General features: G+C 72.9%; 623 protein-coding genes, 7 tRNA genes, 1 other RNA gene, 3 pseudogenes and 3 riboswitches (1 of these 637 running past the window's edge). Of the genes and pseudogenes, 274 read left to right on the top strand and 360 right to left on the bottom strand.

Annotation, left to right across the window (positions count from 1 at the left end; all coding sequences use genetic code 11):
- Window positions 1-425: 425 nt before the first annotated feature.
- The gene (locus LUZ64_RS04835; RefSeq protein WP_095580245.1) at window positions 426-1,094 is read right to left on the bottom strand and encodes a DNA-3-methyladenine glycosylase; all 669 of its coding nucleotides are present in this window, start codon (window positions 1,092-1,094) and stop codon (window positions 426-428) included.
- Window positions 1,095-1,158: 64 nt separating this feature from the next.
- On the opposite strand from LUZ64_RS04835, the gene LUZ64_RS04830 reads away from it, so the two are divergent.
- Window positions 1,159-1,941: a sporulation protein gene (locus tag LUZ64_RS04830; protein WP_095580247.1), complete on the top strand. Its 783-nt coding sequence runs from the start codon at window positions 1,159-1,161 to the stop codon at window positions 1,939-1,941.
- 46 nt (window positions 1,942-1,987) lie between these two features.
- Here LUZ64_RS04830 and LUZ64_RS04825 read toward each other — a convergent pair whose 3' ends face one another.
- Window positions 1,988-2,419: a barstar family protein gene (locus LUZ64_RS04825; RefSeq protein ID WP_095580249.1), complete on the bottom strand. Its 432-nt coding sequence runs from the start codon at window positions 2,417-2,419 to the stop codon at window positions 1,988-1,990.
- Window positions 2,416-2,874 carry a guanyl-specific ribonuclease gene (locus tag LUZ64_RS04820; RefSeq protein ID WP_372471980.1) on the bottom strand — a complete coding sequence of 153 codons (459 nt, stop codon included), beginning with the start codon at window positions 2,872-2,874 and terminating at the stop codon, window positions 2,416-2,418. The genes LUZ64_RS04825 and LUZ64_RS04820 overlap by 4 nt, the downstream gene beginning before the upstream one ends.
- Before the next feature lie 84 nt (window positions 2,875-2,958).
- Between LUZ64_RS04820 and LUZ64_RS04815 the strand changes: the two genes are divergently transcribed.
- Both LUZ64_RS04815 and LUZ64_RS04810 read left to right on the top strand, forming a co-directional pair.
- A complete protein-coding gene (locus LUZ64_RS04815; RefSeq protein ID WP_095580252.1) occupies window positions 2,959-3,498 on the top strand; it encodes a YbhB/YbcL family Raf kinase inhibitor-like protein in 540 nt (179 codons plus the stop codon).
- A 406-nt stretch (window positions 3,499-3,904) separates the two neighbouring features.
- The gene (locus tag LUZ64_RS04810) at window positions 3,905-4,417 is read left to right on the top strand and encodes an HNH endonuclease (RefSeq protein WP_095580256.1); all 513 of its coding nucleotides are present in this window, start codon (window positions 3,905-3,907) and stop codon (window positions 4,415-4,417) included.
- Window positions 4,418-4,673: 256 nt separating this feature from the next.
- On the opposite strand, the gene LUZ64_RS04805 is transcribed toward LUZ64_RS04810, so the two are convergent.
- The 4 genes from LUZ64_RS04805 to LUZ64_RS04790 all read right to left on the bottom strand — a co-directional run bounded on the left by LUZ64_RS04805 (window position 4,674) and on the right by LUZ64_RS04790 (window position 7,872).
- Entirely contained in the window at window positions 4,674-5,444 is a 771-nt protein-coding gene (locus tag LUZ64_RS04805; RefSeq protein WP_232389985.1) for a sulfite exporter TauE/SafE family protein, read from the bottom strand.
- Window positions 5,445-5,530: 86 nt separating this feature from the next.
- Window positions 5,531-6,484 carry an SPFH domain-containing protein gene (locus LUZ64_RS04800; RefSeq protein WP_095578664.1) on the bottom strand — a complete coding sequence of 318 codons (954 nt, stop codon included), beginning with the start codon at window positions 6,482-6,484 and terminating at the stop codon, window positions 5,531-5,533.
- A gap of 106 nt (window positions 6,485-6,590) precedes the next feature.
- On the bottom strand, window positions 6,591-7,013 hold the full coding sequence (locus LUZ64_RS04795; RefSeq protein WP_095578663.1) for an NfeD family protein: 423 nt from the start codon (window positions 7,011-7,013) through the stop codon (window positions 6,591-6,593).
- 67 nt (window positions 7,014-7,080) lie between these two features.
- Complete coding sequence (locus LUZ64_RS04790) at window positions 7,081-7,872, bottom strand: ABC transporter ATP-binding protein (protein WP_087930729.1); 792 nt, start codon at window positions 7,870-7,872, stop codon at window positions 7,081-7,083.
- A 110-nt stretch (window positions 7,873-7,982) separates the two neighbouring features.
- Between LUZ64_RS04790 and LUZ64_RS04785 the strand changes: the two genes are divergently transcribed.
- Window positions 7,983-8,789, top strand: coding sequence for an Rv1486c family protein (locus tag LUZ64_RS04785; protein WP_095578662.1), 807 nt, complete (start codon window positions 7,983-7,985; stop codon window positions 8,787-8,789).
- Window positions 8,790-8,873: 84 nt separating this feature from the next.
- Here LUZ64_RS04785 and LUZ64_RS04780 read toward each other — a convergent pair whose 3' ends face one another.
- The 4 genes from LUZ64_RS04780 to LUZ64_RS04765 form a co-directional block, all read right to left on the bottom strand.
- Window positions 8,874-9,140 (bottom strand): chaplin, encoded by a 267-nt coding sequence (locus LUZ64_RS04780; protein WP_095578661.1) that lies wholly within the window; start codon window positions 9,138-9,140, stop codon window positions 8,874-8,876.
- A gap of 210 nt (window positions 9,141-9,350) precedes the next feature.
- Entirely contained in the window at window positions 9,351-9,590 is a 240-nt protein-coding gene (locus LUZ64_RS04775) for a chaplin (protein WP_087928690.1), read from the bottom strand.
- Window positions 9,591-9,741: 151 nt separating this feature from the next.
- On the bottom strand, window positions 9,742-10,386 hold the full coding sequence (locus tag LUZ64_RS04770; RefSeq protein ID WP_095578660.1) for a response regulator: 645 nt from the start codon (window positions 10,384-10,386) through the stop codon (window positions 9,742-9,744).
- Window positions 10,379-11,629 (bottom strand): GAF domain-containing sensor histidine kinase, encoded by a 1,251-nt coding sequence (locus tag LUZ64_RS04765; RefSeq protein WP_095578659.1) that lies wholly within the window; start codon window positions 11,627-11,629, stop codon window positions 10,379-10,381. Before LUZ64_RS04765 ends, LUZ64_RS04770 begins: the two co-directional genes overlap by 8 nt.
- 203 nt (window positions 11,630-11,832) lie before the next feature.
- Between LUZ64_RS04765 and LUZ64_RS04760 the strand changes: the two genes are divergently transcribed.
- Both LUZ64_RS04760 and LUZ64_RS04755 read left to right on the top strand, forming a co-directional pair.
- Window positions 11,833-12,534 (top strand): nitroreductase family protein, encoded by a 702-nt coding sequence (locus LUZ64_RS04760; protein WP_095578658.1) that lies wholly within the window; start codon window positions 11,833-11,835, stop codon window positions 12,532-12,534.
- 339 nt (window positions 12,535-12,873) lie between these two features.
- On the top strand, window positions 12,874-13,569 hold the full coding sequence (locus tag LUZ64_RS04755) for a transglycosylase SLT domain-containing protein (RefSeq protein ID WP_095578657.1): 696 nt from the start codon (window positions 12,874-12,876) through the stop codon (window positions 13,567-13,569).
- 83 nt (window positions 13,570-13,652) lie between these two features.
- Here LUZ64_RS04755 and LUZ64_RS04750 read toward each other — a convergent pair whose 3' ends face one another.
- Window positions 13,653-16,268, bottom strand: coding sequence for an ABC transporter ATP-binding protein/permease (locus tag LUZ64_RS04750; protein WP_232389986.1), 2,616 nt, complete (start codon window positions 16,266-16,268; stop codon window positions 13,653-13,655).
- A gap of 229 nt (window positions 16,269-16,497) precedes the next feature.
- Here LUZ64_RS04750 and LUZ64_RS04745 point away from each other — a divergent pair, with 229 nt between their 5' ends.
- Together LUZ64_RS04745 and serB are read left to right on the top strand one after the other, a co-directional pair.
- Entirely contained in the window at window positions 16,498-18,216 is a 1,719-nt protein-coding gene (locus LUZ64_RS04745; protein WP_211304905.1) for a streptophobe family protein, read from the top strand.
- Window positions 18,217-18,299: 83 nt separating this feature from the next.
- On the top strand, window positions 18,300-19,532 hold the full coding sequence (serB, locus tag LUZ64_RS04740; protein ID WP_095578655.1) for a phosphoserine phosphatase SerB: 1,233 nt from the start codon (window positions 18,300-18,302) through the stop codon (window positions 19,530-19,532).
- Window positions 19,533-19,719: 187 nt separating this feature from the next.
- On the opposite strand, the gene LUZ64_RS04735 is transcribed toward serB, so the two are convergent.
- The 7 genes from LUZ64_RS04735 to fabG all read right to left on the bottom strand — a co-directional run bounded on the left by LUZ64_RS04735 (window position 19,720) and on the right by fabG (window position 24,376).
- Complete coding sequence (locus LUZ64_RS04735; protein ID WP_095578654.1) at window positions 19,720-20,238, bottom strand: SixA phosphatase family protein; 519 nt, start codon at window positions 20,236-20,238, stop codon at window positions 19,720-19,722.
- A 125-nt stretch (window positions 20,239-20,363) separates the two neighbouring features.
- Window positions 20,364-20,591, bottom strand: a complete 228-nt coding sequence (locus tag LUZ64_RS04730) for a hypothetical protein (protein WP_095578653.1) — start codon at window positions 20,589-20,591, stop codon at window positions 20,364-20,366.
- Between the two features lie 149 nt (window positions 20,592-20,740).
- Window positions 20,741-20,857: an SGM_5486 family transporter-associated protein gene (locus LUZ64_RS37055; RefSeq protein WP_095578652.1), complete on the bottom strand. Its 117-nt coding sequence runs from the start codon at window positions 20,855-20,857 to the stop codon at window positions 20,741-20,743.
- A gap of 137 nt (window positions 20,858-20,994) precedes the next feature.
- A complete protein-coding gene (locus tag LUZ64_RS04725; RefSeq protein ID WP_095578651.1) occupies window positions 20,995-22,287 on the bottom strand; it encodes a CynX/NimT family MFS transporter in 1,293 nt (430 codons plus the stop codon).
- Between the two features lie 144 nt (window positions 22,288-22,431).
- The gene (locus LUZ64_RS04720) at window positions 22,432-22,746 is read right to left on the bottom strand and encodes a hypothetical protein (protein ID WP_095578650.1); all 315 of its coding nucleotides are present in this window, start codon (window positions 22,744-22,746) and stop codon (window positions 22,432-22,434) included.
- Window positions 22,747-22,880: 134 nt separating this feature from the next.
- The gene (gene fabI, locus LUZ64_RS04715) at window positions 22,881-23,651 is read right to left on the bottom strand and encodes an enoyl-ACP reductase FabI (protein ID WP_058045009.1); all 771 of its coding nucleotides are present in this window, start codon (window positions 23,649-23,651) and stop codon (window positions 22,881-22,883) included.
- Window positions 23,652-23,656: 5 nt separating this feature from the next.
- Window positions 23,657-24,376, bottom strand: coding sequence for a 3-oxoacyl-[acyl-carrier-protein] reductase (gene fabG, locus LUZ64_RS04710; RefSeq protein ID WP_095578649.1), 720 nt, complete (start codon window positions 24,374-24,376; stop codon window positions 23,657-23,659).
- Window positions 24,377-24,548: 172 nt separating this feature from the next.
- On the opposite strand from fabG, the gene LUZ64_RS04705 reads away from it, so the two are divergent.
- The 3 genes from LUZ64_RS04705 to tyrS all read left to right on the top strand — a co-directional run bounded on the left by LUZ64_RS04705 (window position 24,549) and on the right by tyrS (window position 29,060).
- The gene (locus LUZ64_RS04705; RefSeq protein ID WP_095578648.1) at window positions 24,549-26,117 is read left to right on the top strand and encodes a TldD/PmbA family protein; all 1,569 of its coding nucleotides are present in this window, start codon (window positions 24,549-24,551) and stop codon (window positions 26,115-26,117) included.
- Window positions 26,114-27,505 carry a metallopeptidase TldD-related protein gene (locus LUZ64_RS04700; protein ID WP_095578647.1) on the top strand — a complete coding sequence of 464 codons (1,392 nt, stop codon included), beginning with the start codon at window positions 26,114-26,116 and terminating at the stop codon, window positions 27,503-27,505. The genes LUZ64_RS04705 and LUZ64_RS04700 overlap by 4 nt, the downstream gene beginning before the upstream one ends.
- Window positions 27,506-27,635: 130 nt before the next feature.
- Window positions 27,636-29,060: a tyrosine--tRNA ligase gene (tyrS, locus tag LUZ64_RS04695; protein ID WP_095578646.1), complete on the top strand. Its 1,425-nt coding sequence runs from the start codon at window positions 27,636-27,638 to the stop codon at window positions 29,058-29,060.
- A gap of 149 nt (window positions 29,061-29,209) precedes the next feature.
- Here the strand turns inward: tyrS and LUZ64_RS04690 are convergent, their stop codons facing one another.
- Window positions 29,210-29,488 (bottom strand): GlsB/YeaQ/YmgE family stress response membrane protein, encoded by a 279-nt coding sequence (locus tag LUZ64_RS04690; RefSeq protein WP_095578645.1) that lies wholly within the window; start codon window positions 29,486-29,488, stop codon window positions 29,210-29,212.
- A gap of 234 nt (window positions 29,489-29,722) precedes the next feature.
- Here LUZ64_RS04690 and LUZ64_RS04685 point away from each other — a divergent pair, with 234 nt between their 5' ends.
- Both LUZ64_RS04685 and LUZ64_RS04680 read left to right on the top strand, forming a co-directional pair.
- Window positions 29,723-30,109, top strand: coding sequence for a DUF3099 domain-containing protein (locus LUZ64_RS04685; protein WP_095578644.1), 387 nt, complete (start codon window positions 29,723-29,725; stop codon window positions 30,107-30,109).
- A 291-nt stretch (window positions 30,110-30,400) separates the two neighbouring features.
- Window positions 30,401-30,625, top strand: coding sequence for a hypothetical protein (locus LUZ64_RS04680; protein WP_095578643.1), 225 nt, complete (start codon window positions 30,401-30,403; stop codon window positions 30,623-30,625).
- Window positions 30,626-30,685: 60 nt separating this feature from the next.
- On the opposite strand, the gene moaA is transcribed toward LUZ64_RS04680, so the two are convergent.
- The 3 genes from moaA to LUZ64_RS04665 all read right to left on the bottom strand — a co-directional run bounded on the left by moaA (window position 30,686) and on the right by LUZ64_RS04665 (window position 33,823).
- Window positions 30,686-31,675: a GTP 3',8-cyclase MoaA gene (gene moaA, locus LUZ64_RS04675; protein WP_232389987.1), complete on the bottom strand. Its 990-nt coding sequence runs from the start codon at window positions 31,673-31,675 to the stop codon at window positions 30,686-30,688.
- Window positions 31,676-31,799: 124 nt separating this feature from the next.
- Window positions 31,800-33,446, bottom strand: a complete 1,647-nt coding sequence (locus LUZ64_RS04670) for a monocarboxylic acid transporter (protein ID WP_095578641.1) — start codon at window positions 33,444-33,446, stop codon at window positions 31,800-31,802.
- A complete protein-coding gene (locus tag LUZ64_RS04665) occupies window positions 33,443-33,823 on the bottom strand; it encodes a DUF485 domain-containing protein (protein WP_232389988.1) in 381 nt (126 codons plus the stop codon). The genes LUZ64_RS04670 and LUZ64_RS04665 overlap by 4 nt, the downstream gene beginning before the upstream one ends.
- 229 nt (window positions 33,824-34,052) lie before the next feature.
- Here LUZ64_RS04665 and LUZ64_RS04660 point away from each other — a divergent pair, with 229 nt between their 5' ends.
- Both LUZ64_RS04660 and LUZ64_RS04655 read left to right on the top strand, forming a co-directional pair.
- Complete coding sequence (locus tag LUZ64_RS04660) at window positions 34,053-34,196, top strand: hypothetical protein (protein ID WP_232389989.1); 144 nt, start codon at window positions 34,053-34,055, stop codon at window positions 34,194-34,196.
- A gap of 225 nt (window positions 34,197-34,421) precedes the next feature.
- Window positions 34,422-35,966, top strand: a complete 1,545-nt coding sequence (locus LUZ64_RS04655; protein WP_095579370.1) for a S8 family peptidase — start codon at window positions 34,422-34,424, stop codon at window positions 35,964-35,966.
- A 126-nt stretch (window positions 35,967-36,092) separates the two neighbouring features.
- Here the strand turns inward: LUZ64_RS04655 and LUZ64_RS04650 are convergent, their stop codons facing one another.
- Both LUZ64_RS04650 and LUZ64_RS04645 read right to left on the bottom strand, forming a co-directional pair.
- Complete coding sequence (locus LUZ64_RS04650) at window positions 36,093-36,782, bottom strand: lysoplasmalogenase (protein WP_232389990.1); 690 nt, start codon at window positions 36,780-36,782, stop codon at window positions 36,093-36,095.
- On the bottom strand, window positions 36,779-37,702 hold the full coding sequence (locus LUZ64_RS04645) for a sterol desaturase family protein (protein ID WP_095579371.1): 924 nt from the start codon (window positions 37,700-37,702) through the stop codon (window positions 36,779-36,781). Before LUZ64_RS04645 ends, LUZ64_RS04650 begins: the two co-directional genes overlap by 4 nt.
- A 246-nt stretch (window positions 37,703-37,948) precedes the next feature.
- Between LUZ64_RS04645 and LUZ64_RS04640 the strand changes: the two genes are divergently transcribed.
- From LUZ64_RS04640 to LUZ64_RS04620, 5 genes are all read left to right on the top strand, one after another.
- Window positions 37,949-40,666, top strand: a complete 2,718-nt coding sequence (locus tag LUZ64_RS04640; protein ID WP_095579372.1) for an MXAN_6230/SCO0854 family RING domain-containing protein — start codon at window positions 37,949-37,951, stop codon at window positions 40,664-40,666.
- Window positions 40,667-40,791: 125 nt separating this feature from the next.
- Window positions 40,792-41,805, top strand: a complete 1,014-nt coding sequence (locus tag LUZ64_RS04635) for a DEDDh family exonuclease (protein ID WP_095579383.1) — start codon at window positions 40,792-40,794, stop codon at window positions 41,803-41,805.
- Between the two features lie 85 nt (window positions 41,806-41,890).
- Window positions 41,891-42,742: an SURF1 family cytochrome oxidase biogenesis protein gene (locus tag LUZ64_RS04630; protein WP_095579373.1), complete on the top strand. Its 852-nt coding sequence runs from the start codon at window positions 41,891-41,893 to the stop codon at window positions 42,740-42,742.
- A 29-nt stretch (window positions 42,743-42,771) separates the two neighbouring features.
- The gene (locus LUZ64_RS04625) at window positions 42,772-44,556 is read left to right on the top strand and encodes a glycoside hydrolase family 15 protein (RefSeq protein ID WP_095579374.1); all 1,785 of its coding nucleotides are present in this window, start codon (window positions 42,772-42,774) and stop codon (window positions 44,554-44,556) included.
- Between the two features lie 4 nt (window positions 44,557-44,560).
- The gene (locus LUZ64_RS04620; RefSeq protein WP_095579375.1) at window positions 44,561-45,316 is read left to right on the top strand and encodes an SDR family oxidoreductase; all 756 of its coding nucleotides are present in this window, start codon (window positions 44,561-44,563) and stop codon (window positions 45,314-45,316) included.
- Window positions 45,317-45,558: 242 nt separating this feature from the next.
- Here LUZ64_RS04620 and amaP read toward each other — a convergent pair whose 3' ends face one another.
- From amaP to LUZ64_RS04595, 5 genes are read right to left on the bottom strand one after another with little or no spacing between them, the layout of a single operon-like run.
- Window positions 45,559-46,155, bottom strand: coding sequence for an alkaline shock response membrane anchor protein AmaP (amaP, locus tag LUZ64_RS04615; protein WP_095579376.1), 597 nt, complete (start codon window positions 46,153-46,155; stop codon window positions 45,559-45,561).
- 7 nt (window positions 46,156-46,162) lie between these two features.
- On the bottom strand, window positions 46,163-46,759 hold the full coding sequence (locus LUZ64_RS04610; RefSeq protein WP_095579377.1) for a DUF6286 domain-containing protein: 597 nt from the start codon (window positions 46,757-46,759) through the stop codon (window positions 46,163-46,165).
- Window positions 46,756-47,091, bottom strand: a complete 336-nt coding sequence (locus LUZ64_RS04605) for an Asp23/Gls24 family envelope stress response protein (protein WP_095579378.1) — start codon at window positions 47,089-47,091, stop codon at window positions 46,756-46,758. Before LUZ64_RS04605 ends, LUZ64_RS04610 begins: the two co-directional genes overlap by 4 nt.
- A 50-nt stretch (window positions 47,092-47,141) precedes the next feature.
- Window positions 47,142-47,333 carry a hypothetical protein gene (locus LUZ64_RS04600; RefSeq protein ID WP_095579379.1) on the bottom strand — a complete coding sequence of 64 codons (192 nt, stop codon included), beginning with the start codon at window positions 47,331-47,333 and terminating at the stop codon, window positions 47,142-47,144.
- Window positions 47,334-47,344: 11 nt separating this feature from the next.
- Window positions 47,345-47,767, bottom strand: coding sequence for an Asp23/Gls24 family envelope stress response protein (locus LUZ64_RS04595; protein WP_095579380.1), 423 nt, complete (start codon window positions 47,765-47,767; stop codon window positions 47,345-47,347).
- Between the two features lie 197 nt (window positions 47,768-47,964).
- On the opposite strand from LUZ64_RS04595, the gene LUZ64_RS04590 reads away from it, so the two are divergent.
- Together LUZ64_RS04590 and LUZ64_RS04585 are read left to right on the top strand one after the other, a co-directional pair.
- On the top strand, window positions 47,965-48,771 hold the full coding sequence (locus LUZ64_RS04590; RefSeq protein WP_232389991.1) for a hypothetical protein: 807 nt from the start codon (window positions 47,965-47,967) through the stop codon (window positions 48,769-48,771).
- Window positions 48,772-48,847: 76 nt separating this feature from the next.
- Window positions 48,848-49,633: a hypothetical protein gene (locus tag LUZ64_RS04585; RefSeq protein ID WP_095585034.1), complete on the top strand. Its 786-nt coding sequence runs from the start codon at window positions 48,848-48,850 to the stop codon at window positions 49,631-49,633.
- A gap of 61 nt (window positions 49,634-49,694) precedes the next feature.
- Here the strand turns inward: LUZ64_RS04585 and LUZ64_RS04580 are convergent, their stop codons facing one another.
- The 3 genes from LUZ64_RS04580 to LUZ64_RS04570 form a co-directional block, all read right to left on the bottom strand.
- Window positions 49,695-50,486 (bottom strand): enoyl-CoA hydratase/isomerase family protein, encoded by a 792-nt coding sequence (locus LUZ64_RS04580; RefSeq protein ID WP_095585035.1) that lies wholly within the window; start codon window positions 50,484-50,486, stop codon window positions 49,695-49,697.
- A gap of 128 nt (window positions 50,487-50,614) precedes the next feature.
- Window positions 50,615-50,836: a helix-turn-helix domain-containing protein gene (locus LUZ64_RS04575; RefSeq protein ID WP_030366669.1), complete on the bottom strand. Its 222-nt coding sequence runs from the start codon at window positions 50,834-50,836 to the stop codon at window positions 50,615-50,617.
- A gap of 423 nt (window positions 50,837-51,259) precedes the next feature.
- A complete protein-coding gene (locus tag LUZ64_RS04570; RefSeq protein ID WP_095585036.1) occupies window positions 51,260-52,858 on the bottom strand; it encodes an ABC-F family ATP-binding cassette domain-containing protein in 1,599 nt (532 codons plus the stop codon).
- A gap of 233 nt (window positions 52,859-53,091) precedes the next feature.
- On the opposite strand from LUZ64_RS04570, the gene ypfJ reads away from it, so the two are divergent.
- Window positions 53,092-53,979: a KPN_02809 family neutral zinc metallopeptidase gene (ypfJ, locus tag LUZ64_RS04565; RefSeq protein WP_095585037.1), complete on the top strand. Its 888-nt coding sequence runs from the start codon at window positions 53,092-53,094 to the stop codon at window positions 53,977-53,979.
- 64 nt (window positions 53,980-54,043) lie between these two features.
- Entirely contained in the window at window positions 54,044-54,451 is a 408-nt protein-coding gene (locus LUZ64_RS04560) for a VOC family protein (RefSeq protein WP_095585038.1), read from the top strand.
- 112 nt (window positions 54,452-54,563) lie between these two features.
- Here the strand turns inward: LUZ64_RS04560 and LUZ64_RS04555 are convergent, their stop codons facing one another.
- The 3 genes from LUZ64_RS04555 to LUZ64_RS04545 form a co-directional block, all read right to left on the bottom strand.
- The gene (locus LUZ64_RS04555; protein ID WP_232390912.1) at window positions 54,564-55,988 is read right to left on the bottom strand and encodes a hypothetical protein; all 1,425 of its coding nucleotides are present in this window, start codon (window positions 55,986-55,988) and stop codon (window positions 54,564-54,566) included.
- 99 nt (window positions 55,989-56,087) lie between these two features.
- Window positions 56,088-57,215, bottom strand: coding sequence for an alpha/beta hydrolase (locus LUZ64_RS04550; protein WP_095585010.1), 1,128 nt, complete (start codon window positions 57,213-57,215; stop codon window positions 56,088-56,090).
- Window positions 57,216-57,468: 253 nt separating this feature from the next.
- Window positions 57,469-58,125, bottom strand: coding sequence for a class II aldolase/adducin family protein (locus LUZ64_RS04545; RefSeq protein ID WP_095585009.1), 657 nt, complete (start codon window positions 58,123-58,125; stop codon window positions 57,469-57,471).
- Between the two features lie 113 nt (window positions 58,126-58,238).
- On the opposite strand from LUZ64_RS04545, the gene LUZ64_RS04540 reads away from it, so the two are divergent.
- The 7 genes from LUZ64_RS04540 (at window position 58,239) to LUZ64_RS04510 (ending at window position 67,062) form a co-directional block, all read left to right on the top strand.
- Complete coding sequence (locus tag LUZ64_RS04540; protein ID WP_095585008.1) at window positions 58,239-59,486, top strand: inorganic phosphate transporter; 1,248 nt, start codon at window positions 58,239-58,241, stop codon at window positions 59,484-59,486.
- Window positions 59,487-59,498: 12 nt separating this feature from the next.
- Window positions 59,499-59,744, top strand: coding sequence for a hypothetical protein (locus LUZ64_RS04535; protein WP_095585007.1), 246 nt, complete (start codon window positions 59,499-59,501; stop codon window positions 59,742-59,744).
- Window positions 59,745-59,921: 177 nt separating this feature from the next.
- A riboswitch (cobalamin riboswitch) is annotated at window positions 59,922-60,045 on the top strand.
- Window positions 60,046-60,190: 145 nt separating this feature from the next.
- Window positions 60,191-61,186, top strand: coding sequence for a cobalamin biosynthesis protein (locus LUZ64_RS04530; protein ID WP_095585012.1), 996 nt, complete (start codon window positions 60,191-60,193; stop codon window positions 61,184-61,186).
- Window positions 61,183-62,904 carry a cobyric acid synthase gene (locus tag LUZ64_RS04525; protein WP_232389993.1) on the top strand — a complete coding sequence of 574 codons (1,722 nt, stop codon included), beginning with the start codon at window positions 61,183-61,185 and terminating at the stop codon, window positions 62,902-62,904. Before LUZ64_RS04530 ends, LUZ64_RS04525 begins: the two co-directional genes overlap by 4 nt.
- The gene (locus LUZ64_RS04520; RefSeq protein WP_095585006.1) at window positions 62,904-65,018 is read left to right on the top strand and encodes a putative cobaltochelatase; all 2,115 of its coding nucleotides are present in this window, start codon (window positions 62,904-62,906) and stop codon (window positions 65,016-65,018) included. Before LUZ64_RS04525 ends, LUZ64_RS04520 begins: the two co-directional genes overlap by 1 nt.
- A complete protein-coding gene (gene cobO, locus LUZ64_RS04515) occupies window positions 65,018-65,626 on the top strand; it encodes a cob(I)yrinic acid a,c-diamide adenosyltransferase (protein WP_095585005.1) in 609 nt (202 codons plus the stop codon). Before LUZ64_RS04520 ends, cobO begins: the two co-directional genes overlap by 1 nt.
- Window positions 65,623-67,062, top strand: a complete 1,440-nt coding sequence (locus tag LUZ64_RS04510) for a cobyrinic acid a,c-diamide synthase CobB (protein WP_232389994.1) — start codon at window positions 65,623-65,625, stop codon at window positions 67,060-67,062. Before cobO ends, LUZ64_RS04510 begins: the two co-directional genes overlap by 4 nt.
- A gap of 16 nt (window positions 67,063-67,078) precedes the next feature.
- Here the strand turns inward: LUZ64_RS04510 and LUZ64_RS04505 are convergent, their stop codons facing one another.
- The gene (locus tag LUZ64_RS04505; RefSeq protein ID WP_095585004.1) at window positions 67,079-67,804 is read right to left on the bottom strand and encodes a ZIP family metal transporter; all 726 of its coding nucleotides are present in this window, start codon (window positions 67,802-67,804) and stop codon (window positions 67,079-67,081) included.
- 117 nt (window positions 67,805-67,921) lie between these two features.
- Between LUZ64_RS04505 and LUZ64_RS04500 the strand changes: the two genes are divergently transcribed.
- Both LUZ64_RS04500 and cobC read left to right on the top strand, forming a co-directional pair.
- Window positions 67,922-68,275 (top strand): cobalamin biosynthesis protein, encoded by a 354-nt coding sequence (locus tag LUZ64_RS04500; protein WP_232389995.1) that lies wholly within the window; start codon window positions 67,922-67,924, stop codon window positions 68,273-68,275.
- Between the two features lie 226 nt (window positions 68,276-68,501).
- Window positions 68,502-69,554, top strand: a complete 1,053-nt coding sequence (gene cobC / locus LUZ64_RS04495) for an Rv2231c family histidinol phosphate aminotransferase CobC (protein ID WP_232389996.1) — start codon at window positions 68,502-68,504, stop codon at window positions 69,552-69,554.
- A 172-nt stretch (window positions 69,555-69,726) separates the two neighbouring features.
- Here cobC and LUZ64_RS04490 read toward each other — a convergent pair whose 3' ends face one another.
- Window positions 69,727-70,713 carry an SCO1860 family LAETG-anchored protein gene (locus LUZ64_RS04490; RefSeq protein ID WP_248288092.1) on the bottom strand — a complete coding sequence of 329 codons (987 nt, stop codon included), beginning with the start codon at window positions 70,711-70,713 and terminating at the stop codon, window positions 69,727-69,729.
- Between the two features lie 274 nt (window positions 70,714-70,987).
- Here LUZ64_RS04490 and LUZ64_RS04485 point away from each other — a divergent pair, with 274 nt between their 5' ends.
- Together LUZ64_RS04485 and LUZ64_RS04480 are read left to right on the top strand one after the other, a co-directional pair.
- On the top strand, window positions 70,988-72,034 hold the full coding sequence (locus tag LUZ64_RS04485; protein ID WP_095580006.1) for a bile acid:sodium symporter family protein: 1,047 nt from the start codon (window positions 70,988-70,990) through the stop codon (window positions 72,032-72,034).
- A gap of 647 nt (window positions 72,035-72,681) precedes the next feature.
- Window positions 72,682-73,731 carry an aminotransferase class V-fold PLP-dependent enzyme gene (locus LUZ64_RS04480; protein WP_095579037.1) on the top strand — a complete coding sequence of 350 codons (1,050 nt, stop codon included), beginning with the start codon at window positions 72,682-72,684 and terminating at the stop codon, window positions 73,729-73,731.
- Between the two features lie 41 nt (window positions 73,732-73,772).
- Here the strand turns inward: LUZ64_RS04480 and thpD are convergent, their stop codons facing one another.
- From thpD to ectA, 4 genes are all read right to left on the bottom strand, one after another.
- Complete coding sequence (gene thpD, locus LUZ64_RS04475; RefSeq protein WP_095579036.1) at window positions 73,773-74,663, bottom strand: ectoine hydroxylase; 891 nt, start codon at window positions 74,661-74,663, stop codon at window positions 73,773-73,775.
- A 3-nt stretch (window positions 74,664-74,666) separates the two neighbouring features.
- The gene (locus tag LUZ64_RS04470) at window positions 74,667-75,065 is read right to left on the bottom strand and encodes an ectoine synthase (protein ID WP_087928638.1); all 399 of its coding nucleotides are present in this window, start codon (window positions 75,063-75,065) and stop codon (window positions 74,667-74,669) included.
- A gap of 66 nt (window positions 75,066-75,131) precedes the next feature.
- Window positions 75,132-76,400, bottom strand: coding sequence for a diaminobutyrate--2-oxoglutarate transaminase (gene ectB / locus LUZ64_RS04465; protein WP_095579035.1), 1,269 nt, complete (start codon window positions 76,398-76,400; stop codon window positions 75,132-75,134).
- Window positions 76,401-76,488: 88 nt separating this feature from the next.
- Window positions 76,489-77,055: a diaminobutyrate acetyltransferase gene (ectA, locus tag LUZ64_RS04460; protein ID WP_095584585.1), complete on the bottom strand. Its 567-nt coding sequence runs from the start codon at window positions 77,053-77,055 to the stop codon at window positions 76,489-76,491.
- Between the two features lie 427 nt (window positions 77,056-77,482).
- Here ectA and LUZ64_RS04455 point away from each other — a divergent pair, with 427 nt between their 5' ends.
- The 3 genes from LUZ64_RS04455 (at window position 77,483) to LUZ64_RS04445 (ending at window position 81,066) form a co-directional block, all read left to right on the top strand.
- Window positions 77,483-78,583, top strand: coding sequence for an amidohydrolase family protein (locus LUZ64_RS04455; protein ID WP_095584584.1), 1,101 nt, complete (start codon window positions 77,483-77,485; stop codon window positions 78,581-78,583).
- A gap of 224 nt (window positions 78,584-78,807) precedes the next feature.
- A complete protein-coding gene (locus LUZ64_RS04450) occupies window positions 78,808-79,677 on the top strand; it encodes an NAD-dependent epimerase/dehydratase family protein (RefSeq protein WP_095579693.1) in 870 nt (289 codons plus the stop codon).
- Between the two features lie 180 nt (window positions 79,678-79,857).
- A complete protein-coding gene (locus LUZ64_RS04445) occupies window positions 79,858-81,066 on the top strand; it encodes a TerD family protein (RefSeq protein ID WP_232389998.1) in 1,209 nt (402 codons plus the stop codon).
- On the opposite strand, the gene LUZ64_RS04440 is transcribed toward LUZ64_RS04445, so the two are convergent.
- The 3 genes from LUZ64_RS04440 to LUZ64_RS04430 all read right to left on the bottom strand — a co-directional run bounded on the left by LUZ64_RS04440 (window position 81,019) and on the right by LUZ64_RS04430 (window position 85,400).
- A complete protein-coding gene (locus LUZ64_RS04440; protein WP_095582189.1) occupies window positions 81,019-82,104 on the bottom strand; it encodes an MsnO8 family LLM class oxidoreductase in 1,086 nt (361 codons plus the stop codon). The genes LUZ64_RS04445 and LUZ64_RS04440 overlap by 48 nt on opposite strands.
- Window positions 82,105-82,162: 58 nt before the next feature.
- Complete coding sequence (locus tag LUZ64_RS04435; RefSeq protein WP_095582190.1) at window positions 82,163-83,623, bottom strand: alkaline phosphatase PhoX; 1,461 nt, start codon at window positions 83,621-83,623, stop codon at window positions 82,163-82,165.
- 271 nt (window positions 83,624-83,894) lie between these two features.
- Window positions 83,895-85,400: a hypothetical protein gene (locus LUZ64_RS04430; protein ID WP_232389999.1), complete on the bottom strand. Its 1,506-nt coding sequence runs from the start codon at window positions 85,398-85,400 to the stop codon at window positions 83,895-83,897.
- Between the two features lie 241 nt (window positions 85,401-85,641).
- On the opposite strand from LUZ64_RS04430, the gene LUZ64_RS04425 reads away from it, so the two are divergent.
- Both LUZ64_RS04425 and dapA read left to right on the top strand, forming a co-directional pair.
- Window positions 85,642-87,501, top strand: coding sequence for a DUF8508 domain-containing protein (locus tag LUZ64_RS04425; RefSeq protein WP_095583596.1), 1,860 nt, complete (start codon window positions 85,642-85,644; stop codon window positions 87,499-87,501).
- A gap of 155 nt (window positions 87,502-87,656) precedes the next feature.
- Window positions 87,657-88,535, top strand: coding sequence for a 4-hydroxy-tetrahydrodipicolinate synthase (gene dapA, locus LUZ64_RS04420; RefSeq protein WP_232390023.1), 879 nt, complete (start codon window positions 87,657-87,659; stop codon window positions 88,533-88,535).
- A gap of 88 nt (window positions 88,536-88,623) precedes the next feature.
- Here dapA and dapD read toward each other — a convergent pair whose 3' ends face one another.
- The 10 genes from dapD to LUZ64_RS04370 form a co-directional block, all read right to left on the bottom strand.
- Window positions 88,624-89,613, bottom strand: a complete 990-nt coding sequence (gene dapD, locus LUZ64_RS04415) for a 2,3,4,5-tetrahydropyridine-2,6-dicarboxylate N-succinyltransferase (protein ID WP_095583598.1) — start codon at window positions 89,611-89,613, stop codon at window positions 88,624-88,626.
- 128 nt (window positions 89,614-89,741) lie between these two features.
- Window positions 89,742-90,107, bottom strand: a complete 366-nt coding sequence (locus LUZ64_RS04410) for a VOC family protein (RefSeq protein WP_095583599.1) — start codon at window positions 90,105-90,107, stop codon at window positions 89,742-89,744.
- Between the two features lie 195 nt (window positions 90,108-90,302).
- Complete coding sequence (locus LUZ64_RS04405) at window positions 90,303-90,665, bottom strand: metal-sulfur cluster assembly factor (protein ID WP_087928622.1); 363 nt, start codon at window positions 90,663-90,665, stop codon at window positions 90,303-90,305.
- Window positions 90,662-91,117 (bottom strand): Fe-S cluster assembly sulfur transfer protein SufU, encoded by a 456-nt coding sequence (gene sufU / locus LUZ64_RS04400; protein WP_095583600.1) that lies wholly within the window; start codon window positions 91,115-91,117, stop codon window positions 90,662-90,664. Before sufU ends, LUZ64_RS04405 begins: the two co-directional genes overlap by 4 nt.
- Window positions 91,118-91,149: 32 nt before the next feature.
- Entirely contained in the window at window positions 91,150-92,406 is a 1,257-nt protein-coding gene (locus LUZ64_RS04395) for a cysteine desulfurase (RefSeq protein WP_095583601.1), read from the bottom strand.
- A 96-nt stretch (window positions 92,407-92,502) separates the two neighbouring features.
- Entirely contained in the window at window positions 92,503-93,261 is a 759-nt protein-coding gene (gene sufC, locus LUZ64_RS04390; protein WP_095583602.1) for a Fe-S cluster assembly ATPase SufC, read from the bottom strand.
- 7 nt (window positions 93,262-93,268) lie between these two features.
- The gene (locus LUZ64_RS04385; RefSeq protein ID WP_095583603.1) at window positions 93,269-93,592 is read right to left on the bottom strand and encodes a bifunctional 3-phenylpropionate/cinnamic acid dioxygenase ferredoxin subunit; all 324 of its coding nucleotides are present in this window, start codon (window positions 93,590-93,592) and stop codon (window positions 93,269-93,271) included.
- The gene (gene sufD, locus LUZ64_RS04380) at window positions 93,589-94,767 is read right to left on the bottom strand and encodes a Fe-S cluster assembly protein SufD (RefSeq protein WP_095583604.1); all 1,179 of its coding nucleotides are present in this window, start codon (window positions 94,765-94,767) and stop codon (window positions 93,589-93,591) included. Before sufD ends, LUZ64_RS04385 begins: the two co-directional genes overlap by 4 nt.
- A 59-nt stretch (window positions 94,768-94,826) precedes the next feature.
- A complete protein-coding gene (sufB, locus tag LUZ64_RS04375) occupies window positions 94,827-96,248 on the bottom strand; it encodes a Fe-S cluster assembly protein SufB (protein ID WP_087928616.1) in 1,422 nt (473 codons plus the stop codon).
- Complete coding sequence (locus LUZ64_RS04370) at window positions 96,245-97,066, bottom strand: helix-turn-helix transcriptional regulator (protein WP_095583605.1); 822 nt, start codon at window positions 97,064-97,066, stop codon at window positions 96,245-96,247. Before LUZ64_RS04370 ends, sufB begins: the two co-directional genes overlap by 4 nt.
- 264 nt (window positions 97,067-97,330) lie before the next feature.
- On the opposite strand from LUZ64_RS04370, the gene LUZ64_RS04365 reads away from it, so the two are divergent.
- The 3 genes from LUZ64_RS04365 (at window position 97,331) to LUZ64_RS04355 (ending at window position 100,321) form a co-directional block, all read left to right on the top strand.
- Window positions 97,331-98,293: an ABC transporter ATP-binding protein gene (locus LUZ64_RS04365; RefSeq protein WP_095583606.1), complete on the top strand. Its 963-nt coding sequence runs from the start codon at window positions 97,331-97,333 to the stop codon at window positions 98,291-98,293.
- An 88-nt stretch (window positions 98,294-98,381) separates the two neighbouring features.
- A complete protein-coding gene (locus LUZ64_RS04360) occupies window positions 98,382-99,161 on the top strand; it encodes an ABC transporter permease (protein WP_095583607.1) in 780 nt (259 codons plus the stop codon).
- Between the two features lie 164 nt (window positions 99,162-99,325).
- Complete coding sequence (locus tag LUZ64_RS04355; RefSeq protein WP_095583608.1) at window positions 99,326-100,321, top strand: COX15/CtaA family protein; 996 nt, start codon at window positions 99,326-99,328, stop codon at window positions 100,319-100,321.
- Here LUZ64_RS04355 and LUZ64_RS04350 read toward each other — a convergent pair.
- From LUZ64_RS04350 to LUZ64_RS04340, 3 genes are all read right to left on the bottom strand, one after another.
- The gene (locus LUZ64_RS04350) at window positions 100,300-101,340 is read right to left on the bottom strand and encodes an amidohydrolase (protein WP_095583609.1); all 1,041 of its coding nucleotides are present in this window, start codon (window positions 101,338-101,340) and stop codon (window positions 100,300-100,302) included. The genes LUZ64_RS04355 and LUZ64_RS04350 overlap by 22 nt on opposite strands.
- Window positions 101,341-101,416: 76 nt before the next feature.
- Window positions 101,417-101,776, bottom strand: a complete 360-nt coding sequence (locus LUZ64_RS04345) for a hypothetical protein (RefSeq protein ID WP_095583610.1) — start codon at window positions 101,774-101,776, stop codon at window positions 101,417-101,419.
- A 25-nt stretch (window positions 101,777-101,801) separates the two neighbouring features.
- A complete protein-coding gene (locus LUZ64_RS04340; protein WP_372471981.1) occupies window positions 101,802-102,776 on the bottom strand; it encodes a heme o synthase in 975 nt (324 codons plus the stop codon).
- 504 nt (window positions 102,777-103,280) lie between these two features.
- Here LUZ64_RS04340 and tkt point away from each other — a divergent pair.
- Genes tkt through pgl form a run of 5 tightly spaced genes read left to right on the top strand, consistent with a single transcriptional unit; the run spans window position 103,281 to window position 109,901 of the window.
- A complete protein-coding gene (gene tkt, locus LUZ64_RS04335; RefSeq protein WP_095583612.1) occupies window positions 103,281-105,368 on the top strand; it encodes a transketolase in 2,088 nt (695 codons plus the stop codon).
- 34 nt (window positions 105,369-105,402) lie between these two features.
- Window positions 105,403-106,518 (top strand): transaldolase, encoded by a 1,116-nt coding sequence (gene tal, locus LUZ64_RS04330; protein WP_095583613.1) that lies wholly within the window; start codon window positions 105,403-105,405, stop codon window positions 106,516-106,518.
- A 1-nt stretch (window position 106,519) separates the two neighbouring features.
- A complete protein-coding gene (gene zwf, locus LUZ64_RS04325) occupies window positions 106,520-108,046 on the top strand; it encodes a glucose-6-phosphate dehydrogenase (RefSeq protein ID WP_095583614.1) in 1,527 nt (508 codons plus the stop codon).
- Complete coding sequence (gene opcA / locus LUZ64_RS04320) at window positions 108,043-109,125, top strand: glucose-6-phosphate dehydrogenase assembly protein OpcA (protein WP_095583615.1); 1,083 nt, start codon at window positions 108,043-108,045, stop codon at window positions 109,123-109,125. The genes zwf and opcA overlap by 4 nt, the downstream gene beginning before the upstream one ends.
- On the top strand, window positions 109,122-109,901 hold the full coding sequence (gene pgl, locus LUZ64_RS04315) for a 6-phosphogluconolactonase (RefSeq protein ID WP_095583616.1): 780 nt from the start codon (window positions 109,122-109,124) through the stop codon (window positions 109,899-109,901). The genes opcA and pgl overlap by 4 nt, the downstream gene beginning before the upstream one ends.
- 279 nt (window positions 109,902-110,180) lie before the next feature.
- Here pgl and pgi read toward each other — a convergent pair whose 3' ends face one another.
- From pgi to LUZ64_RS04250, 13 genes are all read right to left on the bottom strand, one after another.
- Window positions 110,181-111,833 carry a glucose-6-phosphate isomerase gene (gene pgi / locus LUZ64_RS04310; protein ID WP_095583626.1) on the bottom strand — a complete coding sequence of 551 codons (1,653 nt, stop codon included), beginning with the start codon at window positions 111,831-111,833 and terminating at the stop codon, window positions 110,181-110,183.
- Window positions 111,834-111,986: 153 nt separating this feature from the next.
- Complete coding sequence (locus LUZ64_RS04305) at window positions 111,987-112,322, bottom strand: RNA polymerase-binding protein RbpA (protein WP_079110552.1); 336 nt, start codon at window positions 112,320-112,322, stop codon at window positions 111,987-111,989.
- Window positions 112,323-112,506: 184 nt separating this feature from the next.
- Window positions 112,507-112,737, bottom strand: coding sequence for a preprotein translocase subunit SecG (gene secG, locus LUZ64_RS04300; RefSeq protein WP_184730779.1), 231 nt, complete (start codon window positions 112,735-112,737; stop codon window positions 112,507-112,509).
- Between the two features lie 114 nt (window positions 112,738-112,851).
- The gene (tpiA, locus tag LUZ64_RS04295) at window positions 112,852-113,628 is read right to left on the bottom strand and encodes a triose-phosphate isomerase (protein WP_095583618.1); all 777 of its coding nucleotides are present in this window, start codon (window positions 113,626-113,628) and stop codon (window positions 112,852-112,854) included.
- Between the two features lie 6 nt (window positions 113,629-113,634).
- Window positions 113,635-114,846 carry a phosphoglycerate kinase gene (locus LUZ64_RS04290; RefSeq protein ID WP_095583619.1) on the bottom strand — a complete coding sequence of 404 codons (1,212 nt, stop codon included), beginning with the start codon at window positions 114,844-114,846 and terminating at the stop codon, window positions 113,635-113,637.
- A 176-nt stretch (window positions 114,847-115,022) separates the two neighbouring features.
- A complete protein-coding gene (gene gap, locus LUZ64_RS04285; RefSeq protein WP_095583620.1) occupies window positions 115,023-116,027 on the bottom strand; it encodes a type I glyceraldehyde-3-phosphate dehydrogenase in 1,005 nt (334 codons plus the stop codon).
- Between the two features lie 186 nt (window positions 116,028-116,213).
- Window positions 116,214-119,201, bottom strand: a complete 2,988-nt coding sequence (locus LUZ64_RS04280) for a M14 family metallopeptidase (RefSeq protein WP_095583621.1) — start codon at window positions 119,199-119,201, stop codon at window positions 116,214-116,216.
- 286 nt (window positions 119,202-119,487) lie between these two features.
- Complete coding sequence (gene whiA, locus LUZ64_RS04275) at window positions 119,488-120,495, bottom strand: DNA-binding protein WhiA (protein WP_095583622.1); 1,008 nt, start codon at window positions 120,493-120,495, stop codon at window positions 119,488-119,490.
- On the bottom strand, window positions 120,486-121,535 hold the full coding sequence (locus LUZ64_RS04270) for a gluconeogenesis factor YvcK family protein (protein WP_095583623.1): 1,050 nt from the start codon (window positions 121,533-121,535) through the stop codon (window positions 120,486-120,488). The genes whiA and LUZ64_RS04270 overlap by 10 nt, the downstream gene beginning before the upstream one ends.
- Entirely contained in the window at window positions 121,532-122,464 is a 933-nt protein-coding gene (gene rapZ, locus LUZ64_RS04265; protein ID WP_211305126.1) for an RNase adapter RapZ, read from the bottom strand. Before rapZ ends, LUZ64_RS04270 begins: the two co-directional genes overlap by 4 nt.
- Window positions 122,465-122,605: 141 nt before the next feature.
- Entirely contained in the window at window positions 122,606-124,633 is a 2,028-nt protein-coding gene (uvrC, locus tag LUZ64_RS04260; RefSeq protein WP_095583625.1) for an excinuclease ABC subunit UvrC, read from the bottom strand.
- A gap of 219 nt (window positions 124,634-124,852) precedes the next feature.
- Entirely contained in the window at window positions 124,853-125,782 is a 930-nt protein-coding gene (locus LUZ64_RS04255; protein ID WP_232390000.1) for a hypothetical protein, read from the bottom strand.
- Window positions 125,783-125,786: 4 nt separating this feature from the next.
- Complete coding sequence (locus tag LUZ64_RS04250; protein ID WP_095578803.1) at window positions 125,787-126,437, bottom strand: papain-like cysteine protease family protein; 651 nt, start codon at window positions 126,435-126,437, stop codon at window positions 125,787-125,789.
- A gap of 229 nt (window positions 126,438-126,666) precedes the next feature.
- On the opposite strand from LUZ64_RS04250, the gene LUZ64_RS04245 reads away from it, so the two are divergent.
- The gene (locus LUZ64_RS04245) at window positions 126,667-127,614 is read left to right on the top strand and encodes a hypothetical protein (protein ID WP_095578804.1); all 948 of its coding nucleotides are present in this window, start codon (window positions 126,667-126,669) and stop codon (window positions 127,612-127,614) included.
- A 346-nt stretch (window positions 127,615-127,960) separates the two neighbouring features.
- On the opposite strand, the gene LUZ64_RS04240 is transcribed toward LUZ64_RS04245, so the two are convergent.
- Window positions 127,961-128,395: a Rieske (2Fe-2S) protein gene (locus LUZ64_RS04240; RefSeq protein ID WP_095578805.1), complete on the bottom strand. Its 435-nt coding sequence runs from the start codon at window positions 128,393-128,395 to the stop codon at window positions 127,961-127,963.
- A gap of 104 nt (window positions 128,396-128,499) precedes the next feature.
- On the opposite strand from LUZ64_RS04240, the gene LUZ64_RS04235 reads away from it, so the two are divergent.
- Window positions 128,500-129,477, top strand: coding sequence for a carbohydrate kinase family protein (locus LUZ64_RS04235; protein WP_095578806.1), 978 nt, complete (start codon window positions 128,500-128,502; stop codon window positions 129,475-129,477).
- A gap of 24 nt (window positions 129,478-129,501) precedes the next feature.
- Here the strand turns inward: LUZ64_RS04235 and uvrA are convergent, their stop codons facing one another.
- A complete protein-coding gene (uvrA, locus tag LUZ64_RS04230; RefSeq protein WP_095578809.1) occupies window positions 129,502-132,681 on the bottom strand; it encodes an excinuclease ABC subunit UvrA in 3,180 nt (1,059 codons plus the stop codon).
- 178 nt (window positions 132,682-132,859) lie between these two features.
- Between uvrA and LUZ64_RS04225 the strand changes: the two genes are divergently transcribed.
- From LUZ64_RS04225 to LUZ64_RS04215, 3 genes are all read left to right on the top strand, one after another.
- Window positions 132,860-133,546: a maleylpyruvate isomerase family mycothiol-dependent enzyme gene (locus LUZ64_RS04225; RefSeq protein WP_095578807.1), complete on the top strand. Its 687-nt coding sequence runs from the start codon at window positions 132,860-132,862 to the stop codon at window positions 133,544-133,546.
- Window positions 133,547-133,555: 9 nt separating this feature from the next.
- Window positions 133,556-134,212: an MBL fold metallo-hydrolase gene (locus LUZ64_RS04220; protein WP_095578808.1), complete on the top strand. Its 657-nt coding sequence runs from the start codon at window positions 133,556-133,558 to the stop codon at window positions 134,210-134,212.
- A 435-nt stretch (window positions 134,213-134,647) separates the two neighbouring features.
- Window positions 134,648-135,934 (top strand): MFS transporter, encoded by a 1,287-nt coding sequence (locus LUZ64_RS04215; RefSeq protein WP_095582325.1) that lies wholly within the window; start codon window positions 134,648-134,650, stop codon window positions 135,932-135,934.
- Between the two features lie 31 nt (window positions 135,935-135,965).
- Here LUZ64_RS04215 and LUZ64_RS04210 read toward each other — a convergent pair whose 3' ends face one another.
- The 4 genes from LUZ64_RS04210 to uvrB all read right to left on the bottom strand — a co-directional run bounded on the left by LUZ64_RS04210 (window position 135,966) and on the right by uvrB (window position 142,389).
- Entirely contained in the window at window positions 135,966-136,985 is a 1,020-nt protein-coding gene (locus LUZ64_RS04210) for a TerC family protein (protein ID WP_095582326.1), read from the bottom strand.
- A gap of 188 nt (window positions 136,986-137,173) precedes the next feature.
- Window positions 137,174-139,261 carry a TerD family protein gene (locus LUZ64_RS04205; protein WP_232390001.1) on the bottom strand — a complete coding sequence of 696 codons (2,088 nt, stop codon included), beginning with the start codon at window positions 139,259-139,261 and terminating at the stop codon, window positions 137,174-137,176.
- 226 nt (window positions 139,262-139,487) lie between these two features.
- Entirely contained in the window at window positions 139,488-140,066 is a 579-nt protein-coding gene (locus LUZ64_RS04200) for a TerD family protein (RefSeq protein ID WP_095584977.1), read from the bottom strand.
- A gap of 187 nt (window positions 140,067-140,253) precedes the next feature.
- Entirely contained in the window at window positions 140,254-142,389 is a 2,136-nt protein-coding gene (gene uvrB / locus LUZ64_RS04195) for an excinuclease ABC subunit UvrB (protein WP_095584978.1), read from the bottom strand.
- A gap of 226 nt (window positions 142,390-142,615) precedes the next feature.
- Between uvrB and LUZ64_RS04190 the strand changes: the two genes are divergently transcribed.
- The 4 genes from LUZ64_RS04190 (at window position 142,616) to LUZ64_RS04175 (ending at window position 146,652) form a co-directional block, all read left to right on the top strand.
- The gene (locus tag LUZ64_RS04190) at window positions 142,616-143,551 is read left to right on the top strand and encodes a glycerophosphodiester phosphodiesterase (RefSeq protein WP_095584979.1); all 936 of its coding nucleotides are present in this window, start codon (window positions 142,616-142,618) and stop codon (window positions 143,549-143,551) included.
- A gap of 39 nt (window positions 143,552-143,590) precedes the next feature.
- Window positions 143,591-144,163: a methylated-DNA--[protein]-cysteine S-methyltransferase gene (locus LUZ64_RS04185; protein ID WP_095584980.1), complete on the top strand. Its 573-nt coding sequence runs from the start codon at window positions 143,591-143,593 to the stop codon at window positions 144,161-144,163.
- A gap of 136 nt (window positions 144,164-144,299) precedes the next feature.
- Window positions 144,300-146,288, top strand: a complete 1,989-nt coding sequence (locus tag LUZ64_RS04180; protein WP_211305188.1) for a TerD family protein — start codon at window positions 144,300-144,302, stop codon at window positions 146,286-146,288.
- A gap of 79 nt (window positions 146,289-146,367) precedes the next feature.
- Complete coding sequence (locus tag LUZ64_RS04175) at window positions 146,368-146,652, top strand: DUF6343 family protein (RefSeq protein ID WP_095584988.1); 285 nt, start codon at window positions 146,368-146,370, stop codon at window positions 146,650-146,652.
- On the opposite strand, the gene LUZ64_RS04170 is transcribed toward LUZ64_RS04175, so the two are convergent.
- Window positions 146,649-148,796, bottom strand: coding sequence for a tetratricopeptide repeat protein (locus LUZ64_RS04170; RefSeq protein WP_095584981.1), 2,148 nt, complete (start codon window positions 148,794-148,796; stop codon window positions 146,649-146,651). The two genes, LUZ64_RS04175 and LUZ64_RS04170, sit on opposite strands and share 4 nt — an antisense overlap.
- A gap of 152 nt (window positions 148,797-148,948) precedes the next feature.
- Between LUZ64_RS04170 and LUZ64_RS04165 the strand changes: the two genes are divergently transcribed.
- Window positions 148,949-149,536: a hypothetical protein gene (locus LUZ64_RS04165; protein ID WP_095584982.1), complete on the top strand. Its 588-nt coding sequence runs from the start codon at window positions 148,949-148,951 to the stop codon at window positions 149,534-149,536.
- A 16-nt stretch (window positions 149,537-149,552) separates the two neighbouring features.
- Here LUZ64_RS04165 and LUZ64_RS04160 read toward each other — a convergent pair whose 3' ends face one another.
- The 7 genes from LUZ64_RS04160 to rpsA all read right to left on the bottom strand — a co-directional run bounded on the left by LUZ64_RS04160 (window position 149,553) and on the right by rpsA (window position 155,652).
- Window positions 149,553-149,957, bottom strand: coding sequence for a hypothetical protein (locus tag LUZ64_RS04160; RefSeq protein WP_095584983.1), 405 nt, complete (start codon window positions 149,955-149,957; stop codon window positions 149,553-149,555).
- A 34-nt stretch (window positions 149,958-149,991) separates the two neighbouring features.
- On the bottom strand, window positions 149,992-150,726 hold the full coding sequence (locus tag LUZ64_RS04155) for a hypothetical protein (RefSeq protein ID WP_095584984.1): 735 nt from the start codon (window positions 150,724-150,726) through the stop codon (window positions 149,992-149,994).
- A complete protein-coding gene (locus LUZ64_RS04150) occupies window positions 150,723-151,133 on the bottom strand; it encodes a hypothetical protein (protein ID WP_095584985.1) in 411 nt (136 codons plus the stop codon). The genes LUZ64_RS04155 and LUZ64_RS04150 overlap by 4 nt, the downstream gene beginning before the upstream one ends.
- 99 nt (window positions 151,134-151,232) lie before the next feature.
- A complete protein-coding gene (locus tag LUZ64_RS04145) occupies window positions 151,233-151,823 on the bottom strand; it encodes a hypothetical protein (RefSeq protein WP_095584986.1) in 591 nt (196 codons plus the stop codon).
- A gap of 433 nt (window positions 151,824-152,256) precedes the next feature.
- Window positions 152,257-152,856 carry a dephospho-CoA kinase gene (gene coaE / locus LUZ64_RS04140; RefSeq protein WP_232390026.1) on the bottom strand — a complete coding sequence of 200 codons (600 nt, stop codon included), beginning with the start codon at window positions 152,854-152,856 and terminating at the stop codon, window positions 152,257-152,259.
- 150 nt (window positions 152,857-153,006) lie between these two features.
- Window positions 153,007-153,948, bottom strand: a complete 942-nt coding sequence (locus LUZ64_RS04135) for a PAC2 family protein (protein WP_095580535.1) — start codon at window positions 153,946-153,948, stop codon at window positions 153,007-153,009.
- A 198-nt stretch (window positions 153,949-154,146) separates the two neighbouring features.
- Window positions 154,147-155,652, bottom strand: coding sequence for a 30S ribosomal protein S1 (rpsA, locus tag LUZ64_RS04130; RefSeq protein WP_087928573.1), 1,506 nt, complete (start codon window positions 155,650-155,652; stop codon window positions 154,147-154,149).
- 431 nt (window positions 155,653-156,083) lie between these two features.
- Between rpsA and LUZ64_RS04125 the strand changes: the two genes are divergently transcribed.
- On the top strand, window positions 156,084-156,887 hold the full coding sequence (locus LUZ64_RS04125) for a class I SAM-dependent methyltransferase (RefSeq protein ID WP_095580533.1): 804 nt from the start codon (window positions 156,084-156,086) through the stop codon (window positions 156,885-156,887).
- 15 nt (window positions 156,888-156,902) lie between these two features.
- Window positions 156,903-159,899, top strand: coding sequence for an ATP-dependent helicase C-terminal domain-containing protein (locus LUZ64_RS04120; RefSeq protein WP_095580531.1), 2,997 nt, complete (start codon window positions 156,903-156,905; stop codon window positions 159,897-159,899).
- Between the two features lie 141 nt (window positions 159,900-160,040).
- On the opposite strand, the gene LUZ64_RS04115 is transcribed toward LUZ64_RS04120, so the two are convergent.
- The 4 genes from LUZ64_RS04115 to polA all read right to left on the bottom strand — a co-directional run bounded on the left by LUZ64_RS04115 (window position 160,041) and on the right by polA (window position 164,639).
- Window positions 160,041-160,232 (bottom strand): hypothetical protein, encoded by a 192-nt coding sequence (locus tag LUZ64_RS04115; RefSeq protein ID WP_095580529.1) that lies wholly within the window; start codon window positions 160,230-160,232, stop codon window positions 160,041-160,043.
- A gap of 16 nt (window positions 160,233-160,248) precedes the next feature.
- Window positions 160,249-161,289, bottom strand: a complete 1,041-nt coding sequence (gene pgfA, locus LUZ64_RS04110; RefSeq protein WP_095580527.1) for a cell envelope lipid trafficking protein PgfA — start codon at window positions 161,287-161,289, stop codon at window positions 160,249-160,251.
- A gap of 18 nt (window positions 161,290-161,307) precedes the next feature.
- Window positions 161,308-161,442 (bottom strand): SPW_0924 family protein, encoded by a 135-nt coding sequence (locus LUZ64_RS04105; RefSeq protein ID WP_107426592.1) that lies wholly within the window; start codon window positions 161,440-161,442, stop codon window positions 161,308-161,310.
- 479 nt (window positions 161,443-161,921) lie between these two features.
- Window positions 161,922-164,639: a DNA polymerase I gene (polA, locus tag LUZ64_RS04100; RefSeq protein ID WP_211304976.1), complete on the bottom strand. Its 2,718-nt coding sequence runs from the start codon at window positions 164,637-164,639 to the stop codon at window positions 161,922-161,924.
- Between the two features lie 153 nt (window positions 164,640-164,792).
- Here polA and LUZ64_RS04095 point away from each other — a divergent pair, with 153 nt between their 5' ends.
- The 7 genes from LUZ64_RS04095 (at window position 164,793) to LUZ64_RS04065 (ending at window position 173,932) form a co-directional block, all read left to right on the top strand.
- Window positions 164,793-167,081: an FdhF/YdeP family oxidoreductase gene (locus tag LUZ64_RS04095; protein WP_232390002.1), complete on the top strand. Its 2,289-nt coding sequence runs from the start codon at window positions 164,793-164,795 to the stop codon at window positions 167,079-167,081.
- 103 nt (window positions 167,082-167,184) lie between these two features.
- Window positions 167,185-167,658 (top strand): PaaI family thioesterase, encoded by a 474-nt coding sequence (locus LUZ64_RS04090; RefSeq protein WP_095581560.1) that lies wholly within the window; start codon window positions 167,185-167,187, stop codon window positions 167,656-167,658.
- A 461-nt stretch (window positions 167,659-168,119) separates the two neighbouring features.
- Window positions 168,120-169,337 carry a branched-chain amino acid ABC transporter substrate-binding protein gene (locus LUZ64_RS04085; RefSeq protein WP_095581561.1) on the top strand — a complete coding sequence of 406 codons (1,218 nt, stop codon included), beginning with the start codon at window positions 168,120-168,122 and terminating at the stop codon, window positions 169,335-169,337.
- A gap of 164 nt (window positions 169,338-169,501) precedes the next feature.
- Complete coding sequence (locus LUZ64_RS04080) at window positions 169,502-170,431, top strand: branched-chain amino acid ABC transporter permease (RefSeq protein ID WP_232390003.1); 930 nt, start codon at window positions 169,502-169,504, stop codon at window positions 170,429-170,431.
- Between the two features lie 5 nt (window positions 170,432-170,436).
- Window positions 170,437-172,239, top strand: coding sequence for a branched-chain amino acid ABC transporter permease (locus LUZ64_RS04075; RefSeq protein ID WP_095584493.1), 1,803 nt, complete (start codon window positions 170,437-170,439; stop codon window positions 172,237-172,239).
- Between the two features lie 5 nt (window positions 172,240-172,244).
- Window positions 172,245-173,216 (top strand): ABC transporter ATP-binding protein, encoded by a 972-nt coding sequence (locus LUZ64_RS04070; protein ID WP_095584492.1) that lies wholly within the window; start codon window positions 172,245-172,247, stop codon window positions 173,214-173,216.
- Window positions 173,213-173,932: an ABC transporter ATP-binding protein gene (locus LUZ64_RS04065; RefSeq protein WP_095584490.1), complete on the top strand. Its 720-nt coding sequence runs from the start codon at window positions 173,213-173,215 to the stop codon at window positions 173,930-173,932. The genes LUZ64_RS04070 and LUZ64_RS04065 overlap by 4 nt, the downstream gene beginning before the upstream one ends.
- Before the next feature lie 114 nt (window positions 173,933-174,046).
- On the opposite strand, the gene LUZ64_RS04060 is transcribed toward LUZ64_RS04065, so the two are convergent.
- Window positions 174,047-174,691 carry an ANTAR domain-containing response regulator gene (locus LUZ64_RS04060; protein ID WP_095584489.1) on the bottom strand — a complete coding sequence of 215 codons (645 nt, stop codon included), beginning with the start codon at window positions 174,689-174,691 and terminating at the stop codon, window positions 174,047-174,049.
- A 90-nt stretch (window positions 174,692-174,781) separates the two neighbouring features.
- Between LUZ64_RS04060 and LUZ64_RS04055 the strand changes: the two genes are divergently transcribed.
- Window positions 174,782-174,864 (top strand) — tRNA-Leu (locus LUZ64_RS04055).
- A gap of 88 nt (window positions 174,865-174,952) precedes the next feature.
- Window positions 174,953-175,741: a hypothetical protein gene (locus tag LUZ64_RS04050; protein WP_095584488.1), complete on the top strand. Its 789-nt coding sequence runs from the start codon at window positions 174,953-174,955 to the stop codon at window positions 175,739-175,741.
- 245 nt (window positions 175,742-175,986) lie between these two features.
- Here LUZ64_RS04050 and pyk read toward each other — a convergent pair whose 3' ends face one another.
- Entirely contained in the window at window positions 175,987-177,411 is a 1,425-nt protein-coding gene (gene pyk, locus LUZ64_RS04045) for a pyruvate kinase (protein WP_095584487.1), read from the bottom strand.
- 122 nt (window positions 177,412-177,533) lie between these two features.
- Window positions 177,534-178,247, bottom strand: coding sequence for an SIMPL domain-containing protein (locus LUZ64_RS04040; protein ID WP_095584486.1), 714 nt, complete (start codon window positions 178,245-178,247; stop codon window positions 177,534-177,536).
- Between the two features lie 127 nt (window positions 178,248-178,374).
- Here LUZ64_RS04040 and LUZ64_RS04035 point away from each other — a divergent pair, with 127 nt between their 5' ends.
- Window positions 178,375-180,180 (top strand): bifunctional metallophosphatase/5'-nucleotidase, encoded by a 1,806-nt coding sequence (locus tag LUZ64_RS04035; protein ID WP_095584485.1) that lies wholly within the window; start codon window positions 178,375-178,377, stop codon window positions 180,178-180,180.
- On the opposite strand, the gene LUZ64_RS04030 is transcribed toward LUZ64_RS04035, so the two are convergent.
- Entirely contained in the window at window positions 180,136-181,665 is a 1,530-nt protein-coding gene (locus tag LUZ64_RS04030; protein WP_232390004.1) for a lysine N(6)-hydroxylase/L-ornithine N(5)-oxygenase family protein, read from the bottom strand. The genes LUZ64_RS04035 and LUZ64_RS04030 overlap by 45 nt on opposite strands.
- 638 nt (window positions 181,666-182,303) lie before the next feature.
- On the opposite strand from LUZ64_RS04030, the gene atpF reads away from it, so the two are divergent.
- Window positions 182,304-182,858, top strand: coding sequence for a F0F1 ATP synthase subunit B (atpF, locus tag LUZ64_RS04025; protein ID WP_095582858.1), 555 nt, complete (start codon window positions 182,304-182,306; stop codon window positions 182,856-182,858).
- Window positions 182,859-183,035: 177 nt separating this feature from the next.
- Here the strand turns inward: atpF and pepN are convergent, their stop codons facing one another.
- From pepN to LUZ64_RS03985, 8 genes are all read right to left on the bottom strand, one after another.
- Window positions 183,036-185,990, bottom strand: coding sequence for an aminopeptidase N (pepN, locus tag LUZ64_RS04020; protein WP_232390005.1), 2,955 nt, complete (start codon window positions 185,988-185,990; stop codon window positions 183,036-183,038).
- Window positions 185,991-186,194: 204 nt separating this feature from the next.
- Window positions 186,195-186,500 (bottom strand): chorismate mutase, encoded by a 306-nt coding sequence (locus LUZ64_RS04015; RefSeq protein WP_087928554.1) that lies wholly within the window; start codon window positions 186,498-186,500, stop codon window positions 186,195-186,197.
- An 11-nt stretch (window positions 186,501-186,511) separates the two neighbouring features.
- The gene (locus tag LUZ64_RS04010; RefSeq protein WP_232390006.1) at window positions 186,512-187,411 is read right to left on the bottom strand and encodes a helix-turn-helix domain-containing protein; all 900 of its coding nucleotides are present in this window, start codon (window positions 187,409-187,411) and stop codon (window positions 186,512-186,514) included.
- 498 nt (window positions 187,412-187,909) lie between these two features.
- Entirely contained in the window at window positions 187,910-191,170 is a 3,261-nt protein-coding gene (locus tag LUZ64_RS04005) for an endo-alpha-N-acetylgalactosaminidase family protein (protein WP_372471982.1), read from the bottom strand.
- 183 nt (window positions 191,171-191,353) lie between these two features.
- Entirely contained in the window at window positions 191,354-192,514 is a 1,161-nt protein-coding gene (locus LUZ64_RS04000; RefSeq protein WP_095581996.1) for a sensor histidine kinase, read from the bottom strand.
- Complete coding sequence (locus LUZ64_RS03995) at window positions 192,511-193,185, bottom strand: response regulator (RefSeq protein WP_095581995.1); 675 nt, start codon at window positions 193,183-193,185, stop codon at window positions 192,511-192,513. The genes LUZ64_RS04000 and LUZ64_RS03995 overlap by 4 nt, the downstream gene beginning before the upstream one ends.
- A gap of 194 nt (window positions 193,186-193,379) precedes the next feature.
- Window positions 193,380-194,084: a hypothetical protein gene (locus LUZ64_RS03990; protein WP_095581994.1), complete on the bottom strand. Its 705-nt coding sequence runs from the start codon at window positions 194,082-194,084 to the stop codon at window positions 193,380-193,382.
- A gap of 274 nt (window positions 194,085-194,358) precedes the next feature.
- Complete coding sequence (locus LUZ64_RS03985; protein ID WP_095581993.1) at window positions 194,359-195,162, bottom strand: S1 family peptidase; 804 nt, start codon at window positions 195,160-195,162, stop codon at window positions 194,359-194,361.
- A 278-nt stretch (window positions 195,163-195,440) separates the two neighbouring features.
- Here LUZ64_RS03985 and LUZ64_RS03980 point away from each other — a divergent pair, with 278 nt between their 5' ends.
- Complete coding sequence (locus LUZ64_RS03980) at window positions 195,441-196,322, top strand: hypothetical protein (RefSeq protein ID WP_095581992.1); 882 nt, start codon at window positions 195,441-195,443, stop codon at window positions 196,320-196,322.
- 166 nt (window positions 196,323-196,488) lie between these two features.
- On the opposite strand, the gene LUZ64_RS03975 is transcribed toward LUZ64_RS03980, so the two are convergent.
- Window positions 196,489-197,538, bottom strand: a complete 1,050-nt coding sequence (locus LUZ64_RS03975) for a glycoside hydrolase family 113 (RefSeq protein ID WP_232390028.1) — start codon at window positions 197,536-197,538, stop codon at window positions 196,489-196,491.
- 5 nt (window positions 197,539-197,543) lie between these two features.
- Entirely contained in the window at window positions 197,544-199,340 is a 1,797-nt protein-coding gene (locus LUZ64_RS03970) for a DUF2334 domain-containing protein (RefSeq protein ID WP_232390007.1), read from the bottom strand.
- A 367-nt stretch (window positions 199,341-199,707) separates the two neighbouring features.
- Here LUZ64_RS03970 and LUZ64_RS03965 point away from each other — a divergent pair, with 367 nt between their 5' ends.
- The 4 genes from LUZ64_RS03965 to LUZ64_RS03950 are packed head-to-tail and all read left to right on the top strand — an operon-like array spanning window position 199,708 to window position 203,084.
- On the top strand, window positions 199,708-199,920 hold the full coding sequence (locus LUZ64_RS03965) for a hypothetical protein (RefSeq protein ID WP_143593205.1): 213 nt from the start codon (window positions 199,708-199,710) through the stop codon (window positions 199,918-199,920).
- Entirely contained in the window at window positions 199,917-201,179 is a 1,263-nt protein-coding gene (locus LUZ64_RS03960; protein ID WP_095581988.1) for a glycosyltransferase, read from the top strand. The genes LUZ64_RS03965 and LUZ64_RS03960 overlap by 4 nt, the downstream gene beginning before the upstream one ends.
- A gap of 46 nt (window positions 201,180-201,225) precedes the next feature.
- The gene (wecB, locus tag LUZ64_RS03955) at window positions 201,226-202,419 is read left to right on the top strand and encodes a non-hydrolyzing UDP-N-acetylglucosamine 2-epimerase (RefSeq protein ID WP_095581987.1); all 1,194 of its coding nucleotides are present in this window, start codon (window positions 201,226-201,228) and stop codon (window positions 202,417-202,419) included.
- Window positions 202,416-203,084, top strand: a complete 669-nt coding sequence (locus LUZ64_RS03950; protein ID WP_095581986.1) for a 3-keto-alpha-glucoside-1,2-lyase-like domain-containing protein — start codon at window positions 202,416-202,418, stop codon at window positions 203,082-203,084. The genes wecB and LUZ64_RS03950 overlap by 4 nt, the downstream gene beginning before the upstream one ends.
- Window positions 203,085-203,163: 79 nt before the next feature.
- On the opposite strand, the gene LUZ64_RS03945 is transcribed toward LUZ64_RS03950, so the two are convergent.
- From LUZ64_RS03945 to hisI, 14 genes are all read right to left on the bottom strand, one after another.
- Window positions 203,164-204,624: a glutamate synthase subunit beta gene (locus LUZ64_RS03945; protein ID WP_095581985.1), complete on the bottom strand. Its 1,461-nt coding sequence runs from the start codon at window positions 204,622-204,624 to the stop codon at window positions 203,164-203,166.
- Entirely contained in the window at window positions 204,617-209,221 is a 4,605-nt protein-coding gene (gltB, locus tag LUZ64_RS03940) for a glutamate synthase large subunit (RefSeq protein ID WP_232390008.1), read from the bottom strand. Before gltB ends, LUZ64_RS03945 begins: the two co-directional genes overlap by 8 nt.
- A 292-nt stretch (window positions 209,222-209,513) precedes the next feature.
- Entirely contained in the window at window positions 209,514-210,245 is a 732-nt protein-coding gene (locus LUZ64_RS03935) for a VIT1/CCC1 transporter family protein (protein WP_095581983.1), read from the bottom strand.
- A gap of 265 nt (window positions 210,246-210,510) precedes the next feature.
- On the bottom strand, window positions 210,511-211,374 hold the full coding sequence (gene lgt / locus LUZ64_RS03930; protein WP_095581982.1) for a prolipoprotein diacylglyceryl transferase: 864 nt from the start codon (window positions 211,372-211,374) through the stop codon (window positions 210,511-210,513).
- Between the two features lie 109 nt (window positions 211,375-211,483).
- A complete protein-coding gene (locus tag LUZ64_RS03925; RefSeq protein ID WP_095581981.1) occupies window positions 211,484-212,263 on the bottom strand; it encodes a DsbA family protein in 780 nt (259 codons plus the stop codon).
- Window positions 212,264-212,327: 64 nt separating this feature from the next.
- Window positions 212,328-213,143, bottom strand: a complete 816-nt coding sequence (gene trpA, locus LUZ64_RS03920) for a tryptophan synthase subunit alpha (RefSeq protein ID WP_095581980.1) — start codon at window positions 213,141-213,143, stop codon at window positions 212,328-212,330.
- Window positions 213,140-214,384 carry a tryptophan synthase subunit beta gene (gene trpB / locus LUZ64_RS03915; RefSeq protein ID WP_095581979.1) on the bottom strand — a complete coding sequence of 415 codons (1,245 nt, stop codon included), beginning with the start codon at window positions 214,382-214,384 and terminating at the stop codon, window positions 213,140-213,142. The genes trpA and trpB overlap by 4 nt, the downstream gene beginning before the upstream one ends.
- 56 nt (window positions 214,385-214,440) lie before the next feature.
- Window positions 214,441-214,662 (bottom strand): tryptophan biosynthesis modulator TrpM, encoded by a 222-nt coding sequence (gene trpM / locus LUZ64_RS03910; protein ID WP_095581978.1) that lies wholly within the window; start codon window positions 214,660-214,662, stop codon window positions 214,441-214,443.
- A gap of 8 nt (window positions 214,663-214,670) precedes the next feature.
- Window positions 214,671-215,480 carry an indole-3-glycerol phosphate synthase TrpC gene (gene trpC, locus LUZ64_RS03905; protein WP_095581977.1) on the bottom strand — a complete coding sequence of 270 codons (810 nt, stop codon included), beginning with the start codon at window positions 215,478-215,480 and terminating at the stop codon, window positions 214,671-214,673.
- Between the two features lie 215 nt (window positions 215,481-215,695).
- Window positions 215,696-216,190, bottom strand: coding sequence for a DUF2752 domain-containing protein (locus LUZ64_RS03900; protein WP_211305052.1), 495 nt, complete (start codon window positions 216,188-216,190; stop codon window positions 215,696-215,698).
- A gap of 107 nt (window positions 216,191-216,297) precedes the next feature.
- Window positions 216,298-216,531, bottom strand: coding sequence for an HGxxPAAW family protein (locus LUZ64_RS03895; RefSeq protein ID WP_095581976.1), 234 nt, complete (start codon window positions 216,529-216,531; stop codon window positions 216,298-216,300).
- 112 nt (window positions 216,532-216,643) lie between these two features.
- Complete coding sequence (locus tag LUZ64_RS03890; RefSeq protein ID WP_095581975.1) at window positions 216,644-217,297, bottom strand: TIGR02234 family membrane protein; 654 nt, start codon at window positions 217,295-217,297, stop codon at window positions 216,644-216,646.
- A gap of 90 nt (window positions 217,298-217,387) precedes the next feature.
- A complete protein-coding gene (locus LUZ64_RS03885) occupies window positions 217,388-218,905 on the bottom strand; it encodes an anthranilate synthase component I (protein ID WP_095581974.1) in 1,518 nt (505 codons plus the stop codon).
- Window positions 218,906-218,925: 20 nt separating this feature from the next.
- On the bottom strand, window positions 218,926-219,300 hold the full coding sequence (gene hisI, locus LUZ64_RS03880; RefSeq protein ID WP_232390009.1) for a phosphoribosyl-AMP cyclohydrolase: 375 nt from the start codon (window positions 219,298-219,300) through the stop codon (window positions 218,926-218,928).
- 192 nt (window positions 219,301-219,492) lie between these two features.
- On the opposite strand from hisI, the gene LUZ64_RS03875 reads away from it, so the two are divergent.
- The 3 genes from LUZ64_RS03875 to LUZ64_RS03865 all read left to right on the top strand — a co-directional run bounded on the left by LUZ64_RS03875 (window position 219,493) and on the right by LUZ64_RS03865 (window position 221,784).
- A complete protein-coding gene (locus LUZ64_RS03875; protein WP_143593062.1) occupies window positions 219,493-220,296 on the top strand; it encodes a hypothetical protein in 804 nt (267 codons plus the stop codon).
- Window positions 220,297-220,537: 241 nt separating this feature from the next.
- Entirely contained in the window at window positions 220,538-221,170 is a 633-nt protein-coding gene (locus tag LUZ64_RS03870; RefSeq protein ID WP_095580141.1) for a TIGR03085 family metal-binding protein, read from the top strand.
- 53 nt (window positions 221,171-221,223) lie between these two features.
- Window positions 221,224-221,784: a DoxX family protein gene (locus LUZ64_RS03865; RefSeq protein ID WP_095580143.1), complete on the top strand. Its 561-nt coding sequence runs from the start codon at window positions 221,224-221,226 to the stop codon at window positions 221,782-221,784.
- Between the two features lie 174 nt (window positions 221,785-221,958).
- Here LUZ64_RS03865 and hisF read toward each other — a convergent pair whose 3' ends face one another.
- The 8 genes from hisF to hisD are packed head-to-tail and all read right to left on the bottom strand — an operon-like array spanning window position 221,959 to window position 227,702.
- Complete coding sequence (hisF, locus tag LUZ64_RS03860; RefSeq protein ID WP_095580145.1) at window positions 221,959-222,714, bottom strand: imidazole glycerol phosphate synthase subunit HisF; 756 nt, start codon at window positions 222,712-222,714, stop codon at window positions 221,959-221,961.
- Window positions 222,711-223,118, bottom strand: coding sequence for a RidA family protein (locus LUZ64_RS03855; protein ID WP_095580147.1), 408 nt, complete (start codon window positions 223,116-223,118; stop codon window positions 222,711-222,713). Before LUZ64_RS03855 ends, hisF begins: the two co-directional genes overlap by 4 nt.
- Complete coding sequence (priA, locus tag LUZ64_RS03850; protein ID WP_095580155.1) at window positions 223,115-223,840, bottom strand: bifunctional 1-(5-phosphoribosyl)-5-((5-phosphoribosylamino)methylideneamino)imidazole-4-carboxamide isomerase/phosphoribosylanthranilate isomerase PriA; 726 nt, start codon at window positions 223,838-223,840, stop codon at window positions 223,115-223,117. The genes LUZ64_RS03855 and priA overlap by 4 nt, the downstream gene beginning before the upstream one ends.
- Window positions 223,841-223,848: 8 nt before the next feature.
- Window positions 223,849-224,490, bottom strand: a complete 642-nt coding sequence (gene hisH / locus LUZ64_RS03845) for an imidazole glycerol phosphate synthase subunit HisH (RefSeq protein WP_095580157.1) — start codon at window positions 224,488-224,490, stop codon at window positions 223,849-223,851.
- Entirely contained in the window at window positions 224,487-224,654 is a 168-nt protein-coding gene (locus tag LUZ64_RS03840; protein WP_170116699.1) for a CG2302 family histidine operon protein, read from the bottom strand. The genes hisH and LUZ64_RS03840 overlap by 4 nt, the downstream gene beginning before the upstream one ends.
- Window positions 224,651-225,244 carry an imidazoleglycerol-phosphate dehydratase HisB gene (hisB, locus tag LUZ64_RS03835; RefSeq protein ID WP_095580149.1) on the bottom strand — a complete coding sequence of 198 codons (594 nt, stop codon included), beginning with the start codon at window positions 225,242-225,244 and terminating at the stop codon, window positions 224,651-224,653. The genes LUZ64_RS03840 and hisB overlap by 4 nt, the downstream gene beginning before the upstream one ends.
- On the bottom strand, window positions 225,241-226,356 hold the full coding sequence (locus tag LUZ64_RS03830) for a histidinol-phosphate transaminase (protein ID WP_095580151.1): 1,116 nt from the start codon (window positions 226,354-226,356) through the stop codon (window positions 225,241-225,243). The genes hisB and LUZ64_RS03830 overlap by 4 nt, the downstream gene beginning before the upstream one ends.
- The gene (gene hisD, locus LUZ64_RS03825; RefSeq protein WP_372471983.1) at window positions 226,353-227,702 is read right to left on the bottom strand and encodes a histidinol dehydrogenase; all 1,350 of its coding nucleotides are present in this window, start codon (window positions 227,700-227,702) and stop codon (window positions 226,353-226,355) included. Before hisD ends, LUZ64_RS03830 begins: the two co-directional genes overlap by 4 nt.
- Before the next feature lie 164 nt (window positions 227,703-227,866).
- On the opposite strand from hisD, the gene LUZ64_RS03820 reads away from it, so the two are divergent.
- The 3 genes from LUZ64_RS03820 to ybaK all read left to right on the top strand — a co-directional run bounded on the left by LUZ64_RS03820 (window position 227,867) and on the right by ybaK (window position 231,033).
- Window positions 227,867-229,468: an oxidoreductase gene (locus LUZ64_RS03820; RefSeq protein ID WP_095580153.1), complete on the top strand. Its 1,602-nt coding sequence runs from the start codon at window positions 227,867-227,869 to the stop codon at window positions 229,466-229,468.
- Window positions 229,469-229,778: 310 nt separating this feature from the next.
- A complete protein-coding gene (locus LUZ64_RS03815) occupies window positions 229,779-230,516 on the top strand; it encodes an LON peptidase substrate-binding domain-containing protein (protein ID WP_095582926.1) in 738 nt (245 codons plus the stop codon).
- A gap of 19 nt (window positions 230,517-230,535) precedes the next feature.
- Window positions 230,536-231,033, top strand: a complete 498-nt coding sequence (gene ybaK, locus LUZ64_RS03810; protein ID WP_095582924.1) for a Cys-tRNA(Pro) deacylase — start codon at window positions 230,536-230,538, stop codon at window positions 231,031-231,033.
- A gap of 175 nt (window positions 231,034-231,208) precedes the next feature.
- Here ybaK and LUZ64_RS03805 read toward each other — a convergent pair whose 3' ends face one another.
- From LUZ64_RS03805 to LUZ64_RS03790, 4 genes are all read right to left on the bottom strand, one after another.
- Window positions 231,209-231,832: a hypothetical protein gene (locus tag LUZ64_RS03805; protein WP_095582923.1), complete on the bottom strand. Its 624-nt coding sequence runs from the start codon at window positions 231,830-231,832 to the stop codon at window positions 231,209-231,211.
- Window positions 231,833-231,891: 59 nt separating this feature from the next.
- A complete protein-coding gene (locus LUZ64_RS03800) occupies window positions 231,892-232,746 on the bottom strand; it encodes an ABC transporter permease (RefSeq protein WP_095582921.1) in 855 nt (284 codons plus the stop codon).
- Between the two features lie 49 nt (window positions 232,747-232,795).
- Window positions 232,796-233,827, bottom strand: coding sequence for an ABC transporter ATP-binding protein (locus LUZ64_RS03795; protein ID WP_372471984.1), 1,032 nt, complete (start codon window positions 233,825-233,827; stop codon window positions 232,796-232,798).
- Window positions 233,828-234,010: 183 nt separating this feature from the next.
- Window positions 234,011-235,327 (bottom strand): NYN domain-containing protein, encoded by a 1,317-nt coding sequence (locus tag LUZ64_RS03790; RefSeq protein ID WP_232390010.1) that lies wholly within the window; start codon window positions 235,325-235,327, stop codon window positions 234,011-234,013.
- Between the two features lie 254 nt (window positions 235,328-235,581).
- On the opposite strand from LUZ64_RS03790, the gene LUZ64_RS03785 reads away from it, so the two are divergent.
- Window positions 235,582-235,752: a hypothetical protein gene (locus tag LUZ64_RS03785; RefSeq protein WP_170116703.1), complete on the top strand. Its 171-nt coding sequence runs from the start codon at window positions 235,582-235,584 to the stop codon at window positions 235,750-235,752.
- 159 nt (window positions 235,753-235,911) lie between these two features.
- Here LUZ64_RS03785 and dnaE read toward each other — a convergent pair whose 3' ends face one another.
- Window positions 235,912-239,463 (bottom strand): DNA polymerase III subunit alpha, encoded by a 3,552-nt coding sequence (dnaE, locus tag LUZ64_RS03780; RefSeq protein WP_095580235.1) that lies wholly within the window; start codon window positions 239,461-239,463, stop codon window positions 235,912-235,914.
- 200 nt (window positions 239,464-239,663) lie between these two features.
- Here dnaE and LUZ64_RS03775 point away from each other — a divergent pair, with 200 nt between their 5' ends.
- The 6 genes from LUZ64_RS03775 (at window position 239,664) to LUZ64_RS03750 (ending at window position 246,065) form a co-directional block, all read left to right on the top strand.
- Window positions 239,664-241,022 carry a DUF2252 domain-containing protein gene (locus tag LUZ64_RS03775; RefSeq protein ID WP_095580233.1) on the top strand — a complete coding sequence of 453 codons (1,359 nt, stop codon included), beginning with the start codon at window positions 239,664-239,666 and terminating at the stop codon, window positions 241,020-241,022.
- A 62-nt stretch (window positions 241,023-241,084) separates the two neighbouring features.
- The gene (locus LUZ64_RS03770) at window positions 241,085-241,756 is read left to right on the top strand and encodes a hypothetical protein (protein ID WP_232390011.1); all 672 of its coding nucleotides are present in this window, start codon (window positions 241,085-241,087) and stop codon (window positions 241,754-241,756) included.
- 81 nt (window positions 241,757-241,837) lie between these two features.
- On the top strand, window positions 241,838-242,659 hold the full coding sequence (locus tag LUZ64_RS03765; protein WP_095582992.1) for a thioredoxin domain-containing protein: 822 nt from the start codon (window positions 241,838-241,840) through the stop codon (window positions 242,657-242,659).
- Between the two features lie 143 nt (window positions 242,660-242,802).
- A complete protein-coding gene (locus tag LUZ64_RS03760; protein ID WP_095583007.1) occupies window positions 242,803-243,483 on the top strand; it encodes a hypothetical protein in 681 nt (226 codons plus the stop codon).
- 42 nt (window positions 243,484-243,525) lie between these two features.
- Complete coding sequence (locus LUZ64_RS03755; protein WP_095582993.1) at window positions 243,526-244,347, top strand: thioredoxin domain-containing protein; 822 nt, start codon at window positions 243,526-243,528, stop codon at window positions 244,345-244,347.
- A gap of 74 nt (window positions 244,348-244,421) precedes the next feature.
- Entirely contained in the window at window positions 244,422-246,065 is a 1,644-nt protein-coding gene (locus LUZ64_RS03750; protein ID WP_095582994.1) for an alkaline phosphatase D family protein, read from the top strand.
- 57 nt (window positions 246,066-246,122) lie between these two features.
- Here LUZ64_RS03750 and LUZ64_RS03745 read toward each other — a convergent pair whose 3' ends face one another.
- A complete protein-coding gene (locus tag LUZ64_RS03745; protein WP_087928509.1) occupies window positions 246,123-246,710 on the bottom strand; it encodes a dienelactone hydrolase family protein in 588 nt (195 codons plus the stop codon).
- A gap of 109 nt (window positions 246,711-246,819) precedes the next feature.
- On the opposite strand from LUZ64_RS03745, the gene LUZ64_RS03740 reads away from it, so the two are divergent.
- Entirely contained in the window at window positions 246,820-247,923 is a 1,104-nt protein-coding gene (locus LUZ64_RS03740; protein ID WP_095583008.1) for a mechanosensitive ion channel family protein, read from the top strand.
- Between the two features lie 26 nt (window positions 247,924-247,949).
- Here LUZ64_RS03740 and LUZ64_RS03735 read toward each other — a convergent pair whose 3' ends face one another.
- The 5 genes from LUZ64_RS03735 to LUZ64_RS03715 form a co-directional block, all read right to left on the bottom strand.
- Complete coding sequence (locus LUZ64_RS03735; RefSeq protein WP_095582995.1) at window positions 247,950-249,542, bottom strand: Na+/H+ antiporter; 1,593 nt, start codon at window positions 249,540-249,542, stop codon at window positions 247,950-247,952.
- A gap of 347 nt (window positions 249,543-249,889) precedes the next feature.
- Window positions 249,890-250,378 carry a GNAT family N-acetyltransferase gene (locus LUZ64_RS03730; RefSeq protein ID WP_095582996.1) on the bottom strand — a complete coding sequence of 163 codons (489 nt, stop codon included), beginning with the start codon at window positions 250,376-250,378 and terminating at the stop codon, window positions 249,890-249,892.
- The gene (locus LUZ64_RS03725; RefSeq protein WP_095582997.1) at window positions 250,375-251,316 is read right to left on the bottom strand and encodes an RluA family pseudouridine synthase; all 942 of its coding nucleotides are present in this window, start codon (window positions 251,314-251,316) and stop codon (window positions 250,375-250,377) included. The genes LUZ64_RS03730 and LUZ64_RS03725 overlap by 4 nt, the downstream gene beginning before the upstream one ends.
- Before the next feature lie 51 nt (window positions 251,317-251,367).
- Window positions 251,368-251,931: a signal peptidase II gene (gene lspA / locus LUZ64_RS03720; protein ID WP_095582998.1), complete on the bottom strand. Its 564-nt coding sequence runs from the start codon at window positions 251,929-251,931 to the stop codon at window positions 251,368-251,370.
- Window positions 251,932-251,995: 64 nt separating this feature from the next.
- Window positions 251,996-253,015 (bottom strand): TraR/DksA family transcriptional regulator, encoded by a 1,020-nt coding sequence (locus LUZ64_RS03715; RefSeq protein WP_095582999.1) that lies wholly within the window; start codon window positions 253,013-253,015, stop codon window positions 251,996-251,998.
- Between the two features lie 471 nt (window positions 253,016-253,486).
- On the opposite strand from LUZ64_RS03715, the gene ileS reads away from it, so the two are divergent.
- Window positions 253,487-256,630, top strand: a complete 3,144-nt coding sequence (gene ileS, locus LUZ64_RS03710) for an isoleucine--tRNA ligase (RefSeq protein WP_095583000.1) — start codon at window positions 253,487-253,489, stop codon at window positions 256,628-256,630.
- 312 nt (window positions 256,631-256,942) lie between these two features.
- On the opposite strand, the gene LUZ64_RS03705 is transcribed toward ileS, so the two are convergent.
- The 16 genes from LUZ64_RS03705 to rsmH all read right to left on the bottom strand — a co-directional run bounded on the left by LUZ64_RS03705 (window position 256,943) and on the right by rsmH (window position 275,027).
- On the bottom strand, window positions 256,943-258,166 hold the full coding sequence (locus LUZ64_RS03705; protein ID WP_095583001.1) for a DivIVA domain-containing protein: 1,224 nt from the start codon (window positions 258,164-258,166) through the stop codon (window positions 256,943-256,945).
- A gap of 61 nt (window positions 258,167-258,227) precedes the next feature.
- The gene (locus LUZ64_RS03700; RefSeq protein ID WP_087928500.1) at window positions 258,228-258,512 is read right to left on the bottom strand and encodes a YggT family protein; all 285 of its coding nucleotides are present in this window, start codon (window positions 258,510-258,512) and stop codon (window positions 258,228-258,230) included.
- Between the two features lie 76 nt (window positions 258,513-258,588).
- On the bottom strand, window positions 258,589-259,191 hold the full coding sequence (locus tag LUZ64_RS03695; RefSeq protein WP_087928499.1) for a cell division protein SepF: 603 nt from the start codon (window positions 259,189-259,191) through the stop codon (window positions 258,589-258,591).
- A 122-nt stretch (window positions 259,192-259,313) separates the two neighbouring features.
- A complete protein-coding gene (locus LUZ64_RS03690; RefSeq protein WP_095583002.1) occupies window positions 259,314-260,033 on the bottom strand; it encodes a YggS family pyridoxal phosphate-dependent enzyme in 720 nt (239 codons plus the stop codon).
- A gap of 3 nt (window positions 260,034-260,036) precedes the next feature.
- Window positions 260,037-260,783, bottom strand: coding sequence for a peptidoglycan editing factor PgeF (gene pgeF, locus LUZ64_RS03685; RefSeq protein ID WP_095583003.1), 747 nt, complete (start codon window positions 260,781-260,783; stop codon window positions 260,037-260,039).
- A 27-nt stretch (window positions 260,784-260,810) separates the two neighbouring features.
- Window positions 260,811-262,049, bottom strand: coding sequence for a cell division protein FtsZ (gene ftsZ, locus LUZ64_RS03680; RefSeq protein ID WP_087928496.1), 1,239 nt, complete (start codon window positions 262,047-262,049; stop codon window positions 260,811-260,813).
- 241 nt (window positions 262,050-262,290) lie between these two features.
- Window positions 262,291-263,145 carry a cell division protein FtsQ/DivIB gene (locus LUZ64_RS03675; RefSeq protein WP_095583005.1) on the bottom strand — a complete coding sequence of 285 codons (855 nt, stop codon included), beginning with the start codon at window positions 263,143-263,145 and terminating at the stop codon, window positions 262,291-262,293.
- Window positions 263,146-263,175: 30 nt separating this feature from the next.
- Window positions 263,176-264,270, bottom strand: a complete 1,095-nt coding sequence (gene murG, locus LUZ64_RS03670) for an undecaprenyldiphospho-muramoylpentapeptide beta-N-acetylglucosaminyltransferase (RefSeq protein ID WP_095583006.1) — start codon at window positions 264,268-264,270, stop codon at window positions 263,176-263,178.
- A gap of 6 nt (window positions 264,271-264,276) precedes the next feature.
- The gene (gene ftsW / locus LUZ64_RS03665; protein ID WP_232390012.1) at window positions 264,277-265,665 is read right to left on the bottom strand and encodes a putative lipid II flippase FtsW; all 1,389 of its coding nucleotides are present in this window, start codon (window positions 265,663-265,665) and stop codon (window positions 264,277-264,279) included.
- A gap of 55 nt (window positions 265,666-265,720) precedes the next feature.
- Complete coding sequence (gene murD / locus LUZ64_RS03660; RefSeq protein WP_095584936.1) at window positions 265,721-267,217, bottom strand: UDP-N-acetylmuramoyl-L-alanine--D-glutamate ligase; 1,497 nt, start codon at window positions 267,215-267,217, stop codon at window positions 265,721-265,723.
- Window positions 267,199-268,263, bottom strand: a complete 1,065-nt coding sequence (gene mraY, locus LUZ64_RS03655) for a phospho-N-acetylmuramoyl-pentapeptide-transferase (protein ID WP_095584937.1) — start codon at window positions 268,261-268,263, stop codon at window positions 267,199-267,201. The genes murD and mraY overlap by 19 nt, the downstream gene beginning before the upstream one ends.
- Window positions 268,263-269,684, bottom strand: a complete 1,422-nt coding sequence (locus tag LUZ64_RS03650; RefSeq protein WP_095584938.1) for a UDP-N-acetylmuramoyl-tripeptide--D-alanyl-D-alanine ligase — start codon at window positions 269,682-269,684, stop codon at window positions 268,263-268,265. Before LUZ64_RS03650 ends, mraY begins: the two co-directional genes overlap by 1 nt.
- Window positions 269,685-269,749: 65 nt before the next feature.
- The gene (locus LUZ64_RS03645; RefSeq protein ID WP_095584939.1) at window positions 269,750-271,438 is read right to left on the bottom strand and encodes a UDP-N-acetylmuramoyl-L-alanyl-D-glutamate--2,6-diaminopimelate ligase; all 1,689 of its coding nucleotides are present in this window, start codon (window positions 271,436-271,438) and stop codon (window positions 269,750-269,752) included.
- Between the two features lie 13 nt (window positions 271,439-271,451).
- On the bottom strand, window positions 271,452-273,404 hold the full coding sequence (locus LUZ64_RS03640; protein ID WP_232390013.1) for a peptidoglycan D,D-transpeptidase FtsI family protein: 1,953 nt from the start codon (window positions 273,402-273,404) through the stop codon (window positions 271,452-271,454).
- A gap of 4 nt (window positions 273,405-273,408) precedes the next feature.
- Window positions 273,409-274,071, bottom strand: coding sequence for a cell division protein FtsL (gene ftsL / locus LUZ64_RS03635; RefSeq protein WP_232390014.1), 663 nt, complete (start codon window positions 274,069-274,071; stop codon window positions 273,409-273,411).
- Entirely contained in the window at window positions 274,068-275,027 is a 960-nt protein-coding gene (gene rsmH, locus LUZ64_RS03630; protein ID WP_095581450.1) for a 16S rRNA (cytosine(1402)-N(4))-methyltransferase RsmH, read from the bottom strand. Before rsmH ends, ftsL begins: the two co-directional genes overlap by 4 nt.
- A 499-nt stretch (window positions 275,028-275,526) precedes the next feature.
- On the opposite strand from rsmH, the gene LUZ64_RS03625 reads away from it, so the two are divergent.
- The 4 genes from LUZ64_RS03625 (at window position 275,527) to LUZ64_RS03610 (ending at window position 281,115) form a co-directional block, all read left to right on the top strand.
- Window positions 275,527-276,087, top strand: a complete 561-nt coding sequence (locus LUZ64_RS03625) for a beta-class carbonic anhydrase (RefSeq protein WP_095581451.1) — start codon at window positions 275,527-275,529, stop codon at window positions 276,085-276,087.
- A gap of 155 nt (window positions 276,088-276,242) precedes the next feature.
- Window positions 276,243-277,265, top strand: a complete 1,023-nt coding sequence (locus tag LUZ64_RS03620; RefSeq protein WP_095581452.1) for an AAA family ATPase — start codon at window positions 276,243-276,245, stop codon at window positions 277,263-277,265.
- Entirely contained in the window at window positions 277,265-278,644 is a 1,380-nt protein-coding gene (locus tag LUZ64_RS03615) for a DUF58 domain-containing protein (RefSeq protein WP_095581453.1), read from the top strand. Before LUZ64_RS03620 ends, LUZ64_RS03615 begins: the two co-directional genes overlap by 1 nt.
- Entirely contained in the window at window positions 278,641-281,115 is a 2,475-nt protein-coding gene (locus tag LUZ64_RS03610) for a transglutaminase TgpA family protein (protein WP_232390015.1), read from the top strand. The genes LUZ64_RS03615 and LUZ64_RS03610 overlap by 4 nt, the downstream gene beginning before the upstream one ends.
- 120 nt (window positions 281,116-281,235) lie before the next feature.
- Here the strand turns inward: LUZ64_RS03610 and LUZ64_RS03605 are convergent, their stop codons facing one another.
- The 3 genes from LUZ64_RS03605 to LUZ64_RS03595 all read right to left on the bottom strand — a co-directional run bounded on the left by LUZ64_RS03605 (window position 281,236) and on the right by LUZ64_RS03595 (window position 283,593).
- Entirely contained in the window at window positions 281,236-281,640 is a 405-nt protein-coding gene (locus LUZ64_RS03605) for an SCO2097 family morphological protein (RefSeq protein WP_095579173.1), read from the bottom strand.
- A gap of 239 nt (window positions 281,641-281,879) precedes the next feature.
- Window positions 281,880-282,644, bottom strand: a complete 765-nt coding sequence (locus tag LUZ64_RS03600; protein WP_095579174.1) for a methyltransferase — start codon at window positions 282,642-282,644, stop codon at window positions 281,880-281,882.
- Between the two features lie 430 nt (window positions 282,645-283,074).
- Window positions 283,075-283,593: an SAV_6107 family HEPN domain-containing protein gene (locus LUZ64_RS03595; RefSeq protein ID WP_170116661.1), complete on the bottom strand. Its 519-nt coding sequence runs from the start codon at window positions 283,591-283,593 to the stop codon at window positions 283,075-283,077.
- A 97-nt stretch (window positions 283,594-283,690) separates the two neighbouring features.
- Between LUZ64_RS03595 and LUZ64_RS03590 the strand changes: the two genes are divergently transcribed.
- Window positions 283,691-284,305 (top strand): TetR/AcrR family transcriptional regulator, encoded by a 615-nt coding sequence (locus LUZ64_RS03590; protein WP_095579176.1) that lies wholly within the window; start codon window positions 283,691-283,693, stop codon window positions 284,303-284,305.
- A 343-nt stretch (window positions 284,306-284,648) separates the two neighbouring features.
- Entirely contained in the window at window positions 284,649-286,172 is a 1,524-nt protein-coding gene (locus LUZ64_RS03585; protein ID WP_095584093.1) for a phytoene desaturase family protein, read from the top strand.
- 28 nt (window positions 286,173-286,200) lie between these two features.
- Here LUZ64_RS03585 and LUZ64_RS03580 read toward each other — a convergent pair whose 3' ends face one another.
- From LUZ64_RS03580 to LUZ64_RS03560, 5 genes are all read right to left on the bottom strand, one after another.
- The gene (locus tag LUZ64_RS03580; RefSeq protein ID WP_095584094.1) at window positions 286,201-287,205 is read right to left on the bottom strand and encodes a hypothetical protein; all 1,005 of its coding nucleotides are present in this window, start codon (window positions 287,203-287,205) and stop codon (window positions 286,201-286,203) included.
- Between the two features lie 41 nt (window positions 287,206-287,246).
- Window positions 287,247-288,164, bottom strand: coding sequence for a methylenetetrahydrofolate reductase [NAD(P)H] (gene metF, locus LUZ64_RS03575; protein WP_095584095.1), 918 nt, complete (start codon window positions 288,162-288,164; stop codon window positions 287,247-287,249).
- A 134-nt stretch (window positions 288,165-288,298) separates the two neighbouring features.
- A complete protein-coding gene (gene thiE, locus LUZ64_RS03570; protein WP_095584096.1) occupies window positions 288,299-288,958 on the bottom strand; it encodes a thiamine phosphate synthase in 660 nt (219 codons plus the stop codon).
- Window positions 288,959-289,082: 124 nt separating this feature from the next.
- Window positions 289,083-289,448 carry an Rv2175c family DNA-binding protein gene (locus tag LUZ64_RS03565; protein ID WP_095584097.1) on the bottom strand — a complete coding sequence of 122 codons (366 nt, stop codon included), beginning with the start codon at window positions 289,446-289,448 and terminating at the stop codon, window positions 289,083-289,085.
- Window positions 289,449-289,603: 155 nt separating this feature from the next.
- Window positions 289,604-290,773: an NAD(P)/FAD-dependent oxidoreductase gene (locus LUZ64_RS03560; protein WP_248288051.1), complete on the bottom strand. Its 1,170-nt coding sequence runs from the start codon at window positions 290,771-290,773 to the stop codon at window positions 289,604-289,606.
- Window positions 290,774-291,018: 245 nt separating this feature from the next.
- Window positions 291,019-291,131, top strand: a riboswitch (TPP riboswitch).
- Between LUZ64_RS03560 and thiO the strand changes: the two genes are divergently transcribed.
- The 5 genes from thiO (at window position 291,129) to LUZ64_RS03535 (ending at window position 296,338) form a co-directional block, all read left to right on the top strand.
- Entirely contained in the window at window positions 291,129-292,307 is a 1,179-nt protein-coding gene (gene thiO / locus LUZ64_RS03555; protein WP_095584099.1) for a glycine oxidase ThiO, read from the top strand. (Overlaps the previous riboswitch by 3 nt.)
- A complete protein-coding gene (gene thiS / locus LUZ64_RS03550; protein WP_211305143.1) occupies window positions 292,304-292,543 on the top strand; it encodes a sulfur carrier protein ThiS in 240 nt (79 codons plus the stop codon). Before thiO ends, thiS begins: the two co-directional genes overlap by 4 nt.
- A gap of 9 nt (window positions 292,544-292,552) precedes the next feature.
- The gene (locus LUZ64_RS03545; RefSeq protein WP_095584100.1) at window positions 292,553-293,353 is read left to right on the top strand and encodes a thiazole synthase; all 801 of its coding nucleotides are present in this window, start codon (window positions 292,553-292,555) and stop codon (window positions 293,351-293,353) included.
- Window positions 293,354-293,462: 109 nt separating this feature from the next.
- Window positions 293,463-295,421, top strand: coding sequence for a Stk1 family PASTA domain-containing Ser/Thr kinase (pknB, locus tag LUZ64_RS03540; RefSeq protein ID WP_095584101.1), 1,959 nt, complete (start codon window positions 293,463-293,465; stop codon window positions 295,419-295,421).
- A 2-nt stretch (window positions 295,422-295,423) separates the two neighbouring features.
- Entirely contained in the window at window positions 295,424-296,338 is a 915-nt protein-coding gene (locus tag LUZ64_RS03535; RefSeq protein ID WP_095584102.1) for a deoxyribonuclease IV, read from the top strand.
- Between the two features lie 37 nt (window positions 296,339-296,375).
- Here the strand turns inward: LUZ64_RS03535 and LUZ64_RS03530 are convergent, their stop codons facing one another.
- Complete coding sequence (locus tag LUZ64_RS03530; RefSeq protein ID WP_095584103.1) at window positions 296,376-297,008, bottom strand: sulfite oxidase-like oxidoreductase; 633 nt, start codon at window positions 297,006-297,008, stop codon at window positions 296,376-296,378.
- A 153-nt stretch (window positions 297,009-297,161) separates the two neighbouring features.
- Between LUZ64_RS03530 and bfr the strand changes: the two genes are divergently transcribed.
- Window positions 297,162-297,650 carry a bacterioferritin gene (gene bfr, locus LUZ64_RS03525; protein WP_087928467.1) on the top strand — a complete coding sequence of 163 codons (489 nt, stop codon included), beginning with the start codon at window positions 297,162-297,164 and terminating at the stop codon, window positions 297,648-297,650.
- Window positions 297,651-297,705: 55 nt separating this feature from the next.
- Here bfr and LUZ64_RS03520 read toward each other — a convergent pair whose 3' ends face one another.
- The gene (locus LUZ64_RS03520; RefSeq protein ID WP_095584104.1) at window positions 297,706-297,945 is read right to left on the bottom strand and encodes a (2Fe-2S)-binding protein; all 240 of its coding nucleotides are present in this window, start codon (window positions 297,943-297,945) and stop codon (window positions 297,706-297,708) included.
- A 127-nt stretch (window positions 297,946-298,072) separates the two neighbouring features.
- The gene (locus LUZ64_RS03515; protein ID WP_095584105.1) at window positions 298,073-299,428 is read right to left on the bottom strand and encodes a class II 3-deoxy-7-phosphoheptulonate synthase; all 1,356 of its coding nucleotides are present in this window, start codon (window positions 299,426-299,428) and stop codon (window positions 298,073-298,075) included.
- Here LUZ64_RS03515 and LUZ64_RS37710 point away from each other — a divergent pair.
- Both LUZ64_RS37710 and LUZ64_RS03510 read left to right on the top strand, forming a co-directional pair.
- Window positions 299,409-299,714: a trp operon leader peptide gene (locus LUZ64_RS37710; protein ID WP_107426694.1), complete on the top strand. Its 306-nt coding sequence runs from the start codon at window positions 299,409-299,411 to the stop codon at window positions 299,712-299,714. The two genes, LUZ64_RS03515 and LUZ64_RS37710, sit on opposite strands and share 20 nt — an antisense overlap.
- A gap of 94 nt (window positions 299,715-299,808) precedes the next feature.
- A complete protein-coding gene (locus tag LUZ64_RS03510; protein WP_095584106.1) occupies window positions 299,809-301,755 on the top strand; it encodes an anthranilate synthase family protein in 1,947 nt (648 codons plus the stop codon).
- Between the two features lie 373 nt (window positions 301,756-302,128).
- Here LUZ64_RS03510 and LUZ64_RS03505 read toward each other — a convergent pair whose 3' ends face one another.
- Genes LUZ64_RS03505 through LUZ64_RS03490 form a run of 4 tightly spaced genes read right to left on the bottom strand, consistent with a single transcriptional unit; the run spans window position 302,129 to window position 305,888 of the window.
- Window positions 302,129-303,160 (bottom strand): 6-phosphofructokinase, encoded by a 1,032-nt coding sequence (locus LUZ64_RS03505; RefSeq protein WP_095584107.1) that lies wholly within the window; start codon window positions 303,158-303,160, stop codon window positions 302,129-302,131.
- A 48-nt stretch (window positions 303,161-303,208) separates the two neighbouring features.
- Entirely contained in the window at window positions 303,209-303,880 is a 672-nt protein-coding gene (locus LUZ64_RS03500; RefSeq protein ID WP_095584108.1) for a response regulator, read from the bottom strand.
- Window positions 303,877-305,100 (bottom strand): MacS family sensor histidine kinase, encoded by a 1,224-nt coding sequence (macS, locus tag LUZ64_RS03495; protein ID WP_372471985.1) that lies wholly within the window; start codon window positions 305,098-305,100, stop codon window positions 303,877-303,879. The genes LUZ64_RS03500 and macS overlap by 4 nt, the downstream gene beginning before the upstream one ends.
- Window positions 305,101-305,126: 26 nt before the next feature.
- Window positions 305,127-305,888 carry a lysophospholipid acyltransferase family protein gene (locus tag LUZ64_RS03490; protein WP_095584110.1) on the bottom strand — a complete coding sequence of 254 codons (762 nt, stop codon included), beginning with the start codon at window positions 305,886-305,888 and terminating at the stop codon, window positions 305,127-305,129.
- A gap of 112 nt (window positions 305,889-306,000) precedes the next feature.
- Between LUZ64_RS03490 and LUZ64_RS03485 the strand changes: the two genes are divergently transcribed.
- Both LUZ64_RS03485 and LUZ64_RS03480 read left to right on the top strand, forming a co-directional pair.
- Window positions 306,001-306,771: an alpha/beta hydrolase gene (locus LUZ64_RS03485; RefSeq protein ID WP_095584111.1), complete on the top strand. Its 771-nt coding sequence runs from the start codon at window positions 306,001-306,003 to the stop codon at window positions 306,769-306,771.
- Window positions 306,764-307,363, top strand: a complete 600-nt coding sequence (locus LUZ64_RS03480; RefSeq protein WP_095584120.1) for a hypothetical protein — start codon at window positions 306,764-306,766, stop codon at window positions 307,361-307,363. Before LUZ64_RS03485 ends, LUZ64_RS03480 begins: the two co-directional genes overlap by 8 nt.
- 143 nt (window positions 307,364-307,506) lie before the next feature.
- Here LUZ64_RS03480 and LUZ64_RS03475 read toward each other — a convergent pair whose 3' ends face one another.
- The 6 genes from LUZ64_RS03475 to LUZ64_RS03450 form a co-directional block, all read right to left on the bottom strand.
- Complete coding sequence (locus tag LUZ64_RS03475) at window positions 307,507-308,268, bottom strand: endonuclease/exonuclease/phosphatase family protein (RefSeq protein WP_095584112.1); 762 nt, start codon at window positions 308,266-308,268, stop codon at window positions 307,507-307,509.
- Between the two features lie 92 nt (window positions 308,269-308,360).
- Window positions 308,361-309,302, bottom strand: a complete 942-nt coding sequence (locus tag LUZ64_RS03470) for an ROK family glucokinase (RefSeq protein ID WP_087928457.1) — start codon at window positions 309,300-309,302, stop codon at window positions 308,361-308,363.
- A 110-nt stretch (window positions 309,303-309,412) separates the two neighbouring features.
- Entirely contained in the window at window positions 309,413-309,925 is a 513-nt protein-coding gene (locus tag LUZ64_RS03465; RefSeq protein WP_095584113.1) for a DUF5304 family protein, read from the bottom strand.
- A gap of 100 nt (window positions 309,926-310,025) precedes the next feature.
- A complete protein-coding gene (locus LUZ64_RS03460) occupies window positions 310,026-311,321 on the bottom strand; it encodes an ArsA family ATPase (protein ID WP_095584114.1) in 1,296 nt (431 codons plus the stop codon).
- Between the two features lie 126 nt (window positions 311,322-311,447).
- Entirely contained in the window at window positions 311,448-311,903 is a 456-nt protein-coding gene (locus tag LUZ64_RS03455) for an SRPBCC family protein (RefSeq protein ID WP_095584115.1), read from the bottom strand.
- Window positions 311,904-312,007: 104 nt separating this feature from the next.
- Window positions 312,008-312,781 (bottom strand): metallophosphoesterase family protein, encoded by a 774-nt coding sequence (locus LUZ64_RS03450; protein WP_095584116.1) that lies wholly within the window; start codon window positions 312,779-312,781, stop codon window positions 312,008-312,010.
- A 269-nt stretch (window positions 312,782-313,050) separates the two neighbouring features.
- Between LUZ64_RS03450 and LUZ64_RS03445 the strand changes: the two genes are divergently transcribed.
- Window positions 313,051-314,847 (top strand): AMP-dependent synthetase/ligase, encoded by a 1,797-nt coding sequence (locus LUZ64_RS03445; protein WP_095584117.1) that lies wholly within the window; start codon window positions 313,051-313,053, stop codon window positions 314,845-314,847.
- 139 nt (window positions 314,848-314,986) lie between these two features.
- Here the strand turns inward: LUZ64_RS03445 and LUZ64_RS03440 are convergent, their stop codons facing one another.
- Window positions 314,987-316,129 carry a glycosyltransferase family 4 protein gene (locus LUZ64_RS03440; RefSeq protein WP_095584118.1) on the bottom strand — a complete coding sequence of 381 codons (1,143 nt, stop codon included), beginning with the start codon at window positions 316,127-316,129 and terminating at the stop codon, window positions 314,987-314,989.
- A 182-nt stretch (window positions 316,130-316,311) separates the two neighbouring features.
- Between LUZ64_RS03440 and LUZ64_RS03435 the strand changes: the two genes are divergently transcribed.
- Window positions 316,312-317,577, top strand: a complete 1,266-nt coding sequence (locus LUZ64_RS03435; RefSeq protein ID WP_372471986.1) for a glycosyltransferase 87 family protein — start codon at window positions 316,312-316,314, stop codon at window positions 317,575-317,577.
- 135 nt (window positions 317,578-317,712) lie between these two features.
- Here LUZ64_RS03435 and LUZ64_RS03430 read toward each other — a convergent pair whose 3' ends face one another.
- The 5 genes from LUZ64_RS03430 to LUZ64_RS03410 all read right to left on the bottom strand — a co-directional run bounded on the left by LUZ64_RS03430 (window position 317,713) and on the right by LUZ64_RS03410 (window position 323,558).
- On the bottom strand, window positions 317,713-319,071 hold the full coding sequence (locus LUZ64_RS03430; protein ID WP_232390016.1) for a hypothetical protein: 1,359 nt from the start codon (window positions 319,069-319,071) through the stop codon (window positions 317,713-317,715).
- A gap of 164 nt (window positions 319,072-319,235) precedes the next feature.
- Window positions 319,236-320,291 (bottom strand): C40 family peptidase, encoded by a 1,056-nt coding sequence (locus LUZ64_RS03425; protein ID WP_095581811.1) that lies wholly within the window; start codon window positions 320,289-320,291, stop codon window positions 319,236-319,238.
- 249 nt (window positions 320,292-320,540) lie between these two features.
- On the bottom strand, window positions 320,541-321,638 hold the full coding sequence (locus LUZ64_RS03420) for a C40 family peptidase (RefSeq protein ID WP_095581809.1): 1,098 nt from the start codon (window positions 321,636-321,638) through the stop codon (window positions 320,541-320,543).
- Between the two features lie 281 nt (window positions 321,639-321,919).
- Window positions 321,920-323,299: an NYN domain-containing protein gene (locus tag LUZ64_RS03415; RefSeq protein ID WP_095581808.1), complete on the bottom strand. Its 1,380-nt coding sequence runs from the start codon at window positions 323,297-323,299 to the stop codon at window positions 321,920-321,922.
- A gap of 19 nt (window positions 323,300-323,318) precedes the next feature.
- Window positions 323,319-323,558, bottom strand: a complete 240-nt coding sequence (locus LUZ64_RS03410; protein WP_095581807.1) for a hypothetical protein — start codon at window positions 323,556-323,558, stop codon at window positions 323,319-323,321.
- Between the two features lie 245 nt (window positions 323,559-323,803).
- Here LUZ64_RS03410 and LUZ64_RS03405 point away from each other — a divergent pair, with 245 nt between their 5' ends.
- Window positions 323,804-324,574: a rhomboid family intramembrane serine protease gene (locus LUZ64_RS03405; protein ID WP_095581806.1), complete on the top strand. Its 771-nt coding sequence runs from the start codon at window positions 323,804-323,806 to the stop codon at window positions 324,572-324,574.
- Window positions 324,571-324,852 (top strand): Lrp/AsnC family transcriptional regulator, encoded by a 282-nt coding sequence (locus LUZ64_RS03400; protein ID WP_087928446.1) that lies wholly within the window; start codon window positions 324,571-324,573, stop codon window positions 324,850-324,852. Before LUZ64_RS03405 ends, LUZ64_RS03400 begins: the two co-directional genes overlap by 4 nt.
- 139 nt (window positions 324,853-324,991) lie before the next feature.
- Here the strand turns inward: LUZ64_RS03400 and LUZ64_RS03395 are convergent, their stop codons facing one another.
- The 6 genes from LUZ64_RS03395 to ctaE form a co-directional block, all read right to left on the bottom strand.
- Window positions 324,992-326,347 (bottom strand): aminotransferase class V-fold PLP-dependent enzyme, encoded by a 1,356-nt coding sequence (locus LUZ64_RS03395; RefSeq protein ID WP_095579064.1) that lies wholly within the window; start codon window positions 326,345-326,347, stop codon window positions 324,992-324,994.
- Window positions 326,348-326,527: 180 nt separating this feature from the next.
- Window positions 326,528-326,644, bottom strand: a riboswitch (SAM riboswitch).
- Between the two features lie 79 nt (window positions 326,645-326,723).
- Entirely contained in the window at window positions 326,724-327,788 is a 1,065-nt protein-coding gene (gene trpD / locus LUZ64_RS03390; RefSeq protein WP_095579063.1) for an anthranilate phosphoribosyltransferase, read from the bottom strand.
- 165 nt (window positions 327,789-327,953) lie between these two features.
- Window positions 327,954-329,603: a cytochrome bc1 complex cytochrome b subunit gene (gene qcrB / locus LUZ64_RS03385; RefSeq protein ID WP_095579062.1), complete on the bottom strand. Its 1,650-nt coding sequence runs from the start codon at window positions 329,601-329,603 to the stop codon at window positions 327,954-327,956.
- Window positions 329,600-330,658, bottom strand: coding sequence for a cytochrome bc1 complex Rieske iron-sulfur subunit (gene qcrA, locus LUZ64_RS03380; protein WP_095579061.1), 1,059 nt, complete (start codon window positions 330,656-330,658; stop codon window positions 329,600-329,602). The genes qcrB and qcrA overlap by 4 nt, the downstream gene beginning before the upstream one ends.
- Window positions 330,655-331,464: a cytochrome bc1 complex diheme cytochrome c subunit gene (gene qcrC / locus LUZ64_RS03375; protein ID WP_095579060.1), complete on the bottom strand. Its 810-nt coding sequence runs from the start codon at window positions 331,462-331,464 to the stop codon at window positions 330,655-330,657. Before qcrC ends, qcrA begins: the two co-directional genes overlap by 4 nt.
- Window positions 331,465-331,538: 74 nt before the next feature.
- Window positions 331,539-332,159 (bottom strand): aa3-type cytochrome oxidase subunit III, encoded by a 621-nt coding sequence (ctaE, locus tag LUZ64_RS03370; protein ID WP_087928440.1) that lies wholly within the window; start codon window positions 332,157-332,159, stop codon window positions 331,539-331,541.
- 352 nt (window positions 332,160-332,511) lie between these two features.
- Here ctaE and LUZ64_RS03365 point away from each other — a divergent pair, with 352 nt between their 5' ends.
- Window positions 332,512-332,913 (top strand): DNA-binding transcriptional response regulator, encoded by a 402-nt coding sequence (locus LUZ64_RS03365; protein ID WP_095579059.1) that lies wholly within the window; start codon window positions 332,512-332,514, stop codon window positions 332,911-332,913.
- A 79-nt stretch (window positions 332,914-332,992) separates the two neighbouring features.
- Here LUZ64_RS03365 and LUZ64_RS03360 read toward each other — a convergent pair whose 3' ends face one another.
- From LUZ64_RS03360 to ctaC, 4 genes are all read right to left on the bottom strand, one after another.
- Window positions 332,993-334,240, bottom strand: coding sequence for a L,D-transpeptidase (locus LUZ64_RS03360; protein ID WP_095579067.1), 1,248 nt, complete (start codon window positions 334,238-334,240; stop codon window positions 332,993-332,995).
- 127 nt (window positions 334,241-334,367) lie between these two features.
- The gene (locus LUZ64_RS03355) at window positions 334,368-334,766 is read right to left on the bottom strand and encodes a cytochrome c oxidase subunit 4 (protein WP_095579058.1); all 399 of its coding nucleotides are present in this window, start codon (window positions 334,764-334,766) and stop codon (window positions 334,368-334,370) included.
- Window positions 334,763-336,487: an aa3-type cytochrome oxidase subunit I gene (ctaD, locus tag LUZ64_RS03350; protein ID WP_095579057.1), complete on the bottom strand. Its 1,725-nt coding sequence runs from the start codon at window positions 336,485-336,487 to the stop codon at window positions 334,763-334,765. Before ctaD ends, LUZ64_RS03355 begins: the two co-directional genes overlap by 4 nt.
- Complete coding sequence (ctaC, locus tag LUZ64_RS03345; RefSeq protein WP_095579056.1) at window positions 336,484-337,455, bottom strand: aa3-type cytochrome oxidase subunit II; 972 nt, start codon at window positions 337,453-337,455, stop codon at window positions 336,484-336,486. The genes ctaD and ctaC overlap by 4 nt, the downstream gene beginning before the upstream one ends.
- A 370-nt stretch (window positions 337,456-337,825) precedes the next feature.
- On the opposite strand from ctaC, the gene LUZ64_RS03340 reads away from it, so the two are divergent.
- Window positions 337,826-339,229: a cysteine desulfurase/sulfurtransferase TusA family protein gene (locus LUZ64_RS03340; protein ID WP_095579055.1), complete on the top strand. Its 1,404-nt coding sequence runs from the start codon at window positions 337,826-337,828 to the stop codon at window positions 339,227-339,229.
- Window positions 339,230-339,504: 275 nt separating this feature from the next.
- Here LUZ64_RS03340 and LUZ64_RS03335 read toward each other — a convergent pair whose 3' ends face one another.
- On the bottom strand, window positions 339,505-340,479 hold the full coding sequence (locus LUZ64_RS03335) for a carbohydrate kinase family protein (RefSeq protein ID WP_095579054.1): 975 nt from the start codon (window positions 340,477-340,479) through the stop codon (window positions 339,505-339,507).
- 167 nt (window positions 340,480-340,646) lie between these two features.
- On the opposite strand from LUZ64_RS03335, the gene LUZ64_RS03330 reads away from it, so the two are divergent.
- On the top strand, window positions 340,647-340,862 hold the full coding sequence (locus LUZ64_RS03330) for a hypothetical protein (protein WP_095579053.1): 216 nt from the start codon (window positions 340,647-340,649) through the stop codon (window positions 340,860-340,862).
- 100 nt (window positions 340,863-340,962) lie between these two features.
- Complete coding sequence (locus LUZ64_RS03325) at window positions 340,963-342,552, top strand: hypothetical protein (protein ID WP_095579052.1); 1,590 nt, start codon at window positions 340,963-340,965, stop codon at window positions 342,550-342,552.
- An 85-nt stretch (window positions 342,553-342,637) separates the two neighbouring features.
- On the opposite strand, the gene LUZ64_RS03320 is transcribed toward LUZ64_RS03325, so the two are convergent.
- Window positions 342,638-342,994 (bottom strand): HesB/IscA family protein, encoded by a 357-nt coding sequence (locus LUZ64_RS03320; protein ID WP_087928430.1) that lies wholly within the window; start codon window positions 342,992-342,994, stop codon window positions 342,638-342,640.
- Between the two features lie 245 nt (window positions 342,995-343,239).
- Between LUZ64_RS03320 and nadA the strand changes: the two genes are divergently transcribed.
- Entirely contained in the window at window positions 343,240-344,427 is a 1,188-nt protein-coding gene (gene nadA / locus LUZ64_RS03315) for a quinolinate synthase NadA (protein ID WP_095579051.1), read from the top strand.
- A gap of 128 nt (window positions 344,428-344,555) precedes the next feature.
- On the opposite strand, the gene LUZ64_RS03310 is transcribed toward nadA, so the two are convergent.
- The 4 genes from LUZ64_RS03310 to LUZ64_RS03295 all read right to left on the bottom strand — a co-directional run bounded on the left by LUZ64_RS03310 (window position 344,556) and on the right by LUZ64_RS03295 (window position 348,217).
- A complete protein-coding gene (locus LUZ64_RS03310; protein ID WP_095579050.1) occupies window positions 344,556-345,269 on the bottom strand; it encodes a response regulator in 714 nt (237 codons plus the stop codon).
- A complete protein-coding gene (locus LUZ64_RS03305; RefSeq protein ID WP_095579049.1) occupies window positions 345,266-346,549 on the bottom strand; it encodes a sensor histidine kinase in 1,284 nt (427 codons plus the stop codon). Before LUZ64_RS03305 ends, LUZ64_RS03310 begins: the two co-directional genes overlap by 4 nt.
- 368 nt (window positions 346,550-346,917) lie before the next feature.
- Window positions 346,918-347,196 (bottom strand): PspA-associated protein PspAA, encoded by a 279-nt coding sequence (gene pspAA, locus LUZ64_RS03300; protein WP_095579048.1) that lies wholly within the window; start codon window positions 347,194-347,196, stop codon window positions 346,918-346,920.
- A 217-nt stretch (window positions 347,197-347,413) separates the two neighbouring features.
- Entirely contained in the window at window positions 347,414-348,217 is an 804-nt protein-coding gene (locus LUZ64_RS03295; protein WP_095579047.1) for a PspA/IM30 family protein, read from the bottom strand.
- A 274-nt stretch (window positions 348,218-348,491) separates the two neighbouring features.
- On the opposite strand from LUZ64_RS03295, the gene LUZ64_RS03290 reads away from it, so the two are divergent.
- The 3 genes from LUZ64_RS03290 (at window position 348,492) to LUZ64_RS03280 (ending at window position 351,101) form a co-directional block, all read left to right on the top strand.
- Window positions 348,492-349,091, top strand: coding sequence for a DUF3043 domain-containing protein (locus LUZ64_RS03290; RefSeq protein WP_095579046.1), 600 nt, complete (start codon window positions 348,492-348,494; stop codon window positions 349,089-349,091).
- Window positions 349,092-349,147: 56 nt separating this feature from the next.
- Entirely contained in the window at window positions 349,148-349,891 is a 744-nt protein-coding gene (locus LUZ64_RS03285; protein ID WP_095579066.1) for a class I SAM-dependent methyltransferase, read from the top strand.
- 100 nt (window positions 349,892-349,991) lie between these two features.
- Window positions 349,992-351,101, top strand: a complete 1,110-nt coding sequence (locus tag LUZ64_RS03280; protein ID WP_095579045.1) for a S1C family serine protease — start codon at window positions 349,992-349,994, stop codon at window positions 351,099-351,101.
- Between the two features lie 568 nt (window positions 351,102-351,669).
- Here the strand turns inward: LUZ64_RS03280 and LUZ64_RS03275 are convergent.
- Window positions 351,670-351,879, bottom strand: coding sequence for a glycosyltransferase family 25 protein (locus tag LUZ64_RS03275; protein ID WP_095579044.1), 210 nt, complete (start codon window positions 351,877-351,879; stop codon window positions 351,670-351,672).
- Window positions 351,880-351,993: 114 nt separating this feature from the next.
- Between LUZ64_RS03275 and LUZ64_RS03270 the strand changes: the two genes are divergently transcribed.
- The 4 genes from LUZ64_RS03270 (at window position 351,994) to LUZ64_RS03255 (ending at window position 357,249) form a co-directional block, all read left to right on the top strand.
- Window positions 351,994-353,205, top strand: coding sequence for a bifunctional adenosylcobinamide kinase/adenosylcobinamide-phosphate guanylyltransferase (locus LUZ64_RS03270; protein WP_170116655.1), 1,212 nt, complete (start codon window positions 351,994-351,996; stop codon window positions 353,203-353,205).
- A gap of 456 nt (window positions 353,206-353,661) precedes the next feature.
- Entirely contained in the window at window positions 353,662-354,708 is a 1,047-nt protein-coding gene (locus LUZ64_RS03265) for a nicotinate-nucleotide--dimethylbenzimidazole phosphoribosyltransferase (RefSeq protein ID WP_095579043.1), read from the top strand.
- A 58-nt stretch (window positions 354,709-354,766) separates the two neighbouring features.
- Window positions 354,767-356,533, top strand: coding sequence for a phosphatidylglycerol lysyltransferase domain-containing protein (locus LUZ64_RS03260; RefSeq protein ID WP_095579042.1), 1,767 nt, complete (start codon window positions 354,767-354,769; stop codon window positions 356,531-356,533).
- Entirely contained in the window at window positions 356,530-357,249 is a 720-nt protein-coding gene (locus LUZ64_RS03255; protein ID WP_211304928.1) for a hypothetical protein, read from the top strand. The genes LUZ64_RS03260 and LUZ64_RS03255 overlap by 4 nt, the downstream gene beginning before the upstream one ends.
- Here the strand turns inward: LUZ64_RS03255 and LUZ64_RS03250 are convergent.
- Window positions 357,216-357,953: a hypothetical protein gene (locus LUZ64_RS03250; protein WP_095579041.1), complete on the bottom strand. Its 738-nt coding sequence runs from the start codon at window positions 357,951-357,953 to the stop codon at window positions 357,216-357,218. The two genes, LUZ64_RS03255 and LUZ64_RS03250, sit on opposite strands and share 34 nt — an antisense overlap.
- Window positions 357,954-358,034: 81 nt before the next feature.
- On the opposite strand from LUZ64_RS03250, the gene LUZ64_RS03245 reads away from it, so the two are divergent.
- From LUZ64_RS03245 to LUZ64_RS03220, 6 genes are all read left to right on the top strand, one after another.
- Window positions 358,035-358,832, top strand: coding sequence for an adenosylcobinamide-GDP ribazoletransferase (locus LUZ64_RS03245; protein ID WP_095579040.1), 798 nt, complete (start codon window positions 358,035-358,037; stop codon window positions 358,830-358,832).
- A gap of 161 nt (window positions 358,833-358,993) precedes the next feature.
- A complete protein-coding gene (locus LUZ64_RS03240; RefSeq protein WP_095579039.1) occupies window positions 358,994-360,526 on the top strand; it encodes a leucyl aminopeptidase in 1,533 nt (510 codons plus the stop codon).
- Window positions 360,527-360,838: 312 nt separating this feature from the next.
- Window positions 360,839-362,227, top strand: a complete 1,389-nt coding sequence (lpdA, locus tag LUZ64_RS03235) for a dihydrolipoyl dehydrogenase (RefSeq protein WP_170116654.1) — start codon at window positions 360,839-360,841, stop codon at window positions 362,225-362,227.
- A 48-nt stretch (window positions 362,228-362,275) separates the two neighbouring features.
- Window positions 362,276-364,066 carry a 2-oxoglutarate dehydrogenase, E2 component, dihydrolipoamide succinyltransferase gene (gene sucB / locus LUZ64_RS03230; RefSeq protein ID WP_232390017.1) on the top strand — a complete coding sequence of 597 codons (1,791 nt, stop codon included), beginning with the start codon at window positions 362,276-362,278 and terminating at the stop codon, window positions 364,064-364,066.
- Between the two features lie 170 nt (window positions 364,067-364,236).
- The gene (locus LUZ64_RS03225; RefSeq protein WP_095580239.1) at window positions 364,237-364,860 is read left to right on the top strand and encodes a GntR family transcriptional regulator; all 624 of its coding nucleotides are present in this window, start codon (window positions 364,237-364,239) and stop codon (window positions 364,858-364,860) included.
- A gap of 345 nt (window positions 364,861-365,205) precedes the next feature.
- Window positions 365,206-366,171: a helix-turn-helix transcriptional regulator gene (locus tag LUZ64_RS03220; protein WP_095580237.1), complete on the top strand. Its 966-nt coding sequence runs from the start codon at window positions 365,206-365,208 to the stop codon at window positions 366,169-366,171.
- Window positions 366,172-366,348: 177 nt separating this feature from the next.
- Here LUZ64_RS03220 and LUZ64_RS03215 read toward each other — a convergent pair whose 3' ends face one another.
- Window positions 366,349-367,281 (bottom strand): SDR family oxidoreductase, encoded by a 933-nt coding sequence (locus LUZ64_RS03215; protein WP_211304920.1) that lies wholly within the window; start codon window positions 367,279-367,281, stop codon window positions 366,349-366,351.
- A 185-nt stretch (window positions 367,282-367,466) separates the two neighbouring features.
- On the opposite strand from LUZ64_RS03215, the gene LUZ64_RS03210 reads away from it, so the two are divergent.
- The 3 genes from LUZ64_RS03210 (at window position 367,467) to LUZ64_RS03200 (ending at window position 370,645) form a co-directional block, all read left to right on the top strand.
- On the top strand, window positions 367,467-367,985 hold the full coding sequence (locus LUZ64_RS03210) for a DUF4240 domain-containing protein (RefSeq protein WP_170116649.1): 519 nt from the start codon (window positions 367,467-367,469) through the stop codon (window positions 367,983-367,985).
- 255 nt (window positions 367,986-368,240) lie between these two features.
- Entirely contained in the window at window positions 368,241-369,140 is a 900-nt protein-coding gene (locus LUZ64_RS03205) for a TIGR01777 family oxidoreductase (RefSeq protein WP_095582763.1), read from the top strand.
- Window positions 369,141-369,313: 173 nt separating this feature from the next.
- The gene (locus LUZ64_RS03200; RefSeq protein WP_095582764.1) at window positions 369,314-370,645 is read left to right on the top strand and encodes an NAD(P)/FAD-dependent oxidoreductase; all 1,332 of its coding nucleotides are present in this window, start codon (window positions 369,314-369,316) and stop codon (window positions 370,643-370,645) included.
- Between the two features lie 87 nt (window positions 370,646-370,732).
- On the opposite strand, the gene LUZ64_RS03195 is transcribed toward LUZ64_RS03200, so the two are convergent.
- Complete coding sequence (locus tag LUZ64_RS03195; RefSeq protein WP_095582772.1) at window positions 370,733-372,184, bottom strand: NsdA family TPR-like regulatory protein; 1,452 nt, start codon at window positions 372,182-372,184, stop codon at window positions 370,733-370,735.
- 265 nt (window positions 372,185-372,449) lie between these two features.
- On the opposite strand from LUZ64_RS03195, the gene lipB reads away from it, so the two are divergent.
- The 4 genes from lipB (at window position 372,450) to LUZ64_RS03175 (ending at window position 375,552) form a co-directional block, all read left to right on the top strand.
- On the top strand, window positions 372,450-373,232 hold the full coding sequence (gene lipB, locus LUZ64_RS03190; RefSeq protein WP_095582765.1) for a lipoyl(octanoyl) transferase LipB: 783 nt from the start codon (window positions 372,450-372,452) through the stop codon (window positions 373,230-373,232).
- Between the two features lie 172 nt (window positions 373,233-373,404).
- Window positions 373,405-374,382: a lipoyl synthase gene (gene lipA / locus LUZ64_RS03185; RefSeq protein ID WP_095582766.1), complete on the top strand. Its 978-nt coding sequence runs from the start codon at window positions 373,405-373,407 to the stop codon at window positions 374,380-374,382.
- Window positions 374,383-374,612: 230 nt separating this feature from the next.
- Window positions 374,613-374,861: an SCO2195 family GlnR-regulated protein gene (locus LUZ64_RS03180; RefSeq protein WP_232390018.1), complete on the top strand. Its 249-nt coding sequence runs from the start codon at window positions 374,613-374,615 to the stop codon at window positions 374,859-374,861.
- 10 nt (window positions 374,862-374,871) lie between these two features.
- The gene (locus LUZ64_RS03175) at window positions 374,872-375,552 is read left to right on the top strand and encodes a DUF4191 domain-containing protein (RefSeq protein WP_087928406.1); all 681 of its coding nucleotides are present in this window, start codon (window positions 374,872-374,874) and stop codon (window positions 375,550-375,552) included.
- 107 nt (window positions 375,553-375,659) lie between these two features.
- On the opposite strand, the gene LUZ64_RS03170 is transcribed toward LUZ64_RS03175, so the two are convergent.
- Window positions 375,660-376,130, bottom strand: coding sequence for an RDD family protein (locus LUZ64_RS03170; protein ID WP_095582774.1), 471 nt, complete (start codon window positions 376,128-376,130; stop codon window positions 375,660-375,662).
- Window positions 376,131-376,375: 245 nt separating this feature from the next.
- Between LUZ64_RS03170 and glnA the strand changes: the two genes are divergently transcribed.
- Window positions 376,376-377,785, top strand: a complete 1,410-nt coding sequence (gene glnA, locus LUZ64_RS03165) for a type I glutamate--ammonia ligase (protein WP_095582767.1) — start codon at window positions 376,376-376,378, stop codon at window positions 377,783-377,785.
- A gap of 94 nt (window positions 377,786-377,879) precedes the next feature.
- Here the strand turns inward: glnA and LUZ64_RS03160 are convergent, their stop codons facing one another.
- From LUZ64_RS03160 to LUZ64_RS03150, 3 genes are all read right to left on the bottom strand, one after another.
- Window positions 377,880-378,572 carry an ABC transporter ATP-binding protein gene (locus LUZ64_RS03160; RefSeq protein WP_095582768.1) on the bottom strand — a complete coding sequence of 231 codons (693 nt, stop codon included), beginning with the start codon at window positions 378,570-378,572 and terminating at the stop codon, window positions 377,880-377,882.
- Window positions 378,569-379,093, bottom strand: a complete 525-nt coding sequence (locus tag LUZ64_RS03155) for a PadR family transcriptional regulator (protein WP_095582769.1) — start codon at window positions 379,091-379,093, stop codon at window positions 378,569-378,571. The genes LUZ64_RS03160 and LUZ64_RS03155 overlap by 4 nt, the downstream gene beginning before the upstream one ends.
- 85 nt (window positions 379,094-379,178) lie before the next feature.
- Window positions 379,179-379,805 carry an HAD-IA family hydrolase gene (locus tag LUZ64_RS03150; protein WP_095582770.1) on the bottom strand — a complete coding sequence of 209 codons (627 nt, stop codon included), beginning with the start codon at window positions 379,803-379,805 and terminating at the stop codon, window positions 379,179-379,181.
- 316 nt (window positions 379,806-380,121) lie between these two features.
- On the opposite strand from LUZ64_RS03150, the gene sph reads away from it, so the two are divergent.
- The 9 genes from sph (at window position 380,122) to LUZ64_RS03100 (ending at window position 392,701) form a co-directional block, all read left to right on the top strand.
- Window positions 380,122-381,123, top strand: coding sequence for a sphingomyelin phosphodiesterase (sph, locus tag LUZ64_RS03145; RefSeq protein ID WP_095582771.1), 1,002 nt, complete (start codon window positions 380,122-380,124; stop codon window positions 381,121-381,123).
- Window positions 381,124-381,504: 381 nt separating this feature from the next.
- The gene (locus tag LUZ64_RS03135) at window positions 381,505-382,074 is read left to right on the top strand and encodes a winged helix-turn-helix domain-containing protein (RefSeq protein ID WP_232390019.1); all 570 of its coding nucleotides are present in this window, start codon (window positions 381,505-381,507) and stop codon (window positions 382,072-382,074) included.
- 191 nt (window positions 382,075-382,265) lie between these two features.
- Window positions 382,266-383,567: a sensor histidine kinase gene (locus LUZ64_RS03130; RefSeq protein ID WP_095579537.1), complete on the top strand. Its 1,302-nt coding sequence runs from the start codon at window positions 382,266-382,268 to the stop codon at window positions 383,565-383,567.
- Window positions 383,568-383,729: 162 nt separating this feature from the next.
- Window positions 383,730-384,383, top strand: coding sequence for a LuxR C-terminal-related transcriptional regulator (locus LUZ64_RS03125; protein WP_095579536.1), 654 nt, complete (start codon window positions 383,730-383,732; stop codon window positions 384,381-384,383).
- Between the two features lie 460 nt (window positions 384,384-384,843).
- Window positions 384,844-388,092: an alpha-N-acetylglucosaminidase gene (locus tag LUZ64_RS03120; RefSeq protein ID WP_232390020.1), complete on the top strand. Its 3,249-nt coding sequence runs from the start codon at window positions 384,844-384,846 to the stop codon at window positions 388,090-388,092.
- A gap of 269 nt (window positions 388,093-388,361) precedes the next feature.
- A complete protein-coding gene (locus tag LUZ64_RS03115) occupies window positions 388,362-389,048 on the top strand; it encodes a rhomboid-like protein (protein ID WP_211304908.1) in 687 nt (228 codons plus the stop codon).
- A gap of 30 nt (window positions 389,049-389,078) precedes the next feature.
- Window positions 389,079-389,876, top strand: coding sequence for a tyrosine-protein phosphatase (locus LUZ64_RS03110; protein ID WP_095578695.1), 798 nt, complete (start codon window positions 389,079-389,081; stop codon window positions 389,874-389,876).
- 77 nt (window positions 389,877-389,953) lie between these two features.
- Entirely contained in the window at window positions 389,954-391,894 is a 1,941-nt protein-coding gene (locus LUZ64_RS03105) for a hypothetical protein (RefSeq protein WP_372471987.1), read from the top strand.
- A gap of 108 nt (window positions 391,895-392,002) precedes the next feature.
- On the top strand, window positions 392,003-392,701 hold the full coding sequence (locus LUZ64_RS03100; protein WP_095578697.1) for a TetR/AcrR family transcriptional regulator: 699 nt from the start codon (window positions 392,003-392,005) through the stop codon (window positions 392,699-392,701).
- Between the two features lie 74 nt (window positions 392,702-392,775).
- On the opposite strand, the gene pulA is transcribed toward LUZ64_RS03100, so the two are convergent.
- Together pulA and LUZ64_RS03090 are read right to left on the bottom strand one after the other, a co-directional pair.
- Complete coding sequence (gene pulA, locus LUZ64_RS03095; RefSeq protein WP_232390911.1) at window positions 392,776-395,415, bottom strand: pullulanase-type alpha-1,6-glucosidase; 2,640 nt, start codon at window positions 395,413-395,415, stop codon at window positions 392,776-392,778.
- 234 nt (window positions 395,416-395,649) lie between these two features.
- Window positions 395,650-397,026, bottom strand: a pseudogene (locus LUZ64_RS03090) (alpha-amylase); the annotation flags it as partial.
- A gap of 307 nt (window positions 397,027-397,333) precedes the next feature.
- Between LUZ64_RS03090 and LUZ64_RS03085 the strand changes: the two are divergent.
- From LUZ64_RS03085 to LUZ64_RS03060, 6 genes are all read left to right on the top strand, one after another.
- Window positions 397,334-398,632, top strand: a complete 1,299-nt coding sequence (locus LUZ64_RS03085; protein WP_095578928.1) for an extracellular solute-binding protein — start codon at window positions 397,334-397,336, stop codon at window positions 398,630-398,632.
- 105 nt (window positions 398,633-398,737) lie between these two features.
- Window positions 398,738-399,715, top strand: coding sequence for a carbohydrate ABC transporter permease (locus LUZ64_RS03080; protein WP_095578929.1), 978 nt, complete (start codon window positions 398,738-398,740; stop codon window positions 399,713-399,715).
- Complete coding sequence (locus tag LUZ64_RS03075; protein ID WP_095578930.1) at window positions 399,712-400,584, top strand: sugar ABC transporter permease; 873 nt, start codon at window positions 399,712-399,714, stop codon at window positions 400,582-400,584. Before LUZ64_RS03080 ends, LUZ64_RS03075 begins: the two co-directional genes overlap by 4 nt.
- 109 nt (window positions 400,585-400,693) lie before the next feature.
- Complete coding sequence (locus tag LUZ64_RS03070) at window positions 400,694-402,331, top strand: glycoside hydrolase family 13 protein (RefSeq protein ID WP_095583519.1); 1,638 nt, start codon at window positions 400,694-400,696, stop codon at window positions 402,329-402,331.
- Between the two features lie 25 nt (window positions 402,332-402,356).
- Window positions 402,357-403,391 (top strand): LacI family DNA-binding transcriptional regulator, encoded by a 1,035-nt coding sequence (locus LUZ64_RS03065; RefSeq protein ID WP_211305120.1) that lies wholly within the window; start codon window positions 402,357-402,359, stop codon window positions 403,389-403,391.
- A 36-nt stretch (window positions 403,392-403,427) separates the two neighbouring features.
- Window positions 403,428-404,336 carry a phosphatase PAP2 family protein gene (locus LUZ64_RS03060; protein WP_095583517.1) on the top strand — a complete coding sequence of 303 codons (909 nt, stop codon included), beginning with the start codon at window positions 403,428-403,430 and terminating at the stop codon, window positions 404,334-404,336.
- Window positions 404,337-404,370: 34 nt separating this feature from the next.
- Here the strand turns inward: LUZ64_RS03060 and LUZ64_RS03055 are convergent, their stop codons facing one another.
- The 4 genes from LUZ64_RS03055 to gadC all read right to left on the bottom strand — a co-directional run bounded on the left by LUZ64_RS03055 (window position 404,371) and on the right by gadC (window position 411,682).
- Window positions 404,371-407,481 carry a bifunctional [glutamine synthetase] adenylyltransferase/[glutamine synthetase]-adenylyl-L-tyrosine phosphorylase gene (locus tag LUZ64_RS03055; RefSeq protein ID WP_095583516.1) on the bottom strand — a complete coding sequence of 1,037 codons (3,111 nt, stop codon included), beginning with the start codon at window positions 407,479-407,481 and terminating at the stop codon, window positions 404,371-404,373.
- Window positions 407,482-407,645: 164 nt separating this feature from the next.
- The gene (gene glnA2 / locus LUZ64_RS03050) at window positions 407,646-409,007 is read right to left on the bottom strand and encodes a gamma-glutamylpolyamine synthetase GlnA2 (RefSeq protein WP_087928381.1); all 1,362 of its coding nucleotides are present in this window, start codon (window positions 409,005-409,007) and stop codon (window positions 407,646-407,648) included.
- 124 nt (window positions 409,008-409,131) lie between these two features.
- Window positions 409,132-410,004 (bottom strand): alpha/beta fold hydrolase, encoded by an 873-nt coding sequence (locus tag LUZ64_RS03045; protein ID WP_095583520.1) that lies wholly within the window; start codon window positions 410,002-410,004, stop codon window positions 409,132-409,134.
- A gap of 196 nt (window positions 410,005-410,200) precedes the next feature.
- Entirely contained in the window at window positions 410,201-411,682 is a 1,482-nt protein-coding gene (gene gadC, locus LUZ64_RS03040; RefSeq protein ID WP_095583515.1) for a glutamate/gamma-aminobutyrate antiporter GadC, read from the bottom strand.
- Window positions 411,683-411,828: 146 nt separating this feature from the next.
- Here gadC and LUZ64_RS03035 point away from each other — a divergent pair, with 146 nt between their 5' ends.
- From LUZ64_RS03035 to LUZ64_RS03020, 4 genes are all read left to right on the top strand, one after another.
- Window positions 411,829-412,635 carry a hypothetical protein gene (locus LUZ64_RS03035; RefSeq protein WP_232390104.1) on the top strand — a complete coding sequence of 269 codons (807 nt, stop codon included), beginning with the start codon at window positions 411,829-411,831 and terminating at the stop codon, window positions 412,633-412,635.
- Window positions 412,636-412,747: 112 nt separating this feature from the next.
- On the top strand, window positions 412,748-414,361 hold the full coding sequence (locus tag LUZ64_RS03030) for a multicopper oxidase family protein (RefSeq protein WP_095581733.1): 1,614 nt from the start codon (window positions 412,748-412,750) through the stop codon (window positions 414,359-414,361).
- A gap of 188 nt (window positions 414,362-414,549) precedes the next feature.
- Window positions 414,550-416,301 carry an NAD+ synthase gene (locus tag LUZ64_RS03025; protein ID WP_095578489.1) on the top strand — a complete coding sequence of 584 codons (1,752 nt, stop codon included), beginning with the start codon at window positions 414,550-414,552 and terminating at the stop codon, window positions 416,299-416,301.
- Between the two features lie 95 nt (window positions 416,302-416,396).
- Entirely contained in the window at window positions 416,397-417,098 is a 702-nt protein-coding gene (locus LUZ64_RS03020; protein ID WP_095578488.1) for a DsbA family oxidoreductase, read from the top strand.
- 9 nt (window positions 417,099-417,107) lie between these two features.
- Here LUZ64_RS03020 and LUZ64_RS03015 read toward each other — a convergent pair whose 3' ends face one another.
- From LUZ64_RS03015 to LUZ64_RS02995, 5 genes are all read right to left on the bottom strand, one after another.
- Entirely contained in the window at window positions 417,108-417,326 is a 219-nt protein-coding gene (locus LUZ64_RS03015) for a DUF2277 domain-containing protein (RefSeq protein ID WP_095578487.1), read from the bottom strand.
- Between the two features lie 47 nt (window positions 417,327-417,373).
- Window positions 417,374-418,582, bottom strand: a complete 1,209-nt coding sequence (locus LUZ64_RS03010; RefSeq protein WP_095578486.1) for an MFS transporter — start codon at window positions 418,580-418,582, stop codon at window positions 417,374-417,376.
- 249 nt (window positions 418,583-418,831) lie between these two features.
- Window positions 418,832-419,773, bottom strand: a complete 942-nt coding sequence (locus LUZ64_RS03005) for an endonuclease/exonuclease/phosphatase family protein (RefSeq protein ID WP_372472001.1) — start codon at window positions 419,771-419,773, stop codon at window positions 418,832-418,834.
- A gap of 365 nt (window positions 419,774-420,138) precedes the next feature.
- Window positions 420,139-420,852, bottom strand: coding sequence for a TetR/AcrR family transcriptional regulator (locus LUZ64_RS03000; protein WP_095578484.1), 714 nt, complete (start codon window positions 420,850-420,852; stop codon window positions 420,139-420,141).
- Entirely contained in the window at window positions 420,849-422,516 is a 1,668-nt protein-coding gene (locus tag LUZ64_RS02995; protein WP_095578490.1) for an MFS transporter, read from the bottom strand. The genes LUZ64_RS03000 and LUZ64_RS02995 overlap by 4 nt, the downstream gene beginning before the upstream one ends.
- 162 nt (window positions 422,517-422,678) lie before the next feature.
- Between LUZ64_RS02995 and panB the strand changes: the two genes are divergently transcribed.
- The 3 genes from panB (at window position 422,679) to LUZ64_RS02980 (ending at window position 425,622) form a co-directional block, all read left to right on the top strand.
- The gene (gene panB / locus LUZ64_RS02990) at window positions 422,679-423,557 is read left to right on the top strand and encodes a 3-methyl-2-oxobutanoate hydroxymethyltransferase (protein ID WP_095578483.1); all 879 of its coding nucleotides are present in this window, start codon (window positions 422,679-422,681) and stop codon (window positions 423,555-423,557) included.
- 209 nt (window positions 423,558-423,766) lie between these two features.
- Window positions 423,767-424,801 (top strand): ATP-binding cassette domain-containing protein, encoded by a 1,035-nt coding sequence (locus LUZ64_RS02985; RefSeq protein ID WP_095578482.1) that lies wholly within the window; start codon window positions 423,767-423,769, stop codon window positions 424,799-424,801.
- A complete protein-coding gene (locus tag LUZ64_RS02980) occupies window positions 424,798-425,622 on the top strand; it encodes an ABC transporter permease (protein WP_095578481.1) in 825 nt (274 codons plus the stop codon). Before LUZ64_RS02985 ends, LUZ64_RS02980 begins: the two co-directional genes overlap by 4 nt.
- 18 nt (window positions 425,623-425,640) lie before the next feature.
- On the opposite strand, the gene LUZ64_RS02975 is transcribed toward LUZ64_RS02980, so the two are convergent.
- Window positions 425,641-429,138, bottom strand: a complete 3,498-nt coding sequence (locus tag LUZ64_RS02975; protein WP_095578480.1) for an AfsR/SARP family transcriptional regulator — start codon at window positions 429,136-429,138, stop codon at window positions 425,641-425,643.
- 117 nt (window positions 429,139-429,255) lie between these two features.
- On the opposite strand from LUZ64_RS02975, the gene LUZ64_RS02970 reads away from it, so the two are divergent.
- A complete protein-coding gene (locus LUZ64_RS02970; RefSeq protein ID WP_095578479.1) occupies window positions 429,256-430,062 on the top strand; it encodes a site-2 protease family protein in 807 nt (268 codons plus the stop codon).
- Window positions 430,063-430,175: 113 nt separating this feature from the next.
- Here LUZ64_RS02970 and LUZ64_RS02965 read toward each other — a convergent pair whose 3' ends face one another.
- Both LUZ64_RS02965 and npdG read right to left on the bottom strand, forming a co-directional pair.
- Window positions 430,176-430,355 (bottom strand): hypothetical protein, encoded by a 180-nt coding sequence (locus tag LUZ64_RS02965; RefSeq protein WP_087928364.1) that lies wholly within the window; start codon window positions 430,353-430,355, stop codon window positions 430,176-430,178.
- A 136-nt stretch (window positions 430,356-430,491) separates the two neighbouring features.
- Window positions 430,492-431,196 carry an NADPH-dependent F420 reductase gene (gene npdG / locus LUZ64_RS02960; protein WP_095581017.1) on the bottom strand — a complete coding sequence of 235 codons (705 nt, stop codon included), beginning with the start codon at window positions 431,194-431,196 and terminating at the stop codon, window positions 430,492-430,494.
- 135 nt (window positions 431,197-431,331) lie between these two features.
- Between npdG and LUZ64_RS02955 the strand changes: the two genes are divergently transcribed.
- Together LUZ64_RS02955 and LUZ64_RS02950 are read left to right on the top strand one after the other, a co-directional pair.
- Complete coding sequence (locus LUZ64_RS02955) at window positions 431,332-431,985, top strand: hypothetical protein (protein WP_095581018.1); 654 nt, start codon at window positions 431,332-431,334, stop codon at window positions 431,983-431,985.
- 94 nt (window positions 431,986-432,079) lie between these two features.
- On the top strand, window positions 432,080-433,456 hold the full coding sequence (locus tag LUZ64_RS02950) for an MFS transporter (protein WP_372471995.1): 1,377 nt from the start codon (window positions 432,080-432,082) through the stop codon (window positions 433,454-433,456).
- 87 nt (window positions 433,457-433,543) lie between these two features.
- Here the strand turns inward: LUZ64_RS02950 and LUZ64_RS02945 are convergent, their stop codons facing one another.
- Window positions 433,544-433,798, bottom strand: coding sequence for a hypothetical protein (locus LUZ64_RS02945; RefSeq protein ID WP_095584316.1), 255 nt, complete (start codon window positions 433,796-433,798; stop codon window positions 433,544-433,546).
- 99 nt (window positions 433,799-433,897) lie between these two features.
- Between LUZ64_RS02945 and map the strand changes: the two genes are divergently transcribed.
- A complete protein-coding gene (gene map, locus LUZ64_RS02940) occupies window positions 433,898-434,755 on the top strand; it encodes a type I methionyl aminopeptidase (RefSeq protein ID WP_095584317.1) in 858 nt (285 codons plus the stop codon).
- Between the two features lie 186 nt (window positions 434,756-434,941).
- Window positions 434,942-435,610, top strand: coding sequence for a biliverdin-producing heme oxygenase (locus tag LUZ64_RS02935; protein WP_095584318.1), 669 nt, complete (start codon window positions 434,942-434,944; stop codon window positions 435,608-435,610).
- A 129-nt stretch (window positions 435,611-435,739) separates the two neighbouring features.
- Here LUZ64_RS02935 and LUZ64_RS02930 read toward each other — a convergent pair whose 3' ends face one another.
- The gene (locus LUZ64_RS02930) at window positions 435,740-437,326 is read right to left on the bottom strand and encodes an HtaA domain-containing protein (RefSeq protein WP_095584319.1); all 1,587 of its coding nucleotides are present in this window, start codon (window positions 437,324-437,326) and stop codon (window positions 435,740-435,742) included.
- A 204-nt stretch (window positions 437,327-437,530) separates the two neighbouring features.
- Window positions 437,531-438,952 (bottom strand): HtaA domain-containing protein, encoded by a 1,422-nt coding sequence (locus tag LUZ64_RS02925; RefSeq protein ID WP_095584597.1) that lies wholly within the window; start codon window positions 438,950-438,952, stop codon window positions 437,531-437,533.
- 130 nt (window positions 438,953-439,082) lie between these two features.
- On the opposite strand from LUZ64_RS02925, the gene LUZ64_RS02920 reads away from it, so the two are divergent.
- The 7 genes from LUZ64_RS02920 (at window position 439,083) to LUZ64_RS02890 (ending at window position 446,623) form a co-directional block, all read left to right on the top strand.
- A complete protein-coding gene (locus LUZ64_RS02920) occupies window positions 439,083-440,135 on the top strand; it encodes a heme/hemin ABC transporter substrate-binding protein (RefSeq protein WP_372471996.1) in 1,053 nt (350 codons plus the stop codon).
- Window positions 440,132-441,247: a FecCD family ABC transporter permease gene (locus tag LUZ64_RS02915; protein WP_095584596.1), complete on the top strand. Its 1,116-nt coding sequence runs from the start codon at window positions 440,132-440,134 to the stop codon at window positions 441,245-441,247. The genes LUZ64_RS02920 and LUZ64_RS02915 overlap by 4 nt, the downstream gene beginning before the upstream one ends.
- Window positions 441,247-442,071, top strand: a complete 825-nt coding sequence (locus tag LUZ64_RS02910; RefSeq protein ID WP_095584595.1) for a heme ABC transporter ATP-binding protein — start codon at window positions 441,247-441,249, stop codon at window positions 442,069-442,071. The genes LUZ64_RS02915 and LUZ64_RS02910 overlap by 1 nt, the downstream gene beginning before the upstream one ends.
- Window positions 442,072-442,218: 147 nt before the next feature.
- On the top strand, window positions 442,219-443,349 hold the full coding sequence (gene efeO, locus LUZ64_RS02905; RefSeq protein WP_095584594.1) for an iron uptake system protein EfeO: 1,131 nt from the start codon (window positions 442,219-442,221) through the stop codon (window positions 443,347-443,349).
- Window positions 443,350-443,357: 8 nt separating this feature from the next.
- A complete protein-coding gene (gene efeB / locus LUZ64_RS02900; RefSeq protein WP_095584593.1) occupies window positions 443,358-444,689 on the top strand; it encodes an iron uptake transporter deferrochelatase/peroxidase subunit in 1,332 nt (443 codons plus the stop codon).
- 31 nt (window positions 444,690-444,720) lie between these two features.
- Window positions 444,721-445,683 carry an iron uptake transporter permease EfeU gene (gene efeU, locus LUZ64_RS02895; protein ID WP_095584592.1) on the top strand — a complete coding sequence of 321 codons (963 nt, stop codon included), beginning with the start codon at window positions 444,721-444,723 and terminating at the stop codon, window positions 445,681-445,683.
- The gene (locus tag LUZ64_RS02890; RefSeq protein ID WP_248288029.1) at window positions 445,583-446,623 is read left to right on the top strand and encodes an SCO2278 family lipoprotein; all 1,041 of its coding nucleotides are present in this window, start codon (window positions 445,583-445,585) and stop codon (window positions 446,621-446,623) included. The genes efeU and LUZ64_RS02890 overlap by 101 nt, the downstream gene beginning before the upstream one ends.
- Window positions 446,624-446,633: 10 nt before the next feature.
- On the opposite strand, the gene LUZ64_RS02885 is transcribed toward LUZ64_RS02890, so the two are convergent.
- Window positions 446,634-447,368, bottom strand: coding sequence for a bifunctional DNA primase/polymerase (locus tag LUZ64_RS02885; RefSeq protein ID WP_095584590.1), 735 nt, complete (start codon window positions 447,366-447,368; stop codon window positions 446,634-446,636).
- A gap of 156 nt (window positions 447,369-447,524) precedes the next feature.
- A complete protein-coding gene (locus tag LUZ64_RS02880; RefSeq protein WP_095584589.1) occupies window positions 447,525-448,133 on the bottom strand; it encodes a TetR/AcrR family transcriptional regulator in 609 nt (202 codons plus the stop codon).
- 116 nt (window positions 448,134-448,249) lie between these two features.
- Here LUZ64_RS02880 and LUZ64_RS02875 point away from each other — a divergent pair, with 116 nt between their 5' ends.
- Together LUZ64_RS02875 and ddaH are read left to right on the top strand one after the other, a co-directional pair.
- Window positions 448,250-448,432 (top strand): DUF6243 family protein, encoded by a 183-nt coding sequence (locus tag LUZ64_RS02875; protein WP_095584588.1) that lies wholly within the window; start codon window positions 448,250-448,252, stop codon window positions 448,430-448,432.
- 120 nt (window positions 448,433-448,552) lie between these two features.
- Window positions 448,553-449,401 carry a dimethylargininase gene (ddaH, locus tag LUZ64_RS02870; RefSeq protein ID WP_338120265.1) on the top strand — a complete coding sequence of 283 codons (849 nt, stop codon included), beginning with the start codon at window positions 448,553-448,555 and terminating at the stop codon, window positions 449,399-449,401.
- A gap of 152 nt (window positions 449,402-449,553) precedes the next feature.
- Here ddaH and LUZ64_RS02865 read toward each other — a convergent pair whose 3' ends face one another.
- From LUZ64_RS02865 to LUZ64_RS02855, 3 genes are all read right to left on the bottom strand, one after another.
- Window positions 449,554-450,561, bottom strand: a complete 1,008-nt coding sequence (locus LUZ64_RS02865; protein ID WP_095584586.1) for a small ribosomal subunit Rsm22 family protein — start codon at window positions 450,559-450,561, stop codon at window positions 449,554-449,556.
- A 303-nt stretch (window positions 450,562-450,864) separates the two neighbouring features.
- Window positions 450,865-452,259, bottom strand: a complete 1,395-nt coding sequence (locus tag LUZ64_RS02860; protein ID WP_232390105.1) for a multidrug effflux MFS transporter — start codon at window positions 452,257-452,259, stop codon at window positions 450,865-450,867.
- Window positions 452,260-452,350: 91 nt separating this feature from the next.
- Window positions 452,351-453,838, bottom strand: coding sequence for an alkaline phosphatase D family protein (locus LUZ64_RS02855; protein WP_095584885.1), 1,488 nt, complete (start codon window positions 453,836-453,838; stop codon window positions 452,351-452,353).
- Window positions 453,839-454,048: 210 nt separating this feature from the next.
- Here LUZ64_RS02855 and LUZ64_RS02850 point away from each other — a divergent pair, with 210 nt between their 5' ends.
- Window positions 454,049-454,411 carry a hypothetical protein gene (locus tag LUZ64_RS02850; RefSeq protein WP_095584884.1) on the top strand — a complete coding sequence of 121 codons (363 nt, stop codon included), beginning with the start codon at window positions 454,049-454,051 and terminating at the stop codon, window positions 454,409-454,411.
- Complete coding sequence (locus tag LUZ64_RS02845) at window positions 454,404-454,664, top strand: hypothetical protein (RefSeq protein ID WP_095584883.1); 261 nt, start codon at window positions 454,404-454,406, stop codon at window positions 454,662-454,664. The genes LUZ64_RS02850 and LUZ64_RS02845 overlap by 8 nt, the downstream gene beginning before the upstream one ends.
- A gap of 40 nt (window positions 454,665-454,704) precedes the next feature.
- On the opposite strand, the gene rnpB is transcribed toward LUZ64_RS02845, so the two are convergent.
- Window positions 454,705-455,104: RNase P RNA component class A (gene rnpB, locus LUZ64_RS02840), an RNA gene on the bottom strand.
- Between the two features lie 307 nt (window positions 455,105-455,411).
- On the opposite strand from rnpB, the gene LUZ64_RS02835 reads away from it, so the two are divergent.
- Window positions 455,412-455,669 carry a hypothetical protein gene (locus LUZ64_RS02835; RefSeq protein ID WP_232390106.1) on the top strand — a complete coding sequence of 86 codons (258 nt, stop codon included), beginning with the start codon at window positions 455,412-455,414 and terminating at the stop codon, window positions 455,667-455,669.
- 8 nt (window positions 455,670-455,677) lie between these two features.
- Here LUZ64_RS02835 and LUZ64_RS02830 read toward each other — a convergent pair whose 3' ends face one another.
- The gene (locus tag LUZ64_RS02830; RefSeq protein ID WP_095584882.1) at window positions 455,678-457,150 is read right to left on the bottom strand and encodes an RNB domain-containing ribonuclease; all 1,473 of its coding nucleotides are present in this window, start codon (window positions 457,148-457,150) and stop codon (window positions 455,678-455,680) included.
- Between the two features lie 169 nt (window positions 457,151-457,319).
- Between LUZ64_RS02830 and yaaA the strand changes: the two genes are divergently transcribed.
- The 3 genes from yaaA (at window position 457,320) to LUZ64_RS02815 (ending at window position 459,749) form a co-directional block, all read left to right on the top strand.
- A complete protein-coding gene (yaaA, locus tag LUZ64_RS02825) occupies window positions 457,320-458,114 on the top strand; it encodes a peroxide stress protein YaaA (protein ID WP_232390107.1) in 795 nt (264 codons plus the stop codon).
- 327 nt (window positions 458,115-458,441) lie between these two features.
- Window positions 458,442-459,074: a bifunctional 4-hydroxy-2-oxoglutarate aldolase/2-dehydro-3-deoxy-phosphogluconate aldolase gene (gene eda / locus LUZ64_RS02820; RefSeq protein ID WP_095581315.1), complete on the top strand. Its 633-nt coding sequence runs from the start codon at window positions 458,442-458,444 to the stop codon at window positions 459,072-459,074.
- A 234-nt stretch (window positions 459,075-459,308) separates the two neighbouring features.
- The gene (locus LUZ64_RS02815) at window positions 459,309-459,749 is read left to right on the top strand and encodes a hypothetical protein (RefSeq protein WP_232390108.1); all 441 of its coding nucleotides are present in this window, start codon (window positions 459,309-459,311) and stop codon (window positions 459,747-459,749) included.
- 301 nt (window positions 459,750-460,050) lie between these two features.
- Here LUZ64_RS02815 and LUZ64_RS02810 read toward each other — a convergent pair whose 3' ends face one another.
- The 4 genes from LUZ64_RS02810 to LUZ64_RS02795 form a co-directional block, all read right to left on the bottom strand.
- Window positions 460,051-461,280, bottom strand: a complete 1,230-nt coding sequence (locus LUZ64_RS02810) for a bifunctional RNase H/acid phosphatase (protein ID WP_095581316.1) — start codon at window positions 461,278-461,280, stop codon at window positions 460,051-460,053.
- 5 nt (window positions 461,281-461,285) lie between these two features.
- Window positions 461,286-462,029 (bottom strand): zinc ribbon domain-containing protein, encoded by a 744-nt coding sequence (locus LUZ64_RS02805; protein ID WP_211305014.1) that lies wholly within the window; start codon window positions 462,027-462,029, stop codon window positions 461,286-461,288.
- Window positions 462,026-462,880, bottom strand: a complete 855-nt coding sequence (locus tag LUZ64_RS02800; RefSeq protein WP_095581317.1) for a Nif3-like dinuclear metal center hexameric protein — start codon at window positions 462,878-462,880, stop codon at window positions 462,026-462,028. The genes LUZ64_RS02805 and LUZ64_RS02800 overlap by 4 nt, the downstream gene beginning before the upstream one ends.
- A gap of 148 nt (window positions 462,881-463,028) precedes the next feature.
- On the bottom strand, window positions 463,029-464,069 hold the full coding sequence (locus LUZ64_RS02795) for an ABC transporter substrate-binding protein (protein WP_095581318.1): 1,041 nt from the start codon (window positions 464,067-464,069) through the stop codon (window positions 463,029-463,031).
- A gap of 292 nt (window positions 464,070-464,361) precedes the next feature.
- On the opposite strand from LUZ64_RS02795, the gene LUZ64_RS37455 reads away from it, so the two are divergent.
- Together LUZ64_RS37455 and LUZ64_RS02785 are read left to right on the top strand one after the other, a co-directional pair.
- Entirely contained in the window at window positions 464,362-466,287 is a 1,926-nt protein-coding gene (locus tag LUZ64_RS37455) for a hypothetical protein (protein WP_308251424.1), read from the top strand.
- Between the two features lie 211 nt (window positions 466,288-466,498).
- Window positions 466,499-466,663, top strand: a complete 165-nt coding sequence (locus LUZ64_RS02785; RefSeq protein ID WP_170116865.1) for a hypothetical protein — start codon at window positions 466,499-466,501, stop codon at window positions 466,661-466,663.
- 362 nt (window positions 466,664-467,025) lie between these two features.
- Here the strand turns inward: LUZ64_RS02785 and LUZ64_RS02780 are convergent, their stop codons facing one another.
- The 3 genes from LUZ64_RS02780 to LUZ64_RS02770 form a co-directional block, all read right to left on the bottom strand.
- A complete protein-coding gene (locus LUZ64_RS02780; RefSeq protein WP_095583452.1) occupies window positions 467,026-468,009 on the bottom strand; it encodes a 3-oxoacyl-ACP reductase in 984 nt (327 codons plus the stop codon).
- On the bottom strand, window positions 468,009-469,085 hold the full coding sequence (locus tag LUZ64_RS02775) for a Zn-dependent alcohol dehydrogenase (protein ID WP_095583451.1): 1,077 nt from the start codon (window positions 469,083-469,085) through the stop codon (window positions 468,009-468,011). The genes LUZ64_RS02780 and LUZ64_RS02775 overlap by 1 nt, the downstream gene beginning before the upstream one ends.
- Window positions 469,086-469,172: 87 nt before the next feature.
- Entirely contained in the window at window positions 469,173-470,036 is an 864-nt protein-coding gene (locus LUZ64_RS02770; protein WP_095583450.1) for a MaoC/PaaZ C-terminal domain-containing protein, read from the bottom strand.
- A 284-nt stretch (window positions 470,037-470,320) separates the two neighbouring features.
- On the opposite strand from LUZ64_RS02770, the gene LUZ64_RS02765 reads away from it, so the two are divergent.
- The 6 genes from LUZ64_RS02765 (at window position 470,321) to LUZ64_RS02740 (ending at window position 476,376) form a co-directional block, all read left to right on the top strand.
- Complete coding sequence (locus LUZ64_RS02765; RefSeq protein WP_095583449.1) at window positions 470,321-471,475, top strand: histidine kinase; 1,155 nt, start codon at window positions 470,321-470,323, stop codon at window positions 471,473-471,475.
- Window positions 471,472-472,077: a response regulator transcription factor gene (locus LUZ64_RS02760; RefSeq protein ID WP_095583448.1), complete on the top strand. Its 606-nt coding sequence runs from the start codon at window positions 471,472-471,474 to the stop codon at window positions 472,075-472,077. The genes LUZ64_RS02765 and LUZ64_RS02760 overlap by 4 nt, the downstream gene beginning before the upstream one ends.
- Window positions 472,078-472,307: 230 nt before the next feature.
- Entirely contained in the window at window positions 472,308-472,946 is a 639-nt protein-coding gene (locus LUZ64_RS02755; RefSeq protein WP_095583447.1) for a class I SAM-dependent methyltransferase, read from the top strand.
- 22 nt (window positions 472,947-472,968) lie between these two features.
- A complete protein-coding gene (locus LUZ64_RS02750) occupies window positions 472,969-473,985 on the top strand; it encodes an N-acetylmuramoyl-L-alanine amidase (protein ID WP_095583446.1) in 1,017 nt (338 codons plus the stop codon).
- Window positions 473,986-474,195: 210 nt separating this feature from the next.
- Window positions 474,196-475,074, top strand: coding sequence for a DUF5336 domain-containing protein (locus LUZ64_RS02745; protein WP_095583442.1), 879 nt, complete (start codon window positions 474,196-474,198; stop codon window positions 475,072-475,074).
- 288 nt (window positions 475,075-475,362) lie between these two features.
- Window positions 475,363-476,376, top strand: a complete 1,014-nt coding sequence (locus LUZ64_RS02740; protein WP_095583443.1) for an LLM class F420-dependent oxidoreductase — start codon at window positions 475,363-475,365, stop codon at window positions 476,374-476,376.
- Between the two features lie 49 nt (window positions 476,377-476,425).
- Here LUZ64_RS02740 and LUZ64_RS02735 read toward each other — a convergent pair whose 3' ends face one another.
- The 5 genes from LUZ64_RS02735 to LUZ64_RS02715 all read right to left on the bottom strand — a co-directional run bounded on the left by LUZ64_RS02735 (window position 476,426) and on the right by LUZ64_RS02715 (window position 482,310).
- Window positions 476,426-477,910 (bottom strand): M1 family metallopeptidase, encoded by a 1,485-nt coding sequence (locus tag LUZ64_RS02735; protein ID WP_095583441.1) that lies wholly within the window; start codon window positions 477,908-477,910, stop codon window positions 476,426-476,428.
- Window positions 477,911-477,944: 34 nt separating this feature from the next.
- Entirely contained in the window at window positions 477,945-478,748 is an 804-nt protein-coding gene (locus LUZ64_RS02730; RefSeq protein WP_095583440.1) for a maleylpyruvate isomerase family mycothiol-dependent enzyme, read from the bottom strand.
- 287 nt (window positions 478,749-479,035) lie between these two features.
- On the bottom strand, window positions 479,036-480,115 hold the full coding sequence (locus tag LUZ64_RS02725) for a prenyltransferase/squalene oxidase repeat-containing protein (RefSeq protein ID WP_095583439.1): 1,080 nt from the start codon (window positions 480,113-480,115) through the stop codon (window positions 479,036-479,038).
- Window positions 480,112-480,846, bottom strand: a complete 735-nt coding sequence (locus LUZ64_RS02720) for a class I SAM-dependent methyltransferase (RefSeq protein ID WP_087928324.1) — start codon at window positions 480,844-480,846, stop codon at window positions 480,112-480,114. The genes LUZ64_RS02725 and LUZ64_RS02720 overlap by 4 nt, the downstream gene beginning before the upstream one ends.
- A 105-nt stretch (window positions 480,847-480,951) precedes the next feature.
- Window positions 480,952-482,310, bottom strand: coding sequence for a glycosyltransferase family 4 protein (locus LUZ64_RS02715; protein WP_095583438.1), 1,359 nt, complete (start codon window positions 482,308-482,310; stop codon window positions 480,952-480,954).
- 219 nt (window positions 482,311-482,529) lie between these two features.
- On the opposite strand from LUZ64_RS02715, the gene LUZ64_RS02710 reads away from it, so the two are divergent.
- The gene (locus tag LUZ64_RS02710) at window positions 482,530-483,186 is read left to right on the top strand and encodes a TetR family transcriptional regulator (RefSeq protein WP_095583437.1); all 657 of its coding nucleotides are present in this window, start codon (window positions 482,530-482,532) and stop codon (window positions 483,184-483,186) included.
- Between the two features lie 117 nt (window positions 483,187-483,303).
- Window positions 483,304-483,876 (top strand): annotated as a pseudogene (locus tag LUZ64_RS02705) (response regulator); the annotation flags it as partial.
- Here LUZ64_RS02705 and LUZ64_RS02700 read toward each other — a convergent pair.
- The 6 genes from LUZ64_RS02700 to LUZ64_RS02675 all read right to left on the bottom strand — a co-directional run bounded on the left by LUZ64_RS02700 (window position 483,802) and on the right by LUZ64_RS02675 (window position 493,384).
- Window positions 483,802-485,895, bottom strand: a complete 2,094-nt coding sequence (locus LUZ64_RS02700; protein WP_232390109.1) for an ATP-binding cassette domain-containing protein — start codon at window positions 485,893-485,895, stop codon at window positions 483,802-483,804. The pseudogene LUZ64_RS02705 and the gene LUZ64_RS02700 sit on opposite strands and share 75 nt — an antisense overlap.
- A 400-nt stretch (window positions 485,896-486,295) precedes the next feature.
- On the bottom strand, window positions 486,296-488,053 hold the full coding sequence (locus LUZ64_RS02695; RefSeq protein WP_095583788.1) for an ABC transporter ATP-binding protein: 1,758 nt from the start codon (window positions 488,051-488,053) through the stop codon (window positions 486,296-486,298).
- Between the two features lie 216 nt (window positions 488,054-488,269).
- Window positions 488,270-488,392 carry a SapB/AmfS family lanthipeptide gene (locus LUZ64_RS02690; protein WP_087928319.1) on the bottom strand — a complete coding sequence of 41 codons (123 nt, stop codon included), beginning with the start codon at window positions 488,390-488,392 and terminating at the stop codon, window positions 488,270-488,272.
- A gap of 32 nt (window positions 488,393-488,424) precedes the next feature.
- On the bottom strand, window positions 488,425-491,331 hold the full coding sequence (gene lanKC, locus LUZ64_RS02685) for a class III lanthionine synthetase LanKC (RefSeq protein WP_232390110.1): 2,907 nt from the start codon (window positions 491,329-491,331) through the stop codon (window positions 488,425-488,427).
- A gap of 317 nt (window positions 491,332-491,648) precedes the next feature.
- A complete protein-coding gene (locus tag LUZ64_RS02680; RefSeq protein ID WP_095579886.1) occupies window positions 491,649-491,882 on the bottom strand; it encodes a ferredoxin in 234 nt (77 codons plus the stop codon).
- Complete coding sequence (locus tag LUZ64_RS02675; protein ID WP_095579878.1) at window positions 491,882-493,384, bottom strand: aldehyde dehydrogenase; 1,503 nt, start codon at window positions 493,382-493,384, stop codon at window positions 491,882-491,884. Before LUZ64_RS02675 ends, LUZ64_RS02680 begins: the two co-directional genes overlap by 1 nt.
- A 367-nt stretch (window positions 493,385-493,751) precedes the next feature.
- Here LUZ64_RS02675 and LUZ64_RS02670 point away from each other — a divergent pair, with 367 nt between their 5' ends.
- The 6 genes and pseudogenes from LUZ64_RS02670 (at window position 493,752) to LUZ64_RS02645 (ending at window position 501,551) form a co-directional block, all read left to right on the top strand.
- On the top strand, window positions 493,752-494,855 hold the full coding sequence (locus LUZ64_RS02670; protein WP_107426581.1) for a Strvi_7410 family MBL fold metallo-hydrolase: 1,104 nt from the start codon (window positions 493,752-493,754) through the stop codon (window positions 494,853-494,855).
- 337 nt (window positions 494,856-495,192) lie between these two features.
- Entirely contained in the window at window positions 495,193-496,461 is a 1,269-nt protein-coding gene (locus LUZ64_RS02665) for an SCO2321 family membrane protein (protein WP_095579882.1), read from the top strand.
- On the top strand, window positions 496,458-497,153 hold the full coding sequence (locus LUZ64_RS02660) for an SCO2322 family protein (RefSeq protein ID WP_095579884.1): 696 nt from the start codon (window positions 496,458-496,460) through the stop codon (window positions 497,151-497,153). The genes LUZ64_RS02665 and LUZ64_RS02660 overlap by 4 nt, the downstream gene beginning before the upstream one ends.
- Window positions 497,150-498,328 (top strand): annotated as a pseudogene (locus tag LUZ64_RS02655) (energy-coupling factor transporter transmembrane component T); the annotation flags it as partial. The gene LUZ64_RS02660 and the pseudogene LUZ64_RS02655, both read left to right, overlap by 4 nt.
- Before the next feature lie 647 nt (window positions 498,329-498,975).
- Window positions 498,976-500,694: an ABC transporter ATP-binding protein gene (locus tag LUZ64_RS02650; RefSeq protein WP_095579078.1), complete on the top strand. Its 1,719-nt coding sequence runs from the start codon at window positions 498,976-498,978 to the stop codon at window positions 500,692-500,694.
- Window positions 500,691-501,551, top strand: coding sequence for an ECF transporter S component (locus LUZ64_RS02645; RefSeq protein ID WP_095579079.1), 861 nt, complete (start codon window positions 500,691-500,693; stop codon window positions 501,549-501,551). Before LUZ64_RS02650 ends, LUZ64_RS02645 begins: the two co-directional genes overlap by 4 nt.
- 13 nt (window positions 501,552-501,564) lie before the next feature.
- Here the strand turns inward: LUZ64_RS02645 and LUZ64_RS02640 are convergent, their stop codons facing one another.
- On the bottom strand, window positions 501,565-502,068 hold the full coding sequence (locus LUZ64_RS02640) for a GNAT family N-acetyltransferase (RefSeq protein WP_095579080.1): 504 nt from the start codon (window positions 502,066-502,068) through the stop codon (window positions 501,565-501,567).
- Window positions 502,069-502,112: 44 nt separating this feature from the next.
- Here LUZ64_RS02640 and LUZ64_RS02635 point away from each other — a divergent pair, with 44 nt between their 5' ends.
- Window positions 502,113-502,304 (top strand): hypothetical protein, encoded by a 192-nt coding sequence (locus tag LUZ64_RS02635; RefSeq protein ID WP_170116657.1) that lies wholly within the window; start codon window positions 502,113-502,115, stop codon window positions 502,302-502,304.
- Here LUZ64_RS02635 and LUZ64_RS02630 read toward each other — a convergent pair.
- Window positions 502,292-503,461, bottom strand: a complete 1,170-nt coding sequence (locus LUZ64_RS02630; RefSeq protein WP_095579081.1) for a steroid 3-ketoacyl-CoA thiolase — start codon at window positions 503,459-503,461, stop codon at window positions 502,292-502,294. The genes LUZ64_RS02635 and LUZ64_RS02630 overlap by 13 nt on opposite strands.
- Window positions 503,462-503,823: 362 nt before the next feature.
- Here LUZ64_RS02630 and LUZ64_RS02625 point away from each other — a divergent pair, with 362 nt between their 5' ends.
- The 4 genes from LUZ64_RS02625 to LUZ64_RS02610 all read left to right on the top strand — a co-directional run bounded on the left by LUZ64_RS02625 (window position 503,824) and on the right by LUZ64_RS02610 (window position 507,388).
- A complete protein-coding gene (locus tag LUZ64_RS02625) occupies window positions 503,824-505,056 on the top strand; it encodes a cytochrome P450 (RefSeq protein WP_095579082.1) in 1,233 nt (410 codons plus the stop codon).
- A 153-nt stretch (window positions 505,057-505,209) separates the two neighbouring features.
- On the top strand, window positions 505,210-505,830 hold the full coding sequence (locus tag LUZ64_RS02620) for a DUF6230 family protein (RefSeq protein ID WP_095579083.1): 621 nt from the start codon (window positions 505,210-505,212) through the stop codon (window positions 505,828-505,830).
- A gap of 1 nt (window position 505,831) precedes the next feature.
- Window positions 505,832-506,446 carry a DUF6114 domain-containing protein gene (locus LUZ64_RS02615; protein WP_232390111.1) on the top strand — a complete coding sequence of 205 codons (615 nt, stop codon included), beginning with the start codon at window positions 505,832-505,834 and terminating at the stop codon, window positions 506,444-506,446.
- A gap of 246 nt (window positions 506,447-506,692) precedes the next feature.
- A complete protein-coding gene (locus tag LUZ64_RS02610; protein WP_095583385.1) occupies window positions 506,693-507,388 on the top strand; it encodes a hypothetical protein in 696 nt (231 codons plus the stop codon).
- Window positions 507,389-507,479: 91 nt separating this feature from the next.
- Here LUZ64_RS02610 and LUZ64_RS02605 read toward each other — a convergent pair whose 3' ends face one another.
- Together LUZ64_RS02605 and LUZ64_RS02600 are read right to left on the bottom strand one after the other, a co-directional pair.
- The gene (locus LUZ64_RS02605) at window positions 507,480-509,531 is read right to left on the bottom strand and encodes a bifunctional glycosyltransferase 87/phosphatase PAP2 family protein (RefSeq protein ID WP_095583386.1); all 2,052 of its coding nucleotides are present in this window, start codon (window positions 509,529-509,531) and stop codon (window positions 507,480-507,482) included.
- A gap of 202 nt (window positions 509,532-509,733) precedes the next feature.
- Entirely contained in the window at window positions 509,734-511,821 is a 2,088-nt protein-coding gene (locus LUZ64_RS02600; protein WP_095583387.1) for an MDR family MFS transporter, read from the bottom strand.
- 522 nt (window positions 511,822-512,343) lie between these two features.
- Here LUZ64_RS02600 and LUZ64_RS02595 point away from each other — a divergent pair.
- Window positions 512,344-513,012, top strand: coding sequence for an HAD-IA family hydrolase (locus tag LUZ64_RS02595; protein WP_095579532.1), 669 nt, complete (start codon window positions 512,344-512,346; stop codon window positions 513,010-513,012).
- Window positions 513,013-513,114: 102 nt separating this feature from the next.
- Here LUZ64_RS02595 and LUZ64_RS02590 read toward each other — a convergent pair whose 3' ends face one another.
- Window positions 513,115-513,480: a cupin domain-containing protein gene (locus LUZ64_RS02590; protein WP_095579531.1), complete on the bottom strand. Its 366-nt coding sequence runs from the start codon at window positions 513,478-513,480 to the stop codon at window positions 513,115-513,117.
- Between the two features lie 470 nt (window positions 513,481-513,950).
- Between LUZ64_RS02590 and LUZ64_RS02580 the strand changes: the two genes are divergently transcribed.
- Window positions 513,951-514,124, top strand: coding sequence for a hypothetical protein (locus LUZ64_RS02580; protein ID WP_170116682.1), 174 nt, complete (start codon window positions 513,951-513,953; stop codon window positions 514,122-514,124).
- 35 nt (window positions 514,125-514,159) lie between these two features.
- On the opposite strand, the gene LUZ64_RS02575 is transcribed toward LUZ64_RS02580, so the two are convergent.
- On the bottom strand, window positions 514,160-515,155 hold the full coding sequence (locus LUZ64_RS02575; protein WP_095579530.1) for a LysR family transcriptional regulator: 996 nt from the start codon (window positions 515,153-515,155) through the stop codon (window positions 514,160-514,162).
- Between the two features lie 193 nt (window positions 515,156-515,348).
- Between LUZ64_RS02575 and snpA the strand changes: the two genes are divergently transcribed.
- Together snpA and LUZ64_RS02565 are read left to right on the top strand one after the other, a co-directional pair.
- Window positions 515,349-516,011 (top strand): snapalysin, encoded by a 663-nt coding sequence (snpA, locus tag LUZ64_RS02570; RefSeq protein WP_095579529.1) that lies wholly within the window; start codon window positions 515,349-515,351, stop codon window positions 516,009-516,011.
- Between the two features lie 112 nt (window positions 516,012-516,123).
- The gene (locus tag LUZ64_RS02565; protein ID WP_087928295.1) at window positions 516,124-516,348 is read left to right on the top strand and encodes a hypothetical protein; all 225 of its coding nucleotides are present in this window, start codon (window positions 516,124-516,126) and stop codon (window positions 516,346-516,348) included.
- A gap of 203 nt (window positions 516,349-516,551) precedes the next feature.
- Here the strand turns inward: LUZ64_RS02565 and LUZ64_RS02560 are convergent, their stop codons facing one another.
- From LUZ64_RS02560 to LUZ64_RS02545, 4 genes are all read right to left on the bottom strand, one after another.
- Complete coding sequence (locus LUZ64_RS02560) at window positions 516,552-517,190, bottom strand: DedA family protein (protein ID WP_095579528.1); 639 nt, start codon at window positions 517,188-517,190, stop codon at window positions 516,552-516,554.
- Between the two features lie 289 nt (window positions 517,191-517,479).
- Window positions 517,480-517,959, bottom strand: a complete 480-nt coding sequence (locus LUZ64_RS02555; protein WP_095579527.1) for a DoxX family protein — start codon at window positions 517,957-517,959, stop codon at window positions 517,480-517,482.
- Between the two features lie 90 nt (window positions 517,960-518,049).
- On the bottom strand, window positions 518,050-520,032 hold the full coding sequence (locus LUZ64_RS02550) for an alkaline phosphatase D family protein (RefSeq protein ID WP_095579526.1): 1,983 nt from the start codon (window positions 520,030-520,032) through the stop codon (window positions 518,050-518,052).
- 84 nt (window positions 520,033-520,116) lie between these two features.
- Entirely contained in the window at window positions 520,117-520,785 is a 669-nt protein-coding gene (locus LUZ64_RS02545) for an HNH endonuclease family protein (RefSeq protein WP_095579525.1), read from the bottom strand.
- Between the two features lie 226 nt (window positions 520,786-521,011).
- Between LUZ64_RS02545 and LUZ64_RS02540 the strand changes: the two genes are divergently transcribed.
- The 3 genes from LUZ64_RS02540 to lepB all read left to right on the top strand — a co-directional run bounded on the left by LUZ64_RS02540 (window position 521,012) and on the right by lepB (window position 523,763).
- Window positions 521,012-521,848, top strand: a complete 837-nt coding sequence (locus LUZ64_RS02540) for an ABC transporter permease (protein WP_232390112.1) — start codon at window positions 521,012-521,014, stop codon at window positions 521,846-521,848.
- Between the two features lie 198 nt (window positions 521,849-522,046).
- A complete protein-coding gene (locus tag LUZ64_RS02535) occupies window positions 522,047-522,628 on the top strand; it encodes a TMEM165/GDT1 family protein (protein WP_095579524.1) in 582 nt (193 codons plus the stop codon).
- A gap of 253 nt (window positions 522,629-522,881) precedes the next feature.
- Complete coding sequence (lepB, locus tag LUZ64_RS02530; protein ID WP_095579523.1) at window positions 522,882-523,763, top strand: signal peptidase I; 882 nt, start codon at window positions 522,882-522,884, stop codon at window positions 523,761-523,763.
- A gap of 170 nt (window positions 523,764-523,933) precedes the next feature.
- Here lepB and LUZ64_RS02525 read toward each other — a convergent pair.
- Window positions 523,934-524,005: transfer RNA gene (locus LUZ64_RS02525), tRNA-Val, on the bottom strand.
- Between the two features lie 172 nt (window positions 524,006-524,177).
- On the opposite strand from LUZ64_RS02525, the gene LUZ64_RS02520 reads away from it, so the two are divergent.
- The 3 genes from LUZ64_RS02520 (at window position 524,178) to LUZ64_RS02510 (ending at window position 526,820) form a co-directional block, all read left to right on the top strand.
- Window positions 524,178-524,957, top strand: a complete 780-nt coding sequence (locus LUZ64_RS02520; protein WP_232390113.1) for a DUF4097 family beta strand repeat-containing protein — start codon at window positions 524,178-524,180, stop codon at window positions 524,955-524,957.
- A 197-nt stretch (window positions 524,958-525,154) separates the two neighbouring features.
- The gene (locus LUZ64_RS02515; protein ID WP_095579533.1) at window positions 525,155-526,462 is read left to right on the top strand and encodes a hypothetical protein; all 1,308 of its coding nucleotides are present in this window, start codon (window positions 525,155-525,157) and stop codon (window positions 526,460-526,462) included.
- A 130-nt stretch (window positions 526,463-526,592) separates the two neighbouring features.
- The gene (locus LUZ64_RS02510) at window positions 526,593-526,820 is read left to right on the top strand and encodes an FmdB family zinc ribbon protein (RefSeq protein ID WP_087928288.1); all 228 of its coding nucleotides are present in this window, start codon (window positions 526,593-526,595) and stop codon (window positions 526,818-526,820) included.
- 143 nt (window positions 526,821-526,963) lie between these two features.
- Here the strand turns inward: LUZ64_RS02510 and LUZ64_RS02505 are convergent, their stop codons facing one another.
- From LUZ64_RS02505 to LUZ64_RS02490, 4 genes are all read right to left on the bottom strand, one after another.
- The gene (locus tag LUZ64_RS02505) at window positions 526,964-527,626 is read right to left on the bottom strand and encodes an O-methyltransferase (RefSeq protein WP_095579522.1); all 663 of its coding nucleotides are present in this window, start codon (window positions 527,624-527,626) and stop codon (window positions 526,964-526,966) included.
- Between the two features lie 128 nt (window positions 527,627-527,754).
- Complete coding sequence (locus LUZ64_RS02500; RefSeq protein ID WP_095579521.1) at window positions 527,755-528,558, bottom strand: HAD family hydrolase; 804 nt, start codon at window positions 528,556-528,558, stop codon at window positions 527,755-527,757.
- The gene (locus LUZ64_RS02495; protein ID WP_095579520.1) at window positions 528,555-531,407 is read right to left on the bottom strand and encodes a phosphoribosyltransferase; all 2,853 of its coding nucleotides are present in this window, start codon (window positions 531,405-531,407) and stop codon (window positions 528,555-528,557) included. The genes LUZ64_RS02500 and LUZ64_RS02495 overlap by 4 nt, the downstream gene beginning before the upstream one ends.
- On the bottom strand, window positions 531,404-532,579 hold the full coding sequence (locus tag LUZ64_RS02490; RefSeq protein ID WP_095579519.1) for an HpcH/HpaI aldolase/citrate lyase family protein: 1,176 nt from the start codon (window positions 532,577-532,579) through the stop codon (window positions 531,404-531,406). The genes LUZ64_RS02495 and LUZ64_RS02490 overlap by 4 nt, the downstream gene beginning before the upstream one ends.
- 305 nt (window positions 532,580-532,884) lie before the next feature.
- On the opposite strand from LUZ64_RS02490, the gene LUZ64_RS02485 reads away from it, so the two are divergent.
- The gene (locus tag LUZ64_RS02485; protein ID WP_095579518.1) at window positions 532,885-533,817 is read left to right on the top strand and encodes a TerD family protein; all 933 of its coding nucleotides are present in this window, start codon (window positions 532,885-532,887) and stop codon (window positions 533,815-533,817) included.
- Window positions 533,818-533,952: 135 nt separating this feature from the next.
- Here the strand turns inward: LUZ64_RS02485 and LUZ64_RS02480 are convergent, their stop codons facing one another.
- The 6 genes from LUZ64_RS02480 to LUZ64_RS02455 all read right to left on the bottom strand — a co-directional run bounded on the left by LUZ64_RS02480 (window position 533,953) and on the right by LUZ64_RS02455 (window position 538,567).
- Complete coding sequence (locus LUZ64_RS02480) at window positions 533,953-534,699, bottom strand: TerD family protein (RefSeq protein ID WP_211305149.1); 747 nt, start codon at window positions 534,697-534,699, stop codon at window positions 533,953-533,955.
- A gap of 104 nt (window positions 534,700-534,803) precedes the next feature.
- Window positions 534,804-535,934, bottom strand: a complete 1,131-nt coding sequence (locus LUZ64_RS02475; protein ID WP_095584223.1) for a DUF475 domain-containing protein — start codon at window positions 535,932-535,934, stop codon at window positions 534,804-534,806.
- Between the two features lie 48 nt (window positions 535,935-535,982).
- Window positions 535,983-536,558, bottom strand: a complete 576-nt coding sequence (locus LUZ64_RS02470) for a TerD family protein (RefSeq protein WP_095584222.1) — start codon at window positions 536,556-536,558, stop codon at window positions 535,983-535,985.
- A gap of 117 nt (window positions 536,559-536,675) precedes the next feature.
- Window positions 536,676-537,251, bottom strand: a complete 576-nt coding sequence (locus LUZ64_RS02465; RefSeq protein WP_087928280.1) for a TerD family protein — start codon at window positions 537,249-537,251, stop codon at window positions 536,676-536,678.
- Between the two features lie 223 nt (window positions 537,252-537,474).
- Window positions 537,475-537,933 carry a peroxiredoxin gene (locus LUZ64_RS02460; protein WP_087928279.1) on the bottom strand — a complete coding sequence of 153 codons (459 nt, stop codon included), beginning with the start codon at window positions 537,931-537,933 and terminating at the stop codon, window positions 537,475-537,477.
- Window positions 537,934-538,144: 211 nt separating this feature from the next.
- Window positions 538,145-538,567: a DUF3052 domain-containing protein gene (locus tag LUZ64_RS02455; protein WP_095584221.1), complete on the bottom strand. Its 423-nt coding sequence runs from the start codon at window positions 538,565-538,567 to the stop codon at window positions 538,145-538,147.
- Between the two features lie 493 nt (window positions 538,568-539,060).
- On the opposite strand from LUZ64_RS02455, the gene aceE reads away from it, so the two are divergent.
- Entirely contained in the window at window positions 539,061-541,793 is a 2,733-nt protein-coding gene (gene aceE / locus LUZ64_RS02450) for a pyruvate dehydrogenase (acetyl-transferring), homodimeric type (RefSeq protein WP_095584220.1), read from the top strand.
- Window positions 541,794-542,051: 258 nt separating this feature from the next.
- Here the strand turns inward: aceE and LUZ64_RS02445 are convergent, their stop codons facing one another.
- A complete protein-coding gene (locus LUZ64_RS02445) occupies window positions 542,052-542,447 on the bottom strand; it encodes a peptidase inhibitor family I36 protein (RefSeq protein ID WP_095584219.1) in 396 nt (131 codons plus the stop codon).
- Window positions 542,448-542,570: 123 nt separating this feature from the next.
- Window positions 542,571-544,163, bottom strand: coding sequence for an MFS transporter (locus LUZ64_RS02440; RefSeq protein ID WP_095584218.1), 1,593 nt, complete (start codon window positions 544,161-544,163; stop codon window positions 542,571-542,573).
- Window positions 544,164-544,281: 118 nt separating this feature from the next.
- Between LUZ64_RS02440 and LUZ64_RS02435 the strand changes: the two genes are divergently transcribed.
- The 5 genes from LUZ64_RS02435 to LUZ64_RS02415 all read left to right on the top strand — a co-directional run bounded on the left by LUZ64_RS02435 (window position 544,282) and on the right by LUZ64_RS02415 (window position 549,759).
- The gene (locus LUZ64_RS02435) at window positions 544,282-544,941 is read left to right on the top strand and encodes a TetR family transcriptional regulator (RefSeq protein ID WP_095584217.1); all 660 of its coding nucleotides are present in this window, start codon (window positions 544,282-544,284) and stop codon (window positions 544,939-544,941) included.
- Window positions 544,942-545,039: 98 nt separating this feature from the next.
- Complete coding sequence (locus LUZ64_RS02430) at window positions 545,040-546,263, top strand: alpha/beta hydrolase (protein WP_211305148.1); 1,224 nt, start codon at window positions 545,040-545,042, stop codon at window positions 546,261-546,263.
- A gap of 333 nt (window positions 546,264-546,596) precedes the next feature.
- Window positions 546,597-547,457: a DUF4429 domain-containing protein gene (locus tag LUZ64_RS02425; protein WP_095581472.1), complete on the top strand. Its 861-nt coding sequence runs from the start codon at window positions 546,597-546,599 to the stop codon at window positions 547,455-547,457.
- Window positions 547,458-547,774: 317 nt separating this feature from the next.
- Entirely contained in the window at window positions 547,775-549,085 is a 1,311-nt protein-coding gene (locus tag LUZ64_RS02420; protein WP_095581471.1) for a sensor histidine kinase, read from the top strand.
- Window positions 549,082-549,759, top strand: coding sequence for a response regulator (locus tag LUZ64_RS02415; protein ID WP_095581470.1), 678 nt, complete (start codon window positions 549,082-549,084; stop codon window positions 549,757-549,759). Before LUZ64_RS02420 ends, LUZ64_RS02415 begins: the two co-directional genes overlap by 4 nt.
- A 213-nt stretch (window positions 549,760-549,972) precedes the next feature.
- On the opposite strand, the gene LUZ64_RS02410 is transcribed toward LUZ64_RS02415, so the two are convergent.
- A complete protein-coding gene (locus LUZ64_RS02410; protein ID WP_095581469.1) occupies window positions 549,973-550,989 on the bottom strand; it encodes an aldo/keto reductase in 1,017 nt (338 codons plus the stop codon).
- A 4-nt stretch (window positions 550,990-550,993) separates the two neighbouring features.
- Window positions 550,994-551,428 carry a MerR family transcriptional regulator gene (locus LUZ64_RS02405; protein ID WP_232390143.1) on the bottom strand — a complete coding sequence of 145 codons (435 nt, stop codon included), beginning with the start codon at window positions 551,426-551,428 and terminating at the stop codon, window positions 550,994-550,996.
- Between the two features lie 131 nt (window positions 551,429-551,559).
- On the opposite strand from LUZ64_RS02405, the gene LUZ64_RS02400 reads away from it, so the two are divergent.
- Entirely contained in the window at window positions 551,560-552,372 is an 813-nt protein-coding gene (locus LUZ64_RS02400; protein WP_095581467.1) for a serine hydrolase domain-containing protein, read from the top strand.
- Between the two features lie 119 nt (window positions 552,373-552,491).
- On the opposite strand, the gene LUZ64_RS02395 is transcribed toward LUZ64_RS02400, so the two are convergent.
- Window positions 552,492-553,175, bottom strand: a complete 684-nt coding sequence (locus LUZ64_RS02395) for a pirin family protein (RefSeq protein ID WP_095578771.1) — start codon at window positions 553,173-553,175, stop codon at window positions 552,492-552,494.
- Between the two features lie 56 nt (window positions 553,176-553,231).
- On the opposite strand from LUZ64_RS02395, the gene LUZ64_RS02390 reads away from it, so the two are divergent.
- The 5 genes from LUZ64_RS02390 to fabF all read left to right on the top strand — a co-directional run bounded on the left by LUZ64_RS02390 (window position 553,232) and on the right by fabF (window position 558,201).
- Entirely contained in the window at window positions 553,232-554,416 is a 1,185-nt protein-coding gene (locus LUZ64_RS02390; protein ID WP_095578772.1) for a PucR family transcriptional regulator, read from the top strand.
- Window positions 554,417-554,505: 89 nt separating this feature from the next.
- Window positions 554,506-555,471 (top strand): ACP S-malonyltransferase, encoded by a 966-nt coding sequence (locus LUZ64_RS02385; RefSeq protein ID WP_095578773.1) that lies wholly within the window; start codon window positions 554,506-554,508, stop codon window positions 555,469-555,471.
- A 14-nt stretch (window positions 555,472-555,485) separates the two neighbouring features.
- Window positions 555,486-556,532, top strand: a complete 1,047-nt coding sequence (locus LUZ64_RS02380; protein WP_095578774.1) for a ketoacyl-ACP synthase III — start codon at window positions 555,486-555,488, stop codon at window positions 556,530-556,532.
- A 93-nt stretch (window positions 556,533-556,625) separates the two neighbouring features.
- Window positions 556,626-556,871: an acyl carrier protein gene (locus tag LUZ64_RS02375; protein ID WP_095578775.1), complete on the top strand. Its 246-nt coding sequence runs from the start codon at window positions 556,626-556,628 to the stop codon at window positions 556,869-556,871.
- A gap of 67 nt (window positions 556,872-556,938) precedes the next feature.
- Window positions 556,939-558,201 carry a beta-ketoacyl-ACP synthase II gene (gene fabF / locus LUZ64_RS02370; protein WP_095578776.1) on the top strand — a complete coding sequence of 421 codons (1,263 nt, stop codon included), beginning with the start codon at window positions 556,939-556,941 and terminating at the stop codon, window positions 558,199-558,201.
- A 75-nt stretch (window positions 558,202-558,276) separates the two neighbouring features.
- Here fabF and LUZ64_RS02365 read toward each other — a convergent pair whose 3' ends face one another.
- Window positions 558,277-558,771 carry a DUF3145 domain-containing protein gene (locus LUZ64_RS02365; protein WP_095578777.1) on the bottom strand — a complete coding sequence of 165 codons (495 nt, stop codon included), beginning with the start codon at window positions 558,769-558,771 and terminating at the stop codon, window positions 558,277-558,279.
- Window positions 558,772-559,096: 325 nt separating this feature from the next.
- Between LUZ64_RS02365 and LUZ64_RS02360 the strand changes: the two genes are divergently transcribed.
- Window positions 559,097-560,014: an SGNH/GDSL hydrolase family protein gene (locus LUZ64_RS02360; RefSeq protein WP_095578778.1), complete on the top strand. Its 918-nt coding sequence runs from the start codon at window positions 559,097-559,099 to the stop codon at window positions 560,012-560,014.
- Window positions 560,015-561,370: 1,356 nt separating this feature from the next.
- Here the strand turns inward: LUZ64_RS02360 and LUZ64_RS02355 are convergent.
- Window positions 561,371-561,562: a hypothetical protein gene (locus tag LUZ64_RS02355; RefSeq protein ID WP_095578768.1), complete on the bottom strand. Its 192-nt coding sequence runs from the start codon at window positions 561,560-561,562 to the stop codon at window positions 561,371-561,373.
- 11 nt (window positions 561,563-561,573) lie between these two features.
- On the bottom strand, window positions 561,574-562,425 hold the full coding sequence (locus tag LUZ64_RS02350) for a Scr1 family TA system antitoxin-like transcriptional regulator (protein WP_095578769.1): 852 nt from the start codon (window positions 562,423-562,425) through the stop codon (window positions 561,574-561,576).
- Window positions 562,426-562,702: 277 nt separating this feature from the next.
- Here LUZ64_RS02350 and LUZ64_RS02345 point away from each other — a divergent pair, with 277 nt between their 5' ends.
- Window positions 562,703-563,230, top strand: a complete 528-nt coding sequence (locus LUZ64_RS02345) for an ATP-binding protein (protein ID WP_232390115.1) — start codon at window positions 562,703-562,705, stop codon at window positions 563,228-563,230.
- 54 nt (window positions 563,231-563,284) lie between these two features.
- On the opposite strand, the gene LUZ64_RS02340 is transcribed toward LUZ64_RS02345, so the two are convergent.
- The 3 genes from LUZ64_RS02340 to LUZ64_RS02330 form a co-directional block, all read right to left on the bottom strand.
- Window positions 563,285-564,982, bottom strand: coding sequence for a choice-of-anchor A family protein (locus LUZ64_RS02340; RefSeq protein WP_095585063.1), 1,698 nt, complete (start codon window positions 564,980-564,982; stop codon window positions 563,285-563,287).
- A gap of 246 nt (window positions 564,983-565,228) precedes the next feature.
- Entirely contained in the window at window positions 565,229-566,176 is a 948-nt protein-coding gene (locus tag LUZ64_RS37450; RefSeq protein ID WP_308251425.1) for a L,D-transpeptidase, read from the bottom strand.
- Between the two features lie 544 nt (window positions 566,177-566,720).
- Entirely contained in the window at window positions 566,721-567,512 is a 792-nt protein-coding gene (locus LUZ64_RS02330) for an MgtC/SapB family protein (protein ID WP_232390116.1), read from the bottom strand.
- Between the two features lie 89 nt (window positions 567,513-567,601).
- Between LUZ64_RS02330 and LUZ64_RS02325 the strand changes: the two genes are divergently transcribed.
- Both LUZ64_RS02325 and LUZ64_RS02320 read left to right on the top strand, forming a co-directional pair.
- Window positions 567,602-568,894, top strand: coding sequence for a PA0049 C-terminal domain-containing protein (locus LUZ64_RS02325; RefSeq protein WP_095579087.1), 1,293 nt, complete (start codon window positions 567,602-567,604; stop codon window positions 568,892-568,894).
- A 7-nt stretch (window positions 568,895-568,901) separates the two neighbouring features.
- Window positions 568,902-569,630: a carbon-nitrogen hydrolase family protein gene (locus LUZ64_RS02320; protein WP_095579088.1), complete on the top strand. Its 729-nt coding sequence runs from the start codon at window positions 568,902-568,904 to the stop codon at window positions 569,628-569,630.
- A 217-nt stretch (window positions 569,631-569,847) separates the two neighbouring features.
- On the opposite strand, the gene LUZ64_RS02315 is transcribed toward LUZ64_RS02320, so the two are convergent.
- From LUZ64_RS02315 to LUZ64_RS02305, 3 genes are all read right to left on the bottom strand, one after another.
- Window positions 569,848-570,651 carry an EI24 domain-containing protein gene (locus LUZ64_RS02315; protein ID WP_095579089.1) on the bottom strand — a complete coding sequence of 268 codons (804 nt, stop codon included), beginning with the start codon at window positions 570,649-570,651 and terminating at the stop codon, window positions 569,848-569,850.
- 170 nt (window positions 570,652-570,821) lie between these two features.
- The gene (locus tag LUZ64_RS02310) at window positions 570,822-571,250 is read right to left on the bottom strand and encodes an organic hydroperoxide resistance protein (protein ID WP_095579090.1); all 429 of its coding nucleotides are present in this window, start codon (window positions 571,248-571,250) and stop codon (window positions 570,822-570,824) included.
- Between the two features lie 56 nt (window positions 571,251-571,306).
- Window positions 571,307-572,326: an NADP-dependent oxidoreductase gene (locus LUZ64_RS02305; RefSeq protein WP_095579091.1), complete on the bottom strand. Its 1,020-nt coding sequence runs from the start codon at window positions 572,324-572,326 to the stop codon at window positions 571,307-571,309.
- An 88-nt stretch (window positions 572,327-572,414) separates the two neighbouring features.
- Between LUZ64_RS02305 and LUZ64_RS02300 the strand changes: the two genes are divergently transcribed.
- Entirely contained in the window at window positions 572,415-572,843 is a 429-nt protein-coding gene (locus LUZ64_RS02300) for a MarR family winged helix-turn-helix transcriptional regulator (protein ID WP_095579092.1), read from the top strand.
- Between the two features lie 357 nt (window positions 572,844-573,200).
- Here the strand turns inward: LUZ64_RS02300 and LUZ64_RS02295 are convergent, their stop codons facing one another.
- From LUZ64_RS02295 to LUZ64_RS02285, 3 genes are all read right to left on the bottom strand, one after another.
- Window positions 573,201-573,713: an isochorismatase family protein gene (locus tag LUZ64_RS02295; RefSeq protein ID WP_232390117.1), complete on the bottom strand. Its 513-nt coding sequence runs from the start codon at window positions 573,711-573,713 to the stop codon at window positions 573,201-573,203.
- A 134-nt stretch (window positions 573,714-573,847) separates the two neighbouring features.
- The gene (locus tag LUZ64_RS02290) at window positions 573,848-575,689 is read right to left on the bottom strand and encodes a DUF6297 family protein (protein WP_232390118.1); all 1,842 of its coding nucleotides are present in this window, start codon (window positions 575,687-575,689) and stop codon (window positions 573,848-573,850) included.
- A gap of 326 nt (window positions 575,690-576,015) precedes the next feature.
- Window positions 576,016-576,738: an ABC transporter ATP-binding protein gene (locus tag LUZ64_RS02285; protein ID WP_095581814.1), complete on the bottom strand. Its 723-nt coding sequence runs from the start codon at window positions 576,736-576,738 to the stop codon at window positions 576,016-576,018.
- Between the two features lie 172 nt (window positions 576,739-576,910).
- Between LUZ64_RS02285 and LUZ64_RS02280 the strand changes: the two genes are divergently transcribed.
- Together LUZ64_RS02280 and LUZ64_RS02275 are read left to right on the top strand one after the other, a co-directional pair.
- Window positions 576,911-577,522: a hypothetical protein gene (locus LUZ64_RS02280; protein WP_232390119.1), complete on the top strand. Its 612-nt coding sequence runs from the start codon at window positions 576,911-576,913 to the stop codon at window positions 577,520-577,522.
- Between the two features lie 345 nt (window positions 577,523-577,867).
- A complete protein-coding gene (locus LUZ64_RS02275; RefSeq protein ID WP_095583804.1) occupies window positions 577,868-578,431 on the top strand; it encodes a class F sortase in 564 nt (187 codons plus the stop codon).
- Window positions 578,432-578,527: 96 nt separating this feature from the next.
- Here LUZ64_RS02275 and LUZ64_RS02270 read toward each other — a convergent pair whose 3' ends face one another.
- From LUZ64_RS02270 to LUZ64_RS02220, 11 genes are all read right to left on the bottom strand, one after another.
- Window positions 578,528-578,953, bottom strand: coding sequence for an OsmC family protein (locus tag LUZ64_RS02270; RefSeq protein ID WP_087928244.1), 426 nt, complete (start codon window positions 578,951-578,953; stop codon window positions 578,528-578,530).
- 155 nt (window positions 578,954-579,108) lie between these two features.
- Window positions 579,109-579,705 carry a histidine phosphatase family protein gene (locus LUZ64_RS02265; protein ID WP_095583803.1) on the bottom strand — a complete coding sequence of 199 codons (597 nt, stop codon included), beginning with the start codon at window positions 579,703-579,705 and terminating at the stop codon, window positions 579,109-579,111.
- Window positions 579,698-580,087 carry a thioredoxin gene (gene trxA, locus LUZ64_RS02260; RefSeq protein WP_095583802.1) on the bottom strand — a complete coding sequence of 130 codons (390 nt, stop codon included), beginning with the start codon at window positions 580,085-580,087 and terminating at the stop codon, window positions 579,698-579,700. The genes LUZ64_RS02265 and trxA overlap by 8 nt, the downstream gene beginning before the upstream one ends.
- Window positions 580,088-580,392: 305 nt before the next feature.
- Entirely contained in the window at window positions 580,393-581,403 is a 1,011-nt protein-coding gene (locus LUZ64_RS02255; protein ID WP_372471998.1) for a glycosyltransferase family 4 protein, read from the bottom strand.
- A 292-nt stretch (window positions 581,404-581,695) separates the two neighbouring features.
- Window positions 581,696-583,543: an NHL repeat-containing protein gene (locus LUZ64_RS02250; RefSeq protein WP_095583355.1), complete on the bottom strand. Its 1,848-nt coding sequence runs from the start codon at window positions 583,541-583,543 to the stop codon at window positions 581,696-581,698.
- A gap of 432 nt (window positions 583,544-583,975) precedes the next feature.
- Window positions 583,976-584,809 carry a DUF6065 family protein gene (locus tag LUZ64_RS02245; protein WP_095583354.1) on the bottom strand — a complete coding sequence of 278 codons (834 nt, stop codon included), beginning with the start codon at window positions 584,807-584,809 and terminating at the stop codon, window positions 583,976-583,978.
- A 94-nt stretch (window positions 584,810-584,903) separates the two neighbouring features.
- Window positions 584,904-585,185 carry a hypothetical protein gene (locus LUZ64_RS02240; protein ID WP_095583353.1) on the bottom strand — a complete coding sequence of 94 codons (282 nt, stop codon included), beginning with the start codon at window positions 585,183-585,185 and terminating at the stop codon, window positions 584,904-584,906.
- A gap of 107 nt (window positions 585,186-585,292) precedes the next feature.
- The gene (locus tag LUZ64_RS02235; RefSeq protein WP_095583352.1) at window positions 585,293-586,309 is read right to left on the bottom strand and encodes a PLL family lectin; all 1,017 of its coding nucleotides are present in this window, start codon (window positions 586,307-586,309) and stop codon (window positions 585,293-585,295) included.
- 335 nt (window positions 586,310-586,644) lie between these two features.
- Window positions 586,645-586,721, bottom strand: a tRNA-Ile gene (locus tag LUZ64_RS02230).
- A 180-nt stretch (window positions 586,722-586,901) separates the two neighbouring features.
- Window positions 586,902-586,974: transfer RNA gene (locus LUZ64_RS02225), tRNA-Asn, on the bottom strand.
- A 5-nt stretch (window positions 586,975-586,979) separates the two neighbouring features.
- Window positions 586,980-587,052: transfer RNA gene (locus tag LUZ64_RS02220), tRNA-Asn, on the bottom strand.
- Window positions 587,053-587,262: 210 nt separating this feature from the next.
- Between LUZ64_RS02220 and LUZ64_RS02215 the strand changes: the two genes are divergently transcribed.
- Entirely contained in the window at window positions 587,263-587,550 is a 288-nt protein-coding gene (locus tag LUZ64_RS02215; protein WP_095583351.1) for a hypothetical protein, read from the top strand.
- Window positions 587,551-587,591: 41 nt separating this feature from the next.
- Entirely contained in the window at window positions 587,592-589,016 is a 1,425-nt protein-coding gene (locus LUZ64_RS02210) for an FGGY family carbohydrate kinase (protein WP_095583350.1), read from the top strand.
- 49 nt (window positions 589,017-589,065) lie between these two features.
- Here the strand turns inward: LUZ64_RS02210 and LUZ64_RS02205 are convergent, their stop codons facing one another.
- The 5 genes from LUZ64_RS02205 to LUZ64_RS02185 all read right to left on the bottom strand — a co-directional run bounded on the left by LUZ64_RS02205 (window position 589,066) and on the right by LUZ64_RS02185 (window position 596,294).
- Window positions 589,066-590,280: an RNA polymerase sigma factor gene (locus tag LUZ64_RS02205; protein WP_232390120.1), complete on the bottom strand. Its 1,215-nt coding sequence runs from the start codon at window positions 590,278-590,280 to the stop codon at window positions 589,066-589,068.
- An 813-nt stretch (window positions 590,281-591,093) separates the two neighbouring features.
- Window positions 591,094-593,013: a DNA primase gene (gene dnaG / locus LUZ64_RS02200; protein ID WP_095578628.1), complete on the bottom strand. Its 1,920-nt coding sequence runs from the start codon at window positions 593,011-593,013 to the stop codon at window positions 591,094-591,096.
- Between the two features lie 9 nt (window positions 593,014-593,022).
- A complete protein-coding gene (locus LUZ64_RS02195; protein ID WP_095578627.1) occupies window positions 593,023-593,541 on the bottom strand; it encodes a GNAT family N-acetyltransferase in 519 nt (172 codons plus the stop codon).
- Window positions 593,538-594,803 carry an NAD(P)/FAD-dependent oxidoreductase gene (locus tag LUZ64_RS02190; RefSeq protein ID WP_095578626.1) on the bottom strand — a complete coding sequence of 422 codons (1,266 nt, stop codon included), beginning with the start codon at window positions 594,801-594,803 and terminating at the stop codon, window positions 593,538-593,540. Before LUZ64_RS02190 ends, LUZ64_RS02195 begins: the two co-directional genes overlap by 4 nt.
- Window positions 594,804-594,968: 165 nt before the next feature.
- Entirely contained in the window at window positions 594,969-596,294 is a 1,326-nt protein-coding gene (locus LUZ64_RS02185) for a deoxyguanosinetriphosphate triphosphohydrolase (RefSeq protein WP_095578625.1), read from the bottom strand.
- Between the two features lie 141 nt (window positions 596,295-596,435).
- On the opposite strand from LUZ64_RS02185, the gene LUZ64_RS02180 reads away from it, so the two are divergent.
- The 4 genes from LUZ64_RS02180 to LUZ64_RS02165 all read left to right on the top strand — a co-directional run bounded on the left by LUZ64_RS02180 (window position 596,436) and on the right by LUZ64_RS02165 (window position 599,881).
- Complete coding sequence (locus tag LUZ64_RS02180; protein ID WP_095578624.1) at window positions 596,436-597,161, top strand: SanA/YdcF family protein; 726 nt, start codon at window positions 596,436-596,438, stop codon at window positions 597,159-597,161.
- Window positions 597,162-597,564: 403 nt separating this feature from the next.
- The gene (locus LUZ64_RS02175) at window positions 597,565-598,428 is read left to right on the top strand and encodes an isocitrate lyase/PEP mutase family protein (protein WP_095578623.1); all 864 of its coding nucleotides are present in this window, start codon (window positions 597,565-597,567) and stop codon (window positions 598,426-598,428) included.
- A complete protein-coding gene (locus LUZ64_RS02170; RefSeq protein WP_095578622.1) occupies window positions 598,425-598,790 on the top strand; it encodes a hypothetical protein in 366 nt (121 codons plus the stop codon). The genes LUZ64_RS02175 and LUZ64_RS02170 overlap by 4 nt, the downstream gene beginning before the upstream one ends.
- A 53-nt stretch (window positions 598,791-598,843) precedes the next feature.
- Complete coding sequence (locus LUZ64_RS02165; RefSeq protein WP_232390144.1) at window positions 598,844-599,881, top strand: bile acid:sodium symporter family protein; 1,038 nt, start codon at window positions 598,844-598,846, stop codon at window positions 599,879-599,881.
- On the opposite strand, the gene LUZ64_RS02160 is transcribed toward LUZ64_RS02165, so the two are convergent.
- Both LUZ64_RS02160 and LUZ64_RS02155 read right to left on the bottom strand, forming a co-directional pair.
- Complete coding sequence (locus LUZ64_RS02160; protein ID WP_232390121.1) at window positions 599,792-600,736, bottom strand: trypsin-like serine peptidase; 945 nt, start codon at window positions 600,734-600,736, stop codon at window positions 599,792-599,794. The genes LUZ64_RS02165 and LUZ64_RS02160 overlap by 90 nt on opposite strands.
- An 88-nt stretch (window positions 600,737-600,824) precedes the next feature.
- Window positions 600,825-601,610, bottom strand: coding sequence for a sulfite exporter TauE/SafE family protein (locus LUZ64_RS02155; protein ID WP_095578621.1), 786 nt, complete (start codon window positions 601,608-601,610; stop codon window positions 600,825-600,827).
- A gap of 218 nt (window positions 601,611-601,828) precedes the next feature.
- Here LUZ64_RS02155 and LUZ64_RS02150 point away from each other — a divergent pair, with 218 nt between their 5' ends.
- Entirely contained in the window at window positions 601,829-602,746 is a 918-nt protein-coding gene (locus tag LUZ64_RS02150; RefSeq protein ID WP_095578620.1) for an oxidoreductase, read from the top strand.
- A gap of 134 nt (window positions 602,747-602,880) precedes the next feature.
- Here LUZ64_RS02150 and LUZ64_RS02145 read toward each other — a convergent pair whose 3' ends face one another.
- A complete protein-coding gene (locus LUZ64_RS02145; protein ID WP_232390122.1) occupies window positions 602,881-603,462 on the bottom strand; it encodes a hypothetical protein in 582 nt (193 codons plus the stop codon).
- 243 nt (window positions 603,463-603,705) lie between these two features.
- Here LUZ64_RS02145 and LUZ64_RS02140 point away from each other — a divergent pair, with 243 nt between their 5' ends.
- From LUZ64_RS02140 to LUZ64_RS02125, 4 genes are all read left to right on the top strand, one after another.
- Window positions 603,706-605,577, top strand: a complete 1,872-nt coding sequence (locus tag LUZ64_RS02140) for an APC family permease (RefSeq protein ID WP_095578619.1) — start codon at window positions 603,706-603,708, stop codon at window positions 605,575-605,577.
- A gap of 122 nt (window positions 605,578-605,699) precedes the next feature.
- Window positions 605,700-606,965, top strand: coding sequence for an ABC transporter substrate-binding protein (locus LUZ64_RS02135; protein ID WP_095578618.1), 1,266 nt, complete (start codon window positions 605,700-605,702; stop codon window positions 606,963-606,965).
- Window positions 606,962-607,957 carry a carbohydrate ABC transporter permease gene (locus LUZ64_RS02130; RefSeq protein ID WP_095578617.1) on the top strand — a complete coding sequence of 332 codons (996 nt, stop codon included), beginning with the start codon at window positions 606,962-606,964 and terminating at the stop codon, window positions 607,955-607,957. Before LUZ64_RS02135 ends, LUZ64_RS02130 begins: the two co-directional genes overlap by 4 nt.
- 21 nt (window positions 607,958-607,978) lie before the next feature.
- Window positions 607,979-608,854 (top strand): carbohydrate ABC transporter permease, encoded by an 876-nt coding sequence (locus tag LUZ64_RS02125; RefSeq protein ID WP_095578616.1) that lies wholly within the window; start codon window positions 607,979-607,981, stop codon window positions 608,852-608,854.
- Here the strand turns inward: LUZ64_RS02125 and LUZ64_RS02120 are convergent.
- The 3 genes from LUZ64_RS02120 to dusB form a co-directional block, all read right to left on the bottom strand.
- A complete protein-coding gene (locus tag LUZ64_RS02120; protein ID WP_095578630.1) occupies window positions 608,812-609,855 on the bottom strand; it encodes an ArsR/SmtB family transcription factor in 1,044 nt (347 codons plus the stop codon). The genes LUZ64_RS02125 and LUZ64_RS02120 overlap by 43 nt on opposite strands.
- 890 nt (window positions 609,856-610,745) lie before the next feature.
- Window positions 610,746-613,580: a pyruvate, phosphate dikinase gene (ppdK, locus tag LUZ64_RS02115; protein ID WP_232390123.1), complete on the bottom strand. Its 2,835-nt coding sequence runs from the start codon at window positions 613,578-613,580 to the stop codon at window positions 610,746-610,748.
- A gap of 269 nt (window positions 613,581-613,849) precedes the next feature.
- Window positions 613,850-615,001 carry a tRNA dihydrouridine synthase DusB gene (gene dusB / locus LUZ64_RS02110; RefSeq protein ID WP_095578614.1) on the bottom strand — a complete coding sequence of 384 codons (1,152 nt, stop codon included), beginning with the start codon at window positions 614,999-615,001 and terminating at the stop codon, window positions 613,850-613,852.
- 86 nt (window positions 615,002-615,087) lie between these two features.
- Here dusB and LUZ64_RS02105 point away from each other — a divergent pair, with 86 nt between their 5' ends.
- The gene (locus tag LUZ64_RS02105; RefSeq protein ID WP_095578613.1) at window positions 615,088-616,545 is read left to right on the top strand and encodes an MFS transporter; all 1,458 of its coding nucleotides are present in this window, start codon (window positions 615,088-615,090) and stop codon (window positions 616,543-616,545) included.
- The gene (locus LUZ64_RS02100) at window positions 616,542-617,006 is read left to right on the top strand and encodes a MarR family winged helix-turn-helix transcriptional regulator (protein WP_095578612.1); all 465 of its coding nucleotides are present in this window, start codon (window positions 616,542-616,544) and stop codon (window positions 617,004-617,006) included. Before LUZ64_RS02105 ends, LUZ64_RS02100 begins: the two co-directional genes overlap by 4 nt.
- Here LUZ64_RS02100 and LUZ64_RS02095 read toward each other — a convergent pair.
- Window positions 616,995-617,780, bottom strand: coding sequence for a bestrophin-like domain (locus LUZ64_RS02095; RefSeq protein WP_095578611.1), 786 nt, complete (start codon window positions 617,778-617,780; stop codon window positions 616,995-616,997). The genes LUZ64_RS02100 and LUZ64_RS02095 overlap by 12 nt on opposite strands.
- 134 nt (window positions 617,781-617,914) lie before the next feature.
- The gene (locus tag LUZ64_RS02090) at window positions 617,915-618,841 is read right to left on the bottom strand and encodes a helix-turn-helix transcriptional regulator (protein WP_095578610.1); all 927 of its coding nucleotides are present in this window, start codon (window positions 618,839-618,841) and stop codon (window positions 617,915-617,917) included.
- 101 nt (window positions 618,842-618,942) lie between these two features.
- Here LUZ64_RS02090 and LUZ64_RS02085 point away from each other — a divergent pair, with 101 nt between their 5' ends.
- The 3 genes from LUZ64_RS02085 to LUZ64_RS02075 all read left to right on the top strand — a co-directional run bounded on the left by LUZ64_RS02085 (window position 618,943) and on the right by LUZ64_RS02075 (window position 622,431).
- On the top strand, window positions 618,943-620,403 hold the full coding sequence (locus LUZ64_RS02085) for an MFS transporter (protein WP_232390124.1): 1,461 nt from the start codon (window positions 618,943-618,945) through the stop codon (window positions 620,401-620,403).
- A gap of 152 nt (window positions 620,404-620,555) precedes the next feature.
- Window positions 620,556-621,560: an aldo/keto reductase gene (locus tag LUZ64_RS02080; protein ID WP_095578609.1), complete on the top strand. Its 1,005-nt coding sequence runs from the start codon at window positions 620,556-620,558 to the stop codon at window positions 621,558-621,560.
- A gap of 292 nt (window positions 621,561-621,852) precedes the next feature.
- Complete coding sequence (locus LUZ64_RS02075; protein ID WP_232390125.1) at window positions 621,853-622,431, top strand: TetR/AcrR family transcriptional regulator; 579 nt, start codon at window positions 621,853-621,855, stop codon at window positions 622,429-622,431.
- 109 nt (window positions 622,432-622,540) lie between these two features.
- Here LUZ64_RS02075 and LUZ64_RS02070 read toward each other — a convergent pair whose 3' ends face one another.
- Window positions 622,541-623,923, bottom strand: a complete 1,383-nt coding sequence (locus LUZ64_RS02070; protein WP_087928218.1) for a glycine--tRNA ligase — start codon at window positions 623,921-623,923, stop codon at window positions 622,541-622,543.
- Window positions 623,924-624,110: 187 nt separating this feature from the next.
- On the opposite strand from LUZ64_RS02070, the gene LUZ64_RS02065 reads away from it, so the two are divergent.
- The 4 genes from LUZ64_RS02065 to LUZ64_RS02050 all read left to right on the top strand — a co-directional run bounded on the left by LUZ64_RS02065 (window position 624,111) and on the right by LUZ64_RS02050 (window position 627,306).
- Entirely contained in the window at window positions 624,111-625,094 is a 984-nt protein-coding gene (locus LUZ64_RS02065) for a metal ABC transporter substrate-binding protein (RefSeq protein WP_095581727.1), read from the top strand.
- A 14-nt stretch (window positions 625,095-625,108) separates the two neighbouring features.
- A complete protein-coding gene (locus tag LUZ64_RS02060; protein ID WP_095581729.1) occupies window positions 625,109-625,909 on the top strand; it encodes a metal ABC transporter ATP-binding protein in 801 nt (266 codons plus the stop codon).
- Window positions 625,909-626,799: a metal ABC transporter permease gene (locus LUZ64_RS02055; protein WP_095581726.1), complete on the top strand. Its 891-nt coding sequence runs from the start codon at window positions 625,909-625,911 to the stop codon at window positions 626,797-626,799. Before LUZ64_RS02060 ends, LUZ64_RS02055 begins: the two co-directional genes overlap by 1 nt.
- A 96-nt stretch (window positions 626,800-626,895) precedes the next feature.
- Window positions 626,896-627,306, top strand: a complete 411-nt coding sequence (locus LUZ64_RS02050; RefSeq protein WP_087928215.1) for a Fur family transcriptional regulator — start codon at window positions 626,896-626,898, stop codon at window positions 627,304-627,306.
- Window positions 627,307-627,385: 79 nt separating this feature from the next.
- Here LUZ64_RS02050 and LUZ64_RS02045 read toward each other — a convergent pair whose 3' ends face one another.
- Window positions 627,386-628,219, bottom strand: coding sequence for an isoprenyl transferase (locus LUZ64_RS02045; RefSeq protein ID WP_095581725.1), 834 nt, complete (start codon window positions 628,217-628,219; stop codon window positions 627,386-627,388).
- 30 nt (window positions 628,220-628,249) lie between these two features.
- Window positions 628,250-628,996, bottom strand: a complete 747-nt coding sequence (recO, locus tag LUZ64_RS02040) for a DNA repair protein RecO (RefSeq protein ID WP_095581724.1) — start codon at window positions 628,994-628,996, stop codon at window positions 628,250-628,252.
- A gap of 258 nt (window positions 628,997-629,254) precedes the next feature.
- On the opposite strand from recO, the gene LUZ64_RS02035 reads away from it, so the two are divergent.
- A complete protein-coding gene (locus LUZ64_RS02035; protein ID WP_232390126.1) occupies window positions 629,255-629,926 on the top strand; it encodes a hypothetical protein in 672 nt (223 codons plus the stop codon).
- Between the two features lie 579 nt (window positions 629,927-630,505).
- Here the strand turns inward: LUZ64_RS02035 and LUZ64_RS02030 are convergent.
- Window positions 630,506-631,216, bottom strand: coding sequence for a hypothetical protein (locus LUZ64_RS02030; protein WP_232390127.1), 711 nt, complete (start codon window positions 631,214-631,216; stop codon window positions 630,506-630,508).
- Between the two features lie 373 nt (window positions 631,217-631,589).
- Window positions 631,590-632,519 carry a zinc-binding dehydrogenase gene (locus LUZ64_RS02025; protein ID WP_095579697.1) on the bottom strand — a complete coding sequence of 310 codons (930 nt, stop codon included), beginning with the start codon at window positions 632,517-632,519 and terminating at the stop codon, window positions 631,590-631,592.
- 96 nt (window positions 632,520-632,615) lie between these two features.
- Here LUZ64_RS02025 and LUZ64_RS02020 point away from each other — a divergent pair, with 96 nt between their 5' ends.
- Entirely contained in the window at window positions 632,616-633,275 is a 660-nt protein-coding gene (locus tag LUZ64_RS02020) for a TetR family transcriptional regulator (protein ID WP_095579698.1), read from the top strand.
- 66 nt (window positions 633,276-633,341) lie between these two features.
- Here the strand turns inward: LUZ64_RS02020 and LUZ64_RS02015 are convergent, their stop codons facing one another.
- Window positions 633,342-633,791, bottom strand: coding sequence for an ATP-binding protein (locus LUZ64_RS02015; RefSeq protein ID WP_095582205.1), 450 nt, complete (start codon window positions 633,789-633,791; stop codon window positions 633,342-633,344).
- Window positions 633,792-633,999: 208 nt separating this feature from the next.
- Here LUZ64_RS02015 and LUZ64_RS02010 point away from each other — a divergent pair, with 208 nt between their 5' ends.
- Together LUZ64_RS02010 and LUZ64_RS37445 are read left to right on the top strand one after the other, a co-directional pair.
- Window positions 634,000-634,854 (top strand): helix-turn-helix domain-containing protein, encoded by an 855-nt coding sequence (locus LUZ64_RS02010; protein ID WP_095582204.1) that lies wholly within the window; start codon window positions 634,000-634,002, stop codon window positions 634,852-634,854.
- Between the two features lie 8 nt (window positions 634,855-634,862).
- Window positions 634,863-635,210 (top strand): DUF397 domain-containing protein, encoded by a 348-nt coding sequence (locus tag LUZ64_RS37445; protein WP_308251426.1) that lies wholly within the window; start codon window positions 634,863-634,865, stop codon window positions 635,208-635,210.
- A gap of 9 nt (window positions 635,211-635,219) precedes the next feature.
- On the opposite strand, the gene LUZ64_RS01995 is transcribed toward LUZ64_RS37445, so the two are convergent.
- Together LUZ64_RS01995 and leuA are read right to left on the bottom strand one after the other, a co-directional pair.
- Entirely contained in the window at window positions 635,220-635,963 is a 744-nt protein-coding gene (locus tag LUZ64_RS01995; RefSeq protein ID WP_095582203.1) for a tellurite resistance TerB family protein, read from the bottom strand.
- Between the two features lie 204 nt (window positions 635,964-636,167).
- Entirely contained in the window at window positions 636,168-637,949 is a 1,782-nt protein-coding gene (gene leuA / locus LUZ64_RS01990; RefSeq protein ID WP_095582202.1) for a 2-isopropylmalate synthase, read from the bottom strand.
- Window positions 637,950-638,326: 377 nt separating this feature from the next.
- Here leuA and LUZ64_RS01985 point away from each other — a divergent pair, with 377 nt between their 5' ends.
- Both LUZ64_RS01985 and LUZ64_RS01980 read left to right on the top strand, forming a co-directional pair.
- Window positions 638,327-639,388, top strand: a complete 1,062-nt coding sequence (locus LUZ64_RS01985; RefSeq protein WP_095582201.1) for a M4 family metallopeptidase — start codon at window positions 638,327-638,329, stop codon at window positions 639,386-639,388.
- A 29-nt stretch (window positions 639,389-639,417) separates the two neighbouring features.
- Window positions 639,418-639,690: a protealysin inhibitor emfourin gene (locus LUZ64_RS01980; protein WP_087928203.1), complete on the top strand. Its 273-nt coding sequence runs from the start codon at window positions 639,418-639,420 to the stop codon at window positions 639,688-639,690.
- A gap of 41 nt (window positions 639,691-639,731) precedes the next feature.
- Here LUZ64_RS01980 and era read toward each other — a convergent pair whose 3' ends face one another.
- The 4 genes from era to LUZ64_RS01960 all read right to left on the bottom strand — a co-directional run bounded on the left by era (window position 639,732) and on the right by LUZ64_RS01960 (window position 642,864).
- On the bottom strand, window positions 639,732-640,673 hold the full coding sequence (gene era, locus LUZ64_RS01975; protein ID WP_095582200.1) for a GTPase Era: 942 nt from the start codon (window positions 640,671-640,673) through the stop codon (window positions 639,732-639,734).
- Window positions 640,674-640,953: 280 nt separating this feature from the next.
- The gene (locus LUZ64_RS01970) at window positions 640,954-641,394 is read right to left on the bottom strand and encodes a hypothetical protein (RefSeq protein ID WP_095583840.1); all 441 of its coding nucleotides are present in this window, start codon (window positions 641,392-641,394) and stop codon (window positions 640,954-640,956) included.
- Between the two features lie 5 nt (window positions 641,395-641,399).
- Window positions 641,400-641,750: a cytidine deaminase-like protein gene (locus LUZ64_RS01965; RefSeq protein ID WP_095583841.1), complete on the bottom strand. Its 351-nt coding sequence runs from the start codon at window positions 641,748-641,750 to the stop codon at window positions 641,400-641,402.
- 292 nt (window positions 641,751-642,042) lie between these two features.
- Window positions 642,043-642,864, bottom strand: coding sequence for a helix-turn-helix transcriptional regulator (locus tag LUZ64_RS01960; RefSeq protein WP_232390145.1), 822 nt, complete (start codon window positions 642,862-642,864; stop codon window positions 642,043-642,045).
- Between the two features lie 284 nt (window positions 642,865-643,148).
- Between LUZ64_RS01960 and LUZ64_RS01955 the strand changes: the two genes are divergently transcribed.
- Window positions 643,149-644,543, top strand: coding sequence for an MFS transporter (locus LUZ64_RS01955; RefSeq protein ID WP_232390146.1), 1,395 nt, complete (start codon window positions 643,149-643,151; stop codon window positions 644,541-644,543).
- A 180-nt stretch (window positions 644,544-644,723) separates the two neighbouring features.
- Here LUZ64_RS01955 and LUZ64_RS01950 read toward each other — a convergent pair whose 3' ends face one another.
- The 4 genes from LUZ64_RS01950 to LUZ64_RS01935 all read right to left on the bottom strand — a co-directional run bounded on the left by LUZ64_RS01950 (window position 644,724) and on the right by LUZ64_RS01935 (window position 649,963).
- Window positions 644,724-646,043 (bottom strand): hemolysin family protein, encoded by a 1,320-nt coding sequence (locus LUZ64_RS01950; RefSeq protein ID WP_095579872.1) that lies wholly within the window; start codon window positions 646,041-646,043, stop codon window positions 644,724-644,726.
- Window positions 646,040-646,537, bottom strand: coding sequence for an rRNA maturation RNase YbeY (gene ybeY / locus LUZ64_RS01945; RefSeq protein ID WP_087928198.1), 498 nt, complete (start codon window positions 646,535-646,537; stop codon window positions 646,040-646,042). The genes LUZ64_RS01950 and ybeY overlap by 4 nt, the downstream gene beginning before the upstream one ends.
- A 30-nt stretch (window positions 646,538-646,567) precedes the next feature.
- Entirely contained in the window at window positions 646,568-648,649 is a 2,082-nt protein-coding gene (locus tag LUZ64_RS01940; RefSeq protein WP_095579870.1) for a PhoH family protein, read from the bottom strand.
- Between the two features lie 144 nt (window positions 648,650-648,793).
- Window positions 648,794-649,963 (bottom strand): carbohydrate kinase family protein, encoded by a 1,170-nt coding sequence (locus LUZ64_RS01935; RefSeq protein WP_232390128.1) that lies wholly within the window; start codon window positions 649,961-649,963, stop codon window positions 648,794-648,796.
- A gap of 71 nt (window positions 649,964-650,034) precedes the next feature.
- Between LUZ64_RS01935 and LUZ64_RS01930 the strand changes: the two genes are divergently transcribed.
- Both LUZ64_RS01930 and LUZ64_RS01925 read left to right on the top strand, forming a co-directional pair.
- The gene (locus tag LUZ64_RS01930; protein WP_095579868.1) at window positions 650,035-651,372 is read left to right on the top strand and encodes a 6-phospho-beta-glucosidase; all 1,338 of its coding nucleotides are present in this window, start codon (window positions 650,035-650,037) and stop codon (window positions 651,370-651,372) included.
- 206 nt (window positions 651,373-651,578) lie between these two features.
- A complete protein-coding gene (locus LUZ64_RS01925; RefSeq protein ID WP_095579866.1) occupies window positions 651,579-652,364 on the top strand; it encodes an HAD family acid phosphatase in 786 nt (261 codons plus the stop codon).
- Between the two features lie 121 nt (window positions 652,365-652,485).
- On the opposite strand, the gene LUZ64_RS01920 is transcribed toward LUZ64_RS01925, so the two are convergent.
- From LUZ64_RS01920 to LUZ64_RS01900, 5 genes are all read right to left on the bottom strand, one after another.
- On the bottom strand, window positions 652,486-653,397 hold the full coding sequence (locus LUZ64_RS01920; RefSeq protein ID WP_095579865.1) for a ribonuclease Z: 912 nt from the start codon (window positions 653,395-653,397) through the stop codon (window positions 652,486-652,488).
- A 4-nt stretch (window positions 653,398-653,401) separates the two neighbouring features.
- A complete protein-coding gene (locus LUZ64_RS01915; RefSeq protein WP_095579863.1) occupies window positions 653,402-653,761 on the bottom strand; it encodes a histidine triad nucleotide-binding protein in 360 nt (119 codons plus the stop codon).
- A 41-nt stretch (window positions 653,762-653,802) separates the two neighbouring features.
- Window positions 653,803-654,894 (bottom strand): tetratricopeptide repeat protein, encoded by a 1,092-nt coding sequence (locus LUZ64_RS01910; protein ID WP_095579861.1) that lies wholly within the window; start codon window positions 654,892-654,894, stop codon window positions 653,803-653,805.
- A complete protein-coding gene (locus LUZ64_RS01905) occupies window positions 654,891-656,390 on the bottom strand; it encodes an ATP-binding protein (RefSeq protein WP_232390129.1) in 1,500 nt (499 codons plus the stop codon). Before LUZ64_RS01905 ends, LUZ64_RS01910 begins: the two co-directional genes overlap by 4 nt.
- 311 nt (window positions 656,391-656,701) lie before the next feature.
- Window positions 656,702-657,214, bottom strand: coding sequence for a hypothetical protein (locus LUZ64_RS01900; protein ID WP_232390130.1), 513 nt, complete (start codon window positions 657,212-657,214; stop codon window positions 656,702-656,704).
- 343 nt (window positions 657,215-657,557) lie between these two features.
- Here LUZ64_RS01900 and LUZ64_RS01895 point away from each other — a divergent pair, with 343 nt between their 5' ends.
- From LUZ64_RS01895 to LUZ64_RS01865, 7 genes are all read left to right on the top strand, one after another.
- Window positions 657,558-658,814: a glycosyltransferase gene (locus tag LUZ64_RS01895; RefSeq protein WP_095584362.1), complete on the top strand. Its 1,257-nt coding sequence runs from the start codon at window positions 657,558-657,560 to the stop codon at window positions 658,812-658,814.
- Window positions 658,811-660,529, top strand: a complete 1,719-nt coding sequence (locus LUZ64_RS01890; RefSeq protein ID WP_372472000.1) for an ArnT family glycosyltransferase — start codon at window positions 658,811-658,813, stop codon at window positions 660,527-660,529. Before LUZ64_RS01895 ends, LUZ64_RS01890 begins: the two co-directional genes overlap by 4 nt.
- A 125-nt stretch (window positions 660,530-660,654) precedes the next feature.
- Window positions 660,655-662,022 carry a glycosyltransferase gene (locus LUZ64_RS01885; protein ID WP_372472002.1) on the top strand — a complete coding sequence of 456 codons (1,368 nt, stop codon included), beginning with the start codon at window positions 660,655-660,657 and terminating at the stop codon, window positions 662,020-662,022.
- Window positions 662,010-664,493, top strand: coding sequence for a galactose oxidase early set domain-containing protein (locus tag LUZ64_RS01880; RefSeq protein ID WP_095584360.1), 2,484 nt, complete (start codon window positions 662,010-662,012; stop codon window positions 664,491-664,493). Before LUZ64_RS01885 ends, LUZ64_RS01880 begins: the two co-directional genes overlap by 13 nt.
- A gap of 195 nt (window positions 664,494-664,688) precedes the next feature.
- Window positions 664,689-665,864 (top strand): DUF1266 domain-containing protein, encoded by a 1,176-nt coding sequence (locus LUZ64_RS36845; RefSeq protein ID WP_095584359.1) that lies wholly within the window; start codon window positions 664,689-664,691, stop codon window positions 665,862-665,864.
- A 38-nt stretch (window positions 665,865-665,902) separates the two neighbouring features.
- Window positions 665,903-666,190: a hypothetical protein gene (locus LUZ64_RS01870; protein WP_095584358.1), complete on the top strand. Its 288-nt coding sequence runs from the start codon at window positions 665,903-665,905 to the stop codon at window positions 666,188-666,190.
- A gap of 81 nt (window positions 666,191-666,271) precedes the next feature.
- Entirely contained in the window at window positions 666,272-666,727 is a 456-nt protein-coding gene (locus LUZ64_RS01865; protein WP_232390131.1) for a ribonuclease domain-containing protein, read from the top strand.
- On the opposite strand, the gene LUZ64_RS01860 is transcribed toward LUZ64_RS01865, so the two are convergent.
- A complete protein-coding gene (locus LUZ64_RS01860; protein WP_095584357.1) occupies window positions 666,688-666,963 on the bottom strand; it encodes a DUF6255 family natural product biosynthesis protein in 276 nt (91 codons plus the stop codon). The genes LUZ64_RS01865 and LUZ64_RS01860 overlap by 40 nt on opposite strands.
- Window positions 666,960-667,580, bottom strand: a complete 621-nt coding sequence (locus LUZ64_RS01855) for an ATP-binding protein (protein WP_095584356.1) — start codon at window positions 667,578-667,580, stop codon at window positions 666,960-666,962. Before LUZ64_RS01855 ends, LUZ64_RS01860 begins: the two co-directional genes overlap by 4 nt.
- 161 nt (window positions 667,581-667,741) lie before the next feature.
- Between LUZ64_RS01855 and LUZ64_RS01850 the strand changes: the two genes are divergently transcribed.
- Both LUZ64_RS01850 and LUZ64_RS01845 read left to right on the top strand, forming a co-directional pair.
- Entirely contained in the window at window positions 667,742-668,602 is an 861-nt protein-coding gene (locus tag LUZ64_RS01850) for a helix-turn-helix domain-containing protein (RefSeq protein WP_095584355.1), read from the top strand.
- Entirely contained in the window at window positions 668,599-668,805 is a 207-nt protein-coding gene (locus LUZ64_RS01845; RefSeq protein ID WP_308251427.1) for a DUF397 domain-containing protein, read from the top strand. The genes LUZ64_RS01850 and LUZ64_RS01845 overlap by 4 nt, the downstream gene beginning before the upstream one ends.
- Window positions 668,806-668,810: 5 nt before the next feature.
- Here LUZ64_RS01845 and LUZ64_RS01840 read toward each other — a convergent pair whose 3' ends face one another.
- The 10 genes from LUZ64_RS01840 to hrcA all read right to left on the bottom strand — a co-directional run bounded on the left by LUZ64_RS01840 (window position 668,811) and on the right by hrcA (window position 680,584).
- Complete coding sequence (locus LUZ64_RS01840; protein WP_095584354.1) at window positions 668,811-669,176, bottom strand: hypothetical protein; 366 nt, start codon at window positions 669,174-669,176, stop codon at window positions 668,811-668,813.
- Window positions 669,173-669,520 (bottom strand): hypothetical protein, encoded by a 348-nt coding sequence (locus LUZ64_RS01835; protein WP_095584353.1) that lies wholly within the window; start codon window positions 669,518-669,520, stop codon window positions 669,173-669,175. Before LUZ64_RS01835 ends, LUZ64_RS01840 begins: the two co-directional genes overlap by 4 nt.
- A gap of 101 nt (window positions 669,521-669,621) precedes the next feature.
- Window positions 669,622-669,948 carry a hypothetical protein gene (locus LUZ64_RS01830; protein WP_143593431.1) on the bottom strand — a complete coding sequence of 109 codons (327 nt, stop codon included), beginning with the start codon at window positions 669,946-669,948 and terminating at the stop codon, window positions 669,622-669,624.
- A 52-nt stretch (window positions 669,949-670,000) separates the two neighbouring features.
- A complete protein-coding gene (locus LUZ64_RS01825) occupies window positions 670,001-674,347 on the bottom strand; it encodes a DUF6531 domain-containing protein (protein ID WP_095584351.1) in 4,347 nt (1,448 codons plus the stop codon).
- Window positions 674,344-674,697 (bottom strand): hypothetical protein, encoded by a 354-nt coding sequence (locus LUZ64_RS01820; RefSeq protein WP_095584350.1) that lies wholly within the window; start codon window positions 674,695-674,697, stop codon window positions 674,344-674,346. The genes LUZ64_RS01825 and LUZ64_RS01820 overlap by 4 nt, the downstream gene beginning before the upstream one ends.
- Window positions 674,698-675,069: 372 nt before the next feature.
- Window positions 675,070-675,864: a helix-turn-helix transcriptional regulator gene (locus tag LUZ64_RS01815; protein ID WP_095584349.1), complete on the bottom strand. Its 795-nt coding sequence runs from the start codon at window positions 675,862-675,864 to the stop codon at window positions 675,070-675,072.
- Between the two features lie 353 nt (window positions 675,865-676,217).
- Complete coding sequence (locus LUZ64_RS01810) at window positions 676,218-676,970, bottom strand: 16S rRNA (uracil(1498)-N(3))-methyltransferase (RefSeq protein ID WP_095584348.1); 753 nt, start codon at window positions 676,968-676,970, stop codon at window positions 676,218-676,220.
- The gene (locus LUZ64_RS01805; RefSeq protein ID WP_095584347.1) at window positions 676,967-678,148 is read right to left on the bottom strand and encodes a nitronate monooxygenase; all 1,182 of its coding nucleotides are present in this window, start codon (window positions 678,146-678,148) and stop codon (window positions 676,967-676,969) included. The genes LUZ64_RS01810 and LUZ64_RS01805 overlap by 4 nt, the downstream gene beginning before the upstream one ends.
- Before the next feature lie 279 nt (window positions 678,149-678,427).
- Window positions 678,428-679,567, bottom strand: a complete 1,140-nt coding sequence (gene dnaJ, locus LUZ64_RS01800; RefSeq protein WP_095584346.1) for a molecular chaperone DnaJ — start codon at window positions 679,565-679,567, stop codon at window positions 678,428-678,430.
- On the bottom strand, window positions 679,568-680,584 hold the full coding sequence (gene hrcA / locus LUZ64_RS01795; protein WP_095584345.1) for a heat-inducible transcriptional repressor HrcA: 1,017 nt from the start codon (window positions 680,582-680,584) through the stop codon (window positions 679,568-679,570).
- Window positions 680,585-680,778: 194 nt separating this feature from the next.
- Here hrcA and LUZ64_RS01790 point away from each other — a divergent pair, with 194 nt between their 5' ends.
- Complete coding sequence (locus tag LUZ64_RS01790) at window positions 680,779-681,510, top strand: MBL fold metallo-hydrolase (protein ID WP_095584344.1); 732 nt, start codon at window positions 680,779-680,781, stop codon at window positions 681,508-681,510.
- A gap of 98 nt (window positions 681,511-681,608) precedes the next feature.
- Window positions 681,609-682,439 (top strand): DUF3097 domain-containing protein, encoded by an 831-nt coding sequence (locus LUZ64_RS01785; RefSeq protein WP_095584343.1) that lies wholly within the window; start codon window positions 681,609-681,611, stop codon window positions 682,437-682,439.
- 416 nt (window positions 682,440-682,855) lie between these two features.
- Here LUZ64_RS01785 and hemW read toward each other — a convergent pair whose 3' ends face one another.
- The 3 genes from hemW to lepA form a co-directional block, all read right to left on the bottom strand.
- Window positions 682,856-684,088 carry a radical SAM family heme chaperone HemW gene (gene hemW / locus LUZ64_RS01780; RefSeq protein ID WP_095582096.1) on the bottom strand — a complete coding sequence of 411 codons (1,233 nt, stop codon included), beginning with the start codon at window positions 684,086-684,088 and terminating at the stop codon, window positions 682,856-682,858.
- A 130-nt stretch (window positions 684,089-684,218) separates the two neighbouring features.
- Window positions 684,219-686,108 carry an AMP-dependent synthetase/ligase gene (locus LUZ64_RS01775; RefSeq protein WP_095582095.1) on the bottom strand — a complete coding sequence of 630 codons (1,890 nt, stop codon included), beginning with the start codon at window positions 686,106-686,108 and terminating at the stop codon, window positions 684,219-684,221.
- A gap of 286 nt (window positions 686,109-686,394) precedes the next feature.
- Window positions 686,395-688,257, bottom strand: coding sequence for a translation elongation factor 4 (gene lepA / locus LUZ64_RS01770; protein ID WP_095582094.1), 1,863 nt, complete (start codon window positions 688,255-688,257; stop codon window positions 686,395-686,397).
- A gap of 220 nt (window positions 688,258-688,477) precedes the next feature.
- Here lepA and rpsT point away from each other — a divergent pair, with 220 nt between their 5' ends.
- The gene (gene rpsT, locus LUZ64_RS01765; protein ID WP_095582093.1) at window positions 688,478-688,744 is read left to right on the top strand and encodes a 30S ribosomal protein S20; all 267 of its coding nucleotides are present in this window, start codon (window positions 688,478-688,480) and stop codon (window positions 688,742-688,744) included.
- 326 nt (window positions 688,745-689,070) lie between these two features.
- Here rpsT and holA read toward each other — a convergent pair whose 3' ends face one another.
- On the bottom strand, window positions 689,071-690,057 hold the full coding sequence (gene holA / locus LUZ64_RS01760) for a DNA polymerase III subunit delta (protein WP_095582099.1): 987 nt from the start codon (window positions 690,055-690,057) through the stop codon (window positions 689,071-689,073).
- A gap of 143 nt (window positions 690,058-690,200) precedes the next feature.
- On the opposite strand from holA, the gene LUZ64_RS01755 reads away from it, so the two are divergent.
- Window positions 690,201-690,428 carry a hypothetical protein gene (locus tag LUZ64_RS01755; protein WP_095582098.1) on the top strand — a complete coding sequence of 76 codons (228 nt, stop codon included), beginning with the start codon at window positions 690,201-690,203 and terminating at the stop codon, window positions 690,426-690,428.
- A 68-nt stretch (window positions 690,429-690,496) separates the two neighbouring features.
- On the opposite strand, the gene LUZ64_RS01750 is transcribed toward LUZ64_RS01755, so the two are convergent.
- From LUZ64_RS01750 to LUZ64_RS01720, 7 genes are all read right to left on the bottom strand, one after another.
- Complete coding sequence (locus tag LUZ64_RS01750; protein WP_095582092.1) at window positions 690,497-691,300, bottom strand: arylamine N-acetyltransferase family protein; 804 nt, start codon at window positions 691,298-691,300, stop codon at window positions 690,497-690,499.
- Window positions 691,301-691,352: 52 nt separating this feature from the next.
- Window positions 691,353-693,554, bottom strand: coding sequence for a ComEC/Rec2 family competence protein (locus LUZ64_RS01745; protein WP_232390147.1), 2,202 nt, complete (start codon window positions 693,552-693,554; stop codon window positions 691,353-691,355).
- Window positions 693,555-693,570: 16 nt separating this feature from the next.
- Window positions 693,571-693,729, bottom strand: a complete 159-nt coding sequence (locus LUZ64_RS01740) for a hypothetical protein (protein WP_232390148.1) — start codon at window positions 693,727-693,729, stop codon at window positions 693,571-693,573.
- A gap of 523 nt (window positions 693,730-694,252) precedes the next feature.
- Window positions 694,253-695,134: a ComEA family DNA-binding protein gene (locus LUZ64_RS01735; RefSeq protein WP_095580161.1), complete on the bottom strand. Its 882-nt coding sequence runs from the start codon at window positions 695,132-695,134 to the stop codon at window positions 694,253-694,255.
- Window positions 695,135-695,232: 98 nt separating this feature from the next.
- Window positions 695,233-696,078: a DegV family protein gene (locus LUZ64_RS01730; protein WP_095580163.1), complete on the bottom strand. Its 846-nt coding sequence runs from the start codon at window positions 696,076-696,078 to the stop codon at window positions 695,233-695,235.
- A 93-nt stretch (window positions 696,079-696,171) separates the two neighbouring features.
- On the bottom strand, window positions 696,172-696,924 hold the full coding sequence (locus LUZ64_RS01725; protein ID WP_095580165.1) for a TraB/GumN family protein: 753 nt from the start codon (window positions 696,922-696,924) through the stop codon (window positions 696,172-696,174).
- A 206-nt stretch (window positions 696,925-697,130) separates the two neighbouring features.
- Window positions 697,131-700,019, bottom strand: a complete 2,889-nt coding sequence (locus LUZ64_RS01720; RefSeq protein ID WP_095580167.1) for a leucine--tRNA ligase — start codon at window positions 700,017-700,019, stop codon at window positions 697,131-697,133.
- 762 nt (window positions 700,020-700,781) lie between these two features.
- On the opposite strand from LUZ64_RS01720, the gene LUZ64_RS01715 reads away from it, so the two are divergent.
- Together LUZ64_RS01715 and LUZ64_RS01710 are read left to right on the top strand one after the other, a co-directional pair.
- Entirely contained in the window at window positions 700,782-701,225 is a 444-nt protein-coding gene (locus LUZ64_RS01715; protein WP_232390132.1) for a hypothetical protein, read from the top strand.
- On the top strand, window positions 701,222-702,760 hold the full coding sequence (locus LUZ64_RS01710) for an NADH-quinone oxidoreductase subunit NuoF family protein (protein ID WP_095583711.1): 1,539 nt from the start codon (window positions 701,222-701,224) through the stop codon (window positions 702,758-702,760). The genes LUZ64_RS01715 and LUZ64_RS01710 overlap by 4 nt, the downstream gene beginning before the upstream one ends.
- An 83-nt stretch (window positions 702,761-702,843) precedes the next feature.
- Here LUZ64_RS01710 and LUZ64_RS01705 read toward each other — a convergent pair.
- The 9 genes from LUZ64_RS01705 to LUZ64_RS01665 all read right to left on the bottom strand — a co-directional run.
- A tRNA-Ala gene (locus LUZ64_RS01705) sits at window positions 702,844-702,916 on the bottom strand.
- 202 nt (window positions 702,917-703,118) lie between these two features.
- Window positions 703,119-704,924 carry an O-aminophenol oxidase PhsA gene (gene phsA, locus LUZ64_RS01700; protein ID WP_232390133.1) on the bottom strand — a complete coding sequence of 602 codons (1,806 nt, stop codon included), beginning with the start codon at window positions 704,922-704,924 and terminating at the stop codon, window positions 703,119-703,121.
- 151 nt (window positions 704,925-705,075) lie between these two features.
- Window positions 705,076-705,309, bottom strand: coding sequence for a hypothetical protein (locus LUZ64_RS01695; RefSeq protein WP_030366518.1), 234 nt, complete (start codon window positions 705,307-705,309; stop codon window positions 705,076-705,078).
- 121 nt (window positions 705,310-705,430) lie between these two features.
- Window positions 705,431-705,503: transfer RNA gene (locus LUZ64_RS01690), tRNA-Ala, on the bottom strand.
- Between the two features lie 147 nt (window positions 705,504-705,650).
- Complete coding sequence (locus tag LUZ64_RS01685; protein WP_095583709.1) at window positions 705,651-706,292, bottom strand: histidine phosphatase family protein; 642 nt, start codon at window positions 706,290-706,292, stop codon at window positions 705,651-705,653.
- A gap of 32 nt (window positions 706,293-706,324) precedes the next feature.
- Window positions 706,325-706,759, bottom strand: a complete 435-nt coding sequence (rsfS, locus tag LUZ64_RS01680; RefSeq protein WP_095583708.1) for a ribosome silencing factor — start codon at window positions 706,757-706,759, stop codon at window positions 706,325-706,327.
- 160 nt (window positions 706,760-706,919) lie between these two features.
- Window positions 706,920-708,533: an LCP family protein gene (locus LUZ64_RS01675; RefSeq protein WP_095583707.1), complete on the bottom strand. Its 1,614-nt coding sequence runs from the start codon at window positions 708,531-708,533 to the stop codon at window positions 706,920-706,922.
- A gap of 22 nt (window positions 708,534-708,555) precedes the next feature.
- Window positions 708,556-709,161, bottom strand: coding sequence for a nicotinate-nucleotide adenylyltransferase (nadD, locus tag LUZ64_RS01670; RefSeq protein WP_095583706.1), 606 nt, complete (start codon window positions 709,159-709,161; stop codon window positions 708,556-708,558).
- Window positions 709,162-709,216: 55 nt separating this feature from the next.
- Window positions 709,217-709,246, bottom strand: the final stretch of a protein-coding gene (locus tag LUZ64_RS01665; RefSeq protein WP_095583705.1) for a hypothetical protein. Its footprint extends 144 nt past the window's final position; the window shows 30 of its 174 coding nt (coding positions 145-174); its start codon lies off the right edge, out of view; it ends in the stop codon at window positions 709,217-709,219.

Here is a 709,246-nt window from a genome sequence, read left to right as displayed (position 1 = left end):
ACCAGAAGGCCGGAGACGGGGTATTTTATAGTCTGGCGTTGACTTTTGGCACGCTGTTGAGTTCTCAAGGAACGGACGCTTCCTTTGTACTCACCCTCTCGGGCTTTCCTCCGGGCGCTTCCCTTCGTTGTTTCCAACCTTACCAGATCCGTTTTCCGTTCCCCCCGCCTCTTAAAAGAAGCAGTCGGTCCGAATTCCGTTTCCGGCCCCCTGTTGGAGCGGGGTGTTTCGCGCCTTCCGGCGTGTTCACTACTTTAGCGGCTTTTCCTGCCGGCTCCTAATCGAGCCGATCGACGTCATATTTCGGCACAGCGAAATATGACCCCGCCAGGGGCGACCTCGTAGTAGTGATTGTGCCGCCCTCTCGGATCGCGCACACAGCGCGTCCGTCTCAAGCGGCTCGGGCTACGTTAGGTCTTCCGCGCTCAGGAGTCAAGCACCGTCCTGCCCGCCTTCGCGCCCCGGTGGCGCGGCACATGGGCCCGGTACGGACTGACCGTGGGATCCCCGTCCGCCCAGAAGCGCCACGGGTGCGTCGCTCCCTCGCCTCCTACCCCCGTGCGCGGGCCGCTACGCACCCGGTCCGGGTGAACCGGGTGACCGTTGAGCACCCTCAGCGGGGCGTCCGGGCCGGCGCAGATGTCGATGCCGTTGAGGCCCCGGTCCACGTCGAGGGCCGTGGCCAGGCGGGCCGGGCCCTGGGCGAGCTCGCGGTCCTTACGTGCCTTCGGACGGCGTGCGCGAGCGAGATCCGCTCCCTTGACGACCTCTCCCGCGCGCAGCAGCACTCCGCTGGCCGTGCCTTCCGGGCCGCATACGAGGTTCAGGCTGAACCACATGCCGTAGATGAAGTAGACATAGGCGTGGCCGGGCGGTCCGAACATCGCGGCGTTCCGCTCGGTCCGGCCCCGGTAGGCGTGTGATCCGGGGTCGGCCTGGCCCGCGTAGGCCTCCACCTCCGTGATGCGGAGCTCGATCGGTCCGTCCGGGCCCGTACGGACCAGGGTGCGGCCCAGCAGATCCGGGGCGACCTCCAGGACGGGACGGTCGAAGAAGTGCCGGGCGATTGGCATACGGTCAGGCGCGGCGATCATGCCGATCGAGCGTAATCGAGTGTGGGAAGGGTCCGCCAGGCGGACCCGGGGAGGAAGAGGAAGCATGGGTTTCAAGAAACTGCTGGCGAGCCTCGGTGCCGGAGGCGCTTCCGTCGAGACGGTGCTCTTCGAGGAGAACGTCGTCCCCGGCAGCGTCGTGCAGGGTGAGGTGCGGATCCAGGGCGGTTCGGTCGCCCAGCAGATCCAGGGCCTCTCCGTCGGGCTCCAGGCCCGGGTCGAGGTCGAGGGCGGCGAGGAGGAGTACAAGCAGGACGTCGAGTTCACGCGCGTACAGCTGGGCGGGGCCTTCGAGGTGCAGGCGGGGGCGGTGCACACGGTGCCGTTCGGTCTGGAGATCCCGTGGGAGACGCCGATCACCACCTTCCTGGGCCGGCACCTCACCGGTATGAACGTCGGGGTGATCACGGAGCTCGCGATCGCGCGCGCGGTGGACTCCGGCGACCTCGATCCGGTGAACGTGCACCCGCTGCCGGCGCAGCAGGCCATTCTCGACGCCTTCGGTCAGCTGGGCTTCGGCTTCAAGGCCGCCGACCTGGAGAAGGGGCACATCCGCGGCACGCGGCAGCGGCTGCCCTTCTACCAGGAGATCGAGTTCCACGCGCCGTCGCAGTACCGCGGGCTGAACGAGGTCGAGCTGTCGTTCGTCGCGGACGACCGCGAGATGGACGTCGTGCTGGAGATGGACAAGAAGCCGGGGCTGTTCACCGAGGGCAGCGACACATACCGGTCGTTCACGGTCGACCTGCACGCGTACGGTCAGACGGACTGGGCCGCCTACCTCAACCAGTGGCTCGCCGAGGTCGGCGGCCGGCGCAACTGGCTCTGACGGGCCGGGCGCCGGGAGCCCCGGGGGCCCCGGGGCCCCCGGCGGCTCAGCCGAGCAGCACGGCCAGGGGCGATTCGGCGTCGGCCCAGTGGTCGACGGCGTCGCCGAAGATCGCCTCGGCCGTGCGCGCGTCCTTCGGCGCCGCCTTGCGGAAGGTCTCCCAGTCCTCCGTGACCAGGAGATAGCCGCGGGCCTTGCCCTCCTCCAGCCACCACGAGAGGTCGGTGAGGCAGTCGGCGAGGGCGTCCCAGTTACGCCCGAACCACTCGGGGAACTCCAGGTCGGTCGCGCACCTGTCGAGGAAGGCCTTCTTGGTCGTCACACCGCCGAGGTGCAGCGGGGCGGCCCGCCATTCGGCCTCGGCGGCGAGGGCCGCGACGCGGGGGGCGGTGTCGGTCGGGGGCAGCCGGTAGACACCGGGCGGGGTGGTGCCGAGGAGGAGCCCGGTGAGTCCGGGCGCGGGCAGCAGGCCGGTCATGGTTGTACCACCGCTTCGAAGGTCTCGTAGTGGTCACCGGTGTAGTAGCGCTCGGCGTGGGTGCCGGTGATGATGCGTCGGGCGCCGCGGTTGCGGGCGCCGGGGGTGGGGACGGTGTATTCGCGGTAGTAGCCGCGGGTCTGCTTCGGCAACCGGTTCTCGTAGTTGCCGAAGACGGTGCCGTCCTTGTCGTAGGGGAAGGGCCCTCCCCTGTCGATGAGGTCGAGGGTCTTGCGGGCCTCGGCGGGCAGCCGGTCCCGGGGGATGGTCTTCATGCCCTTCGCCCAGGAGGGGACGGGCGTGGCGGCGGCCGAGGTGGCACCGCCGCCGCTGGTCTTCCCGTCGGAGGAGCACGCGGGCAGGAGGAGCAGGGGGAGGGCGGCGAGGAGGACGGTCAGCGCGCGCAGGGTGCGGCCGGCCGGTCGTCGTCCGAATGGTCCAAGCAGTCGAAGCACATTTCGTATCGTCTCAGCCCGGGCCGCCCGTACCTGGTTAGGCTGGCGCTCTCAGTGTTCCGCGCGTATTCAGGAGGCGTCGAGGTGTCCGAGCAGAAGCGTCCGCCGCTCCCCCATGATTTCCATCCGCCGGTGCCCTCGTTCACGGTGGTGAGCGAGGACCTGACGGAGGGTGGGAAGCTCACCGGCGCCCAGGTGTTCGCCGAGGGCAATGTCTCGCCGCAGCTGCGCTGGGAGGGCTTCCCGGCGGAGACCAAGAGTTTCGCCGTCACGTGCTTCGACCCGGACGCCCCGACCGGCAGCGGTTTCTGGCACTGGGTGCTCTTCGACGTTCCCGCCTCGGTGACGGAGCTGCCGGCCGGTGCCGGTTCGGGCGACATGAGGGGGCTGCCCGAGGGCGCGGTGCATGTGCGCAACGACTACGGCACGCGGGACTTCGGCGGCGCGGCGCCGCCGCCCGGGGACGGCCCGCACCGCTACGTGTTCACGGTGTACGCGGTGGATCAGGAGAAGCTGGGTCCGGACGAGTCCGCCTCGCCGGCGGTCGTGGGCTTCAACCTGCGGTTCCACTCCCTGGGCCGGGCCCACTTGATCGGTGAGTACGAGGTGCCAGCCGGGGGCTGAGGCCTCGGAGCGAGGCGGGCGACCGGAAAATCCGTTGCGCCCCGCCGCCCCGGATCGCAGAGTGGTGCATGGCTGACGGCTCCGCATGGCCGTCGGGCAGCGGGCACCGCAGTGGCGGGGGTGGCGGGGCGTTTTCGCGCTCCGGCCGCTTGCCGGAACCGGGTGTTGGGCCGGGTGACCGCGTCCGCTGCCGTACGCTCCGGGCCCGTGTGTCATTACGGGGGAAGGGCCCGGAGCGTCGCCCCCCGTTCGGCCGGCTGCGCTCCTCCCGCTTCCCACTTCCCTCTTCCCTCCTCTTCTTCAACTCCCTTTTCCATCAGGGAAATTGCGTTGTTTCCGGCCGTGCCCGAAGGCACAGTTGAGCCACTTCGCCGCTGGGGCGGGGACGGTCCGGGAGGTGGACGACATGCGGGAGACGCTGGTCCTCAACGCGAGCTTCGAGCCGCTGGCGACGGTGTCGCTGCGACGGGCGGTGGTGCTGGTGCTCCAGGGCAAGGCCGTCGTCGAGCGGGCCAGGCCGGAGCTGCGGGTGCGGGGCGCGACCGTCGAAGTGCCGGTGCCCCAGGTGATCAGACTCTGCCGGTACGTACGGGTGCCGTTCCGAAGACGGGCGCCCTGGTCGCGGCGGGGCGTGCTCGTACGGGACGGGCACCGCTGCGTGTACTGCGGGCGGCGGGCGACGACGGTGGACCACGTGGTGCCGAGGTCGCGCGGGGGCGCGGACAGCTGGCTGAACACGGTGGCGGCGTGCGCGGAGGACAACCACCGGAAGGCGGACCGGACGCCGGAGCAGGCCGGTATGCGGATGCTGGCGCTGCCGTTCGAGCCGTCTCCGGGGGATGCGATGGTTCTGGCGGTGGGGTTGTCGGGGCGGGAGGAGCTTTTCCCCACCCCGCCCCTTCCCGTAACCGGGGGCTGACGCCCCCGGGCCCCCCGGTTCCGCGCTGCCGCGCGGTGGCCTCAAACGCCGGCCGGGCTGGATGTCGCCCCTGTCCGAGGCTGCCTTTCCAGCCCGGTTCCGGGCAACAACTCAGCCCGTCCGGGGGCACCTCCTGGGGGCACCCCAGCGGTAGCTGGGCGAGATTGAGGACCGGGGTCCGGGGCGGAGCCCCTCACGCGGCGGAGCCGCACATCGGATGCTTCGGGAAGGGGCGGGGCCGGGGAAAAACCGCCGGTCACCTCAGCAGCATCTGCGCGATCGCCACGGCCCCCACCGCCACGATGACCCCCCGCATCGCCACCGGCGGCAGCCGCCGCCCCACCTTCGCGCCTATCTGACCGCCCAGCGCGGACCCCGCGGCGATGAGCAGGACCGCCGTCCAGTCGAAGTCCGCGACGAAGAGGAAGAACACCGCGGCGACGCCGTTGACGACGAGCGCGAGGACGTTCTTGATGCCGTTGACGCGCTGGAGGTCCTCGTCGAGCAGCAGGCCCATGAGGGCGAGGTAGAGGACGCCCTGGGCCGCGCCGAAGTAGCCGCCGTAGGCGCTCGCGAGGAGGAGGCCGAGGAGCAGGGCGAGGCCGCCGTCGGTCGGGACGGCGGCCTCGCCGCGGCGTTCGCGGCGGCGGGCGAGGGCCTTGGCGAGGGTGGGCTGGAGGACGACCAGGACGAGCGCGAGGCCGATCAGGACGGGGACGATCGCGTCGAACGCCTCCGACGGGAGCGCGAGGAGCAGGATCGCGCCGGCGAGGCCGCCGGCGAACGCGGTGCCTCCGAGGCGTATGAGGCGGCGGCGCTGGCCCCGGAGCTCACGGCGGTAGCCGATGGCTCCGCTGATGTTGCCGGTGACGAGGCCGAGGGTGTTGGAGACGTTGGCGGTGACCGGCGGGATGCCGATCGCGAGGAGCACCGGGAAGGTGAAGAGGGTGCCCGATCCGACGATGGTGTTGATGGTGCCCGCGCCGATGCCGGCGGCGAGGACCGCGAGTGCTTCCCAGATGGACAAGGCCATCTCCTTCATGGTCAGGGTGTCGCCTCCCCGCCGTGGAAGGTCGGGGGGCCACGCTGATCATGCAGGAGAGGGGGCGCTCGTCAGTCGATCGGGGGTGCTTCCCGGCGGGGCGACTCCTTGGCGGGCCGGGCGTCGGAGCTGCCGGGGCGCGGCGGGCCCATCGGGCCGAAGTTGCCGACGGCGCCGCTGAGGCCCTTGAGGGCGTCACCGATCTCGCTGGGGACGATCCAGAGCTTGTTGGCGTCGCCTTCGGCGATCTTCGGCAGCATCTGGAGGTACTGGTAGGAGAGCAGCTTCTCGTCGGGGTCGCCGGCGTGGATGGACTCGAAGACCGTGCGGATGGCCTGGGCCTCGCCCTCGGCGCGCAGGGCGGCGGCCCGGGCCTCGCCCTCGGCGCGGAGGATCGCGGACTGCTTCTCGCCCTCGGCGGTGAGGATCTGCGACTGGCGGATGCCCTCGGCCGTGAGGATGGCGGCGCGCTTGTCACGGTCGGCGCGCATCTGCTTCTCCATCGAGTCCTGGATGGAGGTGGGCGGCTCGATGGCCTTGAGCTCGACGCGGTTGACGCGGATGCCCCACTTGCCGGTGGCCTCGTCGAGGACGCCGCGCAGGGCGGCGTTGATCTCCTCGCGGGAGGTGAGGGTCCGCTCCAGGTCCATGCCACCGATGATGTTGCGCAGGGTGGTGACGGTGAGCTGCTCGATGGCCTGGATGAAGCTGGACACCTCGTAGGTGGCGGCCCGGGCGTCGGTCACCTGGTAGTAGATGACGGTGTCGATGTTGACGACCAGGTTGTCCTGGGTGATCACGGGCTGCGGGGGGAACGGCACGACCTGCTCACGGAGGTCGATGCGGTTGCGGATGGAGTCGATGAAGGGGACGACGATGTTCAGGCCGGCGTTGAGCGTCCGGGTGTACCGGCCGAAGCGCTCGACGATCGCGGCGCTGGCCTGTGGGATGACCTGCACCGTCTTCATCAGGGCGATGAAGACGAGCACCACCAAGATGATCAGGACGATGATGATCGGTTCCATCGTGGCTCCCCGCGCCTGTTGTGGTTGATCGAATTCCTGAAGTCTTTCAGAACACGCCGTCGCCGTGCAGGCTTTGGGGGCAGATGGCGGTCCGGGCGGCGGCCGGTCACATGACGACCGCCGTCGCGCCGTCGATCTCGACGACGTCCACCTGCTGGCCGGGGTCGAAGCTGCGCTCGGTGTCGAGGGAGCGCGCCGACCAGATCTCACCGCCGATCTTGACGCGTCCGCCCTGGCCGTCGACCCGCTCCAGCACGACGGCCTGCCGGCCCCGGATGGCGTCCACCCCGGTGGCCAGCTCCGGGCGCCGGTCGCGGTGCCGGTTGGCGATGGGGCGCACGACGGCGATGAGGGCGACCGAGACGGCGGCGAAGACGACGAACTGCGCCACCGCCCCACCGCCGAGGGCCGAGGTGACGGCGGCGGCGACGGCGCCGGCCGCGAGCATCCCGAACTCGGGCATCGCGGTGACGACCAGCGGGATGCCCAGTCCGACGGCGGCCACGAGCCACCACACCCAAGTGTCCACGTGTTCATGGTAGGGGCGGTGGCCGTGGCCGGACAGTGCGCGCGGCGCGCCGGGCGGGCGCGCGGGGTCAGGACAGGGGCAGACCCTGGGCGGTGAAGCGGTCACCGCGGCGCTCGACGACCAGGGGGAGGCCGAAGCAGTGCGAGAGGTTGCGGGAGGTGAGCTCGAGCTCGACGGGGCCGGCCGCGAGCACCTTGCCTTGACGGATCATCAGGACGTGGGTGAAGCCGGCCGGGATCTCCTCGACATGGTGGGTGACCATGAGCATGGAGGGCGCGAGGGGGTCGCGGGCGAGCCGGCCGAGGCGGCGGACCAGGTCCTCGCGGCCGCCCAGGTCGAGGCCGGCGGCGGGCTCGTCGAGGAGCAGCAGCTCGGGGTCGGTCATCATCGCGCGGGCGATGAGGGTGCGCTTGCGCTCGCCCTCGGAGAGGGTGCCGAACTTGCGGTCCAGGTACTCCGTCATGCCGAGGACGTCGAGGAAGGCGCGGGCGCGCTGCTCGTCGACCTCCTCGTAGTCCTCGCGCCAGGTGGCCGTCATGCCGTAGGCGGCGGTGAGGACGGTCTGGAGGACGGTCTGGTTGCGCGGCAGCTTGTCGGCGAGGGCGATGCCCGCCACGCCGATCCGCGGGCGGAGCTCGAAGACGTCCACCGCGCCGAGCTTCTCGCCCAGGACCTTGACGGTGCCCGTGGTCGGGAAGAGGTAGCTGGAGGCGACATTCAGGAGGGTGGTCTTGCCGGCGCCGTTGGGGCCGAGGACGACCCAGCGCTCCCCTTCCTTGACCGACCAGGAGACCTGGTCCACCAGAGCCCGGCCCTCGCGGACCACGGATACGTCCACCAGTTCCAGCACTTCGCTCATGAGCGCGTTGTCTCCCATTGCAGTGTCGTCGTCGCTTGCGCCTGTAGGCGAAGCCCCCTAGGGAAAACCTACGCCACCGGTTGTCGGCACCAGTCCTTAGGCTGGTGCCCATGCTGGATGAACACCGCTCAGGACGGCTCACCGCATGGGGGAATGCCCTCATTGCCGGATTTGCCTCACCCGATGACGTAGCCCATCACATCAAGGGTGACGACGCCGCGCACCGCGTCACCGGACTGCCCGGCGAGTCCGGACCCGTCGGCCTCACCCTGGCGCTCGGCCGCCTCCGCGCCCTCGGGGCGACCGGCCTGCGGCTCGCGCTGCCGGTGCCCGGCCACCCGCTGGGGCTGAGCGGCCCGCCGGAGTTCAACGCGCGTGCGCTGGAGGCCGAGGAGGCGGTCGTCGCCACGGGGGCCGCGCTCGGGCTCGTACCGGAGGTGCGCGAGGCGGGGCCCGAGGGCGATGCGCACGTCGAGGTGGAGTGGCACTGCATGGCCGTGCGGGACGCGCCGCCGGCCGACGTGCCCTCGCTGGGCGAGGCCGAGCGGGAGCTCGCCGAGGCGCTCCGGGAGGCGACCGCGGTGCTCACCCGGCTGGACGTGGCCGGATCCGGACCCGTGGCGCAGGCCGCCCTGGAGGCCTACCGGGCGCGGGCGGAGGCCGGGCGCGAGGTGCTGGCCCCGGGCTATCCGCCGCGCGCGGTGCGGGTGCTGGAGCTGGCGCAGCGGGTGGGCGCGCTGATCGCGATCGCCTACGCCCCGGGGGGCCACGAAGGCCGCGAGCACGGCGGGGCCGTGAGCGCGTCGGAGATGGCCGCCCGGGCCCAGGCGCTGCGCCCGGTGGAGCGGACGGCCCGGCGGGCCCAGGTGGCCGCGTACAACGCGATGGTGGAGGAGCGGGAGCGCGGCTCGCGCTGACCCGACGCGGGGAAGGCCCCGCGGACCGGAGTCCGCGGGGCCTTCCCCGTACCGCGTGTACGTCGTGCGCGTCGGTGCCTGGGGTCAGGCGTTGACGCAGGTGTTGCCGAAGGTCGGGTTGAGGAGCCCGATGAGGATGTCGATGGTGTTGCCGCAGACATTCAGCGGGACCTGGACCGGGACCTGGATGACGTTGCCGGATACGACACCCGGCGAGCCCTTGGCGACACCGTGGGCGATGGCACCCTTGTGACGAGGGCCGTCGTCGTTGGCGGTCGCGGCGCTGACAGAGGCACCGGCGGCCAGGCCGGACACGGCCAGGACGACGGCGGCCTTCTTGACACTGTTCATGAGGGTCTTCCTTCTGCTGATGTCCTTGACGACCCCAGCCGCGGGGTCGCGTAGTGATGAACGCCAGCGCACCGCCGATGGCACGGCCATCGGCGGTGTTTGCCCTCTTTCGGACGATTGATCGCCCTCGTCTGCCCGGCTACGTGGTGTCGGAGCCAGGCAGACCGGATGCAACTGCTGGGCCGCCCCGCGGAGCGGGGGAGCGGTTGCTTAGTTGTTGACGCAGTGGTTGCCGACGGCCGGGTTGAACAGGCCGACCACGTTGATGGTGTTGCCGCACACGTTCACCGGGACCTTGACGGGCACCTGGATGACGTTGCCGGAGACGACGCCCGGGGAGTTCTGGGCGTGGCCGTCGGCCTGGGCGTGGGCGGAGGCCGCACCGGCGCCCGCGAGGGCGAGACCGCCGGCGGCGATCGTGACGGCAGCGGCCTTCTTCATGTTCTTCACTCTTCTTGTGACCTTCCTGGAGTTGCCACGGCCAGCCGCCGCGGTACGCCATGGAAAACGGGTCACGTTCGGTCAGGTTGCGGGGCCAGGTCGATCGCCACACGACCGTATGAATCTCTGATAGGAAGACGACATTCCGCTACGGTCGCGATCATGCTCCGATCCCATGTCGCACGGCCCATAGGGCCGCCTGGGTGCGATCGGCGAGGTCCAGCTTCATCAGGATGTTCGAGACGTGGGTCTTGACAGTCTTCTCGGACAGGACGAGCGCCCGGGCGATCTCCCGGTTGGACCGCCCGTCCGCGATCAGCGCGAGCACCTCGCGCTCCCGCTCCGTGAGGGCGTTGCCCCGCCCGTTGCCGCCGCCCGCCTCGGGCTGGGACAGCAGGGCACCGGCCACCTCGGGCTGGAGCAGGACGTGCCCCGCGTGCACGGACCTGATCGCGCCGGCCAGGGCGTCCGGGTCGACGTCCTTGTAGACGTAGCCGGCCGCGCCCGCGCGCAGGGCGGGGATCACGGTCCGCTGCTCCGTGAAGCTGGTGACGACCAGCACCCGGGCCGGGTTCGCCAGCTCGCGGAGCCTGCGCAGTGCCTCGATGCCGTCGGTGCCCGGCATCTTCACGTCCATGAGGACGACGTCGGGGCGCAGCTCCTCGGCCCGCTCCACGCCCTCGGCGCCGTCCGCGGCCTCCCCCACGACCTCGATGTCGTCCTGGACCTCCAGAAAGGTGCGCAGCCCTCTGCGGACCACCTGGTGGTCGTCCACCAGCACCACCCTGATGACTCCGTCAGCCACCGGGGACCTCCATCTCGATCGTGGTGCCCTTCCCGGGCTCCGAGGTAACGGTCAGGCCGCCGCCGACGCCGCCGGCGCGGTCCCGCATGGAGACGAGCCCGAGGTGGCGGCCCGCCCGGCGGACGGCGGAGGGGTCGAAGCCGCACCCGTCGTCGGTCACGCGCAGCACGACGCCCTGGCAGCACCCCTTGGTGTCCTTGCCGCCGGTCCGGCCGGCCTTGGCCCCCGCCCCCCTCTTGTTCCCCTTTCCGCCGTCCGCGCCGTCCCCGCCGTCCGCTCCCACACGGTGGAGGGTGACGGCGACCCGGCCGGCCCCGGAGTGCCGCAGGGCGTTGTGCAGGGCCTCCTGGGCGACGCGCAGGAGCGCCTCCTCCTGGGCCGCCGGCAGCGCCCGTACGCCCGGGGAGTCGAAGGTGACGTGGGCGGCGTGGGCCCGGTCCAGGACCTGGATCTGGGTCCGCAGGGTGGCGACGAGGCCGTCCTCGTCGAGGCCCGCCGGGCGGAGCTCCACGACGGCGGCGCGGAGCTCGTCGGCGGCCTCGGCGGCGAGCCGGGCCACCTCGTGCAGCTCTTCCTTGGCGCGGGCCGGGTCCCGGTCGACGAGGGCCGTGGCGGCCTGGGCGGTGAGCCGGAGGGAGAAGAGCTTCTGTGCCACGGCGTCGTGCAGCTCGTGGGCGAGGCGGGCCCGCTCCCCCGCGATGGTCAGCTCGCGGCTGCGCTCGTAGAGGCGGGCGTTGGTGAGGGCTATCGCGGCGTGCTGGGCGAGGACGCGCAGGAGCTCCTCGTCCTCCGCGGTGAAGCCGCAGCCGGGCTTCGCCGCCGGGTCCCTCCCCTTCTTGTTGGCCAGGAAGAGCGCGCCGAGGATCTCCTCCCCGTCGGCGACCGGTACGCCGAGGAAGTCGTGCATCGGCGGGTGCGCGGCGGGCCAGCCGCCGAAGCGGGGGTCCTTGCTGACGTCGGCCAGACGCTGCGGGGTGGCGTCCTGGAGCATCGCGGCGAGGATGCCGTGCTGGCGGGGCAGGGGTCCGATGGCCTTCCACTGCGCCTCGCTGACGCCGTCGACGACGAACTGGGCGAACCCGCCGTGGTCGTCGGGGACGCCGAGGGCCGCGTACTCGGCGTCGAGCAGCTCCCGGGCGGAGACGACGATCGTCTTGAGGACGTCGCGCACCTGGAGGTGCCGGCTCATGGAGAGGAGCGCGGTGCTCACGGCGGTCAGGCCGGAGCGTGGGCCGTTGGTCATGACTTCACGGTACCGAGGTGAGGGAAGGGGCGTATCGGACCGACGGCGGCAGGCGCCTAGGGCTCGTGGCCTAGGCCGGACGGCCCGGCGGGCGCCCGCCGGGTGCCGTGGCCGGAGTCCGCTACCGGCCCGGACGGCCGGACGGGGCGACGAGTTCCCGCATGTGGCCCTCACCGGGTGCGGCCGGCGGCCAGACTCGGAACATGTCTATACCAACGACACAGTGGACACCGACCCACGGCGATCCCTACCGGCCGGTTCCCTACCGCCCCGAGCGGATGCCGGCCGCCGAGTCCCTCGCCCGCGCGGCGGAGCTCCGGGAGCGGATGGACCGGCGCCGGACCGTCCGGCAGTTCTCGGCCGACCCGGTGCCGGAGCAGGTGGTGCGGGACGCGATCGCGTGCGCGGCCACCGCTCCGTCGGGGGCGCACCAGCAGCCGTGGACGTTCGTCCTGGTGCGGGACCCCGGGGTGCGGCGGCGGATCCGGGAGGCCGCGGAGGCGGAGGAGCGGGTCTCCTACGAGGGGCGGCTGGGCGAGGAGTGGCTGGCGGCGCTGCGGCCGCTGGGCACGGACGAGGTCAAGCCGCACCTGACGGACGCGCCCGCGCTGATCGTGGTCTTCCAGCAGCGCTACTGGCTGGGCGAGGCCGGTGACAAGCGCAAGCACTACTACGTGGACGAGTCGGTCGGCATCGCGGTGGGGATGCTGCTGTCCGCGCTGCACCTGTCGGGGCTGGCGGCGCTGGTGCACACCCCGAGCCCCATGCGGTTCCTGTCGGAGGTGCTGGGGCGGCCGGCGAACGAGAAGGCCTTCGCGGTGATCCCGGTGGGATATCCGGCGGCGGACTGCCAGGTGCCCGATCTGATCCGCAAGAGCCTGGACCAGGTACTGGTCGAGATCTGAGCAAACGATCACATACGCAAAGCACGAACGCCGTCACACCGGGTGAGGCCGCCGGGCCCCCGGTGTGACGCCGGGCATAGGACCCAGGTCACCTACGACCTCGGCTAGTGGATGTGTAAGGCCTCCGTAAGCGGGCAGCAGGCCCGTTCACGCCCTCTTTCGCGGCTTCTCCGCAGGCCCCTCCGCAACGATGCCGGGTAGTACTCAGCTTCTTTGCCAGAACTTTTTGCTGCCGCTAAGAATTGCGACGTCGCAGGGCGCCGTCGATCGAGACGCGGCGTCTTTTTTCGCGCCGATCCGGGCCACTGCGACTCAAGCGATCGGAAGGTTCAGCTCAGCATGCGCTCCCCCCTCTCTGGCTATAGCCGCCTCACCAAGGTCCACAAGTTCTCCGCCGCCGGCATCGCCGCCGCGGGCGTCGCGGCACTGACGTTCGCCGCCCTGCCCGGCTCCGCGGACGCCGAGAACAAGTCCATCGCCGTGAAGCCGGTCGCCTGGAGCTCCACCACCCTGGGTGTTCAGGACCAGCAGGAGCAGCTCGGCAAGCAGTCCGACAACGCCGCGAAGCTGGCGAAGGCGGAGGCCGAGGCCAAGCAGCGCGCCGAGGCGAAGGCCAAGGCCGACAAGGAGCGCGCCGACAAGGAGGCCGCGAGCCGTTCCGAGGAGCGCAAGCCGGTCCAGGCCGCCCCCGCCGCCCCCGCGAAGCCGGTCTACGCGAACAACCTCGACGGCTGGATCCGCGAGGCCCTGGACGTCATGAAGGCCAAGGGCATCCCCGGCTCCTACGAGGGCATCAAGCGCAACATCATGCGCGAGTCGACCGGCAACCCCCGGGCGATCAACAACTGGGACTCCAACGCCGCCAAGGGCATCCCCTCCAAGGGCCTGCTCCAGGTGATCGACCCGACCTTCAAGGCGTACCACGTCGAGGGCACCTCCTGGGACATCTACGACCCGGTCGCCAACATCACCGCCGCGTGCAACTACGCGTGGAAGGTCTACGGCTCGATGGACAACGTGAACTCCGCCTACTAGGCCGAGGGCACGCACCGCGCCACAGCTACGCCGAAGGGCGGCACCCGGACCGGGTGCCGCCCTTCGGCGTGTGCGCGAGCGGGTTACTTCCGCATGACCTCGGGCTCGTGCCGACGCAGCAGGCGGGCGACGACGAAGCCGCAGGCGACGCCGATGCCGAGCAGAACGCCCATGTCCAGCAGGTACTGGGCCGCGGTGTGCTCCCACAGGGGGTCGGGGCCGGCGCCCGGCCACGGCATCAGCACATTGAGGTCGGCCGTGGCACCGGCGGCGCCGATCGCCCAGCGGGAGGGCATCAGCCAGGCGACCTGCTCCACGCCGACCTTGTCGAAGATCTGGAAGAGCACGCCGGTGAAGACGACCTGGACGATCGCGAACATCACCAGCAGCGGCATGGTCTTCTCGGCGGTCTTCACCAGCGAGGAGATGATCAGGCCGAACATCATCGAGGTGAAGCCCAGGGCCATGATCACCAGGGTCATCTCGACCGCCGGCAGGTTGGTGAGGATGACGCCTTCCTTCGGCATCTTCTCGCCGCGGACCCCGAAGCCGATCGCGCTGATGAGCGCGCCCTGGAGGACGGTGATGAAGCCCAGGACGACGACCTTCGACATCAGGTACGCCGAGCGGGAGAGGCCCGTCGCGCGCTCGCGTTCGTAGATCACCCGTTCCTTGATCAGCTCACGGACGGAGTTGGCCGCTCCCGCGAAGCAGGCACCGACCGCGAGGATCAGCAGGATGGTGCCGGAGTCGCGGTTGGTGAAGTGGTTCTTCGCCGGACCGGGGCCGAGGCCGAAGTCGGCCGGGATGACCGTGCTCACCGCGCCGAGCACGGCGGGCAGGATCAGCATCAGGGCCAGGAAGCCCCGGTCGGAGGCGATCACCGAGGAATAGCGGCGCATCAGCGTCCACAGCTGGGAGCCCCAGCTCTGGGCCTTGGGCGGCTGGATCATCTGCGGCTGGACGTGCACCGACTGCGGGGCGACGGCATCGATGTCCGCGGCGTACATCTGGTAGTGCTGCGAGCCGCGCCAGCGGCCCGACCAGTCGTAGTCGCGGTAGTTCTCGAAGGCCGAGAAGACGTCCGCCCAGGTCTCGTAGCCGAAGAAGTTCAGTGCTTCCTCGGGCGGGCCGAAGTAGGCGACCGAGCCGCCCGGCGCCATCACCAGGAGCTTGTCGCAGATCGCCAGCTCGGCGACGGAGTGGGTGACCACCAGGACCGTGCGGCCGTCGTCGGCGAGGCCGCGCAGCAGCTGCATGACGTCGCGGTCCATGCCCGGGTCGAGGCCGGAGGTGGGCTCGTCCAGGAAGATCAGCGAGGGCTTGGTGAGCAGCTCCAGGGCGACGGAGACGCGCTTGCGCTGACCGCCGGAGAGGGAGGTGACCTTCTTCTCCGCGTGGATGTCGAGCTTGAGCTCGGTGAGCACCTCGCCTATCCGGGCCTCGCGCTCGGAGGCCGCGGTGTCGCCGGGGAAGCGGAGCTTGGCGGCGTAGCGCAGTGCCTTCCGGACGGTGAGCTCCTTGTGCAGGATGTCGTCCTGCGGGACCAGACCGATGCGCTGGCGCAGCTCGGCGAACTGCTTGTAGAGGTTCCGGTTGTCGTAGAGGACGTCGCCCTCGTTGGCCGGGCGGTAGCCGGTGAGCGCCTTCAGCAGGGTGGACTTGCCGGAGCCGGACGGGCCGATGACCGCGATCAGCGACTTCTCGGGGACGCCGAAGGAGACGTCCTTGAGGATCTGCTTGCCGCCGTCGACCGTCACGGTGAGGTGGCGGGCCGAGAAGGAGACGTCGCCGGTGTCGACGAACTCCTCCAGCCGGTCGCCGACGAGGCGGAAGGTGGAGTGACCGACACCGACGATGTCGTGGGGGCCGATGATCTGCTGGCGGACCGGCTGACCGTTGACATAGGTGCCGTTGTGGCTGCCGAGGTCGACGATCTCGAAGCGGCCGTCGCCGGTGGCCCGGAATTCGGCGTGGTGCCGGGAGACCTGGAGGTCGGAGACGACCAGCTCGTTCTCCAGGGCACGACCGATGCGCATCACCCGGCCGACGGCCATCTGGTGGAAGCTGGTCGGGCTGCGGTCGCCGTAGACGGGCGGGGTGCCGCCCTGCGAGGGGGCACCGCCGTGTGCCGGGGGCTGGTGCGCGGGCTCGGGGCTCTGGTGCGGGACGTACGCCTGCTGGTGCGCCTGCTGGTGCGCCTGGTGCTGGGCCTGCTGATGCTGCTGGTGCGCCTGCTGCTGCCACGCGTCCGGCGCCGGCTGCTGGTACGGGGGCTGCTGCTGCCAGCCGCCGGGCTGCTGGTGCTGCGGTTGCTGGTGCTGGGGCTGGTGGTGCCCGGGTACCTGCGGGGCCATCGCGGTCTGAGCGCTGTAGAGGTCCCCGGCGGGAGCTCCGATCCCGGCACCGGCGGCGGTGAGATTCAGCCGCGGGCCGTCCGTCGCGTTGCCCAGGTGGACGCTTGAGCCGGGGCCGATCTCCATCTGGTGGATCCGCTGGCCCTGCACATAGGTGCCGTTGGTGCTGCCGTGGTCCTCGATGACCCAACCGCGGCCGCCCCACCGCACGGTGGCGTGCCGCCATGAGACACGGGCGTCCTGCAGCACCATGTCGCCCTGCGGATCACGACCCAGGGTGTACGACCTGGACGGATCGAGCGTCCAGGTCTGTCCATTCAATTCCAGTACGAGTTCCGGCACTCCATGCCCCACTACTTGTCCCCCGATGAGCCCCCTGCACAGGGAGTCTAGGGATGGCGAACATCGGGAGGAACTATTTCAGGCACAGTCGCCGAACCGAAACTCGGGACTGACGCAACCGTGTAACAGGCGCCGTTGACGGCGGCGAAACACGCCCTGAGAGTAGGTACCGCCACGGATGCGTACGGATCATGCGCAATCCGGGCACCGGTCGGCAACGGGGGGCGCCATGACCAAGGGCAGCGATGTGCGGCAACCACGCGGCCGGATATCCGCCGCGGAGCTTCTCCTTTCCTCCATAGCGGCTGTGAGCTGGGCTTTTCTCGCCATGGCCGGAATTTCGGCGCTGGGTCTGCATCTTCTGGGGGCGGATACGGCGGGCGCGCTCGGTCCGATGACGGCGGCGGTCGTCGTCCTGGCGGTGGGCGGATCCGTCACCCCATCGGGTGCGGTGGAAGCCTTCGGTCTGAAGGGCGCGGCGGCGCACACCGCCATCGAGATCGCGCCACTGGGCGTGAGCCTGGCGGGCGCGCTCCTGCTGGGAACGATCTTCGCGCGATCGCTGCGGTCGGCCGGGGCCACGGTGCGCGCCGGTGAGCTCGTGCTGCGCATGGGCGCGGTGGCCGTGCTCTTCCTGCTGCTGCTCGGCGGGCTGGCCTGGGCCGGGGAGGACAGCGTCACCATCGACGGGGCGGGCCTCGGCCTCGGCGGGACCGGGGGCGGCACCGGCGGCGGGCCGGGTCCGGTGATCCCCGGCATAGGCGACCTGGGGAACATCGGCGGTCTCCCCGACCGGCTCGCGGGGCTGGCCGACGCCAAGGCGTCCGTCGGGTTCTCGGTGCGGACCGGGCCCTCGCTGGCCGGTGGCGCCGGCTGGGTGCTGGGCGTCCTGCTGATCACGCTGCTGGCCGCGCGCCGGGCCCCGCTCCCGCGTGGCTGGGAGCTTCTGCACCGGAGCGTGCGCCCGGCGGTCTCGGCGCTGTGCGCCGTGCTGGTCCTCGCGGTCGGCGCCGGGCTGGCGGCGGCGCTCTACGCGGCGGCCTCCGACGACCACCCGGGACGGGTGCTGGGGGCGGCGCTGCTCGGCGCGCCGAACGGCGTGTGGCTGGGGCTGCCGCTCGGGATGCTCGTCCCCTGGCGCGGCACCGCGACCGGGGCGCTGGCGCGGATGCTGCCGTCCCCGCTCGACGAGCTGCTGACCGCCCGTATGAACGAGTCGGTGACGCTGGGGCGGCTCGCGGAGCTGGATCCCCGGGTGTGGCTGCTGGCCGTGGGCTGCGCGCTGCTGATGCTCGCGGCCGGGGTGCTCACCGCCGTCCGTACGCCCCGGGGCGCGCTGACGCCGGCGCGGTTCGCCGCCCGGTGCGCGGTGGCGCTGGGGGCGGCGACGGCCGTGGCGCTGCCGGTGCTGGTGCTGGTGACCCGGGTACGGGTGGACGCCGGGCTGTCCGTGCTCGGCTTCGACGCCTTCGGGGCCGGGCTGGACCTGCGGGGCAGCGTTCCCGCGGCCGTGGGCCTGGGCGCGGTCTGGGGTGCCGGGGCCGGGGCGGCCGGCGGGCTGCTGGCGTTCGCGGCCGGGGCGGCGGGGCGGCGCGCGACCCGGTTCGCGCCGGGGCACGCGGATTCCCGTACGTATCCGGCCCTGGCCTATCTGCCGGGGCCGTACAACCCCTCGCCGGTGTACCGGCCCGCGCACGACGACACCAACCCGTACAAACGCCCGGACCCGCGGCAGCCGCTCGACGACCGCTCCAGCGCGCCCACCCAGACCGGCCGCCCGGTGCCGCCGCTCCGGCCCCGGCGGCGGTCCCGGGGCGGTTACGCGTACGGCACCTCCATGCCGGACGGGGGGCCGCCGCCTCCGGGTCCGCCACCGGCACCGCCACAGCGACCACAGGGGCCCGCGGGGCCACCGGGACCTCCGGGGCCACCGCCGGGGCGTCGTTAACGCCGAGTCCGTCCAGTCTTCGCCGTCCGGCCGGTGGGACACCCGTACGGTTCCGGTGCGGGTGCGGATACGGTTAGAGGACCATGAGTGCATCGCAGACCTCGCCTGCCACCTCCGTCACCGGTGACGACGTACCGACTCTCCTCGTCAAGATCTTCGGGAAGGACCGGCCGGGCATCACCGCCGGGCTCTTCGACACCCTCGCCGCCTACGCCGTCGACGTCGTCGACATCGAGCAGGTCGTCACCCGGGGCCGGATCACCCTGTGCGCCCTGGTCGTCGCGCCCTCCGGGGGCGCCACGGCGGAGGGCGAACTGCGGGCGACCGTGCACAGCTGGGCGGAGTCGCTGCACCTCCAGGCGGAGATCATCTCGGGCCGGGGCGACAACCGGCCGCGCGGCACGGGACGTTCCCATGTCACCGTCCTCGGTCATCCGCTGACCGCCGAGTCGACCGCGGCCATCGCCGCGCGCATCACCGGCACCGGCGGCAACATCGACCGCATCTTCCGGCTGGCGAAGTTCCCGGTGACGGCCGTGGAGTTCGCGGTGTCGGGCGCGGAGACGGAAGAGCTGCGCACCGCGCTGGCCACCGAGGCCGCGGCGCGCGGGGTGGATGTGGCGGTCGTGGCGGCGGGTCTCCAGCGGCGGGCCCAGCGTCTGATCGTGATGGACGTCGACTCGACGCTGATCCAGGACGAGGTCATCGAGCTGTTCGCGGCGCACGCGGGCTGTGAGGCCGAGGTCGCGGAGGTCACCGCGCGGGCGATGCGCGGCGAGCTGGACTTCGAGCAGTCGCTGCACGCCCGGGTGGCGTTGCTGGCCGGGCTGGACGAGTCCGTGGTGGACAAGGTGCGGGCCGAGGTCCGGCTCACGCCCGGCGCCCGCACCCTGATCCGGACGCTGAAGCGGCTCGGCTACCAGGTGGGAGTGGTCTCCGGCGGCTTCACGCAGGTCACGGACGACCTCCAGGAGCGGCTGGGCCTGGACTTCGCCTCCGCCAACACCCTGGAGGTGGTGGACGGCCGGCTGACCGGCCGGGTGACCGGGGAGATCGTGGACCGGGCGGGCAAGGCCCGGCTGCTGCGCCGGTTCGCCGCCGAGGCGGGCGTCCCGCTCGCCCAGACCGTGGCGATCGGGGACGGCGCGAACGACCTGGACATGCTCAACGCGGCGGGTCTGGGAGTGGCGTTCAACGCGAAGCCGATAGTGCGGCAGGCGGCGCACACGGCGGTGAACGTGCCGTTCCTGGACACGGTGCTGTATCTGCTGGGCGTCACCCGGGAAGAGGTCGAGGCGGCGAACACGCACGAGTGAGGGCGCGGGCCGGAACGGGCATCACCGGTTCCGGGGACCGCCCGGAACCGGTCCTCGGGTCGCCGGGGCCGGTCCACACCCACCGGCGGCCGGGCCCCGGGCGGACCGCCCCCGGAGGGCCGGACGGGCCCGGTCCGGGAGCGATCACCGAACCGGTCCGGCGTCCGGCGGCAGCGCGTACGACGCGCTAGGCGTTCGGGCTCCAGAACGCGACCAGCCGGCCCACGCCGTGCTCGACGCTCTTCCAGGAGCCGGTGAACGTCAGGACCGCCATCGCGGACGTGGGGAACCCGGAACGGTTCATCCGCGGCAGCAGATCGGCCTCCGCCTCCCCCGCCAGGGCGTCGGCCAGGGCGTGCATCCCGGGGTTGTGCCCGATCAGCAGCAGGTCCCCGACCTCGTCGGACACCTCGTTGACCACCGCGATGAGCTCGCCGAGCGAGGCTTCGTAGAGCCTGTCCTCATAGACCGTCCGGGGGCGCTGCGGCAGCTCCGGGACGGCGAGCTTCCAGGTCTCGCGGGTGCGGACGGCGGTGGAGCAGAGAGCGAGGTCGGGGACGATGCCGGAGCCGGCGAGCCAGCGGCCCGCGACCGGGGCGTCCTTGCGGCCGCGGTCCGTGAGGGGACGCTCATGGTCGTCCGCGTCGGACCACTCGGCCTTGGCGTGCCGGAGAAGAACAATCCTGCGGGTCGGTTCGGCGCTCATGTTTTCCAGCTTCGCATGAAAAGCACGGCGAGGCGCGGGGTGTTGGGAGGCTTCCTCCCCCTGACCTCCACGGAACCTCCCCCCGGCCTCCGTCCGGCCTCCCCCGCCGGCCGCCGGCGCGACCGTCAGGCGGCCAGGCGGCCGAGCGCGTGCTGGACGAAGTCCACGACGCGGGCGACGGTGCCGGGCCCCGCGGTCCCGGCACCCGGTTCCACGGCGTCGGTGGCCGAGGCCGGTGACGTCAGCAGGGCGAGCAGGGTCACGAACGCCACCACGGGCAGCACGAGGGCCCACCAGGGCAGCCTGGTCTGCGCGGTGCCGGGGCGGATCCGGGCTTTCGTACCGGCGGACATGGAATCTCCTCCGAGGGGTTCGGCGCACCGCTTCTTCGCGGTGCACTACGAACCTACGGAGCGCGGCGCCCCGCTCCCATCCGGAGGACCACCCACTTCACCCTGAGCCCAGCCCCCTAAGGGACGGTGGGGCTACCCCCACCCTCGCGTCAGGGGGACGCGAGGGTCGCGATGACCGCGATGACGACGGTGATGCCGAGCATCGCGCCGAGGATGGTGAGCAGCATCTTCTGCCCGTTTTTGGGGTTCGGGTCCAGGACTGGCATGGCTCCAGTGTCGCACCGGCCGACGGGCGCCGGACAGCAGGGTCATACCTCACGGTCGGGGGCATATCCCTCGGCCGGGGCGGTCCCGCGGGCCGGGGCCCGGACTCCCGCCACCGCGGCGGGTCCCGCCGCCGGCGTCAGATCTCGTCCTCGACGACGCGGTCGCGGCCCGCCAGTACGCCCGCCACCGCCTGAGGCACCATCAGGGCGGCCATCAGGGCGATCGGCACGTCCCAGCCGCCGGTGGTCTCGTTGAGCCAGCCGACGAGCAGCGGGCCGGGCATGGCGAGGAGGTAGCCGACGCTCTGGGCGAAGGCGGACAGCCGGACGACGCCGGCGCCGGTCCGCGCCCGCATCCCGATCATGGTCAGGGCCAGGGAGAAGGCGCAGTTGGAGAGGCCCAGCAGGATCACCCAGGCCCAGGCGCCGCCGGCCGGGGCCAGCCACAGCCCCGCGTACCCGGCCAGGCCGCAGACCGCGAGGGCGACGGCCAGGACGCCCTGGTGGGCCAGCCGCGCGGCGAGGCGCGGCAGGAGGAAGGAGAGGGGGACGCCCATCAGCATCGTCACCGCGAGCAGCACCCCGGCGGTGGCGGCGGGGACGCCCGCGTCCCGGAAGATCGCCGGCAGCCAGCCCATGGCGATGTAGGCGCTGGTGGCCTGGAGGCCGAAGAAGGCGGTCAGGGCCCAGGCGGTGGGGCTGCGGGTGATGCGGGTGCGCGAGGTGCCCTCCGCGGCTCCCGGGGCAGGGGTCGCGGCCCGGTTCCTGCGGTCCCGGACGGTGATCACGGCCCAGGGCAGCACCGCGAGGACGGCGAGCGCGGCCCAGGCGAGGAGCCCGAGCCGCCAGCCGCCGCCCAGCGCCCCGGTGAGCGGGACGGTCGTGGCGGCGGCGAGCGAGGTGCCGGCGGCGACGGCCATCGTGTAGAGCCCGGTCATGGGTCCGATGCGATCGGGGAACCAGCGCTTGACGACCACGGGCATCAGGACGTTGCCGACGGCTATGCCGGCGAGGGCGAGCGCGCTGAGCGCGAGGAAGCCGGGGACGCCGCCCAGGAACGGCCGCAGGGCGAGGCCCGCGGCGGTCGCGGCCATCCCGGCGCACACCACCCCGGCCGGTCCCCAGCGGCGGGACAGCCGGGGTGCCGCGAGCCCGAAGGCGGCGAAGCAGAGGGCGGGCACGGAGGTGAGCAGGCCCGCGACGGCGCCGCTCATGCCGAGGCCGGCGCGCACCTCCTTCAGGAGCGGGCCGAGGCTGGTGACGGTGGGCCGGAGGTTGAGCGCGGCGATGACGAGGGCCACGACGAGGAGACCGCCCCGCGCGCCGCCGGAGGGCCGGGAGTCCGTGCCGTCGGGGCCGGGGCGCGTTACGCCGTCCGGGGGAGGGGCGGCGGGCCGGGGCGAGATCAGTTCTTCGTCCATGTGTGCCATGAACGCATCATGCCCGCGTTGTCATCCGGGGGACGAAGACGAGGGGAGGGCGGGCCGATCGCCCGCGGCCGGGCCGGCGGGACAGGAGCACGCACGCACGGACGGACAGGCGGACGGGCGGGCCGGTCACTCGAACCGGCGGGGTCAACCGGGCTGGTGCGTCACCCAGGCCCGGCGTATCTCCAGCCAGCAGCGCTGGGTGAGGGAGACGTGCCGGGCCGGTTCGACGGCGGCCGGGGCGGTGTCCATGTCCGGGTCCCACCAGCGGGCGCACTCGACGTGCAGCTGCACACGGTCGGGGGTGGAGTTGCCGTTGAAGCAGTCGGCCCTGGCGTGCGAGCCGTGGACGCGGGTGCCGCACTCGGCCTGCGGCGCCGCGCGGGCGGCGGGTCCCAGGGTCACGGTGAGCGCGGCGGCGGTGCACAGCAGCGCGGCCGTACGGCGGAACGGGTTCCTCATCGCCGGTGCGCCTCCTCCCGCCCCGAGGGTCCCCTCCCCCAGTGTGCGGGCGCGGGCCCGGCCGCACGACCCGGGAACGTGGAAGGCCCGCCCGGACGTCTCCGTCCGGGCGGGCCTTCCCGAGGTGCCGGGGGTCAGGCACCCATCATGTGCACGCCGCCGTCGACGTGGACGATCTCGCCCGTGGTGCGCGGGAAGAAGTCGGACAGCAGACCGACGACGCCGCGGCCCGCCGGCTCCGGGTCGGCCAGGTCCCAGCCGATCGGGGCGCGGTGGTTCCACACGTCCGCGAGCTCCTCGAAGCCCGGGATGGACTTGGCGGCCATCGACTTGATCGGACCGGCGGAGACCAGGTTGCAGCGGATGCCCTTGGGACCGAAGTCGCGGGCGAGGTAGCGGTTGGTGCCCTCGAGGGCGGCCTTGGCCACGCCCATCCAGTCGTACTTCGGCCAGGCGATCTGCGCGTCGAAGGTCAGACCGACGATCGAGCCGCCCTCGCGCATCAGCGGGAGCAGGGCCATGGCCAGCGACTTGTAGGAGTACGCCGAGACCTGGACGGCCGTGGAGACGTCCTCCCAGGTGGCGTCGAGGAAGGTGAAGGCGCCCTGCGGGCCGAAGGCGATGGAGTGCACGATGCCGTCGAGGGCCACGCCCTCGCCGAGGTGCTCGCGCACCTTGTCGGCCAGGCCGTCGAGGTGCTCCTGGTTGCTGACGTCCAGCTCGATGACCGGGGCGGGCTTCGGCAGTCGCTTGGCGATCCGCTCGACCAGGGAGAGGCGGCCGAAACCGGTCAGGATGACCTCGGCGCCCTCGTTCTGGGCGACCTTGGCGGCCTGGAAGGCGATCGACGACTCCGTGAGGACGCCGGTGACCAGGATGCGCTTGCCTGCGAGGATTCCACTCATGACGTTCAGTGACCCATGCCCAATCCGCCGTCGACAGGAATGACGGCTCCAGTGATGTATGCGGCCTCGTCCGAGGCGAGGAAGCGGACCGAGGCGGCGATCTCCTCGGGCTGCGCGTAGCGCGCGAGCGGAACCTGCTTGGTGATGCCCTCGCGCTGCTCGTCGCTGAGCACGCGGGTCATGTCGGTGTCGACGAAGCCGGGGGCGACGACGTTGCAGGTGATGTTCCGGGAGCCGAGCTCACGGGCGATCGAGCGGGCGAAGCCGACCAGGCCGGCCTTGGAGGCGGCGTAGTTGGCCTGACCCGCCGAGCCCAGCAGGCCGACCACGGAGGAGATCAGCACGATGCGGCCCTTACGGGCGCGCAGCATGGCCCGGGAGGCGCGCTTGACGACCCGGAAGGTGCCGGTGAGGTTGGTGTCGACGACGGAGGTGAAGTCGTCCTCCGACATGCGCAGCAGCAGCTGGTCGCGGGTGACGCCGGCGTTGGCCACCAGCACCTCGACCGCGCCCTGCTTCTCCTCGATCTCCTTGTACGCCTGCTCGACCTGCTCGGGGTCCGTGATGTCGCACTTCACGGCCAGGCACCCCAGATCCACGAGGGCGGCCGGCGGCTCACCCGAGCGGTAGGTGATCGCGACCTTGTCGCCCGCTTCGGCGAAGGCGCGCGCGATGGCGAGGCCGATGCCCCGGTTTCCTCCGGTGACGAGAACCGAGCGGCTCAAGGGACCACCCTTCCTTCACGTATAGCTGCCATATCGGACTGCTGATCGTCTGTACCGTACGAAAACTATCTGGCCGGAGCACGCTACGTGCAGCCCGCCTCAAACAGGAGCGCATCGTGGTCACTGTTGGGTCCCTACAGAAAACACTGGTCAGTGGCGGATCCGGCGCGACATGATTCACAGCGACGACCCCTGGGAGGACCCTGTGCCCCATCCGACACCCCACTCCGTCGACGAGTCATTCCTCGCCCTGCCGCTGCGGCCGCTGGCCGACGCGGCGCTCGCGCGTGCCCGCGCGCTGGGCGCCGAGCACGCGGACTTCCGCTTCGAGCGGGTGCGCAGCGCCTCCTGGCGGCTGCGCGACGCCCGGCTGTCGGGCTCCTCGGACACCACCGACGTCGGTTACGCCGTGCGCGTCGTGCACGGGGGCTGCTGGGGCTTCGCGGCGGGTGTGGACCTGACGATGGACGCCGCGGCGCGGGTGGCCGGGCAGGCCGTGGCGATGGCGAAGCTGTCCGCGAAGGTCATCGCGGCGGCCGGGTCCGACGAGAGGGTCGAGCTGGCCGACGAGCCGGTGCACGCCGACCGGACGTGGGTCTCCTCCTACGAGGTCAACCCCTTCGAGGTGCCGGACGCGGAGAAGACCGCCCTGCTGGCGGAGTGGAGCGCGCGGCTGCTGGCGGGCGAGGGCGTCGCGCACGCGGACGCGTCGCTGCTCACGGTGCAGGAGAACAAGTTCTACGCGGACTCCGCCGGCACGACCACCACCCAGCAGCGGGTCCGGCTGCACCCGCAGCTGACGGCGGTCGCGGTGGACCCGGCGGGCGGCGGCTTCGACGCGATGCGCACCCTGGCGCCGCCGGCCGGCCGGGGCTGGGAGTACCTGACGGGCACCGGCTGGGACTGGGACGCGGAGCTGGCGGAGATCCCCTCGCTGCTGGCGGAGAAGATGAGCGCGCCGAGCGTCCGCGCCGGGGCGTACGACCTGGTGGTCGACCCGTCCAACCTGTGGCTGACGATCCATGAGTCGATCGGCCACGCCACCGAGCTCGACCGGGCCCTCGGCTACGAGGCGGCGTACGCGGGCACGTCGTTCGCGACGCCCGACAAGCTGGGCACCCTGAAGTACGGCTCGGAGATCATGAACGTGACGGGCGACCGGACCGCCGAGCACGGCCTGGCGACCGTCGGCTACGACGACGAGGGCGTGGCGGCCCAGTCCTGGGACCTCGTCAAGGACGGCGTCCTCACCGGCTACCAGCTGGACCGCCGGATCGCGAAGCTCACCGGCCTGGGCCGGTCCAACGGCTGCGCCTACGCCGACTCCCCCGCGCACGTGCCCGTACAACGGATGGCGAACGTCTCGCTCCGGCCGGCGCCGGACGGCCCCTCGACCGAGGAGCTGATCTCCGGGGTGGAGAACGGTATCTATGTGGTCGGTGACCGGTCCTGGTCCATCGACATGCAGCGGTACAACTTCCAGTTCACCCAGCAGCGGGCGTACGCGATCCGCGACGGGCGGCTGGCCGGGCAGCTGCGGGACGTCGCCTACCAGGCGACGACCACCGACTTCTGGGGCTCCATGACGGCCGTCGGCGGGCCGGAGACCTATGTCCTCGGCGGCGCGTTCAACTGCGGGAAGGCACAGCCGGGGCAGATCGCCGCGGTCTCGCACGGCTGCCCGTCGGCCCTTTTCCAGGGCGTCAACATCTTGAACACCACCGAGGAGGCGGGTCAGTGAGCCGTCGGAACAAGCCCCACGAGATCGTCGAGCGTGCCCTGGAGCTGTCCCGCGCCGACGGCTGTGTGGTGATCGCGAGCGAGGAGTCCACCGCCAATCTGCGCTGGGCCGGCAACGCCCTGACCACCAACGGCGTCACCCGCGGCCGTACGCTCACCGTGATCGCGACCGTCGACGGCGCGGAGGGCACCGCATCCGGTGTCGTCTCCCGGTCGGCGGTCACCGCGGCGGAGCTGGAGCCGCTGGTGCGGGCCGCCGAGGACGCCGCGCGGCAGGCCGGGCCGGCCGAGGACGCCCGGCCGCTGGTGACGGGCGTGCCCGGATCCGCCGACTTCACGGAGGGGCCCGCGGAGACCTCCTCCGCGGTCTTCGACGCCTTCGCGCCCGCGCTCGGCGAGTCCTTCGCCCGTGCCCGCGCCGAGGGCCGCGAGCTCTACGGCTTCGCCCACCACGAGGTCTCCTCGCACTACCTCGGCACCTCGACCGGCCTCCGGCTCCGTCACGACCAGCCCACCGGCACGCTGGAGCTGAACGCCAAGTCCCCGGACCGGCTGCGCTCCGCCTGGGCGGGCCGGGCCACCCGGGACTTCCGCGACGTCGACCCGTCGGCGCTGGACGCGGACCTCGCGCGCCGGCTCTCCTGGGCGGAGCGGCGGATCGAGCTGCCCGCCGGGCGGTACGAGACGCTGCTGCCGCCGACCGCCGTGGCCGACCTGCTGATCTACCAGCAGTGGTCGGCGGCGGCCCGGGACGCGGCCGAGGGCCGTACGGTCTTCTCCAAGCCGGGCGGCGGCACCCGGATCGGCGAGAAGCTGTCGCGGCTGCCGCTGACCCTGAGCAGCGACCCGGCCGCCGAGGGCCTGGAGTGCGCGCCCTTCGTGCTCACCGCGAGCTCCGGCGACGACGCGTCCGTGTTCGACAACGGCCTGCCCCTGGGCCGTACGGACTGGATCCGCGACGGGGTGCTGGAGCACCTGGTGACCACCCGGCACAGCGCCGCCCTGACGGACCTGCCGGTGGCCCCGTTCGTCGACAACCTGATCCTGGACGGGGGCGGCACCCGCTCGCTGGACGAGATGGTCGCCGCCACCGAGCGCGGCCTGCTGCTGACGTGCCTCTGGTACATCCGCGAGGTCGACCCGGCGTCGCTGCTGCTCACCGGGCTGACCCGGGACGGCGTCTATCTGGTGGAGCACGGCGAGGTCGTCGGCGAGGTCAACAACTTCCGCTTCAACGAGTCGCCGGTCTCGCTGCTCTCCCGCGCCACCGAGGCCGGGCGGACGGAGCGGACGCTGCCGCGCGAGTGGGGCGACTACTTCACCCGTGCCGCGATGCCCGCCCTGCGCGTGCCGGACTTCAACATGAGCTCGGTCAGCCAGGGGGTGTGACAGGCGGGGCGCGCGACCGGTCCGAATAGACTGGTCCGCGTCCGCCCCGTCCCCGCCGCCGGGCACTCCGTGCCCCGCGCCCCACCCGCTTCACCTTCATCGATCCTTCCCACCGATCACCAGGAACGTCATGACACGCCTCGGCGAATCCGTCGCCCGCGCCAGCGAGCTCCTCGCGCAGGACCTCTCCTCCGACCAGACCGTCCAGCGGCTGCTCACGGAGACGGGCGCGCGGCGCTATCTCGATCTGACGGATCTGTCGGCGAAGGAGCAGGCCGAGCTGATCGCCTCGCGCACGGTCGAGGTGCTGCCGGGCGTGGCGAAGCTCGCCGAGCGCATCGACGCGCGGAAGGCCGAGGGCAAGGGCCTCTCGATCAAGCTGGGCATCGACCCCACCGCGGCCGACGTCCACCTCGGGCACGCCGTGCCGGTGATCATCCTCAGCCGGTTCCAGCGCATGGGCCATGACGTCACCCTGCTCATCGGTGACTTCACGGCCAAGATCGGCGACCCCACGGGCCGTACGGCGGAGCGCCCGCCCCTGACCGACGAGGACATCGCGAAGAACCTCGCGGGCTACCGCGAGCAGGTCCGCCCGTTCTTCGACTTCGAGAAGGTCACGTTCGTCCAGAACAGCTCCTGGCTGGCGCCGTACACCTTCCCGGAGCTGCTCGGTCTGCTCTCCCAGGTGCCGGTCTCGCAGCTGCTCCAGCGCGAGGACTTCCGCACCCGGCTGGCGGCCGGCTCGGGCCTGTCCATGGCGGAGCTGCTCTACCCGATCGCACAGGGCCTGGACTCGGTCGCGCTGGACTGCGACGTCGAGCTCGGTGGCGCGGACCAGCTGCTCAACCTCCAGATGGGCCGCAAGCTGATGGAGCTGCGGGGCCAGAAGCCGCAGCTCGTCGTCACGATGCCGCTGATCGAGGGCACGGACGGCACGGGCGCGAAGATGTCCAAGTCCAAGGGCAACTACGTGGGTCTGACCGCCCCGGCCGACGATGTCTTCGGCAAGATCATGTCGGTGCCGGACCGGCTGATGGAGCCCTACCTCAAGGCCTGGACCGAGTGGACGGACCAGGAGGTCGCCCTGGTGCTGGCCCGGGTCGAGGAGCGGTCGCTGCACCCGATGGACCTCAAGAAGGTCCTGGCCGGCGAGGTCGTGACGGCGCTGTACGGCGTCGAGGCGGCCATGGCGGCGCGGGCCGGGTTCGTCGCGCAGTTCTCGAAGAAGAGCTTCACCGACGTGGAGTCGCTGCCCGTGGTGGAGCTGGCGGAGCACGGCGCGGAGGCCGCGACGACGGTGCTCAGCCAGGTCCTGGGCTTCCAGCCGAGCGCCTCGGCCGCGCGCCGGGTCGCCAAGCAGAACGGTCTGCGGCTGATCGTGGAGCACTCGGGCGGCCAGGAGTCGGTCGTGCTGGCCGAGGCCGCGGCCATCCGCCCGCTGGCGGAGGTCGTCAAGGAGACCCTGGCCACCGCGGCCGGGGCCGGTGCGGCCGAGGTCACCGGGGTGTACCTCAAGGCCGGCCGGAAGATCGCGCAGCTCGGCGGCGTCTGAGCGGCTCAACGGCGTCCGAGCGGGCTCTACGGAGCCCGCCGGGACAGTGGTTCCACGGGTCCAGGGGCGGTCCGGTACGCGTGCGGTGCGTACCGGGCCGCCCCTGGCGTTCCGTGCCCGCCCTCGCGCCCGTGATCCGGGGCGCGGGCTCAGGCGTGGGTTCTCTTCCCGCCTCGCATCCCGACCCACAGCCGGTCGCCGATGGCGACCACGAGGACCGCGCCCGCCAGCTGGAGCAGGTGCCTGCCCCAGTCGACGCCCTTGGTCTCGTTGATGCCGAGCCCGGTGGCCGCCCAGTTCCCGAGAACGCTGCCGATCATGCCGAAGATGACCGTCAGCCAGAGTGGGATCTGCTGTTTGCCCGGCAGGATCGCCTTGGCTATGAGGCCCAGGACCAGACCCACGATGATTGCCCACAACCAGCTCATGTCGCCTCCTCGTGCGGCGCGATATGGCGTGCTCCGCCATTCTGGGGCCGCTGTCCCTACGCCGCACTTCGGACCGTGGCGTACACCGTCCGTACGGGCTTCGTCCCAGGTCGTGGCGGCGGTCCCCGGGGGATCCGGGGGTGCCCCGGTCTCGTCGCCGGACCGGGCCGGGCGTAACGTGGAATACGTCCTGGACAGAGGCGCTTCGTCGCGGCGATCGGGTGGTGGAACGTGATGCGGAAGCAGGGCGGGGCGGAGGTCTTCAGGATCACCGGGGCCCGTCGTGGGCTGGCCGAGGACGTACGCGGCCGCCAGCGCCGGTACGTCGTCTCGATGCTGATCCGCACCCTCTCGGTGGTGCTCACCGTGGTGCTGTGGAACGTCGAGCGCTATGTGGCCATAGGCACGCTCGTCCTGGGCGCGCTGCTGCCCTACGTGGCGGTCGTGATCGCCAACGCGGGCCGGGAGAACGCCCCTTCGCTGCCCGGTACGTTCGTGCCCGCGCCGACCCGTCCGGTGCTGCCGCCCCCGCCGCCCGCGGACATGGCGGAATCGGGGTCGGAATCCGGCCGCCGGGCGGCGGCGTCGCCCTCCGGCGATCAGGGGCGTGACCACGACTGATGCGCCGCGGGGGCGGAAAGCGCCCGCGGGCACTGCGCCAAGCTCAAGAAAACCTCAGATCAATCATGTGGTTTCAGTGCCGCGCGCCGGGCACCCCGTGACATACTTCCTAAGCGCTCCGCATCCCCCGTCGGAGCGACAGACCGACGCCGGGCGGCTCCCCCCGTGGCTGCCCGGCGTCGCCGTGTGTCCACCCGGGTGTGTGTCCCTCCGGGCCGTGCGTCCGCGCACGGGCCACCGTGACCGGCCGGGACTTTCGGGGGACATGGGGCCGGGACGTACAGTCGGGGTGTGAACTCCCCTGATGACGCCGTGATCTGTTCCGCCAAGGGCTGCCGCGCCGCGGCGGTGTGGGTGCTGGCGTGGAACAACCCGAAGCTGCACACCCCCGAGCGCCGCAAGACGTGGCTCGCGTGCGAGGAGCACCGTGAGCACCTGTCCAACTTCCTTGATCTCCGGGGGTTCCTCAAGGACGTGGTGACGCTGGCCGAGTGGGAGGCACGGCCCTCCTCGTAGCCGCGGCCCTCCTCGTGGCCGGGGTCCTCCTCGTGGCTGTGGTCCGGGCGGCGGGAGCCGTCAGCCGCCGATCGCCGACATCGGCCGCTGCGGCTGGAGGAACGCGGGGTCGTCGAGGCCGGAGCCGGCCTTCTTGCCCCACATGGCCCGCCGCCACAGCCCGGCTATCTCCTCGTCCGTGGCGCCGGAGCGCAGCGCTCCGCGCAGATCGGACTCCTCGCGCGCGAACAGGCAGGTGCGCACCTGGCCGTCGGCGGTGAGACGGGTGCGGTCACAGGCGGCGCAGAAGGGGCGGGTGACGGAGGCGATCACCCCGACCCGGGCGGGGCCGCCGTCGACCCGCCAGCGCTCGGCGGGGGCGGAGCCGCGCTCGGTGCCGCCCTCGGGGGTCAGCTCGAAGCGGGTGCGCAGGCTCGCGAGGATGTCCTCGGCGGTGATCATGCCGTCGCGCTTCCAGCCGTGCTGGGCGTCGAGCGGCATCTGCTCGATGAAGCGCAGCTCGTAGCCGTTGTCGACGGCCCAGGCGAGGAGGTCGGGCGCCTCGTCGTCGTTGAGGCCGGGCATCAGGACGGCGTTGACCTTGACCGGGGTGAGCCCCGCGGCGCGGGCCGCGGCGAGGCCGTCCAGGACGTCCTGGTGGCGCTTGCGCCGGGTCAGCGTCCGGAAGACGTCGGGGCGCAGGGTGTCGAGGGAGACGTTGACGCGGTCCAGGCCGGCGTCCGCGAGCGCCTGGGCGGTACGGGCCAGCCCGATGCCGTTGGTGGTGAGGGACATCCGGGGGCGGGGCCGCAGGGCCGCGCAGCGCTCGACGAGGGAGACGAGGCCGGGGCGGAGCAGGGGCTCGCCCCCGGTGAAGCGGACCTCGGTGATGCCGAGGTCGGTGACCGCGACGCGGATGAGGCGGAGGATCTCGTCGTCGGTGAGCAGGTCGGGCTTGGCCAGCCAGCTCAGGCCTTCCTCGGGCATGCAGTAGGTGCAGCGGAGGTTGCAGCGGTCGGTGAGGGAGACGCGTAGATCGGTGGCGGTGCGGCCGTAGGTGTCGATGAGCACGGTGACGGCCCCTCCCGCGGACTGGCGACGGCGATGCGTTCGATGCTCCGCAGCGTACGCGATGCCCCTGGGGTTCAACAGATCGTTGAACCCCAGGGGCATCGGCGGGGCCGGTGCGGGCGGGTCAGTGCGCGCCGTATCCGGTGAGCGAGCGGACCTCGAGCTCGGCGTACTTCTTGGCGTCCGGCTGCTCCCGGCTGAGCAGGGAGCCGAGCCAGCCGAGCAGGAAGCCGAGCGGGATGGAGACCAGGCCCGGGTTGGCGAGCGGGAAGTAGTCGAAGCTCATCCCGGGGAAGAGCGCCTTGGGGTTGCCGGAGAGGACCGGCGAGAAGATCACCAGGGTGACGGAGGAGATCAGCCCGCCGTAGATCGACCACAGCGCGCCCTGGGTGGTGAAGCGCTTCCAGAAGAGGCTGTAGAGGATCGTGGGGAGGTTGGCGGAGGCGGCCACGGCGAAGGCCAGGGCGACCAGGGCCGCGGCGTTGAGCCGGTGGGCGAAGATCCCGAGCGCGATGGAGACGGCGCCGATGACGACGGCCGCGCACTTGGCGGTGAGGATCTCCTCCTTCTCGCTCGTGCGGCCCCGGCGGATGACGTTGGCCCACAGGTCGTGGGCGAAGGACGCGGACGAGGCGAGGGTGAGCCCGGCGACCACCGCGAGGATGGTCGCGAAGGCGACGGCCGAGATCACGGCGAGGAGGATCGCGCCGCCGGTGGACCCCGCGCCGCCGCCGATCTCCTCGGCGAGCAGCGGGGCCGCGGTGTTGCCGGACTCGTTCGAGGCGGTGATTGTTTTGGGGCCGACGAGCGCGGCGGCGCCGAAGCCGAGCGCGATGGTCATCAGGTAGAAGGCGCCGATGATGCCGATCGCCCAGTTCACGGACTTACGGGCGGCCTTGGCGGTGGGCACGGTGTAGAAGCGGATGAGGATGTGCGGCAGGCCCGCGGTGCCGAGGACGAGCGCCAGGCCGAGCGAGATGAAGTTCAGCTTGGAGGTGCCGTCCTTGCCGTACTGGAGGCCGGGTTCGAGGAACGCCTCGCCCTTGCCGCTCTGCTTGGCGGCCTCGCCGAGGAGGGAGGAGATGTTCCAGTTGAACTTGTTGAGCACGAGGACGGTGATCAGCAGGGTGCCCGCGATCAGCAGGACGGCCTTGACGATCTGCACCCAGGTGGTGCCCTTCATACCGCCGATGGTCACGTAGAGGACCATCACCAGGCCGACCAGGCCGATGATCCAGCGACGTGACCCCTCGCCGGTGGCGCCCAGCAGGAGGGCGACGAGGGCGCCGGCGCCGACCATCTGGGCGAGCAGGTAGAAGATCGAGACGACGATGGTCGAGGTGCCCGCGGCGGTGCGTACGGGCCGCTGCTTGAGCCGGTAGGCGAGCACATCGGCCATGGTGAAGCGGCCGGAGTTGCGCAGGGGTTCGGCGACCAGCAGGAGGGCGACGAGCCAGGCGACGAGGAAGCCGATGGAGTAGAGGAAGCCGTCGTAGCCGAAGAGCGAGATGGCACCGGCGATGCCGAGGAAGGACGCGGCGGACATGTAGTCGCCGGAGATGGCCAGGCCGTTCTGGAATCCGGTGAAGGAGCGGCCGCCGGCGTAGAAGTCGGTGGCGTCCTTGGTCTGCCGGCCGGCCCAGACGGTGATGGCGAGGGTCGCGGCGACGAAGACCGAGAAGAGCGTGATGATCAATGTGCGGTGTTCCCCGGCCCCGGCGGTGGCGGCCAGGGGGTGACCGAGGGCAAGGGTGTGCAGGTCGCCGGTCATTCGCCGCCCTCCAGACGGGCCCGGAGGGCCTCGGCCCTGGGGTCGAGCTTCGCGGCGGCGTGCCGGGAGTACCACCAGGCGATCAGGAACGTGGTGAGGAACTGGCCGAGGCCGAGAACGAAGGCGACGTTGATATGACCGACGACGGTGGTGTCCATGAAGTCGCCCGCGTAATTGGAGAGCAGGACGTACAGCAGGTACCAGGTGACGAAGGCGAGGGTGAGCGGAAAGGCGAACGAGCGCTGGGCGCGGCGCAGTTCACCGAACTCGGCGCTCGCCTGTACGTCGCTGAAGCGGTCGGGTTCGGCCGAGGGGCCCGGGACACCGGGGCAGCCCGGCTCCTCCGGCTCCTGGGTGGCGGTCGGTGCGGTGTCCACGATCTCTCCTGACAAAGGGGTGCGCGGGCGCGAGCCGTCGGGCTTGTGATTCGGATCACGCATCGTAGAGCCAGGTCGCAGTATGGCGACAGGGGGGCGGTGAACGAATTCGTCAAGAGCCGCCGTACGGGCGACACCGCCCGCCCGCCCCCTCGTTGACCCTGGTGTGAGCGACGCGTCACCCCCTCCCCCGCCGTCCCCCGGTCGCCGGCCGTTCGGGATCGTCAGGTTGACGGCGCCCATAGCGTCGGTGGCCGGACCGTCCTCCGGGCGGGCGGCCGCGATCCCGAGAGCGGGCCGCTGGTACGGGCCGCGGGTGCCGCTGCCGCCGCTGAGCATCGAGGCGTTGCGCGACGCGGGCCTGTCACCCTGAGCCGGGGCGGGGCGGGACGCCGGGAAGCGCGGGGACCCGCCACCGGCCCTTTCGCGGGCCCGAAGGGCCTTCATTTGATACCGATTCGGTGCCGTGCGGGCCCATCACCGGTCTTTGTCCCCGGAATTCATTGCTCCGGACCGGTGATCGGCGCTAGCTTCACTCGTCATGTACCCGTCCGCGCGCGGCACGCGCCCGGCGGTTTTCGGATGATGTGGAGAACCCATGGCTCATCTGCGCTCCAGACGGCGCCACGCCCTGCTGGCCGTCCCCGTCGGAATCGCCCTCACCGCCTCGCTCGGCTTCCTGCCCGGGGCGGCGTCCGCCGCCCCGCGGGACACGACGGCGAAGACCGCGGTCACCACGGACGGCCCCAAGCTGTCGTACGTCGTCAACACCGGCACCGACCGCGCCACGCTCACCAAGGTGAAGAAGGCCGTCAAGGCGGCCGGCGGCTCCATCGTCGAGAGCTACGACCGGATAGGCGTCATAGTCGCCCACTCCGGCAACCCGGAGTTCGCGAAGACGCTCCGTGCCGTCCCGGGCGTCGCCTCCGCGGGCGCCACCCGCACCGCGCCGCTCACCCCGGCCGCCACCACGGACGTCGGCAAGCCCGAGAAGCTGAAGCTGCCCAAGGGCAGCGCGCTGAGCGCGAACCGCCAGGCCGCCGACGGCAAGGAGCCCCTGGAGAGCCTCCAGTGGGACCTGCCGGCCATCAAGGCGGACCAGGCGGCGAAGATCAACCCGGGTAGCCGCAAGGTCACCGTCGGCGTCATCGACACGGGCGTGGACGACACCCACCCCGACCTCGCGCCGAACTTCTCGGCCGCCCAGTCGGCCAGCTGCGTCACCGGCAAGGCCGACACCACGCCCGGCTCGTGGCGTCCGTTCGACCCCGAAGAGGACTACCACGGCACGCACGTGGCCGGCTCCATAGCCGCGGCCCGCAACGGCGCCGGCATCGCCGGTGTCGCGCCGAACGTGAAGGTCTCCGCGATAAAGGTCTCCACGCCCGGGAAGAGCCTCTTCTACGCCGAGAGCGTGGTCTGCGCCTTCGTCTTCGCCGCCGACCACGGCGTCGCGGTGACGAACAACAGCTACTACGTCGACCCGTGGCTGTTCAACTGCGCGGACGACGCCGACCAGAAGGCGATAGGCGAGGCCGTCGGCCGGGCCGCGAAGTACGCCCAGGGCAAGGGCATCGTGAACGTCGCCTCCGCCGGCAACTCCAACTTCGACCTGGCGGCCAAGGAGATCAACGACACCTCCAGCCCCAACGACACCACGCCGGTGCCGCGCAAGGTGGACCCGTCGAAGTGCCTGGACGTCCCGGCCCAGCTGCCGGGTGTGGTCACGGTCTCGGCGACCGGCCCGAAGGCGCTGAAGTCGTACTACTCCAATTACGGTCTGAACCAGATCGACGTGGCCGCCCCCGGTGGCGACAAGTACCAGGTCCCCGAGCTGCCCGCCAAGGACGGCCGCATCCTCTCCACGATGCCGGGCGGCGACTGGGCCTACCTCCAGGGCACTTCGATGGCCGGCCCGCACGTGGCCGGTGTGGCGGCGCTGCTGAAGAGCACGCACCCCAAGTCGAGCCCGCAGGAGATCCAGTGGCTCCTCAAGGCGCAGGCCGACAACCCGGGCTGCTCCACCACCCCGTACGACCCGGACGGTGACGGCAAGATCGACGGCACCTGCACCGGCACCAAGCACGTGAACAACTTCTACGGCTACGGCATCGTCGACGCCCTGGACGCGGTCCAGAAGTGACGCACCGGTCGTAAGTGAAGGGCGAGGGGCCCGGCCGCATCTCCACCAGCGGCCGGGCCCTTCTCCGTTGCTTCTCCCCGCCGCCGCGACGCCCCGCCGCCGCGACGCCCCGGCGCCCCTCCGGGCTCAAGGGGTCGTACGCACCGCCCCGTACGCCCTCGCCGGGGGCTCGGCGCCCGCCGGGCCCCGAGGGGCCGCCCGCAGCAGTCCGTCCACCAGGAGGAGCTGCGCGGGCAGATAGCCGAGCATAATCCAGAACTGGGGTACGGGCGGCTGCGGCCAGTCGGCGGCACCGCTCGCGATGAGCGTGTCCGAGGCCAGGAAGAGCAGCCCGCCCGCACCGGTGCGCGGCCGGACGCGGCTCGCCCCGAGCGCCATCGCGGTCAGCAGCAGGCTGTAGAGCGCGACCGGCACCCGCAGCCCCGGCTCCAGGTCGGGCCAGAGCAGCGCCACCGTGCCGAGCCAGGCCACCGCGTACACACCGCCCAGCCCGTACGTCCGGCGGCCGCCCGGCGTGCCGTGCCGGGCGCACAGCAGCAGGTAGCAGACGTGCCCGGCGGCGAAGAACGCCATGCCGAGCAGGAACGGCGTGTCCCCGCCGATCAGCAGCAGAGTGTCGCCGCCGCAGCCGAGGAGCAGCGCGCCGGCGAGCGTCCGGGGCCCGCCCCGGGCGAGGACGTGGGCGGCGAGGAGGGGCATCAGCGCGGGCTTGGTGACCGTCGCGACGGCGGATCCCGCGAGGAGGGCGGTCAGATGGGCGAGGGCGGCCAGGGCGAAGGCCACGAGCGGCGCGGAGGCCGCCCGGGGGCGTCTCACGCGGCCCGCTCGCGGGGCGATGCGGGGTGCGGGGCCGGTGCCGGATCCTTGGCCGGTGCCGGTGCGTGTTCCGCGGCGGGTGCCGGGGCGGGCTGCCAGCCGGGGCCGCGGAAGACCCGTCCGGCCCGCTCCCGCCAGCTCCGCGCCCGCCGCAGGTCGCGCAGGACGGCCGCGTACTCGTGGGTGGCGACGCGCAGCGGGTTGAAGGTGTCGATGTTCTTCGTCAGGCCGTAGACGGGGCGCTCGCCCTCGGGGACGAACGAGCCGAAGAGCCGGTCCCAGACGATGAGGATGCCGCCGAAGTTGCGGTCGAGGTAGCCGCCCTGCGAGGCGTGGTGCACCCGGTGGTGGGAGGCCGTGTTCAGCACGTACTCCAGTGGTCGGGGCAGCTTCCCGACGCGCTCGGTGTGCACCCAGAACTGGTAGACGAGGTTCACCGACGCGCAGAAGCCCACCGCCGCCGGGTGCACCCCGGCCGCGATCATCGGCAGGTAGAACGGCCAGACCGTCAGCGTCGTCCAGGGCTGGCGGAGCGCGGTGGTGAGGTTGAACTTCCGGCTGGAGTGGTGCACCACGTGGCAGGCCCAGAGGATCCGTACGACGTGGTGGCCCCGGTGCGACCAGTAGTAGCAGAAGTCCTGCGCCAGCAGCATCAGCGGCAGCGTCCACCACAGGAAGGGCACGCGCAGCGGGGTGAGTTCGTAGAGGGCGGTGTAGACGGCGACGATCGGGATCTTCCAGAGGGCGTCGAAGGCCATGCTGCCGACGCCCATACCGACGCTGGTCGCCGCGTCCTTGACGGAGTAGCCGGCCGCGCCCGTCCGCTCCGCCGGGCGCAGCCGGTAGCTCACCAGCTCCAGCGCGGTGAGCAGGAGGAAGGCGGGTAAGGACCACAGCACGACGTCGGGAAGGTGCGGCATGGCCGCACCATAAACGCGCCGACGGGCCCTCCGCTAGGGGTTGTTACCGTTGGGTACCGGACAGTGTTACCCGGCGTTCGCCGCCGCTCCCGGTACCGGGGGTAATCCGGTGGTCCCGCTGATCGGGCCGGAACTACAATCGAGGCGCGGGGGCGGCTCCGCGGCGTGCTTCCTTCTCCATTCCTCTCCAGAATCCAGTGCGCCCACTCTCCGCCCCCGCTTCCGTTTTCCCAGGGGGAATCTTCCGTGCCCACACTCCAGTCCGTGCTGCTCCGCCGCGCCCGGATCGTCCACGTCGACCATGAACCGGCCACCGCCCGGGGGTTCCGGCCGCGCTCCGCGAGGAAGGCCGACAGCGGTCTGACCGCCCTGGAGGCGGAGCTGCTCGACCGGGGGTACGCCCTGACGGAGCCGTTGCGCGGGGCGCTGGCCGCCGCCGGCGCCGAGGCCCTCGGCGAGGCCGGACGGCGGCTGCTGCGGGAGATCGACGAACTGCTGGGCGCGGACCGTACGCACATGCCGCTCTTCGGCGGCTTCCCCGGCTCGGTTCCCCGGGACACCGACGCCCTGTACGTGGACCGGGTCTTCGCCCTGCTGCTCCAGGAGCCCGAGCAGCCGTGCGTGCTGTGCGGCACGGCGGGCCGGGTGCGCCCGGTGTCCCCGTGCGCGCACCTGGTGTGCGGGAGCTGCTGGGACGGCGCCGGCTACAACGGCTGCCCGATCTGCCACCGCCGGATCGACCGGGCGGCCCCCTTCCTGCGGCCTGTTCCTCCCGGCGATCACGACGCGCCGCGCACCGGAACCCCCGGCGGGCCGCTGCGCCTGCTGTGCCTCGGCTCCTCCCGGACCGCCGACGCGGCGGCCGAGCTCACGGCTCTGCTGGCCCGGCGCACACCGCTCTCCCCCCAGGACCGCGCGGACCTCGCCGTGCTCGTGGCGCACGCGCCCGACGGGCTCGGCTGGCTCCCCGCCGACGTGCCCGTACGCGAGGCCAAGGCGCTGGTGCTCGGCGCCCTGCTGCGCGACGCCCGCACCGCGGAGGCCGCCCGCCGGCGGCTGCCGGAGCTGCTGACGACCGCCACGGACGTGCTGCGGCTGCTGTGCGTGTGGTCGGGCGGCGACCCCGATCCGCGCGGGGCGCCGCGCATGCGGAGCGTGCCGCGCGGCCTGCGCCGCGCGCTCCTCGCGGTGCTCGACGGCCTGGACGTCCCCGCGCTCGTCGAGGACGTCCACCGCCACCCGCGCGCCTGGAAGCGGGCGGGCGAGGTCCTTCACCCTTACGAGCAACACGCCCGCCACCCGCGCGCGGCCCTCGCCTTCGCCACGCTGCGCGCCACGGAGACCAGCGCCACCGGCGACCTGGGCGAGGCGCTGCTGCGCACGGCGGCCGCGTACCCGGAGGCGGTGACCGTCCGGGCCGGGACCGCGCGGACGGCGCGGCCCACGACCGTCCCGGTGCGGGTCGGGCCGCGCGGCCTGTACGACCGCGGGCCCGTCCGCCGCTCGGTGCCCCGCGTCCGGATCGTGGCCCGCACCTGGGCCGCGCGGGCGGAGGAGGCGCTGCGCGGCGACGACCCGGCGGCGGCGCTCCGGCTGCTGGGGGAGCGGCCCGGCGAGCTGGTCCGGCGGCTGGACCACCTGCTGCGGCGGTACGGGGCCGGCCTTCCCGCGGAGGAGCTCGGCCGGGTGCTGCGGCGCGGGCTGCCGTCGGTGGGCCCCGGCCCCCTGCTGTCCGCGCTGGGCGAGCTGCGCGGCCGGCATCTCGCCGGGGAGCGGCGGGTGTTCTTCCCGCGCGGGCGGGTCAGCCGCCCGTTCCGCGCCGACGACGACCGCGCACCCCTCCCCGGGGGGACCGTGGCGGAGGTGTGCGCGCTGCTGGAGGCGGAGGCGCTGCGACGGCTGGGGAAGGAGTCCCGCTTCGACCTCGCGGTGCTCGACTCCGGTCTGGCCGGGATCCCGGTGCCGTTCGCCGAGCGGTCGGCGGCGTCCTCGCTCGTCGCGGTGCCGCGCGGCAGTTTCTTCCCGCTGCCGGAGGGCGAGGTGCTGCGGCTGTTCCTGCACTGGACGGAGCCCGCCGGCACCCGGGTGGACCTCGATCTGTCGGTGGTGTTCTTCGACGAGGAGTGGCGGTTCACCGGCCTGTGCGACTACACCTCGCTGCGCCGCCGCGACGACGCCGCCGTCCACTCGGGCGATCTGACGTCGGCCCCGGCGCCCGACGGCGCGACGGAGTACGTCGACCTGGACCCGGCCGGGCTGGCCGCGGCCGGCGTCCGCTACGCGGTGCCCGTCGTGTTGAGCTTCAACGACATTCCGTTCGAGGCGCTGCCGGACGCCTTCGCGGGGTACATGGCGCTGCCGGACCGGCGGGCGCGCGACGCCTCGTACGACCCGCGTGCGGTGCGGCAGCGGTTCGACCTGACCGGCGACTCCCGGATCTGTGTGCCGATGGTGGTCGACCTGGCCGACGGCCGCGCGCTGTGGACGGACGTCCACCTTCCGGGTGATGGGGGTTTCCACAGCGCGGGGCGGCACACGGAGCGACTGGGCCGGCTCGGCCTCGGGCTGTGGGAGTACTTCACCGGAGGGGCCCGCGTCAGCCTGTGGGACCTGGCGTGCTGGCACGCGGCGGCGCGCGCCGACGAGGTGGTCGTCGTCGGGCGGGCGCCGGACGAGGTGCGGGTCTTCCGCCGCCGGGCGGACGAGGAGGTGGCGGCCTTCGCCGCGCGGCTGCGCGTGCCGGGCGCGGCCGGGGAGCGGTGGCGGGCCGGCGGCCCCGGGGAGGCCGCCGGGCGCGCGGCCCGCGCGGCCGACGGGCGCCGCGTCCTGCTCGCCCTGCGCGAGGGCGACATCGCGCCCGAGAAGGCGACCGGCGTGGCGTACCGCCTCTTCCCCGGGCTCGTCGACGGGTGCGAGGACGTGGCGCGGGTCACGGCCGGCGACCTCCTGGCCGCGCTCTCCTGACGCCGCGGCGGGGCGTGCCGGACGGCGCGCGTCCCGCCGGCGCGGCCGTCCGGGCCGGCCTGACCCCGTGTTACGGGACCGGCCGGGGCCCGCGCTGTCAGTGCGGGCCCGTATTCTCTGTGACCATGCTCGTAGACCGCGCCGCCGCCGATTCGCCGACCCCGTGGCCGGCCGCCTATCCCGAGGGGTACGCGGTCGTCGACGTGGAGACCACCGGGCTCGCCCGGGACGACCGGATAGTGTCGGCCGCGGTCTATCAGCTGGACGCCAGAGGCCGGGTGGAGGACCACTGGTACACCCTGGTCAACCCGCAGCGGGACCCCGGTCCGGTGTGGATCCACGGCCTCACCACCGAAGTCCTCTCCGACGCGCCGCTCTTCCCGGAGATCGCCGGTGAGCTGGCGAAGCGGCTCGACGGCCGGGTCCTGGTCGCGCACAACGCCGCCTTCGACTGGTCGATGCTCGCCCGTGAGTACGCCCGCGCGCGGGTGACCGCCCCGGTGCGCCAGCGGCTGTGCACCATCGCGCTCTCCAAGGAGCTGCGCCTGCCGCTGCCCAATCACAAGCTTGAGTCCCTGGCCGCGCACTACGGCGTCGTGCAGCAGCGCGCCCACCACGCCCTGGACGACGCCCGGGTGCTCGCCGAGGCGTTCCGGCCCAGCCTGCGGCTGGCGGCCGAGGCGGGGCTGCGGCTGCCGCTGCTGGCCTGCCAGCCGCTGACGGAGTGGTCCGACGGTCCCGCGGCCCCGCGCCCCGCGTCGGTCGGCTATCAGCCGTCCTACCGGTCGGGGACCTGGCGGCCGAGCCGTAAGCGGCCGGCCTGCCCGTACCCCAACCCCGGTAGGTATAAATCGGGTGAACAGCTCATTCAGGGCATGCGGGTGGCGTTCTCCGGTGACACCTCCGTCGACCGCGAGCTCCTGGAGGACCGGGCCGTCGAGGCCGGGCTGCACGTCGCCACGAGTGTGTCCCGGCTCACCAGCCTCCTGGTGACCAACGACCCCGACTCCCCCACCTCCAAGACCACCAAGGCGCGCTCCTTCGGCACTCCGGTGATCGACGAGGCGGCGTTCATGCAGCTGCTCTCGCACGTGGTCCCGGCCCCGGGCGGCAAGGCGGGCACGGCCACGAACGGCTGACGGGCGCTGCGCGGGCAGCCGCCGGGCGGCCGGCTGCCGCGACCCGATGCCAATGGGGCGAACCCCGCCAGGTACCGTCAAACGCGTGTATCGCTTCCTGTTGTCCCGGCAATGGGTGATCCTCACGCTCGTGGGGCTCGTGCTCATCCCGGTGATGATCAAACTGGGCTTCTGGCAGTTCCACCGCCATGAGCACCGGGTCGCCCGCAACGACCTGGTGGCCCGCAGCCTCTCCGCCGACCCGGTGCCCGTCACCGAGCTCACGCGGCCCGGCCGGACGGTGCCCCGCGAGGACGTGTGGCGCCAGGTCACCGCGAGCGGTACGTACGACACCAAGGGCGAGGTCGTCGTCCGGATGCGGACCGACGCCAACGGCAAGTCGGGCTACTGGGTCCTCACCCCCCTGGTGCTGGCGGACGGCCGCGCCGTCCTCGTCAACCGGGGCTGGATCCCGGCCACCGGCGATCTCACCCGCTTCCCCGAGGTCCCGGCCCCGCCGTCCGGGAAGGTCACCGTCACCGGCCGGCTGCGGGCCGACGAGACGGACTCGAGCGGCATCAAGGACACCGCCGGGCTGCCGCCCCGTCAGGTCATGCGGGTCAACAGCGAGCGTCAGGCGAAGGAGCTGCACCGGCCGGTCCTCGCCGGCTACATCGAGCAGACCGCCCCCGAGCCCGGCGACCGCGGCCCGGTGCTCGTACCGGCCCCGGACCACGACAGCATCGGCCCGCACATGGCCTACGCCGTCCAGTGGTGGCTCTTCACCGCCTTCGTGCCCGTCGGCTGGGTGATCCTCGTCCGCCGCGAGCGCCGCGACCGTGCCGCCGAGGCGGCCCGGCAGGCGGAAGGGGCCGGCGAGCCCGGGGTGACCGGAGCGGCTGAGGCCGGGCCCGCCGGGTCCACGGGCACCGTCCGAACGGGCGGCTCAGCGGAGTAGCCCCGCCGCCCGGCGGGAAGACGCTCCGCGTGTCAGCACTCATCGAGGACTACGCGCTCATCGGCGACCTCCAGACCGCCGCCCTCGTCGGCCGGGACGGTTCGATCGACTGGCTCTGCCTGCCCCGCTTCGACTCCGCGGCCTGCTTCGCCGCCCTCCTGGGCGACAAGGAGAACGGCCACTGGCGGCTCGCGCCCGACGGCGCCGGGGCGTGCACCCGGCGCTCCTACCTGAAGGACTCCCTCGTACTGGAGACGGTGTGGGAGACGGAGACCGGCACCGTCAAGGTCACCGACTTCATGCCGCAGCGCGACACCGCCCCCGACCTCGTCCGGATCGTCGAGGGCGTCTCCGGCTCCGTCGACATGCTCGGCGTGCTCCGGCTGCGCTTCGACTACGGCAGCGTGGTGCCGTGGATGCGCCGCTGCGACGGCCACCACGTCGCCGTCGCCGGCCCCGACTCGATCTGGCTGCGCGGCGAACCGCCCGTGCGCACCTACGGCAAGGGCCTCAGCACCCGCTGCGAGTTCACCGTCGCCGAGGGCGAGCGGGTCGCCTTCGTCATGACCTGGCACCCCTCGCACGAGCCCCGGCCGGCCCTGATCGACCCGGCCGAGTCGCTCCGGCACAGCCTGGAGGACTGGCGCGCGTGGGCGGCCCGGTGCACCTACGACGGCCCGCACCGGGAGGCCGTCCTCCGCTCGCTGATCACGCTCAAGGCGCTCACCTACGCGCCGACCGGCGGCATCGTCGCGGCCCCCACCACCTCCCTGCCCGAGGAGCTCGGCGGCGTCCGCAACTGGGACTACCGCTACTGCTGGCTGCGCGACTCCACCCTCACCCTCGGCGCCCTGCTCTCCGCGGGCTACGCCGACGAGGCGTGCGCCTGGCGCGACTGGCTGCTGCGCGCGGTCGCCGGCGACCCCGCCGACCTCCAGATCATGTACGGCCTCGCGGGCGAGCGACGGCTGCCCGAGACCGAGCTGCCCTGGCTGGCGGGGTACGAGCGGTCCTTCCCGGTCCGCGTCGGCAACGGCGCCGTCGGCCAGCTCCAGCTCGACGTCTACGGCGAGGTCATGGACTCCCTGCACGTCGCCCGCGAGGGCGGGATCGCCGCCGAGGCGCACGCCTGGAACCTCCAGCGCAGCTTCATGGAGTTCATCGAGGGGCACTGGCGCGAGCCCGACGAGGGCATCTGGGAGGTCCGCGGCCCGCGCCGGCACTTCGTCCACTCCAAGGTGATGGCCTGGGTCGCGGCCGACCGGGCCGTCCGCGCCCTGGAGGCGCACCCCGGGCTCCGGGGCGACCTGGACGGCTGGCGGGCCATAAGGGACGCGGTCCACCGCGAGGTCTGCGCGCACGGCTACGACGCGGAGCGCGGCACCTTCACCCAGTCCTACGGCTCCGCCGAGCTCGACGCGGCCACCCTGCTCATCCCCCGCGTCGGCTTCCTGCCGCCCGGCGACCCCCGCGTCGTGGGCACCGTGGACGCCGTCCGCCGGGAGCTCGGGCACAGCGGGCTGGTCCGCCGCTACAGCCTCGACGACAAGCCCGTCGACGGGCTGCCCGGCGGCGAGGGCGTCTTCCTCGTGTGCTCGTTCTGGCTGGCCGACGCGCTGCACCTGACCGGCCGCCCCGAGGAGGCCCGGGAACTCTTCGAACGGCTGCTGTCCCTGCGCAACGACGTCGGGCTGCTCTCCGAGGAGTACGACCCCGTCGCCCTGCGCCAACTCGGCAACTTCCCGCAGGCGTTCAGCCACATCGGACTGGTCGGCACGGCCCTGGCCCTCGGCGGTGCGGGCACGGCAGACTGACGCCATGGATCTTGGACTGAAGGACCGGGTGTACGTGCTCACCGGCGCGAGCCGGGGGCTGGGCAACGCGGCGGCCCGTGAGCTGGTGGCCGACGGGGCGAAGGTGGTGCTCAGCGGGCGGGACGAGAAGTCCGTGACGGCCGCCGCCGAGGAGCTGGGCGAGCGCGCCGTGGGGGTGGCGGCGGACAACGCCGACCCCGAGGTGGCCGCGCGCCTGATCGCCACCGCGCGGGAGCGCTTCGGCCGCTTCGACGGCGTCCTCGTCAGCGTCGGCGGGCCGCCGCCCGGCTCGGCCGCCGACAACACCGACGAGCAGTGGCGGGCGGCGTTCGACTCCGTCTTCCTCGGCGCGGTCCGGATGGCCCGGACCGCCGCCGCGGAGCTCTCCGAGGGCGGGGTGATCGGCTTCGTCCTCTCCGGTTCGGTGCACGAGCCGATCCCCGGCCTGACCGTCTCCAACGGCCTGCGCCCGGGGCTCGCGGGCTTCGCCAAGTCGCTGTCCGTGGAGCTCGGCCCGCGCGGCATCCGCGTGGTCGGCCTCCTCCCGGCGCGCATCGACACCGACCGGGTGCGGGAGCTGGACGCGCTCTCCGGCGACGCGGACGCCGCGCGGGCGCGGCACTCGGCGGAGATCCCGCTGCGGCGGTACGGGACGCCGGGGGAGTTCGGGCGGGCCGCGGCGTTCCTGCTGTCGCCCGCGGCGTCGTATCTGACGGGGCTGATGCTGCCGGTGGACGGGGGCGCGCGGCACGGGTTCTGACGCCTGCGGCGGGCCTTTTCCCCAGCCCCGCCGCTTCCCGAATGTCCTCAAGCGCCGGGCGGGCTGAAAATCAGCCCGTCCGGGGGCACCTCCTGGGGGCACCCTGGGGGCACCCCCAGCGGTAGCTGGGGGAGGTAGCCGGGGGAGCTTGAGGACCGGGGTCCGGGGCGGAGCCCCGCCACGCGGCGGAGCCGCACATCGGATGCCGCGGGAAGGGGCGGCGCTGGGGAAACGGCCCCCGGTCACCCCACCCGCTCCGCCCGGTGCCGCACCACCCGCACCCGCACCTCCGCGGGAATCCGCGCCACCCCCGTAGACGCCCGCGCATGCGCCAGCACCTCCGCCGACAACCCCCGGACCGCCGCCTCCGGCGACCCGTGCGGCTCCAGCGTCAGCCCCACCCGTACCTCCGGTGCCGGTCGCCGCCCCCGCAGCACCACCAGTGCCCGCTGCACGCCCGCCGAGGACTCCGCCTCCGCGGACAGCACCTCCTCCAGGGCGCTCCCCCGCACCACGACGGCCTCGCCGTCCCCGCTGTCCACGAGGACCTCCCGCAGCCGGCCCCGCCGCAGTTGCGCCAGCAGCCACCACAGCGCCAGCAGGACCACGAGGGCGAGCGCCGCGATCACCGCGGGCCACCACCAGCCCTCGGCGCGCCACTTACGCCGTTCGGCCCGGCCGAGCAGGACGTCGCCGGGCGCGTCGAAGGGCCACGCGGACGGCAGCGTGAAGCCCCAGCGCCGCTGGAGGTCCAGCGAGCCGATGAGCACCGCGGCGCCGAAGGCCACCAGCACGACGCCGGCCAGGCCGGTCAGGATCCGGTTCACCCCTCTCAGCACCGCGCGCTCACCTCTTCGCCGGCCGGCGTACGGAGACCGACAGGCCGGGCCGCCGGGCGAGGCCCAACTGCCGTACTCCGTCGGCCAGCACGGTGTCCAGATCGGCCCGCACCTCGTCCAGGTCCCGGAAGTGGGACCGCGCCCGGGCCCTGACGCGGCGGCGTCCCACGTCCACCCGGACGGAGCGGACCCCGGCGACCTCCATGGCCCGGTCGCGGAGGACCAGCGCCGCCGCCCCGCGGTCCAGGCCGGCCCGGACGTCCGCGTCCTCGCGCCGCATCGGCAGCACCCGGCGCAGCCCGGGGGTGACGGCGAGGGCGATCAGCCACAGCCCGGCGAGCACGGCCACCGCGGCGCCGGCGAGGATCCAGACGTCGTCGAGCCGCCGGCTCGCCAGCTCGTGCGCGAGGCGCCGCCGCCAGCCCATCGCGGGGCGCCCGGCCCGTACGGCCGCCACGTCATAGAGAAAGAGACCGGCGGTGCCGAGCACCACGGCCGCGACGAGCGCGGCGGGCAGCCGCCGCACCGACCAGAACCGCCCGGCCCGCCCGGCGGGGCCGTCCTCCGTGCCGTCCGGGTCCGCACCCGGCGCCGCCCCCTTCATCGCACCCGCTCCCCACGCCGTGCGCGCGTCTGCGCCGAGTGCAGCCGTTCCACGGTGACGGCCACCTCCGGCACCTCCATGCCCGCGAGTGCCCGCACCCGCTCCACGATCCGCCGCCGGACCTCGGCGCAGCGGGCGCCGAGGTCCGCGGGGTAGCCCAGCTCCACCGAGACCCGCACGCGGGCCGCCTCCTCGTGCACCGTCACCGTCGCGTACGGCGGCGCGTGTCCCTCCGTCGCCTCGTCGCCGAGCGCTTCGCGCGCCGCCTGGGAGGCGATCTTCGCGACGACGCGGTCGGCGATCCGGGTCGCGCCGCGCTCAGCCGGTTCCACCACGCGTCCTCACCACACCCCTCACGCGTCCCACGCGCCCCTCGTGTCCGTCATCTCCGTCGCTCGTCCCGCTCGCGCGGGCGGAAGAACTCCCCCGGATCCAGATCGCCGTCCATGAAGCGCCCCACCACGAACCCGATCGCACCCAGGGCAGCCACCAGCAGGAAGGCTCCGAATCCGCCGAAGTACCCGGCGAACGCGAGGGCCATACCGGCGATCATGCCGACCACGGCCATGCTCATCGCGCGCTCCTCTACTGGAGCCTCTGCTCCGGCTCGTCCTCTTCCTCGTCCGGCAACTTCACGTCGCTCACGGCGATGTTGACCTCGACGACCTCCAGGCCCGTCATGCGCTCCACCGCCGAGATGACGTTTTCCCGCACCGCGCGGGCGACATCCGCGATCGCGACCCCGTAATCCACGACGATCTCCAGATCGAGCGCCGTCTGGACCTCGCCGACCTCCGCCTTGACGCCCCGGGCCACGGACTTCCCGCCGCCGGGCACCCGGTCGCGCACCGCCCCGAAGGTGCGTGCGAGGCCGCCGCCCATCGCGTGCACCCCGACCACGTCCCGGGCCGCGAGGCCGGCGATCTTCTCCACGACGCCGTCGGCGATGGTCGTCCGGCCGCGGTCGGCGGGCGCGGCCGGAGACTCCTTCGAAGTGGTGTCGGTCATCGTCGATCGCCTCTTTCCCAGGGGGAGGAAAAACGTCTACGGCTCCATTTGCCACCTTAGGTGGGGTTCCCCGGTACCGCTCGGGACATCCGGGCCGGGGCCGGGTACGGGCCGCTGTCCGAGTGAGTCTCCCGGCCGGGCGCGCCCGGGTGCGGCAGGCTGGGGACGACGGCGGAGCCGACGGCTGAGGGGTGACGGTGGTCGCGGACCGGTGGACACAGGCGGTACGGGCGCAACTCGGCCTCGGCAGGCTGCTCCCGCTCGGCGGCCCGGCGGACGGCGCCTGGATCGCGGAGTCCGCCGCGACCGGCGTGCTGCGGCGCGCGGGCGCCGCCGCCTCGCCCGGGCTCCGCCTGGGCGGGCTGCGGATCACCCTCGCCGACCCCGCCGCCGCGGCCCGCCCGGCGGTGCCGGCCCCGCCGAGCGGGTCGCCCCCGGGCCCGCTACGGGTGACGGCCGAGTTCGCGGCCCCGGCCGACGAGCCGTTGCCCGCCGTGGCGGAGCGGCTGCGCTCGGCACTGTGGTCGGCGGCCGAGCGGGAGCTGGGGCTGGTGGTCGGGGCCGTGGACCTGCGGGTGACGGCATTGCTGGAGGGGGCCACGGACGAGCCCGAGGGGACGGCCGGAGCCCCGGGAACAGCGGAAACCGGCAGGTCGGACAGGGGCGGCCGGGCCGTCGAAGCGAACGACGACGGCGAGGAGCCCGCCCCCTCGCATGCCGCCCCCTCGCGTTCCGCCCCCTCCGACACGCCCTCCCGCGCCGCCCTCTCCGTCCCCGGCGTCGCCCGCATCGCCCCCGTACTCGGCGCCCCTCCCCCTCCCGCCCCGGGCGATGTCCGTCATGTACAGATCCAGATCGCCGTCTCGGCGGGCCGTCGCCCGCTCGACGTGGCCCTCGCCGTACGGGAGGCCGTGACCGCCGCGGAACAAGGTCCGGTAACCGTGTCCGTGCTGGTCACCGCGGTCGCGGCACCCCCGGAGAGCGCCGCCCCGGACCGTGGATAGACTCCCCCGCGTCATCGACCGGGATCGGGGGAGAGTCGACCAGGCACAGGTGTCCCCCATGGGGGGAGGCCATGTCATGGTGAGCAGGCGGCAGCAATCGGGGTTCTCGAGCGACGCGCCGGGCTGTCTGGTGTTCCTGGGCACCGCGCGCGCCCAGGCGGCGGCCATCTTCGCCACCCCGAGCCCCGGCCGCGTCACCGACCCCGTCATAGGCCGCGTCCAGAAGACGCGCGCCGCCGTGGGCGCCGTGACGACGTTCCTGATGATCTGGACGTACGGCGTGGACGGTGGCTGGAGCGAGGTGTTCGAGGACGGGGTGACCAAGGTCTTCCTGGCACCCCTGCTCCTCATACTCGTCGGGCCGCTCGTGATAGGCGGCTTCATCCTGTACGCGCCGGCGGAGCACCGTCCCCTGCTGCGCTCCCGGCTGCGCTACCCGCTCAAGGCCGTCGGCTGGTACCTCGGCATCCCCGTCGGCGCGGTCGCCGCGGCCGTCGGGATCCTCTTCCTGGCCCGGTTCCTGAGCGACGTCTCGTATGTGCTGGGGCTGCTGCTCTACCTGGCGATCCTGGTGACGGGCGTCCCCTTCGCCGTCTGGCTGGTGGCCTTCCTCGCCTTCGCCTCCGGTGCGGCGGCCCGCTACGCCTTCAACACCGCCGACGTGCACGCCTCGCTCCCGGCCGTGCTCACGGCCGTGCTGGTCTGGGTGCTCAACCTGGTCTCCCTGGGCGACGGGCTGCCGAACGGCCCGCTCGCGGTGCAGCTCGCCGCGGTGCTGGGCGGCCCGCTGTCCGTGACCGCCGTCTCCTACTGGGAGCTGCACGTGCTCCGCACCCGCTACGGCGTGCGGATACGGGGCTGAGCGCGCGGGGGCGTACGGACGGCACACGCCGACCGGCGTACGACGCCCCGCGCGCCGGGGCTCACTCGCCCAGACCCGCCAGGTCGCGCAGCCGGCGGCCCTGCGCGGCGCGCTCGGCGACGCGCTGCTCCTCGAACGTCCGGCCGCCCGCCTCGCGCAGCAGGGCCTTGGTCTCCACGACGGCGTCGCGCGGCGCGGCCAGCAAGGCCGCGGCCAGGTCCTGGACGGCGGCGTCGAGCTCCTCGGCCGGCACGACGAGATTGGCGAGGCCCGTGCGCTCGGCCTCCGCCGCGTGGACGGACCGCCCGGTGGCGCAGATCTCCAGGGCGCGGGCATAGCCCACCAGCGACACCAGCGGCTGTGTGCCGGTGAGGTCGGGGACCAGGCCCAGGCTGGTCTCACGCATGGCGAACTGGGCGTCCTCCGCGCAGACGCGCAGGTCGCAGGCGAGGGCCAGCTGGAAGCCGGCGCCTATCGCGTGGCCTTGCACCGCGGCGATGGAGACGATGTCGTTCCGCCGCCACCAGGTGAATGCCTCCTGGTACGTGGCGATCTCGGCGTCGAGGGCCTCGTCCGTGCCACGCGCCAGGTCGATGAAGGACGGCTCGCCCTCGAAGCCCTCGGGGGTGAACGCCTGCCGGTCGAGCCCGGCGGAGAAGGACTTGCCTTCCCCTCGGAGCAGCACGACCCGCACACTGCCCGGCAGCAGCCGTCCGGCCTCGGCCAGCGCCCGCCAGAGCGCGGGCGACTGAGCGTTGCGCTTGGTGGGGTTGGTGAGGGTGACGGTCGCGACCGCCTCCTCCACGGTGAGCTGTACGCCGTCCTGGTCGAGCAGGGTCTTACGGGCTGTCATCGGGGCTCCGATCGGCTTCAGTACCGGCAGCTGCAGTCGCTAAGTTAACTGCACAGTAACCACCCGGTCGACTGCTCGACCGACCGGGTGGCACTGCCCGCACCGACGGTGCCCTGGGATGCGTGGCGTCAGGCCGAGGCGGCCTTCTTGCCGCGCGTCGCTCCGCCGCGACCGCGAAGGATCACGCCGGACTCGCTCAGCATCCGGTGGACGAAGCCGTAGGAGCGGCCGGTCTCTTCGGCCAGCGCCCTGATGCTCGCACCGGAGTCGTACTTCTTCTTCAGGTCTGCCGCGAGCTTTTCGCGCGCGGCGCCGGTTACCCGGCTGCCCTTCTTCAGAGTCTCGGCCACCCGTGCCTCCTCATGGGAGATGCGCCTCTTGACTCTCATGATCACCCCTACACGGCCTCCTGGCCACCCATTCGACAAGGTCGATGGGATGAGGTTTCGGCGATTTTCCGGGCCGGCAACGGCTGGAACAGGCAATTCCGAACTGTCCAGCTCGTACGGCCGTACGGGTGGCGGAGCGAAGAGGCAGGTCAGGCGGGGCACCGCCGAGAGCCGATGCGAACGCCCCGGCGCATCGCACGGGGCGTGCGCCGGGGCGGTAGGGGGCGCCGTGGTACGAGCCGCCCTCACTCAGATGATGGATCACCTGTCGGCCGAATGATCGGGATCGCACTGATCACCCGGGGAGCCGTTGCCTGTCAGAGGCATATCCAGGCCCTGGACAGGCCCCGGACAGGCCCTGGACAAGTCCTGGACAGAGCCCGGTCAGGCCAGGGCGACCAGGTCCGCGTAGTCCGGACCCCAGAGGTCCTCGACGCCGTCCGGGAGCAGGATGATCCGCTCCGGCTCGAGCGCGTCCACGGCGCCCTCGTCGTGCGTCACCAGCACCACGGCGCCCTTGTACGTGCGCAGCGCGCCGAGGATCTCCTCGCGGCTGGCCGGGTCGAGGTTGTTCGTCGGCTCGTCCAGCAGCAGGACGTTGGCGGAGGAGACGACGAGCGTCGCGAGCGCCAGACGGGTCTTCTCACCGCCGGAGAGCACACCCGCCGGCTTGTCCACGTCGTCGCCGGAGAACAGGAAGGAGCCCAGCGTCTTGCGGACCTCGACCAGGTCGAGGTCGGGTGCGGAAGAACGCATGTTCTCCAGGACCGTGCGGTCCGGGTCGAGCGTCTCGTGCTCCTGCGCGTAATAGCCGAGCTTGAGGCCGTGACCGGGGGTGACCTCGCCGGTGTCGGGCTTCTCGGCGCCCGCGAGGAGGCGCAGCAGCGTGGTCTTGCCGGCGCCGTTGAGGCCGAGGATGACGACGCGCGAGCCCTTGTCGATCGCCAGGTCGACGTCGGTGAAGATCTCCAGCGAGCCGTAGGACTTCGACAGGCCCTCGGCGGTGAGCGGCGTCTTGCCGCAGGGCGCGGGCTCCGGGAAGCGCAGCTTGGCGACCTTGTCGGAGACGCGGACCTCGTCCAGGCCCTTGAGCAGCCGCTCGGCGCGCTTGGCCATGTTCTGCGCGGCCACGGTCTTGGTGGCCTTGGCGCGCATCTTGTCGGCCTGCGAGTTGAGGGCCGCGGCCTTCTTCTCGGCGTTCTGCCGCTCGCGCTTGCGGCGCTTCTCGTCGGCCTCGCGCTGCTGCTGGTAGAGCTTCCAGCCCATGTTGTAGACGTCGATCTGGGCGCGGTTGGCGTCCAGGTAGAAGACCTTGTTGACGACCGTCTCGACGAGGTCCACGTCGTGGGAGATCACGATGAAGCCGCCGCGGTACGTCTTGAGGTAGTCGCGCAGCCAGGCGATGGAGTCGGCGTCGAGGTGGTTGGTCGGCTCGTCGAGGAGCAGGATGTCGGCGTCCGAGAAGAGGATCCGGGCCAGCTCGACGCGGCGGCGCTGACCGCCGGAGAGGGTGTGCAGGGGCTGGCCGAGGATGCGGTCCGGCAGGCCGAGGCTGGCGGCGATGGTCGCGGCCTCCGCCTCGGCGGCGTAACCGCCCTTGGTCAGGAACTCCGTCTCCAGGCGCTCGTACTTCTTCATGGCCTTCTCGCGCGTGGCGCCCTTGCCGTTCGCCATGCGCTCCTCGTTCTCCCGCATCTTGCGGAGGACCGTGTCCAGGCCGCGGGCGGAGAGGATGCGGTCGCGCGCCAGGACGTCGAGGTCGCCGGTGCGCGGGTCCTGCGGGAGGTAGCCGACCTCGCCGGAGCGGGCGATGGTGCCGCCGGCGGGCATGCCCTGGCCGGCGAGGCACTTGGTGAGGGTGGTCTTGCCCGCGCCGTTGCGGCCGACGAGGCCGATGCGGTCGCCCTTGGCGATGCGGAAGGACGCGGACTCGATGAGGACGCGGGCGCCGGCGCGCAGCTCGATGCCGGAGGCGGTGATCACGGGAATTACTCCTGGGCGGGTGGACGGCGAGGGGGACGGGTGATGAACACAGCCGCGCGCGGGCGCACCGCGGCCCTGCCGGGGCCTGCGGCGGCGGGCGGGGCCGGCCGACGCCGTCTAATGCACGAGGAGGAATGCCATGAGGACCAGTCTAACGGTGGAGCGCAAGCCGATTTCCGGGGGCGGCGGGGAGTGAGCTCCCCGATACTCAGGGTGGGAAGGGCGGTGGCCGCATGCAGTTCGACGACGACGCGGACCTGGATACCTCGCAGGTGCAGGACTCCCGGGGCAGCCGCATCCCGGGCGGCGGGGCGACCATCGGCGGCGGGATCGTGGGCCTGGTCGCCCTGGTGCTAGGGCTGTTCTTCGGGATCGGCCCGCAGGAGCTCGGGCTGAGCTCCGGGCCGGCGCCCACGGCGACCTCCAGCACGGACGCGCAGGTCTCCCAGCACTGCCGCACCGGCCGGGACGCCAACACCCGCGAGGACTGCCGGATCGTCGCCGTGGTCAACAGCGCCCAGTCGTTCTGGAGCCAGGAGTTCGCCCGCCGCTCCCGCGCCTACACCCCGGCCTCGACGGTCTTCTTCACCGGCCGGGTGAACACCGCCTGCGGCGCCGCCACCTCGGCCGTCGGCCCCTTCTACTGCCCCGCCGACCGGAAGGTCTATCTGGACCTGGGGTTCTTCGACGAGCTCAAGAGCAAGTTCGGCGCGAGCGGCGGCCCCTTCGCACAGGCGTACGTCGTCGCCCACGAGTACGGGCACCACGTCCAGAACCTGCTGGGCACGCTCGGCCGCTCGCAGGACCGGCGCACCGGCGCCGACAGCAACGCGGTGAAGGTCGAGCTCCAGGCCGACTGCTACGCCGGGGTCTGGGCCCGGCACGCCACCACGACCCCGGAGAAGTCCACCGGCCGGCCGCTGCTCAAGCAGCTGACGCAGGCCGACATCGACGACGGCCTGTCGGCGGCGGCGGCCGTCGGCGACGACCGGATCCAGGAGAAGTTCCAGGGCCGTGTCACCCCGGAGAGCTGGACGCACGGCTCGGCCGCGCAGCGGCAGGAGTGGTTCGGCACCGGGTTCCGCACGGGCGACGTGGCGCGGTGCGACACCTTCCGCTGAGCCCGTGGATCCGGAAGCGGATCCTGGATTCGCTTCCCCCCAGCGACCCGAAGGAGCGACCGTCATGGCAGACACCCACGCGGGACCGCCCTCCCTCTACCCCACACTGCTCTACCGCGACCCCAAGGCGGCCATCAAGCAGCTCACCAAGGGCTTCGGCTTCACGCGGGCCGCGCTGTACGAGTCCGAGGACGGCACCGTCCTGCACGCCGAGCTCGCCTTCGGCAACGGCGTGGTGATGCTCGGCTCGAAGGGCCGGGTCGGGGTGTTCGCCGAGGCGATGGCGGACAACGGGCCGACGGGCGTCTACGTGGTCGTCGAGGACGTGGACGCGCACCACCGCAGGGCGGCGGAGTACGGGGTGGAGATCCTGATGCCGCCGACGGACCAGGACTACGGGTCGCGGGACTACATGGCGCGGGACCTGGAGGGGAACGTGTGGAGCTTCGGGACGTACGTGCCCGGCGGCTGAGCCGCGGCCGGCGGGCGGGCCGCGCCCATGGGTGAGTCGCGCCCGGCCGGGTAGGCCGTGCCCGACCGGGACCCCGTCGGGGCCCCGGTCCTCGCGTGCCGGGCGGGCGGGCCTAGACCCCGCCCGTGTGGACCTGGAAGGCCGCTCTGCGCATCGCCTTGGCCAGGGCCGGGTCCGGGTGGGCGGCGGCCAGGGCCACGAGCACCTGCACCGTGCGGGGGTGCCCCACGGCCCGTACCTCCTCCAGGAGGCCGGGGACCGTGCCCTGCACCGCCGAGTCGAGGTGGCGGACCAGGAGGCGGCTCTCGCCGTGGTCGGCGACGGCCGCGGCGGTGTCCACCCAGAGCCAGGTGGCCTCCTCGCGGGTGAGCACCTCGGCCGCCTGTTCCGGGTCGCGGCCCTCGTGCTCGGCGAGCCAGAGCAGGGCGTACGGGCGCAGGCCCGGCTCGTCGGCGACGGCCCGGACGGCGGGCTCGGCGGCCGCCCCGACGGCGCGCAGCGCCTCGAAGGCCAGGCCCCGGACCAGGGCGTCGTCGCCGCGCGCGGCGTCCAGGAGCTCGTCGAGGGCGCCCCGGGTGGGCCGGGCGGCGAGCCAGGCGCGGTACTCGGCGCGGGCCGGGCCGGGCGTGAGGTCGGCGCAGCCGCGCAGCATGGCCTCGGCGGAGAGCTCGATGTTGCCCGCGGGGCTCTGGGCGGCGACGCAGATCTGTTCGAGCTTGACCCACACCGCCCAGTTGCCGAGCGGGGTCAGCTGGGCCTCGGTGCCGGGGCCGGGGCCGCGCATGACGAGGGCGCCGACGGAGGCGAGGCCCTCCAGCGCCCAGCCGAGCAGCTCCGGCAGCGGATCCGCACCGCCGGGGCCGCCGGGGCCGTCCGGGTCGGGGGCGGGCGGGGGCACCGGGGTGCCGTAGGGGACCTCGCAGCGCTCGGCGCGGATCTCGGCCACGCGCTGCTGGAGAAGGTCGAGGAGCATCGCGACGGCGACCGGGCCGGCCGACAGGTGCATGACGGACAGCAGCTGCGGGGCGGCCTCGACGACCTCGGCGGCGACGGTCGGGTCGGTGCCGGCGGGTGCCGGGTGGGCGAGGGACCAGGCGTCGAAGAGGGCGACCCAGCCGCGCAGGACGGCGCCGTCGTCGCGGTCCCAGGCGGTCAGCCGCCAGCCGGGGCGCGCGGCGTCGCCGTGCAGCTCGACGAGGCCGGCGAGCCGGGCCCGGTCCCAGTCGGACCGTACCTGCCGGACCGTCAGTCCCAGGGCATCGGCGGCCCGCTCGGCCGTCGTGCCGGCGAGGCCGCCACCCTCGCCCGGGTGTGGTCCGGCGCCGCGGCCGCGCTCGTCGGCGGCCCAGCGGGCCACGCGGACGGCGCCGATGAGGCCGCATCTCGCCTGACGGGCGAGTTCCGCCGGTGCCGGGGTGCCGGCGGGTGGGCGGGGTGCCGGTCGGGAGCCACGATTGGCCACGGCCCGGCGGGCAGCGGCGATCGGCTGTCGGGGGACCAGTCTGAGCCGGGAGTCGCGCGGAGTACGGGACGTCACAGGAGCAGTCTTGCCGTTGACGCTCCGAAAACCCAATCGGAATCAACGGGGCGGCCGTCCACCACCCTCACCGACCGCTGAATACGGCCTGACCAGGACTCACATCAGCGGTATGAGGAATCGGCGCAGGGACTCCTCGTAACCGGCCGGGTGGGCATTCCACATCGCGGCGTGGGGGGCGTGCCGGACGGCGTGCAGATGGATCAGGCCGGGGCGGCGGGCGGCGAGTTCGCGGGACGCCCGCCAGGGCGCGAGGGTGTCGTCGGGGCCGTGCACGATCAGGGTCGGCACGTCGGGGCGCGCGGGGTCGACGGCGCGGGCGAGGGCGTCGGGGTCCAGGCCCGTCCTGCCCTGCGCGGCGCGGACGGCGAGCGGGACCAGCGCGGCGGGCAGCCGGCGGGCGGCGGCGAGGGCGCGCAGCGTGGCGGGCCAGTCGAGGACCGGCGAGTCGAGGACGAGGCCGCCGACGCGGTCACGCACGCCGGACTCCGAGGCCGCGAGGAGGGCCATGGTGGCGCCGGTGGACCAGCCGTGCAGGACGACGTGGCGGGCGCCGTAGCGCACGGCGTAGCGGACGGCCGCGTCGAGGTCGCGCCATTCCGCGGCGCCGAAGCGGCCTATGCCGTCCGGGGAGCGGGGCGCGCCCGGGTCACCGCGGTAGCCGAGGTCGAGGACGGGGAGCCGCTGCCCGTGCAGGAAGGGCATCACGACCATGGGGTGTTCCCGGGTGGTGCCCAGCCCGTGCACGGTGATGACCCAGGTGTCGCGGTCGCCGGGGACGAACCAGGCGGGCAGGGGTCCCAGCTCGCCGGGGACGGCGACGTCGGCGTGGTCGAGGCCGAGGGCGTCGCGGGGGTTGCCGAGGTGGACCTGGGGCGTGAGCCATACCTTGGCGCCGGGCTCCAGGACGCCGTGGGTGACGCGCTCCAGGCGGCGTACGACGCAGTCGGCGGGGTGCGGGGCGTCCTCGACGACGGGGCCGACGACAGCGTGCAGGCCGCGCGCGGTCAGGCCGTAGGTGCCGCGGCGCAGCGCGGCGAGGGAGCGGGTGAGGGTGACGCGGTCGCCGTCGACGGCGTGGACGGTGAGCGCCGGCTCGCCGGGGAGCGGGCGGCCGGGGACGGGGCGGAGGGCCACGTCGCTCGCGTACCGCCCGGCCGCCACCGCGGCCGCTCCGGCACCTATGAGGGTGGTGACGGCCGTGGCCGCCACTGGACGTACACGCATCTCTTCCAGTGTGGTCCGCCCGGGGCGGGCCGGCCAGTGGGGCGCCCGGCGGGGCGGGGGCTGCTTTTTCCCCTACCCGCCCCTTCCCGGAACCGGGGCTCCGCCCCGGACCCCGGTCCTCAAACGCCGGACGGGCTGAAATCAGCCCGTCCGGCGCTTGAGGACACCGCGCGTCAGCGCGGAAAAGGGGGCCCGGGGGCTGCCCCCGGTTCCGGGAAGGGGCGGGTAGGGGAAAAGGCGCCGCCCGGACCGCCTACCCCCGCGGGACCCCGTAGCCGCGCAGCTTCTCCGCCGCCTCGGCCAGCTGCCCCGGCGTGAGCAAGGACGGGACCCGCCCCGGGACGCCGGACGCCGTGAGCCAGAGCCGGCACATCCACTCCAGCTGGGCGGTGCGGTCGTAGGCCTGGTCGAGGTCTGTGCCGTATGTCACCGTGCCGTGGTTGCGCAGGAGGCACCCGCTGCGGCCGTCCAGCGCCCGGAGCATGTTCGCGGCCAGCTCGTCCGTGCCGTAGAGGGCGTAGTCGGCGACTCCGACCGGCCCGCCGAGCAGGCCGGTCAGGTAGTGGACCGGGGGCAGCTCGTCGACGAGGGTGGAGACGGCCGTGGCGTGGACGGCGTGGGTGTGGACGACGGCGGAGGCACCGGTGGAGCGGTAGACCGCGAGGTGCATCGGGAGCTCGCTGGTGGGCGGGAACCCGCCGAGGACCTGCCGGCCGGCCATGTCGACGGCGACCGCGTCCTCCGGTCCCAGCCGGTCATAAGGGATTCCGCTAGGGGTCACCAGCACCAGGTCGCCGGCCCGCGCGGACACATTGCCCGAGGTGCCGACGACCAGCCCGTCGGCGACGGTGCGCCGGGCCGTGGCCAGGACCTCCGCCCATACGCTCCGTACGCTTTCCCGATCTTCCATGGGTTCTCGCCTCCGGTTCACGCCACCGCTCCGCCCGTTCCAGTTCACCTTCCGTTCACCAAAGGTCTTTACGGTCGCCGCTGTACTGACCATCGAGCTGATTGCCTGGGTGAATGGAACACATCACGCTTCTCATCGGGATCGTGATCGTCACGGCCTTGGTGTTCGACTTTACGAACGGCTTCCACGACACGGCCAACGCCATGGCCACCACCATCTCCACCGGGGCCCTCAAGCCCAAGACCGCGGTGGCCATGTCAGCGGCGCTGAACCTCGTCGGCGCGTTCCTCTCCGTCGAGGTGGCCAAGACCATCTCCGGCGGGATCATCGACGAGTCCGCGGGCATCAGACCCGAAGTGATCTTCGCGGGTCTGATCGGCGCCATCGTGTGGAATCTGCTGACCTGGCTGGCCGGCCTCCCCTCCAGTTCCTCGCACGCCCTGTTCGGCGGCCTGATCGGCGCGACCATCGTCTCGGTGGGCTTCGACGCGGTCAACGCCGACAAGGTCGTCATGAAGGTCCTCATCCCGGCGGTCGCCGCCCCGCTGGTCGCCGGTCTGGCCGCCACCCTGGCGACCCGGCTCACGTACCGCCTGGCGAAGAACCGGGACGAGAAGGAGACCGCCAAGGGCTACCGCACCGGGCAGATCGCCTCGGCCGCCCTGGTCTCCCTGGCCCACGGCACCAACGACGCCCAGAAGACGATGGGTGTGATCACCCTCGCGCTGGTCGCCGGCGGCGTGGTCGCCCCGCACTCCGACCCGCCGATGTGGGTCATCGTCTCCGCGGGCCTGGCCATCGCGGCCGGTACGTACCTCGGCGGCTGGCGCATCATCCAGACGCTCGGCAAGGGCCTCACCGACATCAAGCCCGCGCAGGGCTTCGCCGCCCAGACCGGCGCCGCGACGGTGATCCTCGCCTCCTCGCACATCGGCTTCGCGCTCTCCACCACCCAGGTCTGCTCCGGCTCGATCATGGGCGCCGGCCTCGGCCGCAAGGGCGGCGTGGTCCGCTGGTCGACCGCCGGCCGCATGGTCATGGCCTGGTGCCTGACGCTCCCGGCCGCGGGTCTGGTCGCCGGTGGCGCGGCCCTCCTGGCCGACCAGGGCGACTGGGGCGTCGCCACGGTCGCCGTCCTCGGTGTGGCCGTCTCGGCCGGCATCTGGCTGGCCTCGCGCCGCAAGCCGGTCACCCACGACAACGTCAACGAGACCGGCGCCCCGGAGGCCGCTCCCGCCGAGCCGACCGGTGTCGTCACCGCCGCCCTCCAGGCCGTCGCCCCGCCGCCGGCCGGCCCCCTCTCCCCCGTGGCCGTCGTGGCCCCCGAAGCCGGGCGCGCCCCCGCCGCCGCGGCGAGCTAAGGAAGAGACACCATGCAGATCGACTGGGCAGCTCTCGGCCAGGTCTTCGGCGTCAGCCTCGTGGTGACGGTCGGACTGGTCGGCGTGTTCACGCTGGGCATCGTCGGTACGTCCCGCAAGCCGGCGGAGGGCGCGGGCGCGGCGGGCGGTGACGTCACGGGCGCGGCGCCCACCGCGGTGGCCCGTACCGGCGCGTACGCGTGCTTCGCGCTGTGCGCGGCGGCCGTCGGGTACGGCATCTACCTGATCGTCGCCTAGCGGGCGGCGGGGGTCTCCCCTCCCCTCGATGCCCCCGATGTCCTCGAACGCCGGGCGGGCCGGTTCACTCCGGCCCGTCCGGCGTTTCGCGTCCCGGGAAGCGAAGCCCAGCTCAGAGGTGAGTTGACGGCCGTTCACGGCCCATGGTGGACTTCCGGGGCCAAACGGCGACAGCAGAGGAAGCCGGTGCGAGTCCGGCGCGGTCCCGCCACTGTCACCGGGGAGCGTCCTCCACCGAGGGCCACGGTCCGCCCGCCGGGCCGGAAGGCCGGAACGACGCCGATCCGGGAGCCAGGAGACTCTGGTCGCCGGTCACGTCGAGCCAGGGCGCGGACCCTGAGTGAGGACACACCCCCATGCCCGGCTGCCGCCGCCCATCCTCCCGCGCCCCGCGCGATCCAAGGACCCCCTTCCGAGGCGTGACGGCGGTCTGACCGATGCGTCCCATGCACGCCGGTCACCTAGGTTTCGCGTGCGGCGCCGCGCTCGGCTTCCTGGGCGACCTCGCCCTCGGCGACCCCCGCCGCGGCCACCCGGTGGCCGCCTTCGGGAAGGCCGCGCACGCCGTCGAGCAACGCCTGTGGCGCGACCACCGCGGCTACGGCGCCCTGCACACCCTGCTCTGCGCGGGCGGCACCGCGGCCGGCGCCGCGCTGCTGGCCCGCGCCCTGCGCCCGTCCCGTCCCGCCACAGTGGCCCTGACCGCCGCCACCACCTGGGCGGTGCTGGGCGGCACCTCCCTGGGCCGTGAGGCGCGCGCCGTCGGCGGCGCGCTCGAGGCCGGCGACCTGGAGGTCGCCCGGGAGCGGCTCCCCCACCTCTGCGGGCGCGACCCGCAGGCTCTGGACGGGCAGCAGATCGCGCGCGCGGTCGTGGAGTCCGTCGCCGAGAACACCTCCGACGCCGTCGTGGGCGCCCTCGTCTGGGGCGCCGTCGCGGGCGTACCGGGCCTGGCCGGCTTCCGGGCCGTGAACACCCTGGACGCGATGGTCGGCCACAAGTCGCCGCGCCTGCGGCGGTTCGGCTGGGCCTCCGCCCGGCTGGACGACGTCGTCGGCTGGCCGGGCGCCCGGCTCACCGCCGCCCTGACCGTCCTCGCCGGCCCCGACCGGCGCGGCGCCTGGCGGGTGGCCCGCCGGGACGCGGGCCGGCACCCGAGCCCGAACGCCGGCCCGGTGGAGGCCGCCTTCGCCGGGGCGCTGGGCGTCCGCCTCGGCGGCACCCTCGCCTACGCGGGCCGCGTCGAGCACCGGCCCGTGCTCGGTGGCGAGAACCGCCCGGTGGAGGCCGCGGACATCGAGCGCGCGGTGCGGCTCTCGCGCCGGGTGTCGCTGCTGGCCCTGGGCACCGCGATAGCGGCGCGCACGGTGGGCAGCCTTTGCGGCGGGGCCGTCAGGTCCGGCATCACGTCCAGCATCACGTCCAGGAGGAGCAGCCGGTGACAGCGGACAGGAGCGGGCGTACGGGCCCGCCGGGCGGGGGCCTGCTGGTGGCCGGGACCACCTCGGACGCGGGCAAGAGCGTGGTCACCGCCGGCATCTGCCGCTGGCTGGTCCGCAAGGGCGTCAAGGTCGCGCCGTTCAAGGCGCAGAACATGTCGCTGAACTCCTTCGTGACCCGCGAGGGCGCGGAGATAGGCCGGGCGCAGGCGATGCAGGCCGCCGCCGCCCGCGTCGAGCCGACGGCGCTCATGAACCCCGTCCTGCTCAAGCCGGGCAGCGACCGCAGCAGCCAGGTGGTGCTGATGGGCAAGCCCGTCGGCGAGCTGAGCGCCCGTGGCTACTTCGGCGGACCGGGCAGCCCCGCCGGCGGCTCCTCCCTGTACGCGGGGCGGCGGGAGCAGTTGCTCGGCACGGTGACGGAGTGTCTGGAGGAGCTGCGGCGCACCCATGACGCGGTGATCTGCGAGGGCGCGGGCAGCCCCGCCGAGATCAACCTGCGGCGCACCGACATCGTCAACATGGGCATCGCGCGGGCCGCGCGGCTGCCCGTCGTCGTGGTCGGCGACATCGACCGGGGCGGCGTCTTCGCCTCCTTCTTCGGCACGACGGCGCTGCTGTCCCGGGAGGACCAGGAGCTGATAGCGGGCTATCTGGTCAACAAGTTCCGGGGCGACGTGTCGCTGCTGGAACCGGGCCTGGACATGCTGCGCGACCTGACCGGCCGCCCGACGGTCGGCGTGCTGCCGTACGCGCACGGGCTCGGCATCGACGAGGAGGACGGCCTGCGCGTCTCCCTGCGCGGCGCGGTCCGCGAGTCGGTGGTGGCGCCGCCGCACGGCGCCGACGTCCTGCGGGTCGCGGTCTGCGCGGTGCCGCTGATGTCGAACTTCACGGACGTCGACGCGCTGGCCGCCGAGCCGGGCGTCGTCGTGCGCTTCGTGGACCGGCCGGAGGAGCTCACCGACGCGGACCTCGTGATCGTGCCGGGCACGCGCGGCACGGTACGGGCGCTGGCGTGGCTGCGCGAGCGGGGCCTCGCCGACGCGCTCGTACGCCGCGCGGCGGAGGGCCGCCCGGTGCTGGGCATCTGCGGCGGCTACCAGCTGCTGGGCGAGCGCATCGACGACGACGTCGAGTCGAGGGCCGGGACGGTGCCGGGCCTCGGCCTGCTGCCGGTGCGGGTGCGGTTCGCGGTGGAGAAGACCCTGGCCCGGCCGGTGGGCGAGGCCCTGGGCGAGCGCGTCGAGGGCTACGAGATCCACCACGGCGTGGCGGAGGTGCGCGGCGGCGACGAGTCGTTTCTGGACGGCTGCCGGTCGGGCGCGGTGTGGGGCACGCACTGGCACGGCTCGCTGGAGAGCGACGGCTTCCGGCGGGCGTTCCTGCGCCGGGTCGCGGACGCGGCGGGCCGGGCGTTCGTCCCGGCGCCCGACACGTCGTTCGGGGCGCTGCGCGAGGAGCAGCTGGACCGGCTGGGCGACCTGATCGAGGAGCACGCGGACACGGACGCGCTGCTGCGGCTGATCGAGGACGGGGTGCCGAAGGGGCTGCCGTTCGTACCGCCGGGGGCGCCGGCGCTGCCCGCGCAGCGCCCGCGGGACCCCGACAGCGGTGGTCCGCCCGCCACCGCCGGCACGGAACACGTCGGCGCACCGGCGGCCCCGGCGGCCGGCGACACGCCCGATCGATTCGATTCCCTCGAAGGGGGTAACGCCTGATGGCCTCGACCGCCACGTCCGCCTACCCGTTCACCGCGATCGTCGGCATGGACGACATGCGGCTGGGCCTGCTGCTCAACGCGATCGCGCCGTCGATCGGCGGCGTGCTCGTGCGCGGCGAGAAGGGCACCGCGAAGACCACCACGGTCCGCGGCCTGACGGCTCTCCTGCCGAGGGTCGAGACCGTGACGGGCTGCCGGTTCTCCTGCGACCCGGCGTCCCCGGACCCCGCCTGCCCGGGCGGGCCGCACGAGGACGCGCCGGGTGAGGGCCGCGCCGCCCGTATGGTCGAGCTGCCCGTCGGTGCCTCCGAGGACCGCCTCGTGGGAGCGCTCGACATCGAGCGGGCGCTGGGCGAGGGCGTCAAGGCGTTCGAGCCGGGCCTGCTGGCGGCCGCGCACCGCGGTGTGCTGTACGTCGACGAGGTCAATCTTCTGGGCGACCATCTGGTCGACTCGCTGCTCGACGCGGCGGCCACCGGTTCCTCCTCCGTCGAGCGCGAAGGCGTCTCCGTCCGTCACGCCTCCCGCTTCCTCCTCGTCGGCACCATGAACCCCGAGGAGGGCGAGCTCCGCCCCCAGCTCCTCGACCGGTTCGGACTGACCGTCGAGGTCGCCGCGTCCCGTGAGACCGAGGAGCGCGTCGAGGTCGTACGCCGCCGGCTCGCCTACGACGAGGACCCGGCCGCCTTCGCCGCCAAGTGGACGGCCGAGGAGGACGCGCTGCGGGAGCGGATCGCCGCCGCCCGGGAGCTGCTGCCGGGCGTGCGGCTGGGCGACGGCGCGCTGCGCCGGATCGCCGCCGTGTGCGCCGGGTTCGAGGTGGACGGCATGCGCGCGGACATCGTGACCGCGCGCGCCGCGACCGCGCTGGCCGCCTGGGCGGGGCGCACGGACGTCACCACCGCGGACGTACGGCAGGCCGCGCTGCTGTCGCTGCCGCACCGGCGGCGCCGCAATCCCTTCGACGCCCCCGGCCTCGACGAGGACAAGCTCGACGAGATCCTGCGGCAGTTCGAGGACGACGAGCCCGAGCCCGACCCGGAGCCCGGGCCGGAGGACCCGGACGACGGCGGCCCCGAGGGCGACGGCGGCCCGGACGGCGGTGGCGGCGAGCCCCCGCACGACCCGGAGCTGCCCCCGCAGCGGGAGGAGAGCACGCCCTCCACGGAGCAGAACTCGCGGCAGGACTCCCGGAAGAGCTCGCGGGAGCCGGCCGGGGAGACCTCGGCGGAGGGCGCTCCCGGGCCCGCGCCCGGCGGTGCCGCGCCCGAGGCGCCGGCCGTCGCCGCCGCGGACCCCTTCCGCACCCGGAAGTTCGACGTCCCCGGGCTCGGCGAGGGCGCGGACGGCCGCCGCTCACGGGCCCGTACCGCGCACGGCCGCACGACCGGCGCGCGCCGCCCCCGGGGCACCCTGTCCAGGCTGCACCTGGCGGCGACCGTCCGGGCGGCGGCGCCGCACCAGCGGGCGCGCGGGCGCCGCGGCCCCGGCCTGGTCGTCCGCCGGGACGACCTGCGGGAGGCGGTCCGCGAGGGGCGCGAGGGCAACCTCGTGCTGTTCGTCGTGGACGCCTCAGGTTCCATGGCCGCCCGGAAGCGCATGGGCGCGGTCAAGGGCGCGGTGCTGTCGCTGCTGCTCGACGCGTACCAGCGCCGCGACAAGATCGGCATGATCACCTTCCGGGGTTCGGGCGCCGAGGTGGCACTGCCCCCGACGTCGTCGGTGGACGCGGGCGCGGCCCGGCTGGAGCGGCTGCCGACGGGCGGCCGGACACCGCTGGCGGCCGGGCTGCTCCAGGCGCACGAGGTGCTGCGGGTGGAGCGGCTGCGCGACCCGTCGCGGCGCCCGCTGCTGGTCGTCGTGACCGACGGCCGGGCCACCGGCGGCCCCGAGCCGCTGGTGCGGGCGCGGCACGCGGCCCGGCTGCTGGCGGCCGGGGGCACGGCGTCGGTGGTCGTGGACTGCGAGACGGGGCCGGTGCGGCTCGGGCTCGCGGGCGAGCTCGGGAGCGAGCTACGCGGCCCGGTGGTGACGCTCGACGAACTGCGCGCGGACAGTGTCTCCGCGCTCGTACGCACCGTACGGAACACGAACTCCAGGAGGGCCGCCTAATGCCACAGGGACAGCCGACCGTCGTTCCCGACGACGGGCTCACCACACGTCAGCGCCGCAACCGGCCGCTGGTGTTCGTCCACACCGGCATCGGCAAGGGCAAGTCGACCGCCGCGTTCGGGCTGGCGCTGCGGGCGTGGAACCAGGGCTGGCCGGTCGGGGTGTTCCAGTTCGTGAAGTCGGCGAAGTGGAAGGTCGGCGAGGAGAACGCGCTGCGCGTGCTCGGCGATTCGGACCAGGGCGGGAGCGTCGACTGGCACAAGATGGGCGAGGGCTGGTCGTGGATCCAGCGGGCCCCGGCGGAGGGCGAGCAGACCAACGAGGACAAGGCCCGTGAGGGCTGGGAGCAGGTGAAGCGGGACCTGGCCGCCGAGACGTACAAGCTGTACGTGCTCGACGAGTTCGCCTACCCGATGCACTGGGGCTGGATCGACACGGACGAGGTGATCGAGGTGCTGCGGAACCGTCCCGGGACGCAGCACGTGGTCATCACGGGCCGCAACGCCCCGCAGAAGCTGGTCGACTTCGCCGACCTGGTGACGGACATGTCGAAGGTCAAGCACCCGATGGACACCGGTCAGAAGGGCCAGCGGGGCATCGAGTGGTGAGTACGACCGATACGCGGATCCCCCGGCTGGTCATCGCGGCCCCGGCCTCGGGCAGCGGCAAGACGACGGTGGCCACGGGTCTGATGCGGGCCTTCGCCGACGCGGGCCTGGCCGTCTCGCCGCACAAGGTGGGCCCGGACTACATCGACCCGGGCTACCACGCGCTGGCGACCGGCCGGCCGGGCCGCAACCTGGACGCGTACATGTGCGGCCCGGAGCGGATCGCCCCGCTGTTCCTGCACGGGGCGGCGGGGTGCGACCTCGCGCTGGTCGAGGGCGTGATGGGCCTGTACGACGGGGCGAGCGGGCAGGGCGAGCTGGCGTCGACGGCGCATGTGGCGAAGCTGCTGAAGGCGCCGGTGGTACTGGTCGTCGACGCGTCGTCGCAGTCGCGTTCGGTGGCGGCGCTGGTGCACGGCTTCGCGTCCTGGGACCCGGAGGTCAGGGTCGCGGGCGTGATCCTCAACAAGGTCGGCTCGGACCGCCATGAGGCGCTGCTGCGGGAGGCCCTGGAGGAGTCCGGGGTGCCGGTGCTGGGCGCGCTGCGGCGGGTCCGCGCGGTGGACACGCCGAGCCGTCATCTGGGCCTGGTGCCCGTCGCGGAGCGGAGCGCGGAGGCGCTGGCCGCGGTGGCGGCCCAGGCCGCCCAGGTACGCGAGGGCTGCGACCTGGAGGGTCTGCTGGCGCTGGCGCGCAGCGCGCCGCCGCTGACAGCGGAGGCGTGGGACCCCGCGGCACCGTTGTGGGCGGGCGTTCCGCCGGCTGGGGGCACCCCCGGCCGAAGGTCGGGGGAGGGCGGGCACAACGCACCCACCGACCCGCACCCGGAGAACGCACCTGTGATCGCCGTAGCCGGCGGCCCCGCGTTCACGTTCTCGTACACCGAGCACACGGAACTGCTCAGAGCGGCCGGCGCGGAAGTCGTCCCCTTCGACCCCCTCCGCGACGAGGCCCTCCCGGACCGCACCGCCGCCCTCGTCATAGGCGGCGGCTTCCCCGAGGTCTATGCCCCGGAGCTGTCCGCGAACGAGCCGCTCCGCAAGGCGGTCGCCGAGCTGGCGGCGAGCGGCGCGCCGGTCGTCGCCGAGTGCGCGGGCCTGCTGTACCTGTCGCGTTCGCTGGACGGCAAGCCGATGTGCGGCGTGCTGCCCGCGGACGCCCGGATGTCCGGCCGTCTCACCCTCGGCTACCGCGAGGCCGTGGCGATCGCGGACAATCCGCTGGCGCAAGCCGGCACCCGGGTCCGGGGCCACGAGTTCCACCGCACGGTGACGGAGCCGGGCGCGGGCGGGACCCCGGCATGGGGCTTCACCCACCCGGAGCGCCGCACGGAGGGGTTCGTGGTCGGCGGGGTCCACGCCTCGTACCTGCATGTGCACTGGGCGGGCGCCCCCGGCACGGCCGCCCGTCTCGTGGCGGGGCTGTCCGGTCGCTGAGGCGAGCGGGCGCGGTTCAGCTCGCGAGGCCCACGACGAGCCAGATGAAGGCCACTCCGGCGACCGTGCAGGCGAGCGTGGAGCGGGCCGGGTGCTGGTGGTGGGCCTCGGGGAGGATGTCCGAGGTGGCGAGGTAGAGCAGGACGCCCCCGAAGAAGCCGAGGTAGATGCCGAGGAACTGCTCCGGAAGGGTGAAGAGCAGGGTGGACGCGGCGCCTGCGACGGGCGCGACGGCGTCGGCCGCGAGCATCAGGAGGGCGCGGTGGCGCTGGTTCCCGTACAGGTCGGTGATCGTGTACGTGTTGAAGCCGTCGGCGAAGTCATGGGCGACGACGGCCACGGCCACGGCGGCGGCCACCCCGCTGTCCACCTGGAACGCGGCGCCGATGGCGACGCCGTCCATGGCGCTGTGGAGGACGAGGGCGGCGGCCGCGGTGAGGCCGACCTGGGGGGCGCGCACCGTGTCGGTCATGCCGTGGTCCGCGCGGCGGACGGCGAGCAGCCGCTCGACGAGGTGGGCGGTGAGGAAGCCGAGGACGAAGCAGAGCAGGGCGACGGGGACGCCGAAGATCTCGCGGTCGGCGGCCTCCAGCGCCTCCGGCAGCAGGTCGAGGCCGACGACGCCGAGCATCAGCCCGCCGGCGAGCCCGAGGATGAGGTGTCTGCGGTCGGTGAAGCGCTGGGCGGCCCACCCGCCGAGGAGTGTCATCAGGAACGCGCCCAGGGCGACGACGACCGGCACGGGCCCTCCACCCTTCTCGCGGCCGCACTGCCCACGGCCTTCCCTTCTCCGGAGCTTGCCACGGTCGCGGCGCCCCTGCGCGCCCCGCTGTACGTGGGGGTGGGGGCGCGCCGGGGCGTGGCCGCGGCGGAGGTGCTGGCGCTGATCGGGCGGACGCTGGCGGAGGCCGGCCGGGTGCTGGGCGCGGACGCCCGTCCGGTGGCCCTGGTCACGGCGGAGGCGAAGGCCGGTGAGCCGGGCCTGGTGACCGCGGCGGCCCGGCTGGGGGTGCCGTTGCGGACGTACGGCGCGGAGGCGCTGGCGGGGGTGGCGGTGCCGGACCCGTCGGCGGTGGTGCTGGCGGCGGTGGGGGTGCCGGGCGTCGCCGAGGCGGCGGCGCTGCTGGCCGCGGGGGCGGGCGGGACGCTGGTGGTGGGGAAGCGGAAGTCGGCGGCGGCGACGTGCGCGGTGGCGCGGGCGGTGGGGACGTAGGGGTGGGGCGCGTACGGGTCCGGGGCGGCGCGCGTACGGAACCAGCGGCGGCGCGCGTACGGAACCGGCGGCGGGCCCGCAGGCGAACCGGGGGCCTGTCCCCCGTACGGGATCTCCCGCGCGGACCCGCCTGCGCGCGGCCGGGGTGCCGTCAGTACCGTCATGGGGCGGGCCCCTCGCCCCGGCCCTGTCAGCGTCAAGGAAGAAGAGAAGGTGGCCCGCGGCCATGCACACACCCAGTGAACCGGACCTCCGGCACCACGGCGACGCCGAAGTACGGGGCGGTGGCGCCGAATTGACCGATCTGGCGGTGAACGTCCGCACGGGTACGCCCCCGGTCTGGCTGCGGGAGCGGCTGGCGGCCTCGCTCGACGGGCTGGCCGCCTACCCCGACGGGCGGGCGGCCCGGCGGGCGGTGGCCGAGCGGCACGGCCTGCCGGAGGAGCGGGTGCTGCTGACGGCGGGGGCGGCGGAGGCGTTCGTGCTGCTCGCCCGCGCGCTGCGGGTGCGGCGGCCGGTGGTCGTGCACCCGCAGTTCACGGAGCCGGAGGCCGCGCTGCGGGACGCCGGTCATACGGTGGAGCGGGTGCTGCTGGACCCGGAGGACGGCTTCCGGCTGGATCCGCGGGCGGTGCCGGGCGACGCGGACCTGGTGGTGGTGGGCAACCCCACCAACCCGACGTCCGTGCTGCACCCGGCGCAGGCGCTGGCCCAGCTGGCGCGCCCGGGGCGGACGCTGGTCGTGGACGAGGCGTTCATGGACGCGGTCCCCGGCGAGCGGGAGTCGCTGGCCTCGCGCACGGACCTGCCGGGCCTGGTCGTGCTGCGCAGCCTCACCAAGACCTGGGGGCTGGCGGGGCTGCGCATCGGCTACGTCCTGGCCTCGCCGGGGACGATAGCCCGGCTGGAGCGGGCCCAGCCGCTGTGGCCGGTGTCCTCGCCCGCCCTGGCGGCGGCGGAGGCGTGCAGCGCTCCCCCGGCCCTCGCGGAGGCCGCGCACGCCGCGCACCACCTGGCCGCCGACCGGGCCCATCTGACGGCGGCGCTGTCGGCGTTCGAGGGGGTGCGGGTGTACGGCCCGGCCGCGGGCCCGTTCCTGCTGGTGCGGATGGCGGAGGCGGCGGCGGTACGGGGGCGGCTGCGGGGGCTGGGGTTCGCGGTGCGGCGCGGCGACACGTTCCCGGGTCTGGGCCCGGAGTATCTGAGGCTGGCGGTGCGGGACCGGGAGACGACGGACCGCTTCGTGGAGGCGCTGGCGAAGGTTTTGGCGGACGGCTAGGGGACGGCGGCCGCCGCGCGGGGCCTTGTCCCCGTCCCGCCCCTTCCCGAACCAGGACTCCGCCCCGGACCCCGGTCCTCAATCGCCGGACGGGCTGATTCCAGCCCGTCCGGCGATTGAGGACATTCGGGAAGGGGCGGGGTGGGGAAAGAGAAAACCCCGTCGGCGCGCGTCAGCCGCGACGACGACGCCGCCGCCCCACCACGACCGCCCCGGCCCCCGCGGCCACCAGCACCGCCGCCGCCCCCGCCACATACGGCGTCGCCGATCCGCCGCCCGTCTCGGCCAGATCCGCGCCCGTCGCCTTCGCCGGCACGGCCTTCGCCGGAACGTGCGCCGCCGTCTGCGGCTTCGCGCCCCCGCCGGGCGTGGCGGGCGGCGTCGCCGGTGAAGGCGTGCGGGCCGCGCCGGACGGCGTCTCGCAGGTCGCCCGGGCGAGCGTGACCTGGCCTTCGACCTCGGCCACGTTCAACCGCAGGGGGTTGACGGAGACCTTGAGTTCGAGCGCCGCGGCCGCCGCCGTGCGGGACGTCGTGGCGGTCCGCGACAGGTCGAGGCGCACCTCGCCGACGCCCGGTACGGAGACCTTGGTCGGGCCTGTCGCGGTGAGGGTGACCCGCTTCCCGAGGACGGAGAGGCCGCCGAGCACGTTCGCCTTGGCCGTCGGCCGCCGGCCCGCCTCACACACCGCTCTGGACGTGACCTGCTGGACCTCGACGAGGGAGAGCTGCGGCAGCCCGGGCAGGCGCACCTTGGCGTGCACGAGGTTGGCGTAGCCCTCGGCCTTCCGGCCGTCGGCGGTGGCGCGGGCGGTGGCGGTGTCGGCGCGCAGGACGGAGACGGGGCGGCCCTGCTCGACACCGTCGAGGGTGACGGCGAGGGCGTTCCGGTCGGCGTTCGCGGGCGCCTTCACCTCGTTGAGCGAGGTGTCGAGGGGGACGCGGACCGTCTTGTCGAGGAGGCCGATGTCGAGGCCGGCGCGGAGGACGACCGCGCCGGAGGTCCCGCTGACGGAAGTGTCGTCGCCGCGGGTGGCGCTGCCGGCCGTGGTGCCGGTGCCGCCGGTGGCGGCCGCGGGTCCGGCGGCGGTTCCGGTGGCGACGGCGGTGAGCGCGGTGGCGGCGACGGCCAGACGGACCGCGCGGCGGCGTACGGGCATACCGAAGGAAGGGATGACGGTGGTGCTGAACACGTGCGTGGAACCCCCACGAGAGGTGTGGTGCCGCCGGCGCGTCTACGGGGGACAGCGCGCGCCGACGGCGGGACCCCGCCATATTTGACCCCTGGAGGGTGAACGGGCGGCAGACCGGGGCCAGTTCACCCCAAAGGGTAGGTTTCGCAGTCGCATTCGATTCCGTCGGCGCGTGAGCGTTTTCTCGTCACACGCGTCACCCCTGTTCGAGGAGCAGGGGTGATCGCTAAGGTCCCGCCGTATGCCGAACGAGCGAACCTCCCCCGACTCCGCCGCTGTTCAGGACGGTACGAACGCCGCGTCCGCCGACCCTGCCGCCGCCCCCGCCGCCGACCGGACCGCGCGGCTGGCCGTCACCGCCTTCCCGCTGCTCGTCCTCGCGGCGGGCGGCGTGGGCCTCGCGGCGCCCTCGCACTTCACGGGATGGGCGCCGGCGGTGCCGTACCTGCTGGGCGTGGTGATGTTCGCGATGGGGCTCACCCTCACGCCCGCGGACTTCCACGCCGTGGCCAAGCGGCCCTGGGCGGTGGGGCTGGGCCTGGTGGCGCATTACGTGATCATGCCGGGGCTGGGCTGGCTGATCGCCACCGCGCTGGACCTGCCGCCGCAGCTGGCGGCCGGGGTCATCCTCGTCGGCTGCGCGCCGAGCGGCACGGCGTCCAATGTGGTCACCTACCTCGCACGCGGCGACGTGGCGCTGTCCGTGTCCGTGGCGACGGTCTCCACGCTCGTCGCGCCGCTGGTGACACCGCCGTTGACGCTGCTGCTCGCGGACCGCTTCCTGGACGTGGACGCGGGGGCCATGCTCGTCGACATCCTCAAGACGGTGCTGGTCCCGGTCGTCGGCGGCGCGCTCGTACGCCTGCTGGCGGGGCGGCACGTCGACCGGGTGCTGCGCGTCCTGCCGTGGGTGTCGGCGCTGACGATCTCCATGATCGTCCTGACGGTGGTGTCGGGCAGCGCGGCCCGCATCAAGGACGCCGCGGGCCTCGTCCTCCTCGCCGTCGTCCTCCACAACGGCCTCGGCCTGGCCCTCGGCTACGCGTCCGGCCGGCTGGCCCGCCTGGGCCGGCCGGCGAGCAGGGCCATGGCCTTCGAGGTCGGCATGCAGAACTCCGGCCTGGCGGCGTCGCTGGCGACGACGCACTTCAGTGCGGCGGCGGCGCTGCCGGCGGCGGTGTTCTCGGTCTGGCACAACGTCTCGGGGGCGGGCGTGGCGGCGTGGATGTCGCGCGGGCGTGGAGTGCCCCTGCGGGAGGCTTCGTCCCCTACCCGCCCCTCCCCGTAACGGGCAGGCCCCGGGCCCCCGGCCGCGCTGACGCGCGATGGCCTCAAGCTCCCCCAGCTACCGCTGGGGGTGCCCCCAGGAGGTGCCCACAGCCGGGCTGGATCTCGCCCCTGCCCGAGGGCCGGCTTTCCCCTGCGCCAGAGGGCTTTCCGGCCCGGTCCGGGCGACAACTCAGCCCGTCCGGCGATTGAGGACCGGGGTCCGGGGCGGAGCCCCGGTTCGGGAAGGGGCGGGGTGGGGACAAAGCCCCGCGCAGCGGCCCCCACCCGCCCCCGCTCACCGCCCCGGCAACCGCCCTCCCCTACCCCTCCCCACCGTAAAACGTCGCATGGTCATCCCACGACGAAAACCCCGAATAGGCTGCGCTGACAAGGACGTTGAGGAGCGAACTCCGTCGCATACGGCTCATGACACAAGACTTCCGTGCCCACCCCACCCACCGCTTCCCCCGCAGCGGTGAATCCCCCTCGCCCGCAAGGGGGAACCGCCCGCGCCCCCGCCTGGTCCGCAGGGCCCGGTCCGCGCGCCGCCCGCTCATCCTCAGGGCGCGCGTGCCCTCATCCCGCCGTCGGGGACCGACCCCGAGCGCGCCGCGCGCGCCCCCGCCGGACATGGACGGAATGATCGCGTCCGCGGATAGTGAGTGAATGGAAAGCCTCGCGCCCGCCCACTTCGCCCCCGAGACCGTCTATCTCAACACCGCGGCCACCGGCCTGCTGCCCACCCCGGCCGCCGCCGCCATGGGTGCGGCGATCGGCGTCCTGGCCGCCGGAGCGCCGGGGAACGTGGACTTCTCGGCCACGGTGGACGCGGCACGGTCCGCCTACGCCCGGCTGGTCGGCGTGCCCGCCTCCCGGGTGGCGGCCGGCGGTTCCGTCGCCGTGTACTGCGGCCTGATCGCCCAGTCCCTGCCGGCGGACGCCGAAGTGCTCGTCGCGGAGGGCGACTTCGCCTCGCTCGTCAATCCTTTCCACACCCGGCCCGGCCTCCGGGTGCGTACGGTCCCGCTGGAGCGGCTCGCCGAGGAGGTCCGCCCGGACACGGCGCTCGTCGCGGTGAGCGCCGTCCAGTCGGCCGACGGCCGGATCGCCGGGCTCGGCGCGATCGCCGCGGCCACCCGCGCGTACGGGGCCCGTACGCTCGTCGACGTCAGCCAGGCGGCGGGCTGGCTCCCGCTGGACGCCGCCGCCCACGACTTCACCGTCGGCGTGGGCTACAAGTGGCTGATGGGGCCGCGCGGCGTCGCCTTCCTCACCGTCCCCGGGGACCTGGGCGCGCTCACGCCGGTGTTCGCGGGCTGGGTCACGGGCGAGGACCCCTGGCAGACCTGCTACGGGAAGGTGGAGCCGCTCGCCCGGACGGCCCGCCGCTTCGACGAGAACGTCGCCGTCCTGTCCTACGTGGGGGCCCTGCACGGTCTCGCCCTCGTGGAGGAGCTGGGCGTCGAGCGCATCGGCGCGCACGACCGGGCGCTCGCCGACCGGTTCCGCGCCGGGGTGGTGGCGCTCGGTCTCACGCCCGTGCCGGCCGAGGGCTCGGCGATCGTCGCCGTCCCGGGCGTCCACGGCGCCGCCGAGCGGCCGGCGGCGGCGGGGGTGCAGGTCAGCGCGCGGGCGGGGAGGCTGCGCGCCGCCTTCCACCTCTACAACTCCACCGCCGACGTCGACCGGCTGCTGGAGGTGCTCGCACGGCGGTGAGGGGCCGGCGGACCGGCCCCTCCGATGGCCGGCGGGGCCGGTCAGGGCACCGGGGTGAAGTCCCGCGCCCCCACGAACTCCGGGCGCCGCGCCGGTGCCGCGAAGGGCTCCACCGCCGCGTTGTCCACGCTGTTGAAGACGATGAAGACGTTGCTGCGCGGGTACGGCGTGATGTTGTTCCCGGACCCGTGCATGCAGTTGCAGTCGAACCACGTCGCCGACCCGGCCGGCCCGGTGAAGAGCCTGACGCCGTGCCGCTCGGCGAAGCCGGTCAGCGCGGCGTCGGAGGGCGTGCCCGCCTCCTGCGTGCGCAGGGAGCGCTTGTAGTTGTCGCGCGGGGTCTCACCGGCGCAGCCGAGGAACGTCCGGTGCGAACCGGGCATGATCATCAGGCCGCCGTTGGTGTCGAGGTTGTCGGTCAGGGCGATCGAGACCGACACGGTCCGCATGCGCGGCAGCCCGTCCTCGGCGTGCCAGGTCTCGAAGTCCGAGTGCCAGTAGAACCCGGAGGCGCCGAAGCCTGGTTTGACGTTGATCCGGGACTGGTGGACGTAGACGTCCGAGCCGAGGATCTGCCGTGCCCGGCCCACCACGCGCGGGTCGCGCACGAGTCCCGCGAAGACCTCGCTGATCCGGTGCACCTCGAACACCGACCGTACGTCCCGTGACCGGGGCTCGACGACGGAGCGCTCGTCGGCGCGTACGGCCGGGTCGGCGATCAGCCGGTCCAGCTCGGCGCGGTAGAGCGCCACCTCGTCCGGGCCGAGGAGCCGGTCGACCGTGAGGAAGCCGTCGCGGTCGTAGTCCGCCAGCCCGGTTTCACCGATCGGGCCGGGGGTGCCGGGGCGGGACCACACCACCGGGTCCCGCCGGGGTACGGGCACCTCCTGGGCGCCCCGGGTGGGGTAGAGGTCGCTGACCGTGGCCGTCATCGCTCAGCCCTCCTCCGTCAGCAGGGGGTAGACGCCGTTCTCGTCGTGGTCCTCGCGGCCGGTGACGGGCGGGTTGAAGACGCACACGCAGCGGAAGTCGGTCTTCGGCCGCAGGGTGTGGCGCTCATGGCCGTCCAGCAGGTACATGGTGCCGGGCTCGATCCAGTGCTTCTCGCCGGTCTCGTCGTCGGTGAGCTCGGCCTCCCCCTCGACGCACAGCACGGCCTCGATGTGGTTGGCGTACCACATCGACGTCTCCGTGCCCGCGTACAGCACGGTCTCGTGCAGGGAGAAGCCGACGCGCTCCTTGGCGAGCACGATGCGCTTGCTCTCCCAGGTGCCGGACCGGGCCTTGACGTGCCGGTCGGTGCCCTCGATGTCCTTGAACGAACGGACGATCACGGTGGTGCCCTTCTGTACGGGGGTTCGCTGTCGTTACGGGTACGGGTACGGGTAAAGGCGGGGCGGTCAGGCGGTCTCGCGGACCGCGCGGGCGAGGATCCGCAGCCCCTCGTCCAGCTCCTCGGGGGAGATGGTCAGGGCGGGGAGCAGCTTGACGACCTCGCTCGCGGGGCCGGAGGTCTCGATGAGCAGTCCGAGCTCGAAGGCGCGCGCGGCGACGGCGGCGGCCCGGGCACGGTCGGTGAACGTGAGGCCCCAGACGAGGCCGCGGCCCCGGTACTCCGCGCCGGTTCCGGGGTGTTCGGCGCACAGGGCGTCGAGCGCCCGCGCGACCTGCTCGCCCCGGGCGAGGGTCTGCTTCTCCATCTGGCCGTCCGCCCAGTAGGCGTTCAGGGCGGCCGCGGCGGTGACGAAGGAGGGGTTGTTGCCGCGGAAGGTGCCGTTGTGCTCGCCGGGCTCCCAGATGTCGAGCTCCGGCTTGAAGAGGGTGAGCGACATCGGCATCCCGTAGCCGCCGATGGACTTGGACAGGGTGACGATGTCCGGGGTGATGCCCGCCTCCTCGAAGGAGAAGAAGGCGCCGGTGCGGCCGCAGCCCATCTGGATGTCGTCGACGATCAGCAGCATGTCGCGGCGCGCGCACAGGTCGGCGAGGGCGCGCAGCCAGTCCGCGCGGGCGACGTTGACGCCGCCTTCGCCCTGGACGGTCTCGACGATGACGGCGGCGGGCCGGTTCAGGCCCGAGCCCTGGTCCTCCAGCAGCCGCTCGAACCACAGGAAGTCCGGTACCCGGCCGTCGAGGTAGTTGTCGAAGGGCATCGGGGTGCCGTGCACCAGCGGGATGCCCGCGCCGGCCCGCTTGAAGGCGTTGCCGGTGACGGCGAGCGACCCCAGCGACATGCCGTGGAAGGCGTTGGTGAAGGAGACGATGGACTCGCGGCCCTTGACCTTGCGGGCCAGCTTGAGCGCGGCCTCCACGGCGTTGGTGCCCGTCGGGCCGGGGAACATCACCTTGTACGGCAGGTCGCGCGGGCGCAGCACGATGTCCTGGAAGGACTCCAGGAACGCGCGCTTGGCGGTGGTGCCCATGTCGAGGCCGTGGGTGACGCCGTCGCGTTCGAGGTAGTCGAGCAGGGCGCGTTTGAGCACGGGGTTGTTGTGCCCGTAGTTGAGCGCTCCGGCGCCGGAGAAGAAGTCGAGGTAGGTGTGGCCGTCCTCGTCGTACATCCGGCTGCCCTGTGCGCGGTCGAAGACTGCGGGCCAGCTGCGGCAGTAGCTGCGGACCTCCGACTCCAGGGCTTCGAAGACGCTCAGGGCGGGCGGGGTGATGGTCACGGCGGACTCCAGTGGGTGCGGGGGTGGCGGGGGTGCGGCGGGCCCGGCGGCCGGGCGGGGGCCGGGCGGGCTCGACGGCCGGGCGGACTCAGCGGCCGAGCGGGGCCGTGCCGCCGAGCGGCCCGATGCGGTGGAGCACCTCGGGCGCGTGGCCGCCGCCGGGGAACAGGCCGTCGTCGAAGAGCACTTCGCGGTCGACGCGGGCTCCGTGGCGCGCGGCGAAGGAGGCGAACAGGCGGTTCGAGGCGGTGTTGTCGGGGGTGACGGTCGTCTCGACGGCGTGGACGTCCCGCTCCCGGGCGACGCGGGCGACGAGCCCGTCCAGGAGGGCGGCGGCCAGGCCCCGGCCGCGGTGGCCGTGGTCGACGGCCACCTGCCAGACGACGAGGGTGCCGGGGCGCTCGGGCCGCAGGTAGCCGGTGACGAAGCCCGCCGGGCGGCCGTCGGCGCGCCGGGCCACGGCGGAGGTGGCGGCGAAGTCGCGGCACCACAGGAGGTAGCTGTACGAGGAGTTGAGGTCCAGCGCCCCGGAGTCGCGGGCCATGCGCCAGATCGCTGCTCCGTCCTCGACGCGCGGGCTGTCCAGCGTCAGCCCCTCCGGCATTTCGAGGAATTCATTGTGGGCACGTGCAAGGTCTGCTTGTGCGGCGGTCATGCGGAGTGAATTTACCGAGCCGGATCGAAAATTGCATGCGGGTCCGGTCTTTCCCGGATAACGGTCCATGTGTTATCGCGCGGGGATACGTGGGCGCGCGAGATCCCCGGAGAATGGTGGCATTTGTCCGCATTTTATCGGGCGAACCGGGCGCTGCTGTGGAGTGCGTCACAGGCCGAACACCTCCGTCGGCGAGGCAACAAAATCACCGCGTTTAAGGTCGGATCGCGGGGGCAGGAGAATTCCGGGAAGCTGTATTCACGCTAATCCCGGAAGAATTCCCGGATTATCTCCCGGGCCGCGCGGAGGAATATTCCGCGAACCGCCCCCGGGCTCCTCGCCGACCCCGCACCGGCCCCCCGGCCCCATGGCGGCGCACCCGCGGTCCCCCCTGGGGCGCGGACGCCCCTGTGCGTACAGTGCCGTCATGAGCGACAGTGGTGTGCTGCACATCAAGGGGCGGGTGCTCGTCGGCGCGGACCCCGAGGGCGGGGTGCGCGACGAGCTGTGGGCCGTCGACGGCAGGATCACGTTCGAGCGGCCGGCCGGGGCCCGGGAGGTCACCACCATCGAGGGCTGGGCACTGCCCGGTCTGGTGGACGCGCACTGCCACGTGGGCCTGGACGCGCACGGCCCCGTCGACGAATCGACCAGCGAGAAGCAGGCGTTGACCGACCGGGACGCCGGCACCCTGCTGATGCGCGACGCGGGCTCGCCCTCGGACACCCGGTGGATCGACGACCGCGAGGACCTCCCCCGGATCATCCGGGCGGGCCGTCACATCGCCCGTACCCGCCGCTACATCCGCAACTACGCGCACGAGATCGAGCCCGAGGACCTGGTCGCGTACGTCGCGCGCGAGGCGCGGCGCGGGGACGGCTGGGTCAAGCTCGTCGGCGACTGGATAGACCGCGAGACCGGCGATCTGTCGTCCTGCTGGCCGCGCGGCGAGGTCGAGGCCGCCATCGCCGAGGCGCACCGGCTGGGCGCGCGGGTCACCGCGCACTGCTTCGCCGAGGAGTCCCTCGCGCCGCTGGTGGAGGCGGGCATCGACTGCGTCGAGCACGCGACGGGGCTGACGGAGGAGACGATCCCGCTGTTCGCCGAGCGGGGCGTGGCGATCGTGCCGACGCTGGTCAACATCGCGACGTTCCCCGGGCTCGCGGAGGGCGGCGAGCGGAAGTTCCCCCGCTGGGCGGACCACATGCGCCGCCTGCACGCGCGGCGCTACGAGACGGTGCGCGCCGCCTACGACGCGGGCATCCCCGTCTTCGTCGGCACGGACGCGGGCGGCTCGCTGGCCCACGGCCTGGTCGCGCAGGAGGTCGCCGAGCTGGTGAAGGCCGGCATCCCGGCCACGGCCGCCCTCGCGGCGACGGCCTGGGACGCCCGCGCGTGGCTGGGCCGCCCGGGCCTGGAGGAGGGCGCTCCGGCGGACCTGGTGGTCTACGAGTCGGATCCCCGGGCGGATGTACGGGTGCTGGGGGCGCCGCGGCGGGTGGTGCTGCGGGGGCGGGTGGTGCGGTAGCTATGCCGCTGCGCGGGGCCTCCCCCCCCCGCCCCTTCCCGAACCGGGGCTCCGCCCCGGACCCCGGTCCTCAATCGCCGGACGGGCTGATTTTCAGCCCGTCCGGCGATTGAGGACATTCGGGAAGGGGCGGGGTGGGGAAAGAGGCCCCGCGCAGCGGCACCCCCACCGCCGCCCACCCCCGCGTCATTGACCCGCACACCACCCCTCCCTACCGTCGCACCATGTCCCCACCCCGCACAGTCCTCCTCACCGGCGCCGCCGGCCGCATCGGCACCATGCTGCGCACCCGCCTCCCCGACTACGGCCACCACCTGCGGCTGTTCGACGCGCGGCCGGTCGAGGGCGCGCCCGAGGCCGTCACCGCCGAGCTCGCCGACGGCTCGGCGCTGCGCGCGGCCCTGCGGGGCGTCGACGCGGTGGTGCACCTCGCGGGGATCCCCCTGGAGGCACCCTTCGAGGACATCCTGCGGGCCAACGTCGAGGGCACGTACCGCCTCTACGAGGCCGTGCGGGAGGCGGGCGTACGGCGCGTGGTCCAGGCCTCCAGCAACCACGCCGTCGGCTTCACCCCGCTGCCCGCCGCCGGGGAGCCGCCCCTGGCCGCCGGCACACCGCACCGCCCGGACACCCTGTACGGGCTCTCCAAGTGCTTCGGCGAGGACCTCGCGTCCCTCTACCGGGACCGGTACGGCATCGAGACGGTCTCCTTGCGCATCGGCGCCTGCCGCCCCGAGCCCCTGTCCGTCCGCATGCTGTCCCTGTGGCTGAGCCCGGACGACTGCGCGCGGCTGGTGCACGCGGCGCTCACCGCCGAGGACGTCGGCCACACCGTCGCCTACGGCAGCTCCGCCAACACCAGGCTGGTGTGGGACCTGTCCACGGCCCGCGCGCTCGGCTACGCGCCGCGGGACGACTCCGAGGTGTACGCCCCCGCCGTCCTCGCGGCGGCGCGAGAAGTCGCGGCGCGGGAGGCCGGGGCGGCCCGGGCGGGCGCCGCGGACGGCGGGTCTCCGGGACGACCTCCGGTGAGCGGTCTCCTGGGCGGGGAGTTCTGCGGCGACGAGCCCCCGCGCTGGCGGCGGCCGGGCTGAGCCGCGACGAGGGCCCGTACGGCCGCCACCGGCCGGGCCGGGACGGCGGAAACCCGCCGGGAACCCGCCGAGAATCCGCCGGGAATCCGGGCGGAAGGCGGCGGGAACCCGGCAGGGTCCGGGCCGGAATCCGGGCTTCGGTAATGGAACCGCAAAGACCGGCCGCTCGTTACCCGTGGCATGACCGCTATGACACCCGGCTCGAACATCCCTCTCTCCGTCGCGCGCGTGACGGTGGACGTCACCGCCCCCGTGCGGCTCGACGTATCGGGCCTGCTGCTCACCGCCGACGGCAAGGTGCGCTCCGACGACGACTTCGTCTTCTACAACCAGCCGTCCGGTCCGGGCGTGACGCACCGGGCCGCGTCCGGCGGCACCCCCGACTCCATCACCGTGGACACCGCCGCCGTCCCGGCCGACATCGACAAGATCGTGGTGACCGCCAGCCCGGACGCGGCGGGCGCGACGTTCGCGGGCATCGAGCCGACGGCCACGGTGCGCGGCGCGGACGACGGCTCCGTCCTCGCCACGTTCACCCCGCCCCGGCTGGGCACGGAGACGGCCCTGGTCGTCGTGGAGGTCTACCGCCGGGCGGGCGCGTGGAAGGTCCGCGCCGTCGGCCAGGGCTACGCGAACGGCCTGGCGGGCATCGCCACCGACTTCGGCGTGAGCGTGGAGGAGCCCGCGGCGGCCGCCGCGCCCGCCGCCCCCGTCCCGCCCGCGCACGCCCCCGCCGCGCCCGTGCACGCCCCCGCGGCGCCCGCCGCTCCCCCGGCCCCGCCGGCCCCTCCGGTCGCGGCCCCCGGCAGCGGGAAGGTCAACCTCGACAAGGGCCGGGTCAGCCTCCAGAAGAACCAGACGGTCTCCCTCGTCAAGGGCGGCAAGCCGCTCACGCAGTCCGTGAAGATGGGCCTGGGCTGGGAGCCCGCGTGGGGCAGCCGCGCCATCGACCTGGACGCCTCCGTCATCGCCTACGGCCCCGACCGCAACATGATCGACGCCTGCTACTTCGGCAAGCTCCAGATCCTCAACGGCGCCATCCAGCACTCCGGCGACAATCTGACCGGCGAGGGCTCGGGCGACGACGAGACGATCACCGTCCACATGGACGGCCTGCCGCCGGAGGTCACCGGCCTGGTCTTCACCGTGAGCTCCTTCAACGGCCAGAAGTTCAACCAGGTCGCCAAGTCCTACTGCCGCCTGCTCGACGCCCGGACCAACGAGGAGCTGGTGCGGTTCGACCTCACGGGCTCGGAGCCCAAGACCGGCGTCCTCATGGCGAAGTTCATCCGGCAGTACTCCGGCGAGTGGGAGATGACGGCCCTCGGCGAGTTCGTGAAGTCACGCACCGTGCGCGACCTGGTCAAGCCCGCCGCGCAGGCCCTCTGACCCGGACACCGGCCCGGCCGTTGCCCGGCCGGGCAGCCCGGCCAGGCGGGCCAGCCGGGCGTAGGAGTCCAGCAGCCCCTCCCGGTCGTACGAGGACGTGGTGACCAGCACCTCGTCGGCGCCGCTGCGCTCGATCAGCCCTTCGAGCGCGGCGGCCACCTCGTCCTCCGTGCCGTGGATGTGGCCGCGCAGCCCCTCCTCGTACAGGCTCCGCTCGCGCCCGGTCATCGCCAGGGACTCGATCTCCCCGGCGGGCGCCAGCGGCGGGAAGACGCCGTGCGTGCGGGAGTGTGCGAGCGACCACGCCTCCGGCACCAGCAGCCGGCGGGCGGCCCCGGTGGTCCCGGCGACGGCGACGTTCCCCGCGACCACCACGTACGGCCGGTCCCACCACGCCGAGGGGCGGAAGGCCGCACGGTAGCGCGCGACGGCGGCGAGCGTCCGCTCCTCGCCGTGCGGCCCGCCGATGACCAGGGCCGCCCCGGCCCCGGCCGCGAGCTCCGCGCCCGCCTCGTTGGCGAGGACGAACGCGGGCACCCGCAGCCCCTCCGCCGGGCGGGCGTGGACCTGCGGATGGGCGCGGGGGCCGTCCGTGAAGTACGCGGCCAGCTCGGCGAGCTGCTCGCCGAAGTCCCCCATCGCCTCCTTCTCCGTGCCCAGCGCCCGCCGGATGCCGTCGGTGAAGCCCACCGAGCGGCCCAGGCCCATGTCGATCCGGCCCGGGAACAGCGACTCCAGCACCCCGAACTGCTCGGCGACCACCAGCGTCCGGTGGTTGGGCAGCATCACCCCGCCCGTGCCGACCCGGATCCGGGACGTGGCGGCGGCCACCGCCGCGGCCAGCACCGTCGGGGCCGAGCCGGCCACGCCGGGCACGCTGTGGTGCTCCGAGACCCAGAACCGGTGGTAGCCGAGCGCCTCGGCCCGTTGCGCGAACCGCACGGAGTCGCGCAGCGCCTCCCCGGGGTCCCGCCCCTGCCGGGTGCGGGAGCGGTCCAGGACCGAGAAGCGGGTGGTGCGCAGGGCTGCCGTGGTCACCTTCCCTTCAACACCGGTGACCGCCCAGGATTCCCCCGAACGGGTGCCGGGGCCCCGGTCAGCGCCCCTGGCGGCGCCACGGGCCGGTGATCGCGAGCATGATCCCGGGGTCCTGGATGTTGGCGAACAGCGTCCGTCCGTCCGGTGCGAACGTGACCCCGGTGAACTCGCTGTACTCCGGCTTCTGCGGGGTGCCGATGTTCAGCTCGTTGCGCGCGATGGGGTACGTACGGCCGTCGTCGAGCGCCCCGAAGAGGTGCTGGACGCCCTCGCCGTCCTCGGCGAGGACCAGGCCGCCGTAAGGGGAGACGGTGATGTTGTCCGGGCCGTCGAAGGCGCCGTCCCGCTCGGGGTTCCGGTTGACGCCGAGGAGGACCTTCAGGGTGAGGGTGCGGCGCCTCGGGTGGTAGAACCACACCTGCCCGTCGTGGCGGACCGGGCTCTCCTCCCGCGCGAAGGAGCTGACGACGTACACACCGCCGTCGCCCCACCACATGCCCTCCAGCTTCCGGGCGCGGGTGACCTCGCCGTCCTTGAACTGCTTGCGCACCGAGGTGGTACGGGCGTCGCGGTCGGGCACGGTCACCCAGTCCACGCCGTAGACCGTGCCGGTGGCGGTGGCGCGCGAGAGGTCGTCGACGAAGCGGCCGCCGGAGTCGAAGCACTTGAACGCCTGCAGCGCGCCCGCCGTGTCGGAGAGCGTGCGGAGCCTGCCCCGGCCGTGCCGGAAGCCGGCCGGCGGGGTCCAGCGGTAGAGGAGCCCGTTGGGGCCGGAGGCGTCCTCGGTCAGATAGACGTGGCCGCGGTCCGGGTCGACGACGACGGCCTCGTGCGCGTACCGGCCGAGGGCCTTGAGCGGCCGGGGGGAGCGGTTGGCGCGGCGGTCCTGCGGATCGACCTCGAACACATAGCCGTGGTCCTTGGTCATGCCGTTCTTGCCGGCCTTGTCCTCGGTCTCCTCGCCCGTGAGCCAGGTGCCCCAGGGGGTGCTGCCGCCCGCGCAGTTGGTGGACGTGCCGGCGATCCCGACCCACTCCGCGACGTGGTCGCCGTGCTTGGACACCTCGACGACGGTGCAGCCGCCCGCGGCGGCCGGGTCGTAGACCAGCCCCTCGGTGAGCGGGACCGGGTGCGGCCACTTGGTACGGGCGCCGCCCAGCTCGTGGTTGTTGACGAGCAGGGTCACCCCGCGCGGGCCCTCGAAGGTGGCGGTGCCGTCGTGGTTGGACGGTGTGTACTCACCCGACTCCAGCTTGGTGACACCCGTCCGGGTGATCACCCGGTAGGAGAAACCACGCGGCAGGGCGAGCAGCCCCTTCGGGTCCTTGACGAGCGGCCCGTACCCGAGCGCGGCCGCGGCCCGCGCCGACTCCGCCTCGGCACCGGCGGCGCCGGCCGCGCCGTCCCCCGTGGCCAGCGCGCCCGGGGCGCTGGCCAGGACGCCGACGCTGCCTGCCAGAGCCACCCCGGCACCGGTGGCGGCGGATCGCTTCGCGAAGTCTCTTCGGCTGAGGGTCATCTCGTCTCCAGGTTCGCCGGAACGTCACGCGCCGCCCGAGCGCCCAGGGAGCACGCGGGGACGTCGCTTACGTTCCCGTTCCCCTCCGACTAACGGATGAACACCACCCGACGTCCGGGCGGCGGAATGGGACCCGGGGCTCCGCACCGACACCCGGTCCTCGAACGCCGGACGGGCTGAAAGACAGCCCGTCCGGCGTTCGAGGACATTCGGGAAGGGGCGGGCAGGGGAAAGCCCCCGGCAGGGCACCACCCCCGCCCGCCCCACCCGGCTACGCCCGCGACCGCGCCTTGAACGCCGCCTTACGAGCCTCCTTGGCCACCTTCTTGTCCGGGTGCAGCCGCCCCATCGCCTCCAGCACCTCGCCCGTCGCCGGGTGGTCCACCCGCCACGCCGTGTCGAAGAAGCCGCTGTGCCGGCCGACCAGGTCCGCCACCAGCCCGCGCAGCTCCTCCGAGTCGCCCTCGGCCGCGAGCTGCGCGGCGATCGTGTCGACGGTCAGCCAGAAGACCATGGCCTCGTCGGGCTCGGGGACGTCCGCCGCGCCGTGCTCGGCGAGCCAGACCCGGGCGAGGCCGCCGAGCTCGCGGTCGTCGATGACCTCGCGCAGGGCCGGCTCGGCCTCGCCGCCGACCAGCGACAGCGTCTGCTGGCAGGAGAGCCGGCGGCGCGGCGCGTCCTCGTCGGCGCCGCGCGCGGCGGCGAGCAGCTCGCGGGCGGCGGCCAGCGGCTCGCGGCGGGCCAGCCACAGCTCGGTCTCGGCGCGGGCCGCCTGCTCCGGGTGGCCGGGGAGCGCGGCGAGCAGGACGTCGGCGTCCTCGTCGGCGAGGTCGCCGACCGCGGGGGCGTCGATGCCGGCGTCGAGCATCCGCGAGCGGACGGCGAAGAGCCCCAGCGGGGTGAGGGTGACCAGGCCGTAGCGGCTGACGTCCTCCTCCTCGGGACCCTCCGCGGCGATCGCGTCGACGGACTCGCGGATGTGGCCCTCGCCGTCGACCTCCTCGATGAGGGCCTCGTCCACGGGCTGGTACTCCACGACGCCGGTCGGGGCGAGCATCCGGAACTGGTCGTCCAGGCGCATCATCGCGTCGGAGACCTCTTCGAGGACGTCGTCCGTGGGCTCGTCCATGTCATCCGGGACGATCATGGAGGCGGCGAGGGCCGGCAGCGGTACGGGCCGGTCGGCGGCGCCCTCGTCGAGCACGGTCAGCAGGTAGAGGTTGCCGAGCACGCCGTCGAGGAAGTCGGCCTCCTCCTCGGGGTTCCAGTCGAGCGCGTCGAGGTCGACGTCGCCGCCCTCGGAGATCTGCTCGACGATGTCGCCGAGGTCCGGCGCGGCGGCGTCGGCCAGGACGTTCTCCAGGCCGCCGAGCCAGAGTTCGAGGATGTCGGCGGGGCTGCCGGAGGTGAGCGTGGCCAGCTCCTCGCCGGCCGTGGCCACCCCGGCGGGCGTGTCGGCGCCGGCGTCCGCGGCCTCCGCGCCCTCGGCGTCCTCGGGGTTCTCGGTGAACTCGACCAGCCCGGTGTCCAGCGCGTGCTGCCACGCCTCCGCGGCGTACGCGGGCCCGTCCTCGTCGGCGGTGAGGCCGAGGAGCTCGGTGGCGGTCCCCAGCTGCTCGGCGAGCAGCTCGCCGCCCGCGCCGACCGGGGTGCCCTCGCCCGCCCAGCGGGCCAGCTTCGCGGCGCGGACGAACAGGGGCGCGGACAGCGCGTCCCGTGCGAGCTCCGCGTCGGAGGGGAGCCGCACCGGCGGCATGGTCGGGCGGTCTGCGGACATCAGGGGTGACTCTCCTCGTCGTGACGGCCGCGCCGACTGCGCGGCCCGCGCGGTGGCCAAGCCTAGACGGATTTCGGAGGGTGCCGCCCGGTTCACCGACCCGTCGGCCACCCGTCGGCCGCGGTATGCCCGTGGAGCCTTGACAACTGCCCTGACCACACAACACATTGACGCGCGTAGATCACACGCGGTTCGCGCGTGATCCCGTTCCACCTCCCACGAGCCCCCTTTGGAGGCAGCCATGCCCCTCTCCCGCCGTCCCCTGCGCAGACCCCCGGCCGCCGGCCCCGCCGTCGCCCTCGCGCTCGCGGCCGGCCTGCTCGCCGTACCCCAGGCCGCGAGCGCGGCCGGGAGCGAGGAGGCCCCGGCCGCCGTCAAGGCCCGGATCCACGACATCCAGGGCAGCACGCGCCTCTCCCCGCTCGCGGACAAACAGGTGACGGGCGTTCCGGGCATCGTCACGGCCGTACGCTCCTTCGGCTCGGCGCGCGGCTTCTGGTTCCAGGACCCGAACCCCGACCGCAACCCCGCCACCAGCGAGGGGATCTTCGTCTTCACCGGTTCGGCCGCGCCCTCGGTGGCGGTCGGCGACTCCGTGCTCGTCGCGGGCACGGTGAGCGAGTACTACCCGGGCGGCGAGAAGGCCGGGCTCCAGTCCGTCACCCAGCTGACCAAGGCGACGTGGGAGGTGAAGTCCTCGGGCAACGCCCTGCCGGCCGCTTTCCGGCTGCGCCCGTCGGCGCTCCCCACGCGCTACGCGCCGGACGCCCGGGGCGGCTCGATCGAGAAGCTGCCGCTGAGGCCCGGCACCTACGCCCTGGACCGCTACGAGTCCCTGGAGGGCATGCGGGTCTCGGTCCAGGACGCCCCCGTGATCGGCGCGACCAGCGAGCACAAGGACCTGTGGGTGACCGCCGAGCCCCGCCGCGACCGCACCGCGCGCGGCGGCTCGCTCTACGGCTCGTACCGCGAGCAGGGCTCCGGCCGGGTGAAGGTGGTCTCGCTGATCCCCTACGCGCAGCGCCCGTTCCCCGTCGCGAACGTCGGTGACGAGCTGACCGGCACCACCGCCGGCCCGCTGGACTACGACAACTTCGGCGGCTACACGCTCCAGGCGACCGAGCTGGGCACGCTCAAGGACCGCGGGCTGAAGCGCGAGACGACACGCAAGCAGCGGGAGGGGGAGCTGGCCGTCGCCACGTACAACGTCGAGAACCTCTCCCCGAAGACGCCCCAGGCGAAGTTCGACCGGCTGGCGTCCGCGCTGGTGACCAACCTCGCCTCGCCCGACATCGTCGCCCTCGAAGAGGTCCAGGACGACAACGGCACCACGAACGACGGCGCCGTGGACGCGGGGCAGACGCTGAAGAAGCTGACGGAAGCCGTCGCGGCGGCGGGCGGCCCCACGTACCACTGGCGGCAGATCAACCCGGTCGACGGCCAGGACGGCGGCCAGCCGGGCGGCAACATCCGCACTGCCTTCCTCTTCAACCCCGCGCGTGTCTCCTTCGTGGACACGCCGGGCGGCGACGCCACCACCCCGGTCAAGGTCGTCCGCCAGGGCGGCAAGGCCGCGCTGTCCGCCTCGCCGGGCCGGATCGCGCCCGGTGACGCCGCGTGGGCCAACAGCCGCAAGCCGCTGGCCGGCCAGTTCACCTTCCGGGGCGAGCGGGTCTTCGTGGTCGCCAACCACTTCAACTCCAAGGGCGGCGACCAGGGCCTCGACAGCCGCTTCCAGGCCCCGGCCCGCCCGTCGGAGACCCAGCGGACGCAGCAGGCGAAGCTCGTCAACACCTTCGTCAAGCAGCTCCTGGCGGCCGACCGGCGCGCGAACGTGGTCGTCGCGGGTGACCTCAACGACTTCCAGTTCTCCCCCGCGGTCAAGGCCCTCACGGCCGGCGGCGCCCTCACCGACCTGGTCGACACGCTGCCGAAGAGCGAGCGGTACGGCTACGTCTACCAGGGCAACTCCCAGGTGCTCGACCACATCCTGACCAGCCGCCACATGCGGTCGGTGGACTACGACATCGTGCACGTCAACGCGGAGTTCGCGGACCAGGCGAGCGACCACGACCCGCAGGTGCTGCGCTGGAAGCCGTAGCATCGCTGAACGGTCCATCTAAGATCATTTAACTGGACCTATACGGTCGGGCGGGCGCAGAATCCGGTGCGGAATCCTTTCCGCACCGCGCCTCCGGAGTGTGACCCGTGCTCACCAGCCCTCCCACCGGCCTCTTCGGCCGTACCGTCTGCGCGATGGTGACCCCGTTCACCGCGGACGGCCGCCTCGACCTCGACGGCGCGCGGCGCCTCGCCGGCCACCTGGTCGGCGAGGGCCGCTGCGACGGGCTGGTGCTGAACGGCACCACCGGCGAGTCGCCGACGACGACGGACGAGGAGAAAACCGCGCTCGTCCGGGCCGTCGCCGATGCCGTGGGCGACCGGGCGCGGATCACGGCGGGCGTCGGCTCGGCGGACACCCGCGGCACGGTCGCCCTGGCCCGCGCGGCCGAGGCCGCGGGCGCGCACGGCGTGCTGGTGGTGACGCCGTACTACAGCAGGCCGCCTCAGGAGGACGTCGCCGAGCACTTCCGGACGGTGGCGGACGCGGTCGGGGTGCCGGTGATGCTCTACGACATCCCTGGCCGCACGGGCACCCGGATCGAGCCGGAGACGATGCTCCGGCTGGCGGAGCACCCGAGGATCGCGGGCGTCAAGGACTGCGCGTACGACCTGCTGGGCAGCGCGAAGGTGATCGCGGCGACCGAGCTGGCCTACTACTCCGGCTCCGAGGAGCTGAACCTCCCGCTGCGGGCGGTGGGCGCCGTCGGCTGCGTCAGCACGGTGGCCAACGTCGCGGGCCCGGCGATCGCCGCCGTCCTGGACGCCTACGACCGCGGCGCGAACGCCGAGGCGGCGCGCCTCCACGGGCGGACGCTGCCGCTGGTGGAGCTGATGATGTCCGCGGGCCTGCCGGGCACGGTCACGGCCAAGGCCCTGCTGAACGCGCTGGACCTGCCGGCCGGGCCGGTACGGGCGCCGCTGCGCGCGGCGTCCCCGGAGCGGACGGGGGCCCTGCTGGAGGCGTACGAGCGCACGCTCTCCAGCCCGTCCGGGGGCACCTCCCAGCGGTAGCCGGGGGAGATCGAGGACCCGGGTCCGGGGCCGAGTCCCGGCTGGGCGGCAGGGGGCGGGACCGGGGAACGGTCCCGCCCCGCACACCTCAGTTGTGGCTGTGCAGAACCTCGTTCAGCCCGCCCCAGTTGCTCTTGTACGGCCGGGCCTCCACGGCACCGGTCGTGGAGTTCCGGCGGAAGAGGATGTTGCTGGACCCCGACAGGGTCAGCGCCTTGACGACCTCGCCGTCCGGCAGCGTCACCCGGGTGCCCGCGGTGACGTACAGGCCGGCCTCGACGACGCACTCGTCGCCGAGGGCGATGCCGATGCCCGACTCGGCGCCGAGCAGGCAGCGCTCGCCGATGGAGATGATCTGCTTGCCGCCGCCGGAGAGCGTGCCCATGGTGGAGGCGCCGCCGCCGATGTCGGTGCCGTCGCCGACGACGACGCCCGCGCTGATGCGGCCCTCGACCATGGACGTGCCGAGCGTGCCGGCGTTGAAGTTGACGAAGCCCTCGTGCATGACGGTGGTGCCGGCGCCGAGGTGGGCGCCCAGGCGGACGCGGTCGGCGTCGGCGATGCGGACGCCGGCCGGGGCCACGTAGTCCGTCATGCGCGGGAACTTGTCGATGCTGGTGACCTGGAGGTGCAGGCCCTCGGCCCGCGCGTTGAGGCGGACCTTCTCGACCTGGTCGACGGCGACGGGGCCGAGCGAGGTCCAGGCGACGTTGGCGAGCAGGCCGAAGATGCCGTCGAGGTTCTGGCCGTGCGGCTTGACCTGGCGGCCGGAGAGCAGGTGCAGACGCAGGTAGGCGTCGTGCGCGTCGAGGGGCTTGTCCTCGAGCGAGGCGATGACCGTGCGGACGGCGACGACCTCGACACCACGGCGCGGGTCCGGGCCGACGGCCTTGAGGGCGCCCTCGCCCAGCAGCTCGGCGGCGCGCTCGGCGGTCAGCCGCTCGGTGCCGGCCGGTCCGGGGGCCTCGGCGAGCGCGGGGGCGGGGAACCAGGTGTCAAGGACGGTGCCGTCCTCGGTGATCGTGGCAAGGCCGGCGGCGACGGCGCCGGAGGTACGGGAAACAACAGCATCGGTCATGTCCGAAAACCTAACCGGACCAGCGGCCTCAAGGCGAACTCGGCGGGCGGCGGGACGGCACAGGAGGGAAAGGGGCCGGGCCGCCCCGCCGGACCGGCCGGAACCCCGGACCGGGACCGGGGCGGGGATCAGCCGGTCAGGGAGGTCTTCGGGGCGAGCACGCAGAATTCGTTGCCCTCGGGGTCCTCCAGGACCACCCAGGTCACGTCCGGGCCCTGCCCGACGTCCGCCCGCCGGGCGCCCAGCGCGAGGATCCTCTCCACCTCGGCGTCCCGGTCGTCGGGGTTGAGGTCGATGTGCAGCCGGTTCTTGATCGCCTTGCCCTCCTTCACGGGGACGAAGGTGAGGCCCGGGGTGGCCGTCACATCGGCGCCGATGGTGACCTCCAGGTCGTCGGCGTAGAGGACCCGCCAGTCGAGGACGTCGCACCAGAAACGTGCCTGCGAGCGGAGGTCGTGTGCGTCGATCACGATGCTGTAGAGCGAAGAAGCCATGGGAGCCAGTCTGGGGGACCCAGGGGGGCCGTGACCAGGACCGTCTGCCGTCCGGGGCCGCACCGGCCCGGACCGCGCCGTCCGCCGGACGGGTCCGCACCCCGGCCGGGGCCCGCGGCGTTCACCGCGTCATACGACGACGGCCCGCTCCCCGACACCTGTCGGGAAGCGGGCCGCGCGTGGCGGGCGGCGGACTCAGACGTTGAAGCCCAGCGCCCGGAGCTGCTCACGGCCGTCGTCCGTGATCTTGTCCGGGCCCCACGGCGGCATCCAGACCCAGTTGATCCGGAGCTCGTTCACGATGCCCTCGGTGGCCGACTTCGCCTGGTCCTCGATGACGTCGGTCAGCGGGCAGGCCGCGGACGTGAGCGTCATGTCGAGGGTGGCGATGTTGGCGTCGTCGACATGGATGCCGTAGATCAGGCCGAGGTTGACGACGTCGATGCCCAGCTCGGGGTCGACCACGTCGTACAGCGCCTCGCGCACCTCCTCCTCGGAGGCCGGCTTGGTCGTCACGGCGGCCGCCTCGGCGGTCGTCGTCTCCAGTTCGTCGCTCATGCGGTCTTCCCTTCGGACAGCGCCTGCGCTGTCGCGTCCTTCCACGCCATCCAGCTGAGCAGCGCGCACTTCACCCGGGCGGGGTACTTGGAGACGCCGGCGAACGCCACCGCGTCCTCCAGCACCTCCTCCATCTCGTCGTCCGGCTCGACCTTGCCCTTGGACTGCATCAGCTCCAGGAAGGTCTCCTGGATCCGGCGGGCCTCGGTGAGGTCCTTGCCGACGAGCAGGTCGTTGAGCACGGAGGCGCTGGCCTGGCTGATGGAGCAGCCCTGTCCCTCGTACGAGACGTCTTCGATGGTCTCGCCCGAGAGCCGCACGCGCAGGGTGATCTCGTCACCGCACGTCGGGTTGACGTGGTGCACCTCGGCGTCGCCGGTCCGCAAGCCCCGCCCGTGGGGGTGCTTGTAGTGGTCCAGGATGACGTCCTGGTACATCGAATCAAGCTTCACAGTCAGCCTCGTCCGTCAGCCACGGTGTCTGATTAACCGAAAAAGTTCCGTACATGCTCCAGGCCCTCGACGAGGGCGTCGACCTCGCCGGGAGTGGAGTACAGATAGAACGACGCTCGCGTGGTCGCGGGAATTCCGTACCGCAGGCAGACCGGCCGCGCGCAGTGGTGGCCGACCCGGACCGCGATGCCCTGCTCGTCGAGCACCTGGCCCACGTCGTGCGGGTGGATGTCACCGAGCGTGAAGGAGATGGTGGCGCCGCGGTCCTCGGCCGTGGTGGGGCCGATGATCCGCAGGTCCGGGACCTCCTGGAGCCTGCGCACCGCGTACTCGGTGATCGCGTGCTCATGGCGGGCGATGTTCTCCATGCCGATCGCCGAGAGGTAGTCCACCGCGGCGCCGAGGCCGACGGCCTGGGCGATCGGGGGCGTACCCGCCTCGAACTTGTGCGGCGCCGGGGCGTAGGTGGAGGAGTGCATCGAGACGGTCTCGATCATCTCGCCGCCGCCGAGGAAGGGCGGCAGGTCCTCCAGGAGCTCCTGGCGGCCCCACAGGACGCCGATGCCCGTCGGACCGCACATCTTGTGGCCGGTGAAGGCCACGAAGTCGGCCTGGAGCGCCTGGACGTCCAGCACCATGTGCGGGGCGGCCTGGGAGGCGTCGATGACGACGAGCGCGCCGACCTCCTGGGCCCGGCGGACGATCGTCTCGACGGGGTTGAACGTGCCCATGATGTTGGAGACCAGCACGAACGAGACGACCTTGGTCTTCTCGGTGATGATCTCGTCGATGTTGGACAGGTCCAGCCGGCCGTCGTCGGTGAGGCCGAACCACTTCAGCTTCGCGCCGGTGCGCTGCGAGAGCAGCTGCCACGGGACGATGTTGGAGTGGTGCTCCATCTCCGTGATGACGATCTCGGTGTCGTGGTCCACGCGGTAGGGCTCGTCGGCCCAGCCCAGCATGTTGGCGACGAGGTTCAGCGACTCCGAGGCGTTCTTGGTGAAGATCACCTCGTCGCGGCTGGGCGCGTTGACGAACGCGGCGACCTTGTCGCGCGCGCCCTCGTACAGCGCCGTGGCCTCCTCGGCGATGGTGTACACACCGCGGTGGACGTTGGCGTTGTGGCGCTCGTAGTACGCGTTGAGCGCGTCGAGCACCTGGCGCGGCTTCTGGGAGGTGGCCGCGCTGTCCAGATACACGATCTTCTTACCGTCGTGGACCGTGCGGTCCAGGATGGGGAAGTCCTTGCGAATCGCCTCGGTGTCGAGGAGGCCCGGCAGTATCGTCACGCCCAGTCACTTCCGTTCGCTTCTCCGCCCGCGAGGCGAAGCTGCGGGTAGCCGTTCATCCGCGGGCCGGCGGCCTCGCGCGCGTCGCTCACCGGGCTACGCCCCCTTCGTCTGGTAGGCCTCGTAGCCCTCGGCCTCGAGCTTGTCGGCCAGCTCGGCGCCGCCGGACTCGACGATGCGGCCGCCGGAGAAGACGTGGACGAAGTCGGGCTTGATGTAGCGCAGGATGCGCGTGTAGTGGGTGATCAGCAGGGTGCCGACCTCGCCCGTCTCGCGGACGCGGTTGACGCCCTCGGAGACCTGGCGCAGGGCGTCGACGTCGAGGCCGGAGTCGGTCTCGTCGAGGATCGCGATCTTCGGCTTGAGGAGCTCCAGCTGAAGGATCTCGTGGCGCTTCTTCTCACCGCCGGAGAAGCCCTCGTTGACGTTGCGCTCGGCGAAGGCGGGGTCCATGTTGAGGCGCTCCATGGCCTCCTTGACCTCCTTCACCCAGGTGCGCAGCTTGGGGGCCTCGCCGCGGATGGCGGTGGCGGAGGTGCGCAGGAAGTTGGAGACCGAGACGCCGGGGACCTCGACCGGGTACTGCATGGCGAGGAAGACGCCGGCGCGGGCGCGCTCGTCGACGGACATCTCCAGGACGTCCTCGCCGTCGAGGGTGACGGTGCCGCCGGTGATCGTGTACTTGGGGTGACCCGCGAGGGAGTACGCCAGGGTCGACTTGCCGGAGCCGTTGGGGCCCATGATGGCGTGGGTCTCGCCCTGCTTCACGGTCAGGTCGACGCCGCGCAGGATCTCGCGGGGGCCGTTCTCGGCCTCGACGGAGACGTGCAGGTCGTGGATCTCAAGCGTTGCCATGGGGAACTCAGGACTCCTGGGTGACGGAGACGAGCACGTCGTCCCCTTCGATCTTGACGGGGTATACGGGGACCGGGCGCGTGGCGGGCAGCCCGGAGGGCTTGCCGGTGCGCAGGTCGAAGCTGGAGCCGTGCAACCAGCACTCGATCGCGCAGTCCTCCACCTCGCCCTCGGACAGCGAGACGTTGGCGTGGGAGCAGATGTCGTTTATCGCGTACACCTCGCCCTCGGTGCGGACGAGCGCGACCGGCGTGCCGCCGAGCTCGACCCGCTTGGGGGTGTCCTCCTCCAGCTCGCTCAGGCCGCAGGCGCGTACGAAGGTCTCGCTCATGCCACCGCCGCTTCCAGCTCGGCCTCGATCTTGCCGATGAGGCGCTCCTCCAGGTCCGGGATCCCGATCTGCTGGACGAGCTCGGCGAAGAAGCCGCGGACGACCAGCCGGCGGGCCTCGTCGGCCGGGATGCCGCGGGCCATCAGGTAGAAGAGCTGCTCGTCGTCGAAGCGGCCGGTCGCGGAGGCGTGGCCGGCGCCGACGATCTCGCCGGTCTCGATCTCCAGGTTGGGCACGGAGTCGACGCGCGCGCCGTCGGTGAGGACGAGGTTGCGGTTGAGCTCGTAGGTGTCGGTGCCCTCGGCGGCGGCGCGGATCAGCACATCGCCGATCCAGACCGCGTGGGCGTCCTGGCCCTGGAGCGCGCCCTTGTAGGCGACGTTGCTGCGGCAGTGCGGGGTGTCGTGGTCGACGAAGAGGCGGTGCTCCTGGTGCTGGCCCTGGTCCGTGAAGTACAGGCCGTAGAGCTCGGCCTCGCCGCCGGGGGCGCCGTAGACGACCCGGGGGTGGAGGCGGACCAGGTCGCCGCCGAAGGTGACGATCACGGACTTGAAGGAGGCGTCCCGGCCGATCAGCGCGGTGTGCTGGGCGGCGTGCACCGCGGTCGGCTCCCAGTCCTGGACCGAGACCACGGTGAGCTTGGCGCCGTCGCCGAGGATGTACTCGACGTTGGCGGCGAGCGTGGCGTCGCCGGTGTGGTCGAGGACGACGACGGCCTCCGCGAAGGCGCCGATCTCGACGAGCTGGTGGCCGAAGGCGACGCCGCCCTCGCCGTGCACGGAGATCAGGACGGGCTCGGTGAGCACGGTGTCCTTGGGGATCGAGACGACCGAGGCCTTCTCGAAGGAGCTGTAGGCCTGGGCGGCGACGCGGTCGACCGGCTTGCCCGCGCGGCCGAGGCGGGCGTCGTCACGGCCGACGGTCTCGACGGTGACGCCCTCGGGGGCCGTCACCTCGACCTTGACGCCGCCGTTCGCGACCGCGGTGCCGTCGTGCAGGCCGCGGAGGCGCGCCAGCGGGGTGAACCGCCACTCCTCCTCGCGGCCGTGCGGCACGGGGAAGTCCGCGACGTCGTACGAGGCGGGGGCGCTGACGCGCGCGTCGATGGGCTGCTGGGGCCCGCCCACCTGGATGGCGCCGTCGGTCGTGCTGCCGGCGGGAGTGTTATCGGCCATGACTGTCGTCGTGCTCTCTTCCTGTCACAAAGGGGTCGCTGCGGTCCGGACGGCGGGTATCAGCCGACCGCGCCTTCCATCTGCAGCTCGATCAGCCGGTTGAGCTCCAGGGCGTACTCCATGGGGAGCTCGCGGGCGATCGGCTCGACGAAGCCGCGCACGATCATCGCCATGGCCTCGAACTCGGTCAGACCGCGGCTCATCAGGTAGAAGAGCTGGTCGTCGCTGACCTTGGAGACGGTCGCCTCGTGGCCCATGGAGACGTCGTCCTCACGGACGTCGACGTAGGGGTAGGTGTCCGACCGGGAGATGGTGTCGACCAGCAGGGCGTCGCAGAGGACGTTCGACTTGGAGCCGTGGGCGCCCTCGCCGATCTCGATCAGGCCGCGGTAGGAGGTGCGGCCGCCGCCTCGCGCCACCGACTTGGAGACGATGTTGGAGGAGGTGTTCGGCGCCATGTGGACCATCTTGGCGCCGGCGTCCTGGTGCTGGCCCTCGCCGGAGAAGGCGATGGACAGGGTCTCGCCCTTGGCGTGCTCGCCCATCAGGTAGACGGCCGGGTACTTCATGGTCACCTTGGAGCCGATGTTGCCGTCGACCCACTCCATGGTCGCGCCCTCGTAGGCCACGGCGCGCTTGGTGACCAGGTTGTAGACGTTGTTCGACCAGTTCTGGATGGTCGTGTAGCGGCAGCGGCCGCCCTTCTTCACGATGATCTCCACGACGGCGCTGTGCAGCGAGTCGGAGGAGTAGATCGGGGCGGTGCAGCCCTCGACGTAGTGCACGTAGGCGTTCTCGTCGACGATGATCAGGGTGCGCTCGAACTGGCCCATGTTCTCCGTGTTGATACGGAAGTAGGCCTGGAGCGGGATGTCGACGTGGACGCCCGGCGGGACGTAGATGAAGGAGCCACCGGACCACACGGCGGTGTTCAGCGAGGCGAACTTGTTGTCACCGACGGGGATGACGGTGCCGAAGTACTCCTGGAAGATCTCCGGGTGCTCCTTGAGCGCCGTGTCGGTGTCCAGGAAGAGAACGCCCTGCTCCTCCAGGTCCTCGCGGATCTGGTGGTAGACGACCTCCGACTCGTACTGGGCGGCGACACCGGCGACGAGGCGCTGCTTCTCGGCCTCCGGGATGCCCAGCTTGTCGTAGGTGTTCTTGATGTCCTCGGGCAGGTCCTCCCAGGAAGCGGCCTGCTTCTCGGTGGAGCGCACGAAGTACTTGATGTTGTCGAAGTCGATGCCCGTGAGGTCGGAGCCCCAGGTGGGCATGGGCTTCTTCTCGAAGAGCTTCAGGCCCTTCAGGCGCAGCTTGAGCATCCACTCCGGCTCGGACTTCTTCGCCGAGATGTCGCGGACGACCTCCTCGGAGAGGCCGCGCTTGGCCGCTGCCCCTGCCACGTCGGAGTCGGCCCAGCCGTATTCGTACGTGCCCAGGCCTTCGAGCTCAGGGTGGGCAGTCTCCGTGGGGAGAGTCATGCGGGGTTCCTCCCGGCCGTGCTGGCGGATGCTGTGGTGGTCTTGGTGGTGCGCCGCGTTTCGCCGCGCGGGATGAACGTCGTGCACACACCGTCGCCGTGGGCGATGGTGGCGAGACGCTGCACATGGGTTCCGAGCAGGCGGGAGAAGACCTCGGTCTCCGCCTCGCACAGCTGCGGGAACTGCTCGGCGACATGGGCGACCGGGCAGTGGTGCTGGCAAAGCTGTTCGCCGACCGGTGCGCTACGCGCCGTAGCAGCGTACCCGTCCGCGGTCAATGCCCGGGCAAGGGCCTCGGTGCGGGATTCCGGGCCGACGGCCTGGAGCGCCTCGCGGTAGCCCTCGGCCTGGGCGGCCATCCGGGCGCGCGCGAAGGCGGCGACCGCAGCCTCACCCATCTCGCCGCCGCCGGCCGCCTTGGCGATCCAGCGCAGGGCGTCCTCGGCCAGCTTGTCGTAGGCCTGGTCGAAGGCGTCGCGGCCGCAGTCGGTGAGCGCGAAGGCCTTGGCCGGGCGCCCGCGCGTACGGGCGCCGTAGACCCGCTTCTCGCGGGGCTCGACGATGCCCTCCGCGGCGAGGGTGTCGAGGTGGCGGCGGACGGCGGCCTGGGTCAGCTCCAGGCGCAGGGCCAGCTCGGCCGCGGTCGACGGACCGTGGTCGAGGATGGACCGGACGACGCGGTTGCGGGTGCCGCGCTGCTCGTCGTGGGCGCGATCCTCCTCGCGGACGGAATCGCGCACGGACGCAGCGGCAGGCACCACGGCCCCGGCGGCCACCCGGGCCGCGGGGTCCTGCGAAGCCTCGCTCGCGTATTTCACAACACCATTGTTGCGTAATTGCGGGGAGCGCGACAAGCCTCGCCGGGCCCGCCGGGCGGTGTCGTCGATCACTTAGGGTCACCTAACCGCCACGCCCAAGATCACCACGAAACCGGACAACGGACCGGTACATGGCCGGGGCCCGACCGGAGCCCGACCGGGGGTTGAGCCGCTCCCGGGGGCCTCCTCCCGGGCCTGTCCGTACTGTCTTACGAGCACCCCGGGGCGGTCCGGACGGCCCCGGGGTTCGTAGACTTCCTAGCCATGCGCAGCAGCTTCCCGGGGGACACCCCCCGGACCCCCGGCCGAGAGCCCGCGGTCGAGGTCCGCGGCCTGGTGAAGCGGTACGGAGCGAAGACCGCGGTGGACGGGCTCGACCTGTCCGTCGCGCGCGGCTCCCTCACCGCCGTCCTGGGCCCCAACGGCGCCGGCAAGACCACCACCGTCGAGACCTGCGAGGGCTACCGCCGCCCCGACGCGGGCACCGTCCGCGTCCTGGGCCTCGACCCCCTCGCCGACTCCGCCGCCCTGCGCCCCCGGATCGGCGTGATGCTCCAGAGCGGCGGCGTCTATCCCGGGGCGCACGCGGAGGAGATGCTGCGCCACACGGCGACCCTGCACGCGCACCCCGTGGACGTCGACACCCTGATCGAACGGCTCGGGCTCGGCACCTGCGGGCGCACCGCCTACCGGCGGCTCTCCGGCGGCCAGCAGCAGCGGCTCGCCCTCGCCATGGCCGTCGTCGGCCGCCCCGAGCTGGTCTTCCTCGACGAGCCGACCGCGGGCCTCGACCCGCAGGCCCGGCACGCCACCTGGGACCTGGTCCGGGAGCTGCGCGCCGACGGCGTCACGGTCGTACTGACCACGCACTACATGGACGAGGCCGAGGCCCTGGCCGACGACGTCGCCATCATCGACAGCGGCCGGGTCGTCGCCCAGGGCAGCCCCGAGGAGCTGTGCCGCGGCGGCGCCGAGAACACGCTCCGCTTCGGCGGCCGCCCCGGCCTGGACCTCGTCTCCCTTCTCAAAGCCCTGCCCGCCGACTCCGCCGCGGTGGAGCTGACGCCGGGCACGTACCGGGTCACCGGCAAGATCGACCCGCAGCTGCTGGCCACGGTGACCACCTGGTGCGCCCAGCACGGGGTCATGCCGGACCGCATCGCGGTCGAGCGGCACACCCTGGAGGACGTCTTCTTGGAGCTGACCGGTAAGGAGCTGCGCGCATGAGCGCCACCCGCACACGCACGGGCCGGGGGTCCGGGGGTTGTCCCCCGGAGGACAGCAGCTTGGAGCTGACCGGTAAGGAGCTGCGCGCATGAGCGCCGACACGAAGGCCGGGACCTTCACCCCGAGGCCCGGCGCCGCGCCGCTCTCCCGGATGATCCGGGCGCAGGCCGCGCTGGAGACCCGGATGCTGCTGCGCAACGGTGAGCAGCTGCTGCTCACCGTCGTCATCCCGACCCTGCTGCTGGTCCTCTTCAGCTCCGTCGACATCGTCGACACCGGCGAGGGCGAGGCCGTGGACTTCCTGGCCCCGGGCGTCCTCGCCCTCGCCGTGCTCTCCACCGCCTTCACCGGCCAGGCCATCGCGACCGGCTTCGAGCGCCGTTACGGCGTGCTCAAGCGGCTCGGCGCCTCCCCCCTGCCGCGCTGGGGGCTGATGGCCGCGAAGACCTGCGCGGTGCTGGTCACCGAGGTGCTCCAGATCGTGCTGCTGACGGCGATCGCCTTCGCGCTGGGCTGGTCGCCGCACGGCAACCCCTTCGCCGTCCTGCTCCTGCTCGTCCTCGGCACCGCCGCGTTCTCCGGGCTCGGCCTGCTGATGGCGGGCACGCTCAAGGCGGAGGTGACGCTGGCCGCGGCCAATCTCGTCTTCCTGCTGCTGCTGGTCGGCGGCGGCGTGATCGTGCCGCTGGAGAAGTTCCCGGACGCCGCGCGGGCGGTGCTGGAACTGCTGCCGGTCTCGGCGCTCTCCGGCGGACTGCGGGACGTCCTGCGCGACGGCGCGGCGATGCCGTGGGCCGATCTGGGCATCCTGGCAGGCTGGTCCGCGCTCGGCCTCGGCGCGGCGGCCCGCTTCTTCCGCTGGGAGTGACCCGGCGGGAGTGATCCGGCGGGGGTGATCCGCCGGGAGCGAGCGGCCCGCCGTAAGGACGACAGGCAGCGGGCGAACCCCTCCGAGCTGGGACGATTCACCCCCGCCGCGCCCGACCCACCCCCTCGTGAATCCATGCACAAGCGGGCCCTTACGATGACTCCGTGCCGAATTCGATGAACCCCCTCCAGATCGTCGCCGACCGGTGGCAGCCCTCCGCCCGCTTCGTGCGGCGGGCGGCGTTCGCCTGTGTGGTGATGGCCGTGGTCATCGTCGTGACGGGCGGCGCGGTGCGGCTCACCCAGTCGGGGCTCGGCTGCCCGACCTGGCCGACCTGCACCGAGGACAGCCTGACCCCGACGCCCGAGATGGGCATCAACGGCGTCATCGAATTCACCAACCGCATGCTCACCTATGTGCTGTGCGCGGTCGTCGGCCTGGCGATCACGGCGGCACGCGCGCGGGAGCCCCGCCGCCGCAGCCTCACCCGGCTGGGCTGGGCCCAGTTCTGGCTGGTCGCGAGCAACGGCATCATCGGCGGCATCACCGTGCTGACGGGCCTCAACCCGTACATCGTCGGTTCGCACTTCCTGGCGGCGACCGCGCTGCTGACGGTCGCCGTGGTGATGTGGCGCCGCGCCTGCGAGGGCGACGAGGAGCCGCGCGACCTGGTGGCCCGTCCGGTGCGGCAGCTCAGCTGGGTGCTGGTCGTCTCGACCGCCCTGCTGATCGTGATCGGCACCGTGGTCACGGGCTCGGGCAAGCACGCGGGCGACGCGAAGAAGGACGTCCACCGCATCCCGCTGGACGTCCGCGAGATCACCCAGTTGCACGTCGACTTCGTCTGCGTCGTGCTGGGCCTGACGGTGGCCCTGTGGTTCGTGCTGCGGGCCGTGAAGGCCCCCGCCGGGCCGGTGCGCAGGGTCGTCGAGATGCTGGCCGTCCTGCTGCTCCAGGGCGCGGTCGGCTTCGTGCAGTACTTCAACGACTCCCCCGAGCTCCTCGTCGGCACCCACATGTTCGGCTCCTGCCTGGTGTGGATCGCCGTGCTGCGGGTGTTCCTGTCGCTGCGCGACCGCGGCGAGCTCGTCGCCCCGGCCTCGCCGGCCGACGGGGCCGGGGAGCTCCGGCCCGCCGCTCAGGCCGCCTCCAGCCGGTAGACCCGGCGCGCGGTGCCGGCCGCGACGAGCCCGGCGATCCGCCGCGCCTCCGCCCACCGGCACCATCCGTCGGCGACCCATTCGGCCATCAGCCGGCCCATGGCCTGGACGAATGACCGCGCCCCCACCACGTACAGCTCGGGCAGCGCCCGCGCCCCGGTGGAGAACAGCAGCTTGCCGAACGGCGCCTCGGGGAGGACCTCCTCCGGCCGGGCGCCGACGTCCGCGTAGACGTGCGGATGGGCCGCGGCCAGCCCGGCCGCCTCCCGGTGGTGACCGGGGCCCGGGAACAGCACGAGATCGGTGCCCAGACCGGCCGTCGCCGCCAGGAAGCGGGCCAGCCGGCGCGGGTCGCGGCAGTGCAGCTGCACGGGCAGCCCGGTACCGAGAGCAGTCCACAGCAGATGGCGGACGAGCGTCTGATCGGTGGTCGTAGGACCCGTACGTCCGGTGCGGAGCCTTCTGGCGGCGGCCCTGCGGACCTCCGGCACGCCGGGTGCCCTCCCGTCGCAGGAGCGGACGGCGCAGGCGAACGCGGTGGCACCGCGCGCGGCGGTGTGCAGCGCCTCGGCGGTACGGGCGAGGAAGCGGTCGACGTCCTCGCGTTCCCCGGCGATCCGGTCGGCGAGCGCCTCCAGGCGTACGACCTCGTGGGCGCGGCCCTCGGCGGCGTGGGCCAGCTCCGCGGCGGAGGTCAGGCCGCCGGGCCCGCCGGACTCCAGCAGGAAGGTGCCGATGCCGGCGCCGCGCAGCAGCAGCCGTCCGGCGCGGTAGGCGCCCAGCTCACGGCGGCGGGCGAGGTAGCGGACGGGCGCGCAGAAGGGCTCCAGGCCCAGCAGCGGCGGACACCAGCGGAGCACCGCGAGCCCGGCGCGGCTGTCGAAGAAGGTGGTGCCGGGCGGCGCGGGGCCGGTGGATCCGGCGGCCGCGGCGAGGTGGGTCTCGAAGCGGCCGAGCCCCAGCTCGCCGTGGACGGCCCCGTGGCTGTGCTGATCGACGATCAACGGCATGCCGTCCATCCCCGCCCCCTCGTACCCTGCCCCGCCCCTTGGCGGCACACGGCCGCCCCCGCGGGTCTAACGGCCGAGGGGCCCGTCAGTTATTGGCGGGACCGCCGAGCTGGAGGCCCGCCATCCGGGTCCATTCGTACGGGCCGGTGCGGACCTTGGCGGCGAACTCGCCGTCGAACTCGTCGTGCAGGGTGAGACCCGCGACCTCCGCGGCCTTGCGCGCGGTCTCCATGGAAGGGGCGACGAGGACGCCCCACTCGCCGTTGGCCCCGACGAGGGCGATCCGGGTGGTGCCGCGGGCGATGTGCGCCAGCTGGCCCTCGGCGGTGCCGCCGTGGCTCTTGGCGAAGGCCGTGATCTGCCGGGCGAGCCGGAGGGCCTTGCGGTCGGCCGGGGCCGCGGCGGGTGCGGGGGTCTCTTCGGCCTGCGTCGTGGTGTCTGCCATGACACCGGATGCTACCCGCCGGTAATTAATGGAGGAAGGGATCCACGGCCACGGCGGCGAAGAGCAGCGAGACGTAGGTGATGGACCAGTGGAAGAGGCGCATCTCCTTGAGCTTCGCGCCCGTGATGCCGGCCCGCGCCCGCGTCTGTAGGGCGTGCGCCTCCTTCAGCCAGAACGCGCCGAGCGCCGCGGCCACCACGGTGTAGAACCAGCTGGTGTAGCCGAGCGGCTGGAGCGAGAGCGAGACGGCGACCATCACCCAGCTGTACAGGACGATCTGCTTGGCGACCGCCTTGTTGCCCGCGATGACGGGCAGCATCGGGACGCCGACCCGCTCGTAGTCGTCCTTGACCTTCATCGACAGCGGCCAGTAGTGCGGCGGCGTCCAGAAGAAGATGACGAGGAAGAGGACGAGGGAGGCCCAGGAGACGGAGTTCGTGACCGCGGACCAGCCGATGAAGACCGGCATACAGCCCGCGATGCCGCCCCAGACGATGTTCTGCGCGGTGCGCCGCTTGAGGATCATCGTGTAGACGACGACGTAGAAGAGGTTGGCGCCGAGCGAGAGCATCGCCGACAGCGGGTTGACCAGGAACCAGAACCACAGGGTCGAGCCCACCGTCAGCGCGGCGGCGAAGACCAGGCACTCGCGGGGGGAGACCATTCCGGTAACGAGCGGACGCTGCGAGGTGCGGTCCATCAGCGCGTCGATGTCGCGGTCGTAGTACATGTTGAACGCGCCCGCGCCACCGGCGGAGAGGTAACCGCCGAGGCAGGTGGCCAGCACCAGCCACAGGTCGGGGACGCCCTCCGCGGCGAGGAACATCACCGGCACGGTCGTCATCAGTAGCAGCTCGATGACCCGCGGCTTGGTCAACGCCACGAACGCCTTGGCACGGGCCCCGAACGGCCGGTGACCGGGGCTCTCCGCGAGCTCCCCCACAGCCTGAAGGGCGTGGGAGGTACCCCCACCCGCAGGACGGGATTCGACGGCCGTCACGCACACCCCTGACAGAGATAAGGCCAGCAAGCACGTCCGGGTGGAAGAAAACCCCCGTAAAGGCTTGCGCGTACCACGCCACTCTAGACGTAGGGGATACCTCGGCCTCCGCCGGGGTGGGGTCGTGTTGGGGCCGTAGCGCGGCCGGTCGGCACCGGATCGGCGGCGCCCGCGCATCGGATCGCGGGCCCGGGGAACACGAGAGGGCGAGCCCGGGGAACATGACAGAACGGAAGCGTTCGGGAGGCGCGCGGCCCGCCGTCCCGGCAGGCTGTACCCATGACCACCGCACCCGCGGCGGAATGCTTCGGGAATCTTTCATATCCGGATCCGGTTGCCCCGGACGCCCCGCCGGGCGGTCGAAAGAGCGCCGGATGAGCGCCGTGGCGGCCGACTGAGCGTCGAAAAGGCGCCCTCCCCTGCGGGGTAGGCTCGACAGCGCCGCGTCGTGGCGGAAGACCGCCCCCGGCGACAAGAACATGTGGAGAGGAGCCCTGACCGAGGGTGAGCAACAAGCCGACCACAACAGACCTCGAGTGGACCGAACTGGACCAGCGGGCCGTCGATACCGCCCGCGTCCTGGCCATGGACTCCGTGCAGAAGGTCGGCAACGGCCATCCGGGCACGGCCATGAGCCTGGCGCCGGCCGCTTATCTGCTGTTCCAGAAGATGATGCGGCACGACCCCAGTGACGCCGACTGGGCCGGCCGGGACCGTTTCGTCCTCTCCCCCGGCCACACCAGCCTGACGCTCTACGTCCAGCTCTTCATGGCCGGCTACGGCCTGGAGCTCTCGGACCTGAAGTCGTTCCGCACCTGGGACAGCAAGACCCCGGGCCACCCGGAGCACGGCCACACCCGTGGCGTCGAGACCACCACCGGCCCGCTGGGCCAGGGCATCGCCAACGCGGTGGGCATGGCCATGGCCGCCCGCTACGAGCGCGGTCTGTTCGACCCGGAGGCGCCGCGGGGCACCTCCCCGTTCGACCACACCATCTGGGCGATCGTCTCCGACGGCGACCTGGAGGAGGGCATCTCGGCCGAGGCGTCCTCGCTGGCCGGCCACCAGAAGCTCGGCAACATCGTCGCGCTCTACGACGACAACCACATCTCGATCGAGGGCGACACCGAGACGGCCTTCTCCGAGGACGTCCTGGGGCGCTACGAGGCGTACGGCTGGCACGTCCAGCGCATCGAGCAGGCCGCCAACGGCGACTTCGACATCCACGCCCTGCACGCGGCCCTGAAGGCCGCGCAGGAGGAGACCGAGCGCCCGTCGATCATCGCCGCGCGCACGATCATCGCCTGGCCGGCCCCGAACGCCCAGAACACCGAGGCGTCGCACGGCTCGGCGCTGGGCGCCGACGAGGTCGCCGCGACCAAGCGCGTCATGGGCTTCGACCCCGAGCAGGACTTCCAGGTCGAGGACGACGTCTTCAGCCACGTCCGCAAGGTCGTCGACCGCGGCCGCGAGGCGCACGCCACGTGGGACAAGGGCGTCCAGGAGTGGCGCGAGGCCAACCCGGAGCGCGCCGCGGAGTTCGACCGCATCGCCGCGGGCGAGCTGCCCGACGGCTGGGAGAAGGCCGTCCCGGTCTTCCCGGCCGGCAAGGACGTCGCGACCCGCAAGGCCTCCGGTGAGGTCCTCAAGGCGCTGGGCGGCGTGATCCCCGAGCTGTGGGGCGGCTCCGCCGACCTCGCCGGTTCGAACAACACCACGATCGACGCGTCCTCGTCGTTCCTCCCGGAGGGCAACCCGCTCCCCGAGGCGAACCCGTACGGCCGCACGATCCACTTCGGCATCCGCGAGCACGCCATGGGTTCGACCATGAACGGCATCGCGCTGCACGGCAACACCCGCGTCTACGGCGGCACCTTCCTGGTGTTCTCCGACTACATGCGCCCGGCCGTGCGTCTCGCCGCCCTGATGAAGCTGCCGGTCACCTACGTGTGGACGCACGACTCCATCGGTCTCGGCGAGGACGGCCCGACCCACCAGCCGGTCGAGCACATGGCCGCCCTGCGCGCCATCCCGGGTCTGAACATGGTCCGCCCGGCCGACGCCAACGAGACGGCGATCGCCTGGCGCGAGATCACCAAGCGCCACACCACCCACCCGGCGCCGCACGGTCTGGCCCTCACCCGCCAGAACGTCCCGACGTACGAGGCCAACGAGGGCGCGGCCAAGGGCGGCTACGTCCTGTTCGAGGCCGAGGGCGGCCGGCCGCAGGTGATCCTGATCGGCACCGGCTCCGAGGTCCAGCTGGCCGTCGAGGCCCGCGAGGCGCTCCAGGCCGAGGGCATCCCGACCCGGGTGGTCTCGATGCCGTCCGTCGAGTGGTTCGAGGAGCAGGACCAGGCGTACCGCGACGGCGTGCTGCTGCCGGACGTCAAGGCCCGGGTCGCGGTCGAGGCGGGCATCGGCCTGACCTGGCACCGCTACGTCGGTGACGCCGGCCGGATCGTCTCGCTGGAGCACTTCGGCGCCTCGGCGGACTACAAGGTCCTCTACCGCGAGTTCGGTCTGACGACCGAGGCCGTGGTGGCCGCCGCCCGCGAGTCGATCGAACACGCCGACGCCAACCGTCGCTGACGCCGTTACCGAGCAAGTAGGAGATGCAGAACCCATGACAGACGCACTCAAGCGCCTCTCCGACGAAGGCGTCGCGATCTGGCTGGACGACCTGTCCCGCAAGCGCATCACGTCGGGCAACCTGGCCGAGCTGATCGACCAGAGCCACGTGGTGGGCGTCACGACCAACCCGTCGATCTTCCAGAAGGCGATCTCGGGCGGCGACGGCTACGAGGCGCAGCTCGCCGACCTCGCGGCCCGCAAGGTCACCGTGGACGAGGCCATCCGCATGATCACCACGGCGGACGTCCGCGACGCCGCCGACATCCTGCGTCCGGTCTTCGACCGGACCGACGGCCAGGACGGCCGGGTCTCCATCGAGGTCGACCCCCGTCTGGCCCACGACACGGTGGCCACCGTCGCCGAGGCCAAGCAGCTGGCCTGGCTGGTGGACCGTCCGAACACCCTCATCAAGATCCCGGCCACCAAGGCGGGCCTGCCGGCCATCGCCGAGGTGATCGGCAAGGGCATCAGCGTCAACGTCACGCTGATCTTCTCCCTGGAGCGCTACCGCGCGGTCATGGACGCCTACCTGACCGGTCTGGAGAAGGCGAAGGCCGCGGGCCTGGACCTGAACCTGATCCACTCGGTCGCGTCCTTCTTCGTGTCCCGTGTGGACTCCGAGATCGACAAGCGTCTGGACGCCCTGGGCACCGAGGAGGCCAAGGCCCTGCGCGGCAAGGCCGCCCTGGCCAACGCCCGTCTGGCCTACCAGGCGTACGAGGAGGTCTTCTCCTCCGACCGCTGGGCCGCCCTGGAGAAGGCCGGCGCCAACAAGCAGCGCGCCCTGTGGGCCTCGACCGGTGTCAAGGACCCGGCCTACAAGGACACGCTGTACGTGGACGACCTGGTCGCCCCGAACACGGTGAACACCATGCCGGAGGCCACCCTGGAGGCCACGGCCGACCACGGGCAGATCACCGGTGACACCGTCCGCGGCACCTACGAGCAGGCCAAGGCCGAGCTCGACGCGATCGCCAAGGTCGGGATCTCGTACGACGAGGTCGTGCAGCTCCTGGAGGACGAGGGCGTCGACAAGTTCGAGCAGTCCTGGAACGACCTTCTGAAGTCCACCGAGGCGGAGCTCAAGCGCCTCGCCCCGGAGGCGTGAATTGAGCACAAGCAGCAATCCGCTGCGTGACGCTCAGGACCGACGGCTCCCGCGTATCGCGGGGCCGTCGGGCCTGGTCATCTTTGGCGTCACGGGCGATTTGTCCCGGAAAAAGCTGATGCCGGCGGTCTATGACCTCGCCAACCGGGGGCTGCTGCCGCCGGGCTTCTCCCTCATCGGCTTCGCGCGCCGTGACTGGGAGAACGAGGACTTCGCCCAGATCGTCCACGACGCCGTCAAGGAGCACGCCCGCACGCCCTTCCGCGAGGAGGTCTGGCAGCAGCTGGTCCAGGGCTGCCGCTTCGTGCAGGGCGACTTCGGTGACGACGAGGCCTTCGAGACGCTCAAGGACACGATCCAGGAGCTCGACAAGGCACAGGGCACCGGCGGCAACTTCGCCTTCTACCTCTCCGTGCCGCCGAAGTTCTTCCCCAAGGTCGTCCAGCAGCTGAAGAAGCACGGCCTGGCCGACCAGAAGGAGGGCTCCTGGCGGCGCGCCGTCATCGAGAAGCCCTTCGGTCACGACCTGGCCAGCGCCCAGGAGCTCAACAAGGTCGTCCACGAGGTCTTCCCGACCGAAGAGGTCTTCCGGATCGACCACTACCTGGGCAAGGAGACCGTCCAGAACATCCTGGCGCTCCGCTTCGCCAACACCCTCTTCGAGCCGATCTGGAACCGGTCGTACGTCGACCACGTGCAGATCACCATGGCCGAGGACATCGGCATCGGCGGCCGCGCCGGCTACTACGACGGCATCGGCGCCGCCCGTGACGTCATCCAGAACCACCTGCTCCAGCTGCTGGCGCTGACCGCCATGGAGGAGCCCGCCTCCTTCGAGGCGGACGCGCTCGTCGCGGAGAAGACCAAGGTGCTGGGCGCCGTCCGGCTGCCCAAGGACCTCGGCAAGGAGACCGTCCGCGGCCAGTACGCGCACGGCTGGCAGGGCGGCGAGGAGGTCGTCGGCTACCTCGAGGAGGACGGCATCGACCCCGCCTCCAAGACCGACACCTACGCCGCGATCAAGCTGGAGATCGACAACCGCCGCTGGGCGGGCGTCCCCTTCTACCTGCGCACCGGCAAGCGGCTCGGCCGCCGTGTCACCGAGATCGCGGTCGTCTTCCAGCGCGCCCCGCACTCGCCCTTCGACCACACCGCCACCGAGGAGCTGGGGCAGAACGCCCTGGTCATCCGGGTGCAGCCGGACGAAGGCGTCACCCTGCGGTTCGGCTCCAAGGTGCCCGGCACCCAGATGGAGGTCCGGGACGTCTCCATGGACTTCGCCTACGGCGAGTCCTTCACCGAGTCCAGCCCCGAGGCCTACGAGCGGCTCATCCTCGACGTGCTGCTCGGCGACGCCAACCTCTTCCCCCGCCTGAAGGAGGTCGAGCTGTCCTGGCAGATCCTCGACCCGATCGAGCGGTACTGGGACACCCACGGCAAGCCCGCGTCGTACTCCGCCGGCACCTGGGGCCCGGTCGAGGCGGACGAGATGCTCGCACGAGACGGACGGAGCTGGCGCCGGCCATGAAGATGGACCTCACGGACACCACGTCCAGCAAGATCAACAGCGCCCTGGTCCAGGGCCGCCGCGCCATCGGCACCCCGGCCATCGGCATGGTGCTCACCCTCGTCATCGTCACCGACGAGGAGCACGCCTACGACGCGCTCAAGGCGGCCAACGAGGCCTCCCGCGAGCACCCCTCGCGCAAGCTCGTCGTCATCAAGCGCGTGAGCCGCTCCCCGCGCGACCGCGCCAAGGCCCGCCTCGACGCCGAGGTCCGGGTCGGCACCAGCGCCGGCACCGGCGAGACCGTGGTGCTGCGGCTCTACGGCGACGTCATCGACCACGCCCAGTCGGTCGTACTGCCGCTGCTGCTGCCCGACGCCCCCGTGGTCGTCTGGTGGCCGGTCACCTCACCGCTCAGCCCGGAGAAGGACCCGCTGGGCGCCCTCGGCCAGCGCCGGGTCACCGACACCTACGCCGCCGAGGACCCCCTCGCGGAGGTCTCGGCCCGCGCCGCGCACTACGCGCCCGGCGACACCGACCTGGCCTGGACCCGGATCACGCCGTGGCGCTCCATGCTCGCGGCGGCGCTCGACCAGCAGCAGGTCGACGTCCTGTCGGCCGAGGTCGAGGGCGAGGGCTACAACCCGAGCGGCGAGCTCCTCGCGATGTGGCTCGCCGACCGCCTCGGGATCCCCGTCAAGCGGACCGTCTCCGAGGGCCCCGGCCTCACCGCCGTCCGCCTGGAGACCAAGAACGGCCAGATCGTCCTGGACCGCCCCAACGGCACCCTGGCCACGCTCTGCATGCCCGGCCAGCCGGACCGCGCCGTCGCGCTCAACCGCCGCGACACCGCGGAGCTCCTCGCCGAGGAGCTCCGCCGGCTCGACCCGGACATCACCTACGAATCCGCGCTGAAGTACGGCGTGGAGCGGCTGAGCGACGGCGGCTCCGCCCCGGCGGCCAAGGCTCCGGCCGCGGCCGAGGAGGCGAAGGCCGCGCCGTCCGAGGACGGTGCCGTCCCGGCGGCCGCGGAGAGCAAGGCGGCCGCCGCGCCGGCGCCCGCCAAGAAGGCCTCCGGCAAGAAGGCGGCCGGCAAGTGAGCACCCCGCAGGTCGTCGTCCACCGGGACAAGGAGCTGATGGCGCAGGCCGCGGCGGCCCGGCTGATCACGAAGATCGTGGACGCCCAGGCCGCGCGCGGCTCGGCCTCCGTCGTCCTCACCGGCGGGCGCAACGGCAACGGGCTGCTCGCGGCCCTCGCCACCGCGCCCGCGCGGGACGCGGTGGACTGGTCGCGCCTGGACCTGTGGTGGGGCGACGAGCGGTTCCTGCCCGAGGGCGACCCCGAGCGCAACGCCACGCAGGCGCGCGAGGCGCTGCTGGACGCGGTGGAGCTGGACCCGGCACGGGTCCACTACATGCCCGCCGCGGACGGCACGTACGACGACGCCGACGCGGCGGCCGAGGCGTACGCGGCCGAACTGGCCGCGGCCGCCCGGCCCGAGGACCACGGCCCGGTGCCGTGCTTCGACGTCCTCCTGCTGGGCGTCGGCCCGGACACGCACGTGGCCTCGCTCTTCCCCGAGCTCCCGGGCGTCCGGGAGACCGAGCGCACGGTCGTCGGCGTGCACGGCGCGCCGAAGCCGCCGCCGACCCGGGTCTCGCTGACCCTGCCGGCGATCCGCGCCGCGCGGGAGGTCTGGCTGCTGGCGGCCGGCGAGGACAAGGCCAACGCGGTGACGATGGCGCTGTCCGGAGCGGGCGAGATCCAGGCGCCGGCGGCGGGGGCGTACGGGCGCCGGCGGACGCTGTGGCTGCTGGACTCGGCGGCGGCGGCGAAGCTGCCGCGGGGTCTGTACCCGCCTTCTTCGCCCTGACGGGCGGTCGGATACGGCGGTGGCCCGCCTCCCTTCCGGGGAGGCGGGCCACGGCCGTATTCAGGTGCGGGTGCGAGTGCGGGTGCCGCTGCGCGGGGCCTTTCCCCAGCCCCGCCCCTTCCCGAAACCGGGGCTCCGCCCCAGACCCCGGTCCTCAAGCGCCGGACGGGCTGATTTTCAGCCCGTCCGGCGCTTGAGGACACCGCGCGAAGCGCGGAAAGGGGGCCCGGGGGCTTGCCCCCGGTTCGGGAAGGGGCGGGTCGGGGAAAGCCCGCGCGGCTAGCGCCCCCGCAACTGCCGGTAGCGAGCCACCAGACCCGCCGTCGACGGATCCAATCCCGAAACCTCGGCGCCGGCCGTAAGCGCCGGCTCCACCCGCTTGGCCAGCACCTTCCCCAGCTCCACACCCCACTGGTCGAACGAGTCGACGTTCCAGATCGCCCCCTGCACGAACACCTTGTGCTCGTACAGCGCGATCAGCTGACCCAGCACCGACGGGCTGAGTTCACTCGCGAGGATGGTCGTCGTCGGGTGGTTGCCGCGGAACGTCTTGTGCGGGACCAGCTCCGCCGGGACGCCCTCCGCCGCCACCTCCTCCGCGGTCTTGCCGAAGGCGAGGGCCTGGCCCTGGGCGAAGAGGTTGGCCATCAGCAGGTCGTGCTGGGCCACCAGTCCCGGCAGCAGGTCGCCGACCGGCTTGGCGAAGCCGATGAAGTCCGCCGGGATCAGCTTCGTGCCCTGGTGGATCAACTGGTAATACGCGTGCTGCCCGTTGGTGCCGGGGGTGCCCCACACCACCGGGCCCGTCTGCCAGTTGACGGCGTGTCCGTCGCGGTCCACGGACTTGCCGTTGGACTCCATGTCCAGCTGCTGGAGGTACGCGGCGAACTTGGACAGGTAGTGGCTGTAGGGCAGCACCGCGTGCGACTGCGCGTCGTGGAAGTTGCCGTACCAGACGCCGAGCAGGCCGAGCAGCAGCGGGGCGTTCTCCTCGGGCGGAGCGCAGCGGAAGTGCTCGTCGACGAGGTGGAAGCCGGCCAGCATCTCCCGGAAGTGGTCCGGGCCGATGGCGATCATCAGGGAGAGTCCGATGGCCGAGTCGTACGAATAGCGGCCGCCGACCCAGTCCCAGAACTCGAACATGTTGGCGGTGTCGATGCCGAACTCGGAGACCTTCTCCTCGTTCGTCGACAGCGCCACGAAGTGCTTGGCCACCGCCTCCTCGCCCGCGCGCAGGCCGGTCAGCAGCCAGTTGCGCGCCGAGGTGGCGTTGGTGATGGTCTCGATGGTCGTGAAGGTCTTCGACGCGACGATGAAGAGCGTCTCGGCGGGGTCCAGGTCCCGCACGGCCTCGTGCAGGTCCGCGCCGTCGACGTTCGACACGAAACGGAACGTCAGGTCGCGGGCGGTGAAGGCGCGCAGCGCCTCGTACGCCATCGCCGGACCGAGGTCCGATCCGCCGATGCCGATGTTGACGACGTTCCTGATGCGGGCGCCGGTGTGGCCCTTCCAGTCACCCGAACGGACCCGGTCGGCGAAGATCTGCATCTTGCGCAGCACGGCGTGCACGGCCGGTACGACGTTCTCCCCGTCGACCTTGACCACGGCCGACTCGGGGGCCCGCAGCGCCGTGTGCAGCACGGCGCGGTCCTCGGTGTTGTTGATCTTCTCGCCGCGGAACATGGCGTCCCGGAGCTCCGTGACACCGGTCGCGGCGGCGAGCGCGCGCAGCAGGCGCAGCGTCTCGTCGGTGACGAGGTGCTTGGAGTAGTCGAGGTGCAGGTCGCCCACGGTGAGCGACAGTCGCTCGGCCCGTCGCGGATCGTCCGCGAACAGCTTCCGCAGGTGCACCTCCCCGAGCTCTTCACGGTGCTTGGCCAGCGCGTTCCACTCAGGCGTCTGGTCGAGCCGGCCCCGGCTCTCTGCGTTCATCTCGGACATCAGCCCACTTCTCTCGTAGCCACCCCGCCGGATTCCAACCTAATTGATCAGGCTCCGGGATGAGACGACCCCCCGCACGGCGGCGGCCCGGCCGCGCTCCTGGTGACAGGTGCGCGGCCGGGCCGCTGTGGTGTGTCGCGCCGCTCAGATCTCTCCGCGGAGCTTGGCGAGCGCCTCGGCGAGGATCGCCTCGCCGTCCGCGTCGCTCCGCCGCTCACGTACATAGGCGAGGTGCGTCTTGTAGGGCTCCGTCCGCGGCGGGTCCGGCGGACTGTCCCGGTCCTGACCGGCCGGGAAGCCGCAGCGCGGGCAGTCCCAGGTGTCCGGTACCTGTGCGTCACTGGCGAAGCTCGGCTGCGTCTCGTGCCCGTTGGAACACCAGAAGGAGATGCGGAGGCGCGGCGCGGACTCGCCCCGCTCGGCCTCCCCCATCGGCCCCGCTCCGACCCGACTCCCTCGGATCGCGTTGCCACTTGCCACGGTCGTAACTCCCTGCGTGATGGTGCTGCACTGTGCCGGATAGCGGCTGCGCCACGGGGCCTCGGGAACGGCTCCGCCGCGGGCGCCCCAGTCTACGTAAGGCCCAACGCGCGTCCAGTGGCTGGAGTTACAGCCCGGCCGCGAGGACGCGACCTCAATGATAGGCCGCGTCCACGACGGTACGTCAGCTATCGAGCTTCATCAGCAGGCCGAGCGCGACAATGCACGCGAACCACAGCAGACCGACGACCACGGTGATGCGGTCGAGGTTGCGCTCGGCGACCGAGGAGCCGCCGACGGAGGACTGCATGCCGCCACCGAACATGTCGGACAGGCCGCCGCCCTTCCCCTTGTGCATGAGCACCAGCATCATCATCAGCAGGCTGAAGACGATGAGGGCGATCGAGAACCCCATGACCACGGCTGGACCAACTCTCTCGGACTGGAACGGTGAGGGGCCGGGCGGCGCGAACGCGCCGGTCCCGGCCCCGACAGGGTACGACGGGGAGCGCCCGTCGTCATAGCGTGCTTACTGGTCGCGGAACCGGACGATCTTGACGAAGTCGTCCACGTCCAGCGCGGCGCCGCCGATCAGGGCACCGTCGACGTCGGGCTGCGCCATGATCGCGGCGATGTTGCCGGACTTGACGGAGCCGCCGTACTGGATGCGGATCTTGTCGGCGACCTCACGGCCGTAGAGCTCGGCGAGGCGGCCGCGGATGGCACCGCAGACCTCCTGCGCGTCCTCGGGGGTCGCGACCTCGCCGGTGCCGATGGCCCACACCGGCTCGTAGGCGATCACGATGCTCTCGGCCTGCTCGGCCGGGATGTCCTTGAGGGCGCCGTCGACCTGCGCGAGGGTGTGCGGGACCTGGGCGCCGGCCTTGCGGACGTCCAGGCCCTCGCCGACGCAGAGGATCGGGGTGAGGCCGTGCCGGTAGGCGGCCTTGACCTTGGCGTTGCAGATCTCGTCCGACTCGCCGTGGTACTGGCGGCGCTCCGAGTGGCCGACGGCCACGTAGGTGCACTTCAGCTTGGACAGCATGGCGCCGGAGATCTCGCCGGTGTAGGCACCGGAGTCGTACGCCGAGAGGTCCTGGGCGCCGTACTTGATCTTGAGCTTGTCGCCGTCGACCAGCGTCTGCACCGAGCGCAGGTCGGTGAAGGGGGCCAGGACGGCGACCTCGGTGGCGTCGTAGTCCTTGTCGGCGAGCGCGAAGGAGAGCTTCTGGACGTGCGCGATGGCCTCAAGGTGGTTGAGGTTCATCTTCCAGTTGCCCGCCATCAGCGGGGTGCGGTCAGTCACGGTGGTTCAGTCCTCCAGTGCGGCGAGGCCGGGGAGCGTCTTGCCCTCGAGGTACTCGAGGCTGGCGCCGCCGCCGGTCGAAATGTGGCCGAAAGCGTTCTCGTCGAAGCCCAGCAGGCGCACGGCCGCGGCCGAGTCGCCACCGCCGACGACGGTGAAGGCGGAGCTGTCGAGGAGGCCCTGCGCCACGGCCTTGGTGCCGTTGGCGTAGTCGGGGTGCTCGAAGACGCCCATCGGACCGTTCCAGAAGACGGTGCCGGCGTCGGCGAGCTTCGAGGCGTAGAGCTCACGCGTCTTCGGGCCGATGTCCAGGCCCTCCTTGTCCGCCGGGATGGCGTCCGAGGCGACGAGCTCCGGGTTGGCCGGGGCCTTGGTCTTCAGGTCCGGGAAGTCGGCGGAGACCAGGACGTCGACGGGGAGGACGAACTCCACGCCGCGCTTCTCGGCCCGCGCCAGGTACTCCAGGCAGACCGGGATCTGGTCCTCCTGGAGCAGCGAGATGCCGACCTCGTGGCCCTTGGCCTTGAGGAAGGTGTACGACATGCCGCCGCCGATGAGGATGCGGTCGGCCTTCTCCAGCAGGTTGTCGATGACGCCCAGCTTGTCGGAGACCTTGGCGCCGCCGAGCACCACCACGTAGGGGCGCGCGACGTCCTCGGTGAGCTTCTTCAGGACGCCGACCTCGGTGGCGATCAGGTCGCCGGCGGCGTGCGGGAGGCGCGCCGGGAGGTCGAAGACGGAGGCGTGCTTGCGGTGCACCGCACCGAAGCCGTCGCCGACGTAGATGTCGGCCAGCTCCGCCAGGGCGTCGGCGAAGGCGCCGCGCTCGGCGTCGTCCTTGCTGGTCTCGCCCGCGTTGAAACGGAGGTTCTCCAGCAGCGTGACCTCGCCGTTCGCCAGTGCGGCGACGGTGGCCTTCGCGCTGTCCCCGACCGTGTCGGTGGCGAACGTGACCTGCTTGCCCAGGATCTCGCCGAGCCGCGTGGCGGCCGGGGCGAGGGAGAACCGGGGGTCCGGGGCGCCCTTGGGACGGCCCAGGTGGGAGGCGACGATCACCTTGGCGCCCGCTGCGGCGAGCTTGGCGATCGTCGGCGCGACGGCGCGGATGCGGCCGTCGTCGGTGATGGTGGTGCCGTCGAGCGGCACGTTGAGGTCGGCGCGGACGAAGACCCGCTTGCCCTCGACACCGTCCTGGAGGAGTTCGTCGATCGTCTTCATGCAGTGACTCCGGTGACTTCCGTGATCGGGGTCCCCTGGGGGCACCTCCCGGCGGTAGCCGGGGGAGATAGCTGGGGGACAGTCATAGGACGGGGCCCGTACGACGCGCCATAGCGTCGCACGAGCCCCGTCCCCTACTACATCTCGGTACCTCTGACAGTGCTGTCAGGGAACGATCAGAGCTGGCCGCCGACGAAGACGGTCAGGTCGACCAGGCGGTTGGAGTAGCCCCACTCGTTGTCGTACCAGCCGACGACCTTGACCTGGTTGCCCTGGACCATGGTCAGGGAGGAGTCGAAGGTGCAGGAGGCCGGCCAGTTCACGATGTCGGAGGAGACGATCGCGTCCTCGGTGTACTCCAGGACACCCTTGAGCTGACCCTCGGCGGCCTTCTGGAAGGCGGCGTTGATCTCTTCCTTGCTGGTCTCGCGGTCGAGCTCGAGGACCAGGTCGGTGACCGAGCCGGTGGGGACCGGGACGCGCATGGCGATGCCGTCCAGCTTGCCCTTCAGCTGCGGGAGGACCAGCGCGGTGGCCTTGGCGGCACCGGTGGAGGTCGGGATGATGTTCTCCGCGGCGGCGCGGGCGCGGCGCAGGTCGGAGTGGGGGAAGTCCAGGATCCGCTGGTCGTTGGTGTACGCGTGGACCGTGGTCATCATGCCCTTGACGATGCCGAAGTTCTCGTCGAGAACCTTGGCCATCGGCGCCACGCAGTTGGTGGTGCAGGAGGCGTTGGAGATGACGTGGTGGTTGGCCGCGTCGTACTTCTCCTGGTTGACGCCCATGACGATCGTGATGTCCTCGTCCTTGGCGGGCGCGGAGATCAGGACCTTCTTGGCGCCGGCGGCGAGGTGCTTCGCGGCGTCGGCCTTCTTGGTGAAGATGCCGGTGGACTCGATGACGATGTCGGCGCCCAGCTCGCCCCAGGGCAGGTTGGCGGGGTCGCGCTCGGCCATCGTCTTGAAGGTCATGTCACCGACGGTGATCGAGTCGTCGGTGTGGCTGACCTCCTGCTTCAGACGACCCAGGATGGTGTCGTACTTCAGCAGGTGGACCAGGGTGGCGTTGTCGGTCAGGTCGTTGACACCGACGATCTGGATGTCCGCACCCTGCTCCAGCAGCGCGCGGAAGTAGTTACGACCGATACGGCCAAAGCCGTTGATGCCTACGCGGATCGTCACGAACCGATCTCCTCGTTGGTTTGCCGGTCTGTCCGCCGGCGGCTGTATGGGAAGTCCCCGACCACCAACGACCCTACCTCTAAGTAGAGGGGTATGTGACATTGAAGGGTCTTGCACAAGTGGGCGCCCTCAGGCACAATTGCGCGGCCTCGGAACGGGGTGCCCGAGGCCGCGCCGTGGAGGGTGTCAGCCGCCGATGGCGCGCAGGGCCGCGCCGAGCAGCGTGGCGCGTTCCCGGGCGTCCGGGACGTGCTCCAGACCGAATCCCAGCAGCACGGTGTCACGCGTGGTGACGGCGGCGGAGAAGCGGGCGATCGCCTGCGACCGCGCCCAGTCACCGCTCTTCCCGGGGCTGCCGGCGGGCGGGTCCGCCGCCGACCAGGGGCCGAGGGAGGTCTCGAAGCCCTCGGTGTCCCGGGCGGTGCCGCCGACCGTGAGGGTGGCGCCGTCGGCGAGGAAGCCGCGGCCCCCGTCACCCGGGTCGGTGATGTACGACAGGGCCAGCTCGACCTTCTTCCCCGCGTAGGGGCTGAGGTCGAAGGCGGCCTGCCGCCATCCGGTGGTCGGTCCGGTGAAGCTGTGCCAGGCACCCGTGGTGCCCTGGGGCGCGCAGCCGTCGTCGCGCGCGGTCAGGTAGTGGGCGAGGGCGGGGTGCAGCCGCAGTGCGGCGGCGCAGTCGGAGGGCGCCGTCCGCCCGGTGCCGCCGCCCGCGTCCGGGAGGGTGGTCCAGTCGTCCTGGCCCGCGGTACGGGCCTCCAGGACGGCGTGGTCGTACCCCCGCTCGGTGTCGGGGCTGAGCCGGACGCCCAGGCTCGGCTTGTCCGCGGCGCTCGCCCCGGTGAGGTCGACGGTGCGCGTCAGCCGCATCCAGGCGTTGTCCTGGTGCCGGGCGGCGGCCATCCAGGCGCCTTCGTACGGCTGGAAGGGTGACCGCGCGCCGCCGGAGTACTCGCCGGCGGGCTCGCTGCGGAACCGCGGGAAGGTCTCGGGCGGCAGGTCGTCCGAGACGGGGCTGTAGGAGCCGGCCGTGGTGAGCGGGCTGCCCGCCGTGGCGCCGGCGAGGCCCGCCGTGGTGCCGGCGAGCTTGCCCGCGCCGGTGAAGCGCGGTGGCGCCGGATGGCCGGTCCGCCCGCCCGCGCCCAGGTAGTACTGGCTGAAGTCGTTGGACTCGGCGGGGCCGATCCGGGCGCCGCCGCCCGCCTCGGTGCCCGCGGTGACGAGCTTGCCGCCCTCGTTGAGGAAGGCGCGCACGGCGAGCAGGGTGCCGCCGCCGGGCTTGTTCGTACCGGAGTACCAGACGACGGTGGTGAAGTTGCCGAGCACGCCGAGCGCGTGCGGCGCGCCGTTCTTCGCGACGTCCCAGACGGCGGCCTTGCGACCGTTCTCGGCGAGCGCCTCGGTGTACGCGGCGAGGTGCGCGGACGGGGCGGTGCCGCCCTCGTCGGCGAGGACCAGGGTGTCGGTGCGCGGGCGCTCGGCCACGGTGTAGGTGAAGGGCTCGCTGGCGGTGCGCCCGCCCTCGCGGGTGCGGCCGGTGAACCAGACCTCGACGGTGGAGCCGACGTCGGCGCCCTCGACGAAGGCGCGGTACTGGTCGAACTGGAGGTTGTCCTCGCCTCCGTACCGGTCGCCGCCCTCCCACGCCTCCAGTTCCTCGGTGTGCGTACGGCCGCCGTCGACACGGTAGTTGAGGAGCTTGTCGCCGAGGCTCTTGCGGGCGGTGACGGCGACCTGCTGCTCCTCGCCCCGCGCGTAGGAGGTCGTGAAGGCGTCGGGGGTGAAGTCGGGGGTGGTGAGCCCGACGGTGGAGGCCGGGGTGTCGGGGTGGGCGGCGCTCTCGGCGACGGACAGCGCGAAGGGGATGTTCTTCGCGAACTCCTGCTGGATCAGCTTCTCGTCGTCCGGGAAGGTGAAGGAGGAGCGGCAGTCGGCCGGGTTCCAGGCGTCGTTCGGGTCGATGCGGGAGACGGTCTGACAGGTCGACATCTCCGGGGTGAACATCATCGTGCCGTTGACGTTGGCCGCGTGGCCGTCGGCCTCGCCGTTGGTGACGTACAGCTCGGAGGAGAGCTGGGGACGGTAGCCGGGGATCGCGGGCTTCTCCGGGGTGCCCGCGAGCGCACGGTAGACGGTGTCGTCCGGGGTGGGTGTGGCGACCTGCCAGCCGACCCCGTAGAGGATCAGCTCGGCGGCCGAGTGGTAGTTGACGGCGGTGCGGAAGTGGAGGCGCTTCTGGAAGGCGTCGAGCGCCCGGGTCTCCGGTTCGGAGGCTGCGGACGGGCCGCGGTAGGTCTCGGAGGCCGGGCGGGGGGACGAGCCCTCGTTGTCGTAGCCCCACTTGTAGGAGAAGTTGCGGTTGAGGTCGACGCCGTCCCCGGGGGCGATCTTGCCGTCGCCGTCGTTGTCCCGGAGGTTCTTGCGCCACAGCCGGGTGCCCGGGCCCTGGAAGGTGTAGTCGTAGCCGTCCGGGTTGGCGGAGATCAGGAACCACAGCTCGGTGCGGTCCACCAGCCGGGTGATCCGCTCGTCCTTGCCGTAGTTGTCGAGGTAGTGGTGGAACAGCCGCCTCGTCATCTCCGGGGTGATCCACTCGCGGGCGTGCTGGTTGGACATGTAGAGCACCGCGGGCCGGTCGCCGTCGTCGGTGCGGCGGGCGTCCTTGGTGACCTTCACGGCGAGGATGTCCTGGCCGCGCACGGTCTTGCCGATGCTGACGACCTTGGTCAGGCCGGGGTGGGCGCGCGCGGTGTCCTGGATCTCCCGCTGGAGGCCGCGCTCACCGCTGTACGGGCGGAAGACGCCCTCGCCCTCGGCCTTGAGGCGTTCCTGGGTCTTCGCGGAGATCTTCTTCTCGGTGAGGTCCACGCCCTGCCGGCGGAGCGCGTCGGCCTGGCCGGCGGTGAGGTGCACCTCGACCGGCGCGGTGCGCCCGGCGGTGATCCGCTCGCCGAGTTCGTGCCCGTCGACGCCCGCCTTGAGGAGCAGCGGGATCTGGGCCGGTCCGACCCGGGCCGTCCACACGGAGAGCGGTCCCGTGTCCTTCGCCGGGTTCCCGGCCGCTCCCCCGGCCGTGGCCGCCGTGGTGCCGGGTTGCGCCTGTGCGATGGGTGCCACGGCCAGTCCGCCGAGTAACAGCGAAGCGGCCGCGACGAGCGATCTCGCCCTGCGTCTCATGAGCCCCCCTTGCCGTTGTCTGTCCCGTCCCTGCACGGACGCCAGGCTTGCGAGTCCACATGATCATGTCAATACCGCCTCAAGAGGGGACGGAATCGGCCCGTCGACGCGGAACCGCCCCCGGCGCGCGGGCGCCGGGGGCGGTGACATCGGGTGACGCCGTACGGGCGACGGGCGCCGCCGGGCGGGAGCGGCCGGGGCGCCGGGACGCGGCCGGGACCCGCCGGGGCCGGCGACACCGTGGCGCGACGGCCGGGATCGGCCGGGCGCGGCCTCGCGGGCGGGGTCAGCCCGCCATGCCCTCGGCCATCTCCTCGGAGAGGTCCGAGAGGTCCGAGAGGTTGGACTCGGTGCCGGGGATGCCCAGGTCCTGGGCGCGCTTGTCGGCCATGGCCAGCAGGCGCCGGATGCGGCCGGCGACGGCGTCCTTGGTCAGCGGCGGGTCGGCGAGGGCGCCCAGCTCCTCCAGGGACGCCTGCTTGTGCTCCATCCGCAGCCGGCCGGCGGCGGCGAGGTGCTCGGGCACCTCCTCGCCGAGGATCTCCAGCGCGCGCTGGACCCGGGCTCCGGCGGCGACGGCGGCACGGGCCGAGCGGCGCAGATTGGCGTCGTCGAAATTGGCGAGGCGGTTGGCGGTGGCCCGCACTTCGCGGCGCATCCGCCGCTCCTCCCAGGCCAGCACCGACTCATGGGCACCCAGTCGCGTCAACAGCGCGCCGATCGCGTCACCGTCCCGGACGACCACCCGGTCCACTCCGCGCACCTCGCGCGCCTTGGCCGCGATCTGGAGCCGGCGGGCGGCGCCGACCAGGGCGAGCGCCGCCTCCGGCCCGGGGCAGGTGACCTCCAGGGAGGAGGAGCGGCCGGGCTCGGTGAGCGAGCCGTGGGCCAGGAAGGCGCCGCGCCAGGCGGCCTCCGCGTCGCAGGTGGCGCCGGAGACGACCTGGGGTGGCAGGCCACGGATCGGCCGGCCGCGGCCGTCGACCAGGCCGGTCTGGCGCGCGAGCTGGTCACCGCCCGCCACCACCCGCACCACGTACCGGCTGCCGCGGCGCAGCCCGCCGGGGGCCATCACCACCAGGTCGGAGGTGTGTCCGAAGATCTCCAGGATGTCCTTGCGGAGCCGCCGGGCGGCGATCCCGGTGTCCAGCTCCGCCTCGATCACAATGCGCCCGCTGACCAGGTGCAGACCGCCCGCGAACCGCAGGATCGCCGAGACCTCCGCTTTCCGGCAGCAGGTCCGGGTGACGGGGAGCCGGGAGATTTCATCCTTCACCGCTGCCGTCATCGCCATGGGCCGATCCTTCCATGCATCCGAAAAATACGGTCGTACGCGGCGGCCAACAGCTCCGGGTCATGGGTCGGGGAGCCGTCGGGCGCGGCGACCGGCGCCAGCTCGACCGCGGCCCCCAGCCGCTTGGCGGCATCGGTGAGGCTCTCGCGGTCGGGCACGGCGGCCTCGTCGGCCAGCACCACGTCCAGGGCGAGTTTAGGGGCGTGTCGGGCCAAAACCTCCAAATGACGCTGCGGGGAGAAGCCATCGGTTTCACCGGGCTGCGGCGCGAGGTTCAGCGAGAGGACCCGTCGGGCCTTGGTCTCCTGGAGCGCTTCGAGCAGCTCGGGCACCAGAAGGTGCGGGATGACGGACGAGAACCAGGAGCCCGGGCCGAGCACCACCCAGTCGGCGTCCAGGACCGCGGCGACGGCCTCGGGGACCGCCGGCGGGTCCTCCGGCACGACGTGCACGGACTGCACCTCGCCGGGGGTGAGGGCCACCGTGGCCTGGCCGCGGACGGTGCTGAGGGCCTCGGGCTCGGCGGGGTCGTGACCCCGCACGAGCGCCTGGAGCTCCAGCGGCACCGCGGACATGGGGAGCACCCTGCCGTGCGCGCCCAGCAGCTTGCCGACCAGGTCCAGGGCCTGAACGTGATCGCCGAGCTGCTCCCAGAGGGCGACGATCAGCAGATTGCCGACGGCGTGCCCGTGCAGGTCGCCCTCGCTGGCGAAGCGGTGCTTGATCACCCGGGCCCAGGTCTGGCCCCAGTCGTCGTCGCCGCACAGGGCGGCGAGCGCCTTGCGCAGGTCGCCCGGGGGCAGCACGCCCAGCTCGTCGCGGAGCCGGCCGCTGGAGCCGCCGTCGTCCGCGACGGTGACGACGGCCGTCAGGTCGCCGGTGATCCGGCGGAGCGCGGCCAGCGACGCGGACAGGCCGTGGCCGCCGCCGAGGGCGACGACCTTGGGCTGCGCGCCACGGCCGACGCGGCCGCCCCGCCCGGTGGCACGGGCGGGGACCAGGCGGCGGCCCCGGCGCAGCCGGAACGTGCGGCCGGTCACTCGCGCCCCATGTCCCGGTGGACGACGACGGTCTCGACACCCTCGGAGACCAGGCGGTGGGCGAGCTTCTCGGACATCGCCACGGAGCGGTGCTTGCCGCCGGTGCAGCCGACCGCGATGGTCACATAGCGCTTGCCCTCCCGGCGGTAGCCCGCGGCGATGAGCTGGAGCAGCTCGGTGTAGCGGTCGAGGAACTCCTTGGCGCCGGGCTGGTTGAAGACATAGCCCGAGACCTCTTCGTTCAGGCCCGTGAAGGGGCGCAGCTCCGGGACCCAGTGCGGGTTGGGCAGGAAGCGGCAGTCCACCACGAGGTCGGCGTCGACGGGGAGGCCGTACTTGAAGCCGAAGGACATCACGGTGGCGCGGAGCTCCGGCTCCTCCTCGCCGGCGAACTGGGCGTCCATCTTGGCGCGCAGCTCGTGGACGTTGAGGCTGGAGGTGTCGATCACCAGGTCGGCGTCGCCGCGCAGCTCGCGCAGCAGGTCGCGCTCGGCGGCGATGCCGTCGACGATGCGGCCGGAGCCCTGGAGCGGGTGCGGGCGGCGCACGGACTCGAAGCGGCGCACCAGGGCGTCGTCGGAGGCCTCCAGGAAGATCACGCGCCGCTTGACCTTCTTGGCGGCCAGGTCGGCGAGGGACTCCCGGAGGTTGTCGAAGAAGCGCCGGCCGCGGACGTCCACGACCACCGCGATCCGGGCCACGTTGCCCTGCGAGCGGGCGCCGAGGTCCACCATGGTGGGGATCAGGGCGGGCGGCAGGTTGTCCACGACGAACCAGCCGAGGTCCTCCAGGCACTTGGCGGCGGTGCTGCGGCCCGCCCCCGACATGCCGGAGATGATCACCAGTTCGGGGATGCCCGTCGTCTCGGCGGCCGCGTCCGCCGTCGTGCCCGTACTCACCTGTGCTCCGTCTCGATCGGTCCCGGTCATGCTGCTACCCCCGTTCTGCCGACGGTGCCGCGGTCGCGGCCCCGTCCTCCATACTGCGGTCTCCCGGTGTCCGGGGCCCGAACGCCGGCTGCCGGCCGTCCGTACACCGCCGGCGGCCGGAACCGCGCGTGTCCCCGTCCATCATTCCTCCGCATCGTCCATGATCTCGCCAGTCGCGGTGTTGACCGCGGGGGCGGGCGGGGCCGTGGCGGCCAGCGCCGCGGCGACGGTCTCCGCCGTCTTCCGGCCGATGCCGGGTGTCTCGCAGATCTGCTCGACCGTCGCGGCGCGCAGCCGCTTGACCGAGCCGAAGTGCTTGAGCAGGGCCTTCTTGCGCGTGTCGCCGAGGCCGGGCACGGTGTCGAGGGGTCCGGCCTTCAGCACTCCGGCGCGCTTGCCGCGCTGGTAGGCGATGGCGAAGCGGTGCGCCTCGTCACGGACGCGCTGGAGGAAGTAGAGGCCCTCGCTGCTGCGCGGCAGGACGACGGGGTCCTCCTCGCCGGGCAGCCAGACCTCCTCCAGGCGCTTGGCGAGGCCGCAGACGGCGACGTCGCTGATGCCCAGCTCGTCCAGCGCCCGGCGGGCGGCGGCCACCTGCGGGCCGGCGCCGTCGACCACGACGAGCTGCGGGGGGTAGGCGAAGCGCTTGGGGCGGCCGTCGTCCTCCCGGGCCTCTCCGGGGGCGATGCCTCCGGCGGCTTCCGCGGCTCCTTCCGCGCTGTCCGCGCCCTCCGTGCCGTCCGGTTCTTCCTGCCACTCCCCCGTCCGCACCTTCTCCGCGAGATAGCGGCGGAAGCGGCGGGAGACGACCTCGTGCATGGACCGGACGTCGTCCTGCCCGGCGAAGGACTTGATCTGGAAGCGGCGGTACTCGCTCTTGCGGGCGAGGCCGTCCTCGAAGACGACCATGGACGCGACGACGTCCTGGCCCTGGAGGTGGGAGATGTCGAAGCACTCGACGCGCAGCGGCGCGGAGTCCAGGCCGAGGGCCTCCGCGATCTCCTCCAGGGCGCGGGAGCGGGTGGTCAGGTCGGAGGCGCGCTTCGTCTTGTGCAGGACGAGGGCCTGCTGGGCGTTGCGCTGGACCGTGGCCATCAGGTCCTTCTTGTCGCCGCGCTGCGGGATGCGCAGGTCGACCCGGGCGCCGCGGCGCTCGGTGAGCCACTGGGTGACGGGCCCGACGGGATCCGGCAGGGCGGGGACGAGGACCTCCTTGGGGACCGCGTCGCCCTTCTCCTCGCCGTAGAGCTGCTGGAGGGCGTGCTCCACCAGGCCCGCGGTGTCGACGGCCTCCACCTTGTCCGTCACCCAGCCGCGCTGGCCGCGGACCCGGCCGCCGCGCACGTGGAAGATCTGGACGGCGGCCTCGAGTTCGTCCTCCGCGACGGCGATCAGATCGGCGTCGGTGGCGTCGGCGAGGACGACGGCGTTCTTCTCCATGGCGCGGCGGAGTGCCTCTATGTCGTCGCGCAGCCGGGCCGCCTTCTCGTACTCCATCTCCTCGGCGGCCTCGTGCATCGCCTGCTCCAGGCGGCGGAGGTAGGTGCCGGTGCGGCCGGCCATGAAGTCGCAGAACTCCTCGGCCAGTTCGCGGTGCTCCTCCGCGCCGACCCGGCCGACGCAGGGGGCGGAGCACTTGCCGATGTAGCCGAGCAGGCAGGGGCGGCCGATCTGGGCGGAGCGCTTGAACACCCCGGCCGAGCAGGTCCGGACGGGGAAGACGCGGAGCATCAGGTCGACGGTCTCGCGGATCGCCCAGGCGTGGGCGTACGGGCCGAAGTAGCGCACGCCCTTCTTCTTGGGGCCGCGCATGACCTGGACGCGGGGGAACTCCTCGCCCATGGTGACGGCGAGGGAGGGATAGCTCTTGTCGTCCCGGTACTTGACGTTGAAGCGCGGGTCGTACTCCTTGATCCAGGAGTATTCGAGCTGGAGCGCCTCGACCTCGGTGGAGACGACCGTCCACTCGACGGCGGCGGCCGTGGTGACCATGGTGCGGGTGCGCGGGTGCAGGCCGGCGAGGTCCTGGAAGTACGAGGAGAGCCGCTGGCGCAGGCTCTTCGCCTTCCCGACGTAGATCACGCGGCCGTGCTCGTCACGGAATTTGTAGACCCCCGGCGAGTCGGGGATCTGTCCCGGCTTGGGTCGGTAGCTGCTGGGGTCGGCCATGTCACACACCCTACTTGCGGGCAGTGACAACTCCACCGCCGAGCCGGTCCGGCGGAGCGGGGGCGCGCGGCGCCGGAGGCCCGCCGGGCGCCGCCGCGCGAGCCCTTCCGTCCGGGGCCCGGCGGCGCCGTCCGGCCCCCGGGCGGTGGGTGCCGGGGGCCGGGGCGGGGGCGTCGTGGGGTCACCCCCGGTGGCGGCCCTGGTCAGGGGCCGCCGTGCTCAGCCGCGCCGCCTCCGGCGGATCAGCAGTGCGGTGGCGCCGAGGGCCAGGACTCCCCCGGTGACCGCCGCCGCGGCGGCCGGGGCCGGCGGGCCGCCGGCGTCCGTGCGTGCCGCGGCGGTGGCGGGGCCGTCCGGGGCAGCGGCGTCCGGGGCGGGGGCACGGCCCTCGGCCGCCGGGGCGGCGTTCGTCCCGTAGCCGCCGGCGAGGCCCTTCTTCTCGTAGGCGGAGCCGGGCAGCTTGTCGCCGTACTCCTTGTGCACGCGCGCCTGGTAGCGCGCGAGGCTGGTGCCCCCGGCGCCGATGGCACGGGTGGCGTCCTCGTCGAGCGGCAGGACCCGGTCGCCGCGCTGGACGTACCAGGCGTCGATCTGCGGCTCGCGGAAGACGGTGCCGCCGCTCAGCCTGCGGGCGCCCTCGGCGGCGTAGCGGGTCTCGTCGTCGCCGGTGGCGATGTTCACGACCTTCCACTCGTCGCCTGCCCGCGCCGTCCACACGGACGCCTTCTGACCGTCGGCCGAGACCGCCTTGCTGGCCAGGAAGTCGAGCGTGGCCACGGGGACGCCCGTGCGGCCGGCCACGAACTCGGGGGCGAGGGTGTAGACGGGCACGGTCGCGCCGTCGATGCCCGGCCGCGCCTTCGCCTTGGCGATCGCGCCGTCGCGGGCGAAGAAGCGGGAGAGCGTGTCGAGGGTCGCGGGGGCCGTCGCCGCCTCGTGGGCCTCGGCGATCCCGGCGCCCGACGGGGCCGCGGGGGCGGGCGGTACGGGCTGTGCCGCGTGGGCCAGGGGCGCGAGCCCGAGGAAGACGGCGGTGAGGGCTCCGGCGGCGGCCGCCCGGGCGGCGTTGCCCCGGCAGTGCCCGGCGGACACGGGCGCGGGGGTGGGGGCGGGGGTGCGGGCGGGGGTGGGGGTACCGGCGTGGGTCATGACCTCACGCTCCGATCCGGTAGAGCGAGTGGGTCCAGGTGAACTCCGAGTTGCCGCTGTTGCGGCCGCCCACGTACCAGGCGTGCGAGGCCCAGTTGTAGCGGTCGTTGGAGGGCCACGGGTCGCCCCAGTAGACCCAGCTGTTGGCGTCGTCGTAGCCGTAGACGGTGTGCATGTGACCGCCGCCGGACGCCCACTGGATGCGGGTCTCGATCGGCCGGTTCGCGCTGATCTCGCTCTGCACGGTGGGGTAGCGCAGCCAGCCGGTGACGTACGAGCCGGAGTTGATGCCCGCCCAGTCCAGGGCGTTCTGCACATTGCCCAGGGTGGCCTGGTTGTTGGGGCATTCGGTGCCCTGCTGCCGGTTGAAGGCGGCGTTGCAGAACTGGTTCTGGCTGTAGTTCCGCCCGAACCAGGTGGCGATGGTGTTGCCGGCGCCGGCCCAGCACCAGTTGGTCTTCTGCTGGGCCTGCATGGTGATGTTGAGCTTCTTCGACGCGAGCAGGCTCGGCCCGTCGGCGGTGGCGGCGCTCGCCGTGGTGGGGACGGCGAGCAGCGCGGTGGCGGCCAGGGCCGAGGACAGGGTGACGGCGAGCCGTCTGCCGCGTATCCGGGTCTTTCCGGTGCTGTTCAGTTGTGCCGATGCACGGGACATGGACGTTCCTCCCGAGGCGGGGGGTGCTGGTGGAGGCGCGTCCGGACGCTGGTCAGGAGCATCGCGGTGTTGTCAGTGACCGGTCAACAGGCTTCAATGCTGGGTGAGCCGCCGGTGTGAACGACACGTACCGGATGTGAACGTCCGGTGCCCGCCGAAAAGGATCACAGCGGTCCGGCAGGCCGCGCCGTATTCACCGCTTGTGAATATTCACAGAGGGGCGATCCGGATGGGACGGACCGGCACACAGGCCGCCGAGGCCGAGGCCGAGCTGGCACGGGCGCTGCGCACGGGCCCCTTCCACCTGGCCCTGCGCACCGCCCTGACCGCGCGCGGCCTCGCCCTGCACCGGGTGCAGCACCGGCTCGCACAGCGCGGTGTGCGGGTGGGCGTGACCAGCCTGAGCTACTGGCAGCAGGGCGCGCGAAGACCCCAGCGGCCGGAGTCCCTGCGGGCCGTGCGGATGCTGGAGGACGTGCTGGACCTGCCCGCGCAGGCCCTGACCCGACTGCTGGAGCCGACCGGCGCCTCCCCGGAGACGGAGCGGCCCGCCGCGCGCTCGTACCGCCTCCTCGTCGAGGAGTCCCGCACCCTGGAACGGCTGCTCGCGGAGCTGGAGTCACCGGCCGACGGCGGGCTGCACACCGTCTGCCACCTGGAGCGGGTCTTCATCGGGCCGGACCGCGCGCTCAGCGGCCGCGACTCCCAGCACGTCGTGCGCGCGCACCGGGACGGCGTGGACCGCTATGTCGCCATCCACCACGGCGACTCCGGCTGCGACCCCGGGCGGGTGACCGTAAGGGCGACCGAGAACTGCCGCGTGGGGCGGGTGCGGTGGCACTCCGGGTCGGGCGTCCTCGTCGCGGAACTGCTCTTCGACGCCCGGCTGCGCGCCGGGGAGACGTATGTCTTCGGCTACGGCTTCGACGACGGCACCGGCGGCCCGAGCGGCGAGTACATCCGGGGCTTCAGCTTCGCGGGCGGGCAGTACGTCCTCCAGGTGCGCTTCGACAACGCGGCCCTGCCGGTGCGCTGCCGCCGCTTCGCCCGCGCCTCCGCCACGGCGCCGCGCACCGCGCAGCAGGAACTGACCCTCGCGGGCCGGCACCGGGGCGTCCACCTGGTGGAACCCGCGGTGCGCCCGGGGATCCTGGGGATCTCCTGGGACTGGACGTGACGCTGGGACGGGACGTGACCCCGGGACCGGACGTGTCGCCGGGACCGGACGTGTCGCCGGGACGGGACGAAGCGGCTCGCCGGACAGGGCTGCTCACCGGACGGGCCTGCCCGCCGACCGCGCGGGGCCGCTGGAATTAGCCGCCCGCCGGTCACCACGGCCTGCCGATCGGAACGGGCCGCCGGTCGTGACGGACCACCGATCACGACGGACCGCTGATCGGGACCGGCCGCTGATCAAGGGGGCCGCTGATCAAGGGGGCCGCTGATCAGGGGGGCCGCCGATCGGGAGGGGCCGCTGATCAGGACGGACCGCGCCCCGGACCCGCGCCGCCCGCCCGTACGCCTCAGGCGTCCGGGCCCGCGATCAGCTTCCCCCCGGCGACCTTGACGGGCACGTCCGGCAGCGGCGCGTCCGCCGGGCCCCGGAGGACCTTGCCGGTGTTCACGTCGAACTTGCTGCCGTGGCAGGGACAACTGGCCTCGCCGCTCTGGACCTTGGTCATGACGCAGCCCGCGTGCGTGCACACCGCGCTGAACGCCTTGAACTCGCCCTGGGCCGACCGCGAGACCAGCAGCCGCTCCTCGCGGTAGAGCCGCGCACCGCCGACCGGCACCTCTTCCGGCGCCCCCAGGTCCACGGGGGCCGTCGGCGTCACGGGCGCCTTGGGCGTCTCCTTCCCGCCCGTGCAGGCCGTGGCGCCCAGCCCGGCGGCACCGGCCAGCGCCGCTCCGCGCAGCACGGTCCGGCGGGAGGAGAGGGGGCCCGAGGGGCTGGTCATGGAGGCTCCAACGATGAGCTGCTGATGCGCGGGTACGACCCGTCGACCCTACCGGTACCCTGCATTCCGCTCAGTGCCCCGGGGCCGGAGAGAGGACTCTGCTCGTGATCGTCGTAGCCGGAGAAGCCCTGATCGACCTGGTGCCGGACGGGCACCGGGGACCTCCGCCGGCCGCCGGCCCCGGCGGAGCGCTGCCCGCGCTGCTGCCCCGGCGCGGCGGCGGGCCGTACAACACCGCGGTGGCGCTGGGCCGGCTGGGAGCGGCCACCGCCTTCGTCTCCCGGGTGTCGTCGGACGGGTTCGGCGAGGCGCTGCTGGACGGGCTGCGGTCGGCGGGGGTGGACGTCTCGCTGGTGGAGCGGGGGCCCGAGCCCACCACGCTCGCGGTGGCCGACATCGGCGCGGACGGCTCGGCGGGCTACGGCTTCTACGCGCGGGGCACCGCGGACCGCCTCTTCACACTGCCGGGGCCGCTGCCGGACGCGGCGGCGGCGCTGTGCCTGGGGACGGTCTCGCTGGTGCTGGAGCCGGGCGCGAGCGCGTACGAGGCGCTGCTGCGGCGGGAGGCGGGCCGGGGGCTGTTCACCCTGCTCGACCCGAACATCCGCGCGGGCCTGATCCCGGACCCGGACGCCTACCGGGCACGGTTTCGGACGTGGCTGCCGCGGGTCACCCTGCTGAAGCTGTCTACGGAGGACGCCCGCTGGCTGGGCGGCTCGCCCGGGGAGTGGCTGGCCGCGGGTCCGGCGGCGGTGGTCGTCACCGACGGCGGGGCGGGGCTGTCCGTCCACACCCGTGGTGGGACGCACCGCGTGCCCGCGGAGCGGGTGCGGGTGGCGGACACGATCGGGGCCGGTGACACCGTGAACGCGGCGCTGCTGCACCGGCTCGCGGCCCTCGGCGCGCTGTCGCCCGGCGGACTCGCCGCCCTGGACGGGCCCGCCTGGCGGGACATCCTGGCCTTCGCGGCCCGGGCGGCGGCCCTCACCTGCTCCCGTGCGGGCGCGGAGCCGCCGTACGCGGCGGAACTGGCGCCGGCGGACCGCCGGACGGACTCGGGACCGAGCCCGTCCGGCGGCTGAGAGCACCCTCCGCGTACGGGTCGCTCAGGCGCTCTTGGCCCGGGAGGCCGTCTTCTTCGCGACCGCCTTCTTGGCCGGGGCCTTCTTCGCGGCGGCCGCCTTCGAGGCGGCGGTCTTCGAGGCCGTGGACTTGGCCGCGGTGGACTTCGCCGCGGTCGCCTTCGAAGCCGTCGCCTTGGAAGCCGGCTTGGCAGTCGCCTTGGAGGCAGCCTTCTTCGGGGCGATCATCTTCGTGGCGACGGTCTTCGTCGGCTTCGCCGCCTTCGAGACCGCCTTCGAAGCCGTCTTGGAAGCCGCCTTCCCGGCCGTCTTCCCCGCCGTCTTCGAGCCGGCCTCGCGCGCCACGGGCCCCGCGTCGCTGACGCGCTCCCCCAGCAGCTCCCGGAGGAACTTTCCGGTGTGGCTGTCCGGGACCGCCGCGACCTCCTCGGGCGTGCCCTCGGCGACGACCAGGCCACCGCCGCTGCCACCCTCGGGACCCATGTCGACGACCCAGTCGGCGGTCTTGATCACGTCGAGGTTGTGCTCGATGACGATGACGGTGTTGCCCTTGTCGACCAGGCCGGACAGCACGGAGATCAGCTTGCTGATGTCCTCGAAGTGCAGACCCGTGGTGGGCTCGTCCAGCACATAGACCGTACGGCCCGTCGAGCGCTTCTGGAGCTCGCTGGCGAGCTTCACACGCTGTGCCTCACCGCCCGAGAGCGTCGGCGCGGACTGGCCGAGGCGGACGTACCCGAGGCCGACCTCGTGCAGGGTGCGCAGGTGGCGGGCGATGGTGGGCACGGCCTCGAAGAAGCCGAGCGCCTCCTCGATGGGCATGTCCAGCACCTCGGCGATGGACTTGCCCTTGTAGTGCACCTCCAGGGTTTCCCGGTTGTAGCGGGCACCGTGGCAGACCTCGCACGGGACGTACACGTCCGGCAGGAAGTTCATCTCGATCTTGATGGTGCCGTCGCCGGAGCAGTTCTCGCAGCGGCCGCCCTTGACGTTGAAGGAGAAGCGGCCGGGCAGATAGCCGCGGACCTTCGCCTCCATGGTCTCCGCGAAGAGCTTGCGGACGTGGTCGAAGACCCCGGTGTACGTCGCGGGGTTGGAGCGCGGCGTACGGCCGATGGGCGACTGGTCGACGTGGACGACCTTGTCGACCAGGTCGTCGCCGTCGACCCGGGTGTGGCGGCCGGGGACGGTCCGGGCGCCGTTCAGCTCGCGGGCCAGGTGGGTGTAGAGGATGTCGTTGACCAGCGTCGACTTGCCGGAGCCCGAGACGCCCGTGACGGCCGTGAGCACACCGAGCGGGAAGGAGACGTCGATGTCCCGGAGGTTGTTCTCCCGGGCGCCGCGGACCGTGATCCGGCGGCTGCCGTTGACCGGGCGGCGGAGGTCCGGAGTGGCGATGGCCTTCCTGCCGGAGAGGTAGTGCCCGGTCATCGACTCCTCGTTGCCCAGCAGCTCCGCGAGGGGACCGCTGTGCACCACCTTGCCGCCGTGCTCGCCCGCGCCGGGGCCGATGTCCACGACCCAGTCGGCGACCTTGATGGTGTCCTCGTCGTGCTCGACGACGATCAGGGTGTTGCCCATGTCCCGCAGGCGGACGAGGGTCTCGATGAGGCGGTGGTTGTCGCGCTGGTGGAGGCCGATGGACGGCTCGTCCAGGACGTAGAGCACACCGACGAGGCCGGAGCCGATCTGGGTGGCGAGCCGGATGCGCTGGGCCTCGCCGCCGGAGAGGGTGCCGGCCGCGCGGTTGAGCGAGAGGTAGTCCAGGCCGACGTCGACCAGGAACTTCAGGCGTTCGTTGACCTCCTTGAGGACCCGCTCGGCGATCTTCTTCTCACGGCCGGTGAGCTTCATGTCCCGCAGGAAGTCGGCGCATTCGCTGATCGACATCGCGGCGACCTCGGCGATGGACCGGCCCTGCACGGTGACCGCGAGGACGATCGGCTTCAGCCGGGTGCCCTCACAGGTGGGGCAGGGCACCTCGCGCATATAGCCCTCGAAGCGCTCCCGGCTGGAGTCGCTCTCCGCCTCGGAGTGGCGCCGCTTGACGAACGGCACCGCGCCCTCGAAGGCCGTGGTGTACGCGCGCTCCCGGCCGTAGCGGTTGCGGTAGCGGACCTCGATCTGGGTCTTGTGGCCGCCCAGCAGGGCCTTGCGGGCGCGCTGCGGCAGGCCGGCCCAGGGGATGTCCGTACGGAAACCGAGCTCCTCGGCGAGGGCGCCCACCAGGCGGCTGAAGTAGTCCTTGGTGTGGCCGTGCGACCAGGGGCTGATCGCGCCCTCGTCCAGGGACTTCTCCTCGTCCGGGACGATGAGCTCCGGGTCGACCTCCATGCGGGTGCCGATGCCGGTGCAGTCCGGGCAGGCGCCGAAGGGGGAGTTGAAGGAGAAGGAGCGCGGCTCCAGCTCCTCGAAGGAGAGGTCGTCGTACGGGCAGTAGAGGTGCTCGGAGAACATCCGCTCACGCTCGGGGTCGTCCTCCGGGAGGTCGACGAAGTCGAGGATCACCATGCCGCCGGAGAGGCCCAGGGCGGTCTCGACCGAGTCGGTCAGCCGGCGCTTGGCGCTGTCCTTGACGGTGAGGCGGTCGATGACCACCTCGATGGTGTGCTTCTCCTGCTTCTTGAGCTTGGGCGGGTCGGTGAGCTGCACCGTCTCGCCGTCGACCCGGGCCCTGCTGTAGCCCTTGGTCTGGAGGTCGGAGAAGAGGTCGACGAACTCGCCCTTGCGCTCGCGCACCAGCGGCGAGAGCACCTGGAAACGGCTGCCCTCCGGCAGCTCCAGCACCCTGTCCACGATCGCCTGGGGCGACTGCCGGGAGATGGGCCGCGCGCACTCGGGGCAGTGCGGCTTGCCGATCCGGGCGAAGAGCAGGCGGAGGTAGTCGTAGACCTCGGTGATGGTGCCGACCGTGGAACGGGGGTTGCGCGAGGTCGACTTCTGGTCGATGGAGACGGCCGGGGACAGGCCCTCGATGAAGTCCACATCGGGCTTGTCCATCTGGCCCAGGAACTGCCGTGCGTAGGAGGAGAGCGACTCGACGTAGCGACGCTGCCCCTCGGCGAAGATCGTGTCGAACGCGAGGGACGACTTGCCCGAGCCGGAGAGCCCCGTGAAGACGATGAGCGAGTCGCGGGGGAGGTCGAGCGAGACGTTCTTGAGGTTGTGCTCGCGAGCGCCACGGACGATGAGACGGTCAGCCACGCCGGTCGGCACCTTTCTTGAGAGCGATGGGGGTGCGCCGCACCCCTCATCCAGGGTAGGGGGGCGCCGCACGGATGTCGGATCCGATGCCACACACGAGCCTATAGCACGCACATTCGAATTACGGTCGGAGACGACATGCTTCACCCGGAAGAGTGGCGCCGCTAGGGTCGGCCGCATGACTGATCATGTGCACGACCTGGCCGCTGTACGTGAGGCGACCGACCGGCTCCTCTCCGCGGTCGGAAAACTGGACAACGCCGCCGTCGCCGAGGCGTCACGCCTGCCGGGCTGGACCCGCGGCCATGTGCTCGCCCACCTCGCCCGCAACGCCGACGCCCTGGTCAACGTCCTCGCCGGACGGCCCATGTACGCCGGCGCCGAGGTCCGGGACGCGGACATCGCCCGCGGCGCCGACCGGCCCCTGGAGGTCCACCTCGCGGACCTGCGCGACAGCGCGGCCCGCTTCACGGACGCGGCGGAGGCCCCAGGCGACCCGTCGCGGACCGTCGAGCTGCGCAACGGCGTGACCGACACCGCCGCCCGCGTCCCCTTCCGCCGCCTGATCGAGGTCGGGCTGCACCACGTCGACCTCGGCATCGGCTACGAGCTGACGGACCTGCCCGCGGAGTTCACCGCCCGGGCGATCGGCTATCTCGCGGCCCGCTACTCCGGCCACCGGGACGTCCCCGCCGTCACCCTTACCGCGGAAGGCGGCGGACAGTGGCGCACCGGGGGCACCGACGGCACCCCCGTCAGCGTGACCGGCACCGCGCCCGCGCTGCTCGGCTGGCTCTCCGGCCGTGGCGCGAAGGGAGCGGACCTCACCACCGGAGCCCCGCTCCCGGCCCTTCCCCCGCTATAGGCTGAGGTCATGACCTACAGCGGAGCGGTGAAGGTCGGCGGACCGGCCGACGTGCACGAGCTGACCGACCTGATGATCTCGAAGGTCGCGGTCGGCCCCATGGACAACAACGCCTATCTGCTGCGCTGCCGCGCGACGGACGAGCAGTTGCTGATCGACGCCGCCGCGGAGCCGCACACCCTGCTGAGCCTGATCGGGGACAGCGGCATCGCCTCGGTCGTCACGACGCACCGGCACGGCGACCACTGGGGCGCCCTGCGCGAGGTGGTCGACGCCACCGGCGCCACCACGTACGCGGGCCGCGAGGACGTCGACGGCATCCCCGTGCCGACCGACGTGCCGGTGGCCGACGGCGACGTCATCCGCGTCGGCCGCGTGGAGCTGACCGCACGCCATCTGGTGGGGCACACACCGGGCAGCATCGCGCTGGTCTACGACGACCCGCACGGTCACGCGCACGTCTTCACCGGCGACTGCCTCTTCCCCGGCGGCGTCGGGAACACGCACAGCGATCCGGAGGCTTTCGCCAGTCTGCTGAACGATGTGGAGACCAAGCTCTTCGGGCGGCTCCCGGACGAGACCTGGGTCTACCCCGGCCACGGCGCGGACACCACGCTGGGCGCCGAGCGCCCGCACCTCGCGGAGTGGCGCGAGCGCGGCTGGTGAGCCGGAGCCCGGTCGGCCGACCGGGCCCTGATCCCCGCGCGGACCCGGACCGGATCTCCGTACGCGGGGCCCGGACCGGGTCCGGACATGCTGTGAGGCCGTCCCACTCGATCCTCTGGGTGTGGCGGCCTCATCAACAAAGCTACTCCTCCCCCACGGCATCCGCCAGCCTTGCGGGCGCCCTTTTTCGCACTATTTGCACCTGACGCCCCGACCCCACGCGAGCGCCTGCGGGAACCGCCCGGACAAGGCGGCGCGCATCCCTCGCGACGGGCCTCCGAGGGCCTCCTCACGCGCCCCCGGGCGCACCCCCGCACGCCCCGTTTCCTTCCCTGCCCACCGGATGTTGGACGGTACATGGAACCCGCCCCCTCCCCGCCCGGACCCACTCCCGCCGAGGGCCCGCCCGCGGGCCCGCCGCCGAAGCCCCCGGCCATGCTCCGCCTGGCGGCCGCGTCCCTGACGGGCACGGCCATCGAGTTCTACGACTTCTTCGCCTACGGGACCGCCGCCGCGCTCGTCCTCGGCCCGCTCTACTTCCCGACCGTCTCCCCGCTCGTCGGCTCGCTCGCGGCCTTCGGGACCTTCGGGATCGGCTTCCTGGCCCGGCCGATCGGCTCGGTGCTCTTCGGGCACCTCGGCGACCGCCGCGGCCGGCGGCCCGTCCTCGTCCTGTCGCTGCTGCTGACCGGCGTCGCGACCGTCGCCGTCGGCCTGGTGCCCACCTACGACCGCATCGGCATCGCCGCCCCGTGCCTGCTGCTGCTCCTGCGCTTCGCCCAGGGCCTGGGGCTCGGCGGCGAGTGGGGCGGCGCGGTGCTGCTGACCGCGGAGCACGCGCCCGCCCGGCGCCGCGCCCTGTGGTCCAGCTTTCCCCAGCTGGGCCCGCCCCTGGGCTTCCTGCTCGCCAACGGCCTCACGCTGGCCCTTTCGGCCACGCTCACCGACGCGCAGTTCCTCTCCTGGGGCTGGCGGGTGCCGTTCTGGTTCGCGGGCGTGCTCGCCGTGGGCGGGCTGCTGCTGCGCGGCGGGCTCGCCGAGACCCCGCAGTTCGAGGAGCTGGCCGCCCGGGGCGACCGGGCGACCCTGCCGTTCGCCGAGCTCCTGCGCGACCACTGGCGGCTGGTCCTGCTCACCGCCGGCGGGCTCTCCGTCGCCTACGCCGTCTACTACACGATCACGACGTGGTCCCTGGCCTACGCGACCGAGCGGCTCGGCGTCGACCGTACGGTGATGCTCGGCTGCATCATGGCGGCGATCGCCGTCTCGGGCGTGATCACGCCGTACTTCGCGCTCCTGGCCGACCGCTGGGGACGGCGCTCGATGTGCCTGGCCGGCTGCGCGGGGATGGCCCTCTGGGCGGTGCCGATGGTGGCCCTGCTGCACACGGGCCGACCGGAGTGGATCGTGCCGGGCTTCGTGGTCGGCGCCGTGTGCTTCACGGCCGTGGTGGCCGTCATCGCGGCCTATCTGCCCGAGCTGTACGAGCCCCGGGTGCGCTGCACCGGCGCGACCTTCGGCTACAACCTGGCAGGGGTGCTGGGCGGTGCGCTCACCCCGCTGGTGGCGACCGCCGCGGCCCGGGGCGAGGGCACCCCCTGGGCGCTGGCCGGCTATCTGGCGGCCTTCGCCCTGGTGAGCCTGGGGTGCTTCGCGCTGCTGCCCGAGACCCGCCCGGCGGCCGCCGCGGCGGGTCCGGTCACGGAGGGCGCGCCCGCCTGACCTGACCCGCCGGGGCCGCCGGGGCCCGGGCTCAGACCCGGGCGCCGTCGGTCTCGGCGCCGTCGGCCTCGAGGGCGCGGGCGGCGGCCTCGGCGGCCTCGGCCTCGGCCTGCTTCTTCGAGGCCCGCAGGCTGGTGAGGGTGGTGACGACCAGCACGGCGCAGATGACGCCGAGCGAGACCGGGATGCTGATCTCCGGGACGCCCACGCCGTTCTCGTGCAGGGCGTGCAGCACCAGCTTGACGCCGATGAAGCCGAGGATCACCGAGAGGCCGTACGAGAGGTGGACCAGCTTCTTGAGCAGGCCGCCGATCAGGAAGTACAGCTGCCGCAGACCCATGAGGGCGAAGGCGTTGGCGGTGAAGACGATGTACGGGTCCTGGGTGAGGCCGAAGATCGCGGGGATCGAGTCCAGCGCGAAGAGGACGTCCGTGGTGCCGATCGCCAGCATGACGATCAGCATCGGCGTCATCAGGCGCTTGCCGTTCTCCACGATGAACAGCTTGGTGCCGTGGTAGCGGTCGGTGGAGGGGAAACGCTTCTCGACCAGCTTGAGGAAACGATTCTCCTCGAACTCCTCTTCCTCCTCGTCGGCCCGCGCCTCCTGGATGAGCTTCCAGGCGGTCCAGATGAGGAAGGCGCCGAAGATGTAGAAGACCCAGGAGAAGTTGGCGATGATCGCCGCACCGGCGCCGATGAAGATTGCCCGCAGGACGAGGGCGATCAGCACACCGACCATGAGCACGCGCTGCTGGTAGATCGACGGGACCGCGAACTTCGCCATGATCAGGACGAAGACGAAGAGGTTGTCGACGCTCAGCGACTTCTCGGTGATGAAGCCGGCGAAGAACTCCCCGGCCGGCTGACCGCCGCCGAAGACCAGCAGGCCCAGCCCGAAGAGCCCGGCCAGGGCCACCCAGACACCGGTCCAGATGCCGGCCTCCTTGAGGGAGACCTCATGGGGTTTGCGGCCGCCGATGAAGAAGTCGGCGGCGACGAGGGCGCACAGACCAAGAATGGTCAGCACCCACAGGGTCAGGGAGACATCCACGGTTCCTCCGGCACGTCATACGGCAGCTTCCAGCGTCGTCGCTGCCGGAGGCCCGCTGGGCGTGTGTACGCCACGGCCACCTCCGCACTCGAAAGGGTACAGGAAGGCCCAAGGAAAGGTAAAGGAATCACCAAAAGCGCAGGTGAGGTGCCTTTACCTTTCCTTGGGGAGTCACCCTCGGGCGGCCGTCAGATGCCGTACGCCCGGCGCGCCTGCCCCACCTGGTGGAGCACCTGTCGCAGCACCTCGCTCCCCGCCGGGGCCAGCGACGGCTCGTACGTCCACGCGTGGCCGACCCAGGGGTCGGCGAGGTGGTCGTCCGGCAGCGGGGTGATCCGCAGCAGGGCGCGCCAGAGCGGGTCCAGCACCGGACCATAGGCGCGGGCGTCCTCGCGGTCGGCGACCATCATCAGGTGCACGCCCACGGCGGGGCCCTCGTCCGCCAGGTAGCGCAGCTGGGTGACGGCCCGGTCGTCGAAGCCGTGCGGGAAGTCGTTGACGATGAGCAGCTGCTCGGCGGTGTCCAGGTCCGGCGGAAGGGAGTCGACGGCGCCGCTGCGGACGGCCATCTGCACCAGGTCCACCCGCCGCGTCAGCCGCTGGAGGGTCTCGGAGACGCCCTTGGCCCCCGCCGCCGGGGCGTCCCGGAGCGCCCCCGAGCCCAGCAGCGGCGCGAGCGCGGTGCCCGCCGCCCCGGCCGGGTCGATGACGTGCAGCGAGAAGTCGCCCACCGGATAGACGGCCAGCAGCCGGGCGGCCTGGGCGACGGCGGTCTCCATGGCGCGCCGGCGCAGCTCGGCGGAGTCCACGAGGCCCGCCTCGCGGGCGGACGCACGCCCGCTGTCGATCCACAGCCCGCGCTCCAGCGGGAGCCGCACCAGCATGGGGATCCGCAGGTCGGGGCGCTCCGGCAGGTGGAGGTCGCCTATCCGCAGCGCCATCGGCGTCTCCAGGGGCATCTGGAACCCCTGCCAGACGGGGCTGTCCCAGCGGGCGAAGGCCGGCGGGAGGGCGTGCTCGACGACCTCGGACTCGGCGACGAGCTGGGCCAGGTCTCGGTCGAGGACGGCGCGGGCCTGGTCGACGAGGTCCGCGCGCTTGGCGCGGGCCTCCTCCCGGGCGGCGTCGGCGGCGGGGCCCACCCGGGTGCGCGGGTCGGAGAGCGCCTTGTCCAGCTCCCGCTCCAGGCGCGACTCGGCGAAGTCGACGGCGCTGCGGTAGGCGGCGGTGGACCGGGCGAGGTCCTCGAACATGCCCCACACCTGGTTGTAGAGCCGCTCGTTCATCGTCCAGCCCGTGGCGTCGCCCGCGACGGGCGGCGCGGGGCGGCCGGGCTCGGCGGGCGGCGCGGCGGGGGCCGGGGCGGGCGGCGCCGTCGTCTCCCGGCCGGGGTGCCGGTAGCTGACCGGACCTCCGCCGCCCGGGGCGGGCGGTACGGGGGCGGCGGTGCTCCCCGTGTCACCGGAGCCGGTACGGGCGGGGGTCGCGTCGCCGGAGCCGGCGGTGCGGGAGCTTCCGGGGCCGTCGGGGCGGGCGGGGCTGTCGGGGCGGGCGGGGCTGTCGACGAAGCCGTCGGCGCGCGAGGAACCCTCAGGACCCGAGGAGCCCGCGGAACGCGAGGAGCCGTCGGGGCCCGCGTCACCGGAGTCGCCGGCCCGTGCCGTACGGCGCGCCCTGGTGTCTCCCCCGGCCGTGGGAGCGGGGGGCGCGGCGACGGAGCGGGCCATGCCCCGGGTCACGGCGTCGTTGATGGCCGCGGCCGTCTCGGCGGCGGCGTCGAGGCCCTGGTCGAGCAGCATCGCGGTGAGACCGCCCGCGTAGCCCTGGCCGACGGCGCGCACCTTCCAGGCGCCCTGCCTGCGGTAGAGCTCCAGGGCGACGACGGCCGACTCGGTGTCCAGGTCGGTGAGGGTGTAGCTGGCGACCTCGGCGCCGTCGAGGCCGGTGACGGCGACGAAGGGCGCGGCCATGGCGCCGAAGCGGGAGGGCCCGCCCACCCCTTCCGGCAGGGCGAGCAGCACATGGAGGCGGTGCGCGGAGTCGGGGAGGGCGTCCAGGTCGACGGCCAGCCGGTGCTCGGCGGCGGCCTGCCGGGACACCTCCAGGCCGGGCAGCCGGTGTGAGGCGGGGTGCGCGACCCACTCGGCGCCCGCGACCCTGCCGTCGGCGCCGCTGAGCGTGGCTCCGGCGACGACCGGGCCGCCCGCCGAGATCCGGATCTCCAGACGGGACTCCGACAGCGGGTGGTTCTGCCCCCGCACCAGCTCGGCCGTCATTCCTGCGCCCCCTTGTTGTGGTGTTTCCCGGCCGTGCGTGTCACGCATCGTGCCCGGTGGTGTGCTTGCCGACCGCCGTGGCCGGCGTGCCGGTCGGGCCCCGGGTGCCCGCGGGCCCGGTGGAGGGATCTCCACCGGGCCCGGTCGTCCGTTCCGTACGCACGGGCCGGCCGTGACGTACGTACCGCTTGCTCGTACGGCTCGCGGGCCGTACCGCCGTCGTGCCTTACAGGCTCGGCAGGATGGCCGGCATGAGGTCCTGGAAGGTCCGGCCGTTGGCCGGGGTGCCGATGGCGGTCATCGCCCAGCCGGCGCCGGAGCGGTGCACCTTCGCCATGATCTGCGCGGTGTACGCGCCGCCGCCGTCGAGGGTGTAGCGGGCCAGCTCCTCGCCGTTGGTCTCGTCGACGAGGCGGCAGAAGGCGTTCTGCACCTCGGCGAACGTCTGGCCGGTGAAGGAGTTCACCGTGAAGACGATCTGGTCGATGTGCACCGGGACGCGCTGGAGGTCGACGAGGATCGCCTCGTCGTCGCCGCCCTTGCCGGCGCCGCCGACGAGGTTGTCACCGGTGTGGCGCACGGAGCCGTCGTCGCTGACCAGGTGGCGGAAGAAGACCACGTCCACCGGCTGGTCACCGGCGAAGAGCACCGCCGAGGCGTCGAGGTCGATCTCCTTGGTGCGCGACCCGAACAGTCCGCGGCGGGGAGCCGACTGCCAGCCGAGCCCCATCCGCACCGCGGTCAGGGTGCCCCCGTCGGCCTTCTGGAGGCTGATGCCCTGACCCTTGGACAAGTTGACCGTCACGCGCAGTCCCTTTCTCGTTTACCGCTTCCCCGTGGGTCGCGCGTACGCGCGACCTCCTCGAACGACCCTATGCACTGCCGTGGACCGGTCAGGCACGCGGGCGGGGTTTGTGGCGGCATTGCAACATGCCGCCGGGGCGAGCGGCGGCTCGGGCGGCCGGGCCGGAGCGGGACGGGGCGACGGGCCGTCAGGCGAGACCGGCTTCCCTCATCTGCCGCAGCTCCTTCTTCAGCTCGCTCACCTCGTCCCGCAGCCGGGCGGCGACCTCGAACTGGAGCTCGGCCGCGGCGGCCCGCATACGGTCGGTCATGTCCTCGATGAGCTGGGCCAGTTCCGCGGCGGGGCGGTCCGTGGCCACCACGGCCTTCTTGCCCTTGCCCTTGGCGCCTGTCTTGCCGGCCTGGCCGCCGCCCGCCGCCGTGGGCACGGGCGCCTTCCCCTTGGACTTGTCCTCGCGGTAGCCCGTGCCCAGGAGCTCCTGGGTGTCGATCTCCTCGCGGGCCAGGGACGCGACGATGTCGCCGATCTTCTTCCGCAGCGGCTGCGGGTCGATGCCCCGCTCCTTGTTGTACGCGATCTGCTTCTCGCGGCGGCGGTTGGTCTCCTCGATGGCCTTCTCCATCGCCGGGGTGACCTTGTCGGCGTACATATGGACCTGACCGGAGACGTTGCGCGCCGCGCGGCCGATCGTCTGGATCAGGGACGTGCCCGAGCGGAGGAAGCCCTCCTTGTCGGCGTCCAGGATCGCGACCAGGGACACCTCGGGCAGGTCCAGGCCCTCACGGAGGAGGTTGATGCCGACCAGGACGTCGTACTCGCCGGCGCGCAGCTCGCGCAGCAGCTCGATGCGGCGCAGGGTGTCGACGTCGCTGTGCAGATAGCGCACCTGGATGCCGAGCTCCAGGAAGTAGTCCGTGAGGTCCTCGGCCATCTTCTTGGTGAGGGTGGTGACCAGGACGCGCTCGTCCTTCTCGGTGCGCGTGCGGATCTCGTGGACCAGGTCGTCGATCTGGCCCTCCGTCGGCTTGACGACGACCTCGGGGTCGACGAGGCCGGTGGGGCGGATGATCTGCTCCACGAAGCCGTCGCCGCGGGACAGCTCGTACTTCCCGGGGGTCGCCGAGAGGTAGACCGTCTGGCCGATGCGCTCGGTGAACTCCTCCCACTTCAGCGGCCGGTTGTCCATGGCCGACGGGAGCCGGAAGCCGTGCTCGACGAGCGTGCGCTTGCGGGAGGCGTCGCCCTCGTACATCGCGCCGATCTGGGGGACGGTGACGTGCGACTCGTCGATGACGAGGAGGAAGTCCTCCGGGAAGTAGTCGAGGAGGGTGTTGGGCGGGGAGCCGGGCTCGCGGTCGTCCATGTGCAGCGAGTAGTTCTCGATGCCGGAGCAGGAGCCGATCTGGCGCATCATCTCGATGTCGTAGGTGGTGCGCATGCGGAGCCGCTGGGCCTCCAGGAGCTTGCCCTGCTTCTCCATCCTCGCCAGGGTCCGCTCCAGCTCGGTCTCGATGCCGGCGATGGCCTTCTCCATGCGCTCGGCGCCCGCGATGTAGTGGCTGGCGGGGAAGACGTAGAGCTCCTGGTCGTCGGAGATGACCTCGCCGGTGAGGGGGTGCAGGGTGGAGAGCGCCTCGATCTCGTCACCGAACATCTCGATCCGGACGGCGAGCTCCTCGTAGACCGGGAAGATCTCGATGGTGTCGCCGCGCACCCGGAAGGTGCCCCGGGTGAACGCCAGGTCGTTCCGGGTGTACTGGATCTCCACGAAGCGGCGCAGCAGCTGATCGCGGTCGATCTCCTGGCCGACCTTGAGCGGCACCATCCGGTCGACGTACTCCTGCGGGGTGCCGAGGCCGTAGATGCAGGACACCGAAGCGACCACCACGACATCACGCCGGGTGAGCAGGGAGTTCGTCGCGGAGTGGCGCAGCCGCTCGACCTCCTCGTTGATCGAGGAATCCTTCTCGATGTACGTGTCCGACTGGGGGACGTACGCCTCGGGCTGATAGTAGTCGTAATACGACACAAAGTATTCGACTGCGTTGTTCGGCAGGAGCTCACGGAACTCATTGGCGAGCTGTGCCGCGAGGGTCTTGTTGGGCGCCATCACGAGCGTCGGCCGCTGGAGCTTCTCGATCATCCACGCGGTGGTCGCGGACTTGCCGGTGCCGGTCGCACCGAGCAGGACGACGTCCTTCTCACCTGCGCGGATGCGTCGTTCCAGCTCGGCGATGGCGGTGGGCTGATCACCGCTGGGCTGGAAGGGGCTGACGACCTCGAAAGGTGCCACCTTGCGTTCGATCTTCGATACGGGCCGCATGGAACCACCGTACGGCTCCCCACTGACAACGGCCGGGCGCCGGGCGTTCCCCGGCTGTTTCCCGGACGAACGTGCGGCGAAGATCGGGCAAAAGGTCTTCCGGCGGGGGTGCTCCGGGCCCCGCCGTCGCGTACTTGTCTGGTGTACGCCCCATCCCGTACACAAAGGACCGGGACGCGACCGCGCGCCCCGGCCCCGCCGTGTCCAGACGCCGCGAGGAGCCCGTATGCGCATCCGCCCCGTCTCCGCCGTGACCTGCGCGTTGCTCGGTATGACCACGCTCTTCCTCGCCACCCCCGCGAAGGCCGCCGCCCCGGCCGCCGCACGGACCCGGGTGCCCGTGGCCATCGGCCACCGGGGCGTCCCGGTCCAGGCCCCGGAGAACACCCTGGCCGCGGTCGACCGGGCCGCCCGCCTCGGCATCCGCTGGGTGGAGAACGACGTCCAGCGCACCAAGGACGGCGCCCTGATCGTCATGCACGACACCACGCTGAACCGGACGACCGACGTTGAGAAGCGCTTCCCCGGCCGGGCGCCCTGGCGGATCTCTGACTTCACCCTCGCGGAGATCGAGAAGCTCGACGCGGGCAGCTGGTACGACCGCAGATTCGCCGGAGAGCGCGTCCCGACGCTCAAGCGCTACCTCCAGCGCGTCGACCGGCACCGCCAGCGGCTGCTGCTGGAGGTCAAGGCGCCGGAGCTCTACCCCGGCATCGAGCGGCAGCTGGTCACCGAGCTGCGCCGGGCCGGCTGGCTCGACCGGGGGCACGTCAGGAACGACCTGGTCGTCCAGAGCTTCAGCGCGGCGTCCCTGAAGACCTTCCACGGCCTGCGCAAGGACGTGAAGACGGGCTTCCTGGGCGCGCCCAAGGTCTCGGAGCTCGGCGCGTACGCGAAGTTCGCCGACCAGATCAACCCGAACCACCGGAGCGTCACGGCCGCGTGGGTCCGGGCCGTGCACGCGGTGAAGGGACCGCACGGCAGGAAGCTGGAGGTCTCGGCCTGGACCGTCGACGACGGCGACCGGGCCGTCGACCTGGCCCGGATGGGCGTCGACTACATCATCAGCAACGCCCCGCACGTGGTGGAGGAGGCGCTCGCCGAGGAGGACGACGACTACGGGCCGGCCTTCTCGCCGCTCTCGTTCCTCTACGACCTGTGACGCCCGGGGCGACGGCCGTCCCCGGCGTAGGCTGACAGAGTGACGGACACGCATCAAAACCCTCCGGCGGGGCCCCTGGTGTGGGCGTGGACGACGGTCGACGCCCCCATCGGCCCCGTCGGTCTCGCGGCGACGCCCACCGGACTGCTCGAGGTCGCCTTCGCCGCCGACGGCCCGACCTCACAGCGGGCCGTGGCCCGCCTCACCCGCCGCCTGGGCACCGGCCCCGGAGCCGCCCCCTCCGCCGCCCACGAGGTCCTCGCCGAGACCACGAAGGAGCTCGCGGCCTACTTCACCGGCCGCCGCGAGACCTTCTCCGTCCCCCTGGACTGGTCCCTGACCTCGGGCTTCAACCGCCGCGTACTGCGCGAGCTCGCCGACCACGTCCCCTACGGCACCGTGGTCAGCTACCAGGACCTGGCCGACCGCGTCGGCGAACCCGGCGCGGCCCGCGCCGTCGGCACCGCCATGGGCGGCAACCCCCTGCCGATCGTGGTGCCCTGCCACCGCGTCGTCGAGAGCGGCGGCGGCCTGGGCGGCTTCGGCGGCGGCCTGGAGGTCAAGCGGGCCCTGCTGACCCTCGAAGGCGTCCTTCCCCAGCCCCTGTTCTGAACGGTTCCGGGCCGTTCCGATCCGGTCTGTCGATAAGATCACCCCCATGCTCGCGGGCCCGCACCGCGACCTCAGCGGGGTGCCTGAACCGCTCGGGTGCCCCATGCGCAATGCCCTGGGGGGGCTCATGCACGAAATGATCAAGGGTGCCAACGTAGGCCTGTCGTCCCTGAGCGAGAACGTCGGCTCCGTCATCGTCAGCCTGGGCTGGAGCAGCCCGGACGGGGACGGGGACGCCGACGTTTCCGTACTGCTCCTCGACGAGAACGGCAAGGTCCGCGGCAACGAGGACTTCTTCTTCTACAACAACCCGGCCGCCGCCGACGGCAGCGTCCAGCTCCTCGGCCAGACACCCTCCGAAGGCGGCAGCGAGGACCGCATCCAGCTGGACCTGACCGCCCTGCCCGCCGAGGTCGACCGTGTCGTGGTCGCGGCCAGCCGACACCGACGGGCCGCGTTCGGGCAACTGGAGAACCTGAGGGTCACACTGAGCGACGCGGCCGGGGAGGAGATCCTCGGCTTCACCATCACACAGGCGAGCGTCGAGAGCGCCTTCGTCTTCGGTGAGATCTACCGGCGCGGCGGAGAGTGGAAGTTCCGGGCCGTGGGCCAGGGCTACGCCACGGGCCTGGCCGGACTCGCCACCGACTTCGGGATCGAGATCGACGAGGACGACAGTCCGGAGAGCGAGGCCGGGGCCAATCCTGCCGATGTCCTCACAGAGGCAGCGGAGACGGAGCCCGCCCCGGAAGCACCCGAGCAGCCCGCTCCCGCGGCGACACCCGCCGCCGAGGCACCCGCACCGGCCCGCCGCCTCCGAACCGCCAGGAAGAAGGTGACGCTGCCGAAGCCGAAGAAGTCCCTCGCCGAACACGACACCTGGCGCTCATCCCTGCTCTTCCCCGCCGCCACGCTCAAGAACGACCGGGAGCGGGAGACCCGCGCCACCTCGATCCTGCTGTCCGTCATGGCCCAGGTGCCGGAGTTCGGGCGTCGGCTCACCGCGGCCTTCGGGGCTCCGGCCGGACGTATGGAGACCTTCACCGAGGTGTCCCTCCCGCACGGGGAGAACCCGAAGCGTCCGGACGGTGTGATCCGGGTCGAACGCGCGGGAAAGATCTGGACGGCTCTCGTCGAGACCAAGACCAACGGCAACGCCCTCAAGGCCGAGCAGATCCAGGACTACATGGACATAGCCGCCCGGCGCGGCTACGAGGCGGTGATCACGCTGTCGAACGACGTCGCACTGGAGGGCAGCCCGCTCGTCCAGGTCAAGGTCGACGGCCGCCGCAAGCACAAGGTGGCGCTGCGCCACCTCTCCTGGGCCGAAGTGGCCTACCAGGCACAGATGCTGATCCTCCACGAGGGCGTCCGGCACGAGCCTCACGCCTGGCTGCTCCAGGAGCTGCTGCACTACCTCCAGCACGAGAACTCCGGCTGCCACGGCTTCCAGAACATGGGACCCGCCTGGGTCCCCGTGCGGAACGGGATCGACGACGAAACCCTGTGCCAGGGGGACGAGCGCGCCGTCCAGGTCGTCGAGAGCTGGGAGCGACTCGTCCGCCAGGTCTGCCTGCGCCTCGGTGGCGAGCTCGGCGAGAAGGTCCTGCCCGTGCAGCGGGTCAAGCGTGGCACCGACCCCCACGCCCGCCGGGCGGCCCTCGCCGACCAGCTCTGTGAGCGCGGCCTGCTGGACGCCGAGATCCGGATCGACGGCATCGTGGGCACCCTGGGCGTCAGCGCGGACCTCCGCACCAGCCGGATCAGGACCTCCATCGAGATCCCCGCCCCCACCCAGGGCTACCCGCTCAGCTGGGCCAAGCGGCTGGTGAGACAGCTCGCGGAAGCCCCCGCCGACATGCATGTACAGACACTCGTCGAGGGCGGCGCCGCCGGTCCCCGCGGCACCTTGGAACGCCTCCGTCCGGAACCAGGTGATCTCCTTCCGAAGGACGGCACGCAGATCACGGGCTTCCGGCTGTCACTGTTCAAGGGCATGGGGAGCAGCCGGGGCAACGCCGAGTCCGGCTTCATCCGGAGCGTCGACGCCGCCGTGGACCGCTTCCACTCCAGTGTGATCGTTCACCTCACCGGCCGACCCGGCCGGCCGAGGACTCCCGCGTAGACGCCGCCTTCCCACCCGGGGCCCACTTCGCGCCCCCTCCTCCCTCCCGGGTGGATGCTGGTAGTGGGAGATGGTCGCCATGCGTACGGGCAGTGAGCCGGCGACCGCGCGCAGCGCGCTGCGGCTGCGGTGCGGGCTGGCCGTGTGGGGGCTGGTGTGGGCTGTGGCGGGGACGGGGCTCTTCGTGTGGACGGGGCATCCGGGGTGGGCCATTGCCTGTGCGGTGCTGGTGGTGGTCGTCGCCGTCGATCTCGGGCTGGTCGTCCGGCACATCCGGCAAGGGCCGCATTACCAGCCGGGGCGGGACGTGCCGCCGTACGAGCCGGTGCGGGACGAACGGCCGGGGCGCCGGGGACCGCGCTAGCTCGCCGCCGGGAGGCCGAAGTCCGCGCCCGAGATCCCGGCGAGGTCGGCGACGATGCGGAGCAGCGGTTCGCGCAGGCCCGCGAGGGCGGCGCGCATGGCGGGGGCCTCGGGCCAGGACTGCTCGTGGGCGACCGGGCTCGTACCGGACGGGCGCAGGGCCTCGTGGGCGGCCAGCCTGGTGTGCCACTCGCTGGTGAACGGGCGCAGGGTGCGGTTGAGGAGGTCGTCCGCGATGGTGTGGACGGTGCGGGCGCCCTTGGGGGCCGGCCGGTCGGCGAGGTTGATGCTGTACTGCCGCAGAGTGGTCCGCGTGAACTCGAACATCGCGTGCAGCGAGGCGAGGGCCTCGCGGAGGCTGCCGGTGCCCGGGGCGAGCTCCTGGACGCCGATACGGGTGGCCAGTTCGACCTGGAGGTCGAAGGCGGCCATGCGCTCCAGCTCACTGGGCGCGCCGTCCCGCGGGGACACACGCGGCTGCGCGGGCGGGTTCATGTGCGGCTCCCTCGTGCTCGTGCCGGTCGGACCGGGGCGGGCTCCGCGGCCCAGCGTAGTGCCGTAGGAGGTGCGCAGGGTCCGCATCACGGCGTGCCGCAGCCGCTCGGCCCGGGCCGGTTCGGGGTCGTGGCGCAGCCAGGCGTGCAGCAGCAGCGGGTGCGCCGACCAGGAGCGGGTGCCGGCCGGTGCCAGCAGGCCGCGGCCGCGGAGCTCGGCGATGCCGGAGTCGAGGCGGCGGGCCGTGGCGATGTCCGGGACCGTGGCCGCCGCCGACAGGGCCCGTACGGCGTCGTCCCTGGTCAGCGGCGTCGGCGAGAAGGCGGCGGCGAGGCGCAGCACATCCGTCGCGCACGGCCCGGCCGCCGGGACGTCCCGGACCAGCGCGGCGGTCACCTCGGCGGGATAGCCGGTCGGCAGGACACGGCCCCGCGCGAGGACGTCGAGCAGGGAACGTCCCGGCGTGTGGAAGCGGTCGTGGAGGGCGGCGTAACCGTCGGCGGCGCCCGACGACAGCAGGTCCAGGGCCAGCGGGTGCCCGGCGACCGCGGCGCACAGCGCCTCGGCCGCGGCGCGCTCCTCCGCTCCCCCGGGCGCGGTGGCGTGGGTCAGGAGGGCGTACGACTCCTCCGGCCCGAGCGGCCCCGGCTCGACGGGCGTGGCGAGCGCGTCGTAGCGGCGGCTCCGGGTCGTCAGCAGTGTGCGGCCCAGCGGGTGCGGGGCGCACAGACGCCCGATCTGCTGCGCGGTCAGCTGGTCGGCGACGTCGTCGACGACCCACAGGAACGGCCGCCCGACGGAGGCGAGATGGGCGCCGAGCCGTGCCGTCAGCTCCTCCACGGGCCCCCGTCGCGGCAGCCCCAGCGCCCCGGCGACGGCCCGCAGCCCCGCCTCGTACGGCGCGCTCCGGCCGTACGCTCCGGCCTCACCGGCCGGGTCGCGGGCGAGCCAGAAGACGCCACCGGGGTAGGCCGCCGCGAACCGGGTCGCGTACTCCTGGGCGAGCAGCGTCTTGCCGATGCCCGCCATGCCCCGGATCTGCACCGGCCGGGCGGCGGTGTGCCCGGTGGTGAGCGGCGCGGCGTGCCGGTGCAGGAAGGAGTGCACCTGCCAGAGGTACGGCAGGCGGCCGGTGAAGGCGGCGGCCGGGGAGGGCGCCGGGCCGGGCAGCCAATGCGCGGCGGGCCCGGACCCGGCCGGTCCGATCGGCGTGGTGAGGGCCGCGACATGGGCCCGTACGTCCGCGACGAGGGCGTCCAGCGTCGCGGGGTCCGCGGGCAGCGCCCAGTGCCTGGCGTCGCGCAGCTCGACGGGGTGGATGTGGTCGGCGGCCGGCTCGGGGTTGACGACCATGACACGGCGCCTCGGGTCGCCCTCGCGCAGCCCGGCGAGGTACGCGGTGGTGAGCTCCCACTGGCAGGCCTGCCGCTCGGGGTAGGCGGCGGAGTAGCAGGCCAGCAGCGCCTTGGAGCGGGCCAGCCCGTCCCGGATGGCGTCGCTGATGCCCGTGAAGCCCGCGACCGTGACCTCGTCGACGAAGACGCGGAGGCCACTGGCGAGCAGGCTGTCGCGCAGGGGCGCGACGCGGTGGGCGTCGCCGCGGCTGTAGCTGAGGAACACGTCCCAGGCCCGGGAGTCCGGTCCCTCCACGCTCGCTTCTCCTTCTCCGCCGGCGCCTCCGCCGGTGCCGCCGTCCGGCGCCTCGCCGGTGCCGCCGCCCGTGCCGGTCCCGGCCCGTTCCGGCCGATCCTTCTCCGCCCGGGCCGGGCCTAGCCTACTGTGGGGGCCCGGGGAGGAAGATCATGCGACGGATACGCAACGCCGCCGGCCGGGCCAGGCCGAAGCAGATCACGGTCCGGATGGCGATCCCGATGCTCGGTGACATCACGGGCGTGTGGGAACCGGTCGAAGCCGAACGCAAGGCCGCCTGGGAGCTGTACGCCGAGCTGGCCACCCGCATATCGACGGTCGAGCTCGGCCCGGAGGAGGGCTTCCTGCGCGAGGCGCTCTCCTCCTTCTACAGCCTCTTCGGCACCACCCGCGACATCCTGCGCCGCTACGGGCCTGACGTCGCCCCGCGCCGCGCCGCCGGGCACATCACCTTCGGGGCGCTGGCCGTGACCGTGCTCAACCAGGCGCTGCGGCCGGTCCTCGCCAACTGGCACCCCCGCCTGGCGGCGTACGAGTCGCTCCGTCCGGCCGACGTGGACCCGGTCTCGTACGAGCGGTCCTGGGAGCACGCCGGGGCGCTGCGGGCGGAGATCACCAGGGTGCGGGAGGTGCTGGTCGCCCTGGCGAACGCGCTGGCGGAGGTGGCGGGTTCGGCGGATCTGCTGCGACCGGCCACCACGCCATACCCCCCCCCCCGGAGGCCGGACGGGGTGAGCTGACCGGGCGGCCGGTGGGTCAGCGGAGGCCGGGCCCGCCGGTCGCGTGCGGGACGGCCTCGTACGCGGCGGCTTCGTACGGAAGGCCCTCGTACGGAGCGCCCTCGTACGCGGCGGCCTCGTACGAGGTGCCGAGGAGGCGGCGGGCCTCGGCCGCGTGGTGCTCGCGCTCGGCCTCGGGCATCCGCTCCCACTCCGCGTGGGCGGCGGTGGCCTCCCGGGTGAGCGCCTCGGCGTAGGCGCCGGTCCGCAGGCACTCCCGCAGGCCCATCCGGCCGCTGAGCACCTCTTCGGCCATTTCCTGGAGGACGGGTCCCGCCCCGCCCCGGGCGAGCGCCCGCAGCGAGGTGTGGAGCAGGCGCGCGCGTGCCGCGTCACGCCCGGGGGTCACGAACTCCTCGGGTCCCACCTGGTGTTCCGTCATGTCGCGCCCTCCCGGCGGGATGCGGGGCCGTGGGTCATACGGCCGGGTGGTGGTAGGCCCGCCGGGGCAGCGGGAAGGTGTTGAGCTGTGCGGCGATCTCCCCGACGAGGCGGCCCAGCACACCGCAGCCGGCGTTCATGACGAGCTGCGCGTGATTGATGATCTCGGTGGCGCGCGCCCATTCCGCCAGCATGATCTGCGCCTCGACCGCGCCCAGCGCGTATCCGGTCGCCGCGGCCCAGCCGGTCCAGGACAGCGCCGACGACGCGGCCTGGGTGATGTACCAGCTGACGGCCGCGTCGACGAGCGCGCTGAGGCATTCCCCGAGAGCGCTCGCGGCGGCGGACACGGCCTGGGCGACGACGAGGTATTCGTCGCCCAGCCGGATCAGCGCGCGGCGGATCCCGTGCAGGTCCTTCCGCAGCGCGTCGAAATAGCGGACGGCGGCGTCGGCGGCGGCGCCGTCCCAGATCCGGTCGAGGTCCCGGTTGCCGCCCTCCAGGTTCCGCGCGAGGGCGCCGCACGCCTCTCCCAGATCGCGCCACACCCCGGAACAGGACGCGTACGCCTTCCAGTTACCCGCGAACGCCTGCTGGACCCGCTCCACGGGATCGCAGGGCAGCATCAGCTCGACGGCCTTGAGCGCCCACGAGCCCGGGCTGAGGAACGCGCACGCCTCGTTGATCGGTTCGAGGGGGTTGACGAAGTCGTCGGGCGTCTTGGGAGGCGCGAGGTGATCGAGGGGGCGGGCGGTGTCCGTGAAGCTCATACGGGGCCGGCACCCCGTCCCGCCACCGGGGCCGGACCGTACGCCGCCGCCCCGCACGCCGGGCCCCGCTCCGTACCGGCGTGCTCCCAGGTGCTCGCCCCGGCGTTCGCCCCGGCCGCGTCCAGCTTCGCCGCGAGGGAGAGGTCGGTGCGCCGGTAGTAGGCCACGGACTCCTCGATCCCGCCCGCCGAGCCCTTGAGGACGTCGGTGAGGTGCCGCAATGTGCCGAGCACGGCTCCCCGTAGCTCCTCGTGCCGCCCGACCACCATCCCGAACAGGCCCCCTTGCACCACCGGGACCTTGGTGTACCGGTCGGCGTGGGCGAGCATGTCGTACGCGTCGTCGGCGGCCCGGCGCAGCTGCCCGGCGAACTTCTCCAGCTCCCCGGGCTGTACCCGCAGCGTCATGGTGTTCCCTCCCCCGGGGACGGCGCCCCGGACTTCACGGGTGAACGGACAGGAAGTCGGACCGGAAGGCGGACCGGAAGGCGGCCGGGGAGGCGACGGTCAGGGCGAGACCGCGGCCAGCAGGACGCAGAGCGCCAGCCCGGCGCAGCCGACCAGAACCAGCCATTTCACGTAGTCGGCGAACGCGGTCCGCTTGAGCATCTGCTGGGCGGCCAGGAGCTCGTGGAAGGCCGCCGCGCGGACGCCGACGACCACACTCACCAGACCCCGCGAGAACAGGACCAGGCAGAAGAACACCAGGCACAGCCATCCCCAGAACGCCCGCAGGCTGACCAGCGAGTAGTCGGACGCCTCGCGGTAGACGCGGACCTTCTCCCCCGGCACGTAGTACCCGGTGAGCTCGGCGTCGTCGCGCACGGTACGGCCGCCCGCCGACCGGAAGACCCCGGTGCAACTGGTCTCCTCGCGCGTGCGGTGGGAAACGGTCCGGTGTGTCCGGCACTCCGAGACGGTCACGGTGCCCTTGTCGGCGACATAGCCCGCGGCCTTGACGGACTGGGAGAGGAAGAACCCCATGCCGAGCAGGCTGACGAGCATGAGCGCGGCCCCGAAGGCACGCGCCCGGTACGTGGCCCCGGCCGACTGCGCCTCGGCGGCGGCGTGCGCGGCGAGCATCTCCGGCATGGTCATCCGGGATCCCCCTCGCGGTGTGCGCCTGTCTGCCGGTCGGGGGGATCTTATGCAGGCGGGGAGGGGGGTGATCCGGGGTGCGGTGGGATGACCGGCGGTGGGGTGGGGCGGGATCCCTTGTGGGTGGGGGGATGCGGGGGTGTGGGCGGGGTTCAGGGGCCGGGCAGTACATCACCCGATATGACGAACGGGGTGGGGGTGGTGACGGTGGGGTTGTTGCCGCTGCGCGGGGCCTTTCCCCTCCCCGCCCCTTCCCGAATGTCCTCAATCGCCGGACGGGCTGGATTTCGCCCGGTTCCGGGCAACGAATCAGCCCGTCCGGCGTTTGAGGACCGGGGTCCGGGGCGGAGCCCCGGGTTCGGGAAGGGGCGGGTCGGGGACAAGGCCCCGCGCAGCGGCACCCCCGCCCCCGCTACGCGGCCGGCCCCCGCCCTCAACCCCCCACCCGCTCCAGCAACCCCGCCCAAACCTCCCGCACCCGAGCCTCCAGCTCCCCCCTCGACCCGTCGTTCTCGATCACCACATCCGCGATCGCCAACCGCGCCTCCCGCGTCGCCTGCGCCGCCATCCGCGCCCGCGCCTCGTCCGGCGTCATGCCGCGCAGGCCGACGAGCCGGTCGAGACGGGTCTCCGTCGAGGCGTCGATGACGATGACGAGGTCGTACAGCGGAGCGAGGCCGTTCTCGGCCAGGAGGGGGACGTCGTGGACCAGCACCGCGTCGGGCCCGGCCGCCGCCTCCAGTTGGGCGGAGCGCTCCCGGACGAGCGGATGGACGATGGCGTTGAGGGCGGCGAGCCGGCCGGGGTCGGCGAAGACGATCGCGCCGAGCGCCGGGCGGTCGAGGGCGCCCTCGGGGGTGAGGACGCCGGGGCCGAACTCGGCGACGACCGCCGCCAGTCCGGGCGTGCCCGGCTCCACCACCTCGCGCGCGATCTTGTCGGAGTCCACGACCACGGCGCCGTACGACGCCAGGAGCCGGGACACCTCGCTCTTTCCCGCGCCGATGCCACCGGTCAGACCCACGGACAACATGGCCACGCCTCCGCCTCAGCAGTATCCCCGCGGGAAGCGGGGAGGGATACGGACCGGCGCCGGTGTGAGCGCGGGTGCCCGGAAGATCCCGCGGGTGCCCGGAGGACCCCCGCGGGCGCACGGGCGCGGCCCGTCGCGCAGCCTATCCGATCAGCCCGTCTCGCCTTCCCGGTCGGCAAGGAAGCGCTCGAACTCCGCGCCGAGTTCGTCGGCGGAGGGCAGTTCCACCGGCTCGGCGACGAGGTTGCCCCGGGTCTCGGAGCCGGCCACCGCGTCGTACTGGTGCTCAAGCCCCCGGACGAGGGAGACCAGTTCCTCGTCGCCTTCGGAGATCTGACGCTCTATCTCCTCCTGGGTCCGCAGGGCCTCCGTGCGCAGGGCGTGTGCCGTGTTCGGCAGGACCAGGCCCGTGGCGGCGGTGATCGCCTCCAGGGCCGTCAGGGCCGCGTCCGGGTACGGCGAGCGGGCGACGTAGTGCGGGACGTGCGCGGCGACGCCGAGGACGTCGTGGCCGGCCTCCGCGAGGCGGTACTCGACAAGCGACTCGGCGCTGCCGGGCACCTGCGCCTCGTCGAAGAAGCTGCGGTGACCGGGCATCAGGTCCGTGCGGTTGCCGTGCGGGGTGATGCCCACGGGCCGGGTGTGGGGGACGCCCATGGGGATGCCGTGGAAGTTGACCGAGAGCCGTACGCCGAGCCGCTCCACGAGCTGGCCGACGGCCGCGGCGAAGCGCTCCCACTCCACGTCCGGCTCGGGGCCGGTGAGGAGGAGGAAGGGCGCGCCGGTGGCGTCCTGTGCGAGGCGCAGCTCGATCTTCGGGGTCTCGTAGGCGCTCCAGCGGTCGCGCTGGAAGGTCAGCAAGGGGCGGCGGGCCCGGTAGTCGATGAGCCGGTCGTGGTCGAAGCGGGCGACGACCTGGTGCGGCAGGCTGTCCAGCAGCCGTCCGACGATCAGTTCACCGGTCGCTCCGGCGTCGATGTAGCCGTCGAAGTGGTAGAGCATGGCCAGGCCGGCCGTGTCCTGGGCCAAGGCCAGGTCGGCCACGGCGAGCCCCTTGGGCTCCCATTCGTACAAACCCTGCGGATCCAACACAGTGACCGTTCCTCCTCATGTTCCGTACGGGGAACGCGCGGGGAGGGCCCGGCCATTCCCCCGGCCGTGGTGCGCAACACGGCGGACACACTTCGCGGTGGGGGTGGCGAGGCGGACGTCGCGGGCATGAGATAAGGCCCGCCCCCCGAAGGGGACGGGCCTTTCTCAGTCAGCTGTCAGCTGCTGCCGGTCAGAGCCTCAGCTCTGGCCGCCGGCGAGCTTCTCGCGGAGCGCGGCGAGCGCCTCGTCCGACGCCAGGGCGCCGGAGTTGTCGGCCGACTCCGAGGAGTACGAGCCGCCGGAGACGTTGCCACCGGTGGAGGCGGCGGCCGGAGCGGCAGCGCCCTCGGCAGCGGCCTGCTCGTCGGCCTCGCGGGACTTGATGACCTGCGCCTGGTGCTGCTCGAAGCGCTGCTGCGCCTCGGCGTACTGGCGCTCCCACTCCTCGCGCTGCTTCTCGTAGCCCTCGAGCCAGTCGTTGGCCTCGGGGTCGAAGCCCTCGGGGTAGATGTAGTTGCCCTGGTCGTCGTAGGACGCGGCCATGCCGTACAGGGTCGGGTCGAACTCGACCACGGACGGGTCGGCACCGAAGGACTCGTTGGCCTGCTTCAGCGAGAGGCTGATGCGACGGCGCTCGAGGTCGATGTCGATGACCTTGACGAAGATCTCGTCGTTGACCTGGACGACCTGCTCCGGGATCTCCACGTGGCGCTCGGCCAGCTCGGAGATGTGGACCAGGCCCTCGATGCCCTCGTCGACGCGCACGAACGCACCGAAGGGAACGAGCTTGGTGACCTTACCCGGGACGACCTGACCGATCTGGTGGGTCCGGGCGAACTGCTGCCACGGGTCTTCCTGCGTCGCCTTGAGCGACAGGGAGACGCGCTCGCGGTCCATGTCGACGTCGAGGACCTCGACGGTGACTTCCTGGCCGACCTCGACAACCTCGGACGGGTGGTCGATGTGCTTCCAGGAGAGCTCGGAGACGTGGACGAGACCGTCGACGCCGCCGAGGTCCACGAACGCACCGAAGTTGACGATCGAGGAGACGACGCCGGAGCGGACCTGGCCCTTCTGCAGGGTCGTGAGGAAGGTCTGGCGGACCTCGCTCTGGGTCTGCTCCAGCCAGGCACGGCGGGACAGGACCACGTTGTTGCGGTTCTTGTCCAGCTCGATGATCTTGGCCTCGAGCTCCTTGCCCACGTAGGGCTGGAGGTCGCGGACGCGGCGCATCTCGACCAGGGAGGCCGGGAGGAAGCCACGGAGGCCGATGTCGAGGATGAGACCACCCTTGACGACCTCGATGACGGTACCGGTGACGATCCCGTCCTCTTCCTTGATCTTCTCGATCGTGCCCCAGGCACGCTCGTACTGAGCGCGCTTCTTGGACAGGATGAGACGACCCTCCTTGTCCTCCTTCTGGAGAACCAGGGCCTCGATCTCGTCGCCGACCTTGACGACCTCGTTCGGGTCGACGTCGTGCTTGATCGAAAGCTCGCGGGAAGGGATGACGCCTTCGGTCTTGTAACCGATGTCGAGCAGGACCTCGTCCCGGTCGACCTTCACGATGACGCCGTCGACGATGTCGCCGTCGTTGAAGTACTTGATCGTCTCGTCGATCGCGGCGAGGAAGGCTTCCTCGTTACCGATGTCGTTGACCGCAACCTGCGGGGTGGTGGCGGTGGTCTCGGTGCTGCTCGTCATGTGGGAAAAGGCTCCGGTACGGACAGTGAGTCGTAGGTACTGCTACGCCGAGAGCCCGTATCGCACCGCCGAAGCCGGACAGCCGCTGGAGACGCACTACCCGGGGACCCGGGGAAATCCGAGGATTTCCCTAAGGCTCCCGAAGAAGATCGAAAGCGCCTCGACAACCGAGGGGACATACAACAAGTGCGAGCGTGACCTGCTCTGTCTGAGGCGCGCAGGCCCGCAGCGCAACTTGTAGCATACGGGGGCAGCCGGGCACGGTCAATGCGCGAAGGCGCACACCCGGGACGAATCCCGTCATAACGGGCACAACTTATGTTTTGCGAGGCCACGCGGGCCCCGCCGCACCCCGAAGCTTCACGCTCGGGTGTCCCAGAAGATACGACATAGTCCGATGAACCACTACTGCCGAGGGCACTACGGTCCAAATGATCCAAGAGTACGAACCGGAAGCGACCCGTCGGGCCAGCGGCGAGGCCGAGAGCAGCCGGGCCAGCCGTGGCTGGTGGGACCGTAACGCCGACGAGTACCAGACGGAACACGGCGCCTTCCTCGGCGACGACCGTTTCGTCTGGGGCCCCGAGGGCCTCGACGAGGCCGACGCCCACCTCCTCGGCCCGGCGGAGGGCCTGAAGGGCCTCGACGTCCTGGAGATCGGCGCCGGCGCCGCCCAGTGCTCCCGCTGGCTGGCCGCCCAGGGGGCCCGGCCCGTGGCCCTCGACCTCTCCCACCGCCAGCTCCAGCACGCCCTGCGGATCGGCGGCGACGTCCCGCTGGTGGAGGCGGACGCGGGGGCGCTGCCCTTCGCGGACGGCTCCTTCGACCTCGCCTGCTCCGCCTACGGGGCCGTCCCCTTCGTCGCGGACCCGGTGCGGGTGATGCGCGAGGTGCGCCGGGTGCTGCGTCCGGGCGGGCGCTGGGTCTTCTCCGTGACCCACCCCGTTCGCTGGGCGTTCCCCGACGAGCCCGGCCCCGAGGGCCTGTCCGTGGCGGCCTCCTACTTCGACCGCACGCCCTACGTCGAGCAGGACGAGTCCGGCCGGGCCGTCTACGTGGAGCACCACCGCACGCTCGGCGACCGGGTGCGCGACGTGGTCGCGGGCGGATTCCGGCTGGTGGACCTGGTGGAGCCGGAGTGGCCCGCCTGGAACACCCAGGAGTGGGGCGGCTGGTCCCCGCTGCGCGGGAACCTGATCCCGGGCACCGCGATTTTCGTCTGCGAGCGCGACTAGCGCGAGACTGGGCGGGTGATCCGCACCGACGCCCTCGAACAGCTGCCCGTACGTTCCGCCCTGCCCGCCCTGTCCCGGGCGCTCGACGAGCGCGGCGTGGCGGTGCTGTGCGCGCCGCCCGGCACGGGAAAGACGACGCTGGTGCCGCTCGTCCTCGCCGGCCTCACGGGACCGGAGGGGCCGGCCGGGGCCGGCGGGCGGCACCGGCGGGTGCTGGTCGCGGAGCCCCGCCGGATCGCGGCGCGGGCCGCCGCCCGGCGCATGGCCTGGCTGCTGGGCGAGCCGGTGGGCGGCCGCGTGGGCTTCACCGTGCGCGGCGAGCGGCGCGCCGGGCCCCGCACGGTGGTGGAGGTGGTCACCACCGGTGTGCTGCTCCAGCGGCTGCAGCGCGACCCCGAGCTGGCCGGCGTCGACACCGTGATCCTCGACGAGTGCCATGAGCGTCATCTCGACGCGGACACCGCCGCCGCGTTCCTGCTGGACGTCCGGGCCGCGCTCCGGCCCGAGCTGCGGCTGGTCGCGGCGTCCGCGACGACGGACGCGGAGGGCTGGGCCCGGCTGCTGGGCGACGCCCCCGTGGTGGAGGCCCGAGGGACGTCCCACCCCGTGGACGTGGTGTGGGCCGCGCCGGACCGGCCGGTGCGGCCGCCGCACGGGATGCGGGTGGACCCGGCGCTCCTGGAGCACGTCGCGGGCGTGGTGCGGCGGGCGCTGCGGGAGCGGGAGGGCGACGTGCTGTGCTTCCTGCCCGGTGTCGGCGAGATCTCCCGGGTGGCCGGCCGGCTGGGCGGGCCCGGGGCGCTGGGCGCCGAGGTCCTCCAGGTGCACGGGCGGGCCCCGGCGGAGGTGCAGGACGCGGTGCTGGCGGGCGGCTCGGGCGTCCGCCGGGTGGTGCTGGCGACGTCGGTGGCGGAGTCCAGCCTGACCGTCCCCGGGGTGCGCGTCGTGGTGGACTCCGGCCTGGCGCGCGAGCCGCGCGTCGACCACGCGCGCGGGCTGAGCGCGCTGACGACCGTACGGGCGTCCCACGCGGCCGCCCGGCAGCGCGCGGGCCGGGCGGGCCGTGAGGCGCCGGGCGTGGTGTACCGCTGTTGGACCGAGGCCGACGACGGCCGGCTGCCGCGCTTCCCCGCCGCGGAGATCACGGTCGCGGACCTGACGGCGTTCGCGCTCCAGGCCGCGTGCTGGGGCGACCCCGACGCCTCGGGCCTCGCCCTCCTCGACCCGCCGCCGGCCGGTGCGATGGCCGCGGCGCGGGAGGTGCTGACCGCCACGGGCGCGGTGGAAGCGGACGGCCGCCCCACCGCCCGCGGCCGCCGGATGGCCCGGCTGGGCGTCCACCCCCGGCTGGCGCGCGCCCTGCTGGACGGCGCCCGCGAGGTCGGCGCGCGCCGGGCGGCGGAAGTGGTCGCCCTACTGAGCGAGGAACCGCCCCGCGACTACGGGGACGACCTGGCGGCGGCGTGGCGCACGGCCCGGCGCGGGGGCGACGGATACGGCGCACGGTGGCGCGCGGAAGCGAGGCGGCTGGAAGGGTCGCTCAAGGGGAGCGCGGAGGACGGCGCGGGGCCGGACGCCTCCGGATCCGGCACGGGCGACCGGGGCCGGGGCCCGGGAGCCGACATAGACGATCGGCGCGACACGCCGGGGCACGGCACCGGGGACGGCCGCGACGCCTCGGGAAGCGACGGCCGGAGCCGGAGGCCGGAAAACGACGACCAGGACAAGGCATCAGGAGCCGACGTGGACGATCGGCCCGGCTCCCCAGGGCACGGCACCGGTGACGGCCGCGACGCCTCGGGAAGCGACGGCCGGAGCCGGAGGCCGGAAAACGACGGCCAGGACAAGGACACGGCATCAGGAGCCGACGCGGACGATCGGCCCGGCTCCCCCCGGGCCCGCACCGGCGACCGGGGCGACGGCTCGGGAAGCGACGGCCGGAGCCGGGGCGGGGCCTCCGGAGACGGCGGCCGGGGCCCGGCCCCCCGGGACGGTGGCCAGGGCCCCGGAGGCGGCACACGAGGGGTCTCCTCCGACGACGCCGTCGCCGGGCTCGTCACGGCGCTCGCCTTCCCCGAGCGCGTGGCCCGTCTGCGCGGCGAGGGCTCGTACCTCATGGCGTCCGGGACCGGCGCTCAGCTCGGTGAGGGGTCGCGGCTGCGCAGCGCGCCGTGGCTCGCGGTGGCCGTGGCCGACCGGCCGGTCACGGCGGCGTCGGCGCGGGTCCTGCTCGGTGCGGTGATCGACGAGGACACGGCCCGGAGCGCGGCCCGCGCGCTGTACGCGGAGGCCGAGGAGGTCCGCTGGTCCGAGGAGCGGCGCGACGTCGTGGCCCGGCGCGTCGAGCGGCTGGGGGCGGTGGAACTGGCCGAGCGCCCCCTGGCGGCGCCGGATCCCGCGCGCGTACGGGCCGCCCTGCTCGACGGCCTGCGGAGCGAGGGGCTGGGCCTGCTGCGCTGGCCGGACGGGGCGGCGGGGCTGCGGCAGCGGCTGGCCTTCCTCCACCGCGAGCTCGGCGAGCCGTGGCCGGACGTGTCCGACGAGGCGCTGCTGGCGGGCGCGGAGGAATGGCTCGGCTGGGAGCTGGAGCGGGCCCGCAGGCGGACCGATCTGGAGCGGCTGGACGCGGGCAAGGCGCTGGAGCGGCTGCTGCCGTGGGCGAGCGGGGCCGCCGCGCGCCTGGACGAGCTGGCGCCGGAGCGCCTGGAGGTGCCGAGCGGCTCCCGGATCCGGGTGGACTACGGCGCGCCGCAGCCCGTACTGGCGGTCAAGCTCCAGGAGTTGTTCGGCCTCCAGGAGACCCCGCGCCTCGCGGGCGGCCGGGTCCCCGTGCTCGTACACCTGCTGTCCCCGGCGGGGCGGCCGGCGGCGGTGACGGCGGACCTGGCGTCGTTCTGGCGGGAGGGGTACCGGGCGGTACGGGCGGAGCTGCGGGGGCGCTATCCCCGGCATCCCTGGCCGGAGGATCCGTCGGCGGCGGTGGCGACGCGGCGGACGAACGCGCGGCGTTGACGGCTGTCCCCCCACCCCGGACCCCGGCCCCCAATCGCCGGACGGGCTGATTTCAGCCCGTCCGGCGATTGAGGACATTCGGGAAGGGGCGGGTAGGGAAAAAGCCCGCCGCAGGCGCACCCGCCCCGCCGGCCGGTCACCTCACGGCAGATACCGCTCGACCGCCGCCGCCCCCTTCTCCTCGATCAGTCGCTTCGCCGCCTCGACCCGCTCCGGCGTAATGTCCCGGCCGGACGCCATGACGAGGTCCTCCGGGTCGAACGGCCGCTCGCCGCCCGTGTACAGGCGGCTCGGCCGGGACGTGGTGGACGTGTCCTCGGGGCTCTCCTTCACGGTGGGCCTCCTCTGTTCAGCGGCCCCCGCCGGGGGTCGGCTGTTCGAATGTCCCTCCATCCTGGGACATACCCACCCCGTCCGCACGCCGATCTCGCGGCGGACCCACGGCTCCGGCCGGCGCGCGGCGGGAACGGGCCTCCAGGACGAGCGCCAGGGCGAGCAGGACCGCGCCGAGGCCGGCGGATCCCCAGGGGAGGTAGGTGGTGAGGAGGAGGACGAGCCGCCGCTGCGAGGTCACGAGGTCGAGCGTCGCGTCGAGGTAGTCGGGGCGCATCTTCACATGGCCCGCGAAGGCGGTGATGGGCTCCTTCTCGGGGTGGCCGGTCCAGCGCATCTCCTCGCGGTGGACCTCCTCGCCGTTGACGGGCGCCCCGGTGACGGGGTCGACCCAGAACATGCGCTTGGTGGTGTACCAGCGCTCCAGGCCGATCTGCCGGACGGTGTCGGGGGTGATCCCGAGCGGCAGCGCCCTGGGCAGGGGCACCTGGGTCCAGGGGATCGTCTGCTCGAAGTAGTAGACGTCCAGGCCGCGGAAAGCGCGGGTGCCCCGGTAGTGGATGGGGGCGGAGGTGCGGGTCTGCATGTCGAAGTAGCGGTAGTCGCGCTTCTGCACGAGGAAGGGCCATTTGTAGGCGATGCCGTCGCGGCGCACGGGGGTGCCGTCGACGTGTTCGCCGCCCGCGTGGACGGGCCGCTGGCTGTGGGCGTCGAAGACGTAGCGCTCGGGGATCCGCGAGACCATCGCGCCGTCGGGCCCCGCGGCGAAGGTGAGGGTGTCCCAGACGACGACGTCGCGGCCGGTGGCCGCACGGACCTTCGCCGCCTCCTCGGCGTTGCCCTTGAGGGTCTGGATCATGGTGAGCTTGGGGACGGTCCTGGGCTTCAGCGTGGCGTAGTCGATGAGGGTGGCGTCCTTCGCCTCCATGACGACGGCCTGGTAGCGGCCGGCGGGGACCTTGGCCAGCCGGGGGAAGGCGTACCAGCGCAGGAGCGGCGCGAGGGCGAGGAGGAAGACGGCGAGGGCGAGGAGGATCAGGCTCGCTCGGCGGCGCACGGCGTGGTCTCCCCGGGCCTAGGGGTGCGCGGGGGCGGAGGTGAGCATCGGCTCGGGGGAGGTGTGGCCGCGCGGCGGCCCGATCCCGGTGACGACGAGCACGAGGGCGAGGGCGGCGACGAGTCCGACGGCCGCGGCGGCCAGTGCGCGCATACTCGGCCTCCAGAACTGACAGGGCATCAGGGCTGGGGCACGGTAGCAACACCGGCCGGAGATGAGAACCCGGAGCGCCCCCTCGTCCAAGGACGAGGAGGCGCTCCGGGGCGACGACGCTCCGGCTTCCGGCTTCCGGCTTCCGGCTTCCGGCTTCCGGCTTCCGGCTTCCGGCTTCCGGCTTCCGGCTTCCGGCTTCCGGCTTCCGGCTTCCGGCTTCCGGCTTCCGGCTTCCGGCTTCCGGCTTCCGGCACGGCAGAACGCGCAAGACCAGCCTTCGGCTCGCCCGGATCTCGGCGGCAACCGCTCCTCCTCGCGACCCCGGCGGGCGCCGCCCGCCGACCCGCCGGCCGGCCCGCGAAACGTACGGGCCGGGGCGGGACCGGCGCGGACCGGAGCCCGCGGACCGGAGCCCGTGCGCCGCGGACGTGCGCCGCGGACGTAAGCCGAGGTCAGTGCGCCGCGGACGTGCGCCGGAGTCAGTGCGCCGCGGACTCCCAGTCCGCGCCGACGCCCACCGAGACATCCAGCGGCGCGCGCAGCGACACCGCGCCCGCCATCTCCCGGCGGACCAGCTCCTCGACCCGCTCCCGCTCGCCCGGCGCGATCTCCAGCACGATTTCGTCGTGCACCTGGAGCAGCATCCGCGAGGCCAGGCCCGCGGCCTCCAGCGCCTGGCCGACCCGCAGCATCGCGACCTTCACGATGTCGGCGGCCGTGCCCTGGATCGGGGCGTTCAGCGCCATCCGCTCGGCCATCTCGCGGCGCTGGCGGTTGTCGCTGTTGAGGTCCGGGAGGTAGCGGCGACGGCCCAGCATCGTCTCCGTGTAACCCGTGGCACGGGCCTCCACGACCACCCGCTGGAGATAATCCCGCACCCCGCCGAACCGCTCGAAGAAGGTGTCCATCAGCTTGCCCGCCTCGGCGGGCGCGATGCTGAGCTGCTGCGAGAGGCCGAACGCCGACAGACCGTAGGCCAGCCCGTACGACATGGCCTTGATCTTCCGGCGCATCTCCGGGTCGACCTCGCTCTTGGCGACGCCGAAGACCTGGGAGGCCACCGTGGTGTGCAGGTCCTCACCGGAGGCGAACGCCTCGATCAGGCCCTCGTCCTCCGAGAGGTGGGCCATGACGCGCAGCTCGATCTGGCTGTAGTCGGCCGTCATCAGGGACTCGAAGCCGGAGCCGACGACGAAGCCGCGGCGGATGGCCCGGCCCTCGTCCGTCCGCACCGGGATGTTCTGGAGGTTCGGGTCCGTGGACGACAGCCGGCCGGTGGCCGCCACCGTCTGGTTGAACGTGGTGTGGATCCGGCCGTCGGGGGCGATCGCCTTGATCAGGCCCTCGACCGTGGACCGCAGCTTGGCCTGCTCCCGGTGCCGCAGCATGATCACCGGGAGTTCGTTCTCCGTCTGGGCGGCGAGCCAGGCGAGGGCGTCGGCGTCCGTGGTGTACCCGGTCTTGGTCTTCTTCGTCTTCGGCAGGCCCAGCTCGCCGAAGAGCACCTCCTGGAGCTGCTTGGGCGAGCCCAGGTTGAACTCACGGCCCGCCGCGGCGTGCGCCTCCACGACGGCCTGCTGCACGGCGGCGGCGAACTGCTGCTCCATCCGCTCCAGCCAGCCCCGGTCCGCGGCGATGCCCGCCCGCTCCAGACGCGCCAGCAGCGCGCTCGTCGGCAGCTCGACGTCGGCGAGCAGCTCGGCCGCGCCCACGTCCTTCAGCCGGCCCGTGAACGCCTCGCCCAGATCGAGCACCGTACGCGCCCGGCCCATCAGGGCGTCCGCCTCGGCCTGCTCGTCCGCCCCGAAGGCCAGCTGGCCGTCCCCGGCGGCGGCCGTGGCCAGCTCACGGCCCAGATACTCCACCGACAGGGCGTCCAGCTCGAAGGAGCGGCGGCCCGGCTTCACCAGATACGCGGCCAGCGCCGTGTCCATCGTGACGCCCTCGACCGACCAGCCGTGCTCCGCGAAGACCCGCATGGCCGACTTGGCGTCGTGCATCACCTTGGCCCGGCCGGCGTCCCCGCTCCACGCCGCGAACGCCCGCTCGTCGGCCTCGTCCAGCTCGGCCGGATCGAACCAGACGGCCGGGCCCTCGCCCGTCGCCAGCGCGATCTCGGCGACCCGGCCACTGCCCTGCGACCAGGAGTCGACCACGGCCACGCCCAGCGGACCCGCGGCGTGCCCGGCCAGCCACGGCGCGAGCTCCCCCGCGCCCAGCACCACGCCGTCCACCTCGGCCCCGGCGGCCGGCGCCGCCTCCTCCGCGGCGGCCTCCCCACCCGGGTCGGCGGCCAGCAGCCGGTCCCGCAGACCCTGGTTACGGATCTCCAGGCCCTCCAGGAACGCCGTCAGCGCCGCACGGTCGTACGCCGCCCGGGCCAGGCCCTCCGGGCCCACCGGCAGCGCCACGTCCCGCACCATCTCGGTGAGGCGGCGGTTCAGCTTGACGGCCTCCAGGTGGTCCCGGAGGTTCTGCCCGGCCTTGCCCTTGACCTCCTCGACCCGCTCCACCAGCTCCGCGAACGAACCGAACTGGTTGATCCACTTCGCGGCGGTCTTCTCACCGACGCCCGGGATGCCCGGGAGGTTGTCCGACGGGTCGCCGCGCAGCGCCGCGAAGTCCGGGTACTGCGAGGGGCTCAGGCCGTACTTCTCCTGGACCTTCTCCGGCGTGAAGCGCGTCAGCTCCGAGACGCCCTTCGTCGGATAGAGCACCGTGACGTCGTCGGAGACCAGCTGGAAGGAATCGCGGTCACCCGTGACGATCGAGACGTGGAAACCCGCCGCCTCGGCCTGCGTGGCCAGCGTGGCGATCACATCGTCGGCCTCGAAGCCGTCGACCGCGAAGCGGGGCACCTTCATCGCGTCGAGCAGCTCACCGATCAGCTCGACCTGCCCCTTGAACTCGTCGGGCGTCTTCGACCGCGTCGCCTTGTACTCGGGGAACTCGTCCGAGCGCCACGTCTTGCGGGAGACGTCGAACGCCACCGCGAAGTGCGAAGGCTTCTCGTCACGCAGCGTGTTCGCCAGCATGGACGCGAAGCCGTACACCGCGTTCGTCGGCTGGCCGGCCACCGTCGTGAAATTCTCCGCGGGCAGCGCGAAGAACGCCCGGTACGCCATGGAGTGCCCGTCCATCAACAGCAGACGGGGGCGGCCTCCCTCCACAGCCTCGGTGCCGGTCTCTGCGCTCATCTTCGTTCCCTTCGCTGCCACGCCCCCGATCCTGCCACGACCCACTGACAATCCGGGCCGCACCGCCCTCGCCACCCACCCTCCCGGGGCCCGTGACAGGATCGACGTCGAACACGCGAGCACGCCCGCACCGAGCGCTCAAAGGGGAGCGAGATGGCAGCCAAGCCGCCGACAGGCGATCCGGTCCAGGACGCACCCGACGTCACCGCCCCGCAGCACGCCGCGGCCGGCCTCCCCGCCATCGCGCACACGCTGCGCATCGCGCAGCGGCAGATGGGCGTCCGGCGCACGGCCCTCACCCTCCTCAAGGTCAACCAGAAGGACGGCTTCGACTGCCCCGGCTGCGCCTGGCCCGAGCCGGACAAGCGGCACGCCGCCGAGTTCTGCGAGAACGGCGCCAAGGCCGTCGCCGAGGAAGCCACCCTGCGCCGCGTCACCCCCGACTTCTTCGCCGCCCACCCGGTCTCCGACCTCGCCGGCCGCAGCGGCTACTGGCTCGGCCAGCAGGGCCGCCTCACCCGGCCGATGTACCTCGCCGAGGGCTCCGACACCTACGAGCCGGTGTCCTGGGAGCGCGCCTTCGACATCGTCGCCGACGAGCTCACCGCCCTCTCCTCCCCCGACGAGGCCGTCTTCTACACCTCGGGCCGCACCAGCAACGAGGCCGCGTTCCTCTACCAGCTCTTCGCCCGCGAGTTCGGCACCAACAACCTGCCGGACTGCTCCAACATGTGCCACGAGTCCTCCGGCTCCGCCCTCACCGAGACCATCGGCGTCGGCAAGGGCAGCGTCCTCCTGGAGGACCTCTACAAGGCCGACCTGATCATCGTCGCCGGGCAGAACCCCGGCACCAACCACCCCCGCATGCTCAGCGCCCTGGAGAAGGCCAAGGCCGGCGGCACGAAGATCATCACGGTCAACCCGCTCCCCGAAGCGGGCATGGAGCGCTTCAAGAACCCCCAGAACGCCCGCGGTCTCGCCGCCGGCGGCACCCCGCTCACCGACCTCTTCCTCCAGATCCGCCTCGGCGGCGACCAGGCCCTCTTCCGCGCCCTCAACAAACGCGTCCTGGAGACCGAGGGCGCCGTCGACACCGCGTTCGTCGAGGAGCACACCCACGGCTTCGAGGAGTTCGCGCGCGCCGCCCGCACCGCCGACCCGGACGAGACCCTCCGCGCCACCGGCCTGACCCACGAGGAGATCGAGGCCGCCCTCGCCATGATCCTCGCCTCCCGCCGCACCATCGTCTGCTGGGCCATGGGCCTCACCCAGCACAAGCACGCCGTCCCCACCATCAAGGAGGTCGTCAACCTCCTCCTGCTGCGCGGCGACATCGGCCGCCCCGGCGCCGGCGTCTGCCCCGTCCGCGGCCACAGCAACGTCCAGGGCGACCGCACCATGGGCATCTTCGAACGCCCCGCCCCCGCCTTCCTCGACGCCCTGGAGAAGGAGTTCGGCTTCACCCCGCCCCGCGAGCACGGCCTGGACGTCGTCCGCGCCATCCGCGCCCTCCGCGACGGAGCGGCGAAGGTCTTCTTCGCCATGGGCGGCAACTTCGTCTCCGCCACCCCCGACACCGACGTCACCGAGGCCGCCGTCCGCCGCGCCCGCCTCACCGTCCACGTCTCCACCAAGCTCAACCGCTCCCACGTGGTCACCGGCGCCCGCGCACTCATCCTCCCCACCCTCGGCCGCACCGAGCGCGACCGTCAGGCCGGCGGCGACCAGTTCGTCACCGTCGAGGACTCCATGGGCATGGTCCACGCCTCCCGCGGCCGCCTGGACCCCGCCGACCCCACGCTCCTCTCCGAACCCGCCATCGTCTGCCGCCTCGCCCGCCGCGTCCTCGGCACCACCAGCACCACACCGTGGGAAGACTTCGAGAACGACTACGGCACCGTCCGCGACCGCATCGCGCGCGTCATCCCCGGCTTCGAGGACTTCAACGCCCGCGTCGCCCGCCCCGGCGGCTTCACCCTCCCCCACGCCCCCCGCGACGAACGCCGGTTCCCCACCACCACCGGCAAGGCCAACTTCACCGCCGCCCCGGTCGAGTACCCGCACGCGCCCGAAGGCCGGCTCCTCCTCCAGACCCTCCGCTCCCACGACCAGTACAACACCACGATCTACGGCCTCGACGACCGCTACCGCGGCATCAAGAACGGCCGCCGCGTGGTCCTGGTCAACCCGGACGACGCCCGCGAGCTCGACCTCGCCGACGGCTCGTACGCCGACCTCGTCAGCGAGTGGACGGACGGCACCGAACGCCGCGCCGAAGGCTTCCGCGTCGTCCACTACCCCACCGCCCGGGGCTGCGCCGCCGCCTACTACCCCGAGACCAACGTCCTCGTCCCGCTGGACCACACCGCCGACACCAGCAACACCCCCGCCAGCAAGTCCCTGGTGATCAGGGTGGAGCCGAACCGGCCCGGGCCCGCCTGACCATCACCCCGACCGGCCGCCAAGCCTGTTGACCTGATAAGACGTTCACAAGCGTTCATGAAAACGTTCATCACGCAACGAGCAAGGACGATCGGAGCACGTCATGGGTGAGCAGACCGGGACCACTTTCCCTCAGGAGGTCCTGGACCAGTGGGCGGGGAGCGGGATCGACCTGCCCGCCCTGTTCTCCGCCGGGCACCTCGGCGAGCGCATGAGCGTCCGGGTCGTCGAGGCGGCGCCCGACCGCGTGGTCGGCACCATGCCGGTCGAGGGCAACACCCAGCCGTACGGGCTGCTGCACGGCGGCGCCTCCGCCGTGCTCGCCGAGACCCTCGGCTCCGTCGGCGCGATGCTGCACGGCGGCCCCGGCCGGATCGCCGTGGGCGTCGACCTCAACTGCACCCACCACCGCGGCGTACGCTCCGGGCTGGTCACCGGCGTGGCCACCCCCGTGCACCGGGGCCGCTCCACCGCCACCTACGAGATCGTCGTCACCGACGAGCAGGGCAAGCGCGTCTGCAGCGCCCGCCTCACCTGCCTCATCCGTGACACCGACGAGGGCCGCCCCACCACCTGAGGCCCACCTCGCACGTCACCGTGCGTCACATCACATAGGACACCGCCATGAAGCGGCGGCCGGGATCCCGTATCCCCGGCCGCCGCTTTCGCGATCTTTCCGGCCACACAGCGCCCGTACGACGATCACGACACCCGGCCCACGCCCCGCGTCACCCCCGACGCATTAGCGGAACTACACCTTCCCGACCGCGAGGCGCCGGATCTCTCCCCAAACACCCCTTCCGTCCGATCACCTCCACTACACAGAAGTCACTGGAGTGACCTACGCCATAACAAGACAGTCACATCATGGCCAGCACCTCTGCCCCGCGCCGCCGCACGCCCTTAGAGTCACGGCCAGTCACGACCCGCCGGGCGGGCCGCACACCACCACACCGCCCCGCACCGCCCGGCACGCGCCACGGCACCTCAGCAGAGAGGGCCGCGCCAGGGAAGGGAATCACCGTGCGACACCGTTCCTTGCTCATCCTCACCACCGCGCTCACCACCGGGGCCCTCACCCTGAGCGCCTGCGGATCGCGCGACGACAAAGGCGACGACGGAAAGTCCGAAGGCAAGCAGACCACCGTCGTGATCGGCCTCGACGCCCCGCTCACCGGCGACCTCTCCGCCCTCGGCCAAGGCATCAAGAACTCCGCCGAACTCGCCCTGAACAACGCCAACAAGACCAAGGAAGTCCCGGGCGTCACCTTCCGGTTCCGCGCCCTCGACGACCAGGCCCAGCCCACCTCCGGCCAGCAGAACGCCACCAAACTCGCCGGCGACAAACAGGTCCTCGGCATCGTCGGACCGCTCAACTCCAGCGTCGCCCAGTCGATGCAACAGGTCGCCCAGTCCAACAACATCGCACTCATATCCCCCGCCAACACCACCCCCGACCTCAGCCAGGGCAAGGACTGGAAGCAGGACAAGCGCAAACGCCAGTTCAGCACCTACTTCCGCACCTCCACCACCGACGAGGTCCAGGGCTCCTTCGGCGGCAAGTACGCCTACGAACAGATCAAGGCGAAGACCGTCTACGTCATCGACGACCAGAAGACCTACGGCGTCGGCCTCGCCGCCGCCTTCACCACCAAATTCACCGCCCTCGGCGGCAAGGTCGTCGGCACCGAACACGTCAACCCCGAGGACCGCGACTTCAAGGCCATCGTCTCCAAGGTCAAGACCGCGAGCCCCGACCTCGTCTTCTACGGCGGCGAATACCCCGCCTCCGCCCCCCTCAGCCAGCAACTCAAGGACGGCGGCGTCAAAGCCCCCCTCATGGGCGGCGACGGCATGTACAGCGGCGACTACATCACCCTCAACAAGAAGTCCGCCGGCGACTACGCCACCTCCGTCGGCAAACCCGTCGAACAACTCGACTCCGCCAAGAAGTTCATCGCCGACTACAAGACCGCCGGCTACAAGGACCGCTACGAGGCATACGGAGGCTCCACCTACGACGCCACCTGGGCCCTCGTCCAGGCCGTCAAAGCCGTCGTCTCCGCCAACGACGGCAAACTCCCCTCCGACGCCCGCGCCAAAATCGTCGACGCCCTCAACAAGGTCGAATTCGACGGAGTCACCGGCCCCGTCTCCTTCGACAAGTACGGCGACACCACCAACACCCTGATCACCGCCTACCAGGTCGACGCCGGCCAGTGGAAATCCCGCTACAGCGCCGAATACAAGGGCTGACCCCACCGTCACAAGGGCCGACCACGCCGTACGGGCCACCTCCCCGTACCGCCGCACCACCACCCGCCCTCGACGGCCACGCCGCGCGGACGACCCCACAGGCGACCCCGCGCGGCCCCCGGGACCGGTCCCCCCGCACCCCTTCCACCCACGGAGGCCCAGCGGTGCACGAACTGCCGCAACAGCTGGCCAACGGACTCATCCTCGGCGCGATGTACGGACTCATCGCGATCGGCTACACGATGGTCTACGGCATCGTCCAGCTCATCAACTTCGCCCACGGCGAGATCTTCATGGTCGGCGGCTTCGGCGCCCTGACCGCCCACCTCGCCCTCCCCGACGGCACCGCCCTCGCCCTCGCCCTCCCCCTCATGGTCCTCGGCGGCGTCCTCGCCTCCGTCACCATCGGCGTCGCCGCCGAACGCTTCGCCTACCGCCCCCTGCGCGGCGCCCCCCGCCTCGCCCCCCTCATCACCGCCATCGGCCTCTCCATCGCCCTCCAGCAAGCCATCTGGAAGTGGTACCCCGACGCCAAGAAAGCCCGCGTCTTCCCCCAGTTCAAAGGCGAATCCCTCGACATCCTCGGCGTCACCGTCCAACGCGGCGAGATCTTCCTCCTCATCGCCGCACCCCTCTGCATGCTCGCCCTCGGCCTCTTCGTCGCCCGCACCCGCACCGGCCGCGGCATGCAGGCCACCGCCCAGGACCCCGACACCGCCAAGCTCATGGGCATCAACACCGACCGCATCATCGTCATCGCCTTCGCCATCGGCGCCGCCTTCGCCGCGATCGCCGCCGTCGCCCACGGCCTCAAATACGGCCAGGTCGACTTCCGCATGGGCTTCATCACCGGCCTCAAAGCCTTCACCGCCGCCGTCCTCGGCGGCATCGGCAACATCTACGGCGCCATGCTCGGCGGCGTCGTCCTCGGCGTCGCCGAAGCCCTCGCCACCGGCTACATCGAGGAGATCCCCGGCATGACCCAATTCGGCGGCGGCTCCTGGAAGGACGTCTGGGCCTTCGTCCTCCTCATCCTCGTCCTGCTGCTCCGGCCCCAGGGCCTGCTCGGCGAACGCGTCGCGGACAGGGCGTGACCACCATGCCGGACCGACTCCCACGCCGAACCACCGCCCGCGCCCTCACCCTCACCGGCGCCGCCCTCACCATCCTCTCCACCTTCCTCGCCTGGACCTGGACCACCGCCTTCCCCGGCAACCTCACCGTCAACGGCTACCCCGGCGGTCTCCAGACCATCACCCTCACCGGCGGCATCCTCACCCTCCTCCACGCCCTCGCCGGACACCACCTCCGCGGCCTCCGCTGGCTCGCCCCCGCCGGAACCACCGCCCCCACCGTCCTCCTTGCCCTCGGCACCCTCGCCACCACCTGGTACACCCTCGGCGCCATCACCACCGACCTCGGCGGCCTCGCCCACCTCGAACCCGGCGCCTACATCGCCGCGGCCGCCACCCTCCTCACCCTCACCGGAGCCCTCGCCCTCCCCAACGACCGCCAGACCACCGAAACCGCCGGAACCACCGCCGCCACAGGCACACCAGGCACACCAGAAACCCGCCCCAACCCCTGGCAACGCTTCCGCCACACCCTCACCACCGGCCGCGCACCCCGGCCCACCCCCCTCCCCACCTGGGCCGAAATCCTCATCATCGCCACCGCCTTCGCCCTTGGCCTCGCCGCCTTCACCTACGGCATCGACACCGAATACGGCGAACTCTTCGTCGGCTACCTCCTCCTCGCCGTCTTCACCCTCACCGCACTCAACCGCTCCGGACTCACCTCACGCCTCAGCACCCTCACCGCCAAACACCGCAACATCACCCTCACCGCCGCCTTCACGGCCGCCGCCTGCTTCCCCTTCCTCCAGACCAACGACGCCTACGCCAACCTCGCCACCAGCATCCTGATCTTCGCCACCGTCGCCCTCGGCCTCAATGTCGTCGTCGGCCTCGCCGGCCTCCTCGACCTCGGCTACGTCGCCTTCCTCGGCGTCGGCGCCTACGCCGCCGCCCTCGTCTCCGGCTCCCCCGAATCCGCCGTAGGCGTCCACTTCCCCTTCTGGGCCGCCGTCCTCACCGGAATCGGCGCCTCCCTCGTCTTCGGCGTCCTCATCGGAGCCCCCACCCTCCGCCTCCGCGGCGACTACCTCGCCATCGTCACCCTCGGCTTCGGCGAGATCTTCCGCATCACCATGCTCAACCTCAACGGCAAAACCGGACCCGACATCACCAACGGCTCCATGGGCATCCCCAACATCCCCGAACTCGACCTCTTCGGCTTCGACTTCGGCCAGACCCACGACATCCTCGGCATCCCCATCGGACGCTTCGGCAACTACTACCTCCTGATGCTCCTCGCCACCCTCCTCGTCGTCCTCGTCTTCCGCCGCGCCGCCGAATCCCGCATCGGCCGCGCCTGGGTCGCCATCCGCGAGGACGAGACCGCCGCCACCGCCATGGGCATCAACGCCTTCCGCCTCAAACTCCTCGCCTTCGCCCTCGGCGCCGCCCTCGCCGGACTCGCCGGCACCGTCCACGCCCACGTCATCACCACCGCCACCCCCGACCAGTACCAATTCGCCGGCACCGTCCCCCCCAACTCCGCCTTCCTCCTCGCCGCCGTCATCCTCGGCGGCATGGGCACCATCAGCGGACCCGTCATCGGCGCCGCCCTCCTCTACCTCATCCCGAACAAGATGGACTTCATGCAGGACTACCAGCTGCTCCTCTTCGGCCTCGCCCTCATCCTGCTCATGCGCTTCCGCCCCGAAGGCATGGTCGCCGACCGCAGGAAACAGCTCGAATTCCACGAGACCGGGCAACTGGACGTACCCGAACAAGGCCTCCCCGACGGGGCGGTCGGCGTCACCAAAGCGGAGGCGTGACCGCCATGACCACCACCACCGCGACCACACCACCCGCACCCGCCACCGACGACACCCCCGTCCTCACCGCCACCGGCGTCACCATGCGCTTCGGCGGACTCACCGCCGTACGCGCCGTCGACCTCACCGTCTCCGCCCACGAAATCGTCGGCCTCATAGGACCCAACGGCGCCGGAAAAACCACCTTCTTCAACTGCCTCACCGGCCTCTACATCCCCACCGAAGGCACCGTCACCTACCGCGACACCGTCCTCCCACCCAAACCCCACCTCGTCACCAAAGCCGGCGTCGCCCGCACCTTCCAGAACATCCGCCTCTTCGCCAACATGACCGTCCTCGAAAACGTCCTCGTCGGCCGCCACACCCGCACCCACGAAGGCCTCTTCTCCGCCCTCCTGCGCACCCCCCGCTTCCACCGCGCCGAAACCGCCTCCACCCGGCGCGCCATGGAACTCCTCGACTTCACCGGCCTCGCCCCCAAGGCAGACCACCTCGCCCGCAACCTCCCCTACGGCGAACAGCGCAAGCTGGAGATCGCCCGCGCCCTCGCCAGCGACCCCGGCCTGCTCCTCCTCGACGAACCCACCGCCGGCATGAACCCCCAGGAGACCCGCGCCACCGAAGCCCTCGTCCGCGCCATCCGCGCCCAGGGCACCGCCGTCCTCGTCATCGAGCACGACATGCGCTTCATCTTCAACCTCTGCGACCGCGTCGCCGTCCTCGTCCAGGGCGAGAAGCTCGTCGAAGGCACCTCCGACGTCGTCCAGGCCGACGAACGCGTCATCGCCGCCTACCTCGGCACGCCCTTCGAGGGCGCGCCGGGCGAGGAGGAACTCGCGGAGGTCGAGGCGGCGGAGGCGGGAGCGGGAGCGACTACGGGTGCGGGTGCGGGTACGGGTACGGATACAGCGGGCACGGGCACGGGCACGGAAACCGCAGGCGATCCCGGCGCCGCCCGGACCGAGGAGGACCGATGACCACCCCCCTCCTGGAGGTGGAGAACCTCCGCGTCGCCTACGGCAAGATCGAAGCCGTCAAGGGCATCTCCTTCACCGTCGAGGCCGGCCAGGTCGTCACCCTCATCGGCACCAACGGGGCCGGCAAGACCACGACCCTCCGCACCCTCTCCGGCCTCCTCAAGCCCCTCGCGGGCACCGTACGCTTCGACGGCCGACCGCTGACCGGCGTCCCCGCCCACAAGATCGTCGCCCTCGGCCTCGCCCACTCCCCCGAGGGCCGGCACATCTTCCCCCGCCTCACCATCGCCGAGAACCTCCAGCTGGGAGCGTTCCTGCGCAAGGACGGCACGGAGATCGACCGGGACATCCAGCACGTCTACGAGCTCTTCCCGATCCTCGGCGAACGCGCGAAACAGGCCTCCGGCACCCTCTCCGGCGGCGAGCAGCAGATGCTCGCCATGGGCAGGGCCCTGATGTCCCGCCCCAAGCTCCTCATGCTCGACGAGCCCTCCATGGGCCTCTCCCCGATCATGATGCAGAAGATCATGCGGACCATCACCGAACTCAGGGCCTCCGGCACCACGATCCTGCTCGTCGAGCAGAACGCCCAGGCCGCGCTGTCCCTGGCCGACCACGGCCACGTCATGGAGACCGGCCGCATCGTCCTGTCCGGGACGGGCGCGGACCTGCTCCACGACGAATCCGTGCGGAAGGCGTACCTGGGCGAGGACTGAGCGGCGGGGCCGCGGGCCGCCCCGGTCCGGGACGGCCCAGGACGCACGGGAGGGGCCCGCGTCCGTAACCCGGACGCGGGCCCCTCCCGTATGCCGTATGCCGCTCCCGGGGTGTTACCCCTTGGCCTTCTTCTCCGCGGCGTCCTCGATGACCGCCTCGGCGACCTGCTGCATCGACATGCGCCGGTCCATCGACGTCTTCTGGATCCAGCGGAACGCGGCCGGCTCCGTCAGCCCGTACTGCGTCTGGAGCACGCTCTTCGCCCGGTCCACGAGCTTGCGCGTCTCCAGCCGCTGCGAGAGGTCGGCGACCTCCTGCTCCAGGGCCTTCAGCTGGGTGAACCGCGAGACGGCCATCTCGATGGCCGGCACCACGTCGCTCTTGCTGAACGGTTTCACCAGATACGCCATGGCCCCGGCGTCCCGCGCCCGCTCCACGAGGTCGCGCTGCGAGAAGGCGGTGAGCATCAGCACGGGCGCGATGGAGTCACCGGCGATCTGCTCGGCCGCGGAGATCCCGTCGAGCACGGGCATCTTCACGTCGAGGATGACCAGGTCGGGCTTGTGCTCCCGGGCGAGCGCCACGGCCGTCTCGCCGTCGCCGGCCTCGCCCACGACGGAGTAGCCCTCTTCCTCCAGCATCTCTTTGAGGTCGAGCCGGATGAGGGCCTCGTCCTCGGCGATCACGACGCGGGTGGTGTGCGGAGGGGTGTGCTGCGGCTCGTCGTCGACGGGCGGGGTGGGCTCGGCGGCGGTCACGGGTCTCCTCGTTCGGGAAGGTACTGCCCCTTGAGCCTACCTAGCTGACCCTCCTGACCGGCACCGGGTACACTTCCGACGGGCAACCTCGCCGGGTTGGCGGAATGGCAGACGCTGATGTCTCAAACACATCTGCCCGAAAGGGCGTGCGGGTTCGACTCCCGCACCCGGCACACATATGTCCGCTAAGCGGACGGTCACCTTCTCGTGAAACCTGACTATTTCACGCCGTGAGGCTGATTAATCACGCACGGTTGTTCCATGCAGATGCACGGCAGCGAATTGCGCCAGAAGGCCCTCGGTCTCCTTCGTAACGGATCCAAGAACGCGGACGTCGCCCGCGCGCTGGACGTCCCCCTCGGTACGGTCAGCTACTGGAGACACGTGGACCGCGCGAAACGCGGGGAATGTCCAGGAGCCCACAGAGCTCCGTGTCCCCGCTGTGACGGTCGCGAGCTGGACGAAGCCGCGTACTCCTACCTCTTAGCCCTCTACCTGGGCGACGGCCACATCATCCAGTACTCCGGACACCGGGTGCCGAGCCTCATGATCTCCTGCGGTGACGACTGGCCGGGCCTCATGGACGCATGCGAGGCGGCGATGCGGGCGGTCTTCCCCGACAACTCCACCTGCCGGGTCCGCCGAACCGGCTGTCACAACGTGAAGGTCTACTCCAAGCATCTCTGGTGCATGTTTCCGCAGCACGGCCCCGGCAAGAAGCACGAGCGAACGATCGCACTGGAGCCCTGGCAGCAGCAGATCGTGGAGGAGTACCCCTGGGAGTTCATCCGTGGCCTCATCCATTCCGACGGCTGCCGCATCACCAACTGGACCGTCCGCCTCGTGGGCGGCGAGCGGAAGCGCTACGAGTACACGAGGTACTTCTTCACGAACAAGTCCGACGACATCCGCGACCTCTACTGCGAGGCGCTCGACATGGTCGGCGTCGAGTGGAAGATGACCCGGCGGGGCCAGGACCCCTTCAACATCTCCGTAGCCCGCAAAGCATCCGTCGCGCTCATGGACGTCCACGTCGGGCCCAAGTACTGAGCGTCTGCCAGGGCGGGGCGCCTCCGGCGGTTTCCCCAGCCCCGCCCCTTCCCGAAACCGGGGCTCCGCCCCGGACCCCGGTCCTCAGGCTCCCCCAGCTACCGCTGGGAGGTGCCCCCAGACGGGCTGAAATCAGCCCGTCCGGCGCTTGAGGACACCGCGCCGGCGCGGCCGGGGGCCCGGGGGCTTGCCCCCGGTTACGGGAAGGGGCGGGGCTGGGGACAAAGCCGCCCGCAGGGCACCCCTCAGTCCTCCCCGATGTGATGCACCCGCACAAGATTCGTCGTCCCCGCGACCCCCGGCGGCGACCCCGCCGTAATGATCACCATGTCCCCCTTCCGGCACCTCCCGATCCGCAGCAGATACTCGTCCACCTGATCCACCATCTCGTCAGTCGTCTGCACCATCGGCCCCAGGAACGTCTCGACACCCCACGTCAGATTGAGCTGCGAGCGCGTCGCCGGCTCCGGTGTGAAGGCCAGCAGGGGGATCGGTGAGCGGTACCGCGACAAGCGGCGGACGGTGTCACCGGATTGGGTGAAGGCCACGAGGTACTTGGCGCCGAGGAAGTCGCCCATCTCGGCGGCGGCGCGGGCGACGGAGCCGCCCTGGGTGCGGGGCTTGCCGCGTTCGCTCAGTGGGGGCAGGCCCTTGGCGAGGACGTCCTCCTCGGCGGCGGCGACGATGCGGCCCATGGTCTTCACCGTCTCGACGGGGTATTTGCCCACGCTGGTCTCGCCGCTCAGCATCACCGCGTCCGTGCCGTCGATGACGGCGTTGGCGACGTCGGAGGCTTCCGCGCGGGTGGGGCGGGAGGCGTCGATCATGGAGTCGAGCATCTGGGTGGCGACGATCACCGGCTTGGCGTTGCGCTTGGCGAGCTTGATGGCCCGCTTCTGCACGATCGGGACCGTTTCCAGGGGCATTTCGACGCCGAGGTCGCCGCGGGCGACCATGATCCCGTCGAACGCGTCGACGATGCCGTCGAGGTTCTGGACGGCCTGGGGCTTCTCGATCTTGGCGATGACGGGGAGGCGGCGGCCCTCCTGGTCCATGACGCGGTGGACGTCCTGGATGTCGGCCGCGTTGCGGACGAAGGAGAGGGCGATGATGTCGGCGCCGGTCCGGATCGCCCAGCGGAGGTCTTCGACGTCCTTCTGGGAGAGGGCGGGGACGGAGACGGCGACGCCGGGGAGGTTGAGGCCCTTGTGGTCGGAGACCATGCCGCCCTCGATGACGACGGTGCGGACGCGGGGCCCGTCGACCTCGGTGACCTCAAGGGTGACGCGGCCGTCGTCGACGAGGATGCGCTCGCCTTTGGTGACGTCGGCGGCGAGGCCGTCATAGGTGGTGCCGCAGGAGTGGCGGTCGCCCTCGGCGCCCTCTTCGACGGTGATGGTGAATTCGTCGCCGCGTTCAAGGAGTACAGGCCCTTCGCGGAACCTGCCGAGGCGGATCTTCGGACCTTGAAGGTCGGCGAGGATGCCGATGTTGCGGCCGGTTTCCTCGGCCGCCTTGCGTACGCGCTGGTACCGCGCCTCGTGCTCGACGTACGTGCCGTGGCTGAGGTTGAAGCGGGCGACGTCCATGCCGGCTTCGACGAGGGCCTTGATCTGCTCGTACGAATCGGTGGCGGGTCCCAGGGTGCAGACGATTTTCGCTCGGCGCATGGCACGACCTTATGACCTACCGGTGGGTAGAGAATTGGCCGCCGCCAACTGCCCAACGTCCGTTTGGTAAAAGCTTGTTGACATCTACTGAAACGTGCGCGGGGTCGCTCCGATGAGCGCTTTCAGAGGGCCGGTGGGGTCATCGTCAACCGGGCGTTGACCTGTGCGTAGACGGTCTGGCGCTGGGGTTCGAGATCGAGTGCGGGAGCCGGTTCCGGGGCTCCGCCGTAGCCGGCCGCGCGGGAGAGGCCCGCGACCGGGGGCATACCGCCGTAGGGGGTGTTCTCCGCGCCTTCGTCGGCGAGCTCGAGCAGGGCGACCAGCCGGGCACCGAGGGCCTCGGCGTATTCGCGGGCGCGCTGCACGGCGTCCCGTACGGCCTGTCGGCGGGCCTCGCGGTGGGCGGGCGAGTCGGGGCGCAGTGCCCACCAGGGGCCGTCGACGCGGGTGAGGTCAAGGTCGGCGAGGCGGGTGGTGAGTTCGCCGAGGGTGGTGAAGTCGTTGAGGGTGGCGGTGTGGTGGACGGTGCCGTGGTAGGCGCGGACGCGTTCGCCGCGGCCTTTGTCGGAGAGCTGGGGGGTGAGGGTGAAGGTGCCGGTCTCGATGCGTTCGACGGCGTCGCCGGTGGTCTTGAGGAGGTCGAGGACCTGGTTATTGCGGCGGGTGAGGTCGGTGAGGGTGGTGTTGCGGTCGGTGCCCCGGGCCGTGACGGTGATGCCGAGGTGGGCGAGCTCGGGTTCGACCTCCAGGCGGGCTTCGCCGCGTACGGCGATGCGAGGGTGTTCGGGGGTGCCGTAGGGCAGGGGCCGGGGTGTGTGCTGCTCGGGTGTGGTCATGGGGTCATGGTGGCAGTCGGGCCGGTCGCCGGGGAGTCACCGGATCGCAACCTTGCGGGGGTGTTGTGGGCAGGGGTGCCGAGGTCAGAATCTACGCGCGTTGTCAGTGACTGAATGGGGAGATGAAGTGCCGCTGAACCGGAGAAACTTTCTGGGGCGTACCGCCGCGACGGGTGCGGGTGTCGCGCTCGCGGGCTCGGTGGGGGTGGCGGGGGCCGGTCCGGCCGCGGCACAGGGCTCGGACCGTGGGAAGCGACGCTACGCGTTCACGGTGATGGGCACGACGGATCTGCACGGGAACGTCTTCAACTGGGACTATTTCACCGATGCGGAGTTCGACGACAAGGCGCACAACGATGTGGGTCTGGCGAAGATCTCGACGCTGGTGAATCAGGTGCGGGAGGTGAAGGGGCGGCGGAACACGCTGCTGATCGACGCGGGCGACACGATTCAGGGTACGCAGCTGTCGTATTACTACGCCAAGGTGGATCCGATCACGCGGAAGCACGGTCCGGTGCATCCGATGGCGCAGGCGATGAACGCGATCGGTTATGACGCGGCGGCGCTGGGGAACCACGAGTTCAATTACGGCATTCCGGTGCTGCGGAAGTTCGAGGAGCAGTGTGATTTCCCGCTGCTGGGGGCGAACGCGCTGGATACGAAGACGCAGCGACCGGCGTTCGCGCCGTATGTGATGAAGCGGGTGCGGACGCCGTTCGGCCGTGATGTGAAGGTGGCGGTGCTGGGGCTGACCAATCCGGGTATCGCGATCTGGGACAAGGCGAATGTCCAGGGGAAGATGACGTTCCCGGGGCTGGAGGAGCAGGCGGCGAAGTGGGTGCCGCGGCTTCGGTCGATGGGTGCGGACGTGGTGATCGTGTCGGCGCATTCGGGTTCGAGCGGTACGTCCTCGTACGGTGATCAGCTGCCTCATGTGGAGAACGCGGCGGCGCTGGTGGCGGAGCAGGTGCCGGGTATCGACGCGATTCTGGTGGGGCACGCGCACACGGAGATTCCCGAGTACCGGGTGGTCAACAAGAAGACGGGCAAGGCGGTCGTGCTCTCGGAGCCGTTGAAGTGGGGGCAGCGGCTGACGCTGTTCGACTTCGGTCTGGTGTGGGAGCGGGGTTGCTGGCGGGTGGAGTCGGTGTCGGCGAAGGTGCTGAATTCCAACACGGTGCCGGAGGACAAGAAGATCACCGGGCTGCTGCGCGATGAACACGAGAAGGTCGTGGCGTATGTGAATCAGGTGATCGGTACGTCGACGGCGGCGATGAGTGCGGCGGAGGCCCCGTACAAGGACACGCCGATCATCGATTTCATCAATCATGTGCAGGCGGAGACGGTGCGCGGGGCGCTGGCGGGGACGGCGTACGCGTCGCTGCCGGTGCTGTCGCAGGCGTCGTGCTTCTCGCGTACGGCGGCGGTGCCGGCGGGGAAGGTGACGATCCGCGAGGTGGCGGGGCTGTATCCGTTCGAGAACACCCTGGAGGCGCGGGTGCTGACGGGGGCGCAGCTGCGGGAGTATCTGGAGTTCTCGGCGCGGTATTACGTGCGGACGGCGGCGGGTGGTGCGGTGGATCCGGCGAAGCTGACGAATGCGGAGAGCATTCCGGATTACAACTATGACGCGGTCAGCGGCCTCTCCTACGAGATCGACATCGCGAAGGCGCCGGGGGCGCGGATCTCGAAGCTGTCGTTCGGCGGGAGGCCGCTGGATGACGCGGCGCAGTTCGTGCTGGCGGTGAACAATTACCGGGCGAGTGGTGGGGGTAATTTCCCGCACATCGCGAGGGCGAAGCAGGTGTGGGCGAATCCTGAGGAGATCCGCAACACGATCATTTCGTGGGTGAAGGCCCGGGGGTCGATCGATGTGGGTGGGTTCGCGTCAGTGGACTGGAAGCTGACGCGGGATGGTGCGCCGGTCTTCTGAGGTGGTGCGCTGGGGCCGTGACTGTGGTCGCGGCTCCAGTCCGAAGGTGGTGAAGGCGGTCCGCTCCGGGAGGGGGTAGACCGTCTTTTTCATGAGGGCGTTGAGGATGACGGCGCTGCGCCAGGCGGCGAGGCCGAGGTCGGGGGTGCCGACGCCGTGGGTGTGCTGTTCGGCGTTCTGGACGTGGACGGCGCCGGTGACGAGGGGGTCGAGGACGAGGCGGTGGTGTTCGTCGATGCGGGGGCGGTCGCTGTGGTCGCGGCGGATGTAGGGGTCGAGGGCGGCGAGGAGGGTTTCGGTGCGGCGTTCGCGGTAGCCGGTGGCGAGGACGACGGCGTCGGTGGTGATGCGGGAGCGGGCGCCTTGCTGGGCGTGTTCGAGGTGGAGTTCGACGCGGGTGGTGCCGACGCGGCCGGCGGTGCGGACGAAGACTCCGGGGGTGAGGACGGTGTCGGGCCAGCCGCCGTGGAGGCTGCGGCGGTAGAGCTCTTCGTGGATGTCGGCGAGGGTGCCGGCGGCGATGCCGCGGTGGAGTTGCCATTGCTGGGGCAGGAGCTGGTTGCGTACGGATTCGGGGAGGGCGTGGAAGTAGCGGGTGTAGTCGGGGGTGAACTGTTCGAGGCCGAGTTTGCTGTATTCCATGGGGGCGAAGGCGGGGGTGCGGGCCAGCCAGTGGAGTTTCTCGCGGCCCGCGGGGCGGTTGCGGAGGAGGTCGAGGAAGACCTCGGCGCCGGACTGGCCTGAGCCGATGACGGTGATGTGGTCGGCGGCGAGGATGCGCTCGCGGTGGTCGAGGTAGTCGGCGGAGTGGATGACGGGGACGGTGGGGGCTTCGGCGAGGGGGCGGAGGGGTTCGGGGATGTGGGGGGTGGTGCCGACGCCGAGGACGAGGTTGCGGGCGTAGGCGCGGCCGAGGGCTTCGGCTTCGCCGTCGGCGTCGAGCTGGGTGTAGTCGATCTCGAAGAGGTTGCGTTCGGGGTTCCAGCGGAGGGCGTCGATCTGGTGGCCGAAGTGGAGGTCGGGGAGGGATTGGCTGACCCAGCGGCAGTAGGCGTCGTATTCGGCGCGCTGGATGTGGGAGCGCTCGGCGAAGTAGAAGGGGTAGAGGCGTTCCCGGGTCTTGAGGTAGTTGAGGAAGCTCCAGGGGCTGGTGGGGTCGGCGAGGGTGACGAGATCGGCGAGGTACGGGACCTGGAGGCTGGTGCCGTCGATGAGGAGGCCGGGGTGCCAGCGGAAGGTGGTGGTCTGGTCGTAGAAGGCGGTGCGGAGGCCGGGGACGCCGTGGGCGAGGGCGGCGAGGGAGAGGTTGAAGGGGCCGATGCCGATGCCGGCGAGGTCGAGGGGCTGGTCGGGGGTGGTGCGGGGGCCGTTCGCGTGGGTGGTGTCGGGGTGGGGGCCGGTGGTGGGGCCGGAGCCGTTGGGCGGGGTTTCGGGGGTGGTCTTGGGGGTGCCGGTGGTGTTCTTCGGTGGTTTCGCTGCGCTCATCGAGGTGTCTGACCTTCCCTGAGGGTGGTGGGTGGGGTGGGTGTGGTGGGTGTACCGGCGGCGCCGGGTGGGGTGGGTGCGTGGGGCGTAGTGGGTGCGCTGAGCGTGGTGGGGGTGATCGGAACGCGAGGGTTCGCGGGTCGGCCGCCGGAGGGGGTGCCGCCGGGGGTACGGGGCAGGCCCGGGCCGCGGTGTGTCCGTACGGGGGCGCCGGGGGTCGTGAGCGGGCCGGGGGCCGTCCGGGGTCCGCGAGGCCGGGTGGGCGCGGCGGAGGTCCGTACGCGGGCGGTGGCGCCGTCCGGGGCGGCCGGAGTGCCCGGGGCGGCCGGAGTGGCCGCGAGGCGGTGGTGGCGGGCGGAGGTGGCTCCGAAGGCACCGTCGGTGGGGGCGGCGGTGTCGGGCGTAGGCATGGGGATGCCCCTTTTGGGTTGACTCGCGAGGTGCGCTGGGCGGATGCGGCACGGTCCACGTGGGCTCTGGTGAGCGCCAATTGCACCAAGTTACCGATGACGTACGTTCGGTGACCTGGGTCGGGGAGGGTTTCGCTCGATGGGGGGACCGCCCTGCGGCGGCGGTGCGCCGGGTCTGCTAAAGGGGTGCGGGGCGACTCAGCGCGCCGCGTCGACTAATCTGCACCCATGGCCATGAACTTTCTCGCTCTCGACGTAGGGCCGCTCAAGCCCGAGCCGGCGCCGCTCGTCCTCGCCGCCGTCCTCTTCTTCCTGCTCTTCGCCGTGATGGCGAAGGTCCTGCTGCCCCGGATCAACAAGGTCCTCGTCGAGCGCGAGAATGCCACCGAGGGGCGTTTCGACGAGGCGGAGGCGACGCGTGCCGAGGCGGCCCGTGTCCACGCCGAGTACCAGGAGCTGCTGGCGGAGGCCCGCCACGAGGCCGCTCGGCTGCGCCAGGAGTCGGTGGAGCAGGGCACGGCGATCATCGCCGAGCTGCGCGCCGAGGGTCAGCGTCAGCGCGAGGAGATCATCTCCGCGGGTCACGCCGTGATCGACGCGGAGCGCGCGGTGGCCGAGGCCGAGCTGCGTGCGCAGGTCGGCGTGCTGGCCACGGAGCTGGCCGGCCGTGTCGTCGGTGAGCCGGTCGCGGACTTCGCGCGGGACAACGGCGTGGTCGACCGTTTCCTGGAGGAGCTGAAGACGGCGGAGCCGTCCGATGTGACGGGTGAGAAGCGGGGCTGACGCCTGCGACTGTCCGTTCGTACGGCGGGGCCCCCGGAACCTTTGCGGTTCCGGGGGCCCCGCCGTTTGCGTGCGCGGGGTGGGACGGGTGACCGCTGCGCAGGGCTTGTTCCCCTGCCCGCCCCTTCCCGGGCCCGGGGGCGAGCCCCCGGGCCCCCTTCGCGGGCCGGGCTTGCCCTACCCCTGGGCCGCCCTGATCCGCAGCGCGCGGTCGAGGTCGTCCAGCTGGTCGGCCAGCTTGCGGCGGAGGGCCGGGGTGGGGCCGTCGGCGCGGAGGCATTCCTCGCCGAGTTCGCGCGTGCGCTCCTCGACGAGGGCGTACGGGAAGCCGTGGCCGCCGGCGAGGGAGGCGAGGGCGGGGCCGCGGCGGGTGGCGAGGGCGACGGCGTCGGGGTAGTAGCGGTCGCGGTACGGGCGTACGAGGTCGAGCTGCTCGGGCTGCCAGAAGCCCTGGGCGGTGGCGGTGAAGAGGTAGTTCGAGAGGTCGTCGCGGCCGTACATGGCCTGCCAGGCGGCTTCCTTGGCCGCGGCGTCGGGCAGGGCGGCGTGGCAGCGTGCGGCGCCTTCGCGGCCGGTGGCGCTGGGGTCGCGGGCCAGCTCGGCGTCGAGGGCGGCGGGGGTGGTGGCGCCGAGGACGGCGAGGCGGTGGAGGACGCGCCAGCGCAGCTCGGCGTCGAGGACGGGCCCGCCGGGGACGGTGCCCTCGCGCAGCCAGGTGTGGAGGGTGCCGGGGTCGGTGCCGCTGTCGACGAGGGTGCGGACGGCGGTCAGGCGGATGCCCTGTCCGTCGCTCCCGGCCTCGCCCTCCGTGCGGGCGAGCACGTCGTGGCAGAGGTCGGTGAGGAGGGCGAGGGCGGCGGGCCGGGCGGCCGGGAAGACGTAGCGGTCGGCGATCTGGTGGCGGGCGAAGGCGAGCACACCTCCGGTGATCGCGGTGTCCGTCTCGTACGGGAGGTGGGCGCGGGCGGCGTCGAGGTACGCGGCGGGGGCGAGCTCGCCGTCGCGGACCATGTCGCGGGCGGCGTTCCAGAGCACGGCGCGGCCGAGGGCGTCGGGGAGGCCGGAGAGGGCCCGCAGGGCGGTGTCCCAGGAGGCGGGGTCGAGCCGGACCTTGGCGTACGTGAGGTCGCCGTCGTTGAGGAGCAGCAGGTCGGGCCGGCGCCCGGGGAGCTCCAGGGTGCGGGTGCCGCCACCGGCGGGGAGGTCGGTGGCGATCCGGTCGCGGAGGACGAGCGCGTGGTCGTCGCCGTCGCCGCCGTCGCCGGGGGCGGTGTCGTAGAGGCCGAGGAGGAGGTGGTGGGGGCGGGTGCCGTCGTGGCGCAGGTCGAGGCGCCAGGTGCGGCGGTCGGCCGCCGGGGGGACGACCGGGGGCGCGGGGGTGGCGTGTGCGGGCGCTGCGGCTCCGGCGGGCTCTGCGGGCTCCACGGCTGGTGCGGGCCCTACGGCTGGTGCGGGCTCCACGCCTCGTACGGACTCCACGGCCCGCACGGACTCCACGGCCCCCGTCGGCCTTGCGGCCTCGGCCGCCGTTGGCCCCGCACCCCGGGCCGTGTCCCTCGCCGTGCCGGTTTCGGCTTCCTCCGTGCCCGTCCAGGCGGGGGCGGCGGACGCGGGCTCCGCGGCCCGGGGCGCGTCCGCCGTGGCGGCGCCGGCCGCCGTGGCGGCGCCGGCCGCCGTGGGCGGTGACACGGCCGCCGCCGTGCTCGCCGCGCCGCCCGTGACGGCCTCCCACGTGGTGCCCGCGGGCGTCGGCTCCTCGCCCCGGGCGTCGACGCGTGGGGTGACGGTGTCGACGCCGCTCGTGCGCAGCCAGGTGTCGGCCCAGGTGTGGACGTCGCGGTCGGTGTTGCGGGCGAGGGAGTCGAGGAAGTCGGCGAGGGTGGCGTTGCCGAAGCGGTGGCGGGTGAAGTGGTCGTTGATGCCGGCGAGGAAGTCCTTCTCGCCGAGCCAGGCGACGAGCTGGCGGAGGGCGGAGGCCCCCTTCGCGTAGGAGATGCCGTCGAAGTTGAGGAGCGCGGAGGCGGTGTCGTGGACGGCGCCGGGTTCGGGGGCGACGGGGTGGGTGGAGGGGCGCTGGTCGGCGTCGTAGCCCCAGCCCTTGCGGGCGACGGCGAAGTCGGTCCAGGTGCCGGAGAAGCGGGTGGCCTCGGAGAGGACCTGGTAGCCCATGTACTCGGCGAAGGACTCGTTGAGCCAGATGTCGTCCCACCAGCGCAGGGTGACGAGGTCGCCGAACCACATGTGGGCCATCTCGTGGGCGATCGTCACGCCGCGGGTCCGGCGCTCGGTGCCGGTGACGGCCGACCGGAAGACGTACTCGTCGCGGAAGGTGACGAGCCCTGGGTTCTCCATGGCCCCGGCGTTGAACTCGGGGACGAACGCCTGGTCGTAGGAGTCGAAGGGGTAGGGCTCGTCGAAGATCTCGTGGAAGCGGTCGAAGCAGCGGCGTGTGAGGTCGAAGAGCTCGTCGGCGTCGGCGTCCAGGTGCGGTGCGAGGGAGCGGCGGCAGTGCAGGGCGAAGGGCAGGCCGGCGTGCTCGGTGCGGACGGAGTGCCAGGGGCCGGCGGCGAAGGCGACGAAGTACGTGCTGAGGGGCCGGGTGGTGGCCAGTTCCCAGCGGCCTTCGGCCGGGTCGCCGGTGCGGGTCGCCACGGCGTTGCCGAGGACGGTCCAGTGCGGTGGGGCGGTGACCGTGGCGTCGAAGACGGCCTTGAGGTCGGGCTGGTCGAAGGCGGCGAAGACGCGCTGGACGTCCTCGAGGAACGCCTGGGTGTAGAGGTAGGTCTCGCCGTCGGCGGGGTCGGTGAAGCGGTGCATGCCCTCGCCGGTGCGGGAGTAGCGCATGTCGGCTTCGACGCGGAGTTCGTGTGCGCCCGGGGTGAGGCCGGTCAGGGGCAGGCGGTTGTCGTCGAGGGCGGCGGGGTCGAGGGGGTGGCCGTCGAGGGTGGCGCGGTGGAGGGTGGCCGGCCTGAGCTCGACGAAGGTGTCGCCCGCCTGGCGTGCGGTGAAGTGGATGACGGTGGTGGAGCCGAAGAGCTCGTCGCCGCGGGTGAGGTCGAGGTCGACCGTGTAGCGGTGGATGTCGAGGAGCAGGGCTCGGCTCTGGGCTTCTTCGCGTGTCAGTACGGGCATGGGGCCATGCTGCCGTACGGCCGGGCGGGGGCCCATGGGGTTTCGGGGCGGTGGGAGCGGGGCCCGTCGGCGGTGGTACGGGCTCGGGGCGGGGCCCCGGTCCTGGTGCCGGGCGGTTTCCGCTGCCGTGGGGAGGCCGACCGGTCCGGTCGACCCGGTCCGGCGACCGGGGGCACCGTGTGCGGCACGGGCCCCCGGGGGCGTCTACGCGCGGGCGATCGTCTCGTGGTGGCGGATGACCTCCGCGATGATGAAGTTGAGGAACTTCTCCGCGAACGCCGGGTCCAGCTTGGCGTTCTCCGCGAGTTCGCGGAGCCGCGCGATCTGGCGGGACTCCCGGGCGGGGTCGGCGGGGGGCAGTTTGTGCGCGGCCTTGAGGTGGCCGACCTGCTGGGTGCATTTGAAACGCTCGGCGAGCATGTGGATCACTGCGGCGTCGATGTTGTCGATGCTGTCGCGCAGTCGGGTCAGCTCGGCCGTCACGGACTCGTCGTTGGCACTGTTGCTCATGGTCACCGAGCCTATGCGGAAGTGCGAGGTCCGATGACCGGTGGGTGGTCCGGATCGGGGATCCGGTGGCTCCATCCGCCGGGTACGGAGGTGCCCTGGCGGGCGCGGAAGCGGACGGGTGCGGTGCCGACGCGGCGGGTGAAGAGGCGGCTGAAGTAGGCGGGGTCGTCGTAGCCGACGCGGCGGGCGACGGCGGCGACGGGCAGCTCGGTGGCGGCGAGGAGTTCCTTGGCGCGGCCGAGGCGGATGCCGAGGAGGTAGTCCTTGGGGCTGCATCCGGCGCCCCGGCGCACGGCGGCGCGCAGTTCGGCGGGGGTCATGCCGTGGCGGGCGGCGTGCTGGGCGACGGAGAGCGGCAGGAAGGCGTCGCGGGCGAGGGCCTGGAGCACGGGGTCGGTGGCGGGGCCGGTGCCGTCCGGGCCGGTGCGGGCGTGGCGCAGGGCGACGAGGAGTTCGTGGACGGCGGCGGAGGTCTCGATCTCCAGGAGGGGGTTGCCGTGCCGGGCGGCGCGGGCGATGCGGTGGACGGCGGCGCGGGCGCCGGTGGTGTCGGTGAGGGGTACGAGGGGCCGGTGGGGTTCTATGCAGCCGAGTTCGGTGTAGGCGGCGACGGCGGGTCCGGTGAAGTCGACGAAGTTCTCGTCCCAGCCGCGGCCGGGGGCGGCGCCGTAGTGGTGGGGGACGCCGGGGGTGAGCCAGAGGAGCGCGGGGGCGGTGACGGTGTGCGTGCGCCCGTCGGGGGTACGCAGCCAGCCGCCGCCCGCGCTGATCACGACGGCGACGTGGTGGTCGAGGGTGCGGGGGCCGACGGCGGGGAGGGCGCCGTACTGGAGGCCGACGCCGAGGCAGACGAGGCCGAGGCGGTGGTGGACGGGGGCGGGGGTGAAGTAGCGCATCCAGGTGCGGTACACGTCCGATGCTCTCGCATGGACGCGTCCTGACACCAGGTGGCCTCGCGGCCGGCGGTTGCGATGCCGGCGGGCACCGTCCGGGCACCGCACGGGTACCCGGCGCGGTGCGGTGCGGTGCGGTGCGCCGCTGCCGCCGAGACGTGCCCCCCGGGGGCTGGTGCTCGCCGACCGCTCGGGGCCTGTCGGCTTTGCCCCGGCCGGGCGGGCTTCTGTTCCCCGCGGGCCCGCCTCGGAAGCAGGGGCCCGGCCGTCGGGGAGTCTGCCCTGCCGGAGGCAGCCCGGGCCCGGGTTCGGGCCGGAGTCCGAGGTCCGGTCCGGGGTCCAGGCCGAGGTCCGGGTCCGGGGTCCAGGCCGAGGTCCGGGTCCAGAGTCCAAGCCGAGGTCCGGGTCCAGAGTCCAGGGGCGGAGCCCATGGTTTCGGGAAGGGGCGGGGTGGGGGAAGGCCGCCCGCAGGGCCACCGCGCCCCCACCCGCCTACACCCCCGCCTACACCCCCGCCTACACCCCCGCCTCCCACACCGTGAACCCGTCCAGCACGAACTCCGCCGTCCCGCTCGCCCCCACCTTCCGCAGCCCCACCCAGGCCTCCCCCTCCCCCGGCGCCGTGAACTCGTACACGAACGTGGCCGGTTCACGAGCCTGCGGCAGCGCCGCGCGGTGGAGTTCACGGGTCCCGGGGGCGTCGGCCGCGGTGATCCAGGCGTACTGGCCGGCGGCCTCGTTCTCGTAGCGGAAGGAGACGCGGTAGCGGCGGCCGGGGAGGAAGCGGACGGTGTGCGGCACGGTGCGGTAGACGAGGCCCTCGTTCTCACCGCGTGACTTCAGGGACTGGCCGCCGTCGATGACGTCGTCGACGGCCTTCCCGTTCCAGCCGCGCCGGGTGTAGGGCGCGTGCCGCTGCGCGATGTGGGTGCGCGGGTCCGTGGTGCCGCCGGCGTCGCCCTTGACGAAGGGGCCCCAGCCCTGGGGTACGTGCTCGAAGTCCTCGAAGTGGAGGGCTCCGGCGAGCGTGGCCCGGTGGCCCGGGACGACGCGCAGGGCGTCGAAGCGGACGCGCGGGCGGCCGGCGGCCGCGGTGAGCGCGAGGGTGACGGGGCCACCACCGGCGGGCACGGTGAACCAGGTGAACATGCGCTGGAAGCGGCTGCCGTGTTTGCGGTCGGCCGCCATGTGGTTGACGGCGGTGGAGGTGTCCGTCCAGTTGGCGGCGGTGACGCCGTCGGCGGTACGGACCTCCAGGCCGGCCCGGCGCCGCTCCCCCGCGGTGGCGCCGACCTCGACCTGGACGGACGCGGCGTAGGTGCCGGGTCTCAGGCGGGCGAGCCGCTGGCTCACGGTGGCGGCCGCGCCGGGGCCGATGACGAGTTCGCTCTGGCCGAGGGTGTTGAGGGCGACGGTGGCGGGGCCGGTGACGTGCCAGTGGTCGAGGGTGCCGGAGTGGAAGCCGGGATCGCGCAGCGGGGTGCCCTCGCCGAAGGCGGGGTCGGGGAGGCGGCCGCCGGTGTCGCGGGTGAGGACGTAGGGCTGTCCGGCCTCGGCGTCGAGGGTGACCTCGCCGTCGCGTACGGGCAGTTCGCGGGCGTCGGCGCGGCCCTGGTCGGTGAGGCGGTGGAGGGTGACGGCGCGCCGCCCCGACCAGCCGCGGGGCAGGGTCCAGGTGGTGCGGCCGCCGTCGGGGTTGTAGTGGTAGAGCTTGGCCGGGTCGGTGGCGGCGCGGGGTTCCCAGGGCAGGAGGTAGCGCCCGGCCTCGTAGACGAGGCGGCCGTCGGTGGTGATGCGGCGGGTGCCGTCGGCGTCGGAGACGGCGGTACGGGTGGGGCCGGCGAAGGTGACGGTGTGCTCGGTCCAGGTGGTGATGGGGAATGCCTGGAGGTATTTGGCGGGGAGGTTCTCGGTCCACACCAGGCGGTGGAAGGCGTTCCGGTCGGTCTTTCCCTGCCAGCCCGAGAAGGTGCCGAGTCGGGCATGGCCGAGGAGGGGCCATTTGTCGGCGAAGACGTCCTTCTGGTGGTGGCGGATGAAGCGGATGAGGCGGGAGTTGATGCCGCGTGAGGTGTCGGGCCCGTAGTCGGTCTCGTTGGCCCAGTGGGCCCAGAGGCTCGATCTCTCCAGTCCGTGGCCCCATTCGGTGGTGATCCGCCAGCCCTGTTCGCGCAGGAGTCGCTGGAGCCGGTCGGAGTTCCAGCCTGATTCGCGGAAGACGTCGATGTAGAGGGTGTCGAGGGCCGGGTCGGTCTCCTGGCGCAGGCGCCGGAAGCGGTGGGCGATGTCGCCGGAGACCAGGTCGCGGCGGGCGTCGATGCGGTACGACTGGTCGAGCCAGTCCCATTGCCGGTCGTTCTTGTCCACCAGGGTCTCGGAGAAGGCGTGTGCGACCGGGTACGACTCGGTGGTGTTGACGTGCACGGCGAAGTCGCTGTTCCAGCGCTTGCCGACGCGCAGCAGGGTGTTGAGGTCGGTGAGGCCGCCGGCGCGGGTGTTGTGGTTGCCGCCGTAGTCGGGGTGGGCGGAGTCGTGGCCCTCGGACTGGTAGCCCTTGAGGAGGGTGAACTGGCGGAGTCCGTCGGTGGCGAGGGCGATGCGCTTGATGTCGTCGAGGGTGGCGAGGAAGGGGTTGGTGGCCTGGCTCGCGAAGTTGAAGGGGATGTGGGGGACGACCCTGAGGTGCTGTTCGTCGGCGCCGAGGGGGTTGGTCATGATGTCGCGGAGGGCGATGGCGGCGTCCTGCCAGTCGGCCCGGCCGTCGCCGTTGCGGTCGCGGGTGACGATGACGGTGGCGTGGGGCAGGGGCTCGGTGTCGTGGAGCGGGGCGGTGGCGGCGCGGTGGGTCCAGGGGCCGCAGGTGAGCTGGGTCTTGGTGTAGCCGTCGCGGGCGAGGGTCTGCCGGTGGAGGCGGCCGTTCTCCCAGGCGTCGGCGGCGTCGGGCCGGTCGTGGACGCTGTTGGTCTCGAGGGCGGCGGCGAGTTCGCCGGTGGCGACGACGGCGTAGGCGCAGCCGACGGGTGCCGGGTCGGGGGGTGTGGTGGGGGCGGGGCGTACGTGGGTGTCGCCGTTCCCGGCCTTGTCGAGCTGGATCCGCGCGGCGAGGAGTTCGGCGCCGGGCTGGGTGCTGCGGACGCTGAGGAGGGCGAGGCCGGGGACGGCGAGGGTGCCGACGCGGAGGGCCGGGGTGTCGGTGATGCGGGTGACGCGCCAGTGGAGGCGTGGGCCGTCGGCGTGGATCTCGATGTCGAGGCGGGTGCCGCCGTCGAAGGTGAGGGTGTACGTGGCGCGGTCGCCGGTGTCGGCGACGGTGGAGGTGACCTTGGGGGTGTACTCGGTGTCGCCGATGAGCACCGAGGTCACGGGGTCTTCCTGGCCGTGGAGTACGGCGCCGGTGGTGCGGTGGGTGTAGGAGATGACGCGGGGGAAGGTGGTGTCGACGCGTACGTCGAGCTCGGTGGAGCGGAGGACGGAGTGCGGGGGTCCGGCGGCGTGGGCGGTGCCGGAGGTGGCGGTGAGGGCGGCGGTGCCGGTGAGGCCGCCGGTCAGGGCGGCGCCGAGGCCCGTGAGGGCGGTGCGGGCGACGACGGCGCGCCGGCTCGGCCCGGTGGCGGGCGGGGGGTCGTCCGGCGGGTGGCCGGGGCGGGGAGCGGCACCGGGATCGGCCCCCGGACGGGCGCAACCACGGGGGCGATCACAGGCACGAGCACCGGCACCGGCACCGGCACCGGGATCAGCGCGGCAGTCAGGGCAGTGGTCGGTTCGGTCCGCGGTCACGTTGTTTCCGCCTCCTCGCACCCAGGGGTCACAGCGTCACCATGCGGCGGAGGGGGCCGGGCGCCCATGGACAAAGGACGTGCGGGACTTGGACTAATGCTTGGACTGATGCTTGGACTGATGAACGCCGGTTGGGGAACGTCGGTTGGGGAACGACGGGGCCTTACAGGGCCCCAGCGCCCCTCATCCCGTCGGGAAGCGCCGTTCCGTCGGGAAGAGGGCGGTGATCTCCCAGCCGCCCTCGGGTGCCGGGCCCGCCCGGAGAAGGCCGCCCATGGCCTTGACCCGCTCGCCGAGGCCGACGAGGCCGAAGCCTCCGCCGCGTGCCTTCTCGGACAGGGCCGCCGCGTTCCTGCCGTCGTCGGCGATGCGCAGTTCCACCCCGGCGGGGACGCCGCGCAGGCCGATGCGTACGGCGGTGGCGTCGGCGGCGTGCTTGCGGATGTTGGTGAGGGCCTCGCGGACGACGCGGTGGACGCCCGCGGCCACGTCGGCCGGGATCCAGTGCTCCATGCCCTGTTCGATGTAGAGGACGACGGGCGGGCCGGTGCGGGCGAACGCCTCGGTCAGCGCGCGCACCTCGGGGAGGCCCGCGACCGGCTCGGTCTCGGCGTCCCCCTCGCGCAGCACGCCGACCAGGCGGCGCATGGCGCTGAGGGACTCCCCCGCCGAGATCTCGATGCGTTCGAAGGCCGCCGCGGCGGCGGGCCCGTCGAGGGCGGTGAAGCGGGCGGCCTGGGCCTGGACGACGATGCCGGTGACGTGGTGCGCGACGACGTCGTGGAGTTCGCGGGCGAGTTCGAGGCGCTCGGCGGTGCGCACGGCGGCCATGTCCCGCATCCGCTGCCCGGTCTGGCCGCGGAGCAGGAGCGAGTACGCGGTGACGACGACGGTGAGGGTGCCGAAGACGGCGGTGAAGCGGCCGGGGTCGAGGTCGCGCATGGGCGCGGCGAGGCAGGCGGCGCCGAGGAGGGGGCCGAGGACGGCGGCGACGCGGGAGGGGGAGCGCTGGAGGACGGAGGTGAGGAGGACGAGGAGGGCGATGTCCTCGCCCATGCCCCAGACGGCGGCGGGGTGCGGGCCGGTCATCAGGACGGCGGAGGTGGTGAGGGAGACCGCGGCGGCGACGGCCGCCCGTACGGGCAGCGGGATCCAGCCGTAGGGGACGGCGCAGAGGCAGACGACGACGCCGGCGGCGAGGACCATGGCGTGCGGCTGGCTGGGCTGGCGGGCGAGGGCGCGGCCCTCGAAGGCGACGAGGAACAGCAGGACGACCGCGAGGGCGGCCTTCGCGGCGACGGCCGGCCGGGGGTGCCGGGCGGCCCACCCGGCGGCTCTGTTCACGTGCCGCCCGTGGCCAGCCCGCTTTCCCAGGCCCAGGCGGCGATCTCCACACGGTTGCGGGCGTCGAGCTTCGTCTGGACGTTGGCCAGGTGGGTCTTGACGGTGGAGAGGGAGACGAAGAGCTCGGCGGCGATCTCGGCGTTGGTGGCGCCGCGCGCCAGGCACCGCACGACGTCGGCCTCGCGGTCGGTGAGGGGTTCGGACGGGGTGCGGCCGGCGCTGCCGGAGGCGGGTGCCATGTCGCGGAGCAGCCGGACGGTGATCGCGGGCGAGATGAGGGAGTCGCCGACGGCGGCGGCGTGCACGGCTTCGACGAGCATGGCGGGGCTGGCGTCCTTCAGGAGGAAGCCGGAGGCGCCGTTGCGGAGGGCGGTGTGCACGTATTCGTCGAGGTCGAAGGTGGTGACGATGACGATCCTGGGCCGTCCGGCGCGGGCGGGGTCGGCGGCGGTGAGCGCGGAGAGGCGGCGGGTGACCTCCAGGCCGTCCAGTTTGGGCATGCGGATGTCGAGGAGCAGGACGTCCGGGCGGTGTTCCTCGACGGCCGCGAGGGCGGCCTCGCCGTCCACGACGTCGGCGACGACCTCGATGTCGGACTGGCTCTCCAGGATCATCCGGAAGCCGGTGCGGACCATCTCCTGGTCGTCCGCGATGACCACGGTGATCGCCATGCTGTTTCCTCGCCTGTCCTCGCCCGTCCTCGCCTGTCCGGGCCTGTCGTCGCCGGTCCCCGTGGGTGTCGCCGGGGGCCGGTGTTCTCGCCGCCCGACGGGGCCGTACGGGTGTGTGCCGGGCGCGCCGGGGCGCGCGGTGGTCGGTTTCTCTTCATGTCACCGGGGGTGACGGGGTGCCGCAACCGCAGCGGTCAGGCGTCGGCGGGTCCCCGGCGGCGCAGCGCGACGCGTACGCCGTAGGCGCCCGCGCCGGCGAGGGCCAGGGCGGTGGCGCCCGCGAGGGCGGGGGTGCCGATGTCGTGGCGGCCCTTGATGGCCTCGCCGGCCTCGACTGCGCGCTTGACGGGGTTGCTGGAGGCTATCCGCGTGGTGTCGCGGCGGCGCTCGCCCTGCTGGTCCCGGTGGTCGATGTCGTCAGCGGGGGCGGCCGGGGCGGCGGCCGTGCCGTCGGTGCGGTGTGCGGCCTGGAGCGTGGTGCCGGAGGTGCCCGCGGGGACGGAGGTGTCGGCGCTGTCTCCACTGCCCGCGGGGAACGCGTAGTCCTGGGTTCGCGCGCTGCCGTCGAGGGTGGCGCGCAGGGTGGGGCGGGAGGTGTCGCCGCCGAGGAGCCGCAGGTGGAGGTGGTCGAGGTCGGCGGCGGGGTGGGCGCCGTCGAGGATGTGCCGTCCGCTGTCCCGGGTGGTGACGGTCGCGCTCGTGCGTCCGTCGCGGGAGGTGAGGCGGGCCTGGCTGCCGTCGGGGAGCCGGACCTCCCGCACGGTGGCGGTGGCGGGGCCGCCGGGGCGGCCGTCCCGGTGGGCGGCGTCCGCGGCGACCGCGCCGGCCGTCGGCCAGATCACCGCGCCGGCGGCGGCGGTGAGGACGGTGGCGGCGACGATGCGGTGCTTGGCGGACACGGGGTCCCTTTCCGTACGTGCGGCTCGGTCTGCGGCCGTCGGCCGCCGGGGCGGCGGGTCGATCGGGCCGTGCTCTCACGTTACGGACCTTTATGGGGTCCACACCTCGACTGTCCGACCATTCTCGTCTCGGCCGAAAGGATGACGGAGGCCCGCCCACGTCATACCGGAGTCGCGTGGGCGGGCCGGGAGGGCCGTGCCCGGCCGGGTGGCAGGGCTGGTCCGTCCGGGTCGGTGGGAGGGTCTGCCGGACGGTTCGGTGGGACGGGACGGGTCAGCCGCCGAGGCTCGCGGCGGCGGTCCTGATGTTGGCGGCGAAGGTGCTGACCTCGCTGTAGACGCCCGGGTACCCGGGCCGCGCGCAGCCTTCGCCCCAGCTGACGATGCCGACCTGGATCCAGGCGCCGGCGTTGTCCTTACGGAACATCGGGCCGCCGGAGTCGCCCTGGCAGGTGTCCACGCCGCCCTGGGCGAGGTAGCCGGCGCATATCTCGTCGCCGGGGGTGAGGGCGCTGCCGTACGCCTTCTGGCAGGTGGCGTCGTCGACGTACGGGACGTTGGCCTTGAGCAGGTAGCGCTGCTGGGAGCCGCCCTCGGTCGCGGCGCCCCAGCCGGCGACGGTGAAGGTGCCGTTGTTGTACGCGGTGTTGTCGGCGATCTTGAGGGTGGGCAGGTTGACGGGCTTGGCGAGCTTGATCAGCGCCCAGTCCTTGCCCGAGCCGTCGTAGCCGGGGGCCTGGACGACCTGGGTGGACTTGACCTTGACCGCCTGGCTGGACTGGAGGTCGACGACGCCGGCGGTGGCGGTGATCGAGGTGTTGGGGCCGCTGCCGTCGACGCAGTGCGCGGCGGTCAGGACGATCTGCTGGGTGTAGAGGGCGCCGCCGCAGCCCATGGACAGCCGCACCATCCATGGGAACTCGCCCTGCGTGGCGCGGGTGCCGCCGACGACTCCGGGGCTCGGCTCGGCGGTGGGGTCGCTCTGGGCCTGGGCGCTGCCGGGCTGGAGGCTGAAGGCGGCGAGGGCGACGGCCGCGACGGCGAGTGTTCTCCGGAAAGCCTTGAAGTAGGTGAGCAACTGGCTTCCTTTCGTGGGAGGTTGCGCGCTTTGTCAGGCTCATGTCAATCCGATAATCGGAATACGGCCTTCGGAGCGCGGTGCGATTATGAGGAGTGGGTGAAAGGTGCGACAAGCCTTGCGTTTCGGCCAGTTTCCACGGGCGTCGGCGGCCCGTCCGGGGTCCGTCGCACGCCGTTCACGGCGGTCACGCGCCCTGCCCGGCGCGCGATCCCGCCCGTAGAGTGCGTGCTCGTAGAGTGGGAACCGGGGGCGGGACGGACCGAGGGGGTGGTCGCGTGGGCCCGGGCAGCGGAGCCGTCGAGATCGCGCACGGATTCCCGCACCTGGAGACGGTGCGCGCCGCGATCACCGCGCTGTACCGCCGGCTCTCCTACGACACGGTGCACTCCTTCGGCCTGAGCGTGCCCCCCTCCGACGTGGCCTTCTCCGACGACGAGGACCCGTATCTGGGCGTGCAGCGGGTGGCCGGGGCGATGGTCGGGCACCTGCGGCTGCCGGACGCCCGGATGATCGTCAGCTTCCGGGAGATGCGGCACGCCGGGAGCGTCGAACTCGCCGCCGGACCGGAGTACTTCATCGAGCTCAACTCCCGCTTCAAGACCCACCGCCGGGACATCGGCGCCGCCCTCGCCCACGAGGTCATGCACGTCTATCTGCACCGGCTCGATCTCGCCTTTCCCGGCACCCGGGACAACGAGATCCTCACCGACACGGCGGCGGCGTACCTGGGCTCCGGCTGGCTGCTGCTCGACGCCTACCGGGAGTCGTCGGTCACGACGCAGAAGCTCGGCTACCTCACACCGGAGGAGTTCGGCTACGTCCTCGCCAAGCGGGCGCTGGCCTTCGGGGAGGACCCCTCCCCCTGGTTCACCAGCCCGCAGGCCTACGACGCCTACACCAGGGGGCTGGCCCGGGCCCGGCGCGACGAGCGGCGGCCGCCCCTGGCCGCGGCCGGGCGGCTGGGCCGCCACCGCTACGCCCGCGACCGGCGCGCGGAGCGCGGCTCGCCCGAAGGCGGGTACGCGTTCGAGGGGCGGGATCCACTGCGGGTCAGCTTCCCCTGCCCCACGTGTCACCAGCGGATCCGGGTGCCGGTGCGGGGGCGGGTGCGGGCCCGGTGCCAACTGTGCCGGACGGTGCTGGACTGCGACACGTGACGGGTGGCCGTCGCGGGTTTCCCCCCACCCCGCCCCTTCCCGTAACCGGGGGCAAGCCCCCGGGCCCCTGTTCCGCGCTACCGCGCGGTGGCCTCGAACGCCGGCCGGGCTGAGTTTCCGCCTGGTTCACCGAACGCCGGACGGCCGGGTTCCCGTCGCCTCCCGCTCACTTCCCCCACCACTTCCGCAGCACCTTCTCCGCCGGCTTGCCGTGCGGGGTGTACGCGAGGCGCTTCGCCGTCTCCCCCGTGTCCGGCCAGTCGTCCCACATCCACCAGCAGACGCCCGCCCACCACTCCTTGCCGTCCAGCGCCGCCAGCAGCGCCTCGTACGCGGCGGCCTGCTCGTCGGTCGCGGCCTTCTCGCTGACGGTCCAGGAGTACGGGGCCGTGGTGGTGCCGCGCTGGCTGACGTAGCCGGCCTCGGTGAAGAGGATCTTGCGGTGATGGCGGGCCGAGAAGGCCGCCAGCTCGTCGGTGATGGGCTTCCACGCCTCGCGCAGCCGCCCGGCGTCGGTGGTGGCCCGGTCGCCGAGGGGCCAGTAGGCGTCGATGCCGATGACGTCGAGGGCGTCCCAGAAGGGGATCCGCCGGTACTCGTCGTAGTTGGCGGCGTAGGTGAGCGGGCCCCGGTAGACCTTGCGGACGGCGGCGACGACCTCGCGCCAGCGGGTCCCGTCCCGTGAGGTGCCGGCCAGTTCGGTGCCCACGGAGAACTGCTCGGCGCCGGTGTCGGCGGCCAGGCGCGCGTAGTGGGTGAGGAAGCGGGTGTACGCGCCGAACCAGGCGCCGGGGTCGGCGGGGCGGATCTCCGCGCGGTCGCCGCCCTCCACCAGGTCGACATGGGGCTTGATCATGGTCTTGAGGCCGGCCTCGTGGGCGAGGCCGATGATGTGGCGCAGGCTGTCGTCACCCGCGGTCTCGTCCGTGACGCGCATGGCCGGATCGGTGGCGCGGTCCTGGTACCAGGTGGGGGTGAAGGTCACCCAGCCGGCGCCGGTGGCGGCGATCTGCCGGAGGTACGCCGCGGCCTCGGGCCTGCTGTAGTCGTCGGTGTTCCAGGCGGGGAGCGTGATGCCCCGGATGCCGCTCGCCTCCCTCTCCCGTGGGGCCGGGCTCCGGCCGCCCTCCGGCGGGCCCTCCGAGGGGCCGCCGGAGGAGCAGCCCGCGAGGAGAAGGGCGGCCGTGGCCGTGAGGGCGGCGACCGCCCTCCTCATCGCGTTCACCGGGTCAGGTCCGCGGGGCCGACGAAGGTGTAGCCGAGGGCGCGCATGCCCTCGATCGTCTGCTTGAGCGGTGCCACCGGGTAGTACGGGTGGTAGAAGAAGCTCGCCACCCCGTCCCGGACCGCCAGGTTGGCCTTGGCCGAGGCGATCAGGTCGGCGGGGAGCCTGGGCGGGTGGTTGTTGAACTCGTCGGGCTCGTAATTGCCGATGTTCTCGGGCAGCACGGTCGTGCCGTAGACGTCCTTCACCGCGTACGGGAAGAACTGGCCGATGTACCGGCCGGGGTCGGCGGTGCCGCCGAGGGTTCCGGAGAAGTACAACGATCTCTCCAGTCGGGCGGAGAAGTTCTGGCCGAAGACACGGTAGTCCGTGGCGGAGGCCGCGTAGTGCGGAGTCGTCCAGAGCGTCGGTTTCGGCAGCCCGGCCGCGGTGAAGGCGGCGAGGCCGGCGGTGACGCGGGACTGCGCCCAGGTGGTGGAGTCCTCGGCGACCGGCCCGTCGTAGATCACGTTGTCGGAGGCGTCGACGTGGGCCCGGAAGAACTCGAAGTCGTCGCCGGTGACGCCGTTGTAGGGGTTGTCGGCGTTGCCGTACTGGTGGGTGAATCCGTGGTTCATCAGGACGGCGCCGCGGGCGAGCATGTATTTCAGCGCGGCGACGACGGCCGGGGCCTGGGCGAGGGTGACGGTTTCGGCCACCCCGTCGTTGTAGGCGCCCTTGGGGTCCGTGTAGACGGGGATGACGTTGATCCCGTAGGGGATCTGCTGGGAGTGCAGGTAGTCCGCGATGGCCTTGAGACTGGCGGGGTCGGCCTTGGGACTGATGTCCTCCAGGCGGACGAAGGCCCGGTGCCGCTCGGCGGTCGCTGGGGCGAGGGCGTCGAAGAGGAGGTCCTCGAAGACGATGACGCGGTCGCTCTCGGAGACGTACGCGAACGGGATCTCGCCCAGATAGGTGAGGTTGGCCGAGCGGATCGCCCAGGGGCTGGTGGCGCCGGAGGTGCCGTCCTTGGCCTGGGCGAGCTGGGTCACCTGGGGGTAGCCGGGGCCGGTGAGCAGGGCGGGGTGGAGCACACCGCCGTCCTGGCCGGCGGGGATCTTCCGGGTCAGCTGCTGGCCCCGGTAGGTCACCTGGTTGATGTTCCCCACGCCGGAGGCCGTGCTGTAGAACGAGTTGGTGGGGTCCCAGCCGTACTTCCGGCCGAAGGTGCCGGTGCCGACGGCGTTGGCCATGTTCCAGATGTTGTCGCCGATCCAGGTGACGGGCCGGCTGGTGGCCAGCGCGTCCTGGTAGAAGGCGGCGGGCACGGCGTCGGGCAGGGTGCCGCCGTAGTACGTGGAGCCGATGTAGACCGTGGAGGTGTACTGCTCGACGAGGCCCGCGGTGTAGGTGGAGACGGGTTTGGCGGTGACGCTGCCGAAGTGGCCGGCGAGGTTGGCGGCGGCCATGGCGTAGAGCTCGCCCAGGTGCCCGTAGGGGCCCGCGGTGTCGTAGAGGACGAGCGCGGAGGTGCCGGTCGCGGCCGCCGCCGCGGCGGGCTGTGCGTCGGCCTTCGGGCGGGGCGCGGGCTGGACGAGCAGGGCGTTCGCGCGACGCAGCGCGTCGAGGGCGAGCTGGTTCTTGGCCCAGGCGCCGAGGTCCTTGGCGCTCTTCAGCGAGAGCGAGGTGGGGTTGATCAGGTCCCTGGCGAGCTGTCCGGATATCAGGCTGTCGGCCGAGGTGGCCGATACGGCCGCTTCGGCCCGGCCGGGCGAGGAGAGTACGGGGCCGCCGAGCAGGGCGGCGACGAGCATGACGACAGTGGAGATCCAGGGAATCCTGGATCTCGCTCTCGCTTTTCGCATTCTTTTTCCCCCTGGTTTTACCGCTTGTCGCCACCCCCGGATGGTCGGAGGCCCGACAGTTTGCAGATTCTTCTGGCCCCGAACAACCCATGTCAATAGACAGCAATGATCCCGAGTGCGCATTTCTGTGCACGGCTTTTGGTGCAGACCATTGATCACATCCGTAACATCGGCCCCCGACCAGGCATAACGAACGGTATGCCGAGCGAATTTGAGATTCCGATCAAACAACTCCCACCAAGTCCGACAGTAGTACCCGCGACCTCTGATACCTTCCCTGCGCACGCCTCAAGAGGCGCGAAATCGGGGGGAACTTATGTACGGAAAACCAGCCCTGGGCACAGTGCTGCCCATGGCCGGGCTGACGGCCACGCCCGAAGTACTGCCGGGCATTCCATTTGCCCGCGGCCTCCAGGAAGTCGCGGGCGCGGGCTTTCTGCTCTACGTGTCGGCCGCGATAGCCCTGCTGTCGATCAAGCTGTGGTTCCGGCTGCACTCGTCCGGCGCGAGCACCGGTGACCGGACTTGATCACGGAAATCCTGCTCTGGTCCGCCATCGCGATCATCGTGATGGCCGGCTGCTACAACGCCACGCTCTTCGTGCTCTCCCGGCGCCGCGTCCGCCGCGCCCACGGTCCGCGCCGGCAACGGCTCTACGTCTTCCTGCTCGCCTGTCTCAACGAGGAGCGGGTGCTCGCCGAGAGCCTGGCTCGGATCACCGGGCTGCCCGCCGGCAACTTCATGGCGCTCGTCATCGACGACGCCTCCGACGACGGCACCGCCGACATCGCCCGGGCCGCCGCCCGCGCCACGCCGGGCCGGGTCCAGCTGCTCCAGCGGCACCTGCCCGACGCCCGGCGCGGCAAGGGCGCGGCCCTCAACGCCGGCATCCGCCACCTGCGTTCGTCCGGCCTGCTCGACGGCTACGACCCGCACGACGTCATCGTCTGCGTCGTCGACGCCGACGGCCGGCTCGACCCGCACGTGGTCCAGGCGGTGGACCCCTACTTCGACAACCCGCGCACCGGCGGCACCCAGATCGGTGTGCGGATGTACAACCGCGACAAGGGCCTGCTGGCGCGGCTCCAGGACATGGAGTTCGTCATCTACGGCGACATCTTCCAGAGCGCCCGGCGCTACATCGGCAGTGTCGGCATGGGCGGCAACGGCCAGTTCATGCGCCTCGCCGCGCTGGACACCCTGATGGGCGAGGACGGCGGCGGGCCCTGGAGCGACTCGCTGACCGAGGACCTCGACCTCGGGGTCCGCCTGATCGCGGGCGGCTGGACCAATCAGCACTGCACCACCGCCGCGGTCTCCCAGCAGGCCGTGCTCGACGTACGGCGCCTGGTGCGCCAGCGCTCGCGCTGGTTCCAGGGCCACCTCCAGTCGGCCGGGCTGGTCCCGCTGATCCTCCGCGAGGTGCCCACCCGGGCCGCGGTGGACCTGCTCTACCACCTCTCCAGCCCGGTGCTGATCCTGCTCACCTCGCTGCTGCCGCTGTCCTTCCTCGTCGCCCTGACCGGCACGGCCATCGGCTCCGTGCAGGCGGGCCGGCCGCTGATCTCCCCCTTGTGGGTGCTCGGCCCGTACGTGCTGTCCTTCACCGCCGCGTACGCCTACGCGTTCGTCTACTCCCGGCGCGAGCGGGGGCTGGGGCTGCTGCGCGCCGTCCTGCTCTCGCACGTCTTCATCTTCTACGGCTACATCTGGTTCGCGGCCGGCTGGTGGGGGCTCTGGCGGATGCTCACCGGCAAGCAGACCTGGCTGAAGACCGCGCGCACCTGAACCACCCTCGCTCCACCCACCAGACAGGCCCTTTCTAGGGAGAACCATGTCCCCGAACATCATCACCGCGCCCGTACGCGCCATGCTCGTACTGGGCACCCGTCCGGAGGCCATCAAACTGGCGCCCGTGGCCCGCGCGATGGCCGCCTCCCCGCTCTTCGAGCCGATCGTCGTCACCACCGGCCAGCACCGCGAGATGCTCCAGCAGATGCTGGAGCTCCTCCAGGTGCCCGTGCACACCCAGCTCGACGTGATGCGCGACCGGCAGCAGCTCTCCACCCTGACGGCACGTCTGGTCGACGGCCTCGGCGAGGTGTTCCGCGCCGAGCGGCCCGACCTCGTCCTGGTGCAGGGCGACACCACGACCGCGCTGACCGGTGCCCTCGCCGCGTTCTACGAGCGCGTCCCCATCGCCCACGTCGAGGCCGGGCTGCGCACCGGGGTCCTCGACAACCCCTTCCCCGAGGAGGCCAACCGCCGCCTGATAGGCCGGCTGGCCCGCTGGCACTTCGCCCCCACCGCGCGCGCCGCCGAGCACCTGACCGCGGAAGGGGTGCCGGAAGCGGAGGTGTTCACCACCGGCAACACCGTCATCGACAACCTCCTCTGGGTGCTGGCCGAGAACACCGGGCACAACCACTTCGAGACCGGGCTGCGGCGGGTGCTGCTCACCCTGCACCGGCGGGAGAACCAGGGCGCCACCATGCGGGCGATGGGCAAGGCCATGCGCAGACTGGCCGAACGCGGCGATGTCGAGATGGTCGTACCGCTGCACAAGAGCCCCGCCGTCCGGGAGGCCCTGCTGCCCGAGCTGACCGGGCATCCGCGCATCCGGGTCGTGGAGCCGCTGGGCTACACCGACTTCTCCGCCACACTGGCCGCCTGCGACCTGGTGCTGACCGATTCCGGCGGCATCCAGGAGGAGGCGCCCAGCCTCGGCAAGCCCGCCCTGGTGCTGCGCACGACCACCGAGCGCCCCGAGGCGGTGGAGGCGGGCGCGGCCCGGCTGGTGGGCACCGAGCCGGAGCACATCCTGGAGGCGGCCGAGGGGCTGCTGGACGACCCCGTCGCCTACCAGCGGATGGCGACGGCGGGTAATCCTTTCGGGGACGGCCACGCCACGGACCGGATCGTGGCACAGCTCGCGGAGGACTTCGGCGCGGACGCCGGACCCGATCGGGGCGTCGTCCCGCTGGTCGCCTCCCGCCCCGAGGCCCCGGGGTCATACTCGACGGCATGACGAGAGTTCACCGGCTGCTCGGCCTCGCACTGCTCGCCGCCGCCGTGGTGGCGGGCGCCGCCCTGGCGGTGAGCGCGCTGTGGGGGGACGACGGAGGGCCGGAACGGCCGTGGGCCGAGGGATCGGTCCACGGCCCGTGGCGGTCGGTGTTCGACGGGCACGGCGAGAACATCGGCCGCCACGACGGCCTGGAGCTCGCGCCCAAGCCGGCCACGGTCGCCGAGGAGACCCACGCCGGGCTGATCGTCTCCACCGCGCGGTACGGGGCGGTGGACTTCCGGGCGCGGATGCGGACGGTCGACCAGCTGCGGACCCCGCGCCCCAACCCGTGGGAGGTGCCGTGGCTGGTCTGGGCGTACACCGATCCGGAGCACTTCTACTACATCACCCTGAAGCCCAACGGCTGGGAGCTCGGCAAGCGGGACCCCGCGTACGGCGGCGGGCAGCGCTTCCTGGCGACCGGCGCGGGGAGCTTCCCGGTCGGTGAGTGGTCCCAGGTGCGGATCGCGCAGCGCGGGGCCCGGATGGAGGTGAGCGTCGACGGGAAGGGGCTGGTGGCCTACCAGGACGACGAGCGCCCTTATCTGGAGGGGGCGGTCGGGGTGTACTCGGAGGACGCCAAGGTGGAGTTCCGGGATCTGGTGGTGCGGCCGCTGGACGGCTGACGGCCGTCCGGTACGGGAATGCCGCGACGCCCGCCTCCTGGTCGGGGAAGGGCGGGCGTCGCGTGTTCGGGGGGGCGCGTCAGACGGTGAGCGCCCGGTCCGTCGGCCGCACCGGTGCCGGCAGCGTGCTGGCGCCGGTGAGGTAGCGGTCCACGCCGCGTGCCGCGGAGCGGCCCTCGGCGATGGCCCAGACGATGAGCGACTGGCCGCGTCCCGCGTCGCCGGCGACGAACACGCCGGGGACGTTCGTGTGGTAGTCGGCGTCCCGGGCGACGTTGCCGCGCGCGTCCAGCTCCAGGCCGAACTGCTCGACCAGGCCGTTCTTCACGTCCGTGCCGGTGAAGCCCATGGCGAGGGTGACGAGCTGGGCGGGGATGCGCCGCTCGGTGCCGGGCTTCTGCTCGAGCTTGCCGTCGACGAACGCGACCTCGACCAGGTGCAGCCACTGGACGTTGCCGTCCTCGTCGCCTTCGAAGTGAGTGGTGGAGACGGAGTAGACCCGCTCGCCGCCCTCCTCGTGTGCCGAGGTGACCTTGTAGAGCATGGGGAAGGTGGGCCAGGGCTGGCCCGGGTTCCGCTCCTCCCCCGGCTTGGGCATGATCTCCAGCTGGGTGACGGAGGCGGCGCCCTGGCGGTGGGCGGTGCCGACGCAGTCCGCGCCGGTGTCGCCGCCGCCGATGACGACGACGTGCTTGCCCTCGGCGGTGATCGGGGAGACCGTCAGGTCGCCCTCCTGCACCTTGTTGGCCAGGGGCAGGTACTCCATGGCGAAGTGGACGCCCTTGAGGTCGCGGCCGGGGACCGGCAGGTCGCGGGAGGTGGTGGCACCGGCGGCGATCACCACGGCGTCGTAGCGCTTGCGCAGCTTCGCGGCGTCGATGTCGCGGCCGATCTCCACCTCGGTGCGGAACTTGGTGCCTTCCGCGCGCATCTGCTCGATGCGGCGGTTGATGTGCCGCTTCTCCATCTTGAACTCGGGGATGCCGTAGCGGAGCAGTCCGCCGATGCGGTCGGCGCGCTCGTAGACGGCGACGGTGTGGCCGGCCCGGGTCAGCTGCTGGGCGGCGGCGAGTCCGGCCGGGCCGGAGCCGATGACGGCGACGGTCTTGCCGGAGAGCCGCTCGGGCGGCTGCGGGGTGACGGAGCCGTTGTCCCACGCCTTGTCGATGATGGTGACTTCGACGTTCTTGATGGTGACGGCCGGCTGGTTGATGCCGAGCACACAGGCGGACTCGCAGGGGGCGGGGCAGAGGCGGCCGGTGAACTCGGGGAAGTTGTTGGTCGCGTGCAGCCGCTCGCTGGCGCCGCGCCAGTCCTCGCGGTAGGCGTAGTCGTTCCACTCGGGGATGAGGTTCCCCAGCGGACAGCCGTTGTGGCAGAACGGGATGCCGCAGTCCATGCAGCGGCCGGCCTGCTTGCTGATGATCGGCAGCAGGGAGCCGGGGACGTGGACCTCGTTCCAGTCCTTGACCCGCTCGCCGACGGGGCGGGTCCGCGCGACCTCGCGGCCGGTGGTCAGGAAGCCCTTGGGGTCAGCCATGAGTCGCCGCCTCCATCATCTTCTCGTGGGTCTCGTTCTCGGAGAGACCCGCTCGCTCGGCGGCGTCCTTGGCGGCGAGCACTGCCTTGTAGGTGGCCGGGACGATCTTGCGGAAGCGGTCGGCCGCAGCGTCCCAGTCGGCGAGGAGGCGGGCCGCGACGGTGGAGGCGGTCTCCTCGTGGTGGCGGCGCACGACGTCGTGCAGCCACTGCCGGTCGTCGGCGTCGAGGGTGTCGACGGCGCCGGCCAGCTCCTTGTTGACGTTGTCGGGGTCGAGGTCGATGACGTAGGCGACGCCGCCGGACATGCCGGCCGCGAAGTTGCGGCCGGTCTCGCCGAGGACGACGGCGCGGCCGCCCGTCATGTACTCGCAGCCGTGGTCGCCGACGCCCTCGGAGACGACGGTGGCGCCGGAGTTGCGGACGCAGAACCGCTCGCCGACCCGGCCCCGGAGGAAGAGCTCGCCGCCGGTGGCGCCGTAGGCGAGGGTGTTGCCGGCGATGACCGAGTACTCGGCGAGGTGGTCGGCGCCGCGGTCGGGGCGGACGACGATCCGGCCGCCGGAGAGGCCCTTGCCGACGTAGTCGTTGGCGTCGCCCTCCAGGCGCAGGGTGACGCCGCGGGGCAGGAAGGCGCCGAAGGACTGGCCGGCGGAGCCGGTGAAGGTGATGTCGACGGTGTCGTCGGGCAGTCCGGCGCCGCCGAACCGCCGGGTCACCTGGTGGCCGAGCATGGTGCCGACGGTGCGGTTGATGTTGCGGATGGGCACCTGGGCGCGGACGGGGCGGGCGTCCTCCGCGGTGGTCACGGCGAGGGCGTCGGCGGCGAGTTCGATGAGCTCGTTATCGAGGGCCTTGGCCAGGCCGTGGTCCTGCTCGGTGACGCGGTGGCGGACGGCGCCCTCGGGGAGCTCGGGGACGTGCAGCAGCGGTGCCAGGTCCAGGCCCTGGGCCTTCCAGTGGCTGACGGCCTTGCCGGTGTCGAGGAGTTCGGCGTGGCCGACGGCCTCCTCCAGGCTGCGGAAGCCCAGCTCGGCGAGGAGCTCACGGACCTCCTCGGCGATGAACTCGAAGAAGTTGACGACGAATTCGGCCTTGCCCGAGAACCGCTCGCGCAGCACGGGGTTCTGGGTGGCGATGCCGACGGGGCAGGTGTCGAGGTGGCAGACGCGCATCATGACGCAGCCGGAGACGACCAGCGGCGCGGTGGCGAAGCCGAACTCCTCGGCGCCCAGGAGGGCGGCGATGATCACGTCGCGGCCGGTCTTGAGCTGGCCGTCGGCCTGCACCACGATGCGGTCGCGCAGGCCGTTGAGGAGCAGGGTCTGCTGGGTCTCGGCGAGGCCGAGCTCCCAGGGGCCGCCCGCGTGCTTGAGGGAGGTCAGCGGGGAGGCGCCCGTACCGCCGTCGTGGCCCGAGATGAGGACGACGTCCGCGTGCGCCTTGGACACACCGGCGGCGACCGTGCCGACGCCCACCTCGGAGACCAGCTTCACATGGATGCGGGCCTCGGGGTTGGCGTTCTTGAGGTCGTGGATGAGCTGGGCGAGGTCCTCGATGGAGTAGATGTCGTGGTGCGGGGGCGGTGAGATCAGGCCGACGCCCGGGGTGGAGTGCCGGGTCTTCGCGACCCAGGGGTAGACCTTGTGGCCGGGCAGCTGGCCGCCCTCACCGGGCTTGGCGCCCTGGGCCATCTTGATCTGGATGTCGTCGGAGTTGACCAGGTATTCGCTGGTCACGCCGAAGCGGCCGGAGGCGACCTGCTTGATGCTGGAGCGGCGGGCCGGGTCGTGGAGGCGCTCGGGGTCCTCGCCGCCCTCACCGGTGTTGGACTTGCCGCCCAGCTGGTTCATGGCGATGGCGAGGGTCTCGTGGGCCTCGCGGGAGATGGAGCCGTAGGACATGGCGCCGGTGGAGAAGCGCTTGACGATCTCGCTGACGGGCTCGACCTCGTCCAGGGGGACCGCGGGGCGGTCACCGGCCAGGCCGAAGAGGCCGCGGAGCGTCATCAGCCGCTCGGACTGCTCGTTCACGCGCGCCGTGTACTGCTTGAAGATGTCGTAGCGGCGGGCGCGGGTCGCGTGCTGGAGCCGGAAGACGGTGTCGGGGTCGAAGAGGTGGGGTTCGCCCTCGCGACGCCACTGGTACTCGCCGCCGATGTCGAGGCGGCGGTGGCTGGCCGCGATGCCGGTGGCGGGGTAGGCCTTGGCGTGGCGGGCCGCGACCTCCTGGGCGACGACGTCCAGGCCGATGCCGCCGATCTTGGTGGCGGTGCCGTGGAAGTAGGTGTCGACGAATTCGCCGGCCAGGCCGACGGCCTCGAAGACCTGGGCGCCGCGGTAGGAGGCGACGGTGGAGATGCCCATCTTGGACATGACCTTGAGGACGCCCTTGCCCAGGGCCTTGATGAGGTTGCGGATGGCGTCCTCGGCCCCGGTGTCCGGCAGGTCGCGGAAGTAGGTGCCGGCGCGGACGAGGTCCTCGACGGACTCCATCGCGAGGTACGGGTTGACGGCGGCGGCGCCGTAGCCGATGAGCAGGGCGACGTGGTGGACCTCGCGGACGTCGCCGGCCTCGACCAGCAGGCCCACCTGGGTGCGCTGCTTGGTGCGGATGAGGTGGTGGTGGACGGCCGAGGTGAGCAGCAGGGAGGGGATCGGGGCGTGCTCGGCGTCGGAGTGCCGGTCGGAGAGCACGATCAGGCGGGCGCCGGCCGCTATGGCGGCGTCGGCCTCGGCGCAGACGGCCTCCAGGCGGGCGGCGAGCGCCTCGCCGCCGCCGCCGACGCGGTAGAGGCCGGCGAGGGTGACGGCCTTCAGGCCGGGCAGGTCGCCGTCGGCGTTGATGTGGATGAGCTTGGCGAGCTCGTCGTTGTCGATGACGGGGAAGGGCAGGGTGACGCTGCGGCAGGAGGCCGCGGTCGGGTCGAGGAGGTTGCGCGCGGGGCCCAGGGAGGAGATCAGCGAGGTGACGAGCTCCTCGCGGATGGCGTCCAGCGGCGGGTTGGTGACCTGCGCGAACAGCTGGGTGAAGTAGTCGAAGAGCAGCCGGGGGCGCTCGGAGAGGGCCGCGATCGGGGAGTCCGTGCCCATGGAGCCGATGGGTTCGGCGCCGGTCCTGGCCATGGGGGCGAGGATGACGCGGAGCTCCTCCTCGGTGTAGCCGAAGGTCTGCTGGCGGCGGGTGACCGAGGCGTGGGTGTGCACGATGTGCTCGCGCTCGGGGAGGTCGGCGAGGTCGATCAGGCCGGCCTCCAGCCAGTCCCCGTAGGGCTGTTCGGCGGCGAGCTGGGCCTTGATCTCGTCGTCCTCGATGATGCGGTGCTCCTCGGTGTCGACGAGGAACATCCGGCCGGGCTGGAGGCGGCCCTTGCGGACGACCTTGGCGGGGTCGATGTCGAGGACGCCGACCTCGGAGGAGAGGACGACGAGGCCGTCGTCGGTGACCCAGTAGCGGCCGGGGCGCAGGCCGTTGCGGTCGAGGACGGCGCCGACGAGGGTGCCGTCGGTGAAGGTGACGCAGGCGGGTCCGTCCCAGGGCTCCATGAGGGTGGAGTGGTACTGGTAGAAGGCGCGCCGGGCCGGGTCCATGGAGGCGTGGTTCTCCCAGGCCTCGGGGATCATCATCAGGACGCTGTGCGGCAGGGAGCGGCCGCCGAGGTGGAGCAGCTCCAGGACCTCGTCGAAGGAGGCGGAGTCGGAGGCGCCGGGGGTGCAGACGGGGAAGGTCCGCGTGAGGTTGTCGTCGTCGCCGAACAGGCCGGAGGCCAGCTGGGATTCGCGGGCCCGCATCCAGTTTCGGTTGCCCTGGACGGTGTTGATCTCACCGTTGTGGGAGACGAACCGGTAGGGGTGGGCGAGCGGCCAGCTCGGGAAGGTGTTGGTGGAGAAGCGGGAGTGGACCAGGGCGATGGCGGTGGCGAAGCTCCGGTCGGAGAGGTCCGGGAAGAAGGGCTCCAGCTGTCCGGTGGTGAGCATTCCCTTGTAGACGAGGGTGCGGGAGGACAGGGAGGGGAAGTAGACGCCGGCCTCGCGCTCGGCGCGCTTGCGCAGCACGAACGCCTTGCGGTCGAGGGCGATGCCGCTGAGCCGGGTCCCGTCGGCCGCGTCGCCGGAGACGAAGAGCTGGCGGAAGGCGGGCATCGTGGTGCGGGCGCCGTTGCCGAGCAGGTCGGGGGTGACGGGGACGTCGCGCCAGCCGAGGACCGTGAGGTCCTCCTCGGCCGCGAGCGTCTCGATGTGCGAGACCGCGGTGTCCGCCGCGGCCTCGTCGGCGGGGAGGAAGGCGATGCCGACGGCGTAGGCGCCGGCCTCGGGGAGGGTGAAGGCGACGCTTCGGCGCAGGAAGGCGTCGGGGACCTGGAGGAGGATGCCCGCGCCGTCGCCCGAGTCGGGCTCGGAGCCCGTGGCGCCGCGGTGTTCCATATTCCGCAGAACGGTGAGGGCCTGCTCCACGAGCGTGTGGCTCGCCTCGCCGGTGAGGGTCGCGACGAAGCCCACGCCACAGGCGTCGTGCTCGTTCCGCGGGTCGTACATCCCCTGCTGGGCGGGGTGGGATGCGGCAAACAAGGGACGCATCGGCTCTCCCGTCGTCGTCATGGCAGTCATGGCATGTGCATGTGCCGAGGGACGACGTTGGCCCTCTGCGGAAAGAAAATTTGGTGCAGGTTACATGATGGGCCGCTTCTCGGAAAGCGGACGATTCAATCCAGCATGTGGACACTGCGGACGAGGTGGCGAGCTCCGGAGGCCGAGGGATCGCCCGGCCCGGCCACGCCGGACACAGCGCAGCACGGGCGGCGTTGCCCGCTGCGCTTCCGGATTGTGCCCGATCGTCAAGGGCTTGAAACCGCGAGGTAACGCTGACGTTATGCGGCAGCCCGCATAAGCATCACCCCAAGGTGGCGCCGAACGCAATACCGAGGAGGTAAGTCACACCGGCGGCGGCTCCGCCGAGCAGCAGCTGACGGAGGCCGCTGTACCACCAGCTGCGTGCCGTCACCCGGGCCACGACGGCCCCGCAGGCGAAGAGTCCGAGCAGGGCGAGGAGCACGGCGGGCCACAGCTGGGTGGCGCCCAGCAGGTAGGGCAGCAGCGGCAGCAGGGCGCCGAGCGCGAAGGAGCCGAAGGAGGAGACGGCGGCGACCGCCGGGGACGGCAGGTCGGAGGGGTCGATGCCGAGCTCCTCGCGGGCGTGGATCTCCAGCGCCTGCTCGGGGTCGCGGGACAGCTGCATGGCGACCTCGAGCGCGAGCTCGGGCTCGACGCCCCGCGACTCGTAGAGCGCGGCCAGCTCCGCCAGCTCGTCGGCGGGGTGCTTGCGCAGCTCGCGGCGCTCGATCTCCAGCTCGGCGAGGACCAGCTCGCGCTGCGAGGCGACGGAGGTGTACTCACCGGCGGCCATGGAGAAGGCACCGGCGGCGAGGCCCGCGAGACCGGCGATCACGATCGTGCCGGAGGAGGCGGTGCCGCCCGCGACACCGGCCATCAGGGCGACGTTGGAGACCAGGCCGTCCATCGCACCGAAGACCGCCGGCCGCAGCCAGCCGCCGTTCACGTCACGGTGCGTGTGGTTGTCGCGGTGCGCTACGTGCGGTGCGGCAACGGCTTCCAGGACAGACATCTCCGGTGGCTCCCTTCCCCTCGGGAAGGGCCCGTCGCCCGCCCCGACAAATCGAAGGTACGCACGAACGGCCATGATCCGCTAGCAAGGAAGGCCGAACTTACCTCGCTGACCTGCGGGTTTGTGGAGAGGCCCGGAAAATTCCCTCGCTGTTGCCGATCAAGGTGCCGATCAGGGTGCCGAGCAAGGTGCCGATCAAAGCCCCGATCGAGGTGCCGATCGGGTGCCGGTCACCGGGCGATCGGCAGCAGCCACCGGGCGGCCGTCAGGCCTTCTTCGCGGGCTCCGGGGACATCCCGGCGTCCTCGGCCGCGGCGGGCTCCACCACGGCCTCGCGGCCGGGGCGCCGCTTGGCCGAGAGCACCATGTAGACGACGGCGCCGATGAAGACCACGATCGACGTCCAGCCGTTGAGCCGCAGGCCCAGGACGTGGTGGGCGTCGTCGACACGGAGGTACTCGAACCAGAAGCGGCCGACGGTGTACGCGGCCACGTAGAGGGCGAAGGCACGGCCGTGACCGAGGGTGAAGCGGCGGTCCGCCCAGATCACCAGCGCCGCGACGGCCAGGCACCACAGCGACTCGTAGAGGAACGTCGGGTGGTACGTACCGGCGACGCGGCCGATCGCGGGGTCCGCGTCGATCTTGAGGGCCCACGGCAGGTCGGTGGCCTTGCCGTACAGCTCCTGGTTGAACCAATTGCCCCAGCGGCCGATGGCCTGGGCCACGGCCAGGCCGGGGGCGAGGGCGTCCGCCCAGGCCGGCAGCGGGATGCCACGGCGCCGGCAGCCGATCCAGGCGCCGACGGCGCCCAGGGCGACGGCGCCCCAGATGCCCAGGCCGCCCTCCCAGATCTTGAAGGCGTTGACCCAGTCACGGCCCTCACCGAAGTACAGCTCGTAGTCGGTGATCACGTGGTAGAGGCGACCGCCGACGAGCCCGAAGGGCACCGCCCACACGGCGATGTCGGCGACCGTGCCCGCCCGGCCGCCCCGTGCGATCCAGCGTCGGTTGCCGAGCCAGACGGCGACGAAGACGCCGATGATGATGCAGAAGGCGTAGCCGCGCAGCGGGACCGGTCCGAGATGGACCACCCCGGTCGACGGGCTGGGAATGTAAGCGATTTCCATGGCAGCACCGACGCTACCCTGCCGGGCCGGGAACGCGGCAACCCACCCGGCACAACAGCTGCGTAACGCACCGGCGGGCCCGGCGCCCGGCCGCCCGGCCCGGCAGGGCTCAGCCCTTGGCGTTGGCCGTGACCATCTGGCGCAGTTTGTCGGGGGTCAGCGGGTTCTTCTGGTCGCCGTAGACGTCCTTGCCGTTCAGGAGCACGGTCGGGGTGGCGTGGTAGGCGGACTTGCTGAACGCCTCGTGGGACTTCTTCACCCAGCTGTCGTGGGTGCCGTCCTCGACGCACTTGCGGAAGGCGGGGGTGTCCAGGCCGGGGACCTGGCCGGACAGCTCGATCAGGCGGGACTTCTTGCCGAAGGCGTCGTCCGTCTCCTGCGGCTGGTTCTTGAAGAGCAGGTCGTGGTACGCGGCGAACTTCCCGGCGTCCTGGGCGCACGCGGCGGCGTTGGCGGCGTTGAGCGAGCCGGAGCCGCGGAGGTTGCCGTCGATCAGCGTGACCAGGTGGTAGTCGGTCTTGAGCTGCCCCTTGGCCTCCAGGTCGCGGATGGTGTCGCGGAAGCCGAGCTCGAACTGGCCGCAGCCGGGGCAGCGGAAGTCCTCGTAGACGGTCAGGGTGGACTTGGCGTCGGGCTTGCCGACCGGGATGGTCACGGTGTCCTTGCCGGTGGCGCCCTGCGGGGCGACCAGCGGGCCGGCGGTCTTCTTCTTGTCGCTCCCGCCACCGGCGACCAGGGCGGCGATGCCCGCGCCGGCGCCGAGGACGGCCACCACGACCACGGCGGCGATCAGGGTCCGCTTGCGCTTGGTGCGGCTCTCCTCCTTCCGGCGCTGTTCCTGCAGGCGCTCACGGGCGCTGCGCTTTCCCTCAGAGTTCTTCTGGCTCACGTCCCTGTACAACGAACCGGGGGCGCGGCCTGCGCGCCCCCGGTCGCCGGTTCCATCAAAAGAGTTACGCGCGCTTGCGTACGCCCTCGGCGAGTTCACCCGCGAGGGCGCGGACCGCGGTCAGGCCCGCCTCCAGGTCGGGGGCCTCCAGCAGGCGCTTGACGAAGGCCGAGCCGACGATGACGCCGTCGGCGAACCGCGCGACCTCGGCCGCCTGCGCGGCGTCGGAGACGCCGAGGCCGACGCAGACGGGCAGCTCCGTCACGGCGCGGGTGCGGCGCACCAGCTCCTGCGCCTCGTGGCCGACGGACTCCCGGGTGCCGGTGACGCCCATCAGGGAGGCGGCGTAGACGAAGCCGGTGCCCGCGGCGGTGATCCTGGCGAGCCGTTCGTCACGGCTGCTCGGCGCGACCACGAACACCGTGGCCAGGCCGTGCTGTTCGGCGGCCTTGCGCCACACCTCGGACTCCTCGACCGGGAGGTCGGGAAGGATGCAGCCCGCTCCCCCGGCCGCGGCCAGGTCGGCGGCGAACCGCTCGACGCCGTAGGCGTCCACCGGATTCCAGTACGTCATGACCAGGACCGGGGCGCCCGTCGCGGCGTGCGCCTCGCGGACCGTGCGGAGCACATCGACGATCTTGAGGCCGCCGCGCAGGGCGATGTCGTCGGCGGTCTGGATGACCGGGCCGTCGAGGACCGGGTCGCTGTGCGGCAGCCCGACCTCGACGATGTCGCAGCCGCCCTCGAGCATCGCGGTGACGGCGCGGACGCCGTCGTCGACGGTCGGGAAGCCGGCCGGGAGGTAGCCCACGAGGGCGGCGCGGTTCTCGGCCCGGGCCGCGGCCAGGGTGCTGTTCAGCAGTTCGATGTTGCCGCTCACTTGGCCGCCCCCTCGGTGGCGTCGTACAGCCCGAAGTAGCGGGCCGCCGTGTCCATGTCCTTGTCGCCGCGCCCGGAGAGGTTCACCAGGATCAGCCCGTCCTCGCCCAGCTCCTTGCCGAGGTCCAGCGCGCCCGCGAGCGCGTGGGCGCTCTCGATCGCCGGGATGATGCCCTCGGTGCGGGAGAGGAGCCGCAGCGCCTGCATGGCCTCGTCGTCGGTGACGGCGCGGTACTCGGCGCGGCCGGCGTCCTTGAGGTAGGAGTGCTCGGGGCCGATGCCGGGGTAGTCGAGCCCGGCGGAGATGGAGTAGGGCTCGGTGATCTGGCCGTCCTCGTCCTGGAGGACGTAGCTGCGGGAGCCGTGCAGGATGCCGGGGGTGCCCGCGGACAGGGTGGCGGCGTGCTCGCCACCGGCGAGGCCGTGCCCGCCGGCCTCGCAGCCGATGAGCCGGACACCGGTGTCGGGCAGGAAGGCGTGGAACAGGCCGATGGCGTTGGAGCCGCCGCCGACGCAGGCCACGGCGGCGTCCGGCAGCCGGCCGGCGCGCTCCAGGATCTGCCGGCGGGCCTCGACGCCGATCACCCGGTGGAAGTCGCGGACCAGCCGCGGGAAGGGGTGCGGGCCGGCGACCGTGCCGAAGAGGTAGTGGGTGCGGTCGACGTTGGCGACCCAGTCGCGGAACGCCTCGTTGATGGCGTCCTTCAGGGTGCGGCTGCCGGACTTCACGGCGATGACCTCGGCGCCGAGCATCCGCATCCGGGCGACGTTGAGCGCCTGGCGCTCGGTGTCGACCTCGCCCATGTAGATGGTGCACTCCAGGCCGAAGAGCGCGCAGGCGGTGGCGGTGGCGACGCCGTGCTGGCCGGCGCCGGTCTCGGCGATGACCCGGGTCTTGCCCATCCGCTTGGTGAGCAGTGCCTGGCCCAGCACGTTGTTGATCTTGTGCGAGCCGGTGTGGTTGAGGTCCTCGCGCTTGAGGAAGACCCGGGCGCCGCCGGCGTGTTCGGCGAAGCGCGGCACCTCGGTCAGGGCGCTGGGGCGGCCGGTGTAGTTGACCAGGAGGTCGTTGAGCTCGGCGGCGAAGGCGGGGTCCGCCTTGGCCTTCTCGTACTCGACGGCGACCTCGTCCACGGCGGCGACGAGGGCCTCCGGGATGAACTTGCCGCCGAACGCCCCGAAGTAGCCTTCGGGGCTGGGAATCGCACCGTCCGGGTCCGGCACGAAGAATTCACTGGGCATGCCTGATCTCCTCTGGAGATGAGTGAGATTGATGGTATGGCTGAGCGACTTTCGGCTCAGCTACGCCATCGGCGCCCGTTGACCTGCCCCGGCTCGCAACCGATGTGGTACCGCACCCTACGGCCGCGGACGCGCCGCGCGGGCGCGCGGCAGCCCCGGGGGCGGCAGCCCCGGGCCAGGCGCGCGTAAGAATTCTGGGCGGACAGCCCGGCCGCGGGCGCGCCAAGGGGAGCCGGGCGCAGGCCCGGCCCTGTGCGACAGGTGCGGCGGCGGGTCATCCGGGGCGTCAGCCCCGCCCGTGCCGCAGGGCCGGGTGGGCGCCCGCGGCCACCAGGTCGGCCACGGCGCCCTTGGGGTCGCGGCCGGTCACCAGGGACTCGCCGACCAGGACGGCGTCGGCGCCGTCGTTGGCGTAGGCGATGAGGTCGTGCGGGCCGCGCACGCCGGACTCGGCGATCTTGATGATGCCGTCCGGGATCTCGGGGGCGACGCGGGCGAAGGTGCCGCGGTCGACCTCGAGGGTCTTGAGGTTACGGGCGTTGACACCGATGATCCGGGCGCCGGCCTCCACCGCGCGCTGGACCTCTTCCTCGTCGTGCACCTCGACCAGCGGGGTGAGGCCGATGGACTCGGCCCGCTCGATCAGGGAGACCAGCGCCTCCTGCTCCAGGGCGGCGACGATCAGCAGCACCAGGTCGGCGCCGTAGGCCCGCGCCTCCCACAGCTGGTAGGCCGTGACAATGAAGTCCTTGCGGAGGATCGGGATGTCGACCTTGGCGCGGACGGCCTCCAGGTCGGCGAGCGAGCCGCCGAAACGGCGCTGCTCGGTCAGCACGCTGATCACGGCCGCGCCGCCCGCCTCGTAGTCCGCGGCGAGGCCGGCGGGGTCGGCGATCGCGGCGAGCGCGCCCTTGGAGGGGCTGGAGCGCTTCACCTCGCAGATGACGCTGACGCCCTCACCGCGGAGGGCGGCTACGCCGTCCTTGGCCTGCGGGGCCTTGGCCGCCCGCTCCTTGAGCTCGTCGAGGCTGACGCGCGCCTGCCGCTCCGCGAGGTCGGCGCGGACGCCCTCGATGATCTCGTCGAGCACACTCACGCGAGCGGCCCCCTTCCGGACTCGGCTGGTCTGGGCTGGTGGGGCGGACAACATCCTCACCAGGCACTGCGATGGTACTTGCCGGAGGGCGAAGGTTTCGCATCCGGTTGACGCGGGTCCCATTCCGTGGATGCCCAGCGGACACCCGGGGAATGCACACGAGATCACTTGAATGATCGGCCGAATGGCCGCCGGGTGCCCCTCGCGCGTGTCTCCTAAGGGACGAGGGCGGAGCCGGCCGGCAGGTTCCGTACGACCGTGAAGGCGAGGACGAGCGCGCCCAGGGCCCACCGGTGGGCGGGCCGCGGGAGCGGCGACACCCCGCCCGCGCCGCGCAGCGCCCGGACCGTCCAGACGGCCCAGAGCAGGGCGAAGGCGGCGTAGCCGGCGACGGCGAGGGCGTTGGCGCCCAGCGCGGCGGCGAGATCTCCGTGGCACAGCGCGTGCAGGCCGCGCAGGCCGCCGCAGCCGGGGCAGTAGAGGCCGGTGTGGCGCAGCAGGGGGCAGGCGGGGTAGTGGCCCGGCCGGTGGGGATCGACGGCCGCGACGTATCCGGCGGCCACGGCGACGCCCGTCCCGACGCCGAGCGGGGCGGTCAGGCGGCGCGCCACGGCCCGGGCGGTGGCCCCGCGGGCGCTGTCGGTCCTGTCGGTCCCGTCAGCCCTGTCAGTCCTGTCGGCCCCGTCGGGGTGGTCGGCGCTGTCGCTCACGCCCGCCAGTCTCCGCCCGGCAGCGCGAAGGCGCGGCCCGGGACCCGGCGGATACCGCCGTACGGGTCCCGGGGCCGCGCCCTCTTCGCAACGAGCTCCGGGGGCGGTCAGCCCTGGGTCTGCGGCTGCGCCTTCTTGACGGCGGTCTTGGGGGCCTGGCCGAGGCCCATCATGCGCATGATGCCGCCGACGACGCCGCCGAGGGCGATCACGACGATGCCCGCCCAGAACCCGACCGGCTTGGCGGCCACCATGAACGCGCCGGAGACGCAAAAGCCGATGAAGGCGATGGTGACACCGGTCCAGGCGGCCGGGGTGTGTCCGTGGCTGCTACCCGACATGAGTAAGACTCCTCGTTGCTGTGGCGCGCCCTGGGGCGCGGGGAACGCTCATGGTCATTGTCCCCGACGGCCGGGGCCGCCTCGCTCTGGGGTGGGGCGTGTCAGGGCGGCGTCACGGCCGGGTGTCGCCGGTGGGGTCCTCGCCGCGGTCGAGGGCCTTCCACAGCTCCTCGGGGCGGTCGGGGTCGGGCGCGGTGCGGGCGCGGCGCGGCCGGGGGGTGCCGTCGCGCTCGTAGCGGCTGGACATGGCGGGCCAGTGGCGGCCGTAGCGCAGGGCGAGGAGCCCGGCGAGGAGGAGGAGCACACCGCCGGCGAGGGCGACCCAGGGCCAGGCGGTGTGGGTGACGCCGTCGATGGCTGCGCCGGTGAGCCCGCTGGCCCGGGACGCCTTCTCCTCCAGGGCGGCGGTGTCGGTGGCGCCGGTGACCGCGCCGGCCACGACGCCCGCGCCGCTCAGGGCGAGCAGGCCGGCGACGACGACGCGCCAGACGCCGCGGACGGCGAAGACGGCGACGAGCGCGGCGAGGGCGACGATCGCGAGGGCGCCGGGCAGTCCGCCGACGTCCTGGCCGCTGGCGCTCTGGGCGACGGGCGACCCGTTGACCTGGGTGGTGCCCTCGGACCAGGTGCGGCCGCCCGCCAGGAGGACGAGCGCCGCGCCCGCGGCGCCCGCCAGCAGGGCGGTGCCGACGCTGCGCCGGCGGCCGGCGCCGCTACGGGCGGCGGGCTCGACGTGGGGGCGGGGGTGGGGTACGGCTGCGCTCACGGTTACCACTATCTCTCGTCGGTGCCGGGCGGGCGCCCCGGGGTCCCCTGTGCGGGCGCCCGGGGCGCGCCGGGGCGGCCCCCGGGCGGCTCAGGACCGGTGGGTGAGCCGGTTCGCGGAGTGGACGGCGCGGAGCACGGCGGCGGCCTTGTTGCGGCACTCGGCGTCCTCGGCCGCCGGGTCGGAGTCGGCGACGACGCCCGCGCCGGCCTGGACGTAGGCGGTGCCGTCGCGCAGCACGGCCGTGCGGATGGCGATGGCGGTGTCGGAGTCCCCGGCGAAGTCGAGGTAGCCGACGCAGCCGCCGTACAGGCCGCGGCGGGCGGGCTCCAGCTCCTCGATGATCTGCATGGCGCGGGGCTTGGGCGCGCCGGAGAGGGTGCCGGCCGGGAAGCAGGCGGTGAGGACGTCGAAGGCGGTGCGCCCGGGGGCGAGGCGGCCGGTGACGGTGGAGACGATGTGCATCACATGGCTGTAGCGCTCGATCGACATGAAGTCGACGACCTCGACGCTGCCGGGCTCGCAGACCCGGCCGAGGTCGTTGCGGCCGAGGTCGACGAGCATCAGGTGCTCGGCGCGCTCCTTGGGGTCGGCCATGAGTTCCTCGGCGAGGGCGGCGTCGGCCTGCGGGGTGGTGCCGCGCGGCCGGGTGCCGGCGATGGGGTGCACCATGGCCTGCCCGTCCTCGACCTTCACGAGCGCCTCGGGGCTGGAGCCGACGATGTCGAACCCGTCGAAGCGGAGCAGGTACATGTACGGGCTCGGGTTGGTGGCCCGGAGCACGCGGTAGACGTCGAGGGCCGAGGCCGCGCAGGGCGTCTCGAAGCGCTGGGAGGGGACGACCTGGAACGCCTCGCCCGCGCGGATGCGCTCCTTGATGTCCTCCACGGCCGCCATGTAGTCGGGGCCGCCCCAGCGGGCGGTGTACTCGGGGAGCTCGGAGGGCGGCAGGGCGGTGGGGTCGGTGGGGGCCGGCCGGTGGAGGTCGGCGGCCATGGCGTCGAGGCGGGCGACCGCGTCGGCGTACGCCTCGTCGACGCCCGTCTCCAGGTCGTTGTGGTTGATCGCGTTGGCGATCAGCAGGACGGTGCCGTTCCAGTGGTCGAGTACCGCGAGGTCGGAGGTGAGGAGCATGGTCAGCTCGGGCAGGCCGAGGGTGTCGTCGCCGTGCTCGCCGATCTTCTCCAGGCGGCGCACGATGTCGTAGCCGAGGTAGCCCACCATGCCGCCGGTGAAGGGCGGCAGCCCGGTGCCCTCGATGAGGTCGCGCGGGGTGTGCAGGGCGGCCACCGTGGCGCGCAGGGCCTCCAGCGGGTCGCCGTCGGTGGGGACGCCGACGGGCGGGGTGCCGAGCCAGTGGGTGGCGCCGTCGCGGACGGTCAGGGTGGCGGCGCTGCGGACGCCGACGAAGGAGTAGCGGGACCAGGTGCGGCCGTTCTCGGCGGACTCCAGCAGGAAGGTGCCGGGGCGCTCGGCGGCGAGCTTGCGGTAGAGGCCGACGGGGGTGTCCCCGTCGGCGAGGAACCGCCGGGTGACCGGGATGACCCGGCGGTCCTTCGCGAGCGTACGGAAGGTTGCGGCGTCGGGGGCGATGTCACCCGGGGTCATGGCTGCCATGGCAGCGGATGCTACTGGGCCAGCGGCAGGACGTCGGCATCGAAGCACGTGCGGTCACCGGTGTGGCAGGCGGCGCCGACCTGGTCGACCTTGACGAGGAGGGTGTCCGCGTCGCAGTCGAGGGCCACGGACTTCACGTGCTGGACGTGGCCGGAGGTGTCGCCCTTGACCCAGTACTCCTGGCGGCTGCGGCTCCAGTAGGTGCAGCGGCCGGTGGTGAGGGTGCGGTGGAGGGCCTCGTCGTCCATCCAGCCGAGCATGAGGACCTCGCCGGTGTCGTACTGCTGGGCGATGGCGGGGACCAGGCCGTGGGCGTCGCGCTTGAGGCGGGCGGCGATGGCGGGGTCGAGGGCGGCGGGGGGCGTGGGGCGGGTGGTGCCGGTCATGCGGTCCATTCTGCCGCTTCCGCCGCCGCGGGCGGGGGTACGGGTGGACGCGCGGGTCCCGGCTTACGGGTACGGGCGGTACGGGTCCCTTACGGGCGCGGGTACGGGTCCCGTACGGGCGCGGGCGCGCGGGGGTGTCCGATCGGGATCCCGCCGGTGGGGCTGTCAGTGGCGTACGGCATGCTGTCGCGCATGACCTCTCCGCCGCCGCCGAACCCCCCGCAACCGCCTGGCCACGGCGGTGGTTTCGGACCTCCCCAGAACTTCGGGCCGCCGCAGCCGCCCGCGCAGCCGTACGGCAACCCTTACGGCCAGCCTCAGCCTCAGCAGGGTTTCGGCCAGTACGGGCAGTTCGCCCCGCCGGTGCCGCCCCCGCCCTCGGGCGGCAACGGCGCGAAGGTCGCCGCGATCGTGGTCGCGGCCGTGCTGGTGGCGGGCCTGATAGTGGGCGGCGTCATCCTCACCTCCGGTGGCGACGACGACGGGCCGTCCCCGCGGGCGAAGTCCTCGCCGAGCCCGTCGGTCTCGTCCGCCGCGCCGTCCGAGGCCCCGTCCGCGACCCCGAGCTCGCCCTCCGACGCGCCCTCGGGCTTCGACCCGTCGGGCTCCGCCGACCCGTCGTCGCCGTCGGTGTCCCGGGTGCCGTACGTGGTGCTCAAGCCCGGCCAGTGCTTCGACCATCCGCACCTGAGCAGCGGTGTCACGCGGGTGACCACGCGGTCCTGCGACTCGAGCCACGACGGCGAGGTCATCGGCAACGCGACGCTGTCGGGCACCTTCACCACGGAGATGGACATCCAGGCCAAGGCCAAGGACCTCTGTGAGAAGAAGGCCCAGGCGCGCGTGCGTTCCATAGCCGACGGCCGCACGTATTACTCGTACACGCTCTATCCGGCCAAGTCGACGTATGACCGGGGGCAGTCGGAGGTGACGTGCACGATCACGCGGAGCACGGGGCCGGGGGGCGCGAAGCTGACGGAGGCGCTGCCGGAGTAGGGCGAGGGGTTTCCCCACCCCGCCCCTTCCCGAATGTCCTCAAACGCCGGACGGGCTGAGTTCTCGCCGGCGCTTGGGGCCACCGTGCGTCAGCGCGCAACCGGGGCCCGGGGGCCTCCCCGCGACGCGGCGGAGCCGCACATCGGATGCGGCGGGAAGGGGGCCGGGGAAAGAACCGTCCCTGGCCGGTACCAGCGCGGCACCGTGGCACCGGAGGGACGCCGGTCGTAAGGTGGGCCGCATGTCGACCCACGCGCAGCGCGAACGTCTGCTTCTCGCCGATCTGTTGGAGATGGCGGGCCCGGACGCCCCCACCCTCTGCGACGGCTGGCGGACCCGCGACCTCGCGGCCCATGTCGTGGTGCGCGAGCGCCGTGCCGACGCCTCCGCCGGCCTGGTGATCAAGGCGCTGGCGCCGCGGCTGGAGCGGGTACAGGCCGAGTTCGCCGCGAAGCCGTACGAGGAGCTGATCCAGCTCATCCGTACGGGGCCGCCGCGGATGTCCCCGTACGCCCTCAAGCAGATCGACGAGGCAGCCAACACGGTGGAGTTCTTCGTGCACGCCGAGGACGTCCGCCGCGCCCAGCCGGACTGGACGCCCCGGGAGCCGGATCCCGTCTTCGCGGACGCGCTGTGGGCGCGGCTGGAGCGGGTGGCGCGGATGCTGGGGCGGCGCTCGCCGGTGGGGCTGGTGCTGCGGCGGCCCGACGGGCGGACGGCGGTCGCGCGCCGGGGCGCCCCGGTGGTGACGGTCACCGGTGAGCCGGGCGAGCTGACGCTGTTCGCCTTCGGCCGGCAGGACACGGCCCGGGTGGAACTGGACGGTGACGTGGACGCGCTCGCGAAGCTTCGTGGGGCGACACTGGGTATCTGAGCCCCCTGAGGGCAAAGGGGCCGACCGGATCCCGATCGGAAGAAGGTGCCGATATGGCCTCCCGCCACAGAACCACCTCCCTGACCAGTTCCCTCGGCGGCCCCCTGGGCGGCCAGGGCGCCACCGCGCTGCCGACGGGGGTCTCCCTGGGGCTGCTGCTGATCCGCCTGATGATCGGCCTCACCATGGTCGGCCACGGCACGCAGAAGCTCTTCGGCTGGTTCGGTGGCGCCGGGATCGACGGGACGGGGAAGTTCTTCACCCAGTCGGGCTATCCGGCGGGCAAAGCCATGGCCGTCGTGGCCGGGCTCAGCGAGGCGCTGGGCGGGCTGGGCCTGTTCCTGGGGCTGCTCACACCGCTGGCCGCGGCGGCCGTGCTGGGCACGATGATCAACGCGCTGGTGGTGACGTGGGGTGATTTCTTCCTGCCGACCGGCGTGGAATTCACGCTGCTGATCGCCGTGACGGCGACGGCGCTGGCGCTCACGGGGCCGGGCCGGTACGCCGTGGACCACTATCTGCCCGTGCTGCGGGCGCCCCGGCTGTCGTACGGGGTGGCGGCGATCGTGCTGGCCGTGGTGGCGGCGCTGGCCGTCGTTCTGACGCGGGACTAGGGCGGCGGGCGGGGATTCTTCCGCACCCCGCCCCTTCCCCGAACCGGGGGCTCGCGCCCCCGGGCCCCCTTTCCGCGCTGACGCGCGGTGTCCTCGAACGCCGGACAGGCCGAGATCAGCCCTTCCGGCGTCCGAGGAAGGAACCGGGCCCGGGGCGGCTCCCCGGAACAGCCGTCAGCGGACCGGGTGGCCCGCCTCCCGGAGGGCGCCCTTCACGTCCGCGATCCTCAGGTCGCCGAAGTGGAAGACGGAGGCGGCGAGGACCGCGTCCGCGCCCGCCTCGACCGCCGGCGCGAAGTGCTCCAGCCGGCCCGCGCCACCGCTGGCGATCACCGGTACGGAGACGTGCTTCCGCACGGCCCGGATCATCTCCGTGTCGTAGCCGTCCTTGGTGCCGTCGGCGTCCATGGAGTTGAGGAGGATCTCGCCGGCGCCCAGCTCGGCCGCGCGGTGCGCCCACTCCACCGCGTCCAGACCGGTGCCGCGGCGGCCGCCGTGGGTGGTGACCTCGAAGCTCCCGGAGGCGGTGCGGCGGGCGTCGACGGAGAGGACCAGCACCTGGCGGCCGAAGCGCTCCGCGATCTCCTGGATCAGCTCGGGCCGCTCGATGGCCGCGGTGTTGACGCCGACCTTGTCCGCGCCGGCCCGCAGCAGCTTGTCGACGTCGGCCGCGGCGCGGACGCCGCCGCCCACGGTCAGCGGGATGAAGACCTGCTCGGCGGTGCGGCGCACCACGTCGTAGGTGGTCTCGCGGTTGCCGGAGGAGGCGGTGATGTCCAGGAAGGTCAGTTCGTCGGCGCCCTCCTGCCCGTAGATCTTGGCCATCTCGACGGGGTCGCCGGCGTCACGCAGGTTCTGGAAGTTGACGCCCTTGACGACCCGGCCGTTGTCCACGTCCAGGCAGGGGATGACTCGGACCGCCAGGGTCATGTGTTCGTTGCTCCTCTGAAAGCTTCTACTTCTACCTCGACCAGGACGCGCGAGTCGACGAAGCCGGAGACGACGACCAGGGTCGCCGCGGGGCGTACCGCGTCGAAGAGCTCGTGGTGGGCGCGGCCGACCGCGTCCACGTCGCGCGCGTGGGTGAGGTACATACGGGTGCGGATGACGTCGGCGGCGCCGAGGCCGAACTCGTCCAGGGCGGCGAGGGCGTTGCCGAAGGCGGCGAGCGTCTGCTCGTAGGGGTCGCCCTCACCGTGCAGGACGCCGCCGACCAGGGGCATGGTGCCGGCGACGAGGACCGTGTCCCCCGCCGCCACGGCGCGTGCGAAGCCGATCGTCTCCTCCCAGGAGCTGTCTGACTGTACGCGCCGCGGTGCGGGGGAATCGGTCATACGGACACAGCCTCCAGGGCTTCTTCCAGGGTGAACGCCTTGGCGTAGAGGGCCTTGCCCACGATGGCGCCTTCGACGCCCTCCGGTACCAGCGTGGCGATCGCCCGCAGATCGTCAAGGGAGGAGACGCCTCCGGAGGCGACGACCGGCCGGTCGGTGACGGCGCAGACGTTCTTCAGGAGCTCCAGGTTGGGGCCCTGGAGGGTGCCGTCCTTGGCGATGTCGGTGACGACGTAGCGGGCGCAGCCCTCGGCGTCGAGGCGGGCGAGGGTCTCGTAGAGGTCGCCGCCGTCGCGGGTCCAGCCGCGGCCGCGCAGGGTGGTGCCGCGGACGTCGAGGCCGACGGCGATGCGGTCGCCGTGCTCGGCGATGACCTTGGCGACCCACTCGGGGGTCTCCAGGGCGGCGGTGCCGAGGTTGACGCGGGTGCAGCCGGTGGCGAGGGCGGCGGCGAGCGAGGCGTCGTCGCGGATGCCGCCGGAGAGCTCGACCTTGATGTCCATGGAGCGGGTGACCTCGGCGACCTGGGCCCGGTTGTCGCCGGTGCCGAAGGCGGCGTCGAGGTCGACCAGGTGCAGCCACTCGGCGCCGGCCCGCTGCCAGGCGAGGGCCGCGGAGAGGGGGTCGCCGTAGGACGTCTCGGAGCCGGACTCGCCGTGGACGAGGCGGACGGCCTGGCCGTCGCGGACGTCGACGGCGGGGAGGAGTTCGAGCTTCGGCATCTGGGGGCTCACAGGGTCTCGATCCAGTTGGTCAGCAGCTGGGCGCCGGCGTCGCCGGACTTCTCGGGGTGGAACTGGGTGGCGGTCAGCGGCCCGTTCTCGACGGCGGCGATGAAGGGCTCGCCGTGGGTGGCCCAGGTGACCTGGGGCGGCCGGATGTGGTCCGCGGTGATCTCGAAGCCCCACTCGCGCACGGCGTAGGAGTGCACGAAGTAGTAGCGGGTGTCGGCGTCGAGGCCGGCGAAGAGCCGGGAGCCCTCGGCCGGGGTGACGGTGTTCCAGCCCATGTGCGGGACGACGGGGGCCTTGAGCGGCTCGACGGTGCCGGGCCACTCGTCGAGGCCCTCGGTCTCGACGCCGTGCTCGATGCCGCGCTCGAAGAGGATCTGCATGCCGACGCAGATGCCCATGACGGGGCGCCCGCCGGAGAGCCGGCGGCCGACGATCCAGTCGCCGCGGGCGGCGCGGAGTCCGCGCATGCAGGCGTCGAAGGCGCCGACGCCGGGGACGAGCAGGCCGTCGGCGGTCATGGCCTTGTCGTAGTCGCGGGTGATCTCGACGTCGGCGCCGACGTGGGCGAGGGCGCGCTCGGCGGAGCGGACGTTACCGAAGCCGTAGTCGAAGACGACGACCTTCTTGCGGTTGCTCATGACCACAGCCCCTCGACGCGCAGCGCACCGGCGGTCAGGCACATGGCGGCGCCTATGCCGAGCAGCACGATGACGCTCTTGGGCATGCCCTGCTTGGCGAAGGAGATGATGCCGCCGACCAGGAAGAGGCCGACGACGATCAGGGTGGTGGAGAGGCCGTTCACAGGGCGCCCTTCGTGGAGGGAAGGATTCCGGCGGCGCGCCGGTCGTGTTCGCAGGCGTAGCGCAGCGCCCGGGCGAGGGCCTTGAACTGGCACTCGACGATGTGGTGGGCGTTGCGTCCGTAGGGGACGTGGACGTGCAGGGCGATCTGGGCCTGCGCGACGAAGGACTCCAGGATGTGGCGGGTCATCGTGGTGTCGTACGCGCCGATCATCGGCGCCATGTTCTCGGGCTCGGTGTGCACGAGGTAGGGGCGGCCGGAGAGGTCGACGGTGACCTGGGCGAGGGACTCGTCCAGGGGGACCGTGCAGTTGCCGAAGCGGTAGATGCCCACCTTGTCGCCGAGGGCCTGCCGGAAGGCGGCGCCGAGCGCGAGGGAGGTGTCCTCGATGGTGTGGTGGGTGTCGATGTGCAGGTCGCCGTCGGTCTTGACGGTGAGGTCGAAGAGGCCGTGGCGGCCCAGTTGGTCGAGCATGTGGTCGAAGAATCCGACCCCGGTCGACACGTCGACCTGCCCGGTGCCGTCGAGGTCGATCTCGACGAGGACGGATGTCTCCTTCGTGGTGCGCTCGACGCGCCCGACGCGGGTCATCGCTGGTTCTCCTTCATCACTGCGCGGACCGCGTCCAGGAACGCGTCGTTCTCGGCGGGGGTGCCCGCGGTGACCCGCAGCCATCCCGGTACGCCGTTGTCCCGTACCAGCACGCCGTGGTCGAGGATGGCCCGCCAGGTGGCGTGGCTGTCGGTGAAGCGGCCGAACTGGACGAAGTTGGCGTCGGAGTCCGTCACCTCGCATCCCATGGCGCGCAGCTCGGTGACGAGGCGGTCGCGTTCGGTCTTGAGCTGTTCGACGTAGCCGAGCAGGGTGTCGGTGTGCTCCAGGGCGGCGAGGGCCGTGGCCTGGGTGACGGCGGACAGGTGGTAGGGCAGGCGGACGAGCTGGACGGCGTCGACGACGGCGGGGTCCGCCGCGAGGTAGCCGAGGCGCAGTCCGGCGGCGCCGAACGCCTTGGACATGGTGCGGGAGACCACGAGGTTCGGCCGGCCCTCGATCAGCGGGAGCAGCGAGGGGCGGTGGCTGAACTCGCCGTACGCCTCGTCGATCACGACCAGGGAGGGGCGGGCCGCCTGCGCGGCCTCGTAGAGCCGCAGGACGGTGTCGGCGTCGACGGCGGTGCCCGTGGGGTTGTTCGGCGAGCAGATGAAGACCACGTGGGGCCGGTGCTCGGCGATGGCGGCCACGGCCGCGTCGGTGTCGACGGTGAAGTCCTCGCGGCGGGGGCCGGAGATCCAGCCGGTGCCGGTGCCGCGGGAGATCAGGGCGTGCATCGAGTACGAGGGCTCGAAGCCGATCGCGGTGCGGCCGGGGCCGCCGAAGGCCTGGAGGAGCTGCTGGAGGATCTCGTTGGAGCCGTTGGCCGCCCACACCTGGCGCGTGGTGACCTCGTGCCCGGCGGTGCGGGTGAGGTATGCGGCCAGTTCGGTGCGGAGCTCGACCGCGTCCCGGTCGGGGTAGCGGTTGAGGTTCCGGGCGGCCTCGGCGACGCGCTCGGCGATGCGGGCGACGAGGGGCTCGGGGAGGGGGTAGGGGTTCTCGTTGGTGTTCAGGCGTACGGGCACGTCGAGCTGGGGGGCGCCGTACGGGGACTTGCCGCGCAGCTCGTCCCGGATGGGGAGGTCGTCAATACGGGTCTCGTGCGTCACTTGCCGTCCGGAACCTTCCAGTCGAACCGTGCCTTGACCGCGGCGCCGTGCGCCGGCAGGTCCTCGGCCTCGGCGAGGGTCACCACGTGGCCCGCGACCTCGGCCAGGGCCTCCCGGGTGTAGTCCACGACGTGGATGCCGCGCAGGAAGCTCTGGACGGAGAGGCCGGAGGAGTGGCAGGCACAGCCGCCGGTGGGCAGCACGTGGTTGGAGCCGGCGGCGTAGTCACCGAGGGAGACGGGGGCGTAGGGGCCGACGAAGATCGCGCCGGCGTTCCGCACCCGGGCGGCGACGGCCGCGGCGTCCGCGGTCTGGATCTCCAGGTGCTCGGCGCCGTAGGCGTCGACGACGGCGAGGCCGTGGTCGACGGAGTCGACCAGGACGATGCCGGACTGGCGGCCGGAGAGCGCGGGCAGGATGCGGTCCTCGACGTGCCGGGTCTGCGCGACCTGGGTCCCGAGCTCCTTCTCGACGGCGTTCGCGAGGTCCTCGGAGTCGGTGACGAGGACGGAGGCGGCCAGCGGGTCGTGCTCGGCCTGGCTGATCAGGTCGGCGGCGACGTGCACGGGGTCGGCCGTGGCGTCCGCGAGGATCGCGATCTCGGTGGGTCCGGCCTCGGCGTCGATGCCGATGCGGCCCTTGAGCAGCCGCTTGGCGGCGGCGACCCAGATGTTGCCGGGGCCGGTGACCATGTTGACCGGGCGGCACTCCTCGGTGCCGTAGGCGAACATGGCGACGGCCTGGGCGCCGCCGGCGGCGTACACCTCGTCGACGCCGAGCAGCGCGCAGGCGGCCAGGATCGTCGGGTGGGGCAGGCCGCCGAAGTCGGCCTGGGGCGGGGAGGAGACGGCCATGGAGCCGACGCCCGCTTCCTGGGCGGGCACCACGTTCATGATCACGGACGAGGGGTAGACGGAGCGGCCGCCGGGCACGTAGAGCCCGACGCGCTGGACGGGCACCCAGCGCTCGGTGACCGTGCCGCCGGGCACGACCTGGACGGTCTTGTCGGTGCGGCGCTGCTCGCGGTGGACGATGCGGGCGCGGCGGATGGACTCCTCCAGCGCGGCGCGCACGGCGGGGTCGAGCTCCGCGAGGGCGCGGGTGATCGCCTCGGCGGGGACCCGGATCCGGTCGATGGTGACGCCGTCGAACCGCTCCGCGTAATCGATCAAGGCCGCGGTGCCACGATGATGCACGTCCTCGCAGATGGGCCGCACCTTCTCCAGGGCGGCCTCGACGTCGAGTTCGGCTCGGGGCAGCAGGTCGCGGTCGATGCCGGCCTCGCTCCAGGAGAAACCAGGAGCCGGGGCGGAGGCGGTGCCGCGCAGATCGATTCGGGAGATCACACCGCCAATTGTCTCAGACCCGTCCCGGCGCACGGCTCCGCGTACCACCCAGTGATACGTACCAACGAGTGACATCCGCTTCTCACTGTCGGTGTTCAATCGGTCACATTAAAGGGAATGAGGATGGTATCGAGGGGTTGACGGGACGGGAGGGGGTACGGTCCGTGACCGAGTTTCAGGGCGGGGAGCCGCCCGCCGGCCTGGATCTGACCACCGCCGAGTGGGGCATGTGGCAGGCGTTCCGCACCGGCAGCACCCACGATCTGCGCGCCCCCGAGCCCGAGCGGAACGACCCGGGCGGCCCGCACCCGTGGGGCCCGGAGCGGAGCGTGCGCGCCCAGGTGGTGGCGCTGCTGCTGCTGGAGGGGCCGCCCGCCCGGCCGGGCCGGGTCTCGGCCCTCAAGCTCAACGGCGCGCGGATCACCGGCACCCTCGACCTGTCCGGCGGCACGGTCGTGCCGTACGTGGAGCTGCACAACTGCCGCTTCGACCACCAGGTCCTGCTGCCGGAGAGCCACTTCACCACCCTGCGGCTGGTCGGCTGCGCCCTGCCCCGGCTGGAGGCCGCCCGGCTGCGGACGGAGGGCGATCTGCACCTGCCGCGCTGTGTGGTGCAGACCGGGATCCGGCTGACGGACGCCCAGATCGGCACGGACCTGCTGCTCAACCAGCTGGTGGTGCGCCGGGACCGGCGGGGGGTCTCGGTGGCGGCCGACGGGATGAGCGTCGGGCAGGACCTCCAGGCCGAGATGATGCGCTCTTACGGCGAGCTGAGCATGCGCGGCGCGCAGATAGGGGCCTCGCTGAGCCTGCGCGGCAGCACGCTCAGCAATCCCTACGGCCGGCGCGCGCTGAACGCCCCGCAGCTGACGGTGGAGCGGACCCTGTATCTGACGGGCGCCTGGATCAGCGGCACCGCCTTCGCCTCCGGCGCCACTCCCCCGTACGGCGTCACCAACACCCCCGAGCAGGGCACCCGGGTGCAGCACTTCCAGTGCCAGGGCGGCGCCCGGCTGGACGACGGCCGGTTCGGCGACGCGGTGGACCTCAGCCAGGCCCGGTTCTCGATGGAGGCGGATCAGGAGCTGTCGCTGCGCCGGGTGCAGACGCCCGAGCTGCGCTTCCTCGGGGAGTGGCTCGCGCGGGGGCGGGTGGTGCTGTCGGGGGCGCGGGTCGTCAACCTCGTCGACCGGGCCGACAGCTGGCCGGGGCCGGGCGGCCTGGTCATGGCCGGCTTCTTCTACGAGAACCTGATACCGCTGGGCCACTTCCCGCTCGCCACCCGGCTGGAGTGGGTGGCCGCCGCCACCCCGGAGTACGCCCCCGAGCCCTACGAACGGCTGGCGGGCGTCCTGCGCGACAGCGGCGAGGACGCGGACGCCCGGGCGGTGCAGCTCGCCAAGCAGCGGCGCCGCCGCGAGACGCTGCCGCTGGCCGGCAAGACGTGGGGCTACCTCCAGGACTGGACGGTCGCGTACGGCTACCGCCCGGGGCGGGCGGCCGTGTGGATGGCGGTCCTCTGGGCGGCCGCGGCCGTCTATTTCACCTGGCGCCCGGTGCCGCCCCTCAAGGCCGGCGAGGGCCCGCAGTGGAACCCCGAGCTGTACGCCCTCGACCTGCTGGTGCCCGTCATCGACCTGGGCCAGGGCAACGCGTGGCGGCCGACGGGGGCGGCGCAGTGGGTGGTGAGCGCGCTGATCCTGCTGGGGTGGATCCTGGCGACGACGGTGGCGGCGGGGGCGTCGCGGGTGCTGCGGCGGCAGTGAGGCGGGGGGTGGGGGGTGGGGTGCCGCTGCGCGGGGCCTTTTCCCCTACCCGCCCCTTCCCGGAACCGGGGGCCTGCCCCCGGGCCCCCGGTTCCGCGCTCCGCGCGGTGGCCTCAAACGCCGGCCGGGCTGAATTCGCCCGGTTCCGGGCAACATTTCAGCCCGTCCGGCGTTTGAGGACCGGGGTCCGGGGCGGAGCCCCGGTTCGGGAAGGGGCGGGGTGGGGAAAGGCCCCGCGCAGCGGCACCCCCGGCCGCCGGAACGGAAACTCCGAACCGGCCGGCCGCCCAGGCCATTAGGCTTACCCGCTGTGACCACCGCGCGCCTTCCGATCTTCCCGCTGAACTCGGTGCTGTTCCCGGGCCTCCTCCTGCCCCTGAACGTCTTCGAGCAGCGCTACCGCGCGATGATGCGCGACCTGGACGCGCTGCCCGAGGAGGAACCCCGCCGCTTCGGCGTCGTCGCCATCCGCGACGGCCACGAGGTCGCGCCCACCCTCCCGGGGCTGCCGACGGGCTCCCTCCCGGAGCCCGGTCCCGCGTCCGGCTTCGGCGCCGACCCGCTCGCGTCCTTCTACTCCGTGGGGTGCGCCGCCGACGCGGCCACCGTCCGGGAGCGGCCGGACGGCACGTACGAGGTCCTCGCCACCGGCACCACCCGCTTCCGGCTGCTGTCCCTCGACACCTCGGGCCCGTATCTGACGGGTGAGGTGGAGTATCTGGAGGAGGAGCGGGGCGAGGGCGCGGGCGCGCTCGCCTCCGGGGTCGTCCGGGCGTTCCGCGCGTACCAGAAGCGGCTGGCGGGGGCGGCGGAGAGCACCCTGGCGGGCCGGGCGGAGCTGCCGGCCGAGCCGTCCGTGCTGTCCTACGTGGTCGCCGCGGCGGCGATGCTCGACACCCCGGCCCGGCAGCGGCTGCTCCAGGCACCGGACACGGCGAGCCGGCTGGCGGAGGAGCTGAGGGTGCTGCGGGCGGAGACCGCGCTGATCGGTAAGCTCCCGTCGCTGCCGGCCGTCGGCCTCACCCAGCGGCCGACCAGCCCCAACTGAGCCGACCGGGAGGACGCCCGTGAAGAAGTCCAAGAAGCAGCAGTCCGGCTCGACGCCGGCGATCGTCGCCCTGGAGCAGGCCGGCGCGGCCTTCACGGTGCACGCCTACGCGCACGATCCGGCCGTCGCCTCCTACGGCGAGGAGGCCGCGCGGGCGCTGGGCCGTGACCCCGGGCAGATCTTCAAGACCCTGGTGGCCGAGGTGGACGGCGCGCTGACGGTCGCCGTCGTGCCCGTCTCCGGCTCGCTCGATCTCAAGGCGCTGGCCGCGGCGGTCGGCGGGAAGCGGGCGGCGATGGCCGACCCGGCGGCGGCAGAGCGCACCACCGGCTACGTACGCGGCGGCATCTCGCCGCTCGGGCAGCGCAAGCGGCTGCCGACCGCGCTGGACTCCTCGGCGAGCGCCCATGCCACCGTCTGTGTCTCGGCGGGCCGCCGGGGGCTGGAGGTCGAGCTCGCCCCCGCCGACCTCGCGGCGCTCACCGGCGCGGTGGTCGCGCCGATCGCCCGCTCCTGAGCGCCCCGCCCGAGGGGCTGGACTCCTGGCGCCGTCTTCGCTACGACCAAGGGTGCGGGCAGCGGTCCGCGCGCCCGCAGGGAGGGGACGCCCCATGTCGAAGCGCACCCGTAAGCGCCGCTGGCGGCTGAGGAAGGGCAGGGCCAACCACGGCCGCCGGCCCGCCTGACGGCGGCTAGCCGGCCGGCAGGTCCTCGGACCCGGACCACTGCGGTCCGGGTTCCGGGTCGCGGGGGCCGAAGACGGCGGTCAGCACGAGGTGCACGGCCATCGCCGCCAGCGGCCAGGCCAGCAGGACGCCCTTGGCGGCCAGCTTGAGGGGGGCGTCGAAGACGACGCCCTTGCCCGCGGACTTCGCGGCCGCGACCACGTCGGAGGCCGGGCCGAGCCAGATGCCCAGCCGCCAGCCGATCAGACCGCCGAGCAGCGATCCCGCGGCCAGCCCGACGACCAGCGGGATCCCGCCCTTGCGGCGGACGAGGAAGACGACGACCGCGCTCAGCACGCCGAAGCCCAGCGCCAGTAGCGCGAACGTGCCGTCCGCGCCGATCGCCTGCTCGCCCTCGGTGCTCTTGAGGTAGACGGCCTTGCCGTCCGAGATCAGCGGCACCCGGGGGGCCAGCCAGGCCCACAGCGCGCCCAGCGCCAGCCCGGCCACCGCCACCGCCGCGGCGACGACCGCGCCCTGCCGCAGCTCCTCGCGGCGCTCGGCGGCCTCCTCCGGGGTCCGCCCGTACGCGGCGGGGCCGACGGGCTGTTCGGACGGTGGCTGGTCGTGCGGGGTCAGGGGTGCGGTCACCCTGTCATCGTGCCAGGTCTCCGGCGCGTCGCCGACGGCAGGAGTGCCGGTGCGGCGCGTCACCGTACGGCCGCCCGCCGGTACGCCCAGGTGGCGACGGCCAGGGACACCACGCCGACGGCGGCGCACACGCCGAGGTCGGCGGCGATCAGCAGCCAGTCGGGGTGGGTGTCGAAGCTGCGGGCCAGCGCCTCCACCCCGTAGGTGGAGGGCAGCAGGTCGCGCGCGAGGACGAGCGGTGCGGGCATGTGGGCGGCCGGCAGCACGCCGAGCAGCAGCGCCGCCGACATGCCCAGCTGGCCCAGCAGGGTCGCCAGTTCCTGCCGGGGCGCGAGCAGGCCGAGCGCGGCGCCCAGCCCGGCGAGGGCGGCACCGGACAGCGGGATCACGGCGGCCAGCACCCACAGGTGCGCCACCGGCAGCTTGAAGAGCACGCTGCCCAGCACGGCGGTGACGGCCGTTCCGGGCACGGTGAAGGAGGCGTACGCGCCCGCCGCGCCCAGCACCACGGCGGCGGGCGGCACCGGCAGCGTCGCGTAGTGGTCGAGGCCGCCGCTCGCGCGCAGCTGCCCGAAGTACTGGGCGAGGAGGTTGAGGGCGACGAACGCCACGACCAGCACGCTGGAGCCGGCGACCACGGCTCGCGCCTCGTCGCCGCCGTCCACGACGCCGCGCATCAGGATCATGATGCCGACGGACTGGAAGGTCGCCACGAACAGCAGCGGGATCCGCGCTACCCGGGCCCGGGACAGCTGGGCCCGGTAGACGGCGTCGAGCGCGGGCAGCAGCCGCGCCCTCGGCGCGAGCGCGGCCGCCCCGTCGCCGGACGGCAGGTCGGCGCCGGCCCGGTCGCGGCGTTCGCCGCCCCGGACCCGGGTCTGCCCGGGTGCCGCTTCTGCGGATACAGCAGTCACGCCGCGGTGCTCCTCTTCGGTACGGACCGACGCCTGACGGTGCGGGCGCTCATCCCTTCACCAGCCCCTCCGTGCGGCCGCCCAGCGCGAGGTAGACGTCCTCCAGGCTCGGGGTGGCGAGGGTGAAGTCGTCCAGCGCGGCGAAGGCGGGGCCGCCGGTCACGGCGGCGACGGCGGCGCGGGCCTCGGCGGGGGCGAGCCGCAGCAGCCAGTGGCGGCCGGAGCCCTGCGCGGCCTCGCGCAGGGCCGCGACCTCGGGTACGTGCAGGGGTGGTTCGTCCCGCCAGACGAGCTCGACGCGGACCTCGTCGCCGACGAGCTCCTTGAGGCCGGCGGGGGTGTCGCAGGCGATGATGCGGCCGCGCTCCAGCACCGCGACCCGGTCGAGGACGGTCTCGGCCTCGATGACGTTGTGGGTGACGAGCAGCACCGTCGCGCCGCGCTCGGCGCGCCGGCGGTCGACAGCGGCCCAGACGGCCCGGCGGGCCACCGGGTCCATGCCGGAGGTCGGCTCGTCCAGGACGAGGACGGGCCGGTCGCCGACGAGCGTGGCGGCGAAGCAGGCGAGCCGGCGCTGGCCGCCGGAGAGCTTGCGCAGCGGGCGGCCGGCGATCGGGGCGAGGCCCAGCTCGTCGATGACGGCGTCGCGCTCGGCGCGGGCGGTGCGCAGGTCCAGGCCGCGCAGCCGGCCGGTGGTCTCGGCGGCGAGGGCGACGGTCAGCTCGTCGAGGGCCGTGGACTCCTGGCCGAGGTAGCCGACGAGCCGGGAGGCGCGCTCGGGGTGGCGCACGAGGTCGTGGCCGAGCAGGTCGACGGTGCCCTCGTCGGGGCGGAGCAGGCCGGTGAGCTGGCGGACGAGCGTGGACTTGCCGGCGCCGTTGGGGCCGAGCAGGCCGAAGATCTCGCCGCGCCGGATGTCCAGGTCGATGCCGTCGCTGGCCCGCACGGCGGCGGTGCCGGGCGCGCCGCGGCGCCCGCGCGCGGCGGGGTAGGTCTTCACGAGGCCGCGCACGGTGCACACCGTGTCGTCCGCCGTCCGCCCCGGGGAGCCCCGTTCCGCCTGTTTCGCGCCCGTCCTCACGAGCTATGAGGGTACGCGCTCGGCGGTCCGGCCTTGCTCCGGGGGCACACCGTGGCCGGGAACGGCGTCCGGAAAGCCGCCGTCCCCTTGTCCCCGGGGGCGGGGACGAGGGGACGGGCGACGGGCACAAGGGAGGGGACAGCGCGAGGTCGCCCGGCGTGGCGGTCCCGCGCCGGGCGCGTGTCAGTCGCCCGCCGGGGCGTGCTCGGCGGCGGTGCGGGAGTCGATCTCGCGCCAGAAGCCGGCCCGGATCGCGTAGCGGTCGTGCTCGTCGATCTGGTCGTCCTTGTGGGCGAGGAGTCCGAAGCGGGCGGCGTAGCGCAGCAGCTCGCCGTCGATGCGGTGCGGGATGCGGGGGTACTCGGTGGACAGGTGCTGGAGGTGGACGGAGTCGGTGAGCCGCTCCGTCCAGCGGCGGGCGAAGACCTGGCCGACCTCGAAGGGGTCGCCGCCGACGGTGGTGATGTCCTCCTCCCGGTCCGCCCAGCGCTGTTCGGCGCTGGTGAGCTGGGCGAGCATGGGGAGCGAGGCGGTTTCGGGCGGTTCCCCGAGCCCGGTGCCGGCGCCGCGCTCGACCCAGCCCTTGTCGGAGGACCAGCGCAGGGTGGCGTTGGGGGCCAGGCCGGAGGCCGAGGAGCTCTGGGACGGGGTACTGCCGCCGGTGGCCGCGGGCTGGCCGACGGGGCCGCGGCCGAGGCCGGCGAGGTCCTTCGGGGTGGGGACGCCGCGGGCGGCCGGGGTCTCGGGGGGCTCCTGGTGGCCGCGCTCGCCGTCGGGGCAGGGGGTGGGGGCCGGGGGGCGGGCGGTGCCGTTGCGCTCGGGCGGGCGGGTGTCGGCCGCGCGGCTCGCGGCGGCGGCCGCCGCGGCCGCGGCGGTCTCCGGGAGGGGTGCGGAGAGGATGGCGGCGATCTCGGGGCGGGGCGCGGGGGCCGGGGCGCAGATGCCGGTGAGCTCCTTGGCCCGGACGGCCCGGGTGATCCAGGTGCGGTCCAGGACGCGGCGCTCGTCGGCCTCGGCGACGAGGTCCTCGGACTGGTTGTAGTCGCCGTCGGCGGCCTGGACGGCCCAGAGGTGGACGGCGACGCCGTGTTCCTTGGCGGACATCAGGCCCGGCAGGAGGTCGCCGTCGCCGGTGACGAGGACGATGTCCGAACACGCGCGGTTGCGGGCGAGCTCGGTGAGCTCGGCGTGCATGGCGGCGTCGACGCCCTTCTGCGCCCAGCGGCCGTCACTGCGGGTCAGGGCGCCCAGCCGGACGGTCACCCGGGGCATGACGCGCAGCCGGCGGTGCTCGGGCTGGGGCACCCGGTCGGGGGCGCCGTCGAACCAGTAGATCCTCAGCAGGGGCTGTTCGGTCTCGGCCTCGGCGCGTTCGCGCAGCCCTTGGATGAGGGTCGCGTGGTCCACGGTGATGCGGGACCGGGCGGGCTCCCCGGCCAGCAGGCTCGCGGCGGCGCCCAGCAGATAGCCGGCGTCCACCAGGACGACGCAGCGGTCCACGTTCCACCCTCTTTCTGTCAGTCCAGAAGTGCGGTCGCCCCCCGGCACGGTCGTGCCCTGGTTTTCCTTGGCTTTCCTTGGAGTCTGCCCGACCGTGCGGGGGTTATCAGTCCGAACTGGATCTTCGGCGTGGCGGATACGGCCCCGGGACGGTAAGTGCACCTATCACCCACGGTAATTACCCGAAATGCACTGTTCGGAGATGCGTGCGAGGGTGAGCCGAGGGGGTCATCCCGAGGTGGAGGCACGGCAGCATGGCCAAGAACAAGAACCAGAAGACGCCACAGAAGCAGAGTGTGGCGGAACGTGGGGCGCAGCAGGCCAAGAGCTCCTCGCTGGAGTCTCAGGCGGAGCAGCGGGCACAGCAGGTCACCCCGGGCGACATGGCCCGCAAGGGCCGCCAGAAGCGCTTCGGCCACAACTGACCGGCGCCTTGACGCACCTGAGGGGCGCGTCCCGCTGATGCGGGCGCGCCCCTCGGTCGTCGGGGGGCACCGGGCCCGGCGGGTCCCGGAGCGGGCCGGGACCGGGCTGACGGTCGGTCCGGTGCCGGGACGGGCGCCGGCGCGGTGCCGGGCGGTGGCTCAGCCGGCCAGGCAGGAGGGGCCGAGGAGCACCTTGAGGTCGCCGAAGAGGGCCGGGTCGGGGGTGACCCGGTGGCGGTCCAGGCGGAGCACGGTGGTGCTGCGGGCGCCCTGGAGCTTGATCCGGACCTCGGTGGCGCCCCGGTGGTGGGTGAGCACCTGGCCGAGCTTCTCCACCAGCGGCGGGGTGACCTTCACGGTGGGGATGGTGATGATCACGGGGGCGTTGGTGCCGGCGTTGGAGAGGTCGGGGACCATCAGCTCCATGGCGACCAGGCGGGGGATGTCCTCGCGCTTGTCGAGCCGCCCCTTGACGAAGACGACGGCGTCCTCGACGAGCTGGGTGGAGACCAGCTGGTAGGTGGCGGGGAAGAACATGCAGTCGATGGAGCCGGCGAGGTCCTCGACGGTGGCGATGGCCCAGGCGTTGCCCTGCTTGGTCATCTTGCGCTGGAGGCCCGAGATGATGCCGCCGATGGTCACGATCGCGCCGTCGGCGTGCTCGCCGCCGGTCAGCTGGGAGATCGAGGCGTCGGCCTTGTCGTTGAGGACGTGCTCGATGCCGAAGAGCGGGTGGTCGGAGACATAGAGGCCGAGCATCTCGCGCTCCTGCGCGAGGAGGTACGCCTTCTCCCACTCGACGTCGGAGAACTCGACGTCCAGGCCGAAGCCGGGGCCGTCGTCGGCGGTGTCGTCGCCCATGCCGCCGAAGAGGTCGAACTGTCCCTCGGCCTCCTTGCGCTTGACCGCGACCACGTTGTCGATCATCGGTTCGTAGTGCGCGGTGAGGCCCTTGCGGGTGTGGCCCATCTCGTCGAAGGCGCCGGCCTTGATCAGCGATTCGACGGTGCGCTTGTTGCAGACGACGGCCTCGACCTTGTCGAGGAAGTCGGGGAAGGAGCCGTACTTCCCCTTCGACTTGCGGCAGCGGATGATCGAGTCGACCACGTTCTGTCCGACGTTGCGGACGGCGGTGAGGCCGAAGAGGATCACGTCGTCGCCCTGGGCGGCGAAGTTGGCCTCGGACTCGTTGACGTTCGGGGGGAGCACCTTGATGCCCATGCGGCGGCACTCGTTCAGATACGTCGCCGACTTGTCCTTGTCGTCCTTGACCGAGGTCAGCAGGGCGGCCATGTACTCGGCGGGGTGGTTGGCCTTGAGGAAGGCCGTCCAGTACGAGACGAGGCCGTAGGCGGCGGAGTGCGCCTTGTTGAAGGCGTAGCCGGCGAAGGGGACCAGGACGTCCCACAGCTTCTGGATCGCCTCGTCGCTGTAGCCGTTCTTCCGGGCGCCCGCCTGGAAGATCGTGAAGTTCTTCGCCAGTTCGTCGGGCTTCTTCTTGCCCATGACGCGGCGGAGGATGTCGGCCTCGCCGAGGGAGTACCCGGCGATGATCTGGGCGGCCTTCTGGACCTGCTCCTGGTAGACGATCAGGCCGTAGGTGACGGCCAGGACCTCTTCGAGGGGCTTCTCCAGCTCCGGGTGGATCGGCGCGATCTCCTGCTGCTTGTTCTTGCGCAGCGCGTAGTTCGTGTGGGAGTTCATGCCCATCGGGCCCGGCCGGTACAGGGCGGACACGGCGGAGATGTCTTCGAAGTTGTCCGGCTTCATCAGGCGCAGCAGGGAGCGCATGGGGCCGCCGTCGAACTGGAAGACGCCGAGGGTGTCACCGCGCTGGAGCAGCTCGAAGGTCGTGGGGTCGTCCAGCGGCAGGCTCAGGAGGTCGATGTCGATCCCCTTGTTGGCCTTCACCATCTTGACGGCGTCGTCCATGATCGTGAGGTTGCGCAGGCCGAGGAAGTCCATCTTCAGCAGGCCGAGCGACTCACAGCTCGGGTAGTCCCACTGGGTGATGGTGACGCCGTCGGAGTGCCGGACCCAGACCGGGACGTGGTCGGTGATCGTCTCGCTGGACATGATCACGCCGGCGGCGTGCACGCCCATCTGCCGGACCAGGCCCTCGACGCCGCGGGCGGTGTCGATGACCTTCTTGACGTCCGGCTCGTTCTCGTACATCCCGCGGATCTCGCCGGCCTCGCCGTAGCGCGGGTGCTGCGGGTCGAGGATGCCGGAGAGCGGGATGCCCTTGCCGAGGACGTCGGCGGGCATGGCCTTGGTGAGGCGGTCGCCCATCGCGTAGGGGTAGCCCAGGACCCGGGCGGAGTCCTTGATGGCGTTCTTGGCCTTGATGGTGCCGTAGGTGCCGATCATGGCGACCTTGTCGGCGCCGTACTTCTCGGTCACATAGCGGATCACCTCGGAGCGCCGGCGCTCGTCGAAGTCGATGTCGACATCGGGCATGGAGATGCGCTCGGGGTTGAGGAACCGCTCGAAGATCAGGCCGTGCGGGATCGGGTCGAGGTCGGTGATGCCCATGGCGTAGGCGACGATCGAGCCGGCCGCGGAGCCTCGGCCGGGGCCGACCGCGATGCCCTGGTTCTTGGCCCACATGATGAAGTCGGCGACCACGAGGAAGTAGCCCGGGAAGCCCATCGAGATGATGGTGTCCATCTCGTACTCGACCTGCTTCATGCGGTCGTCGGGGATCCCGCCGGGGAAGCGGCGGTGCATGCCCCGCATGGTCTCCTCGCGGAACCAGGTGACCTCGGTGTAGCCCTCGGGGATGTCGAACTTGGGCATCAGGTTCCGGAACTGGAACATGCCCTCGGTGTCGACCTGCTCGGCGACGAGCCGGGTGTTGGCGCAGCCCTCCTGCCAGGCGTCCGAGGAGTCGATGGCGTACATCTCGTCCGTGGACTTGAGGTAGTAGCCGGAGCCGTCGAAGCGGAAGCGGTCGGGGTCGGAGAGGTTCTTGCCGGTCTGGATGCAGAGCAGGGCGTCGTGGGCCGTGGCCTCGTGGGCGTAGGTGTAGTGCGAGTCGTTGGTGACCAGCGGCGGGATGCCGAGCTCCTTGCCGATCTTCAGCAGGTCCTCGCGGACGCGGCGCTCGATGTCGATGCCGTGGTCCATCAGCTCCAGGAAGTAGCGGTCCTTGCCGAAGATGTCCTGGTATTCGCCGGCGGCCTTGCGGGCCTCCTCGTACTGACCGAGGCGGAGCCGGGTCTGGAGCTCGCCGGAGGGGCAGCCGGTGGAGGCGATCAGGCCCTCCGACCACTGGCTGATGGTCTCCTTGTCCATCCGCGGCCACTTGGTCAGCCAGCCCTCGGCGTAGGCGTCGGAGGACAGCCGGAAGAGGTTGTGCAGGCCGGTGGCGTTGGCGGCCCAGATCGTCTTGTGGGTGTAACCACCGGAACCGGAGACGTCGTCCCGCTTCTGGTGCGGCTGGCCCCACTGGATGCGCCGCTTGTTCCGCCGGGACTCGGGGGCGACATATGCCTCGATGCCGATGATCGGGGTGATCCCGGCCTTCTGCGCGGAATGGAAGAAGTCGTACGCCCCGTGCAGGTTGCCGTGGTCGGACATGGCAATGTGTGACATGCCCATTTCATTGCAGGCATTGAACATGTCCTTGAGCCGCGCCGCGCCGTCCAGCAGGGAGTACTGCGTGTGGACGTGCAGGTGCGTGAAGGGCGGCTTGGACGAGGCGGTCACGGCGGAAGACCTCCGGCGGCGGGTCGGCGACAGCGGGGAGACAGCTTTGAAGGTTACCGGCCCGCACCGACAACCGCGGGCACGCGGCCGCGCTCCCGGGCGTTGGGCACCACAGGACATCCGTCCCTCGCACAGGCAGTACGCACAAGGCACGCGAGCACCCTCCGAGGGGCTCGGAGATCGACCAGGAGGACCCAGCGATGGCGCTCCCGCACGACCGGACCGCGCAGCGCGGCGAGGAGATACTCGCCGTTTTCGACACCGCCTTCGGTGAGCTGCTCGCGGCCGACCCCGCCGCCTTCCGGGTCAAGTTCCGGAAGATGGCGGCCTCCGCCTTCGCCTTCTACCGGGGCACCGCCGGTCTGTTCTACGCCGACCTGGAGGGCGCGGACGGCGGCTCCCACCTGGACGGCTCCCCGGGCGCTTACCTGGACGAGCGGACCTCCCGGGTGTGGATCCACGGCGATCTGCACGCCGAGAACTTCGGCACGTACATGGACTCCAACGGCCGGCTGATCTTCAACGTCAACGACTTCGACGAGGCCTATGTGGGCCCCTTCACCTGGGACCTGAAGCGCTTCGCCGCCTCCGTCGCGCTGATCGGCTACACCAAGGCCCTCAGCGACGGGACGATCACCGAGCTGGTGCGGGTCTTCGCCGCCGCCTACCGCGAGCGGATCCACGCCCTGGCCGCCGGCGCCCGGGACGAGGAGGTCCCGCCCTTCACCCTGGACACCACCGACGGCCCGCTGCTGGACGTGCTGCGCGAGGCCCGCTCGCTGACCCGCTCCGGGCTGCTGGGCTCGATGACGGAGATCCGCGACTTCGACCGCCGCTTCCTGCCGGACTCCGGCGCGATCGAGCTGGACGCCGCGACCCGGTACAAGGTCCTGGCCGCCTTCGACGGCTATCTGGAGACGCTCCCGGACAGCAGCCTGGCCCGCCCCGACTCCTACCGCGTCAAGGACGTCGTCGGCCGCCGCGGCATCGGGATCGGCAGCGCCGGCCTGCCCTCGTACAACATCCTCCTGGAGGGCAACAGCGACGCCCTGGAGAACGACGTCGTCATCTACATGAAGCAGGCGCAGACCCCGGCGGTCTCCCGGCACGTCACCGACGCCGCCGTGCGGGAGTACTTCCGGCACGAGGGCCACCGCACGGTGATCTCCCAGCGCGCGCTCCAGGCGCACGCCGACCCGTGGCTCGGCTGGACGGAGATCGAGGAGGGCGGCCGGAGCTACGGACAGCTGGTCGCCGAGGTCTCGCCCTACGCCGTCGACCTGGACTGGTCGGACCTCGACGACCCGGCGGAGATCGCCGCCGTCGTCGCCGACCTGGGCCGGGCCACGGCCACCATGCACGCGGCGGCCGACGACCAGAGCGGCCACTCCCTGGTGCCGTTCTCCACCGAGCGCGCCATCGACGCCGCGATCGCCGCCGACGAGGAGGGCTTCGCCCCGATGCTCGTCGACTTCGCGCACTCCTACGGGGCGCGGGCCCGCGCGGACCACCAGATCTTTGTGGACCTCTTCCGTAACGGCCGCATCCCCGGCCTCTGACGTCCCGGGAGCCTCCGGGCTTTAGTCGGCGTTTATCGGGGTCCATGACAGACTCGGTCCTCATGGACATTTCGGCGGCATGGTTGCGGGCATCGCGCGCGGCGCTGTTCACAGCGCTGTGCGTGCTGCTCTCCGCCGCCTCCCACGTGCTGCTGTCCGGCACGCCCCTGCCCGTGCCCACGGTCGCCGCCGTGGCCGCGGGCGTCTTCGTCCTCGCCTACGCCCTGGCGGGCCGGGAGCGCGGTTTCGGCCATATCGCCGCCCTCCTCGTCCCGCTGGAGCTGGCGGCCGACACCCTCTTCACCACCGGCCAGCAGCACTGCTACGGCGCGGACGGCCATCCCGTCCCGGGCGCCCTGACCGCCCTGTGCGGCGGGAGCGTCGGGGCGTCCTTCGCCCCGGCCTCGCCGGTCGCCGGCGCGGACACCGCCTCCTGGCTGCTGCTCGCCGCACACCTCTCGGTCGGGCTGCTGGCCGCCGCCTGGCTGCGCCGCGGCGAGGCTGCGCTGGTCCGGCTGCTCGGCGCCGTGGCAGCCGCCGCCTTCCGCCCGCTGCTGCTGGCCGCCGCCGCGGCCGGCGCGACCACGGGCCCCGCCGCACCGGCCGCCGCCCCCGCGCGCCACGCGCGCGTGCCCGGCGCCCGCCCCCTGCTGCTCCACTCCGTGATCCGCCGCGGGCCGCCCTCCGGCCACGCCCCCGGCACCCTCCCCGCCTTCGCCCCCGCCCACGTCTGAGCGGCGCGGCGCGTGTGGCGCGGGCGCCCGGGGCCCCTCGCGCGAAGACCCACGGCACCACCACACGGAGAAGTCAGCACCATGAGCAAGCGCAACAGCCAGCAGAACAAGCAGGCGGCCCGCGAGCGGCTGCGCGCCGAGCGCGAGCGGCAGGCCAAGAAGGACAGGACCCGCCGCCAGCTCGTCGTCGGCGGAGGCGTCGTCGCGGTCCTCGCGATCGCGGCGGGCGTCGTCGTCGCCGCGACCCAGCTGGGCGGCAAGGGCAAGGACGCCGCCTGGGAGGCCGCGTCGAAGAAGGAGCTCGTCCAGCCCAAGAACACCACGGGCGACAAGGGCACCGAGATCGTCATCGGGAACAAGAAGGCCGAGCACACCCTGGACCTCTTCCAGGACATGCGCTGCCCGATCTGCTCGGTCTTCGAGCAGAACGTCGGTGACACGATCGACAAGGACGTCAAGGACGGCAAGTACAAGGTCTCGTACCACGTCGCGACCTTCCTCGACCGCAACTTCGGCGGGGTGGGCTCGAAGAACGCCCTCAGCGCGCTCGGCGCCGCCCTGAACGTCAGCCCCGAGGCGTTCAGCGCGTACAACAAGGCGCTCTACGCCAAGGACAACCACCCGCAGGAGACCAAGGACGACTACGCCAAGGACGACGTCCTGCTGAAGATCGCGAACACCGTCCCGGCGCTGAAGGACAACGCGGAGTTCCGCAAGAACGTCGAGGACGGCACCTTCGACAAGTGGGCGCTGGAGGTGTCGGACGCCTTCGACGCGAACAAGGACGTCACCGGCACCCCGACCCTGAAGCTCGACGGCAAGAAGCTGACGTCGGACGGGAAGAACGTCCCGATCACCCCGGACCAGTTCGACAAGGCGGTGGGCGAGGGACTGAAGTCCTGACCCCTCCCGAGGGCCCCGCGGGGCCCTGATCCCCGGCCCGGTGCCGGCCCGCGCGGCCGGCACCGCCCCGGGTGTCCCGTTCCCCCCACTGATGCCGAATCTTGACACGACACTTAACCGCGGCCGTGGCACACTTCGACCTCATGGAGGGGACGGGAGTTCGACTGCGGTCGCTACGCGCGGCGTTCTTCACCGCACTCTGTGTCACTCTCTCCGCGGCCTCGCACGTCCTGCTCTCGCGGGCGCCGCTGCCGCTGTCCACCGTCGCCGCGCTGTCGGCCGCCTTCTTCGTGATCGCCTACACGCTGGCCGACCGGGAGCGGAGCTACGGACGGATCGCCGCCCTGCTCGTGCCGCTGGAGCTGACGGCGGACACCGTCTTCACCACCGGCCAGCACGCCTGTTACGGGCGGGCCGGCGGACCGGTCGCGGGCCCGCTGCACGCCATCGGCCTCGATCTGGTCTGCCGCGGCGGCGACTTCGGCACCCCGCTGGCCCGGCTGGCCGCCCCGGAGGAACCGGGCCGCGCCGCCCCGGACGGCACGCTCCTCCCCTGGCTGCTGCTCGCCTGCCACATCGCGGTGGGCCTGCTGGCCGCCGCCTGGCTGCGCCGCGGCGAAGTGGCCCTCGGCCGGCTGCTGCGCGCCGTCGCCGCGTCCGCGTTCCGCCCCCTGCTGCTCGCCGTCACCGCGCCCGTCGCGGCCGTACACCCGGGCGGCGGGCCCGTACGCCCCGGCCGCCGCGCCCTGCCCCCGCGCACCCTCCCGCTCCTCGTCCACTCCGTGGTGCGGCGGGGACCGCCCCTCTGCCCGGCCTTCGCCTGAGCACAGCGGTCCCCACCACACCTTCACCCCACGGAGAACACCATGAGCAACCGGAACAACCAGCAGAACAAGCAGGCGGCCCGCGAGCGGCTGCGCGCCGAACGCGAGCGCCAGGCCAAGAAGGACAAGACCCGCCGCCAGCTCGTCGTGGCCGGCGCGATCGTCGTCGTCCTCGCGATAGCCGGCGGCGTCGGCTACGCCGTCAGCAACATGAGCGACGACAAGGACGGCGGCTGGGCCGGCGACAAGGCGTTCGTCCAGCCCAAGAACACCACGGGCGAGAAGGGCAACGAGATCGTCGTCGGCAGCCCCGCCGCCAAGGAGACCCTCACCGTCTTCGAGGACCCGCGCTGCCCGTCCTGCGCGAGCTTCGAGCAGAGCGCCGGCCCGCAGCTGCGCCAGGACGTGAAGGACGGCCGCTACAAGGTCCGGTTCGTCATGGTGAACTTCATCGACCAGATGGTTCCGGGCACCGGCTCGAAGAACGCCGTCAGCGCGCTCGGCGCGGCCCTGAACGTCGGCCCCGACGCCTTCGTCGAGTACAAGGAGGCCCTGTACTCCCCGAAGAACCACCCCGACGAGCGGGACGACGCCTTCGCGGACGACAAGAAGCTCATCGAGATCGCCCAGCAGGTCCCGGCCCTGAAGGGCAACAAGGACTTCGAGAAGAACGTCACCGAGGGCACCTACGACAAGTGGGCCGTGGAGATGGGCAAGCTGTTCGGCAAGGACGGCATCAACGGCACCCCGACGCTGCTCCACGGCGACAAGAAGATCCTCAAGGACGGCTCGCAGCAGCCGCCGATGGACAAGGACTCCTTCATCGCCGCGATCGACAAGGAGTTCGGTCCCAAGAAGAAGTGACGAACCGGTGATGAGCGGACGAACTGTCAGAGTTCGTCCGCTCATGGCCTTATCGGGAAGTAAGGTGATGGCCCGTGACCTCCCACGCCCACGCCCAGATATCGCGTCGAACCGCCGTCACGGCCGTCGCCGCCACCGCCGCGCTCCTTCCCCTCGCCACCGGGCCCGCCGCCCGCGCGGCGGGCACCGGCGCCCCGGCCTTCGTCCACGGCGTCGCCTCCGGTGACCCGCTGCCCGACGGCGTCCTGCTGTGGACGCGCGTCACGCCCGCACCGGACGCCGTGCCCGGCTCCGGGCTCGGCCCGGCCACCGAGGTGACCTGGGAGGTCGCCGAGGACGAGGCGTTCGGCAAGGTCGTCGCGCGCGGCACCGCCACCGCCACCGCCGCGACCGACCACACCGTCAAGGCGGACGTGCGCGGCCTGCGCCCCGCCACCGGCTACTGGTATCGCTTCACCGCCGGCGGCACCCGCTCCCCCGCCGCCCGCACCCGCACCGCCCCGGCCCACGACGCGGCCACGACCGGCCTCCGCTTCGGTGTGGTCTCCTGCGCCAACTGGGAGTCCGGCTGGTTCTCCGCCTACCGCCACCTCGCGGCCCGGGGCGACCTGGACGCGGTCCTCCACCTCGGCGACTACCTCTACGAGTACGGGACCGGCGTCTACCCGGCCGCCAAGCACGTCGTACGGCCGCACCGGCCCGCCCACGAGATCGTCACCCTGGCCGACTACCGCACCCGCCACGGCCACTACAAGACGGACCCCGACCTCCAGGCGCTGCACCGCGCCCACCCGGTCATCGCCATCTGGGACGACCACGAGTTCGCCGACAACGCCTGGGCCGGCGGCGCGGGCAACCACACCCCCGGCGCCGAGGGCGACTGGGCGACGCGGATGGCGGCGGCGAAGCGGGCGTACTTCGAGTGGATGCCCGTCAGACCCTCCGTCGAGGGCACCACCTACAGACGGCTGCGCTTCGGCAAGCTCGCCGACCTGCACCTGATGGACCTGCGGTCCTTCCGCTCGCAGCAGGCCAAGCCCGGCAGCGGCGCGGTCGACGACCCGGACCGCACCCTCACCGGCCGCGCCCAGCTCGACTGGCTGAAGACCGGACTGACTTCCTCCGACACCACCTGGCGCCTCGTCGGCAACTCCGTGATGATGTCCCCGGTCGCCTTCGGCGCCCTCCCCGCCGCCCTGCTGGAGCCGCTCGCCAAGCTGCTGGGCATGCCCGCGGGCGGACTGGCCGTCAACACCGACCAGTGGGACGGCTACACCCACGACCGCCACGAGCTGATCGGCCACCTCACCGACCACGCCGTGCGCAACACCGTCTTCCTCACCGGCGACATCCACATGGCCTGGGCCAACGACGTGCCGCGCAAGGCCGCCACGTACCCGCTGTCGGGCTCGGTCGCCACGGAGTTCGTGGTCACCTCGGTGACCGCCGACAACCTCGACGAGACCTTGAAGGTCCTCCCCCACACCGTGTCCCTGGCCGCCGCCGGCACGATCAAGGCCGCCAACCGCCATGTGAAGTGGGTCGACATGGACTCGCACGGCTTCGGCGTCCTCGACGTCACCCCCGAGCGGGCCCAGATGGACTACTACGTCCTGTCCGACAAGCGGAACCCGAAGGCGACGGCCTCGTGGAGCCGCTCGTACCGCACGCTGTCGGGCACGCAGAAGATGGAACGCGTACGGACCCCCGTGCGTTAGCCCCCGCGCGCCGTACGGACGGCGGACCTCCCGCCCGTACGGCGCCCGGCCGGGCCGCTACGCGCCGACCTCGTCCAGGAACGCCAGCGCCACCCGCCACGCGGCCTCGGCGGCCTCCTCGTCGTAGTCCGCCAGCTCCGGGTCCGTGAAGAGGTGACCCGCGCCCGCGTAGCGGTGCACCTCCACCTCCGCGCCGGCCCGCCGCATCCGCAGGTACCAGGCGTTCAGCCAGTCGTGCGGCTCGAACGGGTCGGGGTCCGCGACGTGCAGCTGGACGGGCAGCTCGTCGACGGCAGCGTCCTCGGCCAGGTCGGAGGTGCCGTGCAGGAGCAGCAGCCCGCGGGCCTTCTCGTCGCCCAGGGCCAGGTTCTGCGCGACCGAACCGCCCAGCGAGAAGCCCGCGTACACCAGGCCGCGGTCGGACAGCGGCGCCGCCGCGACGATCGCGCGCCTCAGCAGTTCCTCGTGCCCGATCTCGTCCTTGATCGCCATGCCGTCCTCGACGGTGTCCGCCGTCCGGCCCTCGTAGAGGTCCGGCACGTGCACCTCGTGCCCGGCGGCGCGCAGGCGCTCCGCGGCGGCGTGCACGGCGGGCCTGAGCCCGTACGCCGAATGAAAAAGGACAATCGTGGTAGAGGACGCCACTGGGGTCACTTCCTTACAGGTGGATCGCGTGTCCCCATCGTGCCAGCTACGGTCGGGGGGAAGCGCCCCACCGTGAGCCGTGACCGGCCCGGAAGGAGCTGAGGTGTCCATGGAGGGCGTACTGCGTCCGGTGTTCGTCATCGGCGGTGCCCTGGTCGTCACCCTGATCGTGGGGTGGATCGCCGACCGGGCGCTGCGCCGGATCAGCGGCAGACACCCCGAGACCCCGCTGTGGGACCTGCTGCGGCGCTGCCGGCTGCCGCTCCAGCTGGTGCTGTGCACGGCGCTGCTGCGCGCCGGCTACCGGTCCGCGGAGCTCACCGAGGAGCACGAGGAGGCCGTCGGCCAGGGGCTGACGCTGGTGCTGATCGGGGCGTGCGCCTGGCTGGTGGTGCGGGTGGCCGTCGCGATAGTGGAGGCGACCTACGCGCGGTACGCCGCCGGGGCCCACGACCCGGCCCGGGTGCGGCGGGTGCGGACGCAGGTCACGCTGATCCAGCGGGTGGTCACGGCGATCGTGTGCGTGGTGGCGGTGGCGGCGATGCTGCTGACGTTCCCGGCGATGAAGACCGTGGGCACGTCGATGCTGGCCTCGGCCGGTCTGATCGGCATCGTCGCCGGTGTGGCCGCCCAGTCCACGCTCGGCAATCTCTTCGCCGGGCTCCAGATCGCCTTCGGCGACGTGGTGCGGATCGGGGACACCGTCGTCGTGGACGGCGAGTGGGGCCGGGTCGAGGAGATCACCCTGACCTATCTGGTGGTGACGACCTGGGACGAGCGGCGCATCACCATGCCGGTGTCGTACTTCACCAGCAAGCCGTTCGAGAACTGGTCGCGCAACAACCCGAGGATGACCGGCACGGTCTTCTTCCACCTGGACCACTCGGCCCCGGTCGACCTGATGCGGGAGCGCCTGCACGCGGTACTCAAGAGCAGCCTGGAGTGGGACGAGCGGGCCTGGGGGCTCGTGGTCACCGACACCACGCCGTCCACCATCCAGGTGCGGGCGCTGGTGACCGCGCGGGACGCCGACGACATCTGGGCGCTGCGCTGCGTGGTGCGCGAGCGGCTGATCGAGTGGCTGCGCCTGGAGCACCCGTACGCGCTGCCGAGGCTGAACACCGCTCCGGCGCCGGGCAGCGGGGACGCGCCCGTACGGCGGCAGACCCCGCCGTGCGCCGGGGACGCCGGGCCGGGGCCGGGCACGGCCTGAGCCGGCGCGGGGCCGGGGCCGGCGGGTCAGCCGCCGCGCAGGCTCCTTATGTCCAGGTGGCGCAGCACCCGGTCGACGACCTCGGGGTCGGCGCCGGGCTCGCTGCGCGCGGCGAGCACCTCGTGACGGGCGGCGGAGAGCATCTCGGCCTGGACGCGCTGGATGGTGCGCAGCCGCTCCACGCGCCGGGCGTGGGCCTCGCGCCGCTCCTCGTCGACCATCTCGGGGCTGATGCGGGCGCCGACGTCGTAGGCGCGCCGGGTCAGCACCTCGGTGAGGTCCTCGGGGAGGTCCTCCTTCTCCTCGATCTCCAGCAGGCGGCGCTTGGCGGCCTTGGCCGCCCGGACGGCCAGCTTCCGCTCCAGTTCGCGGTCCACGTCGGAGTCCGCGCGCACCGCGAGCCGCCGGACCAGCCAGGGCAGGGTGAGTCCCTGGACGACGAGGGTGGCGATGATGACGGCGAAGGCGATGAAGAGGATCTCGTCCCGGGCGGGGAAGGCCGAGCCGTCGTCCCGCTCCAGCGGGATGGCCAGGGCGAGCGCCACGGAGGCCACGCCGCGCATCCCGGACCACCACATGACGACGGTCTCCCGCCAGCTCATCAGGACTTCCTCGTCGACGTCCCGGCGCTTGTGCAGCTTGCGGGCCAGCCAGGCGGCGGGCAGCAGCCACAGCAGGCGGACGCCCACCACGACCACGACCACGACGGCTCCGATGCCGAGCATCTCGGCCCAGCGGCCGGAGGCGGTTCCGATGGCGTTGTGCAGTTCGAGGCCGACGAGGCCGAAGGCGGCGCCGGTGACGAGGGTGTCGACGACCTCCCAGAAGGTGTGCCCGGCCAGCCGGCCCAGGACGTCGTCGGCGTCCGTCGCGTACTCGGCGAGGAAGAGCGCCGTGGTCAGCACCGCGAGCACGCCGGAGCCCTTGAACTCCTCGGCGAGGACGTAGGAGACGAACGGGACCAGCAGGGTGAGCCCGATCTGGAGGGTGGCGTCGCCGAGGATGTCCATCAGCCGTTTGGCGGCCCAGCCGAGTGCCAGGCCGACGGCCACGGCCACGACGGCGGAGAGCACCAGCGCGCCGACCGCCCGGGGCACCGAGAAGCTGCCGCTGACGGCCGCGGCGATGGCCACGTGGTAGAGCACGATGGCGGTGACGTCGTTGAAGAGCCCCTCGCCCTCCAGGATGGAGACGACGCGGCGGGGCAGGCCCAGCGAGCCCGCGACGGCGGTGGCGGCGACCGGGTCGGGCGGGGCGACGAGCGCGCCCAGCGCGACGGCGGCGGCGAGCGAGATGCCCGGCACGATCGCGTCGGCGACCGCGGCGACCGCGGCCGTGGTGACGAACACCAGCGCGACGGCGAGCAGGAAGATCGGCCGCCGGTTGGCCGCGAACTGGCGCCAGGAGGTGCGCTGGGCGGAGGCGTAGAGCAGGGGCGGCAGCAGCAGCGGGAGGATGAACTCCGGGGCGATGTCGACATTGGGGACGAACGGCAGCAGCGCGAGCGCGATCCCGCCGAGCGTCATCAGCACCGGTGACGGCAGCCCCAGCCGGTCCCCGAGCGGCACCGTGACCAGGGCCCCGAGCAGCAGGACGAACAGCAGGGCGAGCTGGTCCACGGAGGCCCTCCGGGCGGGTGGGGGACGATGATCCGTCCCCAGCCTGCCATGGGGCGTCCGGGGCGCCCGTTACCGGGAGCTGTCTGAGTGCCACGTGAGGTCTGCCGCGCGCAGGTGTGGTGCCCGGGCCGGCGGCCTGTCGGCGCGCTCCTTCCTCGGGGCCGCGGCCTCCGCCGAGAGCGTCCGGCGGACGTCCTCGGCGACGCCGCGCGGGCGCCTCGGCACGTCGCCGCGCCGCGCGTGCCGTCCCCGGTCGCCGGGCGGGCCGGATACCGCCGGGCGGGAGACAGGCGGGAGACGGGCGGCGGGAACGGGTCCAGGGGGAAGCCCCGGTGGTCCGGGCGCTCTCAGAGCGCCTTCGTCATCGCCCGGTGCGGGATGCCGCTGCCCTCATCGAACTCCGGGCCGTGCGCCGCGTACCCCAGCCGCTCGTAGAAGCCGAGCGCCGGCACCTGTGCCTCCAGGTAGATCCGGCGCAGGCCGAGCCGGCGGGCCTCGGCCTCCACCGCGCGGACGAGGGCCGCGCCCAGGCCGGTGCCCCGGGCGGCGCGGCCCACGGCGAGTCGGCCGAGGACTGCCGTGGTGTCGTCGCCGACGCCCGCGCGGGCGTACTTCTTCCGCGCCGGGGCGCCGTGCAGGAAGCGCACCGTCCCGACGGGGCCGGCCGGGCCGGAGGCCAGGAGGTGGACGGCGTCGGTGTCGTAGCCGTCGATCTCCTCGGCCTCCGGGACGCCCTGCTCGGCGACGAAGACCTCACGGCGCACGGCGTGGCAGCCGGGCAGCTCGCCGGGGCCCACGACCCTGACCGGGAAGGCGGCCGGAGCCCCCGCGCTCACGCGCTCTCGGCGCGCACGATGTCCAGGGCGCGCTGGAGGTCCTCGGGGTAGGCGCTCTCGAACTCCACCCAGCGGCCGTCCTCGGGGTGCTCGAAGCCGAGCCGCACGGCGTGCAGCCACTGGCGGGTGAGCTTCAGCCGCTTGGCGAGCGTCGGGTCCGCGCCGTAGGTGAGGTCGCCGACGCAGGGGTGCCGGTGCGCGGACATGTGCACGCGGATCTGGTGCGTACGGCCGGTCTCCAGCTTGATGTCGAGGAGGCTGGCGGCCCGGAACGCCTCGATGAGGTCGTAGTGGGTCACGGAGGGCTTGCCCTCGGCCGTCACGGCCCACTTGTAGTCGTGGTTGGGGTGGCGGCCGATGGGGGCGTCGATGGTGCCGCTCATCGGGTCCGGGTGGCCCTGGACCAGCGAGTGGTAGCGCTTGTCGACCGTGCGCTCGCGGAACTGCTGCTTGAGCAGGGTGTAGGCGCGCTCGGACTTGGCGACGACCATCAGGCCGGAGGTGCCGACGTCCAGCCGGTGCACGATGCCCTGGCGCTCGGCGGCGCCCGAGGTGGAGATGCGGTATCCGGCCGCGGCGAGGCCGCCGATGACCGTGGGGCCCGTCCAGCCGGGGCTGGGGTGGGCGGCCACGCCGACGGGCTTGACGATCACGACGATGTCGTCGTCGTCATGGACGATCTCCATGCCCTCGACGGGCTCGGCGACGATCTGCACGGGCGCGGGCGGGGCCGGCATCTCGACCTCCAGCCAGGCACCGCCGGTGACCCGGTCGGACTTCCCGGCCTCCGCGCCGTCGAGCTGGACCTTGCCCGCCGCCGCCAGCTCGGCCGCCTTGGTGCGGGAAAAGCCGAACATACGGGCGATTGCGGCGTCGACGCGCTCGCCCTCGAGGCCGTCGGGTACGGGCAGGGCGCGGATCTCGGGAATGGTGCTCACCCGTCGAGTATGACGGACGGCGCCGGCCGGGCCGCACGTCCGCCCTCGTCGTCAGTCCTTGTGGACCGTGCCGTCGGGGTCCAGACCGCGGAAGGAGAGGATGACGATCAGGAAGCCGCCGCAGACGATCGCGGAGTCCGCGAGGTTGAAGACGGCGAAGCCCTGGGGGGCGATGAAGTCCACCACACCGCCCTCGAGGCCGCCCGGCGCCCGGAAGAGCCGGTCCGTGAGATTGCCGAAGGCGCCGCCGAGCAGCAGGCCCAGCGCGATCGCCCAGGGCAGGCTGTAGAGCTTGCGGGCGATCCGGGCGATCACCACGATCACCGCGGAGGCGATGATCGTGAAGACGATCGTCATCGCCTCGCCGATGCCGAAGGCCGCGCCGCGGTTGCGGATCACGTCGAGCTGGAGCCAGGTGCCGAAGATCTCGATGGGGTCGTGGTGCTCCAGCTTGGCCACCACGAGCAGCTTGCTCCCCAGGTCGAGGAGGTAGGCGCAGACGGCCACCGTGAGGAGGACGGCGATGCGCCGCCCGCCCTTGGCCGCGCCTTCCGGCGCGCCCGCAGCCTCGTCGGCGCCTTCAGGCGTGCCGGTGGTCTGTTCCGCCTCTGTCACGTGAGTCCTTCGACGTCGTCCTGCCTGACTGAGGACGAGGGTACGGCACACACGCGCGAGCGGGTCAGCGGCGTTCCTGCCGCTGTTTGCACTCCACGCACAGCGTGGCCCGGGGAAATGCCTGCATACGCGCCTTTCCGATGGGCTTGCCGCAGTTCTCGCAGAGCCCGTACGTACCGGCGTCGAGCCGCTCCAGGGCCCGCTCGGTCTGGATCAGCATCTCGCGGGCGTTCGCCGCCAGGGCCAGCTCGTGCTCCCGGGTGATGTTCTTGGTGCCGGTGTCCGCCTGGTCGTCACCGGCGCCGTCGCCCGAATCGCGCATCAGGCCGCTGATCGCCTCCTCGGAGCTGGCGATCTCGGCACGCAGCCGCAGCACCTCGCTCTGGAGCTCCGTACGGGCCTCGGCGACCTCCGCCGGCGTCCAGGGCTCCTCGCCCGGCCGTACGGCGAGGGCGCCGGGGGCCGCGGCGGCCGTGCGGGCGCCGGGGACCTTCCCCGTGGCCCGCGCCCCTTCTTTCGCGTCCACGGTCTTCTTCGCAGCCACCGTCCTGGCTCCCGTCTTCTTCGCGGGTACCGCCTCATGGGCGGTCTTCGCGGCCGCTTCCGGGGCGGGCGCCCCGGCGGCCTTCGGAGCGGCCGCGCGCTCGGCGGCCGCCTTCTTCGCTGGTGCTTTCCCGGCAGGCGCCTTCTCCGCGGCTTTCTTCACGGCCTTCTCCGCGGTCTTCTTCGCGGTCTTCTTCGCGGCCGTCTTCACTGCCTTCTTCGCGGCCGTCTTCGCGGCGGGCGCCTCCGCCGGAGTCTTCCCGGCGGCCGTCTTCGTGGCCGCCGCCTTCTTCGACGTCACCTTCCTCGAAGCCGTCTTCTTCGCGGCCGTCTCCTTGGCGGCCGTCTTGGCCGCCGTCTTCTTCGCCACCGTCTTCTTCGCCGCGGTCTTCGCCGACGCCGTCTTCTTCGCCGACGCCTCAGCGGTCTTGCCCGCGCCCGTCCCGGCGGTCTTCCCCGCCGTCGTCCTCTTGGCGGGCGCGGTCTTCCCCGCCGGTCTCTCCGCCGGTTCCGCGGCCTTGGCCGTCCTCTTCGCCACCATGACCGCGGCCCCTTCACATTTTATGATCTTGCGCGCGAATCGTGCCGGAACGATAGATCTCCACCGGGCACGCAGCAACGGGGCACGCCGGTCTCATCGTTTGTGCCCCGCCCCCGGCCCTGTAATCGGCCCGGGCCGCTACCCGTACGGCCCCCCGGAATCCGGTAGGCCGCTCCGGGCCCGGGCCCGTACACTGGGCGCAGCGAAAGGCGTGGAAGGGACGAGTAGCTCCGCACGCGGCCATGAGCGACCCGGGGACGGTGGAAGCCCGGGGGTCCGCACGGTGTGAAGATCACCCCTGAGCCGCCGGAAGAACGCCCCACGGGGTCAGTAGAACCGGCGTCGCGGCCCAATGAGGGGGCCGGAGGCACCTGTGCCTGCGGCCAAGGAGGGTGGTACCGCGGGAGGCGCACGGCGCATCTCGTCCCTCCGACGGACAGCGCCAAGACGTTCCGCCGGAGGAAGCCTCAGATGAGTCCCCAGCCGCAGTACCGCCAGGTACCCGCTCAGGTGGACCTGCCCGCCCTGGAGCACGCCGTGCTCGATTTCTGGCGCGAGAGCAAGGTCTTCGCCCGTAGCCTCGAGCAGTCCGAGGGACGGCCCGAGTGGGTCTTCTACGAGGGCCCGCCCACCGCCAACGGCATGCCGGGCGCCCACCACATCGAGGCCCGCGTCTTCAAGGACGTCTTCCCCCGCTTCCGCACCATGCAGGGCTACCACGTCGGCCGCAAGGCCGGCTGGGACTGCCACGGCCTGCCGGTCGAGCTCGCGGTGGAGAAGGAGCTGGGCTTCAACGGCAAGCAGGACATCGAGAAGTACGGCATCGCGGAGTTCAACGCCAAGTGCCGCGAGTCGGTGACCCGCCACACGGACGCCTTCGCCGAGCTCACCACCCGCATGGGCTACTGGGTCGACCTGGACGACGCCTACCGGACCATGGACCCCGAATACGTCCAGTCCGTGTGGTGGTCGCTCAAGGAGATCTTCAACAAGGGCCTGCTGGTCCAGGACCACCGCGTCGCCCCCTGGTGCCCCCGCTGCGGCACCGGCCTGTCGGACCACGAGCTGGCGCAGGGCTACGAGACGGTCGTCGACCCCTCGGTCTACGTCCGCTTCCCGCTGACCTCCGGCCCGCTGGCGGGCGAGGCGTCGCTGCTGGTGTGGACGACCACCCCGTGGACCCTGGTCTCCAACACCGCCGCCGCCGCGCACCCGGACGTCACCTATGTGGTGGCCACCGACGGCACCGAGAAGCTGGTCGTCGCCGAGCCGCTGCTGGAGAAGGCCCTCGGCGAGGGCTGGACCGCCACGGGTCAGTCGTTCACCGGCCGCGAGATGGAGCGCTGGGCCTACCGCCGCCCGTTCGACCTGGTCGAGCTGGAGGACGCCAACTTCGTCGTCAACGCCGAGTACGTGACGACCGAGGACGGTACGGGCCTGGTCCACCAGGCGCCCGCCTTCGGTGAGGACGACCTCAGGACCTGCCGCGCCTACGGCCTGCCGGTGATCAACCCGGTGCGCCCGGACGGCACCTTCGAGGAGGGCCTCGCCCTCGTCGGCGGCCAGTTCTTCAAGAAGGCCGACGAGAAGCTCGTCGCGGACCTCGAAGCGCGCGGCCTGCTCTTCAAGCACATCGCCTACGAGCACAGCTACCCGCACTGCTGGCGCTGCCACACCGCCCTCCTCTACTACGCGCAGCCCTCCTGGTACATCCGCACCACCGCGGTCAAGGACCGGCTGCTCGAGGAGAACGAGAAGACCAACTGGTTCCCGGACTCGGTCAAGCACGGCCGCTTCGGCGACTGGCTGACCAACAACATCGACTGGGCGCTCTCCCGCAACCGCTACTGGGGCACCCCGCTGCCCATCTGGCGCTGCGAGGACAACCACCTCACCTGCGTCGGTTCGCTGGCCGAGCTCTCCGAGCTGTCCGGCACCGACCAGAGCGCGCTCGACCCGCACCGCCCGTACATCGACGACGTCACCTTCACCTGCACCGCCGACGGCTGCTCCCACACCGCCGTCCGGGTGCCGGAGGTCATCGACGCCTGGTACGACTCGGGCTCGATGCCGTTCGCGCAGTGGGGCTACCCGTACAAGAACAAGGAGCTCTTCGAGAAGCGCTTCCCCGCGCAGTTCATCTCGGAGGCCATCGACCAGACCCGTGGCTGGTTCTACACCCTGATGGCGGTCGGCACCCTCGTCTTCGACAAGTCGTCGTACGAGAACGTCGTCTGCCTGGGCCACATCCTCGCCGAGGACGGCCGGAAGATGTCCAAGCACCTGGGCAACATCCTCCAGCCGATCCCGCTGATGGACCAGCACGGCGCCGACGCCGTCCGCTGGTTCATGGCGGCCGGCGGCTCCCCGTGGGCCGCGCGCCGCGTGGGCCACGGCACGATCCAGGAGGTCGTCCGCAAGACGCTCCTCACCTACTGGAACACCGTCGCCTTCCAGGCCCTGTACGCCCGTACGTCCGGCTGGGCACCGTCCGCGTCCGACCCGGCGCCGGCCGACCGCCCACTGCTGGACCGCTGGCTGCTCGGTGAGCTGAACACCCTGACCGACCAGGTCACCCAGGCGCTGGAGGCGTACGACACCCAGCGCGCCGGCAAGCTGCTGTCGTCCTTCGTCGACGACCTGTCCAACTGGTACGTGCGGCGTTCGCGCCGCCGGTTCTGGCAGGGCGACGCGGCGGCGCTGCGCACGCTGCACGAGGTCGTCGAGACCGTGACCCGCCTGATGGCGCCTCTGGTGCCGTTCATCACCGAGCGGGTGTGGCAGGACCTGGTCGTACCGGTGGACGCCGAGGCCCCGGAGTCGGTGCACCTGGCGAGCTGGCCGGTGGCGGACGGCACGCTGATCGACCCCGAGCTGTCCCGGCAGATGCTGCTCGTCCGCCGGCTGGTGGAGCTGGGCCGCGCGACCCGCGCCGAGTCGGGCGTCAAGACGCGTCAGCCGCTGTCCCGCGCGCTGGTCGCCGCCTCCGGCTTCGAGTCGCTGGGCACGGAGCTGCGCGCCCAGATCACCGAGGAGCTGAACGTCTCCTCGCTGGCCTCGCTGAGCGAGGTCGGCGGCTCGCTGGTGGACACCACGGCCAAGGCCAACTTCCGGGCGCTGGGCAAGCGGTTCGGCAAGGGCGTCCAGGCGGTGGCCAAGGCCGTCGCCGAGGCGGACGCCGCCGCGCTGTCGCTGGCCCTGCGCGAGGGCACGGCCTCCGTCGTCGTCGACGGCGAGGCCGTGTCGCTCTCCCCGGACGAGGTAATCATCACCGAGACCCCGCGCGAGGGCTGGTCGGTGGCCTCCGACTCCGGCGCCACGGTGGCGCTCGACCTGGAGATCACCCCGGAGCTGCGGCGCGCGGGCCTCGCCCGTGACGCGATCCGGCTGATCCAGGAGGCCCGTAAGAACAGCGGCCTGGACGTCGCGGACCGGATCGCGGTCCGCTGGTCCACGACGGACGCCGAGACGTCCGGTGCGCTGGCCGAGCACACGGGCCTCATCGCGGACGAGGTCCTCGCGGTGGACTTCGCCGAGGGCGAGGCGGACGGCTCCTACGGCGAGGCGTTCGAGGACGAGGGTCTCGCTCTGACGTTCCGCCTCCGTAAGGCGTAACGGCACTGGAGCAACGCACCGGCTGCCCCGGGAGGTCGATCCTCCCGGGGCAGCCGGTTTTTCCGTATACCCATGTTTTGGCACCGTGCCTCGGGGCACCCGCACCTCAGCGTCTCCGCCCGTCCCCTCCGCCCTGGTGTCTCCTCATCCGTACTGCCATGCCCCTCGCCCGTCCCGGCCTCCGCGGGTGTCCCCGTGTTTGTCTCCGCGGCGTTTGTCTCCGCGGCAAAACGCTTTGGACACGAAACGGGCCGGGCCCGGGACAAAGTCCCGGGCCCGGCCCGATGATTGCCTACGGCTCGCGCCGAGCGATCAGTTGTCGTCCTCGTCGATCAGGAAGCCCCGCATGGGGGACGGCGCCTGCTGCATCGGCTGCTGGCCCTGGGGCCGGACCGGTGCCATCGGCTGCGTCATCGCCGGGGACATCTGCTGCTGACCGCCGTACGACGGGGCACCCATCGGGGTGTTGCCACCCATGGAGGTGTTACCGCCCATGGACGGGTTGCCGCCCATGCTGTGGCCGCCCATGCCCGCGCCGGCCGAGGCCATGGACCCGCTCATCGAGGGGGCCGCGGGCAGCGACGGGGTGTTGGGGTTGCGCGGCGGGGCCAGCGAGTCGTCCGCCTGGTTCTCCAGCTGACGGAGCTGGCTCTCCAGGTAGGACTTCAGGCGGGTGCGGTACTCGCGCTCGAAGCCGCGCAGGTCCTCGACCTTGCGCTCCAGCGTGGCGCGGGCGGACTCCAGGGAGCCCATCGCGACGCGGTGCTTCTCCTGGGCGTCCCGCTCCAGGGCGTCGGCCTTGGCACGGGCGTCCCGCTCCAGACCCTCGGCACGGCTGCGCGCCTCGCCGACGATCTTGTTCGCCTCGGAACGGGCCTCCGCGATCGCCTGGTCGGCGGTCTGCTGGGCCAGCGAGAGCACCCGTGCGGCGCTGTCACCGCCCGGACCCTGACCCGGCTGCGGCAGCTGGGGGCCGGGGCCGCCCATCGGACCGTTCTGACCCATGGCGTTCTGACCCATGGGGCCGTTCTGCCCCATCTGGCCCTGACCCATGCCGTTCTGACCCATAGGACCGCCCTGACCCATCGGACCGTTCTGTCCCATGGGACCACCCATCGGGCCGCCCATCGGGCCGTTCTGACCCATCGGGCCGGGCCCGTGCGGGCCCTGGGGACCGTGGCCGTGACCGCCGGGGCCGGCCGGCAGCTGCGGGGCACCGCCCGGAAGCTGCGGCGGGCCGCCCATCTGCTGCTGCTGCGGCACCGGCTGCGGTCCGGATATGGCGGCGGGTACCGGCGCGCCGGGTCGCTGGTCCTGCGGCTCGGGCTTCCGCATTCCCTGCTGCTGCTGGTTCTGCGCGGCGGCACGCGTCGCGGCGGCCAGCTTGGCGCGCAGGTCCTCGTTCTCCCGGAGCAGTCGGGTCAGTTCGGCCTCGACCTCGTCGAGAAAGGCATCGACCTCGTCCTCGTCATAGCCTTCTCGGAGACGGACGGTCGTGAACTGCTTGTTCCGCACGTCCTCGGGGGTCAACGGCATCTCTTCTTCACCTCAACGTAGTCGTCGGCAATCGGCAAGACCGTATCGTTCACAGCCGCGTTCACAGCCGGCTCACGACGGTGATCAGGATGTAGACGATGATCATCAGTACGAAGAAGGACAGGTCGAGCGCCACGCCCCCGAGACGCAGCGGCGGGATGAACCGCCGCAGAAGCTTGAGTGGCGGATCGGTGACAGTGTAGGTCGCCTCCAGGACGACCACCATCGCCTTACCGGGTTGCCATGAGCGAGCGAACTGGAAGACGTAATCCATCACCAGCCGGAAGATCAGAACGAACAGGAAGCAGTACAGCGCGATGTAGATCACCTGCAGTGCGATGTCCATCTCGCGCTTCCCTCTCCCCTTGCTCGTACCCGGCCTGTTAGGCCGTCATTCATCCGGCATTGCCCGGTATTGCGTCTCAGCTCTGATTGAAGAACCCGCCCTCTGCGATGCGGGCCTTGTCCTCCGCCGTGACATCGACGTTAGCAGGAGACAGCAGGAACACCTTCTGCGTCACCCGCTCGATGCTGCCGTGGAGACCGAAGACCAGACCGGCGGCGAAGTCGACGAGACGCTTCGCGTCCGTGTCGTCCATCTCCGTCAGATTCATGATCACCGGGGTGCCCTCCCGGAAGTGTTCCCCGATGGTACGGGCCTCGTTGTAGGTCCGGGGGTGCAATGTCGTGATGCGGTAGGGCTCCCGCTCGGACACAACCTTGGGCATGATCACCGGTGCGTTCTTCTCCAGAGAGTGGCGTTCGGGTGTGATGGACGCCACGGGGGCGATTCGGGCGGGTCGTCCCGTTTCCGCTACGAGCGGAGCGGGTTCGCGTTGTGCAGGTGGCTGGGCGACTCGAACCGGTTCGTCCGGTTGCGTCTGTTGAGACTGGTGCTGCTGCCTGCGGCGGTCGGGCTCAGGCTCGGGCTCGAACTCGTCGTCGGGGTCGAAACCCGGGCCGTCGTACCCATCGTCCTCCACGAGGCCGAGGTAGACCGCCATCTTGCGCATCGCGCCGGCCATTCTCTGCGTCCTCCGCTCTGTGGTGGATCGGCTCCGTCAACGGCGCCTTGGATCCACTTGGTCTGCCCGCCTTTTGACGGTAATGACCATATTTTCTGCTGTGGTCCGACTTCTTGGCGACGTTACCCGAGCCTGGGTCGGACTCCGAGCACCGCCGATCCGACACGTACATGTGTCGCCCCGGCCGCCACGGCGTCATCCAGGTCCGCGCTCATCCCTGCTGACACCATGTTCGCAGCAGGATGGGCCGCGCGCATGCCCGTTGAGATTTCCAGCAGCCGGTCGAAGGCCGCCCGGGGGCGCCCGGCGAACGGGCCGGCGAGCGGAGCCACCGTCATCAGTCCGGCGGGACGCAGCCCTTCGGCCGCGGCGAGCCCGTCGGCCAGCGCGGCCACCCCGTCGGGCGCGACCCCGCCGCGGTCCCCCCGCTCACCCGACTCGGCGTCAAGAGCCACCTGGATCAGGCAGTCGAGCTCACGGCCGGCCCGGACGGCGGCCGCGGACAGGGCGGTGACCAGTCGATTGCGGTCGACGGAATGCACCACATCGGCATAACTCACCACCGAACGCACCTTGTTCGTCTGCAATTGTCCGACAAAGTGCCAGGTGAGGGGCAGATCCGCGCACTCGGCCGCCTTGGGCGCGGCGTCCTGGTCGCGGTTCTCCGCGACGTGCCGGACGCCGAGTTCGGCGAGGAGGCGCACATCACTCGCGGGGTAGGTCTTGGTGACCACGATCAGGGTCACTTCGTCCCGCGCGCGCCCGGCGGCGGCACAAGCGGAGGAGATACGTTCCTCCACGCGCGCCAGATTGTCGGCGAGTTCCGTTTTACGGTCCGTCACAGCTCAGTCCAACCAGACATAACTCGCGAGCCGCCCTGTGGTGTGCTCGCGCCGATATGAGAAATGATCCCGCGATTCCAGCGTGCAAATGTGAGATTGTCCGCTGATATTCACGCCGAGTCGGGCCAATTGGGCCCTTACCCCCGCGGCGACGTCCACGGCCGGGGTGCCCCGGCGGGTGGTGGCCCACGCCTCGGGCACCACCGCGGCGACCTCGGCCCGCATGGCCTCCGGAACCTCGTAGCAGAGGCCGCAGACCGAGGGGCCGGTGCGGGCGACGATCCGGGCCGGGTCCGCGCCGAGCGCGGTCATCGCCTCGACGGTCGCGGGGACGACCCCGGCGACCAGGCCCGGGCGGCCGGCGTGGGCCGCGCCCGCCACCCCGGCGACCGGATCGGCCAGCAGGACGGGGGTGCAGTCCGCGGTCAGGACCGCGAGGGCGAGCCCCCGGCGGGCCGTCACCACCCCGTCGACGGCCGGAATGTCCGATGCGCCCCAAGGTCCGTCGACGACGGCCACCTCGCGGCCGTGCACCTGGTTCATCCAGACGACCGCCGCGGGGTCGAGGCCGAGGCCCTTCGCCGTCAGCTCGCGGTTGGTCAGGACGGCCGCGGGGTCGTCGCCGACCGCGCCGCCGAGGTTGAGCTCGTCATACGGAGCGGCGCTCACCCCGCCCCACCTGTCGGTGAAGGCGAAGTGCGCGCCGCTCGCGTGCTCTTCAATTGTCACTGCGTGCTGTTGCCCTATCACTGGGGGCCGCTCACTCGCTCGTTGGCACTACTTGAGGAAGTCCGGGACGTCCAGTTCCTCGGCGGTCGAGTCCTGGTACGGACGGGCCGGCGGGACCTGCGGGGACGAGACCGGCGGGGCCGGGATCTCGTTGACCGGGGCCGGCTCGGACAGCGGCTCCTCGCTGCGCGGGGTGACGCTGCCCAGTCCGCCGAAGGAGGACCGGGACGGCTCGGGCGTGGCCGGACGGCTCGGTGCCGCCGAGGCCGGTGCGCTCTCCTCGCGGCCCGCGCCGTAGGAGGAGCCGAGCACCTTGTCGCGGCTGCCCTTGGCCGGCGGCTGGCCGCCGTCGAAGCCCGCCGCGATGACGGTGACCCGGACCTCGTCACCGAGGGCGTCGTCGATGACGGCGCCGAAGATGATGTTGGCCTCGGGGTGGGCCGCCTCGCTGACCAGCTGCGCCGCCTCGTTGATCTCGAAGAGACCGAGGTCGGAGCCGCCGGAGATGGAGAGCAGCACACCGCGGGCGCCGTCGATCGACGCCTCCAGGAGCGGCGAGGAGATCGCCATCTCCGCGGCGGCCACCGCGCGGTCGTCGCCGCGGGCGGAGCCGATGCCCATGAGCGCCGAGCCCGCCTCGGACATCACGGACTTGACGTCGGCGAAGTCGAGGTTGATCAGGCCCGGGGTGGTGATCAGGTCGGTGATGCCCTGGACGCCCGAGAGCAGTACCTGGTCCGCGGACTTGAACGCGTCGAGCACGCTCACCTGGCGGTCCGAGATGGACAGCAGTCGGTCGTTGGGGATCACGATGAGGGTGTCGACCTCGTCGCGCAGACCCGCGATGCCGTCCTCCGCCTGGTTCGCCCGGCGGCGCCCCTCGAAGGTGAACGGGCGGGTGACCACGCCGATCGTCAGGGCGCCCAGCGAGCGGGCGATGTTGGCGACGACGGGGGCACCACCGGTGCCGGTGCCGCCGCCCTCGCCCGCGGTGACGAAGACCATGTCGGCCCCCTTGAGGACCTCCTCGATCTCCTCGCGGTGGTCCTCGGCCGCCTTGCGGCCGACATCGGGGTTGGCGCCGGCGCCGAGACCGCGGGTGAGCTCACGGCCGACGTCGAGCTTGACGTCGGCGTCGCTCATCAGCAGGGCCTGCGCATCGGTGTTGATCGCGATGAACTCGACGCCCTTGAGACCGACCTCGATCATCCGGTTGATGGCGTTCACGCCACCGCCGCCGATTCCGACGACCTTGATGACTGCGAGGTAGTTCTGCGGTGCTGCCACGTCGAAGGCCTCTCGCCTCGAGTTACGTATGCCTGGGGGACGGTTCTCATTGCCGACCCGAACCCTCAACCTTAAGTTTAGGGTTACCGGTGCCACTGTTCGCTGGGGTTCTCCGAACAGGACACTAAGTCGACAAGCCGCGCGTGTTCAACGAACACGCCGAACCTCCCGTTTTTCTTTTCACCCTATGTGATCACCCATAGCCGTAGCCAGCCAGGGTGTCGGCCGACCGCCCCGGGCGTCAACTCCCCGACGCCGCCGGAGCGCTGGGAGCGCTCACATCGAAGTGCCGCGCCCCCCGCGCCGCCTTCATCAGCGCGGTGAGCGTACGGGCTTTCGCGTCGCCCCGCTCACCGCTCCCCCAGACCACCGTCCGACCACCCGTCAGCTCCAGGGTGATGGAGTCGTACGAGCGTACGCGGATGGCACGGGTGTCCGCGCGGACGTCCGCGGGCAGCGACTCGGCGACCCGGACGCCCTCGCGCTCCAGCCTCGGCGGCCCGAACCGGCGGAGGCTCGGCGAGTCCGCGGCCTCGACCGTCAGCCGCGGGACCCCTTTCGGGGCGCGATCGACTGTGGCGAACCGCACGCCGTCGCCGTCGATTTCGATGTACTTCCCGGCCTTCTCGACGATCGCCCGTGGCTGACGTTCGACCACTTCGAGGGCGATCCCGCGCGGCCAGGACCGCTCGACGGACACGGTGTCGATCCTCGGCAGCCGCTCGCGCAGCCGCTCGGCGATGGCGTCGGTGTCCACGGAGGCCAGGGGTTCGCCCAGCGGGACCTCGGCGGCCTTCCGCACCTCCTCGGGCGTCAGCACCCGGACGCCGCTGACGTCCACGTGCCGGGCCCGCAGCCAGCTGGAGCCGTAGAGGGCCCAGCCGGCGGCGCCGCCGAGGAGCACCGCGGCGGCGGTCCAGAGCAGCAGCCGCCGCCGGGGCACCCGGAGCCGGAGGCGGCGGAGGAGACGGAGGCGGCCGCGGGGCCTCCGCGGCTTGCGCTTGGCCGGCCGGGGCGGGCCGGACCGCACCGCCTTCCCGCCCTTGGGGTTCCTGCTCTTCGAGCCACCGCGCTGAGCGGTCGACGGTCCGGCCACGCTCCCCTAGCCTCCTGCTCCTACGGGCGCTCAGCCCGCTCTGCGTGCGGCAATAGCCTCGTACACCATGCCGACGAGCAGCTCGTCGGCGTCGCGGCGCCCGAACTCACCGGCGGCGCGGGACATCGCGTACAGCCGGTGCGGGTCGCCGAGCACCGGGAGCACCTCGCGCTGGAGCCACTCGGGGCTGAGCTCGGCGTCGTCGACCAGCAGGCCGCCGCCCGCCTTGACCACCGGCTGGGCGTTGAGCCGCTGCTCGCCGTTGCCGATGGGCAGCGGGACATAGGCGGCCGGGAGCCCGACGGCGGACAGCTCGGCGACGGTCATGGCGCCCGCGCGGCAGAGCATCATGTCGGCCGCGGCGTACGCGAGATCCATCCGGTCCACATACGGTACCGGGACATAGGGCGGCATTCCGGGCATGTTGTCCACATGCGGCATTTCATTCTTCGGACCGACCGCGTGCAGGATCTGGATCCCCGCGCGCTGCAGGAACGGAACGGTGGACTGGACGACCTCGTTCAGCCGGCGGGCGCCCTGCGAACCGCCGGAGACCAGCAGGGTCGGCAGGTTGGGGTCCAGCCCGAAGTACGCCCGCGCCTCGAACCGGGCCGCGGCCCGGTCGAGGGTGGCGATGGTGCGCCGCAGCGGGATGCCGACGTAGCGGGCGTTGCGCAGCTTGCTGTCCGGGGTGGACACCGCGACACCGGCCGCGTAGCGCGAGCCGATCTTGTTGGCGAGGCCGGGCCGGGCGTTGGCCTCGTGCACGATGATCGGCACGCCGAGCCGCTTGGCGGCCAGGTAGCCGGGCAGCGCCACATAGCCGCCGAAGCCGACCACGCAGTCCGCCTTGGTGCGCTCCAGGATCTGCTCGGCGGCCTTGATGGTGCCGCGCAGCCGTCCGGGGACGGTGATCAGCTCGGGCGTGGGCTTGCGAGGCAGGGGTACGGCGGGGATGAGCCCGAGTTCATAGCCCCGCTCGGGCACCAGGCGGGTCTCCAGACCCCGCTCCGTGCCGAGCGCCGTGATCCCCACGGTCGGGTCCTGCCTGCGCAGGGCGTCCGCGAGGGCGAGCGCGGGCTCGATGTGGCCGGCGGTCCCCCCACCGGCGAGTACGACATGCACCGAAATTCACCGCTCTCCGGACGGTCGCTTCTTGACGCGCCGTCTCATCGTCTTCCATCTCACCCCAGGCTGCCGCATGGCCAGCGCCGCCCGTGCACCGGGTTCGTCGCGCGCGAACGCGATCAGCAGCCCGATGGCGAACATGGTCGGCAGCAGGGCGGACCCTCCGTAGGAGAACAGCGGCAGGGGGACACCGGCGATCGGCAGCAGGCCGAGCACCGCACCGATGTTGACCACGGCCTGGGCCGTGATCCAGGTGGTCACACCTCCCGCGGCGTACCTCACGAAGGGGTCCTCCGTGCGTCCGGCCACGCGGATACCCGCATAGCCTAGAGCCGCGAACAGGGCGAGTACCGACAGCGTCCCCGCGAGACCGAGTTCCTCACCGGTGATGGCGAAGATGAAGTCTGTGTGAGGTTCGGGGAGTTCGCCCCATTTCTCCACACTCGCTCCGAGGCCGGCCCCGAACCATCCGCCGTTGGCCAGCGCGTAGATCCCGTGCACCGCCTGCCAGCACTGGTCGTTGGTGCCGGGGTCGGTGGCGCCGATGCAGGCGAGCCGGGACATGCGGTTCGCACTGGTCTTGATGAACAGTACGGCGAGGACGGCCGTGACACCGAACACCCCCGCGAACAGCCTGGTGGGGGCGCCGGCCACCCACAGCAGTCCCAGCAGCACCGTGGTGAGCACCACGGTGGTGCCCATGTCGCCGCCCAGCATGATCAGGCCGAGCAGCACGAAGGTCACCGGCACCAGCGGGACCAGCAGGTGTTTCCACTGGGTGAGCAGCTTCTTGGCCTGTTTACGGGCCAGCAGGTCGGCGCCCCAGAGCACCAGGGCCAGCTTGGCGAACTCGCTGGGCTGGAGCTGGAAGGGGCCGCCGAGGGAGATCCAGTTGGTGTTGCCGTTGATGGTCTCGCCGATGCCGGGCACCTGGACCAGGCAGAGCAGGAAGAGCGACCCCGCGAGCGCGGGGTAGGCGAAGGCCCGGAGCACCTTCACGGGCATCCGGGCGGCCGTCAGCAGCAGGACGGAGCCGATCGCGGCGGCCAGCAGCTGCTTGCGGAAGAAGAAGCTGGGCGGCAGGCCGTTCTGCAGGGCCTTGATCTGGGAGGCGGAGTAGACCATGACCAGGCCGAGCACGGTGATCAGCAGCGAGCCGCCGAGCACCAGGTAGTAGGCCGTCAGCGGCCGGTCCCAGGCGCGCTTGGCGCGCAGGTGCAGGGTCCTGAGCCCGCCCAGCACGGTGCCGCGCGGCGGGCGGCGGCCGGGGCCGCCCCCGCTCCGGGCGCCGGCCGGGCGGGGCGCCCGTACGGGCCGGGGGCGCGCGGCGGGCCCGCGCAGGGCCGTCCAGGCGTCCCGGGGGCCCCGGGGGGCGGTGTGGTCGGCGTGCATCCGGGTGTCCCTCCGCTCGAGTCCGGCGCCGCCCGCCCGCGCCGGGTCCGGGCGGCTACGCGTCCTTGTCGCGGCCCGCGGCGAGGGCGTGGACCGCCTCGGCGAAGGCCTCGCCGCGCTTGTTGTAGTTGACGAACATGTCCATCGAGGCGCACGCCGGGGCCATGAGCACGGTGTCCCCCGGTCCGGCGAGCCGGGCCGCTTCGCGGACCGCTTCGGCCATCGCACCAGTGTCGGTCCGGTCGAGGTCGACCACCGGCACATCCGGGGCGTGTCGCGCCAGCGCTTCACCGATCAGGGCGCGGTCGGCGCCCATCAGGACGACGCCGCGCAGCCGCTTCGCCGACCGGGTCACGAGGTCGTCGAAGGTCGCGCCCTTGGCGAGGCCGCCGGCGATCCAGACGATGGACTCGTAGGCCGCCAGGGACGCCTCCGCGGCGTGGGTGTTGGTGGCCTTGGAGTCGTCCACGTACGCGACGCCGTCGATGTCCGCGACGTGGGCGATCCGGTGGGCGTCCGGGCGGAAGGCGCGCAGGCCCTCCCGGACGGCCGCGGGCTGCACGCCGAAGGCGCGGGCCAGGGCGGCGGCCGCGAGGGCGTTGGCGATGTTGTGCGGGGCGGCCGGCTTGATGTCGGCGACCTCGGCGAGCTCCTGGGCGTTCTTCTGCCGGTCGGGCACGAAGGCCCGGTCGACGAGGAGGCCGTCGACCACGCCGAGCTCGGAGACGGCGGGGGCGCCGAGGGTGAAGCCGATGGCGCGGCAGCCCTCCTCGACGTCGGCCTCGCGGACCAGGTGCTCGGTGCGGGGGTCCGCCACGTTGTAGACGCAGGCGACCTGGTTGCCCTCGAAGACGCGGCCCTTGTCGGCGGCGTACGCCGGCATGGAGCCGTGCCAGTCGAGGTGGTCGGGGGCGAGGTTGAGCACGGCCCCGGAGTGGGCGCGGACGGACGGCGCCCAGTGCAGCTGGTAGCTGGAGAGCTCGACGGCCAGGACGTCGTAGGGCTCCGCGCCCGGGGCGTCCTGGGAGAGGACGACGTCGATGATCGGCGTGCCGATGTTGCCGACGGCGGCGGTGTGCAGCCCGGCGGCCGTGAGGATCGAGGCCAGCATCTGCACGGTGGTGGTCTTGCCGTTGGTGCCGGTGACCGCGAGCCAGGGGGCGGCGTTCTCGCCGCGCAGCCGCCAGGCGATCTCGACGTCGCCGACGACGTCCACACCGGCCTCGGCGGCGGCCGCGAAGAGCGGGCTGTCGGGGCGCCAGCCGGGCGAGGTGACGACCAGCTCGGTGCCCTCGGGCAGGGTCGTGGCGTCGCCGAGGCGGACGGTGACGCCCTCGGCGCCGAGCGCGGCGGCGCGCTCGCGCAGCGCCTCTCCGTCGCCGCCGTCGACCACGGTCACCCGGGCCCCGAGGCCGGCCAGGGCGCGGGCGGCGCTGACGCCGCTCACCCCGAGGCCGGCCACGGTGATGTGCTTGCCGCTCCAGGCGGCGGGGTCGGAGAGACCGGAGAGACCGGAGAGACCGGAAAGAGGGGTCACTTGATGGCCAGCCATCCCGCGTAGAAGATTCCGAGTCCGACGGCGACGCACAGGCCCTGGATGATCCAGAAGCGGACCACCACAAGGACCTCGCTCCACCCCTTGAGTTCGAAGTGGTGCTGGAGCGGTGCCATCCGGAAGACGCGCTTCCCGGTGAGGCGGAAGGAGCCGACCTGGATCACGACGGACATGGTGATCAGGACGAACAGGCCGCCGAGGAGGGCGAGCAGCAGCTCCGTGCGGGAGCAGATCGCGAGGCCGGCGAGGGCGCCGCCGAGGGCGAGCGAGCCGGTGTCACCCATGAAGATCTTGGCGGGCGAGGTGTTCCACCACAGGAAGCCGAAGCAGGAGCCCATCAGTGCCGAGGCGACGACCGCGAGGTCGAGCGGGTCGCGGACCTCGTAGCAGGCGGCGCCGGCGGTCAGCGGGTTGCCGCAGGACTGGCCGTGCTGCCAGGTGCCGATGAAGACATAGGCGCCGAAGACCATCACGGAGGCGCCGGTGGCGAGGCCGTCGAGGCCGTCGGTGAGGTTCACGCCGTTCGACATCGCGAGGATCATGAACAGCGCCCAGATCACGAAGATCACGGGGCCGACGGACCAGCCGAAGTCCTGGGTGAAGGACAGCTTGGTGGAGGCCGGGGTCTGGCCCCGGGTGTCCGCGAACTGCAGTGCCAGCACGGCGAAGGCGATGCCGACGATCAGCTGGCCGGCCATCTTCGCCTTGGCGCGCAGGCCCAGGCTCCGCTGCTTGACGATCTTGATGTAGTCGTCGAGGAAGCCGACCAGGCCCATGCCCGCGGTCAGGAACAGCACCAGCAGACCGGAGAAGGTCGGCTCGTGGCTGGTGATGACCTTGGTCAGTGCGTAGGCGATGAGCGTGGCGAGGATGAAGGCGATGCCACCCATGGTGGGCGTGCCCTTCTTCCCCGCGTGGCCGCGCGGGCCGTCGTCACGGATGAACTGGCCGTAGCCCTTGCGTGCCAGGAACTTGATCAGCAGCGGGGTGCCGACGAGGGTCAGGACCAGACCGATGACACCCGCGAAGAGGATCTGGTTCATCAGCCCCGGACCTCGCCCTCGCGCTCGAGCAGCTGCTGCGCGACCCGCTCCAGGCCGACCGACCTGGACGCCTTCACCAGCACGACGTCACCCGGGCGCAGCTCGCTGCGCAACAGGTCGACCGCCGCCTGCGTGTCGGACACGTGCACCGACTCCTCACCCCACGAACCCTCGTTATAGGCGCCCATCCGCAGCCAGGCCGCTTCCCTGCCCCCGACTGCCACGAGCTTGCTGACGTTGAGCCGGACGGCGAGCCGTCCGACCGCGTCGTGCTCGGCGAGTGCCTCCTCGCCGAGCTCGGCCATCGGACCGAGCACGGCCCACGTACGGCCCCCCCGCGCCGAGGCGGCTTCGCCCATGGCGGCCAGCGCGCGCAGCGCGGCTCGCATGGATTCGGGGTTCGCGTTGTAGGCGTCGTTGACGATCGTCACGCCGTCCGCACGCTCGGTGACCTCCATCCGCCAGCGGGAGAGCTGGCCCGCATCGGAGAGCGCGGAGGCGATCTCGTGCGCGGGCATGCCCAGCTCATGGGCGACGGCGGCGGCGGCGAGCGCGTTCGACACGTGGTGCTCACCGTACAGCCGCATGGTCACGTCCCCGCACCCGGTGGGTGTGTGAAGCGTGAAGGAGGGCTGTCCGGTCGCGGTGAGGCGGACCTTCTCGGCGCGCACGCCGGCGTCGGCGGACTCGCCGAAGAGGACGACGCGGGCCTTCGTACGCGTGCTCATGGCGCGGACGAGGGGGTCGTCGGCGTTGAGGACGGCGATGCCGCCGTCCTCGGCGGCGGGCAGGGCCTCGACCAGCTCGCCCTTGGCGACGGCGATCTGCTCCCGGCCGCCGAACTCGCCGACGTGGGCGGTGCCGACGTTGAGGACGACGCCGACGCGCGGCGGGGTGATCTCGGTGAGGTAGCGGATGTGGCCGATTCCGCGCGCTCCCATTTCCAGCACCAGGGTGTCGGTGCCGGCGTCGGCGGAGAGGGCGGTGAGCGGCAGGCCGATCTCGTTGTTGAGCGAGCCGGGGGTCCACACCGTGGGGCCGAGGCGCCGCAGCAGCTGGGCCATCAGGTCCTTGGTGCTGGTCTTCCCGGCCGAGCCGGTGAGCGCGACCACGGTGGTGCCGAGCTTCTCCACGACGGCGCGGGCGAGGGCGCCGAGGGCCACGACGACATCGTCGACGACGATCGCGGGGACGCCCACGGGGCGGGTGGCCAGCACGGCCGCCGCGCCGGCGGCGACGGCGCGCTCGGCGTAGTCGTGGCCGTCGACGTGGTCCCCGGGCAGCGCGGCGAAGAGGCTGCCGGGCCGTACCTCACGGGAGTCGATGACGACCGGGCCGCCGGCCGTACGGCCCGGGTCCGGTATGTCGTGCTGCTGCCCGCCGACGATCGCGGCGATCTCTGCGAGGGACAGAGCGATCACTGAGATTTACCTCCGGCCGTTCGGGAGAGCTTCCGGGGGGAGGGTTGTGCGCGCATGGCGATCTGTCATCCCTGGTCGTTCCGGTGCTTGGTCGACGGGCCCGGCCGCGCGGCCTCGATGGCCCCGCGCAGCACCTGGCGGTCGTCGAAGGGGCGTACGACTCCGGCGATGTCCTGGCCCTGTTCATGGCCCTTGCCGAGGACGAGGACGGCGTCGCCGGGCTCGGCGCGGGCCACCGCGGCGGCGATGGCGTCGGCCCGCTCCTCCGCGAGGAGGACGGTGCCGCGCTCGTGGGCCGGCACCTCGGCGGCGCCCGCGAGCATGGTGGCGAGGATCGCGAGGGGGTCCTCGGAGCGGGGGTTGTCGGAGGTCAGCACGGCGGTGTCGGCGAGCCGGGCCAGGGCGGCGCCCATGGGGGCGCGCTTGGTCCGGTCGCGGTCGCCGCCGCAGCCGAGCACCGCGTGGATGCGGCCTTCGGTGACCTTGCGCAGGGCGCGGAGAACCGATTCGACGGCGTCGGTCTTGTGGGCGTAGTCGACGACGGCCAGGTAGGGCTGGCCCGCGTCGACGCGCTCCAGCCGGCCGGGCACGCCGGGGACGGCGGCGACGCCGTCGGCGGCGGTCTGCGGGTCGGCGCCGGCGGCGACGAGCGCGGTGACGGCGGCCAGGGCGTTGGCGACGTTGAACGGGCCGGCCAGCGGGGACCGGGCGCGGACGCGCTCGCCGTTCGGGCCGAGGACGGTGAAGACCGAGTCGAAGGGGCCGGTCTCGACGTCGGCGGCGCGCCAGTCGGCGTCGGGGTGGCCCTCGGCGGAGAAGGTGACGACCGGGACCTCGGAGGCGCCCTCGGCGAGCCGGCGGCCGTACTCGTCGTCGAGGTTGACGACGCCGACGCGGCTGCGGGCCTTGGTGAAGAGCTCCGCCTTGGCCTGGAAGTAGTCCTCCATGCCCGTGTGGAACTCCATGTGCTCCGGGCTGAGGTTGTTGAAGACCGCGACGTCGAAGACGCAGCCGTCGACACGGCCGAGCACCAGGGCGTGGCTGGAGACCTCCATGGCGACCGCGCGGACGCCGCGCTCGCGCATGACGGCGAAGAGCGCCTGGAGGTCGGTGGCCTCGGGGGTGGTGCGCTCGGACTTGATCCGCTCGTCGCCGATCCGGGACTCGACGGTGCCGATGAGGCCGGTGAGGCCGCCCATGGCCTTGAGGCCGCCCTCGATGAGGTACGCGGTGGTGGTCTTGCCCGAGGTCCCGGTGATGCCGATCTGGAGCAGGTCGCGGCCCGGCTGTCCGTAGATCGTCGCCGCGAGCTCGCCCATCCGGCCGCGCGGGTCGGCGACGGTGAGGACGGGCAGGCCGGTGGCGGCGGCGCGGTCGCGGCCCGCCGGGTCGGTCAGCACGGCGACGGCGCCGAGGCCGGCGGCCTGGGTGGCGAAGTCGGCGCCGTGGAAGCGGGCGCCGGGCAGGGCGGCGTAGACGTCGCCCGGTCGCACGGCCCGTGAGTCGTGGGTGATCCCGGTGACGTCGGCGTCACCCGGGGCGGCGATGCCCAGCTGACCGGCCAGCTCCGCGAGGGGCACGGGGCGGGCATGGGTGGGGCGGGGCGCTCCCGGGTGTACGGCGGGGGCGTCCTGGGTGGTGGGTGACTGATCAGCGTGTGGCACGGCGGTGAGCGTACCGGGCGGACCCGCCCCGTCGCGAAGCGAGGGGCGGTCCGGGCCGCGGTTCCCGGGATCGGGAGTGATGGTCGTCACGGCCGTCACCGGCTCACTCGTCGTCGTAGCCGACCGGCAGCCGCGGGGGCTGGGTGCCGGACGGCGGTACCTGGAGGGTCTTCAGGGAGAACTCCATCACCTGCTTGTAGACGGGGCCGCAGATCTGGCCGCCGAAGTAACTCCCCTTGGTGGGGTTCTGGATGGCGCAGTAGACGGTGATCCGCGGCTGGTCGGCGGGGGCGAAGCCGGCGAAGGAGGCGGTGTAGCCGTGGTAGCGGCCGGTGACCGGGTCCACCCGGTTGGAGGTGCCGGTCTTGCCGGCGACGCGGTAGCCGGGGATCTTCGCCTTGGTGCCGGTGCCCTCGCGGTCGTCGACCACGGACTCCAGCATGTCGCGGAGGCTCTTGGCGGTCTTCTCGCTCACCACCCGGGTGCGGGGCGGGGTGGGCGCGGGGGTGAAGCGGCCGTCGGGGCCCTTGGTGCCGCGGACGAGGGTGGGCCGGACCCGCTCGCCGCCGCCCGCGATCGTGGAGTAGACGGACGCGGCCTGGACGGCGTTGAGGGACAGGCCCTGGCCGAAGGGGATGGTGTACTGCTGGGAGGCGCTCCACTTGCCCGGCTCGGCGAGGATGCCGGGGGTCTCGCCGGGGAAGCCGAGTCCGGTGGGCTCGCCGATGCCGAACTTCCGCAGGTAGGAGTGGAGGACCCGGTTGGCCTGGGGCTGGTCCTTGCCGAGCTGTTCGGCGGCCAGGATGGTGCCGATGTTGCTGGACTTGGCGAGCACGCCGTTGAGCGTGAGGTGCCAGGTGGCGTGGTCGATGTCGTCGGCGAAGGCCCGGTCCGCGCGCGGCAGCCGGTTGGGCACCTCGACCCGGGTCTGCGGGGTGGCGGCGCCCTCCTCCAGGACGGCGGCCATGGTCATGACCTTGCTGACGCTGCCCGGTTCGTAGGCGTCCTGGAGGGCGGCGTTGCCCAGCGAGCCGCTGTCGGCGTGGGCGAGGTCGTTGGGGTCGTAGCCGGGGGCGTTGGCCATGGCGAGGATCTCGCCGGAGCGGGTGTCCTGGACGACGACGTAGCCGCGGTCGGCCCCGGACTCCTCCACCTGGCGGGTGATGGCGCTCTGGGCCGCCCACTGGATGTCCCGGTCGATGGTCAGCTCGACCTGGGAGCCGGGCACGGCGGGCTGTTCCTTGACGTCGCCGGTGGGCACCTGGCGGCCGCCGGACTGGGCGTAGACGAGCTTGCCGTCCCGGCCGGCCAGCGTCTTGTCCAGCTGGGCCTCGATGCCGCCGCCGCCGCGGCCCTCGGCGTTCACAAAGCCCAGTATCCCGGAGGCGAGGCCGCCGTTGGGGTAGACGCGCTTGCTGTGCGGCTCGCGGTTGATGCCGGCGAGGACGTCGGCGCCGCCCTTCTTCTTCGCGGCCGCGGCGGCCGAGCGCTTCTTGAGCTCCTTGACGCGGGTCCAGGTCTTGGGGGTCTGCTGGCGGGCGAGCACCACGTACTTCGACCTGGGGTTGGCCGTGAGCCTGCGCTCCAGGACGTCCGCGTCCTGGTCCAGGACGGGGGCGAGCAGCTCGGCGGCCTTGCGGGCCGCGCCGTCGGTCTTGATCCGGTCGGGGGTGAGCAGGTCGGGCGCGGCGGTGATGTCGTAGGCGTCGACGGTGGTGGCGAGGGCCACGCCGGTGCGGTCGGTGATGGTGCCGCGCTCGGCGGCCAGGGTCACCGGGATGTAGCGGTTGACGTTGGCGCGGGCCGCGTACGCGCTGGCGTCGAACGCCTGCACCTGGAGCAGGCGCACGGTGAAGGCCAGCAGGACGAGCGCGAGGCCGAGGCCGACCATGCGCAGCCGGGGCCGGGGGCTGCCGAGGCGGAGCGGCAGGGAGCCGGGGCGGGCGGCGGGGCGGGCCGGCGACCGGGCGGGGGGCCGTGCGGCGCGCGCGGGGCCGGGCACGCCGCGGCGGGGTCCGGGCTGCCTGGGGGGCCGGCCTCCGGGGGTCTGCGGCACAGCGTCACCTGCCGGTGATCGGGGTGGTCGGGTGGTCCGGCTCGCCCGGCACGGTCGGGGCGGCGGTGCCGGTCGCTGCCCATGGTGCCGGTGGTGCGGCCGGTGCGGCGGGCACCGACACGGCCGGAGCGGGCACGGACTGCGGGGCGGGGGGCGCGGCCGGGGCGGCGGGGGCCGGTCCGCCCGGGGGGACCGGGGCGGCCTGCGGGCCCGCGGGCGCGGTGTTCCCCGCGTCCGCGGCGGGGGCCTGGGCGGGGGCGGGTCCCGCCGGCGGGGCCAGGGGCGCGGTCCAGCCCGTGGTGTCCATGGCGCCGGCCGGGGAGGGCGCGCCGCGGACGGTGCCGTCGGGGCCGAGGAAGGCGGGGTTGCCGCCGGGGACCAGGCCCAGTTCGCGGGCGCGGCGCTCCAGGGCGTCGGGGGCGGCCAGCCGGTCGACCTCCTGCTGGAGGGCCTGCTGCTCGTCGGTGAGCTCGTTGGTCTCGCGCTGGAGCCGGGTGAGGTCGAAGGAGCCCTGGTTGAGCGAGGAGTTGAGGAGCAGCAGCGAGATCAGCCCGGAGCCGAGCAGCACCACCACCAGCAGGACGAACGGGGTGCGTTTCGCCCCGGCCGGGCCCACGACGCGCAGCCGGCCGAGCCGGGCGCCGCGGCCGCGGGCGGCCGGGGTCATGGGGCTTCCTCCCGGATGCGTTCGGCGCCGCGCAGCCGGGCGGGGGCGGCCCGCCGGTTCTCGGCGACCTCCTCCTCGGTGGGCAGCTCGGCGCCCCGGGTGAGCAGCTTCAGCCTGGGCTGGTAGCGCTCGGGCACGACGGGCAGTCCGGGGGGCGCGGTGGTGGCGGCGCCGGCGGCGAAGACCTGCTTGACGATGCGGTCCTCCAGCGACTGGTAGGAGAGCACGGCGATCCGGCCGCCGACGGCGAGGGCGGCGACGGCTGCCGGGATGGCGGCCTCGACGCTGGCCAGTTCGGCGTTGACCTCGATGCGCAGGGCCTGGAAGGTGCGCTTGGCGGGGTTGCCGCCGTGGCGCTTGGCGGCCTGCGGGAGGGCGTCGCGGATGAGCTCGACGAGCCGGGCGCTGTTGGTGAAGGGCTCCTTGACCCGCTCCTTGACGACGGCCTCGACGATCCGCTTCGCCTGCTTCTCCTCGCCGTAGCTGCGCAGGATGCGCACCAGGTCGCCGGGTGCGTAGGTGTTGAGGACGTCGGCCGCGCTGATGCCGGCGGTCTGGTCCATCCGCATGTCCAGGGGGGCGTCCTGGGCGTAGGCGAAGCCGCGGTCGGCCTCGTCCAGCTGCATGGAGGAGACGCCGAGGTCGAAGAGGACGCCCTGGACGCGGGGGATGCCGAGCCGGGCCAGGACGTCGGGCAGCTCGTGGTAGACGGCGCGGACCAGGGTGGCGCGGTCGCCGAAGGGGGCCAGCCGCTCGCCGGCCAGCGCGAGGGCGGTGGGGTCGCGGTCGAGGGCGACGAGCCGGGCCTCCGGGAACCGGGTGAGCAGCGCCTCGCTGTGGCCTCCCGCGCCCAGGGTGCAGTCGACGACGACGGCGCCGGGCTCGGTGAGAGCGGGAGCGAGCATGTCCAGGCAGCGCTGGAGCATGACGGGGACGTGTCGCGCGTTGCTGCTCATGCGCCCTTCTGAGATTCGGCCCGGTTCGGCGTGTGCACGGCGAATCCGGAGGGGGCGCGGGGCGCACGTACCGCCGGGTCCCCACCCGCCCCGAGGGGGAAGCGGCCGGTCTGGCACCGGGGAAGTGACGCCAGGCGACCGGGGAGCGGGAGGAGGCCGAGAGGTACGTCCGCGTCGCGCACGTGTGGGTTTTTCGGATCCAAGGGGAGCGTGAGGCCTCCCACTTCGCGCCACTTTAGTCCACTCGTCCCCTCGGTCAACCAACCGGAGAGCGCGTCCCGGCGTGGGCGCGGGGCGTGTGCGGAGTGCTCCGGGCGGACTCCCGGGGGAAGCTTCCGGCGGCCGGGGGCGATCTTGGGTGACGCGGTCCGGCGCGCCCCTCACCCGTACGGCCGCAGGGCCCGCGAGGCTGTGGCTTACCTCACAGGAGGGCACGTCAGAGGTATTTTGTCGGTGCCGGAACAAGCCCGGGGGCCGTTCGCCGACTACCTTCGTTCATATGTCGATATCCGCGTCCCAGCCGGCGCCTCAGAGCTCCGAAAGCGACCGCGCCCCGTCCCAGGGCACGGTCACCGACCGTCTCGTCCAGGCCAACGCCAAGTACGCCGCCGCGTTCACCGACCCCGGTATGGACGCCCGCCCCGTTCTCAAGGTCGCCGTGGTGGCCTGTATGGACGCCCGTCTCGACCTGCACGCCGCGCTCGGCCTCGAGCTCGGCGACTGCCACACCATCCGCAACGCCGGCGGTGTGGTCACCGACGACATCATCCGCTCGCTGACCATCAGCCAGCGGGCGCTCGGCACCCGCTCCGTGGTGCTGATCCACCACACCGGCTGCGGCCTGCTCAGCCTGACCGAGGACTTCCGGCACGAGATCGAGGCCGAGGTCGGGCAGCGCCCGGCGTGGGCGGTGGAGGCCTTCAAGGACCTGGACAAGGACGTCCGGCAGTCCATGCAGCGCGTCCGGACCTCGCCGTTCCTGCCGCACACCGACGACGTGCGCGGATTCGTCTTCGACGTCACCACGGGTCTGCTGCGCGAGATCGACCCCCGGGACTGATTGTCCACAGGCGGTGACGCGACACCGCGCAGGCGGCCAGAATGCCTGGAGTGGGCGCGGTGGCCGCTTTTCCGCGGTGGCGCGGTGTCCGTATTCCGGGGTGGGCCGGGTCCGTGCGTCGGACCCGGCCCGCGAGAAGGGCCGAGGAGGGCCGGGTGACGACCTATGACGAGCGAGCGAGCCTCAGCGATGTGACCACCACCGCCGAGCGGGTCCGCAGGGCGGTGGAGGGTGTGATCGAGGGCAAGCCGGAGGTCGTACGGCTCTCGCTGACGGTCCTGCTCGCCGAGGGGCACCTGCTGATCGAGGACGTCCCCGGGGTGGGCAAGACGATGCTCGCCAAGGCGCTGGCCCGGTCCATCGACTGCTCGGTGCGGCGCATCCAGTTCACCCCGGACCTGCTCCCCTCCGACATCACGGGCGTGAGCGTCTTCGACCAGCAGCGGCGGGACTTCGAGTTCAAGCCCGGCGCGATCTTCGCCCAGATCGTGATCGGCGACGAGATCAACCGCGCCTCGCCCAAGACCCAGTCGGCGCTGCTGGAGTCGATGGAGGAGCGGCAGGTCACCGTCGACGGCCACACCTACGAGCTGCCCAGCCCGTTCATGGTGGTGGCCACCCAGAACCCGGTCGAGATGGAGGGCACCTACCCGCTGCCCGAGGCGCAGCGCGACCGCTTCATGGCCCGGGTCTCGATGGGCTATCCGAGCCCCGAGGCCGAGATGCGGATGCTCGACGCCCACGGCGTCGTCGCCCCGCTGGACGACCTCCAGCCGGTGGCCCACGCCCACGACGTCCTCAAGCTGGTCGACGCGGTCCGCACGGTGCACGTCGCCGACTCCGTCCGCCGCTACGCGGTGGACCTGGTCGCCGCGACCCGCCACCACCCCGAGCTGAGACTCGGCGCGTCGCCGCGCGCGACGCTCCACCTGGTGCGGGCCGCGAAGGCCGCGGCCGCCCTGGCCGGCCGGGAGTACGCCCTGCCCGACGACGTCCAGGCGCTGGCCGTCGCGGTGCTCGCGCACCGGCTGCTGCCCACGGCCCAGGCCCAGCTCGGCCGCCGCACGGCCGAGCAGATCGTCCTGGAGCTCCTCCAGCGCATCCCCGTGCCCGATCCGGCCGCGCAGCACCGCTGGGCGGCGGACGGCCGGCGGCCCCCGGGCGCCCGGGGTCTGTGATGGACCGGGGGGAGAGCGCCCCGGCGGCCACCGCGCCCGGCGGCGCGGGGCGGGAGCCGGGCTCCGGATACTTCCAGGGCCTGTGGACGGCGCTCGGCGGGCTGACCACCCGCGGCCGCTCGTTCCTCGCCGCCGGCGTCGCGGCGGCCGGCTGCGCGTACGTCCTGGGCCAGTCCGACCTGCTGCGGGTGGGGCTGCTGCTGGCCGTGCTGCCGCTGGTGTGCGTCCTGGTGCTGCACGGCACCCGCCACCGGGTCACGGGCAGCCGGCGGCTGACGCCCGCCCGGGTGACCACGGCCGCCGAGGCCCGGGTCCACCTCCGGATCGACAACGTCTCCCGGCTGCCCACGGGCCTGCTGATGCTCCAGGACCGGGTGCCGTACGTCCTGGGCCCCCGCCCCCGCTTCGTGCTGGACCGGGTGGAGGCCGGCGGCCGCCGCGAGGTGGCCTACCGGGTCCGCTCCGAGCTGCGCGGGCGCTATCCGCTCGGCCCGCTCCAGCTGCGGCTGACGGACCCCTTCGGCATGTGCGAGCTCACCCGCGGCTTCAGCGCGTACGACACCCTCACGGTCGTCCCGCGCGTCGAGCCGCTGCCCCCGGTGCGCCTCGGCGGCGAGGCCTCCGGGCACGGCGACGGCCGCCTCCGGTCGCTCGCCCTGACCGGCGAGGACGACGTCATCCCGCGCGGCTACCGCCACGGCGACGACCTGCGCCGGGTGCACTGGCGCTCCACCGCGCGCCACGGCGAGCTGATGGTGCGCCGCGAGGAGCAGCCGCAGCGGGCCCACTGCACGGTGCTGCTGGACACCCGGGGCGTCGCCTACGAGGGCGTGGGGCCGGACGCCCCCTTCGAGTGGGCGGTGTCCGGGGCGGCCTCGGTCGCCGTCCACCTGCTGGAGCGGGGCATCGCGGTGCGGCTGCTGACGGACACGGGCGCCGCGCTGCCCGGCCCGGACGGCGGGGGCGGCTCCGCCCACGACACCTCGGACGCGGCGGGTCCGATGCTGGACACCCTGGCGGTGGTCGACCACTCCGAGGGCGACAGCCTGTCGCCCGCGTACGACGCGCTGCTCCGCGGCGGTGAGGGGCTGCTGGTGGCGTTCCTGGGCGGGCTGGACGATCAGGAGACGGCGGTGGTCGCGCGGATGCGCGGGCGCAGCCGCGCGGCGGTGGCCTTCGTGCTGGATCCGGCGGCCTGGGCGGCGGACGCCCGCGCCCACGACCCCCGGGCCCGGCGGGCCGCCGAGGAGCGGCTGCGGGTGCTGCGCGAGGCGGGCTGGGCGGCGCTGCCGGTCGCCCCGGGCGCCTCGATGCCCGAGCTGTGGCGGCTCGCGGGCGCCCCGGCGGGCACGGCGGGGCAGCGGGGAGGCGTCGCGTGAGCGGGCGGATGCGGCTGGCGGTGTGCGCCGCGCTGGCCACCCTGGCGGCGGCCTGCGCGCTGCTGCCGCTCGTCGAGAGGACGGGCTGGCTCCTCCAGGCCGCGCTCCTGCTGGCCGTGCAGACGGCGGTGGGGGTGCTCGGCCGGCGGGTGCCGCTGGCCCGGCCCCTGACGGTGGCCGCGCAGGCCCTGGCGGGGCTGCTGCTGCTCACCGTGGTCTTCGCCGGTTCCCATGCGGTCGGCGGGCTGCTGCCCGGCCCGGACGCCTTCCGCGAGTTCGGCCAGCTGGTCCAGGAGGGCGCCGAGGACGTCGGCCGGTACGCCATCCCCGCCCCGGCGACGACGGGCATCAAGCTGCTGCTGGTCGGCGGCGTGCTGGTGGTCGGCCTGGTCGTGGACGCCCTGGCGGTCACGTACGGCGTCGCCGCGCCCGCGGGCCTGCCCCTGCTGGCGCTCTACTCCGTGGCGGCCGGGCTGGCCAAGGACGGCACGGACTGGCTGTGGTTCCTGGTGGCGGCGGCCGGGTATCTGGTGCTGCTCCTGGCCGAGGGCCGGGACCGGCTCGCCCGGTGGGGCCGGGTGTTCGGCGGTGGACCGGGCGGCTCCGGCTTCGCGCCGGCGGGCTCCGCGCCCGCCCCGGTGCGCACGGGCCGGCGCATCGGCGCGCTCGTGCTGGGCATCGCGCTGGTGGTGCCGGCCGTGCTGCCGGCGATGGACAGCGGCCTGCTGGAGTCCCCCGGCCGGAGCGGCGGGGCGGGCGGCGGCGCCGACGGGGTCACCTCGGTCAAGCCGCTCGTCGCGCTCCAGGACAGCCTGCGCCAGCCGGCGAACCGCGAGGTGATGCGCTACCGCACCTCCACGGCGAACACCCGCGACCTCTATCTCCGCATCGTCGCCCTCGACCAGTTCGACGGTTCCTCATGGCGGTCCTCCGAGCGGCCTCTGACGGAGCTGCCGGCCGAGCTGCCCACCCCGGCGGGCCTCGCCCCCGACGTCCGGGCGGATCTGGTCAACACCTCCGTCGCCGCCTCCGGTTCGTACGCGCAGAACTACCTCCCGCTCCCCTATCCCGCCGAGCGGGTGCGGGCCGACGGCCGGTGGCGGTACGAACCGGAGGGCCGCACCCTGGTCGGCGACCGCGGGCAGACCACCCGGGGCCTGCGCTATCAGGTGTCGAGCCTGCTGGTGGAGCCCACGGCCGAGCAGCTCGCCGAGGCGCCCGCGCCGCCCACCCAGGTGCTGCGCGAGTACACCAAGGTGCCCGGGTCGCTGCCGCCGGTGGTGGCCCGCACGGCCCGCGAGGTGACGGCCGGCTCGGCCAGCGCCTATCAGCAGGCGGTACGGCTCCAGGACTGGTTCGCGGTCGACGGCGGCTTCCGGTACGACACGGAGGTCGACTCGGGCAGTGACGGCCAGGCGGTAGCGAAGTTCCTGAAGGACAAGCGGGGCTTCTGCGTCCATTTCTCCTTCTCGATGGCCGCCATGGCGCGGACGCTGGGCATCCCCGCCCGGGTGGCGGTCGGCTTCATGCCGGGCACCCCGCAGGCGGACGGCTCGGTGTCCGTCGGCTCCAAGGACGCGCACGCCTGGCCCGAGCTGTATTTCGAGGGCGCGGGCTGGACCCGCTTCGAGCCGACGCCCAGCCGGGGCTCGGCGCCCGAGTACACCGTCTCCCAGCAGCCGTCCGCCGTCGACCCCGGCGCGCCGAGCCCGGTGCCGGACCGCTCCGCGGCGCCCGCCGCGCCCCCGTCGGCGGACGACCGCTGCACGGCCCAGATGAAGAAGCAGGGCGGCTGCGCCGCGCCGGCGGAGCGGGCGGACGGCGGAGGCGCGTCCGACGGCGGGCTCTCCCCGGGCGCGGTGGCGGGCATCGCGGTGGCCGCCCTGGCCGTGGTGGCGCTGCCCCTGCTGCCGCTGCTGTGGCGCGGCCGGGTCCGGGCCCGCAGGCTCGCGGCCACCGCGCCCCGGCGGCGCGGGCGGGCCGGCGGGGATCCGGGACCCGGGGAGACCCCGGCCGGGCAGGGCGGGCGGGACGCCGTGGTGGCGGAGCGCACCCTGGCGGCCTGGCGGGAGCTCACCGACTCCGCCTGGGACTACGGCATCCCGCCCGACGAGACCCGGTCGCCGCGGAGCGCGGCGGAGCGGATCGTCCGGCTCGGCGGGCTGGAGGGGGCCGCCGCCGAGTCCGCGGGCCGGGTCGCCACGGCGGTCGAGCAGGTGCTGTACGCGCCCCGGCCGCGGCCGGGCGGCGAGCTGGCGGGCGAGGTCGGACGCGTCCGGGCCGGGCTGCGGGCCCGGGCGGGGCGGCGGGCCCGGCTGCGGGCGGCGCTGGCGCCGCGCTCGGCGGTCCGGGTGCTGTGGGAGCTCTCCCGGCGCCGGGAGAGGGCGGCCGAGCGGCTGCGGACCGGCCGGCCCGCGGCCCTCCGGCGCCGGGCGCGGGCGGCTCTGCGGCCGGCCCGCCCGCGCGGCTGACAGGCCGTCAGGCCGCGCCGGAGGGGGCGAGCGGAGGAGCGGAAGCACGGAGGAGACGCGAACGGCGTGGGGCCGGGATGTCCCGGCCCCACGCCGGAAGGCATGGTCGAGAAAGAGGGCTCAGTGGCCTTGCTCGTCGCGTCGGCGCTGCCAGCGCTGCTCGATGCGGTCCATCACGGTGCGGCGCTGCCGGGCCGGGCCACGGCTCGGTCCCCCCATGGGGCCGGCGGCGCCTCGCCGGTCGCCGGGCTTCGGGGCCTTGCGCCAGCCGGTGACGGCCAGTGCCGCGCACCCCAGCATCACGAGGAAGCCCACCACGCTGATCCAGTACTGCCCCGGAATCATCACGCCGGTCATGAGGAGCGCGATGCCCACCAGAAATCCGGCGACCGCCTGGTAGACCCGTCGCCGGGTGTACGTGCGCAGGCCGCTGCCCTCGAGCGCTGTCGCGAACTTGGGATCTTCGGCGTACAGCGCTCGCTCCATCTGCTCGAGCATGCGCTGCTCGTGCTCCGAGAGCGGCACGGAGTCCTCCTACTCGTCGGTCGCGGGGGGCGACCGGGGTGCGACCCTTTCAAGGATAGGCAGGGAATCGCCCCCGTGAAACCCGCCCCTCTGCGCCAATCCGCCCACCGCTGCCGGCCTGGCGATCGGTGGTGTCGAGACGTACATTCCCGCTCCGCCGATACGCCATGCCGGACGGTGTCCCCCGATCATACGGGGCGAAGCGGCTGATCGGGTGGCCTGTGACCTACCGCGCGCGGTCAGCCACGCTCGGCCAGGACGTGCAGTTGAGTGGCCACGGAGTGGAACGCGGGCAGCTCGGCGGCGACGGCCTCCAGCTCGAGCAGCGCGGCCATGGCGCCGGGCTCGGCGTCGAGCAGCACGCCCGGCACCAGATCGGCGAAGACCCGCACGCCGTGCACCGCCCCGACCTCCAGACCGGCCTCGGTGACCAGCGCGGACAGCTGGTCGGCGGTGAACCGGCGCGGGACCGGGTCCCCGGCGCCCCAGTGACCCGTGGGGTCGGTGAGGACCTGCTTGGCCTCGGCGAAGTGACCGGCGAGGGCACGGGCGAGCACGGCGCCGCCCTGGCCCGCGGCGAGCAGGCTGAGGGTGCCGGAGGGGCGGAGCGCCTCGACGACGTTGCGCACGCCCTCGGCGGGCTCGTCCACGTACTCCAGCACGCCGTGGCACAGGACGGCGTCGTAGGCGCCGCGCTCCACCACGTCGAAGAGGCCGTGGGCGTCGCCCTGGACGCCGCGCACCCGGTCGGCGACGCCGGCCTCGGCGGCCCGGCGCTCCAGCGCGAACAGGGCGTTGGGGCTCGGGTCGACGACGGTCACGTGGTGGCCGAGGCGGGCGACCGGCACCGCGAACTTGCCGGAGCCGCCGCCGGTGTCGAGGACCTCCAGCACGCCTCCGGTATCCCGCCCGGCGGCCTTGACCCGGCGGTCCAGGGCGTCCTTCAGGACCTCCCAGACCACGGCGGTACGGAGGGACGCCCGGGGGCGCAGCGGGTCTGACACGGCGGGTGGCTCCTCGACGGTGCGACGAAAGGGGTGGAACGGCCGGACAGCCGACGCGGACGCCCGGCTGACCTGGGCGTGCGGCTCCCAGCCTAATGGGCGGGATCGCACGCTCCGACGACCGCTCGCCGCGGTGGCGGGACCGGATCAGTGTGCGGGGGAACGGGGGCGAGCGACAGACCGCCTCCGCGGGGCGGTCGGGGTGAGGCGGTCTGTCCCCTACCCGCCCCTTCCCGTAACCGGGGGCAAGCCCCCGGGCCCCCTTTCCGCGCTGACGCGCGGTGTCCTCAAGCGCCGGACGGGCTGATTTCAGCCCGTCCGGCGCTTGAGGACCGGGGTCCGGGGCGGAGCCCCGGTTCCGGGAAGGGGCGGGTAGGGGAGAAAGCCCCGCGCAGCGGCAACCCGGCCCACCCTCCACCGCACCCCGAGGTCAGCCCGCCTCGCGCGGCAGCCAGGGCACGGACAGCCCCGCCTCCACCAGCCGCAGGAACACCGCCGCGTCCCGCAGCAGGTCGTCCGCCTCGCGGGCCGTCGCCGCCGAGGGGATGCCCGCCTCCGCGCGGGCCCGGCGGGCCGCGCCGGAGGCGAACAGCGCGCTCCATTCGGACAGTTCCGGCGCGACCTCGGGGAGCACCTCCCAGGCGCTGCGGATACGGCGGCGGCGCCGCTCCGTGGTCTCCGGGCGGCCGCGGACGGCCAGGACCGCGGCGGCGGTGCGCAAGGCGGCGAGGTGCGCCGTGGCGTACCGCTCGTGGGGGGCTTCGAGGGCGGCGGCCTCGGCCAGGCCGTCGTGCGCCTGGTCGAGCAGGTCGAGGGCCGCGGACGGGACCGCGGCGGGGCGCGGCACGGGACGGACGTCGCTCGCGCTACGAGCCATGACGAACCTCCTTCGTCGGGGGCGGGCCACCGCGCGGAGGCGGAGCCGCCATCTGCCCCCATCGTGGCGCATACCACTGACAATCGGCCTGAGCTGCGCGAACGCCCGAGTCGTCGCATGGAGTTGACGGGAGCGCCGGCGGCCGGGCGGCGGCAGGGAGAATCGGTTCATGGACAGCAGCAGCACGCGCCGCCGGAACACCCGGCGGAAGCTCTTCGAAGCCGCGGTCACCCTCATCGCCGAACAGGGCTTCTCCTCCACCACCGTGGACGAGATCGCCGAACGGGCCGGAGTCGCCAAGGGCACGGTCTACTACAACTTCGCCAGCAAGACCGTGCTCTTCGAGGAGCTGCTGCGGCACGGCATGGAGCTGCTGGCCGACTCCCTCCAGGAGGCGGCCGACGAGATGGCCGACAGCGGCGGCGGCCGGGTGGACGCCCTGGACGCGATGATCCGGGCCGGGCTGGACTTCATCGCCCGCTACCCGGCGCTGACCCGGCTGTACGTGGCGGAGCTGTGGCGGACCAACCGGGCCTGGCAGCCGACGCTGACCCAGGTGCGGCGGAGGACGATCGCGGTGATCGAGTCGATCCTGCGGGAGGCGGTGGCGGCGGGCGAGCTGAGCCCGGAGGTCGACATCCCGCTGACGGCGTCCGCGCTCTTCGGGATGGTGCTGGTGGCGGCCCTGGACTGGCAGTCGTTCCAGCCCGAGCGGTCGATCGACGACGTGCACGCGGCGCTCTCGCGGCTGCTCCAGGGCAGGGTCGGCGGCGGCGCCCGCTAGCGGCCACGGCACCGGGAGGGAAGCGGGGAGGACGCTTCCGGACGGGCGCTGTCCCGGCGCGGGCCGATCCCCCTCGGCCGACGCCGGAACAGCGTTCCCCCGTGTTCCCCCCGAGCCCCCGTTTCCGCGGGACCCCCGTGCTCCCCCGGTCACGTCAGGGGCCGCGGGCCGTTCCGCCGCCCCGTGTCGGCGGTCCGGGAACCCGCGCCCCTTCCGTGGTCACCACTCTCCCCTTCCGGGCGGTGCGGACCCATCCGTGCGGCTACTCATCTCCTCCTCTGAGTACGCGTACTCACGCCTGAGCGTTCAGCCTCATGGGGTGCCGCCGGATAAAGTCGCACCCATGGCACGGATTGTGGTGATCGGCGCCGGGATGGGCGCGATGGCAGCCGCCGCCAGGCTGGCCGTCGCGGGCCACCGGGTGGCGGTGTACGAGCGGGCGGCGACGCACGGCGGCGGGGTCGGACGGCTGGCGAGGGAAGGTTTCGTCTTCGACACCGGGCCGGGGCTGCTGCACCTGCCGGCGGTCTACCGCGATCTGTTCGTCAAGACCGGCAAGGAGTCCCTGGAGCACAGCGTCGGGCTGGTCCAGGTCGACCCGGCGAGCGGCCACGTCTTCGCCGACGGCACGGCCGTCTCGCTGCCCAACGCCTCGCGTGCCGGTGTGGTCCGGGCCCTGGACGAGGCGGTCGGCGCGGGCGCGGGCGAGCGCTGGAGCGAGCTGGTCAACAGGGCGCGCGAGGTCTGGGACGCGACCCGGCGGCCACTGCTGGAGGAGCCGCTGCGGGCCGGTCCCGCCGCCCGCGAGGCGCTGGGGCGCGATCCCTATCCGGCGCTGCGCGGGCGCGGCCTGTTCCGGCGGAAGGCCGCGGCCACGCTCGCGTCCGTCGCCTCCCGGGAGTTGAGGGACGCCCGGCTCACCGCTCTCCTGGAGAGCCACGCCCTGGCCTACGGGCTCGACCCGCGGCGGGCGCCGGCGAGCGCGACGGTGCTGCCGTACCTGGAGCAGACCTTCGGCAGCTGGTACGTGCGCGGTGGCGTGCGGGAGCTCGCCGACGCCCTGCACGCGCGGTGCGTGGCCCGGCGGGTGGAGTTCCGCTTCGGCGCGGAGGTGGTGCGCGTCCTGGAGGAGGACGGCCGGGCCGCCGGTGTGGAACTGGCCGGTGGCGAACGGGCCGAGGCGGACATGGTGGTGGCCGCGGTCTCCCCCGGCCGCCTCGCCGCGATCGCCCCGGACGCGGCCGCCGGGCGGTCCGGCTCCGGCGCCCCGGTGCCGCCCGGCCGCTTCACGGTGTTCCTCGCGCTCCGGGGCGGCCGGCCGGAGGGCACCGCGCACCGCACGGTGGTCCACACCTCCGACCGGGACGCGGAGTTGGCGGAGGTCTTCGACGAGGCGCGGCCGGGCGGCGGGTGGCGCTACCGGCCGACCGTGACCGTGCTGCGCCCGGACGACGCGGGCACGCGCCCCGACGACGGGCACGAGGCCGTCACGCTCACCGCGACGGTCGCGCCGCACGGCGCGGTGGACTGGACGGACGAGCGGACCGTCACCGGCTTCGCGGAGCGGATGACGGACGCCGCGGAGGCAGCCGTTCCGGGCCTGCGGGAGCGGCTGCTGTGGCGGGAGGTACGCACTCCGGCCGATACGGAGGCGGCGACCGGCGCGGAGGGCGGCGGGGTGCCCGCGCCCGTACTGGCGGGCGCGGAGGGGGCGTTCCTGCGGCCGGGGAACGCGACGGACGTTCCGGGCCTGTACCTCGCGGGCGGATTCGCCCACCCCGGCGGCGGGCTGGCGCACGCCGGGATGTCGGGCGCGATGGTGGCCGGCCTCATCGTGGACGGAGCCGACTGGCGCGGCTCGCAGTGAACCGCGCCCCGGCGACGACCGGCAGGGGTCAGTAGCGGTACTGCTGCCCGTCGTGGCCCGGCAGCTGCTGCGGCGGGTAGGGCTGCTGGGGAGGTCCGGGCGGCGGCGGGTTGTCGCCGTCGCGCTGCTGGGGCACCCACACACCGCCGGGCGGGGTGTCCATGTCGTACTGCTGCGACTGCTGGGGCGGGTAGCCGTCCGCGGGGTACGTACCCGTCCCGTACTGCTGGGGGTAGGGGTTGTACTGCCCGAAGGCGTCGTAGTTCTCGTAGTTCTGCGGACGGCTGCCGCTGCCGATGTACGGGTCGGAGTACGCGGCGTACTGGCCCTGGCCCTGACCGTAGGAGGGGTCGGGCGCCTGGCCCGCGTAGGTGTCGTAGCCGGTGAAGCCGGAGGCGTCCGGAGCGGGCGGCTCCGGGGCGTAGCCGGTGTCGCCGTAGCCCCCGTACGAGCCGTCGTGGCCGCCCTGGGCGCCCGGGGTGAACGGGCCGGCCTCGCCGCCGCCGTGCGGGGCGGGGCCGGGCCCGGCCGCCGGGGGCGTGCCGGGCATGAGGTCCGGTCCCGCGCCGGGCTCGGGGAAGGACAGGTCGAGGGCGGCGGTCTCCTGGAGGGCGGGCGCGGGCGGCGGCTCCGCGGACCGCTCGGCCTTGCGCCGCCGTCCGCCCCGGGGCGTACCCGCACCGGCGGGTTCGTCGGCCGAAGTCCCGGACGCGACGCCGCTCTTGTCCTGCTTGCCCTTCTTGCCCCGCTCGTCCTGGTCGCCCTGATCGTCGCGCTTGTCGCGGCGGAGCGACCAGCCGGTGGAGAAGCCCCGCCGGAAGGAGAGCGTCACATAGGTCTGGCCGATCGCGAAGGCGATCGCGCCCACGGCGATGACCACCACGGACGGGACGACGACGCCGACGACCACGCCGAGGAAGCCCACGAAGGCGAGGAGCCGCCAGCGCAGCCGCGCCTTGTACTGCAGCAGCACCTCGCCCAGCAGCCAGAGCGCGACGACGCCGAACGCGATGTAGAGGACCGTCCAGCCCATTTACGCCCCTCTCGTTCCGGCTGCCGCACCCGGAACAGCCGTCAGGACCGCTGGTGCAGCCCCAGATTCTCGTAGATTTCCAGCGTCGCCGTGGAGTGGTTCAGGGTAATGAAGTGCAGACCCGGAATGTCCTCGGCCATCAGGCGCGCGCACAGCTCGGTGGCGTACTCGATCCCGATCGAGCGTACAGCGGCCGGATCGTCCTTGACCGCGAGGATCCGCTCGGCCAGCTCGGGCGGGAAGGCGGCGTTGCTGAGCTGGGCGAAACGCTCGATCTGACGGACGTTGGTGACCGGCATGATCTCGGGGATGATCGGGGTGTCACAGCCCGCCGCCGCGACCCGGTCGCGCAGCCGGAGGTAGTCCTCGGGGTAGAAGAACATCTGGGTGATGGCGAAGTCCGCCCCGGCCCGGCACTTGTCCACGAAGTACCGGACGTCCGTCTCCCAGTCGTCGGAGCGCGGGTGCATCTCCGGGAAGGCGGCCACGCCGACGCAGAAGTCGCCGGACTCCTTGATGAGCCGGACGAGGTCGGCGGCGTAGCGGACGCCCTCGGGGTGGCGCACCCACTCGCCCATGGGGTCGCCGGGCGGGTCACCGCGGAGCGCGAGCATGTTGCGGATGCCGACGTCGGCGTACTGACCGATGATGTTGCGCAGTTCCGCCGTCGAGTGGTTGACCGCCGTCAGGTGCGCGACGGGGGTCAGGGTGGTGTCGGTCGCCATGCGCTCCGTCACCCGCACGGTGCCCTCGCGGGAGGAGCCTCCGGCGCCGTAGGTCACGGACACGAAGGTGGGGCCGACCGCCTCGATCCGGCGAATGGCGTTCCACAGGGTCCGTTCGCCCTTCTCGGACTTCGGGGCCGCGAACTCGAACGAATACGACCGCTCGCCGGAGGCGAGCAGCTCACGCACCGTACGGGCGTGATCTGTCCTGGTGGAGGCTGTACCAAGGGCCATACTCGCAAGTTAACCAGCGGGGGTGTGGCACACCCAAGCACGCGCTTCGATATGCCCGATTCGCCGGGCTCCCGTCCACCACCTGGACAGCAGGTGTGTCAGGTCGCGGGCCGGACCCGTGCCGGAACCCGCGGTCAGACCGCTGCCGCGCGGGCGCGGACGCGCCGGGCGAGCGACGCGGCGGCGGCGCCCGGGTCCTCGGCCTCGGTGATCGCGCGGACCACGACGATCCGGCGGGCGCCGGCGTCCAGCACCTCGTCCAGATTGCCGGCGTCTATGCCGCCGATCGCGAACCAGGGCCGCGCGGGGGCCAGGGCCGCGGTGTGGCGCACCAGGTCCAGGCCCGGGGCGTGGCGGCCCGGCTTCGTCGGGGTGGGCCAGCAGGGGCCGGTGCAGAAATAGTCCACGCCGGGCTCGGCGACCGCGGCGGCCACCTCCGCCTCGGCGTGCGTGGAGCGGCCGACGAGCACGTCCGCGCCCAGCACGGCGCGGGCGGCGGGCACCGGGAGGTCGCCCTGGCCGAGGTGGAGCACGTCGGAGCGGATGGCGTGCGCGACGTCCGCGCGGTCGTTGACCGCGAGGAGCTTGCCGTGGCGGCGGGCCGCGTCGGCGAAGACCGCGAGGTGCTCCAGCTCCTCCCCCGCCTCCATGCCCTTGTCGCGCAGCTGCACGATGTCCACGCCCGAGGCGAGCACGGCGTCCAGGAACTCCGGCAGGTCGCCCTGGCGCTTACGGGCGTCGGTGCACAGATACAGCCGGGCGTCGGCGAGCCGCTCGCGCGCGGTGACGGACATCGGGTGTTCTCCCCCGGGTCGGCGGCGTACGGGCGCGGGGGGCTGCCCCCGCGCCCGTACGCCGGACGGTTTTCGCGGTCGTTCTCTACGGGTGTCGCTCGCGTCTACGGCGCCGCCGGTCGGGTCAGACGGCCAGCGCCTGGGCGCGGCGCTTCACCTCCGTGCCGCGATTCTCGCGCAGGGCCTGCGCCGGGGTGCCCGGCAGGGTGGGGTCGGCGGTGAAGAGCCACTCCAGCATCTCCTCGTCGCTGAAGCCGTCGTCCCGCAGCAGGGTCAGGGTGCCGGCCAGCCCCTTGACCACCTTGTCGTCGCCGATGAAGTCGGCGGGCACCATGAGCACTCGGTTCTCGCCACGGCGCACCGCGATCAGCTGGCCCTCCTTGACCAGCTGCCGGACGCGCGTCACCTCGACGCCGAGCTTTTCGGCGATGTCGGGGAGGTTGAGCCAGGCGGGGACGAGAGCATCGATCTTTGCGTCAATCTCGGTCACGGGACAAGCCTGCCATCTGGGACTGACAGTCGGTAGCCGGGTTGACCCGACCCGGCGTCAGCGGGTCGTCAGGGAAACCGTCCGGGAACCCCCGGCACCCGGCCCCGGCACGGCCCGGCGGGGCCGGGTGCCGGCGGTGCCCGACCGGCCGGCCGTCACCGCTCGGCGGACTTCAGGGGCACCGACGCGTTCGCCGCCTTCTCCCGGTCGACGGCCGCGCCGCGCTCGATGAGCTTGCGGCCCTGCGCCAGGTCCCGGGGCCGGCCGACGGCCAGCAGCGCCACCAGGACGCCGTCGCGCAGCCAGCACACCGTCCAGGCCGCGCCGGTGGGGTCGCCGCGCCAGACGAGCTCGTCGCCGTCGACGTGGTGGCCCGCGTACTGCACGAACCTGCCGAACTGCTCCGACCAGAAGTAGGGCACCGGGTCGTAGTGGGGGCCCTCGGCCGGGCCGAGCGCGATGTTCTCGGCGACCGTCCGCGGACCCTGGAGGGCGTTGTCCCAGTGGTGGACCAGCAGCCGCTCGCCGTAGCGGGCGGACGGGAACGACGCGCAGTCGCCCACCGCGTAGACGTCGGGCAGCGAGGCCCGCAGCCGGTCGTCGGTGGCGACGGAACGATCCGCCGCGAGCGTGATCCCGGAGCCCGCCAGCCAGTCGGTGTCCGGCCGGGCGCCGATGCCGACGACCACCGCGCCGGCGGGCAGCCGGGTGCCGTCCGCGAGCAGCACCGCGCCGTCCTCCACGGCGGCCACCCGCGCGCCGGTGAGCAGCCGGGCGCCGCTGTCGGCGTACCAGGCCTCCATATGGGCGGCGACCTCGGCGGGCAGGGCACCCGCCAGCGGCCGGTCGGCGGCCTCGACCACGGTGACCTCGCAGCCCGCCTCGCGCGCGGCCGTCGCGAACTCGGCGCCGATCCAGCCCGCGCCGACGGCCACCACGTCCCGCTGCTCGGCCAGCACCGGACGCAGACCCTCCGCGTCGTCCAGGGTGCGCAGCAGGTGGACGCCGGGCACGCCCTCGCTGCCGGGCAGCTCGACCGGGCGGGCGCCGGTGGCGATGACCAGCACGTCGTAGGGCACCGGCCCGGCGGAGGTCTCCAGCACGCGCTCCTCGGCGCGCAGCGCGGTGACCTCCCGCCCGAGGCACAGGTCTATGCCCAGGGACGCGAAGTCCACCTCGAACGCCGAGCCCTCGGCCTTGCCGAGGAGCACCGCTTTGGACAGGGGGGGCCGGTCGTAGGGCCGGTGGCGCTCGGCCCCCAGCAGGGTGATGGTGCCGTGCCAGCCCTGTTCGCGCAGGGCCACCGCGGTCTGCACCCCGGCCATGCCGGCACCCACGATGACGACGCGCCGGTCACTGGAGGTATTCGTCTGGTCGCTCACCCGATCACTGTAGGGCGGGGGCCGGGCTTCCCCGCAGCACCGTGCAGCGAGACGTCCGACACAAGGTCATTCACCAGTGCGCCCGGAACGCCACGGCGCGGGGCCGCCGCCCAGGGCGTCCCGGGGCCCCGCCGCCGGGGTCCGAGCGGCCTTCCGGTCGCTTCCCGGCGCGTACTAGGGTGGCCGGTGCAAGCACTCGCGGGAGCCCGGACGCACCGGGCTGAGAGGGAGGCTGGACGGCCTCCGACCGTACGAACCTGATCCGGGTCATGCCGGCGAAGGGAGGGGCTGGACACCCATGTACGCGTCTTCCACCGCGTCACCGGGGGCGTACGACGTCCTCGTCGTGGGCGGCGGTGTCATCGGTCTGGTCACGGCGTGGCGCGCGGCACAGCGCGGGCTGCGCACGGCGCTCGCGGACCCCGCGCCGGGCGGCGGCGCGGCGCACGTCGCGGCCGGGATGCTGGCCGCGGTGACCGAACTGCACTACGGCGAGCAGACCCTGCTGGCGCTGAACCTGGAGTCGGCCCGGCGCTATCCGGCGTTCACGGCCGAGCTGGAGGAGGCGAGCGGCCGGGGCACGGGGTACCGCGCGTGCGGCACCCTGGCCGTCGCCCTCGACGCCGACGACCGGGCGCACCTGCGGGAACTGCACGCCCTCCAGCGCGCCTCCGGGCTCGACGCGGAGTGGCTGACCGGGCGCGAGTGCCGCCGGCTGGAGCCGATGCTCGCGCCGGGCGTGCGCGGTGGTGTGCGGGTGGACGGCGACCACCAGACGGATCCGCGGCGGCTCGCGGCCGCCCTGCTCACCGCCTGCGAGCGGGCCGGGGTGACGGTCCACCGGGCGGCGGTGACACGGCTGCTGTGCGCGGGCGGCCGGGCCACGGGCGCCGAACTCGCGGGCGGCGACCGGCTGTCCGCCGGGCAGACCGTGCTCGCGGCGGGCAGCCGCAGCGGCTGCCTGGAGGGCGTCCCCGAGGGCGTGCTGCCGCCGGTCCGCCCGGTGAAGGGGCAGATCCTGCGGCTGCGGGTGCCGCCCGCCTACGCGCCGTTCCTCTCCCGGACCGTTCGGGCCGTGGTGCGCGGCTGCCCGGTGTACCTGGTGCCGCGCGAGAACGGCGAGCTGGTCGTCGGCGCGACCACCGAGGAGCTCGGCTGGGACACCACGGTCACCGCGGGCGGGGTCTACGAACTGCTGCGCGAGGCCCATGAGCTGGTGCCCGGCATCACCGAACTGCCCCTGGTGGAGACGCTCGCCGGACTGCGCCCCGGCTCCCCCGACAACGCCCCGCTGCTCGGCCCGACCGCCCTGCCCGGGCTGCACACCGCCACCGGCCACCACCGCAACGGCGTCCTGCTCACACCGGTGACGGGCGACGTCATGGCCGAGGTGCTGACCTCCGGACGGCTGCCCGACGAGGCCCTCCCCTTCTCCCCCCGACGCTTCGCGAACGCCCCTCAGGAGCTGCCCGTATGAACCCCAGCGACCCCACCGACCGCCCCGAGGCCCAGGTGGGCATCAGCGTCAACGGCGAGAGCCGCGCGATCCCCCCGGGCCTGACCCTGGACACCCTGGTCGCGTCCCTCACCACCGCGCCCGGCGGCGTCGCCGCCGCCGTCAACGAGACGGTCGTGCCGCGCGGGCAGTGGCCCGCCACCACGCTCGGCGCCGGCGACCGCGTCGAGGTCCTCACCGCGGTGCAGGGAGGCTGATCAGCTCCAATGGCAGACGACCTGCTCACCATCGCGGACACCACCTTCACCTCGCGCCTGATCATGGGCACGGGCGGGGCGCCCAGCCTGGAGGTCATGGAGCGCGCCCTGCTGGCCTCCGGCACCGAGCTGACCACCGTCGCGATGCGCCGGCTGGACGCGAGCGTGCGCGGCTCCGTGCTGTCGGTGCTCGCCAAGCACGGCATCCGCGTCCTGCCGAACACCGCCGGCTGCTACACGGCGGGCGAGGCGGTCCTCACCGCCCGGCTGGCCCGGGAGGCGCTCGGCACGGACTGGGTCAAGCTGGAGGTGATCGCCGACGAGCGCACCCTGCTGCCCGACCCGGTCGAGCTGCTGGACGCCGCCGAGATACTGGTCGACGACGGCTTCACGGTGCTGCCCTACACCAGCGACGACCCGGTGCTCGCCCGGAAGCTGGAGGACGCCGGCTGCGCCGCGATCATGCCGCTGGGCTCCCCCATCGGCTCCGGGCTCGGCATCCGCAACCCGCACAACTTCCAGCTGATCACCGAACGGGCGGGCGTCCCGGTGATCCTCGACGCGGGCGCGGGCACCGCCTCGGACGCGGCCCTCGCGATGGAGCTGGGCTGCGCGGCGGTGATGCTCGCCTCGGCGGTCACCCGTGCCCAGGAGCCGGTGCTGATGGCGGAGGCGATGCGGCACGCGGTCGAGGCGGGCCGCCTGGCGCACCGCGCGGGCCGGATCCCGCGCCGCCACTTCGCGGAGGCGTCGTCCCCGGCGGAGGGTCTGGCCCGGCTGGACCCGGAACGTCCGGCGTTCGGGGCGTAGCGCCGGCCGGGGCTCCGGCCCGCCGCGCGGCGGGCCGCCCACCGGCACCGGGCGGAGGGGCGGGCAGGGGAGAACCCGGCCCGCCCGCGCGGCCTCTTAGACTCGTTCCGTGGATACGACGCTAGGGGACCCGCTCGTCGGGAACGTGCTCGACGGCCGCTACCGGGTCGACGCCCGGATCGCCGTCGGCGGGATGGCCACGGTCTACCGGGCCGTGGACACCCGGCTCGACCGCGTGCTCGCGCTGAAGGTGATGCACCCCGGTCTCGCCGGGGACGCCGCGTTCGTCGAGCGCTTCATCCGCGAGGCGAGGTCGGCCGCCCGGCTCGACCACCCCAATGTGGTGAGCGTCTCGGACCAGGGCACGGACCGCGGCTATGTCTACATAGCGATGGAGTACGTGCCCGGCTGCACCCTGCGCGACGTCCTGCGCGAGCGCGGCGCCCTCCAGCCCCGCGCGGCCCTGGACATCCTGGAGCCGGTGCTCGCGGCGCTCGGCGCGGCCCACCTCGCGGGGCTGATCCACCGCGATATGAAGCCGGAGAACGTCCTGATCGGCGACGACGGCCGGGTGAAGGTCGCCGACTTCGGGCTCGTACGGGCCGTGGACACCCACACCTCGGCCTCCACCGGCTCGGTGCTGGGCACCGTGTCGTACCTGGCCCCCGAGCAGATCGAGCACGGCACCGCCGACACCCGCGTGGACGTCTACGCCTGCGGCGTGGTGCTCTACGAGATGCTCACGGGCGCCAAGCCGCACGGCGGCAGCACCCCGGCCCAGGTGCTCTACCAGCACCTGCACGAGGACGTGCCGGCCCCGTCCGCGGCCGTCCCCGGGCTGGCCCCCGGCCTGGACGCCCTGGTCGCCGGTGCCACCGCGCGCGACCCGCGGGACCGCCCGGCCGACGCGGCGGCGATGCTGGCGCTGGTCCGCGCGGCGCGCGAGGCGCTCTCCGACGAACAGCTGGACGCCGTGCCCCCGCAGGCGTCGTCGGCGGGCGCGGCCGGGCCGGCCGCCCCGCCCACGGGCTCCGAGGACCGCACGAGCGTGCTGCCCCGGCTCGTCGGCGCACCGCCCGCGCCCGCCGACGACGCCCTGAACCGCACCACGCGCCTGGACCACCCGCCCGTGCCCCCGGGGCCGCCGCCCGCCGGCGGGCCACGCCCCGGGCGCCGCCCGCTGCCCCGGCGCGGGCTGCTGATAGCGCTCGCCGCCGTCCTCGCGGTACTGGTCGGCTCGGGCGTCTGGTACGTCAACTCCGGTCAGTTCACCAAGGTCCCGGCCGTCCTGGACATGCCCCAGGACAAGGCCGAGAAGGAGCTCGGCAAGGCCGGGCTCGGGGTGAAGGTCAAGCAGGAGTTCAGCGACACGGTCGAGCGCGGCCGGGTGACGGCCACGGATCCCGCCACCGGCGAGCGGATCCGCAACACCGGCAAGGTGACGATCACCGTCTCCCGGGGCCCGGCCCGCTCCGAGGTGCCCAACGTCATCGGCATGGGGCTCGACGCGGCGAAGCGGAAGATCGAGGGCGCGGGCCTGGCCGTCGGCGACGTCGGCACGCAGTTCAGCGACGAGACCCCGCAGGGCGCGGTGCTGGCCACCGACCCCAAGGCGGGCGCGGAGCGGCGGCCGGACACCCCCGTGGCGCTGACCGTCAGCAAGGGCCCGGCCCTCGACGTGCCGGACGTGACCGGTCAGTCCGTCGCGGCCGCCACCACGGCGCTGCGCGACAAGGGCTTCGAGGTCGAGGTCTCCGGCACCCAGGTCTTCTCCGACAAGCCCAAGGACGCGGTGGCCGAGCAGTCGCCCGGCAAGGGCGCCAAGGCGGCCAAGGGCGACAAGATCACAATCACGGTCTCCAAGGGCCAGGAGATGGTCACCGTCCCCGACGTCACGGGCAGGAGCGAGGCCGACGCCCGGCGGACGCTCACGGACGCGGGCTTCAAGGTCGAGGTGAAGCGGCCGTTCTTCTTCCCCCGGGACTCCGTCGACCGCCAGTCGGTCAAGGGCGGCGACCAGGCGCCCAAGGGCGGCACTATCACGATCGAGCTCAAGGGCGGCCTGTAGGGATGAACGGCGACACGGAGCCCACGGGCCTCACGGGCACGGCCCGCGCGCGCGGGCGCAACCCCGTCGGCGGGCACATCCCCGTCGCCGGGGGCCTGGTGAGGACGGGGCTGCCCTACGCCCGGCGGATGGGGGCCGAGACGGTGCAGGTCTTCGTGGCCAACCCGCGCGGCTGGGCCACCCCGGCCGGCGTCGCGCGGCAGGACGAGGAGTTCCGGGCCGCGTGCGCCGAGGAGGACCTCCCGGTCTGGGTGCACGCCCCCTATCTGATCAACTTCGGCTCGCACACCCCGGCGACGGTCGAGCTGTCCGTGGAATCCATGCGGCACTCGCTGCGCCGGGGGCGGGCGATCGGCGCGCTGGGCGTCGTCGTCCACACCGGGTCGGCGACCGGCGGCAGGCCGCGCCGCGAGGCCCTGGCCCAGGTGCACGAGCGGCTGCTGCCGCTCCTGGACGAGCTGACCCGTGACGACGACCCCTGGCTGCTGCTGGAGCCCACCGCCGGGCAGGGTGCGTCGCTGTGTTCCCTGGTCGAGGACCTCGGCCCGTATTTCGAGGCCCTGGAGCACCACCCGAAGCTGGGGGTGTGCCTGGACACCTGCCACGTCTTCGCGGCGGGCCACGACCTCGCCGAGACGGGCGGGATGAAGCGGACGCTCGACGAGCTGGTCTCCGTCGTGGGCGAGGGCCGGCTGCGGCTGATCCACGCCAACGACTCCAAGGAGGCCGTCGGCGCGCACCGGGACCGGCACGAGAACATCGGTTCCGGCCATATCGGGGCCGACCCGTTCGCGGAGCTGTTCACGCACCCGGCGACGGAGGGCGTCTCCCTGACGATCGAGACACCGGGTGGGCCTGAGGGCCACGCGGCGGACGTGGCGCGTCTGAAGGAACTGCGGGCGGCGGCCGCCTGCTGAGGACTTCCGAGAGGTGCCGGGGCGCCCCCGGGGAGTCTCAGATCTCCGGGCCCTCGCCCGGTCGCTCCTGGTAGGTGTAGCGCTGCTCCCGCCAGGGGTCACCGATGTTGTGGTAGCCCCGCTCCTCCCAGAATCCCCGGCGGTCCGCCGTCATGTACTCCACGCCCCGCACCCACTTGGGGCCCTTCCAGGCGTACAGGTGAGGGACCACGAGCCGCACCGGAAAACCGTGCTCGGCGGTGAGCGGCTCGCCGTCCTTGTGGGTGGCGAAAATGGACTGCTCGGAGGTGAAATCCGACAGCCGCAGATTTGAGCTGAAACCGTATTCGGCCCACACCATCACATGGGTGACCTCGGGCGCGGGCGGGGCGAGTTCGAGGATCGTACGGGCCGAAACCCCACCCCATTCGGCGCCGAGCATGCTGTACTTCGTGACGCAGTGCAGATCCGCCACCACCGTCGAATACGGCAGTGCGGAGAATTCGTCGTGCGTCCAGCAGTGCTTGTCCCCGTCGGCGGTCGAGCCGAAGACACGGAACTCCCAGCGGTCCGGTCTGAACCTGGGGACCGGCCCGTAATGCGTCACCGGCCAGCCGCGCTGCAGGCGCTGTCCCGGAGGCAGCTGGGGGAGGTCCCCTTTGCGGCTTTCGGCGTTTTTCGAGGGCCCCATGGCTCCATGGTGTCAGACCTTTGACAGTGCTGATGACCAGGGGTTCCACTATCCGGGCAACTCACACTAAGTGTGCACTTACTGGACGGTTTCGAAGGGCGGTGCGAGGATGCGCGCAACCTGCCAGCCACCCTCGTGGAAGGAGCCTCTGCGATGCAGGGCGACCCTGAGGTCATCGAATTTCTCAACGAACAGCTGACGGCCGAGCTCACCGCCATCAATCAGTACTTCCTGCACGCGAAAATGCAGGAGCACCTCGGTTGGACGAAGATCGCCGAGCACACCCGCGCCGAGTCCTTCGACGAGATGAAGCACGCGGAGGTACTGACCGACCGCATTCTCTTCCTGGAGGGGCTGCCGAACTACCAGCGGCTCTTCCATGTGCGGATCGGCCAGTCGATCGTGGAGATGTTCCAGGCCGACCGCCAGGTGGAGGTGGAGGCGATCGACCGCCTCAAGCGCGGCGTGGAGGTCATGCGGGCCAAGGGCGACATCACCTCGGCCAACATCTTCGAGGCCATCCTCGAGGACGAGGAGAACCACATCGACTACCTCGACACCCAGCTGGACCTGATCGAGAAGCTCGGTGAGCCGCTCTACCTCGCGCAGTTCATCGACCAGTCCAACGGCGGAGCGGACTGAGCCGACCGGGCGGGCGGCACGGGCCACCGGACCCGGAAACAGCCACCCGGGCGGCCTAGGCGGCCTGGGGTATCTCCGAACCGAGCACGTCGGTGTCCCCCTGGTCGGCCAGCTCGCGGCGCGGGCACGCGCCACGGCCGAGCAGGGCCTGGATGCGGCGCACACAGCTGCCGCAGTCGGTGCCGGCCTTGCAGGCGGAGGCTATCTGCCGGGGCGTGCACGCCCCCTTGTCCGCGTGGTCACGCACCTGCTGCTCCGTGATGCCGAAGCACGAGCAGACGTACACGCGGTTCACCGCCCAGCGGGTTGATCAATAAGGTTACCCTTACCTTACCCGGCTGGGCGGCCGAATAACAACGCCGTGGGGCGCGGATCACTCGGATCCGCGCCCCACGGTCGTTCACCGGCCGAAAGCCGTCGTCCTACTGGTCCCGGTACATCTCCGCGACCAGGAACGCCAGGTCCAGCGACTGGCTGCGGTTGAGCCGCGGGTCGCAGGCCGTCTCGTAGCGCTGGTGCAGGTCGTCGACGAAGATCTCGTCACCGCCGCCCACGCACTCCGTGACGTCGTCACCGGTCAGCTCGACGTGGATGCCGCCCGGGTGGGTGCCGAGGCCCTTGTGGACCTCGAAGAACCCCTTGACCTCGTCCAGCACGTCGTCGAAGCGGCGGGTCTTGTGGCCCGAGGCCGCCTCGAACGTGTTGCCGTGCATCGGGTCGCAGATCCACGCGACCTGGGCACCGGACGCCGTGACCTTCTCGACCAGCTCCGGCAGCTTCTCCCGGATCTTGTCGGCACCCATGCGGGTGATGAAGGTCAGCCGGCCCGGCTCGCGCTCCGGGTCGAGGCGCTCGATGAGGGTCAGCGCGTCCTCGGCGGTCGACGTCGGGCCGAGCTTCACCCCGATCGGGTTACGGATCTTCGACGCGAACTCGATGTGGGCACCGTCCAGCTGCCGGGTGCGCTCACCGATCCAGACCATGTGGCCCGACACGTCGTACAGGTCGCCGGTCCGCGAGTCGACACGGGTCAGCGCCGACTCGTAGTCCAGGACGAGCGCCTCGTGCGACGAGAAGAACTCGACGGTCTTGAACTCCTCCGGGTCCACCCCGCAGGCGTTCATGAAGTTCAGCGCCCGGTCGATCTCGCGGGCCAGCGCCTCGTAGCGCTGCCCGGAGGGGGAGGACTTCACGAAGTCCTGGTTCCAGGCGTGGACCTGGCGCAGGTCCGCGTAACCACCGGTGGTGAAGGCGCGGACGAGGTTCAGGGTGGCGGCGGAGGCGTGGTACATCCGCTTCAGGCGCTGCGGGTCCGGCGTACGGGCCTCGGGCGTGAAGGCGAAGCCGTTGACGGAGTCGCCGCGGTAGGTCGGCAGGGTCACGCCGTCGCGGGTCTCGGTCGGCTTCGAGCGCGGCTTGCTGTACTGCCCGGCGATCCGGCCCACCTTCACGACGGGCACGGAGCCCGCGTAGGTCAGCACGGCGCCCATCTGGAGCAGCGTCTTGAGCTTGTTGCGGATCTGGTCGGCGCCGACGGCGTCGAACGCCTCGGCGCAGTCGCCGCCCTGGAGCAGGAACGCCTCACCACGGGCGACGGCTCCCAGGCGCTGGCGCAGCTGGTCGCACTCGCCCGCGAAGACGAGAGGCGGATAGCTTGAAAGCTCCGCGACTACTTCGCGCAGAGCCTCGGCATCCGGGTACTCGGGCTGCTGCGCCGCAGGCAGGTGTCGCCACGTCGCCCGACCGGCGACGGCTTCGATGTCAGCGTTCACGGTCACGATGCAACACTACGGGTTCGCCACGGTCGAATTTACCGGATGCCCGCCTGATGAGACAGATCCGACCGAATGCTGTCCCACCAGGACACCCCCGCACGCGCGGGGACCACTTGGCCGAGCTCGACTCCTGACCGCCGCTCGTCGGCTCACTCCCGCCTGCGCGGGAACCACGCTTTATGTCAACGAACGCGCTCCCCGTCGGGCACGGTCATGCACTAAGGTTCCCGACATGTTCGCGCAGACGACCCAGAACTGGTGGTGGACCGCTCATCCGGCGGCCCACTGATCGCGCGTACACCGACTGACGCACCGCGAAGGCCGCCCGAGGGGCGGCCTTCGGTGTTTCCCGGGGCTGTTCCTCCTCACCGGAAGGAACCCGGATGACCGGCAACACCCACACCCTCCTCGCACAGCTCACCGACCCCGCCTGCCCGCCCTTCGCCCTGCTCCACCGCCGCACCCCCGGGCGCGGCGAGGGCACCGTCGAGCTGCTCCTCGGCACCGTGGCGGAGTACGCGCGGCTCACCGACATCCCGCTGCCGGACGGCCCGCCCGCGGACGGCGCGCCCGCCCTGGACGCCCTCGCCCTGATCCCCTTCCGGCAGATCCGCGAGCGCGGCTTCGACGTCCACGACGACGGCACCCCGCTGGCGGTGCTGCGCCCCCGCGAGTGCCACGAGCTGCCGCTCGCCGAGGTCCTCGCGGCGCTGCCCGCCCACGAGGTGCGGGTGGAGGGCGGCGCCTTCGACGTGGACGACGAGGCGTACGCCCGGATCGTCGAGCGGGTGATCGCGGACGAGATCGGCGCGGGCGAAGGCGCCAACTTCGTCATCCGGCGCACCTTCGAAGGCGAGATCCACGGCTTCGGGGCGGCCGACGCGCTGGCCCTCTTCCGCCGGCTGCTCGCGGGCGAGCGGGGCGCCTACTGGACGTACGTCGTGCACACCGGGGAGCGCACGCTGGTGGGCGCCAGCCCCGAGGCGCACGTCCGGATGTCCGGCGGCACCGTCGTGATGAACCCGATCAGCGGCACCTACCGCTACCCCCCGGAGGGCCCCACCAAGGACGGGCTGCTGGCCTTCCTGCACCACCGCAAGGAGGTGGAGGAGCTGTCCATGGTCGTGGACGAGGAGCTGAAGATGATGTGCACCGTCGGCGACATGGGCGGGGTCGTCGTCGGGCCGCGGCTCAAGGAGATGGCCCACCTGGCCCACACCGAGTACGAGCTGCGGGGCCGCTCCTCGCTGGACGTCCGGGACGTGCTGCGCGAGACGATGTTCGCCGCCACCGTCACCGGCTCCCCGGTGCAGAACGCCTGCCGGGTCATCGAGCGCCACGAGCCGAGGGGCCGGGACGGCCGGGGGCGCGGCTACTACGCGGGGGCGCTCGCGCTCGTCGGCCGGGACGGCGGGGGCGCCCGCACCCTCGACTCGCCGATCCTGATCCGCACCGCCGACATCGACCGGCGGGGCCGGCTGCGGCTGCCGGTCGGCGCGACCCTGGTGCGCCACTCGGACCCGTACGGCGAGGTCGCCGAGACCCACGCCAAGGCGGCGGGCGTCCTGGCGGCGCTCGGGGTGCGCACCGCCCTGCGCGACGCCGGGACCCGGCCCGCGGCCCGGCTCGCCGAGGACCCGGACGTCCAGGCCGCGCTCGACGCGCGCCGCGCGGACCTGGCGCCCTTCTGGCTGCGGATGCAGGGGGCGTCCGCCACGGCCCGGCTGACCGGGCACGCACTCGTCGTCGACGCCGAGGACACCTTCACGGCGATGCTGGCCCACCTGCTGCGCACTTCGGGCCTCACGGTCACGGTCCGCCGCTACGACGAGCCGGGCCTCCGGGAGGCGGCCCTCACCCACCGGGGCCGGGTCGTCCTGGGCCCCGGCCCCGGCAACCCCTCCGACACCGCCGACCCCAAGATGCGCACGCTGCGCGCGCTCACCGCCGAGCTGCTGCGGGGCCACCGGCACGGGCTGCTCGGCGTCTGCCTGGGGCACGAGCTGATCGCGGCCGAGCTGGGGATGGAGATCGTCCGCAAGGCGGACCCCTCGCAGGGGGCGCAGCAGCGGATCGGTTTCTTCGGGCGGGAGGAGACGGTGGGCTTCTACAACACGTTCACCGCGCGCTGCGATGCCGCTGCCGCGGAGGAGCTGGCGATGCACGGGGTGGAGCTGAGCCGGGACGCCGCGAGCGGTGACGTGCACGCACTGCGGGGGCCTGCTTTCGCGGGCGTCCAGTTCCATCCGGAGTCGGTGCTGACGCTGGACGGCGCGGCGATCGTGGCGGAGCTGCTGGCGTCGGTGCTGGTGTCAACTTCCCGGCCGTGAGCAGCCGAGTGCGCGAGTAGGGCACCGCTGGCGGCGGTGGTACCTCCTGCGTCTTGACCGCCCTGGCACGGGCGGTCGGGACGCGTGACTCACGCCCCGCATGCTGGGAATTACACCCGGCAGGTCTCGCACGCTCAAGCGTCGCGGGAAACCGGGTCCACCGGCCATGGCCGGGCTTGTGCCTTCGCAACTCGCATGTGGAGCAGCCACTCTGCCAGATCCCGCGCCACTCCGCGGCTCATGGTGCGGAATGCGATCCTCCCAGGGTGAACCCCGGGCCTTCCGGCCCGCCCCGGCGCCGAGGCCGGCGTGCACCCGTGCACGCCGGCCTCGGCCGGATCAAACCCGCCGACGCCCGAGGGCACCCCGGCCCTCAGCCGAAGAACGTCCGCGCCTCCGCGTACAGCGCGTCCGGCACCGTCTTCAGCCGGGCCGTCGCCTCGCCCAGCGGCACCCGGACCACGTCGGGTCCGCGCAGCGCCACCATCCGCCCGTAGTCCCCGTCCCGCACGGCGGCGATCGCGTGCAGGCCGAAGCGGGTCGCCAGCCAGCGGTCGAAGGCGCTCGGCGTCCCGCCCCGCTGGACATGCCCCAGCACGGTCGTACGGGCCTCCTTGCCGGTGCGGGACTCGATCTCCTTCGCCAGCCACTCCCCCACCCCGGACAGCCGCACATGGCCGAAGGAGTCGTGCGCGGCGGCGTCCTTGAGGACGAGGTCGCCGTCCTTCGGCATGGCGCCCTCGGCGACCACCACGATGGGGGCGTAGCTGGCACGGAAGCGGGAGGTGACCCAGCCGCAGACCTCGTCGAGGTCGAAGCGCTGTTCGGGGACGAGGATGACGTTGGCGCCGCCGGCGAGGCCGGAGTGCAGGGCGATCCAGCCCGCGTGGCGGCCCATGACCTCCACCACGAGGACCCTCATATGGGACTCGGCGGTGGTGTGGAGGCGGTCGATGGCCTCGGTGGCGATGTTGACGGCGGTGTCGAAGCCGAAGGTGTAGTCCGTGGCGGAGAGGTCGTTGTCGATGGTCTTGGGGACGCCGACGCACCGCACGCCGTGTTCCTCGTGGAGGCGGGCGGCGACGCCGAGGGTGTCCTCGCCGCCGATCACGATCAGGGCGTCGACCTCGTCCTTGGCGAGGTTCTCGCGGATGCGGCGGACGCCGTCGGGTTCCTTGAGGGGGTTGGTGCGTGAGGAGCCGAGGATGGTGCCGCCCCGGGGCAGGATGCCCCGGACGGCGGGGATGTCGAGCCGGGACGCGGAGCCCTGGAGCGGCCCCCGCCACCCGTCCCGGTAGCCGATGAAGTCGTAGGCGTGGTCCTGGACGCCCTTGCGGACGACGGCGCGGATGACCGCGTTGAGCCCGGGGCAGTCACCACCGCCGGTCAGCAATCCGACCCGCATGACACTCTCCCTTCAGCCGAGGACGGCGCCCGGCCTCCGGGGGGAGCGTCAGGCGTCGTCGAGACCTCGCTCTATCGCGTAGCGCACGAGCTCCACGCGATTGTGCAACTGGAGTTTGCCCAAGGTGTTCTGTACATGGTTCTGCACCGTGCGGTGGGAAATAACCAGCCGTTCCGCTATCTGCTTGTACGACAGGCCCTTGGCGACGAGCCGCAGCACCTCGGTCTCGCGGTCGGTCAGCCGGGGGGCCTTGGGGTCGTCGGGCGCGGCCGGGGCGGGGTCGGCGGCGAGGCGGCGGAACTCGCCGAGGACGAGCCCGGCGAGGCCGGGGGTGAAGACGGCGTCGCCGACGGCCGTGCGCCGGACGGCGTCCAGCAGCTCCTCGGTGCTGGCGGACTTCAGCAGATAGCCGGTGGCCCCGGACTTGACGGCCTCCAGCACGTCGGCGTGCTCGCCGCTGGCGGAGAGGACGAGGACGCGCAGCGCGGGGTTCTCGCCGACGAGCTCCTTGCAGACGGCGACGCCGGGCAGGCCCGGCAGATTGAGGTCGAGGACCAGCACGTCGGGGGCGGCGGCCCGGGCCCGGCGCACCGCCTGGGGGCCGTCGCCGGCGGTGGCCACCACGTCGAACCCGGCGTCCGCCAGGTCGCGGGCGACGGCGTCGCGCCACATCGGGTGGTCGTCGACCACCATGATCTTCAGGGTCCGCTCTTCGCTCATCGGCCGGCCTCGCTCCCCCGTGGGACTCTCAATTCGACTTCTGTGCCCTGTCCCGGCACGGACAGCAGTTCCGCGCTGCCGCCCAGGTCCCGCAGCCGGCCGCGGATGGAGAGGGCGACGCCCATGCGCCCCTCCCGCTCCGCGTCGGCGAGCCTGCCGTCGGGGATGCCCGGGCCGTCGTCCCGCACGGTGACGATCACCGCGTCCGGCTCGTCCTCCAGCAGGATCCAGGCCCGCGCGCCGTCGCCGGCGTGCTTGCGGACATTGTCCAGCGCGGCGCCGACGGCGGCGGCCAGCTCCGCCGCGGCGGCCGCCTCCAGCAGGACGGCGGTGCCGGGCCCGGCGAAGGAGACGTCGGGGCCGGCGTGCGGGGCGAGCAGCGCCGCCAGGTCGCAGGGGCCTTCGGGGGCCCGCCGGGCGGGCGGTACGGGCCCGGCCGGCCCGGCGGCCTCGGTGTACCGCTCCGGGGTGCCGCGTGCGGGCAGCAGGCCGCCCGCCACCAGGGTGCGCAGGGCGATCTCCTGTTCGCCGGCCATCCTGCCCAGCTCGGCGGCCTCGCCGCCGAGGGCGGTGCCCCGGCGCTGCACCATGGCCAGCACCTGGAGGACGCCGTCGTGGATGTCGCGGGCGAGCCGCTCGCGCTCGCAGGTCGCGGCCTCGATCTGGAGGGCGCGGGCGAGCGTGCGCTCACTGGCGCGGGCCACCTCGACGATGTAGCCGATGGCGATGGAGGAGACCCACACCAGCAGGACGTTGTGGACGGTGTCCCGGGCCGGGCTGCCGCGCTCGACGAGGTTGGCGAGGGCGACGAGCGTGGAGCCGACGGCCGCCCAGCGCCAGCCGCCCTTGATGGCGCAGCCCAGCACGGCGCCGCCGGTCCAGATGGACGGCAGGGTGGCCGCGCCGCCGTCGATGCGCTCCGGGGAGTCGACGACGGTGGTCAGCAGCACGCCGACCAGCGCGATGGTGAGGTCGGCGGTCAGGAAGCGCTTGGTGCAGCGCTCCGGCGAGGAGACCCGGTTCCAGGTCAGTGCCGTCCACAGGGTGAGTACGCCCATGTAGAGCGCACCGCCGAGCGGATGGACGTACTCGTGATAGTTGAAGGCGAACAGTGCGAGGGCGTAGCCGAGCGTCAGAACGCGGTAGCCGGTCAGCGCGCGCCACAGCGGCAGCTCCACCGACATCCGTACGACGCGCGGCTTCCCGCTGCGCGGTGTCATCGACCAACCCCCCAGCCCGGACGGGGCTACGCCTCGGGCTGCTTCCCCGCCTTGTCGAGTCCGGCGGCCTTCGCCGCCTTCTCCTCCTCGGCCTTCCGCTTCGCGTCCTCCGCGATCTGCCGCTTGGCGGCGGTCGCGTAGATGTCGACGTACTCCTGGCCGGAGAGCTCCATGATCTTGTACATGACCTCGTCGGTCACCGAGCGCAGGATGAAGCGGTCGCCGTCCATGCCGTGGTAGCGGCTGAAGTCCAGCGGCCGGCCGATCCGGATGCCCGGCTTGATCATCTTCGGCAGGACCTTGCCGGGCGGCTGCACCTTCTCGGTGTCGATCATCGCCACGGGGATGACGGGCGCGCCGGAGAGCAGCGCCACGCGGGCGAGGCCGCCGGGCTTGCCGCGGTAGAGGCGGCCGTCCGGGGAACGGGTGCCCTCGGGGTAGATGCCGAAGAGCTCACCGCGCTCCAGCACCTCGAGACCGCTCTTGATCGCCGCCTCGCCGGCCCCGCGGCCGCCCGAACGGTCTACGGGCAGCTGGCCCACGCCCTTGAAGAACGCGGCCGTCAGCTTTCCCTTGACCCCGGGGGAGGTGAAGTATTCCTGCTTCGCGATAAAGGTGATCTTGCGATCGAGCACCGCGGGCAGGAAGAAGGAGTCCGAGAACGACAGGTGGTTGCTCGCCAGGATCGCGGGCCCTTCGGCCGGGATGTTCTCCAGGCCCTCCACCCACGGCCGGAAGGCAAGCTTCAGCGACCCGCCGATGGACAGCTTCATAGCGCCGTAGAACAACCGAGAACCTCCTGTAGTGACGAGGAGACCTTAACCTGCCTACCCGCCCGGCGGCGCTCCGCGTACGCTGAGGGGCAGACCCCTTTTCCCGTTCCACCGATCGGAGATTCCGGTGCCGCTCCTCCCCGGCGCCGAGCCGTTCCGCCACGACGGCGGAGAGGTCGGCGTCCTCGTGTGCCACGGCTTCACCGGTTCCCCGCAGTCCGTACGGCCCTGGGCCGAGCACCTCGCGGAGCGCGGCCTCACCGTCTCCCTCCCCCTGCTGCCCGGGCACGGCACCCGCTGGCAGGACATGCAGGTCACGGTCTGGCAGGACTGGTACGCGGAGGTCGACCGCGCCCTGCGGGATCTCCGGGAGCGCTGTTCCCAGGTCTTCGTCTGCGGGCTGTCGATGGGCGGGGCGCTGACGCTGCGGCTGGCGGCGAAGCACGGGGCGGACGTCTCCGGCATCGTCCTGGTCAACCCCGCGAACAAGGTGCACGGCCTGGCGGCCAAGGCGCTGCCGGTGGTGCGCCATCTGCTGCCGACGAAGTCGGGCATCGCCAGCGACATCGCGAAGCCGGGCTGCGAGGAGGTCGGCTACGACCGGGTGCCGCTGCACGCGGCGCACTCCTTCCGCCGCTTCCTGACCATGCTGGACCGGGAACTTCCCCAGGTCACCCAGCCGTTGCTGCTGCTGCACAGCCCCGAGGACCATGTGGTGCCGCCCGTCGACTCGGCGCGGATCCTGGCCCGGGTCTCCTCGCGGGACGTCACCGAGCGGCTGCTGGAGCGCAGCTATCACGTGGCGACCCTGGACCACGACGCCGAGCTGATCTTCGAGGAGACCTTCGCGTTCATCAGCCGGCTTTCGGCGGGTGTCGGGGCGGCCCCCCGTGGCTGAGCACGACGCGGACCGCGACCGCGACGAGAGCCGGGACCCGCTCGACGAGGACGCGGCGTGGGCGGAGCTCGTCGCCGCGTACGGCGAGCAGCCCGACCCGGCGACGGGGCGCTGGCCCGCCTCCGGTGACGTCCTGGACGCCGCCGCGCGCCCGGCTCCGGAGGGCGGCCGGCCCCCGGCCGCCGACCCGACGGGGCCGGAGGAGCCGCCGCTGAAGTCCGGCCCCGCCGCCTCCGACGAGCCGGCGCGGCCCGAGCGGCCCGGCAGCTTCATCGTGTACGCGCCCGGGGTCGGCCCCCGGGACTGGGACGCCCCGTCCGAGGAGGCGCTCGACGACTCCGAGGAGGGCCACTTCGTCCCGCCGGAGCCGCCGCCGCTGCCCACGGGCGATGTGACGTCGCGGTTCGCGTGGATCGCGGTGCTGGGCGGCCCGTTGCTGCTGTTGATCATGGTCCTGCTGCGGCAGGAGCTGACGTGGTGGGTGACGACGCTGGGCGTGGGCGGCTTCCTGGGCGGCTTCGCGACGCTGGTCCTCCGGATGAAGGACACGGACGAGGAGGACGACGACCCCGGGCGGGGTGCGGTGGTGTAGTGACGGGGGCCTTCCTCCCCGCCCCGCTCCTTCCCGCAACCGGGGGCTCCGCCCCCGGGACCCCTTCGCGCGCTGCGCGCGGTGGCCTCACACGCCCGCCGGGCTGAATTTCCGAGGTCCGGGGCCCTGGCCAGAGCCTCGTGCTACGCGGCCGGCACCCGCACGGCCGCCAGCACCGGCAGGTGGTCCGTCGCCGCCCTGAGGTCCCGTTCCTCCACCCCCGGCAGCCCCATGGGAACCCCGCATCCCAGGAACTCCACTCCCCCGGTCGCGAACACCGCGTCGATCCGCTGGAGCGGGTCGCCCAGCCGCGTCGTGTGCTCGCGCCCCCACGGCTCGGTCGTCCAGCCGTCCTGGAGGGCGCCCGCGAGCAGGCCGAAGGTGCGGCCGTCGGGGCGGTCGTTGAGGTCGCCCGCCGCCACGGCGTACGGGACGTCCAGCGCGGCCAGCCGCTCCAGGAGCAGCCCGCCCTGCTCGTACCGCTCCCAGTCCCTGATGCTGAGGTGGCAGCTGAGGACGCCCAGCCGGGCCCGGCCGAAGCGGAGCACGGCGGTCGCGAAGCCGCGCTGGTGGAGCCCCGGGGTGCGGGGCAGCAGGACGTCCTCGGTGCGCTCCACGTGCGCGCGGAGCGAGGACATGATCATCGGGCCGGAGGCGGTGGCGCCGCCGGTGACGTACACCAGGCCGGAGGCGCGGCCGAGCCGGGCCGCGGCCTTGCGCCAGCGGAAGAAGCGCGGGGCCTCCTGGACGCAGACGACGTCGGGCGCGCACGCCCGGATGACCCGGCCGAGCGCGCCCACGTCATCGCGCATGGAGCGGATGTTGTAGCTGAGCACACGGACGACGGCCGAGCCGTCCGGCTCGGTACGGGACGCCGGGAGGTCCGGCAGCAGAGCGGTAGTCATGGACCGGACACACCCTTTCCACCGGGCGGTGCCGGACCGGCACCGCCGGATTCGCCGTCGTGGTCCCGGCCGCCGGGGCGGCCGGGGAGCGCTCAGCCCTGGCGGGCCAGGTCCGCCGCGCCGACCAGGCCGGCCTTGCCGCCCAGCTTCGCGGCGAGCACCTGAGCGTGCGGACGCCACTGGCCGCCGATCAGCCAGCGCTTGAAGGACTTGCGGATGGGGTCGAGGACGAGGTCGCCCTCGTCCGAGACGCCGCCGCCGACGATGAACGCCGAGGGGTCGAAGAGCGAGGCGAGGTCCGCCAGGCCCGCGCCGGCCCAGCGGGCCAGCTCGCGGAAGGAGTCGATGGCGACCGGGTCGCCCTGCCGTGCCGCGGCGCTGATGTGCTTGCCCTCGATGCCCTCGACCGTGCCGTCGCCGAGGCCGAGGAGGATCTCGGCGTTCTCCGGGGTGGCGTTGGCGCGCTGCTTGGCGTAGCGGACGAGGGCGCGGCCGGAGGCGTACTGCTCCCAGCAGCCCTGGCTGCCGCAGCCGCAGAGCAGGCCGTCGGGCACCACGCGGATGTGGCCGAACTCGGCGGCCACGCCGAAGCGGCCGCGGCGAAGCTTGTTGCCGATGATGATGCCGCCGCCGAGGCCGGTGCCCAGGGTGATGCAGATGACGTCGTCGTGGCCCTGGCCGGCGCCGAAGCGGTACTCGCCCCAGGCGGCGGCGTTGGCGTCGTTCTCGACGACGACCGGGAGGCCGACGCGCTGCTCGACCTTGTCCTTCAGGGCCTCGTGGCGCCAGTTGATGTTCGGGGCGAAGAGGACCGTGGCCCGCTTGTCGTCCACGTAGCCCGCGGCTCCGATGCCGACCGCCTCGACGTCGTGGTCGGCGCTGACCGTGCGCACGGCGTCGGCGATGGCGTCGATGACGCCCTCGGGGGTCGGCGGGGTGGGCACCTTGCACGTCGCGAGGATGTTGCCGTCCTCGTCGACCACGCCGGCCGCGATCTTGGTGCCGCCGATGTCGACCCCGATGGTGAGTCCCATGTGTCCCTCAGTTTTTCGCTCGAACCCCGCCGCGACCCACCGTACCGGAGGTGGGGGGACCTCCCGCGCCCTTATGGCCCATGGGGAAGCCGAAGGGGGACCGGGGAGGTTCAGTCGAGGTCGATGCGCTCGGAGCCGCCCGGCGTCCCGTCGTCGCCCCGGGGGCCTTCGGAGCCCGCGGCGGGGCCCCCGGTGGAGTCGCCGGAGGAGTCACGGGCGGGGCCCGCGGGCTTCCCGGCGGAGCCGCCGCGGGTCCAGCGGCCCTCCTGGCCCTGGACGGCGGCGCGGTAGGCGGCGAGCAGCTCGGAGCCGGCGGACGCCAGGTGGTCGAAGACCTCGGGGTTGCGCTCGATGACGGGCTCGACAACGGCCTTGGCCTGCGCGACGACCTGCTGGACGACGTCCTGGGCGGCCGCGCCCGCGAGCGGCAGCTGGAAGGCGGAGACCTTCTCGGCCACGGCGTCGACGAGCTTGCGGAGCTCCTCGGCGGCGCTGCCGGGGGGCTGCCCGTACTCCTCGCGACGGCGGGCCCGCTCGGCGGCGAGGTCCTCGGCGCAGGCCTGTTCCCAGGCGTCGGACGCGGCCTCCGCGTGCGGTGCGGGGCGCTCGTTGGCATCGCTCATGGCGGACTCCTACGGCTGGAATTTCCTTCGACGTTACCCGAACGGTGGAAGGGCGTCGGGAACGGGCCGCGCGGGCCGGACCGGGGCGGCCGGCCGGGGCTCAGGAGGGCCGGGGCCACAGGGCGGGGTCGGGGGTGAAGCGCACGCAGAGGGCGCCGTCGCGCAGCCCGGCCCCGGAGACCGCGCAGCGGCGCAGCGCGGACGGCAGGGGCAGCACCCGGCGGAACGGGCCGACGCCGACGATGAGTTCGTCGCCCCTGCGTATGAGGTCGAGGGCGTCGCGCCGGGCGCCGGGCAGCGGGAGCCGCCAGACCAGTACGCCGTCGGCGGCCAGCCGGTCCTCCACGGTCCAGGCGTCGGGTTCCGGGCCGTCGTCCGCGGTGCCCCAGCCGTCGAGCTCGTCGGTCAGGCCCCGGCCGGCGACGAGGCCGCGGCCGACGGTGGTGGAGCGGGCCCGGTCGACCAGCTCGGCGAGGTCGGCGCGGCCGCGGGGGGCGCGGCCGAGGTGGGGCAGCTCGCAGACGGTGACGCCGTCGACGAGGAACTCCTCGCGCAGTTCCTTGCGGGCGGTGCGCTGCTCACCGGCGAGGGCGGCCGTCCAGGGGTCGGCGGCGTCGGCGCAGTGGTCGGGGAGCAGCCGGTTGGCGACGAGGGCGTCGACGCGGCAGCCCTGGAGGGCCAGGGCCGCGCGGGCCAGGCGGAGCTCCTCGACGGCGGGCGGGCCGGGTTCGGCGACCAGGCGCACGGTGGTGCCGGCCGCCTCGATCACGTCCTGGACGGCGGCGAGCTCGGCCTCCCAGCGCTCGGCGGTCTCGTAGAGCCGCTGGGCGGGCATGGGGACGCCGGCGAGCTGGGCGAGCATCGGGCGCAGGGCGCGGGCGGCCTGCCGCTCGGGGGGCAGCAGCCGGCGCAGGTAGCGCCGGAGCTGCTCGGGGAGGGCGAGCAGGCGGACGGTGTCGTGGACGGGCGGCATGTCGACGACGAGGAGGTCCCAGTGGCCGTCCCGGTCGTGGGCGGCGCGGAGGGCGGCGAGGACGGCGAGGGGTTCGGCGCCGGGGAGTTCGGTGAGCTCCTCGGGGTCGAGGGGGGTGGCGCCCAGGAGGTCGAAGAGGGAGGCGCCGCGGTCCTGGAGCTCGCGGGCGCGGTCCTCGAAGTGCTCGCCGGTGGCGACGCGGGCGGCCCACAGCCCGGGTGCCACCTCGGTGGGCGCCGCCCAGGGCGCCCCGCCGGCCGCGCCCCGGGGCAGCGCGGTGCCGAGCACCGTGTCCGGGGCGGGGCCGCGGTCGCGGGTGAGGAGCAGGGTGCGCCGGCCCTCGCGCGCGGCGGCGAGCGCCGTGGCCGCGGCGGCCGTGGTGCGGCCCGCGCCGCCGGGACCGGTGACGAGGACCGTACGCAAGGTGGAGCCTCCGGCAGTGGTACGTGGTTTCCCGGGGACCGTCGCCGTCGGCGGCCGGTGGGGAGGCCGGGAGAGTGGTGGTACGTGGAGGGTACGGGCGGGCCGGCCCGGCCGGTCGGCGGGGGGTCAGGAGGAGGCCGACGCCGTGCTCTCGACGCGCTGCTTGAGGCCGTCGAGGGCGCGGTCGATGATGACCTTCTCCGCCTTGCGCTTGATCATGCCGAGCATGGGGATCTTGACGTCCACGGTGAGCTGGTACGTCACCTCGGTGTGCTTGCCGCCGGCCGCGGGCTCCAGGCTGTACGAGCCGTCGAGCTGCCGCAGCATCTGGGACTTGACCAGCGACCAGCTGACGACGCCCGGCGCCGGCCAGCTGTAGGCCAGCGTGTGGTCGTCCTTGATGGCGCCGGCGTCGAGGACCAGGCGCACCTGGGCGGCGCGGCCCTCCTCGTCGCGGGCGAGGACCTCGGCCTGCTTGACCTCGCCGGTCCACTCGGCGTAGCGGTCGAAGTCCGCGATCACCGCCATGACCTCGGCGGGGGTCGCCTCGATCGTGATGCTCGAGCTGGTGTGTTCCGCCATCTCCGTGGCTCCTCCGTACCGGTCCCTGTGCCTGCTGTGGCCTGCCGTGCTGCGCCTGCTCGGTCCTGGAACGACCGCCGCTGAAGGCTATCGTGCGCCGCTCGTCACCACTCCAGCACCCACGGTGTCCCGCTGGAGGCGAAGTGGCCGACGTTGACGCATTCCGTGGCGCCGATCCGCATCCGGCGGGCGAGCGGCTGGTGGACGTGGCCGAAGAGGGCGTAGGCGGGGCGGGTGGCGCGGATCGCCTCCAGCAGGGCGGAGCTGCCGCGCTCGAAGCGGCGGGCCACGGTGTCGTAGCAGAGCTCGGGGACGTCGGGCGGGATGTGGGAGCAGAGGACGTCGACCTCGCCGAGGGCCTCGATCTTCGCGGCGTACTCCTCGTCGTCGATCTCGTAGGGGGTGCGCATGGGTGTCCGCAGGCCGCCGCCGACGAAGCCGAAGACCCGGCCGCCGATCTCCACCCGCTCGCCGTCGAGGACGGTGGTGCCCGCCGCGGCGTACTCGGGCCAGAGGTGGGGGATGTCGACGTTGCCGTAGGTGGCGTAGGTGGGGGTGGGGAAGGCGGCGAACAGCTCCGCGTACTGCTTGCGGACGGCGGACTCGATGGCGGCGTTCCGGTCGATCCCCTGCCAGAGGCTGCGGGCCAGGTCACGGGCCTCGTCGAAGCGCCGGGCGGTGCGCAGCTCCACGATCAGGTCGGCGTTGGCCTCGCCGAACAGCTCGGGGAAGATGCCGCGCGAATGGTCGTGGTAGTCGAGGAAGAGGACGAGGTCGCCCAGGCAGACGAGCGCGTCGGCGCCGTCTCCCGCCCGGCGCAGGCCCTCGCTGTTGCCGTGTACGTCACTGACCACGTGAACCCTGAAGCCACCTCGCATACGGATCACCCTAGGGTCTGCGGCGTGTCCGCCGGAAGGTCCCCGACCTGCGGTTACTTCCGGGTCACCGAACGAAGGGGCTAGGGTTCGCAGAGCAGTCCCGTGGCATGTGACGCAGAGAACATCTCGGCGCGACCCCCTATTCGAAAGCGATACCGGTGGGTAACGTCCGGGCAGTCCACTACCCCCCTTGCCTGATCATGGACCGCAGCCGACGCAGCGCCCCTCGAAGACGCGGCGGCGCCGGCGCCCGACGAGGAGCAGCAGTCTTGCGCGAGTTCAGCCTTCCGGCCCTCTACGAGGTCCCTGCGGACGGAAACCTGACGGATCTGATCCGCCGCAACGCCGCGCAGCGCCCTGACGTCGCCGTCATAGGACGTAAGGTCGCCGGCCGCTGGGAGGACGTCAGTGCCGTCACCTTCCTGGCCGAGGTGCGGGCGGCGGCGAAGGGTCTGATCGCGTCCGGTGTGCGGCCGGGCGACCGGGTGGGGCTGATGTCCCGCACCCGCTACGAGTGGACGCTGCTGGACTTCGCGATCTGGAGCGCCGGCGGGGTGACCGTGCCGGTGTACGAGACGAGCTCGGCCGAGCAGATCCAGTGGATCCTGGGCGACTCCGGCGCCGTGGCCGTCGTCGTCGAGTCCGCGGCCCACGAGGCGCTCGTCGACTCCGTGCGCGACCGGCTGCCGGCCCTGGAGCACGTCTGGCAGATCGAGGACGAGGGCGTCGAGCGGCTGCGCGCGGCGGGCGAGGGCCTGACGGACGAGGAGGTCGACGAGCGCAGCGCGCTGGCCGACGCCGACTCCCCCGCGACGATCGTCTACACCTCGGGCACCACCGGGCGCCCCAAGGGCTGTGTGCTGACCCACCGCGCGTTCTTCGCCGAGTGCGGCAACGCGGTGGAGCGGCTGAAGCCGCTGTTCAACACCGGCGACTCCTCGGTGCTGCTCTTCCTGCCCACGGCGCACGTCTTCGGCCGCCTGGTGGAGATCTCGGCGATGCTCGCCCCGATCAAGCTGGGCTGTGTCCCCGACATCCGCAACCTCACCGAAGAGCTGGCCGCCTTCCGGCCGACGCTGATCCTCGGCGTCCCCCGGGTCTTCGAGAAGGTCTACAACGCCGCGCGGGCCAAGGCCCAGGCCGACGGCAAGGGCAAGATCTTCGACAAGGCCGCCGACACCGCCATCGCCTACAGCCGGGCGAAGGACGGCCCGGCCGGCCCCTCGCTGGGCCTGCGGATCAAGCACGCGATCTTCGACCGGCTGGTCTACGGCAAGCTGCGCGCCGTCCTCGGCGGCCGGGCCACGCACGCGATCTCCGGCGGCGCGCCGCTCGGCGAGCGGCTGGGCCACTTCTACCGGGGCATCGGCTTCACGGTCCTGGAGGGCTACGGGCTCACCGAGTCCTGCGCGGCGACGGCCTTCAACCCGTGGGACCGGCAGAAGATCGGCACGGTCGGCCAGCCGCTGCCCGGCTCGGTCGTCCGGATCGCGGACGACGGCGAGGTGCTGCTGCACGGCGAGCACCTCTTCCAGGGCTACTGGAACAACGAGCAGGCGACGAAGGAGGCCCTCTCGGACGCCTGGTTCCACACCGGCGACCTGGGCACCCTCGACGAGGACGGCTACCTCACGATCACCGGCCGGAAGAAGGAGATCATCGTGACGGCGGGCGGCAAGAACGTCGCCCCGGCCGTGATCGAGGACCGCATCCGGGCCCACGCGCTGATCGCCGAGTGCATGGTGGTCGGTGACGGCCGTCCGTTCGTCGGCGCGCTGATCACGCTCGACGAGGACTTCCTGCCGCGCTGGCTGGAGGACAACGGCAAGCCGGCCGGTACGACCCCGGCCCAGCTGGCGGACGACGCGGAGCTGCTGGCCGCCGTGCAGAAGGCCGTCGACGACGGCAACGCGGCGGTCTCGAAGGCGGAGTCGGTCCGTAAGTTCCGCATCCTCCCGGCGCAGTTCACGGAGGAGTCGGGGCATGTGACGCCGTCGCTGAAGCTGAAGCGGAACGTGGTGGCGAAGGACTTCGCGGACGAGATCGAGGCGCTTTACCGCGCGTAGCGCGGTGTGTTCACCGTGACCGGGGTGCGGGACCGTCGCCCGTATCGGTCACGGCTTGTCCTCGGACGCCGGACGGGCCGGGTTTTCCGCCCGTCCGGCGTTTGTCTGCGATCCCGTAGAGCCCGTCCGGCCCCGTTTCTTACAACAGCTCCCGCAGGCGCTCGGCGAGGAGGTCCCAGCGCCAGCGCTCCTCGACCCACCGGCGCCCCCGCTCGCCCATGCGGCGCCGCAGCTCCGGGTCGCCGAGCAGCGTGACGACACGGTCCGCGGTGTCCGCCGGGGAGCCGCCGCGGACGACGTATCCCGTCTCGCCGTCCAGGACGGCGTCGGGGGCGCCGCCGGAGTCCCCGGCGATCACGGGCAGGCCGGTGGCGGACGCCTCCAGATAGACGATGCCGAGCCCTTCGACGTCCAGGCCGCCGCGGCGCGTGCGACAGGGCATGGCGAAGACGTCGCCGGCGCCGTAGTGGGCCGGGAGCTCCTCCCAGGGCACCGGGCCGGTGAAGCGGACGGCGTCGGCGACGCCGGTCTCCTCGGCCAGCTTCCGCAGGTCGTCGCCGTACGGGCCGCCGCCGACGATCAGCAGCACCGCGTCGGGGACGGCGGCCAGGATCCGGGGCATGGCCCGGATGAGGGTGTCCTGGCCCTTGCGCGGCACGAGCCGGGAGACGCAGACGACGACCGGGCGGTCGGTGAGGCCGAGGCGGGCGCGGACCTCGGCGCCGCCGGAGCCGGGGTGGAAGGTCTTCTCGTCCACGCCGGGCGGCAGTTGGACCATGCGGGCGGCGGCCTCGTCGGTCAGCGCGGCGGCGATCCGGGACCGGGTGTACTCCCCCAGGTAGGTGAGCGTGTCCGTGCCCTCGCCGATCCGCCGCAGCAGCTGCCGGGAGGCGGGCAGCTGAGCCCAGCCGGCCTCGTGGCCGTGGGTCGTGGCGATCAGCTTCCGGGCGCCCGCCCGGCGCAGCGCGGGGGCCATCAGCCCGAGCGGGGCGGCGGCCCCGAACCAGACCGAGGAGCAGCCGTGTTCGCGCAGCAGCTCGGTGGCACGGCGGGTGACGCGAGGGGTGGGCAGCAGCATCGTCGTCCGGTCGCGGACGACCTGGAAGGGCTGTTCGGCGTCGAAGCGCGCGGTGGCCTCGGCGCCCTCCTGGCCGCGCTTCCAGGTGGAGGCGTAGACGACGACCTCGGCGGGGTCCAGGCGCAGGGCCATGTTGTGCAGGAAGGCCTGGATGCCGCCGGGGCGGGGCGGGAAGTCATTGGTGACGACGAGGGTCTTGTGCATCGCGTCCCGACAGTACCGGGTGTCCCGGCCCGCACGGCCCGGGAGGTGCCGCCGGGGGGGCGATCGGGCGGCAACGGGGCCGGTGTACCGCCACGTCACCGCGCCAGGGCGGTCCGGGCGGGCATCATGCCTTCCAGTAGCGGCGCGCGGACGGCGTGTGAGGACCGTGAAGGGCGAGGTGGATGATGGCGGGCGCTGGTTTGCGGCTCTCGGTCGCGGTGTGGGCCGTCACCCGGGTCGTGCTGCTGTTGTGCGTGTTCCGGGTGTGGGTGCTGCCGGGTTCGGACGTCTCCGTCGACATCGAGGTGATCTACCAGGGCTGGTACGGGGTGCTGCGCACCGGCACGTTCCCCTACGACGACGTGACGTGGCAGTACCCGCCGGCCGCAGCGCTCGCCGTGCTCGCCCCCGCCCTGCTGCCGTTCCTGGAGTACGCCCCGGCGTTCTTCGTGGTGTGCTTCCTCGCGGACGCGGTGGTCCTCGCCCTGCTGCTGTACGCGGTGCGGGGCGGCCGGCGCAGCGCCAAGGGGGTGTGGGTGTGGGTGGTGGGAGTTCCGCTGCTGGGTCCGATCGTCTACGCCCGTTATGACGTGATGGTGACGGCCGTGGCCGTGGCGGGGCTGCTGGCGGTGGCCCGGCGCACCCGGGCGGCGGGGGCGCTCATGGCGTTCGGCGCGCTGCTGAAGGTCTGGCCGGTGCTGCTGCTGGTGGGGACACCGCGCGGCCGGAGCACCCGGTCCGCGTGGAGCACGGCGCTGGTCACGGCGGTGACGCTGGGGCTGCTCTTCGCGGTGACGATGCCGGGGGCGCTGGCCTTCCTGACCTTCCAGCGGGACCGGGGCACCGAGGTGGAGTCCCTGGGGTCGCTGGTCTTCCACCTGGGCCGGCACTTCGGGTGGCACGGGCACGCGCGGCTGAACTACGGCTCGGTGGAGTTCCTCGGCCCGTACGTCCGCACGGTCAGCAGGCTCGCGCTGGGCCTGAGCGTGCTGGCGTTCGGCTGGCTGCTGGTGTGGCGGCTGCGGGCGCGGCGGTTCGCGGACCACACGCCGTACGACGCGGCGTTCGCGGCGGTGCTCCTGTTCACCACGACGAGCCGGGTGATCAGTCCGCAGTACGTGGTCTGGCTGATCGGTCTGGCGGCGGTGTGCATGACGATGCGGACGACGCGTCAGGGGCTGCCGATCGCGCTGGTGCTGGTGGCCGCGTCGCTGACGCAGCTGGAGTTCCCCTTGTGGTTCTCGCACGTGGTGGCGAGCGACAAGCTGGGCGTGGCGACGCTGACCCTGCGGAACGGTCTGCTGGTGGTGGCGACGCTGATCTCGTGCGCGCGGCTGTGGCGCGAGACGGTGCGCGAGGAGGAACCCGCGGAGCTCTCCCCCGCCCCGCCCGTCCCCGACCCGGGGTCCCCGCCCCGGGCTCCGGTCCTCAAGCGCCGGACGGGCTGAGATCCCAGCCCGTCCGGGGGCACCCCGGCGGTAGCGGAGGGAGGAAGCCGGGGGAGCTTGAGGACACCGCGCGAAGCGCGGAAGAGGGGCCCGGGGTGAAGCCCTCGGTGACGGGAAGGGGCGGGCAGGGCCCCCTCACCCCAGCTCCCGCTCCACATAGGCCCGCCACTCCGCCGTGAACTCCACCTGCGAGATCCCCAGCACCCGCCGCAGCTCCGCCCCCACCGCCCCCGACCGCCGCTCGCGTCCGCCCACCCCCCGGTAGAACGCCACGAGCTTCTCCTCTCCCCACCGCTCCGCGATCATCCGGCAGGCCAGCCAGCCCTCCTCGTACGCGCGGGCCAGCCGCCCGGACTCGCCCGCGAAGCCGAAGTCGGCGTCCGTGGGCAGCCCGCGGGGCGCCTTGCCCGCGGCCACGGCGCGGGCAAGCTCGGGCGCGGCCTGGCGGGCGGTGCGGCCGGTGCCCCGGTAGGCCGTCCAGTCGGCGAAGCCCTCCGAGAGCCACAGCGGGGTGGCCGCCGAGGTCAGGGCGCGGGTGGCGACATGGGCCGTCTCATGGGTGAGGACGACCTGGCGGCCGAAGGAGCCGAGCGCCCCGTACGCCTCGGGGTTGACGATGATCCGGTCGGCCGGTGCCTCGCCGGAACCGCCGACCTCGCCGGTCGTCACGGCGGCGATGCCCCGGTAGTTGGAGACGGGCGAGTCCAGGAGGGCGGCCATCCGCTCCACCGAGGCCGGCATCTGCACGACGACCCGGCCGGGCCACGCGCCCGGCCCCGCCTTTCCGCCCTTTCCGCCCCTGCCTTTACCGCTCTTCCCGTCCCCGCCGTCCCCGCCGTCCTCGTCTCCCTCGCCCGGGCCGCCGTCCCGCCACGCCGCCGCCACCGCGGGCACGGCACGGTCGGCGGCGGCCGCGAGGGCCTCCAGGCGCGCCCGGTCCTGGCCGACCCCGAGGACGAGACTGCGCTCGCCCCGCACCGCCGTGACCGGGCCCTGCTGCCACAGCTGGCGGCCGCGCGGGGCGTCCTCGGCCGTGACGTACCACCGGCCGTCGCGCTCGACGACGGTCAGCCGGGCCTTGGTGACGACCGGTGCCGCGTCATAGCCGGCCAGCCGGTAGCGGAGTTCGGTCTCGGCGGCGAGGCGGCGGCCGTCGCCCTGGGCGGGCGCGAAGCCCCCGGTCCGCACCAGGCGGTACTCCCAGGTGGCCAGCGGCACGGCGGCGAGATTGGCGAACACCCGGCGCTGCTCCGCGCGGTAGCCCTCGGCGGCCGGGTCCACGGCGGCGAGGAAGGCCCGCTCGTCCCGGTCGCGCAGCGCGGCGGACCACCGGTCCAGCAGCGCCCGTACGGCCTTGCGGTCGCCGTCCGGTACGTCCGGCCCGGAGCCCGGACCCAGCGTCCCGCAGCCGCACAGGGCCTGGAGCGTGAGCAGCCCGGCGGCGAGCCAGGCCGCCGCCCGGCGATATGCCCGGCGCGGTGCCCGGCAGCGCACTCGACGGTCCGTTCCGTGAGGTGCCCGACGAGCCGGCCGACGGCACGCCCGGAGAGCCGCCCCGGAATCACCTCCGGGACCGCTCCCTCGTCCGCTCCACCACCGGCCCGTCACGTCCCGCATCGTACGAGCCGCGCGCCCCCCGGCGTACGCTCAGGGCGCGCTCATGGCCGGGTGACGGAGGAAATGGGCATCATGTTGGCCGGGTCGTAGCGCACCCGGGCTCCGGGGTAGGGCGCGTGGACGACCTGACCGTTGCCCACGTACATCGCCACATGGCTGGCGTCACTGCGGTAGATCACCAGATCGCCGGGCCGGGCCTCCGCCAGGGAGACCTGCCGGCCGGCGCCGCGCTGTGCCTGCGAGGTGCGGGGCAGACCCACCCCGGCCCGCCCGTAGGCCCACTGCATCAGGCCGGAGCAGTCGAACGCGCTAGGGCCGGTCGCGCCCCAGGCGTAGGGGGAGCCGACGGCCGAGCGGACCGCCATGGCCGCGGCGGCGCCGCGCGAGGAGGTCACGGCGGCGAGGTCGGGCAGCGCGGCGAGCGGGCTCTCCGTACGGGCGTCGCCGTCCGAGCGCGAGGCCCGCGCGTAGGCCGCCCGCTCGGGGCGGGGCAGGGAGTTGAGCAGCCGGCGGGCCGTGGCGAGCTTCTTCTCGACCTCGCGCTTGTGGCGCTCGACGGCGCGGCGGCTCTCCTCCAGCCGCCCGAGGACCTCCACCGCCTCCGCCCGCTCCTGGCGCAGGGAGCGCTGGGCCTCCGTGAGCGCGCGGAGCTCCTCGCTCCGGCGGCCGCTCACCCGGTCGAGGGTGGCGGCCCGGTCGAGGTAGCCGTCGGGGTCGGAGGAGAGCAGCAGCTGGAGCGCGGGGGCTACGGCACCGTTCCGGTACTGCGCGGCGGCGATCATGCCGAGGGCGGCGCGCATCCGGTTGACCTGCTCCTGGCCGCGCGCGACGCGGTCGGTGGCCTGCTCCACCTTCTCCCGCAGGTCGTCGGCGCGTTCGTCCGCCGCGTTGTATTTCTCGGTGGCGCGCTCCGCCTCTTCGTAGAGCTTGTCGACCTGTGCCTTGACGGTGCCGGGGGACCGGCTCTCGTCGCCCGCGGGGCGGGCGCCCGCGGGTGTGGTGAGGGTGGCCGCCGCGGTGGCCACGGCGGCGGACAGGACGGTGGCCCGCACGGTCTGGGTGAGACCTGACTGCGCGGTACGGCGGTGGGACGCCACGGGCTGCCGCACTCCCTTCCTCTGCTTCCGGTGGACGCGGTCGCCCGGACCGCCCGGGAAGTGCGGACGGCGTGCCGAGGCACCGCGCGCCAGACAGTAGCGGCGTGCTCACCCCGGGTTCAAAGACCGTTCCGCGCCGGAAACTTGACGCCCCGCCGGAGACGCAGGTCACCGGCGGGGCGTGGAGTCAGCGGGGGTCGCCGCGATTCGCCCGAACGGGCGGCGGCTCAGCCATTCGGCCGTATCCGGTCAGCCTATGCGGACACCGAACTGGAAGGGCATGTTCCCCATCGACTCGTAGCGCACATTGGTGCCCGAGCGGGGGGCGTGCAGGGTCTGGCCGTTGCCCGCGTAGAGGCCGACGTGGTGCTGGTCGCCGTAGAAGATGACCAGGTCACCGGGCTTGAGCTGGCTCTGGTCGTAGATGCGGGTGCCGGCGTTGGCCTGGTCCTGCGAGATGCGCGGCAGGGTGACGCCGGCCTGCGCGTACGCCCAGGAGGTCAGGCCCGAGCAGTCGAAGGAGCTGGGACCGGTCGCGCCCCACACATACGGGGTGCCGATCTTGCTCTGCGCGGCGGAGAGCGCGGCGGCGGCGCGGCCCGAGGTGGGGAGGTCCTTGCCGAGGTCCGGGCGGCTCTCGCCGGCGCGGCCGGCGCGCGAGCCGCCCCCGCTCTTGGCATCACCCTTGGCACCGTCCTTGGCGGCGTCGCCGCCGCCGGCCTCCTTGGCGTCCTCGGCGGCGATCTCGGCGCGCTCCTTGGCGGTGAGCGTGTTGAGGAGCTTCTGGGCCTCGGCGAGCTTGCCCTGGACCTCCTCCTTCTTCTCCCCGAGGGCCTTACGGGTCTCCCCGAGGTCCTTGAGCTTGCCGGTCGCCTCCTGGCGCTGCTGCTTGAGCGTGCGCTGCTTCTCGGAGATCTGCTTGAGGGTGTCGGCCTGGCGGGCGCTGAGCTGGTTGAGCGTGGACGCCTTGTCCAGGAAGCTGTCCGGGTCGGAGGAGAGCAGCAGCTGGAGCGAGGGGTCGATGGCGCCGCCGCGGTACTGGGCGGTGGCGACCGAACCGAGGCTGTTGCGGAGCTTGTTGAGCTCCTCCTGGCCGCGGGCGACCTTGTCCTGGAGGTCGCCGACCTGCTTGTCGAGCTTCTCCTGCTTCTCCTTGGCCCCGTTGTACTTCTCGGTGGCCTGCTCCGCCTCTTCGTAGAGCTTGTCGACCTTGGACTTCACGTCCGCCTTGTTCGCCTCGTCCGCGCTGGCGGACTGGGCGGAGAGGGCGACGGCAGCGGCGGCGGTCACGGTGAGCACGGTCACCCGGGTGCGGCCCGGCTGCTTGGGACGACGGTGGGACGCCACGGAGACGGGCTCCTTCTTCCTCGGCCGCCCGGCACGCGGGATCCACGGTCGCGGCGGGACCCTCGCCGCCACCCCGAATGGATGATCTACCGCGCGAAGGTTCGAGGCCCGACATTAGTGACCCTCATATGATCCGTTCAAATCCTCATGAGAAAAATTTCGCCTCATGAGGCCATCCTTTACCGACAGGACACGGCCGGTAAGCGGAATTTGACGTTCAGGCACCATGAGCACCCGGTACGGGACCGGCCGGAGCCGGCCGCACCCGACCGGGCTCCGCCTCAGGTCCGGGCAAGTCGCTTGAGCAGCAGGGCCGATGCCACCGGCCGCGCGCCCGCCTTGGCGACGCCGTCGGCCACCTCGCGGTCGGTGGAGACCACCACCACCGGGCGGCCCGGCGGCTCGGCGCGCACCAGCTGGCGGATCAGCTCGTCCGCCGTCACGCCCGGCTTGCTGAACAGCACCCGCACCCCGCGCGGCGGCGCCAGCAGCACCGGCGCGGCCAGCTCGGCGCCGTCGAAGACACAGGTCATCTCCGCGCCGGTCTGCGCGGCCAGCATGGCCAGCCCGCCCAGCAGCCGCAGCCGCTGCTTGTCCAGCGGCATCGTGGGATAGCCGGTCTTGGTGACGTTGTAGCCGTCGACCACCAGATGCGCCTGGGGCAGCGCCAGCAGCTGGTCGAGAAGGGCCGGGTCGGTCTCCGACAGCGCGCGGGTGGCGATGTCCTTGGGCGTCATCCGGCCCGGCTCGACCGCGTCGACCGTGTCGGCCGGGTGCACCGAGGCCGGCGGCAGGGCCAGCTCGCGGCGCAGCCCCTGGGCCGCGTCCAGGACCGTGTCCAGCAGCAGCCGCAGCCTCATGTCCTCCACGCTGCGGCCCTCGCGGGTCGCCCGGCGGCTGGCCTCCAGCGCCGCCTCGGCCTCCGACAGCCGCGCCTTGAGCCGCCGCGCCTCGCCCAGCGCCGCGGCCTTCTCGGCGGCACCGGCCGTCCGCACGCCCTCCAGCTCGGCCTCGGTCTTGCGCAGCGCGGCCTCGCCGCGCCGCACGTCGCTCTGCGCGCTGCGCAGCTTGCGCTGGAGCGCGTCGGTCTCCTTGCGCGCCGCCTCCAGCTCGGCGCGCACGCGCTCGCTCTCCGTACGGGCCTCGGCGCGGGCCTCGGCCAGCTCCTCGCGCAGCCGCCGCAGCTCGCGCTGCGCCTCCTCGCCCGCCCGTTCGGCGCTCGCCCGCTGGGCCTCCTCGCCCGCGGCCGTGACCAGCTTGACCCAGCCGGCGGGCCGCAGGACATAGGCCATCGCGGCCACGTCCTCGGGGTCCGCGGCGGCGGGCGGCGAACCGGCGTCCAGCGCCTCGGCCAGTTCGGAGCCCGTCTCCCGCAGCCGGGCGGAGATCCGCTGCCGGAAGGCCGCGTCGTTCTCCACGGCGGCGGCCATGGCGTTGCCGGCGAACTTGGCACGGCGACTGGCCGTGAACCGGGCGTACTGGCGCAGCGCGGCGGGCAGTTCGGCGACCGTCAGGCCGCCGAACGCCTCCGCGACCAGTGCGACGACCCGGCGCCTGACCCCTTCGGGCAGGGGTCGGTCGAGCACCTCGGCGACACCGTCCGGCCCACCGGTGTCCTCGGGTTCACCGGCCGCGTCCGCGCCGCCTGTATGCTCAACCACCGTTCACCGCTCCCGTTCTTCAGGCGTTCGCGCCCGGCCGGTCCACCAGCTCGATCTGGTCGACCGCGTTGCACCACCGGCACCGCACGGACTCGATCGTCTCACTGACCACTTCACGCTCCTCCACCCGAGGCTCACCGGCCAGGTCGAGGTGCACGTACTCCACGGCCCTGGTCGACCGCGTCACGTCGAACCTGGTCAGATTGCCGCACAGCGTGCAGCGCCAGCGGGTCTCCGCCGTCGGCTGGGGAACGCCCATGGTGTCGCCGTCCGTCCTCGTCTGTCGTCGGTCTGTCGTCGGCCGGGGCCCGGCCTTCTACTCTCCGGCCGGGCGCCGTTCGGGCATCCCGGCGGGCCGCGGTGCGCCGTCGAACTGCGGGTGTGCTCCCCGTAACCCTACGTCCTGATGGTCATGCGGCGCCCAGATGGCCGCAGTACGGCCCCGCATCCGCGCCCCGGCGAGGCGCTCTGTGCGGTTTGCTGCCGGTACGCCATGATCTGCTCATGATCGGAAAGGCAGCGCGCCCGGGGTCCGCGACGCCCGTGGTCACCTACGCCCTCATGGGCATCTGCTGTGCCGTCTTCGTGCTCGGCCCCACCTCCGGCCTGACGATCTGGCCGACCGCCCCCGGGGCCGACACCTCCGGGCCCGCGCAGCTGGCCGCGCAGAGCGCCTACTTCGCCCGCTGGGGCGTGGTGCCGGAGGAGCTGTGGCACGGCCCGCCGGGCGAGGCGCTCACCCCGCTCACGGCTCTCTTCCTGCACGGCAACTGGCTGCACCTGCTGGGGAACATGCTCTTCCTCCACGTCTTCGGCGCCATGGCCGAGGAGCGCATGGGCCGGGTCGCCTTCGCGCTCTTCTACCTCGCCGCCGGGGTGCTGGCACTGCTCGGCTACGCCGCCGCGCACGCCCACTCCGAGCAGACGCTCGTCGGGGCCTCCGGAGCGATCTCCGGGGTGCTCGGGGCCTTCCTCTACCTCTTCCCCCGGGCCCGGGTCACCAGCCTCTTCCCGTTCCTCTTCTTCCTGCCGTTGCGCTTCCCCGCCTGGGCCGTCCTGCTCTTCTGGTTCGTCCTGCAGTGGCTGGCCGCCCGGGCGGCCGACGACCGGCCCGGAGTCGCCTATCTCGCCCATGTGGTGGGCTTCTCGCTCGGCTTCCTCTACGCGTGGGCCCGGTACAGGCGTGCGGTTAGAGTGAAGGGCGCAGCCGGGCCGAGCGAGGGCCTGAGCTCTCCCGGGGGACCGCCCCCGACCCCCGATAGGAGCCAGCCGTGATCACTTCGATCGTCCTCATCAAGACCGACGTCGACCGCATCCCGGAGATCGCCGAGGAGATCGCCGCGCTGGAGGGGGTCAGCGAGGTCTACTCCGTCACCGGCGCGCACGACCTGATCGCGATGGTCCGGGTGGCGCGCCACGACGACCTGGCGGACGTCATCCCCGGCCGCATCAGCAAGGTCCCGGGCGTGGCCTCGACGGAGACGCACATCGCGTTCCGCACGTACTCGCACCACGACCTGGAGGCGGCGTTCGCCATCGGCCTGGACGCGTAGCCCGGTTCCGGGCAACAAATCAGCCCGTCCGGCGTTTGAGGACCGGGGTCCGGGGCGGAGCCCCGGTTCGGGAAGGGGCGGGGTGGGGACAAGGCCCGCCGCAGGCGCACCACCCGCCCGCCGCCGCACCCGCACACCCCTACGCGGGAACGCACCGCCCACCCACCGTCCGGTACGACCACCGCGCCCCGTCCCGCACAAGCTCCCGCACCGCGGACACGAACCGCGCCACGTGCTCGTCCGGCGTCCCCGCCCCGAAGCTCACCCGGATCGCGTTCAGGTTCCCCCCGTCGGGCGCCCCGCACTCCCCCGGCGCGTCCGGCGCGCCGCCGAGCAGGAGGCGTACGAGCGGGTGCGCGCAGAACAGGCCGTCGCGGACGCCGATGCCGTACTCCGCGGAGAGGGCCGCCGCGAAGTGCGAGCTGTTCCATCCGTCCACGGTGAAGGCGAGCACGCCTACCCGCGGCGCGTCGTCGCCGAAGAGCGAGAGCACCCGGACCTCCGGCACCTCGGCGAGGCCCGCCCGGACCGCCTCGATGAGCCGCCGCTCGCGCTCCACGAGCGTCTCGAACCCCGCCTCGGTGAGCGCCTTGCAGGCGGAGGCGATGGCGTAGGCCCCGATGACGTTGGGCGAGCCCGCCTCGTGCCGGGCCACGGTGTCGTGCCAGTCGACGCGAACCCCGCCGTCGGCACCCCGCGCCACCTGGCGGGTCGCGCCGCCGCCCGCCAGGTAGGGCGCCGCGCCCTGGAGCCAGTCCGGCCGGCCGGCGAGCACCCCGGCGCCGAACGGCGCGTACAGCTTGTGCCCCGAGAAGGCGATCCAGTCTGCGTCGAGCTCCGCGACGTCCACCGGGTGGTGCGGGGCGAGTTGCGCGGCGTCGACCACGATCCGGGCGCCGTGGGCGTGCGCGGCCGCGGCCAGCTCCCGTACGGGCCACAGCTCGCCCGTCACGTTCGACGCGGCCGTCACACAGACCAGCGCGGGGCCGTAGGGCTCCCGGTCGGCGAGGGCGCGCTCCAGGGTCTCGACGGCCTCGCGCGGCGAGCGGGGCGCGTCGAGGTAGGTGACCGTGACGTCCGCGCGCCGCTCCCAGGGGAGCAGCGCCGCGTGGTGCTCGGTCTCGAAGACGAACACGCGGCAGCCGGCCGGGAGCGCGGCCGCGAGGAGGTTGAGGGAGTCGGTGGTCGAGCGGGTGAAGACCACCTGGTCGTCCGGCCGGCAGCCGAGGAAGGCGGCGACCTCGGCGCGGCTGTTCTCGAAGAGGTCGGTGGAGAGCTGGGAGAGGTAACCGGCCCCGCGGTGCACGCTGCCGTAGTAGGGCGCGTACGCCGCCACGTCGTCCCAGACCCGCTGGAGGGCGGGCGCGCTGGCCGCGTAGTCGAGGGCCGCGTAGGTCACCTCGCCGCCGGTCACGAGCGGCACCCGGACATCCCTCCCGAGAACGGGCAGAGGCGGGCAAACCGAACGGTCGGCGGCAAGGGTGGGGACAGACATGGCGAACTCCCGTGGGAAGGCAGGCGAATTCCGCCGCGCGGTGGGCGCGGGAAAGGAAGGAAAAGGTGCGTCGGAAAACCGGAAAAGGGCTCGCAGGACCCTGAAAGGGGTGTGCTGAGCCCTAACGCATTCGCTGAACCACGGAAAGAACTCCCTCGACGACCAGGATCCCTGGCGAGGGATCCGCGCTTGCCGCAGACCTCTGTGGCTGCGACCTGGTCATCACCCGGGGCACCCCGCCGCAGAAGGAGGGTTGCCGGACAGCGGGCCGGGGCCGTGTCGCTGTCACTCGTGACCTGGCGAGGAGTATGGCACAACTGATCGTCGCGCGGAAAGGGGCGTCCGCATCACGGACGCCCCACCTCGCCTCGCGGCGTTACGCGTTGCTGGCCTCGACCCAGCGGTCGAGCGCCCGCTTCGCCGCCCCGGAGTCCAGCGACTCCGCGGCCCGTGCGATCCCGCCGGAAATCTGCTCCGTGAGCGGGGCGTCCGTCGGGTCCAGGGCGACCAGCGCCGCCGCGGCGTTCAGCAGCACCGCGTCCCGCACGGGCCCGGTCGCGCCGTCCAGCAGCCGGCGGGCGACATCGGCGTTGTACGAGGCGTCGGCGCCGCGCAGCGCCTCCACGGGCACCAGCGGGATGCCCACGTCCCGGGGGTCGAAGGGCTCCTCGCGGACCGCTCCGTCCCGGACCACCCAGACCCGCGAGGTCGCGGTCGTGGTCAGCTCGTCCAGCCCGTCGTCACCGCGGAAGACCAGCGCCGAGGAGCCGCGCTCGGCGAGGACACCGGCCAGGATCGGGGCCATCCTGGCGTCGGCGACACCGGTGGCCTGGGCCCGCACCCGGGCGGGGTTGGTCAGCGGGCCGAGGACGTTGAAGGTGGTCCGGATGCCCAGCTCCCGCCGCGCGGGGGCGACATGGCGCAGCGACGGGTGGAACTTCACGGCGAAGCAGAAGGTGATGCCCGCCTCCTCGGCCACCTCGACCACGCGGCGCGGCGTCAGGTCCAGATTGACGCCGAGCTTCTCCAGGACGTCCGAGGCGCCGCTGGCGGAGGACGCGGCCCGGTTGCCGTGCTTGACGACCTTGGCGCCGGTGCCGGCGACGACGATCGAGGACATGGTGGAGATGTTGACCGTCTTGGCGCCGTCGCCGCCGGTGCCCACGATGTCCACGCTGGGGCCGGGCACCTCGATCAGCCGGGCGTGCGCGTACATCGCGCGCACCAGGCCGGAGATCTCGGCGACCGTCTCGCCCTTGGCGCGCAGGGCGACGACGAAGCCGGCGATCTGGGCGTCGGTGGCCTCGCCGCGCATGATCCGGTCCATGGCCCAGGCGGTGTCGTCCGCGCTCAGGTCCACTCCGCCGAGCAGGGCCTCCAGGAGACCCGGCCAGGAGGGGGCCACCGCGCTGTCGCCGCCTGCCGGGGTCACAACGTTCATGGTCCACGCTCCTGGTGGTCGGACTGCGGGCCGCCGCCTTCCGGGGCCCTGCCGGTCCAGCCTATCCAGCCCCGGGAACGGCGAAGAGCCCCGTCCACGCGCTGGACGGGGCTCTCGCTGTGGCGATCAGCGATCAGTGGCCGGTGCGGACCGGCCGGTCGGGGATCAGTGGTGGCCGTGGCCGCTGGTGATCTCCTGGTACTCCTCCGCGGTGGGCTTGTCGATCTGCGTGCCCTCGCCGTAGAAGCCCTGGGAGAGCTTCACCCGGAGCTTCTCGGAAGTACCGATCTTGCGCTTGACACCGTTCTCGTCGACCTCGGGGCCGAGCTCGAGCGGCTTGGGCTGCTCGTGCGACGTGAGGGTGTGCAGCTCCTCCTGCGACAGCGGCTCGTGGACCTCGACGAACTCACCGTGCGGCAGGCGCTTGATGATGCCCGACTCGCGGCCGTGCAGCACCTTGTCCTTGTCGCGGCGCTGGAGGCCCATGCACATCCGGCGGGTGGCGATGAAGACCAGCACCGGGATGACGAAGAAGCCGATCCGGACGAACCAGGTGATGGCGTTGATCGAGAGGTGGAAGTGGGTGGCCCACAGGTCGTTTCCACCACCGACCAGCATCACGAAGTACGCGGCGATCCACGCGGCGCCGAACGCGGTGCGCGTCGGGTGGTTACGCGGGCGGTCCAGCAGGTGGTGCTCGCGCTTGTCACCGGTGACCCAGGACTCGATGAACGGGTAGACCGCGATCGCGCCCAGGACCAGCGGGAAGATCACCAGCGGGATGAACACGCCCAGGACGAGGGTGTGGCCCCAGAGGTTGATCTCCCAGCCCGGCATGACACGGATCAGACCCTCGGCGAAGCCCATGTACCAGTCGGGCTGGGCGCCGGTGGACACCTGGTCCGGCCGGTACGGGCCGATGGCCCAGATCGGGTTGATCGAGGCGATGGCCGCGATGGCCGCGATGATGCCGAAGACCAGGAAGAAGAAGCCACCGGCCTTGGCCATGTAGACCGGCATGAGCGGCATGCCGACGACGTTCTTCTCGGTGCGGCCGGGGCCGGGGTACTGGGTGTGCTTGTGGTACACGACGAGGATGAGGTGCGCCACGAGCAGACCGAGCATGATGCCCGGCAGCAGCAGGACGTGGATCGAGAAGAAGCGCGGCACGAAGTCCGAGCCCGGGAACTCGCCACCGAAGAGGAACATCGAGATGTACGTGCCGATGATCGGCACGGACAGGATCGCGCCCTCCATGAAGCGGACACCGGTGCCGGAGAGCAGGTCGTCCGGCAGGGAGTAACCGGTGAAACCGGTGAACATGCCGAGGACGAACAGCAGGAAGCCGAACAGCCAGTTGACCTCACGCGGCTTGCGGAAGGCACCCGTGAAGAAGACGCGCATCATGTGCACGAACATCGCCGCGAGGAAGATCAGCGCGGCCCAGTGGTGGATCTGCCGGATGAGCAGACCGCCACGGATGTCGAAGCTGATGTTGAGCGTCGACTGGAACGCCTCGGACATCCGCATGCCCTGCATGGGGACGTACGAGCCGTGGTAGACGACCTCGCTCATGCTGGGGTGGAAGAACAGCGTCAGATACACACCCGTGAGGATGATGATCACGAAGCTGTAGAGGCAGACCTCACCCAGCATGAAGGACCAGTGGTCCGGGAAGATCTTGCGCATGTTGGCCTTGGCCAGGGTGTAGATACCCAGCCGGCCGTCGGCCCAGTCGGCTACCCGCTCACCCGCGGGCGCCTTGCGCCGGCCCGGTGCGCCGGCACCGGACTGATTCGTGGTCGTAGTACTCATCCGCGCTCCCAGTAGGCAGGACCGACGGGCTCGGCGAAGTCGCCCATGGCCTCAAGGTAGCCCTTGTCGTTGACCTTGATCCGCAGCTGCGGAAGGGCGTGCCCGGCCGGGCCGAAGATCACTCGTCCGCCGTCGGCGAGGTCGAAGGTGGACTGGTGGCACGGGCAGAGCACGTGGTGCGTCTGCTGCTCGTAGAGGCTGATCGGGCAGCCGACGTGCGTGCAGATCTTGGAGAACGCGACGATGCCGTCGACGGACCAGTCCAGCTCGCGCTTGTCCTTGATGTTCTCCGGCTGGAGCCGGACGATCATCAGGGCGGCCTTGGCGATCTCCTTCTGGAAATCGTGGTCCTCCTCCTTCATGCCCTCGGGCATGGCGAAGGTGAGGGAGCCGACCTGGACGTCCTCGGGCCGCAGGGGCTGGAGGGTGTTCTGGTTGATCAGCATCTTGCCCTCGGACCAGGCGGTCTTCCGGAGCTTGGTGCCCGGGAGCGGTCCGAGGTCACGGAGCAGGACCACACCGGAGAGCGGCAGCAGCGCGAGCGCGCCGAACATGGTGCGGCGGATCAGCGGGCGCCGGCCGATGGCCGACTCCTCGGCGCCTTCCCGGAAGTCGGCCATGACCTTGGCCTTGACCTCGGGCTCGGCCGCGATCGCGTGACGCTCGTCGGCGACCTCCACGTCCGACATCAGCGTGCGGGCCCAGTGGACCGCGCCGGCGCCGATGCAGAACAGCGCCACGCCGAGGGTGAGCCCCAGCGAGAAGTTCAGCGCGCTGATGTGGCCGATCGGGAAGACGTAGATGTTCTTGTCGACCGGCAGGGTCACGTACGAGGCGATGAACCCGACCGTGGCCAGCATGGACAACAGGAACAGGAACGCGACCGCGCGCTCGGAGCGCTTCGCGGCCCGCTCGTCGATGTCCTGGATGCGGTGCTCGTGCGGGGGCATGCCCGGGTCGGCGAACGGGTCGGCGACCTTCGTGGTCACGGCTCCGCCGTGCGCCTCGTCCTGCGTGCTCGGCAGGTTCTCTTCTGGAATGTCTTGGCTACTCATGACTTCTTGGCCTTTGCGGTCCGGCAGGCGACCCAGATGGCGGCGGCGATCAGCGCACCCAGCCCGAAGACCCACGCGAACAGACCCTCACTGACCGGGCCGAGCCCACCCAGTTCGAGGCCGCCGGGGCTCTCCGCCTTGCTGCTGTTGACCGTGTCGAGGTACGCGATGACGTCCTTCTTGTTCTTCTCCGACATGGTGGTGTCGGGGAAGGAAGGCATGTTCTGCGGGCCGGTCTGCATGGCCTCGTAGATGTGCTTGGGGTTGACGTCCTCAAGGGTGGGGGCGTACTTGCCGTTCGAGAGGGCGCCGCCCTTACCGGTGAAGTTGTGGCACTGCGCGCAGTTCGTACGGAAGAGCTCCCCGCCCTTGGCGATGTCCGCGCCGTCGGGGCTGTACTGCTCCTTCGACGGGACCGACGGACCGGCGCCGAGCGACGCGACGTACGCGGCCAGCTGGTCGATCTCGGCCTGGGAGTAGATCGCCTTCTTCCTCGGCGCCTGGGCGCCCTGCTGCTGCAGCGGCATACGGCCGGTGGCGACCTGGAAGTCGACGGCCGCGGCGCCCACGCCGACGAGGCTCGGGCCGTCGGTGGTGCCCTGACCGCCGGTGCCGTGGCAGCTGGCGCAGCCCACGGAATAGAGCTTCTTGCCCTCCTCGATGGCAAGGGACTGGGCGGTGTCATCGGCCTTGGCCGTGTCCGCCGGCGCGAACGCGGCGTACAGCCCCCCGGTTACCGCCAGCGCGAAGAGTAGGACGACGACCGCCGCCAGCGGATGGCGTCGTCGTGCGGAGAGCTTTTTCACGGATTACCCCGGTGTCAGGATCTTCTGCGTCGATGCGGGACTGAATGGTCCGGTGCGGGACCGAAATCTTCGGGTTACTTGATCAAGTAGATCGTGGCGAAGAGGCCGATCCACACCACGTCGACGAAGTGCCAGTAGTAGGACACGACGATGGCCGCCGTCGCCTGGTGGTGGGTGAACCTCTTGGCCGCGTACGTCCTGCCCAGGACCAGCAGGAAGGCGATCAGGCCGCCCGTCACGTGCAGGCCGTGGAAGCCGGTCGTCAGGTAGAAGACCGAGCCGTACGGGTCGGAGGACAGGGAGAGCCCGTCCTTCTTGACCAAATCCGTGTACTCGAAGACCTGGCCGCCGATGAAGACGGCACCCATCACGAAGGTGATCACGAACCACATGCGCAGCTTCTTCACGTCACCGCGCTCGGCGGCGAACACACCGAGCTGGCAGGTGAGTGAGGAGAGCACCAGGATCGTGGTGTTGGTCGCCGAGAACGGAAGGTTCAGCGCGGACGCCATTTCCTTCCAGTGCTCGGCACCCATGACCGATCGCAGGGTGAAGTACATCGCGAAGAGGGCCGCGAAGAACATCAGCTCGGAACTCAGCCAGATGATGGTTCCGACGCTGGTGAGGTTCGGCCGGTTGACCGAGGGGTGCGCGTGCCCGGTATCTACTGCTGTTGCTGTCGCCACGACCGACATTATGTCGGTCGCTTATCTCGCGCTCACTCCGGGGGGTGCCGTTCGGTGTGTCAAGACCGTATGCCGTGCTCGTACGGCCCAAGGCGGGGGTCCCCCAAAGGGGGGAAGCAGTCGTTCCGCAGCCCCGCCGGTGACCCTTCGGGACCCTGCGGGGGCCCCGGGAGGACCGCTGGTGACGAGGCGTCGGACCGGGCGGCGGAGAGATCTCCGGGCCTTCCGAACCCTCCTCGGGCGCGGCGCGCGCGGAGTAGCATCCGCGCAGGCGGTGCCTCGGCGCGCGCCTGCGCGGACGCCTCCGCGCGCGCCGTGACCGCGCCACCTGCCGTGCCCGTCCACTGAGTCTGGAGGAACGATGCAGCCGACCGCCACGGTGCTGGTCTACAGCGACGACGCGGGCACCCGCGAGCAGGTGAGGCTGGCCGCCGGACGCCGTCCCGCGGCCGACGTGCCCGCCGTCGAGTACCTGGAGTGCGCGACCCTCCCCGCGGTCCTGGCGGCCCTGGAGGAGCGCCGGATCGACGTGTGCGTGCTGGACGGCGAGACGGCGCCCGCGGGCGGCATGGGGGTGTGCAGGCAGCTCAAGGACGAGGTCTACCGCTGCCCGCCGGTGCTGCTGCTCATGGGGCGCGCGCAGGACGCCTGGCTGGCCACCTGGAGCCGCGCCGACGCCGCCGTGACGCACCCGCTGGACCCGGCGGTCTTCGCGGACGCCCTGGCCGGTCTGCTGCGCGGCAAGCGGGCCGTGGAGGTCTGAGCCCGGGGCCACGGGCCTCCGGCGGCCGCCGGAGGCCCTCCGGAGCGACTCCGGAGGGCCTCCGGGGCCGCTCCGGCGGCTATGTCTCGGGGCGGAGGCGGGCGGCGTCGGCGGGGTTGCTGCCGTCGCGCTTGCCGGCCGCCAGGGCGCTGCCCTCGCGCCACTGCTTCCAGGGCATGTTCCAGTCCCCGAAGCCGTTGTCGAAGGGCGTCATGGTGGTGCCCGCGCTGTTGACGACCTTGACGAGGTCGCCGAGGTGGATGGTGTCGAAGAACCACTTGGCGTTGTCGGTGCTCATGCCGGTGCAGCCGTGGCTGACGTTCTCGCTGCCCTGCGAGCCCTCGGACCACGGCGCGGCGTGCACGTATTCGCCGCTCCAGGTCACCCGGGTGGCCCAGCGCACGGGCAGGTCGTAGGAGTCCTCGCTGCCCTCGGCGATGCCGATGCTGGTGCCGCGCATCCGTACGAAGGATTCCCTGCCGAGGACCACCTTGACCCCGTTGCGGGTGGCATAGCCGGGCTTGCCCGTGGTGACCGGGATGGAGCGGATCTCCTTGCCGTCGCGCAGCACGGTCATGCTGTGCGCGGCGGCGTCCGTGACGGCCTCGATGCGGTCGCCGATGGTGAGCTTCACGGGCTTGGAGGAGCCGCCGTAGAGGCCGCCGGCGACCTTTATCCCGTCCAGGCCGGAGCGGACCTCGACGGTGGTGCGGGCGGGCCAGTAGTCCTTGGGCCGGTAGTGCAGGGTCCGGTTGTCCACCCAGTGCCAGACGCCCTCCACGGCGGGCCGGGTCTCGACCTTCAGGGCGCGCTCGACGACGGCGCGCGCGGCGGGGTCCTGGACGGGGGCGCTGAGTTCGGCCGTGACGGGCTGTCCGACGCCGTACGTGCCGCTCTGCGGGCCGAAGGCGACCCGGAGCAGCCGGTCGGCCGCGCTGGTGTCGAAGCCGACCGTGCGGCGGCCCTGGAAGCCGTCCTCGTCCTCGGTGCTGACGCGGACCGTGTAGTGCGCGCCGGCCGCCAGGGCTCCGGTGCTGTGCCAGCGGCGGCCGTCGGCGTCGAGCTCGCCCTTCACGAAACGGCCTGCGGCGTCCGTCGCGGTCACGTCGGTGATCCGGTCCGAGCCGTCGGCGGTCACCTCCAGCGGCTTGCTGGGGTCGGCCTTCCGCCCGTCCTCGGCACCGGTGAGCGCGACCTGCCCGGTGGCGTCGTAGGGCGTGTCGGCGAGCGGGTTCGACGAGCCGCCGCACGCGGTGGCCCCCAGCGCCACGGAGGACACCACCATGGCGCAGAGGTGCACCACACGGCGTCGGGGAGAGTGACTCATGGTCACACCGTAGGAAGGATCGGGTGCCGCGGCCTGCGGGGTGACTCCGAACGGGTGGCCGCCCCGGGAACGCACCGGGCCCCGCACACCGGAGGGTGTGCGGGGCCCGGGCGGAGCGGTGCGGAACCTACTGGTTCTGGTTCTCACCGCGGTAGAACTCGAACACCCAGCCGAAGAGGCCGACGGCGATGACCGGGGCGGAGAAGTACATCAGCCACCAGCCGAAGCAGATGCTCATGAAGGCGAGCGCGCCACCGATGGCCAGGGACAGCGGCTGCCAGCTGTGCGGGGCGAAGAAGCCCAGCTCACCGGCGTCGTCGGCGACGTCCGCGTCCTTGTTGTCCTGAGCGCCCGCGTCCACCCGGCGCGCGGTGAACGCCAGGTAGTAGCCGACCATGATGCACAGACCGAAGGCCAGGAACAGCGCGGTCGTACCGGCCGGCTCCTTCGACCACACGCCGTAGACGATCGCCATGGCGAGGACGAAGACGGCGAGCCAGATGAACATCTTGCCCTGGATCTTCACTTGCCGGCCTCCTTGCCACCCGCGAGGGCCTTGTCAGCGCCGAGGTTCTCTTCCAGCTCCAGCGCCGCGATCTCCGGGTGGTGCAGGTCGAACGCCGGGGATTCGCTGCGGATCCGCGGCAGGGTGAGGAAGTTGTGCCGCGGCGGCGGGCAGGAGGTCGCCCACTCCAGGGAGCGGCCGTAGCCCCACGGGTCGTCGACCTCGACCTTCTTGCCGTACTTGGCGGTCTTCCAGACGTTGTACATGAACGGAAGGATCGACAGGCCGAGCAGGAAGGAGCTGATCGTCGAGATCGTGTTCAGCGTGGTGAAGCCGTCGGCGGCGAGGTAGTCCGCGTAACGGCGCGGCATGCCCTCGGCACCCAGCCAGTGCTGCACCAGGAACGTGCCGTGGAAGCCCACGAACAGCGTCCAGAAGGTGATCTTGCCCAGGCGCTCGTCCAGCATCTTGCCCGTGAACTTCGGCCACCAGAAGTGGAAGCCGGAGAACATCGCGAACACCACGGTGCCGAAGATGACGTAGTGGAAGTGCGCGACCACGAAGTACGAGTCGGAGACGTGGAAGTCCATCGGGGGCGAGGCCAGGATGACGCCGGTCAGACCACCGAAGGTGAAGGTGATCAGGAAGCCGACGGCCCAGAGCATCGGGGTCTCGAAGGACAGCGAGCCCTTCCACATGGTGCCGATCCAGTTGAAGAACTTCACACCGGTCGGGACCGCGATCAGGAAGGTCATGAAGGAGAAGAAGGGCAACAGCACGCCGCCTGTGACGTACATGTGGTGCGCCCACACCGTCACGGACAGACCGGCGATCGAGATCGTGGCCGCGATCAGGCCCCAGTAGCCGAACATCGGCTTCCGGGAGAAGACCGGGATGACCTCGGAGATGATGCCGAAGAACGGCAGCGCGATGATGTACACCTCTGGGTGGCCGAAGAACCAGAAGAGGTGCTGCCACAGCAGCGAGCCACCGTTGGCCGCGTTGAAGATCTGGGCACCGAACTTACGGTCCGCCTCCAGGGCGAACAGCGCGGCGGCCAGCACCGGGAAGGCCAGCAGGACCAGGACACCGGTCAGCAGGACGTTCCAGGTGAAGATCGGCATGCGGAACATCGTCATGCCCGGAGCGCGCATGCAGATGATCGTGGTGATGAAGTTGACCGAGCCGAGGATCGTGCCGAAGCCGGAGAAGGCCAGACCCATGATCCACATGTCGGCGCCGACACCCGGCGAGCGGACGGCGTCCGACAGCGGGGAGTAGGCGAACCAGCCGAAGTCGGCCGCACCCTGCGGGGTGAGGAAGCCGGCCACCGCGATGAGCGAGCCGAAGAGGTACAGCCAGTACGCGAACATGTTCAGCCGCGGGAACGCCACGTCGGGCGCGCCGATCTGCAGCGGCATGATCCAGTTGGCGAAACCGGCGAACAGCGGCGTCGCGAACATCAGCAGCATGATCGTGCCGTGCATCGTGAACGCCTGGTTGAACTGCTCGTTCGACATGATCTGCGTGCCGGGACGAGCGAGTTCGGCGCGCATCACGAGCGCCATCAGGCCGCCGATGCAGAAGAACGCGAACGACGTGACCAGGTAGAGCGTGCCGATCGTCTTGTGGTCGGTGGTGGTGAGCCACTTGATCACAGTGCTGCCGGGCTGCTTCTGGCGTACGGGCGGTGCTGCCGTGGCTGTCGCGGCGGCACCCTGGGGTTCGTTGAGGATGCTCACTTGTTCTTGGTCTCCGCGTTCTTCGCGTGATCCGTCTGCGCGATACCCGCCGGCTGGTAACCGGTCTGGCCCTTGGCCGCCAGCTCCTTCAGGTGCGCCTTGTACCGCTCCGGAGAGACGACCTTGACGTTGAAGAGCATCCGGGAGTGGTCCTGGCCGCAGAGCTCGGCACACTTGCCCATGAAGGTGCCCTCCTTGTTCGGAGTCACCGTGAAGCTGTTGGTGTGCCCCGGGATGACGTCCTGCTTCATCAGGAACGGCACCACCCAGAAGGAGTGGATGACGTCCCGCGAGGTGAGCACGAACTGGACCGTCTCACCCTTGGGCAGCCACAGCGTGGGACCCGGGTTGTTGTTCTGCGGGTTCCGGTCGCCGGGGATGCCGACCTCGTAGACGCCCTCGGCGCCGGCCGGGGCCTTCGAGAGGAACCGGTCCGGGATCGCGTCGAGCTCCTTGTTCTCACGGAGCGGCTTCGCGGGGGTACCGGTGTCGCCGTCGACGTTCTCCATGTAGTTGAACGCCCAGCTCCACTGGAAGCCGACCACGTTCACGACGTGCTGCGGCTTGTCAGGGTTGGTCAGGAGCTTGTTCTCATCACGCGCGGTGAAGTAGAAGAGCACCGACACGATGATGATCGGGACCGCGGTGTACAGCGCCTCGATGGGCATGTTGTACCGGGTCTGCGGAGGAACCTCGACCTTGCTCCGGCTGCGCCGGTGGAAGATGACGCTCCAGATGATCAGGCCCCACACCAGGATGCCGACCACGAGGGCGGCGGCCCAAGAGCCCTGCCACAGGGAGAGGATCCGCGGCGCCTCTTCCGTGACAGGAGTGGGCATTCCGAGGCGGGGAAAGTCCTTATATGTGCAACCGGAGGCGGTCGCAAGGACAGCGCCCGCGGCCAGCGCCTGCAGCAGCTTCCGCCGCACCGGGCGCCGCGACGAGCGGTCGGAGCCGTTGGGACTCACGTAGCGCCTTCCCGAGAGTCTCGCCCGTGCGGCCGGCTGCGGCCGTCTCGCTGGTCGGTCGCCGGCCCGCTGCGGGCAGGGGTTTGGATGTTTATGCGGACCAAACCCTACTGGACGCTATTTGGGGCCGCGCGGGGAGGGTGCCCAACGCGCCGGGCCACTCCCCGAAGGGGTGGAATCCAGGGCTCCGGAGGCTATCTGGAGGACCGTCAGCGCAGCGTACGGGGGGTGCGTACGGGTGACGGGCAGCGGCGGGCGGCGCTCCCCCGGAGTCATGGACGATCTTGGACGTGCCGGGCCCGCGCCACCCCGGCGATCTTCCGGCCACCGCACCCTCCGCCCGGCCGCCCCGGGGGGTTAGCGTGTCGCCGTGCCCTACTTCGACGTCGCGTCCGCCGCCCCGCTGCACCCCGTCGCCCGCCAGGCGCTGCTGGCCTCCCTCGACGAGGGCTGGGCCGACCCCACCCGGCTCCACCGCGAGGGCCGCCGGGCCCGGCTGCTGCTGGACGCCGCGCGCGAGGCCGCGGCGGAGGCGGTCGGCTGCCGGCCGGACGAGCTGGTGTTCACCCCATCGGGTACCCGCGCGCTGCACGACGGCATCGCGGGCGCGCTGGCCGGCCGCCGCCGGACGGGCCGCCATCTGGTGGTGTCCGCCGTCGAGCACTCGGCCGTGCTCCAGTCGGCCGCGTCGCTGGAGGCGGCCGGCGGCACGGTGACCCGGGTGGCCGTGGACCGTACGGGCCGGGTCGCGCCCGGTGCCTACGCGGCGGCCCTGCGCCCCGACACCGCGCTCGCCGCCCTCCAGTCCGCCAACCACGAGGTGGGCACCGTGCAGCCGGTCGCCGAGGTCGCGGAGGAGTGCCGGGCGGCGGGCGTGCCGCTGCTGGTCGACGCCGCGCAGTCGCTGGGCTGGGGCCCGGTCGAGGGCGGCTGGTCGCTGCTGACCGCGAGCGCCCACAAGTGGGGCGGTCCGGCGGGGGTGGGGCTGCTCGCGGTGCGCAAGGGAGTGCGCTTCGCGCCGCAGGGTCCCGCGGACGAGCGGGAGTCGGGGCGCGCGCCGGGCTTCCCCGATCTGCCCGGGATCGTCGCGGCGGCCGCGTCGCTGCGGGCGGTGCGGGCGGAGGCGGCGGCCGAGGCGGCACGGCTGCGGGAGCTCGTGGAGCGGGTGCGGACCCGGGTGCCGGAGCTGGTGCCGGACGTGGAGGTGGTCGGCGACCCCGTGCGGCGGCTGCCGCACCTGGTCACCTTCTCCTGCCTGTACGTCGACGGCGAGACGCTGCTGCACGCCCTGGACCGGGCCGGCTTCTCCGTCTCGTCCGGCTCCTCGTGCACGTCCAGCACGCTGGAGCCCAGCCATGTGCTGCGGGCGATGGGCGTGCTGTCGGAGGGCAACGTCCGGGTCTCGCTCCCCGCCGGGACGCGGGAGGAGGACGTGGAGGCGTTCCTGGACGTGCTGCCCGGGGCGGTGGCCTCGGTGCGCGAGCGGCTGGGCGTCCCCCGGGAGACGTCCGCTCCGGCCGCGCCGGCCACCGCACAGGGGCGGGGCGAGGCGGAGCTGGTCGTCGACGCGCTGGGCAAGCGGTGCCCGATCCCCGTCATCGAGCTGGCCAAGGTGATCGGTGACGTACCGGTGGGCGGGCTGGTGACGGTGCTGTCCGACGACGAGGCGGCCCGGCTGGACGTCCCGGCGTGGTGCGGGATGCGGGGCCAGGAGTACGTGGGCGAGCGCCCGGTGGAGGGCGGGGTCGCGTACACGGTGCGGCGTCGCGGATAGGCGGTGGCCGGGCGGGTGCCGCGCGGGGCCGGTCGCCCGGCGCGGCCGGGGGGCAGGTGCGCCGGCTCGCCGGGGAGCCGGCGCGGTCCCGTCCCGGAAGGGCCCGCACACGGTGGCGCGGCGCCCGGGCCGGGGCGCCCTCGGACGCCGGACGGCCCGTGCGGGATCCGCGCCCCGGGACGGGTGCGGATCCTCACGGGGCCGGGCCCGGGGACGCGTGCGCCCCCGGGCGTCGGGGACGTCCGGGGGCGTACGCGCGTGAAGCGGGGGGCGCGTCAGGCCAGGCGGGCCTGGATCTCGGCGGCGGCCTCGTCGCCGTACGCCTTGGTGAAGCGCTCCATGAAGTGGCCGCGCCGCAGCTCGTACTCCTGGGTGCCGAGCGTCTCGATGACGAGCGTGGCGAGCATGCAGCCCAGCTGGGCCGAGCGCTCCAGCGAGAGCTCCCACGTCAGGCCCGCGAGGAAGCCCGCGCGGAACGCGTCGCCGACGCCGGTCGGGTCGACCTTGGCCTCCTCCTGGGCGCAGCCGACCTCGATGGTGGGCTGACCGACCCGCTCGATGCGCACACCGCGGGCGCCCAGCGTGGTGACGCGGGTGCCGACCTTCGCCAGGATCTCCTCCGCCGACCAGCCGGTCTTGGACTCGATGAGGGCCTTCTCGTACTCGTTGGTGAAGAGGTACGCGGCGCCGTCGACGAGGACGCGGATGTCGTCGCCGTCCATGCGGGCGAGCTGCTGGGAGGGGTCGGCGGCGAACGGGATGCCCCGCGAGCGGCACTCCTCCGTGTGGCGGATCATCGCCTCGGGGTCGTCCGCGCCGATCAGGACCAGGTCGAGGCCGCCCACGCGGTCGGCGACCGGCTGGAGCTCGATCTGGCGCGCCTCGCTCATCGCCCCGGTGTAGAAGGACGCGATCTGGTTGTGGTCGGTGTCCGTGGTGCAGACGAAGCGCGCGGTGTGCAGCACCTCGGAGATGCGGACGGAGTCGGTGTCGACGCCGTGCCGGTCCAGCCAGGCGCGGTAGTCGGCGAAGTCCTGGCCGGCGGCGCCGACCAGGACCGGGCGCAGGCCGAGGACGCCCATGCCGAAGCAGATGTTGGGGGCGACGCCACCGCGGCGTACGTCCAGGTCGTCGACGAGGAAGGAGAGCGAGACGGTGTGCAGCTGGTCCGCCACGAGCTGATCGGCGAAACGGCCGGGAAAGGTCATCAGGTGGTCGGTGGCGATGGAGCCGGTGACAGCGATACGCACGGCGGGTCTGCTCCTGCGGGGCGAGGTGACATGACGGAAACAGGAAGAACCACACCACGCTACCGGGTCCGGAAGTCGTACTCGGGTTCGGATCCAGCCATCCAACGGACAAAATTACCTAATAGTAGCCCTTTCTCCGTGTGCCACGTGATGCGTACGGTGCCGGTATGCCGAACCCTGTGAAGGACGTCACGTTCATCGATTCCGAACCCGAGTCCCTTGAGGAACTGCGCCGCCTGTGCGCCCGGATGGCTCCCCACTGGGCCGGCGCCGCCCCGGTCCCGGCCGTCCCCGCGCCCGTACCGCCGTCGCGCATCCACGGAGTGTCGGTGCCCCCGGCCTCGGCGCGGCTGCTCGACGGAATGTCGGAGTACGGCGACTGAGGACTGGTGGAACCGCTCGCTCCTGCGCTCCGTCCAAGCGACGTCCCTCTCCCGGGGGACACCGCAGTACACACATTGAGCGGAGCGAAGGAGCGATGTGGTGAGCACCGAGGGCGGGACTCCGGACAGCACCCCCGATCGCACGCCGGGGCGCGGAGAACGGCGCAGGCGCCCACGGCTGGCGGTCGCGTCGGTGGCGGCGGCGGTCCTGCTGGCCGGTGGCGGCGGCGCCTACTGGGCGTCCACGGCGGCCGGCGGCGGGGGTGGCGAGGACACCTCCGGCGCGCCGGGCCGGGAGGGTTCTCCCCCGCCGCTCGCACTGGACGGCTACCACCGCGGCGGTCCGGCGCAGGGCATCGCCGTCGGGGAACCCGATCCGCACGGGGTGCGCTACCGCGCCGAGGGGAAGCTGCCGTCCGGGCCCCGGTCCGCGGCGGTCCGCCTCCCCTCGGAGAGCGTCACGCGGGACGCGGTGGCCGCCCTGGCCGGGGCCCTGTCGGTGCCGGGCGCGCCCCGGCTGGAGCAGGGCGTCTGGCGGGTGGGCGGCGGACCCGGCGCGTCCGAGCCGACGCTCCAGGTGAACGGCAAGGGGCCGGGCAACTGGTCGTTCGCCAAGTACGGGACGCCGGGCGGACCCGGCTGCGCGCAGCCGGGCGCCGACAAGGACCGGGACAAGGGTCTGAGCGAGGGCCTCGGCCCCGACCCCGCGGCGGCGTCCGTCAGCTGCCCGCAGTACCGGGACGGATCGGGCGCCAAGGGGAGCGGCTCCGGCGGGGACGTCGGGCCGGTCCCGGAGGAGAAGGCCAGGAGCGTGGCCGCGCCCGTGCTCAAGGTGCTCGGCCAGCAGAAGGCGAAGATCAAGGCGGACGAGCTGCACGGCGCGGTCCGGGCCGTGGTGGCCGACCCCGTGGTCGACGGTGCGGCGACCTACGGCTGGCAGACCCGACTGGAAGTGGGGTCCGACGGCCAACTGGTCGGGGGCGGCGGGCAGTTGCAGACGCCCCCCAAGGGTGCCGAGTACCCGCTGATCAGCGCGGACGCGGCCCTGGCACAGCTGAACAAGAGCCGGTCCGGCACCTCCGCCGACGTCTCCGTCGGGGGCTGCGCCACGGCGGTCCCGCACGGCACGGAGGGTTCGGCGCCCTGCCCGGGCAAGGAGCGCCCGGCGGCCGAGCCGTCGGTGGTGACCGGGGCATCCTACGCGCTGGCCTCGCACTATGTGCGGGGGCGGCAGGCGCTGGTGCCGTCGTGGGTCTTCCAGGTGCGGGTCCACAAGGCGCTGGACGCGGCGGACAAGTCGGACGAAGGGGTGACGGTCCCGGTCGTGCGGCCCGCGGTGGACCCGAAGTTCCTGGTACCGGCGAACGGCCCCTCGGCCGGACCCTCCGACCCTCCGGCGACCGGCACCCCGAAGTCGGCGCCGGTGCGCGTGGAGTCCTACAGCGAGGACGGCCGGCGGCTGGTGCTGCGCTTCTGGGGCGGGGTGTGCAGTGACTACGCGGCGTCGGCGAAGCAGTCCGGGGCGGCGGTGACGGTCAAGGTGACGGGCACCGAGAAGCGGCCCGGCGGGCACTGCGTGCTGATGGCGAAGGATTTCACCGAAACGGTGACCCTGGACGAGCCGCTGGGCGACCGTAAGGTCGTCGACGCGACGACCGGCGAGCCCGTGCCGGAGAAGCAGCGGAAGTAGCCGCCCGGAGCGCACCGGGAGCGGGAACGGCGAAGGCCGCGACCTTAAAAGGGTCGCGGCCTTCGCCGTCGGTGTCGCGCGCTTCCTAGTTGAAGGAGTCGCCGCAGGCGCAGGAGCCCGTCGCGTTGGGGTTGTCGATCGTGAAGCCCTGCTTCTCGATGGTGTCGACGAAGTCGATGGAGGCGCCGCCCAGGTACGGGGCGCTCATGCGGTCGGTGACGACCTTGACGCCGTCGAAGTCCTTGACGACGTCGCCGTCGAGCGAGCGCTCGTCGAAGAAGAGCTGGTAGCGCAGGCCGGAGCAGCCGCCGGGCTGGACGGCGACGCGCAGGGCCAGGTCCTCGCGGCCCTCCTGCTCCAGCAGGGCCTTGACCTTGGCGGCGGCGGCGTCGGACAGGAGGATGCCGTCGCTCACAGTGGTCTTCTCGTCCTGAACGGACATCTGCTTCACTCCCGGGTTTGTGCGGACTGCTTGCCCTCGGCTGCAACCGCCGGTCTCCCGGATTCATTCCGGGCCTGGCGCAGTACTTCCGCCTTTCATGCTCGCACACCGCTCGGCCGAACGGGAATGTGTCACATCGACGCAATGGCCATCGTCAAAGTGACGTGAAGCAGTTATGATAGATAGCGTCAACTTGACGACAAGGCCCTTTCCGGCCGTCCGCAGAAACAGAAAGGGTGCGTGACGTGACCACCGCCCAGACCTTGGATTTCCAGGCTCCTACCCCTTCGCCCCTGGCCCTCCTGCTGCTCGGCCGCGAGTCCGACCCCAGGAGCGAGCGTGGCGTGGAGTGCCCCGGCGACCTGCCGGCACCCTCCGACCCGGACCTGGTGGAGCGCGCCCGCGCGGCCAAGGCGAAGCTCGGCGACAAGGTCTTCGTGCTCGGCCACCACTACCAGCGCGACGAGGTCATCGAGTTCGCGGACGTCACCGGGGACTCCTTCAAGCTCGCCCGTGACGCGGCCGCCCGGCCCGACGCCGAGTACATCGTCTTCTGCGGCGTCCATTTCATGGCCGAGTCCGCGGACATCCTGACCACCGCCGACCAGCAGGTCGTCCTGCCCGACCTGGCCGCGGGCTGCTCGATGGCCGACATGGCCACCGCCGAGCAGGTCGCCGAGTGCTGGGACGTGCTGACCGAGGCGGGCGTCGCGGACGTGACCGTCCCGGTCTCGTATATGAACTCCTCGGCCGACATCAAGGCGTTCACCGGCAAGCACGGTGGCACGATCTGCACCTCGTCCAACGCCGAGCGCGCGCTGAACTGGGCGTTCGAGCAGGGCGAGAAGGTCCTCTTCCTCCCCGACCAGCACCTGGGCCGCAACACGGCCGTCCGCGACATGGGGATGTCCCTGGACGACTGCGTCCTGTACAACCCGCACAAGCCCAACGGCGGCCTGACCGCCGAGGAGCTGCGCGGCGCGAAGATGATCCTGTGGCGGGGCCACTGCTCGGTGCACGGCCGCTTCTCGCTGGAGTCGGTGCGCGACGTCCGCGAGCGCATCCCGGGCGTCAACGTCCTGGTGCACCCCGAGTGCCGGCACGAGGTCGTGGCGGCGGCGGACTACGTCGGTTCGACCGAGTACATCATCAAGACCCTGGAGGCCGCCCCGGCGGGCTCCAAGTGGGCCATCGGCACCGAGCTGAACCTGGTCCGCCGCCTGGCGAATCGATTCGCCGGTGAGGGCAAGGAGATCGTCTTCCTCGACAAGACGGTCTGCTTCTGCTCGACGATGAACCGGATCGACCTGCCGCACCTGGTGTGGGCGCTGGAGTCCCTGGCGGAGGGCAAGGTCGTCAACCGCATCGAGGTCGACCCCGAGGTGGCGAGCTTCTCGAAGCTGGCCCTGGAGCGGATGCTGGCCCTGCCGTAGACGGTGGCCGGGGCCCGGCCCCGGGACCCGCGTACCCCCGGGCGCCGGACGGGCCGAACGGCCCGTCCGGCGCTCGCGCGCGTCCGGGAGGGGGCGGCCCGGCCGGGAAGGGCCCCGGCCGGGGAAGGTCACTCCGCCCTCGGCCGCACCAGCCCCGATTCGTAAGCGATGACGACCAGCTGCGCCCGGTCCCGGGCCCCGAGCTTGGCCATCGCCCGGTTCACATGCGTCTTCACCGTCAGCGGGCTGACGGTGAGCCGCTCGCCGATCTCGTCGTTCGACAACCCGCCCGCCACCTGCACCAGCACCTCCCGCTCCCGGCCCGTCAGCGCCGCGAGCCGCCCCGCGCCCCGCTCCCCGCCGTCGGGAACCGGCCCCGGCTCACCCTGCGCGAGGAAACGGGCGATCAGGCCCTTCGTGGCGGCGGGTGACAGCAGCGACTCCCCCGCCCGCGTCACCCGTATCGCGTTGAGCAGCTCGTCCGGCTCCGCGCCCTTGCCGAGGAAGCCCGAGGCGCCCGCACGGAGCGACTCCACCACGTACTCGTCGACCTCGAAGGTCGTCAGCATCACCACCCGCACCTGGGAGAGCGCGGGGTCGGCGCAGATGGCGCGGGTCGCGGCGAGGCCGTCCGTGCCGGGCATGCGGATGTCCATCAGCACGACGTCCGGGGTGAGCCGGCGGGTGAGCTCGACGGCCTCCGCGCCGTCCGCGGCCTCGCCCACCACCGTCATGTCCGCCTCGGACTCCACCAGTACCCGGAACGCGCTGCGCAGCAGTGCCTGGTCGTCGGCGAGGAGCACCCGGACGGGGTGCACGGGCGTACTGACGGGTTCGGTCATGGGGTCAGCGTAGGCTCCGCCCGCCCCGGCAGCGGCAGCGTCGCGCGGACCCGGAAGCCGGGGGTGCCGTCGGCGCGGGGACCCGCCTCACAGCTGCCCCCGAGCGCGGTGGCGCGCTCGCGCATGCCGATCAGGCCGTGGCCGCCCCGCCCCTCCGCCGCCTCCGGGAGCGGTCCGGCGCCGTCGTCCAGCACGGTCAGGAGCAGGCGGTCCGCGCCGCGCAGCAGGGCGACCTCGGCGCGGGCGCCGGGCCCGGCGTGCTTGTGGACGTTGGTGAGCGCCTCCTGGAGGAGCCGGTAGGCGGTGAGGTCCACGGCTCCGGGCAGCCGGCCGAGCACGGCGGCCGCCTCGGCGGGGTCCGTGCCGCTGCCGGGGCCGCCGGGCAGGGTGGAGGCCATGGTGAGCGTGACGTCCAGGCCGACGCGGGCGAATCCGTCGACGAGGTGGGCGAGGACACCGAGGCCGGGCGCGGGCTCGGTGGGGGCCTCCGGGTCGCCGTACTGGCGCAGCAGGCCGACGGTCGCGCGCAGCTCCGCCAGCGCCGAGCGGCTGGCCTCGCGGACGTGCGCGAGGGCCTCTTTGGCCTGGTCGGGGCGGCTGTCCATGAGGTGCGAGGCGACCCCGGCCTGGACGTTGACCAGGGCGATGTGGTGGGCCACGACGTCGTGCAGCTCCCGGGCGATGCGCAGCCGCTCCTCGGCGACCCGGCGGCGGGCCTCCTCCTCGCGGGTGCGCTCGGCGCGCACCGCCCGCTCCTCGATCGCGGCGACGTAGGCGCGGCGGCTGCGGACGGCGTCCCCGGCGGCGCCCGCCATGCCGGTCCAGGCCAGCAGGGCGAGGTTCTCCTGGGAGTACCAGGGCGGCATCCCGAAGGCCATGCCACCGGCGGTGAGGACGGCGACGGTGACCACGGCGATCCGCCAGGCCGTGGGCCGCTCGGTGCGGGAGGCGACGGTGTAGAGGGCCACGACGACGGACATCGCGATCTGGGTGTGCGGGGCGGGACCCCGGATGTCGACGATCTCGAAGAGGGTCGCGGCCGAGGTGGCGCACAGGACCGCTCGCGGGGCCCGGCGGCGGAGCACGAGGCAGGCGCAGGCGAGAAGCGCGAGCAGGACGAAGCCGGAGCCGGGCGGGTGCCGGTCGGTGTACCGGCTGACCGAGGCGCCGATCAGGACGGTGACGAAGGTGGCGGCGGCGAGGAGGGCGTCGGCCGCGAGGGGGTGCGCGCGCAGCCAGCGGTGCGCGCGGGCGAGGCCGGTGACGGTGAGGGAGGTCATCGGGGTCCTCGGGGCGGGGCGGGGCGGACAAGGCACGGGCGGGACCGCCACGGCCCGGCCACGGCCCGCCGCGCCCCCGCCCCTCGGGAGGGGCGGGGGCGCGGCGGGTGCTGGAGTGCCGTGCCGGACCGGCCGGGAAGGCCGGGGGATCCGTTTGGTCCGTAAGGCTGTGCGGGACTGTGCGGGAGGTGCGGGGGCGTACGAGGGCCGCGCTCAGGGCGGGCGGCGTACCGGCACCGCCCCCTTGCCGGCACCGGCGCGTCCGGCCGGGGCGGACGGCCGGGCCCACGGCCGGAGCCCGGCTGCCGAGGCCGGCCTTCCGGACCGGACCGCCGGACCGGGCTGCCGGACCGGGTCGCCGGACCGGATCAGCCCGGGATGAGCCCGTCGTCGCTCAGCATCGCCCGGACCTCTTCGAGGGAGGCGTCGGGCGCGGGCAGGATCAGCTCCGAGGGCTCCAGGGCGTCGTCCGGCAGGGGGGAGCCCAGCCGGCGCACGGCGTCGAGCAGATCACCGAGGGTGCGGCGGAAGCCTTCCTGGTCGCCGCTCTCCATCTCCTCCAGAAGCTCGTCGTCCAGCTTGTTGAGCTCGGTGAAGTGGCTGTCGGCCAGCTTCCACTGGCCCTCCCCCATGATCCGTACGATCATGACGGTCTCCCTCGGTCCGGTGCCTGTCGGCGCGCTGCTCACTGGGTGAGTACTGCGTCTGCGGGGACTGCTCGCTGCCCTGTCACTGCCACTGCCCTGGGTTCACTGCCCTGGGTCACTGCATTGCGTCACTGCCCTGCCGGAGCCCGCTCCGGCCCGTGCGTGGCCGCGGGTCCGTCACCACGGCCCCCCGCACGGTGCCGTCACCGCGGGCGGGTCACTGCTTGTCGAAGCGGGGGTGCTCCTGCGGCTGCGCCTGGCCCGGCTGGCCGGCCTGGCCGCTGCCGCCCTCGATGGCCTGCTTGGTGCCGCCGGTGCCGCCCGCGAGCTCGGCCTTCATCCGCTGGAGCTCCAGCTCCACGTCGGAGCCGCCGGAGAGGCGCTCCAGCTCGGCGGTGATGTCGTCCTTCGCCGTGCCGGTCGGGTCGTCGAGCGCGCCCGAGGCGAGCAGCTCGTCGATGGCGCCGGCGCGCGCCTGCATCTGCTGGGTCTTGTCCTCGGCCCGCTGGATGGCCATGCCGACGTCGCCCATCTCCTCGGAGATGCCGGAGAAGGCCTCGCCGATGCGGGTCTGGGCCTGGGCGGCGGTGTAGGTGGCCTTGATCGTCTCCTTCTTCGTACGGAAGGCGTCGACCTTGGCCTGGAGGCGCTGCGCGGCGAGGGTGAGCTTCTCCTCCTCGCCCTGGAGCGTGGTGTGCTGCGTCTCCAGGTCGCTGACCTGCTGCTGGAGGGCGGCGCGGCGGGAGAGCGCCTCGCGCGCCAGGTCCTCGCGGCCGAGGGCGAGCGCCTTGCGGCCCTGGTCCTCCAGCTTGCTGGACTGGCCCTGGAGCTGGTTCAGCTGGAGCTCCAGGCGCTTGCGGGACGTCGCCACGTCGGCGACGCCGCGGCGTACCTTCTGGAGCAGCTCGAGCTGCTTCTGGTACGAGTAGTCGAGGGTCTCGCGCGGGTCCTCGGCCCGGTCCAGGGCCTTGTTGGCCTTCGCGCGGAAAATCATTCCCATACGCTTCATGACACCGCTCATGGGCCTCGGGCGCCCCCTTCTGACGGACTACGAGCTCCAGCACATCTTGCAGACCCCACAGTAAAGGGCCCGCTTCCATTACCGCACTGTTCGGGCTCCGATGCGCTCCTCCTCCAGGACGATCAGGAGGTCGCCGCCCTCCGGCGCAAGGAGTAGGAGCACCTCGGGGGGCGGGTGCGCGGCGCCCCTTCCCGTAGGGGGAACGCTCCGCCGTTGCCGGATCGTTCCCTTGGCACCGGCGCCCACCTGCCGTCACCCCGTACCCTTGGGTGTTGTGTTCCGAAGCCGTTCCACCTCCAAGGATGAGCAGGCCGCAGCCACCCAGGTGACCGCGGACCAGCCGAAGCAGCGCGACCCGCAGGCACCCAAGGGCCGCCCCACCCCCAAGCGCAGCGAGGCCAGCTCGCAGCGCCGCAGCCTGGCCGCCACGCCGGCCAACCGCAAGGAGGCCACGAAGCGCGCGCGGGAGGCCCGCCGCGCGGACCTGGCCAAGCAGCGCGAGGCGCTGGCCAATGGCGACGAGCGCTTCCTGCCCGCCCGTGACAAGGGCCCGCTCCGCCGCTTCGCGCGCGACTTCGTGGACGCGCGGTACTCGGTGGCGGAGTTCTTCCTCCCGCTCGCCGTCCTCATCCTCGTCCTGAGCATGATCAACCGCGGCGGTTTCCAGTCGTACGTGCTCCTGGTGTGGATGCTCGTGATCGTCCTGATCGTGATCAACTCCGTGATCACGGCCGTCACGCTGAAGCGCGCCCTGAAGAAGCGCTTCCCGGACGAGAACCTCCGCGGCGTGGTGCCGTACGCCCTGATGCGCACGCTCCAGATGCGCCGGCTGCGGCTGCCCAAGCCGAAGGTCAAGCGCGGGGAGAAGCCCTGAGCGGTGCCGCCCTCGCGTCCGCCTTCGGCGGTGGCGCGGAGGGCTGGCTCCGGGGCCTGGGCGGCTTACGGAACGCGGTCCGGCAGGAGCTGGTCGCACGCCAGCTCGACGAACAGATAAGCGCTCGCTTCCCGGTGGGCCGCCGGCTGCGGGTCCTCGACGTCGGCCCCGGCCAGGGCACCCAGGCCCTGCGGCTGGCCCGGGCGGGCCATGAGGTGACGGGCCTGGAGTCCGACCCCCGGATGGTGGCCGCCCTGCGCGAGGCGCTGACGGCGGAGCCCGAGGGCATCCGGGAGCGGGTGCGGGTGGTCGAGGGCGACGGCCGGGACGCGGGAGCGCACTTCCACCCCGGTGCCTTCGACGTCGTGCTGTGCCACGGCGTGCTGATGTACGTGACGGAGCCGGACCCGATGCTCGCCGGGCTGGCCCGGGTGCTCGCGCCCGGCGGCCTCCTCTCGCTGCTCGTCCGGAACGCCGACGCGCTGGCCATGCGACCGGGGCTGGCCGGGGACTGGGGGACGGCCCTCGCGGCCTTCGACTCCCCCGCCTACGTCAACCGCCTCGGCCTTACGGTCCGCGCGGACCGCCGGGAGACGCTGACGGCGACGCTCGCCGGCATCGGCGCCCCGCTGCACGCCTGGTACGGGGTGCGGGTCTTCACCGACCAGGCGGCCGAGGGCCGGGAGCCCCCGGCGGGCGAGGCGCTGGAGCGCCTGCTCGCCGCCGAGGACCGGGCGGGCCGCTCCGACCCGTACCGCGCGGTCGCGGCGCTGCTGCACCTGTGCGGCGTGCGGGGCTGAACCGGGACGCGCGGGGGGTCCGGCGCGGCCCTCCGCCCGTACGGCGGCACCCGGCGTCTCTGGCCGGGACAGCGGACCGGGCGGACGTGATACTCCGAACATGGACGTCTCACGCGCCCGGACCCTCCCGCGCCGGCTCCTGACCCCCGTGGCGGCCACCGCCTGCGCGGCGGCGGTGCTGGGCGGGTGCTCCGGCATCCCCGGCTCCTCCCCCTCCACGGGCGGGCGGGCGACGAGCGCCTCGCCCGCCCCCGCCGCGATCGCCCCGCCCTCGGGGCGCGGCCCGGCCGGGGACCTCCAGTCCGCCTATCAGAGGGTGGTCAAGGACGTCCTGCCCTCCGTCGTCCAGATCACCGCCGGGGACAGCCTGGGCTCCGGGGTCGTCTACGACGGCAAGGGCCACGTCGTCACCAACGCGCACGTCGTCGGGGGCGCCAAGACCTTCAAGGTCACCCTGGCCACGGGCGGCGGCACGGTCGGCGCCCGGCTGGTCGCCAGCTACCCCGAGCAGGACCTCGCGGTCGTGGTGCTCGACAGCGTCCCCCAGAACCTCAAGCCCGCCACCCTCGGCGACTCCGCCAAGGTCGAGGTCGGGCAGATCGTGCTGGCCATGGGCAATCCGCTCGGCCTGTCCAGCAGCGTCACGCAGGGCATCGTCTCGGCCGTCGGACGCACGGTCAGCGAGGGCCGGGCGGGCGGCGGTACGGGCGCGACCATCGGCAACATGGTGCAGACGTCGGCGGCCATCAACCCCGGCAACAGCGGCGGCGCGCTGGTCGACCTGTCCGGCCGGGTCATCGGCATCCCGACGCTGGCCGCCGTCGACCCCCAGCTCGGCCAGGGCGCCGCGCCCGGCATCGGCTTCGCGATCCCGGCCGCCACGGTCCGCCGTCTCTCCGACCAGATCATCAAGAGCGGCAAGGTCACCGACTCGGGCCGGGCGGCGATCGGCATCACCGGGCGGACGATCGTCGGCTCCGACTTCGCCCCGGCCGGGGTCGCGATCGTCGCCGTGGGGCGCGGCGGGGCCGCCGAGAAGGCCGGACTCCGGGCCGGGGACATCCTCATCCGCCTGAACGGCACCGACCTCACGACCATGCAGTCGCTCACCGAGGCCCTGGCGGCGCTCAAGCCCGGCGACCGCGCCGAGGTGGCCTACGACCGGGAGGGCACGGTCCGGACCGTGACGGTCACACTGGGCACCCTGTGAGGCGGGGCGCCCACGCGGGCTGCCCCCTGTTCACCGGCCATGTCGCGGCCATGCTGTGCGGCGGGCACTCGCGCGCGGGCTCCCCGGGGCCGGGCCTGTCACTGATCCGGGGCCCGCGTGGTCCGGACTGCCGCGGACCGTCGCACCCCTGGGAGGACGGACCCACCGGAGGCACCGGCGCCCGGGGATCCCCGGCAGGCCCGCCAAGGCCGGAGCCCGCCTCCACCGGGCGACCGCGGTCATCGCACCTCTGAGAGGGCGGACCCACTGAAGGCACCGGCGCGCGGGGATGCCCGGGATCGGACCCCGCCGGGCCAAGGCCTCGCGTACACCGGGCGACCACGGACCGCGGCACTCCGCGAGGGCGCGGACCCGCCGAGCCGGCCACCCGGCGGAGCCGCGCACCGCGCGGAGCGCCGTGCCAGGCGGGGCCCTCCGGGCCCGACACCCCGCCAGGGCGCCGCAAGGCGCCGCGCCGCGGCGGAGCCGGAAGCCACGGCGCGGGCGGAACGCCCGCGCCGCCGGCTCCGGTCGGCAGGCCGCGCGGAGACGCGGCCCGCCCCCGTCCTCACGCCTCGGCGGCGGCGCGCAGGCTCATCACATAGATCTCGGTGTCGTCCTCGAAGAGGGTCACCTGCTCCGCGCCGCCGTCCAGCAGCTCCTTCCAGACCTCACCGATCCAGGACTCCGCGTCCCCCTGCGTGGTGAACTCCTCCGGCTCCACCGCGGGCGACGTCTCCGTCCCGTCGGCCTTCTCGAACCGCCACACCCACACCATGTCCGCCTCCTGACGTCCGGTCACGTGCCGTGCAGCGCAGCCTAACGGTCCGGGGCGGACGAGAAAGGGTGATCCCGGCGCGCCCGCGCCCCCCGGACGCGAGACGATCAGGGCGTGGAAATCACTCTCCTCGGCACCGGAGCCCCCGAAGGGCTGCCGCGCCCCGACTGCCCCTGCGCGTCCTGCGCCACCGCCACCGGCGACGAGGCGCGGGCCGCGACCGCGCTGCTCGTCGACGGGGCGGTGCTCCTCGACCTCACCCCGGGGCCCGCGTTCGCGGCCGCCCGCGCCGGGCGGTCGATCGCCGGTGTGCGGCAGGTGCTGCTCTCGCACCCGCACGACGGGCCCGCCGTCGAGTTCCCGGCCGGGCTGCCGGCCCCGGTGCGGGTGCCCGACGGGCGCGAGCTGTCGGTGATCAGCGGGCACCGGGTGCGGGCGGTGGCCCTGGACGCGCCGGGCACCGGTTACGAGGTGACGGGCCCCGAGGGCGAACGGCTGCTGTACCTGCCGCCGGGCACGGCCCCGGCCGGGCTGAACGGACCGGCCGGCGGGCCGGGCTCCGGCCCGTACGACATGGTCCTGCTCGACGTGCTGGGCCGCCCGGACGCCCTGGCCCGGCTGCGCGGCGCGGGCGTGGTCACCGCGACGACCGACGTCCTCGGCGTCCACGTCGACCACGACGTGCCGCCCGGCCCCGAGCTGCACCGGCGGCTGGCGACGGCCGGAGCGCGGGCCGTGCCGGACGGCACGACCCTGGTCGTCGGGGACTACCACGCGGTGCCGGACCTGCCACGGCGCACGCTGGTGCTGGGCGGCGCACGCTCGGGCAAGTCCGTGGAGGCCGAGCGGCGGCTGGAGTCCTTCCCCGACGTGCTGTACGTCGCCACCGGCGGCACCCGCGAGGGGGACGCGGACTGGGCCGCGCGGGTCGCCCTGCACCGCGATCGCCGGCCGGGCTCCTGGCGCACGGCCGAGACCTGCGACCTCGTGCCCCTGCTGGCGGCGGACGGCCCTCCGCTGCTGATCGACTGCCTCGCGCTGTGGCTGACGGACGCGATGGACTCGGCCGGGGCGTGGTCCGACGAGACGTGGGAGGGCGGCGGCAGGGAGGCGCTGGCCGCGCGGGTCGCGGAGCTCGTGGCGGCGGTCCGCGCCACCCGCCGCACGGTCGTCGCGGTCAGCAACGAGGTCGGCTCGGGAATCGTCCCGGCCACACCCTCCGGCCGCCGCTTCCGCGACGAACTGGGACGGCTGAACGTGCTGCTGGGCGGGCAGTGCGAGCAGGTGGTCCTGGTGGTGGCCGGCCAAGCGCTGCCCCTGAGGTGAACCGCCCGGGGCGACCCCGGCGGCTCCCGCCCCGCGCCGGGCGGCCGGGCACGTCCCCGTACCGGCGGCACCGGACCGGTCGCGCCCACCCTCGCGGTGAGCCCCGGCGGAACGGCGGACGCCTCCCCCGCCGCCCGGCGGCAGGGCCGCCGCCGGGCCCACGCGTACGGCCCGGAAAGCCTCCCGGACCCCGGCCAGGGCCCGGCGGTTCCCTCCACTGCCCGACGCGTACCGCCGTCACCCGCGTCTCCCTCCCGAAGGCGGGACGCCGGACACGTCCTCGCCCCGGCGGCACCGGGACCATCGCGGGCCGGCGTCCGTACGCCCCGGAGAACCTCCCCGGGGCCCGGGCGTCCCGGCCGCCGACCGGGGCGTGGCCGCCGGGCCGCGCCCGGCCCTCGCGACCCCCTGTCGCGACATCGTGTGCCGTCACCGTCTACGGGTAGTGTTCGACGGATGAGCGGTCTGAATCTTGATGACTTCGCGACACTGATCGAGCGCCCCGACCCCGGCACCCGGCGGGACGCCGAAGCGCGGCGGGAGCGCCTCGTGCCGCGCCCCGGCGCGCTGGGCCGGCTGGACGAGCTGGGCGAGTGGCTGGCCGCCGCGCAGGGGGCGGTGCCGGTCAAGCCCGTGGAGCGGGTCACCGCCCTGGTGTTCGCGGGTGACCACGGCATCGCGCGGCTCGGCGTTTCGGGCGGTCCCGAGGCCGGTGCCGTGGCGCTCGTACGGGCCGCGCTCGACGGGGAGAGCGCGGGCGCGGTGCTGGCCCGGCGGGCCGGGGCGCGGCTGCGCGTCGTCGACATGTCCGTGGACTGCGACCCCGCCGAGCTGCCCGAGGAGGTCACCCGGTACCGGGTCCGCCGCGGCTCGGGCCGGATCGACGTCGAGGACGCCCTGACCGCCGAGGAGGCGGAGGCCGCGTTCCGCGCGGGCATGGCGATCGCCGACGAGGAGGCGGACGCCGGTACGGACCTCGTCGTCCTCGGCGACCTCAGCGTGGGCGGCACCACGGTCGCCGGCACCCTGATCGGCGCCCTGTGCGGCACCGACGCCTCCGTGGTCACCGGCCGCGGCGGCGCCGGCATCGACGACCTGGCGTGGATGCGCAAGTGCGCGGCGATCCGCGACGCGCTGCGCCGCGCCCGGCCGGTCCTCGGCGACCAGCTCCAGCTGCTGGCGGCGACGGGCGGCGCGGACTTCGCGGCGACGACGGGCTTCCTGCTCCAGAGCGCGGTGCGCCGCACCCCCGTGGTCCTCGACGGCGTGGTCTCCGCGGCCTGCGCGCTGGTGGGGCAGCGGGTGGCGTTCCGGGCGCCCGACTGGTGGCTGGCCGGTCAGGCGAGCGGCGACCCGGCGCAGGCGAAGGCACTGGACCGGATGGCGCTCAACCCTTTGCTCGATCATGGCGTCACAGTGGGCGAGGGGACAGGGGCGCTGCTGGCTCTGCCGTTGGTGCAGGCGGCCGCGGCCCTGGCGGCGGAACTCCCCGAGCGCGCCTGACATCCCATGTCGAGCGGCCGGGCCCCGTCGCAGACGGTGCCCCATATGCTCACTTTTCATGGGAGAAGTCCGCTTGACTCCGGATGAAGGCGCGCGGAACGGCCTCCGGCCGCGGCGCGCCGCAGCTTTCGCCGTGTGGTACCTCCGCGTCGTCACGTTCGTCAATCTGCTCGGCGCGGTCTGGGTGTCCTTCGGCGCGGACATCCGACGGCACAACGCGGACGAGTTCTTCACCCCGTACCTGCTGACGGCCGGCTTCGCGTCGGCGCTGTGGTCGCTCGTCATGGCGGTCACCCTGCGCCGGCGCAAGCGCGCCTCGTGGCTGCTGAACCTGGCGCTGTCCGGGCTGCTCCTGCTGGTCCTGGCGTTCGCCATGTGCTTCCGGGAGTTCAACCGGCACCCGCTGAACTGGTTCTCGCTGGTGGCGACGGGCCTCTTCGTGCTGGCGCTGCTGGTGGGCCGCCGGGAGTTCTACGCCAAGGGCGACCGCTCCAACCCGCGGCTCGCCGCGCTGGTCGCGGTCGTCGGCCTGCTGGTGACCTCGCTGACCGCCGCCCTGCTGGTGACCGTCGCCAACGAGGCCCACGACGCGTACCGCTCGACGTTCCTGGACCGCTGGGGCTACGGCTTCATGCGCCTGGTGTCGCTGGCCGCCGACGACGGCCGCTACCCCGGCATCACCACACCCGGCTGGGTCGACGTCTTCATCAACGTGATGAGCATGTGCCTGCTCCTCGTCGTGGTCTACGCGGCCTTCCGCGCCCGGCGCGCCACGGACCCGCTCACCCAGGAGGACGAGGAGCGGCTGCGGGCCCTGCTGGACCGGCACGGCGACCGCGACTCGCTGGGCTACTTCGCGCTGCGGCGCGAGAAGAGCGTCATCTGGTCCCCGTCCGGCAAGGCCGCCGTCACCTACCGCGTCGTCGGCGGGGTCTCGCTCGCCTCCGGCGACCCGATCGGCGACCCCGAGGCATGGCCCGGCGCCATCGAGCCCTGGCTGGCCGAGGCCCGCGAGCACGGCTGGATCCCGGCCGTGATGGGCGCGGGCGAGGAAGCGGGCACCATCTACGCCCGGCACGGCCTGGACGCCCTGGAGATCGGCGACGAGGCCGTCGTGGACACCGCCGAGTTCACCCTGGAGGGCCGCGCGATGCGCACCGTCCGCCAGGCGTTCAACAGGGTGAAGCGGGCCGGGTACACCGTGCGGATCCGGCGCCACGAGGACATCCCCGAGGAGGAGATGGCCGAGCTGCTGCGCCGCGCGGACGACTGGCGGGACGGCGCGACCGAGCGCGGCTTCTCCATGGCGCTCGGCCGGCTCGGCGACCCGGGCGACGGGCGCTGCGTGATGCTGGAGTGCCACGACGGCAAGGGCGAGCTGCGGGCCCTGCTGAGCTTTGTGCCGTGGGGCCCCAAGGGCCTGTCCCTGGATCTGATGCGGCGCGACCGGGACTCCGAGAACGGCCTGATGGAGTTCATGGTCATCGAGCTGCTCCAGCAGGCGAAGGGGCTGGGCATCACCCAGGTGTCGCTGAACTTCGCGATGTTCCGGTCCGTCTTCGAGCGCGGCTCCAAGCTGGGCGCGGGCCCGGTGCTGCGGATGTGGCGGTCGCTGCTGAGCTTCTTCTCGCGCTGGTGGCAGATCGAGTCGCTGTACCGAGCAAATGCGAAATACCGCCCCATCTGGGAGCCTCGATTCATGCTGTTCGAGAAGAGCAGTGACCTGCTGCGGATCGGCGTCGCGAGCGCGCGGGCCGAAGGCTTCCTCGAAGCCCCCGGGCTGCCCAAATGGCTCAACCGCAAGCATCTGGAGAGCCCGCGATGAACCGCGCGGCGCTGCGTCGCGCCGCGCGCACCGAGTGGGGCCCGCTGGCCGGGACCCTACGTCTGGCGATCGTGACCAAGGGGCCGCGGGCCGTCCCGATGACCCTGGCTGCGGTGGCCCTGACCGCCACGTTCCAGGTCGTCCAGAACCAGCCCTGGGGCTTCGGGCCGGTGCAGGAGCTCGGCTCGGTGCAGGCGCGGCTGCCCTGGTGGCTGGCGCTGCTGCGGACCCCGCTGTCGCTGTTCGTGCCGGCCCTGGACCTCCCGGTGTGGGGGGCGCTGGCCCAGGTACTGCTGGTCTTCGGGATCGCCGAGATCTGTCTGGGCAGGTGGCGCACGCTGACCATCGCCTACGCCGCCACCCTCGCCGGGACGATGTACGCGCGGCTGGCCGTGCACATCGGGCCGGACTCCGTGTTCGGCCTGCCGCCGGAGGCCGCGAAGGTCGTCGACACCGGCCCGTCGGCGGCCGTCGTGGGGCTCGCGGTGTACGTCACCTGGCGTTATCGCGCCTGGTTCACCTGCGGGGTCGTGGTCGCCGCCATGGTGGCCGAGGTGCTCGTCAAACCCAATCTGGCGGGCAAGGAGCACATCGCGGCCGTCGCCGCGGTGCTGGCCCTCTGCGCGGCCGATGAGTTCCGCAGGCGCCGCAAGCCCCGGGGGGACGTCTTCCGCTCCGGCGGTCAGCGGTCGGGAGCGCCCGCCAGCAGGTCGTGAACGCGGTTGCGGACGTGCTCCCAGCGGGCGTCGTGCCGGTAGGCGCGCACCCGCGCCCGGCGGCGGGCCCGTGGCCGGTGGCGGTAGAACCGCCGCGCCCACGGCGACCCCGGCCGGGCCAGCCGCACCGCGCCGACGATCGCCACGAACGGCACCACACAGCCGATCACCGCGAGCCGCGGCTTGCCCTTGGCCAGGGCGAACAGGGCGATCAGGAAGTTGATCAGTACGTTGACGACCACGACGCCGCGGTCGTGCAGCTCCTCCGGGGTCAGCTCGTTCACCCCGAAGGGCAGGAACCCGGCGAGCATCAGGGTGACCAGCGCCGCCGTCAGGACCACGATCTCGACGCTCTTGCGGCCCTGCTCGGTCCAGTACACGTCGTCCAGGTGCAGGACGAGCGCGAACTCGTCCAGCACCAGTCCGGCGCCGGCGCCGAACACCACGGCCGCCACGGCGGCCCCGAAGCCGTGCCGGCCGGACGCCACGGCGGCGAAGCCCCCGATCACCATCAGCACGACGCCGGGCACCACATGGTGGACATGCAGACCACCGGGGCTGATGTTGCGGAAGGGGCCCTTCCCCGCCCGGATCAGCCGGGTGATCACCCGGGTCACCAGGAACGTCAGGACGAACGCGGCCAGCGCCAGCAGCAGGGGCAGCTTCCCCGGTTCGACGATGTTGCGATGCAGCCACTGGCCCATGTGCCCACCCGTTCGATAGCCCTCTCTCAGCGCTCTCACCTGCAACCTACTGTCCTGACCCGGCGGGATAGGGTGCCCGCGATGACCGACACGACACCGTCCCGGCCCACCCCGGGCGACGCCCTGCGCTTCGCCTTCGGCACGCTGACCGCGCTGCCCGTGCGCCTCACCCGCTGGGACCGGGCGGCGGCCCGCGGCGGAATGCTCGCGGCCCCGCTCGCGGGCCTGGTCGTGGGCGGCTGCGCGGCCGCGGCGGGATCGGCCCTCCTCCTGCTGGGCGCGGGCCCGGTGCTCGCCGCCGTGGCGTCCGTGGCGGCGGGCGCGGTCCTCACCCGCGCCCTGCACCTGGACGGCCTCGCGGACGTCGCCGACGGGCTGGGCAGCGCGAAGCCCGCCGAGGACGCCCTGCGGATCATGAAGCGGTCGGACATCGGCCCGTTCGGCGTCGTCACCCTGCTGCTGGTCCTGCTCGGCCAGGTCGCGGCCCTCGCCGGGGCGTACGCGGACGACACGGCGCGCGGCGCCGCCGCGGTGGCCGTGGCGGCGCTCGCCGCCCGCTGTTCCCTGACGCTGGCCTCCCGGGCCGGGGTGCCGCCGGCCCGGCCCGAGGGCCTGGGCGCGGCCGTCGCCGGAGTGCTGCCCGCCTGGTCCGCGCTGCTGGTGGCGGCCCTGGCCACGGCCGCCGCCGCCGCGCTCGGGGCCGCCACGGGCCCGTACGGCGCGGTGCGCGCCGCCCTCGCGGTGCCGCTCGCCCTGGCCGCCGGCGAGCTGCTGCTGCGGCACTGCGTACGGCGCTTCGGCGGGGTCACCGGGGACGTCTTCGGCGCCCTGGCGGAGACCTCGGCCACCACCGCGCTCGTCGTGCTCGCTCTCGGCTGAGCGGCCGGAGCGCGCCCGGAACACGAATCGCCCGGTCGCGGGCGCTACGTTGGGGGCCGACCCGAGCCCGGGGGGCCGTGACACCGCGGCATACGATGCCCAGGGTGCGGCCGGCCCACCCATCGGCCGAGGAACTCAACGGAAGTAGGGACCCCACCACCGTGACTGCTCTGACTCTCAGCACTTCCAGCGCGGCGACGCTCCGCGCGGACGCCGTCGTCATCGGTGTGGCCAAGGGCCCGAAGGGTCCTGTCGTCGCACCCGGCGCCGAAGCCGTGGACAAGGCGTTCGACGGCAAGCTGGCCGCCGTCCTGGAGACCCTCGGCGCCACCGGCGGCGAGGGTGAGACGACCAAGCTCCCCGCCCCGTCCGGGCTCAAGGCCCCGGTCGTGCTGGCGGTCGGGCTCGGCGACACCCCGGCCAAGGACGAGGACTTCGACGCGGAGGCGCTGCGCCGCGCCGCGGGCAGCGCGGCCCGCGCGCTGACGGGCAGCAAGAAGGCCGGCTTCGCCCTGCCGGTCGCGGACGCCGAGTCCGCCGCCGCCGTGGCGGAGGGCGCGCTGCTCGGCGCGTACACCTACGTCGCCGCCGGCCCGGGCGGCAAGGCCGCCGCCAAGAAGGACGCCGACCGGAGCACCCCGCTCGCCGAGGTCGCGCTGCTGGGCGCCAAGCCCCGCGACAAGGCGGTCAAGGCCGTGGCCGAGCGCGCGGGCGTGCTGGCCGAGGAGATGAACCGGGCGCGCGACCTGGTCAACATGCCGCCGAACGACCTCAACCCGAAGGCCTTCGCCGCCGCGGCCCAGGCCGCCGGCAAGGAGTTCGGCCTCAAGGTCGAGGTGCTGGACGAGAAGGCGCTGCTCAAGGGCGGCTTCGGCGGCATCATGGGCGTCGGCCAGGGCTCGGCCAACCCGCCGCGCCTGGTGCGCCTCGGCTACACCCACCCCAAGGCGGAGAAGACCCTCGCCTTCGTCGGCAAGGGCATCACCTACGACTCGGGCGGCATCTCCCTCAAGCCGGCCGGCCACAACGAGACCATGAAGTGCGACATGGCCGGCGCCGCCGCCGTGTTCGCCGCGGTCACGGCCGCCGCCCGCCTGGGCCTGCGCGTCAACGTCACCGGCTGGCTGGCGCTCGCCGAGAACATGCCCTCGGGCAACGCCACCCGCCCGGGCGACGTGCTGCGGATGTACGGCGGCAAGACCGTCGAGGTCCTCAACACCGACGCCGAGGGCCGCCTGGTCCTGGCCGACGCCATCGTCCGCGCCTCGGAGGAGAACCCCGACGCGATCGTGGACGTCGCCACCCTCACGGGTGCCATGGTCATCGCGCTCGGCAACCGCACGTTCGGTGTACTCGGCAACGACGACGCCTTCCGCACCTCGCTGTACGAGATCGCGGAGGAGGTCGGCGAGCAGGCGTGGCCGATGCCGATCCCGAACGAGCTGCGCAAGAGCATGGACTCCCCCGTCGCCGACTTCGCCAACATCGGCGAGCGGATGGGCAGCGCCCTGCTGGCCGGCCTCTTCCTGCGCGAGTTCGTGGGCGAGGGCATCACCTGGGCGCACCTGGACATCGCGGGCCCGGCCTTCCACGAGAGCGCGCCCTACGGCTACACCCCGAAGGGCGGTACGGGCTCCGCGGTCCGCACGCTCCTCCGGCTGGCCGAGCGCACCGCCGACGGCGACCTGGGCTGAGCCCCGCCCCGGCCGGGCCGCACGGTCCGTACGATTTGGGGTGACCCCGGGTGTTTCGCCCGGGGTCACCTCGCGGACGTTCGCCCTTAACGAAATCGAGCGCGTCCTACGCGTGAGTAACCCGTGAAGGTGACGCATCAGTCGCCTCACAGCCCGGCCCGGCGTCCCGCCGTCCGTCAACAAGTGCGAAGATGTTGTCTCGGCAGGACAGGGCCCCACTGACCCAGGGCCGAAGTAACAGCGGCCGAACAACAGCCGCCGCCCGGTCGCCCGCGACCGGCTCCGGCGTATTCCATGCATGGAGGACGTGACGTGGCGAACGACGCCAGCACCGTTTTCGACCTAGTGATCCTCGGAGGCGGTAGCGGCGGTTACGCCGCTGCCCTGCGCGGAGCGCAGCTGGGTCTGGACGTCGCTCTGATCGAGAAGAACAAGCTCGGGGGCACCTGCCTGCACAACGGCTGCATCCCCACCAAGGCGCTGCTGCACGCCGGTGAGATCGCCGACCAGGCTCGCGAGGCCGCGCAGTTCGGTGTCAAGGCCACCTTCGAGGGCATCGACATCGCGGGCGTCCACAAGTACAAGGACGACGTGATCGCCGGCCTGTACAAGGGCCTGCAGGGTCTGGTCGCCTCCCGCAAGGTGACCTACATCGAGGGCGAGGGCCGCCTGTCCTCCCCGACCTCCGTGGACGTGAACGGCCGGCGTATCCAGGGCCGCCACATCCTGCTGGCGACCGGCTCCGTGCCGAAGTCGCTGCCGGGCCTGGAGATCGACGGCAACCGCATCATCTCCTCGGACCACGCGCTGACGCTCGACCGCGTCCCGAAGTCCGCGATCGTGCTGGGCGGCGGCGTCATCGGCGTCGAGTTCGCCTCCGCCTGGAAGTCCTTCGGGACCGACGTCACCATCGTCGAGGGCCTCAAGCACCTCGTCCCCGTCGAGGACGAGAACAGCTCCAAGCTGCTGGAGCGCGCCTTCCGCAAGCGTGGCATCAAGTTCAACCTCGGCACCTTCTTCCAGAAGGCGGAGTACACCACCGACGGCGTCAAGGTCACCCTGGCCGACGGCAAGGAGTTCGAGGCCGAGATCCTGCTCGTCGCCATCGGCCGCGGCCCGGTCTCCCAGGGCCTGGGCTACGAGGAGCAGGGCGTCGCGATGGACCGCGGCTACGTCCTGGTCGACGAGTACATGCAGACCAACGTGCCGACCATCTCAGCCGTCGGTGACCTCGTCCCCACCCTCCAGCTCGCGCACGTCGGCTTCGCCGAGGGCATCCTGGTGGCGGAGCGACTGGCCGGCCTCAAGCCCGTGCCGATCGACTACGACGGTGTGCCCCGGGTGACGTACTGCCACCCCGAGGTCGCCTCCGTGGGCATCTCCGAGGCCAAGGCCAAGGAGATCTACGGCGCGGACAAGGTCGTCGCCCTGAAGTACAACCTCGCCGGCAACGGCAAGAGCAAGATCCTCAAGACCGCGGGCGAGATCAAGCTCGTCCAGGTCAAGGACGGTGCCGTCGTCGGCGTCCACATGGTCGGTGACCGTATGGGTGAGCAGGTCGGCGAAGCCCAGCTGGTCTACAACTGGGAAGCGCTGCCGGCCGAGGTCGCGCAGCTCATCCACGCGCACCCCACGCAGAACGAGGCTCTCGGCGAGGCCCACCTGGCCCTGGCCGGCAAGCCGCTGCACGCGCACGACTAGTCCCGAGCGCACCACCATCCGCACTACTCGTAAGGAGCAACCGCAACCATGGCGGTTTCCGTAACACTGCCGGCGCTCGGCGAGAGCGTGTCCGAGGGCACCGTCACCCGTTGGCTGAAGGCCGAGGGTGAGCGTGTCGAGGCCGACGAGCCGCTGCTCGAGGTCTCCACCGACAAGGTCGACACCGAGATCCCGGCCCCCGCGTCCGGCATCCTGGCCTCCATCAAGGTCGCCGAGGACGAGACGGTCGAGGTCGGCGCCGAGCTGGCCATCATCGACGACGGCTCCGGCGCCCCGGCCGAGGCTGTCACCGCCGAGGCCCCGGCCGCCGCCGAGGCCCCCGCGGCTCCGGCCGAGGCCCCCGTGGCCGAGGCTCCGGTCGCCGAGGCGCCCGCCGCTCCCGCCCCCGTCGCCGAGGCGCCCGCCGCCCCGGCCGGTGAGGCCTCCGGCACCGACGTCGTGCTGCCCGCGCTGGGCGAGTCGGTCACCGAGGGCACCGTGACCCGCTGGCTCAAGGAGGTCGGCGAGTCCGTCGAGGCCGACGAGCCGCTGCTCGAGGTCTCCACCGACAAGGTCGACACCGAGATCCCGGCCCCGGTCTCCGGTGTGCTGCTGCAGATCGTGGTCGGCGAGGACGAGACGGCCGAGGTCGGCGCCAAGCTCGCCGTCATCGGTGCCGCCGGTGCCGCCCCGGCTCCGGCCGCCCCGGCCGAGGCTCCGGCCCCGGTCACCGCCCCGGCCCCGGCTCCCGCCGCCGCCCCGGCTCCGGTCGCCACCCCGGCCCCGGCCGCCGCTCCGGCCGCTCCGGCTCCGGTCGCCACCCCGGCTCCGGCTCCCGCCGCCGCCCCGGTCGCCCCGGCCCCGGTCGCCGCTCCGGCTCCGGCCGCCCCGGCCGTCGCCGCCGCGAACGACGGCGCGTACGTCACGCCGCTGGTGCGCAAGCTCGCCGCCGAGAACGCCGTGAACCTGGCGACCGTCCAGGGCACCGGTGTGGGTGGCCGCATCCGCAAGCAGGACGTCATCGCCGCCGCCGAGGCCGCCAAGCAGGTCGCGCCGGCCCCGGCCGCCGTGCCCGCCGCCGCTGCCCCGAAGGCCGCCGCCGTCGAGGCGTCGCCGCTGCGTGGCCAGACGGTCAAGATGACCCGCATGCGCAAGGTCATCGGCGAGAACATGATGAAGGCCCTGCACGGCCAGGCGCAGCTGACCTCCGTGGTCGAGGTGGACATCACCAAGATCATGCGGATGCGCAACAAGGCCAAGGACGCCTTCGCCGCCCGTGAGGGCGTCAAGCTGTCCCCGATGCCGTTCTTCGTCAAGGCCGCCGTCCAGGCGCTGAAGGCCCACCCGGTCGTCAACGCCCGGATCAACGACGACGAGGGCACGATCACGTACCACGACGTCGAGAACGTCGGCATCGCGGTGGACGCCGAGAAGGGCCTGATGACCCCGGTCATCAAGGGCGCGGGCGACCTCAACATCGCGGGCATCGCCAAGAAGACGGCGGAGCTGGCCGGCAAGGTCCGCACCAACAAGATCAGCCCGGACGACATGTCGGGCGCGACCTTCACGATCAGCAACACCGGCTCGCGCGGTGCGCTGTTCGACACGGTCATCGTGCCGCCGAACCAGGTCGGCATCCTGGGCATCGGTGCCACCGTCAAGCGCCCGGTGGTCATCAACCACCCGGAGCTGGGCGAGACCATCGCCATCCGCGACATGACCTACCTGGCCCTGTCGTACGACCACCGTCTGGTGGACGGCGCCGACGCCGCCCGCTACCTGACGACGGTCAAGCAGCTCCTGGAGGCCGCCGAGTTCGAGGCCGAGATCGGTCTCTGAGCCCCGGCTCCCCCTTGAGCGGCACGCCGTGAAGGGCGCGGCCCCGGTCCCGTATCCGTACGGGCCGGGGCCGCGCCCTTTCGCGCGCCCCGGGCCGGTACCGCGACCGGGGCGTCGGTACGGCCGGGGAATAATGACGTCCGATCCCCGCTGCCCGCTAAGGAGCACCCATGGCCGCACCCGTCGTGCACTCGCTGCGCGAACAGATCCGCGAGCACATCCTGGAGGGGATCGTGGGCGGACGCTGGCAGCCGGGCGAGCGGATCGTGGAGCGGCGGATCGCCGCGGAGCTGGCCGTCAGCCAGACACCGGTCCGGGAGGCGCTGCGCGAGCTGGAGTCGCTGCGGCTGATCGAGTCGGCGCCCAACAAGGGCGTCCGGGTGCGTGAGCTGAGCGCCACCGACCTCAAGGAGAGCTACCCCGTACGGGCGGGCCTGGAGCAGGTGGCCGCCGAGCTGGCCGCGGACGCCCTGGCCGAGGACGCCTCGGCGCTGGAGCCGGAGGTCTCCGCGCTCTACGGGGCGGACCGGGCCGGCGACGGGGAGGCGCAGGTGCGGCACACGGTCGCCTTCCACCGCGAGATCGTCAAGGCCGCGGGCAACTCCGTCCTGCTGCACACCTGGGAGTCGCTGGGCATCGAGGTATGGACGACGCTGTCGATCCGCTGGCTCAGCCCGGAGCCGCGCGCCCACGCGGACGACCACGCGGCGATCGTCGCGGCCTTCCGGCGGCGCGATCCGCACATCGGCGAGCTGCTGAAGACCCATGTGCTGAGCTGCGCCCCACAGGTCTGAGCGGGGTCCGGCCGGGGATCCGGCCGGTGGGTGGTCGGAATCGTGACCAGGCGGCGATCCGTCCGATATTGATCGATCATCGATCAGGGGCGTATGGTCTCTCCCGAGCCGTACCCGCACGCCCTGTCCTGTGATGTGGCGCGGCTCTGAGGATGACAACAGGAATCCGTGCGTCTCCCATGCCCTGGCTCGGCGCACGGGTCCTGTCGTCTCCGGCCCCGGCGTCCCGGACCGGTCAATCCGGGGCCGTCGGCACGGCGGGCCGCCCTGTTCCGGGCACGGCCCGCGCTCTTCCCTGCCCGCACGCGGCGACGAACCCCCTGTCGCGGTGGGCATGATGGACCCATGCGCGCAGCCCGGCTGATCACATTGGTGCTGTTGCTCCAGTCGCGTTCCTCGATGACGGGGTCCGAACTGGCGCGGCAGCTGGAAGTCTCCGAGCGCACGATCGCCCGGGACGTCCTCGCCCTGTCCGAGGCGGGCATCCCCGTCTACGCCGACCGCGGCCGCTCCGGCGGCTACCGCCTCGTCGGCGGCTACCGCACCCGTCTCACCGGCCTCGGCCGTACCGAGGCGGAGGCCCTCTTCCTCTCCGGCGTGCCCACCGCCCTGCGCGACATGGGCCTGGCCGACGCCGCCTCCGCCGCCCGGCTCAAGGTCTCCGCGGCCCTGACGCCCGAGCTGGGCGACGCCTCCACGAGCGCCGCGCAGCGCTTCCACCTGGACGCGCCGGGCTGGTGGCAGCCCGCCGACCCGCCCGAGCTGCTGCCGGCCGTGGCCGACGCCGTCTGGGACGACCGCCGGCTCACGGCCCGCTACTCCCGGCGGGACACGGAGGTGGAGCGCGACCTGGAGCCGTACGGGCTGGTCCTGAAGGGAGGCGTCTGGTATCTCGCGGCCCGCGCGGACGGCGACTTCCGGGTCTACCGGGTGGACCGCTTCACGGCGGTGACCGTACGGGCGGACCGTTTCCCCCGCGCGGAGGAGTTCGACCTGCCGGCCTTCTGGGAACGCCGCGCGGCGGAGTTCGCCCGGTCGATCCTGCGGGAGAGCGCCGTCCTGCGCCTGACCCCGGCGGGCGCCCACCGGCTGCCGCACATCACCGACCGCACGGCGGCCCACGAGGCCCTGGAGGCCGCGGGCCCGCCGGACGACCGGGGCCGGATCACCGTCACCCTGCCGGTGGAGACGCTGGAGGTGGCCTACGCCCAGCTGCTGGCCCTCGGCCCGGAGGGGGAGGTGCTGGAACCTCCGGAACTGCGGGAGCGGTTCGCGGAGGCGGCGGCGAGGGGGGTGGAGCTGTACGGGTGAGGGGGGCTTCGTCCCCAGCCCCGCCCCTTCCCGAAACCGGGCGAATTCAGCCCGGCCGGCGTTTGAGGCCACCGTGCGGAGCGCGGAAAAGGGGGCCCGGGGGCGAAGCCCCCGGTTTCGGGAAGGGGCGGGTAGGGGACAAGGCCCCGCGCAGCGGCACCCCACCCACCCGCACCCCTACCGGTACTCCTCCGCCGACGCCACCTTCCCCCCGAACACCACGTCCGCGAAATACGCGAAACAATCCGGCCGAGACCCGTCCGCGTCGTCAAAGTCGTACACCTTCGCCAACTCCCCGCTCGACACCGACTTCCCGCTCCACCGCCCCTTCTCCGGATCCGCCGCCAGACTCGCGACCCCCCGCCCCAGGAACCGCGGCGACTCCGCGATCGCGAAGTGCGGGCTCTTCGCGATCGCGTCCCGCCACGTGGCCTCCGTGACGCCGAAGTGGTCGAGCATCTCCTCCGAGCGCAGGAAGCCCGGTGTGACCGACACGGCCGTGCCGCCGTACTCCGCCAGCTCCTTGGCGAGGCCGAAGGCCATCCGGATGGGGGCGTTCTTGGCCAGGTCGAAGAAGAGGTTGTCGCGGTAGGTCTTGTTGAATTCGGCGGTTCCGTCGGTCACCTCCACCACCAGTCCCCCGGGCCGCCGGATCAGCAGCGGCAGCGCGTAGTGGCTGGTGATGGCGTGCGTCTCGACGGAGAGGCGCAGCATCCGCAGCCCCTTGTCGAGGTCGACCTCCCACACCTTGGTGTCGAACTCGATCAGGTGATCACCACCCCAGACGTCGTTGACGAGCACGTCGAGCCGTCCCTGTTCCCGGTCGATCCGCTCCACGAGCGCCTTGACCTGCTCGCGCTCCAGGTGGTCGGTGGGCACCGCGATGCCGGTGCCGCCGGCCGCCGTGACCAGTTCGGCGGTCTCCTCGATGGTCTCCGGCCGGCCGACCTCGCTCCGCCGGGCACGGGTGGTCCGGCCGGTCACGTAGACGGTCGCCCCGGCGGCGCCGAGCTCCACCGCCATGGCCCGGCCCGCGCCCCGGGTCGCCCCGGCGACCAGCGCCACCTTTCCTGCCAGCTTCCCTGCGTACGCGCTTGCGGTGGTGTCCACGCCGCTGTCCCCATTCCTGTTCGTCGTCCGTCGTTCGGTGCACGGCCGACGCTGCCACGAATACCTGACACCCGCAGTCCGGATTTACGGCGGATCCCTTTCCGGCGACGCACCGGTAACAAGACGGCGGCATCCGCTCCGCTCCACGTGCGGGGGCAGGTGGGAGGCACGATGCTGGTGCCGTGATGGACGAGACGGAGTTCTGGGACCTCGTCGACAGCGCGCGCGACGCTGCCGAGGGCGACGCCGAGGACCAGGCCGATCTGCTGGTCGAGGCGCTGATGCAGCTCGACCCGGAGCGTGTGGTGGACTTCGCCCGGCACTTCGAGGCGCGCTACAACCGGGCGTACCTCTGGGACCTGTGGGGCGCCGCGGCGGTGCTGCTCAACGGCGCGAGCGACGACGCCTTCGACTACTTCCGGTGCTGGCTGATCGGCCAGGGCCGCGAGGTCTTCGAAGGCGCGGTCCACGACCCGGACCAGCTGGCCGAGCTCCTGGAGGACTTCGACGACGAGGTCGACGGGGACGGCGAGGACCTGGGCTTCGCGGCGGACGAGGCCTACGAACAGCTGACGGGCGCGGAGACACCGGACCTGGGCCTGCCGAACCCCCCGCCGGAACCTTCGGGGACACCGCTGGACCTGGAGGACGAGGCGGCGCTCGCGGAACGGTTCCCACGGCTGTGGGAGCGGTTCGGGGGGTAGCGGGGGTGTCCCCTACCCGCCGCTTCCCGAACCGGGGCGAGCCCCGGGCCCCCTTTCCGTGCTTCGCGCGGTGTCCTCAACCGCCGGACGGGCTGATTTTCAGCCCGTCCGGGGGCACCTCCCAGCGGTAGCCGGGGGAGCTTGAGGACCGGGGTCCGGGGCGGGGCCGGGGAAGAGCCCCGCGCAGTGGCACCCCCGCCCCCACCCGCCCCCCACCTGACCCCACCCCGCCCCCACCCCCGTCAGGATGACCCCATGCGCATCGCCCTCACCGGTTCCTCCGGACTCATCGGCACCGCCCTCACCCGCGACCTCGAGAAGGACGGCCACGACGTCGTCCGTCTCGTCCGCCGCCCGCCCCGCGCCCCCGGCGAGGTCTCCTGGGATCCCGAGCGGCAGTGGGTCGACACCGCCGGCCTCACCGGCTGCGAGGCGGTCGTCCACCTCGCCGGCGCCGGCATCGGCGACCACCGCTGGACCGAGGCGTACAAGAAGAAGATCCGCGACAGCCGCGTCCTCGGCACCGCCGCCCTCGCCGAGGCGCTGGCCTCGCTCGACACCCCGCCGCGCGTCCTGGTGAGCGGCAGCGCTGTCGGCGTCTACGGCGACACCGGCGACCGGGTGACCGACGAGGGCGCCCCGCCCGGCACGGGGTTCCTCGCGGACCTCTGCCAGGAGTGGGAGGAGGCCGCCGCGCCGGCCGCCGAGGCGGGCGTGCGGACCGTCTTCGCCCGCACCGGACTGGTCGTGGCCCGGCACGGGGGCGCCTGGGGCAAGCTCTTCCCGCTCTTCCGGGCCGGCCTCGGCGGGCGCATCGGGGGCGGACGGCAGTACTGGAGCCTCATCGCGCTGCACGATCATGTCGCGGCGCTGCGCCATCTGCTGGCGACGGAGAGCCTGGCGGGCCCCGTCAATCTGACGGGACCCCATCCGGTCACCAACCGTGAGGTCACCCGCATCATGGGGCGCGTACTGCACCGGCCGACGCTCTTCGCCGTGCCCGCGCCGGCGCTCACCCTGGCGCTCGGCGAGATGGCCTCCGACCTGCTGCGCAGTCAGCGCGTGGTGCCGCGGCGGCTCCTGGACTCCGGATTCTCGTTCGCCTACCCGCGCGTCGAGAGCGCCGTACGGGCGGCGCTGGCGGACACGCGGTGAACACGGGCGGGCCGTCGCGACGGGTGCCGTGCTACCGCCGTGCGACCGTGCTCTGTCCGTGCGCGACTGTTGTTGACCGAATTTCTCTCTACGGTCGAGGCAATTCGCGCATTGCCGCTGCCCGTTGAGGGCATCAGGCCCCAGAGCGAGCGGACCGACCCCCGGGAGGGCACGTGCTCAGCAGCGCACGCGAGACCGCACACGACGCCGACGTCGTCATCGTGGGAGCCGGTCTCGCCGGCCTCTCCGCGGCGCACCGGCTCACCGCCGCGGGGGTGACGGTCACCGTCCTGGAGGCCGCCCCGTACGTGGGGGGCCGGATGACCACCGACCGGATCGACGGCTTCCGACTGGACCGCACGGCGCAGCTGCTCAACACCGCCTTCCCCGAGCTCCTGGGCACCCCCGGGCTCGGCGGCCTCACCCTGCGCCCGTTCACCCCCGGGGTCCTGGTCCACGCCGACGGGCGCAACCAGCGCACGGGGGAGCCCCGCGGCGGCAAGCGCGCCTTCACCACCGCCAGGGCCTTCGCCACGGCCGCCCGCGCCTCCCGGTCCGGCGGCCTCGACCAGGCGCGCCTGGGGGCGGCCCTGGCCCGGCTGGCGGCCCTGCCCGCGCACCGGGTGCTCGCCCGCCCCGACCGGGCCACCGCCGACACACTGACCGGGCGCGGCCTCCCGGCCCGTACGGTCGAGGGGTTCCTGCGCCCCCTGCTGGCCTCGCTGCTGTGCGACCCGGACCTCACCACGTCCAGCCGGTGCGCCGATCTGGTGCTGCGCGGCTACGCGCGGGGCCGGCTGTGCCTGCCCGAGGGCGGCGCCGACACCGTGCCCGAGCTGCTGGCGGCGCTGCTCCCACCCGGCACGGTACGGACCGGGGTGCACGCCAAGACCGCCTGCACCACTTCCGTGGGCACCGCCGGGCACGGCGAGTTCCGCTGCCGCTCGGTCGTCGTGGCCACGGGCGCGCGGGCCGCCACCGAGCTGATCCCCGGTCTGCGGCTGCCGGACTTCCACCCGGTGACGGTGCTGCACCACACGGCCGACGAGCCACCGCTGCGGGACGCCTCGCTGATCATCGCCGCGGGGCGGCGGGGCCCGGTGGCGCACACCATGGTCGCCAGCGAGGTGGACCCCACACGGGCGCCCGACGGCCGGGCGCTGATCACGTCGACGGTGCTCGGCACGGCGGCGGGCATGCCGACCGCCGAGCTGGACCGCGCCGCGCGCGCCCAGCTGGCCCGGGTCTACGCCACCTCGACGAGCGACTGGCGGCTGCTCTCCGCCCACCACGACCCCGACGCGGTCCCGGCCATGCCGGCCCCGCACGACGTACGGCGCCCGGTGCGCCTGCTGTCCGGGCTCTATGTGTGCGGCGACCACCGCGACACGAGCACGGTCCAAGGCGCCCTGTTCTCGGGCCGCCGCGCCGCCCTGGCGGTCCTGCGCGACCTGGGCATCCGCAGCCCGCACCCCACGGAGTCCGAGGAACTCCAGGCGGCGTAGCGGGCACGGGCCACGAGGAGGCCGGGTTACGGGGGCCGGGCCACGAGGAGGCCGGGCGGGCCGCCGGAGCAGCCCGCCCGGCCACCCTCACAGCAGGGCCACCTTCTCGCGGTAGGCCCGGACCGCCGCCGCGTCCCGGTACGGCTCCAGCCGCCGCTCGAAGTCCCGGATGTACTCCAGGGCCCGCACCGACCGCATCTCCGCCGCCTGCGCCGCCGCCTCCGCGCCGAGCGTGCACGCCTGCTCCAGCTCGCCGAGCCCCAGCCTGGCCGTGGCCAGGACCACCCGGCAGAAGAGCCGGCTGCGGGCGTACGCCTGGCTGCGCAGTTGCAGAGAGCGCTCCGCGTGCTGCGCCGCGGCCCGGTACTGCTGGAGGTCGCGGTGGCAGTGCCCGAACTCGTCCGCCAGCTGGGCCTCGTCGAAGAACCTGGCCCAGTACGGCACGTCGTCGCCCGGCCGGGAGACCTCCAGGGCCCGCTCCGCCCGCGCGAGCGACGCCGAGCAGGCCCGTACCTCGCCCAGCACGCCGTGGCCGCGCGCCTCCACCGCGTGGAGCAGCGACTGCACCACGGACGGCGCGCTCGCCCCGACGCCCTGCTGGGCGACGCGGGCCAGCTGCACCGCCTCCCGGCCGTGGCCGAGGTAGACCGCCTGGCGGCTCATGGTGACCAGCACATAGCTGCCGTAGGCGCGGTCGCCCGCCGCCTGGGCCAGCCGCAGCGCCTGGACGAAATAGCGCTGCGCCAGGCCGTGGGCGGCGATGTCGTACGAGGTCCACCCGGCGAGCCGGGTGAGGTCGGCCACGGCCGCGAACAGCCGCCGCCCCGTGGACTCGCCGTACGTGCCGCGGAGCATCGGCTCGGCCTCGTGCTCCAGATAGCGCACGAGGGCCTGCCGGGCGTGGCCGCCGCCGTAGGCGTGGTCGAGGGTCCGGAACAGCTCCCCCACCGAGCGCAGGGCCGCGATGTCGCCCATCGAGACGCGGCCGCCCGGGCCGCGCTCGGCGTGCCGCTGGCGCGGCGGGTGGCCCCGCCCCTGGGCGGGCACCCGGACTCCGCCCTCCGCGAGGGCCTGCGGCGGCGCGCCGCGGGCCACCCGCTCGTCGGCCCGGCCGATCAGCCAGTCCCGGCTCGGGACCACCAGGCCGGCCGGGGTGAAGGCGATCTTCCGGAGCTCGGTGTGGCTGCCGGAGTCCTTGCGCCACAGTCCGCTGACGATGTCAATGGCCTCCTCGGGGGACGCGGCGAATTCCAGTCCGGCGTACACCGGCGCGCACGCGTCCAGCCCGAGGTCCTGCGCCGACAGCCGTCTGCCGAGCCGCCTCGTGAAGACCTCGGCGATGAGCGCCGGGGTCGTGCCGCGCGGCTGCTGGCCGCGCAGCCAGCGGGTGACGGACGTCTTGTCGTAACGCAGGTCGAGGCCGTGCTCAAGCCCTAACTGATCGACTCGCCGAGCCAGCCCTGCGTTGGAGAAGCCCGCCTCCGCGATGAGCGCGGCTAGCTGACGGTTGGGGATGCGCTGCGGGGGTCGTTCCGTCATCAGCCTGCCGGTCTCCCTGATCGCGTTCTGGAACGGCGTGAACTTAGCGGCCGCCAAACGCCCTGATCGCTACCTTCGCCCCGCATTCATCCGATCGTGTGAGGACAGATCAAATAGGCATGGCTCGCGGTCCGGCGGGACCGGCCGCCTGCGGGGGTGTCGGCGGCCCGCCGTACAGTGGCAGAGCACGACCGTAAGAGCCGCAAGAGGCCGTAACAGGCCGTAAGAGCCGCAACAGTACGAATAGGTTCGAAGAGGAGCTGCCGTGAGTGAGCTGCGCTTTGTCCACCTGGGCTTCGGGACGGACGCCGTCGAGTATCAGGAGGCATGGCAGGAGCAGCGCCGGGTGCACGCGGCCCGCTTCGCGGACGAGCTCCCGGACACCTGTCTGATGCTGGAGCACCCGGCGGTCTACACAGCCGGACGGCGCACGGAAGCCGGCGAGCGCCCCCTGGACGGCACCCCCGTCATCGACGTGGACCGGGGCGGGAAGATCACCTGGCACGGCCCCGGGCAGCTGGTCGGCTACCCGATCCTCAAGCTGCCGCGCCCGGTCGACGTGATCGCGCACGTACGGCGGCTGGAGGAGGCCCTGATCCTCGCGTGCGCGGACCTCGGCCTGGAGACCACCCGGGTCGAGGGGCGCAGCGGGGTGTGGGTGCTGGGCGACCCCGTCGAGGAGCGTCCCGCGGTCGGCGGCCTGTCCCTGGACTTCGACCCGCGGCTGACGGACGAGGAGTTCGACCCCCGGCTGAACGGTCCGGAGTACGCCCCGTCCAACGCCGGGCAGCGCCGTGAGGACCGCAAGCTGGCGGCGATCGGCATCCGGATCGCCAAGGGCGTCACCATGCACGGCTTCTCGCTGAACTGTGACCCCGACAACACCTGGTTCGACCGGATCGTCCCGTGCGGCATCCGCGACGCGGGCGTGACCTCGCTCTCCAACGAGCTGGGGCGGCGGGTGAGCGTGGCGGAGGTGCTGCCGGTGGTGGAGAAGCGCCTGCGGGAGGTCCTGGAGGCGGCGGAGCCGCTGCCGCGAGCGGTGTAGGCCCGCCTCCGAGAGGGCGTGGGCGGGCGGATCGCGGGCCGGCCGCACGCCGGGGGGAATGACCTCTCCCCCACGCGGGTTGCCCCATCCGTAACCTTCGCACGTAAACACGTATGAATTAACGGGCGTACCCTGGTGTTCGCCGAGGAATCGAAGTCATAGGGAGCCGGACGTGTCCGCTGTCGCACCCGACGGACGCAAGATGCTGCGCTTGGAGGTCCGCAACGCCCAGACCCCCATCGAGCGCAAGCCCGAGTGGATCAAGACCCGGGCGAAGATGGGTCCCGAGTACACCGAGCTCCAGGGCCTGGTGAAGCGGGAGGGCCTGCACACCGTCTGTCAGGAGGCGGGCTGCCCGAACATCTACGAGTGCTGGGAGGACCGGGAGGCGACGTTCCTCATCGGTGGCGACCAGTGCACCCGGCGCTGTGACTTCTGCCAGATCGACACCGGCAAGCCGCAGGCGCTGGACCGCGACGAGCCGCGCCGCGTGGGCGAGTCCGTCGTCACGATGGACCTGAACTACGCCACGATCACCGGCGTCGCGCGCGACGACCTGGAGGACGGCGGCGCCTGGCTGTACGCGGAGACCGTGCGCCAGATCCACCAGCAGACCGCGGGCCGGGAGAGCGGCCGCACCAAGGTCGAGCTGCTGGCCCCCGACTTCAACGCGGTGCCCGAGCTGCTGGAGGAGGTCTTCGCCTCCCGCCCCGAGGTCTTCGCGCACAACGTGGAGACCGTGCCCCGGATCTTCCGGCGCATCCGCCCCGGCTTCCGCTACGAGCGCTCGCTGGAGGTGATCACCAAGGCCCGCGAGGCCGGGCTGATCACCAAGTCCAACCTGATCCTCGGCATGGGCGAGGAGCGCGCGGAGGTCAGCGAGGCCCTGCGCGACCTGCACGAGGCGGGCTGCGAACTGATCACGATCACGCAGTACCTGCGCCCGTCGCCGCGGCACCACCCGGTGGAGCGCTGGGTGAAGCCGCAGGAGTTCGTGGAGCTCAAGCAGGAGGCGGACGAGATCGGCTACGCCGGTGTCATGTCCGGCCCGCTGGTCCGCTCCTCGTACCGCGCGGGACGGCTGTACCAGCAGGCCATGGAGCGCCGCGGCACGGCGGCGGCCCCCGCCGCGGCGAGCCCGGCGGTCTGATCCCGGCTCCGGCCCTGTCCGGTTCTCGCGGAGGAATTCGACGCGGCCGGTACCCCCACGACATCGTGGCGGGTACCGGCCGCGTCAACGTTTCATAGGTGTTTGACCAACAGGTCATCCATTGGTAACACCGTTCGGTGACGATGGTTGTACGCACCGCATCAGCACGTCACCGCACCGCCAGCCCCCCGCTGCCCTGTCACCACTTCCGCTCCCGAGGGGACCACGACATGCAGCCCGCGCCGGTACGAGCCTCGTCCGCTCTGCCCACCGTCCTGCCCACCACGCTCTCCGTGCGACCTCCGTCCGTCGGTGGCGCCCTGCGCGCACTGGAGGGGCTGCTGATGCGCGGCGGCCAGCGCACCGCCCGCCGGAACGCCTGGACCGCGGTGCTGGAGGACCGCCGCCGGGCCAAGGACCGCCGGGAGGCGCAGCACGTCCTGGAGGCCGTGGCGGCCCCCGGTCCGCAGGCGACGTAAACTTCGCCGTATGGCGAGGAAGGAAACATCCGAGAACCCCGGGCGACTGAAGCAGATCGCCCTGACCTACAAGATGACCAAGAAGGTCGACTCGAAGGTCGGTCTTGTCGTCGCGGCTGTGGGAATCGTCACCTTCGGTGTCCTCCTCGCGATCGGCTTCTGGATCGATCACCCGATCTACCTGGGCATCCTTGGCTTCCTGCTGGCCTTCCTCGCGATGGCGATCGTCTTCGGACGCCGCGCCGAGCACGCCGCCTTCGGGCAGCTGGAGGGCCAGCCGGGTGCCGCCGCCGCGGTCCTGGAGAACGTGGGCCGTGGCTGGACGACGACCCCGGCGGTGGCGATGAACCGCAGCCAGGACGTCGTGCACCGGGCCGTCGGCAAGGCCGGCATCGTGCTCGTCGCGGAGGGCAACCCCAACCGGGTGAAGAGCCTGCTCGCGGCCGAGAAGAAGCGCATGGCGCGGATCGTCGCGGATGTGCCGGTGCACGACATCGTCGTGGGCGAGGCCGAGGGCCAGGTGCCGATCAAGAAGCTGCGCACGACGCTGCTCAAGCTGCCGCGGGTGCTCCCGGGCGCACAGGTGACGATCGTCAACGACCGGCTGCGCGCGCTGGGCGACCTGATGAGCAACATGCCGATCCCGAAGGGTCCGATGCCGAAGGGCATGCGGATGCCGAAGGGCCGCTGAGGCCCGCGGAACGCACTGCGGGGTCATGGAACGAACGAGGCGGGGGCGGAACCGAAAGGTTCCGCCCCCGCCTCGTTGGTCGCCGCTGTCCTTCGGTCACCGCCGGGCTAGCGGATCCGCACCTGAACAGCGCGGGCGAGGCGGTCATGGAGCCCCCGGCTGTCGCGGTCCCAGATGACCGCCGGGATGACGGCGACCAGGAGCACGCTGCGCAGCAGGACGCGGGGGAGGGTGAGGCGGCCGCCGGCCTCGCCGATGACCCGCAGCCCGAACAGCCGCTTTCCGGGGGTGCAGCCGACCGTTCCGACGGCGAACACACTGAGTACGAAAAAGATCAGCAGTGCCCAGTTACCGGTCTGCTGGGGTTTGCCGTCCGCCAGAAGGGCGTAGGCGATGAGCATGCACAGCGCCCAGTCGATGAAGATCGCGCCGAATCGCCGGCCGAGGGGCGCGACCGAGCCCGGCCCGCTCTCCGGCAGCCCGAGGCGCTCGCCCCGGTAACCGAAGTCGACGCCCATCTCCTCGGCGGCCGCGCGCGGCCCGGAGAGCCATGAGCCGATTGCTTGCCTGTTGTCCACCCGTCCACGGTACTGCGACCGCATACGTTCCCTTCCGGCCGGGTCCGCGCATTCGGCGTTTCGGACCGGTCCGGGGCCGGATCCGGGCTTCGATCCGGTTAACCTCGGCGAAACAAATGGGTCATGCTTGAGAAATCCCGTCTCTCTAGGGTCGGCGTCAGCGCGCCACACTGCATATGAACCCGCATATGGACTGCGCCACCGAAACAACCCCGACCGCTCACGGCCGGGCTAGGAGGAGTTGGATGTTCCAGAACGGCGACGACGCCAAGAAGTTCATCAAGGACGAGGACGTCAAGTTCGTCGATGTCCGCTTCTGCGACCTGCCTGGCGTGATGCAGCACTTCACGATCCCGGCGGCGGCGTTCGACCCGGCCGAGGAGCTCGCGTTCGACGGCTCGTCGATCCGCGGCTTCCAGGCCATCCACGAGTCCGACATGGCCCTGCGCGCCGATGTGAGCACCGCCCGGGTGGACCCTTTCCGCCGGGACAAGACGCTCAACATCAATTTCTTCATCCACGACCCGATCACGGGCGAGCAGTACAGCCGTGACCCGCGCAACATCGCGAAGAAGGCCGAGGCGTACCTCGCCTCCACCGGTATCGCGGACACCGCGTACTTCGGCCCCGAGGCCGAGTTCTACGTCTTCGACAACGTCCGCTTCAACACCGCGGCGAACGAGTCCTTCTACCACATCGACTCCGAGGCCGGCGCCTGGAACACCGGTGCGGTGGAGAACAACCGCGGTTACAAGGTCCGCTACAAGGGCGGTTACTTCCCGGCCCCGCCGGTCGACCACTTCGCCGACCTGCGCGCGGAGATCTCCCTGGAGCTGGACGCGGCCGGCCTCCAGGTCGAGCGCCAGCACCACGAGGTCGGCACGGCCGGCCAGGCGGAGATCAACTACAAGTTCAACACGCTGCTCGCCGCGGCCGACGACCTGATGCTGTTCAAGTACATCGTCAAGAACGTCGCCTGGCGCAACGGCAAGACCGCGACCTTCATGCCGAAGCCGATCTTCGGTGACAACGGTTCGGGCATGCACGTCCACCAGTCGCTGTGGAGCAACGGCGAGCCCCTCTTCTACGACGAGCAGGGCTACGCGGGCCTCTCGGACACCGCCCGCTACTACATCGGCGGCATCCTCAAGCACGCCCCGTCGCTGCTGGCCTTCACCAACCCGACGGTGAACTCCTACCACCGCCTGGTCCCCGGCTTCGAGGCCCCGGTCAACCTGGTCTACTCCCAGCGCAACCGCTCCGCCGCGATGCGCATCCCGATCACGGGCTCCAACCCGAAGGCCAAGCGCGTCGAGTTCCGCGCCCCGGACCCGTCCTCGAACCCGTACCTCGCCTTCTCGGCCCTCCTCCTGGCCGGCCTCGACGGCGTGAAGAACAAGATCGAGCCCGCCGAGCCGATCGACAAGGATCTCTACGAGCTCGCCCCCGACGAGCACGCGGGCGTCCCCCAGGTCCCGACCTCCCTCCCGGCCGTCCTCGAGGCCCTCGAGGCCGACAACGAGTACCTCCAGGCCGGCGGTGTCTTCACGTCCGACCTGATCGAGACCTGGATCGACTACAAGCGCACGCAGGAGATCGCCCCGATCCAGCTGCGCCCGCACCCGCACGAGTTCGAGATGTACTTCGACCTCTAGGTCGAACCGAGCTCCCGGGCCGACGTCCGAGCCCCTGGTACCGCCCTCGCGGTGCCAGGGGCTCGGCGCGTTCCACCGGCGTCGCGGGGCGGGGTCACGGACGTCCCACGCCCGCCATGTCGCGGGCGCGGCCGTCGCGGACGATGACCTCGCGGTCGGAGTAGGCGGCGACGCGGGCCTCGTGGGTGACGAGGACGACGGCGGCGCGGGTCTCCCGGGCGGCGGCGGTGAGGAGTTCCATCACGCGCTCGCCGTTGAGGGAGTCCAGGGCTCCGGTCGGTTCGTCGGCGAAGACGACGCGCGGGGTGGTGACGAGGGCGCGGGCGACGGCGACGCGCTGGCCCTGGCCGCCGGAGACCTCGGTGGGGCGCTTGCCCCGGGTGTCGGCCACCTCCAGGCGCTCCAGCCACTCCATGGCCAGCGCCTCGGCCTTCCTGCGCTTGACGCCCGCCAGGCGCAGCGGCAGGGCGGTGTTCTCGACGCACGTCAGCTCGGGCACGAGGCGGCCGAACTGGAAGACGAAGCCGAACTCCCCCCGGCGCAGGGCGCTGCGCTCGGAGTCGGACATCCCCAGCAGGTCGCGGCCGTCGTAGGAGACCGCCCCGGCGTCGGGGCGCACGATGCCTGCGAGGCAGTGCAGCAGGGTCGACTTGCCGGAGCCGGAAGGGCCCATGACGGCGACGACCTCACCGGGGTGGATGGAGAACTCCGCGCCGTCGAGGGCGGTCGTCGGCCCGTACGCCTTGCGCAGGCCCGTGGCCGCGAGGAGGGAGCCGGCCGGGGTCACGTCCGCACCGTCTTCCCGAGCTGGTCGAGCCGGGCGGCCGTGAGTTCCAGCCAGCGCAGGTCGGCTTCGAGGTGGAAGAGGGCGTGGTCGCAGATGAGCTGGTCGGCGAGGTCGCCGGAGCGCTTGCGCTCGGTGAGGCCGCGCATCAGCCGCAGGTGCTCGGCGCGCTGGGCGTCCAGCAGCCCGGCCGCGTCCCGGCCCGTGAGCAGGGCGAGGACGACCTTGGTGTAGAGCGTCGACTGGAGGTACGGCTCGGGCTTCTCGGGCTGGACCAGCCACCGCTCGACGTCCGTGATCCCGGCGTCGGTGATGGCGTAGCGCTTGCGGTCCGGGCCCTCGCCGTGCTCGATGCCCTCGACCTCGACGAGGCCGTTCTTGAGCAGCCGCGACATGGTGGAGTAGACCTGCCCGTAGTGCAGCGGGCGGTCCTGGCCGAATCGGGCGTCGAAGGCGCGCTTGAGGTCGTAGCCGTGGCGCGGACCGGTCTCCAGGAGACCGAGCAGGGTGTGTCCGATTGACATGCGGGCAGTCTACAGAGCGCGTATACACGCGATGTATAGACGAGGTCCCCGCCGCTACGACCCGCGTGCCGCGCCTCCGGCCTCGTCAGCTGAGGGGGATGCCGAAGATCTCCTCCAGGCCGCCGACCGTCTCCGGCGGGGTCGTGTCCAGGAGTGCGGTCATCCCCAGGTCACGGGCCGGGTCCAGGTTCCGGGGGGAGTCGTCGACGAATACGCAGGCGTGGGCCGGGAGTTCCAGGAGTTCGAGCGCCGTCGCGTAGAGCGCGGGATCGGGTTTGCGGGTGCCGTGGTGGTCGGAGAGGACGACGGTGTCGAAGCGGGTGTCCAGGTCGTAGCCCTGGTACGGGTCGTGGGGCGCGCGGCCGACGCTGTTGGAGAGGAGGCCGGTCCTGATGCCCGCGCGGCGGGCGGCGTCGACGGCCGCGAGCAGCGCGGGCTCGGGGCGGAGGCCGGCCAGGACGCGGCCGAGCAGGCCGGTGGGGTCGACGCCGAGCAGGGGTGCCGTACGGGTGTTCCACTCGGTCTGGGTGATCCGCCCGAGCTCCAGGTCCGCGTACAGCGCGCGCCCCGCGGGGTCTTTCGTGATGACGTTCGCGAAGGCGTCGGGCGCCAGCCCCTCGCTCCGGCAGAACGCCTCGGTGGCCTCGCCGACCGGGGTCGTGAGCACTCCGCCGAAATCCACGAGCAGCCCTCGGGGGCGGGGACGGGACATGCACTCCTCCTCCTGCGGAACTCCACCGGACCCGGGGAGACCGGGGAGACCGGGGAGACCGGGGACGGGAACGGTCCGGGATCTTTTCCTCTTCCGGCGTCTTCGTCAATCATGCGGGAGAAATCCGCACCCTCTCCCCGCATATCCGACTTACCACCGGTTACAGGACCAAGTCGACCGCTCCCGTAAGGCAATTGATCATCTGAAAGCTATACGGGCGTAACCGTGGCTGATTTGATGTGGACGGCTCTTTTCCCCACCCGAATCAGGGGTCACACCCGCATCAGGGCTACCCCGTCCCCCACAGGGAGATGCAGTGCCGATCGTCAAGCGCGCCGGAATCACCTCCGCGCTCACCGCCGCCCTCGCGGCCGTCACCCTCACCGCCGTGGTACCCCAGTCGGCCCTGGCGGCGACCTCGGCGCCGGACGCCGCCGCCGTACCGGAGTTGAAGGTGCTCACGTACAACACCTTTCTCATGAGCAAGAATCTCTACCCGAATTGGGGGCAGGACCACCGCGCCAAGGAGATAACGGCCGCCGGATTCTTCCGTGGCAACGATGTCGTCGTCCTCCAGGAAGCCTTCGACAACGAGGCCTCGGACGCACTGAAGGCCGGCGCCGCCGGGCAGTACCCGCACCAGACGCCGGTCGTGGGCCGGAGCAAGGACGGCTGGGACGCCACGGGCGGGAACTACTCCTCCACGACGCCGGAGGACGGCGGAGTGACGATCCTCAGCAAGTGGCCGATCGTCCGCAAGGAACAGGTGATCTTCGCGGACGCCTGCGGCGCGGACTGGTGGTCCAACAAGGGCTTCGCCTACGCGGTGCTGGACGTGAACGGCACCAAGGTCCACGTGGTCGGCACGCACGCCCAATCCACCGACAGCGGCTGCGGGGCGGGCGAGGCCGTGGCGGACCGCGCCAAGCAGTTCCGGCAGATCGGCGCCTTCCTCGACGCCAAGAAGATCCCCGCGGGCGAGCAGGTCATGGTGGCGGGCGACCTGAACGTGGACTTCCACGGCGACGAATACCCCTCGATGCTCGCGAACGCCGGTCTGGAGCCCGCGGGCACCCGCGACGGGCACCCGTACTCCTTCGACACGAAGGAGAACTCCATCGCCGCCTACCGCTACCCCACCGACGGCCGCGAGGACCTCGACTACGTCCTGCACCGCAAGGGCCACGCCCGCCCCGCGACCTGGCGGAACACCGTCGTCAAGGAGCGGTCCGCGCCCTGGACCGTCTCCAGCTGGGGCAAGGACTACACGTACACCAACCTCTCGGACCACTACCCGGTGACCGCCGGTAAGAGCTGATCCGCAGCGGGGGCACTTACGGCGGGCGGGCCCCGGCACCCGCCCGCCGGGCGCCCGCGGCCCCGGCGGCACGCGCCCCGGCGAACGCCAAGCTTCCGTATCGAGCACCGGCCGACCCTGCTGTTCCGTCCCAGGTCATGCTTCAATAGGCGCATGGCCAGCTACCAGAACACCGCGACGGGTCGCACCGACCTCGAGCCCTTCTGGCCTTCCCGTCAGCACGACGACTTCGACCGAGTGTGTTGCCGCGCGACCTCCGCGCAGGCCCCCTCCCCCCGCTGACCCCACGTCGAAGTCAGCCGCCGGTCACCGCACCCGGCCAACGGCCCGCGCAAAGCACGTCCATTCGACGGTCCCTCGCGCGAAAGAGCTGAGCTCTCCATGACGAACCTCCGCACCCTGACCGTGCCCGCCCCGGCCCCCCAGGAAGCGCCGGCCGGTTCCGCGGCCCCGCACCCCGCCCACCGCCACCGGCTCCGCGCCGTGGCCCCGGACGAGGTGCCGCCCGTCGCCGAGCTGCTGCACTCCGGCGCGGCGACATGGCTGCCCGCGCCGCAGCACACCGTGCCGTCGCTGCCCGGCCAGCCGCCGATGATCGGCTACCTGGTGCTCGTACCGGCCGAGCAGCCGGCCCCCGCGCCCGCCGCCACCGAGGGGGACGCCCTGGTGAGCATCGACTCCGAGCAGCGCGTCGCCCGCGTCGCGGGCCGGCTCCTGGACCTGACCTACCTGGAGTTCGAGCTGCTCGCCCACCTCGTCGCACACCCCAACCGGGTGCACACCCGCGACCAGCTGGTGCAGACGGTCTGGGGGTACGGTCACGTGGGCGACGGCCGCACCGTGGACGTCCACGTGGCCCGGCTCCGCCGCAAGATGGGCGCCGAGTACCGCTCCTCGATCGTCACCGTCCGCCGGGTCGGGTACAAGTACGCGCCGCCGATCGCCTTCTGAGCCGATCACCTTCCGAGCCGGGCAGCGCGGCGCCGCCGCGGGCGAACGCCGAGGTCAGCCAGGGGTTCAGGGTGTACCCAGGTACACCATGCGCCGGGTAGTGGCCCCCGTGACCGGCCGGACGCGATCACGCAGACTGTTCCCGGGGCCCGACCGACGGGTGCCGGGAACAGGCGCGAGGAGAACACCGGATGAAGGTCCGCAACGCACTGCTGGCGGGCGCGAGGGGGCTATGGCTCGCGATCTTCGGGCTGGTGGCGTCGATCCTGCTGTTCGTCCTCACCGTGCTCTCGATCTGCTTCATCGTGCTGGGCATCGGGCTCGTCACCACCCCCCTCGCCGTCCGGGCCGTACGGGCCTACGCGGACATGCGCCGCGGACAGGCGGAGGCGTGGGCGGGCGTGCGGATACCCACGCCGTACCACCGCACGCGGCCCGCCCCGCGCGCCGGGATCGTGGGCCACGTCGAACAGTGCGTGGCCCTGCTCAAGGACAAGGCCACCTGGCGCGACCTCCAGTGGCTGCTCATGGACATGACCATCGGCACGGTGATCGCCCTGCTCCCGGCCACCCTGCTCCTCTACACGGTCTGGGGACCGGTGCTGGCCCTCGGTGTCTGGAAGCCGATCGTGCGCGCCGACGGCACGTTCTGGTTCGCCTTCGTCCCCGTCAGTGATCAGTTCACCGCCAACCTGGCGGCCGCCACCGGCGTCGGCTTCGGCGTCCTCGGCATCTTCGTGAACCGGCACCTCATGCGCGGCCACGCCCTGCTCGCCCAGCAGTTGCTCCGGCCCACCCGGGAGCGGGAGCTCGCGCTGCGCGTCGACCACCTCACCGAGTCCCGGCACGACGCCGTGGACAGCTCGGCCGCGGAGCTGCGCCGCATCGAGCGCGACCTGCACGACGGCGCCCAGGCCCGGCTGGTGGCGATGGGCATGAGCCTCGGCACCGTCGAGGCCCTGATCGAGAAGGACCCCGCGCAGGCCAAGCGGCTGCTGGCCGCGGCCCGCGCCGACTCCGCGGAGGCCCTCACCGAGCTGCGCGACCTGGTGCGCGGCATCCACCCGCCCGTCCTCGCCGAGCGCGGTCTGGGCGACGCCGTACGGGCCCTGGCGCTGCGGATGCCGCTGCCCGTCGAGGTCGACGTGGAGCTGGCCGGCCGGGCGGAGGCACCGGTGGAGTCGGCGGCGTACTTCGCGGTCAGCGAGGTCCTCACCAACGCGGCCAAGCACTCCGGCGCCCGGCGGGTCTGGGTCGACGTGCACCACGCGGACGGGTCACTGCGGATCGCGGTCACCGACAACGGCCGCGGTGGCGCGCCGCAGCCGGGTGCCGCGGGCGGTGCCGGTGTCGGTGTCGGTGACAAGAACGGTGGCACGGGTCTGCTCGGCATCGAGCGGCGCCTCGGGGCGTTCGACGGGGTACTGGCCGTCAGCAGCCCGGCGGGCGGGCCGACGATGGTGACGATGGAGATTCCCTGCGTGCTGGTGTGACGAGGAGGGAGCAGCGGTAGCGGTGGGGAGACGTCGCGCTCATGACCGTACGTCAGCCGCGCCGCGGGTGACCCGCGCGTCCTCGCATCGGCGACCATAGAGGGGATACGGCCCCCGCCCGCCCGGCGTCCGGGGCACCGACCTCCCGATCATGGAGCCCCCGTGCGCGTAGTGCTCGCCGAAGACCTGTTCCTGCTGCGGGACGGCCTGGTCCGGCTGCTGGAGGCCTACGACTTCGAGATCGCGGCGGCCGTGGAGAGCGGCCCCGAACTCACCCGGGCGCTGGCGGAGCTCAAGCCCGACGTCGCGGTCGTGGACGTACGCCTCCCGCCGTCCTTCACGGACGAGGGCCTCCAGTGCGCGCTCGCGGCTCGGCGCGAGACGCCCGGCCTGCCGGTCCTGGTGCTGTCCCAGCACGTGGAGCAGCTCTACGCGCGGGAGCTGCTCGCCGACGGCAGCGGCGGCGTGGGCTACCTGCTCAAGGACCGGGTCTTCGACGCGGACCAGTTCGTGGACGCCGTGCGGCGGGTGGCCGGGGGCGGCACCGCGATGGACCCGCAGGTCATCTCTCAGCTGCTGTCCCGGCGGGAGCGGGACCGGCCGATGGCCCGGCTCACGCCGCGCGAGCGCGAGGTGATGGAGCTGATGGCACAGGGGCGGTCCAACGCGGCGATAGCCGACCGGCTCCAGGTGACGGAACGGGCCGTAGCCAAGCACACGTCGAACATCTTCGCGAAGCTGGGGCTGCCGCCGTCGGACGACGACAACCGGCGGGTGCTGGCGGTTCTGGCGTATCTGGACCAGGGCGGGGAGTAGGAACGGCGGGGGCGGAGACAGGAGCGGGGCGGGAGCAGCAGTGGAGGCGGGAGCGGGAGCCGGGGTGCCGCCGCGCGGGGCCCTTGTCCCCTACCCGCCCCTTCCCGAAACCGAGGGTTTCACCCCCGGACCCCCTTTCCGCGCTGCCGCGCGGTGTCCTCAAACGCCGGACGGGCTGGATTCCGCCCCTGCCCGAGATCGGCTTTCCCCTGTGTCAGGGGCAGCCTGCCCGCCCGGTTCCGGGCGACGACCCAGCCCGTCCGGCGGTTGAGGCCCGGGGTCCGGGGCGAAGCCCCGCCGCGCGGCGGAGCCGCACATCGGATACAGCGGGAAGGGGCGGGGCCCGGGGAAAAGATCCCCCCGCCCCCACCCCCGCGCGCCCCATTGCTCCCCCCTGAGCCGCCGGTTAGCGTGCGCCTCGCACGCGTCCGTTGTCGCACACCGCACAGTGGGGAGCGCCATGACCGAGCCGTCGAAACCTCCCGGACCGTCGACCGGACCCCGACCCGAGCCCCAGCCCCAGCAGCCCGGCCGCTCGCCCGGTCCCTCACCCTTCCACCCGTCCGGCCCCGCGCCCGAACCCCCGCCACGCCCCTCCAGACGTCTGCTCCTGGGCGCCGCCGGAGCCCTGGGCGCCGGAGCCGCCCTCGCCTCCGCGGCGCCTGCCGGAGCCGCACCCGCCCCACAGGCACCCTCCGCGCCCGCCGCCCCCTTCTCCACCGACCCGGCCGCCGCCGCCCTCCGCCGCCTGCTCGGCGCCCACGCCTCCCAGTTCCGGCTCACCGCACTCACCGGCGGCGCGCGCGAGCACTTCGAGGTGGGCGGGGCCGCCGGGCGGATCGAGGTGGCGGGGACGAGCCCGGCGGTGCTGCTGACCGGCGTGCACTGGTACCTGAAGTACGCGTGCGGGGCCCATCTCACCTGGAACGCGCAGCAGATCGACCTGCCCCGCACCCTCCCGGCGCCGCCCTCGGGGCTGAAACGTTCCACCGCGCTCCGGCACCGCTTCGCCCTCAACGACACCAACGACGGCTACACCTCCCCGTACGCCGACTGGGCCTACTGGGAACGGATGATCGACATCCTGGCCCTGCACGGCTGCAACGAGGTGCTGGTGATCGCCGGCCACGAGGCCGTCTACCACCGCCTCTGGCAGGACTTCGGCTACTCCGAGGCCGAGTCCCGGGCCTGGCTGCCCGCGCCCTCGCACCAGCCGTGGTGGCTGCTCCAGAACCTCAGCGGCTACGGCGGCCCCCTCTCCCCCGCCCTGATCGCCCGCCGGGCCGCACTCGGCCGCCGCATCGCCGACCGGCTGCGGGAGCTCGGCATGGCCCCCGTCCTGCCCGGCTACTACGGGTCCGTACCCGACGGCTTCACCGCCCGGAACCCCGGCGCCACGGTCGTCCCGCAGGGCGTCTGGCACGGCTTCCGCCGCCCGGACTGGCTCGACCCGCGCACCGGCGCGTTCCCGCGCGTGGCCGCCGCCTACTACCGCCACCAGGCCGAACTCCTCGGCAAGGCCGCCCACTTCAAGATGGACCTGCTGCACGAGGGCGGCACGGCCGGCGGCGTCCCCGTCGCGGCCGCGGCCCGCGGCGTCGAACGGGCGCTGCGCACCGCGCACCCCGACGCGACCTGGGTGATCCTCGGCTGGCAGGACAACCCGCTCCCCGAGCTCCTGAACGCCGTCGACCGCGAGCGGATGCTGATCGTCGACGGGATCTCGGAGCGGTTCAAGGGCATCACCGACCGGGAGAAGGACTGGGGCGGCACCCCGTACGCCTTCGGCACGATCCCGAACTTCGGCGGGCGGACGACGATCGGCGCCAAGACGCACCTGTGGACCGAGAAGTTCTTCGCGTGGCGCGACAAGCCGGGCAGCGCCCTCGTCGGCACGGCGTACATGCCGGAGGCCGCCGACCGCGACCCGGCGGCCTTCGAGTTCTTCTCGGAGCTGGCCTGGCAGGACCGGGCGCCCGACCGCGCGCGGTGGTTCGGGGCGTACGCCGCCTTCCGCTACGGGAAGGCGGACGCCGCCGCGCGGGACGCCTGGACCGCGCTGTGCGAGACCGCCTACCGGCAGGAGGCGCCCGAGCGCAGCGACCCGCACGACAGCCTGTTCGCCGCCCGCCCGGACCTCGCCGCCGACCGCGCCGGCGAGTACGCGCCGAGCGCCCTGTCCTACGACCCGGCCCGCTTCGACGCGGCGCTGGCCGGGCTGCTGGCCGTGGCCGCGCCGCTGCGCACCACCGACACGTACCGCTTCGACCTGGTCGACGTCGCCCGGCAGGCGCTCGCGCACCGCAGCCGGCAGCTGCTGCCGGAGCTGCGGAGCGCCTACGAGCACAAGGACCTGGCCGCGTTCCGCGCGCTCGCCGCGCTGTGGCTGAAGCTGATGCGGCTGGCCGACGACATCGCGGGGACGCACCGGGCGTTCCTGATCGGGCCGTGGAACGCGGCGGCCCGGTCGTGGGCGGCCGGGCCGGCGGAGGCGGCGGAGCTGGAGCGCACGGCCAGGGTGCTGGTGACCGTGTGGGGCGGGCGGGCGACGTCCGACGGCGGGAAGCTGCACGACTACGCGAACCGCGACTGGCACGGCCTGATGGGCGACTTCTACCTGCCGCGCTGGCGGCGCTGGCTGGAGGCGCTGGAGGACGCGCTCCGGGAGGGCCGGGCGCCGGCGCGCGTGGACTGGTTCACGGTGGAGGAGCCGTGGACCCGGGAGACCAAGGAGTATCCGCTGCGGCCGGTGGGCGACGCCCACCGTACGGCGCTGCGGGTACGGGACACCCTCGCCACCGCCCCGTACCAGGGGACGCTGTCGACGTCGGCGCTGCCCGCGGCCGTCGCGCCGGGCGGCGTCACGACCGTCACCGTCTCCCTCACCAACGTCAACGGCCTCCGCGGCACCGGCCGCGTCGACCTGTCCGTCACGGGACTCGCGGCCACGCCGCAGGGGGCGACCTCGCTGCCCCGGCTGGCCCCGGGTGCCACGGGCTCGGCCCGCTGGCGGGTGACCGCGCCGGCGACGCCGCTGGAACGCCCGCTCCAGCGGGTGCCGTACGAGGTGGGCGCGGTCTACGGGCCGCAGGGCGAGGAGCGGGTGCGGTCGGCGCGGACCGGCACCCTGTTCCTGGCCGGGCCGTTGGGCACCGGCTGGCGCACGGCGACGAACAACGCCGCCGTCTTCGGCCGGCTGGGCGAGGACCGGTTCGCGATCGACGGCTCGGGCGAGGACATGTGGAAGGGCACCGAGCAGTTCGGCACCGTCTACCGCGCGGGGTCGCTGGCCGTCGGGGCTGCGGCGACCGTCCGGGTGGACGCCCAGACGGACACGGGAAGCTGGGCGCGGTCGGGCATCGTCGTCCGCAACAGCCTCGCGGGGCGCTCGCCGGGCGCGGTGAACCTCGCCGTGACGCCGGGCGAGGGCGTCGTGGTGTCGTACGACTCCAACGGCGACGGCACCTTCGACGGCTACCGCCGCGTCACCGGCCTCAAGGCTCCCGTCCGGCTCAGGCTGACGCGTACCGCCGCGGAGACCTACCGGGCCGAGTGCTCCACGGACGAGGGCGCGACCTGGCGGACGGTCGCCGAGGTACGGGCGCCGGGCGCGACGGCGTGGCAGGACGTGGGCATGTTCCTGACCGCGGGCAACGACGGCAGCGGCGAGCGCGGCACGGCGGACTTCAGCGGGTGGCGGCTGACGTGAACCTTACGGGCGGGTGACCACCGTCCTGACCCTTACGGGTGGGTGGCCACTGACCTGACCTTACGGGCCGGTGGCCACTGGCCCGACCCTTACGGCAGGCGGCGGCTGATCCGCCCCCTTACGGCGGGTGGCCGCCTCGCTCAGCCTTACCGCGGACGGCCGCCTCGCTCAGCCCTACCGCGGGCGGCCACCGGCCCGCCCCGGCAGCCGGTCCCCCCGGCCGCCGCCCTGGGATCGAGGCCGGCCCCGGCTCGGACGATCATGGCGGGATGACCACACGGCTCGTCCGGCTCGCCCCCGCCTACGTCGGGGCCGTCCTCGCCGGCTCGTACGCGACGCACCGCCTGCTCACGCCCGCGGCGCGGGAGCGCCTGCTGCGGCGCTGCTCGACCAACGCCGACAACCTCGACGGCGGGCGCTGGGACACCCTCGCGACCAGCGCCCTGCTCACCGAGGGGCCGCTGGAACTCCCCTACGCGCTGCTGCTCCTGGCCGTCCTCGGCTACGCGGAGTACGCGTACGGGGCGTGGTGGGCGGCGGCCGCCTTCGTCTGCGGTCATGTGGGCGCTTCCCTGCTGGTGTACGCGGGCCTGCGCGCCGTCCGCGCCGGGGCGCCCACCCGGTCCGCGACCGATGTCGGCCCGAGCTACGGATACCAGGCGGTGCTGGGCGCGCTCGGCGCGTCACTGCCGAGGGGCGCCGCCCGCAACGGCGCGTGCGCCGCCCTCCTAGCCTTCGGCGTGCGCCCCCTGCTGAGCGGCCGACGGCCCACCTTCACCGACGTGGGGCACCTGACGGCGCTGGGACTGGGACTCGCGCTGGGCCCGGGCCTGGGACCGAGGCCGGGTACGGGCCTGGGAAGCATGGGCATCCCGGGGAACCCGGGGAACCCGGACCGTCCAGGCAGCGCGGGGAGGGGGTGCGAACGCGTCCTCCGCTACCGTTCGGCACAATAACGGTAGAAAACCGACAAGGGAGACGCGCCCATGCCGCAGTTCGACGCCTCGACCATCATCAACCTCCGCGACCTCGGCGGCATCGCGCTGACCGGCAACTCCGCCGTCCGCCCCGGCCTGCTGCTCCGCTCCGGCCAGCTCGACCGCCTCGACCCGGCGCTCGATCCCGCCGTCGCCGCCCTCGGCATCCATACGGTGGTCGACCTGCGGACCGAGCACGAGCGGAGCCGGCGCCCCGACCGGGTGCCCGAGGGCGCCCGGCTGATCGTCGCGGACGTGATGGCCGGCGGGGTGGTCGCGACCGGCGGCGACGGGATGCCGGCCCGGCTGGAGACGGTGCTCGGCAATCCGGCCGTCGCCGAGGAGCACCTCGGCAACGGCAAGGCGGAGAAGCTGCTCTGCGACGCCTACCGCGCCTTCGTCACCTCCGAGCCCGCCTGCGCCGCCTACCGGCTGCTCTTCTCGGCGCTCGCCGAACCCGACTGCGGCCCGCTGCTCTTCCACTGCACCGCCGGCAAGGACCGCACGGGCTGGGCGGCCACCGTCCTCCTGCTGCTGCTCGGCGCCGACGAGGACACCGTCATGGAGGAGTACCTCGCCGTGAACCCCGTCGTGCGCGCCGCCTTCGCGCCCCTCATCGACCCCTTCACCGCGGCGGGCGGCGACCCGGAGATCGCGGACGCCATCCTCGGCGTGCGCCCCGGCTACCTGGCGGCGGCGCTGGAGCAGATGCACCGGTCGCACGGCGGGGTGGAGGCCTACGTCCGCGAGGCCCTCGGCATCCCCGACGAGGCGGTCGACCGCGTGCGCGCCCGCTGCGTGGCGTAGCACCGGCGCGGGGCCGTAGGAAGTACGCCCCCACAGGGGTGAGGTGACCATCTCACCATTCACTCGTTCTACGGATCGTGGAGCAGCAAGCGACAGCCCCCCGGCCCATCCCGCCCGTCGACGTCGAGCAGGCGGAGGCCGCGCTCATCGAGCACTACCCGCGCCTGGTACGGCTCGGGTATCTCGTACTTCCGCCGTCGCTGGGCCGCAACCGCCGCGTCCTGACGGCGCACGCCCTCGCCCAGCGGGCCCTGCCCCGCAATCGCGTCGGCACCACGGAGCTCGCCGGGCTGAGCGTGCCCGCGCCGCGCGGCGCCGACGGCTCGCCCGCCGACCCCGGCTACGCCTACGTACGGTTGCGCGTGCTGCGCTCCGCCCTGGAGGCGGGCCGGCCCCGCGGCCGCTGGCAGCTGCCGAAGCCGGGCCGGCTGCCGCCGCTGCTGCCCCAGGTGTGGGGGCTCCGGCTGTTCCCGCGCTCGGGCGGCGCCGACGAACTCGCCCTGGACCAGGCGCTCGCCACGCTCTCCGGGCCCGGCCGCGCCGCGTACGTCCTGCGCGCCCTGGAGCTGCCCTCCGACCGGGACGTCCGGCAGGTCCTGGCGGCGGCCGGCGTCGAGGACACGGCGGCGGCGCTCGCCGAGGCGGACGGCCTCCGCGCGCCGGCCGGCAGCCGGGACGCCTCGCTGCTGGAGTCGATGGAGTTCGACCCCTGTTCGCTCCAGGCCCGGCCGACGGACCTGATGCGCCGCCGCCAGCACACCCGGGCCGCGCTCGCCGCCCTCGCGGCGGCCGTGGTGTGCGGGACGCTCCTCGGCCTGCCGGGTGACGGCGGCCCGGACGGCGCCGCCGCCCCGCCCTACACCCGCAACGCCGCGGCCGAGCGGGCCCTGGACCCGGCGAAGCTCACGAAGGCCGCGCCGGGCGCGTGGAAGCGCGCGGACCGGGCCGGTTTCGCCGTCTGGCCCGCCCGCGGCGGCCGCGTCACCGATCAGGAGCTGCTGCGCCGGGCGCTCGCCGTCTGGGCCCGGCCGGGTTCCGCCGTCCGGGTGACGGCCACCCCCGGCACCCAGACCGGCCCGGCCGCCGGCCCGCCCCAGCTGCTGTACGCGGGCGTGGTCGGCCAGGCGGCGGTCGTGGTGCTGTACGACGGCCTGCGCGTGGTGCGCTACGCCGAGGCCAAGGACGGCGACGGCGGCGGTGGCGCGGCCCTGGACTTCGCCCGGGCGGACGGCGCCGACGGCGCGGCGGCGACGGCGGTCGTGGTGGGCCGCGCCGACAGCAACGTCCGCTATCTGACGGCCCCTTGGGTGAACGCGGTGGGCGTGCGCGACCTCCTCAAGCCGCAGGCCGCCGCCCAGCCCCTGCGCCTCGCCGACGACGGTGTGACGGACCCGACGCTCAGCCCGGCCGTCACGAGCGACTGCCACGGCTGGCCCGCGCTCGAGATGGGCGGCCACCTGGTGACCGACCTCGGCGAGCTCACCCCCGCCCTGCTGACCACGGGCACCCCCGCCGGCCCCCGCGACGTCGACGGCGCCGCCGCGCGGGCCGGTTGGGCGCACACCGCCTGCCACCTCCAGACCGCCCGCTCGCAGGGCGTCCGCTCGGTCAACGCCTGGCCGTTCGCCACGCAGCCGCTGCCCGGCGGCGCGGGCAGCGCCGAGTGGGTCTGCACCCGCGCCGAGACCTGGCGGGGGCCGGGCAGCAGGGTGCTGGCGACGTTCCAGGTGCCGGGCGCCCGGCCGGGCGCGCCCAGCTCGACGGTGGCCCGCGCCGAGGACACCCCGGCCTGCGGCGCCCGTGACCCGCACGTCCTGACGGGCGTCCTGTGGAAGTCGCCGCGCGGCACCTGGTACGCCCTCGCGGCGGGCGGCGGCGGGGTGCGGTCGATCGCGGCGGCGGGCGGGGTGAAGGGCGCGGCGCCGGGCGCCCTGCTCGCCGTGCCGGCCCGGCCGGGCGTGCGGACGGAGCTGAGCGCGCGGCTGGCGGACGGCCGGAAGCTGACGGCGCTGCGCTGAGCCGCCCGCGCCTCGCTCGTGCGGCCCCGCCCGGGACGCGCCCAGGACCCACCCAGGTCTCGAACGGGCGTCCGGGCGGGGCCGATCCGTGCCATTAGGATGACCGCCATGAGGAACGGGGTCCGCCGCAGGATGGGTGTCGAGCAGCGTCGCGAGCAGTTGATCGCGGTCGCTCTCGATCTGTTCGGCCACCGGCGCCCCGACGACGTCTCCATCGACGAGATCGCAGCGGCGGCCGGGATATCCCGGCCGCTCGTCTATCACTACTTCCCCGGCAAGCAGAGTCTCTACGAGGCCGCGCTGCGGCGCGCCGCGGAGGAGCTGGCCGGGCTCTTCGACGAGCCGCGCGAAGGCCCGCTGGGCGAACGCCTGTTGCGGGTGATGAGCCGCTTCTTCGACTTCGTCGAGGCGCACGGCACGGGCTTCGCCGCCCTGATGCGCGGCGGCCCGGTGGCGGGCTCCGGCCAGGCGTGCGCCGTGGTGGACGGCGTGCGCCGGGCCGCGTACGAGGAGATGCTCTCCCACCTCGCGGTGCGCTCCCCCGCGCCCCGTCTGGAGCTGGCCGTCCGCTCCTGGATCGCCCTGGCGGAGACGACCGCGCTGCTCTGGCTGGACGGCCGCCGGATCCCCCGGGAGGAGCTGGAACTCCAGCTCGTGCACGCCTTCGCGGCGCTGACGGGGGTGAGCGCGGCCTACGACGAGGGGATGGCGTCGACGCTGCGGCGGAGCCTGGCGGAGGAACCGGCGGACGGGCCGCTGGCGGAACTGGTCCACCGTTTGGACCGGCCGGCGCCTCAGCCGTCCTGACGCGGCGTCGCGGCCGCCGGAGGGGCTTTCCCCTACCCGCCCCTTCCCGTTAACCGGGGCTCCGCCCCGGCCCACTACCCCGCCCGGAACACCGCCACCGTCCGCCCCGGCACCGCGAACGTCCCGCTCGTGACGTCGTACACCGCCCCCTTCACCACCGGATCCGCCCCGCCGGCCTGCACCGGGTGCAACCCGTACCGGGCGCCCGTCAGCTCCGCGATCCGCTCGCTCCGCCACCCCGTCGTCGCGTTGAACACCACCACCAGGTCACCGAGCCGCATGGTGATCACGCCCGGTGTCTCGTCCCGCCCGGACAGCGGGAACGACAGGGCCGCCTGTACGTCCGCGGCCGTCTTCTGGCGGAACGCCTGCTCCGTCGTGCGGATCCGGAGCAGGTCCCGGTAGGCCGCCGAGGCCGCCGTGACCGGGCCGCAGCCGGGGCGGAGGGCGGGGTCGGCCAGGAGGGGGCGGGCGTAGGGCCACTTGGCGGCGTTGTCGGCGGCCGGCGGCAGACCGCGGCCGAAGCCGTTGCCGTCCCGGCAGTCCCAGTGGATCGCGTTGAACCAGTCGCCGCTGTCGTAGGAGTTGCGGTCCAGGGACTTGGAGCGCAGCAGGTCCGTACCGGCCTGGGAGAGGGACGGGCCCTGTGAGAGCGCCGTGGTGGCCAGGGCGAGTACCTGTGCCCTGGCCCGGTCGGCGGGCGCGGTGGCCCGGGGCAGCTTGAAGGCGAGGGCGTCGTAGAGGCTCTCGTTGTCGTGGGCGTCGGCATAGGCGAGGGCGTCGCCGGGCGCGTCGGCGTAGCCCGCGGGTGAGCCGTTGTAGTCGACGTCGGCGCCGCGGACGGCACGGCCGGACGTGTCCGTGAAGCGGTATCCGGCGAGGTTGCCGCTCAGGCCGACCTTGACGAGGTCCTGCGCGTGCAGGAGCCGGGCCCGCTGCTCGGCGGGCGAGCCGTTCGCGGGCGAGTCGTTGGGGGCGGTGAAGAGCCCGGAGGCGAAGCCCTGGACGCGCGGGTCCTCGTCGAAGGGCCCGCCGCCCCGGACGGCGTCGCGGGCCCGGTCGGAGAAGGTGGCGACGCCGGTGCCGGCCATGTTCTTCTGTGTGGCCTGGACGAAGCGGGCGTCGTTCGCGGCTTCCCCGAAGTTCCAGCCCTCGCCGTAGAGGATCACGGCCTTGCCGTCGACGCCGTCCTTCGCCGGGGTGAGGGCGTCGAGGGCCCGGCGGACGGCCAGGATGTTCGCCTTGGGGTGGTGGCCCATGAGGTCGAAGCGGAATCCGTCGACCTTGTACTCCCTGGCCCAGGTGACCACGGAGTCCACGACGAGCTTGCCCATCATGGCGTGCTCGGGGGCGGTGCCCGCGCAGCAGGTGGAGCCGGCCACGGCGCCGTCGTCGAGGAGGCGGTGGTAGTAGCCGGGCACGATGCGGTCGAGGACGGACTTCTCGCTCTGCCCGGAGGCGGCGGTGTGGTTGTAGACGACGTCCATGACGGTCCGCAGCCCGTCGTCGGCCAGCCCCTGGACCATCCGCCGGAACTCCAGGGTCCGGCGCGGCCCGTCGGGGTCGGAGGCGTACGAGCCCTCGGGGACGGTGTAGTGGAGCGGGTCGTAGCCCCAGTTGTAGGCGTCGCGGGCGGCGGCCTTGCCCGTGCAGTCCTGCTGGCGGTCGGAGTCGGCCGGGAGGGCGGCGAGGTCGCAGGGCGGTGTCGCCTGGTCGGCGCGGCGCTCGGGGGCGGTCGCGAAGTCGAAGGCGGGGAGGAGGTGGACGTACGAGGTGCCCGCGCGGGCCAGTTCCCGCAGGTGGCGGGTGCCGGCCGAGGAGGGGTCGGCGAAGGCGAGGTACTGCCCGGGGTGCTTCGCGCTGCGGTCGGCGACGGAGAAGTCCCGGAGGTGCAGCTCCTGGATCGCCGCGTCCCGCAACGGGACGGCCTTCGGCTTGCGGAGACCGCGCCAGCCCGCCGGGGACAGGGCCGGGTCCGCGAGGTCGGTGACGAGGCTGCGGGCGGAGTCGGCGGTCAGGGCGGTGGAGTAGGGGTCGGTGACCAGGTTGGTGACGACCTTCCCGGCCGACGGCGCCCAGACGGTGACGGCGTAGCGGTAGGGCTTCCCGGCCCAGTCGCGGGAGCCTTCGGCGCTCCATACGCCGCTGGTGTCGTCGCGGCGCATGGGGACGGTCCGGCCGTCGAGCTCCAGGGCGACGTGGCGCGCGGTGGGCGCCCAGACGGAGAGGGTGGGCCTGCCGTCCCGGAACACGGGCCCGAGCCTCGCCCCGGCGGCGGCCCCCGCGTACAGGTCGTCGAGGACGCCGGGGATCTGCACGCCGGTCGCGACCCCGTCCGTCCCGGCGACGAGCCGCCCGCTGAGCACGTCGCGTTCGCGGCCCCGGGCGTCGACGCGGTAGGCGTCGTAACCGGCGGCTAGGTGGGGGTACTCGGCCCGCTGCGCGGCGGTGAGGCCGCCGGGGACGCGGGTGAGGTCCAGGGTGCCGTGGGCCTTGCGGCCGGCGTCGTAGGTGAGGTGGTGGGGGCGGGTGGGGTCGCCGAGGTTCTTGGGCCAGGCGAGGGTGGATCTGTCGATCCATTGGACGCGGGCGTCGGTGGGGGTGGGGGTGGGGGTGGGGGTGGGCGTGGTGGCGTGGGCGGGGGTGGGGCCGGTGGGTATGAGGAAGGTGAGGGCGGCGAGGAGGGTGGCGGCGGTTCGGTGGGCGGGTCTCATGTGTGCGGCTCCTTCGGGGTGGGTGGGGGTGCGGGTGGGTTGCCGCTGCGCGGGGCCTTGTCCCCTACCCGCCCCTTCCCGTAACCGGGGGCTTCGCCCCCGGGCCCCCTTGCCGCGCTCCGCGCGGTGTCCTCAAGCGCCGGACGGGCTGGAAAATCCAGCCCGTCCGGCGTTCGAGGACCGGGGTCCGGGGCGGAGCACCGGGTCGGGAAGGGGCGGGCAGGTGAATCAACCGCACGTACGCGCGGCCGTGTGCAGCGCCACCGCCGTCCCCGCCCCCACCGTCGCCGTGAAGCGCCCGTCCGCCCCCACCGACACCCGCCGCCCGCTCTGCACATCGCAGTACGAACCCCCCGGCAGCGACGTCTGGAACGTGCGGCTCAGCGCGAAGGACTCGTGGTTGACGACCACGTACCCCTTGTCGCCCCGCCCGAAGGCGATCGCCTGGTACCCGTTGTCCCACCAGTCGCCGACCGCCGTCCCCCGCACCGCGTTGCGGAAGCCGACCATGGCCTTGATCTCCGGCCACTTGTGCTGGCACTTCCAGCCGTCGCGCCAACACGCCGTCACGGCGCCGCCGTTCGGCGGTCCCGCGTCGCGGTCGGTGAACTCGTAGCCGGAGTGGACGTCCGGGGAGCCGTAGGGCCAGGCGAGCGCGAAGACGTTGGCCAGGGTGTAGGCGGCGCCGTCCTTGTAGGTGAGGGTGTCGCCGCCGCGCTCGGTGTCGTGGTTGTCGACGAACACGGAGGCCCGGTCGCCGGGGAGGTAGCCCCAGCCCTCGCCGTAGTTCTTGAGGTACGCGAGGCGTTCGCCGAGGAACACCCGCTTGAGGTCACGGGCGTAGCGGAATTCCTGGACGTCGCCGTTGCGGAGGTATTCGTCCGGCTGGACGGCCTCCCCGGCGCCGAAGATGGTCTCCTGCTTCCACAGGACGCCGGGCCGGGCGGTCCGGGCCTTGATCGCGGCGAGGTCCTCGGTGGGGATGTGCTTCGCGGCGTCGACGCGGAAGCCGTCGACGCCCAGGGCGAGCAGGTCGTCGAGGTACCGGGCGACGCGGCCGCGGACGTACTCCTCGCCGGTGTCGAGGTCCGCGAGGCCGACGAGCTCGCAGTCCTGGACGTTCCGGCGGTTCCGGTAGTCGGTGACCTCGGCCGTGCAGTCGTCCATGTCCTGGCGCTGGTACGTGCCGGGGTAGTCGTACTTCGTATACGTGGAGCCGCCGGTTCCGGTGCCGGAGCCGGCCGACATGTGGTTGATCACGACGTCGGCGACGACCTTGACCCCGGCCGCGTGGCAGGCGCGGACCATGTCCGCGAAGGCGGCGCGGTCGCCGAGCCGGCCGGCGATCCGGTAGCCGACGGGCTGGTAGGAGGTCCACCACTGCGGGCCCTGGATGTGTTCCTGGGGCGGGGAGACCTGGACGTACCCGTAGCCGGCCGGGCCCAGGGTGTCCGCGCACTCCTCGGCGACGGAGGCGTACTTCCACTCGAAGAGGACGGCGGTGACGTCCCCCGAGCCGAGCGCCGTGGCCGGCGCCGCCGTCGCCTCCGGGGCCACGAGGACCGCGCCCGCCACGAAGGCGACGGCGGCCGCCAGGGTTCTTCGGGCGATTCCGGGCATGCCGAGGGAAGCCATGGGGTCTCCTGGGGGGTGGGCGGCCTCTACGGCAACGCGCAATGCCCTCAAGGCCCATGAAGGTTCTTTCTGCAAGATTGCCCGCACGGCGGCAAGTACTTGCCGGACGAGACCGTACGAGCCCCCTCCGCCCTGGTCAACCCTTGGGACACGGTCCGGTTACAACCCGGAAATCTCGCGATTCCCTCCTTGCAAACTCTTTCGCAAGAGATTTCAGCCTGTTAGCTTCCTCCACAGCTCGGGCCGCCCGCGACAGGTCGGCCTCTTTGAAGAGGAGATCCATATGCGAAGAGGCATATCGGTCGCCGCCCTCGTCGGCGTGCTGGCCCTCACCGCGACCGCGTGCGGAAGCGACGGCGGGGACGGCGGCGACGGCTCCAAGGCGGCGGACGACCCGGGCGGCGTGAGCGGCAAGGTCACCTGGTGGGACACCTCCGACGCCACCAACGAGGCGCCCGCGTTCAAGAAGCTGGTCGCGGCCTTCGAGCAGAAGTACCCCAAGATCGAGGTCGAGTACGTCAACGTGCCCTTCGACCAGGCGCAGCAGAAGTTCAAGACCGCCGCCTCCACCGGCAAGGGCGCCCCCGACGTGCTGCGTTCGGACGTCGGCTGGACCCCCGGCTTCGCCCAGCTCGGCTACCTCAAGGACCTGACGGGCACCCCGGCGCTCGACAAGTCCTCCGACTTCCTCGAAGGCCCCCTGAAGAACGCCGCGTACCAGGGCAAGACGTACGGCGTCCCGCAGGTCACCGACACCCTCGGACTGCTCTACAACAAGGAGCTGTTCGCGAAGGCCGGCATCGACAAGCCCCCGGCCGACTGGAAGGCGGTCAAGGAGGCCGCCGAGAAGATCAAGGACAAGACCGGCGCCGCCGGCATCGGCCTCAGCCCCGACAGCTACTACTCGCTGCCGTTCCTCTACGGCGAGAAGAGCGACATGGTGGACGCCGGGCAGAAGAAGATCACCATCGCGAACGCCGCGTCCCTCAAGGGCATCGAGACCGCCGTCGACCTGGTGAAGTCCGGTGCCGCGCCCAAGCCGGCCGGCACCGACGGCTACAACGCCCTCAAGACCGACTTCAAGAACGGCAAGCTCGCGATGCTCATCGACGGGCCGTGGGCGACCAAGGAGATCTTCGGCGGCGACGCGTACAAGGCCAAGGAGAACCTGGGCATCGCGGCCGTCCCGGCCGGCTCCACGGGCACCGCGGGCGCCCCGGTCGGCGGCCACAACCTCGTCGTCTACGCCGGGTCCAGGAACTTCGACGCCTCGTACCTCTTCACCCGGTTCATGACCGAGGCCGCCCAGCAGGAGGCCGTCTCGAAGGAGATCGGCGTACTGCCGACCCGTAAGTCCGCCTACTCCCAGGCCGTCCTCGCCGACCCGGTGCGCAGCGCGTACTACGGCGCCCTGTCGAAGGCGCACCCGCGGCCGCCGATCCCGCAGGGCGGCGACCTGTTCACTGACTGGCTCCAGCACTACACGAAGATCCTCACGCTGAAGGAGGAGCCGAAGGACGGGCTGGACGCGACGGCCAAGGCGTGGAAGTCGGCGCTGCTGAAGGACTACTCGGTCGAGTAGGCGGGGTCGCGGGGTTTCCCTTCCCCGGCTCGCCGCGCCCTTCCGGCCCGGGGTCCTCCCCCGGGCCCCCGGTCCTCCATCCGCCCCGGACGAAAGCCGCCCACCATGACCACCGCCGTTTCCGAGACCGGCAGCCCGCCCCCGCCCGGTCCGCTCACCCGGGCCAAGCGCTCCTTCGACACCCACTGGTACGCCTGGGCCATGGTGCTGCCGGTGGTCGTGGTCCTGGCCGTGCTCGTCGGCTATCCGCTGGGCCGGGGCGTCTATCTGTCCTTCACCGACGCCAACGAGGCGAACGTCGGCCGCACCATCGGCGTCAACCACATCGCGGCGACGTACAAGTCGGTCGGTCTGGACAACTACTGGAAGGTGCTGTCCGGGCAGGAGGGCCACTTCTACTCTCGGCTCGGCTGGACCGTGGTGTGGACCACGAGCTGTGTGCTGCTGCACTACACGATCGGCCTCGGGCTCGCGCTGCTGCTCAACCGGCCGCTGCGGTTCCGGGCGCTGTACCGGGTGCTGCTGATCCTGCCGTGGGCGGTGCCCGCGTTCGTCGCCACCTTCTCCTGGCGGCTGATGTTCAACGAGAAGTACGGCGTCTTCAACGCCTTCCTGAACACCCTCGGCATCGACCCCGTCGACTGGCTGGGCGACAGCACCCTCCAGAAGGTGTCGGCGGTCGCCGTCAATGTGTGGCTGGGCGTGCCGTTCATGATGGTGGCGATCCTCGGCGGGCTCCAGTCGATACCCAAGGAGCTGCACGAGGCCGCGGAGATGGACGGGGCGACCCCGTGGCAGCGCTTCCGGCACGTGACCCTGCCGGGGCTGCGGCCGGTGAGCGGCACGGTGATCCTGCTGGGCGTCATCTGGACGTTCAACATGTTCCAGGTGATCTACCTGCTGATCGGGCAGGGTGCGAGCTCCGAGAGCGAGATCCTGGTGACCTACGCCTACCGTCTCGCCTTCCAGGGCGTGCGTGACTACGCGGGCTCCGCCACCTACGGCATCCTCATCCTCTCCCTGCTGCTGGTCTTCGCCGTCTTCCACCGCCGGACGCTCGCCCGCCAGGAGGCCACCCGATGAGCGACAAGAGCCCCCTCGGCGCCACCGCCCGGCCGCCCAAGGCCCGTGGCGAGCGGTCGCGCGGCGCGTCCGTCGCGCTGCACACCACGCTCGCCGTCGCGAGCCTGATCGCCCTGTTCCCGGTGCTCTTCGTCGTCTTCGTCTCGCTGCGCGGACGCGACGGCTGGCAGGAGCCCACCCGGTTCGTCGGCTTCGACCTGTCCAACTACACCCACATCCTGGGCGAGACGAAGTTCCTGACCTGGTTCGGGAACTCCGTGATCGTGTCCCTGGGGGCCACCCTGCTCGGGGTGTTCGTCGCGGCGACCGCGGGCTACGCCGTCTCCCGGATGCGCTTCCCCGGCCACCGCTCGCTGATGTGGACCTTCCTGGTCGTTCAGATGTTCCCGATGGCGGTGCTGATCGTGCCGTTGTACAACATTTTGGGTGAACTCGAACTCCTGGACTCCTACCTCGGTCTGATCGTGACCTACTGCTCGGTCTCCGTGCCGTTCTGCGCCTGGATGCTCAAGGGGTACTTCGACACCATTCCCGCCGAGATCGACGAGGCGGGGCGGGTGGACGGGCTGAGCCCCTTCGGCACCTTCTGGCGGCTGATCCTGCCGCTCGCCCGGCCCGGGCTGGCCGTGACCGGTTTCTACTCCTTCATCACCGCGTGGGGCGAAGTCGCCTTCGCCACCCAGTTCATGAGCAGCGAGGAGCACTACACCCTGGCGGTCGGCCTGCAGACCTTCGTCGGCCAGCAGAAGGCCGAGTGGGGCCTGATGACGGCCGCCGCCGTGCTGATCGCCGTCCCCGCCGGCGCCGTGTTCTTCCTGGCCCAGCGGCACCTGGTCGCCGGGCTGACCGCGGGCGGCACCAAGGGCTGACCTTGTCCGCCCGCCGTCGTTGACCCGTACGGCCCCGCCGGCACCCCGCCCGCCCCGTCCGCCGCCCGCACCGCATCCCGCCCGTCTCTCGCAACCGAATAGGACGTACATGACCCAGGACCTCGCGCCCTCCGTCCGCAGCCAGGGCGCCGCCCCCTCCTCGCCGCAGGCGGAGGGCTGGTGGCGCAGCGCCGTCATCTACCAGGTGTACGTGCGCTCCTTCGCCGACAGCGACGGCGACGGCATCGGCGACCTGCGAGGGATCCGCGAGCGGCTGCCGCACCTGGCCGGGCTGGGTGTGGACGCCGTGTGGCTGACGCCGTTCTACGCCTCGCCGCAGGCGGACGGCGGTTACGACGTGGCGGACTACCGTGCCGTGGACCCGCTGTTCGGGGATCTGTCGGACGCCGACGACCTGGTCCGGGAGGCGCACCGGCTGGGGCTGCGGGTCATCGTCGACATCGTGCCCAACCACACCTCCGAGCGGCACGCGTGGTTCCGGGCCGCGCTCGCGGACCGTCCGGGGGGGACGGCCCGCGCGCGCTACCACTTCCGGCCGGGCCGGGGCGCGGCCGGGGAACTGCCGCCCAACGACTGGGAGTCCGTCTTCGGCGGCCCGGCGTGGACCCGGACGGCGGGCCCCGACGGCACCCCGGGCGAGTGGTACCTCCACCTCTTCGCCCCCGAGCAGCCCGACCTCAACTGGGAGAACCCCCAGGTGCGGGAGGAGTTCGACTCGGTGCTGCGGTTCTGGCTGGACCTGGGCGTGGACGGCTTCCGGATCGACGTGGCGCACGGCATGGTCAAGGCCCCGGGGCTGCCGGACATCGGCCGCAAGGAGCAGGCGAAGCTGATCGGCGCGCAGGTGCTGCCGTTCTTCGACCAGGACGGCGTGCACGAGATCCACCGCGCCTGGCGGCAGCTGCTGGACTCCTACGCCGGCGAGCGGATCGGGGTGGCCGAGGCCTGGGCGCCGACCTCGGAGCGGCTGGCGCTGTACGTGCGCCCGGACGAGCTGCACCAGGCGTTCAACTTCCAGTTCCTGACCTGCGCGTGGGACGCGGCGGAGATGCGCACGGTGATCGACGCGTCACTGGACGCGACCCGGTCGGTGGGCGCGCCCACCACCTGGGTGCTGTCCAACCACGACGTCGTCCGGCACACCACCCGTTACGGCGGCGGTGAGCGGGGCCTCGCGCGGGCACGGGCGGCGGCGCTGCTGATGCTGGCGCTGCCCGGCTCGGCCTATGTCTACCAGGGCGAGGAGCTGGGCCTGCCGGAGGTCGTGGACCTGCCGGACGAGGTGCGCCAGGACCCGGCGTTCTTCCGCGGGGACGGCCAGGACGGCACCCGGGACGGCTGCCGGGTGCCGCTGCCGTGGTCGGGCGACGAGGCTCCGTACGGCTTCGGGCCCGGTGGCAGCTGGCTGCCGCAGCCCGCCGAGTGGGCCGAGCTGTCGGTGGCGGCGCAGTCCGGCGACCCGCGCTCGACCCTGGAGCTGTACCGCTCGGCGCTGACGCTGCGCCGGGAGCTGCCGGGTCTGGGCGACGGGGAGATGAGCTGGCTGGCCGGTCCGGAGGGGGTGCTGGCGCTGTCCCGGCCGGGTTTCGTGTGCACGCTCAACACCCTGGACGAGGAGGTGGAGATGCCGGTGCCGGGCCGCCCGGTGCTCGCCACCCGCGCCCTGGAGTTCTCCGGCGGGACGGTCCGGCTGCCCTCCGATTCCTGTGTCTGGTGGGCAGTCTGAGATGCGACCGGTAAGGTCCAGTCCTGTGACCGCCCGGCTAGCCGATATCGCAGCCCAGGCGGGTGTCAGCGAAGCAACCGTCAGTCGCGTCCTCAACGGGAAGCCGGGGGTGGCCGCCTCCACCCGCCAGTCCGTGCTGGCCGCGCTCGACGTGCTGGGCTACGAGCGGCCCGTGCGGCTGCGGCAGCGCAGCGAGGGCCTGGTGGGGCTGATCACGCCCGAGCTGGACAACCCCATCTTCCCGGCGTTCGCCCAGGTCATCGGGCAGGCCCTGACCCGCCAGGGATACACCCCGGTGCTGGCGACCCAGACGCCGGGCGGCTCCACGGAGGACGAGCTGACGGAGATGCTCGTCGATCGGGGCGTCGCCGGCATCATCTTCGTCTCCGGGTTGCACGCCGACACCTCCGCCGATATGCAGCGCTACGAGCGGCTGCGCGCGCAGGGCGTGCCGTTCGTGCTGATCAACGGCTTCTCGCCGAAGGTGCGGGCGCCGTTCGTCTCGCCCGACGACCGGGCGGCCGTCCGGCTGGCCGTCACCCATCTGGCGGCGCTGGGGCACCGGCGGATCGGGCTGGCGCTGGGCCCCAAGCGGTATGTACCGGTACAGCGGAAGATCGAGGGTTTCCTCCGCGCCATGCAGGACGAACTGGGCGTCGGGCCGGGCGACGCCGAGGAGCTGATCGAGCACTCGCTGTTCAGCCTGGAGGGCGGCCAGGCGGCGGCCGCCGCGCTCCTGGCGCGGGGCGCGACCGCCGTCGTGTGCGCGAGCGACATGATGGCCCTCGGCGTCGTGCGGGCGGCCCGTCAGCTGGGCCTGGAGGTGCCCCGGGACGTCTCCGTGGTGGGCTTCGACGACTCTCCGCTCATCGCCTTCACGGACCCGCCGCTGACCACCATCCGGCAGCCCGTGCCGTCCATGGGGCAGGCGGCGGTCAGGGCGCTGCTGGAGGAGGTCGGGGGGACCCCCGCGCCGCACAGCGAATTCGTGTTCCTGCCCGAATTGGTGGTTCGTGGTTCAACGGCTTCGGCCCCGGCCCAAGACCAGACTTGGGGATGATCTGGCCCCCGCCCGTATCTGGCAGACTGTTTCTCTATGGGTGAAGCGACAGTAAGGACCCTGGAAGGCCGGACGGCCGCCCCGCCACCCACCGAGGAGCGAGCGGACCGGCCGTCGCCCGAGGGTGCCGTCCAGCGAAAACCCCGCCTGTGGACGCCGCGCTCACCGCGTCGGCCACGGCTGTGGTTCGAGGTGCTGCTGATCGCGGTGAGTTACTGGACGTATTCCCTGGTGCGCAACGCCGTGCCCGAGCAGCGGGCCGCGGCGTTGCGCAACGCCGACTGGATCTGGAGCGTCGAGAACACCCTCCACATCGCCGTGGAGAACACCGTCAACCACGCCGTCAATTCGGTGACGTGGCTGATCGTGGGGATGAACTACTACTACGCCACCCTGCACTTCGTCCTCACCATCGGTGTGCTCGTGTGGCTCTACCGCTGGCATCCCGGGCGGTACGCCGCGGCCCGGCTGGCGCTCTTCGCGACCACGGGCGTCGCCCTGCTCGGTTACTACCTGTTCCCGCTGGCCCCGCCCCGGCTGATGAACGGCGTGGATTTCGTCGACACCGTCCTGGTGCACCACACCTGGGGCTCGATGGCCTCGGGCAATCTCGCCAACGTCTCCAACCAGTACGCGGCGATGCCGTCGATGCACATCGGCTGGTCCACGTGGTGCGGCGTCACGATCGCCCTGCTGGCCCGCCCGGTGTGGGTGCGGGTGCTCGGCGCGCTGTACCCGGTGGCGACGCTGGTCGTCATCGTGGCGACGGCGAACCACTTCTGGCTGGACGCCGTGGGCGGGCTCCTGTGCCTCTCGTTCGGCTTCGGGCTCTCGTTCGTGTGGTTCCGGGGCTTCCCGCACCGGCTGGCCCGGCACGTGGCCGCGGCGGGCGCCGGCCCGTCCGGCGAGGCCGGGGCCGCCGCGCCCTCGCGCGGCCGAGGCTGACGGGCGGCCCCCGCGGCGGTGCCCCGGGCGCCGCTCACGCGCCGTAGAACAGCTCCTCCACGACGGCGCGGGCACGCCGCGTCGTCCGGCGGTAGTCGTCCAGCATCTCCCCCACGTGCCCCGGTTCGTACCCCAGGTACCGCCCCACCGCCGCCAGCTCCCGGCTCTCGGTCGGGAAGGTGTCGCCGGACCGGCCGCGCACGAGCATGACCGCGTTGCGGACGCTGGTCGCCAGCACCCACGCATCGTCCAGTATGGCCGCGTCCTCGGTGCTCAGCAGCTCGGCGGCGCGGGCGGCGCGCAGGGCCTCGCGGGTGCGGGTGGTGCGCAGGCCGGGCTCGGCCCAGCCGTGCCGCATCTGGAGCAGCTGCACGGTCCACTCGACGTCGGACAGCCCGCCGCGGCCCAGCTTGGTGTGGGTCGTCGGGTCCCCGCCGCGCGGCAGCCGCTCGGTCTCCATCCGGGCCTTCAGCCGCCGGATCTCCCGGACCGCGTCCTCGCCGAGGCCCTCGGCCGGGTAGCGCAGCGGGTCGACCAGGTCGATGAAGCGCCGGCCGAGGTCGGCGTCGCCCGCGACCGGCCGGGCGCGCAGCAGCGCCTGGCTCTCCCACACCAGCGACCAGCGCCGGTAGTAGGCGGCGTAGGAGGCGAGGCTGCGCACGATCGGGCCGGACTTGCCCTCGGGGCGCAGGTCGGCGTCGATGAGCAGCGGCGGGTCGGCGGTGGGCAGTTGCAGCAGGCGGCGCATCTCGGTGGCGACGGCGAACGCGGCCTTGGCCGCCTCCTCCTCGGGGACGCCCTCGCGGGCCTCGTGGACGAAGAGGACGTCGGCGTCGGAGCCGTAGCCCTGCTCGTGGCCGCCGAAGCGGCCCATGCCGATGACGGCGAAGCGGGTGGGGAGGGTGTCGCCCCACTCGGCGCGGACGGCGGCGCGCAGCGCTCCGGCCACGGCGGCCGCGTTGAGGTCGGAGACGGCGTCGCCGACGGTGTCGGCGCGGAGGTGGGTGTCACTGGGCGCGGTGTCGGCGGGGGGACTCGCGGCGGTGCCGTGGGTGCCATGGGTGCCGTTGGTGCCGTTGTGCCGCCAGGAGGGTTCGGGTCCGGTGCGCCCGTAGGCACCGATGATGTCGGCGGCGGCGGTGCGGAACAGCTCGCGGCGGCGCACGCCGCGCACGGCGACGATGGCGGCCTCTGCGTCCTCGGCCCGGCCCACGGCGGCCAGCACCTCCTGCTCCAGGGCCTCCAGGCCACGCGGGCGCAGGCCCTCGGGGTCGCCGAGCAGGGCGACGGCCTCGGGGGCGCGCAGCAGCAGGTCGGGGGCGAGCCGGCCGGCGGAGAGCACCCGGGCGAGGTTCTCGGCGGCGGCGCCCTCGTCGCGCAGCAACCGGAGGTACCAGGGGGTCCTGCCGAGGGCGTCGGAGACCTTGTGGAAGTTGAGCAGTCCGGCGTCGGGGTCGGCGGAGTCGGCGAACCAGCCGAGCAGGACGGGCAGCAGGGTGCGCTGGATGGCCGCCTTGCGGGAGACCCCGGAGGCGAGCGCCTCCAGGTGGCGCAGGGCGGCGGCGGGGTCGGCGTAGCCGAGGGCCTCCAGGCGCTGCCCGGCGGCCTTGGCACTGAGCCGGGCGGCGCCGGGCTCCAGCTGGGCGACGGCGTCGAGAAGGGGCCGGTAGAAAAGCTTCTCGTGCAGCCGCCGCACCTCGCGGGCATGCCGCTTCCACTCCTTGCCGAGCCCGTCGACCGGCTCGGTGCCGGCCGGCCAGCGGAAGGCGCGGGCCAGTGACCGCCCCAGCCGGCGCAGGTCGGCCTCGGCCTCCGGCATCAGATGGGTGCGGCGCAGCCGGTGGAGCTGGATGTGGTGCTCCAGCGTGCGCAGGAAGCGGTAGGCGGAGTCGAGGGCGGCGGCGTCGGAGCGGCCCACGTAGCCGCCGGCGGCGAGCGCGGTCAGGGCGCCGAGGGTGTTGCCGCCGCGCAGGGTGGCGTCGCTGCGGCCGTGCACCAACTGGAGGAGCTGGACGGCGAATTCGACGTCGCGCAGGCCGCCGGGGCCGAGCTTGAGCTCGCGCTCGACCTGGGTGGCGGGGATGGAGGCGACGACACGGCGGCGCATCTGCTGGACGTCGGCGACGAAGTTCTCCCGCTCGGCGGCCTGCCACACCAGCGGTGAGACGGCGTCCACGTACGCCTGCCCGAGGTCCTCGTCGCCGGCGACCGGCCGGGCCTTGAGGAGGGCCTGGAACTCCCAGGTCTTCGCCCAGCGTTGGTAGTAGGCGAGGTGGCTGGAGAGGGTGCGCACGAGGGGGCCGTTGCGCCCCTCGGGGCGGAGGTTGGCGTCGACGGGCCAGATGGTGCCCTCGGGGGTGACGTCGGAGCAGACCCGCATCATCCGGGAGGCGAGCCGGGTCGCGGCCCGCACGGCGTCGGCCTCCGGTGCGGTGTCGCGCGGCTCGGCGACGAAGACGACGTCGACGTCCGAGACGTAATTGAGCTCCCCGCCCCCGCACTTGCCCATCCCGATGACGGCGAGCCGGCAGCGGCCGGCGTCCTCCGGCTGCTCCTCGGCGGCGATGGCCAGGGCGGCGCGGAGGGTCGCGGTCGCCAGGTCGGCCAGCTCGGCGGCGGTCCGGGCGACGTCGGTGGTGCCGCACACGTCACGGGCGGCGATGGTCAGCAGGCACCGGCGGTAGGCGGCGCGCAGCGCGTCGGCGGGCGTGAGCCCGGCGCCCCGGTCGCCGCGCACCCCCTCGGCGAGGGCCCGCTCGAACTCCGGTACGCCGGGGTGCAGATCGGCCGCCTCGTAGGCGACGAGCGCGTACCAGTCGCCGGGGTGGCGGACGAGGTGGTCGCCGAGCGCCTCGGAGGCGCCGAGGACGCCGAGCAGCCGGTCGCGCAGCGGCTTGGCGGTGACGAGCGTGTCCAGGAACGTCTGCCGGTCGGCGCCGCCAAGCGCCTCCACGAGGCGGACGAGGCCGCGCAGGGCGAGGTCCGGGTCGGCGGTGGCGCCGAGGGCGTCGAGGAGGAGCGGATCGGAGTGCACGGGGGCGAGCTCCGGGGTCTCCAGCAGCCGCTCGGCGGCCGCGGTGTCGGTGAAGCCGTGGCGCAGCAGCCGGGTGTACGAGCTGCTGCGGCGCCCCTGTGGCATTGTCATCGACAACCCTCTCGTCCGCCGCCGGCGGCCCGGGCCGGCCCGCGCCGACCTTGATGAGGATCATAGCCCCGGGCCCCCGCGCCCTGACGGGTGGCGGAAGGCGCCCGTCCGGCGGCCGGGGGCACCCGGAGGACACGGGGAGGGGAGAGGCCCCCCGCGCTCCCCTACAGCACCGGCAGCATCTTCCGCAGCTCGAAAGCGGTCACCTCGGAGCGGTACTCCTCCCACTCCTGCTTCTTGTTGCGCAGGAAGAAGTCGAAGACGTGCTCACCGAGCGTCTCCGCCACCAGCTCGCTCCGCTCCATGAGCTCGATCGCCTCGCCCAGGTTCTGCGGCAGCGGCTCGATGCCCATCGCCCGCCGCTCCGCGTCGGACAGCGCCCACACGTCGTCGTCGGCGCCGGCCGGGAGCTCGTAGCCCTCCTCGATGCCCTTGAGGCCGGCGGCGAGCAGCACCGCGTAGGTCAGGTAGGGGTTGGCGCCGGAGTCGATGGAACGGACCTCGACCCGGGCGGAGCCGGTCTTGCCGGGCTTGTACATCGGGACGCGGATGAGCGCGGAGCGGTTGTTGTGGCCCCAGCAGATGTACGAGGGGGCCTCGCCGCCCGCGCCGGCGCTGCGGGCCGAGCCGCCCCAGATGCGCTTGTAGGAGTTGACCCACTGGTTGGTCACGGCCGAGATCTCGGCGGCGTGCTTCAGCAGGCCCGCGATGAAGGACCGGCCGACCTTGGACAGCTGGTACTCCGCGCCGGACTCGTAGAAGGCGTTCCGGTCGCCCTCGAAGAGGGAGAGGTGGGTGTGCATCCCGGAGCCCGGGTACTCGGAGAACGGCTTGGGCATGAAGGTGGCCTGCACGCCCTGCTCCAGGGCGACCTGCTTCATCACCAGGCGGAAGGTCATGATGTTGTCCGCCGTGGACAGCGCGTCGGCGTAGCGGAGGTCGATCTCCTGCTGGCCGGGGGCGCCCTCGTGGTGGCTGAACTCGACCGAGATGCCCATGGATTCGAGCATGGTGATGGCCTGGCGGCGGAAGTCCATGCCCACGTTCTGCGGGGTGTGGTCGAAGTAGCCGGAGGAGTCGGCGGGCACCGGGCGGGTGCCGTCGACCGGCTTGTCCTTGAGGAGGAAGAACTCGATCTCGGGGTGGGTGTAGAAGGTGAAGCCGAGGTCGGAGGTCTTGGCCAGGATGCGCTTGAGGACGTAGCGCGGGTCGGCGTAGGAGGGCGAGCCGTCCGGCATGAGGATGTCGCAGAACATCCGGGCGGTGCCGGGGGCCTCCGCGCGCCAGGGCAGGATCTGGAAGGTGCCCGGATCCGGCTTGGCGATCATGTCGGACTCGTACACCCGGGCGAAGCCCTCGATGGCGGAGCCGTCGAAGCCGATGCCCTCGTCGAAGGCCTGCTCCAGCTCGGCCGGGGCGACGGCCACGGACTTCAGATAGCCGAGGACGTCGGTGAACCACAGCCGCACGAACCGGATGTCGCGCTCTTCGAGCGTGCGGAGCACGAACTCCTGCTGCTTATCCATATCTACCTATCCTTGCAGGTCGGACGGCTCGTATCAGCGGCTGTGGCGAGTGCCGGGCCTTGAGTATCGCGTTCTCGGGTTACCGCGGGGTTTCCAGGAGAACCCCTTCACGGGTGCATCGTACTTATGCCCGGATAGGCGGCGTGGCCAGCACGGCCGCCGCGATGGCCTGCGGCCGGTCGTACATCAGCAGGTGGCCGGCCGGGGCCACGGCCTCGAAGCGCCCGTCGAGGCGGTCGGCGAGGGCGCGCTGCCGCTCCAGCCAGCGGCGCTCCAGCGTGGAGCCGGTGCCGGGCGAGGCGGCGAGGACGCTCACCGGGACGGGTGGCATCGGGTGGTGCTCGCGGAGGTCCAGCAGCTCGGCGGCGACGTCGCGGTAACGGGCGTTCTCCATGAGCAGGGCGCGTGCCACCCGGCCGGTGCCGTACGTACGGCGCACGAGGTCGGCCGAGGTCGGGTCCTGGCGGCTGACCGAGGAGGCGCGGACGGCCAGCCGGCGCAGGGACGGGCCGAGGGCGCGGGGCAGGCCGGTGGCGGCGAGGACCAGGCCGCGGGCGTGCGCGGCGGTGGTGCGCAGCTCGCGCGCGGGAGCGGGCCGGGGTTCCTCCTCCACACTGCCGTCGACGAGCACGATGCCCGCCGTGCGCTCCGGGTGCAGCCGGGCGAACGCCTCGGCGTGGAATCCGGCGAGGGAGTGACCCACGACCGTGACCGGCTCCTTCACCCCGAGGGCGTCGAGGACGCCGCCTATCCGGGCGGCTTCCCCGGCCGCGGTGGGCGGTTCCAGGGCCGGGGCGCTGAAGCCCAGGCCGGGGCGGTCGAAGCGGACGACGGTGCGGTGGGGCGTGAGCAGCGGCACCACCGGCTCCCAGTCGAACCAGCCCATGCCGAGGCCCGCGCTCAGCACACAGACCGGGCCCGAGCCCTCGCACACGACGTGCAGCGGTACGCCGCCCACGCGCAGCATGTGCCCGGGTGGTCGCGTCTCTTCGGCCATGCTCTCCACACCGTCCCCCTCAGTGGTACGTCCGGTTCGCCGCCGCGCCCGGACGGGCGACGGTAGCGGAAGGGGGACCCTTGCTGCCTGACCGGCCTGAGCGCGACGAGACGACCGTACCGGCGCGGGTCGGGGGCGCGTGCCACACCCCCGGCACACCTGCGGCGCACCCCGCCCGGCGGTCGCCGGGCGGGCCCTAGCCGTCCGTCCCGGCCGCCCCGGCCGCCCGGTGTTCCGGTGCCACCCAGTGCGGCTTGCGGAACTTCAGCAGGGCGAGCGGCGCGAGGAAGCCGAGGACCAGCAGGCCGCCGCCCACGGTCAGCAGGTAGCGCCAGAGCGGGCCGCCGCCGAACTGCTCCGGCGGTACGAAGCCGATGCACATGGCCGCGAGCGAGGCGGCGAAGCCGGCGCCCGCGACGAGCCGCACGGCGGGCACCCGGAAGCCGCGCGGCCGGTCGGGCTGAGTGGTGCGCAGCCGGACGACGGCGGCGAACATCAGCAGGTAGACGACGAGGTAGATCTGGGTGGTGATCACCGAGAAGATCCAGTACGCGCTGGAGACGTCCGGCAGGAAGGCGTAGAGGAGCGCGATGAGCGTGGTGAGCGCGCCCTGGGCGACCAGGATGTTGCGCGGCACGCCCCTCTTGTTCAGCTTCTGGAGGGCAGGCGGCAGATAGCCCTCCTGCCGGGCGACCATCAGCAGCCCCTTGGAGGGGCCCGCCAGCCAGGCCAGCATGCCGCCGAGCGCGGCGGCGACGAGCAGCACACCGACGACCTTGGTCAGCCAGCCCACGCCGAAGTGGTCGAAGAAGCCCTGGAACGCCTGCATCACCCCGGCGGTCAGGCTGAGGTCCTCGCCCGGCATCACCCAGCTGATGGCCAGCGCCGGCAGGATGAAGATCAGCAGAACAAGTCCGGTGGCGGCGAAGACCGAGCGCGGGAACTGCTTGCCCGGCTCTCGCAGCGAGGACACGTGCACGCCGTTCATCTCCATGCCCGCGTAGGACAGGAAGTTGTTGACGATCAGGACGAGGCTGGCCAGCCCGGTCCACGGCGGCAGCGCGTGGCCGGCGTCCATGGGCGCGGCGGAGGCGTTGCCCTGGCCGAGGAAGACCATGCCGAGGACGACGAGCACCACGCCCGGGATCAGGGTGCCGATCACCAGACCGGCGCCGGCGAGCCCGGCGACCGCCTTCGTACCGCGCGAGGAGATCAGCACGCCCGCCCAGTAAATGACGACGATGACGACGGCGACGTAGACGCCGTTATCGGCGAGCCGCGGGTCGACGACGTACGCGAAGGTGCTCGCGACGTAGGCCAGCAGGCTCGGGTAGTAGGCGATCGTCATCGCGAACTGGCACCAGACGGCCAGGAAGCCCAGCGGCTTGGAGGACAGCCCCTCGCTCACCCAGCGGTAGACGCCCCCGGTCCAGCCGGAGGCGAGCTCGGCGGAGACGAGCGCGGTCGGCAGCAGGAAGACGACGGCGGGGACGAGGTAGAGGAAGACGGCGGCGAGGCCGTAGAGCGCCATGGAGGGGGAAGGGCGCAGGTTCGCGACGGACGCGGTGGTCATCATCGCGAGGGTCACCCATGAGATGAACTGCGTCTGGGTGGCGCCCGGGAGGGCGGGGCCCGTGGCGAGGGGACGTTCGTCCCTCACCTGTTCCGTGATGGTCATGGGAGGGGGAGCGTCCTTCGGGCCGAGCGTTCGAGCTGTTTTCCTCCCAATGATCCCACCCCCGGACACCTGGAGAGGAATACCCCGAGGGGGTAGGGTGCGGGAGGGAGTGACGAGCGCGGAGAGGGCCGGAGGGGTGAGCTGACGTGGGAGAACGGCGGAGGGTGGTCGCGTGGTGCGGCCGTCTGCTGCTGTTCGCGGCGCTCCTGATGGGCATCGTGACGATGCACACGCTCGGCCACCCGACGAGCGGCCACGGGGCCGGCTCGGGGGCCGGCGGTGGCACCCACGGGGTCGCGGCGGCGGAGCCCGGGCATGCCGGGGCCGGCGGGGCGCACGGGGCCGCCGGGGCCCGGGTGGAGGCCGGTCCCGGCGGTGGCCCGCACCCGGCTCCGGCCGCCGGGCGTCCCGGCGATCACGCGGGTGCCTGCCGTGCGGGGTGCGGGGCCGGGCCGGAGCGGGCGGTGGGCGGGGCTGCTTCGCTTTACGCCCCGCCCACCGCCCGCTCCGGCCCGCCCCCTCCCGTATCCGCGGCTGCCGCTCGTCCGGCCACGCCCGTGTCCACCCTCCTGGCGTCGGTCGCTCTCGCCCGCCCGGCCGTTCCCGGCGACCGCTCGGACCGGTCTACGGACGCGGCGGCGCGGATGGCCGGGCAGGCCGGGCAGGCCGTGACGGCGGCGAAGCTCTCGGCAGGGGAACAGTCCGCCCGCGCCCACGGCGGTCCCCGGGTCTCCGACCCCGCGCACCGCACCGGCATGGATCCCATGTCCGTCTGCCTCGCCGTGCTCGGCGCCGCCCTGCTGGCCCTCGTCCTCCTCCTCACCGCCGCCGCTCTCCGGCGCCGCCTCGCGGCGCGCCCCGCCGCCGCCCGCGCTCTGCTGCGCGACCTGTGGCCCCTGCCTCCCCCGCCACGGCACAAGTCCCTCGCCCGGTTGTCGGTGCTGCGCGTATAGCGACGCGCGCCCGCCGTCCGCCCGTACTCCCCGTACGCGCGCACGGCGGTACGCGATCGCTCACGTCCGTACGCGGACATCCGCACACCCGACACCACGAGGTGCACTTCCCATGCGCACGACTTCCCGCCGCGCCGTCCTCGGCGCGGGACTCGCCGTCGCCGGCGGCGGCCTGCTCACCGCCTGCTCCCAGGACTCCACGGGTCCCGGTGACGCCAAGGCGCCCACCGCGCCGCCCGCCGACTACGTCTCGCCGGACGGCAAGGAGGTGGCCGCCGCCGAGGCGAAGCGCGGCACCGGACCCGTCCGCGACGTCCGGCTGACGGCCACCCGCACCAGGGTCGACCTGGGCGGCGGACGCTCCGTCGACACCTGGGCGTACGGCGACCGGCTGCCCGGCCAGGAGGTCCGGGTCACGGCGGGCGACACCCTCGCCCTCACCCTCGCCAACCACCTGCCCGAGCCCACGTCCCTGCACTGGCACGGGCTGGCCCTGCGCAACGACATGGACGGCGTGCCCGGCCTCACCCAGCCCGCGATCAAGCCCGGCGCGTCCCACGACTACCGCTTCACGCTCGCGCACCCCGGCACGTACTGGTTCCACCCGCACTCGGGGGTGCAGCAGGACCGGGGGCTGTACGCGCCGCTGATCGTGGAGGACCCGAAGGAGCCGCTGAAGTACGACAAGGAGTGGGTCGTCGTCCTGGACGACTGGGTGGACGGGGTGGACGGCAGCACCCCGGACGCGGTGCTGGCGGAGCTGGGCCGTGGCATGGGCGGGATGAGCCACGGCGGCGGGGGCGGTGGCATGGACCACGGTGGCGGCCACGACATGAGCGGCCACGACATGAGCGGTCACGGCATGGGCGCCGCGCCGAAGCCCTCGGGTTCCTCCGGCCCGTCGCGCATGCTCATGGGGGCGACGAGCTCCCTCCTGGGCGGTGACGCGGGAGACGTGGCGTACCCCCACTACCTGGTCAACGGGCGGACGGCCGCCGACCCCGGGACGTTCCGGGCCCGGCCCGGCGACCGGATCCGGATCCGGTTCGTCAACGCGGGCGGCGACACGGCCTTCCGGGTCGCGCTCGGCGACCACCGCATGACGGTGACGCACACCGACGGCTTCCCCGTCGCGCACGCGGAGACGGACGCGCTGCTGCTGGGCATGGGCGAGCGCTACGACGTGCTGGTCGAGGCGAAGGACGGAGTCTTCCCGCTGACCGCCCTGGCCGAAGGCAAGAAAGCCTCGGCGCTGGCACTGCTGCGCACCGCCGACGGCACGGCGCCCGACGCGTCCGTACGCCCCCGGGAGCTCGACGGCAGGCTCCTGACGGCGGACCGGCTGAAGGCGGACGCGAGCGTGCGCCTGAAGGACCGGCGCCCGGACCGCACGCTGACCTTCGCGCTCACCGGCTCTATGGAGAAGTACGACTGGGCGATCAACGGCCGGAAGTACACGCCGTCGCAGCGCTACCCGGTGGCGGCGGGGGAAAGGGTGCGGATGGCGTTCGTGAACCGCACGACGATGTGGCACCCGATGCACCTGCACGGGCACACGTTCGGGCTGCCGGGCGGCGGGGCGCGGAAGGACACGGCGGTAGTGCTGCCGGGGAAGCGGCTGGAGGTGGACTTCGACGCGGACAACCCCGGGCTGTGGATGCTCCACTGCCACAACGTGTACCACGCGGAGTCGGGGATGATGACGGTGCTGGGGTACAGAAGGTAAGCCGTCCGGCGTTCGAGGATCCGGGGGTCCGGGGGTCCGGGGGCGGAGCCCCCGGTAACGGGAAGGGGCGGGGTGGGGGAAGGCCCCGCGCAGCGCCACCCCCGCCCCACCCGCCCGCACCCGGACCCCGCCCCCCGAACCCCGCGCCGGACCCCCATCGCGTCAGTCAGACGATTACACTCGCCCCCGTGGCACAACTTCGTCTCGCCCTGAACCAGATCGACTCCTGCGTCGGCGATCTCGCCGGGAACGCCGAGGCGATCGTCCACCGGACCCGGTACGCGGCGGAGCGCGGCGCCCACCTGGTCGCCTTCCCCGAGATGGCCCTGACGGGCTATCCCGTCGAGGACCTCGCGCTGCGCTCGTCCTTCGTCGAGGCCAGCCGTGCCGCGCTGGCCGGGCTCGCCGGGCGGCTCGCGGCCGAGGGGTTCGGCGAGCTGCCCGTGCTCGTCGGCTACCTCGACCGCAGCGAGGGCGGCACCCGCCTCGGCCAGCCGGCCGGCGCGCCGCGCAACGCCGCGGCCGTGCTGCACCGCGGCGCGGTGGCGCTGAGCTTCGCCAAGCACCACCTGCCGAACTACGGCGTCTTCGACGAGTTCCGGTACTTCGTGCCCGGCGACACGCTGCCCGTGGTGCGGGTGCGCGGCGTCGACGTCGCGCTCGCCATCTGCGAGGACCTGTGGCAGGAGGGCGGCCGGGTGCCCGCCACCCGTTCCGCCGGGGCCGGGCTGCTGCTGTCGGTCAACGCCTCGCCGTACGAGCGTGAGAAGGACGACACCCGTCTGGAGCTGGTCCGCACGCGCGCCCGGCAGGCGGGCTGCACGACCGCGTACCTCGCGATGACCGGCGGCCAGGACGAGCTGGTCTTCGACGGCGACACGATCGTCGTCGACCGTGACGGCGAGGTCCTCACGCGCGCCCCGCAGTTCGAGGAGACGTGCGTCCTGATCGACCTCGACCTGCCGGCCGCGCCCGCCGAGCCGCCGTCGGGGATCGTCGACGACGGTCTGCGCGTCGACCACGTCACCCTCTCGGCCGATCCGCTCCCGGCGTACGAGCCGGAGCCGCGCCCCGGCCCGGCGCCGCGTCTCAGCGACGATGAGGAGGTCTACAAGGCGCTGGTCACGGGCCTGCGCGCGTACGTCGCCAAGAACGGCTTCCGCGGTGTGCTGATCGGGCTCTCCGGCGGCATCGACTCCGCGCTCGTCGCCGCGCTCGCGTGCGACGCGGTCGGCGCGGAGAACGTCCACGGCGTGGCCATGCCGTCGCGGTACTCCTCCGAGCACTCCCTCGGGGACGCCGAGGAGCTCGCCCGGCGCACCGGCCTGCGCTTGCGCACCGTGCCCATCGCGCCGATGTTCGACGCGTACATGGGCGCGCTGGGCCTGACCGGCCTCGCCGAGGAGAACCTCCAGTCGCGGCTGCGCGGCACCATGCTGATGGCGCTCTCCAACCAGGAGGGCCACATCGTGCTCGCGCCGGGCAACAAGTCCGAGCTGGCGTGCGGTTATTCGACGCTCTACGGGGACTCGGTCGGCGCGTACGGGCCGATCAAGGACGTCTACAAGACGCTGGTCTTCCGGCTCGCGAGGTGGCGCAACGCGGACGCGGCCGGGCGCGGCGAGACCCCGCCGATCCCGGAGAACTCGATCACCAAGCCCCCGAGCGCGGAGCTCCGCCCGGGCCAGGTGGACACGGACTCCCTCCCTGATTACGAGGTCCTGGACCGGATCCTGGAGCTGTACGTCGACCGCGACCGCGGCCACGCGGAGATCATCGCGGCGGGCTTCGACCCGGAGCTGGTCACCCGCGTCCTGCGGCTGGTGGACACGGCGGAGTACAAGCGCCGCCAGTACCCGCCGGGCACGAAGATCTCGGCGAAGGGCTTCGGCAAGGACCGGCGGCTGCCGATCACGAACCGCTGGCGCGAGAAGGGCTGAGCGCCCGGGCGACGGCGGCCGGCACGGGAATGTCCACGCGGCCCCCGTCGTTAGCTTTGCTTGACAGTTCAAGCAATACGAGGAGTGACGGCGCAGTGAAGGTCGAGATCTACAGCGATATCGCCTGCCCGTGGTGCCACGTCGGCAAGAGCCGCTTCGAGCGGGCGCTGGCCGCGTTCCCGGGTGCCGACGGTGTCGAGGTGGTGTACCGGCCGTTCCAGCTCGACCCCGGGGCCCCGGAGAAGCCGCTGCCGCACCGTGCGGTGCTGGCGGAGAAGTACGGGCCGCGGTCCGTCGCCATGGACGACCGGATCACCGCGATCGGCGAGGCCGAGGGGCTCACCTTCGACTTCGACACGGTCGTCGAGAACAACTCGCTGCTCGCCCACCGGCTGCTGCGCTTCGTCCTCGACACGCACGGCCCGGCGGCCCAGGCACGCCTCAAGGGGCGCCTGCTGGAGGCCCACTTCGGCGAGGGCCTCGACATCGGCGACGCCGCGCGGCTCGCCGACGCGGCCGTCGCCGTCGGCCTGGAGCGGGCGCCGGTCGCCGCGTTCCTCGACGGGGACGAGCTGCGCGACGAGGTCCTCGCCGAGATCGACGAGGGCCGCCGGCGCGGCGTCACCGCGGTGCCGACGTTCGTCTTCGAAGGCCGGTGGGCCGTGCAGGGCGGCCAGGACACGGAGACGTTCCTGCGCGTCCTGGAGCAGGTCGCCGAGGCGACCGGCGCCCCCGCGCCGGAGGCCGGCGAGTCCTGCGCGGACGGCGCCTGCGAGGTCCCGGCCGCCGGGGCCTGACCCGCGGCCTCACGCCTTCGCCGCGCCGCGCACCTCCAGCCCCGCGAGGAGCTCCCTCGTCGCCCGCGCGACGGCGTCCACGGCCTCCTCGAACACGGCCTGGTTGTGCGCGGCCGGACGGTGGAAGCCGGACACCTTCCGTACGTACTGCAAGGCGGCCGCCGTGATGTCCGCGTCCTCGACGTCGGGCGTCATGGGCGGCCGCAGCGTCTTGATACTGCGGCACATGCCTCCAGTGTGCCGCCGCGCGGCGCGGGGGCACGCCCCCGCGGGCGTCAGCGCACGCTCTCGCGCTTCTCCGCCCCGGCCTCGCCCCTCGCGACCACCGTCGACGGAGCCGCCGGCGCCCGGTCCAGGAGTCCCGCCGCCACCGCGACGGCCAGGCCCGTCACCGCCAGCACGGCGCCGACCAGCGTGGGGGACGTCCAGCCCCAGCCCGCGGCGATCGCCACGCCGCCCAGCCAGGCACCGCCCGCGTTCGCGAGGTTGAACGCCGAGTGGTTGGAGGCGGCGGCCAGCGTCGGGGCGTGCCGGGCCTTGTTCATCACCAGCATCTGGAGCGGGGTGCTGGTCATGGAGCCCGCCGCGCCCAGCAGGACGACCGTGACGAGCGCCGCCCACTTCACGTGGACCGTGAAGTCGAACAGGACCAGGACCACCGCGAGGCCGGCCAGCGAGCCGTAGAGCGTGGGGCGCAGCGCCCGGTCGGTCAGGGGGCCCGCGACGAGGATGCCGAGGGTCATGCCGATACCGAAGAGGGCGAGCACGAAGGTGACGGAGGTCTCGGAGAAGCCCGTGACCTCCGTGGCCATGGAGGCCAGGTAGCTGTAGACGGCGAAGACGCCCGCGAAGCCGAAGACGGCCGCGAGCAGGCCGAGCAGGACCTGGCGGCTGCCGAGGGCGCGCAGCTCGCGGCCGAGGCCGCCGCCCTCCTCGCGCGGGAGCCGCGGGATGAGCGCGGCGAGCGCGGCCATGGCCACGAGGCCGATGACGGTCACCACGAGGAAGGTCGCGCGCCAGCCGAGGTGCTGGCCGAGGAGGGTGGCCGCGGGGACGCCGACGATGTTGGCGACGGTGAGGCCGAGGAACATCATCGCGACCGCGCGGGCCTGCCGGCCCTCGGCCACCAGCCTCGTGGCGACCACCGAGCCGACGCCGAAGAACGCGCCGTGCGGCAGCCCGGCCAGCACCCGGCCCGCGACGAGCGTGCCGAAGGACGGGGCCAGGGCTGAGGCGAGGTTCCCGATCACGAAGACGCCCATGAGCAGGATGAGCATGCGCTTGCGCGGTATCCGGGAGCCCATCGCCGTGAGCAGCGGGGCACCGGCGACGACGCCGAGGGCGTAGGCGGAGACCAGGTATCCGGCGGTGGGGACGGAGGTGCCCAGGTCGTCGGCGACGTTGGGCAGCAGGCCCATCATCACGAACTCGGTCGTTCCGATGCCGAAGGCGGAGACGGCGAGCGCGAGCAGCGCCAGGGGCATGGGAGGACCTTCCGGAAGGATGCGGGGAGCCTTCCAGGCTACGGGGTGAGGTGCGGGCCTTGTCCCCACCCCGCCCCTACCCGAACCGGGGCTCCGCCCAGGGCCCCGGTCCTCAAACGCCGGACGGGCTGGTTCGTTGCCCGGAACCGGGCTGAGAATCAGCCCGTCCGGCGTTTGAGGACAATTCGGGAAGGGGCGGGGTGGGGACAAGGCCCGCCGCAGGCGCACCCGCACCCGCACCCGCACCCGTCAGATCTTGACCCGCGCCGCCACCGGCAGATGGTCGCTGCCCGTGTCCGGCAGCGTCCACGCCGAGACCGGCTCCATGCCACGCACCATGATCTGGTCGATGCGGGCCATCGGGAACGTCGCCGGCCAGCTGAAGCCGAAGCCGTCGCCCGCCGCGCCCTGGGCGGAGCGGAGCTGCGAGGTGATGGGGGCGAGCGAGCGGTCGTTCATGGTGCCGTTGAGGTCGCCGAGGAGAATGACCTTCTTCTCCGGCTCCCGGGCGATGGCCCGGCCGAGGGCCTCGGCGCTGCTGTCGCGCTGCCCGGCGGTGAAGCCCGCGTTGAACTTCACGCGGACCGAGGGCAGGTGCGCGACATAGACGGCGACCGGGCCCTGCGGGGTCTTGACGGTGGCGCGCAGGGCGCGGGTCCAGCCCATGCGGATGTCGACGGGCTGGGCCAGCTGGAGCGGGTACTTGCTCCATATGCCGACCGTGCCCTGCACGGAGTGGTGCGCGTACGTGCTCGCGAGGGCCCGCTCGTACGTCGGCACGGCGGAGGGCTTGAGCTCCTCCAAGGCCACGACGTCGGCGCCCGAGGCGGCGACGTCCTTGGCCGTGCGCTCGGGGTCGGGGTTCTCGGCGTTCACGTTGTGGGTGGCGACGGTGAAGTTGCCGCCCTTGGCGGACTTGTCGCCGAGCAGGCCGCCGAAGAGGTTCGTCCAGACGACCACCGGCAGCAGCAGGGCCACCAGCGCGGTGGCCGAGCGGCGCAGCACGGCGAGGACGAGCAGGACCGGGATGCCGAGGCCGAGCCAGGGCAGGAAGGTCTCCGTGAGGCTGCCGAGGTTGCCGACCTTGTTGGGCAGGTGGGTGTGGAGCAGCATCAGCAGTCCGAGCAGCGCCGCCAGGACGGCGAGGACCACGCCCCGCCGCCAGACGTCGCGGCCCCGCCACTGGTCCATGAGGCGCCGGGCCCGGGAACCGGCCCGCTCCGGACCCGTCCCGTCTCGGCCCGTTTCCTGCATGTACGCCTGCGCCATCGCTGTCCTCACTGCCTCGTCCGCTGCGGCCCCGCGCACCGACGATAGGTGATCATCGGCGCCCGGGGCGTTCCGGCCGCCCCGGGTGGGGCTTCGGTCTGGAGGACGACCGTCCGGGCGACCGGGGTTCCGGGAGGACACGGCCGGGGGGCGTGCTGTGACACAACGGGCATATTCGGAGCGGACGGCCGGACACCGGCGGCCGGCCGGGGTCCCGGACCGCCGACGGGCCGGACCGGTCGGCACATGGCCCGGCCGGCACACGGCCCGACCGGCACATGGCCCGGCTACGGAGCGGGCGGTGCCGCGGGCCGGGGTCGTACGCCTTCCAGGACCGCGTCGACGATCTGCTCGGCGAGCCCCTCGGAGAGCTCCTTCCACTCGTGGAGCATGGCGCGGGAGAGCATCGGGGCGACGAAGAGGTCGGCGAGGAGCTCGACGTCCAGGTCGTCGCGGATCTCACCGCTCGCCATGCCGCGCCGCAGCACCGCGTAGACGGCCTCGCGCCGGGCCGTGACGACCGTCTCGTGGTACTCCTTCCAGAGCTTGGGGTGCGACTGGACCTGGGTGACGACGGTGCGCAGCACGGCGGACGAGCGCTTGGCCAGGCCGCGCCTGCGGAGGAACTCCAGCATGGTGACGAGGTCGTCGCGGACGGAGCGGCCGGCGGGCTCGGGGCCCGTGTCGTCGAGGGAGCGCAGGACGTCGAGCATCAGCTCCTCCTTGCCGGCCCAGCGCCGGTAGAGGGTGGCCTTGCCGACGCCCGCCTCGCGGGCGAGGCGCTCCATCGACAGGTCGCTGATGGTGACGCCGTCCTCCAGGAGGCGGAGGACGGTCTCGATCACGGTGGTGTCGACGGCGGCGTTGCGCGGGCGGCCGCGCCCCGCGACCGCCCCGGCGGGTTCCGCGGCCGTTCCGGTGGATTCCGCGGTCGTTCCGACGGGTTCCGTGACCGCCCCGGTGGGTTCCGCGGCCGCCGCCTCCCGGGTCGGGCCCGTCACGCGTCCGCTCCCGTCTGCTCCCGCTCGGCCTCCGGGCGCGGGGCCTGGCCGGCCTGCGCGCTGCCGCGCCCGGGCAGGAAGAGGGCCACGACGGCGGCGCCGAGCAGCGCCACGCCCGTGGCGCCGACGACGGTGATGTGCATGGCGTGGATGAAGGCGTCGTTGGCGGGCGCGACGAGGGCCTTGCCGGCCGGGCCGAGCTTCTCGGCGAGGCCGAGGGTCGCCTCGATGGACTCGCCGGCGGCGTGCCGCGCGGAGTCGGTCAGGCCGGGGACGGCGTCCAGTTCGTCGCCGATGCCGTTCCGGTAGGTGGTGGAGAGCACCGAGCCGAGGACGGCGACCCCGAGCGCGCCGCCGACCTGGCGGAAGGTGTTGTTCACGGCGGAGCCGGAACCGGCCTTCTCGCGCGGCAGCGACTGCATGATCGAGACGGTGGCGGGCGGCATGATGTGGGCCATCGCGGTGCCCTGGACGAAGCAGAGCACTTCGAGGACCCAGATCGGGGTGTCCGCGTCGAGGAACAGGAAGCCGGCGGTGCTGGCGGCGACCAGGACCATGCCGACGGCGCAGACGGCGCGGGCGCCGAACCGGTCGACGACGAGCCGGGCCCTCGGCGCGAAGATCATCTGGGCGGCGGCCAGCGGCAGGAGCAGCAGGCCGCTCTGGAGCGGGGTGTAGCCGCGCAGGCTCTGGGTGTAGAAGACGATGAAGAACGTGGTGCCCATCAGCGCGAAGAAGACCAGCGCGATGGAGGAGACGGCCGCCGAGAAGGCGGGGTTCCGGAAGTAGCGCACGTCGATGGCGGGGTGCGCGCTGCGCCGCTCGTGGAGCACGAAGAGCACCAGGATCAGCAGACCGCCGCCGGCCGTGCCGAAGACCTCGGGCTCGGTGAAGTCGGCGAGCTGGCCGCCCTTGATGATGCCGTAGACGAGCAGGACGAGACCGGCCACGGAGAGCAGCACGCCCAGGGGGTCGAGGCGGCCGGGGTTCGGGTCCTTGGAGTCGGGGACGAGCAGCACCATCGCGATCAGACCGATGATGACGATCGGGACGTTGACGAGGAAGACCGAGCCCCACCAGAAGTGGTCGAGCAGGACGCCGCCGGTGATCGGGCCGATGGCGATGGCGAGGCCGACCGCGCCGGCCCAGATGCCGATGGCCTTGGGCTGCTCCTCGCGCTCGAAGACGTTCATGATGATGGCGAGGGTGGCGGGCATCACGAACGCGCCGCCGAAGCCCATCACGGCCCGGAAGGCGATCAGCTCGCCGGACGAGCCGGCGAGTGCGGACAGCACCGAGCCGATGCCGAACACCACCATGCCGAAGAGCAGCACCTTCTTCCGGCCGAGCCGGTCGCCGAGCAGGCCCGCGGTGAAGAGGATCCCGGCGAAGACGAGCGTGTAGGAGTTGATCGCCCACTCCAGCTCGCTCTGGGTGGCGCCGAGGCCGGTGGGGGCCGGTGAGGCGATCGTCTTCATCGCCACGTTGAGGATCGAGTTGTCCAGGACCACGACCAGCAGGCTGAACAGCAGCACGGTGAGGATGGCCCAGCGCCTGCGGTGGACGGACTCGGGAACCCGGCGGCCGGCCGGGACGACTATCTCCGAGGGATCAGGGGCGGCTGCGCTCGGGCCCGGCCCGGACCCGGGGGGAACGGTTGACATGCTCACCAGAGTAGCTCTTTCCGATACGGAACCGTCTCGTATTGGAAAGTCTTTACGGAAGACGAAAGACCGGCCTGGTCCGGCCGCGCGGGGCGTGTCAGCATGGAGGTGATCCGGGGACGCCGTCAGGGCGCCTCGAGACGAACCACAGGAGCGACCGCCATGACGCATGCCTTGAACAAGCCCGACAGCAGCCCCGCCGCGAGCGACGCGAGCAAGGCGCTGTACGGGGGCACCAGTTCCCGGCGCATCACCGTCCGCGACATCGCCGCCGCCAAGACGCGCGGCGAGAAGTGGCCCATGCTCACCGCCTACGACGCGATGACCGCCTCCGTCTTCGACCAGGCCGGCATCCCCGTGCTCCTCGTCGGCGACTCCATGGGCAACTGTCACCTCGGCTACGAGTCCACCGTGCCCGTCACGATGGACGAGATCGCCGTACTGTCCGCCGCGGTCGTCCGCGGCACCAAGCGCGCCCTGATCGTCGCCGACCTGCCCTTCGGCTCGTACCAGGAGGGCGCCGTCCAGGCCCTGCGCAACGCCACCCGGCTGATCAAGGAGACCGGCGCCGGCGCGGTCAAGCTGGAGGGCGGGGAGCGCTCCGCCGACCAGATCAGGCTGCTGGTGGAGGCCGGCATCCCGGTCATGGCCCACATCGGCCTCACCCCGCAGTCGGTCAACGCCTTCGGCGGCTACCCGGTGCAGGGCCGCGGCGAGGAGGCCGCGCAGCAGCTGCTGCGCGACGCCAAGGCCGTGCAGGACGCGGGCGCCTTCGCCGTCGTCCTGGAGGTCGTGCCGGCCGAGCTGGCCGCCGAGGTCACGCGCGTCCTGCACATCCCGACCGTGGGCATCGGCGCGGGCGCCGAGTGCGACGCCCAGGTGCTGGTGTGGACGGACATGGCCGGCCTGACGCCGGGCCGCCTGCCGCGCTTCGTCAAGCAGTACGCGCAGCTGCGCGAGGTCCTCGGCGACGCCGCCAAGTCCTTCGCCGAGGAGGTCGTCGGCGGGGTCTACCCGGCCGAGGAGCACTCCTTCCACTAGAGGACCGCCGCGCGGAGGTTCTCCTCGGAGGGCCTCCGCGCGAAGGGCTCTCACTCGGAGGGCTTCCACTCGAAGGGCTCCCACTCGGAGGGCCTTCACCGAAGGCCCTCCCCTCCCCCTTGCCGGCCGACACCCTCCTTCCGGGGCCGTCGGCCGGCTGTCGGCGGCCTGTAGGCGCGTTGTCAGTGGCCGCTGGCACTGTGGGGGTCATGAAGCGAAACGACACCTCACGGGGGGCGGGCAGCGGCGGGAACGCCGTCGAAGTCCGTGGCCTCGTCAAGCACTTCGGCGCCACCAAGGCGCTCGACGGCGTCGACCTCGACGTGCGCGAGGGCACGGTCCTCGGTGTGCTCGGGCCCAACGGCGCCGGCAAGACCACCCTCGTGCGCTGCCTGTCCACCCTGCTCCGGCCCGACGCGGGCACCGCCCGCGTCGCGGGGTACGACGTGGTGGCCCAGCCCCGGCAGCTGCGCCGCGTGATCGGCCTGACCGGCCAGTACGCCTCGGTCGACGAGAAGCTCTCCGGCTTCGAGAACCTGTACATGATCGGCCGGCTGCTGGACCTCTCCCGCAAGGACGCCCGCCGCCGCGGCGAGGAGATGCTGGAGCGCTTCTCCCTCACCGAGGCCGCCAAGCGCCCCGCCGGGCAGTACTCCGGCGGTATGCGCCGCCGGCTGGACCTGGCCGCCTCCATGATCGGCCGGCCCGCCGTGCTGTATCTGGACGAGCCCACCACCGGTCTCGACCCCCGCACCCGCAACGAGGTGTGGCAGGAGGTCCAGCGGATGGTCTCCGAGGGCTCCACCGTCCTCCTCACCACGCAGTACATGGAGGAGGCCGAGCAGCTGGCCCAGGAGCTGACGGTGATCGACCGCGGCCGGGTCATCGCGGGCGGCCGGGTCGACGAGCTGAAGGCGAAGGTCGGCGGGCGCACCCTCCAGATCCGCCCGGCCGACCGGGGCGAGCTGGCCCGGATGGTCGGCGCGCTGGCCCAGGCCGGGCTGGACGGCATCTCCGGTGCCACGGCCGACGAGGCCGAGGGCGTCGTCAACGTCCCCATCATCAGCGACGAACAGCTGACCGCCGTGGTCGGCCTGCTGGGTTCGCGCGGCTTCGCGATCTCCGGCATCTCCACCCACCTGCCGAGCCTCGACGAGGTCTTCCTCGCCGTCACCGGGCAGAAGGCGTCCATCCCGCAGGAGGACGGCGCCGGCACCGACGCACCCCAGGAGGTCGCCGCATGAGCGCGGCAACGGTCAGCGCGCCCGCGGCGGCGCCCGTCCGCGAGGGCCGCATCGGCCTGCGGGCCAATCTGCGGCACATCGGCGCCCTCGCGCGCCGCAACATGCTCCAGATCAAGGCGGACCCGGAGTCGATGTTCGACGCCGTGATCATGCCGATCATCTTCATCCTGCTCTTCACCTACGTCTTCGGCGGCTCCATGGCCGGCAAGGGCCACGAGCAGGAGTACCTCAACTACCTGGTGCCCGGCCTGATGGCCATGCAGGGCATGAACATCGCCATGGCCGTCGGCACCGGTGTCAACGACGACTTCAAGAAGGGGGTGATGGACCGCTTCCGCACCATGCCGATATCCCGGTCCTCCGTCCTCGTCGCGAAGATCGTGGTCGAGGTCGGCCGGATGCTCGTCGCCACCGCCATCCTGCTCGGCATGGGCTTCGCCCTCGGCCTGTCCGTCACGACCACCCCGCTGCACCTGCTGGCCGCGGTCGCGCTGTCCATGGTGTTCGGCGCCTCGCTGATGTGGGTCTTCATCCTGCTCGGCCTGTCCCTGAAGACCCCGCAGGCCGTCCAGGGCATGGCGATGATCATCCTGATGCCGCTTCAGTTCGGCAGCTCGATCTTCGCGCCGACGGCCAAGATGCCCGGCTGGCTGGAGGGCTTCACGAAGTACAACCCGCTGTCCAACCTCGCCGACGCCTCGCGCCACCTGATGCGCGGCGGCCCTGTCGCCCACTCGGTGTGGATGACGCTGGCCTGGGCCGTGGCGATCACGGTGGTGACGGCACCGCTCGCCGTCTCGAAGTTCCGCAGCAAGACCTGAGGCGGGCCGGTGTCCGCGTCATACGAGGGCGGTGGCCTCCTCCAGGGTGAGACCGCCGCCTTCGGTGTACGCCCGCTCGTACGCACCGTCGCCGAGCACCTCCCGCGCCCCGGCCTCCGTGCGCTCGCGGACCTCGCGCTCCACCGACGCCGCCGGGAAGTCGGCCGGGCGCAGGCCGTCACCGGCCCCCATCAGCCGGGCGGCGCGCAGCGCGTGCCCCTCCCGGGCCGCCGGCTCCGTGAGCTCCCCGCCGGCCAGCGCGGCGTGGGCGAGGGCGGCGAAGAGCAGGTGGGTCATCGGCAGCTGCGGCACCGCCAGCGTCGACAGCGGGTCGCCGGCCATCGACAGCGCCTTGCGCAGCCTGGGCAGGGCGTCGGCGGGGCGGCCCTCCAGCGTGTCCAGCCACGCCATCTGACCGCACATCAGGCTCTCGAACATCACCACCGAGCGGATGCCGAAGTCCGCCATCAGCTCCTCGAAGATCTCCCGGGCCTCGGCCGTCCGCCCGGCGCGGGCGACCCGCACACCGAGCTGCAGCCTGCCGAAGATCGCGGCGTCCGTGTTGCCCTGCTTCGCCTCCGCGATGGCGTCGCGGAGCATCCGCTCGCCCTCGTCGTCGCCGACGGTGCCCGCCTCCACCAGCGCCCCGGCGAGCCGGGCGCGCAGCGCCGGCAGCTGCCCGGTGGAGCCGATCTCGCGGACCTGCTCGACGGCCTCCCGGTAGTCCTCGGCCGCCAGGCCGAACTGCCCGCGCCGCTCGTGCACTTCGCCCAGGCCCGTCAGCCCCTCGGCCACGCCCCAGGAGTCCCCGAGCCGCCGGAAGATCCGTACGCTCTCCTCCGCGTCCGCGGTGGCCTGGTCCAGCCCGCCGGGCTGGTCGTTGAAGATCTTCGAGCGCAGTTGCAGCACATGACCGAGCTCCCACGCGTAGCCCAGCTCGCGGCAGCGGGCGGCCATCGTGTCCAGGATCCTGTAGAGGCCCTCGAAATCGCCGGTCATGAGGAAGGCGAAGAAGACGATGAAGCCCGGCAGGCGGCAGCTCTGCGGCGGCACGTCACCGTAGGCCGTGGCGATGGCGCGCAGTCTGCGCTGCGTCTCCGGCAGGTGGACCAGGCCCATGTCGGTCATGCTGACCAGCCGCGTCAGATGGACCCCGCGCCGTGCCTCCACCAGCACCTCGGGCGACATCGGCGGCGGCCGCTCGGTACAGGTCACATACAGCGGCGCGACCGGGGCGACCGGCTCGGCGAACGGGTCGGGGCCCATCGCCCCCACCACCTCCGCCCAGTGCGCGCCGTCCGCGCGGTGCTCCCTGAGTTGCCAGAACCAGCCCAGGGACAGCACCAGGCACAGCGCCTCCTGCTCGTCCCGCGCCGCGACGGCGCGCCGCAGGGCGGTGCGCAGGTTGTCGTGCTCCAGCTCCAGCCGCTCCAGCCAGCCGGCCTGGGCCGGGCCGCGCAGCAGCGGGTCCGCGGTGCGGGCCAGCTCGCGATAGGCCACCAGGTGACGCCGCTCGGCGCCCGCCCGCTCGCCCGCCTCGTCCAGCCGCTCGGCGGCGTACTCCCCGACGGTCTCCAGCAGCCGGTAGCGCATCCCGCCGCCTGCCGCGGGCTCGGCGACCACCAGCGACTTGTCGACGAGCGAGCCGAGGAGGGCGGCGACGTCCCGCGCCCCGACGGCATCGTCCGGCGCCCGCTCCGCGCCCGGCCCGTCGGAGCACACCTCCTCGGCGGCCGCGAGGTCGCAGCCGCCGGAGAAGACCGACAGGCGGCGCAGGACGGCCCGTTCGGGCTCGTCCAGGAGGTCCCAGGACCAGTCGACGACCGCGCGGAGGGTCTGCTGTCTCGGCAGTACGGTGCGGCTGCCGGAGGTCAGCAGCCGGAAGCGGTCGTCGAGGCGGTCGGCGAGCCCGCGGGGGTCGAGCATCCGCAGGCGGGCGGCGGCGAGTTCGATGGCGAGGGGCAGCCCGTCGAGGCGCCGGCAGATCTCGGCGCACGCCTCGGGGTCGTCCTCGGTCCGGAAGCCGGGGCGGGCCGCCGCGCCGCGGTCGGCGAGCAGGCGCAGGGCGACCGGGTCGGGCAGCGGCTCGACGGGCCGCACCTGCTCGCCCGGGACGGCGAGGGGTTCGCGGCTGGTGGCGAGCACGGTGACGCCGGGGCAGTGCGCGAGGACGGTCTCGGTGAGGCGGGCGGCGGCGTCGACGACGTGCTCGCAGTTGTCGAGGACGAGCAGCATGCGGCGCGGCGCGCAGTGCTCGACGAGCCGGGCGAGGGGGTCGGCCGCGTCGGTGGCGGCCCGTACGCCCTCGGCGGTGCCGCCGCGCACGACGGTCTCCCGGCCGCCGAGCGCGGTGAGCACGGCCTCGGGCACGGTGCCGGGGTCGTCGAGGGGCGCGAGCTCGGCGAACCAGACCCCGTCGGGCCACGCCGGGGCCCCGCTTCCCGGCCCTTCCGGCCCGGCCGCGGCGGCTTCGGCGGCCTCCTGCGACAGCCGTGTCTTCCCGGCGCCGCCGGGCCCGAGCAGCGTCACGAGCCGGTGCCGCCCGAGGTCGGCGCGTATCCGCTCCAGCTCTTCCTCCCGCCCGACGAAGGAGGTGAGGCGGGCCCGGAGGTTGCCGGGCGGCGGGGGCGCGGGGGTGAGGCGCGGCGCGGGTGCCGCGCCCGCGCCCCGGGCGAGGTCACCGGGGCCGCCGGCCCGGTGGGCCGGCGTGGCGCCGGGCGTCGGTCCTCCCGGCACCGGCCCGGGAGGGGCGTGTCCGCCGGACGCCGCGCCCCGCCGCGGCTCCCCCGGCAGCGGGGCCGGTGTCAGGAGTTCCGTGTGCAGCGCGCGGAGTTCGGGGCCCGGGTCGGTGCCGAGGCGGTCGGCGAGGGCGGTGCGGAGGCTCTCGTACGCGGCGAGGGCCTCGGCCGGGCGGCCGGCGGCCCGCAGGGCGCGGAGGCGGAGGGCGTGCAGGGGCTCGTCCAGCGGGTGCTCGGCGCACAGGTCCGCGAGCTCGGGCAGGGACGCGGCCGCCCGGCCGAGGGCGACCGCCGCCGCCAGCCGCGTACGGCGGGCGTCCAACCGCCGGGCCTCGTGGCGCGGCGCCGACGCCGCGCGGCCGGGCAGGTCGGCGAGGACCGGGCCGCGCCACAGGGCGAGCGCCTCGCCCGTGAGGTCGTACGCCTTCCCGGGGTCACCGCCGGCGAGGGCCGCCGCGCCCTCGTCGGCCAGCCGCCGGAAGCGGTGGAGGTCGACGTCCTCGGGTCCGGCGCACAGCCGGTAGCCGCCCGCCACGAAGTCCACCGCGCCGGGTCCGAGCACCCGCCGGAGCCTGCCGACGAGCGCCTGGAGCGCGCCCGGGGCGTCCGCGGGCGGATCGGCCTCCCAGACGTCGCGGATCAGCGCCTCGGCGGTCCGGACCCGCCCCGGGTGCAGGGCGAGCGCGGCGAGGAGGGCGCGCAGCCGCGCGCCGCCGAGGGCGAGGGGGTGACCGTCGCCGGAATGGGCCTGAGTGGTGCCGAGGATGCCGTAACGCACCGCCCCATTCTCCCCCCGGCCCCGCCCCGGCCGCCGCAGGCGTTGTGCCGGCCCGGGGCGGAGGAAGTAACGTCGCCGGGTACGTCCGCACCCCACATCCCTCAGGAGCACACTCGAATGTCGACAGCGACCCGCGGCGAACGGCGCGTCAGCCCCGTCTTCCTCGCCCTCGTCGCCATCATGGCGGTCTCCATATGGGCGGTGTGGACGGACTTCTCGGCGAGCCCCGGCTTCGCCGTCTTCCTGTTCATCGTGTCGGGCTGGGTCGTCTCGCTCTGCCTCCACGAGTACGCGCACGCCCGCACCGCCCTGCACGGCGGCGACCTCTCGGTCGGGGCCCGGGGCTATCTGACCCTCGACCCGCTGAAGTACACCCACGCCCTGCTGAGCATCGTGCTCCCGGTGATCTTCGTGATCATGGGCGGGATCGGACTGCCGGGCGGCGCCGTCTTCATCGAACGGCACCGGATCCGCGGCCGCTGGCGGCACAGCCTCATCTCGGCGGCGGGCCCGCTGACGAACGTGCTGTTCGCGCTCGTGGTCACGGCGCCGTTCTGGCTGGGCGCGATGGACGGGGTGCCGGACCACTTCCGGTACGCGCTCGCGTTCATGGCGCAGCTCCAGCTGACCGCGGCGATCCTCAACTCCCTGCCGGTGCCGGGCCTGGACGGCTACGGGGTCGTCGAGCCGTGGCTGTCGTACAAGGTGCGCAGGCAGGTGGAGCCCTTCGCGCCGTTCGGGATACTGGCCGTCTTCGGGATCCTGTGGATCCCCGAGGTGAACATCGCCTTCTTCGACATGATCGACGCGGTGCTGCACGGGCTGCGGGTGACGGAGTGGGACACGTACTGGGGCCAGCAGCTGTTCCGCTTCTGGGAGGGGACGCCGGAGATCCCGTCGCTGACGGGGATCGTGCTGGACTGACGACCGACACGCGGCCACGACCGGCCGGCGGGGAAGGGGCGGGGCCGGGGATCTTCCCCGGCCCCGCCCCTTCCCGTCGCGGCGCCGCCCGGGCCGCCGGGCGGACCGGAGCCCTACTCCGCCGCCGCCCGGTCGTTCTTCGCCTTGCGGATGTAGTACCAGGCGATGTTGGACGAGACGCCGAGCATCAGCACCCAGACGATGCCGAGCCAGCTGCCCTGTGCGAAGGAGACGACGGCCGCCACGGCCGCCAGGACGCAGACGGCGAGGGCGTAGAGGGCGAGGCGGGGCATGGGGGGAGGCTCCTGTCCGGGGGCGCATGCGTACGATCCCGCCCATTGTCCCCCACCGCCCCTCGGCGCCCCTTGAGGCCCCTCGGGACCCGTCGGGGGCCTTTCAGGGCCCGCCCCGCCCCCGGCCGGGCGTCCGTCAGACGTCGGTGACGCGCAGGCCCGCGTGGGCCTTGTACCGGCGGTTGACCGAGATCAGATTGGCCACCAGCGACTCCACCTGGTGGGCGTTGCGCAGCCGGCCCGCGAAGACGCCGCGCATGCCGGGGATACGGCCGGCCAGGGCCTGTACGAGGTCGGTGTCGGCGCGGGACTCGCCCAGGACCATCACATCGGTGTCGATCTCGGCGATCTCCGGGTCGGAGAGCAGCACGGCGGACAGGTGGTGGAAGGCGGCGGTCACCCGCGAACCGGGCAGCAGGGCGGCGGCCTGCTCGGCGGCGCTGCCCTCCTCCGGCTTCAGCGCGTAGGCGCCCTTCTTGTCGAAGCCGAGGGGGTTGACGCAGTCGATGACGAGCTTGCCCGCGAGCTCCTCGCGCAGCCCTTCGAGGGTCTTGGCGTGGCCGTCCCACGGCACGGCGACGATCACGATGTCGCTGCGCCGGGCGCACTCGGCGTTGTCGGCGCCCTCGACGCCGAGGCCCAGCTCCTCGGCCGCGGTCCGCGCGCGGTCGGCGGCACGGGAACCGATGATCACCTGCTGGCCCGCCTTGGCCAGCCGGTAGGCCAGGCCGCGGCCCTGGTCGCCGGTGCCGCCGAGGACACCCACCACGAGTCCGGACACATCCGGAAGGTCCCAAGGGTCCTTCGCCGGGGCCTTCTTCACGTCGTCAGAAGTAGTCATGACAGCGATACTGTCACGCCCTACCGGCCGGTACCGAGGGGCTCGGCGCCACGCGGCACCACCGGCGGGCCCGTACGGGTGAGGGGTCCCGGAATCCGTCCGGCCGGGGCGGCGGCCGGGGCAGGATGGCGGTCCATGGACGCCGTACGTGTCGCGCTGCTGCGCGAAGTACTCGCCGGGACCGAATGGTTGCGGTCCACGCGCCGTTTCGCGGGGACGCTGCGGGGCTCGGTCGCGCGTCACCACGGCGGGCTGCTGCTCGTCGGCACCGAGGAGTACGAGCCGTGGCACCTGGCCGCCCACCTGGACGACGAGGCGGCCTGGGCGGGGCTGCCCGAGATCTCCCCCACCCTTGTGCGGCACCGGGTCCCGGCGGGCGTGCCCGCGCACCTGTCGGTCGGGCTGGGCAGGCTGGAGGCGGTGCGCCGAGGCGAGACGCTGCTGGTGGTGGCGGCCGGGCAGCCCGGGGAGGGGCTCCTGGAGCGGGTGCACGACGCCCGGCGCGGCGGGGCCACGGTCCTCGCCCTGGACGGCGCCCCGGACGAAGGCGCGGGCGCCGAGCTGCGGGCCCTGGCGCATGACGCGCTGGCCGCGCCGGCGGCGTCCGCGGTCTGTGCCGAACCCTACGGTTCGACGGCGACGGAGCTCGACCTCGACACCGTGCAGCATCTGGTCAGCGCGGCCGCCGGGGAGAACAGCCTGCCGTCGGCGCGGGGCCGGCGGCGCTTCCGGGACCGGCTGGCCCGGCTGGCGGACCAGCTGACGGCGCCTCCGCCGCCGCGCTGGTAGGCGGGCCACGGCTGCCGTCTCCGTCTCCATACCGAGCTCCATACCGAGGAAAATCGTTTGCTCACGATCATCCATATATGGACCATGGTCCTCCGTGACTGAGCACGATCCCCCCTCCTCCCCCGCGCCCCCGTCTTCCCCTGATTCCCCCGCGTCCCCCACGTCTTCCGGCACCCCCGAGCCGTCCGGGCGCCTCCGCGCCCTGCTGCCCGACCTCGCCCCGTGGCACTCCTCCCGGGACTTCCGCCGGATGTGGCTGGCGGGGCTGGTGACCGTGTTCGGCACGTTCCTCACCTTCGTCGCCGTCCCGCTCCAGCTCAAGGAGCTCACCGGATCGGCGCTCGCGGTCGGCGCGGTCGGCGCGGTCGAGCTCGTCCCCCTGATCGTCTTCGGGCTCTACGGCGGCGCGCTCGCCGACGCCGTGGACCGCCGCAAGCTGATCCTGTGGACCGAGCTGGGCCTCGGCGTCCTGTCCGCGATCCTGCTGCTCAACACGCTGCTGCCGAAGCCGATGGTCTGGCCGCTGTACGTGGTGGCCGCGCTGACCAGCGCCCTGGCGGGACTCCAGCGCCCGGCGATGCAGGCGATCGTGCCCCGGGTGGTCGCGCACGAGCAGCTGCCCGCGGCCATCGCCCTGAACTCGATGCGCTGGCAGGTGGGCGCGATCGCGGGCCCGTCGCTGGCGGGCCTGCTCATCGCCTTCGCCGGCCTGGAGTGGGCGTACACCCTGGACATCGCCTCGTACGTGATCTCCGGCGCGCTGCTGCTGGGGCTCGCGCCCTCGCCCGCGCCGCGCGAGGCGGAGAAGCCGTCGCTGCGCGGGATCCTGGAGGGCGGTCGGTACGCGTGGAGCCGCAAGGAGCTGCTCGGCACGTACGCGATCGACATGGTGGCGATGCTGTTCGCGTTCCCCACCGCGATCTTCCCGTTCCTCGCGGACGACCTGGACGCGCCCTGGGCACTGGGCCTGATGTACGCGGCCGGCGCCGTCGGCTCCCTGGTGGTGAGCCTGACCAGCGGCTGGGCCTCCCGGGTGCACCGGCACGGCCGGATGGTCGTCTACGCGGCGGCCGGCTGGGGCGCGGCCATGGCGGTGGCGGGGTGGATGCACAACGTCTGGCTGGTGCTGCTGTTCCTGGCCGTGGCGGGCGGCTGCGACATGGTCAGCGGGCTCTTCCGGTCCGCCATCTGGGACCAGACGATCCCGGACGAGCTGCGCGGCCGGCTCGCGGGCATCGAGATGCTCTCGTACTCGGTGGGCCCGCAGCTCGGCCAGGTCCGCGCGGGCGGCATGGCCTCGCTGACGAACGTCCGCGCGTCGGTGTGGGCGGGCGGCCTGGCCTGCCTGGCCTCGGTGGGGCTGCTGGCCACGGCGCTGCCGAAGCTGATGTCGTACGACGCGCGGACGGACGAGCACGCGGTCCGGATGCGGGCGCGCAAGGCGGCCGAGGCGGTGGCGGAGGCGGCGTGACCCGGCGGGCCTGCGGGCGGTGCCGGTGCGGCACCGGCACCGCCCTCGAAGGGTCCCGCCCCGGACGGGCGGGGCCCTCCGGGCGCCCTATCCCTTGCGCTCCGGGCCGCCGCTGCCACCGTTGTCGCTGTCGTTGTCGTTGTCGTTCCAGCGCGGGTCGTCGCGCCATTCCTCGTTCCGCTCACGGGCCGTCTCCATCGCGTGGGAGGCCTCCTCGCGGGTCGCGTACGGTCCGAAGCGGTCCGCGGCGCGGCACTGGGGGCCCTCCTCGACCGTCCCGTGCTTGAGGCAGTAGTACCACTCGCCCGGCTTGCCCTCGGTCCGCCTCTTGAACAGCGCCATGTTGGTCTCCCTCGCGTCCTGCGCCCCCGCGCGTGCGGGTGGCCTCTCGACCGCTCTCGCCCACATGGTCCCCGATACGCCCTGGCTACACTCGCTGACATGTCTGGCCAGTCGCTTCTCAGCCCGGGGACCCTCTCCCCCACCCGCCCCGTCCCCGCCTCGATCACTCGCCCCGAGTACGTCGGCAAGGACGCTCCCACCCCTTACACCGGTCCCGAGATCCAGGACGCCGAGACGATCGAGCGGATGCGGATCGCGGGCGGCATCGCCGCGCGGGCGATGGAGGAGGCGGCGAAGCTCATCGCGCCGGGCGTCACCACCGACGAGCTGGACCGCGTCGCCCACGAGTACATGTGCGACCACGGCGCCTACCCCTCGACGCTCGGCTACCGCGGCTTCCCCAAGTCGCTGTGCGCCTCGCTCAACGAGGTCATCTGCCACGGCATCCCGGACTCGACCGTGCTGCGCGACGGCGACATCGTGAACCTCGACGTGACGGCGTACATCGGCGGTGTGCACGGCGACAACAACGCCACCTACCTGTGCGGCGGCGTCGACGAGGAGTCCCGGCTGCTCGTCGAGCGCACCCGCGAGGCGCTGAACCGGGCGATCAAGGCCGTCAAGCCGGGCCGCCGGATCAATGTCATCGGCCGTGTCATCGAGTCGTACGCCAAGCGCTTCGGCTACGGGGTCGTCCGTGACTTCACCGGCCACGGCATCAACTCGTCCTTCCACTCCGGCCTGATCGTCCCGCACTACGACAGCCCGCACCACGACACGCTCATCCAGCCGGGCATGACGTTCACGATCGAGCCGATGCTGACCCTGGGGACGCACGAGTACGACATGTGGGAGGACGGCTGGACGGTCGTCACCAAGGACCGGAAGCGGACGGCGCAGTTCGAGCACACGCTGGTGGTGACGGACAGCGGGGCGGAGATCCTCACGCTGCCGTGATCCGGCCGGAAACCCTGCCGGGCGGCGTCCCGGGCGGTAAGGTTTTTACCGACAGCCCGTCGGGAACCAATTGACTTAGGTAAGCCTAACTAGAGAGAATCGGCGACGGTGGCGCGGCAGCTCCCTGCCCGCGTCCCTCCCCGTCCCCTCCCGCTCTCCCGCTCCCTCGGTCTCCGGAGGTCCGCCTTGGACGCGCCCGCTACCACGCCGTTCTCCACCCTGATCCGCACCGCCTCGCACGAGCAGCACACCCAGGCGGAGAACTCGTCGTTCATGAGCGACATGCTCGGCGGCCGGCTCGGCGTCGACGCCTACCGCCGGTACACCGAGCAGCTGTGGTTCGTCTACCGCGCCCTGGAGGGCGGCCCGTCGGCCGCGGCCCTCGCGGCCGACCCCGTGGCGGGCCCGTTCATACGACCCGAGCTGGCCCGCACCGCGGAGCTGGAGCGCGACCTGACCCACCTGGGCGGCCCCGGCTGGCGGACGGCCCTGCGCCCGCTGCCCGCCACGGAGGCCTACGCGGCCCGCGTCGCCGAGTGCGCCCGCGACTGGCCCGCCGGCTATGTCGCCCACCACTACACGCGCTACCTCGGCGACCTCTCCGGCGGCCAGATCATCCGCGGCACCGCCGAGAAGACCTGGGGCTTCACCCGCAAGGGCGACGGCGTCCGCTTCTACGTCTTCGAGGCCATCGGCAACCCCGCGGCCTTCAAGCGGGAGTACCGCGAGCTGCTGGACGCGCTGCCGGTGGACGACCTGGAGAAGCAGCGGGTGATCGACGAGTGCAAGCGCGCGTTCGCGCTGAACACGGCGGTCTTCCAGGAACTGGGCCGGGAGTTCCCGCTCAGCGCGTAGCGGCCGCGGGGGCCGACGCCCCCGTGCCTTCCACACCGACACACGGTGCCACCTCGAACGCCGGACGGGCCGACTCGGCCCGTCCGGCGTTCGGATGCCGGGGCCCGGGGCCGGGCCCCGGGTGCGGGGTCAGCCCCGCGCGGTCTTCCGGCGGCGGGTCGCGTAGATCGCTCCGCCGCCCGCGAGCAGCAGGGCGCCCGCCGCGCCCAGCAGCGGGCCCGTCGGCGTGTCGGCGCCCGTCGCCGCGAGGGACGCGGAACCGGTGCCGCCCGTCACGCCACCGCCGCCCGTACCGGCACCGCCGGCCGGCGGCTTCGCGCCCGGGACCGTCGTCGCCGACAGCGTCACCGGGTCGAGGGCCTCGCCGGCCTCGTAGTTCTCGAAGACCTTCGCGCCCTGCTGGGTGAGCGTGGCCGGGACGGCGGAGAGGGTCACCACGCCGTTCTTCGCGGTGAGCGCTCCGGCGGGCAGCTTCAGGGTCGCGAGCGGCAGGTCGTCGCTGTTGACGACGTTCCCCGAGGAGAGCTCCTTGGTGGAGACGTCGGCGGTGAGCGTGCCCGTGGTGCCCTTCGCCTTGACGCGGAGGTCGCTGAGCTTCAGGTCCAGCTTGCCCTCGTGGCCGGTGAAGCGGACCGCGCCGTCGAAGGCCGCGTCGAGCGAGGAGGCGGACGCGTCGTACGAACCGTGGCCCTTGACGAACCGGTAGGCGCTGCCGGACTGCTGGGCCCCGCCGGAGAGTTCTGCCTTCCCCTTGGCGATCGGACCGGTGACGTACTTCCGGAACTTCTCCTTCACGCCCCAGTCCAGATTGCCGCCGCTCACCGTGCCCGTGCCCGCGGCGGCGACCTTGTCACCCTTGGCCGACACGTCGGCGGCGCCCGCCGCACCCGCCACCTGCTTCTGGTTCTGGACCGGCGTGTCCCGCGGGGCCGCCTCCTCGCCGGCCTCCGCCGCGTCGGCCGCGCCGCCCGCGCTGATGCCCGAGCCGGGCTTGCCGCCCGTGGCCGGCTTCTGCGCCGCGCCCACCTTCACGGAGAGCGTGGCGCTGTCGAGGGCCTCGCCCTCCTCGTAGTTCTGGAACACCTTCGCGCCGGCCGCCGTCAGCTTCGCCGGGATCTTCGCGTACGTGACGGCACCGCCCGCACCGCCGCCGGGCTTGACCGCCGACAGGTCGAGGGCGGCGAGCGGGACGTCGTCCTGGGTCTTCCCGCCGGTCGTGACGTCGGCGGTGATGCCGCCCTTCTCGCCACCGGACTTGGCGTCCGTCGTGACCTTGAGGTCCGCGAGCCGGATGTCGAGCTCCCAGCTCTTGTCGGGCTTCTGGTGGCCGAGGAAGCGGACGCTGCCCTTGAAGGTGGTGGCGACCGCGTGCGTCGCGCTGTCGTACGAGCCCTTGGCGCCGGTGAAGGTGAACGGGCCGTTCTTGGGCGCCTGCTTGGCGCCGTCCGCGACCTCGATCTTCCCCCGGGCGATCGGACCGGTCAGGTACTTCCGGAAGCGGTCCTTCACGCCCCAGTCGAGCGTGCCGTCCGTGATCTCGAACTTCGGGGCGGCCTTCGGGGCCGCGCCGGCCTGCGCGGCCGCGTCCGCCGCGTGGGCCGGCACCGCGAAGGCGGTGGCGCCGAGCGCCGTGGCCGTGGCGAGGACGGCGAGGGCGCCTCTCCGGCCTGTGCGGGCGCGGCGCGAGGTGCGTGAGGTGTGTGAAGTGGCGGTCATGACGGGGGTGCCTCCTTCTCGTGGGAAACGGGGGGCTGGGGATCCGGGGGGGGGATCCAGGGGGATCCGAGGGGGGACTGGGGGGGGATCCGAGGGGGGTCTGGAGGAGATCCGAGGGATCTCGGAGAGGGGGAGGGGTCCGCGCCGGCCGCTGCGCGGTGAAGGAGGGGGGCCGCGGCCGGCGCGGAGTCTGGGGGGTGCGGGTCAGCCGTCCGCGCCGGGCGCGGTGGAGTCCACCGACGCCCTACGACGCCCGCGGACCACGGCGAACGCGGCGGCGGCGAGGGCCACGGCGGCCGCCCCGGCGAGGGAGACCGGGAGCACCGGGAAAGAGGAGGACGAAGACGAGGAGGACGAGGCTTCCGCCCGCGCCGGGGCGGCGGACGACGGCGAGGGCTTCGGGTCGCTGCCCAGGTCCGGCAGGGGAGGAAGCTTCGCCCGGCCGTCGAGCGGGACGGCGAGGGAGACGGGGTCCATCTCCGCGCCCTCCTGGTACATCCGGCCGAACGCCTCGGCGCCCCGCGCCGTCAGCTTCGCCGGGGCCTCGGTGACCGCGGCGAGGCCGTCCTTCTCCCTCAGGCCGGACGCGTCGAAGGTGACCAGCGGAACGTTTTTCCCGCTGTGCGCACCGGCGCCGGCGACATCCGCCGACAGGGTGCCCTCGCCGTCCTTCACCTCCGCCCGCAGGCCCGCGAGCGTGAGGTCGAGGTGCTTCCCGGTGAAGCGCAGCGTGCCCTCGAAGGCGGCGTCGAGGGACCCGGCCCCCTCGTCGTACGTGCCCTTGCCGCGCGGGAAGCGGAAGAGCGCGCCACCGTCCTGGGCGCCGTCGGCGAGCTTCCAGGAGCCCTGGGCGATCGGGCCGGTGACGTACTCGCGGAAGGTGCGGCGGACGCCCCAGTCGACGGCGGCCCCGGTGAACTCGCCCTTCTTCCCCGGCTCCCGGGACGGGGAATCGCCGGACGGGGAATCACCGGACGAGGGCGAGGGCTTCGCGGCGGCGGCCGCGACGTCGGCGGAGAGCCCGACGGGGTCGAGGGCGGTGCCCGCGGTGTAGAACCCGGCGAACGCCTTCGCGCCCTGCTCGGTGAGGGTGGCGGGGAGGTTCGTGAGGGTGACGGCGGTGCCGCCGGACCGGAGGTCCACGCCGGAGAGGTCGAGCGAGGCGAAGGGCACCCGACCGGCGGTGGTGACCTCGCCGCTCCCCCTGGCCCTGCTCGTCACGTCGGCGTAGAGGGTGCCCTTGCCGCCGGAGATCCGGACGGCGGGGTTGCCGAGGGTGAGGTCGAGCTCGTGGGTGCCGTCGTCCTTGCGGTGGCCGGTGAAGTGCACGCCGCCCGAGAAGGCCGCGTCGAACGAGCCGCCGCCGGGATCGTACGAACCCTTGGCCGAGTGGAAGCGGAAGCGGTTGTCGCCGACGGTGGCGGCGCCGCCCCGCAGCTCCCAGCTCCCCTTCGCGATCGGTCCGGTGACATAGCTCTGGAAGGAGGACTTGACGCCCCAGTCCAGCCGCCCGCCGGAGACCTCGGCGCGCTCCGCCGCCCTGGCCCCGGCCGCCGGTGCCAGGGCCGCCAGCAGCGTCGCCAGCAGTGCCACGACGGGGACGCGGGCGGGTCTGGACGGCAGCATCGAAGGCCCCTTCCGGGCAGGACGGCGGACATCGCGAGGCACCGTTCGGCACATGGCGATTTAGGTAAGGCTAACCTAAGCTACGTCCCATCAGGTCGGAAACCCCCGGCCGGAGCGAAAGGCAGGAACCGTGCATCAACGGCAGTCCGCGGGTACGGCGATACCTACCCCACGCCGCACCCCAACACGCGCCGCCCTGCTGCTACTTCCGGCCGTTCTTCTCGGGCTCCTGGGTCTCGCCGGCTGCGGTTCCCCGGCGGATACGGGCGGCGGGGGCGGGGAGCGGAAGGCCGCGGTGGCCGACCGCGTCGAGCCGCTCGCGGGCACCCCGGAGCAGCGGCTCCCCGCCACGGTGCGCTCGGCCGACGGGCACGAGGTCACCGTGCGCGCCACCGACCGGATCGTGCCGCTCACCGGCTCGCTCTCCGAGATCGTCTTCGCTCTGGGCCTCGGCGACCACGTCGTCGCACGGGATGTCACCGCCACCTTCGACCAGGCGAGGAAGCTGCCCGTGGTGACCCGCGCGCACGACGTCTCGGCGGAGAGCGTGCTCTCCCTCAAGCCGACCGTCGTCCTCGCGGAGACCACCACCGGGCCCGCGGAGGCCGTCGACCAGATCCGGGCGGCGGGCGTCCCGCTCGTCGTCCTCGACCCGGCGAAGAAGCTGGAGGACGTCGGTACCCGCGTCGACCGGGTGGCGGCCGCGCTCGGCGCCCGTACCGCCGGGGATCGGCTGCGCGAGCGGACCCGTGGCCGGATCGACGCCGCCCGTGAGGGCGTTCCCGGTGGCGCGAAGCCCAAGGTCGCCTTCCTCTACCTGCGCGGCTCGGCCTCCGTATACCTCCTCGGCGGCGCGGGCTCCGGCGCGGACTCGCTGATCGAGGCGGCGGGCGGCGTGGACGCGGGGAAGGAGTCCGGGCTGAAGCGGGACTTCACCCCGCTCACCAGCGAGGCGCTCGCCAAGGCGGCCCCCGACGTCATCCTCGTGATGAGCAAGGGGCTCGATTCGGTCGGCGGTGTGGACGGCCTGCTGAAGATCCCCGGCGTCGGCCAGACCCCGGCGGGCCTGGACCGCCGGATCGCCTCCGTCGACGACGGCGTCCTGCTGAACTTCGGGCCCCGCACGGACACCGTCCTCAAGTCGCTCGTCGAGCAGATCCACGCGAAGGGGCAGCGGCGGTGAGCCTCCTCAAATCCCCGGGCAGGGCCCCCGTCCCGGGCGCGCCCGCCGGCAGCGCCGACGGCGCCTCCCCCGCCGCGCGCCACCGCGGCCGCCGCACCGCGCTCCTCACCGCCGCCCTGATCGCCGCCCTGCTGTTCGCGGCCCTGCTGTCCGCGGGCTACGGCGCGTACGACATCCCGCTCGGCGACGTGCTCGGCTCCTTCCTGCACCGGCTGGGGCTCGGCGGCGCGACGCTGGACCGGGTCGGCGAGAGCGTGCTGTGGGACGTACGGCTGCCGAGGGTGGTGCTGGCCCTGCTCGTCGGGGCGTCGCTGGGGTGCGCGGGCGCGCTGATGCAGGGCGTGTTCGGCAATCCGCTGGCCGAGCCGGGCGTCATCGGCATCTCGATGGGTTCGGCGGTCGGCGCGGTCGCCGCGATCGCGCTGGGCATGAACTTCCTCGGCAACTGGACGGTCACGGTCTGCGCGTTCGCCGCCGGTCTGGTGACGGTCCTGCTGGTGTACGCGCTGTCGCGGTCGGGCGGCCGGACCGAGGTGGTCACGCTCATCCTCACCGGCATCGCGATGAACGCCTTCGCCGGCGCGCTCGTCGGCCTGGGCGTCTTCGTAGCCGACAGCGCCCAGGTCACCCAGATCACCTTCTGGCAGCTCGGTTCGCTCGCCCAGGCGACCTGGCCGAAGGTGCTCGCCGTCCTGCCGTGCGCGCTCCTGGGCCTGGCCGTCGCGCCGCTGTACGGGCGGAAGCTGGACCTCCTCGCGCTCGGGGAGCGCCCGGCGCGGCACCTGGGCGTGGACGTCGAGCGGCTGCGCATGACGCTGGTGCTGGTCGTCGCGCTGCTCACGGCGGCCGCGGTGGCGGTTTCCGGCGTCATCACATTCGTCGGGCTGCTGGTGCCGCACGTGCTGCGGATGGCGGCGGGTCCGGGGCACCGCTTCCTCGTGCCGGGCAGCGCCCTGGGCGGCGCCCTGGTGCTCGTCGCGGCGGACCTCGCGGCCCGTACGGTCGCCCAGCCGGCGGAGCTTCCGCTGGGTGTGCTGACGGCGCTCGTGGGCAGCCCGTTCTTCTTCGTCCTGCTGCGCAGGACGCGGCGCAAGCAAGGAGGCTGGGCCTGATGCGCTCGCTCTTCCGGGCCCGGGCCCGGCGGCTGCCCACCGCGCCGGCGCTCGGCGCCGTCGCGGCCGAGGCCCGCGCGCTGCGGGTGCGGCTGGCCGGCCGCACCGTGCTGTCCGAGGTCGACCTGACCGTCACGGCGGGCGAGGTGCTCGCGCTCGTCGGCCCGAACGGCGCCGGGAAGTCGACGCTGCTGGCCGCCCTGGCGGGTGATCTGACCGCCGAGTCCGGCGAGGTGCGGATCGACGGCAGGCCGGCCGGCGCCTGGCCGGCGGCCGAACTCGCCCTGCGGCGCGCGGTCCTGCCGCAATCGGCCGAGCTGTCGTTCCCGTTCGCCGTCGAGGAGGTCGTCCGGATGGGGCGGGCGCCGTGGGCGGGCACCGCCGCGGCGGAGGCGGACGACGAGGCCGTACGGGCCGCGATGGCCGCCGCCGAGGTGGCCGGTTTCGCGGGCCGGTCCTTCGCCGCGCTGTCCGGCGGGGAGCGGGCCCGGGTGGCCCTGGCCCGGGTGCTGGCGCAGCGCGCCGCGCTGCTGCTGCTCGACGAGCCGACGGCGGCGCTGGACCTGCGCCACCAGGAACTGGTGCTGCGGGTCTGCCGCGAACGGGCGGCGGCGGGGGACGCGGTGGTGATCGTCCTGCACGATCTGGGGCTGGCCGGCGCGTACGCGGACCGGGTGGCCGTGCTGCACGAGGGCCGGATCGCGGCGGAGGGCCCGCCCGGCCGGGTCTTCGATCCGGAACTCCTGAGTCGGGTCTATTCACAGCCCGTCGAGGTAATTGATCATCCGCGTACCGGCGAACCTCTGGTGATACCGAGACGGTAAGGACAAATCTTTGCCTCATGAGAGCAGAATCACTCGGCATTCCGGGAACGACATAGGGAAGCCTCAGATAAGTTAGGGCGGCCTTATCCGGCCAGATCATTTTCAGCCAAGATCATTTCGCCCTTTCGAGCATGCCTGGAGCCCCTCATGCGCGTCCTCCGCTCCTCCGCCGTCGCCGTCGTCGCGGCGGCCACGGCTCTGACCGCCGTGTCCGGCTGCGCCGAGAAGTCCGACACCAAGGGCGCGGACACGGTCCGGGTCAAGGCGACGGACGACAAGTGCGAGGTCTCCACGACCTCCTTCCCGGCCGGCCACGTCAAGATAGCCGTGGAGAACAAGGGCTCGAAGGTCACCGAGGTCTACGTCTACGCCCCCGGCGACCGCATCGTCACCGAGCGGGAGAACATCGGCCCCGGCACCAAGGCGGAGATCACCGCGACGATCAAGGCCGGTGCGTACGAAATCGCCTGCAAGCCCGGAATGAAGGGCGACGGCATTCGCCAGAAGATCACCGTCAAGGGTGAGGGCGCGGCGCCGAAGAGCGATCCGGAACTGGACAAGGCGGTCGCCGAATACCGCAAGTACGTCCAGGCGCAGGCCGACGAGACGATTCCCGCTGCCGAGAAGTTCGCCGAGGCCGTGAAGAAGGGCGACCTCGACGAGGCGAAGAAGCTCTACGCCCCGTCCCGCGTCGGCTGGGAGCGCACCGAGCCGGTCGCGGAGTCCTTCGGTGACATCGACCCGAAGGTCGACGTCCGCGAGGACGGCCTGGAGAAGGACCAGAAGTGGACCGGCTGGCACAAGCTGGAGAAGTCGCTCTGGGACGAGAAGAAGATCGACGAGGACGACAAGAAGCTGGCCGACCAGCTGATGACGGACCTGAAGGACTGGCAGAAGCGCGTCGGCACCGCCGAGATCACCCCGACCAGCATGGCCAACGGCGCCAAGGAGCTGCTCGACGAGGTGGCCACCGGCAAGGTCACCGGTGAGGAGGAGCGCTACAGCCACACCGACCTCGTCGACTTCCAGGCCAACGTCGAGGGCGCCGAGAAGTCGTACGAGCTGCTGAAGCCGGTCGCCTCGAAGAACGACGCGGCGCTCGCCAAGGAGCTGGACAAGCAGTTCGCCGAGCTGCGGAAGCTGCTCGGGGACTACCGCGAGGGCGACGGCTTCAAGGCGTACGACTCCGTCGGCAAGGACGACCGGAAGAAGCTCTCGGACGCGGTCAACGCCCTGGCGGAGCCGCTGTCCAAGCTCGCCGGCGCAGTGGTGAAGTAGGCATCCCCATGACGGACCCGACCACGGACCCCACGGACCCCACGGACCCGGCAGCGGACGCGAGCACGGCGGAGACCGGGCGCGGCGAGGCCGCCCCGGCGCCCGCGGGCCCCTCGCGCCGCTCGCTGCTCGGCTGGGGCGGCGCCGGGCTCGCGCTCGGCGCGACCGCCGCCGGGGGCACCGCCGCCGCGCTGCGCACCGGCGGCGACGCCCGCCCGGCCGCGCTGTCCGGCGACGCCGTGCCCTTCCACGGCACCCACCAGGCCGGCATCGCCACGGCCGTCCAGGACCGGCTGCACTTCGCGGCCTTCGACGTGACCACCACCGACCGCGACGCGCTGGTCAAGGTGCTCCGGGAGTGGACGGCCGCCGCCGCGCGGATGACCGCGGGCCACGAGGTCGGCGAGGGCGCGACGGGCGGCCTGGACGAACTCCCGCCGGACGACACCGGCGAGGCGCTCGGCCTCAAGCCGTCCCGCCTGACGCTGACCTTCGGCGTCGGCCCCGGCCTGTTCGAGAAGGACGGCAAGGACCGCTTCGGGCTCCGGGACCGCCGGCCCAAGGCCCTGGTCGACCTGCCGGCCTTCCCCGGCGACAACCTCGACGCCGCCCGCAGCGGCGGCGACCTGTGCGTCCAGGCGTGCGCGGACGACCCGCAGGTCGCGGTGCACGCGATCCGCAACCTCGCCCGCATCGGCATGGGAAAGGTCGCCATCCGCTGGTCGCAGCTGGGCTTCGGCAAGACGTCCTCGACGACCCCGGACGCGCAGACCCCGCGCAACATGATGGGCTTCAAGGACGGCACCCGGAACGTCTCGGGCACCGACACCGCCGCCCTCGACAAGCACGTGTGGGTGGGCGAGAAGGACGGCCCCGCCTGGATGACCGGCGGCTCGTACGTCGTCGCGCGCCGCATCCGGATGCACATCGAGACCTGGGACCGCACCTCGCTCAAGGAGCAGGAGGACATCTTCGGCCGGGACAAGGCCGAGGGCGCCCCCGTGGGCAGGACGCGCGAGCGCGACGAGCCCAGCCTCAAGGCGATGCTGCCGGACGCCCACGTACGCCTCGCCCACCCCGACAGCAACAACGGGGCGACGATCCTGCGCCGCGGCTACTCCTTCACGGACGGCACCGACGGCCTCGGCCGGCTGGACGCCGGCCTGTTCTTCCTCGCCTACCAGCGGGACGTCCGGGACGCGTTCATCCCGCTCCAGTCGAGGCTCGCGCGCACCGACGCGCTCAACGAATACATCCAGCACGTGGGCTCGGCGGTCTTCGCCGTCCCGCCGGGCGTCCGTGACGGGGACGACTGGTGGGGCAAGGCACTGTTCGCCTGACCGACGGTCTTTCTACGGAAGGGGAAGCCGCGTGTTCGGCAACTACCTGATCGGCCTGCGCGAGGGCCTGGAGGCCAGTCTGGTCGTCTGCATCCTCGTCGCCTACCTGGTGAAGACCGGGCGCCGGGACGCGCTGGCGCCCGTCTGGCTCGGCATCGGCGCGGCCGTGCTGCTGAGCATGGCCTTCGGCGCGCTGCTCCAGTTCGGCTCGCGGAGCATGACGTTCGAGGCGCAGGAACTGCTCGGCGGCTCGCTGTCGATCGTCGCGGTGGCCCTGGTGACCTGGATGGTCTTCTGGATGCGGAGGACCGCGCGGCACCTGAAGCGGGAGCTGCACGGCAAGCTCGACGCGGCCCTGGCGATGGGCACCACCGCGCTGGTCGTCACCGCCTTCCTGGCCGTGGGCCGCGAGGGCCTGGAGACCGCGCTGTTCGTCTGGACCGCCGTGGAGGCCACCGACGACGGCGTACGTCCGCTCGTCGGCGCGGTCCTCGGCCTGCTCACCGCCGTGGTGCTGGGCTGGCTCTTCTACCGGGGCGCGCTGCGTATCAACCTCGCCAGGTTCTTCACCTGGACCGGCGGGATGCTGGTCGTGGTGGCGGCGGGCGTGCTCGCGTACGGCTTCCACGACCTCCAGGAGGCGGAGTTCCTGCCGGGCCTGCACGACCGGGCCTTCGACGTCAGCGAGCAGATCCCGGCCGACAGCTGGTACGGCACCCTGCTGAAGGGCGTCTTCAACTTCCAGCCGGACCCGACCTGGGTCCAGGTGGCGGTCTGGGCGCTGTATCTGGTACCCACCCTGCTGCTGTTCCTCGCCCCCGGTAAGGTGACGGCGAACCGAGCCGCCACCGAGGAGTCGAAGCCCCATGAGACGCCGGCCGCCACGTCGCACGCTGATCACCACGGCGGCGCTGACGGCACTGCTGGCGCCGGTGACCGGGTGCGTGACGGTGCACGGCGAGCGGGAGATCCTGCCGGCGGTGGACAAGGCTGAGGCGCCGGAGATCCTCAAGCGCTTCACGGACGGCTACAACGAGGCGTACCGCGAGCTCGACCCGAAGGTCATCGACCGGGTCGAGAGCGGGCCCCTCGCCGAGATCGGCCACGCGGACATGAGGACGCAGGGCGCCCTCACCCCGGGCGGCAACCCCCGCTATCCGTCGCTGGTCCTGGACGACGCGCGCTTCACCGTCCCCAAGCAGGCCGGCTGGCCGAAGTTCTTCCTCGCCGACACCCGCAGCAACCGCGACCGCAACCGCTGGCTCGTGGTGTTCCTGCGCGAGGGGCCGAAGGACCCGTGGCGGGCCGGCTATCTGTCGATCGTCGGCCCCGACAGGGTGCCGGAGTTCGCGACCGACGGGGACGGATACGCCGAGGCGGTGCCCGTCGCCGAGGGCCGGGACACCGGGCTGGCCAAGGATCCCGGGACGGTCAGCCGCGCGTACACCGACTTCCTGCGGACCGGCGAGGGCGGCGCCTTCGCGCCGGGGCCGCGGACCAGCGGGGTGCGGGAGGAGCGGGACAAGCTCCGGCGGACCCCGACCTTCTGGACGGAGTTCATCGACGTCCCCGAGCGGGCCCCCGACTTCCCCACGCCGGCGCTGCGCACGGAGGACGGCGGCGCGCTGGTGTTCTTCACGGCCCACCACCGGGAGCGGCGGACGATGGCCAAGGGGCTGCGGCCCGCGGTCACCGACCCGCGGACGCGGACGCTGGTGACCGGCGAGCTGAAGACGTCGGTGACCTACACCCGGGTCTCGGAGTCGGCGGTACGGGTCCCGCCTGCGCCGGGCGGTGGGACGACGGGGGCGAAGTCGGGCGGGAAGCCGGACGGGAAGGCCGGCGGGGGCGCTTCGAAGAACGACCCGAAGAACGACGGGAAGATCGTCTTCCTGAACCGCATCGAGAGCGTGACCGCGGTCAAGGGCGATTGACGTCCTCGGATCAGCGCCCGATCGGCCAGGCGGCGGATTCGTGGTGGTCCGGGCGCTCGCCCGCGTACTGCGCGCAGGCGTCGGTGAGGGTCTCCAGCAGCGTCAGCGGGTCGGGCAGCGGCCGCTCGGCGCCCTGGCCCTGGAGCCAGGCCACGCCCGCGCCGTCCGGCACCCGCGAGGGCGGCAGCAGCACATAGCTGCCCCGGCAGTGCCAGCGCAGGCCGGGGTGCTCGTCCATGGTCTCGGGGTGGCAGTCCAGCTCGCACGGCCACCACTCGTCCTCGTCGTCCGGGGTGCCGCGGGTGGCGGTGAAGAACAGCATGCGGTCGGGGGCGACCGTGGCCACGGGGCCGACGTCGACACCGGCCGCGGTCAGCCGGGCCAGGGCCTGCCGCCCGGCTTCCAGGGGGACGTCGAGGACGTCGTGGGCGATCCCGGTGGCGGTGACGAAATTGGCCTCCGGCTGCGCGCGCAGCCACTTGGTGACCTTCTCGGCGTCCGTGGTCGCGAGGGTCTGCCAGGCGAAGGAGACGGGGTGCCGACCGGGGGTCGGACAGCCGATCCGCTCACAGGAACAGCCGTACCCGGACGGGTGGGCGGCCGGGGCCAGCGGGAAGCCCGCCGCCGCCGCGGCCAGGAGCAGTTCTTCGCGGGCGGCCTCCGATGCCGCGTCCGCGCCCGTATCGCCGCCCGCTCCGCTCCTGGGACGGCGCAGCCACTGGGAGAACCTGCTCTTGCGTTCCATCTATCCCCTCACTTCGACCGCGGTCTCCGGTCAATGCTGCCACCATCCTGCGCCTGGTGTGACCGTCGGACGTATCCGGAGGGTGTGAGACGGACCGCTCGCGCGCGTCCGGGAGGGGTGTCCGGCGTCCTTCCCGCGCCGGTTCCGGTACCGGTCTCAGCGGGGGGACAGACCGCGGAGCGCCAGCTCGGCGACGGTGTCGGCGTACTCGTGGGTGAGCGGCAGGGTGCGGGTGTGCCAGCGGTGGAAGAGCGGGCCGACCAGCAGTTCGATGGCGATCCGCACATCGATGTCCGCGGCGATCTGCCCGGCCTCCTGGGCCGACCGCAGCCGGCGCACATACGCCTGGAGCTGGGGTTCCAGGATCCGCTCGGTGAGCTGCCGGCCCAGCTCGGGGTCGTTCTGCGTCTCGGCGGACAGGGCGCGGGTGGGGGCCTCCAGCTTGGGGTTCCGGAGCTCGTCCACGGTGCCGCGCAGGACGGTCTTGAGGTCGGCCTCGATGTCGCCGGTGTCCGGCAGCTCGACCGTGAGCGGGTCCAGGCCCTCGGGCATGCACGCCTCGAAGAGGACCGCGGCCTTGGAGGGCCACCAGCGGTAGATGGTCTGCTTGCCCACGCCGGCGCGGGCGGCGATGGCCTCGATGGTGAGCTTCGAGAAGCCGACCTCGCCGACGATCTCCAGGGCCGCGTCGAGGATCGCGCGGCGGGAGCGCTCGTTGCGGCGGGTGGCGTCGGGGGCCTTGGCGGCGGGCGTCTTGTTGACCATAACGGCATCCTAGCGAGAAGAAGGCGAGACGTATCGTCTTGACAAGACGATACGTCTCGTTCAATCTTGAGGGCAGAGCGAGACAGCGCGTCTCGCCTGACAGAGAGGGGCACCCCATGAGCAGGGGCAGCGCGGGAAACATGCTCGGAGTCGGCGGCACCCGGAGCAACCTCTCCCGGAGCGCGCTCCGGGGCGCCGGCCGCGGCGGGCGCGCGGGAGGCGGCACGGACGCGAACGCCCAGAAGCGCGAGCTGCTGCGGAAGTTGCGGGAAGGGCGGGACGGAACGGCCGGAGCGTGAGTGGGCCACGGGTAAACCACCCGTACGGTTCATGCGCCAAAGGCCGTGGAGCGAGGACGATTTGGGCACGTGCGACACCCCGCACGTGCCCAACGTCACCGTGAGGAGCACTCCTTGCGTATCGCCCCACGTGCCGAAGCCGCTTCGCGGCGAACGACCACCCCCCGGCGCGAAGCCGCCCCGCGGCGCTATCTGATGTGCCCGCCGGCCCATTTCAAGGTCACCTACTCGATCAACCCGTGGATGGACCCGGCCAAACCGGTCGACCTGCCGCTCGCCCTCGCCCAGTGGGAGGACCTGCGCGACCGCTACCGCTCCCTCGGCCACACCGTCGAGGAGCTGACCCCCCGGCCCGACCTGCCCGACATGGTCTTCGCCGCCAACGGCGCCACCGTCGTGGACGGCCGGGTGCTCGGCGCCCGCTTCGCCCATCCCGAGCGAGCCGCCGAGGCCGCCGTGCACGCGGAGTGGTTCCGCTCCCACGGCTACGCCGACGTCCTCGAACCCGAGCACATCAACGAGGGCGAGGGCGACTTCGCCGTCACCACCTCCTGGCTGCTCGCCGGCCGCGGCTTCCGCAGCAGCCCGCTGTCGCACCCCGAGGCCCAGGAGTTCTTCGGCCGCCCGGTCATCGGCCTCGACCTGGTCGACCCGCGCTACTACCACCTGGACACGGCGCTGTCCGTGCTCGACGGCGACGAGGTCATGTACTACCCGGGGGCGTTCTCGGCGGGCAGCCGGGCCGTCCTCGCGCACCTCTTCCCGGACGCCCTGATCGCGACGGAGGAGGACGCCGCCGCGCTCGGGCTCAACGCCGTGTGCGACGGCCGCCACGTGCTGCTTCCGCAGGCGGCCGTGGGCCTCTTCGCCCCCTTGCGGGAGCGGGGCTTCGAGCCGATCGGGCTGGACCTCGGCGAGCTGCTCAAGGGCGGCGGCAGCGTGAAGTGCTGTACGCAGGAGCTGCGCTGACGAGCGGTCGGGCGGGGGCGCGGAGCGCCAGGACCACTCGCCTCCGAGGAACGCCGGGGTCGCGAGCCCCCCGGCCGCCCCGGGAGGCCCGGCCCGTGCGGAACCCCTTCGGGGCGTAGGCCCCGGCGGCCGTGCCGGCCGCCCCGGGACACTCACTCCTCAGGCGGCCACGTGTCGCCCCAGTCGGTGTCCCGGGCGATCTTGTAGAGCGCGCCGTGCCGCTTGGTCACGGTCTCGCGGGTGAGCCCGTCCTCCGGGGTGCACAGCTCCAGCAGGACCTGGCCCTTGCGGATCTGCGGCTTGCGGACGACGCGGGCGGGCGCGGCCGGCACCGGCAGGTCGCGCACCGCCGCCACGTAGCTGAACTTCTCGTCCTCGTACGGCAGCGAGCCGCCCTTGACCTGGCGGTGCAGCGAGGAGCGGCTCACCCGGGCCGAGAAGTGGCACCAATCGGTGCCGGGCTCGATCGGGCAGGCCGCGCTGTGCGGGCAGGGCGCGACGACCCGGAAGCCGGCCGCGATCAGCCGGTCGCGCGCCTCGATGATCCGCAGATAGCCGTCCGGGGTGCCCGGCTCGATGACGACCACGGCGCGGGCGGCGCGGGCCGCCTCGTCGGTGACCGACCGGCGGGCGTCCTCGGTGAGCTCGCCCAGCACGTAGGAGACGGTGACGAGATCGGTGCCGGCCGGCAGGACGAGGCCGGGGCCGATGGCCTGGCGCCGCCACTCCGCGGTGCGCAGCGCCTCGGATCCGGCGCCGCGGGCCAGCTCCGCGCCGAGGGCGAGGGCGGGCTCCGCCCAGTCCAGGACGGTGGTGCGGTGCCGCCCCTCGGCCCACGCGGCGGCGACCGCCCAGGTCGCGGCGCCCGTGCCGCCGCCGATGTCCACGTGCGAGACGGGCTCCCAGTCCGGCAGCCCGTCCCGGAACGCCTCCAGCGCGGACCGGACGGCCTCGAAGGTGGCGGGCATCCGGTAGGCGGCGTAGGCGAGGACGTCGGAGCGGTCGCGCAGCACCGGCGTGTGCGTGGGGGTGCGCCCCCGGTAGTTGGCGATCAGCCGTTCGACGGCCTGCGCGGCCTGCCGGGGCGGCAGGCCGTCGAGGAGCTCGGCGAGGACGGCGCGGGGGTTCTCGCCGGTGGAGTGGGGATGGGGGGCGTGCATTCGCACGAGTCTATGCGGCCCCGCCGCGGGCGGCCGCTGCGCGCGGCCGCCCGGGGCCGGTCCCTGCACGGACCCGGCGGGTCCCGTGGCCCGGTTTCCTGGCTTGGTCTCCTGGCTTGGTCTCCTGGCCGGCGGCGCCCGTCCCCGAGGAGGATCGGATCGGGAAAGGGACCGGGGGCGCCTGACCGCCGATCCGTCCGCCACGGCTACGGCCACGGCCACGGCCGGGAGACGGTTACCGCTGGGAAGCGGCTACGGCTGGGAAGCGGTCCCGGCCGGGAGACGGTCCCGGCCAGGAGACGGCTACGGCCGGGAGACGGTCCCGGCCGGGGCGGACTCCTCGTCCGCCCGCTGCCACGGTCGGCACAGCCCGACGAAGCAGCCCACCGCCGCCAGCGCGCACACCAACTGCACCACGGCCATCGGCACGGCCGTGTGCTCGCCCGCGATGCCGACGAGCGGGGAGGCCACCGCGCCCAGCAGGAACGTGGACGTGCCGAGCAGCGCGGACGCGGAGCCCGCGGCGTCGCGGGAGCGCATCAGGGCCTGGGCGTTGGTGTTGGGCATCGCGAGGCCCATCGCGGACATCAGGACGAACAGCCCGGCGGCGATCGGGGCCAGCCCGGCCTCGCCGAAGACGCCGGAGGCCATCAGCAGCAGGGCGACGGAGGCCAGGGTGATCACGGCGAGGCCCACGGCGAGGGCCTTGTCGAGGCTGACGCGGCCGATCAGCAGCTTGCCGTTGATCTGGCCGACGAGGACGAGGCCGACGGAGTTGACGCCGAAGAGCAGGCTGAAGGTCTGCGGGGAGGCGCCGTAGATGTCCTGGACGACGAAGGGCGAGGCGGAGATGTAGGCGAAGAGCGCGGCGAAGGCGAAGCCGCCCGCGAGCATGTAGCCGGTGAAGACGCGGTCGGAGAGGAGCGAGCCCATCGTGCGCAGGGCCTCGCCGAGGCCGCCGGCGTGCCGCCGCCCGGGCGGCAGGGTCTCGTCGAGGCGGCGCCAGACGACGAGGGTGAGAAGCACCCCGATGACGGTGAGGACGACGAAGACGCCGCGCCAGTCGGTGACGCGCATCACCTGGCCGCCGATGAGGGGGGCGACGACGGGCGCGACGCCGGAGACGAGCATCAGGGTGGAGAAGAAGCGGGCCATGGCGACACCGTCGTAGAGGTCGCGGACCATGGCGCGAGCGATGACGATGCCGGCGGCGCCGGCCAGTCCCTGGACGAGGCGGAAGCCGATCAGGAGCCCGGCGGTGGGCGCGAGGGCGCAGACCGCGGTGGCGATGACGTAGATCACCATGCCGGTGAGCAGGGGACGGCGGCGTCCCCACTTGTCGCTCATGGGGCCGACGACGAGCTGACCGAGCGCCATGCCCAGGAGGCAGGCGGTGAGGGTGAGCTGGACGGTCGCGGCGGGGCTGTGCAGGGCGTCGGTGACCTCCGGCAGGGCCGGGAGGTACATGTCCATGGACAGCGGCGGCAGGGCGGTGAGGCCGCCGAGGACGAGCGTGACGAGGAGGCTCGTACGGCGGGCGGCGGCGGTCGGGGCGGCGGGGGCCGGGGCGTCCTGGGCGGTGGGGGCGCCCGGGGCGCGGGCGCCGGACGGCCCGGAGCCGGGTATTCGAGGGTCGGTGGATTCCTTCTGATCTTGCTGGGGCTCGGCCGTGCCGGGGCCGATGCCGGGGTCCGTCATGGGTCGCTCTCCACAGTTGTTGTCGGATCAACCATGGTGTCATGACCGTCAACGGCCCCCGGCCCTTACGCGTACGGCTCCGGGCCGTGGATCACGCGGGCTTGAGCCCCGGGTCGCCCGCCTCGGAGACGAACGAGGCGGCGGTGCTCACGGGGGCGCCGGGCCTGGTGACGCCGGTGAGGGTGCGGAAGTCGGCGCGGACCCGCTCCTCGCCGAAGGAGACGACCACATAGCCGCGGCGGCCGTCGTAGTACTTCATGTGCGGGTTGGCGGCCATCATGGAGGACCAGTCCTCCGGCCGTTCCTCGCCGTCGAAGCCGCTGGAGACGGAGGTCCCGACGAACTCCACACCGAGGGTGCGGGACGCCGGGTCGTCGAAGTCCTTCTTGATGTCGAGGGCGTAGTGGACGTGGTCGTCGCCGGTGAGGACGACGAGGTTCTGGATGCCCGCCTGCTCGACGCCCGACAGGACGCGCTGCCGGGAGGCGGGGTAGCCGTCCCAGGCGTCCATGGAGAGCTTGGAGCGGGCGGCGGTGGTCTCCTTGCGCCGGGCGAAGCAGACCTGCTGGGGTATGACGTTCCACAGCGCGGAGGAGGACCGGAAGCCGTCCAGGAGCCAGCGCTCCTGCTCGGCGCCGGTGAGCGTGCGGGCGGGGTTCTCGGACTCGGGTCCGGGGTACTTCCAGCCGTCGCCGTAGGCCTGGTCGGACCGGTACTGCCGGGTGTCGAGGATGTCGAACTGGGCCAGCTGCCCGTACTGGAACCGGCGGTGGAGCCGCATGGCGGGACCGTCGGGGCGCTGCGCCCGGCGGAGCGGCATGTTCTCCCAGTAGGCGCGGTAGGCGGCGGCGCGGCGGGCGCGGAAGGTGTCGGCCGGGAGGTTGTCCTGCGAGACGTCGCCCGCGTAGTTGTTCTCGACCTCGTGGTCGTCCCAGGTGACGTACCAGGGGTGGGCGGCGTGCGCGGCCTGGAGGTCGGGGTCGGTCCTGCCGAGGGCGTACCGCTGCCGGTAGTCGTCGAGGCTGACGAGCCAGTGGTCGTAGTAGGCGGGCAGCGGGGTGGTGAGCTTGCGGGCCCCGGCCCGGGCGTCGATGGCGTTCTCGTAGATGTAGTCGCCGACGAAGAAGACGGCGTCGAGGTCCTCGTCCGCGAGGTGGCGCAGCGCGGTGTAGTAGCCCTCGTCGTACTGCTGACACGAGATCAGCCCGAACCGCCCCTCGGCGGGCAGCGCGGCGGGGTCGGGCGCGGTCCGGGTGCGGCCGACGGGGCTGGTCCAGTCGCCGGCGTGGAACCGGTACCAGTAGACGTGGTCGGGGTCGAGGCCGCGCAGGTCGAGGTGGACGGTGTGGTTGTCCTGCGCGGGCGCGGTGACGGTGCCGCTCTGCTCCACCCGCCGGAACGTGTCGTCGGCGGAGAGCTCCCACTGCACGGGCACACCGCTGCCCTGCGCGGGCAGCCCGTTGCCCACTTCGTGCGGGCGGGGGGCGAGCCTGGTCCACAGCACGACGGAGTCCGGCAGCGGGTCGCCGGAGGCCACGCCGAGAGTGAAGGGATTCTCGGTGAGCGTCGGGGGGGTCATCCCATCAATGTGCGCGCGCGAGGGGTTGCTGTGAAGGGGTGAGGCACGGGCGGTTCGGGGCTGGGGCCGGGGCGCCTCTACCGCACGCCCTGTCGCCCGCGCGAAGCGGTCGGCAGGGCCGCTTTCGCCTCGGTAGGCTGGCGCATGTCTTCCGGGGCGTGGAGAACGATGAACGCGTCACGGAGAACCGGACCGTCAGGAGTTCACCGCGTGACTACCGCACCTGCTCCAGAGCCCGCCGAGGAGATCATCCCCCGGCCCGAGATGAATTTCGCGGCCCTACGGGTGGCTCTCGCCCGCGTCGCGCCCGCGCGCATGGCCGAATTCCTCGCAGACCGCGACGTGCTCTTCAACCAGGCGACCGCGGAGCAATCATTCAGCCCGATCCGGGGATTCCTGATCAAGTGGGCCACCGAGATCGAGATCCTGCGCGTCCCCGCTCTGGCCCAGCGAATGAATCATGCGCAACGGGAGATCCACACCCTGGACCGGGACGACCCCGCATGGCGGGCGGCGATGGGCGAAGCCCTGGCCGTTCACAACGAGGCCGAGACAGCAGTGACCGGTGGCTGACGGCTGGCGGTGGGAGTACGACCCGGATGCCGAGCACGTCATCGGTGGCCTCGACGATCTCGCGTTCATCGCCCACGTAGAGACACGCACCGAGGAACTCGTCCGCGCCGCTGCCGCCCTCTACCTCGACGGCGACGCGTATCAGGGGGCGTCCCCGCCTATGCGCCGCGAGGTGGTCAACGGCGGGATGTTCGTCTACCAGACCGTGCCCCGCCACCAGTGCGTCTACGTTCTACAGGTCACGACCCTCTGACCGGAGCAAGGCATCCTTGCAGGTCAGAGGGTGTATGGGGCGGACGAGTCGGCCTGTACGCCGGGTTCTGTCTCCCGAGGGCCTCGCGGCCCTCGGGGAGGCGGCCATCCATCTAGGCCTGCCGTTGCCGACAGGCTCGTGCGGTCTACCCGCGGACTCGGACCGGCAGCCCTCGAACGTCCGCGCAGGCCGTCTTGCGACGGCCCTCTTGACCTTGCTCCGGGTGGGGTTTACCTAGCCGCCTGAGTCACCTCAGGCGCTGGTGGTCTCTTACACCACCGTTTCACCCTTACCGGAAACCTCGCGGCCTCCGGCGGTCTGTTTTCTGTGGCACTGTCCCGCGGGTCACCCCGGGTGGGCGTTACCCACCACCCTGCCTTGTGGAGCCCGGACGTTCCTCGGGAGATCCGAAGATCCCACGCGGCCGCCCGGCCGGCTCGTCCGCCGTGCCGACCATGCTACCTGCCGGGACGGAAAGCACTTGACCTTGCCGCGGCGTAAGGGGTTCTCATGGTGCCCGAGGAGGCCGCCATGACGACCGGAGACTTCGCCGCGTCGGCCCGCGGCGCCGCCCGCCGACCCGAGAGGACACCCCGGCATGACACGCACCCTCCCCTGGCTCAAGGACCTCGGCGCGCACGAGGCGCGCGTATGGCGGGGGCTCGGGCTCTGGGTCGTTCGGCGGCGGGACGGGGTGGGTGGTGGGGTGCGGGGGTTCGGTTACGCGCGCACGGGGCGCGGCTGGACGTGCGGATACCCGCCGGCCTCATCGCCTCCGTCCGCCGTGAGCTCCGCTTCCCCACCGGGAGCGCGCCCGCCGACGGCGTCCTCGACGTGCCGGTCGCCGGGCAGACCTCCTTCACCGTGGAGCTGACCGAACCCCTCACCGTCCGCCGCCTCCTCGCCCGGCCCGTGGACGTACGGACCGTGCACTGCCACGCCGACGACCCGGCGGCGGCCGTGGCCGCCGTCCGAGCCCTGCTGCCCTCGCCGGCCGACGTCTGAACCCCCTCTCACGCCGGGGCGAACCAGACCTTGTCCCGGCCCGGGTCCGCCTCGATCACCCGGACGCGCAGCCGGTGCCCCAGCGGCAGCGGCGGCCCGTCCGCGTCGCCCTCCACATGGCCGATCACCGCGGGCTCGTACAGATGGACCGTGCCCGCCGTCGGCCGCTTCTCCTGGACGTCCACGACGTACGCGTCGAAGATCTCGCCGATCCGGTCGCGCAGCAGCGCCGCCTCGACCAGGTCCACACAGTCCCGCTCCGCCTGGGCCGCCCGCCGGCTGCCTGCCTCCATCTCCCCCGGGAGCGCGTCGAGCGCCACCCGCACCCACTCCGGGGGCTCGGTGCCCGCGGCCGCCGCCAGGCACAGCTCGCCGGTGTACCGGTCGACGAGCCGGCGCAGCGGGGCCGTGCAGTGGGCGTACGGCGCGGCCAGCGCGGCATGGGTGAGCGCGGCCGGGTCGGCGGGCAGCGGGTGCTCGGTGGGGCGCTCGCGGTCGAAGGCGGTGTATCCGGCGCCGCGCAGCAGCGCCGTGCACTCCTGGAGGAACGCCGCGTGCTGGGTGTGCGTCGGGTCGAGCGCGCGGACGACGACGGCGTACGGCATGCTGTCGGGCCAGTTGACCCCGAGCGCCCGGGCCACCCGGCGCAGCCGGGCCACGGAGCTCTCCGGGGCCGGGGGGAGCGTGCGCAGGATGCCCGTGCCGGAGCGCAGCATCAGCTCGGCCGCGGCCATGCCGGTCATCAGGGAGATCTGGGCGTTCCAGCCGTCGGCGGGCAGCGGCGCCCGGTATTCGAGCGCGTAGTGGTTGCCGCGCCGGACGATCTCCTGCTCGGGCACGTTGAGGGAGATCCCGCCGCGCGTGCGCTCCAGTTCCTCCCTGCGCAGTCCTATCTCCCGCAGCAGCGACAGCGGCTCCTCCGCCGTCCCGGAGTCCACGGCCCGCTGCACGCCCGCGTAGTCGAGCTTGGCGCGGCTGCGGACGAGCGCGCGCCGCACGTCGGTCCGGACGACCCGGCCGTCGGTGTCGAGGTCGAATTCCCAGAGCAGGGCCGGCCGCGTGTGGTCGGGCAGCAGGCTGGCCGCGCCCTCGCCGAGCGCGTCGGGGTGCAGGGGGATCCGGCCGTCCGGGTAGTACAGGGTCATCACCCGGCGGTGCGCCTCCGCGTCGAGGAGGAGACCGGGCCGTACGAAGGCGGCGACGTCGGCGATCGCGTAGTACACCCGGAAGCCGCCGGTGTCGCGGCGGGCGAGGAACATCGCCTGGTCCAGGTCCCTCGAGCCGGGCGGGTCGATGGTGAAAAGCGGCAGGTCGGTGGCGTCGTGCGCCGGCAGCCGGGGCCACCGCGCGGCCCGCTCGGCCTCCTCGAGGACGTCCGCCGGGAACTCCCCGGGCACACCCGGCCGCGTGCGCAGCTCACGCAGGGCCGCCCGCAGCGGGGCGCCGTCCCTGTCGGTCACGTGCATCTGACGGCGGGGCATGACATCGAGCGTATTTCCGGTCGGGGCGGGCGGCACGGCGGGGACGGCGGCGGGCGGCGTTAGGCTCGGCGGGGGAACGGGCCGAAGCCTCCCCTTCGCGGCGCCCGAGGGCCCGCGGGGCGGACGCCCTTCCGCGCATCCCCATCGTCACCGCTGAAGGAGAACGACCGTGCTCGTGCTGTTGCCGCCGTCCGAGGGCAAGGCCACAGGTGGCACCGGGCCCGCGCTGGAGGTCGGCGGGCTGTCCCTGCCCGCGCTCGCCGATGCCCGCGAGGCGGTCCTGACGGAGCTGGTGGAGCTGTGCGCGGCCGACGAGGACAAGGCCGCCGAGGTCCTCGGTCTCTCCCCCGGCCTGCGCGGCGAGGTCGCGAAGAACGCGGCGCTGCGGACGTCCGGCACGCGGCCCGCGGGCGAGATCTACACGGGTGTGCTCTACGACGCGCTCGGCCTGGCCTCCCTGGACGCGGCGGCGCGGCGGCGCGCGGAGGAGTCGCTGCTGGTCTTCTCCGGTCTGTGGGGCGCCGTCCGGATCGGGGACGCCATCCCCTCGTACCGCTGCTCCATGGGCGTCAAGCTGCCCGGCCTGGGCGCGCTCGGCGCGCACTGGCGCCGGGCGATGGCCGGCCCGCTGCCGGAGGCGGCGGACGGGCGCCTGGTCCTCGACCTGCGCTCGGCCGCGTACGCCACGGCGTGGAAGCCGAAGGGTGAGGTGGCGGAGCGGACGGCGACGGTGCGGGTGCTCCAGTCCCGGATGGTCGGCGGCGTCGAGAAGCGGTCGGTGGTGAGCCATTTCAACAAGGCGACCAAGGGGCGGCTGGTGCGGGAGTTGCTGACGGCCGGGGTGTCGCCTTCGGGGCCGGGGGAGCTGGTGGGGGCGTTGCGGGATCTGGGGTATGTGGTGGAGGCGGCGGGGCCTGGGAAGGGTGGGGCTTGGGCGCTGGATGTGGTGGTGACGGAACTGTAGGGGCGGGCGGGTGCGGGTGCGCCCGCGGCGGGCCTGTTCCCCACCCCGCCCCTTCCCGTAACCGGGGCTCCGCCCCGGACCCCGGTCCTCGATCGCCGGACGGGCTGAATTCGCCCGGTTCCGGGCAACAATTCAGCCCGGCCGGCGTTTGAGGCCACCGCGCGGAGCGCGGAAAGGGGGCCCGGGGGATCGCCCCCGGTTCCGGGAAGGGGTGGGGCTGGGGACAAGGCCCCGCGCAGCGGCACCCCACCCCGCCATCTCGACCCACCCGTTGCACAGGGCGCAACCCCCGTTGCAACACCCTTCACCCCACGCCAAGATGCCCCCATGCCCGGCATCCTCACCCTCGCCCCCGTCCTCCCCGTCGTCGTCCTGGACGACGCCGCCGACGCCGTCCCCCTCGCTCGCGCGCTCGTCGCAGGCGGGCTCCCCGCCGTCGAGGTGACGCTGCGGACGGAGGCCGCGCTCGACGGGATCCGGGCGATCGCCGCCGAGGTGCCGGAGGCGACCGTGGGGGCGGGCACCGTCCTCGACGCCGGGCACGTGGCCCGGGCGGCCGAGGCCGGGGCGCGGTTCCTGGTGAGCCCGGGATGGACGGAGCCGCTGCTGGCAGCCGCGCGTGCCGCCGGGCTGCCGCTCCTGCCGGGGGTCTCCTCGGCCTCCGAGGTCATGGCGCTGCTGGAGCGGGGCGTGCGCGAGATGAAGTTCTTCCCCGCCGAGGCGTCCGGCGGGGTGGCCTGGCTGAAGTCCCTCGGCGCCGCCCTGCCCGCGGCCCGCTTCTGCCCGACCGGCGGCATAGGCCCCGGCTCCGCGCCCGGCTACCTGGCCCTGCCGAACGTCGGCTGCGTCGGCGGTACGTGGATGCTGCCCGCCGACGCGCTCGCGCGCCGCGACTGGGCTCGGGTGACCGCCCTCGCCCGCGAGGCGGCGGCGATGGGCACCGGGTACGACCGCCCCTGACCGCTCCCCGGCCCGCCTCCACCGTCAGCGGCAGCCCTCCGCGCAGGGTCGTCCGTAAGGGTCAATCCCAGAACGCGCCAGGCCGCGCCACACCGCGCCAGGGAACGCCACCTCACCCGCCAGGACCAGCGTCTGTGCGGCCGGGCGCCGTCCGTGCCCGGCCGACGGCGTAGTGAGTTCCGGTACGAAGCGGGTACGACGGCCACACCCACTCGGCGTAGCCTGCTGCCCGCCATGAACGATTTCGTTGACGAAGCACGCTCGCGAGTCGCACACCTGCTCCGGATGGCCAACACCACGGACGACCGGATCAGAGCCCGGATCATCGAATACGCGGACACCACCCCGGAGCCGCCCGTCATGAGCCGCGCAGGGATCGTCACGACCGGTTGCCCGCGGTGTCACAGAACCGCGTGGCGGCAGCACGACGCGGAGGGCCCGGTGTGGGTCTGCGCGTCCTGCGGCCATGTGGAAGGAGTGATCGTGAAGTGCCCCCACTGCGAGATCCCCATGATCGCGCCGCCGCTCGGCGCCCCCGACCGCTGGCACTGCCCGCGGTGCCCGAGGGTCGCGGCGACGGGCGAGAGCGCGCTGAACATCGAGGCGCGTGAGCGGCAGCGGGTCGCCGCCCTCGCGGCCCTGGACGAGGCGATCGCGGCGCCCGCGGACGGCTGAGCCGCACGGGCCGGCCCGTAACCCGCACGCCGTACGCCCGGCCCGTGACCCGCACGCCGTACGCCCGGCCCGTAGCCGCACACCGTAGCCGCACGCCCGCGAGCGAGTCGTCGACCGGGACCGCCCCCCGGGACGACCGTCGACCGCACGCCGTACGCGCGCGAGCGGGTCCGCCCGGGTGCCGTACGAGCCGGGGCAGCCGAAGTTCATGCCGTACGCCCGCGAACGGGCCCCCGCCCCGGCCCGTGGGCCCGCCCGGCCCGCACGCCGTAAGCGCGCGAGCGGGCTCGCCCCCGCCCGCCTACCGCAGGTGCGACGTGTCGTTCAGCAGCCGCAGCGAGGCGTTGCCGTCGGCGTAGTAGGCCACGGCCGACAGCGAGGCCGCCGAGAGCTCCATGCGGAACAGGGACTCCGGCGGCGCGCCCAGGGCCAGCCGGACCAGGGTCTTGACCGGGGTCACATGGGTGACCAGGAGGACCGTCCTGCCCGCGTACCGCGCGAGGAGCTTGTCGCGCGTGAGCGCGGTCCGGCGGGCGACCGTCGCGAAGCTCTCGCCGCCGCCCGTCGGGGCGGCCTTGGAGGAGCTCAGCCAGGCGTCGAGGTCCTCGGGGTAGCGCTCCTTGACCTCGGCGAAGCTCAGGCCCTCCCAGGCGCCGAAGTCCGTCTCGCGCAGGCCCTCGTCGATCCGGACCTCAAGGCCCAGGCGCGCGGCCACGGCCCCGGCCGTCTCCTGGCAGCGCCGCAGCGGCGAGGAGACGACCGCCTGGATCGTGCCCCGCGCGGCCAGGGCCGCGGCGGCGGCCTCGGCCTGGCGGCGGCCCGCGGGCGACAGCTCGGGGTCACCGCCGCCGCTGCCGGAGAAGCGCTTCTGCGGCGTCAGCGCCGTCTCGCCGTGGCGGAGCAGGACGAAGGTGGTCGGCGCGCCGAGGTCGGCGGGCGCGGCCCAGCCGACGGGCGGGGCCTTCGGCTCCGCCGTCCCGGCGGAGCCGGCCTCCGCGGCGGCTTCGGCCCGCGCCGACGGCAGCGTGGCCGTGGCCGTCCCGGCGGCGGCCGGGGAGCCGGCCCGGCCCGGGCCGGCGGCCAGGGCGGCGCCGGACGTGCCGGGCTCCCACCGCCTGCCGAGCCGCCCGGCGTCCATGGCCTCGTTGGCCAGCCGGTCCGCGTGCTTGTTCCGCTCGCGCGGGATCCACTCGTAGGTGACCCGGCCGGGCGGGAAGACCGCCTTCGCCTCGGCGGCGAGCGGCTTCATGTCCGGGTGCTTGATCTTCCAGCGGCCGGACATCTGCTCGACGACGAGCTTGGAGTCCATCCGGACCTGGACACGGGCCTCCGGGTCCAGGTCCCTGGCCGCCTTCAGACCGGCGATCAGGCCCTTGTACTCGGCGACGTTGTTGGTGGCGGTGCCGATGTACTCGGCCGCCTCGGCGAGCGCCTCACCCGTCGTCGGGTCGAGGACGACCGCGCCGTAGCCGGCGGGCCCCGGGTTGCCCCGGGAGCCGCCGTCCGCCTCGACGACGAAGCGCTGCGCCATGGGTCCTACAGCCCCGACTCGGACGTGCGGACGAGGATGCGGGTGCAGTTCTCGCACCGGACGACCTCTTCGGGGGCGGCGGCGCGCACCTCGTTGAGACCGGTGATGTCGAGCTCCAGGCGGCAGCCCTCGCAGCGGCGGTGGCTGAGGCGGGCGGCGCCGACGCCGCCCTCCTTGACCCGGATCTTGTCGTACAGCTTGATCAGGTTCTCCGGGACGGAGCCGGCGACGATCTCGCGCTCCTTGGCCACGGAGACGGCCTCGGTGTCGATCTCGGCGAAGGCGGCGTCGCGGCGGGCGACGGCGTCGTCGACCTTGGCCTGGACGGACCCGACGCGGGCGGTCAGCTCGGTGACGCGCTCCTGCGCGGACTCGCGGCGCTCCATGACCTCCAGGACGACGTCCTCCAGGTCGCCCTGGCGCTTGGCGAGCGAGGCGATCTCGCGCTGGAGGTTCTCCAGGTCCTTGGCGGAGATGCCGACACCGGTGTCCAGGCGCTGCTGGTCACGGGCGGCGCGCTGGCGGACCTGGTCGACGTCCTGCTCGGCCTTGGTCTGCTCGCGGGCGGTGTCGCTCTCCTCGGTCTGCGCGGCGACGAGGAGGTCGCGGTGCTGGGTGAGGTCGGCCTCGAGCGAGGCGATCTCGGCGTGCTCGGGCAGGCTCTTGCGCTTGTGGGCGAGCTGTCCGAGGCGGGTGTCCAGCGCCTGGAGGTCGAGGAGGCGGATCTGGTCGGCGGGCGCGGCGTTCAGTTGGGGGCTCCAGATGAGGTGTCGGTGGACGACGCCGCGTGGGCGGTCCAGGGGTCGGTGACCGTGCGGGAGATGTGGGTGCGCAGACCCCAGCCGTGCCGGTCGGAGATCTCGTCGAGCTGGGCGGCGGCCTGCTCGATCCAGGGCCACTCGGTGGCCCAGTGCGCGGCGTCGACCAGCGCGAGCGGGCTCTGCTGCTGCGCTTCCGACGCGGGGTGGTGGCGCAGGTCGGCGGTGACGTAGGCGTCCACGCCGGCGGCGCGCACCTCGGCGAAGAGGGAGTCGCCCGAGCCGCCGCAGACGGCGACCGTGCGGACGAGGCGGTCCGGGTCGCCGGCGACGCGGACGCCCTGCGCGGTGGCGGGCAGCCGCTCGGCGGCGTGGCGGGCGAATTCGCCGAGGGTGACCGGCGCGTCGAGCTCGCAGATCCGGCCGAGGCCGCGGCGGCCCGCGGGGTCGTCCGGGTCGGGCACGAGCGGGCCGGTGACCCGCAGGTCGAGGGCGCCGGCGAGGGCGTCCGAGACGCCGGGGTCGGCGCGGTCGGCGTTGGTGTGCGCGACGTGCAGGGCGATGTCGTGCTTGATGAGGGTGTGCACGACCCGACCCTTGAAGGTGGAGGCCGCCACCGTGGTCGTCCCGCGCAGGTAGAGCGGGTGGTGGGTGACCAGCAGGTCGGCGCCGAGCTTCACCGCCTCGTCGGCGACCTCCTGCACGGGGTCGACGGCGAACAGCACCCGGCCGACCGGGGCGTCGGGGTCGCCGCAGACCGTACCGACGGCGTCCCACTGCTCGGCCCGCTCGGGTGGCCAGAGGGCGTCGAGGGCGGCGATGACTTCAGACAGTACGGGCACGGGGAAAGGCTACCTGGCCCTCGTGCCCGTACGACCCTCGCCGGAGCCGGGCGGTCGTCCGGCCGGTCACCCGGCGGACCGGGTGACCGGCCGGGTGACCGGAGCGCGACCGGTTACTTGACCGGCCGGGTGACCGGAGCGCGACCGGTTACTTGACCAGGAAGCCGCGGAGATCGTCCAGGACGCTGTTGGCCGCGGTGACACCGAGGCCGAGGTACCAGGTCTCGTCCGCGACGTCCTTGGCGTGGCCCTCCTCGACCGCCTTCAGGCTCTTCCACACGGGGTTGCCCTGGGCGGTGTCGCGCTTGGTCTTGTCCGGGTCGCCGTAGACACCGGTGAAGATCCAGTCGCCGTCGGCCTTGTCGATGTTCTCCGGGCTGATCTCGACCGCGAGCTTGTCGACCTGCTGGATCTTCGGGCGGGGCAGGCCGGCGTCCTTGAGGATGGTGCCGATGAACGACTGCTGCGCGTACAGGCGGGTGAACTGCGGCAGGTAGCGCACCATGCTGATGGTCGGCTTCTTGTCGCCGATGTCCGCGCCGAGCTTCTTCGCCTTGGCCTCGTAGTCCGCGAGCTGCTTCTTGGCGTCGTCGGTCTTGTCCAGGGCCGCGGCGTTGAGGAGGTAGTTCTCCTTCCAGGTGAAGCCGGGGCGGATGGAGAAGACGGTCGGGGCGATCTTCGCGAGGTCCTTGTAGTTCTTCTCCGCGCGCAGCTTGCTGCCGAGGATCAGGTCGGGCTTGAGCTCGTTGATCGCCTCGAGGTTGAGGTTGCTGATGGTGCCGACGCTCTTGGGCTCGCCGATGTCCTTCTTCAGGTAGCCCGGGATCTCCTGGCTGCCCTCGCTGGGGGCCCAGCCGACGGGCTTGATGCCGAGGGAGACGACGTTGTCCAGCTCGCCGACGTCGAGGACGACGACGCGCTTGGGCGCCTCCTTGATCTCGGTCTTGCCGAGGGCGTGGGTGATCGTGCGCGGGAACTGGCCGGGCTTGGCGTCGGTGCCGAGCTTCGCGGTGTCCTCGGCGGCCTTGCCGAAGTCCTTGCCGCCCTGGGCGACGGACTTGGAGCCGTTGCCGCCGTCCTTGCCCGCCTGGCCGTCCTTCCCGTCGTCCGCTGAGTCGCATGCCGCGAGGGAGAGGGCGGCTGCCACGGACAGGGCGACGGCGGCGGTGCCGCGGCGGCGGAGGGACATCACAAGCTCCTGGGTCGGGGGGTGGCGACCGGCGGGGAACCGGGACGGGGCGTCAAGAACACCCCGTCAGCCACTTAGGTTCGCCTTACCTTACAGTCAGTGAACCTCGCGCAGCACACCCACCTCCTATCGCTCAGGCGAATCGGACATTCGCCACCCTTACGCGTGAAGCGACCTCGCTCGCATTGTTCGGCTGGTAGTGCGATAACTACGTTCAGTGCCGGAGGTGACGTTTCTCATGACGGTCTGTGCCCCCCAGAGCACTCCACAGAGCACCCCGCGGAGTGCGCCGATGGACATGAGACGCGCGGCATTCACGATCACAGCGGACGGTTCGTACGCCGCCCGGCTGGCGCTGGACGGTGCAACGGGTTGCTGGTTCCCGGAGCGCTGGACGCTCGACGGCCCCGAGCCCTACGCGGTCCCGCTGCCCGGCGGCCAGCCCGAGGAACCGGACAGCGAGGTCCTGCCGCTCGCCGACGGCCGGGTCCTGATCCGGCGCCGGGTGGCCGAGCGGCACACGCTCGCCCTGCTCTACCCCACCGGCCCCGGCACCGGTGAGCTGCCGCTCGGCTCCGTCGAATGCCCCCGGCTGTCCCTGCTGCCGCCCTCCCCGGGCGGCTCGGCGGTCTACGGCCTGGTGCACGGAGAGCGGTCGACCGAGCTGTGGCTGCTGCACGGCGGCCGCTTCGGGCCGCAGCGCGTGTCGGACGTGCCGGGTCACTGCTCGGGCGGCGCCTGGCTGGACCGCACGGGCCGGCTGCTGGCCCTCGACCGCGAGCTGGACGGCCGCACCAAGGCGGTCGTCGTCGACCTGGAGCGCGGCGGCGAGCTCAGCCCGCTGCTCCAGATCACCGAGGAGAGCAACGACCGGCTGCTGCTGGCCGACCCGTACAGCGGCCTCCTGCTCGTACGGTCGGACGCCCCCGGCGGCGACCGGCTCGGCTGGGGGGTGCTCGGCTCCACGCGCCCGGTGCGTTTCCCCGAGTGCCTGCACCTGCCCCATGTCGTCCTCACGCCCTTCGCCGCGCAGCCGGGCCAGGAGCTGGCGCCGGAGGGGTGCGCGGTGGCCTTCCGGATCGAGGGGCCGTCGGGCAGCTGGGTCGGGGTGTGGCGGGCGTCGGCCCGGCAGCTCCAGCAGTTCCCCGGACCGGCCGGCTGGCTGGTGGGTACGGGCCTGTGGACCCCGGCCGGCGAACTGCGGCTGCCCTATGTGACGCCCTACGTCCGCTGCGGGCTGGCGCGGCTGCGGCTGCCGGTCGCGCAGCCGGAGGGCGGGGCGCGCGAAGGCGCGGGGCGCGACGGCGGGACGGGGCCGGAGAGCCGGGCAGGGCAGGCGGGGCCGGGGGGACAGGGCGGAACGAACGGACCGGGCGGGCCCGGCGGTCCGGGTGGTCCGAGCGGTCCAGGGGGTCCAGGTGGTCCAGGTGGTCCAGGTGGTCCGAGCGGAGTGAGCCGGGCGGGCGGCGTGGGTGAAGGCACGGGCGAGGGCGGCGCCCGCGAGGCCGCCGCACCGGACGCGGGAGCGGGAGGGGAAGCCCGGCGGGATCCCGACGCGGCTCCGGACCCCGCGGGCGACCCGGTGCGGAGCGGCCCGCCCCCGGGTCCCCCGCAGGGTCCGGTGACGGCGCCGCCGCCCCCGCGACGCCCGGAATCCGCCCCGACGGACACACCCGCGGCCGGGACGCCCCTGGCGGTCCCGCCGGTGGCTCCCACACCCCCCACGGCCGCGGCGCCCGCCACCCCGATCACACCCGTCACGCCCGCGGCGTCGCCGCCCGGAGGGGTCCGGCCGGCGGCTCCGGCGGTCCCGGTCCCGGCCCCGGCCCCGGCCACCGCGCCTTCCACGCCGCTCGCTCCCCCCTCGCCCGTCACCCCTTCCACTCCCCTCTCCCCTCTCCCCCCTGGCATGTCCGTACCGCCGCCCGTACCACCCGTCATGCCTCCCCTCCCCGTCGAGCCCATGGAGCCCACGGAACCCACGGTCATGGCCGGGGTGTGGACGGCGGTGCCGCCCAGCGCTTTCCCCGGGCGTCCGGCGGCGATGCCGGGAGCGTGGTCCGCGGCCGCCCGGAGCGCCCAGGGCCCGCTGCGCGAGCCGCTCCTGACACACGGTCCGGACGGCTCGCCTCCGCACCGCCCGGTCCCGCTCCAGCAGGCCCCCCTCCAGCAGGGGCCGCTCCAGCAGGGCCCGCTCGACCGCCGGGCCCACCCGTGACGGGGCGGCGACGCGCCGGTGGACCGGGTGGCTAGGCGATCAAGGTCCCGTTAGAATCGGGCGGGGGTTGCGCAGCTGTACCGCACGGCGCCGGTGGTGGGCCGAACGGTCGTGCGCGAGAAGCGAGTTGACGTCCGTCGACGCCGTGCGCCACTGCCGCGGCCCCCGACGCGCCCAGCACGCAAGCCCATCCGACGGAGTGACTTTCCCCATGCCCGACGCCCGAACCGACACGACCGAGGCGCGCCCCTTCGAGGCGTCCGCCCAGGCCGCAGCCGCCGGCTCCGGCAGGCACCGCGGTCCGGCTTCCCCGGACGACGACAGCGCCTCCGCGCACGCCCACGGCAAGCACCGCCGCACGGCGGACGGCCGCTGAGCCCGAGCCACGACGGCACGCGCCCTGGCCCCCCGGCACCGTCCGGGGGGCCAGGGCCGTTTCCGCCCCGCGCCGGGCCGGGCCCCGCCTCGGCCCCGCCCCGGCCCAGCTCGGGCCCGGCCTCAGTCCGGCCCAAGACCCGTCTCGGCCCGACCCGGGTCCCGCCTCGGCCCCGCCCCAGCCCTGCTCGGGCCCGGCCTCGGTCCGGCTCAGGCCCGGCCTCGGCCCACCGCGATCCGGCCCGGGTCCGGCCTCGGTCCCGCACAGGACCCGTCTCGGCCCGACCCAGGACTCGCCCAGGACTCGCCCGGGGCCGGCCCCAGGCCCGTCTCGGTCCTGCCCGGACTCGTCTCGGCCCCGCCTCAGCCCCTCTGACCCCGTTTCAGCCCCAGCACCTCCACCGCCGCGAAGCCCTCCTCCGGCGGGCGTCCCGCGTAATAAGGGGACAGCAGCCCGTCCAGCTCGGCCACGCTGAAGACGTCCCCGGCGGTGTCGAACCGCGCCGCGATGCCGGGGCGCTCCACGACGGCGACCATGCCGCCGTGCACGACGAAGACCTGCCCGGTCACCCCGGCGGCGGCCGGGGAGGCCAGATAGCCGACCAGCGGTGAGACGTGTCCGGGCGCGAGCACGTCCGTACCGCCCGCACCGCCCTCCGGCTCCCCTCCCCCGCCGATGCCCGCGAAGACGTCCTCGGTCATCCGCGTCCTGGCCCGGGGGCAGATGGCGTTCACCGTCACCCCGTACTTGCGCAGCGCCGCGGCGGTCGAGGTGGTGAGCCCGACGACGCCGCCCTTGGCGGCGGCGTAGTTGGGCTGGCCCGCCGAGCCGGCCAGGAACGCCTCGGAGGAGGTGTTGACGACCCGTCCGTACACCGGCCGGCCGGTGGCCTTCGCGCGCTCGCGCCAGTGCGCGGCGGCGAACCGCAGCATGGCGAAGTGCCCCTTGAGGTGCACGCGGACGACGGAGTCCCACTCGTCCTCGGTCATGGAGAAGACCATGCGGTCGCGCAGGATGCCCGCGTTGTTGACGAGGACGTCGAGCCCGCCGCCGGTCCCGGCCCCGATGCCGGCCGCCAGCCGTACGAGCTCCCGGGCGCCGTCGAAGTCGGCGACGTCCCCGGCGTGGGCCGTGGCCAGGCCGCCGGCCGCGCGGATCTCGGCGACGACCTCCTCCGCGGGCGCGGCGGACGCCTCCCCGGAGCCGTCGCGGCCCGGTTTCCCGTGGTCGTTGACCACCACATGGGCGCCGAGCGCCGCCAGTTGCAGGGCCTCGGCCCGGCCGAGGCCCCGGCCGGCGCCGGTGACGATCGCGGTCCGGCCGGCGAGCGGCCGCTCCGCCGTCATCAGATCTCCACGCAGGTGCGCAGGGCCTCGCCCGAGCGCATCTGGTCGACGGCGTCGTTGACCCTGGCGAGCGGGACCCGGTGGGTGATCAGGCCCGCGAGGTCGACGCGGCCCGCCCGCCAGAGGGCGATGGCCCGCTCGTAAGCACGCAGGACGTTGCCGCCGCCGAAGAGCGAGGGCAGGATCCGCTTCTCGTCGAGGAACAGCTCGAACATGCTGATCTTGAGGAAGTCGTCCGCCGCGCCCGCCCCGACGACGCAGAGGGTGCCGCCGCGCCGGGTCGCCTCGTAGGCGGTGCGGGCGGTGGCGGAGGTCCCGACGGCCTCGAAGACGTAGTCGAAGCCCTCGCCCCCGGTGATCCGGCGGCGGGCGTCGCCGAGGCCCTCGGGCGGCACGGCCTCCGTGGCGCCGAACCGCAGCACGGCCTCGCGCCGCGCCGCGGTCGGGTCGACGGCGACGATGTGCGCGGCGCCGGAGGCCCGGGCGCCCTGCGCGACGCTGACGCCGACGCCGCCGCAGCCGATGACCGCGACCGAGGAACCGGCCGCCACGCGCGCCGTGTCGAGGGCGGCGCCGAGGCCGGTCGTGACGCCGCAGCCGATCAGCGCGGCGATGTCGTAGGGGACGTCGTCGGGGACGGGCACGGCGCAGCCGGCGGGCACGACGAGTTCCTCGGCGAAGGTGCCGGTGCCGGCGAACCCGAAGAGGTCGGTGCCGGCCCGCCGGAAGGACGGGGTGCCGGCGCGTGCGAACCCGGACAGGCACAGGTGGGTCTGGCCGCGCCGGCACGCGGGACAGCCGCCGCAGGCGGGCAGCCAGCAGAGGAGGACCCGGTCGCCGGGCGAAAGGCCGGTGACGCCTTCGCCGACCTCGATGACCTCACCGGCGCCCTCGTGGCCGGGGACGAGGGGCGCGGGCTGCGGCAGCACCCCGGACATCGCGGAGAGGTCGGAGTGGCAGAGCCCGGCGGCCCGCATGCGCAGCCGTACCTTGCCGGGTCCGAAGCCCACGGCCTCGACGTCGTCGTGGACCTCCAGCTTGTCCTGGCCTGTCTCGTGCAGTACGGCTGCGCGCATGGTGCGACTCCCTTCGCGTAACGGGCGGTTCGGTCAGGGTGCGGCGGGTGCGACGGCTCGGGGGGAGCGGCTCGGGTGGGGAGCGGCTCAGGTGTGGGTGACGACCGTGTCGGCGAGGACCGGGGCTTCGTCGCGCTCCACGGCGGTCACGGTCACCTGGACGCGGCCGGGGCCGGGGGTGTCGCGCCACATCCGCACGCGCAGCGTCTCGCCGGGGAAGGCGACGCCGGCGAAGCGGGTGGTGTACGCGCGGACGCGGGCGACGTCGCCGCCGAGCGCGGTGTCCACGACGGCCTTAAGAGTGATGCCGTACGAGCACAGGCCGTGCAGGATCGGCCGGTCGAAGCCCGCGCGCTTCGCGAACTCCGGGTCGGCGTGCAGGGGGTTCCAGTCGCCGGACAGGCGGTAGAGGAGGGCCTGGTCCTCCCTGATCGGGCGGTCCGCGGTCCAGGTGGGGGCGGTGCCGGGGGCGTCGAGGCGGGTGGTGGAGCCGCGCTCGCCGCCGAAGCCGCCCTCGCCCCGGACGTAGATGTCGCTCCGGCTCGTCCAGAGCGGCCCGTCCGCGTCCGCCACGTCCGAGCGGTGGACGATGACGGCCGCCTTCCCCTTGTCCAGGACGGCCTCGACGCGGGAGGTCCCGGTGGCGGTGCCGCGTACGGGGAGCGGCCGGTGGAGCTCGACGGTCTGCCCGCCGTGCAGGACGGCGGCGAGGTCGACGTCGATGCCCGGGGTGCCGAGGCCGCCGGACACGGCCCGGCCGCCGCCCGCGACGGTCGCGAAGGACGGCAGCACGTGCAGCCGGGTCTCCAGGGTGTAGCGGAGCTCGTCGGGTCCGGTCGCCGAGGTGCCCGCGCCGATGCCCAGGTGGTAGAGGATGACGTCCTTGTGATCCCAGGTCAGTTCGCCGGTGCGGGGCTCGGCGGCGACCGCCTGCGCTGCGTCGATGGGCATCGGGCACGGCTCCTTCGCGCGTGGTGGGGATCCCGGCCGGGGTGTCCGCACCGTCGGCCGTACCGGGGTCGCTGCCGGCTCGGCCCGTCCCGCGCTCACCCTAGAACGCGTTCTAGCCGATCCGGTGGCACCCATGTATAGCCGATCGCCCCGGGGGTGGGAAGGCCACCGGCGCCCGGCCGGGCGGGTCTCCCCGCCCGGCGCGCGGCCAGGACAAATGTCATGGCGGGCCGCCCACATACGGCTCTGCTCCGCCGGCGAGGGGGTCCGTAGGGTCGGGGAGCATGAACGACAGAACGACCGAGGCCGAGCGGCACAAGCCGCCGGGCAAGTTCGCCCTCCTGCCCTGTCTCTTCATGCTCACCGGGGACGTGGAGAGTCTCCTCCGGGGCGAGCTGCCACGTCCCTGGCTGGGCGGCGCGGGCCTGGTCGCCTTCGTCGTCCTCTACGTCCTCACGGTCTTCGGCGGCCTCGACGACCGGCGGCGGCGGAGCCCTGTCGTCCTGGGGTGCCTCGGCGCGCTGGCCGCGGTCACGTACGCGCTGTCCGTCGGTTACGGCGGCGACTGGCTGCTCTGCTTCCCGCTGCTCTCGCTGGCGAGCGGCATCGTGCTGCGCGGCCGGGGACGGGCCCTGGGCGCCGTGGTGATCGCGCTCGCCAGCTCCGCGGGGATCGTCGCGGGGTTCCGCGGCGGCGTGGAGGAGTCCCTGATCGTCAGCTACGGAACGGTGCTCTCCGGTCTGGTGACGGCCGCGATCCTGACCCTGTTCGAGACCGTCGCCCAGCTCCGCGAGACCCGTGAGGAGCTGGCGCGCGGCGCGGTCGAGCGGGAGCGGCTGCGCTTCTCACGCGATCTGCACGACCTGCTCGGCCACACCATGTCCGTGATCGTGGTCAAGGCCGAGGCCGTGCGCCGCCTCGCGCCGCGGGACCTGGAGGCGGCCCTCGGCCAGGCCGCCGACATCGAGGCCGTCGGCCGCCAAGCGCTCACCGAGATCCGCGAGGCCGTCACCGGGTACCGCGAGGGCAGCCTCACCACCGAGCTCGACCGCGCCCGTTCCCTGCTGGACGCCTCCGGCATCGAGGCGGACGTCCGGCAGTCGGGGCCGCCGCTGCCGCCGCAGACCGCGGCGCTGCTGGGCTGGGTCGTCCGCGAGGGCGTCACCAACGTCGTCCGGCACAGCGGCGCGGGCCGCTGTGTGGTGGAGGTGCGCGGCGAGACCGACCGGGTACGCCTGGAGATCACCGACGACGGGTGCGGCGTAGGCTCGGGACCGGCCGCCGGGGCGGGGACGGGCGGCTCGGGTCTGAAGGGGCTGACCGAGCGGCTGGCCGCGGCCGGCGGTGCGCTCACCACCGGCCCCGACGGGCGCCGGGGCTTCCGGCTGGTGGCCGAACTGCCCGTCGACGCGGAGTCCGAGGAGGACCGGGACACATGATCAGGCTGCTCCTCGCCGAGGACCAGGGCATGATGCGGGGCGCGCTCGCGCTGCTGCTCGGGCTGGAGGAGGACTTCGAGATCGTCGCCCAGGTCGGCGACGGCGAGGAGATCCTGCCCAAGGCCCTGGAGACGGAGCCCGACGCCGCGCTCCTCGACATCGAACTCCCCGGCCGCAGCGGCCTGGACGCGGCGGCGGACCTGCGCGAGCGGCTGCCCGGCTGCCGGGTGCTGATCCTCACCACGTTCGGGCGCCCCGGCTATCTACGCCGGGCGATGGAGGCGGGCGCCTCCGGGTTCCTGGTCAAGGACGGCCCGGTGGAGGAACTCGCGGCGGCGGTCCGGCGGGTGCTGGCGGGCGAGCGCGTCATCGACCCGGCCCTGGCCGCGGCCGCCCTGAGCGCGGGCCCGAACCCGCTGACCCAGCGTGAGCGGGACGTGCTGGCGGCGGCGGTGGACGGGGCGACGGTGGCGGACATCGCGGCGCGGGTGCACCTGTCACCGGCGACGGTCCGGAACTACCTGTCGGCGGCGATCGGCAAGACGGGGACGCGGAACCGCATGGAGGCGGTTCGGGCGGCGCGGCAGAACGGCTGGTTGTAGGGGAGGGCGCGTACGGCGCGTGGGCGAGCCCGAAGGGACGGCACGTACGGCGTCGCGAGGCCCGGGCAGTGCCTTCCCGCTCGCCGGACGGCCGGATCCCGCGCCCTGCCGTTCCCGGCGGCCCGGAGCGGCGACGCGGCCCGTCCCGCGTCGAGGACCGGGGCCCGGGGCCGGGCCGCTCACGCGCCCGCGTAGCCTGCATCCACCACACGCACCCCCGGAGGACCCCCATGGCCCCCAAGCCCGAGACGCTCGCCGCATTCGAAGCGGCGAAGGGCTTCATGCCGCTCGACGAAGGACTCGCCCTCCACGCGGCCGCCCGCGAGGCGGCGGCCCTGCGCATGCCGCTGCTCGAAGTCGGCACGTACTGCGGCCGGTCGACGATCCTGCTCGCCGACGCCGCGCGGGAGGCCGGGGTCACGGCCGTGACCGTCGACCACCACCGCGGCAGCGAGGAGCAGCAGCCCGGCTGGGAGTACCACGACACCTCCGTCGTCGACCCGGTCGTGGGGCGCATGGACACGCTGCCCACGTTCCGCCGGACGCTGCACCGGGCGGGTCTGGAGGAGCACGTCCTCGCGATCGTCGGCCGGTCGCCGCAGGCCGCCGCGGTGTGGGGGACGCCGCTCGGGCTGGTGTTCATCGACGGCGGGCACACCGACGAGCACGCGACGGCCGACTACGAGGGCTGGGTGCCGCACCTCGCGGAGGGCGGACTCCTCGTCATCCACGACGTGTTCGCCGATCCGGCCGACGGCGGCCAGGCCCCGTACCGCGTGTACCGCAGGGCGCTCGCGTCCGGTGCCTTCACCGAGGTCTCGGTGACCCGTTCCCTGCACGTTCTCCGCCGGACCGGCCTCGGAATCTGACGGGCGGCGTTAGCATCGCCGGGTGTCCAAAGGCAGCTTTCCCCGCGCGCCCCGCCGTGACGGCGTGTCCGGCCGTCCCGGTGGCCGCGCCACCCCTCTGATAGCCGCGCTGGTGGCCCTGGTGGCCGCCGGTCTCGCGGGCTGGCTGCTGTGGGACGCGGGCGGGGGCGAGGACGACAGCGCGAAGCGCCCCGTCGCCGCCACCTCCGCCGCCACCTCCCGGGCCCCCGCGGCCCCCGGGCCCTCGGCGGCGGCCTCCGGGCCGCGGAGCCCCTCGCCGTCCGCGAGCGGCACCACCGCGTCGCCGGGCCCGTCGGCCGGTGAGGGCGCCGGGGTCGCCGACGGCGAGGCGCCGCGCGCCGACGGCCCGCTCAAGGGCAAGGTGGTCCTCGTCGACCCCGGCCACAACATCCGCAACAGCGAGCACACCGCGGAGATCAACCGTTCCGTCGACATCGGCACGGGCCGCAAGGAGTGCGACACCACCGGCACGTCCACGGACGCCGGTTACGCCGAGGCGACGTTCAGCCTCGACGTCGCCCACCGCCTGCGGACGATCCTGCGGAACCAGGGCGCGAAGGTGGTGTTCACGCACGACGGCGAGCGCGCGTACGGACCGTGCGTCACCGAGCGGGCCGCCATCGGCAACAAGGCCCACGCCGACGCCGCGGTCTCCCTCCACGCCGACGGCTCGGCCGTCGGCAACCGCGGCTTCCATGTGATCCTGCCCGCCCTGGTGAAGGGCGGGGCGGCGGACACCGCGCCCATCGTCGGGCCGTCGAAGGAACTGGGCGCGCGGATCGCGGGGAACTTCGTCCGGACGACCGGCAGCCCGCCGTCCAATTACATCGGCGGCGGCACGGGCCTCGACACCCGCGGGGATCTCGGCGGGCTCAATCTCTCGACGGTCCCGAAGGTGTTCATCGAATGCGGCAACATGCGCGACCCGGAGGACGTGGGCCGGCTCACCGACGCTGCATGGCGTGAGAAGGCGGCGCAGGGGATCGCGGACGGCATCACGGACTTCCTGCGCGGGTAGGGGCCGGTGCGGGGGGGACGGCGGGTAACAGGGGGGCGTACCAGCAGGCCACAGCCGTGTCACGACGGTGATACGAAGAAGACGCCCCGGCCACCCAGGCGATAGGTTCACCCGTACGATGGGGGCACCCCCGCCCCTGCCCCCGCGCCCTCGCACGTCCCGACACCGGGACGGCGACGGTTAATGATCAACACTGACAAAGGACTTCAGTTGAACATCCGCTCCCTCACTCGAGGCGACGGCGTGGTGATCGGAGCAGCGGTGTTGCTGTTCATCGCCTCGTTCCTCAGCTTCTACTCGTACGACTGCGGGCAGTCGTCGATCGGCTGTCCGGCGGAGCCGAACGGCTGGAAGTCCGGGCTCTTCCCCGTACTGCCGTCGATCTTCCTCGCCGGCATCATCGCCGCCGCCCTGATCGTCGCCGCCCGCTTCCAGCCGGAGGGCCGCAAGGTCCTCGGCCTCGGTCTCGACCAGTGGGGCACGGCGCTCACCGTCTTCGCCGCGTGGTCCTCGGTGTGGACGATCATCGGCGGCCCGGACAGCATCTCCCCCGGTGTCGGCCAGATCCTCGGCCTGATCGCCACCCTGGCCCTGGCCGCCGTGGCGCTGCTCACGCCGCGCACCCCGGCGCTGAAGGCCCCGCTCATGGGCGTTCCGGGCCCGCAGGCCCCGGCCCCGTACGGCGCCGGCCCGAACCCGGGCTACGGCTACCCCGGTGGCGCGCAGCAGCCCGGCGCCCCGGGCCCGTACGGCGCGCAGCAGCAGCCGTTCGGCGCCCAGCCGGGCCAGCCGCAGGGTCCGCAGGACCCGAGCCTGGGCGGCGCGGCCGGTGCCACCGGCGCGGCCGCCGCTCCGCAGCCGGGCGCGGCGCAGCCCGCGGCCCCGGCCGCGGACTTCGCCCCGTTCTGGTTCGCGGTCCCGGTGGCCCGTCCGCTCTACGGGGAGGACGGCTCGCCGACGCCGGTCGCCGAGCTCGCCCCCGGCACCTGGTACCTGGCGGTGGACCAGCGCGGTGCCGCGCTGGTCGCGCAGACCCAGGACGGCCGTCGCGGCCTGCTCCAGGACACCACGGGGATCCAGCGCGGCTGACCTGATCGGCACGCTTCCCCGAACGGCCCGCCGGGTTCTCCCGGCGGGCCGTTCGCCGTACCGGGGCGGTCGCCCGGTGGAGCGTTCCCGCCGGATCGTTCGCCTTGCCCGGCCGCTCGTCCAGCCGGAGCGTTCGTCCGGCCGGCCTGTTCGTCTCGACGGGGCCTTTTCTCCCGCCGGGGCGGCCGTCGTCGCACCGCCGTCCCGCCGGGGCAGCGGTCTTGCCGGGACGGCGGGCCGGGTCGTACAGTCCGACCCTGACTGACGGACCGTCAGATGGAGGCGTCGATGCGGCTCGGCCTCGCGCTCGGCTACTGGGGCCGCGGGGGCCCCGACCCCGGCCGGCTCTCCCTCGCCCTGGAGGCCGAGCGGCTGGGCTACGACTCGGTGTGGACCGCCGAGGCATGGGGCTCGGACGCCTTCACGGCCCTCACCTGGATCGCCGCGCACACCCGGCGCGTACGCCTGGGCACCGCCGTGGCCCAGATGGCCGCCCGCGCCCCGGCGGCGACGGCGATGCACGCGCTGACCCTCGACCACCTCTCCGGCGGCCGGATGTTACTCGGCCTGGGACTGTCGGGACCCCAGGTGGTGGAAGGCTGGTACGGGCGCCCGTTCCCGGAGAGCCCCCTGACGGCGACGCGCGAGTACGTCGACGTGGTCCGCCAGGTGCTGCGCCGCGCGGCGCCCGTGACCCTCGACGGCCGCTACCACCCGCTCCCCTACCGCGGCCCGGACGCCACCGGCCTCGGCAGGCCGCTGAGGTCCATCGTCCATCCGCTGCGCCCCGGGCTGCCGGTGCTGCTCGGGGCCGAGGGGCCGAGGAACATCGCCCAGACCGCGCGGATCGCCGACGGCTGGCTGCCGCTGTACTGGTCGCCGCTGCGCGCCGGGCTGTACACGGCGGCCCTCGCGGCGGCGCCCGAGGGCTTCATGGTCGCCCCGCTGGTCCAGGCCCGGCTCTGCTCCGACGTCGCGGAGGGGCTGCGGCCGGTCAAGGCGATGCTCGGCTTCTACATCGGCGGCATGGGGCACGCCCGCCGCAACTTCCACGCCGAGCTGATGGCCCGGATGGGCTTCGCGGACGCGGCGCGGCGGGTGCGGGAGCTGTTCCTGGCCGGGCGGCGGGAGGAGGCCGTGGCCGCCGTGCCGGACGACTTCGCCGACGAGATCTCGCTCGTCGGCCCCCGGGAGCGGATCGCGGAGCGGCTGGCGCTGTGGCGGGCGGGGCCGGTCACGGACCTGCTGGTGACGGCCCCGGACGCCGCCACGCTGCGGGTCCTGGCGGAGCTCAACGCGTGAGCCGGGCGGTGCGCGGCGCTCAACGCGTGAGCCGGGCGGTGCGCGGCGCTCAACGTGTGGCGGGTCTGCCCTTCCCGCGCAGCCAGACGTCGAAGAGCCCGTCGAGGTCCTTGCCCGACTTCCGCTCCCAGAACCGGACGAACTCGGCGGTGTCGGCGTTGCCGTGCCGGTGCTCGGCGGTCCACGCCCGTACGGTCGCGAAGAACTTCTCGTCGCCGACGGCTTGGCGCAGCTTGTGCAGGACCATGGCGCCCCGGCCGTAGACCGGTGGGTCGGAGACCGTCTCCGGCTCGGGGTCGGAGGGCGGATAGGCCCAGATGCCCTCGCTCAGCGGGTCCTTGCCGTCGTAGTAGTCGTCGAAGATGCGCTGGACGGACCGGCCGCCCCGCTTCTCCTCCCACAGCCACTCCGCGTACTGGGCGAAGCCCTCGTTCAGCCACATGTCGCGCCAGGTGCGGGGGGTGACGGAGTTGCCGAACCACTGGTGGGCGATCTCGTGCACCACGGTGAGGTCGTCGGGGGTCGTGCCGAAGTAGGGCTTGGTCTGGGTCTCCAGGGCGTACCCCAGGGTTGGGTTGTGGTCGACGACCGCGCCGGCCGAGGAGAAGGGGTACGGGCCGAACAGGCCGGTCGCCCAGGTGAGGGCCTCCGGCACCAGCTTCTTCAGCCGGGGCTCCGCGGCGGCCTGCTTGGGGTGCGTGGCGAGGCATACGGGCAGCTTCCCGGCGTGGGTGGTGGTCACCTTGAACGGGGAGACGGCCACGCTCGCCAGATAGCTCGCCATCGGCTCGGCGGAGTGCCAGGAGAAGGACTTCCGGCCGCCCTTGGTCTCCTCGCGCTTCAGCTCGCCGTTGGCCACGGCGGTGTATCCGGCGGGCACGGTCACCTGGATGTCGTAGGCGGCCTTGTCGGAGGGGTGGTGGTTGCCGGGGAACCAGGCCATCGAGCCCGTGGGCTGGCCGAGGCCGACCGCGCCGTCGTCGGTCTCCACCCAGCCTTCCGCGCCCTCGCCGTCCTTGGCGTCCTCGTCGTCCTCGTCGTCCTCGTCCGTGATCTCCTCCGGGGTCCCCCCGTAGGTGACGACCGTCTCGAACGTCCGCCCCTTGGCGATCTTCCGGTCGGGTGTCACCGTCAGCTCGGTGCCCTCCCGTTCCGTACGGGCCTCGCGGCCGTCGACCCGGACGGCGCGGACGTCCAGCCCCTTCAGGTCGAGGTTGAAGGCGGCAAGTTCCTGTGTCGCCCGCGCCGTGATCACGGCCGTGCCGTCCAGGTGGTTGCCGTCCGGCTCGTAGGCCAGGGTCAGGCCGTAGTGCCGGACGTCGTAACCGCCGTTGCCCAGCTGGGGGAAGAGCGGGTCGCCGGCTCCGGACGCGCCCGCGTCCGCCTTCGCCGTGCCGCCACCGCCGACGGTGCAGGAGGCGACGAGCGCCAGCGCCGCGACCGCCGGCAGGGTACGGGCGGCCGTCCGGCGCGGCGCCCGGCGGCGGACCGCGGGGACGTGCCGGACGGACGGCCGTCGGAGGGTGTCGGTCATGCTGCCGATGCTCTCACCCCACCGGGGAACGGGCTCAGAAGCGGGCCCGCTCCAGCCAGAATTCCAGCAGCTCGCGCTCGCCCAGGACCTCGACCCGGCCGCTGTCCAGCGGCTGCCGCCGGTAGAAGACGCTCAGCAGGTCGGTGAGCGGGCCGCGCACGACGACGGCCGCCTTCTCATGGGCGCGCCGCCACTCGATCCGCTCGCCGCTGTAGTCGACGAACCACTCCGCCACCAGCTCGGGCGCGGTGTCGGTGGCGTGCAGGTGCAGGGTGCGGCCGGGGCCGAGGAGCTCCTTGTACGCGGGGTTGAACTCCATCGCGAGGGGCGAGCTGACGATCTGGAGCCATTCGTCGAGGCAGTCGGCGGCGATCTCCGGGGCCACGGTGAACGCGGTGCCGGTGGTGGCCTCGGCGTCGGCCCGGTGGATCACGGTCTCGTGCGTCATCCGGCGGGCCCAGAAGCCGGCGGCCTGGCGCGGCCCGAACGTCCACACCCCGGTGTCGGGGCCGCTCTCGCGCAGGGTCCTCGCCAGGGCGTCGGCGCCCTCGGCGAGCCAGGCGCCGAACGCCGCCGCGTCCGCGTCGAGGGACGGGTCGCCGGGGCCGGGGGCGGGGGCGGCGCCGATGTCGGTGGGGGTGTAGGAGGTGGTCCGCGTGCGCACGAGGTGCTCGGCGAACCGGTGGGCCTGGCCCACGTGCAGGAGGAGCTGGGCCAGGGTCCACTCGGGGCAGGTGGGGACGGTGGCGGTGAGGTCCGCGCCGTGGATCGCTTCGCGGAGGAGGGTGGTTTGGGTGACGACCTCGGAACAGTAACGGTCGTAGCTGAGGTGAGTCATGACGCCACCCTAGGGTGCGGCTGCGCGGGGCCTTTTCCCCACCCCGCCCCTTCCCGGAACCGGGGCTCCGCCCCGGACCCCGGTCCTCGAACTCCCCCGGCTACCGCTGGGGGTGCCCCCGGGAGGCACCTCCGGGCGGGCCGGGTTGCCGCCAGGAGCCGGGCAGGAAAGCCGCCTCCTGGCACAGCGGAGAGCCGGCCTGCGGCAAGCTGCCCCCGGGCAGGGGCGAATCCGGCCCGTCCGGCGCTTGAGGACACCGCGCGGTAGCGCGGCCAGGCGCTCCGGGCCTAGCAGCAATCCGGTTCGAGCCCCCGCGGCAGCCGCTCCCCGCCGAAGACCGCCGTCGTCGCCTCGTCGCCGCCCAGCGCCGCCGCCGCCAGCAGCAGCGACCCCGCCGTCCATGTCGTGAGCTCCTCGGGCCAGACGGCCTTGTCGTCGAAGACGTAGCCCGTCCAGTACATGCCGTTCTCGGCGCGCAGGTGCTGGATCGACTGGAGGATCTCCACGGCGCGGTCGGACTCGCCCATCACCCAGAGCGCGAGGGCGAGTTCGCAGCTCTCGCCGCCGGTGACCCAGGGGTTGGGGAGGACGCAGCGGACGCCGAGGCCGGGGACGACGAAGCGGTCCCAGCCCTCCTCTATGCGCTCCTTGGCCTCGGGGCCGGTCAGCGCGCCGCCGAGGACCGGGTAGTACCAGTCCATGGAGTAGCGGCTCTTGTCGAGGAACCGCTCGGGGTGGCGGCGGATCGCGTGCGCGAGGAGGCCGGTGGCCAGCTCCCAGCCGGGCTGGGGCTCCTCGCGGTGCTCGGCGACGGCGAGGGCGCAGCGCAGTGCCTGGTGGATGGAGGAGGAGCCGGTGAGCAGGGCGTCGGTGACGTCGGTGCCGTCCTCCTCCCGCTTCCAGCCGATCTGGCCGCCGGGCTGCTGGAGCTGGAGGACGAACTCGACGGCGGCGAAGACGGTCGGCCACATGCGGTCGAGGAAGGCGTCGTCGCCGGTGGCGAGGTAGTGGTGCCAGACGCCCACGGCGACGTAGGCGACGAAGTTGGTCTCCCGGCCCCGGTCGGTGGGGGCGTCGGCGTCGCCGTCGGCGTAGGCGGCGTACCAGGAGCCGTCGGGGTTCTGGTGGTCGGCGAGCCAGCGGTAGGCGGCCTCGGCGCGGGCGTGCTCGCCGGCGGCGTCCAGGGCCATGGCGGCCTCGACGTGGTCCCAGGGGTCGAGGTGGTGGCCGCGGAACCAGGGTATGGCGCCGTCCTCGCGCTGTACGGCGGCGAGGGCGGCGACCGTCCGGACGGCCTGTCGTGCGGTCAGCACACCGGGCAGGACGAGGCGTTCGGTGCGGCCGGGGCCGCGGCTGAAGGTGGTCACTTGGCGACCGCCCCGTCCTGGTGCGGCTTGGTCGCGTAGGCGACGAAGCTCTTGCCGATGACGGGGTTGAGGAGCTGCTCGGCGACCCGGGTGGCCTTGGGCTTCTTCATGATGTCCCAGACCAGCAGCTTGTGGTAGGCGCGGACGGGCAGCGCCTTGTCGTTGTCGACGCCGAAGGCGCACTTGAGCCACCAGTACGGGCTGTGCAGGCCGTGCGCGTGGTGGGTGCCGTAGGGGGCGAGGCCCGCCTCCCGCATCCGGTCGAGGAGTTCGTCGCCGCGGTAGATGCGGATGTGGCCGCCCTCGACCTCGTGGTAGGCGTCGGAGAGCGCCCAGCAGATCTTCTCCGGGCCGTAGCGCGGGACGGTGACGGCGATGCGGCCGCCGGGCTTGAGGACCCGGACCATCTCCGCGAGGACACCCTTGTCGTCGGGGATGTGCTCCATGACCTCGGAGATGATGACGACGTCGAAGGTGTCGTCGGGGAAGGGCAGCGCGAGGGCGTCGCCCTCCATGGCCGTGGCGGTGGCGCCGGCCGGGGCCTCACCGGCCTCCTTCATCGCGGCGAACCACTTGGCGACCTCGCGTATCTCCTCGCCGTTGCGGTCGAGGGCCACGACCTGCGCGCCGCGCCGGTAGCACTCGAAGGCGTGCCGGCCCGCGCCGCAGCCCAGGTCGAGCACGCGGTCGCCGGCGGCGAGCGGGAAGCGGGTGAAATCGACGGTCAGCACGGAGGTCTGCTTTCGTCCGGCGGGGCAGGTCAGGTCGGATCAGGGGGCGGTGGGGACGCGGTCGGCGGACGTCCGGGCCCGGCGGGGCCGGAGGCGGCGGCCGGGTTACCGGATGCCCGCCCGGCGGCGGGCCGCGTCGGCGGCACCGTACCGGGCGACGGCCGCACGGTAGTGCTCGGCCGTGTCGATCGCGGCCTGCCGCCAGGTGAAGCGGGCGAGCACCCGCTCACGGCCCGCGGCGCCGAGGCGGCGGCGCAGGTCGGCGTCGCCGAGCAGCCGGGTGAGGCCCGCGGCGAGGGCGCCGGCGTCGCCCGGTGGTACGGCCAGGCAGGTCTCGCCGTCGGGGCCGGCGACCTCGGGGATGGCGCCGCCGGTGGTGGCCAGCAGCGGGGTGCCGGTGGCCATGGCCTCGGCGGCGGGCAGCGAGAAGCCCTCGTAGAGGGAGGGGACGCAGGCGACCTGCGCCGAGCGGACGAGGTCGACGAGTTCGGCGTCGCTGACGCCCTTGACGAAGCGGATGGCGTCGCCGAGGCCGTGCCGTGCGATGGCCGTGGCGACCGGGCCGTTCTCGGCGCGCTTGCCGACGACGACGAGGTGGGCCCCGGGGTCGGTGGCGCGCACGGTGGCGAGCGCCTCGACGAGGTGGACCAGGCCCTTGAGGGGGACGTCGGCGCTGGAGGTGGTGACGATCCGGCCGGGCACCTCCGCGACGGACGGGTCCGGGGAGAAGAGGTCGGTGTCGGCGCCGATGGGGACGACGTGGATCCGGTCGGCGGGCACCCCGAGGTCGTCGACGATCTCGTCGCGGGAGGAGCCGGAGACGGTCAGGACGGACGGCAGGCGGCGGGCGACGCGCTTCTGCATCCGGACGAACCCGTACCAGCGGTGGACGGAGGCGCGGCGCTTCCAGTCGGCGGCGGCGTCGAGGTCGAGCTGCCGGTCGACGGTGATGGGGTGGTGGATGGTGGTGACGAGCGGGGCGCCCAGGGTGAGGGGGCCGCCGAGGAGCCCGTAGCCGAGGGTCTGGTTGTCGTGCACGACGTCGAACCGGCCGCGGCGGGCGGCGAGATGGCGGCGGGCGCGCAGGCTGAAGGTGAGCGGCTCGGGGAAGCCGCCGGTGGCCATGGTGGCGACCTCCAGCGCGTCGACCCAGTCGCGGTACTCGCCCAGGCCGGGCATGCGGAAGGGGTCGGGCTGCCGGTAGAGGTCGAGGCTGGGGAGCTCGGTGAGGGTGACGCCCTCGTCGAGCACGGGGTACGGCTGGGCGCCGATGACCTCGACGCTGTGGCCGAGCCGGGCGAGTTCGCGGGAGAGGTGGCGTACGTAGACGCCCTGGCCGCCGCAGAACGGGTTGCCCTTGTAGCTGAGCAGCGCGATGCGCAGCGGGCGTTCCGTGCGGGAGGTGTCCCCGCCGGGGAGGCCGCCCTCTCGCGCGAGTGCTGCCTCTGTGGCCTCAGCGGTCACTCCCGGCCTCCTTCTCGCTGCTGTTCCCGCCGGAGCGTAACCGGTCGCGCTAATCTAGAACAAGTTTCAGACTGGGTTGTCCAGAAGCTTGAATCTACCGGCCGGACGGGCAGTCGACAGGACCGGATCGGGTGATTCGCGCCACGACCCGACCCCTGCCATGCTGTGCCGTCCGGGCTGCACAGATACCGCTGGATGGACCGCCACGGAATGGGACATATGACTACGGAATCCAAGGCGGCGACCGCATCGGCCGCGCCCGCCGTCAGCGCCCCCCTCCCTCTGACCGAGCGTCAGGAAGCCCGTCGGCGGCGCATCCTGGACGCCACGGCCCGGCTGGCCGTCCGCGGCGGTTTCGACGCGGTGCAGATGCGGGAGGTGGCCGAGTCGTCGAGCGTCGCGCTCGGCACGCTCTACCGCTACTTCCCGTCCAAGATCCATCTGCTGGTCGCCACGATGCAGGACCAGCTCCAGCAGCTGCACGGGACCTTGCGCAAGCGCCCGCCGACGGAGGAGGAGCCGGCCGCGCGCGTGGCCCAGACCCTGATGCGGGCCTTCCGGGCGATGCAGCGCGAACCGCACCTGGCCGACGCGATGGTGCGCGCCCTCACCTTCGCCGACCGCTCGGTGAGCGCCGAGGTCGACACCGTCTCGCGGCTCACCACGGCCATCATCCTGGACGCGATGGGGCTGGCCGGGCCGCCGACGCCCGCGCAGCTCTCGGCCGTCCGGGTCATCGAGCACACCTGGCACTCGGCGCTCATCACCTGGCTGTCGGGGCGGGCCTCCATCGCCCAGGTGAAGATCGACATCGAGACCGTGTGCCGGCTGATCGACCTCACTTCACCTTCTACCGGGAATTGCCAAGAGGTTTAGGGCGGCGCGTTCGAGTGAACTTGGGGCGCGCGTGGCTCGTTTCGTGCGCCCTTGCGCCCCCCACAGGTGAGGTATTCCGCGCCCACGGCAGAGGTACACGCCGTATGAATTGTCGACGTGCCCGGCGTAGCACTGGCCGCCGGGGGACGGGGAGGCGGGGTCGTGATCCGGGTTCTACTGGTACAGGACACCTATCTGCTGCGCGCGGCGCTGGCGGCGTTCCTCGGCAGGGAGCCCGACCTGGAGGTCCTCTCCGCCTCCTGGGAGCACGCGGCGGCCACGTCATGGGCGAGGTGGCCCGACGTCTGCGTCGTGGACATGGACAGCCCCGACGCCGCGGGGCCACGGGGCCTCAGGGAGCTGTCCGCCCGATGTTGCGCGGGGGACGGCACCTCGGTCCTGCTGGCCCTGGCCACGGCGGAGCGGCCGGGGCCGCTGCGCCGGGCGTATGAGGAGGGGGCCTTGGGGTACTTGAGCAAAAACGCTTCTCCCGACCAGTTGGTCGAGGGGATACGGCGGGTGGCGAAGGGCGAGCGGTACATCGACGAGTCGCTCGGCTACGGCTTCCTGGAGGCCGCCGAGATCCCGCTGACGAGACGTGAACTCAGCGTGCTCTCACTCGCCGCGGAGGGCTCCTCCATCGGGGAGATCGCCCGGAGTCTGCACCTTTCCAACGGGACCGTGCGCAACTACCTGGCGTCGATCACCCGGAAGACCGGGGCCCGCAACCGCGTCGACGCGATCCGGATCTCGCGGGGAGCGGGGTGGGTGTGAGGGGGCGTGCGCCGGCGTGCGCGGGCCCGGGGCCCCGGTGAGGTCACGGTAGAGCGGGGACACCGCGAGCAGTTCGCGGTGGTCCCCGCAGCGGGTGCGCGGGCCGTCCATCACCAGGACGCGGTCCGCGCGGCGCGCGGAGGCGGCGCGGTGCGCGATGACGATCAGGGTGGTGCCGGGCCGCCGCGCGAAGGCCCGCTCGGCCCGGGCCTCGGCGGCGGGGTCGAGGTGGCACGTCGCCTCGTCCAGCAGGGCGACGGGGGCGGGCGAGAGATAGGCTCGGGCCAGGGCGATCTGCTGCCGCTCCCCCGCGGACAGCGTGTCGGGGGCGAGCGGTGTCCCGAAGCCGCCGAGCCGCGCGACGAGACCGGACATGCCGAGGGCCTCGGCCGCGTCGGCGAGCTCCCGCTCGCCGACCGGGTCGGGGCGCAGATAGCGCAGGTTGTCGCCGAGGGTGCCGGAGAAGACGTACGCCTCCTGCGGGATGAGCACCCGCCCGCCCGGATCCCCCGGCGGCCGCCCACCGACCCGCACCTCACCGCTCCGGGGCGCCAGCAGACCCGCCATCAGCCCGGCCAGCGTCGACTTGCCGACCCCGCTGGGGCCGACGACGGCGAGGTGCGAGCCGGTGGGCACGACCAGGTCCAGGGCGTCGACGACGGGGTCGGCGTGCTCGCCGTAGGCGAAGGTGACGCCGCGCAGCTCGACGGCGGGGGTGGGGGGTGGGGGCGATGGGTGCTCGCTGGTGGGGCGCGGCCCGGGGACGGGCGCTGAGTGCCCGCTCATGGGGCGCGGCCCGGGGGCGGGCGGCGGGTGCCCGTCCGTGGGGTGTGGCCCGGGGGCGGGCGGCGGGGTGGCAGTGGGGCCGCCCAGCCCGACGACGGCGGGAGGCGCGAGCGCCGCGTGCCCGCCCGCGGGACGTGGCCCGGGGGTGGGCGCCGGGTGCCCGGCTCCGGGGTGTGCCCCCGGGGCCGGCTGCGGGGTGGCGGTGAGGCGGCGTAGTACGACGGTGAGGCGGGAGCCGCTCGCGCCCAGGCCGTGGACGAGGTTCTGGAGGGCGGGCAGGAGGGACTGCGTGAGGTAGGCGAGGGCGCCGACGAGGGCGCCGGGGGTGACGGAGCGGTCGAGCAGCCAGGGCGTGGCGGCCAGCAGGAGGACGACCGGGAGCTGGCCGGCGACGGCCAGGGCCGCGACGCGCACGACGGACCAGCGGGCGAGCGCCACGGAGGCCCGGCGCTCGGCGTCGACGAGGGCGCCCGTCGCGTCGCGGACCCGGCCTTCGGCGCCGCCGGCCGTGATGTCGCGCAGCCCGGCGGATACCTCGCCGAAGGAGCGGGCGAGGGTCTCGTCGGCGACGAGGAAGGTCTCCTGGCGGCGGGCGAGGGGCCGCAGGGTGGCCAGGAACAGGCCGAGGCCGAGCACGAGCGGCGGCACCACGACCACCAGGAGGGCGGGGGCCAGCAGGAACAGGCCCGTCAGGGCACCGGCCGCCGTGAAGACGAACGACCGCGAGACCATCACGAGCCCGGCGAAGGCGTCCCGGGCGATCTCCACCTGATGGGTCAGCCGGGAGACGGCGGCGCCGTCGGCGTCCCGCAGGGCGGCCGGGACGACGCGCCGCACGAGCCCGTCGCGCAGCGGCTCCACGAGCCCGGCGACGCCGTCGTACGTACGCCCGGTCCCGTACGCCCCGACGACCACGGCCGCGGCGGCCGCCCCGAGCCACCCGAGCCCGGCCCCGGCCCGCCCCGCGAGGAAGCCGGAGTCCAGCGCTCTGGCCAGCGCGTACCCCAGTCCGAAGGTGTGCGCGGCCTCGACCACGGACCACACGACGAGCCACGCGACGACGGCCCGCCGGCGGCGCAGGAAACGCAGCCCTCGACGGGCGACGCCGCTGCCGCCGCCACGGCCGCCGTGACGACGGCGCTCACGCATGGGGACCTCCTGGGGTTCCGGGTAGGGACGGTCGCGGCGGCCGTCGGGCCGCGGCCGGTGGACGGGCGACCGGACATGGCCCGTCGGGCACCGGTGGGGCACGTCTTGGGACGACCCACCGTGGTGGCGGGAGGACATGCGGCGCCCGCGCGCCGACGCCCCGGCGGCGGCGGAACCGGCCGGGAGCGGGGGCGGCCCGCTCCCGGCCCGTCGGCCGGTTGTCGCCCGGGCGGCGGGGCCTCGGCGCGCGTCCCCCGGTGAGGGACCGGGCGGCCACGCCCGGGGCTCGCGCCGGAGCCGGCAGCCCCGTGCGGCGCGCTGCCGGAGCGCCACCGCCGGATGGGCGGGACGCCGTCCGCGGCCGGCCCGGAGTGCCCCGGGCGGGCGTCACCGCGCGGGGTCACCGCGCGCCGAAGAGCGCCCGGTACTCCGGGTCGCGCCATAGGTCCTCGTGGGTGCCCGTCGCGTGGAGGCGGCCGTCGGCGAGCCAGGCGACGCGGTCGGCCCGGGCGGCCGTCGAGGCGCGGTGGGCGACGACGACGCGGGTGCGGGTGGTGGTGCCGTGGAGGGCGCGGGTGACCTCGTGTTCGGTGAGGGTGTCGAGGCTGGACGTCGCGTCGTCCAGGATCAGGACGCGGCCCGCGTGGGCGAAGGCACGGGCCAGGCCCAGGCGTTGGGACTCGCCGCCGGACAGCGGTGCGGCCTCGCAGGGCGTGGCGTAGCCGAGCGGCAGGCGGCGCACGAAGCCGTCCGCGCACGCCGCGCGGGCCGCTTCCGTCACGGCGTCGGGGCCGGGGTCGAAGGCGCCGAAGGCGATCGTGCCGCCGATCGTGCCGCCCAGCGGGGCGGGACGGGCGAAGGCGTAGCCGACCGCGCGCCGCAAGGTGTCGTGGCCGAGCTCGCGCAGGGGGACGCCGTCGAGCGTCACCACCCCGGCGGCCGGGTCGGCGAGCCGGCCGGCGAGCTCCGCGAGGACCGACTTGCCGGTGCCGGAACGGCCGACGACGGCCAGGGACGTGCCGCCCGGCACCACGAGGTCCACGTCGCGCAGCACCGTCCGCCCACCGCGCTCCGCGCTCACGCCGCGCAGCTCCAGGGTCCCGGGGCCGGCCGGCAGCCGGCAGTAGCCGTGCGCCGTGCCGGGCTCGGCCAGGACCTCGGCGACGCGCCCGGCGGCCGTACGGGCCCTGACGATCGCGCCGAGGTGCCCGACGAGCACACCGACCCCGGTGGCGAGCACCGCGTAGCGCGAGGCGGCGAGGAGGTCGCCGACGCTGAGCGCCCCCTGGGTGAGGCGCAGGCCGGCGACGGCCAGGACGGTGATCTGGAGGAGCGGCACGACCGTGACGGCCTGCGCGGCGGCCCGGCCCTGCACCCGCCACATGCGGTGCCCCTGGTGGGACAGTCCGGGCAGCGGGGCGAGCACACGGGTGGTCTCCCGCCGCTCCGTGCCGGCGGCCGCGATGGTCCGGGCGCCGCCGACGGCCTCGACGAGGCGTCCGGCGATCTCGCCCTGGAGCCGCTGGTACTCCGCCGCGCAGTCGCCGGACGCGCGGGCGAACGCCCGGAGCAGCAGGGCGAGCAGGGGCGCCCCGGCGAGGAAGCCCACGGCGAGCCATGGGTCGATGAGGCCGAGCGCGACGACGCCGCCCAGCGGGGCGGCGACGGAGGCGACGGATCCGGCGAGCGTGCCGGGGGCGGTGCCGACGTCCGCGGCGTTGCCGACGAGGCGGGTGACGAGGTCGCCGGGGGCGAAGCGGGCGGTGGCGCGGGGCCCGACGGCGAGGACGTGGGCCAGCAGGCGGTGGCGCAGCCAGGCCGTGGCGCGGGCGGCGGTGGTGCCGGAGAGCACGTCCTCCAGGGCGTCGAGCGCGGCGGGCGCGCAGACGAGGCCCGCGCACAGCAGGACCCAGCGGGTCGCCTCGGCACCGCGCCGGGCGAGGAGGAGGTCGAGGGTGTGGCCGAGGGCGGCGGGCAGCAGCAGGGTGGCGCCGATGGCGGTGACGGCGAGCAGAGCCAGGGCCACGGTGCGGGCGGCGCTGTGCCGGGTCGCGTCGCGCAGGATCCGGTCGCCGGGGTGCCTGCCGCCGGAATTCTCGCCTCCGGCCGTTCCGGCGGGGGCGGTTCGGGTCTGTGCCGTCTGTGCCGTCTGTGCCATGGGGTCGTCGCAGCCCTCACTGTCGGTGCTGTCGGTGCTGTCGGTGCTGTCGGTGCTGTCGGTGCTGTCGATGTTGTCGGCGTGGTCGGCCTATCGGTGCTGTCGGCGTGCTCGGCCCGCCGGTCCTGCCGGCGCGGTCCGCCCGCCGGTCCTGCCGGTGGGACCGGGCGGGCCCTGAGGGTGCCCGCCCGGTCCCCGGTGACTACCGGCTCCGTGTCACAGGCAGAGCGCGACGCTGGCCGTGCTCCAGCAGAGGAGGAGGCTCACGTTGCTGCCTCCGCCGCCGTGGCCGCCGCCGTACTCCTCGGAGTCCATGTTCTGCAGGTCGAGAAGGGCCATGGTCTTTCCTTTCATGGGGACGGATGGTGGTGCTACGGCTCCGTGCGGAGCCGGTCCTTGGGCGCCCTCAGGGGCGGCAGGAAGGGGAGCCGCGGCGTCGGGCCGGCGGGGGCGCCGTGCGCGGCGCCCAGGGCCAGCAGGACGCCGGCGGTTCCGGTGGCGAGGTCCATGGACAGCCGCATCATCTGGCTGCCGGGGAAGGCCAGTTCGCCTTCGTAGGCCATCGCGTACCAGGAGAGTGCGCGGACCTGGGTGGCCAGGTGCTCCTCGGTGACGTCGGGCGCGGTCGTGCGGCTGAGGTGGAGGATCATGCCGGCGCGGCCCTGGAGGAGGCCGGGCTGGACGTAGAACCGTGACCGCGCGGCGCGGAGGATGCCCGTGCGGGCCTCGGCGAGCGCCGGGTCCGCGGCCGTCCCGCGGCGGGCGGCGTGGTCGAGGTGGTCGTCGAGGACCATGCCGACGCCGACGCTGCCGTCTCCCAGGTAGGGCATGGTGCGCCAGCCCTCGTCGACCTCCAGGGTGCCGTTGGGGGTCGTGACGCAGCGGGCGAGGTCGGCGCGCAGGGCCCGCTCCGCGAGTTCGAGCAGGGCGGGGGCTCCGGTGCGTTCGTGGAGCCGGAGGAAGAGCAGGGCGGGGCCGCTCGCGCCGTGCATCAGGCCGGCCCGGCGGCGGGCCGCGGCCGGTGCCGCGAGGTCGGCGGCGATCCGGTCGGCGAGGAGTTGGGCGGCTTCCACGGCCTGGTCGTGGAGCTGTCGCTCGCCGGTGGTCCGTGCCAGGTGGTCGAGGGCGAGGCCGACCCCGGCCAGGCCGCTGTGGAGGTCGGAGGTGAGCCGCTGCCACTTCTCGGCGAGGACGGTCGCGGCGAGGTCGAGGGCGCGCCGGGTGTGGCCGAGCCGGTCGAGGACGCAGGCGACCCCGGCGACGCCGTCGTAGAGGCCGAGCGGGGTGCCGGGCGGCAGCGGGTCGGTGTGGTCGAGGAGCCAGCGCTCGCCCCGCTCGTAGCGGTCGGCTCCGGTCTCGGCGAGGGCGTGGAGCACCCCGGCGGCGCCGTGCGCGAGGCCGAGCCCGCCGCCGTCGCCGAACTGCGCGATGTCGCCCGGGAAGAGCCGGTCGGCACGGTCGGGGGTGGCGGAGGCGAGGATCGCCCGCACCATCGAGTCCCGGCTGCGCGGCCAGTCCCCGGGAGCGGGGAGCGCGGGGAGCGCTCCCGCGCGGGGGTGCGGGGCGGTGGCGGTGGCGGGGGCCGCGGCCCCGGCGGCCGCCGGTCGCCGTGCGGCGCGCTCGCCCGCGCCGAGGCCGGCCCCCTCGTCCGCGCCACGGCCCGCGGCGGTGCCCGCGCCCTCGTGGGTGCCACGGCCGGAGGGGCTTCCGGAGCCGTCGGCGGACGCGCCGTCCGTACGGCCGCCTGTGCCGGCGCCCGTACCGGCGCGGGTTCCCCCGCCCGTCCCACGGCCCGCGGCGCCGGACGCCCGGCTTCCCGTCCCCTCCCCGGTGATCTCCGCCACCGCCTCCGTCAAGAACTCCTCCGGCACCCCGGGGAACTCCTCGGCGATCACCTCGGCCAGGTGGGCGGCCTTGCCGCGGTCGATGGCGAAGAGCATGGTCACCGGGAGGAACAGCGCCAGCCGGAGGCACGCCAGGGCGTAGCGGTCGACGGCGGTGCCGGTGCGGTCCGGCGGTGCGACGAAGCCGGGGTGGGCGACGATCTGACGGCCGTGCTCGGCGGCGGGGGCGGCGGCCTCGAAGTCGATGAGGGTCACGGAGCGCTCGTCGGGGGCGACCATGATGTTGAACATGTGCAGGTCGTTGAAGACCACTCCCCTGGAGTGCACCGAGGACACGGCCTCCTCCACCGCGGCGTGGACACGCAGCGCCCATGCCGTGTAGTCGGCCACGGCGGTGGCGGCCGGGGCGGCGGCGATCAGGGGATGGCGCTCGGAGAAGTAGGAGTTGAGGAGGCGGCCCTCGACGAAGTCCATGACGAGGAAGCTGTGCTCCCCGAGGGTGAACCAGTCACGGACCTCGGGCGCGACGCCCAGCCCGGAGAGCTTCTCCAGGGCGTCCCGCTCCCGCTCCAGCCGGGCGACGGCGTCCGCTCCGTCGGCGGCGAGGCCGGCGTGCGGGCGGGCCTCCTTGAGGACGACCTTCCGGCCGTCGCGGGTGTCGGTACCGGCGTAGACACCGCCGCCGTTGGAGAAGTGCAGGGCCTTCTCGATGCGGTACGGCAGCTCGCCGACCGTGGTGGCGTTGCGGGCGGCGAGGTGGGGCTCCAGGAAGGCGGGCAGCTTCACCCAGTCGGGGACGTGGAACGTGGGGTCGCGGCGGTCCGGCACCAGCCGCCCTTCGGCGTCCTCGATCGCGGGGACGAGCGTGCCGCGCGCGTCGACGCAGAACCGGCGGGCGAAGGCGCCGTAGCGGACGTAGAGCGGGCCCTCGTGCCAGCGGAGGTCCGTGAGGACGTACGGGCCGGGCCTGCCGCCGACCACCTCGTGCAACTCGTCCAGCGTCGCGAGGAGTTGCTCCTCGTCCTTCGGGTAGACCGTGACGAACTTCCCGCTGTGGTCACGCCCGGCGTACTTGCTGTTGCGCAGGTGCAGCAGGTGCGGGGCGGGGACGAACTTGAAGGGGATGCCCCTCGGGACACAGTGGTCCCAGACGGCCGCGGCCGTCTTCTCCGCGCTCGAGGCGGTCGCCGACACATGGATCTTCCAGCCCTGGGGCGGCTGCCCGGGGCGCGGGGCGCCGTCGGCGTCCACGGGCGTGAGGTGCAGCCAGTCACCGGTGCGGGAGGTGTGCCAGCCGGCGGGCGCCGGGCGGCGGGCGGGCTCGTAGAGCCCGGCGTCGGCCTCCGGCGCGCCGCCGGCCGGGAGGGACAAACGGTCCGGGGTCTCGTAGAAATGCCTGTCCGCCAGGCAGTAGACCTCGTACCGCTTGTCCATCGGTTCCCCCCTCGGCTCCGTTGCGTCGAGATTTCCACGCCGTTGAGAGGCGAACCAGTCACACATGTCATGAACAGGCAGTGCGGAACGCATGAGTAACCAGGCGCGGGCCGGTCCGGCCCAGGTCACCGGCCCACCATCGGCCCACCACCCGCCGACGTCCCACCGGACCGGTCCCGCACGGATCACTGCGGATTACCGCGGATCACCGCGGATCACCGCGATCACCGGGTCGAAAGCGCCCGGAAGCCGGCCCGACCGCGCAACCCGCGGACGGCCGCCCGCCCCGTACAGCCCCCGGCCGCCCGCCCCACCCCTCACTCCGGCAGCGGGAAGACCGCCTCCCCCGTGTCCGCCAGCGCGATCGCGATCGCCTCCACCGGACACATCTCCGCCGCCTCACGCACCCGTTCGGACGCCTCCCTCGCGCCCGGCACCGGGTGGGACCTGCGCGCCGGATCGAGCCGGAACGCCTCGGGCGCGAGGCCGGCGCACAGCCCCGAGCCGACGCACACCCGCCGGTCCACCGTGACGTGCCAGCGCTCGGCCATCATCCCTCCCCGTGCCCGGCGGGCGCCCCGGCGGGCTCCTCCGGGGACTCACCCTGCCCGGCCGGCAGGTGGATCATCTTGTGCTCCTGGTACTCCGCGAAGCCCTCGGGCCCGAACTCCCGCCCCAGGCCGGAGTTCTTGTAGCCGCCGAACGGCCCGAGCATGTCGAGGCTGAAGGTGTTCACGGAGTACGTGCCCGTGCGCACCCGGCGCGCGATGTCCAGGCCGTGTTCGACGTCCGCGGTCCAGACGCTGCCGGAGAGCCCGTAGTCGGAGTCGTCGGCGATCCGGACGGCCTCCTCCTCCGTGTCGTAGGGCAGCAGGCAGATGACCGGCCCGAAGATCTCCTCGCGGGCGATCCGCATGGTGTTGTCGACGTCGCCGAAGAGCGTGGGCTCGACGTACCAGCCGGTGTCGAGCCCGGCCGGCCGGCCGCCGCCCGCGAGCACCTTGGCGCCCTCGCGCCGCCCGAGCGCGATGTAGTCCAGCGAGCGCCGCCGCTGCCGCTCCGCGACCAGCGGGCCGACCTGGGTGGCGGGGTCGAGGGGGTCGCCCACGACGAGGGCGCCGGCCGCTGCCGCGAACCGCTCGGCGAGCTCGTCGTAGTGGACGCGCGGGGCGAGGATGCGGGTCTGCGCGACGCACGCCTGGCCGTTGTTCATCCAGGCGCTCGGCACGATGCCGGCGACGGCCGCGTCCAGGTCGGCGTCGGGCAGGACGACGGCCGCGGACTTGCCGCCCAGCTCCAGCGTGACCCGGGTGAGGTGACGGGCGGCGACCTCCATGACGCGCTTGCCGGCCGCGACCGAGCCGGTGAAGGAGACCTTGTCGACGCCGGGGTGCCCGACCAGGTACTCACCGGTCTCCGGCCCGGCGGGCAAGATCGACAGCACGCCCTCCGGCAGCCCGGCCGCGGTGACGATCTCGGCGAGCAGATACGCGTCCAGGGGTGTCTCGGGCGACGGCTTGAGGACCACGGAGCAGCCCGCCAGCAGGGCGGGCGCCAGCTTGGCCGCGGCCACGAACTGCGGCACGTTCCAGGGGGCGACCGCCGCGACCACCCCGACCGGCTCGCGCCGCACCACCAGCGGCCCGAGGACGCCGCCGCGCCGCTCCTCGTAGGGGATGTCGCGCGCGACGCCGATGGCGCAGTCCCACACCATCATCGCGCCGAGCGCCTGGGCGAGGACGCTCCAGGAGTAGGGGGAGCCGTTCTCGGCGGAGATGGTCCGGGCGAGCTCCTCGTGGCGGGCGGCGATCCCGTCCTTGATCCGGGTGACGACGTCGATCCGCTCGGCGAGCGGCCGGCCGGCCCAGACGCCGGAGTCGAAGGAGGCCCGGGCGGCGGCCACGGCGCGGTCCACGTCCTCGAAGCCGGCGTGCGGTACGCGTCCGATGACGCGCTCGGTGTGCGGCGAGACGACGTCGATGGTGTCCCGGCCGGCCGGGTCGGCCATGGCGCCGCCGATGAACAACTGCCCGTATTCGATGAGTTCGCCCATTGCCCGGTGCCTCCCACGGGCGGGCGGCGCGCCCGCCCAGTAGATCCGACGCGGCTCGGCACCGGCCCCGGCGCCGATCTGACGCAGCATCAGAACTGATAGCAGTTCTCGTTATAGTGGGCAATGGCCGCCGGGCGGCGGTGACGGGGAGGTGCCCATGGCGCACGTGCCGGACGTACCCGATGGACCGGACGCACCGGACACACCGGACGAATCGCGGATACCCGGGGCGCCGGGACCACCCGGGACGCCGGGCACGCCCAGGACGCCGGAAACGCCGGCATCGCCCAGGCACCCCGCGCCACCCACGCCCCCGGGATCACCCGGAACACCAAGCACCCCCAGAGCGCCCGGAACACCCGGGCCACTGGAGTCACCCACGCCCCTCGCCCCACCACCGCAATCGCCACCGCAACCACCGCCCCCACCCCCCGTAACCGACCACGGCGGCGGTGTCTGGTCCCTCCCCGTCCCGATCCCCGGCAATCCCCTCGGCCACACGCTCGTCCACCTCCTGGAGACCGACCGCGGCCCGGTCCTCGTCGACACCGGCTGGGACGACCCCGCCTCCTGGGACGCCCTCACCGCCGGGCTGGCCGCCTGCGGCACGTCCGTGGAGGCGCTGCACGGCGTCCTCGTCACCCACCACCACCCGGACCACCACGGCCTGTCCGGCCGGGTGCGCGAGGTCTCCGGTGCCTGGATCGCCATGCACCCCGCCGACACGGAGCTCGTCCGCCACCTGCGCGGGACCCCGCCCGGCGGCTGGATCGACCTGCTCGCCGGGAAGCTGACGGCGGCCGGCGCGCCCGCCGCCCACGTGGCACGGCTGGAGGCGGCGCGGGCCGGGGACCGGGAGCCGCCCGGGCGGCGGGCGGCGCTGCCGGACCGGGAGCTCGTCCACGGCGAGCTGCTCGATCTGCCCGGCCGCCGGCTGCGCGCCGTCTGGACCCCGGGCCACACGCCCGGCCACGTCTGCCTGCACCTGGAGGAGGCCCACCCACGCGGCGGCGCGGGCAACGGCCGGCTCTTCTCCGGCGACCACCTGCTGCCGGGGATCACCCCGCACGTGGGCCTCTACGAGATCTACGAGCCGGCCCGCGCCCCCGGCGGGCGCCCCGCCGACCCGCTCGGCGACTACCTCTCCTCCCTCGCCCGCGTCGCCGCCCTGGGCCCCGCCGAGGTGCTCCCCGCCCACCAGCACGCCTTCACCGACGCGCCCGGCCGGGTGCGGGAGCTCCTCGCCCACCACCGCGCCCGGCTCGCCGAGCTCCGCGCGCTGCTCCGTACGCCCCGGACTCTGTGGCAGCTCACCGGGTCCATGGCGTGGAACCGCCCCTGGGCCCGGATCCCGTACGCCTCGCGGAACATCGCCGTCGCCGAGGCCGAGGCGCACCTGCGCCACCTCGTCGCTCGGCGGCTGGCCGAGGCCGTGCCGGGCAGCCACCCGGTCGCTTACGTGGCGGTATGAGCACGGCGTAAAGGGGCGGCTAAAGTGTGCGTGACAACTTCATCCCGCCTCGGAACGGGGAAAGACCGGTGCGAATCCGGCGCTGACCCGCAACCGTGACCACGCCCGCCCCCGCGGCCGGCCGTGCGAGCCGGACCACCCGGTCCCTGGCGGCAAGGCTCCCGGAGCCGGTCGCGCCGCCCGTCGGCGCCGCCCGGCCCACCGGCACCGTCGAGGTATACGGAGCCGAGCCCGGTGCCACCGCGCGGAGTTCGCGGCGGAGCTGCCGTGCGAGGCCGCGCACCCTTTCCCTCGCAGGCCGACCACCGCAGTGACACCCACCGAGAGGCACCGACCCATGGCCCCCTCCCTCGCCGTCCCCGCGCGCCGTGGCGCCGCGGCCCTGGCCGCCGCCGCCGTGCTGAGCGCGGCCGTGGCGCCCGCCGCCTTCGCCGACGCGTCCCCGTCGCCGAAGGCCGGGCTCTACGGCACGGCCGACCCGAAGTTCGACGGTGTCTTCCGGCAGTCCCTGGCCTTCGTGGCACAGAACGCGGTGGGGGTCCGGCCGGCGAAGTCCGCGGTCGACTGGCTGGCCGGCCAGCAGTGCGCGGACGGTGGCTTCGCCGCCTACCGCGCCGACGTCTCGAAGGCGTGCGACCCGCAGAAGGACGAGTTCACCGACGCGACGGCAGCCGCCGTGCAGGGCCTGGTGGCCGCCGGCGGGCAGGGCGACGCGGTGAAGAAGGGCCTCGACTGGCTCAAGGCCCGCCAGAACGCCGACGGCGGCTGGGGCTACCAGGCCGGCAGCCCCACCGACGCCAACTCCACGTCCATCGCGATCGGCGCGTTCGCCGCCGCCGGGCAGGACCCGGCGAAGGCCGCCGTCAAGGACGGCAAGAACCCGGTCGACGCCCTGCTCGGCTTCCAGCTCGGCTGCGACGCCAAAGAGGAGGAGCACGGCGCCTTCTCGTACCTGAAGGACAAGGACGAGCTGCGCGCCGACAACCTGGCCAGCGCGGCCGCGGGGCTCGCCACCCGGGGCAAGGGCTTCCTGGTCGACCCGGTGAAGAAGGACGCCGACGCGGCGGTGAAGCCGCTGTCCTGCGAGGGCGACGACAGCGCCCGGCCGAAGGACGCGACCGCGGCGGCCGAGGCCGTGGACGGCTACCTCACCGCGGTGCTCGACAAGAACGGCGGCTACCTCCTGCCGTCCATGCCGGGCGCCCCGGCCAAGCCCGACCAGGGCAACACCGCCGACGCCGTCCTCGCGCTGGCCGCCGGCGGTCACCGTACGGCCGCCGAGAAGCCGCTGAAGTGGCTCGCGTCCAAGGAGAGCGGCACGGCCGCCTGGGCCGACAAGAGCCCGGGCAAGCTCGCCAAGCTGGTGCTCGCCGCCCACGCGGCCGGCGCCGACCCGCGCTCCTTCGGCGGCGCCGACCTGGTCGCGCAGCTGAACGCGACGGGCCCGGCCCCGGAGGCGGCCGGGGCCGCGGAGGAGAAGAAGGACGAGGAGAAGAAGGACGACGACGGGGGCCTCGGCACCTGGTGGGTCGTCGGCGTCTTCTTCGTCGCCAGCGTCGGCGCGGGCTTCCTGATCAGCGGCCGCAAGAAGAAGCAGCAGCTGTGACGCGGGGACGCGGCGCGCGCGCCCTCGGCACGCTGCTCCTCGCCGGGCTGCTCGCGGCGCTCGGCGCCGCGCCCGCGCAGGCGGCGGGCTACCGCTACTGGTCGTTCTGGGAGGGCTCCGGCGACGGCTGGGCGTACGCCACGCAGGGCCCGTCCACGGCGCGGCCCGGCGACGGCTCCGTCATCGGCTTCCGGTTCGCCGTCAGCGAGGACTCCAAGGACGCCGCGAAGCCGCGCGCCGGGGCCGACTTCGACGCGGTGTGCGAGGCCACGCCGGAGAAGGACGGCGGCAAGCGGGTCGCGGTCGTCGTCGACTTCGGCACGCCCGCCGACGCGCCCGGGGGCGAGACGCCGCCCGGGCCGCGGACGGCGTGCGCGAGCGTGGCGGAGGACGCGAGTGCCGGCGAGGCCCTCGCGGCCGTCGCGAAGCCGCTGCGCTACGACTCGTCGGCGCTGCTGTGCGGCATCGCGGGCTACCCGAAGTCGGGCTGCGGTGAGCAGGTCGGCGCCGGGGAGCAGAGGAGGAAGGAGAAGGGGAGCTCCACGCCCGCCTCCCCGGGGGCCACGGAGAACGCCGGGGACTCCGGTGACGGGGGTGACGGCGGCCCCTCGGCCGGTCTGATCGGTGGCGTCGCCGCCGTGGTCGTGCTCGGTGCCGCCGCCGTGTGGCAGGCGCGCCGCCGTCGCGGATGAGCGGACGGACCCCGCCGCGCCGGGGCGGTGACCGTGGCGGCCGTGGCGGCCCGGCGGCCGTCGCCCCGCCCGCCCCGCCGGCCTCGCCGTCCCCTCCGGCCCCGCTGACCGGGCGCGCCTCCGCGCTGCACGCCGGGGCGTGGTGGGTATGGGCGCTGGGCCTCGCGACCGCCGCGTCCCGCACCACGAACCCGCTGCCGCTGGGCCTGCTGATCGGCGTCGCCGGGTACGTGGTGGCGGCGCGGCGCACGGACGCGCCGTGGGCCCGCTCGTACGGGGCGTTCGTCAAGATCGGCCTGTTCGTCATCGGGATCCGGCTGGTCTTCGCCGTGGTGCTCGGCTCGCCGATCCCGGGCACGCACACCCTCGTCACCCTGCCGGAGGTCCCGCTCCCGGACTGGGCGAAGGGGGTGCGGATCGGCGGCCGGGTGACCGCCGAGGGGCTGCTCTTCGCGTTCTACGACGGGCTGAAGCTGGCCACGCTGCTGATCTGCGTCGGCGCGGCGAACGCGCTGGCGAACCCGGCGCGGCTGCTGAAGTCCCTGCCGGGCGCGCTGTACGAGGCGGGGGTGGCGATCGTCGTCGCGATGACGTTCGCGCCGAACCTGGTGGCGGACGTGCAGCGGCTGCGCGCCGCGCGCAGGCTGCGCGGGCGCCCGGACCACGGCCTCAAGGCCCTGCTCCAGGTGGGGCTGCCGGTGCTGGAGGGTGCTCTGGAGCGTTCCGTGGCCCTGGCGGCGGCGATGGACGCCCGTGGCTACGGCCGTACGGCGCGGGTGCCGCGCGCGGTTCGGCTCACGACGAACGTCCTCACCCTGGGCGGGCTGCTCGGTGTCTGTGCCGGAACGTACGGCCTGCTGGCCGACGAGGGCGCGGGCTACGGCCTGCCGCTGCTCCTCGCGGGCCTCGCCGCCGCGCTGGCCGGCCTGTGGCTGGGCGGCCGCCGCTCGGTGCGCACCCGCTACCGCCCGGACCGCTGGGGCGCCCGCGCCTGGCTGGTGTCGGGCTCGGGCGCGGCGGTGGCGGCCCTGATGATCTGGGCGAACGGCTACGCCCCGGCCGCCCTGCACCCCCCGGCGGTCCCGCTGACCTCCCCGGACCTGCCGCTGTGGCCGGCGGCGTCGATCCTCGTCGGCCTCCTCCCGGCCCTGGTGGCCCCGGCGCCGCCCCGCGCCACCACCCGCCCGACCGCCGGGACGGCCGCTCTGTCCGGCCGCGCCCGCCGCCCGAGGCCGAACTCCCGGGAGCGGGCGGCGGACGCCCCCGCGGAGGTGAGCCGAACGGACACCGGCGCGGCCCCCGCCACGGAAACCGGCACGGACGCCGGTGCCACGACGACACCGTCCCGCTCGACGGGCCCCCACCCGGGCCCCGCTCCCACGCAAGGGACCCGAGCGAACACCGACCCAGCACACCGACAAAGCCCGGCCGACGAACCAACAACCGCCCCCACCACAGGAACCGGCACAAACCCCGACCCCACGACAGCACCGCCCCGCTCGACGGGCCCCCACCCGGGCCCCGCTCCCACGCAAGGGACCCGAGCGAACACCGACCCGGCACACCGACGAAGCCCGGCCGACGAACCAACGCCCGCCCCCACCACGGAAACCGGCACAGACCCCGATGCCACGACGGCGCCATCCCGCTCGACGGGCCACGGCGATGCCGCCCCACCCGCCGCCGAGGACCGGGCGGACGAGGCCCGTTCCCCGGCCGGGGCCGGGGCCGGGGCCGGTGTCCGCCCTCCGACGTCCGATGTCCTCCCCACCGCACCCCCCACTCCCCCGGGCCGCGAGCCCCGTCGCAAGGAGGCTCCCCAGTGATCCGGTTCGAGCAGGTGTCCGTCTCGTACGACGGGGCGGGCGGGCCCGTGCTGCGCGGGGTGGACCTCGTCGTGCCCGAGGGGGAGCTGTGTCTGCTCGTCGGCCCGTCCGGGGTCGGCAAGTCGACGCTGCTGGGCACGGTCAGCGGCCTCGTACCGCACTTCACCGGCGGCACCCTGCACGGCCGGGTCACCGTCGCGGGCCGCGACACCCGCACCCACCGGCCGCGCGAACTGGCCGACGTCGTGGGGACCGTGGGCCAGGACCCACTGGCGCACTTCGTCACCGACACCGTCGAGGACGAGCTCGCCTACGGCATGGAGTCCCTCGGTCTCGCGCCCGGCGTGATGCGCCGCCGCGTCGAGGAGACACTCGACCTGCTGGGCCTCGCCACCCTGCGCGACCGCCCGATCGCCACCCTGTCGGGCGGGCAGCAGCAGCGCGTGGCCATCGGCTCCGTGCTGACCACCCACCCCCGGGTGCTCGTCCTGGACGAGCCGACCTCCGCCCTCGACCCGGGCGCCGCCGAGGAGGTCCTGGCCGTGCTCCAGCGCCTGGTGCACGACCTGGGCACGACGGTGCTGATGGCCGAGCACCGGCTGGAGCGCGTCGTGCAGTACGCGGACCAGGTCCTCCTGCTGCCCGCGCCCGGCGCGGCCCCGGTCCTCGGCGACCCCGCCGAGCTCATGGCCGTGTCGCCGGTGCAGCCCCCCGTCGTGGCGCTCGGGCGGCTCGCCGGCTGGTCGCCGCTGCCCCTCTCCGTACGGGACGCCCGCCGCAGGGCGGCCCCGCTGCGGGAGCGGCTGGCCCCGCTGGCACCACCGGCCGGGCCGGACGCCGCGCGGTCCGGCCCGGCCGGGCCGGACGGCGGTGCCGGACAACCCGCCACGGCACGCCCGCGCGGCGGTTTCCCACGCGGCGGATTCCCGCGCCGCGCCCCGCGCCCCGCCTCCGGCGGTCCCGCCGACATCACGGGGCTCGCCGTCCGGCACGGCCGGGTGGTCGCCCTGAGGGACGTCGAACTGTCCGTACGGGCGGGCGAGACCGTCGCGCTCATGGGCCGCAACGGCGCCGGGAAGTCCACGCTGCTGCGCACCCTGGTCGGCATGCACCGGCCCGCCGCCGGAACCGTGCGCGTGGGCGGGGTGTCCCCCCGGGACACGGCGCCCACGGAGCTGCTGCGCCACGTCGGCCTCGTCCCGCAGGAGCCGCGCGACCTGCTGTGCGCCGACACGGTCGCGGCGGAGTGCGCGGCGGCCGACGGCGACGCGGGCGCGGCGCCGGGCACCTGCCGGGCCCTGGTCTCGGAGCTGCTGCCGGACGTGGCCGACACGACCCACCCGCGCGACCTGTCCGAGGGCCAGCGGCTCGCGCTCGCCCTCGCGATCGTGCTCACGGCCCGGCCGCCGCTGATCCTGCTGGACGAGCCGACCCGCGGCCTCGACTACGCGGCCAAGGCCCGCCTGGTGGAGATCCTGCGCGGCCTGGCCACGGGCGGCCACGCGATCGTCCTGGCCACGCACGACGTGGAGCTGGCGGCGGAACTGGCGCACCGGGTGGTGGTCGTCGCCGACGGCGAGATCGTCGCGGACGGCCCGACGGCGGAGGTCGTGGTGGCGTCCCCGGCGTTCGCGCCGCAGGTGGCGAAGGTCCTGGCGCCCCTGCCGTGGCTGACGGTCCCCCAGGTGCGGCGGTCCCTGGAGGCGACGGCATGACGGGGAACCGGGACGCCCGCGCGACGGGCGGCGAGGTGACGGCGTCCGCCGACCGCCAGGCGCGGGCCGTCCGGCTCGGGCCGAGGTCCGTGGCCGCGCTCGTGCTGGTCTCCGCCATCGGCGTCGCCGCCTTCGGCTGGCCGCTGCTCGCCGACGCGTCCTCCGGGCTCGCCCACTCCAAGGACGCGCCGTGGCTGTTCGCGGCGCTGCTGCCGATGCTCCTCGCCGTCGTCGTGGCGACGATCTCCGACACCGGGCTCGACGCCAAGGCCATCGCCATGCTCGGGGTGCTCGCGGCGGCGGGCGCGGCGCTGCGGCCGCTGGGCGCGGGCACGGCGGGCATCGAGCCGATGTTCTTCCTGATGGTGCTGTCCGGCCGGGTCCTGGGCCCCGGCTTCGGCTTCGTCCTGGGCTCCGTCTCGATGTTCGCCTCCGCGTTGCTGACCGGTGGGGTCGGGCCCTGGATGCCGTTCCAGATGCTGGCCATGGGCTGGGTGGCGATGGGCGCCGGCCTGCTGCCGGGGCCGGACCGGCTGCGCGGCGCCCGCGAGCTGGCGCTGCTCGCCGCGTACGGGGCGGTGGCGTCGCTGTTCTACGGCACGGTCATGAACCTCCAGGGCTGGCCCTACATCGGCGCCCTGGCCACCGGGGTCTCGTTCGTCCCCGGCGACCCGCTCCCGGAGAACCTCGCCCGGTTCGTGGCGTACTGCCTGGCCACCTCCCTGGGCTGGGACCTGCCCCGCGCCGTGGTGACCGTCGTCGCCACGCTCACGCTGGGCCCGGCCGTGCTCAAGGCGCTGCGCCGGGCGACGCGGCGGGCGGCGTTCGACGCGCCGGTGGCGTTCAGGGACGCGTGATCACCGGTCGCGTTCAGGGACGCGTGAGCACCCCCGCCCCGGGGGTCCCGTGGCCGCCGCCGAGGTCCTCCCGGCCGCCGAGGTCGAAGACCAGCTCCGGCCGCTCCCAGGTGATCGCGGGCGGGATGGTGGGCGACCAGCCGACGCGTACGGCGCCGACGCTGCGGTAGAAGCCCTCGGACGGCGGGTGGGAGGTCACCTTGACCCGGGTCAGCCCGGCGGCGCGGGCCCGCTCCTTCATGTGCGCGGCGAGGCGGCGGCCGACTCCGAGCCCCTGGGCGGCGTCGGCGACGAACATCAGGTCCAGCTCGGCCGCGTCGAGCAGCAGCGCGTAGAAGCCGAGCGGCCGGTCCCCGGCGTCGGGCACGAGGAAGACCTCGTGCGCGGTGACGTACTCGGGCGTGACCACGTAGTCCGCCACCATCGGGGCGTACGCGCCGTGGTACGCCCCCGAGCCCCGCACCAGTTCCGTGAGCCGCGCCGCGTCCGCCGCCGTCGCCCGCCTGATCGTCTCCACCGCTCCCCCGTCCTGTGAGAGATCCCATCATGTAAGAGATCCACTTGGCAAGGGAGTATTACCGCTCCGGTGGGGCACGGCACAGGACCTCCGTCACATACGCGGGAAGGGCCCGCCGGACGCACGCGGGCGGGCCCCGGCCCGGCGGCCCGCGCCGCACCTGCAACCGCCGCAACAGCTGCAACCGCTACAACCGCTACAACCGCTACAACCGCTACAACCGCTACAACCGCTGAAGGATCGTCCCGGTCGCCAGCCCCCCGCCAGCGCACATCGTGATCAGCGCGAACTCCTTGTCCGCCCGCTCCAGTTCGTACAGCGCCGTAGTGATCAGCCGTGCCCCCGTCGCGCCGACCGGGTGGCCCAGGGCTATCGCGCCGCCGTTGACGTTGACCTTCTCCAGGTCCTGCTCGAAGACCCGGGCCCAGGACAGCACCACCGAGGCGAACGCCTCGTTGATCTCCACGACGTCGATGTCCTTCAGCGACATCCCGGCCCGGCCGAGCACGGCCCGGGTGGCGTCGATGGGCCCGTCGAGGTGGAAGTGCGGATCGGCGCCGACGAGCGCCTGGGCGACGATCCGGGCCCGGGGGCGCAGCTTGAGGGCGCGGGCCATCCGCTTGGAGGCCCACATCACGGCGCACGCGCCGTCCGAGATCTGCGAGGAGTTGCCCGCGGTGTGGACGGCGGTCGGCATCACGGGCTTGAGCCCGGCCAGGGCCTCCCGGTCGGTGTCCCGCAGCCCCTGGTCGCGGTCGACCAGCCGCCACATCCCCTGCCCGGCGTGCTGCTCCTCCTCGGTGGTGGGCACCTGGACGGCGAAGGTCTCCCGCTTGAAGCGCTCCTCGGCCCAGGCGCGGGCGGCCAGCCGTTGCGAGCGCAGGCCGAGCCCGTCGGCGTCCTCGCGGGTCAGACCGCGCCTGCGGGCGATGCGCTCGGCCGCCTCGAACTGGTTGGGGAGGTCGACGTTCCACTCGTCCGGGAAGGGGCGGCCCGGGCCGTGCTTGGAGCCGCTGCCCAGCGGGACGCGGGACATCGCCTCGACGCCGCAGCCGATGCCGATGTCGATGACGCCGCTCGCGACCATATTGGCCACCAGGTGGTTGGCCTGCTGCGAGGAGCCGCACTGGCAGTCCACGGTGGTGGCGGCGGTCTCGTAGGGCAGGCCCATCGCGAGCCACGCCGTGCGCGCGGGGTTCATCGACTGCTCACCGGCGTGGGTGACGGTGCCGCCGACGATCTGCTCGACGCAGTCGGGCTGGATGCCGGTCCGGGCGAGGATCTCGCGATAGGTCTCGCCGAGCAGATAGGCAGGGTGGAGGTTGGCGAGCACGCCTCCGCGCTTGCCGATCGGGGTGCGTACGGCTTCGACGATGACGGGTTCGGCGGCCATGTGGGTCCTCTCGTGGCATCCGCGGGGCGTCCCGGCGCCCCCGGCGCTGTGTCAACTCCCGATCCCCCGTCGAACTAGTACGCGTTCTAGTCCCGTCCGCAGTCTTATGACTGCTACCCCCGGTACGCAAGGGTCGCGCACCCGCCGCGTCCGCAACAGATGGCGTCGCCACCCTTGCCGCGCCCGGGCCGCGTCACTACCTTCGGGACATTTCTGATGACCCGTCAGTCATAGCCCGCCGGCCGGAAACCCATCAGCCCGCCAACCCGTCAGCCCGTCAGCACCCGCCGGCCGGCAGGCCCACCCCTCACCCACCGGCCGGCCACCGGCACCTTCGACCGGCCCCACCCCGGGAGTCCCCGATGACCTGCCCCGCGCTGCCCGAAGGCTTCGACCTCACCGACCCCGACGTCTACCGGAACCGCGTCCCCCTCCCCGAGTTCGCCGTGCTGCGGCGGACGGCCCCGGTGTGGTGGAACGCCCAGCCGCACGGCGTCGCGGGCTTCGACGACGACGGCTACTGGGCCGTCACCCGGCACGCGGACGTCAAGGAGGTGTCCACCCGGCCGGAGGTCTTCTCCGCCCACCGCAACACCTCCATCATCCGCTTCAACGCCGGGATCGGCCGCGACCAGATCGACGCCCAGCGCCTGATCATGCTCAACATGGACCCGCCCGAGCACACCCGCGTCCGCCAGATCGTCCAGCGCGGCTTCGCCCCGCGCGCGATCCGGGCCCTGGAAGCGGCCCTGCGGCGGCGCGCGGAGGCGATCGTGACGCGCGCCCGGGGGCGCGGCAGCGGCGACTTCGTCACCGACGTCGCCTGCGAACTGCCCCTCCAGGCCATCGCCGAGCTCATCGGGGTCCCCCAGGAGGACCGGGCCCGGATCTTCGACTGGTCCAACAAGATGGTCGCGTACGACGACCCCGAGCTCGCCCTCACCCAGGAGGTGGGCGCGACCGCCGCCATGGAGCTGATCTCCTACGCGATGAACCTGGCGGCCGCGCGCAAGGAGTGTCCGGCCCGGGACATCGTCAGCCGGCTCGTGGCCGCCGAGGACGAGGGCAACCTCGCCCCGGACGAGTTCGGGTTCTTCGTCCTCCTGCTGGCCGTCGCGGGCAACGAGACCACCCGCAACGCCATCAGCCACGGCATGCACGCCTTCCTCACCCACCCCGGGCAGTGGGAGCTCTACAAGCGCGAGCGCCCGGCCACCACCGCCGAGGAGATCGTCCGCTGGGCGACCCCGGTCGTCTCCTTCCAGCGCACGGCGACCCGGGACACCGAGCTGGGCGGCGCCCGGATCGCCGAGGGTCAGCGCGTGGGCATCTTCTACGCCTCCGCCAACCACGACCCGGAGGTCTTCGAGCGCCCGGACGTCTTCGACATCACCCGCGACCCCAACCCCCACCTGGGCTTCGGCGGCGGCGGCCCGCACTTCTGCCTCGGCCGGTCGCTCGCCGCCCTGGAGATCGACCTCATCTTCCACGCGATCGCCGACACCCTTCCGGACATCCGGCTGGAGGGGGAGCCGAGGCGGCTGCGGTCCGCGTGGCTGAACGGGATCAAGGAGCTACGGGTGCGCTACACATGACGGAAATCTTGCTGACGCTGCATCAACTCCCATGAAACACAAGGGAAATCGAGACGTTCCCGCACCTTGTCGGCCGCCGAGTAGCGGACTTACTCTCGGGTAACGCCTTCCTGGGCCCGAGGCCCTCCGACGCTCTCCGAGGGGACATCAGCGATGCAGGACGCTCAAGGCAGACCGGTGACCGGGCGGGTCAAGTGGCGGAAGTTCGCCGTGCTGGCCGTGCCCGGCTTCGCGGCCACCGCCGCCCTGGCCGTGGCGCTGGCGCAAGGGGCGATCGCCGCCTCCTTCGCCGTCTCGGGGCAGCAGTTCAAGATCTCGGCCGACAGCCTGGCGGGCACGGGCTTCGCCCAGTACGGCGGGGTCGACGTCAACGCCCACGACGAGCTGATACCCGTCGCCGTGACCTCCATCAAACGGGCCGAGCTCAAGAAGCTCTGCCAGTCCGTGGTGATGCGGCTCCCCATCCTGGGCGCGGTGTCCCTGAACCTCCACGCGGGGGGCGGCGACAAGCCGGTGCAGGCCACCGACCTCTTCCTGGACGCCACCCAGATGTCGGGCGACGCCGAGTTCACCAACATCGAGATCGGCCGCGACGCCTCCACCCTCGACAAGGGGCCCGAGGGCGCGCAGGGCATGACGGACGTCTTCGCCCAGCAGGCCGACAAGGTCCAGATGACCAAGGTCCGCCAGACCGCGTGGGCGACCAACGCGGGCAGCTTCCGGCTGAACGGCCTGGACATGAAGGTCCTCAAGGGCGAGCGGGAGTGCTTCTGACGTGGCGGCCGGCGTCGAGACCGGCCGCGCGCGGCGCCACCCCTGGGCGGCCTGGCGGAGATGGCGCAAGGGTCGCCCCTTCTGGGGCGGCCTGGCCTGCGTCCTCGCCGGCGCGGAGATCTGTGCCATCCCGCTCGCCCCGCTGGAGATCATGATCCATCAGGGGATCGCGGGCATCCCCTCGGTCCTCATGGGGCTGATCATGATCATCATGGGGCTGACCGCGTGGTTCGCACCGCAGTACCGCGCTCTGGCCGGCATCCTCACCGTGCTGGTCGCGGCGGCGGCGCTGGTGATGTCCAACCTGGGCGGGTTCCTGATCGGCACCCTGCTCGGCATCGTCGGCGGCGGCATGATCTTCGCCTGGCAGCCGCTGGCGCCCGCGTCCGGACCCGGGGCCGCGCCGGAACCCGCACCGGAGCCCGTACCGGACCTCGCGCCGGATCCGGCGCACGAGCCACCCGCGGCGCCCCCTCGCGAGACGCCTTCCGGGCCGGTCCCGCCGGTGGACGGAAAGGCGTGGCCCCCTCCCCCACGAGTGCCCCCACGACCGGCGCCCCCGCCCCCGGACGGCGGGGTCCTGCCCCCTCCCCGGGAGCCGCGGGAATCCGCGTGAACCGTAGGACCGAACCGTACGACCGGGCCGACCGTACGCCCGAGCCGTAGGACCGAGGCGTAGGACCGAGGCGTAGGACCGAGCCGGACGACCGAGGCGACGGGCCCGTACGTACGGTCCGGGCGCCCCGAGAGCCGTAACACCGCGCACCCGTCACACCTGTCATACCCATCACACCTGTCACACCCGCAAGACCGCAGGAACCGTGCAAGCAACCCCCTGACACCCCCACCCGAGGAGTCCCCCATGACCTCTCCCAGAACGCACGCCGGTACCCGCGCCCTGCTCGCCACCGGTGCCGGGCTCGCCCTCACCGCGGCCCTCACCCTGACCGGCGGCGGCACCGCCGGCGCCGACGCGCGCGCGGCCGGTCCGACGACCGTCACCCCCGCGGGCCACCACTTCACGGCCAAGCTCACCGGCAAGGCCACCTTCAAGGCCGGCCCGGTCACCGTGACGTGTACGGTCTCCGGCTCCGAGCCCTCGGCCGACGACGCGAACAACAAGATCCCCGAGGCGCCGGGCAACCACAACGACGCAGGCCCGGTCGGCAGCGCCCTCACCGCGCCGACCTACTCCTCCTGCACCTCCAGCCAGGCGGGCGTGAAGGCCGCCATCACCACCTCCGGCGCCTGGACCGTGTCCCTCCAGCACGGCACGCCGATCACCGCCACGCTGGGCCTGCCGGTCGGCGGGTTCGTCGTGCAGACCAGCGGCCTCGCCAGCTGCACGGTGACGGCGGCGCCCACCGCGGCGGCCGACATCGTCGCCACGTTCACCAACGGCAGCCCGTCGACGCTGACCGTCGCGAACGCGGCGGTGCCGATCAAGGTGGTCGGCGGCTTCGGCTGCCCGACGAACGCGACGAGCTCGGTGTTCAACGCCACCTACGAGGTCACGGACGCCACGGACCCGTCCTCGGCGATCACGGTGACGGGCTGACCGGCCGATCCCGGTCGCGCGGGCCGCACATGGCCGCGTACGGCAGCGCGTGAGCGGCCGGGACGCACGTACGCGCGCCCCCGGCGCGGGCTCAGCCGTTGGCGGCCCGCGCCGGTTCCACGGCCGAGGACCCGGGGGCGGCGTCGTCGCCCGCGCTCCTGGCCCCGGGCACCCGCCCCAGGGCCGGCCGGCCCGGCCCGCTCAGGGCGTACTGGACGGCGAAGCCGGACAGCACGACGAGGGCGCCGCCCGCCGCGTCCAGCACATAGTGGTTGGCGGTGCCGACGATCACGGAGAGGGTGAGCAGCGGGTAGAGCATGCCCAGGCACTTCGCCCACGTCCTGGGCGCGACGACCGCGATCACGATGCCGCACCACAGCGACCAGCCGAAGTGCAGCGAGGGCATCGCCGCGTACTGGTTGGACAGCTCGGTCAGCGCCCCGAAGTCCGGGTGGTCCAGGTCCTGCGGGCCGTTGGCGGTGTCGATGTAGCCGAGGCCCGGCATCAACCGCGGCGGTGCCAGCGGGTAGGCCCAGAAGCCGGCGAGTGCCATCAGCGTGGCCAGCGACAGGGCCGTGCGGGCCCAGCGGTAGGTGCCCGGCCGGCGGACGTAGAGGTAGCCCAGCAGGGAGAGCGGCACCAGGAAGTGGAAGGTGCCGTAGTAGTAGTTCATGCCGTCGGTGAGCCAGCCGACGCCCGCCACGAAGTGGTTGAAGCCGTGCTCGACGTGGAGGTGCAGGAACTCCTCGGCGGCGAGGATCCGCCGGCCGTGCGCCTCCGCGAGTGAGCGCTCGTCGGGGGCGCCGGCGCGGACGAAGGAGTAGGCCCAGTAGCCGATCCGTATCAGCATCAGCTCCAGCAGGACGTTGGGACGGCTGAGCGGGCGCTTCCAGAAGCGGAGGAGCGGGACCCAGGAGAAGCGGCCGGGCTCCGGCTCGGTCGCCGGGGTCGGCAGCGGGCGGTCCCACAGCGGCGACGCGCGGAGGTGGAACGGCACCGCGCAGGCCGCGGCGAGGGCGGCGAGCAGCGGTGCGTTGTCACCGACGGGGCGCAGGAAGGGGTTGTCCGGCATCAGGACGGTGCTGGTCAGCGTCATCACGAGGACGACGAGGACCGGCCACACCAGCCGGTCGGCGCGGCGCTTGCCGGTCCGGCCGACGACCGCGAGCAGGATCCACAGCTGCTGGTGCTGCCAGGCCGTCGGGGAGACGGCGACCGCGACACAGCCGGTGAGGGCGGTCGCGAGCAGCACCTGGCCGTCGCGTGCGTAGCGCGCGGCGCGGCGCAGGCCGAGGCAGGCGACGGCGACGGCGAGGAGGGCGTAGAGGGCGAGCTCGGCGGGGCCGTGCGGGCCGAGGCGCAGGAGCAGGCCGTGCAGGGACTGGTTGGCGAGCCCGTCGGGCGCGGAGCCCAGGCCGGCGCCGGCGACGTGGTGGATCCAGTACGTCCAGGAGTCGTCCGGCAGGGCCGCCCAGGCCAGGGCGGAAAGGACGGCGAAGGTGACGCCGGCGGCGGCCGCGGCGCGGCGGCGGCCGGTGAACCGGAGCGGCACGGCGAAGAGCAGCACGGCGGGCTGGAGGGCGGCGGCCAGACCGATGAGGACGCCGCCGAGGCGGCCGCCGCCCCGGCCGGGGCGCGGCGGGCAGCAGCCGAGGAGCACCAGCAGCACCGGGATGATGCTGGTCTGACCGAGCGTGAAGGTGTTCCGCACCGGCAGCGAGACCACGGCCAGGATGACCGCGACCGGGGCGGCGAGCAGCCGGGCCCGGCGGGGGACCCCGCCGGGCAGCGCGCGGACGGCGACCAGCGCGACGGCGACGACGAGCAGCAGGGTGCCGAGCGTCCAGCCCACGCCGAGGCTCTCCTCGGCGGCCCTGGTCAGCGGTTTGAGGACGAGTCCCGCGAAGGGGGTGCCGGTGAACTCGTCCGTGTCGTACAGCGAACCGCTGACGTGCAGGACGCCGTTGTCACCGATCCACCGCCCGAGGTCGGTGAAGCGCCGCTCGGGGGGCAGCCGCAGCACGGCGGCGGCCTGACGCACGGCCAGCAACCCGGCGACCAGCCACAGCGCGCCGAGCGCCAGTCCGGTCCGCGACCCCGCCCGCGACGGACCGCCCAGCCCGCCCCTCTGTGCATTCGCCACGCCCCGCCGCTCCTCCGGTCGACCGGTCGGTCACTCTCGTAGGGCTGTTTGAGACCTTACCGAGCCCTGCGAAAGAGACGCAGGTCACTCCCAGGCCACCTGACAACTTCCCATACATGGCCGAAAGACACCGAATGGAGAGGAGAACGTGGCGGCGACGGGTCGCACCCCGCCGGCCGGGAAGCCTTCCCCGGCACCCGGGCTAGGGGGCGCCGTGCGGGCGGCGGGCCTCGTGGTCGCGGTGGACGACGCCGCCGTTGTGCGGCTGTTCCCGGTCCGAGCCGCACAGTTCGTGGTTGAGTTCGCGGACGAGCGCGTCCAGGTCGGTGGGGCGGTCCGCCGACCACCAGTCGCCCAGCAGTTCCGCGAGCGACTCCTCGCGGGCCCGGTAGAGCAGGGCGGCCTCCCGCCGGCCCTCGTCGGTGAGGACCAGCGGCAGCCCCTCGCGGACGGCCAGGCCGCGGGTCTCCAGCTGCCGCGTCGCCTCGCCGATCACCCGTAGCGGGATGTCGACGCGCTCGGCCAGCAGCGCGGGCTCCGCGGACCCGTAGCGGTTCATGCGCAGCAGCATCCAGCTCGCGGCGGGGTGCAGGTCGAGCCCGGCGCGGGTGGTGATCTCCTCGTAGATCCGGCGCCGGCCCTCGCGGCTGCCCAGCAGCGACAGGGCGCGGGCGCACTCCTCCCGCGAGGAGCGCTCGACGGGGTTGCTGGACAGGACCTCGCTGGTGTCGGGGGCGGTGACGCTGGCCCGCAGCGGGTCCTCGCGCAGCAGCCAGGCGAGGACGAAGGCGACGAGCACGGCGGGCACCGCGTAGAGGAAGACGTCGGTGATCGACTGGGAGTACGCGGCCAGCACCCCGGTCCGCTCGCCCGGCGGCAGCAGGGTGAGCGCGCGGGGGTCCGCCTTGAGCTTCTCCGGGTCGACGCCGGCCGGGAGCGTGGTGCCGGCGAGGGCGTCGTTGATGCGCGGCCCCAGCTTGTTGGTGAAGATCGTGCCGAAGATCGAGACGCCGAACGACGCCCCGATGGACCGGAAGAACGTGGCCCCGGAGGTGGCGACGCCCAGGTCCTCGTAGCCCACGGCGTTCTGCACGACGAGCACGAGCACCTGCATGACCAGGCCGAGCCCGAGGCCGAAGACGAAGAAGTACGCGCTCATCTCGCCGGTGGAGCTCGCCGGGTCGAGCTGGTGCAGCAGGAGCAGCCCGATCGCGGTGATCGCGGTGCCCGCGATCGGGAAGACCTTGTAGCGGCCCGTGCGGCTCACGACCTGGCCGGAGGCGGTCGACGCGATGAGCAGACCCGCGACCATCGGCAGCATGTGCACGCCCGACATCGTCGGCGAGACGCCCTGGACGACCTGGAGGAAGGTCGGCAGGTAGGTCATGGAGCCGAACATCGCGAAGCCGATGACGAAGCCGATCACCGAGCAGAGCGTGAACGTACGGATCCGGAAGAGTTTCAGCGGCAGGACGGGCTCCGCCGCGCGCCGCTCCACGAGCACGAACGGCACGAGCAGGACGACGCCCAGCACCCCGAGGCCGATGATCTGCCACGACGACCAGGCGTAGCTGACGCCGCCGAGGGACGTCATCAGGACCAGGCAGGTGGCGACGGCGGCGATGAGGAAGGTGCCGAGGTAGTCGATGCGGTGCGGGGTCCGGCGGACGGGGATGTGCAGGACGGCGGCGATGACGAGGAGCGCGACGATGCCGATCGGCAGGTTGACGTAGAACACCCAGCGCCAGCTGAGGTGGTCCACGAAGAGCCCGCCGAGGAGCGGGCCGAGCACGCTCGTACCGCCGAAGACCGCGCCGAAGAGCCCCTGGTACCGGCCGCGGTCGCGGGGCGGCACGATGTCGCCGACGATCGCCATCGACAGCACCATCAGCCCGCCGCCGCCGAGGCCCTGGAGGGCGCGGAAGACGATGAGCTCGCCCATGCCCTGGGCGATGCCGCACAGCGCCGAACCGACCAGGAAGATCACGATGGCGGCCTGGAAGAGCTTCTTGCGGCCGTACTGGTCGCCCAGCTTGCCCCAGAGGGGGGTCGCGGCGGTGGAGGCGAGCATGTAGGCGGTGACGACCCAGGACAGGTGGTCGAGCCCGCCGAGGTCGCTGACGATGGTCGGCAGCGCCGTGGCGACGATCGTCTGGTCCAGGGCGGCCAGCAGCATGCCCAGCAGGAGCGCGCCGATCGCGACGAGCACGGAGCGCCGGGGCCGGCCCTCGCCGGGCACGGCCGGGGGGTCCGCGGCGGCCGTGGCGGGGCCCGGGGTGTCGTCCGCCATGGGCTGGCTCCTGTGGGGGTGGGGTGCCTGGGACCGGGAAGCTGGGACGGGAGGGGACGGGACGGGGACGGGGACGGGACGGGGACAGAGGCAAGGCCGGCGGGCGGACCGGGAACGGCCCGGCCGGGGCATACGGTCCGTACCGCGTACCGGCCGGCGGTCCGTACCGCGTACCGCCCGTGGCACGCCGCCCGTACCGCGTACCGCCCGGAGCACCCGGCCCGCACCGCGTACCGGCCGGAGCACCGGTCCGCACCGCGCACCGGCCGGCGCCGCGCGCCCCGGCCTCCCGCTGCCCTCCATCGTGATCCGGATCCGCGCGGACGGCCCGCCGGGATAGGCCATTGGCAGCTCGCCCGGCCGCCGGCACCCCGCCGCGGACCCGGTCCGCACCCCTGCCGACCTGGGTCTGTTGGCGATCGGGAGGACTTTTTGTATCTTTGAGAAACAAAGTGGCCTCGTCCGTATTCCCTGACCGGCGGGCGAGGCCGCTTGCCTTCTCCCGCGCCCTGGAGTCCGCCGATGCCGGCCAACGCCCCCACCACGACCACGCTGACCGCCCGTGCCCTCCTTTTGGACATGGACGGCACGATCGTCAACTCCGACGCCGTCGTGGAGCGCTGCTGGCGCGACTGGGCGGCGGAACAGGGCCTGGACGGCGACGCCGTCATGAAGGTCGTCCACGGCCGCCAGGGCTACGCGACCATGGCCGTCCTCCTCCCGGACCGCCCGATGGAGCAGAACCACGCCGACAACGCCCGGATGCTCGCCGCCGAGACGGCCGACGTCAGCGGCGTCGTCCCGGTGCCGGGCGCCCCGGCCTTCATGGCCGCCCTCGCCGGCCTCCCCCACGCTCTGGTCACCTCGGCCGACCGCGCCCTCTCCGAGGCCCGCATGACCGCGGCCGGTCTCCCGATGCCCGCGGTCCGTGTCACCGCGGAGTCCGTGGGCGCCAGCAAGCCGGACCCCGAGGGCTTCCTCAAGGGCGCCGCCGCGCTGGGCTTCGACCCGGCGGACTGCGTCGTCTTCGAAGACTCCGAGGCGGGCATCGCGGCCGGCAAGGCGGCGGGCATGCGCGTGGTGGGCGTGGGCCCGCGCGCGGCGGCCCACGCGCCGGACGTCGCGGTGGCCGACCTGACGGAGGTGCGCGTGGAGGCGGACGGCGCGGTGATCGTCCTGCGCGTCGGCTGAGGAAACACGGCCGCTTCTCGCGCGGCCGCCCTCACCCACCGGCCCGGCGACGACCGGACCGGTGCGGGTGAGCGGGGGCCCGTGGGCCGTACCGCCAGGAGATCAACCCGCCTGCGCCGTGATGTGCGCGATCACCTCGTCGAGCTCCTTGGTGGGCGAGAAGTCGAGGAACTCGACGTCCTCAAGGGCTTCGGGGGCGTGCCCCGGCGCCCAGTAGAAGGCCTGCCCGGCCTCGTACGTCTCCTCGCCGCCGTCCGTGCGCATCCGGAGCCGACCCTTGGTCAGATAGCCCCAGTGCGGGCACTGGCAGAGATCGCCGGGCAACCCCTTGAGGGACGGCGCGAAGTCCGTCCCCTCGGCCGCGCGCATGTACATCACGCTCATGCCGCCGCCGATCTCCTGCTTCCGCACCTCGACGCCGTCACCTTCGAGGGCGACGGGCGTCTCGTCCCAGGTGGTGGCCGTCATGACTCCTCCTCCGGCCTCCTCCGACCCGATCCGTGACGTGCTCCCGCGCGGCCGGGAGAGCCTCGGGGCGGCACGCCCCTTCGGGGAAGCCGAGTAGCTGTGGCTCCCTTCTCACGATAGGCGCCGCCGAGGCCCGGGGCACGCATGCTCCGCCCGCCCCGGCAGAACCGCCTCAGGAGGACCAGGCCGACCCAGAGGCGCCTCTCACTCAGGGGAGCGCGAGGTGCCCGATCATCGTCAGGGCGTCGGCCGGGTACGCGACCGTACATGTGGTGACCGTCGTCATGGGACGGGACTGTAGTGATCGCCTGGCCCGGCCGGGCCGGCCGTTGCCGTCGGCAGAGCGGCGCGGGCCGGGCGATGTCCGCGCCGTGCCCCGATCCGTCGGCTTCATGACCGTTTGATGAGCGTTCCGCGAACTCCGTCGTGGTGGGCGCCCCCGTGGCGGCCGTGGATCATAGTCTGGGCCCATGCTTTCGACCTCATCCCGGCAGCGGAGCCCCGAGGAGATCAACCACGCGATCCGGCGCTTCCTGTCCGCGCGCAGCGGGCGGGCCCTGACCGGGGCCGAGCGGCGTATGTACGAACGGCTGCGGGCGGAGTGGGCCGCGGCCAGCCGGCGGGGGCCGTGCGGCCGGGCATGAACCGGGCGTGAACCGGGCGTGAGGCCGGGCGGCGGCTAGGGGCCCGGCCCCGACGTCCGTCCGTCCGGCGGCGCCGGACGTCCCGCGCCCGTGAGCCACGTCCGGTACGCCACGCTGCGGGACGTCGCCTCCTCGTAGGCGTCCGCCAGGTCGTCGAAGAGGGCGTCGAGTTCCGGGAGCGGCAGGGCGCAGGGGCGGGCGGCCAGGGAGAGTTCGGCCGTGAGGGGGTCCCCGGCCAGGGGGCGGATCACGGTGCCGGGGGTGGCCTCGGCGGTGGGCTGGCAGGGGCGTACGGCCTCGCCCGAGGCCACCAGGTCGGCGGCGGTGGTGTTGTCGCGGACGTGCAGCAGGCGCGGGTCGAGCCCGGCCGCGGTGAGGACGCGGCGCAGCGCCGCCCATTCGTGGTCGGCCGTGGGGTCCACGATCCAGGAGTCGTCGGCCAGTTCGGTGAGCGTGACCGCCGGTGACGCGGCCGCCGGGTGGCCGGCGGAGAGGGTGACGAAGCGCGGCTCCCGCTCGACGAGGACGCGCCGCCGCACCTCCGCCGGTATGTGCAGGGGGAAGCCCGCGGTCTCGTGGACGAGCGCGACGTCCAGCTGGTTCGTCGCGAGCAGTTGGAGCAGGGTGTTCGCGGAGACCTCTATATGAATGGTGATGTCCGTGTCGGGCAGCCGGTCGTGGATCCGGCGCAGCCAGCCCGTCACCACCCGGCTGCCGACGCTACCCACCCGCAGCCTCGCTCCGCCCGCCCCCACCGCGGCGTCCCGGGCCGCCGTCACCAGCGCGGTCATCTCGGCGACGATCGGCCGGGCGCGGGAGAGCACCGAGTGACCCAGGGGCGTGGGGCGGCTGCCCGTCTGGCCGCGGGTGAAGAGGAGGCCGCCGATGGCCCCCTCGATACGGCGGAGTTGCGTGGTGAGCGAGGGCTGGGTCATGCCCAGTTGCAGCGCGGCCTTGCGCACACTTCCCGCATCCGCGATGGCGCAAAGCGCCCGGAGGTGCCTGACCTCGAGCTCCACGGGAGGGAGCATAACTGCACCTCGCGAGTCACACCAGGCACAGCGAGGGGCAGGGTAGGCGATTGCCTGGAGCTATGGCCAATTGGCATCATCCGCACCACTGATAACTCGTCAGAGACTCTGCGGGACCAGCAGTTCACCCGGTGAACCCCCGGCCGACCCACCCATGCGGCCCGAGGTTCTCGGAACGAATGGAGTCCCCCACATGAATCGCTCCACCATGGCGCTGTCCGCCGCCGCGCTCGGCCTCGGCCTGGCGGCGGCCCTGACGGCGGTGCCCGCCTCCGCGGCGCCGGCCGTCACCGGTTCGCAGACCTTCACCCAGTCCTCGTACGTCGGCTCGGCGGCCGAAGAGGCCAACAACAAGGCGTTCTTCGACGCCGTGATGAAGTCCGCGACGGCCAAGGCGGCGAAGTCGCCCGGCCTGAAGGTCGTCACCGTCACGTACGACCCGAGCGCCGCGCCCAGATTCGCCCAGCAGATAGCCAGCAGCGCGCAGATCTGGAACAGCTCCGTCCAGAACGTTCAGCTGCGTGCGGGCAGCAACGCGGACTTCCGCTACTACGAGGGCAACGACTCCCGTGGCTCGTACGCCAGCACCGACGGTCACGGGCGGGGTTACATCTTCCTCGACTACCGGCAGAACCAGCAGTACAACTCCACCCGCGTCACCGCGCACGAGACCGGTCACGTCCTCGGTCTCCCGGACCACTACTCCGGCCCGTGCAGCGAGCTGATGTCCGGTGGCGGCCCCGGTACGTCCTGCCAGAACGCCTACCCGAACGCGGCCGAGAAGAGCCGCGTCAACGCTCTGTGGGCCAATGGTCTGAAGGCCTTCGACAAGGACGCCTTCACCAAGGTCCACTGACCGGACGGGAGCGCTCGCGCGCGCACGCGGTGGCCCGGTTCCTCCCCGAGGAGCCGGGCCACCGCCCCGTTCGCGGGGGCCGCCCGCCCGTGGAGGGCGCATACTGAGGCCAATGACGAAGCCACCAGCGCATCGACGGCATCTGCCCACCAGTCCCTTCAACGCCCCGCCCGCCCCCGGCCCCGTGCAGAAGTTCGACGTGGGTGACCGGGTGGCCCACGACCGCTACGGTCTCGGCCGTGTCATCGGTGTCGAGGAAGACATCGCCGTGCTCGTCGACTTCGCCACCAGGCAGGAGCGGATCCCGGGCCCGTACACCAAACTGACCAAGCTCTGAGGGCCGCGCCGAGGCCGTGACCTCGCGCCGGGCCGGCGGGCGCGAGGGCTCCGGGGGGCCCGCGCATGCGTGGCGGGAGTGGCCCGGATGACGTACCGGGACCCGCCGCTCCCGTACGGATGTGCGTGCGCGGTCGCCCGCCCCCGGCCTAGGCGGGGCGCACGCGGGCGTACGGCCGCCGCCGTAACGGGGGCTACCGGAAGTTACTGAGCTTGCGCTTCCGGCTCTCCGGGGCGGCGCATGACGAACGCGGCGCCCGCGCCCGCCGCGAAGAGGGCGAGGAAGGAGACGGCCGTGGCGAACCAGCCCGCGCCCAGCCACTGGCCGCCGAAGTAGCCGAGGCAGACGCTGTACGCCGCCCAGGTCAGGCCCGCCAGTGCGGACCAGGGCAGGAACTCCGCCACCCTGCGGTGCATCACCCCGGCGCCGAGGCTGACCACCGACCGGCCGGCCGGTGCGAAACGGGCGACCACCACGAGCGGGCCGCCGCCGCGCAGCAGCGCCGTGCCCAGCTTCTCCTGGGCCGCCGTGAGCCTGCGGGAGCGTGCCATGGCGCGGTCGAAGCGGTCGCCGCCGCGCCAGGCGAGGCGGTAGGCGACCATGTCACCGAGGACGGACGCCGTCGCGGCGCACATCACCAGTGCGAACATCTCGGAGAAGCCCGCGTGGCCCCGGGTCGCGCCGCCCACCGCGTCGGCCGCGGTGCCCGCGGCGGCGGTGGCGGCGGTGATCACCAGGACCCCGCTCGGCAGGACCGGAAGGAAGACGTCGAGGAGCACGGAGATCCCGACGATCAGATAGATCCATGGCGAGCCGGCCAAGGCCCCCAACTGCTCCAGCACGTCCTGATCTCCCGGTACGGTCCCCCGCCGCGACGTCGCAGGGGAGCGGCAGGGGCGGCCTTCACAACCGCACAGCGTACGCCTGAGGCTGCTGTGACATGCGGGTGGGGGCAGGAGATGTAGTTCTAATCACTAACAAAAGCCGTACGTCCGGGAGATCCGAGGCGACTCGGACTTCCCGGACGTACGCGACATACGGCCCGCGCGGGGCCGTAGGGGAGCGCGCGCGGCGGCCTTGGCGCCGGGTCGTGCACCGACCCGCGCGCCGGCCGCCGCTCCGGCCCGCGTGTCAGTTCTTGCGGCCGAAGAGGCGGTCCAGGGAGAGCGCGCCGGGGCCGGTGAAGACGAGCAGCAGGAAGGCCCAGCAGAACATCGCCGAGGCCTCGCCGCCGTTCTGGATCGGCCACAGGGCCATGCCCTGGTGCACGTCGAAGTACGCGTAGGCCATGGAGCCGGACGAGATCAGCGCCGCGGTGCGGGTGCCCACGCCCAGCAGCACGAGGCCACCGCCGACGAGCTGGATGGCGGCGGCGTACCAGCCCGGCCAGGTGCCGGCCTCGACGGTGCCGCCGGTGCCCGCGGCACCGCCGAGCACGCCGAACAGCGAGGCGATGCCGTGGCAGGCGAAGAGCAGGCCGACGACTATGCGGAACGCCGACAGGGCGTAGGGGCGGGCCGCGTCCAGGCGCTCGGAGAGCGTCGGAGCGGCGGCCGCGGCGGCGCCCGTGGAGGCGGCGGCGGAAGGGGAGGGAGCGGTGGTGGGGGGCATGAGGTGGGGCTCCTCGTGTCAGGGGACAGGAAACGCGAGGGGTCCAGGTTAGGTACCCCTAATCGATACTTGCAAGTTCAAGTTCTTGATTCATTGTGCCTGTCCCTCGTCGGATCCGTGTGAGGAACCGTCTCCGGCACCGGTTCCGGGCACGGCCGGAATCCCGCTCGCCGGAGGGCTCGCCAGGGGGTACGGGACCCTGTCCGCCGTTCCGTAGACCGCCTCGTGCGCCACCGTCAGGCACTTCTCCGGCCGCGCCTGGTCGAGCCGCAGCCGGGCGGAGCGCCCGCGCAGGGTCAGCGTCATCAGCTGATTGCCGAACCACGGCCCGCCCGTGCGCCGCCAGCCGATCACCGGGCGGCCCGTCCGGCCGTGCCGTGCCATGGCCCGGCCCAGCCACCGCCCCGCCCCGCTCCAGCCGAAGCGGAACGCGAGCCGGAGGGCGGCCGGTGCGCTGTTGTGCACCGGCGAGCAGGTGAACTGTGCCACGTGGCTCCGGACGTGTCGCCCGGATTCCGGGAATCTCCCCGGAGCCGCCGGGTCCGCCGGCTCGGGCCACTCCGGCTCCGCGATGTAGGAGTGGTGGACATCACCCGACAGGACCGCGATCGTGGCGGGCGCCGCGGGCCCGGAGCCCACCTCCGCGATGAGCGCGGTGAGCGCCTCGAAGGACGCCGGGAAGGCCGCCCAGTGCTCCAGGTCCGCCCGCCGGCGCATCCGCTCGCCCAGACGCGCCCAGCGCGCCCCGCGCTCCCCGGCGCACAGCGCCGCGTCCCACGCCTCCGCGTCGTGCACGGCGGGCGGCAGCAGCCAGGGCAGCGACGTGCCGATGAGCAGGTGGTCGTACGAGCCCGGGGCGTCCAGCGCCTGCGCGCGCAGCCAGTCCGCCTCCGCGGCGTCCAGCATGGCCCGGCCGCCCTCCTCCAGGACGCGGGTGGCGCGGCTGTCGACCACCAGCAGCCGGACGCGGCCGAAGTCGCGGCGGTAGCTCCAGCGGGCGGCGGCCGGGTCGGCGTCGGCGCGGACGGCGAACTCACGCAGGGCGGCGGTGCCGTCGGGGCCGCCGAGCGGGGCGTACGCGTCTTCGGCGTCCTCACCGTCTTCGGTGCCGTCCCAGCCCTCTCCGCCGCGCGAGACCGCTTGGTACAGCTTGTCGGCCGCCAGCTCGGCGGGGGAGAGGTTGCCCAGGTGCTGATGGACCCAGTACGACATCAGGCCGCCCAGCACCCGCTCCCGCCACCACGGTTTCGCCCGCATCTCGGTGACCCAGGCGGCGCTGGTGTTCCAGTCGTCGATCACGTCGTGGTCGTCGAAGATCATCAGGCTGGGCACGGTGGAGAGCAGCCAGCGGATCTCGGGGTCGAGCCAGGACTCGTAGTAGAGGTGGGTGTATTCCTCGTAGTCCGCGACCTGGGGGCCGGGCGGCTCGGTGAGGGGGCGGCGGCGCGCGATCCAGCGGCGCATGGCGGCGGAGGTCTTGTCGGCGTAGACCTGGTCGCCCAGCAGGAGGAGGACGTCCGGCCGCGGTTCGCCCGTGCCGCCCCGGGCGAGGGCGCTCGCGAGGGTGTCCAGGGCGTCCGGGCCGGCGGGGTCGGCGACGGGGCCGGCGGCGTCGGGAGAGCCGTCGAGGACGGGCGGGTCCCGGGGGTCGTCCGGATCGTCGGCGCCCGGCGTCCCGCTCAGGTGGAGGAAGCCGTGGCGGCCCGCCTCCGGCGGCGGAGCGGCCCAGCGGCACGAGCCGAACGTGACCCGGAGCGGCCCGGCCGCCCCTTCGGAGCCGGCGGGCGTGCGGATCGTGCTCTCCGGGAAGAGCGAGCCGGGCAGCGGCCATACGCGCGCGCCGTCCAGGAACACGCCGTACGCGGTCTCGGAGCCCGGACGCAGCCCCGTCACCGTCACCAGGGCGTAGTGGTGCCCGGCCACCCGCCAGGTGCGCGCGGTGCCGCCCGCGCCGTCCGCGCAGCGGACCTCGGCCTCGCAGGGCCGGTCCGCCTCCACCCAGACGGTGGCGCTCGTCCCCGTCTCCCAGTCGACGTACCGCAGCAGCGGACCCAGTCGTAGAGCTGCCGGCATCCGGCCCCCCTCCGTCGTTCCGTACGGTACGGAACGACGGGGCCTACCGGTGGAGTTTCCGGTTCAGTGGTGGGATCCGCCCGTTCAGCAGCCGTTGAGGACGGACGTCAGCTTGTTCTTCTCGGCCTGGTCGACGGTGAGGCCGTAGTGGTGCTTGACCGTGACCCACATCCGGGCGTACGTGCAGGCGTAGGAGTCCAGCGGCGGCATCCACTGCGCCGGGTCCTTGTCGCCCTTCGCCTGGTTGACGCGGTCGGTGACGGCGATCAGCTGCGGGCGGGTCAGGTCGTTGGCGAACGCCTGCCGCTGCGCGGTGGTCCAGGTGTTGGCGCCCGACCGCCACGCCTGGGCGAGCGGCACGATGTGGTCGATGTCGATGTCCTGGGCGTCGGTCCAGGTGGCGCCGTCGTAGGGCGAGAACCAGGTGCCCTCCACGGCCGCGCACTTGGCGTCCTGCTCCACGTTCTCACCGTCGCGCTTGAGGACGACCTCGCGGGTGTTGCACTGCCCGGACTGGGTGCTCCAGTGCGGGAACTTGGCGCGGCTGTAGCCGTCCATGGTGCCCTCGGCGGAGACCTTGAGCCCGGCCAGGTACGTGCGCACGGTGGCGGCGTCCGGCGGAGTGGGGGGCGCGGCCTGGGCGGCGGGGGCGTTGAGCGTGAGGGACGCCAGGAGGGCGGCGAGACCGCCGGCGACGGCCGTACGACGCGCGTAGACGGCGCGGCGAGAGATGGAGGCAGGTATTCCGGACATGGGAACTCCTTTGCGGTGGGGGGTTGTCGGCCGACGGCGCGGCCAGGATCGCGGCGTCCGATTTCCGGGGGGTGGTCGCCAGGTAACAGCGTGGCGACGGGGTCATGTCAAAGCAAGAGCTTGCGGACGTGAAGTTCACTGCGAATTCACAGTCCGGCTCCTGGCCGTCTGACACGCCACCACGTATGCGCGCCGGTAACGGTGTTCGCGCCCGTAGGGTGACCGGGTGCTCGCCGCCGCAGCCCTGCTCCCCGTCGACGCCACCCTCGGGGTGGTGCTCGCCCTGCTGCTGGTGGCCGCGGCCGGGGTGGCGGCCCTGGCCCGCCTGAGCGACGCCCGGGGGCGCGGCTACGCCCGGCCCGTCGCCGTCGCGGGCCTGCGGGCGGCCGTCCAACTGGCCGCCGTGTCCGCGCTGATCGGCTGGGTGGTCCGGGCGGTCCCGCTGCTGCTGTGTTTCCTGTTGCTGATGTTCGCCGTGGCGGTACGGACCGCCGGGCGCCGCGTCACGGACAACGGCACCTGGTGGTGGACGGCGGTGCCGATCGGGGCCGGGGTGGTGCCGGTGGTCGTGGTGCTGCTGGCGACCGGGCTCGTCCCGCTCAAGGGGATCGCCCTGGTGCCCGTCACCGGCATCCTCATCGGCGGCAGCCTGACCGCGACCGTGCTGGCGGGCCGCCGCGCGCTCGACGAGCTGCGCACCCGGCACGGCGAGGTGGAGGCCGGTCTGGCGCTCGGCCTCCTCGACCGCGACGCCCGCCTGGAGATCGCCCGCCCGGCCGCCTCGGACGCCCTGCTGCCGGGGCTGGACCAGACGCGGACCGTGGGGCTGGTCACACTGCCGGGGGCGTTCGTGGGGATGCTGCTGGGCGGGGCGTCGCCGGTGCTGGCGGGCGCGGTGCAGCTGTTCGTGCTGGTCGCGCTGATGGCCGTGCAGGCGGTGGCGGTCGCGGTGGTCCTGGAGCTGGTGGCCCGCGGGAGGCTGCACCGGGACGGCCCGGCCTCCGGCGGCGCGGGACGCGGCCGCCCGGGGTCGCGTACCCTGGGCGGAGCAGAAGGGGAGTAGCTCTTCGCCGGACCGTCGACATACTGCCGAGCTCGCCTCGGCCGGCGCCCGGAGGCGGAGGTCCGTCGTGACCGCGATCGCGACAGCCGCCAGCGAGACCTTCGGCCGCAGTGTCCACGACGCTGCCGTGCCGAAGCGACCCCGCGATCAGCTCAGGTCTCTCGGTCCGGCAGCCTGACCGATCGAGGTATCACCCCCGTGTTCAGCTTCACCGTCGCCGCCCTGGTCTTCGGCGTCGTCTTCCTGGCCGAGCTGCCGGACAAGACGGCCCTCGCCGGCCTCATGCTCGGCGCCCGTTACCGCGCGAGCTACGTCTTCGCAGGCGTCGCCGCCGCCTTCGCCGTCCACGTCGCCCTCGCCATCGCGGCGGGCAGCGTCCTGACCCTCCTGCCGCACCGGCTCGTCCAGGCGGTGGTGGGCCTGCTCTTCCTCGCCGGCGCGGCCATGCTGATCTTCAAGAAGGACGACGGCGAGGAAGAGATCAAGAAGCCCGCCGACCAGTCCTTCTGGAGGGTCTCCGGCGCGGGCTTCATGCTCATCCTCGTCGCCGAGTTCGGCGACCTCACCCAGATCATGACCGCCAACCTCGCGGCCCGCTACGACGACCCGGTCTCGGTCGGCGTCGGCGCGGTCCTGGCCCTGTGGGCGGTGGCGGGCCTCGGCATCCTGGGCGGCCGCACGCTGATGAAGTACGTACCGCTGGCGCTGATCACCCGGATCGCGGCCGTGGTGATGCTGGCACTGGCGGGCTTCAGCCTGTACGAGGCGGTGACGGGCTGACGCGCCCGAGCGGGCACCACGAGGAAGCCGTCCGGACCCTCCGCGCGGGGGCCCGGACGGCTTTGCCGTAAGAACGGCCCCACCCGCGCGGGCGTCCCGGGACCCCGGCGCCCACCGGCGCGGGGCGCATGATCTCCTGACGGCCGCCATACCCCCCGTCGCATAGGGTGACATCGCCGGAACGGCCCGCTCGACCAGGGGTTCCGGGACCCTCACCGCGGACGGAGCGCGGTGGCCGGAGCGAGGAGTGGATGTGGGGGACGTGACGGTCGACGCGCGGTCGGAGGAACAGGGCCCCGGCGGCGGGTCCGAGGAGCCGGCCGGGCCGACGGGGCGCCGGGGGAAGTCCGGCGGGCCCGCGAAGGCGCAGCGGCCGCTCTGGAAGGAACTGCCCCTGCTCCTCGGGGTCGCGCTGGTGCTGGCGCTGCTGATCAAGACCTTCCTGGTGCAGGCGTTCTCGATCCCCTCGGGGTCCATGCAGAACACCCTCCAGCCGGGCGACCGGGTGCTGGTCGACAAGCTGACCCCGTGGTTCGGATCGAAGCCCGCGCGCGGTGAGGTGATCGTCTTCCACGACCCGGGGAACTGGATGGAGGGCCATCCGACGCCCGAGCCCAACGCGCTGCAGACGGCGCTCAGCTTCATCGGGCTGATGCCGTCCGCCGGCGAGAAGGACCTCATCAAGCGGGTCGTGGGCGTCGCCGGCGACACCGTCGAGTGCGCGGGCACCGGGCCGCTGAAGGTCAACGGCAAGCCGCTGGAGGAGCCCTACGTCTTCCCCGGCAACGCCGCGTGCAGCACGAACCCGCAGGGCGGGTTCAAGGTCACGGTGCCCAAGGACCGGCTGTGGGTGATGGGCGACCACCGCGAGGACTCCCAGGACTCCCGCTACCACCAGGAGGAGGCCGAGAAGGGCTTCGTCCCGGTGGACGACGTGGTGGGCCGCGCCGTCGTCGTCGCTTGGCCCGTCGACCGCTGGGCCACCCTCTCCGTCCCCGCGACCTTCGGCCAGAAGGGCATCGACAAGGCGGCCGCCGCCCCCACCGCGGTGGCCTTCGCCGGTGCCGTCCCCCTGGTGCTGATGCGCCGCCGCCTGCTCTCCCGCCGTGTCTCCGGCGGCGCGGCGCGGGGCTGACGGGCGCTCACCGTAGTCACGCAAGGCAGCCGAGGCACTTGCCGAGCTGGAGCGGTAATCGGTACTGGAAGCGGTGGCCTGACCGCGTCGGCATGTACTGAATGCGCACCGCCACGCGGAGGCCCCTCCACGCAACCGCGTGGAGGGGCCTCTGACCTGCTATTTCTCTGTGGGCACAGACGGATTTGAACCGCCGACATCTGCTTTGTAAGAGCAGCGCTCTACCGCTGAGCTATGCGCCCCGGATCGAAGGAACAGCCTACATTGCCGGGGGCGGGTCCCCGCAAACCGCCGGGCGGGGGTTATCCCCACCCCGGATCGGTGGGGAGCGTCATGGCGGCGGGCCCGGGGGCGTCCGTACGGTGATCTTGCACGCCAAGCGCCGCACCGACCACCCCCGACTACGGAGTCACCGTGAAGCCCCGCACCCGCTCCCGCGCCCGTTCCACCGCCCGCCTGTCCCTCGTCACCGGTGGGGTGCTGCTCGCCGGTGCGGCGCTGACCGGATGCGGCAGCGCGGACGTCGACGAGGCCGAGCCGGAGTACAAGGCGTTCCCGCTCGCGGGGCGGGAGCTCACGGTGGACAGCGACAACTCCACGCTGGAGCTCGTGCCCGCGGACGTAAAGGAGGTCAAGGTCACCCGCTGGTTCGCGGGCTGGACCCTGGGCGGGTCGTCCAAGGCGAGCTGGGAGATGGACGACGGCACCCTGAAGCTGCGCGAGCACTGCGACGGAATCAGCGCGAACTGCGCGTCCAAGCACAAGATCGAGGTGCCGCGCGGGGTCGCCCTCACCGTCAAGGACCGGAACGGCACCGTCAAGGCGCGCGGCTTCTCGGCCGACCTCAAGGTCTCCTCGAACAACGGCGAGGTCCGTGTGACGGACGCGACCGGCGCCCTCGACCTCTCCAGCTCCAACGGCAACGTCATCGCCACCGGCGCCGGCGCCCGCCAGGTCAAGGCCAGCTCCGACAACGGCAACGTCCAGCTCGCCCTGGCCCGCGTCCCCGACCGCGTCGAGGCCTCCAACCACAACGGCAACGTCAAGATCGAGCTGCCCCACTCCCCGTACCGGGTCGACGCGTCGAGCCGGAACGGCACCACCACGGTGCAGGTCCCCCGCGACGACGCCAGCGGTCACTGGGTCCTGGGGCGCAGCGACAACGGCAACGTCAAGGTCCTGATCGCGAACTAACGGTCCCGTGTGTTCGTCTTTAACGGGTGGGACAATGGCACCCGGGCCAGGGGCGATCCATCGGGAGTGGGCAAGTGACGGCGACCTTCGCAGAGTCCGCGGGACCGGCACGCCGCCGTTCCCTCCGTTCCGCGCGGACCGGCGGCGGCCACCGGACGGGCGGTGCCGCGGCCCTCGCCGCCGCCGTCCAGGACACCGTGGCGCTCGCGCTGCTCCCCGTCCCCCTGCTCCTCGCCGCCGCGCCCGCCGCCTTCGCCGGTGGCGGCACGCGCCGCTGGGGCCGGGGCCGCGGGGAGAACCAGCGCGCCGACGCCCAGGCCGCGAAGGACGCCGCCGCGGCCGCCTTCTACGAGCTGGACACCGCCCAGCGCGATCTGCGGATCTCCATCGAGACGATCACCGCCGTCGACCCCTCCCCCGCCGCCCGCAAGGCCGCCGCCGACTTCACCGGCCTCGGGCACCGCATCGACGAGGTCTCCCACGCCTACATCACCGCCGTCGACTCCCACGACCTCGACCGCGACGACCTCGACGCCGGGGCCGCCGGCCGGGCCCGTACGGACCTGGCCAGGGCCAAGGACGAGCTGGTCCGGGTCAAGGCCGATCTGGACCGGTTCGGGCGGAGCCTCGGCCCCCTGCTGGCCACGGCCGAGACCCAGCTGGCCCGGCTCGCCCCCGCCGTCGAGCGGGCCCGCCAGGCGCTGCGCGCGGCCGGCGAGGCCCTGGAGGCCGTACGGTCCTCCGGGCTCACCGCCGACGACCTCGCCGCCCGGCTCGCCGCCCTCGGCCCCGAGCTGACCCGGCTCAACCAGGGCGCCGGGCAGCACGGCGTGCAGGAGACCCTCCAGCGCGCGGACCGCGTGCTGCGCCAGGCCGAGGCCGTCCGCGTCGAGGCCGAGGGCCTGCCGGAGAAAGCCGCCGAGGTCGACAAGCGCCTCGTCTCGCTGCGCACCCGCGCCCAGGCCCTCACCACCCGCGCCGCCGGCGTCGAGCCCGTCCTCAGCGAGCTCCGCCGCCGCTACAGCGCCGCCTGCTGGCAGGACCTCCAGCAGGTGCCCGAGGAGGCGGCCCACGCCGTCGCCCAGGCCGAGGAGAAGCTCCGCGAGGCGCGCACGGCCCGCGACGAGCAGCGCTGGCCGGACGCCCTGGCCCGGCTGTCGACCGTACGGGCCCTGCTGAACACCACCGACGAGGCCGTCTCCGCCGCGGGCGACCGGCTGCGGCGGCTGGACGAGGTGTCCTTCGACCACAGCAAGGAGGTGGAGCGCACCCGCTTCGCCATCCGCGACGCCCAGCGGCTCGCGATGGCCGGCCGCAACACCCCCGACCCCCGTCACGCCGGGCCGCTGGACGACGCCGTGGCCCGCCTGGACCGGGCCGTCGCGGGCCTGGAGGGACGGCATCCGGACTGGTGGGCGTTCCTCACCGAGACGGAGGCCGTGCGGGGGACCGTGACCCGGGTGGTGCGGGAGATACGCGACGACCGCGGCGCGGCCGGGCGCTGAGCGCTGAGCGCACCACAGGACGGCCCGCGGTCTTCGGCCGACCCCGCCCTGACGTACGTACGCCCCCGGCCGCGCCCCGGCCCTTCGCGTGCGCTGTCCCGCCCCGCCCGCCGCTGGCTATGCTGCCCGCATGCCTCGCTACGAATACCGCTGCAAAGCCTGTGGTGACACCTTCGAGCTCAGCCGGCCGATGGCCGAGTCCTCGGCCCCGGCGGTGTGCCCCGAGGGACACACCGACACGGTGAAGCTGCTGTCCACGGTCGCGATGACGGGTGGCTCCTCGTCCGGGCGGCCCGCGCCCGCGCCGTCCGCGGGTGGCGGAGGCGGAGGGTGCTGCGGGGGCGGCTGCTGCGGCTGAGGACGCCCTCAGGGCGCGGCCCTTCTCAACGGCAGGCCGGTCTCAAGGCACGGTCGCTCTCGAAGCGATGGTCGTCTCAGGGCTCAGCCCGTCCTCCCGCGCGCCGGACGGGCTGTCCGGCTATTCCCCCCTCCTACCCCCTCCTACCCCACACGCCTCGCCAGCGTCAGCCCGTCCGCCACTGTGATCATCACGGACTCCATCCGCTTGTCCGCCGCCACATGCGTGTTGAACTCCTTGACCGCCGCCCCCATCGGCCCCGGCCGCTCCGCGACCACATCGCCGCTGAAGAGGACGTTGTCGGCCACGATCAGCCCACCGGGCCGCATGCGCGGCACCAGCTCCTCCCAGTACGGGACGTAGTTCTCCTTGTCCGCGTCGATGAAGGCCAGGTCGATGTGCGGCTCCTCCGGCATCGCGCGCAGTGAGTCCAGCGCGGGCGCGATCCTCAGCTCGATCCGGTCGGCGACGCCCGCGCCGGCCCATGCGTCGCGCGCGTAGGCCGTCCACTCCTCCGAGATGTCCAGCGCGATCAGCCGGCCGCCGGCGGGCAGCGCTCTCGCCATGGCCAGGGCCGACAGGCCGGTGAAGGTGCCGACCTCCACGATGTGCCGGGCTCCCGTGAGCCGGACGAGGAAGGCCAGCAGCGGGACCTGTTCCTCGGCGGTCTGCTTGACCGCCACGGCGGGGAGGGCGGCGTGGGTGAGGTCGACCAGGGCGCGCTCCTCCGGAGTGAGCGGCGGGTTGTGGGCGAGCACGTAGGCGTACAGATCGGGGGTGACCCGGGGGCCCTTGAACTCCGGCACGCGATTCTCCTCAGCGAGTAAGGAAGTTACGGCTCCGGCCCCGGCGGTGAAGACGGCGGGACCGGCGAAGGGGCCCGGCCTCGCGCGCTGTTGAGCGCACGCGACCGGACCCCGAGCCTACGCCGCGCCTACGCCGCCGCCCCCGCGAACGCCGCGAGGATCTCCTCGCCCGCCGCCACTCCGCGCGTCTCCAGCGCGGTGACGTGCGGGGCGGTCCAGCCGGCGGCGGCCAGCTCGCCGTGGCCCGGCCGCCAGCCGCGGTCGGCGGCCAGCAGCAGGTCGGCGTCGAGCAACGAGTCGCCCGCGGCGAGGACTTCGGTCGCGCCCGTGCGCCGGGCGACCTCGGCGACCGCCGCGCTCTTGGTGAGCGGCCGGGGCACCGCGTAGAGCTTGCGGCCCTGGAGCGACACGGACCAGCCGCGGCCGTCCGCCCACTCGGTGAGCTCCTTCACCCAGGTGTCCGGGAGCAGCGGGCGGTCCACGACGAGGTAGGCGAACAGATCCTCGGCGGTGCGCTCCTTGAGCAGCCAGGCCGGGTCGGCGGTACGGACCAGATGCGCGCGGACCTCGGCGAGCGGGGCGCACGCGGCGGCCAGCCGGCGCTCCACGTCGCGCCGCCAGCCGGGGTCGGACTCGCCGCGTACGAGCAGTTCGCCGCCGTTGGCGCAGATCGCGTACTCGGGGACGGGGCCCGGCAGGTGGATCCTGCCGTACTGCTCGCGGGTGCGGGTCGTGGTGGGGACGAACGCGGCGGTGCGGGAGAGCGCGTCGAGCGTGGCGGCCGCGGTCTCCGTCATGTACGAGAGCGGCTTGCGGTCGTAGACCTCCACGCACAGCAGGCGGGGCGCCCGGTGGTCGGGCACGGTGAGGTCGAGGGCCGCCGCCGAGTAGATCAGCGTGCGGTCGAGGTCGCTGGCGACGAGGAGGGTCACGGCGCCGTCACCGCCTTGCCGTCGGCGCCGGTCGCGCCGCGGGTGTAGCGGGGGTGGATCAGGCCGACGCAGCTGTACGGCAGGCCGTCCACCTCCTCCACGGGGACGCCGCGCTGCTCGGCGAGCAGCCGGACGTGGTCCAGGTCGGCACCGGCGCCGCGCTGGGCGAGGATCTTCCAGGGGACCCGGCGGAGCAGGACGCGGGTGGTCTCGCCGACGCCGGGCTTGACCAGGTTCACGTCGTGGATGCCGTACTCCTCGCTGATGCGCTCGACGGCCGCCCAGCCCTCCCAGGTGGGGGCGCGGTCGGCGGCGGCGAGCTCCTTGGCGTCGGCGGCGACGTCCTCCTCGACCTCGGCGAAGCGGGCGGCGACGGTGTCGAGGAAGGCGCGGGAGACATCGGCGCCGGCGAGCTCGCGGTAGAACTTGGCGCCGTGGAAGTCGTGCGGGCCGACGAGGTCGGCGCGCAGCACGGTGCGGGAGATCAGGCCGGAGACGGTGGAGTTGAGGCAGGCGGAGGGGATGAGGAAGTCGTCCCGGGTGCCGTAGGTGTCGACGCAGTGGCCGGGGTCGGCGAGCACGGCGATCCGCGGGTCGAAGCCGTCGAACCCGCGCAGCGCCTCGGCGAGTTCGCGGGTGATGGCGCCCTTGCCGGTCCAGCCGTCGACGAAGACGACGTCGGCGGGGTCGTGGTGGGCGGCGAGCCAGCGCAGCGCGACGGGGTCGATGCCGCGGCCGCGGACGATGGAGACGGCGTAGTGCGGCAGGTCGAGGCCGTGGGCGTGGCGGGCCCAGCGGCGCATCAGGACGCCGACGGGGGTGCCGGCGCGGGCCAGCGACACCAGGACCGGGCGGGGGGACCGCTCGGCGAGCACGGTCTCGGTGACCACGCCGACGGCTCTGGCCATGCGGGCGGCGGAGGCGTCGAGCGCGGCGTGGAAGAGGGCCTGGTAGTCGGCGCTCGGCTGGTACTCGACGGGCAGCGACTCCGCGTAGTGCGCGCCGCCGCTCTGGATGGCCTCCTCGCGCTCCTCGGTGGGCGCCTCCAGGGAGACGTCCGAGAGGTCCTGGAGCAGCCAGCCGACGTCGGCCGGGTCGTAGGAGGAGAAGGCGGGGCCGCGGAGCGGTTCGGGCATGGGGGTGTGGATCTCCGGTGCGTAGGAGGGGACGGCTACGAGCACGACGTGCCCGGTGTGGGCGCCGAGCCGGTCCAGCAGGCCGCCGGGGGCGTGGAGTCGGGGGGTGTCGGCGGCCGAGTCGACGACGGCCACGACGGCGTCGAAGCCGGCGCCCGCGACGTTGTAGGCGTAACGCTCGCCGGGGCCGTCCGCCGGGTCGTCGTGGGCGGGGAAGGCGATCCGGGTCCGGATCGCGTACCCCGGGTCGTCGACGGGGAGGACGGGCGAGCGGGTGGTGGTGGAGAAACGGACGTCGGTGGCGCCGGGGCGGGTCTCCTGGAACACGTCCTGGAGAGCGGCGGCGAGGCGGAGGGGCGCGTACATGAGCTCTTCGCTGCCGAGCACGAGGACGCGGCGCGGCGCCGGCGAGGCGCCGGTCACGGTCGGGCCACCTTGGGGTGCGTCCATGCCCGTGGCCAGGCCGGTCGAAGCCGCCCCGGGGGTGGCAGCGGCGTTCGCGACACGGGCGGCCGGGCCCGGCGCGGACGACTCACCGGAACCCACGCCCCCACCACCGGCGACCACACCCGCCGCGGCCAGCGCGTCCGCGACGCGGGCGGCCATGCCCGGCAGGGCGGCCTCCAGGCGCGCCCGGTGTCCGGGCGTGAACCCGTGCCGGCCACCGTCGGGCAACCCCTCGGGCCAGCCGACGTCGACGCGGGTCAGGCGCTCGGGGCGCGCCGACGAGCCGTCCGCCGACCCTGTACGGCCGCCACCGGACCGGTCCGGGAGCACCTCCAGGGGCTCGCCCGGCGCCGCCGAACCGCTACCGCCGGGGGACTTCTCAGGCCCCACGAGGCCCGGATCGGCACCTCCGTGCGCCAGGGACCGGCCGTCCTCGCGCCCGGACACGTCCAGGGCACGCACCGTCGCGCCGCTCGCGGAGACCCAGCCGCCTACGCGGTGGGGCCCCGCGGCGGCCGGAAGGGCGCCACCGCGCCCGACCGCGCCCCGCTCCGCGAGCGCCGCGAGCGCCTCGTGCCGGGCCACCAGCTCCTGGCCCCGTTCCAGCACCCCCTCCGGCAGGCTCACCGTGCCGGAGGCGAGGGCTATCAGGTCCACGCGGGCGCCCAGGCCCGTCGCGAAGTCGTCCAGGTGGGCGCGGTCCGCCGCGCTCCGCATATCGACGAGGGCCACGACCACGTACCGCTCGCGCGGGAAGTTCGCGTGGAGGGTGGTGATGGTGTTGAGGACCGTGCGGCCGGTGGAGAACTCGTCGTCGACCAGGACCAGCGGCCCGTCGCCCGCCAGCAGCTCCGGGTCCTCCGGCAGCAGCAGGTGCGACGTGGCGTGGCTGTGCTCCTCCTCGAAGCCGCCGACCGGGCGGACACCGGCGACCGGGCGTCGCGTGGAGTGCAGGTACGGGGCGAGGGCCAGGCCGTCCGCGACCGCGTGGCCCAGGCCCGTCGCCGTCTCCGCGTAGCCGAGGACGACCGCCCGCGCCGCGTCCTCGTCGCCGAGCAGGTCCCTGACCCGGCGGCCGAGGCCCACCCCGGACCCGTAGACGGCGGAGGGTGCCGCCGGTACGTGCTTGCCGAGGACGTGGGAGACGAGGAGGTGGGCGCGCTTCTTGTTCCTCCGTACCGCGAGGCCCAGCAGCGACGTCAGCTCCGGGTCACCCTCCAGCCCGACCCCGAGCCGGTCCGCCACCCACTGTCCCGACCACGTCACGCCGTCGCCCCCACGCTCGCCGCCAGCAGCTCCACAAAGCTCACGTCCTCCCGCGCGACACCGAACACCTCGGCGCGCAGCATGATCCGCTCGGCCCAGGCCCGGTGCGGCTTCACTTCGTTCATTTTGTTCGTGTACGCGGAGCGCATCACTCCACCGCCGTCGCGTTCCGGCCGCAGGATGTCCTCGGCATCGCTGAACTCCTCGTGACTGACCACGGACAGCGCGTGCACGAGCGCGACGTGCGAGGGGTGGATGCAGGTCTTGCCCTGGAGCCCGTTGGCCCGGTCCAGCTGGATCTCGCGGAGCAGGCCGTCCATGTCGTGCTCGATGAGGGCGGTGCGCAGCTCCTCCGCCGGCCCGGCGAAGGGCGTCCGGCGCAGCTGGGGCTTGAACATCCGCTCGTGCTGGCGGAAGTACTCCCAGACGGGGCCCGTGACGGTGAAGCCGCTGCCGTCGGCCCGGCCGAGGACGTTGACGACGTCGGCGATGACGGAGGCGACGAGCTGCACGTCGTAGGCGGTCATGTCGGGTGCCCGGCGCAGCCCGTACGCGGAGCAGAAGTCCGTCACGCCGAGCCGCAGGGCGAGCACCCGGTCGCGGTATTTGTCGACCGTGCGCGCTATCCCGGCGAGCGTCTCGGTGCGGGTCTCCAGGTGGAGGAGCTCGGGGGACTCCAGGACGGGCATGGCGAACAGCCTGCGCCCGCATTCGCTCTCGGCCAGGGCGAGCGCTTCGAGGAAGGGGACGCCCCGCTCCTCCGTGAACTTCGGCAGGACGAAGCCGGAGAGCAGGCGTCCGGCGGGGCCGAGGCGGTGCGTGAGGTCCGTGATCTGTTCGGGTTCGCGGACCCGGATGAACAGGAGCGGCAGGCTCCGGCCGTCGGCGGAAAGGCGGTCGAGCTCCGTGAACTGGCGGACGAGGTTCTCCTCCGCGCTCTCCACCTCTTCGTCGCCGATCGAGTCCTCCAGGCAGAGGACCATGGACACCACGCCGCGCTCGGCCTGCTTGCGGATGTCGTGGGCGAGGGCGGGGCGGGTGGCGGGGCTGTAGAGCGTGGCGCCGAGGGCGACCGCGAGCGTACGGGCCGGGGAGTCGGCGTCGAACGCGCCGGGCTCTCTATGGAACAGCCCATTCCGCACCGAGGGCGCAAGGTGTTCGAAATGCCTCATTACTCTCCCCGTTTACCACGTTCCACCGGACCGTCCAGCCGGAAGTGTGGCCGATTATCGTACGTCCGGTGACGGGTCAAGAGTTCCCCAAGCGCATGAAAATCTGGCCATCCGCATGGGTACACTGCGCGTCTTCGTCCTGACGGGCGGCCGTCCCGGGCACGCTCCCGAAGGCTCTCCCCGTCGCTTTCCCAGGTGCCACCCGGGGCACTCTCCCCATTTCCTCCCGCGCGCCCCCACCGCCGTCCTTCGGTCGGGTGGGACCTGCGTTGTCCCCGGCCCGCACGGGAGGGCAGGATTGCGGCATGACGCACGCCATGCCGAAGGGGTCGAACATCCCGCTGGACGCCCGGAACGTACGGGCCGTACTGCGCTGGACCCCCGGGCCGGGCGTCCCGGACGTGGACGCCTCCGCACTCCTGGTGGACGGCGGCGGCCGGGTGCGCTCCGACGAGGACTTCGTCTTCTACAACCAGCCCCGGCACCCCTCCGGCGCCGTCCGGCACCTCGCGAAGAAGCGGCTGGTCGAGGGCGCGACGGACGCGATCGAGGCCGACCTCACGGGGCTGGAGCCCGCCGTCGACCGCGTCGTGCTCGCCGCGTCCGCGGACGGCGGCCCCTTCGGGCTGGTCCCCGACCTGTGCGTCCTGCTCTACGACACCGCGGCGGGCGGCGGCCGGGCCGACGAACCGCTCGCGCGCTTCGAGGTCCGGCCGGAGACGGGCTCGGAGACCGCCATGATCTGCGGCGAGCTCTACCGGCGCGGCGACGGCTGGAAGTTCCGGGCGCTCGGGCAGGGGTACGCGTCCGGGCTGGTGGGGCTGGCGACGGAGTTCGGGATCTCGGTCGACGAGGAGGACGGCGGAGGGACCGGCAGCGGCGACGGCGGAACGGATTCCGGGGCCGGTGTCCCGGAGCCCGGCGAGCCCGGCGAGCCCGCGACCGTGCCCGCGGCCACGCCCACGTCCACTCCCCCGCCCGCGTCCTCACCCTCCCCGTCGTCCGATCCCGAGCCCGCTCCCCCCGTGCCGCAGCAGCAGTCCGGGTACGGGTATCCGCCGCCGCCTCCGATGCCGCCGGCTCCGCCGGTGCTGCCCGCGCAGCCGGCTCAGCCCGCGTACGGGTATCCGCAGCAGCCCGCGGCGCAGCCGGCCTATGGGTATCCGCAGGCCCGGCCGGTGCCGGATCCGGGGTTCCGGCTGCCGCCGCAGGGTCCGCAGTTCCAGTCGAACCGCTGAGGGAAGGGGCTCGGCGGGGCCTTTCCCCGGCCCCGGCCCGGGCCCCGGCGCCGGCCCCGGCCCCGCCCCTTCCCGCCGCATCCGATATGCGGCTCCGCCCCCGACCCTCGAACGCCGGCCGGGCTCGGCTCCCCCTCACACCTTCGTCTTGTACCCCCGCCCCCACTGGAGTCCCCACCCGTACAGCCGGTCCAGCTCCGCCTGGAAGCCGTACACGTACTTCATCTCGCGCCGCAGCGTGACCTCACCCTTGTTGTTCTCCAGCATCACCACGGCGCACGACCGGGCCTCCGGCGCGCGCTCGTGGAGCGCGATCTCGATCCGGGGGCCGTTGCCGGGGTAGAGCGTGACCATCGCGTGCGTACGGTCGAACGCCGGGGTGCCGTCATAGATATAGACGAAGATCAGCAGTCGCTTGATCTCGGCGTGGTGGTCCATGTTGACGTAGATCGTCTCGCCCGAGCCCGAGCCGAACCGGTCGTCGCCGCTGAGCTGGACGTACGGCGGACTGTTGAGGCTGCCCAGTATGGAGCCCAGGGGCTGGACCACACCTTTCGAGCCGTCCTGGAGCTCGTACATACAGGCGAGATCGAGGTCCACATTGACGAAGGCCGGGCCCTGCGCCTGCACCATCTCGGGCCGGAACTTCCTCAGCGGGTGGCGCAGGCCCTCGCTCAGCGAGGCCCGCTCGCCGAAGTCCGAGGAGGTGCGCATCCGCCAGGAGAGGTTCACCCGGAGGTTTCCCGTGACGGCGCCCTGCTTGGTGAGGGAGAAGGTCGGATGACGCTTGGTGAGCTCGACCGCGCCGTTGGCGCCGCCGAAGTCGAGCTGCTGTGTGCTCGGCCGTCCCCAGCCGCCGAGGAACTTGTCCCAGATCGCCATGGCCATGAAACCCCCACCCCATTCGAGCGCCGACCGCGAAAGGGGCGGCCGTGAGGTGACCCTCACGACCGCCCCGATCAGAGCGTTCCTCAAATGTGCCAGGGTCACACCCCGGCGGAGACTTCCGCCTTGTCAGCCGCACCGTTGGCGATGGCCCGGTTGCGGCGCACCGAGGACAGGAAGGACCAGCCGATGAGCCCCACGCCGATGAGGCCGGTGACGATCTCGGGGACCTCGTAGCGGATGCTGACCATGAGGATCACGGCCAGCGCGCCGATGGCGTAGTGCGCGCCGTGCTCCAGATAGACGTAGTCGTCCAGGGTTCCCTTGCGGACCAGGTAGACCGTGAGCGAACGTACGTACATGGCACCGATGCCCAGGCCCAGCGCCATCAGGACGATGTCGTTGGTGATGGCGAAGGCGCCGATGACGCCGTCGAAGGAGAAGGACGCGTCCAGGACCTCGAGGTAGAGGAACATGAAGAACGCGGCCTTGCCGGCCAGCAGTATCGCCGGCTTCTTCTTGCCGGCCTTCCTGGCCTCTTCCTCCGCCTCGTGCTCGCGCTCCTCCTCTTCCTCGAGCTTGTCCTCGAAGTAGCCGGAGAGCCCGCCGACGATCAGATAGGTGATCAGACCCGCGATGCCCGCGAGCATCACCGTGGCCGCCTTGTCGACGTGTGCGCCGCCGTGCTGGTGCGCCTGCGTGGCGAAGGTCATCGCCGAGACCAGCAGGACGATCAGCGCGATGCAGACCGACAGCATGTCGACCTTGCCGAGCTTGGCCAGCGGCCGCTCGAGCCAGCCGAGCCACTTGATGTCACGGTCCTCGAAGATGAAGTCGAGGAAGATCATCAGCAGGAACATCCCACCGAAGGCCGCGATGGCCGGGTGGGCGTCGGTCACCAGCTGCTGGTAGTGCTCCTTCTCGTTCAGCGCGAGGTCGACCGCCTCGATGGGGCCGATCTTGGCGCTGATCGCCACGATCACCACCGGGAAGACGAGCCGCATACCGAAGACAGCGATCAGGACGCCGAGGGTGAGGAAGATCTTCTGCCAGAAGGCATTCATCTTCTGGAGGATTCCGGCGTTGACCACGGCGTTGTCGAAGGAGACGGAGATCTCGAGGATGGAGAGGATCGCGACGATCCCGAACGCTTCCCACCCCCCGTAGAACACCGCTGCAACCAGTCCCAGGGCGGTGACGCCAAAGGACCAGCCGAAGGTTTTCAGAACCACTGGCCACCCAATCGTGTAAGTACGGGGTCCCCCGCGCGGTGCGCGGCTTTACGAAACGTTGACCCCGAAGTCTAGAGCGATGCCCCGCAGGCCCGACGCGTACCCCTGGCCCACCGCTCGGAACTTCCACTCACCGCCGTACCGGTAGACCTCGCCGAAGATCATCGCGGTCTCGCTGGAGGCGTCCTCGCTGAGGTCGTAGCGGGCGAGCTCGGAGCCGTCGGCCTGGTTGACGACGCGGATGTAGGCGTTGCTGACCTGGCCGAAGCTCTGGCCGCGGGCGTCGGCGTCATGGATGGAGACCGGGAAGACGATCTTGTCGCAGGCCGCCGGGACCTTGGTGAGGTCGACCAGGATCGACTCGTCGTCGCCGTCGCCCTCGCCGGTGAGGTTGTCACCGGTGTGCTCGACGGACTCCTCGGGGCTCTTGAGGTTGTTGTAGAAGACGAAGTACTCGTCCCCCAGCACCCGGCCCGAGGCGCACAGCAGGGCGCTGGCGTCGAGGTCGAAGGGGGCTCCGGTGGTGGAGCGCGCGTCCCAGCCGAGACCGATGGTCACATTGGTGAGGTTCGGTGCGGCCTTGGAGAGGGAGACATTGCCTCCCTTGGCGAGCGTGACGCCCATGTTTTCTGTTCCTCCCCGGGTTGGAAAAGGGTCTCTATGTACGTCCGGCGCCGCACGCCGGTGCCCATGACCGTGCCATGGGCGGGCGTGCGGCGCCGGACGCCGTCGGTGTGCCGGTCAGACGTTGACGCCGAAGTCCTGCGCGATGCCGCGCAGACCCGAGGCATAGCCCTGGCCGATGGCCCGGAACTTCCACTCGGCGCCGTTGCGGTACAGCTCGCCGAAGACCATGGCGGTCTCGGTCGAGGCGTCCTCGCTGAGGTCGTAGCGGGCGAGCTCGGTGTTGTCGGCCTGGTTCACGACGCGGATGTAGGCGTTGCGGACCTGACCGAAGCTCTGCTGGCGGCCCTCGGCCTCGTAGATCGAGACCGGGAACACGATCTTGTGGACGTCGGCGGGCACCCCGGCCAGGTTGACCTTGATGGCCTCGTCGTCGCCCTCGCCCTCACCGGTGAGGTTGTCACCGGTGTGCTCGACGGAACCGTCGGGGCTCTTGAGGTTGTTGAAGAAGACGAAGTTCTGGTCGTTGGCGACCTTGCCCTGGTCGTTCGTCAGCAGCGCGCTGGCGTCCAGGTCGAAGTCCGTACCGGTGGTGGTACGGGCGTCCCAGCCGAGACCGACGATGACCGCGGTCAGGTTGGGGGCCGCCTTGGTCAGCGAGACGTTGCCGCCCTTGCTGAGACTGACTCCCACGAGTCCTCCATTGGTTCGAGGGGGCCGGAACCATTCGGCGAGACCTGTGCCCCCGTTGTGCGATGGCATCCGATCAACGTTTGGATCCTAGTGACCGGTTCCCACCGATTACAGGCTTCTTGCACGCGGACCGTACCCGGAGTGCGCGGGCGGCCGAACATCGGCCGGACGGGAACCCCGGGCGTCTGGGAAAAACTTACGGAAACGGGTTCGGCGAGGGACCTCAGAGGGCCGCGAGGGCCGCGGTGTACTCGTTCAGGTCGCGCGCGTCGGGCAGCCCGTTGACGACGGTCCAGCGGACCACGCCCTCCTTGTCGATGATGAAGGTGCCGCGCACCGCGCAGCCCTTCTCCTCGTCGAAGACGCCGTAGTCGCGGCTGGTGGCGCCGTGCGGCCAGAAGTCGGAGAGGAGCGGGTAGTCCAGGCCCTCCTGCTCGGCGAAGACGCGCAGGGAGAACGGGGCGTCGTTGGAGACGGCCAGCAGCTGCGTGTCGTCGTTGGCGAACTTCGGCAGCTCGTCGCGCAGGGCGCACAGCTCGCCGGTGCACACGCCGGTGAAGGCGAAGGGGTAGAAGAGCAGGACCACGTTCTTCTCGCCGCGGAAGTCGGAGAGCCGGACGGTCTCGCCGTGCTGGTTCTTCAGCTCGAAGTCCGGAGCCTTGGTGCCGACATCGATCGCCATGGATTCGCTTCCCTCTCTCGACAGGAGCCGGTCCCTGGGCGCTGGGCGAGTCGCTCCCTCCCGCGACCCCGGCCACCGGCGGGTAGGCGGCCAGTGTGTCACTGCGCGCCGGCGCACCACGCACCGCGCCCCCCGGTGGGGCCTTCCCCAGCCTTCGCTGGGTGGGGCCGCCGGGGGGCGCGGTGGGCGGTTTTCGGCTACGCCGGGGGCGTCAGCGCTTGGGGGCGACCATGCGGGTGCCCGTCCAGTCCTTGGCCACGCTGATGCTCTTGGTCTGGCTCAGGCCCGCGGTCTGGGACGCCTCGTTGATGTCGCTCGGCTCGATGTACCCGTCGCGGCCGGTCTTCGGGGTCATCAGCCAGATGTCCCCGCCGTCCTCGAGCATGCCGATGGCGTCCACGAGCGCGTCCGTCAGGTCGCCGTCATCGTCACGGAACCACAGGACGACGGCGTCGGCCACGTCGTCGTAGTCCTCGTCGACGAGGTCCTGGCCGGTGATCTCCTCAATGGCCTCGCGGAGCTCCTGATCGACATCGTCGTCGTAGCCGATCTCCTGGACCACCTGTCCGGGCTGGAAACCCAGCCTGGCGGCAGGGTTGGTCCGCTCCTCCGCGTGGTCCGCGGTCGCGCTCACGGATTGCCTCCTGTCATCTTTCGAGAAAGTGTCTTGTGTTCCTCGCATACGCGAGGCATTGGCGGTAGTCCACACGTGCCGGGCGGTTCGCGCAAGTACCCGGCCATCGAGACCGCCGAAACGGTGACGGAAGCGGCCGTCTCGCCGCAACTCCAACGACGGAAGAGCTCGGGCGAGTGATTCACGCCACAGTATTCTGCCGGGTTTGCCGAGCGGCGCCGCAGGATTGCGGCAATCAGGCCCGAACGGCCGTACACGAACGACCCCCATAGGGGGCGTATGGTTGCGATTTGGCCGTCGAAAGTCGGCCGGTCCTCGCCTTGTCGTCTCGCGAAGCGGTGGTTACCGCCCAGTAGAGATGACGTTTTCGCTGTCGCGGTCCACGATGGGAGCGCGCGCGACATAGCCAGAGGCAGCAACAGAGACAGCGTTTGCCCGCGTGCGCATCGAATGCGTGCAGAGCACGACACGACCCGAACAGCGAAGGAACAGCGTGGCTTCCGGATCCGATCGCAACCCGATCATCATTGGCGGCCTTCCCAGCCAGGTCCCTGACTTCGATCCCGAAGAAACCCAGGAGTGGCTCGACTCGCTCGACGCAGCCGTCGATGAGCGAGGCCGGGAACGTGCCCGCTACCTCATGCTTCGCCTGATCGAGCGCGCCCGCGAGAAGCGCGTGGCCGTGCCCGAGATGCGCAGCACTGACTATGTCAACACCATCGCGACCAAGGACGAGCCGTTCTTCCCCGGCAACGAGGAGATCGAGCGCAAGGTCCTGAACGCGACCCGGTGGAACGCGGCCGTCATGGTCTCCCGGGCGCAGCGTCCCGGCATCGGTGTCGGCGGTCACATCGCCACCTTCGCCTCCTCCGCCTCGCTGTACGACGTGGGCTTCAACCACTTCTTCCGCGGCAAGGACGAGGGCGACGGCGGCGACCAGATCTTCTTCCAGGGTCACGCCTCCCCGGGCATCTACGCCCGCGCGTTCCTGCTGGACCGACTCTCCGAGCGGCACCTGGACTCCTTCCGCCAGGAGAAGTCCAAGGCGCCCTACGGCCTCTCCAGCTACCCGCACCCGCGGCTTATGCCGGACTTCTGGGAGTTCCCGACCGTCTCGATGGGTCTCGGCCCCCTCGGCGCGATCTACCAGGCGCGGATGAACCGCTACATGGAGGCGCGCGGCATCGCCGACACCTCCAAGTCCCACGTGTGGGCGTACCTGGGCGACGGCGAGATGGACGAGCCCGAGTCGCTCGGCCAGCTGTCCATCGCCGCCCGTGAGGGCCTGGACAACCTGACCTTCGTCGTCAACTGCAACCTCCAGCGCCTCGACGGCCCGGTGCGCGGCAACGGCAAGGTCATGCAGGAGCTGGAGTCGCAGTTCCGCGGCGCCGGCTGGAACGTCATCAAGCTCGTCTGGGACCGCTCCTGGGACCCGCTGCTGGCGCAGGACCGGGACGGCATCCTGGTCAACAAGCTCAACAGCACCCCCGACGGTCAGTTCCAGACGTACGCCACCGAGACCGGCGCGTACATCCGTGACCACTTCTTCGGCGACGACCAGCGTCTGCGGAAGATGGTCGAGGGCATGACCGACGACCAGATCCTGCACCTGGGCCGCGGTGGCCACGACCACAAGAAGATCTACGCGGCGTACGCGGCGGCCAAGGCGCACAAGGGCCAGCCGACCGTGATCCTCGCGCAGACGGTCAAGGGCTGGACCCTGGGTCCGAACTTCGAGGGCCGCAACGCGACCCACCAGATGAAGAAGCTCACGGTCGAGGACCTCAAGCGCTTCCGCGACCGCCTCCACATCCCGATCGCCGACAAGGAGCTGGAGTCCGGCCTGCCGCCGTACTACCACCCGGGTCGCGACTCGGAGGAGATCCAGTACATGCACGACCGCCGTAAGGCGCTGGGCGGCTATGTGCCGACCCGTGTCGTGCGGTCGAAGGCGCTGGCCCTCCCGGAGGACAAGGTCTACGCGACCGCGAAGAAGGGCTCCGGCCAGCAGTCGATCGCCACCACCATGGCGTTCGTCCGCATCCTGAAGGACCTCATGCGGGACAAGGAGATCGGCAAGCGCTTCGTGCTGATCGCGCCCGACGAGTACCGCACCTTCGGTATGGACGCGTTCTTCCCGTCGGCCAAGATCTACAACCCGCTCGGCCAGCAGTACGAGTCCGTGGACCGCGAGCTGCTGCTCGCGTACAAGGAGTCGCCGACCGGCCAGATGCTGCACGACGGCATCTCCGAGGCGGGCTGCACGGCCTCGCTGATCGCGGCGGGCTCGGCCTACGCGACGCACGGCGAGCCGCTGATCCCGGTCTACGTCTTCTACTCGATGTTCGGTTTCCAGCGCACCGGTGACCAGTTCTGGCAGATGGCCGACCAGCTCTCGCGCGGCTTCGTGCTGGGCGCGACCGCCGGTCGTACGACGCTGACCGGTGAGGGTCTCCAGCACGCGGACGGCCACTCGCAGCTGCTGGCGTCCACCAACCCGGGCGTCGTCTCCTACGACCCGGCGTTCGGTTTCGAGATGGCGCACATCGTCAAGGACGGTCTGCGCCGGATGTACGGCGAGAACGCCGAGGACGTCTTCTACTACCTGACCGTCTACAACGAGCCGATCCAGCACCCGGCCGAGCCGGCGGACGTGGACGCCGAGGGCATCCTCAAGGGTCTGTACCGCTTCTCGCAGGGTGAGAAGGGCGCGATCCCGGCCCAGATCCTCGCCTCCGGTGTCGCGGTGCCGTGGGCGATCGAGGCCCAGCGCATCCTCGCCGAGGAGTGGAACGTCAAGGCGGACGTCTGGTCGGCGACCTCCTGGAACGAGCTGCGCAAGGACGCCATCGAGACGGAGGAGCACAACCTCCTGCACCCGGAGGAGGAGCTCCGCGTGCCGTACGTCACGCAGAAGCTCCAGGGCGCCGAGGGTCCGTTCGTGGCCGTTTCCGACTGGATGCGTGCCGTTCCGGACCAGATCTCGCGCTGGGTGCCGGGTGCGTACCAGTCGCTGGGTGCCGACGGCTTCGGCTTCGCGGACACCCGTGGCGCGGCCCGCCGCTTCTTCCACATCGACGCGCAGTCGATCGTCCTGGCGGTGCTCACCGAGCTCGCCAAGGAGGGCAAGGTCGACCGCTCGGCGCTGAAGCAGGCCGTGGACCGCTACCAGCTCCTGGACGTCACGGCGGCCGACCCGGGCGCCGCGGGCGGCGACGCGTAGTCGTTCGCACCGGGCGGTAGTCCCGTCTGTTCCTTGCCGGTGCCCCGGCCGACGAATGTCGGCCGGGGCACCGGCTTTTCCGTGCTACGCGCGGTGGCCTCGATCGCCGGCCGGGCTGGATTCTCGCCCGGTCCGGGCAGAATCAGCCCGTCCGGCGATCGAGGACCGGGGTCCGGGGCGGAGCCCCTCACGCGGCGGAGCCGCACATCGGATACAGCGGGAAGGGGCGGGTAGGGGAAAAAGCCCCGCCGTGGACCCCTAGCGCTCCCAGACCTTGTAAGCCCGCACGACGTACGCCGTCTCCGGCACCCACGTCCCCGACGGGTACGTGTCGAACTCGCCCGTCTCCCCGCACGTGGCGCTCTGGTACGTGGTGACGGGCCGCCCCGTGCGGTTGGCGAGGGACGCGGCCGTCGCGCCCGCCGGTAAGGTGACGCAGCTCTCGATGGAGATGTCCGCGAGTTCGCCGGTGGCGCGCGTGCCGTGGAAGCCGGGCTTCGACCAGAGGCACAGCTGACCCGCGGCGCACTGACCGAGCCGCCCCTTGCCGACGGCGTCCGCGGCGGGCGCGGCCAGCAGGGCCAGACAGGCGGCGGCGGTGACCGTGGCGGTCACGGTGGCGATCCGGGTGGAAACAGCGTGGATCGTACGCATGGGCTTCACTCCCTGTGTCGACTGTGTCGCACACCGCATCCTGGCGGGGGTGATCACCGATGCCAAGAGGGCCCCGCGCCGCGAGGCCCTCTTGTGTCCGGATAGGGGAAAGCGCCGGGCCCGTCAGACGTGGGCGGCGCCGGCGCCGGCCTCGGCGTTGTCACCGCGCTTGGTGAACAGCGCGCACACGGCGGCGAGCAGTCCGACGCACCCGCCGACGGTGAAGGCCAGGCCCATGCCTGACACGAAAGTGTCATGGGCGACATCGGTGATCCGCTGGGCGAGCTCCGGCGGCGCCTTCGGCGGCACGGGTGCCATACCGACGGCGACGGCGTCGGACGCCTGGTCCATCTGCTCGGGCGTGCCCTTCGGCAGCCCGGCCTCGGCCCACCGGTCGGGCAGCAGGTTGTCGACCCGGGCGGCCATCACGGCGCCCAGGGCGGCCGTCCCCAGCGAGCCGCCGACCTGCATGGCGGCCTGCTGGAGCCCACCGGCGAGGCCGGCGTGCTCCATGGGGGCGTTGCCCACGATCACCTCGGTCGCGCCGACCACCACCGGTGCGAGGCCGAGACCGAAGAGCCCGAACCACACGGACATCGCGAGGGAGCCGGAGTCCGGCTCCAGGGTGGCCATGCCGAAGCACGCGGCGGCGGCGAAGAGCATGCCGGCGACCATCGGGATCCGGGGGCCGATCTTGGTGATGACGGCGCCGGCGGTCGGCGATCCGACGATCATCATTCCGGTGAGCGGGAGCATGTGCAGACCGGCGTTGACCGGCGTCATGCCGTGCACGTTCTGGAGATAGAAGGTGACGAAGAACAGGCCGCCGATGAAGGCGAAGGCCATCAGCACCATCAGGATCGTGCCGGCGGTCAGCGGCAGGGAGCGGAACAGGCTCAGGGGCAGCAGGGGCTCCCGGACCTTGGCCTGCCAGACGGTGAAGAGGACGAACGCGACGATCGCCCCGGCGAGGTACAGCAGGGTACGGGTGTCGCCCCAGCCCCAGGCGGGTGCCTTGATGAGCGCCCACACCAGGCAGAACATCGCGGCGGAGAGCAGGACGATGCCCAGGACGTCGAAGGAGCTCGACGTTTGTTCGGGGCGGTGGTCCTTGAGGATGAGCACGCCGACGACGAGCGCGAGGACGCCCACGGGCACGTTGACGTAGAAGACCGACTGCCAGTTCACATGCTCGACGAGCACACCGCCGAGGATCGGGCCGGCGGCCGTCGAGGCGCCGATCACCATGCCCCAGATGCCGATGGCCATATTGAGCTTCGCGGGCGGGAACGCCGCCCGGAGCAGTCCGAGCGCGGCCGGCATCAGCAGGGCGCCGCACAGGCCCTGGACGACGCGGAAGGCGACGACCAGCGAGACGCTGTCGGAGAGGGCGATGGCACCGGAGGCCACCGCGAAGCCGGTCGTGCCGATCAGGAAGGTCAGCCGGTGACCGAAGCGGTCACCCAGCTTGCCCGCGGTGATCAGTGCCACCGCGAGGGCGAGAAGGTAGCTGTTGGTGATCCATTGGACGTCGGCCAGCGAGGCCCCCAGGTCCTTCTGGATCGCGGGGTTCGCGATAGCGACGATGGTGCCGTCGAGCGTGACCATCATCACGCCTATCGCGACGGAGAAGAGTGTCAGCCAGGGATGGCCCCGTAATCCCTTTCGGGGCCCGAGATCCGGCGTCGCGTCGGCGACGGTGGTCTGAGACGTCATATTTCGAGATTATGGCAGCGTCTGACAATTGACAAACATGTGCAGGAGTCGGTATCTGTCAAATCTGCTCATGTCTATTCTGAACAGCGGAAATGCGTCGAAGGAGAGGCGAATCCCCATGCACGCCATCGAGGACGCGGGCTCCCGGCCGGCCCCGCCCGGCCTGCGCGAGCGCAAGAAGCGGCGCACCCGGGACACCTTGATCCGCTGCGCCCTGGAGCTCTTCGCACTCCAGGGCTACGAGCGGACGACGGTCGACGCGATCGCCGAGGCCGCGGACGTCTCCCCCCGCACCTTCTTCCGCTACTTCGCGGGCAAGGAGGAGGTCGCCTTCGCCCTTCAGGACTCCGTGGAGTCGTCCTTCTGCGCCGCCCTGCGCGAGCGCCCGGCCGCCGAGTCCCCGCTCGCCGCGCTGCGCGGAGCGGTGCTGACCTCCTGGGACAGCCTGGGCGAGGAGGTCGGGTCGGTCGTCCCCCTGGAGCTGCACATGCGGACGTACCGCATGATCGAGTCCACCCCCGCGCTGCTCGCGGTGCATCTGCGCCGGCTGTCCGAGGTGGAGGAGCGGCTCGCGCACGAGATCGCGCGCCGCGAGGGACTGGACCTCGCGACGGACCCCCGGCCCCGGGTGCTGCTCGCCGCCTTCGGCGGGGTGATGCGGGTGACGGGCCGGATCTGGGGCGAGCAGGGCGGCGCCGGCATGACGGAGCTGCGCGGGATCATCGCCGACCATCTGGACCAGCTCGGCCCGGCGTTGGCGGAAAACTGGCGGACCTGATCGCGAATCACCTGGGCGTGACCAATTGCCCTCATTCAAACGTGAGATAGCTCACTGACTTCACGGACGCAACCGGGTTTCTCCTACGCTGGTTCGCGGTGACTTCTTTCCCGGAGCTCGGCTCCCCCTCCTCCGTACCCTGGACGACCACGGCCGCCGTGTGGCGTGCGCTGCTGGCGCTCGCCGTCGTGTTCGTCATGCTCGCGACGACCGGTTGGACGGCCGTCAGAGGTCACGCGGCGACCGGCGACGCCCGGTCGAGATCCCTCCAGTCCTGGCTGCACGGCTCCATAGGCGGCCGGCCGCTGCCCTCCCCCGGCTCCGGCCCCGACGTCCTGGCCCGGTTCTTCGGCTCGCTGACCGGCGCCGAGCGCGACCGGCTCGCGGAGCGCTACCCCCTCGTCGTCGGCAATCTCAACGGCGCCCCCGTGTCCCTGCGCTACCGCGCCAACCGCGTCGCCCTGGACCGGGCCCGCGAGGTCGAGAAGCACCGCATGGGCGAGAGCGGGCTCACCCCCGTGGGCCGCCGCGAGGCGGGCCGCCGGATGCACCGCTTCGAGTCGCTGATGGGCGACGGCCGGCAGATCCTCGCCTTCGATCCCGGCGGCGCCGGCCGGGTCGCCGAGGTCATCGGCGACCTCGACCGGGCCGAGCGGGTCTCCGTCGTGGTGCCCGGCGTCGACACCAACGTCCTGACCTTCGAGAAGACCCAGCGCGCCTACACCGCGCCGGTGGGCATGGCCCGCTCCCTCCACGCCGCCGAGCGGAAGGCGTCCGCCGGCACCAGGACGGCCGTCATCGCCTGGGACGACTACACCACCCCCGCCGGCGTCGGCATGGACGCGGCCACCGGCAAGCTCGCCGCCGAGGGCGCGCTCCGGCTGCGCGCCCTGGTCCGGGCCCTGCCCGGCACCTCCCCCGTCTCGCTCTTCTGCCACAGCTACGGCTCCGTGGTCTGCGGGGTCGCCGTCCGCGACATCTCCCCGCGCGTCACGGACGTCGCCGTCGCCGGCAGCCCCGGTATGCGCGCCGAGCACGTCTCCGAACTGGGCACCGGTGCCCGGATCTGGGCGATGCGCAACGCCGACGACTGGATCCAGGACGTCCCCCACCTGGAGGTCGGCGGCCTCGGCCACGGCGCGGACCCGGTCTCCCCGGGCTTCGGCGCGCGCCTGCTCTCGGCGCGGGGGGCGGACGGCCACGGCGGGTACTTCGAACCGGGGACGACGAGTCTGGCGAACTTCGCGGCGATCGGGGTGGGCGGGTCGGCGGAGGTCGTCTGCGCGAAGGGTGCGGACGCTTGCGCGGACGGGTTGGTCTGACGCGCGCCTGCGGCGGGCTTTGTCCCCTACCCGCCCCTTCCCGTAACCGGGGGGCTCCGCCCCCCGGGCCCCCTTCCGCGCTACCGCGCGGTGTCCTCAAGCGCCGGACGGGCTGGAAAATCCAGCCCGTCCGGCGTTTGAGGACCGGGGTCCGGGGCGGAGCCCCGGTTCGGGAAGGGGCGGGGTGGGGAACAAGCCCCGCGCAGCGGCCCACCCACCCACCCACCCGCCACCCCACGGCGGCCCCCATTCCGCTTCCACCCCACCGTGACGCGCGTAGCGCATCCGCCCGGAGGGGGGACGCACAGCCCCCCGCCGCATACGATGAGCCGCATGGGTGATGTGCTGGCCGGTTTCCACGCCGCCTGGGAGTTCGACACCGACTCCGTGCTCATCCGCTTCGAACGGGGGATCCGCACACCGAGGCTGCTCCAGGCGCTCGGTGAGCGGCGCATCCCCTACGAGGCGCTCGCGGCCGTCGAGCAGGCCCCGGGGAAGCGCGGCACGGTGGTGCTGCGCGCTGTGCCCAGACCGGGCGCCGATCCGCTGATGGACGTCGCCGACGGCCAGCTCAAGGAGGTCTGCGACCCCTACCGTCTGGTGCTGCCCGCCGAACGCGACGCCCTCGCCGAGTACTACGCCGACGAGATACGCGCCGCGCTCGGCCCCGCCGCGGACGAGCCCGCCGAGCGCCATCTGGTGGCCGCTCCGACACCGCCCCTGTCCTTCAAGGCCTACGACGGCAAGGCGTCCTTCGACGGCGCGTCCGTCGCCTTCCGGTGGTTCTGGACGGGCGCCTCCTCCGCCAAGTGGAAGGCCGGCGACCAGCGGTTCGCGGTCGATGAGCTGGCGGGCGTCGAGTGGCGCTCCCCCGAGATCGCGGGCGGCCATCTGCGGCTCGTACCGCGCGACGCGGACGCCCGGCTGCCGGGCCCGGCCGACCAGGACCCCGCGGCCGTCGTCTTCGGCATGGGTTACGGCCTCGTCCACGAATCGCTGCCCTTCGCCGCCGCGGTCCTCGCCGCCGTCCGCGCCGGGGCCCGTGGCGTCCCCCCGGCCCGGATCCCCGCGCCCCGGCCCGACCCGGGCGGCATCGCCGACCGCATCCGGCACCTGGGCGCGCTGCACGACGCGGGCCTGCTCACCGACGACGAGTTCAGCGCCAAGAAGGCGGAGCTGCTCGCCGAGCTGTAGCCGCACCGGCGGCCGCGGGGTCCTGGCCAGCCGGGGGCCCGGCACCGGCCGTGGCCCGCGCCGCACGGCGAAGCCCCGTGGAGCCCTACGGCCGTGCCGGTCGTGTCAGCGGGCGGACGAGGAGCCCGCACCGGCCGGGGCCGCCCCGAGCCCCACCGGGCTCCACACCCCGTGACACCGGCCTGCCGACACCACCGGGGCCGCGGCGACCGCCCGGGCCGCGGCACCCCCGATACCCCTGATACCGAGGTATGACCCGGAAACCGGCACCCCGGGGTGACGCCCCTCCTGACCAGGGCATCTAGGCTGACGAGGCCATGTCCCAGTCACCCCGCACCACCGCCCCCCGGCCGTCCCCGCTCGCCTTCGCGCGCGACGTCTTCACGCCCGCCGGACCCCCCACCCCGCTGCTCGGCCGGTCCCGCCGCCGCTTCGTACGGGCCGTGGCGTACGTGCTCACCGGCGCGGTCACGATCATGCTGCTGGGCACCACGGCCACCGTCCTGTCCGAGAACTACGGGCTCCAGTCCGACATCGCGCTCGTGCTGGCGCTGCTCCAGGCCGTCCCCGTGCTCCTCGCCGTCCGGCGGCCGCTGCTCGCCTGGGCGATCGTGTTCACCGCGGACGTCGCCGGGGCGCTGGCCCTGCTCTCCGTGCCGACGGAGGGCCGTCCCTGGCCCTGGCCGCCGATGGAGATCATCGGCATGCTGTTGCTGCTGCTCCTCCTCGGGCTGCGCGAGCGGCGGCGCACCCTCGTCGCCGTCTGGACCCTGACGGCCGTCGTGACCGTGGCCCTCGCGTTCGTGGCGCCGGGGCGGAGTTCCCTCATCTCGGTGACGGCGCTCGTGCTGGACGGCGTGGTGCTGGTCGTCGGCGGAGCGCTGCGCGAACGCGGCGACGCCCGGCGGGCGCTGGCCGAGCAGGAGACCATCAGCGAGGCCGAGCGGGCCCGGCGGACCCTGCTGGAGGAGCGCACCCGGATCGCCCGTGAGCTGCACGACGTCGTCGCCCACCACATGTCCGTGATCACCGTGCAGGCGGACAGCGCCCCGTACCGCCTGACCGGACTGCCGCCCGAGGCGCGGGAGGAGTTCGCCACGATCGCGGCCACGGCACGCGAGTCGCTCACGGAGATGCGGCGGCTGCTGGGCGTGCTGCGCAGCGAGGACGCCTCCGGCGAGGCGGGCGGTGTCGAGCGGGCGCCGCAGCCGGGCGTCGAGCGGATCCCGCAGCTGGTCGAGGCGACGGTCCGGGCCGGGCTGCCGGTGAAGCTGGCGATGCCGGACCCGCTGCCGGACGCGCTCCCGCAGACCGTGGACCTGTCGGCCTACCGCATCGCGCAGGAGGCCCTCGCCAATGTCGTCCGGCACGCCCCGGGCGCTGCGACGCGGGTGTCGGTGTCCGTCGACCGGGACCGGGGCGGCCTGATGGTCCTGGTCGTCAACTCCGCCCCGGAGGCCGAGACTCCGCCGCTGGAGACGAGCGGTACGGGCCACGGTCTGGTCGGCATGCGCGAGCGCGTCCGCCTGGTCGGCGGCACGCTCGACACCGGCCCGCTGCCGGACGGCGGCTTCCGGGTGGCGGCCCGGCTCCCGTTCACGACAGAAGAGGAACTCCCCACCGCATGACCATCAAGGTGATCATCGTCGACGACCAGGCCATGGTCCGCGCGGGGTTTGCCGCGCTGCTCGCGGCGCAGACGGACATCGACGTCGTCGGCGACGCGCCGGACGGCCGGCAGGGCGTCGAGGTGAGCCGCCGCACGCATCCGGACGTCGTCCTGATGGACGTCCGGATGCCCGAGATGGACGGCCTGGAGGCGGCGCGGCGGCTCCTCGACCCGCCGCCGGGCGTCACCCACCGGCCGAAGGTGCTGATGCTCACCACCTTCGACGTCGACGACTACGTCTACGAGGCGCTGCGCGCGGGCGCCTCGGGGTTCCTCCTCAAGGACGCGCCTCCGGCCGACCTGATCTCGGCCGTCCGCGTCGTCGCCGCCGGGGAGGCGCTGCTCGCCCCGTCCGTCACGCGCCGTCTCATCGCCGACTTCGCCAGGCAGCGCCCCGCGGCCCGCCGGGGCCCGTCCCTCCGCCTCAACGGCCTGACGCCCAGGGAGACGGAGGTCCTCGAACTCATCGCGCGGGGGCTCTCGAACCAGGAGATCGCGGGGTCGCTGGTGCTGGCGGAGCAGACGGTGAAGACGCACATCGGCCGGGTACTGGCGAAGCTGGGCCTCCGCGACCGGGCCCAGGCGGTGATCTTCGCGTACGAGTCGGGGCTGGTGTCCCCGGGAGGCCGCTAGGAGGACCTGTCCTCAAGCGCCGGACGGGCTGATTTCAGCCCGTCCGGGGGCACCTCCCAGCGGTAGCTGGGGGAGCTTGAGGACACCGCGCGTCAGCGCGGAAAGGGGGCCCGGGGTCTTGCCCCCGCCACGCGGCGGACCCGCACGTCGGACACAGCGGGAGGGGCGGGGTGGGGGAAACGACCCGGCCCCGGCCGCTCGGCGGCCCCGCGGCTACTCCCGGCCCACCGCCGTGAACGACATGTCCGCGTACCGCCCGCCCGCGACCTTGTCCGCGATCGGCTCCAGCTCCGCCAGCTCCGCCGCCGTCAGCTCCATGCTGATCGACGCGAGGTTCTCCTCGATGCGCGAGCGACGCCGCGTCCCCGGGATCGGGATCACGGCCAGGCCGTGCACCCGGGCCCGCTGCTGGACCCAGGCCAGGGCGATCTGACCGGGCGTCGCCCCGCGCTCGCCGGCGATCCGCCGCACCGGCTCCAGCAGGGCCGCGTTGGCCGCCGCGTTCTCGCCGGTGAAGCGCGGCTGCCGGCGGCGCCAGTCGTCGCTGGTCAGCTCGGTGTCCGCCTGGACGAAACTGCCCGTCAGGAAGCCGCGGCCGAGCGGCGAGTAGGGCACGAAGGCGATGCCCAGCTCCGCGGCCGTGGCGACGACGCCCTGCTCCACGTCACGGCTGAAGAGCGACCACTCCGACTGCACGGCGGCGACGGGGTGCACCGCGTGCGCCGTGCGCAGCTCGCCCGGCGAGACCTCGCTGAGCCCGAGGTGGCCGACCTTGCCCTCGGCGACCAGCTCCGCCATGGCGCCGACGGTGTCCTCCATCGGCACCTCCACGTCGCGGCGGTGCATGTAGTAGAGGTCGATGTGGTCGACGCCGAGGCGGCGCAGGCTGCCCTCGACGGAGGCGCGGATGTACGCGCGGTCGTTGCGGATCCGCTGGAACGAGGGGTCGTCCTCGCGCCGCTCGATGGCGAACTTCGTGGCCAGCGTGATCTCGTCGCGGTGCGCCCGGACGAAGGGCGAGATGAACTCCTCGTTGCGGCCGTGGCCGTAGACGTCGGCGGTGTCGAAGAGGGTGACGCCGCGCTCCAGGGCCCGGTCCAGGGTGGCCCGCGCCTCGGTCTCGTCGGTGGGTCCGTAGGCGTAGGTCATGCCCATGCAGCCGAGGCCCTGCACACCGACCTGCGGGCCGCCGTTCCCCAGGGCGACGGTGGATATCTTGTCGTTGCTCATGTGCTCAGACCCCTTCGGACGCCCGGCGGCGGGCGGCATAGATGTCGATCTTGTAGTCGAGGACGTCGAGCGTGCTGTGCAGCTCGGCGATGCGCCGTCGTACGTCCTCGCGGTGCGCGCTCAGCAGGCGCTCCCGCTCGGCGAAGGTGTGGTCGCCCTCCCGGACGAGCTGGGCGTAGCGGACCATGTCGGCGACCGGCATCCCGGTCAGCCGCAGCTTGCCCACCAGATCCAGCCAGTCCAGGTCCTTGTCGGTGTAGCGGCGCTGGCCGGTGTGCGAGCGGTCCACGTGCGGCATCAGTCCGATGCGCTCGTACCAGCGCAGGGTGTGGGCGCTGAGACCGGTGTAGTCGACGACCTCGCTGATCGTGTAGCGGTCGCGCCCCTGCGGGCGGGCGTGCCGCTGCCGGTCGAGCTGGCTGCAGGCGCGCACCGACATCGGTACGCGGTCCGTCACGGTCATGCGATTTCCCCCTCGTGCCTTCGCGATGCCCCCACGCTAGAGACTTGGAGTGCACTCCAGGCAAGCGAGATCCGGAGGTGATTCCCGGCCGGGTTAGGCTCCTTGCCATGGAGAGCCTGCGCATGATCGAAAACTGGCCGGTCCCCACCGCCGCCGCGGCGGTCGTCCGGTCCGACGGCAGCCTGGCGGGGTCCTACGGGCCGACCGGCCACCGATTCCCGCTCGCCTCCGTCACCAAACCGCTCGCCGCGTACGCCGTGCTGCTGGCGGTCGAGGAGGGCGCGGTGGAGCTGGACGAGCCGGCCGGGCCCGAGGGTGCCACGGTCCGGCACCTGCTCGCGCACACCTCGGGCCTGGCGTTCGACGAGCACCGGTCGATGGCCGAGCCGGGGACCCGGCGGCTGTACTCCAACGCGGGCTTCGAGGTGCTCGGCGACCATATCGCCAAGGCGACGGACATCCCGTTCCCGGAGTACCTGCGGGAGGCCGTGCTGGAGCCGCTCGGCATGGCGGCGACGGACCTTCCGGGCTCCCCGGCCAAGGACGGCGTCTCGACCGTCGACGACCTGGCCCGCTTCGCGGCCGAGCTCCAGGCGCCGCGGCTGCTGTCGCGCACGACACTGGACGAGGCGACGTCGGTGGCCTTCCCGGGCCTGACCGGTGTCCTGCCGGGGTACGGGCACCAGCGCCCCAACGACTGGGGTCTCGGCTTCGAGATCCGCGACGGCAAGTCGCCGCACTGGACGGGGGCGTCGTCGTCGCCCCGGACGTTCGGGCACTTCGGCCAGTCGGGCACGTTCCTGTGGGTGGACCCGGAGGCGGGCGCGGCGTGCGTCGCTCTGACGGACCGTCCGTTCGGCCCGTGGGCGGTGGAGGCGTGGCCGCCGCTGACGGAGGCGGTCCTGGCGGAGCTGGGCTGATTTCGGCCCGTCCGGCGTTTGAGGACACCGCGCGGAGCGCGGAAGGGGGCACGGGCGCGCCGCCCCCGGTCATGGGAAGGGGCGGGTAGGGGAAGAGCCCTCCCTCCCCCAACCCCCGCTCACCCGAACCGCGGCTCCGCGTGCATCTCCCACACCAGCAGCTCCGCCGCCGCCTCGATCCCCGCCACCACACCCTCGGCGTCGAGCACCCGCACCGCGTCCCCCGCGGACAGCACGTCGGTCCCCACCCGCACCACGCCCCGCACCACATGCACGTACACCCACGGGGCGTCCGGCAACGGCACCGTCTCCCCGGCGTCCGCCCGCCGCACGTGCAGGACCGCGTCCGCCCGCGTCAGGGCGTACGGGGTGCCGTCGGAGATGCCCCGCACCACCTCGTACGACGGTTCGCCGCCGTAATCCGAAGGGGTGAGCCACATCTGCACGAAGCGGAGCGGGCCCGCCGACTCGTTGCGTTCCGAGTGCCGCACGCCCGCGCCCGCGCTGAGGCGCTGGAGGTCCCCCGGCCGTACGACCGTGGCGTGGCCGGCCGAGTCCTCGTGGGTGAGCTCGCCCTCGACGACCCAGGTGACGATCTCGACGTCGCGGTGCGGATGCATCGGGAAGCCCGCCGCGGCCGCGAGGTGCTCCTCGTTGCAGGCGGCGAGGGGCCCGAACCGGACGTTGTCGGGGTCGTAGAAGCCCGAGAAGGAGAAGGCGTGCCAGGTCTCGATCCCGGCCTCGGGGTCCCCGCCGGGGAAGCGCTCCCCGGCGCGCTGTACGGCGCGTCGCACGTGCGTCATCGGGCTACGGTAGCCCGGCGACCCCGCGCGGGACGCGAATAAGGCAGGCTTGTCCCGTGCCTGAACCCGCCGCTAACACCCCGCATCCGCACAGCGCCACCCTGCGCCGCCTGGAGAAGTCCGCCGGAACGCTGGCCGCCGCCGCCATCGCCCGGATGGACGCCCAGCTGCCGTGGTACCGGGCGATGCCCCCGGAGAACCGCTCCTGGATCGGCCTGGTCGCCCAGGCGGGCATCGCGGCCTTCACCGAGTGGTTCCGGCATCCGGAGACCCCCCAGGCGATCAGCACGGACGTCTTCGGCACGGCTCCGCGCGAGCTGACGCGGGCGATCACTTTGCGCCAGACGGTGGAGATGGTCCGTACCACCATCGAGGTCATGGAGTCGGCGATCGACGAGGTCGCCGCCCCGGGCGACGAGTCGGTGCTGCGCGAGGCGCTGCTCGTCTACGCCCGTGAGATCGCCTTCGCCACCGCGCAGGTGTACGCCCAGGCCGCGGAGGCGCGCGGCGCCTGGGACGCCCGGCTGGAGTCGCTGGTCGTCAACGCGGTGCTGTCGGGCGAGGCCGACGAGGGGGCGCTGTCCCGGGCGGCCGCCCTCGGCTGGAATTCGCCGGCGCATGTCGCGGTGGTGCTGGGCACCGCCCCGAACGGGGACAGCGAGCTGACGGTCGAGGCGATCCGGCGGGCCTCGCGGCACGCCAAGCTCCAGGTCCTGACGGGGGTGCTCGGGGACCGCCTGGTGGTGATCGCGGGTGGCTCCGACAATCCGCTCCAGGCGGCGAAGGCCCTGATCGGGCCGTTCGCGGCGGGTCCCGTGGTGGCCGGTCCGGTGGTCTCCGACCTGCTGGCGGCGACGCGTTCCGCGCAGGCGGCGGCGGCCGGTCTGAAGGCCTGCGCGGCCTGGCCCGACGCGCCCCGCCCGGTCCTCGCGGACGATCTTCTTCCGGAGCGCGCGATGGCCGGCGACACCACGGCCCGCGAGCAGCTGGTGGAGGAGATCTACAGACCGCTGGAGGAAGCGGGCTCGGCGCTGCTGGAGACCTTGAGCGTCTATCTGGAACAGGCGAGTAGCCTTGAAGGTGCGGCGAGGATGCTCTTCGTGCACCCGAACACCGTGAGATACCGCCTCCGACGTGTGACGGACGTCACCGGATGGTCACCGTCCGATGTGCGCTCCGCGTTCACCTTGCGGATCGCGCTCATCCTGGGCCGTCTGGCAGACGCCGAGACGTCCGCTTAGCCTTTTGTCGAACATCAACAATTCCCCTGACGGTTCTTGGTCCCTGTCCTCACGGGTGGGCGAGGCCGTCCACGAGAGAGAGTGTGAGGGTGCTCGTACTCGTCGCTCCCGGCCAGGGCGCTCAGACGCCCGGCTTCCTGACCCCCTGGCTCGACCTCCCCGGTGTCGAAGACCGACTCCGTGAGTGGTCGGCCGCCATCGACCTGGACCTGGTCCACTACGGCACGAACGCCGACGCGGACGAGATCCGCGACACCGCCGTGGCCCAGCCGCTGCTGGTGGCCTCCGCGCTGCTCTCCGCGCGGCAGCTCTTCGCGACGGCCGAGGACGTGACCCGCCTGGTCGGCGCCGCCGCCGGGCACAGCGTCGGCGAGCTCGCGGCGGCCGCCCTGACCGGCGTGCTGCCGGACGCGGCCGCGCTGGAGCTCGTGCGCAAGCGCGGCCTGGCCATGGCCGAGGCCGCCGCCGTCACCGAGACGGGCATGTCGGCGCTGCTGGGCGGTGAGCCCGAGGTCGTGCTGCCGCACCTGGAGAAGCTCGGTCTGACCCCGGCGAACGTCAACGGCGCGGGCCAGATCGTGGCCGCGGGCACCGCCGAGCAGCTGGCGGCCCTGGCCGAGGACAAGCCCGAGGGCACCCGCCGTGTCGTCGCGCTGAAGGTGGCCGGCGCCTTCCACACCCACCACATGGCCCCGGCCGTGACGGTGCTGGAGGAGGCCGCGCGCGAGCTGACGGTCGCGGACCCGCACACCCCGTACGTCTCCAACAAGGACGGCGCGGTCGTCGCCACCGGCGAGGACGTCGTCCGCCGGCTGGTCGGCCAGGTGGCCAACCCGGTCCGCTGGGACCTGTGCATGGAGACCTTCAAGGAGCTCGGCGTCACCGCGATCATCGAGCTCGCCCCCGGCGGCACCCTGGTGGGCATCGCCAAGCGCGCCCTGCCCGGCGTCAAGACGCTCGCGCTCAAGACCCCGGCCGATCTCGACGCGGCCCGTGACCTGATCGCCGAGCACGCCACCGACGCCGCTACCCCGGCCGTCTCCCCGGCCGAATAAGGAGCCCCGAGAGCATGACCGCGAAGATCAGGCCCAGTAAGGGCGCCCCCTACGCGCGCATCCTCGGTGTGGGTGGCTACCGCCCCACGCGGGTGGTCCCCAACGAGGAGATCCTCAAGCACATCGACTCGTCCGACGAGTGGATCCGCTCCCGCTCCGGCATCGCCACCCGGCACTGGGCGGGCCCCGAGGAGACGGTCGCCGCGATGTCCGTCGAGGCGGCCGGCAAGGCCATCGCCGACGCGGGCCTGCGGCCCGAGCAGATCGGCGCCGTGATCGTCTCCACGGTCTCGCACTTCCACCAGACCCCGGCGGTCGCGACCGAGATCGCGCACCGGATCGGCGCCGGCAAGCCGGCGGCCTTCGACATCTCGGCCGGCTGCGCGGGCTTCGGCTACGGCCTGACGCTCGCCAAGGGCATGGTCGTCGAGGGCTCCGCCGAGTACGTCGTGGTCATCGGCGTCGAGCGGTTGTCCGACCTGACCGACCTGGAGGACCGCGCGACGGCCTTCCTGTTCGGCGACGGCGCGGGCGCCGTGATCGTCGGCCCGTCGAAGGAGCCGGCGATCGGCCCGACGGTCTGGGGTTCGGAGGGCGACAAGTCCGGGACCATCAAGCAGACGGTGGGCTGGGACGAGTACCGCACCACGCCCGTCCCCGGCGGCAACGGCCCCGAGGTCCGGCAGGCGCTGGAGGAGATCCGTTTCCCCGCCATCACCCAGGAGGGCCAGGCGGTCTTCCGCTGGGCCGTCTTCGAGATGGCGAAGGTCGCCCAGCAGGCGCTGGACGAGGCCGGCATCGGCGCCGACGAGCTGGATGTCTTCATCCCGCACCAGGCCAACATGCGCATCATCGACTCGATGGTGAAGACCCTCAAGCTGCCGGACACCGTCACGGTCGCCCGTGACGTGGAGACCACCGGCAACACCTCGGCGGCCTCCATCCCGCTGGCCATGGAGCGCCTCCTGGCCACCGGGGCGGCGAAGAGCGGGGACACGGCGCTGGTCATCGGATTCGGGGCGGGTCTCGTCTACGCCGCCACGGTCGTTACCCTCCCCTAGGCGAGATCCACGCAGCCGGCCCGGCCGCACTGCGCGTCATCGCACAGCAGTTTCCTATAACGCAGTTCCACCGCACATAGAAGGAGCGCCGCAATGGCCACCCAGGAAGAGATCGTCAAGGGCTTCGCCGAGATCGTCAACGAGATCGCCGGCATCCCGGTCGAGGACGTCCAGCTGGACAAGTCCTTCACCGACGACCTGGACGTCGACTCGCTGTCCATGGTCGAGGTCGTCGTCGCCGCCGAGGAGCGCTTCGACGTCAAGATCCCCGACGAGGACGTCAAGAACCTGAAGACGGTCGGCGACGCCGCCAAGTACATCCTCGACAACCAGTCCTGACCCGAGCGTTCGTCGCCACCCCAGCGGTGGCGGTTCCAGCACCTCTAAACGTGGAGACAGAATCCCTGTGAACCCGACCAATCGCACCGTGGTCGTCACCGGTATCGGCGCAACCACACCGCTGGGTGGCGACAGCGCATCGACCTGGGAAGGCATGCTCGCCGGCCGGTCCGGCGTGCGCCCCCTCGAAGGCGAGCGGTTCGCCGACCTCCCGGTCCGCATCGCCGCCCGCGCGGCCGTCGACCCCGAGGACGTCCTGCCCCGCCCGCTCACCCGCAAGCTGGACCGTTCGGCCCAGTTCGCGCTGATCGCCGCCCGCGAGGCCTGGGCCGACGCGGGCTACACCGCCAAGGCCGGCGAGGACCCCTCCATCGCGCCCGAGCGCCTCGGCACCGTCATCGCCTCCGGCATCGGCGGCGTGACGACCCTGCTCGACCAGTACGACGTGCTCAAGGAGAAGGGCGTCCGCCGCGTCTCCCCGCACACCGTGCCCATGCTGATGCCCAACAGCCCGTCCGCCAACGTCGGCCTGGAGGTGGGCGCCCAGGCGGGTGTGCACACCCCGGTCAGCGCCTGCGCGTCCGGCGCCGAGGCGATCGGCTACGCCGTCGAGATGATCCGCACCGGCCGTGCCGACGTGGTCGTCGCCGGTGGCACCGAGGCGGCCATCCACCCCCTCCCCATCGTGGCGTTCGCCAACATGATGGCGATGTCGAAGAACAACGACGAGCCCGAGAAGGCCTCCCGCCCGTACGACAAGGCCCGTGACGGCTTCGTCCTCGGCGAGGGCGCCGGCGTCGTCATCCTGGAGTCGGCCGAGCACGCCGCCCGGCGCGGCGCCCGCGTCTACTGCGAGGTGCTGGGCCAGGGCCTGTCCGCGGACAGCCACCACATCGCGCAGCCGGAGCCGACGGGCCGCGGCATCGCCGCCGCCCTGCAGAACCTGCTGGACGCGACGGACCTCAAGCCGTCCGAGGTCGTCCACCTCAACGCGCACGCGACGTCCACCCCTCAGGGTGACGCCGCCGAGGTCAAGGCGCTCCGCAAGATCCTCGGTGACGACCTCGACCACGTCGCGATCTCCGCGACCAAGTCGATGACCGGCCACCTGCTGGGCGGCGCCGGCGGCATCGAGACGGTCGCGACCGTCCTCGCCCTGTACCACCGGGTGGCCCCGCCGACCATCAACGTCGACGACCTGGACGAGGACATCGAGGCGGACATCGTCCGCGGCGAGCCCCGCCCGCTCCCCGAGGGCTCGATCGCGGCGATCAACAACTCCTTCGGTTTCGGCGGCCACAACGTGGTCCTCGCCCTCCGCTCGGTCTGATCCCGCGCCCACGCGCACGGCAACGGCCCGCCCCGGTTCGTCCGGGACGGGCCGCCGCCGTCTCTCCCGCCGCTCTCAGACCACCTGGTGCAGCCAGCGGACGGGCGCGCCCTCGCCCGCGTACCGGAAGGGCTCCAGTTCGTCGTCCCAGGGCTTGCCGAGCAGCTTGGCCACCTCGGCCTCCAGCTCGGTCTCGCCCCGGCCGGCGCGGGCGAGCGCGGCCCGCAGCCGGTCCTCGGGGATGAGGATGTCGCCGTGCATGCCGGTGACGGCGTGGAAGATGCCGAGTTCGGGCGTGGAGCTGTAGCGCTCGCCCTCCGCCTTGGGGCAGGGCTCCGCGGTCACCTCGAAGCGCAGGAGATGCCAGCCGCGCAGCGCGGAGGCCAGCTTGGACGCGGTGCCGACCTGGCCCTGCCAGGAGAATTCGGCACGCCAGGTGCCGGGCGCGGCGGGTTGTCGGATCCAGTCGAGCGTGACGCGCACACCGAGCACGCCCGCGACGGCCCATTCGACGTGCGGGCACAGCGCGCGCGGCGCGGAGTGCACGTAGAGAACTCCACGTGTCGTCACCGGGACCTCCAGTGCGGTTCGAGGTTCGCCTTCCCCAGCGGCCTCGCACCCGTACCGGTCCCGCCTGGGACAGCAGCACACATTCTGCCCCACTGGCCACTCCCGCACCAGCTCACGAGGTTACCAACAGTAAACACCATCGGAAGCAATTCTCCCGAAAAGGGACAGGATGTGACGTGTTGTCTTTTCTTCCGCGGTGCCGGAGGGCGAAGGGTGTCGGGGCTCGGCGCATCCGCCCCGGGGAAAAGCTACCGTGCGGCGGCACCCCTCCGGTGACGTACCGTCGGACCCGAACAGATATCACCCGGCCGGATGGGGGAAGGCGATGCGCGGCAACGTGACACGCAAGGTGCGCGGGGCCCTGAGGGGCACCGTCGCGGTGGTCTCGGCCGTCTCGGCGGCCCTGCTGGTCACGTCCTGTGACGACGGGGGCGACGCCAAGAGCGGTGCGGGCCAGGGCGCCGCGGCCGTACGGCCGAGCCCCTCCCCCACCCCCACCTCCGCCTGGGACCCGAGACCGCGGTCGATCGCCTCCCTCGGCGACTCCATCACCCGCGGCTTCGACGCCTGCTCGGTCCTCAAGGACTGCCCCGAGGCGTCCTGGGCCACCGGCACCAAGGTCGACAGCCTCGCCCGCCGGCTGCTGCCCTCCCCGGCGACCAGCAGCTGGAACTTCGCCAAGACCGGCGCCCGGATGGCCGACCTCCCGGACCAGATGCGGGCGGCCGTCCAGCAGAAGCCGCAGCTGGTGACCGTGCTCGTGGGCGCCAACGACGCGTGCCGCAACCAGGTCTCCTACATGACCCCCGTGGACGACTTCCGCGCCGACTTCGAGAGCTCGGTCGCGGAGCTGCGCAAGGCCCTGCCCAAGTCCCAGCTGTACGTGGCCAGCGTGCCGGACCTGAAGCGGCTGTGGACGTCCGGGCGGAACAACAGCATCGCCAAGACGGTCTGGAAGCTGGGCATCTGCCCGACGATGCTCCGCGACCCGGACGCCCAGGACCCCGCCTCGGAGGAGCGCCGCGCCCAGGTCGACAAGCGCGTGGGCGAGTACAACGCCGTGCTGAAGGACGTCTGCGGGCGGGACAAGCTGTGCCGCTACGACGGCTCGGTGCACGGCTACGACTTCGACGGCGACCAGCTGAGCAAGTGGGACTGGTTCCACCCGAGCAAGAACGGGCAGGGACGGCTCGCCGACATGGCGTACCGCGAGATCACGGCGGTGCGGCCGTCGGGGACGTGACGGCTGGCGACGTGACGGCCGGGGAAGAGGCGGCCGGAGGAGGGGCGGGGCCCGTCAGGGAACCCCGCCCCGGTCTCGGTGGGCCGCCGTGCGGGACGACGGCCGGGCCGTGCGAGGCGGCCGGGCCTGCCACGCCCCTCGCGCCTGCCGTGCTTGCCGCGCCTGCCGCGCCTGCCGCCCGGGTGCGGCCGGGCGGCGGGCCGTGCGACGAAGACGCGGGGGTCCGAGGCGATGACGTGGGCCGCCTTCCGACCGGACCGCGCCCCGGTGTTCGCGGACGCGGGCGCGGACCGCGGCCCGGACACCCGTACCCTCGCTCCGGATGCCCGGCCCTCGGCGGCCGGTCGGCACAGCCCAAGCCATGACCAAGGCGTAAGCCGGGACCGCCCGCGCCTTCTTGTGAGCACGGTATCCGATGAACACACCTTCCTCATAAGTAAGTTCACCCCCACGTGGGTCAACTTTGCGGGGGTTGGGGGCCGGGGGGCTTTTCCCCTACCCGCCCCGACCCGATACCGGGGACTCCGCCCCGGGCCCCGGCGGCGCTGACGCGCGGTGGCCTCAAGCGCGGGCCGGGCCTGGCCGTCTCCCCCACGGGGGGCGGGAGGGGGCGGCGCTCCCCCGCGCCGAGGCGGGCACCGGCCCGGGCCGACGTTCCCAGCCGGGGGCTCTCCCCAGCCCCGCCCCTTCCCGAAACCGGGGACTCCGCCCCGGACCCCGGTCGCGCTCACGCGCGGCGGCCTCAAGCGCCGGCCGGGCTCGGCCGTCACGCAGGCCGCCTCCCCCACGGGGGGGGGCAGGCGGGGCGGGGGCGGCGCTCCCCCGCGCCGAGGCAGGCACCGGCCCGGGCCGACGTTCCCAGCCGGGAGCTTTCCCCAGCCCCGCCCCTTCCCGAAACCGGGGACTCCGCCCCGGACCCCGGTCGCGCTCACGCGCGGCGGCCTCAAGCGCCGGCCGGGCTCGGCCGTCGGGCGGGGCGTCTCCCCCAAAGGGGGCCGAGACGAGAGGGGACGACTTCCCCTGGGCAGGGCTGAGACCCGGCCCGGGCCGACGTTCCCGGCGCGCTTCGGATTTCGCCCGGCTCCCTGCCCGGGAACGGGGGTGGGGCCGGGGCCGGTCGGGCGCGCCGAGCCTGGGACCCGACCGGGTCGGACAAGGGCGCCGGGCCCGGGGCCTGGCCCATTCCGGCCTTCCCGCTGAGCGGGCTTCCCGCCCGGCCGGGCGACCACATCCAGCCCGTCCGGCGCTTGAGGACACCGCGCGCCGGCGCGGCCGGGGTCCGGGGCGGAGTCCCCGGTTTCGGGAAGGGGCGGGGCTGGGGAACAAACCCGACGACCACCCCAGCGACGGCAACGTTCAGAGCAAGTGATCGGCCTTACCGGCCTTGATGTCACAGACCAAAGCTCGCAGGGCGTCCCGGGTATCCCTCACGTAGTGCCCTTCTGCACCACTGACGGCAATGTACGCGTATCCAGCGTTGTCGACGCCTATACGGAAGCAATTGTTACCCTCCCCGCAGAAGGCGTCTTCCCAGGTGATGTGATTCATTCGGGCCTTCCTCAAAGGTCATGTGAGACACGGCGGATGAAGTCGCGCGACTGCTCGACGCTCAGCGACTCCGCGTCCATCCAGTCCAGGTGCTCGCGATACTTGGACAGCAGGGACTCCGCATGTACGAATCCCGGGCCGTCGGTCGAGTCGAGCTGCACCGTGTCGAGCTGGGGGACCGACCCCTCCGCATACAGCACCGCTGAGCCGGACCCCGGAAACGCCCCTCTCTCCACAGGGAGAACGCGGAGCACGAGATCAGGTCGATCCGACATGGCAAGAAGGTAATTCAGCTGATCACGGGCGACCTTCCGCCCGCCGAACTGCATGCGCAGCGCGGCCTCGTGGATGAAGCCCACGTAGGGAAGCGGCTTGCTTCGCTCGAAGACCTGCTGTCGCTGCATCCGGTGTGCGACACGGAGCTCCACCTCCAGCCGGGGCATAGCGGGGAGCACAGCCCCGAAGATCGCTCGGGCATAGTCCTCCGTGTGGAGGAGCCCTGGCAGGTGCACGACTTGCATGGTGAGTACCCGGTCGGCGCGCCACTCCAACTCGGCGATATCCAGGAGCCCTGCGGGCAGGACACCGCGAAACCGCTCCCACCAGCCGCGCTCCCGGTCATCGGCCATCCTCACCAGAGCGTCTATGTACCGCTCGTCCGTACAGGCGTAGTTGCAGGCAAGGGTGCGGAGGCGAGCGGCCGTGATGACACGAACACCCAACTCGATGTTGGAAATCTTCGAACGGTCAATGCCCAGCAGACCGGCCGCGTAGTCAGTCGAAACGCCTGCAGCCATACGCATCTTGCGTAGCTCGGCTCCCAGCCGCTTCTGACGCTCGGTCGGCGTCGTCCTCGGTGGCATGTGTTCCTTCCTTCAGCGCTCGCGCTCAGTGTGCCCGAGCCGAAGGGGCCCACTCCATGCGTTCGTGGCGAACGCCACCAACCAGGTGGCGTTCGCCACCACGCTTCGCTACCTTCGGTATCGCATCACTCACGCACCGCGTGAGCCGGAAGCGCATCGGCGCGAGCATGCCCGCACACTCCTGCCCCTGGGAGAGGCGTGCCCGCGCTCAGGGAGACAAGCCACCGGCCGCCGCGGGCACACCCCAACACCCCACACCCGTACCGGGAGCTGCCGCATGCTCATGCACACCTCCACGCCCCTCAGTCTCTGCCCACTGATCACGCAGGACGTCGTACGTCACCCCGCCCCGGACGGGGCCCCCGCCCCCAGGGCCCGTCTCGCGTACAGCTTCACCGTCCCCGGAGAACCCCGCTCCCCGGCCGTCGCCCGCCACACCGTCCGTAACGCCCTCTACGGCCACGACCTGGCCGTATTCGTCGACCCCGCACTCCAGGTCATCACCGAACTCATCACCTGCGGAGCCCTGTTCGCCCCCGGACAGGACCTCTACTACTCCCTCCGCTGGCGCGAAGGCATCCTCCGCCTCACCACCTGGGACCCCCACAGCAGCCACACCGACCCCACCCACGCCGCACACTGCACCAGCAGCAGAAAGCGCCTCCTGCTCCTCCTCGCCTGCGTCGTACGCGAATGCCACGGAACCTGGGGCATCACCGACCCCACCCCCACCACCGAAGGCACCAAAGTCTGGGCCACCCTCCCCGAAACCGGGGCCAAGACCTACGGCAAGCGACGCTGCTGAAGCCGAAAGGGGAGGGGCGAGCGGGGTCCGCCCGCCCACCCCTCCCCGACCCGCCTACTTCTTGGGCCCCTTCCCCGGTTCGCCCGGTGTGTTCTTCAAGGTCGCCGTCACGCCCGCCGTCGCGTTCGCCGCCGTCAGGGCGTACGGACCCGACACCGGGTTCCTCGGCATCAGGTACCCCTCGGGGACCGCCGTCTCGCGCAGGTAGTACGTGCCGAGCGGCTGGTTCGCGAAGGTGCAGTGGCCTTGCCGGTCCGTGGCGCAGCCGGTGCCGACGCGGCGGTCCGCCGGGGTGCCGGTGACCTGGAGGCCGGCGACGCCGTTGGTCTCGCGCCACAGCTCGAAGACGGCGCCCTGGAGCGGGCGCTTGGTCTTGGCGTTCTGCTTCACCAAGTGGATCGTCCCGGTCGGATCCGCCGCCTTGGTGTTCGTGACCGTCACGGAGACGCCCTGCGAGGCGTTGGCCGCGGTCAGGGTCAGCGGGCCGAAGACCGTGGTCCGCGGGACGGGGTAGCCGGCCGGGGGCTGGGTCTCCTGCCAGTAGTACGTCCCGGGCTCGACCGAGCCGCGGCATTCGCCTCGCGCGTCGGTGGTGCACACGCCGCCCACCGGTGTGTCACGGCCGTCCCCGGTGGTCTGGAGCCCGGCGGCGCCGTTCGTCTCGCGCCACAGCTGGAAGCGGGCGCCCGCCAGGGCGTTGCCGCTCGGGGAGTCCTTCTTGATCACCGTGACGTTTCCGCGCGGCGGCGCGCAGTCGGGGAGGTCGCCGTTGAAGGGGTACGCGTGGATCTCCTGCCCGCCGCCACCCGTCGCGGCGGACGTGTGCGTCAGGGACCCGGTGGTGAGGAACCGGCCGTTGATGCCGGGCAGGGTGACCGTCGTCTCGCCTTCCCGGTTCCCGGCGAGGATGCTGCCCTGGAACTGGCCGGTGCCCTTCAGCTCCACGGTGGTCGCCTCGGGGAAGTTCCACAGCAGCCGCTCCCGCAGCCTGTTCAGGTCGGAGTTGTCGGCGATGGTGCCGCTGAACGTGTTGATGACGCGGGCGCCCCCGGTCAGGTTGACCAGGACCGTCGCCCCGTCCGGGATGTTGACGAAGCGGACGCCCTGCTGCCCGCCGTCGCGTCCGACGAGGTCGAAGTCGACGTTGAACACCTGGAGCCGCGAGGTGCCGTCGCCGGTGAACAGGGTCTCCGCCACCGTGTTCCGGGCGCTCCCGGTGACCGGGCGGGCCTGCCCTTCGGCGATGTAGGCGTAGCAGCGGCTGGCGGCGGCCAGCTCGTCGCGCAGCGCCGCGTAGGGCCGGGCGGCGTTCGCGTCCTGGACGTTGCGGCCCCTGATCGTGCCGGTGGCCGGGCCCGCGTGCCGGACCACGCCGGCCTCCGCGTCCAGGGTCTGGCCGGAGGCGATCCGGACCGCGCCGCCGGTGGTCAGCCAGTCCGTGCCCGCCGAGGGCGGCACCCGGGAGCCGACGCCGGCCACGCCCACGTTGTACAGGCTGCTGCCGCCGGCCGCCTTCTCCATGTCGAAGTCGCCGAGGGTGACCACCTTGCCCTCGGCCTCGGCCGCGCGCCCGCGCACCCTGAAGTCATTGCCGACGAACACATTGATGTTGTCGTCGCGTCCGGCGATCGGGCCGTTGTTGACCGGTGGGTAGGCGTCCGGGCAGTCGCCGGGCAGACAGGGTCCCAGGCCGCCCGGTAGGGGCGCCGCCACGGCGGGTACGGCGGCGGCTCCCATGACCGCCAACGCCATGACGCAGGCCACTGTGCGCAGCGGCGGCCCGGGGCGCCACCAGGACCGGCGAACGTCAGGAGATGTATTCGGACCCTTGTTCATACCGCCCTCGCTAGGTCGACAATGTCACCCTGCGAATCATGACGATATGTCGCTATTTTGGTATGACGGCGCGCCGGGATGTTGCCTCGAACGGCCGGACGGCCCGCCGACCTGCCGGTCCGACGGCGACGGCGCGACCGTCCGATGAGCCGGGACCTCCCCTCACGTCCCGGGCTTGCGTCCCCACACATAGACGCTGTCGCCCACCGCGAGCACCCCCCACAGCCGCTGCGCGTCCTTCACCGCGAGGTTGACGCAGCCGGCCGAGCCTCCGCCGTCGAAGAGGTCCCCGGGGTGGCCGTGGAACGCCTGGCCGCCCGAGAAGAACTGGGCGTACGGCATGGGGGCGTTGGCGTACAGCGTCGAGAAGTGGTCCTTGTGCTTCCAGTAGACCTTGTGCCACCCGGCACGGGTCTCCTGCCCCAGCCGTCCCGTCCGTACCGCCGCGGGGCCGAAGAGGATCTTCCCGCCGTTCTGCACCCACATCAGCTGCCGGCCGAGGTCCACGCAGGCGACCTTGCGCGCGGGCGTGGTGGCAGGGCATCCGCCCGCCGCGTTGGGGTTCTTCCGCGCCTGCGCCACCAGCATCGTCCGGTACGTGGCCAGGCCCGCGTAACCGTCGGCCGGGGTGACGCCCTCCTTGCGCTGGAACGCGGCGATCGCCGCGCAGTCGGCGGCGGACTGGCGGCCGTCCTGGGGTCTGCCCAGGTACGCCTCCAGTTGCCACTGGTAGGGGCCTGTGCCGGCGGAGCACGTGGCGGCGCGGGCCGTTCGGGTGGCGGTCCCGGAGGCCTCGGCGACCCCCGCAGCCCCGGCGGTCCCGGCAGCGCTGGCAGCCCCGGCAGCCCTGGTGGTCGCGGCAGCCCTGGTGGTCCCGGCGGTCCCGGTGGTCCCGGTGGTCCCGGCCGCGGTGGCCGTACCGGGCAGCAGCAGGCCGCTGGATATCAGGAGGAGGAGCGCGGGGGCTCGTATGCCCGCTGTCCGCATGCCCGACGCCCGGCTGCCTGCGGCGCGTATGCCGGTGCCGGGTATGCCGGTGCCGGGTATGCCCGTGCCCGCGGCCGAGCGCCGGCGGCGGGCCGTCGGGCGGCGTCTTCCGCGCAGCCTCATGAGGGGGTCCCTTCGGAGATGCTCGCGGGGTCAGCCTCGCATCGCTCTCCGGGGCCCGCCTCCGGGGTCCGGCCATACGGAGTGGGGCGGGGTGGGTGGGTGCGGGTGGGGTGCCGCTGCGCGGGGCTTTGTCCCCTACCCGCCCCTTCCCGGAACCGGGGAGGTCCCCGGGCCCCCTTTTCCGCGCTGACGCGCGGTGGCCTCAAGCGCCGGCCGGGCTGGATTTCGCTCCTGCACGAGGTCGGCTCTCCTCAGGCTGGATTCGGCCCCGTCGCCGGCGTGCGGCGCACCCCGCCGGCCTCGGCCACCGAGGTTGACCTTGCACCGCACCAGGGGCGGGCTGCCCCGTCCGGTTCCGGGCGACGACTCAGCCCGGCCGGCGCTTGAGGCCACCGCGCGGAGCGCGGCCGGGGGTCCGGGGCGGAGCCCCGGTTCGGGAAGGGGCGGGGTGGGGAACAAGCCCCGCGCAGCGGCACCCCACCCGCACCCGGCCCCCACCCGCACCCGCACCCGACCCACGCCGCCCCCACCCCACCCCGCCCCCTCACTCCGTACTGTCGCGCACCGACCGAAGCCCCACCCCCAAGATCCCCTCCCAGTCCGTCAGTTCCTCCACCAGCGGATACGCCGACCCCTTCCCCTCCAGGCTCAGCACCACCCCCGCCTCCTTCGGCCTGCCCCGCTCCCGGCCGTCGGCCTTGTCCGCCTTGTCGGAGGACTTCTCACCGTGCTCCGCGTCCACGTGGACGTCCGTCACCCGGAAGCCGCGCTTCGTGCACAGCTCCAGGATCCGGCCCAGCAGGCCCCGCCGGGCGCGGTAGGAGAGGTGCAGCTCCACGCGGTCGCCGGGGACCATCGCCATGCGGCGGGTGATCACGGGAAAGCCCCGGACGACCAGGAAGTGCACCAGGGTCGCCGCCAGGCCGAGCAGGGGCAGGCCGCCGCCACAGGCCATGCCCAGGGCGCACGTCAGCCATATCGTGGCGGCCGTCGTCAGGCCGCGGACCGCGTCGCGGCGGACGAAGATGAGGCCGCCGCCGATGAAGCCGATGCCGGAGACGATCTGCGCGGCCACCCGCGAGGGGTCCTGCCGGACGTCCACGCCCACCAGTCCCGACACCGCCCCGAAGCCGTGGATCGAGACCTCCATGAACAGCGCGCTGCCCACCCCGACCAGGGCGTGCGTACGCAGCCCCGCGCTCTTCTGCTGCAACTCGCGTTCCAGGCCGATGAGCGAGGACAGCAGCAGCGCGATGCCCAGCTCCGCGAACTGCCGTGCCCCCTGGCCTCTGGTGGAGTCGAAGAGCTGGGCCGCGAAGAGCTGGGCTATGTCCATTTCCTCATTGTGGCCTGAAATCGACTGTCCGCAAGGGTAGTTGGCCACCCACTATCGCCTGAGCAGCACCATTGACTACCTTCCGCCTCATGAAGCCCTTGAGACTTGGCGCAATGGCCCTCGGTGTCGCGCTCCTGGCGGCCACACCCGCGCACGCCGCCGCCCCCGCCCCGCCGTCGCGGCCGACGACGCTCCCGCTCACCGTCGAGGAGCGGCGCCTTCCCGGCGCGGTGCCTCGGGAGATCCTCCAGGGCAGCGGGTTCGACGACGTCGCGCCCGGCTTCTCCCGCGCCCTGGACCGGGCCCGCGGCCTGTCCGAGGCGGAGTTGCTGGCGGCCGACGAGGGGCGGCGGCTGTGGCGGCGGGCCGTGGACCGGGCGCAGGGCCGCGGGCCTCGGGCCGAACGGCACGAAGGGGAGATCAGCAGGGACGACGACCGGCCGCTGTACTGGGCGCGGCTGGGCATGACCCGGGCCCTGCGGGAATGGCAGCCGTCCTTCCGGGTGACCTCGCGGCAGCGCGCCGCCCTGATCGGGGCGGTGGAGCGGTCCTCGCGCGGCCAGGACTCCGTCGACCTGCCCGCGGGCGGCGCCGTGAAGCGCGTCCTGATCACCGGCTTCGACCCCTTCCAGCTCGACTCGGACGCCCGCCGCTCCAATCCCTCGGGCGCCGCGGCCCTCGCGCTGGACGGCACGACGGTCGACACGCCCGCGGGCCCGGCCCGGATCGAGGCCGTCGTGTTCCCGGTGCGCTGGGACGACTTCGCGGCCGGCACCGTGGAGCGGACGCTCCTGCCGCACTTCCGGCCCGGCCCGCGCCGCGTCGACCTGTTCACGACGATCAGCCAGGGCCGGCCAGGCCGCTTCGACGTCGAGCGCACCAACGGCGCCTGGCGCGGCGGTTATCCGGACAACGTCAACCTGTCCCGCACGGGCGTCGTGCCGGTGCCGCCCGGCGTCCCGACCGTCCGGCCGCAGCCGCAGTGGACGACGACCACCCTCCCGTACGCGGCGATCACGGCCGCGCGGACCGGGCCGTACCCGGTGTACGACAACACGGCCGTCACCGAGATCCCGGCGGGCGCCACGGAGCCCGTGGACCGGCCGGACGGGCCGACGCCGGGCTCGACCGCCCGGGAGGGCGGCGGGGGCGACTACCTCTCCAACGAGATCGCGTACCGCGCGACCCTGCTGCGGGACGCGACGCGCCTCCGCGTCCCGGGCGGCCATCTGCACACGCCCGTACTGAACTTCGGGGACGGCAACACCGATCCGTCGACGGGCCGGGTCAGCGACCCAGTGTTCGTGGCGAACCGGCTCGCGATCGTCGCGCAGGTGCGGTCGATCACAGCGACGGCCGTCGCGTCCACCGGGACGCCATGATGGGCGCATGATCATCGCAGCAGCGCAGTTCTCCGCCCGGCCGTGCGACATCGGGGCCAACGCGGCCCGGACGGCCGCCCTCGTCACCGAGGCGGGCGCGCGCGGCGCCTCGCTCGTCGTCTTCGCCGAGCTCGCCGTCACGGGCTACGAGCTGGACGCGATCGTCGCCGGTCAGGACCGGCTGACGATGGAGCCGGACGACCTCCGGCTCGCCCCGGTGCGGGAGGCGTGCCGGGCGGCGGGGGTCGCGGCCGTGGTCAACTGCGCGGGCCGGACGGCCGCCGGGCCGACGATCAGCTCGTTCGTCTACGGGCCGGACGGCGCCCCGCTCACCCGCTACGACAAGACGTGCGTGACGGACCGGGAGCGGGCGGCGGGCTTCGTGCCGGGGTCCGGGGACGGCGGCCGGTTCACCCTGGGCGGTGTCGCCTTCGGGTTGCTCGTCTGCTTCGACGCGCACTTCCCGGAGCTCACCGCGCGTGCCGTCGCCGACGGCTGCCGCGTACAGCTGGCCAGTTCGCTGTACGGGCGGGGCAACGGCGAGGAGGAGGTGCGGACGGTCTTCCCGGCGCTGGCGCGGGACCACGGTCTGTACGTCCTGCTGGCCAACCACACCGGCCCGGCGGGCCCGTACGACGGCTGCGGGCGCAGCGGGGTGTGGGGCCCGGACGGTCTTGCGGTCGCGTCGGCGCGGGAGGGCGAGGAGCTGGTGCTGGCGGAGCTGGCTCTGGACTGAGGGGGCCGGGCGGCGGCGGGCCCGCTCTCCCGATGAGGCGTGCCGGGCCGACAGGCCGACAGGCCGACAGGCCGACAGGCCGAGGGGCCGAGGGGCCGCCCGGCCGGATGACGGCTCGCCCCGGAGGGCAGCCGGGAGGGACGACCGGGGACGCCGGAGGGGCGGCGAGGGCCCGCCGGAGCGGCTCGCCGGGCCGGACGCGCCGCCACCCCCGCGCTCAGTCGACGCCGGGCGCGGCGTCCGGGCCCGGCCGGGGGTCCTCCGGTTCGTCCTCACCCGCCGGCGTCTCGCCCATCAAGTCCCTGACGAGCAGCGTCGCGCCGGCCACCGCGCCGGGCATGACGAACACGGCGACGAGCGGCACCAGGAAGAGCAGCGTCAGCGGCACGCCGAAGCCCAGCGCGAGGAGCTTGCGGGAGCGCAGCAGCCTGAGGCGTTCGCGGAGGGGGACGCCTCGGCGCTGGAGGGCGACGGCGGTGAGTTCCTCGGTCAGGAAGAAGCCGGAGATACAGAAGCCGATCGCGGGGACGACGGTCTGTCCGGCGATCGGCACGAAGCCGAGCGCGAAGAGCAGGACGCCCCAGAGGGCGACGCGGACGAGGACCGCGAGGCTCTCGCGCGCGGAGATCCACAGTTCCCGCCAGAGCGGTAGCCCGGATTCGGCGGCCGTGCCGCCCTCGGCCCGGTCGACCCGCTCGGACAGCTCCTCGTAGAAGGGCTGGCCGACCAGCAGGGTCACGGCGGTGAAGGAGATCAGCGCGAGCAGCAGGCCGCCGCCGAAGAACAGCGCGGTGAGCGCGCCGCGGAAGATGCCGGGCCAGGGCGAGGACCAGTCGTCGGCGAAGGGCGTGGCCCAGTCGACGACGTCGTCCGCCCAGAAGACGAGGGCGACGAGCGCGGCGGCGTAGCCGACGAGCGTGACCAGGCCCGGGAGCAGCCCGAAGCCCCACTGCCGCCGGTTGCGCCCCACCCACCGCTGGCCTTTCGCCAGGTAGGTCATGCCCGTCATGAGATCTCGCATGGCGGGAAGGGTATCCGCCTGTCGCGGGGGCCGGACGCCGGGTGCGCGGACGGGCCTCCGACGGGCCGCGGCCGGGCGGACGGGCGGGCCGGAGCACGACGAGCCGACGGCGGGCCGGCGCCCGCACGCCGGAAGGCGTGGAGGCGGCGGCCCGCTCGGGGGTGGTGCCGTCAGGCGACGGTCAGCGCGACCTCGATGTTGCCTCGGGTGGCGTTCGAGTACGGGCAGACCTGGTGGGCCTTCTCGACGAGCGCGAGGGCGGTGTCGCGGTCGACGTTCGGGATGCTGGCCGAGAGGGCGACCTTGAGGCCGAAGCCGCCGTTCGGGAGCTTGCCCAGGCCGACCTCGGCGGTGACGGTCGAGCCGGAGATGTCGGCCTTCTCCTGGCGGGCGACGACGCCGAGGGCGCCCTGGAAGCAGGCGCTGTAACCGGCGGCGAAGAGCTGCTCGGGGTTGGTGCCGGCGCCGCTGCCGCCGAGCTCCTTCGGCGGGTTGACGACGACGTCGAGCTTGCCGTCGTCGCTGGCGACGCGGCCGTCACGGCCGTTCTCGGCGGTGGCGACGGCGGTGTAGAGGACCTCGAGGGGCTGGACGCTCATGGGAGGGGTTCTCCTTGGCTGGTGCGGGGGTGGGGAGGGGTGCGGTGGCGGGAGCGTCACGCGGGAAGGGAGACGATCATCTTTCCGGTGTTCTCGCCGCGCAGCAGGCCCAGGAAGGCGTCGAGCGTGTTCTCGATGCCCTCGACGGTGGTCTCGCGGTACTTGAGCTCGCCGGAGCGGACCCAGGCCCCGACCTCCTCCACGAACTGCTGCTGGAGGTGGCGGTGGTCGGCGACGAGCAGGCCCTCGATGCGCAGCCGCTTGGCGATGACGGCGATGAGGTTGCGCGGGGCGGGGTTGGGCTCGGTCGCGTTGTACTGCGCGATCATGCCGCAGATCGCGATGCGGCCGTGGGTGTTCATGGAGCTGATGGCGGCTTCCAGGTGCTCGCCTCCGACGTTGTCGAAGTAGACGTCGATGCCGTCGGGGGCGGCCTCCTTCAGCTGCTCGGCGACCGGGCCTTCCTTGTAGTTGAAGGCGGCGTCGAAGCCGTACTCCTCCACCAGGAGCTTCACCTTCTCGGCGGAGCCCGCGCTGCCGATGACGCGCGAGGCGCCCTTGAGCTTGGCGATCTGGCCGACGAGGCCGCCGACCGCGCCCGCGGCGCCGGACACGAAGACGACGTCGCCCTCCTTGAGGGAGGCGACCTCCAGCAGGCCGGCGTAGGCGGTGAGGCCCGGCATGCCGAGCACGCCGAGGTAGGCGGGCAGCGGGGCGACGGCCTCGTCGACCTTGACGGCCGCCTTGGCGTCGACCACGGCGTACTCGCGCCAGCCGAGGCCGTGCAGGACGTGGTCACCGGCCTGGAAGGCGTCGGAGCGGGAGGCGACGACCTCGCCGACCGCGCCGCCCTGCATCGGCTCGCCGAGCTCGTACGGCGGGACGTACGACTTCACGTCGTTCATCCGGCCGCGCATGTACGGGTCGACCGACAGGTGGATGTTGCGCACGAGGATCTGGCCCTCACCGGGCTCAGGGATCTCCGTCTCGCGCAGCGCGAAGTCCTCGGGCTTCGGCCAGCCGTGCGGGCGGGCGACAAGGTGCCATTCACGGCCGGTCGTGGGCGTTGCGGGCATGGAACGCAGCCTCCTCGATATTTCAGGAACTGAAACAACCATGCGCCTCGATATTTCATGTTGTCAAGCAAAGGAGTAGCCTGAAGTCATGACCCCTCGAACCGACGCCCTCAGCCGTGAAGTGGTCGACCTCATCGCGACCGTCGTGGCGCGCTACCACGAGGAGTACGAGGAGGCCGCCGCGAAGCACTCGCTGACCGGCGCGCAGGCGAAGGTGCTGGCCCTGCTCACGCTGGAGCCGATGCCGATGCGCCGCATCGCCCAGAAGCTGAAGTGCGAGCCGTCGAACGTCACCGGCATCGTCGACCGCCTGGAGTCCCGCGGCCTGGTCGAGCGCCGCCCGGACCCCGACGACCGCCGCGTGAAGCTCGCGGCGGCGACCTCGGAGGGCCGTGTCACGGCCGCCCGGCTCCGGGAGTCCCTGGGCTTCGCCCGCGAGCCGCTGGGCGGGCTGTCGGCGGAGGAGCGGACGGTGCTGCGGGACCTGCTGAAGCGGATGCTGGGGGGCGGCGCGTGAGACGCGCCCGCGTCTGAACGTGCGGGGGGGGGCGCCGCCTCGGCCCGCGGCATCGAGCGCCGGGCCGGAGGCGCTCGCTCGCACCGGGCGGGAGCGCCGCCCGGTGAGAACACCGCCCGGCGGGCACGGCCGGCCTGAGCGGAGCCCGGCCCCGCGGAGGCCGCCGGCGCATGGCGCCTACCGGCAGCGGCGGCGCATGGCGCCTACCGGCAGCGGCGGCGCATGGCGCCTACCGGCAGCGGCGGCCAGGAGGCGTCTTCAGCCACCGCCGAGGGCGGCAAAGGGGCCGGCAGGGGGCGGCAAAGGGGTCCGGGGCTCCCCGGCCCGGGAAGGGGCGGGGCAGGGGGAAATCCCAGGTCATCCCACCCGCAGCTCCCCCGCCCGCACCACCGTCCCCAGCCGCGGCATGTCCAGCGTCACCGACGCCCGGTGCTCCTCCGCCGTCAGCGCGCTCATCGCGTCCTCCACGAACACCAGGCCGTACCCGTGGTCCGCGGCCGACCGCGCCGTCGACTCCACTCCCAGATTCGTCGCGACCCCGCCCAGGACGAGCGTCCGCACCCCACGCTCCCGCAGCCGCGCGTCCAGGTCCGTGCCGTGGAACGCCCCCGCGGACCGTTTGACGACCTCGATGTCACCCGGCTCGGACACCCCGGCCGGCAGCCCGCTGCCGGGCGGCTGCTCCGCGACGCCGGGCCGCTCGACCCGCACGACCACGACGGGCGCCCCGGCCTCACGGAAGGACCGCGCCAACTCACCGGCGGTACGGACCACTTCGTCCCCGCCGTACGGGGCGAGGGGCAGCGCGACGACGCGCTCCATCAGGTCGATCAGTACCAGGGCGGTGCGGCGCGGGTCGATTTCCGTCATGGCCAGACGGTACCGGCCGGGTCCCGGCCGCGGGGGGCCGGTGGATCACCGGACGGATGACGGCGGGTAAAGCTTGCGCGACGCGGCGGTGAGGAGGCGGGGGCGGCATGTCCCCGGCCCGGGACGGGAGTTCGTCAGCGGCGCACCAGCCGGTCCGCCGAACGGGCCGCGAAGAACAGCAGACCCGCCGTCAGCAACCCCGCCACGGCGGCGACACCGCCCGTGCCCGCCGCGTCCGGCCGGTGCGGCACGGCGCCCAGGGCGAGCGCGAGACCGCCGACGGACACGAGCGGCCCGGCGGCGTACCAGGCGAGGAAGATCAGCACCCCGGGGTCCCCGACGGGCGTGCTCACACCGGTGAACATCAGGCTCGTACGTGCCGGGCCCCGGCACGCCGCGAAGACCGCCGCCGCGGCGAACGGCACCGCGCACACCGGCCAGAGCAGGAGCGCCCAGGGCGCGCCCGCCACCGCGAACGGCACGGCGGCCATCAGGGCCAGCAGGGCGCCCGCCACGGCGGGTACGACCGTGTGCTGGAGCATCAGCGTCCGCAGCCGGAACGGCGACCAGGCGGCGCGCCGCACGTCGTCGGTCTCCAGCCGGGCGGGCTCGGCGAGGGCGCCCACGGCCACGTACCCCAGGAGCAGGGCGACGACCGCGCACAGGGTCCGCCGGCCGCCGTTCAGCTCCGCGCCGAGGGCGGCCGCGGCGGTGGCGCAGGCCGTCCACATCAGGGCCTTCGCGAACCGGCCGGGCGAGCGCAGCAGCGCCAGCGCGTCCCGCCAGACCACCACGAGGTACTTGGAGCGCGGCGCGGGCAGCCGGGCCCGGTGGACGCGGCCGGAGCCGGTCGCGTCGAGCAACGCGAGCTTGGCGGCCCTCAGCTCCACGGTCCACATCACGGACGACACGGTCTGCGCGGTAGCCGCCCGCCGGCGCAGCTGCGCGGTCGGCACCCGGCCCGCGTCCCGGTGCCCCAGGACGAGGCCGCCGGCGGTGAGCAGGACGAGGGCGGCGAGGGCGATCCAGCGGCCGGGCGCGGACCCCCCGGTCGCGGCGACCACCGGCTGGGCCGCCCACCCCCACGGCCCCGACCACAGTTCCGCCCGCTCCAGGAGGACGGACCGGTGCCCGCGAACGGCGAGGACGGTCTGCGCGGCGAGCAGCATCAGCGCGAGGACGGCGAGGGGCGTGCGGCGGCGTACCCGCGCGGCGAGGGCGGACCGGCGCTCGACGGCCATGCCGACGGAGACGGCGAGGAGCGGCAGACAGAGCGCGGCGGGGAGGAGGGCGAGCAGCGCGGCCCCCAGGGAGGCCAGGCCGGTCACCCGCAGCGCGACGGCTCCCCCGGCCGCCACGAGCAGCCCGGGGACGACGGCGAGCCCGGCCGACAACCGGAACCACGGCCGCAGCACCCGCTCCCGGCGCACGGGCTGGGCGAGCAGCCACCCCACGGACGGCGCGGGCACGACGACGGGCCCGCGCCACAGCGCGTCGCGGGCGGCGAACAGCGCGAGCGCGGCGGTGACCAGCGTGAAGAACGCGGGCAAGGCGCGCTGGAGATCCGCGCCGAGCCCGCTGTAATCGGCCCCGAGCTCGACCCGGCGCATGAAGTGGAAGGCGTAGCCGCCGCCGTAGCCGACGACGACGAGCAGGAGGGTGTAGATGACGACGGCGAGGTCGCGGCCCTTCCGGCGGCGGTGCGCGCGGCGCTTGTCGCGCAGCCAGCGGAGGGTCTCGGGGGTGCGGTCGTCGTCTTCGGGGGTCCAGGTGGGGGCGTCGTCGGGCTCGGGGGTCCAGGTGGGGGCGTCGTCGGGCTCGGGGGTCCAGGTGGGGCCGTCGTCGGGCTCGGACGGGTCGTGGTGCCGCGGCGGGGGTACGGGCGCCTGGCCGCCCGGCGACCCGGGCGCGGGCCCGGACGCAGGCCCGGACGTAAGGCCGGACGCGGGCGAGGGCACGGGCTCCGGTCGCGGCACCGGCCCGGACGTGAGATCGGGCGCGGGCCCGGACGTAAGGCCGAACGCGGACCCGGACACGGACTCGGACGCGGACTCGGGCGCCGATCGGGGCGTCGGCCCGGACATGAGGTCAGGCGCGGGCCCGAACGTAAGGCCGGACGCGGACCCGGACTCGGACTCGGGCGCCGATCGGGGCGTCGGCCCGGACGTGAGACCGGACGCCGGCCCGGACGTGAGGTCAGGCGCGGGCCCGGGCATGAGACCGGACGCAGGCCCGGGCGTGGCCGCCGGCACCGGAACGGACGCGGCCGCCGGCCCGGCTTCCGACCCCTTCTCGTTCCCGCTCACCCTCGCAGCCCCAGCCGCCCCAGGACCTCCGACGGCGGCCCCTCGGCCACCACCCGGCCGTCCTCCAGCGCGATCATCCGGTCCGCGACCGCCTCGGCCAGGTCCGCCTGGTGGGTGGCGAGCAGGACCGCCACGCCGTCCTCCTTCTCACCGGTCAGCAGCTCGGCGAGGCGGATCCGGGCGTCGGGGTCGAGGCGCTGTTCGGGCTCGTCCAGGACGAGGAGGTCACGGGGGCGTACGAGCGCGGCGGCCAGCAGCAGCGACTGGAGCTGGCCGGAGGAGAGCGAGCCGGGCAGCGCGCGGGCGTGATCGGACAGGCGGCGGTCGGCGAGGACGTGGTCGATCCACGCCTGCGCGTCGTCCACCGCGTGGGCGACGGTGACCAGTTCGAGGTGCTCGCGCACGGTCAGGTCGGGATAGGTGGCCACGGTGTCGCCGACGACGGCCACCCTGGCCCGCACCTCCGGGTCGTCCTCGGAGACCGGGCGGCCGGCGAAGAGGGCGCTGCCGGTGGTCGGGGTGTCACGGCCGCTCGCGATGCGCAGCAGCGTGGACTTGCCGGAGCCGTTGTGACCGAAGAGGGCCGTGCAGGTGCCGGGTTCGAGGTCGAGGTCGAGGGGGTGCAGCGCGTGCCGTTCCCCGTAGACGCGGCCGACCCCGCGCAGGCGGAGGAGCGGCGGGGTGGTCGGGGTCGCGGCGGGGTCGCCCTGCGCGGCCATCGGGCCTCCGTATGTGGTGATCTTGACGTCCCCGACCCTAACGAACCGGGGCGAACGGACGTTCAGGGGCGGGGTCACGGGCGGGCGCGGCTGTCCGGTTCTCGCCCCTGTCCCCGCCCGGCCCTCACCCGGCGGCGGGTCCGGGGCGCGGGGATGCGCGACGATGGCACGCATGAGCGCAGCGCCCGACCCGTTGTCCGGGTCCACTCCCGCCTCCGGCCCTGTCTCCGGCCCCCTGTGGTTCCAGCTCGTCCTGCTGCGGCGGATGGCCGACCACCACCCGGAACTGGTCGAGGACGCCCTGCGCGAGCTGGGCGTCGACCGCACGACGATGCGGGAGGCGAACCGCCGCTGGCAGGCCGCGGTGCGTTCGCCGAAGACCCGGGGCGCCGGTACGCGCTACCGCTCGGTGCTCGGCCCGCCGGAGACCACGGGCGAGCGGCGCGTCGGCGACCTCGTCTTCGACGCGGCGACGTGGCGCGTGCCGCTCTGGCCCGACCTGCGCTTCGAGGTCCTCTCGGCACCCGGCGGCGCCGTCTGGAACGAATGGCTGGTCCGCGCCCCGGGCGCCCACGCACCCACGCTCCGTACGGTCGAGGACCTGCGGCCGTGGTCGTGCACGGTCGACGAGGTGGCGCGGGCGTTCGCGCCGGCACGGCCGATGGAGGGGACGGCGCCGACGCGGTGGGGGCTGGGGTTCTCGGGGCCGGACGCGGGTGGGGTGCGGGGGGCTTATGTGGCGGAGTTCACGTGGGGGTTGCTGCAGCGGGTTCGCGTGGCGTAGCGGGTGCGGGTGGGGGTGCCGCTGCGCGGGGCCTTATCCCCTACCCGCCCCTTCCCGTAACCGGGGGCTCCGCCCCCGGGCCCCCTTTCCGCGCTCCGCGCGGTGGCCTCAAACGCCGGCCGGGCTGAATTCGCCCGGTTCCGGGGTCCGGGGCGGAGCCCCGGTTTCGGGAAGGGGCGGGGCTGGGGAAGGGCCCCGCGCAGCGGCACCCCCACTCCGCACCCCCACCCCGCAACCGCATCCGCACCCCCACCCACCAAACCCCACCCCTCCTCCTTTAGGCCGAGACCGAACCGGCCGTTTACCCGAAGCGCACCCCCATCCCACCTCCCTAGCGTGACCCCCATGCGCACCAGAACCCTCGCCGCCACCCTCCTCCTCGCCGTCGCCGCCCTCCTCACCGGCTGCTCCCTCACCGGCGGGACCCCCGGCGGCGGGGAAGCCAGCGGCACCCCCGCCTCCGCCGAGGAGCCGTCGCGGGTGTCGATCCCGTCCATCGGGGTGGACAGCGCCCTGCTGCGCCTGGGTCTGAACAGCGACGACACCGTGCAGGTGCCGCCGCCCGGGAAGGGCATGACGGCGGGCTGGTACACCGGCGGCGCCAAGCCGGGAACGCCCGGGGCCGCCGTGATCATCGGGCACAACGACACCCGGGAGGGCAAGGCCGTCTTCCACGACCTGGGGAAGGTCGGCAAGGGAGCGGCCGTGGACGTCGAGCGGGGCGACGGGAAGGTCCTGCGCTTCACCGTGACGGGCACCGAGAAGGTCGGCAAGAGCGCCTTCCCGACCAAAAAGGTCTACGGGGAGACGTCGGAACGGGCGCTGCGCCTGGTCACCTGCGCGGGCGACCTGGACGCGAACGGCCACCCGGTGGAGAACCTGATCGTCTACGCGACCCTGAAGTCATGAACAGAGGTCATGAACAAAGGCCGGTGGGACACCCGAAGGAGCCCCACCGGCCTCGGTACGAACCGCCGCGAACGGCTGCGAACCGCTACGAGCGGCTCAGACGAGCTCAGCCGTCAGCGTGATCGTCGTACCCGTGAGCGCCTGGCTGACCGGGCAGTTCTTCTTAGCGTCCTCGGCCGCCGCGGCGAAGCCCTCGGCGTCCAGGCCCGGGACCTCGGCGCGGACGGTGAGGTGGATGCCGGTGATGCCCTCGCCGGGCTGGAACGTGACGTCGGCCTTGGTCTCCAGGCGGGTGGGCGGCGTGCCGGCGCCGGCCAGGCCGTGCGAGAGCGCCATGGAGTAGCAGCTGGAGTGGGCTCCCGCGATCAGCTCCTCGGGGCTGGTCTTGCCGTTGGCCTGCTCGGCGCGGGAGGGCCAGGAGACCGGCTGGGAGCCGATGCCGGACGAGTCGAAGGTGACGGTGCCGCTGCCCTTGAGCAGGTCACCTTCCCAGACGGTGTGCGCGGTGCGGGTCGTGGCCACGGGGACATCCCTCCATCGGAAAGAAATTGATCATATGAAGTCCGCGGGTGGTCGGGCTACCGCCCCGATCATGGGTCCGGCACCGCCCGGGGCCCGGTTCCGACACGCTCGCCGCGACCGACGCGACCGACGCGAGGGTTCCGGACCGGGCGGCGTCAGACCGAGGGCAGGTTCCAGGCCACCAGCGCGGGCCGGCCGTGCTCGGTGCCGATCCGGCTCACCGTAGCGGTATCGAGCCGGAAGAGGGCCCCGGCGGTGGGCGGCAGCCCGAGCCTGCGGGCCGTCAGGACCCGCAGGAAGTGGGCGTGGGCCACCAGGACGACGTCCGGGCCGGCCGGCTCCGCCAGCGAGGGGGCGATCCGGGCCAGCACCCGGTCGGCGCGGGCGCCGACCTGGGCGGCCGTCTCCCCCGGGTGCCCGGCGTCCCCCGGGACGACCCCGTCGTCCCACAGGTACCAGTCGGGACGGGTCCGGTGGATCTCCTCGGTGCTGATGCCCTCGTACCCGCCGTAGTCCCATTCCCGCAGGTCGGGGTCGGGACGCGGGTCGAGGCCCGCCAGTTCGGCGGTGCGCAGGGCGCGCTTCAGCGGGCTCGCGAACACCGGCCCGACCGTGCGCCCGGCGAGCAGCGGGCGGAGCGCCTCGGCCTGCTTCTCGCCGTGCTCGGTCAGGGGGATGTCGGTGAGTCCGGTGTGCCGTCCGGCGCGGCTCCACTCGGTCTCCCCGTGCCGGATCAGGAGCAGCTCACTCACCGGCGGGCTGCGCCTTCGCCTGCTGCTGGGCCACGGAGGCGCGCACCTCGTCCATGTCGAGGGCGCGGGCCTGCCGGATGACGTCCTCCAGGGCGGCCTCGGGGAGGGCGCCGGGCTGGGCGAAGACCGCGATGTTGTCCCGCACGATCATCAGCGTCGGGATGGACCGGATCTCGAAGGAGGACGCCAGCTCGGGCTGGGCCTCGGTGTCGACCTTGGCGAAGACCAGGTCGCCGTGGCGCTCGGCGGCGGCCTCGTAGACCGGCGCGAACTGCCGGCACGGGCCGCACCAGGAGGCCCAGAAGTCGATGAGCACGAATTCGCCGCCGGAGACGATCTCGTCGAAGTTGTCCTTGGTGAGCTCCACCGTGCTGCTGCTCATGTGCCGCTACCTGCTTCCGGTCTCGTGGCGTCGAGTGACCCAGCAGCGGCAACAGACCGCCACCGGGACGTATTCCTTCACGTTCCTACAAGACCGGCACCTGCCCGCTACCGCCGGTTTCAGTACAGACTGGCGTACGAGTCTCTGTACGACTCCGCACGGCTTCCGGCGCGGCCACCGCCCCCACGCCCGCCCCCGCCCCGAAAGCACGAGCCCCCGGCCGGTCGGAACCGGCCGGGGTCTGCCGAGCACGACACGTCCGGGATGAGGACCCGAACGGGTGACCTCTCGTCCGAGCCGTCGCGTCACAACGCGCTGAGCCCTTGCCCGGCGGCGCTCGGACCGCCGCCGTTCCCGTTGAATTTCGGCTGGCCCCCCGGGCGGAAGCCCTTCCGCCGCCTCGCGCCGCACAGGGATTCGACGGCGTCGCACCAGAGGTCCAGATCGGGGGTCGCGCTGAGCTCGTCGGACCGGGCCTTGGCCCGGCGGGAGGCCCGCTCCCAGTTTCTCGGGTCCCGTAAGGACATCAGGGCGTGGGTCCACGCGTTGAGGTCGTCGCGATAGGCGAAGATCCCGGCCTCGCCCATGGACTCGACGAGTCCGGGGGTGGGGTGGGCGATCACCGGGATGCCGGACGCGAACGCCTCGACCGCGACCCGGCCCCAGGACTCGTACAGGCTGGGCATGAGCATGACGCGCGACCGGGCGTAGACGTGGTCGCGCATCTCCTTTCCCGGGACGCCGTCGACGACTTCGCAGTTGGGCAGCCTGGGCGGAGGCATGATCTGCTGCCCGTAGGCGCCGCGGACACCCAGGAACCGCCATTCCGGCGTCCACGCCGCGACCTGCCAGAAAAGGTCGCCGCCCTTGTCGGCGTTCAGGTTCACCAGGGTCGCCCGGTCGCCCGGTTCGGTGCGGTATTCCTCCGCCATCACGGGAGGGCGGACGACGATCGTGTTCCTGGGCAGGAATTCACGGGGGTACTGCGCGTAGAAGATCTCGCCGTCCCGCCGGATCCACTCGCTGTTGTAGACCACGAGATCGGCTCCCGCCGCGTCGTGGAAGGACGTGGCGAAATTGTCGTGGCAGATCACCGCCACGGGAATCCGGCGGGCTCTGGCGAGGCCCGCCACGAGGGGGACGTTCTCGAAGTGGGACAGGAGTACGTCGGCCTTCTGAGCCGCGGCGGCGAATTCGGCGCCTTCCTGGTACGGGACGACGCACACTCCGTCGATGTCGTAACTCTTCTCGATGTCTCCCGGATGGGAAAGCCAGACCGTCACCCGGTGACCGCGCTCGCTCAAAGGACGGAGCATCGAATGGAGCATCCATTCGGAGCCCGCGTTGTGGCTCGGTGGGTATCCGTACACCCGGGCCACGACGGACAGGCCCCGTGACGTGGCGGGAACGATCAGAGGGGGCCTGGGCGAACCGGGGGGTGCCTCCATGTCCAACGTACGTACTCCCTCCGGGCCGGGGCGGCGTGGGAACGGGCGGTGACGGGGTGGCGGACGCCTTCGGCGGTGCCGCCCGCGGGTTCCGGAGCCGCGGCCCCGGAACCCGCGGGCGGGACGCGTCCCGTGACGGCCTTCCGCCGGGACGACGTGGTCACCTGGCCTTCGGGTCCACGACGCGGACGCGGGTGGATTCCGAAGGCAGGCCGCCCACCGAGAAGGGCAGGTTGGTCTCTCCGGGCGGGGCGCTGTCGGGGGCTCGCACCGCGACCCACACCGAGGACGTCGAACCCCGCCCCGACAGCGCCGGATCGACGCCTTCGAAGACGAGCGTCCGCCCGTCCTGCGCCAAGGTCCCGTCATAGGTCACCGGAGGGTTCCCCACGGCGTTCTGGACGGTCAGCTGGAACCGGCCGCCGCGCTCGGCGACGAACTGGAGACCCCTTCCCTCGGGAAGGGCCACGCGGATGGTCTGCGGTCCGACGGTGCCGTCCTCGTCGGCGCGCAGGCGCACGCCCGGGTAGCCGATCTCGTCGGCGCGCGTCAGCGTCACGTCCGGCGGGCCGCCGGGCGTCACCGAGAACCTGACGCGGTCCACCACGTGGATGGGCGTGGACGCCGAGTGCCGGAGGCCCACGAAGAAGACCAGGCTCGTGTCTCCCAGCGGGGCACTGCCGGAGGCCCGCACCGCGACCCACATCGAGGACGTCGAACCCCGCCCCGACAGCCCCGTGTCGACGCCCATGAACATGAGCCTCTGCCCGTCCGGCGACAACGTCCCGTCGTAGGACCTCGGAGGGTTCCCCGCGCTGTCCTGGACGGTCAGCTGGAAGCGGCCCCCGCTCTCGGCGATGAACTGGAGGCCCGCGCCCGCGGGAAGACCCACCCGCACGGTCTGCGGCGGGACCGTGCCGGCCGTCTCGGCGCGCAGGCGCACACCCGGGTAGCCGGTCTCACCGGCACGCGTCAGCGTCACGTCCGGCGGTCCCCCGGGCGCCACCGAGAAGCGTGCCGTGGCGGTGATTCCCGTCACCTTCCGCACCCGCTGGTTGCCGGTGTCGGCGATGTACAGGTTGCCGTCGAGGTCCACCGCGACACCGCGGGGCTGGTTGAGATCGGCGGCGACGGCCGGTCCGCCGTCACCGGAGAAGGTGCCCGTACCGGTACCCGCCACCACCGTGACGGCGCCCTGCGCGTCCACCTTCCGCACCCGGTGGTGGTTGCGGTCGGCGATGTAGAGGTTGCCGACGGAGTCCACCGCGACACCGGTGGGGTAGTTGAGGCCGCTCGCCACGGTGGTGATGCGGCCCGCCGCGTTCACCACCCGCACCCGGTTGTTGCCGTCCTCGGCGATGTAGAGGTTGCCCGCGGAATCCACCGCGACACCGGAGGGACCGCTGAGCGCGGCGGTGGCGGCCAGGACGTCCTCACCGGAGGTGCCCACGGCCCCCGTGCCCGCCACCTTGGTGAGCGTCCGCGCCTGTACGTCCAGCTTCCGCACCTGCTGGTTGTTGCGGTCGGCGACGTAGACGTTCCCGGCGGGGTCCACCGCGACACCGGTGGGGTAGTGGAGGGTGACGCCGAGGGCCTGACCGTCACCCGACAAGCCCCCGGACCCGGTGCCCGCCACCGTGCTGATCACACCGGTCCGCAGGTCCACCTTCCGCACCCGGTGCTGGTAGGTGTCGGCGATGTAGAGGGTGTCGCCGGCGGGATCCACCGCGACACCGCAGGGCTTCTGGAGGAGCGCGGCGACGGCCTGCCCGCCGTCGCCTAAGGACGCGCCACCGCCCGCGACCGTGGTGATCCTCAGCGTCTGCCCGTCCACCCTTCGCACCCGGTTGCCGTCGTACTCGGCGATGTAGACGTTGCCGGCGGCGTCCACCGCGACACCGCGGGGCTGGTTGAGGGGGGCTTGGGTGGCCGGTACGCCCTCGCCGGAGGGGCCCGTGGCCACGGTTCCCGCGACCGTGTCGATCGGGACGACGGTGGGCTCACTCATCGCCGGACCCTCCCCGCCCGTTCCCGGCGGCGTACGAGCCCTTCGGCTCCCCCGCCCGCCTTCCGTATGCGCCACGACGCGTGGCTTCGAGATCGGTCACAGCAACCGTCCTTCCACTATCGGGCATATCTGCATCATCCACTCAATTCACATCTATTAATGAAAAGAGTGATGATATGGCCTTTGCGGTGCCGGACAAGGCTGCCCGGGACCGGCCCACCGCACAAGGGGGCGTACGCGGGCGGGAACCATTCCCTGCCACCTGGGTGGCCTGTCGGACACCGCATCAGACGACGGCACATGCCACTCGCACACCGCACGGGCATTCCGCCGTCCTCCTGCGCGCCGCACGACGCGACCCCGGCCCCATCTCTCACCTCGGCCCCCGCGCCGGAGCGGCGCCCTATGGCCGGGACCCGTCAGACGGACCCGTCACGGCGGGACGTCCGGGCCCCGGACGTCACCGGCGACGGGCCGGCCCACCGCGCCGCCTCCCTCCTCGCCCTCGGCCTCCGTGACGTCACGCAGCCGGAGGACGCGCTGATGCTCGGGGAAAGACCGCGTCGTGGCCGGATGTGTGCCTCTCAGGTAGTGGCGCTGCCACGCGGACGCGGCGGACGGGTCGCCCCGCGCGGCGGCGTCCAGGAGGTCGCCGCGGCTCTGTCGCCAGGCCCGGTAGTCGTCGGCGTCCGGCATGCGGGCGAGCGGTGCGCGCCGGGGGCGTACGCGCTCCAGGTCGCCGCGCCGCTGGGGTACGAGCGTGAGCACGGGTTCGCCCGCCGCGAAGGTGATGTCGGCGCCGGGCCGGGTGATCTTCCAGTTCATGGTGAACGTGGCCACTGCCCAGTCGGTCTCCACAAGCCCCTCCAGCGGGCACGCCCCGTCCTTCGGGGCGTTCGCCGGGCCCCGGACGAGCAGGTTCCAGCCCGGCGACGTCCGGATCAGATAGGGCACGTGAAAGGTCAGGATGCCATGCCCGAAATGGCTCACGGCCGATCCGGAGACGTGCTCCCCGCGGTAACGGACGCTCAGGTCCTCCCTCGTGTCGCCGCCGTTCCAGCGCACCGTGAACGTGCTGTCGTTGAGGATCCACCAGCCGTTCTGGTTGGCGATGCGCAGGGGAAGGCACCCGTAGGCGTGCCGGAGGGTCGGGCGGTCCAGCCAGTCCCGCCGGTCCGACGCCACGACGAGGGGCATGTCCGGAGTGTCCGGCAGCCGGTAGGCCACCATGGCGGGTTCCGGTTCGCGGTGCTCCGCGGAGCTCAACTGACCACCTCCAGAGTGGCCGTCCGGACCGGCACGGTCGCCGGCCCGGACGGGTCTCCGGCCGCTGCCGGGTACCGGGCCGTCCGTTGCGGGGCTACGGCGGATCAGTGGGCCCCGGAGTCGTCGGCCCGGGGCCCACGGGCGGGACCACCGGCGGGGCCACGGGCGGGACCACCGGCGGGGGCGCGGGCTGTGGTTGCGGCGGGGGCGTGTAGATGCCCGGCAGTTTGATCCAGCCGCCGTAGAAGAACCTGGACTGCGGCTGTATCTCCTGGCCCCCTTGGGCCTCCGGGGACCCCTGGGTCTCCTGGGATCCCAGGCCCTCCGGCGCGGAGTCCTCCGGTGGGTGGGCTCCCCTGTCCGTCTCGTCGGCCATAGCACCTTCCGTTCGCAGAACCGAGGACGAGCCACGCCCGTGCGTGACCCTCGTGCGCCTTGCTCCCGGAGCCCGGCACCCTCACGAGCACCGCTCGCGGCCCGTGATCACGTGAACTTCTGGTGCCTGACCCACACCGCGTTGTCCGTACCGCGCGCGAGGACCTCGATCCGGCCCTGGCCGTCGAGGATCGCGACGGGGCCGGAGGTCAGGGTTCCGCCCAGCGACGCGAAGTCGCTGAAGGAGACGGGGTCGCCCACGGCGCCCTGCACCGCGTACCAGAGCGCGTTGTCCGTACCGCGCGCGAAGACGTGCACGCGCCCGTCGGGGCCGACGACGGGTGCCGGATCGCCGACGACCTCGCCGCCGAGGCTCTTCAGCGCGCCCCAGCCGCCGTCCTCCCGCTGCGGGATGTGCCACACCGCGTTGTCCGTGCCGCGGAAGTGGACGTCGAGGCGGTCGTCGGCGGCGAGGACCGCGACCGGTGGGCCGCCGATATTGGTGACGATCTTGGTGTACGGGCCCCAGTCGCCGCCGTGGGCGTTCCTGGCCCGGTCGTAGAGGTCGTTGTCCAGCCCCTTGTGGAAGTAGTGCAGCTTGCCGAAGCCGTCGAGCGAGGCGCTCAGCGGGGTGGTCGTGGTGGCGCCGCCGAGGCTCCGCCAGTCGGACCAGCCGCCGTCGGCACCGGTCTGCCGGATGTGCCACATGGCGTCGTCGAGGCCGCGGGCGAACAGCTCGACCCGTCCCGAGCCCCCGACGGCCGCCGCCGGGGCACCGACGATCTGACCGCCGAGCTTGTCCCAGTCCTCGAAGGCGCCGTCGATGACGCCGTGCGCGCGGAACCACACGTCGCCCGCCAGGCCGCGGACGGCGACGAGGATCCGGCCGTCACGCCGCCGGACCGGCGCGGGTATGTCGAGCGTCCCGCCGCCCAACGTGGTGAACGCGCTCCAGGCGAGACCGTCGCGGGTCTGCCACGCGGACCACAGGGCGTTGTCCACGCCCTGCGCGAAGACCTGGAGCCGGTTGTCGGCGTTGAGCGTGACGGAGGGCCGGCCGACGATGTCACCGCCGATCTTTACCCACTCCGCCCAGGCCCGGCCCGGGGTCGAAGGTGCGACCATGTGCGTCCTTCCTGTTCCGCGAGGCGTGCGAGGAATCCGCGCACGCGCGTGGGATGTACGGAACGTGCCGGTGTGCTCAGGTGCCGGCACAACGGTAGGACTGCGGCATAGCGGGCGAAGGTATGCCAACGAAAGTGATGCGCATCATTCCGGCCGTTCCGGCGGAGATCGACCGCGCCACGAGCGGGCCTCGTGCGGCGAGCGGGGCACACGGGACGGGCCACCGGACCGGGGAACGGGCTACGGAAGCCCCCGGACAGCACGGCGCCCCGGCCGGTCGGAACCGGCCAGGGCGTCGTAAGAGCAGGACAGATCGTTTCTGCACTGCTGCCGCGTGGTGGGGCGGGTGGGACTCGAACCCACGGCCGACGGATTATGAGTCCGCTGCTCTAACCGGCTGAGCTACCGCCCCGTTCACGGCGCGTCGCGCACATCTGTGCGCGCCGTCTGCCGCAGCATAGCCGCTCATACGATCTGCTGCCCCTGAGGGTCCGCATTGCGTGACCGACCTGACCATGAGGACTTCGATCACGACCGGATGGTTCCCTCCGGGTACGAAAAAAGGACCCCTTCCGGGGTCCTTCTCCGTTTGCTCCTCCGACTGGACTCGAACCAGTAACCTGCCGGTTAACAGCCGGCTGCTCTGCCAATTGAGCTACAGAGGATCGCGCTCCCCCGACTGGACTCGAACCAGTAACCTGCCGATTAACAGTCGGCTGCTCTGCCAATTGAGCTACAGGGGATTGCTGCGGTTGCCTCGAATGCACTGTCGACCGGGGTTCCGGGCGGCGTGCGCTCGCTGCGACACATACATTAGCGCAAGCAGGGGGGTGCTCCGCCAATCGGTGCCCCGGGAGTGACCTTCGCACCCGGCGGGTAGGCGCGGAGCACAGCCCGGCGGCCCCCGCGATGACGTGTGGGGCACGAGGGATCCGAGGGAAGGATGGAGCGCGATGCGCTACCGGCTGACGTTCATCATCGGAGCAGCCGTCGGGTACGTGCTCGGCACGCGGGCCGGCCGCGAGCGGTACGAGCAGTTGCGCAAGGGGGCGCAGCGGGTCGCCCAGAACCCGGCGGTGCGCAATACGGCGGAGTCCGCCGCGCAGAACGGCCGGGCCCTCGCCTCCCGGGCCCTCGACCGGGTCGGTGACCGCCTGCCGGGGCCGGTGAGCGAGCGGGTCCGCTCGCTGCGCGAGCAGCGCGCGGCCACCGAGGACGACTGGGGGACGAGCAACACCTGACCGGTGGCGGGCGGTCGGCCGGAGTTTGGCATCATCACCGCATGGGCATAGTCGCCGGACTGGACAGTTCCACCGAGAGCACGCGCATCGTCGTCTGCGACGCGGACACCGGGGCCGTGCTCCGGCAGGGGTACGCCCCGCACCCCACGACCTCCGAGGGTGATCCGCAGGCGTGGCTGATGTCACTCGGCGAGGCGGCCGCCGGGGGGCTGCTGGAGGGCGTCCAGGCCATCGGCGTCTCGGCGCAGCAGCAGGGCATGCTGACCCTGGACGCGGGCGGGGTGCTCGTCCGGCCGGCCCTGCTGGGCAACGACAAGCGGATGCAGCCCTCCGCCGCCGACCTCACCGACGCGCTGGGCGGCCGGGCCGCGTGGGCGCAGGCCGTGGGTTCGGTGCCGCAGGCCGGGCAGACGGTGGCGAAGCTGCGCTGGCTGGCGCGGAACGAGCCGGAGGCGGCCCGCCGGACGGCGGCCGTGCTCCAGCCGCACGACTGGCTGGTGTGGCAGCTGCTGGGCCGGCCCGCGCGGCGCACGACGGACCGCGGTGACGCCTCCGCGACGGGCTACTGGTCGGCGGCGACCGGCTCCTGGCGGCCCGACCTCGTGGAGCTGGCGCTGGGCCGGCAGGTGACGCTGCCGGACGTGCTGGCGCCCGCCGAGCCCGCCGGGCACACCCCCGAGGGCCTGCTGATCTCCGCGGGCACGGGCGAGACGATGGCGGCGGCCTTCGGGCTCGGCGTCGGCCTCGGTGACGCGGTGGTCTCGCTCGGGGCCTCCGGCTCGGTCTTCGCCGTGCACCACGAGGCGCTCGTGGACCCCACGGGCACCATCACCTCCTTCGCCGACGCGACCGGCATGCACCTGCCCGTGGTGCACACGCTCAACGCCGTGCGGGTGCTGCGCGGCACGGCGGAGCTGCTGGGCACGGACCTGGCGGGCCTGTCGGAGCTGGCGCTGCGGTCCTCGCCGGGGGCGTACGGGCTGGTGCTGCTGCCGTACCTGGAGGGCGAACGGACCCCGCACCTGCCGCACACGGCGGGCACCCTGGCCGGGCTGCGGCGCGAGAGCATGAAGCCGGAGCATCTGGCGCGGGCGGCCTTCGAGGGCATGCTGTGCGGCCTCGCGGACGCCCTGGACGTGCTGCGCTCGCGCGGCGTCCAGGTGCGCCGGGTGTTCCTGCTGGGCGCCGCCGCGGAGCTGCCCGCCGTGCAGGCGGTGGCTCCGCAGCTGTTCGGCGCGCAGGTCGTCGTCCCGCAGCCCGCGGACTACGCGGCGCTGGGCGCGGCCCGGCAGGCGGCGTGGGCGCTCGGCGTGCAGCACGGCACGCTGTCCCCGCGGCAGCCCCCACTGTGGCCCGCGGGGGCCGGTCAGGCGTTCGAGCCGGGCGAGGACATGCCGGTGGGCCAGGCGGTGCGGCAGCAGTACACGACGGTGCGCGAGCAGACCCACCCCGGCGCGTTCCAGTAGGGCCTTCGCGGCCGTCCTCGCGGGGGCGGTGCGCCCGGCGGCCGGCGCGTCAGTCGAGATAGCCGCGCAGCTGGTCGGCGAAGGCGTGGTCGCGGAGCTTGTTGAGGGTCTTGGACTCGATCTGGCGGATGCGCTCCCGGGTGACGCCGAAGATCCTGCCGATCTCCTCCAGGGTGCGCGGCCGGCCGTCGACCAGCCCGTACCGCAGCTGCACGACCTTGCGCTCGCGCTCGCCGAGCGTCGACAGGACGGCCTCCAGATGCTCGCGGAGCAGCAGGAAGGCGGCCGATTCGACGGGTGAGGCGGCGTCGCCGTCCTCGATGAGGTCGCCGAGGGCGACGTCGTCCTCCTCGCCGACGGGCGCGTGCAGCGAGACGGGCTCCTGGGCGAGCCGCAGGACCTCGCTCACCCGCTCCTGGGTGAGGTCGAGCTGGGCGGCGACCTCCTCGGCGGTGGGTTCGTAGCCGTGTTCCTGGAGCATCCGGCGCTGGACCCGGACCACGCGGTTGATGAGCTCGACGACGTGCACGGGGACCCGGATGGTGCGGGCCTGGTCGGCGAGGGCGCGGGACATGGCCTGGCGGATCCACCAGGTCGCGTACGTCGAGAACTTGTAGCCGCGGGCGTAGTCGAACTTCTCGACGGCCCTGATGAGCCCGAGGTTGCCCTCCTGGACGAGGTCGAGCATGGTCAGGCCGCGGCCGATGTAGCGCTTGGCGACGGAGACGACCAGCCGCAGGTTCGCCTCGATGAGCCGGCGCTTGGCCATCCGGCCGAGGACGACCAGGCGGTCGAGGTCGACGGCGAGCTGGGAGTCGAGGTCGGGGGTGCTGCCGAGCTTCTCCTCCGCGAAGAGGCCGGCCTCGACGCAGCGGGCGAGTTCGACCTCCTCGGCGGCCGAGAGCAGCGGGATCCGGCCGATCTCGCGGAGGTACTGGCGGAAGAGGTCGGAGGAGGGGCCGCTGGTGTCCGCGCGGGCGGCGTCGGCGGCGCGCTCGGCGGGGTCCGGGTCGGCGTCGGCGTCCGGTGCCGGGGTCACCGCGCCGCTCCGGCGGGCGGCCGGGCGTGGCTCCGGTGGCGGGTCGGCGCCGGGCGGGGCGTCGGCGGGCAGGCGCTCGGCCGCGGGGGGCTCGGCCTGCTGGGGCACGGCCGGCACCGGCTGGGCGGTCGGCAGGGGCGGTGTCTGGGGCCGGGTGGGCGTCCGGGTCTGCACGGGGGCGACCTCCAAGGTGATCGCTGCTGTGATGGCAGAACGAGAGGGCACGGCGGTGGCCGGGCCACCGCCGTCCCATGGATCACGTGCGGCTTCGCGGAGGGTTCCGGGTCCCTGCGGCCGGGCCTGCCGCGCTCCGAGGACTCAGGCACCGCCCACCAGTGTGGGGTACGACGCGGGCCCGCCACGAGGGGCGTGCGGGTACTTTCTGAGTCCGTTCCGTGACCGGCGGTCACGGAACGGAACCGCGGATCCCGCGGCACGGCGACCGGAGGGGCGGTGCCACCGGCGGCTTCGACGGCCGGGCGGCGGGGTTCCGCCCCGGCGGGACGGGCGGGAGGTGACGGCTCGTGTCGGGCGGGCCCGGGGCCGCGCGGGGCCGCACGGAGGCGGGACGGCACGATACGGCCGCCGCCGACGGGCCGGACGACGTGCCCGTGGGGCGGACCCGCGCGGCCCGGCCTGTGCGGCCCGTACGGGCTCGGCCCGTACCGGTGCGACCGCGTGACCCGGGCGACCCGAAGGACGGTGGGGGCCGTCGGTGGGCCGGGCGGCCCGGGCAGTGGGAGCGCGACGCCCCCGGCGAAGCCCGGAAGCCCGGGTAGTCGGAGAGCGACACTCCCCCAGCGGAACCCAGAAGCCCAGGCGGTCGGAGAGCGACACTCCCCCAGCGGAACCCAGAAGCCCAGGCGGTCGGGAAACAGCACTCCCAGCAGCACCCAGAAGCCCGGATGGTCAGGGAGCGACGCTCCCCCGGCGGAGCCCGGAAGCCCGGGCGGCCGGGGAACAGCACCCCCGGCAGAGCCCGGCGACACGGGCGGTCGGAGCACAGCACTCCCCCGGCAGACCCCGCGGCCCGGCCCGTCAGAGTGCCGCGGCGCCTCGGTCCTTGAGGGCGCGGCCGTACTGCTCCAGGACCCAGAGTTCGTTCTGCACGGCGGACAGGTGGTCGGGCGCGGCCTGGCTGCCCAGGCGGATCAGGCTGCCCTGGACCTCCTGGATGCGGCGCTCGACGGCCCGCAGGCGGACCTGGACGAGCTGGATGCCCGCGTAGACCTCGTCCACGTTCTTGTTGCGGATGGCCTCGACGGCGAGCTCGGTGATGAGGGAGCGGACGGTGTCGTCGGGCGCCACGTCGCGCACGCGCGCGAGGTAGCCGTCGGTGGCGGCGGTGACGCCGCCCGCCTCCTCGATGGCGCGGCGCACGAGGACGTACGGCGCGGCGGTGAACTCGTCCTCGCCGTAGGCGTCGAAGGCGGGGGCGACCAGCTCGGGGCGCTGGAGGGCGAGCTTGAGCAGCTCGCGCTCGGTGAGCGCGACGGGGCTGCGGAGGTTGAGCGCGGGCCCCCGGAGGGCCTGCGCGGGACCTGCCGGGCCCTGTGCGGCCCCCGCCGCCCGCGCCGGGGCCTGGGCCCCGCCCCGGGCGCCGGAGCGCTGCTGGGAGCCGCGCTCCCGCGCCCAGCGGGCCAGCTGGCCCACGCGCATGACGACGAACTGGGTGTCGAGGATGCCGAGCAGACCCGCGAGCCGCACGGCGTACTGGTGCCGGATGGAGGGGTCCTTGATGTTCGCCACGATGGGCGCGGCCTCCTCCAGCGCCGCGGCCTGGCCCTCGGGCTCGTCGACGACGTGCCGGCCGACCACGGAGCGGATCGCGAACTCGAAGAGCGGGGTGCTCTCCTCGACCAGCCGCCGCACCGCGTCGTCGCCCTCGGCGAGACGGAGCTCACAGGGGTCCATCCCGCCGGGGCTGACGGCGATCTTCGTGCTGGCGGCGAACTTCTGGTCGTCCTCGAAGGCCCGCAGGGCCGCGCGCTGGCCGGCGGAGTCACCGTCGAAGGTGAAGATCACCTTCGCGCCGGAGTTGTCCATCAGCAGCCGGCGGAGGATCTTGATGTGGTCGCCCGCGAACGCGGTGCCGCAGGTGGCGATGGCGGTGGTGACCCCGGCCAGGTGGCAGGCCATGACGTCGGTGTAGCCCTCGACGACGACGGCGCGGCTGCTCTTGGCGATGTCCTTCTTGGCGAGGTCGATGCCGTAGAGGACCTGGGACTTGCGGTAGAGCGGCGTCTCGGGGGTGTTGAGGTACTTCGGGCCGTTGTCGTCGTCGCGGAGCTTGCGGGCGCCGAAGCCGATGACCTCGCCGGTGATGTCGCGGATGGGCCACATCAGACGGCCGCGGAAGCGGTCGATGGGCCGGCCGTTGCGGCTGTCCTGGGCGAGGCCGGAGAGGATCAGCTCCTTGTCGCTGAAGCCCTTGCCGCGCAGGAAGCGGGTGAGGTGGTCCCAGCCGGCCGGGCTGTAGCCGACGCCGAAGTGCTGGGCGGCGGCCTGGTCGAAGCCGCGGCTCGCGAGGAACTTCCGGCCGATCTCCGCCTCGGGACTGTCGAGCTGATCCACGAAGAACTTCGCGGCGTGCTTGTGGGCCTCGACCAGGCGGATGCGCTCGCCCTGCTGGCGGCCGGGGGTGTAGCCGCCCTCCTCGTAGCGCAGGGTGATGCCGGCCTGGGAGGCGAGCCGCTCGATGGTCTCGGCGAAGGAGAGGTGGTCGATCTTCATCACGAAGTCGACGGTGTCCCCGCCCTCCTGGCAGCCGAAGCAGTAGAAGAGCCCCTTGGCCGGGCTGACCTGGAAGGACGGGGACTTCTCGTCGTGGAAGGGGCAGAGGCCCTTGAGATTGCCGCCGCCGGCGTTGCGCAACTGGAGGTACTCGGAAACGACGGCGTCGATCGGGACCGCGTCCCGGACCGCCTTCACGTCGTCATCGTTGATCCGTCCTGCCACGAGTGAATTCTACGGCCGGGCACCGACACCTCCGGCCGCCCCGCCCCCGGAGCCGTCCCCGGGCCCCCCTCCGGAGAGCTTGATCGTGAAGACGAGGTGCGGGCCGATGCCCTCGACGGTGAACTCCTCGCCCCGGGCGGTGAAGCCGTGGTGCTCGTAGAAGCCGCGGGCGGAGGTGCGGCCGTTGCACCACACCAGGCCCGCGCCGCGGGCGGCGGCCTCGGCGAGGCCCGCCCGCAGGACGGCCGTGCCGTATCCGAGGCCGCGCACGGCGGGGTCGCTCGCCATGCCGCGGAAGCGGTACGCGTCCTCCCCGGTGCCCGGCAGCGGCTCGGGGAGGAAGGTGACGCAGGCCCGTATCGCCTTCCCTTCGGTGTCGTCGGCGTCGTAGGCGGCGACGTGGAAGGTGCCGGGCGCCGCGTCCTCGGCGAAGGCGGCCGAGGCGGCGGGCCGGCCGGGGCGCAGCACCGCGTGGCGCAGGGCGAAGACCTCCGTGGCGGGCACCAGGGCGGTGCGCGGGGGCCTCACGGGGCGATCAGGGAGTCGAGCGGGACGCCGGGGTCCGCGAGGGCTTCGGGGTCCAGCCGGGTGCCGGAGCGGATGAGCTTCTGGAGGGGGTCGGTGACATCCCACACATTCACGTTCATGCCGGCGAGGAGGCGCCCCTCGGAGAGCCAGAAGGCGACGAATTCCCGCTTGCCGACGTCGCCGCGGCAGACGACCTGGTCGTACGAGCCGGGGGGCGCCCAGCCGGAGTACTCCAGGCCGACGTCGTACTGGTCGGAGAAGAAGTACGGGACCCGGTCGTAGGAGACCTCCTGGCCGAGCATGGCGCGGGCGGCGGCCGGTCCGCTGTTGAGGGCGTTGGCCCAGTGCTCGACGCGCAGCCGGGTGCCGAGCCAGGGGTGCTCGGCGGCGGCGACGTCGCCCGCGGCGTAGATGTCGGGGTCGGAGGTGCGCAGGGAGGCGTCGACGGCGATGCCGCCGCCGTCGGCGCGGTCGACCAGGGCGAGGCCGGCGGCTTCGGCGAGGGCGGTGCGGGGCGCGGCGCCGATGGCGGCGAGGACGTCGTGGGCGGGGTGCTCCTCGCCGTCGTCGGTCCGGGCGGCCAGGACCATGCCGTCGTGTCCGGTGATCTCGGTGAGGCGGGCGCCGAAGTGGAAGCGGACGCCGTGCTCGGCGTGCAGGTCGGTGAAGAGCTGGCCGAGCTCGGGGCCGAGGACGGTGTGCAGCGGGGTGGGCTCGGCCTCCACTACGGTCACCTCGGCGCCGTAGCCCCGGGCGGCGGCGGCGACCTCCAGGCCGATCCAGCCGGCGCCGGCGATGACGAGGTGGCCGTTGTCCCGGCCGAGGGAGGCGAGGACGCCGCGCAGCCGCTCGGCGTGGGCGAGGCGGCGCAGGTGGTGGACGCCGGCCAGCCCGGTGCCGGGGATGTCGAGGCGGCGCGGTTCGGAGCCGGTGGCCAGCAGCAGCCGGTCGTAGTGGACCCGGGTGCCGTCGCCGAGGCGGACGGATTTGGCCTCGCGGTCGAGGTGGACGGCGGGCTGGCCGAGGTGCAGCTCGATGTCGGCGCGCGCGTACCAGGCCGGCTCGTGGACGAAGACGCTCTCGCGGTCGTCCTTGCCGATGAGGTACCCCTTGGAGAGCGGCGGCCGCTCGTAGGGGTGGTCACGTTCGTCGCAGATGAGGATCACCCGGCCGGTGAAGCCCTCCGAGCGGAGGGTCTCCGCGGCCTTCGCCCCGGCCAGGCCCCCTCCGACGATGACGAACGTCTGGTGTGCGTCGACCACTTGCTGCCTCCTCGCTGCCACGCAGTGCGTCTGCGCTACCGCCCCCGGTCGGAACCGCCCGTGCAGAGGGTCCCGCACGGAGCCGACGGCCGGAAGAGGGACTGTCCCGGACGGGTCAGTACCCGCATGGTGCGGGGGAACCACCCGTATTCTGTGGACATTCGGTCACCCTTTTGCCACGGACCGCCGCCGGGTGAGCCGGGCGCGCAGGGAGCGGGCGGACACATCGGTCAGCGCGGCGATCTGGTCGACGACGGCGCGCAGCCGGCCGGCGTCGTCGTCGGCCGCGGCGAAGAGGGAGCGGAACTGGGGGTCGAGGCCGTCGGGGGCGCCGGCGAGGAGGGCCTCGGCGAGCTCGGCGATGACGACGCGCTGATCGGCGCGGAGCTTCTCCTGGTCCTCGCGCTGGATGACGTAGCGGTCGGCGACGGCCTTGAGGACGGCGCACTCCAGCCGGGTGGCGCGGGGGACGACGAGCTCGGCGCGGTAGCGGGTGAGCCGGCCAGGGCCGTAGGCGGCGCGGGTGGCGCTCTCGGCGGCGAGGCAGAAGCGGCCGATGAGCTGGCTGGTGGCGTCCTTGAGGCGGGCCTGGGCGACGGCCGAGCCGTCGTAGCCGTGCGGCCACCACTCCTGTTCGAGGAGGCGGTCGAGGGCCTCGGCGAGCTCCTCGGGCCCGGCGCCGGGGGCGTAGCGGCGGGCGGCGACGGCGAAGACCTCGCGCCGCTCGGGCTCGGCGAGGAGGCAGTTCGGGTCGAGGTGGCCGGCGTGCAGGCCGTCCTCGACGTCGTGCACGGAGTAGGCGACGTCGTCGGCCCAGTCCATCACCTGGGCCTCGAAGGCGCGCCTGCCCTCGGGGGCGCCTTGCCGGAACCAGGTGAAGACGGGGAGGTCGTCCTCGTAGACGCCGAACTTCGGGGAGGTGGGGTCGGTGGGGTGGCCGCCGCGCGGCCAGGGGTACTTGGTGGCGGCGTCGAGGGCGGCCCGGGTGAGGTTGAGGCCGACGCTGACGAGCTCGGTGCCGCCGGGGCGGGTCACGAAGCGCTTGGGTTCGAGGCGGGCGAGGAGGCGGAGGGACTGGGCGTTGCCCTCGAACCCGCCGCAGGCCCGGGCGACTTCGTCGAGCGCGTGTTCGCCGTTGTGGCCGAAGGGCGGGTGGCCGAGGTCGTGGGCGAGGCAGGCGACCTCGACGAGGTCGGGGTCGCAGCCGAGCGCGGCGCCGAGCTCCCGGCCGACCTGGGCGCACTCCAGGGAATGGGTGAGCCGGGTGCGGGGGCTGGCGTCCCACGCCTGGTCGCTGACGCCGGGGGTGACGACCTGGGTCTTGCCCGCGAGGCGGCGCAGCGCGGCGGAGTGCAGGACGCGTGCCCGGTCGCGCTGGAAGGCGGTGCGCCCGGGGCGTTTGTCGGGCTCGGGCGCCCAGCGCTCCAGGTCCGAGGCGTCGTATCCGGCGAGGCCGGGCTGTTCCGGGGCGGTCCGTGCTGAGCCGTTCATACCTCCGAAGGTAACCGCAGGGTGTGACAGGAGCGACGGCGTGGGGAGTGGTGACGGACTTTCCGGCCGTCGTCGGCCGGGACCGGGAACCGGGCGGTGACCTGCGGCGTTTGATCGAAGGTAACGGGGAGGTCAAACGACATGGGTGGCATGGCGGGCAGGGCCGGAGCGGCCGGGAAGGCCGGGAGATCCGGGCTGCGGCTGCCGAGGACGCGGCGGGGCCGGCGGCGTGCGGTGTGGGCGGTGGTGGCGGGCTGTGTGCTGGCGCTGCTGCCCGTCACCTGGGTGTACGCGGCGGCGGAGCCGCGGGTGCGGGACGTGCGCAGCGTGCCGGAGGCGCCGGTCGCGATGGTGTTCGGCGCCGGGCTGTGGGAGGGCAGGCCGTCCCCCTATCTGGCGCACCGCCTGGACGCGGCGGCGGAGCTGTACCGGACGGGCAAGGTCCGGGTGGTGCTGGTCACGGGCGACAACAGCCGCGCGGAGTACGACGAGCCGGACGCGATGCGCGCGTATCTGACGGAGCGGGGGGTGCCGGACGGGCGCATCGTCAGTGACTTCGCGGGCTTCGACACCTGGGATTCCTGCACCCGGGCGGTGCGGATCTTCGGGGTGCGGAAGGCGGTGCTGGTCAGTCAGGGGTTCCACATACGGCGGGCGCTGGCGCTGTGCGGGGCGGCGGGCATCGACGCGCACGGCGTCGGGGTGGACGCGGTGCACGACGTCACCTGGTACGCGGGCGGCGCGCGGGAGGTGTTCGCCTCGGGCAAGGCGGCGCTGGACGCCCTGGTCCGGCCCGGGCCGCAGTTCCTGGGCCCGCACGAGCCGGGGGTGCAGCAGGCGCTCCAGGACGCGGCGCGGACGCGCTGACGGGCCGGGGCGCGGCGGCGGTCGCGGGGGGGGCACCCGTGCGGTGCCGAGCGGCCCGTACGGCTTCCGGGTGAGCGGGGCTACGCCATCCTGGGCCCGGAACCGCGTCCGGGGTGAGTACTTCCGGGTCCGGCGCCCCGGTCGTGCGCGGGCACACGATGCGTGGCGGGCCCGCCCACGCCGGGCCGCCGCCCCGCCCCTGACCTCGTGGGCCCGGACGCCTGTCCGGCCCGATAAATATACGGTCGAATAATTCTTTGCCGGGCGCTTCTCTTGGAGCGCCATTTACAAACTTCTGACGATTCTGAAAACGTGTCCGCCGTCACCTGGGGCCGGATTATCTGCCCTTCGTGCATCGAACGACGGTCGAGAAACATACGGGTTCCGGACGTCAGGAGAACGGATGCGCCACGGAAACGCCCTGCGGGAAGAAGTAGGCTCCCCCAGGACCACGCCCCTCATCGGTATCTACGACATGTACTCGGCCTCCATCGCGGCCCGGCACTACGACGGATTCTTCGTATCCGGGTTCGGATTCGCGGCCTCGCACTACGGTCTTCCGGACATCGGTTTCATCGCCTGGCCGGACATGGTGGCCTTCGTGGAACGCCTGCGCCCGGCCTTCCCCGCCCACCATCTGCTGGTCGACATCGACGACGGCTACGTCGATCCCGAGGTCGCCTACCATGTGGTGCGGCGGCTGGAGCGGGCCGGGGCGTCCGGCGTCGTCCTGGAGGACCAGAAGCGGCCGCGGCGGTGCGGGCACGCGGACGGCAAGCTGATCCTGCCGCTGGACGAGTACCTGCGGAAGCTCGAACTGGTGCTGGCCAGCCGGCAGGACATGCTCGTGGTGGCGCGTACGGACGCCACCGAGGAGGACGAGATCCTGCGGCGCGCGGCGGCGCTGGCGGCGAGCGGCGCGGATGTCGTGCTGGTCGACGGGGTGCGGAGCGTGGAATGGATCCGCAAGGTCCGTTCGGTCATCGGCGACACCCCTCTGCTGTTCAACCAGATCGCGGGCGGGAAATCACCGAGCCTTTCCCTGTCGGAGCTCACCGAACTGGGCGTCGATATCGCCATCTACAGCACGCCGTGTCTTTTCGCGGCGCACCACGCGATCGACTCGGCATTGACCGATCTCAAAGAAGCGGACGGCCGCCTTCCGAACGTGGCGAAGTCCGGTGGCATCGGCGTGGCGGGCTCCACGAAACTACTGGAACAGAACATCCGCAGGCACCACCCGGAACGAAAGGTGGTGACGGCGTGATCCGTGGCCCCCTGTTCGCCGCGGGTCTCACCGGCGCGGTCCTCGCGAGCGTGCTGCTCGGCGGTGAGGCGGCCGCGGCCGGCGCGGGCCGACACCCGGGCGCGCACCCGGACGGGCCGGAGGCGGAGGCCCCGCACTGCTCCGACTCCCGCCGTATCGGCTTCCTCTTCGTCGACAACTCCGGCGCCGACTCCTGGCTGGAGGTCGACCGCACGGCCAACACGGTCGCCGCCGGGAAGGGCACCGCCGGCAGCGACCACGACGGGGGCGGCGGCGCCATCGACGTCCACAACCGGGACGTCACCGGCACGGGGAACTCCCCCGCCCAGAGCCGCGAGTCCGACGACGGCGGACAGGAGTGAGGCGACGCGCGGTGGCGGGGCACGGCATAGCGGGCCCCGGCCCGGCCCGCCCGGTGACCCTGCCGAGGCGGCTGGGAAAGGCGGTCGACCCGTATGTGGCCGCCCTCCTCGGCACGGTCACCCTGGCCGCGCTGCTGCCCGCGACCGGCCGGGGCGCCACCGTCGCCGGCGGCGCGGCCGACGTCGCCATCACCCTGCTCTTCTTCCTCTACGGCGCCCGGCTCTCCACCGGCGAGGCGGTGGCGGGCCTGCGGCAGTGGCGGCTGCACCTGGCGGTGGGGGCGAGCACCTTCGTGCTCTTCCCCCTGCTGGGGCTGGCCGCCCGCGCCACCGTCCCGTTCCTGCTCACCGGCCCGCTCTGGACCGGCCTGCTCTTCCTGTGCGTCGTCCCCTCGACCGTCCAGTCCTCGATCGCCCTCACCTCCACGGCCAAGGGGAACGTGCCCGCCGCGATCTGCGCCGGCACGTACTCCAGCCTGGTCGGCATGGCCGCCACCCCGCTGCTCGCCGCCTGGCTGATCGGCTCCACCGTCAGCTTCTCGGCCGACGGGCTGCTGACCATCGCCACCCAGCTGCTCGCCCCGTTCCTCGCCGGGCAGGTGCTGCGCCGCTGGATCGGGGGGTTCGTCGGCAGGCACCGAGGGGTGCTCGGCCGACTGGACCGGCTGTCCATCCTCCTCGTCGTCTACACCGCCTTCAGCCGGGGCGTGGCCGAGGGCGTCTGGCGGCAGCTCACCCCGCTCCGGCTGCTGGCCCTGCTGTGCCTGGCGGGGGCGCTGCTGGCGCTGGCCCTGTGCACGACGGCGCTGGCCGGGCGGCGGCTGGGGTTCCGCCGCGAGGACCGCGTCACCCTGGTCTTCTGCGGCTCGAACAAGAGCCTCGCGACGGGGCTGCCGATGGCCGCGGTGCTCTTCGGCGCCTCGGCCGGACCGGTAATCCTGCCGCTGATGCTCTTCCACCAGGTGCAGCTGATGGTGTGCGCGGTGATCGCCAACAGGTGGTCAGTCGCGGCGCGGCTCACGGCCGTTGACGGCGTCGAGGTAGAGCCGGAAGATCGCGTCATCGTTGACCGGGCTGTACGAGATCCGTGAGCCCTCCTCGCCCTCGGGGCCGCCGCCGTTGACCCCGCCCAGCACACCGACCAGGTCGCCCGTTCTCGTCCGCTCGTCGAAGTGGGTGAGCCAGGGGCTGCCGGACGTACCGGAGAGGAAGCCCTCGCAGGTCATCCGCTCCTGCTTCCGGTCGTCCAGCCGCTCGGTCAGGGCGGTGCAGCGGATGGCCTGGTCGGCGGGGTCGTCGTCGGCGTCGGGATAGCCGATGACCGTGACCCGGTTGTCGTAGCCGGGCGTACGGACCAGCCGGTTGGCGCCCGTGACGCGCTCGATCTGGCGGCCCCGGCCGTCGGGCTTGACGGTGGCGAAGGCGAAGTCCAGGTCGGACCCCTCGCCGGTGTCGGAGCGCCGCGGGTCGGTGAACGCCCGCTCCACCCGCCACACCCCGTAGGGCTGTCTGTCGGCGCCCGCGCGGTAGCCCGGCACGAAGGCGGCGTCCTCGCCCACGGAGCAGTGGCCCGCGGTCGCGATGAGATTGCCCTTGGGGCTGTGCACGACGCTGGCCGTGCAGTGGTGGTCCCGCATGTCCTCACCGGCGTAGAAGAGGACGCCCACCGAGGGCACCCCCTCGAAGTGGCGTGCGCTGCCGGTGATCCGCTGGGCCTCGGGGACGGCCGCGCCGCCGCCCGCGCCGTCGGCCCCCGCCGCGGCCGGCGCCCGCTCCGGGCCCCAGAAGCGCCTGGCCTCCGCGCTGGACCAGTCACCGTCCCGGGCGTGCCCGCCGGCGCCCTTCGGCACCGCGGCGGCCAGTGTCACGACATACAGCCCCGCGAGCACGGCCCGGACCCACCGGACCCGCCACCACCGGGAAAAACCCACGTCAAACCCCACCACGTCGGAACGGTAAAGGTAATCGACAGGCTAACCACAACCACCACGAGCCAACCCTCGCCGGTCCGATCAACCGACGAGCGTCACCCGATCACCCGCCCCACTGGTCATAGCCCAGCTTGCAGACCAGCGACACCACGACCACCACCAGCACCCCCCGCACGAACCCGCTCCCCCGCTTCAGCGCCATCCGCGCGCCGAACGCGCCGCCGGTGAGGTTGCACAGGGCCATGGGCGCGGCCACCTGCCAGAGGACGGAGCCGTGCAGGGAGAACGTCACCAGCGCGCCCACGTTGGTGCAGACATTGACGATCTTGGCCGTGCCGGAGGCCGCGACCAGGTCCATATGGAGGATCCCGGCGAGGGCGATGACCAGGAACGTGCCCGTGCCCGGGCCTATGAGGCCGTCGTAGAAGCCGATGCCCAGCCCCGCGACGAGGATCGCCACCAGCACCCGGCGGCGGGTCACCGGCGCGGCGGACCCCTTGGCCGTGCCGAAGGACGGCCGCAGCAGGAGGAACGCGAGGACGGCGAGCAGCACCCCCATGATGAGCGGGCGCAGCACGGCGCTGTCGATGCCCGCCGCGAAGAAGGCGCCCGCCAGCGAGCCGCCGAGCGCGGCGACGCCGATCCGGACGGCGGTCCGCAGATCCAGCTTCGCGCCGCGGACGTAGGAGACCGCCGCCGCGGACGTGCCGCAGATGGCGACGGCCTTGTTGGTGCCGAGCACATGGGCGGCCGGCACATGGGGCAGGGCCACCAGGAGCGCGGGCAGCTGGAGCAGGCCGCCGCCGCCCACCACCGCGTCGATCCATCCGGCGGCGGCAGCGGCGAGGCAGAGCAGGAGGAGAGTCGTCAGCGATATGTCGTGGACCACTGTGAGGATCGTACGGGCTCCGCCAACTGGGGTGTGACGGAGGGACGCTGGGGTGCGGGCGGTGGCGGACGGGACGTTCCCCGGCTCCTCCGGCGCGCGCGGACCGGGTCCGGGGCGAGCCGTGGGGAACAGCGCGTGCGCGGCGCCGTTCGCCTAGGCTGTGACGGCAGGCTACTGACGCGTACGACCCGTACCGACGGCAGAGGAGCGCGGCGGACGTGAACGGCTGGACCGCGAACGACATCCCCGACCAGAGCGGCCGCACGGCCGTGGTGACCGGCGCCAACAGCGGCATCGGGTACGTCACGGCCCTGGAGCTCGCCCGGCACGGCGCGAAGGTGGTGCTGGCCTGCCGGGACGCCGCCCGGGGCAAGGCCGCCGAGGAGCGGATCCGGGCGGCGGCGCCGGGCGCGGACGTGCTGTTCGCCCCGCTGGACCTGGCGGACCTCTCCTCCGTGCGGGACTTCGCCGCGGACCTCTCCCTCGACCGGGTGGACCTGCTGGTCAACAACGCCGGGGTGATGGCGCTGCCGGAGCGCAAGACGGTCGACGGCTTCGAGATGCAGTTCGGCACCAACCACCTCGGGCACTTCGCGCTGACCGGGCTGCTGCTGCCTCGGCTGCGCGAGGCCGGCCGGGGGGCCAGGATCGTCAATCTGTCCAGCGGACTGCATGTGCTCGGCACCGTCGACCCGCGCGACCTCCACATGGAGCACCGCTACCGCCGGTGGATCGCCTACGGCCGCTCCAAGAGCGCGAACCTGCTCTTCACCCACGAGCTGGCGCGCCGGCTCGGCGCCGCGGGCTCACCGGTCGTGGCCGCCGCCGCGCACCCCGGCTACGCGTCGACGAACCTCCAGACCGCGGGCGTCCGCATGGAGGAACGGGCCCTGGCGGAGCGGGCGGTGGAGCTCCTCAACAGCGCGGTCGCGCAGAGCGCGGAGGAGGGGGCGCTGCCCGTCCTCCACGCGGCCACGGCCCCGGACGTCCGCCCGGACGACTTCTTCGGCCCCCGGCTGCTGATGTGGCGCGGCGCGCCGGCCCGGTCGTGGCGGGCGCCGTGGACGCGGGACGACCGCGCGAGCGCGGGCCTGTGGGCGGTGTCGGAGCGGATGACGGGGGTCGGTTACCTCTGACGCCCGCGCCGCGCCGTGCTCCCGGCCCGCCTTTCGGGGGGCCGGTCCCGGCAGGATCCAGCCTGTCCGGCGTTCGAGGACCGGGGAGCCCCGGGAGCGGAAGGGGCGGGTAGGGGAAAACTCCCGCCCCCGCCCTACTCCAGCCCCGCGCTCTCCAGCAGCTCCCGCGCGCCGTCCCCGTCCACCCGGTCCCCCACGGCCGCCAGCACCGGCGCCCCCTCCCGCAGCAGCCCGCTCCGCCGGGCGCGCCGCGCCCCCTCGTCCAACTGGTGCCACAGCAGCGGGTTCGCGATCAGCACCTGCGGGTCCAGCTCGACCCGGCCGCCGCCCACGTCGCGCAGCACCAGCCGCGGGGTGATCCCGTCCGACCGGCGCACCCGGGTGAGCAGGTCGGTGCGTACGCGCCGCTCCTTCAGCAGGCCGCGCGTGGCCAGCCAGCCGTCGCCGGCGGTGACCCGCTGCGGCATCAGGACGGCGAGGAAGAGCGCGCCGAGGCCGGCCCAGAAGCCGCCGCGCCAGCCGTCGAGGGAGCCCCTCGCGAGGTCGATGGAGACGAGCACGCCCGTGAGGCCCAGCCCGCACAGCCAGGCGGCCCGCGCCTCCCCGCGCCACTCCCGGTTCCGGGCGAGCACCCGCCCGGCCGTGGGCGGCGCGCCCGGCCGCCCGTACGCCGCACGCCCTTGTGTCCGTACCCGCAGGTGCTGTCGCCGTCCCATGGCCCGGACGCTAGGACCGCGACGGCGGCCGCGCGCCGGATGTTGATGCCGATCTGACGCCACGGGGCCCAACTCTGACGCCGTTCTGACGCGGAGCACATCCTTCGGCGTCAAGAACGCGTGAAGATCCCGCCAAATCGCGCCAAGGCGGCGCAAAGGCCGGCCGTCCCGCCCGGCGGGCGGGCGCAACCTGAGCTCCACGGGCCGCTCGGGGCGCGCCCACCATCACGGAGGTACGACCACATGTCCACGCTGGCCAAGACGGACGGCCTGCCCACCGGCACCGGCGAGGAGCCACCTGATACCGGGGCCGGGCACTCCGCCGACGACAGGCACCGGCTGACCGCCACCCAGGGCCTGGCGGCCCTGTCGCTGGACGCGATGGCGTCCGTGGCCTACGGGCCCGAGGCGATCGTACTGGTGCTGGCCGCGGCGGGCGCGCACGGCCTCGGATTCACCCTTCCGGTCACGCTCGCCATCGCCGCGCTGCTGGCCGTCCTCGTCGCCTCGTACCGTCAGGTCATCGCGGCCTTCCCGGACGGCGGCGGCAGCTACGCGGTCGCCAAGAAGCACCTGGGCCGGCGCACCAGCCTCTTCACGGCCGCGTCGCTGGTGCTGGACTACGTGCTGAACGTCGCGGTGTCGGTCACGGCGGGAGTCGCCGCCCTGACCTCCGCCGTCCCCTCCCTCTACGACGACCGGCTGTGGATCTGCCTGGGCGTGCTGGCCCTGGTCACCGCGGTGAACCTGCGCGGCATCGTGGACTCGGCCAAGGCGTTCATCGTGCCGACCGCCGTCTTCGTCGGCTCCATCCTGACCGTGATCGTGGTGGGGCTGTTCCGGGACGCCCCGGCCAGCACCGAGGCCGCCGCCGGTCACGCGTCGGCGCTGTCCGACAACGCCACGACCGTCGGCGCGCTGCTGCTGCTCAAGGCGTTCTCGGCCGGCTGCTCCGCGCTGACCGGCGTCGAGGCGGTGGCCAACGCGGTGCCGTCGTTCCGCGCCCCGGCCACCCGGCGGGCCCAGCGCACCGAGGTCGCGCTCGGCGCCCTGCTCGGTGTGATGCTCATCGGCCTCTCGGTCCTCATCGGCCGCTTCCACCTCCAGCCCGTCGAGGGCGTCACCGTCCTGGCCCAGCTCGCGGACGCCTCGCTCGGCCACAACTGGGCCTTCTACCTCGTACAGTTCGCGACCGTCGTGCTGCTGGCGCTGGCCGCCAACACCTCCTTCGGCGGGCTGCCCGTCCTGATGGGCCTGCTCGCCCGGGACAACTACCTGCCGCACGTCTTCGGCCTGAAGGCCGAGCGCCAGGTGCACCGGCACGGGGTGCTCGCCCTCGCCGCCGTCTCCGCGCTGCTGCTGGTGCTGTCCGGCGGTGACGTCAACACGCTGGTGCCGCTGTTCGCGATCGGGGTGTTCGTCGGGTTCACCATCTGCCAGGTGGGCATGGTCCGGCACTGGCTGCGGGAACGTTCCGCCGGCTGGCGGGGCAGGGCGCTGCTCAACGGCTTCGGCGCCGTCCTCACGGGTGTCTCGGCCGTCGTCGTCACCGCGACGAAGTTCACCGAGGGCGCCTGGCTGATCGTGCTCGCCCTCCCGCTGCTGGTGGCCGTCTTCGAGGCCGTCCACCGCGCGTACGGGCGGATCGGCGAGCGGCTGGGGCTCGGCCGGGTGCCCGAGGCACCGCGCCGCTGCCGCTCCGTGGTCGTCGTGCCCGTCTCGTCGCTGTCCCGGCTGACCAGCAAGGCGCTGACCGCCGCCGTGTCGCTGGGCGACGAGGTGGTGGCGGTGACCGTCGCACAGCCCGACGCCGAGGGCCGGCGGGCCGCCGAGTCGCTGCGCCGGGACTGGGAGCTGTGGGACCCGGGCGTCACGCTCGTCGAACTCCCGGCCGCCACCCGGGCCCTCGGCCGCCCGATCGTCGCGTATGTGCGCGAGCTCGCGGACCGGCACCCGGACGACCGGGTCACGGTCCTGATCCCGGAGGTCGAACCCGCCCGGCTGTGGCAGCGGATGCTCCAGAACCAGCGCGGCGCGGTCGTCGCCCACGCGGTGCGCCGGGACACCGACGCGGTGATCTGCCGGCTGCGGTTCCGCGTGGAGGCCCACGACTGACGGCCGTCCGGCCGCCGGGCACCGGCCCTACGACCGGCACACGGCGCTAAGCCCTCTGTCGTAATCCCCTCGCATCGTTGATCGTTGGTCCGTACGGTCCCGACGCGAGGGGAAGTGCCGACATGCCGATCAGCCGCAGACAGCTCATGGCCGGCGGGGCCGGCCTCGCCCTCACCGGCGCCCTCGGCTCCGCGTGCGGCTCGAACACCGGGCGCGGCGGCGGGGGTTCGAGCGGACCCCGCCTGTCGCAGTGGTACCACCAGTACGGGGAGGCGGGCACCCGGCAGGCGGTGGTCCGGTACGCCGCCGCCTACGAGAAGGCGGACGTCAGGATCGAGTGGCGGCCGGGCAACTACGACCAGCAGACCGCGGCCGCCCTGCTGACCTCCTCCGGTCCGGACGTCTTCGAGGTCAGCGGACCGACCCTGGACCAGATCCAGGGCGGCCAGGTCGTCGATCTCACCGACCTGATCGAGGATGTCAAGGACGACTTCAGCCAGGTCGTCCTCGCCCCCAAGACCCACGACGGCCGCGTCTGGGGCATCCCCCAGCTCGTCGACACCCAGCTGCTCTACTACCGGAAGAGCATGCTCCGGGACGCCGGGGTGCGGCCGCCCGGCAGTCTGGACGAGCTGATCGACGCCGCCCGGAAGCTCACGACGGGCAAGGTCAAGGGCCTCTTCCTGGGCAACGACGGCGGCGCGAGCGCGCTCGACGGCACCCCCTTGTACGCCGCCGGGCTCTCCCTCGTCACCGACCGCGGCGAGGTCGGCTTCGACGACCCGGCCGCCGCCCGCACCCTCGGCAAGCTGCACCGGCTGTACGCCGACAAGTCGCTGCTGCTGGGCGCCCCCACGGACTGGGCCGACCCCTCCGCGTTCCTCCAGGGGCTCACCGCGATGCAGTGGTCCGGGCTGTGGGCGCTGCCCCGGATCCGGAAGGAACTCGGTGACGACTTCGGGGTGCTGCCGTTCCCGCCGGACGGGCCGGCCGGCAGGCCCGCCGTGCCGGTCGGGGCGTGGACCGCCGCCGTCAGCGCCCGCAGCGAGCACCGCGAGGCGGCGAAGGCGTTCGTGAAGTGGCTGTGGATCGACCGCACGGACCACCAGGAGGACTTCGCGCTCTCCTACGGCTTCCACATCCCCGCCCGGAACTCGCTCGCCGCCAAGGCGGACCGGCTGGGGCAGGGCCCGGCGGCGGAGGTGGTGCGGTTCACCAAGGAGCACGGCGGTGCGGCGCAGCCCCTGCTGTGGACGCCGCCGAGCCGGACCGCCTATCAGGACGCCCTCAACCGCGTCATCAAGGGCGGCGCCGACCCCGAGGCCGAGCTGCGGGCGGCCGTCCGCAAGGCCGGGGCCGAGCTGCGCCGGGTACGGAAGCGGGCATGAGCGCGCCCGGGACCACCCGCCGGAAGAGCCCCGGCCGACGCCCCGGCGCACGCCTTGGAAGGCACCCCGGCAAGCGCCCCGGCAAGCGCCCTGGCAAGCAACGGAACCGTGCCTTCTGGTTCTGGACGTTCGTCGGCCCGTTCGTAGCGGGGCTCGCCCTGTTCACGTACGTACCGCTGGCCTGGAGTGTGTACCTCAGCCTCTTCGACGCCCACAACACCGTCTCCCCCACCGACTTCGTCGGGCTCGGCAACTACACGGCGATGCTGGGCGATCCGGCCTTCCGTTCCTCGCTGGTGACCTTCGCGGTCTTCACCGCCTTCATCGTGCCCGCCACCTACGCCCTCTCCCTCGGCCTGGCCCTGGCCGTGAACCGGCTGCGCTTCGCCCAGGCGTTCTTCCGCTCCGTCTTCTTCCTGCCGGCCGCCTGCTCGTACGTCGTCGCCGCGATGGTCTGGAAGCTGTCGGTCTTCAACGGCGTGCGCTTCGGTCTGGCCAATACCGTGCTCGGCTGGTTCGGGGCCGAGCCGGTCGCCTGGCTGGCCTCGACGGATCCGCCCTGGTACTGGCTCGTCATCGTCACCGTGCGGCTGTGGCTCCAGGCCGGCTTCTACATGGTGCTGTTCCTGGCCGGGCTCCAGCGCGTCCCGGTGCGGCTGTACGAGGCGGCGGCGCTCGACGGCGCCCGGCCCGGCTGGCAGACGTTCCGGCACATCACCTTCCCCGCGCTGCGGGCCACGTCGGTCGCCGTGGTGCTGCTGCTGGTGGTGGGCGCCTTCCAGGCGTTCGACGAGTTCTACAACCTGCTGTCGGACAGCCGCGGTTACCCGCCTTACGCCCGGCCGCCGCTGGTCTACCTCTACTACACCGCGCTCGGGCAGGGGCAGGACCTGGGCCTGGGCAGCGCGGGCGCCGTGATCCTGGCGCTGATCATCGCGGTGGTGACCGTCGTTCAGGCCCGGGTGTCCGGGCTCGGCCGCAAGGAGGAGTGAGAAGAAGTGAGAGGAGTGAGAATGCCCGCGAAGACCGGACGGACCAGCCCGGCCAGGACGACCGACGACGCCCTCGTACGTGCCGGGCGGGCCCTGCGGCTGGTGCTGCTGATCGCGCTGGGCGCGCTGTTCCTGATCCCCTTCTACCTCCTCGTCCGCAACGGCCTCGCCTCCGAGGAGGAGATCACCGCCGCCGACTGGACGTTCTTCCCTCGCCGCCCCCACTGGTCGAACGTGCGCGAGCTGTTCGCCGACCCGGACGTGCCGATGGCGCACGCGCTGCTGAACTCCTCGCTGATCGCGGTGGCCACGACCGCCGGGACCCTGCTGCTCGCCTCGCTCGCGGGGTACGGACTGGCCCGTATCCCCTACCGGCACGCGAACGCCGTCTTCTACGCGATCCTGGGCACCCTGATGGTCCCGGCGGCCGTCACCTTCGTGCCGTCCTTCGTGCTCGTCTCCTCGCTGGGCTGGGTGTCGACCCTGCGCGGGCTGATCGTGCCGACGCTGTTCAGCGCCTTCGCCTGCTTCGTCTTCCGTCAGTACTTCCTGGGCTTCCCGCGCGAGCTGGAGGACGCCGCCCAGGTCGACGGGCTCGGTTACTGGCGCACGTACTGGCGGGTGGTCGTGCCCAACTCCCGGCCGGTGTTCGCGGCGATCGGCACGATCGTCTTCATCGGCGCCTGGAACTCCTTCCTGTGGCCGCTGGTCATCGGCCAGGGCCGGAGCTCATGGACGGCGCAGGTCGCCCTGTCGACCTTCACCACCGCGCAGACGATCAACCTCCACGAGCTGTTCGTGGCGGCGACCGTCTCGATCGTCCCGCTGCTCCTGGTGTTCCTGCTGCTCCAGCGCTACATCGTGGCGGGCGTCGAGCGCTCGGGGATCGACGACTGAGCCACGGGCTGCACCCTGGTCCGGCCCTGCGGGCCGCGGTGCCCGCCGCGCAGCAGCGCCGCGCCCAGGGGGGTGAGGGTGTGCATCACGGCGCTGCCGTTGCGCAGGGTCAGCACCAGGCCGGCCTCGCGCAGCACCCCGGCGTGCTGGCTGGCGGAGGCGGCGGACACCCCGACGCGGCGGGCGAGCTCGCTGGTGGTGCAGCCGCCGCCGATCGAGCCGAGGACGGCCGAGCGGGTGTGGCCCACCAGCTTGCCCAGCGAGCGGGGGGCCGCGACCTCGGCGGGCGCGCACTCCGCCATGTGCCGGGCGGGGTAGACGAGCACGGGGGCCAGATCGGGGTTGACGTAGGTGACCGGTGTGCGCCGGCAGAAGAAGGAGGGCACGAGGAGCAGCCCCCGGCCGCCCAGGTGGATGTCCCGGTCGACGGGGTAGTCGGCCTCCAGGACCGGTGCCCGCCAGCGCATCATCGGCGGCAGGGAGGACAGCAGGGCGTCGGCGCCGCCGTCGAGGAGGGCCCGGCCGCGCACCGCGCGGTCCGCCTCTATCTGGGCCTGGATGTGGGACCAGTAGGGCGCGATGGCCGCCTCGTGGTACGCCTGGAGCGCGCCGGTCAGCTTGGCGAAGGCCCGGGAGTCGCCCTCCGCCATGGATCGTATCCAAGCCGGGAGGGTGCGGACGGTGGAGAGCCGGCCGAGCTCCTGGTGGACCCGCTCCGGGGGCGTCTCGCGCAGCGCCTGCATGCCCGAGTCGAGTCCGAGTACGCCTTCGGGCGGCGTGAGGAAGTCCGGAAAATAGCCGCGGGAGGGAACCAGCGGCGCGAGAAGCCGCGTTTCACCATTCAACCGAGCCCGGGTTTCCGACCGCCAATCACCGAAGATCGACTCGCCTTGTTTGTCCCGGAGTCGGTGCAGGCTCAATACGGATTCCCAGAGTGCGTCCGGGTCTCCGGCCAGGCGCAACCGGGCCAGATCGAGTCCCGTGAAATGGACGCGCAGCACCAAACCCCCACATGAGACATCGCAACCACCCCCCGCTCACTGAGTATGCACACCGATACGAGCTGTTACCACGCCCTTTTGGCCACAGTTGAAAGGACTCGCGCGGAACATGTCGGAAGCGAAATGCTATTCACGCACTCAGGGCCGCCTCCGCTCGTTCCCGTGGGGGGTGGCGGGCGAAAAAGCGGCCGCTGAGTATGCGAGTTGCCGCCCGAGCCGATGCGGGCGGCAACAACTCCCGGTGGGGGAGTAAAGAGGGGCGGCGCTCCCGCACGGGCGCCGCCCCTTCGCCGTGCCGCCGTCCGGCGGGGCCGCGCCACGCCCACGGCGCAGGCGTTACGCACGGGTTACCGCCTGACACGGCACGGGGGTTCCTGCCCCGAGCCCGGGCCGGTCGGGGCCGGGCACACGTCCCCGCCCCTTCCCCGACCGCGGGCCGGCGGGGCCACTCGCGCGGTTCCCCGCGCCCCTTCGATGGAGCCGGCCACTCGGTCATCCAGGCCCCTCCTCACCCGCAGGCCGGTGGGGGCTGGTCGCGCGGTTCCCCGCGCCCCTGATAGGGCTGGTACGCATGCCTCACGTGCGGGCCTTGCCCTCACGGGCCCCTGACGAGAGCACCACACGCGCCCCCAGGCGGGCCCGGACAGAGGGCCCCTGACAGCGCGTGGACACCGTCCTCATGTGCCGGACGAGTCGGCCCCGCGCCCCTGACAGGCGTCGCACTCGGCCCTCACTCGCCTGACGGGCCGGAGACCACCCGCGGGTGGTCTCCGGCCCGCAGCACATCCAGCCCGTCCGGCGATTGAGGACGCGACCGCAGGGAGCTCCCGCCGCAGGCCGCAGACGGCCCGCAGGAGACGCCCCGCAGGCCGCAGGCCACCCCGCCCGGATCACCTGCTGTCACTACCTCCGCCCAGCGCCGCCGCGCGCCCCGCCTCCAGGCGGGCGACCGGGATGCGGAACGGCGAGCAGGAGACGTAGTCCAGGCCCACCTCGTGGAAGAAGTGCACCGACTCCGGGTCGCCGCCGTGCTCGCCGCAGACGCCGAGCTTGAGGTCGGGGCGCGTGGCCCGGCCGGCCTCGACGGCCGAGCGGACGAGCGAGCCCACGCCGTCCCGGTCGATGGTCTCGAACGGGCTGACGCCGAAGATGCCCTTCTCCAGGTACGCGGTGAAGAAGCTCGCCTCGACGTCGTCGCGGGAGAAGCCCCACACGGTCTGGGTGAGGTCGTTCGTGCCGAAGGAGAAGAACTGGGCGGCCTCGGCGATCTGACCCGCCGTCAGCGCGGCGCGCGGCAGCTCGATCATCGTGCCGATGGTCAGCTTGAGGCTGGTGCCGGTGGCCGCCTCGACCTCGGCGATGACCTGGTCGGCCTCCTCGCGGACGATCTCCAGCTCCTGGACGGTGCCCACCAGCGGGATCATGATCTCGGCGCGCGGGTCGCCCTTGGCGTTCTTGCGCTCGGCCGCGGCCTCGGCGATCGCCCGCACCTGCATGGCGAACAGACCGGGGATGACCAGGCCGAGGCGGACGCCGCGCAGACCCAGCATCGGGTTCTGCTCGTGCAGCTTGTGCACGGCCTGGAGGAGGCGCAGGTCGTTCTCGTTGGCGTCCTCGCGGGCCTCGGCGAGCGCGACCCGCACCGACAGCTCGGTGATGTCCGGGAGGAACTCGTGCAGCGGCGGGTCGAGCAGGCGCACCGTGACCGGCAGGCCGTCCATGGCCTCGAAGAGCTCGACGAAGTCGGCCTTCTGGAGCGGCAGCAGGGCGCCGAGGGCCTCGTCGCGCTCGGCGTCGGTGTCGGCGAGGATGAGCCGCTCGACCATCTCGCGCCGCTCGCCGAGGAACATGTGCTCGGTGCGGCAGAGGCCGATGCCCTGGGCGCCGAAGCGGCGGGCCCGGGAGGCGTCCTCGGCGTTGTCGGCGTTGGCCCGCACCCGCAGCCGGCGCATCCGGTCGGCGTAGGCCATCACGCGGTGCACGGCCTGGACGAGCTCGTCGGCGTCGTCGGCGCCCGCGTGCATCCGGCCCTCGAAGTACTCGACGACCGGGGACGGTACGACCGGTACCTCGCCGAGGTACACCTTGCCGGTGGAGCCGTCGATGGAGACGACGTCGCCCTCCTCGATGACCACACCGCCGGGCGCCGTCATGCGGCGGCGCTTGGTGTCGACCTCCAGCTCCTCCGCGCCGCAGACACAGGTCTTGCCCATGCCGCGGGCGACGACGGCCGCGTGCGAGGTCTTGCCGCCGCGCGAGGTCAGGATGCCCTCGGCGGCGATCATGCCGTTGAGGTCGTCCGGGTTGGTCTCGCGGCGGATGAGGATGACCTTCTCGCCCGAGCGCGACCACTTCACGGCGGTGTAGGAGTCGAAGACGGCCTTGCCGACGGCGGCGCCCGGGGAGGCGGCGATGCCGCGGCCCAGCAGGTCCGTCTTGGCCTTCTCGTCGAAGCGCGGGAACATCAGCTGCGCGAGCTGGCCGCCGGTGACGCGCTGGAGCGCCTCGGCCTCGTCGATCAGGCCCTGGTCCACCAGCTGGGTGGCGATGCGGAAGGCCGCGCCGGCGGTGCGCTTGCCGATGCGGGTCTGGAGCATCCAGAGCTTGCCGCGCTCGATGGTGAACTCGATGTCGCACAGGTCGCGGTAGTGCGTCTCCAGCGTCTCCATGATCGAGATCAGCCGGTCGTACGAGGCCTTGTCGATCCGCTCCAGGTCGGCGAGCGGCACGGTGTTGCGGATGCCCGCGACGACGTCCTCGCCCTGGGCGTTCTGGAGGTAGTCGCCGTAGACGCCCTGGTGGCCGCTGGCGGGGTCGCGGGTGAAGGCGACGCCGGTGCCGGAGTCCGGGCCGAGGTTGCCGAAGACCATGGAGCAGATGTTGACGGCCGTGCCGAGGTCGCCCGGGATGCGCTCCTGGCGGCGGTAGAGCTTGGCGCGCTCGCCGTTCCAGGAGTCGAAGACGGCCCTTATGGCGAGGTCCATCTGCTCGCGGGGCTCCTGCGGGAAGTCACGGCCGGTCTCCTTGGAGACGATGCCCTTGAACTCCTCCACGAGACCGCGCAGGTCGGCGGCGTCGAGGTCGACGTCGGTGGTGACGCCCTTGGCCCGCTTGGCCTCCTCCAGCGCGTCCTCGAAGAGCTCGCCGTCGACGCCCAGCACGGTCTTGCCGAACATCTGGATGAGGCGCCGGTAGGAGTCCCACGCGAAGCGCTCGTCGCCGGCCTGGGCGGCGAGGCCGGTGACGGACTCGTCGGAGAGACCGATGTTCAGGACGGTGTCCATCATGCCGGGCATGGAGAACTTGGCGCCGGAGCGGACGGAGACCAGCAGCGGGTCGTCGGCCTGGCCGAGCTTCTTGCCCATCCGTGCCTCGAGGGCACCGAGGTGGGCCGTGACCTCGTCACGGAGTGCCGTGGGCTCGCTCCCGCTGGCGAGGTAGACCTTGCAGGCCTCGGTGGTGATGGTGAAGCCGGGGGGCACCGGGAGACCGAGATTGGTCATCTCGGCGAGGTTGGCCCCCTTCCCACCGAGCAGGTCCTTCAGGTCCTTGTTGCCCTCGGTGAAGTCGTAGACGAACTTCTGGCGGTCTGTGGTCTCCGGCACGGGACTCGACTCCTCATTGGGTCCCCCCGTACTCAGGTGGGGGAGGGCGTGCTCAAACGGGCTGACGGCGGGGAGCGTACCCAGATCGAAGGATTCTGAGGAGGTCCACTCCACGGTCATAGGGCTGTAACCACCCGTCTGCCGTCAGATCGAAAGTCACGCTCCGGCAAAGGCGCCTTCAGCCCGTTCTTCGACATCTGAAGCCAGGATGACAAAGAGCATCCACGCAAGCACGCACCGTCGACAAAAACCGCCATCCGCCATCGGGTGTCGTCAAGAAATGAAAGCAAGAAGGGTGGCACGGAGTGCCACCCTTCTGAAGATGCAGACCGGTCTCAGCCGCTCATCTGAGCGCACCCCTGATCAGGGGTGGCGAGAATCACGCGCCCTCAGCCGCCGGAAGTGTCAAGTTCGGCGTCCGCGCTCACGGCCACACAGGCGTACGGATCGTCCAGCCAGCCCTCCGGAAGGACCACCCGGTCACGGCCGGACGTGCGGCCACGGGGGCCGTCCGCGCCGACGGGCCACGGCTGGTCCAGATCGAGCTCGCTCAGAAGAGCGTCCAGTTCGTCCAGAGATGAGGCGATCGCGAGCTTCTTCCGCATGTCCGAGCCGACCGAGAAGCCCTTGGTGTACCAGGCGACGTGCTTGCGGAAGTCGATGACACCGCGCTCCTCGCTCTCCAGCCACTCCCCCAGCAGCCGCGCGTGGCGCACCATCACGGCGGCGACCTCGCGGAACGTGGGCGCCGTGGGGGCGCCGCCGTGCTCGAAGGCGGCCACCAGGTCGCCGAAGAGCCAGGGCCGGCCCAGGCAGCCGCGGCCGACGACCACGCCGTCGCAGCCCGTCTCGCGCACCATCCGCACGGCGTCCTCCGCCGACCAGATGTCGCCGTTCCCGAGAACCGGTATCTCGGGCACGGACTCCTTCAGCCGGGCGATGGAGTCCCAGTCGGCCGTGCCGCCGTAGTGCTGGGCGGCCGTACGGCCGTGCAGCGCGATGGCCGTGACGCCCTCCTCGACCGCGATCCGCCCGGCCTCCAGGTAGGTCATGTGGTCGTCGTCGATGCCCTTGCGCATCTTCATGGTGACCGGCAGGGCGCCGGCGTTGCCGACCGCCTCGCGCAGGATCGCGCGCATGAGGTTGCGCTTGTACGGCATCGCGGCGCCGCCGCCCTTGCGGGTGACCTTGGGGACGGGGCAGCCGAAGTTGAGGTCGATGTGATCGGCCAGGTCCTCGTCCACGATCATGCGGACGGCCCGGCCGACGGTCACCGGGTCCACCCCGTAGAGCTGGATCGAGCGCGGCTTCTCCGAGGCGTCGAAGTGGATCAGCCGCATCGTCTTGGCGTCCCGCTCGACGAGCGCCCGGGTGGTGATCATCTCGCTGACGAAGATGCCCTTGCCGCCGGAGAACTCCCTGCACAGGGTGCGGAACGGCGCGTTGGTGATGCCCGCCATGGGGGCCAGCACCACCGGCGGCCACAGGGTGTGCGGGCCGATGGCGAGCGGCGCGTACGGCGAGGCGGCGTCATTGGTCATACCTCCCATTGTCCCGTACCGGTACGGCTCCTTCGGCTGTAGGCTGAAATTAATTGGACTCGTACAACTAATTCTGGTGGTGCCGCATGACGGAGCCCTCCGTACCGCTCGACGTACCGCCCACCCCCTCCCCCGGACCGCTCTCCCGCCGCCGGCGCCTGCTGGTGCTGGGCATCTGCTGCACCAGCCTGCTGATCGTCAGCCTCGACAACACGATCCTCAACGTCGCCCTGCCGTCCATGCGGCGGGATCTCCACACCTCGGTCGCCGGCCTCCAGTGGACGATCGACGCCTACACGCTCGTCCTCGCCTCGCTGCTGATGCTGGCCGGCTCGACCGCCGACCGGATCGGCCGCAGACGGATATTCCGGACCGGCCTCGTGCTGTTCACCCTCGGCTCGCTGCTGTGCAGCCTCGCGCCGGGCCTGACGTGGCTGGTCGTCTTCCGGATGGTCCAGGCCGTGGGCGGCTCGATGCTCAACCCCGTCGCGATGTCGATCATCACCAACACCTTCACGGACCCCCGGGAGCGGGCCCGCGCGATCGGGGTGTGGGGTGGCGTCGTCGGCCTCAGCATGGCCGCCGGGCCGATCGTGGGCGGTGTGCTCGTGGAGTCCGTCGGCTGGCGCTCGATCTTCTGGATCAATCTGCCGGTCGGCCTGGCGGCCCTGGTGATGACCGCCCGCTACGTCCCCGAGTCGCGCGCCCCCCGGCCGCGCCGGGTGGACCCGGTCGGCCAGCTGCTGGTGATCGCCCTGCTCGGCTCGCTGACGTACGGGATCATCGAGGGCGCCGAGGCGGGCTGGACCTCACCCCTGATCCTGGGCTGCTTCGCCGTCACCGCGGGCTCGCTCGCCGGACTGCTGGTCTACGAGCGGCGGCGCGCGGAGCCCCTCGTCGAGCTCGGCTTCTTCCGCAGCGCCCCGTTCAGCGGCGCCACGGTGATCGCGGTCAGCGCCTTCGCGGCGCTCGGCGGCTTCCTCTTCCTCAACACCCTCTACCTCCAGGACCAGCGCGGTCTCTCGGCGCTCGACGCCGGCCTGTACATGCTGCCGATGGCCGCCATGTGCCTGGTCTTCGCACCGGTCTCCGGCCGGCTGGTGGGCTCCCGTGGCCCCCGGCTGCCGCTGCTGCTCGCCGGGGTGGCGATGACGGCCAGCGGCGTGATGTTCGCGGGCTTCGACGCGTACTCCTCCGACCTCACGATGATCACCGCCTATGTGCTCTTCGGCATCGGCTTCGGCCTGGTCAACGCGCCGATAACGAACACCGCGGTCTCCGGCATGCCGCGTTCCCGGGCCGGGGTGGCCGCGGCGGTGGCGTCGACCAGCCGGCAGGTCGGCAGCACGCTCGGCGTCGCCGTGATCGGCGCGGCGGTCGCCGCCGGGCTCCGGCTCACCGGCTGGTGGATCATCGCGGGCTGCGGCGCGGCCGTCCTGCTGCTCGGTACCCTCACCACCGGCCGCTGGGCCGCCGGCACGGCCGAGCGGACGGCTGCCCGCCTCGACCCCGAACGGACCAGGATCCCGGTGACGACACCATGACCACGCACCCGCCCTCGACCCCGCCCCCGCCGAGCGCCGCCGAGCGCGCCTGGGGCAACATCCGGCAGATCGTCCTCGGCGGCAACGAACGCCGCAAGGAGGTCGTCGAGGCGCTCGGCATGAGCTTCTTCCGCGTCAAGGCGCTCCGCAGGATCGCCCGGGGCCCGGTCACCCTCCGCGACCTGGCGGACGAACTGCTGACGGACCGCCCGTACACGACGCTCGTCGTGGCCGACCTCGCGGAGCGGGGCCTGGTCGAACGCACGGCGAACCCGGCGGACCGGCGCTCGAAGATCGTGTCGGTCACGGAGGAGGGGAGGGCGGCGGCGGAACGGGCCGAGCGGATACTGGGCGCGCCGCCGTCGGCCCTGCTGGCGCTGCCGGAGGAGGACCTGGCGGCACTGGACCGCATCACGGCGAAGCTGGCGGCACCCGGCGGCGCGGCCGGCTCACCAGAATGATTCGAGCACGCCCTGCTTGTACGGCTGCGGGCCGATGCTGTAGTCCCCGCTGAACGGGCAGTCGAGCACGACCACCAGCAGCAGGCTGAAGCCGATGAGGACCGTCACGGAGCAGAGGAAGAGCATCTGCACGCTCTTCCTGGGGCTGCCGAAGAGGCAGATGGTGGCGAGCACGACCAGCGCGCCGCCGAAGACGAGGATCTGGAAGAGCAGCGGGAGTTGCTGGGAGCTCTGTGCGATCCGGGCCCGGCGCTGGGCGGCCACGTCGTTCAGCCGGTCCAGGGTCTGCTCGTAGAACGCCTGCCGGGCCTGGGTGTCCGGTTCGTACTCCTGGAGGGCGGTGTAGACCTCGTCCAGCTTCGACGTCGTCGCGGCGTAGCTGGCGTGGCCCCGCTTCATGCGCGGCCACTGGTCCTCCACCACGGCGTGCACATAGCCGCTGACGGCGTCGCCGATCCTGCCCCGCGGTTCGGGCGGGAACGCCTGGATGTCCCGGACGATCTGTGAGAGGTCCGTGGCCTCCGTGGCGACGACCGTCTGGCTGGTCTCCATCTGAGTCCAGAGGTTGACGATGACGAAGGCGAGGATGATGCCGTAGATGGCGCTGAAGATGCCGAGGAGCAGTCCGACGGCCTCGTTGTAGGTGCCTGCCGCGAGGGTGGGGAAGCGGCGGTGCAGCAGGCGTGCGCCCACGAGGGTCAGGCCCGTCAGACCACCGACGAGGATCACGACGAGGACGGGCGTGGAGAACGTGTTGAGAAGCCACAGCTGCACCCCGGGATCCGTACCCGGGGCCGCCGGGGCGAAGTCCTCCGGGGCACCGGTCCGCGAGGGGCGCCCGGGGGCGAACCCGGGTCGCTGTACGGCACCCTCACTCCCTCGCCGGCACCCTCGGTCTCCTGCCCGCCTCAGTCTCCCGCCGGCGCGCTCAGCTGCTTCAGCCGCTCGCCCGTGGCCTCGTCCGCCGGGACGAACGTCACCAGCCGCGCCCCGGACTGCGGGCCCACCCACAGGCTCGTGTGATTCAGCCGCAGCAGCCCCGCCCGGGGGTGCTGGAACACCCGGGTGGTGCGCGCCGCGGGCGGTGCCACCTCGTGCCGGGCCCAGAGCGCCCGGAATTCGGGCGAGGCGTCGAGGAGCCTCTTGAGCAGGCAGTTCCACGCCGGGTCCGCGATGTGCTCGGCCATGGACGCCCGGAACTTCGCGGCCATCGACTGGATCACCGCCGCCCGGTCGACGAACGTGCCGCTGATCCGGGCCTGGGTGAAGGCGATCCACATGCAGTTGTGCTCCTCGACCGGCAGGGAGTCGAGGTCGCACATCAGCTGTCCGTACGCGCGGTTGTAGGCGCGGATGTCGTAGCGGGCGTTCTGCACGCAGGCGGGGAACGGCTCCAAGCGCTCCAGCATCATCCGCAGCTCTTCCGAGACGCCCAGGCAGGAGGTGTCCGGCATCGGGTCGGCCGTCCCCGCGAGGGCGAAGAGGTGGCTGCGCTCGACGCGGTCGAGCATCAGGGCGCGGGCGATGGAGTCCAGGACCTGCGCCGAGACCTTGATGTCGCGCGCCTGCTCCAGCCACGTGTACCAGGTGACGCCGACGGCGGCGAGGTGGGCGACCTCCTCGCGGCGCAGCCCCGGGGTGCGGCGGCGCGGGCCGCGCGGCAGCCCGGCCTGCTCCGGGGTGACGCGCTCGCGCCGGCTGCGCAGGAAGGCCGCGAGCTCGCCGCGGCGCGCGTCGTCGGCGCCGGGCACGGTGTGCGGGAAGCGGCCGGCGTCCGGGGTGGGGGCGGGCCCGGGTGCGGGGAGGGGCCGGGTCTCCTGCAGCATCGTGGTCATGCCTCCAGCGTGCGGGGCGCGCGGCCCCCGTTCCAGGTAGTGCTTCTACCAGGATAAAGAGGCTCTGGTACCAGGCTGGGGCCCGCGGCATCGTCCCTTTCGTGAGCGATACCCGAACCACCCCCCATGCCCCCGTGGCGGCGGCCACCGCCGCCGTACGACGATCCGCGCCGGCCCCGGCGGCCGGCCTGAGCACGCTCGGCCTGATCACCGTCCTGACCGGCGCGGCGCTGCCGATGCTGGACTTCTTCATCGTCAACGTCGCCCTCCCCACCATCGACCACGACCTGCACGCGGGCCCGGCCGTGCTGGAGATGGTCGTCGGCGGCTACGGCGTCGCCTACGCCGTGCTGCTCGTCCTCGGCGGGCGGCTGGGCGACATGGTGGGGCGCAAGCGGTTGTTCCTGTGGGGCACCGCGGCGTTCGGTGTGACGTCCGTGGCCTGCGGTCTGGCGCCGGACGCGTGGTCGCTGGTGGTGGCCCGGATCGCGCAGGGCGCCGCGTCGGCCCTGATGCTGCCTCAGGTGCTGGCGACGATCCAGGCGACGACCGAGGGCACGCGCCGCACCAAGGCGCTGAGCCTGTACAGCTGCACGGCGGGGGTCGCGGCCTCGGTCGGGCAGGTGCTTGGCGGGGTGCTGGTCTCGGTGGACGTGCTGGGCACCGGCTGGCGCTCCATCTTCCTGGTGAACGCCCCGGTGGCCGTGGTGGCCCTGGTGCTGGCGGTACGGACGATCCCGGAGACGCGCTCGGAGCGGCCGTCCGGGGTGGACGTGCGCGGCACCCTGCTGCTGTCGGTGGCGCTGATCTCGCTGCTGGTGCCGCTGACGGAGGGCCGGGCGACGGGCTGGCCGGTGTGGTCGTGGGTGCTGCTGGCCGTGTTCCCGGTGTCGGCGGTGGCCTTCGTGGTGGTGGAGCGGCGCGAGGAGGCCGCCGGGCGGACTCCGCTGATCCCGCCGTCGCTGCTGCGGATCCACTCGGTGCGCAGCGGGCTGACGGTGATCGTGCCGTTCTCCATCGGCTGGGGCGGCTACATGTTCGTCGTCGCGGTGGTGCTCCAGGAGGGGCTGCGGCTGGGGCCGATGGCGGCGGGGCTGGCCCTGCTGCCGCTCTGCCTGACCTTCCTGATCGGCTCGCTCGCCGGCCCGCGGCTCGCTGCCCGGTACGGGCGCGGCGTGGTGACGGCGGGGTCGCTGCTCCAGGCGGCCGGGCTGGTGGGGCTGGCCGCGACCTTCCACTGGGGCTGGGACGGGCTGGGCGCCGTGGGCCCGGCACCGGCGCTGGCCGTGCAGGGGCTGGGGCAGGGGTTGCTGTTCCCGGTGGCGATCCGGGCCGTGCTGAGCGAGGTGCCCGTGGGGCAGGCGGGCGTGGGTGGCGGGGTGCTGACCACGACGCAGCAGGCGTTCATGGCGCTGGGCGTGGCCACGCTCGGTTCGCTGTTCCTGTCGCTCTCGGGGTCGATGGGGATGCGGGACGCGGTGGTGGTGACGCTCGGGGTGCAGCTGGTGGCGGTGGCTCTCACGGTGCTGTCGAGCCTGCGGCTGCCGCGAAAACTGGCCTGAAATCACCGCGGGGCGCCTCCGCCGGCACCTCGCGGGCCTCCTTCGCGACACACATGGAATGACAGATATTGAAATCTGTCATTCCATGTGTCACTCTTCCTGTGTACGCACTCCGCCGTACGCACTTCCGCAGCCCCGCGAAGGAGTCCCCCGTGCTGCACCGCACCCTCGGCACCACCGGCCCCCAGGTTTCCGCTCTCGGTCTCGGCGCGATGGGCATGTCCGCCCTCTACGGCGAGGCCGACCGCGCCGAGTCGATCGCCACGATCCACGCCGCCCTCGACGCCGGCGTCACCCTGATCGACACCGGCGACTTCTACGGCATGGGCCACAACGAACTGCTGATCAACGAAGCGCTGCGCACCGCCCCGGCGGGCGCCCGCGAGAAGGCCCTCACCAGCGTCAAGTTCGGTGCGCTGCGCACCGTCGAGGGCGGCTTCACCGGCGTCGACGGCAGCCCGAACGCCGTGAAGAACTTCGCCGCGTACTCCCTCCAGCGCCTCGGCACCGACCACATCGACGTCTACCGCCTCGCGCGGCTCGACCCGAACGTGCCGATCGAGGAGACCGTCGGCGCGATCGCGGAGCTGGTCGAGGCCGGTCACGTCCGGCACATCGGGCTCTCCGAGGTGAACGCCGAGACGATCCGGCGGGCCGCCGCCGTCGCCCCGATCGCCGACCTCCAGATCGAGTACTCCCTGATCTCGCGCGGCATCGAGAAGGAGATCCTGCCCACCGTCCGCGAGCTGGGCATCGGCGTCACCGCGTACGGCGTCCTCTCGCGCGGCCTGATCAGCGGCCACTTCACCCGGGACCGGCAGCTCGCCGCGAACGACTTCCGCGGCATGAGCCCGCGCTTCCAGGGCGAGAACCTCCGGCACAACCTCGGCCTGGTCGACGCCCTCCGCGAGGTCGCCGACGCGAAGGGCGCGACCGTCGCCCAGACCGCCATCGCCTGGGTCCTGGCCCAGGGCGAGGACATCGTCCCCCTGGTCGGCGCCCGCCGCCGCGACCGCCTGACCGAGGCCCTCGGCGCCCTGGACGTCCGCCTCGACGCGACGGACCTCGCCGCCGTCGAGAAGGCGGTCCCGGCCGACGCCGCGGCCGGCGACCGCTACCCCACCGACCAGATGGCCCACCTCGACAGCGAGCGGTGAGCCGGCTGGGGCAGCGCACACCCCGGTTGCGGGCAGGCACGCCCAGGCGGTCGCGGGCAGGCGCACCCAGGCGGTGGGCAGGCGTTCCCAGGCGGTTGCGGGCAGGCGCTCCGCAGGGCCGGGGGCACCCCCGGCCGAAGGCCGGGGAGGGTGGGCACAACCCGACCACCGGCCCGCACCCGGCCGAGAGGCGGTCAACCCGCCCGGGCCCGCCGACCCGCCCGCCGGGTACGGTCACTACCAGGCGCCCGCCACGCCCGCACCCGCCCGCCCGAAAGGACCCCGCCCCCCGATGCCCGAGCCGCTGACCCCCGCCCGCATCCTGGAAACCACCGAAGACGTCCTCCGCCGCTTCGGCCCGGCGAAGGCCACCGTCGTCGACGTGGCACGGGCCCTGGGCGTCAGCCACGGCAGCGTCTACCGCCACTTCGGCAGCAAGGCCGCGCTCCGTGAGGCCGTGACGCAGCGCTGGCTGGACCAGTCGCACACCACGCTCTCCGCCGTCGCCGACGCGGAGGGCCCCGCGGGCCCGCGGCTGCGGGAGTGGCTGGCCGCGCTCTTCGCCGCGAAGCGGCGCAAGGCGGGCGACGACCCCGAGCTGTTCGCGACGTACATGGTCCTCGTCGGCGAGAACAGCGGCGTCGTCGAACGGCACGTCGAGACGATGATCGGGCAGCTGGCCCGCATCGTGGCGAGCGGCGTCCGCGACGGCGAGTTCACGGCACCGGACCCGGCGGCGACGGCACGGGCGCTGTGGGACGCGACGAACCGCTTCCACGACCCGGCGTACGCGGCGGAGTGGTCCCGCCCGGGCATCGACGAGGCGTTCGCGACCGTGTGCGACCTGGTACTGCGAGGACTGCGGGCGTAAGCGCCACGGCGGCCGTGGGCGACAGGCCGGAACGCCGGAGGGCCCGGCACCGCGTGACGCGGTGCCGGGCCCTCCGGCGTTCGATCGGGAAGAGTCGGGAAGACGGGCGTCAGCAGCCCAGCAGACGCGCGCCCAGGTAAGCCTGGATCTGGTCCAGCGAGACCCGCTCCTGCTTCATCGTGTCGCGCTCGCGCACGGTCACCGCGTTGTCGTCCAGCGTGTCGAAGTCGACCGTGACGCAGAACGGCGTACCGATCTCGTCCTGGCGGCGGTAGCGGCGGCCGATGGCGCCCGCGTCGTCGAACTCGATGTTCCAGTTCTGCCGCAGGTCGGCCGCGAGGCCCTTGGCCTTCGGGGAGAGCTGCGGGTTGCGGGACAGCGGCAGCACGGCGACCTTCACCGGCGCGAGGCGCGGGTCGAGGCGCATGACGACGCGCTTCTCCATGACGCCCTTGGCGTTCGGGGCCTCGTCCTCGTTGTACGCGTCGAGCATGAAGGCGAGCATGGCGCGGTTGAGACCGGCCGCCGGCTCGATGACGTACGGGAAGTAGCGCTCGCCGGCCTCCTGGTCGAAGTACGACAGGTCCTGGCCGGAGCCCTTGGAGTGGGCCTTGAGGTCGTAGTCGGTGCGGTTGGCCACACCCTCCAGCTCGGAGTACTCGGTGCCGCCGAAGTTGAAGCGGTACTCGATGTCGACGGTGCGCTTGGAGTAGTGGGAGAGCTTCTCAGCGGCGTGCTCGTACCACCGCATGTTCTCCTCGCGCATGCCGAGGCCGGTGTACCAGTTCCAGCGCTGCTGCATCCAGTACTCGTGCCACTGCTCGTCCTCGCCCGGCTTGACGAAGAACTCCATCTCCATCTGCTCGAACTCGCGGGTGCGGAAGATGAAGTTGCCCGGCGTGATCTCGTTGCGGAAGGACTTGCCCGTCTGGGCGATGCCGAACGGGGGCTTCTTGCGCGAGGTCGTCTGGACCTGGGCGAAGTTGGTGAAGATGCCCTGCGCGGTCTCAGGGCGCAGGTAGGTCACCGCGCCGGAGTCCTGGGTCGGGCCGAGGTGCGTGGACAGCAGGCCGGAGAACTGCTTGGGCTCGGTGAAGGCGCCCTTGTTGCCGCAGTGCGGGCAGTTGAGGTCGGCGAGGCCGTTCTCGGGGAGCTTGCCGTGCTTGGCCTCGTACGCCTCCTCCAGGTGGTCCGCGCGGAAGCGCTTGTGGCAGGAGGTGCACTCGGTCAGCGGGTCGGTGAAGGTGGCGACGTGACCGGACGCCTCCCACACCTCGCGGGCCAGGATGACCGACGAGTCGAGACCGACCACGTCGTCGCGCGAGGTGACCATGGAGCGCCACCACTGACGCTTGATGTTCTCCTTGAGCTCCACGCCGAGCGGACCGTAGTCCCAGGCGGCACGCTGGCCGCCATAGATCTCACTGCACGGATAGACAAAGCCACGGCGCTTGCTCAGGCTGACGATGGTGTCGATCTTGTCGGCGGCCACGGTGCTCTCTTCATTGCGACGACGAACAGCGAATGGTTCAGGTTACCGGCGCTGCCACCCCCCTAATCAAATCGGCTCTGGCCTTGGCTTGACCGGATCCCTCCGGAAGGGGCTCCGGAGGCTCCCGGGAGACGCTTTCCGCACATGTTGTTGACAATCGTTTCCATTTTTGTTGAAAATGAGTGTCATGAACGTCAGCCGTCTCCGCTCCCCCCGCGCCCCCCGAATAACCACCGCCGCCGTCGCCACGGCCGCAGCCCTCGGGCTGCTCACGCTGTCCGCGTGCTCCTCCGGCACGGCGGACGAGGCGGCGGACGGCAAGCTCAAGGTGGTGGCGTCGTTCTATCCGATGCAGTTCCTGGCCGAGCAGATCGGCGGCGACCACGTCAGCGTGACCAACCTGACCAAGCCGGGCCAGGAGCCGCACGACCTGGAGCTCAAGCCCAAGCAGACCGCCTCCCTCGCCGACGCCGGCGCGATCGTCTACCTCAAGGGCCTCCAGCCCGCCGTGGACGAGGCGGTCAAGCAGTCCAAGAACAAGCACGTCGCCGACGCGGCCTCCCTCACCAGCATGGAGGAGCACGGCACCGAGGTCGACGGCCACGACCACTCCTCCGGCGACAACCACTCCCACTCGCACTCCGAGGCCGGCGCCGACCCCCACATCTGGCTCGACCCCGTGAAGTACGCCGAGGTCGCCAAGGGCGTCGCCAAGACGCTCGGCGAGGCCGCCCCGGACCACAAGGCGGACTTCGAGAAGAACGCCGACACGCTGGCCAAGCGGCTGGACGGGCTGAACAAGAAGTTCTCGGACGGCCTGAAGAACCGCGCCTCCGACACCTTCATCACCACCCACGCCGCCTTCGGCTACCTCGCCGACCGCTACAGCCTCACCGAGGAGGCCATCAGCGGCGTCGACCCGGAGTCCGAGCCCAGCGCCGCGCGGATCAAGGACCTCCAGAAGCTGGCGAAGGAGCACCACGTCTCCACGGTCTTCTTCGAGACCATCGCCAGCCCGGCCACGGCCAAGACCCTCGCCAAGGACCTCGGTCTGAAGACGGACGTCCTGGACCCGCTGGAAGGCATCAGCGACAAGTCCAAGGGCGACGACTACTTCGAGGTCATGGAAGCCAACCTCGCCGCCCTCCAGAAGGCGCTCGGCACCAAGTGACGGAGGTCAACACCATGGACGAGCAGCCCGGGGCCACCCCGGAGAACGCCGACGAGCCCGTCATAGCCCTGCGCGGCGCGACGGCCACCCTCGGCTCGCGGCCGGTCCTCCGCGGCGTCGACCTGACCGTACGGCGCGGCGAGGTCGTGGCGCTGCTCGGCGCCAACGGCTCCGGCAAGTCCACGGCCGTCCGCGCCGTCGTCGGCCAGGTGCCGCTCACCGGCGGCGAGCTGGAGCTGTTCGGCCGCCCCCGGCGCCGCTTCCGCGACTGGGCGCGCGTGGGCTACGTCCCGCAGCGCACCACCGCCGCGGGCGGGGTGCCCGCCACCGTGGGCGAGGTCGTCGCCTCCGGCCGGCTGGCCCGCACCCGCTTCGGCGTGCTGCGCAAGGCCGACCGCGAGGCCGTCGTCCGGGCCCTGGAGCTCGTCGGCATGGCCGACCGGATCAAGGACTCCGTCGACGCCCTCTCCGGCGGCCAGCACCAGCGCGTGCTGATCGCCCGCGCGCTGGCCGGCGAACCCGAGCTGCTGATCATGGACGAGCCGATGGCCGGCGTGGACCTGGCCAGCCAGGAGGTCCTCGCGGACGCCCTGCGCGCCCAGGTCGCCCGCGGCGCCACCGTCCTCGTCGTGCTGCACGAGCTCGGCCCCCTGGAGCCGCTCATCGACCGCGCGGTCGTCCTCCGCGACGGCTGTGTCGTCCACGACGGGCCGCCGCCCGAGGCCGTGGGCCAGCACGCCCTGCCCGGCCACGACCATGTACACCCGCACGCCGGCCCGGTGGCGGAACCGATTCGAACGGGGCTGCTGACCTGATGGAAATCCTCGAACCCGCATTTATGCAGCGGGCCCTGCTCGCCGCCCTGCTCGTCGGCATCACGGCCCCCGCCATCGGCACCTTCCTCGTCCAGCGCCGCCAGGCGCTGATGGGCGACGGGATCGGCCACGTCGCCCTCACCGGTGTCGGCCTGGGCTTCCTGCTCAACGCCAGCCCGGTGTGGATCGCCACCGCCGTCTGCGTCGTCGGCGCCGTGGTGATGGAGCTGATCCGCTCCTACGGCAAGGCCCGCGGCGACATCGCCCTCGCCATGCTCTTCTACGGCGGCATGGCCGGCGGTGTGATGCTGACGAGCCTCTCCGACGCCGGCTCCAACGCCAACCTCGTCTCGTACCTCTTCGGCTCGATCACCACCGTCTCCGAGGAGGACATGGTCGCGATCTGCGTCCTGGCCGCCTTCGTGATCTTGGTCACCATCGGCCTGCGGCGGCAGCTCTTCGCGATCTGCCAGGACGAGGAGTTCGCCCGCGTCACCGGTCTGCCGGTGCGGCTGCTCAACCTGCTGGTCGCGGTCACCGCCGCGGTGACCGTCACCGTCGCCATGCGCGTCGTCGGCCTGCTGCTCGTCAGCGCCCTGATGGTCATCCCGGTCGCCGCCTCCCAGCAGATCGCCCGCAGCTTCGCCATGACCTTCGGCCTGGCCATGGGCATCGGGGTGCTCGTCGCCGTCTCCGGCACCACCACCTCGTACTACGTGGACGTGCCGTCCGGCGCCACCATCGTGCTCCTCGCGATCGGCGTCTTCGTCGCGCTGACGGCCCTCGCCGCGCCCCTGGCGAGGCGGCGCGCGCGGCGCACCGAGGCCGCGGAGGGCTGCACGCTCCGGGTGCCCGAGGCACGCACCGCCACGGACGACGTACAGGTCTGAGCCGGGCGCGGACTTGGCCACCCGGTCGCGGAGGCTGGCACAATTGGCGGCGCGACATGTGCGGATGGGTGTTCAGGCGAGCTTTTGGAGGCAACTGTGGCGACCGCGGGTCCCCCGGTACGCGGCCGGTCCACCAAGCAGCGGGCGGCGGTCGCGGCCGCGCTCGACGAGGTGGACGAGTTCCGGAGCGCACAGGAGCTCCATGACATGCTCAAGCACCAGGGCGCCTCGGTCGGCCTGACCACCGTGTACCGCACGCTCCAGTCCCTCGCCGACGCCGGCGAGGTCGACGTGCTCCGCACCAGCGAGGGCGAGGCGGTCTACCGCCGCTGCTCCAGCGGGCACCACCACCACCTGGTGTGCCGGGAGTGCGGCAAGGCCGTCGAGGTCGAGGGCCCGGCCGTGGAGAAGTGGGCCGACTCCATCGCGGCCGAGCACGGCTTCGTGGACGTCGCCCACACGATCGAGATCTTCGGTACGTGCGGGGAGTGCGCGGCGAAGCGCTGACGCCGCCGCCGACACATACGGAGGGGCCCCGGGCGTCTGCCCGGGGCCCCTCCGTCGTACGTCCCGCCGTTCACCTACCTCACGCGGTGCCCGACTCCTCGGCCTGCTGCTGCTCGTTGGGGACGGCCCCGCCGAACCGGCGGTCCCGCGAGGCGTATTCCAGGCAGGCGCGCCACAGGTCGCGGCGGTCGAAGTCCGGCCAGAGGACGTCCTGGAAGACCATCTCGGCGTAAGCGCTCTGCCAGATGAGGTAGTTGGACGTGCGCTGCTCGCCGGAGGGCCGCAGGAAGAGGTCCACGTCCGGCATGTCCGCGTAGTAGAGGTACTTCGCGAAGGTCTTCTCCGTGACCTTGGACGGGTCGAGCCGGCCCGCCTTCACATCGGCGGCCAGCGCCTGCGCCGCGTCCGCGATCTCCGCGCGCCCGCCGTAGTTCATGCAGAAGTACAGCGTGAGCTTGTCGTTGTCCTTGGTCTGCTCCTGGGCGATCTGGAGCTCCTTGGCCACCGACCGCCACAGCTTGGGCATGCGGCCCACCCAGCGCACCCGGATGCCGAGCGCGTCGAGCTGGTCGCGGGTCTTGCGGATGAAGTCGCGGTTGAAGTTCATCAGGAAGCGCACCTCATCCGGCGAGCGCCTCCAGTTCTCGGTGGAGAAGGCGTAGAGGGAGATGCTCCCGACGCCCATCTCGATCGCGCCCTGGAGCACGTCCAGCACGCGCTCGGCGCCGACCTTGTGGCCCTCGGTGCGCGGCAGGCCGCGGTCCTTGGCCCAGCGGCCGTTGCCGTCCATGACGATCGCCACGTGCTCGGGGACCAGCTCGCCGGGGATCTTCGGCGGCCGCGCCCCGGACGGGTGCGGGTCGGGTGTGCGGTACTCGCGTCGGGAACGGCCCAGAATCCCGCGTCGTGCCATGCGTGCCACTACTCCTTGGTCCCTGTTTCCCTATTTCTCGACATACCGGAGCGAACGGAGGCCCCGCTCCAGGTGCCAGTGCAGATACGCCGCGACCAGGCCGCTGCCCTCTCTGACATGGCGCGGCTCGCAGGCGTCCGCCGTCGCCCAGTCGCCCGTCAGCAGCGCGCCGAGCAGCCCGATCGCCTCCGAGGAGGGTACGACGCTTCCGGGCACCCGGCACTCCCCGCAGACCACGCCGCCGGCGGCCACCGAGAAGAACCGGTTGGGGCCGGGCATACCGCACTTCGCGCAGGCGCCGAAGCTGGGCGCGTAGCCGTTGACGGCCAGGGAGCGCAGCAGGAAGGCGTCCAGGATCAGATGCGGGGCGTGCTCGCCCGCGGCGAGCGTCCGCAGGCCGCCGACGAGCAGCAAATACTGCTGCACGGCGGGCTCGCCCTCGTGGTCGGTGAACCGCTCGGCGGTCTCCAGCATGGCGGTGCCGGCGGTGTAGCGCGCGTAGTCGGTGACGATGGAACCACCGTACGCGGCGATGGTCTCGCTCTGGGTGCAGAGCGGCAGACCGCGGCCGACGAGCTCGCCTCCGCGCGCGAAGAACTGCACGTCGACGTGGGAGAAGGGCTCCAGCCGGGCCCCGAACTTCGATTTCGTGCGGCGCACGCCACGGGCGACGGCCCGGACCCGGCCGTGACCCCGGGTGAGCAGAGTGATGATCCGGTCCGCCTCGCCCAGCTTCTGGGTGCGCAGCACGATGCCGTCGTCGCGGAACAGACTCATGGAGCCATTGTCCCGTACGGGCGGGGCGGGACGGACCGGGGCGGCGCGGGCCCGCTTCGAGAGGCGGAGGGGGAACGGACGAGAGGCGGAGGGAGAACGGACGGAAGCACTCCGAACCGCAGGCAGAATGTGCGCCATGTTGATCTCCCCACTGACCTCCTCGCCGACCGGGAGCGCCCGTTGAGTACGGCCCGTCCGCGCCGCCGGAAACGGCCGCCGGCGATACCCACGGCTCTTCTCGGCATAGTTATCGCCCTGATGTCGGCGTACGTCCTGTTCGTCACCGTTCCGGACAAGCGGGCCGACGGCCGGGCCTTCGCGACGGCCCCGGCCTGCCTCCAGGCCGACCCGTCCCTGGAGTGCAGGCGGCCCGAGGCGGCCACGGTGCGGGGCACGGACACCGTGGGCGAGGGCAGGTCCGCGCACTACTGGCTGACGGTCACCGAGAAGGACGGGCCCTCCCACCGGCTGGACATGATCGGCTCGCCCAAGGTGTTCGGCGCGGTCCGGGCGGGCGACCCGGTGACGGTCACGTCCTGGCGGAGCAAGGTCCGCTTCGTCGAGTTCAAGGGCGCCCGGCAGTACACCGCCGACCAGCCGAAGGACGGCTACCGCCTCCCGCTCTCCTGCGGCCTGGCCCTGCTCGCCCTGAGCGGCACCCTCCTCCGCCTCACCCTCGGCTGGACCCGCCGCCCGGCGACGTCCCCCGCCTTCGGCTACCGCGAACTGATCCTCCCCGCGGTCGCCGGCACCTGGCTGACCGCCGCCGCCTTCATGGCCCCCCTCGTCACGGACTCGGCCCAGACGGGCCTGCTCCTGGCGGCGGCGGGGGGCGGCGGGCCGGTGCTGGTGGTGGCGCTCTGGCGGGCGCGGATGCGGCGTGAGCCGCGACGGGGGCGGTCGGCGGGGCGGGAGCCGGTGGCGTCGTAGCGGGGGTTTTCCCCTACCCGCCCCTTCCCGAACCGGGGCTCCGCCCCGGACCCCCGGGCGCGCTACGCGCGGTGTCCTCAAGCGCCGGACGGGCTGGAAGTGGGTGACCCGAGTCGGCAGGCGGCTTGGGCCGCTACGGCGGCGGCGCCGCAGACACGACCCGGCCCTGCCGGGGAACGGCTGACCTGAGCGAATCCAGCCCGGCTGGAGGCACCTCCCAGCGGTAGCCGGGGGAGTTTGAGGCCACCGCGCGTCAGCGCGGAAAAGGGGGCCCGGGGGCGAAGCCCCCGGTTACGGGAAGGGGCGGGTAGGGGACAGAGCCCCGCGCAGCGGCACCCCCACCCGCACCCACCTCAGCGCCGCCCCCGCCCTCCGGACCGCGGACGCAGCAGCAACGCCGCCAACACCGCCGGCGCCGTCACCAGCAACGTCATCGTCACCAACGTCAGCCCCCGCTCCACCTTCTTCCGCGAAGCCCCCGCCGACTCCCGGTAGTTCGGCCGCGAGGGAAAGCGCGGCGGAACCACCGCCGGAGGCGGAGCCGTACGGAACGGCGGCGGCCGCTCCGCCGACGGCGCGTCAGGAGCCGCGGGCGCGTTCCCGACGGGTACGGGCCCGGGCGGCGCGGCGGGCGCGGCAGGAGCGGGCGGTACGGGCGCGCCGGGACCGGGCGCGGGCTCGTCGGGGGAATCCGGGGGAACGGGCGGCACGGGCGCCGGTGGGACCGGAGGCGCGGGCGCCGGGGGTGCCGGGGCAGGCGGTACGGGCGCGGGCGCCGGAGGCGGCACGGGAACGGGGGCCTCGGCCGCGGGCGGCGCGTCGGCCGGAGGGACGGGCGGGGCAGGCGCGGGCGCCGGAGGAGCGGGCGCGGGCACCGGTGGGACAGGAGGTGCAGGGGCCGGCGCGGGCGGGGCGGGCGGGGCAGGCGCGGGAGGTGCGGGAGGTGCCGGGGCCGGAGGGGCGGGCGCGGGCGCGGGAGGCACCGGAGTAGCGGGAGCCGGAGGTTCCGCAGCCGGAGGGGCGGGCGCGGGCGGCGCGGGCGCCGGAGGGGCAGGGGCTGGAGCGGCAGGGGCCGGGGGCGCGGGGGCGGGCGGGGCCGGGGCCGGAGGGGCAGGAGCCGGTGGCTCCGGCGCCGGAGCCGGAGGAGCGGGGGCCGGGGGCGGAGGTGCCGGTGCGGGAGGAGCGGGGGCCGGTGCGGGAGGAGCAGGCGCAGGCGGCGCAGGCGCAGGCGGCGCGGGCGCGGGAGGAGCAGGCGCAGGCGGCGCCCCCGAATCCCGGCACTTCAGCCACGCGTTCGCGTCCACGGCCACCACATGCGCCGTGACGTCCAGACACCCCTGCCCGTTGTCCACCAGGTTCGCTCTGACCGCCCCGCCGAGCAGATCCGCGTCGACCCGCGACGGCGGATGCGGAGGCACCAGATCCGGCAGCCCGGTGACCAACGCGTCCACCACCGGAGCGCCGCTCACCCCGACGTTCGCCCCCGCGTCCACCGCCGCCGCCTCGCCCGTGCACACGAGCACCGCGGTGACGGCCAGACCCGCCGCATACCTTGCCCTCAGGCGTCCCCTCACCCGGAACAGGCTGCGCGTCCGCGCGTGTGTCCAATCACCGTTCGCCCCGGAGTTCATCCGATAGACGGAACATCCACTCAACCGTGCGATCAGTCGACGTCCAGGACCGCTTTCCCGTGCAGCCGCCGCTGAAGCAACGCGTCGACGGCCTCGGCCGCCCTTTCCCAGCCACCGCGCCACGAGATCTGCGGTGCGAGCTCACCGGCGGCGACCCGGTGGGCGAGCCAGGTCAGGTCCGGCGCGAGGCCCGCGCACTCCGGCAGGGAGAAGGTGACGATCGAGCGGTCGTGCCGCCCGTGGTCGGCGAAGAGCGCGCCGAAGGGAAAGTTCTCGCCCTGGTGCGCGGAGTGCCCGACCGCGACCAGCGTGCCGCCCCGCACCAGCAGCCCGTACGCGTCGACGAGTTGCTGTCCGCCCACCATGTCCACGACGCCGTCCACCGGCTCCGCCACCGCCCGCGGCCCGGCCACCACCTCGTGCGCCCCGGCGGCCCGCAGGCTGTCACCGTGCTTGTCCGGGTCCCCGGTGGACGCGATGACGTGGGCTCCCCCGAGGCGCGCGAGCCGCACCACGTACCGGCCGGTGCCGCCCGTCGCCCCCGTGACCAGTATTCGCCTGCCCAGGATCGGGCCGACGCGGTGCAGGGCGCGCAGCGCGCTCGCCCCCGCGACGGGGACCGTACTGACCGCCCCCGGGTCGGCCCCGGCCGGGACCGTACCGATCCAGCCGGTGTCCACGGCCCGGAGTTCGGCCCACGCCCCGGCCACCCCGAGCGTCACCACGGGCGTACCGGCCGCCGGCCCGGACCCGTCGGCGGCGGCCCGCTCCACCACCCCGGCCGCGTCCCAGCCGAGAACGGCCCCGTCGGGCGCCTCTTGCAGCATGAACCGCACCTCGCCGTAGTTGAGGGACGTCGCCGTCACCCTGATCAGCGCCTGGTTCGGGGCCGGTTCGGGATCGGGCGCCGCACCGAGGCGCAGTCCGGCGGGGGCGGAACGGTCGACGAGCAGAGCACGCATGGCGGTGCACCCTTCACTGAGGATCAAGGATCCCAGTTATGCCACTCAGTGGCATTAGCGCGCAAGTGGCGCTTGCCTCTCGGATACGATCGCCTCATGACCGCTCAGCCCCCGCCGTCCGGCGACGCCCGCCTCCCCCTGCGCGAGCGCAAGAAGCTGCGCACGCGGCAGGCGCTGATCGACACCGCCCTGGAGCTGTTCACCGCACGGGGCTTCGGCGGGGTTACCCTCGACGAGCTCTGCGACGCGGTGGAGATCTCCAAGCGCACGTTCTTCCGCTACTTCGCCGGCAAGGAAGACGTGGCCATGGCGCCCACACAGGATCTGTGGCGGAAATTCCTCGACGACCTGGAGACCCGCGATCCGGGCGACCGCCCGCTGACCGAGATGCTCCAAGAGGCCCTTTTCGCCTCGCTGGAGGGGATGACCGAGGAGGGCTGGGCCCACCGCGCCCTGCTCAGCCGGCGGCTCGCGGAGAAGACCCCGTCCATGGACGCGCACGGCCTGCACTTCTGCCACGGGACGAGCCGTGCGGCGCTCGACGTCCTGCACCGCCGGTTCCGTTTCGACACCCCGGGCGACCTGCGGCCCCGGCTCGCCCTGGACCTGCTGGTCGCCGCCTCCCACTGCGCGATCGAGCAGTGGACGAACCGGCCGGGCGCGCCCACCCACGCCGACCTCGCGACGGATCTGCGCGCCGCGTTCGCGGCACTGCCGGGCAGCCTGACGCTGACCGCCGCGGTACGGGCGGAGTAGACGGGCGGGGCGCCGGACCGGGGCGGCGGAGCCGCCGTCCCGGCCGCCGCCCGCCCCTCCCCCCGCTCACCCCACAGCCGAACCCCGCAGCTCGAACCACACCCGCTTGCCCACGAGCGTCAGCCCGTCCCACTCCCACGCCACCCCGGACGCCTCCGACAGCCGCCGCACGAGCATCAGCCCCCGCCCGCCTTCCGAGTCCGCCGAGACCTTCCGCCGCCACGGGAGCCGGCCGGGGTCGGTGTCGCTCACCCCCACGATCACATGGTCGCGATGCACGGCCACCTCGACGGCGAGGCTGGTCACGCGCGCGTGCCGCACGACGTTGGAGACGACGTCGGACACGCAGACGCAGGCGTTCTCGGCGAGGGCGTCATGCCCGTTCGCGACGAGCGCGGCCGCGACGAACTCGCGTGCGACGCGGGCGGTTCCCGGCCAGGCGGGGGCGGTGAACCGGTAGGTGGACGGGGTGCCGTCTTCGACGGTACGGGGGCGGTCGAGCGTTGCCATACGCATATGGACTCCCTGGATTCTGCCACCTGGCCATCAACTGACCGACGGTTAGCTGCACTTCGGCTCCCGGAGGGGGACGCCTGGTACCGCCAGGACCGTAGGGCACAAATCTGGACCGGCACAATCCTGTGCCCACTTTCGAGTGAACGAATGGACCACCGGGACGGCAACGGGGCACACTCAGGACCACCGAACGGAAGGGTCATTTCGCATGCCGCCGAGGAGCAACCCGACTGCACGGCAAGTGAGGTTGGGGTCAGAGCTGCGGAAGTTACGCGAGGCATCCGGCATGCCCGCGAAGGAGGCCGGCGCGCTACTCGGAGGCGGCTCCGCTCAGATAAGCCACATCGAGGCGGGCCGCTGGGGCGTGAGTGCGGACCGTGTACGTCATATGGCGAAGCTCTACTCATGCGACGACGCCGTCCTCATCGCGGCCTTGTGCGCCATCACTGAGGAGCGTCGCGGCCAGCACTGGTGGGACGCATATCGGGGTGTACTGGCACAAAGGTTCATGGATATCGCGGAGTTGGAGCACCACGCCATCCACCTCCGATACCTGCAATCCGTTACGTTTCCCGGCCTCATGCAGGTCGAAGGCTATGCGCGCGCTCTCTTCGGGAGCGCGGTCCCTGGGCTGTCCGTAGATGAGCTCGAAGCGCGCGTGGAGCACCGCCTCAGGCGGCGCATTGTGCTCACATGTGATAGCCCTCCGAGGCTGGATGCAATCATCCATGAGGCCGCACTACGCATGCGGATCGGCGGCCGCAAAGTGGCTCAGGAGCAGCTCGATCACGTGCTGGAGATCTCCCAGCAGCCAGGGGTGGTAGTCCGAGTCATCCCATTTACCCATGAGAGCTTCGTCGATGTAAGCCAAACCGCACTGTATGCGTTCGGCGTTGTCCCTCAGCTGGACACTGTGCAGGTCGACACGCCGCTCGGCGGCCGGTACCTGGACGCGGTCACGGACCTCGACAGCTATCGGAAGCGCCTTGACCTGGTGCTTCAGTCCTCGTTGTCACCCGCCGAATCCCGGGCATTCATTCACCGTATCGCCCGAGAGCTGTGAGAGCCCCGATGAACGCTGACATCCAGTGGCGGAAATCCTCCTTCTCGACAGGAGACGGAGAACAATGCGTCGAGCTCGCAGCCGATGCGGGCATCATCCTCATGCGCGAAAGCGACTCCCCCCAGGTGGTCATACGGACCACACCGGGCCGCCTCACATCTCTCCTTTCCAGCCTCCGGTCCGGCAGGACACACTGGCAGAAGTCCTCGTTCTCCGAAGCCGAAGGCAGCTGCGTCGAGCTGAGACGCCACGGCGGGCACATCGGCATCCGGGAGAGCGGCTATCCCGACGTCGTCATCTCCACCAGTCCGAACGCCGTCCGCGCGTTCCTGACGCGCGTCAGGCGACTCCCGTAGTCGGACAGGTCAGAACGGGGTCGTCCGGGCCGCCGCCGCCAGCAACCGGTCCGTGTCCTCCGGACACAACAGCAACGCCCGCCCCACCGTCGCCAGAACCTCCCGCTCGGCGGGCCGGTACGGCCCGTCCGCCAGGGCGATCCGCGCACCCTGCAGCAGGATCGCCTCGCGGCCGGCGGGGGCGAGGTGCGGAGCCAGCGGCTCCAGGGCCTCGTGGAGTTCGATGGCGAGTGCCGTGCCCCGGGGGTCGAAGCCGTCGCGGCACGGCGTGCCGTCGCCGAGGCCGCCGCCGCCCGCGTACATGCCGGGGAGCCGCCCGGTGTCCGCCGCGAGGGCTTCGATCAGGGTGATCAGCTGCTCCTCACTACAGTCGACGAAACCCGCCGCGCGGACCGCGCCGACCGCCGCGCGGCGGACCGTACGGGCCTCCGTGCCGCCCGCGGCGAGGACGGCGAGGGCGACGGTGTGCACCGCGTCGCGGAGCATCGCGGAGAAGCGGGTGGTGGTGGGGTGGTCGAGGACGTCCATGCCGTAGCGGGTGCGACAGGCGGTGCACTCGACGATCGGACCGGCCGGGCCGCGCGGCAGCAGCGGCACGCCGAACGCGACGAGACGGCGGCGACCGGTGCGGCGGCGGTAGTTGCGGTCGCCCCCGCAGCCGGGGCAGTAGAACTCGCCGTCACCGACGGTCCGCCATACGGTGCGCACGCCCACCACGCACCGGTCCGGACCGGATCGGCCTCGCGCGTACATCACGGCGCACCTCCATAACGCCACGACCCCATGGCCGCGTTGACGTGATGTTAGCCACATCGATGATGTGGCGTCAGTACCCCGTGCGCAGAGTCCGGGCGCCAGTTGGCCGGATACACCACCGGGCCACCGGATACGGTGGATTCGGTGACGGCGGCTTGACGCCCGGACGGAACGGGCGCGGGGTACCGACGGCGACAGCCGTCAGTCGCGGTGCGCGCGGTTGACCGCCGAGACGACGGCCTTGATCGAGGCGCGCGTGGTGTTGGGGTCGATGCCGATGCCCCAGAGGACCTTGCCGTCGATCACGCACTCGATGTACGAGGCGGCCTGGGCGCTGGCGCCCTCGCTCATGGTGTGCTCGGTGTAGTCGAGCAGGCGGGCGTCGACGCCGAGGGTGGCGAGGGCGTCGAAGAAGGCGGAGATCGGACCGTTGCCGGTGCCGGTCAGGACCGTGTCGGCACCGTCCACGACGGCGTCGACGGTCAGGACGTCGGTGTCCTCGCCGGCGGTGGTGGTCTGGTGGGAGCGGAGGGCGATCCGGCCCCAGGGATTGGCGGCCGTGGGCAGGTACTCGTCCTGGAAGACGGACCAGATCTCCTGCGGGGTGACCTCGCCGCCCTCGGCGTCCGTCTTGTTCTGGATGATCTTCGAGAACTCGATCTGCATCCGGCGGGGCAGTTCCAGCTTGTGGTCGTTCTTGAGGACGTACGCGATGCCGCCCTTGCCGGACTGGGAGTTGACGCGGATGACGGCCTCGTACGAACGGCCGACGTCCTTGGGGTCGATGGGCAGGTAGGGGACGGCCCACTCGATGTCGTCGACGGTCTTCCCGGCGGCGGCCGCCTCGGTCTCCATGGCCTCGAAGCCCTTCTTGATGGCGTCCTGGTGGGAGCCGGAGAAGGCGGTGTAGACCAGGTCGCCCGCGTAGGGGTGGCGCGGGTGGACCTCCATCTGGGTGCAGTACTCGGCGGTGCGGCGGACCTCGTCGATCTGGGAGAAGTCGATCTGCGGGTCGACGCCCTGGGAGAAGAGGTTCATGCCCAGGGTGACCAGGTCGACGTTGCCGGTCCGCTCGCCCTGGCCGAACAGGCAGCCCTCGACGCGGTCGGCGCCGGCCATGACGGCCAGCTCGGCGGCGGCGACGGCGGTGCCGCGGTCGTTGTGCGGGTGCACGGAGAGGCAGATGTGCTCGCGCCGGGAGAGGTTGCGGGACATCCACTCGAAGCGGTCGGCGTGGGTGCTGGGCGTGGAACGCTCCACCGTGGCGGGCAGGTTGAGGATGATCTCGCGGCCGGCCTCGGGCTGCCAGACGTCCATGACGCCTTCGCAGACCTCCAGGGCGAAGTCCAGCTCGGTGTCGGTGAAGATCTCCGGCGAGTACTGGTAGCCGAAGATCGTGTCGTCGCCGAGGATCTTGTCGGCGTACTCGGTGACCAGGCGGGTGCCGTCGACGGCGATCTGCTTGACCTGCTCGCGGGAGCCCCGGAAGACGACGCGGCGGAAGACGGGGGCCGTGGCGTTGTAGAGGTGGACCGTGGCGCGGTGGGCGCCGCGCAGGGATTCGACGGTCCGCTCGATCAGCTCTTCGCGCGCCTGGGTCAGGACGGAGATCGTCACGTCCTCGGGGATCGCGCCCTCTTCGATGATCGACCGTACGAAGGCGAAGTCGGTGGCGCCGGAGGAGGGGAAGCCGACCTCGATCTCCTTGTAGCCCATGCGGACGAGGAGGTCGAACATCTCGCGCTTGCGGGCCGGGGACATCGGGTCGATCAGGGCCTGGTTGCCGTCGCGCAGGTCGGTGGAGAGCCAGCGGGGGGCGGCGGTGACGCGCCGGTCGGGCCAGGTGCGGTCGGGGATGTCGACGGCTTCGTACCGTCCGTACTTGTGGACCGGCATTCCGGAGGGCCGCTGGGTGACGGTGGCGGCGGTGACGGGCGTGGGGCGGCCGACGGCCAGGGTCTCGGAAGTGCGGGGCTCGGGCATCTGCGTGGGGCTCCTCGGGTGTCCGCGTGGACGGCCGACGGGGGCTGGATCACCGGGCGGGTGAACCGCAGCACCGAACTCCGCGGGGAGGGGGTCGGCCTACGACTACAGACCCTCACCGCGGCAGCTAAGAAGAAGCAGCCCGTAACGCATGATGTCCAGCACGCTAACCGAGGCAACCGCGATGTGGAAGGCCCGTATCAGCATGCGGGACACGCCCGGTCGCTGCGGTGGCATCGGCGGCACACACGCGCCCGGCGGTACCGCGGAGAGGAAATGCGGAATCGCTGTCCTTCAAATGATAGCCAACCACTCGTTTTAATTAAGCTCGGCGGCAGGCAGTGACAAACCGGAGACGTGCTGCCACATTGCACGCCATGAAACCCGCAATGCACCCCGTCTTCTGCACGATCGTGCCTCCGCACGTCCTGGACAAACTCGCCCAGTCGGAGGACCCGGCGGTCTCCGAGTCCGCGCGGCGCACCCTGGAGCACGACTCCCTCCAGCGCACCCGGCGCCGGATCACCACGCTGCGTGGCGTCGCCGCGCCCACGGGCACCCCGTCCGACAAGCCCGAGCGCACCATCTACGACGCCGAGCACCGCGAGGTCGCACCCGGCCGCAAGGTGCACGCGGAGGGCGACGCGCCGTCCAACGACACCACCGTCAACCGCGCCCACGCCGGTCTGGGCGCCACCTTCGAGCTGTTCCTCAAGGTGTACGGGCGGCACTCCATCGACGACGCCGGATTGCCGCTGGACGCCACCGTCCACTACGGCGAGAAATACGACAACGCGTTCTGGGACGGCTCCCAGATGGTCTTCGGTGACGGGGACAACGACCTCTTCCTGGATTTCACCATTCCGGTGGATGTCATCGGCCATGAGCTCACCCACGGCGTGACCCAGCACACGGCCAATCTGGAGTACTACGGCCAGTCGGGCGCGCTGAACGAGTCCGTCTCGGACGTCTTCGGCTCGCTGATCAAGCAGTACGCGCTGGGGCAGTCCGCCGACCAGGCCGACTGGCTGATCGGGGCGGGGCTGCTGGGCCCGAACGTGGACCGCGGGGTGGCGCTGCGCTCGATGAAGGCGCCGGGCACGGCCTACGACGACGACGTGCTGGGCAAGGACCCGCAGCCGGCGACGATGGACGACTACGTCAGGACGTCGCGGGACAACGGCGGGGTGCACATCAATTCCGGCATCCCGAACCACGCCTTCTACCTGCTGGCCACCGACCTCGGCGGCAACGCCTGGGAGCGCGCGGGGAAGATCTGGTACGCCACGCTGACCGGCGGCGAGCTGCTGGCCTCCGACGCCGACTTCGCGGAGTTCGCGCGGCTGACGGCGGCGTCGGCCCGGACACTCTTCGGCGAGGGGGACGAGATCCAGGCCGTGCTCAAGGCGTGGTCGTCGGTCGGGGTCCCCGCCTCGTAGAGCCGGGCGATCGGGGTAAGGATGGCGTCATGCGGATTGCCATCACCCGTACCGGCGGTTTCGCCGGTATCGAGCGTCGGGCCGAGCTGGACACCACCGGCCGGCCCGACGCGACCCATGTACAGGCCCTGGCGCACCGGGCGCTCGCCTCGGCCGCCGAGGAGGGCACGGCGGTGACCGGGGTGCCGGACGGCTTCCGGTACGAGATCAGCGTGGACGGCCGTACGATCCACTGCGCCGACCCGCACCTCACCCATGAGCAGCGGGAACTGATCCGGTTCGTGCTCAAGGAAGGCGCCTGACGCGGGTTTGCGTCAGGCGCCTGTGGGAGCGGCGTCGGTGATCAGAAGCCGAGCTTGCGCAGCTGCTTGGGGTCGCGCTGCCAGTCCTTGGCGACCTTCACATGCAGGTCGAGGAAGACCGGGGTACCGAGGAGCGCCTCGATGTGCTTGCGGGACTTCATGCCGACCTCCTTCAGCCGGGAGCCCTTGGGGCCGATGATGATGCCCTTCTGGCTGGGGCGCTCGATGTAGACGTTGGCGTGGATGTCCAGCAGCGGCTTGTCGGCCGGGCGGTCCTCGCGCGGCAGCATCTCCTCGACCACGACGGCGATGGAGTGCGGCAGCTCGTCGCGCACGCCCTCCAGGGCGGCCTCGCGGATCAGCTCCGCGACCATGACCTGCTCGGGCTCGTCGGTGAGGTCGCCCTCGGGGTAGAGCGGCGGGCTCTCCGGCAGCAGTGGCGCGATCAGGTCGGCCAGCAGCGCGACCTGCTTGTCCCCGACGGCCGAGACCGGGACGATCTGCGCCCACTGGATGCCCAGCTCGTCGCCCAGCTGCTGGACGGCGATGAGCTGCTCGGCGAGCTGCTTGGAGTCGACCAGGTCCGTCTTGGTGACGATCGCGATCTTGGGGGTCTTCTTGATCCCCGCGAGCTCCTTGGCGATGAACTTGTCACCCGGCCCGAGCTTCTGGTCGGCGGGCAGGCAGAAGCCGATCACGTCGACCTCGGCCCAGGTGGTCCGCACGACGTCGTTGAGCCGCTCGCCGAGCAGGGTGCGCGGCTTGTGCAGCCCGGGGGTGTCCACCAGCACGAGCTGGGCGTCCGGGCGGTGCACGATGCCGCGCACGGTGTGCCGGGTGGTCTGCGGCCGGTTGGAGGTGATCGCGACCTTCGTCCCCACCAGTGCGTTGGTCAGGGTCGACTTGCCCGCGTTGGGGCGGCCGACGAAGCACGCGAAGCCCGCGCGGTGAGGGGGCTGGGAGGGGGAGGCAGCACTGTCCATACGGGGTATTCTCCCCGATCCGTCGGCGGGTGCCGACCAGTGGGCCGGGGGGTGGGGGCCGGGCGGGCCGGGGTGACGGTCCGGGCGTGGGCCGGGGCGCGGTCCGGCGTGGGCCCTGCGGGCGGCCTTTCCCCAGCCCCGCCCCTTCCCGAACCGGGGCTCCGCCCCGGACCCCGGTCCTCAAACGCCGGACGGGCTGATTTTCAGCCCGTCCGGCGCTTGAGGACATTCGGGAAGGGGCGGGTAGGGGACAAGGCCGCCCGCAGGGCCCACGCCGCGCTCAAGCCCGCCGCCTCGCCCGCACACTCCGCAGCAAAAAGACCCCCGCCAACGGCAACAGCAGCGCGGCCACCAGCACCACCCAGTCCGTCCCCTCCCCCCGCCGCCACCCGATGATCAGCGAAGCCCACAGCAGCGCCGCCGCCGGCAGAGGCGTCCACGTCCCCACGGTCTCGGCGCGGGCCGCCGCGCGGGGACGGCCGCGGGTCAGCAGCAGCTGGCGGATGCCGTGCGGCCAGAGGACGAGCAGCCAGGCGGAGGTCACCCAGTCGAAGCCCTCGCCGAGCGCCCACTCGACGAGGACACCGATGGTGAGGATCGCTCCGGCGACCACCAGCACGAGGTTCAGGACGTTCGACCCGCGCCCGTCCGTGGTCCGCGCCGGACCCGTCTCCGGCGGCTCCAGCGGCTCCGGCGTCTCCGGCCCCGTCGGCTTCCTCACGACGCTCAGCCCGCCGGAAGCGTGGTGCGTACGGTGCCGTCGGGGCCCGCGAGGAGGACGGGCGTGTCGGGGCCCCCGAGGTCCCGTACAGCGGCGCGGTCCTCGTCCGGCAGGGCCTCGGCCTCGGAGACGACGGCGGCGGCCTCCAGCGACTTCGCCCCGCTGGCGACGGCCATCGCGACCGCGGTGCGGAGGGCGGAGAGCCGGAGGGAGTCGAGGGCCACGGTCCCGGCGACGTACGTCCGGCCCGTCTCGTCACGCACGGCGGCGCCCTCGGGGACGCCGTTGCGGGCCCGCGCGGAACGGGCCAGCGTAATGATCTTGCGGTCTTCGGGGTCCAGAGTCGTCTCCGTCATAGCGGCGAGCATATGCAGCGACGGCACGGGCGGGGAGGCAGGGGCGGCGGGGGCCCGTGTCGGGCGGGCGCCTCGCGGGACTCGTCCGACCCCGTACGGGCTCCCGGGCAGGGCCCCGGAGAAGCGGCGCTCCGGACCGGTGCCCTCGGGAGAACACCTCGCGGGACTCCTCCGCCGCCCATGCCGGCTTCCGGGTGGTGGGCCGAGACGGACGTCGCTCCGGGCGGGCGCCCTCAGGAGAAGGCCACCCGACACCCGAGCGTCTCCCCGGACCGCGCGACCGCGAACCCCCTCAGCCCGCCACCGAAAGCATCCCCCCGCGCCGCCCCTCCGGGGAGTTCAGCCACGCCACCTTCGCCGCCGTGCCCGACTCCGGCACCGGATTGTGCAGCACGATCACCAGGTCCGGCCGGGCCGGTACCCGCAGCTGGGTGCTCTCCAGGTAGAGCGTGCCGACGAGCGGGTGGTCGAACTCCTTCACGAGCTGGCCGGCGGGCTGGACATCGCCGCGCGCCCACATCTCGGCGAACTCGGGGCTCCCCGCCGACACCTCCGTCACGACCTCCTGGAAGCCCTCGTCGTCAGGGCGCTCCGAACAGGCGGCCCGGTACTGCGCGACGAGGCGCCGGGCGTTCTCGTCCCAGTTGGTGGCACGGGCGCGGTAGACGGGGTCGGTGAAGAAGTTGACCAGGCAGTTCTGCTTCGCGCCCGGGCGGAAGCCGAGCACCAGACCGGCCGACTCGTTGTGGGCGACCAGGTTCCAGTAGGGATCCATGATGTGCGCGGGGTTGGGCATCCAGCCGTCGATGAGCCGGTGCAGCCCTTCGCACAGGTACTCCGGGTCCTGCGCGGACTCCGGCTGCGGCGGGTTCAGCCCGGCCAGCACGTACAGATGGCGGCGCTCCGGGCCGTCCATCCGCAGGACCCGCGCGACCGCGTCCAGGACCTGCGGGGAGACGGTGATCTCACGCCCCTGCTCCAGCCACTGGTACCAGGAGGCGCCCACTCCGGCGAGGACCGCGACCTCCTCGCGGCGCAGGCCCGGGGTGCGGCGGCGGGCGCCGCCGTCCGGCAGCCCGGCCTCGCCGGGACTCACCCGCGCCCGCCGGCTCATCAGGAAGTCCCTGAGCTCCTGCCGGCGGCGCGACTTCCCGCCGCGCGGCTCCGGCACCGTCCGCTCTTCGGTCCGGCTGATACTCAACGGCTCCCCCTCGCCTGGTGGTACGGGCACCACCATAAGCACTGTCTCCCCATGCGTATTCCGGGCGCCCGAGGGTGGTGACCATGGCGATCGACACCTCCCCTGCCTCTGCTCCCCCTTCTCCTTCCGCTTCCTCCGCTTCCTCCGCTTCCTCCACTTCCTCCGCTTCTTCTTCCGTCCCCGCCGACGCGGGCGGGATGTCCGGCCGCGAGAAGCTGATCCTGCTGGTGCTGTGCGCCGCGCAGTTCATCGTCGCGCTCGACTTCTCGATCCTGAACGTCGCGCTGCCCGTCCTCGGTGCCGACCTGGGCATGGGCCAGGCCGACCTCCAGTGGGCCGTGACCGCGTTCGCGCTGCCGTCCGGCGGCTTCCTGCTGCTCTTCGGCCGGATCGCCGACCTCCACGGGCGCCGCCGGCTCTTCCTCTCCGGACTCGCCCTGTTCGCCGTGGCCTCCGTGCTCGCCACGCTCGCCTGGAACCCGGCCGTCTTCCTCGCGGGACGCGCCCTCCAGGGGCTGGGCGCCGCCGTCATCGTGCCGACGGGCATGTCCCTGCTGACCACGACCTTCACCGAGGGCCCCCGGCGCGAGCGGGCGCTCGGCATCAGCGGCACCCTGCTCTCCCTCGGCTTCACCATCGGCATGGTCCTCGGCGGCGTCATGACCGACTCCCTGGGCTGGCGCTCCACGATGGGGCTGCTGGCCGTGGCGGGCGTCGCCATCCTGGCCGTCGCGCCGGGCCTGCTGACCGAGTCCCGGCACCCCGGGCGGCCCCGGATCGACGTCCCGGGCGCCGTGACCGTCACCGGCGGCCTGCTGGCCCTGATCTACGCCCTGTCGACGGCGGCCCAGCGCGGCTTCGGCGGCGTGGACGTCCTCGGCACGCTCGTGGCCGGCGTCGGGCTGCTCGTCGCCTTCGTGGTCGTGGAGTCGCGGGCCGCCGAGCCCCTCGTCTCGCTGCCGATGCTGCGCCGGCGGTCGGTCGCCTGGGGGAACCTGGCCGGGCTGGTCACGTTCTCGATGATGAGCACGGTCGTCTTCCTGCTCACCCTCTATCTCCAGGAGGTGCTGGAGCTCTCGGCCTTCCGCACCGGTCTGGTCTTCGGCTTCCAGGGTGTCTTCGCCGCCGTCGCCGGCCTCACCGCGCCCAGGGTCATCGCCCGTATCGGCGCCCGCAACACGCTCGTCGCCGGTCTGGCCGTCCAGGCCGTCTTCACCGCCGCGCTCCTCGGCATCGGCCTCGGCTCCGGCGGCGCGTGGCTGGCGATGGCCGCCTCGACACTGGCCTGCGTGGGCCACCTGTGGGCGATCGTCTCCTACGGCGTCACCGCCACGTCGGGGCTGCCCGACGGGGAACAGGGGCTGGCGACGGGTCTGGTGACCAGTTCTCAGCAGATCGGGATCACGGTGGGGATTCCGCTGCTCAGCGCGGTGGCCTCGGCGCGGGTTTCCGCTCTGCGGGACGGGGGCTCTTCGTTCGAGGCGGCGACGCTGGGCGGGGTCCGGCTGGGGCTCGGGGTCGACGCGGTGGTGGTGGCGGTGGTCGCGGTGGCCGTCGCGGTGGGGTTGCGGCGGGTCGGGCGGCGGGCCTGACGGGGGTTCTTTCCCCGGCCCCGCCCCTTCCCGAAAGTCCTCAAGCGCCGGACGGGCTGATTTCAGCCCGTCCGGGGGCACCTCCCAGCGGTAGCTGGGGGAGCTTGAGGACCGGGGTCCGGGGCGGAGCCCCGGAAGCGGGAAGGGGCGGGTAGGGGACAAAGCCGCCCGCAGGGCCCCCTACGCCGCCCCCTCCTCCGTCCCGCCGTCACGCAACGGCTCCACCAACACCGTCACGATCCGGTTCCTACGCCCCGCCGCCGACTCCGCCGTGAGCCGCAACCCCGAAAGCACCGCGTCCCCCAGCCCGTACGCCGCCAGATCCACCGTCGCCGTGGCCCCCGCGATCGGGACCCGGCCCAGGGACTTCGCCAGCAGGCCGCCGACCGTCTCGACGTCCTCGTCGTCGAACTCCTCCAGGCCGTACAGCTGGCCCAGGTCGCCGATGTCCAGGCGGGCCGTGACGCGGTAGCGGCCGTCGCCGAGCTCCTCGACGGGCGGGAGCTCGCGGTCGTACTCGTCGGTGATCTCGCCGACGATCTCCTCGAGGATGTCCTCGATCGTGACGATGCCGGCCGTGCCGCCGTACTCGTCGATGACGACCGCGCAGTGGGTGCGCTGCTGCTGCATCTCGCGCAGCAGGTCGCCCGCGTTCTTGGTGTCCGGCACGAAGACCGCGGGCCGCATCGCCGTCGAGACCAGCTCGGACTCCGCGCCCCGGCTGATGTGCGTCTTCCGGACCAGGTCCTTCAGATAGACGATGCCGACGATGTCGTCCTCGCTCTCGCCGGTCACCGGGATGCGGGAGAAGCCGGAGCGCAGCGCCAGTGTCAGCGCCTGCCGGATCGTCTTGCCGCGCTCGATGACCACGAGGTCGGTGCGGGGCACCATCACCTCGCGTACGAGCGTGTCGCCCAGCTCGAAGACGGAGTGCACCATGCGGCGCTCCTCGTCCTCGATGAGCGACTCCTGCTCGGCGAGGTCGACCATGGCCCGCAGCTCCGCCTCGGAGGCGAAGGGGCCCTTGCGGAATCCCTTGCCCGGGGTGAGGGCGTTGCCGATGAGGATCAGCAGCTGCGGCACCGGGCCCATGATCCGGGCCAGGGGCAGCAGGACGTACGCCGCCGCGGTCGCGGTGTTCAGCGGGTGCTGGCGGCCGATGGTGCGCGGGGAGACCCCGACGGCCACATAGCTGACGAGGACCATCACGGCGATGGCGACGGTCAGGGCCTGCCAGGTGGTGTCGAACTCGCGCAGGCAGACGTAGGTGACGACGACCCCGGCCGCCATCTCGCAGGCGACGCGCACGAGGAGCGCCACATTGAGATAGCGGGTCGGGTCGGCCGCGACGGCCATCAGCTTGGCGCTGCCGCGCCGCCCGGACCGCACCGCCTCCTCGGCCCGGAAGCGGGTGGTCCGGGCGAGGCCCGTCTCGGCACAGGCGGCGAGCCAGGCGACGACGAGCAGCAGGACCGCTACGGCGATGAGCTGCCCGGTCACGTGATCGTGGGAGCCGGGGAGGGCCCCTCGATCCCGCGCTCGGCGCGCCAGCCGTCGACGATCGCCGCCTGGAGGCCGAACATCTCGGCCTTCTCGTCGGGCTCCTCGTGGTCGTAGCCGAGCAGGTGGAGGATGCCGTGGACGGTGAGGAGCTGGAGCTCCTCGTCCATGGAGTGGCCCGTGGGGGCCTCCTCGCCCTGCTTCTTCGCGACCTCCGGGCACAGCACGATGTCACCGAGCAGGCCCTGCGGCGGCTCGTCGTCGTCCTTGGCCGGCGGGCGCAGCTCGTCCATGGGGAAGGACATCACGTCGGTCGGACCGGGGAGGTCCATCCACTGGATGTGGAGCTGCTCCATGGCCTCCTCGTCGACCACGATGACCGAGAGTTCGGAGAGGGGGTGGATGCGCATCCGGGCCAGGGCGTAGCGGGCGACGTCGAGGACCGCCTGCTCGTCGATGTCCGTGCCGGATTCGTTGTTGACGTCGATGGCCATGGTTCGCGGGTCTTCTCGCTTCTGGGGGGACTACAGCCCTGCGCGGCTGTCGAACTGCTCGTACGCGTCGACAATACGGCCGACCAGCTTGTGCCGGACAACGTCCGTGCTGGTGAGCCGTGCGAAGTGGACGTCCTCCACGCCCTCCAGGATGTCCTGGACCTGGCGCAGTCCGCTCTTCGTACCGCCCGGGAGGTCGATCTGGGTGATGTCACCCGTGACGACGATCTTGGAGTCGAAGCCGAGCCGGGTGAGGAACATCTTCATCTGCTCGGCGCTGGTGTTCTGCGCCTCGTCGAGGATGATGAAGGCGTCGTTGAGCGTGTTGTGCGTCAGCAGGTAGTCCTGGGTGACGTAGAGGGAGTCTTCCGCCGCGACCTGGATGCAGACGGCTTCCTCGCGCCCCGCGGGCTCGATGCTGTCGATGAAGCGCATCGGACGGCCGCCGCCTCCCGCTGCACGGTACGTCTCGGCCTTACGGGCGAGACGGAACGGCTCGACGCCCTCGGGGAGCCGGATGTCGACGATGTGGGCGTCGTGGCGGTGCTGCACATCGCGGCCCTTCACCCTCCCCGGGTTCCTGCCCTCGGCGGCCCGGCGACGGGTGTACGCGACACCGCCCAGCGACTGCACCAATGCGATCACATCGTCCCTGAGTAGGATCGACGTCGTCGTGTACTGGATGCGACAAGTGCGGTCCGACTGGGTGACAGGGCCGCCGTCCGTATCAAGGAGCCCCTGAAGCACCGCCAGGCGCACTTCAGCCGAGTTGTACAGGTAATCGTCCGGGACGAATTTCGAGTATGCCTTGGAGCCGAGCAGGTCCAGCTTGCGGAGGGCTTGCTTGAGCGGATGCGTCAGGACAGTGCCGTCTGCATCACTCAGGGTCGGCACACGGTTGACGAGATAATTGTAGCCGCCACGCGACCGCACCTTGATGTCAGGAACTGCCGCTTCCACTGCGGAGATCAGCTCCGGGTCGGCTGTAGTAAACGATGGAGTGTTGCCTTGCGCGATGCAGCCATCGCCGAGCAGCAGCCCCAGAGCGTACGGGTCAATCGGGACCTCGTGCTCGGTGAACTGCACCGGTGCGGTGAGTATGGGCAACTCATAGCGGCGGTAGTGCGCTGCCCGCAGGTTGCCGATCATCTCCTGGGTCTCCAAAACCCGCCACGGCTTGTCACGACGCTTGTCGTCGCGCGTCCTGACCGTCCACAGGTGCTCACCACAGCACAGCGTCCACGAACCGTCCTGAGCGGACACACGGTAGATGTCCTTCTCACCCTGCGGGTATACGCCCAGCACCGGAGTCGGTTCTCCATTCGAGCCGACGACCAGGTCACCGACCTGGAGGCTGCCGATGGGGCGCCAACCGTCCGGCGTCAGAACATTCGTGAACGTCGGGTGCGCTCTACCCCGCATATACGCCAGCGGCGCCACCTCGATCGTCCCCGCCGCCATCAGCCGCGGGATCGAGTCGGGGTCGAGCATGTCGTGCAGGGCGTCGTAGAGCGGCCGCAGATAGGGGTCGATCTTCTCGTAGAGCGTGCCGGGCAGGAAGCCGAGCCGCTCGCCCGCCTCGACGGCCGGCCGGGTGAGGATGATGCGGTTGACCTGCTTGGACTGGAGGGCCTGGACGGCCTTGGCCATGGCCAGGTAGGTCTTGCCGGTGCCGGCGGGGCCGATGCCGAAGACGACCGTGTGCTTGTCGATGGCGTCGACGTAGCGCTTCTGGTTGAGCGTCTTGGGGCGGATCGTGCGCCCCCGGTTGGAGAGGATGTTCTGGGTGAGGACCTCCGCGGGGGTCTCGCCGCCGCTCTCGCCCTCGTCGCGCAACATCGCGATCGACCGTTCCACCGCGTCCTCCGTCATCGGCTGTCCGGTGCGGAGCACCAGCATCATCTCGTCGAACAGGCGCTGTACGAGGGCCACGTCCCCTGGGGCCCCGGTGGCGCTGACCTCATTGCCCCGGACGTGTATGTCCGTACCGGGGAAGGCCTTCTCGATCACGCGCAGGAGGCTGTCGCCGGAGCCCAGGACCGTCACCATGGGGTGCTTGGCCGGGACCGTGAAGCGGGCCGTCGCCTGCGGTTGTGTGGGTGTCTGAGTCATGGGCCGGCTCTGGGGCCTGCTCATCCCTCTTTCCGTGTCTCACTGCGTCCGGTTCTCGGTCCGGCCCGTGTCGCCGGGCCGCAATCTCGTCCGCTGACCTTGCACGTCAAGGGTACGACGGCCCGCCGACGGGCCCGAGGGGTTTTACGGCTGGCGGAAGCCCAGCGTGGGCACGGCGCGGCGCAGCGGCCAGGGCCGGGCGGCGGCGGGCAGCAGGCCGTCGAGGAAGGCGTAGCGGCGCAGGGTGGCCGGGGTCTGGTCGTCGTAGGACCGCACGTGTTTCCACCAGGCGGCGACCTCCGCCCAGCCGGGTGCGGAGAGTGACCCCCCGAACTCCTGTACGGACAGGGCGGCGGTGAGGCCCGCGAAGGCGAGCCGGTCGGCGAGCGGCCACCCGGCCAGGGTGCCGGTGACGAAGCCCGCGACGAAGACGTCGCCCGCGCCGGTGGGGTCGAGGGCCTCGACGCCGATGGCGGGCACCTCGGCGCTCTCGCCGGTGCGGCCGTCGACCGCGAAGGCGCCCTTCTCGCCCATGGTGACGACGGCGAGCGGCACCTTCTCGGCCAGGGCGCGGGCGGCGGCGCGCGGGCAGTCCGTGCGGGTGTAGCGCATGGCCTCCTCGGCGTTGGGCAGGAAGGCCTCGCAGTGCTCCAGGTCGGCGAGGTCGGAGGGGTCCCAGCGGCCGGTCTCGTCCCAGCCGACGTCGGCGAAGACCCGGCTGCCGCGGCGGGCGGCGGTGGCGATCCACTCCTCCTCGCGGCCGGGCACGAGCAGGGCCACGCAGGCGCGGGCCGGGGGCGGGCACTCGGGGGCCGGTTCCTCGGGGGGCGGTGCCTCGTGGCCGTGGGAGACCATCGTGCGCTCGCCCTCGTAGGCCATGGAGACGGTGACCGGGGAGTGCCAGCCGGGGACGGTGCGGGAGAGCCCGAGGTCGATGCCCTCGCCACGCGAGAGGGCGTCCCAGCAGTACTCGCCGTACATGTCGTCGCCGAAGGCGGCGGCGAGCGAGGTGCGCAGGCCGAGGCGGGCGAGGGCGGTGGCCATGTTGGCGACGCCGCCGGGGCTGGAGCCCATGCCGCGGGCCCAGGACTCGGTGCCGCGCACGGGGGCCGAGTCCAGGCCGGTGAAGATGATGTCGAGGAAGACGGTGCCGGTCAGATAGACGTCGGTCTCCGGATCACCCTCCCCGCGGACCTCGGCGAGGGGGTCGAGGACGGGGGCCGGCCCGGGGCGGCCCCCGGGATCCGCGGGCCCCGGGACGCGCTCTCCTCGGAAAGCCGACGGCGCCACCGCATGAGGCGAAGAGATCGTCATGCTCGCTCGCTGCTCCTCTCAGGGGATGCGGGTCCGGACAGTCTGCCCGATGCTGCGATACGTTCCGTTCCATGAGGCTGACGATTCTCGGCGGTGGCGGATTCCGGGTTCCTCTTGTGCACCGGGCCCTGTTGGACGACGCGCGGCGCGACGCGCCGGGCCGGTGCACCGAGCTCGTCCTGTACGACACCGATCCCATCCGGCTGAAGGTGATCGAGTCCGTGCTGTCCGCGCAGGCGGCGGACGTGCCCGGCGCGCCGGCGGTGCGGGTCGCGAGAGACCTGGACGAGGCGCTGCGCGGCGCCGACTTCGTGTTCTCGGCGATCCGGGTGGGCGGCACGGCGGGACGTGTGCGCGATGAAAGGATTCCGCTGGGCGAGCGGGTCCTGGGCCAGGAGACGGTGGGCGCGGGCGGGGTGCTCTACGGGCTGCGGACGATCCCGGTGGCGATGGACATCGCCGAGCGGGTCGCGGCGGCCGCCCCGGACGCCTGGGTCATCAACTTCACCAACCCCGCGGGGATGGTGACCGAGGCCATGGAGACCGTCCTGGGTGAACGGGTGATCGGCATCTGCGATTCACCCGTGGGGCTGGTGAGGCGCGCGGCACGGGCGGTGGACGCGGATCCGGACCGGGTGCGTTTCGACTACGTGGGTCTCAACCACCTCGGGTGGCTGCGGTCATTGACGCTGGAGGGGCGGGAGCTGCTGCCGGGGCTGCTGGGCGACGAGAAGGCGCTGCTCTCCTTCGAGGAGGGCAAGCTCTTCGGCCCGGAGTGGCTCCAGGCGCTCGGCGCCCTGCCCAACGAATACCTGCACTACTACTACTTCCGCCGGGAGACGCTGCGCTCCGTGCTGGACTCGGTGGAGACCCGGGGCGAGTTCCTCGACCAGCAGCAGGGCCAGTTCTTCACGACGGCCGCCGCCGCGCTCGACAAGGCGTACGAGCTGTGGGAGCGGACCCGGCGCCGCCGGGAGGAGACCTACATGGCCGAGAGCCGGGCGGCGAGCGGCGGCTGGCAGCGGGACTCCTGCGACCTCGACGGCGGCGGCTACGAGCGGGTGGCGCTCGCCCTGATGCGGGCGATCTCCGGGGACGAGCGGACCCGGCTCGTCCTGAACGTCCGCAACGGCACGACGGTGCCCGCGCTGGACGCCAAGGCGATCATCGAGACGGTGTGCGAGGTGAGCGCCAAGGGCGCCCGGCCGCTGCCGTGCGCACCGCTGCGGGAGGACCAGCTCGGGCTGATGCTCCAGCTCAAGGCGGTCGAGCGGGCGGCGATCGAGGCGGCCGTACGGGGCGACCGGGGCGCGGCGCTGAGGGCGCTGGCGCTGCACCCGCTCGTCGACTCCCCCGCGGTGGCGGCCCGGATCCTGGCACGGTCCGAGGTGTATCCGCTCCCGGTGTAGGGGGCGGGGCCGGACGAGGCACCGGCCGCGGCCCCGCCCCGGGGTCGCGGCCGCGGCCGTAGAGGGAAAGGTAGACGTAGCCGCCCCCTCCGACCTGCGGTTTTCTTGACCTACTCATGGGGCGCCGCTGTGACGTCCGTCGTTGACCGGGCCCGTCCGGCCCCTTAACTTCGCGCTGCACCCGTCGTGTGACCCAGGAGTATGACGTGCCCTCGAAGCGCAACCGCATCCGTATCGCCGCCGTGACCGCGGCCCTCGCCGCCGGCGCCGGCCTCTACGCGGCGGGCGCGGCCTCGGCCGACCACTCCGCGCCGCGCACGGACAAGGAGATCCCGAACCTCACGCAGGTCCAGGAGAAGATCAAGGCCTACTACGGCGACACCGTCGACAAGGCGGGACAGCACTACGCCTCGCCGGACAGCAACTACGCCAAGCAGGTCGCGGGCATCGAGAAGAAGGCCAAGGCCCAGATCGACCGGGCGGTGCGCAACAGCAAGCACACGAAGACCAAGCCCGCCATCGTCCTCGACCTGGACGACACCACGCTGCTCACCTACCACTACGAGCTCCAGCAGGGCTTCCACTTCACGCCCGAGTCGCAGGACGCCTATCTGAAGTCCACCGACATGGCGGCGGTCTTCGGCATGCCGGAGCTGGTCAACTGGGCGCAGTCCAAGGGTGTGACGGTCTTCTACGTCACCGGGCGCGGCGAGCACCAGCGCGACTGGAGCGTGCGCAACCTCAAGAACGTCGGCTACAAGCCGGCCGCCGACCCCGCGCACTTCTTCCTGAAGAACAAGAAGACCCCGCCGGCCTACCTGCCGTGCGGTGCCACCTGCACCACGGTCGAGTACAAGGCGGGCACCCGCAAGCACATCGAGTCCCAGGGCTACGACATCGTCGCCAACTTCGGCGACCAGTACAGCGACCTCCAGGGCGGCTACGCCGACCGGACGTACAAGCTGCCGAACCCGATGTACTACCTGCCGTAAGGGTCGAGGCTCCGAAAGGGCCGCCGTAAGGACGTAAGGCTGACGCCGGTGGGGGTGCCCCCCCGCCGGCGTCGGCCTTACACGTCTTACGCGCTCATTCGCTTACGTCCTTACGGCCCGCTCAGCGCTCCCGCTTGGGGACGGGGACGCGCAGCAGGTCGCGGGCGACGGTCAGCTCGCCCGTGAAGCCCGCCGCCCGTGCCTGCCGCTCGAAGACGGCGGGGTCGTCGTAGCGCTGCGAGAAGTGTGTGAGCACCAGATGCCGCACACCGGCCGCGGCGGCCACCCGGGCGGCCTGGCCGGCCGTGAGGTGGCCGTGCTCGACGGCGAGCGGCTCGTCCTCGTCCAGGAACGTGGACTCGATGACGAGCATGTCGCACCCCTCCGCCAGGGCTTCCACGCCCTCGCACAGCCGGGTGTCCATCACGAAGGCGAACCGCTGGCCGCGGCGCACCTCGCTGACGTCGTCCAGGGTGACGTCGCCGAGCGCGCCCTCCCGCTGGAGGCGCCCGACGTCCGGGCCGGCGATGCCGAACTCCTTCAGCCGCCCGGGCAGCATCCGGCGCCCGTCGGGCTCCGTGAGGCGGTAGCCGTAGGACTCGACGGGGTGCGAGAGGCGGCGCGCCTCCAGGACGTACGACGGGGTGCGCGCGAGCACCGCGCCGTCGCCCGACACCGGCTCCTGGCCCAGGTCCACCGTCTCGCGGTAGGCCGTGGCGTACCGCAGCCGGTCGAAGAAGCGCTGACCGCTCCTCGGGTAGTGCGCGGTGACCGGGTGCGGGACCCGGTCGAGGTTGATCCGCTGGATGACGCCCGCGAGCCCGAGGGAGTGGTCACCATGGAAGTGGGTGACGCAGATCCGGTTCAGGTCGTGGGCGGCCACCCCGGCGCGCAGCATCTGCCGCTGGGTGCCCTCGCCCGGGTCGAAGAGGATGCCCTCGCCGTCCCAGAGCAGGACGTAGCCGTTGTGGTTGCGATGACGCGTCGGCACCTGGCTGGCGGTGCCGAGGACGACCAGTTCCCGTACGGACAAGGGGCTAGCCGGGGGGCCAGTTGAGGCCGCGTCCGCCGAGCACGTGGGCGTGCGCGTGGAAGACGGTCTGGCCGGCGCCGCTGCCCGTGTTGAAGACGACGCGGTAGCCCGAGGCGTCCACGCCCTCGTCCGCGGCGACGTGGCCGGCCTCGCGCAGTATGTCCGCGGCGATCTGCGGCTCGGCGGCCGCGAGGGACGCGGCGTCCGGGTGGTGCACCTTGGGGATCACCAGGACATGGGTGGGCGCCTGCGGGTTGATGTCGCGGAACGCGACGGTCGTCTCGGTCTCCCGGACGACGGTCGCGGGCACCTCCCCCGCGACGATCTTGCAGAACAGGCAGTCGGCCTGCGGTTCTCCCGCCACCGGTGGCTCCTCAGGGGTCGTCGGCTCGTACGGTCCGGATGTTACCCGTGCGTCTTCAGGCGCTTGGACCTGGCGGCATAGATCATGCATCCCGCCAGTCCCACCCAGCCGGAATTGAGGAACACGCCGACGAACCACTGCGGGCCGTACGGGAAGGTCAGGAGCAGCACCGCGCACATCACGCACCAGACGACGCCGCAGGCCATCACCTTCAGGGCGGGGATCCGCCGGGGCAGCCGCAGCAGATAGCCGCGGACGGACCGGGGGATCTTGCGGAGCGTCAGCAGGACGCAGCAGGCCCACATCGCCGCGATGGCGCCGAGGCCCACTGCCTGCGCGCCGAGCGGGATGGAAGGGCCCAGCCCCTGCCCTTCGGGCGCCGTGTCGCCGGCCACCGCCGTCGCCATGGCGATGACCAGGGAAGCCAGCGCCGGCCAGCGCGCCTGCTTCATCATCTTGCGCGCGACGGCGTCGAGGTTGTGCCGGGCGTGCCAGGAGTCGGGCTCGAGGGAGAGGGCCACCGCGAGGTCCTCGGTGGCGGCGAACAGGTCGCCGTTGGGGTCCTCCGTGCGCAGTGCCGCGAGGTTGCTGAGGGCCTCGGCGTCGCCGGGGTCGAAGGAGAGGACCTGGTGCATGGCCTGGGCCGCGATGTCCTTGCGGCCCATGTCGTAGGCGGCGGAGTAGAGCGCGAAGTGCGCGCTCACGCGCTCCGGTTCCAGGCGTATCGCCTCCAAGGCGGCCTCGTATGCCTCCTGGAGCCCCTCCTTCTCCGGGAGCTTGTGCAGGGCGTGCGACAGGACGACGTGGGGGGCCGGGTCCTCGGGCAGCAGCCGGACGGCCTCGCGGGCCGCCTCGACCGCCTGCTTCGTCCAGCCGCAGACGCGGAACGCCTCGCTGCGCCGCAGGTGGGCGTCCACGAACTCGGGGTTCAGCTGGAGGGCCTCGTCCGCCGCCCGCACCGCGCCCGTCCAGTCCCGTGCCTGGAAACGGCAGACCGAGAGCCGTTCCCAGGCCCGGACGTCCTCCGGGAACGTCGCCAGGTGACCGGAGAGGATCTCCTGGGCCTGGGTGCAGCGGTCGACGTCCATGAGCGCCATGGCGCGGGCGACGACCGGGTGGGTCGTGTCGCTCACAGCATCTTCTTCCGCTTCAGGTACGTGAGGAGCTCGTCGTACGCGCCGCCGTCGTTGGCGAACTGCGCCACGTTACGGGCCGAGGCGAACCAGGGGCCGGTGGAGGGCCGCAGCTGGTCGAGGGCGCCGAGCAGATCGGACATCTCGATCATGCGGGCCCGGCCGGTGCGCACGGAGTCCAGGAGCGCCCGCTCGGCGGCCGACTCGCACAGGTGCCGTAGGTCCGCGCCGGAGAACCCCTCGGTCCGCTTGGCCAGCTTGGCCAGGTCGATCCCGGCGACGGGCCGGTCCTTGAGGTGGTGGTGGATGATCCCCTCGCGCGCGGTCCGGTCGGGCGGCAGCACGAGCAGCATCCGGTCGAGGCGGCCGGGGCGGCGCAGCGCGGTGTCGACGTCCCAGGGGTGGTTGGTGGCCGCGAGGACGAAGACGCCGTCGTTGGCGCTGCCGTCGACGCCGTCCAGCTCGGTGAGCAGCTGGTTGACGGTGTTGCGCATGCCGGTGTTGCGGATCTGGCTGCGCTTGGCGCCGAGGGCGTCCAGTTCGTCGAGGAAGAGGACGCAGGGGGCGTTGCGGCGGGCGGTCTCGAAGAGCTGGCGGAGGTTCCGCTCGGAGTTGCCGATCCACATGTCGAGGACATCGCTGATGCTGACGGACATGAAGCGGGCGCCGAGCTCACCGGCGACGGCGCGGGCGATGTACGTCTTGCCGCAGCCGGGCGGGCCGTAGAGCAGCAGGCCGCCGCGGAGGCTCTTGCCGTAGAGCTTGCGCAGCTCGGGGTTGCGCATGGGGGCGAGGAAGGCGGCCTCCAGCCGGTCCTTGACCTCGTGCATGCCGCCGACGTCGGCGAGGGTGATGTCGCCCGGCTGGACCTCCCAGAGGGAGGAGTCGTCGGCGGTGCCGGACCCGTCGACGGTGAGCGGGGCCTCGGGGAACTCCGGCTCCGGGGGCGGGCCGGAGGGGCCGGACGGCCCGGGCACGGACGGGGCCGGGGGCGTGGCCGGGGACGAGGCCGGGGACGAGGCCGGGGGCTGGACGAAGCGGGGCGGGACGACGTCCGCGAGCTCGTTCTCGGCGCGCTTCCAGTCGTACGGGCCGCCGGTCGCGGGCGGTGCGTCCGGTGCGGTCGCTTCGTCGGTCGCCGCCGGTGCGGTGACTCCGGCGGCCGTGGCGGGGTCGGCTACGGGGGGCGCGTCGAGTCGCGTGGGGGCGCTCGGGGGCGCGGGTGCGACGGGAGTGGTAGAGGCAGCGGGAGCGCTGAGGGCGGCGGGCGCGGCCGGTACGGCGGGAGCGGCGGGCGCTACGGCGCGTGCCATGAGCACCTGGGCGTCGGTGTTGCCCGGCTCCCGCTGGAGGGCTCCGGCGGCCTGGGCGATGGCGTCCTGGACGTGTCCCGCGTCGAGCAGGAGCTGGGCGAGGTGAAGGCGCAGGGGTACGTCGTCGGGGGCGGCGTCCACGGCGGTGCGCAGGCTCTTGATGAGGGGGGACTCGTCGGGCATGCCCCCACCCTAAGCGGGGCGTTGCGGCGGGTGGACCGGGGTGCCGGGGTGGGGCGGGGGCGGGTGCGGTGTGCCGCTGCGCGGGGCTTTGTCCCCTACCCGCCCCTTCCCGTAACCGGGGGCTTCGCCCCCGGGCCCCCTTCCGCGCTGACGCGCGGTGTCCTCAATCGCCGGACGGGCTGATTTTCAGCCCGTCCGGCGATTGAGGACCGGGGTCCGGGGCGGAGCCCCGGTTTCGGGAAGGGGCGGGGCTGGGGAAAGGCCCCGCGCAGCGGCACACCGCACCCGCCCCCCCCCCCACCCCCCGCCCCCTACTTCCCCTTCGACTTCGACTTCCCGTGCTCATCCGTACAGTCCGGCGACGGCTCATGCCGCCCACCAGACCCCGCCCCGCTCCCCTCGCACTCCCCCAGCACCGAAGCCGTGAACACCGTCTTCCCGTCCACCTTGCCCGTCAGCTTCCCCCGCACGCAGGTCTCGCCGTGGATCCCCGTGACCCGCCCATAGACGATGATCTTCTGCCCGCCGCCCGTCCGGCCCTCGCAGTCGACGCCCACCGCCGACACCGGGCGCGGCGAGCCCTTGTCCGTGGAACCGCCCGCCTCGGCCGTGCCGATGCACGACAGCCACTGCACGGGATAGCCGTCGTGCTGGAGCCTGCCGGTGGCGCGTTTGTCGGTGGTGACGGCGACGGCCACCGAATTGAGACCACCCGCTTCCGCCGGTTCACAGCCGACGAGCAACAGGGCGGCCGGCCCCACGAGCGCGGCCACCCCCGCGGCGTACAGCACCTGTCGGGCCCGTAGGCGCCTCAATGCACCCATAGAGGACAGCTTCCCACCGCTCACGGTGGCACGGAAGGGCGGCCCCGGCCAGGCCGGAGCGCGCCCTCGAAGCGCGCCCCTATGGCGCTTTCACCACCCAACTGCCCCCGATCGACCGTAAGTTCGGAAACACAGGATTTATCAATTAAGCACCTGCGTTTCATCTTCCCCCCTTACTCTCTCCAGCGAAGGGGAGACACACGCGCACTGGGGAGTCGCGTGAGGGGGCAGGCCACACAGCGGCGGCCGGGGGGCTCGACGGCCGTACGACCGATGGCCCACTTCGCGCTGCCGTAGCGCGCCATCTCGCGCGTCCTACTTGTGGGTCCTAGGGGGGACTTCTTTGCTCACGTCCGTATTGGTCTGCGTCGTTTCGCTGACGCTCTTCTGGATGGCCGCCTTCACGCTCTGGTGGCAGATGCACGCCTGGCGCACGCCCGAGACGCTCGCGGCCACCCGCTTCGAGCGCCCGACCGACCACGGCTCGCTGTCCTTCTCGCTGCTGGTGCCGGCCCGCCACGAACAGGCCGTTCTGGAACACACCGTCAGACGCCTGCTGCTCTCCACCCACACCCGTTTCGAGATCCTCGTCGTCGTCGGCCACGACGACCCGGGCACGGCCGAGGTCGCCGAGCGCGTCGCGGCCTCCGCGCCCAACCGGGTACGGGTGATCACCGACACCCACGCCGCGAAGAACAAGCCGAAGGCCCTGAACACCGCACTCCCGCACTGCCTCGGCGAGGTCGTCGGGGTCTTCGACGCCGAGGACCAGGTGCACCCGGCGCTGCTCACCCATGTCGACCACGCCTTCCGCAGCACCGGCGCCGATGTGGTGCAGGGCGGCGTCCAGCTGATCAACTTCCACTCCAGCTGGTACAGCCTGCGCAACTGCCTGGAGTACTTCTTCTGGTTCCGCAGCCGGCTGCACCTGCACGCCGCGAAGGGCTTTATCCCCCTCGGCGGCAACACCGTCTTCGTCCGCACCGACGTGCTGCGCGAGGCCGGCGGCTGGGACCCGAACTGCCTGGCCGAGGACTGCGACCTGGGCGTACGGCTGTCCAGCAGGGGCAAGCGCGTCGTCGTCGCGTACGACGCGGAGATGGTCACCCGCGAGGAGACGCCCGGCTCCCTGATGAGTCTGCTCAAGCAGCGCACCCGCTGGAACCAGGGCTTCATCCAGGTCTACCGCAAGCGCGACTGGCACCGGCTGCCGACCTTCGGGCAGCGGATGCTCGCCCGCTACACCCTGATGACCCCGTTCTTCCAGGCGTTCACCGGGCTCGTCATCCCGCTCAACGTCCTCGTGACGCTTCTGCTGCACGTTCCCGTCCACATCGCCGTGCTGACGTTCCTGCCGGCCGTGACGGCCTTCGTCACCTTCGTCTTCGAGATCGTCGGGCTGCACGACTTCGGCAAGCAGTACGGCTTCCGGGTGCGCCTGGTCCACTACCTCAAGCTCGTCGCCGGTGGCCCGTTCTACCAGTTCCTCCTCGCCGGGGCCGCCGTCCGCGCGGTCTGGCGGGAGCAGCGGGGCCGCAACGAGTGGGAGCTCACCCAGCACGTCGGCGCGCACCTCACCCGAGAGGACGTCACGTCGTGACCGCGACCCTCCCCACCGCCCAGGCCCGGCCCGACACCCTCTACCGCCCGGCCGCGGCGGGCGCCCCGGTCCCGCTCCGGCCCGTGCTGCGGCTGCGCCGCTCCCGCCCCGACCTGGCGCTCTGCGGGCTGCTGCTGATCGCGATCCTGCTCGTCCAGGGCTGGAACATCACCGGCTACCCCAACCTCAGCGACGACGAGGGTACGTACCTCGCCCAGGCGTGGGCCGTCCAGCAGGGCAAGGGCCTGGCCCACTACACCTATTGGTACGACCACCCGCCCCTGGGCTGGCTCCAGATCGCCGCCCTCACCTGGCTCCCCTCGGTCCTCGCGCCCGACCTCCTCACGGTCGCCCCGATGCGCGGCGCGATGCTGCTGGTGACGGCGGTGAGCGCGGTGCTGGTGTACGCGCTGGGGCGGCGGCTCGGGCTGCCGCTCTGGGCGGCCGGGCTCGGGATGGCCCTCTTCGGGCTGTCCCCGCTGTCGGTCGTCCTCCAGCGGGAGATCTTCCTCGACAACATCGCCGTGATGTGGACGCTGCTGGCCTTCTGCCTGGCCGCGTCGCCCCGCCGGCACCTGTGGCACCACTTCGGGGCCGGTGTCGCGGCCGCCGTGGCCGTGCTGTCCAAGGAGACCATGCTGGTCGTCCTGCCGGCGCTGCTGGTGACGATGTGGCGCCACACCCACCGCGACACCCGCAAGTTCGCGGTGACGGGCGCGGTGACCGCTTGCGTGCTGATCGGCCTTTCCTATCCGCTGCTCGCGCTCCTCAACCACGAGCTGTTCCCCGGCCCCGGCCACGTCTCGCTCGTCGACGGCGTCACGTACCAGATGAGCCGGGCCGGTTCGGGCTTCCTCCTCGACCCCGGCTCCGCCGCCCACCAGGTGCTCGGCGCCTGGCTGTACTACGACCGGGTGCTGCCGGTCGGCGGGCTGGCCGCCGCGCTCGCCCTGACGGTCCTCGCCCGCCGCTCCGTGACGGCCCGGGCGATGGCCGGTCCCGCGTTCGCCGTACTGATCCTCGCGGTCGTCGCGCTCCGCCCCTCCGGCTATCTGCCGGCGATGTACATCATCCAGGCGCTGCCTTTCCTGGCCCTGTCGCTGGCCGGGCTCGCCGCGGCCGTCACCGGGAAGACCCTGCGCACCCGGCCGGGGTTCCGGCGCCGCTGGTACCCCGCGCGCTGGACCGCGGTCGTCCTGCTGACCGGCGCGGCGACGGTGTACACCGTGCCGCGCTGGTACGACGGCGACCGCGCCGCCGTCACCACCGACGTCAACGCCCCGTACCGGGCCACGACGTCCTGGCTGCGCGACCGGGACAGGGTCCCGGACCCGGCCCGTACGCGCGTCCTCGCCGACGACGCGATCTGGCTCGACCTCGTGCACGCCGGCTACACCCCCGGCACGGGCGCCATCTGGTTCTATAAGGCCGACCTGGACCCGGCCGTCGCCCGCAGCCTGCCCGACGGCTGGCGCGACCTGGACTACGTGGTCGCCTCGCCCACCGTGCGGCGCGACGCGGCCCATCTGCCGGTCGTCCAGGGCGCGCTGGAGCACTCCCGGACCGTCGCGGTCTTCGGGCGCGGCGCGGACCGCATCGAGATCCGCCGGATCACGGGGACGGGGGCGGGGGCGGGGACGAAGACGCGGAAGGGGACGGAGACTCGGACGAAGACGCGGACGGAGACGGGGACGCGGACGGAGGCGGCGCGATGACGCTTTCCCGACCCCGGCCCCGACCCCGATCCCGGGGCCGTCACGTGGGACCACCGGAGGCGGGAGTGGCGGACGGTACGGCGCTGCCGGACCGTACGACGCTGCCGCCGGGGACGGACCACCCGTTGGATCCGCCGGATTCCGCTTTCCCTCCGGGTCCTGGCTTCCCGGCCGGTTCCGGTTTCGCTCCGGGAGCCGTCCTTCCGGCCGCGCTCCCCTCCCCCGGTGCGGGCACGGGCGCGGGGCCACGCGCCGCGACGGTCACCGTCATCGTGCCCACCTTCAACGAGTCGGGGAACGTCCGCGAGCTGCTGCGCCGCCTCACCGAGGCGCTCCCCTCGCGCTTCCCCTGCGACGTGCTCTTCGTCGACGACAGCACGGACGACACCGTGGAGGCCGTCCGGGAGGCGGCGCGCTCGTGCCCGTACCCCGTCTCCGTCATCCACCGCCGGGAGCCCGTCGGCGGGCTCGGCGGCGCGGTCGTCGAGGGCATGCGGGGCGGGCTGCGCGGGGGCGCGCCGGAGCCCGGCTGGTTCGTCGTGATGGACGCCGACCTCCAGCACCCGCCCGCGCTGGTCCCGGAGCTGGTCGAGGCGGGCATCCGGGAGGGCGCCGACCTGGTCGTCGCCAGCCGTTACCGCCCCGGGGGCAGCCGCGCCGGGCTGGCCGGCGGCTACCGCGTCGCGGTCTCGCGGGCCGCGACCTGGCTGGCCAAGGGCGCCTTCCCGCGCCTGCTGAAGGGCGTCAGCGATCCGATGAGCGGCTTCTTCGCGATCCGCCGCGAGGCCGTGGCGGCGGCCGACGCCGGCGCCCTCCGGCCGCTGGGCTACAAGATCCTGCTGGAGCTGGCCGTACGCTGCCGGCCGGCGGCCGTCACCGAGCTGCCGTTCGCCTTCCAGGAACGCTTCGCGGGCGAGTCCAAGTCCACGGCCCGCGAGGGCCTGCGGTTCCTCGGCCATCTCACCACCCTGCGCACGGCGTCCTCCGTTGCCCGGATGCTCCTCTTCGGCCTCATCGGCCTCACCGGCTTCCTGCCGAACCTCCTGGGGCTCCATCTCCTGACCACCGCCGGGCTGCACTACCTCCCGGCGGAGATCGTCGCCAACCAGTTCGGTGTGCTGTGGAACTTCCTGCTCATCGAGGTGCTGCTGTTCCGCGACCGGCGGCGGCACCGCCACTGGGCGGACCGGGTCGGCCGTTTCGCGCTGCTGGCCAACGCCGATCTGCTGCTGCGCATCCCCCTGATCGCCTTTCTCGTGGGCTCGCTCCGCCTCGGGGTGCTGCCCGCCACGGTGATCGCCCTGCTCACCACCTTCGTGCTGCGCTTCGCGGCCACGGAGGCCCTCGTCTACCTGCCACGCAAGAGCAAGCCGGCGCCGGCCCGTGAGGGCGGGGCCGGGCACGAGAGCCGCAAGCACCGCCACGGGACCGTACGGCGCCGGCGCGCCGCCACCGAGGACCGTGGGGAAGGGAACCGCACATGCCACCGCTGACCCCTCCGGCGTCCGCCGAGCCACCCTCGCCGCCACCGCCCCCGCCACCGCTCACGGCCGGGCGGCGGACGAGGCGCGCCCGGCGGGCCCGGCTCGCCGCGGCGACGCTCCTGGCCTCCTCCGCTTCCTTCGGCCTGCTGCTGTCCGCGCCGGTCCCGGCCGAGGCGGGTTCGAACCTGGTCGTCAACCCCGGTTTCGAGGCCTTACGGTCGAACGGGGAGCCGACGTGCTGGGAGAAGTCCGGCTGGGGCGACAACGACTTCACGTACGCCACGACGGGCGACGCGCACAGCGGGAAGAGGGCCATGTCCGTCACGCTGACCCGCCGGGTCAGCGGTGACCGCAAGGCGCTGATGCTGGAGGACACCTCCTGCGCGCCCAATGTGACGCCGTCCCACCAGTACGACCTGTCGCTCTGGTACAAGAGCACCACTCCGGACGCCTCCGTCACCGTCTTCCGGCATGACGTGAAGGACGGCTGGCAGTACTGGACGGACCTCAAGACGCTGCCGGTCAGCTCCGGCTACGCCCGCGCGGAGGTCCGTACGCCCGTCGTGCCGCCCGGCACGGATCAGATCACCTGGGGCGTCTCCGTCTACGGCACGGGCAACGTGACCACCGACGACTTCGCCATGGAGGACGCCACCCAGCCCGCGCCCGGCGACGTCTGCACGGCGGGCGCGGCGTGCGCCAAGGGCAGTTGGGCGGTGATGCCCTTCAAGAACCCGGTGCGCAGCATGCACTCGGTCGTCCTCCACAACGGCAAGGTGCTGCTCGTCGCGGGCTCCGGCAACGACCCCGAGCTGTTCAAGGCGGGCACCTTCACCTCGGCGGTGTACGACCCGAAGACGGGCGGGATGAAGACGATCCCGACCCCCGTCGACATGTTCTGCGCGGGCCACGTCCAGCTCTCCGACGGCCGTGTGCTGATCATGAGCGGCAACAAGGCGTACCCGGCGGCGGACGGCAGCCACGGCTACGAGGGCTTCAAGGACAGTTATATCTTCGACCCGTCGAGCGAGACGTACATCAGGACCAACGACCTCAACGACGGTCACTGGTACCCCTCGGCCACGCTCCTCGGCAACGGCGACGTGATCACCTTCGGCGGGCTGCGCGAGGACTCGACGGGCAGTGTGACGGCCGAGCGGTTCAGCCAGGCGCGGCAGAAGTGGCTGCCGATGAACGAGGTCAACCAGACCTGGTCGTACTGGGGCCTCTACCCGTCCATGATCCTCATGCAGGACGGGCGGCTCTTCTACTCCGGCAGCCATGTCTTCGGCAACGGCACCCCGGGGACGGGCGCGTCGGTCTACGACTACGACCGGAACACCGTCACGGACGTCCCCGGACTCCAGGACAAGGACCACCGCGACCAGTCGGCGAGCGTGCTGCTGCCGCCGGCTCAGGACCAGCGCGTGCTGACCATGGGCGGCGGCAACGTCAACACCAACCCCGAGGCCAACCGCTTCACCGACATCATCGACCTCAAGAAGCCCACTCCTCGGTACGCTCCGGGGCCGCTGATCCCCCAGGGCACCGTGGACCAGGGGCAGGGCAAGAAGCCGCAGACGGGCGCGCAGGGCAAGATGTACGTGTCGGCGGTGCTGATGCCCGACGGCAAGGTGCTGGAGACGGGCGGCGGGCTGCACGACCGGGCGGATCCGGTGTTCGAGGCGTCGATGTTCAACCCGGCGGCGAACACCTTCCAGGCGGGCCTGGCCACGGATCCGATCCCGCGTACGTACCACTCGTCCGCGTTCCTGCTGCCGGACGGCAGGGTGATGGCGGTCGGTGACAACCCGGGCAACGGCTCGTTCGACGACCACGTGTCGATCTACACCCCGCCGTACCTCTACAAGGGCGCGCGGCCCCAGATCACCTCGGTCGCCACGGACAAGTGGCAGTACGCGAGCACGCAGCGCGTCACGGTGGACCGGCCGATCGTCAAGGCCGAGCTGATCCGCCCGGCGGCCGTCACCCACTCCTCCGACCCCAACCAGCGCTTCGTCGACCTGCCGATGACGGTCGGCGCGGACGGCACCACCATCGACCTCAACGTCACCAGCAACCCCAACCTGGCGCCGCCCGGCTGGTACATGCTGTACGCGGTCGACGCGGCCGGCGTTCCGTCGGTGGCCACCTGGGTCCACCTCGGCGGCCCGGAGGCCATGGCCCCCGCGGCGGGGCCGATGGTCCACGACTTCGCGTCCAAGCTGCCGGTTTCGGCGGCCAAGAAGCCGCAGGAGAAGCACACGTCGAAGACGGTCGACACCCAGATCGCGGGCTGCGACCGCCACTACGGCACGGAGAACGTGTGCGTGCCGACGAAGTTCCCGAAGTCGGTGCCGTCGACGACGGCGGGGCGTTGCGCGTGGCTGACGTCGCACGGCTACAAGGACCTGAGGGTCAACGGGAAGGACGACCCGCTGGGGCTGGACCCGGACAGGAACGGGAGGGCGTGTGGGTGAGGGAAGGGCGTACGGGTGAGGGAAGGGCGTGCGGCTTGAGGGCCGGACGTACGGTCGGCTTCGTACAAGGACGGGGCGCGCGACCGGCTTCGTATAGGTGAACGGCCGTGCTGCCGCACGGCCGCCGCCCTCCCTCCCGCGGGTACCCCCGGCCCTCCTCGGAGCCGGGAGTACCCGCGGTCCTAGGGTGTCCCGGTGACGTCGACACCCCCAAGAACACGCGCGCTGGCGGCCCGCCGCACCTGGCAACCCCCGACCGAGGTCGAGCGGCGGCTGCGGGACGCCGCGCTCGCCGGAGACGAGAAGGGCTATCTGCGCGTCCTCGCGGAGACCGATCTGTACCTGTACCTGGCGAAGGACGAGGTCGACGCGGGCGGCGCCCGGTCCTGGCGGACCACGGAGGACGAGCTGGGGAACTGGTGCGTCGCCGTCCGCACCACCGGGGAACGGCCGCCCCGCCACGCGGGGTCGGTGGCCTCGTGCCGGACGCTGGCGGACCTGGCCGAGCACTGGCCGGACGCCCGCTTCTCCCTCTACGTGAATCCGGGCTCCCCGTCCGGCATGCGGCTGCGGGCCCGCCCGTGGGACCGCCGACGCTGGAAGAAGGCGGCACGGGCGGCGGACACGGACCGTCCCCCGACCCTGCTCACCAAGCTGACGGGCCCGCGGTCGGGTCCGCTCGCCCATGCCCTGGCCTGCGGGGCGCATCTGTCGGTGACCAACGGCGTGCTGTGGAACGAGATCGGGGACGTCTACCGCGACTACGAGCGGGACGTCCACCTGCTCCGGGACAACTGGGGAACCGGGACGCCCCAGGAGTGGCAGATCCAGATGAACGCCCTGCTGGCCGCCCGCAACAGCCCTCCGGAACCCGAACTCGCCCTCCGGGTCCGGCGCGAGCTCTCCCACGACGCCGCAACCCTCGGCGCGGACGCCTGGCGCCGCGCCTGCGCCGCCGTCCTCGACGAACTGGAGATCCCGGAGGCGGGCGCCGCCGTCCAGGACGTCATCGGCCGCGTCCTCCGTTACGAGGCCCGCTTCCGCGCGGACGGCCTCCTGGCGCCCGACGGGTACGTCCGCAGTGCCGTCGGCTACGACTACGGGCGCGCGGTCGGCTTCGCCCGCTGGGGTCTGAGCGCCAGGCTCTGCCCGGCGGAGGCGGCCGAGGGCGCGATCCTCCGCGCCGGCGGGGCCTGCCGCGAGGCGTACGACTCCTGGGAGGACTTCTCGGCGGGGTACGCCCTGGGGCGCGTACTCCGCTTCGACACGGAGGAGTTCGGGGAGTGGTACACGGCGGTACTGGAGCCGCACCGGCTCCTGACGACGGACCCGGAGAGCCCTTGGCGGACGGTGGGCTGGGAGGAAGAGTAGGGCGTAGGGGCAGGGAACCCAGGGGCTAGGATCCGCTGATGCCCTCCATGATCGACATCTTCTTCCTTCTGTTCGGCACCGCCGCGGTCGTGTCCGGCGTCGTGATCGCCTTCAACGTGCGGGGGGTGGTGACCCGCCGGGTGGCGCGGGTGCACAAGAAGCTGGAACTCATCCATCAGGCGAACGGGCGCCTGGAGCCGGTGTTCGTGCCGTTCACCGGGACGGCGGGGTATCTGCGGTTCCTGGGAGTGGTGATGATCCCGTTCGGCCTGATCATGATCGTGGCGTCGGTAGCGCTGATGTCGCTGCATTCGGGCACGAGGTGAGGCCGTCCGTGTGAGAGCTCGTATCGCGAATGCGTCACTCCCTGTTGACCACGCGTGAAAGCTTTTCTGAGAACGCCTCCCGTGGCCACGGCCGCGCTGTTCGTGACGATCGCCGGTATTCCCATCCTGACGGCGGCGGGAATTCCCGAACCGCCCCCGGCGAACGCCGTGGCCACCCACGGCTGGGCGGCAGGCCGGGCCGACGTCTACGACCCGCCGTGGCCGGTGGAGCGATTCCCGGCGCAGGTCGGGAAGGCGTGCGGCATCTGGAAGGGCCTGACCTGGCCGACGGCTCCCCGCGCCCGTGACTACGAGGTGCCGGGCTCCACCCGGGTCATCCGCGGCAGCAACGTCTACCGCAACCTCAGCGGGGACCTGCCGTCGGCGGGGCATTACCGCGAATACGACGTCAATCCGCGGCCGCGCGGGACGCGCCGGGACGCCGAACGGATCGTCCGCGACGAGAACGCGCACACGGTTTGGTACACGGGCGACCACTACGCGAATTTCCGGAAGATCGAGTCGGGCTGCGAGTAGTTCACGCGGCGGTGGGTGAGGGTGAGGGCGGCGAGCACCCTCCCGGCCGCCGCCCGGTCGGCCGCCCAGCGCTCGGCGGCGCTCAGGGTGACGACCTGAGGGGCCTCGGGCAGGAGCAGGGCCGCGTAGTCGGCGAAGCGGCGCGTACCGCAGTGGGCGCACCGCGACGCGCCCGCGGCGGTAGGGGCCCATCCGGCGCGGTGCGTGCAGCCACCCGGGGTCGGCTGCCCGGTCACCAGACCGCGCCCTTCGGGAGGAGGTGGGCGCTCCGGAAGTGCCGCCGCACGGCGATCCCGGCGTCGACGGCCTTCTCGCCGTCGCCGTCGGCCGCGAGACGGCGCCGCTCGGCCTCCAGGTGGGCGCATTCGCGGCACCCGAGGGGCGAGGCAGAGGGAGTACGGGCCTCCCGCCACCTCTCGTGAGCGAGCTCGAACCAAAGGATCTTCCCCCCGGCGGCCCCGAACCGCCCGAGGTCGAAGCGGTGACTCCCCCACGTACTGGCGCACCGCCGCACGAGCAGCAGCCCCCGCCCGGATTCCGCCCGCGCCGCGGCGGCCTCGGCCTCCTCGAAGAGCGCCGGCACGTCGGGGCTCGTGTCCCACACACTCACCCGCAACCGCTGCCCTTCGAGCCCCTCAACCCCCCGAAGCCGCAGCGACGAGGGCCCGTCCGTGTGCCGATAGGCGTTGGTGACGAGCTCGGAGACCAACAGTTCAGCGGTGTCGGCGAGTTCCCTCATCCCGTGCCCGCCGAGAACGGCCCGGAGCGTGGCCCGGGCGATCCCGGGCGCGCGGGGGTCGCGCGGCAGTTCGAGGGTGTACGTCCAGGGCGGCGGCGCGGATACGGTGGCCATGCAAGTCTCCTGGCGAAGAGTGGAGTTGAGCCACGCGCAGTGGCTTGCGCCACACCGTAGCCCCGTTCATGGACTACGTTCCATGAAATCCGTGAGCTACAGCCCACGAGACCGGAACGAGCGACAGCCGCATACCCATGTGCGAATCCCGGAGGAGCACCATGCCACCGAGCACCCCTCTCCCGACCGTTCGGAGACGCCGCCTCGGCACCGAGCTGCGGAGACTCCGGGAGCGGGCGGATCTGTCCGCCACGGAGGCCGGCATGCGGCTCGGCATCACCCAGTCCCGTGTCAGCAACATCGAGGCGGGGCGCTACGGCGTCAGCGCGGAACGCGTCCGCGCCTTGGCCCGCAACTACGACTGCTCGAACCAATCCCTGATCGACGCCCTCGCCTCCATGACGGGCGAGCGCCGACGAGGCTGGTGGGAGGAGTACCGCGAGACGCTGCCTGCAGGCCTGATCGATCTCGCCGAGCTGGAGCACCACGCCACCTCGCTGCGCGTGGCCCAGGTCATCAACATTCCCGGCCTGCTGCAAACCGCGGACTACGCCCGCGCCATCTTCCACGAGGCGGTACCGCCGCTGCTACCGCACGACCTTGAGTTTCGCGTCTCGCACCGGATCAAACGGCAGGCGATCCTTTACCGGGACAACCCGCCGCCGTACACGGCGATCATCCACGAAGCCGCGCTCCGCATGCGCTTCGGAGGCACGGCGACGGCGGACGGGCAGCTCGACCATCTGCTCAGCATGAGCGAGCGGGACAACATCACCATCGCGGTCATCCCCTTCGGCGGCCGCCCCTTCCCCACATCGGGCCAGGGGGTCGACTACCTGCACGGCCCGGTCACCCAACTCGACACCGTGCAGATCGACACCGAGCACGGGGGCGCGCTGATCGACAGCGCGGCGCAACTCCAGAAGTACCGCCTGGTCTTGGACCGCATGGAGAACGCGGCACTCCCACCGGCCGCTTCACGCGACCTCATCCACCGCGTCGCCCGAGAATCCGCGAGGTGAAGAACGTGCCCATACTCCACTGGCAGAAGTCCTCCTACAGCCAGGAGGCGTCCTCGTGCGTCTACGTCGCCGCGACCCCCAGGGGAACGATCCACCTCCGCGAAAGCGAAGCGCCGGAAGCGATCCTCACGACGACCCCGGACAGACTCCGCCCCCTCATATCCCACATAAAAGCCGGCGCGCTTACCCAGGGCCAGACTTGATCTGCTCACCGGGTGTCGTACGGCTCGAAATAGGGTGCCGCCTCCGACACAAGAAGCCCAACCACCGGCGGATGTTCCCGGTACTCCCACGTGGACGGGTTCCGCAGCAACGCCTCAAGCGCCTCGCCGGTGACGCGCTCCCCGCCCTCGTGGGCCGGCCACTCGCCGCCGCAGTAGACGTGCACGTACCCGGCCTTGTCCCAGCGCCTGATGATCTCGGCGAAGGCCGGCGCGGCAACGGCCCACTCCGCCTCGTCCTCGCTGCCGGTCCAGTCGGCCAGGACGGACCACAGGGGCGCCATCTCACGGGCGTTGACGAGCACGCACTCCTCTTCGTCGCCGGAGATCCAGCCCGAAGCGCCGCTTGTCACTGCTCGAACTCCATGAAGTCCTCCAGGGCCGCGCGCAACCAGGCATAGAAGTCGACGAATTCACGCCGGTTCTCCCACCCGGGGGCGGTGAAGTCATGGATGACGCGCACCGATCCGCTGTCAAGGTCCCAGCACGCCACGTCGTCGTTGTCCTCGCGCCGGGCGAAAGGGACGAGCCGGCGTCCGGGGAAACGCTCGCGCATCCCGGCCGCGCGGGCCCGGAGGTTCCGCCCTTCCAAGAGCCACCACGGCTCAAGACCGACCAGACCGGATTCCACCGCCCGAAGGAACTCCTTCGGGTAGGCGAACCGGCCGGGAAGCTCCGCCGAGGAAAGTACGTCCACCTGCCCCCGACTCCTCGTTAAGACGGCACCTGATGGGCTGACATCAGGTGATTCATGCCCGAGGACTCGAATCGCATGACCTTCGCCCTACAATGCACGGTTCACGAATTTGGGTTTGGGGCGGCCTCATTCACAAGGGCGTCCCGAAGGGACACATAGCCCTCTTCAGCCCAGTCCTCGCCATCGAAGTACGCCTCCCAGAAACCCGGTGCAGCCCATTCTTCCGGGCGCAGGAACAGGGAACCCTCATCACTGGACCCCGCGACCCAGAGCCGGGAGACGGACGGAGAGATGACCGAAAAGCCGCGAGTGTCGAACAAAGCGGGGGCAGAACCGTCCATCGGATCGATTCGATAATAGTTCCGGCCCCCGAACTTCGCGTACATTTCCAGTACGGCGTACTCCTCGCCGCCGCGCAGAGGGCTCATATCAAGCCCCTCCCCCTGGATTCGATCACGATCGACCCTCACGAGCATTTCATCATCTCCGGTTCATGACCATCTTGTAGTCCGAATCATACGCCACAGCTCCGGTTTTTTCGTTGTAGTAATAGTGCACCTGGAAATCACCATACGGACTCTGGTGCGTTCGCGTGGTGTACTTGCCCCAGTCGGACATCGACCCTCCACCCGAGGTCAGATGTGCCCTGACATGGGGATTGTTAAGCTCTTCCCCCGGAATCACAAGACGGGACTCAGATATGACCTGAGGTCTCAATTTCCCATCGGAAGTGAAGACCGATCCCACTGATTCGCGACGTAGCTGATCAGCCAGACGCTGCCCACTCACCCCTCCTGAAACGATATCTTGGTTCGCATCCTTGCCGACCTTCCCCAATTCATTGAGAGTGGGGTATTCCTTCTTCTTCTGAGGCTTCTGGGGCTTCTGCGCCTTCGTGCATTCTTCCGGCGCCAGGCCCAGAGGGTCCCCGACGACGTGGGGGGTCGACACATAAGCGTGATGGTTGGGAGCAGGAGCCAGACCCAGCGGGTCGGCCGTCACGTATCGCGCGGCCTCCGGGTCGTAGTACCGGAAATAGTTGTAGTGCAACCCCGTCTCGGGATCGAAGAACTGGCCCGGGAAGCGCAGCGGGCAATCGACGGAGCCGTCGCTCGGGGCAGGCAGATCCGTACCCCACAGCGTCGTCCTGCGCTGCCACGCGAGCTCGCCCTGCGGTGTTATGAGCTCGGTGGGTGAACCGACCAGGTCCGTGACCACGGCGTGGAAGCGCATGCCGTGGCCGGGGTCGGCCGCCTCACTCGAAAATTGTTCGATCACCGACTCGCCCGGCGAACGCACCAATGGCCTGTGGTCCGTCTGCGTCAACGGGCGGGGAGTTCCTGGCGCGTAGTCCCAGGTCGTGACCTCGCCCCGAGAGGTCGTCCGCTCGGCCACGCGGGCACCGTCCCACGTGAAGGACACGTCCTCGACGGTCCCGTCACCCGCTACCCGCGCCTTGGAGAGCCGCCGCCCCAGGGGGTCGTACGCGTACCGCCAGCGCTCACCTTCCGGGGTCACCGCCTCCGTCAGCCGGTCTTCCGCGTCCCAGTTGTAGGCCCAGGTCCGTGTCTTGCCGTTGAGGAGTCTGCGGACCTTGCGCGTCAGGCGGCCCTGGGAATCGTGTTCGTAGGAGGTACGACCCGCGCGACGGATCAACGTGCCTTCGAATTCCCTTTCCCCTGGAGCCGCATGGGCGGGTGCCGAGGCGCGGGTGAGGTTGCCTGCTCCGTCGTAGGCGTACCGTTCGGTCCAGCCATGGGCGTTCACCTTCATGACGCGACCGGTGCTGTCGAGATCGAAGCGTCTCGTTCCCGACGTGAGTTCACGGATCTCGGTGAGGTAGCCGTCCTCCCGGTACGCGTACTCGCGGTGCTGAAGGAGACGCTCACCCCCTCGGACCACCTGCGCTGTCAGACGGTCGTTGCCGTCCCACCGCTGGGTGAGGGCGACGTCCTGACCCAGGCGGCGTTCCGTCTCTCGGCCGGCCGCGTCATAGGTGAAGCTCAGGGCACCGGCGTCGCCGCGCAGTTCCGCCGGGCGACCTGCCACGTCGTACGTCCAGACCGAGGCGAGGCCGGACGGAGTGACCCGGCGCGTGCGACGGCCCAGTTCGTCGTATGCGTAGGTCGTCGTACGGCCGTTCACCGTCTCCGACAACACACGTCCGAGCACGTCCCGCTCGTAGACGATCTCCGCATCAGCGTTCACGGCGCGGAGCAGGCCGCCCGAGCCGTCGTACGTGAACGCAGTGGTACCGCCCGTGTCCCCACGCTGCTCCGTGGTGCGGCCCAACGCGTCGCGGATGTAGCGCAGGGTCTCGCCCGCACCGTTCGTGCGGGAGGCCAGGTCGCCGACCGCGTCGAAGGCATAGGCCAGGGTCCGCCCGTTGAAGTCCGACTCCGCCACGAGCCGACCCGCCGCGTCGTACTCGTACGACCATGTCAGCCCTTGCGGGTTGGTGACGCCGACCAAACGCAGCTCGGTGTCGTACGCGAAGGTGTACGTCGTACCGTCGGGGTCCGTACGGGACGCGGGCAGGTCGAACCTGCCCGCGGTGTGCCTGGTGATGTTCCCGGTCGTGTCCGTGTGGCTGAGGATGTTGCCCTCGCCATCCCAGGTCCAGCTCTCGCGTGTGCCATCAGGGTGTTCACGCCAGCTGGGCCTGCCTTCCGTGGTCCACCCCATGCGGGTGCTGTGGCCCAGGGGGTCGACCGCCTCGGTGACCCGGCCGAAGGCGTCACGCCGGACAGTCGTGGCATGGCCGAGCGGGTCGGTGACAACGAGGGGCAGGCCGGCCGGGTCACAGGCGATGTGCCGGGTATGGCCCAGCGCGTCGGTGACCGAGGCCAGATGCCCCAGTTCGTCATAGCCGTAGCGGGTTTCCGCCCCGGCGGGATCCGTGGTGGTGAGCGGATTGCCCCGCTCGTCGTACGTGTGCCGCCAGACCGCCCCGCCCGGCTCGGTGACCTCGACCGGCCGGCACTGTTCGTTGTGGACCGCCGTGCCGGTGCTGCCGTCGGGGAGGACCACCTCGACGAGGTTCCCGGCCTCGTCGTAGGCGTAGCGCGTCGTGCGACCCAGCGGGTCGGTCACCGAGAGGCGGTTCTCGCCGCGTTCGTCCCATTCCGTCAGCGTGGTGTGGCCCAGCGCGTCGGTCTCCTCGACGACGAGAGCGTCGGAGTTGTACCGCAGCGTCTGCCGGTTACCCAGGGAGTCCGTGACCGTGGTCGTGCGGGTCTCGTCGTCGTAGGCGAGGCTGCCGGACAGGAACCCGTCGCTGCCTTCCGTGCGGACGACGCGGCCGCGCTCGTCGTAGAAGTAGGCGTACGAGGAGGCGTTCCGGTCGGTCCAGGAGGTGATCCGGCCCTCGGCGTCGTAGGCGAAGCACAGGGGTTTGCCACTGGAGTTGGTGACCTCCGTGAGGTTTCCCCCGGCGTCGTACCCGTAGGAGACCAGGGCCCTCCCCCGGCCCGCCGGTGCCGCCGGGTCGTACAGCGACGGCGCCTCGTCCAGGAGGCGGAGGCCGGTGATCCGGGTGGCCTCGGTCTCGATGGCGACGTAGTACCCGCCGGAATGGCGGATGCCGTACGGAACGCCCTTCGCCGTGCGTTCGATGTCGACGCGTGCGTCGTTGCGGTCGTGCAGGCTGTCCAAGGGGAGCTGGATCGCGCCGGGTACGTCCGTGGGGGCCGGGTTGCCGAAGGTGCGGACGACTCCGGTGAACGGGTCGGTGACCGTCACCACGCCGTCGGGCTTGCCGTCCCACTCCAGGGGCCAGCGCGGGCCCTTGACCGGCAGGGTCGGGGTGCCGGGCCGCGGCACCGGATAGACCAGGCGCATCCCGTCGGCCGCCACGAAGACGACGCCCTCGGCGTCCAGTTGTACGCGCTCGTCGAGGGTGGAGGCCCATGTCGGGCCGAACCAACCGCCCGACCGGTATGTCGAGAGGTGCGTGCGCGACACGACCAGGGGCAGGGCGCCGGGCAGGGTGACGTCCGTCTGCGTCAGCGTCATGGCGCCCGTCGCGACGTCGATCGGGTCCAGGCACTCCTTGACGTTCGCCTTGGGGCGGCCGACCGTGCCCACGTCCAGGAGGTTGGGGCGGGCGCCCCTGAGCAGCGGGCCCAGGCCGCCCACCTGGACGCTGTTCTTCGCCAGGGAGCCGAAGCCGCCGAAGGCACCGCCGTAGATCATGCCGTTCTTGGCCGCGGCGTTGATGTCGTCCAGGCTCACGCCGTCCTGGAGGCCGGTGCTGATCTTGAGGGTCTGGGCGACGGCCAGCTCGACGGTGACGGCCTCCACCCCGCCGAACGCGGCCGCGACCAGCGTCGTCGCGGCGACCTCGGCGACCACGGTGGAGATGGCGATGCCCACGGTGGTGCCCAGCTCGATGATGGCCGCGGCGGCGGTCGCCGAGGCCGCGGTCGAGAGGCCGGCGGTGAAGAAGGCCAGGCCGACGCCCGCCACGATGACGCCGGCGTCGATCCAGATCTGGGTCCACAGCTTGTCGGTCGCGTCGTCGATGGCGTCCGCGACCTTCTCCAGGGCCTTGGCCATCTGGCGGGCCGCCTTCGGGACGTCGAACAGCCATCCCTTGTCGCCGTTGGCGTAGCGGTTCCAGAACGTCTCGAACGCCTCGATCGCCTCACCCTTGTTGTTGTGGATGAGGGAGCGTGCCGTGGTGTTGACGGGCGTGCGCACCTTGTCGACGCTGTCGGCGAAGGTGTTCCACGCGGTGGCGGCCTTGCGCAGTTTGCCCGGATCGCCGTCGGGCCAGTCGAGCCCCAGCTTCTCGAGGATGTTCTTGGCCTCGTCGGCGATGCTCACTTGCCGTCCTTGCCCTTGTTCTTCTCCTTGGTGAACATCCCGGCGATCAGCGCCTCGTTGTCGACGTGACCGTCCGACATGTCGACCATCGCCTGATGAATGCTGACCAGGCCCAGGACGAGGGTGCCCGTCGCCTTCTCGATGGCGGTCTGCTGCTTGGGGTACTCGGCCGCGAACTCCTTGACGGCGTCGTCGTTGCCCCAGGGCTTGCCCAGCCCGTCCAGTGTGGTGACGAGCTTGGTGAGCGCCTCGCTCAGCTTCTGACCCTGCTCGTGGAAGACCGGCGCCGAGGACTTCAGGTCCGCCGTCTTGATGTCCAGTACCTTGCCGTCGCCAGGGCTGTCGCCCATCGCCGTCTCCCCCGCCGAGGTCCTACGTCCGTCACGTCGGCGCGCCCACACCCGTTACCGAGCGACACACCGACGCCACATAATCGCACGTCAATTCGGTGGAGTTTTCCGGGACACGCGACTTCCGGCGGCGAGCGGAGGGCGGCCGGAAGAGGCCCGGGGCCCGGCCCCGGGAGGAAGGGGGAGGAAGCGGGAGGAAGACAGCAGGAGGGGCGCCGACGCCCACTCCCCCGTGGTCGGCGCCGGCGCCCTGCCTCTTCCTCAAGCATCAGGGGGATCACCGTCCGGCCGCCATAGGAAGAACTACCTATCCGGAGTGCCGGGCTCCGAAGGGCGTGAACCCCCTGGTCACACGGCTGGCGGTCCCACTGCTCACGGCACCAGCCCCGCCCGCCTCGCCTGCACCACCGTCGACACCCGGTTGTTCGTGCCCAGCTTGCGGTAGATCTTCTCCAGGTGGCGGTTGACCGTGTGCGGCGAGATCGTGAGGCGGCGGCCGATCACGTCCGCCGTCAGTCCCTGGGCGACCAGGCCCAGGACCGTCTGTTCACGGGGTGTCAGACCGTGCTCGGCGGCGGGCAGCAGGGCCGCCGCCGAGGAGTCGTCCCCGTCCGGTGCCGTCGCCCGCCGCAGGCTCCGCAGTTCCTGGATGTGGTTCTCCGCGCTCAGCAGCAGCGGCTGGATCCGCGCCGCGAACGCCAGCTCCCGCGTGCTGAAGTCCCGCCCCTTGCGCCCCAGGGACACCGCGCGCATCACGTTTCCGTCGCTCGGAAGGGGGATGCCCAGCTGACGCGTCGTACCGAAGTCGTGGCGGGCCTCGCTGAAACAGCGGGTGTTGCGCCAGCCGTCGCAGATCCGGTCCATGGTCACCGGCCGAAGCCCGCCCGCGCCGAGGTAGCCGACCAGGGGGTGCCGCTGGCGCGCCCGGCGCACGACGAGGTCGTCCACGTCCGGGCCGATCGACGTGGGCGCCCAGCCGTCGGCCCCGCTGCCCCGCCCCACCAGGCTCGTCACATCGAACCTCGCGAGGATCACCGTGCCGCAGCCGAAGGTCTCGAGCAGGTGCGCCGCCACCAGGTGCTGGAGCGCGTCGGGGTCTTTGCTTTCGAGTACGGCGACGGCGAGGTCGAGCATGCGCTCGTAGTCCCGGGAGCGAAGGTGCGACATGAACAGTCCATCCCCAGAAACGGCCCGCCTGGAGCCCGTTCGCGGCCCGATTGTGGCCAGGCCCACGGCTTCCTGTCGTGCGACCCCGCGCCTACGGGCGTCCGGGCCCGACCTGGAGGCCGGACAGGCCCCGACCGGGAAGCCGGACAGGCCCTGACCGAGAAGCCGGACAGGAGGCCGGACAGGCCCCGACTGAGAAGCCGGACGGGAAGCCGGACGGGAAGCTGCCCCGACCCAGCGGCAGCCCGCCCGCAGCGCCGGATCGTCCCGCCACCACGACCGGGCGGCCACGGCCGGGGGCGTCCCTACGGCCGATCACGTCCTACGAACCGGCGGCGTCCTTCCTACGACTCCTACGACCAGCGGCCCGTCCGGCCCAGCAGCAGCGCCGTCGCCGCCGTGCCCGCCGTCGAGGTCCGCAGGACGCTCGGGCCCAGCCGGTACGGCTTCGCGCCCGCCTCCGCGAAGGCCGCGAGCTCCTCGGGGGAGACACCGCCCTCGGGGCCGACGACGAGGACGATGTTGCCCGTCGCGGGCAGCTCCGCCGTCGCGAGCGGGTCGCTGGAACCCTCCTCGTGCAGGACTGCGGCGAACGCGGCGTCCGCCAGGAGCGTGGCGACCTGCTTGGTCGTCAACTGCTCGGAGACCGGCGGGAACCGCAGCCTCCGCGACTGCTTGCCCGCCTCACGGGCCGTCGCGCGCCACTTGCCCAGCGACTTGGCCGCCCGCTCGCCCTTCCACTGCGTGATGCAGCGCGACGCCGCCCACGGGACGATCGCGTCGACGCCCGTCTCCGTCATCGTCTCCACGGCGAGCTCACCGCGGTCGCCCTTCGGCAGCGCCTGGACGACCGTGATGTGCGGCTCCGGCAGCGGCTCGGCACGGACCGAGGTGACCGCGACGTCCAGCCGGTCCTTGCCCTCGACCGCGGCCACGGTGCCGAACGCACCCGTGCCCTCGCCGTCCGTCAGGACGATCTCCTCACCCACGCGCAGCCGGCGCACGGAGACGGCGTGCCGGCCCTCCGGGCCCGAGAGCGGGAAGACGGTGCCGGGGAAGACGCCCGTGAGGGCACCCTCCTCGACCAGGAACACCGGCGCTGTCATGACTCGCTCCCTCGCGTCGTTCTGTTCTGCTCGCCGCCCTGCCCGGCGGTTGCGTGCCCGGCGGTTCCGTACCCCTCGCCCCGGGCGGGCGGCCGGTCCGCCCCGCGTGCCGCCGCCAGCTCGGCGGCCAGCACCTCCACCAGCCGCGCGGCCGGGAGTTCCCGGGACAGCCGGTGGCCCTGGCCCGCCCAGAGGTTCATCCCCTGCGGGTCGCCCGCCGCCGCGGCCGCCTTGCGCAGACCGGAAGTGAGGTAGTGGACCTGAGGGTACGCCGCGGGGGCGTACGGGCCGTGTTCCCGGAGGAAACGGTTCACCAGGCCACGGGCCGGGCGGCCCGAGAAGGCGCGGGTCAGTTCGGTGCCGGTGAAGACCGGCTCGGGGTCGGTCAGGGCCCGCTTGTGCAGGTCGTGGGCGCCGGACTCGGGGCAGGGCACGAAGGCCGTGCCGAGCTGGGCCGCGACGGCGCCGGCCGCGAGCACGGCGGCGATCTGGGCGCCCCGCATCAGACCGCCCGCGGCGATCATGGGGAGGTCCACGGCCTCGCCGATCTCCGCCAGCAGGGTCAGCAGGCCGACGCCCGCGCCGGTGCCGTCCAGGTGCGGGTCGTCGTGGTGGGTGCCCTGGTGGCCGCCGGCCTCCGTGCCCTGGACGCACAGGGCGTCGGCGCCCGCCGCGTGCGCGGCACGCGCCTCGGCGACGGAGGTGACGGTCACGACCGTCACCGTGCCGACGCCCGCCAGCGCCTCGACCACCGCCGGGGCCGGGCAGCCGAAGGTGAAGGAGACCAGGGGCACGGGGTCGTCGAGGAGGATGGCCAGCTTGGCGTCGTAGGCGTCGTCGCACGGCCGGTCGGTGTCGCCCAGCGGCGTGCCGTACCAGGCGGCCTCGCCGGCCAGCTGCTCGGCGTAGACCTCGACGGCGGCCGGGTCGGTGGCGGGGGGCTGCGGCATGAAGAGGTTCACGCCGAAGGGGGCGGCGGTACGGGCCCGGAGCTGCTTGATCTCCTCGTACATCGCCGCGGGGGTCTTGTAACCGGCCGCCAGGCTGCCGAGCCCGCCGGCTTCGGAGACGGCCGCCGCGAGCGCCGGGCAGGAGGGGCCGCCCGCCATGGGGGCCTGCACGATCGGGTGCCGGTACAGACCGGTCAGCGTGGTGGCTCCCCTGGATTCAAAGGCCATGACCACATCGTGTCACGCCCGGGGGGACGCGCCGACCCCGACCGGGAAGGAGGCCCGGGGAGCGCCCGGGACGTACATCAGGGAAGCCCCGGGACATGCGTCCGGCCCCGCTCCGGCATGAGAACCTGCCGGACCGGGGCCGGACGGCGGGACCGGGCCGGAGCCCGGTCGCCTGATGCCTTGCTGACCGCCTGACGCCTCGCCGATGCCTCCGCGAACGCCGACGCCAAGACGCGAACGCCGAGACGCGGACGCCGGGACATCGGCCGACGCTGCCGTCTAGCGGCCGTTGAACGCGTCCTTCAGGCGCGAGAACAGCCCCTGCTGCCCCGGCTTGAACTCGCCCATCGGGCGCTCCTCGCCGCGCAGCTTCGCGAGCTGGCGCAGCAGGTCCTCCTGCTGCGGGTCCAGCTTGCTGGGGGTGATCACCTCGACGTGCACGATGAGGTCACCGCGCCCGCCGCCGCGCAGGTGCGTGACGCCGCGCTGGTGCAGCGGGATCGACTGGCCGGACTGGGTGCCCGGCCGGATGTCGATCTCCTCGATGCCGTCCAGGGTCTCCAGCGGCACCTTGGTGCCGAGGGCCGCGGCCGTCATCGGGATGGTGACCGTGCAGTGCAGGTCGTCGCCGCGGCGCTGGAAGGTGGGGTGCGGGGTCTCGTGGATCTCGACGTAGAGATCGCCGGCAGGGCCGCCGCCGGGGCCGACCTCGCCCTCGCCCGCGAGCTGGATGCGGGTGCCGTTGTCGACACCGGCGGGGATCTTGACCGTCAGGGTGCGGCGCGAGCGGACGCGGCCGTCGCCGGCGCACTCCGGGCACGGGGTCGGCACCACGGTGCCGAAGCCCTGGCACTGCGGGCACGGCCGCGACGTCATGACCTGGCCGAGGAACGACCGGGTGACCTGCGAGACCTCACCGCGGCCGCGGCACATGTCACAGGTCTGCGCGGAGGTGCCGGGGGCCGCGCCCTCGCCGCTGCACGTGGTGCAGACGACGGCGGTGTCGACCTGGATCTCCTTGGTCGTCCCGAACGTCGCGTCGTTGAGGCTGATCTCCAGGCGGATCATGGCGTCCTGGCCGCGGCGGGTGCGCGAGCGCGGTCCGCGCTGCGAGGCCTGGCCGAAGAAGGCGTCCATGATGTCGGAGAAGTTGCCGAAGCCCGCGCCGAAGCCGCCGGCCCCGCCACCGGCACCGCCGGAGGCCGAGAGCGGGTCGCCACCGAGGTCGTAGACCTGCTTCTTCTGCGGGTCCGAGAGCACCTCGTAAGCGGCGTTGATCTCCTTGAACCGCTCCTGGGTCTTCGGGTCCGGATTGACGTCCGGGTGCAGCTCGCGGGCGAGTCGGCGGAAGGCCTTCTTGATCTCGTCCTGCGAGGCATCGCGCCGTACGCCCAGGACCGCGTAGTAATCCGTGGCCACTTACGACTCCGCCAGGATCTGTCCGACGTAACGTGCCACTGCGCGTACCGCTCCCATCGTTCCGGGGTAGTCCATGCGGGTCGGTCCGACCACGCCGAGTTTGGCGACTGCCTCGTCGCCCGAACCGTAGCCGACGGCGACGACCGATGTGGAGTTCAGTCCCTCATGAGCGTTCTCATGACCGATCCGCACCGTCATGCCCGAATCCTTGGCCTCGCCGAGCAGCTTGAGCAGCACGACCTGCTCCTCCAACGCCTCCAGCACGGGCCGGATCATCAGAGGGAAGTCATGGCCGAAGCGGGTGAGATTGGCGGTGCCGCCGATCATCAGCCGTTCCTCGGTCTCCTCGACCAGGGTCTCCAGCAGGGTCGCGAGGACTGTGGAAACGGTTCCGCGATCCTCCTGCTCGAAGGAGTCGGTGAGGTCCTGCACCAGCTGCGGCACATCCGCGAACCGCCGCCCGACGACCCGGCTGTTCAGCCGCGCCCGCAGGTCCGCGAGAGAGTTCTCGCCGATCGGGGCCGGGCAGTCGACCATGCGCTGCTCGACCCGGCCGGTGTCCGTGATCAGTACGAGCATGACGCGGGCGGGAGCGAGCGAGAGCAGCTCCACATGGCGCACCGTCGAGCGGGTGAGCGACGGATACTGCACCACCGCGACCTGCCGGGTCAGCTGCGCGAGCAGCCGGACCGTGCGGCCCACCACGTCGTCGAGATCGACGGCGCCGTCGAGGAAGTTGTGGATGGCCCGCCGCTCCGGCGTCGACAGGGGCTTGACGCCCGCCAGTTTGTCGACGAAGAGGCGGTAGCCCTTGTCGGTCGGGATGCGGCCGGCGCTCGTGTGGGGCTGGGCGATGAAGCCCTCGTCCTCCAGCGCGGCCATGTCGTTGCGCACCGTCGCCGGGGAGACTCCCAGGCGGTGCCGCTCGGTGAGGGCCTTGGAGCCCACCGGCTCCTCGGTGCCCACATAGTCCTGGACGATGGCGCGCAACACCTCGAGCCTGCGTTCGCTCAGCACCGCGCACCTCCAGTCCAGCCGTCCTACGGTTTCCGTCCCTGGCACTCAATGGTCACGAGTGCCAGATACCTCCAGCCAGTGTACGGCCGCCGACCACGGCCAGGGCAAGAGCCGTCCCCGCCGGGCGCCCGCCGCACACCTGCCGTATGCCCGCCGGGCGGGCAACCGTACCGCGCTCCGGATAGCGTCCGGGTATGGAGAGCGATGAGGCGACCGCGCGTTGGGAGAGGCTCGCGCCAGGGGTCGCGCGCCGCAGAATGCCCGGGTGGGACGCCACGATCGGGGTGGTCGCGGGGGCGGACGGCATGCTGCTCGTGGACACCGGCGCGACCGTCCGGGAGGGCGCCGAGGTCCGCCGGGACGTGCGCGAGATCTTCGGGCGCGCAGTGACGCATATCGCTCTGACCCACCCCCATTTCGATCATGTCTTCGGGACGGCCGCGTTCTCCGGGGTCGAGGTGTACGGGGCGGTGGGGCTCGCCGAGCTGCTGGAGCGCGAGCGCGAGGAGCTGCGCCGGGACGCGGTGCGGCACGGGGTGGAGCCGGAGGCCGCGGCGGGCGCGGCCGAGCTGCTCGTACGCCCCCACCACCAGGTCTCCGGCGAGCTCACCCTAGACCTGGGCGGCGGCCGGCAGGTGCTGCTGGCCAACATCGGACCGGGGCACACGGCGCACGACCTGGCCGTGTTCGTCGCGGGCACGGGCGGGGCGCCCGAGGTCGTCTTCTGCGGCGACCTGGTCGAGGAGTCCGGCGAACCGCAGGCCGGGCCGGACGCGCTCCCCCGCCAGTGGCCGGCCGCCCTGGACCGGCTGCTGGCGCTGGGCGGCGAGGACGCGGTCTACGTGCCGGGGCACGGGGCGGTGGTGGACGCGCGGTTCGTGCGCGCGCAACGGGACGCGCTGGCGGAGCGGTTCGGCGTGTCGTGACCCGGTGAGGGGTGGGGCGTCGCCCGTGACTCACCTGAAGGAGGGCGGGGCGCGCAGCAAGATCCCGTCCCCCCGGTTCACCCCGCAGAATGGCACCCATGCGCAGCAGACAATACGGACCGGACCTCACCCCTCCGTGGAAGCGTCAGCAGCCCGCGCCCGAGGTGCCCGCGGATCCCGGCCTGGTGGTCGAGGAGGTGTCCACGGGCTTCTGCGGAGCGGTGATCCGCAGCGAGAAGACGGCCCAGGGGCTCACCGTGACCCTGGAGGACCGCTTCGGCAAGCACCGGGTCTTCCCGCTGGAGCCGCGGGGCTTCCTGCTGGAGGGGCGCGTCGTCACGCTCGTACGCCCGGCCGCCGCGCGGGCGCCCCAGGGGCCGGCGCGGACGGCGTCCGGCTCGCTCGCCGTGCCGGGGGCGCGTGCGCGTATCGCGCGCGCCGGGCGCATCTATGTCGAGGGGCGGCACGACGCGGAGCTCGTGGAGCGGGTCTGGGGCGACGACCTGCGCATCGAGGGCGTGGTCGTGGAGTACCTGGAGGGCGTCGACGATCTGCCCGCCGTCGTCCGCTCCTTCTCCCCCGGCCCTGACGCCCGTCTGGGCGTCCTGGTCGATCACCTCGTGCCGGGCTCGAAGGAGTCGCGGATCGCGGCGGAGGTGACCGGAGAGCACGTACTCGTGGTGGGCCACCCCTATATCGACGTGTGGGAGGCGGTGAAGCCGTCGTCGGTGGGGATCGCGGAGTGGCCGCGGGTGCCGCGTGGGCAGGACTGGAAGACGGGGGTGTGCGCGGCGCTGGGGTGGCCGTCGAACACGGGGGCCGCGTGGCAGCGGATCCTGTCGTCGGTGGGGTCTTACAAGGATCTGGAGCCGGCGCTGCTGGGGCGGGTGGAGGAGTTGATCGACTTCGTGACGGTGCCGGTGGGGTGAGCGGGGGGCTTTTTCCCCTACCCGCCCCTTCCCGTAACCGGGGGGCTTCGCCCCCCCGGGCCCCCTTCTGCGCGCTGACGCGCGGTGGCCTCAGACTCCCCCGACTACCGCTGGGAGGTGCCCCGGCCGGGCTGGAGATGTGCCCCTGTCCGAGGTCGGCTTTCCGCAGGCCGGTTTTTTTCCCCGCCAGGGCGGCCTTCTCGCCCGGTTCCGGGCAACGATTCAGTCCGTCCGGAGCTTGAGGACCGGGGTCCGGGGCGGAGCCCCGCCACACGGCGGAGCCGCATATCGGATGCAGCGGGAAGGAACGGGATCCAGCCCGGCCGGCGATTGAGGCCACCACGCGTCGACGCGGAACCGGGGGCCCGGGGGCTTGCCCCCGGTTCGGGAAGGGGCGGGGTGGGGAAAAGACCCGTCTAATCCACCAGGTCCCTGACCACCGCGTCCGCCAGCAGGCGGCCCTGGAGCGTCAGCACCGCCCGGCCCGCCGCGTACGGCTCCGGCTGGAGCAGGCCGTCCGCCAGGGCCCGCGCGGCCGCCGCCGCCCCGGCCGGCCGCAGCAGCGACAGCGGGCAGCCGTCGATCAGCCGCAGCTCCAGCAGGATCCGCTCCACCCGCCGGTCCTCGTCCGGCAGGACCTCGCGGCCCGCCCCCGGGGAGCGGCCCTCGGACAGGGCCTGGGCGTACGCGCCGGGGTGCTTGACGTTCCACCACCGCACGCCCCCCACGTGGGAGTGCGCCCCGGGGCCGGCGCCCCACCAGTCCGCGCCGCGCCAGTAGAGCTCGTTGTGACGGCAGCGGCCTGCCTCGCCGGTGGCCCAGTTGGAGACCTCGTACCAGCTGAAGCCCGCGGCCGTGAGCATCTCCTCGGCGATGAGGTAGCGGTCGGCGTGGACGTCGTCGTCGGTCATGGGGACCTCGCCGCGGCGGATCCGCCGGGCGAGCTGGGTGCCCTCCTCGACGATCAGCGCGTAGGCGGAGACGTGGTCGGGGCCGGCGCCGAGCGCGGCGTCCAGGGAGGCCCGCCAGTCGTCGTCCGACTCGCCCGGCGTGCCGTAGATCAGGTCGAGGTTGACGTGCTCGAAGCCGGCGGCCCTGGCCTCGGCGACGCAGGCCTCCGGGCGGCCCGGGGTGTGCGTACGGTCGAGGATCTTCAGGACGTGCTGCCGGGCGCTCTGCATGCCGAAGGAGATCCGGTTGAAGCCGCCCGCGCGCAGCTCGGCCAGGTAGGCCGGGTCCACGGACTCGGGGTTGGCCTCGGTGGTGATCTCCGCGCCGTCGGCGAGGCCGAACTCGTCACGGATCGCGGCCAGCATCCGTACGAGGCCGGCGGCGGGCAGCAGCGTGGGCGTGCCGCCGCCGACGAAGACGGTCTCCACCGGGCGCGGGTCGTCGCCCAGGACCTTCCGCGCGAGGCGGATCTCCTCGGCGACCGTCTCCGCGTAGTTGTCCCGGGACGCGAGCGCGCCGCCGGAACCGCGCAGCTCACTCGCGGTGTAGGTGTTGAAGTCGCAGTATCCGCAGCGTGTCGCGCAGTACGGCACGTGCAGGTAGAACCCGAGGGGCCGCTGCCCGGCGCCCCGCAGGGCGTGGAGGGGCAGCGCCCCGTCCTCGGGCATGGGTTCGCCGTCAGGCAGTACGGAAGGCATGGGTCCATTGTCCGGCATCGGACGGAGTCGCCCGGCGCCGACCGGACCGGGCGGCTCCGGGCAGACCCGGGCGGCCCCGGGCGGACCCGCCCGGGCCCGGGCGGCGGCGTACGGATCCGGCCCGGCTCGCTCAGCTCTCCCGGGTGCCCGAGTACATCTCCTCGATCAGGTCCTTGTAGAGGCGCTCGACGACCGGCCGCTTGAGCTTGAGGCTGGGGGTGAGCTCGCCGTGCTCGACGTCCAGGTCGCGCGGGAGCAGCCGGAACTTCTTGATCGTCTGCCAGCGCTGGAGACCCTCGTTGACCTGCTTCACATAGCCCTCTATGAGCTCCACGGTCCCGGGGGCGGCGACCACCTCGGCGTAGCTCTTCCCGGCCATGCCCTGCTCCTCGGCCCAGGTCATGAGCGTGGGCTCGTCCAGGGCGATCAGGGCGGTGCAGTAGTTGCGGTCGGCGCCGTGCACGAGGACGTTGGAGACGAACGGGCAGACGACCTTGAACTGGCCCTCGACCTCGGCCGGTGCGACGTACTTGCCGCCCGAGGTCTTGATCAGGTCCTTCTTGCGGTCGGTGATGCGCAGATAGCCGTCGGCGGAGAGCTCACCGATGTCGCCGGTGTGGAACCAGCCGTCGGGCTCCAGCACCTCCGTGGTCTTCTCGGGGAGGCCGTGGTACCCGGTCATGATCGCGGGGCCGCGCAGCAGGACCTCGCCGTCGTCCGCGATCCGCACCTCGGTGCCGGGCAGCGGCTTGCCGACGGTGCCGGTGCGGTAGGCCTCGCCGGGGTTGACGAAGCTGGCGGCGCTCGTCTCGGTGAGGCCGTAGCCCTCCAGGATGTGGATGCCCGCGCCGGAGAAGAAGTAGCCGATGTCGGGGGCGAGCGCGGAGGCGCCGGAGACACAGGCGCGCAGCCGGCCGCCGAAGGCGTCACGGATCTTGGAGTAGACGAGCGCGTCGGCGATCTTGTGCTTGGCGGACAGCCCGAAGGGCGCGGTGCGGTTGCCGGTGCGGTGGTAGTTGTCCTGGGAGACCTTGGCGTATTCGCGGGCCACCTCGGCGGCCCACTGGAAGATCTTGAGCTTGGCCCCGCCGGCCTCGCGGGCCTTGGCCGCGACGCCGTTGTAGACCTTCTCGAAGATGCGTGGGACGGCGGCCATATAGGTGGGCCGGACGACCGGGAGGTTCTCTATGATCTTGTCGACCCGGCCGTCGACGGCCGTGATGTGCCCGGTGCTGAGGTGGCTGACGGTGAGCACCTTGCCGAAGACGTGGGCCAGGGGCAGCCACAGGTACTGCACGTCGGTGGAGAGGACCAGCCCGGACGCCCGGATGGCGCGGGCCATATAGGACCAGGCGTCCTGAGGCAGCAGGACACCCTTGGGGCGGCCTGTGGTGCCCGAGGTGTAGATGAGGGTGGCGAGCTGGTCGGAGCGCAGGGCCTCGATCCGGTCCGTGACGGCGCCCGGGTCCGCCTTCAGACGCTCGGCGCCGCGCCGCTCCAGCTCGGCGAGCGAGAGCACCCAGCCCTCGGGGTCGCCGTCGGCGGGGACGGCGTCCGCCTCCTCCAGTACGACGACGTGGGCGAGGTCGGGCAGTTCGGCACGGTGCGCGCGGGCCTTGGCGAGCTGGGCGGCGTCCTCGGCGATCAGCACCCGGCTCTCGGAGTCGGAGAGGATGAACGCCGTCTCGTCGGCGTTGGTGCTGGGGTAGATCGTGGTGGTGGCGCCGCCGCAGCAGAGCACGCCGAAGTCCGCGAGGATCCACTCGATCCGGGTGGAGGCGGCGAGGGAGACCCGCTCCTCGGGGCGCACCCCGAGGTCGATCAGGCCGGCGGCGATCGCGAAGACGCGGTCGGCGGACTGGCGCCAGGTGAGCGAGGCCCAGTCGTCGGGCCCCTTGCCGGAAGCCGCGGGCACCGGGTAGCGGTAGGCCTCCGCGTCGGGCGTCAGCTCGACGCGTTCGAGAAAGATCGACGCCACCGAGGGCGGCCGGTTCTCGATCAAAGCCTGTGTCTCGGTCACGGCGTCCCTCCGGTCCGATTTCCTACTGGTGACTCACGAGTAACCTGCAAGCAGTGATCAGAGTAGAACGCACGGGGCCGCCGCGTAAGAGCCTTTGAAAGGCTTGTCGAAGCTGTGACCGGGAGATACCTGGGGATTGCATGTTTCCGGCCGGGCGGGGGCGCGCGGGACGTGCACACAGCGCGTACGGGCCGCGTACACAGCGCGTACGGCCCGGTGCGCAAAGCGCCCGCCCCCTGGAGAAAAGGGGACGGGCGCAAGGCTCCGGGCCGGGGCCGGCTCCGGGCTACTTCTTCTTCTCGCCGCCGTCGGTGTCCGAGGACAGGACCGCGATGAAGGCCTCCTGCGGAACCTCGACGTTACCGACCATCTTCATCCGCTTCTTGCCCTCCTTCTGCTTCTCCAGCAGCTTGCGCTTACGCGAGATGTCACCGCCGTAGCACTTGGCGAGGACGTCCTTGCGGATGGCGCGGACGGTCTCACGGGCGATGACCCGCGAGCCGATGGCGGCCTGGATCGGCACCTCGAAGTTCTGCCGCGGGATGAGCTCGCGCAGCTTGGCCACGAGCCGCACGCCGTACGCGTACGCCTTGTCCTTGTGCGTGATCGCGGAGAAGGCGTCGACCTTGTCGCCGTGCAGCAGGATGTCGACCTTGACCAGGCTGGCCTGCTGCTCGCCGGTGGGCTCGTAGTCCAGCGAGGCGTAGCCGCGGGTCTTGGACTTCAGCTGGTCGAAGAAGTCGAAGACGATCTCGGCGAGCGGGAGGGTGTAGCGCAGCTCGACACGGTCCTCGGAGAGGTAGTCCATGCCCAGCAGCGAACCGCGGCGGGACTGGCAGAGCTCCATGATCGCGCCGACGAACTCGTTGGGCGCCAGGACGGTGGCCTTGACGACCGGCTCGTGCACCTCCGCGATCTTCCCCTCGGGGAACTCGCTCGGGTTGGTGACGGTGTGCTCGGCGCCGTCCTCCATCTTGACCCGGTAGACCACGTTGGGCGCGGTGGCGATCAGGTCGAGGCCGAACTCGCGCTCCAGGCGCTCGCGGATCACGTCCAGGTGGAGCAGGCCGAGGAAGCCGACGCGGAAGCCGAAGCCGAGCGCCGCCGAGGTCTCCGGCTCGTAGACCAGCGCGGCGTCGTTGAGCTGGAGCTTGTCCAGGGCCTCGCGGAGCTCCGGGTAGTCCGAGCCGTCCAGCGGGTAGAGGCCGGAGAACACCATCGGCTTGGGGTCCTTGTAACCGCCCAGGGCCTCGGTGGCGCCGTTCTGCTGGGAGGTGATCGTGTCACCGACCTTGGACTGCCGGACGTCCTTCACACCGGTGATGATGTAGCCCACCTCGCCGACGCCGAGGCCGTCGGAAGGCGTCATCTCGGGCGAGGAGACGCCGATCTCCAGCAGCTCGTGCGTGGCGCCGGTCGACATCATCTTGATGCGCTCGCGCTTCTTCAGCTCGCCGTCGACGACCCTGACGTAGGTGACCACGCCGCGGTAGGAGTCGTAGACCGAGTCGAAGATCATCGCGCGGGCGGGGGCGTCCTTGACGCCGACCGGGGCCGGGACGTCACGGACGACGCGGTCGAGCAGCTCGGGCACGCCGACGCCGGTCTTGGCCGAGACCATGAGCACGTCGGAGGGGTCGCAGCCGATGAGGTTCGCGAGCTCGGCGGCGAACTTCTCGGGCTGGGCGGCAGGTAGGTCGATCTTGTTGAGGACCGGGATGATCGTGAGGTCGTTCTCCATCGCCAGGTAGAGGTTGGCGAGGGTCTGGGCCTCGATGCCCTGGGCGGCGTCGACCAGCAGGATGCAGCCCTCGCACGCGGCGAGCGAGCGCGAGACCTCATAGGTGAAGTCGACGTGACCGGGGGTGTCGATCATGTTGAGGATGTGGGTGTTGCCCTCGTCCTCCGTGGGCGCCCACGGCAGACGGACCGCCTGGGACTTGATCGTGATGCCGCGCTCGCGCTCGATGTCCATCCGGTCGAGGTACTGCGCGCGCATCTGCCGCTGGTCGACCACGCCGGTGAGCTGGAGCATCCGGTCGGCAAGCGTCGACTTGCCATGGTCGATGTGCGCGATGATGCAGAAGTTGCGGATCAGAGCCGGGTCGGTACGGCTCGGCTCGGGCACGTTGGTAGGGGTCGCGGGCACGCAGGATCCATTCGGTGACTTCGGCGTTGGTACGCCAGTCTCGGCGGGAGTCGGGTATACGACCCCTCCATCGTCCCATGAGCGGCGGCCTCGGTCCGGTTTGGGAGGCCGGAGCGCCTGCTGGTAACCTGGTCCACTGTGCTTTGTACGCCTTCGGATGCCCTTCCGTCTGCGCACGGGGCACTCATCGAAATCCAACGAACCTGTAAAGGCTCTTTTCGTGGCGAACATCAAGTCCCAGATCAAGCGGAACAAGACCAACGAGAAGGCGCGCCTGCGTAACAAGGCCGTCAAGTCCTCGGTCAAGACCGCTGTGCGCGCTGCCCGCGAGGCCCTGCTCGCCGGCGACGTCGAGAAGGCCACCGCCGCCGTCGCCGCGGCCGGCCGCAAGCTCGACAAGGCCGCCAGCAAGGGTGTCCTGCACAAGAACGCCGCCGCCAACAAGAAGTCGGCGCTCGCCAAGCAGGCTGCCGCTCTCAAGGCCTGAAGCCTCACCGGGGCGTGAGCCCCACCCCGTCGGCACGGATCCAGCGGCCCCTCTACCGCTCCGTACCGGCACCCCGCCGCCCCCGGTCGTTCGCCACGCGGGCGCGGCATGAGCCCCTCGGGGCTCGCTGAACGATCCGAAGGCCCGGTGCCTGCCCTTCCCCAGGGCGGCACCGGGCCTTCGGGTTTTCCGGAGCTGCCGGAGCTGTCAGGGCTGTCAGGGCTGTCGGGCTTCGGGGCTGGAGGGTTAGCCCGTCCGGGGGCGGAGCCCCCGGTTTCACGGCAGGCGGTTCACGGCAGGGGCCGGGCAGAGGGAGGGGCCCGGCCTCAGCCGCGGCTGCGTGCCGCCCGCGCCACCGCCACGACCGCCTTCTCCAGGGCGTACTCCGGGTCGTCCCCGCCGCCCTTCACCCCCGCGTCCGCCTGGGCCACGGCCCGCAACGCCGTGGCGACGCCGTCCGCCGACCAGCCGCGCATCTGCTGCCGCACCCGGTCGATCTTCCAGGGCGGCATTCCGAGGTCACGGGCGAGATCGCCGGGGCGGGCGCCGCGCGGGGCGGAGGCGAGCTTCCCGATGGCGCGGACGGCCTGGGCGAGGGCGCTGGTGATCAGCACGGGGGCGACGCCGGTCGACATCGACCAGCGCAGCGCCTCCAGCGCCTCGGCGGCCCTGCCCTCCACGGCCCGGTCGGCGACGGTGAAGCTGGACGCCTCGGCGCGACCCGTGTAGTAGCGGGCGACGACGGACTCGTCGATGGTGCCCTCGACGTCGGCGACGAGCTGGGCGCAGGCGCTGGCCAGCTCCCGCAGGTCGCTGCCGATGGCGTCGACCAGGGCCTGGCACGCCTCCGGGGTCGCGGAGCGGCCGGTCGCCCGGAACTCCGAACGGACGAACGCCAGGCGGTCGGCCGGCTTGGTCATCTTCGGGCAGGCGACCTCCCGGGCCCCCGCCTTGCGGGCGGCGTCCAGCAGCCCCTTGCCCTTGGCGCCGCCGGCGTGCAGCAGGACGAGGGTGATCTCCTCGGCGGGCGCGCCGAGATAGCCCTTGACGTCCTTGATCGTGTCGGCGGACAGGTCCTGGGCGTTGCGCACGATCACGACCTTGCGCTCCGCGAAGAGCGACGGGCTGGTCAGCTCGGCGAGCGTGCCGGGCTGGAGCGCGTCGGAGCTGAGGTCGCGCACATCGGTGTCGGCGTCGGCGGCTCGGGCGGCCGTGACCACCTCCCGGACCGCGCGGTCCAGCAGGAGGTCCTCCTGTCCCACGGCGAGCGTGACGGGGGCGAGCGGATCGTCGTTTGCAGTCTTCCTGGCCATCGCGTCCAGCATCCCACGCCCCGCTGACACTCCCGCCGCGCTTCCGTGCGCGCGTATCGCACAATGATCGGGTGAGCAGCGCTACCCCTTACCCCGCTTCCGCCCCGTCCCCGGCCTTCGACGCCGCCGACTCCGTACGGCACCTGCTGGTGCTCCCCGACCGCGACGCCGCCGACGAGGTGGCCGAGGAGGCCGGGCAGCGGTTCCCGCTGGAGGAGACGCCGCAGGTCGTGCGCGAGGCCCTCGCCGGGGAGGACGACGCCGAGGACGCGCAGTGGCTGGTGGTCGTCGAGGACCCGCGCGGCACCCTGGACGCCGAGGCGCTGCGCGAGCTGGCCGAGGAGTACGAGGGCTGGCTCGAGTCGGAGTGAGCAGGAGTGAGTCGGGGTGGGCGGTCGGGCGGGGCCTCGGCCCGGCCCGACCGAGGTGCGGCAGCCTGTCAGGCCGCGGCGCCGCCCGGCCCGTGGTCCGGCGTCCGCACCTCCGGCTCGCGGTCCAGCTCGATGCCGAAGTGCGTCCGGTAGGCGGGCAGGACCTCCTCACCGGTCAGCCGCCGTTCCTGACGGCCCGTCGCGTCGGTGGTCACGAAGGTCCGGCCGCTGAGGGTGACGCGGCCGGTCGGTGTGAGCCGGGAACAGATCAGGGACCGGGTGAAGAAGGACTTCGGTGACGTGCTGTTCCACCAGCAGCCGCTCACGAAGTCGGCCAGCTCCCTCGGGCGCCGCTCCAGCCGGTACTGCACCTTGCCGTCGCGGAACACCTCCAGGTCGCCGTCCGCCGCCTCGGCGATCCGGAAGACGCCGCCGGGGTCGGCCTGGTCGCCCCGCTCGTCGAAGCGGAGGGGGTGGTGGCTGTTCTGGCCGAAGCCGACGTCCACCAGCCAGGGTTCCGGCGTGTCGACCCGCAGCGCGAGGTGGTCGAACGGCACGCCGAACTCTCCTGTCGGCCCCATCACCCGGCCGGCGAGCAGCGTCACCCGGAAGCCGAGGCCGGTCAGCAGCTCGGCGAAGGCGCCGTTGAGTTCGTAGCAGAACCCGCCCCGGCCACGCTCGACGATCTTCCGGACAAGGGCCTCGCCGTCCAGCACGATCTCCTCTCCGCGGTGGATGGACAGGTTCTCGAAGGGCACGGCACGCAGATGGCGGAGCTGGAGTTCCCGCAGGGCGGCCTCGTCGGGCGCGGCCGGGCGGGTGGCGCCGATGCGGCGCAGATAGGCATCAACATCGATCTTGGTGTCGGTCATGGATCAGTTATCCCTCTCTCCGGTGGCCGGGGCACAGCGAATGCGGCCGGGATCACGGGCGGTCCGGGAAAGCCGTACCGTCCCGGGTCACGGCGACGGCGCCGTCGGTGTCGGTGCGCAGCACGGCCGCGCCCCGTGACCTGAGCGCGCCGACCGTGCGGGGTGACGGGTGCCCGTACGGATTTCCGGCGCCGACCGGGACAACAGCCAGCCGCGGCCGGAGCTTCCGTATCAGCCCGGGATCCTGGTGGGCGGAGCCGTGGTGGGCGACCTTGAGCACGTCCACCGGCGGCAGCGTGGGGTGGGCCTCCAGCAGGGCGTGCTGCGCGGGCGGTTCGAGGTCGCCGGGGAGCAGGAGGGTGAGGCCGCCGGTGCGGACGAGGAGGGTGAGGCTGGCGTCGTTGGGCCCGTCCTCGGCCACGGAGGGGGTCCCCACCGGCGGGGGCCACAGCACTTCCCAGGACAGCTCGCCGACGCTCCGCCGCTCCCCCGGCACGGCCTCCACGACCGGGACTTTGGCCCGCTCCGCCAGCCGGCGCACGAACGCGGCCTGCCCCGGCGGCCGGGCGTACGGCGTCGCCTCGATCTCCCCGACCTCGCGGCCCCGGAGCACGCCGGGCAGCCCGTCGACGTGGTCGGCGTGGTAGTGACTGAGGATCAGGAGCGGGACGCGGTCGACGCCCAGGGCGCGCAGGCATCCGTCGACGACGTGCGGATCGGGGCCGGTGTCCACGACCACGGCGGCGCCGTCGCCCGCGGCCAGCGCCAGCGCGTCCCCCTGGCCCACCGCGCACACGGCGAACCTCCAGTCGGGCGGCGGCCAGCCCGTGACGGCCCTCGTCAGCGGTGCCGGGCGGACGAGCGCGACCAGCAGGAGCAGGGCGCAGGCGGCGCACACCCACGGGCGGCGGAGGATTCTCCGGGTGACAAGGGCGGCCGCGGCCAGCGTCACGGCCAGCAGGAGGGCGCCCGGGGCGCCGCCGGGCCAGTCGAGCTCGGCTCCGGGCAGGCCGGCGCCGGTGCGGGCCACGGCCGCCGTCCATGAGGTGGGCCAGCCGGCGAGCCGGGCCAGGGCCTCCGCGACGGGCGGGGCGAGCGGGGCCGTGGCGAGGGCGGCGAAGCCGAGGACGGTGGCGGGGGCCACGGCCACCTCGGCGAGGAGGTTGCACGGAACGGCCACCAGGCTCACCCTCGCCGCGATCACGACGATCACGAGCGCGCACACGGCCTGCGCGGCGGCCGCGGCGGCGAGTCCCTCCGCGAGCCGGGGCGGCACCCCGCGGCGGCGCAGGGCCGCGCTCCAGCGGGGAGCGAGGGTCAGCAGGGCGCCGGTGGCCAGGACGGACAGCAGGAAGCCGTAGGAGCGCGCGAGCCACGGGTCGTAGAGCACGAGCAGCAGGACGGCCGCCGCGAGTGCCGGGAGCAGGCTGCGGCGCCTGCCCGTGGCGAGGGCCAGCAGCGTGACGAGCCCGCACGCGGCGGCCCGCAGCACGCTCGGCTCCGGGCGGCACACGACCACGAACCCCAGCGCGAGCCCCGCGCCCAGCAGTGCCGTCAGCCGCAGCGGGATGCCCAGCCGGGCGGCCAGGCCTCGGCGCTCGGCGCGGCCCGCGAGGTGGGGCGGTCCGATGAGGACCGCGATCAGGATCGCGAGGTTGCTGCCGGACACGGCCAGCAGGTGCGTCAGATCCGTGGCCCGGAAGGCGTCTTCGAGGTCGGGCGGGATGCGGGAGGTGTCTCCGACGACCAGCCCGGGGAGGAGCGCCCGCGCGTCCGGATCCAGACCGTCCGTGGCCGCCCGCAGGCCCGCGCGGAGCCGGCCGGCCGCGCGCTGGAGCGTGGTGGGCCGCTCCACGACCTGGGGCGGGCCGTGGCCCGCGGCCCGTACGACGGCGGCGGCGCGATCGCCCTCGCGGGAGGGCGGGGCGAGCCTCCCTTCCACCCGGACCCGGGTGGAAGGGAGCAGCCCCAGCCAGGACGGATCCGCGATCACCAGGACGGGGGTACGGACGCGGACCGCGCCGCTCGCGGTGACCACACGGGTGGCCTCCGCCTCGACCAGGGCGGCGGGCGCGGCGCGCGCCGCGCCTCGGACGTGGGGGCGGGCGGCCCTGGGGTCGGCGGTCACCGTGACTTCGACGGTGGCGTCGCCGTACCGCCGGGCCAGCTCGGGGAGGGGGCCGCGGCGTGTGTCGGCGGCCCGCAGCGCGCCCGCGGCCGCTCCGGCCACGGCGCAGAGCAGCACGGCGGCCAGCGCGACGGCCGCCCCGCTACGGCCGGCCCCTGCCCCGGCCCCGGCCCCGGGCGAAGGCGAAGGCGAAGGCGAAGGCGAAGGCGAAGGCGAAGGCGAAGGCGAAGGCGAAGGCGAAGGCGAAGGCGAAGGCGAAGGCGAAGGCAACGCCTCCGGCCTCTCCCGGTTCCGCCACCACGCCCGGAGGAGCAGGCCGCAGGCCACGAGCACGGCCACCGCCGCCGCGCCCAGGACGACCCGCTCACCGGCCGTCAGCGCCCAGGCGGCGGCCGCCCACGCCGCGCCCGCGGGCACCGCCAGCCGAAGATCGAGCGGCTGCCCGGCCTCCCCCGCGACGACTCTCCCGTCGCCCTCGCCGACCGCCCCGGCACAGGACCCCACGGCCCCCTCGCCCACTACCGTCGGCGCACCGGCCCGCCCGGCCTCCCTCACCACCCGGGCGCCGGCCCCACCCCCGGGCCCGGCGTGGCAGACCGCCCTCCCCCACCGGGCGGCGACCGGCTCCGTCTCTTCCCGCCCGCGCACCGGATGAGGCGCGTCAGCCCCTCGCAGGGCGGCCCGGGAAGCGGCCGGCACCCGCGCCCGGCGGGCGCGTCCGATCCCTTCGGGCCGGGGCGCCCCTGGCCGGGGTGCGCCTGGCCGGGATGCGCCTCCGGGGCGCCGCACGGCTGCCCTGGCCGTCCGTCTCACGCCCGCCCGTCTCACGGCCGCACCAAGGGGCGTAGGTCCGTGAGGCGGCGGGTGCCGATGCCGTTGACGTGGCGGAGGTCGTCCACCGAGCGGAAGCCGCCGTTCCGGGCGCGGTAGTCGAGGATGTGCCGGGCGAGGACCGGGCCGACGCCCGGGAGGGCGTCCAGCTGCTCGGCCGTGGCGGTGTTGAGGCTGATCGGTCCAGCGGGCGCGCCTGGTCCGCCGGGTGGGGCCGGGCCGCCCGGCGGCGGGGGAGCCTGCGGGGAGGCGCCCACCACGATCTGCTCGCCGTCGGTGAGGACCCGCGCCCGGTTGAGGCCCGTCGTGTCCGTCCCCGGGCGGGCTCCCCCGGCCGCCTCCAGGGCGTCCGCGACCCGCGACCCCGCGGGCAGCCGCTGGAGCCCCGGTCGCGGCACCTTGCCCGCCACGTCCACGACCACCCCAGTGCCCCGGGACGGGCCGTCCGCACGGGCCGCCGGCGGCACGCCCGTCGGATCCGCGGAAGCCGCCCGCTCCGCCCCCGCCGCGGACACCGCGGGCAGCCGCCGGTCGGGCGGCCGTACGGGCCCGGGGCGGCCCGCCCAGAAGTGGTGGACGGCGAACGCGCAGGCCGCGACCAGCACGACCGCCAGCGCGCCCAGCGTCCTCGGTTCGATGCCGCACCGCAGCCGCACCCACAGCGGCAGCCGCTCCCCCAGCGCCGACCGCCAACCGGCCCCGCCCCGGCCCGGATCGGGGGCGTCCGCGTCGCGGCCCGGCGGGCCCGGGCCGTCGCGGACGGGTGCGGGCACACCCGGGAACAGCGTCGCCGCGCGTTCCCGCGGCGAGCCGCCGGAGAGGGCGGGAGCGGGGGCCGGTCCGTCGAGGTGATCAGTCGCGAGACGTTCGGTCATGACGACGACCGTAGGCGCGTTCCCGCGTCCCCGCCGAAGCGCCCCGAAAACCGTGGAAAACCCGCGAGTTGGGGATAACCGCACCACCCGAACGGGGTCTACCGCGGTGCGACGACCACACCCAGCAGCCCCGGCCCCGTGTGTGCCCCGATGACCGCCCCCACCTCGCTGACGTGCATCTCCACCAGCCCCGGCACCCGCTCCCGCAGCCGCTCCGCGAGGAGCGCCGCCCGCTCGGGCGCCGCCAGGTGGTGGACGGCGATGTCGACGGGCGCGGCGGCGGCCCGCTCGACCGCGATCTCCTCCAGGCGGGCGATGGCCTTGGACGCCGTGCGGACCTTCTCGCGCAGCTCGATACGGCCGCCGTCGAGCTGGAGCAGCGGCTTGACGGCGAGGGCCGAGCCCAGGAGCGCCTGCGCCGCGCCGATGCGGCCGCCGCGCCGCAGGTAGTCGAGCGTGTCGACGTAGAAGAACGCGGCGGTGCCCTGTGCCCGCTTCTCGGCCGCGGCGACCGCCTCGTCGAGCGTGCCGCCCGCCTCCACCGTCTCCGCGGCGGCCAGCGCGCAGAAGCCGAGGGCCATGGCGACCATCCCGGTGTCCACGACCCGCACCGGGACGGGGGCCTCCCGCGCCGCGAGGACCGCCGCGTCGTACGTGCCGGAGAACTCGGAGGAGAGGTGCAGCGAGACGACGCCCTCGGCGCCCGCCTCGGCCGCCGCGCGGTACGTGGCCGCGAAGACCTCGGGGCCGGGGCGGGACGTGGTCACCGGCCCGCGCTTCTGAAGGGCCTGCGCGACGCACCGGGCAGAGACCTCGGTGCCCTCCAGGAGCGCCTCGTCACCCAGGACGACCGTCAGCGGCACGGCCGTGATGCCGTGTCTCCGCATCGCCTGCTGCGGCAGATAGGCCGTGGAATCGGTGACGACAGCGACGTGGCGGGACATGTTCCGGAGGTTACCCGCCGGGACGCTCCGACGGCAGTACGGGCCCCGTACGCGTGATCATCCGGCCGGACGGCCGGACAGCGGGCCACATTGTCAGGTAGTGCTCTCGGGGCGGTGAGTCTTCTGCCAGGAGTAGCCGGGCCGCCACGCCTCGGCGCCGTCGGTGATCGCGGGGCGTTCGCCGGCCGCCGGCTCGGCCGCGGGCCCGGGCTCCGGGTGGGCGGCGGGGCCGGAACCCCGGCCGGAGGCGGGAGCGGCGGCCCCGTCGGAAGCGGAGGCCGGGGCCGCGCCCTCCGGCTCCTCCACCGTCCAGTGCCGCAGCGCCCCCGCCTCCATCCGGATCTGGCCGCTCAGCGCCTCCAGGTCGTCCTCGGCGAAGCGCCGGGCGCGGTCCTGTGCCGCCCACCGCAGGGAATCGGCCGACTCCCGGACGCGCTCCGTGCGCTCGCGCAGCTCGGGCAGGCAGGCGGCGATCCGCTCCCGGTCCGGCTCGGCCTCCAGGCGCCTCAGCTCCTCGTCGAGCTCGTGGCCGTGGGCACTGAGCCGCTCGAAGAGCTGGAGCGCCTCGGACAGCGAGGCGTCCTCGGGGGCGGCCAGCCGCAGCGCGTCCTGGGTGGCGCGCATCGACGTGCGCAGCGAGAGGCGCAGCTGCGCGACCTCACCGGCCGCACCGGGCTGCACGTACTGTCTCGCCTTCAGGCGGGTGTCCTCGACGGTCCGGCGGGCCTGCGTGACGGTCCGGTCGACACCGCGCTTGACCGCGCGCACGGTCTTGACCGTGGCGATCACGCCGAGCGCCACGAGGACCGCGAAGATCAGCGCGACGATCACGGCCACGGCTTCCATGAACGCTCCTCAGCGGTTCGGCGGGGTTCGGCGGTTCCAGCGGGTTCGCCCGGGCAGACGGGTGTTCGTGCGTACCCCTCCACCGTAAACGGAAAGGGCAGGCCGGGGGTTCCAGCGGAACCCCCAACCTGCCCGTAGGGACAAACCCTCACCCCCGCGGAGCGGGGCCGTCCCCCGCCTCCGCGTCGCGCGCGGGCGTCACACCGTTACGCGGGGACGATGTTCACCAGCTTCGGCGCGCGGACGATCACCTTGCGGATGCCCGCGCCGCCCAGCGCGGCGACGACCGCCGGGTCGGCCAGCGCGACCTTCTCCAGCTCCTCGTCGGAGATGGACGGGGCGACCTCCAGCCGCGCCTTGACCTTGCCCTTGATCTGGACGACGCAGGTCACGGCCTCGTCCACCAGGTAGGCGGGGTCGGCGACGGGGAAGTCCTGGTGGACGACCGAGCCGGTGCGGCCCAGCTTGCGCCACAGCTCCTCGGCGATGTGCGGGGCCAGCGGCGCGACGAGCAGGACCATGCGCTCGGCGACGGACCGGGGGACCTCGCTCAGCTTGGTCACAAAGTTGTTCAGCTCGGTGACCTTGGCGATGGCGGTGTTGAAGCGCAGGTTCGCCATGTCCTGGGCGACGCCGTCCACGGCCTTGTGCAGGGCGCGCAGCGTGGCGTCGTCGGGCTCGGCGTCGACGACCGTGAGCTCGCCGGTGGCCTCGTCGACCACATTGCGCCACAGGCGCTGGAGCAGGCGGTACTGACCGACGACGGCGCGGGTGTCCCAGGGGCGGGAGACGTCCAGCGGGCCCATGGCCATCTCGTACAGGCGCAGGGTGTCCGCGCCGTACTCGGCGCAGATCTCGTCCGGCGTGACGGCGTTCTTCAGGGACTTGCCCATCTTGCCGAGCAGCCGGCTGACCTTCTCGCCCTGGTGGTAGAAGGCGCCGTCGCGCTCCTCCACCTCGGTGGCCGTGACGGGGATGCCCCGGCTGTCGCGGTAGACGTACGCCTGGATCATGCCCTGGTTGTAGAGCTTGTGGAACGGCTCGGCCGAGGAGATGTGGCCCAGGTCGAAGAGGACCTTGGACCAGAAGCGGGCGTACAGCAGGTGCAGCACGGCGTGCTCGGCGCCGCCGACGTACAGGTCGACGCCACCGTGCGGCTGACCCTCGCGCGGGCCCATCCAGTACCGCTCGGCGTCGGCGGAGACCAGGCGCTCGCTGTTGTGCGGGTCCAGGTAGCGCAGCTCGTACCAGCAGGAGCCGGCCCAGTTGGGCATGGTGTTGGTCTCGCGGCGGTAGCGCTTGACGCCGTCGCCCAGGTCCAGCTCCACGTTGACCCAGTCCTCGTTGCGGGACAGGGGGGTCTCGGGGGAGGTGTCGGCGTCGTCCGGCTCGAAGGTGCGCGGCGAGTAGTCCTCGACCTCGGGCAGCTCCAGCGGCAGCATCGACTCGGGCAGCGGGTGGGCGACGCCGGCCTCGTCGTAGACGATCGGGAAGGGCTCGCCCCAGTAGCGCTGGCGGCTGAACAGCCAGTCGCGCAGGCGGAAGTTGACGGTCGCCTCGCCGATGCCCCGCTCGGTCAGCCACTCGGCCATCCTCGTCTTCGCCTCGGGCACGGCCAGGCCGTCCAGGGAGACGTCCGGGCCGGCCGAGTCGATGATCTCGGCCTCGTAGGAGTCGAAGGACTCGGCCCAGGTGGACGGGTCGGTGCCGCGGTCGTCGGACGGCCGGACGACGCAGCGCATCGGCAGGTCGAAGGCGCGGGCGAAGGCGAAGTCGCGGCTGTCGTGCGCCGGGACGGCCATGATCGCGCCGGTGCCGTAGCCCATCAGGACGTAGTCGGCGGTGAAGACGGGCAGCCGGGCGCCGCTGACCGGGTTGATCGCGTACGCGCCGGTGAAGACGCCTGTCTTCTCCTTGGCGTCGGCCTGCCGCTCGACGTCGGACTTGGCGGCGGCCTCCTTACGGTAGGCCGCGACGGCCTCGGCCGGGGTGGCGTGCCCGCCGGTCCAGTCCTCGTGCGTGCCCTCGGGCCAGGCGGCGGGGACGATCCCGCCGTTCCCGCCCTCCGCGACGACCAGCTGGTGCTCCGGGGCGACGACCAGGTAGGTGGCGCCAAAGAGGGTGTCCTGGCGGGTGGTGAAGACGGTGACCTTGGCGTCCGGGTGGCCTTCGACGGGGAAGTCGACGCGGGCGCCGACGCTGCGGCCGATCCAGTTGCGCTGCTGGAGCTTGATGGCCTCGGGCCAGTCCAGGGCGTCCAGGTCGTCCAGCAGGCGGTCCGCGTAGGCGGTGATCCGCATGTTCCACTGGCGCAGCTTGGACTTGAAGACGGGGAAGTTGCCGCGCTCGGAGCGGCCGTCGGCGGTGACCTCCTCATTGGCCAGGACGGTGCCCAGGCCGGGGCACCAGTTGACCGGCGCGTCGGAGGCGTAGGCCAGGCGGTACCGGCCCAGGACGTCGGCGCGCTCGGCGGCGCTCAGCTCGCTCCAGGGGCGCTCGCCGTCGACGGCGCGCTCACCGCTCTCGAACAGGGCGACCAGCTCGGCGATCGGCCGGGCCTTCTTCGCGTCCTCGTCGTACCAGGAGTTGAAGATCTGGAGGAAGATCCACTGGGTCCACTTGTAGTACTCCGGGTCGATCGTCTCGAACGACCGGCGCTTGTCGTGGCCCAGGCCCAGCCGCCGCAGCTGTGCCTTCATGTTCTCGATGTTGGCCTCGGTGGAGACCCGCGGGTGGGTGCCGGTCTGCACGGCGTACTGCTCGGCGGGCAGGCCGAAGGCGTCGAAGCCGAGGGTGTGCAGGACGTTGTGGCCCGTCATGCGGTGGTAGCGGGCGTAGACGTCCGTGGCGATGTAGCCGAGCGGGTGGCCGACGTGCAGGCCCGCGCCCGAGGGGTACGGGAACATGTCCATGATGAACTTCTTGGGCCGGGCGACGACCGCCGGGTCGCCCGCCAGCTCACCGCTGGGGTTGGGCGCCTCGTAGGTGCCGTCGGCGTCCCAGAAGTCCTGCCAGCGTGCCTCGATGTCAGCGGCCAGCGCGGCCGTGTAGCGGTGCGGGGCAGCCACCTCGGCGGCGGTGTTGGTCTCGCTCATCGTCCTCAAAGCTCCATCGATCGTCGTCTCTACCTGCGGGCATCCGCGGAAATGAAAAATCCCCTCGCACAGGAGGGGACGCCGCGCCGATGCCGACCGGATCTCACCGGTCGGTACTGATCAGCGCGGCCCGCTAAGCAGAAGGCGTACGGCACGCATGGGGTCAGGTTACCGCAGGGGCCGAAGGGCCCGCACGAAGGTGAGCGGCGCGGGCCTTCCGGCCCCGGCAGCGGTGCGGGCCCTTCGGCCCCCGACCGGTGCGGGCCTTCCGGCCCCGGGCGGGCCGGCTCCCGCGCGGCCCCGGCCCGCGTACGGCCGCCGCCGAGTCGCCTCCGGGCCCGCCTCCGCGGCGCCTCCGGGCCTCCCGGGACCGGTGACGGGCCGCTGCCGCCGGCCGGCCCACGGCGCCCTCACGGGAGCACCCGGACGGCGGGGACACCTGCCCGGCGCCCCCTGGGACGCCCCCGCGGCGCGGACACCTCCCGGCCGGGTGGGCAGGGGTAGGCACCTTACGCGTCGTCCTTACGGACAGCCGTTCACTCAGGAGCACGCGTTCGCCCGGGGCGGCGCCGGGGACGGACGGGCGGAATCCGGATCAACGCCCGTGAAACCCGGGCGCATTGACGCGCCGGAGGCCGCTGGAGTTGCCCGAGCGGCGGAAGTTCCGCCGAACGAACCGACGTTAGCAGCGCGAGCGCCCACCGCACCGGGCTTGCGGGAAGCGGACCCGGCGCCCCCGCGCGCTGCCTAGCGTGCGGGGGCATGAACCGCTTCCTCGACCACACCGGTGGAGTCCTCACCCTGGTCTCGCTCACCGCCACCGTCGCCTGGGGGCTCATCGCCGCCGACCGGCCGCTCCTCACCCCGCGCGCCCGGCTGCTCGCCCAGGCCGTCCACCGGGCGGCGGCGGCCGGCGCGCTCGGGCACATCGGCGTCAAGGTCACGGAGGCCCACGCCCCGCCCGGCACCCCGCCGCCCTTCCGGGACGGCCCGCGGGGGCGGGCCGGGCTGATCGGCCCGGGCGCGCTCGCGGCCTGTCCGACGGCGCTCGCCGGGGCGGCCAGGGCACCGGGGGCGACTCGTCCCGCCGGCACCGCCCCCGGCGCCCGTACGGCCCGCCACGGCCTCCCCCGCGCCCGGCCCCGGCCCCCACGCCCGGCCGCGCCCGCGTTCACCGCGCACGGCGCCATGGGCCGCGCGCGGTGAACGCCCCCCTTCCCGAGCTGCCGGCCGTCCTCGCCCTCGGGCAGCCGCGTCTGACGGCCGGCTTCGACCTTGCCGCCCGCCTGGACCGCCCGTCCCACCTCGCCGTGCACGGCCCGCCGCCCCGGCTCACCGAGGCCGGGCTCACCGCCCTCGCGGAAACGGTCACTCTGCGCGGGAGGGGCGGTGCGGGCTTCCCCCTCGCCCGGAAGCTACGGGCCGTGGGCGTCGCCGCACGGCGACGCGGCACCCGCCCGGCCGTGGTCGTCAACGGCTGCGAGGGCGAACCGGCCTGCCGTAAGGACGCGGTGCTGCTCACCCGCACACCGCACCTGGTGCTCGACGGCGCCCTGCTGGCCGCCGAGGCCCTCGACGCGGCCACCCTGGTCGTCGGAGTGACCCGGCGCACGGCCGAGGAGTCCGTCCGGGAGGCCCTGGCGGAGCGCGGCCTCACCGACCGGCGCGGCCGCGCCCTGCGCGCACGGGTGGTGCGGCTGCCCGAGCGGTTGGTCTCCGGCGAGTCCTCCGCCCTGCTGCGGGCCGCCGACGGCGGACCGCCCCTGCCGCCCGGCAGACACGCCCACGCCTCCGAGGAGGGCCTCGGCGGCGCCCCGACGCTGCTGTCCAACACCGAGACCTTCGCCCAACTCGCCCTCGCCGCCCACCTCGGCGCCGAGCGCTACGCCGCGTCCGGCACCGCGACCGAGCCCGGCACCCTGCTGCTCACCGTCTCCGGGGCGGTGCCGGAGCCCAGGGTCGTCGAGGCGCCGAGCGGGGTGCCGATGGCACACGTCCTGCGGTCCTGCGGCGCCGGTCCGGACCTCCAGGCGGTGCTGACGGGCGGCTACCACGGGGCCTGGCTGGACGCGCCGACCGCGTACGCGGCGGACGTCTCGCGGGACGGACTGGCCTCGTGCGGCGGCTCCCTCGGCGCGGGCGCCGTGCTGCCCCTGCCGGCCGGCACCTGCCCGCTGGGCGAGGCGGTCCGGGTCGCCCACTGGCTGGCCGCCGAGTCCGCCGGGCAGTGCGGGCCCTGCCGGCTCGGCCTGCCCTCGGTGGCCGGGGCCCTGGCCGACGTGGTCGCCGGGGGCGGCAGGAGCGCGCTGGAGACCGTGCGCCAGGCGGCCGGCGCCGTCCGGGGGCGCGGCGCGTGCGCCCACCCGGACGGCGCGGCGCGCTTCACCTTGACCGCGCTGTCGGCGTTCACCGACGATCTGGCCGCGCACGTCCTGGGCGGTGGCTGCGGGCGGCCCACCCTCGGGTCGCTGCCGCTGCCCCTGGCCGCCGGCGCCACCGAGGGGAGCCCGGAGAGCGCCGAGCGGCTGGCGGTGGACTGGACGCTGTGCGAGGGGCACGGGCTGTGCGCGGGGCTGCTGCCCGAGCTCGTACGCCTCGGACCGGACGGCTATCCGGCGCTCGCGGAGGCGGGCGTGCCGGCGCACCTGCGCGGCCGGGCCCTACGAGCCGTCCGCCGCTGTCCGGCGCTCGCCCTCCGCCTCGACCGCGAGCTCGGCCGGGAGGCCGACCAGGGGAACTGACCGGGCGCCCCCGGCGCGAAACGACACCGGGGGGCAAAACGAAGAGCGGGCCGTCCGTTTCCGGACGACCCGCTCATTCGCTGTGGAGCTAAGGAGAATTGAACTCCTGACCTCCTGCATGCCATGCAGGCGCTCTACCAACTGAGCTATAGCCCCTTGTTTTGTTTTCCGCCCGGTTTCCCTGGCGACACGGATTACATTACACGGAGGTCCCCCCCATCTGCCAAATCGCCTCCCGGCCGGCGCCCGGAACGGGCCGGGGCGGACCCGGGGCGGACCCTCGTTCCCGGGTGCCGTGGATCTCCCCCGGCCCGCCCCGGCCCACGACCGCCGTAAGGAGCACGGCGGGACGCGGACGTCAGGATCCGTCGTGGTGGCCGCCGTGGTGGCCGCCCGTCTCCCCGTGGTGAAACTTCAGCACCTCGCCCGGCATCACCACGAAGGGCCGCATCATCCCCATGTCCTCGTGCTCCAGCAGATGGCAGTGGTACATGAACCGGCCTTTGGCGCCCTGGAAGCGGCCGATGACGTTGACCATCTGCCCGGCGGGCACCTGGATCACGTCCTTCCAGCCCGCGTCGTGGGCGGAGACCGGCACCCGCCCGCCGAACTCCAGCGGGGCGCGGGTGCCGCCCAGGGCGGTGTCGAAGGGGCTGCCCGCCCCGGCGGGGTAGACATCGCGGCCGAGCACCTGAAAGTCGATCAGGTGGATGTGCATCGGGTGGGTGGGCCCGCCCAGATTGAGGAAGCTCCACTGCTCCCACGCGCCGTGGGTGACCATGAAGCCGAGCGCGTCGTCGAAGGTGCGCGCGCCCCTGCGGTACGTACGCACCGTGCCGTCCGCGCCCTTGACCTGGATCACCCCCGCGCCGGGCACCGGCACCTCGCCCGGCTTCGCCGGGTGCATCTCCCAGAGCCCCGGGTGGGCGTCCCCGGCGGTGCCGGGCGGGGTCAGGACGATCAGGCGGTGCTCGTGGCCGGGCACGGTGCCGTGGGTGATGCGCCGGAACGAGCCGGAGATGACCGGCGGCAGGACGAACGGGTCGCGCACCGGCCGGGAGTCCACCCGGAACTGCATCACCCGCGGGTGGGCCACCCCGGGCGCCACGTTGTCCAGCCGGATCCGGCGCCCCCGCAGCCGGCCGAAGTCGACCAGCAGGTCCATGCGCTCGGCGGGCGCCACGGGCAGCGGCCCGTCCAGCGGCACGGGGCGCGGCAGCAGCCCGCCGTCCGTGCCGATCTGCCAGGCCGCGCCCTCGACGGGCTCGCCGGTCTCGTCGTCGACCAGCCGGAGCCGGAAGACGCGGGCGTTGGCGCCGTTGAGCAGCCGGAAGCGGTACCACCGGGCGGAGACGTCCAGGTAGGGCCAGATGACGCCGTTGACGAGGGTGTACGGGCCGGTGAACGCGGCGGTGACGTTCTTGCCGTGGGCGTCCTTGCCGACGACGACGGTCTTGTGGAGCAGCCCGCCGGTGGGCCGGCCGTCCTCGTCCAGGTCGAGGTTGCGGTCCTGGAGGATCAGCGGGATCTCGTGCTCGCCGCGCGGCAGTCGCAGCGCGTCCTCCTCGTCGTCACGGACGAGGTACATCCCGGCGAGGCCCGCGAAGACGTTCCAGCGGGTGATGTCCATGGCGTGGTCGTGGTACCACCAGGCCACCGCACGGTGGTCGTTGGGGTATTCGGAGAGCTGGCTGTCACCGGGCGAGACGGCGTTCTCCGACCAGCCGTCGTTGCCCCCGCCGGTGGGCGCGCCGTGCAGGTGGGTCACCGTCCAGGGCGGCAGCGCGGCGACGTCGGCGAGCGGCGGGGCGTCGCCCCGGCCGGGTACGTCGCCGGGCGGCGGGGCGCCCGGCGCGGGCGTCGCCTCCACGGCGGTCACCGGGTGGGTTCCGGTGAGGCGGTTGTTCCAGGAGATCCTCAGCCGCCGGTTGCGGCGGACCTCGATCGTCGGACCCGGGAAGTGGCCGTCGTAGGCCCATACGCGGGTGGGCGGCAGCTGCGAGTGCAGCCTGACCCAGGTGGCCTTCAGGTCGATGTCGATGCCGGCGAGGGCTTCCGCGCGGCTCGGCCGCAGCAGCGGCGGAACGCGCAGGGCGTCGAGAAAGGGTGTGAGTCCGGCTGCCGCTTCCGCGTCGCGGACAGGGCTGATCGCTGTCTCGGTCACCAGGTGACCTCCATCGCTTCCCCCGTGCCACCGGCCGTTGCCGGCGGCAGCTTCACCCCTCAGGACGCTCCCGCGCGAGGGGACGGTTGCCCCGGCGGGGACAGCGCGGCGGGAAATCGGGAAGAAGCCGGAAGAGGAGACCGGAAGGGGGTCAGGCGGTGGCGAAGGAGTAGAAGCGCTTCAACGCGCAGTGTTCGTCGAGGAGGCGGCCGTAGATGGGCTCGCCCTCCAACTCGCGGTAGGTCTCGATCGGGTCGCCTTTTATGATCAGCGCCCGCGCGCACTCCACGCACCAGTACTGGTAAGCGGAGTTGAGCGGTTCCATGTCGCGCACGATCGGCGTCCCGCTGCCGCACCAGTCGCACTTCCGGCTGTGTGCACCCATGGATCAGCCTGTTCCCTCCCCTTCGGCCCTGTCCGCTCCCGGCCCGATTCTGCCACGGGACCGCGTCCGAACAGCAACAATCCCGCCTCCCTGTGAGTGGGAGACGGGATTGTCCGGGTTGTGGAGCTAAGGAGAATTGAACTCCTGACCTCCTGCATGCCATGCAGGCGCTCTACCAACTGAGCTATAGCCCCGCTGTTCTCGGTTCCCCCGGAGGTTTCCCTCCGCGTTCCCCGCGAACAAGAAGAACTTTAGCCTGTGACCTGCCCAGATGTGAAATCGGGCCGATCGCGGCCGTCAGCGGGCCCTCGAAGGACCGCCGTCGGGCCGTCACCAGGCCGTCAGTCGTCGTCACCCAGGACGGGCTCGGGCAGCGTTCCGGCGTTGTGCTCCAGCAGCCGCCAGCCGCGCGCGCCCTCGCCCAGCACCGACCAGCAGCAGTTGGTGAGGCCGCCGAGCGCTTCCCAGGAGGCCGACTCCAGACCGAGCAGCCGGCCGATGGTCGTACGGATGGTGCCACCGTGACTGACGACGACGAGGATGCCGCCGTCGGGCAGCTTGTCGGCCTGGGCGAGGACGACCGGGGCGGCCCGGTCGGCGACCTCGGTCTCCAGCTCGCCGCCGCCGCGCCGCACGGGCTCGCCGCGCTTCCACGCCGCGTACTCCGCGCCGTGCCGCTCGATGATCTCGTCATGCGTGAGGCCCTGCCACACACCCGCGTAGGTCTCCCGCAGCGCCGCGTCGCTCTCCACCGGCAGGCCGGTGAGGGCCGCCAGCTCGGCGGCCGTGGCCCTGGCCCGGCCGAGGTCGGAGGAGACGATCGCGTCCGGCCGCAGCGCCGCCAGCAGCCGGGCGGCCCGGCGTGCCTGCGCGACGCCGGCGGGGGTCAGCTCGATGTCCGTGGAGCCCTGGAAACGGCGCTCCAGGTTCCATGAGGTCTGGCCGTGGCGCCAGAGGACGATGCGACGCCCCCTGCCGGCCACGGCGCCCGTGCCGGTGCCGCGCTCGCCGCCGCTCAGCTCAGCTCACCGTCCAGGTCGGCGGCCTGCGCCTCGGCGTGCTCGGCGGCCTTGCCGCGGGTGGCGACGGCGTCGGCGGGCAGCTCGATCTCGGGGCAGTCCTTCCACAGCCGCTCCAGGGCGTAGAAGACGCGCTCCTCGCTGTGCTGGACGTGGACGACGATGTCGACGTAGTCGAGCAGCACCCAGCGGGCGTCGCGGTCGCCCTCACGGCGCACCGGCTTGGCGCCGAGCTCCTTGTTGAGGCGCTCCTCGATCTCGTCGACGATCGACTTGACCTGGCGGTCGTTCGGGGCCGAGGCGAGCAGGAAGGCGTCGGTGATCGACAGCACGTCGCTGACGTCGTAGGCGATGATGTCGTGCGCGAGCTTGTCCGCAGCCGCCTGGGCGGCGGCCTTGATGAGCTCGATGGAGCGGTCCGTGGCGGTCACAAGCCATGCTTTCGCTAAAAAGGGTCAGTACCCGTCAAGGGTCTCACGAGCCGCCGACAGCCCTCCTGGGCATTTCGGCCCGCGTCTTCCTCGACCCTTACGGCTCACCCCCGCGCGTCCCCGCCCGGCACGCCCGGGACCGGGCGGTGCCCCGCCCCGCTCAGCCCTTGTAGTCCTTGCCCAGGACCACGGTGACGTCCGCGTTGGACGCCCCCTGCGCCTGCTTCACCGCCGACGCGGGCAGCCCCAGCGTCTTGGCGACCTCCTTGGCCTCGGCGGCCCGCCGGTCGTCGGCGTAGGTGACCGAGGACGCCGCCCCTGCCTGGCCCGCCGTGCCGCCGTCGACCGCGGTGTAGCCACCGTTGACGAGCGTGACGAGCGCGGAACCGGTGGCGCCCTTGTTGCCTGTGGCGTTCTTCACGCTGACCCGGGGCGCGGCGTTCTTGTCGGTGTTCTTCACCGTGCCGCCCAGGACGTCCTTCACGACGCCCTCGGTCGCCTTGTCCCCCAGGGTGCCGTCGGCCTGCACGGGCAGGAGGGCGGTGTCGTACGAGCCCTTCCTGGCCAGCGCGGCGAGCTGGGCCAGCGAGGCGCCGAGCTGTTCCACGGAGAGCGAGGGATCGGGGATCTGGGCGAGCGACTCCACGGTCCGGGTGGTCGCGCCGGTGTCGGCGGAGAGCTTCTTCAGCACCGCCCGCATGACCTGCCCGAAGCGGGCCAGCTGCTTGTCCGGGGCCTCCCCGGGCGCCCGGTAGGTGGCGTAGGCGACGGCCATCTGACCGCTGAGGTCCTGCCCCTCGCCCTTACGGACGACGGGACTCTCGCCGGCCTTGGCGCCGGCCACGTCGGTGTCGGTGTCCACGGCGATCCCGCCGACCAGCTCGACGAGGTTCTCCAGGTAGGGCGTGTCCAGCCGCCAGCTGCCCTTGATGTCGGCGCCGAGCAGGGTGTTCAGGGCGTCCCGGGTCGCGCCGGTCCCGTCGTCCTGCACGGACTTGCCGAGCGTGGTGGAGCCACCGCCCTCCCTGGCGACGGCCAGGGAGTTGGGCAGCAGGATCGTGGTGCCCTTACGGGTGGTCTCGTTATCGACGAGCAGGGCCGTGGAGCTGCCGCCGCCCTGGGTCTGCCGCAGATGGACGACGATCACGTCGCGCTTCTGCGCGCCGCCCGCCGCCACCGGGCCCTTCTCTTCGCCGGAACCGGCGAACCACAGGTATCCGGCCACTCCGGCCACCACCAGGACGACGGCCACGACAAGGGCGACCACACGGTTGCGGCCCTTGCGCTTGCGCTCGTCACGCCGCTCGGTACGGCTCTCGCTGAACTTGAGCCAGTCGATGACGTCCTCGGAGTCCTCGTCCGGCTCCTCGATGAAGGAGAACTGCTCGGTGCGGTACTCCGGGGCGGGGACGGAATCCCGCTCCGGGCCGGAGCCCGCTCCGGGGCCGGCGTGGGCCTCCTCGGGGGCGGGCGGGCCGGCCTGGCGCGGGATCCACTCCTGCTGCCGCGTCCGCGTCCCGCCCTGGTCCTGACCCTGGTGCTGGGCGTACGGGGCGGCGTAGCCCTCGTGGTGACCGCCGTAGCCGTGTCCCTGCGCCTCGGCGGGCTGCTGGAGCGGCTGCTGTACGGGCTGCTGGACCGGCCGGCCGTACTGGTCGTACACGCGCTCCGGGGCGTCCGGCCGGTACACCGGCTGACCGTAGGCGTCGTAGCCGTACAGCTGCGGCTGCTGTCCGTACGGGTCCTGCGCGTACGGATCCTGTCGGTCGTTCACCAGTGCGCCCCTCAGTGCCCTGTCAGTCGCGGTAGAGCTTGCGCTTGTCGATGTAGCGCACCACGCCGTCCGGCACCAGGTACCAGACCGGGTCGCCCTTCGCCACACGGGCGCGGCAGTCGGAGGAGGAGATGGCGAGCGCCGGCACCTCGACGAACGAGACGCCTCCCTCGGGAAGTCCCGGGTTGGCCAGTATGTGGCCGGGCCGGGTCACGCCGATGAAGTGGGCCAGCGAGAAGAGCTCCTCGGTGTCCCGCCAGGTGAGGATCTGGGCCAGCGCGTCGGCCCCGGTGATGAAGAACAGGTCCGCGTCGTCGTTGAGGGCGCGCAGGTCGCGGAGCGTGTCCGTGGTGTACGTCGGCCCGCCGCGGTCGATGTCGATGCGGCTGACCGAGAACTGTGGGTTGGACGCGGTGGCGATCACCGTCATCAGATAGCGGTCCTCGGCCGGCGACACCACCTTGTGGCTCTTCTGCCACGGCTGTCCCGTCGGTACGAAGACCACCTCGTCCAGGTGGAACTGCGCGGCCACCTCGCTCGCGGCGACCAGGTGGCCGTGGTGGACCGGGTCGAATGTCCCGCCCATCACGCCGAGCCGCCGCTTCACGGGCCCTGTCTGCTCTCCCATGCGTGCAGACCCTACTGGGCGTGGCGGAGCACCGGACCCGCAGGGACCGGTCCGCTCAGCGGTCGCGGTTGAAGCGGGTGGTGAT

The sequence above is a fragment of the Streptomyces albireticuli genome (assembly GCF_021228125.1).
Taxonomy (GTDB): Bacteria; Actinomycetota; Actinomycetes; order Streptomycetales; family Streptomycetaceae; genus Streptomyces; species Streptomyces albireticuli.
This window is presented reverse-complemented; position numbering and strand designations above follow the sequence as displayed.

Bases quoted from the DNA above. Each gene is read 5' to 3' on its own strand.
- LUZ64_RS04835 (WP_095580245.1), bottom strand. From the start codon at position 1,094: ATGATCGCCGCGCCTGACCGTATGCCAATCGCCCGGCACTTCTTCGAC.
- LUZ64_RS04830 (WP_095580247.1), top strand. From the start codon at position 1,159: ATGGGTTTCAAGAAACTGCTGGCGAGCCTCGGTGCCGGAGGCGCTTCC.
- LUZ64_RS04825 (WP_095580249.1), bottom strand. From the start codon at position 2,419: ATGACCGGCCTGCTGCCCGCGCCCGGACTCACCGGGCTCCTCCTCGGC.
- LUZ64_RS04810 (WP_095580256.1), top strand. From the start codon at position 3,905: ATGCGGGAGACGCTGGTCCTCAACGCGAGCTTCGAGCCGCTGGCGACG.
- LUZ64_RS04800 (WP_095578664.1), bottom strand. From the start codon at position 6,484: ATGGAACCGATCATCATCGTCCTGATCATCTTGGTGGTGCTCGTCTTC.
- LUZ64_RS04790 (WP_087930729.1), bottom strand. From the start codon at position 7,872: ATGAGCGAAGTGCTGGAACTGGTGGACGTATCCGTGGTCCGCGAGGGC.
- LUZ64_RS04785 (WP_095578662.1), top strand. From the start codon at position 7,983: ATGCTGGATGAACACCGCTCAGGACGGCTCACCGCATGGGGGAATGCC.
- LUZ64_RS04780 (WP_095578661.1), bottom strand. From the start codon at position 9,140: ATGAACAGTGTCAAGAAGGCCGCCGTCGTCCTGGCCGTGTCCGGCCTG.
- LUZ64_RS04765 (WP_095578659.1), bottom strand. From the start codon at position 11,629: ATGACCAACGGCCCACGCTCCGGCCTGACCGCCGTGAGCACCGCGCTC.
- LUZ64_RS04760 (WP_095578658.1), top strand. From the start codon at position 11,833: ATGTCTATACCAACGACACAGTGGACACCGACCCACGGCGATCCCTAC.
- LUZ64_RS04755 (WP_095578657.1), top strand. From the start codon at position 12,874: ATGCGCTCCCCCCTCTCTGGCTATAGCCGCCTCACCAAGGTCCACAAG.
- LUZ64_RS04745 (WP_211304905.1), top strand. From the start codon at position 16,498: ATGACCAAGGGCAGCGATGTGCGGCAACCACGCGGCCGGATATCCGCC.
- serB (WP_095578655.1), top strand. From the start codon at position 18,300: ATGAGTGCATCGCAGACCTCGCCTGCCACCTCCGTCACCGGTGACGAC.
- LUZ64_RS04735 (WP_095578654.1), bottom strand. From the start codon at position 20,238: ATGAGCGCCGAACCGACCCGCAGGATTGTTCTTCTCCGGCACGCCAAG.
- LUZ64_RS04730 (WP_095578653.1), bottom strand. From the start codon at position 20,591: ATGTCCGCCGGTACGAAAGCCCGGATCCGCCCCGGCACCGCGCAGACC.
- LUZ64_RS37055 (WP_095578652.1), bottom strand. From the start codon at position 20,857: ATGCCAGTCCTGGACCCGAACCCCAAAAACGGGCAGAAGATGCTGCTC.
- LUZ64_RS04725 (WP_095578651.1), bottom strand. From the start codon at position 22,287: ATGGCACACATGGACGAAGAACTGATCTCGCCCCGGCCCGCCGCCCCT.
- LUZ64_RS04720 (WP_095578650.1), bottom strand. From the start codon at position 22,746: ATGAGGAACCCGTTCCGCCGTACGGCCGCGCTGCTGTGCACCGCCGCC.
- fabI (WP_058045009.1), bottom strand. From the start codon at position 23,651: ATGAGTGGAATCCTCGCAGGCAAGCGCATCCTGGTCACCGGCGTCCTC.
- LUZ64_RS04705 (WP_095578648.1), top strand. From the start codon at position 24,549: ATGATTCACAGCGACGACCCCTGGGAGGACCCTGTGCCCCATCCGACA.
- tyrS (WP_095578646.1), top strand. From the start codon at position 27,636: ATGACACGCCTCGGCGAATCCGTCGCCCGCGCCAGCGAGCTCCTCGCG.
- LUZ64_RS04690 (WP_095578645.1), bottom strand. From the start codon at position 29,488: ATGAGCTGGTTGTGGGCAATCATCGTGGGTCTGGTCCTGGGCCTCATA.
- LUZ64_RS04685 (WP_095578644.1), top strand. From the start codon at position 29,723: ATGCGGAAGCAGGGCGGGGCGGAGGTCTTCAGGATCACCGGGGCCCGT.
- LUZ64_RS04670 (WP_095578641.1), bottom strand. From the start codon at position 33,446: ATGACCGGCGACCTGCACACCCTTGCCCTCGGTCACCCCCTGGCCGCC.
- LUZ64_RS04655 (WP_095579370.1), top strand. From the start codon at position 34,422: ATGGCTCATCTGCGCTCCAGACGGCGCCACGCCCTGCTGGCCGTCCCC.
- LUZ64_RS04645 (WP_095579371.1), bottom strand. From the start codon at position 37,702: ATGCCGCACCTTCCCGACGTCGTGCTGTGGTCCTTACCCGCCTTCCTC.
- LUZ64_RS04635 (WP_095579383.1), top strand. From the start codon at position 40,792: ATGCTCGTAGACCGCGCCGCCGCCGATTCGCCGACCCCGTGGCCGGCC.
- LUZ64_RS04620 (WP_095579375.1), top strand. From the start codon at position 44,561: ATGGATCTTGGACTGAAGGACCGGGTGTACGTGCTCACCGGCGCGAGC.
- LUZ64_RS04610 (WP_095579377.1), bottom strand. From the start codon at position 46,759: ATGAAGGGGGCGGCGCCGGGTGCGGACCCGGACGGCACGGAGGACGGC.
- LUZ64_RS04600 (WP_095579379.1), bottom strand. From the start codon at position 47,333: ATGAGCATGGCCGTGGTCGGCATGATCGCCGGTATGGCCCTCGCGTTC.
- LUZ64_RS04595 (WP_095579380.1), bottom strand. From the start codon at position 47,767: ATGACCGACACCACTTCGAAGGAGTCTCCGGCCGCGCCCGCCGACCGC.
- LUZ64_RS04585 (WP_095585034.1), top strand. From the start codon at position 48,848: ATGGTGAGCAGGCGGCAGCAATCGGGGTTCTCGAGCGACGCGCCGGGC.
- LUZ64_RS04580 (WP_095585035.1), bottom strand. From the start codon at position 50,486: ATGACAGCCCGTAAGACCCTGCTCGACCAGGACGGCGTACAGCTCACC.
- ypfJ (WP_095585037.1), top strand. From the start codon at position 53,092: ATGCAGTTCGACGACGACGCGGACCTGGATACCTCGCAGGTGCAGGAC.
- LUZ64_RS04560 (WP_095585038.1), top strand. From the start codon at position 54,044: ATGGCAGACACCCACGCGGGACCGCCCTCCCTCTACCCCACACTGCTC.
- LUZ64_RS04550 (WP_095585010.1), bottom strand. From the start codon at position 57,215: ATGCGTGTACGTCCAGTGGCGGCCACGGCCGTCACCACCCTCATAGGT.
- LUZ64_RS04545 (WP_095585009.1), bottom strand. From the start codon at position 58,125: ATGGAAGATCGGGAAAGCGTACGGAGCGTATGGGCGGAGGTCCTGGCC.
- LUZ64_RS04540 (WP_095585008.1), top strand. From the start codon at position 58,239: ATGGAACACATCACGCTTCTCATCGGGATCGTGATCGTCACGGCCTTG.
- LUZ64_RS04535 (WP_095585007.1), top strand. From the start codon at position 59,499: ATGCAGATCGACTGGGCAGCTCTCGGCCAGGTCTTCGGCGTCAGCCTC.
- LUZ64_RS04530 (WP_095585012.1), top strand. From the start codon at position 60,191: ATGCACGCCGGTCACCTAGGTTTCGCGTGCGGCGCCGCGCTCGGCTTC.
- LUZ64_RS04520 (WP_095585006.1), top strand. From the start codon at position 62,904: ATGGCCTCGACCGCCACGTCCGCCTACCCGTTCACCGCGATCGTCGGC.
- cobO (WP_095585005.1), top strand. From the start codon at position 65,018: ATGCCACAGGGACAGCCGACCGTCGTTCCCGACGACGGGCTCACCACA.
- cobC (WP_232389996.1), top strand. From the start codon at position 68,502: ATGCACACACCCAGTGAACCGGACCTCCGGCACCACGGCGACGCCGAA.
- LUZ64_RS04490 (WP_248288092.1), bottom strand. From the start codon at position 70,713: ATGCCCGTACGCCGCCGCGCGGTCCGTCTGGCCGTCGCCGCCACCGCG.
- LUZ64_RS04485 (WP_095580006.1), top strand. From the start codon at position 70,988: ATGCCGAACGAGCGAACCTCCCCCGACTCCGCCGCTGTTCAGGACGGT.
- LUZ64_RS04480 (WP_095579037.1), top strand. From the start codon at position 72,682: ATGGAAAGCCTCGCGCCCGCCCACTTCGCCCCCGAGACCGTCTATCTC.
- thpD (WP_095579036.1), bottom strand. From the start codon at position 74,663: ATGACGGCCACGGTCAGCGACCTCTACCCCACCCGGGGCGCCCAGGAG.
- ectA (WP_095584585.1), bottom strand. From the start codon at position 77,055: ATGACCGCCGCACAAGCAGACCTTGCACGTGCCCACAATGAATTCCTC.
- LUZ64_RS04455 (WP_095584584.1), top strand. From the start codon at position 77,483: ATGAGCGACAGTGGTGTGCTGCACATCAAGGGGCGGGTGCTCGTCGGC.
- LUZ64_RS04450 (WP_095579693.1), top strand. From the start codon at position 78,808: ATGTCCCCACCCCGCACAGTCCTCCTCACCGGCGCCGCCGGCCGCATC.
- LUZ64_RS04445 (WP_232389998.1), top strand. From the start codon at position 79,858: ATGACCGCTATGACACCCGGCTCGAACATCCCTCTCTCCGTCGCGCGC.
- LUZ64_RS04435 (WP_095582190.1), bottom strand. From the start codon at position 83,623: ATGACCCTCAGCCGAAGAGACTTCGCGAAGCGATCCGCCGCCACCGGT.
- LUZ64_RS04430 (WP_232389999.1), bottom strand. From the start codon at position 85,400: ATGTCCGCAGACCGCCCGACCATGCCGCCGGTGCGGCTCCCCTCCGAC.
- LUZ64_RS04425 (WP_095583596.1), top strand. From the start codon at position 85,642: ATGCCCCTCTCCCGCCGTCCCCTGCGCAGACCCCCGGCCGCCGGCCCC.
- dapA (WP_232390023.1), top strand. From the start codon at position 87,657: ATGGTGACCCCGTTCACCGCGGACGGCCGCCTCGACCTCGACGGCGCG.
- dapD (WP_095583598.1), bottom strand. From the start codon at position 89,613: ATGACCGATGCTGTTGTTTCCCGTACCTCCGGCGCCGTCGCCGCCGGC.
- LUZ64_RS04410 (WP_095583599.1), bottom strand. From the start codon at position 90,107: ATGGCTTCTTCGCTCTACAGCATCGTGATCGACGCACACGACCTCCGC.
- LUZ64_RS04405 (WP_087928622.1), bottom strand. From the start codon at position 90,665: ATGAGCGACGAACTGGAGACGACGACCGCCGAGGCGGCCGCCGTGACG.
- sufC (WP_095583602.1), bottom strand. From the start codon at position 93,261: ATGGCAACGCTTGAGATCCACGACCTGCACGTCTCCGTCGAGGCCGAG.
- LUZ64_RS04385 (WP_095583603.1), bottom strand. From the start codon at position 93,592: ATGAGCGAGACCTTCGTACGCGCCTGCGGCCTGAGCGAGCTGGAGGAG.
- sufD (WP_095583604.1), bottom strand. From the start codon at position 94,767: ATGGCCGATAACACTCCCGCCGGCAGCACGACCGACGGCGCCATCCAG.
- sufB (WP_087928616.1), bottom strand. From the start codon at position 96,248: ATGACTCTCCCCACGGAGACTGCCCACCCTGAGCTCGAAGGCCTGGGC.
- LUZ64_RS04365 (WP_095583606.1), top strand. From the start codon at position 97,331: ATGCGCAGCAGCTTCCCGGGGGACACCCCCCGGACCCCCGGCCGAGAG.
- LUZ64_RS04360 (WP_095583607.1), top strand. From the start codon at position 98,382: ATGAGCGCCGACACGAAGGCCGGGACCTTCACCCCGAGGCCCGGCGCC.
- LUZ64_RS04350 (WP_095583609.1), bottom strand. From the start codon at position 101,340: ATGGACGGCATGCCGTTGATCGTCGATCAGCACAGCCACGGGGCCGTC.
- LUZ64_RS04345 (WP_095583610.1), bottom strand. From the start codon at position 101,776: ATGGCAGACACCACGACGCAGGCCGAAGAGACCCCCGCACCCGCCGCG.
- tal (WP_095583613.1), top strand. From the start codon at position 105,403: ATGACAGACGCACTCAAGCGCCTCTCCGACGAAGGCGTCGCGATCTGG.
- opcA (WP_095583615.1), top strand. From the start codon at position 108,043: ATGAAGATGGACCTCACGGACACCACGTCCAGCAAGATCAACAGCGCC.
- pgi (WP_095583626.1), bottom strand. From the start codon at position 111,833: ATGAACGCAGAGAGCCGGGGCCGGCTCGACCAGACGCCTGAGTGGAAC.
- secG (WP_184730779.1), bottom strand. From the start codon at position 112,737: ATGGGGTTCTCGATCGCCCTCATCGTCTTCAGCCTGCTGATGATGATG.
- LUZ64_RS04290 (WP_095583619.1), bottom strand. From the start codon at position 114,846: ATGAAGACGATCGACGAACTCCTCCAGGACGGTGTCGAGGGCAAGCGG.
- LUZ64_RS04280 (WP_095583621.1), bottom strand. From the start codon at position 119,201: ATGAGACGCAGGGCGAGATCGCTCGTCGCGGCCGCTTCGCTGTTACTC.
- whiA (WP_095583622.1), bottom strand. From the start codon at position 120,495: ATGGCGATGACGGCAGCGGTGAAGGATGAAATCTCCCGGCTCCCCGTC.
- rapZ (WP_211305126.1), bottom strand. From the start codon at position 122,464: ATGACCGGGACCGATCGAGACGGAGCACAGGTGAGTACGGGCACGACG.
- uvrC (WP_095583625.1), bottom strand. From the start codon at position 124,633: ATGGCCGACCCCAGCAGCTACCGACCCAAGCCGGGACAGATCCCCGAC.
- LUZ64_RS04255 (WP_232390000.1), bottom strand. From the start codon at position 125,782: ATGACCCACGCCGGTACCCCCACCCCCGCCCGCACCCCCGCCCCCACC.
- LUZ64_RS04250 (WP_095578803.1), bottom strand. From the start codon at position 126,437: ATGTCCCGTGCATCGGCACAACTGAACAGCACCGGAAAGACCCGGATA.
- LUZ64_RS04245 (WP_095578804.1), top strand. From the start codon at position 126,667: ATGGGACGGACCGGCACACAGGCCGCCGAGGCCGAGGCCGAGCTGGCA.
- LUZ64_RS04240 (WP_095578805.1), bottom strand. From the start codon at position 128,395: ATGACCAGCCCCTCGGGCCCCCTCTCCTCCCGCCGGACCGTGCTGCGC.
- LUZ64_RS04225 (WP_095578807.1), top strand. From the start codon at position 132,860: ATGACTGATCATGTGCACGACCTGGCCGCTGTACGTGAGGCGACCGAC.
- LUZ64_RS04220 (WP_095578808.1), top strand. From the start codon at position 133,556: ATGACCTACAGCGGAGCGGTGAAGGTCGGCGGACCGGCCGACGTGCAC.
- LUZ64_RS04215 (WP_095582325.1), top strand. From the start codon at position 134,648: ATGCTCCGCCTGGCGGCCGCGTCCCTGACGGGCACGGCCATCGAGTTC.
- LUZ64_RS04205 (WP_232390001.1), bottom strand. From the start codon at position 139,261: ATGACGGCCGAGCTGGTGCGGGGGCAGAACCACCCGCTGTCGGAGTCC.
- uvrB (WP_095584978.1), bottom strand. From the start codon at position 142,389: ATGCGGCCCGTATCGAAGATCGAACGCAAGGTGGCACCTTTCGAGGTC.
- LUZ64_RS04190 (WP_095584979.1), top strand. From the start codon at position 142,616: ATGCGCATCCGCCCCGTCTCCGCCGTGACCTGCGCGTTGCTCGGTATG.
- LUZ64_RS04180 (WP_211305188.1), top strand. From the start codon at position 144,300: ATGATCAAGGGTGCCAACGTAGGCCTGTCGTCCCTGAGCGAGAACGTC.
- LUZ64_RS04175 (WP_095584988.1), top strand. From the start codon at position 146,368: ATGCGTACGGGCAGTGAGCCGGCGACCGCGCGCAGCGCGCTGCGGCTG.
- LUZ64_RS04165 (WP_095584982.1), top strand. From the start codon at position 148,949: ATGCGACGGATACGCAACGCCGCCGGCCGGGCCAGGCCGAAGCAGATC.
- LUZ64_RS04160 (WP_095584983.1), bottom strand. From the start codon at position 149,957: ATGACGGAACACCAGGTGGGACCCGAGGAGTTCGTGACCCCCGGGCGT.
- LUZ64_RS04155 (WP_095584984.1), bottom strand. From the start codon at position 150,726: ATGAGCTTCACGGACACCGCCCGCCCCCTCGATCACCTCGCGCCTCCC.
- LUZ64_RS04150 (WP_095584985.1), bottom strand. From the start codon at position 151,133: ATGACGCTGCGGGTACAGCCCGGGGAGCTGGAGAAGTTCGCCGGGCAG.
- LUZ64_RS04145 (WP_095584986.1), bottom strand. From the start codon at position 151,823: ATGACCATGCCGGAGATGCTCGCCGCGCACGCCGCCGCCGAGGCGCAG.
- coaE (WP_232390026.1), bottom strand. From the start codon at position 152,856: ATGTTGTCCGTGGGTCTGACCGGTGGCATCGGCGCGGGAAAGAGCGAG.
- rpsA (WP_087928573.1), bottom strand. From the start codon at position 155,652: ATGACGAGCAGCACCGAGACCACCGCCACCACCCCGCAGGTTGCGGTC.
- LUZ64_RS04125 (WP_095580533.1), top strand. From the start codon at position 156,084: ATGATCCAAGAGTACGAACCGGAAGCGACCCGTCGGGCCAGCGGCGAG.
- LUZ64_RS04105 (WP_107426592.1), bottom strand. From the start codon at position 161,442: ATGCGCGCACTGGCCGCCGCGGCCGTCGGACTCGTCGCCGCCCTCGCC.
- polA (WP_211304976.1), bottom strand. From the start codon at position 164,639: ATGAGCGCAGAGACCGGCACCGAGGCTGTGGAGGGAGGCCGCCCCCGT.
- LUZ64_RS04095 (WP_232390002.1), top strand. From the start codon at position 164,793: ATGGCAGCCAAGCCGCCGACAGGCGATCCGGTCCAGGACGCACCCGAC.
- LUZ64_RS04090 (WP_095581560.1), top strand. From the start codon at position 167,185: ATGGGTGAGCAGACCGGGACCACTTTCCCTCAGGAGGTCCTGGACCAG.
- LUZ64_RS04075 (WP_095584493.1), top strand. From the start codon at position 170,437: ATGCCGGACCGACTCCCACGCCGAACCACCGCCCGCGCCCTCACCCTC.
- LUZ64_RS04070 (WP_095584492.1), top strand. From the start codon at position 172,245: ATGACCACCACCACCGCGACCACACCACCCGCACCCGCCACCGACGAC.
- LUZ64_RS04065 (WP_095584490.1), top strand. From the start codon at position 173,213: ATGACCACCCCCCTCCTGGAGGTGGAGAACCTCCGCGTCGCCTACGGC.
- LUZ64_RS04050 (WP_095584488.1), top strand. From the start codon at position 174,953: ATGCAGATGCACGGCAGCGAATTGCGCCAGAAGGCCCTCGGTCTCCTT.
- pyk (WP_095584487.1), bottom strand. From the start codon at position 177,411: ATGCGCCGAGCGAAAATCGTCTGCACCCTGGGACCCGCCACCGATTCG.
- LUZ64_RS04040 (WP_095584486.1), bottom strand. From the start codon at position 178,247: ATGACCACACCCGAGCAGCACACACCCCGGCCCCTGCCCTACGGCACC.
- LUZ64_RS04030 (WP_232390004.1), bottom strand. From the start codon at position 181,665: ATGAGCGCAGCGAAACCACCGAAGAACACCACCGGCACCCCCAAGACC.
- atpF (WP_095582858.1), top strand. From the start codon at position 182,304: ATGGCCATGAACTTTCTCGCTCTCGACGTAGGGCCGCTCAAGCCCGAG.
- pepN (WP_232390005.1), bottom strand. From the start codon at position 185,990: ATGCCCGTACTGACACGCGAAGAAGCCCAGAGCCGAGCCCTGCTCCTC.
- LUZ64_RS04015 (WP_087928554.1), bottom strand. From the start codon at position 186,500: ATGAGCAACAGTGCCAACGACGAGTCCGTGACGGCCGAGCTGACCCGA.
- LUZ64_RS03995 (WP_095581995.1), bottom strand. From the start codon at position 193,185: ATGGCGATCACCGTGGTCATCGCGGACGACCAGGAGATGGTCCGCACC.
- LUZ64_RS03975 (WP_232390028.1), bottom strand. From the start codon at position 197,538: ATGAGGAGGGCGGTCGCCGCCCTCACGGCCACGGCCGCCCTTCTCCTC.
- LUZ64_RS03970 (WP_232390007.1), bottom strand. From the start codon at position 199,340: ATGCTCGTCGCCGCCCTGCTCGGCGGCCCCGTACTCTCCTCGCCCGGC.
- LUZ64_RS03965 (WP_143593205.1), top strand. From the start codon at position 199,708: ATGTACGGAAAACCAGCCCTGGGCACAGTGCTGCCCATGGCCGGGCTG.
- wecB (WP_095581987.1), top strand. From the start codon at position 201,226: ATGTCCCCGAACATCATCACCGCGCCCGTACGCGCCATGCTCGTACTG.
- LUZ64_RS03950 (WP_095581986.1), top strand. From the start codon at position 202,416: ATGACGAGAGTTCACCGGCTGCTCGGCCTCGCACTGCTCGCCGCCGCC.
- LUZ64_RS03945 (WP_095581985.1), bottom strand. From the start codon at position 204,624: ATGGCTGACCCCAAGGGCTTCCTGACCACCGGCCGCGAGGTCGCGCGG.
- gltB (WP_232390008.1), bottom strand. From the start codon at position 209,221: ATGACGACGACGGGAGAGCCGATGCGTCCCTTGTTTGCCGCATCCCAC.
- LUZ64_RS03935 (WP_095581983.1), bottom strand. From the start codon at position 210,245: ATGTCTGTCCTGGAAGCCGTTGCCGCACCGCACGTAGCGCACCGCGAC.
- lgt (WP_095581982.1), bottom strand. From the start codon at position 211,374: ATGGAAATCGCTTACATTCCCAGCCCGTCGACCGGGGTGGTCCATCTC.
- trpB (WP_095581979.1), bottom strand. From the start codon at position 214,384: ATGCCCAGTGAATTCTTCGTGCCGGACCCGGACGGTGCGATTCCCAGC.
- trpM (WP_095581978.1), bottom strand. From the start codon at position 214,662: ATGACCCGCCGCCGCACCTGTCGCACAGGGCCGGGCCTGCGCCCGGCT.
- LUZ64_RS03895 (WP_095581976.1), bottom strand. From the start codon at position 216,531: ATGTCGGGTAGCAGCCACGGACACACCCCGGCCGCCTGGACCGGTGTC.
- LUZ64_RS03885 (WP_095581974.1), bottom strand. From the start codon at position 218,905: ATGACCCCGGGTGACATCGCCCCCGACGCCGCAACCTTCCGTACGCTC.
- hisI (WP_232390009.1), bottom strand. From the start codon at position 219,300: ATGACCGGCACCACCCGCCCCACGCCCCCCGCCGCCCTCGACCCCGCC.
- LUZ64_RS03875 (WP_143593062.1), top strand. From the start codon at position 219,493: ATGACCTCTCCGCCGCCGCCGAACCCCCCGCAACCGCCTGGCCACGGC.
- LUZ64_RS03870 (WP_095580141.1), top strand. From the start codon at position 220,538: ATGTCGACCCACGCGCAGCGCGAACGTCTGCTTCTCGCCGATCTGTTG.
- LUZ64_RS03865 (WP_095580143.1), top strand. From the start codon at position 221,224: ATGGCCTCCCGCCACAGAACCACCTCCCTGACCAGTTCCCTCGGCGGC.
- hisF (WP_095580145.1), bottom strand. From the start codon at position 222,714: ATGACCCTGGCGGTCCGAGTCATCCCCTGCCTGGACGTGGACAACGGC.
- LUZ64_RS03855 (WP_095580147.1), bottom strand. From the start codon at position 223,118: ATGACCGATTCCCCCGCACCGCGGCGCGTACAGTCAGACAGCTCCTGG.
- priA (WP_095580155.1), bottom strand. From the start codon at position 223,840: ATGCCGAAGCTCGAACTCCTCCCCGCCGTCGACGTCCGCGACGGCCAG.
- hisH (WP_095580157.1), bottom strand. From the start codon at position 224,490: ATGAGCAACCGCAAGAAGGTCGTCGTCTTCGACTACGGCTTCGGTAAC.
- hisB (WP_095580149.1), bottom strand. From the start codon at position 225,244: ATGACCCGCGTCGGGCGCGTCGAGCGCACCACGAAGGAGACATCCGTC.
- LUZ64_RS03785 (WP_170116703.1), top strand. From the start codon at position 235,582: ATGGCCAAGAACAAGAACCAGAAGACGCCACAGAAGCAGAGTGTGGCG.
- LUZ64_RS03775 (WP_095580233.1), top strand. From the start codon at position 239,664: ATGGCGCTCCCGCACGACCGGACCGCGCAGCGCGGCGAGGAGATACTC.
- LUZ64_RS03770 (WP_232390011.1), top strand. From the start codon at position 241,085: ATGGACATTTCGGCGGCATGGTTGCGGGCATCGCGCGCGGCGCTGTTC.
- LUZ64_RS03765 (WP_095582992.1), top strand. From the start codon at position 241,838: ATGAGCAAGCGCAACAGCCAGCAGAACAAGCAGGCGGCCCGCGAGCGG.
- LUZ64_RS03760 (WP_095583007.1), top strand. From the start codon at position 242,803: ATGGAGGGGACGGGAGTTCGACTGCGGTCGCTACGCGCGGCGTTCTTC.
- LUZ64_RS03755 (WP_095582993.1), top strand. From the start codon at position 243,526: ATGAGCAACCGGAACAACCAGCAGAACAAGCAGGCGGCCCGCGAGCGG.
- LUZ64_RS03740 (WP_095583008.1), top strand. From the start codon at position 246,820: ATGGAGGGCGTACTGCGTCCGGTGTTCGTCATCGGCGGTGCCCTGGTC.
- LUZ64_RS03715 (WP_095582999.1), bottom strand. From the start codon at position 253,015: ATGGTGGCGAAGAGGACGGCCAAGGCCGCGGAACCGGCGGAGAGACCG.
- ileS (WP_095583000.1), top strand. From the start codon at position 253,487: ATGAGTCCCCAGCCGCAGTACCGCCAGGTACCCGCTCAGGTGGACCTG.
- LUZ64_RS03705 (WP_095583001.1), bottom strand. From the start codon at position 258,166: ATGCCGTTGACCCCCGAGGACGTGCGGAACAAGCAGTTCACGACCGTC.
- LUZ64_RS03700 (WP_087928500.1), bottom strand. From the start codon at position 258,512: ATGGACATCGCACTGCAGGTGATCTACATCGCGCTGTACTGCTTCCTG.
- LUZ64_RS03695 (WP_087928499.1), bottom strand. From the start codon at position 259,191: ATGGCCGGCGCGATGCGCAAGATGGCGGTCTACCTCGGCCTCGTGGAG.
- ftsW (WP_232390012.1), bottom strand. From the start codon at position 265,665: ATGCACGCCGACCACACCGCCCCCCGGGGCCCCCGGGACGCCTGGACG.
- murD (WP_095584936.1), bottom strand. From the start codon at position 267,217: ATGGCTGGCCATCAAGTGACCCCTCTTTCCGGTCTCTCCGGTCTCTCC.
- mraY (WP_095584937.1), bottom strand. From the start codon at position 268,263: ATGAACCAGATCCTCTTCGCGGGTGTCATCGGTCTGGTCCTGACCCTC.
- ftsL (WP_232390014.1), bottom strand. From the start codon at position 274,071: ATGACCCCGGCCGCCCGCGGCCGCGGCGCCCGGCTCGGCCGGCTGCGC.
- rsmH (WP_095581450.1), bottom strand. From the start codon at position 275,027: ATGAGCAGCAACGCGCGACACGTCCCCGTCATGCTCCAGCGCTGCCTG.
- LUZ64_RS03625 (WP_095581451.1), top strand. From the start codon at position 275,527: ATGTCGATATCCGCGTCCCAGCCGGCGCCTCAGAGCTCCGAAAGCGAC.
- LUZ64_RS03615 (WP_095581453.1), top strand. From the start codon at position 277,265: ATGGACCGGGGGGAGAGCGCCCCGGCGGCCACCGCGCCCGGCGGCGCG.
- LUZ64_RS03595 (WP_170116661.1), bottom strand. From the start codon at position 283,593: ATGCGCCACGATGGGGGCAGATGGCGGCTCCGCCTCCGCGCGGTGGCC.
- LUZ64_RS03590 (WP_095579176.1), top strand. From the start codon at position 283,691: ATGGACAGCAGCAGCACGCGCCGCCGGAACACCCGGCGGAAGCTCTTC.
- LUZ64_RS03585 (WP_095584093.1), top strand. From the start codon at position 284,649: ATGGCACGGATTGTGGTGATCGGCGCCGGGATGGGCGCGATGGCAGCC.
- LUZ64_RS03580 (WP_095584094.1), bottom strand. From the start codon at position 287,205: ATGGGCTGGACGGTCCTCTACATCGCGTTCGGCGTCGTCGCGCTCTGG.
- metF (WP_095584095.1), bottom strand. From the start codon at position 288,164: ATGGCCCTTGGTACAGCCTCCACCAGGACAGATCACGCCCGTACGGTG.
- thiE (WP_095584096.1), bottom strand. From the start codon at position 288,958: ATGTCCGTCACCGCGCGCGAGCGGCTCGCCGACGCCCGGCTGTATCTG.
- LUZ64_RS03560 (WP_248288051.1), bottom strand. From the start codon at position 290,773: ATGGCCGGGGTGCAGACCGCGGTGGCCCTGCGCGAACAGGGCTGGCAC.
- thiO (WP_095584099.1), top strand. From the start codon at position 291,129: ATGTACGCGTCTTCCACCGCGTCACCGGGGGCGTACGACGTCCTCGTC.
- thiS (WP_211305143.1), top strand. From the start codon at position 292,304: ATGAACCCCAGCGACCCCACCGACCGCCCCGAGGCCCAGGTGGGCATC.
- LUZ64_RS03545 (WP_095584100.1), top strand. From the start codon at position 292,553: ATGGCAGACGACCTGCTCACCATCGCGGACACCACCTTCACCTCGCGC.
- LUZ64_RS03535 (WP_095584102.1), top strand. From the start codon at position 295,424: ATGAACGGCGACACGGAGCCCACGGGCCTCACGGGCACGGCCCGCGCG.
- LUZ64_RS03530 (WP_095584103.1), bottom strand. From the start codon at position 297,008: ATGGGGCCCTCGAAAAACGCCGAAAGCCGCAAAGGGGACCTCCCCCAG.
- bfr (WP_087928467.1), top strand. From the start codon at position 297,162: ATGCAGGGCGACCCTGAGGTCATCGAATTTCTCAACGAACAGCTGACG.
- LUZ64_RS37710 (WP_107426694.1), top strand. From the start codon at position 299,409: ATGTCAGCGTTCACGGTCACGATGCAACACTACGGGTTCGCCACGGTC.
- LUZ64_RS03510 (WP_095584106.1), top strand. From the start codon at position 299,809: ATGACCGGCAACACCCACACCCTCCTCGCACAGCTCACCGACCCCGCC.
- LUZ64_RS03505 (WP_095584107.1), bottom strand. From the start codon at position 303,160: ATGCGGGTCGGATTGCTGACCGGCGGTGGTGACTGCCCCGGGCTCAAC.
- LUZ64_RS03500 (WP_095584108.1), bottom strand. From the start codon at position 303,880: ATGAGCGAAGAGCGGACCCTGAAGATCATGGTGGTCGACGACCACCCG.
- macS (WP_372471985.1), bottom strand. From the start codon at position 305,100: ATGACACCGCGCAGCGGGAAGCCGCGCGTCGTACGGATGTCGGTGGAG.
- LUZ64_RS03475 (WP_095584112.1), bottom strand. From the start codon at position 308,268: ATGACTACCGCTCTGCTGCCGGACCTCCCGGCGTCCCGTACCGAGCCG.
- LUZ64_RS03470 (WP_087928457.1), bottom strand. From the start codon at position 309,302: ATGGGACTCACCATCGGGGTCGACATCGGCGGCACCAAGATCGCGGCC.
- LUZ64_RS03465 (WP_095584113.1), bottom strand. From the start codon at position 309,925: ATGAGCGATGCCAACGAGCGCCCCGCACCGCACGCGGAGGCCGCGTCC.
- LUZ64_RS03455 (WP_095584115.1), bottom strand. From the start codon at position 311,903: ATGGCGGAACACACCAGCTCGAGCATCACGATCGAGGCGACCCCCGCC.
- LUZ64_RS03450 (WP_095584116.1), bottom strand. From the start codon at position 312,781: ATGCGAGGTGGCTTCAGGGTTCACGTGGTCAGTGACGTACACGGCAAC.
- LUZ64_RS03440 (WP_095584118.1), bottom strand. From the start codon at position 316,129: ATGCACAAGACCCTCGTCGTCACCAATGACTTCCCGCCCCGCCCCGGC.
- LUZ64_RS03435 (WP_372471986.1), top strand. From the start codon at position 316,312: ATGATGGCGGGCGCTGGTTTGCGGCTCTCGGTCGCGGTGTGGGCCGTC.
- LUZ64_RS03410 (WP_095581807.1), bottom strand. From the start codon at position 323,558: ATGGGCGTTCCCCAGCCGACGGCGGAGACCCGCTGGCGCTGCACGCTG.
- LUZ64_RS03405 (WP_095581806.1), top strand. From the start codon at position 323,804: ATGATCGGAAAGGCAGCGCGCCCGGGGTCCGCGACGCCCGTGGTCACC.
- LUZ64_RS03395 (WP_095579064.1), bottom strand. From the start codon at position 326,347: ATGTCTGTCCCCACCCTTGCCGCCGACCGTTCGGTTTGCCCGCCTCTG.
- trpD (WP_095579063.1), bottom strand. From the start codon at position 327,788: ATGAACGTTGTGACCCCGGCAGGCGGCGACAGCGCGGTGGCCCCCTCC.
- qcrB (WP_095579062.1), bottom strand. From the start codon at position 329,603: ATGAGTACTACGACCACGAATCAGTCCGGTGCCGGCGCACCGGGCCGG.
- qcrA (WP_095579061.1), bottom strand. From the start codon at position 330,658: ATGAGTAGCCAAGACATTCCAGAAGAGAACCTGCCGAGCACGCAGGAC.
- ctaE (WP_087928440.1), bottom strand. From the start codon at position 332,159: ATGTCGGTCGTGGCGACAGCAACAGCAGTAGATACCGGGCACGCGCAC.
- LUZ64_RS03365 (WP_095579059.1), top strand. From the start codon at position 332,512: ATGCAGCCGACCGCCACGGTGCTGGTCTACAGCGACGACGCGGGCACC.
- LUZ64_RS03360 (WP_095579067.1), bottom strand. From the start codon at position 334,240: ATGAGTCACTCTCCCCGACGCCGTGTGGTGCACCTCTGCGCCATGGTG.
- LUZ64_RS03330 (WP_095579053.1), top strand. From the start codon at position 340,647: ATGCCGAACCCTGTGAAGGACGTCACGTTCATCGATTCCGAACCCGAG.
- LUZ64_RS03320 (WP_087928430.1), bottom strand. From the start codon at position 342,994: ATGTCCGTTCAGGACGAGAAGACCACTGTGAGCGACGGCATCCTCCTG.
- LUZ64_RS03310 (WP_095579050.1), bottom strand. From the start codon at position 345,269: ATGACCGAACCCGTCAGTACGCCCGTGCACCCCGTCCGGGTGCTCCTC.
- LUZ64_RS03305 (WP_095579049.1), bottom strand. From the start codon at position 346,549: ATGACCTCCCTCACCGTCACCGGCCTCGCCCGCGCGCACCGCTGGCTG.
- pspAA (WP_095579048.1), bottom strand. From the start codon at position 347,196: ATGATCGTACGGATCATGGGGGAGGGCCAGTGGAAGCTGGCCGACAGC.
- LUZ64_RS03295 (WP_095579047.1), bottom strand. From the start codon at position 348,217: ATGAGCGGTGTCATGAAGCGTATGGGAATGATTTTCCGCGCGAAGGCC.
- LUZ64_RS03280 (WP_095579045.1), top strand. From the start codon at position 349,992: ATGGACGTCTCACGCGCCCGGACCCTCCCGCGCCGGCTCCTGACCCCC.
- LUZ64_RS03275 (WP_095579044.1), bottom strand. From the start codon at position 351,879: ATGGTGTGGGTGTGGCGGTTCGAGAAGGCCGACGGGACGGAGACGTCG.
- LUZ64_RS03265 (WP_095579043.1), top strand. From the start codon at position 353,662: ATGAGCGGTCTGAATCTTGATGACTTCGCGACACTGATCGAGCGCCCC.
- LUZ64_RS03260 (WP_095579042.1), top strand. From the start codon at position 354,767: ATGGGAGAAGTCCGCTTGACTCCGGATGAAGGCGCGCGGAACGGCCTC.
- LUZ64_RS03255 (WP_211304928.1), top strand. From the start codon at position 356,530: ATGAACCGCGCGGCGCTGCGTCGCGCCGCGCGCACCGAGTGGGGCCCG.
- LUZ64_RS03250 (WP_095579041.1), bottom strand. From the start codon at position 357,953: ATGGGCCAGTGGCTGCATCGCAACATCGTCGAACCGGGGAAGCTGCCC.
- LUZ64_RS03245 (WP_095579040.1), top strand. From the start codon at position 358,035: ATGACCGACACGACACCGTCCCGGCCCACCCCGGGCGACGCCCTGCGC.
- sucB (WP_232390017.1), top strand. From the start codon at position 362,276: ATGGCGGTTTCCGTAACACTGCCGGCGCTCGGCGAGAGCGTGTCCGAG.
- LUZ64_RS03225 (WP_095580239.1), top strand. From the start codon at position 364,237: ATGGCCGCACCCGTCGTGCACTCGCTGCGCGAACAGATCCGCGAGCAC.
- LUZ64_RS03220 (WP_095580237.1), top strand. From the start codon at position 365,206: ATGCGCGCAGCCCGGCTGATCACATTGGTGCTGTTGCTCCAGTCGCGT.
- LUZ64_RS03210 (WP_170116649.1), top strand. From the start codon at position 367,467: ATGGACGAGACGGAGTTCTGGGACCTCGTCGACAGCGCGCGCGACGCT.
- LUZ64_RS03205 (WP_095582763.1), top strand. From the start codon at position 368,241: ATGCGCATCGCCCTCACCGGTTCCTCCGGACTCATCGGCACCGCCCTC.
- LUZ64_RS03195 (WP_095582772.1), bottom strand. From the start codon at position 372,184: ATGACGGAACGACCCCCGCAGCGCATCCCCAACCGTCAGCTAGCCGCG.
- LUZ64_RS03180 (WP_232390018.1), top strand. From the start codon at position 374,613: ATGCAGCCCGCGCCGGTACGAGCCTCGTCCGCTCTGCCCACCGTCCTG.
- LUZ64_RS03175 (WP_087928406.1), top strand. From the start codon at position 374,872: ATGGCGAGGAAGGAAACATCCGAGAACCCCGGGCGACTGAAGCAGATC.
- glnA (WP_095582767.1), top strand. From the start codon at position 376,376: ATGTTCCAGAACGGCGACGACGCCAAGAAGTTCATCAAGGACGAGGAC.
- LUZ64_RS03155 (WP_095582769.1), bottom strand. From the start codon at position 379,093: ATGTCAATCGGACACACCCTGCTCGGTCTCCTGGAGACCGGTCCGCGC.
- LUZ64_RS03150 (WP_095582770.1), bottom strand. From the start codon at position 379,805: ATGTCCCGTCCCCGCCCCCGAGGGCTGCTCGTGGATTTCGGCGGAGTG.
- LUZ64_RS03135 (WP_232390019.1), top strand. From the start codon at position 381,505: ATGACGAACCTCCGCACCCTGACCGTGCCCGCCCCGGCCCCCCAGGAA.
- LUZ64_RS03130 (WP_095579537.1), top strand. From the start codon at position 382,266: ATGAAGGTCCGCAACGCACTGCTGGCGGGCGCGAGGGGGCTATGGCTC.
- LUZ64_RS03120 (WP_232390020.1), top strand. From the start codon at position 384,844: ATGACCGAGCCGTCGAAACCTCCCGGACCGTCGACCGGACCCCGACCC.
- LUZ64_RS03115 (WP_211304908.1), top strand. From the start codon at position 388,362: ATGACCACACGGCTCGTCCGGCTCGCCCCCGCCTACGTCGGGGCCGTC.
- LUZ64_RS03110 (WP_095578695.1), top strand. From the start codon at position 389,079: ATGCCGCAGTTCGACGCCTCGACCATCATCAACCTCCGCGACCTCGGC.
- LUZ64_RS03100 (WP_095578697.1), top strand. From the start codon at position 392,003: ATGAGGAACGGGGTCCGCCGCAGGATGGGTGTCGAGCAGCGTCGCGAG.
- pulA (WP_232390911.1), bottom strand. From the start codon at position 395,415: ATGAGACCCGCCCACCGAACCGCCGCCACCCTCCTCGCCGCCCTCACC.
- LUZ64_RS03085 (WP_095578928.1), top strand. From the start codon at position 397,334: ATGCGAAGAGGCATATCGGTCGCCGCCCTCGTCGGCGTGCTGGCCCTC.
- LUZ64_RS03080 (WP_095578929.1), top strand. From the start codon at position 398,738: ATGACCACCGCCGTTTCCGAGACCGGCAGCCCGCCCCCGCCCGGTCCG.
- LUZ64_RS03075 (WP_095578930.1), top strand. From the start codon at position 399,712: ATGAGCGACAAGAGCCCCCTCGGCGCCACCGCCCGGCCGCCCAAGGCC.
- LUZ64_RS03070 (WP_095583519.1), top strand. From the start codon at position 400,694: ATGACCCAGGACCTCGCGCCCTCCGTCCGCAGCCAGGGCGCCGCCCCC.
- LUZ64_RS03060 (WP_095583517.1), top strand. From the start codon at position 403,428: ATGGGTGAAGCGACAGTAAGGACCCTGGAAGGCCGGACGGCCGCCCCG.
- LUZ64_RS03055 (WP_095583516.1), bottom strand. From the start codon at position 407,481: ATGACAATGCCACAGGGGCGCCGCAGCAGCTCGTACACCCGGCTGCTG.
- glnA2 (WP_087928381.1), bottom strand. From the start codon at position 409,007: ATGGATAAGCAGCAGGAGTTCGTGCTCCGCACGCTCGAAGAGCGCGAC.
- LUZ64_RS03045 (WP_095583520.1), bottom strand. From the start codon at position 410,004: ATGGCCGAAGAGACGCGACCACCCGGGCACATGCTGCGCGTGGGCGGC.
- gadC (WP_095583515.1), bottom strand. From the start codon at position 411,682: ATGACCATCACGGAACAGGTGAGGGACGAACGTCCCCTCGCCACGGGC.
- LUZ64_RS03030 (WP_095581733.1), top strand. From the start codon at position 412,748: ATGCGCACGACTTCCCGCCGCGCCGTCCTCGGCGCGGGACTCGCCGTC.
- LUZ64_RS03015 (WP_095578487.1), bottom strand. From the start codon at position 417,326: ATGTGCCGCAGTATCAAGACGCTGCGGCCGCCCATGACGCCCGACGTC.
- LUZ64_RS03010 (WP_095578486.1), bottom strand. From the start codon at position 418,582: ATGCCCCTGGCGCTGCTCGCGCTCGCCGTCTCCGCCTTCGGCATCGGA.
- LUZ64_RS03005 (WP_372472001.1), bottom strand. From the start codon at position 419,773: ATGGACCAGTGGCGGGGCCGCGACGTCTGGCGGCGGGGCGTGGTCCTC.
- LUZ64_RS02995 (WP_095578490.1), bottom strand. From the start codon at position 422,516: ATGTCAACCGTTCCCCCCGGGTCCGGGCCGGGCCCGAGCGCAGCCGCC.
- panB (WP_095578483.1), top strand. From the start codon at position 422,679: ATGACGCATGCCTTGAACAAGCCCGACAGCAGCCCCGCCGCGAGCGAC.
- LUZ64_RS02985 (WP_095578482.1), top strand. From the start codon at position 423,767: ATGAAGCGAAACGACACCTCACGGGGGGCGGGCAGCGGCGGGAACGCC.
- LUZ64_RS02980 (WP_095578481.1), top strand. From the start codon at position 424,798: ATGAGCGCGGCAACGGTCAGCGCGCCCGCGGCGGCGCCCGTCCGCGAG.
- LUZ64_RS02970 (WP_095578479.1), top strand. From the start codon at position 429,256: ATGTCGACAGCGACCCGCGGCGAACGGCGCGTCAGCCCCGTCTTCCTC.
- LUZ64_RS02965 (WP_087928364.1), bottom strand. From the start codon at position 430,355: ATGCCCCGCCTCGCCCTCTACGCCCTCGCCGTCTGCGTCCTGGCGGCC.
- npdG (WP_095581017.1), bottom strand. From the start codon at position 431,196: ATGACTACTTCTGACGACGTGAAGAAGGCCCCGGCGAAGGACCCTTGG.
- LUZ64_RS02955 (WP_095581018.1), top strand. From the start codon at position 431,332: ATGGACGCCGTACGTGTCGCGCTGCTGCGCGAAGTACTCGCCGGGACC.
- LUZ64_RS02945 (WP_095584316.1), bottom strand. From the start codon at position 433,798: ATGGCGCTGTTCAAGAGGCGGACCGAGGGCAAGCCGGGCGAGTGGTAC.
- map (WP_095584317.1), top strand. From the start codon at position 433,898: ATGTCTGGCCAGTCGCTTCTCAGCCCGGGGACCCTCTCCCCCACCCGC.
- LUZ64_RS02930 (WP_095584319.1), bottom strand. From the start codon at position 437,326: ATGACCGCCACTTCACACACCTCACGCACCTCGCGCCGCGCCCGCACA.
- LUZ64_RS02925 (WP_095584597.1), bottom strand. From the start codon at position 438,952: ATGCTGCCGTCCAGACCCGCCCGCGTCCCCGTCGTGGCACTGCTGGCG.
- LUZ64_RS02910 (WP_095584595.1), top strand. From the start codon at position 441,247: ATGCGCTCGCTCTTCCGGGCCCGGGCCCGGCGGCTGCCCACCGCGCCG.
- efeO (WP_095584594.1), top strand. From the start codon at position 442,219: ATGCGCGTCCTCCGCTCCTCCGCCGTCGCCGTCGTCGCGGCGGCCACG.
- efeB (WP_095584593.1), top strand. From the start codon at position 443,358: ATGACGGACCCGACCACGGACCCCACGGACCCCACGGACCCGGCAGCG.
- LUZ64_RS02885 (WP_095584590.1), bottom strand. From the start codon at position 447,368: ATGGAACGCAAGAGCAGGTTCTCCCAGTGGCTGCGCCGTCCCAGGAGC.
- LUZ64_RS02880 (WP_095584589.1), bottom strand. From the start codon at position 448,133: ATGGTCAACAAGACGCCCGCCGCCAAGGCCCCCGACGCCACCCGCCGC.
- LUZ64_RS02875 (WP_095584588.1), top strand. From the start codon at position 448,250: ATGAGCAGGGGCAGCGCGGGAAACATGCTCGGAGTCGGCGGCACCCGG.
- LUZ64_RS02865 (WP_095584586.1), bottom strand. From the start codon at position 450,561: ATGCACGCCCCCCATCCCCACTCCACCGGCGAGAACCCCCGCGCCGTC.
- LUZ64_RS02860 (WP_232390105.1), bottom strand. From the start codon at position 452,259: ATGACGGACCCCGGCATCGGCCCCGGCACGGCCGAGCCCCAGCAAGAT.
- LUZ64_RS02855 (WP_095584885.1), bottom strand. From the start codon at position 453,838: ATGACCCCCCCGACGCTCACCGAGAATCCCTTCACTCTCGGCGTGGCC.
- LUZ64_RS02830 (WP_095584882.1), bottom strand. From the start codon at position 457,150: ATGCCCCGCCGTCAGATGCACGTGACCGACAGGGACGGCGCCCCGCTG.
- eda (WP_095581315.1), top strand. From the start codon at position 458,442: ATGCCCGGCATCCTCACCCTCGCCCCCGTCCTCCCCGTCGTCGTCCTG.
- LUZ64_RS02815 (WP_232390108.1), top strand. From the start codon at position 459,309: ATGAACGATTTCGTTGACGAAGCACGCTCGCGAGTCGCACACCTGCTC.
- LUZ64_RS02810 (WP_095581316.1), bottom strand. From the start codon at position 461,280: ATGGCGCAGCGCTTCGTCGTCGAGGCGGACGGCGGCTCCCGGGGCAAC.
- LUZ64_RS02795 (WP_095581318.1), bottom strand. From the start codon at position 464,069: ATGTCCCTCCGCCGCCGCGGCACCGCCGCCGTCGCCCTGTCCGTGGCA.
- LUZ64_RS37455 (WP_308251424.1), top strand. From the start codon at position 464,362: ATGGACATGAGACGCGCGGCATTCACGATCACAGCGGACGGTTCGTAC.
- LUZ64_RS02785 (WP_170116865.1), top strand. From the start codon at position 466,499: ATGCCCGACGCCCGAACCGACACGACCGAGGCGCGCCCCTTCGAGGCG.
- LUZ64_RS02780 (WP_095583452.1), bottom strand. From the start codon at position 468,009: ATGACGGCGGAGCGGCCGCTCGCCGGCCGGACCGCGATCGTCACCGGC.
- LUZ64_RS02775 (WP_095583451.1), bottom strand. From the start codon at position 469,085: ATGCGCGCAGCCGTACTGCACGAGACAGGCCAGGACAAGCTGGAGGTC.
- LUZ64_RS02770 (WP_095583450.1), bottom strand. From the start codon at position 470,036: ATGCCCATCGACGCAGCGCAGGCGGTCGCCGCCGAGCCCCGCACCGGC.
- LUZ64_RS02765 (WP_095583449.1), top strand. From the start codon at position 470,321: ATGAACGACAGAACGACCGAGGCCGAGCGGCACAAGCCGCCGGGCAAG.
- LUZ64_RS02760 (WP_095583448.1), top strand. From the start codon at position 471,472: ATGATCAGGCTGCTCCTCGCCGAGGACCAGGGCATGATGCGGGGCGCG.
- LUZ64_RS02755 (WP_095583447.1), top strand. From the start codon at position 472,308: ATGGCCCCCAAGCCCGAGACGCTCGCCGCATTCGAAGCGGCGAAGGGC.
- LUZ64_RS02740 (WP_095583443.1), top strand. From the start codon at position 475,363: ATGCGGCTCGGCCTCGCGCTCGGCTACTGGGGCCGCGGGGGCCCCGAC.
- LUZ64_RS02735 (WP_095583441.1), bottom strand. From the start codon at position 477,910: ATGACCGACACCCTCCGACGGCCGTCCGTCCGGCACGTCCCCGCGGTC.
- LUZ64_RS02730 (WP_095583440.1), bottom strand. From the start codon at position 478,748: ATGACTCACCTCAGCTACGACCGTTACTGTTCCGAGGTCGTCACCCAA.
- LUZ64_RS02710 (WP_095583437.1), top strand. From the start codon at position 482,530: ATGACTACGGAATCCAAGGCGGCGACCGCATCGGCCGCGCCCGCCGTC.
- LUZ64_RS02700 (WP_232390109.1), bottom strand. From the start codon at position 485,895: ATGCGTGAGCGCCGTCGTCACGGCGGCCGTGGCGGCGGCAGCGGCGTC.
- LUZ64_RS02695 (WP_095583788.1), bottom strand. From the start codon at position 488,053: ATGGCACAGACGGCACAGACGGCACAGACCCGAACCGCCCCCGCCGGA.
- LUZ64_RS02690 (WP_087928319.1), bottom strand. From the start codon at position 488,392: ATGGCCCTTCTCGACCTGCAGAACATGGACTCCGAGGAGTACGGCGGC.
- lanKC (WP_232390110.1), bottom strand. From the start codon at position 491,331: ATGGACAAGCGGTACGAGGTCTACTGCCTGGCGGACAGGCATTTCTAC.
- LUZ64_RS02680 (WP_095579886.1), bottom strand. From the start codon at position 491,882: ATGGCCGAGCGCTGGCACGTCACGGTGGACCGGCGGGTGTGCGTCGGC.
- LUZ64_RS02675 (WP_095579878.1), bottom strand. From the start codon at position 493,384: ATGGGCGAACTCATCGAATACGGGCAGTTGTTCATCGGCGGCGCCATG.
- LUZ64_RS02665 (WP_095579882.1), top strand. From the start codon at position 495,193: ATGGCCCCCTCCCTCGCCGTCCCCGCGCGCCGTGGCGCCGCGGCCCTG.
- LUZ64_RS02645 (WP_095579079.1), top strand. From the start codon at position 500,691: ATGACGGGGAACCGGGACGCCCGCGCGACGGGCGGCGAGGTGACGGCG.
- LUZ64_RS02630 (WP_095579081.1), bottom strand. From the start codon at position 503,461: ATGGCCGCCGAACCCGTCATCGTCGAAGCCGTACGCACCCCGATCGGC.
- LUZ64_RS02625 (WP_095579082.1), top strand. From the start codon at position 503,824: ATGACCTGCCCCGCGCTGCCCGAAGGCTTCGACCTCACCGACCCCGAC.
- LUZ64_RS02620 (WP_095579083.1), top strand. From the start codon at position 505,210: ATGCAGGACGCTCAAGGCAGACCGGTGACCGGGCGGGTCAAGTGGCGG.
- LUZ64_RS02610 (WP_095583385.1), top strand. From the start codon at position 506,693: ATGACCTCTCCCAGAACGCACGCCGGTACCCGCGCCCTGCTCGCCACC.
- LUZ64_RS02600 (WP_095583387.1), bottom strand. From the start codon at position 511,821: ATGGCGGACGACACCCCGGGCCCCGCCACGGCCGCCGCGGACCCCCCG.
- LUZ64_RS02595 (WP_095579532.1), top strand. From the start codon at position 512,344: ATGCCGGCCAACGCCCCCACCACGACCACGCTGACCGCCCGTGCCCTC.
- LUZ64_RS02590 (WP_095579531.1), bottom strand. From the start codon at position 513,480: ATGACGGCCACCACCTGGGACGAGACGCCCGTCGCCCTCGAAGGTGAC.
- LUZ64_RS02580 (WP_170116682.1), top strand. From the start codon at position 513,951: ATGCTTTCGACCTCATCCCGGCAGCGGAGCCCCGAGGAGATCAACCAC.
- LUZ64_RS02575 (WP_095579530.1), bottom strand. From the start codon at position 515,155: ATGCTCCCTCCCGTGGAGCTCGAGGTCAGGCACCTCCGGGCGCTTTGC.
- snpA (WP_095579529.1), top strand. From the start codon at position 515,349: ATGAATCGCTCCACCATGGCGCTGTCCGCCGCCGCGCTCGGCCTCGGC.
- LUZ64_RS02565 (WP_087928295.1), top strand. From the start codon at position 516,124: ATGACGAAGCCACCAGCGCATCGACGGCATCTGCCCACCAGTCCCTTC.
- LUZ64_RS02555 (WP_095579527.1), bottom strand. From the start codon at position 517,959: ATGCCCCCCACCACCGCTCCCTCCCCTTCCGCCGCCGCCTCCACGGGC.
- LUZ64_RS02550 (WP_095579526.1), bottom strand. From the start codon at position 520,032: ATGCCGGCAGCTCTACGACTGGGTCCGCTGCTGCGGTACGTCGACTGG.
- LUZ64_RS02545 (WP_095579525.1), bottom strand. From the start codon at position 520,785: ATGTCCGGAATACCTGCCTCCATCTCTCGCCGCGCCGTCTACGCGCGT.
- LUZ64_RS02510 (WP_087928288.1), top strand. From the start codon at position 526,593: ATGCCTCGCTACGAATACCGCTGCAAAGCCTGTGGTGACACCTTCGAG.
- LUZ64_RS02490 (WP_095579519.1), bottom strand. From the start codon at position 532,579: ATGAGGCATTTCGAACACCTTGCGCCCTCGGTGCGGAATGGGCTGTTC.
- LUZ64_RS02485 (WP_095579518.1), top strand. From the start codon at position 532,885: ATGACGCACGCCATGCCGAAGGGGTCGAACATCCCGCTGGACGCCCGG.
- LUZ64_RS02480 (WP_211305149.1), bottom strand. From the start codon at position 534,699: ATGGCGATCTGGGACAAGTTCCTCGGCGGCTGGGGACGGCCGAGCACA.
- LUZ64_RS02470 (WP_095584222.1), bottom strand. From the start codon at position 536,558: ATGGGCGTCACGCTCGCCAAGGGAGGCAATGTCTCCCTCTCCAAGGCC.
- LUZ64_RS02460 (WP_087928279.1), bottom strand. From the start codon at position 537,933: ATGGCGATCGATGTCGGCACCAAGGCTCCGGACTTCGAGCTGAAGAAC.
- LUZ64_RS02445 (WP_095584219.1), bottom strand. From the start codon at position 542,447: ATGCGTACGATCCACGCTGTTTCCACCCGGATCGCCACCGTGACCGCC.
- LUZ64_RS02440 (WP_095584218.1), bottom strand. From the start codon at position 544,163: ATGACGTCTCAGACCACCGTCGCCGACGCGACGCCGGATCTCGGGCCC.
- LUZ64_RS02435 (WP_095584217.1), top strand. From the start codon at position 544,282: ATGCACGCCATCGAGGACGCGGGCTCCCGGCCGGCCCCGCCCGGCCTG.
- LUZ64_RS02425 (WP_095581472.1), top strand. From the start codon at position 546,597: ATGGGTGATGTGCTGGCCGGTTTCCACGCCGCCTGGGAGTTCGACACC.
- LUZ64_RS02420 (WP_095581471.1), top strand. From the start codon at position 547,775: ATGTCCCAGTCACCCCGCACCACCGCCCCCCGGCCGTCCCCGCTCGCC.
- LUZ64_RS02415 (WP_095581470.1), top strand. From the start codon at position 549,082: ATGACCATCAAGGTGATCATCGTCGACGACCAGGCCATGGTCCGCGCG.
- LUZ64_RS02410 (WP_095581469.1), bottom strand. From the start codon at position 550,989: ATGAGCAACGACAAGATATCCACCGTCGCCCTGGGGAACGGCGGCCCG.
- LUZ64_RS02405 (WP_232390143.1), bottom strand. From the start codon at position 551,428: ATGTCGGTGCGCGCCTGCAGCCAGCTCGACCGGCAGCGGCACGCCCGC.
- LUZ64_RS02400 (WP_095581467.1), top strand. From the start codon at position 551,560: ATGGAGAGCCTGCGCATGATCGAAAACTGGCCGGTCCCCACCGCCGCC.
- LUZ64_RS02395 (WP_095578771.1), bottom strand. From the start codon at position 553,175: ATGACGCACGTGCGACGCGCCGTACAGCGCGCCGGGGAGCGCTTCCCC.
- LUZ64_RS02380 (WP_095578774.1), top strand. From the start codon at position 555,486: ATGACCGCGAAGATCAGGCCCAGTAAGGGCGCCCCCTACGCGCGCATC.
- LUZ64_RS02375 (WP_095578775.1), top strand. From the start codon at position 556,626: ATGGCCACCCAGGAAGAGATCGTCAAGGGCTTCGCCGAGATCGTCAAC.
- LUZ64_RS02360 (WP_095578778.1), top strand. From the start codon at position 559,097: ATGCGCGGCAACGTGACACGCAAGGTGCGCGGGGCCCTGAGGGGCACC.
- LUZ64_RS02355 (WP_095578768.1), bottom strand. From the start codon at position 561,562: ATGAATCACATCACCTGGGAAGACGCCTTCTGCGGGGAGGGTAACAAT.
- LUZ64_RS02350 (WP_095578769.1), bottom strand. From the start codon at position 562,425: ATGCCACCGAGGACGACGCCGACCGAGCGTCAGAAGCGGCTGGGAGCC.
- LUZ64_RS02345 (WP_232390115.1), top strand. From the start codon at position 562,703: ATGCTCATGCACACCTCCACGCCCCTCAGTCTCTGCCCACTGATCACG.
- LUZ64_RS02340 (WP_095585063.1), bottom strand. From the start codon at position 564,982: ATGGCGTTGGCGGTCATGGGAGCCGCCGCCGTACCCGCCGTGGCGGCG.
- LUZ64_RS37450 (WP_308251425.1), bottom strand. From the start codon at position 566,176: ATGAGGCTGCGCGGAAGACGCCGCCCGACGGCCCGCCGCCGGCGCTCG.
- LUZ64_RS02330 (WP_232390116.1), bottom strand. From the start codon at position 567,512: ATGGACATAGCCCAGCTCTTCGCGGCCCAGCTCTTCGACTCCACCAGA.
- LUZ64_RS02325 (WP_095579087.1), top strand. From the start codon at position 567,602: ATGAAGCCCTTGAGACTTGGCGCAATGGCCCTCGGTGTCGCGCTCCTG.
- LUZ64_RS02320 (WP_095579088.1), top strand. From the start codon at position 568,902: ATGATCATCGCAGCAGCGCAGTTCTCCGCCCGGCCGTGCGACATCGGG.
- LUZ64_RS02315 (WP_095579089.1), bottom strand. From the start codon at position 570,651: ATGCGAGATCTCATGACGGGCATGACCTACCTGGCGAAAGGCCAGCGG.
- LUZ64_RS02310 (WP_095579090.1), bottom strand. From the start codon at position 571,250: ATGAGCGTCCAGCCCCTCGAGGTCCTCTACACCGCCGTCGCCACCGCC.
- LUZ64_RS02305 (WP_095579091.1), bottom strand. From the start codon at position 572,326: ATGCCCGCAACGCCCACGACCGGCCGTGAATGGCACCTTGTCGCCCGC.
- LUZ64_RS02300 (WP_095579092.1), top strand. From the start codon at position 572,415: ATGACCCCTCGAACCGACGCCCTCAGCCGTGAAGTGGTCGACCTCATC.
- LUZ64_RS02295 (WP_232390117.1), bottom strand. From the start codon at position 573,713: ATGACGGAAATCGACCCGCGCCGCACCGCCCTGGTACTGATCGACCTG.
- LUZ64_RS02285 (WP_095581814.1), bottom strand. From the start codon at position 576,738: ATGGCCGCGCAGGGCGACCCCGCCGCGACCCCGACCACCCCGCCGCTC.
- LUZ64_RS02280 (WP_232390119.1), top strand. From the start codon at position 576,911: ATGAGCGCAGCGCCCGACCCGTTGTCCGGGTCCACTCCCGCCTCCGGC.
- LUZ64_RS02275 (WP_095583804.1), top strand. From the start codon at position 577,868: ATGCGCACCAGAACCCTCGCCGCCACCCTCCTCCTCGCCGTCGCCGCC.
- trxA (WP_095583802.1), bottom strand. From the start codon at position 580,087: ATGAGCAGCAGCACGGTGGAGCTCACCAAGGACAACTTCGACGAGATC.
- LUZ64_RS02255 (WP_372471998.1), bottom strand. From the start codon at position 581,403: ATGCTCCGTCCTTTGAGCGAGCGCGGTCACCGGGTGACGGTCTGGCTT.
- LUZ64_RS02250 (WP_095583355.1), bottom strand. From the start codon at position 583,543: ATGAGTGAGCCCACCGTCGTCCCGATCGACACGGTCGCGGGAACCGTG.
- LUZ64_RS02240 (WP_095583353.1), bottom strand. From the start codon at position 585,185: ATGGCCGACGAGACGGACAGGGGAGCCCACCCACCGGAGGACTCCGCG.
- LUZ64_RS02235 (WP_095583352.1), bottom strand. From the start codon at position 586,309: ATGGTCGCACCTTCGACCCCGGGCCGGGCCTGGGCGGAGTGGGTAAAG.
- LUZ64_RS02215 (WP_095583351.1), top strand. From the start codon at position 587,263: ATGCGCTACCGGCTGACGTTCATCATCGGAGCAGCCGTCGGGTACGTG.
- LUZ64_RS02210 (WP_095583350.1), top strand. From the start codon at position 587,592: ATGGGCATAGTCGCCGGACTGGACAGTTCCACCGAGAGCACGCGCATC.
- LUZ64_RS02185 (WP_095578625.1), bottom strand. From the start codon at position 596,294: ATGAACGGCTCAGCACGGACCGCCCCGGAACAGCCCGGCCTCGCCGGA.
- LUZ64_RS02180 (WP_095578624.1), top strand. From the start codon at position 596,436: ATGGGTGGCATGGCGGGCAGGGCCGGAGCGGCCGGGAAGGCCGGGAGA.
- LUZ64_RS02175 (WP_095578623.1), top strand. From the start codon at position 597,565: ATGCGCCACGGAAACGCCCTGCGGGAAGAAGTAGGCTCCCCCAGGACC.
- LUZ64_RS02145 (WP_232390122.1), bottom strand. From the start codon at position 603,462: ATGGGACGGCGACAGCACCTGCGGGTACGGACACAAGGGCGTGCGGCG.
- LUZ64_RS02140 (WP_095578619.1), top strand. From the start codon at position 603,706: ATGTCCACGCTGGCCAAGACGGACGGCCTGCCCACCGGCACCGGCGAG.
- LUZ64_RS02135 (WP_095578618.1), top strand. From the start codon at position 605,700: ATGCCGATCAGCCGCAGACAGCTCATGGCCGGCGGGGCCGGCCTCGCC.
- LUZ64_RS02130 (WP_095578617.1), top strand. From the start codon at position 606,962: ATGAGCGCGCCCGGGACCACCCGCCGGAAGAGCCCCGGCCGACGCCCC.
- LUZ64_RS02125 (WP_095578616.1), top strand. From the start codon at position 607,979: ATGCCCGCGAAGACCGGACGGACCAGCCCGGCCAGGACGACCGACGAC.
- ppdK (WP_232390123.1), bottom strand. From the start codon at position 613,580: ATGACCGTGGAGTGGACCTCCTCAGAATCCTTCGATCTGGGTACGCTC.
- dusB (WP_095578614.1), bottom strand. From the start codon at position 615,001: ATGACCAATGACGCCGCCTCGCCGTACGCGCCGCTCGCCATCGGCCCG.
- LUZ64_RS02105 (WP_095578613.1), top strand. From the start codon at position 615,088: ATGACGGAGCCCTCCGTACCGCTCGACGTACCGCCCACCCCCTCCCCC.
- LUZ64_RS02100 (WP_095578612.1), top strand. From the start codon at position 616,542: ATGACCACGCACCCGCCCTCGACCCCGCCCCCGCCGAGCGCCGCCGAG.
- LUZ64_RS02090 (WP_095578610.1), bottom strand. From the start codon at position 618,841: ATGACCACGATGCTGCAGGAGACCCGGCCCCTCCCCGCACCCGGGCCC.
- LUZ64_RS02075 (WP_232390125.1), top strand. From the start codon at position 621,853: ATGCCCGAGCCGCTGACCCCCGCCCGCATCCTGGAAACCACCGAAGAC.
- LUZ64_RS02065 (WP_095581727.1), top strand. From the start codon at position 624,111: ATGAACGTCAGCCGTCTCCGCTCCCCCCGCGCCCCCCGAATAACCACC.
- LUZ64_RS02060 (WP_095581729.1), top strand. From the start codon at position 625,109: ATGGACGAGCAGCCCGGGGCCACCCCGGAGAACGCCGACGAGCCCGTC.
- LUZ64_RS02055 (WP_095581726.1), top strand. From the start codon at position 625,909: ATGGAAATCCTCGAACCCGCATTTATGCAGCGGGCCCTGCTCGCCGCC.
- LUZ64_RS02045 (WP_095581725.1), bottom strand. From the start codon at position 628,219: ATGGCACGACGCGGGATTCTGGGCCGTTCCCGACGCGAGTACCGCACA.
- recO (WP_095581724.1), bottom strand. From the start codon at position 628,996: ATGAGTCTGTTCCGCGACGACGGCATCGTGCTGCGCACCCAGAAGCTG.
- LUZ64_RS02035 (WP_232390126.1), top strand. From the start codon at position 629,255: ATGTCGGCGTACGTCCTGTTCGTCACCGTTCCGGACAAGCGGGCCGAC.
- LUZ64_RS02025 (WP_095579697.1), bottom strand. From the start codon at position 632,519: ATGCGTGCTCTGCTCGTCGACCGTTCCGCCCCCGCCGGACTGCGCCTC.
- LUZ64_RS02020 (WP_095579698.1), top strand. From the start codon at position 632,616: ATGACCGCTCAGCCCCCGCCGTCCGGCGACGCCCGCCTCCCCCTGCGC.
- LUZ64_RS02015 (WP_095582205.1), bottom strand. From the start codon at position 633,791: ATGCGTATGGCAACGCTCGACCGCCCCCGTACCGTCGAAGACGGCACC.
- LUZ64_RS02010 (WP_095582204.1), top strand. From the start codon at position 634,000: ATGCCGCCGAGGAGCAACCCGACTGCACGGCAAGTGAGGTTGGGGTCA.
- LUZ64_RS37445 (WP_308251426.1), top strand. From the start codon at position 634,863: ATGAACGCTGACATCCAGTGGCGGAAATCCTCCTTCTCGACAGGAGAC.
- LUZ64_RS01995 (WP_095582203.1), bottom strand. From the start codon at position 635,963: ATGTACGCGCGAGGCCGATCCGGTCCGGACCGGTGCGTGGTGGGCGTG.
- leuA (WP_095582202.1), bottom strand. From the start codon at position 637,949: ATGCCCGAGCCCCGCACTTCCGAGACCCTGGCCGTCGGCCGCCCCACG.
- LUZ64_RS01985 (WP_095582201.1), top strand. From the start codon at position 638,327: ATGAAACCCGCAATGCACCCCGTCTTCTGCACGATCGTGCCTCCGCAC.
- LUZ64_RS01980 (WP_087928203.1), top strand. From the start codon at position 639,418: ATGCGGATTGCCATCACCCGTACCGGCGGTTTCGCCGGTATCGAGCGT.
- era (WP_095582200.1), bottom strand. From the start codon at position 640,673: ATGGACAGTGCTGCCTCCCCCTCCCAGCCCCCTCACCGCGCGGGCTTC.
- LUZ64_RS01965 (WP_095583841.1), bottom strand. From the start codon at position 641,750: ATGACGGAGACGACTCTGGACCCCGAAGACCGCAAGATCATTACGCTG.
- LUZ64_RS01960 (WP_232390145.1), bottom strand. From the start codon at position 642,864: ATGAGCCGGCGGGCGCGGGTGAGTCCCGGCGAGGCCGGGCTGCCGGAC.
- LUZ64_RS01955 (WP_232390146.1), top strand. From the start codon at position 643,149: ATGTCCGGCCGCGAGAAGCTGATCCTGCTGGTGCTGTGCGCCGCGCAG.
- ybeY (WP_087928198.1), bottom strand. From the start codon at position 646,537: ATGGCCATCGACGTCAACAACGAATCCGGCACGGACATCGACGAGCAG.
- LUZ64_RS01940 (WP_095579870.1), bottom strand. From the start codon at position 648,649: ATGACTCAGACACCCACACAACCGCAGGCGACGGCCCGCTTCACGGTC.
- LUZ64_RS01935 (WP_232390128.1), bottom strand. From the start codon at position 649,963: ATGACGATCTCTTCGCCTCATGCGGTGGCGCCGTCGGCTTTCCGAGGA.
- LUZ64_RS01930 (WP_095579868.1), top strand. From the start codon at position 650,035: ATGAGGCTGACGATTCTCGGCGGTGGCGGATTCCGGGTTCCTCTTGTG.
- LUZ64_RS01905 (WP_232390129.1), bottom strand. From the start codon at position 656,390: ATGCCCGACGAGTCCCCCCTCATCAAGAGCCTGCGCACCGCCGTGGAC.
- LUZ64_RS01900 (WP_232390130.1), bottom strand. From the start codon at position 657,214: ATGGGTGCATTGAGGCGCCTACGGGCCCGACAGGTGCTGTACGCCGCG.
- LUZ64_RS01880 (WP_095584360.1), top strand. From the start codon at position 662,010: ATGCCACCGCTGACCCCTCCGGCGTCCGCCGAGCCACCCTCGCCGCCA.
- LUZ64_RS01870 (WP_095584358.1), top strand. From the start codon at position 665,903: ATGCCCTCCATGATCGACATCTTCTTCCTTCTGTTCGGCACCGCCGCG.
- LUZ64_RS01855 (WP_095584356.1), bottom strand. From the start codon at position 667,580: ATGGCCACCGTATCCGCGCCGCCGCCCTGGACGTACACCCTCGAACTG.
- LUZ64_RS01850 (WP_095584355.1), top strand. From the start codon at position 667,742: ATGCCACCGAGCACCCCTCTCCCGACCGTTCGGAGACGCCGCCTCGGC.
- LUZ64_RS01830 (WP_143593431.1), bottom strand. From the start codon at position 669,948: ATGAGCCCTCTGCGCGGCGGCGAGGAGTACGCCGTACTGGAAATGTAC.
- LUZ64_RS01820 (WP_095584350.1), bottom strand. From the start codon at position 674,697: ATGGGCGACAGCCCTGGCGACGGCAAGGTACTGGACATCAAGACGGCG.
- LUZ64_RS01815 (WP_095584349.1), bottom strand. From the start codon at position 675,864: ATGTCGCACCTTCGCTCCCGGGACTACGAGCGCATGCTCGACCTCGCC.
- LUZ64_RS01810 (WP_095584348.1), bottom strand. From the start codon at position 676,970: ATGACAGCGCCGGTGTTCCTGGTCGAGGAGGGTGCCCTCACGGGCGTC.
- LUZ64_RS01805 (WP_095584347.1), bottom strand. From the start codon at position 678,148: ATGGCCTTTGAATCCAGGGGAGCCACCACGCTGACCGGTCTGTACCGG.
- LUZ64_RS01790 (WP_095584344.1), top strand. From the start codon at position 680,779: ATGGAGAGCGATGAGGCGACCGCGCGTTGGGAGAGGCTCGCGCCAGGG.
- LUZ64_RS01785 (WP_095584343.1), top strand. From the start codon at position 681,609: ATGCGCAGCAGACAATACGGACCGGACCTCACCCCTCCGTGGAAGCGT.
- hemW (WP_095582096.1), bottom strand. From the start codon at position 684,088: ATGCCTTCCGTACTGCCTGACGGCGAACCCATGCCCGAGGACGGGGCG.
- holA (WP_095582099.1), bottom strand. From the start codon at position 690,057: ATGGCCAGGAAGACTGCAAACGACGATCCGCTCGCCCCCGTCACGCTC.
- LUZ64_RS01750 (WP_095582092.1), bottom strand. From the start codon at position 691,300: ATGACCGACACCAAGATCGATGTTGATGCCTATCTGCGCCGCATCGGC.
- LUZ64_RS01735 (WP_095580161.1), bottom strand. From the start codon at position 695,134: ATGACCGAACGTCTCGCGACTGATCACCTCGACGGACCGGCCCCCGCT.
- LUZ64_RS01730 (WP_095580163.1), bottom strand. From the start codon at position 696,078: ATGTCCCGCCACGTCGCTGTCGTCACCGATTCCACGGCCTATCTGCCG.
- LUZ64_RS01725 (WP_095580165.1), bottom strand. From the start codon at position 696,924: ATGGAAGCCGTGGCCGTGATCGTCGCGCTGATCTTCGCGGTCCTCGTG.
- LUZ64_RS01720 (WP_095580167.1), bottom strand. From the start codon at position 700,019: ATGAGCGAGACCAACACCGCCGCCGAGGTGGCTGCCCCGCACCGCTAC.
- LUZ64_RS01715 (WP_232390132.1), top strand. From the start codon at position 700,782: ATGAACCGCTTCCTCGACCACACCGGTGGAGTCCTCACCCTGGTCTCG.
- LUZ64_RS01695 (WP_030366518.1), bottom strand. From the start codon at position 705,309: ATGGGTGCACACAGCCGGAAGTGCGACTGGTGCGGCAGCGGGACGCCG.
- nadD (WP_095583706.1), bottom strand. From the start codon at position 709,161: ATGGGAGAGCAGACAGGGCCCGTGAAGCGGCGGCTCGGCGTGATGGGC.